The sequence below is a fragment of the Caproicibacterium sp. BJN0003 genome (assembly GCF_026314295.1).
In the GTDB taxonomy this organism is placed as follows: domain Bacteria; phylum Bacillota; class Clostridia; order Oscillospirales; family Acutalibacteraceae; genus Caproicibacterium.
Genome location: NZ_CP111108.1, coordinates 572,970 through 1,495,715 on the forward strand (window position 1 = coordinate 572,970; position 922,746 = coordinate 1,495,715).

At 42.5% G+C, this 922,746-nt stretch carries 882 protein-coding genes, 32 tRNA genes, 3 rRNA genes, 2 other RNA genes, 6 pseudogenes, 7 riboswitches and 3 other annotated features (2 of these 935 running past the window's edge); of the genes and pseudogenes, 469 read left to right on the plus strand and 456 right to left on the minus strand.

Features of this window, described 5'->3' with window-relative positions:
- The 7 genes from OP489_RS02805 to OP489_RS02835 form a co-directional block, all read right to left on the minus strand.
- Window positions 1-898, minus strand: partial view of a bifunctional chorismate mutase/prephenate dehydratase gene (locus tag OP489_RS02805; protein WP_266162855.1) — the 5' portion only. The gene continues 215 nt to the left of window position 1, outside the view; the window shows 898 of its 1,113 coding nt (coding positions 1-898); it begins with the start codon at window positions 896-898; its stop codon lies off the left edge, out of view.
- A gap of 3 nt (window positions 899-901) precedes the next feature.
- Complete coding sequence (aroC, locus tag OP489_RS02810; protein ID WP_266162856.1) at window positions 902-1,981, minus strand: chorismate synthase; 1,080 nt, start codon at window positions 1,979-1,981, stop codon at window positions 902-904.
- Window positions 1,965-3,242, minus strand: coding sequence for a 3-phosphoshikimate 1-carboxyvinyltransferase (gene aroA / locus OP489_RS02815; protein ID WP_266162857.1), 1,278 nt, complete (start codon window positions 3,240-3,242; stop codon window positions 1,965-1,967). Before aroA ends, aroC begins: the two co-directional genes overlap by 17 nt.
- Window positions 3,239-4,312 carry a 3-dehydroquinate synthase gene (gene aroB / locus OP489_RS02820; RefSeq protein ID WP_266162858.1) on the minus strand — a complete coding sequence of 358 codons (1,074 nt, stop codon included), beginning with the start codon at window positions 4,310-4,312 and terminating at the stop codon, window positions 3,239-3,241. The genes aroA and aroB overlap by 4 nt, the downstream gene beginning before the upstream one ends.
- Window positions 4,309-5,151 (minus strand): prephenate dehydrogenase, encoded by an 843-nt coding sequence (locus OP489_RS02825; protein ID WP_266162859.1) that lies wholly within the window; start codon window positions 5,149-5,151, stop codon window positions 4,309-4,311. The genes aroB and OP489_RS02825 overlap by 4 nt, the downstream gene beginning before the upstream one ends.
- A gap of 3 nt (window positions 5,152-5,154) precedes the next feature.
- The gene (gene aroF, locus OP489_RS02830; protein WP_266162860.1) at window positions 5,155-6,180 is read right to left on the minus strand and encodes a 3-deoxy-7-phosphoheptulonate synthase; all 1,026 of its coding nucleotides are present in this window, start codon (window positions 6,178-6,180) and stop codon (window positions 5,155-5,157) included.
- A 307-nt stretch (window positions 6,181-6,487) separates the two neighbouring features.
- Window positions 6,488-7,912 (minus strand): shikimate kinase, encoded by a 1,425-nt coding sequence (locus tag OP489_RS02835; protein WP_266162861.1) that lies wholly within the window; start codon window positions 7,910-7,912, stop codon window positions 6,488-6,490.
- Between the two features lie 212 nt (window positions 7,913-8,124).
- On the opposite strand from OP489_RS02835, the gene acpP reads away from it, so the two are divergent.
- The 24 genes from acpP to OP489_RS02955 all read left to right on the plus strand — a co-directional run bounded on the left by acpP (window position 8,125) and on the right by OP489_RS02955 (window position 28,609).
- A complete protein-coding gene (gene acpP / locus OP489_RS02840; RefSeq protein WP_180341230.1) occupies window positions 8,125-8,358 on the plus strand; it encodes an acyl carrier protein in 234 nt (77 codons plus the stop codon).
- A gap of 294 nt (window positions 8,359-8,652) precedes the next feature.
- Window positions 8,653-8,934 carry a sporulation protein YabP gene (yabP, locus tag OP489_RS02845; protein ID WP_180341229.1) on the plus strand — a complete coding sequence of 94 codons (282 nt, stop codon included), beginning with the start codon at window positions 8,653-8,655 and terminating at the stop codon, window positions 8,932-8,934.
- An 11-nt stretch (window positions 8,935-8,945) separates the two neighbouring features.
- Window positions 8,946-9,755 (plus strand): septum formation initiator family protein, encoded by an 810-nt coding sequence (locus OP489_RS02850; RefSeq protein ID WP_266162862.1) that lies wholly within the window; start codon window positions 8,946-8,948, stop codon window positions 9,753-9,755.
- A gap of 49 nt (window positions 9,756-9,804) precedes the next feature.
- Window positions 9,805-10,311 carry a S1 RNA-binding domain-containing protein gene (locus OP489_RS02855; RefSeq protein ID WP_266162863.1) on the plus strand — a complete coding sequence of 169 codons (507 nt, stop codon included), beginning with the start codon at window positions 9,805-9,807 and terminating at the stop codon, window positions 10,309-10,311.
- Window positions 10,312-10,414: 103 nt separating this feature from the next.
- Window positions 10,415-11,599 (plus strand): amidohydrolase, encoded by a 1,185-nt coding sequence (locus OP489_RS02860; protein WP_266162864.1) that lies wholly within the window; start codon window positions 10,415-10,417, stop codon window positions 11,597-11,599.
- A gap of 23 nt (window positions 11,600-11,622) precedes the next feature.
- Window positions 11,623-12,462, plus strand: coding sequence for a fumarate hydratase (locus OP489_RS02865; RefSeq protein WP_266162865.1), 840 nt, complete (start codon window positions 11,623-11,625; stop codon window positions 12,460-12,462).
- A gap of 126 nt (window positions 12,463-12,588) precedes the next feature.
- Window positions 12,589-13,128: a ribosome hibernation-promoting factor, HPF/YfiA family gene (hpf, locus tag OP489_RS02870; RefSeq protein ID WP_266162866.1), complete on the plus strand. Its 540-nt coding sequence runs from the start codon at window positions 12,589-12,591 to the stop codon at window positions 13,126-13,128.
- 79 nt (window positions 13,129-13,207) lie between these two features.
- Window positions 13,208-14,356, plus strand: coding sequence for a THUMP domain-containing class I SAM-dependent RNA methyltransferase (locus OP489_RS02875; RefSeq protein ID WP_266162867.1), 1,149 nt, complete (start codon window positions 13,208-13,210; stop codon window positions 14,354-14,356).
- 43 nt (window positions 14,357-14,399) lie between these two features.
- Window positions 14,400-14,894, plus strand: coding sequence for a GNAT family N-acetyltransferase (locus OP489_RS02880; RefSeq protein WP_266162868.1), 495 nt, complete (start codon window positions 14,400-14,402; stop codon window positions 14,892-14,894).
- A 204-nt stretch (window positions 14,895-15,098) separates the two neighbouring features.
- Complete coding sequence (locus OP489_RS02885; protein WP_180341222.1) at window positions 15,099-15,383, plus strand: co-chaperone GroES; 285 nt, start codon at window positions 15,099-15,101, stop codon at window positions 15,381-15,383.
- Between the two features lie 30 nt (window positions 15,384-15,413).
- Window positions 15,414-17,045, plus strand: coding sequence for a chaperonin GroEL (groL, locus tag OP489_RS02890; protein WP_266162869.1), 1,632 nt, complete (start codon window positions 15,414-15,416; stop codon window positions 17,043-17,045).
- Window positions 17,046-17,230: 185 nt separating this feature from the next.
- Complete coding sequence (locus OP489_RS02895) at window positions 17,231-18,172, plus strand: phosphate ABC transporter substrate-binding protein (protein WP_266162870.1); 942 nt, start codon at window positions 17,231-17,233, stop codon at window positions 18,170-18,172.
- A 104-nt stretch (window positions 18,173-18,276) separates the two neighbouring features.
- Entirely contained in the window at window positions 18,277-19,188 is a 912-nt protein-coding gene (pstC, locus tag OP489_RS02900; protein WP_266162871.1) for a phosphate ABC transporter permease subunit PstC, read from the plus strand.
- Window positions 19,178-20,086, plus strand: coding sequence for a phosphate ABC transporter permease PstA (gene pstA / locus OP489_RS02905; protein WP_266162872.1), 909 nt, complete (start codon window positions 19,178-19,180; stop codon window positions 20,084-20,086). The genes pstC and pstA overlap by 11 nt, the downstream gene beginning before the upstream one ends.
- 102 nt (window positions 20,087-20,188) lie before the next feature.
- A complete protein-coding gene (pstB, locus tag OP489_RS02910) occupies window positions 20,189-20,998 on the plus strand; it encodes a phosphate ABC transporter ATP-binding protein PstB (RefSeq protein WP_416232468.1) in 810 nt (269 codons plus the stop codon).
- Between the two features lie 54 nt (window positions 20,999-21,052).
- On the plus strand, window positions 21,053-21,733 hold the full coding sequence (gene phoU, locus OP489_RS02915; RefSeq protein WP_266162873.1) for a phosphate signaling complex protein PhoU: 681 nt from the start codon (window positions 21,053-21,055) through the stop codon (window positions 21,731-21,733).
- An 11-nt stretch (window positions 21,734-21,744) separates the two neighbouring features.
- The gene (locus tag OP489_RS02920; protein ID WP_266162874.1) at window positions 21,745-22,443 is read left to right on the plus strand and encodes a response regulator transcription factor; all 699 of its coding nucleotides are present in this window, start codon (window positions 21,745-21,747) and stop codon (window positions 22,441-22,443) included.
- Window positions 22,440-24,158, plus strand: a complete 1,719-nt coding sequence (locus OP489_RS02925; protein ID WP_266162875.1) for an ATP-binding protein — start codon at window positions 22,440-22,442, stop codon at window positions 24,156-24,158. The genes OP489_RS02920 and OP489_RS02925 overlap by 4 nt, the downstream gene beginning before the upstream one ends.
- 109 nt (window positions 24,159-24,267) lie before the next feature.
- Window positions 24,268-25,356 carry a DUF3048 domain-containing protein gene (locus OP489_RS02930; RefSeq protein WP_266162876.1) on the plus strand — a complete coding sequence of 363 codons (1,089 nt, stop codon included), beginning with the start codon at window positions 24,268-24,270 and terminating at the stop codon, window positions 25,354-25,356.
- Window positions 25,357-25,500: 144 nt separating this feature from the next.
- Window positions 25,501-26,784 (plus strand): hypothetical protein, encoded by a 1,284-nt coding sequence (locus OP489_RS02935; RefSeq protein ID WP_266162877.1) that lies wholly within the window; start codon window positions 25,501-25,503, stop codon window positions 26,782-26,784.
- Between the two features lie 9 nt (window positions 26,785-26,793).
- Entirely contained in the window at window positions 26,794-27,021 is a 228-nt protein-coding gene (locus OP489_RS02940; protein WP_266162878.1) for a hypothetical protein, read from the plus strand.
- Window positions 27,002-28,078: a glycoside hydrolase family 25 protein gene (locus tag OP489_RS02945; protein ID WP_266162879.1), complete on the plus strand. Its 1,077-nt coding sequence runs from the start codon at window positions 27,002-27,004 to the stop codon at window positions 28,076-28,078. The genes OP489_RS02940 and OP489_RS02945 overlap by 20 nt, the downstream gene beginning before the upstream one ends.
- Before the next feature lie 14 nt (window positions 28,079-28,092).
- Window positions 28,093-28,329, plus strand: a complete 237-nt coding sequence (locus OP489_RS02950) for a hypothetical protein (RefSeq protein ID WP_180341210.1) — start codon at window positions 28,093-28,095, stop codon at window positions 28,327-28,329.
- On the plus strand, window positions 28,322-28,609 hold the full coding sequence (locus OP489_RS02955; RefSeq protein ID WP_266162880.1) for a hypothetical protein: 288 nt from the start codon (window positions 28,322-28,324) through the stop codon (window positions 28,607-28,609). Before OP489_RS02950 ends, OP489_RS02955 begins: the two co-directional genes overlap by 8 nt.
- Before the next feature lie 109 nt (window positions 28,610-28,718).
- On the opposite strand, the gene OP489_RS02960 is transcribed toward OP489_RS02955, so the two are convergent.
- On the minus strand, window positions 28,719-30,122 hold the full coding sequence (locus OP489_RS02960; protein ID WP_266162881.1) for an alanine/glycine:cation symporter family protein: 1,404 nt from the start codon (window positions 30,120-30,122) through the stop codon (window positions 28,719-28,721).
- Window positions 30,123-30,370: 248 nt separating this feature from the next.
- Here OP489_RS02960 and OP489_RS02965 point away from each other — a divergent pair, with 248 nt between their 5' ends.
- Window positions 30,371-31,735, plus strand: coding sequence for a hypothetical protein (locus OP489_RS02965; RefSeq protein WP_266162882.1), 1,365 nt, complete (start codon window positions 30,371-30,373; stop codon window positions 31,733-31,735).
- A 478-nt stretch (window positions 31,736-32,213) separates the two neighbouring features.
- Here the strand turns inward: OP489_RS02965 and OP489_RS02970 are convergent, their stop codons facing one another.
- The 8 genes from OP489_RS02970 to OP489_RS03005 all read right to left on the minus strand — a co-directional run bounded on the left by OP489_RS02970 (window position 32,214) and on the right by OP489_RS03005 (window position 37,681).
- Window positions 32,214-33,101, minus strand: a complete 888-nt coding sequence (locus OP489_RS02970) for a helix-turn-helix transcriptional regulator (RefSeq protein ID WP_266162883.1) — start codon at window positions 33,099-33,101, stop codon at window positions 32,214-32,216.
- A gap of 399 nt (window positions 33,102-33,500) precedes the next feature.
- The gene (locus OP489_RS02975) at window positions 33,501-34,061 is read right to left on the minus strand and encodes a DUF5714 domain-containing protein (protein ID WP_266162884.1); all 561 of its coding nucleotides are present in this window, start codon (window positions 34,059-34,061) and stop codon (window positions 33,501-33,503) included.
- A gap of 182 nt (window positions 34,062-34,243) precedes the next feature.
- Window positions 34,244-35,425, minus strand: a complete 1,182-nt coding sequence (locus tag OP489_RS02980; RefSeq protein WP_266162885.1) for a hypothetical protein — start codon at window positions 35,423-35,425, stop codon at window positions 34,244-34,246.
- A 212-nt stretch (window positions 35,426-35,637) separates the two neighbouring features.
- On the minus strand, window positions 35,638-36,729 hold the full coding sequence (locus OP489_RS02985) for an SIR2 family NAD-dependent protein deacylase (protein ID WP_266162886.1): 1,092 nt from the start codon (window positions 36,727-36,729) through the stop codon (window positions 35,638-35,640).
- A 559-nt stretch (window positions 36,730-37,288) separates the two neighbouring features.
- Window positions 37,289-37,363, minus strand: a tRNA-Gln gene (locus OP489_RS02990).
- A gap of 41 nt (window positions 37,364-37,404) precedes the next feature.
- Window positions 37,405-37,481, minus strand: a tRNA-His gene (locus OP489_RS02995).
- A gap of 41 nt (window positions 37,482-37,522) precedes the next feature.
- Window positions 37,523-37,599, minus strand: a tRNA-Arg gene (locus OP489_RS03000).
- An 8-nt stretch (window positions 37,600-37,607) separates the two neighbouring features.
- A tRNA-Gly gene (locus OP489_RS03005) sits at window positions 37,608-37,681 on the minus strand.
- A 282-nt stretch (window positions 37,682-37,963) separates the two neighbouring features.
- Here OP489_RS03005 and OP489_RS03010 point away from each other — a divergent pair.
- The 4 genes from OP489_RS03010 (at window position 37,964) to OP489_RS03025 (ending at window position 42,026) form a co-directional block, all read left to right on the plus strand.
- Window positions 37,964-38,689, plus strand: coding sequence for an ABC transporter ATP-binding protein (locus OP489_RS03010; RefSeq protein ID WP_266162887.1), 726 nt, complete (start codon window positions 37,964-37,966; stop codon window positions 38,687-38,689).
- A 2-nt stretch (window positions 38,690-38,691) separates the two neighbouring features.
- Window positions 38,692-39,609: a SufB/SufD family protein gene (locus OP489_RS03015; protein ID WP_266162888.1), complete on the plus strand. Its 918-nt coding sequence runs from the start codon at window positions 38,692-38,694 to the stop codon at window positions 39,607-39,609.
- Between the two features lie 423 nt (window positions 39,610-40,032).
- The gene (locus OP489_RS03020; RefSeq protein WP_266162889.1) at window positions 40,033-41,061 is read left to right on the plus strand and encodes an ABC transporter substrate-binding protein; all 1,029 of its coding nucleotides are present in this window, start codon (window positions 40,033-40,035) and stop codon (window positions 41,059-41,061) included.
- 23 nt (window positions 41,062-41,084) lie between these two features.
- Window positions 41,085-42,026, plus strand: coding sequence for an L-lactate dehydrogenase (locus OP489_RS03025; RefSeq protein ID WP_266162890.1), 942 nt, complete (start codon window positions 41,085-41,087; stop codon window positions 42,024-42,026).
- Between the two features lie 78 nt (window positions 42,027-42,104).
- Here the strand turns inward: OP489_RS03025 and OP489_RS03030 are convergent, their stop codons facing one another.
- Entirely contained in the window at window positions 42,105-43,007 is a 903-nt protein-coding gene (locus OP489_RS03030; protein WP_266162891.1) for a C39 family peptidase, read from the minus strand.
- A 186-nt stretch (window positions 43,008-43,193) separates the two neighbouring features.
- Between OP489_RS03030 and OP489_RS03035 the strand changes: the two genes are divergently transcribed.
- Window positions 43,194-43,787, plus strand: coding sequence for an HD domain-containing protein (locus tag OP489_RS03035; RefSeq protein WP_180341196.1), 594 nt, complete (start codon window positions 43,194-43,196; stop codon window positions 43,785-43,787).
- Between the two features lie 20 nt (window positions 43,788-43,807).
- On the plus strand, window positions 43,808-44,704 hold the full coding sequence (locus tag OP489_RS03040) for a YitT family protein (RefSeq protein WP_266162892.1): 897 nt from the start codon (window positions 43,808-43,810) through the stop codon (window positions 44,702-44,704).
- Between the two features lie 66 nt (window positions 44,705-44,770).
- Here the strand turns inward: OP489_RS03040 and OP489_RS03045 are convergent, their stop codons facing one another.
- Window positions 44,771-45,706: a sugar phosphate nucleotidyltransferase gene (locus OP489_RS03045; protein WP_266162893.1), complete on the minus strand. Its 936-nt coding sequence runs from the start codon at window positions 45,704-45,706 to the stop codon at window positions 44,771-44,773.
- Between the two features lie 148 nt (window positions 45,707-45,854).
- On the opposite strand from OP489_RS03045, the gene OP489_RS03050 reads away from it, so the two are divergent.
- The 6 genes from OP489_RS03050 to OP489_RS03075 all read left to right on the plus strand — a co-directional run bounded on the left by OP489_RS03050 (window position 45,855) and on the right by OP489_RS03075 (window position 53,438).
- The gene (locus tag OP489_RS03050; protein WP_266162894.1) at window positions 45,855-46,214 is read left to right on the plus strand and encodes a DUF4186 domain-containing protein; all 360 of its coding nucleotides are present in this window, start codon (window positions 45,855-45,857) and stop codon (window positions 46,212-46,214) included.
- A gap of 163 nt (window positions 46,215-46,377) precedes the next feature.
- Window positions 46,378-47,730: a carbohydrate ABC transporter substrate-binding protein gene (locus tag OP489_RS03055; protein WP_266162895.1), complete on the plus strand. Its 1,353-nt coding sequence runs from the start codon at window positions 46,378-46,380 to the stop codon at window positions 47,728-47,730.
- 148 nt (window positions 47,731-47,878) lie between these two features.
- Complete coding sequence (locus OP489_RS03060; protein ID WP_266162896.1) at window positions 47,879-48,604, plus strand: ABC transporter ATP-binding protein; 726 nt, start codon at window positions 47,879-47,881, stop codon at window positions 48,602-48,604.
- Window positions 48,597-50,168 carry a hypothetical protein gene (locus tag OP489_RS03065; protein WP_266162897.1) on the plus strand — a complete coding sequence of 524 codons (1,572 nt, stop codon included), beginning with the start codon at window positions 48,597-48,599 and terminating at the stop codon, window positions 50,166-50,168. The genes OP489_RS03060 and OP489_RS03065 overlap by 8 nt, the downstream gene beginning before the upstream one ends.
- Before the next feature lie 239 nt (window positions 50,169-50,407).
- On the plus strand, window positions 50,408-53,011 hold the full coding sequence (gene clpB / locus OP489_RS03070; RefSeq protein ID WP_266162898.1) for an ATP-dependent chaperone ClpB: 2,604 nt from the start codon (window positions 50,408-50,410) through the stop codon (window positions 53,009-53,011).
- Between the two features lie 133 nt (window positions 53,012-53,144).
- Window positions 53,145-53,438, plus strand: coding sequence for a Dabb family protein (locus OP489_RS03075; protein WP_266162899.1), 294 nt, complete (start codon window positions 53,145-53,147; stop codon window positions 53,436-53,438).
- Between the two features lie 38 nt (window positions 53,439-53,476).
- Here the strand turns inward: OP489_RS03075 and OP489_RS03080 are convergent, their stop codons facing one another.
- From OP489_RS03080 to OP489_RS03115, 7 genes and pseudogenes are all read right to left on the minus strand, one after another.
- Window positions 53,477-54,028, minus strand: a complete 552-nt coding sequence (locus tag OP489_RS03080) for a 4'-phosphopantetheinyl transferase family protein (protein ID WP_266162900.1) — start codon at window positions 54,026-54,028, stop codon at window positions 53,477-53,479.
- A complete protein-coding gene (locus OP489_RS03085) occupies window positions 54,025-54,258 on the minus strand; it encodes an acyl carrier protein (protein WP_266162901.1) in 234 nt (77 codons plus the stop codon). The genes OP489_RS03080 and OP489_RS03085 overlap by 4 nt, the downstream gene beginning before the upstream one ends.
- 30 nt (window positions 54,259-54,288) lie before the next feature.
- On the minus strand, window positions 54,289-55,932 hold the full coding sequence (locus tag OP489_RS03090) for an AMP-binding protein (protein ID WP_266162902.1): 1,644 nt from the start codon (window positions 55,930-55,932) through the stop codon (window positions 54,289-54,291).
- A gap of 19 nt (window positions 55,933-55,951) precedes the next feature.
- Window positions 55,952-57,442, minus strand: coding sequence for an HD domain-containing response regulator (locus OP489_RS03095; RefSeq protein ID WP_266162903.1), 1,491 nt, complete (start codon window positions 57,440-57,442; stop codon window positions 55,952-55,954).
- Entirely contained in the window at window positions 57,439-59,304 is a 1,866-nt protein-coding gene (locus tag OP489_RS03100) for a histidine kinase N-terminal 7TM domain-containing protein (protein ID WP_266162904.1), read from the minus strand. Before OP489_RS03100 ends, OP489_RS03095 begins: the two co-directional genes overlap by 4 nt.
- A 14-nt stretch (window positions 59,305-59,318) precedes the next feature.
- Window positions 59,319-65,060, minus strand: coding sequence for an amino acid adenylation domain-containing protein (locus OP489_RS03105; protein WP_416232462.1), 5,742 nt, complete (start codon window positions 65,058-65,060; stop codon window positions 59,319-59,321).
- A gap of 29 nt (window positions 65,061-65,089) precedes the next feature.
- Window positions 65,090-66,763, minus strand: a pseudogene (locus OP489_RS03115) (condensation domain-containing protein); the annotation flags it as partial.
- A 438-nt stretch (window positions 66,764-67,201) separates the two neighbouring features.
- Between OP489_RS03115 and OP489_RS03120 the strand changes: the two are divergent.
- From OP489_RS03120 to OP489_RS03220, 21 genes are all read left to right on the plus strand, one after another.
- Complete coding sequence (locus tag OP489_RS03120; protein ID WP_266162906.1) at window positions 67,202-68,002, plus strand: glycosyltransferase family 2 protein; 801 nt, start codon at window positions 67,202-67,204, stop codon at window positions 68,000-68,002.
- Window positions 68,003-68,072: 70 nt separating this feature from the next.
- Entirely contained in the window at window positions 68,073-68,951 is an 879-nt protein-coding gene (rfbA, locus tag OP489_RS03125; RefSeq protein ID WP_266162907.1) for a glucose-1-phosphate thymidylyltransferase RfbA, read from the plus strand.
- Window positions 68,952-68,973: 22 nt separating this feature from the next.
- Entirely contained in the window at window positions 68,974-69,825 is an 852-nt protein-coding gene (gene rfbD / locus OP489_RS03130) for a dTDP-4-dehydrorhamnose reductase (protein WP_266162908.1), read from the plus strand.
- 20 nt (window positions 69,826-69,845) lie between these two features.
- On the plus strand, window positions 69,846-70,907 hold the full coding sequence (gene rfbB / locus OP489_RS03135) for a dTDP-glucose 4,6-dehydratase (RefSeq protein ID WP_266162909.1): 1,062 nt from the start codon (window positions 69,846-69,848) through the stop codon (window positions 70,905-70,907).
- Complete coding sequence (locus OP489_RS03140) at window positions 70,904-71,779, plus strand: glycosyltransferase family 2 protein (protein ID WP_266162910.1); 876 nt, start codon at window positions 70,904-70,906, stop codon at window positions 71,777-71,779. Before rfbB ends, OP489_RS03140 begins: the two co-directional genes overlap by 4 nt.
- 20 nt (window positions 71,780-71,799) lie before the next feature.
- Window positions 71,800-72,363, plus strand: coding sequence for a dTDP-4-dehydrorhamnose 3,5-epimerase (gene rfbC / locus OP489_RS03145; protein WP_266162911.1), 564 nt, complete (start codon window positions 71,800-71,802; stop codon window positions 72,361-72,363).
- The gene (locus OP489_RS03150; RefSeq protein ID WP_266162912.1) at window positions 72,356-73,786 is read left to right on the plus strand and encodes a hypothetical protein; all 1,431 of its coding nucleotides are present in this window, start codon (window positions 72,356-72,358) and stop codon (window positions 73,784-73,786) included. Before rfbC ends, OP489_RS03150 begins: the two co-directional genes overlap by 8 nt.
- Before the next feature lie 16 nt (window positions 73,787-73,802).
- Complete coding sequence (locus OP489_RS03155; protein ID WP_266162913.1) at window positions 73,803-74,867, plus strand: glycosyltransferase family 2 protein; 1,065 nt, start codon at window positions 73,803-73,805, stop codon at window positions 74,865-74,867.
- 13 nt (window positions 74,868-74,880) lie between these two features.
- On the plus strand, window positions 74,881-76,302 hold the full coding sequence (locus tag OP489_RS03160) for an O-antigen ligase family protein (RefSeq protein WP_266162914.1): 1,422 nt from the start codon (window positions 74,881-74,883) through the stop codon (window positions 76,300-76,302).
- Entirely contained in the window at window positions 76,299-77,288 is a 990-nt protein-coding gene (locus OP489_RS03165; protein ID WP_266162915.1) for a glycosyltransferase, read from the plus strand. The genes OP489_RS03160 and OP489_RS03165 overlap by 4 nt, the downstream gene beginning before the upstream one ends.
- Window positions 77,289-77,302: 14 nt before the next feature.
- Entirely contained in the window at window positions 77,303-79,999 is a 2,697-nt protein-coding gene (locus OP489_RS03170) for a C39 family peptidase (protein WP_266162916.1), read from the plus strand.
- 27 nt (window positions 80,000-80,026) lie between these two features.
- Window positions 80,027-82,885, plus strand: coding sequence for a GH25 family lysozyme (locus OP489_RS03175; RefSeq protein WP_266162917.1), 2,859 nt, complete (start codon window positions 80,027-80,029; stop codon window positions 82,883-82,885).
- Window positions 82,886-83,087: 202 nt separating this feature from the next.
- Window positions 83,088-85,763 (plus strand): L,D-transpeptidase family protein, encoded by a 2,676-nt coding sequence (locus OP489_RS03180; RefSeq protein ID WP_266162918.1) that lies wholly within the window; start codon window positions 83,088-83,090, stop codon window positions 85,761-85,763.
- 133 nt (window positions 85,764-85,896) lie between these two features.
- Window positions 85,897-86,901: a LacI family DNA-binding transcriptional regulator gene (locus OP489_RS03185; RefSeq protein ID WP_266162919.1), complete on the plus strand. Its 1,005-nt coding sequence runs from the start codon at window positions 85,897-85,899 to the stop codon at window positions 86,899-86,901.
- 281 nt (window positions 86,902-87,182) lie between these two features.
- Window positions 87,183-88,211, plus strand: a complete 1,029-nt coding sequence (gene alsB, locus OP489_RS03190) for a D-allose transporter substrate-binding protein (protein WP_266162920.1) — start codon at window positions 87,183-87,185, stop codon at window positions 88,209-88,211.
- A gap of 175 nt (window positions 88,212-88,386) precedes the next feature.
- Window positions 88,387-89,913 carry a sugar ABC transporter ATP-binding protein gene (locus OP489_RS03195; RefSeq protein WP_266162921.1) on the plus strand — a complete coding sequence of 509 codons (1,527 nt, stop codon included), beginning with the start codon at window positions 88,387-88,389 and terminating at the stop codon, window positions 89,911-89,913.
- An 18-nt stretch (window positions 89,914-89,931) separates the two neighbouring features.
- Window positions 89,932-90,912: a D-allose ABC transporter permease gene (gene alsC, locus OP489_RS03200; protein ID WP_266162922.1), complete on the plus strand. Its 981-nt coding sequence runs from the start codon at window positions 89,932-89,934 to the stop codon at window positions 90,910-90,912.
- A 40-nt stretch (window positions 90,913-90,952) separates the two neighbouring features.
- Window positions 90,953-91,639, plus strand: a complete 687-nt coding sequence (gene alsE / locus OP489_RS03205) for a D-allulose 6-phosphate 3-epimerase (protein WP_266162923.1) — start codon at window positions 90,953-90,955, stop codon at window positions 91,637-91,639.
- A gap of 14 nt (window positions 91,640-91,653) precedes the next feature.
- Window positions 91,654-92,586: an allose kinase gene (alsK, locus tag OP489_RS03210; RefSeq protein WP_266162924.1), complete on the plus strand. Its 933-nt coding sequence runs from the start codon at window positions 91,654-91,656 to the stop codon at window positions 92,584-92,586.
- Window positions 92,587-92,639: 53 nt separating this feature from the next.
- A complete protein-coding gene (rpiB, locus tag OP489_RS03215) occupies window positions 92,640-93,107 on the plus strand; it encodes a ribose 5-phosphate isomerase B (protein ID WP_323135414.1) in 468 nt (155 codons plus the stop codon).
- Between the two features lie 272 nt (window positions 93,108-93,379).
- Window positions 93,380-93,988: an HAD family hydrolase gene (locus OP489_RS03220; RefSeq protein WP_266162925.1), complete on the plus strand. Its 609-nt coding sequence runs from the start codon at window positions 93,380-93,382 to the stop codon at window positions 93,986-93,988.
- Between the two features lie 49 nt (window positions 93,989-94,037).
- Here OP489_RS03220 and OP489_RS03225 read toward each other — a convergent pair whose 3' ends face one another.
- Window positions 94,038-94,622, minus strand: a complete 585-nt coding sequence (locus OP489_RS03225; RefSeq protein ID WP_266162926.1) for a helix-turn-helix domain-containing protein — start codon at window positions 94,620-94,622, stop codon at window positions 94,038-94,040.
- Window positions 94,623-94,906: 284 nt separating this feature from the next.
- Between OP489_RS03225 and OP489_RS03230 the strand changes: the two genes are divergently transcribed.
- The 3 genes from OP489_RS03230 to OP489_RS03240 all read left to right on the plus strand — a co-directional run bounded on the left by OP489_RS03230 (window position 94,907) and on the right by OP489_RS03240 (window position 97,772).
- Window positions 94,907-95,326 carry a Fur family transcriptional regulator gene (locus tag OP489_RS03230; RefSeq protein WP_266162927.1) on the plus strand — a complete coding sequence of 140 codons (420 nt, stop codon included), beginning with the start codon at window positions 94,907-94,909 and terminating at the stop codon, window positions 95,324-95,326.
- 38 nt (window positions 95,327-95,364) lie between these two features.
- A complete protein-coding gene (locus tag OP489_RS03235; RefSeq protein WP_266162928.1) occupies window positions 95,365-95,910 on the plus strand; it encodes an NADH peroxidase in 546 nt (181 codons plus the stop codon).
- Window positions 95,911-96,368: 458 nt separating this feature from the next.
- The gene (locus tag OP489_RS03240) at window positions 96,369-97,772 is read left to right on the plus strand and encodes a radical SAM protein (protein ID WP_266162929.1); all 1,404 of its coding nucleotides are present in this window, start codon (window positions 96,369-96,371) and stop codon (window positions 97,770-97,772) included.
- 120 nt (window positions 97,773-97,892) lie between these two features.
- Here OP489_RS03240 and OP489_RS03245 read toward each other — a convergent pair whose 3' ends face one another.
- Window positions 97,893-98,552: a Crp/Fnr family transcriptional regulator gene (locus OP489_RS03245; RefSeq protein WP_266162930.1), complete on the minus strand. Its 660-nt coding sequence runs from the start codon at window positions 98,550-98,552 to the stop codon at window positions 97,893-97,895.
- 90 nt (window positions 98,553-98,642) lie between these two features.
- Here OP489_RS03245 and OP489_RS03250 point away from each other — a divergent pair, with 90 nt between their 5' ends.
- The 4 genes from OP489_RS03250 to OP489_RS03265 all read left to right on the plus strand — a co-directional run bounded on the left by OP489_RS03250 (window position 98,643) and on the right by OP489_RS03265 (window position 100,552).
- A complete protein-coding gene (locus tag OP489_RS03250) occupies window positions 98,643-99,347 on the plus strand; it encodes an ATP-binding protein (RefSeq protein WP_266162931.1) in 705 nt (234 codons plus the stop codon).
- Window positions 99,348-99,732: 385 nt separating this feature from the next.
- On the plus strand, window positions 99,733-99,852 hold the full coding sequence (locus OP489_RS03255; protein WP_266162932.1) for a hypothetical protein: 120 nt from the start codon (window positions 99,733-99,735) through the stop codon (window positions 99,850-99,852).
- 120 nt (window positions 99,853-99,972) lie between these two features.
- Window positions 99,973-100,317, plus strand: coding sequence for a cupin domain-containing protein (locus tag OP489_RS03260; RefSeq protein WP_266162933.1), 345 nt, complete (start codon window positions 99,973-99,975; stop codon window positions 100,315-100,317).
- Window positions 100,318-100,363: 46 nt separating this feature from the next.
- Window positions 100,364-100,552 carry a ferredoxin gene (locus OP489_RS03265; protein ID WP_266162934.1) on the plus strand — a complete coding sequence of 63 codons (189 nt, stop codon included), beginning with the start codon at window positions 100,364-100,366 and terminating at the stop codon, window positions 100,550-100,552.
- Between the two features lie 269 nt (window positions 100,553-100,821).
- Here OP489_RS03265 and OP489_RS03270 read toward each other — a convergent pair whose 3' ends face one another.
- Window positions 100,822-101,949 carry a tyrosine-type recombinase/integrase gene (locus OP489_RS03270; RefSeq protein WP_266162935.1) on the minus strand — a complete coding sequence of 376 codons (1,128 nt, stop codon included), beginning with the start codon at window positions 101,947-101,949 and terminating at the stop codon, window positions 100,822-100,824.
- A 31-nt stretch (window positions 101,950-101,980) separates the two neighbouring features.
- Between OP489_RS03270 and OP489_RS03275 the strand changes: the two genes are divergently transcribed.
- Window positions 101,981-103,036 (plus strand): IS30 family transposase, encoded by a 1,056-nt coding sequence (locus OP489_RS03275; protein ID WP_266161768.1) that lies wholly within the window; start codon window positions 101,981-101,983, stop codon window positions 103,034-103,036.
- 15 nt (window positions 103,037-103,051) lie between these two features.
- Here the strand turns inward: OP489_RS03275 and OP489_RS12330 are convergent, their stop codons facing one another.
- Entirely contained in the window at window positions 103,052-103,171 is a 120-nt protein-coding gene (locus OP489_RS12330) for a zinc-ribbon domain-containing protein (RefSeq protein ID WP_416232463.1), read from the minus strand.
- Window positions 103,172-103,474: 303 nt separating this feature from the next.
- Between OP489_RS12330 and OP489_RS03280 the strand changes: the two genes are divergently transcribed.
- On the plus strand, window positions 103,475-104,722 hold the full coding sequence (locus tag OP489_RS03280) for an ammonium transporter (RefSeq protein ID WP_266162936.1): 1,248 nt from the start codon (window positions 103,475-103,477) through the stop codon (window positions 104,720-104,722).
- Window positions 104,723-105,092: 370 nt separating this feature from the next.
- Here the strand turns inward: OP489_RS03280 and OP489_RS03285 are convergent, their stop codons facing one another.
- Together OP489_RS03285 and OP489_RS03290 are read right to left on the minus strand one after the other, a co-directional pair.
- The gene (locus OP489_RS03285) at window positions 105,093-105,560 is read right to left on the minus strand and encodes a hypothetical protein (protein ID WP_266162937.1); all 468 of its coding nucleotides are present in this window, start codon (window positions 105,558-105,560) and stop codon (window positions 105,093-105,095) included.
- Window positions 105,561-106,172: 612 nt separating this feature from the next.
- Complete coding sequence (locus OP489_RS03290; RefSeq protein WP_266162938.1) at window positions 106,173-106,556, minus strand: helix-turn-helix domain-containing protein; 384 nt, start codon at window positions 106,554-106,556, stop codon at window positions 106,173-106,175.
- A 118-nt stretch (window positions 106,557-106,674) separates the two neighbouring features.
- On the opposite strand from OP489_RS03290, the gene OP489_RS03295 reads away from it, so the two are divergent.
- Together OP489_RS03295 and OP489_RS03300 are read left to right on the plus strand one after the other, a co-directional pair.
- A complete protein-coding gene (locus tag OP489_RS03295; protein ID WP_266162939.1) occupies window positions 106,675-106,836 on the plus strand; it encodes a hypothetical protein in 162 nt (53 codons plus the stop codon).
- A gap of 32 nt (window positions 106,837-106,868) precedes the next feature.
- The gene (locus OP489_RS03300) at window positions 106,869-107,036 is read left to right on the plus strand and encodes a hypothetical protein (protein WP_266162940.1); all 168 of its coding nucleotides are present in this window, start codon (window positions 106,869-106,871) and stop codon (window positions 107,034-107,036) included.
- Window positions 107,037-107,049: 13 nt separating this feature from the next.
- Here the strand turns inward: OP489_RS03300 and OP489_RS03305 are convergent, their stop codons facing one another.
- Window positions 107,050-107,409, minus strand: a complete 360-nt coding sequence (locus tag OP489_RS03305; RefSeq protein WP_266162941.1) for a hypothetical protein — start codon at window positions 107,407-107,409, stop codon at window positions 107,050-107,052.
- A 245-nt stretch (window positions 107,410-107,654) separates the two neighbouring features.
- Between OP489_RS03305 and OP489_RS03310 the strand changes: the two genes are divergently transcribed.
- The 29 genes and pseudogenes from OP489_RS03310 to OP489_RS03450 all read left to right on the plus strand — a co-directional run bounded on the left by OP489_RS03310 (window position 107,655) and on the right by OP489_RS03450 (window position 129,785).
- Window positions 107,655-107,873: a hypothetical protein gene (locus OP489_RS03310; RefSeq protein WP_266162942.1), complete on the plus strand. Its 219-nt coding sequence runs from the start codon at window positions 107,655-107,657 to the stop codon at window positions 107,871-107,873.
- A 92-nt stretch (window positions 107,874-107,965) separates the two neighbouring features.
- Window positions 107,966-108,094 carry a hypothetical protein gene (locus OP489_RS03315; protein ID WP_266162943.1) on the plus strand — a complete coding sequence of 43 codons (129 nt, stop codon included), beginning with the start codon at window positions 107,966-107,968 and terminating at the stop codon, window positions 108,092-108,094.
- Window positions 108,095-108,193: 99 nt separating this feature from the next.
- On the plus strand, window positions 108,194-108,478 hold the full coding sequence (locus OP489_RS03320) for a hypothetical protein (protein WP_266162944.1): 285 nt from the start codon (window positions 108,194-108,196) through the stop codon (window positions 108,476-108,478).
- Window positions 108,469-109,203, plus strand: coding sequence for a virulence protein (locus OP489_RS03325; protein WP_266162945.1), 735 nt, complete (start codon window positions 108,469-108,471; stop codon window positions 109,201-109,203). Before OP489_RS03320 ends, OP489_RS03325 begins: the two co-directional genes overlap by 10 nt.
- Window positions 109,172-109,387 (plus strand): annotated as a pseudogene (locus OP489_RS03330) (DUF4314 domain-containing protein); the annotation flags it as partial. The gene OP489_RS03325 and the pseudogene OP489_RS03330, both read left to right, overlap by 32 nt.
- Window positions 109,388-109,399: 12 nt before the next feature.
- A complete protein-coding gene (locus OP489_RS03335; protein ID WP_266163463.1) occupies window positions 109,400-109,585 on the plus strand; it encodes a DUF5049 domain-containing protein in 186 nt (61 codons plus the stop codon).
- A 154-nt stretch (window positions 109,586-109,739) separates the two neighbouring features.
- Window positions 109,740-109,907 (plus strand): hypothetical protein, encoded by a 168-nt coding sequence (locus OP489_RS03340; protein WP_266162946.1) that lies wholly within the window; start codon window positions 109,740-109,742, stop codon window positions 109,905-109,907.
- A gap of 13 nt (window positions 109,908-109,920) precedes the next feature.
- Window positions 109,921-110,163 carry a hypothetical protein gene (locus tag OP489_RS03345; RefSeq protein WP_266162947.1) on the plus strand — a complete coding sequence of 81 codons (243 nt, stop codon included), beginning with the start codon at window positions 109,921-109,923 and terminating at the stop codon, window positions 110,161-110,163.
- A gap of 121 nt (window positions 110,164-110,284) precedes the next feature.
- Window positions 110,285-111,040, plus strand: a complete 756-nt coding sequence (locus OP489_RS03350) for a MerR family transcriptional regulator (protein WP_266162948.1) — start codon at window positions 110,285-110,287, stop codon at window positions 111,038-111,040.
- Window positions 111,041-111,130: 90 nt separating this feature from the next.
- Entirely contained in the window at window positions 111,131-112,732 is a 1,602-nt protein-coding gene (locus OP489_RS03355) for a terminase large subunit (RefSeq protein ID WP_266162949.1), read from the plus strand.
- Between the two features lie 19 nt (window positions 112,733-112,751).
- Window positions 112,752-114,074 (plus strand): phage portal protein, encoded by a 1,323-nt coding sequence (locus OP489_RS03360; RefSeq protein ID WP_266162950.1) that lies wholly within the window; start codon window positions 112,752-112,754, stop codon window positions 114,072-114,074.
- Window positions 114,010-114,753, plus strand: a complete 744-nt coding sequence (locus tag OP489_RS03365; protein WP_416232464.1) for a head maturation protease, ClpP-related — start codon at window positions 114,010-114,012, stop codon at window positions 114,751-114,753. The genes OP489_RS03360 and OP489_RS03365 overlap by 65 nt, the downstream gene beginning before the upstream one ends.
- A 19-nt stretch (window positions 114,754-114,772) precedes the next feature.
- Window positions 114,773-115,966, plus strand: a complete 1,194-nt coding sequence (locus OP489_RS03370) for a phage major capsid protein (protein WP_266162951.1) — start codon at window positions 114,773-114,775, stop codon at window positions 115,964-115,966.
- Between the two features lie 21 nt (window positions 115,967-115,987).
- Window positions 115,988-116,299, plus strand: coding sequence for a head-tail connector protein (locus tag OP489_RS03375; RefSeq protein WP_266162952.1), 312 nt, complete (start codon window positions 115,988-115,990; stop codon window positions 116,297-116,299).
- Window position 116,300: 1 nt separating this feature from the next.
- Window positions 116,301-116,636 (plus strand): head-tail adaptor protein, encoded by a 336-nt coding sequence (locus OP489_RS03380; RefSeq protein WP_266162953.1) that lies wholly within the window; start codon window positions 116,301-116,303, stop codon window positions 116,634-116,636.
- Between the two features lies 1 nt (window position 116,637).
- Complete coding sequence (locus OP489_RS03385; protein ID WP_266162954.1) at window positions 116,638-117,072, plus strand: HK97 gp10 family phage protein; 435 nt, start codon at window positions 116,638-116,640, stop codon at window positions 117,070-117,072.
- Complete coding sequence (locus OP489_RS03390; RefSeq protein ID WP_266162955.1) at window positions 117,069-117,407, plus strand: hypothetical protein; 339 nt, start codon at window positions 117,069-117,071, stop codon at window positions 117,405-117,407. The genes OP489_RS03385 and OP489_RS03390 overlap by 4 nt, the downstream gene beginning before the upstream one ends.
- Before the next feature lie 3 nt (window positions 117,408-117,410).
- Window positions 117,411-118,010 carry a major tail protein gene (locus OP489_RS03395; RefSeq protein ID WP_266162956.1) on the plus strand — a complete coding sequence of 200 codons (600 nt, stop codon included), beginning with the start codon at window positions 117,411-117,413 and terminating at the stop codon, window positions 118,008-118,010.
- A gap of 13 nt (window positions 118,011-118,023) precedes the next feature.
- Entirely contained in the window at window positions 118,024-118,413 is a 390-nt protein-coding gene (locus OP489_RS03400; protein WP_266162957.1) for a hypothetical protein, read from the plus strand.
- Window positions 118,410-118,601: a hypothetical protein gene (locus OP489_RS03405; RefSeq protein WP_266162958.1), complete on the plus strand. Its 192-nt coding sequence runs from the start codon at window positions 118,410-118,412 to the stop codon at window positions 118,599-118,601. The genes OP489_RS03400 and OP489_RS03405 overlap by 4 nt, the downstream gene beginning before the upstream one ends.
- Window positions 118,602-118,619: 18 nt before the next feature.
- A complete protein-coding gene (locus OP489_RS03410) occupies window positions 118,620-121,046 on the plus strand; it encodes a phage tail protein (protein WP_266162959.1) in 2,427 nt (808 codons plus the stop codon).
- 12 nt (window positions 121,047-121,058) lie between these two features.
- Window positions 121,059-121,910, plus strand: coding sequence for a phage tail family protein (locus OP489_RS03415; RefSeq protein ID WP_266162960.1), 852 nt, complete (start codon window positions 121,059-121,061; stop codon window positions 121,908-121,910).
- A gap of 117 nt (window positions 121,911-122,027) precedes the next feature.
- Window positions 122,028-123,068: a siphovirus ReqiPepy6 Gp37-like family protein gene (locus OP489_RS03420; RefSeq protein WP_266162961.1), complete on the plus strand. Its 1,041-nt coding sequence runs from the start codon at window positions 122,028-122,030 to the stop codon at window positions 123,066-123,068.
- A 4-nt stretch (window positions 123,069-123,072) separates the two neighbouring features.
- On the plus strand, window positions 123,073-123,576 hold the full coding sequence (locus tag OP489_RS03425) for a hypothetical protein (RefSeq protein ID WP_266162962.1): 504 nt from the start codon (window positions 123,073-123,075) through the stop codon (window positions 123,574-123,576).
- A 16-nt stretch (window positions 123,577-123,592) separates the two neighbouring features.
- Window positions 123,593-125,296, plus strand: coding sequence for a hypothetical protein (locus OP489_RS03430; protein WP_266162963.1), 1,704 nt, complete (start codon window positions 123,593-123,595; stop codon window positions 125,294-125,296).
- 80 nt (window positions 125,297-125,376) lie between these two features.
- On the plus strand, window positions 125,377-125,790 hold the full coding sequence (locus OP489_RS03435) for a phage holin family protein (RefSeq protein ID WP_266162964.1): 414 nt from the start codon (window positions 125,377-125,379) through the stop codon (window positions 125,788-125,790).
- Between the two features lies 1 nt (window position 125,791).
- Window positions 125,792-126,718, plus strand: a complete 927-nt coding sequence (locus OP489_RS03440; RefSeq protein ID WP_266162965.1) for an N-acetylmuramoyl-L-alanine amidase — start codon at window positions 125,792-125,794, stop codon at window positions 126,716-126,718.
- 383 nt (window positions 126,719-127,101) lie between these two features.
- Window positions 127,102-128,580, plus strand: a complete 1,479-nt coding sequence (locus OP489_RS03445; protein WP_266162966.1) for an Lsa family ABC-F type ribosomal protection protein — start codon at window positions 127,102-127,104, stop codon at window positions 128,578-128,580.
- 170 nt (window positions 128,581-128,750) lie between these two features.
- Window positions 128,751-129,785, plus strand: a complete 1,035-nt coding sequence (locus tag OP489_RS03450; protein WP_266162967.1) for a Cfr family 23S rRNA (adenine(2503)-C(8))-methyltransferase — start codon at window positions 128,751-128,753, stop codon at window positions 129,783-129,785.
- A 312-nt stretch (window positions 129,786-130,097) separates the two neighbouring features.
- Here OP489_RS03450 and OP489_RS03455 read toward each other — a convergent pair whose 3' ends face one another.
- The 5 genes from OP489_RS03455 to OP489_RS03475 are packed head-to-tail and all read right to left on the minus strand — an operon-like array spanning window position 130,098 to window position 132,661.
- Window positions 130,098-130,859, minus strand: a complete 762-nt coding sequence (locus OP489_RS03455; RefSeq protein WP_266162968.1) for an ABC transporter permease — start codon at window positions 130,857-130,859, stop codon at window positions 130,098-130,100.
- A 2-nt stretch (window positions 130,860-130,861) separates the two neighbouring features.
- Complete coding sequence (locus OP489_RS03460; protein WP_266162969.1) at window positions 130,862-131,620, minus strand: ABC transporter ATP-binding protein; 759 nt, start codon at window positions 131,618-131,620, stop codon at window positions 130,862-130,864.
- A complete protein-coding gene (locus OP489_RS03465; RefSeq protein WP_266162970.1) occupies window positions 131,604-131,978 on the minus strand; it encodes a DUF1048 domain-containing protein in 375 nt (124 codons plus the stop codon). The genes OP489_RS03460 and OP489_RS03465 overlap by 17 nt, the downstream gene beginning before the upstream one ends.
- A 9-nt stretch (window positions 131,979-131,987) precedes the next feature.
- Complete coding sequence (locus OP489_RS03470) at window positions 131,988-132,335, minus strand: DUF1048 domain-containing protein (RefSeq protein ID WP_266162971.1); 348 nt, start codon at window positions 132,333-132,335, stop codon at window positions 131,988-131,990.
- The gene (locus tag OP489_RS03475) at window positions 132,332-132,661 is read right to left on the minus strand and encodes a PadR family transcriptional regulator (protein WP_323135415.1); all 330 of its coding nucleotides are present in this window, start codon (window positions 132,659-132,661) and stop codon (window positions 132,332-132,334) included. Before OP489_RS03475 ends, OP489_RS03470 begins: the two co-directional genes overlap by 4 nt.
- Before the next feature lie 376 nt (window positions 132,662-133,037).
- On the opposite strand from OP489_RS03475, the gene OP489_RS03480 reads away from it, so the two are divergent.
- The 8 genes and pseudogenes from OP489_RS03480 (at window position 133,038) to OP489_RS03515 (ending at window position 148,038) form a co-directional block, all read left to right on the plus strand.
- Window positions 133,038-133,463 (plus strand): RNA polymerase subunit sigma-70, encoded by a 426-nt coding sequence (locus tag OP489_RS03480; RefSeq protein WP_266162972.1) that lies wholly within the window; start codon window positions 133,038-133,040, stop codon window positions 133,461-133,463.
- The gene (locus OP489_RS03485) at window positions 133,456-133,641 is read left to right on the plus strand and encodes an SHOCT domain-containing protein (protein WP_266162973.1); all 186 of its coding nucleotides are present in this window, start codon (window positions 133,456-133,458) and stop codon (window positions 133,639-133,641) included. The genes OP489_RS03480 and OP489_RS03485 overlap by 8 nt, the downstream gene beginning before the upstream one ends.
- A 34-nt stretch (window positions 133,642-133,675) precedes the next feature.
- Entirely contained in the window at window positions 133,676-135,454 is a 1,779-nt protein-coding gene (locus OP489_RS03490) for a recombinase family protein (RefSeq protein WP_266162974.1), read from the plus strand.
- Window positions 135,390-136,970 carry a recombinase family protein gene (locus tag OP489_RS03495; RefSeq protein ID WP_266162975.1) on the plus strand — a complete coding sequence of 527 codons (1,581 nt, stop codon included), beginning with the start codon at window positions 135,390-135,392 and terminating at the stop codon, window positions 136,968-136,970. The genes OP489_RS03490 and OP489_RS03495 overlap by 65 nt, the downstream gene beginning before the upstream one ends.
- A gap of 231 nt (window positions 136,971-137,201) precedes the next feature.
- Window positions 137,202-138,089, plus strand: a pseudogene (locus OP489_RS03500) (type I restriction-modification system subunit M); the annotation flags it as partial.
- Window positions 138,086-139,267 (plus strand): restriction endonuclease subunit S, encoded by a 1,182-nt coding sequence (locus OP489_RS03505; RefSeq protein WP_266162976.1) that lies wholly within the window; start codon window positions 138,086-138,088, stop codon window positions 139,265-139,267. The pseudogene OP489_RS03500 and the gene OP489_RS03505, both read left to right, overlap by 4 nt.
- Before the next feature lie 17 nt (window positions 139,268-139,284).
- Window positions 139,285-142,506, plus strand: a complete 3,222-nt coding sequence (locus OP489_RS03510) for a type I restriction endonuclease subunit R (RefSeq protein ID WP_266162977.1) — start codon at window positions 139,285-139,287, stop codon at window positions 142,504-142,506.
- Window positions 142,507-143,055: 549 nt separating this feature from the next.
- The gene (locus OP489_RS03515) at window positions 143,056-148,038 is read left to right on the plus strand and encodes a DUF4011 domain-containing protein (protein ID WP_266162978.1); all 4,983 of its coding nucleotides are present in this window, start codon (window positions 143,056-143,058) and stop codon (window positions 148,036-148,038) included.
- Between the two features lie 758 nt (window positions 148,039-148,796).
- Here the strand turns inward: OP489_RS03515 and OP489_RS03520 are convergent.
- Window positions 148,797-149,828, minus strand: coding sequence for a hypothetical protein (locus OP489_RS03520; protein ID WP_266162979.1), 1,032 nt, complete (start codon window positions 149,826-149,828; stop codon window positions 148,797-148,799).
- A gap of 521 nt (window positions 149,829-150,349) precedes the next feature.
- Between OP489_RS03520 and OP489_RS03525 the strand changes: the two genes are divergently transcribed.
- The gene (locus tag OP489_RS03525) at window positions 150,350-151,615 is read left to right on the plus strand and encodes a zinc-ribbon domain-containing protein (RefSeq protein WP_266162980.1); all 1,266 of its coding nucleotides are present in this window, start codon (window positions 150,350-150,352) and stop codon (window positions 151,613-151,615) included.
- A 564-nt stretch (window positions 151,616-152,179) separates the two neighbouring features.
- Entirely contained in the window at window positions 152,180-155,071 is a 2,892-nt protein-coding gene (locus OP489_RS03530) for a DNA methyltransferase (RefSeq protein WP_266162981.1), read from the plus strand.
- A gap of 28 nt (window positions 155,072-155,099) precedes the next feature.
- Here OP489_RS03530 and OP489_RS03535 read toward each other — a convergent pair whose 3' ends face one another.
- The 27 genes from OP489_RS03535 to OP489_RS03665 form a co-directional block, all read right to left on the minus strand.
- Complete coding sequence (locus tag OP489_RS03535; RefSeq protein WP_266162982.1) at window positions 155,100-157,493, minus strand: restriction endonuclease; 2,394 nt, start codon at window positions 157,491-157,493, stop codon at window positions 155,100-155,102.
- A 389-nt stretch (window positions 157,494-157,882) separates the two neighbouring features.
- Window positions 157,883-158,347, minus strand: coding sequence for a phage holin family protein (locus OP489_RS03540; protein ID WP_266162983.1), 465 nt, complete (start codon window positions 158,345-158,347; stop codon window positions 157,883-157,885).
- A 21-nt stretch (window positions 158,348-158,368) separates the two neighbouring features.
- The gene (locus OP489_RS12305) at window positions 158,369-159,325 is read right to left on the minus strand and encodes an N-acetylmuramoyl-L-alanine amidase family protein (protein ID WP_323135416.1); all 957 of its coding nucleotides are present in this window, start codon (window positions 159,323-159,325) and stop codon (window positions 158,369-158,371) included.
- 109 nt (window positions 159,326-159,434) lie between these two features.
- A complete protein-coding gene (locus tag OP489_RS03550) occupies window positions 159,435-160,316 on the minus strand; it encodes a hypothetical protein (protein ID WP_266162984.1) in 882 nt (293 codons plus the stop codon).
- Between the two features lie 15 nt (window positions 160,317-160,331).
- Window positions 160,332-161,309 carry a hypothetical protein gene (locus OP489_RS03555; protein ID WP_266162985.1) on the minus strand — a complete coding sequence of 326 codons (978 nt, stop codon included), beginning with the start codon at window positions 161,307-161,309 and terminating at the stop codon, window positions 160,332-160,334.
- Complete coding sequence (locus OP489_RS03560) at window positions 161,309-161,443, minus strand: hypothetical protein (RefSeq protein WP_266162731.1); 135 nt, start codon at window positions 161,441-161,443, stop codon at window positions 161,309-161,311. Before OP489_RS03560 ends, OP489_RS03555 begins: the two co-directional genes overlap by 1 nt.
- On the minus strand, window positions 161,443-161,802 hold the full coding sequence (locus OP489_RS03565) for a hypothetical protein (RefSeq protein WP_266162986.1): 360 nt from the start codon (window positions 161,800-161,802) through the stop codon (window positions 161,443-161,445). Before OP489_RS03565 ends, OP489_RS03560 begins: the two co-directional genes overlap by 1 nt.
- 16 nt (window positions 161,803-161,818) lie before the next feature.
- Complete coding sequence (locus OP489_RS03570) at window positions 161,819-163,375, minus strand: siphovirus ReqiPepy6 Gp37-like family protein (RefSeq protein ID WP_266162987.1); 1,557 nt, start codon at window positions 163,373-163,375, stop codon at window positions 161,819-161,821.
- Window positions 163,376-163,378: 3 nt separating this feature from the next.
- Complete coding sequence (locus OP489_RS03575; protein WP_323135417.1) at window positions 163,379-164,113, minus strand: phage distal tail protein; 735 nt, start codon at window positions 164,111-164,113, stop codon at window positions 163,379-163,381.
- Between the two features lie 112 nt (window positions 164,114-164,225).
- A complete protein-coding gene (locus OP489_RS03580) occupies window positions 164,226-167,090 on the minus strand; it encodes a tape measure protein (protein WP_266162989.1) in 2,865 nt (954 codons plus the stop codon).
- Window positions 167,080-167,709: a bacteriophage Gp15 family protein gene (locus OP489_RS03585; protein ID WP_266162990.1), complete on the minus strand. Its 630-nt coding sequence runs from the start codon at window positions 167,707-167,709 to the stop codon at window positions 167,080-167,082. Before OP489_RS03585 ends, OP489_RS03580 begins: the two co-directional genes overlap by 11 nt.
- Entirely contained in the window at window positions 167,706-168,068 is a 363-nt protein-coding gene (locus OP489_RS03590; protein WP_266162991.1) for a DUF6673 family protein, read from the minus strand. The genes OP489_RS03585 and OP489_RS03590 overlap by 4 nt, the downstream gene beginning before the upstream one ends.
- Window positions 168,069-168,095: 27 nt before the next feature.
- Window positions 168,096-168,608 carry a phage tail tube protein gene (locus OP489_RS03595; protein ID WP_266162992.1) on the minus strand — a complete coding sequence of 171 codons (513 nt, stop codon included), beginning with the start codon at window positions 168,606-168,608 and terminating at the stop codon, window positions 168,096-168,098.
- Between the two features lie 15 nt (window positions 168,609-168,623).
- On the minus strand, window positions 168,624-169,037 hold the full coding sequence (locus OP489_RS03600; protein ID WP_266162993.1) for a hypothetical protein: 414 nt from the start codon (window positions 169,035-169,037) through the stop codon (window positions 168,624-168,626).
- Window positions 169,037-169,444: a minor capsid protein gene (locus tag OP489_RS03605; RefSeq protein ID WP_266162994.1), complete on the minus strand. Its 408-nt coding sequence runs from the start codon at window positions 169,442-169,444 to the stop codon at window positions 169,037-169,039. Before OP489_RS03605 ends, OP489_RS03600 begins: the two co-directional genes overlap by 1 nt.
- Window positions 169,441-169,863: a DUF6751 family protein gene (locus tag OP489_RS03610; RefSeq protein WP_266162995.1), complete on the minus strand. Its 423-nt coding sequence runs from the start codon at window positions 169,861-169,863 to the stop codon at window positions 169,441-169,443. The genes OP489_RS03605 and OP489_RS03610 overlap by 4 nt, the downstream gene beginning before the upstream one ends.
- A gap of 1 nt (window position 169,864) precedes the next feature.
- Window positions 169,865-170,245, minus strand: coding sequence for a hypothetical protein (locus tag OP489_RS03615; protein WP_266162996.1), 381 nt, complete (start codon window positions 170,243-170,245; stop codon window positions 169,865-169,867).
- Between the two features lie 18 nt (window positions 170,246-170,263).
- Window positions 170,264-171,436: a phage major capsid protein gene (locus tag OP489_RS03620; RefSeq protein WP_266162997.1), complete on the minus strand. Its 1,173-nt coding sequence runs from the start codon at window positions 171,434-171,436 to the stop codon at window positions 170,264-170,266.
- A gap of 3 nt (window positions 171,437-171,439) precedes the next feature.
- Window positions 171,440-171,967: a phage scaffolding protein gene (locus tag OP489_RS03625; RefSeq protein WP_266162998.1), complete on the minus strand. Its 528-nt coding sequence runs from the start codon at window positions 171,965-171,967 to the stop codon at window positions 171,440-171,442.
- A 196-nt stretch (window positions 171,968-172,163) separates the two neighbouring features.
- Window positions 172,164-172,367, minus strand: a complete 204-nt coding sequence (locus OP489_RS03630; protein WP_266162999.1) for a hypothetical protein — start codon at window positions 172,365-172,367, stop codon at window positions 172,164-172,166.
- A complete protein-coding gene (locus OP489_RS03635) occupies window positions 172,357-173,913 on the minus strand; it encodes a phage minor capsid protein (RefSeq protein ID WP_266163000.1) in 1,557 nt (518 codons plus the stop codon). Before OP489_RS03635 ends, OP489_RS03630 begins: the two co-directional genes overlap by 11 nt.
- Window positions 173,900-175,285 carry a capsid protein gene (locus OP489_RS03640; RefSeq protein ID WP_266163001.1) on the minus strand — a complete coding sequence of 462 codons (1,386 nt, stop codon included), beginning with the start codon at window positions 175,283-175,285 and terminating at the stop codon, window positions 173,900-173,902. Before OP489_RS03640 ends, OP489_RS03635 begins: the two co-directional genes overlap by 14 nt.
- Before the next feature lie 39 nt (window positions 175,286-175,324).
- Window positions 175,325-176,548, minus strand: coding sequence for a PBSX family phage terminase large subunit (locus OP489_RS03645; protein WP_266163002.1), 1,224 nt, complete (start codon window positions 176,546-176,548; stop codon window positions 175,325-175,327).
- Window positions 176,545-176,997, minus strand: a complete 453-nt coding sequence (locus OP489_RS03650) for a terminase small subunit (protein ID WP_266163003.1) — start codon at window positions 176,995-176,997, stop codon at window positions 176,545-176,547. Before OP489_RS03650 ends, OP489_RS03645 begins: the two co-directional genes overlap by 4 nt.
- Before the next feature lie 319 nt (window positions 176,998-177,316).
- Entirely contained in the window at window positions 177,317-177,727 is a 411-nt protein-coding gene (locus tag OP489_RS03655; protein ID WP_266163004.1) for a hypothetical protein, read from the minus strand.
- A 157-nt stretch (window positions 177,728-177,884) separates the two neighbouring features.
- Entirely contained in the window at window positions 177,885-178,619 is a 735-nt protein-coding gene (locus OP489_RS03660; RefSeq protein WP_266163005.1) for a DNA-methyltransferase, read from the minus strand.
- A gap of 181 nt (window positions 178,620-178,800) precedes the next feature.
- Window positions 178,801-179,313 (minus strand): hypothetical protein, encoded by a 513-nt coding sequence (locus tag OP489_RS03665; RefSeq protein ID WP_266163006.1) that lies wholly within the window; start codon window positions 179,311-179,313, stop codon window positions 178,801-178,803.
- A 66-nt stretch (window positions 179,314-179,379) separates the two neighbouring features.
- Here OP489_RS03665 and OP489_RS03670 point away from each other — a divergent pair, with 66 nt between their 5' ends.
- Entirely contained in the window at window positions 179,380-180,123 is a 744-nt protein-coding gene (locus OP489_RS03670) for a hypothetical protein (protein WP_266163007.1), read from the plus strand.
- 115 nt (window positions 180,124-180,238) lie between these two features.
- Here OP489_RS03670 and OP489_RS03675 read toward each other — a convergent pair whose 3' ends face one another.
- The 12 genes and pseudogenes from OP489_RS03675 to OP489_RS03730 form a co-directional block, all read right to left on the minus strand.
- Complete coding sequence (locus OP489_RS03675) at window positions 180,239-180,679, minus strand: DUF1064 domain-containing protein (protein ID WP_180340468.1); 441 nt, start codon at window positions 180,677-180,679, stop codon at window positions 180,239-180,241.
- Window positions 180,676-180,873 (minus strand): hypothetical protein, encoded by a 198-nt coding sequence (locus OP489_RS03680; RefSeq protein WP_266162756.1) that lies wholly within the window; start codon window positions 180,871-180,873, stop codon window positions 180,676-180,678. Before OP489_RS03680 ends, OP489_RS03675 begins: the two co-directional genes overlap by 4 nt.
- Window positions 180,863-181,081, minus strand: a complete 219-nt coding sequence (locus OP489_RS03685; RefSeq protein WP_266163008.1) for a hypothetical protein — start codon at window positions 181,079-181,081, stop codon at window positions 180,863-180,865. Before OP489_RS03685 ends, OP489_RS03680 begins: the two co-directional genes overlap by 11 nt.
- A complete protein-coding gene (locus OP489_RS03690) occupies window positions 181,068-181,964 on the minus strand; it encodes a DUF4373 domain-containing protein (protein ID WP_266163009.1) in 897 nt (298 codons plus the stop codon). The genes OP489_RS03685 and OP489_RS03690 overlap by 14 nt, the downstream gene beginning before the upstream one ends.
- Window positions 181,965-182,039: 75 nt before the next feature.
- Window positions 182,040-182,846 carry a recombinase RecT gene (locus tag OP489_RS03695; RefSeq protein WP_266163010.1) on the minus strand — a complete coding sequence of 269 codons (807 nt, stop codon included), beginning with the start codon at window positions 182,844-182,846 and terminating at the stop codon, window positions 182,040-182,042.
- Window positions 182,843-183,763, minus strand: coding sequence for a YqaJ viral recombinase family protein (locus tag OP489_RS03700; protein ID WP_266163011.1), 921 nt, complete (start codon window positions 183,761-183,763; stop codon window positions 182,843-182,845). The genes OP489_RS03695 and OP489_RS03700 overlap by 4 nt, the downstream gene beginning before the upstream one ends.
- The gene (locus tag OP489_RS03705) at window positions 183,760-184,077 is read right to left on the minus strand and encodes a hypothetical protein (RefSeq protein ID WP_266163012.1); all 318 of its coding nucleotides are present in this window, start codon (window positions 184,075-184,077) and stop codon (window positions 183,760-183,762) included. Before OP489_RS03705 ends, OP489_RS03700 begins: the two co-directional genes overlap by 4 nt.
- A gap of 103 nt (window positions 184,078-184,180) precedes the next feature.
- Window positions 184,181-184,330 (minus strand): annotated as a pseudogene (locus OP489_RS03710) (AbrB/MazE/SpoVT family DNA-binding domain-containing protein); the annotation flags it as partial.
- Window positions 184,299-184,601 carry a Lar family restriction alleviation protein gene (locus OP489_RS03715; protein ID WP_266163013.1) on the minus strand — a complete coding sequence of 101 codons (303 nt, stop codon included), beginning with the start codon at window positions 184,599-184,601 and terminating at the stop codon, window positions 184,299-184,301. The gene OP489_RS03715 and the pseudogene OP489_RS03710, both read right to left, overlap by 32 nt.
- 15 nt (window positions 184,602-184,616) lie before the next feature.
- Window positions 184,617-184,781, minus strand: a complete 165-nt coding sequence (locus tag OP489_RS03720; RefSeq protein WP_266163014.1) for a hypothetical protein — start codon at window positions 184,779-184,781, stop codon at window positions 184,617-184,619.
- Window positions 184,778-185,026, minus strand: coding sequence for a hypothetical protein (locus OP489_RS03725; RefSeq protein ID WP_266163015.1), 249 nt, complete (start codon window positions 185,024-185,026; stop codon window positions 184,778-184,780). The genes OP489_RS03720 and OP489_RS03725 overlap by 4 nt, the downstream gene beginning before the upstream one ends.
- A gap of 41 nt (window positions 185,027-185,067) precedes the next feature.
- Window positions 185,068-185,277, minus strand: coding sequence for a helix-turn-helix domain-containing protein (locus OP489_RS03730; RefSeq protein ID WP_266163016.1), 210 nt, complete (start codon window positions 185,275-185,277; stop codon window positions 185,068-185,070).
- 233 nt (window positions 185,278-185,510) lie between these two features.
- Between OP489_RS03730 and OP489_RS03735 the strand changes: the two genes are divergently transcribed.
- The 4 genes from OP489_RS03735 (at window position 185,511) to OP489_RS03750 (ending at window position 188,202) form a co-directional block, all read left to right on the plus strand.
- Window positions 185,511-185,879, plus strand: coding sequence for a helix-turn-helix domain-containing protein (locus tag OP489_RS03735; protein WP_266163017.1), 369 nt, complete (start codon window positions 185,511-185,513; stop codon window positions 185,877-185,879).
- 4 nt (window positions 185,880-185,883) lie between these two features.
- Window positions 185,884-186,312, plus strand: coding sequence for an ImmA/IrrE family metallo-endopeptidase (locus OP489_RS03740; protein WP_266163018.1), 429 nt, complete (start codon window positions 185,884-185,886; stop codon window positions 186,310-186,312).
- A gap of 120 nt (window positions 186,313-186,432) precedes the next feature.
- On the plus strand, window positions 186,433-187,017 hold the full coding sequence (locus OP489_RS03745) for a zinc ribbon domain-containing protein (RefSeq protein WP_266163019.1): 585 nt from the start codon (window positions 186,433-186,435) through the stop codon (window positions 187,015-187,017).
- A gap of 150 nt (window positions 187,018-187,167) precedes the next feature.
- Window positions 187,168-188,202 (plus strand): site-specific integrase, encoded by a 1,035-nt coding sequence (locus OP489_RS03750; RefSeq protein WP_266163020.1) that lies wholly within the window; start codon window positions 187,168-187,170, stop codon window positions 188,200-188,202.
- A 158-nt stretch (window positions 188,203-188,360) separates the two neighbouring features.
- Here OP489_RS03750 and OP489_RS03755 read toward each other — a convergent pair.
- Window positions 188,361-188,450, minus strand: a tRNA-Ser gene (locus tag OP489_RS03755).
- 48 nt (window positions 188,451-188,498) lie between these two features.
- Window positions 188,499-188,587 (minus strand) — tRNA-Ser (locus tag OP489_RS03760).
- 253 nt (window positions 188,588-188,840) lie between these two features.
- On the opposite strand from OP489_RS03760, the gene pta reads away from it, so the two are divergent.
- The 10 genes from pta (at window position 188,841) to OP489_RS03810 (ending at window position 196,760) form a co-directional block, all read left to right on the plus strand.
- Complete coding sequence (gene pta, locus OP489_RS03765) at window positions 188,841-189,815, plus strand: phosphate acetyltransferase (protein ID WP_266163466.1); 975 nt, start codon at window positions 188,841-188,843, stop codon at window positions 189,813-189,815.
- A gap of 177 nt (window positions 189,816-189,992) precedes the next feature.
- Window positions 189,993-191,240: a phosphopyruvate hydratase gene (gene eno, locus OP489_RS03770; protein ID WP_266163021.1), complete on the plus strand. Its 1,248-nt coding sequence runs from the start codon at window positions 189,993-189,995 to the stop codon at window positions 191,238-191,240.
- Window positions 191,241-191,424: 184 nt separating this feature from the next.
- On the plus strand, window positions 191,425-191,793 hold the full coding sequence (locus tag OP489_RS03775; protein WP_266163022.1) for a GntR family transcriptional regulator: 369 nt from the start codon (window positions 191,425-191,427) through the stop codon (window positions 191,791-191,793).
- Window positions 191,790-192,539, plus strand: a complete 750-nt coding sequence (locus OP489_RS03780; RefSeq protein WP_266163023.1) for an ABC transporter ATP-binding protein — start codon at window positions 191,790-191,792, stop codon at window positions 192,537-192,539. The genes OP489_RS03775 and OP489_RS03780 overlap by 4 nt, the downstream gene beginning before the upstream one ends.
- Window positions 192,533-193,387, plus strand: coding sequence for a hypothetical protein (locus OP489_RS03785; RefSeq protein ID WP_266163024.1), 855 nt, complete (start codon window positions 192,533-192,535; stop codon window positions 193,385-193,387). Before OP489_RS03780 ends, OP489_RS03785 begins: the two co-directional genes overlap by 7 nt.
- Before the next feature lie 15 nt (window positions 193,388-193,402).
- Window positions 193,403-193,615 carry a zinc ribbon domain-containing protein gene (locus OP489_RS03790; RefSeq protein WP_180341138.1) on the plus strand — a complete coding sequence of 71 codons (213 nt, stop codon included), beginning with the start codon at window positions 193,403-193,405 and terminating at the stop codon, window positions 193,613-193,615.
- A 130-nt stretch (window positions 193,616-193,745) separates the two neighbouring features.
- The gene (locus tag OP489_RS03795) at window positions 193,746-194,669 is read left to right on the plus strand and encodes an ABC transporter ATP-binding protein (RefSeq protein ID WP_266163025.1); all 924 of its coding nucleotides are present in this window, start codon (window positions 193,746-193,748) and stop codon (window positions 194,667-194,669) included.
- A complete protein-coding gene (locus OP489_RS03800) occupies window positions 194,648-195,448 on the plus strand; it encodes an ABC transporter permease subunit (RefSeq protein ID WP_266163026.1) in 801 nt (266 codons plus the stop codon). The genes OP489_RS03795 and OP489_RS03800 overlap by 22 nt, the downstream gene beginning before the upstream one ends.
- Window positions 195,449-195,619: 171 nt before the next feature.
- The gene (locus OP489_RS03805) at window positions 195,620-196,459 is read left to right on the plus strand and encodes a PHP domain-containing protein (RefSeq protein WP_180341135.1); all 840 of its coding nucleotides are present in this window, start codon (window positions 195,620-195,622) and stop codon (window positions 196,457-196,459) included.
- Window positions 196,460-196,502: 43 nt separating this feature from the next.
- Entirely contained in the window at window positions 196,503-196,760 is a 258-nt protein-coding gene (locus OP489_RS03810; RefSeq protein ID WP_266163027.1) for a TIGR03905 family TSCPD domain-containing protein, read from the plus strand.
- A gap of 91 nt (window positions 196,761-196,851) precedes the next feature.
- Here OP489_RS03810 and OP489_RS03815 read toward each other — a convergent pair whose 3' ends face one another.
- Window positions 196,852-197,040 carry a hypothetical protein gene (locus OP489_RS03815; protein ID WP_266163028.1) on the minus strand — a complete coding sequence of 63 codons (189 nt, stop codon included), beginning with the start codon at window positions 197,038-197,040 and terminating at the stop codon, window positions 196,852-196,854.
- Window positions 197,041-197,196: 156 nt separating this feature from the next.
- On the opposite strand from OP489_RS03815, the gene OP489_RS03820 reads away from it, so the two are divergent.
- From OP489_RS03820 to OP489_RS03830, 3 genes are read left to right on the plus strand one after another with little or no spacing between them, the layout of a single operon-like run.
- Entirely contained in the window at window positions 197,197-197,661 is a 465-nt protein-coding gene (locus OP489_RS03820; RefSeq protein WP_180341132.1) for a hypothetical protein, read from the plus strand.
- Window positions 197,654-198,670 carry an ATP--guanido phosphotransferase gene (locus OP489_RS03825; protein WP_266163029.1) on the plus strand — a complete coding sequence of 339 codons (1,017 nt, stop codon included), beginning with the start codon at window positions 197,654-197,656 and terminating at the stop codon, window positions 198,668-198,670. Before OP489_RS03820 ends, OP489_RS03825 begins: the two co-directional genes overlap by 8 nt.
- Before the next feature lie 36 nt (window positions 198,671-198,706).
- Window positions 198,707-199,366, plus strand: coding sequence for a hypothetical protein (locus tag OP489_RS03830; RefSeq protein WP_266163030.1), 660 nt, complete (start codon window positions 198,707-198,709; stop codon window positions 199,364-199,366).
- A 45-nt stretch (window positions 199,367-199,411) separates the two neighbouring features.
- Here OP489_RS03830 and OP489_RS03835 read toward each other — a convergent pair whose 3' ends face one another.
- Window positions 199,412-200,386 carry a S1 RNA-binding domain-containing protein gene (locus tag OP489_RS03835; RefSeq protein ID WP_266163031.1) on the minus strand — a complete coding sequence of 325 codons (975 nt, stop codon included), beginning with the start codon at window positions 200,384-200,386 and terminating at the stop codon, window positions 199,412-199,414.
- 103 nt (window positions 200,387-200,489) lie between these two features.
- On the opposite strand from OP489_RS03835, the gene OP489_RS03840 reads away from it, so the two are divergent.
- Complete coding sequence (locus tag OP489_RS03840) at window positions 200,490-201,368, plus strand: peptidylprolyl isomerase (RefSeq protein WP_323135418.1); 879 nt, start codon at window positions 200,490-200,492, stop codon at window positions 201,366-201,368.
- A gap of 128 nt (window positions 201,369-201,496) precedes the next feature.
- Window positions 201,497-203,116 (plus strand): CTP synthase, encoded by a 1,620-nt coding sequence (locus tag OP489_RS03845; protein ID WP_266163032.1) that lies wholly within the window; start codon window positions 201,497-201,499, stop codon window positions 203,114-203,116.
- Between the two features lie 155 nt (window positions 203,117-203,271).
- On the opposite strand, the gene OP489_RS03850 is transcribed toward OP489_RS03845, so the two are convergent.
- From OP489_RS03850 to OP489_RS03860, 3 genes are read right to left on the minus strand one after another with little or no spacing between them, the layout of a single operon-like run.
- Window positions 203,272-205,239 (minus strand): DUF2207 domain-containing protein, encoded by a 1,968-nt coding sequence (locus tag OP489_RS03850; RefSeq protein WP_266163033.1) that lies wholly within the window; start codon window positions 205,237-205,239, stop codon window positions 203,272-203,274.
- Window position 205,240: 1 nt separating this feature from the next.
- On the minus strand, window positions 205,241-205,789 hold the full coding sequence (locus OP489_RS03855; protein WP_266163034.1) for a LemA family protein: 549 nt from the start codon (window positions 205,787-205,789) through the stop codon (window positions 205,241-205,243).
- A 36-nt stretch (window positions 205,790-205,825) separates the two neighbouring features.
- Complete coding sequence (locus OP489_RS03860) at window positions 205,826-206,455, minus strand: redox-sensing transcriptional repressor Rex (protein WP_266163035.1); 630 nt, start codon at window positions 206,453-206,455, stop codon at window positions 205,826-205,828.
- 932 nt (window positions 206,456-207,387) lie between these two features.
- On the opposite strand from OP489_RS03860, the gene OP489_RS03865 reads away from it, so the two are divergent.
- The 11 genes from OP489_RS03865 to OP489_RS03915 all read left to right on the plus strand — a co-directional run bounded on the left by OP489_RS03865 (window position 207,388) and on the right by OP489_RS03915 (window position 222,032).
- Window positions 207,388-208,107 (plus strand): ClpP family protease, encoded by a 720-nt coding sequence (locus OP489_RS03865; protein ID WP_266163468.1) that lies wholly within the window; start codon window positions 207,388-207,390, stop codon window positions 208,105-208,107.
- A gap of 35 nt (window positions 208,108-208,142) precedes the next feature.
- Window positions 208,143-209,075 (plus strand): undecaprenyl-diphosphate phosphatase, encoded by a 933-nt coding sequence (locus OP489_RS03870; protein WP_266163036.1) that lies wholly within the window; start codon window positions 208,143-208,145, stop codon window positions 209,073-209,075.
- 42 nt (window positions 209,076-209,117) lie between these two features.
- The gene (locus OP489_RS03875) at window positions 209,118-211,715 is read left to right on the plus strand and encodes an FtsK/SpoIIIE family DNA translocase (protein ID WP_266163037.1); all 2,598 of its coding nucleotides are present in this window, start codon (window positions 209,118-209,120) and stop codon (window positions 211,713-211,715) included.
- Window positions 211,716-211,766: 51 nt separating this feature from the next.
- On the plus strand, window positions 211,767-213,710 hold the full coding sequence (locus OP489_RS03880; RefSeq protein ID WP_266163038.1) for a YgiQ family radical SAM protein: 1,944 nt from the start codon (window positions 211,767-211,769) through the stop codon (window positions 213,708-213,710).
- Window positions 213,691-213,912 carry a DUF3006 domain-containing protein gene (locus OP489_RS03885; RefSeq protein ID WP_266163039.1) on the plus strand — a complete coding sequence of 74 codons (222 nt, stop codon included), beginning with the start codon at window positions 213,691-213,693 and terminating at the stop codon, window positions 213,910-213,912. Before OP489_RS03880 ends, OP489_RS03885 begins: the two co-directional genes overlap by 20 nt.
- 18 nt (window positions 213,913-213,930) lie before the next feature.
- Window positions 213,931-214,108, plus strand: a riboswitch (cobalamin riboswitch).
- Between the two features lie 150 nt (window positions 214,109-214,258).
- Window positions 214,259-217,330 (plus strand): PQQ-binding-like beta-propeller repeat protein, encoded by a 3,072-nt coding sequence (locus tag OP489_RS03890; protein WP_266163040.1) that lies wholly within the window; start codon window positions 214,259-214,261, stop codon window positions 217,328-217,330.
- Between the two features lie 4 nt (window positions 217,331-217,334).
- Window positions 217,335-218,033, plus strand: a complete 699-nt coding sequence (locus OP489_RS03895; RefSeq protein ID WP_266163041.1) for a DUF4430 domain-containing protein — start codon at window positions 217,335-217,337, stop codon at window positions 218,031-218,033.
- A 19-nt stretch (window positions 218,034-218,052) separates the two neighbouring features.
- On the plus strand, window positions 218,053-218,760 hold the full coding sequence (locus tag OP489_RS03900) for an ECF transporter S component (RefSeq protein WP_266163042.1): 708 nt from the start codon (window positions 218,053-218,055) through the stop codon (window positions 218,758-218,760).
- Window positions 218,757-219,668, plus strand: coding sequence for an energy-coupling factor transporter transmembrane component T (locus OP489_RS03905; RefSeq protein ID WP_266163043.1), 912 nt, complete (start codon window positions 218,757-218,759; stop codon window positions 219,666-219,668). Before OP489_RS03900 ends, OP489_RS03905 begins: the two co-directional genes overlap by 4 nt.
- Window positions 219,661-221,253: an ABC transporter ATP-binding protein gene (locus OP489_RS03910; protein ID WP_266163044.1), complete on the plus strand. Its 1,593-nt coding sequence runs from the start codon at window positions 219,661-219,663 to the stop codon at window positions 221,251-221,253. Before OP489_RS03905 ends, OP489_RS03910 begins: the two co-directional genes overlap by 8 nt.
- Before the next feature lie 71 nt (window positions 221,254-221,324).
- The gene (locus tag OP489_RS03915; protein WP_266163045.1) at window positions 221,325-222,032 is read left to right on the plus strand and encodes a 5'-methylthioadenosine/adenosylhomocysteine nucleosidase; all 708 of its coding nucleotides are present in this window, start codon (window positions 221,325-221,327) and stop codon (window positions 222,030-222,032) included.
- A gap of 61 nt (window positions 222,033-222,093) precedes the next feature.
- Here the strand turns inward: OP489_RS03915 and lexA are convergent, their stop codons facing one another.
- Window positions 222,094-222,678, minus strand: coding sequence for a transcriptional repressor LexA (gene lexA / locus OP489_RS03920; protein ID WP_266163046.1), 585 nt, complete (start codon window positions 222,676-222,678; stop codon window positions 222,094-222,096).
- Between the two features lie 303 nt (window positions 222,679-222,981).
- On the opposite strand from lexA, the gene OP489_RS03925 reads away from it, so the two are divergent.
- Both OP489_RS03925 and OP489_RS03930 read left to right on the plus strand, forming a co-directional pair.
- Window positions 222,982-223,674, plus strand: a complete 693-nt coding sequence (locus tag OP489_RS03925) for a M23 family metallopeptidase (protein WP_266163047.1) — start codon at window positions 222,982-222,984, stop codon at window positions 223,672-223,674.
- Window positions 223,675-223,981: 307 nt separating this feature from the next.
- A complete protein-coding gene (locus tag OP489_RS03930; protein ID WP_266163048.1) occupies window positions 223,982-224,413 on the plus strand; it encodes a hypothetical protein in 432 nt (143 codons plus the stop codon).
- A 61-nt stretch (window positions 224,414-224,474) separates the two neighbouring features.
- Here OP489_RS03930 and spoIIID read toward each other — a convergent pair whose 3' ends face one another.
- Together spoIIID and OP489_RS03940 are read right to left on the minus strand one after the other, a co-directional pair.
- Window positions 224,475-224,777 carry a sporulation transcriptional regulator SpoIIID gene (gene spoIIID, locus OP489_RS03935; RefSeq protein WP_266163049.1) on the minus strand — a complete coding sequence of 101 codons (303 nt, stop codon included), beginning with the start codon at window positions 224,775-224,777 and terminating at the stop codon, window positions 224,475-224,477.
- 87 nt (window positions 224,778-224,864) lie between these two features.
- Entirely contained in the window at window positions 224,865-225,674 is an 810-nt protein-coding gene (locus OP489_RS03940; RefSeq protein ID WP_266163050.1) for a YihY/virulence factor BrkB family protein, read from the minus strand.
- Window positions 225,675-225,809: 135 nt separating this feature from the next.
- Between OP489_RS03940 and OP489_RS03945 the strand changes: the two genes are divergently transcribed.
- The 22 genes from OP489_RS03945 to OP489_RS04050 all read left to right on the plus strand — a co-directional run bounded on the left by OP489_RS03945 (window position 225,810) and on the right by OP489_RS04050 (window position 249,103).
- Window positions 225,810-227,174, plus strand: a complete 1,365-nt coding sequence (locus tag OP489_RS03945) for an MATE family efflux transporter (RefSeq protein ID WP_323135419.1) — start codon at window positions 225,810-225,812, stop codon at window positions 227,172-227,174.
- 124 nt (window positions 227,175-227,298) lie between these two features.
- On the plus strand, window positions 227,299-228,615 hold the full coding sequence (locus OP489_RS03950; protein WP_266163051.1) for a galactokinase: 1,317 nt from the start codon (window positions 227,299-227,301) through the stop codon (window positions 228,613-228,615).
- On the plus strand, window positions 228,608-229,591 hold the full coding sequence (gene galT / locus OP489_RS03955) for a galactose-1-phosphate uridylyltransferase (protein ID WP_266163052.1): 984 nt from the start codon (window positions 228,608-228,610) through the stop codon (window positions 229,589-229,591). Before OP489_RS03950 ends, galT begins: the two co-directional genes overlap by 8 nt.
- Before the next feature lie 34 nt (window positions 229,592-229,625).
- Window positions 229,626-230,636 carry a UDP-glucose 4-epimerase GalE gene (galE, locus tag OP489_RS03960; protein WP_266163053.1) on the plus strand — a complete coding sequence of 337 codons (1,011 nt, stop codon included), beginning with the start codon at window positions 229,626-229,628 and terminating at the stop codon, window positions 230,634-230,636.
- 122 nt (window positions 230,637-230,758) lie between these two features.
- A complete protein-coding gene (locus OP489_RS03965) occupies window positions 230,759-231,913 on the plus strand; it encodes an iron-containing alcohol dehydrogenase (RefSeq protein WP_266163054.1) in 1,155 nt (384 codons plus the stop codon).
- Between the two features lie 16 nt (window positions 231,914-231,929).
- Window positions 231,930-232,625, plus strand: coding sequence for a 2-C-methyl-D-erythritol 4-phosphate cytidylyltransferase (gene ispD / locus OP489_RS03970; RefSeq protein ID WP_266163055.1), 696 nt, complete (start codon window positions 231,930-231,932; stop codon window positions 232,623-232,625).
- Window positions 232,622-233,101 (plus strand): 2-C-methyl-D-erythritol 2,4-cyclodiphosphate synthase, encoded by a 480-nt coding sequence (ispF, locus tag OP489_RS03975; RefSeq protein WP_266163056.1) that lies wholly within the window; start codon window positions 232,622-232,624, stop codon window positions 233,099-233,101. The genes ispD and ispF overlap by 4 nt, the downstream gene beginning before the upstream one ends.
- Before the next feature lie 81 nt (window positions 233,102-233,182).
- On the plus strand, window positions 233,183-233,413 hold the full coding sequence (locus OP489_RS03980; protein WP_266163057.1) for a putative Se/S carrier-like protein: 231 nt from the start codon (window positions 233,183-233,185) through the stop codon (window positions 233,411-233,413).
- Window positions 233,410-234,552 carry an aminotransferase class V-fold PLP-dependent enzyme gene (locus tag OP489_RS03985; protein ID WP_266163058.1) on the plus strand — a complete coding sequence of 381 codons (1,143 nt, stop codon included), beginning with the start codon at window positions 233,410-233,412 and terminating at the stop codon, window positions 234,550-234,552. The genes OP489_RS03980 and OP489_RS03985 overlap by 4 nt, the downstream gene beginning before the upstream one ends.
- Window positions 234,553-234,645: 93 nt before the next feature.
- Entirely contained in the window at window positions 234,646-235,533 is an 888-nt protein-coding gene (cdaA, locus tag OP489_RS03990; RefSeq protein ID WP_266163059.1) for a diadenylate cyclase CdaA, read from the plus strand.
- Complete coding sequence (locus OP489_RS03995; protein WP_266163060.1) at window positions 235,530-236,879, plus strand: YbbR-like domain-containing protein; 1,350 nt, start codon at window positions 235,530-235,532, stop codon at window positions 236,877-236,879. The genes cdaA and OP489_RS03995 overlap by 4 nt, the downstream gene beginning before the upstream one ends.
- Before the next feature lie 173 nt (window positions 236,880-237,052).
- The gene (recJ, locus tag OP489_RS04000; RefSeq protein ID WP_266163061.1) at window positions 237,053-239,134 is read left to right on the plus strand and encodes a single-stranded-DNA-specific exonuclease RecJ; all 2,082 of its coding nucleotides are present in this window, start codon (window positions 237,053-237,055) and stop codon (window positions 239,132-239,134) included.
- Window positions 239,109-241,295: a RelA/SpoT family protein gene (locus OP489_RS04005; RefSeq protein ID WP_266163062.1), complete on the plus strand. Its 2,187-nt coding sequence runs from the start codon at window positions 239,109-239,111 to the stop codon at window positions 241,293-241,295. Before recJ ends, OP489_RS04005 begins: the two co-directional genes overlap by 26 nt.
- Before the next feature lie 37 nt (window positions 241,296-241,332).
- Entirely contained in the window at window positions 241,333-241,965 is a 633-nt protein-coding gene (locus tag OP489_RS04010; RefSeq protein ID WP_266163063.1) for an MBL fold metallo-hydrolase, read from the plus strand.
- A complete protein-coding gene (gene hemZ / locus OP489_RS04015; RefSeq protein ID WP_266163064.1) occupies window positions 241,962-243,443 on the plus strand; it encodes a coproporphyrinogen dehydrogenase HemZ in 1,482 nt (493 codons plus the stop codon). The genes OP489_RS04010 and hemZ overlap by 4 nt, the downstream gene beginning before the upstream one ends.
- Window positions 243,440-244,393, plus strand: a complete 954-nt coding sequence (locus tag OP489_RS04020) for a uridine kinase family protein (RefSeq protein ID WP_266163065.1) — start codon at window positions 243,440-243,442, stop codon at window positions 244,391-244,393. Before hemZ ends, OP489_RS04020 begins: the two co-directional genes overlap by 4 nt.
- 116 nt (window positions 244,394-244,509) lie before the next feature.
- On the plus strand, window positions 244,510-244,905 hold the full coding sequence (locus OP489_RS04025) for a zinc-ribbon domain-containing protein (protein WP_266163066.1): 396 nt from the start codon (window positions 244,510-244,512) through the stop codon (window positions 244,903-244,905).
- 90 nt (window positions 244,906-244,995) lie between these two features.
- A complete protein-coding gene (locus OP489_RS04030) occupies window positions 244,996-245,829 on the plus strand; it encodes an EFR1 family ferrodoxin (protein ID WP_266163067.1) in 834 nt (277 codons plus the stop codon).
- Window positions 245,830-245,954: 125 nt separating this feature from the next.
- The gene (locus tag OP489_RS04035; protein ID WP_266163068.1) at window positions 245,955-247,679 is read left to right on the plus strand and encodes a putative polysaccharide biosynthesis protein; all 1,725 of its coding nucleotides are present in this window, start codon (window positions 245,955-245,957) and stop codon (window positions 247,677-247,679) included.
- A gap of 67 nt (window positions 247,680-247,746) precedes the next feature.
- Window positions 247,747-248,418 carry a nucleoside triphosphate pyrophosphohydrolase gene (gene mazG / locus OP489_RS04040; protein ID WP_266163069.1) on the plus strand — a complete coding sequence of 224 codons (672 nt, stop codon included), beginning with the start codon at window positions 247,747-247,749 and terminating at the stop codon, window positions 248,416-248,418.
- 73 nt (window positions 248,419-248,491) lie between these two features.
- Complete coding sequence (locus OP489_RS04045; RefSeq protein ID WP_180341093.1) at window positions 248,492-248,767, plus strand: HU family DNA-binding protein; 276 nt, start codon at window positions 248,492-248,494, stop codon at window positions 248,765-248,767.
- An 81-nt stretch (window positions 248,768-248,848) separates the two neighbouring features.
- A complete protein-coding gene (locus tag OP489_RS04050; RefSeq protein ID WP_266163070.1) occupies window positions 248,849-249,103 on the plus strand; it encodes an RNA-binding S4 domain-containing protein in 255 nt (84 codons plus the stop codon).
- A gap of 145 nt (window positions 249,104-249,248) precedes the next feature.
- Here OP489_RS04050 and OP489_RS04055 read toward each other — a convergent pair whose 3' ends face one another.
- Complete coding sequence (locus OP489_RS04055; RefSeq protein WP_266163071.1) at window positions 249,249-249,638, minus strand: hypothetical protein; 390 nt, start codon at window positions 249,636-249,638, stop codon at window positions 249,249-249,251.
- A gap of 205 nt (window positions 249,639-249,843) precedes the next feature.
- On the opposite strand from OP489_RS04055, the gene OP489_RS04060 reads away from it, so the two are divergent.
- Window positions 249,844-250,998, plus strand: a complete 1,155-nt coding sequence (locus OP489_RS04060; RefSeq protein WP_266163072.1) for an alanyl-tRNA editing protein — start codon at window positions 249,844-249,846, stop codon at window positions 250,996-250,998.
- A 46-nt stretch (window positions 250,999-251,044) separates the two neighbouring features.
- On the opposite strand, the gene OP489_RS04065 is transcribed toward OP489_RS04060, so the two are convergent.
- Genes OP489_RS04065 through metF form a run of 3 tightly spaced genes read right to left on the minus strand, consistent with a single transcriptional unit; the run spans window position 251,045 to window position 255,004 of the window.
- Entirely contained in the window at window positions 251,045-253,456 is a 2,412-nt protein-coding gene (locus tag OP489_RS04065) for a homocysteine S-methyltransferase family protein (RefSeq protein ID WP_266163073.1), read from the minus strand.
- A gap of 35 nt (window positions 253,457-253,491) precedes the next feature.
- On the minus strand, window positions 253,492-254,139 hold the full coding sequence (locus tag OP489_RS04070) for a Vitamin B12 dependent methionine synthase activation subunit (RefSeq protein ID WP_266163074.1): 648 nt from the start codon (window positions 254,137-254,139) through the stop codon (window positions 253,492-253,494).
- On the minus strand, window positions 254,129-255,004 hold the full coding sequence (metF, locus tag OP489_RS04075) for a methylenetetrahydrofolate reductase [NAD(P)H] (RefSeq protein WP_266163075.1): 876 nt from the start codon (window positions 255,002-255,004) through the stop codon (window positions 254,129-254,131). Before metF ends, OP489_RS04070 begins: the two co-directional genes overlap by 11 nt.
- Window positions 255,005-255,236: 232 nt before the next feature.
- Here metF and OP489_RS04080 point away from each other — a divergent pair, with 232 nt between their 5' ends.
- Both OP489_RS04080 and pglX read left to right on the plus strand, forming a co-directional pair.
- Window positions 255,237-256,625 (plus strand): sodium-dependent transporter, encoded by a 1,389-nt coding sequence (locus OP489_RS04080; protein ID WP_266163076.1) that lies wholly within the window; start codon window positions 255,237-255,239, stop codon window positions 256,623-256,625.
- A gap of 40 nt (window positions 256,626-256,665) precedes the next feature.
- Window positions 256,666-259,776 carry a BREX-1 system adenine-specific DNA-methyltransferase PglX gene (gene pglX / locus OP489_RS04085; protein ID WP_266163077.1) on the plus strand — a complete coding sequence of 1,037 codons (3,111 nt, stop codon included), beginning with the start codon at window positions 256,666-256,668 and terminating at the stop codon, window positions 259,774-259,776.
- A gap of 76 nt (window positions 259,777-259,852) precedes the next feature.
- On the opposite strand, the gene OP489_RS04090 is transcribed toward pglX, so the two are convergent.
- The gene (locus OP489_RS04090) at window positions 259,853-260,383 is read right to left on the minus strand and encodes a hypothetical protein (protein WP_266163078.1); all 531 of its coding nucleotides are present in this window, start codon (window positions 260,381-260,383) and stop codon (window positions 259,853-259,855) included.
- A gap of 168 nt (window positions 260,384-260,551) precedes the next feature.
- Here OP489_RS04090 and OP489_RS04095 point away from each other — a divergent pair, with 168 nt between their 5' ends.
- The 11 genes from OP489_RS04095 to OP489_RS04145 all read left to right on the plus strand — a co-directional run bounded on the left by OP489_RS04095 (window position 260,552) and on the right by OP489_RS04145 (window position 272,448).
- Window positions 260,552-261,985 carry an NAD(P)/FAD-dependent oxidoreductase gene (locus OP489_RS04095; protein WP_266163079.1) on the plus strand — a complete coding sequence of 478 codons (1,434 nt, stop codon included), beginning with the start codon at window positions 260,552-260,554 and terminating at the stop codon, window positions 261,983-261,985.
- Window positions 261,986-262,090: 105 nt separating this feature from the next.
- Window positions 262,091-263,098, plus strand: a complete 1,008-nt coding sequence (locus tag OP489_RS04100; protein WP_266163080.1) for a hypothetical protein — start codon at window positions 262,091-262,093, stop codon at window positions 263,096-263,098.
- A gap of 156 nt (window positions 263,099-263,254) precedes the next feature.
- Window positions 263,255-264,742: a phytoene desaturase family protein gene (locus OP489_RS04105; protein ID WP_266163081.1), complete on the plus strand. Its 1,488-nt coding sequence runs from the start codon at window positions 263,255-263,257 to the stop codon at window positions 264,740-264,742.
- Window positions 264,743-264,897: 155 nt separating this feature from the next.
- The gene (locus tag OP489_RS04110; RefSeq protein WP_180341080.1) at window positions 264,898-265,386 is read left to right on the plus strand and encodes an HD domain-containing protein; all 489 of its coding nucleotides are present in this window, start codon (window positions 264,898-264,900) and stop codon (window positions 265,384-265,386) included.
- Window positions 265,387-265,654: 268 nt separating this feature from the next.
- Complete coding sequence (locus tag OP489_RS04115) at window positions 265,655-267,259, plus strand: ABC transporter substrate-binding protein (protein WP_266163082.1); 1,605 nt, start codon at window positions 265,655-265,657, stop codon at window positions 267,257-267,259.
- A gap of 119 nt (window positions 267,260-267,378) precedes the next feature.
- Entirely contained in the window at window positions 267,379-268,395 is a 1,017-nt protein-coding gene (locus tag OP489_RS04120) for an ABC transporter permease (protein WP_266163083.1), read from the plus strand.
- Between the two features lie 5 nt (window positions 268,396-268,400).
- A complete protein-coding gene (locus OP489_RS04125) occupies window positions 268,401-269,309 on the plus strand; it encodes an ABC transporter permease (protein ID WP_266163084.1) in 909 nt (302 codons plus the stop codon).
- Window positions 269,310-269,318: 9 nt separating this feature from the next.
- Entirely contained in the window at window positions 269,319-270,296 is a 978-nt protein-coding gene (locus tag OP489_RS04130) for an ABC transporter ATP-binding protein (protein WP_266163085.1), read from the plus strand.
- Entirely contained in the window at window positions 270,293-271,276 is a 984-nt protein-coding gene (locus OP489_RS04135; RefSeq protein ID WP_266163086.1) for an ABC transporter ATP-binding protein, read from the plus strand. The genes OP489_RS04130 and OP489_RS04135 overlap by 4 nt, the downstream gene beginning before the upstream one ends.
- Before the next feature lie 249 nt (window positions 271,277-271,525).
- Complete coding sequence (locus tag OP489_RS04140) at window positions 271,526-271,813, plus strand: GIY-YIG nuclease family protein (RefSeq protein WP_266163087.1); 288 nt, start codon at window positions 271,526-271,528, stop codon at window positions 271,811-271,813.
- 173 nt (window positions 271,814-271,986) lie between these two features.
- Window positions 271,987-272,448 carry an Lrp/AsnC family transcriptional regulator gene (locus OP489_RS04145; protein WP_266163088.1) on the plus strand — a complete coding sequence of 154 codons (462 nt, stop codon included), beginning with the start codon at window positions 271,987-271,989 and terminating at the stop codon, window positions 272,446-272,448.
- A 187-nt stretch (window positions 272,449-272,635) separates the two neighbouring features.
- On the opposite strand, the gene OP489_RS04150 is transcribed toward OP489_RS04145, so the two are convergent.
- On the minus strand, window positions 272,636-272,812 hold the full coding sequence (locus OP489_RS04150) for a hypothetical protein (protein ID WP_266163089.1): 177 nt from the start codon (window positions 272,810-272,812) through the stop codon (window positions 272,636-272,638).
- A gap of 189 nt (window positions 272,813-273,001) precedes the next feature.
- Entirely contained in the window at window positions 273,002-274,597 is a 1,596-nt protein-coding gene (locus tag OP489_RS04155; RefSeq protein WP_266163090.1) for a peptide chain release factor 3, read from the minus strand.
- Window positions 274,598-274,861: 264 nt separating this feature from the next.
- Between OP489_RS04155 and OP489_RS04160 the strand changes: the two genes are divergently transcribed.
- Genes OP489_RS04160 through OP489_RS04170 form a run of 3 tightly spaced genes read left to right on the plus strand, consistent with a single transcriptional unit; the run spans window position 274,862 to window position 277,269 of the window.
- The gene (locus OP489_RS04160) at window positions 274,862-275,092 is read left to right on the plus strand and encodes a FeoA family protein (RefSeq protein ID WP_266163091.1); all 231 of its coding nucleotides are present in this window, start codon (window positions 274,862-274,864) and stop codon (window positions 275,090-275,092) included.
- Window positions 275,089-277,092: a ferrous iron transport protein B gene (gene feoB / locus OP489_RS04165; RefSeq protein WP_266163092.1), complete on the plus strand. Its 2,004-nt coding sequence runs from the start codon at window positions 275,089-275,091 to the stop codon at window positions 277,090-277,092. The genes OP489_RS04160 and feoB overlap by 4 nt, the downstream gene beginning before the upstream one ends.
- A 12-nt stretch (window positions 277,093-277,104) precedes the next feature.
- Complete coding sequence (locus tag OP489_RS04170; protein WP_180341068.1) at window positions 277,105-277,269, plus strand: hypothetical protein; 165 nt, start codon at window positions 277,105-277,107, stop codon at window positions 277,267-277,269.
- A 113-nt stretch (window positions 277,270-277,382) separates the two neighbouring features.
- Here OP489_RS04170 and pap read toward each other — a convergent pair whose 3' ends face one another.
- Window positions 277,383-278,882 (minus strand): polyphosphate:AMP phosphotransferase, encoded by a 1,500-nt coding sequence (gene pap / locus OP489_RS04175; protein WP_266163093.1) that lies wholly within the window; start codon window positions 278,880-278,882, stop codon window positions 277,383-277,385.
- A gap of 170 nt (window positions 278,883-279,052) precedes the next feature.
- Between pap and ruvC the strand changes: the two genes are divergently transcribed.
- The 16 genes from ruvC to OP489_RS04255 all read left to right on the plus strand — a co-directional run bounded on the left by ruvC (window position 279,053) and on the right by OP489_RS04255 (window position 294,877).
- On the plus strand, window positions 279,053-279,562 hold the full coding sequence (ruvC, locus tag OP489_RS04180) for a crossover junction endodeoxyribonuclease RuvC (RefSeq protein WP_180341066.1): 510 nt from the start codon (window positions 279,053-279,055) through the stop codon (window positions 279,560-279,562).
- A gap of 33 nt (window positions 279,563-279,595) precedes the next feature.
- Window positions 279,596-280,201, plus strand: coding sequence for a Holliday junction branch migration protein RuvA (gene ruvA, locus OP489_RS04185; protein WP_266163094.1), 606 nt, complete (start codon window positions 279,596-279,598; stop codon window positions 280,199-280,201).
- Between the two features lie 79 nt (window positions 280,202-280,280).
- Window positions 280,281-281,300 (plus strand): Holliday junction branch migration DNA helicase RuvB, encoded by a 1,020-nt coding sequence (gene ruvB, locus OP489_RS04190; protein ID WP_416232469.1) that lies wholly within the window; start codon window positions 280,281-280,283, stop codon window positions 281,298-281,300.
- Between the two features lie 55 nt (window positions 281,301-281,355).
- A complete protein-coding gene (gene glmM, locus OP489_RS04195; protein ID WP_266163096.1) occupies window positions 281,356-282,705 on the plus strand; it encodes a phosphoglucosamine mutase in 1,350 nt (449 codons plus the stop codon).
- On the plus strand, window positions 282,705-283,565 hold the full coding sequence (locus OP489_RS04200; protein WP_266163097.1) for a class I SAM-dependent methyltransferase: 861 nt from the start codon (window positions 282,705-282,707) through the stop codon (window positions 283,563-283,565). The genes glmM and OP489_RS04200 overlap by 1 nt, the downstream gene beginning before the upstream one ends.
- A gap of 59 nt (window positions 283,566-283,624) precedes the next feature.
- Window positions 283,625-284,479 (plus strand): energy-coupling factor transporter ATPase, encoded by an 855-nt coding sequence (locus OP489_RS04205; RefSeq protein ID WP_266163098.1) that lies wholly within the window; start codon window positions 283,625-283,627, stop codon window positions 284,477-284,479.
- Window positions 284,479-285,342, plus strand: a complete 864-nt coding sequence (locus OP489_RS04210) for an energy-coupling factor transporter ATPase (protein ID WP_266163099.1) — start codon at window positions 284,479-284,481, stop codon at window positions 285,340-285,342. Before OP489_RS04205 ends, OP489_RS04210 begins: the two co-directional genes overlap by 1 nt.
- Window positions 285,339-286,154: an energy-coupling factor transporter transmembrane component T family protein gene (locus OP489_RS04215; protein ID WP_266163100.1), complete on the plus strand. Its 816-nt coding sequence runs from the start codon at window positions 285,339-285,341 to the stop codon at window positions 286,152-286,154. The genes OP489_RS04210 and OP489_RS04215 overlap by 4 nt, the downstream gene beginning before the upstream one ends.
- A gap of 101 nt (window positions 286,155-286,255) precedes the next feature.
- The gene (gene truA, locus OP489_RS04220; RefSeq protein ID WP_266163101.1) at window positions 286,256-287,014 is read left to right on the plus strand and encodes a tRNA pseudouridine(38-40) synthase TruA; all 759 of its coding nucleotides are present in this window, start codon (window positions 286,256-286,258) and stop codon (window positions 287,012-287,014) included.
- Window positions 287,011-288,279 carry a DUF5711 family protein gene (locus OP489_RS04225; RefSeq protein WP_266163102.1) on the plus strand — a complete coding sequence of 423 codons (1,269 nt, stop codon included), beginning with the start codon at window positions 287,011-287,013 and terminating at the stop codon, window positions 288,277-288,279. Before truA ends, OP489_RS04225 begins: the two co-directional genes overlap by 4 nt.
- A gap of 30 nt (window positions 288,280-288,309) precedes the next feature.
- A complete protein-coding gene (locus tag OP489_RS04230; protein ID WP_266163103.1) occupies window positions 288,310-288,843 on the plus strand; it encodes a CvpA family protein in 534 nt (177 codons plus the stop codon).
- Complete coding sequence (locus OP489_RS04235) at window positions 288,840-289,457, plus strand: CDP-alcohol phosphatidyltransferase family protein (RefSeq protein WP_266163104.1); 618 nt, start codon at window positions 288,840-288,842, stop codon at window positions 289,455-289,457. Before OP489_RS04230 ends, OP489_RS04235 begins: the two co-directional genes overlap by 4 nt.
- Window positions 289,458-289,568: 111 nt before the next feature.
- Window positions 289,569-291,863, plus strand: coding sequence for an ATP-dependent Clp protease ATP-binding subunit (locus OP489_RS04240; protein WP_266163105.1), 2,295 nt, complete (start codon window positions 289,569-289,571; stop codon window positions 291,861-291,863).
- Window positions 291,864-292,002: 139 nt separating this feature from the next.
- Window positions 292,003-293,181: a MalY/PatB family protein gene (locus tag OP489_RS04245; RefSeq protein WP_266163106.1), complete on the plus strand. Its 1,179-nt coding sequence runs from the start codon at window positions 292,003-292,005 to the stop codon at window positions 293,179-293,181.
- An 11-nt stretch (window positions 293,182-293,192) separates the two neighbouring features.
- Window positions 293,193-293,762: a hydrolase gene (locus tag OP489_RS04250; protein WP_266163107.1), complete on the plus strand. Its 570-nt coding sequence runs from the start codon at window positions 293,193-293,195 to the stop codon at window positions 293,760-293,762.
- Window positions 293,763-293,764: 2 nt separating this feature from the next.
- Window positions 293,765-294,877 (plus strand): hypothetical protein, encoded by a 1,113-nt coding sequence (locus OP489_RS04255; protein WP_266163108.1) that lies wholly within the window; start codon window positions 293,765-293,767, stop codon window positions 294,875-294,877.
- 56 nt (window positions 294,878-294,933) lie between these two features.
- Here OP489_RS04255 and OP489_RS04260 read toward each other — a convergent pair whose 3' ends face one another.
- From OP489_RS04260 to OP489_RS04275, 4 genes are read right to left on the minus strand one after another with little or no spacing between them, the layout of a single operon-like run.
- The gene (locus OP489_RS04260; protein ID WP_266163109.1) at window positions 294,934-295,695 is read right to left on the minus strand and encodes an ABC transporter ATP-binding protein; all 762 of its coding nucleotides are present in this window, start codon (window positions 295,693-295,695) and stop codon (window positions 294,934-294,936) included.
- On the minus strand, window positions 295,692-296,744 hold the full coding sequence (locus OP489_RS04265) for an ABC transporter substrate-binding protein (RefSeq protein WP_266163110.1): 1,053 nt from the start codon (window positions 296,742-296,744) through the stop codon (window positions 295,692-295,694). The genes OP489_RS04260 and OP489_RS04265 overlap by 4 nt, the downstream gene beginning before the upstream one ends.
- 10 nt (window positions 296,745-296,754) lie before the next feature.
- Window positions 296,755-297,540: an ABC transporter permease gene (locus OP489_RS04270; protein ID WP_266163111.1), complete on the minus strand. Its 786-nt coding sequence runs from the start codon at window positions 297,538-297,540 to the stop codon at window positions 296,755-296,757.
- On the minus strand, window positions 297,509-297,811 hold the full coding sequence (locus OP489_RS04275; protein WP_266163112.1) for a thiamine-binding protein: 303 nt from the start codon (window positions 297,809-297,811) through the stop codon (window positions 297,509-297,511). Before OP489_RS04275 ends, OP489_RS04270 begins: the two co-directional genes overlap by 32 nt.
- Before the next feature lie 91 nt (window positions 297,812-297,902).
- Window positions 297,903-298,019: riboswitch (TPP riboswitch) on the minus strand.
- 114 nt (window positions 298,020-298,133) lie between these two features.
- Between OP489_RS04275 and OP489_RS04280 the strand changes: the two genes are divergently transcribed.
- Window positions 298,134-298,616, plus strand: coding sequence for a divergent PAP2 family protein (locus tag OP489_RS04280; RefSeq protein ID WP_266163113.1), 483 nt, complete (start codon window positions 298,134-298,136; stop codon window positions 298,614-298,616).
- A 58-nt stretch (window positions 298,617-298,674) separates the two neighbouring features.
- Here OP489_RS04280 and OP489_RS04285 read toward each other — a convergent pair whose 3' ends face one another.
- Entirely contained in the window at window positions 298,675-299,259 is a 585-nt protein-coding gene (locus OP489_RS04285) for a uracil-DNA glycosylase (RefSeq protein WP_266163470.1), read from the minus strand.
- A 162-nt stretch (window positions 299,260-299,421) separates the two neighbouring features.
- Between OP489_RS04285 and OP489_RS04290 the strand changes: the two genes are divergently transcribed.
- On the plus strand, window positions 299,422-300,687 hold the full coding sequence (locus OP489_RS04290; protein ID WP_266163114.1) for an FAD-dependent oxidoreductase: 1,266 nt from the start codon (window positions 299,422-299,424) through the stop codon (window positions 300,685-300,687).
- A gap of 51 nt (window positions 300,688-300,738) precedes the next feature.
- Here the strand turns inward: OP489_RS04290 and OP489_RS04295 are convergent, their stop codons facing one another.
- Both OP489_RS04295 and glsA read right to left on the minus strand, forming a co-directional pair.
- On the minus strand, window positions 300,739-302,178 hold the full coding sequence (locus tag OP489_RS04295; protein WP_323135420.1) for an alanine/glycine:cation symporter family protein: 1,440 nt from the start codon (window positions 302,176-302,178) through the stop codon (window positions 300,739-300,741).
- A gap of 33 nt (window positions 302,179-302,211) precedes the next feature.
- Window positions 302,212-303,153: a glutaminase A gene (gene glsA, locus OP489_RS04300; protein ID WP_266163115.1), complete on the minus strand. Its 942-nt coding sequence runs from the start codon at window positions 303,151-303,153 to the stop codon at window positions 302,212-302,214.
- 297 nt (window positions 303,154-303,450) lie between these two features.
- On the opposite strand from glsA, the gene OP489_RS04305 reads away from it, so the two are divergent.
- Complete coding sequence (locus OP489_RS04305) at window positions 303,451-304,443, plus strand: LysR family transcriptional regulator (protein ID WP_266163116.1); 993 nt, start codon at window positions 303,451-303,453, stop codon at window positions 304,441-304,443.
- Window positions 304,444-304,506: 63 nt separating this feature from the next.
- Here the strand turns inward: OP489_RS04305 and OP489_RS04310 are convergent, their stop codons facing one another.
- Window positions 304,507-305,442, minus strand: a complete 936-nt coding sequence (locus tag OP489_RS04310) for a hypothetical protein (protein ID WP_266163117.1) — start codon at window positions 305,440-305,442, stop codon at window positions 304,507-304,509.
- A 31-nt stretch (window positions 305,443-305,473) separates the two neighbouring features.
- Window positions 305,474-306,661 carry a nucleotidyltransferase family protein gene (locus OP489_RS04315; RefSeq protein ID WP_266163118.1) on the minus strand — a complete coding sequence of 396 codons (1,188 nt, stop codon included), beginning with the start codon at window positions 306,659-306,661 and terminating at the stop codon, window positions 305,474-305,476.
- A gap of 124 nt (window positions 306,662-306,785) precedes the next feature.
- Between OP489_RS04315 and OP489_RS04320 the strand changes: the two genes are divergently transcribed.
- Window positions 306,786-308,039: an acetate/propionate family kinase gene (locus tag OP489_RS04320; RefSeq protein WP_266163119.1), complete on the plus strand. Its 1,254-nt coding sequence runs from the start codon at window positions 306,786-306,788 to the stop codon at window positions 308,037-308,039.
- A 159-nt stretch (window positions 308,040-308,198) separates the two neighbouring features.
- On the opposite strand, the gene trxA is transcribed toward OP489_RS04320, so the two are convergent.
- The 3 genes from trxA to OP489_RS04335 form a co-directional block, all read right to left on the minus strand.
- Window positions 308,199-308,504, minus strand: a complete 306-nt coding sequence (trxA, locus tag OP489_RS04325) for a thioredoxin (RefSeq protein ID WP_266163120.1) — start codon at window positions 308,502-308,504, stop codon at window positions 308,199-308,201.
- Window positions 308,505-308,533: 29 nt separating this feature from the next.
- Window positions 308,534-308,953 (minus strand): RrF2 family transcriptional regulator, encoded by a 420-nt coding sequence (locus tag OP489_RS04330; protein WP_266163121.1) that lies wholly within the window; start codon window positions 308,951-308,953, stop codon window positions 308,534-308,536.
- Between the two features lie 491 nt (window positions 308,954-309,444).
- The gene (locus OP489_RS04335; RefSeq protein ID WP_266163122.1) at window positions 309,445-310,785 is read right to left on the minus strand and encodes a DUF6056 family protein; all 1,341 of its coding nucleotides are present in this window, start codon (window positions 310,783-310,785) and stop codon (window positions 309,445-309,447) included.
- A gap of 209 nt (window positions 310,786-310,994) precedes the next feature.
- On the opposite strand from OP489_RS04335, the gene OP489_RS04340 reads away from it, so the two are divergent.
- Window positions 310,995-311,070, plus strand: a tRNA-Lys gene (locus tag OP489_RS04340).
- A 127-nt stretch (window positions 311,071-311,197) separates the two neighbouring features.
- Here the strand turns inward: OP489_RS04340 and OP489_RS04345 are convergent.
- On the minus strand, window positions 311,198-312,460 hold the full coding sequence (locus tag OP489_RS04345) for a MerR family transcriptional regulator (protein WP_266163123.1): 1,263 nt from the start codon (window positions 312,458-312,460) through the stop codon (window positions 311,198-311,200).
- Between the two features lie 333 nt (window positions 312,461-312,793).
- On the opposite strand from OP489_RS04345, the gene OP489_RS04350 reads away from it, so the two are divergent.
- Both OP489_RS04350 and OP489_RS04355 read left to right on the plus strand, forming a co-directional pair.
- A complete protein-coding gene (locus OP489_RS04350) occupies window positions 312,794-314,227 on the plus strand; it encodes an alanine/glycine:cation symporter family protein (protein ID WP_266163124.1) in 1,434 nt (477 codons plus the stop codon).
- A gap of 102 nt (window positions 314,228-314,329) precedes the next feature.
- Window positions 314,330-315,067: a gamma-glutamyl-gamma-aminobutyrate hydrolase family protein gene (locus OP489_RS04355; protein ID WP_266163125.1), complete on the plus strand. Its 738-nt coding sequence runs from the start codon at window positions 314,330-314,332 to the stop codon at window positions 315,065-315,067.
- Window positions 315,068-315,229: 162 nt separating this feature from the next.
- On the opposite strand, the gene OP489_RS04360 is transcribed toward OP489_RS04355, so the two are convergent.
- From OP489_RS04360 to OP489_RS04395, 8 genes are all read right to left on the minus strand, one after another.
- The gene (locus tag OP489_RS04360) at window positions 315,230-315,799 is read right to left on the minus strand and encodes a hypothetical protein (protein ID WP_266163126.1); all 570 of its coding nucleotides are present in this window, start codon (window positions 315,797-315,799) and stop codon (window positions 315,230-315,232) included.
- Entirely contained in the window at window positions 315,783-316,466 is a 684-nt protein-coding gene (locus tag OP489_RS04365) for an ABC transporter ATP-binding protein (protein WP_266163127.1), read from the minus strand. The genes OP489_RS04360 and OP489_RS04365 overlap by 17 nt, the downstream gene beginning before the upstream one ends.
- Entirely contained in the window at window positions 316,456-317,328 is an 873-nt protein-coding gene (locus tag OP489_RS04370; RefSeq protein WP_266163128.1) for a hypothetical protein, read from the minus strand. The genes OP489_RS04365 and OP489_RS04370 overlap by 11 nt, the downstream gene beginning before the upstream one ends.
- Entirely contained in the window at window positions 317,321-317,869 is a 549-nt protein-coding gene (locus OP489_RS04375) for a hypothetical protein (RefSeq protein WP_266163129.1), read from the minus strand. Before OP489_RS04375 ends, OP489_RS04370 begins: the two co-directional genes overlap by 8 nt.
- A gap of 211 nt (window positions 317,870-318,080) precedes the next feature.
- Window positions 318,081-318,908 (minus strand): hypothetical protein, encoded by an 828-nt coding sequence (locus tag OP489_RS04380; RefSeq protein WP_266163130.1) that lies wholly within the window; start codon window positions 318,906-318,908, stop codon window positions 318,081-318,083.
- A gap of 16 nt (window positions 318,909-318,924) precedes the next feature.
- Window positions 318,925-319,626, minus strand: a complete 702-nt coding sequence (locus tag OP489_RS04385) for a hypothetical protein (RefSeq protein WP_266163131.1) — start codon at window positions 319,624-319,626, stop codon at window positions 318,925-318,927.
- A gap of 332 nt (window positions 319,627-319,958) precedes the next feature.
- Complete coding sequence (locus OP489_RS04390; protein WP_266163132.1) at window positions 319,959-321,338, minus strand: Sapep family Mn(2+)-dependent dipeptidase; 1,380 nt, start codon at window positions 321,336-321,338, stop codon at window positions 319,959-319,961.
- 112 nt (window positions 321,339-321,450) lie between these two features.
- Window positions 321,451-322,170 carry an SGNH/GDSL hydrolase family protein gene (locus OP489_RS04395; protein WP_266163133.1) on the minus strand — a complete coding sequence of 240 codons (720 nt, stop codon included), beginning with the start codon at window positions 322,168-322,170 and terminating at the stop codon, window positions 321,451-321,453.
- A gap of 238 nt (window positions 322,171-322,408) precedes the next feature.
- On the opposite strand from OP489_RS04395, the gene OP489_RS04400 reads away from it, so the two are divergent.
- Complete coding sequence (locus tag OP489_RS04400; RefSeq protein WP_266163134.1) at window positions 322,409-323,353, plus strand: L-lactate dehydrogenase; 945 nt, start codon at window positions 322,409-322,411, stop codon at window positions 323,351-323,353.
- Window positions 323,354-323,464: 111 nt separating this feature from the next.
- Here the strand turns inward: OP489_RS04400 and OP489_RS04405 are convergent, their stop codons facing one another.
- The 9 genes from OP489_RS04405 to OP489_RS04445 all read right to left on the minus strand — a co-directional run bounded on the left by OP489_RS04405 (window position 323,465) and on the right by OP489_RS04445 (window position 330,502).
- Window positions 323,465-324,259, minus strand: coding sequence for an RnfABCDGE type electron transport complex subunit B (locus OP489_RS04405; RefSeq protein ID WP_266163135.1), 795 nt, complete (start codon window positions 324,257-324,259; stop codon window positions 323,465-323,467).
- Window positions 324,260-324,274: 15 nt separating this feature from the next.
- Window positions 324,275-324,871, minus strand: coding sequence for an electron transport complex protein RnfA (locus OP489_RS04410; protein WP_180341027.1), 597 nt, complete (start codon window positions 324,869-324,871; stop codon window positions 324,275-324,277).
- A complete protein-coding gene (gene rsxE / locus OP489_RS04415) occupies window positions 324,871-325,563 on the minus strand; it encodes an electron transport complex subunit RsxE (protein ID WP_266163136.1) in 693 nt (230 codons plus the stop codon). Before rsxE ends, OP489_RS04410 begins: the two co-directional genes overlap by 1 nt.
- Before the next feature lies 1 nt (window position 325,564).
- Window positions 325,565-326,140 (minus strand): RnfABCDGE type electron transport complex subunit G, encoded by a 576-nt coding sequence (locus OP489_RS04420; protein WP_266163137.1) that lies wholly within the window; start codon window positions 326,138-326,140, stop codon window positions 325,565-325,567.
- Complete coding sequence (locus OP489_RS04425; protein WP_266163138.1) at window positions 326,137-327,075, minus strand: RnfABCDGE type electron transport complex subunit D; 939 nt, start codon at window positions 327,073-327,075, stop codon at window positions 326,137-326,139. The genes OP489_RS04420 and OP489_RS04425 overlap by 4 nt, the downstream gene beginning before the upstream one ends.
- Window positions 327,075-328,457 (minus strand): electron transport complex subunit RsxC, encoded by a 1,383-nt coding sequence (gene rsxC / locus OP489_RS04430; protein ID WP_266163139.1) that lies wholly within the window; start codon window positions 328,455-328,457, stop codon window positions 327,075-327,077. Before rsxC ends, OP489_RS04425 begins: the two co-directional genes overlap by 1 nt.
- A 68-nt stretch (window positions 328,458-328,525) precedes the next feature.
- Window positions 328,526-329,047, minus strand: a complete 522-nt coding sequence (locus tag OP489_RS04435; RefSeq protein WP_266163140.1) for a Gx transporter family protein — start codon at window positions 329,045-329,047, stop codon at window positions 328,526-328,528.
- Window positions 329,044-329,409, minus strand: coding sequence for a NusG domain II-containing protein (locus OP489_RS04440; RefSeq protein WP_266163141.1), 366 nt, complete (start codon window positions 329,407-329,409; stop codon window positions 329,044-329,046). Before OP489_RS04440 ends, OP489_RS04435 begins: the two co-directional genes overlap by 4 nt.
- Window positions 329,410-329,443: 34 nt before the next feature.
- Complete coding sequence (locus tag OP489_RS04445; protein ID WP_266163142.1) at window positions 329,444-330,502, minus strand: FAD:protein FMN transferase; 1,059 nt, start codon at window positions 330,500-330,502, stop codon at window positions 329,444-329,446.
- A gap of 255 nt (window positions 330,503-330,757) precedes the next feature.
- On the opposite strand from OP489_RS04445, the gene OP489_RS04450 reads away from it, so the two are divergent.
- The 5 genes from OP489_RS04450 to OP489_RS04470 all read left to right on the plus strand — a co-directional run bounded on the left by OP489_RS04450 (window position 330,758) and on the right by OP489_RS04470 (window position 334,572).
- The gene (locus OP489_RS04450) at window positions 330,758-331,252 is read left to right on the plus strand and encodes a YbaK/EbsC family protein (protein ID WP_266163143.1); all 495 of its coding nucleotides are present in this window, start codon (window positions 330,758-330,760) and stop codon (window positions 331,250-331,252) included.
- Complete coding sequence (gene trmB / locus OP489_RS04455) at window positions 331,249-331,902, plus strand: tRNA (guanosine(46)-N7)-methyltransferase TrmB (protein WP_266163144.1); 654 nt, start codon at window positions 331,249-331,251, stop codon at window positions 331,900-331,902. Before OP489_RS04450 ends, trmB begins: the two co-directional genes overlap by 4 nt.
- A gap of 95 nt (window positions 331,903-331,997) precedes the next feature.
- Window positions 331,998-333,008 (plus strand): methionine ABC transporter ATP-binding protein, encoded by a 1,011-nt coding sequence (locus tag OP489_RS04460; RefSeq protein WP_323135421.1) that lies wholly within the window; start codon window positions 331,998-332,000, stop codon window positions 333,006-333,008.
- A gap of 7 nt (window positions 333,009-333,015) precedes the next feature.
- Window positions 333,016-333,660 carry a methionine ABC transporter permease gene (locus OP489_RS04465; protein WP_416232470.1) on the plus strand — a complete coding sequence of 215 codons (645 nt, stop codon included), beginning with the start codon at window positions 333,016-333,018 and terminating at the stop codon, window positions 333,658-333,660.
- Window positions 333,661-333,717: 57 nt separating this feature from the next.
- Window positions 333,718-334,572: a MetQ/NlpA family ABC transporter substrate-binding protein gene (locus OP489_RS04470; RefSeq protein WP_266163145.1), complete on the plus strand. Its 855-nt coding sequence runs from the start codon at window positions 333,718-333,720 to the stop codon at window positions 334,570-334,572.
- Window positions 334,573-334,688: 116 nt separating this feature from the next.
- Here the strand turns inward: OP489_RS04470 and OP489_RS04475 are convergent, their stop codons facing one another.
- The 6 genes from OP489_RS04475 to OP489_RS04500 form a co-directional block, all read right to left on the minus strand.
- Window positions 334,689-335,108, minus strand: coding sequence for a hypothetical protein (locus OP489_RS04475; protein ID WP_266163146.1), 420 nt, complete (start codon window positions 335,106-335,108; stop codon window positions 334,689-334,691).
- Window positions 335,109-335,280: 172 nt separating this feature from the next.
- Complete coding sequence (locus tag OP489_RS04480; protein ID WP_266163147.1) at window positions 335,281-336,243, minus strand: hydroxyacid dehydrogenase; 963 nt, start codon at window positions 336,241-336,243, stop codon at window positions 335,281-335,283.
- Between the two features lie 273 nt (window positions 336,244-336,516).
- The gene (locus OP489_RS04485) at window positions 336,517-336,975 is read right to left on the minus strand and encodes a DUF6465 family protein (RefSeq protein WP_266163148.1); all 459 of its coding nucleotides are present in this window, start codon (window positions 336,973-336,975) and stop codon (window positions 336,517-336,519) included.
- A gap of 136 nt (window positions 336,976-337,111) precedes the next feature.
- Window positions 337,112-337,615 (minus strand): hypothetical protein, encoded by a 504-nt coding sequence (locus OP489_RS04490; RefSeq protein ID WP_266163149.1) that lies wholly within the window; start codon window positions 337,613-337,615, stop codon window positions 337,112-337,114.
- A 1-nt stretch (window position 337,616) separates the two neighbouring features.
- Window positions 337,617-338,333, minus strand: a complete 717-nt coding sequence (locus OP489_RS04495; RefSeq protein WP_266163150.1) for a DNA alkylation repair protein — start codon at window positions 338,331-338,333, stop codon at window positions 337,617-337,619.
- Window positions 338,302-338,718, minus strand: coding sequence for a (deoxy)nucleoside triphosphate pyrophosphohydrolase (locus OP489_RS04500; protein WP_266163151.1), 417 nt, complete (start codon window positions 338,716-338,718; stop codon window positions 338,302-338,304). Before OP489_RS04500 ends, OP489_RS04495 begins: the two co-directional genes overlap by 32 nt.
- A gap of 183 nt (window positions 338,719-338,901) precedes the next feature.
- Window positions 338,902-339,010, plus strand: a riboswitch (TPP riboswitch).
- Between the two features lie 80 nt (window positions 339,011-339,090).
- Between OP489_RS04500 and thiM the strand changes: the two genes are divergently transcribed.
- The 8 genes from thiM (at window position 339,091) to OP489_RS04540 (ending at window position 345,156) form a co-directional block, all read left to right on the plus strand.
- Window positions 339,091-339,921, plus strand: coding sequence for a hydroxyethylthiazole kinase (thiM, locus tag OP489_RS04505; RefSeq protein WP_266163152.1), 831 nt, complete (start codon window positions 339,091-339,093; stop codon window positions 339,919-339,921).
- Window positions 339,908-340,549 carry a thiamine phosphate synthase gene (gene thiE, locus OP489_RS04510; protein ID WP_266163153.1) on the plus strand — a complete coding sequence of 214 codons (642 nt, stop codon included), beginning with the start codon at window positions 339,908-339,910 and terminating at the stop codon, window positions 340,547-340,549. Before thiM ends, thiE begins: the two co-directional genes overlap by 14 nt.
- The gene (locus tag OP489_RS04515) at window positions 340,546-341,205 is read left to right on the plus strand and encodes an HAD family hydrolase (RefSeq protein WP_416232465.1); all 660 of its coding nucleotides are present in this window, start codon (window positions 340,546-340,548) and stop codon (window positions 341,203-341,205) included. The genes thiE and OP489_RS04515 overlap by 4 nt, the downstream gene beginning before the upstream one ends.
- Window positions 341,206-341,276: 71 nt before the next feature.
- Window positions 341,277-342,083, plus strand: coding sequence for a bifunctional hydroxymethylpyrimidine kinase/phosphomethylpyrimidine kinase (gene thiD, locus OP489_RS04520; RefSeq protein ID WP_266163155.1), 807 nt, complete (start codon window positions 341,277-341,279; stop codon window positions 342,081-342,083).
- A complete protein-coding gene (gene cytX, locus OP489_RS04525) occupies window positions 342,083-343,249 on the plus strand; it encodes a putative hydroxymethylpyrimidine transporter CytX (RefSeq protein WP_266163156.1) in 1,167 nt (388 codons plus the stop codon). The genes thiD and cytX overlap by 1 nt, the downstream gene beginning before the upstream one ends.
- Before the next feature lie 132 nt (window positions 343,250-343,381).
- The gene (locus OP489_RS04530) at window positions 343,382-343,522 is read left to right on the plus strand and encodes a hypothetical protein (protein ID WP_266163157.1); all 141 of its coding nucleotides are present in this window, start codon (window positions 343,382-343,384) and stop codon (window positions 343,520-343,522) included.
- 115 nt (window positions 343,523-343,637) lie between these two features.
- Window positions 343,638-344,120, plus strand: coding sequence for a TspO/MBR family protein (locus OP489_RS04535; RefSeq protein WP_266163158.1), 483 nt, complete (start codon window positions 343,638-343,640; stop codon window positions 344,118-344,120).
- A gap of 187 nt (window positions 344,121-344,307) precedes the next feature.
- Window positions 344,308-345,156, plus strand: a complete 849-nt coding sequence (locus OP489_RS04540) for an FMN-binding protein (RefSeq protein ID WP_266163159.1) — start codon at window positions 344,308-344,310, stop codon at window positions 345,154-345,156.
- Window positions 345,157-345,384: 228 nt separating this feature from the next.
- Here OP489_RS04540 and OP489_RS04545 read toward each other — a convergent pair whose 3' ends face one another.
- From OP489_RS04545 to OP489_RS04585, 9 genes are all read right to left on the minus strand, one after another.
- On the minus strand, window positions 345,385-346,008 hold the full coding sequence (locus tag OP489_RS04545; protein WP_266163160.1) for an L-2-amino-thiazoline-4-carboxylic acid hydrolase: 624 nt from the start codon (window positions 346,006-346,008) through the stop codon (window positions 345,385-345,387).
- Between the two features lie 317 nt (window positions 346,009-346,325).
- Window positions 346,326-346,702, minus strand: a transfer-messenger RNA (tmRNA) gene (gene ssrA / locus OP489_RS04550).
- Between the two features lie 71 nt (window positions 346,703-346,773).
- Window positions 346,774-347,244 (minus strand): SsrA-binding protein SmpB, encoded by a 471-nt coding sequence (smpB, locus tag OP489_RS04555; protein WP_266163161.1) that lies wholly within the window; start codon window positions 347,242-347,244, stop codon window positions 346,774-346,776.
- A gap of 23 nt (window positions 347,245-347,267) precedes the next feature.
- On the minus strand, window positions 347,268-347,870 hold the full coding sequence (recR, locus tag OP489_RS04560) for a recombination mediator RecR (protein ID WP_266163162.1): 603 nt from the start codon (window positions 347,868-347,870) through the stop codon (window positions 347,268-347,270).
- Entirely contained in the window at window positions 347,871-348,218 is a 348-nt protein-coding gene (locus OP489_RS04565; RefSeq protein ID WP_266163163.1) for a YbaB/EbfC family nucleoid-associated protein, read from the minus strand. It abuts the gene before it with no gap.
- 33 nt (window positions 348,219-348,251) lie between these two features.
- Window positions 348,252-349,943, minus strand: coding sequence for a DNA polymerase III subunit gamma/tau (gene dnaX / locus OP489_RS04570; protein WP_266163164.1), 1,692 nt, complete (start codon window positions 349,941-349,943; stop codon window positions 348,252-348,254).
- Between the two features lie 82 nt (window positions 349,944-350,025).
- An RNA gene (gene ffs / locus OP489_RS04575) (signal recognition particle sRNA small type) lies at window positions 350,026-350,126 on the minus strand.
- Between the two features lie 101 nt (window positions 350,127-350,227).
- Window positions 350,228-350,515 carry a putative ABC transporter permease gene (locus OP489_RS04580; RefSeq protein ID WP_266163165.1) on the minus strand — a complete coding sequence of 96 codons (288 nt, stop codon included), beginning with the start codon at window positions 350,513-350,515 and terminating at the stop codon, window positions 350,228-350,230.
- Between the two features lie 290 nt (window positions 350,516-350,805).
- The gene (locus OP489_RS04585; protein WP_266163166.1) at window positions 350,806-352,188 is read right to left on the minus strand and encodes an MATE family efflux transporter; all 1,383 of its coding nucleotides are present in this window, start codon (window positions 352,186-352,188) and stop codon (window positions 350,806-350,808) included.
- A 170-nt stretch (window positions 352,189-352,358) separates the two neighbouring features.
- Here OP489_RS04585 and OP489_RS04590 point away from each other — a divergent pair, with 170 nt between their 5' ends.
- Complete coding sequence (locus OP489_RS04590; RefSeq protein WP_266163167.1) at window positions 352,359-353,204, plus strand: MurR/RpiR family transcriptional regulator; 846 nt, start codon at window positions 352,359-352,361, stop codon at window positions 353,202-353,204.
- A gap of 52 nt (window positions 353,205-353,256) precedes the next feature.
- On the opposite strand, the gene sigK is transcribed toward OP489_RS04590, so the two are convergent.
- Entirely contained in the window at window positions 353,257-353,958 is a 702-nt protein-coding gene (gene sigK / locus OP489_RS04595) for an RNA polymerase sporulation sigma factor SigK (protein ID WP_266163168.1), read from the minus strand.
- A gap of 184 nt (window positions 353,959-354,142) precedes the next feature.
- Here sigK and pyrH point away from each other — a divergent pair, with 184 nt between their 5' ends.
- The 17 genes from pyrH to OP489_RS04680 all read left to right on the plus strand — a co-directional run bounded on the left by pyrH (window position 354,143) and on the right by OP489_RS04680 (window position 372,734).
- On the plus strand, window positions 354,143-354,862 hold the full coding sequence (pyrH, locus tag OP489_RS04600; protein WP_180340996.1) for a UMP kinase: 720 nt from the start codon (window positions 354,143-354,145) through the stop codon (window positions 354,860-354,862).
- The gene (gene frr / locus OP489_RS04605) at window positions 354,859-355,413 is read left to right on the plus strand and encodes a ribosome recycling factor (protein ID WP_266163169.1); all 555 of its coding nucleotides are present in this window, start codon (window positions 354,859-354,861) and stop codon (window positions 355,411-355,413) included. The genes pyrH and frr overlap by 4 nt, the downstream gene beginning before the upstream one ends.
- A gap of 26 nt (window positions 355,414-355,439) precedes the next feature.
- Complete coding sequence (locus OP489_RS04610; protein WP_266163170.1) at window positions 355,440-356,174, plus strand: isoprenyl transferase; 735 nt, start codon at window positions 355,440-355,442, stop codon at window positions 356,172-356,174.
- A 3-nt stretch (window positions 356,175-356,177) separates the two neighbouring features.
- On the plus strand, window positions 356,178-357,014 hold the full coding sequence (locus OP489_RS04615) for a phosphatidate cytidylyltransferase (RefSeq protein WP_266163171.1): 837 nt from the start codon (window positions 356,178-356,180) through the stop codon (window positions 357,012-357,014).
- Window positions 357,015-357,047: 33 nt separating this feature from the next.
- Window positions 357,048-358,199, plus strand: a complete 1,152-nt coding sequence (locus OP489_RS04620; protein WP_266163172.1) for a 1-deoxy-D-xylulose-5-phosphate reductoisomerase — start codon at window positions 357,048-357,050, stop codon at window positions 358,197-358,199.
- Window positions 358,200-358,220: 21 nt separating this feature from the next.
- Entirely contained in the window at window positions 358,221-359,294 is a 1,074-nt protein-coding gene (locus OP489_RS04625; protein WP_266163173.1) for a M50 family metallopeptidase, read from the plus strand.
- 41 nt (window positions 359,295-359,335) lie between these two features.
- The gene (ispG, locus tag OP489_RS04630) at window positions 359,336-360,379 is read left to right on the plus strand and encodes a flavodoxin-dependent (E)-4-hydroxy-3-methylbut-2-enyl-diphosphate synthase (RefSeq protein ID WP_266163174.1); all 1,044 of its coding nucleotides are present in this window, start codon (window positions 359,336-359,338) and stop codon (window positions 360,377-360,379) included.
- Between the two features lie 18 nt (window positions 360,380-360,397).
- Complete coding sequence (locus OP489_RS04635) at window positions 360,398-364,738, plus strand: PolC-type DNA polymerase III (protein ID WP_266163175.1); 4,341 nt, start codon at window positions 360,398-360,400, stop codon at window positions 364,736-364,738.
- A 93-nt stretch (window positions 364,739-364,831) separates the two neighbouring features.
- Complete coding sequence (gene hisZ / locus OP489_RS04640) at window positions 364,832-366,010, plus strand: ATP phosphoribosyltransferase regulatory subunit (protein ID WP_266163176.1); 1,179 nt, start codon at window positions 364,832-364,834, stop codon at window positions 366,008-366,010.
- Complete coding sequence (gene hisG, locus OP489_RS04645; RefSeq protein WP_266163177.1) at window positions 366,007-366,645, plus strand: ATP phosphoribosyltransferase; 639 nt, start codon at window positions 366,007-366,009, stop codon at window positions 366,643-366,645. Before hisZ ends, hisG begins: the two co-directional genes overlap by 4 nt.
- A complete protein-coding gene (gene hisD, locus OP489_RS04650) occupies window positions 366,642-367,931 on the plus strand; it encodes a histidinol dehydrogenase (RefSeq protein ID WP_266163178.1) in 1,290 nt (429 codons plus the stop codon). The genes hisG and hisD overlap by 4 nt, the downstream gene beginning before the upstream one ends.
- Window positions 367,928-368,989, plus strand: a complete 1,062-nt coding sequence (locus OP489_RS04655; protein WP_266163179.1) for a pyridoxal phosphate-dependent aminotransferase — start codon at window positions 367,928-367,930, stop codon at window positions 368,987-368,989. Before hisD ends, OP489_RS04655 begins: the two co-directional genes overlap by 4 nt.
- Window positions 368,990-369,002: 13 nt before the next feature.
- Window positions 369,003-369,581 carry an imidazoleglycerol-phosphate dehydratase HisB gene (gene hisB, locus OP489_RS04660; RefSeq protein WP_266163180.1) on the plus strand — a complete coding sequence of 193 codons (579 nt, stop codon included), beginning with the start codon at window positions 369,003-369,005 and terminating at the stop codon, window positions 369,579-369,581.
- 82 nt (window positions 369,582-369,663) lie between these two features.
- Window positions 369,664-370,383 carry a 1-(5-phosphoribosyl)-5-[(5-phosphoribosylamino)methylideneamino]imidazole-4-carboxamide isomerase gene (hisA, locus tag OP489_RS04665; RefSeq protein ID WP_266163181.1) on the plus strand — a complete coding sequence of 240 codons (720 nt, stop codon included), beginning with the start codon at window positions 369,664-369,666 and terminating at the stop codon, window positions 370,381-370,383.
- Window positions 370,384-370,719 (plus strand): phosphoribosyl-AMP cyclohydrolase, encoded by a 336-nt coding sequence (gene hisI / locus OP489_RS04670; protein WP_266163182.1) that lies wholly within the window; start codon window positions 370,384-370,386, stop codon window positions 370,717-370,719.
- The gene (hisE, locus tag OP489_RS04675) at window positions 370,716-371,051 is read left to right on the plus strand and encodes a phosphoribosyl-ATP diphosphatase (RefSeq protein WP_266163183.1); all 336 of its coding nucleotides are present in this window, start codon (window positions 370,716-370,718) and stop codon (window positions 371,049-371,051) included. Before hisI ends, hisE begins: the two co-directional genes overlap by 4 nt.
- A gap of 177 nt (window positions 371,052-371,228) precedes the next feature.
- Window positions 371,229-372,734, plus strand: coding sequence for a 4Fe-4S dicluster domain-containing protein (locus OP489_RS04680; protein ID WP_266163184.1), 1,506 nt, complete (start codon window positions 371,229-371,231; stop codon window positions 372,732-372,734).
- A 71-nt stretch (window positions 372,735-372,805) separates the two neighbouring features.
- On the opposite strand, the gene OP489_RS04690 is transcribed toward OP489_RS04680, so the two are convergent.
- Complete coding sequence (locus OP489_RS04690) at window positions 372,806-374,029, minus strand: Rid family detoxifying hydrolase (RefSeq protein ID WP_323135422.1); 1,224 nt, start codon at window positions 374,027-374,029, stop codon at window positions 372,806-372,808.
- An 80-nt stretch (window positions 374,030-374,109) separates the two neighbouring features.
- Here OP489_RS04690 and OP489_RS04695 point away from each other — a divergent pair, with 80 nt between their 5' ends.
- On the plus strand, window positions 374,110-374,946 hold the full coding sequence (locus tag OP489_RS04695; RefSeq protein ID WP_266163185.1) for a deoxyribonuclease IV: 837 nt from the start codon (window positions 374,110-374,112) through the stop codon (window positions 374,944-374,946).
- 182 nt (window positions 374,947-375,128) lie between these two features.
- Here OP489_RS04695 and OP489_RS04700 read toward each other — a convergent pair whose 3' ends face one another.
- Window positions 375,129-375,704: a GNAT family N-acetyltransferase gene (locus OP489_RS04700; RefSeq protein ID WP_266163186.1), complete on the minus strand. Its 576-nt coding sequence runs from the start codon at window positions 375,702-375,704 to the stop codon at window positions 375,129-375,131.
- Window positions 375,705-375,978: 274 nt separating this feature from the next.
- Here OP489_RS04700 and OP489_RS04705 point away from each other — a divergent pair, with 274 nt between their 5' ends.
- Window positions 375,979-377,055 carry a M24 family metallopeptidase gene (locus OP489_RS04705; RefSeq protein WP_266163475.1) on the plus strand — a complete coding sequence of 359 codons (1,077 nt, stop codon included), beginning with the start codon at window positions 375,979-375,981 and terminating at the stop codon, window positions 377,053-377,055.
- Here OP489_RS04705 and OP489_RS04710 read toward each other — a convergent pair.
- Window positions 377,048-377,578, minus strand: a complete 531-nt coding sequence (locus tag OP489_RS04710; protein WP_266163187.1) for a spore maturation protein — start codon at window positions 377,576-377,578, stop codon at window positions 377,048-377,050. The two genes, OP489_RS04705 and OP489_RS04710, sit on opposite strands and share 8 nt — an antisense overlap.
- Window positions 377,571-378,158 (minus strand): nucleoside recognition domain-containing protein, encoded by a 588-nt coding sequence (locus OP489_RS04715; RefSeq protein ID WP_180340978.1) that lies wholly within the window; start codon window positions 378,156-378,158, stop codon window positions 377,571-377,573. Before OP489_RS04715 ends, OP489_RS04710 begins: the two co-directional genes overlap by 8 nt.
- Before the next feature lie 155 nt (window positions 378,159-378,313).
- Between OP489_RS04715 and OP489_RS04720 the strand changes: the two genes are divergently transcribed.
- Entirely contained in the window at window positions 378,314-378,574 is a 261-nt protein-coding gene (locus tag OP489_RS04720; protein WP_180340977.1) for an AbrB/MazE/SpoVT family DNA-binding domain-containing protein, read from the plus strand.
- Between the two features lie 115 nt (window positions 378,575-378,689).
- Here the strand turns inward: OP489_RS04720 and OP489_RS04725 are convergent, their stop codons facing one another.
- The 3 genes from OP489_RS04725 to OP489_RS04735 form a co-directional block, all read right to left on the minus strand.
- On the minus strand, window positions 378,690-379,910 hold the full coding sequence (locus OP489_RS04725) for an FprA family A-type flavoprotein (protein ID WP_266163188.1): 1,221 nt from the start codon (window positions 379,908-379,910) through the stop codon (window positions 378,690-378,692).
- 20 nt (window positions 379,911-379,930) lie between these two features.
- Complete coding sequence (locus OP489_RS04730; RefSeq protein ID WP_266163189.1) at window positions 379,931-381,841, minus strand: acyl-CoA dehydrogenase family protein; 1,911 nt, start codon at window positions 381,839-381,841, stop codon at window positions 379,931-379,933.
- A 72-nt stretch (window positions 381,842-381,913) separates the two neighbouring features.
- A complete protein-coding gene (locus OP489_RS04735) occupies window positions 381,914-382,324 on the minus strand; it encodes an RrF2 family transcriptional regulator (RefSeq protein WP_180340974.1) in 411 nt (136 codons plus the stop codon).
- Window positions 382,325-382,602: 278 nt separating this feature from the next.
- Between OP489_RS04735 and uvrB the strand changes: the two genes are divergently transcribed.
- Window positions 382,603-384,564 (plus strand): excinuclease ABC subunit UvrB, encoded by a 1,962-nt coding sequence (uvrB, locus tag OP489_RS04740; RefSeq protein WP_266163190.1) that lies wholly within the window; start codon window positions 382,603-382,605, stop codon window positions 384,562-384,564.
- Window positions 384,565-384,593: 29 nt separating this feature from the next.
- Window positions 384,594-387,422, plus strand: a complete 2,829-nt coding sequence (uvrA, locus tag OP489_RS04745) for an excinuclease ABC subunit UvrA (protein ID WP_266163191.1) — start codon at window positions 384,594-384,596, stop codon at window positions 387,420-387,422.
- Window positions 387,423-387,489: 67 nt separating this feature from the next.
- Here the strand turns inward: uvrA and OP489_RS04750 are convergent, their stop codons facing one another.
- Entirely contained in the window at window positions 387,490-387,735 is a 246-nt protein-coding gene (locus OP489_RS04750) for a hypothetical protein (RefSeq protein ID WP_266163192.1), read from the minus strand.
- Window positions 387,736-387,993: 258 nt separating this feature from the next.
- Here OP489_RS04750 and OP489_RS04755 point away from each other — a divergent pair, with 258 nt between their 5' ends.
- From OP489_RS04755 to OP489_RS04895, 29 genes are all read left to right on the plus strand, one after another.
- Window positions 387,994-388,872 carry a DUF5685 family protein gene (locus tag OP489_RS04755; RefSeq protein ID WP_266163193.1) on the plus strand — a complete coding sequence of 293 codons (879 nt, stop codon included), beginning with the start codon at window positions 387,994-387,996 and terminating at the stop codon, window positions 388,870-388,872.
- The gene (locus tag OP489_RS04760) at window positions 388,869-389,534 is read left to right on the plus strand and encodes a J domain-containing protein (protein WP_266163194.1); all 666 of its coding nucleotides are present in this window, start codon (window positions 388,869-388,871) and stop codon (window positions 389,532-389,534) included. The genes OP489_RS04755 and OP489_RS04760 overlap by 4 nt, the downstream gene beginning before the upstream one ends.
- 21 nt (window positions 389,535-389,555) lie before the next feature.
- Window positions 389,556-390,092 (plus strand): hypothetical protein, encoded by a 537-nt coding sequence (locus OP489_RS04765; protein ID WP_266163196.1) that lies wholly within the window; start codon window positions 389,556-389,558, stop codon window positions 390,090-390,092.
- A 152-nt stretch (window positions 390,093-390,244) separates the two neighbouring features.
- A complete protein-coding gene (locus tag OP489_RS04770) occupies window positions 390,245-391,138 on the plus strand; it encodes a MurR/RpiR family transcriptional regulator (RefSeq protein WP_266163197.1) in 894 nt (297 codons plus the stop codon).
- Window positions 391,074-392,387, plus strand: coding sequence for an NAD(P)/FAD-dependent oxidoreductase (locus OP489_RS04775; protein WP_323135423.1), 1,314 nt, complete (start codon window positions 391,074-391,076; stop codon window positions 392,385-392,387). Before OP489_RS04770 ends, OP489_RS04775 begins: the two co-directional genes overlap by 65 nt.
- Before the next feature lie 96 nt (window positions 392,388-392,483).
- On the plus strand, window positions 392,484-393,155 hold the full coding sequence (gene cmk / locus OP489_RS04780) for a (d)CMP kinase (protein WP_266163198.1): 672 nt from the start codon (window positions 392,484-392,486) through the stop codon (window positions 393,153-393,155).
- 17 nt (window positions 393,156-393,172) lie between these two features.
- A complete protein-coding gene (locus OP489_RS04785; protein WP_266163199.1) occupies window positions 393,173-393,799 on the plus strand; it encodes a lysophospholipid acyltransferase family protein in 627 nt (208 codons plus the stop codon).
- Between the two features lie 46 nt (window positions 393,800-393,845).
- A complete protein-coding gene (locus tag OP489_RS04790; protein WP_266163200.1) occupies window positions 393,846-394,445 on the plus strand; it encodes a lysophospholipid acyltransferase family protein in 600 nt (199 codons plus the stop codon).
- Window positions 394,442-396,406 carry a bifunctional 4-hydroxy-3-methylbut-2-enyl diphosphate reductase/30S ribosomal protein S1 gene (locus OP489_RS04795; protein ID WP_266163201.1) on the plus strand — a complete coding sequence of 655 codons (1,965 nt, stop codon included), beginning with the start codon at window positions 394,442-394,444 and terminating at the stop codon, window positions 396,404-396,406. Before OP489_RS04790 ends, OP489_RS04795 begins: the two co-directional genes overlap by 4 nt.
- A gap of 145 nt (window positions 396,407-396,551) precedes the next feature.
- Window positions 396,552-397,181 (plus strand): sporulation protein YunB, encoded by a 630-nt coding sequence (yunB, locus tag OP489_RS04800; protein ID WP_266163202.1) that lies wholly within the window; start codon window positions 396,552-396,554, stop codon window positions 397,179-397,181.
- 19 nt (window positions 397,182-397,200) lie between these two features.
- Window positions 397,201-399,186 carry an NAD-dependent DNA ligase LigA gene (gene ligA, locus OP489_RS04805; RefSeq protein ID WP_266163203.1) on the plus strand — a complete coding sequence of 662 codons (1,986 nt, stop codon included), beginning with the start codon at window positions 397,201-397,203 and terminating at the stop codon, window positions 399,184-399,186.
- A gap of 109 nt (window positions 399,187-399,295) precedes the next feature.
- Window positions 399,296-400,306 carry an ATPase, T2SS/T4P/T4SS family gene (locus OP489_RS04810; RefSeq protein ID WP_266163204.1) on the plus strand — a complete coding sequence of 337 codons (1,011 nt, stop codon included), beginning with the start codon at window positions 399,296-399,298 and terminating at the stop codon, window positions 400,304-400,306.
- Window positions 400,227-400,712, plus strand: a complete 486-nt coding sequence (locus OP489_RS04815) for a stage III sporulation protein AB (RefSeq protein WP_266163205.1) — start codon at window positions 400,227-400,229, stop codon at window positions 400,710-400,712. Before OP489_RS04810 ends, OP489_RS04815 begins: the two co-directional genes overlap by 80 nt.
- 16 nt (window positions 400,713-400,728) lie before the next feature.
- The gene (gene spoIIIAC, locus OP489_RS04820) at window positions 400,729-400,923 is read left to right on the plus strand and encodes a stage III sporulation protein AC (RefSeq protein ID WP_266163206.1); all 195 of its coding nucleotides are present in this window, start codon (window positions 400,729-400,731) and stop codon (window positions 400,921-400,923) included.
- Between the two features lie 12 nt (window positions 400,924-400,935).
- On the plus strand, window positions 400,936-401,328 hold the full coding sequence (locus OP489_RS04825; protein ID WP_266163207.1) for a SpoIIIAC/SpoIIIAD family protein: 393 nt from the start codon (window positions 400,936-400,938) through the stop codon (window positions 401,326-401,328).
- A gap of 62 nt (window positions 401,329-401,390) precedes the next feature.
- The gene (locus tag OP489_RS04830; RefSeq protein WP_266163208.1) at window positions 401,391-402,539 is read left to right on the plus strand and encodes a stage III sporulation protein AE; all 1,149 of its coding nucleotides are present in this window, start codon (window positions 401,391-401,393) and stop codon (window positions 402,537-402,539) included.
- A complete protein-coding gene (locus tag OP489_RS04835) occupies window positions 402,536-403,009 on the plus strand; it encodes a stage III sporulation protein AF (RefSeq protein WP_266163209.1) in 474 nt (157 codons plus the stop codon). The genes OP489_RS04830 and OP489_RS04835 overlap by 4 nt, the downstream gene beginning before the upstream one ends.
- Window positions 402,999-403,580, plus strand: coding sequence for a stage III sporulation protein AG (locus OP489_RS04840; RefSeq protein ID WP_266163210.1), 582 nt, complete (start codon window positions 402,999-403,001; stop codon window positions 403,578-403,580). Before OP489_RS04835 ends, OP489_RS04840 begins: the two co-directional genes overlap by 11 nt.
- Before the next feature lie 36 nt (window positions 403,581-403,616).
- Entirely contained in the window at window positions 403,617-404,192 is a 576-nt protein-coding gene (locus OP489_RS04845; protein ID WP_180340953.1) for a SpoIIIAH-like family protein, read from the plus strand.
- 125 nt (window positions 404,193-404,317) lie between these two features.
- Window positions 404,318-404,722, plus strand: coding sequence for a transcription antitermination factor NusB (nusB, locus tag OP489_RS04850; protein ID WP_266163211.1), 405 nt, complete (start codon window positions 404,318-404,320; stop codon window positions 404,720-404,722).
- Complete coding sequence (locus tag OP489_RS04855) at window positions 404,715-405,644, plus strand: peptidase M22 (RefSeq protein ID WP_266163212.1); 930 nt, start codon at window positions 404,715-404,717, stop codon at window positions 405,642-405,644. Before nusB ends, OP489_RS04855 begins: the two co-directional genes overlap by 8 nt.
- The gene (gene xseA / locus OP489_RS04860) at window positions 405,641-406,786 is read left to right on the plus strand and encodes an exodeoxyribonuclease VII large subunit (protein ID WP_266163213.1); all 1,146 of its coding nucleotides are present in this window, start codon (window positions 405,641-405,643) and stop codon (window positions 406,784-406,786) included. The genes OP489_RS04855 and xseA overlap by 4 nt, the downstream gene beginning before the upstream one ends.
- Window positions 406,783-406,989: an exodeoxyribonuclease VII small subunit gene (gene xseB / locus OP489_RS04865; RefSeq protein WP_266163214.1), complete on the plus strand. Its 207-nt coding sequence runs from the start codon at window positions 406,783-406,785 to the stop codon at window positions 406,987-406,989. Before xseA ends, xseB begins: the two co-directional genes overlap by 4 nt.
- Window positions 406,979-407,875, plus strand: a complete 897-nt coding sequence (locus OP489_RS04870; protein ID WP_266163215.1) for a polyprenyl synthetase family protein — start codon at window positions 406,979-406,981, stop codon at window positions 407,873-407,875. Before xseB ends, OP489_RS04870 begins: the two co-directional genes overlap by 11 nt.
- 136 nt (window positions 407,876-408,011) lie before the next feature.
- Window positions 408,012-408,320, plus strand: coding sequence for a 50S ribosomal protein L21 (rplU, locus tag OP489_RS04875; protein ID WP_180340947.1), 309 nt, complete (start codon window positions 408,012-408,014; stop codon window positions 408,318-408,320).
- Window positions 408,320-408,646, plus strand: coding sequence for a ribosomal-processing cysteine protease Prp (locus tag OP489_RS04880; RefSeq protein WP_180340946.1), 327 nt, complete (start codon window positions 408,320-408,322; stop codon window positions 408,644-408,646). The genes rplU and OP489_RS04880 overlap by 1 nt, the downstream gene beginning before the upstream one ends.
- 6 nt (window positions 408,647-408,652) lie before the next feature.
- On the plus strand, window positions 408,653-408,937 hold the full coding sequence (rpmA, locus tag OP489_RS04885; protein WP_180340945.1) for a 50S ribosomal protein L27: 285 nt from the start codon (window positions 408,653-408,655) through the stop codon (window positions 408,935-408,937).
- A 105-nt stretch (window positions 408,938-409,042) separates the two neighbouring features.
- Window positions 409,043-410,314 carry a GTPase ObgE gene (obgE, locus tag OP489_RS04890; RefSeq protein ID WP_266163216.1) on the plus strand — a complete coding sequence of 424 codons (1,272 nt, stop codon included), beginning with the start codon at window positions 409,043-409,045 and terminating at the stop codon, window positions 410,312-410,314.
- Window positions 410,315-410,341: 27 nt separating this feature from the next.
- Window positions 410,342-410,767 (plus strand): Mini-ribonuclease 3, encoded by a 426-nt coding sequence (locus OP489_RS04895; protein WP_266163217.1) that lies wholly within the window; start codon window positions 410,342-410,344, stop codon window positions 410,765-410,767.
- 91 nt (window positions 410,768-410,858) lie between these two features.
- Here OP489_RS04895 and OP489_RS04900 read toward each other — a convergent pair whose 3' ends face one another.
- A complete protein-coding gene (locus OP489_RS04900; protein WP_266163218.1) occupies window positions 410,859-411,068 on the minus strand; it encodes a hypothetical protein in 210 nt (69 codons plus the stop codon).
- A gap of 80 nt (window positions 411,069-411,148) precedes the next feature.
- Between OP489_RS04900 and OP489_RS04905 the strand changes: the two genes are divergently transcribed.
- The 9 genes from OP489_RS04905 to OP489_RS04945 all read left to right on the plus strand — a co-directional run bounded on the left by OP489_RS04905 (window position 411,149) and on the right by OP489_RS04945 (window position 420,183).
- Entirely contained in the window at window positions 411,149-412,474 is a 1,326-nt protein-coding gene (locus OP489_RS04905) for an RsmB/NOP family class I SAM-dependent RNA methyltransferase (protein ID WP_266163219.1), read from the plus strand.
- Window positions 412,475-412,581: 107 nt separating this feature from the next.
- Complete coding sequence (locus tag OP489_RS04910) at window positions 412,582-413,652, plus strand: branched-chain amino acid aminotransferase (RefSeq protein ID WP_266163220.1); 1,071 nt, start codon at window positions 412,582-412,584, stop codon at window positions 413,650-413,652.
- Between the two features lie 77 nt (window positions 413,653-413,729).
- On the plus strand, window positions 413,730-414,656 hold the full coding sequence (locus OP489_RS04915) for an RluA family pseudouridine synthase (RefSeq protein WP_266163221.1): 927 nt from the start codon (window positions 413,730-413,732) through the stop codon (window positions 414,654-414,656).
- Between the two features lie 97 nt (window positions 414,657-414,753).
- On the plus strand, window positions 414,754-415,605 hold the full coding sequence (locus OP489_RS04920) for a transporter substrate-binding domain-containing protein (protein ID WP_266163222.1): 852 nt from the start codon (window positions 414,754-414,756) through the stop codon (window positions 415,603-415,605).
- A gap of 81 nt (window positions 415,606-415,686) precedes the next feature.
- On the plus strand, window positions 415,687-416,391 hold the full coding sequence (locus OP489_RS04925) for an amino acid ABC transporter permease (protein ID WP_266163223.1): 705 nt from the start codon (window positions 415,687-415,689) through the stop codon (window positions 416,389-416,391).
- The gene (locus tag OP489_RS04930; RefSeq protein WP_266163224.1) at window positions 416,378-417,112 is read left to right on the plus strand and encodes an amino acid ABC transporter ATP-binding protein; all 735 of its coding nucleotides are present in this window, start codon (window positions 416,378-416,380) and stop codon (window positions 417,110-417,112) included. The genes OP489_RS04925 and OP489_RS04930 overlap by 14 nt, the downstream gene beginning before the upstream one ends.
- A 160-nt stretch (window positions 417,113-417,272) precedes the next feature.
- Window positions 417,273-418,172, plus strand: coding sequence for a zinc dependent phospholipase C family protein (locus OP489_RS04935; RefSeq protein ID WP_266163225.1), 900 nt, complete (start codon window positions 417,273-417,275; stop codon window positions 418,170-418,172).
- Window positions 418,159-418,617, plus strand: coding sequence for an S-ribosylhomocysteine lyase (locus tag OP489_RS04940; protein ID WP_266163226.1), 459 nt, complete (start codon window positions 418,159-418,161; stop codon window positions 418,615-418,617). The genes OP489_RS04935 and OP489_RS04940 overlap by 14 nt, the downstream gene beginning before the upstream one ends.
- Before the next feature lie 138 nt (window positions 418,618-418,755).
- Complete coding sequence (locus OP489_RS04945) at window positions 418,756-420,183, plus strand: peptidoglycan DD-metalloendopeptidase family protein (protein ID WP_266163227.1); 1,428 nt, start codon at window positions 418,756-418,758, stop codon at window positions 420,181-420,183.
- Between the two features lie 90 nt (window positions 420,184-420,273).
- Here the strand turns inward: OP489_RS04945 and OP489_RS04950 are convergent, their stop codons facing one another.
- From OP489_RS04950 to OP489_RS04960, 3 genes are all read right to left on the minus strand, one after another.
- On the minus strand, window positions 420,274-421,026 hold the full coding sequence (locus tag OP489_RS04950) for an alpha/beta fold hydrolase (protein ID WP_266163228.1): 753 nt from the start codon (window positions 421,024-421,026) through the stop codon (window positions 420,274-420,276).
- 178 nt (window positions 421,027-421,204) lie between these two features.
- The gene (locus OP489_RS04955; protein WP_266163229.1) at window positions 421,205-421,585 is read right to left on the minus strand and encodes a DUF4363 family protein; all 381 of its coding nucleotides are present in this window, start codon (window positions 421,583-421,585) and stop codon (window positions 421,205-421,207) included.
- A complete protein-coding gene (locus OP489_RS04960) occupies window positions 421,582-422,259 on the minus strand; it encodes a DUF421 domain-containing protein (RefSeq protein WP_266163230.1) in 678 nt (225 codons plus the stop codon). The genes OP489_RS04955 and OP489_RS04960 overlap by 4 nt, the downstream gene beginning before the upstream one ends.
- A 145-nt stretch (window positions 422,260-422,404) precedes the next feature.
- Between OP489_RS04960 and OP489_RS04965 the strand changes: the two genes are divergently transcribed.
- From OP489_RS04965 to OP489_RS04990, 6 genes are all read left to right on the plus strand, one after another.
- Complete coding sequence (locus OP489_RS04965) at window positions 422,405-423,433, plus strand: glycosyltransferase family 2 protein (protein WP_266163231.1); 1,029 nt, start codon at window positions 422,405-422,407, stop codon at window positions 423,431-423,433.
- 26 nt (window positions 423,434-423,459) lie between these two features.
- Complete coding sequence (locus OP489_RS04970; RefSeq protein WP_266163232.1) at window positions 423,460-424,923, plus strand: UDP-N-acetylmuramoyl-L-alanyl-D-glutamate--2,6-diaminopimelate ligase; 1,464 nt, start codon at window positions 423,460-423,462, stop codon at window positions 424,921-424,923.
- An 8-nt stretch (window positions 424,924-424,931) separates the two neighbouring features.
- Window positions 424,932-426,290 (plus strand): UDP-N-acetylmuramoyl-tripeptide--D-alanyl-D-alanine ligase, encoded by a 1,359-nt coding sequence (locus OP489_RS04975; protein ID WP_266163233.1) that lies wholly within the window; start codon window positions 424,932-424,934, stop codon window positions 426,288-426,290.
- 151 nt (window positions 426,291-426,441) lie between these two features.
- Window positions 426,442-426,528: transfer RNA gene (locus OP489_RS04980), tRNA-Leu, on the plus strand.
- A gap of 79 nt (window positions 426,529-426,607) precedes the next feature.
- Window positions 426,608-427,144: a DUF1835 domain-containing protein gene (locus OP489_RS04985; RefSeq protein ID WP_266163234.1), complete on the plus strand. Its 537-nt coding sequence runs from the start codon at window positions 426,608-426,610 to the stop codon at window positions 427,142-427,144.
- 3 nt (window positions 427,145-427,147) lie between these two features.
- Window positions 427,148-427,567: a DUF3658 domain-containing protein gene (locus OP489_RS04990; RefSeq protein WP_266163235.1), complete on the plus strand. Its 420-nt coding sequence runs from the start codon at window positions 427,148-427,150 to the stop codon at window positions 427,565-427,567.
- A gap of 342 nt (window positions 427,568-427,909) precedes the next feature.
- Here OP489_RS04990 and OP489_RS04995 read toward each other — a convergent pair whose 3' ends face one another.
- From OP489_RS04995 to OP489_RS05005, 3 genes are all read right to left on the minus strand, one after another.
- Window positions 427,910-428,257, minus strand: coding sequence for a four-helix bundle copper-binding protein (locus OP489_RS04995; RefSeq protein WP_266163236.1), 348 nt, complete (start codon window positions 428,255-428,257; stop codon window positions 427,910-427,912).
- Window positions 428,258-428,481: 224 nt separating this feature from the next.
- Complete coding sequence (locus OP489_RS05000) at window positions 428,482-428,658, minus strand: YdeI/OmpD-associated family protein (RefSeq protein WP_266163237.1); 177 nt, start codon at window positions 428,656-428,658, stop codon at window positions 428,482-428,484.
- A 94-nt stretch (window positions 428,659-428,752) separates the two neighbouring features.
- On the minus strand, window positions 428,753-429,040 hold the full coding sequence (locus OP489_RS05005; RefSeq protein WP_266163238.1) for a DUF1294 domain-containing protein: 288 nt from the start codon (window positions 429,038-429,040) through the stop codon (window positions 428,753-428,755).
- A 94-nt stretch (window positions 429,041-429,134) separates the two neighbouring features.
- Between OP489_RS05005 and OP489_RS05010 the strand changes: the two genes are divergently transcribed.
- The gene (locus OP489_RS05010) at window positions 429,135-430,418 is read left to right on the plus strand and encodes a glycoside hydrolase family 10 protein (protein ID WP_266163239.1); all 1,284 of its coding nucleotides are present in this window, start codon (window positions 429,135-429,137) and stop codon (window positions 430,416-430,418) included.
- A 70-nt stretch (window positions 430,419-430,488) separates the two neighbouring features.
- Entirely contained in the window at window positions 430,489-430,965 is a 477-nt protein-coding gene (locus tag OP489_RS05015; protein WP_266163240.1) for a hypothetical protein, read from the plus strand.
- A gap of 111 nt (window positions 430,966-431,076) precedes the next feature.
- On the opposite strand, the gene OP489_RS05020 is transcribed toward OP489_RS05015, so the two are convergent.
- From OP489_RS05020 to OP489_RS05055, 8 genes are all read right to left on the minus strand, one after another.
- Window positions 431,077-432,324 (minus strand): NlpC/P60 family protein, encoded by a 1,248-nt coding sequence (locus OP489_RS05020; protein WP_266163241.1) that lies wholly within the window; start codon window positions 432,322-432,324, stop codon window positions 431,077-431,079.
- Between the two features lie 297 nt (window positions 432,325-432,621).
- Window positions 432,622-433,200, minus strand: a complete 579-nt coding sequence (locus tag OP489_RS05025; protein ID WP_266163242.1) for a manganese efflux pump MntP family protein — start codon at window positions 433,198-433,200, stop codon at window positions 432,622-432,624.
- A gap of 139 nt (window positions 433,201-433,339) precedes the next feature.
- Entirely contained in the window at window positions 433,340-434,758 is a 1,419-nt protein-coding gene (gene gatB / locus OP489_RS05030) for an Asp-tRNA(Asn)/Glu-tRNA(Gln) amidotransferase subunit GatB (RefSeq protein ID WP_266163243.1), read from the minus strand.
- Window positions 434,755-436,221, minus strand: coding sequence for an Asp-tRNA(Asn)/Glu-tRNA(Gln) amidotransferase subunit GatA (gene gatA, locus OP489_RS05035; protein WP_266163244.1), 1,467 nt, complete (start codon window positions 436,219-436,221; stop codon window positions 434,755-434,757). Before gatA ends, gatB begins: the two co-directional genes overlap by 4 nt.
- An 11-nt stretch (window positions 436,222-436,232) precedes the next feature.
- Window positions 436,233-436,511 (minus strand): Asp-tRNA(Asn)/Glu-tRNA(Gln) amidotransferase subunit GatC, encoded by a 279-nt coding sequence (gene gatC, locus OP489_RS05040; RefSeq protein ID WP_266163245.1) that lies wholly within the window; start codon window positions 436,509-436,511, stop codon window positions 436,233-436,235.
- A 126-nt stretch (window positions 436,512-436,637) separates the two neighbouring features.
- Complete coding sequence (locus tag OP489_RS05045; RefSeq protein ID WP_266163247.1) at window positions 436,638-436,832, minus strand: hypothetical protein; 195 nt, start codon at window positions 436,830-436,832, stop codon at window positions 436,638-436,640.
- Between the two features lie 21 nt (window positions 436,833-436,853).
- Window positions 436,854-438,605 (minus strand): aspartate--tRNA ligase, encoded by a 1,752-nt coding sequence (aspS, locus tag OP489_RS05050; RefSeq protein WP_266163248.1) that lies wholly within the window; start codon window positions 438,603-438,605, stop codon window positions 436,854-436,856.
- Window positions 438,606-438,786: 181 nt separating this feature from the next.
- Window positions 438,787-440,157 (minus strand): PLP-dependent aminotransferase family protein, encoded by a 1,371-nt coding sequence (locus OP489_RS05055; RefSeq protein WP_266163249.1) that lies wholly within the window; start codon window positions 440,155-440,157, stop codon window positions 438,787-438,789.
- Window positions 440,158-440,289: 132 nt separating this feature from the next.
- On the opposite strand from OP489_RS05055, the gene OP489_RS05060 reads away from it, so the two are divergent.
- Window positions 440,290-441,030, plus strand: coding sequence for an ECF transporter S component (locus tag OP489_RS05060; RefSeq protein ID WP_266163250.1), 741 nt, complete (start codon window positions 440,290-440,292; stop codon window positions 441,028-441,030).
- A gap of 56 nt (window positions 441,031-441,086) precedes the next feature.
- Here the strand turns inward: OP489_RS05060 and OP489_RS05065 are convergent, their stop codons facing one another.
- Window positions 441,087-442,061: an RluA family pseudouridine synthase gene (locus OP489_RS05065; protein ID WP_266163251.1), complete on the minus strand. Its 975-nt coding sequence runs from the start codon at window positions 442,059-442,061 to the stop codon at window positions 441,087-441,089.
- A 175-nt stretch (window positions 442,062-442,236) separates the two neighbouring features.
- On the opposite strand from OP489_RS05065, the gene pyrE reads away from it, so the two are divergent.
- From pyrE to OP489_RS05085, 4 genes are all read left to right on the plus strand, one after another.
- Entirely contained in the window at window positions 442,237-442,815 is a 579-nt protein-coding gene (pyrE, locus tag OP489_RS05070; protein ID WP_266163477.1) for an orotate phosphoribosyltransferase, read from the plus strand.
- Complete coding sequence (locus OP489_RS05075) at window positions 442,812-443,558, plus strand: JAB domain-containing protein (protein WP_266163252.1); 747 nt, start codon at window positions 442,812-442,814, stop codon at window positions 443,556-443,558. Before pyrE ends, OP489_RS05075 begins: the two co-directional genes overlap by 4 nt.
- Before the next feature lie 160 nt (window positions 443,559-443,718).
- Window positions 443,719-443,792, plus strand: a tRNA-Gln gene (locus tag OP489_RS05080).
- A 32-nt stretch (window positions 443,793-443,824) separates the two neighbouring features.
- Window positions 443,825-443,901 (plus strand) — tRNA-Pro (locus tag OP489_RS05085).
- 224 nt (window positions 443,902-444,125) lie between these two features.
- Here the strand turns inward: OP489_RS05085 and OP489_RS05090 are convergent.
- Entirely contained in the window at window positions 444,126-444,560 is a 435-nt protein-coding gene (locus OP489_RS05090) for a DUF2178 domain-containing protein (protein ID WP_266163254.1), read from the minus strand.
- A 418-nt stretch (window positions 444,561-444,978) separates the two neighbouring features.
- Window positions 444,979-445,209: a helix-turn-helix transcriptional regulator gene (locus OP489_RS05095; RefSeq protein ID WP_266163255.1), complete on the minus strand. Its 231-nt coding sequence runs from the start codon at window positions 445,207-445,209 to the stop codon at window positions 444,979-444,981.
- Window positions 445,210-445,713: 504 nt separating this feature from the next.
- Between OP489_RS05095 and OP489_RS05100 the strand changes: the two genes are divergently transcribed.
- Complete coding sequence (locus OP489_RS05100; protein WP_266163256.1) at window positions 445,714-447,348, plus strand: ABC transporter permease; 1,635 nt, start codon at window positions 445,714-445,716, stop codon at window positions 447,346-447,348.
- 14 nt (window positions 447,349-447,362) lie between these two features.
- Window positions 447,363-448,034 (plus strand): ABC transporter ATP-binding protein, encoded by a 672-nt coding sequence (locus OP489_RS05105; protein WP_266163257.1) that lies wholly within the window; start codon window positions 447,363-447,365, stop codon window positions 448,032-448,034.
- Between the two features lie 140 nt (window positions 448,035-448,174).
- On the opposite strand, the gene OP489_RS05110 is transcribed toward OP489_RS05105, so the two are convergent.
- The 3 genes from OP489_RS05110 to OP489_RS05115 all read right to left on the minus strand — a co-directional run bounded on the left by OP489_RS05110 (window position 448,175) and on the right by OP489_RS05115 (window position 449,335).
- The gene (locus OP489_RS05110; RefSeq protein ID WP_266163258.1) at window positions 448,175-448,354 is read right to left on the minus strand and encodes a hypothetical protein; all 180 of its coding nucleotides are present in this window, start codon (window positions 448,352-448,354) and stop codon (window positions 448,175-448,177) included.
- Between the two features lie 196 nt (window positions 448,355-448,550).
- Complete coding sequence (locus OP489_RS12335; RefSeq protein ID WP_416232471.1) at window positions 448,551-448,790, minus strand: DUF2892 domain-containing protein; 240 nt, start codon at window positions 448,788-448,790, stop codon at window positions 448,551-448,553.
- A 107-nt stretch (window positions 448,791-448,897) separates the two neighbouring features.
- Window positions 448,898-449,335, minus strand: a complete 438-nt coding sequence (locus OP489_RS05115) for a cupin domain-containing protein (protein WP_266163259.1) — start codon at window positions 449,333-449,335, stop codon at window positions 448,898-448,900.
- A gap of 286 nt (window positions 449,336-449,621) precedes the next feature.
- Between OP489_RS05115 and OP489_RS05120 the strand changes: the two genes are divergently transcribed.
- The 4 genes from OP489_RS05120 to OP489_RS05135 all read left to right on the plus strand — a co-directional run bounded on the left by OP489_RS05120 (window position 449,622) and on the right by OP489_RS05135 (window position 452,815).
- Window positions 449,622-449,900 (plus strand): zinc-ribbon domain containing protein, encoded by a 279-nt coding sequence (locus OP489_RS05120; protein ID WP_180340902.1) that lies wholly within the window; start codon window positions 449,622-449,624, stop codon window positions 449,898-449,900.
- Window positions 449,901-450,077: 177 nt separating this feature from the next.
- Window positions 450,078-450,278 carry a hypothetical protein gene (locus OP489_RS05125; protein ID WP_266163260.1) on the plus strand — a complete coding sequence of 67 codons (201 nt, stop codon included), beginning with the start codon at window positions 450,078-450,080 and terminating at the stop codon, window positions 450,276-450,278.
- A 158-nt stretch (window positions 450,279-450,436) separates the two neighbouring features.
- Complete coding sequence (locus OP489_RS05130; RefSeq protein WP_266163261.1) at window positions 450,437-451,189, plus strand: exodeoxyribonuclease III; 753 nt, start codon at window positions 450,437-450,439, stop codon at window positions 451,187-451,189.
- Between the two features lie 18 nt (window positions 451,190-451,207).
- Entirely contained in the window at window positions 451,208-452,815 is a 1,608-nt protein-coding gene (locus tag OP489_RS05135; RefSeq protein ID WP_266163262.1) for an MBL fold metallo-hydrolase RNA specificity domain-containing protein, read from the plus strand.
- A 56-nt stretch (window positions 452,816-452,871) separates the two neighbouring features.
- On the opposite strand, the gene mscL is transcribed toward OP489_RS05135, so the two are convergent.
- The 3 genes from mscL to OP489_RS05150 form a co-directional block, all read right to left on the minus strand.
- Window positions 452,872-453,276, minus strand: coding sequence for a large-conductance mechanosensitive channel protein MscL (gene mscL / locus OP489_RS05140; RefSeq protein WP_266163263.1), 405 nt, complete (start codon window positions 453,274-453,276; stop codon window positions 452,872-452,874).
- Between the two features lie 87 nt (window positions 453,277-453,363).
- A complete protein-coding gene (locus OP489_RS05145; protein ID WP_323135424.1) occupies window positions 453,364-454,659 on the minus strand; it encodes a 2-hydroxyglutaryl-CoA dehydratase in 1,296 nt (431 codons plus the stop codon).
- Window positions 454,660-454,668: 9 nt separating this feature from the next.
- A complete protein-coding gene (locus OP489_RS05150; RefSeq protein ID WP_323135425.1) occupies window positions 454,669-457,572 on the minus strand; it encodes an acyl-CoA dehydratase activase-related protein in 2,904 nt (967 codons plus the stop codon).
- A 340-nt stretch (window positions 457,573-457,912) separates the two neighbouring features.
- On the opposite strand from OP489_RS05150, the gene OP489_RS05155 reads away from it, so the two are divergent.
- Both OP489_RS05155 and OP489_RS05160 read left to right on the plus strand, forming a co-directional pair.
- On the plus strand, window positions 457,913-458,659 hold the full coding sequence (locus OP489_RS05155) for a YebC/PmpR family DNA-binding transcriptional regulator (RefSeq protein WP_266163264.1): 747 nt from the start codon (window positions 457,913-457,915) through the stop codon (window positions 458,657-458,659).
- Between the two features lie 171 nt (window positions 458,660-458,830).
- The gene (locus OP489_RS05160; protein ID WP_266163265.1) at window positions 458,831-459,394 is read left to right on the plus strand and encodes a tyrosine-type recombinase/integrase; all 564 of its coding nucleotides are present in this window, start codon (window positions 458,831-458,833) and stop codon (window positions 459,392-459,394) included.
- Here OP489_RS05160 and OP489_RS05165 read toward each other — a convergent pair.
- On the minus strand, window positions 459,382-460,437 hold the full coding sequence (locus OP489_RS05165; protein WP_266161768.1) for an IS30 family transposase: 1,056 nt from the start codon (window positions 460,435-460,437) through the stop codon (window positions 459,382-459,384). The two genes, OP489_RS05160 and OP489_RS05165, sit on opposite strands and share 13 nt — an antisense overlap.
- 116 nt (window positions 460,438-460,553) lie before the next feature.
- On the opposite strand from OP489_RS05165, the gene OP489_RS05170 reads away from it, so the two are divergent.
- From OP489_RS05170 to OP489_RS05200, 7 genes are all read left to right on the plus strand, one after another.
- Window positions 460,554-460,967: a tyrosine-type recombinase/integrase gene (locus OP489_RS05170; RefSeq protein WP_266163478.1), complete on the plus strand. Its 414-nt coding sequence runs from the start codon at window positions 460,554-460,556 to the stop codon at window positions 460,965-460,967.
- Between the two features lie 1,394 nt (window positions 460,968-462,361).
- Window positions 462,362-462,712, plus strand: a complete 351-nt coding sequence (locus OP489_RS05175) for a hypothetical protein (RefSeq protein WP_266163266.1) — start codon at window positions 462,362-462,364, stop codon at window positions 462,710-462,712.
- Window positions 462,713-462,726: 14 nt separating this feature from the next.
- On the plus strand, window positions 462,727-464,112 hold the full coding sequence (locus tag OP489_RS05180) for an Ig-like domain-containing protein (RefSeq protein ID WP_266163267.1): 1,386 nt from the start codon (window positions 462,727-462,729) through the stop codon (window positions 464,110-464,112).
- Window positions 464,113-464,473: 361 nt separating this feature from the next.
- Window positions 464,474-464,749: a hypothetical protein gene (locus tag OP489_RS05185; protein WP_266163268.1), complete on the plus strand. Its 276-nt coding sequence runs from the start codon at window positions 464,474-464,476 to the stop codon at window positions 464,747-464,749.
- Window positions 464,750-465,178: 429 nt separating this feature from the next.
- Window positions 465,179-466,315, plus strand: coding sequence for a hypothetical protein (locus OP489_RS05190; RefSeq protein WP_266163269.1), 1,137 nt, complete (start codon window positions 465,179-465,181; stop codon window positions 466,313-466,315).
- Between the two features lie 11 nt (window positions 466,316-466,326).
- Window positions 466,327-467,667, plus strand: coding sequence for a phage portal protein (locus OP489_RS05195; protein ID WP_266163270.1), 1,341 nt, complete (start codon window positions 466,327-466,329; stop codon window positions 467,665-467,667).
- 357 nt (window positions 467,668-468,024) lie between these two features.
- Window positions 468,025-469,809 carry a PASTA domain-containing protein gene (locus OP489_RS05200; protein WP_266163271.1) on the plus strand — a complete coding sequence of 595 codons (1,785 nt, stop codon included), beginning with the start codon at window positions 468,025-468,027 and terminating at the stop codon, window positions 469,807-469,809.
- A 149-nt stretch (window positions 469,810-469,958) separates the two neighbouring features.
- Here OP489_RS05200 and rpsR read toward each other — a convergent pair whose 3' ends face one another.
- The 5 genes from rpsR to OP489_RS05225 form a co-directional block, all read right to left on the minus strand.
- The gene (rpsR, locus tag OP489_RS05205) at window positions 469,959-470,216 is read right to left on the minus strand and encodes a 30S ribosomal protein S18 (protein ID WP_266163272.1); all 258 of its coding nucleotides are present in this window, start codon (window positions 470,214-470,216) and stop codon (window positions 469,959-469,961) included.
- 52 nt (window positions 470,217-470,268) lie between these two features.
- The gene (locus tag OP489_RS05210) at window positions 470,269-470,724 is read right to left on the minus strand and encodes a single-stranded DNA-binding protein (protein WP_266163273.1); all 456 of its coding nucleotides are present in this window, start codon (window positions 470,722-470,724) and stop codon (window positions 470,269-470,271) included.
- A gap of 25 nt (window positions 470,725-470,749) precedes the next feature.
- Window positions 470,750-471,046, minus strand: a complete 297-nt coding sequence (gene rpsF / locus OP489_RS05215; RefSeq protein ID WP_266163274.1) for a 30S ribosomal protein S6 — start codon at window positions 471,044-471,046, stop codon at window positions 470,750-470,752.
- A gap of 133 nt (window positions 471,047-471,179) precedes the next feature.
- Window positions 471,180-472,058: a UTP--glucose-1-phosphate uridylyltransferase GalU gene (gene galU / locus OP489_RS05220; RefSeq protein ID WP_266163275.1), complete on the minus strand. Its 879-nt coding sequence runs from the start codon at window positions 472,056-472,058 to the stop codon at window positions 471,180-471,182.
- Window positions 472,059-472,108: 50 nt separating this feature from the next.
- Window positions 472,109-473,110 (minus strand): RING finger protein, encoded by a 1,002-nt coding sequence (locus tag OP489_RS05225; protein WP_266163276.1) that lies wholly within the window; start codon window positions 473,108-473,110, stop codon window positions 472,109-472,111.
- A 238-nt stretch (window positions 473,111-473,348) separates the two neighbouring features.
- Here OP489_RS05225 and prfB point away from each other — a divergent pair, with 238 nt between their 5' ends.
- Together prfB and OP489_RS05235 are read left to right on the plus strand one after the other, a co-directional pair.
- Window positions 473,349-474,482 carry a peptide chain release factor 2 gene (gene prfB / locus OP489_RS05230; protein ID WP_266163277.1) on the plus strand — a complete coding sequence of 378 codons (1,134 nt, stop codon included), beginning with the start codon at window positions 473,349-473,351 and terminating at the stop codon, window positions 474,480-474,482.
- 71 nt (window positions 474,483-474,553) lie between these two features.
- The gene (locus OP489_RS05235) at window positions 474,554-475,192 is read left to right on the plus strand and encodes a pentapeptide repeat-containing protein (RefSeq protein ID WP_266163278.1); all 639 of its coding nucleotides are present in this window, start codon (window positions 474,554-474,556) and stop codon (window positions 475,190-475,192) included.
- 56 nt (window positions 475,193-475,248) lie between these two features.
- Here the strand turns inward: OP489_RS05235 and OP489_RS05240 are convergent, their stop codons facing one another.
- The gene (locus OP489_RS05240; RefSeq protein WP_266163279.1) at window positions 475,249-476,235 is read right to left on the minus strand and encodes an ATP-binding protein; all 987 of its coding nucleotides are present in this window, start codon (window positions 476,233-476,235) and stop codon (window positions 475,249-475,251) included.
- Complete coding sequence (locus OP489_RS05245) at window positions 476,236-477,234, minus strand: DnaD domain protein (protein WP_266163280.1); 999 nt, start codon at window positions 477,232-477,234, stop codon at window positions 476,236-476,238.
- A gap of 151 nt (window positions 477,235-477,385) precedes the next feature.
- On the opposite strand from OP489_RS05245, the gene OP489_RS05250 reads away from it, so the two are divergent.
- The 7 genes from OP489_RS05250 (at window position 477,386) to OP489_RS05280 (ending at window position 484,268) form a co-directional block, all read left to right on the plus strand.
- A tRNA-Gly gene (locus tag OP489_RS05250) sits at window positions 477,386-477,461 on the plus strand.
- A gap of 255 nt (window positions 477,462-477,716) precedes the next feature.
- Entirely contained in the window at window positions 477,717-479,540 is a 1,824-nt protein-coding gene (gene typA, locus OP489_RS05255; protein WP_266163281.1) for a translational GTPase TypA, read from the plus strand.
- 17 nt (window positions 479,541-479,557) lie between these two features.
- Window positions 479,558-480,451, plus strand: a complete 894-nt coding sequence (locus OP489_RS05260; RefSeq protein ID WP_266163282.1) for a 3'-5' exonuclease — start codon at window positions 479,558-479,560, stop codon at window positions 480,449-480,451.
- A 90-nt stretch (window positions 480,452-480,541) separates the two neighbouring features.
- The gene (gene pgeF, locus OP489_RS05265; RefSeq protein WP_266163283.1) at window positions 480,542-481,372 is read left to right on the plus strand and encodes a peptidoglycan editing factor PgeF; all 831 of its coding nucleotides are present in this window, start codon (window positions 480,542-480,544) and stop codon (window positions 481,370-481,372) included.
- Window positions 481,369-482,262 (plus strand): radical SAM protein, encoded by an 894-nt coding sequence (locus tag OP489_RS05270; protein WP_266163284.1) that lies wholly within the window; start codon window positions 481,369-481,371, stop codon window positions 482,260-482,262. Before pgeF ends, OP489_RS05270 begins: the two co-directional genes overlap by 4 nt.
- A 121-nt stretch (window positions 482,263-482,383) precedes the next feature.
- The gene (locus tag OP489_RS05275; protein ID WP_266163479.1) at window positions 482,384-483,328 is read left to right on the plus strand and encodes an alpha/beta fold hydrolase; all 945 of its coding nucleotides are present in this window, start codon (window positions 482,384-482,386) and stop codon (window positions 483,326-483,328) included.
- 73 nt (window positions 483,329-483,401) lie between these two features.
- Window positions 483,402-484,268 carry a polysaccharide deacetylase family protein gene (locus OP489_RS05280; protein ID WP_266163285.1) on the plus strand — a complete coding sequence of 289 codons (867 nt, stop codon included), beginning with the start codon at window positions 483,402-483,404 and terminating at the stop codon, window positions 484,266-484,268.
- A 61-nt stretch (window positions 484,269-484,329) separates the two neighbouring features.
- Here the strand turns inward: OP489_RS05280 and OP489_RS05285 are convergent, their stop codons facing one another.
- Window positions 484,330-486,699: a cation-translocating P-type ATPase gene (locus OP489_RS05285; RefSeq protein ID WP_266163286.1), complete on the minus strand. Its 2,370-nt coding sequence runs from the start codon at window positions 486,697-486,699 to the stop codon at window positions 484,330-484,332.
- A 253-nt stretch (window positions 486,700-486,952) separates the two neighbouring features.
- On the opposite strand from OP489_RS05285, the gene OP489_RS05290 reads away from it, so the two are divergent.
- Window positions 486,953-488,131 (plus strand): O-antigen ligase family protein, encoded by a 1,179-nt coding sequence (locus OP489_RS05290; protein WP_266163287.1) that lies wholly within the window; start codon window positions 486,953-486,955, stop codon window positions 488,129-488,131.
- Window positions 488,132-488,167: 36 nt separating this feature from the next.
- Here OP489_RS05290 and OP489_RS05295 read toward each other — a convergent pair whose 3' ends face one another.
- A complete protein-coding gene (locus OP489_RS05295; protein WP_266163288.1) occupies window positions 488,168-489,064 on the minus strand; it encodes a DMT family transporter in 897 nt (298 codons plus the stop codon).
- Between the two features lie 206 nt (window positions 489,065-489,270).
- Here OP489_RS05295 and yfmF point away from each other — a divergent pair, with 206 nt between their 5' ends.
- The 11 genes from yfmF (at window position 489,271) to OP489_RS05350 (ending at window position 503,767) form a co-directional block, all read left to right on the plus strand.
- The gene (gene yfmF / locus OP489_RS05300; protein WP_266163289.1) at window positions 489,271-490,551 is read left to right on the plus strand and encodes an EF-P 5-aminopentanol modification-associated protein YfmF; all 1,281 of its coding nucleotides are present in this window, start codon (window positions 489,271-489,273) and stop codon (window positions 490,549-490,551) included.
- Window positions 490,548-491,837: an EF-P 5-aminopentanol modification-associated protein YfmH gene (gene yfmH / locus OP489_RS05305; protein WP_266163291.1), complete on the plus strand. Its 1,290-nt coding sequence runs from the start codon at window positions 490,548-490,550 to the stop codon at window positions 491,835-491,837. The genes yfmF and yfmH overlap by 4 nt, the downstream gene beginning before the upstream one ends.
- 45 nt (window positions 491,838-491,882) lie before the next feature.
- Complete coding sequence (lgt, locus tag OP489_RS05310; protein WP_266163292.1) at window positions 491,883-492,941, plus strand: prolipoprotein diacylglyceryl transferase; 1,059 nt, start codon at window positions 491,883-491,885, stop codon at window positions 492,939-492,941.
- A gap of 10 nt (window positions 492,942-492,951) precedes the next feature.
- Window positions 492,952-493,803, plus strand: a complete 852-nt coding sequence (folD, locus tag OP489_RS05315; protein WP_266163480.1) for a bifunctional methylenetetrahydrofolate dehydrogenase/methenyltetrahydrofolate cyclohydrolase FolD — start codon at window positions 492,952-492,954, stop codon at window positions 493,801-493,803.
- A gap of 57 nt (window positions 493,804-493,860) precedes the next feature.
- Window positions 493,861-495,720, plus strand: a complete 1,860-nt coding sequence (dxs, locus tag OP489_RS05320) for a 1-deoxy-D-xylulose-5-phosphate synthase (protein ID WP_266163293.1) — start codon at window positions 493,861-493,863, stop codon at window positions 495,718-495,720.
- A complete protein-coding gene (locus OP489_RS05325; protein WP_266163294.1) occupies window positions 495,717-496,529 on the plus strand; it encodes a TlyA family RNA methyltransferase in 813 nt (270 codons plus the stop codon). The genes dxs and OP489_RS05325 overlap by 4 nt, the downstream gene beginning before the upstream one ends.
- Before the next feature lies 1 nt (window position 496,530).
- The gene (locus OP489_RS05330; protein WP_266163295.1) at window positions 496,531-497,379 is read left to right on the plus strand and encodes an NAD(+)/NADH kinase; all 849 of its coding nucleotides are present in this window, start codon (window positions 496,531-496,533) and stop codon (window positions 497,377-497,379) included.
- A 1-nt stretch (window position 497,380) separates the two neighbouring features.
- Window positions 497,381-497,830 (plus strand): arginine repressor, encoded by a 450-nt coding sequence (locus OP489_RS05335; protein ID WP_266163296.1) that lies wholly within the window; start codon window positions 497,381-497,383, stop codon window positions 497,828-497,830.
- Between the two features lie 4 nt (window positions 497,831-497,834).
- Entirely contained in the window at window positions 497,835-499,529 is a 1,695-nt protein-coding gene (gene recN / locus OP489_RS05340; RefSeq protein ID WP_266163297.1) for a DNA repair protein RecN, read from the plus strand.
- 16 nt (window positions 499,530-499,545) lie between these two features.
- Window positions 499,546-499,790 (plus strand) — a binding site (T-box leader).
- Window positions 499,791-499,856: 66 nt separating this feature from the next.
- On the plus strand, window positions 499,857-501,089 hold the full coding sequence (gene tyrS, locus OP489_RS05345; protein ID WP_266163481.1) for a tyrosine--tRNA ligase: 1,233 nt from the start codon (window positions 499,857-499,859) through the stop codon (window positions 501,087-501,089).
- A 23-nt stretch (window positions 501,090-501,112) separates the two neighbouring features.
- The gene (locus OP489_RS05350; protein WP_266163298.1) at window positions 501,113-503,767 is read left to right on the plus strand and encodes a YfhO family protein; all 2,655 of its coding nucleotides are present in this window, start codon (window positions 501,113-501,115) and stop codon (window positions 503,765-503,767) included.
- Window positions 503,768-503,817: 50 nt separating this feature from the next.
- On the opposite strand, the gene OP489_RS05355 is transcribed toward OP489_RS05350, so the two are convergent.
- Both OP489_RS05355 and OP489_RS05360 read right to left on the minus strand, forming a co-directional pair.
- Window positions 503,818-504,864, minus strand: coding sequence for an aldose epimerase family protein (locus OP489_RS05355; protein ID WP_266163299.1), 1,047 nt, complete (start codon window positions 504,862-504,864; stop codon window positions 503,818-503,820).
- Window positions 504,865-504,880: 16 nt separating this feature from the next.
- Window positions 504,881-505,834: an ROK family protein gene (locus tag OP489_RS05360; RefSeq protein WP_266163300.1), complete on the minus strand. Its 954-nt coding sequence runs from the start codon at window positions 505,832-505,834 to the stop codon at window positions 504,881-504,883.
- Window positions 505,835-505,980: 146 nt separating this feature from the next.
- Between OP489_RS05360 and sdaAB the strand changes: the two genes are divergently transcribed.
- The 7 genes from sdaAB to OP489_RS05395 all read left to right on the plus strand — a co-directional run bounded on the left by sdaAB (window position 505,981) and on the right by OP489_RS05395 (window position 511,390).
- A complete protein-coding gene (gene sdaAB / locus OP489_RS05365; RefSeq protein WP_266163301.1) occupies window positions 505,981-506,643 on the plus strand; it encodes an L-serine ammonia-lyase, iron-sulfur-dependent subunit beta in 663 nt (220 codons plus the stop codon).
- 12 nt (window positions 506,644-506,655) lie between these two features.
- Entirely contained in the window at window positions 506,656-507,540 is an 885-nt protein-coding gene (sdaAA, locus tag OP489_RS05370; RefSeq protein ID WP_266163302.1) for an L-serine ammonia-lyase, iron-sulfur-dependent, subunit alpha, read from the plus strand.
- A 19-nt stretch (window positions 507,541-507,559) separates the two neighbouring features.
- Window positions 507,560-508,099: a flavodoxin family protein gene (locus tag OP489_RS05375; RefSeq protein ID WP_266163303.1), complete on the plus strand. Its 540-nt coding sequence runs from the start codon at window positions 507,560-507,562 to the stop codon at window positions 508,097-508,099.
- Between the two features lie 287 nt (window positions 508,100-508,386).
- On the plus strand, window positions 508,387-509,148 hold the full coding sequence (locus OP489_RS05380) for a hypothetical protein (RefSeq protein ID WP_266163304.1): 762 nt from the start codon (window positions 508,387-508,389) through the stop codon (window positions 509,146-509,148).
- 320 nt (window positions 509,149-509,468) lie between these two features.
- Window positions 509,469-510,299 (plus strand): hypothetical protein, encoded by an 831-nt coding sequence (locus tag OP489_RS05385; protein ID WP_266163305.1) that lies wholly within the window; start codon window positions 509,469-509,471, stop codon window positions 510,297-510,299.
- Window positions 510,300-510,337: 38 nt separating this feature from the next.
- Window positions 510,338-510,760: a hypothetical protein gene (locus OP489_RS05390; protein ID WP_266163307.1), complete on the plus strand. Its 423-nt coding sequence runs from the start codon at window positions 510,338-510,340 to the stop codon at window positions 510,758-510,760.
- Between the two features lie 189 nt (window positions 510,761-510,949).
- Window positions 510,950-511,390 carry a Fur family transcriptional regulator gene (locus tag OP489_RS05395; RefSeq protein ID WP_266163308.1) on the plus strand — a complete coding sequence of 147 codons (441 nt, stop codon included), beginning with the start codon at window positions 510,950-510,952 and terminating at the stop codon, window positions 511,388-511,390.
- Window positions 511,391-511,435: 45 nt separating this feature from the next.
- Here the strand turns inward: OP489_RS05395 and OP489_RS05400 are convergent, their stop codons facing one another.
- A complete protein-coding gene (locus tag OP489_RS05400; protein WP_266163309.1) occupies window positions 511,436-512,248 on the minus strand; it encodes a metal ABC transporter permease in 813 nt (270 codons plus the stop codon).
- Between the two features lie 23 nt (window positions 512,249-512,271).
- Window positions 512,272-512,937, minus strand: coding sequence for a metal ABC transporter ATP-binding protein (locus tag OP489_RS05405; protein ID WP_266163310.1), 666 nt, complete (start codon window positions 512,935-512,937; stop codon window positions 512,272-512,274).
- A gap of 98 nt (window positions 512,938-513,035) precedes the next feature.
- On the opposite strand from OP489_RS05405, the gene OP489_RS05410 reads away from it, so the two are divergent.
- Window positions 513,036-513,986 (plus strand): metal ABC transporter substrate-binding protein, encoded by a 951-nt coding sequence (locus OP489_RS05410; protein WP_266163311.1) that lies wholly within the window; start codon window positions 513,036-513,038, stop codon window positions 513,984-513,986.
- A 120-nt stretch (window positions 513,987-514,106) separates the two neighbouring features.
- On the opposite strand, the gene OP489_RS05415 is transcribed toward OP489_RS05410, so the two are convergent.
- The 5 genes from OP489_RS05415 to OP489_RS05435 all read right to left on the minus strand — a co-directional run bounded on the left by OP489_RS05415 (window position 514,107) and on the right by OP489_RS05435 (window position 517,839).
- Window positions 514,107-515,201, minus strand: a complete 1,095-nt coding sequence (locus OP489_RS05415) for an Acg family FMN-binding oxidoreductase (RefSeq protein ID WP_266163312.1) — start codon at window positions 515,199-515,201, stop codon at window positions 514,107-514,109.
- 82 nt (window positions 515,202-515,283) lie between these two features.
- Window positions 515,284-515,961, minus strand: a complete 678-nt coding sequence (locus OP489_RS05420; protein ID WP_266163313.1) for a TetR/AcrR family transcriptional regulator — start codon at window positions 515,959-515,961, stop codon at window positions 515,284-515,286.
- Window positions 515,962-516,102: 141 nt separating this feature from the next.
- Window positions 516,103-516,189, minus strand: a tRNA-Leu gene (locus tag OP489_RS05425).
- A 252-nt stretch (window positions 516,190-516,441) separates the two neighbouring features.
- On the minus strand, window positions 516,442-516,993 hold the full coding sequence (locus OP489_RS05430; RefSeq protein ID WP_266163314.1) for a DUF1836 domain-containing protein: 552 nt from the start codon (window positions 516,991-516,993) through the stop codon (window positions 516,442-516,444).
- Window positions 516,994-517,839 carry an AraC family transcriptional regulator gene (locus tag OP489_RS05435; RefSeq protein ID WP_266163315.1) on the minus strand — a complete coding sequence of 282 codons (846 nt, stop codon included), beginning with the start codon at window positions 517,837-517,839 and terminating at the stop codon, window positions 516,994-516,996.
- 227 nt (window positions 517,840-518,066) lie between these two features.
- On the opposite strand from OP489_RS05435, the gene OP489_RS05440 reads away from it, so the two are divergent.
- The 3 genes from OP489_RS05440 (at window position 518,067) to OP489_RS05450 (ending at window position 522,358) form a co-directional block, all read left to right on the plus strand.
- Window positions 518,067-518,588 (plus strand): OadG family transporter subunit, encoded by a 522-nt coding sequence (locus OP489_RS05440; protein ID WP_266163316.1) that lies wholly within the window; start codon window positions 518,067-518,069, stop codon window positions 518,586-518,588.
- A 46-nt stretch (window positions 518,589-518,634) separates the two neighbouring features.
- On the plus strand, window positions 518,635-519,900 hold the full coding sequence (locus tag OP489_RS05445) for a sodium ion-translocating decarboxylase subunit beta (RefSeq protein WP_266163317.1): 1,266 nt from the start codon (window positions 518,635-518,637) through the stop codon (window positions 519,898-519,900).
- 76 nt (window positions 519,901-519,976) lie between these two features.
- On the plus strand, window positions 519,977-522,358 hold the full coding sequence (locus OP489_RS05450) for an ATP-dependent helicase (protein ID WP_266163319.1): 2,382 nt from the start codon (window positions 519,977-519,979) through the stop codon (window positions 522,356-522,358).
- A 42-nt stretch (window positions 522,359-522,400) separates the two neighbouring features.
- Here the strand turns inward: OP489_RS05450 and OP489_RS05455 are convergent, their stop codons facing one another.
- Window positions 522,401-523,192 (minus strand): hypothetical protein, encoded by a 792-nt coding sequence (locus OP489_RS05455; RefSeq protein WP_266163320.1) that lies wholly within the window; start codon window positions 523,190-523,192, stop codon window positions 522,401-522,403.
- A 167-nt stretch (window positions 523,193-523,359) separates the two neighbouring features.
- On the opposite strand from OP489_RS05455, the gene thyX reads away from it, so the two are divergent.
- From thyX to OP489_RS05545, 18 genes are all read left to right on the plus strand, one after another.
- Entirely contained in the window at window positions 523,360-524,130 is a 771-nt protein-coding gene (gene thyX / locus OP489_RS05460; protein ID WP_266163321.1) for an FAD-dependent thymidylate synthase, read from the plus strand.
- Entirely contained in the window at window positions 524,131-524,814 is a 684-nt protein-coding gene (locus OP489_RS05465) for a dTMP kinase (RefSeq protein ID WP_266163322.1), read from the plus strand.
- Window positions 524,801-525,676, plus strand: coding sequence for a DUF2156 domain-containing protein (locus OP489_RS05470; protein ID WP_266163323.1), 876 nt, complete (start codon window positions 524,801-524,803; stop codon window positions 525,674-525,676). Before OP489_RS05465 ends, OP489_RS05470 begins: the two co-directional genes overlap by 14 nt.
- Window positions 525,673-526,521, plus strand: a complete 849-nt coding sequence (locus OP489_RS05475; protein ID WP_266163324.1) for a GNAT family N-acetyltransferase — start codon at window positions 525,673-525,675, stop codon at window positions 526,519-526,521. The genes OP489_RS05470 and OP489_RS05475 overlap by 4 nt, the downstream gene beginning before the upstream one ends.
- Before the next feature lie 26 nt (window positions 526,522-526,547).
- Entirely contained in the window at window positions 526,548-527,090 is a 543-nt protein-coding gene (locus OP489_RS05480; RefSeq protein ID WP_266163325.1) for a DJ-1 family glyoxalase III, read from the plus strand.
- Entirely contained in the window at window positions 527,081-527,689 is a 609-nt protein-coding gene (locus OP489_RS05485) for a 5-formyltetrahydrofolate cyclo-ligase (RefSeq protein WP_266163326.1), read from the plus strand. Before OP489_RS05480 ends, OP489_RS05485 begins: the two co-directional genes overlap by 10 nt.
- Window positions 527,686-528,981, plus strand: coding sequence for an endolytic transglycosylase MltG (gene mltG, locus OP489_RS05490; protein WP_266163327.1), 1,296 nt, complete (start codon window positions 527,686-527,688; stop codon window positions 528,979-528,981). Before OP489_RS05485 ends, mltG begins: the two co-directional genes overlap by 4 nt.
- Window positions 528,981-530,189: a peptidase U32 family protein gene (locus tag OP489_RS05495; protein ID WP_266163328.1), complete on the plus strand. Its 1,209-nt coding sequence runs from the start codon at window positions 528,981-528,983 to the stop codon at window positions 530,187-530,189. The genes mltG and OP489_RS05495 overlap by 1 nt, the downstream gene beginning before the upstream one ends.
- 64 nt (window positions 530,190-530,253) lie before the next feature.
- A complete protein-coding gene (locus OP489_RS05500) occupies window positions 530,254-531,849 on the plus strand; it encodes a peptidoglycan D,D-transpeptidase FtsI family protein (protein ID WP_266163329.1) in 1,596 nt (531 codons plus the stop codon).
- A gap of 36 nt (window positions 531,850-531,885) precedes the next feature.
- Window positions 531,886-532,103, plus strand: a binding site (T-box leader).
- 55 nt (window positions 532,104-532,158) lie between these two features.
- A complete protein-coding gene (alaS, locus tag OP489_RS05505; RefSeq protein ID WP_266163482.1) occupies window positions 532,159-534,798 on the plus strand; it encodes an alanine--tRNA ligase in 2,640 nt (879 codons plus the stop codon).
- Window positions 534,799-534,856: 58 nt separating this feature from the next.
- Complete coding sequence (locus tag OP489_RS05510; RefSeq protein ID WP_266163330.1) at window positions 534,857-535,195, plus strand: histidine triad nucleotide-binding protein; 339 nt, start codon at window positions 534,857-534,859, stop codon at window positions 535,193-535,195.
- 85 nt (window positions 535,196-535,280) lie between these two features.
- Window positions 535,281-535,802 carry a phosphoribosyltransferase family protein gene (locus tag OP489_RS05515; RefSeq protein WP_266163483.1) on the plus strand — a complete coding sequence of 174 codons (522 nt, stop codon included), beginning with the start codon at window positions 535,281-535,283 and terminating at the stop codon, window positions 535,800-535,802.
- A 30-nt stretch (window positions 535,803-535,832) separates the two neighbouring features.
- Window positions 535,833-538,034, plus strand: coding sequence for a ComEC/Rec2 family competence protein (locus tag OP489_RS05520; RefSeq protein WP_266163331.1), 2,202 nt, complete (start codon window positions 535,833-535,835; stop codon window positions 538,032-538,034).
- Window positions 538,034-539,074: a DNA polymerase III subunit delta gene (gene holA, locus OP489_RS05525; RefSeq protein ID WP_266163332.1), complete on the plus strand. Its 1,041-nt coding sequence runs from the start codon at window positions 538,034-538,036 to the stop codon at window positions 539,072-539,074. Before OP489_RS05520 ends, holA begins: the two co-directional genes overlap by 1 nt.
- Before the next feature lie 3 nt (window positions 539,075-539,077).
- Entirely contained in the window at window positions 539,078-539,671 is a 594-nt protein-coding gene (locus OP489_RS05530) for a toprim domain-containing protein (RefSeq protein WP_266163333.1), read from the plus strand.
- Window positions 539,672-539,734: 63 nt separating this feature from the next.
- Window positions 539,735-539,819: transfer RNA gene (locus OP489_RS05535), tRNA-Leu, on the plus strand.
- 103 nt (window positions 539,820-539,922) lie between these two features.
- A complete protein-coding gene (locus tag OP489_RS05540; RefSeq protein ID WP_266163334.1) occupies window positions 539,923-540,603 on the plus strand; it encodes an epoxyqueuosine reductase in 681 nt (226 codons plus the stop codon).
- Between the two features lie 78 nt (window positions 540,604-540,681).
- Complete coding sequence (locus tag OP489_RS05545; protein WP_266163335.1) at window positions 540,682-541,437, plus strand: N-acetyltransferase; 756 nt, start codon at window positions 540,682-540,684, stop codon at window positions 541,435-541,437.
- A gap of 265 nt (window positions 541,438-541,702) precedes the next feature.
- Here the strand turns inward: OP489_RS05545 and OP489_RS05550 are convergent.
- Window positions 541,703-541,788: transfer RNA gene (locus OP489_RS05550), tRNA-Ser, on the minus strand.
- 160 nt (window positions 541,789-541,948) lie between these two features.
- Here OP489_RS05550 and asnS point away from each other — a divergent pair.
- From asnS to secF, 3 genes are all read left to right on the plus strand, one after another.
- Window positions 541,949-543,343: an asparagine--tRNA ligase gene (gene asnS, locus OP489_RS05555; protein WP_266163336.1), complete on the plus strand. Its 1,395-nt coding sequence runs from the start codon at window positions 541,949-541,951 to the stop codon at window positions 543,341-543,343.
- Between the two features lie 171 nt (window positions 543,344-543,514).
- Window positions 543,515-544,795 carry an aminotransferase class I/II-fold pyridoxal phosphate-dependent enzyme gene (locus OP489_RS05560; RefSeq protein ID WP_266163337.1) on the plus strand — a complete coding sequence of 427 codons (1,281 nt, stop codon included), beginning with the start codon at window positions 543,515-543,517 and terminating at the stop codon, window positions 544,793-544,795.
- Window positions 544,796-545,002: 207 nt separating this feature from the next.
- A complete protein-coding gene (gene secF, locus OP489_RS05565; protein ID WP_266163338.1) occupies window positions 545,003-547,444 on the plus strand; it encodes a protein translocase subunit SecF in 2,442 nt (813 codons plus the stop codon).
- Window positions 547,445-547,505: 61 nt separating this feature from the next.
- Here secF and OP489_RS05570 read toward each other — a convergent pair whose 3' ends face one another.
- Together OP489_RS05570 and OP489_RS05575 are read right to left on the minus strand one after the other, a co-directional pair.
- Window positions 547,506-548,060, minus strand: a complete 555-nt coding sequence (locus OP489_RS05570; protein WP_266163339.1) for a nitroreductase family protein — start codon at window positions 548,058-548,060, stop codon at window positions 547,506-547,508.
- 69 nt (window positions 548,061-548,129) lie between these two features.
- Window positions 548,130-549,356: a glycosyltransferase gene (locus OP489_RS05575; RefSeq protein ID WP_266163340.1), complete on the minus strand. Its 1,227-nt coding sequence runs from the start codon at window positions 549,354-549,356 to the stop codon at window positions 548,130-548,132.
- A 209-nt stretch (window positions 549,357-549,565) separates the two neighbouring features.
- Between OP489_RS05575 and hprK the strand changes: the two genes are divergently transcribed.
- The 7 genes from hprK (at window position 549,566) to pfkA (ending at window position 558,672) form a co-directional block, all read left to right on the plus strand.
- Entirely contained in the window at window positions 549,566-550,531 is a 966-nt protein-coding gene (hprK, locus tag OP489_RS05580; RefSeq protein ID WP_266163341.1) for an HPr(Ser) kinase/phosphatase, read from the plus strand.
- Window positions 550,532-550,551: 20 nt separating this feature from the next.
- Window positions 550,552-551,307: a phosphatase gene (locus OP489_RS05585; protein WP_266163342.1), complete on the plus strand. Its 756-nt coding sequence runs from the start codon at window positions 550,552-550,554 to the stop codon at window positions 551,305-551,307.
- Window positions 551,307-552,215 (plus strand): UDP-N-acetylmuramate dehydrogenase, encoded by a 909-nt coding sequence (gene murB / locus OP489_RS05590; RefSeq protein ID WP_266163343.1) that lies wholly within the window; start codon window positions 551,307-551,309, stop codon window positions 552,213-552,215. The genes OP489_RS05585 and murB overlap by 1 nt, the downstream gene beginning before the upstream one ends.
- 27 nt (window positions 552,216-552,242) lie before the next feature.
- Window positions 552,243-553,100, plus strand: coding sequence for an RNase adapter RapZ (rapZ, locus tag OP489_RS05595; RefSeq protein WP_266163344.1), 858 nt, complete (start codon window positions 552,243-552,245; stop codon window positions 553,098-553,100).
- 14 nt (window positions 553,101-553,114) lie between these two features.
- A complete protein-coding gene (whiA, locus tag OP489_RS05600) occupies window positions 553,115-554,035 on the plus strand; it encodes a DNA-binding protein WhiA (RefSeq protein ID WP_266163345.1) in 921 nt (306 codons plus the stop codon).
- A 26-nt stretch (window positions 554,036-554,061) separates the two neighbouring features.
- Window positions 554,062-557,580, plus strand: a complete 3,519-nt coding sequence (locus tag OP489_RS05605; protein WP_266163346.1) for a DNA polymerase III subunit alpha — start codon at window positions 554,062-554,064, stop codon at window positions 557,578-557,580.
- Window positions 557,581-557,703: 123 nt separating this feature from the next.
- The gene (pfkA, locus tag OP489_RS05610; protein ID WP_266163347.1) at window positions 557,704-558,672 is read left to right on the plus strand and encodes a 6-phosphofructokinase; all 969 of its coding nucleotides are present in this window, start codon (window positions 557,704-557,706) and stop codon (window positions 558,670-558,672) included.
- A gap of 166 nt (window positions 558,673-558,838) precedes the next feature.
- On the opposite strand, the gene OP489_RS05615 is transcribed toward pfkA, so the two are convergent.
- From OP489_RS05615 to OP489_RS05625, 3 genes are all read right to left on the minus strand, one after another.
- Window positions 558,839-558,914, minus strand: a tRNA-Thr gene (locus tag OP489_RS05615).
- Window positions 558,915-558,918: 4 nt separating this feature from the next.
- Window positions 558,919-558,995, minus strand: a tRNA-Asp gene (locus OP489_RS05620).
- A gap of 3 nt (window positions 558,996-558,998) precedes the next feature.
- Window positions 558,999-559,074: transfer RNA gene (locus OP489_RS05625), tRNA-Trp, on the minus strand.
- Between the two features lie 228 nt (window positions 559,075-559,302).
- Between OP489_RS05625 and rpsU the strand changes: the two genes are divergently transcribed.
- The 9 genes from rpsU (at window position 559,303) to OP489_RS05670 (ending at window position 564,909) form a co-directional block, all read left to right on the plus strand.
- Entirely contained in the window at window positions 559,303-559,479 is a 177-nt protein-coding gene (rpsU, locus tag OP489_RS05630) for a 30S ribosomal protein S21 (protein ID WP_180340819.1), read from the plus strand.
- Window positions 559,480-559,582: 103 nt separating this feature from the next.
- Window positions 559,583-560,107, plus strand: coding sequence for a YqeG family HAD IIIA-type phosphatase (locus OP489_RS05635; RefSeq protein WP_323135426.1), 525 nt, complete (start codon window positions 559,583-559,585; stop codon window positions 560,105-560,107).
- A 5-nt stretch (window positions 560,108-560,112) separates the two neighbouring features.
- Window positions 560,113-560,553 carry a type II 3-dehydroquinate dehydratase gene (gene aroQ / locus OP489_RS05640; RefSeq protein ID WP_266163348.1) on the plus strand — a complete coding sequence of 147 codons (441 nt, stop codon included), beginning with the start codon at window positions 560,113-560,115 and terminating at the stop codon, window positions 560,551-560,553.
- A gap of 84 nt (window positions 560,554-560,637) precedes the next feature.
- Window positions 560,638-561,195 (plus strand): elongation factor P, encoded by a 558-nt coding sequence (efp, locus tag OP489_RS05645; protein ID WP_180340816.1) that lies wholly within the window; start codon window positions 560,638-560,640, stop codon window positions 561,193-561,195.
- Between the two features lie 52 nt (window positions 561,196-561,247).
- Window positions 561,248-561,685: a CD1247 N-terminal domain-containing protein gene (locus tag OP489_RS05650; RefSeq protein ID WP_266163349.1), complete on the plus strand. Its 438-nt coding sequence runs from the start codon at window positions 561,248-561,250 to the stop codon at window positions 561,683-561,685.
- Window positions 561,686-561,812: 127 nt separating this feature from the next.
- A complete protein-coding gene (locus OP489_RS05655) occupies window positions 561,813-562,511 on the plus strand; it encodes a Crp/Fnr family transcriptional regulator (protein ID WP_266163350.1) in 699 nt (232 codons plus the stop codon).
- A 28-nt stretch (window positions 562,512-562,539) separates the two neighbouring features.
- Entirely contained in the window at window positions 562,540-563,553 is a 1,014-nt protein-coding gene (locus OP489_RS05660) for an ABC transporter substrate-binding protein (RefSeq protein ID WP_266163351.1), read from the plus strand.
- Entirely contained in the window at window positions 563,528-564,307 is a 780-nt protein-coding gene (locus tag OP489_RS05665) for an ABC transporter permease (RefSeq protein ID WP_266163352.1), read from the plus strand. Before OP489_RS05660 ends, OP489_RS05665 begins: the two co-directional genes overlap by 26 nt.
- Entirely contained in the window at window positions 564,304-564,909 is a 606-nt protein-coding gene (locus tag OP489_RS05670) for an ABC transporter ATP-binding protein (protein WP_266163353.1), read from the plus strand. The genes OP489_RS05665 and OP489_RS05670 overlap by 4 nt, the downstream gene beginning before the upstream one ends.
- 45 nt (window positions 564,910-564,954) lie before the next feature.
- Here OP489_RS05670 and OP489_RS05675 read toward each other — a convergent pair whose 3' ends face one another.
- Window positions 564,955-566,487: a YifB family Mg chelatase-like AAA ATPase gene (locus tag OP489_RS05675; RefSeq protein WP_266163354.1), complete on the minus strand. Its 1,533-nt coding sequence runs from the start codon at window positions 566,485-566,487 to the stop codon at window positions 564,955-564,957.
- A 207-nt stretch (window positions 566,488-566,694) separates the two neighbouring features.
- Between OP489_RS05675 and OP489_RS05680 the strand changes: the two genes are divergently transcribed.
- The 7 genes and pseudogenes from OP489_RS05680 to OP489_RS05710 all read left to right on the plus strand — a co-directional run bounded on the left by OP489_RS05680 (window position 566,695) and on the right by OP489_RS05710 (window position 571,764).
- Complete coding sequence (locus OP489_RS05680) at window positions 566,695-567,279, plus strand: sigma-70 family RNA polymerase sigma factor (protein ID WP_266163355.1); 585 nt, start codon at window positions 566,695-566,697, stop codon at window positions 567,277-567,279.
- A gap of 116 nt (window positions 567,280-567,395) precedes the next feature.
- The gene (locus OP489_RS05685; protein ID WP_180340808.1) at window positions 567,396-567,677 is read left to right on the plus strand and encodes a zinc-ribbon domain containing protein; all 282 of its coding nucleotides are present in this window, start codon (window positions 567,396-567,398) and stop codon (window positions 567,675-567,677) included.
- A gap of 134 nt (window positions 567,678-567,811) precedes the next feature.
- Window positions 567,812-568,011, plus strand: a pseudogene (locus tag OP489_RS05690) (DUF1858 domain-containing protein).
- An 80-nt stretch (window positions 568,012-568,091) separates the two neighbouring features.
- Window positions 568,092-568,781, plus strand: a complete 690-nt coding sequence (locus tag OP489_RS05695) for a class I SAM-dependent methyltransferase (protein ID WP_266163356.1) — start codon at window positions 568,092-568,094, stop codon at window positions 568,779-568,781.
- A 12-nt stretch (window positions 568,782-568,793) separates the two neighbouring features.
- Window positions 568,794-569,564, plus strand: a complete 771-nt coding sequence (locus OP489_RS05700) for a Nif3-like dinuclear metal center hexameric protein (RefSeq protein WP_266163357.1) — start codon at window positions 568,794-568,796, stop codon at window positions 569,562-569,564.
- Between the two features lie 16 nt (window positions 569,565-569,580).
- The gene (locus OP489_RS05705) at window positions 569,581-571,341 is read left to right on the plus strand and encodes an Rqc2 family fibronectin-binding protein (protein ID WP_266163358.1); all 1,761 of its coding nucleotides are present in this window, start codon (window positions 569,581-569,583) and stop codon (window positions 571,339-571,341) included.
- Window positions 571,342-571,362: 21 nt separating this feature from the next.
- Window positions 571,363-571,764, plus strand: coding sequence for a hypothetical protein (locus OP489_RS05710; protein WP_266163359.1), 402 nt, complete (start codon window positions 571,363-571,365; stop codon window positions 571,762-571,764).
- A gap of 61 nt (window positions 571,765-571,825) precedes the next feature.
- Here the strand turns inward: OP489_RS05710 and OP489_RS05715 are convergent, their stop codons facing one another.
- The 4 genes from OP489_RS05715 to asd are packed head-to-tail and all read right to left on the minus strand — an operon-like array spanning window position 571,826 to window position 575,105.
- Window positions 571,826-572,290, minus strand: coding sequence for an ACT domain-containing protein (locus OP489_RS05715; protein ID WP_266163360.1), 465 nt, complete (start codon window positions 572,288-572,290; stop codon window positions 571,826-571,828).
- A complete protein-coding gene (dapB, locus tag OP489_RS05720) occupies window positions 572,290-573,054 on the minus strand; it encodes a 4-hydroxy-tetrahydrodipicolinate reductase (protein ID WP_266163361.1) in 765 nt (254 codons plus the stop codon). The genes OP489_RS05715 and dapB overlap by 1 nt, the downstream gene beginning before the upstream one ends.
- A gap of 32 nt (window positions 573,055-573,086) precedes the next feature.
- Entirely contained in the window at window positions 573,087-573,974 is an 888-nt protein-coding gene (dapA, locus tag OP489_RS05725; protein WP_266163362.1) for a 4-hydroxy-tetrahydrodipicolinate synthase, read from the minus strand.
- Between the two features lie 51 nt (window positions 573,975-574,025).
- Window positions 574,026-575,105 (minus strand): aspartate-semialdehyde dehydrogenase, encoded by a 1,080-nt coding sequence (gene asd / locus OP489_RS05730; RefSeq protein WP_266163363.1) that lies wholly within the window; start codon window positions 575,103-575,105, stop codon window positions 574,026-574,028.
- A gap of 139 nt (window positions 575,106-575,244) precedes the next feature.
- Window positions 575,245-575,424, minus strand: a riboswitch (Lysine riboswitch).
- Between the two features lie 117 nt (window positions 575,425-575,541).
- Here asd and queA point away from each other — a divergent pair.
- The 8 genes from queA to OP489_RS05770 all read left to right on the plus strand — a co-directional run bounded on the left by queA (window position 575,542) and on the right by OP489_RS05770 (window position 582,239).
- Window positions 575,542-576,588, plus strand: a complete 1,047-nt coding sequence (gene queA / locus OP489_RS05735) for a tRNA preQ1(34) S-adenosylmethionine ribosyltransferase-isomerase QueA (protein WP_266163364.1) — start codon at window positions 575,542-575,544, stop codon at window positions 576,586-576,588.
- A gap of 20 nt (window positions 576,589-576,608) precedes the next feature.
- A complete protein-coding gene (gene tgt / locus OP489_RS05740) occupies window positions 576,609-577,739 on the plus strand; it encodes a tRNA guanosine(34) transglycosylase Tgt (protein WP_266163365.1) in 1,131 nt (376 codons plus the stop codon).
- A 77-nt stretch (window positions 577,740-577,816) separates the two neighbouring features.
- Window positions 577,817-578,152 carry a preprotein translocase subunit YajC gene (gene yajC / locus OP489_RS05745; protein ID WP_180340797.1) on the plus strand — a complete coding sequence of 112 codons (336 nt, stop codon included), beginning with the start codon at window positions 577,817-577,819 and terminating at the stop codon, window positions 578,150-578,152.
- A 63-nt stretch (window positions 578,153-578,215) separates the two neighbouring features.
- Complete coding sequence (locus OP489_RS05750) at window positions 578,216-578,638, plus strand: TIGR04086 family membrane protein (RefSeq protein WP_266163366.1); 423 nt, start codon at window positions 578,216-578,218, stop codon at window positions 578,636-578,638.
- 66 nt (window positions 578,639-578,704) lie between these two features.
- The gene (scfA, locus tag OP489_RS05755; RefSeq protein ID WP_180340795.1) at window positions 578,705-578,851 is read left to right on the plus strand and encodes a six-cysteine ranthipeptide SCIFF; all 147 of its coding nucleotides are present in this window, start codon (window positions 578,705-578,707) and stop codon (window positions 578,849-578,851) included.
- A gap of 79 nt (window positions 578,852-578,930) precedes the next feature.
- Window positions 578,931-580,307, plus strand: a complete 1,377-nt coding sequence (scfB, locus tag OP489_RS05760) for a thioether cross-link-forming SCIFF peptide maturase (protein ID WP_266163369.1) — start codon at window positions 578,931-578,933, stop codon at window positions 580,305-580,307.
- Window positions 580,308-580,668: 361 nt separating this feature from the next.
- Window positions 580,669-581,304 (plus strand): stage II sporulation protein M, encoded by a 636-nt coding sequence (locus OP489_RS05765; protein WP_266163370.1) that lies wholly within the window; start codon window positions 580,669-580,671, stop codon window positions 581,302-581,304.
- A 44-nt stretch (window positions 581,305-581,348) separates the two neighbouring features.
- The gene (locus OP489_RS05770; RefSeq protein ID WP_266163371.1) at window positions 581,349-582,239 is read left to right on the plus strand and encodes a tyrosine recombinase; all 891 of its coding nucleotides are present in this window, start codon (window positions 581,349-581,351) and stop codon (window positions 582,237-582,239) included.
- 81 nt (window positions 582,240-582,320) lie between these two features.
- Here the strand turns inward: OP489_RS05770 and OP489_RS05775 are convergent, their stop codons facing one another.
- The 58 genes from OP489_RS05775 to OP489_RS06060 all read right to left on the minus strand — a co-directional run bounded on the left by OP489_RS05775 (window position 582,321) and on the right by OP489_RS06060 (window position 633,925).
- Window positions 582,321-583,316, minus strand: a complete 996-nt coding sequence (locus tag OP489_RS05775) for a tyrosine recombinase XerC (protein ID WP_266163372.1) — start codon at window positions 583,314-583,316, stop codon at window positions 582,321-582,323.
- A gap of 317 nt (window positions 583,317-583,633) precedes the next feature.
- Window positions 583,634-585,010: a DNA repair protein RadA gene (radA, locus tag OP489_RS05780; protein ID WP_266163373.1), complete on the minus strand. Its 1,377-nt coding sequence runs from the start codon at window positions 585,008-585,010 to the stop codon at window positions 583,634-583,636.
- Window positions 585,011-585,079: 69 nt separating this feature from the next.
- On the minus strand, window positions 585,080-585,820 hold the full coding sequence (locus OP489_RS05785; protein ID WP_266163374.1) for an N-acetylmuramoyl-L-alanine amidase: 741 nt from the start codon (window positions 585,818-585,820) through the stop codon (window positions 585,080-585,082).
- Window positions 585,821-585,922: 102 nt separating this feature from the next.
- The gene (locus OP489_RS05790) at window positions 585,923-587,314 is read right to left on the minus strand and encodes an MATE family efflux transporter (protein ID WP_266163375.1); all 1,392 of its coding nucleotides are present in this window, start codon (window positions 587,312-587,314) and stop codon (window positions 585,923-585,925) included.
- A gap of 30 nt (window positions 587,315-587,344) precedes the next feature.
- Window positions 587,345-587,848, minus strand: coding sequence for a DNA-deoxyinosine glycosylase (locus tag OP489_RS05795; protein ID WP_266163376.1), 504 nt, complete (start codon window positions 587,846-587,848; stop codon window positions 587,345-587,347).
- Window positions 587,849-587,912: 64 nt separating this feature from the next.
- Window positions 587,913-587,986, minus strand: a tRNA-Cys gene (locus OP489_RS05800).
- A gap of 5 nt (window positions 587,987-587,991) precedes the next feature.
- Window positions 587,992-588,067: transfer RNA gene (locus OP489_RS05805), tRNA-Gly, on the minus strand.
- Window positions 588,068-588,069: 2 nt separating this feature from the next.
- Window positions 588,070-588,145, minus strand: a tRNA-Phe gene (locus OP489_RS05810).
- 3 nt (window positions 588,146-588,148) lie between these two features.
- Window positions 588,149-588,225 (minus strand) — tRNA-Asp (locus tag OP489_RS05815).
- 5 nt (window positions 588,226-588,230) lie between these two features.
- Window positions 588,231-588,307, minus strand: a tRNA-Val gene (locus tag OP489_RS05820).
- 53 nt (window positions 588,308-588,360) lie between these two features.
- The gene (locus tag OP489_RS05825) at window positions 588,361-589,134 is read right to left on the minus strand and encodes a class I SAM-dependent DNA methyltransferase (protein WP_266163377.1); all 774 of its coding nucleotides are present in this window, start codon (window positions 589,132-589,134) and stop codon (window positions 588,361-588,363) included.
- The gene (locus tag OP489_RS05830; RefSeq protein ID WP_180340785.1) at window positions 589,131-589,460 is read right to left on the minus strand and encodes a YerC/YecD family TrpR-related protein; all 330 of its coding nucleotides are present in this window, start codon (window positions 589,458-589,460) and stop codon (window positions 589,131-589,133) included. The genes OP489_RS05825 and OP489_RS05830 overlap by 4 nt, the downstream gene beginning before the upstream one ends.
- Window positions 589,461-589,532: 72 nt before the next feature.
- The gene (gene lysA, locus OP489_RS05835) at window positions 589,533-590,831 is read right to left on the minus strand and encodes a diaminopimelate decarboxylase (RefSeq protein ID WP_266163378.1); all 1,299 of its coding nucleotides are present in this window, start codon (window positions 590,829-590,831) and stop codon (window positions 589,533-589,535) included.
- A 6-nt stretch (window positions 590,832-590,837) separates the two neighbouring features.
- Window positions 590,838-591,452, minus strand: coding sequence for a ribosome biogenesis GTP-binding protein YihA/YsxC (yihA, locus tag OP489_RS05840; protein WP_266163379.1), 615 nt, complete (start codon window positions 591,450-591,452; stop codon window positions 590,838-590,840).
- Window positions 591,453-591,467: 15 nt separating this feature from the next.
- Window positions 591,468-593,840 (minus strand): endopeptidase La, encoded by a 2,373-nt coding sequence (lon, locus tag OP489_RS05845; protein WP_266163381.1) that lies wholly within the window; start codon window positions 593,838-593,840, stop codon window positions 591,468-591,470.
- Between the two features lie 85 nt (window positions 593,841-593,925).
- Window positions 593,926-595,251 (minus strand): ATP-dependent Clp protease ATP-binding subunit ClpX, encoded by a 1,326-nt coding sequence (gene clpX, locus OP489_RS05850; protein ID WP_266163382.1) that lies wholly within the window; start codon window positions 595,249-595,251, stop codon window positions 593,926-593,928.
- A gap of 4 nt (window positions 595,252-595,255) precedes the next feature.
- Window positions 595,256-595,858 carry an ATP-dependent Clp protease proteolytic subunit gene (locus tag OP489_RS05855; protein ID WP_266163383.1) on the minus strand — a complete coding sequence of 201 codons (603 nt, stop codon included), beginning with the start codon at window positions 595,856-595,858 and terminating at the stop codon, window positions 595,256-595,258.
- 50 nt (window positions 595,859-595,908) lie between these two features.
- Window positions 595,909-597,303 carry a trigger factor gene (tig, locus tag OP489_RS05860; RefSeq protein ID WP_266163385.1) on the minus strand — a complete coding sequence of 465 codons (1,395 nt, stop codon included), beginning with the start codon at window positions 597,301-597,303 and terminating at the stop codon, window positions 595,909-595,911.
- 101 nt (window positions 597,304-597,404) lie between these two features.
- Window positions 597,405-598,094: a metallophosphoesterase gene (locus OP489_RS05865; protein ID WP_266163386.1), complete on the minus strand. Its 690-nt coding sequence runs from the start codon at window positions 598,092-598,094 to the stop codon at window positions 597,405-597,407.
- 20 nt (window positions 598,095-598,114) lie between these two features.
- Window positions 598,115-599,620 carry a threonine synthase gene (thrC, locus tag OP489_RS05870; RefSeq protein ID WP_266163387.1) on the minus strand — a complete coding sequence of 502 codons (1,506 nt, stop codon included), beginning with the start codon at window positions 599,618-599,620 and terminating at the stop codon, window positions 598,115-598,117.
- A 39-nt stretch (window positions 599,621-599,659) separates the two neighbouring features.
- Window positions 599,660-600,019, minus strand: coding sequence for a YraN family protein (locus OP489_RS05875; protein WP_266163388.1), 360 nt, complete (start codon window positions 600,017-600,019; stop codon window positions 599,660-599,662).
- The gene (locus OP489_RS05880) at window positions 600,012-600,650 is read right to left on the minus strand and encodes a ribonuclease HII (RefSeq protein ID WP_266163389.1); all 639 of its coding nucleotides are present in this window, start codon (window positions 600,648-600,650) and stop codon (window positions 600,012-600,014) included. The genes OP489_RS05875 and OP489_RS05880 overlap by 8 nt, the downstream gene beginning before the upstream one ends.
- Entirely contained in the window at window positions 600,650-601,525 is an 876-nt protein-coding gene (gene ylqF, locus OP489_RS05885) for a ribosome biogenesis GTPase YlqF (RefSeq protein WP_266163390.1), read from the minus strand. Before ylqF ends, OP489_RS05880 begins: the two co-directional genes overlap by 1 nt.
- A complete protein-coding gene (lepB, locus tag OP489_RS05890) occupies window positions 601,522-602,085 on the minus strand; it encodes a signal peptidase I (protein ID WP_266163391.1) in 564 nt (187 codons plus the stop codon). Before lepB (OP489_RS05890) ends, ylqF begins: the two co-directional genes overlap by 4 nt.
- 89 nt (window positions 602,086-602,174) lie before the next feature.
- Window positions 602,175-602,519: a 50S ribosomal protein L19 gene (gene rplS / locus OP489_RS05895; protein ID WP_266163392.1), complete on the minus strand. Its 345-nt coding sequence runs from the start codon at window positions 602,517-602,519 to the stop codon at window positions 602,175-602,177.
- 165 nt (window positions 602,520-602,684) lie between these two features.
- On the minus strand, window positions 602,685-603,335 hold the full coding sequence (locus OP489_RS05900; protein ID WP_266163393.1) for a TIGR03936 family radical SAM-associated protein: 651 nt from the start codon (window positions 603,333-603,335) through the stop codon (window positions 602,685-602,687).
- Window positions 603,322-605,151, minus strand: a complete 1,830-nt coding sequence (locus tag OP489_RS05905) for a TIGR03960 family B12-binding radical SAM protein (protein WP_266163486.1) — start codon at window positions 605,149-605,151, stop codon at window positions 603,322-603,324. The genes OP489_RS05900 and OP489_RS05905 overlap by 14 nt, the downstream gene beginning before the upstream one ends.
- Before the next feature lie 84 nt (window positions 605,152-605,235).
- On the minus strand, window positions 605,236-605,811 hold the full coding sequence (locus OP489_RS05910; protein WP_266163394.1) for a site-2 protease family protein: 576 nt from the start codon (window positions 605,809-605,811) through the stop codon (window positions 605,236-605,238).
- The gene (locus OP489_RS05915; protein WP_266163396.1) at window positions 605,808-606,038 is read right to left on the minus strand and encodes a hypothetical protein; all 231 of its coding nucleotides are present in this window, start codon (window positions 606,036-606,038) and stop codon (window positions 605,808-605,810) included. The genes OP489_RS05910 and OP489_RS05915 overlap by 4 nt, the downstream gene beginning before the upstream one ends.
- A 100-nt stretch (window positions 606,039-606,138) precedes the next feature.
- Entirely contained in the window at window positions 606,139-607,527 is a 1,389-nt protein-coding gene (gene gltA / locus OP489_RS05920) for an NADPH-dependent glutamate synthase (protein WP_266163397.1), read from the minus strand.
- A gap of 1 nt (window position 607,528) precedes the next feature.
- Window positions 607,529-608,371, minus strand: coding sequence for a sulfide/dihydroorotate dehydrogenase-like FAD/NAD-binding protein (locus OP489_RS05925; RefSeq protein WP_266163398.1), 843 nt, complete (start codon window positions 608,369-608,371; stop codon window positions 607,529-607,531).
- Window positions 608,372-608,536: 165 nt separating this feature from the next.
- Window positions 608,537-610,015 (minus strand): stage IV sporulation protein A, encoded by a 1,479-nt coding sequence (spoIVA, locus tag OP489_RS05930; RefSeq protein WP_266163399.1) that lies wholly within the window; start codon window positions 610,013-610,015, stop codon window positions 608,537-608,539.
- Between the two features lie 19 nt (window positions 610,016-610,034).
- Complete coding sequence (locus tag OP489_RS05935; RefSeq protein ID WP_266163400.1) at window positions 610,035-611,555, minus strand: DUF3794 domain-containing protein; 1,521 nt, start codon at window positions 611,553-611,555, stop codon at window positions 610,035-610,037.
- Between the two features lie 262 nt (window positions 611,556-611,817).
- Window positions 611,818-611,976 carry a hypothetical protein gene (locus OP489_RS05940; RefSeq protein WP_180340764.1) on the minus strand — a complete coding sequence of 53 codons (159 nt, stop codon included), beginning with the start codon at window positions 611,974-611,976 and terminating at the stop codon, window positions 611,818-611,820.
- Between the two features lie 66 nt (window positions 611,977-612,042).
- The gene (locus tag OP489_RS05945; RefSeq protein ID WP_266163402.1) at window positions 612,043-612,672 is read right to left on the minus strand and encodes a thiamine diphosphokinase; all 630 of its coding nucleotides are present in this window, start codon (window positions 612,670-612,672) and stop codon (window positions 612,043-612,045) included.
- Window positions 612,669-613,562 carry a ribosome small subunit-dependent GTPase A gene (rsgA, locus tag OP489_RS05950; RefSeq protein ID WP_323135429.1) on the minus strand — a complete coding sequence of 298 codons (894 nt, stop codon included), beginning with the start codon at window positions 613,560-613,562 and terminating at the stop codon, window positions 612,669-612,671. Before rsgA ends, OP489_RS05945 begins: the two co-directional genes overlap by 4 nt.
- Before the next feature lie 9 nt (window positions 613,563-613,571).
- Window positions 613,572-615,428 (minus strand): Stk1 family PASTA domain-containing Ser/Thr kinase, encoded by a 1,857-nt coding sequence (pknB, locus tag OP489_RS05955; protein ID WP_266163403.1) that lies wholly within the window; start codon window positions 615,426-615,428, stop codon window positions 613,572-613,574.
- Window positions 615,429-615,454: 26 nt separating this feature from the next.
- Window positions 615,455-616,198, minus strand: coding sequence for a Stp1/IreP family PP2C-type Ser/Thr phosphatase (locus OP489_RS05960; RefSeq protein ID WP_266163404.1), 744 nt, complete (start codon window positions 616,196-616,198; stop codon window positions 615,455-615,457).
- Entirely contained in the window at window positions 616,195-617,229 is a 1,035-nt protein-coding gene (rlmN, locus tag OP489_RS05965; RefSeq protein ID WP_416232472.1) for a 23S rRNA (adenine(2503)-C(2))-methyltransferase RlmN, read from the minus strand. The genes OP489_RS05960 and rlmN overlap by 4 nt, the downstream gene beginning before the upstream one ends.
- An 11-nt stretch (window positions 617,230-617,240) precedes the next feature.
- Window positions 617,241-618,578 (minus strand): 16S rRNA (cytosine(967)-C(5))-methyltransferase RsmB, encoded by a 1,338-nt coding sequence (gene rsmB / locus OP489_RS05970; RefSeq protein ID WP_266163405.1) that lies wholly within the window; start codon window positions 618,576-618,578, stop codon window positions 617,241-617,243.
- Entirely contained in the window at window positions 618,575-619,279 is a 705-nt protein-coding gene (locus tag OP489_RS05975) for a zinc metallopeptidase (protein WP_266163406.1), read from the minus strand. Before OP489_RS05975 ends, rsmB begins: the two co-directional genes overlap by 4 nt.
- Window positions 619,280-619,288: 9 nt before the next feature.
- A complete protein-coding gene (fmt, locus tag OP489_RS05980) occupies window positions 619,289-620,203 on the minus strand; it encodes a methionyl-tRNA formyltransferase (RefSeq protein WP_266163407.1) in 915 nt (304 codons plus the stop codon).
- Window positions 620,204-620,247: 44 nt separating this feature from the next.
- On the minus strand, window positions 620,248-620,721 hold the full coding sequence (gene def, locus OP489_RS05985; RefSeq protein WP_266163408.1) for a peptide deformylase: 474 nt from the start codon (window positions 620,719-620,721) through the stop codon (window positions 620,248-620,250).
- Window positions 620,722-620,743: 22 nt separating this feature from the next.
- A complete protein-coding gene (priA, locus tag OP489_RS05990; protein ID WP_266163409.1) occupies window positions 620,744-623,260 on the minus strand; it encodes a replication restart helicase PriA in 2,517 nt (838 codons plus the stop codon).
- Complete coding sequence (gene rpoZ / locus OP489_RS05995; protein WP_266163410.1) at window positions 623,229-623,495, minus strand: DNA-directed RNA polymerase subunit omega; 267 nt, start codon at window positions 623,493-623,495, stop codon at window positions 623,229-623,231. Before rpoZ ends, priA begins: the two co-directional genes overlap by 32 nt.
- The gene (gene gmk / locus OP489_RS06000) at window positions 623,488-624,102 is read right to left on the minus strand and encodes a guanylate kinase (protein WP_266163411.1); all 615 of its coding nucleotides are present in this window, start codon (window positions 624,100-624,102) and stop codon (window positions 623,488-623,490) included. The genes rpoZ and gmk overlap by 8 nt, the downstream gene beginning before the upstream one ends.
- Window positions 624,092-624,373 carry a DUF370 domain-containing protein gene (locus tag OP489_RS06005; RefSeq protein WP_266163412.1) on the minus strand — a complete coding sequence of 94 codons (282 nt, stop codon included), beginning with the start codon at window positions 624,371-624,373 and terminating at the stop codon, window positions 624,092-624,094. The genes gmk and OP489_RS06005 overlap by 11 nt, the downstream gene beginning before the upstream one ends.
- A gap of 21 nt (window positions 624,374-624,394) precedes the next feature.
- Window positions 624,395-625,273 (minus strand): YicC/YloC family endoribonuclease, encoded by an 879-nt coding sequence (locus OP489_RS06010; protein ID WP_266163414.1) that lies wholly within the window; start codon window positions 625,271-625,273, stop codon window positions 624,395-624,397.
- 128 nt (window positions 625,274-625,401) lie between these two features.
- Window positions 625,402-626,802: an oxaloacetate decarboxylase subunit alpha gene (locus OP489_RS06015; protein WP_266163415.1), complete on the minus strand. Its 1,401-nt coding sequence runs from the start codon at window positions 626,800-626,802 to the stop codon at window positions 625,402-625,404.
- 13 nt (window positions 626,803-626,815) lie between these two features.
- Window positions 626,816-627,250, minus strand: a complete 435-nt coding sequence (locus OP489_RS06020; protein ID WP_266163416.1) for a biotin/lipoyl-containing protein — start codon at window positions 627,248-627,250, stop codon at window positions 626,816-626,818.
- A 73-nt stretch (window positions 627,251-627,323) separates the two neighbouring features.
- Window positions 627,324-628,676, minus strand: coding sequence for a carboxyl transferase domain-containing protein (locus OP489_RS06025; protein ID WP_266163417.1), 1,353 nt, complete (start codon window positions 628,674-628,676; stop codon window positions 627,324-627,326).
- A 130-nt stretch (window positions 628,677-628,806) separates the two neighbouring features.
- The gene (locus OP489_RS06030; protein WP_266163418.1) at window positions 628,807-629,604 is read right to left on the minus strand and encodes a pseudouridine synthase; all 798 of its coding nucleotides are present in this window, start codon (window positions 629,602-629,604) and stop codon (window positions 628,807-628,809) included.
- A gap of 34 nt (window positions 629,605-629,638) precedes the next feature.
- Window positions 629,639-630,790 carry a D-alanyl-D-alanine carboxypeptidase family protein gene (locus OP489_RS06035; RefSeq protein ID WP_266163419.1) on the minus strand — a complete coding sequence of 384 codons (1,152 nt, stop codon included), beginning with the start codon at window positions 630,788-630,790 and terminating at the stop codon, window positions 629,639-629,641.
- Between the two features lie 34 nt (window positions 630,791-630,824).
- Window positions 630,825-631,262, minus strand: a complete 438-nt coding sequence (gene ytfJ / locus OP489_RS06040) for a GerW family sporulation protein (protein ID WP_266163420.1) — start codon at window positions 631,260-631,262, stop codon at window positions 630,825-630,827.
- A 33-nt stretch (window positions 631,263-631,295) separates the two neighbouring features.
- Window positions 631,296-631,913, minus strand: a complete 618-nt coding sequence (locus OP489_RS06045; RefSeq protein ID WP_266163421.1) for a DUF2953 domain-containing protein — start codon at window positions 631,911-631,913, stop codon at window positions 631,296-631,298.
- Window positions 631,910-632,497 carry an SMC-Scp complex subunit ScpB gene (scpB, locus tag OP489_RS06050; RefSeq protein ID WP_266163422.1) on the minus strand — a complete coding sequence of 196 codons (588 nt, stop codon included), beginning with the start codon at window positions 632,495-632,497 and terminating at the stop codon, window positions 631,910-631,912. Before scpB ends, OP489_RS06045 begins: the two co-directional genes overlap by 4 nt.
- Window positions 632,479-633,210: a segregation and condensation protein A gene (locus OP489_RS06055; protein ID WP_266163423.1), complete on the minus strand. Its 732-nt coding sequence runs from the start codon at window positions 633,208-633,210 to the stop codon at window positions 632,479-632,481. Before OP489_RS06055 ends, scpB begins: the two co-directional genes overlap by 19 nt.
- A gap of 22 nt (window positions 633,211-633,232) precedes the next feature.
- Window positions 633,233-633,925: a site-2 protease family protein gene (locus OP489_RS06060; protein ID WP_266163425.1), complete on the minus strand. Its 693-nt coding sequence runs from the start codon at window positions 633,923-633,925 to the stop codon at window positions 633,233-633,235.
- 180 nt (window positions 633,926-634,105) lie between these two features.
- On the opposite strand from OP489_RS06060, the gene rpmB reads away from it, so the two are divergent.
- Window positions 634,106-634,294: a 50S ribosomal protein L28 gene (gene rpmB / locus OP489_RS06065; protein ID WP_180340742.1), complete on the plus strand. Its 189-nt coding sequence runs from the start codon at window positions 634,106-634,108 to the stop codon at window positions 634,292-634,294.
- A 71-nt stretch (window positions 634,295-634,365) separates the two neighbouring features.
- On the opposite strand, the gene plsY is transcribed toward rpmB, so the two are convergent.
- From plsY to hisH, 10 genes are all read right to left on the minus strand, one after another.
- Window positions 634,366-635,061 (minus strand): glycerol-3-phosphate 1-O-acyltransferase PlsY, encoded by a 696-nt coding sequence (gene plsY / locus OP489_RS06070; protein ID WP_266163426.1) that lies wholly within the window; start codon window positions 635,059-635,061, stop codon window positions 634,366-634,368.
- A gap of 16 nt (window positions 635,062-635,077) precedes the next feature.
- Window positions 635,078-636,400, minus strand: a complete 1,323-nt coding sequence (gene der / locus OP489_RS06075; RefSeq protein ID WP_266163427.1) for a ribosome biogenesis GTPase Der — start codon at window positions 636,398-636,400, stop codon at window positions 635,078-635,080.
- The gene (locus OP489_RS06080; RefSeq protein WP_266163428.1) at window positions 636,393-637,706 is read right to left on the minus strand and encodes a DUF512 domain-containing protein; all 1,314 of its coding nucleotides are present in this window, start codon (window positions 637,704-637,706) and stop codon (window positions 636,393-636,395) included. Before OP489_RS06080 ends, der begins: the two co-directional genes overlap by 8 nt.
- A gap of 91 nt (window positions 637,707-637,797) precedes the next feature.
- Window positions 637,798-637,980 carry a 50S ribosomal protein L32 gene (gene rpmF, locus OP489_RS06085; RefSeq protein ID WP_180340739.1) on the minus strand — a complete coding sequence of 61 codons (183 nt, stop codon included), beginning with the start codon at window positions 637,978-637,980 and terminating at the stop codon, window positions 637,798-637,800.
- Between the two features lie 26 nt (window positions 637,981-638,006).
- On the minus strand, window positions 638,007-638,504 hold the full coding sequence (locus OP489_RS06090; RefSeq protein ID WP_266163430.1) for a YceD family protein: 498 nt from the start codon (window positions 638,502-638,504) through the stop codon (window positions 638,007-638,009).
- A 121-nt stretch (window positions 638,505-638,625) separates the two neighbouring features.
- Entirely contained in the window at window positions 638,626-639,042 is a 417-nt protein-coding gene (locus OP489_RS06095; RefSeq protein ID WP_266163431.1) for a hypothetical protein, read from the minus strand.
- A 37-nt stretch (window positions 639,043-639,079) separates the two neighbouring features.
- Window positions 639,080-640,426, minus strand: a complete 1,347-nt coding sequence (locus tag OP489_RS06100; RefSeq protein ID WP_266163432.1) for a glucose-6-phosphate isomerase — start codon at window positions 640,424-640,426, stop codon at window positions 639,080-639,082.
- Between the two features lie 95 nt (window positions 640,427-640,521).
- On the minus strand, window positions 640,522-641,676 hold the full coding sequence (locus tag OP489_RS06105) for a D-alanyl-D-alanine carboxypeptidase family protein (RefSeq protein ID WP_266163433.1): 1,155 nt from the start codon (window positions 641,674-641,676) through the stop codon (window positions 640,522-640,524).
- A gap of 97 nt (window positions 641,677-641,773) precedes the next feature.
- Window positions 641,774-642,535 (minus strand): imidazole glycerol phosphate synthase subunit HisF, encoded by a 762-nt coding sequence (gene hisF / locus OP489_RS06110; protein ID WP_266163434.1) that lies wholly within the window; start codon window positions 642,533-642,535, stop codon window positions 641,774-641,776.
- A complete protein-coding gene (gene hisH, locus OP489_RS06115) occupies window positions 642,535-643,158 on the minus strand; it encodes an imidazole glycerol phosphate synthase subunit HisH (protein ID WP_266163435.1) in 624 nt (207 codons plus the stop codon). Before hisH ends, hisF begins: the two co-directional genes overlap by 1 nt.
- Before the next feature lie 144 nt (window positions 643,159-643,302).
- Here hisH and OP489_RS06120 point away from each other — a divergent pair, with 144 nt between their 5' ends.
- The gene (locus OP489_RS06120) at window positions 643,303-643,881 is read left to right on the plus strand and encodes a manganese efflux pump MntP family protein (RefSeq protein WP_266163436.1); all 579 of its coding nucleotides are present in this window, start codon (window positions 643,303-643,305) and stop codon (window positions 643,879-643,881) included.
- A gap of 68 nt (window positions 643,882-643,949) precedes the next feature.
- Here the strand turns inward: OP489_RS06120 and OP489_RS06125 are convergent, their stop codons facing one another.
- A complete protein-coding gene (locus tag OP489_RS06125) occupies window positions 643,950-644,993 on the minus strand; it encodes a helix-turn-helix transcriptional regulator (protein WP_266163438.1) in 1,044 nt (347 codons plus the stop codon).
- Between the two features lie 159 nt (window positions 644,994-645,152).
- Between OP489_RS06125 and OP489_RS06130 the strand changes: the two genes are divergently transcribed.
- Window positions 645,153-646,496, plus strand: a complete 1,344-nt coding sequence (locus tag OP489_RS06130; RefSeq protein ID WP_266163439.1) for a butyryl-CoA:acetate CoA-transferase — start codon at window positions 645,153-645,155, stop codon at window positions 646,494-646,496.
- Between the two features lie 215 nt (window positions 646,497-646,711).
- Here the strand turns inward: OP489_RS06130 and acrA are convergent, their stop codons facing one another.
- From acrA to OP489_RS06205, 15 genes are all read right to left on the minus strand, one after another.
- Window positions 646,712-647,818, minus strand: coding sequence for an acryloyl-CoA reductase electron transfer subunit beta (gene acrA, locus OP489_RS06135; RefSeq protein ID WP_266163440.1), 1,107 nt, complete (start codon window positions 647,816-647,818; stop codon window positions 646,712-646,714).
- 19 nt (window positions 647,819-647,837) lie between these two features.
- Complete coding sequence (acrB, locus tag OP489_RS06140; RefSeq protein WP_266163441.1) at window positions 647,838-648,638, minus strand: acryloyl-CoA reductase electron transfer subunit gamma; 801 nt, start codon at window positions 648,636-648,638, stop codon at window positions 647,838-647,840.
- 23 nt (window positions 648,639-648,661) lie between these two features.
- On the minus strand, window positions 648,662-649,819 hold the full coding sequence (locus OP489_RS06145; RefSeq protein ID WP_266163442.1) for an acyl-CoA dehydrogenase: 1,158 nt from the start codon (window positions 649,817-649,819) through the stop codon (window positions 648,662-648,664).
- Window positions 649,820-649,948: 129 nt separating this feature from the next.
- Window positions 649,949-650,788: a 3-hydroxyacyl-CoA dehydrogenase NAD-binding domain-containing protein gene (locus OP489_RS06150; protein WP_266163443.1), complete on the minus strand. Its 840-nt coding sequence runs from the start codon at window positions 650,786-650,788 to the stop codon at window positions 649,949-649,951.
- 106 nt (window positions 650,789-650,894) lie between these two features.
- Entirely contained in the window at window positions 650,895-651,671 is a 777-nt protein-coding gene (locus tag OP489_RS06155) for an enoyl-CoA hydratase-related protein (protein ID WP_266163444.1), read from the minus strand.
- A gap of 15 nt (window positions 651,672-651,686) precedes the next feature.
- The gene (locus OP489_RS06160) at window positions 651,687-652,877 is read right to left on the minus strand and encodes an acetyl-CoA C-acetyltransferase (RefSeq protein ID WP_266163445.1); all 1,191 of its coding nucleotides are present in this window, start codon (window positions 652,875-652,877) and stop codon (window positions 651,687-651,689) included.
- Between the two features lie 371 nt (window positions 652,878-653,248).
- Window positions 653,249-654,934, minus strand: a complete 1,686-nt coding sequence (locus OP489_RS06165; RefSeq protein WP_266163446.1) for a glutamine--tRNA ligase/YqeY domain fusion protein — start codon at window positions 654,932-654,934, stop codon at window positions 653,249-653,251.
- A gap of 14 nt (window positions 654,935-654,948) precedes the next feature.
- The gene (gltX, locus tag OP489_RS06170; RefSeq protein ID WP_266163447.1) at window positions 654,949-656,406 is read right to left on the minus strand and encodes a glutamate--tRNA ligase; all 1,458 of its coding nucleotides are present in this window, start codon (window positions 656,404-656,406) and stop codon (window positions 654,949-654,951) included.
- 260 nt (window positions 656,407-656,666) lie between these two features.
- Window positions 656,667-656,951 carry a hypothetical protein gene (locus OP489_RS06175; protein WP_266161039.1) on the minus strand — a complete coding sequence of 95 codons (285 nt, stop codon included), beginning with the start codon at window positions 656,949-656,951 and terminating at the stop codon, window positions 656,667-656,669.
- 209 nt (window positions 656,952-657,160) lie between these two features.
- Window positions 657,161-657,652: a GNAT family N-acetyltransferase gene (locus OP489_RS06180; RefSeq protein ID WP_266161040.1), complete on the minus strand. Its 492-nt coding sequence runs from the start codon at window positions 657,650-657,652 to the stop codon at window positions 657,161-657,163.
- A gap of 213 nt (window positions 657,653-657,865) precedes the next feature.
- A tRNA-Pro gene (locus OP489_RS06185) sits at window positions 657,866-657,941 on the minus strand.
- A 108-nt stretch (window positions 657,942-658,049) separates the two neighbouring features.
- A complete protein-coding gene (locus tag OP489_RS06190) occupies window positions 658,050-659,279 on the minus strand; it encodes an aspartate kinase (protein ID WP_266161041.1) in 1,230 nt (409 codons plus the stop codon).
- Between the two features lie 42 nt (window positions 659,280-659,321).
- Window positions 659,322-660,218 (minus strand): homoserine kinase, encoded by an 897-nt coding sequence (thrB, locus tag OP489_RS06195; RefSeq protein WP_266161042.1) that lies wholly within the window; start codon window positions 660,216-660,218, stop codon window positions 659,322-659,324.
- Window positions 660,219-660,254: 36 nt separating this feature from the next.
- On the minus strand, window positions 660,255-661,502 hold the full coding sequence (locus OP489_RS06200; RefSeq protein ID WP_266161043.1) for a homoserine dehydrogenase: 1,248 nt from the start codon (window positions 661,500-661,502) through the stop codon (window positions 660,255-660,257).
- A gap of 198 nt (window positions 661,503-661,700) precedes the next feature.
- Window positions 661,701-664,049 carry a transglycosylase domain-containing protein gene (locus OP489_RS06205; RefSeq protein WP_266161044.1) on the minus strand — a complete coding sequence of 783 codons (2,349 nt, stop codon included), beginning with the start codon at window positions 664,047-664,049 and terminating at the stop codon, window positions 661,701-661,703.
- A gap of 101 nt (window positions 664,050-664,150) precedes the next feature.
- Between OP489_RS06205 and OP489_RS06210 the strand changes: the two genes are divergently transcribed.
- On the plus strand, window positions 664,151-664,537 hold the full coding sequence (locus OP489_RS06210) for a BofC C-terminal domain-containing protein (RefSeq protein ID WP_266161045.1): 387 nt from the start codon (window positions 664,151-664,153) through the stop codon (window positions 664,535-664,537).
- A 56-nt stretch (window positions 664,538-664,593) separates the two neighbouring features.
- Here the strand turns inward: OP489_RS06210 and OP489_RS06215 are convergent, their stop codons facing one another.
- The 3 genes from OP489_RS06215 to OP489_RS06225 all read right to left on the minus strand — a co-directional run bounded on the left by OP489_RS06215 (window position 664,594) and on the right by OP489_RS06225 (window position 665,903).
- Window positions 664,594-664,785 carry an alpha/beta-type small acid-soluble spore protein gene (locus OP489_RS06215; protein ID WP_266161046.1) on the minus strand — a complete coding sequence of 64 codons (192 nt, stop codon included), beginning with the start codon at window positions 664,783-664,785 and terminating at the stop codon, window positions 664,594-664,596.
- A gap of 91 nt (window positions 664,786-664,876) precedes the next feature.
- The gene (locus tag OP489_RS06220; RefSeq protein WP_266161047.1) at window positions 664,877-665,095 is read right to left on the minus strand and encodes a hypothetical protein; all 219 of its coding nucleotides are present in this window, start codon (window positions 665,093-665,095) and stop codon (window positions 664,877-664,879) included.
- 22 nt (window positions 665,096-665,117) lie between these two features.
- A complete protein-coding gene (locus OP489_RS06225; RefSeq protein WP_266161048.1) occupies window positions 665,118-665,903 on the minus strand; it encodes a polysaccharide deacetylase family protein in 786 nt (261 codons plus the stop codon).
- Window positions 665,904-665,994: 91 nt separating this feature from the next.
- Here OP489_RS06225 and OP489_RS06230 point away from each other — a divergent pair, with 91 nt between their 5' ends.
- Window positions 665,995-666,747, plus strand: a complete 753-nt coding sequence (locus OP489_RS06230; protein WP_266161049.1) for an MBL fold metallo-hydrolase — start codon at window positions 665,995-665,997, stop codon at window positions 666,745-666,747.
- Here OP489_RS06230 and OP489_RS06235 read toward each other — a convergent pair.
- Together OP489_RS06235 and OP489_RS06240 are read right to left on the minus strand one after the other, a co-directional pair.
- A complete protein-coding gene (locus tag OP489_RS06235; protein ID WP_266161050.1) occupies window positions 666,707-667,069 on the minus strand; it encodes a VOC family protein in 363 nt (120 codons plus the stop codon). The two genes, OP489_RS06230 and OP489_RS06235, sit on opposite strands and share 41 nt — an antisense overlap.
- Before the next feature lie 189 nt (window positions 667,070-667,258).
- Window positions 667,259-670,366, minus strand: coding sequence for an SH3 domain-containing protein (locus OP489_RS06240; RefSeq protein WP_266161051.1), 3,108 nt, complete (start codon window positions 670,364-670,366; stop codon window positions 667,259-667,261).
- A 223-nt stretch (window positions 670,367-670,589) separates the two neighbouring features.
- On the opposite strand from OP489_RS06240, the gene OP489_RS06245 reads away from it, so the two are divergent.
- The 6 genes from OP489_RS06245 to OP489_RS06270 all read left to right on the plus strand — a co-directional run bounded on the left by OP489_RS06245 (window position 670,590) and on the right by OP489_RS06270 (window position 677,407).
- The gene (locus OP489_RS06245; protein WP_266161052.1) at window positions 670,590-670,964 is read left to right on the plus strand and encodes a GntR family transcriptional regulator; all 375 of its coding nucleotides are present in this window, start codon (window positions 670,590-670,592) and stop codon (window positions 670,962-670,964) included.
- Window positions 670,965-670,966: 2 nt separating this feature from the next.
- The gene (locus tag OP489_RS06250; protein WP_266161053.1) at window positions 670,967-671,827 is read left to right on the plus strand and encodes an ABC transporter ATP-binding protein; all 861 of its coding nucleotides are present in this window, start codon (window positions 670,967-670,969) and stop codon (window positions 671,825-671,827) included.
- Window positions 671,827-672,483 (plus strand): ABC-2 transporter permease, encoded by a 657-nt coding sequence (locus OP489_RS06255; protein WP_266161054.1) that lies wholly within the window; start codon window positions 671,827-671,829, stop codon window positions 672,481-672,483. The genes OP489_RS06250 and OP489_RS06255 overlap by 1 nt, the downstream gene beginning before the upstream one ends.
- 123 nt (window positions 672,484-672,606) lie before the next feature.
- Window positions 672,607-674,160 carry a phosphatase gene (locus tag OP489_RS06260; RefSeq protein WP_266161055.1) on the plus strand — a complete coding sequence of 518 codons (1,554 nt, stop codon included), beginning with the start codon at window positions 672,607-672,609 and terminating at the stop codon, window positions 674,158-674,160.
- A 20-nt stretch (window positions 674,161-674,180) separates the two neighbouring features.
- Window positions 674,181-676,283 (plus strand): RNA degradosome polyphosphate kinase, encoded by a 2,103-nt coding sequence (locus OP489_RS06265; RefSeq protein ID WP_266161056.1) that lies wholly within the window; start codon window positions 674,181-674,183, stop codon window positions 676,281-676,283.
- 38 nt (window positions 676,284-676,321) lie between these two features.
- The gene (locus OP489_RS06270; protein ID WP_266161057.1) at window positions 676,322-677,407 is read left to right on the plus strand and encodes a 6-phosphofructokinase; all 1,086 of its coding nucleotides are present in this window, start codon (window positions 676,322-676,324) and stop codon (window positions 677,405-677,407) included.
- Window positions 677,408-677,495: 88 nt separating this feature from the next.
- Here the strand turns inward: OP489_RS06270 and OP489_RS06275 are convergent, their stop codons facing one another.
- From OP489_RS06275 to OP489_RS06350, 16 genes are all read right to left on the minus strand, one after another.
- Window positions 677,496-677,843: a ComEA family DNA-binding protein gene (locus OP489_RS06275; RefSeq protein ID WP_266161058.1), complete on the minus strand. Its 348-nt coding sequence runs from the start codon at window positions 677,841-677,843 to the stop codon at window positions 677,496-677,498.
- Window positions 677,833-678,762: an RluA family pseudouridine synthase gene (locus tag OP489_RS06280; protein WP_266163489.1), complete on the minus strand. Its 930-nt coding sequence runs from the start codon at window positions 678,760-678,762 to the stop codon at window positions 677,833-677,835. Before OP489_RS06280 ends, OP489_RS06275 begins: the two co-directional genes overlap by 11 nt.
- A 20-nt stretch (window positions 678,763-678,782) precedes the next feature.
- Complete coding sequence (gene lspA / locus OP489_RS06285; protein WP_266161059.1) at window positions 678,783-679,274, minus strand: signal peptidase II; 492 nt, start codon at window positions 679,272-679,274, stop codon at window positions 678,783-678,785.
- Window positions 679,275-679,344: 70 nt separating this feature from the next.
- Window positions 679,345-682,134, minus strand: coding sequence for an isoleucine--tRNA ligase (ileS, locus tag OP489_RS06290; RefSeq protein ID WP_266161060.1), 2,790 nt, complete (start codon window positions 682,132-682,134; stop codon window positions 679,345-679,347).
- Between the two features lie 66 nt (window positions 682,135-682,200).
- A complete protein-coding gene (locus tag OP489_RS06295) occupies window positions 682,201-683,067 on the minus strand; it encodes a DivIVA domain-containing protein (RefSeq protein ID WP_266161061.1) in 867 nt (288 codons plus the stop codon).
- 188 nt (window positions 683,068-683,255) lie between these two features.
- Window positions 683,256-683,855 (minus strand): YlmH/Sll1252 family protein, encoded by a 600-nt coding sequence (locus OP489_RS06300; RefSeq protein ID WP_266161062.1) that lies wholly within the window; start codon window positions 683,853-683,855, stop codon window positions 683,256-683,258.
- A 1-nt stretch (window position 683,856) separates the two neighbouring features.
- Window positions 683,857-684,360 (minus strand): cell division protein SepF, encoded by a 504-nt coding sequence (locus tag OP489_RS06305; protein ID WP_266161063.1) that lies wholly within the window; start codon window positions 684,358-684,360, stop codon window positions 683,857-683,859.
- Window positions 684,361-684,374: 14 nt separating this feature from the next.
- On the minus strand, window positions 684,375-685,124 hold the full coding sequence (locus tag OP489_RS06310; RefSeq protein WP_266161064.1) for a YggS family pyridoxal phosphate-dependent enzyme: 750 nt from the start codon (window positions 685,122-685,124) through the stop codon (window positions 684,375-684,377).
- Complete coding sequence (locus tag OP489_RS06315; protein WP_266161065.1) at window positions 685,102-686,382, minus strand: HlyD family efflux transporter periplasmic adaptor subunit; 1,281 nt, start codon at window positions 686,380-686,382, stop codon at window positions 685,102-685,104. Before OP489_RS06315 ends, OP489_RS06310 begins: the two co-directional genes overlap by 23 nt.
- A complete protein-coding gene (gene miaA, locus OP489_RS06320; protein WP_266161066.1) occupies window positions 686,379-687,332 on the minus strand; it encodes a tRNA (adenosine(37)-N6)-dimethylallyltransferase MiaA in 954 nt (317 codons plus the stop codon). The genes OP489_RS06315 and miaA overlap by 4 nt, the downstream gene beginning before the upstream one ends.
- Window positions 687,333-687,416: 84 nt before the next feature.
- Window positions 687,417-689,336, minus strand: a complete 1,920-nt coding sequence (mutL, locus tag OP489_RS06325; RefSeq protein ID WP_266161067.1) for a DNA mismatch repair endonuclease MutL — start codon at window positions 689,334-689,336, stop codon at window positions 687,417-687,419.
- Between the two features lie 43 nt (window positions 689,337-689,379).
- A complete protein-coding gene (gene mutS, locus OP489_RS06330) occupies window positions 689,380-691,998 on the minus strand; it encodes a DNA mismatch repair protein MutS (RefSeq protein WP_266161068.1) in 2,619 nt (872 codons plus the stop codon).
- Between the two features lie 82 nt (window positions 691,999-692,080).
- Window positions 692,081-692,485, minus strand: a complete 405-nt coding sequence (locus OP489_RS06335; protein ID WP_266161069.1) for a YlbF family regulator — start codon at window positions 692,483-692,485, stop codon at window positions 692,081-692,083.
- 69 nt (window positions 692,486-692,554) lie between these two features.
- Entirely contained in the window at window positions 692,555-693,958 is a 1,404-nt protein-coding gene (miaB, locus tag OP489_RS06340; protein WP_266163490.1) for a tRNA (N6-isopentenyl adenosine(37)-C2)-methylthiotransferase MiaB, read from the minus strand.
- 99 nt (window positions 693,959-694,057) lie between these two features.
- Window positions 694,058-695,020: a glycosyltransferase family 2 protein gene (locus OP489_RS06345; protein ID WP_266161070.1), complete on the minus strand. Its 963-nt coding sequence runs from the start codon at window positions 695,018-695,020 to the stop codon at window positions 694,058-694,060.
- Window positions 695,013-696,284, minus strand: a complete 1,272-nt coding sequence (locus OP489_RS06350; RefSeq protein ID WP_266161071.1) for an HlyC/CorC family transporter — start codon at window positions 696,282-696,284, stop codon at window positions 695,013-695,015. Before OP489_RS06350 ends, OP489_RS06345 begins: the two co-directional genes overlap by 8 nt.
- A gap of 334 nt (window positions 696,285-696,618) precedes the next feature.
- On the opposite strand from OP489_RS06350, the gene OP489_RS06355 reads away from it, so the two are divergent.
- The 4 genes from OP489_RS06355 to OP489_RS06370 all read left to right on the plus strand — a co-directional run bounded on the left by OP489_RS06355 (window position 696,619) and on the right by OP489_RS06370 (window position 699,018).
- A complete protein-coding gene (locus OP489_RS06355) occupies window positions 696,619-696,993 on the plus strand; it encodes a GntR family transcriptional regulator (RefSeq protein WP_266161072.1) in 375 nt (124 codons plus the stop codon).
- A 1-nt stretch (window position 696,994) separates the two neighbouring features.
- Window positions 696,995-697,855 (plus strand): ABC transporter ATP-binding protein, encoded by an 861-nt coding sequence (locus OP489_RS06360; RefSeq protein ID WP_266161073.1) that lies wholly within the window; start codon window positions 696,995-696,997, stop codon window positions 697,853-697,855.
- Window positions 697,855-698,496, plus strand: coding sequence for an ABC-2 transporter permease (locus OP489_RS06365; protein ID WP_266161074.1), 642 nt, complete (start codon window positions 697,855-697,857; stop codon window positions 698,494-698,496). Before OP489_RS06360 ends, OP489_RS06365 begins: the two co-directional genes overlap by 1 nt.
- Window positions 698,497-698,634: 138 nt before the next feature.
- On the plus strand, window positions 698,635-699,018 hold the full coding sequence (locus OP489_RS06370; protein ID WP_266161075.1) for a hypothetical protein: 384 nt from the start codon (window positions 698,635-698,637) through the stop codon (window positions 699,016-699,018).
- 362 nt (window positions 699,019-699,380) lie between these two features.
- Here the strand turns inward: OP489_RS06370 and OP489_RS06375 are convergent.
- Window positions 699,381-699,456 (minus strand) — tRNA-Ala (locus OP489_RS06375).
- A 184-nt stretch (window positions 699,457-699,640) separates the two neighbouring features.
- Between OP489_RS06375 and OP489_RS06380 the strand changes: the two genes are divergently transcribed.
- The gene (locus OP489_RS06380; RefSeq protein ID WP_180340685.1) at window positions 699,641-699,880 is read left to right on the plus strand and encodes a hypothetical protein; all 240 of its coding nucleotides are present in this window, start codon (window positions 699,641-699,643) and stop codon (window positions 699,878-699,880) included.
- Between the two features lie 67 nt (window positions 699,881-699,947).
- Here OP489_RS06380 and OP489_RS06385 read toward each other — a convergent pair whose 3' ends face one another.
- From OP489_RS06385 to glyA, 6 genes are all read right to left on the minus strand, one after another.
- Window positions 699,948-700,892: a transketolase family protein gene (locus OP489_RS06385; protein ID WP_266161078.1), complete on the minus strand. Its 945-nt coding sequence runs from the start codon at window positions 700,890-700,892 to the stop codon at window positions 699,948-699,950.
- Window positions 700,892-701,737 (minus strand): transketolase, encoded by an 846-nt coding sequence (locus tag OP489_RS06390; protein ID WP_266161079.1) that lies wholly within the window; start codon window positions 701,735-701,737, stop codon window positions 700,892-700,894. Before OP489_RS06390 ends, OP489_RS06385 begins: the two co-directional genes overlap by 1 nt.
- A 135-nt stretch (window positions 701,738-701,872) precedes the next feature.
- Window positions 701,873-703,213, minus strand: coding sequence for a uracil permease (gene uraA, locus OP489_RS06395; protein ID WP_266161080.1), 1,341 nt, complete (start codon window positions 703,211-703,213; stop codon window positions 701,873-701,875).
- Between the two features lie 158 nt (window positions 703,214-703,371).
- Entirely contained in the window at window positions 703,372-704,031 is a 660-nt protein-coding gene (locus tag OP489_RS06400; RefSeq protein WP_266161081.1) for a flavin reductase, read from the minus strand.
- 86 nt (window positions 704,032-704,117) lie between these two features.
- The gene (locus OP489_RS06405) at window positions 704,118-705,383 is read right to left on the minus strand and encodes a replication-associated recombination protein A (RefSeq protein ID WP_266161082.1); all 1,266 of its coding nucleotides are present in this window, start codon (window positions 705,381-705,383) and stop codon (window positions 704,118-704,120) included.
- Between the two features lie 80 nt (window positions 705,384-705,463).
- Complete coding sequence (glyA, locus tag OP489_RS06410; protein ID WP_266161083.1) at window positions 705,464-706,720, minus strand: serine hydroxymethyltransferase; 1,257 nt, start codon at window positions 706,718-706,720, stop codon at window positions 705,464-705,466.
- 172 nt (window positions 706,721-706,892) lie between these two features.
- Between glyA and nth the strand changes: the two genes are divergently transcribed.
- The 3 genes from nth (at window position 706,893) to OP489_RS06425 (ending at window position 708,203) form a co-directional block, all read left to right on the plus strand.
- Window positions 706,893-707,546: an endonuclease III gene (nth, locus tag OP489_RS06415; protein WP_266161084.1), complete on the plus strand. Its 654-nt coding sequence runs from the start codon at window positions 706,893-706,895 to the stop codon at window positions 707,544-707,546.
- Window positions 707,543-708,070 (plus strand): cysteine hydrolase family protein, encoded by a 528-nt coding sequence (locus OP489_RS06420; protein ID WP_266161085.1) that lies wholly within the window; start codon window positions 707,543-707,545, stop codon window positions 708,068-708,070. The genes nth and OP489_RS06420 overlap by 4 nt, the downstream gene beginning before the upstream one ends.
- A gap of 58 nt (window positions 708,071-708,128) precedes the next feature.
- Window positions 708,129-708,203 (plus strand) — tRNA-Ala (locus OP489_RS06425).
- Between the two features lie 762 nt (window positions 708,204-708,965).
- On the opposite strand, the gene lepB (OP489_RS06430) is transcribed toward OP489_RS06425, so the two are convergent.
- The 10 genes from lepB (OP489_RS06430) to OP489_RS06475 form a co-directional block, all read right to left on the minus strand.
- Window positions 708,966-709,514 (minus strand): signal peptidase I, encoded by a 549-nt coding sequence (lepB, locus tag OP489_RS06430; RefSeq protein ID WP_323135397.1) that lies wholly within the window; start codon window positions 709,512-709,514, stop codon window positions 708,966-708,968.
- A 17-nt stretch (window positions 709,515-709,531) separates the two neighbouring features.
- The gene (locus OP489_RS06435; protein ID WP_266161088.1) at window positions 709,532-710,335 is read right to left on the minus strand and encodes a hypothetical protein; all 804 of its coding nucleotides are present in this window, start codon (window positions 710,333-710,335) and stop codon (window positions 709,532-709,534) included.
- 19 nt (window positions 710,336-710,354) lie between these two features.
- The gene (gene srtB / locus OP489_RS06440) at window positions 710,355-711,128 is read right to left on the minus strand and encodes a class B sortase (protein WP_266161089.1); all 774 of its coding nucleotides are present in this window, start codon (window positions 711,126-711,128) and stop codon (window positions 710,355-710,357) included.
- A gap of 171 nt (window positions 711,129-711,299) precedes the next feature.
- The gene (locus tag OP489_RS06445) at window positions 711,300-711,869 is read right to left on the minus strand and encodes a Spy0128 family protein (protein WP_266161090.1); all 570 of its coding nucleotides are present in this window, start codon (window positions 711,867-711,869) and stop codon (window positions 711,300-711,302) included.
- Window positions 711,870-711,991: 122 nt separating this feature from the next.
- Window positions 711,992-712,693 carry a class B sortase gene (gene srtB / locus OP489_RS06450; protein ID WP_266161091.1) on the minus strand — a complete coding sequence of 234 codons (702 nt, stop codon included), beginning with the start codon at window positions 712,691-712,693 and terminating at the stop codon, window positions 711,992-711,994.
- 65 nt (window positions 712,694-712,758) lie between these two features.
- Window positions 712,759-714,051 carry a Spy0128 family protein gene (locus OP489_RS06455; RefSeq protein ID WP_266161092.1) on the minus strand — a complete coding sequence of 431 codons (1,293 nt, stop codon included), beginning with the start codon at window positions 714,049-714,051 and terminating at the stop codon, window positions 712,759-712,761.
- Between the two features lie 62 nt (window positions 714,052-714,113).
- On the minus strand, window positions 714,114-714,698 hold the full coding sequence (gene lepB, locus OP489_RS06460) for a signal peptidase I (RefSeq protein WP_266163491.1): 585 nt from the start codon (window positions 714,696-714,698) through the stop codon (window positions 714,114-714,116).
- Window positions 714,685-714,978 carry a hypothetical protein gene (locus OP489_RS06465; RefSeq protein ID WP_266161093.1) on the minus strand — a complete coding sequence of 98 codons (294 nt, stop codon included), beginning with the start codon at window positions 714,976-714,978 and terminating at the stop codon, window positions 714,685-714,687. Before OP489_RS06465 ends, lepB (OP489_RS06460) begins: the two co-directional genes overlap by 14 nt.
- 32 nt (window positions 714,979-715,010) lie before the next feature.
- Complete coding sequence (locus OP489_RS06470) at window positions 715,011-717,554, minus strand: SdrD B-like domain-containing protein (protein WP_266161094.1); 2,544 nt, start codon at window positions 717,552-717,554, stop codon at window positions 715,011-715,013.
- A gap of 409 nt (window positions 717,555-717,963) precedes the next feature.
- The gene (locus OP489_RS06475) at window positions 717,964-719,067 is read right to left on the minus strand and encodes a tyrosine-type recombinase/integrase (RefSeq protein WP_266161095.1); all 1,104 of its coding nucleotides are present in this window, start codon (window positions 719,065-719,067) and stop codon (window positions 717,964-717,966) included.
- Between the two features lie 365 nt (window positions 719,068-719,432).
- A riboswitch (cyclic di-GMP riboswitch) is annotated at window positions 719,433-719,522 on the minus strand.
- A gap of 258 nt (window positions 719,523-719,780) precedes the next feature.
- On the opposite strand from OP489_RS06475, the gene OP489_RS06480 reads away from it, so the two are divergent.
- Window positions 719,781-720,512: a LytR/AlgR family response regulator transcription factor gene (locus OP489_RS06480; protein ID WP_266161096.1), complete on the plus strand. Its 732-nt coding sequence runs from the start codon at window positions 719,781-719,783 to the stop codon at window positions 720,510-720,512.
- Window positions 720,505-721,821 (plus strand): sensor histidine kinase, encoded by a 1,317-nt coding sequence (locus OP489_RS06485; RefSeq protein ID WP_266161097.1) that lies wholly within the window; start codon window positions 720,505-720,507, stop codon window positions 721,819-721,821. Before OP489_RS06480 ends, OP489_RS06485 begins: the two co-directional genes overlap by 8 nt.
- 438 nt (window positions 721,822-722,259) lie before the next feature.
- Here OP489_RS06485 and OP489_RS06490 read toward each other — a convergent pair whose 3' ends face one another.
- The 4 genes from OP489_RS06490 to OP489_RS06505 form a co-directional block, all read right to left on the minus strand.
- Complete coding sequence (locus OP489_RS06490; protein ID WP_266161098.1) at window positions 722,260-723,408, minus strand: 2-methylaconitate cis-trans isomerase PrpF family protein; 1,149 nt, start codon at window positions 723,406-723,408, stop codon at window positions 722,260-722,262.
- A gap of 34 nt (window positions 723,409-723,442) precedes the next feature.
- Complete coding sequence (locus OP489_RS06495; RefSeq protein WP_266161099.1) at window positions 723,443-724,705, minus strand: SLC13 family permease; 1,263 nt, start codon at window positions 724,703-724,705, stop codon at window positions 723,443-723,445.
- Window positions 724,706-724,801: 96 nt separating this feature from the next.
- Window positions 724,802-725,644 (minus strand): alpha/beta hydrolase, encoded by an 843-nt coding sequence (locus OP489_RS06500; RefSeq protein WP_266161100.1) that lies wholly within the window; start codon window positions 725,642-725,644, stop codon window positions 724,802-724,804.
- 337 nt (window positions 725,645-725,981) lie between these two features.
- On the minus strand, window positions 725,982-726,893 hold the full coding sequence (locus tag OP489_RS06505) for a LysR family transcriptional regulator (RefSeq protein ID WP_266161101.1): 912 nt from the start codon (window positions 726,891-726,893) through the stop codon (window positions 725,982-725,984).
- A gap of 715 nt (window positions 726,894-727,608) precedes the next feature.
- Between OP489_RS06505 and vanR the strand changes: the two genes are divergently transcribed.
- The 7 genes from vanR to vanT all read left to right on the plus strand — a co-directional run bounded on the left by vanR (window position 727,609) and on the right by vanT (window position 733,837).
- Window positions 727,609-728,310 carry a VanR-ABDEGLN family response regulator transcription factor gene (gene vanR / locus OP489_RS06510; RefSeq protein WP_266161102.1) on the plus strand — a complete coding sequence of 234 codons (702 nt, stop codon included), beginning with the start codon at window positions 727,609-727,611 and terminating at the stop codon, window positions 728,308-728,310.
- Window positions 728,303-729,430 (plus strand): vancomycin resistance histidine kinase VanS, encoded by a 1,128-nt coding sequence (vanS, locus tag OP489_RS06515; protein WP_416232440.1) that lies wholly within the window; start codon window positions 728,303-728,305, stop codon window positions 729,428-729,430. The genes vanR and vanS overlap by 8 nt, the downstream gene beginning before the upstream one ends.
- 125 nt (window positions 729,431-729,555) lie before the next feature.
- Window positions 729,556-730,380 (plus strand): glycopeptide resistance accessory protein VanW, encoded by an 825-nt coding sequence (vanW, locus tag OP489_RS06520; protein WP_266161104.1) that lies wholly within the window; start codon window positions 729,556-729,558, stop codon window positions 730,378-730,380.
- Between the two features lie 6 nt (window positions 730,381-730,386).
- On the plus strand, window positions 730,387-731,436 hold the full coding sequence (vanG, locus tag OP489_RS06525) for a D-alanine--D-serine ligase VanG (protein WP_266161106.1): 1,050 nt from the start codon (window positions 730,387-730,389) through the stop codon (window positions 731,434-731,436).
- Window positions 731,433-732,194, plus strand: coding sequence for a M15 family metallopeptidase (locus OP489_RS06530; RefSeq protein WP_266161107.1), 762 nt, complete (start codon window positions 731,433-731,435; stop codon window positions 732,192-732,194). Before vanG ends, OP489_RS06530 begins: the two co-directional genes overlap by 4 nt.
- 37 nt (window positions 732,195-732,231) lie before the next feature.
- Window positions 732,232-732,705: a serine acetyltransferase gene (locus OP489_RS06535; protein WP_266161108.1), complete on the plus strand. Its 474-nt coding sequence runs from the start codon at window positions 732,232-732,234 to the stop codon at window positions 732,703-732,705.
- Entirely contained in the window at window positions 732,695-733,837 is a 1,143-nt protein-coding gene (gene vanT / locus OP489_RS06540; protein WP_266161109.1) for a serine racemase VanT catalytic subunit, read from the plus strand. Before OP489_RS06535 ends, vanT begins: the two co-directional genes overlap by 11 nt.
- 653 nt (window positions 733,838-734,490) lie before the next feature.
- Here the strand turns inward: vanT and OP489_RS06545 are convergent.
- The 6 genes from OP489_RS06545 to OP489_RS06570 all read right to left on the minus strand — a co-directional run bounded on the left by OP489_RS06545 (window position 734,491) and on the right by OP489_RS06570 (window position 740,124).
- Window positions 734,491-735,336: a L,D-transpeptidase family protein gene (locus OP489_RS06545; protein ID WP_266161110.1), complete on the minus strand. Its 846-nt coding sequence runs from the start codon at window positions 735,334-735,336 to the stop codon at window positions 734,491-734,493.
- An 83-nt stretch (window positions 735,337-735,419) separates the two neighbouring features.
- The gene (locus tag OP489_RS06550; RefSeq protein WP_266161111.1) at window positions 735,420-736,178 is read right to left on the minus strand and encodes a hypothetical protein; all 759 of its coding nucleotides are present in this window, start codon (window positions 736,176-736,178) and stop codon (window positions 735,420-735,422) included.
- Window positions 736,175-737,572 (minus strand): sensor histidine kinase, encoded by a 1,398-nt coding sequence (locus tag OP489_RS06555; RefSeq protein WP_266161113.1) that lies wholly within the window; start codon window positions 737,570-737,572, stop codon window positions 736,175-736,177. Before OP489_RS06555 ends, OP489_RS06550 begins: the two co-directional genes overlap by 4 nt.
- The gene (locus tag OP489_RS06560) at window positions 737,573-738,229 is read right to left on the minus strand and encodes a response regulator transcription factor (RefSeq protein ID WP_266161114.1); all 657 of its coding nucleotides are present in this window, start codon (window positions 738,227-738,229) and stop codon (window positions 737,573-737,575) included.
- Window positions 738,230-738,568: 339 nt separating this feature from the next.
- Window positions 738,569-739,261, minus strand: coding sequence for a flavodoxin family protein (locus tag OP489_RS06565; protein ID WP_266161115.1), 693 nt, complete (start codon window positions 739,259-739,261; stop codon window positions 738,569-738,571).
- Window positions 739,258-740,124, minus strand: coding sequence for an AraC family transcriptional regulator (locus tag OP489_RS06570; RefSeq protein WP_266161116.1), 867 nt, complete (start codon window positions 740,122-740,124; stop codon window positions 739,258-739,260). The genes OP489_RS06565 and OP489_RS06570 overlap by 4 nt, the downstream gene beginning before the upstream one ends.
- Window positions 740,125-740,377: 253 nt before the next feature.
- Here OP489_RS06570 and OP489_RS06575 point away from each other — a divergent pair, with 253 nt between their 5' ends.
- The 5 genes from OP489_RS06575 to OP489_RS06595 all read left to right on the plus strand — a co-directional run bounded on the left by OP489_RS06575 (window position 740,378) and on the right by OP489_RS06595 (window position 745,491).
- Window positions 740,378-740,704 (plus strand): ArsR/SmtB family transcription factor, encoded by a 327-nt coding sequence (locus OP489_RS06575; RefSeq protein ID WP_266161117.1) that lies wholly within the window; start codon window positions 740,378-740,380, stop codon window positions 740,702-740,704.
- Between the two features lie 52 nt (window positions 740,705-740,756).
- On the plus strand, window positions 740,757-741,236 hold the full coding sequence (locus OP489_RS06580; protein ID WP_266161118.1) for a permease: 480 nt from the start codon (window positions 740,757-740,759) through the stop codon (window positions 741,234-741,236).
- 1 nt (window position 741,237) lies between these two features.
- Entirely contained in the window at window positions 741,238-741,783 is a 546-nt protein-coding gene (locus OP489_RS06585) for a permease (protein ID WP_266161119.1), read from the plus strand.
- 199 nt (window positions 741,784-741,982) lie between these two features.
- Entirely contained in the window at window positions 741,983-743,713 is a 1,731-nt protein-coding gene (locus tag OP489_RS06590; protein ID WP_323135398.1) for an ABC transporter ATP-binding protein, read from the plus strand.
- Window positions 743,710-745,491, plus strand: coding sequence for an ABC transporter ATP-binding protein (locus OP489_RS06595; protein WP_266161121.1), 1,782 nt, complete (start codon window positions 743,710-743,712; stop codon window positions 745,489-745,491). Before OP489_RS06590 ends, OP489_RS06595 begins: the two co-directional genes overlap by 4 nt.
- Window positions 745,492-745,956: 465 nt before the next feature.
- On the opposite strand, the gene OP489_RS06600 is transcribed toward OP489_RS06595, so the two are convergent.
- From OP489_RS06600 to OP489_RS06650, 11 genes are all read right to left on the minus strand, one after another.
- A tRNA-Lys gene (locus tag OP489_RS06600) sits at window positions 745,957-746,032 on the minus strand.
- A gap of 80 nt (window positions 746,033-746,112) precedes the next feature.
- A 23S ribosomal RNA gene (locus OP489_RS06605) occupies window positions 746,113-748,944 on the minus strand.
- Between the two features lie 163 nt (window positions 748,945-749,107).
- Window positions 749,108-749,184: transfer RNA gene (locus OP489_RS06610), tRNA-Ile, on the minus strand.
- Between the two features lie 62 nt (window positions 749,185-749,246).
- Window positions 749,247-749,322: transfer RNA gene (locus tag OP489_RS06615), tRNA-Ala, on the minus strand.
- A 133-nt stretch (window positions 749,323-749,455) separates the two neighbouring features.
- Window positions 749,456-750,983 (minus strand): 16S ribosomal RNA (locus OP489_RS06620).
- The 16S and 23S rRNA genes sit together here with 3 tRNA genes alongside, the layout of an rRNA operon.
- A gap of 279 nt (window positions 750,984-751,262) precedes the next feature.
- Entirely contained in the window at window positions 751,263-752,090 is an 828-nt protein-coding gene (gene nudC / locus OP489_RS06625) for an NAD(+) diphosphatase (RefSeq protein WP_266161122.1), read from the minus strand.
- 76 nt (window positions 752,091-752,166) lie between these two features.
- Complete coding sequence (locus tag OP489_RS06630) at window positions 752,167-753,411, minus strand: transglutaminase domain-containing protein (protein ID WP_266161123.1); 1,245 nt, start codon at window positions 753,409-753,411, stop codon at window positions 752,167-752,169.
- A gap of 20 nt (window positions 753,412-753,431) precedes the next feature.
- Window positions 753,432-754,079 (minus strand): hypothetical protein, encoded by a 648-nt coding sequence (locus OP489_RS06635; protein WP_266161125.1) that lies wholly within the window; start codon window positions 754,077-754,079, stop codon window positions 753,432-753,434.
- A gap of 126 nt (window positions 754,080-754,205) precedes the next feature.
- Window positions 754,206-754,634, minus strand: a complete 429-nt coding sequence (locus OP489_RS06640) for an aspartate carbamoyltransferase regulatory subunit (protein ID WP_266161126.1) — start codon at window positions 754,632-754,634, stop codon at window positions 754,206-754,208.
- Complete coding sequence (pyrB, locus tag OP489_RS06645; protein ID WP_180340606.1) at window positions 754,628-755,551, minus strand: aspartate carbamoyltransferase; 924 nt, start codon at window positions 755,549-755,551, stop codon at window positions 754,628-754,630. The genes OP489_RS06640 and pyrB overlap by 7 nt, the downstream gene beginning before the upstream one ends.
- Window positions 755,548-757,347 carry a M24 family metallopeptidase gene (locus OP489_RS06650; RefSeq protein WP_266161127.1) on the minus strand — a complete coding sequence of 600 codons (1,800 nt, stop codon included), beginning with the start codon at window positions 757,345-757,347 and terminating at the stop codon, window positions 755,548-755,550. Before OP489_RS06650 ends, pyrB begins: the two co-directional genes overlap by 4 nt.
- A gap of 186 nt (window positions 757,348-757,533) precedes the next feature.
- On the opposite strand from OP489_RS06650, the gene OP489_RS06655 reads away from it, so the two are divergent.
- Together OP489_RS06655 and OP489_RS06660 are read left to right on the plus strand one after the other, a co-directional pair.
- Entirely contained in the window at window positions 757,534-757,980 is a 447-nt protein-coding gene (locus OP489_RS06655) for a hypothetical protein (protein ID WP_266161129.1), read from the plus strand.
- A 12-nt stretch (window positions 757,981-757,992) separates the two neighbouring features.
- Entirely contained in the window at window positions 757,993-758,586 is a 594-nt protein-coding gene (locus OP489_RS06660; protein ID WP_266161130.1) for an HD domain-containing protein, read from the plus strand.
- A gap of 94 nt (window positions 758,587-758,680) precedes the next feature.
- Here OP489_RS06660 and tsf read toward each other — a convergent pair whose 3' ends face one another.
- The 6 genes from tsf to OP489_RS06690 form a co-directional block, all read right to left on the minus strand.
- Window positions 758,681-759,589 carry a translation elongation factor Ts gene (tsf, locus tag OP489_RS06665; RefSeq protein ID WP_266161131.1) on the minus strand — a complete coding sequence of 303 codons (909 nt, stop codon included), beginning with the start codon at window positions 759,587-759,589 and terminating at the stop codon, window positions 758,681-758,683.
- Between the two features lie 64 nt (window positions 759,590-759,653).
- The gene (gene rpsB / locus OP489_RS06670; RefSeq protein ID WP_180340601.1) at window positions 759,654-760,391 is read right to left on the minus strand and encodes a 30S ribosomal protein S2; all 738 of its coding nucleotides are present in this window, start codon (window positions 760,389-760,391) and stop codon (window positions 759,654-759,656) included.
- Window positions 760,392-760,535: 144 nt separating this feature from the next.
- On the minus strand, window positions 760,536-760,844 hold the full coding sequence (locus OP489_RS06675) for a YlmC/YmxH family sporulation protein (RefSeq protein WP_266161132.1): 309 nt from the start codon (window positions 760,842-760,844) through the stop codon (window positions 760,536-760,538).
- A gap of 45 nt (window positions 760,845-760,889) precedes the next feature.
- Window positions 760,890-761,798, minus strand: a complete 909-nt coding sequence (locus OP489_RS06680; RefSeq protein WP_266161133.1) for a C39 family peptidase — start codon at window positions 761,796-761,798, stop codon at window positions 760,890-760,892.
- An 86-nt stretch (window positions 761,799-761,884) separates the two neighbouring features.
- Window positions 761,885-762,655 carry an RNA polymerase sporulation sigma factor SigG gene (gene sigG, locus OP489_RS06685; protein WP_180340598.1) on the minus strand — a complete coding sequence of 257 codons (771 nt, stop codon included), beginning with the start codon at window positions 762,653-762,655 and terminating at the stop codon, window positions 761,885-761,887.
- 113 nt (window positions 762,656-762,768) lie between these two features.
- Window positions 762,769-764,151 carry an MATE family efflux transporter gene (locus OP489_RS06690; protein WP_266161134.1) on the minus strand — a complete coding sequence of 461 codons (1,383 nt, stop codon included), beginning with the start codon at window positions 764,149-764,151 and terminating at the stop codon, window positions 762,769-762,771.
- Between the two features lie 225 nt (window positions 764,152-764,376).
- Here OP489_RS06690 and OP489_RS06695 point away from each other — a divergent pair, with 225 nt between their 5' ends.
- Window positions 764,377-765,720: a CCA tRNA nucleotidyltransferase gene (locus OP489_RS06695; protein ID WP_266161135.1), complete on the plus strand. Its 1,344-nt coding sequence runs from the start codon at window positions 764,377-764,379 to the stop codon at window positions 765,718-765,720.
- A 91-nt stretch (window positions 765,721-765,811) separates the two neighbouring features.
- On the opposite strand, the gene sigE is transcribed toward OP489_RS06695, so the two are convergent.
- From sigE to OP489_RS06720, 5 genes are all read right to left on the minus strand, one after another.
- On the minus strand, window positions 765,812-766,510 hold the full coding sequence (gene sigE, locus OP489_RS06700) for an RNA polymerase sporulation sigma factor SigE (RefSeq protein ID WP_266161136.1): 699 nt from the start codon (window positions 766,508-766,510) through the stop codon (window positions 765,812-765,814).
- 16 nt (window positions 766,511-766,526) lie between these two features.
- Window positions 766,527-767,339 carry a sigma-E processing peptidase SpoIIGA gene (locus OP489_RS06705; RefSeq protein WP_266161137.1) on the minus strand — a complete coding sequence of 271 codons (813 nt, stop codon included), beginning with the start codon at window positions 767,337-767,339 and terminating at the stop codon, window positions 766,527-766,529.
- Window positions 767,340-767,522: 183 nt separating this feature from the next.
- A complete protein-coding gene (locus OP489_RS06710; RefSeq protein ID WP_180340593.1) occupies window positions 767,523-767,888 on the minus strand; it encodes a type II toxin-antitoxin system PemK/MazF family toxin in 366 nt (121 codons plus the stop codon).
- Window positions 767,889-768,054: 166 nt separating this feature from the next.
- Window positions 768,055-768,888 (minus strand): NAD(P)H-hydrate dehydratase, encoded by an 834-nt coding sequence (locus OP489_RS06715; protein WP_266161138.1) that lies wholly within the window; start codon window positions 768,886-768,888, stop codon window positions 768,055-768,057.
- Window positions 768,824-769,249, minus strand: a complete 426-nt coding sequence (locus OP489_RS06720; RefSeq protein WP_266161139.1) for a holo-ACP synthase — start codon at window positions 769,247-769,249, stop codon at window positions 768,824-768,826. Before OP489_RS06720 ends, OP489_RS06715 begins: the two co-directional genes overlap by 65 nt.
- A gap of 445 nt (window positions 769,250-769,694) precedes the next feature.
- Between OP489_RS06720 and pheS the strand changes: the two genes are divergently transcribed.
- The 4 genes from pheS (at window position 769,695) to OP489_RS06740 (ending at window position 773,807) form a co-directional block, all read left to right on the plus strand.
- Entirely contained in the window at window positions 769,695-770,717 is a 1,023-nt protein-coding gene (gene pheS / locus OP489_RS06725; protein WP_266163493.1) for a phenylalanine--tRNA ligase subunit alpha, read from the plus strand.
- A gap of 32 nt (window positions 770,718-770,749) precedes the next feature.
- Entirely contained in the window at window positions 770,750-773,140 is a 2,391-nt protein-coding gene (gene pheT / locus OP489_RS06730; protein WP_266161140.1) for a phenylalanine--tRNA ligase subunit beta, read from the plus strand.
- 107 nt (window positions 773,141-773,247) lie between these two features.
- A complete protein-coding gene (locus tag OP489_RS06735) occupies window positions 773,248-773,493 on the plus strand; it encodes an IreB family regulatory phosphoprotein (RefSeq protein WP_180340589.1) in 246 nt (81 codons plus the stop codon).
- A 14-nt stretch (window positions 773,494-773,507) separates the two neighbouring features.
- Entirely contained in the window at window positions 773,508-773,807 is a 300-nt protein-coding gene (locus tag OP489_RS06740; RefSeq protein ID WP_266161141.1) for a hypothetical protein, read from the plus strand.
- 144 nt (window positions 773,808-773,951) lie between these two features.
- On the opposite strand, the gene OP489_RS06745 is transcribed toward OP489_RS06740, so the two are convergent.
- From OP489_RS06745 to OP489_RS06810, 14 genes are all read right to left on the minus strand, one after another.
- Window positions 773,952-775,298, minus strand: coding sequence for a dicarboxylate/amino acid:cation symporter (locus OP489_RS06745; protein ID WP_266161142.1), 1,347 nt, complete (start codon window positions 775,296-775,298; stop codon window positions 773,952-773,954).
- A gap of 441 nt (window positions 775,299-775,739) precedes the next feature.
- Entirely contained in the window at window positions 775,740-777,008 is a 1,269-nt protein-coding gene (purD, locus tag OP489_RS06750; RefSeq protein WP_266161144.1) for a phosphoribosylamine--glycine ligase, read from the minus strand.
- A gap of 27 nt (window positions 777,009-777,035) precedes the next feature.
- Complete coding sequence (locus OP489_RS06755) at window positions 777,036-778,208, minus strand: phosphoribosylaminoimidazolecarboxamide formyltransferase (protein WP_266161145.1); 1,173 nt, start codon at window positions 778,206-778,208, stop codon at window positions 777,036-777,038.
- Complete coding sequence (locus tag OP489_RS06760; RefSeq protein WP_266161146.1) at window positions 778,201-778,965, minus strand: IMP cyclohydrolase; 765 nt, start codon at window positions 778,963-778,965, stop codon at window positions 778,201-778,203. The genes OP489_RS06755 and OP489_RS06760 overlap by 8 nt, the downstream gene beginning before the upstream one ends.
- A complete protein-coding gene (gene purN, locus OP489_RS06765) occupies window positions 778,962-779,597 on the minus strand; it encodes a phosphoribosylglycinamide formyltransferase (RefSeq protein WP_266161147.1) in 636 nt (211 codons plus the stop codon). The genes OP489_RS06760 and purN overlap by 4 nt, the downstream gene beginning before the upstream one ends.
- Window positions 779,591-780,631: a phosphoribosylformylglycinamidine cyclo-ligase gene (gene purM / locus OP489_RS06770; RefSeq protein WP_266161148.1), complete on the minus strand. Its 1,041-nt coding sequence runs from the start codon at window positions 780,629-780,631 to the stop codon at window positions 779,591-779,593. The genes purN and purM overlap by 7 nt, the downstream gene beginning before the upstream one ends.
- Before the next feature lie 20 nt (window positions 780,632-780,651).
- Entirely contained in the window at window positions 780,652-781,149 is a 498-nt protein-coding gene (purE, locus tag OP489_RS06775; RefSeq protein ID WP_266161149.1) for a 5-(carboxyamino)imidazole ribonucleotide mutase, read from the minus strand.
- Window positions 781,150-781,444: 295 nt separating this feature from the next.
- Window positions 781,445-782,383, minus strand: a complete 939-nt coding sequence (locus OP489_RS06780; protein ID WP_266161151.1) for an SPFH domain-containing protein — start codon at window positions 782,381-782,383, stop codon at window positions 781,445-781,447.
- Between the two features lie 24 nt (window positions 782,384-782,407).
- The gene (locus tag OP489_RS06785; RefSeq protein WP_266161152.1) at window positions 782,408-782,863 is read right to left on the minus strand and encodes an NfeD family protein; all 456 of its coding nucleotides are present in this window, start codon (window positions 782,861-782,863) and stop codon (window positions 782,408-782,410) included.
- Between the two features lie 97 nt (window positions 782,864-782,960).
- A complete protein-coding gene (locus tag OP489_RS06790; protein ID WP_266161153.1) occupies window positions 782,961-783,590 on the minus strand; it encodes an SGNH/GDSL hydrolase family protein in 630 nt (209 codons plus the stop codon).
- A 353-nt stretch (window positions 783,591-783,943) separates the two neighbouring features.
- Entirely contained in the window at window positions 783,944-784,660 is a 717-nt protein-coding gene (locus OP489_RS06795) for an amino acid ABC transporter permease (protein ID WP_266161154.1), read from the minus strand.
- Window positions 784,660-785,388 (minus strand): amino acid ABC transporter permease, encoded by a 729-nt coding sequence (locus tag OP489_RS06800; RefSeq protein ID WP_266161155.1) that lies wholly within the window; start codon window positions 785,386-785,388, stop codon window positions 784,660-784,662. The genes OP489_RS06795 and OP489_RS06800 overlap by 1 nt, the downstream gene beginning before the upstream one ends.
- 52 nt (window positions 785,389-785,440) lie before the next feature.
- The gene (locus OP489_RS06805; RefSeq protein WP_266163494.1) at window positions 785,441-786,286 is read right to left on the minus strand and encodes a transporter substrate-binding domain-containing protein; all 846 of its coding nucleotides are present in this window, start codon (window positions 786,284-786,286) and stop codon (window positions 785,441-785,443) included.
- 83 nt (window positions 786,287-786,369) lie between these two features.
- Window positions 786,370-787,092, minus strand: a complete 723-nt coding sequence (locus OP489_RS06810) for an amino acid ABC transporter ATP-binding protein (protein ID WP_180340576.1) — start codon at window positions 787,090-787,092, stop codon at window positions 786,370-786,372.
- Window positions 787,093-787,699: 607 nt separating this feature from the next.
- On the opposite strand from OP489_RS06810, the gene OP489_RS06815 reads away from it, so the two are divergent.
- The 3 genes from OP489_RS06815 to OP489_RS06825 all read left to right on the plus strand — a co-directional run bounded on the left by OP489_RS06815 (window position 787,700) and on the right by OP489_RS06825 (window position 789,384).
- Window positions 787,700-788,152, plus strand: a complete 453-nt coding sequence (locus OP489_RS06815; RefSeq protein ID WP_266161156.1) for a MarR family winged helix-turn-helix transcriptional regulator — start codon at window positions 787,700-787,702, stop codon at window positions 788,150-788,152.
- Between the two features lie 90 nt (window positions 788,153-788,242).
- Window positions 788,243-788,827, plus strand: coding sequence for a chromate transporter (locus OP489_RS06820; protein ID WP_266161157.1), 585 nt, complete (start codon window positions 788,243-788,245; stop codon window positions 788,825-788,827).
- Window positions 788,824-789,384, plus strand: coding sequence for a chromate transporter (locus OP489_RS06825; RefSeq protein ID WP_266161158.1), 561 nt, complete (start codon window positions 788,824-788,826; stop codon window positions 789,382-789,384). Before OP489_RS06820 ends, OP489_RS06825 begins: the two co-directional genes overlap by 4 nt.
- A gap of 339 nt (window positions 789,385-789,723) precedes the next feature.
- Here OP489_RS06825 and OP489_RS06830 read toward each other — a convergent pair whose 3' ends face one another.
- The 4 genes from OP489_RS06830 to citD all read right to left on the minus strand — a co-directional run bounded on the left by OP489_RS06830 (window position 789,724) and on the right by citD (window position 793,931).
- A complete protein-coding gene (locus tag OP489_RS06830) occupies window positions 789,724-791,046 on the minus strand; it encodes a 2-hydroxycarboxylate transporter family protein (RefSeq protein WP_266161159.1) in 1,323 nt (440 codons plus the stop codon).
- A 122-nt stretch (window positions 791,047-791,168) separates the two neighbouring features.
- The gene (gene citF / locus OP489_RS06835) at window positions 791,169-792,731 is read right to left on the minus strand and encodes a citrate lyase subunit alpha (RefSeq protein ID WP_266161160.1); all 1,563 of its coding nucleotides are present in this window, start codon (window positions 792,729-792,731) and stop codon (window positions 791,169-791,171) included.
- Window position 792,732: 1 nt separating this feature from the next.
- Window positions 792,733-793,635, minus strand: a complete 903-nt coding sequence (locus tag OP489_RS06840) for an aldolase/citrate lyase family protein (RefSeq protein WP_266161161.1) — start codon at window positions 793,633-793,635, stop codon at window positions 792,733-792,735.
- Window positions 793,632-793,931: a citrate lyase acyl carrier protein gene (gene citD, locus OP489_RS06845; RefSeq protein ID WP_180340569.1), complete on the minus strand. Its 300-nt coding sequence runs from the start codon at window positions 793,929-793,931 to the stop codon at window positions 793,632-793,634. Before citD ends, OP489_RS06840 begins: the two co-directional genes overlap by 4 nt.
- A gap of 177 nt (window positions 793,932-794,108) precedes the next feature.
- On the opposite strand from citD, the gene OP489_RS06850 reads away from it, so the two are divergent.
- The 3 genes from OP489_RS06850 to citG all read left to right on the plus strand — a co-directional run bounded on the left by OP489_RS06850 (window position 794,109) and on the right by citG (window position 797,644).
- Complete coding sequence (locus OP489_RS06850) at window positions 794,109-795,032, plus strand: LysR family transcriptional regulator (protein WP_266161164.1); 924 nt, start codon at window positions 794,109-794,111, stop codon at window positions 795,030-795,032.
- Window positions 795,033-795,170: 138 nt separating this feature from the next.
- Window positions 795,171-796,235, plus strand: coding sequence for a [citrate (pro-3S)-lyase] ligase (gene citC / locus OP489_RS06855; RefSeq protein ID WP_266161165.1), 1,065 nt, complete (start codon window positions 795,171-795,173; stop codon window positions 796,233-796,235).
- Window positions 796,236-796,252: 17 nt separating this feature from the next.
- A complete protein-coding gene (gene citG, locus OP489_RS06860) occupies window positions 796,253-797,644 on the plus strand; it encodes a triphosphoribosyl-dephospho-CoA synthase CitG (protein WP_266161166.1) in 1,392 nt (463 codons plus the stop codon).
- 121 nt (window positions 797,645-797,765) lie between these two features.
- Here the strand turns inward: citG and spo0A are convergent, their stop codons facing one another.
- The gene (gene spo0A, locus OP489_RS06865; protein ID WP_266161168.1) at window positions 797,766-798,518 is read right to left on the minus strand and encodes a sporulation transcription factor Spo0A; all 753 of its coding nucleotides are present in this window, start codon (window positions 798,516-798,518) and stop codon (window positions 797,766-797,768) included.
- Window positions 798,519-798,936: 418 nt separating this feature from the next.
- Here spo0A and nrdD point away from each other — a divergent pair, with 418 nt between their 5' ends.
- Window positions 798,937-801,096, plus strand: a complete 2,160-nt coding sequence (nrdD, locus tag OP489_RS06870; RefSeq protein ID WP_266161169.1) for an anaerobic ribonucleoside-triphosphate reductase — start codon at window positions 798,937-798,939, stop codon at window positions 801,094-801,096.
- A gap of 50 nt (window positions 801,097-801,146) precedes the next feature.
- Window positions 801,147-801,674, plus strand: a complete 528-nt coding sequence (nrdG, locus tag OP489_RS06875; protein WP_266161171.1) for an anaerobic ribonucleoside-triphosphate reductase activating protein — start codon at window positions 801,147-801,149, stop codon at window positions 801,672-801,674.
- A 174-nt stretch (window positions 801,675-801,848) separates the two neighbouring features.
- Here the strand turns inward: nrdG and spoIVB are convergent, their stop codons facing one another.
- From spoIVB to potA, 5 genes are all read right to left on the minus strand, one after another.
- A complete protein-coding gene (spoIVB, locus tag OP489_RS06880) occupies window positions 801,849-802,940 on the minus strand; it encodes a SpoIVB peptidase (RefSeq protein WP_266161172.1) in 1,092 nt (363 codons plus the stop codon).
- Window positions 802,941-803,096: 156 nt separating this feature from the next.
- Window positions 803,097-804,308 carry an ABC transporter substrate-binding protein gene (locus tag OP489_RS06885; protein WP_266161173.1) on the minus strand — a complete coding sequence of 404 codons (1,212 nt, stop codon included), beginning with the start codon at window positions 804,306-804,308 and terminating at the stop codon, window positions 803,097-803,099.
- Window positions 804,309-805,118 (minus strand): ABC transporter permease, encoded by an 810-nt coding sequence (locus OP489_RS06890; RefSeq protein WP_266161175.1) that lies wholly within the window; start codon window positions 805,116-805,118, stop codon window positions 804,309-804,311.
- Entirely contained in the window at window positions 805,115-805,933 is an 819-nt protein-coding gene (locus tag OP489_RS06895; RefSeq protein WP_266161177.1) for an ABC transporter permease, read from the minus strand. The genes OP489_RS06890 and OP489_RS06895 overlap by 4 nt, the downstream gene beginning before the upstream one ends.
- Window positions 805,930-807,066, minus strand: a complete 1,137-nt coding sequence (gene potA, locus OP489_RS06900; RefSeq protein ID WP_266161178.1) for a spermidine/putrescine ABC transporter ATP-binding protein — start codon at window positions 807,064-807,066, stop codon at window positions 805,930-805,932. The genes OP489_RS06895 and potA overlap by 4 nt, the downstream gene beginning before the upstream one ends.
- 326 nt (window positions 807,067-807,392) lie before the next feature.
- Between potA and OP489_RS06905 the strand changes: the two genes are divergently transcribed.
- Window positions 807,393-808,835: an alanine/glycine:cation symporter family protein gene (locus tag OP489_RS06905; protein ID WP_266161179.1), complete on the plus strand. Its 1,443-nt coding sequence runs from the start codon at window positions 807,393-807,395 to the stop codon at window positions 808,833-808,835.
- Window positions 808,836-808,939: 104 nt separating this feature from the next.
- On the opposite strand, the gene OP489_RS06910 is transcribed toward OP489_RS06905, so the two are convergent.
- The 11 genes from OP489_RS06910 to OP489_RS06960 form a co-directional block, all read right to left on the minus strand.
- Entirely contained in the window at window positions 808,940-809,950 is a 1,011-nt protein-coding gene (locus tag OP489_RS06910) for an acyltransferase family protein (protein WP_266161181.1), read from the minus strand.
- Between the two features lie 123 nt (window positions 809,951-810,073).
- Window positions 810,074-811,336: an oligosaccharide flippase family protein gene (locus OP489_RS06915; RefSeq protein ID WP_266161182.1), complete on the minus strand. Its 1,263-nt coding sequence runs from the start codon at window positions 811,334-811,336 to the stop codon at window positions 810,074-810,076.
- 106 nt (window positions 811,337-811,442) lie between these two features.
- A complete protein-coding gene (locus OP489_RS06920; RefSeq protein WP_266161183.1) occupies window positions 811,443-812,978 on the minus strand; it encodes an O-antigen ligase family protein in 1,536 nt (511 codons plus the stop codon).
- Window positions 812,979-812,992: 14 nt separating this feature from the next.
- Complete coding sequence (locus OP489_RS06925) at window positions 812,993-813,976, minus strand: Stealth CR1 domain-containing protein (RefSeq protein ID WP_266161184.1); 984 nt, start codon at window positions 813,974-813,976, stop codon at window positions 812,993-812,995.
- Window positions 813,977-813,980: 4 nt separating this feature from the next.
- Window positions 813,981-815,087: a glycosyltransferase family 1 protein gene (locus tag OP489_RS12310; protein WP_323135400.1), complete on the minus strand. Its 1,107-nt coding sequence runs from the start codon at window positions 815,085-815,087 to the stop codon at window positions 813,981-813,983.
- A 13-nt stretch (window positions 815,088-815,100) separates the two neighbouring features.
- On the minus strand, window positions 815,101-816,174 hold the full coding sequence (locus OP489_RS06935; protein WP_266161185.1) for a glycosyltransferase family 2 protein: 1,074 nt from the start codon (window positions 816,172-816,174) through the stop codon (window positions 815,101-815,103).
- 12 nt (window positions 816,175-816,186) lie between these two features.
- A complete protein-coding gene (locus OP489_RS06940; protein WP_266161186.1) occupies window positions 816,187-817,245 on the minus strand; it encodes a glycosyltransferase family 2 protein in 1,059 nt (352 codons plus the stop codon).
- A gap of 21 nt (window positions 817,246-817,266) precedes the next feature.
- Window positions 817,267-818,367 carry a UDP-galactopyranose mutase gene (gene glf / locus OP489_RS06945; protein WP_266161187.1) on the minus strand — a complete coding sequence of 367 codons (1,101 nt, stop codon included), beginning with the start codon at window positions 818,365-818,367 and terminating at the stop codon, window positions 817,267-817,269.
- A 342-nt stretch (window positions 818,368-818,709) separates the two neighbouring features.
- Window positions 818,710-818,994, minus strand: a complete 285-nt coding sequence (locus OP489_RS06950) for a phage integrase SAM-like domain-containing protein (protein WP_266161188.1) — start codon at window positions 818,992-818,994, stop codon at window positions 818,710-818,712.
- 219 nt (window positions 818,995-819,213) lie between these two features.
- Entirely contained in the window at window positions 819,214-820,377 is a 1,164-nt protein-coding gene (locus OP489_RS06955) for a site-specific integrase (protein WP_266161189.1), read from the minus strand.
- Window positions 820,364-820,774, minus strand: a complete 411-nt coding sequence (locus tag OP489_RS06960; protein ID WP_266161191.1) for a helix-turn-helix domain-containing protein — start codon at window positions 820,772-820,774, stop codon at window positions 820,364-820,366. The genes OP489_RS06955 and OP489_RS06960 overlap by 14 nt, the downstream gene beginning before the upstream one ends.
- A gap of 152 nt (window positions 820,775-820,926) precedes the next feature.
- Here OP489_RS06960 and OP489_RS06965 point away from each other — a divergent pair, with 152 nt between their 5' ends.
- The 12 genes from OP489_RS06965 (at window position 820,927) to OP489_RS07020 (ending at window position 827,179) form a co-directional block, all read left to right on the plus strand.
- The gene (locus tag OP489_RS06965) at window positions 820,927-821,127 is read left to right on the plus strand and encodes a helix-turn-helix transcriptional regulator (RefSeq protein ID WP_266161193.1); all 201 of its coding nucleotides are present in this window, start codon (window positions 820,927-820,929) and stop codon (window positions 821,125-821,127) included.
- A gap of 2 nt (window positions 821,128-821,129) precedes the next feature.
- Window positions 821,130-821,318: an ICEBs1 excisionase gene (locus tag OP489_RS06970; RefSeq protein WP_266161195.1), complete on the plus strand. Its 189-nt coding sequence runs from the start codon at window positions 821,130-821,132 to the stop codon at window positions 821,316-821,318.
- Window positions 821,315-823,309 (plus strand): AAA family ATPase, encoded by a 1,995-nt coding sequence (locus OP489_RS06975; protein WP_266161197.1) that lies wholly within the window; start codon window positions 821,315-821,317, stop codon window positions 823,307-823,309. The genes OP489_RS06970 and OP489_RS06975 overlap by 4 nt, the downstream gene beginning before the upstream one ends.
- 100 nt (window positions 823,310-823,409) lie before the next feature.
- Window positions 823,410-823,610: a hypothetical protein gene (locus OP489_RS06980; RefSeq protein ID WP_266161199.1), complete on the plus strand. Its 201-nt coding sequence runs from the start codon at window positions 823,410-823,412 to the stop codon at window positions 823,608-823,610.
- A 17-nt stretch (window positions 823,611-823,627) separates the two neighbouring features.
- Window positions 823,628-823,906 (plus strand): hypothetical protein, encoded by a 279-nt coding sequence (locus tag OP489_RS06985; protein WP_266161201.1) that lies wholly within the window; start codon window positions 823,628-823,630, stop codon window positions 823,904-823,906.
- Entirely contained in the window at window positions 823,893-824,243 is a 351-nt protein-coding gene (locus tag OP489_RS06990; RefSeq protein WP_266161203.1) for a hypothetical protein, read from the plus strand. The genes OP489_RS06985 and OP489_RS06990 overlap by 14 nt, the downstream gene beginning before the upstream one ends.
- Window positions 824,233-824,415 (plus strand): hypothetical protein, encoded by a 183-nt coding sequence (locus OP489_RS06995; RefSeq protein ID WP_266161204.1) that lies wholly within the window; start codon window positions 824,233-824,235, stop codon window positions 824,413-824,415. The genes OP489_RS06990 and OP489_RS06995 overlap by 11 nt, the downstream gene beginning before the upstream one ends.
- 159 nt (window positions 824,416-824,574) lie before the next feature.
- Complete coding sequence (locus OP489_RS07000; RefSeq protein WP_266161205.1) at window positions 824,575-825,048, plus strand: hypothetical protein; 474 nt, start codon at window positions 824,575-824,577, stop codon at window positions 825,046-825,048.
- Window positions 825,049-825,063: 15 nt separating this feature from the next.
- Window positions 825,064-825,909 carry a hypothetical protein gene (locus OP489_RS07005; RefSeq protein ID WP_266161206.1) on the plus strand — a complete coding sequence of 282 codons (846 nt, stop codon included), beginning with the start codon at window positions 825,064-825,066 and terminating at the stop codon, window positions 825,907-825,909.
- Between the two features lie 65 nt (window positions 825,910-825,974).
- Window positions 825,975-826,196, plus strand: coding sequence for a hypothetical protein (locus tag OP489_RS07010; RefSeq protein WP_266161207.1), 222 nt, complete (start codon window positions 825,975-825,977; stop codon window positions 826,194-826,196).
- The gene (locus OP489_RS07015) at window positions 826,193-826,420 is read left to right on the plus strand and encodes a hypothetical protein (RefSeq protein ID WP_266161208.1); all 228 of its coding nucleotides are present in this window, start codon (window positions 826,193-826,195) and stop codon (window positions 826,418-826,420) included. The genes OP489_RS07010 and OP489_RS07015 overlap by 4 nt, the downstream gene beginning before the upstream one ends.
- Window positions 826,421-826,432: 12 nt before the next feature.
- Window positions 826,433-827,179: a sigma-70 family RNA polymerase sigma factor gene (locus OP489_RS07020; protein ID WP_266161210.1), complete on the plus strand. Its 747-nt coding sequence runs from the start codon at window positions 826,433-826,435 to the stop codon at window positions 827,177-827,179.
- A 218-nt stretch (window positions 827,180-827,397) separates the two neighbouring features.
- On the opposite strand, the gene guaA is transcribed toward OP489_RS07020, so the two are convergent.
- The 16 genes from guaA to OP489_RS07100 all read right to left on the minus strand — a co-directional run bounded on the left by guaA (window position 827,398) and on the right by OP489_RS07100 (window position 848,240).
- Window positions 827,398-828,936, minus strand: coding sequence for a glutamine-hydrolyzing GMP synthase (gene guaA, locus OP489_RS07025; protein WP_266161213.1), 1,539 nt, complete (start codon window positions 828,934-828,936; stop codon window positions 827,398-827,400).
- A gap of 48 nt (window positions 828,937-828,984) precedes the next feature.
- Window positions 828,985-830,817, minus strand: coding sequence for a glutamine--fructose-6-phosphate transaminase (isomerizing) (gene glmS, locus OP489_RS07030; RefSeq protein WP_266161214.1), 1,833 nt, complete (start codon window positions 830,815-830,817; stop codon window positions 828,985-828,987).
- Between the two features lie 90 nt (window positions 830,818-830,907).
- Complete coding sequence (locus OP489_RS07035; protein WP_266161216.1) at window positions 830,908-832,185, minus strand: adenylosuccinate synthase; 1,278 nt, start codon at window positions 832,183-832,185, stop codon at window positions 830,908-830,910.
- Window positions 832,186-832,372: 187 nt separating this feature from the next.
- A complete protein-coding gene (gene purB, locus OP489_RS07040; protein WP_416232473.1) occupies window positions 832,373-833,752 on the minus strand; it encodes an adenylosuccinate lyase in 1,380 nt (459 codons plus the stop codon).
- A 66-nt stretch (window positions 833,753-833,818) separates the two neighbouring features.
- The gene (purF, locus tag OP489_RS07045) at window positions 833,819-835,273 is read right to left on the minus strand and encodes an amidophosphoribosyltransferase (RefSeq protein WP_266161219.1); all 1,455 of its coding nucleotides are present in this window, start codon (window positions 835,271-835,273) and stop codon (window positions 833,819-833,821) included.
- A gap of 147 nt (window positions 835,274-835,420) precedes the next feature.
- Entirely contained in the window at window positions 835,421-836,125 is a 705-nt protein-coding gene (gene purC, locus OP489_RS07050) for a phosphoribosylaminoimidazolesuccinocarboxamide synthase (RefSeq protein WP_266161220.1), read from the minus strand.
- Between the two features lie 58 nt (window positions 836,126-836,183).
- Window positions 836,184-839,402 (minus strand): carbamoyl-phosphate synthase large subunit, encoded by a 3,219-nt coding sequence (gene carB, locus OP489_RS07055; protein WP_266161221.1) that lies wholly within the window; start codon window positions 839,400-839,402, stop codon window positions 836,184-836,186.
- On the minus strand, window positions 839,399-840,475 hold the full coding sequence (locus OP489_RS07060) for a carbamoyl phosphate synthase small subunit (RefSeq protein ID WP_266161223.1): 1,077 nt from the start codon (window positions 840,473-840,475) through the stop codon (window positions 839,399-839,401). Before OP489_RS07060 ends, carB begins: the two co-directional genes overlap by 4 nt.
- A gap of 95 nt (window positions 840,476-840,570) precedes the next feature.
- Window positions 840,571-841,791, minus strand: coding sequence for an LL-diaminopimelate aminotransferase (locus OP489_RS07065; RefSeq protein WP_266161225.1), 1,221 nt, complete (start codon window positions 841,789-841,791; stop codon window positions 840,571-840,573).
- A 76-nt stretch (window positions 841,792-841,867) separates the two neighbouring features.
- Entirely contained in the window at window positions 841,868-842,701 is an 834-nt protein-coding gene (dapF, locus tag OP489_RS07070; RefSeq protein WP_266161227.1) for a diaminopimelate epimerase, read from the minus strand.
- Between the two features lie 327 nt (window positions 842,702-843,028).
- Window positions 843,029-843,874 carry a patatin family protein gene (locus tag OP489_RS07075; protein WP_323135401.1) on the minus strand — a complete coding sequence of 282 codons (846 nt, stop codon included), beginning with the start codon at window positions 843,872-843,874 and terminating at the stop codon, window positions 843,029-843,031.
- Between the two features lie 8 nt (window positions 843,875-843,882).
- Window positions 843,883-844,362, minus strand: a complete 480-nt coding sequence (rlmH, locus tag OP489_RS07080) for a 23S rRNA (pseudouridine(1915)-N(3))-methyltransferase RlmH (protein WP_266161228.1) — start codon at window positions 844,360-844,362, stop codon at window positions 843,883-843,885.
- Window positions 844,363-844,373: 11 nt separating this feature from the next.
- Window positions 844,374-845,165 (minus strand): MBL fold metallo-hydrolase, encoded by a 792-nt coding sequence (locus OP489_RS07085; RefSeq protein ID WP_266161229.1) that lies wholly within the window; start codon window positions 845,163-845,165, stop codon window positions 844,374-844,376.
- A 58-nt stretch (window positions 845,166-845,223) separates the two neighbouring features.
- Window positions 845,224-846,507 (minus strand): UDP-N-acetylglucosamine 1-carboxyvinyltransferase, encoded by a 1,284-nt coding sequence (locus tag OP489_RS07090; protein ID WP_266161231.1) that lies wholly within the window; start codon window positions 846,505-846,507, stop codon window positions 845,224-845,226.
- Between the two features lie 384 nt (window positions 846,508-846,891).
- A complete protein-coding gene (gene nrdR / locus OP489_RS07095) occupies window positions 846,892-847,350 on the minus strand; it encodes a transcriptional regulator NrdR (protein ID WP_180340536.1) in 459 nt (152 codons plus the stop codon).
- 83 nt (window positions 847,351-847,433) lie between these two features.
- Window positions 847,434-848,240 (minus strand): sugar phosphate isomerase/epimerase family protein, encoded by an 807-nt coding sequence (locus OP489_RS07100; RefSeq protein WP_266161233.1) that lies wholly within the window; start codon window positions 848,238-848,240, stop codon window positions 847,434-847,436.
- Window positions 848,241-848,365: 125 nt separating this feature from the next.
- On the opposite strand from OP489_RS07100, the gene OP489_RS07105 reads away from it, so the two are divergent.
- On the plus strand, window positions 848,366-850,291 hold the full coding sequence (locus OP489_RS07105; RefSeq protein ID WP_266161234.1) for an ABC-F family ATP-binding cassette domain-containing protein: 1,926 nt from the start codon (window positions 848,366-848,368) through the stop codon (window positions 850,289-850,291).
- A 50-nt stretch (window positions 850,292-850,341) separates the two neighbouring features.
- Here OP489_RS07105 and OP489_RS07110 read toward each other — a convergent pair whose 3' ends face one another.
- Window positions 850,342-850,593 carry an HPr family phosphocarrier protein gene (locus OP489_RS07110; RefSeq protein ID WP_266161235.1) on the minus strand — a complete coding sequence of 84 codons (252 nt, stop codon included), beginning with the start codon at window positions 850,591-850,593 and terminating at the stop codon, window positions 850,342-850,344.
- 137 nt (window positions 850,594-850,730) lie between these two features.
- Here OP489_RS07110 and mtaB point away from each other — a divergent pair, with 137 nt between their 5' ends.
- Window positions 850,731-852,014, plus strand: a complete 1,284-nt coding sequence (gene mtaB / locus OP489_RS07115; protein WP_266161236.1) for a tRNA (N(6)-L-threonylcarbamoyladenosine(37)-C(2))-methylthiotransferase MtaB — start codon at window positions 850,731-850,733, stop codon at window positions 852,012-852,014.
- A 56-nt stretch (window positions 852,015-852,070) separates the two neighbouring features.
- Here the strand turns inward: mtaB and OP489_RS07120 are convergent, their stop codons facing one another.
- From OP489_RS07120 to OP489_RS07130, 3 genes are all read right to left on the minus strand, one after another.
- Window positions 852,071-852,625, minus strand: a complete 555-nt coding sequence (locus OP489_RS07120) for a nitroreductase family protein (RefSeq protein WP_266161237.1) — start codon at window positions 852,623-852,625, stop codon at window positions 852,071-852,073.
- A 122-nt stretch (window positions 852,626-852,747) separates the two neighbouring features.
- Window positions 852,748-853,206, minus strand: coding sequence for a VOC family protein (locus OP489_RS07125; protein WP_266161239.1), 459 nt, complete (start codon window positions 853,204-853,206; stop codon window positions 852,748-852,750).
- Between the two features lie 327 nt (window positions 853,207-853,533).
- Window positions 853,534-854,076 (minus strand): DUF3862 domain-containing protein, encoded by a 543-nt coding sequence (locus tag OP489_RS07130; RefSeq protein ID WP_266161240.1) that lies wholly within the window; start codon window positions 854,074-854,076, stop codon window positions 853,534-853,536.
- A gap of 644 nt (window positions 854,077-854,720) precedes the next feature.
- On the opposite strand from OP489_RS07130, the gene OP489_RS07135 reads away from it, so the two are divergent.
- The 5 genes from OP489_RS07135 (at window position 854,721) to OP489_RS07155 (ending at window position 860,629) form a co-directional block, all read left to right on the plus strand.
- Entirely contained in the window at window positions 854,721-855,155 is a 435-nt protein-coding gene (locus OP489_RS07135) for a hypothetical protein (RefSeq protein WP_266161242.1), read from the plus strand.
- 422 nt (window positions 855,156-855,577) lie between these two features.
- Window positions 855,578-857,794, plus strand: a complete 2,217-nt coding sequence (locus tag OP489_RS07140) for a glycosyltransferase family 39 protein (RefSeq protein ID WP_266161243.1) — start codon at window positions 855,578-855,580, stop codon at window positions 857,792-857,794.
- A 391-nt stretch (window positions 857,795-858,185) separates the two neighbouring features.
- Complete coding sequence (locus OP489_RS07145; RefSeq protein WP_266161244.1) at window positions 858,186-858,533, plus strand: DsrE family protein; 348 nt, start codon at window positions 858,186-858,188, stop codon at window positions 858,531-858,533.
- A gap of 74 nt (window positions 858,534-858,607) precedes the next feature.
- Window positions 858,608-859,486, plus strand: a complete 879-nt coding sequence (locus OP489_RS07150; RefSeq protein ID WP_266161245.1) for an acyl-CoA thioester hydrolase/BAAT C-terminal domain-containing protein — start codon at window positions 858,608-858,610, stop codon at window positions 859,484-859,486.
- Between the two features lie 636 nt (window positions 859,487-860,122).
- Complete coding sequence (locus OP489_RS07155) at window positions 860,123-860,629, plus strand: GNAT family N-acetyltransferase (RefSeq protein ID WP_266163497.1); 507 nt, start codon at window positions 860,123-860,125, stop codon at window positions 860,627-860,629.
- Between the two features lie 297 nt (window positions 860,630-860,926).
- On the opposite strand, the gene OP489_RS07160 is transcribed toward OP489_RS07155, so the two are convergent.
- The 4 genes from OP489_RS07160 to OP489_RS07175 all read right to left on the minus strand — a co-directional run bounded on the left by OP489_RS07160 (window position 860,927) and on the right by OP489_RS07175 (window position 864,049).
- Window positions 860,927-861,013 (minus strand) — tRNA-Leu (locus OP489_RS07160).
- 67 nt (window positions 861,014-861,080) lie between these two features.
- Window positions 861,081-862,937, minus strand: a complete 1,857-nt coding sequence (locus OP489_RS07165; protein WP_266161246.1) for a heavy metal translocating P-type ATPase — start codon at window positions 862,935-862,937, stop codon at window positions 861,081-861,083.
- A 64-nt stretch (window positions 862,938-863,001) separates the two neighbouring features.
- Entirely contained in the window at window positions 863,002-863,364 is a 363-nt protein-coding gene (locus tag OP489_RS07170) for a metalloregulator ArsR/SmtB family transcription factor (RefSeq protein WP_180340521.1), read from the minus strand.
- 145 nt (window positions 863,365-863,509) lie between these two features.
- Window positions 863,510-864,049 carry a nitroreductase family protein gene (locus OP489_RS07175; protein ID WP_266161250.1) on the minus strand — a complete coding sequence of 180 codons (540 nt, stop codon included), beginning with the start codon at window positions 864,047-864,049 and terminating at the stop codon, window positions 863,510-863,512.
- 170 nt (window positions 864,050-864,219) lie between these two features.
- Between OP489_RS07175 and OP489_RS07180 the strand changes: the two genes are divergently transcribed.
- Together OP489_RS07180 and OP489_RS07185 are read left to right on the plus strand one after the other, a co-directional pair.
- Window positions 864,220-864,714 carry a gamma carbonic anhydrase family protein gene (locus OP489_RS07180; RefSeq protein ID WP_266161251.1) on the plus strand — a complete coding sequence of 165 codons (495 nt, stop codon included), beginning with the start codon at window positions 864,220-864,222 and terminating at the stop codon, window positions 864,712-864,714.
- Window positions 864,715-864,742: 28 nt separating this feature from the next.
- Complete coding sequence (locus tag OP489_RS07185) at window positions 864,743-865,528, plus strand: putative hydro-lyase (protein ID WP_180340518.1); 786 nt, start codon at window positions 864,743-864,745, stop codon at window positions 865,526-865,528.
- A 79-nt stretch (window positions 865,529-865,607) separates the two neighbouring features.
- Here the strand turns inward: OP489_RS07185 and OP489_RS07190 are convergent, their stop codons facing one another.
- From OP489_RS07190 to OP489_RS07245, 12 genes are all read right to left on the minus strand, one after another.
- On the minus strand, window positions 865,608-866,570 hold the full coding sequence (locus OP489_RS07190) for a biotin-dependent carboxyltransferase family protein (protein WP_266161253.1): 963 nt from the start codon (window positions 866,568-866,570) through the stop codon (window positions 865,608-865,610).
- Window positions 866,567-867,310 carry a 5-oxoprolinase subunit PxpB gene (gene pxpB, locus OP489_RS07195; protein ID WP_266161254.1) on the minus strand — a complete coding sequence of 248 codons (744 nt, stop codon included), beginning with the start codon at window positions 867,308-867,310 and terminating at the stop codon, window positions 866,567-866,569. The genes OP489_RS07190 and pxpB overlap by 4 nt, the downstream gene beginning before the upstream one ends.
- Before the next feature lie 21 nt (window positions 867,311-867,331).
- Window positions 867,332-868,525 (minus strand): NRAMP family divalent metal transporter, encoded by a 1,194-nt coding sequence (locus OP489_RS07200; protein WP_266161255.1) that lies wholly within the window; start codon window positions 868,523-868,525, stop codon window positions 867,332-867,334.
- 30 nt (window positions 868,526-868,555) lie between these two features.
- Window positions 868,556-869,326, minus strand: coding sequence for a LamB/YcsF family protein (locus OP489_RS07205; RefSeq protein WP_266161257.1), 771 nt, complete (start codon window positions 869,324-869,326; stop codon window positions 868,556-868,558).
- Between the two features lie 262 nt (window positions 869,327-869,588).
- Complete coding sequence (locus OP489_RS07210) at window positions 869,589-870,158, minus strand: ANTAR domain-containing response regulator (RefSeq protein ID WP_266161259.1); 570 nt, start codon at window positions 870,156-870,158, stop codon at window positions 869,589-869,591.
- Window positions 870,159-870,201: 43 nt separating this feature from the next.
- Window positions 870,202-871,524, minus strand: a complete 1,323-nt coding sequence (locus OP489_RS07215; RefSeq protein WP_266161261.1) for a glutamine synthetase family protein — start codon at window positions 871,522-871,524, stop codon at window positions 870,202-870,204.
- Between the two features lie 178 nt (window positions 871,525-871,702).
- The gene (locus OP489_RS07220; RefSeq protein ID WP_266161263.1) at window positions 871,703-872,617 is read right to left on the minus strand and encodes a bacterial transcriptional activator domain-containing protein; all 915 of its coding nucleotides are present in this window, start codon (window positions 872,615-872,617) and stop codon (window positions 871,703-871,705) included.
- A gap of 2 nt (window positions 872,618-872,619) precedes the next feature.
- A complete protein-coding gene (locus tag OP489_RS07225) occupies window positions 872,620-872,940 on the minus strand; it encodes a winged helix-turn-helix domain-containing protein (RefSeq protein WP_266161264.1) in 321 nt (106 codons plus the stop codon).
- Between the two features lie 210 nt (window positions 872,941-873,150).
- A complete protein-coding gene (locus tag OP489_RS07230) occupies window positions 873,151-881,130 on the minus strand; it encodes a YDG domain-containing protein (protein WP_266161265.1) in 7,980 nt (2,659 codons plus the stop codon).
- Between the two features lie 427 nt (window positions 881,131-881,557).
- Window positions 881,558-882,286 carry a glutamate synthase gene (locus tag OP489_RS07235; protein WP_266163498.1) on the minus strand — a complete coding sequence of 243 codons (729 nt, stop codon included), beginning with the start codon at window positions 882,284-882,286 and terminating at the stop codon, window positions 881,558-881,560.
- Between the two features lie 17 nt (window positions 882,287-882,303).
- Complete coding sequence (locus OP489_RS07240; protein WP_266161266.1) at window positions 882,304-883,809, minus strand: glutamate synthase-related protein; 1,506 nt, start codon at window positions 883,807-883,809, stop codon at window positions 882,304-882,306.
- Entirely contained in the window at window positions 883,809-884,903 is a 1,095-nt protein-coding gene (locus OP489_RS07245) for a class II glutamine amidotransferase (protein ID WP_266161267.1), read from the minus strand. The genes OP489_RS07240 and OP489_RS07245 overlap by 1 nt, the downstream gene beginning before the upstream one ends.
- 504 nt (window positions 884,904-885,407) lie before the next feature.
- On the opposite strand from OP489_RS07245, the gene OP489_RS07250 reads away from it, so the two are divergent.
- On the plus strand, window positions 885,408-887,507 hold the full coding sequence (locus OP489_RS07250; RefSeq protein WP_266161269.1) for a glutamine synthetase III: 2,100 nt from the start codon (window positions 885,408-885,410) through the stop codon (window positions 887,505-887,507).
- 120 nt (window positions 887,508-887,627) lie between these two features.
- Window positions 887,628-889,400, plus strand: coding sequence for an ammonium transporter (locus OP489_RS07255; RefSeq protein WP_266161271.1), 1,773 nt, complete (start codon window positions 887,628-887,630; stop codon window positions 889,398-889,400).
- 105 nt (window positions 889,401-889,505) lie between these two features.
- Here OP489_RS07255 and lepB (OP489_RS07260) read toward each other — a convergent pair whose 3' ends face one another.
- From lepB (OP489_RS07260) to OP489_RS07270, 3 genes are all read right to left on the minus strand, one after another.
- Window positions 889,506-890,033, minus strand: a complete 528-nt coding sequence (lepB, locus tag OP489_RS07260; RefSeq protein ID WP_180340495.1) for a signal peptidase I — start codon at window positions 890,031-890,033, stop codon at window positions 889,506-889,508.
- Between the two features lie 193 nt (window positions 890,034-890,226).
- Window positions 890,227-891,132, minus strand: coding sequence for a 2-oxo acid dehydrogenase subunit E2 (locus tag OP489_RS07265; RefSeq protein ID WP_266161272.1), 906 nt, complete (start codon window positions 891,130-891,132; stop codon window positions 890,227-890,229).
- Between the two features lie 58 nt (window positions 891,133-891,190).
- Window positions 891,191-892,447 carry a hypothetical protein gene (locus OP489_RS07270; protein ID WP_266161274.1) on the minus strand — a complete coding sequence of 419 codons (1,257 nt, stop codon included), beginning with the start codon at window positions 892,445-892,447 and terminating at the stop codon, window positions 891,191-891,193.
- Window positions 892,448-892,620: 173 nt separating this feature from the next.
- Here OP489_RS07270 and OP489_RS07275 point away from each other — a divergent pair, with 173 nt between their 5' ends.
- A complete protein-coding gene (locus OP489_RS07275) occupies window positions 892,621-893,247 on the plus strand; it encodes a TetR/AcrR family transcriptional regulator (protein WP_266161275.1) in 627 nt (208 codons plus the stop codon).
- A gap of 85 nt (window positions 893,248-893,332) precedes the next feature.
- Window positions 893,333-893,452 (plus strand): annotated as a pseudogene (locus OP489_RS12340) (holin); the annotation flags it as partial.
- A 503-nt stretch (window positions 893,453-893,955) separates the two neighbouring features.
- Here OP489_RS12340 and OP489_RS07280 read toward each other — a convergent pair.
- The 5 genes from OP489_RS07280 to OP489_RS07300 form a co-directional block, all read right to left on the minus strand.
- Complete coding sequence (locus OP489_RS07280; protein WP_266161277.1) at window positions 893,956-894,915, minus strand: bile acid:sodium symporter family protein; 960 nt, start codon at window positions 894,913-894,915, stop codon at window positions 893,956-893,958.
- Window positions 894,916-895,006: 91 nt separating this feature from the next.
- Window positions 895,007-895,261 (minus strand) — a binding site (T-box leader).
- A 370-nt stretch (window positions 895,262-895,631) separates the two neighbouring features.
- A tRNA-Ile gene (locus OP489_RS07285) sits at window positions 895,632-895,708 on the minus strand.
- A 78-nt stretch (window positions 895,709-895,786) separates the two neighbouring features.
- Window positions 895,787-895,862 (minus strand) — tRNA-Asn (locus OP489_RS07290).
- A 7-nt stretch (window positions 895,863-895,869) separates the two neighbouring features.
- A 5S ribosomal RNA gene (rrf, locus tag OP489_RS07295) occupies window positions 895,870-895,986 on the minus strand.
- A gap of 52 nt (window positions 895,987-896,038) precedes the next feature.
- Window positions 896,039-896,113, minus strand: a tRNA-Glu gene (locus OP489_RS07300).
- Window positions 896,114-896,439: 326 nt separating this feature from the next.
- On the opposite strand from OP489_RS07300, the gene OP489_RS07305 reads away from it, so the two are divergent.
- Window positions 896,440-898,101: a putative manganese-dependent inorganic diphosphatase gene (locus tag OP489_RS07305; protein WP_266161278.1), complete on the plus strand. Its 1,662-nt coding sequence runs from the start codon at window positions 896,440-896,442 to the stop codon at window positions 898,099-898,101.
- A 55-nt stretch (window positions 898,102-898,156) separates the two neighbouring features.
- On the opposite strand, the gene OP489_RS07310 is transcribed toward OP489_RS07305, so the two are convergent.
- The 4 genes from OP489_RS07310 to amrA form a co-directional block, all read right to left on the minus strand.
- On the minus strand, window positions 898,157-898,957 hold the full coding sequence (locus OP489_RS07310) for a TIGR03915 family putative DNA repair protein (RefSeq protein WP_266161279.1): 801 nt from the start codon (window positions 898,955-898,957) through the stop codon (window positions 898,157-898,159).
- A gap of 11 nt (window positions 898,958-898,968) precedes the next feature.
- On the minus strand, window positions 898,969-900,282 hold the full coding sequence (locus tag OP489_RS07315; RefSeq protein WP_266161280.1) for a putative DNA modification/repair radical SAM protein: 1,314 nt from the start codon (window positions 900,280-900,282) through the stop codon (window positions 898,969-898,971).
- Between the two features lie 148 nt (window positions 900,283-900,430).
- Window positions 900,431-901,258 carry an AmmeMemoRadiSam system radical SAM enzyme gene (gene amrS, locus OP489_RS07320; protein WP_266161281.1) on the minus strand — a complete coding sequence of 276 codons (828 nt, stop codon included), beginning with the start codon at window positions 901,256-901,258 and terminating at the stop codon, window positions 900,431-900,433.
- Window positions 901,255-902,649, minus strand: a complete 1,395-nt coding sequence (gene amrA, locus OP489_RS07325; RefSeq protein ID WP_266161282.1) for an AmmeMemoRadiSam system protein A — start codon at window positions 902,647-902,649, stop codon at window positions 901,255-901,257. The genes amrS and amrA overlap by 4 nt, the downstream gene beginning before the upstream one ends.
- Window positions 902,650-902,797: 148 nt before the next feature.
- Here amrA and OP489_RS07330 point away from each other — a divergent pair, with 148 nt between their 5' ends.
- Both OP489_RS07330 and OP489_RS07335 read left to right on the plus strand, forming a co-directional pair.
- On the plus strand, window positions 902,798-903,175 hold the full coding sequence (locus OP489_RS07330; RefSeq protein WP_266161283.1) for an MmcQ/YjbR family DNA-binding protein: 378 nt from the start codon (window positions 902,798-902,800) through the stop codon (window positions 903,173-903,175).
- Window positions 903,172-904,281, plus strand: a complete 1,110-nt coding sequence (locus OP489_RS07335) for a DUF362 domain-containing protein (protein WP_266161284.1) — start codon at window positions 903,172-903,174, stop codon at window positions 904,279-904,281. Before OP489_RS07330 ends, OP489_RS07335 begins: the two co-directional genes overlap by 4 nt.
- A gap of 63 nt (window positions 904,282-904,344) precedes the next feature.
- Here OP489_RS07335 and OP489_RS07340 read toward each other — a convergent pair whose 3' ends face one another.
- The 3 genes from OP489_RS07340 to OP489_RS07350 all read right to left on the minus strand — a co-directional run bounded on the left by OP489_RS07340 (window position 904,345) and on the right by OP489_RS07350 (window position 907,165).
- A complete protein-coding gene (locus OP489_RS07340; protein WP_266161285.1) occupies window positions 904,345-905,619 on the minus strand; it encodes an O-acetylhomoserine aminocarboxypropyltransferase/cysteine synthase family protein in 1,275 nt (424 codons plus the stop codon).
- Between the two features lie 87 nt (window positions 905,620-905,706).
- On the minus strand, window positions 905,707-906,297 hold the full coding sequence (locus tag OP489_RS07345; protein ID WP_266161286.1) for a dipicolinate synthase subunit B: 591 nt from the start codon (window positions 906,295-906,297) through the stop codon (window positions 905,707-905,709).
- A gap of 4 nt (window positions 906,298-906,301) precedes the next feature.
- Window positions 906,302-907,165: a dipicolinate synthase subunit DpsA gene (locus tag OP489_RS07350; RefSeq protein ID WP_266161288.1), complete on the minus strand. Its 864-nt coding sequence runs from the start codon at window positions 907,163-907,165 to the stop codon at window positions 906,302-906,304.
- 177 nt (window positions 907,166-907,342) lie between these two features.
- On the opposite strand from OP489_RS07350, the gene murC reads away from it, so the two are divergent.
- Together murC and OP489_RS07360 are read left to right on the plus strand one after the other, a co-directional pair.
- Entirely contained in the window at window positions 907,343-908,716 is a 1,374-nt protein-coding gene (murC, locus tag OP489_RS07355) for a UDP-N-acetylmuramate--L-alanine ligase (RefSeq protein WP_266161289.1), read from the plus strand.
- Window positions 908,717-908,800: 84 nt separating this feature from the next.
- Complete coding sequence (locus tag OP489_RS07360) at window positions 908,801-909,667, plus strand: radical SAM protein (RefSeq protein ID WP_266161290.1); 867 nt, start codon at window positions 908,801-908,803, stop codon at window positions 909,665-909,667.
- Window positions 909,668-909,739: 72 nt separating this feature from the next.
- Here OP489_RS07360 and OP489_RS07365 read toward each other — a convergent pair whose 3' ends face one another.
- The 12 genes from OP489_RS07365 to rpoC all read right to left on the minus strand — a co-directional run.
- Window positions 909,740-910,768, minus strand: coding sequence for a rod shape-determining protein (locus OP489_RS07365; protein WP_266161291.1), 1,029 nt, complete (start codon window positions 910,766-910,768; stop codon window positions 909,740-909,742).
- A 57-nt stretch (window positions 910,769-910,825) separates the two neighbouring features.
- Complete coding sequence (locus tag OP489_RS07370) at window positions 910,826-911,485, minus strand: ComF family protein (protein ID WP_266161293.1); 660 nt, start codon at window positions 911,483-911,485, stop codon at window positions 910,826-910,828.
- Window positions 911,466-913,694: an ATP-dependent RecD-like DNA helicase gene (locus OP489_RS07375; RefSeq protein ID WP_266161294.1), complete on the minus strand. Its 2,229-nt coding sequence runs from the start codon at window positions 913,692-913,694 to the stop codon at window positions 911,466-911,468. The genes OP489_RS07370 and OP489_RS07375 overlap by 20 nt, the downstream gene beginning before the upstream one ends.
- Before the next feature lie 44 nt (window positions 913,695-913,738).
- On the minus strand, window positions 913,739-913,966 hold the full coding sequence (locus tag OP489_RS07380; protein WP_266161296.1) for a hypothetical protein: 228 nt from the start codon (window positions 913,964-913,966) through the stop codon (window positions 913,739-913,741).
- Window positions 913,967-914,145: 179 nt separating this feature from the next.
- Window positions 914,146-915,321, minus strand: a complete 1,176-nt coding sequence (gene metK, locus OP489_RS07385; protein WP_266161297.1) for a methionine adenosyltransferase — start codon at window positions 915,319-915,321, stop codon at window positions 914,146-914,148.
- Between the two features lie 66 nt (window positions 915,322-915,387).
- Window positions 915,388-915,494, minus strand: a riboswitch (SAM riboswitch).
- Between the two features lie 113 nt (window positions 915,495-915,607).
- A complete protein-coding gene (locus tag OP489_RS07390) occupies window positions 915,608-916,240 on the minus strand; it encodes an ECF transporter S component (RefSeq protein WP_266161298.1) in 633 nt (210 codons plus the stop codon).
- Between the two features lie 87 nt (window positions 916,241-916,327).
- Window positions 916,328-916,468, minus strand: a riboswitch (FMN riboswitch).
- Window positions 916,469-916,561: 93 nt separating this feature from the next.
- On the minus strand, window positions 916,562-917,785 hold the full coding sequence (locus tag OP489_RS07395; protein WP_266161300.1) for a CapA family protein: 1,224 nt from the start codon (window positions 917,783-917,785) through the stop codon (window positions 916,562-916,564).
- 152 nt (window positions 917,786-917,937) lie between these two features.
- Window positions 917,938-919,140 (minus strand): elongation factor Tu, encoded by a 1,203-nt coding sequence (tuf, locus tag OP489_RS07400; protein WP_266161301.1) that lies wholly within the window; start codon window positions 919,138-919,140, stop codon window positions 917,938-917,940.
- A 125-nt stretch (window positions 919,141-919,265) separates the two neighbouring features.
- Complete coding sequence (gene fusA, locus OP489_RS07405) at window positions 919,266-921,380, minus strand: elongation factor G (RefSeq protein WP_266161302.1); 2,115 nt, start codon at window positions 921,378-921,380, stop codon at window positions 919,266-919,268.
- A gap of 48 nt (window positions 921,381-921,428) precedes the next feature.
- Complete coding sequence (gene rpsG, locus OP489_RS07410) at window positions 921,429-921,899, minus strand: 30S ribosomal protein S7 (RefSeq protein ID WP_180340414.1); 471 nt, start codon at window positions 921,897-921,899, stop codon at window positions 921,429-921,431.
- Between the two features lie 162 nt (window positions 921,900-922,061).
- Window positions 922,062-922,493 carry a 30S ribosomal protein S12 gene (gene rpsL / locus OP489_RS07415; RefSeq protein WP_266161304.1) on the minus strand — a complete coding sequence of 144 codons (432 nt, stop codon included), beginning with the start codon at window positions 922,491-922,493 and terminating at the stop codon, window positions 922,062-922,064.
- Between the two features lie 217 nt (window positions 922,494-922,710).
- Window positions 922,711-922,746 carry the 3' portion of a DNA-directed RNA polymerase subunit beta' gene (gene rpoC / locus OP489_RS07420; protein ID WP_266161305.1) on the minus strand. The gene runs 3,501 nt beyond the window's last position, so the window shows 36 of its 3,537 coding nt (coding positions 3,502-3,537); its start codon lies off the right edge, out of view — the gene reads right to left on this strand; the stop codon is at window positions 922,711-922,713.

Consider the following 922,746-nt stretch of genomic DNA (forward strand, 5'->3'; position numbering starts at 1 on the left):
TACGGTGGGGTAGATTAAAGCAGACACTGATCTTATCAGCTTTTTTAGAAAGACAAAGCTCACGGCTCAATACCAAAAATCGGGTATGGTTCGCACTGCAGTTCTGTACCTTCAGCGGAACAATTTTGAGCTGATTCTCTTCGGCAGCTTTTTTTCCGCAGAGCGCAGCCGAATTTGGATCTTTTGCAGCCATAGCGGCAGCTTCTGTTGTGCTTCTGCACTTTTTGACTGAAAGACCACAGGATTCTACAAAAGTGCTGCACTGCATCAAAGGTTGTGGGTGGCTGTAAAGTGACGTTACCCCGTCAAGTGATCCGGATTTACTTGCCAAAACATTATTGACGCATAATTTTCCGGCAGCAATGATATAGTATCGGTATTTTAAGAGTAGATCATATACTTCCAGAACACTTCCGGCAGAAGAATTTTCGATCGGGACCAGAGCGAGGTCCGCGTCTTCCTTTTCGAGCGTGGAAAAGATAGACGAAAAATTCGGACAGAAAACCGGCTGTGCTTTTGGATAAAGGGTTAATAGTTCCAAATGGCTATAACTTCCAGGGCTGCCGAGGCAGGCAATTCGATTACTTTTCTTAGGTGCTTCCCGGGCGTTTTGCAAGAGCTGCCGCAGTGGTTTTCCGGCACTTAGCATTTGGTGTTGCAGCGCGCGGCTTTGACTCATGATTGCTGAAAAGATCACACGGGCAGTACCGCCGTATTCTCCGGCTTCCTTTTCCACGCGGTCAAGAATTTCTTCTTCCCGCTTGCTATTGAGTACGGGAATTTGGTGCTCTTTTTTATAGACGGCAACTTTTTTTGCACATTCCATTCGTGCTGTTAAAAGTGGCAAAAGCTGTGCGTCGATTTGATCGATTTCTTTCCTGATATCAGATAGTTCCATCTTTTAGTCCCTCCAGAGATTCATGATTGCAAGAGCCGCAGCGGCTTCTACCACAGGGATCGCCCGCGGTACGATGCAGGGATCGTGACGCCCTTTGATTTGAAGCTTTACGTTGCGGTGTGTCGATAGATCAACGCTATTTTGCTCTTTTGCAATGGAGGGAGTCGGCTTAAAAGCACAGCGGAAAATCAATGGCATTCCGGTTGTAATTCCACCTAGAATTCCTCCGACGTGATTGGTATGCGTTTTGATGGAACCTGTTTCATCGTAAAAATACGAATCGTTATTTTCGCTGCCTAAAAGGGAAGAGACTTTGAATCCATCGCCAAATTCTACACCCTTGCAGGCGGGAATTCCAAATAAAATGGAAGAAAGAACACTCTCTACACCGCCAAACATGCCTTCCTCTGCATAGCCACCGGGAATTCCCACACAGGCGCATTCGACGATTCCACCGACGCTGTCCGCTTGCAGACGTGCAGCCTCAATTTTCTGCCGCATTTTTTCCTGTGCTTTTGAATCAATAACGGAAAAGAAAGCGGTATTCAGTGCGGAAAGTGTTTTGGCATCAATATTGACGCTGTCGAAAGGCGTGTCAAAAACATTATGAACTGCGTAGGCATGTGCACCGATTACAATGCCGCGTCGTTCTAAGATTTGACGGCAGATGGCGCCGGCAAGGACGAGAGGCGCAGTCAGTCTGCCGGAAAAGTGGCCGCCGCCTCTCAAATCGGAAAAGCCGTGATATCGGAGAAAAGCAGCATAATCGGCATGACCGGGGCGCGGAATATTTTTAAGAGATTCATAATCTCCAGAATGTTGATTGCTGTTTTCGATGACGGCACAGAGAGGTGCTCCGGTTGTGATTTGATTGCAAATGCCGGAAACGATGATCGGTGTATCGCTCTCTTTGCGGGCAGTAGCAGTTGGGTCATTCCCGGGAGCTCTGCGCGCCATCTGCTTTTTTACTGCCTCTAAATCAATCATTTCTCCCGCGGGAAGGCCCTCTAACACCATACCAATCATAGGACCATGACTTTCTCCAAAGATTGTTAGTTTTACACGTTCACCCCATGATGACATGGACGTTTCCCCCTAATCGTTTAAAATCTTCAAAAAAATTCGGATAGCTTTTTTGAATAGCTTCTGCACCGTGAATGGTTACCGGACTCTCGGCAGAGAGAGCAGCAATCGAAAGCGCCATCACGATTCGATGATCATGGAAGCCATCCACTTCTCCACCATGAAAAGCCGAGATTCCATTGATAATCAGCCCGTCCGGCTTTTCTATAATATGGGCACCTAAAGCACTAAGCCCGTCGTGAATTGCTTTTAGACGGTCGCTTTCCTTGATTCGTAGCCGTTGGGCATTCGATATTACTGTCCTTCCCGGACTGAGGGCGGCACACACGGCAAGCGCCGGAACAAGATCCGGAATTTCACCTGCGTCGATCTCAATACCAGAAAGCGTGCCGGCTTTTGCATGAAGAGATCCATCTTTTTGCCAGTTTATTTGTGCGCCAAATTTTCGAAATAATTCCAAGGCGGCGCGGTCTCCCTGAGCAGAGTCTTTTGAAAGACCTAAAAAAGAAAGATCGCTGCCGAGAGCTGATGCTGCGAGAAAAAATGCGGCTTGACTCCAGTCGCGTTCGACAGAGAACCGGCAGGCATGATAGGCTTGCCCTCCTGGAATCTGCCACCCGGTTTCGGTGGGAATGACCGTGACGCCAAAGGAAACCATGGTTTCGATCGTCATTTCCACATATGCGGTACTTTGCAGCGGCGTTGTCAAAACAATTTCACTGTTTCCTTTTAACAGCGGCAAAGCGAGCAGAAGGCCTGTTATAAACTGACTGCTGACGTTTCCGGGTAAAGAGAAAGTGCCGCAGGTAAGCTTTCCGGAGATTGCTAATGGAAGACCACCTTTTGTATCGCAGGTAAGGCTATGTGCAGGTAGGCAGTCAAGATAACAGCCAATCGGCCTTTGCGGAAGGCGCCCATGGCCTGTAAAAAGCGCCGGAATCCCCAGAACACCGAAAATCGGAATTAAAAACCGCAGGGTGGAGCCACTTTCTCCGCAGTCTACCGGTATGGGACCGAATGGAAGGGAATCTTTTTTTAGCCCGGAGACACGCAAAAGGTCTTCTTGCAGCGCAACATGCGCGCCCAATACCGAGATAGCACGGATTGTTGCTTCGATATCCTTGCTGTCTGCAACCGGAGAGAGAAAGCTTTCTCCTTGGGAAAGCGCTGCACAAATAATTGCACGGTGGGCAGCACTTTTGCTGGGTGGAACAGAAAGCTTTCCAGAGAGGCTCCCTGGAGAAATAACAGCAGAGCTCATCTTAACACCTCGCACAGCTTTGGCAATTCTGAGCGCGGAGTTTTGCGAAGAAAAGCATCGCCGATTTGATGCAGAAGAACGAGATTGATACTGTCTGCAGTACTTTTTTTATCGTTTCCGGTGGCAGCAATCAAGTCGTCAATGGATTCTGTAAAAGAAGTGGGAAGTGCGTACTTCTGCAGCAATTCTGCAATTTCAGTATGGGTTCCGGTAGGAGTAACGCCCAGTCCTTCTCCAATCTTAGCGGCGATCACACAGCCGATTCCAACAGCGGCACCATGAGTAAGACCACCGTAGCTTTGCAGCCGTTCCAGTGCGTGGCCAAAGGTATGTCCAAAGTTGAGCATCATTCGTTCACCGGTGTCGAACTCATCCCGTTCCACAACGGCACGTTTAATTTCGATGCACTGACGAATCAGATCGCAGAGCTTTTCGGAACTTTGCCGCAGAGAATCGATATGATTTTCTTTTAAAAAGTCAAACAAGACGCGGCTCTTGATACATCCATATTTAATAGCTTCTCCCATGCCATCCGAAAAAAATTGATCAGGAAGCGTTTTTAATGTATTAGGATCAATCAGAACAAAGGAGGGCTGATGAAATGCACCAACCATATTTTTGCCCTGCGGAAGATCAACGCCTGTCTTTCCACCGACAGAGGAATCAATCTGTGAAAGCAAACTGGTGGGAACCTGAATAAACGGGATTCCCCTTAAAAAGCTGGCAGCCGCAAATCCGGCCATATCTCCGGTGACTCCGCCTCCCAATGCGACGACAAAGTCGGTACGGGTCAAATGTGCTTCACAAAAAGCATCGTAAAAAGATGAAATTGTTGTGAGCGTTTTTCGTGCTTCTCCGGCTTCAAAAGAAACGGTAGAAACAGAAAACCCGGCTGTTTTTAAGCTTTCTTCTGCTGTTTTTCCATAGAGGGGCAATGTATGGCTGTCTCCGATAACACAGCAGCGAGCAGCTTTCGGGAAAAGTTGGGCAGCGCGTTTGCCAAGTCCCTTGATACACCCCGGCTCGATTTGAATTTCATAAGGATGTCCAACCTGTATCTGTAAAATCATTCTCCCAATTTCTCCTTTACTAAACGACCTTGCCGAAGAAGAGATTCCAGTTTTGGTTGATCTTTGGCGGCAATCGCATCCCGAATTGCACTGAGATTGCGGATCAGTGTATTGAGTTCGGTTTGAAGCGGTCCTGCATTATCCAAAAACAGTTCGGACCAGAGCACTTCGTTGATATTGGCGACTCTGGAAACGTCTCGGTAACTGCCGGCTGAAAAGCCTCGGTGCTGTGGGCAGTAAGGACTCATCACATAGGCGCAGGCCAAGGCATGCGGAATCTGACTCGTAAAAGCGATCATTGCGTCGTGGTGTTCCGGTGTTGTAATGATGGCGCGGCCAAAGCCAAGTTCATAAGCGGTTTCTTTTAAAATTTCAACAGCACTTTGGGGAGCACCGCAGGGAACGATCAGATAGCTTGCACCACGGAACAGATCAGCCTGCGAAGCCGAAAATCCATGTTTTTCTGTTCCAGCCATCGGATGGCTGCCACAGTAGGTGAATCCACCAAGTTGAGAAAGTTCTTTCAGTTTGGCACAGACCGCAGTTTTGATTCCGCAGACGTCTGTGACAATTCCATCCGGATTAAAGGCATGCAGATGGGATTTTACAAATTCAATATCAGAACCGGGATAAAGGCATAGATAGGTCAAATCTGCCGATTTTAAATCGGCTAAATCGGCTTCTTTTTGAATGGCCCCGATAGAGAGGGCTTCTTCCAGAACGGCAGGATCACTGTCAAATCCGGTAACGAGGCTGTCTGTATATTCGGAAAACGCACGAGCAAGGCTTCCGCCGATCAGCCCTAAACCTACAATTACAATTCGCTTTTTCTGCTTCAATGGTTATCGCACTTCCTTGCCGAAAAATTCTGCTGTCTTTTTAATTTTGTCGGAAATTTTGTCGAATTGATCTGGAGTCAGACTTTGAGCACCATCTGAAAGCGCTTTTGCAGGATTGTTGTGCACCTCGATAATCAATCCGTCTGCTCCGGCTGCAATCGCTGCCATAGAGAGCGGTTCTACCAGCCATGAGATTCCACTGGCATGACTGGGATCTACGATCACAGGCAGATGAGAGAGACGCTTTAAAATCGGGACGGCGGAAATATCTAATGTGTTGCGCGTATAGGTCTCATAGGTGCGAATCCCACGCTCACAGAGGATGACCTGATCGTTTCCGCCGGCCATAATGTATTCTGCGCTCATCAAAAGTTCTTCGATGGTGCTGGAAAGACCGCGCTTTAAAAGAATCGGTTTTTTAATATGACCGAGCTCTTTTAAAAGCTCGAAATTCTGCATATTTCGTGCGCCGACTTGAATGATATCAACGCCTTCGTTGAGAAACAATTCAATATGAGCCGGGCTCATAATTTCTGTTACGATCGGCATTCCGGTAACATTTTTTGCCTTTTTCAAAAGTTCCAGCCCCTCTGCTTTGAGCCCCTGAAAAGAATAGGGACTGGTGCGAGGCTTAAAGGCACCGCCGCGCAAAAATTGTGCTCCGGCTTTTTTAACGCGTTTAGAAACTTCGGTAATTTGTGATTCACTTTCTACGCTGCAGGGACCGGCGATCATCGAGAAAGTACCGCCGCCGATCTGTTGTCCTCCGGGAAGCCGAATTACGGTATCGTCCGGGTGAAATTTGCGATTTGCTTTTTTATAAGGCTCTTGAACTCGTTTGACATTTTCGACAAATTCCTGAGCCGCAATATAGTCAATATCGATTGCACTGGTATCTCCTAAGAGACCCAATACGGTGCTCTGTGTGCCGACCCATGTATTCACCTGAACATGATATTTCTGTACTAATTCCTTGGTGAATGCTTCGATTTGTTCCTTGGAACACTCCGACTTTAAAACGATAATCATATTCTGAACCCCTTTATCTCATTTAAAAAAATAAAAGGCAAAGCTGATCGTTTCAGCTCCGCCTTTTTCACCATTCCAATGTTCTGAATCAACAGAACTTTTATCTGCAGAGGAACTTACCACGAATTTTACAGTATAAGAAATCAGCCTGCGCCATAAAATAGCGAAGGAAATCAAAACCTGTAAATCGTGCGGAAAGTAGTTGAGCAGTCATGGAAAAGCTCCTTTTTGTTTGATTAAGCCTATCATACTTCACTTTGAAGGGATCTGTCAAGCACTTTATTGATTAAAAGTGAAAAAGCAAAACTTAGTCGGCATGAAGAAGTTCCATAATCAAACATGCAGCTTCTTCGCTGGTGTTTTTGACAGGAACCACATAATCGGCAGCTTCCTCATAAATCGGCTGGCGTTTTTCATAAAGAATGCGCATTGCTTCTTCTCGATTTTCACATTCCAAAAGCGGTCTGCTGTGATCATCTTTTAAGCGTTGTTCGATGAGTGCAAGCGGCGCATCCAGCAGAATTGTAATGCCGGTTTCTCTAAAAAGTTCTGTATTTTTGGGATTGAGTAGGCATCCTCCACCGGCAGCGATGACGAGGCCTTCTTTGCGGGAAAGAGTTTCAACGGCTTTGGTTTCCATTTCTCGAAATGCTTTTTCACCGTCCTGTGCGAAAATTTCTGAGATGGTTTTTCCGGATTGCTTTTGAATATAAGAATCTATATCGATAAATTCCCGATTTAATGCGTTAGAGACAATTGCACCTACCGTGGTTTTTCCGCAGCCCATAAAGCCGCAGAGAATAATATTCCCAAAACGGCGCTGCATAGCATTTTGAGCGTCTTCGATAATGGGGGTAACCTGTTCTGGCAAAAATGTTTTTCCGGTCCAAATCTTTTGTGCGGCAGCAGCTTGCCATACCAGCATGCCCATTCCGCCGATGGCAGGAATTCCATTCTTTTTGGCTAGATGCAGAAGTTGGGTGGTAAGCGGATTGTAGATTGCATCAAAGACAGTATTACAGGCACACACAACCAGTTCACTGACAGGACAGTCTGCAAGGTGAGGATACATTCCAACGCTGGTAGCATTAATCAGGAGGTCAAAATTTTGCCCTGATTTTACCATTCCCTCCAGCTCTTCAAATGAACAGAGATCGATTACGGCATTTTCTTTGCCAATTTTCCGGCAAGTTTCGCTTAAAGTTTCCGCAATCCGGTCGCAGCGTTGATGGAAAGAGAAAACAGCATTGCTGTCGTCGAGCGGCAGCTCATTCTGATGGCGATGTAAAGCAATCGTCATATGAGGGCTTTTACTTTTGCGCAGAATTTCGTTGATAAATACCTGCGCAACACCACCGTTTCCGAGGATCAGACAATGTCCCTGCAAAGAAAAGCCGGCGTCCTCAATTGTATGAAGAAAACCATCCCCATCAGTGGTATGACCGATCAATCGACCATTATGATTTTCAACCGTGTTGACGCTGCCGAAAGCTTTTGCTTTTTCATCGGCCTGATAGAGCAGCGGCAAAATCGATTGCTTATGGGGGATCGTCACATTGAATCCATCCAGGCTCCGCAGACGAGGCAGAGAATCCAACAGTTGTTCCGGTGGGATCTCCATTGTTGTGTATGTGCCTTCTATACCGCTTAATTTCATCAGACGGTTATGAAGAAACGGCGACATGGTATGGCCAATTGGATAGCCGATAACGGCAAAGCTTTTTTTGCCCATAAAGTTCCTCCAAAAAAATCCGGTTATTATTTTATGAAAAATCCAAAAAAAACATTGACAAAGACCGAATTCCCTAATAGTATTGTTGATAGATTATTTTTCATTACCGCTTTTTAACTAGCGGGTGTTGTGGATATTATACCGCATAGTGCAGTGTTTTGTCTACTTGAGAAAATACCTTTTGAAAATTCTGCAAAGGAGGGATAAATTTTATGGTATTGGAGAAAGTCAAAGCAATCCTCGCGGAGCAGTTCGATGTAGAAGACGAAAACAGCATTACCGCCGAGACAAACATTGCGGATGATTTAGGCGCGGATTCGTTGGACGTCGTTGATTTGCTGATGAGCATCGAGGATGAATTCGAACTGGAAATTCCGGATGAAGAAGTAGAAAATCTCAAAACTGTCGGTGATTTGGTCAAGTATATTGAAGACCATATCGGATGAAAATTGATTCTTCATTGCCTGCAGCATTTTGCTGCAGGCCTTTTTTATGTGTATTATTGGGGAAATTTCCGGCAAGATTTTTTAATGACGCACTAAAAATTCCATTTTGTATTTTTCTTCCAAAAATTACTAATTTGATAATATCATACTTCAAAATAAAATAGAATATTTAATTGAAATTTAACGAGAAACAGAATATTTTTAGAAATAATTAATGGCTTTTCATGAAAGAATAAAGGCAAATGGGATAATCGTTTTTTTCTGTGCATAGAATTGCACGAGGAGGGAAAAACGATGACTGAACCAGAAAAGAATGGAAAAACACCTCATAGCCTCACTCTGGAAAACCGACATATGATAAAAGCCACCGGCGTTGCACGGGTAGATAGTTTTGATGAAGAGACTGTGATTGCTTATACCGATTATGGGCAGCTGGTAATTAAAGGCCAAAAATTAAAAATCAGCGAGCTGAATATGGATACGGGAAAGCTTTCAGTTGAAGGCGAAGTTGTTTCGATGACCTATGTTGCCGGGCGGGAAGATCAGGGTGGATTCTTTGCCCGCCTGTTCCGCTGATGGATACGCCTTTGTCCCAGCTGATCTGGGGAGCCGGCGCTTTTTTCATTTTGGGGGCAATTGTGGTTCCTTTTTGGGAACTTTTACAGGCCGTTTTTATTTTTGTGCATGCAAAGCGACTTTTTAGGACCGTCTTAGAGTCTGCCTTTTTAGCTTTGCTGGCACCTTTGATGATGCTTTGGGAGTTGGCTGTCAATTATGGAGAACTGCGCTTTTTCCATTTGATCAGTGCTGCTATCTCCTTTTGGATCCTTCACCGAACAATTGGAAAATGGCTGCGCAAAATCTTTTTGGGGATTTTATCGATCCTTAAAAAACTGATTTTTGTTCCAATTAAAAAATTAATCGAATTTTTAGGGAGAAAAATTGAAATTGTTTCTTCCTTTTTCGGAAAGATTCGTGCGAAATTAGCGTTCTCCGTAAAAAACACCTTGAAACCAAAGCATAAAATAGTGTATAATAAAACTATCCATAATAAGGACTTAAAAAGAAAAGGAGGACAGGGCCATATGCAGGAAGTACCACCCAAAAAGAAAATTAAAAACCGAAAAAGTATCCTGCTCAGGCTTGCCCTCTTTGCTTTTGCGGTTTATGTGGTGGTGGCAGTTACGAATCAGCAGGTACAGATCAGAGAACGAAAACAGGAACTCGACCAACTGAATCATCAGGTGCAGGTGCAGGAGATTGTGAATGATGAAATTCGCCATGACCTCAGCACTTCCAGCCAGAGCGATGATTATGTAGAGCGAGTTGCCAGAGAAAGCCTAAGCCTTGCAAAACCCGGAGAACGGATTTTTGTGTGCATGGGCGGCGAACCATGATCATGTTATCAGATATCAGACAAATTTTTGAGGAGGAAACGGACAATTTATGCAGCTTGAGGTAGGAGCGGTCCTGGAAGGCAAAGTTACAGGGATCACGAAATTTGGTGCATTTGTAGAATTACCCGAAGGGCACACTGGAATGGTGCATATTTCTGAAATTGCACCGACTTTTGTACAGGATATCCACGAATTTGTTTCTGAAGGGCAGACCGTAAAGGTAAAAGTGCTCAATATCACAGAAGAGGGAAAGATCAGCCTTTCTATGAAGAGACTGATGGCTCCTCAGCAGGGACGCGAAGGTCAAGGCGCTGGGCGCCCGAGACAGTCACGTCCGCCTCGTCCGCAGCGCCCGCATATTTCTATGCAGAGCGCCGGCCGTCCCGGCAATTTTGAATGGCAGCCAAGGTCGGCTCCGGAGTCTGCTTCCTTTGAAGATATGATGTCTCATTTTAAACAGACGAGCGATGAGAAAATTTCAGATCTTAAACGGGTTACTGAAAACAAACGCGGAGGCGGAGGAGGATTCTCGCACCGCGGTGGCTCTAAATCATAATAAGAATAGGCGGAAAGCTTTGCAGAAAGTGGATTTTTGCTTTTCTTTCTGCCTTTCATCGGGATTGCCCGGAGGCAGTCCCGATTTTTTTGCAGGAGGAATTATGCTCTTTATTCATTGTGAACTTTATCCGATGGAGGGGCCGGTCATTTCGGATGGTTGGATCGAAACAAAAGGCCCTCGAATCGAAAAAATAGGGGAAATGCCGGCGCCTTCCGGATGCGGTCGAGTTGTAGACTGCAAAGGTGCAAAAGTTTATCCCGGATTTGTAGACGCTCATACCCATCTTGGAATGTGGGAAGATGCGCTCACTTTTGAAGGGGACGACGGCAACGAAGAGACCGATCCGGTTACGCCTCAGCTGCGTGCGATCGATGCCGTAAATCCGCGGGACCGCTGCTTTACGGATGCGTTGGAAGCCGGTATCACAACGGTGGTGACCGGCCCGGGCAGTGCAAATCCGATCGGCGGTCAGATGGCAGCTTTAAAAACATATGGAGACTGTATTGATGAGATGATCGTAAAGGCACCGTTGGCAATCAAAATGGCACTGGGAGAAAATCCGAAAACCGTTTATCATGGAAAAGATCGCACTCCTTCTACCCGTATGGCAACAGCGGCCTTAATACGGGAAGAACTTTTTAAGGCACAAAGATATTTGAGCGACCTTAAAAGAAGTGAAAAAGATGAAGATGTCGATCCACCGGAATTTGATATCAAATCGGAAGCGCTGATTCCAGCGCTGCAAAGGAAGATCCAAGTGCATTTTCATGCGCATCGCGCCGATGATATTTTTACCGCGATTCGGATTGCAGAGGAATTTCATCTGGATTATGTGATCATTCACGGAACGGAAGGCTATGAGATTGCAAAGGCGCTTCGGAAAAAGAAAGCCCGCATTCTTTCCGGACCATTTTTTACAGATCGCAGCAAACCGGAACTGCACGATCAAACGCCGGCAAATCCCGGAATTCTTGAAAAATTTGGGGTCCCGACGGCAATCGTAACAGATCACCCGGTGATTCCGTTACAGTATCTGACGATGTGTGCAGGCCTTGCGATGCGGGAGGGAATGAGTCGTGAAGGCGCATTGCGTGCTATTACGCTTACGCCTGCAGAAATCTGTGGAATTTCAGACCGTGTGGGAAGTCTTCTTCCCGGAAAAGATGCTGATCTTGTTTTCTTTTTTGGCGACCCGCTTTCCGGATATGAAAAACCAGCGGCGGTGGTTGCTGGAGGAAAAATTATTTTTGAACATTTTAATGAAAATTCGGATTCAGAACAATAAATTAAAAAAAGGAGACCGATAATATGAGAGAAGTTGATACAGCACAAATTACAGATACCGTGGCAAGACTTTGCATAGAAGCAAACCGGGAGCTTCCGAAAGATCTGGAAAAGCTGATTCGGACAAAATGTGGCGTGGAGACTTCTCCGATGGGAAAGAGCATTTTGTGCGATCTATGCAGTAATATGGATGCTGCAAGAGAATTCGGAGTTCCGGTGTGCCAGGATACCGGGATGGCGGTCATCTTTGCAGAGGTCGGGCAGGAAGTTCATTTAAATGGCGATTTTGAAGAAGCCATCAATGCCGGTGTGCGCAAAGGATATGTAGAGGGGCTTCTTCGCTGTTCCGTTGTGAAAGACCCGATTCGCAGAGGGAATACCAACGATAACACTCCTGCAATTCTGCATACTCGTTTGGTGCCGGGAGATAAAATCAAATTGACAGTGGCACCAAAGGGATTTGGAAGCGAAAACATGAGCCGGATCAAAATGTTTTTTCCGTCTGCAACAGAAGATGATTTGGTTCAGTTTGCAGTGGACAGCGTAAAAGCGGCAGGAAGCAATCCTTGCCCTCCGGTAGTGGTCGGCATCGGCATTGGAGGCGATTTCGAAAAGTGTGCACTTCTTGCAAAGCAGGCACTCTGTCGCCCGGTTTCCGAAAAGAACAAAGATCCATATTATGCTTCTCTGGAAGAAAAAATACTTGGAAAAATCAATGAACTCAATATTGGGCCGCAGGGTTTCGGTGGAAAAGTAACGGCGCTGGCGGTTGCGATTGAGCAGTTTCCAACTCACATTGCTGGTCTTCCGATGGCAGTCAATATGGGCTGCCATGTGACCCGCCATGCCAGCTGTACTTTGTAATTTTTAAAAAATTATTAATTTTTCACAAATACGAGAAAATCACTTTTATTATTTTGGCATATATGCTATATTATAACCAAGAAAACGCAAAGCGTTTTCGCTGAAAAGATAAAGGAGATGTTCTGAATGAAAGTCACCATTATTGGACGAAAGGTTAATCTTCGCGATAATTTTAAAGAGCTTGCGACTAAGAAACTAAGTCGATTTAACCGCATTTTTGATGAAGATGCGCAGGCAAAAGTAGTGGTCACTTTAGAGAAGAACCGTCAGACTGTGGAAATTACGATTCAAAACCGCGGAATCTTTTATCGTGCTGAAGATACAGAGCAGGAAATGAATGATGCTCTGGATCAGGTAATCAGCGCTTTGGGGCGTCAGATCCGCAAGAACAAATCGAAATTGGACAAAGCGGTTCATACGGCGGCTATTGATCAATATATTGCCGATTATGCACCACAAGAGAAAACTGATAAAGAAGAGGAATATAAAGTTGTGCGCAGTAAACACTTCTTTGTAAAGCCCCTTTCTGTAGAAGAAGCGATCCTCCAGATGAACATGTTGGGACATCAGTTCTTTATGTTCCGCAATGAACACACGGGAGAGGTCAATGTCGTTTATAAACGCCGCGACGGAAATTACGGCTTTTTGGAGCCGAACGGCGAATAAAAGCTGAGTTTATGTCCGGCAGGGGCGCTCTTTTGTCAGCGTCCCTGCCTTTTTCTGAATTTTTATCAATGGAGGTTTTATGGAACAATTTGAATTGTGCTGTCCCTGCATTTTAGGGGTAGAAGGGCTGGTGGCAAACGAGCTGCGCAGAATGGAAATGCAGAATGTTCGTCCCCAAAACGGAAAGGTGATTTTTTCAGGAGATGAAAGAAGCCTTGTTCGTGCAAACTTGAATTCCAGATATAGCGAGCGGGTACAGGTATTGATGGGAACATTTCCTTCAAAGACTTTCGATCAGCTTTTTGAAGGAGTGAAAGCTTTGCCGTGGGAACGGTGGATCGGAAAAGAGGATGCGTTTCCGGTAAAAGGGAGAATCCTTTCGAGCCAACTCAGTAGTTTGCCGAGCTGCCAGAAAATTATAAAAAAGGCGATCGTGGAACGGCTGAAATCAAAATATCGGGTGGATTGGTTCCACGAGACAGGAACTCTTTACCAGATCCAGTTTTTGCTGATGAAAGATCAGATCAGCTTGATGATTGATACCAGCGGAGCAGGACTTCATAAGCGCGGTTATCGTCAGAATGCGGCAGAAGCGCCCATTAAAGAGACTTTAGCTGCTGCAATGGTCGATTTGAGCCGAGTCCATTCGGATGCGAATTTTATTGATCCCTGCTGCGGCTCCGGTACGATTTTAATTGAGGCTGCTATGTATGCAATGAATATTGCTCCGGGGATGCAGCGGCGTTTTTCCGCTGAACATTGGAAAAATATAGATGGAAAACTTTGGCAGGAGGAACGCGATCGTGCCCGCTCGCTGGTATTGCGGGATGCAGCTTTTGAGGCACACGGCTTTGATATTGACAAAGCGGCGGTAGATCTTGCATTGGACAATGCAAAAAAAGCCGGCGTGATCGGTCATGTTCATGTGGAAAGTCGGGACTTGCATGATTTTCAGCCGCTGGGGGATTTTGGATGTGTCATTTGCAATCCGCCTTATGGAGAGCGTCTGCTCGATCTTGATCAGGCAGAAGAACTTTACCGCACGATGGGAAAGGCTTTTGTTCCAAAACATGGGTGGAGTTATGGAATCATTTCTCCTGATGAGACGTTTGAAGAATGCTTTGGACGTAAAGCGGACCGCCGCCGTAAACTTTATAATGGAATGATTAAGTGCCAATACTATCAGTATTTTCGGACACCAAAGGAAGAATCATTTTCAAATTTTTAAAAGAGGGTAGTAGGCTTTAAGATACGTGTTTTGGAGGGAGAAAATGATTCGTCCACTGCAAAGTAAGGATATGGATATTGTTTGCGATATCGTCAATGATAATTGGAAATCTGTTTATGCAGATTATATAAACAAAGAACTGCTTGGGGAAAAGGGATGCGCCGACAGAAAAGAAAGATTGAAGAAAGACTTTCTTTCCGGCAGGCTGGAAAATTATATCTATGAGCAAGATCACCAAGTGGTTGCTTTATTGTCCATTGGCCCATCGGAAGATCCTGATAAAAAAGGTTCTTTCGAAGTTTGGCGCATTTATTTGAAAAAAGCGTTTCAGCGGCAGAGAATTGGTTCGGATTTGATTCGCTTTGCAGAAGCACAGGCCCAAAAAGAAGGCTTTCGGGAGATCGTAATTTGGGCGTTTCAGAAAAATACGTCGGCCGTCGCTTTTTATCAAAAAAATGGATATCAAGTTGATCAGACAAAGTACTTGGACAAGCCTTTTTTCGCATACGGGGTACGGCTTCAGAAAACACTTTTATAATAAAAAGAGCAGCAGAAAATTTTCTGCTGCTCTTTTTTGCGGCTGGGAAAATTCGTTAATTGTAAATAATTTATGAAATCGAAAATTTCTGTGAAAAACCCCTTGATTTTTTCGACACAAGCCGTTACAATAAGTTTAGCACTCAAGGATAAAGAGTGCTAAAAACAGTAATCTATGCTTTATTTTTAAAGGAGGCTTTGTGTCATGACGATTCAACCTTTGTCTGACCGCGTGCTTATCAAAATGGAAGAAGCAGAGGAGACCACAAAGAGTGGAATTATTCTCTCTGGTTCCGCAAAAGAGAAACCCCAGATTGCCGATGTAATTTCAGTTGGTCCTGGTGGCGTTGTCGATGGAAAAGAAGTTAAAATGACAGTTAAGGTCGGTGACCGTGTGATCACCAGCAAATACTCCGGAACTGAGATCAAACTGGATGGACAGGAATATACCATTGTTCGTCAGTCTGATATTTTAGCTGTAGTAAAATAATTCATCTGATCATAATTGGAGGAATCAAGAATGGCAAAACAGATTATTTATGGAGAAGATGCCCGCAAAGCTTTAATGCGCGGCATTGATCAGTTGTCCGATACGGTAAAAATTACATTAGGCCCCAAGGGCCGCAACGTTGTGCTGGATAAAAAATTCGGCGCACCGCTTATCACCAATGATGGTGTAACAATTGCCAAGGAGATCGAGTTGGACGATCCTTATGAGAATATGGGTGCTCAGCTCGTTAAGGAAGTTGCTACAAAGACAAATGATGTTGCAGGCGATGGTACCACCACTGCAACGCTGCTTGCACAAGCGCTGATTCGTGAGGGCATGAAGAACGTAACCGCAGGAGCCAATCCAATGGTCATTCGTAAGGGAATGCAGACCGCAGTTGATACGGCAGTTGCCGCTGTTAAGAAAAACAGCAAAAAGGTTGACGGCAGCGCCGATATCGCCCGTGTTGCAACGGTTTCTTCCAGTAATGAGCAAGTTGGCAAACTGATTGCCGAAGCTATGGAAAAGGTTACAAATGATGGAGTCATCACAGTCGAAGAGAGCAAGACTGCCGAAACCTACAGCGAAGTTGTAGAAGGCATGATGTTTGACCGCGGCTATGTTTCTCCTTATCTTGTCACCGATACCGACAAGATGGTAGCTGATTTGGATGATCCTTATTTGATCATTACCGACAAGAAGGTTTCTTCTTTCCAGGAGATTCTGCCGTTGCTTGAGAAAGTCGTTAATACCGGCAAGAAATTCCTGATTATTGCGGATGATGTTGAGGGCGATGCTCTGACGAACCTGCTTCTTAATAAACTGCGCGGCACTTTAAACTGCTGTGCCGTTAAGGCCCCAGGCTTTGGCGATCGCCGCAAGGAAATGCTGCAGGATATTGCAACGTTGACCGGTGGCAAAGTGATCTCCAGTGATTTGGGCGTTGACTTTAAAGATGTTGATCTCTCTATGCTGGGTCGTGCCCGTCAGGTGAAAGTCGACAAAGAGAATACAATTATTGTTGGCGGCAACGGCGACAGTGCAGAGATTAAAGCTCGCGTTGATCAGATCCGTGCTCAGATTGAAAAGACAACTTCAGACTTCGACCGTGAGAAGCTGCAGGAGCGCCTCGCAAAATTAGCTGGCGGCGTTGCAGTAATCAAGGTTGGTGCTGCTACCGAAATTGAAATGAAGGAAAAGAAACTCCGCATTGAAGATGCTCTGGCCGCTACCAAAGCAGCTGTGGAAGAGGGCATCGTCGCAGGCGGCGGTGTTGCTCTGATCAATGCAATTCCGGAAGTCGAAAAACTGCTCAAGAAGACACAGGGAGACGAGAAGACCGGTGTTTCTATTGTCCTCAAAGCTTTGGAAGAGCCGATTCGTCAGATCGCAACGAATGCAGGAGTAGAAGGCTCCGTTATCGTTGAAAATATTCGCCGTGAGAATAAGACCGGTTATGGATATAATGCTTTGACCGGCGAATATGGCGATATGATTACTTTTGGTGTCGTTGACCCGACAAAGGTTACCCGTTCTGCTCTGCAGAATGCTGCTTCTGTTGCAATGACTGTTCTGACAACCGAGTCTTTGGTTGCTGATAAGAAAGAGCCTGCTCCGGCAGCTGCTCCGGCTGCACCTGAAATGGGCGGCGGAATGTACTAATTTTGAAACCATGAAATAAATTCTCATTGATTAAAAAACTCCGACAGCTTTTTATAGCTGCCGGAGTTTTTTTGCTTTTTAAAGAGTTCTAAATTACATTTAACTTCGTTTTAACATTGTATCGATAGAATAGCATCGTACAAAAGGAAAATAATAAAATAAAAAAACGAGGAGACAAAGCGATTATGAAAAAAATGGTTGGCTTTATATTATCGGTTTTACTGGTATCTTCTACTTTAGCTGGATGCGGTCAAAACACTGCATCGGGAAGCAGTACAGCTTCTGGAGCAGCAAGCACTACAGCGTCAAAATCAGGAGCGGCGGATATTAGCGGAACCATTACAGGATCTGGATCAAGCGCCCTTTTGCCGTTGGCACAGGATGCTGCAAAGGCATTCAAAGGGAAATATCCAAATGTTTCAATTACCCTGAATGCCGGAGGCTCCGGAGACGGATTAAAGCAGGTTTCTGATGGATCCGTCAACATCGGAAATTCCGATGTTGAAGCCGCGTCGAAATTAACGGCTGATCAGGCGAAAGAATTGGTGGATCATAAAGTCTGCGTTGTTACAATGGCGCCGATTGTTAACAAGGATGTCGGAATTACAAACTTGACAAAAGAACAGTTGATTTCTATTTTTACCGCTCAAATCACCAACTGGAAAGACGTTGGCGGCCCAGATGAAGCGATCGTGCTGGTGACCCGTCCGACTACCTCCGGAACGAGAGCTTTATTTACGCAATATGCACTAAATGGCAATCAGGAAGCCAGCAATGCTGCACTTGAAACCGATAATTCCGGTACTCTTATGAAATCGGTGGAAGAAAATAAAGGGGCCATCGGATATGTGGCACTGAGCTATTTAGTTGGAGACAATGCAAATCAGGTAACAGCGGTTGCAATCGACGGAGCTGCACCAACTTTGGAAAACACTTATAACGGAAAATATCCGGTTTGGGGATATGAGCACATGTATACCAAAGGGGAAGCTACCGGTGCAGTAAAAGAATATCTCGACTTTATTTGCTCGGATGAGTACGGCCAGAAGATGGAACAACTTGGTTATGGTATTACTGCTAAAATGGATTCATCGGTTACCTCCAGCCGTGATGCTGCAGCTAAATAAGGCTTTTCAAAATAAAAATTTGTGCTTTTAAACAAATTGGAATCGGAAAGTTCAGACGGAAAATTTGTTCGTCTGAACTTTTCACATATAAAATGGAGTGCTTTATGAATAAAAGAATTTCGGGGCATATCCGAAAGGAATATGCAGGGCGAACCGTTGTAACTATTTTCGGCGTTTTTATGATTGCAGTAACCTTTGCAATCGGAATTTTTCTTTCTGCAAAGGGAATAGGAACCTTTGTCCAATATCAACATTCGGTTAGTGAGTTTCTTTTTTCCTCAAACTGGAGTCCGATGGATGATTTTATAGGAGGCGGTCACGTCGGTGCTGCAATCTTTATTGTTGGTTCACTTGCTACCTGTGGACTGGCGCTGGTGATTGCGGTCCCCTTTAGCTTAGTCTCTGCAATTTTTATTACCGAAATTGCGCCGGATTTTGGGAAAAATTTTTTTCGACCGGCCATTGAAATCTTTGTCGGAATTCCATCTGTCGTTTATGGATGGGTCGGACTTTCCGTCTTAGTCCCAACAATTCGAACGGTTTTTCATCAGCCAATGGGATATGGCGTCCTTGCTTCTGCAATCGTTTTGGCAGTGATGATTTTTCCATCCATTACAACAGTGGCAGCCGATGCAATTCAAAGCGTCCCGGACAGTTATCGGGAAGCGGCCTATGGGATGGGTTCCACACGCTGGCAGACCATTTATCGAATTGTCGTCCCCAATGCACGGTCCGGAATCCTGACAGGAATTATTCTCGGCCTTGCACGCGCCTTTGGAGAAGCTCTTGCAGTTGCGATGGTGATCGGCCAAATGAAAGCTTTTCCAAAATCGATTTTTTCACCGACTTCAAACCTTACCGCGACAATCGCTTCTAATATGGGAGGTGCTGCTGAGGGCGGAGAATATAATACGGCACTTTGGACAATGGCGCTGCTGCTTTTCCTGATTTCTCTGCTCTTTATTTTTCTGATTCATTTGATTTCAAGCAGAAAGGAGAAAATCAATGCACAATAATTCAAAAAACGAATTGGATCGTTTTAGCCGAAAATGCCGCACAACAGATCGACTTATGACCGGACTGTTTTATGTGGTAGCGGGCTTCTTCCTGCTTTTGCTGGCCGCTTTTTTACTGGATGTGTTGATTTCGGGCTTTTCGAATTTTGACAGCAGTTTGCTTTCTTTTACGGCAGAGGGAATTGGAAATCAATTTTTTAATACAATCTATTTGGTGTTTTTGTCTCTTTTAATCAGTGTCCCTATCGGCATATTTGCGGGGATTTATCTTGCGGAATATGCAAAAGATGGGAAGCTGACTCGTTTTATCCGGATGTGCGTCGAGACGCTTTCTTCATTGCCTTCTATTGTCATTGGCCTTTTCGGATATCTCGTTTTTATTGTGATGACTCATCAGCACTGGAACCTTTTGGCAGGTGCTTTTTCTGTTTCTATTCTTTGCCTGCCTCTGATTACGTCGACCACGGTGGACGCATTTCAGGCACTGCCCGGAGAATATAAAAGCGGCTCTCTTGCGGTTGGTGCCACTCATTGGCAGTCGATCGTGCATATGCTTTTACCCGCCTGTGTTCCGCGCATTATGACCGGCATTATTTTAGCTGCCGGACGGGGATTCGGTGAGGCTGCCGCTTTGCTTTATACGGCAGGGATGAGCACGGATATCAACTGGAGCAACTGGGATCTGACTTCTCCGACCTGCCCGCTCAATCCCATGCGCCCTGGTGAAACGCTGGCTTTACAGATTTGGGCTTCCCGTACGGAATCCATTGCTGCAAATGCAACACAAATTGCAAATTTTTGTTCGGCTGTATTAATTTTGATGGTTCTTTTGTTTAGCCTGTTGGCACGGATCCTCAGCCGAAAAATTGATGAAAAAGCGACCGGCTCTTCCAAATAAAGGAGAAATAAAATGATGGAGAATATCGTAAATCAAACATCTGCTTTGGTCGATTTAGTAGACGAAAGACAGGAAACATGGCAGCTAAAAGAAACAGCCGACATGAACTCCCATGAGACAGTTTATGGGAATCTTTGCGGAATCGAAAATATTAAGGTGGGGATTCATGACCTGAATCTCTATTATGAAAGTGCAAAAGAGTCTTTTCAAGCGCTCAAAAATGTAAATATGGACATTGCAGCCAACAAAATAACGGCATTTATTGGGCCTTCCGGCTGCGGAAAATCAACTTGTTTAAAAACGCTCAATCGAATGAATGACCTGGTGCCCGGCTGCAGAATTACCGGGAAAGTCACGATCGACGGAGAAGATATTTACGATTCCCACACGGATGTCACTCTTTTAAGAAAACGTGCAGGAATGGTATTTCAAAAAGCAAATCCGTTTCCAATGTCTATTTATGATAATATTGCTTATGGGCCGCGGATTCATGGAATCAAGCAAAAGCAGAAACTGGATGAAATCGTAGAGACCAGTTTAAAACAGGCCGCTTTGTGGGACGAAGTAAAGGATCGCTTGAAAAAGAGTGCACTGGGAATGTCCGGCGGGCAGCAGCAGCGGCTCTGTATTGCTCGTGCACTTGCAGTGGAGCCGGATATCCTTTTGATGGATGAACCCACCAGTGCATTGGATCCGATTTCCACTTTGAAAATTGAAGATTTAATGGGCGATTTGCGCAAAAAATATACTGTGATTATCGTTACGCACAATATGCAGCAGGCAGGACGAATTGCCGATAATACAGCCTTCTTCCTGCTGGGAGAAATTGTGGAGTATTCCAATACAATGGATATGTTTAATAATCCTTTGGACGAACGCACAGAACGCTATATTACAGGAAGATTTGGCTGATTTTTTGCTCGCGTTTTTATAAAAATATGGTATGATACAAAAGGAGACCGAATTATGCCCAGAAAATATTTCGATCAGGAACTTAAAAAACTTAATGAACAAATGATACAAATGGCTCTTATGATCAGCGACCGAATCGAAAAGACGATCCGGGTGCTGAAAACAGATGATTCGGAGTTGGCCCAGCAGGTCGTTTTGGGAGATCGGGAAATTGATTCTTTGGAGCAGGAGAACGAAAAGTTTTGCATGAATCTGCTTGCAATGCAGCAGCCTTTAGCTCATGATCTGCGGGAGATTGCCGCCTGCCTCAAAATTTTGACCGATATGGAACGCGAGGCCGATCAGTGCGCCGATATCTGTGAAATTTTAGAGACAGGGACACTTGATCCCAACAGCTTGCTCATCAATAATGTGGTGCAGATGATGGGAATGGCACAGTCGATGTTCCAAAGAGCGATGAATGTCTTTTTAAGCGGCGATTTGGAAGAAGCAAAGGCGGTTTGCAAAGAAGATGATGCAGTCGACTCTGCATTTGGAAAACTGGTTCTGGAAATTTGCGCTTCTATCTCTAAAAATCCGGAACAAGTGATGAAAGAAGTTGATCTTCTTTTTATTATTAAGTATATTGAACGGATGGGAGACCACGCGACGAATATTGCAGAATGGGTGATCTATCGGGGAACAGGGGAGCATCCGGACCTCAATGGAGAAGAGGAGCTTCCTGACGGGAAATAACGGAGGAAGTTATGGCACTTATTTATGTTGTCGATGATGAGATGAATATTCGAAAATTAGTAGCCTTTGGCCTAAGAGACGCAGGATTTGAGACTGCGGAATTTTCGGATGGGGAAAGCCTTCTAAAAGGAATGAATCGGAGAAAACCGGATGCAATTATCCTTGATTGGATGATGCCGGGTATGGATGGCTTGGAAGTATGCCGGCGGCTGCGGGAAGAGAAATCATGGAGAAAAATCCCGATTTTAATGCTGACTGCTAAGGGAGAAGAAATCGACAAGGTAGTTGGACTCGAAATGGGTGCCGATGATTATGTGACAAAACCGTTTGGAATTAAAGAGCTCTGCGCAAGAGTGCGGGCAATTCTCAGAAGAGTGAATGATTCCAAAGAAAACGAGGAAGAGGTTTTGGAAGAAGGCGGTCTTTCCGTCGATATTTCACGTCATACAGTTAAAAAGAGTGGAACAGTGATTGAACTCACAGCAAAGGAATTTGACCTTCTTTGTATTTTAATGCAAAACACCGGAAAAGTGCTTACTAGAGACATGCTGCTTGATAAGGTCTGGGGTGTGGAATATTTCGGGGATACTCGCACGGTCGATGTTCATATGCGTTATTTGAGGCAGAAAATTGAAGAGAATCCGGACAGCCCTCAATACTTAATTACAGTACGCGGGGTCGGATATAAATTTGTCGGAGATCACTCATGAAGAAAAAACTGATTCTTTTAAATAGTATTGCAGTCGTTTTGGCATTTTCTGCGGCGTTTCTGTTTTCTGCTTTTCAAGTGCAGCAGCGTTATCACGAAATGTTTTCGCAGAGGGTCTCAACGGCGCTTTCTGTTTTGTCTGCCGAAGAGGATAAAATTTTGCAGGACCCACAGGAAATTGCACAGGAAGTCGGAAAACAGCTCAGCGAAAATGGAGATGAGATGCGCATCAGCATTATCTCTTCTGACGGACAAGTGCTGGGGGATAGTACCCAAAAAGAAATTTTAGAAAATCATGCGAATCGTCCGGAAGTAAAAGCTGCAAGAGAGTTTGGGCGCGGAACGGATACTCGCATGAGCGCGACAGTTCATCAAAGCTATTATTATGAAGCAATTTCTTTACAAAGCGGCGTTATTTTAAGAGCAGCTCTGCCCACCATTCAAATTGATCAGGAGATTTTGGGACTCTGGAAAACAGCGGCATTCAGTATTGCACTGGGGGTTCTGCTGGTCCTGTTTATTACTGGAGCAATGGTTTCCCATGCAACACGCCCCTTACAAGAACTGACAAAGGCTGCAGGAAAGATTGCTAAAGGGGAGTATTCGAGCCGCGTTAAAGTAACCGAAAAAGACGAAGTAGGGGATTTGGCAAGTTCTTTCAACAAGATGGCCGAAAGTACACAGCAGGCGATGGAGGCGCAGCGGCATAACCAAAATCAGCTGGAGGGCCTTTTGGATAGCATGGACAGCGGAGTTTTGGCGATTGATCGAGAAGATAAAGTACAGTTTTTAAATGAACGTGCCCGAGAGCTGGTTGGAATTCCACACCTTGCAGTTGGTGGTCAGATGGAAGGCAGTCTTCTCTTAGCTCATATTGGACATCTGATGCACCGTGCGATGGAAAGCGGAGAAGCAGTTCGTCAGGAACTGAGCGGGCAGAAAGAAGAGCAGAAGCTGACCGTTTATGCCGTTCGGGTTGATGATGGACATACCGCTTTAGCGGTCATTTCTGATGTTACCAGGATGAAACAATTGGAGCAGCTGCGCACGGAATTTGTTTCGAATGTTACCCATGAACTAAAAACGCCACTGACTGCAATCAGGGGGAGTATTGAGCTTTTAAAGAGCGCTGACCGGGATGAAAAAACCCGTGCCTACTTTTACGATGTGCTGGATATGGAGACACAGCGGCTGCAGCATTTGATTGACGATATGTTGGCACTTTCCCAAATTGAAAATGCAAAAGAAGATCCTTCTGCAAAAATGTGTTCTGTAGAACAAGCGGTAAAAGAAGTGGTGGAACGCCTTTCGGAGACGGCTAAGCAGAATGAGGTGCAGCTCAGCTATCATGTTGATCCCAAAGCGATTGTCCGCTTTTCTCCTACACGACTTCAACAGATGATTTCTAATCTGGTCGAGAATGCAATTAAATATAACCGCAAAGGCGGAACGGTCAGTGTCGATGGACTTTTGAGGCGAAACATGGTTGTGATCAATGTAAAGGATACTGGGATTGGAATTGCGCCGGAACATATTGGGCGCTTGTTTGAGCGGTTTTATAGGGTAGATGCTTCTCGTTCCAGAGAAATCGGTGGTACCGGATTGGGTCTCTCAATCGTCAAACACCTAGCGGTTTTATATGGCGGTACAGTTAGTGTAGAAAGTGTACCGGAAAAAGGCAGTACCTTTACGGTGACACTTCCCATTGCAAAGTAGCTTTCATTTCATTAAAAATACATTTGGAATATTTCCCCTTTTAATCCTTCCTTTTTTTAGAAAATATGATACAATACCTTTAATATGTTTTTTAGGGAAGGAGATTTTTATGAAAAATGCAAAAACTTTGGCCTTGGCACTGGCTGTAACTTTGCTGATGGCTGGTTGTGGACAGACAACTCCGGTCTCCTCTGCTCCGGAAGCGCCGGCTTCCTCTGCGTCTGTTTCTTCGCAATCTCAAAACGAAGAAAATCCCAAAAATATGGATCTTTTAACAGGGCTGGGTACTCTAACGGATGGAGCGGTCGGAAAACGCCCCGTGGCGGTGATGGTAAATAATCTGGTGGATTCTTTGCCGCAGTATGGAGTTTCTGATGCCGATGTGATTTTTGAGATTCCAGTGGAGGATAATATTACTCGTCTGATGGCAATGTATGGCGATTATACAAAGGTACCCAAAATTTGTTCTTTGCGTAGCTGCCGATACTATTATCCAATTCTTGCGGTCGGCTTTGATGCATTTTATGTGCATTGGGGGCAGGATCCTGGAATGGCACAGCAGGTATTGAATACATTGGATATTGACGATCTTAATGGCACAGAAAATACTTACGGGCTTTATGGACGAGATCAGGCTCGTTTAAATAGTGGGATGAGTTTGGAACATACAGGCTATTTTGATGGGACCGGACTTGCTGCCGCTTTAAAACAAAATGGTGTACGTACGGATTTGAAGTCGGAAAAAACTGGAGCGGCTTTTTCATTCCAGTCGGGGACGAATTTAATAAAGCCTGATGGCAATGCTTGTACAAAGATGAATGTGCAGTTTGGCCAGGGGGATTATTTTAGCACCTTTACCTATGATTCAAAGACTGGAACTTATCTAAAACAGCACAATGGAAAGCCACATGTCGATGGAGTTACCGGGGCACAGTTAAGCTTTACAAATGTGATCGTTTTGGAAACAGACATTTCACAGATGGACAATACCGGCCACAAAAGTGTAAACTGGAAGGGTGGCAAGGGAACCTATAAAGGTTATTATCTCTCTGACGGAATGGTACAGTCGATTACATGGGAGAAAACCGGAGAGTATGATTATCTTAAGTTTTATGACAACAGTGGAAAAGAACTGAAAATTAACCGCGGAAAAACCTATATTGCGCTCAATTATCCGGGCTATGTTACTTGTTCCTGAAAAATAAAAAATTAGTAAGACCCGCCGAGGGACAGAGAAATCTGTACTTCGACGGGCCTTTTTTATTATGTTTTTTCTTTTTTGCCCCAAAAGGCGAATTTAAAGCGCTTTTTTTCGGAGGAGTGAAAGGAGTGGTGCAGCCACATGAATGAAAAAATAAAAATTTCTGCGGACGGAGGAGGGACAGCAAAAATTCTCCGTGCGTTTCAGGGAGAACACAATGCAAGAACATATCAGATAGAAATTGATGCACCCGATGGTCAGCAAATTGATCTTTCTGGAACAACAGCAATGTTTTATATTTCCGAAAAAGATAAAGTCTTGCAGCTTCCGATGACAATCTCCGAAAATTTAGCATCTGTTACTTTGACGAATGAAGCATGCAGATATCCTGGAGATTTAAAATGTTGGATTCAGATTGTGAAACCCCAAGCTTATGATCTGCGGGTTGATAATTTGATTCTGCGGGTCTTTCCCTGCAAAATTGATGAAGCGATTCCTGACGATGGAGAAGTTCCGATTTTGTATCAACTGATTTCTGAGACTAAAAAAGCAACTCAGAGCGCAAATCAAGCTGCAGAAGGGGCTAATGCTGCGGCGAAAGATCTGCAGCTGGCTGTTACTTCAGCAACAGCGGCGGCACAGTCGGAACAAAATGCAAAATCCAGCGAAATAGTGGCAGAAGCCAGCGCAGATAAAGCAATGGAGTATACTGCAGTTTTCAAAAACTCCGGCTATCATAACAGCGTTTATCGAGGGAAAGACATTAGTCCGAACGAGGCTGACGGCTCCATGTATACCAATATTGCAAATGGAACTTTTGACGATATTTTTGTTGGGGATTATTTTACGAAAATGATCAACGGCACAAGTTATGTGCTGCGTGTTGCTGGGTGTGACTCTTATCTTAACCGAGGAAATATTGCACTGACTACGCATCATATCGTTGTAGTTCCAGATGCAGCTTGTGGCACTTATCCAATTAGTGACACTGGGACTATAGATGGCGGGTATGTAGGCAGCAAGATGTATACTGATACGTTACCGTTATGGGCTGGATATCTCAGCACTGCATTTGGAACGCATTTATTAACGCTTCGGGAACTGTTTGTAAATTCTATTTCTTCCAATATTCCTTCTGATTGGTCATGGTATGACAGCAAAGTCGGTCTTATGGCCTCTGAAGAGGTTGCAGGGTGTGGTGCATTTGGACTTAATACGTCTGGATATCCTTTTAATATCGGAATTGCTTACGGACAACTTCCATTATTCCGACTTTCCCCTGATAAAATTTGCATTAGACATATGTATTGGCTGAGAAATATCGTCAATATTGCCACTTTTGTGGTTGTCAATGACAGCGGAGAACTTGGTCGAAACAATGTTGCAAATTATCAATGGTTGCGCCCTAGATTTTTATTGGGATAAGGAGAAATCATGAGAATTTTAGATGAGAGTGGAAATCTGATTACTGGTATGCCTAATTTCAGCACAGGAAGATATTTGCAAAATTCCGATGGTGATTTGGTTTTTACAAAATATACGGATGCAGAATTGGCTGAAATAAAAGAACAGCAAGAATCGGACCCAATTATGCAATTGCAACTCGCAATGAAAAAAGTACAAAATGTTTTGGAGGTTCAAAATGAGTTTAAAAGGGATTGATGTCAGTGCTCATAATGGCTTTATTGATTGGAACGCTGTAAAAAATGATGAAATCGACTTTGCTATTATCCGTGCCGGTTATGGTAATGATATCAGTCAAAAAGATAAATCCTTTGATAGAAATATGCAGGGGGCAATCAATGCAGGGATTCCAGTCGGCGTGTATTGGTTCAGTTATGCAACTTCTGTTCAGGATGCGCAAAAAGAAGCGGAAACTTGTAAAACTGTTATCGCTCCGTATAAAGATAAAATTACATGGCCTGTCTTTTTTGATTACGAATATGATTCCGTTCGTTATTCCAGAGAACAGGGAGTTGAGCCGGATAAGATGCTTGTTACCAATATGGCGATTACATTTTTAGGTGCAATTTCTTCTGCTGGATATCAAGCAGGTAATTATTCAAATTTGGATTACTGCCGGAATTGGTTTGATATGAATAAATTAGCAAGTTATCCTTTATGGTTTGCACAGTATGATGTTAATTTGCCAAGTATTCCCTGTGCACTTTGGCAGTTTGGAGGAACTTCTGTCGCAGGCTGCAGCGGCAATATTGATACCAATATTGCTTATTCAAATTTCGAAAATAGCACAGCATCGGTCTCGACGCAGTCTCCCTCTTCTGAAATGAAAAAAATTAGAATAAAATATCGTGTAAGGACTCAAGAAAGCGGTTGGTTGCCGGAAGTAAATAATCTTTCGGATTTTGCCGGAATCGAGGGGCAGGCAATCACTGATCTTGCTGTTGGAGTGAACTGTGGGTCTGTTCGATATCGAGTCCATACAAAAGATGGAAACTGGCTGCCTGAAGTTAGTGGTTATGATACGGATGACTTTGAAAATGGATATGCAGGAAACGGCACACCGATTGATGCAGTGGCTGTTTATTATGAGACGCCTAATTTCATTCGGCCTTACAAAAAAGCTTGCTATCGGGTTTCTCCGCTCAACGGCGACTATTATGACTGGCAACAGGATGACGAAATAAAAAATGGTCAAGACGGTTATGCGGGCTGCTTTGGAGAAAAAATTGACCGATTCCAGATCACGGTCCGATAAAGGAGGTGATGGGAATGCCAACCGAAGTAGTAGTTGCGTTGATCGCTTTTTTGGGAACAGCGGTCGGTAGCTGGAGCGGAATTCGAGCCGCCAATAAATTGGTGGATTTTCGTTTGCAGAAATTGGAGGAGAAAGTCGCAAAACATAATCAGGTCGTTGAGCGTACTTATAGATTGGAAGAACAGATGAAAGCTGCAAATCACAGAATTAGTGATTTGGAGGATAAGGAGGATCATGATGAACATGACTGAATTTTTAAGCTGGGATTTTTTGGCAACGTTTGTGGGCGCGGCAGCTGTAACGAGTTTGCTGACGCAGTTTTTAAAAAACATTGGGGCACTGAGTAAAATGCCGACGCAGGGACTCAGCTATTTAATCGCGCTCTTTGTGCTGCTGATTTCTACGGCGGCCACCGGAGGATTTTTGCAGCCATGGACGGTTTGGGCTTTGATTCCGTTTAATGCGGTATTGGTCTCAACTTCCAGCAACGGAGCCTATCAGGCGATTGTTAGAACAAAAGGAAAATCATAAAATTGATTGTGAAATAGGAAAGACTTTATTAGTTAAATAAAAAGCGCAGGCTTTCTGTCTATAATGGCAAAAAGTCTGCACTTTTTTATTTTACATAAATGAGGAGGGATTATTTCCAATAATCCAAATCATCAGGATTTAGACCAACATCTGCAGCATGGAATACCGGATTTTTTCCGGCCTTTTTTTGCTTTTCATAGTCTTTACATGCTTTAACGGCGACGTTGCTCAGCGCCACACAGGCGGGGAGATTAATCATGCACATAATTGCCATCATAATGTCGGCAAGATCCCATGCAGCTGCCATTGGCAGAGTTGCACCGATCAAAACAATAAAAGAACAGAACAGACGGAATCCAACCATGAATTTTTTGCTGGGGATTTTGCGATGAATAAAGGTAAGGCAGTTGTCTACATAGAAAAGGTTTCCTAAAAGTGTTGTAAAGGCAAAAAGTACCATTGCAACTGTAACAAAAATGGGGCCAAATCCGCCGAGAACACTCGAAACAGCCTGTTGTACATAGGGGGCACCAGCAAGCTCTTTGGTTGGTGTAATGCCGGAACAGAGGCACATCAGAGCGGTTGCAGTGCAGAGTAAAAGTGTATCAATAAAGACGGAAAGGACCTGCACAAGTCCTTGCTTGACAGGATGAGAAACATCGGCAGCGGCTGCTGCATTTGGAGCAGAACCTACACCGGCTTCATTGGAATAAAGTCCACGTTTAATTCCGTACATCATGCAGGAACCTGCAATTCCGCCAAAGATCGATTTGAAATCAAAAGCATTTTCAAAAATCATGGCAAAAACATCAGGGATAATATTAAGATGCGCGAAGAAGACAATTAAAGAAACTGCTACATAGAGAAGGCCCATAATTGGTACAAGCAGGCTGGTCGCTTTTACAATTCGTTTTCCGCCGCCCAGCACACACCATGCAACAAGAGCGGCAAGTACAAAGCCAATAATCCATGGAGTAGAAGTGGGATCATAGAAGCTATAGATTGCAAAAGTGGATTGCAGGTTATAAGAAGCAAGCATGTTGAATCCACCAGCGTAAGTAAGGATTAAGCAAACAGCAAAAAGAAGTGCCAAACCACGATTGTGGAGTGCTGTTTCAATGTAATAAGCAGGGCCGCCGTAGCTGTCTCCATTTTCATCACGGCGTTTGAAAATCTGAGCGAGTGTGCTTTCAATAAAAGCAGAGGCTGCACCGATCAATGCAATTACCCACATCCAGAAGGCTGCACCGGGACCGCCAAGGCAAAGCGCTGTGGAAACACCAATAATATTACCAGTACCGACTCGGGAAGCGGTAGATACCATTAGAGCCTGAAAAGAAGAAACACTATTTTCTTTTGCAGGCTTTTCTGAGACGACCCGAATGGATTCCGCGAACATGCGAAGCTGAACAAAACGCGTTCGAAAGCTAAAAAAAAGACCTGCCGCGAGCAAGACAATAATCAATATTGGATAATAAAGAAAACTGTCCAACCCGTCCAAAATTTGCATCATAAATTTTCCTCCCTGTTTCATTATATTCATAGCTTTAAAGTGAATTTTACATTCAGCTCAAAGTTTTGAATTAATATTAGTTCTATTTTAGCAAATTTGAGAAATTCGTCAAGCTAATTTTCTTTTTAGAAAATATAGGTTCAAAATTTTGGCTGAGAAAATACAGTCCCCAAAAGAGAAAAAAATTTAAGAAAGAAAATCATCTAAGAGCATAAATCCATATAATGGCGTGATAGGGGGAATCTTAGATGGCTCAATTAGGAACACTGCACATTATTTATATTGCCGCAGTGCTTTTTATTATTGCCGCTCTGCTAAAGAAAAAGGAGATCGTCCTTCCCTGTATTATTGGGATTTTTGCGATCTGCTTCGCTTATAGTCATAATTTTATTCTGGCAGTTCAAATGCTTTATCGTGCCATTGTATCATCTGCCGGGGAATTTATCGGAATTATTATTGTAATTTCGCTAATTATGTCTATGTCAAAGTCTTTGGAAATGGTGGGCGCTGACAGAATTATGATCCGCCCGCTGCAGCATATGATTCATACTAGAAAGCCAGCATTTTTTTTGGTTGGCTGTGTAATGCTGATTTTTTCTTGGTTTATCTGGCCTTCACCAGCAGTTGCGCTCATTGGAGCTTTGTTGCTTCCGGTTGCGCTTGATGCGGGACTTCCGGCAATTTGGGCTGCCGTTGCCATGAATATTTTTGGCCATGGCATTGGACTTTCCAGTGACTTCTTTATTCAGGGAGCTCCATCAATTACGGCAAAAGCTGCCGGAATTTCGGTGACGCAAGTAATGACCGCTTCCATTCCAATTTGGGCGGCTGTCAGCATTGTAACGGTTATCGTCTCTTATGTTATGTTTTTACGAGACATGAAAAAGGAACCGCAGGTTTTATCAGAATCAAAAATAGACAATGAAAATCATCCGTCGAAATTTGCCTATGTGATTGCGGTCCTTACACCAGCTGCATTTTTATTTGATATTGTTGTAATGTTGAGATTTAAAATTGTTGGAGAAGATGCGACCGCTCTTGTTGGTGGGACGGCTCTCATTATTATGGTAATTATTATGCTCTTTAATGGAGACATTCTTTCTTCTCTGGAAAAAATCACGGATCATATCAAATATGGATTTAAATTTTCAATTTCTATTTTTGCACCGGTCATCGTGATCGCAGCACTCTTTTTTATGGGGAACGGAGAATTTGCTGCAAAGGTATTGGGAAAAGATGCACCTGGGATTTTGAGCGATATTGGAATTGCAATGACAAATGCGGTCCCAGTAGGGCGTGCACCAACAATTCTGATTGAATCTGCCGTTGCGGCAATTACAGGATTGGATGGTTCTGGCTTCTCTGGGTTGCCTATGGTAGGTTCAATTGCGCAGACGTTTTCTGTTGCAACGGGTGCTAATGTAGCTACATTGGCAGCTCTTGGGCAGGTTATTACCATTTGGATTGGCGGCGGAACTATCATTCCATGGGGCGTTATTCCAGTTGCGGCAATTTGCAATGTAAAACCAACAGAATTAGCACGAAAAAACCTGATCCCAGTTGTTTGCGGAATCAGCGCCGGAATTATTACTGCTTTTTGCTTGCTTTCATAATCGAATATACCACAAGTAAGTTCCCTGTGCAGCTTCTACCTACATCAGGGAACTTTCGGAACATACAAGACAAAGTAATCAGGCTTTGTCTAAAAGCTTTTTGTTGTCCGTATAATTCCCATCTCCTATCGATTTACAATGGAATTTAAACTGGGAAAAATTTCGTTTGCAAATTGGTTACAACGTTGTTACAATTATGTTGTTCTAGAGCAAATATATGAACAAAGGAGGCCATTATATGTGTTCTTTTTGGAGCTATGTCTGCCGTTGCTTTAATTGCTGCAGCTTTTGTAATTTTTGCTAAGTGAATTTATCCTTTACATTGCCACCCCAATTTTGGGGTGGTTTCTTTTGGTGTTTGTTCATTTTAAGACTTATCCTAAAAAGATGAACCCCGCACAAACATAGTTTTCATGCGGGGTTTAAAGGATATTTAGCTGTGCCGTTTGCTCAATTTAAATCCGATTTCTGATGATGCTCATTTTGTATTCACTTGAACCGCCTTTAGTTCAATATAGCCTCTTGTTCCAACAGGCTCCAATTGGATACGTGGATTTTTTTCATCCCACTTATATCCGATAACCGACGGGTCATATCTATCCATGGATTTCTGAACGGCCTCGATTGCTTCGCAATAATTCTCTTCAGCAAATGGTTCCCCCTGAAACATCAGATACTTTGCCGGAGGAAGCTCAACAATATCAAAGCCATCCGGAATCTGACCGTCAAAATCGAGCGCGGTTTCCACACCCTGAACGTATTTTGAAGTACCGGACTTACGGTACTTTTCTGGGAGCCATAAGCACACCGGTTCCCCACAAAGGGATTTCATGCTTGTGAGGATTCCCCACACATCGCATCCTACTTCCTTACAGTAGCTCCAGTATTCCTCTGCTTTTATCCCTCTTTTGATGATGACCTTTCTTGCTGGCTTTTCAATAACCTGTACAAATATATTTTGAATGTTTTCCATAGTCATTTTCTCCTTTTTCCATAGCATCCTGAATTTTACGCCATAGGGTGTGAACAGCGGCAGCGGAATAGGAGCTTTTGCATATTCTTTCGGATTACAGCCAAACTCCCTGAGGAAGGCTCTTTGATAGCCATCGATGCTGGCAAAACCCAGATCAAAAGCAATATCGATGATTTTTATGTTTTCATCCCTGAGCCGCAGTGCAGATTTTGAAAGCTTTAATCTTCTGATATAATCTGCAGGAGAAAAACGGACCAATTCTTTGAATATTCGCGCTGCATACCATGGCGAAAAGTGCGCTGCTTCTGCCAAGTCAGCCAGAGATATTTTTTCAAATAAGTGAGATGCGATATAGTCCTGCATTCGTTGAACCGCTTCTATCTTTTCCGTCACTGTTTTCACCTCCTGACATTGTTAGTATAATTCAAGTCGCCATAGAATTTCTCGACTATTCTTGCTTTATTAAGATGGATGATATAAATAATTCAAATTTTTATGACTGAGCTGAAGAAATTGGACCCCATTCCTGATAGAGTTAAAACCTAGAAATGTAAACTATTGAAAGGCTTGGCTTCTTTGAAAGACCCAATCATGATGCGACTGGTGGGCTTTTTGTGTTTTGTTGATTTCGTAAAATTCGGCACGATTTTGATGAAATAACAAAATTTTGAGGTGAATTAGATGTGAAAAAATTTCACATAAAGCCAAAAACACCATCGACTATTCCTTTGCTGGATAATCGGTGGTGTTTCTTAATTGTAAAAAATCGAAATCAGAAATGATAGCGAGCTTTTATTGATGAAATGGGCATCGTTTTCCGATACATTGCTCATTGTATGGACTAAATTCACATTTAATATTTGGCACTTCTAATGTTACATTATAATTTTCATTTATAAATTCAACGGCTGTTTTAAAACTTAAATATGCGTCTCTTTTGCAGCATCGGGGACCATTGATCTCTGCTAATTTTTCCAAAGCCTTGGAGGTGAACTTCATATGATTTCCCCATGAGCCGTCTGTTGATAGTGGGCCAGTACCGTCAATGATTGCTAAGCTGGCACCTACGGACATTACTGCACCGCATACACCCCATAGGCCACATACGGCTCCGGGCATCAGTAAACCTTGGTGCATAAGTTTTTGAAGACTTTCTTCCAAGTTTATCTTGCCGCCGGCATTATAATATGCTGTCAAAATGCATGCTCCATCCAGAACATGATGCTCCGGTCCATGGATGCGTACGAAGTCTTTTGATGCTACTTTTTTAAAAATTTCGTAGGGGTTTGTTGATTTTGAGTCTTTACATGCTTGTATAATAAGATTTGCTCGGTCTTCCATCGTAGAGTCCATTTTCTAATCATCTCCACATCATATTTAAGCATAGGGTACAAATTTTATCGAATTTCTGCATTGCATTCATTATACCCGTAAATCTTAGAAAATGAAACACTTGGTATGAAAAATTGTAGAAATTAAACGTGATTTTTTAGTTGAAAAATAGATTATAAATAATTTGTTTATTCATGCCATAATTACATGATGTCTTTGACTTTGTTATTCAAATCAGATATATTCTTAATATTTAAATTTTCACTTGCCAATGTTTCCAATACTTTTATATTTCTTTTATCCTCTTCACTAAGGCAATCGTTGTCTTTTAAATAGGTAAATACAGTTAATAACATAGAATAATAGTATTCATTTCTGGGAAATTTTTGAATACCGTCAAATAGCTTGTTTTTAGCGTGATTGATGTCACTTCTAAATTTACCGGAGGTTATATTTTCTGATTTAGCTAAGTAATAGTACGCTTTACCCATTGAATGAAGACTATACATTTTGTTTAAGTTATTTCGCACATTTGTATCGAAACAAGCAATTGCATCATTATATTTTCGCTGTGTCAGTAAAAATTCTCCTTTTAAGTGATTGATAAAAGCTTTATTATCATCTATAACAAATGTATCGATTGCAAAATTTAACAGCTCTTCAATCTGCTTAGTTGTGTAATTATTATCATTTTGCAAAATCGCATTGATAAGTGTCCCAACAAAATGCTCTTCAGAATCATTTCCGGAGGAAGCTTGTATGATACTTTTAATATCAGCGATTTCTTCACTATAATTTCCTTTATAGTGAATTTGCAAAATTAGCTCTGAAATATATCTATGTCTGCCGCTTATGAAATACTCGCCTTGGATTTCTTCTTGAAATAAATTGCCTTTTGCATCTCCATTTAAAATTTTATCAACAAAATCTTCCCAAGTAAAAGAATAATAGTGCTTTTCAATAGACCTCTTTAATAAGCCCCATTGTAATTTTAATCCATACTTGAAACTTAACGAAACAATTCCATCCGCCAATTTTGCTTCATTAGACAAATTGTCATATTCAAAGCAGATTGAATCAGTGACGCTTTCAGACCGATCAATAACCTCTAGTAATATATCAATGATATTCTGACTGTTAGATATTTTTCTAGTAACAGATTCTTCGTCAAATTTTGTAGAGACGTTTAATATGTTGCTTGCGATCATTTTTTTAACAAGTTTTTGTGCTTCAAGAATGTCAAGGGTATCTTTGACATCTATATAATAGTTGATGGGTTCTAACCTTGTTTTATTATAATTACTGAAAACATTATCCCAATCAGAATATCTTGATGTAGCAATGAATATTGCAGGAATTTGATTATTTTGAGTATCAGAAATCATTTTAAAAAATTGCTCATAATCAACGATTACATTATCAAAAATAATTACAATGGTAGATTTAACCTTTCCGTATATATCAAACAACAATCCACTTCGATATTGTGATTGAGTTTTAAACAGGAATGATAAGATACCGTTTTGCGTTAACTCATATGCTAACCTATAGATTAATGTAGATTTTCCAGATACTGCTGGTCCTCTTAATAATAATTTTATAATAATTTTTTCATCTGATGTTTGGCACTCAATTCGATTATAAAATCTACCAAGGATTCAGTATTCAGTTTTTTTACATCTTTACCACCAAGTTTTGTTACATCAAGCTCTCGACATACATCGAAATTGTTTTTGATGATGCCCCAATTAGGATTGCCTCCTCTATAAAATGAGCGCGGATCTACTGGGTAGTTTGTAGTAGGATTATAGAATTCAAAACATTCAGTTATATAATTCATTGTCCGTGGATCGAAAGTATATAACGGTGATTCCGGAGAAAAGAGAATTTTGAGCTGTTGAAGTTTAATCCTATAATTACTTTCTGCTATGGTATACATTTCTTCAAAAAAGTCATCTGCAGTCCCTTTAATATATTTTATTTTATAAATCTCTAAATCTGTTTTTAAATCTTCTGAAATTTCAGGAAGAATAATATATTTTTCCTTTATTGATTCCCAACGAGCATTATCAGAAAAAGTTTCAAGAATGTCTGTTATGATTTTATCTGAAAAGCTATAACCAATAAAAATAAATGTATCGTTAAAGTCTTCCATAAGTCTGTTTATATATTTTTTACTGCTTTTCTTGGAAAACTTTAAATCTTCTAGTGTGATTTTTAATGGATTATCTTCTGAATAGGGGGTATTAATATCTCCGTTTATTTTGTATAGTGGAATATTTGAATCATTAACAAATGCTTTAGGATGCAATGGGTCTTCCAAAGTATATTCGTAATATCTCTGGTTTTTATATGATTTTTCCACCAAATCATCATAATTAGTGGTATAGATAGCTTTCCAAGGAATTAGTGAAATTTTTTCGAACTTTTTGTTTGGAGTAAGGTCCTTTAATCTGTCCCGGATGGATTGTTCTATTTCTTTTCTGAATCCTTTCTTTACAAGATTGTAAGTGAAACGCGGCAAATCAGAATTAAATTTTACACCAGTATTGCCTAACTGATTATACAAATATTTTGCTAAATCTGCCCCTAATAATCCCCCGGATTCTAAGGTGGCACCGGCGCCAAGAAATAAAATACACTTTTTGTTAAATATTCTATGTAACAAAGCTTCCGGTATATCGATCATAGCAAACATCTCCATCTTTTCAATTTTACTATTTTACAATATCAAGCTTCTAATTTTAACCTACGGTTGACCGAACTTCTGATTATTACTATTTATAATTAAAAATTTTTTATCACATTAATCATAGTCTTAAATTCCATAAAATGAAATACTTTACATAAATATTTGTAAAAATTTAACATAAATGTAATACTATAATTATGTTTGCTAGCAACAAAAAATCCCTAAGCTGTCCTTGAAGGATAAGCTGGGGGATCAGTGAAATAAAAGTGATTGCTGATTACTTTAGAATGAAAATCCGGAAAGCTAAAATCGATTCAAAAAAATATATAACGATATATGGACAGTATGGGAAGGCTAGAGTATAGTCAAGCGAAGCCATGCCCTCTAATATTTTATGTGTATGTTTTACAGCTTGCTGATGCGGAAGCGAGATTAAGTAGGATTTTTTCATCATAAACGACAACGGGTGATTTAGTGGTTCTGCTTTGGGGTTGTTCAAGAAAAATGAAACCCCGCACAAACATAAAGTTCATGCGGGGTTCAAAAGGTATTCAATTGGCTGGGCTGGCGGGATTCGGACCCACGCGTGACGGAGTCAAAGTCCGTTGCCTTACCGCTTGGCTACAGCCCAATATGGAAATACGAGGCCAAAAAAGACCTCGTATCAATCAATGGGGTGGAAGATGGGACTCGAACCCACGATCTCCAGAGCCACAATCTGGCGCTTTAGCCAACTAAGCTACATCCACCATATAAATGCGCCAAAAGTAAAAAGGCTTTTGGCGCGTGCTGGCGCGCCAAAAGGGACTCGAACCCCTGGCCTACTGCTTAGAAGGCAGTTGCTCTATCCAGCTGAGCTATTGGCGCATGTCCTTTGGAGCGAGTGATGGGAATCGGACCCACACAACCAGCTTGGAAGGCTGGGGTTCTACCACTGAACTACACTCGCATATTGGCAACGGATATTAATATAGCATACAGAACGGGAATTTGTCAAGTGTTCCTAAAGTTTTTCCAAAAAAATTTTAGATAAGCGGCGAAAAAATTCTTTATTTAGAAAGAAAAATTATTTGTATTTTTCTTTTTGAATTTGGCAATTCTAAAAGTACACTAAAAAAGTATAATTTTTTCGAAACTGATCTTGACAGGAATTGTCAAATTTTTTACAATAGGAAAAGAAGAAACTTCATTTGTTTCTGATTGTTTGTTTAAAAAGAAAGAAGGAACTAATTTGCTGCAATTATCTGACCTTTGCTGGCATGCACCCGGCGGAGAATCTATTTTAAAAAATATAAATTTGACCATTCCGGATGGAAAACTTGTGGTTATTACCGGCCCAAATGGTGGGGGGAAAACGACCCTTGCCAAATTGATTTCCGGTCTGGAAACTCCGGATTCTGGGAAAATTGTCCTTGATGGAGAAGATATTACAGGACTCGATGTGACAGAGCGGGCTTTAAGAGGCATCAGCTATGCGTTTCAGCAGCCAGTGCGGTTTAAAGGCCTTACCGTGCGGGACCTCTTGGAACTGGCCTCTGGGGAAACACTCTCGGAGGAACGGCTTTGCACGCTTTTAAGCAAGGTCGGACTTTGTGCCAGAGAATATATAGATCGTGAAGTGGATGCCAGTCTTTCCGGCGGTGAAATTAAGCGAATTGAAATTGCAAGCGTTTTGGCGCGCCATACAAAGCTGACGATTTTCGATGAGCCGGAAGCTGGAATCGATTTGTGGAGCTTTGCAGCGCTGATTGATGTGTTCCAGGAGATGCGCGGAAAAATCAATGGTTCCATGGTGATTATTTCTCATCAGGAGCGTATTTTACAGATTGCAGATGAACTGATTGTAATTGCGGACGGGCAAATTAGATGTTCCGGCAAACCGGATCAGATTCTGCCGATGCTTCTAAAAGAGCCCCATTGTGAAAAATGTCCCAAAGAGGAAGGGGAGGCGTGCTAACGATGAATCGTATTTCAGAACAACTTTTAAAGATCGTTTCCGACTGGAAAGGAACGTTTCACGGAGCCTATAATATTCGGGAGGATGGACAATGCGCCGGCCGACAGTCTACGGAGCATATTCAGATCGATTCCAAAAAGGATCGTCCCGGTTTGGATATTCGGATTGCCCCCGGAACAAAAGGAGAGACAGTTTCCATTCCTGCCTGTGTAACGCATGGAGATGTGGATGACCTTGTTTATAATGATTTTTATGTTGGCGAGGGAGCAGATGTCGTGATCGTAGCCGGCTGCGGTGTTCATACGGAAAATGGAGAGCCTGCCCGGCACAATGGAATCCATCGTTTCTTTATGGGGAAAAATTCCCATGCGTTGTATCTCGAAAAGCATATCGGGACTGGAAAAGGCAACGGGCTTCGCACGATTGACCCTGTGACGGAAGCCTTTCTGGAAGAGGGCGCCGTTCTCGAAATGGATACCTCTCAAAACGGCGGGGTAGACCATACGCTGCGTACGACAAAAGGAACTTTGGGAAAAGACGCAAAGCTTGTAATTCATGAGCGGATCTTGACCGAAAAAGAGCAGACTGCAAAAACACAGTTTGAGGTCAACTTAAATGGCGAAAACTGTGGAGCGAACCTCATTTCCCGGTCAGTAGCAAAAGACCACTCTCACCAGGAATATCAGTCCCGCATCGTTGGAAATACTCGCTGTAATGGTCATTCTGAGTGTGATGCCATTTTGGTAGGAGAAGGCACCGTTAATGCTGCGCCGGAACTTTCTGCCAACAATCCGGATGCTGCTTTGATTCATGAGGCTGCGATCGGAAAAATTGCCGGAGAACAGATTCTAAAGCTTCGCACTCTGGGATTGACCGAAAAAGAAGCAGAAGAAAAAATTGTCGCCGGATTTATGAAATAAAAAATGGAATCTGACTTTTTCTTTTTAAGTAATTAAAAAAATCCTTGACAGTGGATTTTAAATGTGCATATAATAGAGCCAATCAAGAAGAAATCTTCGAGACGGAAGTGAATCTGTATACGCGCCTACAGAGAGCAGGAAATGCTGAGAACCTGCGGAAGAGCGGTATGGCATAATGGTCCGTTGAGAGCGAGGGGAAAGGCCTTTTTGGCTAAGTATCTGAGACGTATTATCGGCGTTAACGATAAGGAATGTGTTGGCATTCCGTTGAGAGGGTCGCTTTTGCGGCCAATAAAGGTGGTACCACAGATTTTTATAAGATCTGCCCTTTTTAAAAGAAGGGGCAGATCTTTTTTATTTGCGGAACAAAGCGGTGCGGTCCAACAGCTGTACCTTTCGAGAAAAAGAAAGGGGCAAAAAAGGATGAAAAAGAAATTGACAAGAGGAACGGCTGTTTTGATGGTGGGGGTGCTGATGGCATCAGTATTTGCGGGGTGCGGAACAAGTACCGCATCTTCAACGAGTCCTTCTCAAACAGGAGAAAAAAAGTATAAGATCGGGATTATTCAGCCGATGGATCATCCATCGCTGGATCAGATTCGGGAGACAATTGTCTCGGAACTTTCCGCTTTAGGCATGGACGATAAAATCGAGATCGATTATGAAAATGCACAGGGCGATACAGCAGCGGTCACGACAATCATCAATAATATGCTTTCGTCCAATGTGGATATGCTGGTGCCGATTGCTACCGGCCCGGCACAGGCTTGCGCCAAAGCTACAAAAGATGTGCCGATCATTTTTTCGGCGGTCAGCAATCCAATTGAAGCAAAACTGGTAGATTCTTTTGACAAGACGGATGGTAATATTACCGGAGTTTCAAATTCGATTGCGGTAGAAGATATTTTTAAACTGGCACAAGAGCTGACGCCTAACGTGAAAACTTATGGATTTGTTTATAACCCAGGCGAAGTTAATTCTGTGACGGGAATTAACCGTGCGAAAGCGTACTGCGATGCAAATGGAATCGCCTATAAAGAAGCCACGGTGACTAATTCCAATGATGTTCAGCAGGCAGTACAGTCTCTGGTTGGAAAAGTGGATGCGTTTTTTACACCGAATGATAATACCGTCGCTTCTGCGATGCCGCTTTATGAAAAAATTGCAGAGGGAGCAAAGATCCCTGTATATGTCGGTGCGGATTCCATGGTGAAGGACGGCGGACTTGCGACCGTTGGAATTGATTATACGGTCCTTGGGAAGCAGACCGCACAGATGATTAAACGCGTGATCGACGGTCAAACGATTGCACAGACGCCGGTAGAATCGATTCAGGAATATGCGAAAATGATTAATACCGATACGGCCAAAAAGTTGGGAATTACCATCCCGCAAAGTTTGCAGGGCGATTTTCAACAGATTACAACCACGACTGTCAGCAGCCAAGGCTGAAATTATTTTAGGAGGAACCATCAATGAAACAGGGAAAAATTGTGATCATCGGCGCCGGTCATGTAGGCAGCCATTGTGCCTCTGCGTTGATGCAGCAAGGTGTTTGTTCCAAAATTATTCTAATTGATAAAGATATGGAAAAAGCCAAAAGTCAGGCACTGGATCTGCAGGACGCAAATAGCTTTCAGCCGCGGCCGACGGAAGTCTCGGCTGGAGATTATGAGGACTGCAAAGACGCCGATCTGCTCGTCTTGGCGGCCGGGGTTCCAAGACTTTCGGGACAGACGAGAATGGACGTTTTAAAAGATACTGCGAAAGAGGTTTGTGAGATTGCACCGAGAGTAAAAAAATCCGGATTTTCTGGGATTACAATTACAATTTCCAACCCGGCAGACGTAATCGCATTTCATTTTCGCAGATTGACCGGATTCCCGGCAGAAAGGGTGTTCAGCACCGGAACCGGTTTGGATACGGCAAGACTGCGCCGTGCACTTGCGAAAGCATTAAAAGTAGATCCCCGCAGTATTTCCTGCTTTGCGATGGGGGAACATGGAGACAGTCAGTCGGCTCCGCTTTCTTTGGTACGGGTCGGGGGAGAATCCCTATCTGACTTTATCAAGAACTCTCCGGCGCTTTTGGGAGCGGCGGATTTAGAAGCGGCAGTGCATGACGCTGCATTTTCTGGCACAGACATCATTGAGGGAAAAGGTTCCACCGAATTTGGAATCGGTGCAGTTTTGGCCGATACTGCAAAAGCAGTGCTTTTTGATGAACATCGTATGCTTCCTGTTTCAGTGCTCCTAAGAGGACAGTATGGGCAATCTGATGTTTATGCGGGCGTTCCTGCAATGGTTGGAGCAAATGGAATTGAATATATTCCGGATCTTCCTCTTTTACCGGAGGAAGAAAAAGCGTTTGGAAAATCCTGCGACGCAATTCGTCGGGCGATAGGGACGCTTTCCTGATCTTTTATTTCTAGTTTAGGTAAAATGAAAAAGCTGCCATGACTTCAAAAAATCATGGCAGCTTTTTATATTTATGATTTATGCGCTGATTGCGTAAATGGTGATAACCTGAGGAAGCAATCGGTCAAATGACCAGGTGGTTTGGCTCCTTATTTTGCTGTTCGGGTCATTTACAATAAATTTTCCATTCTCATAGCCACGGATTACAATATAATGTCCGCGCTTTGTAAAATCGCCAGGTCCCAGATTGCAGACTAAAAGAGCGCCGCTTTGCAGTGCATCGGTGAGTTCTTTTTCAGAACTCATGGAAAGTGATTTCGAAGAGAGCCCCAAAAGTTGCGCTCCGCTTGTAAAAAGGCTGCTGTCGGTTCCATCGTCTTTCGATTTAAAGCCATTTTCGCTGCTGAATTGCGCCATTTTATCCGGTGTGTTGGAATCGTCTTTTGTCAAAGCGGTTACGACCATGGAAAAGCAAGTGGGTCCACAGCCGGAAAGGCCGATGATGCTGTTTCCATATGGCAGATAGCCCCATCTGGGGTCCCATTGAAGGTAAAGCGGTACTCCATTTTCTATTACATCAGAAGCGTCGCTGCCAGAAACAGAAGTCCCTTTGCACTCCGGATATCCCAATGTAAAGTTTAAAAGTTCATCATTTTGTGATAGAGAAGTCAGCAGCTCGTCCGGATATTGATTTGCATTCTCTAAAATTGTCAAGTAGCGGGGATTTGTCTGTGCAGTAAGCGCAATTTTAGAAAGCGCACTACCCTCTGGATAAGAGGAAAGAGAGAGAGAAGAATCTTCTTCCGCTTTTGAAGAATTGGTATTTGCAAAAGTCTCTTTTGTAGGAGCAGAATTCAAATCTTGATTCAAAAAAAGCAATAGACAAAGGATAACTGCTGTCATCATTAAGGTTGCCGGGATAATTTTTCGGCTCTTTTTTCGCTTTTTTAACATTCCTATTGATTTATTTTTGGGTGTCATTTAACTGATCCTTTTCATGATTTTTTATTTTTTAATTAGGATTCCATTATAAAAAAAAGGAAGGGAAAAACATAGCTCTTTTTGGCGATTTTAAAGAAAAGCTTTTAGAAAATAATGGAAGAAGATGCGAAACCCTATTTTCCGTGGTATAATAAAAAATATTTTTGAAATATTGGGAGGATTACCATGGGATATAAAGAAGAGTTTATTGAAATTTATCAACGGGAGATCAAACGTCAGGGCAGCGAGCCGCTTCTTAGCTGGCTGCAGCAGACAGACTTTTTTACAGCACCTGCTAGTACCCGTTATCATTGTGCCTGTCTCGGAGGATTGGTGCAGCACAGCGTCAGCGTCTATCAAACTATGCAGAAATATTATGAGGAAGGAATCGACAGCCGCGAAAGCTTTGCAATCTGCGGACTGCTTCACGATATCTGTAAGGCTCAGTTCTATAAAGTCAGCTCAAGAAATGTTAAGAATGAACAAACAGGACAGTGGGAAAAGAAACCCTATTATTCGATCGAGGATCAATTTCCATATGGTCACGGCGAAAAGTCGGTTTTCCTGATTGAACGTTTTCTGCGGCTGAAGACTAGCGAAGCAATGGCGATTCGGTGGCATATGGGTGGGTTTGATGATGCGGTGAAAGGAGGCTGCAACGCGATTTCTCAAGCATATGAACGGTATCCTCTGGCAGTAAAGTTACATCTTTCTGATCTTGAAAGTACCTATCTTCACGAAAACGGTACCTCTGCGGTACCAAATGGACATATTAAATGACCCATTAAAGAGGAATTAATATGAAAAAAGAATTTGGCGAAATTTTTCGGAGAAATGAAAAATTACGGGTGTTGGCTTCGATAATCGGAGCTGCGATTTATGCGCTTGGGCTAAATTGGTTTATTGTTCCGCTGAATCTTTACAGCGGTGGCATGATGGGAATTGCACAGCTGATTCGTACCTTTTTGTCCAACAGCTTTGGAATTCAGTCCGGACAGCTGGATTTAGCCGGTATCTTTTATTATATTCTCAATATCCCGATGGTGATTATGGCAGTTAAGAAAATGGATAAGCTTTTCGTTAAAAAACTGCTGATTACCTTAACTGCCTGCACGATTTTTCTTTCGGTGATTCCAATTCCAGAAAAGCCGATTTTGGGGGAAGAACTCACCAACTGCCTGATTGGCGGGATTATCTGCGGGTTTGGGATCGGAATGTATCTGCGGGCAGGCTGCTCCGGGGGAGGTTTTGAAGTTTTAGGAATCTATCTGGCAAGAACAAAACCGAATTTCAGCGTGGGCAAAATGAATATGATCGTCAATGGAGTAATCTATGCGGTTTGCCTCATCTTATTTGATCCTTCTGTTGCGGTCTATTCTGTGATTTATTCTGTGTTCATGTCAATTACGATGGATAAATTTCATGCACAGAATATTCGGGTGGAAGCAATTATTCTTTCGAAAACGAATAATGACCAGATAGAGGCACAGATTTTAAAACGTATGGGCAGGGGAATCACCTGCTGGAAGGCAAAAGGCGGTTTTACTGGAGAAAATATCGATGTGCTCTATACGGTGCTTTCCAAATATGAAATTGGGATACTGAAAGATATTGTCTATACTGCAAATCCACAGGCTTTTATGGTCGTAAAAGAAGGTCTTTCGGTGGATGGGAATTTTATTAAGCGGCTTTCATAACAAAAAGAGCCGAATAGTGCTTTTTAAGGCACTGTTCGGCTCTTTTTCATTTTTGAGATGTTTTTATCAGATGGAACTGTTCCAGAGATTTTCCGGATAAAGTCCTGATTGGGTCATTTGAGCAATCGCATTTACGACGGTTGGTTTATCCGCCTTGTAGGTGACGCCATACCATTTGTCCGGGCTGTGCAAAACTTTCACAACTGCTTTCTTTTCTTCGATCAGCTGACTGACGACGCTCGGCAGAAAATATTCGCATTTAAGCGGATCGAGGAGAAGATTGTTTTTTAAGAAAGTCGGAAAACGATTTTCTGCTTCTTCTAAGAAATGCCCGGAAAAGCCCCATAAATTCATAGAGACTGTTGTGTTTCCCGGGAAAGTTCCCCAGTTTTGTCCATTATCATCTGTATAGCGTATTTGATTGCCTTGCTTTTCAATATGAGTATGTTCGGTAACGCTTTTTAAGTTTCCCTGTGAATCAGAGACACAGACGCCCCTTGCTACATGACCGTTTTCGGTAACGGTGTTCTGCAGGTCATATCCGACCATACAATAGGAATCCACATTGTCTTTAGCAGAATGAGTATTAAGATAGTTATAAATGACGCTGAATGCGTGAGCGCCATAATAATCGTCGGAATTGATCACAGCAAACGGGCCGTTAAGAAACGGCTTGGCACTTAAAATTGCATGGCAGGTTCCCCATGGCTTTTCGCGGCCTTGAGGAACGGAAAAACCTTGAGGCAAATTAGAAAGTTCCTGATAAGCGTATTTTACGTTCATCACTTTTTCCAGGCGATTTCCGATTGCTTCTTTAAACGTTTTTTCAATCGCTCTTTTGATGACGAAAACAACGGTTTCAAATCCGGCACGCCGTGCATCATAAAGAGAATAGTCGATAATTAGTTGACCGTGTTTTCCAACAGGGTCTACTTGTTTTAAACCACCGTAGCGGCTCCCCATCCCGGCAGCCATCACGACAAGCACAGGTTTTTGATTCATATCAAATCCTCCCCAAATTCTATCAAATCTTTTCTATTATATTGCAAAGAAAGCTCGTCTGCAACTGCAAATTCACTCAATGCTTGACAATGGGACGTATGTTGCGCTATTGTTTCCTTGAAAATATATAAACGGAGATCGATCTTTTATGCAGACAATCGATGAAGCTTTGCAAAAATTACAGCGTTCTAAATTTCGCTCGCGTTTTCATTTAAAAGAAAAAGAGAAGCTTTATGTCAAACAAAAAGGAATAGAAACAATCAGGTGCCATGCGCAGGATTTTGTACGGGAACGGCTTGCTCCTGCACAAATTCCAAATGATGGTAAGCAGACTCCTATGCGGGGACATCCTGTTTTTATTGCACAGCATGCCTGTGCCTGCTGCTGCCGCGGGTGTCTTCATAAATGGTACCGAGTGCCGGAGCACACAGAACTTTCTTCCCGCCAACAAGAGCGGATCGTAAATCTTTTGATGGAGTGGATCAAAAGAGAGATGCTTTTTCCATAAAATATGGTTTTTACAGCCAATTTTGATAAAAAATGAGGACTATTTTGGGAATAGCGGCAAAAATCGGGGCTTTTTACTTGAATATAACGGGAAAATCCGTATAATACAAGAAGTGGCCGTAAAAAGGCCCTTTAATAGAAATCCTTTTAAAAGGAGGATAAAGATGAAAAAAGTAATCTGTATATTGGTGACGGCGGCACTTTGTTTTTCGATGTTTTTGAGCGGCTGCGGACAAGCTTCTCCATTTTCTGCAGAAAGTATGCAGGCTTCTTCGGAGAATAAATTAGAGGGAGAACTTAAAATTAATGTGGCCCAAGGAAGCTATGCCAAAAACATGTGGCAACAACTTGCTAACGCTTTTGTGAAAGAAAATCCCGGCGTAAAAGTCACGGTTACAGTAGATCCCGAAATCGAAACGCTTACGGATCAAATGAAACAGGCAGGAGATTGCCCGGATCTGATGTTTGTTCCACTTGGGCGCACGCAGGGGATGACGGAAACCGAACTAGAAAACAATGGAATGCTTGATCTTTCCGATGTTTTAGGAGAAGTAATCCCGGGCGAAGAGAAAACGGTGAAAGATAAAATGTTGCCGGGTGTTAATAATGGGGCATTTTCTAAAAATGGAAAGCAGCTATTACTGCCTGAGTTTTTTAGTCCTGCCGGCCTTGTTTATGATCAGCATCTGTTTCAAGAAAATGGGTGGCAGGTTCCGAAAACATGGGACGAGATGTGGACTCTTGCCGATCAAGCAAAAGCAAAGGGGATTTCACTTTTTGCTTATTCAAAACCGGAAGATCTGGAAACTTTCTTTTACGGAATGCTGGAAAATACCGATCCGACACTGCTGTCTAATGTGTGCAGCTATCAAGAGGGCGTCTGGAGTTCGGATCAAGGGAAAAAAGTGCTCGATACTTTTGCAAAATTAGCATCTTATACCGATGGGACTGTTCCTGCCAATGCAAATGATGAAAATTATCTTAAAAATGAACAGCTTTTGTTGGAAGATAAGGTCCTCTTTATGCCCGGTGAGAACGGAATCCTCGACCAGACTGCACAAGAGACAAAGGCGGAAGGTTTTGAATGGGGATTTGCTCCAGTGCCATCTTTTGAATCCGGGAAAAATCAGACTCTTTATACGATAACCAGTGAATGCTGGATTCCAACAGCTGCAGAGAATCAGGAGTTGGGGAAAAAGTTTTTGGTTTGGTCTTATAGCGATGAAGCAGCTGCGATTTGTGCCCAATTTGGAGAGACAACCGTCGTGCCGAAATCCGAAACGCAGCTTGATCAGGCACATCAAGCGTTTTATTCTCAGTATGGGGATCAGCTTACAAATAGGCTGATTACGGACGAATTTCTTCCAGTGGGTGCTTCTGATATGAAAGATTTTCGCAGCAGCCTTTTCGGCACTTTTGGAGCTCTTGTCAGCGGTGAGGTTACCCCGGAAAGTTGGAGCCAGGGGGTCATTACGGCAACGGATACCTTGCGGGCAAAACGAAACGCATCCACTTAAATAAACGGAAAAGGAAAGCCATAAGCTTTTCTTTTCCGTTTTCTTTTTTAAGATAATACTTGACATTATAAAAGCTTATGATATACTACGATTAGATGACCGTCTAATAGATGACCGTCTAAATAAAGAAAAATCCGGAGGGAAAATTATGCTGAAAATTTCTGAATTTTCAAAAACGTATGCAGGCGGCAAAAGAGCGGTGGATCACCTGAATTTGGAGGTTCATTCCGGCGAAATCCTTGGCTTTATCGGACATAATGGAGCGGGAAAGACGACGACGCTGCGCGCTGTTGCGGGAATTCTCGATTTTACCGAAGGAGAAATCACCATTGATGGGCATTCGATTCAAAAGGAGCCGGTAGAGGCCAAAAAAGTGATGGCTTTTTTGCCGGATAACCCTGATATTTATGAATTCCTTACCGGAATCAAATATCTAAATTTTCTTGGAGATCTGTATGAGATTCCTGCGAAAGTGCGGGAAGAGCGGATTAAAACTTATGCAGATGCGTTTGAAATTACAGGGGTTCTGGGCAGTGCGATTGGCGGATACAGTCATGGGATGAAACAGAAACTGTCTCTGGTTTCTGCCTTTATGCGCAAACCAAAGCTGCTGATTTTAGACGAACCTTTTGTGGGGCTTGACCCACAGGCTTCCTTTTTACTCAAAGGTTTTCTGCATGAATTATGCAAAACGGGAGGAGCGGTTTTCTTTTCCACGCACGTTTTGGAAGTAGCAGAAAAACTTTGTGACCGGATTGCGATTATTAAACAGGGAAAATTGATTAAGGTGGATACAACAGCTTCCATTGTTGGTGATGAGAGCTTGGAGCAGGTGTTTCTGGAACTTGAAAAGGAGGATGTGCCGCATGCGTAAGCTTGGGATTCTTTTAAAGATTAATTTTCAGGCGATGCTGCGCTCATTTTCTGTCGGAAAAAAGCGTTCGGCAGGCTGGATTGGTGCGCTTGCTTTGATGGTGTTTTTAGCGCTGTATCTTTCTGGAGTTTATAGCTTTATGCTGGCAGCTGCTTTATCATCAATAGGAAATTTGCAGCTTTTAATTCCGATGATGACAATTCTGGCAACCATTGTTTCTGTGATATTTACGATCTTTGCGGCTAGTGGTCTTGTCTTTGGCAGTAAAGACAGCAATTTATTGCTGCCTTTGCCGGTTTCGGCATTTACGGTGATGCTTAGTAAAGTGCTTGCACTTTATCTTGAAAATTTAGTGTTCTGCGGGCTCTGGATGATCCCTGCAACTGTTGCGTATCTTTTTTATGGCGGCGGCAGTGCTTTTTTGATTTTTCCGATTATTATCAGCATTATTTTTCTACCATTTTTGTCGTCTCTGCTTGCCCTTTTAGGTGGCTGGCTGATTGCATTTCTCTCTGCACACAGCCGTCATCGTGCTTTGATGGGAAATTTAATCAGCGGCATTTTGCTGGCAGTCGTTTTGATTGGTTCTATGCAGGTCAATCGTATTCTTCAAACGCTGCTTCTCAATGCAAATCAAGTTGAAAAGACATTGCATACCGGACTTTTCCTATTTGGATGGCTTATGGATGGTTTACAGGGAAATTTTCTTTCCCTCTTATGGCTGGTTTTATTCTGTTTCTTACCATTTTTGCTGATTTCGTGGGCACTCAGTTCACATTATCAGAAACTGCTTTCTAAAATGCAGAGTCACGTACTCCGCAATGATTATCATTTGCAAAAATTGGAAAGCAACAGTCAATTTGCTGCACTCTTTAAAAAAGAATGCGGCCGCTATTTTGGAACGACGATTTACTTGTTTAATACCGGAATCGGCGTATTAATGATGCTTGGATTTTCTGTTTATGCGCTTATTGCCAGGCAGAGTCTCCTTAATTTTGTCCAACAGTTCGGAGAAGAGATTCTTGTGCCGATCTTGGCGCTTGGAATTTGTATGATTCTTTCGATGACAAATACAACATGTGTATCAATTAGCCTGGAAGGCAATACTTTTTGGGTTTTAAAGGGATCCCCTGTACCAACAAGAGTGATTTTTCGCGCGAAGGCAGCGCTTAATTTGATCATTTGTTGGGTTAGCACAATTATCAGTGTTCCTCTTTTGGGCATTGCATTTTCTTTGCCGGTATTGAGCACAATCAGCCTTTTGCTGGTCGGCCTTGCAATGGGAGTATTTGTAGCACAGTTTGGATTGATGGTCAATCTTAAATTTCCGAAGATGAACGGGGAAAACGATACCATTATCGTAAAGCAATCTGCGGCGGCATTTTGTGGTATTTTTGGAGGAATGCTGCTGACGGCACTATTGGCAGGCGCATTTTATTTGCTTTCTTCTCATCTTGGAATTCAACAGTTTTTATTCCTTGCAAGTGCATTTTTACTTTTACTGGCGCTGATAATTCATCGATGGCTTTTAACGCGCGGAACCGAAATTTTTAAGACTTTATAAAAACAATCGGGGTGGAAAAATTTTCTGCCCCGATTGTTTTTTTGATTAATTTCGACTAAGATTGAACTGGAAGGATTTTCATAAAAGTAAATTAGCACTTAATTAAATAGAGTGCTAAAAATTAATTATTTGTTCACAATATATTCATGAATCCCAATTATACTAAATTCAGAACGATTGGGAAAGACTTAAAAGATGGTTTTTTAGACGTTCAGTTGAATTATGAGGAGTGAGATGCTATGAATGCACAGAATTTTACACAGAAATCCATTGACGCGGTTCAAGGCGCACAGAGCTTGGCAACAGCCAACGAAAATATGCAGATTGAACAGGTACATTTGCTGGCGGCATTGCTTCAGCAGGAAAATGGTCTGATTCCGCAGCTGATGAAAAAGATGAATGTGGATCCACAGGCATTTTTAAATGCGGTCAATCTAGAAATTAAAAAACTGCCGGGCGTTTCCGGACCAGGTAGAGAGGCGGGGAAAATTTATGTTTCTCAGGCAGTGGATTCTGCTCTGAATGAGGCAGAAAATGCTGCTTCTCACATGAAAGATGAATATGTCAGTGTTGAGCATTTACTTTTAGGATTGCTGCGCAAAGCAGACAAAACGTTAAAGGATCTGTTTCGTACCTTTGGAGTTACCGAAAGCGGATTTCTTGCGGCACTTTCCAGTGTGCGCGGAAATACAAGAGTGACCAGTGATAATCCGGAAGGAACCTATGATTCTCTTTCTAAATATGCGCAGGATTTGGTAGAGCTTGCGCGAAACCATAAATTGGATCCTGTGATTGGCCGTGATACAGAGATTCGGGACGTGGTTCGAATCCTTTCGCGTAAAACGAAAAACAATCCGGTTCTGATTGGTGAACCGGGTGTCGGCAAAACTGCGATTGCTGAGGGACTTGCCCTGCGAATTGTTCGTGGAGATGTTCCTGACAACCTAAAGGACCGCAAGCTTTATTCTCTGGATATGGGATCGCTCATTGCGGGGGCCAAATACCGCGGTGAATTTGAGGAACGTCTCAAGGCGGTTCTCAATGAAGTTAAAAAATCCGAAGGAAAAATCATTCTGTTTATCGATGAGCTGCATACCATTGTAGGCGCCGGAAAAACAGAAGGCAGTATGGATGCCGGAAACCTTTTAAAGCCGATGTTGGCCCGCGGCGAATTGCATTGTATTGGTGCAACGACCTTAAATGAATACCATAAATATATTGAAAAAGACGCTGCGCTGGAGCGTCGGTTCCAACCGGTCATGGTGGAAGAGCCAACCGTTGAGGATACGATTTCGATTCTGCGTGGATTAAAGGAACGCTATGAGGTGTTCCATGGCGTTAAAATTCAGGATCAGGCACTGATTGCAGCAGCAACCCTTTCTGACCGATATATTTCGGATCGTTTTCTGCCGGATAAGGCAATCGACCTTGTTGATGAAGCATGTGCAATGGTTCGCACCGAGATGGACTCTATGCCGACCGAGCTGGACGATGTTTCGCGTAAAATTATGCAGTTGGAGATTGAAGAAGCAGCGCTCAAAAAAGAGGATGACCGTTTGAGTCAGGCTCATCTTATCGATATTCAGAAAGAACTTGCGGAGCGTCGTGAGAAATTTAAAGAAATGAAGGCAAAATGGGATAACGAAAAGCAGTCTATTGAGAAGGTCCAAAAACTGCGCAGTGATCTGGAAGACTGCCATGCACAGATTGAGAAGGCAGAGCGGGAATATGATCTAAATAAAGCCGCCGAACTCAAATATGGCCGTTTGCCGCAGCTGCAAAAAGAGCTGGAAAAGCAGGAAGCAATCGCTGAAAAATCGCAGGAAGCCCAGCTTTTGCATGACCGCGTGACTGATGAGGAGATTGCAGAGATTGTGGGGCGTTGGACCGGAATCCCCGTAGCAAAATTGATGGAAGGCGAAAGAGAAAAGCTTTTACGTCTTGATGAACAGCTTCATCAGCGGGTGATTGGCCAGGACGAAGCAGTCCAAAAGGTGGCAGATGCAATTCTGCGTTCCCGTGCAGGCATTCAGGATCCAAATCGTCCGATCGGCTCATTCCTATTCCTTGGACCTACCGGTGTCGGCAAAACAGAGCTTGCAAAAGCATTGGCCGAGACGCTGTTCGATGATGAAAAAAATCTGATTCGGATTGATATGACGGAATATATGGAGAAATTTAGCGTATCCCGTTTAATCGGAGCGCCTCCGGGGTATGTTGGTTATGAAGAGGGCGGTCAGCTGACCGAAGCCGTTCGTCGTCATCCTTACAGTGTTGTACTGTTTGATGAGGTGGAGAAAGCCCATCCGGATGTTTTTAATGTGCTGCTCCAGGTTCTTGATGATGGAAGAATTACAGATAGTCAGGGCCGTACTGTTGATTTTAAGAATACCATCATTATTCTGACCTCTAATCTGGGTTCTCAGTATATTCTGGAAGGAATCGGAGCGGATGGTTCTATCAGCGAAGAAGCGAGAAATCAAGTTCATGCACTGCTCAGAAAGCAGTTCCGTCCAGAATTTTTAAACCGCTTGGACGAGATCGTCTTTTATAAACCTCTGCAGCGTTCTGAAATTGATCAGATTGTCAATCTGCAGATGGAAGATCTTCGTCGCCGTCTGGCAGATAAAGAACTGGATGTCACCCTTACTGACCGTGCCCGCGATTATGTGGTAGATCAGGCGTTTGATCCCGCTTATGGTGCGCGTCCACTTAAGAGATTTCTGCAGAGCAGGGTGGAGACGTTGATCGCGAGAAAGATGATTGCCGGCGAAATTGCACCGCGCAGCACGATTGTGGTGGATTATGACGGCAAGGAACTGACCGCTTCTTCTCAAAAATAAGGGAAACAAAAATCTAAAAAGTTCTTTAAAAAGCATAGAATTTTTTCATGAAATGTGATATAGTAAAAATCGGCTTTAGACGACAAAATAGTTCGTTTAGAGTCGATTTGTACTCAAAGGAGGTTCCCCACCCATGGTGAAACATCTTGTTCTTTGGAAGCTCAAAGATTCAGAACGAAAAAATGCAGTAGCAGATGCGGCACTGTTGCGCAGCCGCTTCAATTCACTGATTGGAATTGTTGATGGATTAAAATCCATACAAGTTGGGGCCAATTATAAACCCGGAAATTATGATTTATGTTTAGAGTGTGTATTTGATTCGAAAGAAGACGAAGAGCAGTATCAAGTTCACCCGGAACATTTAAAAATTAAGGCATTGGTTGCAAAGATGATTTGTGGGCGCACCGCGTTTGATTATGAAATCTAAATGACGAAAATAAAATAGGAAAGGGATGCTGAATGAATTCAGCATCCCTTTTTTTGAGCAAAATTATAAAAAAACGGAGTTGATTTTCCGCCGCAGCAAAAAATTCGGTAAGAGGAGTTCCACTTGATAGGATAAAGAGCAGTTCCGTTTATTGCAGGCAGAAATCCGTTTTGATTAACCGTAGAAAAGCGGCAAAAATTTTCGTCGATACCGCTGCCTAAATATTTAACATAACTTTCCTTTGCGGTCCATATGGAAAAGAAATCAGAAAACTGTGTTCGGCATAGATGAGAGTATTCTGCGGGATGAAAAAACCGCTTAGCGATGGAATTCATTTCACGATTTTGTTCAATAATTTGAATATCAAAGCCGATTTTATCACAGTCGCAGAGCGCACAACCCCAAAAAGTACCGCTGTGTGAGATGGAGATCGTGTAAGGAACTCCTTTTAGATAGGGTTGACCACTTTTCTGATGTTCTAATTTTACGGTATAAAAATTGAAATCCGGATTAAAAAGGTGCAGAGATTTTTGCAGTGCGTATTCGAGCGAAAAATCCGGATCTTTTTGAAAGAGAAAAATTTTTGTCATTGTACGCCCTTATCCTGTAGATAAGAAATGACATCTTTAATGCGGTGCAGCTTCCAAATTTCCCGTGTCTCAATTGTAATGTGAAACTTTTTTTCACAGGCACAGACAATGTTAATCAGGTCAAAAGAATTTAACTGTAAATCCTTTACGAGGTCGGTTTCATAGGTGATTCCCTGTTTCCCAGTGATTTCATAAATGATCGCTTGTAATGTATTTAATAAATTTTCCAAAATCCGATTTTCCCTCCTAACTTCCAATTTCTAAATTTGCCGTTTGATTTTTTGCGCGGAGGTTTTTTCAAAAGGTGTTTCGCGCAGGTTGACAAGCTGAATTTGTTTGTAAGATGGATATTCAACATTCAGCTCATCAATTTGTTTTTGCAAAAGGTTCAAGACCTCATAAGAATTCATTCCCTGTGTTTTGTCAGGGTCCGGATAGATCATAACGGCAAGTCTGGCATTGTCCTTTACTTCTCCGATGCTTGCTCCATATGCAATGACCTCTTTTACAAGTGGTAATTGAGATACACGGGTTTCTATTTCTTCCGGAGAGACCTTTTTTCCGTTTTTCAGAACGATCAAATTCTTTTTTCTGCCGGTAATATGTAGAAAACCGTTTTTATCCAGAACTCCAAGATCGCCGGTATGGAACCAGCCGTCAATTAAAACGGAATCCGTCAATTCCTTATCTTTGTAATATCCAATCATCACACTGTCTCCACGCACAAGGATTTCATCCTCTTGCAGCTTGAGTTGGAAGCAGGGAAGAACTTTTCCTACACTGCCAAAGCAATAATCCTTATTGCGGTTTACGCTGATCAGCGGGGAACATTCTGTAATTCCATATCCTTCTAGGCAAACAATGCCGAATTTATGCATCCTCTCAACTACATCCGGAGCAAGACAAGCGCCTCCACAGATCAAAAGAGAAAGATCTCCCAAACATTTCTGCTTAATTGCTTTCCATTCAGGTGGGACGGATTCTTCTTTTCGGTGGAACCAAAGAAGCTGTTTTTCGGGCGGATTTTCAGGCAAACCAGCTTCTGATAAAGCTTGTGACAGGTTTTTGTTTATAATCTCCATAACAAGGGGAACCGCCAGTAAGGTTCCAGGATCAAAAAGGGCAAGATCACGCTGGAACGTTTTGAGGTTTCCGTTAATACAGAGATGGCAGCCGGCAATCAGTGCATTCAAAACGCAGCAGGTGATTCCATAGGTATGGAAAAACGGAAGGAAGGTAAATACTTTTTCTGTGAATTTTACCATCGCCATAGATTGACCGGCATTAATTAAGATCCCTTTTTGAGAGAGCATAACTGCCTTGGAAGCATTGGTTGTTCCGGAGGTGAAGGCAATTACCGCCAGATCATTGCCATTTGTGTTAAGATTTAAAAATGCGTTTCCCTGCTGTGCAATTAATTGGGCACCCTGTGCACAAACACTCTGAAAACTGTTCGGTGCTTTTTTGTCGTCCGAACATATGCTGACGTTTGCCATTTGTGAAATAGGGCCATCTTTTGAGAAAAGCTTTTTTACAGAATCAGACATAATCAAAAAATCGCAGTCCGCAGAAGAAATCATTTTGCGAATCGTATCCGTATCTTGGTCAATGTCAATTAAAACCGCGACAGAACCGATAGCAGTTACTGTAAAAAAGGAAATCAACCATTCCAGACTGTTTTCTCCAGCGATAGCAATGTGTTTTCCCTGTAATCCTTTTTGAAGAAGCGCTTCTCCGAATTCATGAGCAGTTTGATAAATTTGCTGGTAAGTAACCGTATGAGGAACCCCGTCCTGATCATATTCCGTAATGGCCGGCTGATTTTTATACCGTGCCTGAATGCCAGAAAGGAATGATGAAAAAGTATCATAACAAGTGGTGGGGTAATATGGATAAGAATGCATGATTTTTGTCTCCTTTTCTTTAAAAGTTAGTGGGGTTGCTTGCGGAGTTGGAATCAGAAAGAATATTTGGATTTCGCTCCAGAATGGACAGAAATACATCGACAGGTTCCGGGGCAAATTGCGTTCCACGACCTTCAATTAATTGTTGCTTTGCTTGTTCCAGGGTCAAATTATTGCGGTAGCGGCGGTGAGAGGTCATCGCATCAAACGCATCTGCAACACTGATAATTCTCGATTCTTCGGGAATTTCGTAACCGGATATTCCATTTGGATATCCGGTTCCATCCCAATGTTCATGGTGACTTAAAACGATAGGTGCAATTGTTTGATAGGAACGAATGGAAGAAAGTAAGACGGCACCATCTTTTGAATGCCTTTTGATTACTTTAAATTCTTCATCAGTCAGAGGACCATTTTTTAATAAGATTTGGTCAGGGACTTTGATTTTCCCAATATCATGGAAAAGACCGGCGATACGAATTCTTTTGACAAATTCCTTACTTTTGCCCATCGATTTTGCAATTAATTCGGAATAATAAGAGACTCGATCAGAGTGGTTGGAGGTATAAATATCTTTTGCATCTACCATGGAGCGTACTGCATTTGTCATTTCTGCAAATTGCTGCTCCAATTGAGTGTAAGCTTTTTGCAAATGCGCATTTGTCAGATCAACCGTATTTTGAAGCATACGATTTTCCAGAGCGGCGGTTGCCTGACGGACATAAAGCTGTAAAAGCTGATGGTCTGGAAAATGGTGGGTGGAACTTGAAATTCCGATGATCCCGATTTGCTGATGATATTCATCAACTAATGGGATGATTAGAAGCGGATTTTCGGAATCAATTTGGTAATTGTCCTGTTTGTTGTGGGATTGTTCCCAAATTTTATCTGCTGATTTTTTCCCCTCTTTCAGATTCCCGATTCCGGAAAAAAGTGTTCCTATACTTTTTTCCGGAATATAAACAAATCCATCTTCGATCGAAAATAAACGTTTGAGTTGTTCCAAAATCAAATCCATTTGCTGCTGTAATGGTTGTCTTTGAAATAATTCGAGGCTTTTTTCTAAAATGTCTTGTAAACCATTTTGATAATGGCGGATCGTGCGCATTTGCCGGATCGATTTTACGCAGGATTCTACCAAAAGGCCAAGCTGATCAAAGCGGTCACTTTTTTCATAGTATCCCTGAATATCCAGTTCCCGAATTGTTTTGACCGGGGGAACTAGGTCCTTATGGCCTGTTAAAAGAATAATATAAAGATCCTGGTTAAAAGCGCGAATTTTCGTAACGACCTCGTCTCCACAAATTGGAGACATCAGATAATCCAGAAGCAAAATATCATAATTTCCAGTACGAATGCGTTCGATCGCACGTTCCGGATTGTTTTCGGTGTCTACATGATATCCGAATTCCTGCAGATAAGATTGTACTGTCAGTGTCATGATTTCATCATCGTCAAGTGTAAGAATTGAAATATCAGTTTGTTGTGCGGAGATGCGGTGTTTTCTCATTGTAAAGTACCCTCCTCGGAAAAAGTAACTGTTTCGGCAGGAATAGAGATACCGAAAACAGCACCTCCTTCAGGATGATTATCTGCCCACATAATTCCATTGAATTTTGCTTTTATAATGGAGTTTGAAATGTAAAGCCCCAGTCCGGTGCCTAAACTTCCTTTGCTGGTATACATTTGTTTAAACAGCTTTGTCATGATTTCCGGCGGAATACCTGTGCCATGATCACGGATAGAAAGAATTAAGGCATGGTTGTCTTTTTTAAGAGACAGTTCGATCAGTCCTCCGTCTGGCTTTTGGGCATCAATCGCATTGGAAATTAAGTTATTAAGGACTTGAACAAGACCGTTAATATCTCCTTGCAGTAAAGCTTCTCCGGAAAAATCCTGCTGAATTTTTAAAGTGCATTTTTTACTCTTTAATTCATGACGCATTAGAATTTCTACGCGCTTAATTGCGTCATTTAAAGCAAATGTTTGGTTTGGTATTTCCTGGCTCATGCTGATGGCTTGTCCTTTGACTGCCGAAATAATATCAGACATATAAGAACAGGATTCCCGAATTCTGTTCAACCATTCGGCCATCTCCTGATAGATTTGGCGGTAGTCTTCTTCGTTTACTTCTGGGTCGCCTAAACTTTTGCAGCATTCATCAACCAGATTGTTAATGGCAAGCGTTCCTCCCGAAATTGCCATAATTGGGGTCTTTAGATTATGTGCAATCCCGCCGATCATTTGTCCAAGGGAAGCCAGCCGTTCTTGCTCCACCATACGTTTTTGGCTTTCCTGTAAACGCTGAATGCTTTTTTTCATCATGGAGACGTCTTTAAAGCAGGCCAAAAATCCGCCTATTTTATCTTGAAGAATGAGGGGAGTGATTTCTACCATGTAGTATTTTTGATGGTAACCTTCTCCTTCGTTGGGGAGTGTAATGGGTTGTTCATAGGAGATATTGGAACCGGTTTGACGGCAAGTGCCCAAAGAGGTTAGTAAATTGACAAGACAGGAGCGGTCCAAAGAGTTTCCTTGAATACTGGGAAGATACTGATTTTCCTGAATCCCATTTGCTTTTCCGAAAACTTTTTCAAATGGTTTATTATAGTCCAACACCAGGTAATGATCACTTAAAACAAGATAACCGTCGGTAAAAGAATCCAGGATTTGCTGCGTTGCCAATGGCTTGATGTCAAGAATATGAAAATAAAAAATGGCGAATCCGTCGAGAAGAATCGTTACATTAAAGGCCAGCGGCGTTGCATAAATCTGAAAATCTACAATTCTGAAAGTTGCAAGGAAACTGACAATTAAAGGAACGGCGGCACCGACGGAAAAGCAGATAGTTTGTTTTATATATAAGCGGTTATGATTGTGAATTGCAAAGTTTGTCATAAGGGCAATCGAAGAGATCATGCAGATATAACAGTAAATTCCATTTACCATCATAAACGGGCCGAAAACAATTTGATCGGGGATTACGGAGAAATGTTCATACATCAAATGATGCAGTGGATTTGTCCATGCAAGAATTACGGTACAGACAGGAATGACCAAAAACCAATAATAGCGTTTTGGAAACTTTTCCAATCCTTTGATAAAGGTCAAAGCGATGAGCAGGCAATCAGTGGAGGCTAGTGGTCCTCCCAAATAAGTAGTAGAGTCGCAAAGCCAAAGTCCAAAAGTATCGTCGGGGTTCGTAAGGCGCATGACCAAAAGGGCGCCCATAAAGACGGCCATTGCAAGAGCCAGCGTAAAAAACAGCCGATGGATCAGACGAAGATTTCCTTTTTTGATACTATATGTTACGAAAAATAAAATTGCAAGAATTGAAAAGGAAAAGATGGTACAAACAACGTCTGGTATCAAAATTTTTGCCTCCTTTAAGAGTCAAATTGAAGAAATTGCTTTAATAAAATGGTCGGTTTCGGATTTTTCCATTCGAATCCTAGCTGTTGTAAACGCGTAACCGTTTGTTCGCAGGAGGGAATGATATGTACCGGTTTGCTGCAGGAACGGTTCCAGATTTCCATGAGAGGAGCCATTAAAAGATCAGGAAGCTGCTCCATTTTTTGCAGCATTCGTTTTTCAAATATGGAATCTTCCACGATTTGAGCGGATGGAGAAAGTGTATGGACTAGTTCCCATAACGGCCAAGTATGCGGATTCAGTAAATGATAGACCGCAGGAGATTTTGTGCTGGGATGAAGAGAGAGCAGTACAATTGCTTTTGCACATTCATCGACAGGGCAAAGCTCGATGGGAGTATTTTTAAGAGAATCCGGAACGCAGTTTAAAAGCAGCAGACCACGCAAAAACCCATAAAAAGCATTGCTCTTTGGATTGCGCTGGAATTTTCCGTCTTGGCTGCGTCCGACGAGCCTTCCAATCCGAAAAATCTGTGCATGAAGCCCATGAGAAGCGGCAAAGAATATTTTTTGTTCTGCTAGGAACTTTCCTTTTATATAGAGGTTTTCTTCCCAGTTTTGTCCAATGTCCAAATCGTTTTCTGTAAACCGAACTTCCTTTGAGGGATGATCCAGAAGATAATCACCGCAGACACTGGCAGTGGAAATATGAAGCAGTTTTGCACCGGTCCTTTGGGCGAGGCGGATTGCCTGTACCGTACCATCTACATTCGTGCGGAGAGAATGGTTCTCTTCTGCATAATGACGGACATCGGCCGCTGCGTGAAGAATGGTTCCGACAGAGTGGGTCAGTTCATTTAATGTGTTTTCCGAAAGCCCCATCAGTGGACGGCAAAGATTTCCGTCCAGAATGGTTAGTTTTTGTTTGTTTTTGGAGACCCATTGTTCTCCAAAATAATCGGAGAGAATTTGAAACAGACGCTCCGGTTCTCCGCCGCGCACAAGGCAATATAAATTTTGACACCCATTTTCTAGAAGCTCTTTTAGTAAATGAGAGCCTAAAAATCCGGTGCTGCCTGTTAAGAATACGGCACTTTTTTTGGTTGGAGAAGCTGAAAATTCTGAGTCGATTTGAGAAATTGTCGAAGAGGAGACTTTTAATCCTGTCGGCTTTTTGTGAATTTCTGTTTCTGAAGAATTGTCGGATTTTCTCGATAACAGCTTTAGCTGACCATTGAGAGTGGGCACCTCGTAAAATTGTGCCAGAGTCATCGTCCAACCTTTTCGAAAATAACGGCTGAGAATTGTTAGTGCGGTTAAAGAGGTTCCCCCCTGATCGAAGAAGGACTCATTCGGGTCCAACTTTTCACGGTTGAGAACAGAAGTCCAAATTTCCAAGAGAAATTCTTCTGTAGGAGAATCGTGCGATCCATCGGAAGAAGGCCTAATCTCCTTTTGAGGCAAAGCAGGAGGACAACTGTCCTTTTGAGGAGAAAGGGAGGCTGCAGAATCCACCCGGTAAGCTTTTAAAGCTTGTCGGTCTGTTTTTCCGCTTGCCGTTCTCGGCAGGGACTCCAAAACAATAAAAGTAGAGGGAATCATATATTTTGGAAGCTTTTCAGAAAGAAATGATTTTAGTGCGGAAAGATCGGGAGAAGACTGTCTTCCTTTTGGCACGACAAAAGCGCGAAGTTCCATAGCAATTTTACTGCGAACTGCGATAACAGCTGCCTCTGCGACCAATTTTGAAGCGAGAATTTGTCCTGCAATTTCGTCCAGTTCCACACGCTGACCATTTAATTTTACCTGTAAATCGCGGCGTTCTACAAAGTCAAAGGAGCGGTCGGGCAGCATCCGAATAATATCTCCGGATTTATACATTCGACTTCCTGGACAGAACGGGTCTGGAAGATAAGAGTTCTTTGTCAAATCCGGTCGGTTTACATAACCAATAGAAAGACAGTCTCCGCCGATATAAAGTTCACCGCGCGCAGTTGGCATAACTGGGCGCAAATTTTCGTCCAAAACATAGGTATGGCAATTTGGAATTGCTTTTCCGACGGAAATCTTTTTGCGGTGTGTCATGTCAATACAGGTCATATAAACGGTTACTTCTGTTGGCCCATAGAGATTATAAATTTGTTCGACACCGGTTTTTCGCAGGGACTCCAAAAGCTGAGGAGTCAGCAGCTCTCCGCAGGAAAATAATAGCTTGATTTGAGGCAGAACACTGAGAAATTCCTCATTATTTAAACACATCTGAAGTCTTGTAGGGGTAAACTGTAAAAATTCGACATGCTCTTCACGAACAAGACGGGCAATTTCCCAAGGCAAAAGCATTTCGTTTTCGTCTGCCATGACGCAGCATCTTCCCATTGCAAAGGTCAGAAGTGTTTCTGTAATAAACGTATCAAAAATCACACCGGCAATACAGAGACTTGCTCCACGAACGTTTTTAAAAACCTGCCGCATGGTGCCCAAAAGATTTGCTAGAGCGCGGTGGGGAAGAACCGCTCCCTTTGGTTTTCCGGTAGAACCTGATGTAAAGAGAATATGAATAGCATCTTCCGGGGAACGTCCCGAGATGGGCAGACGGGGGACAACCTCATCTGTCATCGTTAAAATTTCACAGGGAAGATCGTTTGGCAGTTCTTTTTGTGTATTCGGATCGCAAAAAAGCAGCTTTGCACCCGAAATATCCAGCATATAGCAGATGCGTTCTTTCGGGAAATTGGAAAGAATCGGCATATAGGCAGCGCCTGCTTTTAAAATGCCCAACATCCCTGCAACAAGGTCGGAGTCTCTGCGAGCTGCCAATGCGACATAATCGCCGTGCTTTACGCCTGCTTGCTGTAGCTGTCCGGCGAGAGAATCAGAGCGGGCTTTTAATTGCGCAAAGGTAGTGGTATGCCCATGACAGCGGATTGCAGGGGAATTTGGAATGATCGCCGCTGTTTCATCAAAGATCTGATCCATACATTCGTTTAGATAGGGCATACTCATACGGTTTGGGAGAACGAGAAGCTCCAAACGGTCTCTCTCTGAGGTTGGGTTCAAATCATAAAGCTCCTGTTGATCATCTTGCAGAATACGTTCTACCAGTGTGCAGTAGCTTCTGGAAAGAAGCTGAATTGTTTCCGGGAGGAATAAAGTTTTTGCATATTCCAAGTAAAAAATAAATTGGCCATTTTCATCGCGTGCTTCCATATTGAGATCAAGCTTTGCGGTTTTGGTAGGAATAGGCAGATACTTTAATGGCTTTCCGTGAAACTGAAATGCCTTTTCAGAAATTGGCCGATAAGAGAAGAGAATATTAAAAAGAGCGTTGCGGCTTAGATCACGCTGTGCGCCTGTAATGGAAATCAGTTCTTCCATGGAAATGTCGGGATGATCCAGAAGTCCAATTACGGATTCTTTTAAATCAGAAAAATATTGAGAACAGGTCTTTTTGCGCTGGGGGATGATCCTTAATGGCAGGGAATGAATAAAAACACCCAGAACATTTTGAAGTGCGGGATCAGGCCGGTTCGAGACCGGAGTACCAATTAGAAAATCTTCTGTTCCACTCCATTTTGAGAGCAAAATCCCATAAACTCCAATGAAAAAGGTGAAGAAAGAAAGATCGTTTTTCTGACAATATTTTTGACACTTTTCGCTGAGATCATGACTGAGCGAAAATTCAATGGAATCTCCACAGTAGTCAAACTGTTTTGGACGTGCAAAATCTAAAGGAATATCCAGAAAATCCGGCACGCCAGAGAGTGCCTTTTCCCAGTAGGAAAAGTGTGCGGAGCTGGATGATTTCCGATTTTCCAGGAGATAGGCATAGTCTTTATAGAAGATTTTTTGTTGCTCTTTTGGGCTTCCACAGTAGCGGGCGTTGAGACGCTGCAAAAGAAGCGGCGTGCTGAGGCCGTCCCCGATAATGTGATGCGAATCGACAAAGAGAATCCATTCGTCTTTTGGAGAATGCCAAAGTGCAGCGCGGAGAAGCGGCGGTTTATCAAGCTCGAACGGATGGACAAAATGGTCGGCTGCCTTTTGGAAGGTTTCGTCCTCTAAGTGTTGCAGATGGAAAGAAACATTTTCCAGAATTTTTTGACGTGGTTCTGACTCATTCATATAAAAAGCAGTCCGAAAGATCTCTTCATCGGAAATTAGCTCGCAAAAAGCGTTTTCGAGCAAGGATTCGTCCGGCTTTTCGGAAAAAAGAAAAGCGCCCGGCATATTGTAAGAAATCTTTTGGGGATCAAGCTGAGACTGAAAATAGAGACTTTTCTGTGCCGGAGAAAGCGGATAGCTCTCATAAAGCGGCGCGGGCTGAATCTTTTGAGAGACCGAAATCCCATATTGAGAGCGCTCTTCCTGTACTTTCTTTTCCAGACGGCGTACTGTGCGAAAAGCGTAAAGATCTGAAATTTTTAGAGAGACGCCCAACTGATCGTAAATTTGGCAAAGCGTTCCCATTGCGTTGAGAGAATCTCCACCTGAAAGAAAATAGTCGCTGTCAATGTTTAAAGATTCCTGCTTTAGCACATGGCAAAAAATTTGCAGCAGCGTTTTTTGCACGGTGGTTTCTGCCAAAGCATCTCCTACTTGTTCCTGCGGCTTTGGCAATTGCTTCTCGTCCACTTTTCCGTTTGCAGTGAGCGGGAGGACGGACATTTTTATAAATACTGCTGGAATCATTGGAGCGGGCAGATAGGAAGCCATATGGGTGATCAGCTGTGTTTCAGATAGATCGGAGTCCGAGGTGTAATAAGCTGCAAGATAAGAAGATTCTCCCTGATGGAAAAGGCGCAGGGCGGCCTCTTTTATTTTTGGGTGAGAAGTTAAGCAGGAAATAATTTCCTGTGGTTCCATCCGATAGCCGCGAAGTTTGATTTGCTGATCCTTCCGGCCGTCTAAGATGATTTTTCCGTCGGCAGTAAAGTGGGCAAGATCGCCGGTTTTATAAAGACGTTCTCCCGGCACGAATGGGTTTTTGCAGAAGGAGGACTCGGTCAGATCTTTTCTGCCGCGATAGCCCCTACTTAGGCATACTCCTCCAATAAAAAGTTCTCCGGAAATGCCGATCGGTAAAGGCTGCAGATGAGAATTCAGAATATAAAGCGAACAGTTCTGCATGGGGGTTCCCGCAGTGAGAATACTTTCTGAATTTAAGAGTTGCAGACTGACTCCGATAGTGGCTTCAGAGGGACCATATTGATTGTAAATTTTAGCATGGGTTTTAGACTTTAGTGTTTCGATCAGTTCCCATGGAATTGATTCTCCTCCGCAGAGAATTCCTTCCAATCCCGAAATAGAATCTGCAAATGTCTGATTTTGCAGATAGGCTGCTAGGCGGGATGGGGTCGTTGAAAGGAACGATACGTTTTGTGAGAGAATCAGCCGAGCAAGTTCATCCGGATTTTCCTGCTCTTTTTGTGTTGCCAGAACGACAGTACACCCATTTAAAAGGGCACAGATACTTTCCAGCAAAAAAGCGTCAAAACCGATATTGCAGATGGATAAAACGGTTTTGCCCTCATAAATAGCTGCCATTCCAGATGCAAAATTAAGGAGGCTCTTCTGCTCAATTTCTACTCCTTTAGGGGTACCGGTGCTGCCGGAGGTATAAACTACATAGGCAAGCGAATCCTGAGAAACCGGTAACGCTTTTGAGGAAGCTTTTTTGAAGAAACTGCTTCTGCGGACAGAAAAGGGATTTTTGTCAGCATAGGAGCTTTTTCCAGATTCGTTTCGTCGCAGATCCAAAGAGCAGCTCCGCTTTCCTTTAAAAGAACTTTCAGACGTTCCGATGGAAATTCCTGAGGGAGCAGGACCCATGCGTTTCCGGATTGAGCAATTCCAATCATGGCGGCAATTAAAAGAAATCCTTTTGGCAGGGTGACAGCGATCAGCTCATGACCGTTTGGACAAAGTGAATGAATTGCAGATGCAAAATTTTCCGCAATGGAAAATAGTTGATGAAAAGAAAGCTCAGTATCTTTACAGATCAGAGCAGCCTTTTGTGGAGCTTCTTTGGCTGCTTTCAAGAGATTTTCATAGAGACTGCCCGGCTTTATCGGTGCCTGATTTTTGTTAAATTGAAAAAGAATTTTTTCCTGCTCTGCTTTTGGAAGAATCGGAAGCTGAGAAAGCACTTCTTGCGGTGAGTCGATTGCTGCTTTTAAAATTTCTATTAAAGATTCATGAAGATTCGTGATTTCTTTTTGGGAAAAAAGCTGTACTCTGTAATCGTAGTCGATAGAGAGGGGGCTCCCTACCTCTAAATTGCCTAAATGAATGACCAGAGCTTCTGCCTGACAGCCGCTGTAAAACCAGTGCCCGGAAAAGTTTAGAGAAGAGGATTTAGAAGGAATAAGATGGGTATCCTGATAGGAGAGTGCCACCTGAAAAATTCGATCGGTTCCAGGAATCGATTTTCTGAATAGTTCTGTGATTTTTCCAAAAGGATACTGTTGGTGACGCAGTAAATCATACCAGGCTACGGCAAGACTTTGAATCAACTTTTCGAATGTTTGGGATTCATCTATTTCGAAAACAAATGGAAGGGTGCTGACAAACATACCGGTCATTTGTTTTTCTAGAAAAGTTGGGCGATTTAAAATCGGAACACCAATGCAGATATCTGGAGAGTTGGAAATCTTTTGCTGATAAATTGCAAGTGCCGCGTAAAAAAGCAGAAATGGGGCAATATGATTTTGCTGACAAAATACTTTTAATGTTTTGTCTAGCTTATCAGTAAGGACAAAAGATTTTCGATTACCCACAGTGCTGGCTGCAGAAAGAGTTTGTTTTTTTAGAAAGTTGTTTTCCTTAAAAAGAGAAGCTTGTTTTTTCCAAAAAATTTCATCAGATTTTTGTATTTCGGAATCCAAATACATTTGTTCCCGCTTTAAATGTTCCGAATAATCTGGAAAAGAGATTTTGGGAAGGACTTCTCCATTTAAAAGTGCTTGATAAATGGAAGCGATACGGTTAGCAATCAGCATTTGAGACCAACCGTCCGAAATCAGATGATGAATTTTAAAAAGTACGCCGCCGCTTGTTTCTCCGGCTTTAAAGACAGAAAAATAAAAAAGCGGGTGGTCATTGATTGGAAATGCTTCATGAGCCACTGCTTTTTCCCAGGATAAAAGTCCTTCTTTTCCAGTTTGAGAAAAATCGAATACTGGGATCGAAACTTTTTTGTACGGAGAAATCCATTGAACAGGAACCCCGCTTTTTTGCTGGATTTGAATGCGTAGAGCGGAATCGCTTTTTAAAACAAGTTGGATTGCTTCTATCAAAAAAGGAATTTTAAAAGTTCCATTGATTGAGAGAGAGGTCGTGATAATGTTCATTGGAGAGCCAGAATAGAGTTGCTCTAAGTTCCAGATGTTTTTCTGACTCGAGGAGAGAGCAGAGATAGGGTGTGATTGCCAAGTGGAAAATTCATTTTCGGGGGAATCCATTTAATTTCCGCCTTCCTTAAAAAAGAATTTTACAGAAAAAAGAAAAGGCATTTTTCTAGAGCAATTGAACAATTTAAAATGCAACTTTTCCTTTTATATATATATGTACTCATTATAAAAGTCATTTTTACAAAATTCAATGAAAAGATACATTTTTTTACACTTTAATTAGAAGCTTTTTACACATAAAAAGCACAATATTAAAATATGAAAATATAAAGTTAAGCATTTGTTCTCGACGAAATTAATAGAAAAAATGGAACATTTTGACGTTACAAAACGTTCATTTTATAAGTCTTGCAATTGAAATTCATTTTGTATATACTTAATAAGACTGTAAATATTGGTTGAACTATGTGAATTACGCATTTTAAGATAAAATTTTTACACGAAATTCAAAACCTGTTTTCGATAAGGAATCAGGGAAGGGGAGGTTTCATGTACCGATATTCCGTTGGAATTGTCACTTATAATAGTAAAAAGGAAATTGGACAACTGCTTTCTCAATTAACTTCTTTTTTTTCACCAGAAGAATGCCAAGTGATCATTTTAGACAACTGTTCTACAGATGGTACGGCAGAATGGGTTGAGCAGCATTATCCCACTGTAACGGTTTTGCGTTCCAAAGAAAATAAAGGCTTCGGCCACGGACATAATCAGATTATCAAAAAAATTGATTCTCAGTATCATGCAATTGTCAATCCCGATATCAACATTCAGGAAGATTCGATTCCAAAGCTTTGTGAATATCTGGATAACCATCCGGAGGCAGTTATGGTAACGCCGCGGATTTTAAATGAGGATGGGTCGGAGCAGTTTCTGCCCAAACGTCGCCCGAAAATTCGCTATTTACTGGGTGGCAGATTGGAAAAATTCGGTGCACCGTTTTCCAAATGGCGCGCAGAATACACCATGAAAAATGAAAAACTGACAAAGCCGACCCCCATTGATTTTTGTACAGGATGTTTTTCTGTTATCCGTACAGATATTCTAAAAAAACTGGGTGGATTTGACGACGATTTCTTTATGTATTTTGAAGATGCTGATCTTACTAGAAGAGCCCAAAAGTACGGAGAAGTTTTGTTTTGTCCGGTTACCAGTGTAACACATCTTTGGGAGCGTGCCAGTTCTAAAAGCGCTCATTTTTTGAAGATTCAGATTTCTTCGATGTTCTTGTACTTTAAAAAATGGAGAAATGATTCGCAAAGGGCATCGCTTCCATCAAATAAGGATTCATAAAATAAGCACTTTAAGCACTTTTATAAAATTCAAAGCTCAGAGAAAAAAATAAGAAAGGGGCTTTTTTCTGATGAAAGGAATTATTCTTGCAGGGGGGTCCGGTACGCGGCTTTATCCGCTTACCATGGTGACTTCCAAACAGCTTCTTCCAATCTATGATAAACCAATGATTTACTATCCGCTTTCCACCTTAATGTTAGCGGGAATTCGTGATATTCTCATTATTTCTACACCGCATGATCTGCCGAATTTTGAACGGCTTTTAGGGGACGGCTCAAAATATGGGGTGCATCTTTCTTATAAAGAACAGCCCTCTCCCGATGGACTTGCTCAGGCGTTCCTTTTGGGAGAAGAATTTATTAATGGGGATTCTTGTGCAATGGTGCTGGGAGATAATATCTTTTATGGAAGTGGACTGGGAAACCATCTGCGCAAAGCAGCTGCTCAGGAATCCGGCGCGACGGTTTTTGGTTATTATGTAGAGGATCCGGAGCGGTTTGGAATCGTTGAATTTGATAAAGAAGGACGGGCTGTCTCTTTGGAAGAAAAGCCCAGTCATCCAAAGTCAAATTATGCGGTAACAGGGCTCTATTTTTATGACAGCCATGTTTGTGAATACGCGCACCGCGTAAAGCCTTCCGCAAGGGGAGAACTGGAAATTACTGATTTAAATAAAATATATCTGGAAGAGGGAACTCTGAATGTGGTAACACTGGGGCGCGGTTATGCATGGCTTGATACCGGCACAATGGACGCACTCAATGAAGCTTCTGAGTTTGTCAAGGTAATTGAGACTCGTCAGGGCATTCAAATTTCCGCTCCGGAAGAAATTGCTTTCCGTAACGGCTGGATCAGTCCGAAAGAACTTTTGGACTCTGCCAATCTTTACGGAAAGTCTACATATGGGGTGCATTTAAAAAAAGTTCTAGAAGGAAAAATTCGGTATTGATTTTGTTGGAAAGGAACCGATTATGAAAGTATTGGTAACAGGCGTAAAAGGCCAACTTGGCTATGATGTGATGAAAGTGCTCAAGAGCAGGAAGATTGACTGCATCGGGGCTGATCTGGAGCAGTTTGATATTACAGACTTAGAGGCAACAGAAAAGTTTATCAAGGAATATCATCCGGATACAGTGATTCATTGTTCTGCGTTTACAGCGGTGGATCGTGCGGAAGAACAGCTTGATCTTTGTCGCAAAGTCAATGCAGAAGGACCTCGAAATATTGCAAAAGTCTGTAAAGAACTCAATGCAAAGATGATTTATATCAGCACGGATTATGTATTTCCGGGCGTGGGGGACCATGCCTATGAGCCCGACGATCCCACCGGCCCCCTGAGTGTTTACGGCCAAACAAAACTGGAAGGTGAAAAGGCGGTACAAGCGCTGCTTAACCGCTATTTTATTGTCCGGATCTCATGGGTGTTCGGCAAGAATGGGAACAACTTTATCAAGACGATGCTGCGCTTGTCCGAAACGCATGATGAAGTTTCGGTCGTTTGCGATCAGATCGGTTCTCCTACTTATACAGCGGACTTGGCACCGCTTCTTTGCGATATGGCCGAAACGGAAAAGTATGGCGTTTACCATGCAACCAATGAAGGCTATTGCAGCTGGGCTGATTTTGCTAAAGAGATTTTTCGTCAGTCAGGGCGTTCTACAAAGGTGAACGCAATTCCAAGCGATCAGTATCCCGCAAAAGCACATCGCCCGGAAAATTCCAGAATGTCCAAGGATAAACTGGTGGAAAATGGGTTTCATAGGCTGCCGACTTGGCAGGATGCTTTGAGCCGCTATTTGACTGAAATCAACGAAAAAGCTTAAAAGAAACGAGAGGGATACGAATGAAAAAAACCTATTTGGTAACCGGTGGTGCCGGATTTATCGGTTCAAACTTTATTCATTATATGCTGAAAAAATATGACGACATTTCGATCGTTAATCTGGATAAATTAACTTATGCAGGAAATCTGGAAAATCTCAAAGAGGTTGAAGATGATCCAAGATATTCTTTTGTACAAGCCGATATTCGTGATAAAGAGGCAGTGACAAAAGTTTTTAAAGAGAATCAGATCGATTATGTTGTCAACTTTGCAGCAGAAAGCCATGTGGACCGCAGCATTTCCAATCCGGAAATTTTTGTGGAGACCAATGTACTCGGTACGGTCAACCTTTTGAACTGCGCAAAAAATGCATGGCTGATCGGAGACGATCAATACCGCGAAGGGGTTAAATATCTGCAGGTTTCAACAGATGAGGTATATGGAGCTCTGGGCAAAGAAGGATTCTTTATGGAGACGACGCCGCTTTGCCCGCATAGCCCGTATTCTTCGAGCAAAGCTTCGGCAGACCTTTTTGTGAAGGCTTATTTTGATACTTACCATTTTCCGATGAATATTACCCGCTGTTCCAATAACTACGGGCCTTACCAGTTTCCGGAAAAATTGATTCCGTTAATTATGAATAATACCATGGGCCATAAAGAACTTCCGGTTTACGGAGATGGCATGCAGGTTCGCGACTGGCTTTATGTAGAAGATCACTGCAAGGCGATTGATATGGTCATTCGCGGCGGCGTTTTGGGTGAGGTTTATAATATTGGCGGTCATAATGAGCGGCCGAATATTTTTATTGTTAAGACAATTATTGGATATATTAAAGAGCATGTCGACGATACAGTAAGCGAAGATCTGATTCGCCATGTGACGGATCGTAAAGGACACGACCGCCGCTACGGAATTGATCCGACTAAGATTAAAAATGCGCTTGGCTGGTATCCAGAGACGACGTTTGAAGTCGGAATTAAAAAGACGCTTCAGTGGTATCTTGACCACGAAGACTGGATGAAGAATGTGACTTCCGGTGACTATCAGAATTATTATAAAAGGATGTACGCAAATCGATGAATTCCAAAATTGCTGCGGGAATCGTTCTCTATAATCCGGAACTTCCCCGTTTGGAACAGAATCTGAAGCATATTTCTCCACAGGTGGATCATTTATATCTTGCGGATAACGGTTCTGAAAATTTATCTGCGGTACAAAGCTTTTTATCTTCTTTTAAAAAAGTCTCGCTGATTCCATTGGGAGAAAATAAAGGGATCGCTGCAGCACTCAATGCTTGTATGGAGATGGCCGAAAAAGATGGTTTTGAGTGGGTCATAACTTTGGATCAGGATTCTGTCTGTGAGGAAAATCTGGTTAGTGCTTATCTTTCGCAGATCGAGCAGAAAAATGTCGGAATTTTTACGCCGGTGATTCTCTATGAAAAAAAAGGAGAATCCCTTTCTTTACCTGAATTTAAAGAACCTTTTACGGAAGTAGAACGCTGTATTACTTCTGCCGGGATGACTTCAGTAAAAGCATGGAAAGAAATCGGCGGATTTGATGAGCGGCTTTTTATCGATTATGTGGATTATGATTTTTGTATCCGCCTGAAAAAGCGCGGCTATCGGATTTTGCGTGTCAATTCTGTTTGCCTTCATCAACAGCTCGGTAGGGCGGATGAAGTCGATTTTTTAGAGAATCTTGGAAAGCTTCTGCGTATCAAAAGATTGCAGAAGAAAATTTATGTTTATAATCATTCTCCGATGCGAACCTATTACTATGCAAGAAATTCCGCTTATTATATTCGGAAGTATGCAGAGGATCTTTCCGATCTTTCGCAGGAAAAGCATGAGGTAAAGCATTGGCTGATGATGAAAGTCTTGTTTGAAAAGCAGAAATGCGCAAAGATTTGCGCGATTGTGCGCGGACGGCGGGACAGTAAAAAGCTTTAATTTTTGGAGGCAGAGTCAAAATGGGAAAATTTCGTTTTACAGAGACTGACATTTCAGGTGTTTATATCATTGAGCCAACTGTTTTTGGCGATTCACGCGGCTATTTTATGGAGACCTATGAATATGAAGAGTTTAAAGCGGCAGGTCTTGGTATGACTTTTGTGCAGGACAATCAGTCCAAATCCACCAAGGGAGTTTTACGCGGACTTCATTTTCAAAAGAATCATCCGCAGGGAAAGCTGGTCCGGGTCGTTTCCGGAGAAGTTTTTGACGTAGCGGTCGATCTTCGTGCAGGCAGTGCTACTTATGGAAAGTGGACCGGTGTGATCCTGTCGGCTGAAAATAAGCGTCAGTTTTATATTCCGCGTGGCTTTGCTCATGGATTTTTGGTGCTCTCTGATGAAGCGGAATTCACCTATAAATGTGATGAATATTATCACCCTGAAGATGAAGGCGGCCTTAAATGGGATGATCCAACAGTTGGAGTAAAATGGCCGATCTCTAAAGATATGAAGCTTCTTTTGAGCGATAAAGATCAAAAGCATCCTGATTTTAAACATTTAGGAGTTCAATTTCATGTCTGAAAAACGTTCCGGCATTAAGGCCGTGATGCACAATCTGATTTATGCGTTTGCGGTTCAAGGAATTTCTCTTTTGCTGAGCATGATGATGTCTCTGGTCGTTCCAAAGATTCTCGGGGAAGAACAGTTTAGCTATTGGCAGCTCTTTCTGTTTTATGTTTCCTATGTGGGGTTCTTTTCGTTCGGTTTTATCGATGGCATCTATCTGCGTTATGGCGGAAAACGCTATGAAGATCTAGATGATTCTTTGCTTTGCACAGAATTTTGGATTTCAGCAGCATTTCAGATCATTTTGACGATTTTTGGTGTTATCTATACGATGACGCAGGTTCCTGATCCGAATCGTCAGTTTGTCCTTTATATTACGTTTGCCTATATGGTGGTCGGCAATGTAGGCGGAATGCTTTGCTATGTCTTTCAGGCAACGAATCGGGTGAATGTTTATTCTACTTCCGTCCTGATCGATAAGATGTCCTTTATTGTTGCAGTCTTAGTGCTGCTCTTTTATAAAGAACGCAGCTTTGTTCCTTTTATTTTGCTGTATTTGACCGGTAAGACGATCAGTTTTATTTATACCGTGATCAAGGGCAGAGATATGGTTTTCCATAAAGGGGTTCCGATTGCTCTGGCAATGCCGGAAGTGAAGATCAATGTATTTACCGGCATTACGCTCATGCTTTCCAATATTGCAAGCATGCTGATTCTAGGCAGTGGGCGCTTTGTTGTTGATAATCTCTGGGGGATTAATGCCTTCGGAAAATTTTCTTTTTCAGTTTCTTTGGCAAACTTCTTTCTGCTCTTCATTTCACAGGCCAGTATGGTGCTGTTTCCGGTTTTGCGGCAGGCAAATGACAAGAATTTAAAAAAGTTTTATTCGTTGGTTCGGGACCTTCTGGATCTGGTTTTGCCGGGAGCATTCCTGTTCTACATTCCAGTGAAAGTGATTTTGAGCAGATGGCTACCGCAGTATACGGAGAGTCTTACCTATTTGGTTCTGCTTTTGCCGTTGTGTACTTTTGACAGCAAGATGAATCTGCTCTGTACCACTTATATGAAAGTGCTTCGCCTGGAGCGGACCCTTTTGTGGATCAATGGAATCAGCTTTGGGGTCAGCATTGGATTGAGTTTGTTGGGAGGATATGTTTTCCACAATATTTACATGATTATTGTATTTATGGTGGTTTCAGTGGCTTTTCGTGAGATCCTTTCCGAATGGGTTCTGTCCCGTTTCTTGGAGTTGCCGTTTTTGCGCAGTGTTCTCACCGAAAGTATTCTTTCGGTGGGATTTGTCTGTTTTACATGGCTTTTACCTTCGGCGGTTGGATTTGTTTGTTATGTAGCGCTTTATGGCGGCTATCTGCTTATCTTCCGTAAAAGTATCCGTTCTGTCCTGCATGAGAGCCGACGGGTATTTCGTGGCAAATAAATTTTAGGGGGATTTTATGGCTCAGGTAGATGTGGTCGTACCGGTTTATAATGTAGAAAAGTTTTTGCCGGCCTGTGTGGATTCTATTTTGCAGCAGACATTTTCTGATTTTTCTTTGTTGCTGGTAGATGATGGTTCCACCGACAAAAGCGGGAGTTTGTGCGACCAATATGCAAAAAAAGATTCTCGCATTTCGGTGATTCATAAAGAAAACAGAGGCCTTTCTCATACAAGAAATGTTGGGATCGATCATGCAGATGCGCAATATCTTTTGTTTGTGGATTCTGATGATTTTCTGGAGCCGGATACGCTGGAACAGACTGTTTCGGCAGCACAGGAAAGCGGAGCGGATCTAATTCTTTTTGGATATTATGTAGATGTGGTGAAGGATGGAAAACTGGAAGACCGTACCTGTAATCTTCCGGAAAAAGCGTTTTTGTCGGATCCGGTTGGGATTGCGGAGCGAATGGTTTCTCTCAAGCGGAATTTTTTGTTCGATCCAGCGTGGAATAAATTATATCGGACAGAGATTCTAAAAAACAGCCAAGTTAGAATGCCTGAGGGCGAAATATTTGAGGATACAGCGTTTAATCTGTCGTTGCTTCCTTTTTTGTCGTCAGTTGACTTTTTAAATAAATGCTTTTATCATTATATGCAGCGTGACGCAAAGCGAATTACGAATTCTTACCATCCGGAAAAACCGGTATTTCTGAAAAAAAGGCATTTAAGCCTGATAAAGTATCTGGAAAGATTCCCGCAGATTGGAAAAGAAACGATTGCAACGGCGAATTTCATTTACATTAAATATGTCTTTTCGGGATGGATCGATCTGTTTTTGCCGGAATGCCACCTGACAGCCGAAAAGCGGCTGCAGCTGATTCGAAAAGATTTGGAAGAACCGGTCTTTCAAAAAGCTTTGGCAGATGCAGGCGGTACTTCTAAGATGGAGAACTTAGTATTAAAGATTGCAAAATCCAAAAATCCGAAAAGAATTGCGTTGTTTGCAAAATTTTTGTATCGGATGAAATATCAAAATAAGAAATTATTTTTCTTTTTAAAGCGGAAAAATATGGAAGAATAAGAGGGGAATCTTTTTGACAGAAAAAACCGACCATTTACAGCACATATGGAATATCAGCCGAGCAGTTACAAATTTTATGCTGGTATTTTTTGTTATTTATTATGTTCTGCAGTGTACAGCAATCAGCTTTCGTTTGTCTAACCTGTTTATTATTGCGGCGTTTTTTGTAGTGCTGTGTATTCATATTTTTATTACATTGAAATATAAAAACATTCAATTTTCTTTGAGAAATCGTCATGATCCTAAAAGTCTGGGACATTATATCGGAAAATTGGACCTCGTTTTATTCGTTTTTTTGTTGATTAACAGTATTTGGCTGCTGATTATTCCTAAAATGAATGGAGGTTCTATTTCTCAGGCGGTTTCAGAAGCGGGGATGCTTTTAGTATTTGTTTTGTATTTTCCACTGGCAGTTTTGATTCGTATCAAAGAGATTCAATTTGAAACGATTTTAAAAATCTTTTTTCGAACCATTGTCGTTTTGGCTGTGATCCATATTGGCCTTTGGATTTATGAAACCGGCCATAAAAATGGTGTGCAGGGAATTCTGAATTACATAGGAGTTCATTTTGGCAAGATTTTTCGGACGGCGGATTTGATTTCCGGATGGGGAATCGTGCGGATTGTATTTTCCAATTCTTTGCTTTTAGGAATTGGACTTTTGCTGCTTTTCCTTAAAGCAGGCAGCTTTAAGCCTTTAGATTACGTTCTTGGAGCAGTTTTGACCTTTGGCGTTATTTGTCCGGGTCTTCGTTCCCTTTGGGGAGGAACTGCTGCAGGATTCGGGGTTATGGCAATCTATTTTGTTTTTGCTGTTTATAAAGGCCGCAAGAAAGTTTGGAGACAAATGCTCGCATTTGTTGTGGTAGTGGCGGCTACGGTTTTGCTGCTCAACGGTACCCTTTTTCATGGAACAATTTTAAATCGTCTCATGAATACGTTTAACGGAAATGCAGTGACTTCTTCGGACCTTTCTGCGTCGCCGAAGAGTGCTTTCGATGAAGATATTGATACGATCGGAACAGCAGTTTCCAACACCTATAAGAAGGAAGAATCTCAAAAACTGATTCATGCTTGGCTGCAAAAGCCGGTTTTAGGCAGCGGTTATGGCGGAAGCATTGAAGGATATCCGGGAAAATCTGCTCCTTATGCTTACGAGATGACCTCTCTTTCTCTGCTCTTTAAGATGGGAGTCGTAGGATTTGCCGCATGGGTGCTTTTAGTAGTCAGCATGATGATTCATGCAATTCGAAATTGGAAAAAGAAGCCGTGGAGACTGGCGGTTTGGTTCGCAACTTTTACATGCTTTTTCCTTACTATTCAGACCAATCCATTGCTCTTTACGGCGAATGCCCTGAGCTTTATTATGTATCTTGCTTTGGCAACGGTTGGCGCCGAGCAACCTGAACAAGAAAGGCTGGAAAGATCAAAATGATTTCTGTTGCGATGGCGACTTATTGCGGAGAGAAATATATCCTACAGCAGCTGAATTCTATTTTGCATCAGACGCGTCCTGTTGATGAAGTAGTCATCAGCGATGATGCTTCGAAAGATCAAACTGCACAAATCGTCGCGCGCTTTATTAAAGAAAATCATCTGGAAGAAACTTGGCATCTGATTGTGAATGAGCACAATCTAGGGTTTAACGGGAACTTTTTTTCTGCATTGGATCATACGCACGGAGAGATCGTGTTTCTAAGTGATCAAGATGACGTATGGCTTTCGAACAAAGTGAAAGTCATGACAGAATATATGGAGCTTCATCCGGAGTGTATGGCACTTTCTTCTGCATATACGCTGATTGACGGTAACGGAGATCCGTTTTCCGAAGAAAATAAAGTTTTAAATGCGATTACAGATCAGGGAGGCAACCTAGAGCCGGTTTCAGTTGACAGCCAGATTGTTTGCTCTCGTATTCGAGGCTGCGCGATGTGTTTGCGGCGTCCGGTGATCCAGAAAGCAGATCGTGAGCATTTAAGTCCCATTTTAGGACATGACTGGGCACTTAATATGATGGCTGCCCTTTTGGGAAAAAATCAAATCTTACATCAGCCACTTTTTCAGTATCGCTTTCACGGAGATAACAATTCTCTTTCTGCAGTTTCCCGTAAGACCCTAATTGATGATACGGAAAAAAGAAAAGCTGCTCTCCAAAAATCGATCGAAGCGCATGAATGGATTTTAAAAACAAAAGACCAATATCCGTGCCTTACCGACGGGGATGCTGAAGAAATTCAAAAGGCAGTTGTATTCGAAAAAAAGAGGTTGATTTTTCTTTCAAAAAAACATTTTTCTTCCTGGCTTTCTTTGATAGGAAGCTTAAAAGAATATGAGCGATATTACCATACCACAAAGGGAGCATGGAAAGTGTATTTTGGAGATCTATGCTATGCTTATCAAATTAATTTTAAGATTCGTTAAGGAGGCATTCTCCCTTGAAGCACAAACAATTTGGAATGATGTTGGTAACGGCGTTATTAGGCGTTGGGACTGCTTTGATTCCGGTATATGCTGCGGAACAGACCTCGTCATCTGAAAATGCACTTTCTTCTTTTTCACAGGAACAAGTAGAATCCCAATCTGTTTCGGAGAGTAATAGTCAAGTATCCTCAACACCTTCGACGTCATCGAAATCAGCAATAACATCTGATACCAGCGCTTCTGTTTCCTCGGCTTCTTCGAGCGTAAGTGGGAATCCATCTTCAGATGTAGAAGGGACTCCCTCATCAAAAGAATCGTTGCAGACAGTGACTCCGCCAGTTTCTGATGGCTGGAAAACAGAAAGTGGAGCTGTCTATTATTACAAGAATGGACAGAAGCAAAAAGGTTGGCTGCAGCTGGACGGAAAGAAGTATTACCTGGATGCCCAGACAGGAGTCAGAAAGACAAAAGAACTATTTCAGACAGAAAAAGGCTTCAGCTATGCGCAGGCAGATGGAACGATTCTGAGCGGCGGCAAGCAAAAGGGGGACGATGGGAATCTCTATTTAGTAAGCAGCGATGGGATTTTACGAGATCCTGGTTTGCTTGTAACTCCAGACTATGACGGTTACTGGGCACCTTACTATATCGACCCTAACACCCATGCAGTCAAGACCGGACTTTTCAGTGTGAATGGGACTTATTATTATGGTCGGGAAGACAAAGGGTATCTTGTCTGCGGAAAATACAAGGCACCGGACGGAAATACTTACTTAGCAAATAGTGATGGCACTTTGCGGAAATCCGGTTTGCTGATAACTCCGGACTATGATGGTTATTGGGCACCTTACTATATCGATCCTAACACCCATGCAATCAAAACCGGGCTTTTCAACATAAACGGGACTTATTATTACGGTCGGGAAGATAAAGGATATCTTGTCTGCGGAAAATACAAAGCTCCGGACGGAAATACCTACTTAGCCAACAGTAACGGTACTTTGCGAAATTCCGGTTTGCTTGTAACTCCGGACTATGACGGTTACTGGGCACCGTATTATATCGACCCTGCGACCCATGCAATTAAAACAGGGCTTTTCAACATAAACGGGACTTATTATTACGGTCGGGAAGATAAAGGATATCTTGCCTGCGGAAAATACAAGGCACCGGACGGAAAGACTTACTTAGCAAATAGTGACGGTACTTTGCGGAATTCTGGTTTGCTGATAACTCCGGACTATGATGGCTACTGGGCACCGTATTATATTGATCCTGCGACTCATGCAGTTAAAACAGGGCTTTTCAGCGTGAACGGGACTTATTATTACGGTCGGGAAGATAAAGGATATCTTGCCTGCGGAAAATATAAGGCACCAGACGGAAAGACTTACTTAGCAAACAGCAACGGTACTTTGCGGAATTCTGGTTTGGTTGTAACAAATCAGTATGACGGCTATTGGGCACCGTATTATATTGACCCTGAAACTCATGCAGTTAAAACTGGGCTTTTCAGTGTGAATGGGACTTATTATTATGGCCGGGAAGATAAAGGATATTTTGTCTGCGGAAAATACAAAGCACCGGACGGAAAGACCTACTTAGCAAATAGTGACGGCACTTTGCGGAATTCTGGTTTGGTTGTAACAAATCAGTATGATGGCTACTGGGCACCGTATTATATTGATCCTGAAACCCATGCAGTTAAGACAGGCCTTTTCAACATAAACGGGACTTATTATTACGGTCGGGAAGATAAAGGATATTTTGTCTGCGGAAAGTATAAAGCTCCGGATGGACATTTTTATCTTGCGAATAGTGACGGGAAACTGCTGACTCAAACTGGATGGCTTGAGACGAGTCAGTATGATGGGGTTACAGAACGCTATTATCTGGAAAATCCAACCGGAAATTATTCGACTGTTAAAACGGGAAAATTCAGTGTGGATGGCCATGATTATTACGGTCGGGAAGATAATGGATCTCTTGTGATTGGCCTCTATTATGCTCCGGATGGAACCTGTTATTACGGAGACCATAATGGAATTTTGGGAACAGTTCCCGATACAGCACAGATTAATGTTCCGTATTTTAGCCAAGAGGGAGACTTCCCAACTGGATGTGAATTAGTGAGCGCATATATGGTGCTGCAATATTATGGAGTTCCTATTTCTGAGGACGAATGGGTTTCTCGTATCCCATGTACGGATTTGAGTTCTATTGATTCGTGGCCTGAACTTGCTGGCCCTAGTCCAGATGAATGTTTTGTTGGAAATCCATATCTTTTAGATGGATTTGGGTGCTTTCCACCTGTCATTGTAGATGCAATGAATCAGGTTTTACCGGAAGGGCATAGAGCAATGGTCACAACTGGAACTCCTTTGCAGGAGTTGGCAGAATCGTATGTATCGGTTGGAAAACCCGTCCTTGTTTGGGCAACAATTAATATGATTCCTAGTTATCCTTCCCTGACATGGATGATTACAGATCCCGGAATTCAATCTGTAGATTATTATGATTATTGGGATTCTGTTACCGGCGAAACCTTTACATGGCCTGCTAATGAGCATTGTTTGGTTTTAGTCGGGTATGACTCAGACTATTATTATTTCAATGATCCCTATGATGGGAATGGAGTAAAAGCTTATGACCGTGCCCTTGTGGAAAGCCGTTTTCTGGGTCTTGGGTGTCGAAGCGCAGTCGTTTTATAAAAAATTTTAGAAAGGGGATCAATCACTTTGGTCGTACATAAAAGAAAACTTAGCTTTTTAGGAACAATTTTGTTTGGACTTGCTTTGTGTACATTCCCTGTTAATGCACAAGAAGTTAGTAGTTCGGAACAACCTTTTGAAAATCCAGTGTCAAGTGTCCAGTCGGCCTCTGTTCCTTCTGTATCTTCTGCATCAAGTGCAGTAGAAAGTTCAACGTCAAGCTTATCTTCATCTTCTGAGAGCACTAGTGAACAAAATACGGTTTCCTCGGCTCCTTCGAGCGTAAGTGGGAGTCCATCTTCAGATGTAGGAGGGACTCCCTCATCAAAAGAATCGTTGCAGACAGTGACTCCGCCAGTTTCTGATGGCTGGAAAACAGAAAGTGGAGCTGTCTATTATTACAAGAATGGACAGAAGCAAAAAGGTTGGCTGCAGCTGGACGGAAAGAAGTATTACCTGGATGCCCAGACAGGAGTCAGAAAGACAAAAGAACTGTTTCAGACAGAAAAAGGCTTCAGCTATGCGCAGGCAGATGGAACGATTCTGAGCGGCGGCAAGCAAAAGGGGGACGATGGGAATCTCTATTTAGTAAGCAGCGACGGAATTTTACGAGATCCTGGTTTGCTTGTAACCCCAGACTATGACGGTTACTGGGCACCTTACTATATCGACCCTAACACCCATGCAGTCAAGACCGGACTTTTCAACATAAATGGAACTTATTATTATGGTCGGGAAGATAAAGGGTATCTTGTCTGCGGAAAATACAAGGCACCGGACGGAAATACTTACTTAGCAAATAGTGACGGCACTTTGCGGAAATCCGGTTTGCTGATAACTCCGGACTATGATGGTTATTGGGCACCTTACTATATCGATCCTAACACCCATGCAATTAAAACCGGGCTTTTCAACATAAACGGGACTTATTATTATGGTCGGGAAGATAAAGGCTATCTTGTCTGCGGAAAATATAAGGCACCGGACGGAAATACCTACTTAGCCAACAGTAACGGTACTTTGCGAAATTCCGGTTTGCTTGTAACTCCAGACTATGATGGTTATTGGGCACCTTACTATATCGACCCTAACACCCATGCAATCAAAACAGGGCTTTTCAGCGTGAACGGGACTTATTATTACGGTCGGGAAGATAAAGGATATCTCGTTTGCGGAAAATACAAGGCACCGGACGGAAGTACCTACTTAGCCAACAGTAACGGTACTTTGCGAAATTCCGGTTTGCTTGTAACTCCAGACTATGACGGCTATTGGGCACCGTATTATATTGATGCGCAGACTCATGCAGTTAAAACCGGGCTTTTCAACATAAACGGGACTTATTATTATGGTCGGGAAGATAAAGGATATTTTGTCTGCGGAAAATATAAGGCTCCGGATGGAAAGACCTACTTAGCAAATAGTGACGGCACTTTGCGAAAATCCGGTTTGTTGATAACTCCGGACTATGACGGCTATTGGGCACCGTATTATATTGACCCTGAAACTCATGCAGTTAAAACTGGGCTTTTCAGTGTGAATGGGACTTATTATTATGGCCGGGAAGATAAAGGATATTTTGTCTGCGGAAAATACAAAGCACCGGACGGAAAGACTTATTTAGCAAATAGTGATGGTACTTTACGGAATTCTGGTTTGGTTGTAACAAATCAGTATGACGGCTATTGGGCACCGTATTATATTGATGCGCAAACCCATGCAGTCAAGATTGGGCTTTTCAACATAAACGGGACTTATTATTATGGCCGAGAAGATAAAGGCTACCTTGTCTGCGGAAAATATAAAGCACCAAACGGAAAAACCTACTTAGCAAATAGTGACGGCACGTTGAAAGTTTCTGGATGGGTTTCTACGTCTGACTATGATGGTAGTTTGCAGATATACTATATTGATGCAGATACTCATGCAGTTAAGATCGGACTTTTTATGGTTGATGAGAAAAACTACTATGGCCGAGAGGACTATGGCTATATTGTTCGAGGTACCTATACCAATCCGAACGGAGATGTTTATACTTCTAGCGATGATGGCGTTTTGAATGATAAAATGCTTGGAGTGGATGTTTCTAAATATCAAGGGGTTATCGATTGGAATAAGGTCAAAAATACTGGAATTTCCTTTGCAATTATACAAGCAGGTTATGGGGATAGCTCTACCCAAATTGATCCATATTTTATTAAAAATATCGAAGGGGCTCTTGCGGCGGGCATTAAGGTTGGTTCCTATTGGTTTAGTTATGCCACGAGTGTTGAGGATGCCAAACTGGAAGCTTCTGTTTTTGCAAACGCATTGACTCCTTATAAAGATCGTTTGACTTTCCCTGTATTTTACGATTTTGAATATGCTTCTTACAACTATTATCAAAAAATCAACAAAGTTGAACCGACCAAAGAAAATATTACCGATATGGCGGTTGCATTTATTGAAGCAATGAAATCCGCGGGATATATTGCTGGAAATTATACGAACTTGGATTATTATCGAAATTATTTTGATTATTCCAAATTGGAGCAGTATCCGATGTGGTATGCGCAATATGAAGTTGCTTCTCCAGATGTAAAGACTTCTCTTTGGCAGTACAGTTCTAAGGGAACAATAGACGGAATTAACGGAGATGCAGATTTGGATCGGTATAATATAGCCGGGCTTCCTGAATCGCCGAAGACAGGAATTTGTACGGCAACCGAGGGATCTGTAAATGTCAGACAGACGGCTCCGAATGGAGATCCAATTAGCCAAATTTCCCCTAATGAAGAGGTCGTTGTTTTGGATCAACAACTTGTAAATGGAGTTGTTTGGTATCAGATTCGGAAAACAGATGGAACAGTTGGCTGGGTCTGTGGAGAATACCTAAAGGTTCAATAAAATTCATAATGAAATAAAAAAGATTGCAAGCCTAGAATAGTAGGTTTGCAATCTTTTTTTATGTTGTCTAAAAATAAAAACGAAAGCATATAGATTTAATTGGATACATATACAAATTTTAGAAATTTTAATAAAATAATTTTGTAAATTTTTAAAATTTATGCTAAAATATTTATATTATAAAAAGAAGTAGGGAAAAGTGATGAAAGCATTTAAAAAAATGCTGTGCATAGTCAGCATAGCTACCTTTACCGCTGCGGCGGTGCTTCCTTTCGCTTATGCGCAGGAAGCAGAAAGCCCAAAAGTAGAAACTACAGTTGTACAATCTGTATCTTCTGCATCAAGTGCAGTAGAAAGTTCAACGTCAAGCTTATCTTCATCTTCTGAGAGCACAAGTGAACAAAATACGGTTTCCTCGGCTTCTTCGAGCGTAAGTGGGAATCCATCTTCAGATGTAGGAGGGACTCCCTCATCAAAAGAATCGTTGCAGACAGTGACTCCGCCAGTTTCTGATGGCTGGAAAACAGAAAGTGGAGCTGTCTATTATTACAAGAATGGACAGAAGCAAAAAGGTTGGCTACAGCTGGACGGAAAGAAGTATTATCTGGATTCCCAGACAGGAGTCAGAAAGACAAAAGAACTGTTTCAGACAGAAAAAGGCTTTAGCTATGCGCAGGCAGATGGAACGATTCTGAGCGGCGGCAAGCAAAAGGGGGACGATGGGAATCTCTATTTAGTAAGCAGCGATGGGATTTTACGAGATCCTGGTTTGCTTGTAACCCCAGACTATGACGGTTACTGGGCACCTTACTATATTGACCCTAACACCCATGCAGTCAAGACCGGACTTTTCAGTGTGAATGGGACTTATTATTACGGTCGAGAAGATAAAGGGTATCTTGTCTGCGGGAAATACAAGGCACCGGACGGAAATACTTACTTAGCAAATAGTGACGGCACTTTGCGGAAATCCGGTTTGCTGATAACTCCGGACTATGATGGTTATTGGGCACCTTACTATATCGATCCTAACACCCATGCAATCAAAACAGGGCTTTTCAACATAAACGGGACTTATTATTACGGTCGGGAAGATAAAGGATATCTTGCCTGCGGAAAATACAAAGCACCGGACGGAAAGACTTACTTAGCAAACAGCAATGGTACTTTAAGAAATCCTGGTTTGTTAATAACTCCGGACTATGACGGCTACTGGGCACCTTACTATATCGACCCTAACACCCATGCAATCAAAACAGGGCTTTTCAGCGTGAACGGGACTTATTATTACGGTCGGGAAGATAAAGGATATCTCGTTTGCGGAAAATACAAGGCACCGGACGGAAATACTTACTTAGCCAACAGCAACGGCACTTTGCGAAAATCCGGTTTGCTTGTAACTCCGGACTATGATGGTTACTGGGCACCTTACTATATCGACCCTAACACCCATGCAATTAAAACAGGGCTTTTCAGCGTGAACGGGACTTATTATTACGGTCGGGAAGATAAAGGATATCTCGTTTGCGGAAAATACAAAGCACCGGACGGAAAGACTTATTTAGCAAATAGTGATGGTACTTTACGGAATTCTGGTTTGCTGATAACTCCGGACTATGATGGCTATTGGGCACCGTATTATATTGATGCGCAAACCCATGCAGTCAAGATTGGGCTTTTCAACATAAACGGGACTTATTATTACGGTCGGGAAGATAAAGGATATCTTGCCTGCGGAAAATATAAGGCACCGGACGGAAAGACCTACTTAGCAAATAGTGACGGCACTTTGCGAAAATCCGGTTTGCTTGTAACTCCGGACTATGACGGCTATTGGGCACCGTATTATATTGATACGCAGACTCATGCAGTCAAGACTGGGCTTTTCAGCGTGAATGGGACTTATTATTACGGTCGGGAAGATAAAGGATATTTTGTCTGCGGAAAGTATAAAGCTCCGGATGGACATTTTTATCTTGCGAATAGTGACGGGAAACTGCTGACTCAAACTGGATGGCTTGAGACGAGTCAGTATGATGGGGTTACAGAACGCTATTATCTGGAAAATCCAACCGGAAATTATTCGACTGTTAAAACGGGGTTCTTTGATTTAAACGGATATTCCTATTATGGAATTCCGGATGAAGGCCATGTTTTAAGAGGAAAAAAGGTAATTAGCGGACAGATGTTTCTTGCAGATCAAGAAGGCCATTTGCAAGAGACGACCGGTTGGTTTATCACATCGGAATATGATAACGGAACTTTGCAACGCTATTATTTAAATGATTCTGCAGTCTCAGGACATCCTGGTGCCATAATTGGTGCGTTTACTGCAGATGGAAAAAAGTATTACGGCCGAGAAGATACAGGATATGAAGTACGCGGAACTTATCGCGCTCCCAACGGTACCATTTATTATGCGGATAATGATGGCGTTTTGATGGATGTACCGCCTGAAATTGCAGAGATGGAAGCGCGTGCACAAGGGTATAGCAGTGATACCAATTATTTAATCCTTGTCAATACGAGTGTGCATAAAGTTTCCGTGTTTTATGGATGGTCCGGAAACTGGAACCGCCTTTATACATGGGATTGCGCAAATGGAGCGCCGGGAACCCCTACAATTACTGGAGAATTTTCTACATCGTCTAAGGGATATTATTTTGATTCCGGTTCTGCAAGATGCTTTTACTATACACAGTTTTATGAAGACTTTCTGTTTCATTCCACTTTGTATTATCAGTATCCAACGCCTGATTACCCGATGGATGATCGGGTTGGAATGGCACTTTCACATGGATGTGTCCGTTTAAAATTGGAAAATGCAAAATGGATTTATGATAATATTCCATATGGAACTAAGGTCGTTTCTTATTGAAATATTGGTTTATATTGGCTTTTGTCGTCAGAAATTTAATTTCTGACGACAATTTTATCTTAAAAAGGATCTTGCAAAAATACGCGCGAATCAGTATGATATTTAGGTATGATAAAAGAAAGAGGAAGCCGTCATGGAAAAAGCGAAAAGTATTAAAGAAATTGCCAAATTGGCCGGCGTTTCTACGGCAACCGTTTCGCGTGTGATCAATCAGAATGGTCGCTTTTCAAGGGAAACGGAAGAACGTGTGCGCCGTGTGATCCGAGAAAACGATTATATCCCGAATATGAGTGCGAAGGGATTGCGAACCAGCCGTACCCGCGTAGTAGGAATCATTGTACCGGATATTACGAACCCGCATTTTGCAAATTTAGTCCTTCATTTGGAGATGGATTTATTTCGAAGAGGATATTCCTGCCTGATTTGCAATACAAATGAATCCGAAGAGCTGGAAAGTAAACACATCCAGTCTTTAACAGCACAGAATGTCAGCGGAATTGTGTTGATTTCCGGAATGAGAAATTATGAGGAACTTGGAGATTTGCCGGTTGTCTATGTGGATCGCCCTTCCAATAGTCAGGACAAAGAAGAAGTGATGATTGAATCTGATAATGAAGAGGGTGGATATCTCGCAACAAGAGAACTGATTCAATCCGGATGCCGCCATATTTTGATTTTAAAGAGTTTGGGAAACGATTCTAATCAGTTTGCCCGATATTGCGGATTTCGGCGTGCATTGGACGAATTCAAGATTAAAGAAGAGCGCTCTTTATGTATTAATCTGAAAGCTGTTTCGATGGAAGAAGCCAGAGAGTCCATTTTATTTATGTTGGATCGAGAAGCGAAATTTGATGGCATTATGTCAACTACAGATACGTTGGCCGCCGGTGCTGTGATTGCTTTGCGTGAGCGTGGATTAGAAGTTCCAAAAGATATTTTAGTGACCGGATTTGATGACTGTCAAATAGCGGCAGCATGTGGGCCGGGGATTACCAGTGTGCATCAGGATATTGACCAGATGTCTCGGATGGCTGCAAAGCTCCTTTTTGAAATGATGCATGATGGAAAGCAAATTCACAATCATTATCGTCTTCCTGTGAGTTTAACGGTGCGAAATTCGACTTGTCGTTCAAAGTGATTCCTTAATTAAATAAACAAACAAAATTCCCTGATTTTTTCCAAAATCAGGGAATTTTGTTCACTTTGTAGCTTGATTGTGATTGTTTTATCTTTCACAATGAGCAACTTGCACAAATTGCGCAAACGATTACTCAACATTCATCCGAAAAAAAATTCATGTATTGACTTATATTTGGCACAATAGTATATTGTAAATGAAAGTGGGAAATCGATTACATTTTATGATTTCCCGAAAATATCCGAGTTTGTATCGGAACAAAATTTAGGAGGAAGTTTAGTATGAAAAAAATGAAAGCTTTTATTGCAGCAGTTATGGCTGCCGCAATGAGCCTGAGCATGGCAGCCTGCGGGTCGTCCAGCTCATCATCCACAGCATCTACAGCAGCATCCGGTTCTGCTGCCAGCACTGCAGCAGCTTCAGGAGAAGCTCAGTATGCAGTTGTTCTGAAGGTTCTGTCCAGTCAGTTCTGGCAGAGCATGCGCGATGGAATTCAGGCAGAAGCTGATAAGCTCGGCGTCAAAGTTGACATTTATGCCGCAAATACAGAGGATGACGTTGAAGGTCAGGTTTCTTTACTTGAAAATGCAATTTCCAAGGGAACTTACAAAGCAATCGGCGTTGCTCCAATTTCCGATGTAAACCTGAACAATGCAATTGCAGATGCAACTTCCAAGGGAATCAAAATCGTTGATATTGATGAAAAAATCAACATGGATGCACTTTCTAAGTTGGGCGGTGCTTGCTATGCTTATGTTGCAACTGATAATAAAGCAGTTGGCAAGATGGGCGCAGAGAACTTGATTAAGCAAATCGGCGGTTCCGGCGAAGTTGCTATCGTTGAAGGCAAAGCCGGTGCTGTTTCCGGTGAAAATCGCCGCGACGGTGCAAAAGCTGCTTTTGAAGCAGCCGGCTTGAAAATTGTAGAGAGCCAGCCTGCTGATTGGGATCGTACCAAGGCATATGATGTTGCAACCAACTATATCACGGCTCATCCGGATCTGAAAGCAATTTATTGCTGCAATGATACGATGGCAATGGGCGTTCAGGAAGCTGTTGAGGCTTCCGGAAAAGACATCAAGGTTTGCGGAACCGATGGCAATGACGATGCAATTCAGTCTGTAGCTGATGGTAAACTCGCAGCTACAGTTGCACAGGATCCTGCTTCCGTTGGCGCAAAAGGACTTGATTTGTTGACTGAGGCTGTTCAGAAAGATGTAAAGCCTGAGGTCGGTGCAGACGTTCCGGTTTACAGCATTAATGCAATTCTGATTACCAAAGATAATGCTTCTCAATATATCAAAAAGTAAGATGATTTTTTAAGAAGTATTGCGAACGGCGCCTCTGCAAGAAATTGCAGCAGGCGCTGTGAGCGGTAGGCACTGCAGAAAATTTGAAGTGCCTACCTTGCTGACAGCGTCTGGCCGAACCGAATCTTTAGAATATCTTTAGAATCGGATTTTACTTTGAAAGGAGAGAATACGTTTGGAACCAATTGTTCAAATGAAGAATATTACCAAGCGTTTTCCAGGGGTTGTAGCACTTAACAAGATTAATTTTGATGTGTGCCCCGGTGAGGTGCATGTTTTACTTGGAGAAAATGGTGCAGGAAAATCGACTTTGATGAAGGTGCTTAGTGGCGCTTATAAGCCAGATGAAGGAAGCATTGTACTTAACGGAAAAGAGTATGACAGGTTGACTCCGCATTTGTCATCTGAAGGCGGAATTAGCATTATTTATCAGGAACTTAGTGTCGTTAACTGGCTTGATATTCGTGAAAATCTTTTTATGGGGCGGCTGCCTATGAAAAAGGTAGGCCCTGTCTCTGTTGTTGATTATGCAACAATGAATGCTAAAACAAAAGAGTTGCTCAAGAAAGTGAATCTTTCCCATTGTACACCGACCACCAATGTAGGGGATTTAAGCATCAGTGAAAAGCAGATGGTCGAAATTGCAAAGTCAATTGCGTTCAATGCAAAAGTGATCGTGATGGATGAACCGACCTCTTCTCTTACAGAAGACGAAGTGCAAAAGCTTTTTACGATTATTCGTCAGCTCAAGGCAGAGGGACGCGGGGTCGTTTTTATTTCCCATAAGCTCTCCGAAATTTCAGAAATTGGGGACCGAATCACCATCTTAAAAGATGGTGGATATGTAGGAACTTATAATGTTTCTGATCTGACAACCGATGATATGATCCGAAAGATGGTTGGCCGTGAGATTAAAGGAACCTACCAGCATTTGCCGGAAGAGCATTATCAGTTCGGTGATGTAATGTTTTCCTGCAAAAATCTTACCCGTAAAGATCATTTAGTCGAGAATATTTCTTTTGATCTTAGAAAAGGGGAAATTTTAGGTTTTTCGGGATTGGTCGGAGCAGGCCGCAGCGAGACAATGTGTGCGGTTTATGGAGCTGCACCAAAAATTTCCGGCGATATTTTTTTGAATGGTAAAAAGTTAAAAATTAGAAATCCTTATGACGCTTTGCGCAATGGAATCGGGATGGTAACAGAAAACCGGCGTGAAACCGGATTTTTCCAAAATTTCAGCAATCAGCGAAATATTGCGATTGCGAGGCAGCTAAAAGAATCTAAATTAGATGGATTAATCGGCCTTACCAATGAAGTAGAAGAAAGGAAAATGGCGGACGAAGAGCATGAATCCATTCAAATTAAGTGGACTTCGCGCGAGCAGCTGACATCACAGCTTTCAGGCGGAAATCAGCAAAAAGTGATTCTGGGCAAATGGATGGCTGCTAATGTAAAGGTTTTGATTTTTGATGAGCCGACAAAAGGAATTGATGTCGGAACCAAGAGTGAGATTTATAAATTAATGCGCAGACTCGCAGATAACGGGATCGGTGTAATCGTTGTTTCCAGTGAAATGCCGGAGCTGTTGGGACTGTGTGACCGGATCATCATTATGGCGAACGGTCGGATCACAGGCAGTTATGATATTGCAGAAGCGACGGAAGAAAAGCTGGCAAAGGCAGCCACCAGCGAGACGGCATAATAACGGGAGGAAAGTAAGTTGAAAACGAAGACGATTGAGAAAAAGAAATTCACTTTCAGCGATTACTGGGATCGCTACAGTACGATTACGATTCTTGCAATCATGATCGTTGTATTTGGAATACTGCGGCCTACCAGTTTTTTGACGACAGGAAATCTGGTTAAGATTATGGAGCAAAGTTCCATTACGATTCTTCTGGGGCTTGGAGAATTTTTTGCTATTTTGCTTGGCGGAATTGATTTGAGTGTCAGTTCGATTATGGCGCTTTCTGGTGCAGTGACCGCAAAACTGATGATTAATGCGGGATTTGATCCGTGGTTGGCCATTCTGGTCGGCGTTGTTTTCTTTGGCCTGTTTGTTGGATTGGTCAACGGCGTTTTGGTGACGGCAACGGGCCTTCCGCCTTTCATCATCACTTTGGGCACACAGGCAATCCTTCGCAGCCTTGTTTATATCGTTACAGATGCGCGTGCGGTATCCGGTTTACCAGCCTCATTCTCTACCAGTATCGGCGGAAAACTTTTCGGCGTAGTTCCAGTTCCGATCATTGTAGCACTGGTTGCAGCAGCTGTTTTAACTTTCTTTACAGTAAAATGTCAGTCCGGCCGTAACCTCTATGCACTAGGTGGAAATACACAGTCCGCATGGTATGCCGGCATTACAGTTAAAAAGCATACGATTATTGCTTTTGCGATTTCCGGACTTTGTGCAGCTTTAGCTGGAATGGTCAACATTGCAAGACTGGCAGCAGCAGAGCCGAACGCAGGTACTGGTTACGAAACGTATGCAATCGAAGCTGTCATCATCGGCGGTGCTTCTTTCTTCGGTGGAATCGGCAAAATCCCGAAGGTGATTATTGGTGGTTTAATTATCGGTGTTATCAATAACGGCCTCAACATGGTGGGCGTTTCCAGCTATTATCAGCAATTGGCGATGGGCTGCCTGCTGATCATTGCCGTAACGTTGGATCGTTTCTTCGGAGCAAGCCGCAAGAGCTGATTTTTAAGAATAAGTAAAAAACTCTGGAGGAAAAGAAAAAATGAGACCTAAATTTTCAGTTAGCTTAATGTGTATGGATTTTCTGGATATAAAAAACCAGATCAAAATTTTGGATTCCAATATGGATGGATATCATATCGATATTATGGATGGTCATTATTGTAAAAACATTACCCTGAGTCCGGACTTTATGCGTGCGTGTTCCCGCGTCGCGAAAAAGCCAATGGATGTGCATTTGATGACAACAAATCCTAATGATTGGATCGATGCCTGCGCAGAGGCTGGAGCCGCAATGATTAGTCCGCATGCAGAAACAATGAATACGGATTGCTTTCGGACCCTCAACCATATCGCACAGGTTGGCTGTAAGTTAGGTGTAACGCTGAATCCGGCAACTCCGCTCTCTTATTGCAAACACTATCTCAATCGCATTGATGTTCTGACTTTGATGACGGTAGATGTTGGATTTGCAGGTCAGCCGTTTATTGAGGAAATGCTTGATAAGATCAAAGAAGCAAAAGAGCTGCGTGAGAAAAACGGGTGGCACTATCAGATTATGATTGATGGTTCCTGCAACCAAAAGACTTTTGGACGCTTATATGAAGCGGGAGCAGATGTTTTTGTGCTTGGTTCTTCCGGACTTTTTAGCTTGGATTCCGATCTGGAGACAGCCTGTCAGAAAACGAAAGACAATTTCCAAAAGGAAACTGGAGTAAAATGCCTATGAACGGGGGAGGTACCATGGCAATTACAGAGCAGCTTGTGCTCGGAATTGATATCGGCGGTACCAATATGCGATTTGGTCTGGTGAATGATGCGTTGGAATTAACCGCTTTTGAGCGACTGAGTACAAGAGAAATATTTGGGGCCGAGTGTGACCCTGCTCAAAGATTGGCGGATTGTATCAAAACCTATTGTGATCGCCATATGGAAGGGAAAATGCCGAAAGCAGTTTCGATCGGTTTTCCTTCTACTATTAATAGAGAAAGAACCGTCGTTGTGCAAACCCCCAATATCAGCTGTATTTCAGATAATTTGGCAATTGTAGATGTACTGGAAAAGACTTTAAAGATACCGGCCTTTATCAATCGCGATGTCAATGACCTCTTGCTTTTTGATCTGGAAGATTTAGGGGTCGCTGATCAAGACTGTGTGGCTGGAATTTATTTCGGCACCGGAATTGGAAATTCAGTGATGGTGGATGGAAAAATCCTGTTGGGGCATAATGGAGTTGCCTCGGAGCTGGGACATTTGCCCGTCTATGGAAACCATCGGATTTGCATGTGCGGAAATGAAAGCTGTTTAGAGACGCTTGTTTCAGGAATTGCTCTTGAACGGATTCAGAGACAAGAGTTTCCGGATACACCAATTCAGGAATTGTTCGCAACGAAAATGGATACTTCTATTATGAGAGAGTTTTTAACAGGAATGGCTCAGACGGTAGCAGCAGAAGCAAATCTGTTTGATCCGGACTGCCTGATTATTGGCGGTGGGCTTTTGCAGATGAGAGGTTTTCCACGGGAACTCTTTGAAAAAGAAGTGCATCGTTTTGCTAGAAAACCTTATCCGGAAAAGACTTTGGATATTCGTTATTCGAGGCCAAATCAGGAAAATGGGGTAGTAGGTGCCGCTATTTATGCACAAAAGCGCATGCAGGATTTGAATTATTTATAAGTTGTAAAATGAAAGCTGTCGTTTTAGAAATTTAGTTGTAATCGGAGGCAATTATGAAATTAGCAATTGGAAATGATCATGTTGCAGTTGAGATGAAAAATCAAATAAAAGCTTATCTGGAAGAGAAGGGGATTGAAGTGATCGATGTTGGCACAAACAGCACCGAGCGCTTTAATTATCCGATCAGCGGATATAAAGTAGCGAAGCTGGTGGCATCTGGAAAGGTAGACGGCGGCGTACTGATATGTGGAACCGGAATTGGAATTTCTCTGGCAGCAAACAAAGTAAAAGGCATTCGTGCATGTGCTTGCAGTGAGCCTTATTCCGCAAAGCTTTCCAAGCAGCATAATAATTCCAATATTATTGCATTTGGAGCACGTGTTATTGGAATCGAAACAGCCAAAATGATTGTTGATGAATGGCTTGGAGCAAAGTATGAGGGTGGCCGCCACCAGGTACGAATTGATATGATTTCTGAAATCGAAAATACCGGCCATTTGAAAGCGGCCGATGAAGATTAATGGTTTAATTTTGCTTTTGTCTGATATTGGAAGCAGTTATCATAGGGAGCGTCATTGATTGGCAGAAAGAAAATAATTTGCAGCTTTTGTTGGGAAACTGTAAAGAGAATCTGTTTTCTTAATTGGTGCCTTTGCGATGATGAAAGATGCAAAAGACTAATCTCATTTTGGGGGATTAGTCTTTTGCGTTTTTTAGAAGAATATGGTATACTTTCCACACGCAGCTTTCGTAGAGGCTTTATAGGCTGAATCTGCAAATAGGAGGATTTCATATGATTAAAAATATGATTTTTGATATGGGAAATGTACTGTTGGACTATAATCCTCAGAACTATGTAAAAGCATTTTTGCACAGTGAAGAAGATCAGGACATGGTGTTGACGGCTCTATTTGGCGGGCAGGAATGGCTTGATCTGGATCATGGCCTTATCACAGAGCGGGAAGCTTTAAAAAAAATGCTTCAAAAGCTGCCTAAGAGTCTTCATCAGGAGGCCAGTGCACTTTTTTATGGGTGGCAGAATTATACACGCCCGATTGAGAGCGTTAATTTACTTGCGATCAAGCTTCATAGGGCAGGCTATCATCTCTATCTGCTTAGCAATACGGGAGTGCGGCTTCATGTTTATGCGCTTCGCCTTCCAGCGTTACAGTATTTTGATGGAGTGGTTATGTCTGCAGATGTTCAGCAGGTAAAGCCTGAACCGCAGATTTATCAGATCCTTTTTGATCGTTATCATCTGGATCCTAAAGAATGTTTTTTTATTGATGATTGTGAGCAAAACCTAAAAACCGGGGAACAATTTGGAATGCATGGCTATTTGTTTGACGGAGATGAGAAAAAATTAGAGTCCGCCTTGCGTAAGGAAAAAGTCAACTGGTAAAAAAAGCAGCCTGAAATCTTGCGAAAAGATTTCAGGCTGCTTTTTTATTTTAGACAGTGATAGAAAAAAGTCCGTGTCGGTTGCAGAAAGCATAGAAAGTTCCATGCCCACGGATTTTAAAGCGTGCTTCTGCATTTTGCTCTGGATAGAGTTTGATCATTTGAAGTTGCCCGGCGGAAAGATAAGCAAAAAAAGAAAGATAATGCTCCTTTTCCATGGGATGATGGCATGAGACTAAATATTCGTCCTCTATTCGTTCTGCTTTCAATGGATGCTCCGAATCAATTGCTTCGGCTTCTAAAGGAGGAAGCGCAATTCCACAGCAATGAAAAGAACCGTTTCCAACTGCATAAATAATATTTCCGCAGACCGGACAAACATAAAAGTTTCCCTTCCTTAAATTTGCAGAACGGTTTTCATTGGAAAATAATTGTCCTGATAAAAGCTCTCCAATCGAGACGCCAAGTGTTTCTGCCAGCGGTTTTATTAGTGTAATATCCGGGAGCCCTTTTTGTGTTTCCCATTTTGAGATTGTTTTATCGCTGACTGCTAAAAGTTCTGCCAACTGTTTCTGTGTTAATTTTTTCTTTTCACGTAATGCCTTGATGGTAGAACCCGTTACATATTGATCCAAATAAATCCCTCCCATATCTTTTCTGCTTTCAGCATAACGCAGATTAAAGTTTCATACAACCTACGTTTCGCAGAGTCCTTATAAAAGCATGGCTTTAAGGAAAATAAAAATATTTTTAAAATATTGAAAAAAAGTCTTTACATTTTCAAAACGAAGTAGTATTATAAAAACAAGAAAAGTAATCATTATTAAATTTGTTTTGCAGCCCTTGCCCTTTACAAATGCCAAAAGATTTAGTAAAGTAAATTAAGAACAAATATTATAAATTATTGGGGACATGGACTATGGAAAGAAAACAGAATTACAGCCGAAAACGAGAAGCGATTCTTACCGCTTTGCAGAAGACGAAAATCCATCCCACAGCGGAATGGGTTTATCAGGAACTGAAAAATGAATATCCTGATCTAAGTTTAGGAACCGTCTACCGCAATCTTCGCCTTTTTAAAGAAGAGGGCGTTATCGCTAGTGTAGGCGTCGTAGATGGGCAGGAACGTTATGACGGAGATATTACACCGCACTCTCATTTTGTATGCACAAATTGCGGAAAAGTAATCGATGTTAATGACGAATTTGTCGATCCGGAAGCAGATACAATGGTTGCACGAAAATGTAAAGTAAAAGTGTTAAGCCATTCTGTTTGTTTTAATGGAATTTGCATGGAATGCCTGGAGGCTTTGAAAAAAGCTGAAACAGGTTCCAAATAAATTATTTGCCATCAATTTTTTTCAAGGAGGAAGTAAAAATGAAAAAATGGGTTTGTTCTGTATGTGGTTATGTATATGAAGGCGAAGTTCCGCCGCTGTTCTGCCCCCAGTGTAAAGCACCTCGGGAGAAATTTGTAGAGCAGGTTGAAGAGAAGAGCCAGGGCTTTGCATGTGAGCATGAAATTGGCGTTGCACAGGGCTGCGACCCTGAAGTTTATCAGGGTCTTCAAGCAAACTTTAACGGAGAATGCAGCGAAGTTGGTATGTATCTTGCCATGAGCCGTCAGGCAGAGCGCGAAGGGTATCCCGAAATTGCAGAAGCTTTTAAGCGCTATGCGTTTGAAGAGGCTGAGCATGCTTCGAAGTTTGCAGAGCTTCTGGGCGAAGTCCTTACAAAGAGCACCAAGAAGAATCTTGAGATGCGTGTAGAGGCTGAAGCTGGTGCATGTAAGGGCAAGCTGGATCTTGCAACGAAAGCAAAAGCACTTAACTACGATGCTATTCATGATACTGTGCATGAAATGGCGAAAGATGAGGCACGGCATGGATGCGGATTCCAGGGCCTTTTAAAGCGTTATTTCTAATTGGTATAAAGAAGAAATGGAGACGACCATTTTTCCCTTTCCATTTATGTGAATTTCATTTCCATCATTACCGATGTCCTACTTTTTAGCAAGTGAAAAATTTGTATAGTTGTTGTGTAAATAAAAAAGAGGTGCAGCCGTTATGGCTGTGCCTTTTTTGTTTAATTGTTTTTAATGTACCACAAAAAGCCTGATTATAATTGCAAAAAATTGTTTTGTCCGGATTTGGTTCCTCAATTCTTCCAAAATTCTCTTAATTTATTTTGTATGATTGACTTTATAAAACAGCAAAAATACAACTTTCCCTTTTACGACACTTTGACGATTTTGGGTAGCTTCGTTTGGGCGTTTCGTATTGATTTATAAGAATCAAAGTGTTATACTCAACAACATAGAAAATCAGTATGATGAACAGTTAGAAATGTTCAAGTACAAGAAGTTTGAGGAGGCTTTTATTTATGGATAGCATTACACATGCAATGCAGCGAAAAGCGTTTGAAGTGGCAATCGATGCTGCAATCAAATATACCAATCATGATCGCTCCAAAGCTTTGCTGCAGCTGGTCGACTTGACGGAGAAAATACTTGGTGATGTGTGGAAACCAGAAGCTTACGCTCAACTGCGCAATATTTTTAGTAATCCAGACAGTAAATGGATGAAATTTGCGAATAACCTTTTGGATAATACAGACCCGAAACTGCTTAAAATGGCTATGCTCAATCTGGGCTATGAAGCAGGTTTTCGTGGATTCCATATTGCAGAAGAGAACTCTAAAAAATATGGCTGCGCAATCCCGTGGATTATCCTTTTTGATCCAACCAGTGCCTGCAACCTGCATTGCACCGGTTGTTGGGCTGCCGAATATGATCGTCAGCTGAACCTTTCCTTTGAAGATATGGACAGCATTGTCACACAGGCCAAAGAGCTTGGAATTCATGCATTCCTTTTGACCGGCGGCGAGCCGCTCGTCCGCAAAAAGGATGTCATTCGTCTGTGCGAAAAGCACAATGATTGCGCTTTCCATGCTTTTACAAATGGTACTTTGATCGATGACGATTTCTGCAAGGAAATGCTTCGCGTTGGTAACTTTGTTCCTTCTGTCAGCTTGGAAGGCTTTGAAGAAGAAAATGATGCAAGACGCGGCAAGGGCGACTTCCAGAAGGTCATGCATGCACTTGATCTGATGAAGAAATATAAGCTTTTGTATGGCACTTCTATCTGCTACACCAGTCAGAACTACAAGACGGTAACTTCTGATGAATTCTTGGATATGATTATTGCAAAAGGCGTTACTTATACCTGGTACTTCCATTACATGCCTGTTGGGAATGACGCTTCCACCGATCTGCTTCTGTCGCCGGAACAGCGGGAATATATGTATCACCGTGTGCGTGAGATTCGTGACTATGAAGGCGGAAAACCGATTTTCGCAATCGATTTCCAGAACGACGGCGAATTTGTCAATGGCTGTGTAGCTGGAGGAAAAGAGTATTGTCATATCAACCCGAACGGTGATGTGGAGCCTTGTGTCTTTATTCATTATTCCAGCGCAAATATCCATGACAAATCTTTGATCGAATGCCTACAGCAGCCGCTCTTTAAAGCTTATCAGGCAGCACAGCCGTTTAATGATAATATGCTGCGCCCTTGCCCGATGCTTGAAAATCCGGAAACACTCCAGCGCTTGGTAACGGCAACGGGTGCAAAATCTACTGATATGGAATCTCCGGAAAGCTGCCAGCATCTTTGTGGAAAATGTGTTCATTATGCTGAAGAATGGGAGCCTACTGCTGAGAAGCTTTGGCTCAAGGGACATCCGACAGGACAAAAAGATTCTCGTGTGGACGAACTAAATAAATAACTTTTTCTGATTATAAACATAAAATCCGGAATGCTATCACATTTTATGATAGCATTCCGGATTTTTCTATTTTTAAAAAGAATTTCAAAATGGAGACGCTGTTAACCTGCAAAAGTTCTTTTATAACAACGTAAAATGGTTTTTTTGAAAAGAAATTACGTTATCTTTCCTTAATTTAGACAATTCTGCAGACATTGCACTTCTTTCGACGGAAAGATAATCTGCAAGTTCCTGGCGGTTAAAAGGAATGTTAAAATGATTGCTTTTTGCCTTATTTGCTTCAGCGGAGAGATAAGCCAAAAGTTTTTCACGAGTGGTACGTTTTGATATAAATTCAATTTTCTGCGTAAGCGCGATGTTTTTTATAGAAACAATACGCAGCATATTCTGAATCAATTTGCTGTGAAAAGTACAAGCTTTCGCACATGGAGTCGCTAGCTTGCAGTAGTCGATCAATAGAAGTTCACTTTCAGTTGTCGTAATTACACTGACCGGCAGCGTTTTTACATTTGCGCAGGCAAAGGATTCTCCAAACAAATTTCCTGCGCCGATTTGTGAAAGAATACTTCTATTCCCGTAATAGTCGTCCTGAACGATTTGAATTTGGCCCGCTAAAACAATGCCAAACCGATCTGCACTTTGACCGCTAAAAAATACAGTTTCACCTTTTTTAAAATCAATTTTTTTCATACCTAAGCAGGACAAAAGTGATAACAAATCCGATTCTTCTATGTCTTTAAATAGTTCAGATGTTTTTAGTATCTCTAAATAATTTTTCATAAAGCCCTCTTATGTTGGAATTCCAACAGATTTATTAGATTGATTATAGTAAACTAAACTCGAAAAATCAAGATAATGGGAGTGAAAATAATGATTAGAAAAATAATTAGAATTGATGAAGAAAAATGTAATGGTTGCGGACTATGCGCAAAAGCTTGCCATGAAGGTGCAATTGGAATGATAAACGGCAAAGCAAAACTTCTGAGGGAGGATTATTGTGATGGCCTGGGAGATTGCTTGCCGGCATGCCCTGCGGGAGCAATCAGCTTTGAGGAACGCGAAGCGAAGAAGTATGATGAGATTTCTGCTGGAAAAAGTAAGTTGGAAAAACAAAAAGAGATACTAGCTTGCGGGTGCCCTGGGACACAATCCAAAGCAATTTGCCACGAAGCTGAGGGAAAGTTTGTTCCTTTGAATAGGAATGAAAATAAAAGTCAGCTTTCTCAGTGGCCTGTTCAGATCAAGCTTGCACCAGTAAATGCACCGTATTTTAATGATGCAAACCTACTGATTGCTGCCGATTGTACCGCTTATGCTTATGGGGATTTTCATAACCGGTTTATCAAAAATAAAATTACTTTAATAGGCTGCCCAAAATTGGATGAAGGGGATTACAGCGAGAAACTGACAGCAATTATTAAAAATAATCAAATTAAAAGTGTTACAGTTGTCAGAATGGAGGTCCCTTGCTGTGGTGGAATTGAAAATGCAGTAAAAAGAGCACTCCAAAACAGCGGAAAATTCATTCCATGGCAGATTGTTACGATTTCGACCGAAGGTAAAATTATGGATTAAGAGTTAAAATGCAGTCTTATATTTTGCTTTAATTTTTTAGGCAATATAAATTTTGGTTGTAATTATAAAAATATTTGTTACAATAATGGTGAAATCTGGAATAGTGTGCAAAATTTATTTCGATAAGGGCAAAAATCTTTGCTTAAATAAGCAGATATATGAATTGTAAAGTAGAGATCCGGGAATTACTAGACTGTTGGAAGTAAATGGACTTTTGAAAACTCTATATCTGGATATTCACAGCAGCGGATAAGTTATGTTGCAATCAATAAAATGAGCAAACATTTTATTTGAAATTATAAAGTTAAGGAGGAATTTACGTGAGTACAGCTGCACAACGGCAATTATTGGTCGAAAAGTTTCTAACTGTTATTCCCCGGCAAGTGTGCATATTGTCGAAAGACTTGTGGAGAATTTTAAAGTCGGCCCCAAAAGCAGTGAAGATTTTTGGATCAATATGGGCGAAAAATATATTCTCATCCGGGACTTTTGCCGTACGCAGTGAAAGAAGTGAATATCTTGGTGTGTTCGAAGTGACTCAGAATATCAGACATATTTAGGAGATCAAAGAAGAAAAGCGTCTGGTTTCAGAGTGACCGAAGAATTAAAAAAGGTGGTTCAGAGGATGGAAACACATTATTTAAAAAATATTGAATTTGAGAATGTACTGGAGTTGCCCTCGCTGGTGGAATACCAGCAGGGACAAGTTGTGAGCCGAACTTTTGTACAAAACAAAGTTGTGAGTATTACCCTGTTCGCATTTGATGAAGGGGAAGAAATAAGTTCCCATTCTTCAGACGGAGACGCAATGTTGATGATCCTTGAAGGTGCCGCACGTATTACAATTGGGAATCAGGAGTTTTCACTTAACAAAGGAAAGACGATTGTGATGCCCGCGGGAATCCCTCATGCTGTGGCGGCGGATGGAAAGTTCAAGATGCTGCTAACAGTTGTATTTCCTCAGCCGTAAACATTTTTATGTTGATTATATTATGCTCGGAAAGGAGGGGAATTTTATGAAAGCAAAACTGGACAGAAGTGGCTGTATTTCCTGTGGACTCTGCGCAGAAACATGTCCTGAAGTTTTTCGCATTGCCAATGATGGAGTAGCTGAAGTTTATCAGGAAGATGTCCCAGCAGGGATAGAAGACAAAGCAGTTGAAGCACAGGAAGGATGCCCTGTTTCGGTCATTACGGTCGAATAATCATTTTTCACTGAATAAAAAAGCAAGTGGTGGCCTCTAAAAAGAGAGTCATCGCTTGCTTTTTTAAGTTTCACTGTTCCTTAGGTAGATAACATTTTTTAATCGAACGCTTTTGTTGAAAAAGATAGACTGCCAGCTGTTTTTACAAAAAGTTTTAGTAACGGCTAGAGACCTATTTTCGATCATACTCCCTTAGCAGGGGAAACAAAAATCCAGGTACAAAGCCATTTGCTGCAATAATAGTGGGAATAGGGTGGGAATAGAATAAATTAAATCTGGTTTGCAGCTTCTATTTTGGACTGTAAAGATAGGCGATTATAGTTATCAATCGCTGTTTTATATTGTGCGTGACCGCCCATAGCAGCGATCAGTGCAGGGTGTACTTTGTGTTCTGCAAGCAGGGTAAAGTAGGTGTGCCTGCATGTTTGAGGCGGTAATTTGCGAATTTCGAGCCGGGAGATGGTGTCCCAATATTCAGAATAGAATGTGTCAAGATTTTTTTCAATGAGTCTTTCTTTTCCCATAAGGTAAAATTTTTGTACGATAGGAAATATAAAATCATTGATTGGAATTTCTCTGTCACGGCCGGCGGAAGTTTTCTCGCCGCCTACCATATAGCGTTTGTCTAAATAGACATGATCCTTTTTAATTCCAAATAGTTCGCCGACTCGCATTCCGGTATAGATCATAATTAAGATGTATCCGGAGAAGTCATGGGCAACGGCTTTTCCCTCCGGGCATTGACCATTATAATCGTCCCAGAATTTTGCAATATCCTTTTCGGAGAATGTTTGACGCTTTGCAGTAGGAGCGTCGGGCAATTCAATGTACTCGGATTTATTAGAAGATTCAATTTCGGATTTTATGGCAATCTCATACAGATGGGAAAATAAGACTTTGATATCTCGTGCCGGATAATAGGATTGAGTGGTAGCATCGATGATGTCCTGCATCGACTTTACAGTGAGATCCGATATCTTTGTGAGCTGCATTTGCTCGATCTTATTCCATGCAAATTTCATCTTGTCTTTTTGCGATTGGCTGAGCTTATCATATTTTTTAGTAGCTTGATATTCCTTGTACAGATCAAAGAGGGTCATCGATTTTTTATGATCGGTGGTATGCTTTAATTTTTGGATGGCGAGTATCGCATCTTTTTTCTTTTTGCAGGTAATGGTTTTCCTTTGCTTTTTCGAAATTCCATTTTCTTTGTAATAACCGATTACGACTTCCGCTTTATAGTTCCCATTAGGAAGCTTATAAACAGTTCCGGTGCCGTTTCCTCGTTTCTTTACATTGTGCTCAATATTTAGAATTGGTCGGTTGTAAAATGAAGTTGGACACTTGAACAGAAAAATCCACAGTGATTTTCCTACATGGTAGAATGGAGTTATCACACACTCAAACTGCCAGAGGAGGACAATCACTATGGACTGCCCAGATTATATCACAGTGGAGCCAGAACGCAAGCCGGGACAGCATTTACAGCGAGAAGATAGAGGCGCAATTGAGCGGCTGCGCCGCCTTGGCTACTCAAATCGTGCAATCGCCAGAGAGCTTAACTGCTCACCAAGCACTGTAGGAAACGAGCTGCGTCGGGGCACACCGCCCCGCAAGAGCAACAAAGGCCGAGTGCCGGGCTATTCCGCAAAGCGAGGACAGGCGGTGTACAGGTCAAACAGGAGCCGGTGCCATAAGCCCCATAAGGTGGATAGCTGCACTGCTTTCATCGACTGGGTCGTGCAGCGGGTCAGAGAGCATCGCTGGTCTTTGGATGCCTGCGTGGGTTATGCAAGGCTTCACATGTTATTCAAGGAAAATGAGATGATGAGCACTAAGACTCTCTACAACGAACTGTGGGCTGGAGGCTTGTCATTATCTCTGTTTGAGGTGCCGGATGCCCTGAAACGCCGTAACACCAGAGGAAAGAGCCGAATCAACAAGCGTCCCAAGGGTCGTAGTATTGAGGAACGTCCCGATGAGGTCACTGCCCGTACTGTGCCGGGTCACTGGGAAGCCGATACTGTCGTTGGCCTACGAAACGGCAAAGAAGCGGTTGTATTTACTCTCGTTGAAAGAGTGACTGACAACTACATTGCCATGCAGATTGCCGGAAAGACCAGCGAGGATGTACAAGCCGCTATGCAGGCGCTTCACGCCGAGTTTGGCGACCATTTCAGCAGTGTTTTCAAAACCATCACTGCCGATAACGGCTCAGAGTTTGAGAACTTCGCTCAGACTGAACAGTGGGGCACAATGGTTTACTTTACACATCCGTATTCGTCATGGGAGCGCCCTGTAAACGAGCGCCACAATGGCCTGCTGCGGGACTTCATTCCCAAGGGAACCTCCATTGAAAAGTTCTCCCCGGCGCAGGTCCTGACCTTTGCTGACGAGCTAAATGGGCGCCCACGCAGGCGGCTTGGATACCAGACACCGGAGGAGCTTTTTGATGCTTTCTTGGACGGCGTCTACGCTGCATGAACCCTCGCTACCATTCTACCGGGGGTGTCCAACTTGCACTTGCAATTTACGAATATTTAGAATTCGTTTTTTACCGCAAAAAGGGCAAAAGGTCCAGTCGTCGGATAGAATTTGATTGCAGTTGCTACAGCGCATAGTATCACCTTATGAAATAAAGATTGTTAATTAATAACAAGATATAATTTTGTTTAGTATAAACTCTTTTTAAAAAAATGAAAAGATGTGTTTGTAAAACCGCAGAAATCGGGACTTAATTATGTTTAAAATAAGTTATTTTTCTAAAAATGAACAGTCACGTTGCGAATTACAGAATATATGGTATAATTAAAGTACATTTAATCGAGATATAAATAATAATGGCAATGAAGCCATCCGCCGCAGAAATTTTTGTTTTTGCGGCGGATGGCTTTTTTTATTTTAAATATTGGAGGATTTTGGATGAATGGTATCAATTCGGGTGACATCGCGTGGATGCTGACTTCTTCAGCGTTGGTTTTAATTATGACCCCAGGGCTTGCTTTCTTTTACGGCGGCATGGTAAAAAAGAAAAACACCGTCAATACGATGATGTCTTCCGTATTTGTAATGGGACTGGCATCCCTTTTGTGGGTTCTGATCGGTTTTTCATTGGCTTTCAGCGGCGGAAAAGATGGTTTGATTGGAAACCTCAATTGGTTTTGCCTGAATCACACAGAAGAAACGGCGGATTCCGCTTATCCGCCAACCATATTATGCTTCGCAATTTTTCAAATGATGTTCGCCATCATTACACCAGCTCTAGTTACCGGTGCTATCGTGGAGCGGATGCGTTTTTCAGCGCTTTTTATCTTTATCGCTGTGTGGTCGATTATTGTATATTATCCGATGGCTCACATGGTGTGGGGAGGCGGTTTGCTTCAGCAGCTTGGGGCGATCGATTTTGCAGGCGGCGATGTTGTACATATCAGTTCCGGTGTCAGTGCGCTTGTGGCAGCTCTCGTCATTGGGAAAAGGAAAAGTTACGGGAAAGGTTCTTGTCAGCCGCATAATGTTCCCTTTGTGCTTCTTGGTGCGTCGCTGCTGTGGTTCGGTTGGTTCGGGTTTAACGCGGGCAGCGCGGGCGCGGCAAATGCGCTTGCAATTCACGCTTTCATGACTACAAATACGGCGGCCGCTGCGGCCATGCTTTCCTGGATGCTAATTGAAAAGATTCGGAGCGGAAAACCGACGCTCGTCGGTGCCAGCACGGGGCTTGTTCTCGGGCTTGTGTCCATCACGCCCGGTGCGGGATATGTTCCGATCTGGTCATCTATTATAATTGGTGCGCTGGTAAGTCCCATCTGCTATTTCTTCATCACGGTCGTGAAACCCAAATTTGGGTATGATGATTCACTAGATGCATTTGGCTGCCATGGGATAGGCGGAATCTGGGGAGGCATTGCCACCGGCATTTTTGCAACCAGGGGAGTCACTGATCTCGTCGGTAATTATGATGGCCTTATCTATGGACAATGGCAGCTGTTTGTTCGTCAGCTGATTGCAGTCGGAGTCACCGTTGCCGTCGCTGTCGTTGGAACTTTGATTGCATTGGGAGTAGCCAAACTCTGTGTACGGAATCTTCGAGTTTCCGACGAGGATGAAGCTATTGGTCTGGATATGTCGGAGCACGGGGAATCTGCTTATTCGTTACTCGATGACAAGGACTAAACTTTGTTTTTAGAGCTCATGTTTGATGGAATGATTGCAGTTACTACAACATAAAATGCCACCTTGCTCGGCTAAATTAAGAGTCGGGTAAGGTGGCATTATTTATATCTTAATCATTAAGATGCTGAATTATGTAACCTGCTTCTGCCTGGGTAAATTTTCTTCGATCAATTTTTATTATTCAAGCTTTCTAAAAGTTCCATTTCTTTTTGCTGATTTTTAAAATGTAGAAACCTTAGATATTGTGATCAGGTATTGGAAAGCAAAAAGCTGTGAGTACCAAAATGGTACTTGCGGTTCTATGCTCTCCATTAGTGGGGTAACTCTTTCGATTTGCTAATTAGGAAATCATCCATCACCCCTTTTGTCGTTATTTTTGCTTTTCGAGCTTAATCGTTGTAGTCGTTCCCATTGCGGAGGCTTCATAGCTTAACACGCCATTTTGGTATGTTATGGTTTTAGTATCATCACCCGACGCGAGTATGGCGCTTTTAGTTTTGCTATGGTCATTCTTTGAATCCCATTTATATGGTTCGTCAGCAACAGTCGGAGCAACAAAAGTTCCAGCCCAATAAAGTGATTTTGTGTCGCCGTTATCACTTACCCAATAAATTTCAATCGTATCGCCACTAATTGTCGCAGCTTGGTAGGAGCTATCCGATTTACTGTTTGTTTGTTTCCAATTGCCCGTCAGGTCAGGTGCTTGGATTTTTTTGCTTTCGACTGAGCTTACTTGTGTACTGTCGGTGTTATGTGAGTTTGTAGACGTGGAGCCACACCCAGGAAGCACAGTGATGAGCAGAGCCGCGCAAAGGGTAATGATTGCAAGTTTTTTCATTTTTGTTACACTCCTAAATAGTATTTTTGAGTTTAGCGTCTTTTTCTATACGCTTCATAATATGACATGTAATTTTCGCGAGGGCTTTTACTATGTTGTTCAATGATATAAATTTTTCAGAAACTATTTTTATGGGGATACCTTAGCTGCAGTGCTTGCAGTTTTTGAAGAATCGGACGAACTTCCACACCCGGAGCATATACATACATCCATTGTTGCGGCCATCAATATGGCCAAAATCTTTTTCATAAAATTTCCTCCTAAACTAATATAAAAGTACATGCCAAAAACTAATATATACCAATATATTCCAAAGTTCAATATATTAATCCTAATTATTATATTGCTATGCTAGTCATGTCCCATTTTTGGGACATGAGATTTAAAAAAGCATATTTATTATATTTTTATAGTTGATTTGCGCGAATGTATGTTCTATAATAAAAAAGCTACCGAAACAAATGTGCGGACTCTTGGAGATGGAAATACATGGAAGATCAAATTTATCAAAATGATATTATTCGAATGGTACAGAAAATTGATGATCCTATAAAGTTAAAGAGAATATTAGATCTAGTTTCCTATTTGTTTCACAAATAAAAAAGCGCCGACTTAATTGTCGGCGTTTTCTTTTTTATTAGGAAGATTCTTGCGTACTTCTTCAATTATTTTATATAATGTTTCCCATTGGGAATCATCCAACTTGGCGAAGGCTTTAAAAACGGCCTTCGCCGTTTCATTTTCTCCTGACATGATTCGGTCGAATACAGCAGTAGTTGCCATATCGTCATCAAGAAACATATCACCGACACCATCGACTAACCATGCGTGGGAGACGTTAAATTCCCGGCAAATAGATAAAGCCATCTGCTCAGTAATATTGCGAGTTCCCTTTTCTAATTTGGATACGCCACCTCCGGTAATTCCTAAACGTTTGGCAAATTCATCTTGTGTAAGGCACAGTGCCCTGCGCAATTCTTTTATACGTTCGTTCATGTTTTCACCTCCTGTACTTATAATAGCATAAAATTGTACTAAGTCAAGAAAAAAGTATTGACTTTTTGAACTAAGTACTGTATTATTTGTACAGAGGACAGAAAAGAGGTGACAAAGTATGACAAATCAATCAATTAAAGAACTTTCGGCAGAAGCGTTTACCAAACTTTCGGCGGCCGGTAAGAATTACATAGAGGGCTATATGCGTGGGTATCTTATGGCTCATCAGGCAGATACAAAGATTAATTGTAATCCGGAGCCGGAACGAAAGTCCGCATGACCGCGAACCATTAAAAAGAAAAGGAAGTGAAAATGATGGCAAAAAATGAAATCAAACTTGATCTTGTGATCACGAACACTGATGACATTCTTGCATATGCAAAACGTCTGGATGAAATTTCTAAGGAACTCACAGCGATTGCCTATAAGCTGCAGGCAAAGCTTGGAGCAAAAGAAGAGCAGCCAAAGGTGGGGGCCTAAGGCTGCTAGTCAATTAGGAATTTTGTAGTGCGAAAGCAGAATCATTTACTGCATCCATTAACTTGTTGAACTGAATATCTGTCCATTGTTGGGAATGATCGGTTGCATAATCGTGTACAAGCTCATCTGCAAATGCGTCAAACTGTTTGAATATGATTTCAGCTTCATTACGCATAAGTATTTCATGTTGAGCCCAGTAAAGAGCCTCTGCCGCTGACATTTTGCTTGATGCTCTTTGCAGGTAAGCAATCGCAGCAGGTAGGTTTGTATTATCAGGCATTGCATAATCATCAGCTTGTTTAGCGTATAAGACTGCCGATCGGACAAGTTGCTTAAATGATTCAATAATTTGAATTTCAATATCCTGATCCATTATATCTCATCTCCTTTCCACTTCTATTCTACAGCGGATGAAAATGGAAGACAAGCTGACATAATGGGTGAAAAGGAAAGAAAGTGAAATATGAAATCTTTTATGCACTTGCTAGGCTTTGTGCTTGGCGCTGTTATTACTTATTTTGTAATGATAAAAATGATGCTACCGTAACCAAATTAGTTAGAAAGCCAGATAATCCAATTCGGGTGACAGTGAACCATTAAAAGAAAGAGGTCAAAAAAATGACGTTATCAGAAATTGCAAAAATACCAAAACAGACCCTTACAATTGCGCAAGTCTCAGAGGTGCTTGATGCTGCTCCGCAGCTGCTAAGACTTCAAATCCGGGAAGACAAAGAAACCGGAATCAATAGTCTTGGATTTCCAACCATTGTGACCGGGACCAGAATTAAAATTCCAAAGATTCCGTTTCTGGAATTTATGGGTTGGAAAGATCCATAAAAAAGATATTGCTGTGACTAAATTAGTTGGAAAGCCGGACAATCCGGTCTGCATAAAAATGTAGAACGATCAAAAAGGGAGATTAGAAAAGAATGATTGAAATAGAAAGTGAAAATCAGATGAAAATGAGAAAAAATCTTGAAAAAATTGTAGAACTGCTTCCCAACGTGGTGTTTGTGCTTTCCGGCATTGTGTATTACACACAGCTTGAGGGCGGATAATCCGGCGGTTCTTTTACAGAGAAATGTGCGGGAACCGCTTGCTATTCCATGCTTTTAGAGTGATATATGTTACTACCAAATAGAAAGGTGGTAACGTTCATGCAAAACAAAAGCTTTGAAAAAGCAGTGGAAAGTTTCATGGAACAGCGGATTGCTGACTGCGGAATGCGCGGCAGTGACAGCCTGCAGGAAGCTTATCAGCAGTTTGAGCAGGCGGTGCGCGCATTAAAATCCATGCTCACGCCCGAACAAGCAAAAGCGCTTGCGAAATTGGAGGATGCGTATTCACTGGTTGACGGTGAAACGACAAACTGCTACTACCGTGCCGGGTTTTCCGATGCGGTGGAATTTTTACTTGGATGGAGGGATGGAAAATGGAAATAAGGTTTAATCGAACCGGCGCGGAGCGAAAAGCGCTGGTCACGGCAATCGGAGAAATTTTAGAAATGAAACCGAAATACTGCGGAATGCCGAGCGCGTCCTATCAAATCGGTGCTTTCAATGTTGACAGGAGCGGAACGGTTTCCTTTGATGAGCGGCAATGCGGTGCTGATGCTGAAAACCTCCTCCACACCCTTGCAGACAGGGGCTTCACCGCCAAAAGGATGCCTGACACTGCCGTGGAAGCGGAGGGCAGGAACATATTCGAAAGAGCGGACGAAGCCGCAGAAAATGCGCCGCAGGGCGAAACGTCGGGGCTTACAGTGACGATTCCGAGAGAGACCCTTTCGGATACGGCCATTGAGAACCTAAAAAGAATTGTGGCTTCCAAATCCGCTTTGCTGAAAAAGGCGCTCGGAACAGACAGCCTTCGGATTGAAGTGTCTGATGAGCAGGTGTCCTTCCCTTGGTTTGCACAGACGGATGGGGATTCTGTAAAGGCATACACCCACCTTGTTGCGGCTCTTTGCGAAATGGCAATGCACGCTAAGCGTGTGACTGCCACAGAAAAGGAAACCGAAAACGAGAAGTACGCATTCCGCTGTTTTCTCCTCCGGCTGGGATTTATCGGAGCGGAATACAAGGCAGAACGAAAAATCCTGCTGAAAAACCTCACGGGTTCCTCAGCGTTTAAGAATGGAGGTGCTGACCGTGCGCTTTCCGAGTAAAGAAATTGTCGAGCGGGTGCGCAGGGAATATCCCGCCGGCACCCGTGTGGAGCTTATTAAAATGGACGATGCGCAGGCCCCGCCCGTCGGCACAAAAGGCACGGTTATGGGCGTAGATGACACCGGCTCCCTTCTCATGCGATGGGACAATGGCAGTAGTCTGAATGTGGTTTACGGAGAGGACATTGTCCGCAGGCTGCCTGTTTTAAGCGATACGGTCAAAAAGCAGATTCTGGCCGTGCGTGACACCGGGCGGACGAATATGTTCGATGTCAACATGGTGCAGCGCATTGCGTATGACATGGAATTCTATGAACTGGTGACCTATCTTGAGGAACATCGCCGCGAATATGCGCACTTCATGCTCACCGGAGAGGGATAATGCTGTAACCTACACAATTTTAGTGGCGGCAAGGGGCTTCATATTCGTGTGGTTTACGGCAGAATATATCGCGTAATGGACTTGCTATTCCGGGCGTTCAGAGTGATATATGTACATGCCGAAAGGCACATAACACTTTTTCAGGGAGGAACCCATGATGGATTACAGGCAGATGATTCGAGAACAGCTTGGCGAAGGCTGGCGCTTTATCAAAGCATACAATGCTTTTGAAAACGGTGAGATGCGCATCATTGCGGCGGACGAAACCGGGCGGGAGCACCGCTACATTCTGGTCGACGGGAAGCTGACCGAAAAACCGTAAGGAGGACTCGACCATGTGGAGCGAAGGCATTATCACAGACCCGACGACGGGCAGCAAGTACAAATACTGGGTAAAACACTATGAGGAGCCGAGCGAGACGTTCGGCATCGACGGCGGCAAAATAAGCAAACTCACCATCCGCAAGTTGAACGACAGCCGCGATGTCGTGAACTACGACAGGGGCTGGGACGTGCATTGTCCCGACGAATACGAGATCAAGGCGGTATACGCCACCATACTCGAAAAGTACAACTAACCACAGAAACAACCGAGGACACCCCATATGGGGCTGTCTCTCGTTTCAAAATATTTTTCAAAAAGGTATTTACATTGACGTTACGTCATAGTTTACAATAAGATTCAAGGAGGAAACGTCAATGGAATACACCATCAACCAGCTTGCAAAACTGGCAGGCGTCAGTACCCGGACGCTTCGCTATTATGACCAGTGCGGCCTGCTTCCGCCGAAGGCCGTGCGCTCCAACGGGTACCGGATTTACGGAGAAACGGAAGTAAACCGGCTCCAGCAGATTTTATTCTACCGGGAACTGGGCGTGGAACTGTCGGAAATCGGGCGCATTTTGGCGGAGAAGGATTTTGACGGGCTGTCCGCCCTGCAGAATCATCTTTCCGCTCTGCGGGAGAAGCGTGTCCGGCTGGACTGCCTGATTGACAATGTTCAGAAAAGCATTTCGGCAATGAAAGGAGAAACGGAAATGACAGACGAGGAAAAATTCGAGGGCTTTAAGGAAAAGCTGATTTTGGACAACGAGCAAAAATACGGCGAGGAAATCCGCGAAAAATACGGGGATGAAACCGTCGATCGCTCGAACGCCAAGCTCAAGAACATGACCAAAGAGCAGTACGGCGAGCTGGAAGCCCTGACGCAGGAACTGAACCGTACCCTAAAGGCAGCCTTTGCGCAGGGCGACCCCGGAAGCGAGCTGGCGCAGAAAGCCTGCGCGCTCCACAAGAGGTGGCTTTGCTTTTACTGGGACCATTACAGCAAAGAAGCGCACATGGGCGTTGCACAGATGTATGTGGACGACCCGCGGTTCACCGCGTATTATGACGCCATCGCGCCCGGATGCGCCGTGTTCTTAAGGGACGCGGTTCGGATTTTCTGCGCGTAGCATCAACAAAATCATTCAGCCAAAAGGTGACGGGCAAAACAGTCCGCCGCCTTTTTTGTGTGCATTTTTACGGAAAGGAGGCAGTGCGCCATGCGAAAGCTGAAGAAATACAAGCCTACCAGATTCATGGCAAAAACCTCACGCTACGATGAAAAAGCCGCGGATTACGCCGTCATGTTCATTGAATCCCTCTGTCACACAAAAGGCACATGGGCGGGCAAGCCCTTTGAACTGATCGACTGGCAGGAGCAGATTGTAAGGGACATCTTCGGCATTTTGAAAAAGAACGGTTACCGGCAGTTTAACACGGCATATATCGAGATACCGAAGAAACAGGGAAAGTCGGAACTGGCGGCCGCGGTTGCACTGCTCCTCACCTGCGGCGACGGCGAGGAGCGCGCCGAGGTGTACGGCTGTGCCTCCGACCGGAACCAGGCAAAGATCGTATTTGATGTTGCCGTGGACATGGTGCGCTTTTGTCCTGCGCTTGCCAAGCGCGTGAAAATACTGGAATCGCAGAAGAAACTGGTGTATAAGCCGACCAACAGCTTCTACCAGGTGCTTTCGGCGGATGTGGCGAACAAGCACGGATTCAACACCCACGGCGTGATATTCGATGAACTGCACACCCAGCCCAACAGAAAGCTGTTTGACGTCATGCTGCAGGGCTCCGGAGACGCAAGGATGCAGCCGCTGTACTTTCTGATTACGACGGCGGGCAATGATACAAATTCTATCTGCTATGAGGTGCATCAGAAAGCCCTGGACATCCAGGCAGGACGCAAGGTCGACCCCACCTTCTATTCCGTGATTTACGGTGCGGCGGAAAATGAGGACTGGACGGATCCGGAGGTCTGGAAGAAAGCCAACCCTTCCCTGGGCATCACGGTCGGCATCGACAAGGTGAAAGCTGCCTGTGATTCCGCAAAGCAGAATCCCGGCGAGGAGAACGCGTTCCGTCAGCTGCGTCTCAATCAGTGGGTGAAACAGTCGGTGCGCTGGATGCCGATGGATAAGTGGGACGCCTGCGCATTCCCGGTCGATGAGGAAAGCCTTGAAGGCCGCGTCTGCTACGGCGGCCTTGATCTCTCCAGCACAACGGACATTACGGCTTTTGTTCTGGTGTTCCCGCCGCAGGATGAAGCGGACAAATACAGCGTCCTTCCGTACTTCTGGATTCCGGAGGAAACGGTCGCTCTGCGTGTCCGCCGTGACCATGTTCCCTATGACTTATGGGAGCGGCAGGGACTTATCATGACCACGGAAGGCAATGTCGTGCATTACGGCTACATCGAGAAATTTATTGAGCGGCTCGGAGAGCGTTTCAATATCCGGGAGATCGCTTTTGACCGATGGGGTGCTGTGCAGATGGTGCAGAACCTTGAGGGCATGGGCTTTACGGTCATTCCGTTCGGGCAGGGATTTAAGGATATGAGTCCGCCCACCAAGGAACTGATGAAGCTGGTGCTGGAAGAGAAAATCGCCCACGGCGGTCACCCAGTTCTCAGATGGAATATGGACAACATCTTCATCCGCACCGACCCCGCCGGCAACATCAAGGCGGACAAGGAGAAATCCACAGAGAAAATTGACGGCGCGATTGCCACGATTATGGGGCTTGACCGTGCCATTCGCTGCGGGAACGACACGGGTGAAAGCGTATACGACACCAGAGGGCTTCTGGTGTTTTGAGGAAGGAGCGTGATGAGAAATGAGTATATTTTCGGGACTGTTCAAATCAAGGGACAAACCTGAAAACAGGACTTCGGGCAGCAGCTATGCCTTTTATCTCGGCGGTTCTTCCTCCGGCAAGCTGGTGACCGAGCGCTCTGCGATGCAGATGACGGCGGTGTATGCCTGTGTGCGTATCCTGTCGGAGGCGATTGCGGAGCTGCCCCTCCACCTCTATCGCTACAAGGAAGGCGGCGGCAAGGAAAAAGCCATCGGCCATCCGTTATACCTTCTGCTCCATGACGAGCCGAATCCGGAGATGAGCTCATTCGTGTTTCGTGAAACGCTGATGACTCATCTTTTGTTATGGGGAAACGCCTACGCCCAGATCATCCGCAACGGCAAAGGCCAGGTCATTGCCCTGTATCCGCTGATGCCGAATAAAATGACGGTCAACCGGGACACGAACGGGCAGCTGTATTACCAGTACCAGCGGTCGTCCGATGAGGCGCACACCATGAAAGGCAGTATGGTGATTCTTCAGCCTTCCGATGTGCTGCACATTCCGGGGCTTGGCTTTGACGGGCTGGTGGGCTACTCGCCCATCGCGATGGCAAAAAACGCCATTGGGCTTGCAATTGCCACAGAGGAATACGGCAGCAAGTTCTTCGCCAACGGCGCGGCGCCGAGCGGTGTCCTGGAGCATCCCGGCACCATCAAGGACCCCAGCAAGGTGCGTGAGAGCTGGCAGCAGACCTTCGGCGGCTCGGCGAACAGCAATAAGATCGCCGTGCTGGAGGAAGGCATGAAATACACGCCGATCTCCATTTCACCGGAGCAGGCGCAGTTTTTGGAAACACGCAAGTTCCAGATCAACGAGATCGCGCGGATCTTCCGTGTGCCGCCGCACATGGTCGGAGATCTGGAAAAGTCCAGCTTCTCCAATATTGAACAGCAGAGCCTGGAGTTTGTGAAGTATACGCTGGACCCATGGGTGATCCGCTGGGAACAGTCCATTCAGCGGCGGCTCCTGACTCCCGACGAAAAAAAGTCCTATTTTGTGAAATTCAATGTGGAAGGCCTGCTCCGCGGGGATTACGCCAGCCGCATGAACGGCTACGCGACGGCAAGGCAGAATGGCTGGATGTCGGCAAACGATATCCGGGAACTGGAAAACCTCGACCGCATCCCCGCAGAACAAGGCGGCGACCTGTATCTCATTAACGGCGCAATGACCAAGCTTGCTGACGCCGGCGCTTTCGCGGGTACAGACAACAACAGAGAGGAGGAACAATCCGATGGAAGAAATGTTTTGCAAGCAAAACAGGAAGTTTTGGAAGTGGAAGAATCAGACGGGCGATGAGCCGTCCGCAGAGCGGGTCCTTGAACTGTACGGCACGATTGCCGAGGAAAGCTGGTTTGACGATGACATCACACCGGCTGCGTTCCGCGAGGAGCTTTTCGCGGGAAGCGGCCCCATCACCATCTGGATCAATTCGCCCGGCGGAGACTGCATCGCCGCCAGCCAGATTTATACCATGCTGATGGATTACAAGGACGATGTCACCGTAAAGGTGGACGGCATCGCGGCGTCCGCGGCATCGGTCGTGGCGATGGCGGGAACCAAAGTGCTGATGGCGCCCACGGCTCTCATGATGATCCACAACCCGGCGACGATAGCGTTCGGCGACCACGCCGACATGGCAAAGGCAATTAATATGCTCTCCGAAGTCAAGGAAAGCATCATCAACGCCTATGAAATCAAGACGGGGCTTTCCCACGCACAGCTATCGCACATGATGGACGACACCACATGGATGAACGCCAAAAAAGCCATCGAACTCGGATTTGCGGATGATATCCTGGCGGATGAAAAACGCGGGTCCGCAGCGGACACCGAGGGATATGCGTTCTCCGCCTCAGCGGTGGAACGCACCCTCATGAATAAGCTTTCCGGCAAAGCCTTCCGCAAGCCGGAAAAACAACCGAAAGGGCGCCCGGTCGATGAACTGAAAGCGTCCCTTTACAAAAAACTGCTGTAAAGCAAGGAGGATTTTTATCATGACGATTACCGAAATGAGAAACAAAAGAGCCAAGCTGTGGAATACGATGGAGGGCTTCCTCGATACCCACAGGAACGAAATGGGCGTACTTTCCGCGGAGGATGATGCCGCCTATGCCAAAATGGAGCATGACCTGGACAGCCTCACCAACGAGATCAAGCGCATGGAGCGCCGGGACGCCATCGAAGCGGAACTGAACAAGCCCGTGAACAGCCCTATTACCGAAGTACCTGAACGCACCGCGTCCCTTAAGCCGGAGAAGGCCGGCAGAGCTTCTGACGCCTACAAAGAGGACTTTGACCGCCACCTGCGCGGCAAGGTACCGCTGCACAACGTTTTGTCCGAGGGCGTGGACGCAGACGGCGGCTATCTGGTGCCGGAGGAATTTGAAACCCAGATTGTGACCGCCCTTGAAGCAGAGAATGTGATCCGCTCCCTCGCCAAGGTCATCACCACACAGCACGAACGCAAAATTCCCATTGCCACAGGCCACTCCACCGCGCAGTGGACGGCGGAGAACGCCGCATACACCGAGAGCAATCCGACCTTCGGGCAGAAGCAGATCGACGCCTTTAAGCTGACCGACCTCTGCCGTGTCAGCGTGGAGCTTCTGCAGGATTCCGCATTCGATATTGAAGATTACCTCATGAATGAATTTGCCAGAGCCTTCGGCATCGCCGAGGAGGAAGCATTCTGCGTGGGAACCGGAACGAACCAGCCTACGGGTATCTTCACCGCGAACGGCGGCACTGCCGGTGTGACCGCGGCGGCACAAAACGCCATCACGGCGGACGAGCTGATCAGCCTTGTGTATGCGCTGAAATCCCCGTACCGCAGGAACGCAAGGTTCCTCATGAACGACGCGACCATTTCCGCCATCCGCAAGCTGAAGGACTCCAACGGTGTATATCTGTGGCAGCCCTCCCTGCAGGCGGGTGAACCTGACAAGCTGCTCGGCTACGACCTGTACACTTCTCCTTATGTGCCGGCGATGGCAGCGGATGCCTATACCGTGGCGTTCGGCGATTTCAAAAATTACTGGATCGGCGACCGTGCGGGCAGAACCGTGCAGAGACTGAATGAGTTGTATGCCACCAACGGTCAGATCGGTTATGTGGCTACGGAACGCGTGGACGGCAAGGTCATCCTGACGGAAGGCATCCAGCTTCTGCAGATGAAGGCAGGCTCTTAATAAAGGAAGGAGGCGGCGGAGATGAAAACTCTGCTTGAAAAGGTCAAAGCCAATCTGATTCTTTCGCATACGGAAGACGACGAGCTTCTGCAGCTGTACATCACCGCCGCCGTCCGTTATGCCGAAAGCTATCAGCACATTTCGGCGGGCTATTACACAGAAAATACGATGCCGGCAACTACCGAGCAGGCGGTCATCATGCTGGCAAGCCATTTTTATGAATCAAGGGACGGTTCCACGGGCGGCTTTTTTGCCGATTCCGTGCAGGCGGGCCGGCAGGTGTGGGATACGGTCAATCTGCTTCTGCGGCTTGACCGGGATTGGAAGGTGTGACATGAGCTACGGCAAAATGAATACCTTCATCGACATTATCTCCATCGCCCCTTCAAAGGACGCGGACGGCTTTGTCACCACGGGCGACCACGTTGTTGCATCCGTGCGGGCGTACAAGGAAGACCGCCACGGCAACGAGCGATGGGCAAATATGGCGGCTTTCAGTGAAGCAACCGCCCTCTTCCGCTTTCGGAAAATTCCCAGCGTCGAAGTCAGTCCGTCTCTCTTCATCGTCTGTGAAGAGAAGCGCTATCGGATTACCAGCGCGGAGAACGTGCGCGGGCGCGGGATGTATGTGGAGTGCCTGTGCGAGCTGGTGGAAAGGAGCGTGAACTGATTTGGCTCGGGCTGAAATGAAAATGCCGGAGGACTTTCTCTTGAAGGTTTCCCGGCTGAATGAAAAAACAGACGAAATCCTGCCCCGTGTGCTGGAAGCCGGCGGGCAGGTCGTGCTGGAGCGGGTAAAATCCAATCTCTCCGCCGTTGTCGGGAAAGGCACGAAAATCCCGAGTCGCTCCACCGGCGAACTGGAAAGCGCGCTGGGGCTTTCGCCCGCCAAACCCAAGCGGAACGGCTCGGGCTGGGACATCAAGGTCGGCTTTGCCGAGCCGCGCTCCGATGGGGATTCCAATGCGAAAATCGCCAATATTCTCGAATACGGCAAACACGGACAGCCGCCCAAGCCCTTTCTCAAACTGGCGAAAACCCAGAGCCGCAAGGCCTGTATCGAAACGATGAAATCAAAGCTGGACGAGGAGGTGCGGAAAACATGAGCGTGCTTTCGGAACTCAATACGCTTCTCACGCCCATTCTCCCGGTGGAGACGGGCGTTTTTTCCGGCGTTCCGCCCGACGAATATCTGGTGCTGACGCCGCTGACGGACGATTTCGCCCTCTTTGGCGACAACGCACCGCTGATGGATGTGTCGGAGGTGCGGATTTCGCTCTTTTCCAAGGGCAACTATCTTCAGCGCAAACGGCAGATTACGCAGGCGCTTTTGAACGCCGGCTTCACCGTCACCGGACGCACCTATGTCGGGCATGAGGACGATACCGGCTATCACCACTGGGCGATTGACATCGCGCAGTCTTATGAAACGGAGGAATAAATTATGGCGACTATTGGGCTGGATAAGCTCTATTACGCAAAAATCGCCGAAGCCGAGGATGGAGAGGAAACCTATGACACGCCCGTCATCCTCGCGAAGGCCATCTCGGCGGAACTGTCCGTGGAGCTTGCCGAAGCGACCCTTTACGCGGACGACGGCGCGTCGGAGGTGGTCAAGGACTTCAAGTCCGGCAAGCTGACGCTGGGCGTGGACGATATCGGCATCACCGCCGCGCAGGATCTCACGGGTGCGGCGGCGGACGACAACGGGGTGCTCATTTCCGCCGGCGAGAACATCGCCCCGCCGGTGGCGATCGGCTTCCGCGCTCTGCGGGCAAACGGCAAGTACCGCTATTTCTGGCTGTACCGCGTCATTTTCGGCATCCCTGCGACTAACCTGCAGACAAAGGGCGACTCCATCACCTTTTCCACGCCGAGCATTGAGGGCACGGTCATGCGCCGCAACAAGCCGGACACCAAGGGAACGCATCCGTGGAAGGCGGAGGTTTCCGACGGTGCCACGGGCGTTACGTCCGAAACCATCACCGGCTGGTTCGGGCAGGTGTACGAGCCGACCTACACCGAAGCACCGGCCGGCGAATAAGGAGGGCTGACGCATGGAAAACGAACGAAGTGCCGTGATTACCATCGGCGGAAAAGACTATGAGTTGATTCTCACCACCCGCGCCACCAAGGAAATTGCCAGACGCTACGGCGGGCTGGAGAACCTCGGTGAAAAGCTGATGAAGTCCGAAAACTTTGAGATGGCACTGGATGAGATCGTCTGGCTGATTACCCTGCTGGCAAATCAGTCCATTTTGATTTACAACCTCAAAAACAAGGACGCACCGCAGGAACTGCTCACCGAAGAGGACGTGGAACTGCTGACCTCGCCGCTGGATCTGGCGGCGTACAAAAACGCCATCACCGAGGCGATGTTCAAGGGTACAGCGCGGAACGTGGAGAGTGAAAGCGACGGCGGCGCAAAAAACACACCGGGCGCGTGACCACTGAAGAAGTATTCACGCGCCTGCTCTATTACGGAACAGTGCAGATGGGCATGGGCGCGGAGGAATTCTGGCTGATGCCCATCGGCCTGTTTCTGGATTTATGGGCCTGTCACAAGCAGTTTCTCGGCATGGAAAAGCCGAAGCAAATCTTTTCGATTGACGATATCATCCCGCCGGGGATTTAACAGGGAGGTGAGCGGCGGATGGCGGATAATTTCGGCCTGAAAATCGGCGTGGAGGGCGAAAAGGAGTTCAAAAAGGCGCTCTCGGACATCAATCAGTCTTTCAAGGTGCTCGGCTCGGAAATGACGCTGGTCACCAGCCAGTTTGACAAACAGGACAAATCCGTGCAGGCGGCCGTCGCCCGGAATGAAGTCCTCAATAAGCAGATCGACGCCCAGAAGGCGAAAATCGAAACCCTGCGCGCCGCGCTGCAAAACGCCTCCGACTCCTTCGGCGAAAACGACCGCCGCACCCAGAACTGGCAGATTCAGCTGAACAAGGCGCAGGCGGAACTCAACGGGATGGAGCGCGAGCTTTCGCAGTCCACCGAGGGCGCGGACAATTTAGGGAACGAACTCAAGGAAAGCGGCGACGAGGCGGAAAAGTCTGGTTCCAAGTTTGAAAAGCTGGGCGGCGTTTTAAAGGGCGTCGGTGTGGCGATGGGCGCGGTCGTGGTCGCCGCCGGTGCCGCCGCCGTCAAGCTCGGCAAGGAAGTGGTCGCCGCTTATGCGGATTACGAACAGCTGGTGGGCGGCGTGGACACGCTGTTCAAGGATTCCAGCGCGGCCGTCCAGAGCTATGCCGCCAACGCCTTCCAAACCGCCGGCATGTCCGCCAACGAATACATGGAAACGGTCACGAGCTTTTCGGCCAGCCTCATCCAGTCTCTCGGCGGCGACACCGCCAAGGCGGCCAAGGCCGCGGACACGGCGATCACCGACATGGCGGACAACGCCAACAAAATGAGCACGGACATTTCCTCCATCCAGGATGCCTATCAGGGCTTTGCCAAGCAGAACTACACGATGCTCGACAATTTAAAACTCGGCTACGGCGGCACAAAAACCGAGATGGAGCGCCTGCTCGCCGACGCCGAGAAGCTGTCCGGTCAGAAATACGACATCAGCAATTTAAACGATGTGTACGCGGCCATCCATGTGGTCCAGACGGAAATGGGCATTACGGGGACGACGGCAAAGGAAGCAACCGAAACCATCAGCGGGTCAATCGCCGGGATGCAGTCCGCCATCGGCAACCTGACGGCAGGTCTGGGTGACGCGGACGCGGATATTCAGCTGCTGATCGGCAATGTGGTGGAAGCCTTTCAGAATGTAGTCAAGAACATTACGCCGGTGATTGAGAACATCGTCGCCGCCCTGCCGGCCGCTCTGGACGGGATTTTGCAGGCGGTGGGAGAACTGCTCCCCACGCTGCTGTCTACCGTGGTCAGCCTGTTCACGCAGGTGCTCGACACGCTTCTGACGCTTCTGCCCCAGCTGATTCCCGCGGCGGTGGACGCGGTCATGACCATCGTATCCGCTCTCATCGACAGCCTGCCGCTCCTCATCGACGCGGCGGTGCAGCTGGTGACGGCGCTGGTGGAGGGCATCGGCTCGGCCCTGCCGGAACTGATTCCCGCGGCGGTGAACGCCGTCACCACCATCGTGCAGGGACTGATTGACAATCTCCCGATGCTGATGGAAGCGGCGCTGCAGCTCATTCTCGGTCTGGCGCAGGGACTGCTCGACGCCATTCCGCAGCTGGTAGCGGCATTGCCCGCCATCATCACCGCGCTGGTGAATTTTCTGGTCGGCTCGATTCCGCAGATTGTCCAAGCAGGGATTCTGTTGCTGACCGCCCTTGTACAGGCTTTGCCGCAGATCATCGAAGCGGTGACGGCGGCGATTCCCCAGATTGTGGACGGCCTTGTAAACGCGCTGATCCTTTCCATCCCCCTCATTGTGGAAGCGGGCGTCAAGCTGCTCATCGCGCTGATTCAGAACCTGCCGCTCATCATCACGACGGTCGTTGCCGCCATTCCGCAGATTGTCGCCGCGCTGTCGAACGCCTTCGCCGGCAACACCGGGAAAATCATCACGGCGGGCGTCAGGCTGCTGGTTTCGCTGATTGCCAATCTTCCCTCCATCATTGTGGCAATCGTCAGGGCGGTGCCGCAGATCGTGGCGGGCCTCGTCCGGGCGTTCACCGGGTACATCGGGCAGATGGCGCAGGTGGGCGGCAACCTGATCAAGGGCCTGTGGCAGGGCATTTCGGACGCCAGCGCGTGGCTGTGGAACAAAATCAGCGGCTTTTTCGGCGGCATCGTGGACCGCATCAAGGACTTTTTCGGCATCCATTCGCCCTCGACGCTGTTCGCCGGTCTTGGCCGAAACATGGGCGAAGGCATCGGCGTGGGCTTCGAGGACGCGATGGCTTCCGTGTCGCGTGAGATGCAGAACGCGATTCCCAGCAGCTTTTCCGTAAATGCCGGCGCGTCCGGGCGGGCGGTTTCCGCGGGAACGAGCATCACGCAGAATATCTCGGTGGTTACTCCCAAGGCGCTGTCCGAAAAGGAGCTTGCCCGAGAGTTTAAGAACCTCTCGCGCAAGCTGGCGCTGGAGTACTAAAGGAGGGACGGCATGGAACTGACCTATACCAACGAATCGGGAGATAAACTGACGCTGCGGCGGGCAAAGCCGTTTTTCCTGACGAAGCTTGACGGCGCGGGAAGCGTCCGCCAGACCGTCAATACCTTTCAAGCGCCCCAGCAGGACGGCGCTTTTTTCATTTCCTCCGCGCTGGATATGCGCAACATCACGCTGGAAGGAACGATTGTGGCAGGAACACCGAACACAGCCTACGAGTACCGCAGGCAGTTTTTGAAGATATTCACGCCCAAACAGCAGGGCACGCTGACCTACCGGAACCGGCAGATCGCCTGCGTGGTGGAGGAAGCAGGGTTCACTGCCTCGGGCAGGGAGCGCGCGCCGGGCTTTTTTGTCAGCCTGCTGTGTCCATCGCCTTTCTTTGAGGCGCTCTCGGAAGTCCGTGCGGAGCTGGCGCGCTGGACGCCGCTGTTTCATTTTGTGCTGGAAATTCCCGACGGCGGCATCGAATTCGGCTCCCGCCAGCCCAGCCAGGTCATTACGGTGGAAAATCCCGGGGACGTGTCCTGCGGGTGCCGGATCGTGTTCCGCGCGCTGGGCGAAGTAACAAATCCGGAACTGATGGATGCCGCCACCGGCGAATATGTCCGCCTGAACACCGTCCTGACCGCCGGCGAGGAAATCCGCGCCTACACCCATTTTGCGGGCAAGCGCGTGGTGCGGGTGCAGAGCGGCGAAGAAGTCAGCGTGTTCAGTCTGCTGGACACCGGATCGACTTTTCTGCAGCTTTCGCCGGGCACGACCACTCTCCGCTACGACGCGGCGGCGGGCAAGGAACTGCTGGAGGTCAGCCTGTACTACCGCCCGCAGTATTTAGGGGTTTAGTGTGAAAATGCGCGCTGATGCGCCGCCTTTTCACACAGCAAAAAGGACTTGAAAGCCAAAAATCAGGGCTTTCCTGCGCTGGCGCGCACCGCCCTTTTTGAAAGGGGTAAATTTTCAATGGAACTGTATGTTTTTGACGCGAACCGCCGGCCCGCCGGCGTGGTGGAATCTTTTGAATATCTGCGCTGGACAAGGCGGTATGCCCAGTGCGGGAGCTTTGAACTCAAGGCCATTGCCACGGCGGAAAATCTTGCCCTGCTGACGCTGGGGAACATTCTATGGAAAAGCGGCGGCGAGGAAGCCGGCGTGATTGAATATGCGGAAATTTCGCAGGACGAAAAGGAGCTCATCACCGTCAGCGGGCGGTTCGCCGTTTCCTACCTCTCCCGGCGCATTGTGTGGGACACGGAAATTCTAAACGGTACGCTTGCCGACTGCACGGGGCAGTTAATCAACAACCACCTCATCAGCCCCGGAAACACCGACCGGCGGATGGACTTTATAGCCTATGACGGCGGCGGGCTGTCGGACCCGGTCAGCACGCAGATTTCCTACAAAAACCTTATGGACGCGGCGACGGGCCTGTGCGAAGCGGCGGATGCGGGCATTAAGGCGGTGTTCAGTCCAGAATCCCGCATGTTTACGATTCAGCTGTACAAGGGTGCAGCATCGCAGGCGGTATTCTCATGGGAATATGAGAACCTCACTTCCCAGACCTTCACGAAAAGCGCCTCGGACTATGCCAACGTGGCGCTGGTCGGCGGCGAGGGCGAAGGCGTGGAGCGCGTCTTTGCCGTGTGCGGAGAAAGTGAGGGTGCCGAGCGCCGGGAGGTATTTGTGGACGCCAAAGCTCTGCGCTCCGAGGATTTCGGGGACGAATACACCGCCGCCCTGCTCTTTCAGGGGCAGAGCAAGTTAAGCGAGCTTGCGATGGCGCAGTCCTTTGACGCATCCGTCAATCCCCACGGCAATCTGACCTACGGCACGGATTTTGACCTCGGGCAGACCGTGAAGGTGGTGTCAAAAAAATGGGGCGTGACGCTTACCACCCGCATTACGGAGATTGAGGAAAGCTATGACGCCGCCGGGCAGAGTCTGGACATCACCTTCGGCAGGGGCGTGCTCACGCTGGCTCAAAAATTAAAACAGGAAGGGTGATACGATGGAGAAAAGCGGATTTTTCAACAGCACCGGCGGCGATCGGATGTACGACGCCGCCGATTTCGCGGGGTATTTTGCAAAGCTGGTGTCAAACGGCATCTTCTACGTCAATGCCGACAATCTGCGCGTGACGCCGGGCGGCGGGCTGTCGGTGAACGTGCTTGCCGGGAGCGCATGGATCAACGGCTATGCTTATGAGAATACCGAAACACTGAACCTGACGCTTGCGGCGGCGGACGGCGTGAATCCCCGCGTCGACCGGGCGGTGATCCGCTGGGACGCGGTGGCGCGCCAAATTTCCACGGCGGTGCTGACGGGAACGGCGGCGGCTTCTCCCACAGCGCCCACGCTGACCCGGAGCGACAACATCTATGAGCTGGCGCTGGCGGATATTGCCGTCGCGGCGGGCGCGGTCAGCCTTGCCGCCGGGGAAATCATCGACTGGCGGCTGGATACCGCCCTTTGCGGCACGGTCAATTCGCTGATTACGGCGGTCTATGAATGAAGGCGGGTGATTTACAGTGGCGGATATCAACGGCGTAACCCTGAACGCAGGCAGCGGCCCCACGGTTCACTATACCATCACCTATACGAAAAGCCGGCCGAACAACAGCCAGATGACCTACCATTTTACGATTGCGGCGGCGCTGGCCTCCTCCGGTTCCTATATCCACAGCGGCTACGCCCTGCTCTGCACCATTACCGTCAACGGCTCGTCCGGGCAGGTGCGCATCAAGGCCCCTGACAACGACAACTGGGACGGCACCGCGCCCCGCTACCGTTCTGTGACGGTGACCTGCACCTCGACAAGCGGAAACGCGGCGCAGGGCGTGCGATTCCGGGTGGTGTCGGACGGACGGCTTACCTTGAATTCCGGCGTAATCGACAATTCCGGCTATACCGTAACCAGCTCGCCGCTTCTGACCACCGCCTGCGGCGCGCCGTCCGCCTGTTTCGTTTCCCCGACGGTGGCGGAGGGCAATGCGACGCTTTCGTGGAGCGGCGCCACCGGAGGTACGAACAACGCCGTCACCGGCTTTGAAATCCAGTACAGCGATTCTTCCAACAACACCGACTGGGGCAGCTGGACGGCGCTGAGCACCGTTTCTTCTTCCTCCGGGTCTGGAAGTTTATCCGTTGCGCCGCCCGCCGAGCGGGGGACTTACCGCCGGTTCCGGGTGCGAACGCAGGGCTCCGCCGGCTCCGGATACTATTCTGGCTGGAAGGTATCCTCGAATTCCGTAAGGAAGAATACCCCGCCGCAGCCCGCGGCGAGCGTGGCCGCTTCGCCTTCCGTTTACAGCACAGGTTCCGTGACCATTTCATGGAGCGGCGCGTCCGGCGGCACCAGCCCCATCAAGGGCTACATGCTGGCCAGCCGCACCTCGACGGACGGATCGGCGTGGACGGCGTGGAACGTGCTGGAGACCTTCGACCTGTCTGCCTCCGGCGGAAGCCGAACCGTCCCGGCTTCGGATGTTCCGGGCACCTACACAAAATACGGCCTGTGGACCATCGACACGCTGGACGTGTATTCCAGCGAGCAGGTGTCCAACGCCATCCTGTGTGTGGCGGCCGCCTGCGACGAGCCGACAATCGCGGCGCCGAAAAACGGTGCCTCCACCTACAACCCGAATCCCCGCGTGCTAATGACTGCCGGCGCACAGCCCTCCGCACAGGTGGCGCAGGTGAAAATCGGCACGGGAAATTGGCAGGACGGCGTGAACAACCCGTCCCTGTTTTCTCCCAGCGGTGCGGTCGGCGGCAGTGCGGCGGTGATGTTCAAGGCCGAAACGCAGTCGGCGGGAGCAAAAACGCTCACGGTACGGTGCGTCAATCCCGACTTTGAAGCGTCCAGCGCCGAGGCTGTGCGCTCTTTCACGGTACTGGAGTCCCCTTTTGAGGAGGTTGCGGCCAATGAAACCAAGGTGAAGGCAAGCCACATCACAGTGCTTCGCACCGCCGTCAACACCGTGCGAAACTACTATGGTCTCTCGTCAGTTTCATGGAGCGAGGAGATTACGGCGGGCAGAACGGAAGTGAAAAACTGGCCGCTTCACATTCTGGAAATCCGCGCCGCCGTGGAGCCGGTGATTACTCTCATCAATCAATACAGCACCGACTCGGGCTTTGCCGTTCCGGAACCGGACTGGGAGGAACTCGGCACGGGCAGACCGCGGGCGGCGGTGATGAATCAGCTTTCCGAACTGCTTCTGTCGCTGTAGCAGCCACAAATTCAAGCGTTTCCGCTTTGCGCGGGAGCGCTTTTTTCATACATACCAAGCAAAGAAACGGAGGTTTTACAATGAAGGAAATCTGGGTCTGGGTCCAGACCTCGCTGGCCGCAGTCGGCGGCGCACTCGGCTGGTTCCTCGGCGGGTGGGACGGCTTTCTCTATGCGCTTCTGGCGTTTGTCGTCCTCGACTATCTGACGGGCGTGCTGTGCGCGGTTGCCGACAAAAAGCTCTCCAGCGAAATCGGCTTCAAGGGCATATCCAAGAAAGTGCTCATTTTCGCGCTGGTGGGCGTTGGAAATATCATCGACAGCCAGGTGCTGGGCGACGGCGGCGCGGTGCGCACGGCGGTCATCTTTTTCTATCTGTCCAACGAGGGTGTGAGCATACTCGAAAACGCGGGGCATCTGGGACTTCCCATCCCCGAAAAGCTGAAGGCGGTTCTGGAACAGCTCCACGACCGCGGCAACGAGGAGGACAAATGACATGAACCTGCACAAACTGCTTCTGACCAACAACGCCTGCTATAAGGCGGGCAGAACCATCACGCCCCGTGGCATTATGGTGCATTCCACAGGGGCGAACAATCCCAATCTCAAGCGCTATGTGGGCCCGGACGACGGTCTGCTCGGCAAGAACCAATACAACAACCACTGGAACACCGACAAACCGGGCGGACGACAGGTCTGCGTCCACGCTTTCATCGGGAAACTGGCGGACGGCACGATCGCCGCTTACCAGACGCTGCCGTGGAACATGCGGGGCTGGCACTGCGGCAGCGGCTTCCAAGGCTCCGGCAATGACACGCACATCTCCTTTGAAATCTGCGAGGACAATCTGACCGACGCCGCGTATTTCAACGCGGTCTACAAGGAAGCCGTGGAGCTGTGCGTATATCTCTGCAGGCAGTACGGTATCCGCCCGGAGCGGCCGTATCTCATCTGCCACAGCGAGGGGCATGAGTTGGGCATCGCCAGCAACCATGGCGACGTGATGCACTGGTTTCCGAAGTTTGGCAAGTCCATGGACACCTTCCGTGCGGAGGTCAAGCGCCTGCTGGAAAACGGCGGCTCGGGAACATCTTCCTCGTCTGGAAGCAAATCGGTGGACGAGCTGGCGCGGGAAGTCATCCGCGGTGACTGGGGCAACGGCGCGGAGCGTAAAACCCGCCTGACCGCCGCCGGGCATGACTATGCCGCCGTGCAGGCAAAGGTCAACGAGATTCTTTCCGGGAAAAGCACTTCAACCACGGCAACCTATGAAACCTACACCGTGGTCAAGGGCGACACCCTCTGGGGCATCGCTTCCAAGAAGCTCGGCAGCGGCACGAGGTACAAGGAAATCAAGACGTTGAACGGGCTGAGCTTGGACACCATCTACGCCGGGCAGAAACTGAAAATGCCGAAAAAGTAAATATGACTGCCAAACAGCCCCTCGCTGTCCAATATGGATGGTGAGGGGCTGTTTTTTGTATTTGTTTTTAAACATTTTCTGAAATCCGGCGCAAACTATTGACTTTATCGCCATATTGGTGTATTATAAAATGTAAGATTATTTTAGATTTGAGGTGGAAAGGTGATTAAATTTTCTTGCTAACTATTTTTTGCATGGCATGAATCTTCGGGCATACACTCTATGCCGATGTTTTTGCTGTGCGTTTGCAAGAAAGTTTAATGCCGATTCACTCATATGAGCCTTGTTTTGCCGCCTTTATGCGGCTTCGACTTCGCAATCAATATGGGGTGCAGGAAGTAACTTTCTTGCATCCCATATTTTTATTGCGGAGGTTTTGACTGATGTCACTCATAAATATTTCAAATTTAACCTTTTCCTATGAAGGAAGCTTTCACAATATTTTTGAAAACGTAAGCTTTCAGATTGATACAGATTGGAAGCTTGGATTCACCGGGCGAAACGGCCGTGGCAAGACCACTTTTCTAAAGCTTCTTATGGGAAAATACGAATACAGCGGCACCATTTCCAGCAACGTTACGTTTGAGTATTTTCCCTATGCCGTGCCGGACGCTGACTCTTTTGTTATCGATGTCATTCATGAAATCAGCCCGAATGCGCAGGACTGGGAAATTGTGCGGGAACTGTCCCTACTGAAAGTGTCTGATGAACTTCTTTATCGCTCCTATTCCACCCTTTCAAAAGGGGAGCAGACAAAAGCCCTGCTTGCCGCTTTGTTTCTGAAAGAGAATAGTTTTTTGCTGATTGATGAGCCGACGAATCATCTTGACATTTTGGGCAGAAAAACCTTGAGCGATTATTTGAATAAGAAACATGGATTTATTCTGGTGTCCCATGACCGGGTATTCCTTGACAACTGCATCGACCATATTCTCGTGATCAATAAAACAAACATCGAGGTGCAGAGAGGGAACTTTTCCTCCTGGTGGAAAAACAAAGAGATGCAGGACAGCTTTGAACTGGCGGAAAATGAAAAACACAAAAAAGAAATCAGCCGTTTAACAGCCGCCGCACAAAAGACTTCCAGATGGTCTGACCGTGTGGAAAAAAGCAAAAACGGCTCGACCAATTCGGGAAGCAAACTTGATAAGGGCTATGTCGGCCATAAAGCAGCGAAAATGATGAAGCGTTCCAAAACCATTGAGAACCGTCAGCAGGATTTGATCCAAGAGAAATCCAAACTGCTCAAAAACCTGGAAACTGCCGAAAATCTGAAGATTTTTCCGCTTCCATACCACACCAGCCAACTGCTTGAACTTTCCGGCGTTTCCATTGTCTATGGCAGCCACCCCGTCTGCTCAAACATCAGCTTTACCATAGAGCAGGGAGACCGGGTTGCGCTGCAGGGAAAAAACGGGTCCGGGAAATCCAGCATTCTGAAGCTGATATGCGGTGAAAACATTCCCTATCACGGCACTTTAAGAAAAAGCGAACGGCTGAAAATTTCCTATGTTCCCCAAAGCACAGCAGGTCTGAATGGGCCGCTGAGCGAATATATCGAGCGTAATCTTCTCGATGAAAGTCTTTTCAAAGCCATCCTGCGAAAATTTGATTTTCCCCGGGAGCAGTTTGAAAAGCGCCTGGATGAATTCAGCGAGGGACAGAAAAAGAAGGTTCTGCTTGCCAGAAGCCTGTGTGAGCAGGCACATCTGTATATCTGGGATGAACCGCTCAACTACATTGATGTCCTTTCCCGAATGCAGATAGAAAACCTGCTGCTCGAATACAAGCCGACCATTCTGTTCGTGGAGCACGACAGCGCCTTCTGCGAAAATATTGCGACCAAAACCGTTGAGTTATAGAAAAAAAGGAGCGAAATAATGAATAACTGTAAAATAGCCGTCACCCATGACAAACTCCATGCAAAGCCAGATTGTGCTGGCGGCCTTTGTATGGAGTAGTATAAGCTGACCGCCGCTCATGCTGGCTTTGCTTCTTGATGAATTTATTATTCAAGAGGAGAAAAGCCTACATGATTCATTCAAAGTATGATGTTATGAAGCAATGTATATCGGAAATGAATTTTCCGGATTATCGCTATGAGCAATTGATAAACATGATTTTTACACAGCATATTTCTGATTTTCATGCCATGTATATGCTGCCGGAAAGACTAAGAGCAAATTTGGCAGAAGCGATTGGAGCGTCTGTCTGCAGACTTGTCCCAGTCGCACACCAGGCATCGAGCCAGGCGGACAAAGTGCTGTTTCAATTAAAGGATGGGAACTGCGTCGAAACAGTAGACTTGCATTATAAAAAAGGATGGGAATCTTTTTGCATCTCATCCCAATGCGGCTGTGGGTTTGGCTGCAAGTTTTGTGCAACCGGTGCTATCGGACGCAAACGTAATATGACCGCCGACGAAATAACAGATCAAATTTTGTATTTTTATCTCGCAGGGCATAAAATGAACAGTGTTTCTTTTATGGGAATGGGCGAGCCATTCGCCAATCCCAATTTATTTGTTGCATTAAAAATCCTAACAAACTTGTCTTTGTTCGGATTAAGCCAGCGACGCATTACCATATCGACGATTGGAATGATACCTGGGATCAAACGACTGACCCGCGATTTCCCTCAGGTGAATTTAGCCTTTTCGCTGCACTCGCCCTTTGAAAAACAACGTTCGGAACTGATGCCTATCAATCGATCTTACCCGCTCCATAAAGTAATGGATGTGTTGGATGCGCATGTCGCCAACACCAAAAGACGATTGTTTTTGGCTTATATTATGCTGAGCGGAGTAAATGATTCGGCAGAGCATGCGAAAGCGTTAGCGCATCTTATTTTAGGCCGGGGAGCGTTGTCCTATCTATATCATGTTGATCTTATCCCATATAACGCAACAGATAAGACGGCACGAAAGTTTATCGCTTCAAATAACGAAACCATTAAAAACTTCAGTGATATTCTGCATTCCAACCGTATCAGCGTGGCTACCAGAATGCAATTCGGTTCTGACATCGGTGCCGGGTGCGGACAGCTTTATGCTGACGAAAAGGATTGAGCGCTTCAAGGCGTTTTTATGACACAGAGATTCCCGAGCAAAATCGGCGTTTGAAAGGTAGGGCACCCGGCATCAATTTAAATGTTGGGTGCCTTATTGTTGCATCTAAGGGTTTAGGGACCCCCGCTTGAGTACGATGATTTCCTTATTTTTACGCACATGAGTCGAAACTGGGCTGGCTTTCCGGCGGATTGCTCTGACCATGGAAAGATGTAGATAGCTGAAAATAGGCTTCAATGGACTATCCGGCCAATAAAATATCGGGCCTTGGTCATCAAATCCTCCAATATACATTGCTTATCGATCCAATTGTTATGCTGCTTTTCGTTTATAAATCAGCATTGCGAAAACATACGCGACAATGAGAATACCCACGCACCACGCGAGCGCGACCCAAATGTCATTGCCGACAGGCTGATTAGACAATAACGCGCGGATGGCGTCCACGATCGAGGTCACCGGCTGGTTTTCGGCAAAGGCGCGGACGGGCCCCGGCATCGATTCGGTCGGCACAAACGCCGAGCTGATGAACGGCAGGAAGATCAGCGGATAGGAAAAAGCGCTCGCGCCGTCCACCGATTTTGCGGTCAGCCCGGGGATCACCGCGATCCAGGTCAGTGCCAGTATCACAAGCGCGAGGATCCCGGCTACGGCAAGCCATGACAATACTCCCGCCGGGGAGCGAAAGCCCATCACGAGCGCCACGAGAATGATGACGATGACCGAAATCGCGTTGGATATCAGGGATGTCAGCACATGCCCCCACAGAGCGGCGGAACGCGCGATCGGCATGGAGTGGAACCGCTCGAAGATGCCGCTCTGCATATCCGTAAACAGGCGAAAAGCCGTGTAGGAGATGCCGCTCGCGATGGCCATCAGCAGGATGCCGGGCAGCAGATAATTTACATAGTTGTCCGTGCCGGCCTGAATCGCGCCGCCGAGCACGTAGACGAACAGCAGCATCATTGCGATCGGCGTGAGGCAGACCGTGATGATGGTGTCCATGCTGCGGGTAATATGGCGCATGGAACGTCCGAGCATCACACCTAAGTCACTGAAAAAGTGTTTGCTCATTGTCAATTCCCCTCCTTCTTGCCGACGATTGCGAGGAAGATTTCCTCGAGCGTCGGTTGCTTTTCCACATACTCCACCTTCGCGGGCGGGAACCGCTTTTTCAGTTCTTCAAGCGTACCGCTCACGATAATCCTGCCCTCATGCAAAATAGCGATACGGTCGGCAAGCTGCTCGGCTTCCTCCAAATATTGCGTGGTCAAAAACACCGTCGTGCCGCCGTCAGCAAGCTCTTTAACCGTCTTCCAAACCTCGATACGCGCCTCCGGGTCAAGACCGGTAGTCGGCTCGTCGAGAAAAATAACCTGCGGTTTCCCAATCAGGCTCATGGCAATGTCGAGCCTGCGGCGCATACCGCCCGAATAAGTGGAAACCCTGCGGTCGGCGGCGTCGCTCAGGCCAAACCTACTCAGTAAATCGGCCGCAACCTGACGCGAATTGGCGAGGTGCCACAGTCTGGCAATCATAATCAGATTTTCCCGTCCGGTCAGGATTTCGTCCACGGCGGCAAACTGCCCGGTCAGACTGATCGACTGCCGCACACAGTCAGGCTTTGCCGTAACATCAAAGCCGTTGACGACGGCGGTTCCTCCGTCCGGTTTCAGCAGTGTGGTGAGAATTTTGACAATCGTCGTCTTGCCCGCGCCGTTAGAACCGAGCAGGGCGAATATTTCACCCTGATTCACTTCAAAATCGACACCTTTTAGGATTTCCGTGTCTTTGAAAGACTTTCGCAGACCTTTCGCTTCAATTGCTTTTTCCATCCCGATAGCCCTCTTTTCTATTTGTGACCTTTTTCATGGCCTTGCTCACTTCCCGGTCAACAGATTCCTGATAAATGTCGGCATAAGTTTTTGAATCCTTGATTAAATCATCGCAGAAAGCCGCTACGTCACTGCCCGTTACTTCAAGTACGTTTTTTCCCAACGCCGCGCCCTCTTCAAAAAGATCGACAATTCCTGAGAGGAGACCCGTACCTTCGGTCAGTTCAACAGGGCCGACTTTAAAGAGATATTTTTGAATTTCTTTATAAACAATCTGATAATCCTGCGGGAGCGCTTTGACACGCGCCATATGGGCCCGCCACTCTTTTTTGCCTTCGATAATATCCTGTATGCTCATGGTGTCCTCCTATTTCCCTAATTTCTTAGCAATATTATCGTTGAGCTGCTCGCGCCACTTGTCGCGAAAAGACCTTGCTCCTTCTTCACCGGCCAGAGCTGAACAGAAACCTTTGATATCGTCACCTAAAACCTCCCTGACACTCTGACCGTCCGCCGCTGCTTCTTCGAGCAGGCCGAGCACACCGTCAAGAATGGGCATAAGGTTGCGGCCGGTGAAATCCGAGTGCGGCCAAAGATTAGTCTTTATTTTTTCCCATGCCGCCTGATAATCTGGAGGCAGCTTTTTAGCCCGCAATTCAAAAGCTTTCAGTTCTTTCGTCATATCGCTGCCTGTGATCATTTCCCAAAAATTCATTGTTTCCTCTCCTCTAACTCGTTGATTTTCGACGCGATGAATTCCCATTTTTCCCAGAACTTTCGCAGCTCTTCATGCCCTGCGTCGTTGAGCGCAAAGAATTTTCGCGGCGGTCCCATGTCGGAGGGCTTTTTTTCGATGTCTACGAGTCCGTTCTTTTCAAGCCTCACCAGAATGGTGTACACCGTTCCTTCCACAACGTCCGTGAAACCGAGGTCGTTCAGCCGCCGCGTAATCTCGTAACCATAGGTTTCACCGCGGCTTATAATTTCAAGTACGCAGCCCTCAAGCACACCTTTGAGCATTTCCGTTAGGTTTTCCAGCATAATCACCCCTTGCTATTCTGTATAGCTGATATTCTGCATTACTTATTACTACTATATAGTAACACAGAATAGCCGACTTGTCAATAGAGTTTTGCCCTGAGACTGTAATCCATCTAAACGTAAAGGAGGTCTTTAATATGCCAAGTAATGTGCAGACATTGTTACAAATGGCTGCCAATCGGTGACACAAATCACACCAGTAATACAACACTTAGTGTCGTTTAAAACTGGTTTTTATTTGACAAAACGACCCACAGGCATCTCTTCGGAGAGCCTGCGGGCTGTTTTTTATGTGCCATAACGATGGGGTTGAATTTTTCGGTAGCCAGTGAGGGAGATACAACAAGACCGCTCCCTTGGAAGGAGCCGAAGGATGATGACCGATCATCAGAAAGCACAAATCATAAAACTCCGCGCGGCCGGAAACGGATACGGGAAAATTGCCAAGTCGCTTGGCATATCGCTGAATACTGTAAAATCCTTCTGCCGCAGGAACGATATCAGCAGCAATTCCTCTGTTGAACCTGCCCTGACATATACAGGCGAGACGACCTATTGTGAGAACTGCGGGCGGCCTATCCGGCAGATAGCAAAGCAGAAGAAAAAACGCTTTTGCTGTGACAAATGCCGCAACGCCTGGTGGAACAGCCATCTTGACCAGGTGAAGCGAAAAGCGGTCTATCATTTCAAATGCCTGTACTGTGGTAAGGAGTTCCACGTTTACGGGGATAAGCGAAGGAAATACTGCAGCCACGCCTGCTATATCGCCGACCGTTTCAAGGCTGGTGGCAATAATGCGTAAGGATGAATTCCGAAACGAAAAGCTGTACCAAACCACCATGAGCATTGCCCGAACAATGCTTAAAGAGGGCATCATTTCGGAGGAGGAGTATCGTCGGATTGATACAATTTTTTTTGAGAAATACCGCCCCGTTTTCGGCACATTATTCTCGGATATTTCGTTGACTTCTGAGCCGTAAAGAGTGATGTATAGTATCGGAAAGGAGTGCTTTCATGGCGAAAATCATAAAAATTGAACAGGCAGTGCCGATGATACAGACGAAAAAGAAAGTCGCCGCCTATGCCCGTATTTCAATGGAATCGGAACGCATGAACCATTCCCTCTCCGCGCAGATCAGCTACTACAGTTCCCTGATACAGAAAAATCCCGACTGGCAGTACGCAGGCGTGTTCGCGGATGACGGCGTTTCCGGCACAGGGATGGCCAAGAGGAGTGAATTCCGGAGGATGATTGAAACTGCGGAAAGCGGCGGAATCGACATCATACTCACCAAGTCGATACAGCGGTTCGCAAGGAACACGGTTGACCTTCTGGAAACCGTGCGGAACTTAAAGGACATCGGCGTGGAGGTGCGGTTCGAGAAGGAACACATTAATTCCATGAGCGGGGACGGCGAATTGATGATGACCATCCTCGCATCCTTTGCCCAGGAAGAGAGCCGCTCCATCAGCGACAACGTGAAGTGGGGTACGAGAAAGCGGTTTGAAAAAGGTATCCCGAACGGTCATTTCCAGATTTACGGATACCGATGGGAGGGTGACCGTCTCGTCATAGAGCCGGAGGAAGCGAAAATCGTCAGACTGATTTACGACAATTTCTTAAACGGTCTGTCGGCGGAAGCCACGGAAAAGCAGCTCGAAGAAATGGGCGTGAAATCCTATAAGGGGATGCATTTCAGCAATTCCTCCATCCGCCAGATTCTGAGCAACATCACCTACACGGGCAACCTGCTCTTCCAGAAGGAATATGTTTCCGATCCGATAACGGGAAAATCCAAAATCAACCGTGGGGAGCTTCCGCAGTATTTTGTGGAGGACACGCACGAAGCCATCATACCGATGGAAACCTACCAGGCGGTGCAGAGGGAGCGGGAACGGCGCAGGGAGTTTGGCGCATTGGCGAACTGGAGCATCAACACGTCCTGCTTCACAAGCAAAATCAAATGCGGCGTCTGCGGCAAAAGCTACCGCAGGAGCGGCAAGCGCCAGCGGAAAAATCCCGATGAGGTTTATTACATCTGGATTTGCCGGACGAAGAGCGACAAGGGCGCAAAATACTGCTCCGCCAAGTCCATTCCCGAAAAGACACTGAAAGCCTTATGTGCCGAGGTTCTTGGAATGGATGAATTTGACGGGGATGTTTTCTCCGAAAAGGTCGAGCAGATAACGGTAATCGGCGAGGATACCCTGGAATTTCATTTCTATGATGGCTCGGTTCTGGAAAAGAAGTGGCAGTCCACCGCCAAGACGGACTGGTGGACGCAGGAACGCAGAACCGCATGGGGCGAGCTTCATAAGCACAAAGCCACCAATCCAAACAGGCGCAGATTCTATGAATTTACTGGATTCATCAAATGCGGGCAGTGCGGCGAGAATTTCCGCTGCCAAGGCACAGCACGGAAAGATGGAACGCAGATAAGGACATGGCACTGCGGCAGGACTTGCGGGAACATTACCGTCCGGGATGAGATTCTGAAGGAAATGGTTTGTGATGTCCTGGGGCTGGACGAATTTTCCGAGGAGCGGATGGATTCCGAACTTGAGAAAATCACAGTGGACGGACAGATGGTTTCATTCCACTTCCCGGACGGGCATACCGAGAACCGGGAATATATCAAGCCGAAGAAAAAGGGTACAAAACACACCGAGGAATTCAAGGCGCATATGCGGGAGCTTATGAAGGCCAAGTGGAAGGAGGGAAAAATGCGTGGCGCAAAGGAAAGTAACAACCATTCCGGCGACAATCAGCCGGTACACGGCAACGCCAATTAACAGCACGAAGAAACGCCGCGTAGCTGGATACGCCCGCGTATCCACCGACCACGAGGATCAGGCTACAAGCTATGAAGCGCAGGTGGACTATTATACCAACTACATCAAGAGCCGTGAGGATTGGGAGTTTGTCGCTATATATACGGACGAAGGGATAAGTGCAACGAACACCAAAAAGCGAGAAGGCTTTAAGGCAATGGTAGCGGATGCCCTTGCCGGAAAAATCGATCTCATCGTCACCAAGAGCGTGAGCCGCTTCGCCAGGAATACCGTAGATAGCCTTACCACGGTGCGCCAGCTAAAGGATGCGGGGATTGAGATTTATTTTGAAAAAGAAAACATCTGGACGCTGGACAGCAAAGGTGAACTTCTCATCACCATCATGTCCTCGCTGGCACAGGAAGAGAGCCGCTCCATTTCGGAGAACGTCACATGGGGACAGCGCAAGCGGATGGCGGACGGCAAGGTCAGCTTCGCCTACAGCCGCTTCATGGGGCTGGACAAAGATAAGGAAACGGGAAAAATCGTGGTGAATCCCGAACAGGCGGAAGTCGTAAAGCTGATTTTCCGGCTGTTCCTGGAGGGGCTTACCCCTCATGCGATTGCCGTGGAACTGACGAACCGGGGCATTAAGACGCCGGGCGGCAAGGATGTCTGGAATCAGCAGACGGTGCGCCGGATGCTCTCAAACGAGAAATACAAGGGCGATGCCCTTTTGCAGAAGGAATTCACGGTTGATTTCCTGCAGAAAAAGCTGAAGAAGAACGAGGGCGAGGTGCCACAGTATTATGTGGAGGGCAACCATGAGGCAATTATCAGCCCGGCGGTATTCGACATGGTGCAGGCGGAACTTGCCAGACGCACGAAAGGCGGCTCACGGTACAGCGGCGTGAGCATTTTCTCCAACAAGATAAAATGTGGGGACTGCGGCGGCTGGTACGGCTCGAAGGTCTGGCATTCCACCGACCGGTACCGCAAAGTCATCTACCGCTGCAACCGCAAGTACAATGGAGAAAAATGCCAGACTCCCCATGTCACGGAGGATGAGGTCAAAGCGGCGTTCGTGTCGGCTTACAATCAACTGGTCACGGAGAAAAAGGAAATTATCGCAAATGCGGAAATCATCCGCAGGACGCTCTGCTCAACAGATACCCTGCAGGAAGAAAAACGCAAGCTGGAGGATGAGATGTCGGTGCTTGTGGAAATGACGCAGAACATCGTGGCGGAGAATGCCCGTGTGGCGCAGGACCAGGACGAGTACCAGAAACGTTACGACGGGCTGGTTCAGCGATACGAAGCGACAAAAGTACGACACGATGAGGTGGTGTCCGCCATCTCCGTAAAGCAGGCGCAGGATGAGCGGCTGTCGGACTTTATCAAAATGCTGAAATTACAGGATGGTGCCATCCGGGAATTCGACTGCGGGCTTTGGGGCTGCATGGTCGAGTACGTCACGATTGGCAGGGACAAAGAGATAACGGTCACCTTCAGGGACGGCACGGAGGTGCAGGCATAACGGAACACGGATCATTTATGGCACTCGGCTGCGGCCGGGTGTTTTTTGTTATGAGATCAAAATATCTACAACGCGAAATTGATTCACGCATGAACTGTGAACAATCCTCCTATCTTACCCCGTAACGGTGCATACGGCATCGTTATGAGGGGTGTGCATTTTTGCACATGTGCGGGTGCATCGTTAAGGGGTAGAAATGTCGCTCCGTTATGTTGTATCAATTATGATGCGATAACCGATCCCGCCTGCGGCTCCGGTTCGTTGCTGTTGAAGGCTGAAAAGGTTTTGGGTAAGAATGCAATCCGCAACGGATTTTATGGCCAGGAAATCAACATCACTACCTACAACCTTTGCCGCATCAATATGTTTCTGCACGATGTGGGTTTTGACAAGTTTAGCATTGCTTGTGAAGATACACTGATTGCTCCGCAGCACTGGGACGATGAGCCGTTTGAACTGATTGTATCCAATCCGCCGTATTCCATCAAGTGGGCAGGCGACGAGAATCCTCTGCTTATTAATGACCCGCGTTTTTCCCCTGCAGGAGTTTTGGCGCCGAAGAGCAAAGCGGACATGGCTTTTATCATGCACAGCCTTTCGTGGCTTGCGCCTAATGGCACGGCGGCCATCGTCTGCTTCCCCGGCATTATGTACCGCGGGGGAGCAGAGCAGAAAATCCGTAAATATCTGGTTGACAACAACTATGTTGATTGCATCATCCAGCTGCCGAGCAACCTCTTCTATGGCACTTCCATTGCCACCTGCGTTATGGTGATGAAGAAGAACAAAAACGATAATAAAACATTGTTTATAGATGCGTTCAATGAGTGCATCAAGGTCACAAACAACAATAAGCTGACCCCGAAGAATATCGAACGAATCGTTGACACTTTTGCAAAGCGTGAGGAAGTGGCACACTTCTCCCATTTGGCGACCTATGAGGAAATCACAGAGAATGATTATAACCTTTCTGTTTCTACCTATGTGGAGGCGGAGGACACCCGTGAAAAGATTGATATTGTGGAGCTGAATGCGGAGATTGAAGAAATTGTCCAGCGGGAGGATGAACTACGAGAGGCAATCCGCAACATCGTCGAAGAAATCGAGGCAGGCGTATGAGTAGATTAGAGGAACTGATTGCGGAATTATGCCCAGATGGGGTCAAGCATCAACCACTTGAACAATGCTGTAATATTCTGGACAGAAAAAGAAAACCAGTTACAAAGGCAGCGCGTGAGCAAGGCGAATATCCATACTATGGTGCGAACGGAATACAAGATTATGTTAAAGATTATATTTTTGATGGAACCTTTGTACTGGTTGGCGAAGATGGTAGTGTGATTACAAAAGCAGGAACGCCAGTTGTCACATGGGCAACCGGAAAAATATGGGTAAATAATCATGCCCACATTGTTGAAGAAGTTGATGGCGTTTTACTCCGTTACCTGTTCCATTTTATTCAAACAATAAATGTAACCCCTTTAATACATGGTAATATTCCGAAACTTACAGGTGGGGATTTTAAAGCTCTTTCCATCCCTGTCCCCCCTCTGCCGGTGCAGAATGAAATTGTCCGGATTCTGGACAATTTCACGGAGCTTACAACGGAGCTTACAACGGAGCTTACAGCGAGGAAGAAGCAGTATGAATATTACATGGAGCAGTTGTTAACGTTTGACGATAATACAAATTGGATACCTATAAGTAAAATTGCTACTGTATCTGACTATGTTGCAAATGGTAGTTTTGCTGCGTTGAAAGAAAATGTTCAGTATAAGCATAGCCCAGATTATGCTGTACTTATTCGAACTATAGATTATTCCAGTGGGTTTGATAGCAGTAAGTTTATATATATTGATGAACACGCTTATAATTTTTTGAGCAAATCAAAACTTATGGGTGGAGAGTTGATTATTAATAACATTGGTGCCGGAGTCGGAACCACTTTTAGATGCCCAAATCTTGGGATTCACATGAGTCTTGCACCTAATAGTATTATGGTATCCACGCCAAATGACGCTTTTTATTACTATTGGTTTACAAGCAAATATGGTCAAGAGGCTATGAGTAAAGTTACTTCGCAAAGCGCTTTACCTAAATTCAATAAAACTGGATTTAGAACAATAATGGTTCCTATTCCTGCAATGGAAGAGCAGAATCGTATTGTTGAAATACTCAACCGCTTTGACACTCTCTGCAACGACATCACCAAGGGCTTGCCTGCCGAAATTGATGCCCGCCAAAAGCAGTATGAATATTACCGTGATAAATTGCTGACCTTCAAAAAGCTTGCATAGAAAAGGAGGCAAACTGGATGCCTTATTTTAATATTGTTGCCGAAACATCGGAGAACACCGTAGTCACAGAATATGAGCCGATCAAAACACGGTCAGACAGTTACCAGAGCGAGGCAGCGCTGGAAAAAGAGTTCATCCGTCTGCTCTGTGAGCAAGGTTATGAATATCTGCATATTCACACGGAAAAGGACTTGATTTCCAATCTTCGCAGCAAACTGGAGGAACTAAACGATTATCGCTTTTCTGATACCGAATGGGAGCGATTCTTTTCGGATGCCATTGCAAACCCCAATGAACATATTGTGGAGAAGACCCGTAAGATACAGGAAGACTTTGTTCAGGTGCTGAAACGGGACGATGGCTCTTCCAAGAACATCACGTTGATTGACAAGAAGAATATCCACAATAATCGTTTGCAAGTTATCAATCAATATGTGGTCGCTACAGATAATGGTGCGAAATATGACAACCGCTATGATGTGACTATTCTCGTGAATGGTTTGCCATTGGTTCACGTGGAGCTAAAACGCAGAGGAGTCGCCATCCGGGAGGCATTTAATCAGATCAACCGCTACCAGAGGGATTCCTTCTGGGCTGGCTGTGGCCTGTTTGAGTATGTACAAATTTTTGTGATCTCCAACGGAATCAACACCAAGTATTATTCCAACAGCACCCGGTTCAACGCTATTAAGGACGCTGCTTCCGGCAAGGCGAAGAAAGAGAAAACGAGCAACAGCTTTGAGTTCACCTGTTTCTGGGCAGATGCCAATAACCGTGTGCTTCCGGACTTGATCGACTTCACCAAGACCTTTTTTGCGAAGCATACCATCTTGAATATTCTGACCAAGTACTGCATCTTTACTTCGGAGAATATGCTCATGGTCATGCGCCCGTATCAGATTACCGCCACAGAGCGGATTCTGAACCGTATTGAGATTGCAAATAATTATAAGAAGTATGGCAGCGTGGAGGGCGGCGGATACATCTGGCACACCACAGGCTCCGGAAAAACGCTGACTTCCTTTAAGACGGCAAGATTGGCTTCACAGTTGCCTTATATTGACAAGGTGCTGTTCGTGGTTGACCGTAAGGACCTGGATTACCAGACCATGAAGGAATATGACCGCTTTGAGAAAGGTGCCGCCAACAGCAATACCTCAACAGCAATTCTGAAAAAGCATATGGAAAACTCGAATGCACATATTATTATTACAACCATTCAGAAGCTGGCGACTTTCATTAAAAAGAACCCCGGACATGAGGTGTACAACAAGCACGTTGTCATTATCTTCGATGAATGTCACCGTAGCCAGTTCGGTGATATGCATGCCGCCATCGTGAAGAATTTCAAAAAGTATCATCTGTTTGGATTTACCGGAACACCGATTTTTGCAGCCAACACCGGTGCGGTAACGAATCCGCGGTTCTTTACCACCGCACAGACCTTCGGAGATCAGCTGCATGCCTATACGATTGTGGATGCAATCAATGATAAGAATGTTCTGCCGTTCCGCGTGGATTATATTAAGACGATGGATGTTGAGGAGAATATTGATGATGAGATGGTGTGGGACATCAACCGGGAAAAGGCAATGATGGCGCCACAACGGATTTCTTTGGTGACAAAGTATATTTTGGAGCATTTCGACCAGAAAACCTACCGTGGGGATAAGACCTACATTTTCAATTCACTGACCAATATTTCTAAGGTTGCATCTGCCGATCGAGGGGCTGTGGAAGAAATTAAACAGAAACAGCGCATCAGCGGTTTCAACTCCATTTTTGCTGTGGCATCTGTTTCGATGGCAAAGTTGTATTACCAAGAATTTCAGAAACAGATGGCTGCCGACCCAACAAAAAAACTTCGTGTAGCTACCATCTTCAGCTATGCAGCAAACGAAGAAGAAGCGGATGGTATTCTGGACGAAGAAAACTCCGAGGATACCAGCGCTCTGGATGAGAATTCCCGCGATTTTCTGGACATGGCAATTCGTGATTACAATGAAATGTTCCACACGAATTACGATACCTCGAACGATAAGTTCCAGAACTATTATAAAGATGTCTCCTTGCGCATGAAAAATAAGGAACTCGACCTGCTGATTGTGGTCAATATGTTCCTCACCGGTTTCGATGCCACAACGCTCAATACCTTGTGGGTGGACAAGAATCTGAAGATGCACGGATTGATTCAGGCGTTTTCCAGAACAAACCGAATCTTGAATTCCGTTAAAACCTTCGGAAATATCGTTTGTTTCCGCAATCTGCAAAAGCGTGTAGACAGTGCAATCTCGCTCTTTGGCGACAAAAACGCCGGCGGCATTGTTCTGCTGAAAAGTTTCAAAGATTACTACAATGGCTACACTTCAGAGGATGGAAAGCGGATTCCGGGGTATGTGAATATGATCAAGGAACTGAACGAGAAGTTCTCACTGACGGAACCACAGATTATTGGCGAGCAGAACCAGAAGAATTTTATTACACTATTTGGAGCTATTCTTCGTATGCGAAACATCCTTATGTCCTTTGACGATTTTAAAGGGAACGAGCTCATTACTGAGCGGAATTTTCAGGATTATCTCGGCAGGTATCAGGATTTGCGCGATGAATGGAAGCGCAGGCGTGAAGCGGGAGAAAGCGCGGACATCACGGATGATATCGTGTTTGAAGTGGAGTTGATCAAGCAGGTTGAAATCAATATTGATTATATTCTGATGCTTGTCAAGAAGTACCACGATGAACATTGTGGGGATAAGGAAGTTCTTATAACTATTAAGAAAGCCATTGATGCCAGCCCGGAATTGCGCAGCAAAAAGCAGCTGATTGAAAATTTTATCGCTGGAATCAATGATTCAATTGATGTTATGGCCGAATGGCAAAATTATGTGATGAAACAGCGGGAGCAGGAACTTGAAACAATTGTCACCGAGGAAAAGCTGAGGCCCGAGGAAACGCGTAAATTTCTTGAGAATGCATTCCGCGATGGAGAAATCAAAACTGCAGGAACAGACATTGACAAAATTTTGCCTCCTGTTTCCAGATTTGGAGGCAGCGGCAGGGACAAGAAGAAGCAAGATGTTATTGATAAACTGAAAGCTTTCTTTGAAAAGTATTTCGGCATTGGTGGTTCTGCATCCTTTACAGAGCCAGAGCACGATACTGAGGATCTACAAAGCACCCAGCCAAAGGTGACAGAAGTCGCTGCTTTGAACGGGAAAGAAACCACCTCAAAGGAGTGACTACCCTAATGAGACGTTTCTCCCCTATCTTGAACTTTGCATAATGTTTATAATAAGATCACCACCAACCATCCAATAAAAAGGACAGTTGGTGGTGATCTTTTATGTTAAATCATGACAAATTTCTGTACAAAGCGTTCCATTTTATGGGAATTAAGAGTATTATTAACGCAATAAGGGGATGTATATTATAACAAGGGTCATGTCTAAGCGTAATATATAAGCTTTGTATATACCATATTGTGAAATTGCTTTGTAATGAAATCATTCAAATATGATATCCGATTGTTGATAATAAAGCATCAATAATTTGTCAAAGCACATGGCGTGACATCGTAAAACGATCGTGCTATTATTATAATAATATAATAATAAATTGGAAAAACAAAGCGAATTTTGTTTAAATAAGTGGCTTCACCTTGTATGTGAGAATTGTCTATAGGCGTGGATGATTGTTAGTTTAATAAATGATGTGAAGTCTGTAAAATTGCGGAAATGTATGTGTCTTATTTTTCAAGGCATTCAAGAATCACCTTGGGGGAATACGAAATGGAAATGGATCAAAAACTGGAGTATTGGAAAAATCGGCTTCTTGATTTAGGTAAGCGTAATCGACTTATAAACTGCGCTTTGCCAAAGGATGGCAAGCATGTCTCTAGAGCCACTCTTTTAATTTGCAATCCGTCATACGGTGATTTATGGAAAATGTTCTCGAATGGAGAAACTTCACTTGAATTTCCTATTCCAGCCGATACTTTTGAAGATGATGAACAAGAATCCTTATTCAAATCCAATACATTTCAGAACGGCGTAAAAACAAATCAAAATCCTGCTGAGACCTATAAAACACTACGCAGTTTGATGAAAAAATCCAAAGAATTTTCCGATGAAAAAGGTCTCAACGCCCTGTATATTGCTTTTGGATTTTTAAATTGGAAAGAAAAAGGTGTAGAAGGGCAAGAAATGCGTTCACCACTTTTGCTTGTCCCCGTCGTACTAACACAGGAAAGCCTTAATGATCCAATAGTTCTTACACGTTCAGACGATGAAATAACAATCAATCATGCATTGGAACAAAAATTGTTAAACGACTTTGGAATAGAACTTCCGCAATTTGAAGAAGATGATGATTGGAGCGGGTATCTGAAACATGTGCAGGACATGTGCGCTTCACTAAACTGGAATGTCGATTCGGATTTTGCACAACTGTCACTATTCTCTTTTTTAAAAATAAACATGTACCGTGACTTGGAAAAAAACACAAATAAAATAGGAGAACATCATATAGTTCGAGCTTTGAATGGTGAGGCTTTTAAGGATGGTATCGATTGCTCAGATATAAAGTGCTTTAATCATGACGCCGTCGAACCTCAAAACGTATTTTCCGTTGTTGATGCGGATTCAAGCCAACAGGATGCTATTCTACTTGCAAAACGCGGTGTGAGTTTTGTCCTACAGGGTCCCCCAGGTACTGGAAAGAGCCAAACCATAACAAATATCATTGCCGAATTAATGGCAGAAGGCAAGAAAGTATTGTTTGTGTCCGAAAAAGTGGCTGCACTCCAAGTTGTTTACAAGCGTCTGAAGCAAACCGGACTTGGTGATTTTTGTCTTACTTTACATAATCATAACGCTAAACGTCGTGAGATACTCAATCAGTTGGAAGTTTCTTTTAAACTGTCTAGAAAAAAAGTTCAATTGCAACAGGATGCATTTAATAAGCTATATCAGTTGAAAGAAACACGAGCAGCTCTGAACCTTTATGCGCAAGAACTTCACACAATAATAGAACCACTTGGTCAAACTATTTACCAAGTCAATGGTTTTCTAGCGAAGTATAGCAATTACAAAAATATTGACTACACTCAAGTAGATATAGATAAATTCACTCCTGAACTTTTTTCGCAATGCGAATCTGCATTGGAAGAGCTTGTCCGTATTGTCGACAAAAGTGGTTATCAGCAAGGCAATCCGTGGAATGGTTGTGTGTTATCGAGTATTACTTATGAATTCCGTCAACAATTTTTGGTTGATGCTGAAAAGCTATTAACTCTTGTTTCAAACGGTATAGTTTTATACAATGAAATTACTTCATTATTGGGCTCAGCAAAATTGATACCTTCATATACAGCAACATCAGACATAATTGATTTGTTCAATCTAGCAAAAAAATCACCAAACATTTCAACTGAGTGGCTGAAGCTTAATCTTGCTGAACAAATAGTACAACTGGAAAATTGTGTGGAATTATTAAAAAAGCGCAATGATTTTGATGGACTTCACCGCAAAGCCGTTTATTACGGAGAAGCACTGCAAACATCCATTCAAGCAGTTGCTGATGCCACAGTTAATGCTGAAAAGGAAACATATAAGGCAACCAACGAGGCCTATAATATCGCATGTAGTGGTTTCATTTCGGCTTTTAATGGTGATGTAGCAAAAAGCATATCCAATAGAAGTGACGCCTTTCGCAAACAGTTCTTTTTTTGTCAAACCCTAAATGACAAATATAAATCTTTACAGAATGAGAACCGTACTTTAAAAGATGCATTGAGCGTTGCCACACAATCACTTGAATCTGAGCAGCAATCCCTTTCACAAAGGCAAAACGCATGGAACACTTCTCGCAGTCAAATTTCCGATGATTTAGATGTGAAGATTCTCTTAATTGACATTGAAGCTATACTTTCACGCTACAGAACAGTGTACCGTTCCGAATTGCGTCTTTTTAACTCGAAATATCGAAGTGACAGGAAAGCTCTACTCACTTATTGCAAAAGTACCACTAAAATGTCATATTCTGAAGCACTTTTATTGTTAGACAAAGTATATAATGCGCAGTGTACACAAAAGGATCTCGAAAAACAAGCAAAGGTAGTCAACAATGCACTTAACTTGAAAACCTGTAAAGAAACAGAATTTGCCAAAAACGTGGTAGCAATTAAAAATCTCAGCGATTCAATATCAATAAACAGTGATAAAGTTGAATCAATGAAACAATCGTTAATTTCAGAAGTTACAAATCATATTCAAAATCTCCAAGCTGAGCTCTCTGCTACGTGTCAATCGTTTGACACTGCATGTCAAGCCTTAAGTTTAGCACTTGGCATTGAAATTAACGATAGCTGTGACTTTGTTACTCTCAAAAAAGAACTCGACTGGGCATTGCATTTTCAAACAAAAATGAAAGAATACGCCTGCAGCTCTTCGTTTGCAGCGAAAATCTGTGAATGTGATGACGAAGTTTTCTGTGAAATCTCAAAATATACATTAGCGGTTAAGAGTTGGGCTGATCAATTTGAGCCATGGCTAAACAAATATACGAAACTTTTTGAAGAAGAATTGCAGCCTCAATTTGGTGTAATGCCACTTACTGAATTAAAGGAAACTGTACAGAAGTGTAAAAATAATTTTGCAAGCTTGGAATATCTAATAGACTATCATAACGCAGAGAAACGATTAAAAGATTTAGGAATTGATACTTTCCTTGAAAAAGCCAAAGCATTAAATTTAACGTCAAAAGAAATTATACCGATTTTTAAAAAATGTTTTTATCGTTCATGGCTTGACGCTGTTATCCCAGGATTTCCGTCAGTGAATTCTTTTCGTAGATTGCGGCAAGACGAGTATGTCAAGCAATTTAGGCAACTCGACAAACAGCATCTGGAAATATCAAAGGCAGCTTTGATTGCAAGGCTAATTTCCCGCTTGCCGGACTTTGATTCCTTTTCAGCTAATAGTGGAGAAGTTGCATTGTTACGCCGAGAGATGGCAAAACAACGCAAACTTATGCCAACAAGAAAACTAATAGCTGCAATTCCAAACTTGTTGCCAGCTTTAAAGCCCTGTATGATGATGTCACCTCTATCTGTTAGTACGTATCTCGGCAATAGCGGTTACGAATTTGACACAGTCATATTTGACGAAGCTTCACAGGTACCTACTGAAGATGCTATTTGTTCCATATTCAGAGCTAAGCAGGCAATTATCGCAGGCGACAGCAAACAATTACCGCCAACCGATTTTTTCAATTCTTCTATCTCGGATTCTGACGAATTTGAACAAAATGAAGACGGGGAAATTAATGACACAGGTGCGTATGAATCTCTGCTTGATGAAGCCTCTATGTTGCCAACTCAAACACTGCTATGGCATTATCGCAGCAAGCATGAAGATTTGATAGCTTTTTCGAATGCCAAAATATACCAAGGAAACTTAATAACTTTCCCGTCTCCTATTGAAAAAGCTGATGGGATGGGTGTTGAGTATACTTACGTCGCTGGTGGAATGTATGAACGCGGAGGTAAAGGGAACCAAAAAGAGGCCGAAAAAATTGCCGACCTTGTATTCGATCATTTCAGAAAGTATCCAAATCGCAGTCTTGGGATAATAGCATTTGGAGCAATCCAACAAACGGCGATTGAAGAAGCAATTATCAGAAAACGTCGAGAAAATCCGCAATATGAGACTTTTTTCAAAGAAGACAAAGAAGAAAATGTGTTTATTAAAAATCTTGAAACGGTTCAAGGCGATGAACGCGATACAATAATCTTTAGCATTGGTTATGCACCAGATGCTTCGGGAAAATTTATAATGAATTTTGGTCCACTAAGCCGCAATGGTGGAGAACGCCGATTGAATGTTGCTATCACTCGCGCCAGGTATAATTTGAAGCTTGTTGGCTCAATAATGCCTACGGATATTGATGTTGACCGTACGAGTGGGCAAGGCCCGAAACTTTTGCGTTTATATATAGATTTTGCCATAAACGGGGCAAAAGCTATACTTGGCGAAACCACAATAAATACTGGTGTATGGTTCGATTCCTCATTTGAAGAAGCTATTTATAATTTCATAACTGCTCAAGGCTATGATGTTGTAACGCAAGTGGGGTGTTCTGGATATCGTATTGACATGGCAGTCCGCCATCCAGAGTATAACAATCGTTTTGCAATCGGTATTGAATGCGATGGTGCTGCATACCATTCAGCTCGTACCGCCCGCGAACGTGATAGGCTGCGTCAAACCGTACTTGAAGATATGGGGTGGAATATTTATCGAGTGTGGTCAACTGATTGGATAAAAGATCAGCACACAGAGGGATTACACCTTCTTACAGCGATTAAGGAAGCGATACAAAATTATAGAGAACCGACTCCTAAAGCTCACACTGAATCATCGAAAGTTGCTGATTACTTAGACGTAAGTTCCAAATCTACACAGGAAAGTATTAAAGAAAAATATAAAACTATAGAGTCAAAGTATGCCGGATGTAATGCAAACGAAATCCCCATATCTGATTTTGAGCAGACAATGCTTCGAGTATTAGCAAATAACTATGGCTTGGATAAAGAAGCTCTATTCAAAGAAACCGCACTGTACGGGTATCTTTGGCTACGGCAGGGTAGTACGATAAAAAAGAATTTCGAATGTGCTTATCAGAGATTACTTGCACAGAATAAAATCACTGAGAAGGATAAAGGGATTAAATTACTAATGGATATTTCTAATTCCAATTGCGATTTGCAATAACAATTACTATGAAAAACACCTGATCTGAATTTTTATTAATCGATAAGTTTGGTTATGCCCGCAAAACGGAATATTAGGATTTGAAGTTTTAACGGAAATACTATAGTACAGAACATATATTTTTGATGAAAAAGTTTTTGACAATTTGTCTCCGGTATGTCATATTTTAATGCTTTTCTATTGTTGACGGGGCAATTTAGAGCGCTCTTGACTTTGTACTTAATATCTTCCAACTAAAAGGATCACCACTAACCGTCCAATAAAAAGAACAGTTGGTGGTGATTTTTGTATGTGAATATAATTCACAAAATGATAAACGAACATTATATTAATTCTTTTGGCTTATATTTATCTGCTTTTGCAATTTTTTAAAACAAAAAACAATTATAAAGAAAACCGAGTGGGAATAGGAGTGGGAATAGGAAGCGATTTTTATTAATTAGAGATGACAACAATCAACATTTATCAAAAAAGAAAAGCCGCACAAACTCAGCGTTTATGCGGCTTTGGCGGAGAAAGTGGGATTTGAACCCACTTAAAGTTAGGCATAATCCGCGATACATAGGGACTTTTTATCATTCGTGTTGCATTTCGTGTTGCATTATTCTTGCTTCAAAACGTGAATTATATTCACATAGAAAAATCACCATCAGCTACCCTGTATTGGACAGTTGATGGGGATTCTTTTGTTAGTTGAGAAATATTATTATAAATAATAAGTACTTGAATTTTTTTTTTTAAACATCTGCAAACTAATCTTAGCCCGTAAGATCAGCCGGGGGCTTTTCAAAAGCAACCACTCTCCATTCATCTAATCGGGAATCCTTAATTAGCGCAATACAATAAATACCTGAAATGATTTGTGGTTGTTCAATAAGAAACTTCTCTGGCGCCTTTGGCAAGACATAAATATACGCTGTGTCGTGTCGCTGATTATAACGGATTTTTGTTGTTATCGCCGGATCAGGAATTGATTGATAGAGCTTTCTGACTTCTGAAAAATCACCCCAAACAGAAAGACTCGGTTCATATACAACTTTTTTCATTTCATCATAAGAAAAATCATCTTTTTTTTCAAGTAAGTCTGTAAAATCCTTTGCAGTTTTCCATAGCTTTTGTTCTTCGGGTGTATATTCCTTACAAAACTCACGTACACTTTCTTTTAAATCTTCATCATTCATATCAGAGCCAATTATACCGCTCCAAAACGGTGATCCCGTTATATTGCGTCCCCCCTTCTGAGAGGTAAGAGAAATCACAGGCGCATGCTGATGCTCCGCTTTCTCGATACAAGTCACACCTTTTGATTTGAGAAAATTAGAAAATTCAATAATTAGAGGCTCAATTTTTCCCACAAATAATACTACACAATGTAATCTAAGTGCTTCATCATCTTGCAAAATACGACGAACCCTTTTTTTATCTGCATGTAAATAAAGCCCATACATTGTATCGTCTATAGATTGACCTAATGTTCGTTCTGTCCCATCTGCCAATATGTGATTGATTGATTGCTCACAGGAATCCTGAAACTTAGTTTTTAAATCAGATAAATACTCTGTATTCTCAGGAAATATTTTAATAGCATCAGTAATTATTTCGGGTAAATATAAACTTCCACTCTTACCATCCCGTGTATATTTTCTAAGTAGCATGAGTCTAGTTTGCACAGCAATGTACATGAATTCAGAGCAATTACCTTTACTTGCTTCTACATAATCTATTGGCAATTGGTTTGTAAATCGATTATATTCTTTCACTGTGGTTTGAAATAGTTCCAATTTTTCCATAGCTTTACCTCCAAAAGTAAAAATCCAATCGAATTATTTGCATTCTACTGTCAAAACATTTTTACCGCGTTAATAATACTCTTAAATACCATAAAATGGAACATCTTATAAGAAAATTTGTCAAGATTCAACATAATTAAAATGAAGTAATTAGATGAATTGATAGCAAAAGCGTGAATTAAATTCACATAAAAAGTCACCATCAACTATCCTAATATTGGGTGGTTGATGGTGTTCCTTTTTATTGTATATAAAATAAACTGCGAAGTTAATGCTTTTACTTAAAATGTTTTAGCCAAATCAAAGCCCAAAAGCACTTGGATGAGTGCGTAAGTATAGACCCGGCTGTAACTTTTTTGGGAATGTAATCCGTTAGGCAAGAGTGTTACACAAACTCACTATACCATTACAGCTAAATTTGATTTTTTACAATTGGGAATTACTATAGCAAAAATTGTTGAAATAATTCCATAAAAAGAATATCATGTAAATTATAGATAAATCTGAGGAGGATTGTGAATATGAAATGTCCTAAGTGTGGAGCGGAATTGCAAGAAGACGATCAATTCTGCAATAAATGTGGGACCAAGGTAGGTATAGAAAATAAAATATCTGAGTCCAATTGTGTACCTAAAGAAAGCAATATTGAAGAACAGGTTTCCTCAGGTCATGAAAAAAATATAGGCAATGTAAAGAAAACTTATAAAAATAATATCAGACGGATTTTGGTAATATCTTTGATTTTGGTTATCTCCATTACTAGCATATATTTTTTATACCCAATAATAAAATATAACAATGCTTTGTATTTATTAAATTCAAAGAACTATAATCAAGCAATATCAAGTCTTGAAGAACTTGGAGAATATAAAGATTCACCTGAGCAAATCAAAAAATGCAAATATCAGCAAGCAAAAGATTTGCTTGATAATAAAGAATATTCAGAGGCAATGCAAATTCTTTCTAAATTAGGTGATTATGTTGATAGTAAAAATATGCTTAAAGAATCAAAATATGAATTAGCAAAGGAAGAGATTAGTGCTACTAAATATGCAGATGTCATTAAATTATTAACTGAAATAAGCGATTACAAGGACAGTGCAGCAATTTTACAGGAAGCTCAATATAACTTAGCGTATGATTACTATAATAATGGAAAATATTTAGATGCAATTCAATTATATGAAAAATTGGATGACTATAAAGATTCAAAGGAAAAATTGACCCAAGCGTTATACAATGACGCGGTTGCAAGATATAAATCAGGAGATTTCTCTGATGCTGAAAAGGAATTTTCAAAAACGTCTGAAGTGTATGCTGATTCAAAAACTTATCTATCAAATCTTAATATATTATTGAAATTTCAGGGAACATGGGAGGAAAATGAAACAAAATTTCAAAAAATATTAAGTGGCTGGAAAGTTTATGAAGTATGTTATCCTAATTCAAATAAAACTCAAGTGTATGATTTCAATTATACCTTAGATGATAATAAATTGACTATATCATCCGATGATATTGTAATGCTAAATGGTGATCAACTTATTGAAAAAGATTACTTGCGTACGAAGACTTATACAAAGATCAGTTCTAATGAATATATACCAGAGAGTAGTCCTAAACCATCGATAGGGATGACGGCTGAAGAAGTTAGGAATTCTCAATGGGGAGAGCCAGAAAAAATAAATAAGACCACTACAGCAAGTACAATACATGAGCAATGGGTTTATTCTAATAATCGATATATTTATTTAGATAATGGAATTGTGACAGCTATACAAAATTAGTTACATTTTAATTCAAGAAGAGTCAAGGTATGAAAAAATTAGTTTTAAAAATATAAAAAAGTCCCAGAAAACATATTTTCATACATTTTCTATGCTTAACAATATTATAGAAATCGTCTTATTAAATGTATGTATAAGTAGTGCTATTAGCCGGTTAGTTGAAAAGGCATTAAACAAGGCCGACACTTCGATCCACAGTAAACTTAAAAAGTAATACGTTTCCTAACAACAAAAAATCCCCCAGCGGTCCTAAAAAATAAGGATAGCTGGGGGATCGCTTATGTAGATACTTACTTGTTTATTAATTGTGTTCGTTTTTTAATATAGATTTAAATAGCTCAATGAACAATCGCTAATGCTTAATGCCTATACATAGTAGTTATAATTAGTTAGTTTTTGAACGGTCACAATTCCCGATGCAAAAAAAACAGCTAGAAAAATCTATTTGTAATTGTATTTTCATAACCAAATGTGTATAATAAATATAGAATGATTTAGTGTTTCCTACAGCCTGTGCGACTTTAAATACATTAAAAGATATAGATTTACTGAAAGGATATGTTCATGGACAAGTTTTCTATTATTAATTATCAAGGTGGCAAAGGTAACCTCGATAATTTTATTTATCATAATATTGAACCTTATATCCCAAACGGTAAGGTATTTCTGGATATTTTTTGTGGAGCGGGAGCAGTAAGTAATACATTTAGAGGAACACATCAGGTATACGCAAATGATGTTGAGCAATATGCAAGCATAATTGCTGATTCAATATTGAACAAGCCGGATTTTTCGAAAGTAAGCAATTTTTCCTCCAAATTTACAAATCTTTTTGAAAAAAACTTAAAAGCTATTGCTTTACCACTCACTAGATATATTAGCTTAGAAGAAAAGTATTTAACGGAATGCAACCAAGAGAAACTACTGACTCTTTATAAAAAATATCCTACAGTTTGGAACAATGGATATTCAGATATAATTCACCATAAATTAACTGTTAAAGCAATAAGGGCGGAAGGAAATTATTATCTCTTTTCTACTTATTACGCAGGCAACTATTTCGGTATTAAACAAGCTGTTGAAATTGATGCATTAGTTAAGACAATTCATAAACAAAATAAGGAGTTTCAGAACCCTTTATTTTCTTGCTTATTTTATGCAATTAAAGAAACAGTGTTCTCAAAAGATGGTCATATGGCCCAGCCATTAAATCCAGAAAAGAATATTGATCGTTTATTTTCGCTAAGGGAGAAGAGTATTTATGATTTGTTTATACATAAATACAATGAATATATTATGCTTCCTTTATCAAAATTTAATGGGAAAAATATTGTAACCAATTATGATTTTGAAGATTTATTAAAGACTAAAGTTATTAATAACGTCGGCTTGATATATGCTGATCCACCATATACAGATATGCAATATTCACGATATTATCATTTACTAAATGTTGCCGCAAAGTATAATTATCCTGAATTGACAAAAAATGCATCTGGAAACTATACCAGAGGCTTATATACAGAAGGACGATTTCAATCTAAGCTTAGCCAACGTAGTGGTGCAAAAGCACAACTAGAAGATCTGATTTTATTTTGCAAGAAACAAAACATCAATTTAGCTTTAAGTTACGCATATCCACAAAACACAAAAACACAAGCAACAGACAGATATACTGTATCGATTGATGAATTAATTGATATGGCAAAGAACGCATATGGCGAAGAAAAAGTTCATGTAACAAATCAAACATATAATCATGCTAACAATCGAAACAGTTCGCCTAAAAAGGTTTTGGAATATTTGATTATTTGTGGTGATAAAAGGAATCAACAAATTGACATTGAAAAGCTGAAAACAGAATTAAGTAATATAATACCAAGCAAAAAAAATCCAATGTATGATTCTCATCTTTACTGGTCCCAAAAACCATATAATGTCTGTGACATACTAATAAAATCCATGACCCAAAAAGGGGATGTTGTTTTTGATCCGTTTTTAGGTTCAGGAGTAACTACCCTAGAAGCTATTAAAAATGGAAATGATAGAAAGGGAATTGGATGTGATATAAATGATATGCCAATTTTTATTTCGGATGTTCTTCTTTCGCTGAATAACACAAAGGGCGTTAAGGAAATATTGGATGGATTTATTAAACAGATTCAAAGCTTGAATAGATATTACTATACTAAATGTCCATTCTGTGGGAAAGACGCAATCATTTCTAAAACTGTATTTGATAAACCAGACAGGAAGGGAAACATATATAAAATAAAATCAATAAGTTATAAGTGTACATGTTCTTCGACAATAAAAACGGATATATCTGCTATAGATGTTCAAAAAATGACAAAAAAGTATAGTCTAAAAAATATAAAGAATATTGAGTTATTGCAAAATTCTAAAATAGCAGTTACTGATAAAGATAATTTATCGAATATTTTTACGGGAAGAAATATGCACGTTTTAGATAAAGTTCTTGATATTATTAACACTTATGATACATCATATCAAAACATTCTGAAGTACATTTTGATGTCAATACTTCATTTGTGCAAAATAACAGATAAACATTCTAATTCTCAATGGCCATTGTGGATACCAAAGGTGGATTGCGTTGAAAAAAATGTTATTGAATTACTTATAAAGAAAGTCAAGAAGTTTTCAGATGTAATTGAATATATGAAGGAAAACTATGATAAAGCTAAAATTGTAGAAAACTTCACAAAATTATCAAATGGTTCATGTTATTTGCTTGAGAAAGGATGTCAAAACATAACAAAAAATGATGTTCCTGATGACAGTGTGGATTTAATTATTACTGATCCCCCCTATTTGGAACAGGTCCTTTATTCAGAATATATGCAACTGTATAAGCCATTCCTGGGATTGAATTATAATCTGTCTGATGAAATTGTAGTATCTTCATCCCCTTCAAGGAAAAAATCCAAAGATGATTATTTTACTTTGCTTGATCAGGCTTTTCAAATGTGCTCTGACAAACTAAAGCTTAATCATTACATGTGCTTATATTTTCACGATAGTAATCTTGAAGTATGGAATAAATTAATTTATATTTTGGAAAAGAACCATTTTCGTTTCGTTTCACAGATTCACATCGATAAAACGAATACATTAAAAAACATTATTAGTCCAAAGAAATCACTAAATGGCGATTCGGTGTTGTTCTTTATTAAGGACAATGCAGTAATTTCACATAGAGCCAATGAAGGTATAGAAGAAATAGAACAAAATATTGTTAGACAAAGCAAATATATGGTCAAAACTAACACTGCACTATCTACACCTGAATTATATGATAATGGAATTATGGAAATTTTGATACAAAATGGCTGGCTAGAGAAACTGTCAGAGAAGTATAGTTCCTTGGTTGATATATTTGAAAAGCATTTACTTTGGAATTCAAACTTATCAAAGTGGGTAACACAAAAATGAGTGGCGTTTGCCACTCATTTTTGTGTTACTACAATTTGGACAATCCGTTGTAATACTCACCTGGGAAATATTGGTCAAGTTTTTTCATAAAAGCATTTCCATCAATTATATCAACTTCAAAATCACGTGCAGCATTTCGACCATCTTCAGTATATCCTGATGTAGTAATACAAATGGATTTATCATATTGTCTTCTACATCTTTCAGCATATAAACGTTGAATCGGTGTTGAACCAACATTGGAAGCCCATCTTTTACATTGGAAAATATAATGATGTTTTTTACCTGAGATCGATTTAGATGCGATAAGATCAACACCCAGGTCTCCAGCACCACCAATCACAATTACGTCATCATAACCATCTGCACGAAGTAAACGTTTAGTAAGTACTTCAAAATCAGATCCAGATAAAGTAGAGATATCAATAGCATTTTCGCTTGGCTTGGTAATATCTTTTTTTTCAATATAGTATTGGCCACTTCTCTTACAGTAATTTAAAATCAAGCGTTCTATTTCTTTTTGATGATTTTTATCATCAAGTAATTGAGTTATAGTCTTTGGATTACCATCACAAAGAGAATTGACTAATTCAAAATAAATATCTTCAAGTACAAATCTACCTTTATCTCGCAACAGACAATGAATATAGATTGGAATTAAGTCATAGAGCTTTGTAAAGAGATCTGTTTCATCTTCAATCTCTAAATATAACTGATTGTTATCTATTTGTACAAAGCCATTATCAACAACAAAGTTTTCTTTGATTATATCAACTATTCGGTCCTTATCTTTGTTACTGGCAATTATTCGATATTTTAACTTCATATCATTGCAGACTAATAAAACAGCATTTGATAGCGTAACCGAGTCTGTTGAATGTACAAGAGACGAATAAACTTTTTTAATTAGTTGAAATTCATAATTTTCTGAGTCTATATACCAATAACACTTTTCTTTCGGAAGTTTTACAAAAACAACGATCATTTCATTAATCAAAGTATTAAGAAACGCTGATTGTTTGCGTAATGTGGGATCACTTTTCTCTACACTAACTTGATATGCATATTCAAAACCATTCTTTCTTGCAAGATTAATGATTTCAATATAGGTTTTAAAATACTTTTCTTTGCCTAACTTTAGCGTTAGAAACACTAGTCCATTTGACTTCAATACGGTGTTAAAGTGAAAAAACATATTATCTATATCTGTATAATATGAGTCCAAAGTTCCTTTATTCTTACGTGAAGGTGCATTAGTCAAAACTATTTCTTTATCTAACATATCTTTTGTAAGTTGATACGATTGGCTATCATAAAATCTATATAACCAAATACGAAATAGTTGATTTCTCTCAAGATATGGAACTTGATCTGTATATGGGAAATCGGTATAAATAATGTCAACATTTAACGCTGGATGTGTTTCAATAAAAGTAGCATAATCTTGATTGTATAATTCATTTGTTGTTTTAATAGCACCTTTTTTATTACTGGCTTGATGTGTTTTAAAAGTGCAATAATTATTATATTTTTTTTCAAACAAGAGCCACACATTCATATCTTGTGCTTTATGACCAACAACATGATAAAGAATGTCAGTGCTCGAACCATACATAGCAATTCGGGAGAGTGCAATAGATGCAACAAATAGTTGTTCCAAAACATCTCGCTCTTTACAAGCCGGTTCCTTATTAATTGTCTCTTGAATCATAATCAAAGCCACTTTGTTTCTATGAGTAAAGATTCTGCCATATTTATCAGCACCCGTAGAACGAGTTATATTAATTCGGCTGTTTTCTATATAACAGTCATTAGGAAATTTTGATACGTCTATCTTTTCAACAGATTTGATTTTTTTAAGATCAAAGAGTTCAAATTTCTTTGCCTTTTTTTTGCAAACTGGACACTTTTTGATTAGTTTTACATTATTACCGTTTTCATTTTCTCGATTTTTTAAAGGGCTATATAGACCTTCCTCACCATCATCTGGATCAAATAGTAATTTTGATATATAATTTTTTACACCACAACACTCTGTTTCATATAAATCCATTACCTTTGCACGCACTTTATTTGAAACATCTTCAAAAAGAAGAGATAGTTTAGGCATATTAATATCTTCAATTAAAGTGTTTGTTGCATTAAATGTATAGTTATCTATTTCAGTACCAATAACTTTATCGGCTATGCCCTGTGCGGCTAGTACAAAAGAGCCAGATCCATAAAATGGATCGAATACAGTTATGCCTTTATTGTTATCAATAATCGCAGATAATATATTATGTGCTATATTTGGAGATTTACGACCTTTGAAATTATAAATTATTTTTAATTCATTAGGAATGGTATTGGGGGTATTCGATATAGACTCTTTAATTTTTAAGATTTTGTTCATTGTAATCTTATCAATTTTCTTTTTCACTATTTGTTCCTCCTAATTAATTTATATTGTCGTATATCTGCATTTGAAACCATATTATTTAAACATTTCAGTGCCAAAAATCGAGGGGTTGTATTCATAAAGTATAACTTCAGGGAATCAACACTTCCAGGACTAAAACAATAAAAGTTTTATCTGGTTAAGAATGTACCTTTATGTTTGAAATCATTTTTAAGCAACCCATAATTATTATAACGAAAATGCCTTTATTGCGTTAATAATACTCTTAAATACCATAAAATGGAACACTTTATACAAAAATTCGTCATGATTCAACATAATTGAAATGGAGCAATTAGACGTATTAACAAAAAAATCCCCCAGTCGTCCTAATGAAAAGGATAGCTGGGGGATCGCTTTACTTATCTATATTATTTTTGATTGCTGGCATCATCCGGCACCTGAGAATCGACCTTGCTTTTTAGCATGGACACCAGCCGCCCTAAAAATCCAGGGAGCGGTACTCCAATATCTCCAATGTTCTCTAGGATGCTAATTAACTCGTTGCAGATCAACCAAACAGCTACTAGGGATGCAATCAGCATCGGAAGATGAATGGTCATGCCTAGTTTGTCACCTGCATAAACAAGAAGCCAGTCAAGCACGGCACCGACCGCCACCAGCAGCCACATGCAAACTTTTTTTGAAATTCCTTGAATCCCTCGATAGCTGCTAATCTTTTGGCCGCGCCTTGAAGCTGCCGCTAATCCGGTGACATAATCAATCAAATTGCAAATGACCAGTACCAGCATCGGCACGGCAAGTTCTCCAAGCCAGGACGCCAACACTCCCACGACGGCAGTAAATACCGCCTTCGTTTTTGTTAATGTATCCATTTTATTTTTTCTCTCCTCTTTTTATGCGACCGTCATCTGGAAACGGTCGATTGTATTGCCGTACTTCCCGGAAAATCCGTCCATACCGTCTCCGGTATTGTCGTCGATTTGTTCTTCATACCAGGACTGCAAATTTGGACTGACCTTGTAATGGGCGCAGCGGAGCGGGCACATGCCGGCAGGGGAGTAATAATATACCTCGATAGCGTCGATCTCTTGGCCGTTGCCTGCATATCCGTTGTTGTCGTCATTGATGTCGTATCCAGTTACCCACGGCAGCCAGTCACTGCCGCATACATGGACACGGTACCGGATGGCTCCCTGGGTTACACCGATTGCAACGTCTGTAATCTTGTGCCCCCGCACACCGCCAAAGTCGTTGTCGTCCCAAATTTCACTGAGCCAGCCGTCCTCTTTAGTGCGCACACGATAGGCAGCACTGACTTTTCCCGTATTATCAATGGGGGAGCTGGCAGCACTGACAATATCAGACGGAGTATTTCCTGACATATAGGACTGCACCATTTCTACAAATCGTCCCCAGCCGCGGTCAAGTGTCCGATGGGGGCAATACTTGTCCATATAATCCTGGTGTTTTGTGAGCCGATCAATGCCCCAGCCATACTTATTGAGGAGCATAGCCGCCAGCTGCGCACCGCTGCGCTCTGCGACGTCAAAACGTTCTCCACCGGATAAACTGTAGCAAATTTCAATCGCGATTCCCTGACGGTTTCCGGGGCCGTTTCCGTCGCCTGCATGCCAGGCATTCCGGTTTTCAGGAATTCCCTGCACAACTTCCTGGTCGTCAACTGCATAGTGGAAAGAGCATTCGTTGTTGTTGCCAATCATGTAAGCGATCTCGTTGCGTGCGGATGCGTCGTTATATGTATTATGGATTACGATGCGGGTTGGAGCCATGGGGTAGGGGCATTTGATCCCATATTTTTCGGGCGGGCAAAGCATTTGTATGATATCCATTATTCTGCATCTCCTTTTTCAGCTTCCTGGTGATCAATTTCTTTTTCAGCCTCTTTATAGAGGTCGTCAGTATAAATAACGACTTTGGTATCCATGATTTTCATCCTCCTTATTGTGTATCGTGCCTTTTCCCGCTTGCATCGTAAGCTGAGATCAAGACAAAGTGGGGCTTTCCGCTGCCGTCATAGGCAGTTACGAGTCCAACGTGTTTTTTCCCGGCTGAGTCGTACACCGTGATCACGCCTGATTTAACCTCCACGCCAATCCAGCAAATGGGGGAGGATGGATAAGATCCGTACCACTCGTGAACTTCCCAGACAGCGTAATACACCCAGCCTTTTTTAAAATTCTTATTGGCTTCTAATATCCGCTTGTAGTAATTGTCTTTACCGTACTGGTCAAGTATTTTGCTTGGCACCGTCTGGATACTTGTTCCGGATCCAACATACAGCCGCGCGCCGAGTCCGTCAGTAACCTCAAAATGGTCAAAGTTTGCATTGCCCTGCGTGCTGGATTTTGTCCACGATAACGTGATCGCCATCCCAATCGGAACTTGTGTTTTAGATACTTTGGCGGACGGGACACCGGCAGGATAATAAGGTCGTGCGGGAATTGTAAGAGTTCCATAAACCTCGCCGTTGTTGCCGGCAGGGCCGTATCCGTTGACCGTATCGCCCCAGTATTTCCCGAATACGGTAACATCATAATCACTGTCATTTCGGCTAAAGTCCCAGGAGCCTTCCACTTGCCCAACCCAGTTTCCGTTTCCACTGTAAATCCCTTCTCCGTCTGCGCTGTAGCTCTCAACGCCGCACTGCGTATGGACACCATATTCACTCATCCCGCCATTGATACAGGCAGTGGATGCATGTACATGTACCCGGGCAACGGTTTCACTGATAATTTCGACGGATGCGGATAAGTATGCTTGGGTTGTGCTGCTGCCCCAGGAATAGCTGTAGTCACTATTGCCGCCATACCATTCAGCCACCTAAATCACTTCCAATCATAATAGTTGAATATAAAAGCTGTTGGCGGCTGCAGTAGCAGGTGCTGCCGAAGTTCCCCAGTTAATGCCCATCGCGTGCAGACCATCTACACGGTTATTGCATCCGTGACCGCCGTTTGCGATTGGCAGCGGACCGGTTGTATTTCCCAATCCGGCCGCAGTCCGAAAAGCGGAAAGTGATTTCTGCCCGGTGCCACCTTGCTCCGGAGGGACAACACCATCACTGTTAAGTCCGGCGATTCCGTTTGCATGGCCTTTGCTGTCTGATATGGCGTTGATCAAATTCAGTAAATGCCCTGCCGTATCGCTGCCAAGTGTGTTTTTAATCCCTGCAAACCAGGTGTTAAAATTACTTTCCGACTGTGCGGTAAATGTATCGTACCAGTGTTTGAAATCTGCTTCGTTTGCTGTCTTTTTGTCAGCAAACCATGATTCCATCTGAGAGAGTAAAGTGTCTGTTTTTACCTGATTGATGACCCCTGTTACAAGGCCGCAGAGATTTGTATCCAGCCTGGTGTCCCGAATATTGGACTGCGTGATATTTGTAACTCCTCTGGAAAGACTGATTTCAGCGAGGCAAAGTTCATATATGTCTGACGTTCGCTCTAAAGCGGGGGCAGCCCCGTTAGATCCGGCCTTCACTTCGAAATGAATATCCCGGTCTATTTGATCCAGCTGTGCTACAATGCGGTATATCGTCGTAGCATCGGGGGTTGGGACGGTTAAAGTGCTGCTTCCCAAATCATATGCATACCAGCCGTTGATAAAAATATCTCCCGGCTTTAATGTCACAACTAAGCCGTCCCCGGCGACTACCTGAAAATTATCAGATGTCTTTCCATAAACACCGTTCGAAAGGAACATGGAATGATACCGTGCGAAGTATTGATCGTCAACAGCACGGTCGGAGATTGGAAGTCCGTCTGTTGTTTGTCCTGTTTTAATACCGGGAAAGATTCCGTATTTTAGTGCCATTATTTTTCACCCCCTGTAATTTCATCGGCTTCCGCCTGTGTCAGATTTTTCCCAATAAGAGAGTGAATCTGATCGACGGTAACGCGCCCTAGTTTATACTGAAGCATTAAAAAATTGGCGCTCGCACTCATCATTACGCATTACCTCCAATCATCTGGGACAACAGTAATTCTTCTACCGCCGCCAGTCGATCAGGAATAGTCGGCGTGCTTTTTTGCTTTTCGATGGCGGAAAGCTCTGCAGCGGTATAGGGGATATAGCGCTCTATATCCTCGTACGTGTCATAAGCGTCGCAGCCCAATATTCCTGGTACGTCAACAACTTTTTCTACATCTTTGCCGCCGTTTTCATATTCTTTTATAACTTCAATATGCGACTGCTCTGCAACAGCCGTCACGGCGTCATGGTGGATTGTCAGCTTATCTAATTCCAGATGGCCTTTCGTAAGATCCGGATTTAGAATTTCATTGCCATGCTGATCTAAAATTTTCATAACTTTTATTCTCCTTTTAAGACAACCGTTTCCACATATGAACACCAACATATGGAGGCATAATATCCATTGCTTTTCCACCTCCGCCTAAAGCTCCAATCCAATCAGTTGGATCGTTTACAAGATAATCTCTGGCTCGTACTTGTACGGTGCTGCCATCGTGATTATTGTCGACTGTATAATATCCGTGCGTATAGAGTCCTACATTGGGTAGATTGTCTTGCAAGATGGTTTTTGTTTTGCTGCCGCCGTAATATGTTCCATTTTTCATTTCATCTTGAGTTGAACCGTAAAGAAAAACATCTTCTTGCCGCATCCATGTGCCCCCTAAAAAAGAGGCAGGACTCACATTTTTAAAGGAAATATAATAAGTACCGACTGGAAAAACATATGTTAATAAGTCTGCTTTCGTTAAATAGCCTGTGGGAATTCCTTTTAAGTCTGAATATTCTCCGGAACGCGCAACTGGTGAAAGTTGTGGCGTTTCAGCACTTTTGCCGACTTCGTTTACCTCGCGTTTGACTTTTCCCAGTATGGTGGACGGAGATTTTCCAAGTGTGGGGGTAACGGTATGAGAGCCGTTCTCCCAGACTTCTTCGATCTCTTCCACTCGGGCAGTATATTTAATCCCGGTTTCCTGATCAATCACTGTTCCGAGATCACCTAAGTCATAATCTTCACGGTAAATCAGAGTGTTGGAAGTCAGCACCGAGAAATCAGCAGATTCCGCAATCGGATATTGGGCGAGCTTTTCTTTTCCTCTCTGAATGAGTTTTGCTTGGTATGTGGTATCGGTATCATCTTTTTCCCGCTGTAAATCGCGCGCATCAACCCAGAGTTCTTTTCTCGGGTTCCCATTTGTCTGGTCAACAGTCACGATAATACGGTCAGCATCTTCACCTTCACCAGCGACATATGCAAAGTTACGGTAATCTCCGGCACTGCGGGTATAAGTGGATAGGGAAGATGTTTCCTCTTCGTCCGAGAACACTGCGAGCGAGTGAACGGTTTGATTTTCTGTGCGGTCAAGCCCCTGCCATATTTCGGCGTACATTTGGTCATGAGGATAATCATACAGAATCCGGAATCCGCATTCCTGCGGTGTTGCAATTTCCCTGATTTTTGAAGGCAGATCGTCCCCTCGTGTCTGTACCGGTACCGGTGTTCCGAGGCCGTGCATTGTCCCAAGAGACAGCTTGGCTATTTTTCGTTTGCTGTCAGCCGGGGTGATGCAGTAGTTTGTGATCCATTCCCGCGCCCAAACTTCCGGCGTCTTGGTACCTGTGACGATGTCGGTAATTAAACGGCCGCAAAGGATATCCTCTAAGAAATGACCTTTTACAATGGTGTCGTGTTTCTCTTTATCGTAGGACACGTCTTGAATGATCCCGGTTTCCACCAGTCCCTTAGACCAGATGTATTCAGCTCCCATAAATAGCGGAAAATATTTTGGAGAACAGTGAAGCTCAAAATTTCCCGTTTCATAATATTTGCGGTCCCAGATTAAAGAAGAGAAATCATCAAGGGCACCGAGCTCTGCAAAATCAGCATTTAAGATAATTAGATCAAGCAATCTTTACACCCCCAAGTATTTTGCAGACCAGCGGGGATATACCTCTAAATTGGTATACCCATCATCCGCAGTATAAGAAAGTGTATTTTCTCCTTCCAAAATCTGAAAGAAGGTACTGGTGCGGTCTTTTTTCTGACTGATGTTGACCCCGTTTAATTCAATGCGTTTATTTCCGTGTTCGGTCGTAACGATTAAATGATCTCCGGCTTTCATGTTTACAATTACCCGCAAAAATTCCCCAGTGGTCAGATTGTCTATTCGTGGGTTCTTTACGACGTTTGTTGCGATAAATTCTATTTCGAGTCCGGTTGATACAGCGCCGGGATTTATGACAGTTAGTTCATTGTTGTATTTGCGGTATGCCAAAGTAAGATTTGCTCCTTTGAAAATCGAAAACGGCGTCAAAAGCATCGGCACTTTCCCGGCGATATTGTCTGAAAACTCATCCCCGATAAAATAGGGGTTGGGGCAGGTAAGTTCTACCATAAATTTCAAAGACTCAAAAAGAGTTTGCCGTTTGTCCTTAAAAGAAGTTATGCGATAAGCAATGTGACGAATGGTTCCCATAAAATTTATAGTCAGATTTCCAGGATGCTGTACAACGAAAAAGTCTTCCAACATATGACGTACATCTTCGGTACTATCATCTGATGGATAATCTGCCTCAATCGTAATTACACGAGGTTCCACCCGATATCCAATCACCTGGCTTCCATCATACTGAGCGTTTGCTTTCATATTTAAGGTAATATCTCCTGCCTCAATACCTTCTATGGATATCACCCTGTACTTTGTGTCGTCCCCCAGTACGAGCGTTTTATTGTTTGATTTTAGAGTTAGCGTTAATATATCAGTCATATGCTAGTTCCCTCTTTGCGCGTTTTACGGCTCTGGCGTGAGCCTGCGGAGTTTCAACCGGTTCATAGAAATTAAAGGTGTCGCCTCCAACGTTGTAAGGTTCATGGCTTCTGCCTTCTATAACTTGATAAGGGGTTCCGGCATTTGAAGCAACTTGACTTCTCATAACATTGTGGGATATTGATACAGCCGCCTGCAACCGAGACGTCATCCCAGTTAACTGCTTTTGCATGGATTCTGCAGCTTTTGGCATAGCTTTTTGAAAGCCGTTTGCGATACCAGGCGGCAGCCATGCGCCGACTTCGTCCTGCATGACACGAGACGGGGATCCGATATGCAATACGGATTTAATTCCATCAACAATTCCGTTTCCAAACCCGGATATTTTATCTCCTAACCATCCAACAGCGCCCGAGATGCCATTCCAGATTCCATGCACAATATCTTCGCCAATAGAAAGCATTTTTCCCGGTATTTGCTGAACAGTGTTGACAACTGCATCAAACAAACCCTGAGCGGCGTCTGCGCCTTGGCTGATTAGTGAGGATCCCCAGCTTCCAATATCGGAAATCACTTGACATAACCAGTTCCAAATATTTCCCGGGAGCTGGGAGAACCAGTCTCCAATGCTGCTGATTGTTTGAGATGCCCAACTGGTTGCCTCCGATAGGGTTTGAGAACCCCATTCTCCAATACAAGAAATAGCGTTGCATAAGAAATTCCAGATGTTTCCCGGTAACTGACAGAACCAGTCAATCACTGCTGAAATAGCGGAAGACGCGGCATTCACAGCAGCGTTATAGGTATTTGATCCCCATTGCTGCACATAAGCAACTGCATTGCATAGCCATGTCCAGATTTGCCCTGGAAGCTGCGCGAACCATTGAACGATCCCCATAATAATCTGCGGGAGTGTTACGGTAATCCAGTTCCAAATGGAAACGCCCATATTAATGAAAAATCCGATAATTTGTCCGATAGCAAACCCTATATTATAAGGAAGCTGTGCGAACCATGCGCCGATGAAAGCAATCCACGCGGGAATTGTGGTAGTAAAAAATTGAATGATTCCATTCCAGCAATCGGAGAAGAATTGTCCAACCTGAGTCCATAGTCCATTCCACCAGGCAGGAATCCCACTGAAAAACGCTACAAGGGTATTCCATGCAGCGGGGATCGTGTTGGTGAAAAACCCGCAGATTGCATTCCAAACGTTGGTAACAGATTCTCGGAATCCTTCGTTGGTGTTCCAGAGATAAATAATTCCGGCTACAATTGCGATGATGATTGCAGGAATTGGGTTTTGTGCAATAGTAGTGAATACGTTTGAAATCCCGGATCCAATTCCACTAAAGACAGTAGAAATCTTTGGACCAAGAGACTTTAACTGATCTCCCATCAGCATCCCGGCTATTTGAACTGTTTCAAATTTGTCCTTGATTCCGGAGCCGAAGGTCTTTGCTACACCTCCTAAAGTTTTAAAATCTGTTCCTGCTGTTTTTAACGGAGCAGATAATTTATGCAGCAGTCCACCCGCATCTGAAAACTTTTTAATTGCCTTTGTTGCGGTGTCAAAATTATTTACGATTCCAGAAAAGCCTTTAAAAGCGCCGATAGCTGCGACAACAGCGCCGACGAGAGGAGTTCCTACAGGGTGCTGTTTATTTAGAGCATCAAAGAAAGAACTTGCCAGACTGGCAGCTGCCTTTGCTAGTTCAGGGGCAGCCTGTATCAAACCATTAACTAATGATGTAATGAGCTGTGTTGCTCCAGATACGACTTGATCAGCATGATCCGATAAAGACTGTGCAAGGGATAAAATCAACTTTAATGCTAAGTTTCCGATATCGGGGAGTAGGTTAAGAATCCCTGTTGCGAGAGCCGAAATAATGGCAAAAGCAGAATTAGCAATCTGCGGTGCGTTGTCTGAAAGTCCCTGAACCAGTGTCTGAATTAACGACACCGCTAAATCTATCATTTGTGGCGCTTGTGCTGCTATCGCTGTGACTGCCTGCGAAAGTACATTTCCGAATGCAGAAACAACACCCTGAACGCCTCCGGCAGAGAATGCTTTTTGAAGCTGTTCCATCCAACCGTTCACCATCGGGAGGGCGGTGTCTTTCAATGAGTCCTGAAGACCCTTTGTAAGTTCTCCAAGAAATGAATGGACACTATCTTTCAAGTTGGAGAGCTGACCGTTAAAGGTCTTGCTTTGCGCCTCCATCGCACCATAGAATTCTCCACCTTCACTGGTAGCTGACTGGAAAGCTTCTGCAACCTCCTGCGCAGAAATCTTTCCATCCTCCATACGCTTTTTAAGATCGGTCATGCTTTCGCCGGTCTTTTTGGAAATCTCACGCAATGGGTTAAATCCGACGTTAACGCACTGCAGCAGATCTTGACCGGAAAGTTTTCCGGCACTGGAAATTTGAGCGAAAGCCAAGGTTAGTCCGTCAAATTTTGTTTTATCACCCTGAGAAATATCACCCAGCATTTTTAAATTTGGCATTACATCATCTGCAGAAGTTCCAAATGCGAGTAACGTTTGCGCGCCTTTTGCGAGATCAGGAAATTCGAATGGCGTATCAGCCGCGAACTTTTTAAGGTCTGCAACCATAGCACTGGATTTTTCCGCACTGCCCAGCATCGTCGTAAAGCTGGTGTTATACTGTTCCATTTGGGCGTTGTACTTAACGCCGGCTATAGCAGCTCCGGTTAGCGCTGTGGCTGCACCGCCAAGAATTCCGGTAACAGCTCCTAAGGATGATTTTGCAATCCCCCCGAGTTTAGAGAGTCCTTTCGAAAATCCGGAACTGTCAATTTTTGAGTCAATATTTACTGAGCCATCATAGGCCATGATGTTTCACCTCCTCACGTTTGTTTTTCCATTTCTCAGCTTCTGCAAATCTTGCTTTTACACGATCCTTAGCCATTTTTTCAGCTGCTGTAAGGGATAATTTTTCGATGCCTAAAGGTGTTAATTGGTATTTGCTTTGCTGCTCTTCATAAAATTTCTTTTCTTCGCCTTTGAGCTTTGAGCAGTCCATTGTTCGATATCCCATGATCTTTGAAATCCTGCAGTCTTCCGGTAATGCCTGAAAGAGCGCACAGAATTTCCACCAATGTAGATTTGCACTGTTTAAATCAATCGCATAGACCTGCATAAATGCGGCGTAGATCATAGGGGCATCAACTTCAAAATCATATGCCCGCTTTAACGACGTTCCCCCGGAGAATTCGGAATTGCTTTCCTTTGGTGGATGACCGCAGGAGTAATACCAAAGAAGCCCGTCAACGGCCTTTTTGAGGTCAGAGACGGGCTTCTTGTATAGGTAATTTAACGCAAGTGCGATTTTATTTTCATTCGGGATACTAGAATCAGCAAGCATAAGTTCAAACAGCACCATGGCGGAGAAGTTTGTCCGAATTGGGACTCCATCGATTTCATTAGGCAATTCATCAATTAAGAGATTCATTTTTTAGACGGATGACGGCGTTCAAGCCGGTTCGGACTATATTTCTGATATTTAGACATCAATCCGGACTCTTGCTTCTGTTTTTCTTCAACAAGACCAACAATTGCGTCCATTGCAATTTTGAGGTTCTTTTTTCCGAGGAGCACTTGATCGCCTGTTCCAACTCCAAAAATATTATCAAAACAGATTGAGACAATCGAGCAGATTTTTCGAATTGCTTCTGAGTCTTTGATTCCTTCTCCGTTAACATTATCCATAATTGATTTTGCATTCAGAATCTCGGTTTCAGCTTTTTCAGCATCATCTGCATCCATAAAATCCAAATCCAGCTTTACTCCGTTAATTTCAAACTCTGCCATAGTTGATTCCTCCAAATAAAATTATTTTTAAGATCCTGTAGGGGCCGTGTAAGTGTATTCGACCGGGGCTTCTGTAGAAGTCATTTCCACCTTAAACGTTGCATTTTCTCCGGCATCTCCCGTCTGCGTATCGGATGGGATGATAGTTACTTTTCCTTTTTCACCTTTACCGGTTAACATGTTGAAATACACGTACGACCGTACGACTGCGGCGCCGCGTCCAAACTGGATTGCGTGAGACAGGCAAAAGTCCTGAAAAGCATCTCCTGAATAGCGTGCACCCTCAACAGAGAATTTGCGCTGCGCACCGGTTTTGGTTGTCATTTTGCCGGTTCTGATGTAGGTATTGTCCTTTGTTTCGGAATCTACAGATCCTTCTGCCTTGTTGACTCCGATCTGTACAACCGAAAAATCGCCCACTGCACTTTCTGTGGCACCGGATGCAGCAGTGTCGATTGCCAGTACAAAATCATCGTTTCCGACGAAACCTTCATAATCGGACTTTGGAGTAACGTCCTTCATTAATTCGGAAAGTTTCAAAATAATTCCTCCTTTTTAATTTTCGTAATAAATAAGCCGACACTGAATCTGGTAGCGTGCCATTTCGGCATCTGAATTAAACAGATAACCGCTTGACTGTGCTTCGATTCGTATCGGCTTTTGATTTTCCATGCTAGGAAAATTCTTTATTTTGGTCTGCGTGTCCAGCCATTTGGCAAATTGCTCGTAAAATCCGCTGTTGGAAAGATTCTGAAGGGCATCTGGTCCATACGCTTCCCGGCTGCCAAAGGCAAATAAATACTGTTTAAGTGCCGGACCTCTAATATACTTTCTGATTACTGGATCACCCGTGATGGTGTCAATTGTATATTCACGGTTTTTTTCCGGCAGGTAATCGATGTTGATTTTGTTGTCTCCGAGAAGAGGACACGCTTTAAAATATTGGTATAGGCTTTCGATAATTGTCATTATCCACCTCCTGCAATCTTTTTGACGCCTCTTATCCAAGCGGATTTGTTCTGTATCTTTGATCGTTCAAACCACTTTGCACCGCATTGCGCGTCATAAACGCGGGATGTGGCAGTGTTGTAATACTGCTTTCTTGCGTATGGTGCGTTCCAAATCACATCTCCGGACCCGATAACAGTTCCAAGTTGTCCGGATTTCCTTAAAGCGCCGGATCGTATAGGAACGAATGGGGTAGTGGTGCGTAAAATCTCGCTGTCGAGAAATTTCTGTGCACGGCTGAAATCATTCGTCTTTTTGGATCCAAAGTCAGCAGACCATGTCAGCTTTGCAGTAACTTTTCCCGACTTGGTGGTGACAGTAACAATCTCACCGCGTGGAGTTGATACGACCAGATTAGGATTGCTCATTTTCCGTCAATCCTCCAGTGCTGCGCAGAAAGGGGACCGCGACGATTATCCTTCCACCCTGTTACGACAAAAACATTGCTGTATTTTTGTGTGATGTCGGATGCCTTTTTGATTTCATCATCGACCAGCCCCTTCACAACGATGTCACCGTTTTGAATCGTCCAGAATCCCGGTAGGGAGGACTTTTGTTTTGCTGAGTAATTTTCCGGAAGAATGAATTCAGCGTCACAGGGACTGGAAGAGACCGGAATACGAACGGTATAAGTGTTTGCAGAAAACAATCCTTTGTCCCCAACGGTTACGGCCTGGCCAGAACGCCAAGAGACCCCGGAAATCTGTGTGCGAATCCATTCGTCGAGTCGGGTTTCACGATTATACCATTTGTTGTAGATCGTGATATCTTCATTTGCCATCTGCATATCAGTCCGCCCCCGCATAGCGCAGAGGGTGGGAAAGAGGAAGGTACAGATTTACTGCATCCTCTTTCTGCACTGCATACTGGCTTTTAACAACTTGCATGGATTCATAGGCTTCGCTGTAGCCGTCGTTGCTGTATGATTTGATATCCTCATGCGATGTGACCTTTTTAGCTGCTGCATGTTCATTCAGTACGACATCGGCGACAGCGCACACTGCCAGTTTCACTTCATCGGGAATATCTTCCGTATGGTTCCACTTTAACCGCCAGTAAGTTAGTAGGTTAACGTACCCTTCGGCCTCTCTCTCAATAACTGGCCAATCGGCTTCCGATACGAGGGAACCGTGGTAGGTCCCCTGATAGTAAGCAAAATCTGCATACATGTATTTTCCTCCTTAAAATTAGGCGTTTGCAGGCAGTGTAATATCTTTTGTAACAGCCATACCCGCGACTGTGATGGTATCACTTACAGTGCGGTATCCGGACTTCTTGACCGTTACAGGATAAGTGCCGGCGCGGAGATTGTAAATTGCTGTGCCGTTGCTATCTGTCTTTGCGCGCGCACCGTCTACATCCACAGTGGCACCGGAAACAGCGGCAGGCGTTCCTGCGTTGTCCTTAACCGTTAAAGTTACTTTTTGATCCGTAAAAGCAGTAGACGGCTCCATGTAAGCGAACGGTACGGCGAGACGATCGCTGTCCAAGCGGGTTGCATAATTTGGCAGAGCCCAGCCGAGACGCATCACCACACGCAGGGCGATCATGTCCTGCTGCGCAAGGTTATAGACAATTTCTTTTGTGACAGGATCCTGGATAACGCCCTGGTCAAGAATTTTAACAGTGATGTCCTGCCGCATTGCGTAAACGGCCTGAGACCAGTCGCCGGCGACCATGAGCGCAACGGAATTATCAAAACTCCCGTTTACAGGGAAAGAAATTGGTGTGCCGTCCAGCGTATAAGGAGTTGCCGCTTTCATGTCGCTCATAAACAGCGGATGTCCATTTGTGTCTTTGATTCCGCGCAGAGCAGAACGAGTCTTGACGGAAGCAATAATTCCATTGACCATATGTCCGGTATCTTCAACTTTGGAAATCAGACCGCCGGTTCCGAGTAGAGTGTCGTATGTAATACCACCGGAAACGTTATTCCCAGCATTGCGTGCGCGGGTGATAATATCGGTCTGCCATTCGTCCGGACGGTTAATGCCGAAAGCGATTGCCTGATCAATCCGCAGTCCCATAGCTTCATTGACACGTGGGGTGACTTCTCCCATGATGTCGTAACTGGAATCGTCGAGGACTGCCTCCGGGATAGGAACAATGACGGCCAGTTCTGCGGCAGTCATGTAAACATTGTCCCATGCCTGCATGCTCGTCTGTTTAAAACCGTTGTCTCCATTAACCCAATATGCCATAGGCAGCATATCGAGAACTGGAATTTTAGTCTGCTTGCTGGTCATGTTCGGCATTTTGCGCATAAGCGGTAGCACCGAGGACTGTTTTGGAACGTCCTGAAAAATAGTTTGTGTAAGCTGCTCCTGAATTAATGCAGAAGCCTGTTCTCTTGTAATCATATGTTATTCCTTTCCGCCGCCCAGAGCTTCTCGCAGGGCGGCATTTGCTTTTTCATGATCTGTGAGTGTCCCGGTATTGGGACCGGGAGTGCGTGCTGAAAATTGCGGTGGCTTTTCATCAGACTCAAAAAGAAAGCCATAATCATTTTTGACATTATCAAGTTGCTCTTTAAGTCCGAGAATCGTATCGCCGTCGAGTTTCAGCGCATCTGTTTTAAGGTGTGCTTTTACTCCGGTTACGTCCTTGGCTTTTGCCGATTTTAGCGCATCGTTCAAAGCATAGTCGAACTTTAGAGCATCAACCTGTTTTTGAGCGTTTTCTGCGGCCGTGTCGGACTTTGTTTTCCACTCCGGATCATAACCGGTCAATTTTCCGTTGGCAGTATCCAGCTGCGTTTTGTAGTTATCACGCTCAGTTGTGAGTGTGCCGACGGAATTCTGCAGTTTCGTGATATCTTTTCCATGCAGAACCATTACTTGAGAAGCCTGTTCATCAGTTAAACCAATAGACGTGAGTTCTTCTGTTTTCATAATTTGTCCTTTCCTCATAAAAGCAATAACTAGGCGTTTTAAGTGGTTGCTGGCACTCGATTATTGCTTTCATGCTCTGCTTTATTAGGGCTGCAGATTGTCCAAAGATTAAAGGTATGAAAAAAGCAGCCCTCAAAAAGGCTGCCTGTTTCTAAAATTAGGCATAAAAATACCGCCGAGCAATACGCCGGGCGGTTTAATAATCGCGGAACGGACACTTTTTGCAGATATCCTTCCAATTGGGCTTTCTCTTATACTTGGCGGGAATAGCTGATTCGATGACTTCCTGATTTTCCATGCAGTCAATATCCTCAATCCAATCATCGACGAGAGGGCATTTTACCTTTTCGGCTATCCCGTTTTCATCCGGTATATATTCCACATCACCGTTATAAGCCATTTTTCAAAATCACCTCCAAAATTGCTTTTGTATTATCATCATATTGTTTCGCAGAATACGCGGTACGAATTAGTGATTCGAGAGCGTTAACATAAGTGGTTCCATCAACGCCATAATAGCGTTCATATTTCCCACCCCACACCGTAACCGATATTTTAGCATCATGTACCCATTGGATAGCCTGTTCCCTTGTAACATCATGTTTACGTTGCAAATTAATATGCTTATCATCAAAGGAAAGAGAACCAGTATTAATCGGCTTCGGTATTAAATGGATTTTTGCGGTCTTGGGAAGGTTCCCAGCGGTACGAATCTCCTCTTTTATTATATCCTTTTGCCGCTGAATATCAACTTTTTTATTGACCCAAACGGCCTTACTGGATTGACTGTGACTAAATCCGAGAACCTGTTCCAGGTTTCGCTGGCGCTCAAGTCCCGTCTTCTGCGTAAAATCTTTCAGGATCGATTCCTGCTGTTTAAGCTTTATTGCTGCAGAGTTAAACTCCTGCTTCATGGCTTTTGCAGTGGCTTCGTCTTTTGCGGATTTTACCGCCTCATCATATCCGGCTGCCTGCCGCTTGCTGTCACGAACAGCGCGTTCCATTGCTCGCTGTCGTTGGGTAGCATCGTAATAGCTCATTTTAACGCCTTGATATTCGACGGTCTTGTTCTTGTATTCATCCAACTTTTGCTTTGGATAAGCGGATTCCGATATTCCTTCAAAATATGGGTAAAAGTTGTGCCGGCAGTTCCAACCGCAAAGGCCGTCCCCATATCCATACCGTGTGTTTTCCACAAAGTCAGGGTATTTCCGATTGTTTCCCGATCGGCTGAATACTTTGCCCTGCCAGACAGCATGTTCCGGGCGTGCGCCGATATGCGCTGTTGTTTCCACGAGATCACAGCCCATGTCATCGGCATAAGCAAGACTTATCTGTGCCGATGTTTGATTGACGCCGGTCATTACAGCGCGGCGGGTTGCAACATCCAAACGGTCATGATGGCCGGTAGGATACGTGATCCAGTTTCCGCCGTCAATAGCAGAACGTACTGCATTGCGAATCGCTGTCGTATAATCAAAAGCCCCGCTGTCAACCTGCATTTCTGCAATCGTTGCGGCATGGATATAAGCTTGCTGTGCGCCGCTGGCGGTCGTCTGAGTTAGGTTCTGCAAATATCCGCTTGTCTTTACCAGACCAGCATTCAAAACCTGTTGTGCTGCGGGTGACATGGCAAGCGGAGGAGGAGAAAGACCGGCTGCTGTGTAAATGGTACGATCATAGTTGACAGCCTCCACTCCGAAGTCCTGAAATAACGCGCGGACTTGTGATTCTGAAGCTCCGCTGAATTTTGAAACTTCGGCGATTACCTCATTGTAAAGAAGGCCGGAGTTCTGCACTCTATCAATCTGCCAGGCCGCTGTATCTGTAATGCGCCTGGTTTTCATGATGCGCCGTACAATATCGCGTATGATGAGCTGATCAAGCTGACTGTACAGATCAACAATATCATCTGCGGCGTGTTCAAGATACTCAGGTGGCAGCATTGTTATCACCAGACTGTTGTTTAAAATCAAACGGATTACTTAAATTGCTGGCAGCTTCATTTGCAATCTCTTTGGCATCCTTTTCGGTATAGTGCTCAAACTCAACCAAATAACGCCAGAACGGGAATTTCCCAGCGGTAACATACTGCCAGTACATTTGCTTTCGCTGCTGTGGATCGTTGACGATACTGTCATCCCAATCATAGGCAGTCTGGTAACTTCCCTGCGGCGCTAATTGATACAGCGTCGCAAGTTTATCCATGGAATAAATAAGATCGTCCAGAGCACTTTGCAGGGACTTCTGAATATCCCGCACGGTAGAGAAACTGCGCTGCTTTGATGCCTGAATTTCTGTTGCGGTTTTAGCAACATCCTGTGGATCAGATAGAGTTCCATAGGCAAGCCCACACTGCATTTCAATCTGCTTGAGCATGGTATTCATGCCGCGCGCAAGACTTTCGTCTCGCAGTTGAGGTGCAAAGATTTCATAGAATGACTGATCCTGTGCACGAACACTGTGTCCGCGATACAAGCGTTTATCGCGTTCCGGCATTTTAATGCTGCCGTCTGATTGGGTCTGCAGTAAATCATCTGCTACATCAATAGCCAGTTCGCCGCCTTTAAACTCCCAGAGATATCGGCCGTATTGCGCGTCAAAATCCCGTATTGTCTCCACTGCGTCTGCAAAGACCGAAGTTCCAAGCGGGGAATGCCTGTCCTGCCGGTTTGCCTGTGGTACTCGGAAATAGGCAAACAGAGGACGATCAATCTCTTTAATCTGCATATCCGGGGTAAGCTGCGCCCATTCCGGCACATCGGACAGGGCAATAGGTGTTCCGATGGATTCGGAAGAATGACTTTCGAATGCTCGGTTTTGAATTGTATAGGTTCCGTTTGAGTATTCATGATGCTCTGCACGAGTGAAAATATTGTTTTTACGCTTGATTTGCTCAACAAATACACAGCCGGTCATTTTCCCAGAAGTGTCAAATGAGGTAGGAAAGAAGTCGTCTCCCTGCACTGAATCAATCACAATCTGGTTATTACTCACATATGGTTTAAATACAATGCCACCCAGGGCGCATCCAAATTCTATATAAGTGCGGATATCAATTAGAAAGTTTTTGATCTGCTCTTGCAGAAAGTCTGCACGCGGGGATCCGGTTATATCAACTTCCATCTCCAACGTAACCAGCCTGGCAAATTCAGAAGAGATAATGACGGGCAATTTGCAGCTGTGCAGTCCTGTCTTTGCATTGCACCACGGACCACCATCTTCATACATTCGCGCCCAAAGATCAATGGCTGCACTCATCTTTTCAGACATCATCACGTCTTGCTCGGTATTTTGATCAAATATCTGATTGAGCATTGATCTAATCCATTTTAATAGCTTTTTGAACATTATAAATCACCTCGCTTTCCAGTCAGCCCAACGGAACTCACGTGCTAAAACGGTATAGCAGAAGTACCGCATATCATCCATGGCGTGATCGTTTTCTTTGATAACTGTATCAGAATTTTGCTTTTCATCCCATCGGTACAGTCCAAATTCCCGGATAATATCTTTGCAGGATTCGTGAAACTGCAGCATGCCTGCATGGAGCAGGGAAGAAGTAACTCTGATACCGTCAAGAACGTCGTTATCTGCAGCCCAAACGCTGAACTTTCGATGCCTCCGGATGCATTCAAGAAATGATGCAGCCGAAGGATCAACAATAACTTTTCGTATGTAATACCCAGCGGCCAGTTTTTCGAGAGCTTCGTAGTATTCCTCATCTGTCCACTGCCCTTCTTTGCGCCCGTCATGGTACCATTCTTTTACTCGGGTAGCTTTGTGATCCTGCACGCACCACAGTCCCATACTGCAGGGATTGAGAGTACCATAATCGATACTGACAAACCACTGTCCATCCATACCGGCGAGTGATCCGTGCCGAATAAAAGAGTCTGGACTATCAGTGAACATAGGATAAACTCTACCTTCGGCAACAACCCACAGGCCGAGAATATAACGGTCATAAAAGACGCCGGTATAATTGCCGTAGTATTCCTGCTTCTTTGCTTCACTTAGCGACGGATTATCGTCAAGCAGAAAATGCAGGTGCAGGGCGTTGTGCTTTTCCGGCTGACAGACCCATTCTTTATAAAACCAGTGCTGTGGCCCTTCCGGGTTACAGTTGAACCAGTATTTTGAACCGTCCACACTGCAGCGGGCAAGCGCCTGATTAACGAACGATTCCGGCATTAAGGCCACTTCATCCAGCAGCACTCCGGCTAAGGTAATGCCTTGAATCAGCTGATAGCTGGATTCGTCTTTTCCTCCGAAAATATAAAAGTGGTTGCTTTTATTTCCACGCGAAACAGTAAGCACATGATTCGCAAAGTGAATTTTGAATTGCTGCTGTAGATAGCGAATTCCCATTAGTGGGCGGATAATGTTGCGTTCTGCCGAAACGACGGTTTTGCCGCAGATTCCAAAATTTTGTCCGTTAAAGCTGCCCATTGCCCAAAGGACAAATGATAAAGACATTACGCAGGTCTTGCCGGCACGAACAGCGCCATCACAAATAAGCGCAGAATATTCAGAGTAAGGGAAAGTGAGAATTTGCTTTTGCTTTTCAGAAAAACTCATTTTTTCTCGAACTCCTCCTTCAGTGATTTTGTAATTGGATCATCTTCGACGACAACGGCAGACTGCTGTGCTTCAGGATGTTCAGACCAGCCCTTAAAATTGTTTGCAAGACTGAACTTTGCGCCATTGCTTCCATCTTTATCGTAGAGCCTTGCTTCCGCGTATTCTTCGCATCTGGACTTTGCGCGCGTAAGCGTGTCATTAAATGCTTTACTCCTTGCCTGGTAATTAAGAAGCGCCTGCCTGGAATTGAATCCTAAGGCAAGCGCTAAACCTGTTACAGTGGGGGGCCTTCTATCTAAAATGATAGGGTGTCCCCACTTATTCAGTACAGCTTTCCCATCATCATCCAACAATGGATTTCCTTCGCATTTATCGAAATACTGATCGATTGCTTCCTGCATTTCATCAGAATTTTTATACTTTCTAGGACGTCCAACAGATTTCATTCAGGACCACCACCCGGAGGACGCTGACCAATCAACATCAAGTCAGTAGCCCATTGTGCTCGTAGCCGGCGAAGATCAGCTTCCTGTTGAATGGAGCGATGGGGAAGGCATTCAAGATTACGTATTTGTTTATCTAGGTCGATCCGGTGATGCGGATCCAGCGGACAATAGGGGAGGGCACACGCTGGACACCCGGTCTTTATAGTGTTGTTCTGCGGACAATGATCACATGGCAGCATGGTGCCACCTCCTTAAAAATAGGTATAAAAAAGACGGCCCGAAGGTCGTCCTGAGCAGATATTTGAGATTGAATCTTTACTTAAATCTTTCCATCCTGTTTATTTAAATCAAGTTTAATGATTTTGGTAGCAGGATAAAGTTGAATTTCACCAGCATATTTTCCAGGGTTACCGGATTCGGGATCTAAAATTACTGTAATTTTTGCGTTTGTTATCAAAATCCTATATGATTCAGAGGCACTGTAAAAATAAATTTCTAACTGATATTTTGCTGGGTTATGTTCATCTTCTTCAAAGAAATCTCTTACGTAGAATTTATTATCAAATCGCCCGTCAAAATGAAAACTTTTCGTTTTCTCATTACTTTCAAGCTTGTCATGCAAAATAAGCCACTGTAAATTTCTGTGATCAATTTGAAATTCGTCAGTCACTATCTCATCCTGTGAGTTTTTGCTTCTTATTATTGCCTTCTGCACTTCCCAAGCGTACATTTTCATTTCTCCCTTTTTCTTTTCATAATATTTTCAATTATTCAAAAAGTAAAGAGAAGTCCTATATTTCTACATAATGCAACAAAATTGGTTGCAGAATTTGTAAAGTAAAAGCACCCAGCTTATTGACTAGGTGCTTTAGGGGGTAGGAAAAAGACTATTTGTCTTGTAATCGGTTTATAGCTGTTTGATAATACTGCCGGTCAAATTCCCAGCACACATAATTTCGCCCGGATTGTTTGCACGCGACCGCGGTGGTTCCGCTGCCGCAGCAGCTGTCCAGCACTAAATCTCCCGGGTTCGTGTAAGTCCTAATCAGGTAGTCAAATAGCGCTACCGGCTTTTGGGTTGGATGTAAACCGCGCTCACATTTGATTTCCAATAGCTGACGCGGATAATGTACGAAGCAGGTTTCTGTGTCATGGGATAGGCTGTTGTCCATACGATAAACAGAGTCCCCATGGGAAGGAACCTTTTTTCCATTTCTTTTGACTGGTTTGTCCAAAATGATTAGTCCCTGTGGATTGTAAGTGGGGAGGTGCTTGTAAAATACGCACACTTCTTCAATACACCGCAGGGGCATTCTTTTTGCGTTGGCGAATCCGGTCGGTTGATTTTTGTACCAGTACCAGCAATATCGGAAAAGTTTTGGTTGACTGCTGATAAGCTGCGTGGTGAAAGGCTGGCATCCGGTTAAACAAATTGCGCCGTGATCTTTGATGACTCTGAGATACTGTTCCCATAGCTGATCAAACGGTAAAAGGCTGTCCCAGCGACACCCCGTGATTCCATACGGGAGATCTGTGAGGACCATGTCTACACTGTGATCGGGCAGCCGGTGCATTCCGGCGATGCAGTCTTCGTTAAAAATATGATTGATATAGTTTTCCATGTGTAATCTCCTTTTTGTCAGAGACCCGCATGGCCTGCACTAAAAACGGTATAGAAAAAGGAGCTTCTTTTAAAAGCCCCTCTCTGCGAAATTCCGTAATTATATGTTAGCACACATTTTTCTCCGGTGCGCTCCGGAAAGCTCCGGTTTACTCCGATTTACTCCGGAAAACTCCGGCTTTTTAGCGACTGCTCCAGCTGAATACCTCTTGAGGAGATAGATCCGATAGTTCTTGAATGATTTTTCTAGTAATATCGTAAGTCTGACTTTCACTGTATCCGACTTTATCAGCAATTTCCTTCCACGGCGGCCGGCGTGTCCACATTTTTCGTGCATCTGGATCTTTAGGGCCTAAATAAGCCAGTCCTAAGATGCGTCTTTCTGTTAGTCCCAATGTCCCTAATGCCACTCGACACCAGTCCTGCTGCTCCTGCAGACGGGCAATGCGCTTTTGACACGATTCAATCTGCCGGTCAAAATAGACGGTGTTGTCCCGCGTGGCTGCGTTTGCAGTCTGGTCGCTGGTGCTGCCTTTTCCGGTCGGTAACCCAGAGAGGATAGGGGAGGAAAGAGAAAACTTTCCGCGCTCTTCCTGGCAGTGCCGGATCGTAGCCAATTCTTCATCAATCATTTGAGGAATGTCGTAATATTTCTGCAAAAGTTTCTTGATCTGATCTGGCGTCATTGGTTCCATTCAAAACATTCCTCCTAATTTTATATGGTATAATAAATAAAATACAACAGATTAAGGTGTGAAAACATGAACACAATCCAAAATAAGTTTTCAAATTTACAAATAGCAAAGAAAGAAGATATTGAGCATATCAAATACTTCGTTAAATTTTATGATAGCAAGCTATGGTGTGACCGTCTTATAGATGGGGAATTATTTATGCAAGCTGCAGAACATCACTGGCATACAGAGCAAACTTTGAAAAAAAAATATCAGACAGATGGAAACGATACTCGCGTCTTTAATTGCATGGGTGTAAATTCTAACCGTCCAATTTATTGTATGTACATTGTATATGACACAGATATAGTCAGAAATCATATAACATTCTCTGATCAGTTATTAATGGATTTCTGTGGGCAAGACAATGATATTACAAAAATCAGTGCTATTATAATTCAAGCACCACAATTTCTAGAAAAAATTAATGATGCGTTATTAAAACAAAATTTGTTTGCCTATTCTGGCGTTGTAAAATATGATAAGTGTAAAGCACGAGATGAATGGCTACTTGAACATAATTTATACAATGCTGTTTGCTTATTTAAATATCCAATATTTCAACATCAAAAGGAATTTCGTGTTCAAATGCGACTTAAATGTGATCTAGTAAATTGTGAAATTAAAGGAGAAAGTTTTGAAAACGATTCTGAAATTCCAAAGAAATATGCCCCATACAAGCTGCAAATTGGATCTATCGCAGGTATATCCAACCAATTTACATATAATGATTTAATTCGAAGTGGTCATAATTATATTCTTGCTTTGTAAATTGCAATTGTGGAAATATGTTTTATAAATTCGAAATCCAAACTTCTACAATTTCCGGGCCGTCTATGTACTGCCCATTTTTCATTGAAAGAATAATAGGCCCTTTGAAAATTTGTTAATCTACAATAATTTCTCGGAAAGCCCATCCATTTGGACGGCAGTATTTTTCGATGAATAACCTTCGGCGGTATATGTAATCTCTTTGGAGCTTTCGTATGGCCTTTGATTTCGTTTCTATGGCTTCTATGGTCCCGTTGCGGTAAGTTATGAGAAAGTCAGGAGTATAACGCGCTGAGGGCAATTTTAGACCGCAGTACTCGCTTTTCGGAAGCAACTCAAAACTTTTGTGTAACTCTATGTCGATGATCTGTCCACTTAGGATTTTCGGCAGAAGATCAGTTATGTAAAAGTTGCGTTCCAGCTGACTGTCAAATTCATCGGATCGTTTCGGTTTGCAGTGCTCTTTTTGCTGATTTTGCCTTTGTCGTTCTTTTATTTGACGTTCCAGTTCGGCACGGACAGCCGGGCCAAGTTGACTTAAGTCGTCAATTCTCATGGAAAAACATTTCTCCCGTTTTGCATTTCTTTTTTGCGCCGAAGGAGTTCGGCCTGAATGATTTCAATTTCTGAATTTGCAGCGGATACCGATTCCTTTTTCCCAAGTTGTCGATTAAAATTGAGCGCTTCTTTGAGACTATCAATGCGGTGCTGAAGTCTTTCAACGGGGAGTGTATGGTAATCAAGACTCATTTTTCATAACCTCCAATTTTGGCAGTATGTATTTTTCAAAATCCAGCCGTTCGCTGTCAGAGAGGGGACACCAGTCTGCAATCCCCTTCCAGCGTTTGTAACGCTTATATAGCGGCAGAACGGCCGGGTGGTTGATATTAACCCGAAACCCATATGGATTGTGTTCCAACAGCAGCCCAGTTTCTGCCGGATCGTTATGGTAAATCATGGGTCATTTCCTTCATACTGTTTTTAAAATATTCGTCCCAATCATTTTTTATTCTGTTTTGGGGCTGTGGGATTTCCTTCTGACCCTGTGATCTCGAAAGCCATGAATTAATAAACTTTTTGATCCCGCTTTTCGCTTTTCTGCGGCTTGGGTTGGTATCACACCAGCCTTTCATTTTCCGAAATTCCTGTTCGATATCGACTGCTGGATATAACGCTTTCCATTCCTCAATCTGACGTTCAGTAACCTGATATTCGGAATTATCACGAAGAATAAGAGAGATGAATGGAGGAGAGGCGGGTGAAACCGCTTTTGCGGTTGAACCTATCTGTTCTATACTCTTCTCTCCTTTACTCTCCTTTCCTTTACTTTGGGGATTAATTTGCAAATCAACTGCATTATTTTCTAAATTAACGGTGGTTTTCTCTGAATTTACAGTTTTAAAGGTAACCTTATTAAGAATGCTGGTTGGAACGTCTTTTTTATCAGATGAATCCAGTAACCAGTATTCTTTTATGATCTGTATTTCTTCACGGGTAGATACTGCACGTATGTACCTGCGCTGGATACCCGCCGATGTCAAAATGCCGAACATCTGAAAAACCCCATTATTGAAAATGGAACGTCGCAGACACCCTTGCACCACCTGCGTTATGTTCTCGGGGACGATCCCACAACCGACAGCGTCAGCCATGAGGAGGCAGGAATCTTTGTCCCACACTTTGTAATATCCAGTCGTGCGATAAATATCGCACAATAGAGAGATCACAATCAGGATCCCTTTTGATCCGAATTCGGCTTTGATCAGCCGGATTTTATCATCTTGGAGAAAATCAACATCAAGAGGAAAATAATCAATCCCGTCCTTAGCAGGACGAGCCATAAGATCACCTCCCGAATAAGAGCCTGTACCACAATCCACCCACCCGGCTCTGTGCCTTGCCTTCTGCGAAAATGGTTATGGTTCTTTGACCTCTCCGGTTTCTTCGTCGACTTCAACGCTTTCCGCTTCGATGTATTCAGTAGGAACGCTGAACATGTCATCCGAAATCTCAGTCTTGATAGTTTCATCTGCTGACATTCCACGGACAAATTCAGTTTTTAATGGAGCATATTTGAGGGCACGCTTCAAAACAGTTTTCTTTGCCATTTCTTCAAAGTTGGTTGACCAGGGGGAATAGCTGCTGCTGTATGCTTTGCTGTATCTCTTGGCAAAGGCGCGTACGTCATCGACGCTCATTACTTCAAATCCATATCCGCCGTCTTTTGTCTTAAACATGCCGTAGAAATAAACAGCGTTTCCTTTGTCGGCGTCTTTGCATGGTACATGGTGAAGCTTTGGTTCAAGCCCTAATTCATAGTCGAATTCATCATGTTCGTAAACGGTGTGCGCTTGGATAACGCTGATTTGGCCGGATCTGTAGGCAAGGTCAATTAACCCTTTATAGCCAAGTTGAAACTGGCATTCCAGAGTCCCATGATTTTTATATGGAATCAGATAGGCTTGCCCTAAGGGGGTATTCGGCTCGACACCAAGCTGTGCGGCAGTCATCATTGCGCCGAGGAAAGACTGCGGTGTTGTAGCTCCCAACTGCGGATTGGTAGAGAGAGCCGATAAAATAATCCTGGTAAAGCGTTCCGGCGTCAAAACGGAGGGCAGGGCTTTCTTGATTTCTCCCTGCATCTTTTGAATGTAGGCTTGAATGGTGTGCTTTTCGACTTTCGCGGTTGCTGTGCTTTCAGTAGCTTTTTGGATGGAGGTCATTTTGAATTCTCCTTTATATCAAATTTTCTGAATGTTGATTCTTTAAGATAAGAACGGAGGTCTATTTCCGGATGATCGGAAGCAAATTGTTTGAGATTAAAACTGCTCCTGGTTTGTTGCTTCCAGCTGACGGTATAATTGCTGCATATTCCTGACTCGCGCTCTCCAAGCTCACTCTGCAGTGCCTGTTTATATTGATTGAGTTCTTGCTGATAGGACTTAATAAGATCTTTGGTGCTGCAGTATTGCTGAATGAGGTCATGACAGGTCTGCAGATCTGCCGGCCCTTTTGCCGGATCACTGTTTTGAAAGATGGTTTCGAGTGTTTCACTGGTAGGGGGAAGGCCATCTACCGGAGGCGGTATATTTGGGACAACATATGTATTCCAGAAGTTGGATTCCGCTTTCATCAGCGCATCAATCTCGGCTTGATCACGTTCGATCGTAAACCACTTGAACCCCTGTCCCAAAATCACGCATGCTAAATACCAGCGGTCCCATCCGGTTACGGCCAGATAATGAACACACTGGACGTAATAGTTTTCCGGGAATTCTCCGCTTTTGAACTTTTTAAGGTTCATAACACTGGTGGTCTTGCATTCGAGTCCGGCACGTTCCCCGACGACTGCACGGTCAATGTTCGCATGAGCAAAAGGAAATGACTTGCTGCGGAAAAAATCAGTCCGGCGCCGTACTCTTTTTCCGGTTTCTCCCATGAAACGGCTTGCAACATACTGCTCCAAGTCGCGGCCTTGCCGCATGGCTTCGTTGTCCGGTTTGTCCGGAAGTTTACCGGTCTTATCCGCCCAAAGCATATATGGAGTCACATAATGGTTTAAACCAACAATGGCGGCGGCATCGGAACCACCGATTGATTTACGACGCTCAGACAACCATTGTTTATGTGTCAACTTCAAAGCAGATACTCCCTTTCTATTGTGATCGGCAGCCAATTCCCGGAATAAAACCAATCGACTAGCGTTTTCGTAAATTCCTGCCGGCAGTCGCCTGTGTTTTCAGAGCAGTCAAATGCTATTCCACAGCGAAGCATGGCATAGGGAAGGGCATCGTCTGCGGGCACAGTCTTTCCTCTCTCTGGACCGATCCCTTTATAAGCAACGATATTTCGCTTGACAAATCCTTCATTCTGCGGTACTTTTAAATTATTAGTGGTTTCCTTTCCGCCCTGAGTGTTGGTAGCGCTCTGGGCGGTATTTTTATGTTCATTCATTGGATTTCCTCCTTATCACGTTCAAAATGTCAGCCGGATCATTCCCAGATGATCGACAAGCACAGATCAGTGCTTCCTTGAGTTCTGTGGTTGTCCATGTTTCTGGCTCATATTTTCTCAGGACGATGCAATCACCATCCACAAAGATTTCCACCGGGTCACCATTTTTAATGCCGCGAGTTTTGCGGATTTCCTTCGGGATTACAATACGACCGAGATCGTCAATCCTGCGGACTATTCCTGTTGCTTTCATTAGTACCACCTCCATTTTTAGTTTTTAGCTTTTCTAGCAGCATTTGACTTAGTTCTTGTGATTTTTGCAACGCCTCTAAAACTTCTGTATTATCGTTTTCCGGGTCAACGCGGCGGTTCCATGCGGCGATGGCTTCGGGCTCTCCGTCGTTTACCCAGTTGATAAAGCAATGGCACTTTTGACATCCCACCCATCCATTCACACACGGTACGGTAAAATTGCGCCGTACCGCTTTTCTTCCGCAGAGAGGGCACGGCTTCAGTTCTCCCATCAACCTTCACTTCCTTTAATAATATTTTCCGGGGCGCATACTCTGCCGGTTACTCCGAACTCTTTCGCGGTTGCCGATTTCCTGCTTGTAATCGTTCCATGCTTTTTTAACTGCCCAGATAATCACATAAGCTACCAGCAGGGCGATTGTAAGCAAGCCGATGTTATAGATTGCTGTCATGCTGATTCCTCCTTTTCTAAAATTAATTTTTGCATAGGAATGTGTAATCGCTGACTAATGGCACGCAGTTCGCACAATCTAAATTGCGTCGGGTCCTTTAGCCTCCGATAGAGGGTGGACCGGTCAATATGTGCAACCACCGCTAAATCCATAGGATTTATTCCGGACATTTCGCAGCCATACTTGATCCCTGCAATTATTTTTCGATTTTCAAGTTCAGCTGCCGATACTCTTAATCTTGGCATTTTGAATCACCTACCTATAAACGACGTGATAGGACTGTTCATTATGTACCTCCATTTTCTTTCGATTTCTGTCTAATAAGTTCGTCCAGTGCCTTTGCAAACTCTGTTTCTGCACCATTCGGAGTTCGATGTCCGTTAAGCACCATGCTTACATATTCCGGCGTATATCCGAGTTGCGCGGCAAGCTGCTTCTTTGATACGCGGCAAACGTGCATTTTGCCGATGATTTTACCAGTCCAATTTTCAGGCATTAAAAGTTCACCTTCTTGTATCTTTATTGTTGCATTTCTTAAACTTATGTGCTATTATCTGTTTGTGACAACAAGAACATAAACTTTATCGATTGGTACTCGGTAAAGCGGGCACATTTAAGTTTATGTACTGCAACTTTGTGATTACAGTATAGTACATGAACATAAACTTGTCAACGCTTTTTTCTATGTTCTTAAACTTTTTTTGCAAGCAAGTTGAAGGGGACAGTTTTATGTTTTATGATGTATTTTCTTCGCTATGCGAAAAGCGGGGGGTCAAGCCAAGTAGGGCAGCAGAAGAGTGTGGTATAAATAAATCCAACGTAAGCAATTGGAAAAATAACGGTTATGTTCCGCGCGGAGACGCACTCAAAAAAATAGCTGATTATTTTAACGTTTCAATAGGGTATCTCCTCGGGAACGAGCAAAAAGAAAAGGCTTCCTCTCTGAATGAGAAGAAGCCTGAAGATATCACTTTTAGTGATTTTACTTATGCGCTCTTAGATGAATCTAAGGAATTAACAGAAGAGAATAAAGACAAGTTGTTGGAAATGGCAAAATTCTTTAAACAACAGCAGGATAAAAAAAAATCTAAGGATTGACATTATGGTTGAGTTTTCAGATTTATATAAAGAAATACAAGGACACGAAATTTCCCTATATCAATATGATGCTGGGGAAGTTAAGAGCGCTACGATTGAACTGAATAAGCAATATGGAATATTTATTGATATTACTCGGTTTTCATCATTGGCGGAGACAAAGAGAGCAATAGCACACGAAACAGGGCATTGTGTTACCGGGTGCACGCATAAAGTAAGCAGTTCGCTTGATTTGGTTCAAAAACATGAATATAAGGCCAATAGATGGGCAGTAAAGCGTTTTCTTCCGTTTGAACAAATACAAGCGGCGATTCAAGATGGATATACAAAACCATGGCAGCTTGCCGAGTATTTTGGATTGCCAGAGCCCGCAATTAAGTGGGCGATTCATTATTATATAGAAAATTGTGGGTTGTCATTTAGCGTGAAATAAAAAAGAGCAGAAGTATTCTATTAAATCAATTTATGAAATAGAAGCCTATAAAGACCAATTAATTAATTCTTTAAAAAGATATAATAAAATAGGAAATATTTTGATATGGGGGAGACATTTATGATTAAGTGTCCTAAGTGCCAGGCGCTAAATCCGGATGGGGCAAAGCAGTGTTATAAGTGTAAAACTTATTTAAGCGAAACTGCAACGGAACGAATATTTCACTCAAAATCCGATCATGTTCAGCAGGATAGTCCTAGTCCTGTTGAAAAAAATATTGAAAGTTCAGCCCGGAAAGATGCTGGAAGTCAGATTCCACCTAGTCCTAATGTTGAACCTACCAAGAAACCGATCAGTTCACTTTTTAGGAACCTGGCAATTGTTTCTCTGGTTGTCGGAATTTTGATGGGTTTATTGTTGGGAAGTATGTGCAAGACTGTCACAATGGGAGATCAGATTAATTATTTACTTGGAACTAGTTCCAGCAGTTCTAACAGTAAAAATTATAGCAACAGTAAAAGTCATAGTTCTGATAATAATAAACCCGTTGGTAGCTTTAATTACATAATGATGATTAGCGTATGGGGCGCTTTTGGAGCCCTTTCAGCAGGCCTTGCAACGGCTTCTTGCCATTTTAAAAACCAAGAGAAAGAAATTAACTTGTTGTATAGCATAGATGAAAAAATTCAAAGCAGTAAAAAATAAATAAAAAATCCGCCTACCGGTACTCGCAATACCAACAGACGGAATCATCGGCCGGAGCCGACAGGAACAAATGCAACCATATTGTACCAGTCGTCCGGCAAAAAATCAAGTAGCCGGGCATTTTTATGCCTATTTTTAGGGGGTATCAATATGGCAAGTGCAAAAAAACTTCCAAGTGGGGCTTGGAGAGTATTAATATATGCAGGAATGTCTCAAGGGAAAAGGCAGTATAAGTCTTTTACAGCAGATACTAAAAAAGAAGCGGAATATGTTGCTGCTGAATACAGTTATAAAAAGAAAAGGGGAAGGAAATCTGAGAATTTAACATTTGATGAAGCCGCAAATGATTATTTAGAAAGTAAATCAAATTTGCTTTCTCCTTCTACAATCAGAGGATATAGGATTATGCAGCGTACTGCGTATACATTAATTAAAGATGTGTGCCTCGGTAAATTAGAGGTCGGGGATTTTATACAAAAACAAATGAATCAAAACGCTTTAAAGTATTCTTCCAAGTCCTTAAAAAATCAATTTGGATTCATTTCTGCTGTTATGCGTTATCACAGAATGCAGGTACCGGATACAACACTTAAGCCGGATGAGCACAAATCAATTTTAGTCCCTACACAAGAAGATGCCCAGCGTATTATGAAAATAATAGAAGGGACCCCGATTGAGTGTCAAGTCTTGCTGGCATTAACCTGTAGTTTACGGCAAAGCGAAATTGCAGCGCTAACGGCCTTCGATATAAAAGGTGCAAAAGTTTATATTCACGGGGCTTTAATTTCAGATGAGCATGACCAACTTGTATATAAGCCCTTTGCAAAATCTGATGCAGGTACAAGAGTAGATTTAATGCCTCCATACCTGGCCCAAAAAATGAAGGCAGTGTGCAAGTTGCATCCGGATGGATGGCTTTTTCAGAGTCGATCCAGTCAAGTACTGAAACAGTTCAAGAATATTTTAAAAGAAAATGGCTTACCTCCTTATACAATGCACTCTTTACGTCATTGCTTCGCAGCAATTATGCATGCTCGCGGAGTTCCGGATAAATATGTTATGGATATGGGAGGATGGGCGAGTGATCATGTTTTAAAAAGTGTGTATCAATATACGTTTAAAGAAGAAACAGAAAAGATAAAAAAAGAGGCTAATCAATACTTCGAAAATGCTTTAAACAAATAAAAATACGGATTTCTGTGTTGCATTTCGTGTTGCATTTTTTAATTTTTGTTGCATTATTTCCTTTTTTCAGAAGAATTTAGTCTCAATAATAAGATATATAAACATAAAGAAAACCCGCATGAATACTGACTTTTCAGCAAACATGCGGGTTTTTGGATTGGCGGAGAAAGTGGGATTTGAACCCACGCGCCGGTTACCCGACCTACTCCCTTAGCAGGGGAGCCCCTTCACCACTTGGGTATTTCTCCAAGGTGAATTAAAATTATTTATATCAAATTTTTCAATCGAATTTGCAATGGCGGAGAGGAAGAGATTCGAACTCTTGGTCCCTCGCGGGATCACTGGTTTTCAAGACCAGCTCCATAAACCACTCGGACACCTCTCCTTACAAGACGAGATTTATTTTATCATAAAAGAGATTCGCTTGTCAAGAGATTGAAAAAAAATATTAAAAAATTGTGCAAAAACTCAAAAGAAAATAAAAACCAAAAGAGTAAATAAAATCGATTCTTTTCCGGACAGGCACTTTACTTTTATGGGAAAAAACGCTATAATCATCTTGCAAGAATTGTCCAAGTTGACGATAAATTCACAAACGGAGGAATCAAGTAATGATGACAGAGTCAAAGGGCAGCGGTATGCTGACTAAATTGATCAAAAACCTGAAAGAAAATCCTCGTCGGATTGTCTTTACTGAAGGGGAAGATCATCGTATTCAAGAAGCGGCATCCCGCCTGAAAAAAGAAGGATATTTAACGCCGATTATGATTGGTAATCCCGAAAAGGTACAGGCTGCAGCGAAGAAAAACGGAATTGACATTGATGGAATTGAGATTGTTGATATTAAAACATTCCCTAAATTTGATGAGTTCGTTGCAAAAATGGTCGAACTGCGTAAAGGAAAAATGGATGAGGCTGCATGCAGAGCAGCTCTTTCTAAATCCAACTATTTTGGCACCATGTATGTGAAAATGGGCTATGCCGATGCACTTTTGGGCGGTGCTACTTACTCTACCGCAGATACAGTTCGCCCGGCACTGCAGCTTATTAAAACAAAGCCCGGCAATAAGATCGTGAGCAGCTGCTTCGTTCTGAACCGTCCAAAGGCTGATGGAAGCGATGAAATGTATGTAATGGCAGACTGTGCTATTAATATTGATCCTTCTGATGATGATTTGGTTGAGATCGCTCTGGAATCTGCAAAGACCGCTCGTTTCTTTGATATGGATCCAAAGGTTGCAGTACTTTCTTACAGCACAAAGGGTTCCGGAAAGGGAGAAAGCGTTGATAAGATGCGTTCTGCTACCGAGAAGATTTTGGCTGCAAAACCAGACTTCGATGTAGATGGCGAATTCCAGTTTGATGCTGCATTCTCTAAAGAAGTCGGTTCTTTGAAGGCTCCAGGATCAAAGGTTGCTGGTCAGGCAAATACCTTTATTTTCCCGGATATCAACGCTGGTAACATCGGTTATAAAATTGCTCAGCGCCTTGGTGGTTTTGAGGCAATTGGGCCGATCCTGCAGGGATTGAATGCACCAATCAATGACTTGTCCCGTGGCTGCAATGCTGAAGAAGTATACAAAATGGCAATTGTAACAGCTGGTATGGCTTGATTCTGTAAAAAAATTTATTTATTCAGCGGTTTCCTTTTATTTAAAGCAAATCTGTTTTATCGGAGCGTTTTGAGTAGGGGAAGCCGCTTTTTTTATAAAAGCGATGGAAATTTGTATGATATGTAAATAATTGGGAATCTTTTAAATAAATCTTATCTCAATTAGGGAGGAATCTCGATGAAAAGCCGAATTACAAAAATTACGGCGCGCTGGATTTTAGATAGCAGAGGCAATCCAACCGTAGAAGCAACGGTGTTTTTAGCAGATGGAACTCACGCAAAAGCGGCAGTTCCAAGTGGGGCTTCTACCGGTCAGCATGAGGCACTGGAATTGCGGGATGGCGGTGCGTTTTTTAATGGGATGGGCGTCAAAAAAGCAGTCCAAAATATTGAGCAGGAATTAGCACCGGCTTTGCATGGAATGGATGCCTGCGATATTATGTCATTGGACGCTGCAATGTGTGCGTTAGACGGTACCCAAAACAAGGAACGTTTGGGAGCCAATGCAATTTTAGCAGTCAGCATGGCGGCAGCTAGAGCGGCCGCAGTGAGCAGCGGGCAAGCTTTGTGGGAATTCTTGCAGGAAGAAGAAAACTTCACGAGAACAAAGCCGCCGGTACCGTTTTTGAATGTCTTAAATGGTGGTGCTCATGCTGGAAATAAGCTTGATACACAGGAGTTCATGTTGGTGCCGCAGGGAAAAGATTTTGAGGAGAATCTGCGGCGTAGTGCGGAAGTTTATCATGCTTTAAAGGGAATTTTGAAAGATAGAAATCTTTCCACCGCGGTGGGAGATGAGGGCGGTTTTGCACCGGAACTTGAGAGTGATGAGGAAGCGCTTGACTGTCTGACAGAAGCGGTAAAAAAAGCAGGATATGAGCCTGACAAAGATTTTCAATTTGCATTGGATTTTGCAGCGAGCGAATGGGCCGATAAAGAGGGACATTATCTTCAGCCCAAGAGCGGCCATATTTTTACCACGCAGGAATTGGTGGAATATGAAAAGAAATTAATTCAAAAATATCCAATCTGTTCTCTGGAGGATCCTGTTGGAGAGGAAGATTGGGAAGGCTGGAGAATGATCACAAAGGAATGCGGAGATCTTGTATGGCTGGTCGGTGATGATTTCTTTGTGACGGATTCTAAGAGGCTGCAACGCGGCATTGACGAAAAGTGTGCAAATTCAATTTTAATTAAGCTTAATCAGATTGGAACGGTTACCGAAACGCTGAATGCTATCCGTACAGCCCAGTCAAATCAGTATCATGTAATTGTTTCTCATCGGTCGGGCGAAACAGCGGATACTTTTATTGCTGATTTAGCGGTTGCTGTCGGAGCGGATGCCTTAAAGTCGGGTGCACCGTGCCGCTCGGAGCGAACGGAAAAGTATAATCGTATGATGGAGATCCTTTCGCCGCAAAAGTGAAATTCATCCCCAAAAGGCGGCTGACAAGTTCGTCAGCCGCCTTTTTATGCCTTGTTGAGGCTGTTACAGCGGTTAAAAAAATTTTTAAAAAGTGCTTGACAATCGGAAAGTCCAAGTGTATTATTGTATTAAGTTGTTAATACAATTAAAAATAGAACTGGTGAAGACGAAAGGAGGAGAGACGATGGTATGGAAATTCACAGAAGATCGTCCAATTTATACGCAACTGGTCGAACAGCTTCAACTGCGGATTGCTATGGGGCAATATCCTCCGGGAGGAAAATTCCCCAGTGTTCGTGAGTTGGCGTCTGAGGCCGCTGTTAATCCCAATACGATGCAGCGAGCGTTAACACAGCTGGAAAGCAGTGGCTTGCTTTACAGCGAGCGTACCGCAGGAAGATTTGTAACAAAGGAGGCAGACCGAATTATGCAGATGAAAAAAGAAATGGCACAGCATTTGATGACAGAATTTTTGCGTGGAATGAAAGAACTTGGTTTTACAAAAGAGCAGACGATTCGGCTGCTTCAGCAGATGGAGGAGGAATCAATATGAATGAGCAACTAGAGCAGACTGCTCAGATTCCACAGGTGCAGGGAGAACATGCTCCTATATTGGTTTGTGAGCATCTGAGCAAATTTTATCCGCAGTGTCTGGCACTTAATGATCTAAGCCTTTCACTGCAGCCGGGCCGAATTGTTGGACTTCTTGGCCCGAATGGAAGCGGAAAAACGACCCTTATTAAATTGATCAATGGACTTTTAACCCCTTCTAGCGGACAAATCACAATCAATGGGATGCAGCCGGGTCCTCAGACAAAGGCGATCGTTTCTTATCTTCCGGATCGGAACAGTCTCCCGGAATGGATGACGACTGAAGAATTGCTCCATTTCTTCGCGGATTTTTATGCGGATTTTGATATTGGAAAAGCTCGTGAAATGCTTCAGCATTTGCACATCACAGAAAAAATGCGCTTAAAGACCATGAGTAAAGGAACCAAAGAAAAGGTGCAGCTAATTTTGACAATGAGCCGTGCTGCAAAGCTGTATTTGTTAGACGAACCGATTGGTGGGGTTGATCCGGCAGCCAGAGATTATATTCTGGAGACCATTATCAGCAATTACAGTAAAGATGCCTGTGTGATTATCAGTACTCATTTGATTGCGGATATTGAGAAAATTTTGGATGAAGTTTTGTTCTTAAATAGCGGAGTGCTTGTCATGCAGTCTAGCGTAGATGATATTCGGGAAAAAGAGGGCAAGAGCGTTGATGCGCTTTTCCGGGAGGTATTCAGATGCTAAGAAAATTATTGAAATATGAATTAAAAGCAACTTCACGGATCTTCCTGCCGATGTATGGATTACTTTTTCTGTTTTCGATTGCAATGCTGATTATGTTTAAGAATACATCCGGAACTTTTTCAACGACTCCCATGGCTATCATTGGATTTTTGATTGGCATTGGATACGCTGCTTTAGTGACGGCAATTTTTGTGATGACAGTCGTTATCAGCATTCAGCGCTTTAACCGCAATCTTTTGGGGCACGAGGGATATTTAAGTTTGACCTTGCCGACAACAATTGCGCAACATATCTGGGCAAAACTTTTGATTTCCTGCCTTTGGGTAATCCTAAGCTGTGTTGCTTTGGTGATTTCCGTTATGATCATGTCGGCGAATGACAATATGGTGCGAGTCCTTTCTTCCATATTCTCTTCTATCGGTAAGGCAACTCAAATGTACGGCGGATCAGTTTGGGCTATGGGATTTTCTGTACTCGCTTTCATAGTCACATGCCTGCTGCAGTGCATTCTTGGCGTTTATATGGCAATCGCGGTCGGTTCTCTCTTCCCGAAGCATCGGGTGCTTACAGGAATCGGAGCCTATACGGTCGGTGGAATTGTGCAGGGCACTGTCGGCTATTTCTTCTTCAGAGGATTTGATCGAGCAACGAGTGCCGATGGTATCTTGGCAAATTGGTTTCAAACGCTTTCTGTGAGTGACAATTTCAGCCAAGTTGAGATTGATATTCGAGAGATGCATATGTTTTCGATTGCTCTAGGCAGTATGACAATCTTTTTCCTGGTGTTCTGTGCGATCTTCTTTGTAATTACGCATCAAATTCTCAAGAATCATCTGAATCTGCAGTAAAAAGGAGGAAGCTTCGTGGAACAAAAACAATACATTTGTCCCAAATGTGGGAATCAATCTTTTGAATCAGATCAGTTTCAGGCAACCGGTGGAAATTTTGCGAAAATTTTTGATATTCAAAATAAGAAATTCTATACCATTACCTGTACGCAATGCGGTTATACAGAACTTTATAAGACAATGACTGACGATGCGTGGAATATTCTAGATTTTCTAATTGGTAAATAACAAGCAGCAGCACTTCGGTATTTTTGACCTCGAAGTGCTGCTTTTTTGGGAAAAAGTGTGCAATGCGTTGACATTTGAAAAGAGGAGTCGTATTCTGGAACTATTAAGAATTTGTTGAACGGGGGCTGTTATGGAAGCAATCCTTACAAAAAAACTTACAAAAATTTATTCGGAAAAAGTTGTTGCCTTAAATGATTTTTCTTTTGCCGTTTCCGAGGGGACTGTTTATGGTCTGCTGGGTGGAAAAGGTGCCGGAAAGACAACTTTGGTAAAGCTTTTAAGCAGCCTTGAAAAACCTACTTCTGGAGAGTGTACAGTCCTAAATTGGAACCCAATGAAAGCGCCCGAACAGATTCACCAGAGTTGTGGAGTGTTAACGCAGACGGCGGGATTGTATAAACAAATGACCGGATGGGAAAACCTGCTGTTCTTCGGAGGAGTCTCCGGACTGAAAAGAACAGAATGTGCGGAACGTGCAGCAGAATTGATGCGGGAATTAGATATTTTCCCGCTTCGAGACCAAAAAGTTTGGAGATATACAACAAGTGAAGCACAGCGCCTATCGCTTGCGCGTGCGCTGATGCATCGGCCGCGTGTGCTTTTATTGGATGAACCTGTCAGCGGACTTGATTCGGATACAGCATCTGCTGTGTTGAGCCTGATTTTTGGAATCGTGCAAAACGAGGGAATGACAGTTTTGCTGTGTACACGCTTTCCACAGGAAGCAGAAGTGCTCTGCGAAAAGTTTGGAGTACTGAGCCATGGATGCTTGATTGCGGATGGAGATTTAAATACGCTTTCAGAGAAAGCAGGCTGTTGGCCGAAAGCGGTACTGCGGATTCCTGAAGAGGATCATCTCCAAGATTGGACTTTACAGGAAGATGGTTTTTGGGGGAAAAAAATTCAAAATGAATCAGAAATGCCTGAAATTCTCCGTGAAATGGTAGCAAAAGGGCATGATATTTATGAGGCACGGGTTATAAAACCGACTTTGACTAATATTTATAAAGCCCTTTTAGGAGGAATGACAGAATGCACAAAAGGCGGGCAGTAAAAACAGATAGAATTCTTATTAGAAAAGAGCTTACTGAAATCTGGAATGATCGTGTAGCGCGCAGTTGTATGATTATCATTCCGATTTTTTTGGCCTTGCTGATTCCAGGCGGATATCTTGCGATGCTGATGATTTTCCATCAGCATTCTTCTCTGGGAGAGGGACTGATGGCCCTTTTAACAACAAAAAATGAATGGATGAATGAACGGCAGGCTCTATTTGCCATTTTTAGTCGGTATATCTGCCCGATGCTGTTTTTAATGATTCCACTTCTTTGTTCCTGCATTACGGCGGCCTGTAGCTTTGTGGGAGATCGAGATCGTCAGACGCTCGAGTCCCTGCTTTTAACACCAGTCCGGATATCGAGAGTCTTTCAGGTTAAGGCAATTTGCTGCATCATGATTTCTGCTGTTACTACAGTGATCTCTTTTGCTTTGATGGCTCTGGTTCTTTCAATTGGAGATATCCTTTTAAAGGTTCCATTTTTCTTTCGTCTGGAGTGGCTGATTGTGCTCGTTTTGCTTGCACCGTCGATCACGGTGTTGGGCACTTTTTTTACAGCTGCGGGGTTCTTTAAGAGCGGTTCTTATCTCGAAAGTATCCAGACCAGTGCATATCTGGCTTTTCCATTGACTTTGTGCTGTATTGTGCCGTTTACTGGCCTTTTAGTTTTTTCTGCACATGTTCTTTTGATTTTCTGGGGAATCATATTGCTGGCAGATGTGATCCTTTGGCGGATAAACCGTCACTCTTTTCGGATTCAGAAAATGGCGCTTTAAAGTAGAATTCGTTTTTTAAAGGGTCACCGTTTTAAAACGGTGACCCTTTATTCTGCCCAACTGGCAAAAACGTTTGTTGCAAAACTATAAAATTTGTATTATAATACGGATAGAGTAAAAAAACAACAGTTAAATGTAAACTTTTAGAAAATAAAAAGGTGGGGTGATTGGGTGCCAGCAGATCTGCATTGCCATACCAAGATTTCCGATGGTTCTGTCAGCATTGAAGAACTATTGCAGCTTGCAAAACGGAAAGGGCTTAAAACAGTGGCAGTAACTGACCATGATACCTTTGCAGGAGCAATCAGGGCAAAGGTTTATGGGAAGCGAAATGAAATTGAAGTGATTCCTGGAGCAGAATTCTCCACCGCCGATACCGAGACAGGAAAACGTGCTCATATTTTGTGCTATTTCTGTTCCAATACAGATCGTCTGGAGGGACTTTGTAAGCATACTAGTGATGCGCGTAGACGTGCATCTTTAGTAATGCTTCAAAAAGTGATCCATTTGTATCCGGTTACAGCAGAGATGATTATGCGGCGAGCACAAGGCAGCACTAATATTTATAAGCAGCATGTGATGCACGCATTGATCGATGCCGGGTGTACAGATGAATTTTATGGCCCCGTTTATCGAAAACTTTTTGATCATAAGGTGGGGCTTGCTTATAGCGCAGTTCATTATCCAGATACCCGCGATGTGATTAAGCGAATTCACGATGCAGGAGGAGTGACTGTTTTTGCCCATCCCTGCCTTTATGATGGATTTCCCCTTTTGGAAAAGCTTGCATCTGAAGGGCTATTGGACGGCGTAGAAGTCAACCATCCCTGCAATAAGGAAGATGATGAGGAAAAAGCTCGTGCGATTGCGCAGAAATATCATCTTGCCATGACCGGCGGCAGCGATTTTCACGGCATGTATACGAATCATCGGACAGAGGTTGGTGCCTGTTTGACGGAGGATGACCAAATTGAACTGCTGAAAAAGCGTGCCGCAGCGCTCCGAAAATAATTCTTGCCGAAATATTTTTGATACTTTAAGAGAGGGTTTTTCGATGAAATATAACTACAAGACAAAAGGAACCTGCTCTCGTGAAGTTCAGCTTGAACTTGACGGAGATCGGATACAGGATATGAAAGTTATTGGAGGATGCAATGGAAATCTAAAGGGCATTTGCGCTTTGGTAAAAGGGATGAAAGCGCAGGACGTGATCGACCGCTTTTCTGGAGTGCGCTGTGGATTCAAATCCACTTCCTGTCCGGATCAGATTGCCAAGGCACTTAGAGAAGCATTGAAAAAGAAGGATATCTAAAAAGATTCTCAAGATAAAGAATAAGGGCTGCAGGAATTATCTTCCGCAGCCCTTATTCATTCAAATGCTAGGAACTTGCAGATTAGTAGGATTAGCAGCCGCAATTGTTATTATTGCATCCGCAGCCATCGCCACAGCCACCGCAGCCACCGCCACAGCCGCCACAGCCATTGCCGCAGCCACCGCCGCAGCCACCGCCGCAGCATACAAGAATGATAATCAGAAGGATAATCCAACTGCATCCACCGAATCCACTGCATCCACCACAATTATTGCACATAAAGTATTGCCTCCTTCGTTGTTTTACATGCCAGTATACGAAGAAAGCATAAAATGTGTGCATTGCCTACAGAGAAAAGAGAATTTCATAATTTTTTCACATTCTGGCAGTATACTAATTCCAACTTTAAAGAGATTTTGATTTGGAGGAACGATTATGCTATGTCAATCCTGCGGGGAACAAACCGCTACAATGCGAGTCAAAGAGATTGTAAACGGTCGTTTGACAGAGTATGCAATTTGCGCTTCCTGTGCAAGAAGACTGGGATATAACACCTTGCTGTCCGGTTTGGGCAGAGGGTACGGCAGCATGCTGAGCGAATTCTTTGGGGACCAGCCGCCGGAACCGGAAAAGCGCTGTCCGCAGTGCGGGGCTTCTTTTGAAGAGATTGCAAGAACCGGCAGAGTCGGCTGTGCACTTTGTTATGAAGCCTTTGAGGAAGAACTGATGCCGCTGATTCAACGACTGCATGGAAATGAACTTCACTGCGGAAAATTCCCAGGCGAAAATTTGCCGCAGCCTCGTTTGCAGAGCCAGATGATTCCTATGCGTGAGATGTTGGAAAAGGCAATTCGAGAAGGGAATAAGAATCTTCTGAAGGGTGGAGAAAGCGATGCATAAGTGGTATGAAAAATCCGGACCCGATTCAGAAACAGTGCTTTCCTGCCGAGTACGTTTAGCGCGAAATTTTGCAGACCTTCCTTTTCCATCGAAGATGTCTCGTTCTGATTTGGAACGCAGCCGAGAGAGGGTAAAAAGAGCGCTTTCTCTTTGCAGTCGGGCACAGGATTACCGCTATATTCTGATGGAAGAAATGACGGAGAGCGAAGCGGTTTCTTTTGCAGAGCGGCAGCTTTGTACGCCCGAATTCATTGCAAAGACTTCCGGAAGAGCACTGTTCTTTACTTCGGATGAAGGGGACAGCATTACGGTAAATGGCGCCGACCATTTGCGGATTCAAATTTTGAGAACAGGAAACCAACTTTCGGAGGCATTAAAGACGGCTGATCAGTTGGATACTCAACTGGATCGCAGTCTGCGATTTGCGTTTCGCAGAGACCTTGGGTATCTTACGCAAAGCCCTATGGATTTGGGGACCGGCATGGTGGCAGGACTGCAACTGCATCTGCCGGCTTTGGAACAACTTGGTGAGATGGATCGAATCTGTACCGATCTGATTGGGCTTGGATTCGTAATGCGCAGCCTTTATGGAACAGATGCTGCCATTTATGAAATGCGTAATCGTATCACTCTTGGAATCAGCGAAACAGAGGCTGTCCAAAATCTTTCTGCTTTGGCAAAACAAGTCATTATGCGGGAAAAACAGGCCAGAGAAGAGATGCTTTCACAACCACAAACACAGGGGGAAATTCGGGGTAGTCTGAGCACTTTACAGACTGCAAGAATTTTGTCCCAGGAAGTTTTCTTTGATTGCTACTCAAAGATACGGGTGGGGATTTTTGCAGGTCTCATTCGAGGATTGACTGCAGAACAACTTGATACCTTAAAAATCGCGGTGCAGCCTGCAACTTTAACGGTGCAGGCAGGAAGAGAACTAGATGCTAAGCAATGCCAAATTCGCCGTGCACAGTTTGTCAGCACGGCCTTACAAGGCGTTCGCCTTTGCTAAAAAGTTATTTATTTGTCATGAAAAGGAGTGTTTTTCATGGAATTGCATCAAAAAATAACAGAGAACGAAAATTTTGCGGCAGCACTTTTAGCACGTGCGGGAGTTTATATTTCTCATGATCCATTAATGGATAGCAAGGCAGACCAGATGATTGCCGGGTTTCGAACACAGAAAGAGATTTATCAGAAGGTTATAGAGCTGTGTTCTTCCTCTCATTCTTCCCTTTCGGAATATCTTTCCGTAATGGCGTACAGTATGTTAGGGGAAGGGTATGAGGATGGCGTAATTCGTTGTGCAAAGGAATTTCTCAATACACCTTCTAATTGGGACATCGGAAATGAAGAAATTTTGATTCAGGACGGAATCCGGAAGAGAAGAGTAGATTTGCGCCGCGGAGAAGTTTTGATGGCAATGGCAACAGCAGAAGCTCAACGGTCCTTCTATGTTTCAGCTTTAATGCATCAAAAGCAAGCTTATGCACTGATGCCCTATAGCGGAGAGGCTGCTGTCCGTCTGTCTCAAATCCTTCATCACGAGGCTGGAATGGAAGCTGCTGTAAAGTTTTTACAGGATCAGCGGCAAAGTACTTTTTATCCGCCGTTTCTCTATGTGAATGAAGAAGGAAAGCAAAAACATAATGATGCTTTTTCAAGAGGCATTGAATCCGAATTGGAAAAGCTCAAAAAAGAATCATAAAAGAAGGGCGCCCCGCTGATGAAGACGGAGTGCCCGGCAATTATTTTAAGGTGGATTCGGTGTGTTTTCCGGTTTGGAAATAGAAAAATCATTTTGTTCAGGTGAAAAAATCGTTTCAATTCGTTTCGGACAGTCGGATGGAGAGTAGATAAATCGATCCATGTGACTGCCGCTGAAAAAGTATTCCGGTGGTTTCGGCGCCCATTCCTGATCAAAAGCGTCAATGATAACAAGCTTTACTTTCATGCGGGATGGAAGAATATTTTTGATGTAAACACTTGCTTGCTGTCCCGGCAGAATATTCGGACGGCTTTCGGCAAGTCCGGCTAAATTTGGGGTCAGTTCTACAAAAATCCCATAGGGCTCTACACTGCGGATCACACCTGCAACGGTCTGACCGGGTGAAAAACGAGCGGCATTTTCTTCCCATGTTCCGAGCAGTTCTTTTTCAGTCAGCGTGATGCGGCCGTTTTCAATGCTTTTGACCACGGCTTTTAGATCCATTCCAACGCTAAAACGTTCTCGAGGATGATTAATTCGGGAAATGCTGATACAATCAATCGGCATTAGGGCGGAAATTCCGCAGCCGACGTCTAAAAAAGCGCCGAAAGGTTCCAGATGGGTAACCCGTGTATCGATGATATCTCCAGGATTAAGCTTACTGAGATAGGATTCCATGCAAACGTTTTGTGCTTTTCTTCTGGAAAGAATTGCACGCTGTCCATTTTCGTTTTCTTCAATATCGGTTACAATGAAAGAGACAGGACGATTTACCCGGGATAAAATTGCAATATCACGGATTTTGCCCTCACGAATTCCTATGGCGCCCTCTTCCCGCGGAATAATGCCGCGCATACATCCGAGATCGACGATCAGATCGTGATCAGAGGTGCAGACTAATGCGCGTCCCTCCAGAATTTTTCCTTCCCTCATAGCTTCTTTAAGAGATGCCGGACTGTTGAGCGCTGCACGATTTTCGATGCAGTTGATCAACCGTCCTTCCGGCTCAAATCCAAGCATTCTTTGACTACCTCCTTTTTTACTGCCGTTTCATAAATATGCGGAGAAAGAAGGGGGTATTCACAATGATTTTTTAGAAAATGAATGATCAGGAGGTTCTTACATGCGACTTGCTAAATCCATTCCAATTCTTTTATCTTTAATGATCGGTTTTTCTATGACCAGCTGTGGTTCTTCATCTGGAAATTCTTCTGTGGTGTCTTCACAGCCTTCTTCAGAAGCAGCATCTGAAAAGACGCAGTCAATGGTAAGCCAAGATTCGTCAACTAGTAGTCTGCAGCTTGGAGATCAATTACAGCTTCCTCAAAAAGGGGAGCAGATCGCGGTCCTGCAAACAAATTATGGAACCATAAAAATCCGGCTGTTTCCCAAGGAAGCTCCGGAAACGGTTGAGAATTTTGTGGGATTGATTCAAAAAGGATATTATAATGGACTTACCTTTCACCGTGTCATGAAGGACTTTATGATTCAGGTAGGAGATCCAAAAGGGAACGGTACCGGAGGAGAAAGTCTCTGGGGCGGAACTTTTGAAGATGAGTTTAGTGCAAACCTTGTTAACTTGCGCGGCAGTCTTGCGATGGCCAACAGTGGGGCCAATACAAATGGAAGCCAATTTTTTATCAATCAGGCAGGTCCTGTAAACTCCAGTGCGTGGAGTCAATATGAAAGCCTTTACAGCCAATTAAAAACGTATGATCAATCCCAATGGCCACAGATTGCAGCAAATCAGTATACTATTTTAAATACGGATTCTTTAACAGATACCTATAAAAAGCTTTATGAAAAACAGGGTGGAAATCCTTTTTTGGACGGTGCTTATAATGCTTTTACTCCAAAACGCGGGCATACTGTTTTTGGACAGGTATTTGAGGGAATGGATGTCGTAGATGCGATTGCGCAAGTAGAAGTAGATAGTTCCTCCAAAAAGCCGAAGACAGATGTTGTGATTCAAAAAGCCACTGTAGAACAATATGAAGGATAAACTTTCGATTATTAGAAAATGATATTTTTGTCGAAAAGTCAGTCCTTTACATTGACAAGAGCATTGGTTGGGAGATATAATAACTTTAATTGTTTTAAAAAACCAATGGATTCAGATGGAGGGAAATCATGGCTGCAAAATTCATTTTTGTCACTGGCGGTGTGGTGTCCGGGTTGGGAAAAGGCATCACGGCGGCGTCTTTAGGGCGCCTGTTAAAGGCACGAGGTCTGCGGGTTACGATGCAGAAATTCGATCCTTATCTCAATGTCGATCCCGGGACGATGAATCCTTTTCAGCATGGAGAAGTCTTTGTAACGGATGACGGCGCTGAAACCGACCTGGATTTGGGACATTATGAACGTTTTATCGATGAAAATCTGAGCCAGAACAGCAATGTTACTTCCGGACGGGTTTATTGGAATGTAATCCAGAATGAACGAAATGGTGATTACGGCGGTGGTACGGTTCAGGTGATCCCACATATCACTAATGAAATTAAGGCGAGAATTTCGGCCGGCAAAGAAAATGTAGATGTTGCGATTATCGAAGTCGGCGGTACGGTCGGCGATATTGAAAGTCAGCCATTTTTGGAGGCAATTCGTCAGTTCGCAACGGAAGTAGGCCGTCAGAACTGCCTGTTTATCCATGTTACACTGGTGCCGTATCTTGCCTGTTCGGACGAGCATAAGTCCAAACCGACCCAGCACAGTGTAAAAGAGCTTCTGTCCATTGGAATTCAGCCGGATATTATTGTTTTGCGTTCTGACCGAAAAATTGAGCAGGAAGTCAAAGATAAGATCGCGCTGTTCTGCAATGTGCAGAAAGAATGTGTGATCGAGAATTTGGATCTTCCCAGCCTTTATCAGGTGCCGCTGGCACTCCATGAAGAAAAGCTGGACGATATTGTCTGCAAGCGCTTTAGTTTAGATACTCATGGACCGGAACTGGCCGATTGGATTTCCATGGTTGATACGGTAACATCTCTTAAAGAGAGCGTTAATATTGCACTGGTAGGCAAATATGTAGGACTGCATGATGCTTATTTGAGTGTGGCCGAATCGTTGGCACACGGTGGCTTCGGAAATAAAGTAAAGGTCAATATTAATTGGATCGATTCTGAGACCATTACAGAGGAGAACGTCGCACAGGTATTAAAGGGTATGGATGGACTCTTAATTCCCGGTGGCTTCGGACAGCGCGGAATTGAGGGCATGATCATTGCAATTCAATATGCGCGTGAGAATAAAGTGCCGTTCCTCGGAATCTGCCTTGGAATGCAGTTGGCAATTATCGAATACGCACGCCATGTCATGGGGCTTTCTGATGCCAATTCTGCCGAATTTGATCCGCAGAGCACCAATCATGTCATTGACCTGATGCCGGAACAGAAGGATGTTGTTCAGCTTGGCGGAACTATGCGCCTCGGAAAATATCCCTGTAAGCTTTTGCCTGGTACTATGGCGAGTGAGCTTTATGATGGACAGTCTTTAATTTCTGAGCGCCATCGTCATCGTTATGAGGTCAACAATGACTATCGTGAAGATATGGAGAAGCATGGTATGATCCTCTGTGGAAGAAGCCCTGACAATCATATCGTAGAAATGATGGAGTTGCCTAGAGATCAGCATCCTTATTATATTGGAGCGCAGTTCCACCCTGAGTTTAAATCTCGTCCAAATCGTCCGCATCCATTATTCCAAGGTTTGATTAAAGCAGCAAAAGAACATCATAGGGTTGCTAAAAAATAAAATAAAAAGGCCGCCTGAAAGACTGAAACCTTTCAGGCGGCTTTTTTTTAAAATCGACGAAGTCTTTTATTAGAAAGATATCAAATGGGCAGGAATTCTAATTTTTAAAAACAAGTTTAGAATTCCTGCCCATTATTGTTTTTACGAAAGAATGATTATCGGCAGCCGCCGCCACCGCCACCAAAGCCGCCGCCGCCAAAACCGCCAAAGGAACTTCCGCCGCCAAAACCAGAGCCGGTAGAAGAACTGATAGAGGGGTGTGCAAGACGGGTTGCAGCCTGTGTGATTTGATTCATCGAACTGGAGAACTGTTCTCCAAAATCGTAGTTGTAATGATAGAAATTTCCATACCAGAAATAGGTGTACATCCAATTTCCACTTTGATAATCAACCGTATTGAGCTGAGGATAAACCAATTTGAGCTGTTTTGCCACTCTTTTAGAAATCCCCATCATAGTGGCATAAACAAGATATTCTTCCCAAAGTGCCAACTGCGGAACTTCATATTCCTTGAGATTTGAAAAATCAAGCATATACTTTTTAAGTCCATGCCATTGATCCCATTCTGTTTGGCCTTTTTTGGTAAGCCTCGGCTTTTTAGAGGAGCAAGAGACAGCGAGAATGATTCCGCCAATCAGCATGCCCAGCGGGAGATAGATCATCGTTAGGTTGGCAATAGCTAAAAGGACTACAAAGAGAACAATGCCCAAAACAGCAGCCATAGAGGCGATCGCTATGAAAGCTTTGACCGCTTTTGGACGTTTCTCATACCAATCAGCTTCAGTGTGTTCGCGCTCTGCTGTTACCCAAAATCTGGAGATCAAAGAGTCAACAGAGACATACTGCTTTTTAGCATACTGTTTAAAGTCTTTCATGGAAAAAGAACCATTATAATGTTCTGCTACATTGCTAAATAATTGTTGGAAAATAGCTTCGCTTTGAGTCAGGTCTTCGCGAGCCTTATCGTCCGTAATTGAAATACGAAATTCCTTCTCGTTTTGATCCGGAATAAGGTTAACGTAACCTTTGCGTGCAAGACTTAAAAGGGTAGCACTGTAAACTCTGCCCTTTTGCTCCTGCGTCAGATCTACACCACCGTCATAATAGTAGAACAGCTTGGCAATTCCACCAGGAGAAGCTTCTTTTGGAATCTCTCGATAATATTCCGGAGAATTGAGTTGATAAGGCTTAAAGTATTTTTTACGAATATAAATCGTCAAAAAGATTGCCAGTACTAAAAACAAAATACCACCGATTACATCAATATATCCGAGCTGTTTTTGCGTCTCTTGGTGCGCAATTGCTTTGTCAACTAAAGCTTGTTCCTCTGCCGCAATTTCAGATCCTTTCGCCTCATTTATTTGTTTTGGCGATTCTGAAAACAGGGTTGCAGGCGCAAGCATTCGTACGGCGACCATCGTTTCTTTTGGAATGTTTTCCAGAGAGAATGTGATTCCGGTGCCGTCCGGAAGGACCTCCCAAGAACCGGAGGCAGTGCTGTGGAGCCATGCGCGGATCTGGGTATTCGGATCAGAAACTGCCTGAGGCAACCGAATGGTTCCGGTCAGTTTAGTGACTGAAAACGAAAACTTATCTGGTACAAATGTGTCAAAAATTTCTCCAACATCCTGATAAACGTTCATGACATTGTGAATCGTATAGGAAAATGTGAAAGTACGGTTACCAGAAGTGAATTTTGGAGCGAACCAACCGATTTCAATCTGATTTCCTGATTTGTGCAGATAGCAGGAGTTTTGCGGCCCTGTTACATTTTCAGGATTAATATCACCGATGTTCTGGTATTCAATCCCACTATCATTATCAAATACACTGTTTAGTGTGATCGAATCAGCAGAAATGCCATTGCTTCCGGCCATATCGAATGTCCGGTAAAAATTAGAGTACGCTTTGCTGCGCTCTGTTACATGGAGCGCCCACTTTTCGGTGACAAGAAGATCTCCGTTTGATTGTGCCTGTGCATCAATCGTCATCTGTGAAACGGTTTGGCTGCCGCTGCTGCTTGCAGAAGCAGAAATAGTGCTGCCCCAAAACAGAGAACAAATTAAACCAAAGAGTAAAAAACTGAGAAGAGAAATTTTTGAAAATTTTCTTTTCATTTTCATATTAAAATTTCACCTGCGGTGCTTCGCGCTCTTCGTCCGAAACTTCATAATATGGGCGTGCATGGAAATGGAAGATGGAAGCAATCAAATTGCTGGGGAATTGTACGGTGAATTCGTTATAGCGCATGACAGTATCATTATAAAATTGACGGGAAATAGCAATCTTGCTTTCAATATCTTCGAGTTGTTTTTGAAGAGAAAGAAAGTTTTGATTTGCTTTAAGATCCGGATATTGTTCTGCTGTAGCAAACAGATTCACAATTGCATGAGAAAGCTGATTGTTTGCATCCATCAATTCCTGCGGATTTTTGGCACTGCCAGCAGCGGCACGCCATTTTACAACTTCCTCCAAAGTTCCTTTTTCGTGAGTGGCATAGCCTTTTACGGTCTCTACCAAGTTTGGAATCAGGTCAAAGCGCTTTTTCAGCTGAACATCTACCTGACTCCAGCCATTGTCTACTCGGACGTTTAATTTTACGAGGCGGTTATATGTTCCTGCGAACCAAAAAATCAGGATCAGAATGATAACACCAATAATAATCCAATACATAGAGATTCCTCCTTTTTAATGAAAAATCAGATAGACTTAGTTGGACATTCGATAGCAAAGGGTCATAAGACTGTCGTTTAAATGGACATTTTCCACCACAACATCCGGATAGCGCATTGCAATATCGTAATGGCTGAAATTCCAGAAATTGCGGATTCCAACTTTGTAAAGATAGTCGACATTTTTCTGGGCGCAACCACGGGGGATACAGAGTACGGCTACATCAGGATGTTCTTCCTGATAAAAGCTTTCAAAAGTTTCCGTCATACGAATGGGGAGACCGTCGGCAATTTTTCCGGCTTTCAGAGGATCATTGTCAAAAATCCCAATCAGCTGAAAACCCATCGCTTCAAAAGACATATGGCTGGCGATGGCCCTGCCAAGATTCCCGGCGCCAAAGAGAACTGCTTTATAGCAGTGGTCAAGGCCTAAAATCTGACGAATTTCAGAGCAGAGCTGATCTACCATATATCCGTAACCCTGCTGGCCAAATCCACCGAAGCAGTTAAGATCCTGACGAATCTGACTGGCAGTAAGTCCCAGACGTTTTGATAATTCCGTCGAAGAAATCCGAGTAGCGCCCTCTTTCTGCAGTTGACGCAGAAAACGGTAATAGCGCGGTAGGCGCCGGATCACCGACATTGATACATTTTCACGTTTCGGCATGAGCTTTATTTCCTCCTTGCAACAATCGTTGCTGAACATTTTTGCATTTTTTCGGAGAATTCCCCTGCATGACTCTGCACTTTTTGGACAATGTTTCATGTAAAAGAAAATCTCCGGTCAATATTTTCTTCCAATTCTAGTAGAAACACCTTTTTTAGGTTTGACTCCAAAAGATGATAAGAGTGAAATTGGGATTATTTTATTCTCCTTTTTAATTTATGAAAAGAGCGCTGAATAGTATCATTCTTTGGAGTGATCTTCGACCCTGGGTTTCATGAATTTTTAAAAATTTATCTCCCTAATTTTTAACACCTTTTGCCGCAAAAAAGAAAACACAGAATGCTTTTTTGGAGGAACGCTATCTGTCATTTTGCCCACCTATGAGGATTTCTATTTTAATTTAAGGGATAATATTGTTTAAAAAAATCCAAATTACAAAGATGAGAAACTAAACGGCAAGATTTAAAAAAGTATCTAAAATGGTTTTCCCTTTGGGTAGGGACGAATATTCGCGCTGCAAAAATTTTTATTTTTTAGTAATCTTTTAGTGCTAGTGGGAAGATCGGAAAATCATGATTTGGCCTGGATCTTTCTGATTATCCGGTCATCAAGAACAAAATGATGAAAAATGATCCTTTCTGCAAAGAAGTTTCCTGCAATATTCACCTTTTGGTGTTTCGACAGAATAGATTCCTTTACTTTATTTATAATAACATATTATCTAATAAATTTATGCAGTTGTCAATCAATTAACACCGAGAAAACAAGGAAAAAAGGAAACTCTTTTCCTTCTCTTGCGCAGAGCGGAAGGGAATGTTATAATAAAGCGATTCCTATAAGATGATGTGTTTCTTGAATGGGTCGTTTTTTTTAGGGCAGACTACCAGCTGGGAGGCGAATCTGTCTTGAAAAATAAACGGCCTTATGCATTAATGGATACGGATTCTCCGGAAAAAGAAGATGATGAAGAACGTCGGGACGAAATCAGTGAAAGCGGAAGTGTTACGGCGGGAAAACCGGGGCATCGAATCCATTGCCTGACCATTATCGGCCAGATTGAAGGACATTTTATCTTAGGAAGTCAAAATAAAACCACAAAATACGAGCATGTGATTCCGCAGCTGGTCGCAATCGAGGAAGCATCGGATATAGATGGTCTGCTGATTATTCTCAATACGGTCGGCGGAGATGTGGAGGCCGGGCTTGCATTGGCTGAACTGGTTTCTGGAATGAAAAAGCCAACAGTCAGTTTGGTGCTTGGCGGGGGACATTCAATCGGGGTCCCTTTAGCAGTCGCTGCAAAGCATAGCTTTATTGCACCAAGTGCTACCATGACAATTCATCCGGTTCGCATGAACGGCACGTTGCTCGGAGTACCGCAGACGTTGGAATATTTTCAGCGTATGCAGGAGAGAATTACACATTTTGTGGTGGGAAACAGCAAAATTACTGAAAAGCGTTTTATGGAACTTTCAATGAACACAGAAGAACTGGTTATGGACGTAGGAACCGTTTTAGATGGGCCTGACGCAGTACGAGAGGGACTCATTGATTCTCTTGGAAGTTTATCAGATGCGTTGGACTGCCTTTATGGAATGATTGACAAGAGACGAAAGAAAACAGTTAGACCAAGAAATAAAGAAAAAAAATGAGGCGTTTTTACGCCTTACATAAGTGGAGGTAACTTATGAGTATTCTGCAGGCAATTATTTTAGGAATTGTTCAAGGTGCAACAGAGTTTTTGCCGGTTTCCAGCAGCGGGCATCTTTCTCTGGCACAACATATGATGGGCCTTTCAATGCCGGGTCTTTTCTTTGATGTTATGCTGCATTTAGGCACATTGATTGCAGTGATATTTGTTTATCGAAATTTGATTCTTCGACTTCTGCGGGAATTGGTCAGAGTGGTACAGGATCTGGTACATAGAGAGTTTCATTGGAAACAAATGAGTCCTGACCGTCGTTTGCTGATGATGTTGATCATTGGTCTTTTACCGTTATTCCTCTTGTTCCTGCCGGTTCCTGGAACGGGTCATTCTATTAAAGATTATGCGGATATATTATCCGGAGACAGCGATATTTTGGTTGAAGGTTTTTCCTTCCTTGGTACCAGCGTACTTCTGTACTTTGGAATTCAGATGAATCGAAAGGTTCGTCCGATGATGAGAGATGGAAGAACGCTCCCCGGAGGACGCAGACAGTATAATCCCATAGATGCGCTCTGTGTTGGCGTGGGGCAGGTATTTGCAGCAGTGTTTCCGGGCCTTTCCCGTTCTGGGACGACGCTGAGCGTTGGCCTCATGCGCGGTATTAATAAACAGTCTGCTTTGGATTACTCATTTGTTATGGGAATTCCTGCTATTTTAGCAGCGGTTGTTTTAGAGACAAAAGATGCAGTTGCTCAGGGAACCGGCGGCATTGGATTTGGTGTGGTAATTTGTGGATTACTTTCGGCAATGATCGTCGGATTCCTTGCAATCAAACTGCTCAAGTGGATTGTTTCTTCCAACAAGTTAGCCATCTTTGTCGTTTATACCGGAATCCTCGGCGTCTTAACTATTATTATTGGAATTATTGAGCATGTGACTGGATTCAATCTTTTCTCTCATATGCCGCTTTAAAATATTTTTCGTTATCCGTTACATAAAAAAGGAGCTTCAAAAGTGTCTCAGAAGAAAACAACAAAAAGGTCGGCAACTTCCGGCACTAAAAGATCCTCTGCACCGAGGAGCAGAAAACCTGCTTCTAAAGGGAGGACAAAACGGTCTGCACCGGCTTCAGAACCGGTACGGCGCCGCAATAAACAAGCGGCTGCAGTGGTCTTGTTTTCGATTGCAGTTTTGCTGGGCTGTATGATTATTTTGCCCGGTGCCTTTTTCTGGAACTGGATTCATAATGCTCTCGGCGGACTTTTTGGAAACTGTGCGATTCTTTGGCCGGCATTGTTTCTTTATATTGCAATCGTAACTTCCATGGATCGGGAAGATGTCCGTTTAAGCGGCAGAGTGTGGCTGATAGTCATTATTATCACTCTGTTCTGTTCGGCAGTCTACTCTTTTGGCAGTCACAGCGGTGCTGCTACTGTAAAAGAATTTGGCAGTCAGCTGACAGCGCTTTACCGCATGGGGGTTGATGGGCAGGGTGCAGGCTTATTCAGCGGCCTTCTCGGAATTCCTGTCTGTGCAGCACTTGATTATGCCGGTGCGCGTATTTTCTTTGTTCTGGCTATTTTTGTGGGATTGATGCTGCTTACCGGCACCACGTTGATTAAATTCATTCGAACTCTCACAAAGCCGGTGGAGAAGGCTGCAGAAGCGGTCAATACGGTTCGGGAAAATCGGCAGGGAGAGATTATCCGCAGCACTGATATTGATGTGCCGTTGGATGATGGAATGCCACAGCACCCAGTTCGCTCTAAGACAGTGAAGCCTTCTGAGGATGCTTTTGCAGAAGCTCCTAAGAATGATAAATTGGAGCGGCTCAGAGAAGCAGTCAATACTTCTGCTTTTGGGCAAGATAAGAAGCCTGAGATTCCGGATTCAAAAACGGTCTCTGAGGGCATTCCAGTACAAATGATGCTGGAAACGCCGGCTCATGCGGATGGCAGTGCAGAAGCAGCACAAAATTTTATAAAGCGTAAGCGAAAGCTCGATCAGGAGCAAAAGGCGTTGGAAACTGCAGTCAATGGGACCACTGCGCCGATGGATATTTCTGTTCATCAAACAGAAGATTCGGAAGGGTATCATGTTCCTCCAGTTTCTATGCTGAATGTAACAAAAGAGCCTGATCAGCAAAATGTGACAAATGAACTTCAACAGAATGGGCAGAAGCTGATTTCTGTTCTGAAAAGCTTCGGCGTTTCGGCAAAAATTGTGGATATCAGCAGAGGACCTTGTGTTACTCGATATGAGTTGCAGCCGGCAGCTGGAGTTAAGATCAGTAAAATTACAAATCTTTCCGATGATATTGCGATGAATTTGGCAGCTTCAGGCGTTCGTATCGAAGCACCGATTCCTGGGAAAGCTGCTGTTGGAATTGAGGTGCCAAATAAGCAAAAATCGATTGTGCGGATGCGCGATTTGGTGGAGTCAAATGCTTTTGTTTCAGCAAAGAGTTTTTTGACAGTCTGTTTGGGAAGAAATATTGCAGGTGAAGTTACGGTAACAGATCTTGCAAAGATGCCGCATCTTCTGATTGCCGGTACCACTGGCTCCGGTAAATCGGTTTGCCTTAATTCTTTTATTATTAGTCTGCTCTATAAATCCACGCCGGAAGAAGTTCGCTTTTTAATGATCGACCCAAAAGTTGTAGAACTTTCTATTTATAATGGAATTCCACAGCTGCTTGTCCCGGTCGTGACCGATCCCCGTAAAGCAGCAGGCGCTTTGGGTTGGGCGGTAACGGAAATGCTCAAGCGATATAAGATTTTTGCTGAATATAATGTGCGTGACTTAAAAGCCTATAATGCACTTGCAAAATCCTGTAATTATCAGACGGAAGATGGCCTTCCGATGGAACATATGCCTCAAATCGTCATCTTTATTGAGGAGCTGGCGGATTTAATGATGGCTGCTCCAAATGAAGTGGAAGACAGTATCTGCCGTTTGGCACAGATGGCGCGTGCCGCTGGAATGCATCTGGTGATTGCAACACAGCGTCCGAGCGTAGATGTGGTTACTGGTTTAATCAAAGCGAATATTCCGAGTAGAATTGCACTCTCCGTTTCCAGTCAGGTGGATTCCCGTACGATTATTGATATCGGCGGTGCTGAAAAGCTTTTAGGCAACGGCGATATGCTCTTTTCTCCCGTTGGCACGCAAAAGCCGATTCGAGTGCAGGGCGCATTTGTCAGTGACAGTGAAATCGAAAGTATTGTAGAATACATTAAAAAGAGCGGCGAAGGCGAATATGATCAGAAGATCGCCGATGAGATCGAAAAAAATGCTGTTGCCGAAAAGGGCAGCGATTCTACAACAGAATCGCATAGCGATCAGGATCCTATGATGGAAGACGCAATCAAATGTGTTGTAGAAGCAGGACAAGCCAGCACTAGCCTTTTGCAGCGACGTTTGCGGCTCGGCTATGCAAGAGCGGGACGCTTGATTGACAATATGGAGCAGATGGGAGTCGTTGGCCCGCATGAAGGCTCTAAACCGCGTAAGGTACTGATTACTTATCAGCAGTGGTTGGAACGCAGTATGCAGAAAGGGGATGCTCCGGAACAAAATCCGGAAGAAGCTTCCTCTAAAGAACAGTTATAAAAGGAACAGAGCTTATACTTTTTGCATTTTTAGTTTTTTTAGAGGTGTTTTATGCCGTTTTTACCCGTTACAAAGGAAGAGATGAAAGCGCTTTTGTGGGAAGCTCCGGACTTCGTTTTGGTGACCGGAGATGCCTATGTAGATCACCCGACTTTCGGAACAGCAATTATTTCCAGAGTGTTGGAAAGCTGCGGCTATCGGGTGGCAATTCTTGCGCAGCCGGATTGGCACAGCCTGCAGGATTTTCAGCGCTTTGGACGTCCAAAATTAGGATTTCTTGTGAACGCCGGAAATTTGGATAGTATGGTGGCACATTATACGGTGGCGAAACGTCCGCGGCGGATGGATGCTTATTCCCCGGGAAATAAAACCGGAAAAAGGCCCGACCGCGCGGTTACGGTTTATAGTCATTGTATCCGGAAAGCATATCCCGATGCGCCCATTATTTTAGGCGGGTTGGAAGCTTCTCTGAGAAGATTTGCCCATTATGATTATTGGGATGATTCGATTCATCCCAGTATTCTTGTGGAAAGCGGAGCGGACCTCCTGATCTTCGGGATGGGAGAACGCCCGGTGAAAGAAGTTGCCCAGAGACTTCAAAATGGACAGAAAGCTTCGGAGATTCGAGATGTTCGGGGGACCTGTTATTTGATTCCCACAAAGGAATATGAGCCCGGACCCGCAGTCGACTGCCCCAGCTTTGAACAGGTACAGAAATCGAAAAAGGAATATGCGGTTTCCTGCCGAAAACAGCAGGATGAGCAGGATGCTTTTCGTGGAAAAAGAGTCCTGCAAAAGCACGGCAGCCTGCTTTTGGTGCAGAATCCTCCTGCATTACCGCTTTCTCAAAAAGAACTGGATGCGGTCTATGAGCTGCCTTATATGCGCACTTATCACCCGATGTACGAAAAGGAAGGCGGAGTCCCGGCCATTCAGGAAGTGGAGTTTTCCATTACACAGAACCGCGGCTGTTTTGGCGCCTGCAATTTTTGCTCTCTTGCATTCCATCAGGGCAGATATGTGACCTCCCGCAGTGAAGAGAGCATTCTGAAAGAAGCAAAACTTCTGACGACTCTGCCAAATTTTAAAGGCTATATTCATGATGTCGGCGGGCCTACTGCAAATTTTCGTCATCCTTCGTGCCTCAAACAGGAGAAAAACGGTCTTTGTCCAGGCCCTAAAAAATGTCTGGCGCCAACCCCATGCCCGGCTTTGCAGGTCGATCATAGTGAATATTTGGACATCCTCCAAAAGATTCGGGCTTTGCCAAAAGTAAAAAAGGTGTTTATTCGTTCTGGAATCCGATTTGATTATTTGATGGCAGATCCGGATGATTCCTTCTTTCGGGAGCTTGTTAAATATCATGTCAGCGGACAGCTCAAGGTAGCGCCGGAACACTGTGTGCCCGAAGTGCTGGATGCCATGGGAAAGCCTCATATTGAGTCTTTTCTGCGCTTTCAAAAGAAATATTTTGCATTGTGCCGGGAATATGGAAAAGAGCAGTATCTGGTTCCATATATGATGAGTTCGCACCCTGGAAGCACTTTAAAAGACGCTGTAGAACTGGCATTGTTTCTTAAAAAACAACATTTGCGTCCGGAACAGGTGCAGGATTTTTATCCGACGCCGGGAACAATTGCAACTTGCATGTATTATACGGGCCTCAATCCATGGACAATGAAACCGGTCTATGTGACAAAAAATCCGAAGGAAAAAGCTATGCAGAGGGCGTTGCTTCAGTATTTTGAACCGCATTTGCAGCGAGAGGTAATTGCAGCGCTGAAAGCGGCGGGACGTCCGGATTTAATTGGAGACGGCTCACAGTTTCTTGTTCATCCAACGCCTGAAATGCGGCGTGAGCAAGCAATGAAAAAAACGGAAAATAATCGAAAAAACGACGAGAATGGGCCCCACAGTTTTTTTAAACACCAATCTCAGACCAAAAAAACAGATGGAAAGAGAGGACATCACCATTATGAGAATCGTAAGCATTGACCGCTTTGAGGGAACACTGGCAATTTGTGAAGATCAGGATGGACGCTTTTTTGCATTGGAATCAGCAGAACTGCCAAAAGGAGCAGCGGAGGGGAGCGTTTTGCGAATTGATGATCAAGAGGGAACGCTTTGTATCGATGAAGAAGAAACAGCTCGCCGCCGCTCAAAAAATCATAAAATGGAAGACAAGCTTTTTCGGTGAAAGATTGACAGAATCTAATTGATAAGATAAAATACAAAGAGACCAAAGAGGGAATGCGGTTAAAATCCGCAACAGCTCACTCTACTGTAAAAGGGCAACGAAAATCCAAAAACAGTCACTGTCAAAAGCGGGAAGACCGGATGAGTAGGTATTTGGCCCAAAAGTCAGGATATCTTTTTGGTTAAAAATAAAAAGCAAATTATTCGGTGAGGAAATTGGTTGCATAAAAGAAAAAGAAAAGATCCTTCCAGCTGAAATGATCGGAGGGCTTTGTATCCTTTTATTTGCGGCCGTAAAAGGCTGCTTTTTTATTTTTTAAGAACAACAAAAGGGGAAGAGAATCAATATGAAAAAACGGATTGCCAGCCTATTCTGTGCGATTGCCTTTATGTTTGTATTTGTCGTACAGCCTGCGGTAGCTCAGGAGCCGGTAAAAACAACAGGGATTACGGTAACTCTGAGAGTAGAAGGCTATGGAAACACAGAAGTGCAGCCGGTTAAGGTGACGTTGCCTGCAACTTATCAAACCTTTAGCGACTACGGCCTTAACATTAGTCAGGACCCCGGCTATGATACGCCGCTGCATGTGCTTGCGCAATACTGTAAAGACGAATATGGTGCGGATAAGGATGCAATGTCTGCTCTTATTGATGTAACAGCAGGCGGATTCCTGAATGATTTTTGTAATGATAAGGATAACTGGCCTACTGATGTTTATTGGATGTATGCAGTTAACCAGGATTCCTGCCCTTCCGACAGCAAAGGGACGGGCTATACGGCCGCGTCTTGTCCAATTAAAGATGGGGATACCGTTGTATTCTATGCCAGCTGGTATTCTTCTTTTGAACCGAGTAATTATGCTTATTTTGATCAGACGGAAGCTGCAGCGACGATTGATCAGCCACTGACTCTTACCTTACTTGGAAAAGGAAATATGTCGGCTCAAAGTACGGCAGCCGCTATTGATGGAGCAACTCTTCTCCTTTATGATCAGAATGGACAGGCGCTTTCCAGCAGTGATTATACCCTTTCTTCTGCTAACACAGGAGCAGACGGAAAAGATTCCATTACTTTTCATAAAGCTGGCACCTATTTTGTCAGCGCAGAGAGACAAAGTACTCTATGGTATGATAGTAAGGGAAACTATGCCTATAATATCAGCAATCCAAGCTGCAAAGTAACCGTTACTCAAAATCAACCAGAAAGTTCTTCTTTATCGTCTTCCTCTCAAAGCTCTTCTTCTGAGGAGTCTTCACAGGTTTCATCTTTACCGGTTTCTTCTAATAGTTCTAGTGGTTCTAGTTCGTCAGGGGAAACACCAGTAGCCCTTTCTTCCCAATGGCCGCAGCATCTTGGAAATGCACAGAATAATGCTACCACTTTAGCTTCCACTCCTGTTGATGGAAAGCTGCTTTGGGAAAGTCAATGCAAGAATCCAAATTCGTGGGGTGGTTATGCAGGTTCTCCGCTTTTAGTCAATGGTCAGATTTATGTAGCACGGGATAATGAAGTTCAAATTTTGAATGCTTCTACCGGAGCAATTGAGAAATCACAGAGTCTGGCTTCTTCTCTGGGGTATTATTCTTATCCTACTTACGGCAATGGAAAACTGTTTGTTCCTTTGGGGAATGGGCAGATTGAAGTGCTGAATGCTTCTACCTTGGAACCTCTTTTTATCACGGAACTGATGACGGATGGTTCCGGTAATCCAAAATATCAGGGGCTGTCTCCGGTTTACTATGATGAGGCAGACGATATGTTTTATGTGGGATTGACTGATGCTTCGAGCACTGGCACTTTTGCAGCATATTCGGCAGAAGATACGGACAGCACAAAGGGAACGGAAACGATTTCGCCCAAATGGACATACGGGACCGGCAGCTATTATGGAGCTGGTGCAGTAAAAATAGAGGATCGTATTTATTTTTGCGGGGATGATGGAGTCCTTGTTTCTGCTGATGCAAAAACGGGAAGCGATCAGTCTACCTGTCAACTTGGAAAAGTTCGTACTTCACTGGTTTCTGCGCAGGGATTTCTTTGGGCAGCTACAGATGACGGCGTGCTTTATAAAGTAACGCCAGGGGAAAACCCACAGATCGCAGGTTCCGTATCGCTGCCGGCCAGTGCAAAAACAAGCCCGATTGTGGTTGGCGGAAAAGTTTTTGTAGCGGGCGGTACATATGGACAAGCTGGTTACCTAAAAGCGTTTGATGTTAATGATTTATCAGAAATCGCTTCACAGACGCTGGAAGATGGTGCCTGCTACGGAATGCTGGTGGCGCCGGATGCTGTTTCCAATGAGATGTGTGTTTATTTGACACAGAATAATAATCCCGGTGCATTATATTTGGCACGGTTAAACGGAAATTCTTTTACATTTTCGACTTTATATCAACCGGCGGATTCTCAGCAAAATTATTGCATGAGCATCGTTGCGGCTGACAATAACGGGACTCTTTATTATGGAAATGATTCGGGGGTGCTGTTTGCAATTACGAAGAATGAAAATCCGCAGCCACCAGCTCCAGAATCATCTTCTTCCTCTGCTTCTCCCAATCCTACTTCCTCAGAACAAAATGGGGAAAGCTCTTCACAGGGTTCGGAGAATGGAAACCAGGATGTCAGCAGTGATCAGAATAGCTCTGAAACCGAAACCGCTTCTAGTGAGAAAACTACAGAACAAACGCCGCTTGGAGCGATTTGGCAAGCACTTAACGGTCAAAGTGGAGAGAATGATGATGAGAATAATCTAACGGATTCGATTGCACAAAAGGTTCGTGAAGCAGGACAAAATGGGCAGGTATTACTTTCTATTGCCAAAAAAGACGGAGAGCTTTCTTCTCAGACCTTTTCAGAACTGAAGAAGTATCCGAATCTGCGCCTTTCAGTAGATGCAGGCAATTATGCGGTCAGTTTTTTGGGGCAGGATGTGCTTGATCCCACAGAAGGACTGCGGCTTGGAATTACGGTCCTTTCGGATGGAGAAACAAAGGCAAAGCTTCCAGATAATATGGGCAACCATCTGATTATTCGTTTTGCGGATAGTGGAAAGCTTCCGGCTAAAACAACGGTGGTTTATCGTCTGCCGGAGTCCATGCAGAATGAGACCACCATTTATGTTTATCGTTTGACCGATGGTCAGGATCCACAGTTCTTACAGCAGGCAGTTGTTGATAATAAATGTGTGATGTTTACTACGGAATATGGTGGAGAATATCTTTTTACAACAGCAAAATTAGGGACTGCAGCCACCGATTTGAAAGCTGGGAACGGTTCCAATCAACTCTCTCAGGGAATGGACAATTCTACTGTTTTTCAGATCCCGGTGTGGGCTTATGTCACTTTTGCAGTTGGAATTCTTGCGATTGTTGGAGTCGTGATTTATTTAGTTCATTGGAAGAACCGAAAAGAGGAGTAAAAGTTTGAAAAGTCGTTTTGGTGTTTTTATTGTTTGTTTTTTAAGCATCCTTCTTTTTTCAGGCTGTTCTAAGGAAAAAATAGCGGCGCCTCAAGTCCCTTCCGACGTGGTATCTTCACAAGCTTCTTCGGAAGAACTGCAGCAGGGATCTATTCCATCGGAATTAATGCCTGGAGGTTTATTATCAGAAGAACCTTCTTCTGATAAGGTGGGGGCTTCTTCTCAAGAAACGCAAGATAATGAGAGTACTGTATCTGCACAAAAGGGGCAGGCAACTTCTCAAAACGAAGGAGCAGCAAAAGTCGGAAATAGTGAGTCTGGTGCTGGCGAGGCACAGACGCAAGAAAATCATGATGTTCCGGCGCAGCAGATTACAGTTTCTTTTACCATTGATTCTTCTGCCGCTGCAGCAAAGGGAAAAAGTGGACCTGCTTTTTCTTCCTCTGTGACATTAAGTCCCGGTGCTACCGCTTTGGATGCACTGATGGCTTCCGGTGTTTCCGCAGATGTTTCTGGTGGCTATGTTGCTGGAATTGGCAATCTATACGAGAAGGACTGCGGTTCTATGAGCGGCTGGCTTTATGCAGTTAACGGTCATGCTCCCAATGTGGGCTGTGGCAGTTACGCTCTCAATAACGGTGATTCTGTGCGCTTTATTTATACCTGTAACATGGGTAAAGATGTAGGATATGGAATTGGTTAAAAAGGATTGGATTTAAAACATGAAACGAGCTTCCCTTTTGCGTATTTTTGAGGCAGCGGCCGTTATTTTGCTGCCGATAGCGTTGGTGGGTTCGGCGTTTTTAGAGGCGGAAGCTGCTGCTGCGCTCAGTCTTTTGTGCGTAGGATTGGCGCTGACGCCTTTTCTTTTATCGTTTGAAAATAAAAAACCGCGTCCCAGAGATTTGGTTCCGATTGCAGTGATGAGTGTAATTGCGGCTTTAGGAAGGACCCTTTTTTCGGCGATTCCAAGTTTTCAGCCTGCGAGTGCGATTATTCTGATCACGGCGATTGCATTCGGCCAAGATGCCGGATTTTTAACGGGCGCTTTAACGGCACTTTCGAGTAATTTGCTTTTAGGACAGGGACCGTGGACTCCATGGCAAATGTATGCGTGGGGGATGATTGGCTTTTTTGGAGGTCTGCTTTACCGAGCAGGCTTTTTTCGAAAACGCTTTTTTTTGCTTCTTTTTGGATTTATCAGCGGAATCCTTTTTGGATGGTTTATGGATTTGTGGTATGTCCTTGGATTTATCCGCCCCGTAAAATTTGCCGCTTTTTTAGCAGCTTTTGCTTCCAGTGCGTGGATGGATGTAGTTCACGGGATTTCTACCGTACTATTTCTTTTGCTTTTGGAAAAACCATGGGGTAAAAAGCTGTATCGGATTCAGGAAAAATATGGGATTGGGCCGGAGGTAAAAGAAAAATGAAAGAAGAACCGATTTTTTCTACATTGCACCCCGGTTTACTTTTCTTTTATTCTTTTACAATTGCCATCTTTGCAATGTGCAGTCTAAATCCACTTTACCTTGGAACTAGCCTGGTGGCAGCAGTGCTGTCATATTCTTTTTATTTTTGTGTAAAAAGAGCTTTGCACATTTTTATAGAGGGTCTTCCAGTGGCTTTTGTTTTTGCTGCTTTTAATGTGTTTTTTAATCATCGTGGAAAAACAATTATGTGTCGTTTATTTGGTTCCGCAATCACGCTGGAATCGTTCCTTTATGGACTTTGCAGTGGAATTATGCTTTTAATGGTTTTAATGTGGTTTCGCTGCATGGATGTCCTTTTGACGACGCAGAAATTCTTGTATCTTTTTGGACGAAGATTTCCAAATCTTGCCCTCCTCTTATGTATGACGCTGAGGCTTTTTCCAAAAACAGAAGAACGAATTCGCTGTATTCGTCAGGCGCGGCATAGTTTGGAATCTACGTTCGACCACTTTGAGGATAAAATTAAAAATGGAATGCGCCATATTTCCTGTTTGCTCGAATGGTCTATGGAAGACGGTCTTGATACGGCCGATTCTATGAAAGCGCGGGGTTATGGAAGCATGGAGCGAACTTGCGGAGAAGAGTATCCGTTTACCGGGAAAGATTTTTTCTGGCTCATTGCTTTTTTGATTCTTACTTTTCTTTCTGCCTTTGCAATTTTTGGGAAGAATTCTGTGATGCAGTATTTTCCAGGACTCCATTTTTCTGCGGATATTTGGTCCATTATTTTAGCAGCTTTTTACTTCGTTTTTTTGATTCTTCCGGTTTTATGGGAGAAAATCTCAGAAGTTCGGCTCTTTTGGGCGCAGAAAAAAATCCAGGACAGAAGGAAAAAATCCTATGAATGAATTAGTCAAACTTTCTCATTTTTCATTTTATTATCCAAAGCAGTTGTCTCCAGCGGTCCGAGATGTGACACTGACAATTAAGAGTGGCGAATTCTTTTTGCTTTGCGGTGCTTCCGGCTGCGGAAAAAGTACGCTTCTGCGCAGCTTAAAGCCTCAAATTACGCCGCATGGAGTAATGGAGGGGGAACGGACTTTTAAGCTTTCCAAAAATTTTGATACCGATCAGACTGCTTCTGAGATAGGCTTTGTTTTTCAAGATCCGGAAAATCAAATCGTGACAGATACGGTTTCTCATGAATTGTCTTTCGGTTTGGAAAATTTAGGACTGCCTCCCGCTGAAATTCAGCAAAGGGTCGCAGAAACCTCTTTATTTTTGGGCATTGATCATTTGATTCAAAAACCGGTCAACGAGATTAGCGGCGGGGAAAAACAGCTTTTAAACTTGGCAGCGATCCTTGCGATGCGCCCAAAGCTGCTTTTGTTAGATGAACCGACAGCTCAGCTTGACCCGGTTGCAGCGAAACATTTTCTGGAGCTGCTTTTAAGGGTGAACCGCGAAATGGGAATTGCAGTGATGGTCAGCGAGCATCGTATGGAGGACTTACTGCCAATTTGTGATCAGGTCTGTTTGATGGAAGACGGGGCACTTCATATGCCGCTGCCGCCGAGAGAGTTTGTGTACAATATTATGGAAAATCCTTCTCATCCATTTTGGGAGGCAATGCCGGCGGCTTCCAGAATAGCTTCTCAAAACGGTGCTTTAGATGAGAAAATACCGCTGACTGTGCGGGAGGGCAGAGTGTTTTTGCAGAATTTTCCGGAAGGAGAAATGAAACTGCCGACTTGTTCAAAAACAGATTCGATATTTTTCTGTAAGGACATTTGGTTTCGTTATCGAAAGGAATTGCCTTTTGTGCTGCGCGGAGTTCATTTTTCGCTGCATAGTGGAACAATTCATGCTCTTCTCGGGGGAAACGGTGCAGGGAAAAGCACTTTGTTTCAGCTACTTTCCGGAGAACTTTTTCCGCAGAGGGGGAGTATCAAATGGAAGCATCCGAAGCCGCGCACTGCCTTTCTGTGGCAGGAACCGAAGGCAATGTTTAGTCGTGATACCGTAAAGGAAGAGCTCCTTTCACAAAACGGTGCATTAGAGCTGGGATTGAAGATGGGACTGAAGCCGCTTTTTGAGCGTCACCCATATGATTTGAGCGGGGGAGAACAGCAGCGGTTGGGCATTGCCCTAGTCCTTGGTATACAGCCGGATCTGTTGCTTTTAGATGAGCCGACCAAAGGGCTTGATCCATGGAATAAAAAACTTTTAGCAGAGCTGCTTGATCGTTATCGTCAGCAGGGCGGAACCGTTTTGTTAACCACTCATGATGTGGAATTTACCGCTCGTTTTTGTGATGAATGCAGTCTCCTTTTCGGAGGGCGGATTGTATCCAGTGCGCCGACGCGTACTTTCTTTTCTGCCAATGCACTTTATACGACAAATGCGGCACGGATCATGAATGGAAAAATCAAAAATGGACTTTTGTGTGAAGATGTCCGACAGGGGCTGAAAACGTACAAAAATCAGTTATAATAAAGCTTTTTGCGTTGATTTTTTAGAAGACGTCTATTATACTGATGGTATTTATTTTAGGAGGAAAATCTGTGATTGGAATTATTGGAGCGATGGAGCTGGAAGTTCAAGAAATTCGCTCGGAGATGAAAAATGTTCATACGACTACGATTTTGGGAATTCATTATGATCAGGGGACGATAGAAAACGTTCCATGTGTGCTGGCGCGCTGCGGAGTCGGAAAGGTTGCGGCGGCGGCCTGTGCACAGACAATGCTGCTAAAGTACCACCCGCAGCTGGTGATCAATATAGGGGTTGCCGGTGGCATTGGAGAAGGAATTCAGATCGGCGATTTAGTAATTGCTCAAAAGTTGGTGCAGCATGATATGGATACAACGGCTGCAGGAGACCCGCCTGGATTTTTAAGTGGCCCAAATTTGATCTATCTGGAAACGGCAGAAAAAGTTCTGAAAACAGCTGTGGACGTTTCTTCTAAATTTTATCCTTCTCCGGTTTATTGCGGAATTATTGCTACCGGAGACCAATTTGTGGCAGACGGAGAACTGCGCAAAAAAATCTGCGGACAGTTTGATGCGATTGCCTGTGAGATGGAAGGCGGCGCGGTCGCACAGATTTGCTGGAATGGAAAAACAGATTTTCTGGTTTTGCGGGCAATTTCAGACAGTGCAGATCAAAAGGCTGTTATGGCATTCCCAATGTTTGCACGTATGGCTGCAAATAGGATGTTTCAACTTTTGCCAAAGCTTTTGCCGGCTTTAGAAGCTCTTTATCATTCTTAAAATGAGGGTTTAATAAAAAAAGCCGGTATCATTTTTTATGATACCGGCTTTAAAAAAATTTTTATGGTTCATAATAACGGTAGACTGCAACTACGCGGCCCAGGATTCGGACTTCCTTTGAATAAATTGGAGAAAAATCAGGATTTTCAGGCTGCAGCCGCACACGATCCTTTTCTTTGAAAAAGCGTTTTACGGTCGCTTCGTCTTCAATCAGCGCAACGACAATTTCTCCATCAGAAGCTGTTGACGTCTGCACTGCAACGACGATATCCCCGTCTAAGATTCCTGCATTGATCATGCTTTCTCCGTGGACGTTCAGTGCAAAATATTCGCCGCTTTTGTTCTTGGGAGAGTAGGAGACATAGCCTTCGTTTTCCTGTACGGCAAGAATCGGTTGTCCTGCAGCGACACGGCCAATAATTGGAACCTGAATCGCAGGCGATTCTCCCGCCATGTGAATTGCGCGGTTAAGACCGGCATCTCGGGTGATAAGCCCCAATCTTTCCAATGTCTTTAAATGTGCATGAACGCTGGAAGTAGACTTAAGTCCTGTTGCAATGCAGATTTCACGTACCGTAGGCGGAAGTCCGCTTTGTGTCCGTTTCTTTAAATAATCATAAACCTTTTGTTGACTTTTAGTCAGCATGAGGGACCCCTCCTTTGTTTCTATTGCCATTATATCATGCTTTTCGACAGAACACAAACGTTCGTTTGATATATGTGCAGAATTAATATATTGTTCATAAATAATTAACAACATTTATTGATGATGTAGGTATACTATAAAAGAAATCAAGAGAACGGAGCCGCACCGTTCTTTTGATGCATGTTCTACCCTCCTCAATTTACCCCTCAAGCTTAAGAAAAGAGGTCAAGCTTTTTGCTTGGCCTCTTTTTCTTTGCATAAAATGCCAATTTTGGATCCATACTATGTTCGGAGGTGGCAGATTTGAGCAATTTGCATCTTGTGAACAAAGACAATGGTGGAAAACCGGGGCGCAGCTTTTATGTTGCTTTGGGACTCTGCCTGGCGGCGGTCGCGGTGGCGGGATGGACCACTTATGACAGCATGGTACATTATGCCGATAATACTGCCAGTGCAGCGCAGAATGCAGCAAATACAGTCAGCGGCGTCATGGTGTCGAGTACATCGGCACTTGTTCCAGAAGTTCCTTCAGAAGCCGAAACATCGTCTGTGGCATCTGAGGAAGAGACCGTTAGCATCGTTCCTGCTGAGGCGGCAGTTACGCAGCTAAATAAACCAATACAGGGCGATATCATTACGGCGTTTAGTGAATCTCCAGTTTATTATGAATCACTGGGAGACTGGCGGGCACATACCGGAATCGATATTGCGGCAGATGAAGGTGTTTCTGTTGGTGCAGCAGCTGACGGTTCAGTTTCTGCAGTTGAAGACGATCCGCTTTACGGAACAGTTGTTACTGTTTCGCATCAGGGTGGTATGACAACCATTTATGCGGGGTTGTCCGGTGCATCCGTTAAGCAGGGGAATCAGGTAAAGGCTGGGCAGGAATTGGGCCGGCTTGGAGCTGTTCCTGCAGAAGCGGAAGAAGAGACCCATCTGCATTTTGAAGTGCAGAAAGACGGCACTTTTGTAGACCCTCAAACTTTATTTTCCTGAAGCTCTCGTCCTCGTTGAGGAGCAGCCGTGAAGCGTTATTTTCGCTTCACGGTATTTTTTATTCTTAAATAGACTAAAATATATGACAAAAATATTAATTTTTTATGAAACTTGATTTACTGATGTTGAATTATGTAAACGATGATGATATAATAAAAATGCAAACAAGAAAGGGAGATGAAAAAATTTTTACAAAATGTTAATGAAAATTCAACGCTCTGTTTCCATACGGAGCGATCGAAAAGCATATACTTAAAACTGTCAGGAACAAAATGACTTAAAAGAGTCAATGAAAGGAGACCTGATTGTGAGAAAACATGCACCTGTTCTCGTTTGCGTAACAGGCCAGCACGATTGTGACCGGTTGATTCGTGTGGGTAAGACGATTGCAGAAGAGCGACATAGTCCTCTTCATGTTGTCAGTGTTGTACCGAGTGACACGAAAAATTGCTGTGCAGAACTAGAGTATCTGAGGCAGAACGCCCAGAATGCAGGAGCAGAGATGACCATATTTTTTCATGACGAACCGGCTTATGTGACGGCGGCTTTTTTAAAGCAGATCGGCGCACAGCAACTGGTAACCGGCATGGCAGAGGCACCAATCAATGGATTTATAGAAGTGATCCATCAGCTGATGCCGCGTGTGCCGATTGCGATGGTGGATAAGGACGAAACAGTTTATCATATTTGTCCTTCTGCGCAGACGGCAATTTCTCCACAGCCCATATGGTCGCGATAAAAAATACATAATTGTAAAAAAGAAAAAGCGCCTGATGACTTTTGTTCATCAGACGCTTTTATTACTTTCCGGCTTTTTTTATGTAAGAAAAATTTCGGTGCTGTGATTTTTCTTCAGAAATCCGGCGGTATTTTTCCCGGGTTGCCTGCCCGCCACGGATATGCCGCTGGGCCTTATTAAGCTCCAAAACCTCTTTGACCTTCTGGTAGAGTTGGCGATCGATCTGCTGGAGCCGCTGGGCGACATCTTTGTGGACGGTCGATTTAGAAACGCCGAATTTTTTGGCAGCAGCGCGTACAGTGGCACCGCTTTCGCAGATATATTGTCCGAGCTCAACCGCCCGCTCTTCTACATTGCCTTTCATAAGCTTGCCCTCCCATATCCAATTGTTCATTCTTATGCGAAGAACATTATTTTTATGAGATGACAAGCAATTTTATCGAAAGAAAGTTTATCGGGAATGAGAAAGAAGAATGCTATTGAGCTCTGCACCCATTAAAATGATCATTCCGCTTAGGTAAAACCAGAGGAGTAAAATGATAACGGCTCCGATGGCTCCGTAGACCAGCGTATATTTTCCAATATGCTCTACATAAAAGGCATATCCGCCGGAAACCAGAATCCAGAAAATCAGTGCGCAGATTGTTCCGGGGAGCGCTTCTTTTGTGGAAAGCCCGCCGGGAGCAAGACGATAGAGAGAAAGCAGAATCCAAAAAACTAAAGCGGCTAAGAGAAGCATTCGAATTAGAGACCAATAAGATTCCAAAAAATGTAGAGGAGGAATAAATTCTGCTAAAAATTGAATTGCACCAGGGCTTAAGCTCAAAGCGATGATGCTGATAAAAACAGTGCCGATTAATCCCAAGGCAGAGACGAAAATTAGAGCCTGCTTTTTAATGGGGGCGTTTTCGCGCAAAGGCAAACTATGTGCACGGCGTATTCCAAGAATTAGACAATTCATAGCACGCATCGAAAACCAGACGGTCAGAGAAAATCCCAGCATAAAGGAAGGTGCGCTGGGGGATTCTGTTAGGTAAATAAAATAATTTTCGATAATTTCGATGACTTCTGCAGGAAGAAGCCCCGCAAAAATTTTAACGGAGATCGGCTGCAGATGAAATACGCCCGGTAATGAGCTAATCATTAATAAAAATGGAAAGCAGGTAAAAATTAAGTAGTAAGAAAGTGCGGCCGCGCTGCGCCCAATTCCATCACGGAAATAACGGAGAATCAGTTTACGTATTATTTTTGGAAATGGCAATTCTGTCACCTCGATTTTTATATTCATCATGGATAAAAAATCAAATTGTTTGGATTTCTTTACTTTTTATAGTCTCCTCTGTACAATAAGAAAAGAGTTTTTGATTGAAACTCTGAAAAATGAGGAGGACTTTTTTTGGATCTGAGAGATGGAGTACAGCACGCACTTTTTACGAAAAGAGATATTTCACGGCTTTTATGGCCGCTTGTAGTAGAACAGGTACTGGAGGTCACTGTCGGAATGGCGGATGTTCTGATGGTTTCTTCTGTGGGAGAAGCAGCGGTCAGCGGTGTTTCTTTGGTCGATATGATCAATGTACTGATTTTAAATATTTTTGCGGCGATGGCGACCGGTGGAGCGGTTGTGGTCAGTCAATGGCTGGGAGCTCAGGAGCGGGAAAAGGCGTGTCACACAGCCGCCCAGCTTCTAATGGCTGCCCTTTTGTTGGCAGTTTGCATCATGATTTTGGTGCTTGTTTTTCGCAGTTCCCTTTTGCATCTCTTTTTTGGTCCGGTAGAACCGGACGTGATGGATGCCTGCCTTATTTATTTTTCCATTTCAGCGTGGAGTTATCCCTTTATTGCACTTTATAATGCGGGTGCTGCCCTTTATCGTTCAATGGGGAACAGCCGTATTTCTATGTATACTTCGATTTTTATGAATATAGTCAATGTTAGCGGGAACGCAATCTGTGTTTATGGATTGCATATGGGAGTTGCCGGGGTAGCAATGCCGTCGCTCGTTTCCCGCTTTTTAGCGGCAATTTTAATGCTGCTGCTTGTTCGTTCAAGAGAAAACAGCGTCTATGTGCGTTATTGTTGGAGTGAGCTTCGACCCAAAGTACCCTATATGAAACGAATTTTACATATTGCGCTTCCAAGTGCTATGGAAAACAGTATGTTTCAGTTGGGCAGAATCCTTGTTGTCAGTATTATCACGAATTTTGGTACAACTCAGATTGCTGCCAACGGTGTTGCCAACAACCTTGATAATTTTGGCTGTATTCCAGGAATGGCCATCAACCTTGGGATTATTACGGTAGTGGGAAGATGTGTAGGCGCAGGCGATTTAAAACAGACTCGTTATTATGCGAAAAAACTAATGCGGGTATGCCTCTTGTGCACAGCGGCTTTAAATGGAATTATGATGCTGACGCTTCCGCTGATTTTAGGACTCTACAGTTTATCTTCCGAAACGATGCAGCTGACTGCAACCTTAGTCTATATTCACAGCGGCTTTTTAATCCCGCTTTATGTGCCTGCATTTTCAATTCCTAATGTACTGCGGGCGGCAAATGATGTCAAATTTCCAATGTGTATCTCAATCTTTTCCATGTGGATCTTCCGTATTATATTTAGCTATATTTTGGGCATCTACTTTGGAATGGGTGCAATCGGCGTTTGGTGTGCAATGGTGGCCGATTGGGCTTTCCGTGCAATTTGTTTTTCGGTTCGTTATTTTCGTGGCCGATGGACAAAGTATGCGGAGTACCATACTTAATAGCATGACCAAAATGCACGATTTATCCATAAATAAGATCGATTTTATCCTTGCGGGAATTGTAGAGGGAGATTAAGATAAGAATAGTTTTATAAGGATTAATATGGAAAGGAAGCGTTAGAGAGTGAAATTGCAGGAGTTGAGTGCCGCTTTGCAGAACGGTGGATTTGACCGGATTTTTCGATATCTTTATGAAGAGAGTGGAGAAGAACTTATTAAAGAGAGGCTGCGCTATCTGCGTGCGGCAGAACGCTTTTCCGGATATTATGGGAAAAGACGCGAAGTGGAACTTTTCAGTGCTCCCGGACGCACGGAGATCGGCGGGAATCATACGGATCATCAGCATGGGTGTGTGTTGGCAGCGAGCGTTAACATGGATGCGATTGCAGTTGCTTCTAAAACTGAGAATGGAAAAATTCGAATTAAGTCGGAAGGATTTTCTGAAGATGTAATTGATCTTTCAGATTTATCGATTAAAGAAGATGAAAAAAATTGCAGTGCTTCCCTGATTCGCGGAATTGCTGCGTGGTTTCAGCATAAAGGCGGAAAAATCGGTGGATTTGATGCTTATACTACTTCGAATGTTTTATCAGGAAGCGGGCTTTCCAGCAGTGCTGCCTTTGAGGTGCTGGTAGGGACGATTCTCAATGGACTTTATAATGGGCAGAAATTTTCTCCGGTCGAGATTGCCCAGGCCGGCCAGTATGCGGAGAATACTTATTTTGGCAAGCCTTCCGGGTTGCTCGATCAAGCTTCCAGCAGTGTGGGAGGCTTTGTGGCATTCGATTTTGCAGACCCTCAAAAGCCTTTGGTCGAAAAAGTAACATTCGATTTTTCAAACAGCGGATATACGCTTTGTGTGGTGGATACGCATGCTTCTCATGCAAATCTGACCCCTGATTATGCAGCAATTCCAAAAGAGATGAAGGCGGCTGCGTCTTTCTTTGGAAAGGATTTTTTGCGCGATGTTCCAGAAGAAACTTTTTACCAAAATCTTCGTGAAGTGCGCAAATCTGCGGGAGATCGTGCTGTCTTGCGCGCAATGCACTTTTTTGCAGAAAATCGCCGTGCTCAGGAAGAGACAAAGTGTTTGAAAACAAAAGACATCGATCAATTTTTTCAGCTCCTGATCGATTCAGGCAGATCGTCTTTTATGTATCTGCAGAATGTATATTCTCCGGCTCATCCGGAGCAGCAGGCGGTTAGTCTGACTCTTGGTCTCTGTGAACGGCTTCTTTCGAAGACAGGCGGCTCGTGGCGGATTCAGGGCGGGGGGTTTGCCGGAACAGTGCAGGCATTTGTTCCGAACGAAAGTCTCGAGCTTTTCCGCAAAGAGATTGATGCCTTTTTAGGAGAGGGGTCCTGCCATGTACTCAAAATTCGTCCGGTGGGCGGTGTCTCCCTGACACAAGAAAATGGAAAGGAAATTTGCGATGGCTGAATTAAGATGGAATCCGCTTTTAAAGGATTGGCATATGATTGCGAGCAACCGGCAGAATCGGCCGCAGATGCCAAAAGATTATTGTCCGTTTTGTCCGAGCTTTGGAAATGTGCCGGATTATGAGGTAATGGAGTATGATAATGATTTTCCGGCGCTGACCCAGAATCCTTCGGAGCCCGACCCGGTGGGAAATGAATTTTTTAAGGTCGCGCCAAACTACGGAAAATGCGAAGTGATTCTTTATTCTCCCGGACATACGATAACCATGCCGCAGCTTTCGGACAGCCATATGAGAAAATTGGTGGATTTATGGTGTGAACGCTTTTCAAAAATGGCAGAGGACAAAAAAATCAAATATGTGTTTCCGTTTGAAAACCGCGGAGATGTTGTAGGCGTCACGATGCCGCATCCCCATGGACAAATGTATGGATATCCTTTTATTCCAAAGCGGATACAGGTTGAAGCTGAGAGTGCAAAGGAGTATTATAGTAAGAACGGGAAGTGCCTGTTCTGTGAAATGCTGAATCAGGAGAAAAAAGCAAAGTCACGAATTATTTTCGAAAATGAATTTTATACGGTTTATCAGCCGTTTTATACGGATTATCCCTATGGAGTTTATCTGATTCCCAATCGTCATGTGGCATATCTTACCGAGTTGACTGATGCGGAAAAAGATGCTTTGGGGATCACGGTCCGTGATACTGTTGGAATGCTGGACTCTCTTTTTGATGATCGGTTTCCTTATATGATGTGTATGTATAGTGCTCCGGTCAATGCCGGGGATTATGAAAAAGATTTTCACTATCATATTAAATTCTTCCCGCCGATGCGCAGCGCGGAAAAACAGAAGTTTAATGCTTCCAGCGAAACGGGAGCATGGGCCAACTGCAATCCGACCTGCCCGGAAGAAACCAGCAAAGAGCTGCGCGCGGCTTATCAGAGATATCTGCAGAACCGTCCCGCGCAGAATCAGTAACAGTGCCGTATCATACGGTGGAAAGGAACTTTTTATGAAGACAGTTTTGGTAACAGGAGGCGCTGGATTTATCGGCAGTCATACCTGTGTAGAACTTTTAGAGAACGGATATTCCATTGTTGTCATGGACAATTTCGTAAATTCTAATATGAGCGCCGTAGAGGCAATTGGCAAAATTACCGGAAAAGACTTTCCGTTTTACGAATGCGATATGTTGGATGAAGAGGCTTTCGAAAAAATCTTTGCAGAGAATCATATCGATGCAGTGATTCATTTTGCCGGACTTAAAGCGGTTGGAGAGAGTGTTTCCAAGCCGCTGGAATATTATCATAATAACTTGACGGGAACTTTGATCCTTTTAAAATTGATGCGTAAATATCATGTCAAACAGTTCGTATTCAGTTCTTCGGCAACTGTATACGGCAGCGAAAATCCGGTTCCGTTTAAGGAAGATATGAAGATCGGTGGGACAACCAATCCTTATGGAACGACAAAAGTGATGATCGAACAAATTCTGCAGGACGTCTGCGTGGCGGATAAAGAAATGCAGGTCGCACTTTTGCGGTACTTTAACCCGATCGGAGCGCATCAGTCCGGATTGATCGGAGAAAATCCAAATGGAATTCCCAATAATCTGATGCCTTATATTGCCCGGGTGGCAGCGGGAGATCTTCCCTGCCTTTCCGTCTATGGAGATGATTATGATACACCGGACGGGACTGGCGTGCGGGATTATATCCATGTTTGTGACCTTGCGACCGGCCACATTAAGGCCTTGGAAAAGCTGGATTCCATTAAGGGCGCAGAGATTTATAACCTCGGTACCGGATGCGGCAGCTCGGTGCTGGAAGTGGTCCATGCGTTTGAAAAAGCCAGCGGAAGAAAGGTTCCATATAAAATTACGCCGCGCCGTGCCGGAGATATTGCGACCTGTTATGCGGATGTTTCCAAAGCCAAAAAAGAATTACATTGGCAGGCAAAATATAATTTGGATGATATGTGCCGTGACAGTTGGAATTTTATTCAGCACACTAAGCAAAATTGAAAAAAGCTCCGCATTTTGCGGGGCTTTCTTTTTATAAAATTTATGAAACTTTTGCCGGAACCGAAAGTTTTTGTGATATGATAGAAAAAGAAGTTTTTAGGATTATGTAAGGAGGATCATTCATGGCTTTTTGTCATTTTATTCCAACAAAAGTTCTTTACGGGAAGGGAAGCTTAGAAACACTTCATGAGCAGAAAATGCCCGGAAGAAAAGCATTGATTGTGATTTCGGCGGGAATTTCAATGAAAAAATACGGTTATCTGAAACGGGTAGAAGAGCAGCTTGATAAAGCAGGCGTCATGCACGTCTTGTTTGACCGGATTCAGCCGAACCCAATTAAAGCACATGTCATGGAAGGGGCCAAGCTTGCAAATGCGGTCGGCTGTGATTTTGTCGTTGGTCTAGGCGGCGGCAGCAGTATCGATTCGGCAAAGGCAATCGCCGTGATGGCAACAAATCCGGGAGATTATTGGCAGTATGTAGAAGGAGAGCCATTAAAAAAATCTCCGCTGCCGATTGTAGCAATTCCGACGACCGCCGGGACTGGGACAGAAGCAGATCTCTGGACGGTGATTACAAACGAAAAGACGCAGGAAAAAAGAGGCTTCGGCTGCGATGAAACTTATCCGAAAATTGCGGTGGTGGATTCTGACCTGATGATGACAGTTCCTCCTCGTTATACAGCTTTTCAGGGATTTGATGCACTTTTTCACAGCACAGAAGGATACCTTTCCAATCAGGCAGATCTTTTCAGTGATTTGTATGCCCTTAAAGCGATCGAGCTGATTGGAAAAAATCTCAGAATGGCTGTTGAAAATGGAGAAAACGAGGAAGCTCGTGGGAATATGGCACTGGGAAGTATGATCTCTGGATTTGTGGAATCTACGGCCGGCTGCATCTCGGAACATTCGATTGAGCATGCACTCAGCGCGAAGCATCCGGATCTGCCGCATGGAGCAGGACTAATTATGATTAGCGAAGCGTATTACCGCCAGTTCTGCAATAAAGGCTGCTGTGATGAACGTCTGGTTCGGATGGCAAAAGCACTCGGAAACGAAAAGGCGGAGAAACCGGAAGATTTTGTAATTGCTCTGCATGAATTGATTGAAGCGTGCCATGTAGACGATTTAAAAATGTCGGGCTATGGAATTTTGAAAGAAGACCTTCATTCTCTGAGAGTGGATGCAATGGGTTCGATGGGCGGCAATTTCAAAAAGGATCCGGCGCCTCTTTCAGGGGACGAAGTGGAAGCAATTTTAGAGGTTTCTTACCGGTAAAAAGGAGCGGATATTTTTGCAGGAAAAGGAGCAAAACGCAGATTGCTGCGCAGTAGTCGTGGCGGCAGGGACTTCTAGCCGCATGGGGTTTTCCAAACAGGAAGTGCCTGTCTTAGGAATGCCTGCACTGGAATATTGTCTATCTGCATTCGAAAAAGTGCCGCGGGTCGGGGCAATTGTAGTCGTCTGTCCGATAGGAAAACAGGAATTTTATGAAAAATGGCTTTTGCCAAAATTTCATAAGCCGCTTTTCGTTATACAAGGCGGCGATACCCGACAGAAATCGGCGCAAAAAGGGGTTCAGGCGTCACCTGATTATCCACTGATTGCAGTACATGACGGAGCCAGAATTTTAATTACGCCGGAAGAAATCGAACGTGTCATTTCCGATGCCAAAAAATATGGTGCTTCTGCGTTGGCGATGCCGGTAAAGGATACCATTAAAATGGTCGATGAAAGTGGGTTCGTTTTAAAAACCCCACAGAGAGATACTCTTTGGGCGGTACAGACGCCCCAAGTGTTCGGGCGAAAGCAATATTTAGAGCTTTTAAAAAAAGCAGACGGCGATGATACGGATGACTGCCAGCTCTTCGAAAAGGCAGGGGAAAAGGTTCATCTCTGTAGGGGCAGCTATACGAATTTTAAACTGACCACACCGGAAGACTTGAAATTTGCGGAAGTAATCCTGAAAAAACGGGAGGAAAACAGATGAGAATTGGGCATGGATATGATGTTCACCGCTTAGTTGAGGGACGAAAGCTGATTTTAGGAGGAACAGAGATCCCATATAAAAAGGGACTTTTGGGGCATTCAGATGCAGATGTATTGCTGCATGCAGTTTCGGATTCTCTTTTGGGTGCTTTGGCGTTGGGAGATATTGGATGTTTGTTTCCTGATACCGATCCCGCTTATGAGGGGGCGGATAGCTTGCTCCTGCTTCAAAAAGTTGTGCAGAAAGTTCGTGAAAAAGGCTACTCTGTTGAAAATTTGGATGCGACAATTTTATGCCAAGAACCCAAGTTGCGCCCTTATATTGCAGAAATGCGCAAAAATATCGCGAAAGCTTGTCTGATAGAGCCCCAAAGAGTCAGCGTAAAAGCAACGACGGAAGAAGGTCTAGGTTTTACCGGCTCCGGAGAGGGAATCGCCGCTCACTGTGTTTGTCTTTTAACAGAAAAAAATAATTAAATACTTTCTTTTCTTGAATCGAAAATAGTCAGATTGGCGTCCTTCTGCATACTCTGGAGTAAAACAGAGGGGTGGTTAGCTATGGAAAGACCAATGATTCTGGTTAGCTCAATTACGTATGCATTAAAAGGGCGGGATCTCCTGCTTTCTTATAGAATTTCTTCTTTTGTAGAACGAATTCCTCATTTATCGAAACAAACAGGCTGTGGATATGCTTTGTATGTGCCAAAGAAAACGGATGAAGCAGAAACGATTCTCAAAGAAGCTGGTATCAGAGTTCTCGGGCGTGAGAAAAGGGCGAGTACAGTATGATTTATCTTGATAATGCGGCAACTACATTCCCAAAACCAACAGAAGTTTGGAAGGCAATGCAGCTTGCTTTAGTACGTTATGGGGCAAATCCGGGCAGATCCGGACACAGTATGAGTCTGCGTGCTGCAGAGGAGGTTTATCGCTGTAGGGAAGCGGCTGCAAAACTTTTTGATGCTGAAGGACCAGAAAATGTGGCCTTTACAATGAACTGCACGCAATCCCTGAATTTTGCAATTAAAGGACTGGTGAAAACTGGGGGGCATGTGGTTACTTCTAATTTGGAGCATAATGCCGTAATGCGTCCTCTCGAAGCGCTGCAGAAAGAGGGAATCATTACTTATACACAGGCAAAAGTTGTTCCTGAAGATCATGATGCCACACTGGAGAATTTTAGAGAGGCATTGAGGGAGAATACTTGTTTAGTCGTCTGCACACAGGCTTCCAATGTTTGGGGCATTCGGGTTCCGGTAGAACGAATCTGTGCAATGGTCAATCAGTATCAAATTCCGATGGTAGTAGACTGTGCTCAGACGGCAGGAGTGGTTCCGATTTCCATGAAAGACGGATACGCGTGCATTTGTATGGCAGGTCATAAGGGACTCTATGGCCCTATGGGAACCGGCATTATGATTATGCGCTCCGGACTTTCTATGAAAACGTTGATAGAAGGGGGAACTGGAACAGGTTCTATGAATCTTTCACAGCCAGAGACGATTCCAGACCGTTTTGAAAGTGGAACTGTTAATCTTCCTGGAATTGCCGGACTTCATCAAGGAATTTTATTTGTTCAAAAGAGAACGCCGCCTAAAATTGCAGATTACGAGATGAAGCTTTCGCAAATGTTTTATGCTGGCTTGAGTCACATGAAAAATGTGAAACTCTATACACCAATGCCATCATTGCCTGATTATGTTCCGGTTATTTCTTTTAATATTGAAGGAATGGAAAGTGAGGTAGCCGGGGAAAATTTAAACAAAGAGGGAATTGCAGTGCGTGCTGGTCTGCACTGCGCCCCCTGTGCACATCGGACATTTGGAACTTTAGAAAGCGGAGCTATCAGAGTTTGCCCTTCTGCTTTTACAACAGAAAAAGAAATCCAGATGGCTTTGAAAGCGGTGAAAAAAATTTCTGCTAGCTAAACAGAAAAGGTGTTTTCATCTTCCAACAGATATGTTAGAATAAAAAAGAAATATATGATTTTCAAATAAATGAAGTTAAAAGGGGGCATTTCTATGGGGCAGTTTGTAACATTTTGGACTGCTTTGGGAAGATTATTCCAAAGTTTCCAGCTCAAAGATTTACTGGATGTCGCCCTTGTCTCCTTTATTATTTATAATGCAATTAAATTAATTCGAGAAACCCGCGCTGCGCAGTTGGTCAAAGGAATTATTTTAGTAGCAGGGGTCTGGTTGATTGCGCTGGCGTTTAATCTTTATGTGATGACTTCGCTTTTGCAGTATCTGTTTCAGTTTGGACTTTTAGCGGTTGTCGTGCTGTTTCAGCCGGAACTGCGCCGTGCTTTGGAACAAATCGGTCGTAGTGGAAACTTGAACGATGCTGGAAAAAAGTTTTTTGGCACTCAGCGCAACTGGAAAAGTGAGGAACGTGAGACTCGTAAGCTGAGAGGGATCATTGCGATTGTAGATTCCTGTGAAGCAATGTCCAAGTCAAAAACCGGTGCTTTGATTGTCTTCGAACGTCACACTCGTTTGGGAGAAATTATTAATACAGGGACTGTTGTGAATGCGGTTCCTTCAGCGCCGATTATCTGTAATATCTTTTTTAACAAAGCGCCGCTTCATGACGGTGCAATGATTATTCGTGACGGAATGGTTTATGCTGCTGGATGCATTTTGCCTTTGACAAAAGATGAGACGGTGGATATCAATCTTGGAACCCGACATCGTGCCGCAATCGGCATGAGCGAAAATTCTGATGCCGTTGTTGTAGTCGTTTCAGAGGAGACCGGGCAGATCTCTATTGCGCTCAACAGTTCGATTACGCGGAATTATACAAGGGAGACACTGAAAGAAAAGTTGTGCTCTCTACTTCTGGAAGAACCTGTCCCAAAGAAAAAATGGAACGGCTTCTTTTCCAAAAGGGGGCGGAAAGAATCATGAACCAGGAACCAAAACAAGATGAGATACTCCGAATTTTAACAGAAGAGCCGGAGAAAAAGAAGAAACAAAGGATTCGTCCTGGGGATTGGTTTTATAACAACCGATTTGTTATGGTCTTTTCTATCGTGATTTCTTTAGCTTTATGGCTCTTGATGGCTTATAACGATACACAGAGAAATCCGGTGATTGTCAGTGATGTTCCAATCAGCGTGACACTTCCGGAAACATTGCAGCAAAAAGAGCTCAAGGTTTACGGGCTTGCTTCCGATGCGACTGCAAAAGTTGGTGTTACCGGAACTCCTACCATCGTTTATGCTTTAAATAGCACAAATATGGAAGTGGTGCCGGAAAGCCTTTCGGAAATTAGCGGTCCGGGCAATTATAATCTGAAGCTTAAAGTGAATAAAACGGGCGCTTACAGCAATTATGATGTCAAAAGTATTTCTCCTTCCAGTATTTCTGTAACGGTCGATTATGCGGCAGAAAAAACTTTTGAAATCAAGCTGCCCTCTGTGATGGATCAGATCAATAATGACAGCTATTTTAGTCCTGGGCCGACGCTTTCCATGGAGAATGTAACGGTTTCAGGTCCAAAGAGCGAAATCGATAAAATTGACCATGTTTCGTTTAACTATACGCCGAGCCCTAGTCCTTTGGAAGAGACAAAGAAGACCTCAGCAAGTTTGATCCTTTATGATTCGGATAATAAAGAGATTCATTCCAAACTTCTTTCAATGAGTCCTTCTGTTGTCGATATCAGTGTGCAGGTGATGCCAAAAAAGACAGTCACCTTGGTACCGACCTTTAAGAATAAGCCTGCTGGAATTACTCTTTCAAAAGATTCCTATACGGTAAGTCCTGCAACAATTGAAGTGGCAGCGCCCAAGAATGTGTTGTCTAAGCTTTCTGATACACTGGAATTGGCGCCAGTCGATTTCTCTCAGATTTCTACCACACAGTATGCATTTAATCAGGGGATTACGCTGCCGACAGATTGCCAAAATCTGAGTGCTTCTTCTACGGCAAAAGTTACCCTTAATAATCTTGCAAATTATACGACCAAGAACTTGGAAGTCACGAACTTTACGCTCACGAATATTCCTACAGGAACTTCGGCAAAGATTTTGACGGAGAAGCTGGAAGTGATGGCAGTTGGACCAGAGGCAGATCTGGAATCAATGACAGACTCCAATCTGATTGCAACGGTAGACCTTTCCGGAAGAGAGGGCAGTATCGGAACGATTCCAGTTCAGGTTTCCGTTGCAGTAAGCGGTTCGAACCGCAGTTGGATTTATGGGAATTATACGGTGAATGTTGTCTTTTCGGGAACGGCTAGTACGGGTTAGCGGCAGACCCAAAATGAGAGAATAAAAGGATACCTTTCAAATCCGGCTTTTTCGGAGGCGAGAGGTATCTTTTTTATTGCAGACTTTTGAATTGCAGGTTGAAACAAAGTGCTAAAAATGATAAAATATATTATTCCGTCATTATTTGAAAAATGAAGGGGAGGAGGATAGGAATGAAGCATTGGAAGGTTGCACCATGCGATCATGCTGCTGCTGTTAAGTGTGCGCGGCAGCTCGGAATTCCAGCGATGACTGCTGCTTTGCTGCAGAACCGTGGATTTGATGATTCCCAAAAAATGCATGAAATGCTGGAAGGTCAGTCAATTTCGGATCCGCTTTTGATGCTGGATATGGGAAAAGCAGTTTCTGCAATTCAGCAAGCAATCGATACGGAGGAACGGATCGCGGTTTATGGAGATTACGATGCGGATGGTGTAACTGCAACGGCAATGCTTGTTTCCTATCTTGCGAGCTGCGGGGCAGATGTGAATTACTATATTCCGGAGCGGGAAGGTGAAGGTTATGGGATGAATCTTCACGCCATTGAAAAGCTGAAAGAATTTGGAATTCAGTTGATCGTTACGGTCGACAATGGGATCGCGTCCATTGCAGAAGCAAAGAGAGCAGCAGAACTGGGAATGAAACTGGTCATTACGGATCACCATCAGCCGCAGGGAGAGATTCCACAGGCCGAAGCGGTGGTGGATCCTCATCGGAAAGAAGATCAAAGTCCCTGCAAGATGCTTTGTGGAGCTGGGATCGCTTTTAAACTGATTTTGGCAATGGAAGGCGAATATGCGGATACAGAGAGCCTTTTAGAAGAATATGCGGAACTCGCCATGCTTGGAACGATCGGGGATGTGGTTCCGCTGGTTGGAGAAAATCGTATTTTGGTAAAAGAGGGATTACGTCTTTTACCAAGAACCAATCGCCCGGGACTGCGTGCTTTAATGGAATACGCAGGAGTAAAAGAGCAGGCATTGAGCGCTACTACCGTTGCGTTTTCGCTGGTACCGCGTCTGAATGCCACCGGTAGAATGGGGTCTCCAAAGAGAGCGGTAGAACTTTTGATTGGGGAGAATCCTATGGAGACGGATTCGCTTGCTGCCCAAATCTGTGCAGATAATGACCGGCGTCGGGAAACAGAGGAACAGATTATGGAAGAGGTAATGGAGCTCTTGCATAGGGAACCTCAACGCCTTTTAGATCGTGTGATTGTGGTGGAAGGACAAAACTGGCATCATGGTGTGATTGGAATTGTTTCATCGCGCCTGACCGAACGGTTCGAAAAGCCCAGCATTGTAATTTCTGTTACCGGAGAGGAAGCAAGAGGCTCTGGGAGAAGTGTAGAGGGCTTTTCCCTTTTTGATGCGGTTTATAGCTGCCGGGATCTTTTGACCCGCTTTGGTGGACACCCTATGGCCGCAGGACTTTCACTCGCTCCACAAAATCTCGAATTGTTCCGAACCCGTATCAATCATTATGCTTATGCTTTAAACTGTCCGATGCCGGTTCCAGAACTCATGTTGGATGGTATTTTAAAGCCGTCAAAAATCAGTTTGGAGATTCCAAGAGCTGCTTCTCTTCTGGAACCATTTGGAACCGGGAATCCGGCACCGCTTTTTGGAATCTTTGGGGTCACTTTAACAAGCATTCATCCGGTCGGAAACGGAAAGCATTTGCGCCTGCAGGTGGAAAAGGACGGAACCTTTTTGCAGTGTATGAAGTTTGGTATGACCGAAGAACAGCTTCCCTATCAAATCGGGACGAAGCTCGATCTGGCAGTCACTTTGGAATGTCACCCATTTCGTGGGCAGGATACCCTGTCCATTTATATTAGAGAGATGAAGCTGAGTGCCTGTTCTCCAGAATTGATGATTGCAGGCAGGCAGAATTATGAAAAAATGCTTCGGAAGGAAGCACTTTCACCGAAGGAAGCCACTGCAGTTTTGCCAAGTCGCAGCGACGCAGCGCAGCTTTATCGGATTTTGCGGGCCCAAAATGGATATCAGGGCTCAGAAGAGGGAATTTCTCGTTTAATTGAACTTCCAATGGAGAAGATATTGACAATTCTGTATATTTTTTCTGAGAAAAATTTGATTCATATGGAAGACTTTGGTGGACAGTATCAAATTAAGATGATTCCAAATCCGCAGAAAGTTGATTTGATGGATTGTTCTGCAATTCATTATATCGAACAGTTTCTGCCAGAAAGAGAGGTGAGTGTGTATGGCGTATCCGCTGAAAACGTATGATGATCTGACCGCATTGATGTCAGGCAGTGAACATGATTATGATATGGATCTGATCCGGCGTGCTTATGATGTTGCGCTGGCGTCTCATGGAGATCAGAAACGGCTTTCCGGTGCGCCGTATATTTCGCATCCGGTGGCGGTTGCCTGTACTCTGGTAGAGCTGGGAATGGATTCTGAAAGTGTCGCAGCAGGCCTTTTGCATGATGTAGCGGAAGATACTGCTACCGACCTTACAAAACTTCGTAAATTGTTTGGACCGGAAATTGCAGGGCTGATTGACGGCGTGACAAAACTCGGAAAAATTCCGCATTCTTCGCGTGAAGTGCAGCAGGCGGAGAATATCCGCAAAATGCTGATTGCAATGAGTGAGGATATTCGGGTTATCATTATCAAATTGGCAGACCGGCTGCATAATATGCGTACACGGGAATTTTGGAGTCCGCAGAAGCAGCGCGATAAGGCTTTGGAAAACATGGAGGTTTATGCTCCTATTGCAGATCGCCTTGGTATCCGTACGATCAAAGAGGAACTAGAAGATATTTCTCTGCGATGCCTTGATCCGGTTGCATACGAAGAAATTGAAAACAGTTTAAAACAGCGCAGCAATCTGCACAACGAGTTTATTGAACGAACGAAAAGGGGAATTAAAGAACGCCTGCAGCAGATCATTCCGAATGTTTATATCGAAGGACGTGTTAAGAGCATCACCGGAATTTATCGAAAAATGTTTATTCAAGGCAGAAACTTTGATGAGATTTATGATGTGTATGCCGTGCGTGTCATTGTTGATACCGTAAATGACTGTTACAACGTGCTTGGAGTCATTCATGATATGTTTCGTCCGCTGCCAAACCGTTTTAAAGATTATATTTCAACGCCAAAGCCAAATATGTACCAGTCTCTGCATACGACGGTACTCTCAGAAGATGGCGTCCCGTTTGAAGTGCAGATCCGTACATGGGAAATGCACCATACAGCTGAATATGGTATTGCTGCACATTGGAAATATAAGTTGGGAGTCGGCAAAGATGGTCGTGGAGGAAAAGATTCCTTTGAGAAACGGCTGGCATGGATTCGTCAGCTTTTGGAAACGCAGCAGGATGATGCCGATGCGACCGATTTAATTCGAACGATCAAAAGTGACCTTGCGCCGGAAGAAGTTTTTGTCTTTACGCCGCAAAGCAAAGTGATTAATCTGCCGGTTGGCAGTACCGTGATTGATTTTGCCTATGCGATTCACAGTGAGGTCGGTAACCGAATGGTGGGGGCCAAAGTAGATAAGCGGATCGTCCCGATTGATACGAAGGTAAAAACGGGTCAAATTGTTGAGATCCTCACCAGTAAAGAGGCCAGAGGTCCCAGCCGTGACTGGCTAAAAATTGTAAAGACAAGTGAAGCGCGCAATAAGATTCGCACATGGTTCAAAAAAGAGAAGCGCGAAGAAAATATTATTGAAGGGCGAGAAGAACTCGAGCGCGAACTAAAGCGCGGTGGAATTAGTTATACAGAGGAAGAACGGAAAGCAGTTCTGATGAAATTGGGCGCAAAGCAGTCGTGCGATACAGAGGACGACGTTTATGCTGCCATTGGTTATGGTGGCATTCAGCTTTGGAAAATAATGCCGAGGCTCAAAGAAGAATATCAGAAGAACCATCATGCTCTGGAGAATGAAATAAAGCCGGCTGCTGCGAAACCATCTTCGGGAAAAGCAGTAGAAGGCGTCATCGTAGATGGAATGGATAATTGCCTGATTAAGTTTTCTCGCTGCTGCAATCCGCTTCCGGGAGATGAGATTATCGGTTTTGTCACCCGGGGATATGGTGTTTCCATTCATAAGCGTTCCTGCAGCAATGTACCGCGTCGGATTTCTGATGCACCGGAACCGGAACGCTGGATTAGCGTTCATTGGGCAGGAGAAGTTAAGGAGCAGTTTAAGACAACACTGGAGATTGTGGCGCAGGATCGTTCCGGACTTCTTGCGGATATTACGCAGCAATTTTTCAACATGCGCCTTTTTATTCATTCGTTAAATTCTCGCCAGACAAAAGATGGGAATGCAGTGATCTCAGCTTCTATTACGGTAAATGGAAGAGATCATCTGGAGAGCATTATCAGTCGTCTGGAAATGGTTAACGGGATCATTTCAATTCGGCGTTCCTGAGAAAACAAAATTTTCAAAAAGCATAGGAGGTTCTGATATGACCATAGAAGAAATTGCCGGGGGTCCGCTGCCGACGAACTGTTATTTGCTGACAGATGACGAAACAAAAAAAACGGCGGTGATTGATCCCGGCTTTTGGGATCAGAAACTTGCAGATGCAATTCGGGGAAAAAATGTGGAATTGATCTTATTGACCCATGCACATTTTGATCATATTATGGGAGTTGCTCAAGCAGTAAAAGAAACACAGGCAAAAGTTTATCTGCAAAAAGAAGATCAGCAGATGGCAACTGACAGCAGTCTCAATCTGACGAGCGAAGTAGGATTTCCGCCGATTGAAACGTTTCCAATTGAACGGCTTTTAGGAGAAGATGAAACATTTTCTCTTGGTAATTTGGATATTCGAGAGATTCATACACCTGGTCATACAAAGGGAAGCTGCTGCTTTTTAACCGGAAATGCTATTTTTTCCGGAGATACTTTGATGAAAGGAACAGTTGGCCGTACAGATTTTCCAAGCGGCAGTTATCAAGATATGATTCATTCCATTGGAAAATTAAAAGCGCTTTCCGGTGATTATAAAATTTATCCTGGACATGAAGAAAAGACAACTCTTTCGTGGGAGAGAAAGTATAATCCCTATATGGATACGGAAGCAGGTTCTCTATGAATCTGATTCTTGACGGACATGACTTTCATTATGAGATGGAAGCGCTTTGCCGACTGTTTTATCCCCTTCAGCCAATTTATGTAATCGAAAAGGGGAATGGCTTGGAAGAACAGTCAAAAGAGGACCCGATTACTGCTTATACCGGAATTCATGCTGAAAACGGAAAAATTAGATTAACGGCTAGTCTTCAGATTGGATCAAAAAAAGAAACAGCAGAAGATTTTTATCATGCGGAAGATCCGGTGCTTTTTGGAGATGAAAAGGAGCGGCAGTTGGCGGTCCTCCTTTTTGGACTTTTAAAGGAAGCCTGTGGATTTACGCCGCGTTGGGGGCTCTTAACGGGTGTTCGACCGGTCAAGTTATTTCGTCGCTTAACAGAAGCCTATGGAGAAAAGGAAGCTTCAAGATATTTTTGCGAGGCCTATTTGGTCAGTCCTGAAAAAATTTCGCTTGCGTCAAAGACGATGCATCGAGAAGAAAAAATTCTGGCTCAGAATTCACCGCAGGATTTTAGCTTGTATCTTTCGGTGCCGTTTTGTCCAACCCGGTGTGCCTATTGTTCGTTTGTTTCTTCCAGTGTAGAAAAAACAATGAAATTAATTCCGCAGTATGTAGAGTTGCTCTGCAAAGAAATAGAGGCTGCGGCGAAGCAGGCGAAAAAGTTAAATTTACATCTTGTTTCTGTTTATATGGGTGGTGGAACTCCGACTACTCTGACGGCACAGCAACTAGATCAGGTACTTAGTTGTGTAAAGCGTTTTTTTGATCTTTCGTTTTGTCGGGAATATACGGTGGAAGCAGGAAGACCAGATACGATTACATCAGAAAAACTTGCAGTGCTGAAAAAATGCGGTGCAGACCGAATCAGCATTAATCCACAGACGCTTAACGACCGGATTCTCGAGGTGATCGGAAGACGTCATACGGCAGAACAGACAAGGGAAGCCTTCCTGATGGCAAGAGAAGCGGGATTTGACAATATCAATATGGATTTGATTGTAGGGCTTCCGGGAGAACCTGTCGAAAGCTTTTATAATACGCTGAATACGCTTTTAGAATGGGCACCGGAGAGTATAACGGTGCACGATCTCGCACTAAAGCGTTCCTCTCGTCTTTATCAAGAAGGAAAAATTCAGGAAGACGCAGCAGCAGCATCCGTCATGTTGGATTATGCGGATCGGATTCTGCCGGAAAACGGATATACCCCATATTATCTTTATCGCCAAAGCAGGATGGTTGGCAATTTGGAAAATGTCGGCTTTGCAAAACCGGGATTTGAAAGTCCTTATAATGTGTTTATTATGGATGAAAGCCAGCATATTTTAGGTTGTGGAGCGGGGGCAGTCACAAAACTCTGTGTACCGCAGAAATCCGGTCAGCGTATCCGCAGAATTTTTAATTTTAAATATCCTTTTGAATATATTTCTCGTCATGAAGAAATTCTTGAGAGAAAAGAGCAGGTGAGCGAACTGTCATGAAAGAGCAGAAAAATTATGTAAAGCATCTAAACCAGGTAGAGGCAATCAATGACTGTGCAATTCGAAATCCCCAACACCTGATCGATTTAAGTGAAAAATCGTTTCATAAAGAACTTTCGAATATTGCCGCCGATCTTTTAAAAAGAAAGACAAAAATAGTGCTTTTGGCAGGTCCCAGCAGCAGTGGGAAGACGACAACAGCTCACATGCTCGGACAGTGTCTCATTGAATTAGGAAATGATGCTCAGGTTATTTCATTGGATGATTTTTATAAAATGCCACAGGAGGCACCGAAAAACGCAGATGGAACGCCGGATTTTGAATCGATTTATGCGTTGCGGATTGAAGATGTTCAGCGTTCATTAAAAGATCTGATGGAACATAGTGCATGTGATAAACCGCAGTTCGATTTTCATCATCACTGTCCTTTTAAAGAATTACAACATATTGCATTGAAACCGGGCGGCATCGCAATTGTAGAAGGCATTCATGCATTAAATCCAATTTTTTCGGGCGGTATTCCAAAAGAGGGACTTATTAAAATCTATATTAGTGTTAAGCAGGGCATTGAGTATAAAAATGAGCAGCTTTTAGGGCCAAATGAAGTACGGATGATTCGCAGAATCGTGCGTGATTATGCATTTCGCAGCACAAATCCAGCTCAAACGATTGCCATGTGGCCTTCTGTGATGAATGGAGAATATCGGTACATTAAGCCATTCCGTTCACAAGCGGATTATACGATTAATTCTCTTCATGCTTATGAGCCCTGTGTCTTTCGAACGCGTGCAATGGGACTTCTGAGAGATGTGGAAGAATCGGAAGGAAAAGAATATGAGATTGCACAGCAGCTGTTTTTTGTATTGAAACTGTTTCGAGCCATTTCACCGGAATTGGTTCCCAAAAATTCTCTTTTAAGAGAATTTCTTGGCGGTGGGTTTTATGATTAACGAATTGTTTACGATTAGGTCATTGCTTTTATCGATTTAATTTGTTATAATCAACCCATTATATGGGAAATATACAGAAAATTTTTATCAAAATAGAAACAAAGGAGCGTGTTTTTATGGGACTTTTTGAGGACGTTGTAATCAATGCAAAATCTGCCGCTGATGTCGTTGGGAAAAAAGCAGAAAAATTTATTGATGTATCAAAGCTTCGGATTAATGCAGCTGATGTGAATAATGAGATTAGTAAGCAGTTTGAAGCACTTGGACGCGTTGTATACGATGCAAAAAAGACAGATAATCTCTCGGATGAATTGTTGGACGAAAGTGTCAAAACAATCGATGAACTGTATGAGCAGCTCGATGCAATTAACAATCAGCTTTCTGCAAGCAGCAACAAAATCATCTGCAAGAAGTGTGGCGCTGAAAATGTTTCAGATGCCACTTACTGCAGCAAATGCGGGAATAAACTTCATGAAGACGAAGAGCAGCAGGAAGGCCCGAAAGAAGAGTAATTTTCAAAAGCAAAGCGCCCTCAGCAATGATTAGCTGGGGGTGTTTCTTTATGAGGATCATAGGCTAAAAAGGAAGGGGCTTTAATAAAAATGAGTTATAAAGTGTGGGCATCCTATTTTAGTGCGACCGGCACAACAGAGAGAGTTGTAGAACGGATCGCGCAGAGAACAGCAGAAGTTTTGAAGGCAGGAAAAGCGGAAACCTTTGATTTTACTTTGCCGGGAGCAAGAGAAAATGTCAAGGAATTTTCCAAAGGAGATCTAGTGATTTTTGGAGTTCCTGTTTATGCCGGAAGAGTGCCGAATGTTCTGGTCAAATATTTACATACGATTAAGGGAAACGGAGCATTAGCAGTTCCGGTTGTCTGTTATGGAAATCGAAATTTTGATGATGCTCTGATTGAACTGCGTGATATTTTGGAAGAAGACGGCTTTTTAACAATTGCAGGTGCTGCTTTTATTGGAGAACATTCTTTTTCGACGATTTTGGCAGCAGGACGTCCGGATGCGGATGACCTCCAGAAAGCGGATCGTTTTGCAGAAGAAGTTTGCGCGATACTTCCTCATTTGCCGCAGGAGCACCAGCCGGTCAAAGTAGAAGGCGAGGAGCCGTATCGCCCCTATTATGTGCCGCGGGACCGCAAGGGAGAAAAGGTTAATATCCTAAAAGTAAAGCCGAAGACGAACGATGATTGCATTAACTGCGGACTTTGTGCCAGAGTTTGTCCGATGGGTTCGATCAGCGCAGAGAATGTCCGAGAATTTATCGGGATCTGCATTAAATGCGGGGCCTGCGTGAAAAAATGTCCTCAGCACGCCAAATATTACGATGATCATAACTATCTCTATCATCAGCGTGAGTTGGAACTAGGATTTGAACGTCGGGCAGAGCCGGTTACTTTTTTGTCGGAATCGATGGGATAAAAGAAGGAAAAACGGATTGGAATGAAAAATTCTGATCCGTTTTTTTCATTTTGGGGAAATCATCATAATCTGTCCGTTTTTTCCGTATTTATCAAACAAGCAGATACGGGAAAAGAGGATGCATTATGAAAACACGTCGGCAGGGGTTTTTAAAAGGAGCAGCGATCCTGATGGGCGCTGTAGCAATTGTAAAACTTCTCGGGGCTTTTTTTAAGATTCCGCTGAGCTGGATCTTAACTCCGGTTGGAATGTCTTATTTTGGCAGCGCATATTCTTTGTATTTTCCAATTTACAGTTTATCGGCGGCCGGATTTCCAGTGGCTATTTCTCACCTTGTCAGTGAATGCTGTGCAAAAGGAAGATTTCGCGATGTTCGTATCATTCATCAGATTTCGGTCAAGCTATTCCTATGTGTTGGGCTCTTTGGTTTTACACTGATGCTCCTTTTGGCGCCGCCGTATGCGCAGCTGTCATCTGCCGGACAGGCGAGAAGTTTGCTGCCGGCAATTTGGGCATTGGCACCGAGCATCTTTTTTTGCAGTATGATCTCAGTTTACAGAGGATTTTATGAGGGACTAAGAGATATGGTCCCTACAGCAGTTTCTCAAATTTTAGAGGCACTTTGCCGATTGATTTTTGGGCTTGCTTTTTCGATTAAGACTGTGCAGATTGCTGCCGAGGAGTATGCAGCAAGCAAGACTGTTTGGGGCGTTTCACAACCTACAGAGGAATATGCACGTTTAGCGGCACTCCCAATGGCAGCTGCCGGAGCAATTTTCGGCGTCACGATCGGCAGCGTGGTCAGCTTCTTTTATCTCTGGTGCCATTATCGAAAGACTGGGGATGGAATCACACAGCAGCAGATCACAGCTTCTCCAAAGGCATCGGAACCAAAGCTGCTTCTCAAAAATTTATGGCATATGGCACTGCCTGTAGCGTTGGGATCACTGGCGGTCAATCTTTCTACTCTGGCAGATGCAGCGTGGCTCAATGCAGGGCTGCGGATTTTAATGGGGAAAAACGCCGCTTCTTTATTAACTCAGTATGCAGGAGAACTGCCTACGGAAGTAATTCGCTTGGGAGAGGTTCCCTCTTACCTTTATGGGTGTTTTACAAATGCGACCACTTTGTTTTTGCTGATTCCAACGCTTACTCAGGCTCTTGGAATCAGTGCACTTCCCAATGTTACTGCCGCATGGGCAGCAGGTTCTAAAAAACAAATTGCAGATTCTTTAAAAATGGTTTTTAGTGTCGCTGCACTTTTGGCAATTCCGGCGGGACTTGGAATCTCTTTTCTGGCAAAACCGATCTGTACTTTTCTTTATGGACCACAAAACGCTCCTGGAATCACAGGCAAAATTTTGTTTTATCTCGGCTTTGCTGCAATCTTTTCTGCCCTTGGCACCTCGGTTAACAGTTTGCTGCAGGCGGTAGGAAGAGCGGATATTCCTGTTAAAATTCTTGGAGTCGGATTACTTGTCAAGGTAATCATGAACTGGATCTTGGTGCCTATGCCGCAGTGGAATGTGCTGGGAGCAGCGTTCAGCACACTTTTGAGTTATTTTGTTATTTTGGTACTTGGGCTTCATTTCCTGCACAAAGTTACAGGGGTTCAGATGCGAATGTTTTCATTGCTTTGGAAACCAATATTAGGCGGAATATGCTGTGTAGCGGTTGCCCTAACGACTGAAAAGATACTCAGTGGATATTTTCACATAGCTGTTGCTGTTTTAGCCGCTATTTTGGCTGCAGTGGTTATATATTTGCTGATTTGTGCAATCCTACATGCGATTCCACGTGAGGTCGCAAAGAAACGCAGATTTCGGGAAAAAAAGAAGGATTGTACTTGAAAAAACTGTAAAGATACGGTAAAATAAAAATACCCAGTTTTTGAGTCAAAGGGGGAAGCATCTTCTGATGGCTTTTTCGATCAAAGAACATTATGATTTTCAGGATATGCTGGAGATCATGAAAATCCTGCGGGCACCGAATGGCTGCCCATGGGATCGGGAGCAGGATCATCATTCCATTCGCAATAATTTTATCGAAGAAACTTATGAGGCGGTTGAAGCCATTGATACAGATAATGTCGACCTTATGCGTGAGGAGCTAGGCGATGTTTTGCTGCAGGTGCTTTTTCACTGTCAGATTGAAAGTGAAAAAGGGAATTTTACTTTTGCTGACGTGGTAGATGAATTGGCACATAAGATGATCGAACGTCATCCGCATGTCTTTTCTACGGTAAAAGTGAATTCTTCTAAGGAAGTGCTCAAGAATTGGGATGTGATTAAGAATCACACCAAACATCGGGATTCTGGTTCTGAGGTATTAAAAGCAGTTTCACCGGCGTTGCCTGCACTGATGCGTGCGGCAAAAGTACAAAAGAAAGCTCAGAAACTTGGTTTTCCAGAAGAGATCAAAGCAGAAGAAAATGAGAAAACAATTTCGCCGGAAAAAGCGGGAGCGTATTTGTTTGAAGCCGTTCGGGCTGTCAAAAAGGCCGGTGTAGAGCCGGAAGAAATGCTCTCCAAAGAAACAGAAGCATATCTTTCGAGATATGAATCATGGGAAAAATCTTCCGGAAAATAAAAATGGTTTGTTCTCGGCATCTGCCGATGAATATGAAAGGAAATTGCTAGAAATTTTAGGAGGTAAAAAGATTATGAACAAAACGGAACTGATCGCTGCCGTAGCAGAAAAGGCTAATCTTTCTAAAAAGGACGCAGACAGTGCAATCGCTGCTGTCATTGATACTGTCGTAGAAACTGTTGCAAAAGAAGATAAGGTTCAGCTGGTAGGTTTTGGTACTTTTGAGTGCCGTCATCGCAGTGCCCGTAAAGGCCGCGATCCCCGTACCAATAAAGAGATCGAGATCCCCGCTTCCAAGATTCCGGCATTTAAGGCTGGCAAAGCGTTTAAGGACGCAGTTTCTAAGTAAGCGAAAGATGAATGCGGCAGTGATGTGATTTTTTAGATCATATTGCTGCCTTTTATTTTTTTGAAAGAAGGAGACGACAAAATGCGTCTTGACAAGTATTTGAAAGTTTCCAGACTGATTAAACGGCGTACCGTTGCAAACGAAGCTTGCGATGCCGGAAAAGTTTTGGTCAATCAAAAGCCTGCACGAGCCTCTTATGACGTCAAAGAGGGAGATCTTTTGGAGATTACGCTCGGCTCAAAAATGATTCGGGCAAAAGTGTTGTCGGTTCAGGAATATGCGACAAAAGATTATGCGGGGACCATGTACCAAATTTTGGAGGATTCTCAATCTTAATTCATTCGCAGTAATTACAGAAAAAATAAATTTGAGCATTTTGGGGTCCCATATTTATTTTTAAAATACTTCTTAAAATTTGAAATATAAAAATCGGCATGATAACGCATCATGCCGATTTTTTAAGATCAAATATTTTTGGTGATTAGGTTTTCTTTACAAACACAGTTTGGCATTTCGGACAGGTGATTTCAATTTTTCCCCGTCCTTTTGGAACACGAAGGGTGGCTTTGCATTTTGGACAATGAAAATACCGATGTGTTTTGTCCTTTTGATGTCTAAAAAGGCTTAAGATGCGGCTGGAGATAGGACTCCAGATTCCCAGGAAAGCCTGATTTTCCGCCCAGCGTTTTTCGTGATTGCGCGAAAACATTCGGAAAAAGGACCAAATGATAGCAGCAAACCCGAGGTAATAAAGGAACCATAAGCCGGTTAGTTGACCAATGAGAGCAAGGACCATGTAAAGAACCAGTAAAGCAATATTTAATTGGTCGGTACCGTGTCGCCCATACATAAATTTTTGAAGCCAATTCATCAGAAAGAACATTCCCTTCGTCACTATTGAAATGATTGTAACGCCAATGCTTATGAAAAACAATCCCTTTTTGAAAGGATTCATAAAAAGTTCAAGATGATGGAAAGCTTTTTCCAAATTTGATAATTCTAAAAGAGAATTTATTAAATCTTATTTTGCTTATAATGGAAAAAGAACTGTTCAAAAGAATGAAAGAGGAATTATCATGAAAACAGAGACAATTTATTATGAGAACCCGTATTGCAGGCGCTTTCGGGGAAAAGTTCTCTCCTGCGAACCAAAAGGGAAAACCTGGCAGGTAGAACTTGACCGTACTGCTTTTTATCCGGAAGGGGGAGGCCAGCCGGGGGATCAGGGAGTCCTTAATACGGTCAATGTGTTGGATACAAAGGAAAAAGACGGAATTATCTTTCATGAGACAGACTGCCCTTTAGAAGAGGGCTCTTATGTGACGGGTGGCATTAATTGGTCGCTTCGTCTTTCGAGAATGCAGGAGCATACAGGAGAACATATCGTATCAGGAATTATTCATCGGCTGTTTGGCTTTAATAATGTGGGATTTCATATGGGCAGCGAATGTGTTACGCTGGATTTGGACGGCGTTTTAACGCAAGATCAGCTGCATATTGTAGAGTTGATGGCAAACGATGCGGTCTACCAAAATGAAAAGGTAGAGATCACCTACCCGAGTGCAGAAGAATTGGAGAAGATTGATTATCGCAGCAAAAAGGAATTGACAGGCGCAGTGCGAATTGTAACGATTCCGGGGTATGATGTTTGTGCTTGTTGTGGGACACATGTTTCTCATACCGGAGAGATCGGAGCAATTAAACTGATTGGGTTCTTGCATTATAAAGGCGGAATTCGGATCAGTATGCTCTGCGGAATTCGGGCGGTACAGGATTACGAAGTGAGACAAAACAGTGTATCAGCTGTCAGTGCCCTCCTTTCTGCAAAGCCAGGAGAGATTGCGAAGGCCGTCGAACGCCTAAAAGAAAGTGAAACACAGCTTCGTCAGGAGAATGCTGAACTTCGGCATCAGCTCTTGGAGATGAAAGCAAAAACGCTGGTCCCAGAAAATGGAGTCTTTTGTATTTTTGAAAAGGGCTTAAAAGGGGACGACCTGCGTAGCTTTTGTCTGGAGCTAAAGAAAAAGAGCCGTTTGGCGGCTGTCTTTAGCGGGGAAGACGAAAGATATCAGTATGCGCTTTCTTCGGACAATGATTCCCGCGCGGTTGGAAAGGCGCTCAATGCAGCACTTCATGGCCGTGGGGGAGGAAAACCGGAATTAGTACAGGGAAGTGTACAAGCCCAAGAAGAAAAAATCAGAGATTATTTTAAAGCTCTCAACCAAAAATAGAACAAAAAAAGGGACGGAAAATTCCGTCCCTTTTTTGTTCTAAGCTTTATTTGTGAAAGATTTTTTCTGCATAGCGGACGCTGCCCATCGCATCTTTTCCATAGAAATCCGCATGAATTTTTTCTGCATATTGAGGATTTAAAACGGCACCACCGACCATCACTTTGCATTTTGGAGCCTTTTGGTGGAGCAACTTAATGGTTTCTTCCATATTGACGACCGTTGTAGTCATCAGTGCAGAGAGCCCACAGAGCTTCACCCCATTTTGCTGGACTGCTTCTAGGACCTTCTGTGGGTCAACATCTTTTCCTAAATCAATGACATCGTATCCGTAGTTTTCCAAAAGCACTTTAACAATGTTTTTTCCAATGTCATGGATATCTCCCTTGACGGTAGCAAGAACAATTTTCGCTTTTTTTTGAGTGGAACCTGATTTTCTCATTTCATTTTGCAGAACTTCAAAGGCGGATTTGGCAGCTTCTGCGCTCATCAAAAGCTGCGGCAGGAATAGGGTGCCTTCTTCGAAGTCTTTTCCGACTTTATCGAGTGCGGGCATCAGATGTTGATTGATGATCTGGAGCGGAGAAATCCCCTCATTTAAGAGTGCTGCGGCTGTGTCGTGCGCACTTTCTTTCAGTCCCTTTTCGATCGCTTTTCGAAAAGCATTTTGAGTGTCACCCGGAGCAATCTCTTTTTGGGGAGCAGAAGTTAAGATTTTTTGGGAGACTGTTTTTTGCGGTTTTACATCTTTATAGGCATTGATATATTCCATGCACTGTGTGTCAAACCCCATCAGTGCATTGTAGGAGCGAAAAGCATCCATCATAGCGCCGTTATTTGGATTCATGATGGCGGCGGAAAGACCTGATTGCATTGCCGTTATAAAGAAAGCAGCGTTAATTTTTTCCCGGCAGGGAAGGCCAAAGGAAATATTGGATACGCCAAGGGATGTTTTCATTCCCAGCTCTTCATGGACACGGCAAAGCGTTTCCAGCGTAACGGCCGCACTTTTTTGTCCCGCAGAAATTGTCATTGCAAGAGCGTCGATAATTAAATCCTTTTTTGGAATCCCATATTTTTGTGCTTCTTTTTGAATTTTTTCAGCAATTTTAATCCGACCGTCGGCAGTTTCCGGAATTCCGGATTCGTCCAGTGTTAAAGCGATGACAGCACCGCCGTATTTTTTGACTAAAGGAAAGATGGCATCCATTACTTCCTGCTTGCCGTTTACGCTGTTAATGAGAGGTTTTCCATTATAAATGCGAAGTGCGTTTTCCATTGCGGCAGGATCGCTGGTGTCGAGTTGCAAAGGAAGATCGGTGATCCCCTGCAAGGCTTTTGTAATCTCAGGAAGAAGCTTTTTTTCGTCAATATCGGGAAGACCGACGTTAACATCCAGCACATCGGCACCGTTTTCCTGTTGCGTGATTCCTTCCCGTAGAATATAATCGATATCGTTTTCACGCAGCGCCTGCTGAAAACGCTTTTTCCCGGTAGGGTTGATTCGTTCTCCAATAAGGATTGTGCGATCCTTTAGGAAAACAGCGTGACTATAGCTTGAAATGACAGTCTCATCGTGGACGGAAAGCCACTTCGGAACGATTTCTCTGCAGGCTTCGACCGTTTTGCGAAGATAGTCCGGCGTTGTGCCGCAACACCCGCCCAAAATCCATGCCCCGTCTTCCGCCATTTCCCGCATTGCTGCCGCAAATTGGTCGGGGGTAACATCATAAAGCGTTTCTCCATTTATCACTTTCGGAAGGCCTGCGTTCGGCTGAATCAAGATCGGAAGAGAAGTGCATTTTTGCAGACGCGGAAGGAATTGCTTCATTTGGTTAGGACCAAGCCCACAGTTAAAGCCGATCGCATCTGCATGTAGACTTTCCAGCAAAACGGCGGCCGCTTCAATATCACCGCCTGTTAAAAGTTTTCCTTTTTCGTCGAAAGTCATCGTGACGAGTACTGGAAGTGAAGTTGCTTCTTTGGCGGCAAGCAGTGCCGCTTTGCATTCGAAGGTATCGCTCATGGTTTCAATTAAAATCAGATCAGCACCGGCTTTTTCACCAACAGAAGCAGCTTCAAAATAGGCTTCATATGCTTTTTCAAAATCGAGGTCTCCCATAGGCTTTAGGAGATGTCCGGTTGGTCCCATATCGAGAGCAACGAGCTTTTCTCTGGGAGCGGCAACTTCTTTAGCCAATGTAACAGCTGCCGTGACAACGTCTTTTACAGAAGCTTTTCCTTGTAGTTTGATTTTGTTGGCGCCAAAGGTGTTGGTTGTAATAATATCAGAACCAGCTCGAAGATAGTCTTCATGAATCTTCTTCAGAATTTTCGGATGCGAAAGATTCCAGAGTTCTGGTGTTTCTCCGGCTTTCAGTCCGTATTTTTGCAGTTGTGTTCCCATTGCGCCATCAAAAAAGAGAATGCGTTTTCCTAAAGTCTCTAAAAAATTCATGGAGATCTCCCTTCTTTTTCTGTGAAAAATAATTTTTATGCGTCTGGATCTCGAAATTCGCAGTCTGTTTTTTTGCAGGAGCTACAATGCCCTTCGTGGCAGTCTTGTCCTTCTGTGGTGACGCCGATAACTGCTGTTACACTTTTGGAGGGGGCAAGAATATCGCTTTCGGTAGCAGTCAGGCCAATTCGTTTTTCGGCCTCTAAAATTCGAAGCAGAGAGCCTTGACCGGAGAGCGGAAAATCTCCATATCCCGGAGAAAAGCGCGGCTTGAGGAAGAGGCCGTCTGAATGAATAGACGACCGCAGAGAAGAGCAGATCTCATTGCAGTAGGATTCGATCAGCGCTGCGGAACTTGCCTGATAAATGAGGGCAAGACTCATATCTTGTGTGGTTGCGCGGCGAATCAGAAGATCAGGCACGGGACCAAGTGTCGCTGCAAAAAGATAGGCGCTTTTACAGAGATTAAGATGGTGAGCTAAATCATGGCTTTCTGTTTTAAAAGGGCCAATTTTGCAGAGAGAACCAGATAACGTTACTGGATAATTTGCATAAATGCTTCGCGGCCGAATTCTATCGAGAAGTTCTTTTAAGCAGGATTCGATCCGTTCTCTGGTTTGGGGATCGGCCGGATGTCCCCGAAACCCTAGATAACGTTCGATTTCCCGACGGTTAATTTCCATCGCAGGAGATGACGTCGGAGAGGTTGTGAAAAATTGCCGCAGCAATATCAGGCTTGTTCATCGTATAAATGTGGATGTGGGGAACCCCGTTGCTGATTAAGTTGATGATCTGTTCGGTGGCATAAGCAATTCCAGCTTGTTTCATCGCTTTCGGATCAGAACCAAAGCGGTCGGCGATCGCCTTGAATCTCTGGGGAAGAATTGTTCCGGAAAGTGAGCAGATGCGGGTAATCTGTTTTGCATTTGTCACCGGCATAATGCCTGCAATAATCGGCACATTGACGCCGCCTGCCAAAGCGCGAAACATAAAATTATAGAATAGATCATTATCAAAGAACATCTGGCTGGTCAGAAAATCACAGCCGGCTTCAACTTTTTCATGCAGATGACGAATATCCTCCGTCTTATGCGCACATTCCACATGACCTTCGGGATAACAGGCTCCGCCGATACAAAAGTCACCCTGTGTTTTAATTTCCCGAATCAGTTCGCTCGCATAGTGATATTGATTTGGTGTGGGGAAATCTTTGCCTTCCGGGATATCGCCTCTCAGTGCCAAAATATTTTCAATTCCAGCTTTTTTCAGTCCTGCGAGACGCTCAGAAATCTCATCCCGCGTAGAAGAGACACAGGTTAGGTGTGCAAGAGCCGGCACATGACTTTTTTGAATTTCCTGTGCAATTCGAACGGTTGTCGCACTTGTTCCGCCGCCTGCTCCGTAAGTAACACTCATAAAAGCGGGATGCAGAGCGGAAATTTGCTTTACAACTTCCTGCGCCTGGGGTAGATCTTCTCCCTTTTTGGGAGGAAACAGCTCACAGGAAATGGTAGTATGTCCGCTATTTAATAGGTCGATAATTTTCATAATGAAATCCCCTTTTGTAACTGCGCCAAATCTTTTGTTTCATATTATAACAAAAAAGGTGGGAAAAAGAAACTCCCTTTTAAAAAAAGGAAAAAGCAGAGCTTGATGGGGAAAAACAGGTGGTTTTTCTTGTCATTTTGTATAAAATGATTTATAATGCAATCTATGTGACACTTATTTGTTTTTGTTTTAAAGTAAGGAAAAAAAGAGAAAAGAGAAGGATTTTTAAAAGATGCAAGAGAGAGAAAAGTTTTCATCGCGCCTAGGATTTCTGCTGATTTCCGCAGGATGTGCAATCGGTCTTGGCAATGTTTGGAGATTCCCTTATATTACAGGGAAATATGGCGGCGGTGCATTTGTGCTGGTGTACCTATTTTTCCTTTTAATTCTGGGACTGCCAATTATGGTCATGGAATTTTCAGTGGGGCGTGCAAGTCAAAAGAGCGCAGCGCGTTCTTTTCATGTTTTGGAGCCTGCGGGCAGTAAATGGCATCTCTACAGTTATGGAGCAATCGCGGGAAACTTTTTGCTGATGATGTTCTATACGACGGTTGCCGGCTGGATGCTGGATTATTTTGTGAAATTTTTAAGAGGCGAATTTCAGGGGCGTTCTCCGGAAGAAGTGAAAACCGTTTTCGGAACGATGCTTACGAATTCCGGTGAAATGACCTTTTGGATGGTTGTTGTGGTTCTGCTGGGCTTTGGAATTTGTGCCATGGGGCTCAAAGACGGAGTAGAGCGGATTAATAAAGTTATGATGGTCAGCCTATTTGTGGTAATGATTATTTTGGCGGTTCGTTCGGTAACACTGCCGGGTGCCTCAGAAGGAATGAAATTTTATCTGCTGCCGGATTTTGGGCGTATGATGGAAGCAGGCTTCGGAGAAGCTGTTTTTGCAGCGATGGGACAGGCTTTCTTTACTCTCAGCCTTGGAATCGGTGCGCTTGCTATTTTCGGCAGCTATATTGGAAAGGACCGTTCTCTGACAGGCGAAAGCATCAGAATCGCCGGATTGGATACCTTTGTCGCTCTGGTTGCAGGCATGATTATTTTTCCGGCATGCTTTGCATTTAATATTCCGACAGACAGCGGCCCGGGACTTGTATTTATTACCTTGCCGAATGTTTTTGAACAAATGTCCGGGGGAAGAATCTGGGGTGCGCTTTTCTTCCTATTTATGAGCTTTGCAGCTTTGAGCACCGTAATTGCTGTCTTTGAAAACTTGTGCGCCTTTGGAATGGAGCTCAAACACTGGAGCCGGAAAAAAGCGGTCTTAATTAATTTAGTTCTCGTTTTGGTCCTCTCGCTTCCCTGTGTATTGGGCTTTAATCTGTGGAGCGGATTTACTCCTTTTGGTGCGGGTTCAACGGTACAGGATCTCGAGGACTTTTTGGTGAGTAACAATCTTCTTCCATTAGGCAGTCTTGTTTATTTACTATTTTGTGTTTCGAAAAAAGGCTGGGGTTGGGATCACTTTATCGAAGAAGCGAATAGTGGTGAAGGCCTTAAATTTCCAAAATCGATTCGCTTTTATGTGACTTGGGTGCTGCCCTTTATTGTGCTGTTGATTTTTGTACAGGGATATCTGGCAAAATTCTGGCCGGGAGTTTTTAATGTCTGAACATTGAGCGGAACAGAGTATCAAAAAAGAAGGTGAAAGCTTGGATAAGAGTGCTGTGCGTGAAGTAGCGCAGAAAGCTAGACAGCAGTTGGAAGAAATGGTTCAAAAAAATCTTTCTGCACTTCATGCCTGCCGCCTTTCGGGGGATGATGCTTTTCGGCGGGACATTCTCCTCAAAGAAGAAGAGCAGCAAGGAACTTTGGCACTTTGCAAAAAAGCTGCTTACCGATTTTTCCGGGAACTGATTGCTGTTCGGTATATGGAACTAAATGGCTATTTGCCATATCGGGTTCTGTCTTCTCAAAAGTCAAATACGGTTGAACCTGATTTTTTGGCGCATTGGCTTTTAACCCATCAAGATACCTTGGATCGGGATGCACTTTTTACCAAGCTGTTTCAAAGGACCTGTCTGTCCCTTGCTTCTCAGATGCCGGATTATTTTCCAGTGCCGGATGAGATGGACTTACTTCTCAGTTTAAGCTATCGAAAAGGCGTTGTCCGAACTTTGTGCGACGGCCTTTCCGAGGAAGAATGGCTGGGACAGGTAGAATTGATCGGTTGGCTTTATCAGTCTTATCACCTACAAGAAAAAAATGCGGCGATTGACCTTTATGCCGGTAAAGTTAAAATGAAAAATTTGACTGCGGCAACACAGTTCTTTACAACGGATTGGGTCGTTCGCTATATGGTCGAAAATTCTCTCGGCAGAGTCTGGCTGGAAGGACACCCGGAAAGCCGTCTGCGAAGGGAGATGCCCTATTATCTTGATCTTCCGGAAGAAACAAAGCGTGCTCCGATGGAACCGAGAGATTTAAAGATTCTGGATCCCTGTATGGGCGGTGGACATATTCTTGTCTATGCCTTTGAACTTTTGCTCAAAATTTATTCGGAATGTGGGGTTCCACCAAAGCGCGCCGCTTCTTTAATTTTGCAGGACAATCTTTATGGATTGGATATTGATGAACGCAGCCGGGAACTGACGGCATTTGCACTTTTAATGAAAGCTCGTTCCTGTGATCCGGATATTTTTGAGAAGGGGGTTACTTTGCATTTTGCGGCGATTCATCACAGTCGTAAAATTGACAAAGAGGCACTTCACTATGCGTCTGGTGGAAATGAAGCTTTATATGATGATTTACAGAAACTGACGGCTGCTTTTTATTATGGCGATCAGTTTGGTTCGATCCTGAATGCCCCAAAAGTGGATCTCAAAGCACTTAAATCCCGCTTTTCGGTGATTCGTGGGGAACAATATCCAGATAATTTGTTTCGTATGGAAGCACAGCGAAAAGCCCTGCAGGAATTGTGGCCGCTTGTTTGCCAAGCTGAGATTATGGGGCAAAAGTACATGTGCGTTGTCACGAATCCTCCTTACCTTAACCATATGGATAAGCCTCTTAGAAATTATGTAGATAAGAATTTCCCGGATTATAATAACGATCTTTTTGCAGTCTTTATGGTACATAATTTTGATTTTTGCAAGGAAGATGGCTATTGCGCATTCATGACGCCGTTTGTCTGGATGTTTATCAAATCTTATGAATCGCTGCGGCGCTTTCTAATTCAGGAAAAAAGTGTTTCCTCTTTGATACAAATGGAATATTCTGCTTTTGAAGAAGCAACCGTTCCACTTTGTTCTTTTGTTTTGCAGAACCAAAAGGAAAAATATCCGGGGATTTATCTGCGCTTGACGGATTATAAAGGTGGCATGGAGGAGCAGAAAAAGCGTGTTCTTTATGATTCTCTCCATCCGGACAGCAAAGATCGTTTCGAGGCGTCTTTAAAAGATTTTAGAGAGATCCCGGGAATGCCGTTTGCCTATTGGGCTGATAGAAATGTTGGCAGGGCCTTTCAGGAGGGTGCCCCTCTTGGAAAAGTTGCACAGATCAGCAACGGACTTTTTACCTGTAATAATCAGCGCTTTTTGAGATTCTGGTATGAGGTAGAGCCGGAAGAAATTGATTTCTGGTGTGAAGATGAGTCTGATTGCCGAATGAGCGGAAAACGCTGGTTTCCTTACAACAAAGGCGGTGCCTTCCGAAAATGGTATGGAAATCAGCTCTATGTAGTGGATTTTGCGGATTTCGGCAGGGATATTTGTGCTTATCGGATTAAAAGCGGGCAGTCTGCGGCCATGCCTGGTAGACAGAACTATTTTCAGCCCAGTCTTTCTTGGTCTTTTGTCAGTTCCAGTACGTTTGGAGTACGGTATTATCCGAAAGGATTTGTTTTTGATATTGCGGGCTCTTCGATTTTTCCGCCAAAAGAGGATCGATTGTATCGCTTAGGATTCCTTAATTCTTCCACAGCATTTCAGATTTTGGGGTTTTTGAATCCGACCCTCAATTATCAGGCTGGGAATCTTGCTCTTTTGCCGATTTTGGAAAGTTCAGAAAAAGAGCAGATTTGGCGACTGGTACAAAGGAATATTGATCTTTGCAAAGCAGACTGGGACGACCATGAAATCAGTTGGAACTTTAATGGAAATTCACTTCTGAAAACAGGCGCGTTGACTTTGCAGGAGGCTGTGAAAATTTGGAGCCGGCAGGTAGAAGACCGCAGAGAAGAACTGCGGCAGAATGAAGAAAAGATTAACCGTCATTTTGCTGATTTGTATCAAACCGGTGCACCGGTCGAGGTGGGAGATAAAGCGCTTTCGATTGCGCCGCCGGAACCGGAAAAGGCAATCAAAGAGCTTGCTTCTTATTTTGTTGGACTATTATTTGGACGTTATAGAGAAGATCATTTTCATGAGAAATCTGTCTCTTGGTGCAGCCCCTGCGAGATTGCATCTGCTTTTTCAGAGTTTCTCAAAAAACGTTTTGGAGAAGATGCGGTTTCTTTTGCCGCTTCATTTTTAGGAAAGGGAACAGCGGAGAAAGTTTTAGAAGCCTACTTCGAAAAAAAATTTTTTACAGAACATTGCAAACTTTATCACAAAAGGCCAATTTATTGGCAGATAAAAAGCGGAGAAAAAGAGTTTGTTTATTATCATGGGAATGTTTGGAAGGCCTTCTGCCAAATTGCAGAGAACGATCCCAAAAATGAGATACCAAAATCGATACTTTCTTCGGAAATCCCTTTTGATCGCAGCCTTGGAATTTCTCAGAATTATGAGTCATATCAAGAGATTTTGCGAAAGATTCCATAAACAAAATAAAGAGCAGACTCTTGTGAAAGTTTTTCTTCACAAAGCCTGCTCTTTTTATTGGCCGCCGAACTTTTATTTATGATCCTATTGAAAATCTGCGTTTTACATCGTTTTCAGAAAGTGCCATACTGTTATATAGGTCGGCTTCTTTTCCGATGGGAAGAGAACAACTTTCCGGCAGGACAGCGTAATAATATCCGCCGCTATTTTCTCCAAGAAAAAAAACGTTTTGATCTTTGCAGAGAGATGAAAATTGTACCGAAAATTCATCGCTGCTGTATTTCTGTGATTCCAAGAAAATCCGCAGAAGGGGAACAGAAGGATCATGGGCATAATAAAACGAGGTGTATCCATTTTTAGAAGATTCGTCGAAAATGGTTTCTTGTGTGTAAAGAGGGCTTTCGGAAATCCAGCAAGGTGGAATTCGAAAAGTAAAATGCAGTTGTTCATCTTGATAGAATTCTGCAGTTTCCGGCTCTGAAGCGATAGAAGAGAAAGAGGAAGGCTGCTTATAAGGAGCTTGTCCGGAGCAACCGGAGATTTCCAGCATAAAAAATAAAAAGCATTCGCAGCATAATAGAATTCGAAACCATTTTTTTCTGCCCATTTTGTCACCTCGCTTTTTAGGATTACTAAAATTCATCATAATAAAGTGGAAGTGAGAAAGTCAATAAATTCGTCGGAATTGTAATAGAAGGTTACAAAATTGTGATTGACTTTTTTAATGAAATACAATACAATAAATCGGTTTATGAGAAAAACAATGGAGGAAAACATGAGACAATTTGACTATGATTTATTAGTAATTGGAGCTGGCCCTGCGGGAATATTTACCGCTTTGGAAATGAATCGGCTGGCGCCTGAAAAGAAAGTTCTGGTGATAGATTCCGGCAGCGCAATTGCCAAAAGAACATGTCCGGCCAGAACCAGCGGTCAATGTGTACATTGTAAGACCTGCAATATTATGAACGGCTGGGCAGGAGCCGGAGCATTTTCAGACGGAAAACTTTCTCTTTCGGAGGAAGTTGGCGGGCATATTACGGATTTTATGAGCACACAGGAAGCGGAAAAGATGATTCATTACTGCGATGAAATCTATCTGAAATTTGGTGCGCCCAAAAAAGTGTTTGGAGAAGGCAACAAATTTGCCGATAAGATTGCCTATGAAGCCCGCAAGGAAAATATTCAGCTGATTCATTGCCCGGTACGTCATATGGGAACGGAATACAGCTTTCAAGTTCTCAGCGCTATGTATGATTATTTAGCTGCACAGCCGAATTTCGAGTTCCGTGCGCATACGACTGCCGATACTATTTTTGTAGAAGACGGCCGTGCCTGTGGAGCATATCTTTTAGGACCGGACGGAAAAAAAGAACTTGTGAGGGCTAAGCGTGTTGTGGCAGCCCCCGGCCGCGGCGGTGCAGACTGGTTGAATCGAATCAGCAAAGAAACCGGGCTGTCAGTTACCAATAATGAAGTGGATATTGGAGTGCGGGTAGAAGTACCGAATGCGGTGATGGATCACCTGACGAAAAATCTTTATGAAGCAAAATTGATTTATTATTCTGATACTTTTGAGAATAAAGTGCGTACTTTTTGCATGAATCCCGGAGGAATCGTCAGCGAAGAACATTATGATGGACCTAACGGAGGAATTGCAGTTGTAAATGGGCATTCCTATGCAGATGAAGATCGCCACAGCGATAATACAAACTTTGCACTGCTTGTTTCCACAAAATTTACGCAGCCGTTCCATCAGCCGATTGAATATGGGCGATATATCGCCCAGTTGGGGAATATGCTTACCGGCGGCGGAATTATGGTACAGCGGCTGGGAGATTTGCTTTTGGGGCGCCGTACCGATGAGACGCGGCTGCAGAAAAGCACTACGATCCCGACGCTGAAAAATGCGGTGCCGGGAGATCTTTCTTTCGTTCTGCCACATCGTCATTTGACTTCTATTGTAGAGACGCTGCGGGCGCTTGATAAGCTGGCGCCGGGTCTCTACAGCAGAAATACGCTGCTTTATGGAGTGGAAGTTAAGTTCTATTCCGCTAAAGTCGCGGTCAATCAAAACTTTGAAACGCAGCTTCCGGCACTTTATGCGATCGGTGACGGCGCCGGGATTACTCGTGGATTGATGCAGGCATCTGTTACCGGGGTCATGGCAGCTCGTCATATTATAGAAAGCCTGAAAGAAACAAATTAAAATAAAGTTTTTATGCGATCGCTTTTTGGAAAACAAAGGAATTTAATCATAATCGTTTTCTGTGCGCATACTTTTTGAAAGAGATTCTTTTATGGGGGTGCGCTCATGGAAAACAGGGTACGGAATTATTTCGTGGATGCTAACACGGCCAGAGGATGGATCGATTTTTATGATTCTAATTTTAGTCCTTTGGAAACGGCCGTCTGCCTTTATGGCTGGCCGTCTATGATGATTTCTGAATTGATTGCCGATATTTGTCATACGGCGAAAGAAGAAGAGACCTCAATCGAGCTGATTCATGACAGCTTGGATAATCATATGGCAGGAATTATTTTACCAAAGTTTTCAGCCGGCATTATTAATGAACCGATTTTTGCAGGGTATAGTGTTCAACGCCTGCTCGGTGGAAAAGAACTGGATTGTGCATTTGCAGCGCTGCAGCAGGCCAAAGAAGATTTTGCCTCTGCACTTAAAGTTCATGATGGATGGGAAAAAATTTATCTGGGGCGGATTGACTTTCAAAAGTTGGATCAAGTATTTACTTTTACATCAGATCGTTTGCTTCAGGATGCTCTGCCCAAAACCGGAAAGGCTGTTCATCGCTTTTTCGGTGCGGCAACTGCGGATGGTTCTCTCGATTACATTCCGAATTTGACAGAAGACCTCAGTCGCAGAATCTTTTTAAAGGGACGTCCGGGCACTGGAAAATCGACTTTGCTCAAGCGCTTTGCACATAAGGCAATGGAATCTGGATATGATTGTGAAATTTATCATTGCGGCTTTGACCCGGAGAGCTTGGATATGGTGATTGTACGAGAGCTTTCTCTCTGTATTTTTGACAGTACGGCTCCGCATGAATATCAGCCTTCTCGCCCGGGAGACGAAGTGCTGGACCTTTATAAAGCAGCGGTCGTTCCGCATACCGATGAAACCTGTGCCGCAGAAATAGCAGCCAGTGCAGCAGCGTACCATACACAGATCAATAAAGCGGTTTCTGCTCTTTCACAAGCAAAAGAATTTCTGAATGAACATTCCAAGAGAATTTTGGAAGATGTCCGAATGGAACATTTTTGTACAGTGCGGGATGAAATTACAGAAAAAATATTTTCATAACCTTTTTTACGAGATTAGAATACTTTGTTGTGAGCCGCGGCTTTTAGAAGCCACGGCTTATTTTTTGAGGAAAGCTTTTTAAAGAGAGCGGTTGACAAAAAGTATGGGACTCGATAAACTAAAAACGAATGTTTAGCAGAAAGTAGGGAAGATTTGTTGAAAAGAGTCAATAAAATTGCCATTATTGGTGGTGGTATTTCCGGACTTGCTGCCGGAATCTGGGGGCAGAAGCAAGGATTCCAAACGGTTATTTTTGATAAGAACAGTGCGCCCGGCGGCTTTTGTGCCGGATGGAAAGCAGGAGTGCAGCAGGTTGGATTTTGTTTTCGCGGGCTGATTGGAACAAAAGAAAATACGGTGTTAAACCATTTATGGAGAGAGACAAGGGCTCTTGGGAATACATTGATTATTCAGCCGGAAAGTTTTTTAAGTGTTTCGGAAAATGATAGGTCTATTACACTTTGGCAGGATTTGGAACGCTTTGAACGTGAGGCAAAGAAGCTTTCTCCCGAGGATGCTCCCACTATTTCCATGTTTTGCGATGCAATTCGTACGATTGCAGAGTATGAAATTCCGGCCCAAAAGCCGGATGAACTTTTAGGACCTTTAGAGCGCTTAAAAGCTGGGAATAAAGAAGCAGAAAAGCTTTTGCAGAAAGCCTCTGAAGTCAGTATGAAGCAGTTTGTTAATGAGTTCAGAAACCCGGTGCTGCGGCGCCTATTTTCTTCAGTTCAGCCCCAGAATGGAACATTGGCGTCATTTTTGTTTCAGTATGCGATGTTCGTCAGCGGAAACTATGGGCTTCCCGTTGGGGGCGCTGCTGCTATGGCAAGGAGAATGGCGGAGCAATATCAGCGTCTCGGCGGAGTTTTGCGGCTAAATGCCACGGTTGAGCAGATCTTGACGGCGAATGGAGCGGCAAGAGGAGTTGAATTGCACAGCGGTGAACGCTATTTTGCGCATTGGACGATTGCGGCATGTGATCCGGATATTACGACTCATCATCTGATTCCCCCTAATACAGAATTAGATAAAAATTTTCAACAGCGATATGAAGACCGACTTCACAATCCAATTTTCACCGGCTTTTACTGCGCTTTTCGTACGAACCAGGATCCCGGACTGATGCTGCATATGCAGGATTTTGAGGTGGAACCTTTTTCAATCGGAAAAACTTTGATTAACCGTCTCTGTCTGATACAGTCAAGCTATGATTCTCAACTGGGTCAAAATGCGAACGCTCAGTTTGTGTGTCTGATTCCACAGGCGGAAGAGAGTTACAATTATTGGGAGGAATTATCTCAAAACGAAGTTCTGTATGAGGCGGAGACCAATAAAATTATGAAAAAAGTGCTGGAACAGCTTCGAAAAAGATTTCCTGAATTGGATTTAAAACCTGTATGCTGTGCGGCACCGGATTTTTTCAGCCGACGTTTTGGCGCTTATCACGGAACTTGGAGCCCGTTTGTTACACTGCCGGGGATTAAATATCAGCCGATGCCGTTTACGGTGCCGGGAGTTCGTCGGCTGCTTCTTTCTGGTCAATGGATGCATGCAGAAGGCGGTCTTCATGCCGCACTGATCGAGGGCCGCTTTTCAATTCAGCGTATTTGTCATAAAGAACGACTGCCGTTTTCTGAATAAATAAAAGACAAATATCCAAAATAATGTTATTTGGGAAAAGTTTCTGCTTCTTTTTTTGCTTTGAGTGTGCTAGAATAAAGGCGTTTTAGAAAAAAACGAAGCAATTAGTCTAGATAATTTGTCTATTATATAATTTGAAAGAGGTTGAACTTTTTATGATGTGGGATTCTGTAGATTTAAAAGCATATCATGATTGTGTTGCTGATCTTTTGGGAACAAAAGAAGTCAATGAAATGCGCGATCTGGACCACCACGCACATATTAGCTGTTATGAACACTCTGTGTTTGTTTCCTATTTAAGTTTTCGAATCTGCCGTAGGCTGCATATTGATTATCGGGCGGCTGCCAGAGGAGGACTTTTACATGATTTGTTTCTTTATGATTGGCATACGGACCCACATGAGGGAATGCACGGATTTTCTCATCCGAAAGCAGCACTAAAAAATGCAAAGGAATTATGCCCGCTGACTCCTAAAGAGGAGGATATTATTTTAAAGCATATGTGGCCTCTTACTTTGCGTCAGGTTCCAAAATATCGTGAGTCTTTTGTCGTTTCGGGGGCTGATAAGCTCTGTGCATTGATGGAGATGTTTTCATTTTATAGAATTTTGAAAATCAAACGCCACCTCGCTCTAGCAGTTTAAAGCGTTTTCTACAAAAATGCAGGATTGGAAAGCTATAATTACAAAAATTCACTAAAAATATGGTGATAGCTTTAAAATGAAGAGCTTTTTGCATTTTTTTACTTGCCAACCGTAAATGTGCGCGCTATAATAATACAAAGCACGGGTGCTTGACCAGAAGAGGGAGAGCGCCTTTTTTTGTATATGGACTTTATTTTTTAAAGGGTATCACAAATGTGCTTTTGCAAATTGTGCAGAATACTGCAGAAGATTGAAAAGGGGTAGTTTTATGAAGAAGAGCAAAAAGCTGCTTGCACTGGCGCTGGCTACAGCAATGGTGGGTGCAAGCATGGTTGGCTGCGGCAGTAGCCGCGCGGGCAGCAGCGCCTCCGGGACTACATCCGGAAGCCAAATGGCAGATACCATTACGTATGCGCAGGGCGCAGATCCTCGTGGACTGGATCCGGCCTATGTTGATGACGGCGAATCTGCTAAGATTATGTGCAATATTTATGAGGGACTTTTAAAGTACAACAAGGACTCCACCGAAGTAGAGCCCTGCCTTGCAAAGAGTTGGGATATCAGTGATGACGGACTTACTTATACTTTCCACCTTCAGGAGGGTGTTAAGTTCCAGGATGGTACTGATTTTAATGCAGATGCTGTTAAAAAGAGTATCGACCGCCAGCTGGAGCCGAACCGTAGTTCCGATATGCCGTATGCTTCCTTTGTTTATGGATCTGAAGCAGACAATACCGGTGTAAAAGCAGTCAAGGTAGTAGATGCCAACACAGTCGAAATTGATCTGCGTTCTGCTAATACTGCATTCCTTAAAAATATGGCAATGTGTATGGCAGCTCCGATCGTCAGCCCCACTGCTCTCGACAAGAACAACGGGAATTTGAACGAAGCTCCCTGCGGCACCGGCCCTTATACCTTTGTTTCTTGGAACAAAGGCCAGAGTGTTGTTTTAAAGAAGAACGACAATTATTGGGATAAGGATAACGCGGCAAAGACCGAGAACGTTGTTTTCCGCTTTATTGCTGAAAATGCTGCTCGTGTAACGGCTCTCGATAATGGCGAAGTTGATGTAATCGATGGAATTGATGATACGGTAGTACCCACCATTGAGGACGCCGGCAACAAGATCTTTAATGAAGACGGCATGACTATTAACTACATGGCGTACAACACCAAGAGTGATATCTTCAAGAATGCAGCTGCTCGTAAAGCTGTCAGTGAAGCAATTAATGTTCCTGAGCTCGTAAAAGCACTTTATGGAGATTATGCCTCTGTTGCAAATTCCGTAATGCCTACTTTTATGGCACCGTATGATACCGATATTAAGCAGACTCAGTATGACCCGGATAAAGCAAAAGCAGATCTGGCTGCAGCCGGTGTTACTAAGATTAAGATGCTTACCTATACGAATCCTCGTCCGTATAACGCAAAAGGCGGTCAGCAGCTCGCAGAGACTATTAAGGGATATCTGGATAAAGTCGGCGTTGACTGTGAGATTGATGCTTATGACTGGACTACTTATAAGCAGAAAATCGAGACAGAATCCTACGATGTTGCGTTCTATGGCTGGACCGGTGATAATGGTGACCCGGATAACTTTATGAACCTGCTTGCCGATAAGACCGTTTCCATGAATCTTTCTCGTTACGATGATCCTACTTATAGAGCACTGATTCAAAAGGGCATTGCTACAAAAGACGGTGCTGATCGTGACGCAGTTTATAAACAGTGTGAACAAATGGTTGCCGATCAGAATGTCTGGCTTTTGATTTCACATTCCAAGAACCTGTGTGGCTACAATCCAAAGGTTCAGGGCTTCTACTATCATCAGACTGGTATTACTCCGTTTGCTGGAGTTACCAAAACGAAATAAGTAGAGTCGACTGCATTTTATAAACGCAGTGTTTGCCGGAAGCTGTCGGCAGTGATAGCTTCCGGCAATGCGTTTATATTGGTTACTATTTGGAAAAAGAAGGAAAGGACGTATACAGCTTGTTTAAATATACTATAAAACGCATTTTGCAGCTGATTCCGGTCCTTTTGGGTGTTTCCATTATCGTTTTTCTGATTATGCGTGTCTTTTCACCGGATCCGGCAGGTGTTGTGCTTGGACAGCATGCAACTCCGGCTGCCATGCAGGCATGGCGCCAGGAAAACGGCTTGAATGATCCCATTTGGCTTCAATACTGGAATTTTCTTATCGATGCGCTTCGTGGAGATCTAGGGACCTCCTATTACACACATTCTCCTGTAACGCAGGAAATTGCTTCTCGTTTTCCTGCAACTGTTGAGTTGGCAATTTGTGCGATTATTCTTGCTTCTGTTTTTGGAATCCTGCTTGGAGTCATTAGCAGTGTTAAGAAAAATTCGCTTGCAGATCATGCCAGTATGATTTTGGCACTGATTGGTGTCTCTATGCCGATCTTTTGGTCCGGCATGTTGATGATTATCCTTTTTTCCGGTACATGGCATCTTTTGCCGAGCAGCGGACGAATCGACCCAATGCTTCAGCCGGTTGGAGGAACAGGGCTCTATTTGATTGATACCTTGTTTTCCGGCGACTTTGAAGCTTTTGGCAATGCCCTGCAGCATTTGATTTTGCCGACAGTTGCGCTGAGCCTTTACTCGATGGCGATTATTACTCGTATGACTCGTTCCAGTATGTTGGAAACATTAGACCAAGATTACATACGTACTGCTGAAGCAAAAGGACTGACAAGAGGACGCGTGGTGCAGCACCATGCGCTGCGCAATGCGATGATTCCGGTTACGACAGTAATCGGATTGCAGTTTGGCAGTCTTCTTGGCGGCGCTGTTTTGACGGAGACGGTGTTTGCATGGCCTGGTATTGGAAAATATACGGTCGAATGTATTTTAAAATCCGACTTCCCGGTTGTTCAGGGAGTCGTTCTGCTGATAGCAGTGATCTTTGTTTTGCTGAATTTGGTGGTTGATATCATCTATGCATTCTTGGATCCGCGCATCAAGTACGCAAAGAAAGAAGGTTGATCGCGATGAAAAAACGACGAACTTCTGAAGCGGCCGCTTCTACGGAGATTCTTGAAAAGCCCGAATCCTTATGGCGTAGTATGTGGGACTCTCTGAAAGAGAACCGCGCAGCGATGATCAGCCTTTTTGTAATTGCTGCTTTAGTATTGATTGCGGTAACGACAGCAATTTTTCCTAAAATTTTGCCGTATGATCCTTATGATCAAGACCTTTCACAGGCGAAACTGTGGCCGAGTCCAGCACATATCTGTGGAACAGACCAGAATGGCCGTGATATTTTTGCACGTATCCTTGTAGGGACGCAGATTAGTCTTTCCGTTGGTTTGGCAGCTGTTACGATCAGCTTAGTGATTGGTGTTGTATTAGGTTCAATCGCTGGTTATCGCGGCGGAAAAATTGATGCGGTTATCATGCGTTTTATGGACATTATGCTGAGTATTCCTTCTATCCTGCTGGCAATCGCTTTTATGGCTGCTTTAGGAAAAGGAATTGACAAGGCTGTTATCGCGATCGGGCTGGTTTCTATTCCGGAGTATGCGCGAATTGTCCGCAGTCAGATCCTCTCCGTAAAAGAGAATGATTATGTGCAGGCGGCCCGTGTAATTGGTGATAAGGATGGACGAATTATTTTCCGTCATATTTTACCGAACGTAACTTCTTCCATTGTTGTTCGTGCAACTTTGGGTATTTCTTCCGCAGTGCTGGATACAGCCGCCTTGGGCTTTTTGGGCTTAGGCGTACAGCCGCCTTTGGCAGAATGGGGCGATATGCTGGGAAGAGCTCGCGGAATGATCTTGCAGTTCCCTTATATGCTGGTTTTTCCGGGCCTTGCGATCACGATTACCGTGCTTGCATTTAACTTGCTTGGAGATGGCCTTAGGGATGCGCTTGATCCGAAATCCAGAAAGAATTGAGGCGTGACAATGCTGCTAGAAGTAAAAAACTTAGTGACGGAATTTCATATGAAACGCGGCACGGTCAAAGCGGTCAATAACATAAGTTATCAGGTGGATCAGGGAGAAATTCTTGCCATCGTTGGAGAATCCGGCTCCGGAAAGAGCGTTTCCTCTTTGTCGATTATGGGATTGATTAGAAGCCCTGGCGAAATTGCTGCCGGTGAAATTATTTATAACGGACAGGATCTTTTGAAGCTTTCTCAAAAAGAGATGCAGAAAATCCGCGGCGACAAAATCAGCATGATTTTTCAGGAGCCGATGACGAGTTTGAATCCGGTGTACCGGGTAGGCGATCAGATTACAGAGAGCATTTTGACGCATATGAAAATCTCCAAAGAAGAGGCTAAAAAGCGTGCGATTAAGATGCTGGAAATTGTAGGAATCCCAAGTCCGGCAGAACGTTTTAACGATTATCCACATCAGATGAGCGGTGGCATGCGCCAGAGAGTGATGATTGCAATGGCACTTTCCTGCGATCCGGAGCTACTGATTGCTGATGAACCAACAACGGCTTTGGATGTAACCATTCAGGCACAGATTCTGGACCTGCTCAAACAGATGCGGGATAAATTTCATATGGCCGTACTCCTGATTACGCATGACCTTGGTGTGGTTGCTGAGACTGCTGATCGTGTGCTTGTCATGTACTGCGGCCAAGTTGTGGAAGAAGCCGATGTAAAAGAATTGTTTGAAAAACCGCTGCATCCATATACGCTTGGATTGCTCAAGTCGATTCCGAGATTGGAAGATGAGAGCAAAGAGCCGCTTTATATGATTAAAGGAATGGTCCCGAATCCGCTACATATGCCTTCCGGATGCCCGTTTAGTGACCGTTGTGAGCGCTGTATGGAGCGCTGCCGGAAAGAAATGCCGGAGCTTCAGGAAATAAATGGACGTAAGGTGCGCTGTTTCCTGTATGATCAGAAAGAGGAGGCGCAAGCATGACAGATGAAGTCTTGATTGATGTACAGCATCTTTCTAAGCGGTTTGTTGTCGATACCAACTTCTTTGGACGTCCTACTTCGGTGCTGAAAGCTGTTGATGATGTTTCTTTTCAGATCCATAAAGGGGAAGCTTTCGGTTTGGTAGGAGAGTCCGGTTGTGGAAAGACGACAATTGGAAAAATGTTAGTAAATCTTTATACGCCTTCCGAAGGAAAGATTTTCTTTGAGGGAAAAGAATTGACCGCAATGAAACCAAAGGAGCGCCGGGAATACTGCAAGGACATTCAGTTGATTTTTCAGGACCCATACGCTTCTCTGAATCCTCGTATGACGGTAGGGGATATTATTGCAGAGCCGATTCGAATCAATCATTTGCTTCCGGATAATGAAGTCGAAAACAGAGTCACCTATCTGCTTAACTGTGTCGGATTGGCAAATCATATGCGTAACCGTTATCCGCATGAATTTTCCGGCGGTCAGCGGCAGCGTGTCGGGATTGCCCGCGCTTTGGCAGTTCAGCCGAAGTTGATCGTTTGTGATGAACCGGTTTCTGCTTTGGATGTGTCGATTCAGGCACAGGTCTTAAATCTTTTGGATGATCTGAAAGATGAGTTTGGGCTGACCTATCTGTTTATAGCGCATGGACTAAATGTTGTGAAACATATCAGTGATCGGGTGGGCGTTATGTATCTTGGAAAACTGATGGAGATAGCGCCAAAGCATGAATTATATGCGAATCCGCTCAATCCTTATACGAAAGCGCTACTTTCTGCGATTCCTTCAGTGAATCCGGAAACACGCCGGAAGCGTATTATTTTACAAGGAGATGTTCCGAGTCCGATCGATCCGCCTGCAGGCTGCCGCTTTTGTAGCCGCTGCTTTGAAAAGGTAGATGGGTGTGATTCGGTTACGCCGGAACTTCGAATGGTACAACCGAATCATTGGGTTGCATGTCATCGCTTTGATGATCAGAATTTGTAAAGATTTTAAAAATCCCTTTCCTTCTTTTGCCTTTAAGCTGGTGTTTCTCATAAAGAGGACACCGGCTTTTTTTGACTTTGCATTGAAAATGTTTTATAATAAAACAAGAAAAAATAAAAACTGACGGATTTTAAAAATAAAATTCAAAACTGATGAAATGAGAAAATCATTTTTTCTATAAAATTGAATGAACGCGATTTTAGAAAGTCATTATAAAAATTCACGCGTCAAAAATAAAAGAGGAAATTCATGGAAGAAAAGAACTGGACTTATATCCTCCTTTGTGCAGATGGGACACTTTATACTGGATGGACAAATGATTTACCAGCTCGTATAAAAACGCATCAGGACGGAAAAGGAGCCAAATATACGCGGGCTCGGAGACCGGTAAAACTTGTCTATCAGGAATGCTTTCCGAGTCGCCGAGAAGCAATGCAGCGTGAGTGCGAGATTAAACAAATGCCACGAAAGAAAAAGTTGGAACTGGTGTGTAATGCACAAGAAAATGCAGAATTTTTAAAATATAAATTTTGCTGACTGATGAAAAATTTATTCTTTATGAAACAAAATAAAGAAAAATTTCAAAAAAGACTTGCTTTTTAAAGAAAGTTGTTACATAATATAAGTATCACGCAGGGACGCGTGCCACAAGGGGCACGTGTCCTTTTCTATTGCGGGAAATAAGTTTTCATGGAATTGAGATGATGAATTTGGATAAGATCGATGTTACTCTGTTGGAATCTTTGCAGGAGGATGCACGAATCCCGGTAAAGTCTCTGACAAAAAAAGTGTTTCTTTCTGCCCCTGCAATTTCTGCAAGAATTGAAAAATTGGAAAAGCAAGGGATCATAAAAGGATATCGAGCGGTTGTTGATCCCATTAAACTAGGCTATCATATCAAAGCCTATATTAATCTGGAAATGAGTCCTTCTCAGAAGCCGGAATTTTATCCTTTTATTAGTGCATGTCCAAATGTGCTGGAATGTGATTGTGTAACTGGGGATTACTCTATGCTGATTAAAGTAGCATATCCGAGCACCTCAGAGCTGGATACTTTTATTGGTCAGCTGCAAAAATTCGGTTCCACTTCTACACAGATCGTTTTTTCTACACCGGTGGAGTCTCGTGGCGTTCATCTCACATTAGAAAATGCTGATAAAAGTCATTCGTAAGTTTTTTCGGCGATAATCTGCATGTTAAGGCAGACAAAATCTTCGCCTTTACATACTGTCACATTCGTGTGACGGGAGCGGTTTATCTTATTTGGTTGGGGGAATAAGATAGGTGCGGGTGGCAGAAATGTCACAAAAAAGCGTCCATTCTGATTTAGAATGGACGCTTTTTTATATGCTTTTTATTTTAAGAAAATCGGGGAGAGCTTAATTCTGGGCAAATTCGGTCATATCGTTCAATGTCGCCAATGGAATGAGGATACTCTTTGGAGTGATCATAGGCGGGACCAATATTAGAGCCTTGCAGTAAATCTTTTTCTTCTGTTGCATAGCAGCCTGCATTGTCTGGTTTTAAAATAATCATTTTATTTTCCTCCTGCCGTTTGATCCATTTCATTTTAGAATGTCTTTATCTTATCAGATTCCAAATAAAAACGGAATAGCAGAGCGAAAATTCAAAAACTTTCAAATATTTTGTATCAGATGGCTTTTTAAATCAAAAAAGAGCAGCTCTTCTTTTTAAAAAAAGAAATAAACTGCTCTTTCAAAAAAATTAAGCTTTTCCAAATTCGCTGAGGGTAAGTCCTTTGTTGTGTTCATTTGCCCAGCGAATATTCCATTCACTGGAAAACAAAAGCAGATGATGTCCTTTTAGATCCTGAATCCTTCTGGTATCACTGGTGAGATCCAGCGTTTTAGGATCCAACTCATCATCGTCAATCCAACGAATATATTCATAGGGTAGATTTTCCATATAAATATCTACATTGTATTCGTTCTCCAGACGATATTCCAACACATCAAACTGCAAAACACCCACTACGCCGACGATGACTTCTTCCATGCTGCCGTTTAGTTCCTGGAAAACCTGAATAGCGCCTTCCTGCGCAATCTGAGAGATTCCTTTTACAAATTGTTTGCGCTTCATGGTGTCTTTAGGAGAAACTCTGGCAAAATGCTCCGGAGCAAAGGTTGGAATTCCACCGAAACGTAATTTTTTAGCGGATGTGCAGAGCGTGTCACCGATTGAAAAAACACCTGGGTCAAAAACACCAATAATATCGCCGGCATAGGCGTGATCGATCACTTCTCTTTGTTCTGCCATCAGCTGCTGGGGAGCCATCAGCTTCATCTTACGGTCTCCCTGTACATGATAAACTTCCATACCACGGTCAAATTCGCCGGAACAAATCCGCATAAACGCAATACGATCTCGGTGTGCCTTATTCATGTTTGCCTGAATTTTAAAGACAAAAGCGGAAAAATGGTCGTCCATGGGGTCTACAAGGCCAATATCGGCTTCTCGTGGAAGGGGCGGCGTCGTCATCTTTAAAAATTCCTGCAGAAAAGGTTCAACGCCGAAATTTGTCAGAGCGGAACCGAAGAACACAGGGGAAAGCTTTCCAGTCCGGACGTCATCCAGTGAAAATTCTTCGCCGGCACCATCCAGAAGTTCAACATCGTCCTGAAGTGTAGAAAGCAAACTTTCGCCTAAAAGATCTTTTAACCGGGAATCATTCAGGTCACTGGCTGATTCTGCTACCTGATGTGCGCCGTTTGCAGTTTCTTCTGCAGTAAAAGTTAAAATTTTTCGGCTTGCTCTGTCATAAACACCCTTAAACTCTTTTCCTGAGCCGATCGGCCAATTGACCGAATAAGTTTTAATCCCAAGCTCTTGTTCGATCTCGTCCATTAAATCATAAGGGCTGCGGGCATCTCGATCCATTTTATTGATAAAAGTAAAAATCGGAATATGACGTAGCGTACAGACCTTGAATAGCTTTCGGGTTTGCTTTTCAACGCCTTTGCCGGCGTCAATGACCATTACGGCGCTGTCGGCAGCCATCAGCGTACGGTAGGTATCCTCGGAAAAGTCCTGATGCCCCGGCGTATCCAAAATATTGATGCAGTAGTCGTGATATTCGAACTGCATTACAGAAGAGGTCACGGAAATTCCGCGCTGCTTTTCAATTTCCATCCAATCGGATACGGCGTGACGCATATGGCGTTTTCCTTTTACCATACCTGCCTGTTGAATCGCGCCTCCGTACAGAAGCAACTTTTCTGTCAGCGTTGTTTTACCTGCATCCGGATGCGAAATAATTGCAAAAGTACGTCTCTTTTTAATTTCTGCTTTATAATTGCTCACAGTGTGACCTCCGAAAAATCAAATACATTTTATTTTACCGCAAAAAAAGGAATTTAGCAAGAAAGTTGTTTAAGCACAAGCAGTATTTTTTATTGGGTATACTGAGAAAAAATTTTTTCGATAGGTTAGGCTCAAAATAAGTTTATAAAAGTTCTAAAGTGACAAAATGGAGAAAATTATAAAAGAAAAAGAAATTGACTTTTTGAGAGAGGCAGAGTACAATAAATTTAAAGAGATAGCATATGCTAACTTTGGAGGGATGATATGAAATTAAACGAATTACCAATTGGAAAAGAAGCGATTATTAAGGAAGTACAGGGGAAAGGAGCTTTACGGCGTCATATGCTGGATATGGGGTTGACCCCTCATACGCAAGTGAAAATTCAGAAGGTAGCCCCGATGGGAGATCCGATCGAATTGACCTTGCGTGGGTATGAGTTAACTCTTCGAGTGGACGATGCAAAAAATGTCATCGTACAGGAGGTGGGCAAATGATTTTTGCGTTGGCAGGAAATCAAAACTGTGGTAAAACAACTTTATTTAATCAGCTGACAGGCTCTAACCAGCATGTCGGAAATTTTCCCGGAGTTACAGTAGAAGGAAAAGACGGAATTGTTCGTGGGCACAAAGATACGATTGTAGTGGATTTGCCTGGAATTTATTCGCTTTCTCCGTATACCAGTGAAGAAATTGTAACCCGGGATTTTTTATTGAAACAGCATCCGGATGGAATCATTAATATTGTAGATGCAACCAATATTGAGAGAAATCTTTATTTGACTCTACAGCTTCTGGAATTGCAGATTCCCATGGTTGTATGTCTCAATATGATGGATGAGGTACGTGCAAACGGTGGGACCATTCATATTCAGACGCTGAGCAAAGAACTAGGAGTTCCGGTGATTCCGATTGTAGCGAGTAAGAATGAAGGAATTGAAGAAGTTGTCGATACGGCGCTGGAAGTTGCGCAGAAAAAGCAGCGCCCGACTCGGATTGATTTTTGTTCCGGAGCAGTTCACCGTGCAATTCATGCAGTTGCGCATTTGGTAGAAGATCATGCGCAGAGAATCCATGTGCCGCCTCGCTTTGCAGCTGTTAAGCTGATCGAGGGTGACGATCCGATGATGAACTCCTTGCAGCTTTCGGATAACGAAAAAGACATGGTCGGGCATTCTGTTACTGAGATGGAGCGCGAAGTTCATACGGACCGCGAAGCTGCGCTTGCCGATATGCGGTACACTTTTATCGAAAATCTTTGTAAAGATGCAGTGGTCAAACCTCATGAAAGCAAAGAACATAAGCGCAGCGTTAGAATTGATGCGGTATTAACGAATAAATATGGGGCGATTCCGATCTTTCTTGGAATCATGGCCTTGATTTTTTATCTGACTTTTGGCGTGATTGGGGCTTTTTTGAGCAATGCGCTTAGTAACGGAATTGATGCACTTTCCGGTGCGGTCGGGAATGCATTGACCGCTTATGGGCTGAATCCGGTGATTCGTTCCTTGGTTATCAACGGCGTTTTTGCCGGGGTTGGAAGCGTTTTAAGCTTTCTTCCGACGATTGTGGTACTGTTTTTCTTTCTCTCGATTCTGGAAGACAGCGGATATATGGCGCGGGTAGCGTTCGTTATGGATAAGCTTTTGAGAAAAATCGGACTTTCAGGCAGAAGCTTCGTACCGATGCTGATCGGCTTTGGATGTTCGGTTCCTGCCATCATGGCGACCAGAACCCTTTCGAGTGAACGCGACCGCAAGATGACCATTCTGCTGACCCCGTTTATGAGCTGCAGTGCAAAACTGCCGATCTATTCGATGTTTACAATGGCGTTTTTCCCGAAGAATGGGGCGCTTGTGATGATTTGTCTCTACATAGGCGGAATCATAATGGGCATTCTCAGCGCGCTTCTTTTTAAGGGGACACTGTTTCATGGAGAACCGGTGCCGTTTGTAATGGAATTGCCAAACTATCGGATGCCCAGTGCAAAGAGTGTCTGCCTTTTGATGTGGGATAAAGCGAAAGACTTTTTGCAGCGTGCATTCACTGTAATTTTTCTGGCAACCATTATTATCTGGTTCCTGCAAAACTTTGATACGCGCTTAAATGTCGTAGCAGATAGTACGCAGAGTCTTCTTGCCATGGTCGGAAGATTTATTTCGCCGATATTTGCACCAATGGGATTTGGAGATTGGCGCGCTGCGACGGCTTTGGTTGCCGGATTTACTGCAAAAGAAGCAGTGGTCAGTACTTTCGCAGTCCTTACCGGAGCCAGCAGTGCCATGCTTCCACAGGCTCTTGCTCAAATCTTTACACCACTTTCGGCTGCTGCATTTTTAGCTTTTACATTGCTTTATACGCCTTGTATTGCTGCAATCAATGCAGTTAAGCACGAGATGCATTCCACAACTTCTGCGGTTTCCGTGGTACTTTACCAGTGTGGTGTGGCATGGCTTGCTTCTTTTGTCATTTATCAAATCGGAAATCTGATTTTTTAAAGGAAGATTTTTATGAATCTAATTGATTATTTAGTACTTTTACTAATCTTAATTCTGATCGTTTTGGCGGTGCGCTATTGTCACCGTCACCCGGGATGCAATGGAGACTGTACGAATTGTCCTTATTGCACGAATGGTTCCTGTGAAGTAAAAAAAACAAAAAAGAAAAAGCCATAACCACAACAGCATATATAGAATATAGAAATATAGAAAAAGAACTCATTCAAAGCCGGAAAGCTAAGAATGAGTTCTTTTCAAATCGGGTGGGAAGAAGGATTTTCACCCGGTTCTTAATAGCTTTTTAGTGCCTTTTGGAGCGTGTCGTTGATAATTTTTAGGGTCTTGATTCGGGCGTAATATTTGTCGTTTGATTCGATAATATGCCAGGGCGCAAACTGAGTGTTGGTATATTTCAGCATATCATTGACAGCTTCTTCATATAGCGGCCATTTTTCCCGATTCCGCCAGTCTTCATCTGTAATTTTCCATTGCTTTGAGGGCGTGTTTTGCCGTTTTTCAAAGCGACGCAGTTGTTCATCTTGATCAATTTGCAGCCAAAATTTTAAAATGACGGCCCCCCAATTATGAAGTTGCTTTTCAAATTCATTGATCTCTCGATAGGCACGGTGCCAGTCTCCTTCGGAACAAAAGCCTTCAATGCGCTCCACCATAACTCTTCCATACCAGGTACGGTCAAAAATAGCGATGTGGCCTTCTTTGGGAATCTTTTTCCAGAACCTCCATAAATAATGGCGGGAGATTTCTTCGTGATTGGGTGCTGCGATTGGAACCACTTCATATCCACGGGGATCAAGTGCTGCAGAAACTCTGCGGATATTTCCGCCCTTTCCCGCGGCATCCCAACCTTCATAGGCAATTATGACAGGCATTTTTTTAAGGTAAAGAACATTATGAAGATGTGAAAGTCTTTTTTGCTCTGCTTTTAATTCTTCCTGATATTTTTGAGAAGACAGTGACTTATCCAGAGAAACGTCGCTTAGCTTTTGAATTTCTAGAATTGGAAAGTTTCCGGGATCGATAACAGCAGAAGGTGCTGCCGGATGTTTTTCCTGTTCTGCTTTTTTCTGTAGGGCTTTATGAATTTCATCATTTACAGTGCGCAAAACTTCCAGCGTACAGAGACGGTGATCCATCCCGGAAATTACATGCCACGGCGCATAGTCGGTATCAGTCGCTTCGAGCATCTCGTCGAAGATCTGATAGTATTTATCATATTGGCGGTTCCTGCGCCAATCTGTTGAAGTGACTCGCCATTCTGTATCTTTGTCGCTGTCCAGCTTTTGAAAGCGCTCTTTTTGTTCTTTTGCGCTAATGTGCAGGAAAAATTTTAAAATAAGATAACCATTATTGGTAAGATTTCGTTCGAAAGCATTAATTTCTTCGATTCGCTGCAAGTTGGTTCGGTCGTCGATTTCATCTTCCAAACGTCCTGTGGAAACTTCCATATACCAGCTGCGGTCGAAAATCATCATTTGCGAAGCTTCCGGAAGTTCCATAAAATGTCGCCGCAGAATCGGATACCGCTTTTCTTCTGCCGTGGCAGGTACGGTGGAAACTACTTGAAACCATCGCGGATCAAAATTCTTGATGAGTTCTCCGATAACACGTCCTTTTCCAGCGGCTCCCCAGCCCTCAAACAGGATAATTACCGGAAGTTTTTCTTTTTTTAAGGGCGATTCTAATGAAAAAAGAGCCTCTTTAATTGGTGCAATTTGTTTTTTATAAGCTTCTTTTTCAATTTGTTCCTTCAAATTTACATTTTCCAGCATTTTTATCTCACCTTCTGGGAATCATTTTGGCTTTAGTATACACGTTTTTTATAAAAACACAATAAAATATGAGAAAAGTTTACAAAGCTTTTCAGAAAAAGAATTCGTCTTTTCTTCGAAAAAGAACTGTGATATAATAAAACGGATATTATGGAATGGAGGCGGAACATGTGGTGATTCTGGGCATCGATCCCGGTTATGCAATTGTTGGCTACGGTGTTCTGCGGGCCGAAAGAGGACGCTATATCCCATTGGAACACGGAGCAATCACCACCAAAGCAGGAACTCCATTCGGACGCCGCCTACAGATTATCTACCATTCTTTGATGGTCATTCTGGAAAAATGGCATCCTGAGGCGGTCGCACTAGAGAAACTCTATTTTCAAAATAACAAGACAACCGCAATCGGAGTTGCGCAGGCGCGCGGTGTAATTTTACTTGCCTGCGAAGAAATGAAAGTGCCGGTTTACGAATATACACCTATGCAGATTAAAATGGCAGTCACCGGATTTGGGGGTGCAAAAAAGCCGCAGGTCATGGAGATGACAAGGCGTCTTTTGTGTCTAAAAGAGGTGCCGAAGCCCGATGATACGGCCGATGCACTTGCGATGGCGATTACCCACGGACAAGCGGCAGGCAGTGCGCTTAAGAGACAAATGCTCAAGCCATTTCGATCCTGAATAGAGTAAAATAAAATTGTGGAGGGAAGCCTCGTGTTTTATAGTTTAAACGGAACTTTAATTCATATAGAGCCGGGAATGGCCGTAATTGAATGCGGAGGAGTCGGCTTTGAATGTCGTACTACCCGGAACACAGAGTCTGTTTTACCTAAAATTGGGGAAAAAGCAACGCTCTATACTCATTTAAATGTTCGTGAAGATGCGCTGACCCTTTTTGGTTTTGCTACACAGGCAGAACTCAGCTGTTTCCGCATGCTTACAACGATCACCGGAGTAGGTCCAAAAGCGGGACTTGCAATTCTTTCGGTGCTGACACCGCAGCAGGTCGCAATGGCTGCTGCAACGGGAGATAGTAAAGCATTTACAAGAGCGAGCGGCGTTGGGCCAAAATTGGGACAGAGAATCGTTTTGGAATTAAAGGATAAAGTGAAAGACTTAGCGGCAAAAGATGAAAAATTTGTGCCGGATATGGGAATTCCAAGTGCTGCCGGAAACGCTGAAGCGGCGGTCAATGCGCTGACTGTCCTGGGGTATACACCCAGCGAAGCTGCTTCTGTAGTCGGAAAATTTGACAGTCAGCTTCCGGTAGAGGAACTGATCCGCCTTTCCCTCAAGTCGATGGGATCAAATCTAAAATAATTGAAAGATAAAGACTAAAAAAAGAAGGGAGGGCAGTTCTATGGAATATCAGGAAGATGATTTTGATCTGGAAAATCGTATGGTTGCTCCGGAATATAATCCGGAAGATGCAGAGGTGGAAAATCCGCTGCGCCCGAAATGTCTAAGTGATTATATTGGGCAGGAGAAGGTTAAGGAAAATTTATCAATTTTTATCGAGGCTGCAAAGCAGCGGAAAGAAAGTCTTGACCACGTCTTGCTTTATGGCCCGCCGGGACTCGGCAAAACAACACTTGCGGGGATTATTGCAAATGAATTGGGCGTCAATCTGCGCATTACGAGTGGCCCTGCTATCGAGAAACCCGGTGATTTAGCAGCTATTTTGACGAATCTCAATCCTGGAGATGTGCTGTTTATTGATGAGGTGCATCGCCTTCCGCGAACGGTGGAGGAAATCCTTTACCCTGCGATGGAGGATTATGCGATCGATATTATTACCGGTAAGGGACAGATGGCGGCAAGTTATCATCTGCCGCTGCCTAAGTTTACACTAGTTGGTGCAACGACCCGTGCGGGGCAATTAAGTGCGCCTTTACGAGACCGCTTTGGAGTCGTGCTGCGCCTGGAACTTTATTCTCCGCAGGAGCTTGCCAAAATTGTGGAGCGCAGCGCAGGAATCCTGGGGATTAAAATTGAGGCGGACGGCGCTTTGGAGATTGCCTCCCGCAGCCGTGGAACGCCGCGAATTGCTAATCGCATGCTTAAACGAGTGAGAGATTTTGCACAGATGATGACAAACGGCGTGATCACCTATGAATCCGCCAAGCTTGGACTGGATCGGATGGAAGTGGATGAAATTGGCCTGGATGCCAATGACCGCCGTATGCTTCGTACCATGATCGAGTATTATAATGGTGGGCCCGTTGGGTTGGATACGTTGGCGGCGGCCATCGGAGAAGAAGCGATTACATTGGAGGATGTTTATGAGCCTTATTTGATGCAGATCGGCTTTTTGGCAAGGACGCCTAGGGGAAGAGTGGCGACAAAAGCTGCTTATCTGCACCTTGGAATTACGCCGCCGGAATCAGATACCGACGATAACCAACAAAAATTATTTTGAATTTTCTGCTTTTCATGCTTAAAATATAGAATCAAGAACGGAGTGTAAAGAAACAATGGGAAGATTATTTGGAACAGATGGTGTGCGCGGGGTCGCGAATAGCGAATTGACTTGCGAAATGGCGCTTCAAATTGGGCGCGCTGCAGCAATGGTACTGACCGACAGCACACACCGCCATCCCAAAATTTTGATCGGCAAGGATACCCGCCGGTCTTCCGATATGCTGGAAGCGGCAATGACCGCAGGACTCTGCAGTGTGGGGGCCAACGTGGTTCAGCTTGGTGTTGTGCCGACTCCGGCGGTGGCATTTCTCGTTGGAAAATATAAGGCGGACGCTGGCGTGATGCTAACCGCCAGCCATAATCCCTGTGAGTTTAATGGCATTAAAATCTTTTCCGGTGACGGCTATAAACTGCCCGATGCGCTGGAAGAGCAGATCGAAGCGATTGTTCTCGACAAGGCTCAGACACCGCCTACGCCGATTCGTGGCAATGTTGGCTGTGTTTCAACTGCCCCAAATGTAGTCAGAGATTATGTGGATCATATTAAAAGTGCAGTCCCGTTTTCTCTTGATGGTATGAAAATTGCGATCGACTGCGCCAATGGGGCTGCTTCCCGTACAGCAGAGCTGCTCTTCACAGAGCTCGGTGCAGAATGCCATATGCTGTCTAATCATCCGGATGGGGTCAATGTAAACGACAACTGCGGCTCTACCCATATGGAAAATTTGATGCTGTATGTGAAAGAACACCAGCTGGATGCCGGGGTGGCCTTTGATGGAGATGCTGATCGGTGCTTGGCGGTCGATGATAAAGGACAGCTGGTGGACGGCGATTTTGTCATGGCTATTTGCGGCGCCGATATGAAATCCCGCGGCAAATTAAACCGTGATACGATTGTCGGTACCATTATGACGAATATGGGATTTAAGCGCTTTTGTGAGGAAAACGGGATGCACTTTTGTTCCACGAAGGTCGGAGATCGCTATGTACTGGAAGAAATGCAGCAGGAAGGCTATAATTTTGGCGGCGAGCAAAGCGGCCATGTGATCTTCCTTGATTTTGCTACTACCGGAGACGGTCAGCTGACCGCTACACAGCTTTTGTCGCTTGTTAGGCGCCGCGACGCAAAGCTTAGTTCCCTTGCAACTTTGATGACTCGTTATCCGCAGGTAATGGTCAACGTAGAGGTTGCAGCGGAAGGAAAACTGCGCTTTTATACCGACAATGAGGTCAAAGAAGCGATCGAAGCCGCAAAAAAGAAGCTGGGAAATGCCGGACGGGTCGTGGTTCGGCCTTCCGGGACAGAGCCGCTTCTGCGCGTGATGATTGAAGGAGAAGATCCTTCCTATATTGAAGCACTCGCCAATTCCGTCGCAGATGTGATTCGGGAGCGGTTGAGCTGATGCGCGCGTCACAGTGGCAGGATTATGAACTGCTGGATACTTCCGGCGGAGAACGACTGGAACGTTGGGGCGATGTGCTTTTGATTCGGCCGGATCCACAGATTATTTGGAATACGCCGAAAAAAGATCCTCGATGGAAACAAGCGGCGGCGCGATATGTGCGTTCTTCTTCCGGCGGTGGGCACTGGGAAACTTTTCATAAGGTTCCGGCTGTTTGGAGTATCCGTCGAAATGAGCTTACTTTCCGACTCAAAATGATGGGCTTTAAGCATACGGGAATTTTTCCGGAGCAGGCGGTCAACTGGGATTTTGCCGCGGAAAAGATCAAAAATGCGGGACGCCCGATTAAAGTGCTCAACTTGTTCGGCTATACCGGTGCCGCGACCCTCGCTTGTATGCAGGCGGGCGCTACGGTCACACATGTAGACGCAAGCCGCGGCATGGTTCAGTGGGCAAAGGAAAATGCAGCAGCAAGTGGGCTTGCAGATAAACCGGTTCGCTGGCTCGTTGATGATTGTACGAAGTTTGTGGAGCGGGAAGAAAGACGCGGACATCACTATGATGGAATCATTATGGACCCGCCTTCTTATGGCCGAGGACCGGGGGGAGAAGTTTGGAAATTGGAAGAACAGCTTTATCCTCTCGTTTTGCAGTGCTTACCGATTTTAAGCGAAAAGCCGCTGTTTTTCCTGCTGAATTCTTATACGTCAGGGCTTTCTCCGGCGGTGATGCAGTATCTGCTCGGTGTTCTGATGAAACCAAGATTCGGCGGACAAGTTTCTGCTGATGAGATTGGTCTTCGGGTCACATCGACCGGAATGGTTTTGCCCTGCGGCAGTACGGCGATTTGGGAATCTTAATAAAATAAATACAATACTGTAATGTAACCCTTTTGGGGTATGTATACAAGGAGAGTTTTATGAGCTTTATCACAGTAGACAATGTCCGCTTTTCCTATGGAGAAGAGGCAGGTGAGCCCGAGGTACTCAAAGGGATTTCCCTTTCTGTGGAACGTGGTGAGTTTTTAGCGCTTTTGGGGCATAACGGTTCCGGGAAAAGCACGATGGCAAAGCTTTTTAATGCAATGCTGCTGCCTCTTTCCGGTACTGTGACCGTAGATGGCATGGATACCAGAGAGGACGATAAAAAATTTGAGATTCGTCGCAAAGTAGGCCTTGTTCAGCAGAATCCGGACAACCAGTTGGTTGCATCGATTGTAGAAGAAGATGTAGCATTTGGACCGGAAAATTTAGGACTTCCTCCGAAAGTGATTCGTGAGCGCGTGGATCGTGCGCTCAAAGCGGTAGAAATGTACGATTATCGTACGCATGCGCCGTATAAGCTTTCCGGTGGACAGAAACAGCGAGTCGCGATTGCTGGAATCATTGCAATGGAGCCGGATTGTATTGTATTGGACGAGCCTACTGCTATGCTGGACCCCCGCGGTCGGCAGGAAGTCATGGATACCATTCATAAGCTGAATGAAGAAGATGGGATTACCATTATTCTCATTACGCATTATATGGATGAAGCGGTGCAGGCCGGTCGTGTGATCGTGATGGACAGCGGTGAGGTCTTGACGGAAGGTACGCCGGAACAGGTTTTTTCACAAGTAGAACTTTTAAAAAAACATCGGCTCGATGTACCGCAGGCTACCGAATTAAACTTTCGGCTGCGCGGAGCGGGCTGCCCGATGCCGAAGTGTGCTCTTTCGATTGAAGATTGTGTGGCGGCCATTGAACCGCTGCTCAAAAAGAAAAAGGAGGCTCTCTGATGGCATTACTGGAAGTGAAAAATCTTTCTGTGGTTTATGGCAAAGGAACTCCTTTTGAAAAAGCTGCTGTGCAGAATGTGAACTTTTCGATTGAGGCCGGCGAATTTATCGGAGTGATCGGACACACCGGCAGCGGAAAAAGTACGCTGATTCAGACTTTGAATGGGTTAATCAAGCCAACGGACGGACAGGTTTTGCTGGAAGACCGTGATATCTGGGCAGAACCCAAAAAGATTCGCGCTGTGCGGTTTAAAGTTGGGATGGTGTTTCAATATCCGGAAAATCAGCTGTTTGAAGAAACGGTACTCAAAGATATCAGCTTTGGTCCTGGAAATATGGGCTTGACAGCTGGAGAAATTGAAACGCGTGCACGCAATGCCGCAAAATTTGTCGGTCTTCCGGATGCACTTTTGGAGAAGAGCCCCTTTGAACTTTCCGGAGGTGAAAAACGTCGGGTTGCAATCGCTGGTGTGATTGCTATGGACCCCGATGTTTTGATTTTGGATGAACCAACGGCGGGATTGGATCCCGCTGGCAGAGATGTGCTTTTGAGTCAGCTTTTAAGCTATCATGCACAGCGCCATAATACAATTCTGCTTGTTTCTCATAGTATGGAAGATGTGGCACGGGTTGCCGACCGGGTTCTCGTCATGAACGATTCTCATTTGGAAATGTTGGATAAAACAGCTAATGTTTTTGCGCAGGATCAACGGTTGGAACAAATTGGACTAAAGGTGCCGCAGATTACGAAGATTATGTCGATTCTCAAATCCGACGGATATCCGGTAGAGACTGTTTTAACAATGGAGCAGGCAGTTACTCAGCTCCTTTCTTTGGTCAATAAAGGAGGTGCTGCCGTATGATGCGTGATATTACATTGGGACAGTATTTCCCGGGAAAATCACCAGTTCATAAACTGGATCCCCGCATTAAGATCGTTTTGACGATTGCTCTGATCGTTTATGTCTTTCTGGCACGCAATTTTGTGTCGCTTGGATTTTTGGTAGCAACGGTCTTTATTGTTCTTCTGATGTCCGGTGTGCCGCTGAAACTCTATTTTAAGAGCATCAAAGGCGTGATTTTTATTGTGATTTTTACTTCGATTCTGAATCTTTTCTATGGAACCGGAGAACCTTTGATTACGCTTTTTGGATTTATGACCATTACTTGGAACGGCATCTGCAATGCAATTTTTATCAGTGTTCGGATTATCAGTCTGATTCTTTTCAGCTCTGTTTTGACGTTCACAACTTCTCCTACAGAACTGACGGACGCTTTGGAACGCATTTTAAAGCCGCTTAAAGTGTTTCATGTAAAGGTACATGAAATTGCCATGATGATGACGATTGCGCTGCGCTTTGTTCCAACTTTGCTGGAAGAAACGGATAAAATTATGTCTGCACAGAAGGCACGCGGTGCCGATATGGAATCGGGGGGGCTTATGCAGCGGATTAAGGCGCTGATTCCGGTGTTGATTCCCCTTTTTGTCAGCTCGTTCCGTCGCGCCTATGACCTTGCCATGGCAATGGAGTGCCGCTGCTATCACGGCGGTGAAGGCCGCACCAAGATGAAGGTGCTGCATATGGGTGGCCGTGATGTCGTAGCTTGTATCTGCGCTGCATTTGTGCTTACGGCTATTTTGTTTCTGAATGGCATCATGCCGGTACAGCTGTAACCTTTTTGGGTTCGTTTATTTTTAATTCATATTTTAGGAATATAATATCTCTTTATGTTTATGAAAATAGATTGCTGATTTTTAGGGAAGGGAGCACTTTTATGCGGAATTTACTCCTGAGAATCTGCTTTGATGGAGCAAAATATCATGGCTGGCAGATTCAGGAGAATGCGATAACGGTACAGGAAGTGTTCCAAAAAGCTTTGGAAGATGTCCTTCATGAAACGCCGGAATTAAAAGGATGCTCCCGAACAGATTCCGGTGTGCATGCAAACGAGTTTTGCATTTCTCTCAAAACGGAGCGCAAAATTCCAGCACAGCGTTTGCCGTTTGCATTGAATCATTTTTTGCCGGAGGATGTGGCAGTACTTTCCTGCGAGGAAGTTCCGAAAAGTTTTCATGCAAGGTATTCCTGCAAAGGAAAAGAATATATTTATAGAATATGGACCTCTCCTGTTCGCAATCCGTTTCTTAGGGGACGGGCACTTCATTACTGGTACCCGCTCGACGAGCAGAAAATGCAGGAAGCCGCAGAATACTTTTTAGGGTCGCATGATTTTACTTCTTTTTGTACGCTGGATCAGCGAGAAATGGGAGATTTTGTCCGTACAGTGACGACTGCAAAAATTGAGCGAAAAGAGAATTTCTTAACTTTTACAGTAGCTGCTGATGGATTTTTGTATCATATGGTTCGAATTATGGTTGGAACGCTGCTCATGGTGGGAGAAGGGAAACTTTCGCCGGAGTCGGTGGAAAGAATTTTAAAAGCAAAGGATCGCTCAGCGGCAGGACCTACTGCGCCGTCGCAGGGGCTTTATTTGAATCGGGTATTTTATGATGAGAAGGAAGTGATGGGATGAAGCTGTTTTCGTCCAAGCAGACAAAGGATGATTCGGAATCGTCCTCTGTTGATGAACGTGCGCTAAATGCAAAAGATAAAGAATTAAAAGCAAAAGAACGGCTTCCCCATGTGCCAAAGTGGGCATATCGTGTGATTGTGATTTTGATGATTACGGTTGTGGGATTAGGAATTTGGATGAATCGTGATAATCTTTCTCCACAGAATATAGGAGACTGGGTACAGACACAGTTTTTAGGAATGGGAGTCGGAGAAGGATATCCGCTGAACCTCAATGGGGACGAAGTGGAAGCCCAAAATTTTTGTGTGTCAGATGGCCGCCTGCTTTTAACGGGGAATACGACGATTCTTTCCCTTAATAGCAGTGCAAAACAAATTTTCAGCCGAAAACATGGCTTTTCTAATCCAGTGATGCTTGCAAAGGGACAAAAGGTTTTAGTTTATAATCAGGGAGGAAAAGGATATCGGATAGAAAATCAGATTAAGACGCTGGTTTCTGACAACGCTTCTCAAAATATTGTAACAGCAGCCCTTGCTTCGAATGGAGCTTATGCGCTGATTTTGGAAGACTCCGGGTATTGCGGCAAATTAACCGCTTATACCAAAGATAATAAAGAAGCTTACAATTATTGGTTTTCCGATGCTTATCCTACAGCAATTGCACTTAATGAGGAGGGAAACCGTGCAGTGGTCACAGCGGTCACTGTAAATAATGGAGTTTTGCAGAGTAGCTTTTATTTGCTCGATTTTAATAGTACTGATCCTGTTACTCCTGTAGGGACTTATCCCAATACGGTGTTTACAAAAGTTTCCTATCAAAACGGCAGTATTACTGCAGTTGGAGATACTCGTACGGTTGTTATGTCTGAAAAAGGAAAAGAGATTGCTAACTATGATTACCAGGGCGCAAAATTGGTTTGCGCTGCACTTGATCAGAATCGGGCGGCACTTTGTCTTTCTTCTTTCGAAAATGCTTCAGCGGTCAAACTTGTAACGCTTTCAAACCAAGGAACCCAAGAGAGCAGCATTGATGTTGATTCTCGCGTGACGGCAGTTTCCCTTTATGGTGATACAATGGCCGCTCTTTTGGATGGACAGGTTTGTGCCTATTCTGTATCCAGAGGGACACAGACAGGCTCCTGTGATATAAAGAGCGATATGCGTACAATTGCGCTTAGTTCTGAAAAACAAGTCTATTTATTGGGCGTTTCCGAAGTGAGTTGTGCGACGTTTCAGGCTTCAACAGCTTCTTCCGGCGTTTCCTAAGGTTTCGAACCAAGAAAGGAGATCGATTTTTTGACGGTATTTGATGGAATTATGCTGATTCTTTTCCTTTTATTCGCAATAACAGGAATCCGGCAAGGCTTTTTGCATTCAGTTTCCGGTTTGGTCAGCATATTGTTGGCGTCACTTTTGGCTCCTTCCGTTGGTTCTATGGCAATGGTATGGATCGGAGACCAGCCGGCAGCTTCTCCAGAGGATATGATGATTCACCACATGGTGGTAATTGGAATCTCATTTTTGGTACTGCTGATTATTGGGAGTGCCGTGATGCGGATTTTAACAGCACTTGTTCATCTCCCGGGGCTGAAGCTTCTAAATCGGATTTTAGGCGGTGTTTTTGGTGCGCTGCAAGGCGGCGTGTTGATCCTTTTGATTTGCGCGTTGGCAAATTTTTGGATCCCAGAAGCAGAAAAACAAATTCCGCAATTTCGGTCTGAAATGGTTACCCAATCTTCTGTTTATCAGTTTGTAGAGGAGAAAAATCCATTTTTATTGATTTACCAAAATGCGATGGAATGGCAGAAAGAGATGAGAGAGAAAATATGACATACCATAATAAAAATCTGAATATTCCAAATGCTTTAACAGTCCTGCGAATGATTTTGATTATTCCGTTTGTTATTTTTTATGTGAACAAACAGTATATTCCAGCGGTCGTGGTTTTGATCATTTCCGGTATTACGGATGCATTAGATGGCTTTGTAGCGCGCCATTTTAACCAATTTACAGAGCTTGGGAAAATGCTGGATCCTCTTTCGGATAAACTGACGCAAGGTTCGGTTGCCCTTTGCCTTGCAATTCAGTATCCAATTTTGTTACCTTTCTTTCTGGTTTTTATTATCAAGGAAGTTGGTATGGTAATTGCGGCACTGGTTCTGATCAAAAAGAGAAAAAAACCCTGTGGTTCCAAATGGTACGGAAAAATTGCTACCATTCTGTTTTACATCTCTTTTGTCACCATTGTGGCTATGCGAATTTGGAATATTGATAATATGACGCTTACAGTCGTTTTGCTCAGCATTACGGCATTCTTTATGATTTATGCATTGATTCGCTATTTTGTTATTTTCCTTTCGATCCTTAGAAGCGATGATCCGGAAAACCATTTGGATATCAATGAGGTAATGGATAAACAGATCACATCAGACCGAAAAGATTAAAAAAGTTTACATTTGATTTGAAAAGAATACGAAATATTCAAAATTTATTGATATTTCGGCGTCCATGAGGGATTATAATAAATTAACTGCTGAGAGGAGTGGTGAATAAGTATGTTATGTTCTAGATGCCATAAGCGGCCGGCAGTGGTCTTTGTTTCACAGTCAGCGGATTCCAATGATACGCAGGGACTGTGCCTGGTTTGTGCGAAAGAACTTGGAATCAAACAGGTTGATGACCTGATGAATAAGATGGGAATTACCGAGGAACAGATGGAAGCAATGGAAAACGAATGGGGTGCACTCATGAATCCCGAAGATACCGATGGAGAAGACGGTGACGATTCGTTTACGCCGGGCGGTGCAGCAACCTTCCCGAATTTTCTGCAAAATGTTTTTCACGCGGGTTCATCCGGAAGTCAGGACGATTCATCTTCTAATGGGAACGGTGCCAGAACGGGACAAAAGGAGAAAAGGGAAAAGCCAAAGAGTAAGCGGAAGTACCTGAATGCCTATTGTACTGATTTGAACGCTAAAGCACGGGCAAACCAAATTGATGCAATTGTTGGCAGAGAAAAAGAGATTGCTCGTGTCATTCAGATTTTGTCTCGCCGGACAAAGAATAATCCATGCTTAATTGGGGAACCTGGTGTAGGCAAGACAGCCGTTGCAGAAGGGCTTGCTCTGAGAATTGCTTCTGGAGATGTACCTGCAAGACTGCGGAAAAAAGAAATTCATCTGTTGGATTTGACTGCGCTGGTAGCAGGCACACAGTTTAGAGGCCAGTTTGAGAGCCGAATTAAAGGATTGATCGATGAGGTCAAGGCAGAAGGCAATATTATTCTCTTTATTGATGAGGTGCATAATCTCGTTGGTACAGGAGATGCCGAGGGCAGTATGAATGCTGCCAATATTTTAAAGCCTGCACTTTCTCGTGGAGAGATTCAGGTGATCGGTGCGACTACTTTTACAGAGTACCGTAAGCATATCGAAAAAGATACGGCTTTAGAGCGCCGTTTTCAGCCGGTAACGATTGCAGAGCCTTCTACGAAGGAAGCAACCGAAGTGCTCAAAGGCATTAAATCCTATTATGAGAACTTTCATCGTGTAAGAGTCAGCGACGACTTGTGCCGCAGAGCGGTTGTACTTTCGGAACGCTATATTACAGATCGTTTTCTGCCGGACAAGGCGATCGACCTTCTGGATGAAAGCTGTGCCTGCGCAGCACTGCGGAATAAGCCGATGGAGGAATACGATCGAACTTCGGAACGGTTGGATGATCTGCGCAAAGAAGAAGAGACACTGACTGCCGAAGGAGCAGAGCCAGATTATAAAAAGCTAGCCGAAGTCCGTACTGAGATTTCTAAATTAGAGCAAAAAGAAGTACAGTTGGCGCCGCTTGCTTTGGGAGCACCGGTAGAGGAAGCAGATCTTGCAAAAGTAATTGAGCTTTGGACTGGAATTCCTGCCAGCCGTATTCGTGAAAATGAGCTGAAAAAACTCGCACATCTTGATGACACTCTGAATCAGAAGGTGATTGGTCAAGAAGAAGCTGTTAAGGCGCTTTCTGATGCAATCTGCCGGAGCAGAGTTCAGCTGAGCCCTCGCCGCCGTCCGGCAAGTTTTATCTTTGTTGGACCAACAGGCGTTGGAAAGACCGAATTGGTCAAGGTTTTGTCACAGGAACTGTTTGATACACCGGAGACGCTCATTCGTCTTGATATGAGCGAATTTATGGAGAAGCACAGTGTTTCCCGCATTATTGGTTCTCCTCCGGGATATGTAGGCTATGATGAGGCCGGACAGGTTACAGAAAAGGTTCGTCGTCGTCCTTATAGTGTGCTCCTTTTTGATGAAATTGAAAAAGCGCACCCAGATGTGATGAACATTCTGCTGCAAATTCTCGATGAAGGACGTATCACAGATGCACACGGTCGTACGGTCAATTTTGAGAATACTGTGATCGTGATGACTAGTAATGCCGGCAGCAATTTGAAAGAAGGCAGTCTTGGCTTTGCTAGAAGCGATCAGGAGATTACCCGCGAACGTGCAATGAAGGGACTTTCTGAGTTTTTGCGCCCGGAATTCCTGAGCCGTGTAGATGAGATTATTGTTTTCCGTCAGCTGAGTGTAGATGATTTCCAAAAAATTGCTGCCTTAATGCTGAATGAATATGTTGGAACACTCAAGGAACGTGGGACTATTTTCACTTATGATGAAAAAGCGACTCGCTGGCTTGCGGAGCATGCTCATGGGAAAAAGAGTGGTGCACGAGACCTGCGCAATCTGATTCGCAAAGAAGTGGAAGACCGTTTAGCAGCGGCGATCATTGATTCCGGCGATATGACATTGAGCGGAGTTGCTCTGACAACCGACGATAATGGAATTAAACTGAATATTTTAAAATAACGGAATTAAGAGCCGACAAGACCAATTAAAAATGGAATTGTCGGCTCTTTTCTTGACAATCGAAAACCAGGTGCTAATATAGAAAGACAGAAGAATTTGTTAAGGAATAATCCCAAAGATGAAAAGGGAGTAATCGTTTATGAATTATCATTTCGACCAGGTCGTTGATCGGAGAGGAAGCAATTCCATCAAATACGATTTCACCAGGGAATTGGGAAAGCCACAGGATATACTTCCGATGTGGGTGGCAGATATGGATTTTCCTTCACCGCCGGAAGTTCGGGAAGCACTGCATAAAGCTTGTGATTACGGCATTTTTGGTTATACACAGCCAAAAGAGCTTTATATAGAAGCAGTTTCCAACTGGTTTCTCAAGCATCATGGATTTTGTCCAAAAGCGGAGTGGCTGGTCTTTTCGCCGGGTGTTGTGTTTGGACTTTCTGCTTCGGTAAGAGCATTTACTGAACCGGGAGATTCTGTTTTGATTCAGCAGCCTGTTTACTATCCGTTTGGAAAAGTTGTTGTTAATAACGGCAGAAAACTTGTTATCAATGAATTGTGCCTTCATGACGGGCATTACGAGATCGATTTTAAAGATTTCGAAGAAAAAATTGTAAAAGAACATGTAAAGCTTTTTCTTCTCTGTAGTCCGCACAATCCGGTTGGACGTGTCTGGAAAAGGGAAGAATTAATGCGGATAGGGCAGATCTGCCTTGCCCATCAAGTATTAGTTGTATCAGATGAAATTCACTGCGATTTTACTTATCCAGGATTTTCTCATATGATGTTTCCGTCGTTGAGTGAAACTTTTGCACAGAATTGTATTCTCTGTACGGCGCCGAGTAAAACCTTTAATCTTGCAGGGCTGCAGGTGAGCAATCTGTTCGTTCCGAATGAGTCCTTGAGAAAAAAGCTCGACGAAGAAATCAAAAAGACAGGCTATGTGGGGCCAAATCAGTTGGGCACGATCGCCTGTGAGGCTGCTTATCGGTATGGTGATCTGTGGCTCAAAGAGTTATCTTCCTATCTTAAAGAAAACCTTGATTTTGTGCGGAAATATCTTGCCGAAAAGCTGCCGCAGATCCATCTCATTGAGCCGGAAGGAACCTATTTGCTTTGGCTTGATTTTCGTGCATTGAAGCTTTCTTCGTCTGAATTGGATGATTTTATCACAAAGAAAGCGCGGCTGTGGTTAGATGATGGTCCAATCTTCGGACAGGGCGGAGAGGGCTTTCAGAGAATGAACATTGCTTGTCCGCGTTCCGTTGTGGAAATAGCGATGGATCGTTTGAAATGGGCAATCGATGGATTAAATTAGGAGGGGTTTTTATGCCTTATGTACCAACGGTTGATGAGGCCAGAAAGATTTTGGAAAAGTACAATCAAGATGCGTTCCATTTGCGCCATGGAGAAATCGTTTCAGGAGTCATGGGATATTTTGCAAAGGAGTATGACCCTGAGCGGGTGGATTTTTGGCGTGCTGTGGGGATGCTCCATGATCTGGATTTTGAGCGCTGGCCGGAAGAACATTGCGTAAAAAGTCAGGAACTCATGAAAGAATTGGATTTAGATCCGGAATTGATTCGTGCAACGGCGAGTCATGGATGGGGAATCCGTGTTGATATTGAGCCTAAATTGATGATGGAAAAGGTACTTTATGCGGTCGATGAGCTGACAGGCTTAATCGGTGCGGTTGCTCTTGTAAGACCCAGCCGCAGCATTATGGATATGGAACCGAAATCCGTCAAGAAAAAGTTTAAAGATGTAAAGTTTGCAGCCGGCTGTTCTCGGGATGTCATTCGAAAAGGTGCCGAAATGCTAGGTTGGACAATGGATGAATTGATCTCAAAGACACTCCTCGCGATGAAGAGTCTAAAAGAGACCATTCCGGATCTGTAAAAATGAAGATCGTTATTATTGGGGCGGGATTTCTTGGTGGAGATTACCTGATCCCCGGGTATCAATTATTGACTTCTGACCTCTCGAAAGAGGTACGCGCAGTAAAAGGCAGCTTTGAAAATCTGGAACAGCGCGAACAGGAGCTTCCTTTTCCTTTAAGCGCAGGAAACGGCCGCGAGGTTTTGAAACAGTTTCAACCGCAGATGATTATTTTTTCTCCTCCACCGGATCAGGCAAAGGAAATTGCGGAAAATACCATTTTCCCGTATTGCAAAGAGCGGTCGAAACAGAATTTATCTTTACCGGAAATTGTTTCCGCGATTCCAGGGCTTTCTGCAGACTGGTTTTCTAAAAAATTAGAGCTTCCAATTTCTGCTGCAAAGATCATGCCCAGCATGGCGGAACCGATCGCCGGGGTGGAAGCAGGTGCTTTGGGCGCAAGTTTCGTTTCTCTTTCTCAGAATGCGGGGGAAGATTTTCGGCAGAGGGTGCAGACCTTGCTTTCCAAAACAGGAGAAGTCTTTTTCCTCAGTGACCATGATGTTATTTCACTTTTGGCAGTTAAGATCAGCAGCCATCTTTGGAGTAATGCGGCTATGGATATTTGTGATGCGGCACAGGCGTGTGGGCAGCAGATTTCCACCCAGGAAATTGGTTCTGCGGTGCGGTTTTATCATCGTAAAAGAGAAGCGAATGCACCAAAGTCTGTCTATCCGTGCGGAGAAGATGGCTTACCAAATTGGGCACGCTATTTTCTCGATTCGATGGAAAATGCATGGTTTTCCGGACTTAGCCAATATACAGCGAAACAGGAGCTTTCAATTTCATTGGAAGAAGCTGAACAAATCAATCACTTGTCTTATGAGATGAATTTATTGAATGTACAGCTGGAATCAAGAGAGAAACTGCTTTTAAATATCAAACATCATGCAACGTCGGGCGGCCTTCTGGAAAGAGGCTGCATGCTCTATGAACAAACTTTATCCGAACCGCTGAGAAGAGCAGTGGGGCAGGCAATCAGAAGTAGTTCTCCAAATGAAGCGTTTTTATTCTTGCAGGATGAGATTGACGGGATTACCAAAGCAGTGCGAAGGCATGGAATGAATCTGCAATAATAAATAATAGATAAAAAGGAAGCCAACAGAATTACCGTTTCTGTCGGCTTCCTTTTTTATGATGTTCCGTTGAGCTTTAATAATGATAAAATTTTCCTTTTGTAATTTAAAAAGGTAGAAGTCAGGGGAAAATCACTGGAACGTGGACGTGGCTCAGCAATTTTTATTTCGGCGGTAATGGTTGATGGGGTGCCGGAAAGAATATAAATACGGTCGGAAAGAAGGATGGCTTCATTAATATCATGAGTGATAAAGAGGGTGGAAAGTTTAATTTTTTCCATCACATTCAGATACCAGTGATGGATGGAACTTTTGGTGATCGTATCTAAAGCTGAAAATGGCTCATCTAAGAGGGCAGCGCCATCATTTGAAAGATAGGTCCTTAAGAGGGCAACCCGCTGCCGCATCCCGCCTGAAAGTTGAGAGGGCCATTTGTTTTCCGTGCCGGAAATTCCAAACTCCGGGAAAAATGCAGCTGCTTTTTCTCTGGCTTGTGCTTTTGTTTCGCCGCGGATTAAAAGGGGCAGTGCTGCATTATCAAGCACAGTGCGATAAGGAAGCAGCAGATCTTTTTGCAGCATATAAGCAAGATGCCCGGCTTCTCCTGTGATCTCTTTTTCGTGCAGAAAGACATGACCGCTTTTTGGCATTTGAAGGCCGGAGAGAACATTAAACAGAGTGGTCTTTCCAGCACCGGAAACGCCGAGCAGGCAGATAAGTTCACCTTCTGCGAGATAAAGATTTACCTCTTTAAAAATCGTTGTGCCGGAAAACTCCTGTGAGAGATTTTCCGCTTTTAAAAGAAATGATTCCCTCATTTTTCGTTTGGCAGATAGTCGTTGGAGAAGCCTTCTCCAGCAGGAATTTCTTTTTGGATCAGCTGATTATCATAGAGCCATTTATAAAAGCCATTCCAACGGGAAGCATCAATGATTCCCCATTGAGGGGCGTCATCTTGATATTTTGAAGCAAGCCATTCTTGGCTCTCTTTGACTAAAGCTTCATTGCTGCGAAGCTCCGGCGCTGCATCCATCAAAATTTCTGCAGCATCATCAGGATGATCGATTGCATATTGATACCCTTTTTGTACGGCAGAAAGAAATTTCTTTGCTGTTTCGGGCTCTTTTTTAAGGAAGTCATTGTTGGCAATTAAAACCGGGGTATAACAATCAAATACCGGGTCAATATCTTTAAATGCAAAATAGTTTGTTTCGACTCCTTGCACTTTAGCAGAAAGGCCATCCCAAGCATAATAAACCCATGCAGTATCAACATTGGACTGAATGGCAGCAACAGCGTCAAAACTGTTTCCACAAGGGACCATCTTGAGCTTTGTTGCATCGCCGCCGTCTTTTTGAATGATGTAATTGACCATGGCTTTTTCTACCGGGGTATCCCAAGTAGCATAAGTATGACCTTCCATCTCTTTTGGAGAAGTAATTCCCTTGCTTTTTAGAGAAATAATTCCACTGGTGTTGTGCTGAATCAGCGCGGCAACGGCTGTAATTGGGACGGGAGTATCGGCGGATAAAGCAGGAGCAATATCGGAATCCTGAAATCCTACACCGAACTGTGCTTTTCCGGAGCCGACTAAAGAAACAGCACCATCTTCCGGAGGCTGTTGGATCTCCACGTCCAACCCTTCGTCGGCAAAGTAGCCGAGCTTTTGTGCGGCATAGATTCCGGTATGATTGGTATTCGGAGTCCAATCAAGGACAAACGTGATTTTTTCCAGATTCTGCGTTTGCGAGGCAGCCTGAGAAGAAACTGCCGTGTTGGAAGAGGAAGCTTGTGTACTGCCGCAGCCGGCGATCCCGAAAGGAATGGATAGCGCTAAAAAACAGGCTGCAAATTTTTTTAATTTCATATTTAACTCCTTAATTGGTTTTTGAAGATTGCTTTTCAGATTTTTCCCAAGGCATGCAGAACTTTTGCAGAAGGTCCACGGCCTTCATTAAAAGCAGACTGATGATACTGGTGAGTAAAATAACAGCAAACATGTTGTTGTAAGCATAGGCTTTGCGAACGCGGGTCATATAGACGCCAAGACCGTTGGTGCCGCCTAACCATTCTGCAACGACAGCACTGACCATCGCATAAGTGGTACTGATTCTGAGTCCCGCAAAAAAGCGGCTCAGGCTTGCAGGAAATTTAACGTATCGAAAAATTTGTAAGCGAGAACTGCCCATTGTTTTCATTAAGCGAACCGTATCCGGATCGACAGAACGAAATCCGTCTAAAAGAGAGACAGAGATCGGAAAATAGCAGACGATCACGACTAAGACGACTTTTGGGGCAATTCCAAATCCCATCCAGATCAGTAGAAGCGGGGCAATCGCAATGGTTGGAATGGTTTGTGTAATGACTAGAATGGGATATAATGCGTGATAAAAGAATTCAAATCGATCCATTGCAACTGCAGTCAGAAATGCAAGACATACCCCAATCAGCATTCCTAAAAAAGTTTCCTGTAAAGTGAAACCAGCCTGTACCATCAAATTGGAAAAATCAGAAAAGAAAGCGGCGATTACGTCGGTAGGACTTGGCAAAAGATATCGTGGAATCCAACGAAGATCAACGGCCGCCTGCCAAAGAACAATCAGCAGAATAAGCAGCAGGGGAGACGCCAGCTTATTTGTGATATTTGTCCACTTTTTGTGCAATCGTCAGCACCCCGCCTTCCGGTTTGTAGGCAATTTTAACGTAGGAAGAGACTTGTGGGCAGCCTGCTTTGATGGCAATATACTGACAGTTTTTAACGATTTCCATGAGTTCCTCATAGTTACCCTCGATGGTGGTTTCAAATGGACCGACATAATAAGAGACCCCGGTACTTTTGATGTAGGCGATCACCTCATCAACAATACGAACTACCTCTTCATCGGAATCTACATTTGGAAGTACTTGAATAGCGACACTTGCGGGAAATTTCATACGTTTCACTCCTTTTTATTTTGTTCGGATATAAAACAGAAGCAGAATCAAAAAAACCGCCCGTGCAGAGAAAATTCCTGCGCGGACGGTGAAATCTTGATAAAATGCTACCTCCGCCGGTATTATCCGGATCAGGCAAAAGGGTTGTGAACTGTGTTCACTCTCAGCATCGTCCGATTTTTCGGGCGGAGCACCCCTGCTTTGATTCAGGCACATTATAACAATAGAATTTCATTTTGTCAAATTTCTTGACCGAAAAAGCATTCTGTAGTAAACTAAAAGATAATGAGAGTGTGAGATAGAAAGAGAAAGCGAGGGCGAAATGCTGAGAACAGTTGTGAGCAATCCGCTCATCAATATTGGCGTACTTTCTTGGTTGATAGCGCAGCTGATAAAAACGATTCGTTCTTATATACAGAACCGTTTTTATAATTGGCATCAAATGATTGCAGCAGGCGGAATGCCTAGCGCACATTCTGCTTTTGTTGGCAGTATTGTTTATACAGCGTGGAGGTTATTTGGATTTAGCTCGCCGATATTTGCGGTTTTAACCTGTTTTGGCTGTGTAGTCATTTATGATGCAATGGGTGTTCGCTGGGCGGCTGGCCGTCATGCAGAAGCAATTAACATTATGAAAGAGTGTCTTCTTGCGGATCCTGCATTGACCGAGGGGCGAAAAAAGAACTTGCTGCAGATTGAAGAAATGGATACTTCTTTGGGACACCGTCCCAGAGAAGTTCTAGCAGGGCTTGTATTAGGTGTTTTGATTGCATTTTTATGCTTTGATGTTTTTCATTTGGCATAAGAAAAAAGACTTCTGTGTATGTCTCAATGCGAGATGTACAGAGAAGTCTTTTTTAAAATCATGAATGATTCATTGGCTCAATCAGTTTAAGCTCTTCCATCTTTTTTCGAATTGCAAGGAAATCTTCAAAAGCGTCCGGCTTTTTTCTGGGATCACGCAGAAGTGCTGCCGGGTGCAACGTAGCAGTCATCCACATTTCGCCTTTCTGAGTCCATTGGCCATGCTCTTTTGTAATGCGAAGATTTGGATTGATGATTTTTTGTCCGGCGATTCTGCCAAGACATACAAGGATTTTCGGACGCATCAGAGCGGTTTGATTGCGCAGCCATGAAATACAAGCATCTTGTTCTTCCGGAAGAGGATCGCGGTTTTTGGGTGGGCGACATTTTACGATGTTTGCAATATAAATGTTTTTATGGCGGTCAAGTCCTACGGCGTCAAGATATTTATCTAGAAGTTGTCCGCTGCGGCCAACGAATGGTTCCCCTTTTAAATCTTCTTGTTCGCCGGGGCCTTCTCCGACAAACAAAATCTTCGATTGCGGATTTCCAACTCCGAAGACCAGATTGGTGCGCCCTTTACAGAGATCGCATTTTTGGCATTCGAGGCAGGCGGATTTTAACGTTTCCCAATTTTCATACATCATGATTGCCTCCGTCTGTTTATTGTATTTTTATTATAACATAAAGGGAAAGGAAGCGACACATAAAAGAATTTTTAGGACGTATTTTTAAATGAGAGTCGTCAAAAATAACAGGTAAAAACAAGCAAAAGCTAAAAAAGTAAGAAAGTGAGGAATGGAAAGATGAAAATCGTAATTGTCGGCGGCGGATGGGCAGGGTGTGCTGCCGCTGTACGCGCAGCTAAAATGGGAGCTGAAACAGTTTTATTGGAACGTACTGATATGCTTTTGGGAACCGGTTTAGTCGGCGGGATTATGCGAAATAATGGACGTTATACTGCAGAGGAAGAAATGATCGCCATGGGTGGCGGGGAACTGTTCTGCTTAATTGATCAGCACTGCAGGCACCGTAATGTTTCCTTTCCTGGTCATGAGCATGCAAGCATTTATGACGTTGGGGAAATGCCGGGGGCTGTAGAGCGGTATTTAAAAAGTTTAAATGTAGAAGTTCGATTTCAGGCACGTGTATCAAAAGTTGAGAAAAAAGAAAACTGTCTAATGGCAGTGGAACTTATGGATGGGACAAAAATTTTTGGAGATGCCTTCGTTGATGCGACTGGAACAGCAGGGCCAATGCAGAATTGTGGAAAATATGGGAACGGCTGTGCCATGTGTGTTTTACGCTGCCCTAGCTTTGGTGGTCGGGTTAGCTTGACCGGCCTCTGCGGAGTTAAGGAAACTTGTGGGCAAAAAGAAGACGGAACGGTTGGCGCTATGAGCGGTTCCTGTAAACTCATAAAAGATTCACTTTCTAAAGAATTGGTGGAGACACTGAATCGAGAAGGGGTCGCAATGACTCCAATTCCACCAGAACTGATCGAAAATCATCTTTCAATCAAAAGCTGTCAACAGTATGCGCGGCCAGAATTTGCAAAAAATTTAATTTTGCTTGATACAGGACACGTAAAATTGATGACACCCTATTTTAATTTACAGCGTCTTCACCAGATCCCTGGACTTTCGAATGCACGGTATGAGGACCCATACGCCGGAGGCCGCGGAAATTCGATGCGCTTTTTTGAAATGGCTCCACGGGATGATACGCTCAGAGTAGAAGGAATGGAAAATCTATTTTGTGCCGGAGAAAAATCCGGACTTTTGGTTGGGCATACGGAGGCGATCGTAACAGGAACATTGGCAGGATTTAATGCAGTACGACTTGTTAAAAAGCAGAAATTACTTATTTTGCCGGAATCAACTGCAGTTGGAGATGCAATTTCTTTCGTAAGGGAGCAGATGCAGACACCGGAAGGAATTCGAAAAAGGTATACTTTTTCAGGTTCGACTTTGTTTCAGCGTATGAAAGAAAAAGGAGTTTATACGACAAATATTGTCGCAATTAAAGAGCGCGTTGCTCAAGCGGGAATGAAAAATATTTTTGCAAAATAAAGAAATGGTGCCCGATAAAATATCGGACACCATTTCTTTGAATTAAGGAGCTCAGGATGTTTTTACAGCGGGAATTTCCGTTTCATCGGAGAGATCAGAATATTCCCAATAATCGGCATCATCAATTCCCGCATCTTTTGCATAGAAAACGGGATTTTTACCTTGTTTTCTCTGAATTTCATAATCAGAAAGAACGTGCAGATATTTTCGAGTCATGCAGAGCAACGCCGGAACATTTAAAATGGCCATTAGGCACATTGCAAAATCGGCGATATTCCATGCAAGACTGGTATCCATGATACAACCGATGAAAACGGCAACTACAATGCTGGTACGGAACAACTTAAAATTAGTTGGTCTTTGCAAAATATAAAGAACATTGGACTCTGTATAATAATAATTTCCGATAATGGTGCTGAATGCGAAGAAGAAAATGGAGACGGTAATAATTAAGATTCCGGGTTCTCCGAATTGAGAACCGACCGCCTTTTGTACTAAAGGAAGCGCCGATTCCCCTTGTGTAGAAACGCCGGTGCTTAGAACCATTAGAGCAGTTGCACTGCAAATCAGAATGGTGTCAATATAGACTGCCAGCATTTGTACAAAACCTTGTTTTGCAGGATGAGAGGTTGCAACAGTGGCGGCAGCGTTTGGTGCGGAACCCATGCCGGCTTCATTGGAATAAAGGCCTCTTTTTACGCCGTACATGATTGCGGAACCGGAGAATCCTGCAAAAATAGTTTTAAAGTCGAAAGCATTTGCAAAAATACTGGAAAAAACGCTAGGCAGATTTGAAGCGTTTGTAATGATAACCACGAGACAAAAAACAAGGTAAATAGCAGCCATAATAGGAACCATTACTTCGGTGATTTTAGCAATGGTTTTCTGGCCCCCAAAGACTGCATATGCTGTCAGTGCGGACATGATCAGGCCGATAATAATGATAGCTGTTGGGTCGGTTCCAACATAACGTTCCATAGAAGAAGTGATCAAATTTGCCTGTAAACATTCAAAGCCATAAGCGAATGTGACGATTAAACAGATGGAAAACAAAACGCTTAACCAGCGTTTATGAAAAACTTTTTGAATATAGTAAGCGGGGCCGCCGCTGAATGAGCCATCTTTATTTTTCTTTTTATAAACTTGTGCCATGGTATTTTCTATACAGGCTGTTGCGCCGCCGAGCAGTGCAGTTAGCCACATCCAAAATACAGCTCCGGAGCCGCCTAGTGCAATTGCTGTTGCAACACCGGCAATATTGCCTACCCCTACACGGGAAGCGGTCGAAACCATAAGTGCCTGAAAGCCGGAAACGGCTTGGGCATTGTTGCTTTTTTCAAATAATAATCGGTTGCCTTCTTTAAATTTTCGAAATTGTACAAATCGTGTGGCGACTGAAAAAAAGATGCCACTGAAAATTAAAAGTGCAATTAAAATATACCCGTAAAGAAAATCATTTATATTTCCGATTTGTTGACTGATAGCTTCCAATTTTTTTCCAACTCCTTTTAATCTTTTATCTTTTTATGCTGTGATGTCAGATTGGTTTGCAAAATAATGAAGATTAAGTTCCTTGGATAAATACTCAATCATATGTGTACCGCCGACACTGTTTCCCTTTTTATTGAGTGCCGGGCCAAAAGCAGCAATTCCAATTCCATTTGGGGCTACAGATACGATTCCACCTCCTACTCCGCTTTTTGAGGGAATCCCCGCTTTGACTGCAAATTCACCGGACTCGTCGTACATACCGCAGGTCATCATCAAGGTTTTTACGATTCGTACAATCCATCCTTCGATAAGGCGTTCTCCCGTGGTGGGATCAAGACCGTCATTTGCTAAAACCCAAGCATAATGAGCAAGATCTTTTGTGGTAACAGAAACCGAACACATCTTAAAATAATGATCCAAAATAATTTCGGGGTCTCCCTCGAGAATATGATCACTTTCCAAAAGATAGGCAATGGAGCGGTTGCGCATGCCGGCTTTTTTTTCTGACAAATAGGTAGCTTCATTTATTTTGATTTCATTGTTTGCGCATAGCTTATGTACCAAATCCAGAAATTCTTTGACGGGATCTTTGCTGTCAATACAGCTAACAGTGACGATTGCACCAGCATTGATCATAGGATTAAAGGGAATCAACTGCTTGGTTTCCAGTTGAACAATGCTGTCAAATCCATCACCAGTAGGTTCCATGCCTACTTTACTAAAAACTTTTTGGTATCCGGATGTTTGAAGTGCTGCAATTAAAGAAAAAGTTTTTGAAATACTTTGCATGGTAAAGGGCACTAACCAGTCGCCGGCGTGATAAATTTCTTTTTCTTTGGTAATGAGGCAAAGTCCTAGTTGATGTGGATCAGCTTTTGCTAATTCCGGAATGTAGGATGCTACTTTTCCGTTTGCAAGGTAGTGTTGACCATATAAAACAGCGCTTTTTAGCGAACTTTCTAATAATTGTTTCATTTTAATAAAAATCACCCCGAAATCATTTATTAATTAATGTATATTAATACTATAACATAATTTAATTAAGTCTAATTATTCGAATTACGGATAGAAATATCGGGGGATTATATAGAAAAAATCAACAGAAACCAAAAGGAAAATCCGTGTAATTATACAAAAAACAGTAATTTGCTTTACGAAAAAGTGGAAATATGATATAAATGATACAGAATTTAATAAACTAATAAAGATGATATTCTTAATTTTATAAATTAAAACTAAAAATAAATTTAAAAAATTAGGGGGCTTTGCACTTTGGAAATTAAGTACTTAGAGTATTTTGAAAAAGTCGCACAAAATGGTTCTATTAATCAGGCGGCTAAACTGCTCTATATTTCACAGCCTCATTTGAGCCACATTATTAAGGAAATTGAAGAAGAGGCTGGTGTGCAGCTCTTTTACAGAACTCGAAAAGGCTGTTCTTTAACACCGGATGGGGAACATTTTTTAGATCACTGTAAAATTATTTTAAAAGAGCTTGAGCGACTAAAAACGTTTTCAGAATCCTCTAAGCCGGAAAAGAGCACCCTTAATGTTTCTATGACTCGTTTTTCACATACGGCTGAATGCTTTAATCAAATTTGCAGAAAGCATCAGAATGAAAAAAGCTTTTCTTTTTGTTTAAAAGAAGATGCGGAAATGAATGTGATTGAAAATGTGATGGAAGGTAAATCAAATGTAGGGGTCATTCATTTTGCTTCTCGTGAATCTTCAGCAAAACAAAAACAGTTTTCTGAAGCGGGGCTTCATTTTGTTCCATTAGCACTTTTTCAGCCATCTATTTGTTTGTCACGCAGTCATGAGCTCCTTCAAAATCAGGATTTAATTGATCTTTCCGTATTAAAACAATATGGATTTGTTCGCTATATTGGCCAATTTGAAGACTTTATTTATCGAATTACAACACAGAATCTTCATTTGGACTTAAATGAGTCACCGAAGATTGTTTATGTAAATGATCGTGCAGAGCAGATGAGCCTAATTTCTGAGAGTAATTTTTTTACGATAGGCATTACAGAATTTGAACAACAGGATTCTCGCTATCAAGTGGTTTCCATTCCTCTTTTAGGGTGCAACGAATGCCTTCGCTTTGGGGTGATTTACAAGGAAAAATCCGAGTTAACGGCAGCGGAAAAAGAGTTTGTAGAGTTGTTGATCAAGCATTATCATGTGTTGCAGGCGAAAGAAGCTGAACAGATAAACAAAAGGCCGGCAGCTTTTGTTCGGCAGGTGGAAAAAACCATATAAAGGCATAAAAAAGACCCATGTCCCGTTTATTTACGGCACATGGGTACTTTTTTAATTCTTTTTTTAGGGCGCAAGCTGTTCACAAAAATTTTCAATGGCATCTTCGTCTTCGGCATTGGGAAGGGTGTCAACGTGGAAGAGTGAAAGATTTTCGACATGGCGAATTATTTTTCCGGGAGCAGCTGTATAGAGTGGAGAAAGCACCCGCATTTCGGTGTAGTCATTGCAGACGTAAGATTCGAAAGAAGCTCCGAAATCTGGATAGGCGCAAGCGGTGTTATGAATAAAACGTGCCATCAGAGCGGTGTGATTGCGAACATAAACCGCCCATCCCTGCACATCGTTGATCCCGAATTTTAAATACTGTTCTGCTGCTGCATGTTTAACCGTTAAATATCGATCCCCGACAAAAAGCCGTGGGTCGCGGAAGCTTGAAAAAGGCCACAAAGAAATATGACGGTTTGGATAGTGTTTTTCATCATGCCCTTGATTTTGGGGAACAATCAAGAGACCGTCTTTTTGAGTCATTGTAATTCCGGCAAGCGCAATATTCTTATCTGAAGAAGAACAATTTTTTAGCTTGTGAACGACCATAATATCGGAAGTTCCATCCGACATCATGATATCCATGGAAAACTGAAGCTCACTGTCCTGCTGGCGGGGAGAGGTAAAAGTGACTCCGCCGTTAATAGGACCATAGACGACCGGTTCGTTATCGGGATAATAACTTTGAGGCATTACATCCGGTGCAACTGAGAGCCGGTGTCCCCCGTAGCAGTGAAATTTCGCGTCTTTTCCAAAATATTCATGCAGAATTTCATTTTGATAAACATGTTGATCCTGCTTATCTTCATATAGTGTGTTTTCTTCATTCAGAAAATTAAATTTTAAGATGCGGGGACCAAAATCGATCGAGATAATTGCCTCCAAAACCCGGTTGGAAATTTTAATACATCGTCCAAACGGTTCATATTCAATTTCCTGCATTTCGATACTCATAAGAGTTTTTCCCCCTCTTGAATTCTGGACTCTATTCTGAAACGATTATACCATGAGTCAAGTCACTGCCGCAAGGGCGTGGAACAGGCATGCAAAGTGCATATAGATCAGATGCCAGATGCTCTAATTCAATCATATGAAAGGCCTTGCTGTCAAGAGCAAAATGGTCTGAGGAATGTGTAATAATCGGCAAATTTGTGTTGCTTTTGATAAAATGCAAGAGCTCTTGCCCCTTCTTTCCAATGGCAAGAATCCGAAGATAGGGAGGAAGCAGGGCAGTATCTGTTTTTTGAATTCCTAAAAATGCACTGAGAACGATTCTTCGGATCCGGGATAAAGGATAGCGCTTCGTTTTAATCTGTGCGTAAAGAGATTCCAAAGAAGAAGCATTTCGAACGGCAGCATAAATACGATTTTCCAGGCCTTCTGAAATATCCGGGAGACGCATAAGATCTTCCGGCTGCAATTTTCTCAGTGCATAGAGAACGGCGCGCTCAGCGTATTTAAAAGAAGCCGGTGCATAACCTTTTGCGATGGCTTTTTTGAGGATGACAGTTGATTTTTCCGGCATCATGGGAAACCAGTCTCCATCGGAGAAAATTTCCTGACGAATTCGGCTGCTGCTTTGAAAAGAAGAATCACAAAGACTGTCATGCATAGCGCCCAACCGCGGAATTGTCATGGAATCCATTGAAAGATGCAGTTCCTTTTTTGCTTTTTCGTATTCGACAGCAAGAATATTGTTTGGCATTTTTAAGAGTGCTGCCATTCCTTTTCCGCAGAGAGCCTCGATTGCTTTCTCACGTGCGGCGGCAAAAGAAATTCCTTCCCTTAAAAAATCATTTAAGCTTTCTGAGAACTTTTCAGAAAGCAATGTATTGGAGAGAATATTGAGGGCATTGAGATCAGCACACTCGCTGCCGTAAGCGAGAAAGTCTGCGCCGATGGCTCTGGCAAGGGAGACGCCGCCTTTCGCAAACGTTTCTGCACCGGCTGTTGCAAAGGGGACAGGGAGTTCAATCACTAAATCGGCGCCAATCGAAAGCGCTTGAGCAGCACGTTCCCATTTTGGGAGCAAAGCAGGTTCTCCGCGCTGCACAAAATCTCCGCTTAAAATAGCAGCAATGTGAGTGGCACCATTTTTCCGCGCAGCATCAAAAAGAGCCTGATGACCGAAGTGACAGGGGTTTAGCTCACATATGACTGCGCATATTTTCATCGTTTTCTTGCTCCTTTACCTTGAAATCCCGAAAAACATGTATTATCATATATATATTACTTTGTTCATCAAGAAGTTGCAAGTAATTCTGTTCATCTTTTAATTTAGGAGGAAGTTAACAAAAATGAAAATTCTGGTCATCAATGCCGGCAGTTCTTCGCTCAAGTATCAGCTGATTGATATGGACACGGAGAAAATGCTCTGCAAAGGAAATTGTGAACGAATCGGTCAGGAGAAGGGATCATTCAGCCATAAGACTGCGGACGGCCGCAAAACCAGCTCTGAGCCTGCTCTTCCGGATCACAAGGCAGCCTTTAAACTCGTGACCCAGATTCTAGTCGATAAAGAATTCGGCGTAATCAAGAACCTTTCTGAAATCGCTGCAATTGGTCATCGTGTTGCGCAGGGCGGTTCTATCTTCCATCACAGCGTATTAGTTGACGACGAGGTTATCAAGGGCGTAGAGAGCCTTGTTCCGCTGGCACCGCTTCATAACGGTCCGGAACTGCAGGGAATCCTTGCATGCCGCGAGGTGTTCGGTACAGAGATACCGGAATGTATCACTTTTGATACAAGCTTTCATGCTACCATGCCCGAAAAAGCCTATATGTACGCGATTCCTTATGAGTATTATGAGAAATATAAGATTCGCCGCTATGGCTTCCACGGAACCAGCCACCGTTATGTGAGCCAGCATTGTGCACACCTGATGCATCAGCCGCTGGAAGATATTAAGATGGTTACCTGCCATATTGGAAATGGTTCTTCTGTTACCGCAATTAAAGATGGTCATGTTGTGGATACCAGCATGGGCCTGACTCCGCTGGGCGGCTTTATGATGGGGACTCGTTGCGGCGATCTGGATCCCTCTATTGTAACTTTCCTGATGGAAAAAGAGGGCATAACTGCAAAAGAGATGGACGATCTTCTCAATAAAAAATCCGGTATGCTTGGTGTCTGTGGTTACAGCGATGACCGTGATGTAACCAGTGCAGAAATTCGTGGCAATCACAGAGCTGCTCTAACTCATGAAATGCTGATCTATCAGATCGCAAAATATATTGGTTCTTATGCTGCTGCGATGAATGGCCTTGATGCCATCGTCTTTACAGCAGGTCTTGGCGAAAATGTTCCGAAGATCCGTTATGGTGTATGCCGCTATCTGCGGTTCCTTGGCACCAAGGTCGATGGAGTCCTCAATGACCAGATGATTCTTGGAAAAGGCGGAAAGATTTCTTCCTTTGATTCTCAGGTGCAGGTATGGGTCATTCCGACTAACGAGGAATTGATGATTGCTCGTGATACCAAGGAAATTGTTGCTAATTTTTCCTATGCAACCGCAGAGGATAAGACGGTTGTTGATCCGGAAGATATCTAATCATTCGCGTTTTATTGTTAATATAGATTATTTGGTAGCTGCTTTGCTTTCTCTCAAAAAGGGAAAAAGAAAAGCAGCTGCTTTTTTTAAGAAATAAAAGGAAAGCCGTCTCCTTAATTATCGGAGGCGGCTTTTGTAAATCTTTTGAGTTGATCCAAGTTAAAGAATGTTTAAAATATCTTGTTTGGGGCGTACACCAACAGAAGAATTTACCTGTTTTCCATCGCGAAAAACGAGCAGTGTTGGAATACTCATAATGCCAAATTTTTGTGCTAATTCGGGCTGTTCATCAATGTTAACCTTGCAGACTTTTATGTCCTGGCGCTCTTCTGCAATTTGGTCAACAACGGGGGAAAGCATGCGGCAGGGGCCACACCAGCTTGCCCAAAAATCAACTAAGACCGTTTTTGATTCTTTTAAGACTTCAGCCTCAAAATTTTCGGATGTTAAAGCTTTGATTTCCATAAGTGTTCCTCCTTAAAAATAGATTCTGATTATTTGTTTTTGCGGAAAATTTTATCATCGATTGTTTGAATTGTTACGGCTTTCAAATGATCTTTACATAGTTTGTCCAGATCTTCGTAAATTCCATCCATGATTTTTGCAATTCCAGAAGCAATTAAACAATCCATATCACTGTCTCCGCTGCGCCATGAAGATTCTACAAAACGAACGTCAAGAGCTTTGCTGATTTCGTCAAGTGTAATTGATTCGGGATTCCCAACAAAACGATAACCGCCCTCGATCCCTTCTTTGGTTGCGACCAGACCGGCTCGTTTCAGTTTAGAGAGAACTTTGCGCACTCGGGCAGGATGAGTGCAAATATTTTTAGCAAGTTCTTCGCTGGAAACGACTTCTGCTCTACGATTTAAATAGACCAATGCATGAACGGCTACGCAGAAGTCACTGTTCATTTTCTCAAACCTCCTTTTAACTGTAATCGTTTTAGTATCAATTTGCTATACTGCTATTATATTAGTTGCAGTTTAAAAAGTCAACTTATTTTAAAAAAAAATTTAAATTAAAAAGCAGACAATATTCAATTAAAACGGAAGACATGGTTGGCTGTTTGCAGCACATAAAAAGATGGGGTAAAAAACATCATTATTTTTGGGACCAATCTCTGTAGTAAAACCATTTATAATAAATTCTTGAGCTGGTCCGTTTTGATAGTATTTCTAATAAACTTATATTTTAGTACCATTAATAAAGCCAGGTAGAGATAAAAATTGCAGTGAATTATTAGAAAGTAAAAGATTTTGGTAATTATCAGACTTTTTTCATCAAACCATCACATAAGGCGTGTATCTTAAAGTTATTCAAAGTGATTATAAGACATTTTCATAAATTTCTCCTCTCTCTGAAAAGGCCGCCTGTTTAAGGCGGCCTTTTTTCGATTAATTATTTATTGTTTTTTGAGACGGTAATGTTTCATTTTAAGTACAGAGGAATTTTCTTGTATGTCAATTAAAACCAAAGCAGCGTCTACAATAACTGCAATGTAGAAAAATAAATAAGTCCTAGTACTCGAGGCCCAGACCGTAGGCGAAAATCCCATTGCAAGACGCGTAATAAATCCTGCTGCCATGGTATAAAGAGCAAGCCAAAAGCGTTTTCTGCTTTGAAAAGCAAAGAACATGGAAAGAATGATTGCAAGACAAATTAGACTTAAAATAGCATCTGGCAAAATAGTTTCCGGCAAATGTGAAAATGGGCGAGTGCCGGTTGAAGTCATAGCAGTGTTAATGCGGTTAAAAAACCGATTCAAAATGGGAACTGAGTTTAAAACAGGTTGCAGGGAAAAAATTAGACAGATACCAAATGGCAAAAAGCAAATGATTTTTTTAAAAATGGAAGTTTTTACTTTTAGTGCAGCCAAAAACAATAGAAATGTAAATGTGAGAATAATATAATTAGGTCCGCACGGGCCCATCATAAATAGGAATGCATAGAGGGTAGAGGAAAAACCTAATTCGATTTTTCCTCCTAAATGTAGGTTGGCAAATTCCGGGAGCCAGTATGCTGTATTAGAGACAAGCCTTACTTTATTACCGGGGCATGTTATAATAAAAAGAAGCATTAAGGCACAGAAGAAAAGCATAACGGCGGGGTAGTGCCAATTCTTTTTGCAGATGATTTGTTTAATTAAAAAGAAGAAAAACATAGCTGCAAGGATTACACAGCATTGCTCCTGATTAGAAGCAATGAGTACAAGCGGAATATTGATTACATAATGGTACCAGCGAAGTGGCTTATTCTGTAGAAGCTTTTTAATGGGCAAAAAAGCAGCGATTCCTGCAGCCAGTGGCCAAAGATAATTGACTGTTGTTGTAATCCAACCGGCAGTTGCCATATCATGAAATGGATAGAGAACCATTAAAAAGACAAAAAGCCAGCGAATTCCCCAATTGTTTCCCTTATCAAAAAGAAGAGAAAGCAATGCCGGGATTGATACAAAAGTTGCAACATCAAGTATTTCCCAAAGTAAAGGAATCTGAATGACATAAATTAAAATAGTTTCTAAAAGCAATCGTGAAGTCCAAGTTGCATAACGGGTGGTATAATAGTGAAGAAGAGGACCTTCTTCCTGTAAAGCTTTTGCAAAAAGAACATCATCGTCTGTTCCAAGCTGCATCGTGCAGTGGACAAAGATCGCGTAAATTAGAAAAATAAGAAAGGGCGCATAACGCCATTTTAAGAATCGAAGCACCGGATTTTCTGTACGGCGATTTAGAATTTGTTCCATTGAATCGTAAGCTCCATTCATTTGTACTTCTGTAAAATTCATTCAGTATAAAATTTTTCTCGCTTCCATTATGAATAATAAAATTAAAAATGTCAAATTAAGAGAAAAAATATTTTCCTTTTTTGAAATCTATTAAAATAAAAAGTAAAAAAATGATTGACATATCCATCAAATCTTGGTATACTATATAAGCTGTTCAAAAAAGAAATGAATCATTAGCTCAGCTGGCAGAGCACCTGACTTTTAATCAGGGTGTCCGGGGTTCGAATCCCCGATGGTTCACCATAACTTAAATGACAATAGCCCAGATCGTTGATCTGGGCTATTGTCATTTAAAAATATTGAAGTTATATGGTCCTGAATTTCAAGATAAATGATTTTTTAAGGTCGCCTTTGGGCGATCTTTTTTTATTTACCGAGGTCGCTCTTTCTTTGGCAAGGCTATTGGTTCTGCTTTGAAGTGATAGAATTCGAGTGTTTCACCGTTTACATGACACTCGAAAGCATATTGTTTTAGCGGCAGTTCCTGGAGGCTTCCCACTTTTTGTGCAGTCAGTCTGTAGTTTTGTTTTCTATATTGTTCCTTTAAAGCAGTAAGATTATAGCCAACTTCACTGCCTTCCGGATATTTTTTCCTGAGCAGCTTGTGTGTCTCTGAATTAAGCGGATAACTGAGAAGACTCCCTAAAATGATTGCCTTGTCTGAAAAATAACGCTTTGCATCATACAAGAAGCAGTTTTTGTGATAAAACTGGTGCTCATTTTCACCAAAAAAACTCACATGAATATCTACACAACCGGGGGCTAGGGGGTAATCTGTGTCAGCATCGGCGATATAAAGAATTTTTTGGTTCAGGTTGAGCAGGTCTATCAGTGATTTATACATTTCAAGCATTTCCGGATATTTGTCTACAATGATGCAGAGGCAATCGGAACTGAGTTTTCTCATATAGTTATAGAGAAAAAAATACCCGTTAATATTAGCTTCCAGAATTACCTTTCCTTGCGTATCTATTTTCTGCAATTTTTCAGAGATATAACCATAACATTTTTCGAGATCCGTCATAAAAGTATTGCCCATATTGCGGTAAAGTCCGCGCCGTAGATCCGGTTGGTCGTGGGTCCCTGTATATAGTTTTCCTGTCTTAACAATTCCGTTTTCAATTTTTGCACAATACCCGCATTTGCAGGTGAGATCCCCAGAAAAAATGTTTTGGGTGTTCAAATCTGCATGGCTTACCTCCAGCTGCTGTCCGCAGCGGGGACAAACCAACAAAGGAAGAGCCGAAAGTGGAACCCCAGTTCTTTGAGGCTTTCCGTGAACATGACCAGTAAGCTCTAAAATTTCCTGGTCAATGCTGCTGATGGCTCCTTTTAAAAAAGTAATCTGCGACTGGAGTTCTTGCTTTTTGTTATTCATCATACGTAGACATTCATCAATCGTTTCAGGTTCAATCAAATTAGAAAGTCTGCATAACGAAATGTAATCTTGAATTTCTTTAAGATTGAATTGTTGTTGTTTCATTCGCAAAATTACCTGAAGATCATGCAATTCGCGCTCCGTAAAGTTATATTGGGCGCGGTTGGTTTCTGGCAGAAGAATACCACGGTTCACATAATATCGAATGGTGTCGCGGGAAACTCCAGTACGCTTTGAAAGCTCACCGATTTTCATTTTCAGACCTTCTTTATGACGATATATTTTAAATGATTGGTTTATCTGAGCAACCTATAATGGTAAAAAATAATTGCCAATGAGATTGAAAAAGCTGTCGCCTTTCTTACTTGCTTTGTTTAAAATATCATATTTTTGTGCAAAAGTATAGATTCAACAAGCCTACGTCTTTTATTAAAAAAATATATAATTCCCCCAAAAAGTGAAGTGCACTCTGCCTTTTTTAATAGAGTATTCAAAATTACCCCTTGACATGAATTCAACTGTACCGATTATGATAATTTTAAACGATCGTTAATCTATCGGTTCAATCACAAAAAGGAGGGTTATGTTATGCAATCCGTTTTGGACGCCATTCTAGCATTTACAAATTGGCTGTGGGGAATTCCCATGCTTTTGTGGATTGTTGGTGGAGGCCTATATTTGTCTTTCAGACTTGGATTTTTGCAGTTTACCAAGCTGGGTTTCATTTTGAAAAATACTATTTTTAAGGGCTTTGGCAAAAAAGCTGAAAATGGAAAATTTTCTAGCTGGCAGGCTGTTACCGGTGCTTTGGCGTCCACTTTAGGGGCCGGCAACATTATTGGTACCGCAATGGCAATTGCCTACGGCGGTCCCGGAGGCGTGTTTTGGTTATGGGTTTCCGGTTTAGTTTGCTGCTGTGTGAAGTATTCCGAAACTACCGTTGCTATGAAGTACCGCCGCCTAAATAAAGACGGTCAGTGGGAAGGCGGTCCTCAGATTTATTTGACCGCTGGTACTGGCTGGAAATGGATTAGCCCCCTTTATGCAGTGGTCTGCATCGTCTGCCTGTTTTTGGCGGCTTCTGCACAGATCGGCTCCAGTGTGGATAACATTGTCGGTATGGGAGCTCCACGTCTGCCTGTGACAATTATTATGACCCTTTTGGTAGCTGTCGTTGTTATTGGCGGCATGAAGAGCCTACTAAGCGTAACGGAACGTCTGGTTCCTGCAATGAGCGTTCTATACATTGTAGGTACCCTGATTGTAATTATTCTGAATATTCAGAATCTGCCTGCCGCATTTGCTTCCATCTTTCGTTATGCGTTTACCGGTCGTGCTGCAGTGGGTGGTTTTGCTGGTGCTGCTGTTACTCAAAGCATTCGCTGGGGTGTTGCTCGTGGCTGCTATTCCAACGATTCCGGTACTGGTGTTACAACAATCACCCATGCAGTTGCTGATGTCAACCATCCCATCCAACAGAGTATGTGGGCGGTCTTTGAGGTCTTTTTTGATACGATCATTGTTTGTTCTTTGACCTGCTTTGTTATTTTGACTACCGGTGTGTGGCAACAGGGCAATGTGGCGCCCGCCATCATGACAGCTACTGCATTTAACAATACGATCGGAAATGTCGGGACCTTTATTGTTACGATTTCCGTAGTACTATTTACTTTTACCACCGCCTGCGCACAGATTGAATTCACTGAAGCTCAGTTTCGCAAGCTGGTTGGAGACAAACTGAGCGTTGGCTGTCGCTGGGGGATGCTGGCTCTGATCTTGGTCGGCGGCATGGTTGGAATTGATGCTTTGATTAACTATGTTGACTTCTTTGCCGGCATTTACACGATCATCAATTTGTTGGGCGTATATTTCTGCGTAAATCAAATTGTTAAGCTGACCAAAGAGTATTTTGCAGATCCCCAAAAATGGGAAACCCAAAAATGGCCTAAATGGGTAGAAGAAGAGAAAGAATATGCCGATGCTCATGTCAAACAAATTGACGAAATCGCTTCAAAAGAGTAATTTATAAAGCAATCCATCATGGAGACGACAAAAAATTGTAAAAAATAAGATTCAAAAAAAACTTCCAAATTTGATTTAGGTAAGAAAAGGAGAACTCCATTTATGAAACCACTGATTGGTATTACATGCAATTATGACTATCATGACGATGTGGGCAGAGTATCCAAAATGGGAATTGATGGTCAGGACTGGAACTTTATTGCCGGAGATTATATTAATGCAATTGAAAAAGTCGGCGGGTGTCCTGTAGTAATTCCGCTTTGCTCAAATTTTGAGGACCTAAAGGACATATTGGACCGGATGGATGGCATCATGATTTCCGGTGGTCATGATGTAGGCCCTGAAAATTACGGTGAGCGTGCAAGAGGCTGTGGCGCTATCATGCCCATGCGAGATGCGCAGGATCTTGCTATAACACGATATATCGTGGAAAATACGGAGAAACCGCTTTTGGGAATCTGCCGCGGTATTCAGATCTTGAATGTTGCAATGGGAGGGACTCTCTATCAAGACTTAGAGAAAGATGGCAGCTTTGGACACCATTTTGGCGATATTTATCCCCGCAACTATGCTTGGCACTCGGTTACTCTGACGAAAGGCTCCATATTAGAAAGCATTTATGGGAAAAAAGTAATTGATGTGAATTCTTTTCACCATCAGGCGGTTTTTAAACCTGGGAAAAATATTTCCGTTACCGCTGTTTCTTCCGATGGCGTTTCCGAGGGAATCGAAATTGCCGAGAAAAAGTTTGTTGTTGCGGTACAATGGCATCCCGAAATGATGTACGATTCGGAAGAACAACTCAAAATTTTTCGCGCTTTTGTGGATAACTGTAAGTAGTTTTTAAATATTTTCTATTGACTAAGCAATAGAATTTAAAAATGTTGGTGGCTAGATAAAATGCCCCCAGATAGGATAGTGGAATAAAAACACACGATTCTGTCTGGGGGTAGGTTTATGTCTTAAATTTACAATGTGGATGCAGTCGATAGAAAGATAATTTTAGTATGTGATTTGCAGTGGAATTATTTTTTTCGTCGGATAAAGCCCTAGTACCAAATCATAAGAGCGACTTTCTGCATGGGCCCATGAAGTGTCGGTCATCTGTACATGGTTAATCGAAAATGGCAGAACGACAGTTTTGCTTTCTCCGGATTTCATTGGAGCGCTCAATGATATTCCAGGTTTATTGACGTTTGAAATCAACTGTGCTGCGACTCCGTTATTCCATGCGCCAGATTCTGCCTCCGTCAAATAGACTCGTCCCTGTGCTGTTTCTGTGCTGCTGTTTTTTAGCTCCATTGTGATTAATAACACCTTGGTTTCTCTTCCGGGAGCCGGCGCAGTCGTTATAATTTGGTTTTCCATCATGAAATCTTGATTTTTGATCTGTGCCTGTGTGACTTTTACCTCAATTCCATCATAATCAGCCCATTCGTTCATGGAAAATGTTTGTACCTGCGGCTGAGGGTATTTCTGATTCAGCGTAAAAACACGCATAACATATCCAATCAGCAACACGCCGCCGAGAACGATTCCCAGAATTTTTAAACCCTTATGTTTCTTCTTCATTTGTTTTAGACCTCTCTGATTCTTTAAGTGGAGAATAAGTCCGAATCTGTTTTCCATCCTGAATCACGAAAATTTCATCGCAGATCTGCTCTAAATCCTCGTGGTCATGGCAGGAAAGCAGAATTAAAGCCCCTTGCTTTTTCTTTTCGAGCAGAATGTCTTTTACGACTGCAATGCTTTTTTCGTCCAGCGCGTTAAATGGTTCGTCGAGAAGGATCAAGTCTGGATTTTCCATGAGAGCCGCTGCAATTCCGAGTTTTTGTTTCATTCCCAATGAATATTTTCGGTATTTTTTGCGGTCATCCGCCGCAAGCCCAAGACGCTCCATGCTTGATGCTATTTGGGCGTCATCAATGGTTGGATTAATGGAAGCCAGCAGCTTTAGATTTTGAAATCCGGAATAGCTGCCGATAAATCCGGGATTTTCAATCAATGCTCCAATGCTCTGCGGAAAAGAAATGTCTTGGTTGAGTTTCTTTTCATCAATCCAAATTTCCCCTTCTGTGGGGTAAACCAGTCCGCAGATGCAGCGCATCAGCATGGTCTTTCCAGAACCATTTCTGCCTTGCAGCCCATAAATCTTTCCGCTTTCCATTACAAGCGAGATCTGATCCAAAATTGTCGCTTTTCGAATTACCTTTGATAAATTATGTATTTCAATTTTCATAAATTTCACTCCTGGATAAAAAGTCCATCCTGCAAAAGCGGATTTTTCCACAGAAAAAACTGAGAAGTAAAAGTCCGATACTCACAAGATAGCCTGTCTGTAAAGAGACACCGTCTTCTAAAACCAGATCCGACCGCAGCAGCATAAAATAATTTCCGATCAGAAACGGATTGCAGAAATAAGCGGAGATAACCAGCAGACAGATAACGGCAAGCAGGCTGAAAACCGGAGAAATCCACAGCGACAGGCTCAACTGCAAAAAAGCCAGCGCGATCGATACCAATATCGGTAGAAAAAATGTTGCTTGCAGCAAGGTCCATTTTTCGAATATTTGGGTTGGAATTTGCGATAGAGTCTGATTCAGCTGTGGGGTAAACTCCATCGAACTGTTTCCATTCACAGCGGAAAAACAAAATGCAGTCAGAAATAGCAGAGCATATACGCAAAGAACATGGAAAACGCACCATAGGCATTTTCCACTCCACCAGGCACTGCGCTTTTTTGATTGCAGCAGTGTCAAAAGTCCGATTCCTTCTAAATCACAGCAGGCATATTTTCCGATTGTAAACGTCAAAAATAAATTGAACAGTAAAAACGGAATCGGAAGATCGAACCTCTCATGACGATCAGTAAAAGAGACTTTCTTAATTCCTTTGAAAAAATCCAGAATATAGTCCCAGCAGCTGGGACAAGCATTTACCACACCATGAGAGGATAAAGTCTGCCAATGCGTCAAAAAGAAGGAATGAATCAAAATAAAAAGAAGAATAAAGCCAACATATTGGAGCCAATTGTTGCGGGTGCCATGGTAAATATCATAACGCAGCTGATGAAGGACGGTCCCTTGATTTCCTTTATGCATTCCAAAAGTCCTTTCTTCTCGCTTGCTTTTTCCCGATCATCCACAGGACAAAAATTAAACCGATACAGCCGAAAATCCCCACTGCAAAAATGGAGGGCTCTAAAAAACTTCGGTACCAAAGATAAAGCCTTCCGCTTAAAAGTTTAAAAGGAGAGGCCATATTCCAGCCGGTTATCAAAATCAAATAAAGCCACCCTGCAATCTCTTTTCCGCTGATCCATTGAATGAATAGCGCACAAAGTGGAATGGCAGCGAACAGCAAAAAAGAGCACAGCCAAAATAACAGCACAATTTCCCAGATAGAATAGTTCCCCACCGTTGCTTGTGTAGTTAGGAAAAAGATACTTCTCTGCTTATTCCAATTTAAAATCTGATTGGAAAAGAAGGTCCCGAGAAATGCAGTCCAGGCGGTCAAATAAGTGGAACAGTAAAATGCTGTTTTTATGAGAATGATCACCTGTAGATTCCAAACAGTTTCCCGCTTTTTAAGCCGTAAGATCATCTGACTCGAAAAAATTCGTTCCGATAAAAAGCAGGTCATAAAAAACACAAATGGAATGAAAAAAAGTCCTAGAACAGATGCTATACAAACGCTGCAAAAGCAGTCCGCATAGCATAGAAAATAGCCTTCCTTTTGGTAGGAAGCATATTCTGAAGAGAGGAAAAGAAAGAGGAAAAAGGGGAGGGCGGCTGCATAAGTGAGATAAAAATATTTTTCTTTCAAGATCAGTTTTCGACTGTTATTTATATGTTTAATAGGTTTCCTGCCTCCCTCCAATCCAGAATCTCCCAAGGCCTAATCCTGCCAGAGCGGCGCCTTCTCCGAGAATAATCGAAAAAGAATTTCCACTACCAAATCCGGGATTTAAAAAGTCTACTGGTGCAAAAGCGTGTGCATGCAAAAGCTTTGCAGTAGAATAAATAAAAAGATAAAGAAACAGCGGGAAAAGAATCACGATAAAGCGATAATCAGCAGCCTGACTGATCCCCAGTGCGATCAGAGCGAAAATTCCCGCAAATATAAAATCAATGAGCAGATAAGCAAAGACATAAGCCCACGGACTGGAATAATATAATTCCGACCACATGCTTCTTGCCGCGATACTGCCATAAGGTGCGGTTGGTTCAGGTTTTAGCGCCGGTAGAAACAGCGCTGCAAGCGCGAGGTTTAAAAGAAGCGGAATTACAACGGCCGTGCCTCCCGAAAGAAAAGCTGCGGCTGCTTTGGCGGTTAAATAATTTTTCTTTTTTGTTCGAATATAGACGTTTTTTAGATATCCGCTTTTTCGGTCGGTAAAATAGCTGTCTCCAAATGGAAGAACCGCCAGAACCGGGAGCAAAAGATAGAAAAGAAGACTTTCGATATCAAATACATTTCCGCCCAGCCATGAGGAGAAAAGCCACCCCGGATATAAACGTGGAGAGTCCATCTTTGTCAAATACAAATCAATGTTCATTGAAGTCGGAATGACATGAAAGATAATCTGCAGCAAACTTAAAATACTTCCAATTAAAATGGAAATATAAAACATTCGGCCGTGAAACGCTCTGCCGATTTCTAATTTGATAAGTTGTTTCATATAAAATCCCCTTTGGTTACTTTAAGATAATCGCTCTGGCTGCTTCGTCAATTCCATGGGAAGTATATCCGCCCTGACTGACTATAAAATGAATATGAGCAATCTTTTTAAGACGTTCGTCGGTTATGAGACTGACCAGATGAAAAGTCTCTTCGCTGTGCGCAGAAAAAACATGTCGAAAATAATCTTTTTTGCCGGGAATAAACTCTTTTTTATTTTTATCATAACTGTAAACTTCGTCGATACTGGGAGAAACTTTTTTTCCATTTTGATCAAAACAATGAAATTCAAAGTCATTTAAATAATATTCGATATCCTGATCGGTTGGATTTTCGACCGTTAAATTCGTAATAAAATAATTATATTCATTGCTGAAACTGCCGTCTTCACTGCAATTGTAATTTTTAATCATGTCTGTAATTGAAAAACTGCCATCGTACTGTTTTGTCGTCATAAAATCATGAACGGTAAAAAGCAAGTCATATACGGTGACGGCTTCTCCCATCGGAACCGAAATCTTAGGTTCAAAGGCATCTACTGCTGCTTCCTCTTCACTTGCAGTTCCCGAAGTAACAGCCGACGAAGGAGCAGAAGACTTTGTCCATAGATTCGACGCCGGCAAAAGCAGCTTGTCCTTTAAAGCAACAAACAGGATCACGATTCCCATTAGAGCAAGCAGGACCGAGAAAAGTACTGTTCTGACAACTCTTTTTGGCATGAAATTCCTCCTTTTTAGTAAAAAATAAGAGTTGGAATTTAATTATGATGATTGTTCCAACTCTTATCAATGTAAAAAATGAAATGCTTGACTAGACAAAGAAATTCATTGCTAAAACAAAATGCTAATTTTTACCATTTCAATCATATCATTTCAAAAAAGGAAGTTCAACGCTCATATTAGACAAATAAATACTCTGAAATTTGTTGCATAGGTCATATGATGTTGAGGCATCTACATATTTTTTAAACGATCAAAATAAAAAAGGCACCGATTTTAGTCGATGTCTTTTCTTATGTTATGAATATTTGGATTTCTCAACAAAAGGTCTCTTATGGTTTTGTTGCCATCAAATACATTGTTTCCATACAGATTTGAGCGTGCTTCATAAAATAGGTGAGGTCAATATTTTCATTGGAATTATGTAGGCGACGATCTGGTTCTTCAGGGAAGAATGGACCAAAAGCAACACCGCGTCCCTGAAGCTCGCGGGCATAAGTGCCGCCTCCAGTTGCATATAGATCAGGATTTTCTCCCATTACATGAGAGTATCCTTCTTTAAGCAGTTCGATAAAAGGTGCATCTTCCGGAATGAAGAGCGGTTCAGAAATCCCATGAATTTTGCAGGCAATTCCATATCCGGCCGCTGTGGCGGTAATTGATTTTGCAATCGCTTTTCCATCAGAAGTTACCGGATAACGAATGTCAATGCCGGCAGAAGAAATATGATTATCCATGTGCAGAATTCCCAGGTTCAGCGTGAGAGGACCGCTTTGAACGTCACTCTGGCGGACCTTCAAAGAATTGCCGTTTGTTTCGAGCCCAATTGTATTTTTAACAAAGGTGAGCAGAGCACCTAATTCTTGATCCGAAAAAACCTTTCCTAAGAGCAAAGCGAGATGTGCAGCGGCATTTTTGCCATCCTGTGGCTGCATAGCATGGCAAGAGAGCCCCTTGGCAGAAATGTGAAGTCCATTTTCATTTTCTGAGTATGAAAAAATGCTGCTATCCTTTTCCACCAAAGCTTTCAGAGCTTCTTTTTGCTCGGTGGAACAGTTGATTGTTGCTTCTGCATGACAGGGAACAGCATTGACCACTGTTCCTGCATCAAAAGAGGTAACAACAGTACTGTCGTTTTCTACAATCAGATCCAGACGTAAAATCCCTTTTTCACGGTTGCAAATTCCATATTCGCTGTCGGGAGTAAAAGCAAATACCGGCATTTCCTGTTTCTTAAAATACATTTTAAGATCATTACTGGCAATTTCTTCTCCGGAGCCAAAAATGACCCGCAGACGACGCTGTGTTTGAATACCGGCGTCCTTTAGAGCCTTTAGACAATATAGAGCTACAATGGCAGCGCCTTTGTCATCAGCGACTCCTCTTCCATATAAGTGATTGCCTTGCAGAGTGGTAGTGAACGGGTCGGTATCCCAGCCTTCACCAGCAGGAACAACATCAATATGGACAAGAACTGCCGCAGAGTCTTTTCCTGTGCCATATTCTGCATGACCGGCATAGTTGTCAACGTTGGCAGTTTGCAGCCCCATTTCTTTTGCACGGGTCAGAATCTTTTGCAGGGCGGCAGCAGGCAGTTTTCCAAAAGGCATGTCAGGTTCTGGCTTACCGACAACCGAAGGAATTGCAACAAGTTCCTTCAGATCTTGAAGAATTTCTTCCTGATAGTTAAGAATTTGTTTGCCGAATTGCATTTTCTGTTCTCCCTTTCAAGAAAAGATTTTTATACTACTAATCTTTTTTATTATATCATATTTTCTAGGACATGTATAATATCGGGGAGAGATCAAAAATTATTTTTATTTTTTAAGCAAATGCGAGTTGTGAAGGATGAAATCTATGAGAGTTAAACATGTTTAATTGTTGATCAATTTCGTCTGCAATCAGTTGATGTCCCTTTTCATTTGGATGGATTCCATCCGCGCAGAGGAGATCTTGATAATTTCCCTTTTGTAAAAATGCGCTACTAATATCAATGAGAGAAAGATGTTGCTCCAAAGCAATACGGCATATGGCGAGGTTATACATTTCATGCCAGCGATAGATAAATTCTACATCCCCAAGATAATCGAGGATTGCTTGTGCGTCTAAATTACGAGAAATCCATGAAAAATACCGTGGAGCGTAAATCGGCGGCAGTGTCATTAAGACTGGAGTGCCCCCTGATTCTTTGATTTCACTGACTAGCTGGCGATAGGTTTCTGAAAATTCGGTAATTGGTGTTTTAGGCAGATGAGTGCCTTTTGGATCAGCGGCGACCTGCTCCCATGAAAGATCGCAGTCGTTTCCGCCATATTCTAAAATGACAGCATCATAATGAGAAAGCTCGGCCAGATGTTTTTCAATTGAAACTTTTCCCTGTTTAATAGTGCAGCCAAAATGAGAATAATTTTTAATTTGGATTCCATCTCTTGCTCCGATTAAATTGGAGAATCGATTTTTTAAAAGCAAATATTTTTCTTTTACAGCATCGAAAGCAATGCCTTTTGCAACAGAATCTCCAAAAATGCAAACACTGGGCGCCATAATAATTCCTCCTTTAAAAGAGAAGAAACAAGTCTTTAAAATAATGTAACATGGTTTTTAATACTATATATTATAATAATCACTACTTGATAGAATGTCAAGTGCGGCCCAAAATATTCATAAAAAGTTTTTACGGACTGATAAAGTCCTGTTATGATCATAAAAATAAAAAACGGTTTCATTTTTTCATAAATCAATCGAAAATTGCTATACTAGCTAAAAAAGGAGAGAATTTTGTATGGCGGATTTTCATAAATGTGCGATCGTTGGCTGTGGATTTGTGGGTTCGAGCATTGCTTTTTCTTTGCTTGAGAGTGGAATTTTTCGTGAAATGATTTTAATTGATATCAATCAGGAAAAGGCACAGGGAGAGGCAATGGATCTGGGCGATAGTATTCCGTTTACAAAACCGATGGAGATTGCAGCAGGAAGCTGGCAGGATTTAAAAGGAGCTGGAATTATTATAATTGCTGCAGGTGCTAACCAAAAACCCGGAGAGAGTCGAGTTGACCTTGTGCATAAAAATCTTCAAATTTTTCGGGAGATGATTCCAAAGATTACGAAGTATAATCAAGATGGAATTCTGTTGATTGTGAGTAATCCAGTGGATATTTTAACCTATGCAGCTCTGCGATATTCCGGCTTTTCTAAAGAACATGTTTTTGGAAGCGGGACGGTGCTCGATACGGCACGGTTAAAATATTTGCTTGGAAAGAAGCTGTCTTTAGACCCAAGGGTGGTGCATGCCTTTATTATCGGGGAGCATGGAGACAGTGAATTGCCTGTTTGGAGCAGCGCAAATATTTCGGGGATTGATTTAAAAGATTACTGTGCGGCGACAGGGGACGCCCTAAAGGATTCAGATCTCAAAGATTTATATCGAGAAGTGCGGGATAGTGCCTATCAAATTATTCAGAAAAAAGGTGCCACCTATTATGGAATTGCGAGCAGCTGTCGCAGAATTTGCGAAAGCGTTGTGCGTGATGAGCACAGTATTCTGCCGGTAAGCATTTTTATCGACGGACATTATGGATTATCCGATATTTGCATGGGAGTTCCGGCAATTCTGAGCAGTAAAGGGGTAGAGCGAGTACTTGATATTCCATTAAATAAGGAGGAACAAAAGCTCCTGCTTCAATCTGCATCGGCAGTGCAGAAAATTCTTCATGAAGATTGCTATTGATAAATGATGAGGGGTTAAATCATTTTATTGAAAGGCGCAAAAGTTACTTTTAAATAGCAAAAAGCCGTTTGGAATTTTTCCAAACGGCTTTTTTATAAAATTAAGAAAAGATCAAACGTCCATCATCTTTAAGCAATGTCGAGGACAAACTTCAATACAGGCACCACAGCCGATACATTTGGAAGGATCGACAATCGCATGGAATTTATCGACTTTAATTGCTCCCTGAGGGCATGTTTTGACGCATTTCATGCAGCCAATACAGCCAACTTTGCAGACTTTCATGACCATTGGACCTTTGTCACAGTTCTGGCAAAGGTTAACTGCCTGCTTCTTTTTAGGAACCATATCGATCAGGTGCTTGGGGCATGCTTTTACACACATCGTGCAGCCTTTGCAGCGGGTGGGATCAACACGGGCGACGCCATTACAAACCTCAATGGCATCGTATTGGCAGGCATTTACGCAGTCACCAATTCCCATACATCCATATTCGCAGTCAGCAACGCCTCCCGCGACAATATTAGCAGCTGCACAGGATTCAATTCCTTCATAAACAACTTTGTTCTGTGTGTTGTCGTTACTTCCGAGGCAATGCACGACAGCTACTTTTTCTTCTACAGCACCGGCACTGCCGCCAAGAATTTTAGCCGTAGCTGCTGCAACAGCAGCACCGCCAGGAGCACAAAGTCCAGGCTGTGCTTCTCCTTTTGCTAAAGCGGCAGCATAACCGTCGCAGCCGGAAAATCCGCAGGCACCGCAGTTTGCACCGGGCAGAACGTCGCGAAGTTCAATCTCTTTTTCGTCTTTGGGAACGGCCATAATGATAGAAGCGATTGCCAAAACGACACCGCACAAAATACCGATTCCGGCGACTAAAACAATTGGGAATGTAATATCATTCATCGTTTTTAGCCCTCCTTAACGCAGCATGCCATCAACTAAACCTTGGAATCCAAGGAAGGAGACAGCTGTTAAAGAAGCTGCGACCAAAGTGATCGGAAGCCCCTTGAGAAATTTTGGAATATCATTGTGCTCTAGGCGCTCGCGAATACCGGCAAAGATTACCATTGCAACAAGGAATCCGACACCAGAACCAAGTGCATTGACCAGCGCTTCAATATAATTTTCACCCTTATCAATTACCAGCATAGTGATGCCGAGTACTGCACAGTTAGTAGTGATCAAAGGCAAATAGATTCCTAAAGCTCGATAAAGAGTAGGAATGTACTTTTTCAGAACAGTTTCAATAAACTGAACCAATGCAGCGATAATCAAAATGAAAAGCACGGTCTGTAAGTAAGATAGACCATTCGGAACTAGCACATAAGTGTAAATCGGATAGGTAACTGCAGTAGAGATGACCATAACAAAGATAACGGCTACACTCATACCAGTAGCAGTATCCAACTTTTTGGAAACACCTAAGAACGGGCAGATACCAAGAAACTTATTCAGAATATAGTTTTCAGTAAGGATAGCTGCCAGAAAGATGGCGAGTAATGATTTAAAATCCATTATTTGTCAGCTCCCTTCTCTTTTTCAACTGAAATTGAGCAGCAGCCTGCCATTGGGCAATGAGCACAGCCAAGTTCAGAAACAGGTTCGCCTTTGCCCGCTGCAATTTTGTTGGTAATTGCCATCAAAATACCGAAGACGAAGAAGCCGCCGGGAGGCAGGAGGAACAAAATAATTCCAGGATAAGAAGCAGGCATAATCTGGAATCCGAGAATTGTGCCGGAACCAATCAGTTCACGGATGCAGCCCATAACGAACAGGGTCAGTGTAAAACCGAGTCCCATTCCAAGACCATCGAAGATGGAAGGCAATACTTTATGCTTATTTGCAAAGCCTTCTGCACGGCCAAGAATAATACAGTTTACAACGATAAGAGGCAGATAAATGCCCATCGCAGCTTTCAGAGCCGGAGAATAGGCTTCAATCAGCATTTGTACAAGAGAAACAAAACCTGCAATCAAAACAATGTAGCAGGGGATACGAACCGTATCCGGAATAATATTTCGAAGCAAAGAAATTACAAGGTTGGAACAAATAAGAACAAAGGTTGTGGCAAGTCCCATACCGATTGCATTGCTTGCGCTGGTCGAAAGAGCCAATGTTGCGCAGCACCCAAGGACAAGACGCAAAACTGGATTTTCACGAATGAGGCCCTTTGTAAATTCTTGCCAAAGACTTTTCTTTTCTTCCATCTCAAGCGCCCCCCTTCACAGTGTTAAATTCCTTAATTGCATCATTTACGGCGGAGGTGACTGCTTTACTGGTAATTGTAGCACCGGTTAAAGCATTGATTTTATCGTCGCCTGTTTCGCCGGATTTTGTTACCGTAAATTCACCAGATGAAGGAATTGCTTTTTTGTATTGGTCACGGAATTCTGATTTTTGAGCATTTAGGCCCAGACCGGGAGTATCATTGGTAGAAAGCAGTTCAACACCAGTAACTTTTCCAGTCTTATCGATTCCGGTCATTACCTTAATGGCACCGCCATAAGATTTGCTGGAAGTCGTGAAGACATAGCCAATGACTTCATTGCCTTGTTTTGCTACAACGTAGTTGTTTTCGCTTCCATCGCCAAAAGATTGTTTTTCACCAAATGAATCGGCTTCAGAAAGAACACGCTTTTGAGTGTCGGCTTCCGTTTGCTTGTTAATCAGTGCAACCTGATCTTTTGTTGCTTTATTCGTAAAGGCAAGTCCGCCGGTAACAACTAAACAAATTATGAAAAGAACCAGAGTCGGCTTTAAAATATCCTTTGGATTCAGTTTCATTTCTTTGCACGCTCCTTTCCAAATGTTCTCGGGCGTGTTCCGCGTTCAATCAGCGGGACGAGAAGATTCATGATAATAATGGAATAGGAGACACCTTCCGGCAAAGCACCAAATTTACGAATTAGGATCGTAAGAACACCGCAGCCAATGGCATAAATTACTTGGCCTTTTATGGTAATTGGGCTGGTGGTGTAGTCGGTTGCCATGAAGATAGCACCGAGCAGTAAGCCGCCTGCCAGAATATCGAACACAACATCTCTGCCAAGAAGTGCAGACATTAAAGCAGCAGTGCCGATATAGCAGAGCGGAATAACCGGAGAGATGACTTTGCGAATCAGCAGATAAGCAAAACCGATCAGAAGCGCGAGTCCACAGGTTTCACCGAGACAGCCTCCGCGGTTGCCAAGGAACATCTGCAAATAGTTCGGAAGTGGATCGGAAAGGCCCATCTTAACAACGCCCAGAGGAGTTGCAGTGGTAGCACCGTCGATCGCGTAGTTTGTCATCGTCCAGCTGCTCATGGGACCGGGGAAGGAGTTCATCAAAATGATACGTCCGATCAGGGCAGGGTTGACGAAGTTCTGACCAATGCCGCCAAACATTTGCTTAACGACAACAATTGCAGCGACATCGCCCAGCATCATCATAAAGGGATTTAAGCTGCTGGGAACATTCATTGCAACCAAAAGGCCGGTAACGACAGCTGAAAGATCACCGATCGTATTGTCGCGTTTCATAACCTTGCGGCATATGTATTCAGCAACCACACAGGTGATAACAGACACTACAAGGAGCATGGCTGCCTGCCATCCAAAATAAATGATGGAAGCAATACATGCAGGAATCAAAGCAATAATAACGTCCAGCATAATTTTGCGGGTAGTAATGCCGGCTTTAATATGCGGGGACGAAGATACAATTAGTTTTTCTGCCATTATTTGTTCCCCTCCGCTTCTTTTGCTTTTTGGGCCTTAGCTTTATCAGCAGCCTGTTTTGCACGAACAAGTCCTTTGCCAAGGCGGATTGCCTGAACAAGCGGACGATGAGCCGGACAATTAAAGGCACAGGTACCACATTCCATACAGTTCATTACATCGAATTCGATCAGCTGGTCAATATCTTTTGCTTTAGAAAAAGTCTCAAGACGAGCAGGCATCAAATTCATCGGACAACCCATAACACAGCGTCCGCAGCGAATGCAAGCGGTAGGTTCCAACATATGAGCGTCTTTTTCATTAAAGCACAGGAGACCATTGTTTTGTTTCAAAATGGGGACTTCCATACTTGGAACAGCCATACCCATCATAGGGCCGCCCATTAAGATTTTGCGGGGCTCTGCTTTTGTGCCGACAAAAGCGATCACATCAGAAATTCTTGTCCCGATCGGAACCACTACGTTCATTGGCTCTTTAATTGCGGAGCCGTCAACGGTCAGACGCTTTTTAATAAGCGGCATGCCGGTTCTCATATAATCGGCAACAAAAGCGCAGGAAGTAATATTCATAACGATACATCCGGCATCTGCAGGCAATTTACCCATACCGACTTCTCGGTCTGTGCAGGCCTTAATCAGAACTTTCTCAGCGCCCTGCGGATAAGTAGCACGCAGGGGGAGAACGCGAATCGTATCATTTTGGCTTTTCTCTTTGTCTTCCAGTTCTTTCTTAATTGCTGCAATCGCATCCGGCTTATTGTTTTCGATAGCGATGATGCAGCGCTGCAGTCCCAGCCATTTTTTGACGATACCGGCACCTTCTACAACAGAAGCTGTGTTTTCAACAGCCTCTCTGTTATCTGGGGTCAGGTAGGGTTCACATTCTGCGCAGTTGATAATCAGAGTGTCCACTTTTTTATCTTTGGGCACATTCAACTTAACATGCGCAGGGAAGCCTGCACCGCCTAAACCGACCAGACCACTCTCTTTTAAAGCAGAGAGAAAATCCTGCAAACTATTGACCACCGGAGGTTTTACATCCGGAGATACGGTCATTTCACCGTCCGAGTCAATAATGATGGCATCGGTATAATTGCCGCCTGGCAGCATTACCTTTTTGATACCACTTACTTTGCCTGACACGGTCGCGTGGATCGGTGCACTGACAAAAGCAGGACTTTCGGCGATCTTTTGTCCCACCGTGACGAGGTCACCCGTTTTCACCAGCGGAGCACAAGGCGCACCCACATGCATGGACATAGGGATTACGACTTGTGAAGGTGCCGGCATGGAAACGGATTGCTTTTGTGCTGTGTTCTTGCGATGAGGAACTGCAGCACCGCCATGTGTTTTAAATGGCGTCGAGGGAAAGTTCAATTCCATGTTTCTGCCTCCAATACTTTCCTTATTTATATAAAAAATAAGGTGACATAAATTGCATACCTACATAGTTAGGTATGGATCCGCCCAAGGATCGGAAGGATGATTCTAAGGACCAGACCGGTTATGATACCGGTTCCAATTCCAAATAGAATCAACCAGGGAATATAAAAAACCACAGCCGGAGTTGTCAAAAGTGCGGCAACGCAAAGTTGGGCACCGTTATGAGTAAGAGCACCGGCTACACCGAGACCGATATAGCCAAACGGCTGGGATTTTATACGAAGAAGAAGCCAGATAACAAAAGTACTGGCAAGACCGCCGGCGGTGCTCATCATGAGAGCAACCGATCCGCGGGTCATTCCGGCAAAGAGCCCTTTTAAAAGAGCAATACAGAGTGCCGGGATTAGGCCGACCGAGCCGGCCGCATACATTGTAACGATATTGGACAGCCCCAATTTTGCTCCTGGTGGAAGCATGGGGATAGGAGGAATCAAAGATTCCAAACCGGAAAGCACAAGTGCCAAGGCTCCCAATAGCCCAATAAAAGCAACGTCTTTCGTGTTTTTAGAGATATTATTTAAATCTTTCATCCGGTCGTACCATCCACTTGACTATTCTTTCCAATGATCCGAACAACGACTTTTGCCGGAAGACAGACAGCCACTTGACCTGGGCTGGAAATTTTTCCGGTTCGTACACAGATCTGATCAGGACAATCACTGCTTTGAAAAGAAATCTTTCCGGGTTCTAGAAGAAGTTTTACATGATAGTCGCCACCAATGTCAATTACTTCTGTCTGCGTTTGGGTTGCAAGGTTGTAGCGGGCAATTTCACTTCCATTTTCTTCTATCACTGCGATTCCTGCATCATGGCTTTTTTGAGTCCAAAAGAGTAAACAAACGCCAAGAATTAAGAAAGGAATAATCAACAATAAATCTTTTTTCTTAAACATGTGGAAACACCTAATCTGAAAAATGAGTTTGCGATCAACTTGCCATCGAATAGTCGGAAGTATTTGTCAGCTCAAATTTTCCTTTGAGATCACTGCTGACAGTTACTTTGCCGTTTTGATCCACAAAGACGATTCCAGCTTGATAGCTTTCGGCAAGCTTCATCCCATCGTCTAAACCGAGAACAAAACAGGCAGTGGAAAGCGCGTCACTTAAAGCACCATTGTCACAGACAACAGAAACAGAAACAAGTCCATTGTCTTCTGGCATTCCGTTTTTAGGATTCAGTAGGTGATGGTAGGTCTTACCGTCCTGCGTGAATTCTTTTTCGTAAGTGCCCGAGGTGGAGACAAACTGTCCACCTTCCATACCGATGATGCCGATGCTGCCTGCATTTCCGTCTTCGGTTTTCGGGTCACGAATTGCAACGCTCCAATTGGAACTTCCGGGCTTTTTTCCATAGAGCCCAATACTGCCGCCGACCGCAACAATGCCGGCATCGATTCCAGCATTTTGGTAGGCTTTGACAACTTCATCACAAGCGGCGCCTTTTCCGATCGATCCCAAATCAATGCCTTCATAGTGCTTTTTAAGGGAAGCAGTGTTGTCGGTTTCATTGATCCTGAGATCTTGGTAATTGACATAAGGCAGAAACTTTTGCAGCTCATCTTGAGAAGGGACCCGCTGATTGCTGCCGCCAAAATTCCAGAGAGAAGTGATCGGCAGAATGGTTGGATCGAAAAGCCCATCGCTTTTTTGCGCGACGTCCAAACTGGTCTTCAGAATAGAAAGAGTTGTGGGATCAACTTTTTCCCATGTAGAACCAGCAGCGGCATTTAAACGAGAAACGTCACTGTCATCCACTCGCCAGGAAATTTTGTCCTCTAAATCGGTGACTGCCTGAGAGCCGGTTGTTAAAGCGGCTTGCGCATTTTTGCCATAAACAACTTGCTGAACATAAGTACCCATTGCCCAGCTTGTGGATTCTTGACTTTGTGTCCGGTAACCGTAATTAACCCACAGATAAATAAGAACTGCGGCAATTACAGCGAGAACCGCACAGAGGGAAATTGTGATTTTTTTCTTCTTTGTCATTCTTACCTCCATACTTTTGCAGACGTTATCTATTATATCACGATTCGTCCAAATGTCTAGTTTTTTCATTCATAATTCATTCACGCAATCTTTAACAAATTGGGAAAAACATTGTATTATTAAACTAGACTACACAAAAGTTTTAATTATTTTTAGATGCTTTGCTGAAAACATTTAAAAATGAGAAGGCTTGTCTTCTAATCTTAATTCGGTATGTTATACTAATTAATAAAACAGTTGGAAAAGAGGAAGAATATGGAGGAAGCCGCCAAACAAGTAAAGGAATATCTTTCTTCTTATGGATTAGGAGAACGCGTGATGGAATTTGATACTTCCAGTGCGACAGTTGAGCTGGCAGCAAAAGCGGTTGGAGTAATTCCAGCACAGATCGCGAAAACCATCTCTTTTGTGGCACGAGATGGATATGGGTGTATTTTAATTGTAACTTCTGGTGACTGTAAGATAGAAAACCATAAATTCAAGGAAACATTCGGAATGAAAGCAAAGATGCTTTTAGCATCACAAGTAGAGCCGCTGACAGGCCATCCGATCGGGGGAGTTTGCCCTTTTTTGTATCCACCATGCGCAAAAGTTTATCTCGATCAGTCTCTTCGTCGCTTTGAAACAATTTATCCCGCAGCAGGAACCTCCAATTCTGCGGTCAAATTGACCTGTGAAGAACTGGAAACTGTTTCGAAATGTTGCGGCTGGGTAGATGTTTGTAAAAATGGGGAGGAACAAAGAACATGAGAATGCGTGCAAAGCCATGGGCAACTCCGGAACTAAATGCATGCCCATTCTTTTTGAGAGATCCGTTTCCCCTCAAAAATCATTGGCTTGAATGGTTTTCCGTGCGTCAACCGCTTCATTTGGAATTGGGCTGCGGCAAAGGCTGGTTTCTTGCGGGAATGGCCCCTTCTCATCCTGAGATCAATTTTTTGGGAATTGATATGAAAGATGCAGTACTGGCGCCCGGTAAGCGGAAAATTGAAGAAGCTTTTGGGGATCGCCCTATTTCAAATGTTGCGCTGACGGCGTATGATATCGAGCGGCTGCCTGATATTATGGGGCCTCAGGATCAAGTAGAGCGAATTTATATTAATTTTTGCAATCCGTGGCCGCGCCCTCGTCATCATAAACGGCGTCTGACACATCCTAGACAATTGGAACTTTATAAAACGATTCTTACCCCGAACGGAGAAATCTTTTTCAAAACGGACGACGATGCACTTTTTAGAGATTCTCTCGACTATTTTGAGGAGGCGGGATTCGAAATTTATGAGCATACGTATGATCTTCATGCAGAAAATTGTCCCGAAAATGTTTTAACAGAGCATGAAGAAATGTTTATGCAGAAGAAAATTCCGATTAAAGCATTAAAGGCACGAAGAAAAGCTTGACAGAATGAAAGAGCATGACTATAATAGCCATACAATACATATCTGTTTAGTAGTATATTAATGGGGATTAATCTCAAGAAGAGGAGAACACAGGAATGAGCGAAACAATGATTCAGATCGAGTCGCTTTCCAAAACATATGAGACCAAAGTGGGATCCGTACATGCGCTACAGAACATTGATCTTGAAATTCGAAAAGGCGAAATTTTTGGAATTATCGGGATGAGCGGTGCCGGAAAGAGCACACTCGTGCGATGTATTAATATGCTGGAGCGGCCAACTTCCGGCAAAGTGATTTTTGACGGCCAAGATATGGCGGCCATGAATGAGAATGAGCTGCGCAAAGCAAGGCAGTCTATGAGTATGATTTTTCAGCAGTTCAATTTGCTGATGCAGCGTACAGCAGAACAGAATATTTGTTTTCCGCTGGAGATTGCCGGCATTCCGAAAGAAAAAGCGAAAAAAAGGGCAGCGGAACTTTTGAATTTGGTGGGACTTTCCGATCGTGCTAAAAGTTATCCGAATCAGCTTTCCGGCGGACAAAAGCAGCGTATTGCAATCGCCAGAGCGCTTGCTTTGGAGCCAAAGGTTTTGCTGTGTGATGAGGCGACTTCTGCACTTGATCCTACAACAACAGTCAGCATTCTGAAGTTATTAAAAGAGATCAATACTCGTCTTGGAATTACAATTGTAATCATTACGCATCAGATGAGCGTGATTGAGGAAATTTGTAATCGTGTGGCGATTATTAGCGACAGTAAGATCGCTGAATGTGGAGAAGTACAGGAGATTTTCCGCAATCCAAAAACAGAAGCAGCACGCCGCTTAGTGCTTCCGGAAACAGTCAGCTCCGGAAAAGGGGTAGGAACCCGTAGAATTCGTATGGTATTTGATGGGGTCGCTTCTTCAGAACCGGTTGTTGCGGAGTTGGTCCTTCATTTTCGAATGCCGGTCAATATTATGCATGCGGATACAAAGGATGTCGGCGGAACGGCAATGGGGCAGATGCTGCTTCAGCTGCCGGATGACACGGAGACCGCAGATAAGATGATCGAATTTATTAAGGCGCGGGGGTTGACTGTAGAGGAGGTGAGTGACCGTGGATAATCAGATGATGTCAGTTCTGCTGCAAAGTGTGGGAGAATCTTTTCAGATGATGATTTTCGGTACCATCTTTGCTTATGTACTTGGCCTTCCAATGGGAATTTTGCTGGTAGTAACGGCGAAGGACGGCATTCGTCCGAATCTTGTGGTATATAAGATTTTAGATGTTGTTGTCAATATCACGAGAAGCGTGCCATTCTTGATCCTTTTGGTGACGATTATGCCGTTTACACGAATGGTCGTCGGAACAACGATTGGAACGAAAGCGACGATCGTATCGTTGGTAGTTTCGGCAGCCCCGTTTGTAGCCCGTTTGGTAGAAAGTTCCATTCAGGAAGTGGACCGCGGAATTATTGAAGCTGCTCAGTCCATGGGAGCGGGAACTTTTCAGATCATCTATAAGGTGATGCTTCCGGAAGCGCGTCCCAGTCTGATTGTCAATGCTGCAATTGCCGCAGCAACGATTTTGGGTTACTCTGCGATGGCTGGATTTGTCGGCGGCGGAGGATTAGGAACCGTTGCAATTAATTATGGATATCAGCGTGGTCAAACGGACATTATGATTATTACCGTGATTCTTTTGGTTGTGATTGTACAGGTGTTCCAGTCGATCGGAATGAAACTTGCACGTGTATTAGATAAACGAAAAGAATAATTTATTTTCCGGGTAACTGGATAAAATACTTTAAAGCTGAATTTTGGAGGGAAAAATATGAAAAAACTTTTATCTTTTGTTTTAGCGTCGGCTTTACTGCTGACATCTCTGACTGCATGCGGCAGCAGTACGGGAACCTCTTCAGCCGCCGGAAGTGGAACGACTTCCGCTGCTTCTAAAGGAACGATTAAGGTTGGCGCTTCACCGACTCCTCATGCGGATATTCTTCGCAAAGCAGTTGCTCCGCAGCTTGAAAAAGAAGGCTATACGCTGGAAGTTGTAGAGTTGACCGACTATATCCTTCCGAATACGTATCTGCAGGAAAAAGAACTGGATGCCAACTATTTTCAGCATATCACTTACCTTAAAAACTTTAATACAGAGCATGGAACAAATCTGGTTTCCATGGGAGCTGTGCATTATGAGCCGTTCGGAATTTATGCCGGAAAGACAAAATCTTTGAGTGATCTCAAAGATGGAGCGACGGTAGCGGTTCCGAATGATACAACGAACGAGGCACGCGCACTGCTCTTGCTGCAGGCAAACGGATTGCTGAAGCTGAAAGATGGGGCAGGAATTAATGCTACTAAAGTTGATATTGTAGAAAACCCGAAAAATTTGAATATTCAGGAAATTGAAGCAGCTCAGCTTCCAAAAACGCTCCCTGATGTCGATATTGCAGTAATCAACGGCAACTATGCGATTCAGAACGGTTTAAAGACTTCTGATGCACTTGCAATGGAAAGTGATAATTCTGTTGCAGTTACGGATTATGCGAATGTTTTGGCAGTGCGTGATGGAGACGAAAACCGTGAGGATTTAAAAGCACTGTACGCGGCACTCACCAGTGAAGAAACGCAGCAGTATATCAAAGATACGTTTGGCGGCGGCGTTGTCCCGGTAACAAAATAATTTTTACGAGCGGTCAATAGTGAGCCAAAAAGATTTATAAAATAAAAAACACTCTTTGTATGATTCGGCGATAAACCGTTTCATATAAAGAGTGTTTTTTAGCAATTCATGATTAATTAATGACTCGGTGTATAATTTTCATTGTTACCAAAGTCTTGTTTTGCAATAGAAACAGCACAGACTACAGCAAAAATGAGAGATAAAACTCCCCAGACGATTAAATCTTTATAAATTCCAGAAGCGCCGGCCAAAGCAACAATTCCTCCGATTGCGTATAGTATCGTTGAAGCAATCGCTCCGCCTTTAGAATTTCTTGCGGCAATGGTAACAATTCCGGCGATAATTAATAAAATACCAAGTATCATTCCGTTTCCTCCGCTTGTATCGGTTCCCCCCGTAGCAAGTGCAGATCCAACTCCTGCTGCACAGCTCTGAAAAAAGATGACCAAGGACAGGACAATAGAAATAATGCCAATTGTCAATTTAGCGGTTTTCATAAAATAACTCTTCTTTCCATTCATAAAGTCTAAAATCATTTTACCCCCTAATTAGGAAAAATTCAACATTATATTCCATATTTTTCATAAATAGAAATAATTATATTAAATGAGATAGATTAAAAAAGGATCTAAAACGATTTTTAATAACCGTTTTAGATCCTTTTTGTTATGTTTCTTTAAAAACAGTGCAATGTTCCAGATAAAAATCTTAGAATTTATTTGCCTGATAGCTTACCGGACTTTTGCCGTTCAAAGCATCAATAATGCACTGGCAGGCCATCGTAGTGCACTTGCGAACACTCTGAATGGTAGTAGCAGAAGTATGGGGGGTAAGGACGACGTTGTCGAGCGTTACCAGCGGATCATTAAGCGGCAGCGGTTCTTTTTCGAAAACATCAACGCCAGCTCCAGCAATCTTCTTCTCATTCAGAGCACGAACCAAATCATCTTCTACAATGACATCACCGCGTGCGCAGTTGATAAAGAAAGCGGAAGGCTTCATCATGCAGAATTTATCATAGTTGATGCTGTGAACAGTAGAAGGCATAGAAGGCATATGCAGACTGATAAAATCAGCTTGTTTCAATACTTCATCCTGGCTCATCATTTCAATTGGAACTAACGGAGCCTTCGGCGGGAACGGATCATATCCGATTACTTTCATGCCAAAGCCTTGGCTTGCAATCTTTGCAACGATCTGTCCAATACGACCGCAGCCGAGAAGGCCAAGTGTTTGACCAGTAAGCTCCCAAGTGCCCTTCAAAGTATAGCGAACGTTGAAATTGCCTTTACGCATCTCGGAGTCAACATAGCGATAACGAACAGCACACATCATCATCAATAGAATTGCGTGCTCTGCAACAGAAGTGGCATTTCCGCCAGGAGCCCAGCCGACCGGAATCTTTTTGCTGGAAGCGTATTCCATATCAATGTTGTCCAGACCAACGCCCTGCTTTGAAATGACCTTCAAATTTTTAGAAGCATCGATCATCTCTTTGGTCACTTTATCAACGCGGCAGTAAATTGCGTCTACCTGATTGTCCTTAATCAGTTTGATAAAGTCCTCTGTTTTAGAGCCGTCTGGAGCAGTGATGACTTCGCAGTCCGCATCCTCCATCATTTTGTGGCCGATGGGATCCATAGCCTTCAGAGAAAGAACCTTGTACTTCATAATACTACAATCCTCCTGAAAAATATTTTTATTCCTAATTAAAAAATTATAATCTATCTTAATCAGTAAAATACAGAAAAGTACACAAACTGACGGAATCTTATATAATTTTTTTAGAAATATTGAATTAATGCGAAGACCAAAACAAAATCTAATAAAACTCTAGATAATTCCAATAAATACAACTTTTCTGCATGAAAAATTATAGCTCACTTAAGAGTAAAAAGTCAAGTGGTTTCCAAATCTTAGGAAATGCTTCAAAATTGGTAAATGTTAGTAAATATCAATCTTATCTTCAATTTTATTAATCACATAATAAGCGGTTCTGTCTGCCGGTTTGATATAGATCTTACAAGAACGAATGGCTCCTTTATGCTTTGATTTAAAATCATTTTTACAGCGGGCAATTATATCAGTGCAGGTGTATTGCGTAGTGCCGAATTCCACATAGACTTCTGGAGCCAATGCAGCGGCAGCTTGTTTTTTTGCTTTGCTGATCGTTTCTTTAGCGACGTTAAGCGCAGGTTCTGTTTTTTCAATCGCTTTTTGTGCGGCTTCTTTTGCTTTTTGCGCAGTTGGCTGCATCTTATCCTGCATCTCAGAAATACTTTCCTTTACGGAGGTGACGGTTGGCTCAGCTGCTTTTGAAATACTCTTAGATACTTCATTGATTGCTTTTACGGTATCATCTTTTGCTGCTTTGACTGCTGATTTAATTTTACTATTGCTCATAAGAATCATTCCTTTCTGTATTTTCTAGAGCTTTTTGTGATTTGAGAGAGAATTTCAGTATCAGTTTGTTCTTTTTATTGAGATATTATTTTAAAAGTTTATAAAAATATAAAGAAATGAAGAAATTGGAAGGAATTTAGACGGATTGATACCAATTTAAAACCGGAGTCAGATTTTCCAAACTGACTCGGTCGCCGCCGTGCAGCATCAAATCAAGCATGTCTTCTTCATCAGGTGTTTTATCCTGTTTGGCAGAAAGCTTTTTCCCAACCGTTTTTGTCATGGTATTCATCATAAATTTATAAATACCGTGCAGGCGATTTAAATTAAATCCGCCTTGTAGAGTAAAGAGAGGCAGTCCTTCCGGAAGATGGTTATGCTTTTTAACATCCTCCATCTGCGAACCGCTTTTTCCCATTCCGACCACACACACAGCACGAACTTTATATTTTTGGCAGGCGTGTGAATAGCCTTTAACAGAACCTGCCATCAGCCAACCAAAATAAAGAATTTCAGCGCCGGATTTTAATGCGCTTTCTGCTTCTGTGAGTGAAAATACCGGAAGATCGATTTTTTGGCTCATCATTTCAGCATATTCTTTTGTAAATCCAGAGTTTGAGGTATACACAATTGCATCCATCTTAGATTCCTCCTGACTTTTTAGGTAGTTTTACTTTCAACGTTCGCAGATAAGCTTTCTGTTCATCTGTGATTCGGTAACTCTCAACTGCTTTTTGAATTGCCTTGTTATGTGTCCATGGTTCCAGCCTGTACTGCTCAAGATAGGGAAGAGTCGTTTTGTACTGTTTTGCAAGTGCCGTTGCAAAATACCATGCAATCATCATATTGACATAATATTCCTGCGACTTTATTTTAGCAGGCAATTCAAGATATTCCGGCTGAAATTTGTCATCCAGATAAAAGCACATCAGCATTTCAATCCCGAAACGAATCGTATAAGTTTGATCCGATTGAATCCATTTTTTGATCTGACAGAGCAATTCCGCTAAATGTTTTTGAAAAATTTTAGGAGTCATCAAGTCACAGGTTGCCCAGTTGTCTACATAGGGAAGAAAGGCATCTAATGCACGGATACAGGCTTCATAGTCTTTCATTCGTTCAATCAAAAATCCATGCAGATTGTTTTCTTCGTAATATTTGTGAGGAAGGGTTTTCAAAAACACTTCAGCCTCCGGTTGTTTGGAAAACGCTGCGGCAAATTTTCGAAGCTGAGGGGTGCGTACACCGATGATCGTTTCTTTTTTGATCGTTGGAGTCAGCTTTGCTTGAAAGTCTCTATATTTTAAATCCTGCATCTTAAAAAGCTCAGACTGTACTTCCGTTTTTGAATCCTTCATTTTTTGTTTCCTCCATGATCCTTTTCAGAATTGGCCGATCTGCCGGACAGAATGGAAAGCCGGTTATTTCCTCCGGAGCAATCCAGCAAAGGTCATTGTGCTCTAAAAGCTTCGGGGTACCCTCTTTTATGGTGCAGGAAAACAATGTCAAATGAATTGTCATATCCGGATAGGAGTGCGTGGTTTCCATAAACTGCTCGCCGACGGAAACCGTAATGGCAAGTTCTTCCTGACATTCGCGGATGAGTGCCTGCGGTTTGGTTTCTCCCGGCTCTACTTTTCCACCGACAAATTCCCAAAGTAATCCCCGTGCTTTATTTTTAGGCCGCTGGCAGATCATCAATCGGTTTTTGTCCCAAATCAGTGCGGCGACAACTTCGGTCATATTTCATCACCTGAAATCTTTTGAGAATTAAGCTCAATTTTGATTCTTCCTTTTTGATTATTATAACTGATTCCAATTGCTTTTGAAAGAAAAACCTCATGCTTTTTGGTAAATTTTGTATGATAAAAAAATGGCTGCATTTTGAGAAACTTGTATTTTGACAAAATATGTGTTATTATTCTAACGAAATAAAAGGGGAGCTCACTAAAGTGGGCTGAGAGTAAGCAGATTCGCTTTGACCCTAGAACCTGATTTGGGTAATGCCAACGTAGGGACATGTACAGAAATGTTTTATGTGGCAGTATCCTCTTTTGCAGGTACTGCTTTTCTTTTGTCCATTTTCCCCAAATCATAAAGAAAGAGGCAAATTATATGAACGGCACAATGAAAATGATGCTTGACAATGTCAGAAAAAACACTCCGCTTATTCATAATATTACAAATTATGTCACGGTAAATGATGTAGCAAATGTACTGCTTGCCTGCGGAGGTTCTCCAATTATGTCTGATGATGAAGGCGAAGTGGAAGAAATTACTTCGATCTGCGGAGGGCTGAATATCAACATCGGCACATTGAATCACAATACAATTTCTTCTATGTTTTTAGCGGGCAAAAAAGCCAATGAATTAAAACATATTGTCCTTTTGGACCCAGTTGGTGCCGGTGCCAGTTCTCTTAGAACAAATACTGCGTCGGCGCTATTAAAACAGATTCACTTTGATGCGGTGCGGGGCAATATTTCAGAAATCAAAGCACTTTATTTAGGAGACAGCACCACAAGAGGCGTGGATGCCAGTTCTGTGGATGCGGTAACGGAACAAAATCTTGATTCGGCCGTGGAGATGGTAAAATCTTTTGCCGTACAGTTTGGTTGTATTTCTGCTGTTACCGGAGCCATTGACCTAGTAAGTGATGGAAAACGCTGCTATGTGATTCGAAATGGCAGACCGGAAATGAGCCGTATCACGGGAACCGGATGTCAGCTTTCAGGGATAATGACCGCATTCCTTGTAGCAAATAAAGAGCAGAAATTAGATGCAGCGGCAGCGGCAGTATGCATGATGGGACTTGCCGGAGAAATAGGTTGGAAAAACATGTTGCCGAGCGATGGAAATTCCACTTACCGCAATCGGATTATTGATGCGGTCTGCCAAATGACAGGAGAAAAATTAGAAGAGGGAGCAAAATATGAAATTCGATAAAGCAAGTTTGCTTTTGTATGCCGTAACAGATCGCAGATGGCTAAATGGGGAGACGCTTTTAAGTCAGGCAGAAAAGGCCTTAAAAGGCGGAGCGACCTTTTTGCAGCTTCGGGAAAAGATACTTCGGGAAGACAACTTTCGTACAGAAGCATTAGAGATGAAAGAACTTTGCAAAAAATATAAAGTTCCTTTTGTGTTGGACGATAATGTAGATCTTGCCATTGAGGTTCATGCAGATGGAGTTCATGTTGGTCAAAGTGATATGAACGCGGGGATTGTACGAAAGAAATTAGGACCTGATAAGATTCTTGGAGTATCTGCAGAGACAGTTGAAGAAGCAATTATTGCCCAAAAGCAAGGCGCAGATTACTTAGGGGTAGGGGCAGTGTTTTCTACCGGTACAAAAAAGGATGCAGACAATGTGAGTTATGAAACACTCAAGGCGATCTGCAGTGCCGTATCAATCCCTGTGATTGCGATCGGTGGCATCACTGCACAGAATGTTTTAGAACTTAAAGGTAGTCGTATTGATGGGGTAGCTGTTGTCAGCGCGATTTTTGCGCAGCCGGATATTGAAGAAGCAACAAAAACGCTTAAAGATGCAGTTAGAAAGGCTCTGGAATTATGATACGCGGAGCGATTTTTGATATGGACGGAACGCTGCTCGATACGATGCCCTTCTGGGATGATGCCGGAGAAATTTATCTAAAAGGTCTTAATGTGCAGGCTGAGCCTTCTCTTGGAAAGAAATTATTTTGCATGACGATGGAGCAGGCAGCGGAATACTTAAAACATACTTATTCGTTACCGTTTACTCCTGAGAAAATTATAGAAGGAATCAATGGGACAGTAAGGGATTTTTATCAAAAGAGCGCAGCGCTAAAAGCAAATGTACCGGAATTTTTAAAACAGCTGACCAAAAGGAACATCAAACTCGTTTTGGCAACTGTAACCGAACGGGAACTTGCCGAGGCTGCGCTTTCACGCTGTGGAATTCTGAATGATTTTGACTTTGTGATGACCGATGCTGAGGCGGGAGCGGGGAAAGACAGACCTGATATTTATCTCAAAGCTGCCGAAAAGATCGGGACCGCTCCTATGGAGACACTGGTATTTGAAGATGCGCTGTATGCCGCTAAAACAGCAAAAGCGGCGGGGTTTTGTACCGTGGGCGTATACGACAAAGTAAGTCGTGATGACCAGCAGGAACTACAGAGCATTTGCGATTATTACATTAGAAATTTTAGAGATTTTGATTCATTTGAAACAAAACTTCTAAAATAATAAAATAGCGGCAAACCGGGGGCACCACCTTTTGTCGCTCAATAAAATTAACGCTGAAAAGGAGAATTATGATGAGAACAGCATTAACAATCGCCGGAAGCGATTCCAGCGGAGGCGCCGGTATTCAAGCGGATATCAAAACCATGACGCTAAATGGCGTATTTGCCATGAGCGCGATTACGGCTTTGACAGCCCAGAACACAACCGGCGTACAGGGAATTTTTGAAGTGAGTCCTGAGTTTTTGAAAGAGCAGATAGACAGTATCTTTACGGATATACGGCCTGATGCTGTAAAAATTGGTATGGTAGCTTCTTCTGCTCTGATTGAAGTGATTGCCGAGCGGCTGCAGTTTTATAAAGCTCAGAAAATTGTAGTTGATCCTGTTATGGTATCTACAAGCGGTTCAAAGCTGATTTCGGATGATGCAGTGGCCACTTTAAAAGCAAAGCTTCTGCCGCTTGCAACTGTATTAACTCCGAATATCCCAGAAGCAGAGACCCTGTCGGGACAAAAGATTTCGTCTCCTCAGGAGATGGTAACGGCTGCAAAAATGATCAGTGAAACTTATTCATGCGCTGTGTTGTGCAAAGGCGGACATCGATTAAATGATGCCAATGATCTTTTATATCGGAACGGTGAATATCAGTGGTTTAAAGGGAAACGGATCAACAATCCGAACACCCATGGAACAGGTTGTACACTCTCGAGTGCGATTGCAGCGAATCTCGCAAAAGGATACGATTTGAATCAATCAGTCAGCAAGGCGAAAGCTTATCTTTCCGGTGCACTTAGTGCAATGCTGAATCTTGGAAGGGGAAGCGGGCCAATGGATCACGCTTTCGACTTACAGTCTGCTTATCGGGAGGAGAAAGTCTGATGAAGAAAACTTCGACTTTTCAAAATAGTTTAATTTGGTTTGGTGCCGGAGTTTCCATCGCAGAAATTTTGACCGGTACCTATTTTGCACCGCTGGGATTTTTAAAAGGACTGCTCGCAATTATTATTGGTCATGTGATCGGCTGCAGCATGCTGTTTTTTGCAGGATTGATTGGCGGGCGCAGCAAACGAAGTGCCATGGGAACAGTTGGGCTTAGCTTTGGAAAAATCGGCGGATTGTTTTTTGCAGCTTTAAATATTCTGCAGTTGGTCGGCTGGACAGCGATTATGATCTATGATGGTGCTTTGGCGGCAAATGGAGTTGTCGGTTCCGGAGCATGGGTATGGTGTGTTGTCATCGGTGGGCTAATCCTTGTGTGGATTGCTGTTGGAATCGAAAATCTTGGCTGGATCAACAAAATTGCAATGACAGCACTCTTTATCTTAACGATCGTTTTGTGCTTTGTGATTTTTCAGAATCAGTTTCCGTCGGCGGAATCAACGGAAACGATTACATTTGGAGCAGCCGTTGAGCTTGCTGTAGCAATGCCTATTTCGTGGCTTCCATTGATTTCAGATTATACGCGCGAGGCCGAGAAGCCGTTTTCGGCAACTTTGGTGAGTACGCTTACTTATGCCTTTGTAAGTTTCTGGATGTATGTCATTGGAATGGGAGCAGCAATTTTCACCGGCAAATCAGATATTGCTTCTATCATGGTGAAAGCAGGGCTTGGGATAGCAGCACTGCTCATTTTAATTTTATCTACCGTGACGACTACTTTTCTGGATGCGTGGAGCGCAGGAATATCCGCGGAAACGTTGTCAAAAAAGATAAATGGAAAATATGCCGCTATGGTCGTTGCAGTGATTGGAACTGTTTGTGCAATTTTGTTCCCAATGGATAATATTACTGATTTTCTTTATCTGATTGGGTCCGTATTTGTTCCAATGATTGCCGTGCAGATTGCGGATTACTTCATACTGAAACGGGATTGTGGAGAAAGCAGACTGGATATGGTCAATGGGATCATATGGCTTGTTGGATTCATTTTTTATCGTTTCCTTATGATGGTTGATATTCCGGTTGGGTGTACTTTGCCGGATACAGTAGCTACGATGCTTCTTTGTATCATTGTGCGTAAAATTTTAGATAGAAAAGTTGATTAAAAATCAAATGCGATTTGTTTTGATCCGTGTTGCTGCTTTTTAGCGGTCGTTTTTTCAGAGGTTCCTATTTATTCTTTATCGTAAAAAATAGAGCTTTTGGTTATACTAATTACGATAAAGAGGTGAATCCTTATGGAGAAAGGAAAAAATAAAACAGATTTAAAGAGCAATGCGGAAAATACGGAAAACCCTAATCGGTCGACTCATGTTAAAAATCAAAATGAAGAACACAATACCAAAAAAGTGGCTCTTGGGCCTAATACAAAACGTTAGGTAAAAAGGAAGGCAGAGTAAATAAAACTCTGCCTTCCTTTAATAATATTTTAGTTATATTAATATTTTAGAAATAAATTGCATATATTCTTTATGATGTTGGGAGGGGACTTTTATGAAATCAAAAACGCTGTATATTCGTTGGAAGCCTTTAATCATTAGTTTGTTGATTAGTGTTGGAACAGGAGCTGTTTCAGGCTTTTTAACCCAGAGTAATACTTTTATTTTTCAAAATATAAAAAAACCTCCGCTAGCGCCGCCTGGCGCACTTTTTCCGATTGTATGGACGGTGCTATATATTTTGATGGGCATTTCCGCTTATATGATATATACTGCTGACTATGAAGAAAAGAGCCGGGCTCTCTGGATTTATGGAATACAGTTGGCAATCAACTTCTTTTGGACAATTATCTTTTTTAATCTGCGGAATTATCTGTTTGCGTTTATTTGGCTTCTTTTGCTTTGGGTATCGGTATTGTTTATGCTGACAGAATTTCGTAAAATCAATAAACTTGCGGCGCAGCTGCAAATTCCATATTTTATTTGGATTACTTTTGCAGCTTACTTAAGCGCTGGAATTTGGCTTTTGAATCGTTAAGCGTTTAAAATCTTGACTGGAGCATCGTTAAAAGACAATCATAAGGGATAGAAATCCGTGCTGGCTTTTTGTCGGCACGGATTTTATTTTTAGCAACAAATAAAAACCCAGTTGTTTTTTAGACAAAATTATGATATTATATACAAAATAAAAGAAAAAATTAAATATAAACTGGGAGAATATTACAATGCTTATTAGCTTAATTCTTGCATGGATTGCTGTAATACTCACGATTATGACTGTTTTAAGGTATATTGCACGCATTAGCGGAAATAAAAAATTGAATGTTTTTTTCCATAAAGTCCATATCCCATTTGGAACTTTGCTGATTATTGTAGGAGGGATCCATGGGATTCTCGCAGGGAATCCTGCCTCGGCTACTTTGGCAAATTTTGAGCCGGCTTCGGTTTTGTTTACCCTTAACTGGGGAACGGTATGCTATGTTCTTACCCTTATTTTAGCTTTGACCTATTTGCTGCGCAAAAAAATGAAACGCAAATGGATGATTGCTCATAGAATAGCCACAGTTGCCATGGTTGTACTTCTTGTATTACATATATACGATGTTGGGATTCGACTTCCAAAACGCTTGTTTGGGAATAGCCAACACACACCGGTAGTCACAGAGTCAAGCAGAGTGAGCGATAATAGTGAACAAACTAGCGGACAAGCTCAAATAACATCGAGCGATACGAGTGCCAATATCGTTACATTTTCAGGGGCGCAGTTAAAAGATGGCGTTTATCAAGGAACTGCCGACGGATATAAGGGGACAATCACTGTTTCTGTTACCGTGAAAAATGGTCAGGTCACAGCGATTGATGTAATGAGTAAAAGTGATACAGATCGATATTTTGACGAAGCCAAAAGCCTACTTGACAAAATCATAGGACAGCAATCATTGCAAGTGGATGCTGTTTCCGGTGCGACTTTTTCATCAGCTGGTCTGATCAATGCAGTATATAGTGCATTGCAGAACGCAGTGGTATCAGGGACATTGCAAGTAAATAATATCAAATTATCAGAAGTCCATTAACAAGTTAAAAGAAACTTAAAAATAGAGATAGACGTAAAAAATCTCCGAAGGCCACAAAAATGTGCGCTTCGGAGATTTTAATTGAAAAGTTAGGTGATAAAAGATGCAAGATAAAAACGCGAACGAAATAGTTTCAGTAAAAGAAAAAGCCCGGTGGAGGCGAATGCGCGAAAACCGAATACGTTTACTTTGTAAATGAAACATGGTCAAGCATAAATTGTTGCAGCATTATTGTTTTTTCCTGTAAAAAAAATCGCATAGCTGATCGCCACCTGCAATCGTTTTTGTTCGGGTTAATTCTGCACCCATTGCTTCTGCCATAACGTAGTCGAATTTACACATCTGGGAGGCAAGTTCAAAGCAATTTTCCTGCTTGCACAATTTACAGATACCGCATTCATAAAAATTGATGCCGTATTCATTAACATTTTTTCCCGGTCGGAATTCACTTACCCAATCGTTGGAGAATTCACGTTTCTGCGATTCAAGAGCGATTTCGTTGCGCTTTTTCTGCCAGTCAGCGTTAAAACAATCTTTTTTTGAGAACTTTTTTACAACTGGATTGCTTCCCATTGCTTTTATGTAAATCTGTCCCATCTGATCTGCCGTAATCTTTTCTTTAGAAGCTTTGTATACAGCGATCAGCATAGAGCCATTAATCAGGTTCATGGTCATCGGATTCCTTTTCATGCCACCGATGCCGTCTGTCCTTTCGATGATTTTGCGGTACTCCTGCTTACCTTTCACCATGATTGCTTTAGAATCCTCTTCGCTTAGGAAACAGGAAAGTTCCTTAGTAAAATTATTTTTGAGCAATGTCCACATAACTTTGGCATAAATATCATATTTCATTCCGTTGTTTCTCCTTACAAATTCCTTGTGCCTAGCCTTCAAATACTATCCCATCATAATTAGCAGGAGCCACATCTGACTTTTCCATTGATCTTCTGAATGGTTAGGTTAAGCTAACCACTTGCATTTCCAGTTTACCTCCGCTAACCGAATTTGTCAAGTTTTCTCACCTGCATCACGGTATTCGCACTTAGAGACTTTTCCAATGTGGTGATACCAAAGAAAAGGTTGTCGGAGCAAATTAGAAAAGTGTGAAAGGCATCTCATCTATAAAAATGGCATAGATTCCTTATTCGGGAATCTATGCCATTTTATCATGGTGGAGGCGAGGGGAGTCGGACCCCTGTCCGAAAATCGTTCCCCAAAGCTTTCTACGAGCGTATCCATTCTTTTAAAATTCCCTCAGTCTTGCGCCGAACGGCAGGCTCAAGACTTTGGTAGCCTTTACTTCATGACCGGATAAAAGGCATTACCCGATTCACGTTCACCGCTAAATGATGCCCAATTCTGAACCGCGGTATTTTCAGAGAGGACAGCAGCTTATATTAATTAAGCTGCAACAGCCATGGCATAGCCATAGTTGTTGTTATTAGAAGATTTCTCAACTAAATTTAAAGGTGCTGCTTTTAAAGCGGTCCCGCCTCGCTGCTCGCTTACTGTGGTTCACAATCCCCGTCGAAACCTTTACGCCCCCATGAGGAGTCTTGATTGATTATCAAGACTAAAAATATCATATCATAGATTTCTCATTTTTACATGAAAAATTCATGAACGAATATCAGTTTTTATTGCGCGTTCCATATCGCGCTTGGCTGCTTTTTTGGCAAGATCTTCCCGTTTATCATAAAGCTTTTTGCCGCGGCAGAGTCCAACCTGCACTTTGACACGGCTTCCTTTAAAATAAAGCGAAAGAGGGATTAAAGTGTATCCTTGCTGCTTCATCAGACCAAAAAGTCTTAAAATTTCTTTTTTGTGCATTAAAAGTCTGCGCACCCGCATAGGATCACGGTTGAAAATATTGCCGTGTTCATAAGGGCTGATGTGCATCCCGTTGAGAAGCAGTTCTCCATCCGAAATAGAACACCATGCGTCTTTTAAATTGCATTGCCCATTTCGTAAAGACTTTACTTCGGTACCAAGCAGCTCGATTCCAGTTTCCATGCTTTCTTCTACGAAATAATCATGATAGGCCTTTTTGTTTCGAGCAATCGTTTTAAAATTTTCTTCTTTTTTCAACGAAAAGACCTCCTTTTGATAGATTAAAGCTCACTTCGCCCTTCCAATGCACGGGAAAGCGTGACTTCATCTGCATACTCAAGATCTCCGCCTACCGGAATTCCATAGGCAAGTCTGGTCACCTTGATTCCCATGGGTTTTAAGAGCCGCGAAATATACATTGCGGTTGCTTCTCCTTCCACGGTTGGGTTGGTGGCCATGATCACTTCTTTTACTTTCGGATCTTTTACACGAGCCAAAAGCTCTTTAATACAGAGCTGCTCAGGCCCGACTCCGGAGAGAGGGGAGATTGCTCCATGCAGAACATGGTACATTGCCCGAAATTCATGGGTGCGTTCCAGTGCAATGACATCCCGCGGGTCCTCCACAACACAGATGATGGAGTGATCCCGCCCTTCTTCCCGACAAACAGGACAAAGTTCCTGATCGGTCAGATTGCAGCAGATTTTGCAGTAATGAATTTTTTCGTGGGCTTCTAAAATGGCGTTCGCAAAAGCTTTTGCTTCGTCCTCTTTCATGCCCAATACATGATATGCAAGCCGCTGGGCACTTTTGTGTCCAATTCCCGGCAGACGTTCAAATTGTTCAATTAGTCGGGAAAGCGGCGCAACATTATAGGAAGGCATTTAAAACATCCCCGGAACATTCAGTCCGCCCGAAAGTGCTTCCATGCGCTCGTTCTTATCCTTTATAGCAGCACGCAATGCTTCGTTTACAGCGGCAGTAACAAGGTCGGATAACATTTCGGCATCTTCCGGATCGATTACTTCAGGTTTAATTTCCAGACCGGTAATTTCTAATTTCCCAGTAGCGGTTGCTTTAACAGCATCCCCGCCGGAAGTAGCGGAATATTCTTTTGCTTCGAGCTCTGTAGTTAATTCGTCCATCTGTTCCTGCAGCTTTTGTGCCTGGCGTGCGATTTGCTGCAGATTGCCTGCACCTTTTCCATAACCTTCCGGTAATCTTGCTTTCATAGGTAAAAACCTCCGTTTATGTAATTCGATTTTTTACTTTTCGGTAACTTCAATCCCTGCGTTTTGTGCTTTTTGGGCTAGAGCAACCAAGGGGTCTTCAGATTTGGATTTTTCAGAATCTCCACTGGGCCGATAAGGACCCAAACGGTAAACTTTTCCGGTAATATTTTGAATGGCTTCTCTCATATGATCCCGCTGACTGGATTCCCGAAGCAGCTTAAAAGCCATCTCATTTTTGGCATCGATTAAAACGTAGCCCCCGCTTAAGTAAGCGGTAGAACCATTAAAAGCGGCAGCGATTGTGCGGGAATACGTTTTAAGAGCTTCCAGCACTTCCGGCCATTCTGAAAACGGTTCTATGTTTTTGAGAAGTTTTTCAGGATCTTTTGTCGGCGTGGTAACCGGCGTGGGATTTTTGTGCTTTTCGGTTTTTTCGGCGGCAGGGAAAGAAGCACCTGAAACCTCAGGAATAGGGGGAACAACAGGAGCAGAAATAGGTCTTTTTTCTGTTTCATTAGACGCTTCCTGTGCAATCGGCAGAGTAAAATCAGCCGCTGGCTGCGTATTTTCTGCCGATTTTCTGCGTGGGGTCCCTTTTTCCAGATGATCAAGCCGCCGTAAAATGGATGACTTGCTGTCATCTAGTTCTGGAGAAGTCAGGCGAACCATGGCCATTTCCATCTCAATGCGGCGATCTCCGCCGCGGTACATTTTATCAAGAGTTTCCTGAAGAACATCTAACCCGTGCAGCAGCGTGGGGAGAGGCATCTTTAACGCCTGTTCTTGCATCGCATTCCATTCTTCTTCTGTTACAGCTAGAATTGAGCGCGCATTTTTCATCGTTTTAATCAGCATCATGCCGCGCAGGTGAGAGGAAAATTCTTCACAGAGCCGTGCCATATCCTTGCCGCCGCGGTAAAGTTCGTCAATCGTCTGTAAAGCGCTGCTGCTGTCTCTATTTTGGACTGCATCTGCAAGCGCAAAGAGATGTTCTCTTCCGGCAAGCCCAGCTGTTTCATTGACAACTTGTACGGTAATTTCCCGACTTCTCCCAAGACACTGATCAAGAAGAGAGAGTGCATCGCGCAGTGCTCCATCTGCAAGCCTTGCTAAAAGCATACCGGCTTCCGGATCGAGCGAACCGCCTTCCTGCTCAGTTACATATTGAAGCCGTTTTGCGATATCTTCTGCCGGAATGCGGCGGAAATCAAACCGCTGACAGCGGGAAAGAATCGTTGCAGGAAGTTTGTGCACTTCTGTTGTTGCTAAAATAAAGATCACATGGGCAGGAGGCTCTTCCAGCGTCTTTAATAAAGCGTTAAAAGCACCTACAGAGAGCATGTGAACTTCGTCGATAATATAAACACGATATTTGGCGGCAGCCGGGGTGAAATTTGCTTCTTCTCGCAGAGCCCGGATATTGTCGACACCGTTATTGCTGGCGGCATCGATTTCCACAATATCCATCACAGTGCCGTCTGAGATTCCACGGCAGATTTCGCATTCGCCGCAGGGGTCTCCGTCTTTTAGGTGAAGGCAGTTGACCGCCTTTGCTAAAATCTTCGCACAGGTGGTTTTTCCGGTACCGCGGGAGCCGGTAAAAAGATAGGCATGGGAAATTCTGCCGGTTTTAAGCTCGTTTTTAAGCGTTTCTGTTACTTGGGGTTGGCCGACTACATCTGAAAAGACACGCGGCCTCCATTTACGGTATAGAACTTGATACACAGAATATCCCCCCTTTTAAAGCCCTAAAATCAAAAAGCAAGGCAGCCGCAGAATTTCTGCGGCCCATGAACTCGGATATACAGACGGACAGACTTTCCTGCATCGCACGCGGCAACTCCGCTTAATGCTGCTCGGTTCCCCGCCTGACATGGTTCGCGGCGCTGCGTCGTACAGGGCCCGCCCGTCTGCATATCCCAGCGCACGGTTTTCTGCCTTGCTGCCAGATTGATATGATATATGATTTGGAAATTTATTATACCTTATTTTTAAAAAAATTACAAGCCTTATTTAGAGGGAAGATGGATCTTGGAAAGGAAGCGGAAAATTCCGTCACAGATCCCCATGGCGGGCAAAGAAAGCAGAGCCCAAAGTCCGGAATAGAGAGGGCAGATTTGTCCAAGAAAATTGAGAGGAAGACTGGAATAATCCCAAACGGAGCGGCCCATGCCAATATTCACGATGAGTCCGGTGAAAAATTCTACCGTAGTAATAGTTGCACCGCCTGCACAGCAGCGAACCAGAAGCGGCTTTTTTCCAAGATCTTGATTACATACCCGATTGATGAGACACATACAGACTCCTCCGCAACTCCCATTGAAAAATCGCTGTGACCGCGATAAAGAACTTCTAGAGCGGGATAAAGTGTACTTCCCGTGCAGAAGAGCAAAATATTTTCCTTCATCATGAACCGCCTCCTTTTTTAGGGTGGCTCACGAATTTTAAAATATGTATTGCTCTCAATAGCTGGTATAAAGTAACAAAACAGCAGGAAAATTTGTATTTTACAAAAAGAAAAAGCAAAGCATATAAAAGAAGTTTTTAGCCTTCTTTATTATGCTTTGCTTTTTTAAATTTTATCTATTTATGCTTTGAATTTTTCTTCGGATTCTTCTTCGTTTTCTTCAGAATTTTCCTGGGGGAAAAGTTCATGGCGTTTATAGCGGACCCAGACAATTGTTTCATAAACGATCATGCAGAGCCAACCGATTCCGGTACCGATGGCAACTGCATTGATTCCGAGTGTGTAAATCATTAAATAAGTAATTAAAACACGGATTCCGATTTGGATTAACGAACCCAATAATGTTACATTGAGATGTCCTAATCCACGGAACAACCCCTGCATGGTCTGGGTAAAAGCAGTTGCAAGGTAAAAAACCGCCATTGACCGTAAATAACCAGAACCCATTTGAATAATATTAATATCTCCGCCGTTTAGGAAAAGTCCCATTAAAATTTCCGGAAAACAGTAGACAATAGCGGCGATAAACAATGTATAGAAAATACCAATTATTAATCCACTATGGAATCCTTTTGGGACTCGATCGTATTTTTTTGCCCCACGATTCTGTGCGACAATCGTTGTAACAGAAGCTGCCAATGCGTCACCGGGAGAAATTGCAAAACTATCCAAGTTGAAGGCGGCATTAAAAGCTGCCATGGAATCAACACCAAGAGAGTTGACAGCCGACTGCACTAAAACTCGGCCGAGATAAACGACGGTTTGCTGCACTGCAGAAGTGGTGCCGTAACTGGTAGTTGTCTTTAGCAAGGAAAAATCTATTTTGAGAGTTTCCTTTGAGAGTCGGAGCAGCGGGACTTTGATATGAACGTAGAGTGTCAGTACGATGGAAGAGATTGCCTGAGAGAAGATGGTGGCCCACGCAGCTCCTTCCAATCCAAGTCCAAGATAACCGACAAACCAGACATCTAAAGCAATATTTAAGAGAGAGGTTATAATCAGCACAATCAGTGGGGTGCGAGAGTCGCCTACGGAACGCAGCGCTGCAGCAAAAACGTTATAAATACAGGAAAACAGCATGCCTGCAGAGACAATTCGCAGATATCGGGTGCTTTCCTCTAAAATATCAGAAGGGGTATTGGTCCATATGAGAAAAAGCGGTGCTGCGAAAACAGAAATAATAGAAATTACTAAAGTAAAAGCAATTCCAGCAATCAGCGAAGTGGAAAGTTCCCGACGAAGCCGCGGATAATCTTTTGCACCGAATTGTTCCGCCATCAGAATAGAAGCACCCATCGAAAGACCAACAATAATAAATAGAAGAATATTCATGATAGGACCTGCTGCGCCGATCGCAGCCAATGATTCTTTTCCGTTGTATTTTCCAACCACAACAGAATCCACGGTATGGTAAAGCTGCTGAAAAATATTTCCGAACAGCAGCGGAACCGCATAGACAAGCATGTGTTTTGGGATACTTCCAGTGGTCATATCGCGTGTCATATTATTTCTTCTCTCCGAATTAATCTATGATAAAGTATATTATGACCGATCAATAGATTTTTGTCAATCAAAAATAATATAATTTGAATGAATATAATCAAATTTTTATTGACAGCGCTTGTAAAAAGGGGATAAAATAAAATTAAAAAGAGGAAGGATGTGCTTTCTGTATGCTGGATTTAATAGAAGAAAGAGCATTAAAAGCAAAGCTAACAGCAAAGGATAAAAAAGTTTTAGACTATCTGCTTCAAAATAAAGAAACTTATTGCTGCTTTGAAACTTCCGGAGAAATTGCGCAGAAGCTTAAAGTTAGCCCGAGCTGCGTGGTACGGCTTTCTGCAAAACTTGGATTTGAGAGCTTTTCTCAGCTAAAACGCGTAATGCAGGAGGAACTGTGTAAAAAGCGTGCAGGGGTGAAGATTCCCTATGAAAAAATTGGGCAGTATGAAAATTTGACGGATGAGCAGAGAATTGCTGCGATTCGTCAGAATATCACTGCAAATATACAAAGGGACCAGCAGATCGAAACCAGCCGATTGATCGAAGGAGCCAATCTTCTTTTAAATGCAAAACGGATTTTTGTAGTGGGACATCGTTGTGTCGCTGGATTTGCACAGTCATTTGGAGTGATGCTTTCCTGTATTCGCCCTCACGTTCAGGTCGTTAACGGAACTTTGCCGATGGTGGATACTCTGTCGGACTTAAATGAGAAGGATGTGCTTGTTGCAATCGCTTTTGAGAGATATTCCAGTTCTACTGTTTTTGCAGTGAAAATGGCGAAGGAAGCACATACAAAAGTGATCGCAATGACGGACAGCTATGTTTCTCCAATTGCACAGGGAGCGGCGGTTACATTGGTCAGCAGCGGCGAAAATTTTTCTTTTTATAATTCTTATGCCAGCCTTGAAATGAATCTTGAGATACTAGTAGGGCTTCTTAGTGCACACAATAAAAAGCAGAATGAAGAACGCCTCAAAAAAATGGAGCAGTATCTGGAAAAGAATGGGGAATATTAAAACGAGAAACGGTCTGTTGACCCACTTAAAATTGCCGGGTCAACAGACCGTTTTAACTTTTGATGCCAACTTCTTCAAATCGAGCTTTTAGTTTTTCGAGCGCTTTTTTCTCAATACGGCTGACATAGCTTCTTGAAATCCCAAGCTTTTTGGCAACTTCCCGCTGTGTCAGCGGCTTGTGGTTTTGGAGGCCGTACCGCAGACAGACGATCGTTTGCTCCCGCGGAGTCAAAGCTTTCTTTATGTAAGCGTGAAGCTGTTCTGATTGTATCTTTCCGTCTAGGTCTTCTGCAATGCTGCGGTCAGAAGCCATTACGTCGCACAAAGTCAGTTGACCGCCGTCTTTGTCACTGTCAATGGGCTCGTTCATGGAGATATCCTGCGCAGTTTTTCGAAGAGAACGAAAATACATTAAAATTTCATTTTCTACACATCTTGCGGCGTAACTTGAAAGCTTAATCCCTTTTTCCGGTTTAAAAGTATTGATCGCTTTAATGAGGCCGATTGTGCCAATGGAAATCAAATCATCTTGATCCGCAGAACTGCTGTAGTACTTTTTGATAATATGTGCGACCAAACGAAGATTGTGCTCGATTAGTTTTTGCCGGGCGCTGGGATCTCCCTGTGCCATCCTTTTGAGGCAGTCTTGCTCTTCTGCATAAGAGAGTGCTCTTGGAAATGTTCCGTTGCCTGTAACGTGAAGAACCAGAAAAAGGATTCCGGACAAGATACCGCCGAAGAGTGCAGTCAGCATAAAATGACCTCCTTGCTGTTTCGTTTATTCCCAGTCTATGCAATTAATCAAAAAAGTGTTCCGGCTTTTTAAAACAAACGTAATTTTGGGCCGGATGAGGTAAAAGTCTTTACAAGCCGGGACACATATTGTAAAATATAAAAAAGTATGACCTGCTGAAATACAAAAAATAGGAGTGTTAAAAATGCAGCCAAAATATAAACGCGTTCTTTTAAAGCTAAGCGGGGAATCCCTCGCTGGAGATGCGGGACACGGAATTGATTTTGATACGGTCCTTAAAATTTGCCGTCCGATAAAGACTTGTTCTTTGATGGGGGTGCAGATTGCCATTGTTGTAGGCGGCGGCAATTTCTGGCGCGGCCGCTCCAGTGGAAAGATGGACCGTACTAGAGCCGACCATATGGGAATGTTGGCGACTGCAATCAATGCATTGGGGGTTGCAGATGCTTTGGAGCAGTTGGGGGTAGCGGTGCGTGTACAGACAGCAATCGCTATGCAGGAGATTGCTGAGCCTTATATCCGTAACCGCGCAGTCCGCCATCTTGAGAAAAACCGTATTGTCGTTTTGGGCTGTGGTACCGGAAATCCGTTCTTCTCTACGGATACTGCTGCTGCTCTGCGTGCTGCCGAAATTGATGCGGATATTATTTTAAAGGCAACTATGGTGGATGGAATCTATGACAGTGATCCAAAAAAGAATCCGGATGCCAAAAAGTTTGAGACACTAACTTATATGGATGTGCTCAATAAAGATTTAAAAGTTATGGACAGCACAGCTGCTTCCCTTTGCAGGGATAATCATATTCCAATTTGCGTATTTGATATTGCAGACCCTAATAATATTGAAAAGGCAATTTGTGGCCAGCCAATCGGTACAATCGTAAAGGAGGATGAAGTCCTATGAAACAGGTATTGGATCAATCAGAATCTAAAATGCAGAAAACGCTGAGCGTACTTCGGGAAGAGTATGTAGAGATACGCGCAGGACGTGCAAATCCAAATGTGCTCAATAAAGTGATGGTCGATTATTATGGAACTCCTACTGCAATTAGCCAGCTTGCGGCTGTTTCAGTAACAGAAGCGCGTGTTTTAACGATTCAGCCGTGGGATCAGTCGGTCTGCCATGCGGTTGAAAAAGCAATCCTTTCTTCTGATATTGGGATCAATCCGCAGTCTGACGGCAAAGTAATTCGGTTGATTTTTCCGCAGATGACAGAGGATCGCCGCAAAGAGTTGGCAAAAGAAATTGCAAAGCAGGCAGAAGAATCTAAAATTGCTATTCGTTCAATTCGACGTGATGCGATGGAAAAATTAAAGAGCATGAAGAAGTCGACAGAGATTACAGAGGACGATTTAAAAGAAGCTGAGAAAAAAATGCAGGATCTTACGGATAAATACTGTAAAGAGATAGATACTCTTCTTGAGAAGAAGAAAAAGGAAATCATGGAGATTTAGATTTTAAAATCAAGTGAGGACTGCGCATGGAAAAACAGTATGTAAGCGCCGCGCCGGCACCGGAGTGCCTGCCGGCGCATCTTGGCATTATCATGGATGGAAATGGCCGATGGGCCGAAAAGAAAGGACTGCCGCGTTCTGCAGGGCATACCGCCGGAGCTGCTGTCTTTAAAAAGATTACTCGCTATGCAAGTTCCATTGGAATTCGCTATCTGACGGTGTATGCTTTTTCGACTGAAAATTGGTCTCGCCCGCAGGAAGAAGTGGGAGCCTTGATGATTTTGTTTAAAAAATATCTGCAGGATTCTCTGCGGGATTTTCGCAATGATGATATCAAGGTGCGCTTTATTGGAGATACCAGTAAATTTTCCCCGGATTTGAAAAAGCTGATTGAAGAGACCCGGGAAGTTTGTAAGGACCGTACCGGTATGGTGCTCAATATTGCTATGAATTACGGTGGGCGGGCAGAAATTGTCAATGCAGTTCATGAAATTGCAGAGAACGTGCAAAAAGGAATGCTGATTCCGGAAGAAATTGATGAAAAATTGATCTCTTCCTATATGGATACCGCAGGACAGCCGGATCCCGATTTGATTATTCGGCCAAGCGGAGAGCATCGAATTTCAAATTTTCTGTTGTGGCAGTCGGCCTATACCGAATATGTGACGATGGATATTCTCTGGCCGGATTTTGTACCGGGGAATTTAAACTGGGCTCTACAGGAGTATGTACACCGCAATCGGCGGTTTGGAGGAGTGTAAACCATGTTTTCTTCTTTAAAAGACCGTTCATTTTCCGCGGGAATCATTATCCTTTTTTTGGGTGCTGTTGTCATTTTTAATTCTATTTTTCCACTGGCACTCAATATTGCGATCGCTTTGATTTCAGCTGCATCAATGTACGAGATTGCTTTGGCATTAGGTGTTTCAAAAAAGCCGATGCTCCTTTGGCCTACTCTGATTTTTGCCTGTGTTTTGCCGTTCCTCTCTATGGGCCTTCAGGAGGCAACCGCTTATTTTCTTTACACGGTTGTCCTTTTTAGTACCATGATTTTTTATCATGATCTGATTTCATTCCGAGAAGTTGGTGTCCTCTATAGTGTAGCGCTTTTGATTCCGACTGCTTTGGAAACGCTGATTCAACTGCGGCATATTGGCGGAAAGCATGGAATGTTTTATGTGATTGTTGCAATTTTTGCTGCATGGCTTGCGGATGTGGGGGCCTATTTTGCAGGAAACTGGTTTGGAAAACGTAAGCTTTGTCCGAATATCAGCCCGAAAAAAACTGTCGAGGGTGTGATTGGCGGATTCGTTTTTGAAATTGGAATGTTGCTTTTGTCTGGGTGGTTTTTCCAGGATGTTTTCTGGGCTGGCCAGGTAAGAGTTTGTTATTTTACACTTTTTGTGATCGGAGTTGGCGGTTCAGCTCTTTCTGTAATCGGTGATTTGAGCTTTTCTCTTATTAAAAGAAGCTGCCATATTAAAGATTTCAGTGAGATCCTTCCCGGTCATGGCGGAATTCTCGATCGATTTGACAGCGTCATTTTTGTTGCACCATTTGTTTCGATTCTGCTCAGATTTATGCCGCTTGTCTATACCTAAAAGAAAATTAGAAAGAATAACCTGGTGAATAGAATGAAAAAAATTGCTGTTTTGGGTTCTACAGGATCGATTGGAACTCAGACTTTGGAGGTTGTCCGCAGTCTGGGAATGTCGGTCTGCGCCCTTGCTGCACATTCGAATATTGATCTGCTCGAAAAGCAGGCACGAGAATTCAAACCGCAACTTGTTGCGGCTTTTGATTTACATGCCGCAAAAGACCTTCGGATTCGGCTGAAAGATACTGGAATTAAAGTCGTTCAGGGAATGGAAGGCTTGTGTGAAGCGGCAACGATTCCGCAGGCAGATCTGATCCTCAACGCAGTTGTTGGAATGGTTGGGTTAAAACCGACGCTGCAGGCAATCGCTGCAAATAAAGACGTAGCGCTCGCCAATAAAGAAACTCTGGTAGCCGGCGGTCAGCTTGTGATGGATGCAGTACGCCAGCGCCGAATTCAGCTGATTCCAGTCGACAGTGAACACAGTGCGATTTTTCAATGCCTTCAGGCGGCGGATCCTAAAGAGCTCAATAAGATTCTTTTAACTGCTTCCGGTGGTCCGTTTTTTGGAAAGAAAGCGGAGGAGCTAAAAAATGTAACACCGCAGATGGCTTTAAAACACCCAAATTGGAAAATGGGTGCAAAAGTGACAATTGATTCTGCTACTATGATGAATAAGGGCTTAGAGATGATGGAAGCAGGCTGGCTTTTCCATGTTCCGGCGTCTATGATCGAAGTAGTGATTCACCGGGAGAGCATTGTGCATTCTATGGTCGAATTTCAGGATCATGCGATTTTGGCACAGATGGGCGTTACCGATATGCGGCTGCCAATTCAATATGCGCTTACATACCCCAAGCGAGTGGAAGGACCTGTAGAGGAGCTTTCCCTTACAGATGTAGGAAAACTGACTTTCTATCCGCCGGATGAGAAAACTTTTACTTGTCTGCATGCTTGTAAAGTTGCTATGGATCGCGGTGGATTGGCTCCGGCTGCAGCAAACGGTGCCAATGAGGCGGCAGTATCTCTTTTCCTGCAGGGGAAGATCGGATTTTTGCAGATTGGAGAATTGGTAACTGCTGCTTTGGAAGAGCAGAAAGATGTACCGTCCTCTACACTGGACGAAATTCTTGCAGCAGATCAGGCGGCAAGACAGTTTGTACTTGAAAAAGCCGGACAACATTTTTAATTTTTACAAGGGGGACATTCAATGACCGTACTCGTCATTATCATTGCAGTGCTGCTGTTTGGATTGGTAATCCTGATTCATGAAGGAGGCCATTTTGTAACGGCAAAGCTTTGTGGAATCCAAGTAAATGAATTTGCAATCGGTATGGGTCCGAAGCTTTTTCATTTCACAAAAGGAGAAACAGAGTATTCCCTGCGCCTATTCCCAATCGGGGGATTTTGCGCAATGGAGGGAGAGGACGAGGAAAGCAATAACGAGAACGCTTTTGAAAACAAGCCAATTTGGAAACGAGCTCTAGTAATTGCCATGGGGGCAATTATGAACATGGTTTTAGGATTTGTATTTGTCATGATTTTGCTGATTCCACAGCAGAAATTTGCTTCTACGACGATCAGTGTCTTCCAAGACAATTCTGCTACACAGGCGGCAGGACTCCAAGTTGGAGACCGGATTACAGGAATCGACGGGTATTGGGTAAATACAGATAAAGATTTGAATTTTGCTCTGGCTCTGGCAAATCCCAATGACGTTGATCTGACGGTCCAGAGAGACGGAAAGACGATAGAATTTTCAGACATTAAGTTCCATACAACGCAGACGCAGGACGGCTCACAGGTGCTAACGCTGGACTTTTATGTGATGCCTGTAGAGAAAAATTTTGGAACCGTTATGACGAAAACTTTTGATGATACGATTTCAACAGTCCGAATGGTTTGGGCGAGCCTTGCAGGAATTGCACAGGGCAGATTCGGCTTAAAAGATATTGCAGGGCCGGTAGGGACATTCAGCATGATCGGAAAAGTAGCAAGCCAAAGTGTAGAGAACGGTGGATTTCGGCTTGCGATGGAAAACATGCTATATATCATTATGGTGATTACAGTTAACCTCGCTGTCGTGAATCTACTGCCGATTCCGGCTTTGGATGGTGGAAAGCTTCTGCTTTTGCTGATTGAAAAAATTCGCAGAAAGCCCTTAAATAGAAAGATAGAAGAACGAATTAATATCGTTGGCTTTTCCCTTTTGATGGCACTTATGATGCTGATTACCGTCAATGATGTGGTAAGAATCTTTAATGGAACGGGAATCGGAGGTTAACCTTTTTCTGTTGCAGAATGACTCGGAAGGAAGAATAACAGATGAGGAAAACACGGAGAGTATTGGTCGGAACGGTGCCGGTAGGCGGCGGTACACCTGTTTCTGTACAGTCGATGCTAAATTGCCCTGCTCATGATGTGGAGGGCTCTGTTCGTCAGGCGAAGGAGCTTTCTGATGCCGGGTGTGAAATTATTCGTGCAGCAATTCCGGATGAAGAAGCAGTTCGGCTGATTCCTGCAATTAAAGAAGCAGTGTCGGTTCCGCTGGTTGCCGATATCCATTTTGATTATCGTCTGGCATTGCTTTCGGCAGAAGCCGGAGTAGACGCGATTCGAATTAATCCCGGAAATATCGGCGGGGATGAGAATGTCAAAGCGGTCGCTGACTGCTGCAAAAAGAGGCATATCCCTATTCGGATCGGTGTTAACGGCGGTTCTTTGGAACCTCATATTTTAGAAAAATATGGGAAGCCTTCTCCGGAAGCGCTGGTCGAAAGTGCACTTTATCATGCTTCTCTTTTGGAAAAATTTCAGTTTGAGGATATTGTTCTTTCGATGAAGTCTTCCGACGTGGACACGATGATCAGAGCATATGAGCTCTGTGCGCAGAAATGCGATTATCCGCTTCATTTGGGTGTAACGGAAGCCGGCAGCGAACGGATGGGGATTATTAAATCTGCGATTGGAATCGGTTCGCTCTTGCAGCGTGGAATTGGGGATACGATTCGAGTATCATTAACGGCAGATCCAGTGCGCGAAGTTTATGCGGGAAAAGATATTTTGAAAGCATTGGGCCTTGGAAAACCGGGTCCGCAGATCGTTTCGTGTCCTACTTGCGGAAGAACACAGATCAACCTGATTGCAATCGAAGAGCAAGTGGAAAAACGGCTGCAGAACTGTACAAAACCAATTACCGTTGCGGTGATGGGGTGTGTAGTAAACGGACCGGGAGAAGCAAGAGAAGCGGACGTTGGTATCGCCGGTGGGAATGGCGTAGGCCTTTTGTTTCGGCACGGCAAAATTTTGCGGCGTGTGCCGGAAGAAAAACTGGTGGATGCGTTGATGGAGGAAATTGAGGCACTTTAAGAGAAGGATGAGACCGATTTGAATACTTTTCAAGGCTTTTTTGAAAATTATATTGATTGTGAAGATCTTCCCCCTGCACTTTGCAAAGGGGAACTTCTTGGGTTGCAGATTGATACGAAAAACCGGATTATTTCTGCAGAATTGTCGATGAATGAAACGATTCCTCGAGAAGAATTTTATCATGCAGAAAAAAAGATTTCGGCATGCAAAGAGCTGAATCTTTCCGGCGCTAGATTGAAGCCGCATTATCAAAATGCGAGCTTTTCGGTGGAGTATTACCCGAATCTCGTGGTGGAACTGAAACGTCGGGAAGCAAGCATTAACGGGAGTCTAAGAGATTCAATACCAACACTTTCTGATGGCGTTTTGAAAATTGAATTAAAACACGGCGGTGCAAATTTGCTTAAAACCCGTCATGCGGATCGAATCCTGAGCGACCTAATTCGCGAGGAGTTTCATGAAAATATTCAGATCGAATTTTGCGGCACTCTGCATGTCGATGGGGAGAGTGCCGCCTATTTAGAGAAACAAAATAAGGTACAGGAAACTGCCCGCAGAGAAAATCTTGTGCGCCAGGCGCAAGATTATGAAATCTCGATGAATCATCAGGCGGTGGAACTTTCTACGCAGATTCGAGAAGGCGATACACTGATGCCGACGATCGTTTTGGAAACTGCCCGGGAGTTTTTCGGACGTATGCCAAAAGGAAAGCCGATTCCGATTTCAAAAGTATCACCGGATATTGGGTCCTGTGTCATTTGGGGTGAAGTATTTTCACTAGAAATACGTACGACCCGTGACAACAGCCGTAAAATTTATTCTATCAATGTAACAGACTATACTGGTTCCATTACCTTGAAAGTGATTGAGGCAGTGCAGAACTGCCGTACTTTGGATACGATTAAAAAAGGTATGACTTTTCTCATTAAAGGCGATGTGGAATACGACAAATATGATCATGAAATTGTAATGCGGCCAAGGGGCTTTGCAACAGTCAAACAGCTTAAAGTTGAAGATAAAGCGCCGGTCAAGCGTGTGGAACTGCATTTACATACTTGTATGTCCAGCATGGATGGCGTTAATTCGGCGGAAGATTTGGTGCGCAGAGCGGCTGAATGGGGACACCCAGCAATTGCTATTACGGATCACGGCGTTGTGCAGTCATTCCCGGATGCAATGAATGCTGCCGCCGATATGAAAAAAGCTGGACATCCCATTAAGGTGATTTATGGGATGGAGGCTTATTTTGTCAACGATTTGGTTCCGGCGGTAACCGGTCACAGCGATCGGCCTCTTTCCGGAGAATTTATCAGCTTTGATCTGGAAACGACCGGACTTTCTGCAAATGAAGAACGGATTACCGAAATTGGCGCTGTTCGGGTGAAAAACGGAGAGGTTCTCGAAAACTTTGATACCTTTGTTGACCCCGAACGCCCGATTCCAGGAAAGATTACAGAGCTTACCGGGATTACGGATGAAATGGTAAAAGGGGCACCAAAAGAGGCAGAAGCTCTTAAAATGTTCTATGAGTTCTGCGGAACAGATGCGGTGCTTGTTGCGCATAATGCGGATTTTGATACGTCTTTTTTGAGAAAAGCAGCGACGCGCAGTAAAATGACCTTTGATTATCCTTATATTGATACGGTCCCGATGTGCCGCAGTCTTTTAAAGGATATTAAAAATGTAAAACTGGATACGGTTGCAAAATATTTAAAATTAGATCCGTTTAATCATCACCGCGCCTGCGACGATGCGGCGGTACTTGGAGAGATCCTAATCCGCCTTTTTAGGAGACTAAAAGAGGATACTAAGTGCAGAACGGTAAACGAGATCAATATGGCGTTAGCCGGCGGCGATCCCAAAAAAATTCCTTCTTATCATCAGATTATTTTGGTCAAAAACCATGTCGGACTTAAAAACCTTTATAAATTGGTTTCTATGGGGCATTTGCAGTATTTTTACCGCAATCCGAGAGTCCCGAAAAGTGAACTGATGAAGCATCGGGAAGGCCTTTTGATTGGCAGCGCGTGTGAAGCGGGAGAGCTTTACCGTGCCATCGAAAATGGACAGCCATGGAGTAAACTTTTGGAGATTGCTTCTTTTTATGATTATCTGGAAGTTCAGCCGCTGGGGAATAACGCTTTTCTGGTACGGGAGGGCAGTGTCCCAAATATTGAAACGTTGCAGGATTACAATAAAACGATTATAAAGATCGGCAAAAAGCTTCATAAACCGGTCGTTGCTACCTGTGATGTCCACTTTATGGACCCGAAAGACGGTGCTTATCGAAAGATTTTGATGGCTGCAAAGGGCTTTGATGATACAGATAATCAGGCGCCGCTTTATTACCGTACCACAGCAGAGATGCTCAAAGAATTTGAATATCTTGGAAAAGAGACGGCTTACGAAATTGTTGTGACGAATCCTAATAAAATTGCTGATTTGTGTGAGCCGATTCGTGCAATTCCAGATGGTATTTTTCCTCCATTCATTGATGGTGCTGAGGAGCAGCTGAATTCAATTTGTTGGAAGCGCGCAAAACAGGTTTATGGTGATCCATTGCCGGAGATCGTTCGGGCGAGACTTGATCGAGAGCTTGGTTCCATTAATAAACATGGATTTTCGGTGCTGTATATGACCGCCCAGAAACTGGTTGCTGACAGCGAAGCCCATGGTTATCTGGTTGGTTCCCGTGGCAGTGTTGGCTCCTCCTTTGTTGCGAGTATGTCCGGAATTTCCGAAGTAAATCCGCTCGCGCCGCACTATATTTGCCCTGCCTGCAAATACAGCAAATTTATTACGGATGGCAGTGTCATTTCCGGTTTTGATCTTCCACCGATGGATTGTCCTGTCTGCGGAACACCATTAAATCGCGATGGGCATACGATTCCTTTTGAAACATTTCTGGGATTTGACGGCGATAAGACCCCTGATATTGACTTGAATTTTTCCGGAGAATATCAGTCAGGCGCTCACCGCTATACAGAAACTCTTTTCGGTAAAGATCATGTGTTTAAAGCTGGTACGATCGCAACTGTTGCAGATAAGACTGCAATCGGCTATGTGAAAAAATATGAAGAAGAAAAAAATCTGATTTTGAATCGCACAGAAGAACTGCGCCTTGCAAACGGCTGTACCGGCGTAAAAAGGACAACCGGTCAGCATCCAGGCGGTATGGTCGTTGTTCCCAAGGGATATGAAATCTATGATTTTTGTCCGATTCAACACCCAGCCAATGATCAGAAAAATGATAATATCACGACACACTTCGATTTCCATAAAATTCATGATACTATTTGTAAATTGGACGAGCTGGGGCATGATGTGCCGACAATTTATCGGTATTTGGAAGAATACACCGGAATCCCTGTGATGTCTGTCACCATGAGCGATCAGCAGGTGATGAGTCTGTTCCATTCCCCTGAAGCATTGGGGGTAACGGAAGAGGACATTGATTCTAAGACTGGAACTTTTTCGATGCCGGAACTTGGCACTCCATTTGTGCGTGGAATGCTGATGGATTCTCAGCCAAGAACTTTTTCTGACCTTTTGCAGGTTTCGGGCCTTTCCCATGGTACCGACGTTTGGTTGGGCAATGCACAGGATCTGATTAAAAACGGAACCTGCAATATCAGTGAGGTTATCGGAACGCGTGACAGTATTATGACCTATCTGTTACATAAAGGGTTAGAGCCGAAAATGGCTTTTAAGATCATGGAGATAACCAGAAAGGGCAAAGCAACAAAACTTTTGACAGAAGACCATATTAAGGCGATGAAGGAACATAATGTGCCGCAGTGGTATATTGATTCCTGCTTTAAGATTAAATATATGTTCCCGAAGGCGCATGCAGCTGCTTATATGATTGCGGCGCTGCGGCTCGGTTGGTATAAGGTCCATCGTCCAGTGGAATATTATGCGGCTTATTTTACTGTTCGCGGAGAAGACTTTGACGGTGCGACCGTCATGAAAGGAAAACACGCTGTAGAACAAAAAATGCAGGAAATCCGAATGAAGGGGAAAGAGGCCAGCGCAAAAGAAGAAGCACTTTTTGATACCTTCCAGATTGTGAATGAAATGCTTGCCCGCGGAATCGAAGTTTTGCCGGTGGACCTTTATCACTCCGATGCGCGTAAATATTTAGTCGAGAACGGAAAGATTCGCCTGCCGTTTGCTTCTATCGGAGGGGTAGGCGAAGCGGCTGCTGCTTCCCTTGCTCTTGCAAGAAGAGAGGGATCTTATATTTCGATGGATGATGTGCAGGCTCGCTCTAAGGTCAGCAAGACCGTGATCGAAAAACTGCAGGAAGCAGGCGCAATGGGGAATCTGCCTCAGAGCAGCCAAATGACCTTTTTCTGAGTGTAATGAGCCCTTACTTTACTGGAGAAAAAGATTGACACTATCGATTTCATGTGATATCATGGTAGCACACTAAAGTGACAGGAGAATTCTATGAAACAGAATCATAAAATTACACCGGAAGGAACTCATGATCTTTTGTTTGAAGAATGTCTTGCTCGGCGTGAAGCGGAGCGGAGACTGACTGAAGCTTTTCGGGTACGTGGTTATCATGAGGTGATGACGCCCGGATTTGAGTACTATGATGTCTTTACGCAGTCAGAGGCCGGAATTGGGCAGGAAGTCATGTATAAAATGACGGATCGTCATGGCAGATTGATTGTTATGCGCCCGGATTCTACCATGCCCATTGCGCGTCTTGCGGCAACACGGCTTTTAAATCAGCCGCGGCCGCTGCGCCTTTATTATGATCAGCCGGTTTACCGTAGCAATCCGGCTTTAATTGGCAGAGAAGACGAAAATGCGCAGGCGGGGGTGGAGCTTTTAGGAGCCGATGGACTTCGAGCCGATTTAGAAGTCTTGACAACGGCGGTAGAATCTCTCTTTTCTTGTGTGCCGGATTTTCGTCTGGAATTAGGGCATGCAGGCTTTTTCCATGCACTGGCAGAGCAGCTTTCTCTTTCGGAAGATCGCCTGGAAGATATCCGCAGTGCAATTGAGAGCAAAAATTATGCGGCACTCGATCAGATCTTGGATGCACTGCCTGCGTCTGCCGCGGTAGATGCAATGAGGCGGCTTCCACGTCTGTTTGGCGGAGAAGAAGTCTTTGAAGAAGCGGAAAAACTTTGTGAAACACCAAAGGCAAAAGAGACGCTTTCCTACCTAAAAAAGCTTTATCATGCAGTACAGGATCTGGGATTGGGAGATCGCCTGATGGTAGACCTTGGCTTAGTGCAGCGAAATAATTATTATACGGGTGTTGTTTTTACCGCATATACGGAAGAATACGGCGATGCAGTCCTTTTTGGCGGACGGTATGATCATTTACTCGAACATTATGGGTGTAAGATGCCGGCAGTCGGATTCGGAGTGAATGTCGATGCAGTAACGAAAATTCTGCTGCAAAATGATGAATATCCGGCAGTGCAGGAGCCGCAGGTTTTGGTTCATGGAGATCATGGGCAGGCAGTCGCGGCATTGCGCCGGGCAGCAAAATTGACCGCACAGGGAATCTGCTGCGAAACAAGTCTCTGCGAAACACGGGAAGAAGCGCTCAATTATGCAAAATCCCGTAACATTCCCAAAGTGGAGTTTGTGGAGGGAAAAGAATGAAACCATTGCGGATTGCGCTTACAAAAGGGCGTTTGGAAGAAAAAACCGTAGAGATGCTGGAAAAAATCGGTCTTGATTGTTCTGCGGTACATAATAAAGGGCGCAGATTGATTTTGCCGATAGGAAATGGCGAGATTGAAGTTGTTCTGGCAAAGGCAAATGATGTGATTACGTATGTGGAACATGGTGTCTGCGATCTTGGAGTCGTCGGAAAAGATACGATTCTGGAAAAAGGCGGAAGCTATTACGAGCTTTTAAATCTTGGCTTTGGAAAATGCCGGTTTGCTCTGGCAGGTCCAAAAGGGACAGACTTCTTTTCCGGATATAGAGCAAAGACGATTGCCTCAAAGTATCCAAATGTCGCACGTTCTTATTTTGAAAATAAGGCCATGGATGTGAGAATCATCAAGATTGAAGGCAGTGTGGAATTAGCACCTCTTTTGGGGCTTTCCGATGCGATTGTGGATATTGTGGAAACTGGTTCAACTCTAAAAGAAAATGGTCTTGAGGTGATCGATACCGTTTGCACGATTTCTGCAAGGCTGATTGCAAATACGGCCAGTTTAAAATTGCGCAAGTCTGAGATCGAGGCACTTGTGGAAAAAATGGAGCGGGTAAAGGAGGAACAGGCATGATAGAAGTCGTTAAAGAAGGCGGAAAAATTAGCCGCAGGTTTATTGAACAATTAAAAGCGCGGAATGCTTCTAACGGAAAAAAAGTAGATGCTGCTGTAGCAGAGATTCTGCAGGCAGTAAAGACACAGGGGGACAAAGCGGTTTTAGAGTATACCATGCGTTTTGACGGTGCTGTTCCGAATCCAATTGAAGTAACGCATGAGCAGATGGAAGAGCTCAAAAAGAGCTGTGATCCCGACTTCTTGAAGGCACTTCATGATGCGGCAGAAAATATCAAGGATTTTCATCAAAGACAGAAACAGCAAAGTTGGATAGAACCTAAAAAGAACGGCGTTTTAATGGGACAGCGGATTCGAGGATTAAAAAGAGTAGGAATCTATGTACCAGGCGGTACAGCAGCATATCCCAGCAGTGTCTTGATGAATGCGATTCCCGCTCATATCGCCGGTGTGGAAGAGATCATTATGATGACACCTCCCGGAAAAGGTGGAAAACCAAATCCGGCAATTATGGCGGCAGCCTTGGAAGCAGGTGTGAGCCGTGTATTCTTAGTGGGCGGAGCACAGGCGATTGCAGCGCTGGCTTACGGAACAGAAACAATTCCCAAAGTAGATAAGATCGTTGGTCCCGGCAATATTTACGTTGCAACTGCAAAGCGTCAGCTTTATGGGGTTGTCGATATTGATATGATTGCGGGTCCCAGTGAGATCCTGATTGTTGCGGATGAATCTGCAAATCCGCGTTTCTTGGCGGCCGATCTGATGAGTCAGGCGGAACACGACCCAATGGCTTCTGCAATTTTGCTGACGACCAGTGAAAAGATCGCAGACGAAACCGTTAAAGAACTGTATGAGCAGATCAACACTCTTTCTCGAAGAGAAATCATTGAACAGTCTTTGGATCATTTTGGTGCCGTGATCATCTGCAAGGATCTCGGAGAAGCAGTTGATTTTGCAAACGAGCTTGCACCGGAACATTTGGAACTTTGCGCAAAAGATCCGATGGAATATCTGGGGTCCCTCGACAATGTGGGAAGCGTATTTCTCGGAAATTATTCTCCAGAGCCGCTGGGTGATTATTTTGCCGGACCAAACCATGTCCTCCCGACCAGTGGAACTGCCCGCTTCTTTTCCCCTCTTTCTGTCGATAGTTTTATTAAAAAATCAAGCTTTATTTATTATACAAAAGATGCTTTAGAGCCTGTTTGTGATGAGATTATTACACTCGCTAAAACCGAGGGACTTACAGCACATGCAAACTCTATTGAAGTGAGGAAACCGCAATGAGCTATCAGTTGAACCAAAAATTGAGTGCACTTTCACCGTATATTCCGGTGGAAGAAAATCGGGAAATCATTCATCTGGATGCAAATGAATCCTTTTTGAATCTTCCGGAGACAGTTTTAGAAGAGACCAAAAAAGCATTGGGAGAAATCTCGTTTAACCGCTACCCGGATCCGTTTGCCTCAGAACTTTGTAAAGCATTCGGTGCATTTTATGGGGTCGATCCGAATCATGTAACGGCCGGGAATGGCTCTGATGAACTGATTTCCGTGTTGCTGTCAGCCTTTTTAATGAAAGGTGAGACAATGGTCACAACAGATCCGGATTTTTCAATGTATACTTTTTATCCACATTTGACGGAATCAAATTGTGTTCTCCTCGAGAAACCGGAAGAGGGGACGATGCGGGTAGAAAACTTAATTCGTACGATTAAGGAAAATAATGCTCGCTTGCTTCTTTTCAGTAATCCCTGCAATCCTACAGGACTGGGACTTAGTAAAGAAGACGTACACCGTCTGATTACATCAGTGGATGCCTTGATAGTTCTTGACGAAGCCTATATGGATTTTTGGGGTCGTGAGCAGTCATTTTTAGGAAAAGAAAATCAATATGATAATTTGATTATTTTGCGAACTTGTTCTAAAATGGGATTTGCAGCAGCGCGGCTGGGATTTGCTGTGGCAAATCAGAAAATAACGGGCTTGATTCGAGCGGTCAAGTCGCCGTATAATGTAAATGTGATGACGCAGCGAGCAGGAACTATCTTTTTGAATCACCCCGATCTGGTAAGGGAAAACATTCAGAAAGTGGTCGATTCTCGCAAATGCCTAGAAAAAGCACTGCAGGCGCTCAAAAAGAAATATCCGGAGAAGTTTTCGATGGAAGAGAGCGTAACAAACTTTTTGTATCTCCGCTTAGAAAATGCAAAGGAAATTTATGAAAGTCTATTGCAAAAAGGAATTTCTGTGCGGTATTTCCCGCAGGCACTGCGGGTTACAGCCGGAAGTCCTACTGAGAATGAAAAGTTTTTAGAAACTTTTGAAGCACTGCTCAAAGACTGATAGGAGGCTAACCATGCGTACAGCGATTCAGAATCGAAAGACGAAAGAGACAGATATTTCAGTTCGGCTCAATCTGGACGGCGGTCCTGTCGAAATTTCCACCGGAATTGGATTTTTTGACCATATGCTGGAGGCTTTTGCTGTTCACGGTGGCTTTGGACTTTCCGTTGGGGCAGAGGGCGATTTGTTTGTAGACTGCCATCATACGGTAGAGGATACCGGAATTGTCCTTGGTAAAGCATTTGCGCAGGCTTTGGGCGATAAGAGCGGAATCAAGCGGTATGGAAGCTTCTGGATCCCGATGGATGAATCGCTTTGCAGTGTTCATGTTGATGTGAGTGGACGCCCGTTTTTGGTGTTTCAAGGGACGCTTTCTCAGGAACGTGTCGGAGATTTTGACACTTGCATGACAAGCGAATTTCTGCGCGCATTTGCGACAAATGCTGGGATCACACTGCATGCGGAAATTCTCTATGGAGAAAATGCGCATCACGAAATTGAAGGGATCTTTAAAGCATTGGGACATGCTTTGCATGAAGCAGTTGCCCCTTATGATGGGACCTTATCAACAAAAGGAAAATTAGATCCTTGAAAAATAGATTTTATTTAGGGAAAGGTAAAATCTAATAAGGAACAGTTTTTTGGAACAGTAAGGAAAAGGAGTGCAAAACGAGATGGTCATTTTACCTGCAATCGATCTGAAGGACGGACAATGTGTACGGCTTTTTCGCGGCGATTATTCGACGGCGCATCGAGTAGCGGCGAGTGCTGTACAGACGGCAGAGCAATTTCAGAAATCTGGTGCGAAATGGTTGCACATGGTGGATTTAAATGGAGCGAAAGCTGCTGTGCCGGTTAATTCAAAGCTGATTTTTCAGGTGGTTCGTTCTACAGATTTAAAAGTGGAATTAGGTGGCGGAATTCGCACGATGCAGGCGGTGGAGCATTATCTGCAAAGTGGTATTTCCCGGGTAATTTTGGGATCAGCGGCATTGGCAGATCCGGATTTTACGGCCAAAGCGGTTCGAAAATATGGGGATCAAATTGCAATTGGAATTGATGCCAGAAACGGTATGGTTGCGGCAGAAGGATGGACACACACCTCTCATATGGATTATATCGAACTTGCAAAACGAGTCGAAGCGGTTGGAACACAGTATATCATTATGACGGATATTGATCGTGACGGCATGCTCACAGGACCAAATCTTGAAATGTTGGAAAAACTGCAAAAAGCAGTTTCCTGTAAAATTATTGCAAGCGGTGGGGTTAGCCGTGCAAAAGATATCGAGGATTTAAAAGCACTTCATCTTTATGGTGTTATTTGTGGAAAAGCGCTTTATAATGGGGATCTAAAGCTGGAAGAAGCCCTTGAAATCGCGGAGGAAAAGTAAATGGCACAGAATTTGGAACGCTTTTTTCAAAAAGGAATATTGGTCCCAGCGATTGTTCAAGAGGCGAAAACCGGAGAAGTTTTGATGCTGGCTTATATGAATCTGGAATCTCTGCAGAAGACTTTAGAGACCGGATATACATGGTTTTGGTCTCGCTCCAGACAGGAACTCTGGAATAAAGGTGCCACTTCCGGCCATTTGCAGAAGGTGGTTTCCATTACCGGAGACTGTGACAGTGATACACTTTTAGTGGTTGTGAATCAGACCGGTGCTGCTTGTCATACTGGACATCACAGTTGCTTTTTTGATGAGATTTGGAGGGATCAAACAATATGAGTGAGGAAAAAAATATTTTAGCGGAACTCTATGATACCGTATTGGAACGAAAAACAGAAAAAGAGGAAGGCTCTTATACCTGCTACCTTTTTGAGCAGGGACTTGATAAAATTCTGAAAAAGGTTGGAGAAGAGTGCAGCGAGACCATCATTGCTGCAAAAAATGGAGATAATCATGAGACCATTATGGAAATTTCCGATCTTTTATATCACTTGACCGTCATGATGGTGGAAGAAGGAATCCACATTTCGGATGTGGAAGCGGAACTTAAAAAGCGCAGTGAAAAAACAGGAAATCTTAAAAAGTTTCATCAGGTTGACCATAATACCTGATTTCGGCTTTTTTCTATAAATTTTGTGAAGAAAAACATCGGATATTTTTATCCGGTGCTTATTTTTTTATAAAAAAGAAAATAATAACAAAAAACAAGTTTTTAGAAGACAAATAGAGAAACGTTTGTTATAATAATAACAGATTTAAAGATAGCGTAATGAGAAAGGAGTCCGGTTATGAGAGGTATTTATTCTTCTGTGACGGATATCCGTCGAAAGGTTTTTACCGAAGTTGCACGTTTGGCATATGAAGGCGGAGATTATTCGAGAATTGACGATCTTCCTTATAAAATTGTTCCAGGAGAAGTCGCCAATTATCGTGAAAGTATTTTTTTGGAGAGAGCAATTGTAGGGGAGCGGTTAAGGCTTTCAATCGGTTTGCCTTTACGCCCGATTACTGAGCATACACGCCTTTCACAAGGGATCATTGAGAGCGCAATCGCGGAAAAATATTACGATCCGCCGCTTGTAAATGTGATTAAATTTGCCTGTAATAAATGTCCTGAAAAAACTGTTCAAGTGACAGAACTTTGTCAGGGGTGTCTTGCACATCCCTGTAAAGAAGTTTGTCCGAAACAGGCGATTCGAATCCGTAACGGAAGAGCGGTGATCGATCAGGACAAATGTATCAAGTGCGGGCGCTGTGTTGGTGTTTGTGCCTATCACGCAATCGTGCAGATGGAACGCCCCTGTGCAGCAGCTTGTGGAATGAATGCGATTCATTCTGATGCTTATGGACATGCGACCATCGATTATGATAAATGTGTTTCCTGTGGAATGTGCATTGTGAACTGTCCGTTTGGGGCTATTTCAGATAAAGGACAGATCTTTCAGCTGATTCATGCAATGAAAGAGGGATATGAAGTTTATGCGGCGATTGCTCCGGCTTTTGTGGGACAGTTTGGCCCCAAAATGACTCCGGAAAAGCTGCGTCCTGCCATGCAGGAGCTCGGGTTTAAAGATATTGCCGAAGTTGCGGTAGGAGCGGATCTTTGCACTATAGAAGAAGCAAAGGACTTTTTGGATAAAGTTCCGGAAAAGCAGCCATTCCTAGCAACTTCCTGCTGTCCGAGTTGGAGTGTCATGGCGAAAAAGAAATTTCCGGAGTTTGAATCTTATATTTCGATGGCTTTAACTCCTATGGTGTTGACAGCTCGGCTTTTAAAAAAGCAGCATCCTGGTTGTAAGGTAGTCTTTATCGGGCCATGTTCTGCGAAAAAACTGGAAGCGAGCCGCCGGACCATTCGCAGTGATGTGGATTTTGTTTTGACATTTGAAGAAACAATGGGAATGTTTGAAGCAAAGCAGGTCGATCTTACAAAAATTACGGGAGAGAGTTCCTTGGAAGAAGGCACTGCTGCCGGGCGTGGCTTTGCCGTTTCGGGGGGCGTTGCACAGGCGGTTGTAGACTGTATCCATAAAAAATATCCGGATCGAGAAGTTAAGGTTCAGTCAGCGCAGGGGTTAAGAGACTGCTATAAGATGCTGCTTCTTGCAAAAGCCGGAAAATATAACGGCTATCTTTTGGAGGGGATGGCGTGCCCTGGAGGCTGCGTGGCGGGCGCAGGAACGCTTCAGCCGCTCACAAAGGCAACTTCTATGGTCCTTGATTATAAAGCGAAGGCAGACAAAAAGACGGCCGAAGACAGCCCTTATCGTAAGCAGGCGGATCGTTTAGACTAATAAAAATTAAAAAGCTGATATGATCGGAAAAATCCGAATTCATATCAGCTTTTTTGATGAAAAAGAAAAATTTATTTTGCTGCAATTAGTTCGATTTCTACCAAAGCACCTTTTGGAAGTGCGGCGACTTCTACACAGGAGCGAGCAGGCTTTTTAGTAAAGACTGCACCATAGAGCTGGTTTACGGTTTCAAAGTTTTTGAGATCTGTCAAAAACACCGTCGTTTTTACAACATCGTCTGTTGTCATATCGGCAGCTTTTAAAACAGCTTGAAGGTTTTGAAGAACCTGCTTTGTTTGTGCAGTGATTCCTTCTGCCATAGCTCCGCTTTCCGGAATCAGACCGATCTGGCCGGAAGTATACAAAGTGTTTCCGGCGAGTACTGCATGAGAATAGGGGCCGACGGCACCGGGGGCGTGATCTGCTTTGATTGTTTTGATGGACATATGAGAACCTCCTTCATTGTTTTCCTTTCTGTTATAGTTGTCCAGAAAAGAATGTTGGTCGTCTCCGCACCGCCAGCCGATCAAGGTTTCTAGATTCACTTGGTGGACACTGCGGAAAATATTTTTGTCAATCTGTTGATTGTCTTTTTTTAGTTCCCGAATCAGGGCTTTTACTTTTGCACGTTTTCCGGCGCTGCCTGGATTCATGTGCTCACGTTCTGTCAGCCGACAGGCACACTGCAGAAATTCGAGACCATTATAATGCTTCCAACGAATAATATCTTCTTCATGGACAAGATACAGTGGCCGAATCAGTTCCATTCCGGGAAAATTCTGACTGTGCAGTTTTGGCATCATTGTTCGCATTTCCGCTCCATAAAGTAAGCTCATCAAAATGGTTTCAATTACATCGTCAAAATGGTGTCCCAAGGCAATTTTATTGCAATGAAGCGCCTGTGCGTTTTTATAGAGATAGCCGCGGCGCATTCTGGCACAAAGATAGCAGGGAGACTGCTTTTCATCTGCAACAATATTGAAAATATCAGTTTCAAAAATATGAACTGGAATTTGCAGCAGATCGCAATTCTTTTGCAGCAACGCACGGTTTTCAGGACGATATCCGGGGTCCATCGATAAAAACTCCACTGAAAACGGAAAATCACTGTATTTTTGTAGGTGCTGCATACATTTTGCGAGGAGAATGCTGTCCTTTCCACCGGAAATACAGACTGCAATTCGATCATTTGGCTCAATTAACTGATAATCTTTAATTCCACCGATAAAGCGGTTCCAGATCGGTTTTCGATAAGTTGTAATGAGGCTTCTTTCTGCCTTGGCGTTTAAATCCATATTGCCTTCCTTTGACTTTTTAATGTTCCAGGACTATACTAAAACGAAAATTATTCTTAAAATATAAGGGGAAATCAAACATGCTGCATATCGGATGCCATCTATCTTCTTCTAAGGGATTTTTGCATATGGGAGAAGAAGCACTTTCTATCAACGCGGATACATTTCAGTTTTTTAGCCGCAACCCTCGGGGTAGCAGTGCAAAAGCGATTGATTACGAAGATGTTTTGGCACTGAGAAACTTAATGGAGCAGTATCACTTTCCCATTATTCTGGCGCATGCGCCTTATACATTAAATCCTTGTTCCAAAGAGGAACGGATACGCAGGTTTGCACAGAAAATTATGAAAGATGATTTACAGCGAATGGAGTTTTTGCCTGGAAATCTTTATAATTTTCATCCCGGCAGCCATGTGGGGCAGGGGAGTGAGATCGGAATCCAACAGATTACAGAACTGCTCAACTGCCTGATTACGCCCCAACAAACGACCACGATCCTTTTGGAGACAATGGCCGGAAAAGGGAGTGAAGTTGGCTCTCATTTTGAGGAACTCCAAAAGATTATCGAAGGGGTAGAACACAAAGAAAAAATGGGCGTTTGTTTAGATACCTGTCATGTTTATGATGCGGGTTATGATATCGTAAATAATTTAGACGGTGTCCTAAAAGAATTTGATCAGACGATCGGTTTAAATCACCTTTGTGCGATTCATCTGAATGACAGCAAAAATCCTTTTGGGAGTCATAAAGACCGGCATGAAAAAATAGGAGAAGGCAGTATTGGGTTTGAAGCGATGGTGCGGATTATCAATCACCCGGCACTTCGCCATCTTCCGTTTTTCCTAGAAACGCCAAATGAACTTTCCGGTTATCAAAAAGAAATTGCGCGCTTGCGGGAGGCTTATATTGAAGACTGACTGCGTTTGATTCTAAAATCCCATCGACTTACTGGAATTTCATTTAGTATAGCACAATTATAAAATTTTGTCAGGAAGAATGGAATGCTTTATTATAAAAAAATTAGGTGATATTTTAATAAAATGTAAGATCAAAATCTAACTTAAATAAGAATGCTAGGCGAATAATTCGCCTAGCATTCTTATTTAAGGCCTTTTAATTTTGACATAAATTCATCTCTCAATATGGAGTAATATAATCGATCGATATATTTTCCATCTTGATAAAAGAAGTCACGCAATGTTCCTTCGTAAGTAAATCCGCATTTTTCAATCACTTTGCGGGATGGAAGATTGATGGATTTATGGCATATTTGGACTTTATGTAAATTTATTTTATCGAAGCCATATTGAATGACAGCCTTTGTTGCTTCTGTCGCAAATCCCTTTCTTTGAAAAAGGCTTCCGATGCAATATTCGATTTCTGCAAAATGGTTATTGTTGTCTACTAGAAAGTAAGCAATTTGGCCGATACATTCATCGGTCTTTTTTAAAGTAATTGCCCATCTGTAAAAATCGTTTTTTTCATAAGAATGGATGTATTTATCAAGGAGTTCTTTTACTTCTTGTTTTGTGCGGTAAACTGGTTCAGAATACAATGATTGAATTTTAGGGTCGCTGATCCAATATTTTAGCATGTCGTCGTCATCGGTATAGCGGAATCTTCTTAAAATCAATCTTTCTGTTTCGATTTCCATAGTACCAATATTTGTTAACATGATTTTTAACCCTTTCTGCTATCAAAAGCTGTTCAATTTCAACAAAGAACACTTCAATTCCTATTTTGTGATCTCTTGGTTTTTAACCAATATAACTTTTAATAGTGACTAAAAGAATAACCCAGAATTGAAACAAAAGTACTCTAATATATAAAGAATATAACGGATGTAAAAGGTTGTCAATTTCTGCAGAAAATATTATAGCTTTACAAATATTTCGTAAGCGTTTATACTAAATTGGAAAATCTATTTGGGAGAAGGGTTCAATGTGGTAATGATCAATGAGGGACGGCTCAAAAATGTTTTACATAATATGGAACAGGAAGGCTTGTCTCAGATTTTGGTGACTTCTACCTCTTCAGTTTATTATTTGACCGGTTTATGGGTAGAACCATTTGAACGGATGTTGGCGCTCTATATTGACAAAGATGGAAAATGTGTGCTGTTTGGGAATGACCTTTTTGGTTTTACACCAGGAGGAAATGCACAGCTTTTCACACATAATGATATTGATGATCCGGTGAGGGATGTTGTTAAGGTAGTTAAGGGCGGAACACTGGGGATTGATAAGGAATGGCCAAGCCGTTTTCTGATCAGTCTTTTAAAGCAGCGCCCTGATATCAAGCCGGTTGTAGGCAGTGCACCGGTAGATTTTGCGAGAATGCGCAAAGACCAGAAAGAGATCGATGCTCTGCGCAGATCCTCTCAAATTAATGATGCTGTGATGGAAGCTTCGCTTGCGGCAATTAAAGAGGGTGCTCGTGAGCAGGAACTTGAAAGTATTGTGGAAAAGAATTTTGCAGAGCGAGGAGCAGATCGTTCCCCGGAGGGACAGTTGGTCTGTTTTGGTGCAAATTGTGCGGATCCGCATCATGCTTCCAATGAGACCGTGATCAAGAGCGGAGATTCCGTTATTTTCGATATCTTTATTCCAATTAAGCGCTATTGGTGCGATATGACTCGTACTGTTTTCTTTAAAGAGGCAGATGAAGAGCATCGCAAGGTTTATGAGATCGTCCGGAAGGCAAACGAAAAGGCCGAATCAGTGATTCGACCTGGAGTGCCAATGTGCGAATTTGATTTAACGGCCCGAAAAGTAATTGAAGATGCTGGATACGGCCCGTATTTTAATCATCGTTTGGGTCATGGCTTGGGAATTGACTGCCATGAGCCGCCGGATAATTCCAGCGTCTGCAAAGTAATTGCAGAACCCGGTATGGTCTTTAGTGTAGAACCAGGGATCTATTTAAAAGATCGTCTTGGCGTACGGATTGAAGATTTAGTGTTGGTCACCAAAACCGGATGTGAAGTTTTGAATCATTATACAAAAGAGCTCCAGATTATTAAATAGAGCCATTAAAAATAAACCGGATTGCAAGTCCGGCGATTAAGCATGCGGTTAGGTCTCCCATTAGGGCGGCCGGAATGGTATGCTTTGTTTTTTTGATGCCTACTGCACCAAAATAGACAGATACGCAGTAAAAAGCAGTTTCGGTGCTGCAGGCTAATACGGAGGCAACTCTGCCGGAAAAAGAATCCGGTCCCTGTTGCTTTAGAATTTGTGTGAAGATTGCAGTGGAGCCGCTGCCGGAAATTGGCTTCATAAGAATCAGCGGCGTGACGGATTCAGGAATCCCTAAGAACTGTGTTACCGGCTTTAATGCCCCGGAGAGTAGATCAAGTGCCCCGGAGGCTTTGAACATTGTTACAGCTGCCATCAGGCCAACCAGAGTGGGCAGAATTGTAAAAGAAGTTTTCAGTCCTTCTTTAGCTCCTTCTGTAAAAGTATCGAAAATCGGGACTTTCCGAAAAATTCCAAAAAGCAGCAGCAGCAGGATGGTGATGGGGAGTGCCCATGAACCAAGTTTATCCACGGACTTTCCGCCTTTCAAAGAGCTTTGCAGATAAAACGGCGACCAACAAAGCGCAGATCGAGGTAATCCATACCGCAGGCAGCAAATCAAATGGATTTTGGGCACCGTATTTTGCGCGAATCGTTGCCATATAGGTTGGAATCAGCTGAAGGGAAGCGGTGTTTAACACCACGAAAAGAACCATCGAGCGGTTTGCTTCGTCTCCGCAATGTGGGTCACATTTTTTCAGTTCTTTCATTGCCGAAATTCCCAGAGGCGTTGCAGCGTTTCCGAGCCCCAGAAAATTTGCCGTTAAATTCATGCAAATTGCGCCAGCAGCACGGGAACCTGGTTTGAGATCGGGGAAGAGGTGCTTTAAAATTGGATGCAGAACTTTTGCGAGGAGCTGTGTTAAACCGCCTTTTTCGGCGATATGCATCATACCGGTCCAAAAGCACATCATCCCCATGGTAGCAAAACAAAGCTCTACAGCACTTTGTGCGCCGGAGAGAACAGCATTTGCCAGTTCTTCTGTTCTGCCGGTTAAACAGGCACATAAAATACTGACGAATAAAAGTCCGGTCCAGATCCAATTCAGCATCGTTTTCACCCCTTTAGATAAAAAATATGAATATAAATATGAATAAATTTTGAATTTTTAATTCCCAAAACGATTAAACATTGACTTATTATGGAAAATGTATTACAATGGTGACGAATTATGGGAGCATATTATTATCAGGAAGGATGAGCAAAATGAAATCTACCGGTATCATGCGCAAAGTGGATGAATTAGGCCGTATTGTGTTGCCGAAAGAACTGCGTAATGCATTGGATATCAAGGAAAAAGATCCATTGGAGATTTTTGTCGGAGACAGAGGCGAAATCATTCTCCGCAAATATCAGCCAGCATGCATTTTCTGCAACAGTATGGAAAACATTCGTACATTTAAGGGGCACAATGTATGTCGTGATTGCATGCAGAAAATGTCTAAGTATATGAATGAGGATGACTAATTCCAATTGCTTTTTAAAGAAATTTGATTGAAGCAAAATAAAGAGCAGCTTACAGGAAAAGCCTGTAAGCTGCTCTTTTTATCTCGAATAAAACTTTAAAATGCTTTTAGGGGAATTAATTTGTTTCTTTCATAGAATCAAGAATGGAATCCACGAGAGCATCAAGTTCAATTTCTTTATCCTCATGCAGAGAAGAAGCCATTGTGACACGTTCGTTGAGCACTGTCATATCTTTCATCTCTTCATTGAGAAATTTTTGCATCAAATCACCGGATTTACAAGCCCAAGAACCATTCTCAATAATGGCAACCGTGCGCTTTTGGACATTCAGCGCTTTCATATCCATCAGATAATTGTGCATGGCAGGATAAATCCCGAGATTGTAAGTAACAGAAGCTAAGACAATATGGCTGTATTTGAAGGATTCTGCAATCAGCTGAGAAACATTTGTGGAAGAGACATCATACATGGCGATGTTGGTCATGCCTTTTTCACATAGTTTTGCGGCTAGTGCTTCGGCAACGGATTCGGTGTTTCCATACATGGAAGCATAAACAATCAAAGCGCCCTTGACCTCTGGCTCATATCGACTCCAAGTATCATATTTTTTAATAAAATACATCAGATCTTTGCGCCAAACTGGACCATGCAGTGGGCAAATATACTTGATCTGATCGAGAATTCCGCCGGCCTTTTTTAAAAGCAGCTGAATATGTGGACCGTATTTTCCAACAATATTGGTTAAATAACGGCGGGCGTCATCCAACCAGTCGCGGTCAAAATCAACTTCATCTGCAAAAAGCTTTCCATCCAGTGCGCCGAAGGTGCCAAAAGCATCTGCGGAGAATAATGCACCATTTGTAGTATCAAATGTGACCATAACTTCCGGCCAGTGAACCATAGGGGCAAATACAAAGGTAACAGTATGCTTGCCGAAGCTAAAAGTATCTCCCTCTTTTACTTCTACGATTTGATGTGAATCAATTTGAAATCCAAACTGGCGCATAAGCATAAATGCTTTTTCATTGCTGATCAGTGTTACATTTGGCCAACGCAGCAGAATTTCATTAATGGAAGCGGCGTGATCCGGTTCCAGATGGTTGATCACAAGATAGTCGAGCGGCCGTCCGGCAAGTACATGCTGCGTGTTTTCCAATAATTGACGGCAGTAAGACCAGTCGACCGTATCGAACATCACGGTTTTTTCATCCAGCAAAAGATATGAATTATAAGTAACTCCTCTTGGAATTGGATATGCGTTTTCGAAAAGAGCAAGGCGGTGATCGTTTGCTCCTACCCAGTATAAATCTTCCGTTACATTTCTAACGCAATACATGAAATTTCCTCCCTTCGATTTTATGCTTCAATAAACTGATCTTTTGGCTCGGCGCACTCGGGGCAGACCCAATCCACAGGTAAATCCTTAAACTGGGTACCAACTGCGATTTCGCTGTCTGGATCGCCTAATTCCGGTACGTACTCATAGCCGCAGCCATTGCATATGTAACGGGGACCGATTGGTTCCGGCTTTGGCATTTGTGGGCGTTTCATTTTTACCATGGGCGGAGCTGGTTTCTTTTCCTCGGTACCGAGTGCTTCAGTAAGGAGGGGCAGAATTTCATTGACATCGCCGACAATTCCGTAATCACAATTCTTAAAGATCGGGGCGTTGCCGTTTTTATTGATTGCTACAATAATGGAAGCGTTTTTAATTCCTTTGAGGTGCTGAGTTGCACCAGAGATTCCACATGCGATATATAGATTTCCGGTAAATTTTTGGCCGGACATTCCAACGTAACGATTGATTGGAATGTACTTGAGCGTTTCAGCGACCGGACGGGAAGAGCCAACGGCTGCGCCTGCTGCTTTGGCCAGATTTTCGATCAGCTTCATGTTCTTTTTATCGCCGATGCCTTTTCCTGCAGAAACAACACGCTCGGCTTTCGCGATAGGAGTATCGATCGGGATGCCGACCGTAAAGTCGAACCCATCTTTTTTTAAGGCTTCCACTAGGGAATTCACTTGATCTTTTGCATTCCCGTCACGGAACATCATCTTTTTGCGGATTCCGGTGATAGGAGTGGGCTTTTTGGTACGGTGACCGGTTTCGCCGGACTGCTTCGGGGGCTTGCCTAGAATATGGGACGCGATAACGACGCGCTGAATTTCGTTGGTGCCCTCGTAAATGGTAGTGATCTTAGCATCCCGGTACATACGCTCAACTTCCATTCCTTTGAGGTATCCGGTACCGCCAAAGATTTGAAGTGCATCATTTGTAACTTCGAGCGCAATATCAGAAGCATATTGCTTTGCCATGGCGGATTCCATTCCATACGGTTCGTGATTCTCTTTCATTTCTGCTGCGGAGTAAACGAGAAAACGTGCACAACGCAGTTTCGTTGCCATATCGGCAATTTTAAAAGAAATTCCTTGCTGAAAAGCGATAGGCTTTCCAAACTGTACACGCTCTTTTGCGTAATCCACCGCTTGATCAAATGCTCCTTGTGCGATGCCAAGGGCCTGTGAAGCGATACCAATGCGGCCGCCGTCGAGTGTGGACATTGCGATTTTAAAGCCTTGACCTTCTTTTCCGAGCAGATTTTCTTTCGGCACTTTCACGTCGTTGAAAATCAGCTCAGCAGTAGAGGAAGAGCGAATGCCCATTTTGTCGTAATGGTCGCCGAATTCAAATCCTTTCCAACCTTTTTCTACAATGAAAGCAGAAATACCGTGAGTTCCGATATCGGGAGTAGTAATCGCGAACACAACATAGGTATCTGCTAGTGGAGCATTGGTGATGAAGATTTTGCCGCCGTTGAGTAAATAATAATCGCCTTTATCTACAGCAGTGGTTTCTGTTCCTCCGGCATCGGAACCTGCATTCGGTTCCGTTAAACCAAAAGCACCAAGCTTTTCACCTTTGCATAGCGGAATTAAGTACTTTTTCTTTTGTGCTTCATTTCCATAAGCGTAAATCGGCCATGTGCCAAGAGAAGTGTGAGCCGATAGGATAACGCCTGTGCCGCCGTCAACACGCGCAAGCTCTTCTACCGCAATGGCATAGCTGATAACATCGAGCCCCATGCCGCCCCATTCTTTTGGATAAGGAATTCCCATCAATCCCATTTTTCCAAGCTCGGTTACTGCTTCCGTTGGAAACTCATTTTCTTTGTCTAATAAAAAGGTTAAAGGCTTCACTTTTTCTTCTGCGAACGCCCGAACTTTTGCTCGGAGTTCCTCATGCTGCTGTGTGGTTTTGAATAACATACCGTTTCCTCCTTTTGCAAATTCCAAATTTTGTCCTTGGGATTCCGTGATCCGAAGTAAGGGAGAGGATGCTTAGTTACCGAATAAAACAGTCTGGAGTGTATGAGACTTTAGTTCTTGATCCAGCGTTTTCTGAATTTTTAAGAGCTGAATGTGTGCATGACATATCTGATCATCATGGGATTCCTGCCATGAGCAATGCTGGCCGGGCTTGGTACAGGCAGTTAAAAACGCAGATTGCTCCATGGCATTGATCAGCTGGTATAGAGTAATACTGTTGAGATCAGAAGTTAAAGCACATCCGCCTCCGGTTCCACGCGCAATTTCAACAAATCCCGCCTTTTGAAGTTTCTTCAGAATTTTATAGGCAAAATTCTGTGGGATCTGTTCATTTGTAGACAACTCCGTAGTGGTTAGTCGGTCACTTTTTGCTAATGCACGCAAAATTCGCAGAGCATAGTCTGTTTCTTTTGTAATCAGCAAACTTTCACACCTCCTCTTCATATTTGCATTTTATCAAACTGGACATTTTTTGTCAAGATTGAATTTTAGAAAAAATTCTATTTTTGCAGATAATTTTTAAAAAAAATTATCGATTAAAGACAAAGACTACAATAAAAATGAAATTGAAGTACTAAAAATTAACATGCCATATAAAGGAAAACAGCAGATCTGTTTTCATATTTACATATTGAGGTTTTGTGGTACAATAATAGCATCAATCAGGATTTTTATAAAAGAAAAAGGTGGAGGTTATCGGATTGGATTGCTTTAAATTACACAGTAAATATCGGCCCACCGGTGATCAGCCACAGGCAATTGAAAAACTAGTACAGGGGCTTAAAGAGGGAGACCATGAGCAGGTGCTGCTCGGCGTAACTGGTTCTGGAAAGACTTTTACGATGGCAAATGTGATTGAAAAGGTGAATCGTCCCACACTGGTTTTGGCACATAATAAAACGCTGGCGGCTCAGCTTTGTTCTGAATTTCGGGAGTTCTTTCCCGAAAACGCAGTGGAATATTTTGTCTCCTATTATGATTATTATCAGCCGGAAGCGTATATTGCGCAGACGGATACTTATATCGAAAAAGATTCGGCAATCAATGATGAGATCGATAAACTGCGCCATTCGGCGACCAGTGCGCTTTCAGAGCGCAGAGATGTCATTATTGTTGCGAGTGTCAGCTGTATTTATTCTCTTGGCGACCCAATTGATTACCGAACGATGGTGATTTCATTGCGTCCGGGGATGGAAAAAAGTCGGGACGAGCTTTTAAAGAAGTTAGTGGAGATCCAGTTTGAGCGGAACGACGTTGCCCTCTCCAGAAATAAGTTTCGGGTTCGAGGAGACGTTGTGGAAATTTGGCCTTCTTATTCGAATGATACGGTGATTCGAGTAGAATTTTTTGGCGATGAGATTGATAGGATCACAGAGATCAACCCAGTTACCGGAGAATTAAAAGCCGAAATAAAGCATGTTGCCATCTATCCGGCTTCTCATTATATTGTGCCGCAGGGAAAACTGAAAAACGCACTTTCTTCCATCTATGATGAGATGGAAGAGCGCGTTAAATTCTTTGAAGAACATGGGAAGCTTATTGAAGCACAGAGAATCAGAGAGCGTACGACCTATGACATGGAAATGCTTTCTGAAATTGGCTTCTGCAAGGGGATTGAGAACTATTCTCGGGTGATGGCCGGTCGTGCTCCGGGAAGCGCCCCGTGTACGCTGCTCGATTATTTTCCAGAGGACTTTCTGCTCTTTGTGGATGAGTCCCATGTGACGCTGCCGCAGGTACGCAGCATGTATGCGGGCGATCAGGCACGGAAAAAGTCTTTGGTGGATTTTGGATTTCGTTTGCCCAGCGCCTATGATAACCGTCCGCTGACTTTTGATGAATTTTATCATCATGTAGATCAGGCAGTCTTTGTCAGTGCAACGCCGGGAGACTGGGAGCTTTCGAAAGCGTCTCAGGTGGTGGAGCAGGTAATTCGTCCGACTGGGCTTCTTGATCCGGAAATCTTTGTAAAGCCGACCGACGGGCAGATTGACGATTTGATCAGTGAAATCAATCTGCGCGCTGAGAAAAAGGAAAGAGTTTTGGTTACGACTTTGACTAAAAAGATGGCAGAGGATCTGACCTCTTATCTGCAGGGGATGGGAATCCGGGTACGGTATATGCACCATGATATCGATACGGTGGAGCGGATGGAAATCATTCGCGATCTGCGTTTGGGAGAGTTTGATGTTTTGGTGGGAATCAACCTTCTGCGTGAGGGGTTGGATATTCCAGAAGTCAGTCTAGTGGCAATCTTAGATGCAGATAAAGAAGGGTTCCTGCGTTCCGAGCGAAGCCTAATTCAGACCATCGGCCGTGCAGCGCGTAATGCTTCCGGCAAGGTGATCATGTATGCGGATACAGTGACGCCCAGCATGGAGGCGGCAATCCGAGAGACAAATCGTCGCCGAAAGTTACAGGTTGCCTATAATCAGGAGCATGGAATCACCCCAAAAACCATCCAGAAAAAAGTTTCGGAGATTCTCGAAATTTCTACTCATAAAGAGGATAAAAAGAAGAAGAAAAAATATTTGTCTCCGATTGAGCGCCGTCAGATGATCGAGCAGCTTACTCGCGAGATGAAAGCAGCTGCAAAATTGTTGGAATTTGAACATGCTGCGTTTTTGAGAGATAAGATCAAAGAACTGCAAGAGGGAAAATGAATTTTCCAAAATAGAAAGGAAACGGATTCATGGAGCCGAAAAATATCATCATCAGGGGAGCAAGAGAACACAACCTTAAAAATATCAGTCTGGAAATTCCCAGAGATAAATTGATCGTTTTTACGGGACTTTCCGGCAGCGGCAAAAGCAGTTTGGCGTTTGATACCATTTATGCAGAAGGTCAGAGAAGATATGTAGAGTCGCTTTCTTCCTATGCAAGGCAGTTTTTGGGGCAGATGGATAAACCGGACGTGGATTCCATTGAAGGACTTTCACCGGCAATTTCGATCGATCAAAAGACGACTTCAAAGAATCCGCGGTCAACAGTTGGGACCGTGACGGAAATCTATGACTATCTGCGCCTTCTGTATGCGAGAGTCGGAGTTCCGCATTGCCCGATCTGTGGTAGGGAGATCCGCCAACAGACCATCGATCAGGTTGTAGATCGTGTGCTTGCAATGCCGGAGAAAACAAAAATTCAAATTTTGGCACCAATCGTAAAAGCGCGAAAGGGAGAGCATACTAAGGAATTAGAAGCCGCACGCCGCAGTGGATTTGTTCGGGCACGGATAGATGGGATTCTCTATGACCTTTCAGAAGAAATCAAACTGGAAAAGAATAAAAAGCATACGATCGAGATTGTAGTAGATCGGCTTGTCGTCACACCATCGATTCGCTCTCGCTTGGCGGATTCTTTAGAGACAGCCTCCAGTCTTTCTCAGGGCTTGATCGTCGTCAGTCCGGTCGATGGGGAAGACCATGCTTTTTCTCTAAATTATGCCTGCCCGGAGCATGGAGTGGGCGTCGATGAACTGACTCCTCGTATGTTTTCTTTTAATAATCCGTTCGGTGCCTGTCCAAAATGTACTGGGTTGGGCGTCTTTATGAAAATTGATCCCGAGAGAATTCTTCCTGATAAAAATCTTTCCATTGCGCAGGGAGGCTTAAAAGCCAGTGGTTGGGCGATGGAGGGCAGTACGATTGCTTCCATGTATATGGAAGCGCTTTCTAAGCACTATCATTTTTCGCTGAAAACGCCGATCAAAAACTTGCCAGAGGAGATCATTCAGATTCTGCTCTATGGCACAAATGGGGAAAAGATTCAGATCGTTCGGAAAAATGAATATGGTTCTGGAAAGTATTTAACGACGTTTGAGGGAATTATCAATAACCTGGAGCGCCGTTTTCGTGAGACCAGCAGCAACTGGGTAAAGGAAGAAATCGAGTCCTATATGAGCGCCATCCCGTGTGACGCCTGTCATGGACAGCGCTTGTCCCCAATGAGTCTGGCGGTTACAGTAGGTGGGCTGAATATTTCGCAGCTTTGCGATCTTTCCATTAACAAGGCGTTGGATTTCTTTCATGGGCTGCATTTAGAAGGCCGAGATGCCATGATTGCAAAACCGATTTTAAAAGAGATTTTTTCAAGACTTGGATTTTTAAAGAGTGTTGGCCTTGAATATCTGACACTTAGCCGCGGTTCCGGTACACTTTCCGGAGGAGAAAGCCAGCGAATTCGGCTTGCAACGCAGATTGGTTCCTCTTTAATGGGAGTCCTTTATATTTTGGACGAGCCCAGTATCGGGTTACATCAGCGTGATAATGATAAACTTCTTGCCACACTAAAGCATCTGCGGGATCAGGGAAATACCGTGATTGTTGTAGAACATGATGAAGATACCATGCGCGCCGCCGATCATCTGGTGGATATTGGTCCCGGTGCTGGAATTCATGGCGGAGAAGTGGTATTTAACGGCAAGCCGGAAGATATCCTAAATTGTGAAGCTTCCATTACCGGCCAGTATCTGAGTGGGAAGAAGAAAGTGGGGGTCCCGAAAGAACGCAGAAAAGGAAATGGGAATTTCTTAAAAATCGAGGGAGCTGAGCAGAATAATCTAAAGAATATTGATGTGAGCTTTCCGTTAGGCACGTTTATTTGTGTGACTGGTGTTTCTGGTTCGGGGAAATCCTCCCTTATAAACGAAATTCTGTATAAATATTTGGCACGGGAATTAAATGGGGCTAAATCAAGGCCGGGACAATTTAAAAAAATTACCGGGCTTTCCGCATTGGATAAAGTGATTGCGATCGACCAGTCACCTATTGGCAGAACTCCACGTTCCAATCCGGCTACCTATACAGGCGTCTTTACGGATATCCGCAATCTGTTCGCAAGCACACAAGAGGCAAAACTACGGGGATTTTCTTCCAGCCGCTTTTCTTTTAATGTGAAGGGCGGTCGGTGCGAAGCATGTGAAGGCGACGGCATTATTAAAATTGAAATGCATTTTTTGCCGGATATCTATGTTCCCTGTGATGCCTGTCACGGAAAGCGGTACAATCGCGAGACGCTGGAAATTCAGTATAAAGGAAAAAATATTTATGATGTACTGGAAATGACGGTCGAAGAGGGGGCACAATTTTTCGGGGCAATTCCGCGAATTGCCAGAAGACTGCAGACTTTGCAGGAGGTTGGACTCGGATATATCAAAATTGGACAGCCGGCAACAACGCTTTCAGGCGGTGAAGCACAGCGCGTTAAATTGGCAGCGGAGCTTTCTAAAAGAAGCACCGGCAGAACGATTTATATTTTGGACGAACCGACTACCGGTCTGCATATTGCTGATGTGCATCAGTTGATCGAAGTCCTTCAAAGACTGGTGGACGGAGGAAATACCGTAGTTGTGATTGAACATAATCTGGATTTGATCAAGACAGCAGATTATGTGATCGACCTTGGGCCGGAAGGCGGCGATGGCGGCGGAACGGTCATTGCAAAAGGAACGCCGGAGCAGATTGCAGCGGTGGAACAGTCTTATACAGGACAGTATCTTCGCAAACTTTTGGAGCACACCTGAATTTCGGCAAAAAATCCCCCGAAACCCAACAAAACAGGGCTTCGGGGAATTTATAAATTTTGAAAGCTCAAAGGGTTGTGGCATCCGTCAGATACTTTAAAAACAAAATCTGATCTTCCGGGTTCGTTAGTTTAATTTCTGCAGTAATGGTTGCATTTTTGGCACTCTCCAAAAGTTGTTTTACACCATACAGCTGACAGAGTTTACTTTTGAGGTTCAGCTTGTTTCCATCATCTGTTTCAAGAATTACGTCGCCTTTGGCACGATCCAGTAACTGCATAAAATCTCCGATGTCAATATCATAAAGTTTCATCGAAAATCCCTCCTATCATCAAGTGAATATCTACTATTGCTTTCTACAAAATTTATCATACCATAGGATTGTGAAACTATCAACAATAAATTTTATAAAAATTATCTAAAATTTTGCAGACGTGATTGTGAAACATTTCTGTAGATCCGCAAAAGATTACAAAAATCGGACAAAATTAACACATTGTTCAACAAATCATCGGGTGATTTATTGTACAATAAGTTAATCTTTATTAGTAAAGAGTAAGGATGGGTGCCGTTGTTTGGTTATATCAGACCGTTTAAGCCTGAACTTTTGGTTCGGGAATGGGAAAGTTATCGTGGAATATACTGCGGGCTATGTAAAAATCTTGGCCGTTATTATGGTCGGCTTTCCCGGTTAACGCTAAGTTATGACTGTACTTTTTATACCATGATTTTGATGTCTTTGAGAAAAGAAAAGCCTTGTTATGGTGCTGGGCATTGTGTGGTCAATCCGCTGAAAAAATGCAATTTTTGTCAAAATGCTGAAGAGTCATTTCATCAGGCTGCAGCTTTAAGCGTTTTGATGACTTGCTTTAAGCTGGAGGATGATCTGCGGGATCATGGAAAAGGAAAAATTCGTGCACGGCTGCTTTTGCCGCTGTCCCGCAGAGCGCAGAAACGCGCGAAAGCTGATTTTCCTTGGATGGACAAGATTGTTACAGAGACAATGACGGCACAGAATCAGGTGGAGACGGAAGGGCAAAAGATGGATGCCTGTGCGTCTCCAACAGCACAGATGCTTGGAAAAATCTTGCAGCATGAAGGGGGAGAAAGTTCTTCTCCGCTTTCAAGAACACTGTATGAATTTGGATATTTTCTGGGACGCTGGGTTTATATTATGGACGCGGCGGACGATTTGGAAAAAGATTTGGAATCAGGTAGCTTTAATTGTCTCATCAGAGAATCCGGGCTGACTCAAAAAGTCGAGAAAAAGGATTTTGATCCCATAAGGCAAAAAGCAAATGCATCATTAAATTTGACCCTTTCGCGTTTACTCGCTGCATTTTCGCTGATGGATTGGACTTCTTTTCAGTCAATTTTGCAGAATATTATAGAAAAAGGATTACCTGCAACGCAAAAAGAACTGTTATTTCGTAAGGAGGAAAAAGAATGACGGACCCCTATCAGGTGCTTGGCGTTTCTCCTTCGGCAACGGACGAAGAAATTAAGACCGCCTATCACAATCTGGCTAAAAAATATCATCCCGATAATTATGCCGGAAGCCCGATTGCAGACCTTGCCAGCGAAAAAATGAAAGAGATCAATGAAGCGTATGATGCAATTCAGGCGCAGCGTAAAAACCGTGGCTCTGGACAGCAGACAGGCGGTTATGGCAGTGCTTACGGTGGTACTTATGGCTATGGCGGCACTTATGGTTATGGTGGTGCGCAGAATTCCAGCTTTGGAGATGTGCGCAGCTATATTATGAGTGGACGAATTTCCGATGCAGAGCAAATTTTGGATGGTGTCCCTGGAGAGAATCGTAACGCAGAATGGTATTTCTTAAAGGGAACTGTTCTTTATAAACGAGGGTGGCTGGACGAAGCTACCAATCATTTTAATCGTGCTGTTCAGATGGATCCACAGAATATGGAATATCGTTCGGCGATGAATCAAATTATGAATCAGCGCAGCGGAATGTACGGCGGATATAATCCCAATATGACAACGGGCGGCGGATTTACCGGTTGCGGCGCATGCGGCGATTTGATGGCAGCGGATATGTGCTGTGAGTGTATGGGCGGAAATCTTTGCCCCTGCATTGGATTCCGATAATTTTGAAGGGGGGATCTTCCTTTGAATCGTTCGGTACAGATTGCGTTTTCCGGCATGCTGACCGCGTTGGGAGTCGCGTTTTTGTGTGCTGCCGGACTGATCCCAGTTGCCACCTATGCGTTACCTGCACTTTCCGGTGCGCTTTTAATGCCAATTGTTGTGGAACTGGGGGCCAAATGGGCGTGGCCGGTTTTTTTAGCAACGGGAATTCTTGGGTTCTTATTAGGACCGGATAAAGAAGCTGTTTTTCTTTACATTCTCTTTTTTGGGTACTATCCAATCATAAAGGCAATATTTGAACGCCGCGGGCCAAAATGGGAGCAATGGATTTTTAAATTTGGTGTTTTTAATGCTTCTATGATTGTTGCTTATTTTATCAGTATTTATTTTTGGGGAATTCCAGAGGAAAGTTTTGAGATTATTCCTGGCATGCCGCTTTGGCTGCTCCTTGCAGGGAATGTTGTTTTTGTTATTTATGACTATGCGCTTTCCGGGTTGGTTGGTGCGTATGTTGTGCGGTTCCATTCCATGATTTCTAAATGGTTTCGTGCAAAATAGACCGATACTTTATAGAAAAAAGTCCCATATGGGGCTTTTTTCTATGTACCGAAGAAAATTTTGCAATTTTTTAAGAGGGCCCTGCAAATTTTGAAAAAAACGATTGCTATTTTTTCGAAAAAAAAGTAAACTTGGAACAAGGAGTTGATTTGATGAACACACATCTTTCGATCCGAATTCAGGATCAGATGCCGCATTTTTCAAAAGGTCAAAGATTAATTGCTAAATATATTGAAGAACATTATGATAAAGTAGCATTTATGACTGCTTCCAAGCTTGGTTCGACAGTCGGAGTCAGTGAATCCACAGTGGTACGTTTTGCAACGGAATTGGGCTATGATGGATACCCTGAACTGCAGCGTGCAATGCAGGAAATGATTCGATCGAAGCTGACCAGCGTACAGCGAATTGAAGTCACAAAGGAAAGAATCGGGAAAAATGATATTCTTGATGTGATGCTGGCTCAGGATATGGATGTAATACGCCGTACGATGGAGGCAACTTCTCATAAAGACTTTTATGAAGCAGTTGATGCAATCATTGCGGCGAAAAAGATTTATATTTTAGGAGCGCGCAGCAGTGTGGCTTTGGCAACATTTCTTTCTTATTATTTGGGAATGCTATTTGATAATGTTCAGTGTATTCAGGCGACCAGCGAGGCGGAAATCTTTGAGCAGATGATCTATATGACGAAAGATGATGTGATGATTGGACTTTCGTTTCCGCGTTATAGTAAAAAAGCATCTAAGGCGATGCGTTTTGCACACGACCGTGGTGCAAAAGTAATTGCGATTACAGATTCTCTTTTGTCACCGATTGCGGAATTTGCAGATTATAGATTACTTGCCCGAAGTGATATTTCGGCAATCGTGGATTCTCTGGTTGCACCGCTGAGCCTGATTAATTCGTTGCTTGTTGCACTGGCTTTGAAAATGGAAAGCCGTGTGACAAAAGTTTTTCAGAATTTGGAAGATATTTGGGATGAATATGGAGTTTACGAAAAAGTTGACGAAACAGAAAATGATAAAGATAATAAAAAAGAGTGATTTGATAGTAGTGGGCGGGGGTGCTTCCGGTCTGATGGCTGCCGGCACCGCCGCCCATCTTGGGCTTAAAGTCTGTTTAATTGAAAAAACAAATCGGTTGGGGTGGAAGCTTTCCATTACAGGAAAGGGACGCTGTAATGTGACGAATGACTGCACTTCTCAGGAAGTCATTGCGAATGTCCCCACGAATGGACGGTTCCTTTTTGGAGCTCTGTCTCATTTTTCGCCTTCTGATGTGATGAAGTTTTTCGAATCATTGGGAGTGCCTCTGAAAACAGAGCGCGGAAACCGCGTGTTTCCACAGTCGGATCGAGCAAAGGACATTGTCGATGCATTGGTTCATTGGAACCGGGATGGTGGGGTCCAAGTAATACAGGGAGAAGTTAAAAAGCTCTTTCTGGAAGATGAATCCGTCAAGGGAGTTGTACTTTCGGACAGAGAAACGATTTTGGCTCCACAGGTTATCCTTTGCTGCGGTGGAAAAAGCTATCCCGTTACCGGTTCTACTGGAGATGGCTATCTTTTGGCGCAGCAGGCTGGCCATACCGTTATCCCGCCGCGTCCCTCTTTGGTGCCTCTTTGCTGTAAGGAGCAGGACTGCCGGGATATGATGGGGCTTTCTCTGCGTAATATCGGTTTTCAGCTTTATGATACGAAGAAAAAGAAAACAGTTTGTACGGATTTTGGAGAACTGTTATTTACCCATTTTGGGCTTTCTGGGCCGGTGGTGCTCAGCGGCAGTACACATCTAAAAGAGATGGAATCCGGCCGTTACCGAGCAGATATTGATTTGAAGCCGGCATTATCTTTTGAAAAACTCGATGCGCGTTTACAACGCGATTTTACAAAATATCATGCGCGTGATTTCGTAAATGGACTTTCGGACTTGCTGCCGCGGCTGATGATTCCTGTGGTCGTGCGCCGCTCCGGAATTTTGGAATCAACTAAGTGCGCAGACATCACAAGAGAGCAGCGATTGTCTCTTGTGAGGCTTTTGAAACAGCTTTCATTTACGGTTACCGGATTTCGGCCAATTGAAGAAGCCATCGTTACTTCCGGCGGCGTAAAGGTAAAGGAAGTTGACCCCAAAACAATGGAATCGAAGAAAATTCATGGGTTGTACTTTGCAGGAGAACTTTTGGACGTAGATGGCTATACAGGCGGTTTTAATTTGCAAATTGCTTTTTGTACCGGACGCCTTGCAGCACAGAGCGTTGCGCAGAAAGTGCAAAATGAGAAATCTTTTTGAAAAATTTGTTGGGTTGTAGTAAAATTTAAAAAGGCGGGAATTCTAATTGACAGATTGGAAAGAATTTCCGTAGATTTTAGGAAAGAGGATCGCTCTATGAAAATTAATATTGCCATTGACGGCCCTGCTGGTGCTGGGAAAAGTTCGATTGCAAAAGAAATTTCCAGACAGTTTGGATTTGTCTATGTGGATACCGGTGCTATGTACCGTGCAATCGGGCTTTATATGCTTAGAAAGGGAATCAATCCTAAGGAAGCAGAAAAAGTTTTGCCGCTGCTTTCGGAAATTAAGCTTTCCCTTCGCTTTTCAAAAGAGGGGCAAAGAGTGCTTTTGAACGGAGAAGATGTTTCAGAGGAGATCCGTGAGCCACAGGTTAGTATGGCGGCTTCCGATGTTTCGGCAATCCCGGGAGTACGCGATTTTTTGCTGAATTTACAGCAGGAGATGGCAAAACAAAATGATGTGATTATGGATGGACGCGATATCGGAACGGTGGTTCTCCCTAACGCACAGTTGAAAATTTACTTGACTGCTTCGGCAGAGGAACGAGCACAGCGACGCCGTGCGCAGCTTCAAGAAAAGGGAATCGAGGATTCTTTTGAAACGGTTCTCGAGGACATTAAGCGCCGAGATTATCAGGATTCTCATCGTAAAGTGGCACCTTTGAAGCCTGCTTCAGATGCACAGTACTTTGATACAACGGGAAATACGTTGGAGGAATCGGTACAGATGCTTTCTAACATTATTAAAAAACATTTTAACCTGTAAGAAAGGAGCATATGGGTTTGGAAAAGCGGACTCCGATCTACATTTTTGTACAAAAGATCGCACGGTGGTTTATTCGTCCCTTTTGCCCGTTTCATGCACAGGGAAGAGAGCAGGTCCCTAAAGAGGGAGCTGCCATTATTTGCTGTAATCATCTGGGACTTACGGATGTGTTTCGGCTGGGATTTTCTTTAAAACGGCAGATCTATTATATGGCCAAAGCGGAACTTTTTCGGTTTAAACCGTTTGCGATGATTCTGCAGGGACTTGGCGCTTATCCGGTTCAGCGCGGAAGAAGCGATAGAAAGGCAATCAATGAATCTGCAAGGCTGATTCGGGAAGGACATCTTCTTGGAATTTTTCCGGAAGGTCATCGCAGTAAAGATGGGTTACCCGGCCAGCCAAAAGCTGGAGCGGTAATGTTGGCTTATAAATATCAGATTCCGATTGTGCCTTGCTGCATTGTGATGCACGGGGGCGGTCCCGTTAAACTGTTCCACAGAGCAGAAGTCGTTTTTGGGGCTCCCATTAAACCGGAGGAGCTCCAAATTACAAAAGGAAAAGGCAGTGAATATCGAGCCGCTAATCATTTGGTATGGGAAAAAATTCTCAAAATGAGGGAAGAAACTTTAAAAAAATTCTCATAAAAGTTTACATAATTTTTTAGAATGCTTCGTTTTGGGAGGAACGTTTTTGCTGTATACGATTGCAAAAAAAATTTTAAAAGGAATTAGCCGCCTTTTTTACAGGATTTGCTGGAAAGGGGAAGAGCATATCCCAAAGAAGGGGGCTTTTATCGTTTGCTGCAATCATCGCAGTTTGATAGACCCCTTGTTGGTAGCGGCTCCTTTTCAGCGGCAAATTCGTTTTATGGCAAAAGAAGAACTTTTTACAAAGCATGGCAGATTGGCAGCATGGATTCTGCAAAGTCTTGGAGCTTTTCCGGTTCGCAGAGAAACGGCAGATCGTAAAAGCTTGCAAACAGCAGAACAGATTCTTTTAGACGGTGGAATTGTAGGGATTTTTCCGCAGGGATATGTCATCCGTGACAATCGTTCGTTCTCGCCTAAATCCGGCGCTGTCTTGCTGTCTTCGTGTACGAATGTGCCTATTCTTCCAATGAGTATTTTTTGCCGAGGGCCTCTCAAATTTTTTAGCCGAATTACAGTCAGAATTGGGAAACCGATTTCAGAAAAGTTTTTTCGGGGCGCCGAATACGATCATAAAAAATTAAAATCGGGCAGTGTTACTTTGGCGCAGGCAATTAATGGATTATTGGAGGAAGAAAATTGAAAGTAACGGTTGCAAAAACAGCAGGATTTTGTTTTGGGGTTAACCGTGCGGTCAACTTGGTAAAACAGCTTTTACGGGAAGAAAAACAGGTTTGCACGTTGGGCCCTATTATTCATAACCCTCAAACCCTTTCCCAGCTGCGAAAAATGGGCGTTATCGAGGTGGAAAAGCCGGAAGAAGCACCAGAAGGCAGCACATTGGTGATTCGGTCTCACGGTGTCTCCAAAGCAGTAAAAGAACAGATCATGCACTTGCCGGTTCATTGTGTAGATGCCACATGCCCTTTTGTTTCTAAAATTCAGGAAATTGCAGGGGAAGAAAGCCGAGAAGGACGCATCCTTTTTCTGTTCGGAGATGCCAGCCATCCGGAGGTGCAGGGGATTGTGGGACACTGCAGCGGGCAGTGTAATGTCTTTTTGAATGCGCAGGAGCTGACGGATTTTATTAATCGCCGAGAAATTTTGTGCGATTCTGCTATTTCTGTTGTAGCTCAGACTACCTTTCAGTTGTCAGAATGGGAAAAATGCTTAAAAATCCTGAAAAGGGTATATACAAATGCTCGAATTTTTGATACAATATGTAATGCAACTGCTGCCCGTCAAAAAGAGGCTGCTGAGCTGGCACAAAAGAGTGACGCTATGCTGGTTCTCGGAGGGAAGCAGAGTTCTAATACAGCGAAGCTTTTTGAAGTATGCAGGCAATTTGCGCCGACTTATTTTGCGCAGAGTACGGAGGAGCTTCCGCTTAGTGCCTTGAGAGGGGTACATGATTTAGGTATTACTGCTGGTGCTTCCACGCCGGCAAGTATCATAAAGGAGGTACTAGTTACCATGTCAGAAATCAATGAGGATGTGCAGAACCAGAACACCGATTCCGCCGAGGACAGCTTTGAGGAGATGCTTGAAGAGTCTCTGAAGAGTTTAAATACAGATGAGAAGGTACACGGAGTTGTTGTCGGAATTACCCCTACAGAAGTCTATGTAGATGTCGGTCGTAAGCAGGCTGGTTTTATCCCAGCTTCGGAATTGTCTGCTGACCCGAATGCAAAACCCGAAGATTTAGTCAAAATGGGCGATGAGATGGATCTTCTGATTATGCGCACAAATGATCAGGAAGGTACGATCATGCTTTCCAAAAAACGTCTCGATGCTGCAAAAGGCTGGGAGACAGTTGCTGCTGCTGAAGAGAGCGGAGAAATCCTTACCGGAACAGTTACAAACGTCATCAAGGGCGGCGTGATTGCTGTTACTAATGGCGTTCGGGTATTTATCCCGGCTTCTCAGGCGACTCCTTCCCGCAACGATCCTTTGGAGGATTTGCTCAAGAAGGAAGTTCATTTCCGCATTATCGAAGTAAACCGCGGCCGTCGCCGTGCAGTTGGTTCCATTCGTTCCGTTTGGAAAGATGAGCGCAAAGCACAGGCTGAGAAGTTCTGGGAGACTGCTGAAGAAGGCAAGGAATATACCGGTACCGTTAAGTCCCTGACAAGCTACGGCGCATTTGTGGATTTAGGTGGCGTTGATGGAATGATTCACATTTCTGAACTTTCTTGGACTCGCATTAAGCACCCGAGTGAGGTTGTAAATGTTGGCGATACCGTTAAAGTGTACATCAAGGGACTCGACCGTGAAAAGGGCAAGATTTCTCTTGGATACAAACGCCCTGAGGACAACCCGTGGGAGATCCTGAAGAAGGATTATCCGGTTGGCACTGTTGTAGAGGCTACGATTGTTGGCATGACCTCTTTTGGTGCTTTTGCGCGGATTATTCCTGGCATTGACGGTTTAATCCATATTTCTCAGATCGCTGATCATCGGATTGAAAAGCCGCAGGATGTTCTGCAGATGAACGAAAAGGTCAATGCAGAAATTACAGATATCGATTTCGATCGTCATCGTGTAAGTCTTTCCATGCGTAAGCTCTTGGAAGAGAACCAAGAGAAAGAACAAAGCGAAGAATAAGATTTTCTAAGAATTTTTAAAAGGGCGTGAAGAGGCCGAAAAGGGTCCTTTACGCCCTTTTTAAAAATTTATTTTTCCTTTTTTCTTTCACACAAATTTCTCTTTTTGCTAATATAGAAGATAGAAGCAAAAGGGGGAATCATCTGTGCGAAGGTGGAGATATAGGCGCAGCCGCATTCCATGGAAAGGATTGTTGGCTATATTGGCTGTTGTAGGAATCATCATTGCGTTGGAGTTTCAACTAAAGCCTTTGATGCGCGATTTGGCCGCCCTGGAAGCAAAACGCTATGCTGCTCAGATGGTTAGTGTCGCTGTTCAGAAAGAACTTGAGAGCAGCGGTGTTTCTTATAGTGATTTTGCGGTAATCCAGCGGGATACTAATGGAAAAGTACTTTCCATTAGCAGTAACGTCGTAAAGATGAATGAACTAAAATCCCATTTGGTCGAAACGGTCCAAGATACACTCAGTGATCAGGGCAACGAAGACCTAACGGTTCCTCTGGGAACGTTACTCGGTGGAGAATTATTCCACGGGCGTGGGCCGGGGATTCCTCTGCGGGTTACTTTGAGCGGCAACGTTACGGCGGAATTTCATAATATTTTTGAAGACGCCGGGGTAAACCAGACACGGCAGCAAATTGATCTGGAATTGAGCGCGCAGTTATATGCTTATCTGCCGGGAGTGGATTCTACCACTGACTTTTCTACAGATGTTCCTGTAGCGGAAACTGTCATTGTGGGCGAAGTGCCGGTGTTTATGGCAAGTGGAAAATAAAATAACGGAGGTGCTTTCTGTGCAACGGGAGGAAGCGGAAAAAAGAATTCAAGAACTGAGGGAACAGATCAATTATCATAGTCGCAAGTATTATGTAGAGGATGCACCGGAAATTGACGATTATGAATATGATATGCTCTACCGTGAACTCGAAAATTTAGAACGGGAATTTCCGGACCTGCGCACGTTGGATTCCCCAACTCGCAAAGTCGGTGGCCCGGCTTTGAATACGTTTCAGAAAGTAACACATGAAGTTGTGATGGAGAGCCTTCACGATTCTTTTTCTGAGGAAGAGATGCGTGATTTTGACCGCCGTGTAAGAGAAACCGTACCGGATGTGACCTATGTAGTAGAGCCAAAATTTGATGGCCTTTCGGTTTCTCTTGAATATCGAGATGGGAAATTTTTTCGCGGTTCTACCCGTGGGGATGGAACAGTTGGAGAAGATGTTACTGAAAACTTAAGAACGATTCGAACCATTCCGAAAACGCTCAAAGAGCCGGTCCCTTATTTGGAGGTTCGCGGAGAAGTTTATATGTCTCATCAGAGCTTCTGGCAGCTTTGCGCTCGCCAGGAATTGAATGGGGAAAAACCATTTAAAAATCCGCGCAATGCAGCAGCGGGTTCTCTGCGGCAAAAGGATCCAAAGATTACCGCTTCCCGTGTCCTCGATATTTTCGTTTTTAATATTCAACAGGTTTCGGGTGAAACGCTTTCTCGTCATGATGAATCGCTGGAATATTTAAGAAGACTTGGTTTTACCGTTTCACCGTTTTATCAGGTCTGTCAGAATATTGAAGAAGCGATCGCGCATATTCGGAAAATTGGTGAACGGCGCGGAGAATTTGATTATTCCATTGATGGTGCTGTTGTCAAAGTGAATGATTTTGCGCAGCGTGCATTATTAGGCAGTACCGCAAAGTTTCCAAAGTGGGCAGAGGCGTTTAAATATCCGCCGGAAGAAAAAGAAACAACTCTTCTTTCAATTGAAGTAAACGTCGGACGCACCGGCGTTTTGACACCTACCGGCGTCTTTGAACCGATTACCTTGGCGGGGACCACTGTCAGCCGTGCAACACTTCATAATCAGGATTTTATTTCTGAAAAAGATATTCGGGTGGGAGATAAAGTCTGTCTGCGAAAGGCCGGAGAAATTATTCCGGAAATTGTTAGAGTGATTTCTCATGCGGAAAATTCAGAACCATATTTTCTGCCGAAGATTTGTCCTTCCTGCGGGAGTCCGGTGGTGCGGGAAGAGGGAGAGGCTGCGTTACGCTGTACCAATGCGGATTGTCCTGCGCAGCTTACGAGACATCTGATCCATTTTACCAGCAGAGACGCAATGGATATTGATGGAATGGGGCCGGCTGTGATCGATCAGCTGATCGGAAAAGAACTGGTGCGTTCTCCAGCCGATCTTTATCATTTGACCGAGCCGCAGCTCTTGAGCTTAGAACGAATGGGGAAAAAATCCGCGCAAAATCTTCTTTCTGCTATCGAGCATTCCAAAGGAAACGACTTATCACGTCTTCTTTATGGATTGGGGATTCCACACGTCGGTCAGAAAGCTGCAAAACTTTTGGCAGGACGTTTTCTGGATATCAAAGAGATCTTTGAAGCATCCACAGAAACAATCGCTTCGATTGAAGGATTCGGAGAGATCATGGCGCAAAGTATTCGGGAGTTTTTTGACCTTCCTGCGACCGGAGAATTGATTGGACGCCTTTCTGATGCGAATGTGAATATGACTTCTCGTAGAGAGGTACAGGATACACGTTTTGCAGGAAAGACCTTTGTGTTGACCGGAACGCTTCCAACGATGACTCGTTCAGAAGCTTCTTCCATCATTGAGAAATTTGGCGGAAAGGTCAGCGGAAGTGTCTCGAAAAAAACAAGCTACGTCCTTGCCGGAGAGGAAGCCGGAAGTAAACTGGAAAAGGCGCAGAAACTTAATGTCCCGATTCTCTCAGAAGATGATTTCTTAAAATTGCTAAACGAAAATTAAATATAAAATTTTGCCGTCGGTTTTAAAAGCCGGCGGCTTTTTCTTTTGTCAGGTTCTATTTTTTTCGGCTCGTCCATATACCTGTGATAATGAAAGGTGGGACAAGAACATGGAAAATCCTGAAAAAAGCTTTCGGGAAGCAACAGCACCGATTGCTCCCAGAATCCGGGATTTGCTGCGCACATTACCGCCCCAAATACAGACTTCCATTTCAGAGATTCGGCTGCGTGCAGGCAGACCAATTTGCCTTTGGGGAAAGGGAGTCACATGGTTTCTGAATCATGCAGGCGTTACGCTGCAGCAGGAGCAGGGATTATGTGCATCGATGGAAGATTTGCAGGAAAGTTTTCGGGAGATGTGCAGCTATTCTATTTATAGTCATCAGGAACAGATTCGCACCGGCTTTTTGACTCTGCAGGGCGGTCATCGAGTTGGAGTCTGTGGAACAGCCGTTTATCGGGAAGAAAAGCAGACGGGGATTCGGGATGTGTCTTCTTTAAATATCAGAATTGCGAGGGCGGTTCCCGGGTGTGCAGGTGCATTGCTAAAAAGGCCAGAAATTCTGGAAGGAGGCTTGCTCCTTGCGGGGCCCCCTGCTTCCGGTAAGACAACGCTTTTGAGGGATATCGCCATGTATCTTTCCGGTGGGCAGAATTCAGCGATTCATAAGGTGACGGTTATTGATGAACGAGGAGAAATCTGTGGGGTCAATAACGGAATACCTGCTTGGAGTTCCCTTAACTGCGATGTCTTGGATGGATTTCAAAAGGTCGATGGAATTCTTCTTGCAGTGCGGTCTATGTCACCGGAATATCTGATTTGTGATGAACTGGGAGGATTGGGAGAAGCACAGGCACTGGTGCAGAGCGTAAATGCGGGTGCAGCGGTGATTGCAAGTATCCATGCGGGAAGCCTTTCGGAACTTTTACATCGTCCACAGACCAAAGCGCTGCTCCAAAGCGGTGCTTTTCAGAGAATAGCACTTTTGTCACGCGGAGTGCCGGGACATATTCAGCAATTATTGAGGGCAGGTGATCTTCTTGCTCAAGTGGATCGGGGCAGTTTTTCTTCTTTTAGCAGGAGCCACAGCGGGATATCTGGAGTCGAAGAAACTGCATGATCGGGTAACAAGACTTAAAAATTTTTGCATTTTTCTTGATAATGCAGCAACAGAAGTTTCCTATGAAGGAATGCCGGTAGAAGAAATTTGTATGCGCCATGGAAAAAGTCTTGACTTTATGCCGCCATTTTTTGCGGCACTAAAAAAAGGAGAGCCTTTTCCGCAGGCATGGAAAAAAGCAGAGGCGAGTCCCGTCCTTTGTGAGGAGGACCGAGAACTTCTCAGCCAGTTTGGAGAAGGGTTTGGAGCGAGTGATACGCAGGGACAGCTAAATCATTGCAGTTTATGTGGCAGCCTTACAAAAAAGACACTTTTAAAAGCAGAAGAAGACGAAAAGAAAAAGGGAAAGCTCTATCGAATGTTGGGACTTTTTGGTGGTGCTGCGGCAGCATTACTTCTCTGCTGAAAATGGAGGGAAATTCATGGATGTGGATTTTATTTTTAAAGTTGCCGCTATTGGGATTATTGTTGCGGTCTTGAATCAGCTTTTGGTGCGTTCCGGCAGGGAGGAACAGGCGATGATGACAACGCTTGCCGGATTAATTGTAGTGCTGATGATGATTGTTCAGCAGATCAGTACCCTTTTCGGGACAATCAAATCTATTTTTGGCCTTTAGCGGGGAATCAAAATGACACTGTTTGGGATTCTCGGAATCGCGCTCCTTTCTCTGGCAATCATTCTTCTGCTTCGCCGGCAGAATGGAGAGCAGGCTCTGGCATTGGGAATTGCTGCCGGGGTTTTAATTACTCTGCAGATTTTAAAGAGTGTGCTGCCTGCGATAAGTGAGTTGACGAGCTTATTTCAGAGTGCGGGGATTAAAGCGGAGTTTGGCGCGATTTTGATCAAAACATTGGGAGTTAGTTTTCTGACGCAGTTTGCAGCGGATGCGTGCAGGGATTCCGGAGAAAGCTCATTAGCTGCAAAAGTGGAACTTGCAGGTCGGGTGGAAATTCTGATTTTTGCACTTCCGCTTTTCCAGCAAATTGCAGCGATTGCAGCTTCTCTGATCACTTCCGGATAAAAGGAACCAGAAAAGGCGGTGTTCCAAAAGTGATAGGAATACAGAAAAAAAAGACAAAATTTTTGATCGCTTTTTTTCTGATGCTTCTGCTCCTTTTTTTGAATACTCCACAGGTTATGGCAGAAGAGACAGGAGAAAGTGTATCGGAAGACCTCTATCAGGAACAGGTGGAAAAAAGTGGAGCAAATAGCCTTTGGGGAGATCTTCCGGATTCCACAAAAGAGCTGATGAATCACTTGGGCGCAGTGAATGGGGATTTTCGGAATATCGGAAAGATTACGCCCCAAGAGTTTTTTTCGATGGTATTTGGGTTAACAGGCAAAGAGGGATCAACCCCCTTAAAAGCAGCAGCTTCTTCTATCGCAATTATGGTTCTGTGCGCAATGGTCAGCGCGCTGAAACTTTCGGTGGGAACAGAGGAAATTGGGAGTGCCGTTGGGGTAGTGGGGGCTCTTTGTGTTTGTGTTTGTGTGGTAGAACCGCTGATTTATTCGATCGTTGCTGCCTGTGCAGTAATTAAAACCGCGGCTGGATTTTCGCTAACAACGATTCCAATTATGGGAGGAATCCTTCTTGCAGGAGGACAACCGGTTTCTGCAGCGTCATGGCAGATTTTGACAGCAGCTGCCGGCAATGGAGTCGAATTGATTTCGGCACAAATCCTGGCGCCTGCTATGCGTATTTTTTTAGCAATCTCGATTGTTTCTTCCCTTTCACCAGACCTCAAACTTTCTGGAATCTGTCAGGCGTTTTCCAAAGGAGTCAAGTGGATTTTGGGGTTTCTGATGACGGTTTTTACGAGTCTTCTTACGATGCGCCAAATGATTTCTACTTCAGTAGATACCGGCGGAAACCGCGCCGCAAAATTTGTGGTCAGTAGCTTTGTACCGGTCGTGGGAAGCGCTTTGAGCGAAGCAATTCATACGGTCAGTGGGTGCGTTGGAATTTTAAAGTCCGGCGTAGGGGCTTTTGTATTGCTTGCAGAAGCAATCATTTTTTTGCCGTCGCTTCTCAGCTGCCTTGTTTGGATTATTCTGCTTAGCTTTTGTGCAGGGGTGGGTGACATTTTTGATTTGAAAGAACTTTCCGGTCTCTTAAGAGCTTGCGCTTCTGTGATGGAAACCCTTCTTGCAATCCTGATTTGTTCTTTGACCGTACTGACTGTTTCCAGTGTGCTTTTGGTAATCGTTGGAGGGGGAAATACTGCATGATTGAATCATGGGCAGTTGGTATCTGCCTGGTGGCGGTGGCTTCTGCGATGCTGCAGTTTTTGCTGCCGAGCGGCTCTACGGCAAAATTAGTGCGCCTTGTCATGGGAGCGCTGGTCCTGTGTGTTTTGATTGCTCCGTTAAAGGAGGTCGTTCCACAAGTTTCCGAAAAATTGGATCATGCTACTTCTCAGAAAACGCCGGATTCAACACTTTCTAAGGCAGTGGATGATCAATATGTAGAAGCGGCCAAAAGCAGCATTGTGGGGCTTGTCAAGTCGGAACTCAAAAAAAAATCACTTAGCTGCACAGACGTGTCCGTTTTGATGGATAATAGCGAGGATGGAAGCATACACATTACCAAAGTTATCGTGACACTGCCAATATCGGAGTCTGCTTCCAAAGAGGATATCCAAGATTTTTTAACCAAATCTCTGGGACTCGAGACGGAGGTGAAAACAGATGGAAGCTGAAAAGAAGGATTTTTTTAAAAGACTGATGGAGCACGATTTCAGCCGAAAAATGGTTTTGATTCTTGCGTTTGCGGGAATTGCACTGATTTTTCTTAGCTCTGTTTTCGGAAAAACCGGAAAAGAAACACAGCAGTCTGTACAGACCGCCGCCTCTGCGGTTTCTTCCCAGGAGAGCAATCAGGATTATACAGCGCAGATGGAGCAGCGCTTGAGTGAACTGATTTCTCAGATTTCGGGCGCCGGAACGCCGCATGTTTTGGTGACCCTGGAGCAGGGAACGGCGCAGGTCTATGCAACAGAAGAGAAAAAGACAACCCAGAAGGCTCAGGATTCTTCCGGAAGCAGAAATACTGATAATAGCAGCCTTGAAACGAAATATATTCTTGTAAAAGACGCAAATGGGAATGAGCATCCAGTGGAAATTACGCAGCAGCAGCCGAAAATTCAAGGCGTTGTTGTTACTTGCCCAGGCGCTGATAATCCTGCTGTACAGGAGAAAATCATTTCTGCAGTAACAACAGCGGTAGGAATTAGTTCTGCCAGAGTCTGTGTGGTGCGTTCTGATTCCTGAAATACTTATTTTATTCACGACAAGGAGGAGTTTCAGATGAAAATGGGAAAACGTCAGGTGATTCTGGCAGCTTTAGTCGTAGCGTTAGGCGCGGCGGTTTATCTTAACTGGCAGTTTGCAGGGGGCAATACGGTGCAGATGGCCGGAACAACGGCTTCAGAAAAAGAATTGGGTCAGGCACAGCTTGTCAATGCAGATCCGAGCACTTCTTCGGTGGCTGATTCCTCTGAAGAAATAACGACTTCTTCTGCAGCTTCCGGCAGCGACAGTTTTACGCAGGCACGGCTTACCCGTCAGAAGGCAAGAGATCAGGCGGTAGAGCTTTTGGAAAAAGTCACATCGGATGTTTCTTCCAGTGACGATGCCAAAAAAGAAGCCGTAACGCAGGCGGCACAAATTGCACAAAATATTCAGCAGGAAAATAATGCTGAAAATTTAATTAAAGCAAAAGGGTTTAATGATTGCGTCGTATATTTGCAAAATGGCACCTGCAATGTGGTTGTCAGCAAAGGCGATAAGGAAATGTCCGAAGCTGTTATGCTGATCAAAGATATTGTTGTTGGTCAGACCGGCGTTACTTACGATAAAATTAAAATTATCGAGAGCAAATAATAGTTGTTCTGGAGAATTTTCGTGGTATAATAAAGCCGTGGATGTTTGAAAATCGAATGTTATTTTGTCATCAAAACCCTCCACATATTGGAGGGTTTATTTTTTTAAAAAAATCAGGAGGCTTTATGAAACGACGCGAAGCGAGAGAACAGGCATTTATTCTGGTGTTTCAGCAAAATATCAATCATGACAGTATTGATGAGATTATCACAGATGCGGAAGAGTCAGAAGAATTTCGGGTGGATCCTTTTGCAGAGAGAGAATCAAAAGGGGTCGAATTACATCTTAATGAGATTGATGAGATCATTTCGCGCTATACGAAGAGCTGGAAGATGAATCGCCTTTCTAAAGTGTGCATTTCCCTTTTGCGGCTTTGTATTTATGAGATGAAATGGGAAGAAGAAATTCCGGTGAGCGTTTCGATCAACGAAGCGGTGGACCTTGCGAAAAAATATGGCGGTGCAGAAGATCCCAAATTTTTAAATGGGGTTTTGGGAAGCGCTGCAAAGGAATTGGAACAGCATGATTGAGTGTTTGGGAATTGATACCAGTAATTATACGACCTCTGCGGCGCTTTGGAATCCGGTAGATGGAGTAAGACAGCAGAAAAAGCTTCTCCCCGTAAAACCGGGAACACTTGGTTTGCGTCAAAGTGATGCGGTTTTCCATCATACGCAGCAGCTGCCGGAAATCTTGGAAAAGCTAATGTCTACTCCTCATGGAGAAATTGGTGCTGTTGGCGTTTCTTCCCGGCCGAGAGCGGTAGATGGCAGCTATATGCCTTGCTTTACCGTAGGGGAAGGAATTGGCAGAATGCTATCGGTGGTACTCAATGTTCCGCTTTTTAAATGGTCTCATCAGCAGGGGCATATTGCTGCGGCTCTCTATTCTTCCGGGCGTCTTGATCTGATCGGAAAAGAATTTTATGCCTTTCATGTATCGGGTGGAACAACAGAAGCACTCCATGTGCTTCCAGATCCGGAAATTCCCATGGAACTTGCGGCACATTCGTTGGATCTAAAAGCTGGACAAGCAATCGATCGCGTAGGCGGCCTTTTGGGACTTCCATTTCCGGCAGGACCGCAGCTCGAAAAGCTTGCGCAGCAGTCAAAAAAAGCCTTTAAAGTCCATGTGCCGATGAAAGGCTGCGACTGTTCGCTTTCCGGAGTCGAAAATCAGTATCAGAAAATGCTGCGGGAAGGCGTGGAAAAAGAAGATATCGCAAAATATTGCTTGTCCTTTATTTTGGAAGCACTGTGCAATATGACAGAAGCACTGCTCAAAGAGCGACCTGGGCTCCCTCTGGTATTTGCGGGAGGTGTGATGTCCAACGCTTTTCTAAAAGAGGGTATCTCTAAAAAGTATCAGGCTTTTTTTGCAGAACCGGTCTTTTCTGCGGATAATGCAGCGGGAATTGCAGTATTGACTGCCCTGCGGGAGGGAATGCTATGAGTGCACATACCAATGTTTTGACAGTTACTCAGCTCAACACTTATGTCAAATCCATTTTGGAAGGCGACCGCAATCTGCAGGTCGTTTACGTGCAGGGCGAAATCTCTAATTTTACCGATCATTATCGTTCCGGTCATCTTTACTTTTCTCTCAAAGATTCAGGTGGTGTAATTAAGGCGGTGATGTTTGCAGGGAATGCCCGCAGGCTTCGCTTTAAGCCGGAAGACGGAATGAAGGTACTGGCCTGCGGAAGAGTTTCTCTTTATGAAGTGACCGGTCAGTATCAATTTTATGTGAATGAATTGCAGCCCGTAGGAGCCGGTGCTTTGGCAATCGCTTTTGAACAGCTGAAAAGCCGATTGGAGAAAGAAGGGCTTTTTGCAGAAGAACGCAAAAAAGCACTTCCAAGATGTCCGGAAAGAATTGGTGTTGTTACTTCTCCCACCGGAGCGGCAGTCCGTGATATTTTAAATATTCTTTCCCGCAGATGGCCTTTAAGCGAAGTGGTTCTTTGCCCTGTATTGGTGCAGGGGGAAGAGGCGGCACCGCAGATTGCAGAGGCGATTGCGCGTTTTAACCGCGAAAAAGCCGCCGATGTTTTGATTGTCGGAAGAGGCGGCGGCAGTATCGAAGATCTCTGGGCTTTTAACGAAGAGTGCGTGGCGCGAGCGGTGGCAGAATCAAAAATTCCAGTTATTTCGGCGGTTGGCCATGAAACGGATTTTACGATTTGCGATTTTGTAGCGGATTTGCGTGCACCAACTCCCAGTGCCGCTGCGGAACTGGCGGTGCCGGATCGCGGAGAAGTGCTGAGAAATCTTTTGCATACAGATGAGATCCTCAGAAATTCTTTGCAGAATCGTATGAATCTTGAACGGCAGAAGTTAGACCGGGTAACAATGGCATTGGGAGAATCACTCAATCAGCCTTTGGAAAAAAATCGTCAAAAGCTTTCAAGGCTGATGGCACAGCTCGATGCACTAAGTCCTTTAAAGGTGCTTAGCCGCGGATATGCGGTCGTCAAGAAAGAAGATGGTGCCGTTTTGGAGAATGCTTCAGAGGCGGTACCGGACGAAATCCTTCATCTCAGACTGAAAAACGGGGCACTTAAGTGCCGCGTTTTGGAACAGGAGCAAGTATGAAATCAAAAATGACGTTTGAATTGGCAGTTTCCCGGTTGGAAGAAATCGTAACTTCTTTGCAGGATTCTACAGTTTCTCTGGAAGAATCATTGAAGCTTTACGAAGAAGGAGCTAAACTCAGCAAATATTGTTATGAAACGCTGGAAAAAGCAGAACAGAAGGTTCGTACTTTGACCGGGGAGGAAACAACTAATGAAGCTTGAGTTTGATTTAAAATTAAAGAAGCTCTGTAAATTAATCGATCAAGCGCTGGAGGTTTACGTTCCGGAAGAGACGGGATTGATTGCAAATTTGACGGAATCCATGCGGTATAGCCTTTTGGCAGGTGGAAAACGTCTTCGTCCGATTCTGGTGCTGGAGTTTTGCGGAATCTGCAAAGGGGAGCCTGAAAAGGCGCTGCCGTTTGCCTGTGCGCTGGAGATGGTGCATACCTATTCTTTGATTCATGATGATCTTCCCTGTATGGATGATGATGATTTACGCCGTGGCAGAGCCTCCAATCATAAAGTGTATGGGGAAGATATTGCGCTTCTTTCCGGAGATGCCCTGCTCACAAAGGCATTTGAAGTGATGCTGGCACCGGATTCTGTTGCTTTGGCGGGTGCGTCCCATGCAGCGGAGGCCGCAGGCATTTTAGCTAGGGCTGCAGGTGATCATGGAATGGTTGGCGGTCAGGTGATCGATCTTGAGAGCGAAGGGCATGAAATCGATCTTAAGACTCTTCAGATTATGGATGCCAATAAGACCGGTGCATTGATTCGTGCGGCGGCAGGGATGGGATGTGCACTTGCCGGAGCCTCAGAAGAAATGCGGAAAGCTGCCGATGATTATACGAAGGCGATCGGCCTTGCATTTCAGATCCAGGATGATATTCTGGATGTGGAAGGCGATACAAAATCCCTCGGAAAACCTGTGGGAAGCGATGCTGAGAATGAAAAAAGCACTTATGTTTCGATTCTGGGCATTTCGAAAGCACAGCAGATGGTAAAAGATCTTACAGAAAAAGCGGTTTCTGCATTGGAACCATTTGGAGAGCGTGCGGAGTTTTTGAAAGCACTTGCTGAGAATCTTTCAGAGAGAAAGCATTAAATTAAGCATTTTTAAGAAACCATTGACAAAAAAATGCTGTTATGATATTATTGTTAGGCCGCTTATTGCGGGCTATTGAAGAAGCAGAAATGCTCACCCGTCGTAGCGAGTCTATAAAAAGGCAGGATTTATCACTATGTTTGCAATCATCGAAACCGGCGGCAAGCAGTATAAAGTACAGAATGATGATGTCATTTTTGTCGAGAAGCTTGCAGCAGAGGATAACACCACGGTCGACTTTAAGGTTCTGGCAGTCGAAACAGACGACGGCTTGAAGGTCGGCACTCCTTATGTGGAGGGTTCTTCCGTTCAGGGCAAAGTCCTTAAGAGCGGAAAAGGCAAGAAAATCAATATCTGGACCTATAAGGCTAAGAAGCATGAATCCCGTAGAATGGGTCATCGTCAGCCTTATACAAAAGTGCAGATCGAAGCCATTAATGCGTAATGGTTGTCTGTGACTTCCTAAAAGATCCCAAGGGCGAATTGCTGGGATTCTTAATGGAAGGACATGCCGGTAGCGGCAGAGAAGATAAGGGCGAAGAAATTGTCTGTGCGGCAGTTTCCTCTGCAGCATATCTTGTTGTTAATACCATTACGGATGTTCTTCATGCAGAGGCAGTCGTCGATACGGCGGATGGCAGATGTTCCTTAAAGCTTCCGTCGGGGCGTGCTTATTCCAGTCAGCCAATTTTAGAGGGCTTTAAGCTCCATATGTTGGGGTTGGAGGAACAGTATCCGAAAAGAATTAAAGTCAGATATCAAGAGGTGTGATAAATTATGTTAAAGATTAACATTCAATTGTTTGCTCATAAAAAAGGTATGGGCTCCACAAAGAACGGCCGTGATTCCGAGTCTAAGCGCCTCGGTGTCAAGCGTGCGGATGGTCAGTATGTCCTGGCCGGAAACATTTTGGTAAAGCAGCGCGGCACTCATATTCATCCCGGTGAGAATGTGGGCATCGGTTCAGATGATACGCTTTATGCAAAGATCAGCGGCAACGTAAAGTTTGAGCATTATGGCGCAGACCGCAAAAAGGTCAGCGTATATGCTGCAGAGCAATAAGCTTTATTGAGTGAAATGATAAAAATCCCAGGCCGGAATTGCCTGGGATTTTTTCACTTTTTTGAGGAATTATCATTGTAAAAGGATTTTTCCAGGAGGATTCTTATGTTTATAGACAATGCCAAAATTCATTTAAAAGCGGGAGACGGCGGTAATGGAGCCGTAACTTTTCGTCGGGAAAAGTATGTGGCAGCGGGTGGCCCGGATGGAGGAGACGGCGGCAAGGGAGGAAATATTGCTTTCTTGGCAGACGACAATCTTTCCACACTGGCTGATTTTCGTTACAAACGCAAATATGTGGCCCAAAATGGAGAAAACGGGCGTGCAAAGCGTTGCTTTGGAAAAAGCGGTGAAGATCTGGTGATCCGAGTTCCCCGCGGAACCCTGATCAAAGATGTAGGAAGTGGACGTATTTTAGCGGATATTTCAGATGTAGAGGCCCAGGTCGTACTTCACGGCGGACGCGGAGGATGGGGAAATACCCATTTTGCAACACCGACAAGACAGGTCCCACGCTTTGCAAAACCGGGAACGCCCGGCGAAGAGATGGATGTTCAGCTGGAGCTTAAACTTCTTGCAGATGTGGGATTAGTCGGCTATCCAAATGTCGGAAAAAGTACACTTGTCAGTGTTGTCAGTGAGGCAAAGCCGAATATTGCAAACTATCACTTTACAACTCTTACTCCAGTCTTGGGGGTTGTCCGTATAGGAGAAGGACGTTCCTTTGTCATGGCGGATATTCCTGGCCTGATTGAAGGCGCTTGGAAGGGCGCCGGACTTGGACATCAGTTTTTGCGTCATGTAGAGCGTTGCCGTATGCTTGTTCATGTGGTGGACGTTTCCGGCAGTGAGGGAAGAGATCCAAAGCAGGATTTTGACACGATCAATCAGGAACTTGAAAAATTTGATCCAGAGCTTGCAAAACGGCCAATGATTGTGGCAGGCAATAAATGTGATATGGCGAGCGATGAACAAATCGCAGACTTTAAAGCTTTTGTAGAGCAAAAAGGATATTCATTTTTCCCGATCATGGCGGCAATTCGATATGGAGTAGATCCACTGCTCAATAAGATCAGCGAAATGCTGTCGAAACTTCCGCCCATTCGGCGATATGAGCCACAGCCGGCGCCGATTATCCCACCAGAAGAATTGGGACAGGGAGAAGTTCAGATTAAGAAAGAAGACAATATTTTCTTTGTAGAAGGAAAATGGCTGTTGCAGGTGATCCGTTCTGTCAATTTCGATGATTATGAATCTGTTCAGTATTTTCAGCGTGTGCTGATTGAAACTGGTGTGATCGATAAGCTGAGGGAAGCTGGAATCCAAGAAGGGGATACAGTCAGTATCTATGATATTCAATTTGACTTTATTGAATGATTGCGTAATCGGAAAGGAACAAAAGGAATGGATCGTTTTCTTGCGGAAACAGATTGTGACCCCAAAAGCTATAGTCCGTTGACACTAGCATTTATCGGAGACGGTGTTTTTGAACTTTTTGTTCGAGAGCGTTTGGTGCTTCAAGGGAATTGCCCTGTAAAAGAATTGCATAAACATGCAGTTAAACAGGTACAGGCGGCAGCACAGGCAATGGTGGTTCCAAAACTAGAACCAATTTTGTCGGAAGAAGAAATATCAGTGCTAAAACGTGGGCGCAATGCCCATGTAGGGCATGTACCTAAAAATGCGTCGGTAGCAGACTATCATGCAGCAACAGCATTGGAATCCCTTTTTGGATATTTATACTTAAAAGGTGATTTAAAACGTCTGCAGGAACTTTTTCGGGAAATCTGCGAAATTCAAATGCAGAACATTGAAAAAACAGATGTCTAAATAAAAATAAACAAAAATCAGGGGGTGCTGCAGAAATTCTGCAAACGTCCCCTGATTCTCTGGTTTTTAGGAATATTGGAAGAAGGGTGAATTAATTCTGATAATTGCGACCAGAGCAGTCCTGAGCATTACTGTCGGACTTTTTGTTCTGATAAGACTGGCTTTTCTTGTCCTGGTAAGACTGACTTTTCTTGTCCTGAGAAGACTGACTCTTCTTGTTCTGAACAGAGTTGTTGGTATAATTTTTGCTGTCAGTGCTGTCAGAGCAGTTCTGACTATTATTATTGCTGTAACGATCCAAATCACTCACCTCCTTCTTGGGTAGTATGTGAGGATTTAAAAAAAATATACAAATATACAGAGAAAGGGAGTTGATTCTATTTGGAATTGCCGCAGGAATTTGTGGAAAGAATGAAAGAGCAGCTACAAGAAGAGGCACCGGCTTTTTTTGATTCTTATCAGAAACCGCCTTTTCGTGGAATTCGAATCAATCCGCCCAAATGTACACTTGAAAATTTAAAAAAATCGCTTCCATTTTCACTTGTTCAAACACCATTTTCTCCTTTGAGTTATTATGTCCCGGATGATCAGAAAATTGGCAGTTTTCCAATGTATCATGCCGGTGCATTTTATTCACAGGAACCTTCTGCTTCGTCGGCTGTGACCGCTTTATCTCCTCAGCCTGGAGAACGAATTCTGGATTTATGTGCGGCACCGGGTGGAAAGAGTACACAAATCGGCGCGCTTTTAAATGGAAAGGGCCTTTTGTGGAGCAATGAGGTTGTATCCTCTCGCGTCTCAATTTTGCTTTCCAATATTGAGCGAATGGGAATTCGAAACGCAGTCATCAGTAACTGTGAGCCGGAACATCTTTGTACTTCTTTGCCGGGATTTTTTGATCGAGTGCTGGTAGATGCGCCTTGTTCCGGTGAAGGAATGTTTCGCAGAGATCCGCGTGCGATTGAGGAATGGAGTCCGGAACATGTAAAATCCTGTGCGGTCCGCCAACTTGCAATCCTTGAAAGTGCGCAGAAAGCTTTAACGCCCGGTGGGATTTTAGTTTATTCTACCTGTACTTTTTCAGAAGAGGAAAATGAGGGTGTCATTGAGGCATTTTTAAAAAATCATTCGGAATTTGAGCTGGTTGATTCTGGAATTTCCGGCGGACGTCCGGCACTTACAAAGGCTAGAAGAATTTATCCGATGGACGGAGGAGAAGGCCATTTTGCGGCGAAACTCAAAAAATCGGGAGAAAAAGCAGTAGAATCGCTTTTTTCAGAGCCAAAACCAATTAAAGTTCCGAATTTTGTCAAGAAATTTTGGGAGGATACTTTTACAATTCCGATGTTTGGAGTACCGGCTTCTGTTGGAGATCAGTTTTTATTATTACCCAAAGTGCCGCTGCCTATTTTAAAGGGATTAAATGTTAGAAGGGCCGGAATTCTGCTTGGTAAGGAACGAAAAGGCAGATTGGAACCCGAACATGCGCTTTTTATGACACTTACTCCGGAAAACTTGCAGCATTGTTTGGTGCTTTCTCATGATTCACCGGAGTTGAAGGCATTCTTGCGTGGGGAGCAGATTTTGGCTTCAGATCAGCTTTCCGGATATGCGGCAGTAGCAGTTGACGGCGTTATTACCGGCTTTGGAAAATGTTCCGGTGGGTTTCTAAAGAATCATTACCCTAAAGGACTGCGGGTTCATTAAAATAGAATTTTTCGCTTTAAAGAGTAAAAAAATGCAGTTTTTGACTTGAAAAGTTGCAGGAACAATGATAAAATAAGTCAATACTTAATTGAAAGAGGGCATTTTTTATGCAGGAAATCAGGGTAGAATTGACAAAAAATCCGAAGCAAAAGCCAGCGCCGGGAGCGCCGCTTCCCTTCGGGACGATTTTCTCTGATCATATGTTCCTGATGGACTATGATAAGGGGAAAGGATGGCATGACGCCAGAATCGTACCGTTTGGTAATCTTGACATGTCTCCCGCAGCAATGTGTCTGCATTACGGACAGTCTGTTTTTGAAGGAATGAAGGCTTATCGTGCGGTAGATGGCCGAATTCTTTTGTTCCGTCCGGATAGAAACATGGCGCGTATGAACAGTTCAAACGATCGTCTCTGCATTCCTCAGATCGATGAGAAATTTGCAGAAAAGGCGATTGAGAAACTGGTTTCGGTAGATAAAGATTGGATTCCTACAAGTGAGGGCGCTTCTCTTTATATTCGTCCTTTCATCATCGGTATGGATCCTCACATCGGTGTTCATCCTGCGAATCATCTGCTCTTTATTGTAATTACCTGCCCGGTTGGAAACTACTATCCGGAAGGTCTTAACCCGGTTAAGATCTATGTTGAGAAGAATTATGTTCGTGCAGTTCGCGGCGGTATGGGCTATACCAAAACTGCCGGTAACTATGCGGCTTCTTTGAAAGCACAGGACGAGGCAGAAAAGCAGGATTATACACAGGTCCTTTGGCTCGATGGCGTTGAGCGTAAATACATCGAAGAAGTCGGTACGATGAACGTCTTCTTTAAGATTAATGGAGAAGTGGTTACTCCGGAACTACAGGGCTCTATCCTGCCTGGAGTTACCCGTATGAGTGTCATTGAGATCCTCAAAAAATGGGGGGTACCGGTGGTTGAACGCCGCCTTTCCATTCAGGAATTGGCTGATGCTGCAAAAGACGGCAAGCTGGAAGAAGCTTTCGGCAGCGGCACTGCAGCAGTTATTTCTCCAATTGGCCATCTTAAATGGGGCGATGACATCATGGTTATCAACGATGGTAAAATTGGTGAACTGAGCCAGAAACTTTATGATACCCTGACCGGCATCCAGTGGGGCAAAATCCCGGATCCGTTCGGCTGGACAGTTGAAGTTAAATAAAATAGCTGAGTGAAACATAAATGAAAAACCATCTTCGGAAGGGTAATTCCGAAGATGGTTTTTTTGTGGAGGAAATCATGCGGAATTTGCAATTTTCTGTTCCGGAAAATTATAATGGAGTTACAGTAAAAGGTTTCTTAAGAGGCTATTGCCAAATATCGGCTCGTATGCTTGCAAAATTAAAGAGAGTTCCAAAAGGAATTACAGCCGATGGAAAATTGATGATTGCAACCGATCATTTAAAAGCAGGGCAAAAGGTGATCTTGCAGCTTCCTGAAGATGAACCATACTTGTTGCTTCCCAAAGATGTTCCTGCTCCCAAAGTCTTGTGGGAGGATCATGATTTCCTTGTTGTTGATAAACCGGCGGGGCAGATCCTTTATCGGCGTCCCGGTCATGAAGAACGCGATACGCTGATGGCTTCTGTCTGCACATATCTAGGAAAAAATGGAGAGCCTTCTGCTTTTCGGCCATTGTATCGATTGGATAAAGATACGACCGGAATTGTTCTTCTTGCAAAAAATGCATATGCGGCATCTGCTGCGATCGGCAAAATTCATAAGATTTATTATGCAGTTTGTGAAGGGATTTTATCCGGTTGTGGAACGGTGAATGCACCGATTGGACTGGCACCGGGACATTCTTTGCAGAGGATGGTTCGAGAAGACGGCGCTCCGGCGATTACGCATTGGAAAGTGATAGGATCGGGTAAAAATCAGACGCTGATTGCCTGTTCTATTGAGACCGGCAGAACGCATCAAATACGGGTGCATATGGCTTATTTGGGGCATCCGCTCTGTGGAGACGATTTTTATGGCGGCAGAAAAGACTGCATTTTTCGTCAGGCCCTTCATTGCGGATATTTAAAATTTATTCATCCGATTACCAAATCTGTTGTCAAAATTCCGGCACCATTTCCAAAAGACTTTTGCACACTTTTGAGTGTTTGCAATATAAATTGCACAAAAGCTGTCCATGAAATGGACCCGGAAACTCTTTTTTGACAAATATACAAAAAAAGCTTGAATTATGAATATTTATGCGATATAATCAAAATCGTTCAATTGATAATTCTTGAATGGTTTTATGGAGGAAAAGATTATGAAAAAAATGAAAATGTTTGCAGCTTTTGCTTTAGCGGCTGCTATGATCGCTGGCTGCACCGCTTGCGGCGGCAGCTCTTCCAGCAGCACTGCTTCTTCTACAGCAGCTTCTGGTACAACTACTTCTGCAGCTTCTGCGGCTTCGGACAGTGCTGTTGCTAAAATTAAGGCAGCGGGTAAAATCACGATGGTAACGAACGCAGAATTTGAGCCTTTTGAGTATAAAGATAACGACAAAATTGTTGGTATCGATGTAGATATCGCACAGAAGGTTGCAGATAAACTTGGAGTCAAACTTGAAATCACCGATATTGCATTTGATTCCTGCGTGCCGAGTGTCCAGACCGGAAAAGCTGATTTTAGTGCGGCAGGTTTGAGCGTAACGGAAGATCGGCTTAAGAATGTTGATTTTACGGATACTTATTATAATGCTTCTCAGGCAATCATTGTTAAGAAGGGCAGCGATATTAAGAGCCGTACCGATTTGAACGGAAAAACCGTTGGTGTTCAGCAGGGAACTACCGGTGATATTTATTGCACGAATGAAGATGGTTCCAGCGACATTAAAGTTGGCGAAGTAAAACGTTATCCTAAGGGCATGGATGCGATTTCCGATATGATTGCAGGACGGATTGATGCAGTTGTTATTGATAACTTCCCGGCTGAAAAATATGTGTCCAAGAATTCGGATAAGATTCAAAAGCTGGATGAGGCACTGACAGAAGAAACCTATGCGATTGCAGTACCGAAGAACAGCGATCTTAAAGAAACAATCAATGGAGTCATTAAAGAACTGAATGACAGCGGAGAGATGGATAAGATTGTCAGCCAATATATCAGTGCAGACTAAAAATTAACATCTAATTAAACCGCAGGACGTGCCAGAATCGCCGTCCTGCGGTTTGGTGTTCAAAAGGGGGAAGGAAACCCTATGGGTTTTTGGAATGATCTTAGCGCCAGATTATTTGATGATTTTATCCGTCAGAATCGGTATCTGTATCTGGTCAAAGGACTTGGAAATACGCTGTTGATCACAGCAGGAGCTTTGTTGATTGGTGTGATCTTGGGCGTTTTAATTGCTCTGGTGCGTGTAGCATATGGCAATGGACAGCGTAGCTGGTGGATTCGTATTTTGAATGCAGTTTGCGGTCTCTACCTGACAGTGATTCGTGGTACACCTATGGTAGTTCAGCTGATGATTATGTATTTTGCGATTCTGACTAGTGGCGCGCCTCTGGTGATTGCAGTTCTGTCATTCGGAATTAATTCCGGTGCTTATGTGGCTGAAGTAATCCGCAGTGGAATTCAGTCGGTGGATCGCGGTCAAACAGAAGCAGGACGTTCTCTGGGACTGAGTCAAAAGCAGACGCTGATTAAAATTATTTTGCCGCAGGCATTTAAAAATGTAGCTCCTGCGGTGTTTAATGAATTTATCGCGCTTTTAAAAGAGACTTCTGTTGCTGGATATGTTGGCATCCAAGATTTGACCAAGGGTGGCGATATTATTCGTTCCATTACCTATGATGCATTCCCACCACTTCTTGCAGTTGCTTTGGTCTATCTGCTGATTGTGATTGGGCTTACAGCAATCCTGCATCATATTGAAAGGAGGCTGGCAAGAAGTGATCTCCGTTAAAAATCTTCATAAATCGTTTCATACGATGAATGGCACAGTGGAAGTGCTCAAAGGAATCAATCAAGAAATTGTAGATGGAGAAAAAGTTGTTATCATTGGGCCTTCCGGTTCCGGTAAGAGTACGTTTTTACGCTGTATGAATCTGCTGGAAATGCCAACCAGCGGAGAAATCTGGTTTGATGGAAAGAGAATCAATGTGCCTGGAGTCGATGTCGATGCGGTTCGCCGTCAGATGGGCATGGTATTCCAGCATTTTAACCTTTTCCCACATTTAACAGTGCGGCAAAATATTACATTAGCTCCTGTGATGTTGAAGCTGAAAACACAGGAGGAAGCGGATGAAAGAGCAACGCAGCTTTTGAAACGGATTGGACTTCCGGATAAAGGAGATTCTTACCCTTCTCAGCTTTCCGGAGGACAAAAGCAGAGAATTGCAATTATCCGTGCTTTAGCGATGGACCCTAAGATGATGCTGTTTGATGAACCGACCAGTGCTCTGGATCCTGAAATGGTTGGTGAAGTGCTGCAGGTTATGAGAGAGCTTGCCCAAGAGGGCATGACGATGGCCGTTGTAACTCACGAAATGAATTTCGCCAAAGAAGTTGCAACGAGAGTATTGTTTGTCGATGACGGTCAGGTCTTAGAAGAAGCGGTGCCGGAAGAATTTTTTGAAAATCCAAAACATCCCCGTTTAAAGGATTTTCTTTCAAAAGTTCTTTGATGGACAAGATGGATTTTTCAAATTGGATCGTCTGAAACTCCTTTTCTTTTCATAAAAAATATGATACGATTTAGAGTACGGAGAAATCCGCACTCTTTTTTTATGGAATTAAAAAGGACAAGTCTTTTTATGAAAGAGATTTGGAAGGGAAGTATCAGCTATGCCTGCAGCAATTACACATTATCTGCAGTCCCAAAAAGTTTTGGAAGAAATGAAAAAGGAAAACATTCAGGTCCAAAATGGTGATGCGTTTCTTTGGGGCGCACAGGGACCGGATTTTCTTTTTACACATCGTTATTTGCCGTGGCAAAGGGGAAAAAGTCTTTGTTCATGGGGAGGAAAAATTCATCGGGAAGCTCCCGAACCTTTTTTTCGTGCGCTGCGTAATGTTTGCGGTCAGATGCCGGGTAGTTTGATGCGTTCCTATGCTTATGGATTTTTATGCCATTATTCTTTGGATCGGACTGCTCATCCATATGTGTATTATTGGTCTAATTTTTTGAAAGAAAAAGATCCTTCTCAGGATTTAAGTGTTTATCACAATGAGATTGAATCCGCTTTGGATACGATTGTCTTAAGGAGTGAATTAGGAGAACTTCCTGTTGATTTTCCGCTGATTCGTACAGTTCCGCAGGATGAGACCGTTCAACAAAAGATTGCAGAGCTTTATCAACAGGTTATTTTATCGGCTTATGGGAAAAAAGTATCTCAAGAGGCCCTTTATCAGGCAACAAAAGATTGCCGCACAGCTTTTCGATTTTTGACTGATAAAACCGGTTTTAAGCGTGCCTTTTTGAGAAAAATCGAACATTCAGGAAAAACGATTACCAGCCATATTCGTCCTATTATGGAAGATGAAAATTTTGATTATGCCAATATCTTACTGGCACCGTGGTCATGGGAGGGCGCAGAAGGAACTGGAAGCTTTTTCGATTTGATTGATCAGTCGGTAGAAGATAGTATGGAATTAATTCGTCATTTCTTTTCTACAGATGATTTTCATGAATTTACAGACGACAGGAATTTTGAAGGGAGAGTTATTTTAAGTGAATCTGATTAAAAGTTTTTGTGTGAACCACGATGTATTAACGCCTGGTATTTATACTTCTCGTATTGATGGGGATATTACGAACTATGATATTCGTATGCGCAGGCCAAATCATCCACCATTTTTAGAAAATGCCGCACTGCATACGATTGAGCATTTGTTTGCAACTTTTGCCCGCAACAGTCCCTATTGTGACCAAGTCATTTATTTTGGACCAATGGGTTGTCGAACAGGATTTTATTTTTTGGTGCGCGATCTTCCTCCCCAAACAGCAATTAACTTGATCATCGAGATCTTTCAAAAGATCGCTCTTTATCAGGGAGAGATCCCAGGAGCAAAAGCGAAGGAATGCGGAAACTATAAGGAACACGATTTAAATGGAGCAATTTGGGAGTCAAAGAAATTTTTACCTGTCATTGAGCATTGGACTGTTGAAAATTTACAATACAAGCAATAAAAGACAAATTCCGTTGTAGAAATTGACAATTGAAAATGGTTGCAAAATTGTAATCTTTGCGGTAGAATATAATTCATTACAAATATGTAACACAAATTACGAATGAGTAATATATTCTATATGCAAGGAGGAACAATCATGAGAAATCCAATCAGAGATCGTCGTTCTCATAGTGATCATTCTTTTTTTTCTCACGCAGACCGTGAGACAGAGACTTATTTTTCTGCGGAGAACGGCTGGCAGAAAGAAAGTTTTTCTGCTACGTTTCGGGATCGAAGGGTACGCTATGCAGCCAGTCTTTTAGTAGTGGCTTGTTTGATTGGCGGCATACATTTGATGACGCCTAGAATTACCGCTTATGCGTCGGTACAAAAAGCATCTCAAAATCAGGAAGTACAAACAACGACTTCTGATTTTAAAATCAATACAAATCAGAATTACGTGCCTGCCTTTCGCGCAACGCCATCTTCCGCATCGGATCATCTTTCTTCTTCGGCAGATAATTTGCTTTTACAGAAGGATCAGCAGATCGGAGTTGACAGCTGTGGGCTGTATATAGATGGGAACTTCGTAGGCGCAGTAAAAGAGGAAAGTGAATTGCAGAAACTTTTGCAGAATTTATTGGATTCGGCAAAAGGAGACGGAGAGGATGATACTGCAACATTCCTTTCTGATGTTAGATGTATTCCCGGCACTTATCCGGCTTCGTCTGTTTTAACCGATGAAACAATGAAAGCATTGCTTTTATCAAAACAAACGGTACAGACGGATTATCAAGTTCAGAATAATGAAAATGTCCAGGATATTGCAAATGAAAACGGGCTTACGGTTGAAACTCTTTCTCAAAAGAATCCGAATGTTGATCTCTCCTCTCTTAAGAGTGGAGATACCATCAAGCTTTCTCAGGAGAAGCCGCTGATTTCCATTCAGTCCGTTTCTACAAAGCAGGTAACGGAAGAAATTCCTTATGACACCGTACAAAAAGACAGTGATACGCTCTATAAAGGAAAAACTTCTGTAGAAACAGAAGGAGAAAATGGACAAAAGCAGGTTACCTATTGCATTACTAGTATCAATGGCAAGGAGGTAAATAAAGAGGCAACTCATACAGAGGTGCTTAAAGATGCGGTTTCTAAAGTCATATTGAACGGAACGAAAGACTGCCCTGCAGGAATGGCGACCGGTACTTTTGAGTGGCCGACACCGACCATGCATACGATTACGACAGGATTTGAATATCGTTGGGGAAAGTTTCATCCCGGCATTGATATTTCTGACGGAAACGCTTTTGGCTCTCAAATTGTTGCAGCAGATGGAGGAACCGTCACTAAGGCTTCCGATACCGGAGATGGATACGGAAACTGCGTGATGATTGATCACGGTAACGGCTATGTGACTTTGTATGGCCATGCTTCTCAGCTTCTTGTTTCTGTTGGTCAACAGGTACAAAAGGGACAGTTAATCGCGTTAGTGGGCAGTACCGGATATTCTACCGGCCCTCATTGCCACTTTGAAGTGATTCATAACGGCACGAAAGAAAATCCGTTTTCTTATGTTTCCCAATAATTATCTAATATAAAAAATAGGAGTGCTTGGCTGATTCAAAAGCAGCGAAGCACTCCTATTCTTTTTAGAAAAATTCAGCGCGGAAAATGTTCATCCTTTTATTTCGAAAAAACTTTTTAACAGCTTTATATATTGCTCCGTATGTACCAAACTGAGCTGACCATGTTTCATGTCTTTAGCAATATACAGTTGGCTTTTTGGAATCGTACGATGCAACAGTTCGGCGGATTCCTTCATCACTTTAATTTCGTCTGAGCCGACAATAATCAAGACTTTTGCATGAGTAGCCGCAATAGAAGGCTTTAAACGATAATTACCATTACTCAGCGTAAGGTTAATTAAAGACTGTTTGCTGATCTTTTGACTGTCCTGATAATAAGTTTCAAATAGTTCATCAGGAACACATAAGGATTTTGCCTGTAGTTTAGAGAACCAGCGCTTTTTAATCAGACCATAAAGGAATTGATAAGCTGGAACTGTTATGGCTGTTGTCCCTTTAATGGGAATTGTTAGAGCACTTTCAATGATAGCATATTGAGTAATATCAGGCTTTGTAGACAGTATTTCTACGGTAATCTGTGCACCGATAGAAAGTCCGCCAATCGCAAAGACTTTTCCATCGCAATTGTTTTCAATATAGCTGATTAATTTCTCTGCACATTTCTGAATGCTGATAAATGTTTCCGAGCCGTCTTCACCATGTCCGTCTAAAATAGGGGTTACTAGATGAAACTCAGATGACAAAAGCTGTACAGTATGATTCCATGACCAGTCAGATAATCCACCACCATGCAGTAGAATAATGGTTGGAAGTTTTTTCTCTCCTGCTTCTTTAAAAATCATAAATTCGTTTCCCTTTTGTAGATTTAGTCTGTTTATTAAGTGTAAGGTGTATTATAGACGAAGGTTTGTTAACTGTCAAGAAATTGAAAAAGTTTATCAGGATCAATAAAAACAGGCAGTACAATTTTTTTCGTTTAAAAATTGTACTGCCTGTTTGATTAGTTTGTGATTTAAACTTTTAAAAGAGGTTTTGCAAGGTTGGAACTTCGCTTTCTTTTAGATATTCCAATTGAACAGATCCACGATCGCATTCGGAGTAAAACTGTTCAATCGAATTCGTTTCACATAATTCCGGTAATGTGGAAAGTGTTTGATCAATCGCCTCTAGCCTAGCGTGAGGCATAAAAGTACAGAGAACCTCATGGCAGCCCTGCCAGTCCTTATTTATTTCCTCGCAAAGTTCCTGTGCATGGTTATAATCCCCAGAGGCAGAGACCGATTTTGCATTGGCAAGTTCCTGTATCATATTGTCTGTATACTGCAAAGTCGTGTGCATTCCCAGATTGCAGACTATGCCGAGCAGAACTGCAAGAACGCCGATGATGAAAAGCCGATTCATACTTTGCCTCCTTTCTGAATAATCTGATAATTACCACTGGTGTCGGCAGTCATGATAAAAATATCTTTTGACTGTAACTGTTTGCTTTTCAGAATATTCTGTAACCAAATACGATTCTTATTACAAAGATTGAGGGAAGAATCGTTGATTACACCATCACTGATCACAACGGTTTCGAATCCGGAGTCAGTTTGAGCAACTCCAAGAGCTCCTGCAGTTGGCATTTCCTGTTCAGGCTTTTTTAAGATGCTCATTTTTCCGTTTGTTTCAACGATTGCGTAGGAGACATCAGAAATATGAAAAACATTTTTTTGCCGAATTGCTTCAAATAAATCTTCTGTTGTCATTCGGAGACGGTGCATTTCCTGCGGCTGAATTTTGCCGTCTCGGATGACAATGATGGGTTTTCCACAGATCATTTCACGGAATCTTCCGCTTTTCATCATGATGAAGGATACGCCCACTTCGCAGATTGCCAAAACGGCGATTGGAATGAATCCGCTTGCGAGAGGCTGACCGGTATCCTGCATTGGAATGGCCGCGATATCAGAAATTAAAAGGGTTACAACCAATTCGCTTGTCTGCAGTTCACTGATCTGTCGTTTTCCCATGAGCCTAACCGCTGCTATAATCACTATGTATAGCAGTAGTGTACGGATTAAAGAAATCATCATAAATACATCACCAATTTTATTATGAACAAAAGGGGAAAAGCTATTCATGTTTGGCAAAAGATTGTAATCTGTTTTTGCAGATGATATAATATAAAAGTTCGTATAAACGTCTTTATGAGCAGAAATTTTGAATGGAGGGATTTATTTGCCTGCACTTTCAGTGATTGTACCGGTATATAACGGTGAAGAAAAACTGAATCCATGTGTAGAAAGTATCCTGAAGCAGAGTAATCCTGATTTGGAATTGCTGTTGATCAATGACGATTCAAATGATCGTTCACTAGAATTTTGCCATCAGTTTGAGCGTCAGGATTCTCGCGTTACAGTGTATGATAAGCCTCATGGAGGAAAATATGACTGCTTTAATTTTGGGGCAGTTCGCGCAAGAGGGGACTATCTTCTGTTTTTGCCGTCGGAAAGCCGCCTGATGGAGGGAGCCGTTAAAACACTGATTTTCTGTGCTCAAAAGGAAAAAGCAGATCTCCTACTCTTTGGAGAAGCGACGGTCGCTGGAGAGAAATTTTCTCTTCCGATCGGAAAAGATACTTCTGATCCTAAAATTTGCGAGTTGGTGCAGAATGCATTAGTGGGACCAGGAACAAGGGAGCAGGAGTGGAGAAAAGTAAAAGGATTGGATTCTCCATGGAGAAGACTTTATCGGCGAGAATGGTTTTTAGAAAACCACCTGCACTTTTTTAAAGAGACCGAGCTTTTTCCACCGGCGCGTCCGGCAGTGATTATGGCACATTATAGTGCGCATAAGACCGTCCTTTTGCCGGAATCATTTATTATTTTTCAAGAGGCTCCGATAGAAATTTCAGAACAGAAAAAGAGCCTGATCGAACGGTATCAAGCCTGCTTTGAGGTGGTAGCGGATTTTTTAAAGCAGCAGCATATTTATGAGCATTTGGAAAAACGTCATCTTGCATGGTTTTTGCTGGAGGCAGGAAAGTCTTGTTTGGAAGAAGCGGTTAAAAGTTCTTTGGAAAATCGGGAAAAACTATATGACCGCTTAAAAAAGATTCTTAGAACTCCGCTGATGATTCGAGCAATCCAGTCGGATTTTCAGGATGGATTTTCCCGAACGGAAAAAAGAATGCAGAGAATCTTAAGGATCAATCATTTCCATTTGATTGAATCATACTTTCGTTATCATATTCGGTCAATGACTTAAATTTTGACATCAACGGAGGAATATCCATGATTTTAAAAGAATTGATACAGAATCTGCCTTGCAGTTTAAAAGGAGACAATACCGCCGAAGTTACGGGTGTTGTTTATGATTCCAGAAAAGTTGTTAAGGGCAGCGTCTTTGTTTGTATGGTAGGCCCCAATTTTAATGGGCATCAGTTTGTGAAACAGGCTCAGGACGCTGGTGCAGCAGCAATTGTTGTGCAGGAAGAGGTTCAAACACTTTCCTGTGCTGTTGTACAGGTAGAAAATACAAAATATGCGCTTGCTGTATTGTCGGCAGCATGGTTTGGAAATCCAGCCGAGGAACTTACGGTAATTGGAATTACCGGAACAAAGGGGAAGACGACTGTCAGCTACATGGTACACTCTATTTTAGAGAGCGCTGGAATCCATACCGGAATTATCGGGACGATCGGTACGGTTATTGGAGACCAGATTACAAAGACAGAGAATACAACGCCTGCCTCTTATGAGATTCAGTCGGCTATGCGTCATATGGTGGAATCTGGTTGTAAAGCTTGTGTGATCGAGGCAAGTTCTATTGGCCTTCGGGAACATCGGGTCAGCGGATTTACATTTGACATTGGTTTATTTACGAATTTTTCTCCCGACCATATCGGCGGCGTAGAGCACAAAGATATGGAAGAATACCGTCGCTGTAAAGCAATGCTGTTTCAGCAGAGTAAGTTGGGGATTATTAATCTGGATGACCCCAATTGGAAGGGAATTGTTGAGGGGCATACTTGTCCGCTTGAATTCTATGGATTTTCAGATAAAGCCGAGCTGCGAGCTTCCAATGAAAAACTTGTTTCCCGCCCAGGCTATCTGGGAGTTCAGTTTGATTTGGAAGGAGCGGTTAACGCTAAAAATATTACGGTGGATATTCCGGGAAAATTCAGCGTTTATAATGCACTTTCTGCAGTGGCGGTTTGCCGCCATTTTAATGTTTCTGAAAAAGCGATCCGAGAGGGTCTCGATACGGTTAAAGTAAAGGGCAGAGTAGAGCCTGTCCCTGTACCCGGCAATTATACATTGCTCATTGACTACGCTCATAATGCGGTCAGCATGGAAAACATTCTGACTACGTTGCGGGAGTATCAGCCGCATCGTCTGATTTGCCTTTTTGGAGCGGGTGGAAACCGCCCGAAAATCCGCCGGTACGAAATGGGCGAAATGAGCGGAAAATTTGCGGATTTGTCTGTTGTGACAGCAGATAATTCCCGCTTTGAAAATGTGATGGATATTATCGCTGATATTGAAGTTGGTCTGCATAAAACCGATGGAAAGTATCTTGTAATTCCGGACAGAAAAGAAGCAATCCGCTATTGTATGGACCATGCGGAAGATGGGGATGTCGTTGTCCTCGCAGGAAAGGGTCATGAAGATTATCAGGAGATCAAGGGCGTAAAATATCATCTTGATGAACGCGAAGTTGTCCGTGATATTCTAAAGGCGGAAGGGAAGGCGTAAATAATTTTATGCAAATGACGGTAAAAGAAGCTGCGGAGGCTTGCGGCGGAAAGATTCTCTGCGGAGATCCGACAGCCTTGATTACATCGGTTTGTACGGATAGTCGGCAGGCGGGAGTGGGTTCACTTTTTGTCCCAATTCGCGGAGAACACACCGATGCACATATTTATATTCCGGCAGTTTTTAAAGCGGGCGCTGTTGCTACTTTCACACAGAACCATCAGTCGATGCATGACAGCCATGTGTGGATTGCAGTGCCGGATACTTTGAAAGCACTGCAGACACTTGCAGGTGCCTATCGCAAAAAGTTTTCCCTTCCGGTCATTGGGATTACAGGGAGCGTCGGAAAAACAACGACCAAGGAAATGGTGGCGTTGGCGCTTTCTTCGGAGCTCAAAGTGATGAAAACGCAGGGAAATCAGAACAGTCAGGTTGGCTTGCCGCTTACGATGTTTCAACTGGAAGAAAATCAGCAAGCAGCAGTGATCGAAATGGGAATGAGCCAATTTGGAGAAATGAGCCGCCTGGCGGAAATTGCAGCGCCAAAGTATGCGGTGATGACGAATATCGGAATTTCTCATATTGAAAATTTGCATACACAGGAAAATATTTTGAAGCAGAAGTTGCATATTACTGATCAGTTCCAAAAAGATTCCATTCTATTCTTAAATGGAGATGACCCGCTTTTAGCTTCTTTGCGAGGAAAGTTTCCGTTTGAAGAGGTTTATGTTGGGACTTCTGAAACATGTGATTATCGAGCTAAAAACATTCAAATGGAAAATGGACATACCTATTTCCTTGTAAGCCATGGAAAGTCGGAGTGGCCGGTTGATCTGCCTGTCCTTGGAACTCACCATGTGATCAATGCGATGTTGGGAATTGCAGTGGCAGAAAAGCTGGGAGTATCCGCCCAAAACGCGATTTGTGCTCTGAAAAATTATCGTCCGCTCGCCATGCGTCAGCAAATTCATGAGGCGAATCGTATTACAATTATTGATGATTCCTATAATGCCAGCCCAGATGCGGTCAAGAGTAGCTTGGAAGTGCTTTCTTCTTTTAAGAAGGGAAGACGTGTGGCCGCACTGGCTGATATGTTGGAGCTTGGAGAATGCTCCCAGAATGCACATTTTGATTGTGGAATCTGTGCGGCAAAATCCGGTATCGATTTTCTGGTTACAGTAGGGGAACGCTCAAAAGAGATTGTAAAAGGGGCACTCAGTGTAAACTCTAAACTTGAATATAAAGAATGCGAAACAAACGAGCAGGCAGTAGAGGCGTTGAAACAATATTTGACTGCCGGAGATACGGTTTTAGTGAAAGGTTCACGCAGCATGCATACAGATGAGATTGTGCGGGCTTTGCTATAAAATCAAAGCCTTTTTGTTAAAATAAAAGTAAAAGTAGCGGTCTTTGCAGATGATGCAGAGATCGCTTTTTCTTGTTGTGAATGCCGTAAAAACGGTTGACAACAAAGGCGAGATATGATATTATATTCAAGTCGGAAAATTGAAGATAAATGCGAGAGTGGCGGAATTGGCAGACGCGCATGGTTCAGGTCCATGTGAAAGCAATTTCATGGGGGTTCAAGTCCCCCCCCTCGCACCAGTTTATATAAAAGGATTTGAACCATTACGGTTTGAATCCTTTTATTATTTTGATTTTAACTATGAAAGGGGGGAACATTGTGATTGAAATTGTGTTTAATGACAGCGCAGGTGGCAGCTTGAAGTTGGCACAGCATTATGGTGAGGGAAAATACTGTAGTGGAGCAGTCGGAGTTATCATAAGTCATTCAGATGGCAGCAAACCCACAAAAGCTGAGATTAAGACCGCACAGCGTGAATATGAGGAAAAGGAACACCGTGCATGGGAAAAAGCTGTCCCTTTGGGCGGTGATTCTACGGATGTGTTCAGTTTCAATCTTGCATGGAGCGTTGGCAGCATCGCAGACAGCAGCGTGGGTCTAGAACGCCTTACTGTGCTGGAGCGACTTTTCAGCACCTATCCTGAGAATGTTGGAAAACCAGCTGCTGAAGAATTGTATCAATTGGCCATAAAAAATCTGGATGCTATCCGTAATCGGGCAGAGAATGGTGAGACTCTGCGTATGTGGTATAGTAATCAGCCAGACGAAATATGTGGGTTATATTGGCTTATGAACCTGTTGGAAAGTTGGAAAAACTCTTCTATCAAGGTTGTTCTTGTTAAACTCTCGGAATGAGAAGTGGAAGAAGCAACGATTATTCGGCATAGCGGCTGGGGTGAGGTTGAGCCGGGAAAGTGGCACAACTATCTTGATATGCAAAAGGCCGTACCGGAAGTCTTGCTCCATGCCCTCGCTTCAAACTGGGCGGAACTTCAAAAAGAAAATGCGCCATTGCGTGCCGTTATAAACGGGAGACTGCAAAGTGTTCCCGAAAACTTTTATGATGATTTTATCCTACGCGAGATTGCTTTAGAAAAAAATGAATTCCGTGAAGCCAATTTGATTGGCAGAATTCTTGGGAAATATCAGCTTGGCATTGGTGATGGCTGGCTGGCTCTGCGTATTGAAGAAATGATTCGTGCAGGAAAGTTGGGAATTGTTTCGTCTGCTCCGGAGGACAGGCCAAGTTATTACCGGATTCTCAAGAAAAAGAATTGAATATAATGAGCATAATCGGAACCTGCATCTAAATTGAGCAATAACACAATATCAGAGTCGTTGAATTTGGCGGCTCTGATTTCTTTTTTCTTCGATCCTTTGATTTGTTCGCTAAAGCGGCCTCATTTGACGAAAAATGCTATAAGAATACTCGCATTTAAGGTGAGGGTAATAGAACCTTTTTGGCTCGTCATGTATAGCAATCATACGCTGTTAATCACTTTAATTACCTAAATGAATTCACCAAGATTAGTAGCATTGTTTAATAATACAACGTAAAACAAAAACCGTGTGGTTTTAATTCCACACGGCTTTTTACTTTGCTGCTCTAGATTTTGGATTTTACATACTAGCCATCATTTTACATTCATTTGCGCAAGTCTGACACTCAGCAGCGCACTTTTTACAATGGTCGTCTTTAAACATTGCGCATTCCTGAGCACATTCATTGCAGATCGTTTCGCACAATTTACATAAATCTTTTGCATGCTTTGCTTCCATTGACATAAAGGAAGATGCTTCTTTGCAAATGCAAGCACACTCGTTAAGAGTCATGATACACATTTTTCTTGCGCTTACATCGGTTTCGCTAAGGCACAGATTCATGCATTCAATACATACTTGTGTGCATTTGTTGCAGGCGTCGATACATTTTTGATACTTGTCAGTTGCTTTATTTACGATTTCCATGTTTAACCTCCTAAATGTAATTTTTGAAATAACTATAACCTATTTTCCCTCAAATGACCGTCTTTATGCTATGCGTTTTTATCTTATTTTTTTTATTATTAAGCGTAAATACTGTTATGTAATTGTCCAAAATCATTAATTTTATTGGGCTTTTTTATTTAAAGTTTCTTAAAGAGATAAAAAAGAGACACTTTTAAAAAGTGTCTCTTTTTTACATTTAAAACTTAATAGTCTCCGCGTGTTAAATTATCTGCGTAATTTCGCAGACTTTCAAACGAATTGACGTTAAAAGATCTAGTGCTGATTTGCTGCCGAACAGTCGGCGGAAGATTATCAAAATAGGCTTTTGCTTCCGGGTTATCCTTGAGCATTTCAAACATGTTTCCATATTTTTTATCCATAAAAACACCTCCGAAAAGAGTATGGACAAATAAAAGCAAAAAATACCATTTTTAAAAGACAAAAAGCAATTATCAGCGAGGTTTTATTGTTATATCAAAAGGTAAAAGAGGGATTGATGTTTCTTTCAATCAAAAATCCTGTGATCAGTTGTAAAATTAAAATAAATGGAATTCCAATCATGAATTTTAATTTTCTGGTTTTGTGATGGAAAATCAACATAGAAAAAAAGATTCCCGGACTGCCGCCTAAAATTGCCAAAATAAAAAGGGTTCGTTCTCGAATTCTCTGTTTATTCAGTTTTGCAGCACGTTTGTCGTGAAATATGGAAACAGAGGAGAGTAGGTTGATAAAAAGCAGGTAGCTAATTAGAAATTTTTCCAAAAGGATAGTCCTCCGTTCTAAAAAATAAGATTGTCCCTATATATGATAGTACCGGATACTCTGATCGAAGTCAAATAACGAGGAGGATGTAAAAATGGTGTTTTCAATTCACAAGCATACAATTTTACTTGGAATTTTAGCATTAGTATTAGTTGTTATCATCTCAATGACTTTTGGAAGACGAAATGGTGAAGTGACTTCTAGTTCCTCACAGTCGGATTCTTCAAAAAGCGCATCTGAATCGTTGCCTTCGTCTGCTGTAACCACTGCCGGGACATCATCTGCAATCGGCAGCACAGACGAAATGCGGGCTGTTTGGGTCCCTTATATGACGCTGGATATGAGTCGTGAATCAGATAAAAGTGAACAGGCCTTCCAGCAGAAATTTGACAAAATTGTAGAAACGGCGAAACAGAATGGAATGAATACTCTGGTTGTTCATGTGCGACCGTTTGCGGACTCACTTTATCCCAGTGCATACTTTCCATGGTCACATTTAACCGGCAGCACACAGGGCGTAGATCCAGGTTATGACCCACTTGCCTATATGGTTCAGAAGACGCATGAGGAAGGACTAAAATTCCATGCATGGCTTAATCCACTGCGCATTCAGGTGAATCAGACGCCTTCTATTTTATCGGAACAGAATCCTTATAATCTTTACCGTTCCAAGGAGGATACCGCCGATTATGTGGTTGATTGGGAAAATGGAAAGTATTTTAATCCGGCATATCCGGCGGTGCGAAAGCTCATTGCAGACGGAGCTGCAGAAATTGCTCATAATTATCCGGTAGATGGGATTCAGTTTGACGATTATTTTTATCCGACCGACAAAGAAGAATTTGATCAAAAAGCTTATCAAAGTTATTGCAGTGGGCAATCCGACGGTAGCCGGCTGTCTCTCTTAGATTGGCGTGCAGCCAATATTAATGCGATGATGGCAGAAGTATATCAGGCGATTAAAAATGTTTCTGCACAGACTGTTTTTGGAGTGTCACCGCAGGTGAATTTAGAGAATGACCGGAAAATGGGAGCAGATGTTGCAGCGTGGGGGCAAACAAAGGGCTATGTGGATTATATTTGCCCTCAGGTTTATGTGAACTTCAATCATCCGGTTCTCCCCTATGAAAATGCGATTGAAACGTGGAGAAATTTAGTAACAGAACCGCAAGTAAAGCTTTATTTTGGTTTGGGGCTGTATAAAGCGGATTCCAATGCGGACAGTGGGGCATGGGAAAATAGTACAGACGTGATGGCGAGGCAGGTAGAGGCAGGCCGTGCGGCTAAATGCGATGGCTTTATGTTTTATGCTTATGATGACTTTCTGGCTCAGGAGAAGCAGCAGGAGGTTAAAAATGTAGTCAAATTATTTCAATGATTATCTTGTAAATGATAGGGAGCAGTGGTATACTAAGTCCCACGGAAAAATCAAATAAAGGATGGTTATTATGCAGCAAATTTTAGGAATAGTGCTTGTAGCAGCAATTTTATGCTTTTTTGCATTTTATGGATTGGGGAGAACAGGACATGCCAATCAAAAACTTAGAAAGATTCGTTTTTATCAATATGGAACTTCTGCATCGGCTGCGAAAGATAGTGATTTAGTCAAAAAATTTTATTCCGCATTTGAGGAATGCCTAGCGGAGCAAAAACCACTTACACATGAACAACGTGTAGATGATGATTTTATGGAAGCGATGCGCAAAGAAAAAACATGTGCGGAGATGGAATATGAAAAAGATGCGCCGGCACTTCACTTTTTAGGAGAGCTTGGTAATCCGGATTTTTTAAAAATGGGATATGACCGTTTGTTTCTCTGTAAAGAAGATGGATTGCTTTTTATTAGCTTTCATGGACAATATCAGAATGATCCTGTTTTTCTTAGAAATCTAGATCCTGTTTTTTCGTATCTTGAAGAAAAATAAAAATTTATAATGATAAAAGGGGTCGCTTTGAGTAGCAATCCCTTTTATCATTTTTTTGTAAAAAACACCCGGATGAAAAATCATCCGGGTGAAAAATTTTATGTAGTTTCTTTAGAGTCTACCATAGCAGTAGAAATGCTGCAGATTATAAGAAGATTCTGTTGAGCATTCGGAGACACCGCCATCTTCGGCATCGATCATCATATTGCTGCCAATGTAGATGCCAACGTGTGTAACAGTTTCTCCACAGTTATAAGTTCCTTGGAAGAAAATCAAATCGCCAGGCTGTCTTTCAGAAACAGAAATTCTAGAACATTCATTGCAAAGTCCTTGTGCAGTGGTCCTGGAGACTCCATAAGCCCAACAGATCAAACCGGAACAGTCAAAAGCATCTGGTCCAGCGGCACCCATTACATAAGGCTTTCCAAGAGCAGATTCCGCTTTGGCAATCACGCTGGAGAAAGAGGAAGAAGATCCTCCGGAAGAACCAGAAGAACTAGAAGAGCCATTATCGGAAGAACCACCACTATAGGAGCCGGAATTGTTGCTTCCACTGTTTCCAGAAGCGGCAGTTGTTGTTTGAGCTGCAGAAGTGTTTGTTGAAGTTTGTGCTTGCTGTCCTGACCAACTGTTGAGAGCGGCAGAAATTTTAGCAGCTTGTGCGTCCAAAGAAGAACTCTTGCTTTCCAGATCAGTTTCTTGCTGTCCAATGTTCTGTAGGAATTGTGTGGTTTCCTCCAGAGAAGAGGTTAACTGTTGCTGCTTCTGATCAACAGAGTCTTTCAGAGCTGCGACTTCCTGACGCTTTTGATCAATAACTTGTTTTTTGTCCTGAACTTCTTGCTTTTCTGATTTCAACCGATCAATCAAGTCGGTATCATGCTGTGTGACCATGGTGACTGCTTCTGTTTTGTCAGCCAAATCCAATAGGTCTTTAGAAGAGAGAAGAATTTGCAGGTTACAGGCATCTCCGCCCATGTAAAGTGCGCACAAACGCTCTTTTAATTGATTGGTGTCATCGTCAATTTGTGTTTGCATTTTGTCGATGTCATCCTGAACCTGTTGTGCCTGTAAATCTAAGTCTGTTATCTGATTGTTATAATTGTTGACTTCATCTTCGATTGTAGCGAGCTGTGACTGCAAGGCGGCGGCATAAGCTGTCTTGTCATCTTTGTTTTGCCGCAATGCAGAAAGTTGATCGTCATTTTCTTTTTGTTGATTGCTAAGCTCAGACTGTTGTGACTGCAGAGAAGCACTGTCTTCTGCATGAACAGCAGGAAGCGCCATGTTTGCAGTAACAACGGAGAAGGCCAAAACGACTGTTAAAATACGTAAGGCTGCAGATCTTTTTAATTTCAATCGTATCCTTCTTTCTGTTTTATTATCGTTGATTTTAAAATAAATGTAAGTTTTGTAATCATCAATTACATTTTTGTTACATTATATCACAATCTGATGATTTGTCAAATTTTTAATAAAAAAATCGTTTTTAGAGAAAGCAAATGGAAAAACAAAGAAAATATAAGAATAATAGGGAATAGGAGCTAAACGATAATTTTTTAAAATTTGGATCTCGGTGTTTTATAAATTATGGGAACTGTCTTTTTATCATCATTACGAGTGCTGCTTTTATTTGTCTTCTTTGGAAAAGAGGTGTTAAATACATTCACAAAGCCCCAAAATCAGCAGAATGCAGCCGGAAATTGCTTCTGCATAATGCCCTAAAATTTTAGCAAAATAGGTTTTTCCGAGGTATTGCCCAAGGCATAGCATGGCAATGCTCACGAAAAAAGTGCAGCAGGAGGTTAAAACGGAAGGAAGCCCTGCAATACTGGCACTGATTCCCATACCCAGATTATTAAGGGTTAGCGCGCAGGCGATCAGGAAAGTTTGAGAAAGTGAAAGGAGAGAGGGGGAAACAGCAGGAGATTGAGCATTTTTGTTTTTAGCCGATGTCTCTTTGGGAGAAATCGGTCTTATACCATCCCATAAGAAATAGAGGCCGAGAAAAATCAGCAAAAGATTGCCAATCGTTTGTGCATATTTTGGGGCGAGAGAATGAGCTGCAAAACTGCCAAGAGTCATTGCAAGAAAGGTTCCGATACAGGAAATAAGAGCAATAATTACATTATACAGAAAAGGAATCCGAATTTTTCGGATTCCATAAGTAATGCCAATTGTCATATTATCAAGATTTGCGGAGCAAGCGAATAAAAAAGCCTCAAAAAACTGCATATGATTGCCTCACCTTCAAATAATTTATACCCCAGTTTATACAAATTTTATTTGAATGGTGCTATTTTGAAAAAAAGGTTTCCGCCTTCCTAAGATAAGGAAGATGGAAACCTTTATAAAAATGATATCAGAAAATTATTTAATTTTTAAAAAGATTGACCAGAGTCGTTTCTGCTTTTTGAGCATCTGCACGGCCATGGGTTGATTTCATCACAAAGCCAACTAATGCTTTAATCGCTTTTTCTTTGCCACCGAGATAATCTTTTACAGCGTTTGGATTCTTTTCCATTGCCTCTTTGCAAAGCTTTTGTAGATCTTCATCACTGATACCGGCAAGATCTTTTTCTGACAAAAAGTCAGTAGCAGGTTTTCCGGTATCCAACATTTTTTCCAAAGTGGACTTTATAAGGTTCATTCGAATCTTTCCATCGTCCAACAATTTAATTAGTTCATGGAGATTTTTAGGAGTAACGTTGATTTCGAAAGATTCCTTGGCACTGTCGCTTTCCAGACGGCGAAAAATCTGTCCTAAAATACAGGAAGCGAGCGCTTTTTTATTTTGAATTCCCTCAGAAGCCTGATCAAAATATTGCCAGCAGCGACGGTAACGGAGAAGATTTTTGGCATCCGCTTCGCTGATTTGATATTCTTCGGTGTAGCGATGGAATTTATCTTCTTCCGGTTCGGGCAGAAGAGCTTTTAATTCGGCAATTTTTTCTTTTGAAACATGGATCGTAACGAGATCAGGGTCACGGAAATAGCGGTAATCCTGTGCATCTTCTTTTCCGCGCATTCCTTCGGTGCAGTCATTTGTTTCATCATAGCGGCGAGTTTCCTGTGTGACCTCTTTACCAGCTTCCAGAAGATCAATCTGCCGTGCAAATTCATATTCTACCGCTTTCGTGATAAAATTGATTGAGTTCATGTTTTTGATTTCGGTACGAGTCCCCAGATCTTTGGACCCTTTTTCTCTTGTGGAGATATTGACATCGCATCGTACGGAGCCTTCCTGCATTTTGCAGTCAGAGACGCCAATGTAGCGCATGATAGACTGGATCTTTTCTACATATTCGCGAACTTCATCAATTGTACGGAAATCCGGTTCCGTGACGATTTCAATCAAAGGGACACCGCCGCGGTTATAGTCTACATAGGTATTTCCGCGGGAATGAACGAGCTTTCCGGCATCTTCTTCGATATGGATACGCAGAATCCGAATCCTGCGTCCATCGGAGAGATCAAGATAGCCGTTTTTACAGAGCGGCTGATCGAACTGTGAAATCTGGTAAGCTTTTGGCAGATCAGGATAAACATAGTTTTTACGATCCATTTTGCTTTCTTCTGCAATTTCGCAATGGGTGGAAAGGCCTGCCATGATGGCATATTCCACAACCTTTTGATTTAGTTTTGGAAGGGTACCGGGCAGCCCAATGCAGATGGGACAGCAGTGAGTGTTTGGCTCTCCGCCGAACTCAGTGGTACAGCTGCAGAAGATTTTTGTTTTAGTGGCAAGCTCCACATGGGTTTCAAGACCCACAACCAGTTCGTACTGACTCATTTTTTCACCCCCATTTTTACCGGGCAAAATACGGTATCACGAACAGCTTTTTCATATTGGTGAGCGGCCCGCAAAATCGTTGCCTCCTCAAATTTTCTGCCGATCAGCTGCATTCCCACCGGCATATTGTCTTCATCTTTTCCGCAGGGAACGCTGATTCCCGGTAATCCGGCAATGTTAACCGGTACAGTGCAAATATCTGTACGATAGTTGTCGACCGCGTTTGAGCTGTAATGTTGGGGAAGCGCTGTTACTGGAACAGTGGGGGCAAGAATTATATCGCATTTTTGGAAGGCGGATCGAAATGCATCGACGATTTTTCCGCGCAGAATCTGTGCTTTCTTGTAATAGGCATCATAGTAGCCAGAAGACAGCACATAAGTGCCGAGTAAAATTCGGCGCTGAACTTCTGCACCGAATCCTTCACTGCGGGTCTTGCAGATCATTTCATTAAGATCATTGTAATGTTCCGTCTTGTAGCCGTAACGGATTCCATCATAGCGGCCGAGATTGGAAGAAGCCTCTGCACAAGCCAGAATATAATAGACAGGCAGTGCATATTGAAGCTCCGGTAAAGCGAGAGGAACCAGCTCACAGCCAAGTTCCTGATAGGTTTTCTGAGCATTTTCCAATGCTTTTTGAACACCGGGGCGCAGACCTTCGTAATATTCTTTCGGAATACCGATTTTCATGCCTTTAATGGATTGATTTAAACTTTCAGCACAGGGAGCTCCTTTTCGTCCGCTGCAGGTGCTGTCACGTTTGTCATAAGATGAAATCGCATCAAAGACTAGTGCGGCATCTTCGGCACAGCCGGCGATTGGCCCAATTTGGTCAAAGGAACTTGCAAATGCGATCAGACCATAACGAGAGACGGCACCATAGGTTGGTTTTAACCCGACAACACCGCAGAACGAAGCAGGCTGCCGAATAGAACCGCCGGTATCACTGCCCAATGCGTAAGCGGCGAGATTTGCGCAAACAGCGCTGGCACCTCCGCCGGAAGAACCACCAGGGACCCGATTTAGATCGTGCGGATTCTTGGCGCCGCCGTAGCAGCTTGTTTCACAGGTGGAACCCATTGCAAATTCATCCATATTGGTTTTGCCGAGGAGGATAGCATTCTGTGCTTTTAAAATTTCCCAGACAGCAGCATCATAGATTGGAGTGTAACCGCTCAAAATTTTAGAGCAGCAAGTTGTCGGAATCTTGTTGGTGCTGATATTGTCCTTTAAGGTCATCGGAACCCCTTCTAGGGGAGAAAGTGGGTTCCCAGCGGCAATTTTCTGGTCAACTCTTTTTGCAGCGAAAAATGCTTCTTCCGGAGTGACAGTCACATAGGAATTTAAAATCTGGTTATCGCGCTCGATTGCATCCAGATAACTTTTGGTCAGTTCTTCGCAGGAATAGTCCTTGTGGAGGAGTCCTTCCTGAATTTTTCGAATCGTACTGTAAGAATCCATTTGTTTCCTCCTTATGACCGCTTCTTTACAAGAAAACAGCCGTCGTCCTGATCCTGCGCATTTTTTAGGATTTCTTCTTGCGGCAGGCTTTCCTGTATGGTGTCTTCACGAAACACATTAGAAAGACCATTAATATTATCAAAATCGTTCTGATCTGCGGGAATGGAATTAATGGTATCCGCAAAATCAATGATGGAATTCATTTCTTCCGCAAGATTCTGAAGCTTTTCGGGTGGAATAGAAAGTTTTGCAAGCTTTGCAAGACTTAGCAGTTCTTCATGGCTGACCATAAGGTTCCTCCTTTTGCCGGGTTTAAAAATTGTGCAGTCAAGAGGGGAAAAGAAAATTCCCATGCTGGCTGCACAAGTGGTTCCGGCGGATTATTTAATATGCGGTTCATCCGCTGATAATGCTTCTTATTTAGAGGCGCGTTTTTCCTGGATATGCCGAATAAGCTGCATAACGAATGCGACTAAAGCACAGAGCAGAGCCAGTTTGACTAAAGTGATTGCAAGGTAGCCCAGCCCTTTGATCAGTGTTAAAATCAAAACGCAGGCAACAACGATTACGACTGCAAGAGAAAGAGTCTGTTTAAAGTTTAAATTTCGCATTTTAAATCTCCTTTCAGACAATTACCGCAATTTAATGTGGATCTCCCGCAGCTGTTGTTCGGTAACCGTGTTGGGAGAACCCATCATAACGTCCTGTGCATTGGAATTCATGGGGAATGCGATGACTTCACGAATATTATCTTCGCCGGTCAAGAGCATTACCATGCGGTCGATTCCAGGTGCCATTCCAGCATGCGGCGGAGCACCATACTGGAACGCATTATAGAGAGAAGAGAATTTGTTTTTGAGGTCATCCTCGGTATATCCTGCAATCTCGAAGGCTTTTTTCATAATTTCCAAATCATGATTGCGCACGGCACCGGAAGAAAGCTCTACGCCATTGCAGACAATATCGTACTGATAGGCGAGAATGTCTTCCGGGGCTTTATGAAGAAGGTCATCCATACCGCCTTGCGGCATCGAGAAGGGATTGTGCGTGAAGATATATTTTCCGGTTTCCTCGTCAATTTCGTACATTGGAAAATCAACGATATAGCAGAGTTCATAGCGACTTTCATCGATCAAATGCAGACGTTCGCCGAGCTCTGTGCGAATCTGGCCTGCCAGCTTTGGAGCGAAGTCTTTATCGTCCGCAATAAAGAAGATAACGTCTCCCTTTTTCAGACCGGAACGCTTGATCATTTCTGCACGCTGCTCTTCGGTTAAAAACTTATCGATTGGGCCTTTAAAGGAGCCATCCTCCATCGCTTCGATATAACCAAGGCCTTTCATGCCGATAGAAAGAGCAAATTTCAGCATCTGCTCAAAAAAGCTGCGGGACTGTTTGACGCAGTCAGGAACTGTGATGGAGCGTACACATTTGCCGCGAAATGGTTTAAAGGCAGTCTCTTTAAAGAGATCAGAGAGATCGACAATCAAAAGAGGATTGCGCAGGTCAGGCTTGTCTGTACCGTAGCGCAGCATGCTTTCTTCATAGGGAATCCGCTTAAAAGGAGCAGGGGAGACTGTTTTTCCATTGCCGAATTTGCAGAAAGTAGGATAGAGAACATCCTCAGCTACTTTAAAGACATCTTCCTGAGTGGCAAAAGCCATTTCAAAATCAAGCTGATAAAATTCTCCGGGGGAGCGGTCAGCTCTCGCATCTTCATCGCGGAAGCAGGGAGCAACTTGGAAGTACCGGTCAAATCCGGAAACCATCAAAAGCTGTTTAAAAATCTGCGGAGCCTGCGGCAGCGCATAAAATTTTCCTTGATGTTTACGGCTTGGAATTAAATAATCTCGGGCACCTTCCGGAGAAGAGGCGGAGAGAATCGGCGTCTGCAGTTCCAAAAATCCCAGTTCTGTCATTCGCTGACGAAGATAGGAAATGATTTTACTGCGCAGAATAATGTTGTCGTGCACTTTTGGATTGCGCAGATCCAGATAGCGATATTTTAAACGTACATCTTCTTTTGTGTCGCGACTCTGAGAGACTTCAAAAGGAAGATTCGGCAGGCATTTTCCGAGGACGGTAAGACTATCCACTTTGATCTCTACGGTACCGGTTGGGATCTTTGGATTAATGGTATCCTGATCTCGGAGAACTACGGTTCCGCCAGCAGTAAGACTGCATTCTTTATTGACTTCTTTGAGCATTGCTTCATCGTGGACAACAATCTGTACAACGCCGCTTTGGTCGCGCAGATCTAAAAATTGAACACCGCCGTGGTCACGAATGTTTTCCACCCATCCGGCAACACGAACCTGTTTTCCAATTTCGGATTCCAGAATTTCGCCGCAAGCGTGAGTGCGATATTTGTTTTGGCAGATCATCTATTCTTACTCCTCATGCTGATTTATTTGCCTACATATTGTAGCATTTTCTTTTACAAAATATTTCATAGATACTTATTATACTATGAAAAAAATCTTCAATCAAGGCTTTTTCGGGATAACAAGAGGAAAAGGAGCTTCTTTTTGGCTGTTTCTATCCATTAAAAAGAAAAACGTTTGATTATTTATACAAAATTTTGTTCCATGCGCGTCCTAATGCTTTTACGGCAGGAACAATTTCTTCTTGTGGAATTCCTGCAAAACTCAGAAGGATCGTTCCGCTTTGCCCGGGAAGAACCCGGACGCTTTCGGCTGCCGCAAGTTCTACAAGGCGCGGAACAGAAGGGGCGTTTTTAAGTCGGATCACTGCATAGAGTGGAATCTCCTGTAATGAAATGTCAGCAAAATCTCCAAACTGTGTTTTTAAAGATTGCTGTAAAAGTTCACTCTTTTGTGCATAAACTTTTCTTAGCCGCCGCAGATGACGCTGCATCTGGCCGCTTTTAATATAATCGGAAAGAGCAAGCTGCTCAATACGGGAAGCAGTTTGATTATAATGCCCAACTCGTTCCAGGTAGGTGGGCAGCAGCGCGGAAGGAAGTACCATGTAACTAATTCGGACACTTGGAAGCAGAAGCTTTGAAAAAGAACCGAGATAGATGACTTTGCCGCCGTTTCCCATTCCCTGCATTGCACTGATCGGGCGGGCACGGTAGCGAAGTTCTCCGTTATAGTCGTCTTCGATAATTAAGCCATCGGTCTCTTTTGCCCATTGAAGAAGTTCCTGCCGACGCAAAAGGGGAATTGGTTGCCCAGATTGCGGACGGCTGGAGGGGGTTACATATAATAGACGAACACTGCTCTCATAAAGGTCAGAAATTTTCGGGCCGTTTTTATCTGCAGAAAGTTTGATGACACCAATTCCACAATCTGAAAAGACTTGTTCAGCCTGTAAAAAGCCAGGAGACTCCATGGAGACGGCGCCAACTTTTCCCTGTAGAAGTCCGCAGAGCAGATATAAAAGCGGCTGTGTACCGGCACCAATCACGATTTGTTCGGTATTACAGATCACACCGCGCGCTTCATAGGTATAGTCTCGCAGAGCTTGCCGCAGCGGTAATTCTCCCTGATGCTCACCGTAACGGACCAAAACTTCATGGCGGTTCAGATAGTCCCGAATATGCTTGCGCCAAGCTTTAAGATCGGCACAGTCACTGTCCACTGATTCTGCACCAAAATTGTAACGATAGAAAGGGGCAGAGGAAGTATCAGAAAGGATAGGCGGTTTTACAGGTCTTTGCCCGCCTGCCGCCAATACATAATAGCCGCTTTGCGGTTTTGCTTTGAGATAACCTTCTACACAGAGCTGCTGATAAGCAGCTTCGACCGTAGTACGGCTCAGAGAGAGATCCTCACACAAAACGCGGATAGAGGGGAGCTTTTGTCCCGGACGAAGTGCTCCGTTAGCCGTTGCCTGCTTAATTTGATCATATAATTGCTGATATAGCGGAACTTTTCCGTTGCGCTTTAATTTCATATTGTCATAAAACATTTTTTCACCTACAAACTGTGCATATTAAATTTTTAATAATTGTAGCTTTCTAAAAGCACAGTCGCCGAATATAATAGTACCATTCTAGTAAGAAGAAGTAAAGGACCAAAACAGGAAATGAGGGAGAACAACATGGAACAACATGCACAAACACAAAAGAAGACTTTAATTGGTTATGTAATGGCAGCTCTATTTGCGATTGGAGCAGCTGTTGCGGGGAGTATGATGCAGCTTTGGCTGGCACTGCCGTTAGGGCTGATAGCAGTATTTTTGCTGATTGCTTCCATCTCCTTGAGAAATCTTCAGTATAATATTACAGGAAAAGACATGACCAGTAATCTTGCATTTACGGGATTGCTTGCGGCGGTTGTTTTGGCTGGGTTTTTCCTCAGCATTAAATTTCCTTTGATGGGTACGAAAGCACAGGTCGGTTTCGGAAATGTCTTTTGTGTTTTGGCAGGCCTTGTCCTTGGACCGGTTTATGGAGGATTTGCGGCAGGAATCGGTGGATTCTTTTATGATTTGCTCACCGGTTGGGCGGATTCCAGTTTGGTTACGTTTGCATTGAAATTTTTGATGGCGTTTATTACAGGACTAATTACCTGGGGGGTTCATGGAGATCAGAAGCCGACTTTAAAACGAATTATTCCGGCAGCGATCGTTGGATCTCTTGCGCAGTGCCTGTTGTATTTAGGGCATGGTTGGCTGGAAGCAATTCTGCTTGGAAATCCGGAAGATGCAATTAAGTATATTATGGGTGTAAAAGTAGCGGTAACACTTGTAAATGCAGCGATTGCCGATGTTGTAGCGATTCCGCTTTTTGAGGCGATTCGTTCGGCGCTAAAACGGAGCCATTTGGCTTTTAATCGTTAAAAACGTGAAAACAATAAAAAGGGCTGATTTTAAATCAGCCCTTTTTGATTGTTTTCTTAGAGTTTCTTTCCTTTTTTCCAGTGTTCAAAGTCTTGAAGAAACCAAATTTCCGAAGCTGTAAATTCTTGTCCATTTAGAGAATTCAGAATGCTGGCATCTGTTGAAAAATCGAATCGGAGTTTATAAGAATAAAGAGCCTGATAGGGAAGTCCAAACCGTTTGTTGATTGTGTTGGTGCCGTATTTTCCATCTCCAATCAATGGATGACCAATGCTTGCAAGGTGAGCACGAATTTGATGGGTACGGCCGGTTAGAAGTTCCACTTCCAAAAGTGAAACATCCGGGGCTTCGTCCAGCACTCGGTAGCGGGTACGAATCATTTTCCCTTCTGGGAGCGGCTTATTGCTGATGTAGACGCGATTCTGAGATTCGTTCTTTTGCAGATATCCTTCCAGGGTATCCTCTTTTTTCTTCATATGGCCATAAACAAGGCATAAATATAGTTTCGTCAATTCCCGATCTTTTACTTTTTGATTCATGATACGCAGTGATTCTGAATTTTTAGCAGCCATTACGATGCCGCCGGTATTTCGGTCGATTCGATTAATTAAAGCGGGCGCGAAGGAGTTTTCTCCTCTTGGGTCATATTCGCCGGTAGCATAGAGATGATGCTGTACGCGGGCGATCAGAGAATCAAAATGATAATGTTCGTCTGGGTGTACGATCAGACCTGGCTTTTTATCGAGCAGCATTAGATTTTGGTCTTCATAAAGAATCTTTAGTTTATCTGGAGCTTTCAAAAAATCAAAAGGCTGTTCTGATTGCTGGAAAAATTCATCTTTCAGATACATTTCCAGCACATCTCCTTCTTTTAGACGGGTGCTGATTTCACATCGCTTTCGATTGAGTTTGATATCCTTTTTTCGAATACTTTTATAAAGCATGGACTGCGGCAGATTTGGATAAGTTTTGGTCAAAAATTTGTCTAGCCGTTGTTCTGCATCGTTTTTCTGAATGGTGACGCTTTTCATGAATTTCCTCCTCGATATTGATCGACAGAAATATTTTTGTAAAAATACTCTTTTATCATACCACATGAGAAAAATAAGAAAAAGGATAAAATGAGGAAAAAACTTTTCAAAAGGGAGAAAGTAGGATATAATGAAAAATCAGAAACAGAAATCGAATAAAGGAGCGTATAAGCGTATGATTACAGAGGCACAGATCACAGAGATATTAAAAGAGACCGGCGCCTTTCTAGAGGGACATTTTCTCTTATCTTCCGGTAGACATTCGAATGCGTACTGCCAGATGGCAAAACTGCAGCAATATCCGGCAAAAGCAGCTGAAGTTTTGGCGCCCGTTGCAGAGAAGCTCAAAAAGATGAATGTGGATGTCGTAGTCGGACCTGCCATGGGTGGAATTGTCTATGCGTATGAAATTGGATGTCAAATCGGAAAATGTGCCATTTTTACCGAGCGTGTCGATAATATCATGACGCTGCGTCGCGGCTTTGAAATTCATGAAGGAGAACGCTGCCTCATCATGGAAGATGTTGTAACGACCGGAAAATCCAGTTTGGAGACGGCGAAAATTATTGAAGATCATGGTGGGATTGTTTTGGGAATTGCCTGTGTGGTGGATCGTAGTAAGGGTACTTCTCCATTGCCGGTTGTTGCCAGTGCTTTGCAGTTGGATTTGCCAAACTGGGCGCCGGAAGATTGTCCGCTTTGTAAGGAGGGAGCCGGTGAACCTGTTAAACCGGGCAGCCGGAAAATGAAATGACAGGGAAAACATCTCCTAAGAACCCTCATGCAGGCCATCGGGAACGAATGCGGGAGCGGTATCGTAAAGAAGGCATTGAAGGTTTCGCAGAGCATGAAGTATTGGAAATGATGCTCTTTTATTGTGAGCGCTGCAGCGATACCAATGCACTTTCTCATCGCCTTTTGGAACGTTTCGGTTCTCTTTCCGGCGTGTTAGATGCTCCGGAGCAGGAACTGCGTAAGGTAAAAGGAATCGGAGAAGTAGCGATTACTTTCTTTAAACAACTTCCCGATTTTTATCGTTGTTATCAGATTAGTGCTTCCAAGGCACCTAGAATTTATAATTATGCGGAAGCCGGGCGCCTTTTCTTAAATCGTTTTCAGGGCATGAAGGAAGAATGCGTGCAGATGATGCTGCTAGACAGTAATCAACGAATGCGCTGGTGTGGAATTTTGACAAAAGGCAGCGTAACTGCATCGGCAATTTATATGAAACCTCTTGTAAAAATGGCTGTGCAGTATGATGCGGTGTTTGCAATTCTTGCGCATAATCATCCCAGCGGAGCAATTTTGCCCTCAAAAGAGGATTTGCAGGTAACGGAGGCGGTGCGTGATGCGCTCCGTACAGTGGAAGTAACTTTGGCGGATCATATTATTGTCGCCGGAGATCAATTTTTATCTTTACATGATGGTGGTTATTTTGATCGTTTGTTTGAAGTTTGTCCTTTAGGAAAAGTAGCAGATTCAAAAGAATCCGATTGATCATAAAAAGGCTTGCTAAACATCGTTAGCAAGCCTTTTTTGTTTGTTGATTTTAAAATAGAATCAGTGTAATTGTAATAAAAACGCAAAAAATATCGAGAAACCTCTTGACATTCTTCTAGTATTTGGTATAATAAATATCGCTGTTTCCAGTAAATATTGCGGAATTGTGTAAAGGTAGCACGACAGACTCTGACTCTGTTTGTGAGGGTTCGAATCCTTCTTCCGCAGCCAAAGAGCCCCAGAGTTTTTGGGGCTATCTTTTTCGAGGTGTGGCTCAGCTTGGTAGAGCGCTACGTTCGGGACGTAGAGGCCGCTGGTTCGAATCCAGTCACCTCGACCAGATTTTAAGAGCCGAAAAACCGCATTGGAAAGCCAATATAAGGCTTTTTGATGCGGTTTTTCTTATATCATTCTTTCATGAAGAAACACGCACAATAATGATAAAAATTAAAAATACGTGAGTCTAAATATATTTTGCATTATGTTATAAATGAGAAATAAGTCCACCGGGAAAACTTTCTTTTTTGTTATGGATTCGATCTTTGATCTAATAACAATGATGTTTTAGCTATGTTTTTCGTAATGAATATTAACAAGCAGCGCAACAATAAATAATATACAAAGCACAACACATAAAGTTAGTGAAACGATAAGAAAAATCTGTGTTTTAAATACTCCATACAAAGCTAAGCAGATAAAACAACCTGCGCATAGAATGTAATTCAATAATTTTAGTGTCAATCGACTGCTTTTCATCGTTATGTAGATATCCCGTTCGTCAGTGCTGTCTGCAAGATGTTCCAAAGCTCCTTTTCGTGAAAAGGCAAGGGAATAGTTTATTGTGGTCACGACAATTAGAAAAACTCCAGCAATCAGAAAGCGCCACTCGAATTTTATGAACAATCCCACCAAACAAACAATGGCAAGAATGGTACTTATACAGCCATACACAAAGTTACTTTGACTTTTTATTTTCGGCAGATCTCTTTTTTCAGACATAAAATTTGTCCTCCTTTAAGTGTGCTTTTCATAATAAATACTAGAGATAATCTCAGTTATCATCGAAATGTTGAAACCAAAGTTCAGACCAACTCCAGCGTAAGTAAGAAATGGTTCTTTTGCGATAGTACCCAGAAACATAAAAGCAATCATCAAGATAAAACAGACTATCTGTGTAACATTAAATGCATTGCTTTTCGACTTCAATCGAATCAAATGATTCCTTTCATCCAGATCATCAACCTTATCTTGCTTTGACATTTGATACGATGTACTTCTCCGTATTTCATCCATTCCGAAGAGAAACAATGCGATCATTAATAAAATTGACTTAATATCAAATGTTTTAAAAATACAGCACAATAACAGTGCTAAGCTTAAAAGAAATGAAGTTATTCCTGAAATGAAAGATTTTTTGTTATAAATTTTCATATTGTTTATCTTCGAACTCCTTATTTTCTTTTAAACAGCATAAATCTTCTACGGTGACCCCAAAGATTTGCGCTATCCGATATGCCAACAGAAGGGAAGGACTATACTTTCCTGTTTCAATAGAAATAATGGTGCGTGAAGAAACATGGACCAAGCTAGCTAACTGCTGTTGGGTTAACTCGGCTGAAGTGCGAAGTTCTTTTACTCGTGTTTTCATGTGGAACTTCCTTTCACTTATATGAAGCATGCTTCATGTGAAGCTGACTTCATATTAGCATGCAACCAAAATTTTATCAAGAGAGTAGATTAGCCTGCAAGCAGTTTATGTGTATTATTTTATGCCTACTCTGAGACCTATATCTTTATTGAAATTGAAAAACAACACGGACTTTAAGAGCCAAAAACCGCATCAAAAAGCCAATACAGGATTTTTGATGCGGTTTTTCTGATACCATTTTATAGGGATTCAAACATTAAATTTTGAATATTTTAAAGCTATTCTATCAAAAATGCCAGTAAAAATTTTTAGATTACAATATTTATTGCGGCGTTTTGTTTTTTCTGTCCTTTTTAGATATCAAGAGCACAAATGTCGTTTGCTTAGGTTCACCTAAAGTTCATAACTTTCTCACGAGAGCACCACAAAGCAACCGTACACTATTTTCAAATAAAAAATGCGGATGAATGATATTTGTCCGCGCCTGAAAGGCGAGATGAAAATATGTATATTGTTCGCAATGCGCTGCGGAACATTGCACGCTCTAAAGGCCGCAATATTTTAGTTGGAATTATTGTGTTCGTGATTGCTATTTCCAGCTGTGTGGCTTTGTCGATTCGACAAGCAGCATCTAAAGTAGAATCCCAAAGTTTGGATAATTTAAAAATCACCGGGCAAATTTCTGTTAACCGTGAGTCCTTATTCCAGAATACCCAAAGCGCCACATCTTCTGGTAGCACTTCGAGTGAAGATATTCGCTCGAAGCTGTCATCACTTCAAGGACCGACGCTCGATGAGCTAAAGACTTATGCGTCCGCACCATCCGTCTCAAGTTTCTATTACACCATTTCCAGCACAGTCAACGCAAACAACAATTCTTTTGAACCCGTGGATACTTCATCTTCCAAAAATTCAAGTGATTCCTCCGCATCCGCCTCAACAGAAGATCGTCAGAGTATCCGCGAAGGAAAAGGAATGAGTGGGAATATCCCGGAGGGGATGGGTACACAGGGGAACTTTTCCCTTACCGCATACAGCAGCGAAAGCGCGATGACAAACTTTCAAGAGAATAATAGTTCTATTACGGATGGCTCCATGATTGATTTGACAGCTGCGGACAATACTTGTTTAATTTCAGATGAATTAGCATCCCTCAATAATTTATCTGTAGGGAATACCATCACGATTACCAATCCAAACAACGACGGGGAAACCTATACATTTACTATCATAGGTATCTATCACAACAGTAATACGGAATCTACCAACACTATGATGCAATTTTCTACTTCCAGCGATCCGGCGAATTTGATTATTATTAGCACCGGAACTATGAATAATATTGTTGCTCAATCAACATCAGCGGCGAAAACCTCTACAAACCAGGATACTGGAGTTACTTCTACCACTGCATTACGTACTAAAACCTCTGGCACCTATGTATTTAACGATGTGTCAGCCTATGAATCTTTTCAAAACGAAGTAAAAGATATGGGATTATCAGATGACTATTCGGTTTCCTCAACCGATCTAAACAATTATGAACAGAGTCTGGTACCGCTGAAAAACCTCAGCAAATTTGCTGGCATTTTTCTTTTGATCGTGCTACTGGTTGGCGGAGTTGTTCTGATTGTACTTAATATTTTTAATATCCATGAACGCAAGTACGAGGTTGGGGTGCTGACAGCCATTGGTATGAAGAAAGGCAAGGTAGCTCTACAATTTGTAACCGAGTTATTTACAGTGACTTTGGTTTCTATTATCATCGGAACCGCTGTAGGAGCAGCCATTTCGGTTCCCGTTACCAATTCACTGTTGGCATCACAGGTTGCTTCCCAACAGACTCAGTCAAGTCGTGTAGAGCAAAACTTTGGCCGCGGCAGACAAATGGAAAATGGGCAGGGAGGCACTTCTGCCAATACAGCCGGCGAAGGGACAATGGCTTCTCCTTCTGGTTTTTCCGGACAAACTGGAAAATCGGTTACTAATTATATCAGCAGTGTACAATCAGCTACTGATATGACCGTTGTTGTAGAGCTTTTGGGAATCGGCGTATTGCTCACTTTGATTTCCAGCCTTGTCGCCGTAATTTTCATATTGCGCTATGAGCCGTTGAAAATTCTTACCAACCGGACATAAAGGAGGAGATTATTATGAGCATATTGGAGCTGAAAAATCTCAGCTATTCCTACGACGGAATACATCCTATTCTTAAGGATATTACCTATACATTTGAACAAGGAAAAGTATACGCTATTATGGGAAAGTCTGGCGCTGGAAAAACTACTTTGCTGTCTCTGTTGTCTGGGTTGGCCAAGCCTACGAGCGGCACGATCCTTTTTCAGGACAAAGACATTACCACCATTGACCGTTATCATTATCGCAGCAAATATGTAGGCGTTGTGTTTCAGGGATTCAATCTTCTTCCGCAACTGACTGCTGTAGAAAATGTGGAATTGTCTATGGATATCTCGGGTATGAAGATCAAAGACCGATGTGAAGTAGCGATGAATTTATTAGATAAAGTGGAGTTAGACGAAGTAAAGGCCAATCGTCGAGTACTGAAGCTTTCCGGTGGCGAACAGCAGCGCGTTGCCATTGCACGAGCACTATCTTACAATCCAGATATTTTGTTAGCTGATGAGCCTACTGGAAATCTTGACGGAGAAACACAGGATGCAGTAATGAATATTTTTCTTCGCCTTGCTCGAGAAGAAAATAAATGCGTTATTATCGTTACCCATTCACCTGAGGTGGCCCATCAGGCTGATATTGTGTATGAACTAAAATCTGCAAAATGTACTGACCTTTCTCCCTTACAATAAAATCTTGTTTTGCTAAGAAATTCGTTCTAACGAGCACTCTTATATATCTGCAGCAAAAAAATTTACGCATTAAAAAGGTACCACCAACTATCATTTTTTCGGATGGCTGGTGGTATCTTTTTCATGTAACTGCCTATAAGTTATTTCTTTTCATTGTTTAATTCTTCTTTTAGCTGCTCTATTTTGGCGTAGATTAAATTTAAGTTATCAACAATATTATTGGTAGATATTATTAGTGATTTTAATCTTTTTTGTTCTTTCTTTTTATATTTTTTCTTATATTTCTTTTTGAACTTTATATATTTTTTATCTTTTCCCATATTTTCATCTCCAACACAATTATATGCACAGCTAAATTGTAATTAAATACATTTTTTTAACAAAATTATATGAATTTATTCTTAAAAGAAACAAATAAAATATTGAAAGTTGATATAAGGTAGATTAAAATAAAGAAATATAAAAAATGACGACTCAAGAGTCGTCAAAAGAATGAAACCAATTTATTGCTGTTTATTATTTTCTTGTGGAAATATGAAGGAAAGAATACAGGGGACATACCCCGGAAATAGCAGTGGCCAATGGTATAAATCCGAACAGACTAAACCATTTTTTATTTTTAGGAAGTGAAAAGAACAGACTAAACAGAGTTACAGCAAGGACTGCCCGTATCGCTCGGCCTACATTTCCTATATTTTTCACTTTTACGCCTTCTTTCGAAATTATGAAAGATAAAATAATCTTTGCTCTTATCATAACCAAAAAGGGTACATTTTTGCATGAAATATATTTTTAGAAATTCTTTCGTGATTTATTGGATATAAAAACAGCGTCGACCGCCAAAGCGGAGGACGCTGTAAATTTTATTTCTCTGTAGCAAGCGCATCTTTTTTTGTTTTGTGCACTGTTCCATGCGGATGATGTGGTGGCGCATAAATGGAATATAATTTTAATGGAACATTTCCGGTGTTAATTAAATTATGCCAGGTGCCTGCCGGAACAAATATTGCATATCCAGAAGAAACATTTTTCTGAAAATTTAAATCATTTTTATTGCGTCCCATTTTTGCGATTCCGCGGCCACACTCAATTCGCAGAAACTGGTCTGTATCAGGGTGCATTTCCAATCCGATGTCTCCATTGACTGGAATGCTCATTAAGGTCGTTTGTAGATAATTGCCCGTCCATAATGCAGTACGATAGTTATTATTTTGTTTAGTAGCTGCTTCGATATTGATCACATATGGATTAGGGCCATAATCTTTTAATGTTTCACTCGTCGGGTGAAAACATCTATTCATAATGTCGTCGACTCCTTTAAATAAATTTTACCCATTCAAATTATATGGAAATCTTCAGAAAATTGTGTGTTGCACACAAGAAAAGCAATCCTTTTTCACGAATGATATAAACTTAAATAATTCACTTTCACATAAAAAGTAAGTAAAAATCCACTTTTTCCAATTTTAAAAAAAATTCTCAAGGAATTCCATATAATTTATTTTATTTTAATTGACTTTTAGATAATTAGAGGATATACTAAATAAGTCACCAAACGGTGAACTATCATAATTTAAGAGGTATTATATGTATCAAGACAAAACCCTCGTCTGCAAGGATTGCGGTCAGAATTTCACCTTTACTGCTGGAGAGCAGGAGTTTTTTGCTGAGAAAGGCTTTACTAATGAGCCCCAGCGTTGCCCTGAATGCCGCAAAGCACGCAGACAAAATTCAAACGGTGGACGCGGAGAGCGCCAGATGTATGATGCTGTCTGTGCTTCCTGTGGAAGACCTTGCAAGGTTCCTTTCCAGCCGCGCGACGATCGCCCTGTTTACTGCAGTGAATGCTTTAGCAATAAAAGATAAATTTTAGTCTTTTGAAAGCCGTCCCTTAACGGGGGCGGTTTTTTTTGATTTAATGTTGTTTTTAACTTTGATTTTTCGGATTTTTCCAAGATAAATAAGAACTTTCCTATTTCTTCATTTTTACAAGTTAACGGATAAATTTTATCGGTTTGTACATTCTAGTTTTGAGGTGATTTTATGAGCAAATTTGATGGACAACCAGATCATACTTTTGGTGACCCTATTCCAGATAAAGAACCCCATGTGGTACGAAAGGAACACGAAATCCGAAAAACAGACCGTCCTATTCGTAAAGATATTTATCCGGTAATTGATACCGATCTCGGAAGGGATAATCTTGAAAATGATATGCCCGAAGCTGATCTTCAGGATCTATGATTCTAAGTGACCCTTGCTTTTACAGCAAGGGTCACTTTTATTTATGCTGACTTGCTTTAATTTTTCTGCTTAAAAACAAAAATAAAAAAATTATAGTAGATTCACACAAAATATGATATAATTAAAAACAAAAAGGAAGCAATTTGTGGAGGTGCTAAATGAAGTTTCTTTCCTGGAATGTAAATGGTTTGCGCGCTTGCCTGCAAAAAGGATTTCTGGAATTTTTGAAAGAATCGAATGCAGATACGATTTGTTTGCAGGAGACGAAGATGCAGCCGGAACAAGCAGATTTCGAATTACCTGGATATACACGTTATTGGAATTCCGCCTTCAGAAAAGGATATTCCGGTACCGCAATTTTTACGAAAAATTTGCCGATCAGCGTTCAGCAGGACATTGATGATCCTGACCATATAGGGGAGGGGCGTTCAATAACCCTGGAATATCCGGAATATTATTTGGTAACTGTTTATACGCCGAATTCTCAAGACGAATTAAAGCGCTTGTCCTATAGAATGGAATGGGAAGATGCGTTTCGTACTTATTTAATGAAGCTGGATCAAAAAAAGCCGGTAATTGTCTGCGGCGATATGAATGTAGCGCATGAGGAAATCGACCTAAAAAATCCAAAGACAAATCAAGGTCATGCGGGATTTTCAGATCAGGAGAGGGAAAAATTTACGCAGCTTCTTGAGAGTGGATTCGTGGATACATTTCGGCGAATTCATCCGGAAGAAACCGGTGCATATAGCTGGTGGAGCTATCGATTCCATGCACGAAACCATAATGCAGGATGGCGCATTGATTATTTCTTAGTGTCTGAGCGCTTTTTTTCACATGTTCAGAAGAGTGAAATTCTCAGTGAAGTCATGGGGAGCGATCACTGTCCGATAGAACTCGATTTTGAATGATAAGGAGTGATAAATAAGATGAAGTTGAATTTTTACGGTGCTGATAAAGAGGTAACAGGCAGCTGTCATTGCCTTACAGTGGGGGACAAGACCATTTTGATTGACTGCGGACTGCAGCAGGGAGCCGATGTAACAGATAATGCAAAATTGCCGTTTGCTGCAAATAAAGTAGATTATGTTCTTGTTACCCATGCCCATATTGATCATTCAGGCCGACTGCCGCTTTTGGTTAAGCAGGGCTTTCAAGGGAAAATTTGTGCAACGGGGAAAACGTGTGAGCTCCTTTCTATCATGCTGCGAGATAGTGCGCATATTCAGGAAATGGATGCGGAATATGAATCCCGTAAAGGAAAACGTGCAGGTAAAGCCCCTGTGGAGCCGCTTTATACCGTAAAGGATGCAGAAGATACCCTAAAGTATCTTACTCCGTATTCGTACGATGAGATGATTGATCTCTGTGAAGGAGTAAAAATTCGTTTTGTAGATGCAGGACATCTTTTAGGCAGTTCCAGCATTGAAGTTTGGGCTACGGAAAATAATATCACAAAAAAGATTGTATTTTCAGGTGATATTGGGAACATCAATATTCCAATTATTAAAAATCCAACCTACATTACCGAAGCAGATTATGTGATTATGGAATCCACTTATGGAGATCGGGAACATGAGCATATAGATGATTATACCAAGGCTTTTGCCGATATTATTGATAATACTCTGTCAAATCACGGGAATGTAGTGATTCCATCCTTTGCGGTAGGACGTACGCAGGAGCTGCTTTATGCGATACGGGAGATCAAAGAACGTCATCTGACGCCTAAAAATCCAAATTTTCCGGTTTATGTGGATTCTCCTCTTGCAACTGAAGCCACCAAAATATATAGCGGAGATCTCCACGGTTATGCAGATGAGGAGACTGCCAAATTAATTGATCAGGGCTTTGAACCGATTTCTTTTCCAAACCTGAATATGACAGAAAGTGTGGAGGAATCCAAAGCACTCAATACGGACGGCGTTCCAAAAGTAATTCTTTCTTCGAGCGGTATGTGTGAAGCAGGAAGAATTCGCCATCATTTAAAGCACAATCTCTGGCGGCCGGAGTGTTCCATTATCTTTGTTGGGTTTCAGGCGAACGGAACCCTTGGAAGAATCCTTTTGGACGGAATTGATTCTGTAAAACTATTTGGTGAACAGATTGCGGTGAAAGCGCATATCTTTAATTTTCGGATGCTGTCAGGACATGCAGATCATACTGGACTTTTACGTTGGATTAAAGCTTATCAACCGACGCCTAAAAAGGTCTTTGTTGTTCATGGAGAGCAGAAATGCTGTGAAGGATTTACGGAAGAACTGAAGCATTATGGATTCGATGCCTATGCGCCAAATTTTAATGCCTGCTATGATTTGCTTTCGGATCGTATATTGGATTACGGAATGGAAGCGCAAGTTCTGCATCCCAAAAAGGTGGCACTTTCCGGCAAACAACCTTCTCCTATTTATGCGCGGTTGGTGGCGGCTCAGCATCGCCTGGAAGACGTCATTCGGCATAATGAGGGAGGGGCCAATAAAGATTTGACTCGGTTTACAAATGAACTCATAAAACTTTGTGAAAAGTGGGATCGCTGAGTCAACTAACATGTAAATAAAAGATCCGGCCTTCTCAAAAGAGAAAGCCGGATCTTTTATTTTTCTGATTGGCTTTTTAATAGATCACGAATTTCGGTTAAAAGCAGTTCTTCTTTTGAAGGTTCTAAAACTTTTTCTTTTTGCTCATTTTGTTTCTGACGAAGACTGCTAACCTTGTTTGCGAATTTCACCATTAGGAAAATCGAAAGAGAAATCATCAAAAAGTTAAAGACACTCTGAATAAAAGAACCATAAGTCAGTACGGCTTTTCCAAGTAAGGTGACAGAAAGATTGGAAAAATCAAGGCCTCCGGTTAAAAGTCCAATGAGGGGCATAATGATGTCTTTTACAAGGGAAGTGACAATTGCACTGAAAGCAGTGCCCATTACAACGCCGACAGCCATATCCATGACGTTGCCGCGCATAGAGAATTCTTTAAACTCCTGAATGAATTTTTTCATAAAAAATCTCCTGCCTTTCTAGAAGTTACTTTTATTATCAACAAATTTAGCAAAAAAGCAACTATGGCAGGAGACTTTTGTTTAATTTTAATCTTTTTTGTCAGATTGCACTGCTTTTTTCTGCAGGTTTTCACGAGCGACCGCCAGCATTAACTTGATACGGTTTTCTTGATTGACCATGGTTGCACTAGGATCGTAATCGATCGGGACAATGTTGCTTTCTGGCCGCAGGGTTTTGATTCGGTGAATCATTCCTTTTCCGCAGATATGATTGGGAAGACAGCCGAAAGGCTGCGCGCAGACGATATTTTCATAGCCTGTTTCGCAGAGTTCCAGCATTTCGCCGGTCAAGAGCCACCCTTCGCCCATCTTATCCCCATAACCAATCACGCCGTTTGTTAATTCTTTTACTTTAGCATATGGGGTGGGCACTTCAAATTTTGGCTCGCTTTGAAAAGCCTCTGTCAAAATATTCTGCATTTTCGTGAGATAATCAAATAAAACGCTGACCGCGCCAAATTTAAATGGATTTCCTCCATAAAGTTTGATGTCTTCCAAACGGTTATCAACCTTAAAAATTGCAAAATTCAAAAGACCCGGAACATTTACTTCGCAGCCTTGATCAAAGAGAAAATCCTCGAGATGGTTATTTGCAAAGGCTGCATATTTTACGTAGATTTCTCCAACGATACCGACCCGAATTTTTTGGACCGCCTGGGTTGGAATTTTAGCAAAATCATGAACAATTTTCAGCAGATTTTCTTTTTCTGCTTTTAAGCCTAATCCTTTCCCACGTTTAAACTGGGAACAAAGTTCGTCGACCCAATCTTTTACGAGCGCCTCACTGTCACCAACATGTGTTTCGTAAGGCTTGATTTGGTTGCGTAGTGCCATCAGAGCATCTCCATAGGCGATGGCAGCGATTACTTTTCGCAGCATACTCAGAGTAATGGAAAAACCGGGATTGGATTCCAAACGGGAAAGGTTTAAGCTCACGACTGGGATCTGATCCATCCCAGCTTTATGAAGCGCTTTGCGCAGCAAGTGAATATAATTGCTTGCACGGCAGCCGCCGCCGGTCTGAGTAATGATCAGGGCGGTGTGATCGAGATCATATTTTCCAGAGTGAAGAGCGTCTATAAATTGTCCGATTACAAGAAGTGCCGGGTAACAGGTATCGTTGTGAACGTATTTGAGCCCTTCCTGGACAATCGCAGGCCCGTCATTTTGCAGCAATTCCACCTTATATCCACAGTTGCGGAAAACATCTATGAAAAGAGAAAAATGAATGGGAAGCATCATCGGACAAAGAAGGGTATAATCTTTTTTCATCTCTTTTGTAAAGAGCAAACGTCCGGTATCAGTATATTTCAGTTCTGCCATGATAAAGCCTCACTGGTCGAGGGCGGCAAAAAGGCTGCGAAGCCTAATTTTTACGGCGCCCAAATTTGTAATTTCGTCAATTTTGATCTGCGTATAAATCTTATCGTTTGCTTCCAGAATGCTGCGGACTTCATCCGTTGTGATGGCATCTACGCCGCAGCCAAAGGAGACCAACTGAACCAGATTCATATCTTTCTGTGAGCTAACGTATTTAGCGGCAGCATAAAGTCTGGCATGATAAGTCCACTGATTTAGAACGCCGGTATGAAAGCGCTTGACTAGGCAGCTAACGACGTCTTCGCTGATGACGGCAGCTCCAAGAGAAATAATTAATTTATCGATTCCGTGATTGATTTCGGGATCGAGGTGATAGGGGCGTCCACTTAATACAATGATCGGCTTTTTCTCTTTGCGCGCTTCTTTGATGATTTCGTTTCCTTTTTCGCGAATATCGGAAAGATAAGCATTATAAGCGTCGTAGGCGGCATCAGAAGCTTTTTTGACTTCCTGCAGAGTAATTCCAGAATAATATTTTTCAAGGATTTTATGCATCTTTTTGGGGAAATCATGTCTTCTATGAATTCCGACATAGTCATGGATAAAAGTTTTTCCCTGAAGCGCGACGGTGTTGGCATTAATGACTTCCGGATAATAGGCGACGACAGGACAATTATAATGGTTGTCGCCGAGTTTTTCATCAAAATTATAACTCATGCAGGGATAAAAGATATGATCAATTCCCTGATCAAGCAGACTCAGAACATGCCCGTGGGTCAGCTTTGCAGGGAAGCAGACGGTGTCACTGGGAATGGTGCTTTGGCCACGGATATATAGTTCTCTGCTTGAAAGGGGAGAGAGTACAACTTCGAATCCCAGCGTGGTAAAGAAAGCATGCCAGAAAGGCAGCAATTCGTAAAAGTTAAGTCCCATCGGAATCCCAATTTTTCCGCGTGGACCGGGAACTGGTGCATAGCTGCGAAGCTTTTTAAGCTTATAAGCATAAAGATCTAAATCGTCACTCCCGCTTTTCTTGGTTATCGGACGCTCACAGCGATTTCCGCCAATGAAGCGGCGGTTATTGCCAAAGATATTGATGGTCAAACGGCAGTGATTACTGCACATTCCACAGTTTGTCACTTTGACTTCGTGTTTGAAATCGTTTAGTTCTGCGAGAGAAATCAAAGAAGTTTGATGCGGTGATTTTTTTTGCTTCTTGATTGCATAGATTGCAGCGCCATAGGCTCCCATTAGTCCGGAAATATCAGGGCGGACGACTTCAACGCCCAATTCGTTTTCGAAGACTCTTAAAACGGCATCATTGAGGAAAGTACCTCCCTGAACGACGATTTTGCGGCCCAGCTCTTCAGCAGAGGCAGCACGAATTACTTTATAGATTGCATTTTTTACAACACTTACGGATAGTCCGGCAGAAATATCCGCTGTGGTTGCGCCATCTTTTTGAGCTTGTTTGACCTGACTGTTCATGAAAACCGTGCAGCGGCTTCCCAAATCAACAGGATGTTTTGCAAAAAGGCCCAATTTTGCGAAATCAGCGATTTTATAACCGAGAGTATTGGCAAAGGTTTGCAGGAAAGAACCGCAGCCAGAAGAGCAGGCTTCATTTAAGAAGATATTATCAATTGCCCCACGGCGAATTTTAAAGCATTTCATGTCCTGACCGCCGATATCAATGACAAAGTCAACATCGGGCATAAAGCATTTGGCGGCTGTAAAATGTGCAATGGTTTCTACAATGCCGTAGTCGAGTCCAAAAGCGTTTTTGAGCAGCTCCTCGCCGTAGCCGGTTACAGCGCTGGAGACAATCTTTAAATCCGGCTTCTTTTGATAAAGAGAGAGCAGATATTCCCGTACGACCGGAACCGGATTTCCACTATTACTTTGGTAGGTGCTGTCAAGAATTTCACCGTCTTTGCCGAGAAGCACCGCTTTAATGGTTGTAGAACCGGCATCAACCCCTAAAAATGCAGGGCCGTCATATGTGAGAAGATCTCCTCTGGGCGCTTTGCAGGAATTGTGACGTTCCAAAAACTCCTGATATTCTTCTTTGTCTTTAAAGAGAGGGGGAATACTGCGGAAATTTCCACTGGATCCGTATTGCTTGATATTTTTGAGTGCTGTATCTAAGTCTGTTTCGATTTCACTGCTGTAAGCAGCGCCAAGCGCAACAAAGTATAGACTGTTTTCCGGACAGGTTCCGGTTGTTCTCAGCGCGGTATCGAAAGCGCGCCGTAATCCGGATAGAAAAGTCAGCGGACCTCCAAGGTAAAGCACATTTCCGGCAATCGGGCGCCCTTGTGCAAGGCCGGCAATCGTCTGGTTGGCAACAGCCGCAAAAATGCTGGCACAAAGGTCACTTTTCCGCGCACCTTGATTGAGCAGCGGCTGAATGTCGCTTTTTGCGAAAACGCCGCAGCGGGATGCGATTGTATAAATTTTTTCATATTGAGCAGAGAGCTGATCCATCTCGTCCAAGGAAATGTTTAATAAGGTTGCCATCTGGTCAATAAACGCACCCGTACCTCCTGCACAGGAACCGTTCATCCGTATTTCCATGCCGCCGGTCAGAAACAGAATCTTTGCATCTTCTCCGCCGAGTTCAATAATACAGTCGGTCTTTGGAAGAAGCTTTCCAGTGGCAATACGGGTGGCATAGACCTCCTGTACGAAAGGAAGATTACAGGTTTGTGAGATTCCCATTCCAGCAGAGCCGGAGACGGTGAGTTGGGCTGGACTTCCTTTTAAGATGGTATCTCTTACTTTTGTAAGAAGCTCGGTCATCTTTTCTGTAATCTGGGAATAATGCCGTTCGTAGGATTGATAAATTATTTTATTTTGATCGTCTAAAACAACGCATTTTATTGTTGTAGAGCCGACATCGAGGCCAATTTTCATAAATACTACCTTTCTTTTTCTAAAATCGAAAAAGCGTTTTTTTCAGCATTTTTTCATGTATAATTTTTTATCTAATTAGAGTCGTTTGGAACAAATCAGAATCATTCTATGCCACTGTGAAATAACTGTCAAGTATCTAATAAAAAAAGGAACACCCCCTTGAGTGAAAAAGTCAAATATGCTAAAATATAAAATAAAATGAACAAAATCTTATCTAAAAGACAAATGTAAAAATAACAGAAATGAGTCAAGGAAGAGACAAAGTGTTGATATCACATTTTGATTATGTTATAATATAACGTAACTATTTCAAATTATTAGTCGGGAGGCTGCGAAGAACATGTCAGGCCATTCAAAATGGAATAATATTAAGCGCAAAAAAGAGAAAACCGATGGCGCAAAGGCAAAAGTCTTTACTAAAATCGGACGTGAATTATCAGTTGCAGTAAAAGAGGGCGGCGGACCAGACCCCAACAGCAATTCTAAGCTGAAAGATTGTATCGCAAAGGCAAAAGCAGCCAATGTCCCAAATGATAATATTGAGCGTATCATTAAAAAAGCTGCTGGCGAAGGAAACGAACATCAATTTGAAACCATTAATTATGAAGGATATGGACCAAATGGCGTTGCTGTCATTGTAGAAGCATTGACAGATAATAGAAATCGTACGGCGGCCGATGTCCGACACGCATTTGATAAATTTGGCGGAAATCTGGGAACAACCGGATGTGTTTCGTTCTTATTTGAGAAAAAGGGACTGCTCATTATTGAGCGTGAAGACCGCGATGAAGATCACGTTATGGAAGATGCACTTGAGGCGGGAGCTTCCGATTTTCAGGCGGATGAAGATGTCTTTGAAATTTATACTGAGCCAGAAGATTTTTCTGGAATTTTAGATGATCTTTCTGCAAAGGGATATGAATTTGAAACTGCGGAAATTGAAATGATTCCGAGTACTTATGTAAAGCTTCCAGATGAAGAAGCGGAGCAGAAGATGCAGAAGCTCTTAGATAGTCTGGAAGATAATGATGACGTTCAAAACGTATGGCACAACTGGGAAAGTTCCGATGTTAGTGATGAAGAATAAACTGCAAGCGACTTTCAAGAGTTATTAAGAATCATTATCAAGTTGAATGATGGAATCAAACAGCCGATAATGCCATATACAATAATGACTCTTTGAGTATCCTATATTCGGTTTGTATGGCGATATAAACCCTCTTAGTATGTGTATCAGCATATTAGGAGGGCTATTTTTATGCTCTTAGATGACAGCGTAAAGGAATTCCTATTCGAGTGCCAAATAAGGCAGTACACAAAGAAAACCGTAAAGGGCTACAGAAACGGTTTGGAATTCTTTGTAAATTATCTGAAACAGGTTCATCAATTGACAGACATTGAACAAGTCAAGGAATATCACTTGAAAGCGTTCTTTGCCTATCAGGTCAAGCGCAAGCGAAAAGAATCATATCTCAATGGACTCATAAAGGTATTTCGTGCTTTCTGGAAATATCTTATTGAGGAAAATTATGTGTTTGATAATCCAGTGCTAAAAGTGAGTTGGATGCGTGAACAAAAAACCATTATCAAGACATTTAGTGATACAGAAGTAAAGCATATGTTGAATGTATATCCTGAAACAGAGTATATGAATATGAGAAACAAAGCAATTATGGCTATGCTTTTTGATACTGGAATCAGATGCTTTGAATTATGTTGTTTGCCGACTGATGCTATAAAAGACAATTACATTACAATCGTAAATTGCAAGTGCAAGTTGGACACCCCCGGTAGAATGGTAGCGAGGGTTCATGCAGCGTAGACGCCGTCCAAGAAAGCATCAAAAAGCTCCTCCGGTGTCTGGTATCCAAGCCGCCTGCGTGGGCGCCCATTTAGCTCGTCAGCAAAGGTCAGGACCTGCGCCGGGGAGAACTTTTCAATGGAGGTTCCCTTGGGAATGAAGTCCCGCAGCAGGCCATTGTGGCGCTCGTTTACAGGGCGCTCCCATGACGAATACGGATGTGTAAAGTAAACCATTGTGCCCCACTGTTCAGTCTGAGCGAAGTTCTCAAACTCTGAGCCGTTATCGGCAGTGATGGTTTTGAAAACACTGCTGAAATGGTCGCCAAACTCGGCGTGAAGCGCCTGCATAGCGGCTTGTACATCCTCGCTGGTCTTTCCGGCAATCTGCATGGCAATGTAGTTGTCAGTCACTCTTTCAACGAGAGTAAATACAACCGCTTCTTTGCCGTTTCGTAGGCCAACGACAGTATCGGCTTCCCAGTGACCCGGCACAGTACGGGCAGTGACCTCATCGGGACGTTCCTCAATACTACGACCCTTGGGACGCTTGTTGATTCGGCTCTTTCCTCTGGTGTTACGGCGTTTCAGGGCATCCGGCACCTCAAACAGAGATAATGACAAGCCTCCAGCCCACAGTTCGTTGTAGAGAGTCTTAGTGCTCATCATCTCATTTTCCTTGAATAACATGTGAAGCCTTGCATAACCCACGCAGGCATCCAAAGACCAGCGATGCTCTCTGACCCGCTGCACGACCCAGTCGATGAAAGCAGTGCAGCTATCCACCTTATGGGGCTTATGGCACCGGCTCCTGTTTGACCTGTACACCGCCTGTCCTCGCTTTGCGGAATAGCCCGGCACTCGGCCTTTGTTGCTCTTGCGGGGCGGTGTGCCCCGACGCAGCTCGTTTCCTACAGTGCTTGGTGAGCAGTTAAGCTCTCTGGCGATTGCACGATTTGAGTAGCCAAGGCGGCGCAGCCGCTCAATTGCGCCTCTATCTTCTCGCTGTAAATGCTGTCCCGGCTTGCGTTCTGGCTCCACTGTGATATAATCTGGGCAGTCCATAGTGATTGTCCTCCTCTGGCAGTTTGAGTGTGTGATAACTCCATTCTACCATGTAGGAAAATCACTGTGGATTTTTCTGTTCAAGTGTCCAACTTCATTTTACAACCGACCATTACATTACAATTTATGGCAAAGGCAAAAAAGAAAGACAAGTCGGTAAATCACCTTATCTGTCTAAAATCCTTATGAAATATGAGCGTACTAAGAAATATTACTTTGAATTCAAAAATGTAAAATATAATAACTACTTTTTATCAAGGACAGGCAGACCATTGACAGTTGAAGCCGTTGAACGTATTGTAAAAATTGCAGGGAATAAAGCAAAGGTATCGGATACTATAAGATGCAGTCCACATACTTGCCGACATTGGTTTGCACAGGCACAATTGAGGAATGGCATAGATGTGTATTCCCTTAGTAGATTGATGGGGCATGAGAATATCAAAATAACTCAACGCTATCTTGAAGGATTAAGAGATAGTCAAATTGTAGGTGAATCTATTAAGACCAGTCCGTTAATGAATCTGTAATCGTTTGTGAGCTTGTTAGAGCGTGTTTTATTGTATGGTAGTGTAAGTTTAACTATTAAGAATGTATCGTTTTATGAGAACGTAAAGACAAGATAATGTAATCTTGTGAAACATTCTGTGAAACATTAATTAAAATACCTTGAATTAGAATACTATTTGTATTACTTGCAGTAAGAGAAGTGTACAGATAGTATTCTTTTTTTATTGCAATGTATACTAAATTAGTATAGTTTATATGATGTGGATATGAATAGTATATATAGGTGTCAAGACAGTGTAAACTAAAATGATAATAATTATTGATTTTGAGCAGCAAAATTTTCTATGTTCTTGATTTCAAAGTGAGAATGAATCAATCATATCTGTAATCAGACAAAACTATTCCAAGGCATAAAAAAATAGTTGCATCAACGAATCAATGCAACTATACATTTATACATATTAAATTCATTTATTATACATTGTCTATATAATGGTAGTATACTACCCGATAATCAATGGTTAGCAGTATTGAATTATACAAAACGATTCTTTTGTACTAGTTGAATTGTATATTACAAACAAATAAGAGTTAATAAAAACGAATTAGATTGTACAATATGATACATTCAATTTGACATATACAATATCTTGTAATGAATAGGTGATTTTACATTGAATCCGGTAAGATATTGTACATAATGACAAGATAAAATATTTGTTTTATCAGGTAATAGAAATTGTAATATACACTATTTATACATAATAATGTAGACGGTAATAAAGCAATAGTATTGTATCACATTATAGTTAGGGGAGGGTATTAGTAATATTGTACAGTATAATTGACATGTTATTGTACATATTAAACAAATATAACAGCCCCCTTTTCCAAAAACAGACCTATAGCTAATACACTTTTTTTCTACCAAAAAAATTTCACAAATATTATTATTAATGTTGTAAAAAGATTATTCTGCATTTGGTAAAACATATGCCCATTTGTGTTAGGTTGGTGCCATTGGAACTATACGGCTTATTACAGACACTTTTATTTTACCTATGAAATTTTTTATACTACTTAACTACAAACAACGCTCTATGACGTTTGTATAAAGCGATAACATCATGTCGCTATATAAACTCTGACAAGGTTTCAATTAAAACTGCGTTAAATATATCACACCTATGTTTTATATAGGGGGGGGACGAAATTTGATCCACCTTGAAATTTCAAGCAGGGTAGTTACAAAAATTTGCACCCAATAACTATATATCAATTTTATTATAAAATACAAATGATTCTCGCTCAAACTTCTTAGGGTATAATTACTCTACCTGCCTATAAAAACTGAAAATAGCATTAATTTATAAATAAATTACTTATAAAAACACCTATAGAAAGGACTGATAGAATGGCAAGCACAATAACAGTATTAGATCGTTTAAAAATAGAACTCAATAACAAGGATTATTATTCGGATGATACTTATTCTATGTATCTGGAAGAAAACGGACTTTATTCAAATGCGTTTTTTGATAAAGCAACAATGAAGAAACAACTATATCAGACCGTATACGATATATTGGATTCCCTTGCTAACAATATTGATTTATTCCGCTCTGTAGTCACTGAATTCAGTACCACAAGTGAAGCGTATAAATACCTTCAAGAGAGATTGAATGATATTCAAGCGAAAATACTTTCTATTCCGGATGATACAGCAGAAGAAGAATCCAATATTCATTTCTTGTTCCATGATTAAAAGAGGTGATATAAATGTATGATACACTTTTTACTGCTTTTATGGACACGCTTAATAGGGAAGGAAAATCTATAAACGACTATCAAAATAACACGCCATATAATGTAATATTTCGCAAGAATAAAGATACAAATTCTTTTCAAGACCGTGTTACAATTTTTTATCCGGTACTATCAGATATTCATGCAGGACAACTACTGTCTTATAGTAATAAAATTTATCTTGCAATTAATAAAGAAACAGCCGAAAACGGAATATATTACAAATCGGATTTACTAAAAACAAATGCAGTAATTCATACAATAATTAATTCAAAGGAAATTAATATGCCTGTCTATGCTTATGATATTGCAGATGGGCTGACACAAAAAAATAATGTAATGTCACTTATTAGCGGCAATATCCACATTATAGCAGAACCGAATTCAACTATAAAATCATTAAGTATTGATAATGAATTTGATGCAGTCGGCAGACACTGGAAGATAGACAATATCATTTCAAAGGATAATGTAATTCATTTGTATTGTGAAGTTTGGGCAACAACATCTCATACATATACGGTTACTATTACTGCAAATGATTCATATCACAGGGGAGAATCCGCACAATTAACGGCAGTTGCAAAACAGGATGATACCATAGTCAATAATATTTCCTTTATCTGGACTTCTTCTGATACATCTTTGGCAACAGTTGATAATACTGGACTTGTTAAATTCCTTGCTGATGGTAATGTGACTATAACAGCAACATGGACAAGTCAGAATGTAAGCGGAACAAAAGCGATTACAATTACTGAACCTGATTCTTATTCACTTTCTATTACTGCCAATGATTCCTACACAACAGCAGATACACCTACATTGACAGCGACAGCACAAAAGAATGGAACAACAGATTCTACAGCTACTATTACATGGATTTCCTCTGATACATCTATTGCAACGATTGACAGTACAGGCAAGGCCACATTCCTTAAAGCAGGAAATGTCACCTTTACTGCCACATGGATACAGCAGAATGTAACCGCTACAAAGTCAATTACTGTAACACAAGCAGTTAGTGGTTCTTGTGTTGTTAAAGCAAATAATGGTAATACAATAAGTACAGTTCAAACAATACACTATGGATATGGTTCAAAATATTATTATAATGCAGTATTTCAAGACGGTTCTGGTAATGAAGTTACAGGAGTAACTCCAGCATGGACATTAATTAATTTGAATAAAATAACAAGTTCTGATATTACTATGTCTACAGTTTCTGGTTATCCTTTAAGAATAGGAATATCATTAAAAAATAATAGCAGTATTGCAGGAGCAACATTTACATTACATCTTGCTTCAACAACTGGAACATATGGAAGTTATGATGTAAATTGTAAAGTGGCATTTTAGTTATTAATTGTGTTGATTGTCATAAACCTTTTACTGTGGGTTCTAAGGATAATCAAACAGTAAGATGTGATGAATGTCAACATGAACGAGATAAGGAACGTAAGAGGAAATGGTGGAATCAGAATCACTAGACGTAGCAAATTGAATAAAAAGTATTAAATAATGTACTATTCATGCGATAATTTAATACTATAAAAATATTATACTTAAAATTGTAATATGGTAAGGCAAGGATAATCAAACATTCAGACGTATCAAATTAAACACAATTTATTAAAAAATGTACTATTCATGCGATAAAATTAACCATTAGTTTTTTATATAACTAATGAGTAGAGTGTATAGAGGAGTGATTTATAAAATGGATACGCAAGCAGTAACCCAGCTAATAACAAATTTAGGATTTCCTATTGTTTGTTGTTTGGCTTTAGGATATTTCATTTGGAAATTTTCAAATAAACTCAATGATGATTCGATCAGTCGTGAAAATAGATTGATGGATTATTTCGATAAACAAAATGCAGTTTTAACCACAATGAGCAACAACATGGAAAAGATGAGTACAACTCTCGATGGTATGAACCAACGATTAACGATAGTGGAAAGCAAGGTGGAAGATAAGGTACAGGGAAAGTAAAACTTTAAGTAGGTATCAAATTGAATTGCCTTTTTATGCGGTGTTTCCTACACTTTATCAAGTGTTTATGCGGATTTTCAGCCGTGAAACAATATATTCCCAATATTTAACATAATGCTGGAAACCATTGATATACCTACACTTTATAGAAATTAATGTTTCACGAAATGTTTCAACTATAGGAGAGCATAAACATAAATTGGAATACGTAACAAATTAAAAGTTAAATATTAAATAATGTACTATTTATGCGGTATTTTAGACATATGCTATTTTACATATAAATGAATACAAATAATATGTGAAGTGCACAAATTAAATTACTAGACGTAGCAAACTCCCTTGAAACCTGCATGATTCGTGAGTTAGTCGATACTATACTTAAATTTGTAATATGGTATTATTTGTACTACTTGTGGTAATAAAGATGTGTGCCGTGGTGCAACGATTAACTTTGCGCATATATCAGAAGTTGCTTTCTGCAAAGATACAATTCAACAACAGCTAATTGCGATTGAACAGGCATTAACACCGCATGGCATTATTATCCTTGAATCTACTGCTAATGGTATGAATTACTTTCAAGAGATATGGGGTAAGGCAGAGCGCGGAGAAAGTATGTATAAACCTTTTTTCTTTTCATGGATTGACGATAAGATCATGTTTAAAGAAGAATATAAGGAATTCTGTGATAGATACATACAATTACATGGCTCTTTGCCAACGGATAAACAATTCACGTCTGAAGAAAAGATGCTTATGAGTAAAGGTGCTTCACTTAAACAAATTGTATGGCGCAGAATGAAAATAGCCAATACGTCTGAAAAAGCATTTAAACAGGAATTCCCTTCTGAACCTTTGGAAGCGTTTATTTCAACAGGCAATAATATATTTGATGCCGAAGAAATTCACACTAATTTGATAGGAATTAATAATTTTAAGGCAATCAATAAGAATTCACTTCCTAAGAATTTTCCTGTTTCTTTAAAATCATGGTTAAACAATGGATTGACTATTTGGAATTTACCCAAAATAGGGCAGAGATTTTATATTGGTGTAGATACGAGTGAGGGGATCGGAAAAGATTATAGTGCTTTTGAAATCCTTAATGCGAATTGTGAACAGTGTGCGGAATTTAAGAGCAATAACATTAAACCATATGCCTATGCTAAAATTTTGCGTGAAATAGGTGTCTTTTATAATAATGCCAATATGGTAATTGAGAAAATGAGCGCAGGACATACCGTTGTTGATAAACTTTACAATGAATATCATTACAGAAATATGTATTCCTATTTGGAATATGATGCAAGAAGTCAATGTATGTTGCCGAAAGTTGGGTGGGTAACGAATCCAAAAACAAAACCTATGCTTGTGAATGACTTTGTAGAAATGTTTGAAACAAAGCAGATGATTATAAAGAGCAAGGATTTATTACAGGAAATGAAAGTGTTTGAATTCACCAATGATGGCAAGATGGGAGCAATTATCGGTTCTCATGATGACCTTGTAATGAGTATGGGTATGGCTATTCAAGGGGTGAAGTGCGGAATTAATTATAAGTAAGGAGTGATAGCATGGTAGATATTACAAAACCATTTTGGTTTCAAGATGTTCCGCAGGAAATAGAACATCAAAAACGAATTGGTAACGTTTTAGATATAAAAGAATATTTTTTGAGATTACATAAGATTTTACAAAGACCCGATTTTAAATTCAAGGGAGAAACTTATACAACTGCTAAAATTGTGCTACAGACATTAAAGAGCATTATTAATTTTCATGCGAGTTATATATTGGGAAATCCCATCTCTATTACAGGAGAGCAAAACCTTGTCAAGGAATTCAATAGAATCTATAAAAAGGGAAAATACAATACAGCAGATTATCAGATCGGGCAGGATTTAGCGAAATATGGCAATGCTTTTGAATATGATTATCTTGACAGTGGTGTGGTAAAATGTCATATCATTTCAAATGAAAGCGCTTATCCTGTTTATGATGATTCAGAAAATTATATTGCTTTCGTTGAATATTGGAAAGATGCTGACGAAGGCACGGAACATTATTATGTGTATTATCCTGACAAAGTGCAGATTTGGAAGAATAATGTAATGGAATCTGAAAGACCAAACCTAACAGGACTTCCGATTCATTATGCTTCACTTGATAAAACGGAATACAATTTCTTTGGCGATTCTCCTATGAACGACTTAATTCCTATTATGGATAGAATTGAAAAATTGCTTTCTAAAATGGACGATAGCATTACTACATTATCTTTAAATCCTATCGGGGTGTGTGCAGGACGTACTACAGATGCAAGTGTAAGTAAAGATATGTGCGGAGAAATGCTTGTCTTTGAAGCAGGTGGAAACTTCCAGTATGCTACTGCTACATTGGATTACAACAGCATTAAATTGGAACTGGATAATCTGATTCAACAGCTTTATACAATCGCCTGTGTGCCAAGTGCAGTAATAGGACAAAGTAATATTGCTAATGTATCTGAAATCAGTTTGAAGTTGCTTTTTAGTCAGAGTGATAATAAGGCAAAGAAAATGACTAAGGTATTGAAGGATGGATTTTATCAGAGATTTATTTACTTTAGACAATTACTTGCTTTACAGAATAAAACATTCTCTGATGATGATTTTGATGAACTGGATATTACATTCAATTACAATCGTCCAGTCGATACACAGTCCATGATAAATGAATTAAAAACACAGTATGATATGGGCGCTATCAGTAAGCAAACAGTCATTGACCTTAGTCCTTATACCACTAATACGGCATTGGAATTACAGAGATTAAATGATGAGGATAACAGCGATGGGGATAAGCAGGATAGCACAGTGAACGATGTGCAATCTGCTATTCCCCCGAAATCGGGGGATATGAAAAATAGCAAGTAATTTTGTTGACTTGAGAACACATACATCATAATCTAATACAATAATTACTACAAAAAATTGTATATCATTGTTTAACACTTGATAATTTGCCTTTGATTATGTTATAATTATCGAGTTAATGGAAAAGTGCCTTAACAAATAATGATATATATACTAATATAGAGTTTGTACTTTTATAAAGGAATGTAGGGCTGATGCAGATTGTTATTCTTAACCCTCATGACGTTCAAAACGTATGGCACAACTGGGAAAGTTCCGATGTTAGTGATGAAGAATAAATAGTGGCAATCTTGGAGTTGTAGTATATGGGTTTAAATATCGACATGTTTTAGACATGCCTGAAGGAGGAACGCACGAATGGCGGATTATGACAGGCTGTGTATGGCCTGCATGGAAGAGACCGATGAAGCTGAAGAATGCCCGCATTGTGGATTTTCTTTAGCTGAGTTGCAGCTTCCTGATGCTCTTCCATATCGAACAATATTGAAAGATCAGTATTTGGTCGGCCGCGCAATGCGTAAAAATGGGGAAGGAATTCTATATATTGGTCTCGATTTAAAAACAAAAGAAAAAGTGGAGATTAGGGAGTTCTTTCCGCAGACTTTGGCGGTTCGCAATTCTGATGGATTAAAAATCAGTCCGCAGGAAGAGCTGAAAGAAGTTTTCCAAAAAGATCGAAATACCTTTTTGGAAAACCAACAGGCTTTGCTGCGTTTTCATACCCAGCCTGCAATGGCACATATTGAAGATGTGTTTGAGGAAAATGGAACTGTCTATGCAGTAGCTCCATGGATGAATGCAATTACATTGCGCTATTTTGTAAAGCGCAGCGGGGGTTCTTTAAGCTGGAATGAGGCAAGACAGCTTTTCATGCCGGTTTTAATGGGACTTTCTACCTTGCATGCAGTTGGAATTTCTCATTTGGGTATTTCCCCAGACACGCTGTTTATTCTGCCAAATGGAAGTATGATTTTGGGGGATTTCTGTATCGAGCAGGTGTGGCGTTTTGGAACAGAACTTCAGGATTCATTGGTATCAGGATGCGCTGCATTGGAACAATGTGAAGGAACAGCACCGCTCGGAGAATCAACAGATATCTATGGTTTTGCGTCGTCCCTTTTCTTTGCATTAACAGGTAGTTTTCCGAAAAATGCTTTGGCAAGAAAAGAGGATCCTAGACTTTTAATTCCATCTTCAATCCTTCAAAATATTCCTCCGCATGTTGTAACTTCATTGGCAAATGCACTGCAGGTTTCTGCGGAAAAAAGAACGCCTACATTTGAGCGTATGAGAGCAGAGCTGTCAGCTTCTCCTACCATTACGGCGACAATCGAAGAGACAGAAAGTTTGCGGCGGATTCCGAGTCCGATTCCTGCTCAAAAAGAGGAAAGAGTAGAAAAGAGTCCGGAAGAAGGGCATGATTTAAAAGAAGAAACTTCTCAGAAATCTCAGCCTGTTCAACCATCACGACCCTCTCGATCGCCGCAGATTCGTAAAAATACAGGGCACAAAAACAAAAAGAAAATTCCTATGTTTGTATGGGCTATTTTAGTATGTGCTGTTTTGCTGATTATTGTAACGGTGGTTGCTGTTGTCCGAATGTCTTTTGGCAATAATAAAGGTCAGCAGCAGACGATTGTTTCTCAGACGTCTGAAGCAGGAACTGCTGACTCAGAGACAACTTCTGCAGTGAGTTCTACAGTGGCGGAACAAATTACGGTTCCGAATCTTGTAAATAAAAAATATGAGGATAACCAGCAATCTTCCTCGAATGCTGATTATCAGGTAGCTGTTTCAAAACATGAATACAGTGATACGGTGGAGGCAGGATATATTATTTCGCAAACACCGACAGCTGGAGAGAAAATGGTAAAAGGGACGGCTATTTCGGTGATTGTAAGTGATGGGAATGCACTTATAACGTTGCCGGATCTTGCGGGACTAACCGCAGAAGAAGCAGTGAGCGCATTGAAGTCGCGAGGATTTACTTCTGTACAGCAGGAAAATGGGCATAGTGAATATGTTGGAATCGGACAGGCTTATGGTTATAAAAATCAGAATGCCGGAGACAAAATGGCAGCCAATTCAACAATCACAATTTTGATCAATACGAATTCTTCTTCAACTTCTTCAAATGGTTAATGAATAAATAATAAAAAGACCTTATTCAGGAGATTGAGTTTTTCCTGAATAAGGTCTTTTCTTAATTAAAGAAATCTAATAACAGAAAAGCACCAGCTCCTTAATTAAGAGCTGGTGCTTTTTAAAAGCTATAAAGCTATAAAACAAAATTAGTCGCTGCTGAACGGCAGAAGCGCAAGATGACGCGCACGCTTAATTGCGGTGGTCAATTCACGCTGATGACGTGCACAAGTTCCAGTCGCTCTGCGAGGCAGAATCTTTGCACGCTCAGAAATAAAGCGGCGAAGTTTTGCAACATCTTTGTAATCGATGGAGTCTACTTTATCGACACAAAAGCTGCAAACCTTTCTACGACCTTTACGACCACCATATCGGCGGCCGCCTTCACTTTTTTCTCTATCGGCCATGATTAGGAAAACCTCCTTTAAACTAAAAATCAGGGAATACCGTCCTTAGATTTTAAAACGGCAGATCATCGTCTCCGGGGATTTCTTCAAAATCTCCGGTGTCACCATTCGAATAGGCGGGGGCGGGGGACTGCTGCTGAGCAGAAGCAGTTTCGTGATGGTAATTTCCATTTGCAGAATTAAAATCTCGTTTGCTTTCTGCAAAATGAACATTATCCGCTACAATTTCGAATGCTTTGCGTTTATTTCCGTCACGATCTGTATAAGAACGTGTCTGAATAGCCCCTTGAACAGCTACTAACTGGCCTTTGCGGAAATATTTGCAGACAAAATCTGCAGTATTTCTCCACGCGACAATGTCAATAAAATCTGTTGCACGCTCAGCACCGGATTTTACATAAGAACGATCGACAGCCAAAGTAAAACTGGTAACGGCAATGTCATTAGAAGTATGACGCAATTCCGGATCAGCCGTTAGCCGACCCATTAAAACAGCAACGTTAAGCATTCGTAATCACCCTTTCGCCTAATTTTCAGGCTCCTTTTTTCACGATCAGGGAACGCAGCACACCGTCGGTGATTTTGTAGATACGATCGAGTTCAGCCGTAAAAGACGGAACACTCGTAAAGTTCACCAGAACATAGTAGCCTTCATTTTCTTTGTTGATCGGATAAGCTAATCTGCGCTTACCCCATTCATCAACACCATCGATAGTACCATTCGCCGCGATCAGATCCTTGAATTTCTGGATCATGGCATTCGTAGCATCCTCGTCTAATTTAGCAGAGAGGATAAATACGGTTTCATAAGCTCTTTTTACTTCTTCCATGATTTGCACCTCCTTATGGACATATGGCCCCAAATGAAGATCCGGGGCAAGGATCAAGCCACTGCAACACACAGGGCAACAGATTAATTATATCAATCTGAAAAAAGATTGTCAATAAAGAATTTTAGCTTTCTCAAAGCGTTTTAGAAAGTTCTTTTAAGTATTCGCGAAAATCCTTACCGACTTCCGGGTGGTTAAGAGCAACCTCTACTTGTGCTTGGAGGATCCCAAGCTTATTTCCCATGTCATAGCGCTTACCGGTGAATTCAACGGCCACCATACCTTGTGAACGTGCCAGTGTGCGCATGGCATCAGTCAGTTGGATTTCTCCGCCGACTCCAGGAGGTGTTTGGTCAAGAATGTCGAAAATTTCCGGCGGAAGGACACAGCGGCCAAGAATAGAAAAGAGGCTTAAAACTTTATCAGGTGTCGGTTTCTCAACCATGTCCGTGCAATTATAAAGATTATCGTGAAGAGGTTCCACTTTTAATGAAGAATATTTATGAATTGCTTCTGGAGAAACTTTTTTAACGCCAAGGACCCCTTTTCCGTATTCCTCATAAGCACGAATCAACTGACCGCAGGCGGGATCTTCTCCGATAATGACATCGTCTCCATAGAGGACGGCAAAAGGATCGTTTCCAACGAAGGAGCGAGCTCGGTTAACAGCATGACCAAGCCCACGGGTTTCCTTTTGACGCACAAAATAAAAATTTGCAAGATGTGAAATATCAACGACTTCTTTTAAAATCTTTTCTTTTGCAGCGCCGCCGCCTTGCAGCTTCGCTTCCAATTCGGGAACACGGTCGAAATGATCTTCAATCAGTCCTTTTCCACGGTTTGTAATAATTAAAATATCGGTGATTCCGGAGCGTACCGCTTCTTCAACGATATATTGAATGGCAGGCTTGTCCACGATGGGGAGCATCTCTTTCGGCATGCTTTTTGTGGCAGGCAGCACACGAGTGCCAAGGCCTGCTGCAGGAATCACAGCTTTGGTGATTTTTTTCATTTTTGAAAACACTTCTTTCAGATTGAATATTCGGATGAATGCGCAAAAAATCAGAAAAAGAAATAGGGAACATAAGTAATCAGTGTATAACAGAGAACGATGCCCAGCGCGAGAGCCATGTTAACTCCGCCTTTTTCCTGATAGAGGATTGTCTTTTCGGAGGAAGTACCGGTTTGCGGATGACTAGTTTCGATTTCTTTTACAACACTGACACAGTGTGCTTTATACATTTGATTTGCTTTAAAGCCAAAAACTAATTTGATCAGAAAAATCCCAATCATTAAAATCCCAGGAAGAGCCAGTGCAATCTGCTGGCTAGTTGAAAGAGCAGAAATCATTCCGCTCATTGCAATCATCTGATTCGTAGAAGGATAAGCATCTGATGCGACACCTGCACTGTTCATCAGGGACTGCATCACCGGATAGGAAACCACGTAAGTGACATATTGGTAAAGTGCATGAAGGATTAGAAGGACGCTTGCAATCGTCCAACCTTTTTTATATTGTTTTCGATAAAGAAACCAGCTTCCGGTAAATAAAAAAGCGGAAAAATTAAAACGCTTTTTATGATTGTTTACAAAGTTACGAAAAACCGGAATATAATAAGAGGTGTTAGACTGAACCACTTTTGCCAGATCAGAAGCAGAGATATCGTCTATTTTTTCAGTAGGGGCAACTCCGCCTAGGGGATCAAATGCAACATAGGGCATTTGACCATTGCCGGGATTTACAGCGGTTGGATTTTGATGGGGTTGTTGGTAGCTATTTTGCTCGTTTTTAGAGAGAGAAGTTCCGCAGAGTTCACAGAAAAGTGCATCTTTGCGGTTTGGATGACCGCAGCGCGGACAAATCTTTTCTTCTTTTTCCGCTGCTTTTTGAGGTGGCTTCCATGCATCTTTAGTGCCGTGCCGATCTTCATAGAGACAGTGTCCTACCTGCTGATAGCAGTTGCGGTGATAAGGCGCGCCGCACTGTGGGCATACGACAATATCATCCCCTTTTAGAAAGGGCTTTCCGCAGACCGGACATTTCATATCGGTAAAGTCAGTCATTTATTTGCCTCCAGACGAATGTAATCAATTAACTTAAATTATTGTATCGGTTTTTCCTAAAAACTGCAAGTTTTTTGCACAAGAGTTTTAAGACTATTTACAATCTGTGTAAAAATCGCAAGAAAATATTCGGAAAAAGCGGATTTGCTTTACAATTTTCTAAAAACAAGATATAATAAAAAACTATGTTAAGTTACTATTTAGGGGACTGCAATTTTAGAAAGTAGGATGGATAATAATGCTGCAATTTGAGGAATTAAAACTTGCTCTGCAAAATCTGCTGCCGGAAATTGAAGATCTGCAGGACGCATTGGGAATTAAAGCCATGCGCAATGAGATCGAAGAACTGGATATGAAAGCAGCGGAGCCGAAGTTTTGGGATGATATGGAGAAATCCCAGAAGATTCTGCAGCGTTCCGCCGAACTAAAAAACAAGCTGGAATCTTATGAAAAACTTCGTGCTTCATGGGATGATGCACAGGCTCTTTGTGAGTTGGGAGACGAAGAAGGCGACCTTTCTCTTTTGCCCGAAGCACAGACTGAAGTGGATAAAATTCAGAAGAATTTGGAAGACCAGCGTTTAAAGACGCTTTTAACCGGCGAATATGACAGTAAAAATGCAATTCTTACATTCCATGCCGGAGCCGGCGGAACAGAAGCACAGGATTGGGCGGAGATGCTTTATCGGATGTATAATCGCTGGGCAGAACGTCATGATTATAAAATAAAGCTGCTTGACTATCTGGATGGAGAAGAGGCAGGCCTCAAGAGTGCGAGCATCCTTTTAGAGGGTGAAAATGCTTATGGTTATTTAAAGGGCGAAAATGGAGTGCATCGTCTTGTGCGTGTTTCTCCGTTTGATGCTTCTGGGCGCCGCCATACATCGTTTGCTTCTCTGGAGGTAATGCCGGAAATCGACGATTCCGTAGAAGTGGAGATCGATCCGGCAGATATCAAAATGGATGTTTACCGTGCAAGCGGTGCAGGTGGCCAGAAGGTTAATAAGACCTCGTCAGCTGTCCGTCTGACTCATATTCCTACCGGAATTGTTGTTGCCTGCCAGGTGGAACGCAGTCAGTATCAGAACCGTGATGTAGCCATGCGAATGCTGAAAAGTAAGCTGGTTGAAATCAAAGAACGCCAAAATCTGGAGAAAATTTCAGATATCAAAGGTGTCCAAAAAGAAATCGCATGGGGAAGCCAAATTCGTTCCTATGTCTTTATGCCATATACGATGGTAAAAGATCATCGTACGGGGTTTGAGACCGGTAATATCGAAGCTGTGATGGACGGAGATCTGGATGGATTTATCAATGCTTATTTAAAAGCACTGAGTCTGGGAACGCTGGAAGATAACAGGGGAGAAGAATAACTCTGGAAAAGAAGCAGACACATTTTTTGTGCCTGCTTCTTTTCTGTTGATTTAAGAAGGGAGAGAGCTTTTTGTCGGCACCAATTTTAGAGCACTTTGAAGGAGAAAAAGCGGTAGAACTAATTCGTACATCAGGAAAAAAAGAAAGTGTAATTTCTGATTGTGTCTTAAAAAATGCAGCATTTTCAGGAATTACTCAAAGTTTAATTCTAAGAAATGTTGTGATGGAAAATTGTTGTCTTTCCGAAAATGTATTTTTGGAAACAGATATTCGAAATTCTCAGATTAAAAATTGTGACTTTTCAAATGTACAAATGGAAGATGCTTTTTTTGAAGCCAGTACTTTTGAAAACTGTAAGTTTGTTGGAAGTGTTTTATGGAATAGCTCCCTAAAAAATATTGCTTTTCAAAATGATAATTTTTGCCTGTCCAATTTTGACGGCACACGGTTTCACGAAGTGCATTTTGAAGATTGTGAAAATGAGGGAGCGTCGTTTTCCTCCTGCGAATGGAAAAAATTAATTTTTGAGAAGACAGGATTGCGAAAGGCCAATTTTTTTAAGACTCCTTTAAAAGGGATAGATCTTCGTTCCTGCCGGACAGATGGAATGATCGTATCGGCAAAAGAACTTTCCGGAGCGATTGTTACTCCAATCCAGGCAGTGGAATTTGCGCGGCTGCTGGGATTGATTATCCGAGAAGAAGAATAAGATTAAAATAATCAAGTACGCCCGATCCTGCTTTTGGATTCGGACGTACTTTTTTGTTAGTTCTCATTTTTTTCGAATCGCTTAATCTGGCGAATATCTTTTCCAAAGAACGGAAGTAAAATATAACTTCCGATGCGGGAAGAAAAGCGCTCTGTGTAATTGTTTGCCATTTCCTTTAAGGATAAATTGGTGCTGATAATCATAGGCTTTTTAGAAAGCTGACGAGAATTCACTAGATTATAAAGAGCCGCCACCGTAAAAGCGGTCCGGAATTCTGTCCCTAAGTCATCCAGAATCAGAAGGTCACAGTTTAAGAGACTTTGCAGGGTGACTTCTTCCTGATTACTAAAGTGCTCTTTTTCCATTCTGGAAAAAAGTGTAGAAGCAGAACCATAAACTACGCCAAAACCTCGGTTAATGACTGCTTTTGCAATGGCAAGAGAAAGGTGGGTCTTTCCTAATCCTGTGCCGCCAGTCATAAGAAGACTGGCGGAATCCGGAGAAAATGTTTCGGCGTATTGCTTACAGCGCTGATAATTTTTTTCCATCAATTTCTGCGGAGAGAAGGATTTTCCTGAAAAATTTTCAGAAGGATAATAATGAAGGCTGAATGTTTCAAAAGAAGATAGCTGAAGAGGTGATTCGTCATTGAGCTCCCGATATGCTTCTTCTTTCAGAAGCTGTTTCATGCAGGAGCACATTCGGCCATCTAGATATCCGGTATCACTGCATTTTTTGCAGGAATATTTCGGCTCAAGATCGGCGGCAGTGAGCCCCTCTTTGGCAAGTAGAAAATTTAATTCTTTTTGCAGACTTTGATTCGCATTTTTCAGCATTTCCAAATGTTTATGTACGTCGCCTCCTCTGAGAACGGCCTTTGCCGCAGTAATCGAAGTATCGGCTAGACTTCGCTCAATTTCTTCTGCTTTCGGCTGCTTTTTAAAAAAAGCAGCTTTGAGACGTTCACAGCTTTTTTCGGCTTGATCGCGCCGCAATTCCATCTTCTTCTCAGCGGTATCATAAATTGCTTTGCTGTATCCCACTTATTTCACCTCTTTCAGGATTTCGTTCATACTATTTTGAAAATACTCATCTAAATCGTGCGTTGTCTCGGACGCCTTGGAAGCGTATTTTTGAGAATCTTTCTGTTCCAACTGTTCCGGAGTTGAAATCCCCTTTTGATGCCATCCTTCGAGAATCTTATGCATATATCCGGCCGTATATTTTCCAGTGCGGTCTACATTGCGGTCGTAAGCCAGTTTCAGCATTTGGGGAGAGAATTTCCAGTCCATTACCCAGCAGGAGGCAAGATTGCTTTCACGGGCAGAAGGTGCGCGTTTCTGCAAACCGATTGCCTGTTCCACTATGCGCCATGCGCGATTCTCTTCACAAAGGCGATGAAGCTTTTCTTCCGCCTGCTCATGTGTGGTGATTCCTTCGTCAGACCAATTAATCGCAACTTTTTCTATGTAGCGGAAATTTCCCTTTCCAATGCTGACTGCATATTGAATCAACATGAGAAGAACATCGGTAGGAAGACCATAATCGTCATGCAGCATCAAAAGGACTGCCGAATCCCCATGCGAAATCAGGCGCCCCAGAATTTGCTGTGCTTCCTGCATCAGGCATGCGATCTCTTGGCTTTCCTCAATCCTTTTTGCCACAAATTCCGGATCTGGGCGTTGCGGACGAGAAAGCATGGGCGTCGGCTTTATTCTTTGAGCGGAAATTTCAGAAGGAGTCACTGGCGCTTTGATAGGAGCTGCAGATCTTTCTGTGCCCTTTTTCTCTTGATTATTTTGGGTGTTTTGGAGCAGTCCTACTTCTTGCCAGTAACGAAGTGCATCGTTGGCATCGGCAGAACTGATTCCGAGAAAATCGGCCAGTGCATGCTCATCCAAAGAGCCTTCCTGACAATGTCTGAGTACCCAAAGCAGTGCTTTTATTTGCACGCTGCCCGCCAATTTTAAATATCGGTCTACCACCGCGTTGGGGACAGCAAAAATGCCCCCCCAGGGGCCAAGATCAATTTTATATTCCATAAGCGGGAGCCTCCATATTTCGATCAATTTTTATTTATTATATCATTTGGATTGAAAGATTACAACGCAGAGTGCATGAATTTCGTGTAAAAACAGACTTGACAAATTTTTCAGAAAAGTGTATATTGATACCCGTAAGTTTTGGCCTTTTGCGAATGTAGCTCATCTGGTAGAGCGCCACCTTGCCAAGGTGGAGGTAGCGAGTTCGAGCCTCGTCGTTCGCTCCATGTTATTGGCGCACCTCATAAAGTTGGGGTGCGCTTCTTTTTGCCTGAAATTGCATAACCTAAAAAATTGAGTGAATTTTTTCAATTCCGACAGAGTTTTATGAAAATGTTTATAAATCTTTAGTCATGTCAACCTCGATTTTTTAGGCTCAGGTTATTACTATTTCTTGCAAAATATGATATAATAACTTAGTTTGCTTAATTTGCATTTATAAAAAGGCCCATTGAAGAAGAGTAAAAGAGGTACAAATTGTTATGGATCAAAGAACAGATTTAAGAAACGTCGCCATTATTGCCCACGTTGACCATGGTAAAACTACGCTGGTTGACCAGCTCCTTCGCCAAAGCGGTGTTTTCCGAAGCAACGAAAAAGTGGAAGAGCGAGTGATGGACAGTAACGATCTGGAACGCGAACGTGGAATAACGATCCTTTCCAAGAATACCGCTGTCAGATACAAAGATACGAAAATCAATATTGTTGACACGCCCGGCCATGCCGATTTTGGCGGAGAAGTGGAACGAATTCTGATGATGGTCGATGGAGTTCTGCTTTTGGTAGATGCTTTTGAAGGCTGTATGCCGCAGACGCGTTTTGTCCTAAAAAAGGCACTTGGACTTGGAAAAAAGCCGATTGTTGTTGTGAATAAGATTGATCGGCCTGGTGCTCGTCCGATGGAAGTCGTTGATGAAGTCCTCGACTTGTTTATCGAATTAGGGGCCAATGAGGATCAACTTGATTTCCCTGTAATCTATGCTTCCGGTCGTGACGGTTATGCAACAGACGATCTAAATGTTCCAGGGAAGGATATGCGTCCCCTTTTTGAGGCAATTCTCAAAAACATTCCTGCGCCCGCCGGAGACCTGCACGGCCCAACTCAGGTACTGTTCAGCAATATCGATTATGATGATTATGTTGGACGGATTGGAGTCGGCCGTGTGGAACGCGGTGAAGTTCATGATGGGGAGAGCGTCGTTCTCTGCCATCGTGATGGTACAACGCAGAATGTGCGCGTAACAAAGCTTTATCAGTTTGAGGGTTTAAAGCGTGTTGAGGTAGAAGAGGCACATCTGGGAGATTTGGTGGCTGTTTCCGGCATTACCGATCTTAATATCGGTGAAACGATTTGTTCACCAGATTGTATTGAACCGCTCCCATTTGTTAAAATTGACGAGCCGACTGTTTCCATGATGTTTATGGTAAATAACAGTCCCTTTGCCGGACGTGAGGGAAAATATGTGACTTCACGTAATCTGAGAGATCGTCTGATGAAAGAAATCGAGACAAATGTTGCGCTGCGTGTAGAGGAAACGGATTCTCCGGATACCTTTAAGGTTTCTGGTCGAGGAGAACTGCATCTTTCAATTCTGATTGAGGAAATGCGGCGTCAGGGATATGAATTCCAAGTTTCCAGCCCTACTGTTATCTATAAGACGATTGACGGCAAAAAATGTGAACCAATTGAATTGCTGATGATCGAAGTACCGGATAATTATGTTGGCGCAGTCATGGAAAAACTGGGCAGCCGTAAGGCCGAAATTGTCAACATGGGTACCCGTGACACAGGAATGAGTCATCTGGAATTTAAGATTCCGGCGCGTGGTCTTATGGGATACCGTCAGGAATTTTTGACCGATACAAACGGCAACGGAATTATGAATAATGTTTTTGATTCCTATGAGCCATATAAGGGTGAAATTCAGACACGTAATCAGGGCAGCTTAATTGCACATGAAGCCGGAACGACAACAGGTTATGGACTTTGGTATGCGCAGGACCGCGGCCGTTTGTTTATCGGGACAAGCGTAGAAGTCTATGAAGGAATGATTGTCGGAGTTAGCCCTAAGAGCGACGATATTGTTGTGAATGTCTGCAAGAAAAAACATGTCACCAATACCCGTGCATCAGGCTCTGATGAATCGTTAAAATTAACGCCTGCCAGCATTATGAGTTTGGAGCAGTGCTTGGAATTTATTAAAGATGATGAATTGGTGGAAGTGACACCAAAAAGTATCCGTATGCGTAAAATGATTCTAAGCAAAGAGCTTCGCATGAAAAAGGCAAGTCATATGAAATCCTGAAAGATAAGGATTGGTCTATGAAGCAGATTGTTATTCTGGATTTGGAGTGGAACGGAACTTACAGCCGGAGAACGAAGAGTTTTTTCAACGAAATTATTGAATTTGGAGCAGTTAAATTGGGTCCAGATCTGAACCCGATTGATACTTTTTCTGAATTTATCCATCCGCAGGTTGGAAAAAAGATCAGCGGAAAGATCAGTATGCTGACCAATCTAAAGGATGAGGATTTAGAAGAAGGCCTTCTGTTTACGCAGGTGATGAGCCGCTTTAAGAGATGGGCCGGAAAATGTATCCTGATGACGTGGGGGACTTCGGATGTTTTGGCATTGATCGAAAATTGCCGCTATTTTACCGGAAATCCTAAAATCCCTTTTTTGACAGAATATGTGGATCTGCAGGCTTTTTGTGAGGCTCAGATGCACGATAAGAGTGGTCGGCAAATGGGCCTTTCGTCTGCAGCAGAAGCTTTGGAAATTGAAGAAGATGACCTTGATCATCATCGGGCACTTGACGATAGCTTTTTGTCACTGCGCTGTTTTCAAAAATTATATCAGGAAGATGCCTTAAAAGAATTTATTAAGGATGCTTCCTGTAAAGAATTTTATGATCGAATGCTTTTTAAAACAGTGACGATTTGCAGCTTGGATAATCCGCTGATCAATTCTGCAGATATGCGGTTTTGCTGCGACATCTGTGGGCGTCGTGCTCGAAGAAAAAAAGATTGGGAGCTTAAAAGCAAAAGCTTTCGGGCACCTTTTTACTGCCGTCATTGTGATCATCAATTTATCGGCCGTGTGCAATTTAAATTAAAATACGAAGGATTGGTTGTCAAAAAGAAGATCCTTCCCTATGAGGAGCCAGAAGCGAAAGAAAACGAAGATGCTCCCCAAAGATCAGAGAGCCGTTCTTAAAGAGCGGCTTTTTTCTGTATGATCAGCTGATTTTAGCTTCTTTTTATGATACACTGAACTTATCTAACATAAAGGAGTATTTTTTTATCTATGCAGAATCATATGAAAGAATGCAGAAATGAGGGCGTTCCCTTTTTAACGTTTCCGGAACTTTCCGAGTTGCCGCAGTTTCATCATGCTTTTTCGACAAGGCTGGGTGGTATCAGCCAAGGATATCTTGCAAGCATGAATTTGGGGTTTGGTCGTGGTGATGATGAGAAAACAGTTCTCCGAAATTATAGAATCTTTTGTCATGCTACGGGATTTCCAATAGGATCCCTTGTGTTAACTGCACAGGATCACCATACAAATATTCGTCGAGTTGGAAGAGAAGACCGCGGCGCAGGAATTTTATTTCCAAAGCCATGGCAGAGCATAGATGGACTGATTACAAATGATAAAGGAGTAACACTTTGTGTTTTTGGTGCAGATTGTGTACCAATTTTGATAGTCGATCCGATTTCTCCTGCAATCGGAGTTTGTCACGCCGGCTGGCGCGGAACAGTCGGGAAGATTGCTGCTAAAACAGTTCTTTCCATGCAGCGGGAATTTGGTTCTTTGCCCCAGAATCTACAGGCTTTTATTGGACCGTCTATCGGACCATGCTGCTTTGAAGTAGACGAACCTGTCGAACGGGAATTTGTTGCTTTAAAGACACTTCAGCCGGAGACCTTAATTGAAGAGAAATCCAATGGAAAATACTATATCGATTTGTGGGAAACAAACGCACGCATTTTGAAAGAGGCTGGCGTCCTAAAAGTAACGATTGGCGGTTTGTGTACAAAATGTCATCCGGGACTTGTTTGGTCTCATCGTGCTTCCGGCGGAAAACGGGGCGGAATGTGCGGAATGTTGATGATTCGGGAGGAAGAAGAGAGATGAATGCTTGCAGACTTTGTCCGAGAGAATGCGGCGCACTTCGTTTAGAAAAATCCGGGAATGGGTATTGCAGAATGGGGACGATGCCAAGCGTTGCAAGGGCGGCACTCCATTATTGGGAAGAACCATGTATCAGCGGAACAAAAGGAAGTGGTACCGTCTTTTTTACCGGATGTTCGCTCCAATGCGTTTTTTGCCAAAATGAGCAGATCAGTCTTCGCAGGGAAGTGGGAAAATATCTGACGCCAAAACAGCTTTCAGAAGTTTTCTTTCACTTAGTCGATCAGGGTGCACATAATATCAATCTGGTGTCGGCCTGTCATTTTGCACCGGCCGTCGCAGAAGCTCTTTCTTATCGGAAACTTCCGGTTCCGGTTGTTTATAATTCCAGTGGATATGAATCGATCGAGACACTGCATATGCTGGAAGGATTGATTGATATTTATCTTCCAGATTACAAATACGATGATCCGGCACTTTCGAAAGAACTTTCCAATGCAGAAAATTATGTAACATCTGCCCGTCAGGCAATTTTGGAAATGGCTCGTCAAACGGGTCCGTGTGTGATCGACCATGAGGGGCTGATGCAGCGAGGAACGATTGTCCGACACCTGATTCTTCCCGGTCACACGAAAAATTCGATTGCAGCGCTTGATTGGATGAAAGAGAATTTGCCGAAAGGGGTTCTTGTTAGTTTAATGGCGCAGTATTTGCCATGCGGAAGGGCAAAAGAGATGCCTCCGATTGACCGCAGAATTACAGAGCGTGAATATCAGAAAGTACAGTCCCATTTATTCCAACTTGGATTAGAAGGATTTGTGCAGGATCGGGCTTCTGCACGGAAAAAATTTATTCCCTCTTTTTGCTTAGAAGGGCTGGAATCGTTCGAATGAATGAAAAAGACACATTCATTTCTTTGAAAATTTACAAATCCGCCAAAAATAGATTCCTAACTTTTTGTATAATAAAATAGAAGAAGATCTCATACAAAAGGAGGGATTTCTTTTGGAAATTGTGGAAAGAGAGCTGTCTTTTGATTCTTGTGTAGACAGCGAGCGAATTTTTGTCAGAATGTTTGAGCCAAAGGAACAAGAGAATATTCGTGCGGTGGTACAGATTGCCCACGGAATGGCAGAGCATAGCCTTGAATATGTTCCCTTTTGTAAATATTTAGCTTCAAATGGATTTGCAGTGGCGATAAATGATCACCTTGGACATGGAAAGTCAGTTTCTACAGGCAGTGCTTATGGATATTTTGGAACCGGTGGAACAGACAATCTGATCGGCGATATGCATAAGCTTGCTTGTATGGAGCAGGGAGCGCATCCTGGGAAGCCTTATTTTTTAATTGGCCATGATATGGGATCCCTTCTTGCAAGAGAGTATTCAGTGCGGTATGGTAGTGATCTATCAGGAGCAGTTTATATCGGGACCTGTGGCCCAGTACCGGATCCTATCTGTGGGGTGGAACTGCGCCTTGCAAGTCATATGATTCGAAAGAAGGGTGCTTTAGCACATGACCCTATTTTTAAGTGCCTGAGCACACAGCAGTATAATAAACATTTTGCACCTAATCGTACGGAAAACGATTGGATTTCGAGAGATGAAAAGGCAGTCGACCAGTATACGGGAGACCCTCTTTGTGGATTCGATTTGACAGTTTCCGGATATCGGGATATCTTAGAACTGCAGAGGAGAGTTTCTTCTGCTCAGTGGTTTCGCTTGGTGCCTGATATTCCAACGTTGCTTTGTTCCGGTGACCACGATCCAATAGGAGAGAACGGAAAAGGTCCTTTGCGTGTAGCGCAGCATTTGCATCGTGCAGGCAAAAAGAAGGTAGAGGTAAAATTGTATCCCGGTGCGCGTCATGCGGTTTTAGCAGAGACCAATTCACAGGAAGTATTTGAAGAAATCATTTCTTTTCTCCAAAAGATACTGATGGAATCGTTTTCAGAATAAAGCAGATAAATTAGGATTTAATTGCATAAATGGTACATCTGCCCCGTACGTTTTAGGAGGAGGCGGATGTGCCATGTTTTTTATTGGCAAAGTTCACCGCGGCATATTAGCTGCTTGTCTTGCAGTTGCCGCGGGGCTTTTAATTTGGGGAGCTTCACACACTGCGGCAGTGGCAGTTCAAGAACAGCCGGTAAAAGGTGTTAATCTTCCCGTTATCATGTATCACAGCATTCTTCCATATAATACGTCAAGGAGTAAATATATTGTTTCCCCAAAAACATTGGAGAACGATCTTGTTTATCTGCAGCAGCAGCACTTTACAACGGTTACAATGCAGGATGTGATTGCCTATGTCAAAGATGGCACAGAGCTTCCGGAAAAGCCAATTCTGATTACATTTGATGATGGATATTATAATAACTATGTGTACGCATATCCGCTTTTTAAAAAATACAATATGAAAATGATGCTTTCTCCGATTGTTCATTTTTCGGAGCTTTTCAGTGAGAAAGATGGTGGACATAAAACTTATTCTCATGCAACATGGGATCAGCTTTCGGAAATGCAGCAAAGCGGAGTTGTAGAGATCGAAAATCATACTTATAATCTGCACAGTCAAAAAGGACGTTTGGGAGCAAAAAAATTAAAAACTGAAAATACACAGGAATATCAAGTGATGCTGCGTAAAGATTTGCAGAAGGCGCAGAGCATGATAAAAGAACATGTTGGGGTTGACATGAATGTTTTTGTATATCCTTTTGGAGCTGTCAGTCCCGAAGCATTGCCAGTTATTCGTTCGTTGGGGTTTGAGGCAACTTTGACTTGTGAAGCAAAAATGAATGTTCTGACTCATTCGGAGAATTGCCTAATTGGTTTGGGTAGATTTCTTCGTCCACCAGGAGAAAGCAGTGCTGCATACTTTTCAAGAATTATGAAATAAAAAAGCACCGACAGATGGATTAGACTGTCGGTGCTTTTTTATTTAAGGTTTTATAAGATTTTTAATGAAGAGCTTTTTGTCTGTGCGCTTTTTTGTGTGGGCGCATAATGATTCGGTCGATCAAATGCGATAGGAAAACCATCATAGCTGTTGCACAGAACAGCAGCGGAATTAAAAGCAGCACCATTGGAATTGTAAGAGGAACCAGAGAGAAAAGAGGCTGAAAATAAATTTGTGCAATCAAGAAGCCTACGCACATCAAAGAAAACAGAATGGTATGAATCGCATTAAAGGGGAAACAAACTTTAAAGAGGTTCATTAATCCGGTATAGCAGGTTAGCATCACAGATAGAGTGGAAAGCTGACCCGCATTGAGTCCCAGGAAGGAAGCACACGGAACCAGAAGCAAAATATTTGCAGCCATTGTGATTGCACCTGGAATGGATTTTTTAATAATATTGAGAATGAATTTTCCGTGAATTCGTTCTTTATTGGGTTCCAATGCAAGGAAGAACGAAGGAATCCCGATTGTCAGTGCGTTAATCAGTGTAAACTGGATTGGCTCAAACGGATAAGTAGTTTGGAGAAAGATAAAGCAGATTGCAATAATGGTGCTAAAAAAAGATTTTACTAAAAACAGGGAGGAAGAGCGCTGAAGATTATTGATGGAGCGCCTGCCCTCTGCAACGATCGAAGGCATCGAAGCAAAATCAGAATCCATTAGAACGATCTGACTGACTGTTCTTGCAGCATCACTTCCAGAAGCCATTGCAATGCTGCAGTCGCTTTCTTTTAGTGCCAATACATCATTGACGCCGTCTCCTGTCATTGCAACAGTGTGACCATTTCTTTTTAGTGACTGAACAAGCTGAAGTTTTTGCTGAGGAGTCACCCTTCCAAAGACTGTGTATTTTGTTGCAGCTTCTCTAACATCGTTTTCACTTTTTAAAGTGGTGGCATCAACCCATTGATCGGCATTTTTAAGGCCGGCCTTCTGCGCAATTTTAGAAACAGTGATCGCATTGTCTCCGGAGATTACTTTTAAATCAACTCCCTGATCAGCAAAGTATTGTAAAGTATTATTAGCACTTTTTCGGATTCGGTCACTGATCATGAAAAGTGCTTTTGGTGCAATATCTTCCGGGAGAGTTTGGTTACAGATTGGCTTTTCACTATAAGCAAGAACCAACACCCGCTGACCTTTTTGGGAGGCCTTCTCAACCTGAGGACGGATTTCCGAAAAGCGACTTCCCAATACAAATTCGCCTGCACCCAATACATAAGTACCGTGCCCATCAAAAGAGACACCGCTCCATTTGCGTGCAGAGGAAAATGGAACACTTACGATGGAATTCCATGAGGGCGGCTGGGAACAAAATTCTGAAATTGCGGCAGATGTTGGGTTTGCATCATTCAGTGTATGAATAACGGCTGAAGCGGCATCTTTTAATAACGCTGTTTCCTCATCGTTAAAAGGTGCAAATTTATCCACCTGCATGGTGCCTTCCGTAATGGTACCGGTTTTATCAAGACAAAGCGTATCAACCCTTGCAAGAGTTTCAATTGAATAGAGTTCTTGCACGAGTGCGTGCTTGTGAGAGAGGCGGATAATTCCGACGGCGAGCACAACGCTGGTCAGAAGGACAAGTCCCTCTGGGATCATCCCAATCAAAGCAGCAACGGTACTGATCATACTTTCGCGAAAATCAATATTGGAGATAAAAACCTGTTTGTAAAAAAGGGCAAATCCCACTGGGAATAAAATAAATCCAATGATTTTAATCAGCAGATTGATTGACTGCATGATTTCGGAATTCGGCTTTTTGATGTATTTCGCGCTGCTTGTAATTTTTGCAGCATAATTATCTTTTCCAATATGTTCTACTTGTGCCTGGCAGGAACCTGATACTAAGAAGCTTCCAGAGAGCAGATGATCGCCCGGTCGTTTTATGATTGGGTCTGATTCGCCGGTGATCAGTGATTCGTTGACTTCGCATTCGCCGGAAATGACAACTGAATCGGAGCAAATTTGATTTCCTGAAGAAAGCACCATCAAATCGTCTAAGACAATTTTTGAGATCTCAATTTTTTGCTTTTTTCCGTCTCGAATTACCTGGGCTTTGGGAGAGGCAATCAGAGAAAGCTGATCAATCGTTTTCTTTGCACGAATTTCCTGAAAGCATCCGATAAATGTATTGCAGATCATGACGCCCAAAAAAAGCGCATTTTTAAAAGAACCTACAAAAAGAACAAGAGCACCTAAAATCAGGTTCAAAATATTAAATGGGTTGATTGTGTTTTCAAAAATAATCCGTTTTGTGCTTTTGGTCTGAATATCTTCTGTGCCATTTACGAGACCTTTTCGAATTCGTTCTTGAACTTCTGCTGAGGTAAGACCACCTGTATGCGACGTGTGATTTTCGTGCTCCATATGTTGCTCCTTGTCGTCTTTAAATTATTAGTTTTCATTATACTATTTTTGTGTGACTATCTCAACCGTAAGAAAACGTGTTTCACAAATTTCAAATATATTTTTTCAATTTGTTCATAATTTAAATGGTGTTTTAAGAATGAAAAGCTTTTAAATAGAAGAAGATTGCATTTTGGTGCATTCATGGTATAATAAAATTTCAGAATAATGGGAATGTTGCGGAAATACGTAGATGTTTCAAAGAAGAAGGAGGTTGGTCGATATTCAGGATCTGATTGCGAAAATACGTTATTCTGTTTCTGAACAGCCTAACGCAGTTTTCTATTTGGCATTGATCCTTACGGCTTCCATTTTTCTTCCGTATATCATAACGGCAGGCGTTTTGATTTTGTCTTGCATTTATATATTATTTCATAAAAAGCAGCGCCGGGCTGCTTTAAGAGTTCCTTATGGAAAGGTATTGATTGGATTCTTCGGAATCTCCGCTTTACTTTCCGCCTATTATGGGAATCGTTTAGGAATAGCCTGTTGCTTTGGAATTTTTACGATTTATGTATGTGCATTTTATTTGCGTTCCGTTATGACGTATGCGCTGTTTTATCTTATGATGGATACGGCTTGTGCTGGAAGTGTTTTAGCAGCTTTGTTCGCTATTTATCAAAAGTTATCCCAGTATAGCACAATGCCTACATATCGCCCGGAATCGTTTTTTTTGAATCCGAATTATTATGGAGCAATCATTGAATTTATTGTCATTATTGCGATTTATCGTGCGGATATTAATTCAAAGGGGAGACCCTTTTATGCGGGAGTCATTGGAATCAATTTAATTGGGCTCTATCTTTGTGCATCGATGTCTGCATGGACGGCTATGACTGCTGGAGTTTTGGTTTTCTTGCTTTTAAAGAAAAAGTATAAAATTGCAGCTATTTATCTTACAATTTTAATTTTGTTTATTTTGGCCTGTAATTTTATTCCCAGCCTTTTCCCACGTTTCAATAGTATCGATGATACAACCAGTAATCGAATGGATGTCTGGTGGGGAGCGTTTCATGGGTTCCTTGATACGCCCATGCTCGGACGTGGCCCGATGGCTTATACGATTGTTTCCAAAGAACTGGGAACTTACAGTACCTATCATTGTCATAATCTCTTTTTGGACATGATGTTAAACTATGGCATCATCGGCTGTGGTGTTTTCTTGACTTTTATGATTGCCCAGGTAAAACAGCTTTGGAAACGGCTGAGACGAAAAGCTTATAAGGGTATTGGATTATTGACTGTGAGCCTTACGATCGCTGTTCTGATTCATGGAATCACAGATGTGACAATTTTTTGGATTCAGACGGGGCTGCTTTTTATGTTGGCTTATGCTGGAACGGGAATTCGAAATTGGCCGGAAGATCCAACAATTTCAAAAAAAGATCAATAAAAAAGCGGCTGCTTTTAGGCAGCCGCTTTTTTATTTTTAAGGTTCGCTTTTTGAGGCTGGACCTGTTTTACTTAGAATAGTAGGCAATTCAGAAATGAGCATAGCTAGAAAGATCATTGCAAAACCTGCTACCAGTTTTATGGTGAGAGGTTCTCCGAGAAAAACAATGCCGCTGATGCAACCGATCAACGATTCCAGAGACATGATTAAAGAAGCTTTCGAAGGGTTTACATATTTTTCTCCGACGGCCTGTAGTCCAAGTGCGATCATCGTGCAGAAAACAGAGAGATATAAAATAGGCAAAAGGGAAGCTGGCGATAATGCGGGAACGGGTTCGGTAAAAACAGCAACCAAAAAGCTGAGAACGCCGACGACAAAAAATTGAAGGATGCTCATTAGAATCGGGTCATATTGTCTGGAAGCGATGCTTAGAAAAATGATATGAGACGCAAAGAAGAAACCACAGAGAATTGTCAAAAAATCTCCAAAATTCAGAGAAAAGGAATCTCCGGAAAGAGAGATCAGCGCGATTCCAATGATACAGAAAAAAGCGGAGATTAAATTGGCTGGCCGAGGACGGACTTTTCGAATGATCCAGTATAAAAATGGAACAATTATCACATAAATCGTTGTTAAAAATGCATTTTTCCCTGCAGTGGTGTATTTTATGGCAACGGTTTGAAGATAGTAAGATAAAAAGAGAAGCCCACCAAGAACAAAACTGAATTTTAGAGAGTCGAGTGTGAGAAGTTTTAGCTTTTTGTGAAAAATCAAGGCCATCATGACGGCCGCAAAAAGAAAACGAATTCCAAGTAAATATCCTGGTTCAACTAGAGTTGTTGCTTGTTTTATAATAACAAAGCTAGTCCCCCATAGGATGGTGACCAAAAACAAACCAGACTCAGCAAGATGGACCTTTTTTTGATTTTGCATAAATTTATAATTCCTCCAATGAAAATACAAATCAGTATAACATAATTTTTAAGTAAAAGCTATTTTAAGAAAAGGAAATTTAAATGTATAAATAGCGTTATTTTTGTGCAAGTTCATAGAATATTTAGAATATTCATTCTTTTCTATCGGGGGAGGATGTGTTATAATAAATAAATTAATGAGGCTTGAAATTGGAGATGAATAATATGCCCGAACTAGAACAGACGGCGCTTGGAAACGGGATTCGTTTTCTCGGCGTTCGGGATCCTAAATTTAAAACATTTCGTATTTCTGTGAACTTTTTTCTACCGATGAAGAAGAACCGCGCGGCTGCAACGGCAATGATTCCATTTTTGCTTAGCCGTGCCAGTCGTGAGTACCCGGATTTTTCTGCCATGAGTAAAAAAATGGCGGATCTTTACGGCTCGGTAGTGACCGCAGAAGCTTCTAAATTAGGAGATGCGCAGGTATTGACACTTTCTGCTGCCGGAATATCAGATCGCTATGCACTTTCGCAAGAGAAGATTTCTTATGAACTTGCGAATGTGCTTTGCGGGATGATCTTTGATCCGCTGATCGAAAATGGTCTGTTCCCAAAAGATGGATTTGAGCAGGAAAAACGGCAGTCATTGGAACGTATGGATGCAGAGTATAACGACAAACGCATGTATGCACTTTTGCAGTGCCAAAAGTTAATGTTTTCGGATGAGCCTGCTGGAATCGACCGCTTTGGAGGACGAAGTGCGGTAGAAGCACTTCGTCCGGAAGAACTTGTTCCAGCATGGAAAGAACTACTTCGCAACTCTAAAATTGAGCTGCTCTCTCTGGGAGATTGTGATTCACAGGCTGTTTGCAGCGGATTCCAAAAAGCATTTTCGGGGATTCATCGGGAACCGGAAACGTGTGATACGATTGTTAAGGCACCTTCCGAAAAAATTCTAGAAAAGACGGAAAAACAGAACGTTGCACAGGGAAAACTTGTCATGGGATTCCGCTCTGCAATCAATCTGCAGTCTCCCAAGTGGCCTGCAATGGCTCTGATGAATACGGTTTTCGGCGGTTCTCCCAGCAGTAAATTGTTTCTGAATGTACGTGAAAGATTGAGCCTATGCTATTACTGCAGTTCCCTTTTTGATAGTATGAAGGGGGCAATGTTTGTTCAAAGTGGTGTCGAGACCAAAAATTTTGAAGCGGCACAAGCGGAGATTCAGCATCAGATGGATGAAATGAAGAAAGGAAATATTACCGAAGAGGAAATTTCTTCTGCAAAGCTCACGATGGAAAATTCCTATCGTACGGTGATGGATTCTCTCTGGTCTTTGGAAAACTGGTATGTAGGTCAAACGTATGCGCCAAAAATTAAGACGCCGTTAGAATATGCGGATCAGATTTCAAAAGTCAAGTCGGAAGAGATTGTCGAAGCGGCACAGAAGATACAGCCTGCTGCTGTCTATCGTTTGACGTCATCTGAGGGGGCCAAGTCATGAATTTGAGTGAATTAAAAGAAGTCCGCAGCGAGCGATTAGGCGATTGCTATTATGAAGGAAAACATCCTTCCGGGCTGCAGATTTATTTATACCCGAAGAAGAAAAATGCTTCTACCTATGCGATTTTTGGGACACGGTATGGCTCAGTGGATACAAGATTCCGCCGTTCTGATGAGCAGGAAGAAAGTAAAGTCCCAGCAGGAATTGCACATTATCTGGAGCATAAGCTTTTTGAGAGCGAAGACGGGGACGCTTTTACTCGTTATGCAAAAACAGGCGCTTCGGCCAATGCATATACCTCTTTTGATGTGACCTGCTATCTGTTCTCCTGTACGGAGCATGTTTATGATTCGCTGGAGATTTTGCTGGATTTTGTCCAGTCTCCTTATTTTACGGAACAAACAGTCAAAAAAGAGCAGGGAATTATCGGGCAGGAAATCCGTATGTACGACGATGATCCGGATTGGCGTGTCCTCTTTAATATGTTGGAGGCTATGTATCAGAATCATCCGGTTAAGGTGGATATTGCAGGAACAGTAGAGAGTATTGCTAAAATCACGCCTGAATTGCTTTATCGGTGCTACCATACTTTTTATAATTTGAATAATATGGTGCTTTGCGTGGTTGGTAATATTGATCCGCAGAAAGTGCTTGATCTCTGTGATAAAATGCTGAAACCGAGCAAAGCGGTAACAGTAGACCGGATTTTTGAGCCGGAACCGGAAACAGTGCTGAAATCCCGTATAGAGCAAAGCCTTAGTGTGGCTTCTCCACTTTTCAGCCTCGGCTTTAAAGAAAAAGCGGAAAGACGCGCAACGACAAAAGAGATGGCAGAAACCAGTATTCTGCTGTCACTTTTAGCCGACGATTCCTCCCCACTTTTTAGAAGACTTTTGGATGCCTCCCTCATTAACGAGAGCAGCTTTGGATATGAGAATTTTGAAGGACCCGGTTATGCCTGCGTTATCTTTTCCGGAGAATCAAAAGATCCGGATGCTGTCCAAAAGGAAATCTTAAAAGAACTCGAAAGCTATCGTAAAAATGGTGTTTCTGATGAAGCATTTGAGCGTGCGAAGAAAACAGTATACGGAAAAAATGTGTCCTCGTTTAACAGTGTCGAAAGTATTGCGAATGCGATGGCTTCATTTTCATTTGCAGACCGTTCTTTGTTTGCGTATGTAGATGCAATTGCAAATGCGACAAAAGAAGAAGTATTGTCTCGTTTGAATACGCAGCTGCTGCCGGAAAATCGTGTCCTTTCGATCATCCATCCGGAGAAAGCTTAAAGCTTTTTTCGGGTTACATAGAACTGAAAAAGGTGGAACAATATCATGCAGATTATACACAATGTTACTTTTCCAAAGATGGGAATCACGTTGCAGGTCAATGAAATTGCTTTTACGATCGGTTCCAAGCCGATTTATTGGTATGGAATTATTATTGCGACTGGATTGATTCTGGCAATTTTATATACAATGAAAAGCTGCAAAAAATTTCATGTCAATTCTGATCATCTGATTGACTGTATTCTTGTCGGTGTGATCGGTGGTGTGATTGGAGCAAGGGCATATTATGTTATTTTTTATCCAGGGGATAAATACATAAAAGATCCCTCTCAGATTTTTCATATCTGGGAAGGCGGATTGGGCATTTATGGCGGTATCATCGTAGGACTTCTGTGCGGGGCTTTGATGGCAAAGCATCATAAGATGAGCGTCCCTGCCGTATTGGATCTTGCTTCTATGGGCTTTTTGATTGGACAATGTATTGGCCGTTGGGGCAATTTTATCAATCAGGAAGCTTTTGGCATCGAAACAAATCTGCCGTGGGGAATGCAGAGCGATATGACAAGAGCATTTGCTCCCAATCCGGTGCATCCGTGCTTCCTTTATGAATCATTGTGGTGCCTGATTGGATTTTTGCTGCTTCATTTCTTTAGCCGCAAATTGCGTCGTTATGATGGACAAGTATTTTTGTTGTATTCGTGCTGGTATGGACTAGGTAGATTCTTTATAGAGGGCCTGCGCACCGATAGCCTCCTTTTACCCATTGTTCCGTTGCGTGTTTCGCAAGTTGTAGCTGCTGCTGCAGTTCTGGTGTCTATTATTTTGCTGATCGTTTTTCGAAACAGAACAACCCTTTCCGGCTGTGGCGCTCCGGAAGTCGTTTCTTTAAATCATCTGGTCGACGAAATTCCGGAAGATATGATTGAGTCTGAAACAGAACAAAATGCGTCATCAGAAACTGTTAAGGATGAAAAATCGGAAACAGAAACAGTAGAAACGAAAGAATCAGTCCAAACAACGGATTCAGATAAGCAGGAAGATTCCGCTTCTGAAGTAACTAATCAACCTACACAGCAAACGGATGAACCGCAAAAGAAGGAATAAAGGAGAAGCCATTATGGGAAAACGAATTGATGGAAAAGCAATCGCTGCAGAACTGCGAGCGCAGGTAGCTCTTGAAACAGTTGCGATAAAAAAGCAGGGAATAGAACCATCTTTGGCGGTTGTAATTGTCGGGGATGACCCGGCTTCTCGCACTTATGTGAATAATAAGAAAAAAGCCTGTGCCGAAGTAGGAATCCGCAGCCTCGAATTTGCACTTCCAAAAGAAACTTCGCAGAAAGAATTGGAAGAATTGGTGCAGCGTTTAAATAAGGATCCGGATGTTGATGGAATTCTTGTGCAGTCCCCGCTGCCAAAAGGGTTGGATGAAAAAGCGATCGTTAACGAGATCAATCCACAGAAAGATGTAGATGCTTTTCATCCAGTCAATGTAGGACATATCATGATTGGTGATTACAAATTGCTTCCTTGTACGCCGGCGGGTATTATGGAGCTTTTGCGCCATGAAAATATTTCCGTAGAGGGAAAACAGTGTGTGGTGATCGGTCGAAGCAACATTGTTGGAAAACCGATGGCGATGCTTTTAATGCATGCAAACGGAACCGTAACCATTTGTCACAGTAAAACGAAAAATTTAAAAGAGATCTGTAAGCAGGCGGATATCTTGGTGGCGGCAGTTGGCAAAACAAAATTTGTTACAAAAGAAATGGTCAAGCCGGGCGCAGTTGTGATTGATGTCGGAATGGATCGTGACGAAAACGGAAAACTTTGCGGGGACGTTGATTATGAAGCAGTGGAGCCGATTGCGTCTGCAATTACACCGGTTCCCGGAGGGGTTGGTCCCATGACGATTGCGATGCTGCTTAAAAACACGCTGACAGCTTCTAAACAGCGCCGCGGTTGATAGCAATGAAATGCAAATTGGAAAAATGTTTTCGAAAAGGAATTGAGGTTTTAAAGAATGGCAAACCTGTTGGATAAGATTGATTCACCGGCAGATCTGCAGTCTCTTACAAATGAGGAACTGGAGCAGCTCTGCGCAGAGATTCGGCAAAAAATTATAAAAATAGTTTCTGCAAACGGCGGACATCTTGCCTCCAATCTTGGTACAGTGGAACTAACGGTAGCACTGGAGAAAGTTTTCGGTAAGCCGGAGGATCGAATTGTCTGGGATGTTGGACATCAGGCTTATACCCATAAAATTTTAACCGGACGGAGAGAAGCAATCTCTACGATTCGTACGAAAGGTGGAATTTCCGGATTTCCCAATCGACAAGAAAGCCCGTGGGATGCATTTACAGCAGGACATAGCAGTACTTCTATTTCTGCAGCCCTTGGAATTGCAGAAGCGAAGGCAATTCGCGGAGAAACTGGGCATGTAGTTGCCGTGATCGGCGATGGCGCATTGACCGGCGGCCTTGCCTATGAAGGGTTAAATAATGCGGGAAGGTTTCACAAGAATTTTATTGTGATTTTAAACGACAATAAAATGTCTATTTCGCATAATGTGGGTGGTATTGCGCGCTATCTTGCACATATGCGCACAAAACCGGCTTATCTAAAAGCAAAGAGCGATGTGGAATCAACGCTCCACCATATCCCGATGGTGGGAGATCCAATGAGCAATATTATAAAAAAGTCGAAAGCTGTTTTGAAGCAGCTTCTTTATAACAGCACTTTATTTGAGGACCTTGGCCTTTTCTATTATGGGCCGTATGATGGTCATGATCTGCCTCAGCTGATCGAAATTCTGCAGAATGCAAAACAGATTGACCACCCGATGCTGATTCATGTGCTTACGGAAAAAGGGCGCGGATATGCGTTTGCAGAAAAGAATCCGGGCGCTTTTCACGGCGTTTCAAAATTTGATGTCAAAACCGGAAAGTCTGTTCATCCGGGAGGAGAAAATTTCAGCTCTGTTTTTGGTATGCAGATCTGCAAATTGGCGCGTGAAGATCCAAAAATTTGTGCGGTAACAGCAGCAATGAGAAGCGGTACTTGTTTGGAAGCTTTTTCTCATGAATTTCCGGAGCGCTTTTTCGATGTCGGAATCGCTGAAGAACATGCAATTACTTTTTCAGGAGGACTTTCCAGTGCAGGAATGCTTCCTGTTTGTGCAATCTATTCCACGTTTTTGCAGAGAAGCTATGATCAGCTCATTCACGATGCAGCGCTTCAGCGCTTAAAATTGGTCATTGCAGTCGACCGTGCGGGCGTTGTGGGAGAAGATGGAGAAACACATCAGGGAATCATGGATGCAGCTTTTCTCAATACGATTCCAGAGATTACTGTTTATTCCCCCGCTTATTATGAAGAGCTTTGTATGGATCTTCAAAAGGCACTTTATGAAGATCAAAATGTTGTTGCCGTCCGTTATCCGCGCGGCTGCCAGCTTTTTAAGCCGTTTGATTTTATTCCCGATGGAATGCCATATCAGACTTATGGAGAAAAGAGTGCACCTTTGCTTTTGGTAACTTATGGCCGTTTATTTTCCTATGCTTGTAAAGCAAAGACTCTTTTAAAAGAAAAGAATATAAAAATTTCTATTTTAAAATTGAATCGGATCAAGCCGATTGACGAAAAGGCAATTTCTTTTGCATCTGCTTACGAAAAGATTTTCTTTTTTGAAGAGGGTATGGAAGAAGGCGGCATCGGAGAACATTTTTTGCGGATGTTGAAGCAGGAAAATTTTAAAGGCAACTATTATCTGCGCGGGATTCATGATTTTGTGCCGCATGCAACGGTTGATCAGGCACTGAAAGAATTACTTTTAGATGCAGACGGAATGTGTCAAATGATTTTAACGGAGACTTTAAATTGATAGAGAAAAAAAGACTAGATATTCTTCTGGTGGAACAGGGCTACTTTGAAAGTCGAGAAAAAGCGAAAGCCATTATTATGGCTGGAGATGTTTATATTGATCATCAAAAATTTGATAAGCCGGGGACGATGCTGCCGGTGGGCACAGAAATTGAAGTGCGCAGCACAGGCCCAAAATATGTCAGCCGTGGTGGATTGAAGCTTGAAAAGGCGATGCAGCTTTTTCCAATTTCTTTAAAAGCAAAAACGACCATGGATATTGGGGCAAGTACCGGCGGATTTACAGACTGCATGCTGCAAAACGGTGCAAAGAAGGTTTATTCTGTCGATGTGGGGTATGGCCAGCTGGCGTGGAAGCTCAGAAATGATGAGCGTGTCGTCAATCTGGAGCGGACAAACGTCCGTTATCTTACAAAAGAGCAGGTTTCAGAACCAATTGATTTTTTTAGCGTTGATGTTTCCTTTATTTCTTTGCGTTTGGTTTTGCCGGTGGCACGGGAGTTTTTGGCGCCCAGTGGTCAGGCGGTTTGTTTGATTAAGCCGCAGTTCGAAGCTGGAAGAGAAAAAGTCGGGAAAAAGGGAGTCGTCCGCGATCGAGCCGTGCATGAAGAAGTCATTCGAACAATTTCTGATTTTGTTTTGACCATTGGGTTCTCTATTTTGGGAATTACTTTTTCACCGGTAAAAGGGCCGGAAGGGAATATTGAATATTTAATTTATTTGCAAAAATCAGATACACCTACCAGCATTCAATTTGATCCGAAAGCTTTAGTAGAGGAATCTCATCTTTGCCTAAACGGAGGAAAGTAACATGAAGATTGCGGTTGTACCGAATTTAAATCGTTCTCTTGCAAGATCTGTTACTCATAGAATTCTTATGCAGCTGCATGCTCTTGGACAAGAAATCTTTATGGACGAGATTTACCGTAAAGAAGGATTTGAAGCCGATGCATTCTGGGAAAGCCATGCCGGATTAATGAATGCCTGTGACTTGATCCTCGCAGTTGGTGGGGATGGAACGATTATTCACCAGGCACGACACGCAGCAGAAGAGCGAAAACCGATTCTTGGAATCAATACGGGGCGTCTTGGATTTGTTGCCGGGTTAGAAGCGTCTGAGATTTCTTTTTTATCAAAGCTTGTAGAAGGGGATTATAAGCTTGAAAATCGCATGATGCTTCGTGCTTCCTATGAAAAAGAAGGAAAAAAGTATTATATGGATGCCTTAAATGACATTGTAATTTACCGGGGACCAAAAATCTTGGATTTTGAAGTCAGTCTTTCAGACCGAGAGATGAGCAGTTATCGGGCGGATGGGCTAATTTGTTCTACGCCGACCGGGAGTACCGCTTATTCGCTGGCTGCAGGGGGACCTGTGATTGATCCGGAAATGCGGTGTATTCTTCTGACGCCGGTATGCCCACATTCTTTATTAACGCGTCCTGTGCTCTTTTCGGAACATGCATGTTTGCAGGTGAAAGTTTCTTCTGCGGTAAATAGCAGTGCTCAACTGACAGCTGATGGTGATGATCCAATACAGTTGGAAGAAGGACAGAGCATTACCGTTACAAAGTCTCCATTATCAGTTCGTCTGATTAATTTAAAACGCAGTAATTTTTACGAAGTGGTCAATGCCAAATTAGGAGAGAGGAGAAATTAAAATGAAATCTCGGCGACACGCAAAAATATTGGAATTAATCACGCAGTATGATATTGATACACAGGAAGAATTGCTTCGACGATTGAGGGAAGATGGATTCGATGTGACACAAGCGACAGTTTCCCGCGATATCAAGGAATTGCGCCTTGTAAAAATTCTTTTGCACGATGGAAAATATAAATATTCAACCGGAAAAACCGGCGGTAAGGATATTTCTGCAAAATTTTATTCTTTGATGTCTGATGCCGTTATTTCGGTGCAGTCTGCAGGAAATGTGGTTGTCATAAAATCGCTTTCCGGGATGGCTCAAGCAATTTGCGCGGCGATGGATGCCATGCATTGGGATTCAGTTGTGGGTACGCTTGCAGGAGACGATACGATTTTTGTAATTGCAAGAGACGATCATAGTGCACAGCTTCTGATGAACGATCTGAAGAAGACAATGGGGTGAGGGTATGCTGGATCAGCTGTATATTGAGAATATAGCAGTGATAGAAAAAGCTTCCATTGATTTTTCAAAAGGGCTTAATGTGTTGACAGGAGAGACTGGTGCCGGAAAATCGATTGTGATCGATTCGATTCATGCTGTTTTGGGACACCGCACTTCCAAAGAATTGATTCGTTCCGGAGCAAAGAGTGCTTTTGTCAGCGCTGTATTTCGTAACCTTTCCGCTTCTGTTTTAAAAAGACTTTCGGAACTTTCCTATACGCCGGAGGAAGATGGAAGTCTGCTCTTGCAGCGGGAAATTCGGGAGGATGGGCGTACTGTTTGTCGGATTAATGAGCGTCCGGCCACGGTTTCTATTTTAAGAGATATCGGTTCTTTACTTGTCGACATTCATGGACAGAATGAAAATTATGGCTTGCTTTCTCAAAATCAGCATCTGCGGTATTTAGATCAGATGGCGCAGGACGAGGGTGCACTTTTAGAATATCAGAATGCTTATACCGCTATGCGCAGCACAGAAAAGCAACTGAAATCTCTGCAGATGGATGAGGCGGAAAAAGCCAGAAAAATCGATCTTTTAAGCTATCAAGTTGAAGAATTGGAAAATGCAGATTTAAAACTTGGAGAAGAGAAAGATCTCAAAGAAAAGCGCGCATTTTATAGAAACAGTGAAAAGCTTGCAAATGCAGTTGGAGAAGCTACGGATGCACTTTCCGGCGGAGAAGAAAGTATGGGCGCTTTATCAGAACTGGAAACAGCAGCAAAAGCACTTGAAGAGGTTCAAAACTTACCACAGGCACAGCAGCTTTCTTCCCGACTCAGTGACCTTTCTTACGAATTAGAGGACTGCCTTTCTGAATTGCAGAACCTTTCGGAACAGCTTTCTTATGAGCCGGAGGACGTTGAAAAGACTGAAGAACGCTTAGATCAGCTTTATCGTCTCGGTCAGAAATATGGGCCGGATGAAGAGACAATGCTTTCTTTTCTGGAAAAAGCGAAAAATGAACTCAATCAGATTCAGTCGGCGGATGAAGTAGTGGCTGAGTTAAACGAAAGGCTCGAAAAGCAGCGTGAAGAAGCTCAAAAGCTTGCGAAAGTCCTTTCAAATCTGCGCCGTGATACCGCTAAAACTTTTGTAAAGCGTGTGCGGAAAGAACTCAATTTTTTGGATATGCCGAATGTTGAGTTTGAAGTGGAACAGCTTTCTGCAGAAATGGAAATGCAGGGAATAGACCGTGTTCAATTTTTGATTTCTACTAATGCTGGAGAACCTTTAAAGCCAATTTCTAAAATTGCTTCCGGCGGAGAGTTGTCACGTATTATGCTTGCAATTAAATGTGTTTTGGCAGACAGAGATGAAATCGGGACTTTGATTTTTGATGAGGTGGATACCGGTGTTTCCGGCAGTGCCGCTCAAAAAGTTGGACTGAAATTATGGGAAACCTCCAGAGGACGTCAGGTGCTTTGTGTTACTCATTTGGCGCAGATCGCCGCTCTTGGAGATCAACAGTATTTTATCAGTAAACGTGTTGACTCCGGCAGAACTTTTACAAAAGTGGATCTGCTCGATCGTGAAGGAAGAGTAGAGGAGCTTGCGAGAATAACAGGAGGCGGGGAGCTAACTCCTCTGCTTTTGCAGAATGCTTCGGAAATGCTTTCCCGTGGGGAAAGAAAAAAATTAGCCTTGACAAAACAAGGGTGATTTCGTATACTGATTATTAATGGCAGAGAAGGGAATTATGTAAAGGGCGATAATCGGCGCAGAGAGTCGGCAGATGGTGTAAGCCGGCGGGAACCGTCTTCGAAGATACCTCCCGGAGCTGCAGGGCTGAACGATTTTTTTCAGTAAGTCCTGTCGTGAGCGCACGTTACAGCGCAGGGGTATTTTTTGTACCCGTAAGGCCATGCTTGTGAGAGTATGGTAAACTGAGGTGGTACCGCGAAAGAAGATTTCGCCCTCTGCAATTTTATTTTTGCAGGGGGCGTTTTTATTTTGCTTTCCTGCGACAAGATTTCACAGGAGGAATTTATAATGGGTGTGTTTGAAGAATTAAAAGCGCGCGGACTGATTGCGCAGATGACGGATGAAGAAAAAATTCGTGACCTTTTGGATCATCACAAGATTGCATTTTATATTGGATTTGATCCTACGGCCGATAGTTTGCATGTAGGACATTTTGTGCAAATCATGGTGATGGCGCATATGCAGCGTGCAGGTCATACGCCGATTGCGCTTTTTGGCGGCGGAACCGGTATGATTGGGGACCCTTCTGGAAAGACCGATATGAGGAAAATGCTGACTCGTGAAGAAATCGATCATAATATTGAATGCTTCCGTAACCAGATGGGTCGTTTAGTCGATTTTTCGGATGGAAAAGCTATCATGGCCAATAATGCCGATTGGTTGATGAATCTCAATTATATTCAGTTTATGCGGGATATCGGTGTCCATTTTTCGGTGAATCGCATGTTGGCAGCCGAATGTTATAAACAACGTTTGGAACGCGGACTGACCTTCTTCGAAATGAACTATATGATTATGCAGGGCTATGATTTTTATGAGCTTAATCGTCGTTATGACTGCATGATGGAACTTGGCGGAGATGATCAGTGGAGCAACATCATCGGCGGAGTAGAGCTGATCCGGAAAAAATCCGCAAAAGAAGTTTATGGGATGACCTTTGGACTTTTGACGACCAGCGAGGGTAAAAAGATGGGGAAGACCGAAAAAGGCGCTGTGTGGCTGGATCCTAATAAAACATCTCCCTTTGATTTCTATCAGTATTGGCGCAATATTGGAGATCAGGATGTGGAAAAGTGCCTCAAATTCCTGACATTTTTGCCTCTTGACGAAATCCATGAGCTGACAAATGTAGAAACCGGAGAGCAGATCAACCACGCAAAGGAAGTACTTGCTTACGAGGTAACGAAGCTGATTCACGGAGAAGAGGAAGCTAAAAAAGCGCAGGCAGGGGCTCAGGCACTCTTTGGAGCCGGTGCTGATACCGAGCATATGCCAAAAGCAGAAATCAAAGATTCTGATTTTGTGGATGGTTCTGCTTCTTTGCTTGATCTTTTGCTCAAAGTAAAATTCATTCCCAGCAAAAGTGAGGGACGCCGATTGATTCAGCAGGGCGGATTGACAGTAAATGATCAAAAAATTACGGATGTTGCCTATGAACTTTCTGTAAAGAATTTTGCAGGTGGATCTGTCATCGTGAAAAAAGGAAAGAAAAAATACCTAAAGCTGATTCTTGCATAATTTTTATGGAATGAGGTGAGTCCATGACCAAAAAGCGAACTCTATGGTGGCTGGCACCATTTACCGTGTTAGTTTTAATGAGTGTTGTTTATTTGGTTAATGGGCTCTTTCCTTTTGGGAAAAACACCATTTCATGGTGTGATATGAATCAACAGGTCGTTCCGCTTCTGATGGATTTTAAAGATATTTTGCTTGGAAAATCCAGCATGCTTTTTAATTTGCAGAACGCCGGAGGAATGAACTTTTGGGGAGTCTTTTTGTTCTTTCTCTCCAGTCCTTTTTCTTTTTTGGTGCTTTTGGTTCCAAAAGCAGATTTCTACTTATTGATGAATGTCATGGTGGCACTCAAAATGGCTTGTAGTGCATTGACAGCAGGCTTTTTGTTCCGCCGTTTTTTCCCGAAGATGGAAACATTTGCAGTTACGGCTTTTTCGGTCATGTATGCCTGCAGCGGCTTTACCATGATGTATTTTCAGAATTTGGTTTGGCTGGATACGGTATGCCTGTTCCCACTCTTTTTAATAGGATTGCGCAAGTTGTTTTTAGAGAAGAAACTTGTTCCTTATATTTTGAGCTTTTCCGCACTTTTAGTTGTCCACTTTTATCTTAGCTATATGATTGTGATGTGGCTGGTTTTAGCAAGTGGGATTATTTGCTTTTTTATGACGTCAAAGGAACAAAGAGGAGAGCGCATTTTCCTTTTAGGGGTAGCTACAGTAGCAGTCTTGCTTTTAACCGGTGTGATTTGGCTCCCTGCATTGATGCAGTTCTTGGAGTCGGGACGTGGGGAGAGCGTTGTAGAGAGCATTTCTTCTGGAAGCCTTTTGACAAGGTGGAATACAACTTTACCAGTGCTTACTTGTACCGGTATGGCGGTTGCTGCGATTCCGCTGACAATTTTAGAAAAGAAGCAGACAGATGTTCATAAAGTTAGTTTTATCCTTTTTGTTTTATTATTGATCCCGCTTTTTATAGACCCAATCAATAAGATGTGGCATACAGGCAGCTATCAGGCATTTCCGGTACGCTATGGATTTATTTTAGTATTAATGGGACTTTTAGCGGCTGCTTGTTCGATTGAGCAAACAGATCGTTCCAGACTGCCTTTTCATACAGATAAAGATATTTTGGGGGTCAGTATCGGAATTTTAATTTTGATAGGGACCGCTGTTTTGTGGCTATTGAGCCATCAGTACGAAAATCTGACCATTTATGTCAGAACTCTTTGGATGAGTCAGTCTGCGTTTTTATTGATGATGATTTTTGCGATCCTCGCGGCAGCTCTCTATTTTCTGCTGGGATATTTTTATCGTCATCACGCGATGAGCAAGCGCTTTTTTTGCGTTATTTTATGTTTGATTACTTTGACGGAAGCTTTTTTCTATGCAGAAGTTTTTATCGCTTCTGCTGAGCATGATGGGACAACAAAGCAAACGGTTACAGATCTGGAAGGAAAGATCGACGATAACAGTTTATATCGATTGAAGATGGATAAAAAATATTTTGATGTAAATCTGATCGGTGGGATAGGATATCCGTCGCTTTCCCATTATACTTCTCTTACGGATGGTACCTATTTGAAGGCAATTCGCGAGATGGGCTACAGTGGATATTGGATGGAAGTAAACTCTAATGGAGGAACAGCCCTTTCCGATGCGCTGTTTGGAAACCGTTACAGTGTATTATCTGCTTTTGCTTCTACTGATGGGAGAGAAAAAATTTATTCCAATGAAGACTATCAGATTGTAAAAGAAAATTTTACGATGCCGTTTGGAACAGTGATTTCAAATTTGGGAGAGCCCTTAACGGATCGAAATCGATTTGAGATCCAGAATGACCTATATCATACTGCTTTTGGAACAGAAGAAGATTTGTTTACTCAATATCAGCCGGACTTCACCGAGAATGTCGAGATGTCCCATTCAGATACAGGAGAAAAGATCACTTTAGACGACGGCGCAGCATACTTACAATACCAAATTCCGGTAAAGGGAACGCAGACTCTTTATTTTGACTGTTTTCAAGAAGCCACAAACGCCCTAACGGAACCGGTAAATGGAGGCTGTGCAATTGCGGTAAATGGAAAAATAATTCGTTCTCTTTATCCCACTTCCACAGAAAATGGGATTTTGAATCTTGGAACCTTTACAGACGAGACCGTTCAAGTAAAGATCAGTTTGTTTCATTCGCTGAATTGTACTTCATTTGGCATTTACGGGATGGATTGCAAAAAATTACAGAATTCGATACAAAGCTGTGAAAGTTGTCAAGACGTAAATCTTAAAGAGTCTAAAAATGGATTATCTGGAACTGTTTATACAGAACAAGATGGCTATTTGTTCCTTCCGATTCGAGGAGGAAATGGATTTACAGCGGAGGTGAATGGAAGTTCCGTCAATATTGATTCTGCTTTTGGAGCTTTTCTTGCGATTCCGGTTACCGCTGGAGAAAATCAGGTGACTGTTACTTATTGGCCGTCAGGTTTCCGCCAGGGAATTATTGTATCAATTTTGGGGCTTTTCTATTTAATACCTTTGCTGTATTTGCATAAGAAAAAGATGTTTTTACGTTTAAAATTCCTTTATCGGCCGGCTCAATGGATTTTTGCAGTACTTTGTATTGGTGTTGTATGTTTACTTTATATTGCCCCGGTTGTAGTTTGGATTGTTTATTCTTAGACTAAAAAAGCGCAGCCCTTTTAATAAAAAAGGGCTGCGCTTTTTTAACTTTAGAGTTCAAATTTATAAATGGTTGTTGTATGAAATTTTTCATTTGGTAGGAGAGGGGAACAACAAAATTCCGGATGATTCATTGCGTCTGGAAATTCCTGTGTTTCTAAACAGAAAGCGTGGTGAGGTTTTAAGGGAATTTGACCATGATCGGCCTCTTCCGTATCAAAACTGTTTGCAGTGTAGAGCTGCATGGATGGGCGGTCGGTAAAGACCCGCAGATGTCTTCCGCTTTTCTGGTCAAAGGCGTTGGCGACCCGTCTCATACCACTCCCTTTTAATTTGTAAGCATGGTCATAGCCGCCGGCTTGTCGGATTAAAGGTTCTCCGGAACGAATATCCTGACCGATCGTTTTTCCGCTTCGAAAATCACAGGCGCCTTCTACCGAGAGAAGTTTGCCGGTCGGAATTAAATCAGAAGTAACTTCGGCAACTTCATCGGCTTCTATCTGTAAAATGGTAGAGAGCACGTCACGCTGTGGTCCGCCGAGATGGAAATAGCAATGATTTGTTAAATTTAAGTAGGTAGGTGCGGTCGTTTTTGCATGATACTCTATGATCAGCGCATTGTCGGCTGAAAGCGTATAGCAGACAGAAACATCACATTTCCCGGGAAATCCTTCTTCTCCGTCGGGGCTGCAGTAACGGAAAGTGAGGGAGGGGGAATCGTCATGATAATCACTACACTTTAGTTTCCACACCCGATGACTGAATCCAATATTTCCGCCGTGCAGATGGTTTTTCCCTTCATTTTGTGTGACCTGATATTGCTTTTCGTTTATTACGAACTGACCGTCTTTAATCCGATTAGCCCACCTGCCGATCATTGCTCCTTGGTAGTTTCCGCGATGGGTATAAGGCATGAGCTCATTATGGCCCATAATCATTTCATCGAAATTTCCGTGTTTATCCGGCATCTGAATCGATTGTACCCGTGCGCCGAAGGAGAGCAGCGTAACAGAGGCACCATTCGTATTCTTGAGTGTATAGGAAGAAATAACAGTTCCATCTGAAAGTGTGCCGAATTTTTTTTCTGTAAGACTCATAATGGATTATCTCCTTTTATTTTCCTAATAAAGCAGCGCCAATAATTCCGGCGTCATTTCCAAGCTGTGCGACTTTTAGTTCCGTGGCCTTTCCATTTGGAACTGAAAAGACTTCTTTTTCAACATAAGCTCGAAGCGGTTTCAGCAGTGTTTCTCCCTCGTTGCAGATTCCTCCTCCGATACAAAGAATATCCGGTTGAAAGGTATTGATGCAGTTTACAATTCCACAGCCTAAATGGCCAATATAGGTATCAACAATTTCTTTGCCGAGAGGATCGCCTGCCCGCATAGCATCAAAGGCAGTTCGTCCATTGATTTTTTTGAGGTCCCTATTGATAAGATGCCAAATAGGAGATTCTTTATTTGCAGCTTTTTCCATAAAAAGGCGAGTCGTCGTAATTAGACCTGTAGCGGAGGCATAAGTTTCCCAACAGCCCCTTCTGCCGCAGGTGCAGAGTCGGCCGTTATATTCGATGACAATATGTCCCATTTCTCCGGCAGCAAAGTTGCAGCCGCCGTAAATTTTTCCATCTAAAATAATTCCGCTTCCAATTCCGGTCCCCAATGTAATGGCAAGTGCACTTTTTGCACCTTTCATTGCTCCGGCCATATATTCACCGTAAGCTGCAGCATTGGCATCGTTTTCTACGATTACCTTGCACTTCATCCGTTCTGACAGCCGTTTTGCAAGCTCGTAATTTTTCAGGTATAGATTTCCGGCAAATCCAACAATGCCGGTACTACGATTTACGCTTCCCGGGGTACCAACACCGATCCAGGGAAGATCGTTTACAGAGATTCCAGCATTTTTCAGAGCGTCGAGTGCTACTCGGCTAAGCTGTTCAGTCATTTCTTCATGGGAGCAGGGGACAATAGTGTCTTGCTTTGCCCGAGCGATGATCTCATAGGAATCATTGATGACCCCTGCAGCCATATGGGTGCCTCCGAGGTCAATGCCAAGATAATACAAAGAAATCCCTCCTAAAATGCAGAGTTCGTTTGACAACAGTATAACATTCTTTTATCTTGATGAAAATAGTTTTTCAAAATTTGCAGATCCTATATTTTGGGGTTATAATAACGAACAACAGAGGAATCAGTAAGGGGGAAAATTTTTTGAATATTTTCGATATTATTGGTCCGGTTATGATTGGTCCCTCCAGTTCTCATACAGCTGGAGCAGTGCGGATTGGACTCATTTCCAGAAAACTTTTGGGAGAAGCACCAAAAAATGCGCAGATCCTGCTCCATGGTTCCTTTGCGGATACCGGAAAGGGACATGGAACAGACCGCGCTTTGATTGCCGGACTTTTAGGGCTAAAACCGGATGATTCAAACATTCCGATGAGCTTTTCATTGGCAGAAAAAGAGGGACTCCACTTTTCATTTGGAACCGTTCATCTGAAAGGTGCACATCCAAATACGGCGGTCCTTCGTTTGGAAGGGGTTACAGGAAAGACTTTGGAGATTGAAGCGAGTTCTATAGGTGGAGGACAAATAAAGGTATGTAAACTTGATGGGATCGAAACAAACTTTTCCGGAGATTACCATACACTGATTGTCCATAACCTAGATCATCCTGGGCATGTGGCGCAAGTGACAACGGTGCTTTCACAGAGAAATGTTAATATTGCTCGTATGCAGCTATATCGGAATGTTTTAGGTGGATATGCGGTTATGGTGATTGAGTGTGATCAAAAGATTCCGGAAGATGTTGTCACGTGGCTGACAAAATTAGATGGAATCATTAAAGTGACCTATTTAAATATTGAGGAATAGGGGGATATCAAAATGTCTTTTTCTTCGATTGCACAAATGCTTTCCGAATCAGACAAGAATCAACTGCCTTTATGGAAAACAATTTTGCAGGATAATTTAGCGGAACAGGGCGGTACGGAAGAGAACTTTTTTGCCCGCATGCAGGTAATGTGGACAGCAATGCAGGAATCAAGCAAAAATTATAAAGCAGAGGATCATTCTAATAGCGGCCTTACAGGTGGAGATGGGGCAAAAGTCTTTTATGCAGCACAAAAAGGCCGGCTTTTTGGAGATTCATTTTTAAACGAGATCATTACAGAGGCACTTAAAGTTAGTGAGTGCAATGCCTGTATGAAACGGATTGTTGCAACACCGACGGCGGGTTCCTGTGGGGTTCTGCCGGCAATCCTGCTGCCGCTAAAGCGCAGAGACCTTTTTCCTGACGATTCTTTTGTAAAGGCACTTTTTGTAGCGGCAGGATTTGGACAAGTAATTGCTCAGCGTGCTTCAATCGCCGGAGCTTATGGGGGATGTCAAGCGGAAATCGGAACAGCTTCAGCAATGGGGGCGGCGGCTTTGGTGAGCCTAAAGGGAGGCAGCAATCAGATGTGTGCAAATGCTTGTGCAGTTGCACTTTCAAATTTGATGGGGCTTGTTTGTGATCCGGTGGCGGGCTTAGTTGAAGTCCCATGTGTAAACCGTAATGTGATCGGAGCCATGAATGCGTTGAGCTGTGCTAATTTGGCGCTTTCCAATATTCAGAGCAGAATACCGCCGGATGAAGTGATTGATGCAATGAATGAAGTCGGAGAAGAGATGAGCCCAGATTTGAAGGAAACCGGAAAAGGGGGGCTTGCTGGAACCCCCACCGGGTGTAAAATTGCGCAGAAACTTTCTGAGGAAAAAGATTATTTGTGATGGCGTTGGAGGGAATATTATGAAAAAGATAGCTGTACTGATAGGAAGTGCCCGAAAAGGCGGCAACACTGAACTTTTGACAAATGCTTTTGTAAAAGGTGCTCAGGAGCATCATGAGGTAACAATGATTTTTGCTGCAAAGGTAAAAGTGAATGGTTGTATAGGCTGTAATGCCTGTTATTCTGATGAAAAACACCGTTGCATCCAGAAAGATGATATGGAGCAAATTTATTCTCAGCTCAAAGATGCTGATGCGATTGTGATTGCCACTCCGGTTTATTTTTATAATGTAAGCTCTCAGCTAAAATGTATCATTGATCGGCTGCATAATCCAATTCGAGATGAGTTTAAAGTGAAACAGCTTTTTCTCCTTGCAGTCGCTGCGGATACGAATCCAACCGTTTTTGATTCCATTAAGGTTATGTACCAATCAGTACTGCATTATTTTCATCTAAAAGATGGTGGTATGATTACAGTGCCGGGAGTGAAAGACCGTGGGGATATTGTTGGGCATAAAGCTTTAGAAGATGCCTATCAACTTGGTAAAAATATTGAATAAGTATTAAGGGACTCAAAACGCTGATTGGCGATTGAGTCCCTTTTTATGTTATCTGATTATATCAGGAGAGCGTGGATAATCACAACGTTTGACCATAATTTAAAAAAAGATAATCTTTCTAATGGATTTTCATGCAGGCAACAAATATGCGGTATTAAAATTTAATTACGGAATTAAGAGGATATTTGTCATAGCGTGTAACAATCATGTAAAAAGCTTCATAAAATATCCTAAAGGATAGAGATTATCAATAGACTCTATCTAAATTTATTAAAAGGAGATTTGTTATGGACTGCGTGAAAATCGGTGACTCCAATTTAGATATAGATGCTAAAGACGGCACACAGAACCTAGATACTGCAGCGGATTGGTATACAAGTTTTAAAAACAGCGTTGAATTTGCAAAAGATGAGGCGGCAAAAATATCTTCGCAGCAGTTCCCTCAATTGGTGCATGACATCTGTACGAAAGATGTTCGAGATATCGGTGTGGCAAATAGAACTATTTACCAAACGGTTCCTTGCAACCCCGATGGGAGTGCAGGCTGTCGTGGGGGAATGCTCCCCGATGGAGTTCCTTCTATTTCCAGTATCCGCGTTTTGTGCGCTGATGAACGTTTGAGTCCATCCACCGGCTGCGACCGCATTACAAATACGGTTGAGTTTGAAGTGGTGTTGAAATACGGAGTGAATACCTTTGTAGTAATGACACCAAAAGAGTCGTTTGATATATTATGGAGCGATTTTAAACGTTTCCCAAGTTTCCAACCTTTCTCGAGCGTTCGTGAATTTAGGCAGGAACTGAAAAATATCGATGGGTCCTGCAAAGCAATTAAAATCGTTGGTACGAGTGTAGTACAGGATGGAAACAATTGCGTTTTGAGAATTGATTATCAGGTGTTTGATAAACTTTGGAAGTTTGAAGATCTTATCATTCTGGCAGTGAAGCCAATCTCCGACAATACCACCGTTTGCGACTTGTTCGATCAGGGACATCAAATTGGGCCTTGCTCAAATGGATCCGGTGGCAGTGCCTGCTGTGGCGGTTAGTTTTTCGACCAATTTGTTAGTTAATAAATATCCATTGGGGTTTTCTTCCGTTGTGAAATTACAAAGATTTCACCGGAAGAGCCCCTTTTTATTTCATTTTTCTAATGAACAACTAGTTTGTGATGAATCAAATCATAGAAACAGCTAGTATTGAGATTTGCCCTATAACTTTTTAAACAACAAAACATATATTATGAGAGAAGATTAATTAATTTTTTAATTGAATTTCATGAGATATTAATTGAGTTACGTATAAATCATGATATTCATGATGCGTGCCTTCAGTGATATTTTATTGAAATTTAAAAGGAGGTTTTTATATGTCAGAAAAGCAAACAGATTCAAATATGAGTTTTTCCCCATTTAAAGTTGGTGCAACGGCAACTGGATCGGTAAGTGTAAAAGAGGGGGAGAGTCCTCAATCGATTAGAGCCATTAGTAATGTTATTATTACTGATGTAGTGAAAGCTGTTGTAAAAGAATCCGCAGATAAGGAATTTGACAATGATGGAGAAAGAATAAAATATACCGTAACCTTGCAGAATGATTCTTCTGTTGATCTATATGACGTTAAAATTATAAGCGAATTGTGCTCAAAGACGACTTTGGTAAAAGATTCTATTATCCCCACACCTCAGCTTGATGAAACGCTGGAAACTGGAATTTCTATTACAAGTCCAAATGAAATGTCTGTTGGAAGTGTTCCTAAAGGAACATCAGCAGTATTGGAATATGAGGTAACAATCAATGAAGGAGAAACCGGCGATGTTGTGAACGACTCTATTGCTGAGATTAAGTTTAGGGACCAAATGGGCAGTGAATATACCGGAAGAACAGAACCAAGCATAGCTGTGACCAATATTGCAAAAGCAGATCTTCAGATCATTGAGACGGCAGATAAAACATTTGTAACAGAAGACGATGAAGAGATTGTATTTAGCTTGACTATTAAAAATACGGGAAATGTCAAAATCAATGATATTGTTGTTACAAGTCCATTCCCAGCTGGAATGAATTATAAATCAAACTCAACCTTAAAGAATGATACAGAAGCTTTGAGCGATGAAAACCCTGCGGACAGCATCAATATTGGTGATCTTGATCCTGCACAAATTTATAAAATACAATTCAGCGTAACAGTAAATTTATAATGGGCAAGTGATCTATCAATTGTGAGGTAGGTGTCAATATGCGAGAATTTATAAATGTGGCGCGTGTTAAGGGGATGTATCAAGGAAAGGTTATCAATTCGGTCAGTAACCCTTGCAAAATTACAGTACAGCGTAAATATCATTGTATCTGCGAACATGTCTATAAAACTTTTCAAATAACCGATGCACGCAGTGTTGAGTCACGCGTTTATTATAATGGTGTGCGGCAATTTGAATGGAATCATGTTGTAATGATTGCCGCCGGATATGAAATTCGCACCAAGTATATTGATAGCAAAAACCATAAAAAAATCATGACCGATTATGGAAATGTTTTATTTTATAGTCCGACGAATGCACGCAAATACTTGTTGAGGATTCCAAATTTACCTGCCTGCAGCATCTTGAAGGATAAAGTGACAGTTGAGTTTCCAATTATAGCAGCATTCAGTAACATTTAAATAAAATTTTCTTAAAACAATCAATTAAGGCTGCCTGTTATTCGGCAGCCTTTTTATAATACGATTAAAAATGATCAGATAAGAATGTATTGACGAAGAGTGATGAAAATGACATAATAAATAATGTCGTAAATATCAAAGGTGACGATATTGAATCCAATATTAGGGATTGTATAAGAGGTGAAAAATTTGCCAAATCAAAACGAATTTGAAAATTTATTGACAAATAGAAATTTAAAAAGGACGAAGACAAGAATTTTAGTTCTTGAAGTTCTGAAAGATTCATCACCCAAAACGGTCGACGAAATTTTTTCTGTTTTATATCAAAATAATAGGAAGCTAAGTTTATCTACTGTTTATCGGACTTGTGAAACATTGACGGAAAAAGGGATTCTGTCAAAAGTGAATTTAACAGATGATGGTGTTGCTAGATATGAATATATGAAGTCTGAGCATACGCATCATGCGATTTGCCTTGGCTGTAATAAAATCATTCCGATTGATGACTGTCCTTATGGTCAATTTGATCAGATCATGAAATCTAAATATGGATTCGATGTTAAAAGCCACCATATTGAGATTTATGGATACTGTCAGGATTGTATTAGAAAAAGAGAAAAAAAGGAATAGATTCGCTCTTTTGTGCCAAAGTGGGGGAAAAGAGAATAGTGACTTTTATACTGCCTTCATTTTTATTTGGAATGCGATTCTTCGGACTAGAATGACAATCACAAGGATGGAGACGGAGACTAGGGCGGTAAATCCTCCTGGTGCTACGTTTAAGTAGTATGAAATAAACAGTCCGGATAAAATATCTATCATGCTGAACACGATGGAAAAAATAAGCGTTAGTTTAAATCCTTTTCCAAGTTGCAGCGCAGTAGCGACCGGAAGAGCAATCATAGAACTTAATACCAGGACGCCGACAATGCGGATTGAAACTGAAATTGCCGATGCAACGAGGATTGAAAACACATAATTAATCAATTTTACTTTTACACCTGCTATTTTTGCGGCTTCCTCATCATAAGCAATATAGAGCATTTGGTTATATAGAAAAATGAGAGTGCAAACCGAAATGACGCTAAGGACGAATACGGTGATCATATCAAATTCTGTAACAGTCAAAACGCTTCCGAACAAAAAAGAGTCTGCATTAGCATGGAGCTTTCCGGAACTGATGATTGTAATGGCAATGCCAACACTGAGCGAAAGTACGATTGTTAAAATCAGGTCGGTATATTTTTTAAAATAGGTCCGCAGAAATTCGATTAAAGCTCCGCAGATTGAAGTGAAAACAAAAGCGCCAAGAATTGGGCTTTGATTACACAATAATCCAATTGTAATACCGGCAAGGGATGCATGTGACAAAGTATCTCCTATCATGGAATATCGTCGGAGTACTAAAAAAATTCCGATACATGGACAAAGTATGGAAATGAAAACAGATACAAACAGAGCGTTTTGCATGAAACTATAATTTAACATTCTAATGGATCCTTCCTAATGATTCATTCATTCTTTAAAAATTCAGCAGTATATTTTTCCGGAGTGCAGAGGTGACCTTTCCCGTTACTCAGATGATAAATTAGTGTAGAGTTTGAAATAGCAGCATCAAGATTGTGTTCTACAGAAACAATCGTGATGCCGTTTTTTTTATTGATGCTGGTAAGAAAATAATAGATTTCCTTCTGACTGCCGACATCTACGCCTGTAGATGGTTCATCTAAAATAAGTAAATCAGGATTTCCCATTAACGCTCGTGCGATCAATATTTTTTGACTTTGTCCTCCCGAAAGCGTTCCCATTAAAGAATTTGAAAAGGAATTCATACCGACTTTTTGTAAGATGTCAGAGATTACCTCTTTATTTTTGATTTTTAAAAGCTTTCGGTAAGCGTTTAGCGTTTCATAAACGGTGATAGGAAAACCGGAATTCGAGAAATCGTTTTTTTGAGGAACATATCCAATCCGTTTTGCGTGTATGACAATCATTCCTTTGGTTGGTTTTAAAAATCCTAAAATCAATTTCATAAGGGTACTTTTTCCGCAGCCGTTTTCGCCTAATATTGAGACGTAGTCACCATCTTTTATTTCCAGGTCAATTCCATTTAATAAGTACGGAGGTAAACCAGTATAGGAAAAATACAATTCGCTTGTTTCAATCGTAAAAAACACCCACCTTTAAATTTTCTCTTGACAAAGACATTGTGTTAAGACTATTATAAATGCAAATGACAGTCATTTGCAAGTAAAATTTTGGGGGTCAAAGCAAAATGTCTAAAAAAATAGTTGCCTTATTATTAAGTTTGCTTATTGTTCCGGCTCTTTCGGCCTGTGGCAGTACAAACAACAGTACCGCTGGGAGCAACATTAGCAGCAGTGTTGCCAATCAGGCAAGCACAACGAAAAGTGAAAAAGTTAAAGTATCTGTGACGTTTAATGCAATGAAGGAATTCACTGAGGCTGTCGGTAAAGACAGAGTGGATGTTTCAACGATTATTCCGGATGGCACGGAACCACACGATTTTGAGCCGAAAGCACAGGACCTTGCCGGATTAAGTTCTGCACAAGTCTTTGTTTATAATGGTTTTGGCATGGAATCCTGGGCGGACCAGGCAGTTAAAGCAGCCGACAATAAAAATTTGGTTGCAGTTGAAGCTTCCAAGGGCGCGACACCGATTCAAAATACAGATGCTGATGAGATAAAAGAGCATGGACAATATGATCCTCATATTTGGATCAGTTTAAAAGGTGCTGAAATAGAGGCCGCAAATATTCGAGATGGATTAATAAAGGCAGATCCCGCATCTGCTGATTATTTTAAACAGAACTGTGATGATTTTGTTTCGCAGTTGGAAAGTTTGTATTCAGAATACAATACGAAATTTCAAGCTGCCCAAAACAAGAGCTTTGTGACCGGACATGCCGCTTTTGCTTATTTGTGCAGAGATTTTGGATTAGAGCAAAACAGCGTGGAAGACGTATTTGCAGAAGGAGAGCCAAGTGCGCAGAAGTTAGCGGGACTTGTAGATGACTGCAAAAAGAATCATGTAAAAACAATTTTTGTTGAAGATATGGTTAGTCCTGCTGTTTCTCAGACACTTGCTGATCAAGTTGGTGCAAAGGTTGAACAAATCTACACAATTGAGAGCAACGAAGATGAAAAAACCTATCTGGACCGCATGAAATCAAATCTGAGTGAAATTTATGATAGTTTATCCTAATAAAAAAAATAAACCAATAAATCACTTAAAAAGCACCGTAAGCCATTGCTTTCGGTGCTTTACACACAAAAAATGCTCCCCACATTTGTGAGGAGCCATTTTTATACAAGTTAAGCTTGTTTAATTAGATTTTATAAGGCTTTGCACGTCACGTCGCATACTTAGTGGAACACTTTTGGTAGCAGCACCAACGCGAAAGAGCATTTGTACGGTACCGCCATCCGGTGCATAGGCCTCTTTAAATTCGGTATAAGGAGATTCCATTTCGGGATACTCTTCCAGCACTTGGCTGAGAGGCTGCATCGCTAAGTCTAGTGTGTGTCCAGTCAGTACCAGCTTGCTGTAAGTCATTCCGCTTTCAACTTGCTCGAGGCGAGTATTTCCAGTGGTTATGATCATAGCGTATGCGGGAGTGTGTTCGACGGATGTTTTGGTAGAGTTAATAAAATTCTGAGAGGCGGATTTTCCCGTGTTCATGGATGGAAAGAGCGTAACCAGTCCTTGTAAAATATTTTTCATAAAGCCGGAAGTGCCTTGTCCCTCCACTGAATAGCCGTAACGGTATTCATTTTTCTGATATTCGTTTGCCCGAAAAATGGCGTTTGATTCATCCATTACACGGGTGACGCCTGCCTCAATTGTTGCACTTTGCAAGGCAAAATTGCCGATATTGCTGAGATCTTTCTGATCTTGATACAGTTTGATGGAAACGTTGCTCATAGAGGAAAGCGATTCGATAGCCGAGACCTGTGAATCAGTTAGCTTTCCCGGCTGATAAGCTTCTCTGTTGGTATCCGGCAGAAAAAGGGTGTCATAAATCGCACTGCTTTGGGGCTGTGTCTTTGTAAGTGTAATCTTTGCAACCGGATTTGAATCCATGCTTTCTGCAAGATTGGATTCGTCGTATGTGCCGTCTGGGAAAAGGGCGATATCCGCGTGGTAACCTTCTTTTTCACCCGCCACAGCGACATATTCTAGAAATGTTCCCTGTGAAATCATCATCTGCCGAGCATATGGATCGACTTCTTTCGTTGTACGTGAGCTGTCGGCGTAAAGATAAAATACCATAGGATCAGATTCGTCGAGGCGGATTTTCCAGGGCTGCATATTATGATTGCTTGCTGCAAGCAAACCGGCGGCCGCAAGACGTACTCTTGGATCAGAATACTTTTCGGCATAATTTTTTGACCAAGGTTCCATATATGTTTGCTTCATAGATCCTCCACTAATACAGTAAAGTATGATTATTAAGATGAGACATAACACGGCAATGCCTGCTAAAATAAAACTTCCTATTTTAAACGCCCTTTTCATTTTTATTTTCTCCATTCCTGTCAATCAGTCGCATAATCAACTGAAAGGATTCCGAGATAAACTCATTGGGGTCAACACCGTGATAATTTTTTATATAATCGCCTTTTTTCTTTCCCGTGTTGTAAACTCCGATTGTACATGCCCATAAAATTAAGGCAGCTTGTTCGGTATCAAGCCCACTGCGGAGGGTGCCTTCTGCAACGCCCTTTTGCAGTGCACGAAAAAGATATCCGAAAATCATTTCGCCTAACCGATAGCATTCCGCTTTGGATTCGTCCTTCACGCTAAGCTGGTCATTCGAATCTTTTGTTTCATATTCCATGATTGCCTTAAAATATTCCGGGTAATCTCGGCTAAATTCAAAAAACGTGAAAAAGATGTTGCGCAATTCTTCCAAGGCGTTTCGTGGCGGTTTTGTTTGGAAACTGTTTTCGATCATTTGAATCATCAATCGGTACCCTCTGATCATGATTTCAAAATAGATTTGTTCCTTGCTGTTGAAATAGAGGTAGACAGTCCGTTTGCTAAACTCTGCTTCTTTGGCCACCTCATCCATCGATGCATTTTCAAACCCTCTGGAAAAAAAGACTCGTTCTGCAGCATTGATAATATCTTTTCGCTTGATTTCTTTCTCTTGTCGTTTCCTGTCGTTGTATCCCATTGATGCACCTCAAACTTCACATAGATGTAATTAAGTAAACTGATAGTTTACACGATTATATGGGAAATATCGATATTTGTCAATGCCTAATAAAAAAATCGTTTCGATAGGAGCGAAATGCTCATTCCTATCGAAACGATTTGGTGCCGCTGACCAGACTTGAACTGGTACGGTATTGCTACCGAGGGATTTTAAGTCCCTTGTGTCTGCCGATTCCACCACAGCGGCATATCTATTTTAAGCTTTTTATATCCATTAGCTTTACCATGGCGGCAAATATGAAAATATTATAGCATAGCTTTCATTTAAAATCAATTCATTCTTGCATTTTTTTGAATGTCTCTCTTATGAGACCCTCAAAACGATGAGCACAGGAATTTTTCAAATGGCCAAATTTAATTTTTGTTTCCTATATGTCTTGGTATTTTTTAATTCTAGATCATGAAAAGAATATTTTATTTTAGCCAATCGTTCCGAGGGCTATTTGTCAAGATCTTTTTCGATGGTTCCTTTTTGCTGTTCGCTCAGGATTCGTTCAGCTGCTACTCTGCGTGCGTCTGCTTCAATCGAGAGATCCATTGCAAGCTTTGTCAATGCCGAGTCTCCTTTTTGGGCAGCACTATCAACTCTTTCGCACACTTCTTCAATCGATGTTTTCTGTGCTTTACAAAAAGCATCATAAAGTTCACTTTCACTTTGGGTGTCAAGTGATGTTTTTAAAAGAGCGTGAATATCCTGAAGGGAAAGGACTTGCTTTAAAAGGCAGACAATTGTCAAAAGGGCAAGGTGAGAACGGCTGTATTTTTTGGATTTTGGGCGAGGCAGAACCCCTGCCTTTACATAGTTGTTAATCATACTGGAAGAAAGCAACCCCGTGTGTTCATCCCGTTCAAATAGAGAGAGTTGTTTTTCCATAAAAGTAAGGACTTGATCCATATAAAGATAAATTTCAGGAAGTCGGTCCCATGAGACTGCTTGATAATTTTCGATTTTTTGAGACCATTCAGAAATTCGCTCGGTTGGTTTGCTCATTTATGATTCCTCCTCTACTATGATTGGATTCTTAATATATTGACTGGGTGGGAATCCCATATGCTTTTTAAAAACCCGAGAAAAGTATAATGGGTCAGAAAATCCAGCGGAATATGCTGCTTCGCCTACACTTAACTTTTTCTCCTTTAAGAAAAAAAGTGCTTTTTGTAGGCGATAGTGCGTCAAATATTCATTGGGCGGCATTTTCAGATATTGGACAAAAAGCCGATAAAGATGACTGCGTGAAATTTCTGCGCTTGCTGCAATCTGGCCGATTCCGATTGGCATAGAATAGCTGCGGTCAATAAAGCGCATTGCTTTCTGAACGTAGTGAAATCCGGATTCACAAGTATCTGCTTTTTTTCCAAAGCGATCCATTAAATAGGACAAAAACCACAAGAGGCAACTTTCCATCTTGGCTTCATTACTATCTCCAGACCCCGAAACTGAAATGATTTTCATGATCAGATCTTTGCAGGAGTTTTCTTTTCCACAATCAAAAACAGGGCCACCGCTCAGAAGACCGGTCTGCTCCATCAGATGAGGAGCATCACTTCCATTAAAACCAACCCAGCAGTATTCCCATGGAAAATCCGAGTCTGCACGGTAAGAAGCAATTACGTTTGGTTTTACAAGAAAGACTTGTCCGGCAGAAAGGCGCCAACTCTTTCCTTCGGCAGAAAAAGTACCGTGTCCGCTGACAATATAATGGATTAAATAGTGGTCACGGATGGCAGGCCCCCAAGAATGATTGGGAGCACAGCGCTGAATCCCACAGCTGTAAACGGCAAGCCCAAGATTATATTTGCTGCCTTTAAATGAATGGCGAAATTCATCACTTGTCATTTTAAAAACTGCCTTTCATGGTTTTATAAATTTTATTATAGCATTTTTTTAGAAAGAATCAATGGAAAATAGACGATTTTACTTTGAAGGTTAACGAGCCCTTTCGGACTTTAAAATAGAATTTCATTGAAATCATTTCTGGAATCGGTTATAATAAACGCAGTTCTTTTTTAATCACAACACAAAAAATTAATTTACCTAACATCATTTTTGGGGGTAAAAAGTGTATGAGATTAGAATCATCAGTAAATGACAATCAGATTTCAGTTACTGTTTTGTTAACTGGTATTGTGGTCGTTTTTGCTGTCTTGGTTCTTTTACTCGTAGTGATGGAAGCGTATTCAAGTGTACAGAAGCTTAAACAAGGTTCTGAAGGATCTTGTAAGATTTGTGAAGAGCCAAAAAAGAATTCCATTCAGAAGGGAAAGGGGGAACCATCCGTGGCAGTTCAGACAATGAATCGGCCTTTTACTTCAAATCAGCAGATTTCCGGAGAAATTTTGGCGGTCCTTTCTGCAGCAGCGCAGACGGAATTAGCCAGCTCCCGAGAGGTACAGATTCCTGGAGAAGTTTTGGCAGCAATTTCGGGAGCAATTTATACAATATATGGAGCAGAAGTTGCAGTGCAGAACGTAAGTCGTTCAGTAGAACCGCAGAAATCCAGCAGACATCAGACAGAACATAAAAACCGTCGTTCACGTTCGGCATGGGCTCAGGCGGGTATTTTCCAAAATACGCGTCCATTTTAAATATAGTTAAGAGACCTTGTTTGTATCATAAAGAAAGGTCGTTTGTATGGGGATTTTACAGGGCCTGTGGAATTCGGTTCAAAATATGTTTAGTTCTTCCGGTTTTGCCTCTAATGATTGGAAAAATTACATAATGATTGGAATTGCCTGCATATTGCTTTATTTTGCAGCAGCAAAGCGATTTGAGCCTTTACTGCTTTTTCCGATTGCATTTGGGATGCTTTTAGTCAATGTGTTTCCTGGGATTATGGCAGCACCTTCATCCGAAATGCAGCCGTTAATGCAGTATATGGCAGCACATCCCGGAGTAAACGTTATGTATCCTATCGTCACAATGAATGGTGCAGAATATGTACAGGTATCTCAAGCAGGGGGCTTGTTTTACTATCTTTATCAAGGGGTAAAGTTAGGCATCTATCCGCCGCTGATCTTTTTCTGCATTGGTACTATGATGGATTTTGGACCTTTGATTGCGAGTCCAAAGAGTCTTATTCTGGGAGCTGCAGCACAGCTTGGTGTTTTTTTAGCCTTTATCGTAGCTGTATTAATTGGAAATCTCGGAATTCCGGGCCTTTCATTTACACTTCGTCAAGCTGGTTCCATTGGAATGATTGGGGCAGCAGACGGCTCAACCGTAGTTTTTGTGGCCAATCGATTGGCACCGGAGCTTTTGGGGCCGATTGCAGTTGTTACTTATTTTTATATAGCGTTCCTCCCAATGATTCAGCCACCGATTATGCGCCTACTGACAACAAAAGAAGAGCGCATGATTGTAATGACACCGTTAAGACCTGTTTCTAAATTGGAAAAAATGTTGTTTCCAATTATTATTACAATTTTAGTTGTGCTGCTTTTGCCGGATGCGGCTCCATTGGTCGGAATGCTGATGTTTGGAAATTTGGTGCGTGAATTCGGTGCAATCTTGAAACTGCCCGATACAATTCAGAATACATTGATGACGATTCTGGTTGTACTTTTAGGTGTTACAGTTGGCGCAACAGCTACTGGAAAAGCTTTTTTGAACGTACAGACACTAGGGGTTATTTTGCTGGGGTTGATAGCTATCAAAATTGGAACAGCGGGAGGAATCCTTTTTGGAAAAATTTTGTGCCGGGCAACGCATGGAAAAATCAATCCTTTAATTGGTTCGGCAGGGGTATCAGCAGTACCGATGGCAGCGCGCGTTTCGCAGAAAGTGGGGCAGGAGGAGAATCCTGAAAACTTCCTTTTGACGCATGCTATGGGGCCGAATGCGGCCGGAATCATTTATTCTGCAGTAGTGGCCGGAACCTTTTTAAGTATTCTTAAATAATTGATAATATGATTATATAGGAGAGAAAGGCTCGCACACGCAATGCGTGCGGGCCTTTCATTCACGGAGGGATTGTATGAGTAAAAGTAGGGAACAATTAAGAAAAGAATTTTTGGAAAAACAGTTTTCAAGGATGAATGATCGACAGAAAGAGGCGGTCTTTTGCGTAAAAGGACCACTCTTAATTCTAGCGGGAGCAGGCAGCGGAAAGACGACTGTTTTGGTCAACCGAATTGCTAATTTGATTCGGTTTGGAAACGCATATCACAGTGACTGGTTTCAGCGGTCTTTTACAGAAGAAGAGGAGAAAACGCTCGCTTCTGCGCTGGAAAATGGAGAAGAGGTTCCGCAGACAATTCAGTCTCATCTGGCAGCTGAATCATGCTATCCGTACCAGATCCTGGCGATTACGTTTACGAATAAAGCCGCAGGGGAACTGAAAAACAGGCTGATGTCTATGCTTGGAGAAGACGGAAATGAAATTTGGGCCAGCACGTTTCATTCAACCTGTGCGAGAATTTTGCGCCGTTATGGCGATAAAATCGGATATAGCAATCATTTTACGATTTATGATACCGACGATAGTAAACGTTTGATGAAAGAGTGCCTAAAAGAGCTTCATATTGATGAGAAGATTCTTCCGATTAAGACGGTCCTCAATCAGATTTCTCATGCAAAGGACAGTGTGATTCCTCCCCAAGATTACTTGAAGGCTGCCGGAAACGATAATCGTCTGCTTTCCATCGGAAAGGCGTATGAACTTTATCAGCGCCGTTTAAAGGAAGCAAATGCGATGGATTTTGATGATTTGATTTGTAATGCTGTCAAATTGTTTTCGGAACATTCAGATGTCTTGGAATATTATCAGAATAAATTTCGTTATATCATGGTGGATGAGTATCAAGATACCAACCATGCGCAGTACTTATTGATCAATTTGCTTGCACAAAAGAATCAAAATCTCTGTGTGGTCGGTGATGATGATCAGAGTATTTATAAATTTCGTGGGGCTACCATCGAAAATATTATGAGTTTTGAAAAGACTTTTCCAAATGCCAAGGTAATTCGTCTGGAACAGAATTATCGTTCTACACAAACTATTTTGAATGCAGCAAATGCGGTTATTTCCAATAATACCGAAAGAAAAGGAAAAACTCTTTGGACAAAAAATCCTGCCGGGAGTTTGGTCCATGTACATTCCGCTTTAAGTGAGCAGGATGAGGCGGATTACATTTCGAAAGAGATTCTGGACGGTGTTGCAAAAGAAAGAAAATTCAGCGATTATGCGATCCTTTATCGTATGAACTCGCAGTCCAGTACGCTGGAACGTCATTTCGTAAAATCGGGGATTCCTTACCGGATTATTGGAGGGCTTCGCTTCTATGAACGCAAGGAAATTCGCGATATGATTTCTTACCTAAGCGTAATCAATAATCCAAATGATGAAATTCGTTTGAGAAGAATTATCAATCAGCCAAAACGCAGTATCGGGGATAAAACAATTGCACAGGCAGCCGAGATTGCAGCTGCATTGGATCAGTCCCTATTTTCGGTAATTTCCAATGCAGACCAGTATCCTTCTTTAAGCAGATCGGCTCCGAAACTTCAGCAGTTTTCCGCCATGATGAATGAACTGATACCGGCAGCGAAAGATCCCCAGATTGGTCTTAAAGAACTTTATGAATTAATGTTAGACAAGACCGATTACATAGCAAGTCTGAAGGTCGGTGTAGAAGAAGGAGCACAGGAACGGCTGGAAAACATCAATGAATTAAGCTCCAATTTGCAGCAGTATGAAGAAGATAATGGAGAAGAAGCTTCTCTGGAAGGATTCCTTGAAGAAGTTTCTCTGATGACGGATATTGATAATTATGACGGAGAGGCCGATTCCGTTGTTATGATGACGATGCACTCGGCAAAAGGGCTGGAATTTCCAATCGTATTTCTGCCAGGATTTGAAGAGGGAATTTTTCCGGGCATGCAGGCAATTTATAATCCGCACGAGATCGAAGAAGAACGGCGCCTTGCTTATGTGGCGATTACCAGGGCAAAGGAAGAACTTTATATTCTGCATGCGAATAGCCGGATGATATTTGGTACCACTCAGCGGAATCGTCCCAGTCGCTTTTTGGAAGAGATCCCGGCAGAGTTGACCGAAAAGACAGAGTCAAGATCTTGGAAAAAGCCCGAAGAAGGGACATCTCTCCCGATTTCCAGAAAGGACAGTCAGAGAGCAGATACAGTAGCTTCACGAAAGTTTGGCCCTTCGCAGTCTTTGAAGAGCCATCCTACAGGTGTAACGTTTGCCCCCGGAGATTCCGTGCGCCATAAGACTTTTGGACATGGAATGGTATTGTCTGTTGCTCCAATGGGAAATGATATGCTTCTTGAAATTGCATTTGATTCCATTGGAACAAAAAAACTGATGGCGAATTTTGCTCGTTTGACAAAAGAATAAAAAAAGAAGCGGCAGATTTTAGAAGTCTGCCGCTTCTTTCTTTTAGTTAGAATCCTTATTGCATCCACACTCGCTGGCTTTGGGCGGGAAAAATTCGTCGGTAGGAAAGTCGATCTTCTTAAACATTTCGCAGGGGTCGTCACTATTGCTGTTGGCGCATTCTTTTGCCGGGAAGCAAAAATCATAAGCTGGGATCAGCATCTGAACGTTGCGCACAATTTGTACAATTGAGAACAATCCGATTGTAATATAAATGTTCCTTGCGCATTCCGCATCAAAGTCGCCGCCAAATTGTTTGCTGATTTCTTCTGGTACCTGGCAATTGCAGCCGCATCCAGGGCGAGCATCGCAGACCCGTGCAGAGAGGCCCACAGGATCTGCAACCTGTACAACAGCTTTCGGAAGAACTTTTCCATTTTCCGGTGGAACGCTATCATCACAAGGATGACCGGATGTAAAGAGTTTTACATTTCCATCACTGCCATAAAGGATTGCCTTTTTGGTGAACAGGGAAAGACCGTTTACCGAAACAGGGCAGGAAGCTGGTGCCGTATAGACATCAACGCAAACATCAAACACAAAGGTCATATCAACAGAATAAAAACCTTTGTTAAATGGGACTGGCTCCATATTGACATAAGTTGTGATCACATCCACATTGCGCAGACGGACACTTGCACAGTGCTCTATCGTAGGGCGCTTGCTGGTAGCAAAGAATACCTGTAGATCTTCCAGGCAGTCTTTAGAACTGCATGAGTCGTAGACGCGCTGAGCATCAACACAGACGGCTTCTTTAAAGCAGCCGTTTTGCTGTACTTCATTGTTTTGTTGCATATAAAATCCTCCTATCAAAGCATCATGGAGTTCGCTTATCCCATCTTATGAGATTTTCGAAAAATGGTGCGAAACTTTATAAAAAGAATTTTAGGTTGAATGAGTAGTCGGAATTTGATATAATAAAAATAAAAATGGGAAAATAGATATCAAAAGGAGGACTTTCGATGGCAATCGTTACATTGCTTTGCTATACGCCTATGCCTGAAAAGCTCGTCGCCAGTGCAGCGAAACTTTGCTATTCTCCGACGAACATCCAAAATATTCAGGAAGGGCTCGACGAAGAAAAAACTTCGCAGTTTGTGAAAATGCTGGCTGATTTAGGCCATGATAGCCCAATCGAACATGCTTCTTTTACTTTTGGCATTGAAGGCGTTTCTCGTTCTCTTATGGCTCAGATCACTCGGCACCGGATTGCAAGTTTTAGTGTTCAGAGTCAAAGATATGTTGCAGAATCTCATTTTGAATATGTGATTCCGCCGGAAATCGAATCCATCCCGGAAGCAAAACAAGAATTTTTGAAAGCCATGGAAGAAGACCAGGAACATTATGAGCATCTGACAGCTGTTTTAAAAGAAAAGCATGAAAAAGAGTGGCTCTCTAAAGGATTCTCTCCGAAGCAGGCGGCTTCTAAAGCTCAAAAACAATCGATTGAAGACGCACGTTTCGTTCTTCCAAATGCCTGCACGACAAAGATGATTTGTACCATGAATGCACGCAGTCTTCGCCACTTTTTCTCTTTGCGTTGTTGTAATCGAGCACAGTGGGAGATTCGTGATGTAGCAATTCAGATGTTGGCACTTGTTAAAAAAGTTGCCCCGGATCTTTTTGCTGTTTCAGGGCCTTCTTGCGTGCGTGGAGCTTGTTCCGAGGGGAAAATGTCCTGCGGAAAAGCAGAGGAAATGCGCTCGTATTTTAAAGGAATCGGGGAAGAATAATTGGCTGGAAAACTGATTGCAATAGAAGGCCTGGATGGAAGCGGAAAAGAAACACAGACAAAGCTTCTTTGCGAAGCCCTGTCTTCCCGGAAAATAGTATTTCAGAAGATTTCTTTTCCAGACTATGAGAGTCCTTCCTCGTCTCTTGTAAAGATGTATCTTAACGGTGATTTTGGAAATCAACCGGGAGATGTCAATGCTTATGCGGCTTCGTCTTTTTATGCGGTAGACCGGTTTGCTTCTTATAGGCGTTATTGGAAAAAAGCGTATGATCGGGGGGACCTGATCATTGCGGATCGGTATACAACCAGCAACCTGGTTTTTCAGCTTCCGAAAGTTGAAAAAGAAAAATGGGGCGAATTTCTTAAATGGCTGGAAGACTATGAATATGAAAAATTAGGACTGCCGAAGCCGAATCTGACTTTTTATTTGGAAATGCCCGAAGAAGTATCAGAGCAGCTTTTAAATGAGAGATATCATGGGGATGAAAGCCAAAAAGATATCCATGAGAAAGATTGTTCTTTTCAGCATGCCTGCCGTGAGTCAGCTGCGTTTGCGGCTCAGACTCTTCAGTGGCAGATTATACATTGTGTGGAAAACGGCCGCTTGCGTACTCCGGAAGAAATTCACCGCGAGATGACCCAAAAGATAGATAAGGAGTTTTCAGCATATGCTATCGTTTAATTATCCTACGTTGGAAGACCGAATATGGTTACAGCCCATTTTGTCTCAAAGCGGGTGGATGGGCAGTGAAGCAGCTTTTGGAACGCTGTTTTTGTGGAATCATACTTATCATTCGAAAATTTGTCGGCATGAAAATTTTGTTTTTCTTTGTTCTGGAAAGCATTGCTGTGCGTATAATTTTCCAATTGGGGAGAATCCCTATGAGGGAATGGAACTTTTAATTGAAGACGCAAAAGAAAAAAAGATTCCATTTAAAATGTGGGGAATTACGCAGCCAGGCATAGAAGAACTGCAGCGTGATTTTCCAGGAAGATTTGAATATGATTTTGATCGGAATGGCTCCGATTACATTTATTCTACGAAGGATTTGATCACATTATCAGGGAGAAAATATCACAGCAAGCGGAATCACATTGCTAAATTTGAGCGTTCTTACGCATGGCGTTATGAAGAGATTACTCAGGATAACATGAATGATTGCCGCGAAATTGCGATAAAATGGAAACAGGATAATGATGGACCTGAAGCAGAGATGGAAGCTTTGGAAAAAGCATTTCAAAATTTTGAGGCGCTTCATTTGCAAGGTGGATTGATTTATGTAAATGAAAAGCCAGCTGCTTTTACGATTGGAGAAGAGATCAACGCCAAAGTGTTTTTGCTGCATTTTGAAAAAGCACTTCCATACGATGGCCTTTATGCAGTGATTAATCATGAATTTGCCCAACGTCATTTGGAACAATACGATTATGTAAACCGTGAGGAAGATATGGGATTAGAAGGCTTGAGGAAAGCAAAGCTTTCTTATCAACCAGCCTTTTTACTGCAGAAATATGCAGTATCGTTAAAGGAGCCCGCAAAATGATTCGCTTTGCTGATTGGTCTATGCTAAAAGATTTGATTTTTCTTTGGCAGATTGCGTTTCAGGAAGAAAAAAGAGCGGCAAGATTTTATTTTACGAATTTTTTTCATCCTGAAGAATGCCTTGTAGTGGTAGAAGAGGGAAAACCGGTTTCGATGCTGCAAATGCTTCCGGGGAAAATTTCACTTCGAAATGATCAAAAGGTATCAGCTCAGTATGTCTTTGCCTGTGCGACCCTTCCGGAATATCGTGGGCGAGGGCTAATGAAGCAGCTGCTTAGTAGGGCAGAGCAGGTCGGATTTGAAAGAGGAAATTGGTACTCTGTTATTTTGCCTGCCAATGAGGGACTTTATCATTTTTATGAGCTTTCTGGTTACAGCACTTGTTTTAAAGTAGGAAAAGCGGACTTTTCATATGAAGAGTTGAAGAAAATTTCCGATGGCTTTTTGCCGCAAAATAATTTACCGGATATTCCAAAGCTCAATCAGGTTCGAAATCATATTTTGAGAGAAGTTCCGGGGTCTATACTTTGGAACAAACAGGGGTTTTGGAGAGCCGTGCGGTTCGGAGAGGTTTATGGGTCTCATTTGATTGCGCAGAAAAACGCTTATGCACTTGCTTATGCGGAAAACGATGATTGTCAGATTTCAGAGTTAATGTCCTCTCGATCGGATTTTCCGCAGCTTATGGCATCAGTGCTTGCTAAAATGCCTGCGAAGACTTATCATTTAAGAATGCCGATAGGTCCTTTTTCTCAGCTTGAAATTCCATTTGGAATGGGAAAGGCGCTGAAAGAAAAAACGCTTTCCGAAGTCGAGGGAGGATATCTTGGGTTGGCGATGGATTGAATTTTGTTTGGAAGGAGTTAACAGATATGATTCTTCTTTTTTTGGCGGATGGATTTGAAGAAACGGAAGCATTGGTACCGGTAGATTTGCTGCGTCGTACAAAAAGTGAAATTAAAATGGTTGGCGTTGGAAAAAAACAGGTTACAGGTTCCCATGGAATTTCTGTTATGACCGATATAACAACGGAAGAACTAGCTCCATATTCCGATTCGACAGAAATGGTCATTCTTCCCGGGGGAATGCCGGGGACACTCAATTTGGAAGCATCTAAAGAAGTTAAAAAAGCCGTGCTGAATGCTTTTCAGAAAGGGAGTTTTATTGCTGCAATTTGTGCCGCACCATCTATCTTAGGACATTGGGGCCTTTTGAAAAATCATACGGCGGTCTGTTATCCGGGCTACGAAAAAGATCTGGGTTGCAAAATTGGCAGTCAATCTGTGGTGTGCAGTGGGCAGTTCATCACGGCAAAAGGTGCTGGGGTTGCTCTTGATTTTTCGTTCCAGCTGATCGAAGCTCTTTGCGGGAGCAAAAAAGCTCTCGACATTAAAAAATCAATTCAATGCCGGTGAAGAATATTAAAGCGCTGAAAATTAGTCTGCGGCAGCATTACAGGGAATACCGGGAAAATCTGGATTCTTCTCAAAAGAAGGCTTTAGACTATGAAATGCATCAGCGCTTATGGAAATTGCCCGCATATCGTAAGAGTCAATTAATTTTTACTTATGTTAGTAAACCTATTGAAGTTGATACGCATATTTTAATTGCTACGGCGCTTAGCCAGCATAAATCGGTAGCAGTTCCTCGCTGCATTGAGAACAATGAAATGGAATTTTATGAAATTCATTCATTTGATGATCTTACGCCCGGGAATTTCGGGGTGTTGGAACCGCTCCCGGAAAAATGCCGTAAAGTTACAGATCTTTCGCAGGGACTTTGTATTGTCCCTGGATTCAGCTTTGATTCGAATGGATTTCGGCTTGGCTATGGAAAAGGCTATTATGACCGTTTTTTGATGAAATTTGCAGGGAATACGGTAGGACTGTGCTATAGTGCCTGTGTACAGTGGAATTTACCGCATGGCTATTATGATCGACCGGTCGATGTGTTGGTCACAGAAAAGTATATCAGGCGCATATCACATGAAAAGTTTGCTGGAGGTAAGGCATGAACGACGAGAAAGAGAAACAGCAGAAGGATGATGAATCTCTGAATAGTTTCAGTGGAGATGCAGCCGTCCGTGCAGAAGCGGCCAGAGAGGCCGGCGAAGAAAAGCGGTCTACACAAGCACATAAAAGACGAAATCATCAGAAACGGAAGGAAAATCGCCGCTTTTTCCGCTTGATCTGGTGGGCCATGATTATTATTGTCAGCGCAGTTGTTGCAAAATATATGCTGACCGGAATGAATGATCTTCTTGCAATCGGAAGAAGTTCAGCAACCGTGACGGTCGAAATTCCGGAATCTGTGACGGAAAAAGAAGTTTCCATGTCACAAGATAATATTCAGAATTTATCTTTTCAGCAAATTTCTGCTGCAAAACAGAGTAATCAAGAAGTAACCCGTCAAATTGCTCAAATCCTACAGAAAGCCGGTGTGATTAACGAACCGGATTTCTTCTGTTTATATTCGAAAATCAGAAAAGCTGACGGTAGTTACCGAAATGGTTCTTTTGAGGTAAAAACAGATTTGGATTATGAGGGAATCATTAATACAATTCAGTCCACGGTAAACCGGAAGGATATCGTAAAAGTGACGGTCCCAGAAGGGCTCAATGCAATGGAATTGGGGACTTTATTGGAACAAAACGGAATTTGTAAGCAGGAAGATTTTTTGAAAGAACTAAATACCGATGCTTTTGACTCCAGCTATACGATGATTAATGATTTAAACGGGATTTCTGGAAAATATTATAAATTGGAGGGCTATCTTTTCCCAGATACCTATCAATTTTATCAAAATGAAGATGTTCAGAACATTGTGCAAAAGATGCTGCAGAATGCAAACAGTCAATTTACGCAGCAGCTGCAGGATGAGGCAAAAAATCAGGGGTATACATGGGACCAGATTATTACATTGGCTTCGATTATCCAAGCGGAATCTGCAAATGAAGAGGACATGTATAATGTTTCCTCTGTCCTCCACAACCGTTTGAGCTCCGGTAAATCGCTGAATATCTATACACTGGACTGCGATTCGACGAAATACTATCCTTACCGGACAAAAGATGATGTTCCAGAAGATCAACGTAACACCTATCTAAGTAATTACAACACTTATCAGCTGCGGGGACTGCCTGCGGGCGCTGTGTGTAACCCGGGACTAAAAGCAATTCAAGCAGCTTTGCAGCCTAACAAGACCTCTTATTATTATTTCTGCCATAATCAGACAACAGGACAAGCCTATTATGCTTCCACTTATGCAGAGCATCAGGCAAATCTCCGGACCGCGGGGCTGCTCTAATGAAGAGAAAATCAGAACTCCTTTCTCCTGCAGGAGATTTTGAAAGTTTGCAGGAAGCAATTCGTTACGGGGCAAATGCTGTTTATCTTGCCGGAAAAGAATTTGGAATGCGTGCGGCGTCTAAAAATTTCGGCGACGAGGAACTAATAGAAGCGGTTCGATTTGCTCATGCACATGGGGTTAAAGTTTATCTTACCTGTAATACCATTCCAAGAAATGAGGAACTCAGACGGATTCCAAAATTTCTTGAGAAAGCACAGGATGCAGGCGTTGATGCATTTATTATGACGGATTTTGGTGTGATGGAGATGGCAAAGAAATATGCACCGAAAGTTGCACTGCATATTTCCACACAAGCCGGAGTCGCCAATTATGCAACTGCAAATGCATTTTATCATTTGGGGGCTTCGAGAGTGGTACTCGCTCGGGAACTTTCCATCCCAGAGATCAAGCAGATTCGAGCGCATGTTCCGGAAGATCTCGAAATTGAATGCTTCGTGCATGGCGCTATGTGTGTTTCTTTTTCAGGAAGATGCCTTCTTTCCAACTATTTGACCGGGAGAGATGCTAACCGTGGTGCTTGTGCACAGCCCTGCCGTTGGAAATATGCTTTATGTGAAGAAACACGTCCGGGAAAATATTTCCCGATCGAGGAAGATAAAGATGGTACGTATTTGTTGAATTCGAAGGATATGTGTATGATCGACTATCTTCCGCAACTCTTGGAAGCTGGTGTTACCAGCTTAAAAATAGAAGGGCGGGCAAAGTCTCCTTATTATGTGGCAGCTGTTACGAATGCATATCGGCGAGCTTTAGAGGATGCCGTGAATGGCGTTCCATTAACTGCATGGGCGGAAGAAGAACTTCATAAAATTAGTCACCGAGAGTATTCTCATGGCTTTTATTTGGGGCAGGAGCCCGGACAAAGTTTGGGAAGCAGTGGATATGTTCGGGAATATGAAGTAATTGCGGTCTGCGAGTCTTATGAAAATGGAACGGCGGTTTTAAAACAGAGAAACCGATTTTTTGCTGGTGAAACAGCAGATGTAATGGAACCCGGAAAAGCACCATACCTTCTTCCATTGACAGAACTTTATGACGAGAATGGAGAACCTCTCCAAAATGCAAATCATGCAGAAATGAAAGTCCTTTTAAAAACAACAACTCCAATTGCGCCCGGCGCTTTTTTACGTCATAAACTTTCATAAAATAGAATTATAGATTATAAAACACCTTCGAAGTGGAAAAACTATCCTTCGGAGGTGCTTTTTTATGGGAAAAAGGGTGGTTTCGTTATTTGCAATTTTGATGATCGGTCTGTCTATCTGTATTATTCGTCTCTATGGACTGACGATTCAGAACGGTACTTTGGCACAGGCAGCTTCAAACCAGCAAAAATACACCTTGCAGATTCGAAGAGAGAGGGGAATGATTTATGACCGAAAGATGAAGCCACTGACAGAAGGAAACACCGAATATCTTGCGGCGGTTGCCCCCAGTACGGAAACAGCGGCAGCGTTGAGTAAAATTTTGCCACAGTCTAAAATTAAAAGTGTCTACCAGCTTTTAACGGAACGAAATCCTTTTCTGCTGAAGCTCGATCAAAATATTTCAGCACCCGGAGTGACAGTCTTTCCCCTTAAAAGTCGCTATTCGAGCCCTGCGCTAGCAACGCATTTAATTGGATATGTAGATGAGGGCGGTATGGGTGCTGCGGGAGCAGAAAAGGCTTTTGATGATTCTTTGGCTCAAAATGAAGGAGAACTAAAAATCACCTATCGAGTAGATGCTCTTGGACACATTCTTCCAAGTGAAACGGCGGAAGTTACGGATACTTTGTCTCAGGATTCTTCCGGAGTTGCCCTTACACTGGATCGAGACATTCAGAAAATTACACAAAAAGCAATGGATAGAAAGATCAGTAAAGGCGCCGCAGTGGTTTTAGATGCAGAAAATGGACAACTGTTAGCCTCTGTCAGCCGCCCTGATTTTAATCCCGATGACGTATCATCCGTCATGAATGCTTCTAATAGTCCGTTGCTCGATCGCACGATTTCATCTTATAGCGTCGGTTCTGTGTTTAAATTAGTTTCGGCAGCGACTGCTTTAGAAAACGGTGCAGATCCGAATGAAGAATATAACTGTACCGGAAAAATTGAAGTCGACGGACAATCGTTTGCTTGCTATAATGGAGAAGCACATGGAAAAGTAAATCTTCAAAAAGCAATCTCAGAGTCTTGCAATGGATACTTTGTGCAGCTCATGCAGAAAGTTCCGCAGGAAAAATTCTTATCAATGGCACGTTCCCTGGGATTTGGAGATTCTTATGAATTATTGCCGGGCATTTATAGTTCTGCCGGGACTCTACCTTCGCTTGATACGTTAAAAATTCCTAGAGCGCTCGCAAATTTTTCTTTTGGACAAGGAGAACTGACCGCTTCTCCCATTCAGATTGCGGCGATGACGGAGGCAATTGCTTCCGGCGGACTTTATAGAAAGCCGGTGGCCTTTTTGGGAACAGTGGATCAGGCGGGAAATTTGACTGCAAATTCGGTGCAGCAGCCAAATAGAGTCATGTCTCAAGAAACATGCTTGATTCTTAAAGATGCGATGAAACTTTCCGCATCAGAGGGAACTAGTAAACTAGGAAAACCTGATTTTGTAGAGGTGGCGGCAAAGACGGCCACTGCTCAAACAGGGCAGTATGACGGAGATAAAGAAAAGGTTATTAGCTGGTATACCGGATTCTTTCCGGCAGAGTCCCCCAAATATGTGGTTACCATTATGGCCGAAGATGGCGATGGAGGCGGTGCAACCTGTGGCCCTGTTTTTAAAGAAATTGCAGACGAATTATATCCGAAGAATTGACTTTTATCGCGGGAATGCTTATAATTTAAAAAGATATGAAAAGCGATGAAGGGAAATAATTCTTTTTAAGACATTGCAGAGATTCTGCCGCATGGTGAGAGGCGGAAATGTTACAGAAAGAATGAGCCGTCCCAGAGCTCCTTGCGGAGAGCAAAGGCGTTTTATCTGCGTTAAAGGTAAAAAAGCGGTAACTGTCTGGATTCTAAAAAGGCAGTTGCAATTTGGGTGGTACCACGGACTCTTCCGTCCCATTGTGGGCGGAGGAGTCTATCTTTTTTTAAGATGATTAAAAGGATGGAGAAAAAGTATATGGAGTGGACTGGATTAAATGAAATCCGCGAAAAGTATCTGGAATTCTTTGAAAGTAAAGGGCATTTGCGGTTGCCTAGCTTTTCTTTGATTCCTAAAGATGATAATTCGCTTTTACTGATTAATTCCGGCATGGCACCGATGAAAAAATATTTTACAGGGGAGGTAACTCCACCGCGTAAGCGCGTTACAACCTGTCAGAAATGTATTCGCACCGGCGATATTGAAAATGTCGGGATCACCGATCGCCATGGTACTTTTTTTGAGATGCTGGGCAATTTTTCTTTTGGCGATTATTTTAAACACGAGGCGATTCCATGGGCATGGGAATTTTGCACGAAGGTCATGAAAATGCCGGTGGATAAGCTGTGGGTCACCATTTACCTGGATGACGACGAAGCTTTTGATATTTGGACAAAAGAAGTCGGCGTTAGCCCGGATCATATTGTTCGTCTCGGCAAAGAAGATAATTTTTGGGAACATGGTTCCGGCCCTTGTGGTCCCTGCAGCGAAATTTATTTTGACCGCGGAGAAGAACACGGCTGCGGAAAGCCTACTTGCGGCCCGGGTTGCGAGTGTGATCGCTATGTTGAATTTTGGAATGTCGTATTTTCGCAGTTCGATTCCGACGGAAAAGGAAACTATCCGCCGATGGAACACCCGAATATTGATACCGGCATGGGGCTGGAACGTCTCGCCTGCATTATGCAGGGAGTCGATAATCTGTTTTTGGTGGACACCATTCAGAGTATTTTGCAGCATGTATGCCGTATTGCTAAAGTTGAATATGGAAAAGACAAGAAAAAAGATGTTTCCATCCGCGTGATCACAGACCATATTCGTTCTACTGTTTTCATGATTGCAGATGGTGTGATGCCTAGTAATGAGGGACGCGGTTATGTTTTGCGTCGTTTGCTGCGTCGGGCAGCCCGTCACGGAAAGCTTTTGGGAATTAATCGTCCATTTCTCTCTGAAGTTGCGGAAACTGTAATTGAGCAAAGCAAAAAAGCTTATCCGGAACTTTCTGAAAAGCGTGCGATGATTCTGAAACTTGTTTCGGTGGAAGAGGACAGCTTTAGCAGGACGATTGATCAGGGGATGCAGCTTTTAAATCAGTTGATCGATGATAATTCGACAAAATTGATTTCCGGAACGGACGCGTTTAAATTAAATGATACCTATGGGTTCCCTCTGGATTTGACAAAGGAAATTGCTGCGGAGCGTGGAATTCAGGTTGATGAAAAAGCATTTTTTGAATTGATGAAGGAACAGAAAGAACGTTCCAGATCCGCCCGTAAAAACGCTGGAGCAGATGCATGGGCCGGAGAAAATAATCTTTTAGACGATTTGTCTGAAACAAAATTCTTAGGATATACAGAAGATTCTGTAAATGCAAAGATTCTTGGAATCGTAAAAGATGGCGAGAGAGTCAAAAATGCGACTGCCGGAGACGATGTAACGCTGATTCTTGACCGTACTACTTTTTATGCGGAAAGCGGCGGACAGGTAGGTGATACTGGGCTTATTACTTCTGCCGATGCGATTGTTAAGATTCAGGACACCACAAAAAATCACGCAAAAACTTTTCTCCATTTTGGCCACATCGACGCAGGAAGTCTTCAGGTAGGAGATACGGTTGTAACTGAGAGAGATCAGAAACGCCATCAAGCCATTATGCGAAATCATACGGCAGCTCACCTATTGCAGGCCGCTCTTCGCAAGGTACTGGGAGATCATGTGGAGCAGGCTGGACAGCTTGTGAATGAAGAACGGGTGCGTTTTGACTTTACACATTTTTCAGCTTTAACGGCAGAAGAACTCTCAAAAGTGGAATCGCTGGTCAATACCGTTATTTTGAATGCGGCTCCTGTTACTTGCAAGGAAATGCCGATTGAAGAAGCAAAAAAATTAGGAGCAATGGCGCTGTTCGGCGAGAAATATGGAAAAATTGTTCGTGTTGTTTCTGTTGAAGATTTCAGTAAGGAATTTTGCGGCGGAACACACGTTGATAATACTGCAAAGCTGGGGCTCTTTAAGATCGTTTCAGAAAGCAGTGCAGCTGCGGGAGTCCGTAGAATTGAAGCTGTTACAGGATTTGGAGTTTATGAGCTCTTAACAAATCTGCAAAAGGAAATCAGTGAAGCAGCTTCTGTTATGAAACTAAACAGTGCTGTCGATTTGCCTTCTCATGCAGAACAGATGATGCAGCAAATAAAAGAAAAAGAGAATACGATCAGCGAACTTTCCGAAAAGCTTGCTGGATTTCAAATTGACGGTTTGTTTGCAGGAGCGAAGATGATTAACGGCGTACGGGTATGTACTGCAATGTTTTCCGGTACCGATTCTGCTACCTTGAGGACCATGTGTGATAAAATTCGCGACAAGGCTCCTGATATGGTTGCCGCTTTGATTGGAATCAATGAAGGGAAAGCTTCTGTAGCGGTCACAGTAGGAAAAAATGCAATGCAGCGCGGTGCACATGCCGGGAAGATTGCCAAGGCGGTCGCAATGATTGCCGGAGGCAACGGCGGCGGACGGCCTAATTTTGCAATGGCTGGTGCGAAAGATCTGACAAAATTAGACGAGGCACTAAAAGCGACTGACGGAATCGTGCAGAAAATGCTGAAACCTGAGGAATAAAACTGATAAAATGATTTGATGATAAATAAAATCATCTGGTAGAAAGGAGGAAAATCTAATGGATTGTGTATTCTGTAAAATTGTATCGGGGGAAATTCCAAGCAAAAAAGTATATGAAGATGATCTCTGTGTTGCTTTTTGTGATTTGGATCCGCAGGCGCCGGTTCATATTTTAATTATTCCGAAAGAGCATATTGAATCTGCAGCTAAGATCAATTCTGAAAACAGTGGAATCGTAGCACATATTTTTGAGGTGGCGGCGAAACTAGCTGTAGAAAATCATTTGGATGCTGGTTGGAGAATTGTTTGCAATGTTGGAGCAGACGGCGGTCAAACAGTTCTGCATCTGCATTTTCATTTGCTCGGAGGACGTTCTATGAAATGGCCTCCCGGCTGAAAAATCAATCATTAAAGATTATTAGAGAAAGGTCTTGCTTTCATTGAACGAACAGATCGAAAAAAATGGGCTTGCTTATTATAGAATGACGATCGCCGGCTGCGTACGCGATCTTCCGATCTGCCCAATCGGAGAACATATGGATATTGCCGGATTTGTAATGCTCGGAGATGTTGAGATTACAGAACGTTCTGCAGAGGAGCTTTTAAAAAGGTGCCCTGAGCACGATGTCGTAGTGACTGCAGAAACGAAAGGAATTCCGCTTTGTTATGAAATGGCACGGCAGGGATGCGGCCGTTATATTGTAGCCAGAAAAAGTGTAAAAGCTTATATGCGCAACCCAATTCATGTAGAGGTGAAATCCATCACAACGGATCATCTGCAGAAGCTGTATTTGGCAGAAGATGATTATACCGGTCTTAAGGGGAAGCGTGTACTGATCGTAGATGACGTTATCAGTACAGGAGAGTCTCTTAAAGCGATGGAGGAGCTCGTAGAGAAATTTGGCGGAAATATTGTAGGGCGTGCTGCCGTATTGGCAGAAGGCGATGCGAAAGACCGCAAAGATATTATTTATCTGGAGCCTCTGCCATTGTTTGCAAAGTGATTTTTTGCTGGCAAACAAGGAGGAATTTTTATGAAGCGGCCGCTTGCGTTAGTAGGTTTTACATATCTGCTGGCACAGGTGGCTGCTGTTTTTTTAAAGAATTATTCGCTGACGGCCGGGCTTTCTATTGGATGTTTTCTATCTTTTTTTATTTTGGTGCGGATCCCGTCTTGCAGAAAAACTTATTGCTTTCCGGTAGCATTTTTGACCGCTGCGGTCGCTTTTACCATTTTTACAGTCAGCGATTGGAATATTTCATCTATTAAATCGTTCGATAATCGAGAAGTAACGGTAACCGGAACAGTTATGGAGACGCCGGAACTGTCCAACGAGAAATTTTATTATATAGTGAAGGTGGATTCCTGCGAAGGAACAGACACAAATGAATTGATTGGAAAAACGATTCGCCTTTCGTCAAAACAGGCACTTGGTGCAGAGAGTTTTGATACTCTAACTTGTAGGGCGCATTTTTATCCTACTTCTGATTCCTTTTCATCGTGGTCTAAAGGGATTTCTTTAGAAGGCTATATTTTTGAATATATGCCTTTTTCCTATGAGACACCGCAGAACTATCCTTTGACTGCATTTCCGATGAAGCTGCGGGAGCAACTGCTGAGCAATATATGGGATCATCTTTCAAAAAAGGCAGCTGGCCTTGGAGGAGCATTGCTTTTAGGAGATAAGGTTTCTCTTAGCCAGGAAATTGTGGATGATTTTCGATTGGCTGGAGTCATCCATCTGATGAGTGTTTCGGGATTTCATATGGGGATTATGACGCAGCTCTTTTTCTTGCTTTTGACATTTGTACCGATTTCGCGCCGCCGAAAAAATCTTTTTGCAGTATTTGGAATTTGGCTTTTTATGGCGGTTACAGCGTTTACTCCTTCCGTTCTCCGCAGTGGAATTATGTATTTGATCATGCTGATTGGAAGGTTCTTTTATCGGCGCGCGGACAGTTTGAATTCGTTGGGATTTGCCGTCTTCCTAATTTGCTTGATGGATCCTTTTTCGGCAGCCGATCCAGGATTTTTGCTTAGTGTCAGTGCAACGCTTGGAATTTTGCTTTTCGCTTCTCCACTCATAAAGTGTTTTCTGCATTATTTACCAGAAAAGATGCGAAGCAATAAATTTTTAAAAAAATTCAGTGAGATTCTTTCTATAACGATTTCTTCAATGCTTTTTACACTTCCTGTTATTCTGATTTATTTTCACACGTTTACTCCGGCATCCTTCCTTTCAAATTTCTGTCTGATTTGGCCGGTAGCACTTTTTCTTTATACAGTTGCCGGTACCGCAGTTTTAGGGGGAATTCCGGGTGTGAAAATTTTAGCAGTTCCGTTTTCATGGGCAGCAGAGCACCTTGCAGATGGAATTTTAAAAACAGTACATTGGATTGCATCTTTGCCGTATGCTTCTGTTTCAGTATCGGAGGAGTTTTCTCAATTTTTTCTGGTATGTGTCTTTTTGCTGTTTGGAATTACGTTCCTTTGCTTTTGTTCAAAGAAAAATCTACAGGCAGCGGGGATTTTATCTGTTTGTATTTTGTTTGCAGGAATTTTTGGGTGTCAACTGGAAAGTTATAATGCCACGTGGGTCACATTTGTAGGGGGAGGAAAAGGGACCAGCCTGATCTTCACCAAAAATGGGAAGAGTGCAGTAATCGGATGTAATACAAAAAGCAGACTGATTGATTATGCCCTTCGAGAGCAAAATACAAAAGAGGTTTGCTTCCTTACTTATTTGACGAAGAAACCCTCAGAAGAATGGGCAGCTTCTGATCTGATCTCAAAATGGGAGCCTGATCATGTATTGCTGCAGCCAGCCACATATTTGGAGGATTCTATTCGACTTGCCTTGCCAAACGCCGGAAGTACTCATACGTTTGGAACTGCTTCTCAGATTGAGCTATGGGATCAAATTCGAATTACAGTTGTTCCTGGTGCAGCTTTTGCAACCATAGACGGTACAAGATTTTTAATTTGTTCCAAAGGGACGTCACTTGATTCTTTGCCCGAATCGTTTCAAAATGCAGATTTTTATTTTGGAGTTGATCTCCCAAAATCTTCAAAACCATTTCAGCCAAATAACATCTTTTTAAATCATTATTTGTCTTCTTCTCTGCAAAAGAGCAGCGCTAAATTGAATGTCCCAGTTTATATTACAGATGGAAATGGGAATTTTGTTTTGGAGATGAAACCGGATAATACGATTAAAATCAGGAGGAGTGCATAATGCCGATTGTCTCAGAGCCAAATTTGCGAAAAATCACGGAACAGAATCAACTGTCAGGCCTTTATTTGCTTTATGGGGAAGAACCGTATTTGGTATCCCAATGGGCAAATCGGATCATCAAAAAAGCGGTGGGGAAGGATGCGTCAGACTTTAATTTTCAACGCTTTTCCGGAGATGTCTCTGCAGATGATCTTGGAGATGCTTCAGAGGCACTACCATTTATGGCAGATAAAAAGTGTGTGGCAGTTTCAGATTTGACTTTGGACGGGCGTACGCCAAATGAGATGAAGAAGCTGGAACAGTTGCTATCAGAAGTTCCTGAGACAACGGTTTTGTTAATTTATCAGCTTTCTCAAAATGTTTTGTCGGCAAAAGATAAAAAATGGAAGAAAATTTTAGACCTTTGCAAAAAGAATGGAACTGTTGTAACATTTCCGAGAAAAAGTCAACAGGAACTCTCAAAGATCCTTTGTACCGGGGCCTCTAAACGTAACTGTACGCTTTCTAAGTTTAATGCAGATAAAATTATTGCATCTGCGGGAACTGATCTGAGTACGCTCCTTCAGGAATTGGAAAAGCTCTGTGCTTATACAGGAGAAGGAGAGATCACGAAAGAGACAATCGATCAGCTGGTGACTAAAACGCTTGAAGTTCGTATCTATGATTTGAGTAAATGGATTCTTGCAGGAAATTATGATAAGGCTTATCTTTTGCTGGATCAATTATTTGCACAGAATGTAGAACCGATTTCTCTGCTGTCCGTGTTGTCCGGTACTTATATGGATTTGTATCGAGTGCGCTCAGCAATCGAAAGCGGAAATCGTGCTTTGGATGTGGGAAAATATTTTGACTATTCAAGACGGGAATTTGTACTGACTCGCGCAGAAAGAGAAGTGCGTGACCTTTCCATGTCGGTTTTGCGCAAAAGTTTAGATGTGCTGGAAAAAGCGGATTTAGCGCTGAAAAGTTCTCGAGGAAATCGCAGAATTATTTTAGAAAAAACGTTGGCGGAATTATTGCTGACTGCCAAAGGAGACTAAAAGATGATTCATATCAATGAAGCAGTTGTAGTGGAGGGTAAATATGACCAAATTAAACTATCTTCCATAATTGATGCATTGATTTTACAAACACATGGTTTTCGGATCTTTCAAGATCGAGAGCAGCTTGACCTTTTGCGTCATTTGGCAGAAACAAGGGGACTTTTGATCCTCACGGATAGTGATTCGGCTGGATTTCAGATCCGTAATTTTTTGGTGGGAGCAATCGGACCCAAATATATTAAGCATGCTTATATTCCCGATGTTTTCGGGAAAGAACGCCGAAAAGAAAAGCCGGGAAAAGAAGGAAAGCTTGGTGTAGAAGGAGTCCCAAAAGAAGTTATTTTGGAAGCGCTGCGCCGTTCTGGCGCAATTGATGAGCAGTCTAAAGCTTTAAAAACGCCGGAAGATCAAATTACAAAACAGGACTTGTTCTTTTTAGAATTATCCGGTTGTGACCAAAGTGTGGAGAAGCGTAGGCAGCTTTTAAACTATCTGCAATTACCAGAGCATCTTAGTACCAATGCGTTACCTAAAGTTTTAAATGCGTTTTTTACAAAATCTGAATTTGAACAGATATGCGCTCGGATTTTTTAAAAAAGTAAAAATCCGGTTGACAAGATATGATAGGAAGTGCTATACTATTTTAGTCGCTGAGATGCGCGAGTGCTGGAATTGGCAGACAGGCACGTTTGAGGGGCGTGTGTTGTATGACGTACGGGTTCAAGTCCCGTCTCGCGCACCAAAAAATCCACATACAGGTTTAAACCTGTATGTGGATTTTTTCATTTTTTTATGTTATATTTACTTTAAATGGTTATGTAACCGGCATGCAAGGGGGGTAAGGCATGAAGAAGCAAATCAAAGATTTTATTTTGAGCTTAGGCGCGGATGTGTGCGGTTTTGCGAATATCGACCGCTTTTTAGAAGCACCTGCAGGGTTCCACCCAAAAGATATTTTCCCGGATTGTCAATCGGTCATTGTATTTGGGATTGCTCTTCCAAAGGGGTTGACAAAGGTCGACCCGAGACTCATATATGGCTATTTTAATAACAGTACCTGTCCGAATGTTGACCGGGTAGCATTTAGAGCAGCAAAAGAAATTGAAAGGCTTTATGGTGGGTATGCTGTACCGCTTCCCTCAGACGATCCTTATGAATATTGGGATTCGGAAAAAATGGAGGGGCGTGGATTGATATCCATGAAACATGCCGCCGTGCTCGCCGGGCTTGGAACACTGGGCAAAAACACATTGCTTCTAAATGAGGAGTACGGTAATTTATTGACGCTGGGAGCAATCCTTACGGATCTCAACCTTGAATCCGATCCACTTGCCAAGAGTATCTGTATTGATGGTTGCAGTCTATGCATTCAAAGTTGCCCAACTCAAGCCTTGAATGGTCGCTGTACAAATCAGGCAAAATGCAGGCCAAATACATATGGAACCAATGCCAGAGGCTTTAGTGTTGTCAACTGTAATAAATGCAGAACAGTTTGCCCCATGCGATTTGGAAAGAGAAAGCAATAAAAGGATCTGAACTTATGAGCATGCTTTCCTTGTTGTCTAAGGGTAATTATAATTAATTTTCGAAGGCAAGGAGATCATATGGAAATCATTACTGTTACAAAAGATAATTTAGAGCAAGAGCATATTTGCTGTGCCATTTCAAATAACAATGATTGTCAGGTTTCCGCAAAAAAGTCTTGGCTTGCAGAGAGATTTTCTGATGGGCTTGTCTTTAAAAAAGGCAATGTACGAGGCAAATGCTTTATTGAGTATATTCCTGCTGAAAAAGCATGGTCACCCATTAAAGCAGATGGATATATGTACATAGATTGTCTTTGGGTATCGGGAAAATTTAAGGGGCAAGGCAATTCTAACCTTCTACTAGAAGAATGCATTAAGGACAGCAAAGAAAAAGGAAAACAGGGACTTGTAGTTTTATCTTCTAAAAAGAAAATGCCGTTTCTTTCAGATCCAAAGTATTTAAGACATAAAGGTTTTGAATTAGCTGATACGGCAGCGCCGTTTTACGAGTTATTGTATTTGCCTTTTGGAAAGGTATCTGACAAGCCTCGCTTTAAGGACAGCGTTAAATCGCCAAGAATTGAAGGACAGGGTTTTGTACTTTACTATACATATCAATGCCCATTTACAGCAAAATATGTGCCTTTGATTGAAACTGTTGCTAATGAGAAGAGCATTCCATTTAAGACCGTTCGCTTTGAAACTGCAGAACAGGCGCAGAATGCTCCTGCTCCCTTTACTTCTTATAGTTTGTTTTTTAATGGAGAATTTGTAACACATGAAATCCTTTCTGGTAAGAAATTTGAAAAAATCATTGCAGAAAAAGGATTGTAAGAAAATAGCTTAAAGTGTTTTGTGTAGTTAAAACTATGTGCCTAAATTGAGTAAATGACAAAGAAGATGGGGTACACCTTATTTTGTTCGGTATACTCCATCTTTTTAATGCTTTTTGTCTTTGATTTATTCTTGTAGGACGGCAGATAATTGTGGTCTAAGAGAAATATTTTAAAGGACAAAACTTTGTATTTATACATTGATAAATTATAAAAAACAATAAAAAAGAAAAGCAATTCGTTAAAAAACGAATTGCTTTTCTTTTTGGCGGAGAGGAAGCGACTCGAACGCTCAATGCCTTGCGGCACACCACATTTCCAATGTGGCTCCTTACCATTAGAATACCTCTCCAAATGGTAATTGCTTGTCTTTTTATTGGCGACTTTAATATTATATCGAATGTTTAAAGAAAAATCAAGTCTAATTTTTTGTTTTTTGAAGAATAATACTTGCAGAGCTGTTTTGGAAGGAATAAACTAAAAGAATCAACAATCAAAATGGAGGGCTTTCAATGGAACGCACAGAAATTAGATTTTTCTATCAGAAAGCGGAATCATATCAGGATGAATCGGTTACTGTTTGCGGATGGGTTCGCACGATTCGAAGCAATAAGCATTTAGGATTTATTGAATTAAACGATGGAAGCTGTTTTAAAGGAATTCAAATCGTTTTTGAGGAAGACAAGCTTTCGAATTTTGAAGAGATTGCTAAGACAAACGTAGGAGCAGCGCTTCGGGTAATTGGAAAATTTAAGCTGACTCCACAGGCAAAGCAGCCCTTTGAGATTCATGCGTCTCAAATCTTTGTTGAAGGAATTTCTACGCCCGATTATCCGTTACAGAAAAAGCGTCATAGTCTGGAATATCTGCGTACAATTGCACATTTGCGCCCGAGGACGAATACTTTTTCTGCAGCATTTCGGATACGTTCTGCAGCAGCTTATGGAATTCATAAATTCTTTCAGGAAAACGGTTTTGTCTATGTGCATACGCCTTTGATTACGGGCAGCGATTGTGAGGGAGCCGGCGAAATGTTTCATGTAACGGCTCTTGATCTTAACAATCTTCCTAAAACGCCGGAAGGGAATGTTGATTACCATCAGGACTTTTTTGGGAAGCACACTTCTTTGACTGTATCCGGCCAGTTGGAAGCGGAATGTATGGCATTGGCTTTTGGAAAGGTTTACACATTTGGTCCAACTTTTCGTGCTGAAAATTCTAATACAACGCGCCACGCGGCAGAGTTTTGGATGATTGAACCGGAAATTGCTTTTGCAGATTTAAAAGAGGATATGGATTTGGCAGAAGCAATGATGAAATCAGTTATTAAATATGTGATGGACACTTGCCCGCAAGATTTGGAATTCTTTAATCGGTTTGTGGACACACAGCTTTTAGATCGTCTAAAAAATGTAATTACGTCTGACTTTGTGAGAATTTCCTATAAAGACGCAGTTGATCTTCTGAAAAAGCAAAATGATCAGTTTGAATATGCGGTTTCTTGGGGAAGCGATCTGCAGACGGAACATGAGCGCTATCTGACAGAGCAAATTTTTAAAAAGCCGGTTTTTGTAACTGACTATCCAAAAGAAATCAAAGCTTTTTATATGCGACTCAATGAAGATGGAAAAACAGTTGCAGCTTCTGATTTGTTGGTGCCTGGAATTGGAGAAATTATAGGGGGAAGTCAGAGAGAAGAGCGTCTGGATCTTTTGTTGGCGCGGATGAAAGAGCTGCATATGCAGGAATCGGATTATGATTGGTATCTGGATTTAAGACGCTATGGCGGAGCAAAGCACGCCGGATTCGGGCTTGGATTTGAGCGGCTGATCATGTATCTTACAGGAATTCAGAATATTCGTGATGTACTTCCTTTTCCAAGAACGGCAGGATCTGCTGAATTTTAATCTGCATTTTTTAATAGCCTAATTGCCCATATTCTTTACATTTTTTTCTCAAACTATGGTTTAACTGCAGGATTTTAATTTTTTACTTGCATTTTCGAAAGAATTATTATACAATAATTTAGGTTTTCACAAAGTTACAATAGTTAAGGAAACGATGGGAGAGATGCTTTGATGGAATTTCAGTCAATGTCTAAGCAAGAGTTATCAGAGCTTTATAACAACCTGATGGCAAAATATCAGAATTATCAAGATCAGCATTTGAATTTAAATATGGCACGCGGAAAGCCCAGCACTGCGCAGCTGGATCTTTCTATGGAGATGCTGGATCTACTGAATTCCAAATCAAATATGAAAGCTTCCAGCGGAGAGGATTGCCGCAATTACGGCGTTGCAGACGGTTTGCCCGAAATGAGAAACCTCTTTGCCAATTTGCTTGGAATGGATGATCATAATATTATTGTCGGGGGAAACTCCAGCTTAAACATGATGTTTGATGCGATTTCCTGCTGTATGACACATGGATTTCAAGGCTGCAAGCCGTGGAGTCAACAGGGACATTTAAAGTTTTTGTGCCCGTCACCAGGATATGACCGTCATTTTGCAATTACAGAGTATTTTGGCTTTGAATTAATTTCAATTCCAATGCTTTCTACTGGTCCTGATATGGATGAAGTGGAAAAATGGGTATCGAATGATCCGACAGTCAAAGGAATTTGGTGCGTTCCGAAATATTCGAATCCAACCGGCATTACTTATAGTGATGAAACAGTGCGCCGCTTTGCTGCACTAAAACCTGCGGCTGATGATTTCCATATTTTCTGGGATAATGCTTATTGCGTACATGATCTTACGGATACGCCCGATCATTTGCTCAATCTTTGGCTTGAGTGCCGCAAATTGAATAGTGTTGATTTGCCTATCTTTTTTGCGTCTACGAGTAAGATTACTTTCCCGGGTGCAGGTGTAGCGGCAATCGCTGCCAGTGAAAAAAATCTGGAAGTCTTTAGAAAACATTTTTCTTATCAGACGATCGGTCCTGATAAGCTGAATCAACTGCGTCATATTGCTTTCTTAAAGGATATTGACCATGTAAAATTACATATGAAAAAGCATCGTGCGATTCTGCAGCCCAAATTTGAAGCAGTCGAGGCTGCTTTCGATAAAGAACTCACTGGAAAAGGAATTGCAGATTGGACTCATCCTAATGGAGGTTATTTTATCAGTCTTGATGTAATGGAAGGCTGTGCAAAAGAAGTTGTTTCTCTTTGCAAAAAAGCTGGAGTGATCTTGACAAATGCAGGAGCGACCTTCCCATATGGTAAAGATCCCAAGGATACCAATATTAGAGTGGCTCCATCATTCCCACCGATTGAGGAACTAAAGACCGCTGCAGATTTGTTGTGCCTCTGCGTACAAATTGCAGCTTGTAAAAAGCTATTAAAATCCAAATAAATATTTTTCTGTGAATTTTCAGTAAAACAGAAAAAGCCACAAAAAGTCGGGGACTCTAGAAGATGTCCCCGACTTTTTTAAGATGTATATTTGAAATTGAAAAATAGAAGAATTGACTTTTTGAGAGAATTCCTATACAATAAATAATTGCTTTGTAATTTATTTTAGTGAGTCATACAAATCAATGATGTAGGAGGATCAGGCGATATGAAACGAGTGAAAAAACCCATGTTTTTCATTGTCGCAATTCTCATCTTTCTCTTTACTTTTTCATCTGCTTTTGGCCTGTACAAATTAGATGGAGATACGTCAACAACGTACATAAAAGGTGTTGGAGATATCCGATGGGGAATTGATATTAACGGCGGTGTAGAAGCTACGTTCTCTCCGGATACGGAAGGAACAACAGCGACAAAAGAGCAGATGGACTCTGCAAAATCTGTTATTGAGACCCGTTTAATCAAAAACAATATTACAGATTATGAGCTGTATGCCGACTACAATCATGAACGGATTATTGTTCGTTTTCCATGGAAAAATGGAGAAGTGACATTTGATCCGGAAGAAGCAATCAATGAGCTTTCTGCAACAGCACAGCTGACTTTCCGAGAGGGAAATCAATATTCCAATCAGACTACGGATGACAACGGTAATATTGTTAAGACCGGTCCGACTGGCACAACGGCTTCCAGTATTCTGTTGGAAGGCAAAGACGTAAAATCTGCCAGTGCTGCAGTCCAGAATAATGAGTCTACCGGGAAACAGGAATATGTGGTTTCTCTGGAATTTACGGATGAAGGGGCTCAGAAATTTGCAGATGCAACGAAAAAAATTGCAAATGAAGGGTCTACACTTTCCATCTGGATGGACGATACCATGATTTCGTATGCGAGTGTAGATAAAACGAAGTATGGAGAAACTGGTATTACTGGTGGAAAAGCCGTTATTCAAGGTTCTTTTACAGCAAAAGAAGTTTCGACACTTGCAAATCAGATCAATTCCGGTGCTTTGCCGTTTAAGCTGAATACAACTAGCTTTAGTACTGTCAGTCCGGTTTTGGGGACAACTTCTCTGCAGGCAATGCTGATTGCAGGAATTATCGGGTTCGCCGGGATTTGCCTGTTTATGTTGTTTGTATTTCGCTTGCCCGGCGTTGTTGCCATTATTTCTCTATGCGGTCAGATCGCACTTTGCTTTGCGGCCGTATCGGGATACTTCCCATTTATTAACAGCTTTACTTTAACATTACCTGGCATTGCCGGCATTATTCTTTCCATCGGTATGGGCGTCGATGCTAATATTATTACAGCAACCCGTATTAAGGAAGAGATTTGCGCAGGGAAGAGCATAGACAATGCAATTCGTGCCGGTGATGAAAATAGTTTTTGGGCAATTTTTGATGGTAATATTACCACAATTATTGTATCTGTTATTTTGATGTTGGTCTTTGGCCCAACGAATATCCTTTCTTCTTTCTTTGGTCCAAGTACAACCGGATCGATTTATTCCTTTGGCTACACATTATTGATTGGCAACATCGGAAACTTTATCTTCGGCGTCTTTACCACCCGAACAATGACGAAGTCTTTGTCCTCCTTTAAATGTTTCCGTAAGCGCTGGCTTTTTGGCGGCGTTTCTGAGAAAAAACTGGCTGCTAATCCTGAGACTACTGGAATTTATAAATTCCATATTGGATTTAGTGAGAACAAAAAAATTTATATTGCCTTTTCACTTTCTTTGTTTGCAATTGGAATTATTTGTAACGTGATATTTGGCACACAACTGGATATTCAGTTTAAAGGTGGTTCCGTGATTAAGTATTCCTATCAGGGAGACCTTCAGTCCAATGACATGGAGCAAGTTGCAAAAGATATTACCGGAAAAGATGTGACGGTTCGGCTTTTAGGAGATATGGCTGGAGGATCGCAGCAGAAGAGTGTTTCAATTAGCTTTGCGGGGACCGATAATATTACAGTTGATCAACAGACGCAGATTGCACAGGCTTTGAGTGAAAAGTATCCTGACTCTCAATTTACAGTTGTTGAATCCAGTTCCATTAACCCAACGATGGGAAGCGATTTCTTTAAGAAGTGTATTGTTGCATGTATTATTACGGTAGTACTGCTTGTTTTGTATGTGTCTATGCGCTTTAAAAAGATTGGCGGATTTCCTGCCGGAACGATGGCAATTGTTGCTTTACTGCATGATGTCCTGATGATTTATTTCACATTTATTATTTTTAGGATTCCGATTAACGATAACTTTATTGCTGTTGCTTTGACAATCCTTGGTTACTCACTAAATGATACGATTATTATTTATGACCGTATTCGTGAGAATCGTCGACTTTTGGGAGGGCGTGCTTCCTATGCCGAGTTAGTGGATTTGAGTACGAATCAAACTTTGACTCGTTCAATTTATACCGCTTTGTGCACGTTCTTTGCAATCACTTGTGTGTTTGTGTTAGGGTCAATCTTCAATCTACCTAGTGTTACTACATTTGCGCTGCCTATGATGGTAGGGGTGCTTTCCGGCTGTTATTCTTCTGTTTGTATTGCTGGCCCACTTTATGTAGCTTGGGAAGAGCATAAGAAAAAGAAGAGAATTGCCGCAAAAGCTGCTAGTGCAAATTCACAGACCAAAAAATAAACTCTAAGATTAAGAAAAAGCAAGGTCCAACCGCTCCTTTGATCGGTTGGACCTTGCTTTTTTATTTTTTCGATTTTCCCCATGAGTCGTAGTAAACCATAGTATCCAAAGGCCTTCTAGGACGAGGTGCCGGGCGTGCTTCTGCAGAATATCCAATCGGAATAATTCCACATATATATTGATTTTCAGGAATTCCTAAAATTGGGTGGACGTCTTTTTGATCGAACCACCCGGTCCAGCAGGCCGCAAGGCCATCATGCTCCACTTCCAGTAAAAGATTTTCAATGGCAATGGCAGTGTCGCGAATAATTTGCTTTAGTTCCGGTTCTGGGCTGTTTTCATCGAGATGAAAGGGACCGTCTTTTTTTCTGCAGGTAATATCTGCAGTACAAACCAACAGAACAGGTGCTTCTTTCATCCATCTTTGATTATGATCTGCGGAAATTAAAGCATTTTTGATGGCTGCAGACCGGACAACAATAAAATTCCAGGGCTGTGTATTATCCCCGGAAGGAGCAAGCCTTGCACTTTCGATTAAATCAAGAATTTGTTTGTCTGTAACATCGCGGGTAGAATATTTTCGAATACTTCTTCTGGATTCAATTTCTTTTAGCATTTTGATTCCTCCTGTTACAAAAATAGAAAAGCCGCCGAAAAATCATTAGAAAATTCGGCGACTTTGAGTTTAATGATTATTTTGTGACTTGTTCGAAACATGATGAATATGCATGGAACCACTATTGGCTTTTTCGGCGCTGTGAGGGTGTTCCATTGCATTTCGATAATCCTGCACCATAATAGCGGCAAGCGCTTCACAGGTTAATCCTGCCGTGCTTCTTCTCACCAATTTTCGGAGAAGACCTTCGCCTTCTAAGTCAAGCTGGCTCAGCATACGCAGTTTGTCGCCCAGCTGAGAGGCGTGTTCAAACAAAAATCCGTTGACGCCTTCTCTTACTAGTTCAGCATTCGCACTGCTTTGTTCCAAAAGGACTGGAAGACCGGCCGCCATTGCCTCTAGAGGAGAAGCTTTGATCGCGGCAGACTTGCTGGCACTGACAAATGCTCTGCAGCATGAGAAACAGCGGTTCAAATCATCTTTTGAAAGGTCTCCTGCAAAAGTTACTTTTGAAGAGATTCCAAGCATTTTGGCACGCTCTGTCAGAATTGCAGAATCAGGTCCGCTTCCGGCAATGATCAGGCGAAGTCGATCCTGCACTGAAACACTGGAATTCCAATATTGAAGTAGTTCATTGACGCCGCAGTCTCCCATTAATCTGCCGGCAAAAACAAATGCAGTTTCGTCCGGCTGAATCTGCAACTGCTCACGCATTTCCAGATCGATTCCGTGGATTGGAGAAAAAGTCTCAAGATCAACGCAAAAAGGAGATCGATGCATTTTACAGTGAATATCAAGTTTGCGAAGAATCTCTTTTGTTTTTCCGGAAGGAACACAAATGGTATCGGCAGCAGTGCACAGCTTTCGTAAAGTGCTGCGAGCTTTCATTTTGAGAAGACTGTCATAAATGCGGTTGACACCAGCATCTTCGGTCGTATCATAAAGATTCAAAAGAGTCAGCACAAACGGAAGCTGGTTTGTTTCGGCTACATGAAGCGCAGAGAGTCCCATATCATCTGCTGTTACTGCGTGAATAATGTTGGGACGAAATGCTTCCATAATATCGTAAACCGGAGAAAGCATACTCGATTTTACAGAATACCCATAATAATTTGAAGACACCTTTGCGGGACAAAAAATAGTATCATCTTGAGTATAACAATCATCTGCTTCCGGATCGCAGGTAACCAATAAAACAGTGTGTCCTGCACGGGAAAGGCTTTTTTTCAGAATTGATACATATGCAGATGCATCACTGTGCGCATTACTTGCTCCGGAAAATAATGCAATTCTCATTGGGAGTCCTCCATTTATGCTAAATGTACAAAAAATTTTTCGAATTATTTTTAAGCGCTTCCATTATAACACGATTTCTGTTTTCTTAAAAGAAAATCTTTTGGTTTTGACTTTAAACTTATCCATCTATGCGATATAATGAATCTATTGTAAGTTTATTAGAAAATAATTTTTTTAGGACGTTACAATAGGAAAAGAGGGTGTTAAGATTGGCAGAAAATTTTACGGTTAGTCTTTCAAAAATCATTCAGGAAATTTCTTTGAATATTGTTAGTATGCCCTGTAATCCAGATGAAGTCTTGATTTCTTCAAAAGATGTGAATCGTCCAGGATTGGAACTCAATGGTTTTTATAAGTATTATGATACCACTCGCATCATTATTATTGGAAATGCCGAGACTGCTTTTTTAAATGATTGTACACCGGAGCGCCGAGCAGAAGTATTGGACAAAATTTTTTCAGCTAAGCCGCCGGCTGTTATTATTGCGAGAAATTTAACTCCGGCACCGGAACTTCTTGCTGCAACAAAGCACTATCAGATTCCTGTCTTAGAGACATCAGATACGACAAGCAGTCTTGTCGCAGCTTTAGTTACTTATTTAAACGAAGAGCTGGCACCTCGTGTTACGCGTCATGGAGTTTTGGTGGAAGTTTATGGAGAAGGAATCCTTTTGGTGGGAGACAGCGGCGTTGGAAAAAGTGAAACCGCAGTAGAACTCATCAAACGCGGTCATCGGCTGGTTGCAGATGATGCCGTAGAAATTCGTCGCGTTTCCGTAGAAACTTTAATTGGTCAGGCACCAGAAAATATTCGTCATTTTATCGAACTTCGGGGAATTGGAATCATCAATGCCCGCCGCATTTTTGGTATGGGTGCTGTTAAAATGAGCGAAAAATTGGATATGATTATTAATCTGGAACTTTGGAACAATGAAAAAATCTATGACAGAATGGGCCTTGATAATGAATATACAGAGCTTTTGGGAGTAAAAGTTCCTGTGTTGACAATCCCGGTAAAGCCGGGACGAAATCTTGCTGTTATTATTGAAGTTGCCGCAATGAATAATCGTCAGAAAAAGATGGGATATAATGGGGCACAGGAATTGTTAAAACATCTTGGAATGGACCCCGATATGATGAAACAAAAGGAAACAAAATTAGATTTGTCGTTTTAAATATTGGAAAGGACGAATGAATGAAGATTATCGCTGATTTGCATACACATACAGTTGCTTCTACGCACGCATATAGTACTTTGCAGGAAATGGTGACCGCAGCCTCTGAAATGGGGCTTTCTGCAATTGCTGTTACAGATCATGGAGTGGAGATGCCCGGCGCGCCTAAGGCTGGTACTTGGTATTTTTCCAATCTCCGATCAATTCCGCATCTTTACCATGGTATATTAGTCCTTCGCGGACAAGAAACCAATGTGCTCAATATGGAAGGGGAGATTGATCTCGAAAAGGAGGCGGAGCCATGGATGGATTGGGTTGTTGCCTCCATTCATCCGCCATGCTTTCGAAGTGGAGAAAAACAGAAGGATGTAACAAGCGCATGGCAGGGAATTGCAGAGAACCCTATCGTAAACGTAATTGGCCATTGCGGAGATCCCCGTTTTCCTTTTGACTACGAAAAGATGATTCCGATTTTTCGAGATGCAGGAAAATTAGTTGAACTAAATGAAGCTACTTTTTCTGTTCGGTCACAGTCAACTTCAAACTGTAAAAAGATTATGCAGTTATGTAAAAAATATTCAGCACCGATTGTTGTGAATAGCGATTCTCATTTTTCGGCGAATGTAGGAAAATTTCCGCAGGCTTTAGCACTACTGCAAGAACTGAATTTTCCGGAAGAGCTGATTATTAATTCAAATATAGAACGATTGAGAAAATATTTGCAGTGTTATACCCGTGTCTTTGAGGACCATGCCCTATCTGAAGGAGGATTTTGATGGAAAAGCTAGAAATATTAAAACGCACGGCCCAAAATGTGGGGTGTGAAGTAATAGAAAATGAACAGATGAGTCGCCATACTACTTTTCAAATTGGCGGTCCGGCGGATTTGTTTATTACGGTTTCCAATATTATTGCATTGAAAGACGTGATCAAGTCTGCAGGAGCATTGGGAATTCCGTTGCTGCCACTTGGAAACGGAAGCAATCTTTTGGTAAGTGATGATGGAATTCGCGGTGCAGTTTTAAATTTAAATGGAGATTTTCGAAAAATTTCTTTAGCAGATCCTGTTACCATTAATTGCGGAGCAGGAGCTACTTTGGCAAGTCTTTGCAATTTTGCGCGTAAAAATTCGCTGTCCGGACTTGAATTTGCATGGGGAATTCCAGGATCTGCCGGCGGTGCAGCCTTTATGGATGCGGGGGCTTATGATGGTCAGCTGAGCGATGTGCTTTTTTCAACTACGCATGTAACTCATTCAGGGAGAACAGGCTTCTTGATGGGAGAAGAAATGGAGCTTGGATATCGTTCCAGTGCCTATCAGACGAATGGATGTTTAATTACCTCTCTTGTTGTGCGCTTAAAGAAAGGAAATCAGGAGCAAATTTCCATGCAGATGGAAGAACTTTTGAAACGGAGAAAAGCAAAACAGCCTGTAGAATTACCAAGTGCTGGGAGTACGTTTAAGCGCCCTGAGGGGCATTTTGCAGGGACTTTGATTGAACAATGCGGATTAAAGGGTGCTAGAGTTGGAGGCGCTATGGTCAGTGAGAAGCATGCTGGCTTTATTGTCAACATGGGAGGGGCTACCTGTACAGATGTGCTGTCTTTAATTGAAGAAATTCAGAAAACGGTTTTGCAGCAGACTGGCATTTCTCTGGAATGTGAGGTCCGCTATCTCTCTTAGAAAAAGGAACACAAAGAGGAGGAAAAAATGAATTTTATTATTGTTACCGGTCTTTCAGGCGCTGGAAAATCGCGTGCGATGCATGCAATGGAAGATATCGGATTTTATTGTATTGATAATCTTCCGCCAAAATTAATTTCCCCTTTTTATGATCTGTGTATGCAGGCACAGCCTCAGATTTCACAAGTCGCAGTGGTAACGGATATCCGTGGCGGAGATATGTTTTCCAGCCTTTTTGAAGCCCTTGACAACTTAAAAGAAGAAAACAAACCATATAAAATTCTGTTTTTGGATGCGAACGATATTGTTCTTCAGAATCGTTTTAAAGAAACTCGCCGCAAGCATCCTCTGAGTGAAGATACCCACGGGATTGAGCAGGCGGTAAAATTGGAACGGGAAATTCTGCGTCCGGTGCGGGAACGTGCGGATTATTTGATCGATACTTCACTTTTATCTCCAGCACAACTCAAGCAGCGGATTGACAGCCTTTTTCTTGACAATGCTTCCAATGCATTGAGTATCCATTGCGTTTCTTTCGGGTTTAAATATGGAATGCCAACAGAAGCGGATCTGGTGTTTGATGTGCGGTGCTTGCCAAATCCTTATTATGTGGAAGAATTGCGTAACTTGAATGGACTCGATGAGCCTGTTCGCGCTTATGTGATGAAATGGGAACAAACGCAGGGATTTATTAAGCGTTTGCTCGATTTGATTGATTATATGATGCCGCTTTATTGCAGCGAGGGGAAGAGTCAACTGGTCATTGCAGTAGGCTGCACCGGTGGGCATCACCGCTCGGTAGCGATTGCACAGCTGCTTTATGATCATTTGATTGCACAGGGAATGCATGCTAGTGTGAATCATCGTGATATTCAAAAGAATTAGGAGGGAAGCAGGACGTGTCTTTTGCTTCTGCAATTAAATCAGAACTAAGCAAACAAAAAACTTCGCGTATCTGCTGTCGTACGGCAGAGTGCTATGGTATTTTGCTCTTTGGCCGTTCTTTTTCATTGAATGGAATTTCGTTTACAACAGAAAGTCCTGACGCTGCGCATTGTGCGTCACAAATGATCGCACAAGTATCCGGAGCTATCGTCGAGACGAAAAGAATTCTTCGCCGTGCTGAACACACGGCGTTCGTTGTATCAGTGGAAGATATTGAAGATCGCCGAAAGATCCTAAACATGTTCGGCCATGATGGAAACGAGATCCATTTACTTCTTAATCATGCGGTTTTGGAAAACGAATGCTGCCTGAGTGCTTTTCTGCGGGGGGCTTTCCTTTCCTGCGGAACCGGAGTCGACCCTCAGAAGGAATATCGTTTGGAGTTTGTAGTACCGCATTTTCACCTTGCAAAAAGCTTGAGCGCAATTTTGGCAGAAGTTCCTGAACTTGCTTTACAGCCGATCATTTCTAGGCGGCAGGGAGCTTATGTCGTTTATTTGACCGGCGGAGATCGGATTTCTGATTTTCTCACTTATCTTGGAGCTGTTCAATCCTCTATGGAAGTGATGCAGGCAAAAATGCTCAAAGAGGTCCGAAATAATGTCAATCGGAAAACAAATTTTGAGACGGCCAATATTGGGAAAACAGCATCTGCTGCGGCTTTGCAGATTGAAGCAATTGAACGCTTTTTGAATTTAGGCGGCTGGGCTGCTATTCCGGAAGAATTGCGGGAACTTGCGAAAAAGCGCTATGAAAATCCGGAGCTTTCTTTACGAGAGCTTGGGCAAAGTCTAGAAACACCACTTTCTCGTTCTGGCGTCAATCATCGTTTGCAAAAACTAATTGAGCTGTCGGAAAAATTACAAAAACATTGATCTTATAGAATCGGAGGTACCATTTTTTGTTTACTCATTTACATCTTCATACAGAATATAGTCTCTTGGATGGTGCCTGTCGGATTGAGCAACTGCTGGATCTTGCGGCCGAAAGAGGAGATAAAGCGGTTGCCATTACAGATCATGGGGTCATGTATGGGGCTGTTAATTTTTATAAAGCCGCAAAAAAGCGTGGAATTAAGCCAATTATTGGCTGTGAAGTGTATGTTGCACAGAGAACTCGTTTTGATAAAACGAATGAACTTGATGGTCAGAGCTATCATTTGGTACTGCTGTGTGAAAATAATACAGGCTATCAGAATCTGATTGCGCTTGTCAGCCACGCATGGATCGAGGGCTTTTACAATAAGCCGCGGGTGGATCTTGAGCTTTTAAAACAGCATCATGAGGGAATTATTGCGCTTTCTGCCTGTTTAGCTGGAGAAATTCCGCGTGCTTTATCGGCTGGAGATTATGGGGAAGCAAAAAAAGCAGCATTGCGGTATTCTGATATTTTCGGAGAAGATCATTTTTATTTAGAACTGCAGGACCATGGTTTGCCGGATCAGAAACGAATCAATCCGTTTTTGATTCGCCTTTCGAATGAAACAGGGATTCCGTTAGTGGTGACAAATGACTGTCATTATCTTACAAAAGAAGACAGCAAAATGCACCATGTCCTTCTCTGTATTCAAACGAACCATACGATTGATGATAAAAATGGGATGGAGTTTGGCAGCGAGGAATTTTATTATAAAACGGAAGAAGAAATGCGGTCGCTTTTTCCGGATCATCCTGAGGCGGCGGACAATACAAATAAAATTGCAGAGCGATGTAATGTGACCTTTGAATTCGGAAAGACAAAACTGCCTCATTTTGATACGCCGAATGGGCAAGAGAATTTTACGTATTTTCGGGAAAAATGTTATGCAGGACTTCATCTTCATTATGGAGAAAATCCGGCTCCTGAGATTGTACAGCGCCTCGAATATGAATTGGGCACGATACAGAAAATGGGCTATGTAAATTATTATTTGATTGTCCATGATTTTGTTCGTCATGCAAAAGAAGTCGGAATTCCGGTGGGCCCTGGGCGTGGGTCCGGTGCGGGAAGTTTAGCGGCATATTGTATTGGGATTACTGGGATCGATCCGCTGAAATACGATCTGCTGTTTGAACGCTTTTTAAATCCGGAGCGTGTCAGCATGCCGGATTTCGATATTGATTTTGCAGATGATCGTAGATCTGAGATGATCGACTATGTAGTTCAGAAATACGGTGCAGACCATGTGGCACAAATTGTTACTTTCGGCACTATGGCAGCCAGAGGCTCCATTCGTGATGTTGGAAGGGCAATGGGGATCCCCTATGCTACTGTAGACGAAGTGGCAAAGTTGGTGCCGAATGATCAGAAGATGAAAAATATCACTCTGCAGAAGGCACTGGAAAGTTCTCAGAAGCTGAGAGAACGATATGAAGCAGATGAGCAGATTCATGAGCTAATTGATATGGCTCGCAAAGTAGAAGGAATGCCAAGAAATGCTTCTACTCATGCGGCAGGCGTCGTGATTACGGATCAACCAATTGCAGAATATGTTCCGCTTGCGAAAAATGGGGATTCTGTTGTTTGTCAATATACGATGACAACACTAGAAGAACTGGGCCTTTTAAAAATGGATTTTCTGGGGCTGCGGAATCTTTCGGTTATTCATGATGCAGTCGAAATGATTCATGTTCATGATTCGGATTTTTTGATTGATAAAATCCAGACTGATGAGCAAAAAGTGTTTCAAATGATTAGCGCTGGTGCGACAGACGGTGTTTTTCAGTTCGAATCTTCCGGAATGCGCAGTATGATTATGCAGCTTCGACCGGATTCTCTGGAAGATTTGATTGCTGCGATTTCTCTTTATCGTCCCGGGCCTATGGAATCAATTCCACGCTATATTGAAAATCGACACCACCCGGAAAAGGTGACTTATCGCCATCCGCTTTTAAAACCGATTCTGCAGGTGACCTATGGTTGTATTGTTTATCAGGAACAGGTTATGCAGATTTTTCGTTCCCTTGCTGGATATAGTCTTGGACGAGCAGATATTGTGCGCCGTGCAATGAGCAAAAAAAAGCATGATGTCATGCAGAAAGAACGTGAGATTTTTATCCATGGACTTGTTTCGGAGGACGGTACAATAGAAGTTCCCGGATGCCTGCGCAATGGGGTCCCGGAAGAGACGGCTCAAGCAATTTACAGCGAAATGGAAAGCTTCGCTTCTTATGCGTTTAATAAATCTCACGCGGCAGCATATGCGTATCTTGCATATCAGACTGCCTATTTAAAATGCTTTTATCCAAAAGAGTATATGGCAGCACTGATGACCAGCGTTTTGGATAATACGAATAAGCTTTCCAAATATATTGCAGAGTGTGATCGGTTAAAAATTCGCGTTTTGCCGCCTAGAATTAATCAGAGCATGGTTGGATTTACTGTTTCGGGAAACGATATTCGTTTTGGTCTTCTTGCTGTTCGCAATCTTGGTCGCGGCTTAATAGAGACAATCATTAAAATGCGTCAAGAAAATGGGTCTTTTCTTTCTTTTTATGATTTTTGTAAAAGAACCTATGGACTCATAAATCGCCGTGCATTGGAAAGCCTGATAGAGTGTGGTGCGATGGATGATCTGGATGGAAATAGACATCAGATGGCATCGGCAGTAGAATCAGTTTTAGCTTATTTGGATTCGGATCACCGAAAAAATCTGGATGGACAGATCGGATTCTTTGATCTTGGAGAAGAAAAGAAGCAAGAAGAATTTCATTTGCCTAAAGTTTCTGATTATTCTGCTTCTGAAAAATTATCTCAGGAAAAAGAAGTGACTGGAATGTATCTTTCCGGACATCCAATGTCTCCGTTTTCGGATTGCTATCGTCAGCCTGGAATCACCAAAATAGGGGAGATCATAGATGATCTTCAGGAAGAAAGCGGTCAGTATCATGATGGAGACATGGTATGGCTCCTCGGAATTATTACCCGCAAAAAATTAAAGACGACAAAGAAAAATTCGACCATTGCTTTTCTAACGTTTGAAGATTTATATGGGTCGATTGAAGTTTTGGTGTTTTCAAAAATTTTGGAAGAGAATTTTTCCCTTCTGCAGGAAGGAATTATTTTGAAGATTTATGGAAAAATTAGTGCAAGAGAAGATGAAGCCCCAAAGTTGATCCTTGAGTCTTTGGAAAAAGTATCGGATCCAAGCCAAGTAGAAAAGTTAGCAGAATCGCCCAAAATTTCTACTGAGCCTTCTTCGAAACATCATCCCAAACCCGGGCTTTATCTTAAAGTAGTAGGGGAAGAAGATCCAAAATGGATTCAGGCAAAAAAAGATCTGGCAATTTTTAATGGCATTGTCCCTCTTTATGTAGTTTTTCAAAAAGAGAAGAAGTTTTTCCGAGCACCTCGATCTATGGCCGTTGACGTCAACGAACCTTTGCTTCGGGAATTGCGCAGACTTCTTGGAGAGGAAAATGTTGCCTTTGTGGAACAGTGATTCATTTTTCTATATAGAAGAGATAAAAATCCATATCTTAAGTCGTTGTATTTTTAACAACTTTATATTATAATAAATTAAAGTAAAGTAAAAACCGATTAAAGCAAATAGGAGGACTACCAAATGGGAGCGAAATCAATTGCAGTTTTAACAAGCGGCGGAGACGCCCCTGGAATGAATGCAGCTGTTCGTGCAGTCGTACGTACCGGACTTTATTTGGGGATGCGTGTAATCGGTATAAAACGGGGATATAATGGACTTTTATCCGGTGATACAGTGGAAATGAATCTGCGGAGTGTTTCGGATATTATCCACCGTGGTGGAACAGTGATTTATACAGCACGCAGTCCGGAATTTAATACGCCGGAAGGCGTAAAAAAAGCGGCTGATATGTGCCATAAACTCGACATTAGCGGTGTAGTCGTTATTGGCGGTGATGGTTCTTTTCGTGGTGCAAGAGATTTAACGGGAGCTGGAATTCCCTGCATTGGTATTCCAGGAACAATTGACAATGATATTGCGTCCAGTGAATATACCGTTGGTTTTGATACTGCAATGAATACAGTCGTTGAAATGGTTGATAGACTGCGTGATACAACAGAGTCTCATGACCGCTGCAGTGTTGTAGAGGTTATGGGGCGTCGCTGCGGAGAACTTGCATTGCAGTCCGGCATTGCAGTAGGTGCAACTTCTATCCTGGTCCCAGAAGTTCCTTTTGACTTTCAGCGAGACATTGTGGATCGCATGAAGTTTACACAGAAAGCTGGAAAGCGCCACTTTATTATTGTTGTTGCAGAAGGCGTTGGTGGGGTAGAAGAGCTAGGAAAACGAATTAAAAATGAAACAGGAATTGAAACGAGAGTAACGATTCTTGGGCATGTGCAGCGCGGTGGCTCTCCGACTCTGCGGGATCGTTTAGTAGCAAGCGAAATGGGATATCGTGCAGCAAAGCTACTGTATGAAGGTAACAGCAACCGTGTCGTTGTTATGCAAAATGGAAAAATTATTGATTTAGATATTACAGAAGCTTTGAATAAAAAGCGTGAGTTTAATATGGAACTCTATAAGATTGCTCATGTGATCTCAATTTAAATTGAGATCGTTATGAAATATTCCTTCTTTCAATTCTATTTTTTGCAAAAAGGCAAGAGTGGCTTATCAGATTTTGGTAAGCTGCTCTTGCCTTTTATAGCTCAGTATTTTAAATTAAAATAAACATCAAAAAGCCCCAAAATCCATATGGATTCTGGGGCTTTATTGGAGCTGCTAATGCGATTCGAACGCATGACCTCATCCTTACCAAGGATGTGCTCTGCCAACTGAGCCATAGCAGCAAAATGGCGACTCGGAACGGGATCGAACCGTCGACCTCTAGCGTGACAGGCTAGCGTTCTAACCAGCTGAACTACCGAGCCAAATGGCAGGGGCAGAAGGATTCGAACCCTCGGCACGTGGTTTTGGAGACCACTGCTCTACCAGCTGAGCTATGCCCCTATTTCTGCGAAGTGTCATCAAGTGAAGATTTTCCCCCGCGACGCGAGTTTTATAATAGCACTTAATGATAAGGTTGTCAAGCAGGTTTTTACAAAAAGCTCGCTTTTCGACAGAACAACAGAAACTTCTGATACAGGCTTGACATTTCCACTGAAAATCAGTATAATATTTTTCATGTAATATGATTACAAATACCCCTGCCTAGTCAGCGGATGGGAGGGAAAATAAATGGCTGAGATCCGAATTAAAGAAAATGAGTCTCTGGATAGTGCCCTCAGACGGTTCAAAAAGCAATGCGCAAGATCTGGCGTGATCGCAGAAGTCCGGAAACGTGAGGCTTATGAGAAGCCTTCTGTTCGGCGCAAGAAAAAGTCCGAAGCAGCCCGTAAACGCAAGTATCGGTAATTTTATTCCGAATGCGTTGTAGGTTTCAGAGGTATCCAATAGAAAGCGGGCCTAAAAGGCCCGCTTTTTTATCGAAAATTTACTGGACAGAAAGGAATCCACTTTGATAGATACGAGATATTCAATGCCTACTTTGGGAGCAGATAAAGTGACGGATATTACTCCGGAGGTCCTTCATAAAATGAAGGTCTCATCAATTATCCTGGATGTAGATAATACTTTATCAGCGCCCGGTAAGCAAACACCATACCCGGGAACAATTGAATGGGTTCAAAAGATGCTCAAAAATAATTTTCAAATTATCATTCTATCCAATAATTTTAAAAGACGAGTTTCCCCCTTTGCAGCTAAATATTATCTGGATTCTTTGTCATTAGGTTGTAAACCTCTTCCTTTCAGTTATTTTGCTGCTATGAGACGTTTGCACTCTTCCAGACATAATACCGTTGTAATCGGAGATCAGGTCTTCACCGATATCGTTGGTGCAAATCTTGCCGGCTTGCGGTCAATCCTTTTGACACCGCAGACTCTGGAAAGCAAACGCTCGTTTGTTTATCGGCGCAGCAAGGAAAATCGGATTCGAGAGTATCTTCGAAAAAATGGCTTGTATATTTCCAGTAAGGAGTGAGGAAAATGGCTAATAAAAAGAAAATTTTGTTTTTATTAGGGCCTAACTTAAATATGATCGGCATCCGCGAAAAAGGTGTTTATGGGGAAGAAACTGCTGAAAGTATTTATCAGCAGGTAAAAGATCTTGCGGGGCAGATGGGCTATGATTTGGATATCTATCAGTCAAACCATGAAGGAGATCTGATTGATCAGATCCATGCAGCACGCGGCGTTTATAATGGCGTAATTATCAACGCTGGAGCTCTGACTCATTATAGCTATGCTTTACGCGATGCGATCAGCAGCGTAAGAATTCCGTTTATTGAAACCCACATGAGCAACATCTACGCACGTGAAGAATTTCGCCATTTGAGTGTGATTGCACCAGTTTGTGCAGGACAAATCTCTGGCTTTGGAAAGACCAGCTATTTTTTGGCTCTGCAGGCTTTAAAAGATTTGATTTAACCTGCTTTTGAGGAAAAAGAGCTTGAATTTTTCACGGAAATAATATAAACTGATAAGAGTAAATAAAATAGTGGAGGAATATCTATGATTTCTGCAGGTGATTTTCGCAACGGCGTTACGTTCGAAATGGACGGCCAGGTCGTTTCGATTATTGAATTTCAGCATGTAAAGCCTGGAAAAGGCGCTGCTTTTGTCCGTACTAAAATCCGTAATGTGATTACCGGTGCTGTAACAGAGAGAACGTTTAACCCAAATGATAAGTATCCAACTGCTTACATTGAGCGTAAACCGATGCAGTATCTTTATAAAGATGGAAATCTTTATTATTTTATGGACACCGAAACTTATGAGCAGATCCCGATTAATGAGGATGTTCTTGGTGATGGATTTAAGTTCGTAAAAGAAAATATGGAATGCAAAGTGCTTTCTTATAAAGGAAATGTATTTGGCATTGAGCCGCCGAACTTTGTAGAACTTAAAATTACAAAGACAGATCCTGGCTTTAAGGGTGATACCGCCACCAATGCGACAAAACCAGCTACTTTGGAGACTGGTGCAGAAATCAAAGTTCCTTTGTTTATTAATGAAGGCGAAATGATTCGCATTGATACCCGTACGGGTGAATATATGGAGCGCGCGTAATCCAAACTATTTTTGGTAGAAAATAAATGATTTATTTAAAAGGAGGCACATCATGACAAATACGGAAAGAGTTGCTTATATTCGTGGCTTAACAGAAGGTTTGGAATTGGATGCCGATAAAAAAGAAGTCAAAGTGATTAATGCAATCATTGATTTATTGGATGATATGGCGTTGTCTATTACCGAAGCAGAAGATAACATGAATGATATGGCAGACCAACTCGATGCTGTCGATGAAGATCTTGGCTCTTTGGAAGAGGATTTCTACGAAGATGACGAAGATGATGACAGTGATGACGAGGACGATGACACCTATTATGAAGTCACTTGCCCTAATTGTAATGAAACGGTTTGTCTGACAGAGGACATCCTTTCAGACGGACATCTTGATTGCCCCAATTGTGGCACACCATTGGAATTTGAACTTGATGACAGCTGTGACTGCGGCTGCTGTGATACCGAAGATACAGACGATTCTGAAGATAAATAAGTAGGACTTTTTCTTCAAGGAGGCGTTGCTTTAGCAGCGTCTCTTTTTTTGATAGACTTGACTAAATAATGGAAATTAGATATACTTTAAGTGTAATTTGTATTATATGAGGCAAGTTGGAGGATTTATGGAACCGATTTCAAAAGAAGAAAAAGACTTATCACTTTTTTCGAAGGTGTTTCTTTTTGACCGTGTCGATGATAAAATTGTAAAAAATTGTTTTTACGATGATGCTTGCAGATGCTTCCACTATGGGTGTGGGGAATTGATTCATGACCCTAAGGGTGTTATTTTAGTGCTTTCAGGTGAATGGAAAGCTTTTCGCAGAATTGGAAGAGATACCAAATTATTTTTAAAAAGATTTCAAAGCGGCGACTTGTTCGGAGTCGGATCAGCTTTTCGAACAGAAGAAGCTCCTTCGGATTTATATGCCGATAAAGCTGGACATTTGTTGCAAATACGACGAGACTGTTTACAGCGCTTATTTTGTGCTGAGCCAAAATCAGCTGAAAATTATATCGTTTATTTATCTGACCGTGTTACCCATTTAACCGGACGCCTTGCGGATTGTTCCAGCCGTACGGGAGAGGGCAGATTAAGTGCATGGCTTTTATCTCTTTATATTCGCGCAGGTCGTACTTCCCCAGTTCAGCTACCATGCAGTCTGACAGAACTGTCGGAAATGCTAAACATCAGTCGTGCTACTCTTTATCGCTATCTTGATGTATTAGAAGAAAATAAAATTATTCATCGGATTGGAAGGACAATTTATTTTTTGGAAGCGGAAAAGTTATTGCAATTTTCACCAGCTTCGGAACTGAATTAATGTTGATATTTGCAAGGAGAATTTAATCATGACCTGTAAAAAAAGAATTTTGGCTTTGGCAAGTGCTTTTCTGATGTTGATTTCTACTGCTGGATGTGGTACTACTAAAGCGGACTCCCAAATGGCTTCTTCAGATTCTTCACAGATAAGTGGGACAAAGGTACACGTTGCAACATTAAAAGGGCCAACTGGATTTGGAATGCTTCAGATGATGGATCAGGCTGCCTCTGAAAATTCTTCTTACGAATTTTCTGTTGATACTGCTCCTGATGAAATTGTATCTGCATTGGCTTCAGGGAGTGCCGATATTGCCGCTATTCCAACAAACTTAGCCGCAACACTTTATCAAAAGACTTCTGGAAATATTCAGATGGCGGCAGTTAACACCTTGGGAGTACTTTGGCTTGTTACAAATGGAGAAACGATTTCTTCTATTCAGGATCTTAAAGGAAAGTCGATTGAGGCTTCTGGAGAAGGTGCGATTCCTGAATATGCATTAAATTACATTCTTCAAAAAAATGGATTAGAACCAGGGAAAGATGTTACAATTTCCTATTCTTCTGAACACAGTGAACTGGCAGCAAAAGTCATTGCTGGAAAAGTACCGATTGCAGTTTTGCCGGAGCCTTTCGTCACACAAGTGCTTGCCAAAAACAGCAGCGTAAAACGTTCATTGGATTTAACCTCAGAGTGGGGAAAAGCTACTTCGGATGGAAGCATTCTTTCTATGGGCTGCTTGGTTGTACGCAAAGAATTTGCAGAGAAAAACCCACAAGCAGTACACGATTTCTTAAAATCATATGAAGCGAGTACACAATTTACAAATTCTTCTCCAACCGAAGCTGCAAAATTGGCAGAAACTTATCTTGCAATTCCTGCACAAGTTGCAGAAAAAGCAATTCCAAACTGTAATATTGTTTATATTGACGGGCAGAAAATGAAAGACAGCATTCAGCCGTTTTTACAGGTTTTATATGATTTTAATCCGAAATCGGTAGGAGGAGCACTTCCGCAAGATGACTTCTATTACGTCGAAAACTGATTATCGCTTTTTAAAAAAAATTTTTGCAGTTTTATTTTGGATTTTACTGTGGCAGGTAGCAGCCCAACTGATTGGGCAAGAAATTCTTTTAGTATCGCCTATTTCGGTGGGAAGAAGAATTATCGAGCTGGTCGTTCAGCCAATATTTTGGCAGTCTATCACAGCTTCAATAGGATGTGTCTGCTTGGGATTTTTGTTAGGTGTTATCTTCGGTGCAGTTCTTGCATATCTAACGACACAATTTTCGGTGCTTGATTTTTTATTCTATCCACTTCTCAGCGTCATTAAGGCGACTCCGATTGCGTCTTTTATTATTCTAGCTTTGGTTTGGCTATCTGCAAATCAAGTCCCCATATTGGCGTCTTTTTTAATGGTGTTACCCATTATTTGGAGCAATCTTTCTGAAGGAATCCAGAAAATAGATAGCAATTTAGGTGAGGTAACAGAAGTCTTTTCTCTTTCTAAAAGCAGAAAGCTTTTGTTGTTTTATCTTCCCTCAGTACTTCCGTATTTTTCTGCGGCCTGTACAACTGCATTGGGACTTGCTTGGAAAGCAGGTGTTGCCGCGGAAGTTCTTGCAAATGCAAAAAGGTCGATTGGCGGAAATATTTATGCTTCGAAAATTTATCTTGAAACGACTGACTTATTTGCATGGACCGTTGTTGTTGTAATTTTAAGTGTAATATTTGAAAAACTGATTCTTTGGATCATGAAAAAGATGCTTCAAAGATTTAATTTGCAGGGAATTTTATGAAATTATCAGTTAGCCATTTAAATGTTTCTTTCGGAGAAAAAGTTGTAATTCGGGATTTTAGCATGAATTTTTCTTCAGGCAAAATTACCTGTTTGACGGGCCCTTCAGGCTGTGGAAAAACAACGTTGCTGCGTGTTTTATGTGGGCTGCAAGAAACTAAAACCGGTGTGGTTGACAATCCCTTTTCAGTAAGTTTCGCATTTCAAGAAGACCGACTTTTTCCATGGCTTTCGGCGCAAGATAATATTGCGGCTGTTTTGCCGGGAAAAAGGAAAGACACAAAGACAGAAGCGAAAAGTTGGCTAAAAAGAGTCGGCTTAGAAGGAGAAGAAGAAAAATTACCTGCTTCTCTTTCGGGTGGGATGTGTCAGCGTGTTTCACTGGCTCGTGCATTAGCAGCAGATCGAGAATTGCTGCTTTTAGATGAACCTTTTCATGCAATGGACGCAGCTATTAAAAAGCAGTGTATGGATCTGATTCGTTCCAGCTCAAAAGGAAAGACTATTATTTTTGTGACGCATGATTTGGAAGAAGCAGAACAATTTGCTGATGAAATCTGTTTTTTTTCCGGTATCCCATTAACATTGGAAAGAAGATCATAAAAAAGAGGACATATTCCTAAAAATAGGAGGATGTCCTCTTTTGACTTATATTTGTCTGTTCCAGTATTTGCGGTCCAATGATCGGTATTGTACTGCTTCTGCCACATGACGGGGTAAAATATCTTTCTGTCGGTCAAGATCCGCAATCGTTCTTGAGACTTTTAATACACGGTTATATGCTCTTGCAGAGAGCCCTAACTTTTGAAATGCTTTTTTTAAAAGTACTTCTGCCGGTGGGGTCAGTCTGCAGGCTTGCTGTAAAAATTCAGGCGTGATTTTTGCATTTGACCGGATATTAGTGCCGGAAAATCTTTGGTTCTGAATTTCTCTAGCTTCCTGCACCCTTTCCTTTATTGCACTGCTGGGTTCTGCCTTCTGCTTACTAGCTAAAGCTTCATAAGCAACAGGCGGAACCTCAATATGAAGATCAAGACGATCGAGTAGCGGCCCACTAACACGGTTTAAATAGCGGCTGACCGCTTGAGGAGTGCAGATGCATTCTCGGGTCGGATGGCCATAATATCCGCATGGACACGGATTCATCGCAGCAACCAGCATGACAGAACAGGGATAGCGAATACTACCGCTAACGCGGGAAATTGTAACCGTGCCATCTTCCAAAGGCTGACGAAGCGCTTCAATGGCAGTGTGATTAAATTGTGGGAGTTCATCTAAAAAAAGGACCCCGTTATGTGCAAGTGAAAGTTCTCCAGGATGAGGAACCTGTCCACCTCCCGATAATCCCGCAGCAGAGACGGTATGGTGAGGGGATCTAAAAGGCCTTCTTTGAATCAAGGAGGAACCTTCTGGCAGTTCGCCCGCAATTGAATAAAGTTTCGTCGTTTCAATTTGTTCTTCAAAGCTCAGATCGGGTAAAATAGAAGGCAGACATTTTGCCAGCATGCTTTTTCCGGAACCGGGAGGTCCAATCAAAAGAATATTGTGCCCACCGGCAGCGGCAATTTCCAAAGCACGTTTTGCCTGTTCCTGCCCACGAACATCCGCAAAATCGGGGAATCCCTGTTCCAATTTTAAAGTGGGAGTTTCCGGATCTTGTGGTGAAATTCTAATTTCTTTATGCAAAAATTTTAAAAGCTCTTTCACATCTTCAATGGGATAAACCTCCATGCCTTCCACAACAGCAGCCTCGGCTGCATTCGTTTTCGGCACAATGATTTTTTTAAATCCTGCCTCGAAAGCGGCAATTGCCATAGGAAGGACTCCTTTAATGGGACGAAGCTCTCCAGAAAGAGAAAGCTCTCCAAGGAATACAGTATCACGAAAATTTTCTTTTAATTGTCCGGAAGCGCAGAGAAGAGCTATAAAAATTGGCAAATCATAAATAGAGCCTTCCTTTTTTTGGTTTGCCGGAGCTAGATTTACAATGATTTTTCCGGTAGGGAAGGAGAGCCCGCAATTTTTAACTGCAGAACGGACGCGGTCTCTGGATTCCCGTACAGCAGCATCCGGAAGCCCAACAATTTCAAAGGATGGAAGTGCTCGGCTTACGTCTGCTTCTACATAAACAGGGAATGCAGTAAACCCGTAAATTCCCATACTACATATCTGAGTGACCATTTTTTACCTCCTCCGGATAAGCTGCCTTTATTATACAACTTTTCCTTTGGAAAAAGGTAAAAAAAGCTCATATTTTGTGAGATTTTATGAATCCTTTGCAATATCGAAAGAATTTTTGGACAACTAGAAAAATATTTGTTGACTTCACTTAAGAAATGCTGTATGATAATGACAGTTTTTCAATTGGATGTTCATGAGGTGTAAAGCGTGAAAACGAGTGTGAAAACGCCGGAAAAGGGGCTTTCTGATATTGAGTTGTCAGCTTTAATAAAAGCCGGGAATCCAGATGCGTTTTCAGAACTTGCAGAGCGCTATTTATCCTTGGTGAGGATCAAGGTCCTGCCTTATCGTTGTGCAATGTTAGATGGGGACGATCTTTGTCAGGAAGGTTTAATGGGACTTTATTCTGCCGCTTGTAGTTTTCAACCGGAAGGAACAGCCTCTTTTCGAACATATGCGGCGGTTTGTATCGAAAATCGTATTTTATCTGCTTATCGCAAAGCAACAAATGATAAAAATCGTTTATTGAATGTTTCGGTTCCGCTTTTTGAGAAAGAAGGGCTTTTTTCTCCTGAAGAAGAAAATCCGGAAGCACGAATTATGGCAATGGAAGGATTCGAACTTCTCAAGCATAAAATTGAAAAAAACTTATCTAAAATGGAACAAAAAGTGCTAAGGTCATATCTTAATGGGAACAGCTATTCTGAAATTGCAGTGCAGTTAAAGATTACTGCAAAAGCGGCTGATAATGCTCTGCAGCGTGCCCGCCTTAAGCTTAGACAAACATTTTAGTGATAGCTTTCTTTTTATATGCCCTAGTAGCTTAAGTTAGAGCGTTGTTAATCAAAGGCGACGGTGTGAACCCGTCTAGGGGCAAAATCTTATCATCCAAAGCGAGGTAAAATCAAATGTACGAAGACAAGACTCTCATCTGCAAGGAATGTGGCGCTGAATTCGTTTTCACCGCCGGTGAACAGGAGTTCTATGCTTCCAAGGGATTCGTAAATGAGCCCCAGCGTTGCAAGGCCTGCCGTGATGCCCGCAAGAATGCCGCTAGACCGGCACGTGAGATGTATACCGCAATTTGCGCAAACTGCGGTAAAGAAGCAAAAGTGCCCTTTAAACCGCGTGAAGACCGTCCTGTATATTGCAGTGAGTGCTTTGCAAAGATGAAGGAGCAGCAGGGTTAAGTTGATTCTTTAATCTAACCATCATCCAAATGGTGTCTCAGACAAAACCTGAGGCACCATTTTGTATTGCAAAAGAAATTTTGGAGTATTATAATAAAAGAAAAAGAAATCGAAAAAGTGTGGAGGAATCTCTTATGAAGATTACCAAAGATACCATTATTGGAGATATTATTGATATAGACCCATCAACGACTCCTTATTTTTTAGAAATGGGAATGCATTGTCTTGGATGCCCTGCTTCTAGAGGAGAAACTCTTGAAGAAGCGCCTGTATGGTACATGGCATCAATCCGGACGAACTGATTGAAAAATTGAACCAACATCTTTCTAAATGAAATCTTTCAGATAATTGCCTAACGCCGTCCGACAGATTGTTTTGCCGGACGGCATCTGATTATAAGGAGCGAAAATACAAATGGGATGTCCTTTTCCTAAGCTTGGAGAACGTTTGCAGCTTTGCGCCTCTTTTGTTCGTTCTGGGGTTAGACTATGTGATGTTGGAACAGATCATGGTTATCTGCCGATTTTTTTAGCAAAACAGGGAAAAATTCTTTATGCGGTTGCTTCAGATATTCGTTCAGGCCCCCTTCAAAATGCCCAAGAGAATCTTTCACGCTATCATGTTTCTGATCTTGTGGAGACTAGAATCTCTGACGGGATTTTGAAAATTGGAGAAGATGAGGCAGATGATTTTGTGATAGCCGGCATGGGCGGCGAACTGATCATGAAAATTCTATCACAGAAATCATGGGTTAAAAATCCTCAGAAGCATTGGATCTTACAGCCAATGTCAAAAGCTTTTGAACTGAGAGCGTTCTTATTTGAAAATGGATTTTTTACGCAGCAAGAAAAAGCTGTCATTGATGATAAAAAAGTCTATTCTGTTATGCTGGTTTCCTATGCACCGGAGAAAATCAGCCGTCATCCAGGAGATTTATATATTGGGCAAATTTGTGCGGATTCCGAAGCCGGAAAAGCTTACTATCAAAAGGAACTGGAAGATTTGGCGAAGCGCCGCAATGGAGCAATGATTTCTCATAAGAAAGCAGACGAAGAAAGATATGCTGCCGAAATTTTGGCGATTCAAAAGTTGGAAAATCTTTAAAAGGAGAGGATTATGATGACGAAAGCACTTGATGTTTATCAATATATTGACAGTTTTGCTCCCTTTAGTGGGGCAATGGATTTTGATAATCCGGGGCTTCTTGTCGGAGATGGTTCCGAAGAAGTCTCTACTGCAATTTTGGCTTTGGATATTACTCCGAGCGTAATAGAAGAAGCAAAGCAAAAAGGTGCCCAACTGATCATAAGTCATCATCCGGTTATTTTTACGCCCCTCAAAAAGCTAATTCCAGGGACAGCTCCTTATGAATTGGTTCGTAACGGAATTGCTGCTATTTGTGCGCATACCAATCTGGATATGGCGCATGGCGGAGTCAATGATTGTCTTGCCGATCGTCTCGAACTGACCAACATCAGAACATTAAAAGAATATGCACCGGGATTCCGAGAGGCATTGATGGGGGATTTAAAAACACCAATGGCTCCTTTTGAGTTTGCAAAATTTGTAAAAGAATCATTACATGCCGACGGTCTTCGCTATACAAAAGGAGATAAACCAGTTCATACAGTTGGCCTTTGCAGCGGCGGCGGAATCGACCTACTCGAAACTGCTATGCAAATGGGATGTGATGCTTTTGTAACGGGAGAAAGTAAGCACAATTTTCTGGTGGAAGCTGATTCTTATCATTATACGTTGGTCGATGCCGGGCATTTCTTTACAGAAGATGTTGTCATCGAACCTCTCCGTGAAAAACTAGAAACCCGTTTCCCAGAAGTCTGTTGGATAAAATCGGTCGTTATGAAAAGTCCGGCTTTTTATATTTAAGGGGGAAGTTTAACGCATGGCCTTAGATGGCGCATTTTTACATCATTTAAAACATGAAATTGAAGAAACGGCATTGGGAGCAAGAGTCGATAAACTTTATCAGCCCAATCGGAATGAAATCGTTTTGATCCTGCGCTCCAGAGAAGGAATCTGGAAATTGCTGCTTTCTACCAGAGCAAACAGTGCAAGAATTCATTTTATCTCTTCCATTCCAGAAAATCCAAAGGTTCCGCCGATGCTTTGTATGCTCCTGCGAAAGAGACTTGTTGGAGCAAAACTAGTTGGAATCCGTCAGCCGGGGCTAGAACGCGTTCTGCTGCTCGATTTTGATGCGATTGATGAATTAGGAGACCCTGTCTGTTTAACGCTTGCTGCGGAAATTATGGGCCGTTACAGCAACTTGATTTTAATTGATGAGAATGGAAAAGTAATCGATGCTTTAAAGCGGGTAAACGCAGAGATGAGTTCTGAACGTTTAATATTGCCGGGAATTACCTATCAGCTGCCGCCACCGCAGGCAAAGCTTTGTCTTTTGGATTTTTCGCCAGAAGAAATCATTCAAAAAATGGAATCCCTGCCCGCCGATATGGAACTTTCAAAAGCCCTTTTGAAAAGTATACAAGGGCTTTCTCCAATCGTATGCAGAGAACTGCAATTTCAAATCGGCAGGGGACAGGAGCTTTTTAATCACACCCTTTCTAGCGAGATGAAAGAACGTACAGCTTTCTTTTTGGGACAACTAAAAGAAACCGTACTCCATTGTTCTGGAATTCCATATATGATATCCAACAATGAAAAACCGTTCGATTTTTCCTTTTTGCCAATTCATCAATATGGAACACAAGCGGTACTCAATCAAAAAGAAAATTTTTCTGTATTGTTGGATGATTTTTATGGAGAAAGAGATCGCGTAGAGCGAATGCGGATAAAAAGTCGTGGTTTGCTCCATATTCTCTCCACTTCCTCAGATCGGTTAAGCAGAAAGATCAATACACAGCAGGGAGAACTGGAACAATGTGCAAAACGCGATGAGTTGAGACTTTGCGGAGATTTGTTGAGCGCAAATTTGTATCGGATTGAGAAGGGAGCTTCTTCCGTTGAGATTGAAAACTTTTATGAAGAAGCAATGCCAATTAAAACGATCTCTCTGGATCCAGCCTTAACGGCCAATCAAAATGTGCAGAAATATTATAAAGAATATCGAAAAGCACATACGGCAGAACAGATGTTAACTGTCCAGATTCATGAAGCAGAAAAAGAACTTCGTTATCTTGATACCGTTTTTGATGAGCTATCACGAGCAGAATTGGAACGGGATCTTAATGAAATTCGTGCAGAGTTGATGGAACAGGGATATATCAGAATTCCAAAAGGGACAAAACAAAAGCAACCGAAAGAATCGATTCCGTGGAAATTTATGACCAGCGACGGACATTCTGTTTTGGTGGGGCGAAATAACCATCAAAATGATTTGCTTACTTTAAAAAAAGCTCATAAAAATGATTTATGGTTTCATACACAGAAAGTTCCAGGCTCTCATGTGATTTTGGAGACTTCTGGGGAAGCCCCTTCCGAAACAGCCATTTTGGAATGTGCTTCTTTGGCAGCTTTTTACAGTCACGCGAAAGACTCTGCTCAAGTCCCTGTAGATTATACGCTGGTACGCTATGTCAGTAAACCGCAAGGAGCAAAGCCTGGTATGGTCATTTACAGAGAGCAGAAGACAATTTACTGTACTCCTGATCCAGAGATTGTAAAACGACTGAAGAAATCTTAAATTCTTTGAGAAAGGATTTTTATGATGGATGATAAACAAAGAGAAAGTGATTTGGCCAGAGCTCATCAGCTGCGTGATGAAGTGATGCAGGGCCTTCATGCAGGAGAACCCGCGGAACGCCTGCTTCTGAAAGCAATCGAGAGTATGGCACTGACTGAAAATGATACTGTTTCTTTTGCAGAAGCAAAACAAACTATGATCGCAGTTTATGGGGATGCTTTAGCGCAAAAAGTTCCCCTGGAGATTGAATTGGAAGAGTTCCAAAAGCGCAGAGAACGAATTAAAGAGTCATATGAGCGCTTTCAAAATACAGAGGAACCGGATACTCTTGAGCGAATGTTGAATGCAATTCGTACCCATGATCATCGAATTGAGTATTTAAAAGCACGTTTAGCAGACCATTCGCAGGAACAGGAAGAATAAGATAAAAAAACAGCTTTTCATTAAAAATGAAAAGCTGTTTTTGCTTATAGATTATAAAGATTTAATTCTTTTGAACAGCACTTTGAATTGCTTTCAGCGTATCATTATAATCTGCCTCTGTTACAAGAACCGAAATATCTACATCGGAAGTCGTAACGATTCGAAAATCGGTGTTAATAGAAGAAAACGCTGCAAAGATTTTTGCAGCCATGCCCGGAGTATTTACCATATTTTCGTCGTAAATATTAATCTTGCAGTTGTTGCTGCTGATAATAGGTTTAATTTGTGCTTTCTCTCGTAAAGCAGAAGTGAATTTTAAAATTTTTCCGAGATCTTCATCCATGATGGTAAAGGAAATTGCAGTAGATCCCCCTTGATTTGGCGAAAAAGAAATCATATCTACATTTACGCCTAAATCTGCGATCTTTTCAAAAACCTTTGCAATAAAATCAGGGTCAACTGGACAGTTAAGCAAAGTCACAAGAGTAATCTCACTAATAGTGGAGATTGATTCATTTTCACGCATTAAAATTGCCCCCCTTCTTTTAAAAGATCAGACATCTGATAAAATCCGGCTGGTTTTCCCGCAAGGAAGCAAGCAGCGTTAATTGCACCGATTGCAAAAATCTCTCTCGATTGAGCGGAGTGGGTCAATGTAATTACTTCGTGATGGCCGGCAAACATTACTTCATGTTCTCCAATAATGGTTCCACCTCGAATAGATGAAATGCCGATCTCACTTTTCTCACGTTTCTTTCTCTGAGAGTGGCGATCAAAAACATAATGAGTTTCATCCCGAACAGAAGAAATACCATCAGCAATCATTAATGCTGTTCCGCTAGGAGCATCTAATTTTTGGTTGTGATGTTTTTCGATGATTTCGACATCAAAATCAGTCCCGAGAATTTTTGCAGCTTTTTTTGCAAGCTCGATCAGCAGATTGATTCCAATCGACATGTTTCCAGACCGAAAAATAGGAATTTCCTCAGAAGCTTTTTTGATTTCTTTTTCCTGTTCCTCACTGTATCCGGTTGTGCAGAAAACGACCGGAATCTTTTGGGCTTTTGCATAGGTTAGTAGGGAAGAGAGTGCTGCAGGATTAGAAAAGTCAATGATAACATCCACTTTTTCCGCTACGTTAATTGGATTCGAATAAACTGGAAATTTGCAGGGGGCAGAAGTTAAATCAATCCCTGCGACTACTTGAGCATTTTTTCGATTTTCCAATTCCTGAGCAACTACTTTTCCCATGTGACCATTACATCCACTGATCAGAATTTTCGTTCCCATGATTTTTTTACACATCCTGTTTCATGAATTTTTCAGAGAAGAGAAAGACTTTTTAAAGCATTTTTTAAAAGTTCTTTTTTGGATTCATCCATTTCTGTCAGTGGTAGCCGACAAGGACCGCAATTCATACCCATCATTTTCAGAGCTTCTTTTACAGGAATTGGATTCACATCTGTAAAAAGTGCATTCATAAGTTCCAAATATTTTACTTGAAGTTCATTTGCCTTTTTTAGATCTCCCAACAACATTGCTGCACATAGATCGTGCATCTCTTGCGGCATGCAATTTGCAAAGACTGAAATAACACCTTTGGCGCCAAGAGCCATCATTGGCAGAGCTTGGTCATCGTTGCCGGAATACACATTTAATTCATCTTGACAGAGTGCAATGGTTTCAGAAACAGCAGAAATATTTCCGTTTGCTTCTTTTACACCATTGATCATTGGTAAATAGCTGAGCGCTTTATAGGTAGACGGTAAAACGTTTAACCCTGTACGTGACGGGACATTATAAATAATAATTGGAATTTGAACTCGTTGGGCCAAAAAAGTATAATGTGCAATTAGACCTTTTTGTGAAGTCTTGTTGTAAAACGGAGTGACTAGAAGAAGTCCATCTACGCCGAGAGCTTCCGCTGTTTTGCAAAGCTCCAACGTTTTTTCCGTAGAATTGCTGCCCGCTCCGGCAATTACAGGGATTTCCCCCCCAATTTTGTGAACGGTCAGATCAATGATCTTTGAATATTCTTCAGAAGTCAATGTTGGAGATTCACCGCTGGTGGCACAAGTAACAATTGCATCTGTGTGATTTCGCAGGTGAAAGTCCAGAAGCTGCTCGAGCTGCCCATAATTTACAGAACCATCTTCATGAAAAGGGGTAACAAGGGCGACAGCAGACCCGGTAAACAAAGGCTGCTTCATAATTCAATTAATTCCTCCAATAAAAGTGGCATTCGAAATTTCTTCGAACACTTAGTCGAGATAGCCTTTTGCGGCCAAAAGTTCTGCCATTAAAACTGCGCCTCCGGCTGCTCCGCGAAGCGTATTATGGCTGAAGCATACGAATTTAATGGTATATTGCGTATCCGGACGAAGACGTCCGATAGAAACAGCCATACCATTTTCCAGATTACGCTCCAGACGAGGCTGAGGACGATCTGGTTCACGGAAATAGTGAAGGAACTGCTTTGGAGCACTTGGCAGATTTAGCTCCTGCGGAGCTCCCTTATAGCTTTCCCAACGCTCAATGATTTCTTCTAGAGAAGCTTTTTTCTCAAAGCTGGCAAAAACAGCTGCCATATGACCATCCGATACCGGAACACGCAGACACTGACTGGTAACGCTGGGAGAAGTTGCTTCTACAATTTTTCCGTTCTCCACATGACCCCAGATCTTCATAGGCTCCTGTTCGCTCTTTTCTTCCTCACCACCAATGTATGGAATCACATTATCAATAATTTCCGGGAAAGTCTTAAATGTTTTTCCGGCGCCTGAAATTGCCTGATAAGTGCAGGCCAGGACCTTAGTAACATTTAAATCCATCAACGGATGAATTGCAGGAACATAGCTTTGCAGGGAACAATTTGACTTTACACTGATAAATCCACGCTTTGTTCCAAGGCGTTTGCGCTGTGCGTCAATTACCTGTGCGTGATCAGCATTGATTTCTGGAATGATCATCGGAACATCAGGAGTATGGCGATTCGCACTGTTGTTGCTCATAACAGGGCATTCGTGTTTGGCATAAAGCTCCTCGAGCACTTTTGTATCTTCTTTTTTCATATTTACAGCGCAGAAAACAAAATCCACAAGAGCCGTTACTTTATCAACATCTTTTTCTGCGTCAAACACAATCATTTTTTTCATGCTTTCCGGCATCGGGGAAGAGAGAAGCCAACGGCCTGCAACGGCTTCTTCGTAGGTCTTTCCTGCGGAGCGGGCACTTGCTGCAAGAGCAGTTACGTGAAACCATGGGTGGTTTTCCAAAAGCGTTGCAAAACGCTGCCCAACCATCCCGGTAGCGCCTATGATACCTACTTTGTACTGTTTCATAATGGACCGAAACCTCCTAAATTTTAATGATAGAGAATTCTTTTTTATTCTTTTTATTAGCAAAACAAAATAAAAAAAGCCGGACAAAGCCGGTCATCATTTTAGTCTCTGATACTGAACGAATTCGAGATATCTTCCCGAATCCGATAGCACTCCATCACAATGATGACAGTTGAGTTGCTTTCGCAAACGACACAACCAGAAAGCTTGTTTTGCCGCAAACAATTTTCTTCGGCAAACGACCCTTTTTGAAAGCCTCTTCGGAAATTCGGCAGTCCTACTCTTTCATACTCATGCAGTTTGCGCCTCTATCAAGTATTTATTTTACCATGGCTTGATATTGATTGTCAATTTATTTATAATGATAAAAGATTATGACATTTCACAAATTTTAAAAAGAAATTTTGGGAGTTGTCGGTAAGGAGATTAAATAAATATGCCACTTGATTTAAAAGACTTAAAAACAAAGGATTTTGCTTATGATCTGCCCAAGGAATTGATTGCACAAACGCCGATTGAACCTCGGGATGCGTCCAGATTAATGGTGCTTGATAAAGAGACGGGAAAGATCGAGCATGCACATTTTCATGATATTGTTAACTTCCTTCATCCCGGAGACTGTTTGGTCCTAAATGATTCTAGAGTTCTTCCAGCGAGAATCTATGGAATTAAGGAAGATACTGGTGCAAGGGTAGAGTTCCTTCTTCTGCGCAATCGTGGAAATGATATTTGGGAGGTCCTCTGCGGTCCCGGAAAACGAGCAAAGCCAGGCTCGAAGTTTACATTTGGGGACAACCTTTTAAAGGCGGAAGTCCTCGAAATTATCGAAGACGGTAATCGCCTCGTGAAATTTAGTTACGATGGAAGTTTCTTTAGCATTCTAGATCAGATTGGACAAATGCCTCTTCCGCCTTATATCAAAAAGAAATTGGAAAATAAGGAACGCTATCAGACTGTTTATTCCAGAGAAGTCGGTTCTGCAGCGGCGCCTACAGCCGGACTCCATTTTACAAAGGAACTTTTGCAGAAGGTTCGTGATATGGGAGTTAAGGTGGAATTTGTTACGCTGCATGTTGGATTAGGAACTTTTCGTCCGGTCACAGCAGAACATATCACAGACCATCAGATGCACTCTGAACATTATGAGCTTCCTAAAGAGACTGCTGATGCGATCAATGAGACAAAGAAAAATGGCGGACGTGTGATTGCAGTTGGGACTACCAGCTGCCGCACTTTGGAATCAGTTGCTACAAAAGAGGGATGTATTAAGGAAAGCGAAGGCTGGACTGATATTTTCATTTATCCAGGTTACCAATTTAAAGCTCTGGATGGATTGATTACCAATTTTCATCTGCCGGAAAGCACGTTGATTATGCTCGTTTCTGCTTTAGCCGGGTACGACCACATCATGAATGCATATAAAGTAGCGGTAGAGGAAAAATATCGTTTCTTCTCTTTTGGAGACGCGATGTTTATTCACTAAAAAATAAAAAGGAAAACGATATGTATCAGCTTTTAAAACAGGAGGGTGCCGCACGGCGTGGACAATTTACTACTGTGCATGGAACTGTACAGACACCTGCTTTTATGAATGTTGCGACAGACGGTGCGATCAAAGGAGCCGTTTCTGCGCTCGATTTAAAAGAACTTCATTGTCAAGTACAGCTTTGCAATACTTATCATCTGCATTTGCGCCCAGGAGATGATAAAGTTAAAAAACTCGGCGGACTTCATAAATTTACTCAGTGGGATGGTCCAATTTTAACAGACAGCGGTGGATTCCAGGTTTTTTCTTTAGCGAAGCTCCGCAATATTCAAGAGGAAGGCGTAACATTTGCGTCCCATATTGACGGACATAAAATTTTTATGGGACCCGAAGAAAGCATGCAGATTCAATCCCATCTCGGGAGTACAATTGCGATGGCATTTGATGAATGTATGAAAAATCCGGCAGAATATGATTATGCCAAAAGATCGACAGAGCGTACAACTCGCTGGTTGATTCGTTGCAAAGCGGAAATGGAACGGCTTAATTCTCTTCCAGATACGATCAATCCGCAGCAGATGCTCTGGGGAATCAATCAGGGAGCAACTTACAAAGATTTGAGAATTGAGCATATGAAGGCAATTCGGGAACTCGATCTGCCGGGGTATGCAATTGGTGGATTGGCTGTCGGAGAAAGTGCCGACGTTATGTATGATATTATTGAAACAGTAGAACCCTATATGCCGAAAGATCGTCCACGTTATCTAATGGGGGTGGGGACACCGGCTAATATCCTAGAATCTATTCGGCGCGGTGTTGATATTTTTGACTGCGTGATGCCTACCAGAAATGCACGGCATGGCCATGCATTTACAATGCAGGGAATTCGAAATCTGATGAATGCAAAGTATGAGCTGGACACACTGCCGATAGAAGAAGGCTGTGAGTGTCCTACCTGTCGTCACTTTACGAGAGCTTATGTGCACCATCTGATGAAGGCTGGAGAGATGTTGGGAATGCGTCTTATGGTTCTTCATAATCTCTATTTCTATAATACACTGATGGAAAAAATTCGTGATGCGTTGGATAAAAATGAATTTGAACAATTTTATTCAAAAGTTTTGCCTTCTATCAGCATTCGAATTTAAAAACATCTTGCAACAAGCAACAATCCTTGTTATAATAATTTCATTGTGTTCCTATATTTTTGGAGGTGTAAAACAGCATGGATAATACTTGGTGGATATGGGTATTTTATGGCCTAATTATTTTCGGTTTCTATTTCTTCCTGATCCGTCCACAAAACAAGAAGAAAAAGCAAGAAGATCAGATGCGCAAAAGTGCTGAGATCGGTGATGATGTTACAACAATCGGCGGCATTGTGGGCAGAGTAGTCGGAGTAAAAGATGATGACGATTCTCTGATCATTGAAACTGGCACAGACCGTGTAAAAATGCGTGTAAAGCGTTGGTCAATCGGCAGTGTGGATACAATTCGCAATGAGCCTGAAAAGAAAGACGATAAAGCAGATAAAAAAGCCAGTAAAAAATCTGATAAATAATTATGAATAGCCCGTACGCTTTCCGCATACGATTGTAACAGATCGAGCGGGAGGCGCTTTTTTATGTCACATAAAAAGAGAGTAGTAGCTTTTTCATCGACTTCACCGGCTTTGACCATTTTCCGTGCAGTTCTGTTTGGTACGATATTCGGAACAATTTTCTGTGCTGTGCTATTGCTGATTTGTGCATGGGCAATTACCAACATCGGACAGATTCCGCAAGACTATCTTCAAATGATCATCTTGGGGGTTTCCGGAGTCAGTGCCTTTTTAGCAGGGCTAGTTGCTGCGAAAGTTGGGAAAAAGCGCGGACTGATTTTAGGTGCTATCTGCGGAGTTGTGCTGTTTTTAATCTGTTTGTTAGCAGGAATGCTTCATAGCCAGGTTGAAAATGCGACAGCTGTTCTTATGCGCCTGATTATTATGAGCTTGGCGGGAGCTTTGGGTGGCTTTGTAATGGCTGGAAAACCTACAAAAATCAAATAGGGACTTTCTTTTAGCCTGAAATTATGGTACAATTAGAAAAAATAAGTCGAAAGGTTGGTATAACATATGAAACAGATTAAAACTTTAAATCAGGCTAATTTAAAAGAAAGTGCTGTTAAAGGCGGATGCGGCGAGTGCCAGGCTTCCTGCCAGTCTGCCTGCAAGGTTTCCTGCACGGTAGCAAACCAGAAATGTGAGAACAAAAACCGGTAATTAACCGCTATTTTAAACAAAGCATTTCAAAGGGACAGATTTCTGTCCCTTAATTTTTGTAATAATGGAGTATCGTTTTATGATCCATAAGTATGCTTTAAATGGCTATAGAATTGTTCTGGACACCAATTCTGGCGCAGTTCATCTTTTTGATGAAGCACCTTTTGCCTTGCTTGATTATTGTGATGATCAGGTACCGGACAAGCTTCCACAGGAAGCAATTGCTGTTTTGCAGCCAAAATTCGGGAAGAATGTTTTAGAGGAAGCCCATCAGGAACTTTTAGAACTGCAGAAAATGGGACAACTTTTTTCTTCCGACGATTATGCGCAGTTTGCAGGGATGATGCGTGGAGCACCAATTAAGTCAATGTGTCTAAATGTGGCGCATGACTGCAATTTGCGCTGTGAATACTGCTTTGCGGCAAAAGGTGATTTTGGTCGTGGGCGTATGTTAATGCCACTGAATGTTGCGAAAAAATCAATCGATTTTTTGATTGCAAATTCAGGAGATCGCTATAACCTCGAACTGGATTTCTTTGGCGGAGAGCCTCTTATGAACTTTGATGTTGTAAAAGAGACTGTTCGTTATGCTCGATCTTTAGAAAAAGAGCATCATAAGAATTTTCGTTTCACGATTACGACAAACGGGATTTTGCTTGATGATGATAAAATTGATTTTATTAATCGTGAAATGTCGAATTGTGTTCTTTCAATCGATGGACGAAAAGAAGTAAATGATCGTCTACGTGTTCGCGCTGATGGAAAAAGCGGATCGTATGATGCAATTGTGCCGAAATTTCAAAAACTGGTTGCCTCCCGTGGAGACAAGGATTATTATGCCCGCGGCACTTTTACAAAATATAATTTAGATTTCACAAAAGATATTTTACATTTAGTAGATCTAGGATTTGATCAGATTTCAGTAGAGCCTGTTGTATCAGATCCAAAACTCGATTATTCAATTAAAGAAGAAGATCTTCCCAGAGTGTTTGAAGAATATGATCGGTTGTCTCAGGAAATCATCAAACGCAGAAAAGAGGGAAGAGGGTTTAACTTCTTCCATTTTATGATTGATTTGAATCAGGGCCCCTGTGCAATCAAACGTCTGCGTGGATGCAGCTGCGGAAACGAATATGTAGCTGTTACACCAGAGGGCGATATTTTCCCTTGTCATCAATTTGTAGGAGACGACAAATGGAAAATGGGAAGTGTTTTGGATGGAACCTATGATCACGCAATGAAGGATCGATTCGCTGCAGCAAATGTATATGCAAAATCAGAATGCATGAAATGTTGGGCAAAATTTTATTGCAGCGGTGGATGCAACGCAAACAACAATCAATACGAGCATGATATTTTGAAAGCACATAAAATTTCTTGTGACCTTGAGCAAAAACGTTTGGAATGTGCAATCATGATTCAGGCAGCAATGGCGGATTTTCATTCAGAATCATAAAATCCATTTTTTAACAAGATATAGTACTAAAAATACACGTGCTGTGCCAGATACGCAGTACGTGTATTTTTATGCAATTTTATACATTTTTTGAATTTCATAATCAAGGTTACATAATTCTAAAATAGGTTACATAATTATTATTACATAAATTAATAGGAAATGCATAAAAATTAAGGAAATGTATGAAAAGGTGTTGAAAAACGCTTTAAAATGGTATATAGTAAGTAAATACAAGGGATTGGAGCTCTCATCAAGTGTTATTTTGGTAAAAAATCCCCACTAGTTTTTAGATAACATATTTCGGAACAATGATTCATATATCTTTTCTGGACAAACAAAGCAGAAAGGATGTATGTGCATGAAAGCCGTTATTTCTTATAATAAAAATCGGATTAATCTCAGCGTGATTTCAGAGGCACTTCATAAGTATCATCGTTTGGCTCTTTGGGCCGTTATCTTACTTGCAGGAGTCATCTGTGGAGCGTTGTTGTCAGTCAAATTAGATGTTTCTCATCTGCAAAAAGTGGAACAGCTTTTTGCTAGCAATTATTCTTCTTTGACAACAGAAACTGCTGGGCAAAAATTTGCGTCATCTATTTCTGCTTCATTCTTATTTGTATTTGCCTGTTTTTTATGCGGGCTTTCCGTTTGGGGAGCTTTTTTTATTCCGATGGTTCCATTTTTCAGAGGGATTGGAATTGGAATTACAGGTGGATATTTGTATTTGATGCGCGGAATGCAGGGCTTTTTATTTTATGGCTTTATTTTGTTGCCAGGTGCTTTTTTCAGTTGCTTGTCCGTCCTTTTTGCTTCTAATTTTTCTTGGAGCTTTTCTAAAAGGATTTCTTCTGCAGGACTATTTGGGAAAGAAGCACCACCGGAGCTTTTAACATACTTTCAGCAATTTGGAATTGTTTTGTTACTATCGATTATCGGCGCAGCACTTGATACAGTATTATCGGTTGGGTTTTCTGGAAAATTTATTTTTACATGAAAATTTGATTTTATGATTTTTAGAGAGAAAGGAGAGTGAAAAGGATGAAGGATTACTGTGCGGAATTTAAAAATTACTTGGTAAAGGTAAAAAAGGTCTCCAATAATACTTTGGATTCTTATCTACGAGATTTACAAAATTATTTGGAGTTTTTAAAAAAGCAGAAAACACTTCCTGCTGATGCTGATTCCGCTACAGTAGATAAGTATGTAAAATACTTAAAAGATTCCAAAAAATCGAATGCTACCATTACTCGTCATATTGCTTCTGCACGTTGCTTTTATCAATTTCTGATGATCAATGGAAGTGTGAGCGAAAATCCGGCGAAAGGGATTAAACTGGACAAACCGGAAAAAAAGCTTCCTCAGATTTTAAGCGGTGAGGAAATCGAATTGCTCTTGTCGCAGCCGAATGCAAAGGAACTAAAGGGCTGCCGCGATAAAGCAATGTTGGAACTGCTTTATGCCACGGGAATCCGTGCCTCAGAATTGGTAGACTTAAATGTGGAAGATATTAATTTGCATACAGGCGTTCTCTGTTGCCATAGCGGGAAAAGTGAGCGTGTCATTCCTGTTTATGCGCAAGCAGTGACAGCCATTTCGGATTATATTTTCCGTGTCCGTAGAATGATTATTTCTCCAGATGGCGGACAGGCACTTTTTACGAATCTAAATGGGCATCGTTTAACACGCCAGGGATTTTGGAAAATCGTAAAAGGGTATGCGGAAACTGCCGGAATTACAAAGGAGATTACGCCATATACGCTCCGTCATTCTTTTGCACTTCATCTACTCGAAAATGGTGCGGAATTGAAAGATATTCAGCAGATGCTTGGTCATGCTGATATTTCTTCCACACAGGTTTATGTTCGTCTTTTAAATGATCATTTTAAAGAAGTTTATAATCATTGTCATCCTCGTGCAAAGCTTGGATAAAGATCGCAGGAAAACGGGGAAGAGAGGCTAAAAAAATCAGAGACGGATTTTCCGTCTCTGATTTTTTTGTATTTTATTCTATTATTTATGATCTGATTTGGGTTTAATATGTGCCAAGGGATTTGACTCTGCAGCCTGTTCCATTTGTTGATCAGACAAATGCGTATAAATTTCTGTAGTTCCAAGATTTTCATGGCCTAAAATATCTTTTAAAACTCGAATATCCACATGACCTTTCTGATACATGAGGGTCGCTGCTGTATGACGAAGCTTATGTACACTATATCCAGGTCCACCTAGATCAATATCTGCCAAATATTTTTTGACTAATGCTTGTACTGTTTTAGGACTAATACGTTTATGCTGCCGGCTAATAAAAAGTGCCGTTCGATCAATCAGATGATCTTTTGGTCGAACCGCAATATAACGATTAATAGCATCCTGGCAGGCTTCATTTAAATAGACAATTCTCTCTTTATTACCTTTACCGATAATCCTTAAAGTTCCGCTGTTATGCCGGACATCCGTAAGATTTAGCCCAACTAGTTCAGAAAGCCGCATTCCACAGTTTAAAAATAGAGTTAAGATACAGTAATCACGTTCCTTATAAGGCCCTTTTACTGCTGACAGCAATTCGATGCTTTGTTCGAGAGACAAATATTTAGGAAGTCTTTTTGGTGTTTTGGGTGTTTCTAATTCTTGAACAGGATTGATTTTGAGCTGATTGGTTTTATTAGTCAGATATTCAAAAAAAGTGTGCAAACTACTAACTTTACGAGAACGTGCTGCAGCATGATTATGCCGCGTGGTTTGTAGATAATGAAAATACTCATAAATTTCTGTTAAATCAACCGTTTTTAGGAGTTCAAGATCAATATCAGAAATTGAAATTTTTTCAAATGAAGTTTCTGATGGAACCAGTCCGCGACTAGATTTTAAATATCTAAAAAAAGTACGAAGATCGAAATAATATTCCTGTACGGTTTTGGGCGACTTTCCTTTGATCGCTTCCAAATAAATTAGAAAGCGTTTTAAGATATCCGGCGCATCAGAATAATCAAAAGCCGTTTGATCCATTTTCCCCCTCCTTAATTATACAAAATATTCATTTTGTATAATTGGATTATAAATTATAAAAAGCAAATCTTAAACGCCGTCGAGCATAATTTTCATTTTTTCATCTTTCCTATGTATATCCTATCTCCAAAATCCTCATACTTTTATAAAATTCGAATATAAAAAATGAGGTGAATTTTATATGCTCGTTCATTGCGATGTAGACTGCACTTATCAAAAAGATGGATATTGTCAGATAGAATGTCCTTATCAGCCAAACGGCTGTGTTCACTGTGTTTATGTGATGAAACGCTCTGACTATGAAAACGGAGACTGTATTAACCACCCAGAGCCCCAATCGCCTGGCGAATATTTTTCACGCCAATAAGTTCAATTCCGCTGTAGCGCCCTTCTAGGTTCTTTAAACAGTTTGCCGGAAGGATACAACGTTTAAATCCCATTCTTGCACATTCGCTGACTCGCTGGTCGGCATGCAGGACCGATCGAATTTCTCCGGCAAGACCGATTTCTCCAAACACGACGGTATCTTCCGGAACCGGCAAATCTTTTAGACTGGAAATCAGAGCAATTGCAACCGCAAGATCACAGGCAGGTTCTTCTAACCGCAGACCACCAACCACATTTAAATAAGCATCCAAATTGGAAAAATAATATCCCCCGCGCTTTTCCAATACCGCTAAAAGTAAATTCATACGATTATAGTCAAACCCGGTAGACATTCGTCTTGGATTTCCAAATCCTGTTGTTGTAACAAGCCCTTGTATTTCTGCTAAAATAGATCTGCTTCCCTCTAAAACGCACGTTACGCAAGTTCCCGATACATGGGTTGGCCGACCGGAAAGCAGCGCCATAGAAGGATTGGAAACCTCTTGTAGTCCATGGTCTCCCATATCAAAAACGCCAATTTCATTAGTGGAACCATAACGATTTTTTACCGCCCGCAGAATCCGATAGCTCATTTGACGGTCGCCCTCAAAATATAATACCGCATCTACAATGTGTTCCAAAACCTTTGGTCCTGCAATTGCACCGTCTTTGTTAACATGCCCTACCAATATAGTGGGGATCTCCAGCTCTTTTGCTGTTCTCATATATAAGTTTGTGCATTCACGAACTTGCGTGATGCTACCTGGAGCAGAATTTAATTCGGAGAGATTCATCGTTTGAATGGAATCAATCATCACAAGGTCCGGTTTCGTTTCGCGAATCTGCTCTGTAATTAATTGAACGTCCGTTTCAGTCAAAATCAAAAGATTTTCCGAATGAACTTGGAGCCTGGAAGCCCGCAATTTAATTTGTCGGCTGGACTCTTCTCCGGATACATACAAAATTCGGAGTGCTTTCCCTAAATGCTCACAGATCTGGAGTAAAATCGTACTCTTACCGATTCCAGGTTCTCCGCTGATTAGGATTAAAGAACCTTTTACAATTCCTCCTCCTAATACACGGTCGAGCTCCCCTACCCCAGTTTGATATCGCGTTTCTATATCGGTGCTGATCTCAGAAAGAAGCTGTGGATGTTGACGGCCTTTCATCGAATATAGCGTAGATTTTGGGGACACATTTCGAACAGGTTCTCTAATTTCTTCGTTCATTGTATTCCACTCGCCGCAGCCGGGACATTTTCCATACCATTTTGCGGATTCATACCCGCATTGGCTGCAGACATAGATACTTTTGGATTTTCCAGACATAATATTCCTCACAAATCAAAATGCTCAAATTTTTAATTGCTTTTAGTTTACTACAAATGATTATTTTCTTCAATCCCCAGAAGAAGTCTGATCAGAAGGACTCGTTAAATAAGCGTTGATGCCCTCAAAAATTGCGCAGGCAATTTTTTCCTGATATTCCGAATCATTTAAAAGTTTTGCTTCTGAATCATTAGAAAGAAAGCCGCATTCTACTAAAACTGCCGGACTTTTCGCGTGCCAAAGAAGATAAATACTGCTGGTGGCCGGCTTTAATTGACGATCATTATCCGGTTGAACAGAATTTACAATGCTTGCCCGAATGGATTCTGCAAGAGTTTTACTTTGTGTATCATTTTTGGAATAAAAGACTTGTGCGCCACTGTATCTGCTTTCGCTAAAATAATTTTGATGAATACTGATAAAAATAGCGCCAGGAGTTCCTTGTAAAATAGCAAGTCGCTGATGGATATCAGAGGTTTTGCGTTCATGTATGGTAGACAACTTAGGATCGCCTAAAGAAACATCGCTGTCTCGAGTCATGATTACCTGATAACCAGAGTCGGATAGTTTTTTTTGCAGCATTTGAGTAATTGCCAGATTCAAATCTTTTTCAGGCAGCTGGGATTTTCCAGTAGCGCCTCCATCTTCCCCACCATGCCCTGCGTCAAGGATAATCGGTGGATTAGGGTCGACTTTTGCCGCTGCAAGTTTGGCTGCTTGATGATAGGAGCAAAAAGTCAACGTTAAAAGCCCTGTACAGCAGAGAGCCAAAGCCAAAATAGTCAATTTATTTTTCCGGGAATGCTTCATTTTTTTCACCGCCCGAAAAAATATATGCGTTAAAAATAGCAATCATACAAAAAGCAGCCTGTTCTTTTGCAAAACAGGCTGCTTAAAAAATATCCATTTAAGTTAAAATTTAGAGAGCATCTTTTTCTTAATTCGGCTATGCAACAGGATACTTGCAATACAAGAGAAAAACTCTGCAATTGGGAAAGCATACCAAATTGACGGCAAAGAATGTGTTAATACAGACAATAAATAGGCAGCCGGAAGTAAAATGCAAAGTTGTCTTAATAAAGAGACTAAAAGGCTGTAAGTTCCCTTCCCTACTGCCTGAAATTCGCCTGAGAACGTGATTCCAATAGCAGCCGGGATAAAGCAGAGGCTGATCGTTCTAAGCGCAGGAACGCCTATTGAAAGCATCACATCGGAAGCATTAAAAATTCCCAGCAACAAATTTGGAATTGTCCAAAACACGACGACGCCGATTATCATAATGACCACAGCAATCATGGTTCCATAGCGAAGGCAGTCTTTCATCCGTCTTTTATTTTGTGCACCAAAATTATATCCTATAATCGGCATGATCCCCTGATTCAATCCAAAAACAGGCATAAAAACAAAAGATTGCAGTTTAAAATAAACACCAAAGAAAGCAACTGCCGTTTCGGTATAGGACATCAGAATTGCATTGATTCCCATGACCATCACAGAACCAATAGACTGCATCACGATTGCAGGCAGTCCAACTTCATAGATGTTTTTAATGATTCTTTTATTTACATGAAAATGGTGAAAAGAAACAGTGATTTCGTGTTCTTTTTTTGTAAGAACGATAAGTGCTACGATCATTGAAAGAATTTGTCCTAAGACAGTAGCAATTGCTGCACCGGCTACACTCATTCTTGGGACTCCAAATAATCCAAAGATAAAAATAGGATCCAAGATAATATTGGTAACAGCGCCAATCAGCTGGAACGTCATTGGGTACAGCATATTTCCGGTTGCCTGTAGAGACTTTTCAATATTGACTTCCACAAAAACTCCAAAGGAAAAGAAGCATACAATTTGCATATACTGTGTGCCCATTTCAATCACTTCTGGTGTACTCGTAAACAATCCGATAAACGGACGTGAAAAAAAGCCAACAATAAAAAAGACAATATAATTTAAAAGGCCTAAAAGAATTCCGTGTGTAGCTGCAGAATTGGCTTCTGAAAAATTTTGTTCGCCGAGGCGCCTTGATACTAGAGAATTAATTCCGACCGCAGTACCAATTCCAAGAGCAATTAGCAGACTTTGAATTGGGAACACCAAAGAAACAGCAGTTAAAGCATCTTCACTGATTTGTGCAACAAAATAACTGTCTACTACGTTATAAAGGGCCTGAATCATCATAGAGAACATTGCTGGCAGTGCCATTGAAATAATCAATGGAAACATTAATTTCGTTCCCATTTTATTTGGTGTTAAGGGTTGTGTTTGTTCGTTTGTTTGATCAATTATTTCGTTTTTTTCCATATAGTTCCTCCCTAAAATATGTTACTTCATTCATTTTATGTTGACAGTATTCAACAAAACACGATAAGCATCTACCAAATCATGAAAGCTCATACGGCAATTAGCGGGACTTGTAGAAGGCAAAGCAATTGCATGAATTTTAGTCTTTGGATAAACGAGGCTTTCATATAACTGAAAAGCTTTTTGTCCTGTTGTATAAATCGACTGAATTTCTGTTTCTTTTAGTAAAACTGAAAAATCATTAGGAACAGGTTCCGTAATTGATTGATCAGAAGCACCGCAAATTCGACAAGATTTTAAAACATCCCATAAAGCAATTCGATGTTGCAAAAGAAAAGAAGTTTTTTCTGCATTAGAATTCGGAACAGTTTCGCCAAAAATTTCGGCTAAAACGCGCCAGAAACGATTCTGTGGATGCCCATAATAAAATCCTACCATACGGGATTTAGGGGAAGGCATTGTCCCCAAAACCAAAGCTCTACATTCTGGGCTCCAGACTGGCTCTAAAGGATGTATGATTTTTTTAGGAACCATGATCTAAAATCTCCTCAAATTATTAAAAAAAGACCAAATCTCGAAAGAGATTCGGTCTTTTCAGTGGAGGCGTCACCCAGATTTGAACTGGGGATCAGGGTTTTGCAGACCCATGCCTTACCGCTTGGCTATGACGCCAAAAATGGAGCGAACGACGAGGCTCGAACTCGCTACCTCCACCTTGGCAAGGTGGCGCTCTACCAGATGAGCTACATTCGCAATGGTGCCTCCGGGCGGAATCGAACCACCGACACGGGGATTTTCAGTCCCCTGCTCTACCGACTGAGCTACAGAGGCAAGTGGCGACTCGGAACGGGATCGAACCGTCGACCTCTAGCGTGACAGGCTAGCGTTCTAACCAGCTGAACTACCGAGCCACTGATGGTGGGAACAATAGGACTCGAACCTATGACCCCCTGCTTGTAAGGCAGGTGCTCTAACCAGCTGAGCTATGCTCCCAACAGAGCGAATACTTTCGTATCAGCGACTTATATATGATACTATATCTTGCTTTATTTGTCAATAACTTTTTCCATGTTTTTTACAGATGATTTTTCAGAAACCACCAAAATTCGTTCTGTGTGATTTGTCGGAGCGTTAAAAGTAAAATCTTCATAAACTGCGCGCATCTGCAAACCTGATAGTTCTAATAAAGAACGAATGTCATCGATAGAATAGGCATATTCGTAAAAATTTTCATGGCTTCGATGATAAATTTGCCCTTCCCTTTTAAAGAAATCCAGAGAAATAGAGACTCGATTTTCACGTTCTTCATAAAGATTCTGCCAGATACAATAAACAGGATCGAGATCATAAACAAAAGTATGATCCGCTAAAACATGCTGATGCTTGTATGGCGTATTCAAATCAAAAACAAAATATCCATTTGGCTCCAGAAACAGAGAAACTTTCTGAAAAGCTTTTAAAAGTTCTTTTTTTCCGGATAGATGATTTAAGCTATCCAAAGTACAAAAAACAGTATCGATCGTCCCATAAAGATCTAAATTCTGCATCTTTTGGCAAAGAAATAAAATTTTCTCTCCCGCTGCAGCCACTTTTTGTTGCGCAATCGAAAGCATATCAGGGCTGGCATCGATTCCATAGATGTCAATTCCCATTTGCTTGAGTTCCAAGGTTAAGCTGCCGGTACCACAAGCAAGGTCCAATGCAAGTTTAGGAGTATGCCCAAATTGTGCCAAAACCCGGCGCAGGTATTGTGCCAGCGCCGGGTAATTAACATCTTTCATTAAATAATCGTAATAATTTGCAAAAGCCGAATAACTCATTTTGATTTTATATCTCCGGTCTCTGATTCACTTTTGGGGACATCTTTTATTCGGCCAAAAACCAAACTATAACCGTCGCATCCATAATGCAAAGACCGATTGACACGACTGATCGTTGCAGTAGAAGCACCAGTTTTTTCTACAATATCACTATAAACACGTTTTGTGCTAAGCATATGAGCCACCACAATTCGCTGAGACATTGCTTTAATTTCTGGAACAGTACAAAGATCCTCAAAAAAATTATAACATTCTTCTGCGGACTTTAAAGATAAAATTGCTTCAAATAAAAAATCGACATTATCGTCTTTTAATTTCGAATTCATTTTTTACTCACTCCTCGTCTTCCTGAATTTATATTTTAGCACAGAAAAGGGAAAAAGTAAATCGTTCAGCCATTATAAATCATTGTGAATAAGATCCTCATAGGTTTCCCTCTTTACAGCAATACGGGTCTTTCCATCATGAACCATCACAACGGCAGGACGTGGAATTCGATTATAATTAGAAGCCATGGAATAATTATAAGCTCCAGTCGAAAGGACCGCCAATAAATCGCCCGCTTTACACATCTGCAGAGGAGCATCCTTCTGAATCAGATCCCCTGATTCACAGCATTTTCCGGCGACAGTGACAATTTGCTTTGCAGGCTGGTCTGCATGATTTGCTACAATGACAGTATAATCGCTCTGATAAAGCGCATAGCGCGGATTATCAGTCATACCGCCATCGATAGAAACATATGTACGAATATTAGGAATTTGCTTTACAGCTCCAATCGTGTAAAGTGTAATCCCAGCTTCTCCTACAATAGAACGACCTGGTTCGATATAAATTTTTGGCTCTGTAAAGTCGTATTCTTTACACTTTTGGCCGATCGCTTCTGAAACTTTCTCCATATAAGACTCATACGGGAGAGAATTGTCGGAGGCAATATATTGAATGCCAAAACCACCTCCCAAGTTTAGCTCCGGTAACATGACGCCGGTCTCTTTACGAATCTGCTGCATAAAATCCATCATAACCTGAGCTGCCAGTACGAAGGGCTGTAATTCAAAAATTTGAGAGCCAATATGGCAGTGCAGTTCCAAAAGCTTCAAATTTTTCGCATGAATTGCCATTTTTACGGCCTGCATGGCTTCGCCGGTCTCCAACGCAAATCCAAACTTGGAATCAATTTGTCCGGTCCGTATAAACTGATGAGTATGTGCATCAATGCCAGGCTTAATCCGTAAGGAAACTCCAACTGCCTGATGAAGTTTTCCTGCCATTTCGTCCAACATCTTGAGTTCATCCATATTATCAATAACAATGTGCCCTACACCCGAATTAATTGCGTAAGAAAGTTCATCAGGCGTTTTATTATTTCCGTGCATTTGAATTCGTTCTGCCGGAAATCCTGCTTGTAGAGCTGTGTACAATTCGCCTCCAGAGACAACATCCAGTCCCATTCCCTCTTCATTGACGATCCTGCACATTTCCTTGCAGCAAAAAGCTTTGCTGGCGTAAAGTGGCATTCCATTCCCATGATAGCATTTTTTAAAAGAATTCTGATACATTCGGCAGATACTGCGGATTTTATCTTCATCCATTACATAAAGAGGTGTTCCGTATTCCTGTGCTAATTTTGTAGTATCAATCCCACCAATTGTCAGATGTCCCTGCTGATTTACAGCTAAATGATCAAAATTCAGCATAAAATTTCATTGCTCCTTATTAATTTCCTGCAAAGATGGCATTAAGTTTATATTTTCATCAATGCATTTTCGCAAAACTTCCACACCTTCTCCAGTTTGAGAAGAAAAGGGAATCACTCCTATCTCACGTTTCCCAAATAATTCCTGAAACATTTTTAAATTGAGAGCTCTTTGCGTTTTATTCAGTTTATCACTTTTTGTTATAGCAATCAAGAACGGAAATCCAGTATTCTCAAGAAAAGACACCATATCCAAATCATCAGCCGATGGCTCGTGACGCATATCAATAATCTGGATAATCAGTCGGATATCGCGCTTCATTGAAAGATATCCTTCTACCAATTCAGCCCAACGCTTTTTTTCAGAAAGTGAAACTTTTGCATAACCGTATCCTGGAAGATCCACCAATCTACAGTTGTCAAGCCGATAAAAATTAATGGTTCCTGTTTTGCCTGGCTGTGAGCTTACTCTAGCCAGCGATTTTCGATTTAATAGCTTATTAATCAACGAAGATTTACCAACATTTGATTTTCCTGAGAATACAATTTCTGGCATCGTTGAAAATGGGAGCTGATTTGAGCGACCAAAAGAAGCTTCAAAATCAGCAGTTTCAATCTTCATTTGAGATATCCTTTCTTATTGTAAAGGGACAGGCTTTTTGGTTAGCGCAACATTTAAAACCTGATCGATTTCTTCGACAGGAAGGAATTGAACTGATTTTTTAACTTCCGTATCTACTTCTTCCAAGTCCGGAACATTTTCAGATGGGATCAAAACCGTTTTAATTCCTGCGCGGTAAGCTGCCATTGTTTTTTCTTTTAACCCACCAATTGGCAAAATCCTGCCAAGAAGAGTAATTTCACCGGTCATAGCAACATCGTGACGAATTGGAATACTGGTCAAAGCAGAAGTGATTGCAGTAGCCATCGCCGCACCGGCACTAGGACCGTCTTTCGGGATAGCTCCCTCTGGGGCATGGATATGGATATCATATTTACTATAAAAATCGGTTCGAATTCCAAGCGATTTGGCTCTTGTACGAATACAGCTGATGGCGGTTTTTGCCGATTCCTTCATAACATCGCCAAGGCTTCCGGTTAGTTCAATTTTTCCGCTGCCATCCATGACCGCAACTTCAATTGGCAGCATTTCTCCCCCAACTGTTGTCCAGGCCAATCCATTTACGAGTCCTACCTGATCTTTTTTATTCTGATTTTCTTCTCGAAATTTTTTAGGGCCTAAAAACTCTTCGAGATTTTTTGGGGTCACGTGAATGACTATTTTAGAATTTTTAACAATTTTTATTGCACTTTTTCTGCAGATTTCTGAGATCATACGTTCCAGTCCGCGGACTCCGGCTTCCCTTGTATAACCATCAATTATCGCATGAATAGCAGATGCAGAAATTTTTAGCTGATCAGAATTAATCCCGTTCTTTTTCAGCTGTTTGGGAATTAAATGTTTTCCTGCAATATGAAATTTTTCCTGATGGGTATAGCTGCCCAAGGTAATAACATCCATACGGTCGTAAAGCGGAGCAGGAATTGCAGAAGCGTCATTTGCAGTCGTTAAGAACAATACATGACTGAGGTCAAATGGTAAATCAATATAATGATCATAAAACGTTGAGTTTTGATCTGGATCCAATACCTCTAACAAAGCACTGGAAGGATCTCCTCGAAAATCATTTCCGAGCTTATCAATCTCATCCAAAAGAAGGAGCGGATTATTGACCCCGGCCTGTCTGATTGCATTAATGATTCGTCCCGGCATAGAACCAATATAGGTTTTGCGATGCCCCATAATATCGGATTCATCCCGAACACCACCTAGCGAGACTCTAATGTATTTTCGCCCAATCGCTTCCGCAATCGAGTGTGCAATACTAGTTTTGCCGACTCCCGGAGGTCCAACAAGGCAAATAATCTGCCCTTGCATTTTGGGGTTCAGCTTTTTAACCGCTAAGGATTCTAGAATTCGCTCTTTTACTTTCGTTAGTCCGTAATGATCACGATCCATAATCTTTTTCGCTTTTGAAAGATCAATATGTTCTTTAGAAGAACTATTCCATGGTAAAGAAAGACAAGTATCCAAATAGCTCAGAATAACGCTGGCCTCATGAGAACCTTCAGGCATTTTAGCCATTCGATCGCATTCTTTTAGTAATTTTTCCTGCTGTTCTTTCGGCATACCAGCCTCTTGAATGCGTTTGCGCATTTGGTCGGCTTCTTCTGCAGGGGTATCGTCCTCCCCCAGTTCGTCAGCGATTGCACGCATTTGTTCCCGAAGATAGTAATCTCTTTGATTCTCGTCAATTTGCTCTTTGGCCTTTTCCTGAATTTTATTTTCCAGGGTCAATACTCGAATTTCATCTTTCAATATGCGCGAAAGTTTTTGCAGTCTACTAAAAGGAGAAAGTTCTTCCAAAAGTTGCTGCTTTTGTTCATAATCAAAATTGATATTTGCGGCAATATAATCTGCAAGATCACCGCAATTCTTTTTTTCTAAAACACCGATCACAAGATCCGGAGAAATTTGCGTATAGTTTCGAATATACTCTTCAAACTGTGTACGAACATATCTCATCTGTGCTTCTTGCCGCGGAGTGACCTTTTTTGTCACCTTTGTGGGAAGGATTGCAACTTCAGCAGAAAGATATTCCGTATTGCCCTCTGGCATGGAAATGATTTTCCCACGAGAAATTCCTTCGACGATCACTCGAATTCCCTCATCAGAGCGCCGAATTACCTGTCTGACTTTAGCAATTACACCGATTGAATAAAGATCGTCTTTACCTGGATCATTAACAGTTAGGTCTTTTTGAGCGACCAAAAAGATCTTTTGCTCTTGATCCATAGAGTTCTTTAGCGCTAAGATGGATTTTGGGCGTGCTACGTCAAACTGCAGAGACATTCCAGGAAACACGACAAGCCCCCGTAATGCCAAAACAGGAATCAGAGGATGTTCAGCACTAACTAATTCGACTTCTTTTTGTGTTTCATTGCTCATTGTAAAACTCCTTATTGAAAAAAGCTGCCGCAGGGGAAAATCAGTTTATTCCCCACTTACAGCAGCCTTATATAAAACAAAATAATTAAGCCGTATCTCTGCGCCCACGTTTTTTGTTGGCGGAACGCGGAATTGAAATCTTAATTTTTACCGGTTTCCGGTCTGGGTTACGAACAATTTCAGGGTCTGCTCCATTCTCGACTGTATCTTTGTTAACAGTTATCTTCTCGATTGTATAGTCGGAAGGTACATTATACATCAATCTTGTCAGAATGTTTTCCATCGTAGAACGTAATCCACGCGCGCCAGTATGACGTTTAACGGTCATTTGTGCAATAGCAAGCAGGGCGTCTTCGGTAAACTCCAGATCTACTTGATCTAGCTGAAAAAGTTTTTGATACTGTTTGACAAGGCAGTTTTTCGGCTCTGTCAAGATACGAATCAACGCTTTTTCATCAAGGCCACTCAAAGCTGTAATAACCGGCAGTCGACCTACGAGTTCCGGAATGATTCCGAATCTCACGAGATCATGAGGAACGACTTCAGACATCCAATCATGTGCATCCAGTTCCGCCTTGCTGTGAACTTCTCCACCAAAGCCTAGCGAAGTTGAAGCACTTCGACGTTCAACAATTTTGTCAAGGCCATCAAACGCACCACCGCAAATAAACAAAATATTTGTTGTGTCAATTTGAAGAAATTCCTGCTGAGGATGTTTTCTTCCTCCCTGCGGAGGAACATTTGAGACAGTCCCTTCCAAAATTTTTAAAAGGGCTTGTTGAACTCCCTCGCCGCTAACATCACGCGTGATAGAAGGATTTTCTGATTTGCGAGCAATTTTATCAATTTCATCGATATAAATGATGCCATGCTCTGCTCTTTCAATATCGAAATCTGCTGCCTGAATCAAACGCAAAAGGATATTTTCAACATCTTCGCCCACATAACCGGCTTCTGTCAATGTAGTTGCATCTGCAATGGCAAAAGGGACATCCAAAATTTTGGCCAGCGTCTGTGCCAACAGTGTTTTTCCAACTCCGGTTGGTCCAAGCAGAAGGACGTTGCTCTTTGTCAGATCAACATCATCACTATGCCCATAGTAAATACGTTTATAGTGATTATACACGGCTACTGAAAGTGCCATTTTTGCACGATCCTGACCGATTACATATTCATCAAGACATTTTTTAATTTCCCGAGGTTTCAGCAACTCTTTTGTTGCACCGGATTCTAAGTCTGTATGGCGCGTTGAGAGATTCATCTCATCGTCAAGAATAGACTTACATAGTTCGATACAAGAGTCGCAAATATAAACTCCAGGACCTGCAATTAGGCGGCGAACTTCACTTTGTGGTTTCCCGCAAAAAGAACAGCAAAGTTCGCGATCTCCAAATTCTTCATTTGAGCCCAAACAATCACCTGCTTATCTCTGTTTTATGATCTTTGATAATTTTATCAATCAAACCATATTCCAAAGCTTCTTCCGGAGTCATAAAATGATCCCGATCGGTATCACGCATAATATTTTCGATCGGCTGACCAGTACGCTCTGCAAGGATTTGATTCAATAATTCCTTTTTCTTTGCCAAGTAACCAGCATGAATCATGATGTCAGATACTTGTGACTGAGGGACGCCTCCGCTTGGCTGATGAATCAAAATATCAGTGTGTGGCAGTGAAAAACGTTTTCCTTTTGCACCGGCTGCAAGAAGGAAAGCGCCCATACTGGCAGCTAATCCCATACAGATAGTAGATACATCACATTTAATGTACTGCATCGTATCATAAATTGCCATACCAGCTGTTACAGAACCGCCGGGGCTGTTGATATAAAGACTGATATCCTTTGTAGGGTCCTGTCCTTCCAAATATAACAGCTGTGCTACTACTAGATTGGCGGAAGTATCCGTAACTTCTTCTGTCAGCATAATGATGCGGTCATTTAATAAACGGGAAAAAATATCATAAGAACGCTCGCCATGGTTTGTTTGTTCAATTACATATGGAACTAAACTCATTTAAAATTGCCTCCAAACTTCATTAAAAGATTAGGCAAAAGAAAGGCAGCTTATTCAGCTGAAGCTTCTGATTCTTTCTTTTCACTTTTTTCTTTTGTTGCTTTCGTTTTTGAAGACTTGGCTGTTTTTTCTTTTGACTTTGCAGCAGATTTGCTGTCTTCGCCTTCTGTAACAATTGCATTATCCCGGACGAAATCCATTGCTTTTCCAGCTTTTAAGTCTTTGGAAAGATCTTCTGCAGGAATTGCTTTCTTCACTTTATCAACATCAAGATGATATCCTTCAGCCAGCTTCTGGTATTCTTTTTCAAGATCTTCTTCCGTAGGCTTTGCATTTTCGAGCTCGGCAATCTTTTCAAGTGCCAGACGCAGTTTTACCTGACGCTCAGCCTGCGGACGCATATTTTCGCGCATTGCTTTTTCATCCATACCGGTATATTTCATGTAGGATTCCAAATTGAGCCCCTGAGACTGCAACCGATAAGCAAATTCGTTGATATCCTCATTGATGCGGTTTTCAAACATTGCTGCAGGAATTTCTCCTTGAAGCAGTTCAACCATCTTATCAATCAGCTGATTGTCAACGTCATCTTTTGCAGCATTTTCGCGGCTCTCAGTCAGCTTCTTTTCAACATCTTTCTTATATTCATCCAGAGTATCAAAATCGCTGACGTCTTTTGCAAAGTCGTCATCTAATTCCGGAAGCTCTTCTTTCTTGACCTCGTGTACTTTGATCTTAAAGACAGCTTCTTTGCCCTTTAAGCTTTCTTCCTGATAATCTTCAGGGAAGGTTACGGTAATATCAAATTCATCGTTTGCTTTATGACCGACGATCTGATCTTCAAATCCGGGGATAAACTGTCCGGCTCCAAGATTCAAGCTGTAATTTTCAGCTTTGCCACCTTCAAAAGCTTTTCCATCGACAAAGCCCTCAAAATCGATCTCTGCAATATCGCCGTTCTGAGCAGCACGATCTTCTACAGTGACCATTCTGGCGTTCCGTTCCTGTATTTTCTTTAGTTCAGCAGCAATATCATCTTCAGTGATTTTTACAGGAGGCTTTTTTGCTTCAATACCCTTGTAATTTTCAATGGTAACTTCTGGTTTTGTAGTAATGGTTGCTTTAAAAACAAGGCCTTCTTTTTCAGCAGAGACTAAGTCAAAATCAATTTTGTCCTCAATCATTTCCAGATTAGCAGCTTTTACAGCTTCTTCCAGAGCGCTGGGATAAACCTCATTGATGGCATCCTCATAGAAAACATTTGCGCCATAATATTTTTCGATAAAAGAACGTGGAGCTTTTCCTTTACGGAATCCCGGAATATTAATACGATTTTTCTGCTTTTTATAGGCATGATCAACTGCCTTTTCAAAAGTATCTCCGTCAACTTCAATTTCTAACTGATAGCGGTTAGTTGCAACCTGGTTGGATGATTTCAAACTCATTTTAATTTCCTCCTGCGAAATAGCAAATTATCTTGATAATTATAACATAGTCGTTCTGTTTTTTCTATACAAATATGGAGAATTTATAATTTGTTTAACATTTACCGTACTAAAATCGGACAAAACTTCAAATAATCGCAAGAAATTAGATGCATTTGAATGCCTTTATAATTTCCTGTGATTGCACGCCGCATTGCCTGACTACCGTGAATATGTCCAAAATAGCATTCTTTGATATGGTTTTCCAAAAGGACGTCCAAAATTTCAGTACATTCATTTCCGTCATAAACCGGCGGATAATGAAGAAAAGCAATCGGAGTTCCTCCGAGCTTTTTAGCTTCATCAAGAGAAGTCTTTAGTCTGCCGACTTCTCTGTTAATCACTTTTTGATCTTCTGGTGTCTCTGCATTATAGAGCCATCCGCGCGAGCCAAAGACAGAGATGTCTCCTACTAATTCAGCGGAATTGTGAATGATTTTTAAAGTGGAAAACCCATTCTCAATTAAAAAGTTTTCCATCTTTCTGCGCGTAGACCACCAATAATCATGATTTCCCTTGAGAATCAGTTTGGTTCCCGGAAGCTGATTTAAATAAGTAAAATCCGCTTTCGTATCCTGCAAATTCATCGCCCAGCTAATGTCTCCGGCAATTACGACGGTATCTTCCGGTTTTATAAAAGAGACCCAGTTTTTTTGAAGACGTTCCGTATAATTTTCCCATCCGTGAAAAACATCCATAGGTTTGTCTGTTCCCAAAGAAAGGTGTAAATCAGCAATTGCAAACAGCGACATATCCGGGCTCCTGTCTTTTTTTATTCTGCATCTGAAAATTTCAAAACTTCCTGTTTCATTTCTTCCGGATGACAGCTTTCTGTAAAACGAACTTTTTTATCAGACAGTGCCTTGATTGGCTCTGGAATTTCAGTGTCGCTTAATTCCGAAAGTTTTACTGCCTTCTGAAAATCGTTCTCAGAATCATAAGGTTTTTCTAAAATAGCACTTAAAACGTTATCTGAAAATTTATAAGGACTAGCAGTTGAAGCGATAATTGCAGGAATCTTTTCATCCTTTGTCTCCGAAAGATATTGATGATAGACGTTTACCGCAACAGCAGTATGTGGGTCGCACAGATAATGTTCATCGCAAAACAGATTATGAATCGTTTGTTTTGTGTTTTGATCACTGCAGCAGCCTGCCCAAAAAAGATCTTTTAAAGAAACTTTTACAGAATCAGTTACTTCATACCGTCCTGTTTTTGAAAGAGAATCCATCCACTCGCGAACCTGACAATCTGATTTTGTCAAATGACTCAACAGACGTTCCAAATTGCTGGAGATCAAAATATCCATGGAAGGAGAAATTGTTGTATAGAACGTTCTATTTCGATCATAAATTCCAGTGCGAATGAAATCGGTAAGAACATTATTGGAATTGCTTGCACAGATCAGCTTATGGACTGGGAGTCCCATTTGCTTTGCATAAAAAGCCGCCAAAATATTCCCAAAATTTCCAGTGGGAACAACGACATTGACCTGTTCGCCCTCTTTAATCCTTGATTCTTTTACTAAATCACAATAAGCAGAAATATAATAAACGATCTGAGGAAGAAGACGTCCCAAATTAATAGAATTGGCGCTTGAGAACATTTCTCCGCATTCCGACAATTTTTGACGGATTTCTGAATCAGTAAAGAGTTTTTTTACTCCAGACTGCGCATCATCAAAGTTTCCGGCAATTGCACAGACAAAAACATTTTTTCCTTCTTGAGTAACCATCTGGCGTTTTTGCATGGGGCTGACCCCATCTTCCGGATAAAAAACAAGAATTTTTGTCCCCGGAACATCACGGAATCCTTCTAAAGCTGCTTTCCCAGTATCTCCGGAAGTAGCGACCAAAATAATTGCCGTTTTATTTGCTTGAATCTTTTGAAGGCTCTTTGTCAAAAGATGAGGCAAAAGCTGAAGTGCCATATCTTTAAAGGCACAAGTCGGTCCATGCCATAACTCCAAAAGATATAAATTAGCGCTATCAATATTTACAAGAGATAACGGCGCAGGGCCACCTGGAAATTTTTCTTCTGTATAAGCTCTTTTTACGCAATCTTCAATTTCGTCTGCGCTGAAATCCGTAAGATACATAGAGAGAATTTTCTGAGCACGTGTTTGGTAATCTGCATTTTGCAGAAAAATAAAATCCTGCTGTGTCAATTTTGGAAATGTTTCCGGAACAAAAAGTCCTCCATCTTCACAGATTCCTTGCGCAATTGCCTGTGCGGAAACTGCCTCTTGCGAAAAATCTCTTGTGGACCGATATTTCATATCAGATTGCCACTTCCTTTCCGTAATAATAAAATCATTTTATTCGCTTTGGAATGCGTTTTCAAGATACTGAATTTTCCCCACCGTATTATTCGGTCCAACTTCAATTCCAACAGCATCAAACCTTGGCTGAAGATCAGAAGGATATTGTAAAAGCCAAGTTTGAGCGGTCATAATCATTTTGTGCTGCTTTTGCGGAGTAATCGCTTCCATTGGGGATACCATTGCATGTTTTCGCCGCGTTTTTACTTCTACAAAACTGATGATTTCCTTATTGCAGGAAATAATATCAATTTCTCCATACCGGGAATGAAAATTTCTCGCTAAAATTTTCCAGCCGCGTTTTATTAAGTAATCTGCAGCTAGTTTCTCTCCCCAATCTCCAAGTAAATTAGCCATTTGATTCACCGAGAATCTTCTTTAAAAAGCTAGTGCGATGAATTGGGCAGGGACCATATTGAAGCAGTGCCTTAACATGCTCAGCGGTACCATATCCCTTATTTCTCGCGAAACCATATTCCGGATAAAGCTCATCTAATTTGATCATCAAACGGTCACGGCTCACTTTTGCCATAATAGACGCAGCGGCAATATTTTCACTGCTGCCGTCTCCCTTTATAATCGTGCGAACTTCTATCCCGTCACCAAGAAAAGGTGTACGATTTCCATCAACTAAAGCAAGATCTGGTTTTGTCGGCAATGCTTCCACCGCACGGCGCATCGCAAGAAAAGTCGCCTGCAAAATATTGATTTCATCAATTTCTTGTTCGGTTGCAAATCCGACCGCCCAGCCAACAGCTTTTGTTTTAATAACAGCGAATAACTCTTCTCGCTTTTTAGGCGACAATTTTTTGGAGTCGTTAACTCCCGGAATCACACAACCAACTGGCAAAATTACTGCGGAAGCAAAAACAGGTCCGGCTAAAGGGCCACGTCCGACTTCATCTATTCCGCAAATTTGTTGGAAACCTTCATTAGAAGCTTCTTTTTCATAAAAGAGCCAGTCTTTTGAATCTTTGCTTTCTCGCATTATTTGCTTTCCTCCGGAAGTTCCAAAGTAATTCGTCCGATTTTAGCACTTCTAAATTCGTCCAAAATCATAATAGAAGCTCGCTCTGTATCAATTTCCCCGCCGGAGATCAGCATCCCACGCTTTTTCCCAACTAGCTGTAAGATCTTCCATCCTTCTAACTTCTGTAAGTCTGTCTCATCCAGCTTATAGCGGGAGCAAAGTTCCTGCGGATAGATACGCACTAAAAGTTCCAGCAATCTCGAAGCAAGCTGTTCCGTATCCAGAACGTCGTCTTTAACGGCTCCTGTAAAAGCGAGATGTTCTCCAACAATCTTGTCTTCAAATTTCGGCCAGAGAACTCCCGGAGTATCCAGCAAATCAAATCCTTTGCCGATCGTAAACCATTGGTTAGAACGCGTAACACCAGGCCTGTCCTCCACGTTGGATTTGCTGGATTTAGAAAGGCGGTTAATCAAAGAAGATTTCCCGACATTTGGTACTCCGACTACCATGATTCGAATGGTTCTTCCAACCATGCCCTTTTTCTGCCATGCAGAAATTTGTGGCGCCAGAACTTTTTTTACTAAAGGAATAAATTCATTTAAGCTTTTTCCACTTTTGCAGTCCAGCGCAATGGCAGGAATGTTTTGTCCTTCAAAAAAGTGAATCCATTTCTTGGTGGCTGAAGGATCAGCCATATCACTTTTATTCATCAAAATAACACGTGGCTTTTTTTGAATCAGTTCTCCAAGAATGGGGTTTCTGCTGCTGATCGGAATGCGGGCATCAATTAATTCAGCCACTGCATCAACCATCTTCAAGCTTTTTTCAATTTGCCGCCGCGTTTTCGTCATATGTCCCGGAAACCATTGAATTGACTGTGCCTCACTCACGAAACAATTCCTCCCATCCGATCAAAAGGAAATATAATGAGCATAGCCTTGCCGATTATATTTTTCTGATCAATAAATCCAATATCAGCACTCCGACTGTCTTTCGATACGGAGCGGTTATCTCCCAAAACAAACACATGTCCTGAAGGGACGGTCAGCGGAAACTGCAGATCAGATTGCTGATCGGTGCGGTTGTTCCCTATATACCTAGTTTCATCCAGTTCGACTCCGTCAACAGACACTTTCCCCGAAGTACGATCAATATCCACGGTCTGATTTTCGGTTGCAATGACACGTTTAACCAGAGGAACTTCTTCAGAACCATTCGGCGCAATTACCACAACATCTCCGTTAGTGGGCTTTGTATAAATTCCGGTTAAAAGAATGCGATCCCCAGAATATAAATTTGGAATCATTGAAGTACCATACACTTCTGCCACACGGAAAAACGCAGAAAAAAGCAACGTCACTATGATCAGAGCTGCAATGACTGCTTCGACCCATTCATAAATACTAATTACTCTGTGATTTTTTGAAGTGTTTTCTATATTGCGCTTCACTTTCTTACTCCTTTACGGAACAAAACTTTTAAAAGTTTAAAGATACAAAAAAGGGACACTCTCATGTCCCTTCTCATCTTTTCGATTGTTTATTTTACGATTTCACGAAGTTTTGCAGCCTTGCCCACGCGATCACGTAAATAATAAAGCTTTGCTCTGCGGGTATGGCCCTTGCGAACCAGCTCTACAGATTTTACATTCGGGGAATGAACTGGGAATACACGCTCGACGCCAACCCCATAAGCGACGCGGCGAACGGTAAAGGTTTCGCTGATTCCGGAACCTTTACGTGCAATGACAGTTCCTTCAAACAACTGAATACGTTCACGATTTCCTTCGCGAATATTCACACTTACTTTTACAGTGTCGCCCACTTCGAATTTTGGGGGCTCTGCTTTAATGGAATCCTGAGAAATTAATTTTAATGCGTCCATGATTTTCCTCCTAAAGATTAGACATTCATGCAATTTTCTGCAGAGGACTGTCCGTTTTCAATGTCGTTTACGACGGGCATTGAACTCCTCCGGGGAGTCCGGAGATTTCCAAATGCTTTTATATTTTAGCACAAAGTGATTAAAAAGGCAAGAATTTTTTATAGTTCATACAAATCTTTTGAAGCTATTGTCATAAAGTTCAGTCCTTACAATTTCAGCCTGTTTCGAAAAAGAAAATTCTTTTTCGGCACAAGTTAAAATAAGCGAGGGATTCAGATTAAACTGATTTCCTGCCGGTAGTAAAACATTAATTAAAATTCCTGTTTCTGTTTTCTTAACCGAAAACTTTTGAATCTCCGGACGAATATCCAGATCAATCCAACCGCTTTTTGTGTGTTTTGGCGCAACCAGATGTTCTTTTTTCATCATGTCCTGAAATTGTTGAGAGAGTTCATCCGGATTATCACAATCAATTTTCATTTCATAAGAGGCAAAAGTAATTGCCGATGATTTCATAACAGGTTCTGTCACATCAAGGATCGGCAAATCTCGCGGTAATGCTTTCTTCAGTCGTTCTTTAATTTCCTCATTACTGATCTCGCCTTCTATTCGAAAATCAAAGCTCTCGCGAAGTCCATAAAATCCAAGGCTCAGCGGAAGTGCAAAGGTTAAATACGCATGAGTGTTAAAGCCTTTCGTATACCACAACGGTATTCTTGCGCGCTGTGCTGCCCGGGCAATACAGCGGCTTAAATCCAGATGAGAAATATACCTTGCCGCGCCTATTTTCTGGAACCAGACTCTAACGCTTCTCATAGCAGATTCCTCCTCCGAAGCGTGCTGCCCCGCATGCAGAACAGGATTCTCTGCAGTTTGGCGTTGTCGCTGCGCAATATGCTTTCTTGCATTCGTTGATTAAAAATTCTTTTTTAATTCCATAGTCAATGTGATCCCATGGAAGGATCTCATCAAAACTTCTTCTGCGATTCGCATAAAAAGCAGGATCAATCCCACAGTCTTTAAAAACAGACAGCCAGTTTTCCAGAGAAAAATAATGATCCCAGCCATCCATGCGCATATGGCGCTTATTTGCTTCTAAAAGTGCTTTTCCAAGCCGACGATCTCCCCGTGCAAAAACAGCTTCTATTAAGCTGGTAGACGCATCATGCCAATTTGGCGTGATTTTATGAGAATGAACGGACTGTACCAAAACATGCTGCTTTTCGAGCATCTGCTCCATGGTATCCTGCGGTTCCCATTGAAACGGTGTAAAAGGCTTTGGAATAAACGCAGAAGCACTAACCGTTACTTTAACGCCCTTCCCTTTTGGCTTATTAGAATTTTCGTAAAAAGTATCCACTACTTTTTGAGCAAGCTGTGCTATTCCTTCTACGTCTTCTAAAGTTTCGGTAGGAAGGCCCAGCATAAAATAAAGCTTAACGGTTGTCCAACCACCGGAAAATGCAGTGTTTACCGTTTTTAAAAGCTGCTCTTCTGTAATGTTTTTATTGATCACATTCCGCATACGCTGCGTTCCGGCTTCCGGTGCAAAGGTAAGTCCGCTTCGCCGCACGGATTTAATTTTATTCATCATCTCATTTTGAAATCCGTCGACTCGGAGGCTCGGCAGTGAAATGCCAATTTTCTCATCTTTCGTCCACTCAAGAAGCTTATCCAACAGCGGATTAATCTGAGAATAATCACTGGTACTCAGTGAAGACAAGGAAACTTCATCATATCCTGTGCTTTCACAAAGGTCCCTGCATTGACGGTTGACCGTATCCGGACTTTTTTCCCGAACCGGACGATATAGAAATCCGGCCTGACAGAACCGACAGCCCCGAATACATCCACGAAACACTTCCGAAACTGCACGGTCATGAATAATTTCGAGAAATGGAACCATGCATTTATCCGGAAAATAGCAATGGTCCATATCGAGCATCAATCGCTTTTCGACCGTTTTGGGTGCTCCGTGAGTTGGCGTGATCGCTTTTACAGTACCGTCCTCATGATACTGCACATCATAAAAGGAAGGAACATAAACGCCTTTAATCTTAGCGGCAGCTTCCAAAAATTCTTCTTTCCCGGCACCGCGCTTTTTATATTCCCGATAAAGGTCACAGACCTCTAAATCTACTTCTTCCCCTTCTCCAACAAAAGCAAGATCAATAAAATCCGCAATTGGCTCTAGATTGCAGACGCACGGTCCCCCTGCTACCACAAGATTCTTAAGCCCTTTTCTGTCTTTGGACAGCAGAGGAATCCCGCCGAGTTCCAGCATATTAAGAACATTGGTATAACAGAGCTCATACTGCAAAGTAAATCCAATAATATCAAATTCAGAGAGTGCGTCACCGCTTTCCAGAGCGCAAAGAGGTGTATGTGTCTCTCTCATGAGCTCTTCCATATCTGTCCAAGGTGCAAATGCACGTTCACACCATAGATAATCCGGAAGATTCAGTTCGCTATAAAGAATTCGCAGCCCTAAGTGAGACATTCCAACTTCATAAATATCCGGAAAGCAAAAGACAAATCGCAAATCGATATTTTTTAAATCCTTTTGAATACTGTTGAGCTCTCCGCCTACATAACGTCCCGGTTTTTGAACTTTCGGAAGCAAAGCTTCCATTTGTTTATTAATCACAGAAATCCTCCCAAAAAGAATTCTCTTTATTATATCCTGCTTTCCGAGAGTTTTCAAGCGGTTAGCGTTTTACTTCAACAGCAGAAATGCCATTAAGTAAACACTACAAAGCAATAAAGAAAAATTCCATTTAGATCGAAACAGAACAATAAAGCCGAGGATACCCAGCGGAACAAGGATGCAAAAGGAAATTATTTTTAAAATCTTCTCGACTGTATTTTCCGGGAAATAGAGACAAAGCAGAGAAAAAAGGGCCTGCCCCCCATCCAGAGGAATGATGGGAAGCAAATTAAATAATCCCAAAGCCAGATTCATCTGTGCAAAAAGGGTCTGGTTTCCCAGCAAAAAAAGAAGTCCTCCAAGAAGAAGATTCACTGCCGGACCAGAAAGGTTCACTAGACAATCTTTTTGATAAGAAGTTTTTTCCGATGATGCACTGATTTCTGCTCCAAATGCTGTCAGACAGATTTTTTTAGGAATTCTCCCACAGAGAATCATCATAAAGATGTGGGAAAGTTCATGAATTGCAGCTGCAAGCAGACCATAACTTAAAAATCCGGTAGTATCCAGCATCAGCAGAAAAGAAATCATCAGCAGAAAAGATATTCTGATCGTAAATTCACAATGACAAATGCGAAATCTCATATTTGACTGTTGCTGTTATCATAGGAAGGAAATACTGGAATCAGCTGGCGTTCCCAATCTTTTACCTGATCATTCGGTAAAACATTCTGTTCCGCCTGCAGCTGATACCAACTGCGTACCTGCCCATAAACGGGTTGATCTACAGTTTTTAAAATAATTGCCGCCAACAATGCACCAACACAAACGATTAGCTGAACGACCCGTAAAATCTTTTCTCCTTCTTTCATAAAAAGCACCTCCTCACTTTTATCTTATGAAAAAAAGAGGACGAACATGCAAAGAGCAGGAAAAGCATTTGGGCTTTTCCTGCTCTTTTAAAAAAGAAATTTATTTTTTTGACTGGATATACTTATCAATAGAAGCTGCAGCTGTTTTTCCGCCTCCCATTGCAAGAATAACCGTTGCTGCACCGGAAACTGCATCGCCTGCAGCATAGACTCCTTCACGGGTGGTCTTCATGGAGTCATCTACCACAATGCAGCCTTTCCGATTGGCTTCGAGCCCCTCGGTTGTAGAACGAACCAGCGGATTCGGACGATTTCCGATTGCCATGACTACACAATCTACTGGAATTTCATAATTGCTGCCCGGAATTTCAATCGGCCGGCGGCGGCCGGAAGCATCCGGCTCTCCGAGTTCCATCTTAATGCACTCAATTGCTTTTACGTGACCACTTTCGTCTCCAAGAATCTGAACCGGATTGCGCAGAAGATCAAATTTTACGCCTTCTTCTTTTGCATGGTGAATCTCTTCTTTTCTGGCCGGCATTTCCTCTTCGGAACGACGATAAACGATCGAAACTTCTTCGGCTCCTAACCGTAAAGCAGTTCTGGCAGCATCCATAGCAACATTTCCACCGCCTACAACAGCAACTCGTTTTGGTTTAATCATAGGAGTATCATAATCGGGATTATAAGCTTTCATCAGATTGACACGAGTTAAAAATTCATTTGCAGAATAAGTACCGACTAAATCTTCTCCGGGAATATTCATAAAGCTCGGTAATCCTGCTCCAGTCCCGATAAAAACTGCCTCATAACCCATAGAAAAGAGTTCATCTACATCCAATACTTTTCCCATAACCATATCGGTTTCGATGGAGACGCCAGCTTCACGCAAACTGTCAATTTCTTTCTGAACAGTTTCTTTCGGCAGACGGAACTGCGGAATTCCGTACATCAGTACGCCTCCAGCTGTATGAAGGGCTTCAAAAACAGTCACTTTGTATCCTTTTGCCGCGAGATCTCCTGCACAGGTAAGGCCAGCCGGGCCAGCACCGATTACAGCTACCTTGTGACTATTTTTAGAAACTGATTTCGCAACATCTTTTCCGTGCTTCATATGCCAATCCGATACAAAGCGCTCCAAACGGCCAATTCCAACCGGTTCTCCTTTGATTGCACGTACACATCTTTGTTCACACTGGGTCTCTTGAGGACATACACGGCCGCAAACTGCCGGAAGAGAATTTGTCAATTTAATTTCATTGTAGGCTTCTTCAAATTTTCCCTCTGCAGCATAAGAGAGAAAAGTAGGAATGTGCACCCCTACAGGGCATCCGCCGACACATGGACTGTTTTTGCAGTTGAGGCAGCGCTTTGCTTCTTCTTTTGCCATCTCTTCTGTGTATCCAAGACAGACCTCTTCAAAGTTATGCCGCCGTACTTTAGGATCTTGTTCTGGCATTGGAGTTTTTTCCATTTGCATGTTTGGCATTTTACTTTACACCTCTCATCAATCTGCAATTTTCTTCTCTTGCTGCAGCACGTTCCTGATCATAATAGGTTTTAGAACGCTTAATGGTTTCGTCAAAATCGACCTTAAAGCCATCAAAGTCAGGGCCATCTACACAAGCGAATTTTGTTTCTCCGTCTACCGTCAACCGACAGCACCCGCACATTCCAGTACCGTCAATCATAATTGGGTTCATGCTGACAATTGTCGGAATTTTATATGGTTTCGTAACGTTTACTACTGCGCGCATCATGACAAGAGGCCCTATCGCGACAACCAGGTCATAATCGGCACCATCTTCAATGTTTTTCTGGAGAGCATTTGTGACAAATCCTTTGTTTCCGTTACTGCCATCATCTGTCATTAAGAACAGGCGACTTGAAGCTTTTTCCATTTCATCTTCCAAGATAATTAAATCTTTATTCCGAAATCCTGCGATGACATCCACTTTTGTTCCCATTGCATGGAGTGCCTTTGCCTGCGGATAAGCAATTGCACATCCTGCTCCGCCGCCGATTACCGCAGCGCGCTTATGTCCACTCAATTCGCTGGCTTTTCCCAAAGGCCCTACAAAATCTAGGATCTGGTCTCCCACATTCAGCTGATCCAGCTTCATTGTCGTTTGTCCAACGATCTGATAAATAATCGTAATGGTTCCGTTTTCACGGTCATAATCCGCGATTGTTAAGGGAATTCGTTCGCCGTACTCATCTACTCTAAGAATAATAAACTGTCCGGCTTTGGCTTTCTTTGCAATGAATGGAGCCTTCACGACCATCAATGTCATGGAGTCATTGAGTTTCCGTTTTTCTATAATTGGAAACATATGCTTCACTCTCCTTTGTTTATTTTTAACTGCGCAAAAATAAGTTGTAAAATAATTAACATACTCTATTAGTATACCCTGATTTGCTTTTTTTTCAATAAAAAAAAGCGATTTAATACACAAAATGTATTAAATCGCTAAAATTTTAGTTTTGTATTGATTTTTTTATAAAATGATGCAAATTAAACCGTTGCAGCCATCATTGATGATTCGTTCAATGGTTTCACGCAGCTTATCACGTGCATCCTCTGGCATTCTGCTGAGCTTATTATGTAAACCTTCATTTACAACTTCATGCAGATTCTTTCCGAACAGATTTGATTCCCAGATCTTTCCGGGATTTTCTTCAAATTCTTTCAGCAGGTAAGTAACCATCTCTTGACTTTGTGCTTCGCTGCCGACGATTGGAGTAATCTCTGTTGTAATATTTGTTCTAATCATATGGATTGCCGGTGCGGAAGCCTTTAAACGGACTCCGTACTTTCCACCCTGGCGAATAATCTGAGGATCTTCCAATGACAATTCACTGATTTCAGGCATTACAATTCCATAGCCTCCGGCTTCTACATCATGGTAGGCATCTTTCAGCTTGTTATACTCTTTCTGCATATCTGCAAAACGAAGCATACAGGATAATAAATCTCCTTCATTTTCGATAGAGAGGCCAGTCTTTTCGCCCAATACCTGATAGAAAAGCTCTTTTTGGAGATGAATTTCAATACGGGCTTTTCCGGTTCCAAGATCAATTGATTCTGTCTTTGCACTCTCAACATACTCGCAACCACAGATTTGCTGTGTAAGCGGCGTAATGTCTCTGATCCGGCTAATTTTAACCGCATTTTGTTGAATGGAACCATAAACCGCACTGCGCAGCCAATGCTCTTTTTCCAAAGCAGAAAGCCATTTCGGCATATCCACTTTAATTTCTTTGACAGGAAATTCAAAAAGAACTTTAGAAAGGATTTCACGGATTTGTTTTTCGTCGAGTTCCAAACAGTTGACAGGTAAAACCGCGACTTTATATTTTTGCTCCAGTTGAGAAGCCATTGCTCTTGTTTCTTCTGAGCTTGGATCTACGGAATTCAGCAGAACAATAAACGGTTTTTTAATCTCTTTTAATTCTTTGATGACACGTTCTTCCGCTTCTTCATATTCTTCTCTCGGAAGATCGCTGATAGACCCATCTGTTGTGACAACCAATCCAATCGTAGAATGCTCCGTGATTACCTTTTTTGTACCGATTTCAGCTGCCATATTAAATGGAATCGGATCTTCATACCATGGTGTCATCACCATACGCGGCACGTCATTTTCGATATACCCCAAAGCACTCGGAACAATATACCCGACACAATCGATCATACGAACTGAAAAGGCAGCACTCTGATCAATTTGAATTCGGACAGCCTGCTCCGGAATGAATTTTGGCTCTGTGGTCATAATGGTTCTGCCGCCCGCAGACTGTGGAAGTTCATCGACAGCACGATCTTTTTTCGCTTTCTCCTGAATATTGGGGATCACGATTGTATCCATAAATTTTTTGATAAAGGTGGATTTTCCGGTACGCACCGGTCCAACCACGCCGATATAAATATCGCCATTTGTTCTCTGGGCAATATCATCGTAAAGATTACGCTCTTCCATTTGAATATTCCCTCCTCTCTCACATTGGAATTAATAGCATGCCGGACGCCGATGTAGCGTCCTCTGGCAAATCGTTTTCTTTTCTGATAGCAGAGAGGCTGCTACAATAGGCACGTGCAATAGACCAAAGGTTTTCTTCCTCCGACGCAAAATAGAGACTAAGTGCTGCGGTATGATCCAACACCTTTGGCTTACTTTCATCCAAGGCTGCATCCGTAATCAGATTAATCGTCTTTTGCTCATAAAGTTGGGCCGTGATTGCAAGTTCAGCTCGCAGGTCAATGCCAGCATCCGTCAAATGATAACTTAGGTCCGTCAGAAGCACTTGTGCAATGCACTGGATCGTCCCTGTTCCTTCAAATGATTTGCTGAGAGAAAATTCTGTTGTCCGTTCAAAGTAAAATGGAGTGTTTTCTGCGTTGACCGCCAGTACACAAATATTCATTTTGCCTGAGAATTTTAGCTCTCCATTTTCAACAGTGCCTGATACGGTACAGGCCTCGTTCCAAAGATCAAGGACTTTGGTGATAGGACTTTCTCCCTCTATCGAAAATTTATGGGTACAGGTATCTGAAAAAAGCTGTTTTAGACTCTCAATCTCCTGCTGCTTTTTTGTAAGCGTTAGTTCACAGGTACGGGAATAAGCATCCTGTAAAATGGATTTTTGTTGCTCTTCATAACAAGTAACAGATGCAGTTAAGCGAATATGCGTTTCAAAAGTAGTAAGTTCACCTGAATAATCCGTATGAATTTGAACGGTGACAGACGAAACCGAAACTTCCAAAGAATAGAGGCTATCTTCTGTCATGGAATCACAGGCGATCTCCTGGTCAAACGGCATCGTGTACTCCATTGTTTCCGGCGGCATACTCTCTTCTGCAGAAGCATAAAGAATTTTCAGGCGAACTTCTCCACTAATTTGCAGTCCATCTGCCATCGGTGTCTTTTCTTTGCAGAAGCACACCGCTTGAGTACGAAGAATCCGATCTGCGGGCAGTTTTCCCTGCGGCAGTTCCAGATTATCTTCCAAGGTGAATGGCTGCCTGAAGCAGCCGGAGCCAGTAGTATACTGCAGATTTTGGGGCAATTCCTCTACACTCTCTTCATTTACAGAGGAAACAGCTTCTACATTGCAAGCTCCATAAACACGAGCGCAGATAGAAAAAGCTCCATGGATGTCCAATCGACGTGGACTTGTAGCCCGACAGTTAACGTATTCCATCTTGAGATACGCATAAATTCTTGGATTTTCCACGGTACGTTTTAAAGAAATGGTTGATAAAAAAGAATCCTCCATCTCATAGCTGCGGACAACCATTCCACCCGAATCCAGATAAAAGACACGTACAGTGTAAGTTCCTTCCACTTCCAGATGATCCCCGGAGGCACTGCAGGATGAAATAGCCGGGCATACCTGACATTTCAAAATCTTCTGAATATCCGGACAATAATCGGGAAGGCTGACGTCTACATCCACTGGCTGTTCCTGACAGCCGTTATAAACCGCTTCACTTGCGGTGAGTACCTCACGGTTCAGCATGTTCGATCTCTCCTTTTTGTAATTCTGTGTCATTCATATTCAAATAACTTGTAAAATATGAATCCTCTGTCCACAAAATCTATTACCAAATAAAAAAAGACTCCTTTTTTAAGGAGTCTTTTTTGTTTGATACAACATTTTTTCTTTAAAATTCAGGAATGTACGGGCTCTTTGTCGATATGAAACAGATGCCTAAGGAGAAACGCCAAAAACTTTGAACTGTGGACAACAACAATTTTCAAGATAATCCCTCCCGTAATTTTCAGCGATGAATCAACGCAGCGCCGAGACAAACAATAATGATTGACATAACAAACAAGGTGAATCCAGACGGAAAACAGCAGGCAAGTGTCATACCTAATCCAAATGCGACTGCATAACAGGCACATTTCCCGTCTTGAAAACAGCGTGGTCTGCGCATTGTCTCACCGCCCTTACTGGTTTGTTACTCCAGTATATACGGCAAAGGAAAAAAAGGTGAATCTTTTTAAACGCGATCTAGAACAAATATAATCGCGTGGCCGCTGTGAAGAGTGATAGAAGCATCATCATTAATTAATACATTGCTAGTGCCTCGTGGATCGTTAGAAACCAGTACTCCCTCTTCCAACCGATATTTCATTCCTCGATAAGTGACAGAACACATTCCAGTCCCAAACGGAAAAACAGAAACAGTAGCACCTTTCATTTGACGAAGCAGCATACGTCCACGAGTCATGATAAAGATGTGCGTATGATCCATTACAATTTCGCCCTGACGTCCCTGAGAAGAAATATATTCCAGGGCGCAGTAATTTGCATAGGTATGATCTTCTCTGCCGCCAGCAGCCCCAAAAAGGACAAGTGACTGAAATCCTCTGCGGATTCCTTCTTTTACAGCACTCATCATATCGGTATCGTCTTTTTCTTTTTGCAGACGAATTACTTCTACATTTGCTGGAGGCTCACATTTTGCCGAATCAAAATCTCCAATGACAAGATTGGGTAAAAGTTTTGCTGCTTTAGCAGTATCCAATCCCCCATCTGCACAAATAATAAAGCTATTTTTAGGATCATACTTTGAAAAAACTGATAGGTCTTTCATCGGCGCAGAACCGATAATCAAACATTGTTTCATTTTCGTTTCCAGTCCTTTATTTCCTTAATCTGTTCATACATCTCACAATAACTCTGATGACGTGATTCTGAAATTTTCCCATCTTTTATTGCTTTTAAAATCGCACAACCTTTTTCACAAACATGCGAACATCCTTGAAATTGGCACTGATCGATATAGGGAATAAATTCTCTGAAGCAATATTGAAGCTCTTCTTTTTTTACCGGAACATACCGTTCCAATTGAATAGAAGAAAATCCAGGAGTGTCCGCAACATACCCGCCGCCCGGAACAGGGAGCAGCTCAACTTGTCTAGTTGTATGGCGGCCTCGTCCTAATTTTCGGCTAATTTCTCCTGTCTCTAAATTTTCTCCCGGCAGGAGTTGATTCAGCAACGAGCTTTTTCCAACTCCCGTATTTCCAGTCAATGCTGTCAATTTTCCTTTTAGGATAGACTTTATAGGCTCAATCCCAATTTTTTTAGAGGAAGAGACCTCAAAATAAGGGATTCCAACATTAGAATAAACATCAGTCAAATTTTTGGCACTTTGAAGGTCTGATTTCGTAAAAATTAAAATCGGCTGAATTTTTTGTGCCTCTGCCGCTGCAATTAATTTGTCAATTACCAACATATTAGGATTGGGATCACAAACAGAAATAACAATTATTAACTGATCCAAATTTGCAATTGGCGGACGAATCAATTTATTTTTGCGCGGCAAGATTTCATGGATCGTATAGCTCTGTTCTTCCCCTTCCAATAAAATCACGCTGTCCCCCGCGAGTGGACTGATTCCCTCTTTTCGAAAAAGGCCGCGTGCTTTACATTCGACGAGATCTTTGTTTTGTGTCCTCACATAATAAAATCCGCCGATTCCCTTTTCTATAATTCCTTTTATTTCTCTCATCATTTTTAAGCTTTAATGCGAAGAAGCAGAGGAATTACTGGAGGGATTATCAGAAGAGTGACTGGAGCTTGGGGAGGAATTGCCAGAAGAACTGCTGGACGGTGTTTTACTACTAGTTGGCTGTGAAGTTTGAGGTTCTGTATAGGGGTATTCCGCAAGCGTACTAAAGTTTCCGCTATCAAAGTCAAGACTGATCTTACGATAAATATTTCCACCTAAAGAAACCGTTAAAATTTTTGTTCCGGTTTCTCCTGAAAAAGACTGTGTCCAAGTCGAATTATATGCAGGATTAACGGTTACCTGTCCCTGCAAGACTCCATCCAAATAATAGGATAGATTAAGGTTGCTGCTAACGCTGGGCAAAGAGACTGTTACAGAAATCTTTGTTTCCTTTTTTCCAGTGCTATAGACCAGATTCACTTTACTGCCTTTATCTACAGAAGTTCCTGCTGCAGGACTTGTTTCCAAAATCGTATTGGCCGTTTCTTTTCCGTCTTTGGCAGTAACGGTACCAACCTGAAGTCCTGCCGAAATCAATGCCTGTTTTGCATCAGCTACTGTTTTCCCTGTTACGTCCGGAACTTGTACAGTATCTGCCGCTACAATTACAGTCAAATGCACATCTGAACCCTTTTTAACGGTCATATCGGCATTTGGGCTTTGGCTCACGATCGTACCTGTCTCTTTTGTGGAATCTGTTTTGGTCTCCTCCACAAAATTAAATTGTCCATTATATGCTTTGACTACATCGTCATATTTTTGGCCAACAAAGTTCGGAAGCTTTACTTCTGAAGGAGTTCCGCAGCTCTTAAAAACACCGGCGACCATCAGAATCACTGCAAGAATAACAACTCCCAAAGCAATCCCGCCAATAATAAACGGTGTTTTTTTCCGTTTCTTAGCTTTCGCATTATTTTGTTCCGGATGCTCTACATAATTATATCCATCATCATAAGAAGTAACAGAAGCAGTATCCTTCAAAGAATTAGGCGTTGCGTAATCATTATTTCTTTGAATATATTTATATTCAAAAACCGCATCCGGGTTTTGGCGCAGTTCTTTAAGGTCCAGCAGCATCTCTGTTGCAGTCTGATAACGCTGAGCAGGATCTTTCTGCATCGCATGCAAGGTGATCTGCTGCAATCCAAGAGGAATATCCGGATTAATCTCCATTGGGGGCTGTGGTTCTGCCTGAAGCTGCATAATCGCAACCGAAACTGCATTTTCTGCCTCAAAAGGCAACTGCCCGGTAATCATTTCATAGAGCATGACACCGACGGAATAGATATCTGCTTTTTCGTCGGTAAGATCTCCTCTTGCTTGTTCTGGTGCAATATAGTGAACAGAACCAATGGCCTTATCCGTCATTGTCCTTGTCTCACTGCGGGCAAAACGAGCAATGCCGAAATCAGTCACTTTAATCGTATCATCAGGCAAAACCATAATATTCTGCGGTTTAATGTCCCGGTGTACAATCCCCTTCTGGTGGGCATGCTGCAGCGCACGCAAAATCTGCGTGGTAAAATACAGCACTTTATTGAGATCTATAACAGTTTGACGGTCCAAATATTCCCGAAGGGTAATTCCATCAATATATTCTTCGACGATATACTGAATCTGATCTCCAAAGCTCACGTCATAGACTTTAATAATATTGGGATGAGAAAGCAGTGCAATTGCCTTACTTTCATTTTTAAAGCGGCGGATAAATTCCGCATTGTCCAAAAACTCATCTTTCAGTATTTTGATTGCAACTGTACGCTGATCCAAAGTATCATAAGCACGATACACAAGTGCCATTCCACCAGCGCCAACCAATTCCTGAATCTCATAGCGGCCGTCCAATCGTTTGCCGGCATATTTATCCATGCTAGAAAATCCTCCTTCCTTTGAACTTAGTTTTCGATAATAGAAACGGTAATATTATCCCCGCCGCCATTTTTGTTCGCTTCTTCAATTAATTGATCCGCTAAATCTTGCCCCTGAAACTTTTTGGCAAAATCCATAAGGACTTCTGGCTCCACACAATTTGAAAAGCCATCCGTACAGAGTATTAAAAGGTACCAATCCTGAGGCAGTGTTATTTCACAGTAATCCGTTTGTATCTGATCTTCAACCCCAAGTGCTCGTGTGATAATATTCTTCTGTGGATGGTTTTTAGCCTGCTGTAAAGTCAGATCTCCGCTATCTACCATTTCCTGAACCATCGAGTGATCTGTTGTGATCTGCTGAATTCCGTCTGAATCCAGCAGGTATGCACGGCTGTCCCCTGCATGAGCGACATGTGCTACCCCATCATAAACGATTGCAGTTACCAACGTTGTTCCCATTCCTGAAAGCTGCGTATCTTCTGCTGCACGTTCATAAATCGCTGTATTGGCATTATACGCTGCAGAAGTCATTAGATCTCGCAATCCGTTATCTGTAAACTTCTGAGTTTCTTCAAAATAGTGAAGATATTGCTCTGAAATAGACTCAACAGCCATACTGCTTGCAACATTTCCACCATTTGCGCCGCCCATGCCATCACAGACAACAGACCACGCCAGATTTCCGTCCGAAGTGAGTCCAAAGCGGCAATCATCCTGATTACTGCTCCTCACTTTTCCGATATCTGTTCTTCCGCACACTCTTATCATAATTCAACCTCACTTTGGTACCTGCGGCGTAACTGTCCACAGGAGGCATTGATATCAGCGCCCAAAGTCCGCCGGACTGTAGCTGTGATTCCCGCTTTGGCAAGAATCTTTATAAAAACCTGCTGCCTATCTATCATACTCTTTCGATAGCTTGTCCCGGAAACAGTATTGACCGGAATCAAATTGACATGACACAAAGTGCCCCGCAGCCGTTCTCCTAATTCTCGCGCACAATCATCACTGTCATTTAGGCCGCTGATCATTGCATATTCATAGGAAATTCTGCGTCCGGTTGTTTCACTGTAATAGCGACAGGCTTTGAGTAAATCTTCAATGTGCCAGCGCTGATTGATCGGCATTGTCTGAGAACGAATGGCATCATTTGGCGCATGAAGAGAAATAGAAAGTGTTAATTGATATTTCTTCTCTGCAAGATCATAAATCTTATCGACGATCCCACAAGTAGAAAGAGAAATATGCCTCATTCCAATATTAATCCCATCCGGGTTGGAAATCAACTCTAGAAAACGAAGAACATTTTCATAATTATCAAGAGGCTCCCCCATTCCCATCAAAACCACATTTGAAATGCGTTTTTGTCCATCTCGCTCTGCAGTTTGTATTTGTGAAAGCATTTCACTGGGGGTCAAATTTCTAGAAAAGCCGCTCTGACCGGTAGCACAGAATGTACATCCCATTCTGCAGCCGACCTGTGTTGAAATACAGATTGTTCTTCCATAATGATAATCCATCAATACGGATTCAATCAGTTCTCCGTCATGCAGGCGAAATAGGTATTTTTTTGTACTGTCAAGTTTGGAACAATAGCATTTCTGGATTACAGCATCTGCTATGTAGCACTTTTTCTGCAAAGTTTCTCTTAGGGATTTACTAAGATTCGTCATCTCTGAAAAAGAGGTAACTCCCTTTTGCAGCCATAAAAATATCTGTTTTGCACGAAATTTTGGCTCTTTAATTTCGGCCAAATACGTTTCAAGCTCTGGTATTGTCATGGATTTTATATCAATCAGTTCCAATTTTTTTACTCCCGCTGACGGATAAAGGCTGAAATAAAAAATCCGTCCGAATTATGCATTTGTGGGAAAATCGTCCATTCGTTTTCCGGCTCATTGATTAAATGGGAAAAGCCTTGCGGTAAATTAAGCGATACCGGAGAAAATTTCGGATGAGACTGTAAAAAGCGTTCAACTACCGCATGATTTTCTTTTGGATTTAAAGTACAGGTAGAATAAATCATTTTCCCTTTATACTGAACAAAACCTGCATTATTACATAATATACGGTACTGCAAGCTGGGTAAACTGTCAAGAGTTTTGGCGTTTTTATAGCGAATCTCAGGCTTTCTGCGCAAAATTCCGAGTCCAGAACAAGGGGCATCACATAATACACGATCTGCTAAAGGTAAAACACCTTCAGAATTTTCAGCATCTCTTACAGAGGCCGATATACAGGAAAGATGAAGCCGAGAGGCACCGGAAGCAATCAAACGGACTCTCCCTTTATATAAATCATAAGCTTCCAAAGTCCCTTGATTTTGCATCTTCTCTGCCATCGTAAAGCTCTTACCGCCTGGTGCCGCACAGACATCCAAAATTCGTTCTCCTGCTTTTGGGTCGACCATCTCACAACAAAGCTGACTAGAAAGATCTTGAATATGAAACAGCCCTTTTTGAAAAGATGGACTGGCTTCGAGGGAACCGGTATTTTTCAGCAAAATTGTTCCTTCCAAAAAAGGAAAGATTTCTGCTTCAATTCCTTCTTTTTCGAGGTTTTCACATAATTCTTCCCGGCTAATCAACGTTGTATTGACCCGGGCAAAAATAGGCGGTCTGTTTTCCAACGTCTTCAAAAGATCTTCCGTTGTTTTCTGACCATAAGATTTTTCCCACATACGAATCAGCCACTGCGGACAGGAATACCGAACACTGAACGAAAAAATGCGATCCCCTTTGGGCTGTGTATTGAGAATCGTTCCTTTTTTTCTCAAAAAATTCCGCAAAACACCATTAATAAAACCAGAAGCTCTTTCTTCCCCCGTCGTTTTTGCAAGAATGACTGCTTCATTCACTGCAGCGGATTCTGGAATTTTATCTAGAAATAAGATTTGATAAACTGCCATTTCCAAAATCAACAAAACCGGAATCTCCATTTTTGCAATTTCAATTTTAGAAATCTGCGAAATAATATAATCTAAAGTCAGCTTTCGTTCCAACACCCCATAAAAAAGTGCAGAAGCCAATGCGTTTTCACGCGGTTCCATTTTCGAATTTTTTAAGGCTTTATTCAATACGAGATTAGAGTATCCTTCATTCACTTCCACTTGTAAAAGCGCTTGAAGTGCTGTACTTCTTGCCGTCATCTGTCATTTCCCCGTCTGCTTCCTGAAATTGCCAAAAGGCGTAAAAGCTGCATCAATGCAGTAAAACTGGCTGCCAAATAAGTAAGCGCCGCAGCCCACAGTACTTTTTGCGCGCCGATCAGTTCAGGTCCATCTAAAATTCCGCCTTCATCCAATACTTTTAGTGCCCGACGGCTCGCATTTAATTCTACCGGCAACGTTACAAACTGAAATAGGACAACTAATCCAAAAAGTAAGATTCCAATATCAACGATAAAGCTATATTGAACCGGTAAAATCAATCCAATAATGATCATGGGAATTGACGCTCTGGAACCGACCTGGGTAACCGGAACAAGTGCTGACCTAATTTTATTGGGCAAATATCCCTGTGCGTTCTGAATACTATGTCCTGCTTCATGCGCTGCAACACCGACTGCCGCAATAGAAGTATTGCCATAAACGCTTTGCGATAAACTAATTGTGTTATTTCGCGGATCAAAATTATCCGTCAAATTTCCGCCAATCTGGCGAACCACAATATTGGCTCCTCCAAGCCGAGCTACTTCTTGTGCTGCTTGAGCTCCTGTTAGTCCTTTAGAAGTTGGAATCTGTGAGTATTTGCGAAAAGTGGAATTTAATTTGACCTGTGCATACAAAGTCAGCAAAATTGCTGGAAGAAGATAAAGCATGGTCTGATAATTATAATAATAAAATCCCATAAGCGCCTCCTAAAAAGGTAAAACAGTACCGGTAGAAATCAGGTGTCCCCGTAAAAAATCAGAAGCATTCATTCGCTTTTTTCCCGCAGCCTGTACTTCTAACAGCTGAATTGCAGTTCCGTTTCCGCAGCAGACTACAAAGTCTTTCAATATCTGACCTGGTTTCCCGTTTCGTTTTTCGATCACTTTGCTTTTCCAAATTTTCAAAGGAATCTCTTCGAAAACAGTAGAAGCTGTCGGCCATGGATTCAATCCGCATATTTGGTGATGGATCTCGAGTGCATCTTTATTCCAATCAATCGGGCTCATGGTCTTGTCCAGCATAGAAGCATAAGCAGTTGTCATCTCCCCCTGCGGCTGAGGAATAATATTAGGCAACTCTTCAATCGTTTGGAGCAAGAGGTCTGCTCCCAGTTCTGCCAATCGATTTCCCAATTCTCCAGAAGTTTCATTCTGACCAATGGATGTTTCTGCTTTGAGGAGCATGTCACCTGTATCAAGCCCCTCTGCCATAAACATTGTGGTAACACCGGTAATCTTATCTCCATTTAAAACAGACCATTGAATCGGTGCTGCCCCGCGATATTTCGGCAGCAAAGACGCATGAACATTGATACAGCCCTGCGGTGGAATCTCCAAGACCTTTTTCGGAAGAAGTTTTCCATAAGCCACCACAACTGCAATATCCGGATGAAAACTGCGAAACTGTTCGGCAGCTTCTTCTGTTTTCAAGGTCGTCGGCTGTAAGACCGGAATTCCTGCTTCCTGCGCTAAAGCTTTAACCGGAGACGGTGTTAATTTCTGTTTTCTTCCGACCGGCTTATCCGGCTGCGTATAAACAGCACAAATCTCATGCTTTGAATTTAGCAGCTTTTGCAGGCAAGTCTTTGCAAAATCAGGTGTTCCCATGAATAAAATCCGCATTGTACCACATCCATTATCCTTAGTTTATGTGTATCAGAACAAAATTATCTCATTTTTGCTAATTCTTCTGCAGTCAGCATGCGAATTGCGTGACTTTGAAAGAGAATTCCATCGAGATGATCAATCTCATGGCAGCAAGCAGTAGCCAAAAAATCCGATGCTTCCAAATCGAAAGGTTTTCCAGTACGATCCTGTGCATGCACTTTTACATGCTTTGGGCGTTTTGTCAGTGCATATTGTCCCGGAAAAGAAAGACAACCTTCTATTGTTTCCTGCTCCCCTTCCCGAAGCGTAAAAACCGGATTAATCATTTCAATTTTTCCGTCACCGACATCAATTACTACAATACGACGGCGTATCCCAACCTGAGGGGCTGCCAAACCGACACCATCTGCTTTGATCATCGTCTCATACATATCGTCTAATAAAATATGGAGACGTTCATTAAATTGCTCAACTGTACGACAATGTGCCGTTAACGTGGGTTCTCCCTCTTTTAAAATGTTTCTGATTGCCATGATAAAGACCTCCTAAAATCTATTATAACACATAACATGGATTGATCTGTGCAAAAACGGTGATTCCGCGAAACTCATGATTTTTTCCAAATAAGATTAAAAGCCTTGAAATCATTTCGCGAAAGCGTTTACTATTACGACATTTTATCATTAGTTTATCCCGGTATTTATCACTTACCCGTGGGATAGAAGCTGGTGAAGGGCTCAAGACGCGCAGGGGAAGTTCCGAATATTCATTCAAAGCGATTGCCTGTAATTTTTCTAAAAAAGAAGCACTGCATTTTTTGACTGCCTGCTCATTTTTTCCAATAAATCCAACCACACAAATATCCGCAAAAGGCGGATAAAGCATTGCCTTTCGAATTGCAATTTCGGATTGATAAAAAGCAGGATAATCTTGTCTTTTGGCAAGATCTAAAATGGGATTCTCTGGGGTATAAGTCTGTATAAAAGCTTTGCCGCGCAAATTTCCACGGCCTGCTCTTCCGACTACCTGCGTCAATAAATCAAAAGTATGTTCATAACTGCGAAAATCATCACAATAAAGCGCTTGATCGGCAGAAAGGACGCCCACAACAGTTACATTTTCAAAATCAAGTCCTTTTGCTACCATTTGGGTTCCTACAATCAAATCGTATTCATGCCTTCGAAACTGATTCAATTTTATTTCATAAGCGTTTTTACTCATCGTCGCATCGGTATCTAAGCGCAAAATTTTTGCCTCAGGCAATAGATTTCGCAGTTGCTCCTCTGCTTTTTGTGTCCCAGATCCTCCAAAATGAACCTTTTCCTCATGGCAAGATGGACACTCTTTTGTAAATGGAACGGAATATCCGCAATAGTGACACATTAAGCGACCGTTTGCACGATGATAGGTTAATGAAATGCTGCAGTGCGGACAAGTAATAACATGCCCACAAGCTCTACAAGAAGCGAATGTATTATATCCCCGGCGATTTAAAAGCAAAATTGCTTGCTCCCCTTTCAAAAAAGCTTGTTTTAATGCCTCTAAAAGGGGGCTGCTAAGAATCGTGGTATTTCCGGCTTCAAATTCCCGATTCATATCACAGATTTCTACCTGCGGAAGAATCGCAGTTCCAAAGCGCTTCGAAAGTACATCAAATCCAATTCGTTTCTTCTGCGCAGCATAATAGGTTTCGATTCTGGGGGTAGCAGAAGCAAGTAATAATAGCGCATGATGATAAGCACAGCGAAAATGGGCAATATCCCGCGCATGGTAGCGTGGAGACTGCTCTGACTGATAAGTATCTTCTTGCTCTTCATCTAAAATGATTAGCCCGATTTTTGAAAGTGGCGCAAATACCGCAGAACGAGTTCCAACCACGATAGAAGCTTTTCCGTCCCGTACTCTTTTCCATTCATCCATGCGTTCCCCCATCGAGAGTCCGCTGTGAAATACTGCAACCTGAGAACCATATCGGCGATGAAAAATTTCAATCATTTGTGAGGTTAAAGAAATTTCAGGGACCATCAAAATAACGCCTTTTCCATCCTGCTGTACACGGTCGATCAGCTTTAGAAAAATACTAGTCTTTCCGCTTCCTGTAATTCCATACAAAAGTGAACTTTGGGTCTTGGAAGAATCATACAAGGACTTTAAATGTTGGTATGCGGTCTCCTGCTCCGCTGATAAAATAAGCTCACGGTTTTCCATCTCTTGATCAGCAGATTCATAAGGGTTTCGATAAACAGGATTTTCAAAGAACTCACAAATTTCCTTTTTCACCAGATTGTCAGGAACTGCAGGTGTAACGCCGGTATAATAACAAATTTCTTTTACAGATGCTGCTCCTGCATCCCGTAATACTTGGACCACTTCTTTTTGACGAGCGGTCAAGCGAAAAGGAAATTCCTCATTTTCCGGATCTTTTAACCGAATCATTTTCTGCGTTGCATCGCTAATTTTTTGCACTGAATCCGTTTTATATTCTAAAACTCCTTTTAAAAAAAGCTCTTTCAAAACAGATTCTACATTCTTTGTTCCTTTTAGCACCGCAAAAAGCTCTTTTTCCTCAACCGGCTTTCCAATCTGTTGCAAAAGCCGAATGATCTCCTGCTCCTGCTGCGAATAGGAAGGAAGTGATTCTTCGGAAACCCTTTTGGTAAGAGAGAAAAAGCGTTTGATATGATATTGGAATCCAATTGGAAATAGAAGTCTTGCAGCTTCATATAACGTGCAAAAATATTGCTCTTTTATCCAAGAAACCAGGAGCAGCCCCTCATTTGAAAGAAGCGGTGCCGAATCCAGCACCGCTTCCAATGGTTTTATCTTTATGGAAGGTTTCTCTTTGCTTTCTTCAGTCGCAAGAATCATTCCCTGCCGCTTTGCACTGGCGGTTCCAAAAGGGACCAATACGCGGCATCCCGGTTTTGCTGTTGGCAAAAGAAAATCCGGAATCAAATAATCAAAAGGCTGATCAAAATGATAGACTGTTTTTTCAACAGCAACCTTTGCAAGATACATTTGTTGCTCCTGTTTCACAAAATCATTTTTGTTCTGAATCGTTTTCTGACTCAAATTTCGGCTCCGCTTCTTCTTTTGCGGAAGTATTGCCCTCTTTGCCTGGGACGATTTCATATTTATGTTCTTGTAATTCGCGCACAGCCACTTCTACCGGCTTTTCAACTAAAATTTCCTCTGGATTGTTTTCAGCTTCAGCAACGATCTCTCTGGCACGTTTTGCAACTCCTACGCAAAGAGAATAACGGCTTTGTCCTTTTTTTGTCAATTTATCAGCAATTGGTTTAATCATGGTTTTCCAGCATCCTTTCAATTAAATCCTGATTTCGGCTTGATCTCATTTTTTCAGCATGAATAATCTGGGCAAGCTCTTCTACAGCCTGTTCAATATCATCATTGATCAAGAGATAGTCATAATGAACAGCCTGCGAAATTTCTTGTTTTGCAGCTGCAAGACGTTTCTCTACAACTTCTTCTGTCTCTGTTCCGCGTCCGCGAAGCCTGGATTCCAGAACCTTTAAGGAAGGCGGCAGATTAAAGATTCCAACACTTTGGGGAACTTTTTTCTGAATCTGTGCTCCCCCCTGCACCTCAATTTCCAAGAATACGTCTTTGCCTTCATTGAGCCAATTTTCGATGGGCTTTTTAGGAGTTCCATAGCAATGATCACAATATTTTGCACTTTCCAAAAGCTCATCATTTTCCTGCATCGATTGAAATTTTTCCTGACTGACAAAATAATAGGAAACTCCATCTTTTTCTCCGGGGCGCGGATCTCTGGTCGTAGCAGAAATAGACAACTGAGCATTTTGATATTTTTCAAAATAACGTTTTAAGACTGTCCCCTTTCCGCTACCAGAAGGGCCAGAAAAAATAATCAGCAAACCTCTATGATTCACTATGACTCAACTCCTCTTCTTCAGCTGTTTCCTCTTGGCGGTCTTCCCCGCGCTTTGCAACTTTTTCAGGAACAAGTGCACAGAGAATCACATGCTCACTATCTGTGATAATAACCGCTTTTGTACGTCTGCCATACGTCGCATCAATTAAAGTGTGCCTCTCTTTGGCATCGGCAATAATTCGTTTGATCGGTGCAGATTCTGGGCTGACAACCGCTATAATGCGATCTTCCGCAACAAGATTTCCGTATCCAATATTAATTAATTTCATCTTGCTTCTTTTTCACCTTTTCTATTCGATGTTCTGAATCTGTTCCCGAATTTTTTCGATTTCTGCTTTAATATCTACTACAAGATAAGCAATTTGTGTATCGCATGCTTTGGAACCGATTGTATTTGCTTCTCGGTTCATTTCCTGCACCAAAAAATCCAGTTTTCGGCCAATCGGCCCTTCTGAATCTAAAAGCTTTTTAAACTGATCAAAATGGCTGCGCAGCCGGACTGTTTCTTCCGCCACGGCCACTTTATCTGCAAAAATAGCAGCTTCCGTCAAAAGGCGTTCCTCATCAACAGTTGTATCCCCCAATATTTCATGCAGTCTGGCAATCAACTTTTCATTGTATTCCGCCACTGTTTGAGGAGAACGTTCTTCGACTTTCTGAACCATCTGTAAAATACACTCTGCGCGGGAAAGAACATCTTTTTTAAGATTAACGCCTTCTGCTTCCCGCATAGCAAGCAAAGCACCAAGGGCACCTTCTGCAACTTCTTTAACATCATTCCAGAGCGCTTCTTCATCTTCCGGCTCATGCTCAACTGTTAGAATATCCGGATAACGCGAGACTGCCATCACAGAAATATCGTCCCGAAGATCATAGCGGTCACGCAGCTCTCTTAGAGACTTTAGATAGCTTTCCGCAAGCGGATAATTAACATGTACTTGCGCTGCGGTATCCTGCAGCGTTTCAATAGAAATAAAGGCCTCTACCTTTCCTCGAAAAAGTTTTTGCTGAAGATATGCTTTTAGTTTACTTTCCAAGAAATCATATCCACGGCTGATACGAGAGGAAAACTCAAAATAGCGGTGATTAACCGACTTGATCTCTACTGAAATTTCTCTTCCGTTTTTTACGGCTTCCATTCTCCCGAAGCCTGTCATACTTTTTAGCAAAATGACCATCCCTATGCTGTTTTTTAAGAGAAATGATTTTCATATTATTTTACCAGAAATCAGGCAGTATTGTCAACTAAATAAAAAATCCAGCTCCAATAGCTGGAACTGGATTTAAAAAGTTCGTCTTAGACCGGATGAATTTGCTGTGCAGTATTTGCATGTGCAGCATCAATCCCATATTTCTTTTCTGCACGTTTCTGGAAGAATTCTTTTGCAACCTGTGGGAACTGTGCATAGGAAAGAACATCTTCTTCCTGCTCCATCCACTGTGCGCACTCTTGTCTGAGGGTTTCGAGTTCCGGTTTCAAAAGATCTGCCGGGCGACAGGTAATTCTTTCGCGATCACCAATAATAGATTTTGCGAAAGCATCGTCAATCGGCACCGGTGTAGTACCATATTTTCCTGCAATCAAATCTTTAAATTCTCTTGTGCACATTCTATAACGCTGTCCGGTAATCACGTTAAAAACAGCTTGTGCTCCTACGATCTGAGAAGTCGGCGTAACGAGCGGCGGGTATCCGGCATCTTTTCTAACACGCGGAACTTCCTGCAGCACTTCATCCATGCGATCCGCTTTGCCTGCCTGCTTCAGCTGAGAGAGCAGATTTGAAAGCATACCGCCCGGTACCTGATAAACAAGCGCTTTGGTGTTCGTTGCAAGCATGGACTGATCAAGGAGGCCACTTTCAAAGTATTTCTTGCGCAAACCCATGAAGTACTCACGAATCTCATTGAGCAATTTTAAGTCAAGACCGGTATCATAAGGAGTCCCCTGCAAAGCTGCGACCATGGACTCTGTCGGTGCATGTGAAGTGCCCAGTGCCAACGGAGACATTGCAGTATCGATCAAGTCAGCTCCTGCTTCGATTCCTTTAAGTAAGCACATAGAAGCCAAGCCAGAAGTATAATGCGTATGAAGCTGAATCGGAAGATCGACCGCTTTCTTTAAAGCGGTCACTAGTTCTGAAGTTGCATAAGGAGTCAGCAAGGCTGCCATATCTTTAATACAGATAGAATCTGCACCGGCATCCGCAATTCTCTTTGCATATTCGACATAATAATCCGTTGTGAACACAGGGCCAGTGGTATAACAAATTGCTACCTGAGCATGTGCACCCTCTTTTTTTGCCGCCTTAATAGCAACTTTCAGGTTCTTAATATCATTGAGTGCATCAAAAATACGAATGATATCAATACCGTTTGCAACAGAACGCTGGACAAAATACTCCAAGACATCATCAGCGTAATGACGATAGCCCAGCATATTCTGGCCACGGAACAGCATCTGAAGCTTTGTATTCGGACACATCTTACGAATTGTGCGCAAACGATCCCATGGATCTTCATCCAAGAAGCGAAGGCAGGCATCAAACGTAGCGCCGCCCCAACACTCTAGGGAATGAAATCCGACCTGATCCAGTTTTCCAAGGATCGGCGTCATATCCCCGATAGGCATACGGGTTGCAATTAAAGACTGATGTGCATCGCGCAGGACCGTTTCTGTAATACCAATTTTTTTTGTCATTATGGTTACCCCCTCAGCAAATAATTACAAGGGGAGCACCTGCGTCAACAGTATCCCCTTTGTTTACACACACGTTCTTAATTGTTGCATCATGAGGTGCAACAATTTCGTTTTCCATCTTCATAGCTTCAAGCATTAAAAGGACCTGTCCTGCTTTGACAGAGTCCCCAGGTTTAACATTGATACTCATCACATTTCCCGGGAGCGGGCTTTCAACTGTTTCTGCATTCCCAGAAGGCTTGGCAGCGGATACTGACGAAGCTTTTACCGGAACTGGAGCAATAGGAGCAGCAGCCACGGGAACAGGAGCAGCTACCGGGCGAGGCATCGGCACGGGCTTATACTGAGGAGCCGGTGCAATGACTGGAGCTGCAGCAAACGTTCCATTAACCTCTTCCACCTGAACGTCATAAGCAATTCCATTTACCGTGATTTTCAGATTTTTCATGCAAATAAGTCCTCCTAAACTTTCAAAAGATTTCAATACAGTGCATATATCTTATGACTTGTTGCGATCTCATTTAAAGCTGAATATTATTGTGCTTTTTCGGAAATGTATGTACACGTTTTCCAGAAAGCATCGTCAAGTCCTTTTGAATTTGGCTGCGGGTCTCTTCCGGCTCAATCACATTTTCAATTAAGCCCTGCGCTGCTGCCTGCAATGGAGAAGCTTCTGTTGCTCGATATTCTTCAATCATTTTTTTGCGATCCGAAATAGAATTTTTCGAATCTTTCAGCTTATCATTCCAAAGAAAAACAGCGGCTGTCTCGGGAGCAAGTGCAGAAATAACAGCTTGCGGCCATGCAACGACACTGTCTGCATTTGCACCTTTTCCAGCAACTGCAATATACACAGGGCCATAAGCATCTCCAACCGCAATGGTTACTTTAGATACAGTCGCTTCCGCATAGGCACTGCTCAGCATAGAAGCTGCACGCAAAGATAAAAATCCTTTCGCATTTACAAAAGAAACAACTGGAATACTAAATGCATCACAAAAGCGAATAAACCGTGCGGCTTTTACACAATCATCTTCGGTTAGTTCTCCATCATAAGAAACCAATCCTACAGTTGTTCCAATTCCGACTCCAGAAAAAGCCGTAAAAACATCTTTCCCAAAATCCGGAGAAAGCTCCATAATGGAATCTTTACTGGCAACTGCTTTTGCAGCTTCTTTTGCCGTATTTTCTACAGACGGTACAGAAACTGCTTCAGATTCTTCCATAAAAGCAGCCGGTTCCAAATTATTGGACGGCAGTTTTATAATCAATTGACGAACAGCCTTTATAGCTTCCTCTTCGGAGTCTTTGACAAGCGCCACAATGCCATTTTCAGCAGCTTCCTGAGAAAACCCGCCCTCTCCGTTTGGTGCAATAGTAAGCTGTCCTTTTTTACTCATCACTATAAAGTCCGCACCTGCTGCAATCATTGCTGAAGTTCCAATGCAAGGGCCCAGGACCAGCGAAATCTGCGGAACAACACCGGAAAGATTATTTGCATCGCGCAAAATCTCCCCATAAGCGGAAAGCAAGTCCCCTTTTTCTACCAGCTTGCCTCCAATGGAATCAAAAATGCCTACAATCGGAGCTCCTGTTTTTACTGCCAGCGCATAAATTTTGCGAACTTTTTCTGCCTGTGCCTTACTCATAGCTCCACCATTTACATCGCTATCTTGGGCAAAAGCATAAAGAGGGCAACCCTCAACTGTTCCAAATCCGGCGCAAGCTTCCGTATAAGTTTCTCCTGACTTGGAAAAACGACCAATTTCATGAAAAGTACCTTTGTCAAACAGGGATTCCAGAAGTTGATGACCTCTGGTTTTACCTGCAGCATCACAGGCTTGCTTTAAATCAGCATTGCCGGCAATACTCATTCTGATTCCTCCCGTCATGTGCCTTCAAAATTGATCAGACACAATTTTGATTTCTAATCATCATTGCTATAACAAAATGATTATAGACGATTCTGTTTCGCTTGGCAAGTATTTCAAATAAAACAAATTTTTAACGATTTGGGTTGTGCTTAAAAGTTTTCTTATGAGAAGAGGGAGACTCCCTCTCGTTTTTTGAAGATGACCCATGCTTTGCTTCGTTTTGAAGACCGTTTAACTCTTCTGCAGTAAGATAACGCCATTCTCCGGGCTTTAACATTCCTAAACGAACAGGACCCATCGCAATTCTTTTTAAACGCGCTACTTCAAGGCCCATTGCTTCACACATCTTACGAATTTGGCGGTTCCTTCCTTCGTGCAGAACAATTTCCAAAACGACTCGTCCCGGTTCTGTTTTCAGCACCCGGACTTGAGCCGGAGCCGTTTTATACCCATCAATTTCCATTCCAAGCTCAAATTGAAGAAGCTGTTCTTCAGTAATGGTTGGGTGCACTGTTACTCGATAAACCTTAGGTACATGCTTAGAAGGATGTGTCATTGCATTTGCGAAATCGCCGTCATTCGTCATCAAAAGTAATCCTTCACTCTCTCGATCAAGGCGTCCTACAGGATAAACGCGTGTCGGTACATCCTGCACTAATTGCGCAACGCATTTTCTTCCCATTTCGTCCTGCATAGTAGTAATGAATCCTCTTGGTTTATGCAGCATCAAATAAACTTCATTCACACGAGTATTGAGGAGCCTTCCTTCTACAGAAATCTGGTCATGCTTTGGGTCCGCCTTATCCCCTATCACAGCAGTTTTTCCATTTACTTGAACTTTTCCTGCTTCTATCATAGATTCCGCTTTTCGGCGTGAAGCAACCCCGCTGTCTGCAAGGATTTTTTGTAATCTGATTTTTTCTGCCATTTTGATTTCTCCTCATTTTTCGTTCTTTCTGATTTTACGGAAAGCAAGACATCCAAAATTGTTTTATTCGGTCAAAGATTGATTGTTTGCTTCTTTCTTCAGGCACATCCGAATCTGCAAGAATCGGAGTCTGTGAAATAATCTGTCCATTTAACCGATAGACGACTCTCCCAACGCACTGCCCTTTTTCAATCGGAGCATACAAAAATTGCGGCAATTCAACTGTGCGTTCCGGGTAACTATCTTTTGGGAGAACAACTGTATCCCCTATTTGGCCCCGTACTCCTATCATTGTCCCACCAGTCGCAGAAGGGACCTCGGCCGTAAAAGACCGATCATCAAAAGTGATGGACTGAAGCTTCTGAAATCCTTCATCCAATAATTTCTGGTGATCATTCCAATCATCCGGCGCATTTAAAGTGACTGCTACTACACGTACCCCGTCACGTTCTGCCGCAGACACTAAACAGCGTCCTGCCTTTTTAGTGAACCCGGTTTTTACTCCAATACATCCCTGATAAAAACTTAAAAGCCGATTATGGTTTGCATACATCCGTTTGATTTGCGGATTTATAAACTCTACTTGAATTGATTTCTGTGAAACAATTTTCTGAAAAGCAGAATTTTTCATTGCTGCACAGGTAAGTTTTGCCATATCAGCCGCAGTCGAATAATGCGCATCATCATCCAGCCCGGAGGGCGTAACAAAATGCGTATGATCCATATCAAGTTCTCTGGCTCTTTGATTCATTCGTTCCGAAAATTTTTCTGCACTTCCGTCAATCGCAATCGCAGCTGAATTTGCAGCATCATTTCCGGAAACGCTGAGCATTCCTGCCGCAAGGCTGCTCAGACGCAGCTGCTCCCCCGGCTGAAGTCCCATGGAAGAGCCTTCCACTGCCGTCATTTGTTTTGTAATGGTTACCACTTTATCATCTTCGGCGGCCTGTTCCAAAGTGATCAAGGCTGTCATGATTTTTGTAGTGCTTGCCATTGCGCATTCCTGATTTTCATTCTTTGCCCATAAAACTTCTCCGCTATCTGCATTTACTAAAATCGCACTTTCTGCTGAAACAGAAAGTTCTTCTGCATTAGCGGGAATCAAAAAAGCAGCTAGAATAATCAGAACGATTCCAATTCTCAAAAATCCTTTTTGATACAAAACAACCACCTGCCACTGAATCATATGCAGGCGGCTGCTTAAAAATGTTGTTTAAAAATTAGACTTGAGGATCTTCAATTGGATTTTCTTCTGATGCTTTTTCTTTTTTAGCTTCCTTTTTTTCTTTGCTTTCTTTTACAAAACTGCTGATTTTGTCGACGACATCTGGTACCATTCCAACAATTCTGTCAGCGGAAGAATTATATGGATCGATCTGCAGCATTTTAACATTTCCATTGCTGATCGTAATAAAAGCAATAGGAGAAATTGTTACGCCTGCACCGGCACCGCCTCCAAAAAAGCTCTTATCCGTTTGCACTTTGGAAGCAAAGTCTGAGCCGCCCGAAGCAAATCCATAACTAATCTTTGAAACAGGAATGATAATAGTTCCGTCCGGAGAAGTAATGGGATCTCCAATGATGGTATTGATATCCACCATTTGTTTGATTTTCTCCAGCGTTGTCCCCATAAGTCCTTCAATTGGATGCTCGCTCATTTGATACACCGCTTTCTTCTAAAATAAATAATTTTATATTTTCTCCATTTTTCGAAATTTTATAAAATGAAACAGAGTTTGGACTGCTGCAATCAAAAGCCAAATCACTAATACATGAAATTTCAATTCGAAGTTAACAGAAGATTTTTTCTTGTCAAAATCAGGCGCTACCGACACTGTAAACTGATAAAACTTAGCAGCTTCTGTCAGCATTGCCACAGCAGGATAAATCACTGCGCAGGCTTGTCCATAAAGGATTGCGGTCTCTGCTGCATCCTCTGTTGAAACGCTCACTTCGCAGATTAATTTCTTAATATGAAAATGTGTAAGCAGTTTTTTAATCGGCGCTGTAACCTGTTCGATAAACTTCTTAATAAGATCAAGCATTCCGCCAAGTCCGCGTTCTTTAAAAAGATTCTTCCATTTGGATTGATCTTTTTGAGAATCTGTATCCTCTTTTTTCTTCTTTGGTTTTGCTGGCTCTTTTTCTTTCTGACCGGCCTTTTCTTTCGATTTTTCAGGTAGAAAAGTATAAGTCAAAAATAAAAATCTAATTTTTGCACAAAAACTTTCTTGATAAATCATCGTGACATAAAGAGGAGAGAAAAGCAAAATCAACAGAATCCCTAATATGATCCAAAGGACTATCATATCGTTTCTCCACTTTTCATTTCTAATTCATCTAGTTGAGATTTCTCCACCGGTTCTGTGGCATCATCTTTCGTTTCTTTCTGTACAGAAGGCAATTGTTCCAAAGAGGAAATTCCAAAGCAACGTAAAAAAGTAGAAGTCGTTCCATAAAGAAGAGGTCTTCCCGGAAGCTCCAGTCTTCCGCGTTCTTCGATTAATCCTTTCTGCATCAAACTTCCAAGGACTCCTGAACAATCCACTCCGCGGATCTGCTCTACAAAAGCCTTTGTTACCGGTTGATTATAGGAAATAATCGCAAGGACTTCCATTGCTGCCTGAGAAAGCGGTGTATTGCGCCGGATTTCCAAGAGAGACCGGATCTGAGAAGCAAACTCCGGTCTGCTGCACATCTGAAAAGAATCCTCTAATTGAATGATCTGGATTCCTCCCTGACGGGTATTAAAATCCGTCATTGTGTCTTCTGCAACTTTTTGAGCCTGCGTTTGTGTGAGATTTAAGACTTCAGCAATGCGGGAAACAGAAAGAGGATCGCCGCTTGCGAAAAGAAGTGCTTCTATTGCGGAAATCAGATCTTGTTTTTCCATGGCACTCTTTTTCTCTCCTTTACGATCGTTACTTTCGCAGAATTATGATCTCCATCCACCCGAATTCGTTTTCCCCGAACAAGTTCCAATACCGCCAAAAAAGTTGCAACCAATTCTGAACGATCATTTTTGTGAACGAAAAGTTCCCGATAAGACATTTGAGGCTTTTTCCAAAGACTGCGCAGGACAAAAACGATCTGTGAAGCGACAGAAACGATTCTATGAGAAACAATTCCAGAAAAGCTTTCTTGAGAAGGTTTCTGAGAAATTTGCTTTTTCCCGAGTGTATTTACATATGCATTGTAAAGTTCTTCTGGGAGATGATGTCGGCGATAGGTATAATCTGGCTCAATTTCTTCCGGTACCCGCACAAAGTAATCCATTTGAAACTTTTCTTTCAAAAGAGCGGCAACGCGCTTACATTCTTCATATTCTAACAGTTGCCCGCTTAATTCCGCTTTCATCTGGTCTGCTTCTTCGTGCTTTGGCAAGAGGTAAACGGTTTTAATATAGACAAGGCGTGTGGCCATCTCTAAGAATTCACTGGCCACATCCATATTTTCAGCTTTTGCTGCATTAATTTGAGCCATATACTGATCCAAAACTTCAGCAATTGGAATATCACAAATATTCAGTTTGTTCTTGCGAATCAGATAGAGTAATAAATCCAAAGGTCCTTCAAAAGCCTCTAGCTGATAGGTTAGCTTTTCCATCTTTCCCTCGTTTTATTAATCATTATACAAATCCAAACAGCCGAAATGGAAGATCTGCAACCGCATTGATTCCATTGTAAAACAAATTATTCAGAAAAGTGAGCGGAAGGTCCAAAAATCCCATAAAAAGGACCATAATCAGAATCAAAGAAATCACATTTTGATATTTGTAATAATTATACAAAGCCTGAGAAGAAAGAAATCCTCCAACAATTTTAGAACCATCCAGCGGTGGAATCGGGAGCAGATTAAAAACAGCCAAAGAAATATTAATTCCAATATAAAAGCTAAAAAACTGCCACACCGGCGTTGCCAAATTCATGTGAAAAGGCAGGACTAAAATCCGCAGCACCAAAGCACCAACAAGAGCCGCAATTAAATTAGAGAGAGGCCCCGCTAAAGCAGTCAGTGCCATATCACGTTTTGGATTTTTAAAATTCCGAGGATCTACCGGAACAGGTTTTGCCCACCCATATCCGAAAAGCAAAAGGCAAAGCGTCCCCATTGGGTCCATACTTGCAATTGGATCCAATGTTAGGCGTCCTTGATATTTTGCTGTGTTGTCACCCAGTTTCAAGGCGACCCATCCATGTGCACATTCATGTAGCGGAAGAATTAAAAAGATAATGAGCAACATGGCAAAAATGCCAGAAATCAGCGTGCTCATATTCACTCCGTTGCCGCTCATGATACTTTGAATCATGTTGAAAAGCATATTGGGCTACACTCCTTCATTATTTTGTTATTATAATACATCAGAAGCTAAAAAACAAGGACTTACAAAAGCGGTGCAAAAGGAATCGAAAAAAACACTTGCATTTTAAGTTGGGGTCTTGTATAATAACATTGTTGTGTAAAAATTCATTTATCCATATATAAAAGGAGGTGCAGACTCATGGCAAAGTGTGAAATCTGCGGCAAGGATTTAGTGTTTGGTATTAGGGTTTCCCATTCCCACAGACGTTCCAATCGGACTTGGAAACCAAACGTCAAACGTGTGAAAGCAGTGGTAAATGGTTCCCCTAAACGTATTTATGCCTGCACCCGTTGCCTGCGTTCCGGTAAGGTTACCCGCGCTGTTTGATGCATCATTTTTAAAATTGAATTTGTTAAAAAGGGGCTTCTTTTTAAGAAGCCCCTTTTTCTTTTATATTATTATGAATTATGCTTTTTTATAGACAACTTCTTCTCAGTGCCATTCAAAATTCTACTGATATTCCCGTGATGGCGAATAACAATCACTGCCGCCATACAGAGGGTTGCCACCGATGTAACAAGGACAAAGCGAAAAGGCATATTTCCTGTTTTATACTCAAAGAAATAATTAATCAAAAACGTCCCAACAGGATACATGATCGCTGCTAATATTGATGACAAAGAAACGATCTTAGAAATTACAAAGGTAGCTAAGAACACTACGATTACAACCAGAAATACGCGCCAGTCAATCAAGGCAATAATTGCTGCAGTTGTCAAAATACCTTTTCCCCCACGGAAACCAAAATAGATTGGAAACATATGCCCAAAAACGCAGGAAAAACCCGCGATATAGGTACCATACTGAACCATTTCGGGAAGTAACACACCGGACGGCAGCATCATGGAAAAAATCAGCTTTCCGATTAGGACCGAAGCTACCCCTTTTAAAAAGTCAAAAATAAACGTACAAATAGCTGCTTTAGGCCCCACGGAGCGCAACACATTTGTCGCTCCTGCATTTCCGCTGCCCATTGTTCGAATATCTTTTTTTTCAAAAAATTTTGTAAAAATAATTGAGAAGCTAAGACTTCCAAGCAAATAAGAAATAACTGCTACAATTAGACTTGGAGCAATCAAATCTGAACCATTCATTCTTTTTCTCTCCCCCTTAAGAATCTCCGCGTTCACGGATAATAAAGCGAATCGGAGTTCCTTCCAGTCCAAAAGTCTCTCGAATCCGATTCTCCAGATAACGCTGATAGGAAAAATGGAATAATTCAGCCGAATTGACAAAGCACACAAAGGTCGGCGGATTTGTACTTGCCTGTGTCATATAATAAATTTTCAAGCGCCGACCTTTATCGGTAGGCGGCTGTACACGTGCCGTTGCCTGAGCCAAAACATCATTGAGCATGCCGGTTGCAATCCGCATCGAATTTGATTTTGCAACTTGTTTAATCATACTAAAGAGCTGATCAATTCGCTGTCCGGTTTTTGCCGAAATAAAAATGATCGGCGCATAGTCCATAAAGGAAAAATCATTCTGCAGACTTTTGCGAAAGGACTCCATTGTCCGCCCATCTTTTTCAACGGCATCCCATTTATTAACTGCAATAATACATCCTTTTCCGCTTTCATGAGCAAGTCCAGCAACTTTACTGTCCTGTTCCGTAAATCCCTCGGTCGCATCAATCATAATAACGCACACATCAGACCTCTCGATTGCCATTTGTGCCCGCAGAACGCTATAGTGTTCGATCGTATCTGTAACCCTGCTCTTTCGACGCAAGCCCGCAGTATCAATCAAAACAAAATTGCCATAAGAATTCTCTACCTCTGTATCAATGGCATCTCTTGTTGTTCCGGCAACATCAGAAACGATACAGCGATTTTCTCCAACGATTTTGTTTATAAGGGAAGACTTTCCGGCATTTGGCTTTCCGATAACAGCTACATGAATCGTATCGACGGCGTCTTCTTCCTCTGTTTCCTCAGGGAGCAATTCTATGACCCGGTCGAGAAGGTCGCCAGTACCATGTCCGTGTACTGAAGAAACTGCAATCGGATCTCCTAATCCCAAGTTGTAGAACTCATAAAATTCCATCGGGGGCTCCCCAACAGAATCCACTTTATTAACGCACAAAATAATCGGGCGACCGCTTTTCATCAGCATTGCTGCAATATCTCGATCCGCTGCCAAAATGCCGCTATGGATGTCGGTTACAAAGACAATCACATTTGCCGTATCGATTGCCAGCTGTGCCTGTTCGCGCATTTGTGACAGTAAAAGATCACTTGTTTTGACTTCAATTCCACCTGTATCAATCAGGCAAATCTTTCGGCCATCCCATTCGCACTCTCCATAGATACGGTCTCTTGTTACACCCGGGGTATCTTCTACAATAGAGAGGCGAGCTCCGATCAATTTATTGAATAAAGTGGACTTGCCTACATTTGGCCGTCCTACGATCGCTACTACCGGTTTAGACATCATCTTTCCTCCCTAATACTGCATTCAAAAGTTCCCATCCATCATTTGGTACTAAACGAATCGGAACTTTTAATGTTTTTTCAACTTCGTCAACTGAAACATTGTCCAAAAATAAATCCTGCTCATGCCGAAGCATCACAGTTGGCAGCAAAAGTTCGTCTCCCAAATCTTTTCCCTGAAGCTGGGCAATCAAGTCCCGTCCTGTGATAAGCCCCGCCACGGTAATGGTAGTCCCAAAAAAGTCGTTGCGAATTGGGATTACCTGACAAATTAGATTATTACATTTTCTTTGAAATCCGTCAAGCAGTTCCTTCAAAAATGGAGCTGCTGCTATTCCGGTTGCAAGTGTTATTTTTCTCATTTGAGAGGGCTCTTTAAAATCTTCTGCTGCCATTTCAAATTCTTGTTTCTGAGAAGCTAAAAGGCCAACACCATTTTCCAGCTGATCAAAATCGCCGTAAAATTCGGCATTTGGGATTGGGAGATTCGCGTTTAAATAAAATTCATCTGCTGCATAACAAATACGATTCCCATATTTTTTGAAAAATCTCTCTCCCCATGCTTCTGCCTGCCCTATCACCTCTTTTGCCTGCTGCGGTGTATAAGGGACGAGTGGATAAAGCCCATCCCGATATTTCGTCACCCCAAGAGGGACTAATGCAATGCTTTGAACCGCGGGGACACAGGAAGAAAGATCTTTCAAAGTTCGTTCTAATTCTTTCCCATCATTAATGCCTGAACACAACACCAGCTGACAGTTAATCTTTGTATTGGCTTTTGCCAAACGATACAAATACTTTAAGGATTCCCCTGCAAGACGATTTCCCATCATTTTACAGCGCAATTCCGGATTTGTAGTATGGACAGAAATATTGATCGGACTGATATGCATTTGGATAATACGATCCACTTCGCGATCACTTAAATTTGTCATGGTAATATAATTGCCAAACAAAAAAGAAAGACGTGAATCATCATCTTTAAAATACAGTGTTTTCCGCATTCCTTTTGGAAGCTGATCAATAAAGCAAAAAATACAGCGATTGGCACAAGAATGTTGTTGATCCATTAAATAAGTTTCGAAATCGAGTCCGATTGGCTCATATTGCCCCTTATGGATTGAAACTGTGCGAACAGAATCTCCCCTCTTCAAAACCAACTCCAAATTCCGATTAGTCTCATAAAAGCGATAATCTAAAACATCAATGATAGGATGTCCATTAATAGAAATCAACTTATCCTGTCCTGTAATCCCTGCCAACGCTGCTGGAGTATCAGCCTGCACTTCTTTAATAAAAACTGCCACTTCTGTATTCACCCCCCTCATCAAAAATTGCTCGGCCAAAAAAATAGAGAAGGATTCCTCCTTCTCTATCATTTCCGGAAATCACAGAAGCTTAAGCCTCTTTTTTGATTACTTCTCTGCCATTGTAATAACCGCAGTTATTGCATACCCGATGAGCGAGCTTATATTCTCCACATTTTGGGCACTTCATCAGAGCCGGAGCGCTAATCTTCCAAACATTGGAACGCCGTTTATTTTGTCTTGCACTAGACAATTTCGCCTTTGGTACCGCCATCTCAGCACCTCCTTATTTTACTCTGGTCAATTTATCAATTTTTTTAGAACCTCAAGACGAGGGTCTATTTGATGAGATTTACAACCGCATGTCCCATGGTTCAAATTTTTCCCACAAATCTGACATAATCCGCGGCAATCTTCCTTACAGAGAAATTTAGTCGGCAAAGAAAGCAAAAGATCTTCCTCTGCAAGCGCTGCTAAATCCAAGGTATCATTCTCTGTAACAATGTACTCATCGCTGTCTTCTTCATTTGATACACTTCTCACGAGCACGTGAGAAAAAGGCATTTCCATGTCCTTTTCGATGGGTTCTTCGCAGCGGTCACACAAAACAGAAAGATGATAAAAAATCTTTCCGGTCAGTTGTAAATAACCGCTTTTTCCAACGACTGTACCCTTTACCGTAACTGGAGAGGAAAACGGATGACACTGATTGTACTCGACTTTTGATAAATCAATCATTTCTGAAAAAGGAAGGTTTCCTTTCTCTTCCGCAAACAATTTTTCTAAATTCAAAAGCATTTAAACACCTCAGCACATTGCGCTACATTTGTTTATTATATAAGTATTGATAGTGTTTGTCAAGACAAAATCCACAAGATTTGCGCGCTTTTGCAGAAGAAGCATCGCTTAAACGAGAAAATTAGACCTCTTGAATGAATTTCTGTGCAGCTTCTGGAATTTCGGAATGATCTGCAGAAATCAAAAATGTAAATTTCACATCTGCCAAAGAAGACAGAGCATTTACTTTTTCTGCAAAAGGAACCAAAGCTTCCAGATCGGGTCCCATGATTTTGAGAGTGGAATCAACAAACACATCTGTCACATCATAATTTCCAGCACAAATACCACTGATAAAGCCCAAAAGCGCATCTGCACCTTTAATCCCATATGCTTCGATATCAATCAAACGTGCAGCGTGATCGACATCATAGGTAAGCCTCAGCCCTTTTTCAATGACAATAACATTGCCTTTTGAATTTTTAACAGCCTCGTTTGCGCGATCGATCAGTTTTTTGGTTTTTCCGGAGCCTTTTTTGCCAGTAATAAATGTAATCATGGTAGAATCCTCCTACTTTTTCGTTCTATATTTTATCTTATTTATCGTGATGAAGCCTTACTTCCAGAGCTTCCTTTTGTGCCTCATAACCAGGCTTACCTAAAAGAGCAAACATGTTCTTCTTATAGCTTTCGACACCGGGCTGATTAAAAGGATTTACTCCCATCAGATAGCCGGAAATTGCACACGCTTTTTCAAAGAAATAAATCAGTTGTCCAAGAGAATCTTCGGAAAAATCCGGGACGTGAATGACTCCATTTGGAACCCCTCCATCTGTATGCGCAAGGACGGTTCCTTCAAAAGCTTTTTGATTGATATAAGACATGCTCTTGCCTGCAAGGAAATTAAGTCCATCTGTATCTTCGGGATCATTTCCGAGATAAATTTCCTTCTTAGCATGGTCAAACAGTACAACCGTTTCAAAAATAGAGCGGCGTCCCTGTTGGATATACTGTCCCATCGAATGCAGATCTGTTGAGAAAACAACAGAAGCTGGGAACAATCCTTTTTGGTCTTTTCCTTCACTCTCTCCGAACAGCTGCTTCCACCATTCGTTCATCATTGTAAAACATGGTTCATAGCTTACAAGGATCTCGATTTCTTTCCCCTTGCGATAAAGCAGATTCCTTGACGCTGCATACTGATAACATGGATTTTCTGAAAGCTCCGGATTATCATAAGCTTCCCGTGCTTTAGCAGCTCCGGTCATCAAAGCATCAATATTGCATCCTGCAACCGCAATCGGCAAAAGTCCTACTGCAGTCAAAACACTGTAGCGTCCGCCGACATCGTCCGGCACTACAAAAGTTTCATAACCTTCTTTTGTTGCCAGCTGCTTTAAAGTGCCGCGTGCCTTATCAGTCGTACAGAAGATGCGCTCTTTTGCGCCTTCTGCACCATATTTTTTCTCAAGAAGAGCACGCAAGACTCGAAAAGCAATTGCCGGTTCCGTTGTAGTTCCGGATTTAGAAATCATATTAATGGAAACATCTTTTCCTTCACAGATTTCCATGACTTCCGCAAGAGCAGTTGAGCTGATACTATTCCCAATAAAATAGATATCCGGTGAATTCTTTTTCAGTGCATTGTAATTGTTCGATTTTAAAAATTCGATTGCTGCACGAGCTCCCAGATAGGAACCCCCTATACCGATTACTAGGAAGACATCCGTATTCTTACGAATTCGTTCTGCCGCTGCCTTAATGCGGGAAAATTCTTCTTTGTCATAGTTTACAGGAAGATCCACCCAGCCGAGAAAATCATTGCCGAGACCTGTTCCGTTGTGCAGGATCTGATGTGCAAGCTTTACTTGAGGGGCAAGCGCTTCATATTCCTGCGAAGATAAAAAAGAATCAAAGTAACATGTGTCATAGCGAAGAGACAATTTTAATTCCTCCTTGCGCTTTTTGATTGTTTATATTTTACAATATCTTGATGAAATTTGCAAGGCACGATAGCATAATTCGTGTTTGTTTCCTGTTATTTATCAGAGAAAGAAAATAAATTTTGGAGAAGCAGGTGAAAAACAGGCATTAATTCTGCTTTTTCAATATCTTTTGCTGCTAAAATCGGTACTGATCCAACAGTTTCGTCCCCAATCGAATAAGTAATCTCCCCTACCTGCTGTCCCTTTTGAATAGGAACCTCTAAAAATTCGTCATAAGAGACTGTTGACTGTACCTCTTCCCCTTTTCCTTTCGAAACTAACGCACTTCCCGGATTTGCAATTGTAACAGGAACTTCATTCTCCATTCCATTCTGAATTTCTAAAGGCTGATAGGCTTCTTCCGGAACTTCTAATGCACTCAAAGACCAGTTTGCAAATCCATAGTTTAGCAAGGTTGCTGCACTATTAAAACGATCTTTCGTATTGGAAGCACCCAAAACGACTGCAATTAAGTGCATACCGTCACGCATTGCTGTTGCCGAAATACAGCTACCAGCTTTGCTGGTAGTTCCGGTTTTAAGTCCAGTGATTCCTTTATAGCTCTTCAAAAGCTTATTCGTATTAACGAGCTGCGTTTTTCCATCCCTTAATGAATCCATCCATGTACCGGTATAATCAAATATCTTCTGGTGCTTCATCAGTTCCCGCGACATCACTGCAACATCATAAGCACTGGTCACATGACCATCTTCATCAAGGCCATTACAGTTTTTAAAGGTCGTATCGTTCATACCGAGCGCCTTCGCTTTTTCATTCATCTGAGCAAGAAACGCGTCTTCGCTTCCGGCGACAAATTCTGCCAAAGCAACTGCTGCATCATTTGCACTTGCGATTACTGTCGCTTTGAGCATATCGTCAACGCTCATCGTTTCTCCCTCTTTTAGCCAGATATCTGACCCTCCCATAGAGGCAGCATGTTCACTGGCTGTGACCTGGTCGTCCAAATGGATCTTGCCGTCATCAAGAGCTTCCATCACCAAAAGGAGCGTCATCACTTTTGTAACAGATGCGCAAGGACGCTGATCATGTGAAGCTTTTTCATACAGCACCTTTCCGGTCTCAGCTTCCATTAGGCAGGCACTTGGGGCTGGCAGTTCTTCATCTGAAAGTGCATAGGCATGCAGCGAAAATGCCTGTAATACAAAAACGACTGAAAGAACAGCAGCTAAAATTCTTCTTTTCTTCATTTTTAGGACACCTCCTCGCTTTTATTTCTATGCAGGAGATTTCCATTTTAATATTAGAAAAAGCCAAGTTCTTAAACAGAACTTGACTTTTCTATTATTATACTTTCCGAACAGAGATTCCTCGTCCGGAAAGATATTCTTTTAACTGTGGAATACTGATTTCTCCAAAGTGGAATAAACTTGCAGCCAAAACAGCGTCCGCCTTTCCTTTTGTAAAAGCGTCATAAAAATGTTCTAATGCCCCGGCCCCACCGGAAGCGATTACAGGGACGGAGACAGATTCGGAAATTGCCGCTGTTAAAGCAAGATCATATCCCTTTTTCTGTCCATCTTCATCCATGCTGGTCACTAAAAGTTCTCCTGCTCCCAACTCGGCTGCCTTTTTTGCCCACTCCAACGCATCTATTCCTGTATCAATACGGCCGCCGTTGATATAAACAGTCCAGCCGCCTTCTGCTCTCCTTTTTGCGTCAATTGCACAAACAACACACTGACTTCCAAATTTTTTGGCAGCTTCCTCAATCAGTTTTGGGTTTCGAATTGCAGCAGAATTTACCGAAACTTTATCAGCGCCTGCTCTTAACAGAGCTGTAAAGTCTTCTACTGTGCGGATACCGCCACCAACCGTGAATGGAATAAAAATGTGATCTGCCACAGAGCTAACATACTGCAGCTGCGTTCCCCTTGATTGAGCAGAAGCCGTAATATCCAGCAAAACCAGCTCATCAGCTCCTTGATGATCATATTCAATTGCACATTCCACTGGGTCTCCAGCATCCCTCAGATGAATAAAAGAGGTTCCTTTGACCACTCGTCCATTTTTCACATCCAAACAAGGGATAATTCGTTTTGCATACATTAAGCATTGCCCTCCCCGATCATTGAAACAAAGTTTTCCAAAATTTTCAGGCCTACCTGTCCGCTTTTTTCAGGATGAAACTGAGTCGCAAATAAATTGCCGCGCTGAACAGCAGCATCAATCTCAACTCCGTAAGAGGTGGTCGCAATGACTTGGTGGCGTTTTTCCGCTTTTAAGTAATAAGAATGTACAAAATAAACATAAGAATTTTCTGGAAGATTTTCAAACAAGCCTGTATGGCACTTAAGATCCAAACTATTCCAACCAATGTGCGGGATCTTAAGACCTGGACCGTCTGGAATTCGAAGAATTTTTCCCGGAAGGATCCCAAGTCCTTTAACTCCATCACTTTCTTCGCTGCTTTCAAACAACATTTGAAGTCCCAAGCAAATTCCTAGAAAGGGTTTATTCTGTTCGATAAAGTGATAAATTTCAGGAACCATCCCTGACTTTTGAAGACTATTCATTGCATCTCCAAAAGCACCTACTCCGGGTAAAACCGCTGCATCTGCACGTTGTAGCTCCTTCGGATCAGCTGTTACCTTGACTTCACAGCCAATATAGTGAAAAGCTTTTATTACACTTTGCAGGTTTCCGGCTCCATAATCGATCAAAGCTATCATTTTCACGCCCCCCATATTGCGTTTATTTTAACATGATTTTTCAAAAATCGCAATTTCTTTTCTAATATTCTAAAATGATTGACAAACTATTTAAAAAGTTTTAATATAAAAAACATTGTTCTTGAATTGTCTGGAGGGAAAACTGTGGACTATTTTGCTCTGTTTGGAATTGCCGTTGGCCTTTCAATGGATGCTTTTGCAGTCAGCATCACAAACGGTGCCGTCACAAAAAAGCTGCGCTTTTCTTTTGCTCTGAAATTAGCCTGCAGTTTTGGATTATTTCAGGGGATCATGCCTATCATTGGATGGCTGGTCGGAATTACCGGCGCTTCTTTAATAGAAAGCGTTGATCATTGGATTGCCTTGATCCTTTTAAGTATTATTGGAATTCAAATGTTAAAAGAATCCCGCCATAAAGAAACAGCTGTTTGCTACCAAAATGATTTATCATGGAAACAAATTTTAGTACTTGCCGTTGCCACCAGCATTGATGCTCTTGCAACAGGCGTAATTCTTCCGAATGCAGTTGGTGCCTCAACACCTCTGTTAATGCTTTTAGCTGTCAGTATTATCGCAGTCGTAACATTCTTTTTTTGTCTCATTGGTGTTTATATTGGAAAAAAGTTTGGTCCTCTTTTGAGCAACCGTGCAGAACTTTTCGGCGGAATCGTTTTAATTGCAATTGGAATTGAAATTTTCGTTGAGCATATGTGGTTTTCCTAACATTATTTCCCGGAAAATAAGATGATCGGTTTTCAGTAAAAATCTTTTTGCTGAAAGCCGATCATTTTTTAAGTATTGTCATTTTGAAAATTTGGGGCACATTGATAGCGTTTATATACTTCACAAATTCTTTCTTGCATCTCATGACGCACGATTGTTGGGGACAAAACTGTCATTACCCCACTGTACTGTAAAAGCCATTCATAAAGTCCATCACTAATACTAACATCTGTACGGGCTGTAAATGCATCCCTACTGTGATCGCACTCCAAGAATTCCAAAGAGTCGCCAAAACGATCTAACATGATTTCTAATGCAGAATTTTTGCAGCGAATCAAAAGGGTCTGCCTTTCCCCGTTGTACATGTAAAAAGAATGCCGCAAATAATCATCTGCATCAAAAGTTCCACGATAAGAACAAACTTCTTCAAATGGACGCGCCGGCTCCTCCAGAATCTCCACCTTGTGCATGCGATCCAAGCGATAATTCGAAACAACATCATATTTTTTATAATTACAAGCTAAATAATATTTGTCATGACTCCATAATAAAGCATAGGGACTCAGAATAAATTCTCGTCCAAAGTCAAGCGTTACTCGGTTGTGCCAAAGGATCTGATGCTGATATACCATCCGAATTTTCTTTTTGGCACGGATTGCTTTTTCCAGCGTATCAATTGTATAAAAAATTTCTCCATTTTTACATTTATAAGTTCTGTCAAAACTGATTTGACGGCACATATCTTCCGCCTGATGTACACTCATCAAGCTTTTGAGGTGATCAATAAGCTGTTTCGTCCACTCTTCTGTTATAAATGGAGCGCTTAAAACAGCATCCATCAGCACACGTACCTCCGCGGTTTCGAATGAAGACGACTCTGCGAGGTAAAAACCTCTTTGGCTTGAGCCATTAGATTTTATAAAATCATACCCAGCATCTTTTAAAGCTTTTAAGTCTCTGCCGAGTGTCTTACGGCTACAGGAAAGACCTTCTTGTTCCAAAAGTTTGCCGACTTCTAAAAGGGTAATCGGATGATCCTGATCTGAATTCTTTCTGAAAATTTGAAGCATTTTTAATAAACACAATTTTTCTTTATTAACATTTGAATCCAATTTATTTCGCTCCTACTTTTATTTGCTTAATTTTACCATATTTTTAAAAATACAACAATGCCCGACAGGATAAGTGATTTCTTGTCTTTTAGCAGCAAACCTGATATAATATAAAACAAATAATTAAAGTAACCAAACGTGGTAGGAGGTTCTTTTGGAATGGATTTTTATGAGGAATATCAAAGCAAACTGACAACTGCTGAAAATGCAGTCAAGGTTGTCAAATCCGGTGACTGGGTGGATTATGGATGGTGTCTCGGGACTCCTGTTGTTCTCGATAAGGCTTTAGCTGCACGCTACAATGAACTGACGGATGTAAAACTTCGTGGCGGCGTTGTCATGCACCCCTTGGAGATTGCCAAAGTACCGGATGCGCCAACCCATTTTACGTGGAACAGCTGGCATATGAGTGGAATTGAACGTAAAATGATTTCTCTCGGAATGGCATATTACAGCCCTATGCGTTATTCAGAGCTGCCTCGCTTTTATCGCGAAAATCTGGATCCAGTTGACGTTGCCATGATTCAGGTTGCTCCTATGGATGAACATGGCTATTTTAACTTTGGTCCCAGTGCTTCACATATTACTGCAATGTGTGAAAAAGCAAAAACGATTATCGTTGAAGTCAATCAAAATATGCCTCGCTGCCTAGGCGGTTTTAACGAAGGAATTCATATCAACAAAGTAGATATGGTTGTAGAAGGTCCAAACGATCCGATCGACGCAACTGGTGCAGAAGCTCCTGCTACTGAAATTGACAAAGCTGTTGCAAAACTGATTGTAGAAGAAATTCCAAATGGAGCCTGCCTGCAGCTCGGAATTGGCGGCATGCCCAACGCCGTTGGCTCCATGATCGTTGATTCTGATCTGAAAGATCTTGGCGTTCATACAGAAATGTACGTTGATGCTTTTGTAAAAATTGCAAAAGCCGGAAAGATTAATGGGTCGAAGAAAAATATTGATTACGGGCGTCAAACTTATGCTTTTGGTTCTGGTTCCAAAGAAATGTATGAATACATGAATAACAACCCTGCACTGATGAGTGCACCTGTTGATTATACCAATGACGTTCGCACAGTTGCAGCTCTTGACAATTTTATTTCCATTAACAATGTAATTGATGTTGACCTTTATGGACAGGTGAATGCAGAATCTGCTGGGATTAAGCAAATCAGTGGTGCCGGCGGACAGCTTGATTTTGTTATGGGCGCCTATTTAAGTCATGGCGGAAAGAGCTTTATTTGTTGCTCTTCTACTTTTACCAACAAAAAAGGAGAAACTATTTCCCGTATTTTACCGACTTTGAAAAATGGCTCTATCGTAACAGATACCCGTTGTAATATTCAATGGCTTGTTACCGAATACGGAAAAGTAAACTTAAAGGGACTTTCCACTTGGCAGCGCGCTGAAGCAATTATTAGTGTTGCACATCCAAAATTCCGTGATCAATTAATTAAAGCTGCTGAATCACAGAATATTTGGCGCCAGTCTAACAAAATTTAAGCTCATTTTTCTATAAAAAAGGCCCTTGCTTTTCATCTTTTTCAAATGGCGATGAAAAACGAGGTCCTTTTTTAATCATTTTTTAATTTTACAGTAACTAACTTTTGTATATTTTCCGGTAAATTAAGAATACATTAATAAAAAGCCGCCCTTCTCCCAAATGGGAAAAAGGCGGCTTTTTATTCTCTTACTAAGAGAATTAGGAAGAAGGAGTCTTATTTGCTTGCTTCCAAAGCTTTAATTGATTCAGTCAGCATCGGAACGACTTTAAACAAATCGCCAACGATACCATAAGAAGAAATGTCAAAAATAGGAGCATCTGCATTCTTATTGATAGCAATAATGCATTCGGAATCCTGCATACCAGCCTGATGCTGAATTGCACCGGAAATACCAAGTGCAACATAAATACGAGGATGAACGGTCTTGCCTGTCTGTCCGACCTGATGATCGGAAGAAATCCAGCCAGCATCAACAACTGCACGAGAAGCGCCTACGACGCCGCCCAATACATCAGCCAGATCCTGCGCAATCTTAATGCCCTTTTCAACATCTTTGCTGATACCACGTCCAACGGAAACAACAATATCAGCGCCGATTAAATCGACCATCTTCTTGGCTGCTTTCTCAACATCAAGAACCTCTACATGGATATCGTCCTTTTTAAGGGCAACATTCAGATTCTCAACAACAACCTTCTGTGCACCAGCCTCATCATAAGGCTGAGTCTTCATAACGCCCGGACGAACAGTAGACATCTGCGGACGAAAACGCGGGCAAATAATGGTAGCCATCAAGTGGCCGCCAAATGCCGGACGAGTCATCTTCAAATTGGTATTGTTCTCAAAGGGAGTATGATCAACATCAATGGTAGAAGTCGTCTTTAAAAATGCCTTATATTTTTCGGTGTCTACATCCAGATGGGTGCAGTCAGCGGTCAAACCGGTATGCAGACGAGCTGCACAGCGAGGTCCAAGATCACGGCCAATGTTGGTAGCACCAATCAGGAGAACCTCAGGTTTCTTCTCTTTGACAGCATCACAGATTACTTTTGCATAACCGTCTGTTGTATAGGTCTCTAAGAGCTCACTATCACAAACATATACACGATCAGCGCCGTATCCGCCAAGACCCTTGACGTACTCTTCTTTAATATTATGACCAAGCAAAAGGCCGCAAAGCTCTACGCCTAGGTCATTGGCCAGTTTACGGCCTTCGCTGAGCAGCTGATAAGTGGTACTCATAATTACGCCTTCGCGCTGCTCACAAAATACCCACACGCCCTTAAAGGCGGCGGTGTCTTTACTATTAAATTCAGCCATTTATTACATCTCCTTTCAATTAGATAAGGTGTTTCCCGTCCAGAATACCAACGAGCTTGTCGCAAGTTGCTTTATCTGCGCCTTCCAGCATTACGCCGGCACCTTTAAGCGGAGGCGAGAAAGACTTATACACATTGGTCGGAGATCCTTTAAGGCCAATTGTATCCAAATCAACCAGCGGATCATCTTTCAATGCCTCATAGTTGAAAACATCCAAAGGCTTGGAATAGCATTCAAAAATGCCTCCAACACTCATATAACGGGGCTCATTCAGCTCTTTAATGCAGGTCAAGAGACACGGAGTCTGAACTTTCAGCATCATAAATCCGTCTTCCAGCATACGCTTTACGACAAGATCTTTGCCTTCAACTTTAATATCTGCTACATAGGTAACCTGAGGCATACCAAGCTTTTCAGCGATCTGCGGACCAACCTGTGCAGTATCGCCATCAATAGCCTGACGGCCACAAAATACGATATCATCAGGACCTACGCCGATCTTCTTAATCGCAGCAGCCAGAATCTGGCTGGTTGCATAGGTATCACTGCCGCCGAATTCACGTGCAGAAACCAAAACCGCACGATCTGCACCGCGGGCAAGGATTTCACGCAGCATTCCCTCTGCCGGAGGGGGTCCCATGGAAACAACAATTACTTCGCAACCTGTTTTTTCTTTCAGCTGAAGAGCAGCTTCAACTGCATTCATATCATCAGGATTGGTGATTGTTGCCATGGAAGAACGATCCATAGTGCCATCTGCTTTAACAGCAACGACACCAGAGGTATCCGGGACCTGTTTTACACAAACAATAACTTTCATGTCGAATATTTCCCTCCAGTTCCTTATTTCAAGCCGAGATAGCCAGAAATGACAATGCGCTGAACCTCGGAAGTACCCTCATAGATCTCAGTGATCTTTGCATCACGCATCATGCGTTCAACAGGATACTCACGGGTGTAGCCATATCCGCCGAACAGCTGTACGCAACGGCGGGTAACATCACTAGCAGTCTCAGCAGCTACCAATTTTGCCATAGCGGCGTCAACGATATAAGGCTCATGGTTCTGCTTCTTCATTGCGGCGGAATAAACCAGCCACTTTGCAGCTTCGGTCTTTGCATACATATCCGCCAGCTGGAACTGGGTGTTCTGAAACTGAGAAATACGTTTACCGAACTGAACACGCTCTTTGGTGTATTTAACGGTCTCTTCAATTGCGCCTTCTGCAAGGCCGAGAGCCTGAGAAGCGATGCCGATACGGCCGCCATCCAAAGTCTCCATAGCAATCTTAAAGCCCTGACCCTCTTTGCCCAGGAGATTCTCCTTAGGCACAATGCAGTCCTCCATAACGAGCTCTGCAGTAGAAGAACCACGAATGCCCATCTTCTTTTCAGGCTTGCTTACAGAGAAGCCCTTGAAATCACGCTCTACGATAAAGGCTGAAATATCTTTAATTTTGCGGCCTTTTGCATTGAGGTGATGACCGGTTACAGCAATAATAACAAATACGTTTGCTACACCAGCATTCGTGATGAAAATTTTGGAACCATTTAATACATAATGGTCTCCTTCGAGAACAGCAGTTGTCTGCTGACCCTGAGCATCAGTACCAGCGCCAGGTTCGGTTAAACCAAAGGCGCCAATCCATTCGCCAGAGCACAATTTTGGCAGATACTGTTTCTTCTGCTCCTCAGTGCCGTGCTCATAAATTGGAGCACAGCAAAGAGAAGTATGAGCAGAAACAATAACACCAGTAGTGCCGCAAACTTTGCTCAGTTCCTCAACGGCCATTGCATAGCTGAGAACATCTCCGCCAGCACCGCCGTATTCCTTTGGAAAATAAATGCCCATCATGCCCAGCTTGGCCATCTTTTCCTCGGTCTCCATAGGAAAGCGCTCGTCTTCGTCAACTTCCTGCGCCAGGGGTTTTACTTCGTTTTCCGCGAAGTCGTGATACATCTTACGAAGCATCTCTTGTTCTTTGGACAGGTGCAAATCCATGCATATACCTTCTTCCTACTATAGTTGTGTTACAAAACGGAATCATAAATATCAGAGACAGCACTGTCTGCTGGGATACTGACAGTAATATACTGATTATCGATTCCTAAATAAGCATCGGGATACGAATTATTTGTGATAATCGTAAAAACCGACACCGGTCTTGCGGCCGAGTTTTCCGGCGCGGACCATCTTTTTAAGCAGCGGATGAGGACGATATTTTGGATCGCCGGTCTCGCTCTGCAGGACCTCCATAATGGCAAGACAAATATCCAGGCCAATCAAATCGCCCAGAGCCAGAGGCCCCATCGGGTGATTTGCGCCCAGCTTCATTGCCGTATCAATTCCTTCAACGGAAGCTACGCCGTCTGCATAGATACCGATTGCCTCATTGATCATCGGAATTAAAATACGGTTTACAACAAATCCGGCAGCTTCTTTTACCTGTACCGGAGTTTTGCCGATCTTTTCGGCAATTTCAATAATCTTCTGAACCTGCTCATCAGTAGTCGTCTCTCCTGCAATTACCTCAACCAGCTTCATAACAGGAGCCGGGTTAAAGAAGTGCATTCCTACGACAGGACGGTCAAGCCCATTGGAAATTTCAGTAATCGAAAGAGAAGATGTGTTACTTGCAAAGATTGCATCTTTCCTGCAAATTGTCTGCAGCTGTTTGAAAATATTTTTCTTGATATCCATCTTTTCAAGAGCAACTTCAATCACTAAATCACAATCTGCAACAATCTCATTTGTGCCGGTGCTGATTTTCGCAAGGATTGCATCTGCAGCGGCCTGTTCCATTTTTCCCTTTGCAACACGGCTGGAAAGATTCTTCTGAATTTTTCCTTTACCGCCTTCTGCCCATTCTGCTTTGATATCACAAAGAGCAACTTCAAATCCTTCTGTCTGGGCAAAAGCCTGAGCAATACCGGAGCCCATAGTGCCGGCACCAATTACGCCAACTTTCATGATTGTCTTCTTACCTCCAAAAATTATTTATAAGAAATCAACCTATTTATGATGTAATAATCAAAAGAAAAACATTTAAAAAGCTTTCTGAAGATAACAGATAAAATTACTTATTCTCAAAAGGCTCATGCTTTCTCTTTTCAACGAAGGCTGTCATACCTTCTTTTTGATCGCAGCTCTCAAAGCAACTGCTAAAGAACTGCTCTTCCAGAACAACAGCTTCATCCATATTCATCTGAAGTCCCTTATTTAAAGCCTGCTTGCTTGCACGCACTGCAATTGGAGCATTTACCGCTATTTTATTTGCCAATTTCATAGCAGCAGGCATCAGTTCCTTCTGCGAATAAACTGCATTCACCAATCCCAGCTGATAAGCACGGTCCGCCTTAATCTTTGTTCCGGCATAAATCATTTCCTTTGCCATTCCCTTTGCGATTAAGCGAGCCAAACGCTGCGTACCGCCGAATCCGGGAGTAATCCCCAAACCGGTCTCAGGCTGGCCAAAAACAGCATTCTCTGAAGCAAGACGAATATCACAGGAGAGACTTAACTCACAGCCGCCGCCAAGAGCAAATCCATTAACTGCAGCAATAACAGGCAGCGGAAATTTAGCAATTTTCCGGAAAAGTTCATTTCCCTTTTGCCCGAATTTCACTGCCTCACAGCGTGTCATTTTGCTCATAGCCGCAATATCTGCTCCGGCAACAAAAGCCTTGGTGCCAGCTCCCGTAATTACTACACAACGAAAATAGTCCTGATCGATCTGATCAAAAGCAGCATTAAGGTCGTCCAAAACTTGATCATTCAAAGCGTTTAAAGCCTTTTCACGGTCAATTGTAAGGACTACAACCATTCCCTGCTGTTCGAACTTTACATAGCTCATTTTGTTTGTTCCTCTTTATTTATTGTAAGCCTTTACAATCGTTGCGCAACCCATGCCGCCGCCAATGCACAATGTGGCAAGACCATATTTAGAATTGCGTTTCTGCATTTCATGTAAGAGGGTAACAAAAATACGGCAACCGGAAGCTCCAACAGGATGTCCCAGTGCAATTGCACCGCCATTTACGTTTACCTTACTCATATCAAACTTCAACTCGCGAGCAACCGCAACAGACTGTGCTGCAAAAGCTTCGTTTGCTTCAATCAAATCCATATCGGAAACTTTCATGCCTGTTTTTGCCATTGCTTTCTTTGTAGCAGCAACTGGTCCAATACCCATAATAGCAGGATCAACACCAGCAAGTGCTCCGCCAACCCATTCGACCATTGGAACAACGCCGAGTTCTTTGGCTTTCTCTTCGCTCATAACGACAACTGCTGCTGCACCATCGTTAATTCCGGAAGAGTTTGCTGCAGTAACAACACCATCGGGCTTTTTAAAGGCCGGAGGCAGTTTGGAGATGCCGTCAGCAGTTACGCCTGCACGCGGACCTTCATCGGTATCAACAATAACAGTTTCCTTCTTCTTCTTTACTTCAACAGGAACAATTTCATTCTTGAACTTACCTTCTGCCTGAGCTTTTTCACATTTCTGCTGGCTCCATGCAGCGAACTCATCCAATTCGCGGCGGGTCAAGTGCCAACGCTCTGCAATATTCTCGGCAGTAATACCCATATGATAGTTATTAAAAGCATCCCACAGTCCATCATTGACCATGGTATCAATGATCGTCGCGTTGTTCATACGATAGCCATAACGAGCTTTGGTCATTGCATAAGGAGCCATAGACATGTTCTCCATGCCACCGGCGATTACAACATCTGCATCTCCTGCAAGGATCATATCAGCAGCCATATTGACGCTATTCAGACCAGACCCACAAACAACATTCAAAGTAACCGCAGGAGTCTCAATCGGCAGTCCTGCATTTAACGTTGCCTGACGAGCAACATTCTGGCCCTGAGCTGCCTGAATAACGCAGCCCATCAATACCTCATCAACATCTTTTGGCTGGATGCCGGCACGCTTAACTGCCTCACGAATTACGATCTCACCTAATTTCGCTGCAGGTACTGTAGAAAGGACGCCGCCCATTTTGCCCACAGCGGTACGGCAAGCACCTGCAATGACAATCTTCTTCGACATAGTTTTTTCCTCCATTTCAATTTTGCAAAGAATGGTTTTTCGGATATCGAAAACACGTCTATCATTTTTTGTAAACAAAAGTTGTATTTTCTCCATAAACACAGCTTGTCTGCACAAAAACATTTAAGACTTGCACGGCAGAAATAATTTCTTTGGGACTCATAAGAGTCCCAAAGAAAATTATTATTGTTCCCGATCTTCGAAAGCCCTCACCGAATTATTATACCATAAAACAAACAGGCTGGTAAAGTTTTTTGATAGAAAAGTTACATTTTCGGAATGGTTTTTCAAAAAATCGGGTAAAATAAATTCATTTTTTGCGAAAACTTTTTTAAAAAAAGAACAACAAACCTGTTTTTATCTAAATTTGTTCAATTCTTCTTTTTAAAGCTGTCCTTTAAAGACACTGAACGGTTAAAAATCAGATGATCTTGAGTAGAATCCTGATCTAAACAAAAGTATCCCTGCCTCATAAACTGAAAGAACGCCGGAGCTTTCGCTTGCATCATCGAAGGCTCTACCTTGCACTCTGTGAGAATCTCCAAAGAATTCGGATTGAGCAATTCCAGAAAATTTTCCTGCTCCGGTTCAGGTACCGTAAAAAGATTATCATAGAGACGTACTTCAGCGGGAATTGCCGTATCAGCGTCAAGCCAATGAATCGTCCCTTTTACTTTGCGCCCGTCGGGTGTATTTCCGCCACGGGTAGCAGGATCATACTGGGCCAGAACCTCTGTCACATTCCCATTAGAATCCGTCTTACAGCCTGTACAGCGCACCACATAGGCAGTCTTTAGACGCACTTCATTACCAGGGAACATTCGAAAATATTTCTTGATCGGCTCTTGCATGAAATCTTCCCGCTCGATCCAGAGATTTCTGGAAAAAGTCACAGTTCTGGTGCCATCTTCTGGACATTCCGGATTATTTTCGACTTCAAACGTTTCACTTTTTCCTTCTGGATAATTGGTAATCGTTAGTTTTATAGGATGAAGCACCGCCATTGTGCGGCGTGCATTTTGATTCAGATCTTCTCTAAGACAATGCTCCAAAAAGCTGAATTCCACTATAGAATTCACCTTAGCAACTCCGATTCGTTCACAAAAATTGCGAATAGAAGCCGGTGTAAAACCACGGCGACGCAGTCCGCAAAGCGTTGGCATTCTAGGATCGTCCCAGCCACTGACATAATGCTTTTCTACCAACTGACGCAATTTGCGCTTACTCATTACCGTGTTGTTGATTCCGAGACGTGCAAACTCAATCTGACGTGGCTTTGCAGGTAAATCTACATGCTCAATCACCCAGTCATAAAGCGGTCGATGATCCTCAAATTCCAAGCTACAAAGAGAATGCGTAATTCCTTCGATTGCATCTTCGATCGGATGTGCAAAATCGTACATCGGATAAATACACCAGTCATTTCCTGTACGATGATGCTTCATATGATTAATTCGATAAATAACCGGATCTCTCATATTAAAGTTACCGGAATTTAAATCAATCTTTGCACGCAGCGTCATTCTGCCATCTTCGAATTCTCCTGCTTTCATTCTCGCGAAAAGATCGAGACTCTCTTCCATCGGACGATCCCGATAGGGGCTTACTGCCGGGTGGCTCAAATCTCCACGATTATTGTGCATCTGCTCCGGAGTTAACTCGCAGACATAAGCAAGTCCCTCACGAATCAGTTTAACTGCCAATTCATACATCTTCGGAAAATAATCGGACGCATAGTAAAAGCGGTCGTCCCAGTCAAATCCTAACCATTTAATATCTCGTTTGATAGAATCGACATATTCTACATCCTCTTTGGTCGGATTGGTATCATCCATACGCAGATTACACATACCGCCGTATTTTTCCGCTGTACCAAAGTCAATGCAGATTGCCTTGGCGTGTCCGATATGAAGATAACCATTTGGCTCAGGAGGAAAACGTGTATGGACTTTTTTTCCATAATCGCGTCCACCTTCTGCCAAATCCTCCTCGATCAGGGTATGAATAAAGTTTCCGGAATTTTCTTCCGCTGGCTCCACTATTTTATTATCACTCATGTGATTAACGCTCCTTACGCTTTCAGTTTTTCAAGACCCAGTGTTAGCCTTCTCAGGGATTCCTTTTTGCCTAAAACAGATAAAATCTCCATTGCGCCTCCAGGAGTCACCGTTTGTCCTGCCGCGGCAATTCTTACCGGCCACAGTAAAGTTCCATTTTTCACTTCTAAATCTTTCGCAAGCTGGAGCAGCTTGTCATGCAGAGAAGGGACGCTCCAATCTTCCAGAGACGATAGTAAATCAATCGATTTCTGGAGCATCACTGGGGCATTCTCTAAAGTTGCCTTGCTTTTTTTATTGATAAAAAAGTCTGTCGGATAATCCGGCAGTTCTTTAAAGAACTGCAGCATTTGAGGAACTTCGATAAATTTCAGGACACGAGGCTGAAGAATATCTGCAAGAATTTCAGTGTCCGGCAGATTCTCCCCAAAGACTTCTTTAAAATAAGGAGCTGCCTCTCGAATAAATTCTTCTTTCGGCATCTTGTGAATATATTCCCCATTCATCCAAGTGAGTTTTTCATAATCAAACACTGCCGGACTTTTGCTGATTCCATCGAGTGAAAAAGCACTGCATAATTCCTGCAGGGAATAAATTTCACAATTATCTTTAGGAGCCCAACCCAAAAGTGCAATATAGTTGACAATGGTTTCGGGCAAATATCCTTCCTTGATCAGATCAGCAAATCCGGTAGAACCATGACGCTTTGAAAGCTTACTGGTTGTCCCATCAGCATTACGGCCCATGATCAGCGGCAAATGCACATAAACCGGAATTTCCCAGCCAAATGCCTCATATAGCAGATTATATTTTGGTGTACTGGTCAGATATTCGCATCCACGCACAACATGCGTAATGTGCATCAGGTGATCATCAATCACATTAGCAAAATTATAAGTTGGATATCCATCTGATTTAATTAAGACCTGATCTTCCAACATTTTATTCTCAATCGTGATCTCTCCAAATACGGAATCGACAAAGGTGGTGCTGCCTTCCAGCGGCATTTTCTGTCGAATAACCCGCGGTGTACCCATATCTAAAAGCCGCTGCACTTCTTCTTTAGGAAGATTGCGGCAATGACGATCATAGCCGCCGAACGTGTTCTCTTGATGCAGAGATTCCAAACGTTCCTTCGTGCAGAAGCAATAATAAGCTTTTCCTTCCTCTACCAGCTTCTCAGCATAAGGAAGATAAATATCTTTCCGTTCACTTTGAATATATGGGCCGTATTCTCCTCCGAGATCCGGACCTTCGTCGTGCTGCAAACCGACTTGTTGTAATGTATGATAAATGACATCTACAGCGCCCGGCACCAAACGTTCCTGATCAGTATCTTCAATTCTCAGGATGAATTTTCCCCCCTGGGATTTTGCTACTAAATAAGCATACAGTGCTGTGCGCAAATTTCCCACATGCATAAAGCCGGTAGGACTTGGCGCAAAACGGGTACGGACAATCGTTTTTTCCATCCAAAACGCCTCTTTCTTTGATACGGTCTGTTTATATTATAACGAAAGCTTCAATTTTTCGCAATAATTTTTATGATTTTCCTTTTATTGTTCCTCCTTTTAACAGACATTATCATGTAATACCATTTTTAATATCTCAATTATCCAAAAATAAATTTAAAAGCATTAAAAATTCCCGTTTCATTTTGAGGACAGATAGAAGAATACCGTGATAACCAAAGAAGACTGGTACGAAATACTTTATCGTACCAGTCCCCCATTTAATCTTTTTCTTTTTTTGACAAGTTATAGGAATCTGCAAGATACTGCGATGCTTTTTCAATTCCTTCTGCGGTCAATGAGAATTCTTTTTGAGTTTTATCTTCTGCTAATTCACAGCAAACAGGAGAACTCCAGATAGAAATATTAAGAATGCCGTCTCCCGGCTCTGCAGCATAATTAAATCCATTTTCAATTCCAGTTCCAACGCTTCCCGTATACCGATTTCCAGAAGCAAAATATAAAATACCGGGAAGATCAAACTGCTTTTTTTCATCAAAACTCATAAAGCCCCTCCTTTTCGTTTTTTATTATCACGACACCCTATAAAAGACAAAAACATATTGTTTTATTATAGATCAAAATTTTCTATGAAACAATGCAAAGAAACATAATTCTAATAATTAATTACTACGTCGTCACTACAGTAAAATAAAAAATAGCCACATCAAATAGTCAGCAAACAGCTATTCAATGTGACATTTTTATCATTTACTCAATGTAAATCCAGATTCTGATTATGCCTATCATATTGCATTAATAAAAACGCATCCGTACCAATAGGCGTTTTTTTAGTATATGTGTGTACCTTAAAAAACCCTGCTGACAGATAACATTGTATTGCTCTTTTATTAAAAGTTCTCACTTCTAATTCAAGAATCTTCTCCGTGAACCTCTTTTGAAATTCTTGAATAATTAGATCCATTAATTGTTTTCCATAGCCCATTCCACAAAGTTGAGGATTTAACCCCAATCCTACCATAACAATTCGATCATTAACTGAAAAACGAAAATAGCCGCACAACTGGATCTCATTATCAATTACCGCCATAAATTCATTTTTACGCTTTTCAGGAACAGTAATTGCCCATTTTTGTGCTGACATTATATCCCAAGCCGGATAATTATAGACGCTGTATTCATTATCATATTTCCAAGTACTTATCTCTTTCGCATATTTTTCAGTAAGTTCTGCTTGATAAAGCATTTTTATCCTTCCCCATAATAAAATCATCGGAACAGCTGTTTCACTTATAATAACTCTCCGACAACTTTAAAAATCGAAAATATTGTCTTCGGATTTTTGCACATAAATATTATTTCTATAAAGGATTTAAACTTAAGTATTACTATATTAAGATTAAGCAAATAAAAGGATTCGAACCACAATGGCTCGAATCCTTTTATTTGCTTTTATAACTGGTCCGAGTGGCGAGACTTGAACTCACGGCCTCTTGACCCCCAGTCAAGCGCGCTACCAACTGCGCCACACCCGGAAATTGACAACGTTGATTATTTTATCATAAGTGTTCTTAAAAAGCAAGCCATTTTCCAGAAAACTTATGCACTACAATGAAACGCTGCCCATTATCTTAATATATCAATCAGGTTAAATCATCCAGATTGTTTCCATTAAAAAACTTATCATGTACCGCAAGGACTGCACGATCTGCATCTTTGTCGGCCAGCAATACGGAAATTTTAATTTCACTTGTCGAGATCATTTGAATATTAATATTTGCTTCAAAAAGTGCTTCAAACATCTGTGCAGCAATTCCAGGATGAGATTCCATTCCGGCACCTACTACGCTCACTTTTGAAACATGATCATCATAAGTGAGGCTAGAAGCCCCAATCAAATCAAGATAAGGAGAAAGAATGTCTAAAGTCTCTTGTAGATTTCCTGCATTTACTGTAAAACTGATATCCTTCGTTCCGTTACGTCCTACAGACTGGAGGATAATATCCACATTGATTCCATTGGCAGAAAGCTTTGAAAAAATCTTAAAAGCAAGGCCGGGACGATCCGGCACCCCGATAATTGAAATTCGTGCAACATCTTCATCTTTTGCCACACCGCTAATCAGCATCTTCTCCATTTTGGTTGCCTCCTTGACGATTGTCCCTTTTTTCCGAGTTAAGCTGGAGAGAACCTCCAGTTCAATATTATACTTTTTCGCCATTTCTACAGAACGATTATTTAGAACCTGTGCACCCAACGATGCCAATTCCAACATCTCATCATAAGAAATACAATCTAATTTTTTAGCTCCAGGAACCTTGCGTGGATCTGCCGTAAAAACGCCTTCTACATCGGTAAAAATCTGACAAAGATCTGCATGCATTACCGCTGCAATTGCAACAGCGCTGGTATCACTGCCACCACGTCCCAGTGTTGTTACATCCCCATATTTATTAATTCCTTGAAACCCTGTCACTACCACAATATTTTTCTTGTCAAGCGCCTGACGAATCCTACTTGGGGCCACCCGCTTAATCCGGGCACTCCCATATGCGCTGCTGGTCTCAAATCCCGCTTGCCACCCCAAAAGTGAAACCACCGGGAACCCAAGCTTTTCAATCGCCATCGCCAGCAAAGACGCACTCATCTGCTCCCCTGCTGTCAAAAGCATATCCATTTCTCTTTTGCTTGGATTTGAATTAATTTCTGCAGCTTTTTTAATTAAATCATCTGTTGTATCTCCTTGGGCAGAGACAACAACGACCACGTCATTTCCCTTCTGATATGTTTTCGTTACAATATCAGCTACGTTAAATACACGTTCCGCGTTTGCAACGGAACTTCCGCCAAATTTCTGAACAATTAAGCTCATGGATGTTCTCTCCTCATAAAAAGTTTGTCTTAATTGTAAAACTCACTCAACAAAGATCTGTGCCCCATTCGGTTCTGCGTTCAGCAGTTTTACCTGCCAATCTCCAATTTGCTTTTCTTTCAAACGTTCTTTCGCAAGCTTTGTAAAATGATCTGCAACCGTACTTTCAACCATTGCCAGGATTGACGGGCCTGCGCCACTCACACAGGTTCCCAGACAGCCAAGCTCATAACTGAGACGAAAAACTTGATCATAGTTTGGAATTAAAGACGAACGGTACGGCTGATGAATTCTATCCTCAACCGCAACCCGGAGATTTTCAAGATTGCCTGAAAACAAAGACGCTGTCATTAACGCGGATCTTGACAAATTATAAATAGCATCCTGTCTGCTATAGGTATCCGGCAAAACAGATCGCGCTTTTTCAGTCTTCAACTCAAATGGAGGAATAAAAAGCACAAAGCGAATTTTATCACATACTGGAACACTGACGCTGTAGACTTTTCCGGCTTCAATCGCAGAAGCCACTAGGCCGCCTTCTATCGCCGGTGCAACATTATCTGGGTGTCCTTCAATTTTTGTTGCCAAACTAACAAGTTCCATTTGGTTCATTGGAGATCCCAAAAGTCTGTTTGCTCCTGCTAATCCAGCCACGATGCAGGCTGAACTGCTGCCAAGTCCGCGCGCCATTGGAATATTATTTAGTTGAACAATTTTTAAGCCCGGCAGTTTATGCCCACACTCTTCATAAAGCTGTTTTGCAGCCCAAAAAATCAGATTGGTTTCATCTTTCGGTACATCGACGTCGTCTTTACAGGAAATATCGACACAGTCCGATTCTTCCATCCATACCTGATTATATAAATTCAGAGCGATTCCCAAGGCATCAAACCCAGAGCCGAGATTGGCACTGGTCGCCGGTATCTGGATTCTGATCATTTTACCGCACATCCTATCTCTTATACTATGCATTCATCACATATCGCCCACTCGAATCGTATTTTGAATTTCTATTCCTGCTTTTTTAAGCACAATACATTTTTTGCGGAATTCACACTCCTGCATAGTATCCGTAACAAATGCAAATTCCCCTAGTGGTGCATTTTTTCTTTTTAAATGTTCCAATGTTGAAAATTCTTTTGTTGCAAGGGCAAGTCCCTTTTCCGCATCTTCCTTATATTTTGCACAAACATAAAATGCGCGGATATCCTTTGTATAATCATCGATATAATCTGGGGAACCAGCATCCCAGAATAAATATTTTCTGGCTTTCAGATGTTTTACACAATCAATGACATCTGCTACTACTGCACTTGCGGTCGGCAGCTTTCCGGCGCCTTTTCCGTAAAATAAAACATCTCCAGTTGCATCGCCGCGCACCATAATTGCATTAAAAACATTATCAACCGTAGCAATTTGGCTATCAGAAGGAATAAACATTGGACATACAATGATTTGCAGCCGTCCATTTTCTTCTTTTTTTACTTCGCCAATCAGCTTGATGACTCCATGCCAAGAATCTGCGTATTCCACGTCAGTTTTACGAATCTCAGTAATCCCTTCTGTGTGAACCTGTTCCGGATAAACATGATGTCCATAAGTTAAAGAAGCAAGAATGCAAATTTTACGGCAGGCATCCATGCCTTCGATATCCGCAGAAGGATCATGTTCTGCATAGCCGAGCTTTTGTGCCAGTTTCAGTGCATCTTCAAAAGACATATTATCGTGGAACATCTTCGTCAAAATAAAATTGGTTGTTCCATTTAAAATTCCGCAGATTCCAACCACATCATTTGCCGCTAAGCACTGACTGATAGGCCTTAAAATCGGAATTCCACCTCCGACACTTGCCTCAAAAAGGAAATTTAAATTTTTTTCTTGAGCAATCTTGAGCAGTTCAGCTCCTTTTGAAGCAACCAGCTCTTTATTGGAAGTAACAACGCTTTTCCCTGCTTCTAAAGAACGGCGCACATACTCATACGCCGGGTTTAACCCGCCGATCGCTTCTACAACAATTTTAATGTCCGGATCGTCAACTATTTCATCAAAAGATTTCGTAAATTCTCCCTGAAGAGAACTTTCCGCATGATCTCTTCTAACCAGGATGTATTTAACATTAATTTTTTCTTTTGCGCGATGAGCAATGCTATCAGCATGTGTTGTTAAAACTTCCACAACGCCGGAACCAACCACGCCATACCCAAGAACCGCTATTTCTATCATTTGCAAAGCCCCCTCAACATGCATGATCATTAAAGGCTAAAAATTAGACTTAACTTTTATAGTTTATCATGTTTTTCTACAACTTTCAACTAATTCACCTGATTTAAGACGAAGAAAAAGAACAGGCAGATACCATAAGAAGTACCTGCCTGTTCAATCATAAAAACATAAGTTTATTTTCGATTAAGCCCCTAAAAGTTAACCCGATAAAGAAGAAGTTGGGGTTTTCGATGAAGAGGGTACTTCCGAAGAACGAGATGGTGTAGACGAAGGAGGCTGCCCATGGCTACTTGATCCTGAATTTGGTGAAGTGGAACTTTGAGGGCTACTCGTTTGAGTCTTTGAAGACGATCCAGATGAGCTGGAAGAAGAAGAGGAAGAAGAACTTATCATAGAAGACGTCTCACTACTCCCCTTATGGTCACTCCCTCCGTTACAAACTGCCGGAAGATTATTTTTATCATAATAACCGACTGCAGTATCCGTACAGGAATCTCCTGCTAAAAGGCCGCTGCTCTTACAATACGTTCGTTCTACAATATTGGGATCTAAGTCAAATGGCACCGCCGTCTGACCGGAAAGATACTGTGAAATTAAAGCACGCCAAATCTGCTTGCAGTATTCAGTCTTCCAACTAATATCTTTCATCTGTTCATAGCCACTCCAGATACCTGCAACGACTTTTGGTGTTCCTCCAATAAACCAGCTATCCGGTGTTGCACTGCCCATGTTACTGGTACCAGTTTTACCAAAAACCTGCCAGCCGCTGATTGCAGCAGCTGTACCAGTACCGCCGCTTACAACAGACTGCAAAATATGATTCATGATTCCAGCCGTTGTTCCTTTGATTACTTGTTCACTGGACTCATTACGATTATCCTCGATAATATTTCCATCATGATCTTCCACATAATAAAAAGTATAAGGTTTAAAATATTTCCCGTTGTTTCCAAAGATTTGGAAACCAGCTGTCATTTCCTTAACTGTTACGCCGCGGGTTTGTCCACCAACTGCCATAGCAGCAATATTATTATCTGATTGCTCCAAGGTGGTAAAATGGAGCTGATTTACAAGGAAATTGTAGCTTGTAGTTGGTCCCATGGTATTGCACACCTGAGCAGAACTAGCATTATAGGACCATTGCAAAGCTTTCTGTACCGGTGTCCAGCTATGAAACGTATTATCCGCATTGTTTGGTCCAGATTGTCCTGGTCCAAAATAATTATCCAAAGGCTTATCATTAATTAAAGTAGAATAGGTAATTGGTACATTGTCATATTTTACGCCCTGATCCATTGCCGGTCCATAAACAGACAACGGCTTAATGGAAGAACCGGACTGCCTCTGTGTATCCGTTGCAAAGGACTGCACCATATTGCCTTCCTTTTTATTCCGGTTGCCCAAAGTTGCAAGGACACGGCCTTGATAATCCATCGCATAAAAGCCCAACTGCATCTGCTGATCGCCGCCGAAAAGGTCATCACGGAGGACATATTCTTCGGCTGATTTTTGGAAATCACAATTTTCGGCCGAATAAATTTTGTATCCACCATGATAAAGCTTGTCCACAGCCGTATCATAATTGATATTATACTTATCCATCAGCATATTGATCACATCACCGACCAAAGCTTCTGTATACCAATCCCAGGTCTGATTATTATTGCCCTCTGCTGAATAGCCAACAAAATGCATATTCTCAGATTCCTGCATTGCTTGTGTATATTCATCATCCGTGATCAATTTTTGGTCATGCATTGCTCCCAATACGGTCTGCTGACGTTCCTTATTGTTTTCGGGATTAATCAGTGGAGAATATTTGGAAGGGTTCTGCGTGATTCCTGCAATACTGGCGCATTCTGCAATATCACAGTCTTTAATGCTCTTGCCAAAATAAAGTTTTGCTGCCGCTTCTACGCCCTGTGTCCCTGAACCAAAGCTAACATAGTTAAGATAAGCTTCCAATATCTGTTCCTTGCTATACTGCTTTTCAAGATTCAGAGCACGAAAAATTTCTTTTACCTTTCGTGTCAGGCTGACTTCATCGTAATTTGTAATGTTTTTAACCAGCTGCTGCGTAATTGTAGAGCCGCCATAACTGTCATTTTGGAGCAGATGAACTGCTGCACCTGCTGTACGCACCCAGTCTACGCCACTATGTTCCCAAAAACGCTTGTCCTCAATTGCCACCATTGCATTTTTCATGTTGTCAGGGATATCACCATAATCAATCCAAACCCGGTTTTCATTTTTATAAAGAGTTGTTAACTCAACCGGATTGTTGGGATTATCCCCTTCTCCATTTACATAAATAAAACTGGTGTAATTCAATTTTAAATTTGTCAAATCAAAATCGACTTTTTCATTTCTCATGCTCATGATAAACGAAAAAAGGGCGATTCCTAAAATGACACCGGTAATCAAGCAAATTGTCAGAATCGTAAGCAACGCTTTTAAAACAATTCTTCCGAACGATTTCGCCGTCGCGGCTGGAGTATGATCCACGTTCCCCGCAGACACATACTGATCCGTATCCGGTCTCTTCATAGGGACACCTCCTGAAATTGCAAACAAAATCTAATCCATTCCATTAAATATAGAATAATTTTCCAAATCAGGTACAAACTACTCAGGAGGTGATTTCTATCATGAAGAAGCGGGATATTCTCCTGATCGTTTTTTGCTGTGTAACCGCCGTCTGCGGTGCCGCAATTATTTCGGTCTTCAAGCAGCCTGATTCTCAACCTTCTACCAACTTATTTGTATATTCTAGCGCAAATACATCGTCAAGTCAAGAAAGCCTCTCTTCAATTTATGAAAGCAGCAGCACCGAATCTGATTTGACGGTCATGTACAGGCTGCAGTCTTATCAAGGCCATATTGGTGTCTTTCGCGGAAAGGAAGAGCTTCCATTTTATGAAGTAAATGTTTCAATCACTTCTCTTCCACAATCCGATCAAAAATTATTGGAAAAAGGAATTACAGTAGACAGTGATGAAAAACTAAGATCTCTTTTAGAGGATTATGAAAGTTAAAATAATAAAAAAGGCACCATGCTTTTGCATGATGCCCCGATCAAAAAGGGAAACAATTATTTCATGCTTTCCTCATACTTTTTGATCATTTCTTTGACCATCTGGCCACCAATAGAGCCAGCTTCGCGGCTGGTAAGGTCTCCGTTATAACCATTCTTTAAGTTGACGCCAACCTCAGAAGCTGCTTCCATCTTGAACTTATCCAGTGCGGCACGAGCCTCAGGGACAACATTTTTACTAGATGTCATTTCAATACACTCCTTACAAAATAAATTTTATATCTCTTGCGTTTGCTTTCCTAGTTTGTGAGGAATGTACTGTTTTATGAGTAACAATTTTTTACTTTTTATTCAAAAATTTCCCTAATAAATTCATCAATTCTTCTGCTGTTTTTTGATTGATCTGTAAACTGATAGGGCACGGAGTCAGCCCTTTTTCCTGCCCTGCTTCATGAATCCAAATGGAAAACCAATTCTCATCCTGTGCTACATCAATTGTTGTTTTTTTTGTAATTCTTATCGGACGTTTTATTAATCGAATTTCTGTAACCTGTGCCATATTAACATCCTTTCAAAATGGGTCAGCCTCCTGATGAAGTTCCCTGATCCGTTGGAATCTGTGTTCCATTATTATCAATTTTATAACTACCGTTATAAATCAATTGGGAAATCGGAACAATCTCATAACCTTCTTTTTGCAAAGTTTCCAAAATGGAAGGCAATGCAGCAGGTGTATTTTTTGCCCCGTTATGTAACAAAACGATCGATCCCGGCTGAACTTTTCCAACCACACGCTCATAAATTTGCTGTGGTGTTGGGTCTTTCCAATCCAAACTGTCAACGTTCCATTGAATCTCGTGCATATTAAGGCCCTTGACAGTCTCAATTAAAGTATTATTATAATCTCCATAGGGCGCACGGAATAAAGTTGGCTCTTTTCCGGTGATCGCCTTGATTTTTTGGTTGCAATTTTGAATTTCCGATGCAATCTTTTCTCTCGAAAGCTGCGGCATATGTGGATGAGAATCCGAATGGTTGCACACCTCGTGTCCTGCATCTGCCAAAGCTTTTACGGATTCCGGATATTTTTCCACCCATGATCCCACAACAAAGAATGTGGTTTTAACAGAATACTTTCCTAAAATATCAATCAAATTCTGTGTCTGTTCATTTCCCCACGCTGCATCGAAGCTGATCGAAATCTTTTTTTGATCTGTTTTTACATTATAAATTGGGATAAGCCTTGTTTTTGTAGCCGCCGCATTCGCAGCGGCTCCGTGAATCCCGAATACAATTCCGGCGGCAACACATGCCACGACCGACAATGCTAAGATTGCCTTTCTCTTTGTTAAAACAAAACATTTCATAAAAAAGAACCTCCTTGGCAAAATATATGTCAAAGGAGTTTCTCAAATTCCGCTTTTGCAGATATGATACTTAAAATAAGGAGCTGATTCCATGAATACAAAGATCTGGTATCTTTATAACAGTGGATTTGTAGTAGAAACTGAAGACCATCTTTTAATTTTCGATGACTGCACTCATCCAACTGCCGGCGGCACCTTCGACCAAGGATTCGTGGATGAATCTGTCTTACCAAAAAAAGATACCATTGTATTTGTTTCTCACAGTCATCTTGACCATTTTGATCCTCATATTTTTAAATGGCGTGAATTTTGTCCAAGAATTCGCTATATTCTCTCCAACGATCTTCCCAAACTGCAAAAAGCACTTTATGTGGCGCCTGATACAGATTACGATATGGGAGATATTAAAATTCACACTTTGACCTCTACCGACCTAGGAGTTGCATTTTTAATTTGGATCGATAATCTCTGTATTTATCATGCAGGCGATTTAAACTGGTGGCACTGGGAAGGTGACACCCAGGAAAATAATGCTCATATGAAGGCAGCCTATCAGAAAGAAATTGATTCCATAAAAGGCAAAAAGATCGATATTGCTTTTGTTCCCATGGATCCGCGCCTGGAAAATCAATATCTCTGGGGGCTGGATTATTTTATGAGGACAGTTGGAGCAGATGTCTGTATTCCTATGCATTTTGGGGACAATTATTCCTGCTTCGAAAAAGTGAAAGAAGACCCGATGGCAGATCCTTATCGAAGTCATTTAGTGAATTTGACTCACTGCGGGCAAGAAATCGACTATATCAGTCCAGAATCTCCAGCCAATATCCATCCGGATCATTGATAAAATAGAGTCCCATTTCTTTGTTTTCGTAGCAGATACAGCCCATTTTTTGATGCAATTCATGCGCTTCCTTTTTATTTTCTACCCGAAATGCAATATGATGTTCGTTATCGCCTAGATCATAGGGCTTTTTGCGGTCGCGAAGCCATGTGAGTTCCAACTGAAAATCACTTTCTCCATCTTCCAGAAAAGCCAAAATAAACGATCCATCCTTTGCCTCTTTCCGGCGTACTTCGTGGAGCCCAAGTGCCTGATGATAGAAAGTAATGCTTTTTTCCAAATCAAGAACATTTAAATTAGCATGCAGAAAACGACTTTTCATTCTAAGTAATCTCCTTTTTGTAAAATTTAATTCAGCTTTAGTATACTATAAAATAACCTTCTTTAAAAGGAGGATTTTATGGAAACATTTTATTTTAATATCACGAAATTAAAGTAATCCGTACGGCTAACCGATCAATAAAACGACATAAAAAATCGCTTTCCGCAATGGAAAGCGATTTTTTATTATTTAAGGGATCTGACCTTGAAGGGCACTTGGATAAACATAGTCATGATTATTGTAGCGAACAAAATCATATTCGTTGTAATTATAAACATTGACTTCTCCAAGGCGACGATACATTAAGCCTTCATAAGCATTTCCTCCAGCTGTACACCAGAGCAAGAATTCATTGCCCATTGCCTTTGCATTTGTATAATTCAAATCTTTTTTAAGTCCGTAGCTATCATCAATATGAACATATCCTGCATTGACCCAGCCGCCTTCTCCATTAGAAGTCTGAACTTTATAATAAACACTCTTAGGATCATCCGCCTGAATGCCTGTTACCGTTAAGCTGGTTCCGTTGGAGAGTACTCCGCACTGGTTCCCCCCCACCGACGCATACATTTTGACGGTATCGGTCGCAGTCGCCGAATAATTTGCATCTCCGCTTTTCACGGCAACTGCATTCAGCATAATCGTACGAAAATCGCACTGCAGTCCCATATTGCTAAAGTAACCGGAGCCGCAATTATAAGAGAAACTAAGCAGCGCGTCTGCCTGGCTCTGAGAAATATAAAGATTATTTGCATGGACAAATTGATTAAGGACGGAAGTGTAACTTGCTTTATTGAGAGAGTTAACCATCTGGCTATGTGCTTCTTCCGCACTCAAATTATTATAAAAAGTATCCCCCGGATAAAGTACAATACCGTATCCAACCGTTGGGATCTTATCATAAGTCAACTGATCTGCATAAACCGCAGAAGCATAACCTTCCCACTTTTCCATCTGTTCCAGCATAGGTTCGCTCATGCGATGATCGTCCTGCGTTGTAACGGATGTATCAGATTGTGCCGAGACAAAAACATCTGATTGATAACCGTTCGTATATTCTCCGCCTGTTGTACTCGCCGCAGTAAATGGATGCGTTCCTGCAGAAAGCCCTTCGACTTGTGCTGTCCAAACTTTTGTGACAATGCCATTTGTCGTATCTGTCTGCTTTAAAGAAGCTGTATATGTTTTTCCATCCATTGTAAACTGTACGCCCGTTCTGGAGTTATCTGTAATTGCAACTAAAGTTGCTGGTTTCCCTGCCATCACTACATTGGGATTTGCATAAGCAGAGCGAACTGCATCTGCTTCTTTCACTGTCACATTACACGATACCGAATGGGTGCCAGATTTTGCAGTAATCGTAACATTTCCCGGTGCTTTCGCATAAATGTACCCATTTACAACAGATGCAATCTCTTCATTGCTGCTTGTCCAGAAAACGACACTGTCACTCGGTGTTACACTTGCTTTTATGTACAACGTCTTTCCTGCTTCCACTGAAGCTGAATTATTAGAAAGCGAAATATCAGAAGCTGCAGAATCCGAATCGGAAATTTCTCTCACATAATCAGAACACATATACCCGGTTTGATTATTGGAAGTCTGAACTTTTACCCAACCTTGCGTAGAAGTATCCAAAATAACGAGCTGTGTATTCAACCCTAAAGTTGTTAAAATATCATAATTTGTGCCGGGACCTTCTCTCAAACGAACATCGGAGCCGGTGACAATCCCAAGTTTTTGCGTTGTATTGGAACCACTATCCGGAGGGGTTGACTCTCCACCATTGATGAGTGTTAAAAATTCCATACTGCAATATCCGGTATCCCCCGAATTTGTCTGAATTTTTGCCCAACCGGAAGGAAGCTGCTCTAAAACAGTAACAACCATCCCGTCTGAAATTGTAAAGTTAACTGGATTATTCTTTCCATCTCCAGAACGGACATTTAAAACATCAGCAGTAACTTTTGCGGTAGTTGTTGTCGTCCCTCCGGAATTTTCATTATCAGAAGAACCGCTGTCTGAAGAAGAGCCTCCTGAAATCGTTAGATATTCTTTACTGCAATACCCAATTCTGCCGGCACTTGTTTTGATCTGCACCCAATCGCCGCTGTCATCAAGGACGGTTACTTGTGTTCCTTCTAAAATTGTAAAAAGGACATTCCCATCCCCACTGCCTTTCTCACGAACATTCAGTACATCTGCATTGACTGTTCCTGTCTTTTGAGAACCTCCCGAGTTAGAAGAAGAACCACTATCTGAAGAGGAACCACCAGAAATCGTTAGATATTCTTTGCTGCAATATCCGGTTTTTCCATCACTTGTCTGAATCTGTGCCCAATCACTACTATCGTCAAGGATAGTCACTTGTGTTCCATCTGAAATTTTAAAAAGAACCTCACTGCCACCGTTGCCTTCCTTACGAACATTCAGTACATCTGCATTAACTGTCCCAGTCTTATCGGAACCTGTATTGTTATTCTGAGGAGGTGTTTCTGACGGAGTCTGCGCTACTGTATCTTGAATATCCAAATACTCTTTGCTGCAATACCCTTTTTTCCCATCGCTTGTCTGAATCTGTGCCCAATCGCCGCTGTCGTCAAGGACGGTCACTTGTGTTCCATCTGAAATTTTAAAAAGAATATCACTGCCGCCGTTGCCTTCCTTACGAACATTCAGTACATCTGCATTGACGGTTCCGGTCTTTTGAGAACTTCCCGAGTTGGAGGAACCACTATCTGAAGAGGAGCCACCAGAAATCGTTAGATATTCTTTGCTGCAATATCCGGTTTTTCCATCACTTGTCTGAATCTGTGCCCAATCACTACTATCGTCAAGGATAGTCACTTGTGTTCCCTCTAAAATTGTAAAAAGGACCTCACTACCTCCATTACCTTCCTTACGAACATTCAGTACATCTGCATTGACAGTTCCAGTCTTTCCAGCCGAAACAGGCATGTTCGCAATCTCAAGAAATGTACAGCTGCAATATCCTTGAAGGCCGCTGCCGTTATCAATTTTTGCCCAACTTCCATCATTTTCAAGGACTTTTACCGATTCTCCCTGCGTTAGTTCACCAATCACATCATTATTTGTTCCCGGCCCTTCACGAACATACAGGCAATCTGCATTCACGGTCGCTGTACCAGAACCATCCGCTTTTGCAAGACCTACGCTGGCACGATAAATCTGTGTCGGCTCCGATTGCGCAAAAGCTCCCATCGGCATGGAGGCAATCATGCAAATTGCAATTAAAATCGCTGATGTACGCCGTAAAATCCCATCTCTCTTTTTCATTCAAAAGCCTCCTTTAGTCCAAAAAGCAAGCTCATTTTCTATAAAACGAGCTTACTTCACATAATTCGCCCTAATTATAACAGTATTGTTACCAAAATGCAACATTGCTTTCATCTTTTCAAAATAATTTTATTGATTTATTAATTTCTCTATTGACAAACACAAAGCTAATGAATATATTGTATATATAGTGTATATACAATATAATTAAAGAGGATTATCCATGGACATTATTATCAGTAACTCTAACAATCTGCCGATTTATGAGCAGATTACTTCTCAGATCAAAGAAAAAATTTTGACCGGTGAACTAAAAAACGGAGAAGCTCTGCCTTCTATGCGGCTACTAGCAAAAGAACTTCGAATCAGCGTAATCACAACAAAACGTGCTTATGAAGAACTGGAACGCGAAGGATTCCTTCATACCATTGTCGGAAAAGGAAGCTTTGTTGCTGGAAAAAGTCCAGAACTACTCCATGAAAATCAGCTGCGCATCACACAAGAGCAACTTGCTAAAGCGGTTGAAACTGCAAAAAGTTATGACATTTCCTATGAAGAGCTTTTGGAAATGCTTACGATTCTTTATAAAGGAGAATAATGATGGAAAATGATTTAGAAATCAGATCCCTAAATAAATCTTTTCAAAGCGGCTTTGCCTTAAAAGATATTAATCTTACTCTACCGCGTGGAAGCGTAATGGGATTTATCGGACAAAACGGAGCTGGAAAAACAACAACCATTAAATGTATTTTGAATCTGCTTCACCCGGACAGTGGAACGATTCGAATTTTTGGGAAAGAAATCGCACAAAATGAAATTGAAGTCAAAGAAAATATTGGCGTCGTATTTGATGAGTGTCCGCTGCACGAGACTCTTTCTGCCGAAAAAGCAGAAAAAATCCTCTCGAAAATTTATCAAAACTGGGATAGCTCTCTTTATCAGTCTTATTTAAAGGAATTTAAGCTTCCGCCTAAACGTCCTATTAAAGAATACTCGCGCGGAATGAAAATGAAGCTCTCTATTACCTGTGCACTCGCACATCATCCAAAGCTTCTGCTTTTAGATGAAGCTACCAGCGGATTGGATCCTGTTGTACGGGACGAAATTTTGGAGATTTTTTATAATTTCATTCAAGATGAATCTCACTCCATTTTGATGTCCTCCCATATCACCAGCGATCTCGAAAAGATTGCGGATTACATTACTTTTATTCATCATGGAAAAATTTTGTTTTCTTCTCCAAAAGATCAAATTCTAGATAGCTTTGGGATTTTAAAATGCGGGAAACAAAATTTTGAGATGCTTGATCCTTCTGAATATATTTCCTATCGCGAAAACAATTTCGGGTATGAAATTCTGGTAAAAGACCGTTATTTATCAAAGAAAAAGCATCCAGATATGGTTTTGGATCGAGTTAACCTAGACGAAATTATGGTCTTTTTTGTGAAAGGAGAAAAATAATGATTGGTCTTATCTCAAAAGATTTTCTGGTGCTGCAAAAACTGATGCGTTCACAAATCCCGATTTTGCTAATCATGACAATTCTATTCACATTTTCATTTGGAAACAGTACTTACGCTCTTTCCATGGTTTGCGTTTTTTTAATGGCTTCTTCCGTCAATATTTTTTATTATGATGATACCGCTAAATGGGATTCTTTCGCACAGACACTTCCAATTAAAAAGAAAACAATCGTAGAAGCTCGCTACTGCTCCTCCCTGCTCACGATTCTAGGCGGAATTCTTGTCGTTACAATATTAGAGTTCATCAGCAAAATTTTTGTCTCTCGTTCAGAAAGTGACGTTCCTTTCGTCCCCGTTCTCTGTATAACCGTTTTTCTGGTGTGCCTAATGTACTCTATTTTATTTCCCATTATTTATCGCTTTGGACCGGAACACTCCCGTGTGATTTCGATCGCAGTCATTATGATTCCAGTACTGATCTTTATTCTTCTTGGAAAAAGCGGCGCCCTTGACAATCTATTTACTTCTCTCGAATCCAGCGGAATGGAATCGATGATTCCAATTTATTGTTATCTTTCCGTTCCCGCCGGAATTGTGCTGCTGTTTTTATCTTGTCTGCTTTCTATTCATATCTATAATCAAAAAGAATTTTAAGAAAAGGTCTGCATTTCTGCAGACCTTTTTTAAATATAAAAGTACTTTCCTTGTAGGAAGGATAATTGTCTGATATAATTATAATATATTATTATCGTAAAATAGAAATCAGGTGTGAATCGAATGGATAAAAAAAGAGCCGGAAAATGTGCCGCTGTTATCGACATCGGCTCCAGCATGCTTAAAATGCGAATTGCACAGCTGCAAAAGGGAAAAATCGTAGATCTCGATCGTCTGGAATATCCGATTCACCTCGGACATGAAGTCTTTACCGAAGGAAAAATTTCTTATGAAAGCTTAAGGGAACTCTCTTCCGCTTTAAACGGGTTCTCTTCTCTTTTAAAAGAATACGGTATTACACAATGTACTACCGTCGCCACCTCTGCCCTACGGGATTCAGAAAACCGCGCATATATTCTAGATCAGCTGAAAATTCATAATAATCTCTCCGTAAAAGTGCTGGAAGGCGATCAGGAAAAAAGCCGTATTTATTTTGAAATTCTTACCGTATTAAAAGATTCCCCTGATCTTTTACCCGGCAAATCTCTGATCTCCTATATTGGTTCCGGAACAATTGGACTAGCTCTCTATGATGGAGAAATCATGATTTCTTCTGAAAGCATTCCCATCGGCGCTCTAAAGCTGCATGATATGCTTGGCAGCATTCAAAATCTTACTGAAGATTTTCATACCGTTTTGGAAGAATATTTAGACAGTACTCTCGATCATGCAATCCGCCCACTCAGCGGTGAGGAAATTACCAACCTGATTTTAACTGGAAATGAAATTGAACAGATCGCATCTCTTTGCAATGTTAAAGCCCATGACGGACGTTATCTGCTGCCGGTGAAAAGTTTTAAAAAGCTTTATAAATCCATTCGTTCTTTAACTTCAGATCAAATTTCAATGCAGTATCAGATTACCCAAGAAGAAGCCGAACCGCTCTATTCTGCCCTTGCAATTTATATGAAATTAATTCGTTCCACAAAAGCTTTAAATATTATCTGTCCAAAAGTAGAACTATGGGACTCACTTCTTCGTGATCAGCTTTATCCAAAAATGAAAAATCTTTATGCGCAGCACATTCGTCAAAATGCAATCTCATGTGCCGAACGATTAGCTGCAAATTTCGATTATAATCCTAAGCATACTCAAGCTGTACGCTTATGCTCAGAAAAGATTTTCGATAAAACCAAATCTTTTCATGGCTTAGATAACAATAAAAAGCTGCTTTTAGACCTCGCCGCTATCCTGCACGACTGCGGACATTATGTGACAGCGAAACACCCCTTACGGGCCACTTATCACCTTTTACAGGACCTGAGTATTTATGGAATTACCCGTCAGGATCGCTTGATTACCGCTTTTATTGCAGGCTTTAGCGAATTTGATACACCAGATTTTTCACAGCCTGAATTTTTGGGCCTTCCTGAAGAAACGAAACTTGTGATTTCCAAACTGACGGCTATTTTTCGTCTGGCGAATGCGCTGGATAAATCCCATATGCAAAAAGCAATGGATATCAAGGTAAAAACAAATGGTGAAAAGATGACCGTGACTGCTTTCTGTAATGACAACTTTTATCTCGAACGATGGGCATTCGAACAATGCGCACCATTTTTTCAGGATGTCTTTGGAATTGAACCGGTCCTTGTCGTAAAAGAAACGTTTATTTGAATGGAGGCTGCAGCTGTTTTATGGAAAAGATGCCTTATTATAATCGTGAACTAAGCTGGGTCGATTTTAACTATCGGGTTTTGGAAGAAGCTTTTAAAAAAGAAAATCCGATCATGGAACGTATTCGTTTTCTTTCGATCACAGCCAGTAACCTCGATGAATTTTTTATGGTTCGTGTAGCAGGAGTTGTGGAACAAGTCCGCAGCAAATATCATGCAGAGGATTTAAGCGGTTTAACCCCACAAAAGCTTTTGGAAAAGCTCAATATCAAAATCCACGAATTCATGGAAAAACAATATTCCTGTTTGCATCGTTCCATCATTCCGGCTCTTAAAAAACTAAATATTTCATTTCTTACACCGGATGAAATGAATGAAGAACAGCTTTCGTTTCTTTCTAACTATTTTGAAAAAGTCCTTTTTCCTGTATTAACCCCGCTTGCAGTTGACCCCAGCCGCCCATTTCCACTTCTAGCCAACAAAAGTCTCAATGTAGCAATTCGCCTTGAAGGAAATGGAAAGCCCTATTTTGCAGTTGTACAGGTTCCCTCTATTCTTTCTCGCTATTTGGAACTACCCTCCCGGAATGGAAGCCGAGAATTTATTCTTCTTGAAAATTTAATCATTTATAAATTGGAAGAATTATTTGAAGCAAGTGATATTCGTGCTGCCTGTCCTTTTCGCATGACCAGAAACAGTGATCTTGAGATCGATGAAGGCGCCGAAGATCTGTTGGCAGAAATTCAAAAATCTATTAAGAAACGAAAACGTGGAAATCCAGTTCGGCTGGAACTTTTGCAAAAATGCGACCCGGAAACAAAATCGTTCCTGCTCGAAATGATTCATATCCGAAAAGATAACATCTACGAACTTCAAGGCCCGTTGGATTTAACATTCCTCTCCAAATTTGCAGATCTGCCCGGATTTGAGAGATATTGCTTCAAGCCAATCATACCAGTTTATCCTCCTGCTGATTTTTGGAACTATAAAAGTATTTTTGATGCAATCAGAGAAAAAGATCGCATGGTTCACCACCCTTATGAGAGTTTTGAAACCGTTGTTGATTTTGTACGTCAAGCCGCAGAAGATGAAAATGTGCTTGCTATTAAACAAACCCTCTATCGAGTCAGCGGTCATTCTCCGATTATTGCAGCGTTGATTCGTGCCGCTGAAAACGGGAAACAAGTAACCGTTTTAGTGGAACTGAAAGCACGTTTTGATGAAGAAAATAATATTCTCTGGGCAAAGAAACTGGAAGAAGCCGGCTGTCATGTTATTTATGGACTGGCAGGCCTCAAAACACACTGTAAAATTTTACTGGTTGTCCGAAGAGATGAAGATTGCATCCGTCGCTATGTTCATATGGGAACTGGAAATTATAATGATTCCACTGCAAAAATTTATACCGATATTGGTGTCTTTACCTGCAAGGAACCATTTGGAACAGACGCCAGCAGTCTTTTTAATGTATTGACAGGTTATTCTCGCCCACCGGAATATAATAAAATGCTGGTAGCTCCAAACGAACTGCGCGGATTTTTTGAATCTATGATTGAGCGCGAAACTCAAAATGCCCAAAATGGGCTTCCTTGCGGTATCACTGCAAAGGTAAATTCTCTTGTTGATCCCGAAATCATTTCTCTCCTTTATAAAGCTTCGCAGGCAGGAGTTCCGATTCACCTCATCGTACGCGGAATTTGCTGCTTGATCCCCGGTCTGCCTGGAGTCAGCGAGCATATTGAAGTCATCAGCATTATCGGGCAGCTTCTCGAACACAGCCGGATCTTTCGTTTTGAAAACGGAGGGACTCCAAAAATTTATATGGGAAGCGCAGACTGGATGAGCAGAAATCTTGACCGCCGTATAGAATTAGTCTTCCCAATTGAAGATGAAGAGTTAAAACAACGTGCATTTGGAATTCTTGATCTAATGTTAAATGATAATATTAATGCCAGAATGATGACTAACACAACAGAATATCATCATATCGACCGGCGTGGGAAAGTCCCCTGCAATTGTCAACGTGAATTCAGTAGGCTGGCACAGGAAGCTGTTGCAAAGTTGGAGATTCCTGATCGAGATCAACCTTTGAAACCAATTTTAAGCCCTGATTTTGATCGTTGATATCGTTTAAGTTTTCAATGAAAAGGATGTGATTTATTTTGCTGCGTGTAGGTATTCTAACGAGTGGAGGCGACTGTCAAGGACTTAATTCTGCAATCCGCGGAGTTGCCAAAGCACTTTACGTTCGATTCGACAGCCATGTAGAAATTTATGGAATTGCAGACGGATATCGTGGTCTAATCGAAGGAAACGCTCGGTTAATGAATCCAGAGGATTTTTCCGGGATCCTAACCCTAGGCGGTACAATTCTTGGGACCAGCCGTCAGCCTTTTAAAATGATGCGAGTCGTAGAAGATGACAGCGTTGATAAAGTAAAAAACATGAAAGAAAATTACAAGAAGCTCAAACTGGACTGCCTTGTAATTTTAGGTGGAAACGGAACCCATAAAACTGCAAATCTCCTGAGTCAAGAAGGACTTAATATTGTAACCCTCCCCAAAACGATTGATAACGATATCTGGGGAACCGAAATGACTTTTGGCTTTTACAGTGCCATGAATATTGCTACTAATGTTGTAGACTGCATCCATACCACTGCGACCTCTCATGGACGCGTATTTATCGTGGAAATTATGGGTCATAAAGTCGGCTGGCTTACTCTTTATGCAGGAGTAGCCGGCGGTGCTGACGTAATTTTGATCCCGGAGATCCCCTATGATATCGACGAGATTGCAGACACAATCCAACGGCGTAATAAAAACGGCAAGCGTTTTTCTATCCTTGCAGTAGCAGAAGGTGCCATTTCTAAAGAGGAAGCAGCCTTAAGCAAAAAGCAGCTCAAAGCTGCAAGAACTCTTGAGACTCAATATCCCTCCATCAGCTATCGGATTGCCGAAAGGCTTGGCCAAAAAACCGGTCAAGAAATTCGAGTAACGGTACCAGGTCATTTTCAGCGCGGCGGCAGTCCATGTCCTTATGACCGCGTCCTTTCCACCCGCTTTGGTACTGCAGCTGCAAATTTGATTGCAGAAAAAAAGTTTGGAAATATGGTAGCCCTGCAAAATGGAGCAATTATTCCGGTCCCCTTATCAGAAGTAGCCGGAAAATTAAAGCGTGTTCCATTAGACAGCGAAGTGATTCGCACTGCACGAGAAATTGGAATCTCTTTTGGAGATCATCCCTGAAAAATAACCATTCAAATTTGAGTGATAAAATACAACTGCAAATAAAAAAGGAACCAGCGTAAAAAGCTTGGTTCCTTTTTTATAACGATCATAAATCGATTTGGTTACGAATCTGATCAAATAGCTGATCACCGATTCCCCTTACATTTTTCAAATCTTCTATCGAAGTGAATTTTCCATGTGTTTCCCGATATTCTACAATTCTCTTCGCTAAAGCAGGGCCTATCCCATCTAATTCCTGTAATGCAGATTCCGATGCTGTATTTACATGAATTTTTCCGTTATAAGCACTTGAAACGTCCTGTACATCTGTCGCAACCTCTACAACAGACGGGCTAACATCGGGGACAAAGAATAAATTAAATCCGATACAGACTGCTGCCAAAATTGCTGCCAATCCAACCAGCACTTCTATCTCCCAATTTTCACGCTCCATATAAATTCTCCAGCTTTTTTAAAAACTCTTTAAAATAGAGCGGTAATTCTGAAGTAAATTCCATATATTTTCCACTTCTTGGATGAATAAATCCAATTGTCCGCGCATGCAGACACTGCCCATTAAGCCCTGGGACTGGATGCTTTGGACCATAAAGTGGATCTCCCGCAACCGGATGCCCTAAATAAGCCATATGAACCCGAATCTGATGAGTTCTTCCTGTTTCCAACTTCAAACGAACATGCGTAAACTGTGAATATCGTTTTAAAACAGTATAATGCGTAATCGCCGGTCTCGAATTTTTTTCTGTAACTGCCATCTTTTTTCTCTCGATCGGATGACGTCCAATCGGTTTGTCAATCGTGCCGGAATCTTCTTTCAGATTCCCATGCACGACTGCCTCATATAAACGTGTAAAGCTATGGACTTTAATTTGCTCTGCCAATTTTCGATGAGAATAATCATTCTTTGCAACAATTAATAATCCACTGGTATCTTTATCAATACGATGAACAATTCCAGGACGAATCACTCCATTGATTCCGGAAAGGCTATCTCCACAATGCGCCAAAAGCGCATTCACTAAGGTTCCATCATGATTTCCAGGTGCCGGATGCACCACCATTCCCTTGGGCTTATTAACGACCAACAAATCATCATCTTCATAGATGATTTCCAAAGGAATGTTTTCGGCCTTTACATTGAGTTGCTCCGGGTCCGGAATGAAAAGGTTTAGAATTTGTCCTTCTTTGAGAAGCTCTTTTTTTGAAAGCGATTCTCCTTTACATGTCACATTTCCCGATAAAATCAGCTTTTCCGCAGCTGATCTTGTGAGTTCTTCAACAGCTTGGCCTAAATACTTATCAAGCCTCTGTCCCGTCCCGGAATGATCAACAACTAATTCAATTTTCTTTCCCATCATACTTCTGCCTTCTCAAATTATTTATGGGCATATTCCCCTAAGAGCACATGAATTATGAAAAGAATTACCCCAGTAACGACACAAATATCTGCAAAATTAAACACCGGAGGGAAAAAGCTGAATTTTAAATAATCCACCACATATCCTAATCGGATTCGATCAATTAGATTTCCGATTCCTCCTCCCAAAACAAGGACACAGGCGACCCATGACCAAGCGTTTTGGGACTTATAAAATAGGATCATTCCAATAATTACGACACAAAGCAGTGAAGTAAATAGAATCAGAAACAACTGCTTATTTTCAAAAATACTAAAAGCAGCACCTCGATTTTCAAGATAAAACAAGGAAAAAATGTGAGAAATCACATTGATGCTCTTAATCGGTTTTACATTCTCAACAATTATCCATTTAATCCACTGATCGATCCCTGCTGCTAATCCTGCAAACACAAAAGCAAATAAACAAAGCAACGGTCTTTTATTTTTTGTTTTTGAAACAGAACCCATATTGTCTCACCCGTCTCTCTATAATAAAAGCGGAGCAGCAATTATCTGCCCCGCTTTTTAATTACTCGTTTTATCCAATCACATGGGCACAGCGCTCACAAAGATCAGGATGATCTGCATTTTTGCCAACCTCATCACTATACACCCAGCAACGTGCACATTTTTGACCTTCGGCATGTTTGACCGTAATGCTCAATCCCTGAAGTGCCACTTCCGTAAACTCTCCGGAACCGCCTTTCACGGTTTCCAACTGAGAAACAATCAATGCTGTTAAAAGCTCTTTTTTCTGTTCATTTACGAAATCATATAAATCTCCGTCACAGAACAACTGAACTTTCGCGTCCAGAGAAGAACCAATCACTTTCTCTTTTCGAGCAAGCTCCAGAGCCTTTTTCACATCATCACGAATTTCATGAATTCGATCCCATTTTGCAAGGAATGTTTCATCGACCTTAATACCAGAAGGCTGCGGAAATTCATTGAGTACAACATTTTCGGCATCTTCGCTTGCAAGATGCGGCATACTATGCCAGATCTCATCAGAAGTAAATGCCAAAATAGGCGAGATCAAACGGGACATTCCGCTAAGAATCCGGAACATAACTGTCTGCGCCGCACGGCGTGTATGACTATCCGCTTTTTCTGTATAAAGACGATCCTTACATACGTCCAGATAGAAGTTACTCATATCTACGACACAAAAATTATGGATTGCATGGTAGGCATTATGGAACTCTAATGTTTCATAGCCTTCTACCGTCTTTTTAATCAGTTCGTCAAATTTAATTAGTGCCCAGCGATCAAGGTCTTCCAACTCATTCATCGGAACCATATCATGATCCGGGTCAAAATCGCTCAAATTACCAAGAATAAAACGCGCTGTGTTGCGAATTTTACGGTAAGCATCAGAAAGCTGTTTAAGAATTTCCTTTGAAATACGGATATCCGCATGATAATCAGAAGATGCAACCCATAGGCGAAGAATATCCGCACCATACTGATCGACAATTTCCTGTGGGTTGATGCCGTTTCCAAGAGATTTACTCATCTTACGGCCTTCACCATCTACCACCCAGCCATGTGTGCAAACAGCTTTATAGGGAGCTTTTCCTCTCCATGCAACACTGGTGAGAAGACTAGACTGGAACCAACCGCGATACTGGTCAGCGCCTTCCAGATAAAGGTCAGCAGGCCAATGAAGTTCCGGGCGCTGATCAGCTACTGCTGCATGCGTAACTCCGGAATCAAACCAGACATCCATGATGTCGCTTTCTTTTGTAAACTCTCCGCAGCCACATTTTGCGCACTTGGTACCTTGTGGTAAAATCTGCTCAGCAGAAAGTTCATACCACGCGTCACTGCCTTTTTCACGGAACAAATCAGACACACGCTTCATAGCTTCTGCACTGATCAGCGGCTCCCCGCAATCTTTGCAATAAAAGATCGGAATCGGAACGCCCCAGCGGCGCTGACGAGAAATACACCAGTCATTTCTCTCTCGAACCATAGAGGTGATACGATCGCGCCCCCATTCAGGGATCCACTTTACTTTATTAATTTCCTCGACAGCCTGATCTTTAATGGCATCGATAGAACAGAACCACTGTTCTGTTGCACGGAACAAAACCGGCTTCTTGCAGCGCCAGCAATGCGGATATTGATGGATAATCTTCTGTGTTGCAAACATTGCCCCAATTTCCACTAAATAATCAGCAATCGCTTTATTTGCTTCTTTTGTGGAAAGTCCGGCAAAGCGCTCGCCTGCTTCACTCGTCAAATATCCATTTGCATCTACTGGAACAATAATCGGCAGATCGGGATAATTCTGACAGACATTATAGTCATCAATACCATGGCCAGGAGCTGTATGAACACATCCGGTACCACTTTCGAGCGTTACATGATTGCCCAAGATAATCGGAGAGACCCGGTCGAGGAACGGATGTTGTGTCTTAATGAGTTCCAAATCACTGCCCTTAAAAGTAGCAACTACTTTATAATCTGTAAGTCCTGCCTGTGCCATCACATTTTCATACAAAGCAGAGGCCATTACATAATAGTCTTTTCCACACTGAATCAGAGAATATTCAAAATCCGGGCCAAGGCAGATTGCCTCATTTGCAGGAATAGTCCAAGTCGTCGTTGTCCAGATCACAAAATAAGTATGAGAAAGATCAGCACCTTTTGCTGTAAAAAGGCCCTTATCATCAATCACACGGAATTTGACGAAAATAGAATCGCAAGGATCTTCTGCATATTCAATCTCTGCTTCTGCCAAAGCAGTCTTGCATTCCGGGCACCAATAGACAGGCTTTAATCCACGGTAAATTAATCCCTTTGTTGCCATATTGGAAAAGATTTCAATCTGCTTTGCTTCAAAATCATGAGTAAGGGTCACATAGGGATGCTCCCAATCTCCGATTCCACCCAAACGACGAAACTCTTCTCTTTGGTCGTTTAGATACCCCAGAGCAAATTCTCTGCAAAGTTTGCGCAGTTCCAAATTTGAAATTGTTGTGGAATTTCCGACCCCAGCTTTTTTGCGTGCTTTTAACTCTGTCGGAAGGCCATGTGTATCCCAACCTGGAACATAAGGCGCCTGAAAGCCTGACATATTCTTATAACGCACAATAATGTCTTTCAAAACTTTATTGAGTGCCGTCCCCAAATGAATATCTCCATTTGCATACGGAGGACCGTCATGCAGAACAAAAACGGGTTTCCCCTCATTTTTCTTCATAACTTTCTCATAAATATGATCCTGATTCCATTCCTGCAGCATAGTAGGCTCTTTTTTGGGCAATCCAGCCTGCATAGGGAATTTGGTCTTAGGCAAATTCAAGGTACTCTTATAATCCATAGGTTTCTATCTCCTCAATTAAAATCTCGCCACTGCGTAGAAAAAGGTACCGCATGATTCGGAAAGTTAGTTCTTCTTTCCGAAAATATCTTCTTCTGCATCAGTATCTACATCATATCCATCCCCAAATTTAATTTCATGGTGACGGTCTTTTGCTCTCTGAACATCCGGAACACTACCATCAAAACGTGGCGCTTCATTTGGCTGCAAAATATATTCACTTGGGACCTGATTCATCGCATTTTTATTTTCATCAACGGGAGAAAAGCTCACCGGTTCCGGCTGGCTTGGCTCTTTCTCTTCCTTTGGTTCCGCTATTTCTTGTGCTGTCTGCTGAGCTTCAGAAGCATTTTCACTGACAGTTTCCTCTGGTTCTTTCTCTTCAGGCAGTACTGTCCCTTCCTCTTTTTTAGCAGCATTTTTTTCCATTTTAGAAGCTGGTTTTTCCGAATGCGGAAGGGAATTGATCAATGTTAAATGCTGTTTATACATATCCAAAAGTTTGGAGCGAAAATCACTAACCTGACGTTTCATTTCGTCCAGACCTTCCTGCTGATCTTTTACCTGATTTTCAGCATCAGCAATAATCTTCTCCGCCTTCATATTTGCATCATTTAAAATCACTTCGGATTTATGGCGTGCTTCCCGTAAAGAAGCGTCGCCCAACTTTTGGGCACTGAGGAGAGCTGACTTTATGCCATCCTCTTCCTGCCGATACTCTTGAATTTTATCCGCTAAAACCTGAAGTTTTTTATCAAACTGTGCTTTTTCTTTTTCGGAAGCTTCTAGCTGATCATGCTGTTCGATTGTCTTTTTCATCAGCGTATCATAAGATTCCCGAATTTGATCGATAAAATTATCGACATCTTCCGCATTGTAGCCGCGGCCGGCCTTGCGAAAACTTACATTCACAATATCATTTAAAGATAGCATGAGATCGTCCTCCATTATTTATACATACTTTTTCCCTACGAAACTTAATCGTCCTTTTTTTGTAACAGGCCCTAGCCGGGTAATTTGATAACGTCCTTTTCCACGAATGGAAAGCAAATCACCTTCTTGCAATTCCTTCGATGAAGAAACCTGCACAAAATGATTTACTTCTACCCCTCCCTCAGCAATCATAGTCGCTGCTTTTCACGACTCATTCCAACCATAGCAGCAGTCAAACAATCAAGACGTGCAGAAGCAACTACGCCGTTAAGTTCTTGATAAGTATGTGCATGCGGCAGCGGCTTCTTGGCTCCTTCTGAAAGTTTGACTCCTACTCTGCCGACTTTTACAATTTGAGAAAGCAAAAAAGGTTTCAATTCTTCTCGGCAGAAAACAATTGCTCTTCCCTGTTCTACCAAAATATCTCCAATTGATTCCCGCTTTAATCCTGTCCCTAAAAATGCTCCCAAAAAATCACGATGCGACAAAGGATCGCATTGACGAAAAGAAGCAGTGACGGCACTAATTGGAAAAGCTTCTGGAGATGGCTCTAGAAAATCTGGAAATGCACCAAAAACTACACGCTCTGCTTCGGCGAAGCCTCCCCACAGCATATAGTTTTTAAAATAAGTGGATTCCATATATTGTCTTGAAACTGCTGCTGCCCGTTCATCTAAAAAGCCAACAAAATGTGCATAGCCTCTTTGTTGAGAAAGAGCAACCGCATCTTTTATTTTTGCAAGCAAAACCGCATCACCGGGCATCTGCTGCTTTGGGGAAAATGACATTTTAGAAGTATAAGCCGGTATTTTCCAGCTCGTCCATTACGTCTTCTCCCATCAAATCCACATTGTACGGAGTGATGATAAAGGTATTCGTCGCAACGCGCTTAATTTTTCCGCCATTGGCATATGCAACGCCGCTCAGAAAATCAATAATTCTTCTGGAAACATCTTTTTGTGTGTTTTCCAGATTTAGAACAACAGTGTGCATTTTTAAGAGCTCATCTGCAACAGAACAAGTCTCTTCTCCAAAATGTTCCGGACGAAATACCACTACCTGCAGCTGCGCAGTTGCATGAATATTTACTACTTTGTTGCTATCATCCCGTTTTTCTATATTACGGGGCACCTTATCATATTCCGGTGTCTCTGAGCGATGCTCACGAGTACGGGGAGCTGCAGCTGCATTGTTGTCGTCTTGCTGTTCCTCCCGCTCGTCATAATCATCATAATCATACTCGTCATCCGGCGGATTCCACATTTCTTTAAACTTTTGGATAAAACCAGCCATTGTGTAAAAACCTCCTACACGTTTTTCTTACTGTAATCTCGTGCACCGTAAAGCGCCGAGCCAATTCGCACCATATTAGCACCACATTCAATGGCGTCTGCATAATCTGCAGACATTCCCATTGATAAATAGTCCATAGAGACATTATCTAATTTTTTTCTGCTCATGTCAACAAAATATTCGTACATTTGTGAAAAGTAGTGCAAAGTTTCTTCTTTTTTAACATTTGCGGGTGGAATTGCCATCAATCCGCAAATCGAAATATTTGGGAGTTCTGAAATCTCTTCCAGCAACGATTCCAAATTTTCCGGCAATATACCTGATTTATTCTCTTCACGGCCAATATTCACTTCAATCAAAATTTTCGTCTGTACTTCTCTCTTCTGAGAAAGGCGGGAAATTTCCTTTGCGAGTTTCATACTGTCGACGCTTTGAATCATTTGTACACGCCCAACAAGGTATTTAATCTTATTTACCTGCAAATGCCCGATAAAATGGACTTGAGCTTTGTCTTTTTCATAAGCATCGTATTTATCCATCAATTCCTGAACTTTGTTTTCGCCGATGTAAGCAATTCCCTTTTCGATACTGTGATTGATGACTTCGACCGAAACTGTTTTCGTTGCAGCAAGCACTGTGATATCTGCTCGTGTTTTTCCAGCTTTTTGTGCTGCTGCCGTCACATTACGTTCAATCTCTTCAAGATTTTCTTCTACTGCGCGAAACCGTTCCTGTAAATTTTCAGTCGATAACTTTTCCATCATACAAATCGGTCCCTTCAATAATTACTTGATCATATTGTTTTACGGTATCATCCGTCATCAGCGCATCCGCACTTGGAGAAGGATCACAGTAAACATATGTCCCATCACCATAAAGCTGAACGATTTGGCAGAAGCGCATTTCAGTTCCATACATTACATAAACGCCCGGAACTTTTTGCGTTTGTTTTGTAACAGTTCCATCTGCCTGCTTAACATCCTTTGTCAAAGTTTCAAAGTGAATTGCTTTTTGACTGACCTGAATGCCGCTATATTGATTCACAGTAACCTCTGCGGTTTCTTTTCTCAAATTTACAAGGTTCGCATTCATTCTGTCACATTTTAAAATGATCGCCGCATCTGAATTTTCATCTTGCTGATTGATTGCCACTATCGTTGCCGGAATCTCATCAGCAGACGCAAAAGGAAAAGAAAGTGTTACCGTATTTTCCAATTTAAAACGATTTGCATCTTTTGCCGGAACTGTACAGGCAAAATACCAAAAAAAGTCATTGACGACCTTCCCTACCGTATGATCCTGTACCGTTCCTTTTGGATACTCTTTTTCCAGATCATCAGCCGTCAATGTGGTAACAGAATTGATCGGAAATAAATTCTCATATCCATCAACATGGCTGGAAAAGAAGCCTGCTTTATCGGTTGTAACCGTTCCAAGAGCCTGTCCATTGCTTGTCCCGCTAAGCTGTGTAATCTTTGTTTCAATTTCAGAAAGTCGGCTGGAGAAGTCCGGAGATTTTCCTGCAATAATTTGGCGTTTATTTAGCAGATACTGAAGTTGCTGTTTATCTGCCGTAATGCTGGTTCCGGATTCGGAATTGTTTAAAAGAGAAATCATCTGCTTTGAAATCTGCTGGCCAACTGTCTCTAAGCTGTCCGCATAGGAATTACCGGGATTTTGCAGATCGGTCAAAAGTTGTTTCTCGTTTTTAAGAGAATCCAGCTGATCTTTCGTTCCAGCTGTTGCCACACTGCTGTACGCAGTTGCTACTGTACCATTGCTTGATACACGGCCACCGTCGGAAACCGCATACTGCAAAACGCCGCCATAAGGATTCGTAATCACGTTTTCACTGCGAATGGCATATCCGGTTGCCTGTATTTTTTCAGAAACAGTCTTATAGAGCGCCTCTTCGGTCACTTGTTTTGCAAAATTGACCCGGTAAATTTGATAACCCAAAAAAGTAAAAATCAACAATGCAGCAAATGTTGCTACAATTTTTTTGATTTTAGGATTTGTCATTCTTTGTTAGCCCTCCAATTTGTCTCGAAAATATGCAGCGCAGCTTGACAAAGCGCCGTAAAATCAGGATAGTCTTCAATAAAAAGCCAATGTATCTTTTCTTCGCGGCGAAACCATGTCAACTGCCGTTTCGCATAATTTCTGGTATGCTGCTTTAAACAATCCACAGCTTCGGGCAAAGAACAGGTCCCTTCAAAATAAGGCTTTAATTCTTTATAACCAATCGCCTGAATCGCAGTGGACCCCTTCGCCTCACGAAACACTTTTTCGGCTTCTTCCAAAAGCCCTTGCTTCATCATTTGATCTACTCGCTCATTAATCCTTTGATAAAGGATCTCGCGGCTGCGAAAATTAAGTCCTATCATGCAGCAATCATATGGGCTAGGAATCATTCGAGACTCTTTTTCTCGCTCCTTAGCAGTTTTTCCCGTAGACTTCAAAAGCTCTAGTGCACGAATCACTCGAATCTCGTTATTCGGATGAATCTTCTCTGCAGCCTTCGCATCCAGTGTCTGCAGTTCTCGATACAGAAGATCACCCTCTCCTTTTTCCCAGCGCTTTTCTAGCGCAGTACGAAAAACATGATCTCCTACAGCCTGATCAAAATCAATATGATGTAAAAAGCTGCGAATATAAAGGCCCGTCCCACCGCACAACATTGGAAATTTTCCTCTGCTTCGCACCTCATTTACTGTTTGTTCCGCCAGCTTTACATAATCTGCTACACTAAAAGGCTGATCGAGCGGCAAAAATCCAATCAAATGGTGCGAAATGTTTTTCATTTCTTTCTGAGAAGGTTGTGCCGTTCCGATCGGAATTCCGTGATAAATTTGCATAGAATCCGCTGAAATCACTTCTCCGGAAAGGCTTTTACAAAGCGCAACCGCCAGCCGACTCTTTCCGGAAGCAGTTGGGCCTACAACTGCTCCAACTGGAATTCGTTCTGACAATCCCCTTTCCTCCTCCATAAACCTAAAATTTATGTAAACTCATATTATTGTAAACGGAAATTTAATAAAATGCAATAAAAAATTTCACTGAATTCTGCCAAACTGACGTTCCAAATCTTTTCGTTTTAAAACAATAGAAATCGGACGTCCATGTGGGCAATAACGAATGTCTGGATTTCTTTCCAGCCGCAGGGCCAAATCAGCAAGTTCCATCGGAGAACTCTCATCTCCCGCCTTGACCGCCGCTCGACAGGCAACATTGTGATAAAGCCAATCCTGCTTTTCAGTTGAAATATCCGTTTTATTTTGCGCAAGATATCCCGCCATCTCCATAACCGCAGAAGCTGCATCTTCAATTAATAAAATTGGCGCGCTTCGAATTAGAATGGTCCCGGTACCAAAGTCCTCCAACCCAAATCCGGCTTTTTCAAACATATCCAGATGATCAAGGACCGCCGCATATTCGTTCTTTTCCAACACAACGGGAATTGGCTGCAAAAGCATCTGCTGTGGAATGTCTCCGGCCTCACGGCGAAGTTTTTCATAAATCATACGCTCATGAGCCGCGTGCTTATCAATTAGTAAAAGCTCGTCTCCCCCTCGTTCGAGAATAATATAAGTTCCGAACGCTTCTCCCACAAGTTTCAATGTTTGCTGAGGAGACTGCGGCTGCTCTTTTTCTTTTTGCACTAGTGGCGCAGGACTTTCTTCCACCAGATTTTGCGAATCCGTTTCCTTTATTTTCTCTTCCTGCGGATTTCCAAAAGATATGGGTTTAGGCTCGTTTTCGGGAAGAGAGGACTGCAAGGCAGACTCCTGTGCATCTTTTTGCAGTGGAGCTCGATTACCATCTAAAAAAGCTTGAGAATAGAAATTTTGCTTTGAGTCCTGCAGGATAGTCGGGGCTGCTTTTTGAGCAATCTGCAGCTGCTCAACAGTTCTGGTCTGTTGATAAGGCGGTATGATCTGACTCGCCGCAGATTGTACAGGAGAAAATTTTAATACATTTGGTTTATCGCCTACATTCAGAGCCGATTTCACCGCGTGATAAACCGCATCGAAAACCGGTTTCTCCTGATAAAAGCGAACCTCCATTTTAGAAGGATGCACATTGACATCAACAGCAGAACAATCCATTTCAATATGCAGCACACAAGTTGGAAACTTACCAACCATAATAGACCCTTTAAATGCCTGCTCCAAAGAAACCATGGCTGTTTTTGATCGTACATAGCGGCCATTTAAAAAGAAATTCTGCATACTGCGATTTGGTCTGGAAGCCGTCGGTTTCCCGATAAATCCCCAAACGCGGACCCTATCAAGCGTATATTCCACCGGAATCAATCCGGAAGTAAATTCTCTTCCGTAAACAGCATAAATGGAATTTTTAAGTTTTCCATCCCCCGGTGTCTGAAGCGTTTCCTTTCCATCGCGCAAAAAACGAAAGCTAATATCCGGACGCGATAAAGCTTCATGATCAATAATAGAAGCTACTGCGTTTCCTTCCGTCACATCTTTTTTTAAGAATTTCATTCGGGCCGGTGTATTATAAAAAAGATCCCGCACTAAAATCGTCGTTCCAGAAGCACATCCGGCATCTTCGCAGACTTCTTTTTCTCCGCCGGAAATTACATAGCGGGTTCCCGCCAATTCTTCTTTTGTTCTGGTCAGCAATTCCACATGGGAAACTGCACAAATAGAAGCAAGTGCTTCTCCTCGAAACCCTAATGTTCCGATATGTTCCAAATCATTTTGTGAAAACACCTTACTGGTAGCGTGACGCAAAAAAGCATTCGAAACATCTTCCCGTGCAATTCCACAACCATTATCCGTAACCCGCATAAAGGTGACTCCGCCGTTTTTAATTTCCACAGTAACTGCAGAAGCTCCTGCATCTACCGCATTCTCTACCAGCTCTTTAATGACGGAGCTGGGGCGTTCAACAACTTCTCCTGCAGCAATTAATTCTGCCACATGTTTATCCAAAACATTGATTTTTGCCAATCTTTTCACCGTCCCTTTTGGTTGGCCTCATAGCTTTCATCTTTTATGTATCTTTTGCAAGTCTTGAAAGCTCAAACAGTTCATTCATACACTCAATTGGTGTCAGCGTATTGACATCCAGCTGCTTGAGTTTCTCCATCACTTTTGATTCCTCTGAGGGCATCAGCGACAGCTGCATGGAATCGTCTGCTTTTGTCTGCACCTTTTTCTTTTCAGAAGCCGGCAATGAGATCATTTGACCATCATTGATCTGCTTCAGAATTTCTTTTGCTCTGCGGACAATCTTATTGGGTACCCCCGCTAATTTCGCAACTTCAATTCCATAACTGTCATCCGCACCGCCGCGGACAATTCTCCTCAAAAAAGTAATGTCGTCTCCATGCTTTTTGCAGGCAATATTATAATTTTTAACGCCCGGCAAAAGTTCTTCCAACTCCGTTAATTCATGATAATGTGTTGCAAATAAGGCCTTTGCACCAAGTGTTTTGGGATCTGCTACAAATTCCAGAACCGCCCTTGCAATGCTCATTCCATCAAATGTAGAAGTTCCTCTTCCGATTTCATCCAAAATCAAAAGGCTGTTGGAAGTTGCATGCTTTAGAATATCTGCAACTTCGGACATCTCTACCATAAATGTAGACTGCCCGGCAGCAAGGTCATCCGAAGCGCCGACTCTGGTATAAATTGCATCCGTAATGCCGATTTCCGCATAAGAAGCCGGCACAAAGCAGCCGATCTGTGCCATCAAAACGATCAGCGCCACCTGTCGCATATAAGTAGATTTTCCCGCCATATTGGGACCCGTTATAATGGCTACCCGATTCTCTTTTTTGTCAAAATTCGCATCATTGGGAACAAAAGGGACATCAGAAAGCTGCTCAACAACCGGATGACGACTTTCTTTCAGAATAATCTTTCCGTCAAGGTTTACGATCGGACGGACATAATGATGATCACAACTGACCTGTGCAAAGGAATTGAGCACATCCAATTTTGCGATTGCCTCCGCCGTTTTCTGAACCCGATCTATCTGCGCCGCGACCGTCGAACGGACTTCGTCAAACAGATGATACTCAAGCTGCACACTTTTATCATGAGCACCAAGAATTCTTCCCTCTAATTCTTTTAGCTCCGGCGTAATAAAACGCTCACAGTTTGTCAGTGTCTGTTTCCGAATATAGTGATCAGGTGCCATATCCTTATAGGCATTTGGGATCTCAATATAATAACCGAACACTCGATTATAGCCTACTTTTAATTTCGGAATCTTATTTTTCTCTTTCTCCTGTGCCTCAATCTGGGCCAAAACACCGTGCCCATTTGTCATATCATTCTTAAGGCTGTCCAGCTCTTCATTAAATCCAGGTTTGATCATTCCGCCTTCCCGGATAGAAAAAGGAGGTTCTTCCACAATTGCACGGTCGATCAACGCCTGAATATCATCAAGTGGATCAATTTCACGATAGATATCGCAGAGCATGTCCGAATGAACATCTGAAAGCATCTTTTTGATTCTAGGAAGCTTTTCCGCAGCAGACGCCAAAGAGCGCAGTTCTCGGCCATTTGCACTGCCGTAAACGATTCTGCTCATGAGCCGTTCCAAATCATGAATGCCTTCTAGCTCTTCAGAAAGGGTTCCCCTAAAAATAGCGTCTTTGCAGAGTTCCTCAACTGCATTTAGCCTGCGGCTGATTCTGGCAGGACTCAAAAGAGGCTGTTCGATCCAGCTGCGGATCAGACGTTTTCCCATTGCCGTCTTCGTCTTATCCAACACCCACAAAAGGGAACCGCGCTTTTCTTTATTCCGCATGGTCTCTAAAAGTTCCAGATTTCTTCTGGCATTGAGATCCAGCTTCATATATTGGCTGCCGCTGTAAATTTGCGGCTGCGAAATTCGCTCAATTCCTGTTCTTTGCGTCTCTTCCAGATAGGAAAGCAATGCGCCTATGGCTGCTGTAATCTCCGGCTGATCCTGAAGTTTTAATTCGTCAAGATTTTCTTTATGAAACTGATGAAGAACTTTGGAGGCCACAATATCCGGAAGATAGCGATCATCTTCCAGTACCTCGACACTGGCGGAAATTCTCTCTTTTAAAAAGGCAGATAATCCTTTCAATTTGGCCGCTTCGGAATTTAAAAGAACTTCTTTTGGACTATAGCGGGAAATTTCTTCTCGAATAGACTCCTCAAAAGACTTTTCAAGGCGGGTCGCATAAAGCTCACCGGTAGAAATATCCGAAAAACAGATTCCTGCTTGATCTTTCGCAAGAAATACAGAGGAAATAAAATTATTCTTTGTTTCGTCCAACATACTGCTCTCTAATACAGTACCAGGCGTTACGACACGAATAATGGAACGTTTAACCAATCCTTTCGCCAATGCCGGATCTTCCATCTGCTCACAGATTGCGACTTTATATCCTTTTGCCACCAATTTGGCAAGGTAGGGTTCATAGCTGTGAAAGGGAACTCCGCACATCGGAGCACGCTCTTCCTGTCCACAGTCCCGTCCGGTTAAAGTCAGGTCCAGTTCTTTCGATGCCAAAACGGCATCATCATAGAACATCTCATAAAAGTCTCCCAGACGAAAAAACAGGATCGCATCCGGATACTGTTCTTTAATTTGGTAATACTGCTGCATCATTGGCGACAAATCGGCCATTCCCTTAGTTCCTCCGTTTCTAATAATCAAACACAAAAAGCGGACACGTTTTTATCATGTGCCCGCTTTTTTAAAAATTCGATTAGTGACAACCACCGCAGGTGGAGCAGTTGTGAGTACAATTCTCTTCATAATCGGCAGTGTCCGGATTGGCACCAGCTGCACACTGATCCAGAATTGCTTTGATTCGTTTTAGAAGAAGATCGAGCTCTTGGTTCGCGTTATTGTACGCGGTCATATGCTCATTCTGCATCACTTTTTCATAAACAGAGGTGAGCTGCTCATTAAGTTCCTGCATCTTTTTCTGATCCTGATCCGGGTCATTCATCATATTGCTCAGGTTCATGCGCGTCAGATTGAAATCTCCGATCATCTTTTGAAGTTCCTCGTCTTTATCACAGGCTGCGCTTGTTTCACGCAAAGCCTTGTAACGCGGATCTTCCTGAATGGTACGGCCAAGTTGTCTTGTAAGTTCAATGATTTCCATGATGTTCTCCTTTTTAAAATGAATTTTAATTTTTTATGGGTATATGAAAAATAAACAAGAAACGATAAATTAAATAATTTTTCCTTCTAAAATCCAGTTGCGCGCCTTCGTTACACGCACATTCTGAAAAGTTCCGCAAAGTTCCCGGCTTCCCGGAAAATCGACAATGATATTTCCACCGGTTCTCCCCGAAAGCAAGAAAGGCTTTTTTTGCTCTTCTTCTACCAAAACGCGTTCCACAGAGCCAACTTTTTTCGCACTGTGTACCGCAGCAATTTCTTCCTGCTTTTTACAAAGTTCCTGAAACCACTTGCTTTTTTCTTCTGCAGAAATCGGATCTGGGAGGGAAGCCGCCCGTGTACCGACTCTCGGCGAATAAATAAACGTGAAAAGGCTGGTAAAACCGACTTCTTCAATTAAAGAAACCGTATCCAAAAATTCCGGATACGTCTCCCCCGGGAATCCGACAATCACATCACTAGTTAAGGAAAGATCCGGCATTACTTTTTTTGCGTAATGAATCAGTTCCAGATATTGTGTCCTATTATAATGACGATTCATTTCCTTTAAAACGCGATCATTTCCTGACTGAAACGGAAGATGCAGATGATGTGCAATGTGTGTTCCGTTCGCCATTACGTCCAAAAGTTCATGGGTACAATCCTTCGGATGACTCGTCATAAAGCGAATCCGGTAATCTCCCGGTATCTCGTCCAATTTTTTTAAAAGGCCTGCAAAATTCAATCCGCAGTCCGGATTTTTTCCATAGGAATTAACATTCTGACCCAAAAGCGTAATATCTTTATAGCCGCTTTGGACCAATTCCTGAAACTCTTTTATCACCGCTTCGGGAGTCCGGCTGCGTTCTCTTCCCCGAACATACGGGACTACACAATAGGAACAGAAATTATCACAGCCATACATAATTGTCAGCCATGCTTTTACTTTTCCATCCCGCCTGACGGGAAGACCTTCCATAATCTCTCGGTCTTCGCTATCATCTCCACGAGAAAAGACACGGTGATGATCAGTCAGACAATGAAACAATAACTCCGGAAAGCGATGGATCACATGCGTTCCAAACACAAGATCCACATAAGGAAAACTTTCCCGAATCCTTTTCGCAACATGCTCTTGTTCCATCATACAACCGCACAGTGCAATGATAAGCTGAGGGTTGCGGCGCTTAATATTCTTTAAAGCTCCGACATTCCCAAAGACACGATCTTCCGCGTGTTCTCTGACAGCACAAGTATTAAAAAGAATAAGGTCAGCTTCTTTAGGATCTTTTGTAAAGCCAAAACCCATCTCTTGCAGCATACCTTCTATTTTTTCGCTATCTGCAACATTCTGCTGACAGCCATAGGTATGCACCATGGCAAGCGGCATCTCTTTGCGAGTCCGCGCTCTCATGATTTCTTTTAGCTGTTGAATCCATAAATTCTGATACTGCAAAGAAAATTGCTGTGCCATCTCCGTCAAGTTTTAAGTCTCCCCCATATGGTATTCTCTTGTTTGTCGATTATACCATAATCGGCAAAATCCTGCAAGAAAAGAAACTGTAAACAATTTCTAATTCTGCTTTTGCGGACGATATAATTTTGGAAATCGTTTCCATAGAAAAATCTGCTTTTGAAGATTTTTGGGCGTATACTTTCCTGTCTTTAAATAGCGATAATATCCCCTTTTCTTCAAGAAGGTAAGAATCGCTCCATGACTAAGCTTCTCACGCAGCAATATATCCACACAATTAATGACAGTCTGCGGAAGCTTTCTCTGACGAAACAGCGCAATTAATTCTTTTTGATTGCTATGTTCCGTCTCCAAAATTTCTAAGATTCGTTCCATAGCAGAAATTCGCTGAAAAATCATTTCTCCAAAATTTTTCTGCTTTTCTCTGCGCAATTCACACTCACGGTCACGAGTTAAAAGCACCGGAGCTTCCCGAATCGTTCCAGCCGAAAGGAAACAACGTAATAAGAATTCTTCTGAATAACCAAAGCTGCACTCATCATTTAAATAAATCTGCTGTTCCAAAAGGAACGCTTTCCTTAGAAAGATCGCCGAAATATCTATTGGAAGTTCATCTTCCAAGATTTTTCTTACGCACTCTATTCCAGAAAGATTCTCCGGATGCTTTCTTTGATGGAGCCGATTCATTTCCACTTGTGACATCGTGCCAAAAACCAAGTCGACTGTTCCCTCTCCTGCAGCCTTAACATATGTGGGCAGATAGTTTTTATAAAGTCTGCGGGCAAATAAGAAAGTAATATAAGTTCCGCCGGCCCTCATAATTCCAGTATTCAGCGCAGAAGAAACCGTTGTCTTTCCATTTTGAACGACGCTGCCGCGAAGATGAAGTTCCGATAAAAGCTGCAGTGCTTTCAGAATCGTTCGGTCCGAAGATCCCATATCTACAATAATAAATTCTGTGTTCAGATTTTCTGTCTGCTCTTTTTCTCTGCACAGAATCCCTTCGATCTCCTTTTCCAGATTCAATACAGGAAAAACAATCGAAGTCATTGCATCAATCATTTTTCTTGCCTCCTTCTGCCTTTTCAGGCTGCTGCAAAATAACCTGTACTGCATGGCGTGAAGTTGTCTTTGTAACGGTAATGCGATTTTCCCGATAAGTGAAACTGTCCCCGATCGCCGGAACTTTTCCAAGATGCTCCATTACCCAGCCATTGACCGTTACATAATCGAAGTTTTCAGCGGAAAGTGGGAAATGGAAGAATTTAAAAAAGTCATCCAGATCGGCGCTGCAATCCACTGCATAACGCTTCTCCCCGATTTTTTTGAAATACTCGACGACAACATCATGTTCGTCCCAGATGTCTCCCACCAATTCCTCCAAAATATCTTCCATCGTAATGATCCCCTCTGTCCCACCAAATTCATCCACTACAACAGCCATATGAGTCTTTGACTGCTGCAGCTGACGCAAAAGATCACTGATATGGATTCCGGAACCAATATAAATAACGCTTTTAACGATGCCTTCAATCGAAGTCATTCCGGTATGAAGCCCCCTAAAATAATCCTTTTCGTGAATCATACCAATAATATTATCGATTGACTCCTCATAGACCGGAATTCTTGAAAAGCCGTGATTCATAAACAAATCGGTGATTTCATCCAGAGGAGTTTCCTTTTCTATCGCAACCACATCAACGCGCGGCGTCAAAATATCTCCTGCATCCAAATCGTTAAATTCAATCGCAGAACGAATTAATTCTCCATTATGTTCATCGATTCCACCATCATTCTGCGCTTCATCAACAATCGTCATCAATTCTTCCTGCGTCATCACATCGGACTCTTTATGCTTAAAAAGATGACTTAAAATACGCTTCCACTGCATAAACAGAAAGTTAAGCGGGGTAAACAAAACCATCAGAAACTTTAAAAAAGGCGCCGACTGCAAAACAATTTGCATAGAATTTTCTTTTGCAAGACTCTTTGGCGATATCTCACCAAAAACCAGCACCACAATCGTCATAACAACCGTTGAAATCGTTACTCCGTTATCTAAAAAAAAGCGAGTAAACAAAACTGCAGCAAGAGAAGCGGAAAGAATATTAACAATATTATTTCCGGCTAAAATAGTGGAAAGAAGCCGATCATAATCTTCTACAATCGAATAAGCCAACTTTGCTCTGCGATTGCCGTCTGCGGCTATTGTTTTTAACTTTGTACGGTTTACCATACTATAAGCCGTTTCGGTTCCGGAAAAAAACGCAGAAAATATAATACAAATAATAATTCCAACTAATTCTTCTATACTTGCGTTGTCCATGCTTTTACTCCTAATTGACAGACATTTGGATTTTATGAATAACCATCTACTTTTATACTCTATCAGAATCTTTTTTTAAATGCAACTGAGAAAGTATGAAAATCATCTTACAGATAAAAAAAGCGGAACAGGAGGCTTACGACGCAGGAAGAAAGAACGTTGAGACAGACTGCATCAAAAAGCCATCTACGCCGTAAGAAAATTATTCCCGCAACTTATTTTATCAACCACAGAATTGTGCTAAAGTCAGTATTCTAAAAATTTATTGACAATAATGCGATGTAAGTGTATAGTGTGCATGTAATAACATCACATTGCATAAGGAAGTGAGCTTGTGAAAATTATTATCTCAAACACTGCCGATAGTCCGCTCTATCAGCAAATTGAAGATCAGATAAAGGATGCCATTCTCAAGGGAGATTTGGTTGAAGGAGATCCGCTGCCTTCTATCAGAGGTTTTGCCAACGATTTAAAGGTCAGTGTTTTAACCATTAGGCGGGTCTACGAGGAATTGGAGCAGGAAGGTTTTGTCACAAGTCAGGTAGGCATCGGGACCTTCGTAACTGCAAGCAATATTGACTTGCTTCGTGATTCAAAACGTCGTATTGTCGAGCAAAAAATGCAAGATATGATACAGACTGCAAAGTCGCTGAATATCACGAAAGAAGAACTGAATGCTATGATGGACATTTTATACGAGGGTGACTGAAATGACTAATATATTAGAAGTAACGGGTTTAAACAAGTCTTACGGTGATTTTTCGCTATCGAATGTAACTTTTTCCTTACCGGAGGATTGCATTACCGGATTTATTGGTGTAAATGGGGCAGGAAAAACGACGACGCTTCGTTCCATTTTGAGACTGGCCACAAATGCGTCCGGCAGCATAAAGCTTTTTGGGCTAGATATGGAAAAGCATGAACACGAACTGAAAAATCGCATCGGTGTTGTAATGGACAACGGCGGTTTCTATGATGAACTCACCATGTCTGAAATGAAAAACATTATAGCCCCCGCCTACTCTTCGTGGAGTGAACAGGATTATAAAGGCTACATGGATCGTTTTTCTCTTAATCAGAAGCAAAAAATCAACACACTTTCAAAAGGCATGCGGATGAAATATGCTCTTGCGCTTGCCCTTTCCCATAAAGCGGAACTTCTGATCATGGATGAACCTACCAGCGGTCTCGACCCACTAATCCGGAGCCAACTGCTCACGATACTGGCAAACTATATGAAGGAAGGCGGCAAAGGCGTTTTCTTTTCGACACATATCACATCTGACCTTGAGAAGATCGCCGACATGCTTATTATGATCGACCACGGTAAGATTGTTTTTCAAGAAGAAAAGGATACTCTCTTAGAGAGCTATCGAGTGGTTAAAGGAGATACAAAAGAACTGGACCAAGAGAATCGGAAGCTTTTTCAAAGTATCAAAACGACGGATTTTGGCTTTACAGGAGTTACCAATCAAATTAAAAAAGTACAGGAATGTCTGCCGGAAATTGTCATTGAAAGACCTACAATCGAAGATATTATGCTCGGCAATATTGAGGGGGACAAGGAATAATGTTACTTCATCTGATAAAAAAGGATTTTGTAATCGCTAAAAAATATGTTTGGCTTATGTTCATAGTCGTTCTCTTGATCCCACCGTTTATTTTGTGGCGTATGCCGGAGCTGGCAGGCTCCATCAGTTTTGTGATCTCCGCTGTATTTGCCGTATTCATGCTTTTAATGTATGTTTCCATGAAGGAGTTCCAATACCCGAAAGCGTCGGTCATGTTATGTGCGACCCCTTATCCGCGCAGTTTGATTGTTATGTCAAAATACGGCTTCTGCGTGGTGATCTTTGCCGCCTGCTGCGTAATTTATTGGATTGAAACGCTGCTTCTTCCGGAACTTGAAAATTTTAATTTTGAAATGGTGATGGCCGCTTTTGTTGGCATATCTCTGCTCATCAGTATCTACCTTCCGATCCAATTTAAAGTTGGATATGAAAAAACAAAATTTTTCTTTATTGTTGTTTTTATGGCTTCTCCAATTCTGCTCCCACAGCTATTAAAGATAAATGGGAATCGCTACTTGGCTGTCATCCAATTAACTTCTGTTGCACTTTTTTGTGTGATAGCTGCATTGGTCAGTTTGGCTTTTCTTGCTGTATCCATATTAATCAGCATTAAGATATATAGTAAAAAAGATTTGATATAGTGTGATGCTTTAAAAGGAGAACCTGCTTTATGCCATATTTTCCAGACTGGATGGTAGCCATATTTGTAATCCTACCCATTATCAATCTTATTTAAAGCTGGAAAAAAGAAAAAATAATTAAAGGCAGCGATAAATCGTATGAAAAAAGATGTTATATTCTTATATATTATAGCTTTGGCGTGCATTGTTTTTGCTCTTGTTGAGGGCATAAGTCTAATTCTAATGAACGGGAAAACATCGACAGTGATTGGAACAATCGTCAATATTAAAACTGCCGTATCTGGAAGTAAAAATAATTCCAAATGGGCGATCATGAGATACAATGTTGACGAAAAAACATATACATCATGCAATAGAATACAAGTACCTATGTCATCTGTAGTCGGTAGCCAAATTCAAGTATGTTACTGCATAGATCAACCTACTAAACTGTATAGTGGTTCATTTACGAAATTAGTGATTGCATTTATTGTGGCAGTTATTTGCGTGGTAATCGGATATATTAAACAACGAGGAGCATAATGACATAACTCACTGTCTTACTTTGATTGTTCACCATACATAAATGATATTCCCCGGAAAAGTATTAGACATTTATGATAACAAGGGCATAAAACACTAATTCTTCTGTCCCACCAATTCGGAAAGGATGAAAGATCTTAGAGGTTCATAAAAAGCCCACGGGTAAACCATATCGGTAGAGGTATCCACCAAAATAGGTTATCTTCAAATGAACACAAAAAAAATGTTACACATAACAACAAAATCCTCTGCAAGCCTTATCACCTTGCAGAGGATTTTGTTGTTTATCGCTGTTGTTGCGATCTCTTTACGACTAATGCAAACCCGTTCACCGAAAAGATAAAGTTTGGATAATCGTGCTTTGGTGGAGCATAGCGGGCTCGAACCGCTGACCTCCACACTGCCAGTGTGGCGCTCTCCCAGCTGAGCTAATGCCCCGGATTTAAACTGACGCAAATTAAGACTAATTACCGCGACAGCTTTAAAATAATATCATATATTTTTTAAAATTGCAAGTCTGATTACAAAAAAATAGTTTAATAAAAGGAAAAAATGTCTCCAAATTTTCTCTTTCATATCTTTTTATTTTTTGTAAAAAATAGAAATGGAAAGGGATGATCTCATGAAAAGGGATTTCAAAGAAGAAGAAAAACAGAATCCAAAATTTCCGTCGGATACGTGGGATAATGCCGATGATATTGCTACCTCAACTGACGTCATTGCCTCCACTGAATGCACCGGATTAATCCCAACTCCTCCACAATTTGCTTCGGAAGCCGAATCCTATACGGATCTTTTCTCTATTCCAAAACCTCAAGGTGCAAGAGAGCGCCTTGCCAAATCCAATTCATCTAAAAGATAAAAAGCCAGGAGCACCGATTTTTTAACATCGGTGCTCCTGACGTTTTATTTTAAAATAACATTTTACTTTATTTCTTAAATGCTTCTTTTGTCACCTTCACAATGTTGGAAGCACACAAACCAAATTCCTCTAAAAGATCAAGCGCTGGGCCGGAATGTCCGAACGTATCCTGCACACCCATGCGAATGACCGGAACAGGACATTTTTCACAAACCGCCCCGCAGACTGCTTCGCCCAATCCACCAATCACATTATGCTCTTCTATGGTAATCAGCTTTCCGGTTTCTTTGGCAGCTTTCCAGATAAGTTCCTTATCCAGTGGTTTAATTGTATGGATATTCAGCACACGAGCACTGATTCCTTCTTTTTTCAACTGATCAGCTGCTTTGATTGCCTCCGAAACCATCAGTCCGGTTGCAATGATCGTAATATCGTTACCCTCTCGTTCTGTGATGCCCTTCCCAATTTCGAAATGGTAATCATCATTATTATGGAATGATTCCACTGCCAAACGTCCCAGACGAATATAGCAAGGACCTACATACTCGGCGGCTGCTTTGACTGCAGCCTTCATTTCATAATGATCAGAAGGATTTAAAACGACCATTCCCGGAATGGTACGCATTAAAGCAATATCCTCGCAGCACTGATGCGTTGCACCATCTTCACCGACTGAAATACCTGCATGAGAACCAACCACTTTTACATTCAAATGCGGATACCCAACAGAGTTGCGAACCTGCTCAAATGCACGTCCTGCGGAAAACATTGCAAAGCTTGCAGCAAATGGAATCTTTCCGGTCGTCGCAAGACCTGCAGCAATTCCAATCATATTGCATTCAGCAATTCCTACATCAACAAAACGATCAGCATAAGCCTTTTTGAAAATCTCAGTCTTTGTCGCGGCAGCAAGATCTGCATCTAATACGACAATATTCGGATTTTTGGCAGCTAATTCTGTGACTGCTAATCCAAAGCTTTCTCTCGTTGCTTTTTTTACCATCTCAGCCATTATTCTGCCTCCAATCCGGTTAGGACTTCTTTTAATTCCTTCATCGCCGTTTGATACTGCTCTTCATTCGGCGCTTTTCCGTGCCAGCCTACCTGATTCTCCATAAAGGAAACGCCCTTTCCTTTTACTGTCTTCAGGATTATGCAGGATGGCTTTCCTTTAACCTCTTTTGCATGATCAAAAGCGCACTCCAAGGCATCAAAATCATGACCATCTATCACCTGAACATCGAATCCGAATGCTTCAAATTTTTTATCGATAGGAGCTGGACCGCCTACTTCACTGATCGATCCGTCAATCTGAAGACCATTGTTATCGACAATCACACAGAGATTATCAAGTGCATGGTGACCGGCGAACATTGCAGCCTCCCAAACCTGACCCTCTTCAATTTCGCCGTCTCCTAAAAGCGTATAGACACGGTAGTCTTTTTTGTCCATTTTTCCTGCAAGTGCCATACCAACTGCAGCAGAAACACCTTGTCCTAAAGAACCGGAACTCATATCGATCCCGGGAGTATCCAGCATATTAGGATGTCCCTGTAACATAGCGCCAATATGACGCAGACTCTTGAGTTCTTCCCATGAGAAATATCCTTTCAGTGCCAGAGCTGCATAGAGTCCCGGGCAAGTATGTCCCTTGGAAAGCACGAACCGATCCCGATTGGGGTCTTTCTGATTTTTCGGGTCTACACGCATCTCTTTAAAATATAGGTAGGTAAATACATCGGCCGCCGAAAGCGATCCGCCCGGGTGACCGGACTTTGCATGAAAAGTCCCCTCAATTACACCCATCCGTACTTTGCACGCTGTAATCTGCAGTGCTTTTTTTTCCGACTGATTCATTCTGATCCTCCTGTTTGGTCTTTCAAAAATCAATGTTTGTTTATTATAACATGATTCGACTTTTTCTACAAGCAAAGACAACTTTTCCTTAGGCAGTTTTCCCTAAATAAAAGTTTTTAAAAGTTCCAAATATTTTTATTCACACTCTTCGTCCTGATCATTTGTCAAATGCAGACGATCAAAAATATAGAATAGAATTCCCATAGCCATTCCCACGATGCATGCAAGTACCATTCCTTTTAGCTGAACATCCCCGATATTCAGGGAAATTCCGGAAAGTCCGGTTACAAAGACGATTGCCGTCAATGCTTGATTTCTTGCTTTGCCAAAATCGACTTTTTTGTCAACCAAAATTCGCAATCCGGAAGCACCGATCATTCCATAAAGTAAAAACGAAATTCCACCAATAACAGGACCCGGGATTGTCGAAATCAAAGCAGAAAATTTACCGATAAATGAGCAAAGAATGGAAAGCGCAGCCGCACCGCCAATTACCCAAACACTGTATACCTTTGTAATCGCCATTACGCCAATATTTTCGCCATAAGTCGTGGTCGGAACAGAACCGATCAAGCCGGATACAGCCGTGGAAAAATTATCGCCGAGAAGAGAACGATGTAAACCAGGATCTTTTAAAAGATTCCTTCCAACAATCTCGCTGGTAACAATCTGATGTCCAATATGTTCGCTCGTAATCACAAGCAGTACTGGAATCATCGTAAGAATCGCATTGATATCAAACTTAGCAAGCTGAAAATGCGGCAGTGAAAATACGCTTGCTTCTTGCATTGCTGTAAAATCCACCAATCCAAAGCAGCAAGCTGCCACATATCCGCAGACAATTGCAATCAAAATAGGAATGACACTTAAAAACTTACGGAACAAAACAGAACCAAATACAGCGACACAAAGTGTAATTGCAAATACCGCAAAATTTTTCGGATCAACGGAAGCACCGTTTGCCGGTAACATTCCTCCGGTAGAAGCCGCGTTGCCTGCAAGTTCCAAACCAATCAGCGCAACGACTGGGCCCATTGCTGCAGGGGGTAAAATCACATCAATCCAATTTGTGCCGAACTTATAAACGATTGCTGCCAGCACACAGCCAAGAAGTCCGACTGCTACAAATCCGCCCTGTGCATAAGAAAAAGCGTCCATATGCTGCGCGACCTGCTCTGCTGTCGGGTTAGCAGGATAATTTGGGAAGAACGGATCCCCATGCTGTGTCATCACAATAATTGCCGGAGCAATAAATGCAAAACTGGAACCAAGATAAGCTGGGGATTCGGCCTTTGTCACGAAGATAAAGAACAAAGTTCCCAAACCATTCATTAAAAGCACAATTGCAGGGTTAATGTGAAATAAAGACGGGACCAGCACCGAAGCCCCAAACATCGCGAACATGTGCTGAATACTTAGTGGGATTGCCTGCCGAAGGGGTGGCTTCTCCCTCACTCCAATAATTTTCTTGCTCATTTTTCCACGCTCCTAAAAACTCAAGTATTTATTTCTACGGCCTGTCCCAAAAATACAAGTCGTTTGAAATCTTTTCCATAAAAGTCCAGTGTGACTGCAAAAAAAGAAGCCCGCCCCGGCACATTCTTTGTGCCGGGTGGCTTCTAATTCATTTAATTCTATAAGTTTCGCACAAATACGGATTTCGGAGAACCACAAATTGGGCACTCCCAATCATCTGGCAATTCTTCAAATGGAACAATCGGATCATCATAGACGAATTTACAAATTCGGCAAGTAAAGCTCTGATCATTTTCTTCCTTATCGTCCGGTCTTGCCGGAAAATAAACCGGTGAATTTTTTGGAACGGTTCCTTTAATCGCACGACGATAATAATCATAAGTCATTGGAACTCGCTCCGTCTTTTCGCTTCCTGCAAGGACTCTTGCAAAAAAGATGGTATGTGTATCAGTTTCCATCTGATTTTCTACCTGACAAAGAAACCAACAACAAATATTCTCTTTAATAACAGGAACGCCCTCTCGCAACATCTTATAACGAATGTTTGCAAGCTTATCTCCATTTTTTCCGGATGCAAAACCAAGAGCGCCAATTACCGCTCCAGAAGTATCTTCACTCAATACGCTGACTGTAAAAATACCTGTTTCTTTGATGCACTGACAACTGTAATTATCATGGCTGACACTTACAAGAATACGATCAGGCTGATTTGTAACCTGGGTGACGGTATTGACAATACAGGCCGATGCACATTTTCCATTGGTTACGCCAAGTGCATAAATCCCGTATGATAAGCTCGAAAGGATCTCTCTTTTCATCTTTTTACCGCCTCCATTTCACGAATTCTTAAAATGCCCTAAACATTTTAATAGTATCACTTTTTGAATATTATTTCAAGTGCCTTTTAAAAATTCTTAATTTGTTTCCAATATGCTGCAAAGGACTGTTCTATCTTATTCTCTCCTGGAAGATAATATTCCTTATTTTTCAAAATATCAGGCAAATACTGCTGTTTTACCCAATGATTTGTAAAATCATGAGGATATTGATAAAACTGGCCCTTTCGTTCTGCATCTTCTCCATCATAATGGCGATTTTGCAGCTGCCTCGGAATTGCCCCTATCTCTCCCTTTTCCACATCTTCCATTGCCTGATTAATTCCAAGATACACAGAATTGCTTTTTGGTGCCTGACAAACCAATACAACCGCATCTGCCAGCGGAATTCGTGCCTCTGGCAGTCCCACCTGCTGTGCAATGGAAACCGCCGCATTTACAATCGAAAGGATCTGAGGATAAGCTAACCCCACATCTTCTGCCGCACAAACCATTAATCGGCGGCAGGCACTCGGTAAATCTCCCGCCTCTAAAAGCCGTGCCAGATAATGCAATGCAGCATTTGGATCCGAACCGCGCATGGACTTTTGATAAGCCGATACAATATCATAGTGCTCGTCGCCTTCTCTGTCATAGCGAAGGGCACTGCGCTGCGTCAGTTCATCTGCAAGCTCTTCGGTCACAACGAATGCGCCGTCTTTTTCTTCTGCAGATAGAGCGCAAAGTTCCGCCGCATTCATCGCTTTTCGCACATCTCCACCGCAGGCAGTGGCAATTAGCTGAATCGCCTTTTCCGAAACAGAAATTTCTTCTCCTCTCTCTTCTGAAAGAAATCGAAATGCCCGTTCCACTGCAGGAATTACTTCTTCCGGCGTAACAATTTTAAACTCAAAAACCGTTGAACGGCTTAAAATTGCACTATATACATAAAAATAAGGATTTTCGGTTGTGGAAGCAATCAGTGTAATATCCCCGTTTTCAATAAATTCCAAAAGCGTCTGCTGCTGCTTCTTATTAAAATATTGAATCTCATCTAAATAGAGTAAAATTCCATTAACGGCATCTAGTGTCCCGATGGATTCTACAATCTTACGAATATCAGCAGTGCTGGCTGTCGTTCCATTCAGCTTGCATAATTTTTTATTGGTCTGGCGCGCAATATAACGCGCCAAAGTGGTTTTTCCTACCCCACTGGGCCCATAAAAAACCATATTGGGAATTTCTCCGCTTTCAATGATTTTCCGAAGCGGTCTGCCCGGTGCCAAAAGATGGCGCTGCCCAACGATTTCATCTAAAGTTTTAGGGCGAAGTCTATCTGCTAACGGAGAAGCCAATCACAATCACTCCTTTTTCGAAAAGAGAGCAGAAGGCTCCCCCTCTGCTCTCTAGAAACGTTCATTGCTTAAGATCCGATTCAGTTTTCATAAAGCGGATATTTCTCACAAATCGCGTTCACTTTGCCGAGAATTGTTTCCTTGCTGTTATCAAAATCATTAATTGCAAGTGCAATGCACTCAGCAACTACATCCATATCTTCCGGCTTCAATCCACGAGTTGTAACTGCCGGCGTCCCCAAACGCAAGCCACTCGTTACAAAAGGACTGCGCTGTTCATTTGGAACCGTATTCTTATTTGCTGTAATCCGAACCTCGTCAAGACGATGTTCCAGCTCTTTTCCGGTCAATTCCAATCCTGTCAGATCGACCATCATCAGATGGTTATCCGTACCGCCGGAAACCAGATGTACTCCACGGTTCAAAAGTCCTTGTGCCAAAGCCTGGGCATTTGCTACAATCCGCTTGCCATACTCTTTAAATTCAGGTTTTAGTGCTTCTCCGAGGCAAACAGCTTTTCCTGCGATTACGTGCATCAAAGGACCACCCTGTGTTCCTGGAAAAATCGCTTTATCAATTGCCTTTGCATACTTTTCTTTGCAAAGAATCATGCCGCCGCGCGGGCCACGAAGCGTCTTGTGCGTCGTAGTCGTAACGATATCCGCCCACTCAACCGGATTCGGATGAAGTCCGGCTGCAACTAAGCCGGCAATATGCGCCATATCCACCATCAGCATAGCACCACAGCTGTCGGCAATCTCACGAAACTTTTCAAAATCAATGATACGAGGATATGCACTGGCTCCCGCAACAATCATCTTCGGCTTGCACTCCATCGCCTGTTCTTTGACTTTATCATAATCAATTCGTCCGGTCTCGGGACTAACTCCATACGGGACAAAATGATAATAGCTGCCGGACATATTAACAGGAGAACCATGGGTCAGATGTCCACCTTCTGAAAGGCTCATCCCCATCACGGTATCTCCGGGCTTTAGAAATGCAAAATAAACCGCCAGGTTTGCCTGTGCGCCGGAATGTGGCTGCACATTTGCGTGCTCTGCGCCAAAAAGTTTGCAGGCACGGTCTCTTGCAATATTCTCCACGATATCTACATACTGACAGCCGCCGTAATACCGCTTGCCCGGATAGCCTTCTGCATACTTATTCGTTAATACGCTGCCCATCGCTGCCATAACAGCCGGTGAAACAATATTCTCCGATGCAATCAATTCCAAATTTCTGCGCTGACGAGAAAGCTCCTGCTGCATTGCATCGCTAACTTCCGGATCTGATTTTTTTACAAACCCAATGGTATCCATCATATCGTTATACATATCCGCTGCATCCCTTCTGATTCAAGTTATTTTGAATTATTATATCCCATCATCTTGCAAAAGACAAGTTTTCCCTTTCATCTTATCAAAACAATTTCTTTTACAAAATAGGAATTGTTCTTTTTCTGATTTTGAGATACAATATTTTCAGAACTTTGGGAGGAAATATATCATGACAAAAAAACAACGCGCACTCGCTGCCGTAGAAGCCCTAAAAAAAGAATATCCAGATGCTCAGTGTTCTTTAACTTATAAGGAACCGCTGCAGCTTTTAATTGCTACCCGCCTCTCCGCACAATGTACAGATGCGCGGGTTAATATGGTTACTCCTGCCCTTTTTAAACGATTCCCGACTCTTGATTCTTTTTGCGAAGGCTCCGAAGAAGAAATTGCAACCTATATTCACTCCTGCGGATTATATAAAACAAAAGCGCGAGATATCTTTGCAATGTGCCAAAAATTAAGATCCGATTTTAATGGAATCGTTCCCGATACAATCGAAGTTTTAACAACACTGCCTGGCGTAGGCAGAAAGACTGCCAATCTAGTCGTCGGAGACATTTACCATAAACCGGCCATTGTAGCAGATACGCATTGTATTCGAATCTGCGGTAGACTCGGACTTACAGACGGAACAAAAGATCCAAGGAAGGTTGAAAATCAACTTCGAGCAATTCTTCCTCCGGACGAAAGCAATTCTTTCTGTCATAGACTTGTTTTGCATGGACGAGCTGTCTGCAACGCACGGAAACCACTCTGTGAAAAATGCTGCATGAACGAATTCTGCAAAACAAATCTTCAGGACCCAAAAGGAGATAAAAAATGAAACGGCTTTTGATGGTAATCGACTACCAAGTAGACTTTGTTTCCGGAAGTCTCGGCTTTCCCAAAGCATCTCTTCTAGAAGGCCCCATCTGCCAAAAGATACAGGAGGCAAAAGCGCGTGGTGATACCATTGTCTATACAATGGACACACATGAAAATAATTACCTTTCTACTTTAGAAGGAAAAAATTTACCGATCCCACACTGTATCCGCGGCACTGCAGGATGGCATCTCTATGGTGAAGTAAACGATCTTTTAAAAGACGCACGCTGCTTCCAAAAAAGCAGTTTTGGCTGTGCGCAACTGATTCCATATCTTCAGAAAGAAGACTTTGAAGAAGTCGAACTTTGTGGACTTGTAAGCAACATTTGTGTTCTTTCAAATGCCGTTCTCGTGAAAGCTGCCCTTCCTCAGGCACAAGTTATCGTCGATGCCAAATGTACTGACTGCGCCGATACAGCAAAAAATCAGGAAGCGCTCAACGTTCTGGAAGGATTGCAGGTAAAGGTTCTAAATCGAAAATAATCATGGAAAAATCTTGACAAGGCACATGAATTATGGGATAATAATTCACGTTGCATTTGGGGATGTAGCTCAGTGGGAGAGCGTTCGGTTCGCATCCGAGAGGTCGTGGGTTCAACCCCCATCATCTCCACCAAGAAGTCAGAAGCCATATGGCTTTCTGGCTTTTCTTTTTGCTCTGAACTTGATTTCCTTTTGGAATAAATGGACCGTTCTATTTTTTAGTTTTTTCTAAAAGTGTCCGTGGTCCCGCAGAAACACCTTATGCACTGAATAGTGGTTACTGGTAGTTCAGAAGCTGCTCCATATTGACGTTGAAGTCGCTTTCGATCCGATAGTGTCTTTTCAGACTTGCGGCCTAATGAATTCACTAAAAAAGCAATCATTTTCTTCTCTGCCATATTGTAGATATCAAAAAGTTTAGATCATGAAAGCCCTTGCCTTACAGTTTGTGCATGGGCATCTTTCCACTTGAATGTTGCCCATTTTTTCTGAATTCTTTGATGATTTTTGATTTCTGACCGGCAGTAAAATTCCAGTAAGTATTCTTTCTATGTTGGGATTTCTTCATCTCGATCTTGATTTTTAAGATAAACGAAAAATCAAAACACCAAGTAGGTTTATCCGCGAAAAAACGTGGATTTTTAATTATTTAAAAACAATAAAGCCATCCAAATTCACAACTTGGATGGCTTTATTAAGTACGAACGAAATATACTATCCCACCAAACTCGAAAACTTCTAGAAGTTTAATGTGCTTTTGCAATTTCAGAAATTATATCATTTAAAATATAAACTATTCGCTTGGTATTATCCTAAAATTATTAAAATAACTCCGTTCTAAAAATGGCAAATTTTCTGTTTCTGGAAATATTTTGGATCTATATTTGATCAGCGGCTATCGAAATATATGAACGGAACGGGTAATAGTACCATAAACTGATTCTCTGGGGATTTGTCCGATTGTTGTGTCGCGGCTGTCAATAGAAACAGCACGGTTGTCACCAAGAACAAACAACTTGCCTTTTTCTACTGTAACCTCTGCCATAGTACTATTTCCTAGCTTGTCCACTTTAATATATGGTTCGATCAGCGGCTCTCCGTTGCGGATTACGCTGCCATCAGCGTTCACTGATATCCGGTCTCCTGCAAGTCCAATTACACGCTTAACCATGTAGCCATATTTGGGGTTCTGAGTCTGAAATATAATCAGATCGCCGTACGTCGGATTGTGAAACTTTGTATAATACAAATTGTCGCCCTCATTTAGAGTTGGTTCCATAGAGAGTCCTTGCACTACATGCTTCTGAGGAATCTGTAACATACCAATTGCCAATAGCAACACTAACATAGTAATACTTAAAATTTTCCATATGGGAGCCTTATGAAAATCATGACCGAAAGCTGCGCCTTTCAATATCCGCGCTTGCCTATGTCTAAGCCTCATTCTTCACCTTAGGACTGTTAAAAGAGCTCAAAAAAATTATCATTAAACCAGCTATAGCCCAAATCTGGGAAGCCATTGAAATTTCTTGCAAGCATACCAAATAAAATCCACAGCAAAATTAAACATAATAGGGATAGGATTATACTCAGAATGACAGTTTTGCGCCGCATCACCCGTTTTTTATACTTAAACCTTCGACCTACCATTTTATGTTTTTTATTATTGATCGGCGATACTGTGCTATCGTCTTGGTGTTCAGTATTGCTTTCAATAAACTCATCGCGCTCTTCCTGAAAAATGGAAGCATTTGGTGGACGTTTTAGAACGGGAGCGTTTTGAGACGCAGAAATTTCATTATGGATAATGTTAGGGGAATCAGGTGGTACTGCATTGTCTGGGTTTCTCTGGGAAAAATGAATATTTGCTGATACTTCGTCCCCTTCTTTTGCGGCCATTGATTGTAACACATCTTGCCGCTTTACCGCTGTATTACATAAACGCTCCACTTGCGTATATTGTAAGGCATCACTGCGAGCCAACCACATGAGCCAAGGTTCAAACGCACCTGTACGTATATTCTGCCGTAATTCTTCCACAGCACCTTCCAATGTTTTCTTGGCGGATTTTTTAGCAAGTGCTTCATCCTGCAGCACGTCAAACGCAATAGAAACAACTTTTTTATTATACCGCAGTATAAATTGCGCTGTGGCATCCATATCACCAGTCCGAACCTTTGCAATCAACTTCTCTAATTTATCTAAGTAATCTTTTTGCCGTTGGTTTACTCCGATATCGGGTTCCGAATGAATTTTTTTGCTCATGCAATGCTCCCCTTTTCAATTAATTAATTATTTTCTTTGCCACTACCACAAAGCGACCATCGTTAGTATGGTAACTGCATGTGGAAAGGGTCAGCAGTTCATCGGAATATTTCACGTCAATACCGGTATTATAGAGTGATGCCTGTTGAATGGCCGAAATATATTTTTTAAAATCTGTTTGGTCACTTTTATTAATATAACTGTAACAACGTAAATCCTGAGCAGCATAAATGTCTGTTTCAATGGCTGCAAAGACTTCATATTCCCCTTTTTCATAAAGCGTACTAAAGTAAATGGTCGGATGCTCGTGCCAGAATTCCTCATTCTTGTAACGTTCTAGCGTTGCGAACATAGAACCATCCTTCATATGATGCCCGTATATGATGATGTTTTGACTTCGGGGAGCGATGGAACATCCTGCTCCGATGAATGGGACCCCTTTGTAAGAATATTCGCCTAAAAAGGACCGATTTAGGTATTTTTCCGGTTCATCAGGAGTAAACATCACAGGATAATCGATCTTCGTGCCTGGGATTCTGATCCATCCTCCAAACTCAGAATTTTCTTTTAAAAGTTCAGTATATTGCTGCAAAATTGCTGAATTCTCACATGATGAAGACGTATCTTGCTGTGCAAGCCCAACATGCTGCGCCAACGTTTTAAACTCGCTTTCCTCCGCAGCAGAAATTGCATAACCGGATACTAACTTGGAAGCGGATAACAAAAACACTGCCGCACTGACTACTAGTAGAATCACCCATATATAATTTCTTTTTCTTTCCACGCGTTTCATTTTTGCACCCGCATATTCTGTAGTTCGTTTTGGAGAAGATCAGGGCAGGTATTTCCGCATTCCTGCGGTTTTAGTAGTTCTACTTTTTGTATAATTCCGGTTTCTTCACCAGATACAAACCCAACATATTAGGTGCATTCATAAAGCGGGGCGGTTCCACACCTTTTTATGCTAATCTTTCTGCTTTCGCATGGCAATCCAAAGCGCGATTTCGATTCCAATTGCGGCTACTCCAATCAGCAGCCACCAGATATCATCACGCGATGTGTCACCTGTTTTTGGGGTGTCTGTTGTGTATGACGGTGGTGTATCGTTGCCTATCACCTCAACCGATGAATTGGAACTCTCTGTGGCAGCAATATATTGGTTGGTAAAAACCGCTTCTGTCTGTTTGGCTGCATCACCCTGCTTAACAAGGTACATTACTGTCTGCAGTTCACCAGCCGGCTCTTTTTTCCATGTAACTTGGACTGTAAGGCGGTATACCGTTGCATCATACTCATACGCGGTACTATCTTTTTTGACTTCGCTGATGGTATAGTTATAATCCCCCGGTTCCGTATAAGTAATAGCGCCAAATGTTGTGCTTCCAGCTCCTGAGATGTCCGCGGTTTTAATACCATCCGCACTCTCTGAAGGCATCGGAGCATTATTCAAAGCCGTCAATATAAAAGTAAACGTTTCGGCCTTGTCCGGCGTACCCCCACTAATCACCTTATATACCGGGATTTCCGCTGTCACCAGGTTACCTGCAGCCAGTGCGGTTTGAAAACCCATCGGGCTTAACATCGTCACTAGAAGTATGGCCAGTATGCTCAATATTTTTAATCTCTTTTTCATTTTATTTTTCGCTCACTTCCAGCTCATGCATATTCCACCAGCTTTGCCACCACGATAGAGCGCCCATTAGTTGTTGCGGATGAGCAAGTCGATAGCGCCACAATCCGGTCACTCGATTTGACCCCCACGTCCTGATAATATACTGCCGATTTTCTAATATAGTCTAATCGCGCCGCATAATCTTTTTCACTCAGATCCACATCAAACATAGGAGATTCATAAGCGTCCACATGGAGATAAGCATAAATTTCCAGATTGTACGTCTTTCCAGGGACAAGAAGTTGTCCGGTCCGATGTGCATCAAAATATGTCTCGTCCCCGAATTTTGTGAGGTCGCCGAACATTACACCATCGTCCATATGATGGCCGTAGATCAGTGAGTACAAATCTGTAAAATTTCTGTTGTTGCGGTAGTCAAGAAATACACTCCCACTCAGGGAATAGTTTTTGTAAATATCGCAGTTGAGGTATTCCGTATTATTTTTACCCTGTAGCACCGGGTAATTGATTTTTGTACCGCCCACCGTGAGCCAAGCGCAAACATCCGGATTGATCTTTTGAAGCTCCGAGAGGGTAGGATTGGAGGGGGAAGGTTTGTATTTCATAATCTCGTCAGGGACACCCGCTCGACTATATACCATATATGCGTCCCACAATACATAACCACCATACAGAAGAATGAGTACAAGCGAGACACCTATCGCGATATTGAACAGTCTTTCCATCCCCCGAATCAACCGTTTTACCGCTTCCAATACCTTTCCCTCCCTGAGTCAGACACTATGATTTATTATTCGTTAACTCTGCGCTTCTTAAAGATTATTACTGCGCCAAAGCCTACAAGAGCCACTAACAATGCATAAGGGAGAATTGTCATCACCACACCAGTTGGCGGGATGGACTGTTTATCGTTCACAAAATTCTCCTGGTTGACCGCACCATCACCTGAGAAAATGGTCTGTTCTCCGGTTGTCTTATTTGCGGTTACTTTGGTAGCAACTGTGGTAAGCGTACCGGGGGTCACAGTATTGCCGTGATCGACGGAAATGGTCGTCTTATAATCAGCTGTTCCGGCTTCAGTGGTGGTAACTTTTTCACCAGTAGGAAGACCGATAACCTTGATATACTGATTATGCTTGATTTGAAAATTTCCGCTGTCTGTAATGCTGCCGTTGCTGGCCAAAGTATCGTCGCCGCCACCGACTGCCTGATCATTGCCCATATTGTAAACTTCATATGCATAGTTTGCACTGTCAGCTTTTCCTGCAGCCGAAGACAGACCTAACGTAAAGGAAAATTCCTGATTCGGGTCAGCCATATCGCCGGTTACAAGTTTTGTAACGTACAAACTCGCTGTGCTATAATTGTTTACAAAGGGATATGCAATGTTACGAACACCATCGTCAGTTCCAGTTGGGACCGTGATGCCGATCTTTCCGTCTGCAGCGTTAGGATCTGGAGCAACACCGCCGTTATCTGCCCCCATAGGATCAAGTTTGGATGTGTTGGTACCCTTCCATGCAGTAATCGCACTGACATTCACCACAGGTTTGCCGTCTTTATCCAACAAAGGCGTTCCATCGTCGTTCAGTACGTTGGTAACATAAACATTAACATAGTATACGGTGTTATCATATGTCACACCGGCGACTGGATTTTCTGGGATATTTTCTGTTAACTTATATGTATACACACCTGTTTGTGTATAGGTGATAGGGTCCGATGTGGCAGTCTTTTTTTGTGACGTGCCAGGGGCGTTGGTTAAAAAGCCGTCCACATTGATAGCCTGTTGACCGGTTTTACCGCCTGGCATCGGTAAGTTCGCAGAAGTATACTTGATCGAATCGGGATTCGTAGGACCAGGTGTATAGCTTACAGGGTCCAATAGAAATTGAAATTCGTTGATAGCTGGGAATACACCTGATTCAGTTGCCGTAATGGTCTTGCCAACGGTGATGCTTGCTTTGTTGTTGTAGATTTTCGGTGTAAGGGCAAAGGCAGCTGTCGTCGTAGGAAGTACCGTTAGAACAAATGCGAGAACCGCACCTATCACCTTACCGGTTTTGCTTTTTCGTACATTCATAATTAATCCTCCATTTCCTTTTTTGATGAATTTATAATTATCCGACTTACGTCGGTTGTTCATTACAACCCTCTATGCCGAAACAACGATATGACTTTTCCGTTTATGTCCTTTACCGAAATGGGGCCAAAATCCCGACTATCCGATGTACTTACACGATTATCCCCCAAAACAAACACTTCCCCACTTTTCAAGGTGGCAGGAAACGACGTTTTTCGGTCTTCCTTGCGGGTAGGAAAGAATACTTCCTCCTGCTGAACACTGCCGTTTACGACAAGCTGGCCATTCGCCGTCATATCCACCACATCCCCACTTGTGGCTACAATACGACCGTATTGCCGTTGCCCATCCGCCATATAAACAGCGATGTCCCCGATATTCCAACTGTCCACCAGCCGGTAGAAGATCACTAAATCACCGTCCCGCATACGCGGATACATTCCTTCGCCTCTCACTGCGCCTACCCCAAATACGAAATTGAGAAGAAGCCAACAGACAACGGCGACAGCGAGTATCTTTGCTAACAGTGCTCGTGCGCTGCGCATTACGGCGATTCGTTCCCTGCGACAAGCTATGACTTTTTCCACAGCCAATGGGGATGAGTTTTCGCCTTGCTTCGGCTTTGCAAGCCATTTATTCACTGTCATCACCTGGATTACTCTTATGCCCGTCATTTATGTCTGTGATTTTTGGAGATGACTTTGCTTCCAACTGACGGATTCGCTCTTCCAGGCTGTCCGCATATCGCTCCCATTGGGTGAGAATATCCTGTGCCCGCTGCCGCTCTATTCTTATCAGCTCCACATATTCATGGTGCAGATGTTCAAGCTTTAGCCACGCATCGTCCTCATCAACGCCGCCAAGAAAGCGGCGGCGAAAGTGAGTATTTTGCTCCAACTTTGCAATCTCCTCAATGCTTTTTGCCAAATTTTATCACCTCGCAATTTACGGTATTCACCTTACCTGAAAAAATGTCCACCTTTGGGGGGCTCTCCGCTTCGCCGGATGATTAGGAATATGATGAGAATGCAGCCTGCCAGTGCTACAAGAATACCGTAGGGCAAAATATTCATAAACACACCTGTAGGTACGGTACCCTTTTTTGTATTCACGAACTGCACAACCGTGTTGGCCTTAACAGTTCCTTTGGCGTTGCCGCCCGCAACGCCCTGAGTATATCCCAAAGCACGTGCTTCAGAGACGGAATAGTCCGCTCCCGACGGCACACCTTTGATTACGATACCTTGGCCATGTTTCAATGTGATAGTATCGCCGTTTTTAATGCTGCCGCCGCTCGGAGCACTCACTCCAGTAGCCTTAGACACACCCGTATACGGGAGGGATCCGGTCACTCCACTCAGATTGACCGTAAATTTGAAGTTCACGTTGGGATCGGAAAGCGTCCCTTTCACAAGCTTCGATAGTGTAACGGTATAAGTTTTCAACGCATGATAGGTAGAATTCGTCTCCATTTTAGTTGTGCCAAACGTCATGGTCGCCGAGTTGGTATATCTCGTGATGTTGACACCTGTTTTTGGCTTATCCACAGTGACTTTGAATTTGTATACATTCTGCCCTTTTACGAGGGTCCGATTGGTCCATTTCACCGTGGTACGTCCTGAGCCATCCGTGCTCCACGTCATACCGGCCGTGTAACTGCCATTTGTCTTATTCAATGTCAGACCCGCAGGAATTGTATCGGTTATGTTTACTCCGTTTAAATTTCCATAGGCTCCATTCCAGTTGACGTTAATTGCGTATTCAATCGTTTCATTGGCGTCCACCCCAACTGGAGATGCGTTTGTCCCATTATTAATACCTGCCGAACCGGCCTTTGCCGTTTTATTGACTGTCGGATTCGGAACAAAACCAAAGTCCATATTGATGACAGAATCTGATACTTTTGTTGCGGAAAGTGCACTGTTCAGACCAATACCACTGACAACTGCACGGTTTCCTGAAGCAACAGCATCATTGTCAGTCGATGCGGTTTTTACAGTTATCTTATAACCCGTGGGGGTAGTTATTACAGCCTTATATGTACCGGTAGGAACTTCGTCAAAATTATACACACCGTTCGCATCTGTTTTAGTCACCAGAGACTGTCCACTTTTATTCTTGACCGGCGTTTTATAAGTGGTATCACTGTTCAGATATAATCCCACTGTCAATCCAGATATCTTTGTTTCGCCTGCATTAATGATCCCGTTCCCGTTCATATCGACCCATACCCTGCCGCTTATAGAACGATTCACTATTTTAAACTGATTGACATAGGTGGTTTCATTTCCCTTTGTAGGCGTTTTGTCTTGAACACTGGAATAGCAGGTAAATCCCTTGGCGTTATATGTCTCGTAGTTTTTGTCATTATAGGAGATATTCGCCTGGTTTTTCACCAAATATCCAGCATTTCCCGTCACCTTAGCCTGAAAGCTGATCGTCATTGCTTGGCCCTGATGAGTGGTGGCGGACGTTCCCATACTGTCTGATCCTTTTAGTACCCCGCCGTTTGTAACAGCAGTTCCCGCCGTTGCGCCCGCACCGAAATTCACACGCAGCTCGTCCGTCTTATTATTAAACGTAGCCTTGTTACCTGCCGCTGCGCCGTTTATTTTGGCACTCCCGCTAACGTAATTAATTCCATCGCTCAATACATCCCGGAATACGCAGCGTGAAGCGTCTGTTTCGCCCCAGTTTGTCACAGTCACGGTAACGGTGACGATCTCTCCTTTATACGCAAAAGAGTTATCCTTTGCCGAGGTAGATATGCTCTTTTTGGCAATTAATGAAGAACCGGTTTGAAATTTGATGTCATCCAGGAAATTGCCTTCAGCAAGACTTCCCGTAGCGGAAGATACGGACTGAAAAGCAAATTCAGTATTTTTCTGACCTGCTGGTACGTTATATACCCCGCGGTAATAGTACCAATTCTTAGCATTGTCACTAGCAGTTTTCTGTAACTGGGCTTTGGTCGGCGCCGCTTTAGGCGTGCCCGCAGGCCGAAGATAAAAATTCATTACATCCTTACCAGTTCCAGACGAATTGTTCCCCGATGCTCTAGCGCGATGGGCAAACTGCCAATATAGTCTGGATCCCGGCACCGTCGCCGCGTTCTGGTACAACCTGCCGGGCAAAACAGCATTCAGTTCGGCGTACTGATCTCCGTTTGCCTGTGTTGTGGCAAAACCGGAAAATCCTTTCGGCACAACCCGAAGCAACTCAATCGTATGAGCATAGGGACTTGAATAATTTGCAGGATCTACGGGCACCGTATTCCAACCGGGTACAGAAGCCATGTTAAATCCGGTATAATACGGTTCTGTTGTTTTTGCCTTTGGCGTTTGAAAACTGCCATTTATAAAATTTACCGGAGTAGGCTTTAACTCAGTAGGCAGAGTAAATGCCTGTGTACCTGCGGAGACGATAACGGGTGAGAACAGTCTGAAGCAGGAAAAAATCAAAAACACAGCCCCTACAACTGACAGACATCGTTTGATTCTCATTTTTGCTTCCCCTCCTTTTTAATTTTTCCTTTTTTCGCCTAATCGTAACTCTTACCAACCACGATTTTCCCAGTTACCGTTCCACCGCCGGTATAGTTGCTTCCTACATTCATTACGACCGCTCTATCCTTGTGATAGCTGTTGCACAAACAGGTATATTTTTGTATCCGCTATCCACCACGAATGCACCGAAAGCAGATAATTATCTGTGTTTTAAATTTTTGTTAATTCCAATATTTACCATATTGGTTATATGATATAATGTGATACAATACATTAAATAGGAGAGTTTATAGTTATAATGAAATTCATAACAAAGTTCGTAAAATAACTAATTTTACGCTTAAAGCCCAGAAAATGGCATATATTCTAGTCTTTCTCCACATCGTGCTGACGGCTTTTTGACGGCCTAAAATTTTTCAACAAGCTGGTGGAGCTTGTTTACATAGCAATGCTTCTGCTCTCCAGTACAGTGCGCATAGCATTTGAGTGTAACAAGCGGCGAGGAATGTCCCAATAATTCAGCAAGCACATCATACGGAATGCCCGCTTCTAAACATCGCGTTGCATAAGTATGCCTAAGCGTGTGCATATGCGCACCTATGATACCAGCCTGTTTTGCAATCCCTGAAAATCTCTCCTGAACCGTGCGGGGATCTATATACCGGCCCCCAGTACTTTCAAACACAAACCCATTTTCTTTCCGGCATCGTTTCAGCTGCTGCATTAGAAATGGCGGAACCGGTATCGTTCGCTCGGAACTTGTGGATTTTGGCGTACTAACAATGACCGCTGTATGTTTTTGTCCGCTCTGCTTTACACGTTTGATAGTGTGGCGGATGTGTAGTTCGTTATTGAGGAAATCTACATCATCCCACCGTAATCCACACAGTTCACCGAGGCGCAAACCTGTGTATAGACAAAGAAGGTATTCAAGTTTTCCATCCTGCCTAATTGTCTTTTCCAATTGTTTTTGCTCTGCCCTTGAGAGATATCGTGCCTTTTTCACCTCGTATTTTGGCTTCCGGATGTCTTTTAGAGGATTCCTTTGAATTAGCCCCTGATCAACAGCTTTGGATAATATGCTGTTCAGTACCCGGAAAATGTTATGCACTGTGCTAGGTGCATAACGCACAGTCAGTTCATCCAACCAAATCTGCAATGTCTTTGTATTTAATTTTGTCAATCGTACAGAGCCGAACGTCGGTTCAATATGCGATTCGATGATTGTCCGGTAAGCATCGCTGGAGCTTCTCTTGACATACGGAGCATACAGTACATCCAGCCAATACGTCATCCAGGCAGACAGTGTACCGTCACTGTATATTGTCGTTTTATCTAATGTGTTTGTCTGCTTCAATTTTAAAAGCATCAGTTTTGTTTTGACTTCGCTGTACTTCTTTCCATAAACTGAAACAAAACGAGTGGTTCCGTTAGTTCTCTTGCCCACAGGGCATCGTCCCTCCCAACGTCCGTCTTTCCTAAAATAAATATTTTCTCCTCGCCGAGACATTGAATAAACCTCCTTTTTTATTGACGGCTTGCGAGACGGCTTAAAAATTTGTACTGCTATTCCTTTATTCACTAAAATTTGTGGAAAATAGCTGTTTCCCTCGTAAGCTGACTCTTTAGCCATGTAAAAATCAATAAAATTTCTATTGACAAATCTTTTTTTACATGGTATATTTTGTATGTTATAAGAGTAAATAGTCGATAGTTGCTATTTCTCCTCGTAAAATTAGTTATTTTGCGAATGGCTCATCCGAATTGATGAGCCATTTTTTGAACCTTAAAATAAATATTGCTTGTGTTATGCTATGCTTTATCATTGTGATTTTTCCACGATAAAAATTGCCAGTTGCCCTATGATCATTTTCATACGGCAACTGGCTGTCCTTTTGTTTCTCAATTATGCTGGACCCTATAGTTTTGCGGCCTCAGCTTTCACTGAGTGTGCTTTTTTATGTGCATTTCGAAATCTCAATACTCACTCAAGAGCAGACTGATATTAATCTGGCTTGATTTGGAATATTATACTTTTCCCTAATATTCAGTTTACTACTGCTTCGACAACACACAACAGAATACACCGTGAACGGTCGTGAACCAGTATAGACGTGGTTTGTAACCGGCAAGCTGCCTAAAATATTGGGGAATCGCCTTTATGAGTCTAAAGTCTTGATTGAGTTTTGTTGATTTATCAGAAAGGAGAATGGCCCCCAACATATGAGAATTGCAATTTGCGACGATGTAAAAGAAGATCTTAACTTACTAAAACAAAACATAATAAAATATGCCAAGATTAAGTTTATTAATTTTGAAATTGATGAATTTAGTAATGGGCGAGAACTACTCTCCGCTTATCAAAACAAAGCCTATCCGATCCTTTTTTTGGATATTTATTTAAATGATCTTTCAGGAATAGATATCGCATACAAAATCCGAAAAGCAGACCAAAACAGCAGAATCATCTTTACAACTACTAGTCAGGATTTCCGTGCAGAAGGATTTGACTTGAACGCAACTCATTATCTCGTGAAACCAATTACATTTAAGAAACTCGAAGATGCATTAAATCGCTGTGCGGTAACATTTTGCGGAAGTGAAAAATATTTACCTGTAGTAGTGAATCGAGAGAAAATCAATTTGCTCTTTCGGTACATTCTCTATATAGAGGTTTATGGTAAAACATGTTCTATTCACACACATAATAGAATTTATAATGTTTATACAACACTCTCTAAGATCGAAGAAAAGCTGATTCCCGGTCCATTTTTGCGGTGCCATCGCTGCTATATCGTAAATATGAATTTTATTGACAGAATCATAGATAAAAATTTTGAACTGACTAATGGAGAAATGGTTCCTATTCGAAAGAATGGCATACAGGATGTAAAAGATAAATATAGCAAATACCTTCTCAACTCATTAAGGGAGTCAGAAATAGTATATGTATGATCGACTGATCTTTTCTATTTTTGGATTGATTCAATTTGTCCCTTGTGCATTTCTTTGCTATAGACCATTTATAAAACGAATCAGAATACCCGCTAATAAACTTCGAATTTTTTTGGCTGTAATATTTAGCTTTCAATTCTTTTCCAGCTTATATGCTCCTTCAATTATTTCATTTGAAAAAATTTCAATTTACGTTTTTTTGCTGATTTATCTAATCTTTTATCTTATAACCATAGAAGTGCAATATTCAGCACTTCTATTTACCTTTTTTCTGGTTGCAAATTACGAGGGAGTTGTAATTGGAATTTCACATTCGCTTGACGTTTTTTTCTTTCCTTTTATGCGAAAAGCATTCACCCGCTATAGTCTTTCATTGATATGTATTTGCGGAACAATTATGGCTATAACCATCCCTTTATTTATGAACATCTATAAAAAGATGGAGTCGCTAATTAATCAAATAGATGAAAAAATTTGGGATATACTTTGGATTATTCCATTTTCATTTGATACGATTCTGATTGTATTCGAAACAGTCTATGAAGATAAATTCGCGTTGGCTTGTGAGGATGTAATCATTTTATTGGCCATGGGGCTATGTTCTACCATAGTTTATTACATAGTCATTCTGATGCTTTATAAAGCGGAGGAAATGAGAAACTTGAAGGAAAAAGTTAGAACAACTGACACCCAACTCATCCTTCAAAAAAAGGCTTATGAGAATTTGAGCAATCATATTGAAGAAATTAAAAGGCTTCGCCACGATTTGAAACATCATTTATCCGTGATCGAAGCATATGTGCAGGAGAACGACACAGAAGCTCTAAGGACCTATCTAAACCAATTCAAAAACTCCTGTCTTTTTGATGTTCCGCTGAATCTTTGTGAAAATCCCGCTGTAAATGCACTCTTACAGCACTATGTTTCTCTCGCTAAAGCTAAAGATATAATGGTTTCCGTCAATTTACAGGTACCGCAAAAAATATCCATATCGGATGTAGACTTATGTATTATTTTTGGCAACTGCTTAGAAAACGCTTTAGAGGCCTGCCAAATAATGACTGGCGGTGAAAAATATATTTGTATACGATCGAAAATGCAAGGACATGCATTTACCCTCATTATTGAAAACAGCTATAACGGCGTAGTAAAAAAGAGAAAAGATGTAATTCTATCGAGTAAGCGAGTCGATAAAGAAGGTATTGGATTTTCATCGATAAATGCCGTATGTGAAAAATACGGTGGATCTGTTTTTATTAATTATGACACCAAAAAATTCAGCACATCCATGGTCTTATATTCTTTATAGCATTAACCGGAAGATCTCCAATCGTAGTAATTAGGGACTTAATTATCTTTACGTTTAGAAGCTGCTTGTTGGGGCGGATACCCCCATCCCCTTTCGAAATGCATTTTGGGGTATCCGCTGTGTGTTCTATGGACATCTAAAAGGAGCGGGACAGTTTAGCTGCTGTCTCCGCCCCTTTTCTTTTTCTGGCGTGGTTGGAATATGGTTCAAAATGTGATTAACTCAACGTTTGTCTTCGTCATCAATAATTGTCTCAGTTTCTTTCGAGTCACAATATATTTAAAATGAATTTTTCGCTTAGTTAAATAATTTGATATCTGATTCATCTATTTTTGCCTGAATACCTATCAGCAACTTTAACCAGCCTATTCAAGGCATCAACTGTCTTGATTAAAACAGAAACGAAAAAATGAGGGCGACATTTCGCCGCCCCCATTTTTATGCTCTGGGATTACGTACTTCTCCATTCATTAAGAAATTTGCGGTTCTAAAACCAAAAGTAGCAATTATATCTGGTATCCCGCCGCAGTCTGTGGTAAAATCCACCCCTGCTTCCATAACGCCACTTGGGTTTCCAATGCGCATACGTCCAAGATCGGTTCCGGGGCGTAAAACTTCCTGTACGACACTGCCGGGCACAACCGCCGCTGCCGCCGTACACATAGCGCCTGTCATGGCATAGGTCGGATGTGCTTTTTGCATTGACATCATACGAGAAACCAAGTCCACCTGCTGTGCTGAAATTTTCTCTCCATTGATCGCCATATAATCATGAGACTTTGATACAATAGTCATTTTAGGAATGGTCGGTGTTTTCCACGCCGATTCCGTATAGTTTTCGATGAGACCCATTTTTACGGCTGCCAATCCACGAACCGTTTCCAACAGGCACAATAGTTTTGGATTGGAATCAATATCGAAAGGAAGTTCACCGCCATCCATATGCAGATCTTTCGCTTTGACAAACACCAATGGATTGGTTGCATCAACAATCGAAACGCATACGGTTCCAAAACCGGGAACCATTAGTGCATCTTTGACATTTCCGGTCGGAAGCAAGCTCGTAGAAACCGTTCCGGCGGGATGGCAGAATTTGAGCTTAACAGGCGCTGCCGTGCCAGGCACACCAGGGATGGTATAATTACCATCATATTTTACACGGCCGTTTTGGACCTCGATCTCCGCCACAATGACCTTTTGGGTATTGGTATTGTAAATTCTCACCGAAGTTATTGGCGACACTGCGGATACTAGTCCCTTTTCAATAGCGTAGGGTCCTACCGCTGAGGATATATTTCCACAATTTCCTTTATAGCTTACAATGGGTTTATCAACCGATACCTGTGCAAAGGTGTAGTCTATGTCGGCATCGTTACGTAAAGAAGGCGCAACAATCGCTATTTTGCTGGTCACGGATGTCGCACCGCCTAGGCCATCTATCTGCCTGGGATCGGGGCTGCCCATAACTGCGAGTAAAAACTGATCCCGCATCTCACCAGCAGGCGGGATATCCTTTTCAAGGAAAAAGACGCCTTTGCTGGTGCCTCCCCGCAAAATAGAACAAGGTGTATTCTTTATGTACTCCAAATTATTTCCTCTCTTTTCACAATGCAATTATTTATTAAAAGATATTATAGACTCCCACAAACGCTAATATCACACTGACAAAAACACATACAACGGATGTGAGAAACAATCTAATGAAAAGTTTATTCGTATCTTCTTCGCTGGCGTCCTGATTAAATACTGCATACTGTGCCATGATGCCTGCACCACCGGTAGACGCTGGGCTGAATGCAGCGATAAACGCTGTGATTGTGATACCGGAGGCCAATGCCGAAAAGCTGACGTTGGAAAATTTGTCGATAATGCCCGAAATAGACGGTATCAACGCTGGCATGACAACACCGGTGGTCGAACTAAACCATGACATCGCGCCAGCAGCCAGCGATATGATCGGCTTAACTGCAGCACCGCTCATCAGGGATGTTAAACCACCCACCATCAGATCGATACCGCCGAGCGCCCTGACGACCCCCATCAGCATATTGACGCCGCAAACCAAAATAAAGGTTCCCCAAGGCATAATCTTGATTGCAGCCTTTTGATCACCTACACGAATCATGATGAGAACAACTCCAGCAAGAGGCGCCACCAGGCCAATATTGATGCCAAAGACAAATACAACTAAAACCACAAGAGCAATGGCCAGAATGGTGATTTTCTGATTCCGATTAAATGCGGTAACATGATCCAGCATCTCCAAAGAATTGCTCTTGGGTTTATAAAGCTTGTATATAAAGTAAAATGCCACCGTAATCAAAACAAACGCAACACAGCTGTTGCCAAATACGCTCCAGGAAATCTGACCAGCATTTTGTGCTTCAGGTAATAAACCAATTAAAATCAGACCGCCGTTGGCAATTGGCGACATGCAGCCAAAATTGCAGGCTGCCGTTATGATAATGCCCATGGCGATGGCGTCAATGCCCAATTCCAGTGCCAGTGCAATGGACATAGGCAACATTATTGCAAAAGTAGGAATATTGCCGCAGCCCAAAGCAGACAAAACAAAAGTAACAATCGCTAAAATCAGTGGAATGCACCAGGTGTTATTCCCTGCAAGCTTCAAGATTTTTCGCGCTAATAGATCGATAGTCCCGTTCGCAACCGCAATTGAAAATAAAAACGCAGGACCGACCAAAGAAATAAACAAACTGGTACTAAAATTCGATATAACAGTTTTATCCGGTATACCGCCCAATCGAGCTATGATTAGGGCAGCACCCATTGCCAGAAAACCCATATTTACCTTTTTCCAAAATCCGAGCAACAAAACCGCGACAAGAAACACCAAAGAGATTGCGGCTAGATAGTTTTCCATATCAATTTCCTCTTTTTTAAGTGTGAAAAAGGCTGACGGATTGCTGAAAAGTCAAAAAATTAAAACTTCTCAGAATTCTCTCTGCTTCTCACAAAATTATTTTTGTAATTCAGTAATCTTTTTATCAAAATCCAAAACGCATTTATTGAATTTATCTGCCTCCAAAATAGGAAACAGATGGTTATTACAGGCTGTAAATTCATAGCAGAGCGCTAACGGTGATTTTTTGCAGCGCTTAATGGCTTCGTGGCCGGATTCCCATGCATCATGATAAGCCGAATGCGATACAAAAGTTGCAACGGGAATGGTGCGGTCGCTTAACGGTGTCATGTTATCAGTAAAATAGGTATCCAGATGGTACTCAATTCCAACCCATGGCGGAAGTTGAAGCATGCTCTGCTGAAACAAATCAGCATCCTCGGAACTAAGCGGAGAGTTCTTACGCTGCTTAGCCGCGTAAGAGACCGGATCGTTAATATAAGGCATCATACGGGTCATCCAACCATCAATGTTATAATGGTTGGATTTATGCTGATTCCATTCGGCATCAGTAAAAGCAAATAATGAGGCATCCACCATAATCATACCGCGCAGATGATATTCGGATTGGGTATTAGCGTATGTTGCGACAACCGCACCACCCAAAGAATGTCCAACAAGCAAAACATTCTGCAATCCAAGGTGGTCAATCAGTTCGCGCACATCCTGCGCCATGCGTGCTTGACGGTTATTGCCGCACACCTTCATCGAACGCCCATGGCCACGCAAATCAAGACAGATTACTTTGTTTGTCTTGGACAGCACGGGAACACTGTGTCGCCACATGGTTAGCGACTCGCCAAAACCGGGCAGCATTACGATAGGCGCGCCCTCACCCGCCGTCTCATAATAAAGCCAAAGCCCGTCTGACGTCTGAAAAAAGTTATCCTTTGTTGCCATATTGTTACCTCCATACTATGGTTCGGCTATTTGTGCACAATACCGAACTTTTTGACCGGTCATTTCTTTATTTGAGTATAATGGTCCTAATAAAAATTGTAAAATTCATAATATTCATATAAAGTATAGCTTTTAATGCATCTTAAAGGCAAAATTGTGACAATAGCTTTATATCATTACAAAAAGGCTGTATAATTTGTTGAATGATTAGTACAAATTATACAGCCTTTTTATTTAAACTTTGTGCAATAAAATTATGTAAATTATCCATTATTTGGGATGGTAGGATTGATACCTCCTGCTAAAAAGTCTCATACTAAATGATCACTTAATGTTCCTACATAATACGCTTGATTAAACCAATATAATATTTTGCATATTGCGGCAAATAGCTTCCTTTTCGATAAGCCGCCACAAATGAGCTCTCAGTTTTCCCTTCTTCACCAAAACTAAAACATTCGATCGGCTTTTCAAATTTCATGTGCTTTAGGTGCGTCTCGCAAACCAGTGCAGCGCCGTAACCTTCACTGGCCAACATAACTGCGGCCTGAATGTTGGACATAACGAGTTGTTTCGAAAAATGCAGCCCCATTTGTTCAAACACCTCATCCACAATTTGTCGTGAACGCTGCTGAGGAGTTTGTATAATCAATGTCTCATTTTTCAGCAGGTGAATATCTATTCTGGGATATCGATCGTTAAGCCCTTTAACAGCCGTTTTCCCAAGAGGGTGTCCTTTAGCAAGTACAAGCACGATTTCTTCTTTCGTAATTGGCACATATTCAATCAAAGGATTCACTGCAGACAAATTATAAAAAGCTAGATCAGTTTCACCGCTGAGCAACATGGCATCCAGCTTTGTGGAATGAGATTCTTGCAGTTCCACTTTGACGTTTGGATAGGCTAAGCGAAAAGCAGGAAGCGTATCCGGAATAATATAAGTGCCGCGAACAGTGGGAAAAGCAACCTTTAAAACCCCTTCATGTCGCTTTAAAATATCAGCCATCTCTTCATCCAAGTCTTTTTTCACACTCAGGATCTTTGTTCCGGCTTCTACATATCGCTCCCCAGCATAAGTGAGAACATATCGATTGCCGAGCTTTCGAAACAAAGGTTGCCCCATTGTCTTTTCCAGATTGTGAAGAAATTTGCTAAGTGTGGGCTGACTGATATAAAGCCTTTCAGCAGCTTTGCTAAGATTTTGATATTTGGCAATCGCCACTACATACGAAATTTCTCGAAAATCCATATCATACTCCTTATTGATTACAGGTCGGGCATTTATTGGATTATGAAACCATCCCCCATTTGATGGGAGGGACTAATACAAAACGAATGTACTCCAAAGAGGTATCCAACATGGAAAACAAATCATGTTCCCAACGTACGATCCATTTTTTATGGCAATGTTAGAGCACCACATTCCCACCGGAAGCCTGAATGCCCCCTGTCTGACACTCATGAAGAAAGCAACGGCCAAAAAGATAATACCTGTGGTCACCATCTCAGCGTAATCAGCACTCGCTTTTTGTCGTTTTCATGGATAAATTATAGCACAAAAGTCCCAAAAAGCCATTATTTTTACTCGCTTCAGATTATTGAATCATGCTTAGTACTCAGAAATAATGCAAGCGCATAGGAACATCAGTCTAGTCAGATACGACATTATCGGTTGAAGATAATCTTCGGCCGGTTTTCTTCCTCTTTTAAAAATTCTCTACAATACAGTTCGCTTCTCTCATCTTGATTAATTCGAGATGACGAAATATAATAATCAATATAAACTGTTCGAGAGGTACCTCTAATTATATAACTATATGACTTGAAGAGGAGTAAACGAATAATGGGCCATCAGTGCCGCATGATTAAGGATTACTACGCTAAAGGCCATTTCTCGGTGCAGTAAAAAGCCAACAGATAGGCTCCAAAGGGCTACCGGTTAGGTGAAGATGTTGGAGGAAATAATGATACAGAATGATAAAATATTGATTGTTGACGATGAACACGAAATTGCTGATCTTGTGGAAGTTTATTTAAAAAGTGAAGATTATTCGGTGTTTAAATTTTACAATGCCACAGACGCGCTTTCCTGCGTAGAACGTGAAGATTTGAGTCTTGCTATTTTAGATGTCATGCTGCCGGATATGAGTGGCTTTGCACTCTGCCAGAAGATCCGCGAAAAGCACCTATTCCCCATCATCATGCTGACCGCTAAGGTAGAAGATATGGACAAGATCACAGGATTGACCTTAGGGGCGGATGACTATATCACAAAGCCGTTCAATCCGCTGGAACTCATTGCACGTGTTAAAACGCAGCTCCGACGATATACACGATACAATACCGCAAATGCGATTCCACTAGAAAACCATGAATATGATTTTGCTGGTCTTTATGTTTGCCAAGACAGCCACAAATGTACGCTCTATGGAAAAGAACTTTCACTGACGCCGATCGAATTCGATATTCTTTGGTATCTCTGTGAGCGCCGTGGAAAAGTCGTCTCATCTGAGGAACTGTTCGAGGCTGTATGGGGTGAAAAATATCTCGACAATAACAACACGGTCATGGCGCATATTGCACGACTTCGAGAAAAAATGCACGAACCCAGCCGGAAACCAAAATTTGTAAAAACTGTGTGGGGGGTTGGATATACCATTGAATAGACAAAATGATCGAATTATAAAAGGCAGTATTCGTCGAAGCCACTTATCACAACAGATCATGCTGCAATATATTTTGGCGCTTGTTGGCTTTGTTGCGGGGCTGTTGCTTCTATATTTTCTTGTATGGCGAATTTGCTTAATCTTTACTTGGCAGCCGTATGATTTCCTGTATCAATTCTTGAAATTAATGCAGGAAACGTCCTTGTTTTGGGGTACAGGCGTCGTTATTATCGGTTGGACTATCATTACCTATCATTTTTTCCAAAAGCCCCTGCGTTACCTCGATGAAGTCGTTAAAGCATCTGAGCAGTTGGCGCAGCCTAACAATAAACCGATCGTTTTATCTGATGCCATTAAAAACGTACAGGATGAACTGAATCTGGTACGGGAACAGGCTCTGCGCAATGCTATGGCCGCAAAAGAGGCTGAACAGCGCAAAAACGACCTGGTTGTTTATTTGGCCCACGACCTGAAAACACCTCTTACCAGCGTGATCGGTTATCTTACTCTGCTTCGGGATGAGCCTCAGATTTCTCCGGAATTACGTGCCAAATACACTGGCATTGCCTTTGATAAAGCAGAACGTTTGGAAACACTTATTAACGAGTTTTTTGATATTACCCGCTTTAATCTAACTAAACTAACTTTGGAACCGGAGAGTATCAATCTGACCCGGATGCTGGAGCAGATTACTTTTGAATTTAATCCGGTTTTAGCAGAAAAGAACTTGTGCTGGAACCAACGCTTAGCGCCCAATATTCGGATCGTCTGTGATCCGGACAAGCTGGAGCGCGTATTTGATAACCTGATACGCAATGCCGTAAACTACAGCTACCCGGATACCCCCATTCTTATTACGATGGAACAATCCGGCAGCCATATAACGGTGCGTATAGAAAATCATGGAAAAACGATTCCTCCCGAAAAGCTGAGTCGAATTTTCGAACAGTTCTTTCGGCTTGACTCTTCACGCTCCAGTTCCACCGGCGGATCCGGACTTGGTCTTGCTATCGCAAAAGAAATCGTCGAGCTGCATAAAGGTACTATTAGTGCCCAAAGTGCCAATGAGCATATTATCTTTACCGTAACACTTCCCCTTGATTGTCAGAAAATCGTATGATTTTCACATTTCTTTTTTCAGTTTTTCCTCATTAAAATCAAAAACATACTTGTCCCCGTTTTGATACCATAAAAGTATCGAACGGGGATTTTATTTTGCTTAAATATTGCAGGAAGGATTGTATTATGCCGAGAAAACGAATTACACAGATTTTTCCATGGCTATTGCCGCTGAGAATTAAGCAGCGTCTATTTTGCTTTTACACGAAAATGTATTTAGACGGGAACCGATATTCTGAGACTAAGTTTGAAACCGCATTGCCATATCAGCTTTTTAAAACAAGCTGTCCTCTGTATAACCGGGAAACTGGTTTTGACATGGTATATCAGGAAAATAAAGTTTTTAACTTAAAACTAGCTGCAACCACTTTAGATCGGATCGTGATCGAACCAAACGAAACTTTTTCGTTCTGGAAATTGGTCCGATATGCAGATAAGGCGATTCCGTATAAAGACGGACTCACCGTGATCGATGGAAAACTTACGACGGCTCCCGGCGGGGGAATCTGCCAGATGAGCAACCTGCTTTTTTGGATGTTTCTTCATACCCCACTTACTATCGTGGAACGGCACGGGCATAACGTAAAAGACTTTCCGGAGCCTCCAAGCGACGCGCCTATGGGTGTGGATGCGACTGTATCGGAAGGCTGGCTTGATCTGAAGGTCAAAAACGAAACGGAAATGTCTTTTCAGATCCGCATCACCTTTGATAAAGATCATATTATTGGGCGCCTTCTAACGGATCAAAACAATGGGCAATTTTACGAAGTCATAAACGGCAAGCCATTATATTATCGCAAAAACGACAAGATCTATGAAGAAGTGGATGTGAAACAGAGAACTATTCTGACAACAACTGGAGACTGTATCTCCGAAAAGCTGCTTTACCGAAACAAATGTGAAATTGGCTATCCACTTCCCGAGGGGACAGCTATTGCCCAGAAAGGATAAAAGAAAATGAAAAAATTAAAGATTGCTATTTTATTTGGGGGCTGCTCTCCCGAATACAGTGTATCGCTTCAGTCAGCTTATTCTGTAATGAAACATATAGACACCGACAGATTTATGCCCATATTGATTGGAATTTCATCGAAGGGAAACTGGTATCAGTTTAATGGAAATATCGAAAAGATTGCATCAGACACTTGGTGCAATCCCTCGGACTGCCTACCAGCAGCAATTTCACCGGACCGTAAAATGCATACCATACTGATATTTTACCCTAATAAAGTTGTAAAACTTCCGATTGATGCTGCGTTCCCTGTTCTCCATGGAAAAAACGGAGAAGACGGAACCGTTCAGGGCATATTTGAGCTGGCTGGAATTCCACTTGTCGGCTGCGGAATCATGACTTCAGCACTTTGTATGGACAAAGATCGTGCCCACAAGCTTGTACATGCGGCTGGTGTGCAAGTTCCCACTTCCTTTCTTCTAAAAAAGGGCATGGATCCCAAAATTGCTTTGGCACAAGCTGAAAGCCTCGGATACCCTCTGTTCGTAAAACCAGTCAGGGCGGGTTCCTCCTATGGCATTACGAAAGTTACTGACCAGTGCCGTCTTCCTGATGCTATCAAACTAGCTTTCGAATACGACGATGAAGTCATCATTGAAGAAAGCATAACGGGATTCGAAGTTGGCTGCGCCGTGATGGGAAATGACACTCTCACGGTGGGAGAGGTCGATGAAATCGAACTATCCGATGGATTCTTCGATTTTACGGAAAAATATACTCTGAAAACGTCGGCTATTCATGTTCCGGCACGAATCTCCGAAGAAAAAGCAAAGGAAATCAAAGAGACTGCAGAGACGATTTATCAGGCACTGGGATGCCGCGGCTTTGCACGGGTGGATATGTTTCTAAGCTCTGATGGGAAGGTTATTTTCAATGAAGTCAATACAATTCCGGGCTTCACCTCACACAGCCGATATCCTAATATGATGAAAGCCGCCGGAATTTCTTTTGGGCAGGTCATATCCCGCGTAATTGAATTGGCGGTGAGTATATGAAAAAGCTTGTAATTCCAGAAAAATCCGTACATGTAGGCAGCCTGATTTTGGTCAACCAACAGCATCCCTACTGCTCAGAAAACTCAAAAAGTTATCTTGTCCCAGCCTGTACAGACAGCAAAGTCCTCCTGGAACGAAAAGCTGCCGCTTTGCTTTCTAAACTTATGAGCAGTATCGAGGGCTGGGATCATATCAGTGCGGTGAGCGGTTGGCGTTCCAGACAAGAACAGCAGGAAATTTACGATCAATCTCTGAAAGACAGTGGGACCGCCTTCACGGAGCAGTTTGTAGCAATGCCGGATCATAGCGAACATCAGACCGGACTTGCCATTGATTTAGGACTTCGTAATCCGGAAATTGACTTTATTCGTCCAGACTTTCCCTATTCCGGCATTTGTCAGATGTTTCGGGAAAAAGCCGTGACTTACGGTTTCATTGAACGCTATCCAAAAGGAAAAGAGGCTATTACAGGAATTGCACACGAACCATGGCATTTTCGTTACGTCGGAGCACCTCACGCCGCAATTATGACGAAGTTTGGACTAACATTGGAAGAATATCATGATTTTATAAAGCAGTATCCTCTTGAAAAGAAACACTTTTTATATCGGACAAGAAATCAGAATATTGAGGTTTCCTATATAAGGACCGCAGATGGAGTAGACACTGAATTTGAAATTGAAGATCACATTCTATACTCGGTGTCCGGTAATAATGCAGACGGGTTTGTTCTGACCGAATGGACAAGCACGCAATAATAGGCAACAGTTCCAGAGTAAAGAAAGAAGTTTTGTAATGCTGAGAGATAAAATCATTGATTATTCCAAAGGAGATAATCTAAACAGATATTGGTCACTCTTCAGGCGGCGGGAACGAACCAAAAATAAGCTCTTAAAAGGGTTGCTCACATTCCTTTGCAATCGGTCGGCACACAGGCACAGCGGCTACATTGGAAACGGCGCAAAAATTGCCGGACTCCCTTCCCTGCCACACGGACTGCATGGCATTTATATTTCCCGCTACGCGAGCATCGGCTTAAATTGCTGGATCTATCAAAATGTCACGATCGGAGAAGTGAATCATAAGGCGCCGCACATCGGTAACGACTGCCTAATTGGGGCAGGTGCCACCGTTGTCGGAAATATTCAAATTGGGGACAATGTAAGAATCGGTGCGGGAGCGGTCGTTAGTTTTGATATTCCGGATAACTGCACTGTGGTTTCGCAGCCACCCCGTGTGATTGAAAGGGAGAAAGAAAATGCCAAATAAACCAGCACCCATATTTTGCCGAAGCAGGGCATGGATCGAACTTGATCGAGATGCACTGCGCCATAACGTCCAAGTACTCCAAAAGCTGCTCCCTAATGATTGTGAACTGATGCCCGCTGTCAAAGCCAATGCCTATGGGCATGGCGCAGTTTTGATCTCGCGGGAACTAAACCGGTTAGGGATAAAAGCTTTTTGCGTTGCAACAGTTTCAGAAGGAATCGAACTTCGAGAAAACGGCATTGTCGGAGAAATTCTGATTCTCGGTTACACGTATCCAATGCAGTTCCCACTTTTGAAACAGTACGACCTGACACAAACAGTAATTGATCTTCCCTATGCAGAAATCCTAAACAAATACGGTCAAAAAGTAAAAGTACATATCGCAATCGACACAGGGATGCATCGACTAGGAGAACCTTGTAGAAATATCGAAAACATCTGTAAAATGTTTAACCTTCACAACTTGGAAATTGAGGGAATCTACACCCATCTGTGCGCAGATGATACAAATTTGCCGCAGGACAGAGCTTTTACTATGGAGCAGAGCCGAGCTTTTTACAGCACGATCTCGCAACTTAGGGAACGCGGCTTTGAATGTCCTAAAGAACACCTACTCGCAAGCTATGGGCTCATCAATTATTCGGAACTCGGTGGCAATTATGCACGAATCGGAATTGCCCTCTACGGCGTACTCAGTACTCGGGCTGATAGGGAACGCTGTTCAATTTCGCTGAGACCGGTACTATCCGTCAAAACCAGAATAACCACATTGAACACTTTACAAAAAGGGGAATCAGCCGGATATGGTTTACAGTTTGTTGCCGATCGTGATACCAAAATTGCCGTACTTGCAATCGGTTATGCAGACGGTATTCCGCGTTCTTTGTCATGCAGCGTTGGAAATGTTCTGATTAAAGGCATCAAAGTCCCTATTATTGGTCGAATCTGTATGGATCAAATGCTGATTGACGTTTCCAATATTCCGAACATCAAAGCAGGAGACGTTGCAGTAATTATTGGGCAGTCTGGAGATCAAAAAATTACCGCTTGCGACCTTGCAGAACAGACAGGGACAATTTCCAACGAAATACTGAGTCGTTTAGGGGAACGGCTGGAAAGACAAATGATTTAGCACTAAAATTAATCATAACAATGATTAAATGTGATAAAAGGAAATTTATGTGTATCTCATCATAACTATTAGGCGATTTTTAATCAAATTCTCAATATGTCAAGGTAGGACAAAACAGCACTTTTTTATTAATCAGGCTCTGAAAACACGCTAGGCGCCACACACTCTCTCCCCTATTTTTTATCTTTTCTCTAAAGATCCTAAAATAGAGAACAGTTTTATGGCTTATAAAAAGTTGTCAAGGATGCAAAATAAAACGAAACAACGAGGTTTTTGTTGCGCGTTTTCTTCTTTTCACGAGTGCTGAGGACATTGCCAGTGTAAGAGCCCCCTTACCGATTCTTTTAAAGTTTACATCGAACAATTTTTGGGGAAACATTTTGACTTTTGGCATGGACTTTTTGTTAGAAAGATCGATTAACACCATCAATTTAAAAAGCTAAAAAATTGTCCACAGGAATGGCTGCAATAAACCAACCCTGTGGACATTAATTTTATTAACTTCTGGATTGCCTTTATTGCATAAAAGCTCCGTTAATATCAGAATCAACGGTTGATTGAAATTCGGATTCATATTTAATGCGACGCTGCAGCGATGGTCAGATTGACCTTTTGTAAAACATTTTTAAAAGTCACCAAAAAGATAACAGGTATTATTGTACCGTTACTTTTGTACCATCCTGAATATGGTCATAGATCCATTTAGCATCGTCCATAGAAAGCCGGATACAGCCATGTGACGCAGGAGTTCCAAGCTTTTCTGCTTCATTTTGTTTTATTTCATAATCCTGATTAAATGGAATACTGTGAAACAAATAGTCACCATAAAAGCTTGTCCAATAGTAGGCTCCTTCTCCCAAATTGGAATTATAGAAGGAAATCCCCCGATTCGAAACAGAAAAGGTTCCAGTCGGTGTTTCACTGCCAGATTCTCCCGAAGAACAAGTAAAAGTCTTTATTGCCAAACCTTTCGCATCAAATACCATGACCTTCTGGTCATCAAGTGATACCTTTATAGAAAGCGGATAGGCCACTTGAACAAGTGCGTGATTGGCCGCGGTATCCACCACATCGCTTTGCAGGTAAGGCCGACAACACCATCCGGATTTTCCGCCCGGAACTTGTACCTTAATCCAGGTACCATCCGTGTTTAATTCTCCTGTTAATGTTATCTTCGTACCGCTTGGGACAAAACAGACAATGCCATACTTTGCACTAGGGCCGGAGCGGAGATTCAATTCATTTGCTGTAACCACGTCACCTTTAGAAACTGCCGTGTTATCGTTCCAAAAATATCTATTTTGCGAAGTCAAATGGGTATCTTGTGATGATGTCTCTTTATCTAAATCTTGGTTGCCATTTTTATTAGTAAATTGAACTAACGCGCGAATTCCAAAAAACAATATCAGTAACAGTAAGCACGCCGAAGCACGATGCATTCTGCGAGCCCTGCGTCTCTTTACCCATCGTTCATGCCTCGCGTAATCTGTATTTTTCATAAAAAAGCACTCCTTATCAAATCCGGTAGAAATGATAGCAAAGTGCTTCCTATATTCAGCATCAATACAGCATCAAAATGGCATCAACTGATGATTCCCCTAAATCTGAGTAATGTATTAAATGTATATTGGTCTCCAGAAATCGTTAATGGAAATACCACCAAATCACCCCCATCATCACGCATTTTGATGGAACCCTTGATAGAATAGTCGGATAGATTATCCTTTGTTAAAACACCATTTATCTGAACATTTTCAGTTTTCCATCCGTAATAATTGGAACAGATATCTGCCAGCTTACTAGAAAATTTATTGGCCTGTTCTTTTGCATCTTTTGTCGATTGTGCATCAATAACATCTTGATCAGATATCATATTGAACGCCAGCATCTTTCCGCTGCTGTCATCAATTAGAATATCAATCCACTTATTGAAGCTCTTACTGTAAAGTGCACAACGCCACATAATCGCACTCATGGTTTTGTCAGCCGACACCACAAGGAATGGCGTTTCTGTATGATCTGGGCATTCTTCTGGTAAAATCCCGGCTGCACCCTGCGCTGCCATGAACTGCATCGTATCCAATGCTGCCTGATAAGCACCATCGGCATCTAAGTTGCTTCCGTTCTCCAGAAATTCTGTCGTGTATTCGCCAGTTAATAACCGAAGACTGTCTTTTAACTGCGTAACAGGATGAAATTGAAGGCTAGAAGTCTCATAGGTGTTGACCTTTGTCTTAAGCTTCTGGTCCTGCATAGCAGAAACAAAACTAGGCAGAAAAAAGCCAGACACGATTGCAAGAAGGGCGCAAAAGGCAAGCAGAATTGGAATAGCCTTTTTCATGTTCTGCCTCCTTTCAAGTCTACGGTAATTGTTGTCCCAGCACCCAGCTTACTGTCAAAGTGAATCGTCCCATGATGCCGCTCCACAATTTTGGCACAAAGTGACAAACCAAGACCGACACTGCCCTGAACACGGGATCTAGACTTATCAACGCGGTAAAACACTTCGGTCAGGTGCTGCAAAGCCTCCGGCGGGATTCCCTTTCCATTATCCACAACGATTAACCGACACCCGTCCGAAAGCATGGAACTAGTAATCCCAATATGACCACCGTGGTCCAATGCTTTACGGGCATTATCCAGCAGGTTCAAAAGCAGCATGCGGGTAAGATCCGGGTCCAGCATGCATGTCCCCTCTTCACATTCACAGGAAAGTTCAATGCTGCTTTTTTCATAGATAGGGTGCAAATGCTCCGTAAGATTCTTAACAATTCCGGCCGGGGATACTGGTTTTAAGACAAGCTCGCGGTGGTCTGCAACAAAGATATCCAGCAATTTAAAGGACAAGTTTTCCAACCGTTTTCCCTCGGAAAAGATATAATTAGCTGCATCAATTTGTTCCTCTGTAGTCAGGGACTGTCCCCGCAGTAAATCAGCATAACCAATAATAGAAGTCATCGGCGTCTTCATTTCGTGGGCAAAGCTGCCCATAAACTGCTCCTGGCGTCTAGCGGCATCCTCAAGATTTTGGGCACTGTCTTCTACCTTTTGCGCCATGGCGTCAAAATCTTTGGACAGCACGCCGATTTCATCCCCTGAACGAATGTTAGAGCGGTAAGCAAGATTGCCGGATGCAATCTCACGGGATGCTTTCGATAGGCTCGACATTGGTCGTGTGAGCAACCATGAGATACCGCATGCCATTATCGCGCATAACAGCAGCATTAAAGCAAAAATTTCGTAGTATACCCGTTGCTGTAAAGCACGAGTCGCATAGAGTTCAGACAAGTCATATCCCAAATTTAGGCATAATATTTTTCTGCCAATCTGAAAACTGCTGGATACCTGCAAAAAAGGCGTGCCTTCTGTATTCTTCAGATAAGCGACCGCCAAATGTCCGTCATCCGTTTTGTCAGATAGATCCATGAAATCTGCCGTGAAATCGCCCTTTGTATAAAGAGTTCCATCGTTCGAAGATAGTTCGATTGCTGAATACGTTTCTTGAGGCGTCAGTTGACTAATGGTATCGGCGGCACTTTTTTCATCTATCCATGAATTTAGTTTATCCGCCATTTGAAGAGCTCCAAGCACTTGCTGATAAGACTCTCTTGCGGACTGTTCCTCCCGATTCAGCGATGACTGAAAAGAGTTAGAAATCAGAGCGCTGCCGCCTATACCAAACAGCAATGATAGAAGGCAGATCATACAAAATGTGATCTTCCAGCGAAACTTCAATTAGTTCACCTCCAGCCGATAGCCCACCTTATTCACCACTTGTAATTCCTTTTCCCATCCGACCTTTTTCCGGAGCCGCTGTACATGGAGACTAACCGTCTTGCTTCCATACTCCATTTCACCGCCCCATACTCGTTCATAAATAGTATCTCGATACAATGCTGTGTCTGGGTTGCGGACAAACAGCAACAAAATTTGATATTCTTTGGGCGTCAGCGAAATCTCTTTTCCATCCCGCTTGACCTGCATAGACTGCATGTCCACTGTCAGACCGTCGATTTCTATAATATTAGCCGTTTTGTGGTAGCGCCGCAGAACAACATCAACCCGCGCCAATAGTTCTACGATTTCAAATGGCTTAACAATATAATCTTCCGCTCCAATTCTCAGCCCATGGACACGATCCTCCAGCGTGCTTTTTGCTGTTAAAAAGATCACCGGAATCCCCATGGGACGGATATAGTCCATTAATTCAAAGCCGTCAATTTTCGGCAACATCACATCCAGAAGGATCAAATCATATGTATTCTCTTCGAGCTTATCTGCGGCCTCTCCCCCATCAAAAACGCACTCGCATACATGACCTGCTTTTTTCAGGCTGAGCCGAATCAGATTGGAGATGGGTTCTTCATCTTCCACAATCAAGATTTTTGCCATGCTTTTCACCTCAATTTTATGGTACATCCAAACAGCATCTAAACGGCAAATATTTAACCCAATCGGTTAAATTACAATTTATATTTTTATTGTATCACATTCTTTTCTATAGCAATACATCATAAAATGACATTATATTGCAACTGATTTGCTGTAACGCCTCGTTAATTCAGCTATTTCTGTCTAACGCAAAAAATTTTATCATTTTATTAAAACAATAAAAAGCTCCACAGCGGTAAATTTTTCCGTTGCGGAGCTTTTTTCTCTGAATATTTTATTTCGTTTAAATAAAGGGAAAAATAAAATTCATTCTTTACGAATGCTTAGATAAAAAACACCTTAGCATCTTTTCATTTTTTCAAACAGACTGTTGACATTCCGGATATAATCCTCCCGTGGAATAAACGGGGTGTCGAGAATCGCCTGCGTTTTAGGCAAAATATGCCCACCTGCTTTATACTCTGTGCCAGCACATTCCACCGCATCCAGATATGGTTTGACGATCTCGGCTGTATCTTCCTGCATCAAAAGCGCACCCTCGGCACAACAAATTGTCGCTGTATCCGATCCAAACATGTGCTTGAGTTGAAAAACCAGTCCATCAAAGTTTCCGGTAATGTCCGGCAGGCCACCACTTGTTATAAGCACAGTTTTCTTTGTACCGTCTTCATAGCCATAATGATGTGCACGTCCATCTTTTCCAATATACATTTGAGGCTTATTAAAGCAAAGTGTCCGATCCATTAACGCTTTACACTGTGCCGGGGCTGAATAGCAGTAAACCGGCATCGACCAGATCACAAGATCCGCTGCGCGAATCATTTCCAACACTGAGATAGCATCATCTTCTTGCACACAGTGTCCGCCCGTTGCCATCCAACATGCATAGCAGGCACGGCAGGGATTTATCTGCAAATCGGCTGTATGAATAAATTTCGCTGTTTCGTTCATACCACGAAGAAACGCTTTCGTTAAAGCCAGCGTAGCACTTCTTTCTTTATTCGGTGACCCGTTAATGACTACTATATTCATTTACGTTCCTTTCCTTTTACAGGAATCCAGATCTCACTGTAATAATTTTCATCCTGAATTCCCTTTGGATACCTAGCAGGATCACTATACATCTCAATGTTGTAGCCAGCTGCAATCTCATAGTCTTTACTGTTCGGCAGCCACTCCGAAAAAATTCTTTTGTTCACGTCATGTAAGGACTGCGGCATTCCGCCTTTGCAGGCAAAAACAGCCCAGGTGTATGCGGGAATGACCTTTGTAATAAAGCCTTTCGGTACCTCTGCGGTAGGATCGTAATTATCCGCAACCAGATACTCGAATTCATCCGACCCCATACTTTCGTCAATACAAATTCCATACATTCCACATACGATCCGCTCTTTTCCTGGTTGATGAAGTCCGAGCCAAAACTTAGGAATTTCTGTCATCGCGCTATCATACTTAAATATTTTGGATGCTCCCATCACTGTAAATGAATCTTTTTCAACAATTTTGTAATCCATAACATAACCACCTTCTAAAGTGAATTTGATTTTAAGAGGAGCAAAAGACTTTATCATTGCTCCATCTTTTCGAACAGCAGTCGGTGTGACTCCATGAAAGCGGGTAAATGCTTTGGTAAAGCTGTCCGGCGAGTCATAACCATATTTTAGAGCAATATCAATGATCTTTTTGTCGGTAGACACAAGCTCACTACCGGCGAGGGTAAGCCTGCGTTCCCTGATATACTCTCCAACCGTAAAGCCACAAAGCATAGTAAATCCTTTTTGAAAATAAAAAGGAGATAGCAACACCTGTTTTGCAATCTTTTCGACTGTCAGTTCGTTTGCGATATTGTCCTCAATGTAGTTGATTGCTTCACCGATACATTCAACCCAGCCCATGGATACATCTCCTTACCTGTGTTCTCATCTTATTCCTTTGAAAGCATCTGCTCCCGACTTTTTGTGTTATCTTTTGTCCGAAGCGTAAATCAGACGGTTTATCAATATCTTACCATTCAATCTAAAACAACACAAGCTGCATTATTTTATGGTCAAATTTTCCTTATAAACAGTTAAATAAATTTTGTTGACAAATTAACTTTTTGTTTATATACTAATCTCATATCAAATATTTTTGATATGAGGTGATCATTTGGCAAATATTTATGAAGAGCAAACAAAAATATTTAAAGCTTTTTGCGATGAAAATCGTCTAAAAATACTCGAGCTTTTGCGCGGCGGAGAAAAATGTGCCTGCATTTTACAGGAACAATTGGACTTAGGACAATCAGGTCTTTCTTATCACATGAAGATTCTTGTTGAATCCGGTATCGTAGAAAGTCAGCAAAAAGGGAAATGGACTCATTATAAAATCAGCGAAAAAGGCAGCGCTTATGCCGGTATTTTACTGAAAGAACTGACAACGCCGAACGCAATTGCAGAAAAACATACCTGCTGCAAACATAAAAATTTATTTTAAAGCCATCCTAAACGGTAGCTTTTTAAAACAAATAGTAAAAAGGAGTTTTAATGTGGACACGCCTATATTGTATGGAACAGCTCTCCTTCTTTTAGCAGTTTCTTTTTTTAAAGACAAAAAGAAAACCAAACAATCTCTTAAAAAAGCATGGAAATCTTTTGAAAACATTATGCCTCAGTTTCTGGTCGTCATTTTGCTTGTGGGAATATTGCTTGCCGTGCTAAATACCGAAGTTATTTCTAAACTGATTGGGTCAAACTCAGGGTGGTTTGGTGTCGTAGTTTCCGCTTTAATTGGTGCTGTTACCCTAATTCCTGGTTTTGTCGCATTTCCAACGGCGGCGATGCTTCTGCAGAGCGGCGCCGGATATATGCAGATTGGCGCATTTGTTTCCACATTAATGATGGTCGGCATTGTCACTATGCCAGTTGAAATAAAATATTTTGGTAAACGACTAACAATTTTAAGAAATGTGATTGCATTTTTCTTCTCTTTTATTGTCGCTTATATAATAGGAACGGTGGTGGGCTAATATGAAAGTAAAAGCAATCTTAAAAAGATATCGCGCATTTTTAATAGCCGTAGTTGCAATAGGAATTCTAACACTGATTAACCGCCCGCTCGGCCTTAAGGCCATGAGTAATTCAGCCTATCAGATCGAACAAATGCTGTTTGTCATTCCTCCAGTATTTATTCTGCTTGGATTACTTGACGTGTGGGTTCCAAAAGAAACAATGATTAAATATATGGGAGAAGGCTCTGGTCTAAAAGGAATTTTGCTTTCTATGTTTATCGGCTCAGCGGCAGCAGGTCCGCTTTATGGGGCTTTTCCGGTTGCCGCGGTATTTATGAAAAAGGGTGTTAAATTTAGCAATATTCTCATTTTTATCGGCGCATGGTCAACAACAAAAATACCGATGTTTTTATTTGAAATGGCAGCATTAGGCGCAAAATTTGCAGTTACGAGACTATTGGTGGATATTCCAGGAATCATTATAATCGCCTATATTCTTTCTAAACTGATATCAAAAGAAGAAATAAAAACAATTTATAAAAATGCGGAAGACATCAGCAAATAGGATCCAAATAAAACAGAAGGCTGACAGTTAAATGAAGGACTGTCAGCCCTTTTATTTTATACTGTAATACTCTGCCAAAACATGGTAAATTGACTATGCCTTTTTGGGGGTGTAAAATAGGAAAAAGTATTGGCCATTTTTGGAATGATTTATCGTATATGAATTTCTCCCATGGACATGCAGAAACGAGATGAGAAGCTTGAGGCAAATGTTAAAATTTTTGGAGCATCATAAGAAAGAAAGCATTTTAGCACCATTATTTAAAATGCTTGAGGCAATGTTTGATTTACTGATTCCTATTATTACAGCAGATATTATCAACAATGGAATCGCAAATCAAGATTCCAAATATGTTTTTACTCACTGTGGTCTGATCATACTTCTTGGTGTTATTGGACTCGTTTGCAGCATTACTGCGCAATATTTTGCGGCAAAAGCGGCCGTAGAGGCTTGTACCGGGGTTAGGCATAAACTATTTGACAAAATTCAGTCACTAGGGTTTTCCGAAGCGGATTCAATGGGAACCGAAACCCTGATTACTCGAATGACAAGCGACGTCAACCAACTTCAAAATGGAATCAATCTGTTCTTGCGGCTGCTCCTACGCGCCCCGTTTATTGTTGTCGGTGCAACAGTGATGGCATTTGCAATTAATGAAAAAATTGCTCTAATCTTTGTCGGAGCTATTCCCATTCTTTTTTTTGTGATTTTCGGAATTATGCTTAAAACAATTCCCCTTTATAAAAATGTTCAAAGCCGCCTTGACAAGATCACTGGTATCACCCGTGAAAATTTAACCGGAGTCCGTGTCGTACGAGCATTTGGGCGCGAAGCAGATGAAACTACACGCTTTGAAAAAGCAGATGCTTCTCTTGCAAATAGTCAACTTCGTGTCGGTAAAATTTCGGCACTGATGAATCCACTTACATACGTGATCATCAACCTAGCAATCATCGCAATTCTGCAAGTTGGTTCCTTCCAGATCAATGCCGGAACTCTTGCGATGGGTGACATTGTTGCTCTTGTGAACTACATGAATCAGATTCTTCTGGAACTTGTAAAATTCGCAAATTTGATTATTCAGATAACGAAAGCGATCGCCTGTTCCGAACGAATTAATGCCGTCCTCGCGATGCAGCCCCAGATGAAATTCGGAAACAAAAAAGTAGACTCTTCTTCGTCTGAAAACGCTGTCGAATTTAGTCATGTCTCTTTGACCTACGCCGGTGCCGGAGAAGAAAGCCTTTTAGATTTCTCCTTTACCGCAAAAAAGGGGCAAACAATTGGCATTATTGGTGGCACTGGCAGCGGAAAAACAAGTCTTGTCAGTCTTCTTCCCCGCTATTATGACTCGACAACGGGATCAGTAAAAATTTTTGGGCATGACATTCGCGAATACGATAAAGACAGCCTTAGAAGCAATGTCAGTACTGTCATGCAGAAAGCGCAGCTGTTTTCTGGCACAATCCGCAGTAATCTTAAATGGGGTAATGAGGATGCCGATGATGCAACACTCTGGAAAGCGCTCGATGCCGCACAGGCATCCGAAATTGTTCGAGGAAAGCCCAAGGGTCTTGATGAACCTGTCGAACAGGGAGGACGAAACTTTTCCGGCGGTCAAAAGCAGCGGCTCTCTATTGCCCGATCATTAGTCGCCGACCCAAAGATTCTGATTTTGGATGATTCTGCGAGTGCTCTGGACTATGCAACAGACGCCGCACTTCGAAAAGCACTGGCTAAGCTCCCCGGGGATATGACAACCTTTATCGTCAGCCAACGTGCAAACAGCATTTGCCATGCTGATCAGATTTTGGTACTCGATGAAGGAAAGCTTGTCGGAATTGGCAAACATGAAGATCTGCTGAAAACTTGTCCGATCTATCTGGACATCTACAACAGCCAATTTCAAAAGAAGGAGGAAATGGCATGAAACAGGTGGTTCAGAAAAAGGATCTAAAACATCAGCATGCCACTTTCTCTCGTGTGCTAAAATTAATTACTCCATACCATCTTTTCGTCGTTCTAAGCATTGTCTCTGCGGCAGTTTCCGTTTTTGGTCAGCTTTATATTCCTATCCTCGCCGGACGTGCGATTGATTTCATGATTAGCGAAGGTAAAGTGGATTTTTTGGGCGTAAAAAATATACTTCTTGAAATTTTGATCGTTGCAGGAGTCGCTGGACTCGGTCAGTGGATTTCCGGTGTCAGCAACAACCACATCACATATTGCATCAGTCGTAATTTACGAGACTCATCCATTCACAAGATCCAGACACTTCCACTTTCCTATCTTGATTCCCATCCAACTGGTGATCTTCTAAGTCGTGTAGTAGCCGATATTGACCTCTTTTCCGATGGCTTACTGATGGGATTTACTCAGTTTTTCTCCGGAGTTTTGACAATTTTGGGGACTCTGATATTTATGCTCACAGTCAACTTGCCAATTGCACTTGTTGTAATTGGTGTCACCCCCCTAAGCCTCGTAGTTGCGGCGTTTATTGCAAAAAAGAGTTACCATTACTTTAGCAAACAAACCGCCGTCCGCGGTGAACAAACAGCTCTTATCAATGAACGAATTGAAGGAGTCAAAGTAGTGCAGGACTTCGGGTACGAACAGGAAAATCTAAAAGATTTCGACGAAGTTAACGATCGGCTAAGTACTGTTAGCCTGAAAGCAATTTTTTACTCTAGCATTACAAATCCATCAACTCGTTTTGTAAATAACCTTGTCTATGCAGGTGTTGCTCTTGTAGGTTCCCTAATAGCGATCAGCGGTGGGATTACAATCGGTGAGCTGAGCTGCTTCTTGACTTACGCAAATCAGTATACAAAACCATTCAATGAAATTTCCGGCGTCATTACCGAAATGCAAAATGCTCTATCTTGCGCCGCACGTGTATTTGAATTTCTGGATGCAAAAGATCAAATTCCAGATGAAGAAGATGCACAGATTCTCTCTCCGGAAAACGTGGATGGTAGCGTCACTATCAAAGATGTCGCTTTCCAATATGTACCGGATCGAGAATTGATCCGTGACTTCAATCTTTCTGTTTATCCTGGCGAACGTGTTGCAATAGTTGGCCCAACTGGCTGTGGAAAAACGACTTTGATTAACCTTTTGATGCGCTTTTATGACGTGAACTCTGGCAGCATATCTGTATCGGGTACCGACATTCGGAGTGTTACAAGAAAAAGTTTACGAAAAAGTTATGGTATGGTACTCCAGGATACCTGGTTAAAAGAAGGAACCATCCTTGAAAACATTGCCTATGGAAAACCAGATGCTACTCGCGAAGAAGTTATCGAAGCTGCAAAAGCCGCACATGCACATGGTTTCATTTCTCGGCTTTCTCATGGATATGATACAGTTATTGAAGAAAACGGCGACAGTATCAGCCAAGGACAAAAGCAGCTTTTGTGCATTGCTCGTGTTATGCTCTGCTTACCTCCCATGTTGATTTTGGATGAAGCAACCTCCAGCATTGATACCCGGACAGAAATTCAGATTCAAAAAGCATTCTCAGAAATGATGAAAGGCAGGACCAGTTTTATTGTTGCCCATCGACTTTCTACCATTCGGGAAGCAGACATCATTCTCGTTATGAAGGATGGACAAATTATCGAAAAAGGTACACACGATTCTCTGCTGGCCGCCAACGGATTTTATGCAAAACTCTATAATAGTCAATTTGAAGGAATGGCAATCTAATGGTTTTTTGTGTTTAGCTGTTCGGAATAGATGGTTGAATTTCAAAAGCATTACCGCTATTTTACGGGGATAAAACGCATTTCTGCTGCATATGCCTGTGCTTCAACGCACAGTGATGAGTGAGTTACTAACCAAAAGATACCAATCAAATTCTTATGCAAAACTTATTCAATTTCAAAAAGCTGAAAACCGGATACCAGAATTGATTTCATTCCCATTCAAAAAAACACCCACAGGAATTTTAAAATTCCTGTGGGTGTTTTTTTGATAAGAAATCGGCCAAAATTTAATCTTTACTGCAGTCATAACATAATTATCAGGTCAAGCACTTCAGAGATAATCAAACGGTCTGCTTTTACAGATAGGCTAAAAAAAGTCCCCGCTGATTTAAAAGTCAGCGGAGAAATAAAATATCAACTTAAAAAAGAAAAACCGGGCAGCCAAGCTGGCAGCCCGGAAGTAGTTTGGTGCACCATCAGGGACTCGAACCCGGGACACCCTGATTAAGAGTCAGGTGCTCTACCAACTGAGCTAATGGTGCATAAAACATGCACATTTTGTACACTGAAAACTGAATAAAGGTAAGTAGAAGAGAGAAAGAGCGCGGACCAAAGAAGGTTAATGGTCAAGCCCTCGACCTATTAGTACTGCCAAGCTACATACGTTACCGTACTTACACACGCAGCCTATCAACCTTGTAGTCTACAAGGGGTCTTACTGACTTACGCCATGGGATATCTAATCTTGGAGTCGGCTTCACGCTTAGATGCTTTCAGCGTTTATCCGATCCGCACATAGTTGCCCAGCTGTGCCATTGGCATGACAACTGGTGCGCCAGCGGTGCGTCCATCCCGGTCCTCTCGTACTAAGGACAGCTCTCCGCAAATATCCTGCGCCCACGACAGATAGGGACCGAACTGTCTCACGACGTTCTGAACCCAGCTCGCGTACCACTTTAATCGGCGAACAGCCGAACCCTTGGGACCGAATACAGCCCCAGGATGTGATGAGCCGACATCGAGGTGCCAAACCTCCCCGTCGATGTGGACTCTTGGGGGAGATCAGCCTGTTATCCCCAGGGTAGCTTTTATCCGTTGAGCGACGGCAATTCCACTCTCATACCGCCGGATCACTAACTCCAACTTTCGTTACTGCTCGGACCGTCATCCTCGCAGTTAGGCTCGCTTTTGCGTTTACACTCGAGAGCACGGTTTCCGTCCGTGCTGAGCGAACCTTTGAGCGCCTCCGTTACTCTTTTGGAGGCGACCGCCCCAGTCAAACTGCCCGTCTAACAATGTCCCCCGGCCGGATTCACGGCCGCAGGTTAGAATTTCAGCAACTTAAGGGTGGTATCCCAAGGGTGACTCCACTCCGGCTAGCGCCGGGGTTTCCAAGTCTCCCACCTATCCTGTACATAAATTACCGAAACCCAATATTAAACTACAGTAAAGCTCCATGGGGTCTTTCCGTCTTGTCGCGGGTAACCGGCATCTTCACCGGTACTACAATTTCGCCGGGCGGGTAATTGAGACAGTGCCCAGATCGTTACACCTTTCGTGCGGGTCGGAACTTACCCGACAAGGAATTTCGCTACCTTAGGACCGTTATAGTTACGGCCGCCGTTTACTGGGGCTTCAATTCAATGCTTGCACATCTCCTCTTAACCTTCCAGCACCGGGCAGGTGTCAGCTCCTATACGTCATCTTACGATTTGGCAGAAACCTGTGTTTTTGCTAAACAGTCGCCTGGGCCTATTCACTGTGGCCACATCTCTGTGGCGTCCCTTATTCCGAAGTTACGGGACCAATTTGCCGAGTTCCTTAACTACCCTTCTCCCGTTGGCCTTAGAATTCTCTTCCTGTCTACCTGTGTCGGTTTGCGGTACGGGCGCCTAAGATATACAATAAGCTTTTCTCGCCCTCGTCTAAGCATGCTTCCCTACTCTAATTTCGGTCCCTTACGCCCGGGTCAACCAACGCCCGGGTCATGCCCTTTCAAGGTGTCACTTATCTTAAATCTTTTGGCGGCTACGGAATATCCACCGTATGTGCATCGGCTACGCCTTTCGGCCTCACCTTAGCTCCCGGCTTACTTGGAGCGGACGAACCTTCCTCCAAAAACCTTAGACTTTCGGCCAATATGATTCTCACACATTTCGCGCTACTCATTCCGGCATTCTCACTTCTATACAGTCCACCATCGCTTCCGCTATGATTTCACCCCGTATAGAACGCTCTCCTACCATGCATTTCTGCATCCCAAGCTTCGGTACACGATTTAGCCCCGTTAAATTTTCGGCGCAGGGTCACTCGACCAGTGAGCTATTACGCACTCTTTTAATGTATGGCTGCTTCTGAGCCAACATCCTGGTTGTCTGTGCAACCCCACATCCTTTTCCACTTAACCGTGTTTTGGGACCTTAGCTGTGGGTCTGGGCTGTTTCCCTTTTGACAATGAAACTTATCTCACACTGTCTGACTCCCGTACATCAATTATCCGGCATTCTGAGTTTGATAGGTTTTGGTAACCTTTCGGTCCCTAGACCATTCAGTGCTTTACCTCCGGTAATCTAATACAAGGCTAGCCCTAAAGCTATTTCGGAGAGAACCAGCTATCTCCGAGTTCGATTGGAATTTCTCCGCTACCCACACCTCATCCGCTACCATTTCAACGGGAGTCGGTTCGGTCCTCCATGGAGTTTTACCTCCACTTCAACCTGGACATGGGTAGGTCACCCGGTTTCGGGTCGAATATAACTGACTTCTTACGCCCTATTCAGACTTGCTCTCGCTGCGGCTCCAGACCTGAAGTCCTTAACCTTGCCAGTCACATTCACTCGCCGGACCATTCTACAAAAGGTACCCGATCACCCTTTGACGGGCTTTCGGTGCTTGTAAGCACAAGGTTTCAGGTTCTTTTTCACTCCCCTTCCGGGGTCCTTTTCACCTTTCCTTCACAGTACTCTTCACTATCGGTCACTGGGTAGTATTTAGGCTTGGAGGGTGGTCCCCCCGTATTCCCACCGGGTTTCTCGTGTCCGGCGGTACTCTGGATACAGCTTGGTGTTTCACCTTTTCACTTACGCGGCTCTCACGCTCTCTGGCCAGCCTTCCCAGGCTGTTCTGTTAAAGTTCCACATCCATTATGCTGTCCGAACCCCAAAGGGATTACTCCCTTCGGTTTGGCCTCTTCCGCGTTCGCTCGCCACTACTTGCGGAATCTCATTTGATGTCTCTTCCTCGCCCTACTTAGATGTTTCAGTTCAGGCGGTTCCCCTCCCGACGCTATGAATTTACGTCGGGATGACTGGACATGTCTCCAGCCGGATTGCTCCATTCGGATATTTCCGGATCAATGCCTACTTACGGCTCCCCGAAACTTTTCGCAGTTTGTTACGTCCTTCATCGGCTCCCAGTGCCAAGGCATTCCCCTTGCGCTCTTTGTAGCTTGACCATGTGTTCTTCTTTGGTTCTCAGCTGACGATGATCTCTCATCGTTGCTTAATGAAATTGTAGATTTGATAATAATTTCTAACAATGATTTCTCATTGTTGCGTTCAATATCTGCTTCTACTTCTTTATTCAGTTTTCAATGTACAACTTGCACCTTTCGGTGCTGGTGGGCTTAAGTGGACTCGAACCACCGACCTCACGCTTATCAGGCGTGCGCTCTAACCGGCTGAGCTATAAGCCCATGTTTCCGGCTTCCGGTTCTCACCGTCTGCCCATCTTTTCTTTTGGCCCCTTTCGGAGCCTTGGTGGAGATAAACGGGATCGAACCGTTGACCTCCTGCTTGCAAAGCAGGCGCTCTCCCAGCTGAGCTATACCCCCATAACTGGTGGCTGTTACCCTTCCACCTTCTGAAGTCCTTTTGCAAGGCCTTCAAAATTAAACAACGATTAGAGACTCAGGAAACCTGACCTTGGAATGTCGTCGAATGCTTCCATCCGACTGTTCTCCATAGAAAGGAGGTGATCCAGCCGCACCTTCCGATACGGCTACCTTGTTACGACTTCACCCCAGTCGCCAATCCTACCTTCGGCAGCGTCCTCATTGCTGTTAGACTACTGACTTCGGGTATTACCGGCTCCCATGGTGTGACGGGCGGTGTGTACAAGGCCCGGGAACGTATTCACCGCGGCATGCTGATCCGCGATTACTAGCAATTCCATCTTCATGTAGGCGAGTTGCAGCCTACAATCCGAACTGAGACCGTTTTTAGAGTTTTGCTCCACCTCGCGGGCTTGCTTCTCTCTGTTAACGACCATTGTAGTACGTGTGTAGCCCAGGTCATAAGGGGCATGATGATTTGACGTCGTCCCCACCTTCCTCCGTTTTGTCAACGGCAGTCCTGCTAGAGTGCTCTTGCGTAGCAACTAACAGTAAGGGTTGCGCTCGTTGCGGGACTTAACCCAACATCTCACGACACGAGCTGACGACAACCATGCACCACCTGTCTTACCGTTCCCCGAAGGGCACGCCCTAATCTCTTAGGGTTTCGATAGATGTCAAGACCTGGTAAGGTTCTTCGCGTTGCTTCGAATTAAACCACATACTCCACTGCTTGTGCGGGCCCCCGTCAATTCCTTTGAGTTTCAACCTTGCGGTCGTACTCCCCAGGTGGATTACTTATTGTGTTAACTCCGGCACGGAAGGGGTCAGACCCCCCACACCTAGTAATCATCGTTTACGGCATGGACTACCAGGGTATCTAATCCTGTTTGCTACCCATGCTTTCGTGCTTCAGCGTCAGTTAAAGCCCAGTAGGCCGCCTTCGCCACTGGTGTTCCTCCCGATCTCTACGCATTTCACCGCTACACCGGGAATTCCACCTACCTCTACTTCACTCAAGTCCCACAGTTTCAATTGCAGGCTATGGGTTAAGCCCATAGTTTTCACAACTGACTTGCAGAACCGCCTACGCACCCTTTACACCCAGTAAATCCGGACAACGCTTGCTCCCTACGTATTACCGCGGCTGCTGGCACGTAGTTAGCCGGAGCTTCCTCTTTAGCTACCGTCATTATCGTCACTAAAGACAGAAGTTTACAATCCGAAGACCTTCTTCCTTCACGCGGCGTTGCTGCATCAGGGTTTCCCCCATTGTGCAATATCCCCCACTGCTGCCTCCCGTAGGAGTCTGGGCCGTGTCTCAGTCCCAATGTGGCCGTTCAACCTCTCAGTCCGGCTACCGATCGTCGCCATGGTGGGCTGTTATCTCACCATCTAGCTAATCGGACGCGAGTCCATCTTTCAGCGGATTGCTCCTTTGATTCCCTCTCCATGCGAAGAGAAAATGTTATGCGGTATTAGCGTCCGTTTCCAGACGTTATCCCCCTCTGAAAGGCAGGTTCCTCACGCGTTACTCACCCGTCCGCCACTAAACTTATCGGATTCCATCCGAAAACTTCATCCTTTAAGTTTCGTTCGACTTGCATGTGTTAGGCACGCCGCCAGCGTTCGTCCTGAGCCAGGATCAAACTCTCTAAAATATTTTATCAAAACGCTTCCGCGCTCTAATCGTATTTCAGAGCTTTCTTATAGCTCATTTCAAAACACTTGCGTGTTTCTTTCTTTGTCCGTTTTTTACGAGTTTTTCTTCTCGTTCCGTTCCAATCCCTCTCGGAATCTTTCCGGGTCCCTTTGTCTCTTTTCGTTGTTTAATTTTCAAGGTCCTGCGCCGCTCGTTCTCGCGAGTCAGCTTTACTATAATACCAAACCTACTTCCTTTTGTCAACCCCTTTTTTCTCCTTTTTTCACGTTTTTTTGATTTATCTAAAATCTTTGCGAAAACGCTCAATCATTTCTCCGGTCAAACTGAGCTTTGCCATGTCTTCCGGCAATTCACTCCGTTTTACCCATGTGCCTACCGACAGCTCACTTTCCTGCAGTGTAATCTGGTCTTTTCCATCAAGGTCGCAAAAAAATCCCATTAATAAAGTATCGGTGAATACCCATGGCTGTGATTTATAAAATCTTAAATTTTTGACTTTTAATCCTACTTCTTCAAAGACCTCTCGATGAACTGTCTCTTCAATGGATTCTCCAATCTCATTAAAACCTGCAATTAGTGCATACCTTTTAAATGACCGCCCTGCATACTTTGTCAGGAGAAGACGATCTCCATCACAAACGGCAACTATAACTGCCGGACAAATCTTTGGGTATAGGATCTTCCCACATGAAGGGCAGACCAAAGCTCTTTCTTCTTCGCTGTCCTGCAGCTTTTCCCCGCAAGCCCCGCAATATTGATTATCTAGATACCATCTATTTAGGCTCCCAGCAACAGCACAGGGGAATAAAGCTTCCATGGGACGAAATTCTCGGTACTGCGCAGTAGAATAATAGTCATACCCCTCGGGTGGAGCAATTTCGCCTTCTTTTAGCATGGAATACCATATATTATCAATCGAAAACAGAGAGCGACAATGCTCCGGAGCAATCTGTGAAAAATCTTTAATATGCGGTAAGATCAGCTGACAATCAGAGACCTTTAAAAGGACTTGATTTCTCCGAAAAATAAAGACAACATCGTCCTCTTCTGCAGAACGCAGCTCAAATGAATTATGATAAATATGTGGTAAAATATCCTGTAACATTAAAAATCCTCCTCATTTTCCCTAATAACCATTTGTATGTCATGCAAATCATTTTTTATAGAAATGATCTGCTTTTTTAAGATTCCTGATAATCAAGCTGCAAGCTGATCCCATGCATTGCCTCAAAAGGAATATAACGAACATTATTATAATGGATCTGTTTTTCCGAAGGCAACAAAAAATTCGCTGCCTCTACCCATTTCTCAAATTGGTAAGGGGGGCCCGAAAAAAGTGCTTTTAATTCTGTTTGAAAATCAATGGAAGGATCGATATAAAAGGCTAAATTTGTATCTCCCGAAAGCATCGCTTCCTTTAAAGCTTTTATAATTCCTTCCGAATCCAAATCGTCATTCCTATTAATATGGATCCCCCTCGCAACAAAATAATTATCTTCTGTTGCCGTGCAGATTGGCATCTCAAAATTCCCGTCTTCTTCTCCATTGATAGGACTGATTGTATGATTCATCTCAATTACTTTGTCTGTTACATTAAAAGCATCATAGACACGAATACTTTTTCCGTCTATCCAAGTAGGATCAAAATGATACCAATTCCCATCAAGTTTAACCAAGTTCCAAGCATGGGAGCTACCCTTAGAGGTACCATAAATAATTCTACAAGGGATTTTTACATAAGCACATAGCAACTCCATGGCCCGCGCATACCCATCGCAGACCGCTTTCCCGTCGAGAAGTGCTCCAACGGCCGTATAAGCCCGCCATTTACTCTCGTCCTTTTCGGCATCAAAATCATATTCGCATCGATTAGAAAGTGCATGAAAGACTGCGATCTCTCGGTCAAGGTCACTACTGTTCTCAGATACATCGGCAAGAACTCCATCAACAACTTGTTTTAACTGCTGTGAATTTTCAGTGCTTTCTTCCGGAGAAAGATATGAAAACAACTGTACAGAAGTATTGCCTCCGAAATACCGATACTGATAAACGGTACTTATCCAAAAGTATTCCGGATGATCGTTCCGTATAGCCCTTACACTTTCCCGAATTTGTGCAGCAGAAAGGGATTGTGAAACAGTAACTTCCTGAATTGGATAGCTTTCGTCAGACTGCTGCTGGGTAGAAATTTGTGACACTGCCGGCAAAAGCTGATCATAAAGGGCTCGGCAGTCATCATCAGGCAAATTTTCATAATCGCTTTTCTGCTCAATTTTTGAATTTTTCTGTGTCTGTGAATCGCTTTCCGATGTCGTCTGGGTCTGCTGATACTGACTCTGAGAATCCCACGGAAAATCATGGAAGCTGCAGCCGGAAAATATCACGCAAAGACAAAGTAATCCCGCTAAGGCTCGAATTCTTTTCATGGATGTTCCCTTTCTATCAGTTATTGTCGATAAAAATTTCTCCAGTTATTGCGTGTCTGCCGATAACCGGATTCCCCTTTTAAATGATGATAAAAATCACTGCCAAAGAAAAGAATTACATTTAAAAGTGCCATCAAAATTGCTATCCGAGTTGAAAAAGTTCCGCTTATAAAAGAAAACGCATAAAAAACGACATCGAGAATGGCAAGATATTTTACTTGAATCGGCAGGACGAAAAAGACAAGAATCTGAAAATCCGGATAGATCGCGGCAAACGCCAAGAACATGGAAAAATTCAGATAATCATTGACTGCATATCCTGTCAAAAATCCAGAAATAATTGCTCCCAAAGCACCAATCAGATAAAACAAATTAAAACGGAAGCTGCCCCATTCCTGTTCCAATCCATTGCCGATCAGACAATAAAAATACAGGCTGAATAAAATCCAGATAGGAGAGTTGTTCGGCGGAAGAATCAGGAAAGTAATTGCCCTCCAGATCTGTCCCGAAAAAATCAAAGAACGGTTAAAAGCAAGCAGATGATAAACTGTCCCTCTCGTCAGCAAATTTGCGAAGTAGACAATCAGCATCACAGCAGAAATCCCGTACATCAAGTGTGAAATCGAATGTCTCCCAAATTTTCGATCCAATTTATCAATCCAGTTCATTTCGTCACGCTCCTAAAAATGAGATCATGTTTTTTATTATAATTGATTTTGGGCTCAAATTTATGGATTTTTCTTTAATTTTAACAATTAAAAAAGCCGACGCCAAAACGTCGGCCTAAAATGATTTTATGATCTCGGAGAATATTCTTGTTCACAATAAATACAGCGATACCGTCTCGTTTTAGGATCACAAAGCTGAAATACCTGATCGATTTCTTCTTCAATCGTTGTAATACAGCGAGGATTTTTGCACTTAATTACATTTTTCAGATACTGAGGAAGTTTCATCGTCTTTTTCTCAATGATTTTTCCATTCTCAATAAAATCGACTGTGATATTCGGATCAACAAACCCCAAAACATCAAGATTAATCTTAACGTTGCCCTCAATTTTAATGATATCTTTCCGCCCATATTTCGTACTGCGTGCATTTTTAATCACCGCAACACAGCAATCCATTTGTTCCAGATGAAGAAGCTCATAAATACGCATACTTTCTCCGGCAGGAATATGATCAATGACAATTCCAGTCTGCAAAGAATCAATATTCAACATGGCTTTTCCACCCCCAAAAGTTTCATCATCAGAGCCATTCGTACATAAACACCGTTTTGTACCTGATCAAAATAAGCGGCACGCGGATCATCGTCTACTTCCAAAGAAATCTCATTCACACGCGGCAATGGATGTAGGATATACATATCCGGCTTTGCATTGCGAAGCTTGTCCTCAGTCAGGATATAAGTATCTTTCAAACGAACATAATCCGCTTCATTGAAAAAGCGTTCCTTCTGTACACGGGTCATATAAAGTAAATCAAGTTCCCCCATGGCAAGCTCCAAATTGCTGACTTCTTTATAGGAAATTCTTTTTGGCTTTAAAACTTCCTCGAGAATGTAACTTGGTACTCGCAGCTCCTCCGGCGAAATCAGCACGAAACTGATTCCTTCATATCGGGAAAGCGATTTAATCAAGGAGTGAACCGTTCTGCCAAACTTTAGGTCCCCGCAAAGTCCAATTGTCAAATGAGAAAGACGCCCTTTTTTCTGCCGAATGGTCATCAGATCCGCCAAAGTCTGAGTCGGATGCTGGTGTCCTCCGTCTCCGGCATTGATCACCGGTATTTTGGAATAGAGCGACGCCCTTAACGGGGCACCCTCTTTTGGGTGCCTCATTGCACAGATATCCGCATAACAGGAAACGACACGAATGGTATCTGCCACACTTTCTCCCTTTGTAGCAGAGGAAGAATCAGCGGTAGCAAATCCCATCACGCTGCCGCCCATATTGAGCATAGCGGCTTCAAAGCTCAGGCGTGTGCGTGTGCTTGGTTCATAAAAAAGCGTCGCAAGTTTTTTACCGTCACAGACATGGCGATAGCGTTTCGGGTCCTTTGCAATATCATCTGCCAAATCCAAAATAGAATCGATTTCTTTGATAGACAAATCGAGCGGATCAATTAGGCTTCTCATAAATTTCCTCCTTCAGAAACTGGGCGACATGCCCTTTGCAGCCATTCACGTTCTTCTTTTTCAAGAAGGGGAGACAACTTTTCATAGACTGTTTTATGATATTGATTCAAATATTCCTTTTCTTCCCGCGTCATCACCTCCAAACAGAGCGGAGTTGTATCAATTGGAAACAATGTAAGCGGACGGAACCCATAAAAGTCACCATACTCTGTATTTTTCCAAAAAACGACTTCCAACATATTCTCAATCCGAATTCCAAATTTTTCATCCTTATAAATACCGGGTTCATCTGTAATTGTCATTCCAACTTTAAGCGGGATCGGGCTGCCCGGACAAAAATTCTGCGGTCCCTCATGAACTCCGCCATAATATCCAACTCCATGTCCTGTTCCGCAGCGATAATCCTGCCCGACTTTCCAGACTTGTTCTCTCGAAAGCGCATCCAATGCTCCTCCGGTCGTTCCTTCCGGAAAATGCGCCATAGCAAGACTAATATGGGCTTTCAATACAAATGTATAGCTCTCGCGTTCCTCTTCAGTAAGCGGCCCCATTGAAAATGTTCTGGTCACATCGGTCGTGCCGGTCAGAAACTGCCCGCCGGAATCAATTAGCAAAAATCCATGCGGCTCTATCATAGAATATTTTTCTTTTGTAGGCTCATAATGCATCATTGCCGCATTTTTCCCGAAAGCTGCAATCGTTGCAAAGCTCTCTCCGCGATTTTCCGGCAATGCAGCACGAAGTGCTTTCAATTTTTCGCAGACATCGTATTCCCCCGTAGGAATTCCGCTTTTCATTCGATTGGATAACCACACCGCAAATTTGGTTAGAGCAACGCCGTCCCATAAATGCGCAGTTCGTAAATTAGAAAGCTCCGTTTCATTCTTAACGCCTTTTAGATTCATAATCACATCAGACCCATAAACAACAGTGACCGTTGGATTTTGAATCAACAGGCGCACACAAGTCCAACAGATATTCGGAAGACTCACAAGAAACTTGCAGCCGCCAAAATCCTGCTGCAAGTTTTTCTGCAAAGCGCCATACGGGCGAACTTCGATGTTATTCTCCTCAAGGGAATCCCGCGCTTCTTTAGACAGCCTGTCCTTTTCTACGTAAAGGATCACATCCTCTTCCGTAACCAAAAAGTAAGATAGGAAGAAGGGATTGTAGTCAATATCGCTGCCGCGCAAATTTGTTCCCCATGCGGTATCCTCCAACAAACTATAAAGCTGTGCCTGCGTTCCCAATTCTTTGAGATGTTTCCGAATTAATTTTATTTTATCTTTCGCAGACTGTCCTGAAAAGGAATCCGCCAAAGTCACAATCGTCGAATTGGGCAGAGCTGGGCGTCCTTCTTTCCAGATCCGTAATATCAAATCAAGATCGACCAGTTCCGCATCCACTTTTTTCAGCGCATTTTCAATCACAAATGCTGTTCTGGCCGGACAAACCATTCCATCTACAGCTGCTCTGCCTGCCGGAATTTTAGCGGCGAGAAAAACCGAAATCGTAGGAACTCCTTTGACACCCATTCGATAAAGTTTAATATGGCTGCCGGAAAGTTCGGACTCGGCCTGCAGGAAGTACCGCCCATCCGTCCATAATCCGGCCTCTTCTTTCGTTACAACTAAAGTTCCCGCGCTCCCAGTAAAACCGGTAAGCCAGTTTCTCGCTTGCCAGCACATTGGTGGATACTCACTCAAATGAGGATCACTGGTGGGAACGATCACCGCATCCACTTTGTACCGGTCCATCTCCCGACGCAAAGCCTGAATTTTTTCCCGAACTGTCAATCTAACGCGCCGCCTTTCTGCTGTAGGCCCATTTTTTAGTAGAGATCTACAGCTATTTCTAATTATTTTATCGAATCCATATGGGAAAGTCAATCAAACAAAGTCATATTTGACAATGCAATCTTGTCGAAATCCCAAAATCATGATACAATTTTCTTTATAAAAACAAGGAGAGGTGATTCTCTTTTGGAAAAATCCATTCTTTCTAAAATTGATGAAAATATTTTTTCTTTTCTTCCGCAGCAAAAGCGCTACAATTCCAGAGACTATCCTGAAGACTTTGAGCAATGCAAAGGATGGCTTACGCCAGCTGCACAGCAACTTTCCGGCAGTGACAATGCTTTTCAGGAGGCTTTTGCCAAAGAACTGCTTAACTGCTATTTTTCCTATTTTCAGGGAATCGGTCTCAAGCTGAAGGGGATTTCGTTCTATGACCGCCGCTTTTGGATTGGGATGTATGTTCTGCCCGCTTTGCAAAGCTTTGGGCTGGAAGGCACCTCTGCCGCCAATCATTTTATCCGGCTTTGGAATGAGGCTCAGCCCAAAAACAAAATGGGACTAGTCACTTATGAAGCCATCATAGGCGGATTTGATCGCGGCTTATACTCTATTTTCTTCCGCAAGAAAAAATAAGGAGGCATCTTTTTGGAACAGGAACGAATCAAACAGCAGCTCTATTTTCTGCTGGAAACCGACAAGATGAAAAACATTCTTCGTAGAACTGTTTTAACAGATCAAAGCCGCCGTGAGACGGATGCAGAACACAGTTGGCACCTTGCACTGATGGCTATGGTTCTTTATGAATACGCATGTCCACACGTTGATCTTGACCGTGCAATCAAAATGTGCCTCATCCACGATTTAATCGAAATCTACGCTGGCGATACTTTTGCTTATGATGTTGCCGGAAACCAAACAAAAGCAGTACGAGAATCCGAAGCCGCAGACAAATTATACATTCAGCTTCCATCCGATCAGGGTCCTCAGATGCGGGCTCTTTGGGAAGAATTTGATGCAATGGAAACGCCGGATGCACAATACGCCGCTGCCTGTGACCGTCTGCAGCCATTTTTGAACAACGTCGCTACTGACGGATACACTTGGAAGCTCGGGCGTGTTACACGTTCTCAGGTGTATCAGCGAATGGATATGGTACGCATTGGTATGCCTCCCTTATGGCCATTTGTTGTTGAAAAAATAGAAAATGCCGTTAAAAATCATGAACTGCTCCCGGAATAAAAATATTCTCTATGAAACACGGATTCCCACGATCAAAAATTTCTCAAAAAAGCACCGAAGCTTTTAAAACGCTTCGGTGCTTTTTGATGATCCTTTATTTAACGAGGTTCTTGATCTCTTCTGCAAAATTCTCATTGCGCTTCTCGAGGCCCTCGCCTTTTTCATAACGGACAAATTCTTTAATTGTAATCTTTCCGCCAAGCTCTTTTGCTACCTGCTCAGTGTATTTCTGAACAGAAAGGCTGCTGTCTTTGACATAAGCCTGATCTACAAGGCAAATTTCCTTGAGAGTCTTGTTGACCTTACCGACCACCATTTTCTCAATGACATTTGCGGGCTTTCCAGAAGCTGCTGCCTGCTCACTTGCAATTTTCTTTTCGTGCTCAACAACATCTTCAGGAACAGAATTACGATCTAAGAACTGCGGATTCATTGCCGCAATCTGCATGCCCACATTATGTGCATACTCCTTAAATTCATCCTTTGCTGCAATCGCCGGATCGACATCGAAGCCAACCAGAACTGCAATCTTTCCACCTGCATGAATATAATCAGCCGTTACGCCTTCCATGCGCTGAAAACGGCGAATCTTAATATTCTCACCGATCTTGTAAATCTTTTCTTTGAGCTCTTCATCCACTGTGATCTCTTTGCCAAAAGCCTTACATTTAAGCAAAGCATCCAAATCCGCCGGATTCTCTTTGAGGATTGTCTTAGCACAGATCTCAACGAACTCTTGGAAAGAAGCATTCTTTGCAACAAAATCCGTCTCTGCATTTACTTCGAGAATCACGCCGGCCTTGTCATCAGAAACAGCGTATGCAACACCTTCTGCGGCAATTCTTCCAGCCTTTTTTGTAGCGGCAGCCAGTCCCTTTTCACGCAGAAAATCCAGCGCCTTGTCCATATCTCCATCGGATGCGGTAAGTGCTTTTTTACAATCCATCATTCCGCAGCCGGTCTTCTCACGGAGCTCTTTTACGTCCTTTGCGGTAAAAGCCATTGATGATACCTCCGAATCTTTATTATATTTGTTTATATTATAGTAATTAGCAGTTAATCTTCAATTACTCTGCGTCTTTGCCTTCTTCAACTTTTTCCTGCTCTTCTGCAGCGCCCTGCTGGCCTTCATGGCCTTCAATTACAGCGTTTGCCATTGTTGCAGAAATCAACTTAACAGCACGAATTGCATCATCGTTGCCCGGAATCACATAGTCGATTTCATCAGGGTCGCAGTTGGTATCAACGATTGCAACGATCGGAATATGGAGCTTGCGTGCTTCAGAAACAGCAATGCGCTCCTTGCGGGGATCGACAATAAAGAGTGCACCCGGCAGAGCTTTCATGTCTTTAATGCCGCCAAGGAATTTCTCCAATTTTTCGATTTCGAGCTTCAGTTTAACAACTTCCTTCTTGGGAAGCAGATCGAAAGTACCGTCCTCTTCCATTGCTTGGAGCTGACGGAGACGATCGATACGACGACGAATGGTACGGAAGTTTGTGAGCATACCGCCAAGCCACCGAGCATTTACATAGTAAGCACCAGCGCGTTCAGCTTCTTCTTTTACAGACTCCTGAGCCTGTTTCTTTGTGCCGACAAACAGAACGCTCTTTCCATCCGCAGAAATATCACGAATAAAGTTATAGGCCTCTTCCAACTTTTTAACGGTCTTCTGGAGATCAATAATGTAGATTCCATTACGCTCCGTAAAAATATAAGGAGCCATCTTCGGGTTCCAGCGACGGGTCTGATGTCCAAAATGGACGCCTGCTTCAAGCAGTTGTTTCATAGATACGACTGACATTCTTTTTTCCTCCTTGGTTTTTCCACCGCCGGCCCTTTTGCGTGACGCAGAACCCAAAATTGGGCACCAGTTCGTCACAGGCACGGCGTGCGTTTTTTATAACTGCGCAGATTCGCGCTAAAGTATTATAGCACAGCAAAGTCTTTAGTACAAGCTTTTTTTCCCTGTTTCTTTTCTTTTATGTGAAAACAAAGACCGATGTTCCGGCAGAACCGGCAAATCACAATCCACTAAAATAGTATCGCTGCCGATCACTGTGATTCTATTCCATGGAATGATCTGATCTTCTTCTCTTCCGAAAAGGCCGAAAAAGCGCAAACGCCCATATACCACCAATGAAAGGATATTTGCTGTCTCTGTATCAATTTCCACATCATTCACACATCCAAGTCTCATCCCATTGCGAATATTAATTACTTCTTTTCTCCGCATATCGAAAACACGGCAGGTCATAAAAACACCCCCTGTACACCAAATCTATGTTCAGAGGGTATGTCTTTATTCCACAGCAAGACTACGATGTCCCATTGTTTCGTAGCACTGATTCGCCTGTTCTTTAGAGTAGGAAACCATTCCACTGTCTGCATATGGATCATTAAAATAAAAATTGTCTTCATCATAGCCAACAAAGACTACGCAGTGCTCATTGGCCGGCCATGTATAAGTCTGATCCGTGATCAAACTGGAAGAAACATCTTCTTCCGGAATCGAATAGACACCGGGCTTCGTCAAAAGCCAAGTATCAGATGGATATGCAGCGCCCCATGATATAGTTGTCCAAATCAGAACCGGTTTTCCTTGATCAAGATATTGTTTTGCGAGGTCATCAAGGCTCTCTCCGCTGGTATCAACCGCTTGCTGCCCACCCTTTAAAAGCCGATTCATCATTTTTTGGATCACCGGTGGAAAGCACCCAAATCCATCTCCATTTAAAGGATTTCCCACAAAACATTCTTCTGGGCTGGGTCCGGCATAATCATAATTAGGATCATCAATTTCCGAGAGATTTCCCATATCAAGATTATCAATAATATCATCTACTGTATAAGTATAATGATAATACTCCAACAGCATCAAAGAGCTAACTAATTCACAACCGGAAGGCAGCAAATCGTCTTGATTCAAATACGGAACATCCAGATGCACTCCATTTTCATCTTTTTCCCAGGAAATATTTCCCGGGGAAAAGTCGTCTGTTTCTGCTTCTTCCGAAGATTTCTGTGAGGATTCTTCTGAAAGGGTGTCCCCTTTCGATGCTGAATCTTCTACTGATTTTTCCAGATTAAAAACTCCAAATTTCAAGCATGCAACAAGAATTCCAACGCAACAGCAAATAACAACAAGAAGCCCCGAAATTTGCTTTCGGTGCTTCTTGCGATCGTGTCTGCTGTGGTAATTATTTTCCATAAATGGGATTCATCCCTTTTCCTGTTAAAGTAATATGGAAAGATCATACCAGTAAAATGTGAGCATTTTTTGAAGTTTTCTAAATTTCATAAATTCCTTTTGATTTTTCCAAGAGCCGCTTTTTCCAAACGTGATACTTGTGCCTGAGAAATTCCAATTTCCTGTGCGACCTCCATCTGCGTCTTTCCTTTAAAGAAGCGCAAAGCAAGAATTTTCTTTTCCCGATTATTTAAATCGAGAAGAGCCTGTTTTAGCGCAATTTCGTCCAACCAATTGTTATCATCATTATGATCTCCCACCTGATCCATCACATAAATGGTATCGCCGCCGTCAGAAAATACCGGCTCATAAAGAGAAACCGGCTCCACAACAGAACCAAGTGCCAAAACGACTTCTTCCCGAGGGCGGCCCAGTTCTTTGCTCAATTCGTCTATTGTTGGTTCTCTAGAAAGAGAAGCGGTCATGCGTTCTTTTGCCTGCATTGCTTTATAGGCGGTATCACGCAGAGAGCGGGATACCCGAATCGCATTATTATCCCGCAGATAACGGCGAATCTCTCCCACGATCATTGGTACTCCATAAGTGGAAAAACGAACCCCTTGGTTAATATCAAAATGGTCGATTGCCTTCATTAGTCCAATACATCCAACCTGAAACAAATCATCCGGATTTTCTCCACGGTTCGTAAATCTCTGAATCACACTGAGAACAAGCCGCAGATTTCCCTTGATCAATTCTTCACGGGCATTCGGGTCGCCCGCTTTCATCTTTTTTAAAAGCTCTATCTTTTGCTTTTCGGTAAGGACCTGTAATTTTGCTGTATTGACCCCACAGATTTCAACTTTTGCTGAAGCCATGATGGGCATCCTCCTAAACATTTGTTTAAAAAAAGGATGCTCATTTCTGATCCCGAATATTCAGTTAAGCGGTTAATCTCAATTTTTCATAACTAATGAAAGAACAGAAATACTTAAACTGCTTTATAAGAAGTCCATTTCCCACGAAAATAGTGAGGAACAAAAAAGCTAATGCGGCAGATCCAGTCCACAATCATCGCTGCCCACACACCGACTACGCCAAATCCAAGATACTGCCCAAATACATAACTGAAAATGATTCGAAAGATCCACATAGAAGCTGTGGAAACGATCATACTGAATTTTACATCTCCCGCAGCACGAAAAACATTGGGAAGTGTAAATGACAAAGGCCAGATCAACATTGCAGAAACGCCGTGAATCGTTAAAAGAAGCGTTGCTGCATTTGTAGCTTCTTGAGAAAGTCCATAAACTTTCATAACAAAAGGCAGCCCCAATAAGATCAAGATTCCAAAAACGTCCATGAAAAGGTAGGTGATTTTCATTAATTTTTTCACATAATAACGCGCTTGTTTTACGTCGCCTGCTCCCATACACTGTGAAATCACGGTAACAACTGCAAGAGACATGGCCATCCCGGACATTGTCTGAAAGTTTCCAATGGTATTGCCCACTGCATTCGCTGCGATAGAATAAGTTCCAAAAGTGGAAACCAAACTTAAAATAATGATTTTTCCAAGCTGAAACATTCCGTTTTCAAGTCCATTCGGAATCCCAATCCGAAGAATATTTTTAATAATTTTCCAATCCGGACGATAAGGAGTATCAGTAGGGATTGAAATGGTTCTACCGGATTTTTTCAGTAAAAACAGCATTAAAAATGCCGCAACCATACGTGAAACCAAAGTCGGAATTGCAACACCCTCAGTTCCGCGATGAAATTCAAAAATCAAAAGCCCATTTCCAATCACGTTGATGATATTCATGAGAAGTGAAACACGCATAGAAGTTTTTGAATCGCCCATCGCGCGAAAAATTGCCGCACCACCGTTATAAAGAGCAATAAATGGCACAGAAGCTGCTACAATTAATAAATAGACATCCGCATTATACATGACATTCTCATCAATTTGACCAAACACCACATGAAGAATAAACCACCTGCACAAATACAGAAGTGCTGTTACGATGATCGATAAGGCCAGCATAACCCACATCAGCTGCCGAGCGGATTCATCTGCTCTTTCTGCGTTTTTCTGACCGAGATATTGTCCCGCAACAACGGCACCTCCGGCCGCCATCGCAGAAAAGATCAAGTTTACAAGGACCATAATACTATCTACCAGCGAGACCCCTGAAACAGCTGCCTCCCCTACACTTGCAATCATAATTGAATCTGCAAGTCCTTCCAAAATTGACAGGAGTTGTTCCGCCACTAAAGGCAAAATCAATGCAATCAGAGTACGACGATTAAATAAATATTGATTAAAATCAGCCGCCGAAGAATTTTTTTCTATAGATTTATCTTTTCCCAAAATTTCCCTACTCACTTTTTATATACTTTTTATCTTTTTATATTTATTATACCATGTATCTTCAAAAATCCCAGACCGATTTATAATAAATCTAAAAAGCGGATTTCCCCTTATTTTATGGAAAAAGTCAAATTCATCATAAAAACTAACGGAGGCCAAGAATTCTTGCTTCCCTAAAATGAACCTGCTATACTGAATTTATTCCTTTAAAAGGAGTGAACATCAATGGATTTTTTGATTCCGGAAGAAATCAAAAAGATTTGTACTTCTTTACAAAGCGCTGGCTTTGAAGCTTGTTTGGTCGGAGGCTGTCTGAGGGATCTTTTACTCCAAAAAGAACCCCACGACTGGGATATCACCACCTCTGCTCTTCCAAAGCAAACGGAAGAGGTCCTTTCAAAAGAGTTTTATTGCCGGGAAACCGGAATTCAGCACGGAACCATTACCGTATTTGCAGATAACATCTCTGCAGAAGTTACCACCTATCGTATTGATGGAAATTATTCCGATCATCGAAGGCCTGATACTGTCCTTTTTACCAGAAACCTAACTGAAGATTTAAAGCGGCGGGATTTCACCATTAATGCGATGGCATGGGATGGAACTCTCACAGATCCTTTTGGTGGGCAAAAAGATTTATCTTCTAAAATCATTCGCTGTGTCGGAAATCCTAATGACCGATTTCAAGAAGATGGTCTTCGAATTTTAAGAGCACTGCGCTTTGCTTCAACTCTTGACTTTTTTATTGAGCCGAAAACTGCACAAAGTATTCATCAAAACCGGTGGCTTTTAAAATCAATCGCAATGGAACGAATTTGCTCTGAACTTCTTCGCCTTATTTGCGGAGAGGGCGCCGCACGAATTTTGGATGAATACCAAGATGTATTTTTTGTCTTCCTTCCGGAGCTTTTGCCGGAAACGAAATGCCCGCAAAATAATCCTTATCATATTTATGATGTTTGGCATCATACCCTTAAAGCTCTTGAAAACGTTCCCCCTACCCCAGATCGACGTTTAGCCACCTTACTCCACGATATTGGAAAGCCTTCCTGTCATACAACTGATAAAAATGGAATTGATCACTTTCATGGTCACGGAAAAGCCGGCGTCAGTTTATCCCAAGCGATTCTACATCGGTTGCGCTGCCCGAAAAAATTTTCCGATCTGATCGTTTCCGCCGTACATTACCATGACATTCTTTATACCGATGACGAACACCTGATTCGTCGCCGTCTGCAAAAGCTGGGGGAACCACTTTTCTTTTTGATCCTAGATTTAAAGCGTGGGGATACTGCTGGGCAAAATCCTCTTTATTTTAGCCGCTTGGAAGAATTAAATCGCATTGAAACACACGCTCAAAAAATCATTGCGGAAGGAAATTGTTTTTCTTTAAAACAATTAGCAGTAAATGGGAATGATCTTTTAAACGCTGGAGTTTCTCCTGGTCCGCAGATGGGAAAGATTCTTCGTTTTTTATTGGAAGCCGTCATTAGCGGCCAATGTGCCAATACAAAATCCGAATTGATTCAGTATTATCAAACCAATTTTTCTGAAGATGACCTTCTCTAAAGCTTTTCTGCAATTAAAAAGTAACGCTCTTTTCTGTAAAAACCACAAGCGGCTGTTTTCGATGTACTTTTCGAAAACAGCCGCTTCTATTTTATCCAACTTTTTCTAAATTTTTTCTCAGCCGTTGAATGATCTTTTTTTCTAATCTAGAAATATACGACTGTGAAATTCCCAGTGCATCGGCCACTTGTTTTTGCGTATGTTCTTTATGATGATTGAGCCCAAAACGCAGTTCCATAATTTCGCGCTCTCGCGGAACCAACCCCTGTACCGCCGAAAGAAGCATCCTTTTTTCCGCCTCTTGCTCCACTCCACCGGAAACCAAATCACTTTCGCTTCCCAAAATATCAGAAAGCAAAAGTTCATTGCCATCCCAATCAACATTGAGCGGATCATCAATAGAGACTTCACATCTTAACTGACTGGATTTTCGCAGATACATTAAAATTTCGTTTTCGATACATCGAGATGCATAAGTGGCAAGTTTAATTTTTCTCTCTGGACAAAATGTATTAACTGCTTTGATCAATCCGATTGTCCCAATTGAGATCAAGTCCTCTACATTCGCGTTGGGCGATTCAAACTTTTTTGCAATATAAACAACAAGCCGAAGATTATGCGTAATAAGCGGTTCCCTCGCATTTGGTTTTTCATCCATAATGTCCTGCATTACTTTTGCTTCTTCCGTTTTTGAAAGCGGCGGAGGCAGTGTTTCTGGTCCATTGATATAATGTACATGCCCTTTTAATAAACTAAAAATGATTTTTCGGATTTCTGCCAAAATTTCCATCTTGTTCTCCTCTTTCTTACATAAAATCATCTAATAATTCCGGCGGTATCAACGCTTCGTAATCTCCACCGGAAAGTTTGCTGTCTGATACGGCCACATAGCAGGGACCTAATTTTTTTTCTTTTTCTCCAATTAGGACCTGCGCATTGCTGGGTTTCCACGCCCGCATAAGACCATCTCCTCCAACGCTGGAAAAAGGGATCGGACGCGGCGGCGTTTTCGGAAGCTGTGGCAAAGCTTTTCGTTCGGCAACAATTACCGGCAATCCTGAAAATGGTTCTTTTAAGGCGCATCCAGTATCCACTTTGCACCGCAGTTTCCTTTTTTCTCCGTCAAAGGAAAGCTCTAAAGTCCCATCTATATTGGCTACAGCTCCTCTGCCGGTAATTCTGTGAAAAATCCGCATGATAAAATAACAAACACCGACTAATACAATAAACAAAACCGGAGGCACATCAAAATACACAACATTGTTTTTAATAAAAAGACCTTTTGGCGCCAAAAAATACCAAAGGACTAGCATAATCCCTGCAAAAGCAAAACTCATTACATAAAAAGAAAGCAGCTGCCTTAAAAATAAAGCTCTCCCACAAAATCCAAACGCACAATATGTAATGATTGCCGCCAAAAGCAGCTGATAAATAAAACTAACCCACGTCTCCATCGTGGGAACAAGTACAATCAAAGATCCTATCGCTCCCACCGATGCTCCCAAAATCAGTCTCCCTTTTTTCGGCTCCAAATGCAGAAATTTTGCATTTAAAAGCAGGAGGCAAAAATCCACAAAGAGATTTGTTCCCAGAAGGACATCCACATAGATTACCTGCACGAAGTTCTCACCTCTTATTTGGAGTATGACACAAGTTCTTAGGAAAAAACTGTCAAAAAGAGAAGGGATTCGAAACGGATTTTAATCCGCTTCGAATCCCTTCCTTTAAGGCTATTTGATTCTTTTTTTGCAACACGAAAAGATGAGAAATAACATGTAATTTTTCTTATTTTGCAGGGCTATTTATGTAGTTGCCCTGCTGCGTCCTCCGATTCCAAGACTAACGGAAATCGCCTGATCCACCTGATTCATACTCTGTTGATCAAGGCGCCCCATTTTTTCTTTTAATCGGTGTTTATCAAGAGTCCGGACTTGCTCCAGAAGAACCACGCTGTCCTTTGATAAGCCGGTATCTCCGGCATCCAGATAAATATGCGTCGGAAGATTCGCCTTCCCTTTTTGACTTGTAATCGCTGCTGCAATTACGGTTGGGCTAAAACGGTTTCCGACATCGTTTTGAACAATCAATACAGGCCTGACTCCGCCCTGCTCTGATCCGACGACAGGACTGAGATCTGCGTAAAAAATATCTCCCCGCTTGACATTCATAAATCTATTCACACTCCGCATAAAGGATTTTCCTTTGATAGCATTGGCAAACTAATTCGGATTTATTCACCGAATTTTGCTGCTCTATCCTATGCATAATTAGAAAGATCCGTGTAGAATGAGAAAGATTGAAACAAAAAGATAAAATTTGTCCAAATAATAATCTTTAAAGAAAAATCCCCGGCAATTCTTTTAAAAGATCATGCGGAAGCACCGCGGTCTGAGAAAACTTTTTTGCAGCAAAGTCTCCTGCAAGTCCATGAAAATAAACGCCTGCCGAAGCCGCCATAAAAGGATCCGCTCCCTGTGCAAGAAACGCTCCAATCATACCGGAAAGAAGATCTCCACTCCCGCCTTTGGCCATGCCAGGATTTCCAGTTGGATTCTGAAGGACTTGTCCTCTGGGAGAAGCAACAATCGTCCCAGCCCCTTTTAAGACGACCACTGCATGCCATTTTTCGGCACAGCAGGATGCAAGTTCTGCTCGATTTTTCTGCACTTCTAAAACAGTTTCCCCGGTAAGTCTTGCCATTTCTCCCGGATGAGGCGTTAAAACAAGCGGCATCTCAAGAGACGGCAAAATCGTATCCGCTTCTTCTGCAATGCAGTTTAATCCATCAGCATCCAAAACAAGCGGTACTTGACAATGCTTTAAAATATTCCGAACCCGATCAGGATATGCGGTTGAAAATCCACACCCCATCACACAAGCAGTCGCCCTTTTTAAAGTAGATTCAACCGGAGAAAAATCATTTTTTTGATAAACCGTATAAATTGGTTCCAAAAGTCTGGAAGCAACGATTGGATAAATAGATTCCGGTACCGCCATATCCACTAAACCGGTCCCACATCTCAGTGCTCCGCCTCCGCAAAGGACAGCGGCTCCTGCCATCCCATAGCTGCCGCAAATACAAAGGAGCCTTCCAAAATTCCCTTTATTGGCATTCTGTGCCCTGGGCTTTAAAATCGAACGGGCGAATTTTTCCGAGATCAGTTCCATTTGAAATCTCCTTTCCGATGACGATCACTGTTACCAAAGTATCGGTATGGCTAACGCTGACCATAAATTCTTTTCCAAATGCCAAACGGGCCGCTTTTCCCGAAAAGTGCAGATATGGAGCCCCATTTCCCCGATGCAGCAATTCTACTTCGCAAAGAGAAAATCCGTGAAGTCCGGTGCCAACCGCTTTAGAAAAAGCTTCTTTGGCACTAAAAGAAGCCGCAACGCTCTGGGGTGGAAACCCGCGCTTTTGAAGTTCCAAAAATTCTCTTTGCCCAAGAATTCTACGACAAAAGCTTTCCCGCTTCATCGATTCTTTAATCCGTGAAATCTCGCAGAGATCAATTCCAACCGCGTCCATAAAGCAATCCTCCCAAAACACTTTTTTCTATTTTATCACACCTCAATTTTGTTTACAAATAAAGGAATTTACAAAAAAGTTTATTCCAAAATGCTTTTAAGTGCTTGCAAATAAAAAAAGCGCGTGATATAGTTAAATAGTTCATAAATTGAATAAAAACAAACACAATGAAAAAGTAAAGTAGCGACCTTAAAATACCCGTAAAGAGAGAATGCGTCACCCGGCTGAGAACGCATTTACCGGTAAAGTTCGCAAAGTTTCCCTTTGGAGTGGCTGTGCAGAACCATTTATAAAATGAAGTAGGCACAGAACGGCAGACCCCGTTATCGGTCGTCAGAGTACAGAATCAGGGTGGTACCACGAAAGTTTTGCCTTCGTCCCTCTATTGGGGGATGAAGGCTTTTTATTTTTCCGGTTCCAGCCTCAAGAAAGGATGTTATAGATGATCAAAGAGGATTTAGAGGCAATCCGCCAAAAGGTATCGGATGACCTCAAAGGAGTCAATGAGCAAAAGCCATTAGATGATCTGCGCGTAAAATACCTTGGCAAAAAAGGAGAACTCACCGCAATTCTGAAACAGATGGGAAAGCTTTCTGCCGAAGAACGTCCTGCAGTTGGACAGAAAGCAAACGAGATTCGCTCTTTTATCGAATCAGAATTACAACAACGTTCTGCAGAATTAAAAAAACAAGAGCTTGCGCACCGTCTGGAGCATGAAGCAATCGATGTGACAATGCCTGGAAAACGTCAGGTACTTGGTGCCAAACACCCGCTCTCCATTGGCCTTGATGAAATTAAAGAAATTTTTGTCGGCATGGGGTTCGATATCGTAGATGGTCCCGAAGTGGAAACTGACTACTATAACTTTGAAGCACTCAATATTCCTAAAAACCACCCAGCACGTGATACACAGGATACTTTTTACATCAACGAAAATATTCTGCTGCGTACCCAGACAAGCCCGGTACAGGTACGTGTGATGGAAAAACAAAAGCCCCCTATCCGCATTATCAGCCCCGGTCGCGTCTACCGCAGTGATGCAGTAGATGCCACTCATTCCCCTATCTTTCATCAGATTGAAGGATTGGTCGTCGATAAAGGCATCACTTTCGCCCACCTAAAGGGAACCCTTGAGACCTTCGTAAAACGTCTCTATGGAGAAGACAGCGTTGTGCGTTTTCGTCCCCACCACTTCCCCTTCACGGAGCCTTCCGCTGAAGTGGATGTCCAATGTTTTCACTGCCATGGTGAAGGCTGCCGTCTCTGTAAAGGAGAAGGCTGGATTGAAATTCTGGGCTGTGGCATGGTCCATCCGAAAGTTTTGGCAAACTGCGGAATCGATCCGGAAGTTTATACCGGATTTGCTCTCGGGATGGGACTGGAGCGTGTTGTTATGCGTCGCTACCAAATCGACGATATGCGCCTGTTCTATGAAAACGACGTACGATTCTTAAAACAATTCGGTTGATCAACTTAGGATAGAAAGCGTGGTTAAAGCATATGAATTTATCAATGAGATGGCTTCAGGAGTTCGTAGATCTGCCAAAAATGAAATTACGAGACTTCACTGAGGCAATGACGCTCAGCGGAAGTAAAGTAGAAAGCTGGGAAACAGAAGGCGAAGATATCCAAAATGTTGTCGTGGGAAAGGTACTCTCTTTGGAGCGTCACCCAGACAGTGATCACCTTTGGATTACGCAGGTCGATGTCGGTTCCGATGCACCAATTCAAATTGTAACCGGCGCACAGAATCTGAAAAAGGGAGATTTTGTTCCGGCAGCACTCCACAATAGTCTTCTCCCCGGCGGAAAGAAAATTAAAAAAGGCAAACTGCGCGGTGCAGAATCAAACGGAATGCTTTGCTCTGTCGGCGAATTAGGACTCACTGTTCATGATTTCCCGCACGCTATCGAAGACGGAATCATGGTTCTTACAGAAGAAGATGGCTGCAAGCTGGAACTTGGCATGCCGATTCAGAAAGCACTCAATTTTAATGATACCATTGTCGAATTTGAAATTACCAACAATCGTCCGGACTGTTTTTCGATGATTGGACTTGCACGAGAAGCTGCCGCTACTTTCAATCTGCCGCTTAAAAAGCATAAGCCAATTGTAAAAGCAGGTGCTGGAGATTGCAGAAAACTTTTAGATGCAAAAATTGAAGCACCGGACCTTTGCTCCCTCTACTCCAACCGAATTGTCAAAAATGTTCGCGTGGCGCCCAGTCCTCTCTGGATGAGGGAACGTCTGCGTGCAATGGGGATCCGTCCAATCAATAACATTGTGGATATTACAAACTATGTCATGATGGAATACGGCCAACCGATGCATGCCTTTGATCTGCGTTTTGTAAAAGACGGAAAGATTCATATCCGCCGTGCAAAAGCTGGAGAAAAGATTACAACGCTGGATGATGTAGAACACACACTGACCGAAAACCAGCTGATTATTGCCGACAGTGAAAAACCGATTGCAATTGCTGGTGTGATGGGCGGCGAATACAGCGGTATTATGGAAGACACCAATACAGTTGTTTTTGAATCCGCCTGTTTTAACGGTGCTTCCGTTCGTACCACTGCACGCGATCAAGGAATGCGCACAGATGCTTCTGCCCGCTATGAAAAGGGTCTTGATCCGCAAAACTGCCTGCCGGCTCTACAACGTGCCTGCGAATTGGTGGAACTTTTAGATGCCGGAGATATCATGGATGGAATGATTGTGGACGACTGTTCCGATCATGAACCGCGCCGTATTCTTTTGGAAGTCGATTGGATCAATCGTTTTCTTGACACTGATATTTCAAAAGAAATGATGAAGAACATTCTGAAAAAGCTGGAATGCAAATTTGACGACGATACAATCATTGTTCCGTCCTTCCGCCCGGATTTACAGCACAAAGCAGATATTGCCGAAGAAATTGCAAGATTTTACGGATATAACAAAATTCCAGGAGCAGCTCTTCCCGGTGGAGCACAGGGAAAATATACACCGGAACAGAAATTCCAGCAGAAGATTTCTAATACAATGCTTGCACTCGGTGCCAGCGAAATTATGACCTATTCTTTTATTTCACCTAAATATTACGATAAAATTTTGATGCCTAAAGATGATTCTCTCCGCAAATCCATTACGATTTCCAATCCGCTGGGAGAAGACACCAGCATTATGCGTACCGTAGCACTTCCCAGTATGATGGAAACTTTGGCGCGCAATTACAACAACCGCAATGACAGTGCCTGCCTCTTCGAAATGGCCAGCGAATATATTCCTACAACAGAAAATGAACTGCCTATCGAAAAAGCGACCTTGATTTGTGGCATGTACGGAGAAGATTATGATTTCTTTTCCTGCAAAGGGATTCTGGAAAGTCTGCTCTCCAGACTCGGTATATATGACTGGGACATCAAAGCTTCCAAAGAAGAATACAGCTATCATCCTGGGCGCTGTGCTGTCTTAAGTATCGATGACAAACGCCTTGGCGTGATTGGCGAGCTTCACCCGAATGTAATGGAAAATTACGGAATCGGCGGGCGTGCATACAGCTTCAGTCTGGATGTTAAAATGCTCTATGAGGCCAGCCAAAAATCCATCACTTACCAGCCGCTGCCAAAGTTCCCTGCTGTCTCTCGAGATCTTGCACTTATCTGCAACGCTGATATTCCTGTTCTTGTTCTTGAAAAAGCAATTAAGAAAGGCTCCGGCAATCTGCTGGAACATATCGAACTATTTGATGTTTACCGCGGTGAACAAATTGCTTTTGGTAAAAAGAGTGTTGCTTTCAGAATCATTTTGCGCTCTGCAGATGAGACTTTGACAGAAGAGCGCGTAAATTCCGCCATCAAGAAGGTAATTGCCGAACTTGAGAAATTTGGTGCCACTTTGCGTGCTTAATCCTGCTGTTTTTAGGTAATAATTCTCCACATATCCAATTTTTCGGATTTTATCCTTGCAAAAAAGGATGGCTTGTTGTATCATTTAATTCATTGGAGGTGTTTTCCATGTTGGATAAGACGATGACCTTTTCTATTGGGTCTGATCGCGAACAGGATATCCGTCAGGTCCTTACTGCTGTTTACTCAGCAATGAAGGAAAAAGGATACAATCCCATCAACCAGCTAGTGGGTTACATTCTTTCGGAAGATCCTACCTATATCACTACCCATAATAACGCACGGAGTCTTATACGCAGAATTGACCGAGATGAATTATTACAGGTATTGCTTAAATCATACCTTAATGTATAAAAGGAGGGACGCGAATGAGCGAACCAAAAGAAATGAATTTTCCAACCTATAAAGGAAAGCCACTTGTCCGCAGCGGCGACGTCCTTTATTATGGTGATATGAAGGATCCCTATGTCTGCCGTTTAGAAATCAAGAGCAAAAGGAAAGTTCAGGACATGGAAATTGCAGACAAGGTCTTTATTCAGTTAATGTCTACCGATCCGACGGTTCATACACGCAAGCAAATTATAAAAAGCAGTGAGAAAAACGGTTTATATCTTGCTTTGGACATTGCTGATGCATGGCTGTCCCGTGCCTTAACTGAAGGCGTTTGATTTTTACTGACAATGAAAAGAATGACCTCAATGGTTTTTTAAACGCATTGAGGTCATTCTTTTTTATATTATCTTACTCTTTTTTTGATGATTTTTAGCACCAAGATGTTCCATATCTACCTTACTGACTTCTCATCATTGTTTTTATATTTTCTGGGAAGCAGCGATCGAACGCTGTTCCTCTTTTTCCTTTGTCCCATTATAAACATCTTCCTGTAGCAGCCCTTCTGTCTTTGCCACCAATACCGCAGATTCCGCAGCTCCAACTACGTTTGTCGCAGTCCTCGCCATATCTACAATCATAGAGATCGGTGAAAGCAGTACAATCATCTCTATCGGAAGTCCAGCTGCCGCAAATAAAGCAGTCGCAGTAATCGTCGCTGTACCAGGTACCCCGACCGTTCCAATAGATACAACCAATGCAAGAACAATCAAAAAAGCATATTGTACCGGTGTATAAGAAATTCCCAGAACATTGATGCTAAAGACAGCGAGTAATACCGGCCAAATTCCTGCGCAACCGGGCATACCGAGATTGGCCCCAAGTCCCGCTGTAAAAGACGCCACATCTTCATTGACACCCAATTTTTTCGTTAACTGACGAACAGTAACTGGGATTGTTCCAATACTGCTCTCAGAAGTAAAAGCTACCACAGCAGCCGGAGCAATTCCTTTTAAGAAAAAAATTGGGTTTAATTTTGCAACAAAGCGAATGAAAAAGCTCTCCACTCCAAAGAGCTGCACTGCGCACAAAGCATAGGCAAGTACCAAAATCCCCAGAAGCGGCAATAAATCCGCAACGCTGCTCTTTCCAACTGCCCGTGCGATTAATGCAAGCACTGCATACGGTGTAAACTCCATGATCCAAGAAACTGCCTGCCCCATCACTTTATTTCCTGCATCTATGAATGTTTTAAATGGTTTAATATTTTCCTGCGTTTTCACTGCATGATTATACGCCACCGCAACGATAATTGCAAAAACCACAATCGGCACCACTGCGCCGCTGCTCCACTGCGAAGCAAGGTTCTGTGGGAAAAGAGAAACCAGTGTATCAAGAAAATTTGGTACCTCCTTTGCTTTATAATCCGTAACAGTTTCATAGGTAAAACCCGTGCCGATTTTCAAAGACACCGCAGCAATCAATGTAATCACACTAGCTGTTAATGTATTCAACAGCAAAAACAAAACAGATTTTAACCCAATCTTTTTTAGATGAATTGAATCTCCAAGATTTGTAATACTTGAAATAATACTAAAAAGAAGCAGCGGAACCACCATTGCTGAAATTACATGTGTATAAATCGTACCGAATACCGCGACATAGGTATAGTTCTCTTTAAATAGAATCCCGACAACAATTCCAAATCCAGTTCCTAACAAAGTGAGAATTCCAAAATCAAGATGTTTCTTTTTATCCAAAAAATATAAAACTCCAAAAAAGACAAGTGTCAGCGCTAAAGCACCCAGCGCCAAATAATTAATTTGCATATTTCTTTTCTCCTTCTAAATATAAAATATCATAAAAAATCCGGGTAATTGTCTTTCACAATTCCCGGGAATCCAATCATTATGGTCAAAAGCCTGTAAGTATCAAAGGATTTAGTCTTCTATCAACACGCAGTCGTTTGTTCCATAAAATTCCCGTAAACACAGCATTCGACAACATTGGTTTTTACACATTAATTTAAAGGCCTTCATTAGGGGTCCCTCCTTTTATTTTCATATTAATTCTATATGTTTAATATGATTATAACACACAATAAATGCCTGTCAACCTCTTCTAAAAAATTTCAGCAAAAAATAAAAGCTGGCATCGCTTTTTAAGCAATGTCAGCTTTTCTAAATGAATAATATTTTATGACAAAATTATTCTTTATCATCCAATTAAAAGGTAATCGGCAAAATCTGCTAAGATTGATGGAAAATTACTCAGTTACGCAATTTACCAATATCATGGCGAAACTGAACACCTTTCCAAGAAATTTTATCTACTGCCGCATAGGCCTTTTTCAAAGCTTCTTCCAATGTACTGCCGGTACAGGTAATCCCCAGCACACGGCCACCATTGGTATAAAACTTTCCGCCCTGATATTTGGTTCCGGCATGATAAACCGTTGCGCCTTCGACTTGTCCCTTACTGTCCAGTCCATGAATTTCGAGCCCTTTTTCATAGCTGCCCGGATATCCGCCGCTTGCCATCACAACACAAGCTGCAGCACCATCTTTCCACTCGATTTCCATCTGATCCAGTGTTCCGTTAATAGTTGCCTCAAAAATATCTACCAAATCTGTTTTTAGACGTGGCAGCACAACCTGCGTTTCCGGATCACCAAAGCGAGAATTATACTCAATTACTTTTGGTCCGTCCGGTGTCAGCATCAAACCAAAATAGAGGCATCCTTTAAATGGTCTGCCCTCTTCATTCATTGCTTCCAGTGTAGGCAGAAAAATTGTTTTCATACACACATCTGCAATTTCATCCGTATAATAAGGATTCGGGCTGATTGTCCCCATTCCGCCGGTATTCTTGCCCTGATCATTATCCAAAGCGCGCTTATGATCTTTGCTGCTGACCATCGGCTTTAACGTTTTTCCATCCGTAAAAGCCAAAACGCTGACTTCTGGTCCTGTTAGAAATTCTTCTACAACGACTCGATTCCCGGAAGCGCCGAAAATTTTATCTTCCATAATGGACTTAATTCCGTCTCTCGCTTCCTCAAGATTCTGACAGATCAAAACACCTTTTCCGAGTGCAAGGCCGTCTGCTTTAATGACAACAGGAAAACGATTTTGCTCTTTGATAAAGCCAAAAACTTTCTGCGGATCATCAAACACCCGATAATCCGCTGTCGGAATATGATATTTTTTCATCAGCCCTTTACTGAATACTTTGCTTGCCTCAATCTGTGCAGCTTTCCCGCTGGGGCCAAAAGCCGGAATTCCTGCTTTTTCCAAAACATCGACCATACCGGCCGCAAGCGGATCGTCTGGAGTCACGCAAACAAGGTCGATCTGATGATCTTTTGCCCATTTAGACACCCCTGCTAAATCCGCAGGAGACAAATCTACATTTTCAGCATCACAGCCGATTCCACCATTTCCCGGAGCACAGTAAACCTTTTCTGCCTTCGGGCTTTCCAACAGTTTCCGTACAACGGCATGTTCCCGGCCGCCGCCGCCGATTACTAAAATTTTCATCAGAAAATTATCCTCCATAAAAGCCAATCAATGATGGAATAAACGCATTCCGGTAAAGGCCATCACCATTCCATACTTATCACAGGTACTGATAACATGATCATCACGGATAGATCCGCCAGGCTGTGCCACATACTGAACACCGGATTTATGAGCGCGTTCAATATTATCGCCAAATGGGAAAAATGCATCACTGCCCAAAGTAACCCCATTGAGCTTTTTCAGCCATTCTTTCTTTTCTTCTGCAGTAAAAGGCTCCGGACGAGTCTTAAAGCGCTGCTGCCATTCGCCGTCGCGCAGAACATCATCATACTCATCACTGATATAAACATCGATCGTATTATCGCGATCCGGACGACGAATTCCATCCACAAAGGGAAGCGCCAGCACCTTCGGATGCTGACGAAGCCACCAAACATCCGCTTTATTTCCCGCGAGACGTGTGCAGTGAATTCGGCTCTGCTGTCCAGCCCCTACTCCAATCGTTTTACCATTTTTTACATAGCAGACTGAATTACTCTGTGTATATTTAAGAGCAATCAGAGCAACCATCATATCTCGCTTTGCTGCATCAGGCAACTCTTTGTTTTTGGTTACGATATTCTGAAGAAGATCTTCGTCAATCTTAAAGTTATTTCTTCCCTGCTCAAAAGTAACACCAAAAACATCCTTACGCTCAATTGGAGCAGGCTGATAAGCTGGATCAATTTCTACGACATTATAGCTTCCCTTGCGCTTGGTTTTTAAAATTTCAAGCGCTTCTTTTGTATAACCTGGTGCAATGATTCCATCGGAAACTTCCCGTTTGAGAAGTGTTGCCGTCTGTGCATCACAGACATCCGAGAGCGCCGCCCAATCGCCATAAGAAGACATCCGGTCTGCTCCACGCGCCATTGCATAAGCACTGGCAATCGGAGAAAGCTCCAGATCATCTACAAAATAAATTTTCTTCAACGTCTCACTCATCGGGACAGCGACTGCCGCACCGGCAGGACTGACATGCTTAAAAGACGCAGCTGCCGGAAGCCCTGTTGCCCCTTTTAGCTCTTTAACAAGCTGCCATGAGTTCAGTGCATCCAGAAAATTAATATATCCGGGGCGTCCGTTCAACACCTTAACAGGCAGTTCTCCTTCCTTCATAAAAATTTTGGAAGGTTTCTGATTCGGATTACAGCCATATTTTAGTTCCAGTTCACGCATGGCAAGATTCCTCCGTTTCTAAATTTGTCATACTTTCTTTTGAAAGTTTTGTGTTTCCGTTTTTATTATAGATACAGCTTTTGGTCTTTCCCGTTTTTAAATCAATAAAGCGAGTAAAAAGAGAAACTTTATTATCGGAATTCAAATGGTTCCAAACTGTTTCGGTAAACGTATCCAGACCGCCTGGCAGCGTCACCAGAGTCGGCTCTCCCTCAAAGCTTGGAAGCGGATTTCCATTTCCGACATAGGTATGAATATACCGTCCCTCTCCCGCTTTTGGGTTTTCATAATCGTAAAAATAGCGCAGCGTTGTGCTTTCGTCATTGCGGTCACTCTTTAAAATAGACAGACAAAAATCCCCGTTCGGCAGCACAATACCACTGACACGCGGGGTAAAATTCGGACCATCCGGTTCAAAAGTACGGGTACGCAATGCATCGACAAATCCTTTTCCGTCTTTCAAAAAATCATAAACTGTATCCGTCTGATCGCCGTTTGTAACGATCGTTTTTCCTTTTAATACGCGAACCGGCGAATAAATAATCAATGACGGATCCACTAATTTTGCAGGATCAAATGCCTTTGTACGAATTCCGTCTCCCTTCCATTCAAAGACACGGTTCCGGCTGTTTTCACTGCGGCCCATAATAAAATAAGCAATCACCGCATAACGATTATTTTCGCTGCGGCCCAAAATAATCCCTCGGCCGGGATAAGAGGAAGAACTCAATTCTTCTGATAAATCACAAAGCTTCATTTGTTATCCTCCCTGATAATGGCTTTCCCGTCAATTACCTGAATCTTTCCGGCACAAAAAAGTGCCACTGCTTCCGGTAAAAGTTTCCATTCCGCCTGCTCCATCACTCGCCGCTGAAGCGTCTCGGGAGTGTCGTTTGGTTCGACCTCTACCGCTTTTTGCAAAAGAATCGGGCCACCATCACAAATTTCATTGACTAAATGGACAGTTGCCCCTGTTACCTTGACACCACGCTTTAATGCTGCTTCGTGTACATGAAGCCCAAAATACCCTTCTCCGCAAAAAGAAGGAATCAAAGACGGATGAATGTTCATAATCCGATTTTTATATTCTTTGATTACCCGTTCACTGATAATCGTCATAAATCCTGCCAAAACAATCAGATCAATTTTATTTTCTTTTAAAAGAGAAATCAGTGCACAATCATACTCTTCCTGTTCAGAAAAAGTCTTTCTAATCAAAACTTTTGTAAGAATTCCTGCTTTTTCTGCACGGGACAATGCGTATGCATCCGGACGGCTCGCAATCACCAGTGCGATTTTACCGTTCGGGATTTCTCCGCGGCGTTCCGCATCAATCAGAGCCTGTAGATTTGTTCCGCCACGCGAGACAAGGACCGCTATTTTCAGCATAAGATTACGCCTTCCTCACCCTGCGTAACTTCTCCGATTGCTACAGCGTTCTGACCGGCTTCTTTTAAGGTTTCCAATGCTTTTGCAGCATCTTTCTCCGCTACCGCACAGACCATTCCGACGCCCATATTAAATGTATTATACATATCATGTTCCGGAATTTTCCCGGTCTTTTGAATCAGATCAAAAATTGGGAGTCTCGGTACTGCCTTCAAATTAATTTTTGCAGTCATGCCCGAGTTCATCATGCGCGGAATATTTTCGTAAAATCCGCCGCCGGTCACATGAGAAACCGCTTTTACTTCGACTGCCTGCATCAACTGACGCATCGGCTTTACATAGATTTTCGTCGGCGTCAAAAGTGCTTCTCCCAAAGTCATACCCAATTCTTCTACATACTTTCCGACATTTTCCTGATTCAGATCAAATACTTTGCGCACTAAAGAAAAACCATTGGAGTGAACTCCCGAGGAAGGAAGACCAATCAGCACATCTCCCGCCTGTAATTTACTGCCATCAATCATCTTTGTACGGTCTACAATTCCTACAGAGAAGCCTGCCAAATCATATTCATCTTCCGGATAAAAGCCTGGCATTTCTGCAGTTTCCCCACCGACAATCGCACTTTCGCCCTGTACACAGCCTTCGGCAACCCCTTTTACAATCTGTGCAATCTTTTCCGGAACATTTTTCCCAGTAGCAATATAGTCGAGAAAGAACATCGGCTGAGCACCACAGCAGATCACGTCATTAACACACATGGCAACACAGTCAATTCCAATGGTGTCGTGCTTGTCCATCAAAAAGGCAATTTTCAGCTTTGTGCCCACTCCATCAGTCCCACTGACTAAGATTGGATCCTGCATCCCAGCAAAATTCGGGCGAAAAAGTCCGCCGAAGCCGCCGATTCCGGAAACGACGCCCGAAGTCTGTGTTCTTGCCACATGCTGTTTCATCAGATCAACTGCACGATAACCCGCGGTCACATCGACACCGGCTGCTTTATAGCTGTCACTGTAACTGTTTTTATTCATTTTCTGCTCCTAATCTGCCATCAAAGGGTGGCTGCTTTTTCCTGTATTGCTGCATCTTTCACGGAAACTTCTTGTGCCATTGTTTCCTTCATCTTTTCCAATTTCTTAGAAAGTGATTCGTCTGACAAGGCCAACATCTCCGCTGCCAAAATAGCAGCATTCTTTGCCCCATCGATCGCGACGGTCGCAACCGGAATTCCGCTTGGCATCTGTACCGTTGCAAGCAACGCTTCCATCCCGCCAAGATTTGCGGATTTGATTGGAATTCCAATCACCGGAATGGTTGTATTTGCTGCAAGGACGCCTGCAAGATGTGCTGCCATCCCGGCAGCGGCAATAATCACACCAAATCCGTTTTCTTTCGCATTAGAAGCAAAAGAAAATGCTTTCTGCGGTGTGCGATGTGCACTCATCACATGCACTTCGTATGGAATTTCCAGCTTTTTAAGCTCTACAATGGCTTTTGATACTGTTGGAAAATCACTGTCGCTTCCCATAATAACCGCTACTTTTTTCATTTGTCTACCACTCCTTATGATTAACTGAATCAAATGAATGAAACTGTCTTACCTTTTTTCGAAAGACATAAGCAAAAACGATAAAAGCGGGGAAAGAAAGCCGCAAAATATAACGTCTTTCCTCCTCCGCTTTTTTATCAGATAGTATTATTTTAGAGGATATCCTGTCTAATTGCAAGGTATTGCGACACAATTTTTGCGATTCCGAAAGAACTCCTAAAAAATTGTTCTTTCCTTTTCTTTTTTTCAAAAATTCCACCAAAAAACGGGCACGAAAAATCGCACCCGCCCATTTTTATTTCTCTGTTTTTGACCTTTGAGGCTTCTCTTCCGGAGAATCCGTAACCAATTCTTTAAAAGAAGCAGCTAAACCCGCCAGGGACTGTATCTCGCTTGGAATAATAATTTTGGTTGCTTTTCCATCAGCTGCCTTCTGAAATGCTTCTAAGCTCTTAACTGCAATCACAGATTTACTCGGATTCGCTTCGTTTAAGCGTTTAATACTCTCCGCTAGTGCAGTCTGCACAAGTGTAATTGCTTCCGCTTCGCCCTGCGCTTCACGAATCTTGGTTTCCTTTTGTGCATCTGCCTGAAGAATTGCGCTTTCCTTTTCGCCTTCGGCAATTAAAATTTTACTGGTCTTCTGCCCCTCTGCCTCCAAAATCCGTGCACGGCGTTCACGTTCCGCCTTCATCTGTTTCTCCATGCTGTCCTGAATTTCTTTCGGCGGAAGAATGTTTTTCAGTTCTACGCGGTTCACCTTAATTCCCCACGCATCTGTTGCCTCATCCAAGATCGTACGAATCTTTGTATTGATCACATCGCGGCTGGTGAGAGTATGATCCAATTCCAAATCTCCAATAATATTTCGAAGGGTCGTTGCCGAAAGATTTTCAATTGCAGAAATCGGGTTTTCTACCCCATAACAATAAAGCTTTGGGTCAGTAATCTGAAAATAGATGACCGTATCAATCTGCATTGTCACATTATCTTTTGTAATAACCGGCTGCGGTGGAAAATCTACAACTTGTTCCTTTAAGGAGATTCTTTTCCGCACCTTATCCACAAACGGAATCTTAAAATGAAGTCCCTTTTCCCAAGTGTTATGATAAGCACCTAGGCGCTCCAACACATAAGCATATCCCTGCGAAACGACCTTGATATTCGAGATCACAATTGCAATTAAAAAGATCAGCAATAAAACCAAAAATATTTCCAAAACCGGGATTCTCATAAAACAGACACTTCCTTTCCCTCTTTACTCAGGTTTTGTTATTTCTTTTACCAACAGTTTAACTCCTTCAATCGTTTTCACCAAAACATCCGCACCCTCCGGAATAACTTCTCCATCATAAGACCGGGCGGTCCAAACGCTTCCCTGCACCTTCACAAGACCAGTTCCTGCAGTATTGTCTATCTGCTGCGTCACAATCCCTTTCATCCCAATATACCGATCCGCATTGGTATCCGTCTTTTTAAAATTCATGGCTTTATGGACAAAAGGTCTCGTTAAAAGCAGAGTCAGCACAGTTACGCCGATAAAAATGAGAATCTGCAGCCATGAAGGGACTCCACAAAAAGCGGATATAGCTGCCGCAACTCCTCCAATGGCAAACCAAATACTGACAAGCTGTGTCGTGCACCCCTCAATGATTGCCGCTACTACTGCAATCGCCAGCCATAAATATGGCAAATAGTAAGATAAAATCAGCACTGCTGAGCCCCCTTTTTGAATTGGAAAAGTTCTTCCAATTGTTAGATGCATTGTATCATAGAAACTTTTCTTAAACAAGGATTTTCCTCAAATAAAATCAGAGCAGTTCCAATAATTTTTTTTCGATTGCCTCTGCCGCTTTTGCATGACCTTCCGCATCCAAATGAATACCATCTACCGCCCCGGGCTGTACAAACAAATTCAAATCAAGAAATTCGCATTTTAACTGAACAGCAACTTTCTCTAACTCTGGTTCCAATTCTCGGGAAACTTCATTTGTATGCTCGTTAAAGTCCCAAGGAATTCCGGAGTCTTCCCGATACTGCATAGCAGGCGGACAGAGGATCAAAACTTTAGGAGCGTTTTCGTTTGGCCCACATTCAGAATGTTCAACGATTTCTGCAAGCACTTTAACCCCCTCTGCAATTTCTTTTGCAGAAAGACCTAATCTTGTTTTACAGTCATTGATTCCCAACATTAGTAAAACCCAATCGATCGGACAATGTTTTTGCAGACAAGGAAGCAACGCTTCTTTTCCGTTTCTGCAGCCACCCATCAAATCGTCCCATAAAGTTGTTCGTCCGTTTTCGCCTTCAGGAATCACCTGAACCTGCGGCATGGCATGCTGCAAACGGCCGGTCCATCGCACAGATTCCGGCTGACGAGTGCCAAAACGCGGATCAAATCCCCAAGTGTTGGAATCCCCAAAGCATAAAATTCGTTTCATTTTATTTCCTTTCCCAAATCCATAAAAATATACCGATCATGTTAGCATTAGTATACCATCAACTAGTTTACTTCGTCTAGAAAAAACAAAAAGGCTGACAGCAAAATTACTGTCAGCCTTTTTGTTTTGGGATTAAAGAGAGAGGAGAAATATGAAAGCAAAATTGGATCTCTTTTGAGATCGTCCAACTCGGATGTGCTGTTTCCGATTTGGATTGTCTATAGTATAGAGAAAGGTTGTGTACGATATTTAAAAGGACTATGAAGAAAAGATGAATCTTCCGTAAAGAAATTATAAAGTCCCTTTAATTTTGACCATTTTATTTGCTTTCATAATAAAATAACGAATTCTTTTTACTGGGCAGAAGGGAGCATTTTCCCTGAATTTTTTGACTCAGAAACAACCTTGGGGTGCTGCAAACGGCGTACACAGATCGATAAGGTGAAACAAATCGCAAAATAAATGAGCGCCATAAACCCGTATACCAAAAACATAGCTGCAGCATTGCCTGAGAATTGCGCAATGACAATTCTTCCATTTACAGTGAATTCAGCGATATTGACAGCCGCCAGCAGAGAAGTATCTTTTACGACCGTAATCACTTGGCTGAGAAGCGCCGGAATACTGACACGCAAAGCCTGTGGAAGGACAATCATCTTTAAGGTCTGGAAAAGGGAAAAGCCCTGAGAAGCTGCCGCTTCAAATTGGCCTTTCGGAATGCTGTTCAATCCGCCGCGAACAATTTCTGCAACCACTGCGGAGGTAAAAAGAGTAAATGCCAGAGAGCCCGACATAAAGTCCTTAACCATCGATGGAATTCCTTTCCCAAACGGCACCAGAAAATAGATAATCAAAATCCAGAGCAAATTCGGCGTTGTCCTGAAAATCTCAATATAAACGGATACGATAACACGCAAAGGTTTTGGTCCATACGATTTAACAGCACCCAGAATGGTTCCAAACAGAAGGCTGAGCAAAATTGCAACGACTGCCACCGAAAGCATCATTCCGATCCCTTGAAACATAAAGATCATATTATTTTTGCTGAATACCTGAGATAAGATTTCCATTATGACACCTCCACGACTGCTGCTTCCGGCATCTCTTTTGGTGCTTTTTTATGCGAAACAGCCGGGCCGAGTTTTGCTCGTTTTTCCAAATGCTTTGCCAGAGTGACCAGCGGAAAATTAATAACGAAGTACAAAGCACCGGCCATAAGATACCCAGGCCCGTAGCAAAGATAAAGTCCGACCCATGAATCCGTCAGATACATAAGCTCTCCGCCTGCGATCATTGCTGTAACAGAGGTGTTCTTTACCAAATTCACAGCCTGGTTTGCAAGCATTGGCATCATTACCCGAAACGCCTGCGGCAAAACAATAATACGCATTGCTTTGCCAAAACTGAATCCCTGGGAATACGCAGCCTCGATCTGTCCTTTGGGAACAGACTCAATTCCCGTGCGGACTACCTCACTGATATAAGCACCGTGATACATTCCAACACCTAAGACACAGATTGGAAAAACGTCCAGTACAATTCCAACACTCGGCAGTACGTTATACATAAAAATCAACTGTAAAAACAGCGGTGTATTCTGGAAAAATTCCACATAGACTCGGGCAATTATTCTCAATATTTTTAACTGAGATACGGAAAAAACTCCTAATATAATGCCAATACAAAGCGCAAGGACAAGTCCCAGCAAAGAAAATTCCAGCGTATGCAGAAAACCGGTTCCGAAAACTTCTCCGAAGTCTTCAAATACCCGCCGCCATTGCTCTGCTCCAAATGGCATGCGATCAACTCCTTCTGCTTAGATCAATTTCGAAAACTAAGAATTAACCAATTTATTTAATCTCCCATTTATCCAGCATTTTCTGCAATTCTCCACTGGATTTCAGGTCGGTAATGGTATCATTTACGAGCTTTGCAAGATCGTCGTTTCCTTTTTTGGTTGCAACGCCGTAATCCTGCGGTGCATAGGTATCGTCAAGGATTTCCGTCTTATCATCTACATAACCATTGAGGATCGATTTATCAACCGAGAAGACATCAATTCTGCCGGAATCCAATGCAGCCTTAATTTCAGGATAAGTTGCAAACTCTGAGAATTTCAGTGTGATTCCCTCTTGCTTTGCCTGATCTTCCAAAGCACTGCGGCTGGTTGCAGACTGTGCAACGCCGATTGTCTTTCCATTCATATCTTTAAGGCTCTTGATCCCGCTGTCTTTTTTCACCAAAAATCCAACAGCATCTGTCATATAAGGATCCGAAAAATCGTACTGCTGTTTACGGTCATCCGTAATGGTAAAAGTTGCAATTACCATATCGATATCACCTTTATCCAAAAGCGGACCACGGGTTTTTGCATTGACGGTTGTAAACTCAACCTTTGAGGTATCTCCGTCAAAGATTTTACCGGCAATCACTTTTGCCAGGTCATCTTCAAAGCCTTCATATTCATTTGTTGTTGTATTTAAAAGACTGTATTTCGGAATATCTGCTTTTACACCGACCTTCAACGTACCAGATGCTTTGATTTTTTCAACAGCAGCACCTGCCGCACTTGTAGAAGAATCCGCTGCCTTAGAAGATGCTGTTGTAGAAGAAGCACTTGTACCTCCGCACCCTGCTAAAGCTGCCATCATTGCTGCCGCCATTACCGCTGCTGCAGCCTTTTTCATAAATTTCATCATGTTTTTCCTCCTTACAAAAATTGTGTTCTTTGGCACAAAGCAAATTAATATCTGAAAATTGATCCGAAATCGAATCAATCTCAGTGCAAAATTTTACTCAGGAACGCCTGTGCTCTCGGATTTTTCGGATGATCAAAAAATTCATCCGGATTACCTTCTTCAAGGATCGTTCCATCCGCTACAAACATTACCCGGTCTGCCACCTGACGGGCAAATCCCATTTCATGCGTAACACAGACCATTGTAATATTTTCTTTAGAAAGGCTAACCATAACATCCAGCACTTCCTGCACCATTTCAGGATCCAGTGCACTGGTGGGTTCATCAAATAAAATCATCGGTTTATTCATAGCCAACGCCCGCGCAATCGCAACACGCTGTTGCTGCCCGCCGGAAAGGTTCTGTGGATATTCATTTGCCTTGGATTCCATCCCGACACGTTTCAGGTACCGCATACCTTCTTTTTCCGCAGCATCTTTTGGAATCATCTGTAATTTAATTGGTGCCAATGTTACATTCTGCAAAACTGTCATATGCGGATACAAATTGAACTGCTGAAATACCATAGCAGAAGTATCCCGAACCATCTGCAAATGATTCTTTTTTGTTAAAGGAACTTCATTGATCAGAACTTCTCCGGAAGAAGGTTCTTCCAAATAATTCATCATGCGAATCAATGTGCTTTTGCCAGCTCCGGAAGGACCAAGAATTACCACTTTCTCTCCTTCCTGAATTGTCAGATTGATATCATGCAGCACTTCGTTTTTGCCATAACTTTTGCTGATATGCTTCATCTCAATCATTCTTTTCTACCCCTTTTCCGAGATCTTAATCTAAATAAAAGACGCCGCACTCCCTTTCTAACAAAAGAAGTGCGGCGTCTTTGCCACAAAACTGAGTTATCAAAAATTCAATAAATAATTAAAGAGGAATTTTTGAGTTCTGCTATAGTATATCAGTTTTCGATAAATTCGTCAACCTGTCAAAATGCAATTTTTAAAACAATTTTCTCCAAATATTAAATATTTTTGCCCTAATTTTTTATGAATAATAAAGAATTTGAATTTGATTGCATTAATATATTCATTTTTAAGTTTAAATCAGAAAGTGATTTTCTTGTTGTGAATAAAATTGCAAATAAAAAAAGACGTGCAAAAGCGCGTCTTTCAAAAAGGGAGGAGAAATGATTTGGAATAAAATGTTACTGCAATCTCAAAGCGGGTGTGCGGGCCGCTTTGAATATTTTTAGTATACAAAGAGAATATGGATAACTTTTAAAAGGTTTATGAAAGAATCGTGAAGTTTTCACTATTTTTCCATGAACAAATGATTCTTGACTTTTCGCGGATTCTCAGCTATTCTAAAAACGAAAATTTTTTTGGATTTTTTGTTTTGGAGGCTCTTTTAATTATGCTGGATCAGGAATTTGAACGGCTTTATCTGCGGTTGCGCGCTACTTATTATCGGAGAATGGTCAGCCGTATTGGCACCAGAGAAGGAAGCCTCAGTGCAACAGAATCTTTTTGTGTCGAGATCATTTATCTGCTTGGCACACCTACGGTTAGTAAATTCGCACAATTTTTAAATATTTCCCTGCCGAACGCAACCTACAAAATCAATCGTCTGATTGATAAGGGTTATGTTGAAAAAGAAATATCTTCTGAAGACCATAGGGAAATCTATTTAACGGTAACGCCAAAATTTTCAAACTACTATGGTTTAAAAAATATAGACATTGCAAAGATGATGAAAAACATTCATGAAAAGTTTTCCAAACAGGAAATTGAACAATTAGAATCCATGGTTAAAAAAATTTGCAAAGAATGTTTTCCGGATTTTGAGCTTTCTTCCTCTAGAAACTGATTTTAAAAGTCGAAACAACATTTTTGGTTGTTCCGGCTTTTCTCTATTTTGATGGAAATTTTAATGAATCTAATTCAAGGAGGCAATTAAATGAAAGATTATTTCGAACTTTTGGCAGCCTTTTTTCGCATTGGTGCATTTACATTTGGTGGAGGTTATGCAATGCTCCCCATGTTGGAACGAGAACTGATCATAAATCATAAGTGGAGTACTATGGAAGAACTGATGGACTATTTTGCCGTTGGTCAATGTACTCCCGGCACAATTGCTGTTAATACCGCCTCCTTTATCGGATATAAACGTAAAAAAATTCCTGGTGCAATCGTCGCTACGCTTGGAGTGATTCTTCCCAGTCTGATCATCATAATCATATTAGCAGCAATTCTACAGCAAGTCAGTGATTATCCGACCGTTCAGAGTGCTTTTCGCGGAATCAGCGCCGCAGTTGCCGCCTTAATTGTTCAGTCCGTTTGGGGAATGGGAAAAAGCGGCGTTAAAAATTTGCTCGGTATTATCTTGATGATTCTTTCCTTTTATTTTATCTTTTTCTTAAAAGTCAACCCTGTATGGATTGTTCTAGGAGCTGGGGGAATTGGAGCATTTGCTTATTCTGAAATTGGGAAAAAGGTCTTTAAAAAGCTTTTGACTCCTTTTGATAAGGAGGAATCCAAATGATTTATCTTCAGCTCTGTATCGAATTTTTTAAAACAGGCCTTTTTTCGGTTGGAGGAGGACTTGCCACTCTCCCCTTCCTTTATGCCATGGCTGAGCGTTATCCATGGTTTACAAAAGCAGAATTAACTCAAATGATTGCGGTCTCCGAATCTACGCCTGGTCCACTAGGTGTAAACATGGCAACTTATGTAGGAATGAAAACTGCTGGACCTTTGGGTGGAATTCTCGCTACCCTTTCTTTGGTACTTCCTGGACTGATTATTATTATTTTAATTGCACGCACACTAGAAAAATTTCAAAAAAACCAATTGATACAAAACGTTTTTAGTGGGCTGCGTCCTGCAGTAGTCGGAATGATTGCATTCTCTGCAACATCCGTCCTCGAAAACGCATTTTTTCTCGCTGGTACAGATTTTTCATCATTTTCTTTAGGAACGCTCGACTGGCGAAATATTATTTTGTTTTTTGTTTTGCTTTTTGCTGTATTTAAATGGAAAAAGCATCCGATCCTATATATCGCTGTTGGTGCTGTCGTTGGGATTGTATTTCAATTTTAAAAATCAAAGAATTGCGTTTTAGGGCTTCTTCTTTACTCACTTTTCTAATCAGCTGTTTTCGTACAAAGGCAGTATCATCTATCCAAAATCGTCTCAATAAAGACATTATCTGTGTAATACAGGAATCAAAATAAATCCTTGAATACCTTTATATTGCTATCTTGATTTTACTTCATTTCCTAATCGAATCTAATTTATTATTACTTTAAATAAAAAAGCAGCCTAACAGAGAAGGATGAAAATCATCTGTTAGGCCACTTTTTTGGCGCAATACCAAGCGCCAAAACTATTTATAGAGGAGCGAAAACTATATTGAGTTGTTGTCTATTGAAAATATGTTTATTTAAGGAATGCACCAAACATTACACTACCAATAATCAGCACAATACCGCCGCCGAGACGAGAGGACAACTGCGCATATGCAATCAATCCCATACGATCTGCAGCACCCAAAACTGCTAAGTCGCCACTGCCACCACGGTTCGCCATGCAAAGTCCAGCCGTAATTGCAGAATCGATCGGATAGAATCCTACCCAATAGCCGACTAGTGCAGAACCAACAATTGCACCGATGACAATCAGCAATGCAATCACCATATTGGCTGGAGTAATTGCTGCAATCAACTCATTGATATTGGTATCAACTGCAACACCGACCATAATAATTAAAATCAAATTCTTTACAAAGAAGTTCTGCAGAGTCTTGCAGGCAGCACGGATATTATCCGGGACAATTCCGGTTGCTGCAACAATTGCTACAAAGATAATCATGTAAGCAAATTGATGAATCGGAGCACCGCCAATAGTAGGCAAAATCACCTTTGCAAACAAACGACCAAGTGCATAAAACGCGAGTCCCAAAAGGAATGCGCCGCCAAGGTCTTTCATAGAAGGCTTAACATCCTTATCTTCTGTTACAATGACTCCACCGTCACGCATCAACTCAGCTTTATCCCCTGATCCCCCGGTCCAAGTCGTTTTTTTCGTACCGAGTTTTTTAAGAAGAGCACCGGAAATAATGGCAAAAACATTTGCAATTGTTAGAATGGTAATCGCAAATGTATAATAATTTGCCGCGGGATCTCCAGTAACCGTTTGATAAATTTGGCTTAGCGGAACCGCACCTGCTCCGTTACCGCCGCCCATAATTGGGAGCATATACTTAATTAGTACATTAATCGGGTTTACTCCGAAAATCAAGCCTCCGAGAACACCCAGTAAACTTGCACCAATTAAGCCTCCAAAAATGGCAGGCAAATAGCCGGCAAAAGAGCGGATCAGCATTTTACGATCCAAAGCAAGAACAGAACCGACAATCAAGAAAATAATGAAGAACGAAAGAAAATCGGAATCATCCATTAAAGTGTTAATTCCTTTTGCATATTTATCCGGAATCACTTTATAAGTAAACAAAAATGCGGATACGATGTAAGTCATGACAATTCCGCCGCCAATATAAGTATTCCAGAACGGAATTCTTTCACCAATTTCATCGCAAACAATCCCAATGCTCAACATCAGGACGAAACAACCGGAAAGGTCTGCAGAAAGAGCACCGGTATATTCCGCTACAAATACAACACCAACAATCATTAAAGCCAACCACCATGGCAATCCCATTGGCTTTACAGGTGCTAAAAACCTTTTTTTGTACTCTGACATAATTTTTCCTCCATATTTCTTTCCCGTGGAAGTCTAAAATTTTGCTCTATTTTACACAACCACCGAATTTAGCCTTTTCAATCCTCTTACTCAAAATGAATTTTGCTCCTCTAAAAATGCCTTTAATCCTCAAATTCAAAGGGTTTTACTTCTCGAACAACATCCAAAATGGAACCATCGCGGGCTTCCAAAATTCCAACCACCTTATCTTTAAACTGCACTTGTTCAGGAGTTCCGACGATTGAATAAGCCTTATCCCTTAACTCCTCAATCGTGCAGAATGGCAGATGAGAATCTTTATAAGCCGCAATTAAATCTTGTCGTTTTGGATTGATCGCAATGCCATAATCTGTTACCACAATATCTACATCTTCGCCTGGAGTCACGACTGTAACCACCTGATCACAAACAGTCGGAATTCTACCGCGAATCAGCGGTGCAACGATAATAGAACATTTAGAACCAGCAGCAGTATCCGGATGACCGCCGGGCGCTCCACGCAATATTCCATTAGAACCTGTAACCACATTTACATTAAAGTTTACGTCAACTTCCAATGCACCCAAGATTACAAAATCCAACCGATTGACAAAAGCACCTTTATTCATAGGATCCGCGTAAGCAGAAGTAGAAATCTCGTAGTGATTTGCATCATTTTTAAACGATTCAATCGAACCTAAATCAAAATCCTGCGCATCTACAATGTTTCGTACTAAACCAGCTTCCAGTAAATCACAGATCGGTTTCGTAATACCACCGATTGCAAAACTCATATGGATATCTTTCTCTTCCATAATCGGACGAAGCATTGTATTGACTGCCAAAGAAGCACCACCGGCACCTGTCTGAAAAGAAAATCCATCTTTAAAATAGGGAGATTCTGCAATTAACTGTGTGCAATAATGAGCCATATTTAACTCTCGCACATCTTTTGTCATACGCACTGCATTGCTAACAATCTTATTCGGGTCACCAATACAATCCACTTTGCAAACATAATCTACATCTGTCATAGAAATGCTAGCCGGATAATTTGGGAACGGCACCATACAATCCGTAATGACCACAACACGGTCTGCATATTTTGCATCTACCATCGCATAAGACAAAACGCCGCAATCGCTTTTTCCTCCAACGCCGCGTGCATTGCCATATTCATCCGAAGTAGGAGCACCAATAAAGGCAATATCGATATGGACGTCGCCCTCTTCGATCGCTCTCACACGGCCTCCATGAGACCGGATGATGGCCGGATTTTTGAGCTTTCCGTGAGAAATTGCTTCACCGATTTTACCGCGGACACCAGAAGTCTGGATTCCAGTGACAACGCCCTTTTCAATCAGATCTGCGACCGGATCATGAGCAGCCCCGAGAGAACTTGCACAGATGGTAATATCTTTTACTCCCATCTTTGCAACTTCTTCCATTACCATGTTGACAATTTTGTCTCCATCGCGAAAATGATGGTGAAAGGAAAGTACCATTCCATCATGAATCTTACACTTTACAAGTGCTTCATGAATGCTGGAAACCATCTTGGAGCGAGTCGGGTCAATATAATTATGTACACAGGGGCCAGCTTTTTGATAGGTATCTTCGCTGCGGGCAAAGGAGCCGGAAAATACTTTCTTTCCATATTGTTTCAAAAGCTCGTCAGGAATTTCTCTGCCAACTTGATTCTTCATTTTACAGTTCCCCCTCATACACACCTGCGGCCTTTGCCAAAGACAGGGTCCGCTTTGAGCCATCGTAGAATGCGATATCGATCATCTTTCCATCGACTGTAAAAACGCCAATTCCTTTTGCACGTTTTTCTTCGATCTCACGTACGACTTTTTCTGCAAAGATAATTTCTTTTTCGGACGGTGTGAAAATCCGATGCACAGTTTCTATCTGACGCGGATTAATAATGGACTTTCCGTCAAATCCCATCTGCTTAATCATGAGGACTTCTTTTTCAAATCCTTCCATATCGTCAAGATTTGTAAAGACAGTATCAAAGCACTGCTTACCAGCTGCACGTGCTGCAATAATCATGTTTTGACGTGCACCGGCAAATTCTACTCCGGTTCCAGTAATAACCGTCTGCAGATCCTTGCTGTAATCTCCTCCGGAAAGGGCAATGCCAAACAAACGCTCACTGGATGTACAAATTTCATAGGCATTTCTGACACCCTTTGCGGATTCCAGTGCAGCCATCAACAAAGTGTGCCCTACCGGAACTTCAAATTCCTTTTCCGCAGCTTCTACAGCCGCTTCAACACGATGGACATCCTCTGCTGTCTCTGTTTTGGAAATACGAATGACATCCGCTCCGCCTGCAACACAAACGCGAACATCTTCCTGCCAATGTGGGGTCTCCAATCCATTAATCCGGACAACTCTTTCTACTCCACGGTAATCAATTTCTTGTAGCGCATGATAAAGAGAATACCGAGCAGCGTCTTTCTGATTTTCAGCTACTGCATCTTCGAGATCCAACATAATCGAATCCGGTTTATAAATGTAAGGGTCTTTAATCAAACCGGGTTTCTGACAATTTAAAAACATCATGGTTCTTCTTAACCGTTTTAGATTTGGATTTCTCATTTGATTGCCCCTCCCCATGGAAGATTATCGGTCTGGTCATTCGCGCGAAAAACAGCACACTCTACGCGTGCCTTTAACGTACAATCCAATGCACCACGATCTACTACGGTAATTTTTACGTTGTTGACACCCAGTCGTTTTAAAGTTTCCAATACAGTTGCACGAATTTGATTTCCGAACTGATGGATGACTGTGCTGTCAAGGGAAAAATCAACTTTTCCGTTTCCAGGTTCCACGGTTACCTGCGCATCACTCGATTCCAATGTTCCAGCGATGGCTGACTTTTTAATGTCCATAGGTACCTCCTCATTCTGTCAATAGTCCTAATTGTTTTTTTGAGTTAAAAAACAATTTGTTTATTTTTACGTATTTAGAATAGCACGCAGAAAATATATTTACAATTACGAATTATTCTATACAAATTATAAGATTTATGTTATAGTTGAATTAGCTTAAAAAGGAGGAAAATTGATATGAATGATCGGCAATTAGAATACATGCTGGCGATTGTAAAAGAGGGCAATATCAGCCATGCAGCAGATAAGCTGCGGGTTTCACAACCCTCCCTCAGCCAAATGATTAAACAGATTGAAAACAATCTTGGTACACAGATTTTTAAGCGCTATTCCAATCCCATAGAAATGACTTACGCCGGACAACAATACATTTCTGCTGCGAAAAAGATTTTAATGATCCAAAAAAATCTGCACAATGAAATTCATGATATTAATAATGAAGTCTGCGGGGTTGTCCGCCTTGGAATGCCCATTCAACGAGGACTTGAGTTAATCTCCTATCTTTTGCCGAAATTTTATAAGAAATATCCTCATGTAACCCTTAAGTTAGAAGAAAATGGTTCTGCCGCCATTGAAGAAATGGTGCTCAATGGAGAGATTGATATTGGCTGTGTAACTACCTACCCCCATTATGAAGAATTAGACTATCGCTTAGTAGAAAACGAAGAGATGATCCTTTTCGCGGATAAAGACACCGATTTCGCAAAAAGCATTCCTGCTGAAACTCCAATCACGCTTGCTCAAGCCCAATATGAATCTTTTATTGCTTTAAAGAAGGGACACAGCAGCCGGACCATCCAAGATCAGCTCATAATGAACTATAATATTCATCCGCGCATTCTGATTGAGACCAGCAGTATTGAAATTGCAAAGCGCGCCGCTATTGCCTGCCACGCCGTTATGCTCTGTCCGCGCAATTACCTGAATACAACCCCGGATTTACTAAATCAAGCTCGTATCTATCCCATCCTCGACATTCAAACAAAGCGAGAATTCTTTATTTGTCACCGCAAAGATCTATATCTGCCAAAATACATGCGCGATCTAATTGAGATTTTGCTACAAGCAAAACGAGTTGAAAAAGGTGCAGACGATAAGTAAACTCTTTATAAAACTGCATTTTACAAATTGCTCTCTGCAAAATGTAAAAAGCTTAAAATTTTGATTCCTTTACAAGAAAATTTTTGAATGCTATAATGAACCAAAAACTCCGAAAAAAAGTGAAAGGGGAAAAATTTTATGGCAGAATATTCAGCAAGCACTATTTATCCCTATGACAAACGAGCGATTAAAAAGCTTGATACTCTTCTCAATCAAGAAGGAATTCAGCACGACAAAAATTTAGATTACACCATGGGACTTTTTGATGAAGAACAAAACTTGGTTGCCACAGGCTCTTGTTTTGGGAATACACTGCGCTGTCTTGCAGTGGATAGTTCCCATCAAGGAGAAGGCCTTATGAATATTGTTGTCAGCAATTTAATAGAGCATGAATACGAGATGGGTAGAATAGATCTTTTTCTCTATACCAAGTGCGAGATGGCACATAGATTTTCCTCTATGGGATTTTATGAGATTGCACGAGTAGATAACAAGGTCGTTTTTATGGAAAATCGAAAGACCGGTTTTGAATCTTATCTGCAGCAATTAAAAGAAGAAACAGCAAAAAATTCGCTCTCTGCTTCTGCAAAATTGCAAGGTGCAGTCATCATGAATGCAAATCCTTTTACACTTGGACATCAGTATCTATTAAAAACCGCAGCAAAACAATGCGAATTATTACATGTATTTATCGTGTCGGAAGATATTTCACTCGTTCCATTTTCGGTTCGTGAAAAATTGATTCGAGAAGGTTCTGCACAAATTCAAAATCTTGTTTATCACACAACTGGGAATTATCTAATTTCAAATGCTACCTTTCCATCTTATTTTTTAAAAGATTCTGACACCGTGATTTTAGCGCATGCAAAACTGGACGTAACCATATTTATTCGTATTGCACAAGCATTAAATATTTCGGTTCGTTTTGTAGGAGAGGAGCCTTTTAGTCACGTAACAAATCTCTACAATCAAATTATGAATGAACAGCTAGAAGAGCACGGTCTTCATTGTACTATCATCCCACGCTTGGAATCTGCCGGAACTCCGGTGAGCGCTTCGTCCGCCAGAAGTGCCTTGCAAAACGGAAATATGGAACTTTTTAAATCTCTCGTACCGGAGTCGACTTGGCACTATTTTACTTCAGCTGAAGCGGAACCGGTTCTCGAAAAAATCCGCGCCTCTAAAAACGTTATTCATTACTAAAGTAGTCAGGTGAAAACATGGATGTTCAAAAAATTTTAATTGGTGAGCACATAGAATTGCCGCAAATGCTTTCTGCGCGTGAAAATCGCGTTCAAAAGCAAAATCAGCTGCTGCAGCAATATCAGATGACACTGATTTCCTTTACGCTTAATATTGCCGGCCCCATAAAAGTCTTTCCGCTTGCTGTAAAAACTTACGAAGAGGGTCTTGAGCTAATTAAGTACCAATGCAAAGCGATGGGAATCCCTATCTGTCACTTGGAAGAAAGCCGCTTTGCGACGGGTTATGAAGGTTATTTTTGTGTTCAATCGGACGCATTTAAAGTAAAAAAGGCGTTGACCGAACTGGAGGAAAATTCTTCTTTGGGGCGGCTGTTTGATATTGATGTATTGGATAAAAACGGTCAAAAAATTTCTCGTACTGCTCTTTCTCTTCCCCAGCGCCGCTGTCTCGTCTGTGGAGGTCCCACTTTCATTTGCAGCCGTTCCCGCACTCATTCTTTAAATGAAATTTTGCAACATACCATTTCAATTATGCAAGATTACTTTTCGGAAAAATACGCTTCGCATATTGCTTCTACAGCAGCACGTGCCCTTCTCTATGAAGTTCTGGCTACTCCAAAGCCAGGATTAGTGGACAAAAACAACACCGGTGCTCATAAAGATATGGACATCGTCACTTTTGAAACGAGTTCGCTTGCCCTACTGCCCTATTTTAAAGCATTCGTAAATTTTGGAATCAGTCATTGCAAATGCGACCCTGGAACACTTTTACCCGAACTTCGTTCCATAGGGATTCAAGCGGAAATCGCCATGCTGCGTGCTACAAAAGGCATTAATACTCACAAAGGAATCATTTTTTCTCTTGGTATTTTAGAAACAGCATTCGGAATTTGTTATGGAAATTCAATCTCGATAAATCGTAGTGTCCTACAAGATCTATGTAAAAAAATTGCATCCCCCATGGCCGATGATTTTTTGAATTTGACCGAAAAAAGTGCAATGACAAACGGAGAAAAACTATTTGTGCATTATGGAATTCATGGAGTTCGTGGAGAAGCAATCAGTGGTTTTCCCGTCCTTTTTGATGTGGCATTTCCAAAAATGGAACAACTTCTACAGAAAAATTATAATTTGAACGATACTGGTGTTCTTACGCTTTTTACGATTCTTGCCAATTCAGAAGATACAAATGTAATCAGTCGCTCCTCTTATAAAAGGATGACAGAAATTCAGCACACCCTCAAAGAAGAACTGGCAAATGACTTAGAGCACCGAGATTATCTTCACTTTGCACAAAAACTGGATCAAGAATTTATTGCCGAAAATATTAGTCCCGGTGGCAGCGCTGATATTTTAGCATTGTCTTATTTTCTTCATTTTCTAAAACAGGATTCTAATTTATACTGATAAAACCATAAAAAACTCCTTTTCCTTATTAAGGACTAAAATCTATCCTCAATAAAGAAAAGGAGTTTCATTTATAGGCTGTACACTAAAAATGTCTAAGTTTGAAAACTGCTTACTTTCTTTAGCCAGCCGTTTTCATATGAAGACGAAGCCGGTCCGAGATCATTGCAATAAACTCACTGTTTGTTGGTTTGCCGCGTGTATTATGAATGGTATATCCAAAATACGAATTCAAAATATCAACATCTCCACGATCCCATGCAACCTCAATCGCATGACGAATTGCACGTTCTACACGGGAAGGTGTCGTATTATATCTACGGGCAACTCCAGGATAAAGCTGTTTCGTCACAGCGTTGATAATATCCGGATCTTCAATCGCCATTAAAATAGAATCACGGAGATAATGATATCCTTTAATATGCGCAGGGACTCCGATTTGATGAAGAATTTCGGTAACTTGAATCTCAAGACTTTCATTGATTGGCGCAGGCTCTTCCAATTTTAAAAGCTGATGAATTCGAAATGCCAATTCTTCAGGATTAAACGGCTGTACCGCAAGATAAGCGGCACCCGACGACAAGACTTCTCGCTCCAAAGTGGGACTGGTAAAATTACTCAAAATAATGAAAAGCGGCATGTGATCCAGATTTTTCTCTTTTAGAGCATGCATAACCCCTACAGCATCCAGACCCGGCATAAAGAGCCAGCTTAAAACTGCCTGCGGCTTTTGCGCTTCGATGCTCTCTAAAAGTTTCGTTCCGTCCTTCGGCACATATGTAACCTGCAGCCCCGCTTGCGAAAGGCCTTCTGCATATTCTTCCTGAAAATCCGCCGTATCGTCCGAAACAATGAGTTTGATATAGTTTTCCATATTTGGTCCCCCTAATTGATATTTTATGTGCTTATATTACCATATATTGGAAATAATGGCAATAGTTTATTGCAAAAAATTTTGATTTTGGGGAAAATAAAAGAGAAAAAATCAATTTGCCAACCAAAAAAATTCATTTTTCTTTAAAGAAAAACAAGTTTCAACAAAATCACATTAAAAACCACATTCTAATATTAGAAAGAGTTAACGCTACAATTCGGGAAAACAAACAAATTATAAAAACTTTTTTGTAGAAAAAGCCACTTGACTTTTTTCGTGCTTTTATTTAAAGAATTAATTTGAAAAATCTTCTTGAAATTCTATATGTATGTGTTATACTATTTAAACACACAACATATATGACATATTGTTTTTTAAGAAAAGATAATCGCAAGAAAAACGAAGGAGAGAATTTATTATGAAGGTCATCAAGCGAAATGGCGCCGAAGTAGAATTTGATATTACAAAGATCATTACGGCTGTCACCAAAGCGAACGCAGTGGTCGAAGAAGCTGAGCGCATGACACCCACCCAAATACAGAGGATTGCAGAATCGGTGGATTTCTCCTGCCAAAAAATGAATCACGCTCCTTCTGTAGAAGAAATACAAGATCTTGTGGAAGATCAGATTATGGCACATGGCGCTTTTGAAGTTGCCAAACGCTATATTACCTATCGCTATACACAATCTTTAGTCCGTCAAAGCAATACGACCGATGAAAAGATTTTAACTTTGATTGAATGCTGCAATGAAGAAGCAAAGCAGGAAAATTCCAATAAAAATCCTGTTGTAAACTCTACGCAGCGCGACTATATGGCCGGTGAAGTTTCCAGAGACCTTACGGAACGCATTCTGCTTCCGAAAGATATTGTAGAAGCTCATCGTGAAGGAATTATCCATTTTCACGATACTGATTACTATGCACAGCATATGCACAACTGCGATCTTGTCAATTTGGAAGACATGCTTCAAAACGGCACTGTCATTACAGGCACTTTAATTGAACGTCCCCACAGCTTCTCAACAGCCTGCAATATCGCAACACAGATCATTGCGCAGGTCGCTTCCAATCAATACGGCGGACAGTCCATTTCTCTTGCACATCTGGCTCCATTTGTAGATGTAAGCCGCCAGAAGATCAGAAAAATCGTTCAGCATGAAATGGACGAAATTCACGCGCATCCTTCTGAGGAAGAATTCCATAAGCTGGTAGAAGATCGCCTTCATGACGAAGTCTGCCGTGGAGTTCAAACAATTCAATATCAGGTAACAACTTTGCTCACAACAAACGGCCAGGCTCCTTTTGTGACTGTCTTTATGTATTTGAATGAAGCAAAAAACGATCAGGAAAAGAAAGATCTGGCTCTGATCATTGAAGAAACTTTAAAGCAGCGTTATCAGGGCGTAAAAAACGAAAAAGGTGTCTGGGTTACTCCAGCTTTCCCAAAACTGATTTATGTGCTTGAAGAAGATAATATTAAAGAAGACGCTCCCTATTATTATTTAACAAAACTGGCTGCAAAATGCACTGCTAAGCGTATGGTGCCGGACTACATTTCTGAAAAGAAAATGAAAGAATATAAAGAGGGCAACTGCTTCCCTGTGATGGGCTGCCGTTCCTGCCTCTCTCCTTGGAAAGATGAAAACGGAAATTATCAGTTCTATGGACGCTTTAACCAAGGCGTTGTCACATTGAATCTGCCTGATATTGCACTTTCTTCGGGCGGCGATATTAAAAAATTCTGGAAGATTTTTGACGAGCGCCTTGATTTGTGCTACCGTGCACTGATGTGTCGTCATAATCGTTTAATGGGGACTCTCTCTGACGTTGCTCCGATCCTCTGGCAGTATGGTGCTTGTGCGCGGCTGAAAAAAGGCGAACCAATCGACAAACTTTTAGTCGGCGGCTATTCCACCATCTCTTTGGGATATGCTGGTCTCTACGAATGCGTCAAATATATGACTGGAAAGAGCCATACAGATTCTTCTGTTACGCCATTTGCATTACAGGTAATGGAGTATATGAATGCAGCTTGTGAGCGCTGGAAGAAAGAAACCAATATCGGATTCGGAATTTATGGAACACCGTTGGAATCCACCACTTATAAATTTGCAAAATGTTTACAGAAACGTTTTGGAATTATTCCGGGAGTTACAGACAAGGGATATATTACGAACAGCTATCATGTAAATGTTACCGAAGAGATTAACGCATTCGATAAGCTAAAATTTGAAGCGCAGTTCCAGCATCTTTCTACCGGCGGAGCAATCAGCTATGTAGAAGTGCCTAACATGCAGGACAATCTTGAAGCTGTTCTTCAGGTCATGAAATTTATTTATGACAACATTATGTACGCTGAACTTAATACGAAATCGGATTATTGCCAAGTATGCGGTTGGGATGGCGAAATTAAGATTGTCGAAGAAGATGGAAAGCTTGTCTGGAGATGCCCAAAATGCGGCAATGAGGATCAGGACAAAATGAATGTTGCGCGTCGTACCTGCGGATATATTGGCACACAGTTCTGGAATCAGGGCCGTACGGAAGAAATTCGCGATCGCGTCATGCACCTATAAGATTCTGCCGACTTTCGCACTGTATTTTTGATAAAAACGGAGGAAACATTTTGTATTACGGAGAAATCAAAGACTGCGATATCGCAAATGGTGAAGGCGTTCGAATTAGCCTATTCGTTTCCGGCTGTACCAATCACTGTGAAAATTGCTTTCAGCCGCAAACTTGGGATTTTCATTACGGAAAACCTTTTACAGAAGAAACAGAAGAAAAAATTCTTCACATGCTGGAACCTCCTTTCATTAATGGTTTAACCGTTTTGGGCGGAGAACCTTTCGAACCAAAAAATCAAAAAATTCTTCTTCCTTTTTTAAAAAAAGTGCGGAAAACATTGCCGCAGAAAACCATTTGGTGCTTTTCTGGATTTACCTTGGAAGAACTAAAAAAAGAAGATTCCTATCCGCGATGTGAATCAACAGATGAAATGCTTTCTCTGTTGGATATCTTAGTGGACGGCAGATATGTCGAAAAGCTGCATGACATTTCTCTTCGTTTTCGAGGCAGTTCCAATCAACGTTTAATTGATCTAAATGCAACTCGCAAAAATGGTTCTATCACTCTTTGGAATGGATGGAAATAAAATAGTTTAAAAAGACATTGCAGCTTTTTTCTACTGCATTTTCATTCTAAATTTTCCAAAAAATTAGCATATTATATTTTTAATAAATCAGAATAAATCAATAAAAACGGCACAGCTTATAAAAGAATTTTGATTTCAAATCAAAATCTTTTTAGTTGTACCGTTTTTATTTTTTTATAAAATTCTAACTGCGGGAAGCAGGGATCCGGCAAAAGTTTCCTGATTCTGAGAATCGGCAGAAATCATATTGACTGCTAAAATCCCATATCCCCTGGTAGGATCATTAACAAAAACATGAGTAACTGCTCCCGCAAGCTTTCCATCCTGTAAAATTGGACTGCCACTCATTCCCTGTACAATTCCGCCTGTTTTTTCGAGAAGTTCTGAATCCGTTATTTTTAGCACCATATTCTTTGAATCTCCGCCATGACCGTTCACAAATTCAATACATGCATCATAGGCTTTGGGTCCATTTTGATCAATTGTACTAAGAATTTTGACTGGCCCTGCATGTACCTCATCGGCAGACATCACTGAAATTGTTTCTCCCTGCGGATTTTCTCGAAGCGAACCAAAGACCCCACAGGTTCCATTTTGGCAGAGTGTTCCTATCGCAGTATCTGAAGCAAAATATCCCTGCAATTCTCCTGCAGTGCCCTGCACTCCTTTTCGAATTCCACTGATTGTAACAGGGACAACATCACCAGAAAGAAGCGGCATCAATTCATTCGTGTCTGGGTCGCAAATTCCATGACCTAATCCCGCAAAAATTTTGGTATCAGGATCATAAAAAGTTAGCGTCCCGATCCCGGCAGTACTATCTCGCACCCAAAGTCCTGCCCGATATCCTGCTGGAGAAGCTACTGGTTGCAAAGCTGCTGTAAATGCTTTTCCTTCTCGCAAAAGACTAAGCTGTATAACTTGTCCCCCACTTTTTCGAATTGCTTCTGAAACTTCTTCATTAGAATTGACTTCTTTTCCATTTACACCTGTGACAATATCTCCTACCTGTATTCCCGATTTTGCCGGTGGATTAACAGTCCCTTCATTCGTTTGAATATCCGCAGTTCCGACCACTACTACACCACTTGTAAACAAGCGGATACCAAACGGAGTTCCACAAAGAATCACCTGCTTTTCTGACAAAGAAGATGCAGCGATAACATTTTTTGATTCAGCCGGAACAATATTAACCAGTCCGGATAATATTGCTGCAATTAAAAGAAAAGCAGAAATTAATTTTGAATTTTTTCTGACCGAATACAATTTCTTCACCTCCTTCCTTGTGAAAATACTCTTCCACAAAGAGAGATGTTTATTTTGTCAATCCTGTTCTCTTACGGCATATCCTCCCTTCCAAAAAAAGAAAGACCTCGCAAGAATGCGGGTCTCCCAAAAATTTTCCCAAAAATTAAAATTTAATTATTGCAATTCGCGCTTTCGTTTTCGCTTTTTATGAATCACAATCCCAATATAAAGCAGTAAAAATGCTGCCAAAACCGCCATTAAAGTCGCTGACTCTCCAGAACCTCCCATTTTAACTTCTGCCCAAAGCGTATCCAAAAGCATGTTGGTATCTTCCGGCAAGTTTACATAAACTTCTGCCTTATCCATAATTTCCTTAGGAGGATAATAGATTGGATTTTCTACTGTTTCTTCCGGCAAAAGTTTCTTTGCGGCGCTCTCTGGAGTGGAATATCCAATATAGCTGACATTTGCGGCCGCAATTTCCGGATCACAAAGGAAATTGATATAAGCCTCGGCTTCTTCCTTATGAGAACTTCCCTTCGGAATACAAGCAGCATCCACAAAAGAATTCGTTGGCTCATCTGTAGGAATTGTAAACCCGATATTGGGGTTGTTTTCAACCAGCGTTGCCGCATCTCCGGCATAATAAGGAGCAAGCCATGCTTCTCCTCCATCCATTTTATCGAAGATCTGATCCATCACATAGGCTTGTACCAAAGGTTTCTGCTGCTTTAAAAGATTGGCAGCTGCCTCCCAATCACTTGCGTTTGTCGTATTATAGGATTGCCCCAGAATCTTTTGTGCAATTCCAAAAGAATCCCGCGGGTTATCAAACATCAAGATTTTTCCTTTATATTTTGGATCCCAGAGGACTTTCCAACTTGTCGTCTCACTCGCATTTACGTAATTTTTATTGTAAAAAATGCCAATGACGCCCCAAGTATAAGGAACTGAATATGCATTCTCGGGATCATATGCAGGATTGCGAAACTGATCATCGATATATTTAAAATTGGGAATTTTATCAAAATCCAATTTTTCGAGCATACCTTCATCAATGAGTTTGGAAATCATGTAATCTGACGGAATAATGACATCATATTCCGCTCCGCCGCCGGAAAGCTTTGAATATAACGACTCATTTGTATCAAAAGTCGTATAGTTTACATGAATCCCTGTCCGTTTTGTAAATTCGGCATTTACATCCAGCGTTCCATCAACTCCGTTGCTGATATATTCTCCCCAATTATAAACATTAATCGTAACACCTGTATCAGGTGCTGCTTCTGTATCCTCCTCTGCCGAAGCCGGAACAATACAAAGAGAAGCAATCATCAACGCGGAAAACAAAAACGCTATGCTTTTTTGAGCCCAGTTTTTCCTCATTTATGGCTCCTCCTCTTCTTGCAGAATTTCTTTATTTTCTTTTTCTTTCCGCAAATTCACAATCAAAAGAAGAACCAAAACAATAGCAAATAACAAGGTCGACAGCGCATTAATTTCCGGGCTGATCCGCTTACGAGTCATCGAATAAATGTAAATCGGCAGCGTCTGTGTAGTGCCGCTTGTAAAGTAACTGATAATGAAATCATCAATTGAAAGCGTAAAAGCCATAATCATTCCGGTAACAATCCCCGGAAGGATTTCCGGAAGGACCACTTTGAAAAATGCCTGTGAAGGATGATATCCTAAATCGAGCGCCGCCTCATACAAATTCGGATCCATCTGGCTAAGCTTCGGCCTGACAGAAAGGATTACATAAGGTAAACAAAACGTGATATGTGCAATCATAATGCTGCCGATCCCCAGACTAGTATTCATCGCCCGAACGGCAATCACAAACAAAAGCATCATCGAAACGCCTGTTACAATTTCGGGATTCACCATCGGAAGATTTGTTATGTTCATCACCAACCGGCGTGGCCAACGTTTCAGCGAATTAATTCCAATTGCTGCAGCTGTGCCCAAAATCGTGCTGACAACTGCTGCAACAACAGCAATCAAAATCGTATTTCCCAATGCCTGCATAATCAAGCGGTCACTGAAAAGTTGCCCATACCATTTAAATGAAAACCCAGACCATACAGAACGACTCATTGTCGTGCTGTCATTAAAACTAAAAACAATCAGCACAACAATCGGTGCATATAGAAAGAGATAAATAAAAAAGCAATATACTTTTGAGAGCGCTTTCATATCATCAGCCCTCCATTGCTTTCTTCCCCATCATCAAACTGATTCATAATTCCCATACAAATTAAAATTAAAACCATCAGGACCAGGCTAATGGCAGATCCGAGATTGGGATTATAAGCGGAACCTAAGAACTGCATATCGATCAAGTCTCCGATCAGCAGATTGGCACCTCCACCCAGCATCTTTGAAATAATAAAAGTGCTCACAGCCGGAACAAATACCATCGTTACTCCGGAAATAATTCCGGGGGTACTCATCGGCAAAGTCACTTTGAGAAAGACCTGCCGTCTATCTGCGCCCAAATCTTGAGCAGCCTCAATCACAGAAGAATCCATCTTTGTCAGAATTGAATAGATCGGTAAAATCATAAATGGCAGATAATTATAGACCATCCCCAAAACAACCGCTCCGGCAGTATTGATCATCTGCAATTTTGGAAGACCAACTGCCTCAAACAGCTGATTTAAAATTCCGTTGTCTTCAAGGAGTGTCATCCAAGCATAGGTGCGCAGCAAAAAGTTCATCCACATTGGCAACATAATCAGCATCACCATGACGTTCTGTGATTTTCTGCCGGTGCGAGCAATCAAATATGCAAGCGGAAATCCCAAGACTAAACAAATTACGGTTGCAATCGCTCCCAACCAAATAGAACGCAAAAATACATTACTGTACTGGCCAACGCCCAAAAGGTTTTGAATCGTAAAATTGCCTGATTTATCGGTAAACGCAAAAAATACGACCATAATCATCGGGACAACTACAAAAAGCACCATCCACACTACATAGGGATAACAGGCTTTTTTGGATTTCATTTCTCTCCCTCCTCAAGCGAAGATAAAGGAGTTTGCAAATCTTCCTCCATTTCATCACTGAAGGTGCTGTAATCTCCAAAGGTGCCTGAATATTCCGACTTGTGCATAATATGAATATCGTCCGGCCCGATTTTTAATCCGATATATTCTCCTTCCGCTGTAAAATCAGTGGACTGAATCATCCATTTAAACCCTTTAACATCTACAATGATCTCATAGTGGACCCCTTTAAAAGTAACGCTGGTAACAACACCTGACAAGGCTGCCTCTTCCGGCTTTACCACGTCAATATCCTCTGGACGAATTACAACATCCACAGGCTCATTTGTTTTAAATCCTTTATCTACACAGCGAAATTTATGCCCAAAAAATTCAATCAAATAATCTTCGCGCATAATTCCATCAAGTATATTGGATTCTCCAATAAAGTCGGCAACGAACGCATTTTTTGGTTCATTATAAATATCCTGGGGCGTCCCAATCTGTTGGATTTCGCCTTTATCCATTACAACAACCACATCACTCATAGAAAGTGCCTCTTCCTGGTCATGTGTAACAAAGAGAAAAGTGATTCCAGTCTGCTGCTGAATCTTTTTTAATTCGTTCTGCATATCTTTGCGCAATTTCATATCCAAAGCGCTAAGGGGCTCATCAAGGAGCAGCACTTTCGGCGAATTTGCCAGTGCCCGTGCAATCGCCACTCTCTGCTGCTGACCACCTGAAAGTTGATTCACATTTCTATGAGAAAACCCATGAAGATTTACAAGATCGAGCATCTCGTGAACTGTTTTTTTGATCTCTTTCTCGGACTTTTTATGAGCGCGCATTCCAAATGCCACATTCTCATAAACATTTAGATGGGGAAAAAGCGCATACTTTTGAAAAATCGTATTGACTTCTCTCTTATAAGGCGGCAGGTCGTTGATTCGCTTTCCGTCAAAATAAATATTCCCACTATCCGGATTTGTAAATCCGCCAATAATTCTAAGCGTTGTTGTTTTTCCACAGCCTGATGGCCCTAAAAGTGTGACAAACTCTCCATCTAAAATTCGCAAATTAAAATTCTTTAAAATCTGCTCTCCATCAAAAGAAACCTCAATATTCTGTAATTCTATCATGGTTTTCTTTCCCAATTTATGCGCCCCCTTTTTCTCTACAATAAAACATTCTTTTACATCATAAGAGTAAATTTGTACTTTGTCAATTTTTTTTCAAATGCTCATAAAAAAGAAAATTTAGCCTGTTTTTTGACAGTCTCATTTATTAAAAAACAATCAAGTTAATCATTCCATCTTCTTTTTATTCTCTCCCCCTTTCGAAATAATTTTTCCATTTAACTAAAGCATGCAGCGAATAACAAATGTAGAATTTTATCGAATTTCATGATATAATAAAATGTATTGCTGAAAATAATTCAAAAGAAAAGGAGAACCTAAAAAAGTTTGAGGGAGTAAAAAACATGTGGGAAACGGTAAACAGTATTTTAAAAAGTGTAGACAATTTTGTATGGGGAATCCCCCTGATGGTTCTGATTCTGTTGGGTGGAATCTATCTGACCTGCCGGCTGGGACTTTTGCAAATACGCAGACTTCCACTGGCTCTTCGCTGGATGGTAAAAAATGAGGAAGATGGAGACGGCGAAGTAACCTCTTTTGGCGCGTTATGCACAGCGCTTTCTGCTACCATCGGCACCGGTAACATCGTTGGTGTTGCAACTGCGATTTCTGCAGGTGGCCCTGGTGCGTTATTCTGGATGGAAATTGCCGCATTTTTTGGAATGACAACCAAATATGCAGAGGGCCTTTTGGCAATTAAGTATCGTACAATTGACAAAAATCATCACGCACTAGGCGGCCCTTTCTATTATATTGAACATGGCATGGGCAAAAAATGGAAGTGGCTTGCTAAATTCTTCGCATTTTTTGGAGTATGTGTTGGTCTTTTTGGAATCGGTACCTTTTCACAGGTAAACGGAATTTCATCTGCTGTAAATAACTTTTTCGATCCAGATAAACAGTGGGCTGTAACGATTCCAGGAATCGGAACTTATTCTTGGACAGTTGTGATCGCCTCTTTTATTCTGAGCATTTGTGTGGCATTAGTTCTCATTGGCGGCATTAAACGAATCGCTCAGGTTTCGGAAATCATTGTTCCTTTTATGGCAGTCACTTATATAATTTTAAGTCTTGTTCTGTTGATTTGCAATGTTCAAAAAATTCCGCAGGCATTTGCGATCATTGTAAAGGGGGCATTTAACCCTTCTGCAGTCACCGGTGGTATTGTGGGGACTATGATTATTACCGTGCAAAACGGTATTGCACGCGGTATTTTTTCCAATGAAGCAGGACTTGGCTCCGCTCCAATCGCAGCAGCTGCCGCTCAGACCAAAGAGCCTGTCCGTCAGGGTCTTGTCTCCATGACCGGCACTTTTATTGATACCATCATCATCTGTACTATGACTGGACTTTCCATCGTCCTCACGGGTGCATGGCAAGTAAACGGACTGGAAGGCGTACAAATCACAACCTATGCCTTTAATCAGGGACTTCCGTTCCCGACTATTGTCTCTTCTTTCCTTTTGATGCTGTGTCTTATTTTCTTTGCATTTACCACAATCCTTGGATGGGATTATTATTCCGAACGCTGCCTTGAATATTTGACTGGTGGAAAAATGAAAACAATCCTTGTCTATCGCTGGCTTTATATTTTAGCGGTCTTCATTGGGCCTTATATGACCGTTCAGGCAGTATGGACCATTGCAGATATCTTTAACGGTCTAATGGCAATTCCAAATATGATCGCCATCTTTGCTTTAAGCGGAGTTGTTGTAAAAGAAACCAAACAATTTTTTGATAAAAGAAAATACATAAAAACTTCTTATAAAGAAAAATTGGAAGACTAAAAATTATATATCATAAAAAGCAGCGGCATTCTCAATTAGAGAAATGCCGCTGTTCTTTATATAAATTAATATTTACTCGTTTATTCAAAATGGCTATAAAAATATCATTTTAATTTTAGAAGTTCAAAAAAGCGAACAAACATTTTGTGTAAAATAAATGCACAAATAAAAGTTAATATAAACAATGAGCACGCAAATGTAAAACCATTTGAAATATTCACATAGTTATTTCGCAATAGTGTAAAAAACAAGCCATGAACTAAATATACTTCATATGAAACAGAACCTAACCATTCCATAATTTTACTATTCAAAACTACTCTCATTCCTAAAATAACGATCAACGTAATATACATGAGGCATTTAAATTCAGCCCATCCATATTCAATATGTAGGGACGGAACAAGTAAATAATATATAGCAAATAGGCAAAGTATAATAGTAATAACACCCTTCAATTTTTTAGCTTCTATTTTTTGCTTAAAACAAGCCCAAAATGTGCCATAGGCAAAACATAATGAAGGACTATACCAATGTCCTTCATAGTGAAGAGTATTACACAAAACAAGATAAAGACCCGTTGCAAGAATAATACCTATAAGCGCAATTTTTCTTTTATGAACTATTTCTGCTATTAATGCTGAAACAAAGAACATTATATAAAAATATATTATTGCAGTAACATACCATCCGTTTGATATTACAGACGACCCTCTCAAAAAATCCATTTTTAAGTTGTGAAGAGAATAACCATATATACGGTTTTTCACCACAAAATAGATAAGGCCCATTATAATAGCTGGAAATAATATAGTCAATAACCTTTTCTTTGGAAAAGTTTTTATATAATTGCTTCCTCTACACAAATATTGAACCATAAGACCAAATCCCGAGATAAATAAAAAAACTCCAACTGCTAAATATCCTGCATTTGAAAATTGCTCAAAGACATCACCTAAACCTCCGAAAATTCTTAGATGATGAAATATTACTAATATAAGAAATATTCCTTTTAAATTATCTGTCTGTTTTTTCGAAAGATAGTTTTTATTGTATGGTACAAACTTTATATTATAAAACGCCGCAAAGATTGCTACCAAAAGAATAATATTCATAAGTTTCCCTCTTAAAACATGATATTATTCCACTTCTAGCGAAATGATGTCATGGATTGTATTGTGGTATAGTGAACTTATAATGCTCCTACCTGTGTGGATTGAATCAATTTAGATGTTGTATTATAAAAACATTTGACCATTATAATCAGCATTTTTAAACTGTTTTTTGAATTTTCTGTAAAACAAATATCTTGAAAAAAACAAAATAGATTCAGTAATTCCTCTCAAAATAGCGATTGTAATTAAATTGAATTTTCCTACTGCAATTAATAAAAATAATCCCAGCACTTGAATACATGCTGTTACAACAGTTGTCATTGTTGTTTCTTTTTCTTTTCCGATCGCTCCAAGAGTAGGCCACCCATAAAGTATGGAAAAGAAGCTAAAGAAAAGCACCGGAATTAAAAGTTTTAGAATTGGAGCTGCATCAACGTACTGGCTTCCCCCAATAATAAATAGGGCATATTTTGCTACAAAAAATGTAAAGATACAGCCTGCAGCAATTAAAGGGAGAAATATTTTTATAATTCGCTTGATAATCCCAATATCTTTATTTCTTACCATCTGAGGATAAATTCCATCTGCAATGGGGCTATACAAAGACTGTATCGCTCCGATAATTTGCATACAAACTCCCCAATACGCAACCTCAACTGTATTAAAATAAATTCCTACCAAAACAGTATTAAATGCATTAAAAGCTGTTGTTGCCATATCTGAAAAGAAATAAACAGCTGATTCTTTAATTTTTGCAAATGCAATTGAAATGCCTTGAGGTCTAATTCTAACATTATTTTTCCATAACTCAATCCATACTAGAACGACAGCAGCAATAGATCCTATAATATCCAGAATCGGAATCCAGAAAATATCTTTATCGCTTTTAACAAAGAAAAAGGTTAATATGGTGGAGATTCCTCGCATAACAACAAACCTAATGGTTATAATTTCCATCTTTTCGATTCCGCGAAAATAGAAATCCATTAAAAAGCACGTCAAAAAGACAACCACAAAGGAAAGAATTGTAAATAATGCATTTTCATTTAAAATTTTAATAAAATGAATCAGAATACATAAACATCCAAAAGCAAAACTCCCTAATAATATTCTTGCCATAAATACGTTTCCAACTTCATGATTCAGCTTATCTTGATCTTGTCCTGCCATTACAATATCTTTAGTCCCTGAAAGAATAAATCCAAAATCCACAATTAGTTGCATATATTGCATGATGGCCTTTACATAGGTCACTACACCATAGCACGGAACCGTCAGTACTCTTGTCAGATAAGGCAGTGTAATTAAAGGAAAAATCATCTTTGCAATACTCATAATATAGAGCATTGATGTATTCTTGACGATAGCATGTTTACTATTTTTCATTCTTTATCCATCCTACAACAAAATATGCAATACAAATAACTTTAAACTGTTACTTTAAAACACGGCTTACAAAGCTAGCCGATAAAATTATAAATTCTTTAATACATCATTGTGACAGTTTACTTTTCGAAGAATCCGAAATTTCTCTTTCTTTAACACGACTTGCAATCGTCAACGCATATCCTACCATAGACCAGAAAAAGACGACAAAATATGTTACACGATACATAATATGAGATTCTACCATTTCATGAACTAAAATGGCAATCATAAGGATCAAGAAAAAAGACAACAAAAGCTTTATGAATCCATCACTTCTCCTGATTTTTTTAAATAAAGTCCCCAATACAGAAATAATGTAAATTCCCAATATGACAAATCCAAAAATGCCTGAACTAACTAAAACCATCAAATAGCCATTATGGAGGCCCGCACCATGTAAACTGGATTCTAACCAATTTAAAGTAATATAGGGCATCGAATATTGATAAATTCCTTCACGTGTTACGCCAAAGAAAGGATGCTGGGAAAAAACTTTCAGCCCGGCCTGCCATAAATCTAATCGACCATTTAAAATGCCGCCTCTGCTCTCCAAAGTAGTATCGTTTCGTTCTGCTTGAAAATTCCCATTTGCTCCTGTATTACTTGACTGGCCAGAAGTAGATGATTCCGTTGTTTGACTGCTAACCTCAACGGATTCTGTCTTTTTTTCTGCTTCTTGAGAAGCAATGCGCACGGAACTCACTGTTTTTGGAATAAGAGAAAGAGTGTTTCGAACCGGTTTCTCAAGGACAACCGGCAATAGCAAAAATACAACACATACAACTGCTGCTTTGAACTTTAACGAACGATATTTATGGGCTTTGTTACTTTTCGTAAAGTACCAGAATCCCACAAAAGGCCCTACAAAAATCGAAAAAGTTATCAGAGAAGCACGGCTTTGCATTAATGTTAAACATGCATACTGAAGTATTATATTGATTATAAAAAAAGCAGCCCATCCTTTGGGATGTTTTCTGCTTTGATTGCTCTTTGTTAATAGTATCCATAATGAAGCAGCAATCGAAAAACACGCCAACATTCCTCCAACATTGGGATTTGAAAGTCCCCATAAGCGATCTTTTGCCATTCCAAAGTAAATAATATCGCTTTTAAGCTCTGGATTTTGAAAAGCATATGAAATTTGGTTAGCAAAAGTATAAAAAGAAATAACAGCAAATAGGAACGAAACCCCTATTAATAAATACAAAAGGAGCTGTATTTCATGAATAATTGTGCGCTCACCTTTTCGAGGATCACACTGTGTAAACAAAAGAAAAAACAATGCCATATAGCACCATTCGGAAAAATTCTTAGAAAACATAACTGAGTGATTTATAAGGATTGACACTCCATACAGTACCAAATAGGCAATTAAAAGAAAAATTCTTTTATTCAAAAATAAATTTTTCCAATTAATTTTCGCCTGATAAAGCAAAACAATTGTTCCCCATGCTAAGCAAACTTTCATAAGAGGACCAATATAATTTCCAGCAAAAGGAATCAAATTAATTAATGCCAAAAATGAAAAAATAAACTTTACAGAAAACTCATCCAGAAAAATATTCTTAAATGAAATGGTCTTATCGTTTCTTATTATCATGCTATCATTCTCCTTTACCGTTCAAATGAAGATTTATTAGGAAAAATTCGATCAAAATATTTACAAATCTGTGACGACTCTTCTGCAAAATTAAGATTCGGATCATCATCACTTAAACAAATCATCTGATAATTTTGACTTTGAAGTGCCTCTTTAATTGCGGTATCTTCTTTTCCAATTGAAAAGAACTTGCCATTTTGCAATTTTGGAGTAAAATTCCCGATTGCAAACTGCCAATAACGCATGAGCCATTGATTAACATCCAACGCTTCGCGAAATTTATGTAAACAAGTATTATTCAAAGTCTCCGGCTCAGCTTTCCACACATCCCGAAATGTTGATTTTAAATATGGAATTGGTAAATGCGGATTCTCAAATCCAACAAATTGAGAAAACGGCTGCAGATAAAGATTATGTAATAATTTTTTTCCATACTTAGGGGAAAACCATTTTTTGAAATTAGCCTTTACCGTCTGGCGCTTTTTAAAATCAGAATTAATGAACTCCAAATCCCGCGCAATAATATGATCTATTCCACCATCTTTAAACTGTAAAACAGATTCAATGGCCGCATCGCATGGAAGATCATTTTTAAAAAAATCTTCTTCATCCATCGGGGAAATGACAAACGTGTCATCATTAAAATAAACAAATTGTTCCGAAAGTTCGGGAATCCTATGAAGATTCAATTCAATTGTATGAGAACTAAATGTTGGAAGATATTGCTGAGGAATAAAATCAGAATGCTTTACAATATTCAATTTGGGATGATTGGTGTTTAGCCATGAGGGTAAGTGCCCCCATGTAACAAAATGGATTTTGTTTACCCAAGGAGTAAATTTTTCAACCCCCCGAAACCAATACTGAAGATTATTCCAATCTCTGTAACGGATGATCCGCGAATCCTCATTCGTATTGGGCATATACCGGGCTTTTTCCTTTTGCCACTCTGGGTCAGCCCCATCTACCCAGATCATAACAAAATCAACTTTTTCCATTCTTTCAGTCTCCATTTATAAAAAAGGCTTCTAAATTTTTCGCGTTTTTTTGAATATCATAGTTAGAATTTTGAATTTCTTTTACAGCATCTGGATTTCGGTTGTTTTCATGACTCATAATCTTATCCGCCCATTTTTCTGCTGGAAGATCCAAAGATAAATACTGACAAGAAGATGTTACTTGCGCTTCTTTGGAAATACAATCAGAAACATAACAGGGAAGTCCATTTGCCTGTGCCTCAAGTAAAACCAACGGCAGTCCTTCAAAATGGGAAGGTAAAACAAAAATATCCATAGCTTGATAAAGCCTTTCCATATTGGTACATACACCTAAAAATTTCACTGCGCCTTTTAGTCCAAGCTTTTCCACCTGTTCATGTATTTTTTCCTCATCTTCGCCCTGACCAACCAAAATCAGAACGGATTTTGGGACTCTTTTATGAATTTCCTGAAAAATCCGAACAAGAAATTCTTGATTTTTTTGAAAATAGAACCGTCCAACATGGCCAACAACAAAGTAATCAGATATTCCCAGATTAGTACGTTCTTCGTCTCTGATTGTTTGATTAAAAGCAAATTTTTCAGATTCGATCGCATTGGTAATAATATGGAAGTGTTTGGATTTTATAATTTCTTCACAAAACATCCATTTTGCCGCTACCAAAGAGCAAGCCCAAAAATCCGTTGCCAAATTTAGAATTTGTTTCTTATGATGTTTATGAAGAAATGCTGTAAGTGGTTCATTCATGCTATTAGAATTATGTGAATGCATAATTCTTTTAGGAATTCCATATTTTTTTGCAAAGATTAAGGGCTGAATATCTGTAAGAGAATTAGCATTTTCCCACAAGGCAGCATAACAATGGGCATTCTCACGAAACCATTTTTTCATAGTAAAATAGTTTTGGATCACACCTGATTTTCTGCCCGGAATTACTTTTATTTTACCGCCCAATCTACGAATTTCTTCTGCATATGCAGGTTCTTTATTATAACATAAAAAATCGAACTGCACTTTTTGACGATCAATATGGCAATAATAATTCATCACAACACTTTCGAGTCCACCTGGGTTATAAGTCATCCCAAAGACAAGTACGCGAATTTTCATCTTTAAACTTCCTCTACCGCTTCTGTTTTACTTTTGCAAATAAAGTAGGGTGCTTTTTCTTTATAAAATAAATAACATTCCCTGTTAATAAGCACGCATGAGTTCGTTTTCGTTTCAAAAAGTAAGACATGATCCCCAGAGCATCGTAACTAGTTTGAAAATGAGGAGAAAGTCTGTGATACAACTCCGACTCAAATAAATGATTCATCCAGAGGACTTTATCATAATATGACATGTGAGATTTTAGTTCATTATTCCGCTCAATGGCAGAAAAGGAATAACGAACATAGATTCTAGAGAGTTCTCCCAAAATGGAAGCTGTAATCATATCCCATTGTTCAAATTGTTTTATAAGCATCATAACTCTTTTTTCATGAATCGGGAAATAATCAGGAATAAATTGTCCTGTAGCACTTTTATTCCCACGTTTAAGATAATGATATCCACAGTCTTCTATCACTGCTAAAGTTTTTAGGTTACGGAAAACCCCCATGTTAAATAGAAAGTCTTCATTAATTTTTGTTTTTGGGTCAAATAAAATGTGATTTTCACGTACGTAATCTAAAAAATAAAATTTATTATACACATACCCTAAAAGGGTCTTTCTTTCTAAATTAATTATAACATCTCGAATCTTTACAGGAGAATCCAAAAAGCAAGAATTTGTCGTTACTTTCTTAGTATAAACGACTTTGCCTTGATTGCAATATTCCTCTATAATTCCACAAAGGAGGACCTCGGGAAAGTGAAATTTTTCGATTGTTTTAAAAAAAGAAGAATAAAGAGAACTGTCAATATAATCATCGGAATCAATAAAAGTTACATATTTTCCGGTAGCATACCTTAATCCACAATTTCTAGCGTTACTAACTCCTCCATTTTTTTCGAGATGAATTGTTAAAACTCTCTTATCTTTTTGCGCATAATCATCACAAATTGCACCACTGCCATCCGTTGAATGATCATCCAACAAAATTAGCTGTAAATCAGAAAATGTTTGAGTCAAAACGCTTTCAATGGCCTGCTTAACATATTCTTTTGTATTATAAATAGGCATAATAACACTTAAGAAAGGGCTTTTTTCCATGAATCCCTCTCCTTATCTATTTGCTTTTAGTTTTGCAAATAATTTAATATTTTTTGACTTTACCTTTGAAATTGTACAACCTTCCAAATAAGTTAGCTGTATGTTTTTCCATTTAATTGGAAGAACCATCAATTGCATATATCTGGATTTTGGTTTTGCAATTCGTGCCGCTAAAGCTGCACGAGGATTTTTAATCATTTCACGGATAGAGGCTTTTTTCTCTGCCACGGATAAATTGCAGCTAGAATTTGTTACATTTTCTACGCATCCAACAATTCGCTCCACATAACGCCGTGCAAGGAACTCCTTGCTTGCTTCATTATGGACATCCCAATAATTATATAGATCTAACATCCATTTATGTTCCTCTTCACGCTTTTCATACATATTTTGACGATACTTAGCAGTTTCAGATTCAGAACGCTGGCGAATAAAATGATAATAACATTTTGAAGTCATACAAACCCTTTCCACATCCCGAATAACACTAAGATTAAATGGAAAATCGTCCCAAAAAGTCTGTGGAAAATAAAATTTATTTATTTGAATATAACTTGCAAGATACAACTTATTCCATGGAGTATACAATAAATTTTTGTCAAAAAAGCGATATGCTTCTTTACGAAAATCTCTTTTAGAATAAAAGGCTGCATTTTCTGAACATTGCTGCTGCGTATATTTTTCAGTATCATTGTAATAAGTATCTATGTAAAAGCCAGCCACCACAAGCTGAGAGCAATTCTTTTCAGCAAGACAATACATATCTTCTAACATGGTCGGTTCTGCCCAGTCATCCGAATCCATAAAGTACAAGTATTTTCCTTTAGCAATATCAATCGCTACATTTCTGGCACTGGGAGCGCCACCATTTTTCTTATGAGTAACATGAATCCTAGAATCATATTTTGCATACTCATCACAAATTTTTCCGCTTTTATCTAAAGATCCGTCATCTACAATTAAAAATTCCCAATCTGAAAGCGTCTGTTTTTGAATGCTTTCTATCGCTTTTGCTACATACTTTTCCACTTGATAAACAGGCATAATAATACTAATTTTGGGTTTTGACATTTTTCTCTCTCCTTAAAAATATCAATTAAGCTCTCTCTTGGCTATTTCCAAGGCGGAAGCTATCACTTGATCCATATTATAATATTGATACTCAGCTAACCTTCCACCAAACAAGACATTTTTTTCATTTTTCGCAAGATGTGCATACATCTGATATAACTTTTGATTTTTTATATCATTAATTGGATAATATGGCTCCATTTTATCATTCCACTCTACTGGGTATTCACGCGTAATGACTGTTTTGGGCTGTGTCCCAAATTCAAAATGTTTATGTTCAATAATTCTCGTAAATGGTGTGTCACGATCTGTATAGTTACAAGCTGCGACTCCTTGAAAATTCGGCTCATTTAGAATCTCATTTTCAAATTTCAAACTACGATATTCCAGTTTACCAAACTGATTATCAAAATAAGCATCTATCATTCCTGTATAAATGGCTTTTTTAGCTAATGGAAGCAATTCTTTTCGGCATTCATTAAAATCAGTTTCCAATTGAACTTCAGTTCCTTGAAGCAATTGATCAATAAGTTTATTATAGCCACCGATCGGAATTCCTTGATACAAATCATTAAAATAATTGTTATCATAAGTAAAGCGCACCGGAAGACGTTTAATAATAAAAGCTGGAAGATCTTTACAACTACGTCCCCATTGCTTTTCTGTATACCCTTTTATTAACTTCTCATAAACATCTTGTCCAACTAAGCTGATTGCTTGCTGTTCTAAATTTCTTGGAACTCCTTTGATCTGTGCACACTGTTCTTTAATTTTCCTCTCCGCTTCTTTTGGAGTGCGAACTCCCCACATTTTAGAAAAAGTGTTCATATTAAAGGGAAGATTATAAATTTCTCCTTTATAATTCGCAATTGGCGAATTTGTAAATCGATTAAAGCACACAAATTGATTAACATAATTCCATACTTTTTCATTATTGGTGTGAAAGATATGGGCTCCGTATTGATGAACTGTAATCCCTTCCACTTGAGTACAATGAACATTTCCTCCAGTATGGTTTCGCTTTTCAATAACTAAACATTTTTTTCCATGGCAAAGTGCCTCATGTGCAAATACACTTCCAAATAGCCCACTTCCAACAATCAAATAGTCGTACTGTAACACGACATCGATCTCCTCTTCTTTATCAATAAATTTGATAACCAAAATTTACAATTTGTCTGTAGATTGGTATAATCATCCTATTTGTTTTTTATTATAACAAATTATTCTATAAACCGCAAGGAAACAATAATTTTATGCTTAACATTTCTGCCATTCAATAGCATTCCAAGCAGTAATCTTTTTACTAGGCATTGTTTACAGATGTAAATTAGAAGAATTTTTCGATTTTATGTACTGAATATATATTATAAACCATAAACAATCTCCTTTTCAATAAACACTTGTATAGGTAACAATATTCCCTCTATAAAATCTTTTAATAGATCCAACATATAAACACAATCAATGAACACCATTTGTTTGTGACTTCAACTTATCTTTTAGATACAGAGTATACTCATTAATTAAGTCCTGTGTCACTTCACTACATTTCAAATCATTACCTGCAAATTGCATGAAATACTTATCTGCAAAAAAATATCCTCGGATTGTTGTTTCCGATAAATTCTTCAGCCTACATTCATTTTCATAAAGCAAATAAAGATCATAATAAGAAATGTCTAAAACCTTACTGGTTAGTAGATTTTTACGGTGTTTTACAGTAGGCTCTTTTATACCGTTTTTCATGGGGCAGACCGTTCAAAATAAAAAAATAAATGGCTATGATGTCACCTAAACAGGTAAAACATAGTCATCTATTCCTATTTCTACTAACCTTTTTCGTTCTAAAATTAGTACGCTATATACCGGATGTAGACGTGCCAATTGTAAATCGTTTAAGCGTATTGCATAAAAATTATTCCCACTCTATCCCCGGGGCTTTTATCCCCTATTTTCCCTATGAATTTAGCCGTTTTTTGCGGGTTCTATGCCCGCATTAAGCGGCTTATTTTCTTTTTCCGGATTTTTTAGAACCGTTCTAGAACCACAGGGCAATTTTTCAAGAGACTGCAAACGTGAAACAACTTCTTCCTGCTTATGCGGCCATAGGTGGCTATAAGTGTTTAGAGTTGTTTCAACTTTTTCATGCCCGAGCCTGTCCGCTATCAGCAGCGGAGAAAAGCCCATTTCAATTAAAAGTGAAGCATGGCTGTGTCGCAGATCATGCAGTCGAATTTTTTTCACACCAGATATTTTGCACCCGCGCTGCATTTCATGCTCAAGAAAATATTTCGTAAATGGGAAAATACGACCATCTTCTTGAAGTCCGTATATCGTGGCCATATAGTCCCGCAGTTCATCACAGAGAAATGAAGGGATAGCAATAATCCGATTACTTTTTGGCGTCTTTGGTGGTGTTATAACGTCTTCCCCATTCCGACGCGAATAGGTTTTGCTTATTGAGATTGTACCGGCAGAAAGATCAACGTCCGCTTTCGTTAAGGCCATAAGCTCCCCTATCCGGCAGCCGGTATAATAAAGCACTTGAAAAGCCATAAAGGAACGAGACTTATCCTTAACCGCTTCCCGGAATTTCTTATATTCGTCCAACGTCCAGAACTGCATTTCGTCAGCGTTTTTCTTCCCCATACTACCAGCCTTATGGCACGGATTTTCCCGCAAGTTGTAATACCTGCAGGCATAATTAAAAAGCGCCGTGATCTGATTATTTACCGTCTTTAGATAGGTCGCAGAATACTTCTTTCCGGGTTTAAATTCAGTCTCAAGAAGCGTCGCTTGCCATTGCCTTATATTAGCAGCGGTAATGGAACACAGCGGTTTTTCTCCAAAGTATGGAATAATTAACTTATCAAAAAGGAAACGCTTTCCGTCCATTGTAGAACCGCGCAGTCGGGGATCCATATCGTTCAGATAAATATCCACAAAAGAAGAAAGTTTCATACTAACGTCTGCCTTTGTGGATTTTAAAAAGTTGCGCTCCCATTCAAGAGCTTCTTTTCTTTTATTGAACCCGCGCTTGTGCTTCTTTTTTCGTTTGCCTGTCCAGTCGGTATAGTAAAACTGGCTTTCCCATTTAGCAGGACTTTCTGAATATTTATTTGCCGGCATTGTCTTTTTCCTTTTTTTGCTTTTCTTCAATATATTCTGAAAAATCAACGATTTCTTTCACTCCCAAGTCGTCTAAACGTGAAACGGCGAGAGAAACTCTATTTATTGCATGTTGCCGGAATTCATCACATGGAAAACCTAGGGGGGCTAGGTTCTTATTACTGTAATTTTCAATATCACTTTCATACATTTTTACTGGATCAGTTGGTTCTATTAACTCCCATACAGGCACATTAAGGGCCCAGGCTATCTTTTTAAGCTGTTCAATTCGGGGTTCACTATGTCCATTTATCCAATTACTGATAGTACTTTGATGAACTCCCGTTTCCTTTGATAAACGATACATAGTCATTGATTCTTTTTCCATAACATTTTTAAGTTTTTGTGCAAATTCCACAATAAGCGCCTCCAAAATACTCTAAATAATTAGACTGTTTAGGCTTGACTACTCTAAAAATATAGACTAATATATAAGCATAAGGCGAATCAATAGTCTATGCAATTAGATTAACACAAAATACGCCTATTATCAAGAAAAGAGGTGAAATAATGAGAATAAATCGTGTGAAGTTAGTTTCAGAAATGACCCGTAAAGATATGACCGTAAAACGGCTTGCAGAATTAGCAAGAGTTTCAAGGTCAACTGTGACAGGTGTAAAAACCGGAAAGACCTGTTCTCAAACTACAGGAGATCGTATTGCATCTGCTTTAGGGGTACCTGTAGAAAAACTTATTCAAAAGGAGGAATAACAATGCAGGACTATTACATAAAAGCGCCCGAAGCAGCAGCGATTTTAAGATTGAGTGAAGGTAAGACCTATGAAATATTCCGGGACTTAAATAAGGAACTGAAATCGCAGGGCTTTGTTACCGTTGCCGGGCGGGTTCCGAGAGCATACTTCAACAAAAAATTCTTCGGCGGGCTGGAGGAAGTTTCTTGAACCGAGATTACAGCAGGATTCCACTTGAATTAGCGAACCTAGATCAATGGGTATGCTGGGATTGGAAGGACAAGCCCTTAAAAATGCCGGTCAATCCTCAAACAGGTGAACCTGCAAAAGCGGGAATTCCCCAAAGTTGGGGGCTTTTCAGTGAAGCGATCGCTTGCATGGACGAAGGAAAATGCAGCGGAATAGGGTTTGAATTTGCTCAGAATGGAGGCCTTGTGGGAATTGATTTAGATGATTGCTTTGAAAACAACAGCATTTTCCCAGAAGCGACCGAATTAGTAAAACAGTTCGGCAGTTATACTGAGGTTTCTCAAAGCGGAACCGGTCTTCATATCATCTGCAAAGGGAAACTTCCCGGGAAAGCAATTAAAAGCAAGACCGTTGAAATGTACGATTCCGGGCGTTATTTTGCACTGACCGGGAATGTATACGACAATAAAGAATCGCTCTGTGACGCGCAGGAAGCAATCAATTCACTATATGGAGAATTAGCCGCCGCCCGTGCAGAAGCGCAGAGAAAGCCCACAGAACCGCAAAGCAGCGGTCTTTCTCTGGACGATACCAAATTAATTGAAGTCGCCGCAAATGCCCGGAACGGTTCTCTATTCTGTAACTTGTTCCTAGGCAAGTATGAGGGAAAATATGGCAGCCAAAGCGAAGCAGATTTAGCCTTGTGCAATATGCTTGCCTTCTACACCGGCAAGGACGCGACTCAAATGGACAGGCTTTTCCGTCAATCGGCACTTATGAGAGAAAAATGGGACAGGCTGCAATCCGGCAGTACATACGGAGCGATCACCATTCAGAATGCAATCGACCATTGCTTTCAAGTATTCGACCCAAGGACGACCGCAGAGCAGGACTTCGGGAAACCAGAGCCAAAGAAGCATACTCTTCCAACCATATCAGCGGCAGAACTTCAAAATAAAGATTTGCCCCCGATTCGTTATGTTGTTGTGGATATGTTTCCTCAGGGGCTTTCCCTATTAGCCTCCCCACCAAAGTATGGAAAAAGCTGGTTCGTGCTGGATTTGTGTCTTTCAGTGGCGGCCGGAAATGATTTTCTAAATCATAAGACAGTAAAAAGCGGGTGCCTTTATATGGCACTGGAAGACAGCGAGCGCCGATTACAAGACCGCATGAACAAAATTCTTTCCGGAGCGGCTGCACCGGATCATTTCGACTATGCGACTTCTGCTCTTGACATTGGGCAGGGGCTTATAGAACAGCTAGAAGGCTACATAAAGCAAAGACCGGAAACGGGGCTGATTGTAATTGATACCCTTCAAAAAGTCAGAGCGCCGCAAAAAGCGGGGAACAATGCTTACGGTGAGGACTATAGAGAGGTGGGAATTCTGAAATCATTTGCAGATCAACACGGAATTTGCCTTCTTTTGGTTCACCATTTGCGAAAAATGGCAGACGATACCGACGCTTTTAACCGCATTTCCGGAACTAATGGAATTATGGGTGCAGTCGATACAGCACTGGTGATGACCCGAGCAAAACGAACAGACACGCAAACGACACTTTCAATCACCGGCCGAGATATAGACAGCAGCGAAACTGTTATCGAATTTCACAAAGATGATTGCAAGTGGCACGTTTTAGGTGACGCTAGTTGGCTACAGGAACAGCAAGCAAAGCTTGAATACAACAGCAGTCCCATAGTTAAAACAATCAAAGAACTTCTTGAGCAAAGCCCCGGAGGGTGGAATGGCAGTATGCAGGAACTTCTTGACGCTGGAAAGCATTTTGCCGGAACCTATTTAGCGGATTCCACCCGTGCATTAACTTCCAAAGTGAAAGCACTTGAAAAACCACTTTTTGATTATGATGGGATTATTCACGAGAGAGCCAAACACGGAAATGCAGGAGGAAAGCATCATTTCTATTTTGCAACCGTTCATCAAATATCTGATACCGTTGATAATGAAACCACATATGAAGAAGCACTTTCAGCATTCCCTAGTATAAATTAACCGTTCATACCATTCGTGACCATTCATCATGCAACGGTATGAACGATATGAACGGTCGATACATATACCCCCTTGTGGGCTTAAAAAGAGGTGAAACAGAATGACAAATAACAGGCATTGTCCTTTTGCAGAGATGGATTGTTCCTCACTTTGCGGCCTTTATTATCGTGATCGGGAATTATGCAGTCTTGAAGCTATTGCACTAAACCTTGATAATGCGGAAATAGATGCTAATAACGTTAAGGACTCGATCGAAAATTTCAATAATGACATTTGTCGCGCAATTTACGAAACACATTAAAAAGGAGATTATTAAAAATGAAAAATGCTGATTTACTCGCTATCGGATTGACAAAGGAGCAGTGCAAAGCTGTCCAGAATCTGCACCATGAATTAATGGGTGACGCCATGAAAGCCGGAAAGGAAAAAGAGCGTATTGCAGAAAGAAGTTCCTCTTTACGCACGGCCATTGTCAAAATATCCTATCTTCTTGATGCCGAAAATCTTCGGAAAGTTCTATTGACCGCTTCTAATTTGTACGCTCAGCAGTCAGAACCAGAAGCCAAAGAGAAGGAGAAAAGCCATGACGAACAATAAAAAAAGTGCCTCTGCAGCGGCAACTGCACAAGGCACAAAACAAAAAGTTTTCCGGAATGAGAATACCACAATTCCAGAGGAAACGCAAGACCTGTACCGTATCATAAGTGACTTAGATGATTGCGGAATCAAATTTGAGCAGGAAAAAGATACTTTTTCTCTTATCCTTGAAGATTTAGAAGATAGTGTGAACGGTTCAAATTTAGGACGGGCTTTAATGGACGTTTCCTCCTTGACTTTAATATATGACTCGTTCTATGACAGTTTGAAGACTTACCAAGAATTAATCAGTGCTGCATATGACCGCTATCATTTGGAGGTTCCCCGTGAAGATTAAAATCACATATCAAATGAACGAATTGACCGAAGCAGCGGAAATCTATCATGCAGTCAAAGAGATTCTTCCCCACGCAAGATTACATATAAACGAGGCCAAGCCCCCCTATTGTATCGTATATCTGACCTCTAAAAATCCGCCAAACTCGCAAAATGACGGGAAAACCGCTTGACTACCTCCCCTATTTGATATATACTTTATGTATAAGTTAAGGCATAGAGTACCGCTTGTAAAGTTAGCCAAAAGGCATGGGAAACAGCTTAAAAGCTGGTATCCTATGCCTTTTCTTTATATTTAGCCTACTCAAGGCGTAAAACGGAGGTATTTAATTATGGACAACAACGATAACAAAGCCCAGAACGCAGCACAGCAGAGCCAGCAGCCGTCAGGAAACGCGACACCGGCGGGAACAGGTGAACCGGCGGCAACTGAAAAGACTTTTACTCAGGACGAAGTGAATCAGATCATTTCCGAGCGATTGAAACGTGAGAGAGCCAAGACCGAACCACCGGATGATTCCAAAGAGAAGGAACTTTCCGAGCGAGAATCCAGACTCGATTGCAGAGAATATATTGCAGGCAAGGGATACCCGAAAAAATTACTGAATTTATTCGATACTTCAAATACAGAAGCCTTCAAAGGTTCCGTTGAGAATCTTATCAAGGCTTTCCCCTCTATTGTGGACACAAAAACCACGGGAGGTACGGGAAGTCCTTGCCCGCCCGGGGGATTCCACTTTTCACAGCAGAGAAGCTTTGCACAAAGTAAAGACCCTACTGCTGCAGCGTTCGGGTTGAACAAATGAAAGGACGCTTAATTTATGGCTATTGATTTGACAACAAAATTTGCCCCTTATACTGATGAGGTATTCAAGGCAGAAAGCAAAAGAAGTATTCTCACAAATAGTGACTTTGACTGGACAGGCGCACACACTGTCAAGATTTACAAAGTAACCACAACGGGCATGAATGACTATGACCGTGAGGGTGCAAATGCAGCCACCCAGCCGAGCCGCTTCGGGACAGTTGCCGGATTGGACGCGACGACCGAGGAAATGACGTTGAAAAAGGATCGTTCCTTTACCTTCGCCATTGATAAGCTGGACACTGACGAAACCCAGCAGCAGCTACAGGCCGCTTCTGCATTGGCAAGGCAGGAACGCGAGGTTATTATCCCCGAGGTTGATTCTTATGTTTATAGCATTATGTGTACCAATGCAGGGACAGCCCCGGCCGCTATTGCCTTAACTTCTGAAAACATTTATTCCGAGATTTTAAAAGCCTCTCAGGTAATGGATGATGCAGAAGTAACAGACACAGGACGTTTCATTGTGGTTACCCCTGCCATTTATGCGATTATGAAGCAAAGCAAAGAAATTGTAATGAATACCGATATCGGCGAGGATATGCGCGCAAAAGGCGTTGTCAGTAACCTTGACGGCTGTAATGTTATCAAGGTTCCCTCTGTCCGTTTGCCGAAGAATTTCGGATTCTTGATGGTTCACCCTTCCGCTACCGTCGCGCCGGTAAAGCTGGAAGATTACAGAATCCACCAAGACCCGCCGGGAATCTCGGGTGCTTTGGTAGAGGGGCGTATTGTGTATGATGCTTTCGTCATGGACAATAAAAAGAAAGCCTTGTACTATCAGGCAGTAACAACCGCTTAAAGCAACTTAGGGGCGTGTGGGCTTTTATCCCATACACCCCTTTTCTTTTAATTGGAGGTGAAAACATGGCAGAAAGGAAGCGGTTCAAAATGGGAACGCCTAGAGATATTAAGCGAACTCTGAACCGTGTTTCAAACATGGTTCTGAACGGACAGATAGATTCAAAAGATGCAAACGCGATTATTTATGCTTGTAATACAACGCTTTCTACAATCCGCATAGATGAGCAGGAAAAGCGGCTAGACGAATTGGAGAAGGTTATTAAAAATATGGAGGAGTCAAAATGAACGCCTTTATGAAAAGACTTGAATATTTAAATCAGATAGCACAGAGTCAGGGAGGATCGTGGAAACTGGAGTTCCCGGACGGTTCTATCAAGATATATGGTTCCGTTGAGACATACATTGAGCTGCTTCAATGTTCCGTGACTGGTTCTGCCCTTCCAAATGTTGAGAATATCGGCAGGACTAAAAATCAAACAGATGAATTAATTGAAAAGCTATTGATGTAGGAGGTTGCCGCCGTGACTGAATCCACAAATGAAAGCCTGGCCTTGCGTGTGCAATCGGGCGATACAGACGCCATAGCGCCATTATGGGAAGGCGTGAAAAGGTTTGCTTATCAATTAACTTTCCGGTTCTTTGACCGGAGCCGAAAAGCTTGTGCTTCTTCCGGCGTGACATTAGAGGATTTGCAGCAGGAAGCCTTTCTGGCCGTACTGGACGCCGCAGGAGACTACAAAGAGGACAAAGAATATAAATTTACGTCTTATTTGTACTACCACCTAAAGAACCATTTCATGACGGCAATCGGAATGCGTACCAATGCAAAGAAACCGTTAAATTGTTCGGATAGTCTTGACAAGCCTTTGCCCGGTGTTGAGGACTTAACTTTAAGTGATTCTATACAAGACCCTGCAGCTGATCAGAGCTTTGAGATTGTGGAAAATGCCGAATACATAAAGGAACTTCACGGCGCCCTACAGAAATCTCTCGATGTTCTGGAACAGCGGGAACGGGAAGTTATCACAGAAAAGTATTATGATGGCCTAACCCTGGCACAGATCGGCGAGATGCACGGGATCGTCGGCAGCCGGGCAAGGCAGATTCAAGGCCGAGCGCTTTCCCATATGAGAACGAAAGGGCGAAAGTACCTTCTATCTTTTATTCCAGACTATAGCAGAGCATACGCCGGGACGGGCTTTTCGGCGTGGGAATGGAGAGGCAGCATTGAAGAAAGACTCATGGAGCGGGCAAAAATCAGATTATAAAAGGGGAGTCAAATTTCGTCCCCCTTTGCTATCCTTTTGGATTGGCTATGGGCGAGAGCCATAGCGGAATCCGATTTTGGATTTACCCTGCCTCAAATTTGAGGCGCCCTGCCCCTTGAATTTGAGAATCAGCCATATAATAGAACCATTATAGAACCATTAGGCAAAATAAAAAGCCAGCAACCCGCATTATAAGCGGATTGTTGGCTTTTTCTATATCATTCCCACTCGATTGTGGCGGGTGGCTTTGAAGTAATATCGTAAACGACACGGTTCACATTTGGCACTTCATTAATAATTCTACTGGAAACCTTTTCTAGAAGATCATACGGCACCCGCGCCCACTCTGCGGTCATGAAGTCAGAAGTCGTTACCCCGCGCAGCGCAATCGTATTGGAATAAGTTCTGCCATCTCCCATAACACCTACACTACGGATACCGGTAAGAACCGCAAAATACTGATTAATCGACCGGTCAAGCCCCGCATTTGCGATTTCCTCCCTAAAAATTGCGTCTGCTTCCTGCAAAAGTGCTACCTTTTCTTCTGTAACTTCTCCGAGAATTCGAATTCCAAGCCCCGGTCCTGGGAATGGCTGCCGCCAAACGAGAAAATCCGGAATTCCAAGTTCTGTACCAACTTTGCGTACTTCGTCTTTAAACAGATCACGCAGAGGTTCAACAAGTCCTTCGAACCCGATATCTTTTGGAAGGCCACCTACATTATGATGGCTCTTAATGACTGCTGCATTTCCGGTTCCACTTTCTACTACATCGGGATAAATTGTTCCCTGACAGAGGAATTCTACTTTCCCAAGTTTTTTAGCTTCCTCTTCGAAGACACGAATAAAACCTTCTCCGATAATCTTTCGTTTCTTCTCTGGTTCTGTGACCCCTTTAAGACGACTTAAAAACTTTTCTCCAGCATTTACACGAATTAAATTGATGTCAAATTGCTTGCGAAAAACCTGTTCAACCTCATCGCCTTCATTTTTCCGCATCATTCCATGATCCACAAAAATACAGGTCAAATTCTTTCCGATCGCTTTGTGTACCAAAACTGCAGCAACACTGCTATCTACTCCGCCGGAAAGTCCGCAGACAACTTTTTTATCCCCTACTTGCGCGCGAATGGAAGCAACTGCTTCCTCAACAAAAGAACTCATCACCCAATCGCCATTGCACTTACACGCTCCATAAAGGAAATTTTTCAAAATCTGCTGTCCATATTCGGTGTGCTGCACTTCCGGATGCATCTGAACCGCATAAAGATTCTTTTCCAGCTGTTCCATCGCCGCTACCGGGCAATGTACACTTTTGGCTGTAACGGAAAATCCTTTTGGCACCGCAGCAATATAATCAGTATGACTCATCCAGCAAACCGATTTTTCAGGAACATCACGGAAAAGGACAGTATCTTTTTCATGTGCAAATTCGGTATGACCATATTCACGCACTTCACTCTTGCAAACTTTTCCACCAAGCAAATAGGCCATTAACTGAGCTCCGTAGCAGATTCCTAAAATTGGTATTCCCAGTTCAAAAATCTGAGGATCACAAGAGGGCGAATCTTCGCCATAAACACTGTTGGCCCCTCCAGTAAAAATGATTCCACAGTATCCTGCTTCTTGAATCGCTTTAAGTGAGGTCTTATAAGATTTTATCTCACAATACACATTACATTCACGAACACGTCGGGCAATCAGTTGACAATACTGACCGCCAAAATCCAAAACCAGAATTTTTTCTTTTCTTAACATCTATTTTTCCCCCATCGGAAATCCGACGAACTTTCAAGCGGTCGGAATTTATTCAACCGTTACAGATTTTGCAAGATTCCTTGGTTTATCAATGTCACAGCCTTTTAAAGATGCTACATAATAAGCGAACAGCTGCAGAGGAATCACCGCCAACGACGGCAGCATCATATCACAGGCCTGTGGAACACAAAATTCATAATCTACCTGTTCCTTCTTAATCCGCTCTTTATTTGCTTCTATAGTCAGCCCCCATACAACAGCTCCGCGGGCTTTTACCTCTTTTACATTGCTCATCAATTTGTCAAAAAGAATATTCTGTGTTGCCAATGCAATAACAAGTGTCCCATCTTCAATCAGGCTGATTGGACCATGTTTTAGTTCGCCGGCTGCATATGCTTCAGAATGGATATAAGAAATTTCCTTCAGTTTTAAGCTGCCTTCCAGACTCATTGCATAATCAAGATTTCTGCCAATAAAGAAGACATTCTTGGAATTGAATTCACGGCTTGCAAGATACTGTATTTTGCTCTTTTGCTCCAAAATTTGCTGAACTTTTTCAGGGAGCGCCTTGAGCTCGTTGATATAATATTGATAATGGACAGCGTCAATCGTTCCTAAAAGATCGCCCATATAAATGGTCAACATATAAATCATGGCAAGCTGCGTACTATATGCCTTAGTGGAAGCAACTGCAATTTCCGGACCTGCCCAAGTATAAAGTACATCATCCGACTCGTTTGCAATGGAGGAGCCAACTACATTGACAATGGAAATTGTGCGGGCGCCTAACTTTTTAGACTCTCTCAAAGCAGCCAACGTATCTGCCGTCTCGCCGGACTGACTGATCACCAAAACTAAAGTCTTATCATCAATCAGCGGCGTACGATAACGAAATTCGGAAGCAACATCCACCTCTACCGGCTTACGCAAATGTTTTTCCATGATATACTTTGCGACGACGCCAACATGATATGCAGTTCCACACGCAACGATAAAAATTCGATCAAACTCTTCCAGCTGCTTTTTGGTAAGCTTTACATCGTCCAAAACGATTTTCCCCTCTTTAATGCGGGGCTTAACGGTATCACGAATCGCTTTTGGCTGTTCCATAATCTCTTTTGCCATAAAGTGTTCATATCCACCTTTTTCCGCAGCAGAAATATCCCAGTCAATATGTTCTGCTTTTTTGGGGATCCGCTCTTTATTGGTATTATAAACTTCTACGCCCTGACGAGACAAAACCGCAATTTCATTTTCCTCTAAGCGATTAATTTCTCTGGTACGGTTGAGAATTGCCGGTACATCAGATGCGATATAATTCTCTCCATTTCCGAGGCCAATAATCAAAGGACTATCTTTTCTCACCGCATAAAGGTGCTCCGGATCATCTTCGCAAATAATCCCCAGCGCATATGCTCCTTCTATCCGATTCAGCACTTTGATCAGAGCATCAATCACACTACCCTCGTAATAATATTCTAAGAGCTGTGCAACCACTTCTGTATCAGTCTCAGAAACAAACTTAGCGCCTTTTTCAATCAAAAATTCTTTTAAAGAAATGTAATTTTCAATAATTCCATTATGGACGACCGCAAATTTTCCAGAGCCGCTAACCTGTGGATGTGCATTCACATTACTAGGGGCTCCGTGAGTTGCCCAACGAGTATGGCCAATTCCAACCGTTCCTGGGACATCCACCCCATTATGAATCAGTTCCTCTAATACTTTTAAACGCCCCTTGGTTTTCGCAACTTGAAGGTGCGTTCCATTATAAACTGCAACACCGGCTGAATCATATCCGCGATATTCCAGTTTTTCAAGACCGGTCAACAAAATCGGTGTCGCCTGATCATCTCCAATATATCCGACGATCCCACACATAAGGGTCACTCCTTTCAAAACACTTCTAAGAACCAAAGCAGCGCCAGCACCTTTTAAACATCCGATGCTGACGCCTAGCTTTTGGTCACATTAACGATAGATAATATCGCTGCGCGAAGGTCCGTTGGAAATCATCTTAAATGGCACCCCAACAGCCTTTTCCGCAAATTCAATATAGCGGCGGCAATTCTCCGGCAAATCTTCATACTTCTTAATTCCCCGGATATCACACTTCCAACCCGGCAGCTTTTTAATCACCGGCTTGCAGCGTTTTAGTTGTGCAGTCGGCGGGAAATAATCGATCTGTTTTCCATCCAACTCATAAGCAACACAAACCGGGATTTCATCCAAATACCCCAAGACATCCAGAACAGTAAACGCAACTTCTGTAGCATACTGAGCACGAACGCCATAACGCGTTGCGACTAAATCCAGCCAGCCAACACGACGAGGTCTGCCAGTAGTGGCACCAAACTCTCCGCCATCGCCGCCTCTACGGCGCAATTCATCTGCTTCGTCTCCAAAAATTTCACTGACAAATTCTCCTGCACCTACTGCGCTGGAATAAGCCTTGACAACCGTAATGATGTCTTTGATCTCATAAGGCGGAAGTCCCGCACCAATCGCTCCATAGCCTGCCAGCGTATTAGAAGAGGTCACCATTGGATAGATACCGAAATCCGGATCTTTCAAAGAACCAAGTTGGCCTTCCAGAAGGATCGTTTTATCTTCTTCCACTGCTTTATGCAGCAATTCGAAAGTATCTCCAACATAAGGATCCAACATTTCTTTATATTTCATCAGCTGACTATAAACTTCTTCTACTGTCAGTTCCGGTTTATGATATAAATTCTTAAAAAGTGCATTTTTGATTGCAACGATCCGTTCAATGCGATCTTTTAAAGATGCTTCATCTCCATAAAGTTCTGCAATCTGGAATCCAATTTTTGCAAATTTATCCGAATAGAACGGAGCAATTCCGGACTTTGTAGAACCATAGGATTTTCCGGCAAGACGTGCTTCCTCATAAGTATCCTGCAAAATATGATACGGCATTACAACCTGTGCCCGGTTGGAAACTACAATGTGTGGCTTTGGCACTCCGCGAGATTCCAGATCGGCAATTTCTTTTACAAACCGTTCCGGACTTAAAGCGACTCCGTTACCTATTACATTTGTAATATGATCGTAGAACACACCGGAAGGAAGCTGATGCAGGGCAAATTTTCCATAATCATTGATAATGGTATGACCTGCATTTGCGCCTCCCTGAAAGCGAATGACAATATCGGAATTGGCAGCTTCCACATCCGTAATTTTACCTTTTCCTTCGTCGCCCCAGTTAGCTCCTACAATTGCTTTAATCATAAATAAACATCTACTCCGCCGCGCCGCTACGGGAACTCTTTGGGCTGCCCTACGGCTGGATTTAGACAGCCTTATTGTTTAATTTAACTGTATCAACCCATACAGTTTAGCATAAAATGACCTAAAAGAAAAGCTTATAACCGAAAATTCATAAAATGGTCACGCTTTTCCCAAATAACTTTTCTTTTTAAACCGTAATCTCTTCCGCCTGATCTTTAAGCGTTTGATACCGCTGCAAAACAGGTGCAACCGTTTCGTTTAAAAATTCAGTTGTTTGTTCCGGCGCACGGCCTACATATTTCTCAGGCTTTACAATTTTCTTTAATTCTTCCATTGTAACCCCAAAGGCCGGGTCCGCAGCAATTCTTGAGAGCAGGTCATTTTCTCCGCCCTCTTCTTTGACAACACGGCTCGCTGCCATGGAATGGACCCGAATCTTTTCATGCAGTTCCTGACGATCCGCTCCGCGCTTCACGGCATCCATCATGATATTTTCGGTCGCCATAAAGGGCAGTTCCCTCTCTAGATGTTGGCGGATCACCTTCGGATAAACCACCAAGCCATCTGCAACATTGCGGTAAAGATTCAAAATTCCATCCACAGCGAGGAACGCTTCCGGAACTGAAATCCTCTTATTAGCAGAATCGTCCAACGTACGCTCAAACCATTGGGTTGCTGCCGTAATACAGGGATTGAGGCTATCCACCATCACATAACGGGATAAAGAAGCAATCCGCTCACTGCGCATCGGATTGCGCTTATAAGCCATCGCAGAAGATCCAATTTGATTCTTTTCAAACGGCTCTTCTACTTCTTTGAGATGCTGCAGCAAACGAATATCATTGGAAAATTTTGAAGCAGACTGCGCAACTCCGCAGAGAACTCCCAGGACCTGACTATCCACTTTTCTAGAATAAGTCTGTCCGGAAACCGGATAAACATCGGAAAAGCCCATTTTTTCAGCGATTTTGCGATCCAGCGCCTTTACTTTTTCATGATCACCGTCGAAAAGTTCCAAAAAGCTTGCCTGTGTCCCGGTCGTTCCCTTGCTGCCAAGGAGCTTCATTTTACTGATGCGGTACTCGATTTCATCTAAATCCAGCAGCAAATCCTGCATCCAGAGTGTTGCGCGTTTTCCGACCGTTGTCGGTTGTGCCGGCTGAAAATGCGTAAATGCCAATGTCGGAAGATCCTTATAACGGTCGGCAAAATTTCGCAGAACACGCAGAACTTCCACAACTTTATTCCGGACAATTTTCAGTGCTTCCGTCATTAGGATCAAATCCGTGTTATCTCCTACATAGCAAGAAGTAGCACCCAGATGGATAATCGGCTCTGCCTTCGGACACTGCTGTCCATATGCATAAACATGGCTCATCACATCATGACGCACCAGTTTTTCACGAGCTTCGGCAACCTCATAATTAATATCGTCCTGATGGGCTTTGAGCTCATCAACCTGCTCCTGTGTCACCGGAAGTCCCAGTTCCATCTCAGACTCTGCGAGTACAACCCACAAACGACGCCAGGTACGAAATTTTTTATCAGGAGAAAACAAATATTTCATTTCCTTATCTGCATAACGGGCGGATAAAGGAGACTCATAGGTATCTTTCAAAAGAAGTCCTCCAAATCACTTAATTTTCTGAATTGGCCTGCAATAATCATTCATTTTATCTGCTATATTAAAGTCAGGCGTCGGCGCGGGATAATGGCCTGAGAAGCAAGCATCGCAGAACCCATCTTTAATTCCGAGCATCGCCGGCAAATTTTCAACATGCAGATAATCGATAGAATCCGCAAAGCTCATCTTGCCGATCTCTTCCACCGTATGATGGCACGCAATCAGATTGGATTTATCCGGAATATCTGTTCCGTAATAGCACGGCCATAAAAACGGCGGTGAGCTGATTCGCAGATGCACTTCTTTTGCACCGGCCTTTTTCAGCATAGTGACAATATGAGCACAGGTGGTTCCACGCACAATGGAATCATCCAGCATCACAACTCTTTTTCCGCGGAAAGCATCCGGAATCAAATTCAGTTTTAACCGTACACTGCGTTCCCGTTCCAACTGAGTCGGTTTAATAAAAGTACGACCGATATAGTTATTCTTAACAATTCCCTTTTGATAAGGAATCCCTGAAGCTTCTGAATAACCGATTGCTGCATCAATACCCGATTCCGGAACACCGATTACGATATCGGCATCCACTGGGCTCTGCTGATAGAGTAAATGTCCTGCACGTTTTCTCGCTTCATAAACATTGATTCCATCAATTACGCTATCCGGACGCGCAAAATAAATATATTCGAATACGCAAAGTGATTTTTTCACATTGACCGGATCATGAATTGTCTTAAGACCGCTTGCGTCCGCCATGACAATCTCACCGGGTTCTACATCACGGACGAATTCCGCTCCAACTGCATCCAGGGCACAAGTTTCTGATGCAAAAACATACGTTTTATGTCCGATTCTCCCGATAACAAGCGGGCGGAACCCATGAGGATCACGAGCCGCAATCAGCTTTTGCGGGCTCATAACGATCAATGAATAAGACCCTTGAATCTTTGGTAATGCACGATGGACTGCCTCTTCAATAGAACCGCAGTTTACACGTTCCTGCGCAATCAGGTATGCAATCACTTCGCTGTCGATCGTTGTCTGAAAAATGCAACCCTTTTGCACCAAATCCTGCTGAAGCTCATATGCGTTTGTCAGCGTCCCGTTGTGTGCAATTGCCAAAGTTCCCTTTACATACCGCATTACCAAAGGCTGTGCATTCTCTCGAATACTGGCACCGGCCGTCGAATAACGCACATGTGCACAAGCCATCTGGCCAGAGAAGCTGTCCAAGGTCTGTGTATTAAAAGCTTCTGAGACTAATCCCATATCTTTTGAATACGAGAATACCCCGCGATCATTGACTACAATTCCGCAGCTTTCCTGTCCGCGATGCTGCTGCGCCAAAAGTGCATTGTACGCTGCATAGGCTACATTGACGTCACCATCTGGACAACTAATGCCGAAAACGCCGCATTCCTCATGTGGCTTATCGTCATAAAGAAACTGTGTCGTGTTCAAAAACTCACCATCCTAATCAATCACGAAATCCCCTAAAAATTCATTTACAGAATTTTTGGGGGCTTTCTTTTTGTTTCTTATTGGGAAATCGGGAAATCCCCCACTGGAAAAATATCCGGTGCGGGATTTCTGATTTTTCATAAAATCTTACAGACCGATCCGCTTCATAACTTCTGCATAAGCTTCTTCCACACCACCTAAGTCGCGGCGGAAACGGTCCTTATCCAGTTTTTCGTGAGTCTTAACGTCCCAGAAGCGGCAGGTATCCGGGCTGATTTCGTCAGCCAAAAGGATCTTGCCCTCAAAACGGCCAAACTCCAATTTAAAATCGATCAGATCAATTCCAACAGACAGGAAAAATTCTTTCATCAGCTCATTGATACGCAGCGTCATCTTACGGATGGTAGAAATTTCTTCTTGAGTAGCCCAGCCCATTGCAAGGACATGAGAATCATTTACCATCGGATCATCGAGCGGATCGGATTTATAACAAAACTCTAAAACCGGGCAAAGCAATTTTTTGCCTTCTTCAACGCCGAGGCGCTTGGAGAAAGAACCCGCAGCAACGTTGCGGACGACCACTTCCAGCGGAACAATCTGTACTTTTTTCACCAGAGTATCGCGGTCAGAAAGTTCTTTAACGTAGTGAGTTGGGATACCGTCTTTTTCAAGCATTTTAAACATAAAATTGCTCATCTTATTATTGACAACGCCTTTGCCAACAATGGTACCATGCTTTTTGCCGTTAAATGCAGTTGCATCATCCTTATAGGATACAATGCAGTATCTCGGGTCATCGGTTGCAAATACCTTTTTGGCTTTTCCTTCGTACAGTTGTTCTTTCTTTTCCATTTTCATTTACCTCCGTTAAAGTAAAATATCGTTTGACTGATCCTATGATTGATCCTATTTAAACTAAATTTAAAAATGTGCTTACATGCGTAATGTCCACAACGGAAAGTTCCGTCGTTTCAACATGGCGTGCACATGTTAAAAACGCATTTGCGGTATCAAGTGATGTCAGACATGGAATTCCGGCTTCTACCGCATTACGGCGAATCAGGAAGCCATCCCGATCGTGCTGCATACCCTTACTCGGTGTATTGATTACTAAATCAATCTTTCCAGACATGATCAGATTAATAATATCATGCTGATTCATTCCCACTTTATGAGTCCGAATCGTCGGAATCTCATGATCATTAAGATAATCAGCCGTACCCTGTGTTGCATAAATCGTCCAACCTAGATCATAAAGTCCCTTGGCAATCGGGAGGACTTCTGCCTTATCACTGTTCTTCACTGTAATAATAACACGGCCATTCTTGATCATATGTGTTCCGGCGCCATAAAACGCTTTGATCAGCGCTTCATCATAGGTGCGGGCAATTCCAAGAACTTCACCGGTGGATTTCATTTCAGGTCCCAGATTGACATCAGCGCCATGAATTTTCTCAAATGAGAAAACCGGCATCTTAATGGCAATGTAATCATGCGGTTTCTGAAGGCCATACTGATAACCCATCTGTGGCAATGTCTCTCCGAAGAAAGTGCGCACTGCCAGCGGCACAATCGGAATTCCGGTCACTTTGCTGATATAAGGAACCGTTCTAGATGATCTCGGGTTCGCCTCAATGATATAGACAACTTCATCTTTCACAATAAACTGAACATTAAGAAGCCCTTTAACCTTTAAAGCTTTTGCAAGTTTACGAGTATCTTCAACAATGGTCTCCTGTGCTTCTTCACTGATTCCAATGGCAGGATAAACGGAAATGCTGTCACCGGAATGAATCCCAGCACGCTCAACATGCTGCATAATTCCGGGGATCACCGAATCGGTTCCGTCACAGACAGCATCAACTTCCACTTCGGTTCCCATGATATACTTATCAACCAGGATCGGATGTTCCTGTGCAATCTGATTGATAATTCCAATCTGATTGACAATATCGGAATCTTCATAGGCAATCTGCATGCCCTGACCGCCAAGGACATAACTCGGACGAACCAAAACAGGATAACCAAGTTGATGCGCCGCGTTTAATGCCTCATCGCAGGTAAAAACTGTATGCCCTGCCGCACGGGGGATCTTACAGTCATTGAGGATTTCATCAAACCGTTCCCGATCTTCTGCAAGGTCAATACTGTCGCTGCTGGTTCCGAGAACTGGAACGCCCATCTTTTCGATAGAAGCTGCCAGACGAATGGCTGTTTGGCCACCAAACTGACAGACAGCACCATCCGGCTTTTCCAGTTTTACGATATGGAGGATATCTTCTTCCGTCAGTGGTTCAAAGTACAGTTTATCGGCAATATCAAAATCGGTAGAAACCGTTTCGGGATTATTGTTCACGATAATCGTCTCATAACCAAGATCTTTTAATGCCCACACACTGTGCACGGAACAAAAATCGAATTCAATTCCCTGCCCGATACGAATTGGGCCGGAACCGATAACCACGATCTTTTTGCGGCGGCTTTCAGGCTTAGATTCGTTCTCAATCCCATAAGTGGAATAATAGTACGGAGTCTCTGCTTCAAACTCGGCAGCACAAGTATCGACCATTTTGTAAACCGGAGCAATTTCCCACTCGTCCTGCATTTTTCGAAGCTCGTCCACAGATTCACCGGAAAACTCAGAAATTGTACGATCCAAGGACCCCATGCTTTTTGCTTTCAGAAGAAGCTTTTTTGTCATCTTCTGCTCAGAAAGTGCTTTTTCCATCTCGATAATTGCAGTTAACTTTCCGATAAACCAGAGATCAATCTTGGTGATCTCGTGAATCTTTTCCGGAGAATATCCACGGCGTAATGCTTCCGCTACCGTCCACAGACGACGATCATCCACATTGTGTACCCGCTCCAAGATTTCTTCATCCGAGAAGGAATCCAAACGATGATCTTTTAAGCTGAAGAGGTTTTGCTCCAAACAGCGAATCGCCTTCATCAAAGCTGCTTCAAATGTTGGGGCAATTCCCATCACTTCGCCGGTTGCTTTCATCTGCGTCCCCAGCACACGCTTTGCATTTACAAATTTATCAAACGGCCATTTAGGGATCTTTACAACACAATAGTCCAAAGTCGGCTCAAAGCAAGCATACGTCTTTTTCGTGATTGCATTTTTAATTTCATCCAAAGTGTAGCCCAAAGCAATTTTACTCGCTACTTTTGCAATCGGGTACCCGGTTGCCTTACTTGCAAGTGCAGAAGAGCGGCTTACACGGGGATTCACTTCAATTACACAATACTCGAAGCTGTCCGGATTGAGCGCAAACTGCACATTACAGCCGCCCTCGACCCCCAGCTCCTGAATAATATTCAAAGAAGCAGTACGCAGCATTTGTGTCTCTTTATCGGCAAGCGTCTGACATGGTGCTACCACGATGGAATCACCGGTATGAACGCCAACCGGATCAAAGTTTTCCATATTGCAAACGGTAATGCAGTTTCCATTATGGTCGCGTATTACTTCATACTCAATTTCTTTCCAGCCTTCAATAGAACGCTCGATCAGTACCTGATGTACACGGCTACGGTGCAGACCAAGTGTCCCGATCTCTTCAAGTTCCTCTTTTGTATGAGCAATTCCGCCGCCGCTGCCGCCCAATGTATAAGCTGGACGCACAACAACCGGATACCCAATTTTATCAGCTGCAGCAAAACATTCGTCAAGACTCTCTGCAATCACAGATTTCGCGCACGGCTGGTCAATTCGCTCCATTGCTTCTTTGAAAAGTTCGCGGTCTTCCGCCATACGAATCGTATCGGCACTCGTACCAATCATTTCTACATGATGCTCTTTTAAGAAGCCGCTTTCCTCCAGCTCAACTGCAAGGTTCAATGCATTCTGTCCACCCAGTGTCGGTAAAATGCTGTCGGGCTTTTCTTTAATGATTACTTTCTTAACGGTTTCGATGGTCAAAGGCTCGATATATACCTTATCAGCGATTTGCTTATCGGTCATGATCGTCGCTGGGTTGGAGTTGATCAGAATGACCTCTATTCCTTCTTCTCGAATCGCACGGCACGCCTGCGTTCCTGCATAGTCAAATTCCGCCGCCTGTCCGATAATAATAGGGCCGGACCCTATGATAATTACTTTTTTAATTTCCGCACGTTTACTCACAGGGCAGCACCTCCAATCAGATTCATAAAGCGATCAAAAAGGAATCGCGTATCATGTGGACCACCTGCTGCCTCCGGGTGAAATTGTACGGTGAAGACTCGACCATTCTTATAATCAAATCCCTCAATACTGCCATCGTTCATGCTAATAAAGCTTGGCTCAGCGATCTTCGGGTCCATTGTCTTAGCATCTACGACAAAGCCGTGATTCTGTGAAGAAATATAAACTCTGTTGGCTTTTAGGTCCTTGACTGGATGATTGATTCCGCGGTGACCATATTTCAATTTATAGGTATCTCCGCCATTGGCAAGTGCCATCAGCTGATGTCCCAGGCAAATTGCAAAGGTCGGTGTTCCGGAAGCATAGATCCGCTTGATTTCTTCAATCGGCTTTTTGCAGTCCTGCGGGTCTCCAGGCCCATTGGTTAACATAATTCCATCCGGCTTCCACTCTTTGACTTCATCATAAGAAGCGTCCCAAGGAAAACATTTTACTGTCGCGCCGCGCTCTGTTAAACAGCGAATAATATTCCCTTTAACGCCATAATCCATCAGCGCAATTTTCACGCCGCCATCGCCGTATATTTTGCCGCCGCGGATACTGACTTTCGGCACATAGCTTTCCATTTTAAAATTCTCGATCTGCTTTTTCATCGCTTCGAGGTCGATCGAATCGCCATACGCGATCATGCCGCGCATTGTGCCGCTCTCCCGCAAAATTCTGGTAAGTGCACGGGTGTCGATTCCCTGTAAACCGGGAATCTGATAGCGCTTTAAATAATGATCTAAGTCAATATCGCAACGGAAATTACTTGCTACATTCGAAACTGAATGAACAATATATGCACTCAGCCACGGACGTGTAGACTCAGCATCCTGATAACAGATTCCATAATTTCCGATCATGGGGTAAGTCATCACAACACTCTGCCCGGCATAAGAGGGATCTGTAAGAAGTTCCGGATATCCGCACATCGCACTGTTAAAAACAATTTCGCTTACAACATTGTGCTCATCGCCAAATCCGGTTCCTTCAAAGGTCATCCCGTTTTCCAACATTAGTAATGCCTTCATTCAATCACCAACCATTCTTTTAAACTCATCTTCTAAATTTCCCAGTTCCGCACAAAGAGAGCCCTTGAATCAGGGGCCCTCTTTACAGATAAACTCTATTTTTCTTTTGAAAAAGCATCTACAATTAGTTTAACTGCTTTCTCCGTATTTTCCTTGGTATTAAATGCGGTCAGGCGGAAAAATCCTTCTCCTGCCATTCCAAATCCGCTTCCGGGAGTACCAACAACACCGCATTTTTCTAAAAGCTGATCAAAGAATTCCCAGCTGGTCATTCCTTCAGGAACTTTCAGCCATGCATAAGGGCTATCCTGACCACCATAAACAGTGAATCCAGCTTTTCTGAATCCGTCTACAATAATGTGGGCATTTTGTTTATAATAGGCAATGTTTTCACGGACCAATTTCTGTCCTTCTTCAGAATAAACAGCCTCTGCCCCACGCTGTATTGGATAAGAAACACCATTCATCTTTGTGGACTGGCGGCGACTCCAGAGACGATTCATGGAAACACCATCAATCACAAGCTCTTTTGGAATCACTGTAAACGCACAGCGGGTACCGGTAAACCCAGCCGTTTTACTGAAACTACGGAACTCAATCGCACACTTCTTTGCACCCTCGATCTCATAGATGCTGTGCGGCACATTAGGGGTAGAGATAAACGCTTCATATGCTGCGTCATACAGGATAACCGCCTGATGATCCAGTGCATACTGAACCCATTTTTCGAGCTCCGTTTTTGAAATGCTAACGCCAGCCGGATTATTAGGGAAACAAAGATAAATCATATCCACATTCTGCTTTGGAAGCTGAGGCAAAAAGTCATTTTCCTCTTTGCAGGGCAAATAAACAATCTTGCTCCAACCTTTTCCTTCTGTATAAGTTCCTGCTCTGCCGGCCATCACGTTGGTATCTACATAAACAGGGTAAACCGGATCACAAACTGCAACGACATTATCAACGCTGAAAATATCCCCGATAGAGCCGGTATCGCTTTTAGCTCCATCACTAACAAAGACTTCATCTTCTGAAATGTCTAGTCCTTTGTAATCATGAGTAACAATTGCTTTTCGAAGAAACTCATATCCGGATTCCGGTCCATACCCGTGAAAAGTCTCCGGGTGCCCCATTTCCTCTGCCGCTTTTTTGATTGCGTCTACAACCGGGCGTACCAAGGGACGAGTTACATCACCGATTCCAAGCCGAATAATCTCTTTTTCCGGGTGAGTTTTCTGAAAAGCTTCTACTTTTTTTGCAATGTCTACAAACAAATAACTTGCAGGAAGTTTTGCCAGATTTTCATTTGCTTTTACCAACGCTAAAACACTCCTTTTGTCTGCTACTATAGAATAAAAATCATCTATTTTTTTCTATGTTAATATTAAATCATTATCAAATTTCAATTTCTCCGTCAAAAACAGTCACTGCCGGGCCTTCCATCCAAACGGTATTTTCTTTTTCGTCCCAGCTTACCTGTAAATCTCCGCCGCGCAGATGCAGCAGCACACTGTGACAGGTAATCCCGTTTAAGATACAAGCAACTGCCGAAGCGCACGCTCCGGTTCCGCAAGCCCAAGTTTCTCCGCTGCCACGCTCCCAAACGCGCATATTTACCTCGTGATCAGAAAGCACTTCAACGAACTCCGTATTGACTCTCTGCGGAAACACTGGATGGCGCTCAAAGGAAGGCCCAATCGCTGCTAAATCAAGAGCAGCAACGTCTTTTACAAAAGTCACACAATGAGGATTTCCCATAGATACGCAGGTGACGTGATATTCTTTTCCATTCACCAAAAGCGGCACATTGACCGCCCGGTCTCCTGGAAAATCCGCTGGAATCTGAGCAGGGTTCAAAATCGGGGCTCCCATATTGACACGTACCGATTGAACAGTGCCATTCTGAACATTCAGATAAAGCGTTTTCACTCCGCTTTGGGTATCGACCCGCAGCACATCTTTTTTGCAGATTCCATGATCATACACATATTTTCCAACACATCGAATTCCATTGCCACACATCATGGCACGAGAACCATCCGCATTATAAATATCCATTTCACAGTCTGCCTGTCTGCTCGGTTTAATCAGAATGATTCCATCTGAACCAATTCCGAAATGCCGGTCTGACAAACGAATGCTCAAGGCTGCCGGATCCGGGACCTTTTCTTCAAAGCAATTAATATAGATATAATCATTCCCGATCCCCTGCATTTTTGTGAATCTCAAGAAATCACCCCTTCTTGTTTTCAAAAATAGAAAATGGCAAAGCCGCCCTGTTTTCAGAACCTCCTTGCCATTTAAACTGTATTCGTTTTGACTCTCATATTTTATTATATTTTACAGGTTGTGTCAATGTTTTTTGCCTTCTAAAAGAGGCATTTCCTTTTCTGCACAAGTTTTGCGGATTTTTTGCTGAATTTTCGAGAATTTGCATAACACTTTTTAAAAAATTTCATTGTAATTTTAAAAATCTCTTAAAATGTAATTTTATTTTTTGGAATTTTGAAGACTATTTTTTCTATTTATGCAGAATCTTTTAGACCATCGACTGTCTTACTGCTCTAAAAAAGCTTCGATTGCTTCTGCATCTTTGAACCCTTTCTGATAAAGATGCTCCAGCATATTTTTATTTTTAGTAAGCGTATTAATTCCGGCAATCTGGTCCGGCGCTATAATCACAGCCTTCCCTTTTTCCTCCAATTCTTTGGCAAAAGCAACGCCCTCGTTGTACCTTTTGGCCCGAAGATGAAGGTTTCGTGCTGCTTTCGGATATCTACGACGCAGAATACGTGCAAAATGATCATCTCCACCGGAAGTACGAATTAAATTCCGCGGTTTTGTCAAAATTACAACGACGCGCTCACAGCCATCCTGCAATGCCTTTTGCACCGGAACCGGATCACTGAGCGCCCCATCAAAATAAAGAGTTCCATGGAAAGGATAAGGACGGCAGACAACCGGAATCGCAGAAGAAGCGCCCAGAATTCCGTAATCATCCTTTAAAAAGTCATTTTTATCAAAATATTTTACTTTTCCGCTCACTGCTTCAGAAGCAACTACTTTCATTTCTGCTGGGTTTTCTACAATTTTTGGATAATCCAAAGGATATTCTCCATCCGAATTGCTGAGGACCCCATAGACATAATTAAGGTCCAGATAAGATCCCCCATGAACCAGATTATGTAAGCTCATGTAATTTGGTCGAAAGGCATAATCGCGGTAATACCGTAGATTTCTTCCGCGCTGACCTGCGAGATAGGCCACAATATTTGCGCTGCCTGCAGACACCCCGATACATTCGTCAAACTTGATCTCTTTCAACAAACAATAATCAAACACACCGGCTCCATAGATTCCTCGCAGTCCGCCGCCAACATCAACTACTCCTGTTTTCATCATGATTCGCCTCATTTATGATATTTTCCATGATTCAAAATTTGAAAAGAACGATAAATTTGTTCACAGAGCATCACCCTTGCCAACTGATGCGGAAACGTCATCGGTGACATCGAAAGACGCAGATTTCCTGATTCTTTTACGGAATCATCAAGCCCAAAGCTGCTTCCGATTACAAAAGAAATGGAACTGACTCCAGAAACTGCTTTATTTTCAATCCATTTTGCAAGATCCGGAGAGGAAATCTCTTTTCCCTCAATACAGAGTGGAACTATTTGTGTATTTTTGCACTCAGAAAGAATATGCTCCCCTTCTTCCCGTAATGCCGCCTTAATTTGAGCTGCGTTTGGATTTTCCGGTAAACGACACTCCGGCAATTCCCGAATGGAAAATTTTGCAAAGCTCTGCATACGTTTTTCATACTCATTGCAGGCCAAACGCCAATACGATTCTTTTAGTTTTCCGATACAAACAATTTGTACATTCAGCATTTTTCCTCTCCTTAAAACACCGTAAAGTTTCCGGGGTTTTCCCGAGGTGCTACTGAAAGATCAAAATCCGTTCCCTGATTCATCCCTTCCATCGTGAGCGCACAAAGCGTTGTCTGCAGTGCAATCTCCGGCGTATTATTTTCACGGCTCAAATGTGCAAGAAAGAATCTGGCTGCCCCCATACGAACAAGCTCCGAAACAGCATCTGCACAGGCAATATTGGAGAGATGTCCAGTATCTGAAAGAATCCGCTTTTTAAGTGAGTATGGATATGGTCCATTTTGAAGCATTCCCACATCGTGATTGGATTCAAGGACTACCAAATCGGCTCCCATAATATGGCACCGTACTTCTTCTGTAAAATGGCCGAGATCGGTTGCAAAAGCAGCGGTTCGTCCATCTGACGTTTCGACTCGGTAGCCAACTCCTTCAACACAGTCATGCGGAACATGAAATGGCGTAACGCGCATTCCTGCACAATTAGTCCCATCCCAGTCAAGCGGCAAAGCACGAAAACTTCCATTGGCAATTTTTAAGTTTTCCAATGCTCCAAGCGTTCCATTCGATGCATAGACCGGAACTTTTAAGCGGGAAGCCAAAACTCGCAGTCCCGAAACATGGTCCGAATGTTCATGTGTTACAAAAATTGCCTGGATCGTTTTAGGATCAATTTCGCACAATTCCATGCGCTGAATCAGCTGTTTGGCGCTTCGACCGGCATCTATTAAAATTCCTGCTCCTGCAGAGCCTATGTAATAACTGTTTCCGCTGCTTCCACTAAACAGTGGGCAAAATCTCGCCAAATTGCATTTCCCCCTAATAAAGAAAAAGGGATGACCAATTGTCATCCCTTAAGGATTTTTATACCACCTGTGCTCCTATGGGATTTTCTTCCGTAACCCGTTCAATCTGACCCCCCAGAGCCTGAATCTTCTCAACGATGTGCTCATAACCGCGTTCGATATAATGAATCCCTTCGATCGTGCTGGTACCATTTGCAGCCAAAGCCGCAATCACCATTGCTGCACCAGCGCGAAGATCACATGCGTGTACGGGAGCCGCATTGAGATGATCAACTCCCTCAATCACTGCAAGTTTTCCATCAACCGAAATCTGAGCGCCCATTTTGCGCAGTTCTTCCACATAGCGAAAACGATTGTCCCAAACGCTTTCATTTACCATGCTGGTTCCATTCGCCAGAGAAAGCAAAACCGAAAACTGCGGCTGCATATCTGTTGGAAATCCCGGATGTGGCATTGTTTTAATATTACATTTGTTGAGAACTCCCGTGCTACGTACACGGACAGCCTCATCAAACTCTGTCACTTCGACTCCCATCTCTTCCAGCTTCGCCGTAATGGATTCCAAATGTTTCGGAATTACATTTTTCACCAGTACGTCTCCACCAGTCGCAGCGGCAGCGACCATATAAGTCCCAGCCTCAATTTGATCCGGAATAATAGAATAGGTTGTCCCACAGAGATGATCCACTCCATGAATTTTAATCACATCGGTACCGGCCCCACGAACATCTGCGCCCATTGTCGTCAAAAAGTTTGCCAAATCAACGATATGCGGCTCTTTGGCTGCATTCTCAATCACCGTCATGCCCGGAACTTTTGCTGCTGCCAGCATAATGTTCATCGTCGCGCCTACTGAAACGACATCCAGATAAACATTTCCACCGTGCAGATGGTCACTCTGTACATCTACCATGCCGCCGGAAAGCGTATAAGAAGCCCCCAATGCGGCAAATCCTTTTAAATGTTGATCAATCGGCCGCACTCCAAGATAGCAGCCACCTGGCAATGGAACCACCGAATGATGAAATCTGCCCAAAAGTGCTCCCAAAAGATAATAAGAACCACGAATTTTATGCGACAATTCATAAGAAGCCACATAACTATTCATAGGGCGGGGATCAATTTCCACAGTAGTATGGTTAACCCAACGAACCTTTGCCCCCAAGTCACGCAAAATATGCAGCATAGAAGCAACGTCTGTAATCTCCGGTATATTTTCCAAGCGGCACACATCATCAGATAATGCCACCGCAGGTATAATAGCAACCGCTGCATTTTTAGCTCCGCTAATATTAACTTCGCCTTCCAAGCGGCGGCCGCCTGTAATTATAAATTTATCCAAACTCAGCACTCTCCCATTTTTAAAGAGAAATCTTTCAGCTCTAACTCTAGTATACTCTGTTTTTATCATTCAAACAGACTCAATTATCAAAATACAATATTTTACAATTTTTCATCTCAAAAATTGCAATTATGTAAAGTTATCTATAAACACTTTTTTATATTAATACAAAAATAAAAAAATGTCAATCCTGTTATTTTTTCTATTATTTTTGTTTTCTTTCATAAAGCGGGAGAATATTCGAACTGCAATTTTTCCCATGTCTTGAGAATCAATAACAAGTAAAAATGGTTACCTGCCATCTAACCTCACCATAAAAAATGATGTGTACTGCAAAATAGACAATACACATCATTTTAAAAGATCAAAAGTCTTTCCATGTTTTTATTTTTTATTTTTCATGATACGACTGAGTTCTTCCATAAAAGTATCGATATCCTGAAACTGACGATAAACCGACGCAAACCGAACATAAGCGACTTCGTCGATTTTCTGCAGTTGTTTCATGGCATATTCGCCAATTAAAGAAGACGGAACTTCTCTATCCAAAGAATTTTGAAGCATGTTTTCGATTTCATCCACAACACGCTCCAGTTGATCTACCGAAATGGGCCGCTTTTCACAAGCACGCAGGAGACCATTCAGCAATTTATTTCGGTCAAATGTTTCGCGAGATTTGTCCCGCTTAATAACGATAATTGGAACCGTTTCAATGATTTCATAAGTCGTAAATCTTTTTGCGCATTTAAGGCATTCCCGGCGGCGGCGAATTCGCTCTCCTTCATCTGTCGGCCGAGAGTCAATCACTTTGCTTTCTTCATTTCCACAATATGGACATTTCATCAGCCTACCTCCTTATTATAATCCAACATATTCCAACACATAATCCCAATATTATTTATTATAACACGAATTTTTTCTGAAATTCAAGATGATATTGTGTAAAAATATTTTTGAATTGATTCTGCCTTTTGCTTCGCCTCAATCAGATCCTGACGACCACCAAAATTCTTCCGATAAACTTCAATAATTAAGTTTCCTTTATAGTTCTGCCGTTTGAGCTGTCTCATCAGCCGACCATAATCCATAATTCCCCGGCCTGGCAGCAAACAATCTTTTCCGGGCTTATGATCATTCAGGTGGATATGTACTAATTGTTCTCCCATCTGTGCACAAGTCTCAAACGGATCATGACCAGACCGCACTGCTTGTTTCAGATCAAGAACAAATGCGCAGTCCCCGTGCAGATAAGACCGCATACGGTGCAAAAATTCTGGATTTTCGCTGCAAAATGCATTTACATTTTCCTGCGCAAATGTGACTCCATAAGTTTTTCCAAGTTCAAAAAGGCGATGATATCGTTCAAAATAGATCTCTTCCGGAATATCCCCTGCGCGCTCTTTTCTCTGTCCGTGCAACACTAAAATTTCTGCGCCCAAAAATGCCGCTGCCTCAAAATACTGGCGATAAAATTCCATACCGTCTTCAAACCGACGCTCATAGGCCGAAAAAAGCAGGAAGCTCTCAAAACCTGATGTAAACGGATGCAGACTTAAAATCTTCGCGCCATGGCTTTCCGCCTGAATTTTAAGCTGGTCAAGATATGGATGGTGTAACTCGGAAAACGTATTAACGAACACTTCAAAAAAGCGAAAGCCACAATTCAGCAGCTTTTCAAATCCGTTTTCCAATGCTTCCGGATAAAAGCAAGCGGTCGAAATCCCGATTTGCACGCAATCATCTCCTACCGAATTATTATATCATTGCTCCATGCCCCCGTAAAGCGATTATCTTGATTTTAGAAAATTGTTTCTGTATAATAAGACGGTGTATGATTTTTTGAAGGGGGGATTTTTGAATGGGGTTGATGAGCGTAAGCGGACTGTCAAAATCATTTGGAGTTGAAACAGTTTTTCAAAATGTCTCCTTCGAAATTCAGCAAAATGACCGGATCGGTCTCGTGGGGGCAAATGGCAGCGGCAAAACAACACTTTTAAAAGCGCTGACTTTAGAGCAGCCTGCCGATGAAGGAACTGTTTCAAAAGCCAACCGTACACAAATTGGATACATGGAGCAACATGTTTGCCGTGATTTAGAAAGAAGTGCCTATGCAGAAGTTCTGACCGTCTTTTCCGATCTTCTCAAAATGGAACGGAATCTGGAAGAAATCGGACATGCTATTGGCGCAGGCAGCCCGGATATGGATCATCTCATTGAACGTCAAAGTCTGCTCAATGATACATTCCTTCGTCGAGGAGGATTAACCTGCCGCGCAAGAGCGCGCAGCACTCTTCTCGGACTTGGTTTTACCGACGAACAAATGGGGCAGCCGATCGGCGTTTTAAGCGGCGGCCAGCGTGCAAAACTTCAGCTTGCCAAGCTTCTGCTAAGTTCTTCCAATTTGCTTCTTTTGGACGAGCCCACCAACCATCTTGATATTTCCAGTGTTGAATGGCTGGAAGACTTTCTCCGAAATTTTAACGGTGCTTTTTTAGTAATTTCCCACGACCGATATTTTCTTGATAAGCTCTGCAACCGTACTTTTGAACTTTCCAACGGACATCTAACCTGTTACAAAGGCGGATATTCCTCTTATCTTTCACAAAAAGGGGAAAACGATCTGACGGTAACCAGACGCTACGAAAATACCCAGCGGGAAATTCATCGTCTGGAAGGCGTTGTAAAACAGCAGCGTCAATGGAATCGAGAAAAGAATATTCGTACGGCTGAAAGTAAGTTAAAAGTAATCGACCGTCTGCAAGATTCCCTGGAAATCCCTGAAAGTGCTGCACAATCCTTGCATTTTCATTTTTCGATCAAACAGCGCAGCGGTGATGAAGTTTTAAAGGCAAAAAGCCTCTCCCTCACTTTCGGTAAAAAACCGCTTTTCGAAAACATTGACCTTGATATTCGCCGTGGAGAACGCGTCTTTTTACTCGGTCCTAACGGCTGCGGAAAAACTTCTCTACTGAAAACGCTGTTGGGTCAGAACAAGCCGGACTGCGGGACAATCATTTTTGGAAGTGGTGTCTCAGTCGGATATTACGATCAATTACAGACTGGACTTCATCCAGAAAAAAATGTTTTGGATGAAGTTTGGGATTCTTACCCCAACCTTACACAGACACAAGTTCGCAGCGCATTGGCTGTTTTCCTGTTTCAGGGAGATGATGTCTTTAAATCCGTTGCAACTCTTTCCGGCGGTGAACGCGCCCGGGTATTGCTTTTGAAGCTGATTCTTTCCCGTTCTAATTTTCTTCTTTTAGATGAGCCCACTAACCATCTCGATATTCCTTCCAGTGAAGCGCTGGAAAATGCGCTGCTGGATTATGAGGGTACTCTCTTAATTGTTTCGCATGACCGTTATTTAATCAATAAACTTGCCGACCGCATTTATGATTTAAGACCGGATCGTGCTGTCCCTTACAAAGGAAACTATGAAGACTTTCTGGCAGAACAGAAAAAGGAACAGACAGCCTCGGAAGAATCCGATCTGTCTGCCCCTAAAAAAGAAAACTCCTATCAGCTCCGCAAAGAACAGCAAGCTCATTTGCGAAAAATGAAAGCAGATTTAGGTAGAACAGAAAATCGGATTGAGGAAATTGAAAACAAACTTCAAGCGCTTAATGAGCAACTGCAATTACCAGAAGTAGTCAGCGACTATCAAGCGACATTGGAACTGACGAAAAAAATCAATGCACTGCAAACAGAAAACGAGAATTTAATGTCTTTATGGGAAACACTTTCTAAAGAAGTCGATACTGCAGAAAATGATGTAAAATAAAAGATAAAAAAAACTGTCGCTTAAAAGCGGCAGCCATGTTTGTCACGTTCTCACGATTCTACTTCAGTTTGCTGGAACTCTTTGATCTTTTGTGCAAAAAGTTCTTTTTGCTGTTCATTACACTCGTCAACTTCCACTGTAATCGGTTCACTGAGATTCAAGCTGAATACACCCATAACGGATTTTGCATTCATTTTATACTTATCTGTACAGAGATTGACCTCAAATGGAAAACTGGACACAAGCGAAACAAATTTTTTAACATCATCAATGTTTGACAGATGAATTTTAGCTGTATACATGTTCACCAAACTCCTTTCTTCATCTGAGCCTTTTTGAAATCTTTCCAATTTTAGCGCATCATTTTAAAAAATTCAAGAGAATTCTTTATAATCTCTTAATATTTTTGTAATTGCTTTTTAGAAAGTTGGACTATCTTATGAACATTACCGCAATCACACTCGGCTGTAAAGTAAATCAATATGAGACCGAAGCTATGCTTTCTATGGCAGAAAATTCCGGATTTACTGTCTGCGAAGGAGACTGTGCCGATATTGTTTTAATTAACTCCTGTACCGTCACAGCCACCAGTGACCACAAAGTTCGTCAAACGCTTCATCGCGTGAGAAGGAAGAATCCCACTTCCATCATTATTTTGACTGGCTGCATGCCACAGGCCTTCCCTGAAAAGGCGGCCGCACTCGATGATGCCGATATTATCCTTGGAAATTCAAACCGCAGCTCATTAATTCCCCATATCCATGATTTCCTGACACATCGTGAGCGAATCATCGATATTGAACCCCACGGAGAATCCTTCGAGTCTATGCAGGTAACAGAATTTCATGAGCATACACGCGCTTTTGTCAAAATAGAAGACGGCTGCAATCGTTTCTGTTCCTATTGCATTATTCCCTATGCACGCGGACGAGTTCGATCCAAGCCGTTATCAGAATTAAAAGCAGAACTTTCCGAGCTTGCAGAAAACGGGTATCGCGAAATTGTGCTCACAGGAATCAATCTCCCCGCTTATGGGCAGGACATCGGGGCAACTTTATGTGATGCCATTGACACAGCCTGCGAAATCAGCAAAATCCACCGAGTTCGTTTGGGCTCTCTGGAACCGGAACAGTTAACTCCTCCGGTAATCGCACGGATGGCTGCGCAAAAGAAGCTCTGCCCTCAGTTCCATCTTTCTCTGCAAAGCGGTTGTGATAAAACTCTGCGTCGAATGAATCGTCATTACACAACAGAGGAATACCGGGAAATCGTTCAGAACCTTCGTGCGGCATTTCCAAATGCTGCGATCACTACTGATATCATGGTCGGTTTTTCAGGAGAAACGGAAGAAGAGTTTCAGCAAAATCTCGCTTTTGAACAGGAAATTGCTTTTTCAAAAGTTCATGTATTTCCTTATTCCAGACGTCCAGGCACTAGAGCATATGAAATGCCGGAACAGGTAAGCAATGCCGAAAAAGAGCGCCGTTCTGCTGCCATGATTGCGGCAGCACACAAAACACAGCAGGCTTTTCTAAAAGCGCAGGTAGGGCTTTGTGAAGAGGTGCTGTTTGAGCGTTCTTGCGCAAAAAATGTCTATGAAGGATACACTCCAAACTATACTTTGGTAAGAGCGGTAAGCAGCGATGATCTTTCCGGAAAGCTCTTGATGACAGAAATTTTAACTGCAGAATCCGGCTTTTGCACCGGAAAAATTCGGATATGATTTCATAACGCATGCAAAAAGGGTGATAGGCACTAAAGTTTACCTATCACCCTTTTTTATTTTGCTTTTAAAAGGATCTCGTTCATGGGTTTACGTGGACGCGGATTTGGTGACTCTGCCGGATAACCAATTGCAATGGAACAAACTAGCTGCATGGATTCACAGCCAACCGACTGACAGATTTCTTTTTGTGTATAAACAGTATCCCTAATCCAGAGAGCTCCAAGTCCCAAATTTACAGCCTCCAAACAGATATGCTCTACCGCAGCCCCAATTGAAAGTAAATCTCCCGTCATCCAATGATCATCATCATCTTGCCGAAAAACTAAAATAAGCACAGGTGCTTCTTTGATCACACGAGCTGAATTTTTAGAACTGTTCGCATAATTTGGAATCTCAATATCATTTTGCTCGAAAAGGTTCAGCATGATTTGGACCACATGGTCTTTTTGTTCCCCTTTGAGCACCATAAACCTCCATGGCTGTCGATTCTTAGCAGACTGGCACAAACGGGCACACTCTAAAATCTTTTCCATTTTTTCGTTCTCTACATCGCGTGCTAAAAATTTTCGGATGCTTCTTCTTCTTTCAACCACCGACTCCAATTCCATCAATCACACTCCCTTTTTAAGCTTTTTCTCATTATATAAATGATAATCAAGAATTTGTCAAGAGTTTTCTCTTGCTCTTTTATTCAATATCCTGCAAAGCAAAAACTTTAATGGCTCTATAATCAATCTTTTGTTTTTCTCCAGCTTTGCAATTCAATAATATTTCCCTCCGGGTCTTTGGCATATACAAAAACAGCTTCTATACTATTAGGATAAGCCGCAGTAACAACCTGCCCCATAGCACCTCCACCAGCGTTTATCACTTCTTTTAAGGTGGCTTCTACGTCATCCACTTCAAAGGCTATATGTGCTATTCCCGGACGGTTAATCTCTGCCGGTATTGCTCCTTTCAACGTATCATAAGAGAATATTTCCAAGGTTGGATGATCTTTATTATAACCTGGCAAAAGAAGATGCTCACCTGTAATATGTGCTTCTTTTAAACCGTTAAGCTTGTCCAACCACGCTCCTCGAAGATCACGCGTCTCGTTGATGCTTTGACAATGAAATACCGTCTTATAGAAATCTACCAGCTTGCTTGCATTCTTTGCAATAATATTGGTATGAACGTATCTAAACATTTTTAATAGCTCCTTTCCTCTCTGCCAATTAAGTTAATTTCAATTCAAGTATAACATAAAAGACATAAAAATAAAGCAAAGACTCCATATGCAGCTTTAAGCCTTAACTTATGAAATCCTTGCCGATATGAATGTTCTTGCGGCATTTATTTGATAAAATTAGTAATATCAAAATTTATAGGAAACTAAGAAAAGCAGTATTTATATCGGTTCTCCTAAAAATGGGCATAAAAACACCCGGCACTTAATTTTCGGCCGGGCGTTTGTATTGTTTCGTTTATGTCTAGTATCTCCGTCTGTTAGTACTACAGTACCGACAGGTGAATATTATTTCAGGCTAATTTGGGTTTTAGAAACGAGTTTATCGTCGCTAAACGTTAACGTTGCATTGCTGACTCCATCAGCTCCACGCCAAATATATCCGTATGATGTATTGCCAAGAAGTTGGGCTTCGGTATCCTTTTCTCCGTCTCCACCAAAAATTTGTTTAACCTGATCATATGACATCCCAGTATCGACCTGATCATATTTTGCAAGATCAATTGTTGGGTATTTGCTTTTATCATAAAGTCCAACTTCTGTCTTATCCGTAACTTTCCCGGATTGATATGTAATAACTGCAGATGACATCACGCCTGATCCAGTATAATTTACAGCTTCTGTTTTTACTCCGTTTATCTCATTACTTGCACCTTCTGTGCCTTTTCCTAAGATTGCTTCTACCTCATCTTTGCTAGCACCAAGTGCTACTTTTTCATAAAGCTCCGAAGTTATTTTCCCTTCAGTTTTCGAACTACTCGCCGCAGATGAAGTGGCTGAGGAAACAGATGCTTGTGTTTGAGTTGCCCCGTCTTTATTTTTTCCAGCCATATTAGTAGCTACTCCAATCACTACAAAGACAGCAATTACGATCAGAACCCATTTTCCAACTTTAGATTTCTTTTTCGGAGGCTTCTGAGAAGGCTCCGAAAACTAATTTGAATCATTACTCTCTTGTGTTACTGCTTCCTTTGTGTGTTTCATAAGAATCTCTCCTTTTAAATTATATGTTTACAATATATGGTGGAATTCAATACATTAATTATAATTATTGGATTGATTTGTTATTAATCTTATATTTTTGAAGTATAAAGTTTAAAAAACATTTTATGAAATTTTTCTGTTAATTCGTTCAAAATGCAAGAATCTTGATTACTACCAAATCTTACTTTGACAAATAAGATTTGGTATGGTATAATAATTTAGTTGGAAATATTCAACAAGCCTATCTTTTCATGCCAAACCGAAGGCTTTAATTTCGGCGTTGAAGGTCATTTATGAACTGTTCGAAATATCAATCAACAAAAGCAGGTATAGCAGTCGATAACCCGGGCGTAACACGGGACCAAATACTATTGGGCATTCACTTCGGTGGATGCCTTTTTTATACTCAAAACTCAATTCTTATTTTTAAATGACCATCCTTGAATTTTATCTATATAATGGTTATCATGTAGAAAAGGGTGAGGCTAAAAATGTCAGATTACTTTTCTTATTTTAATTTCATAATGAGTATTATTACTGGAGTAATTTCAGGACTTATTGCTACCGAAATCTATTATTTATTGGGTAGAAAAAATAGATTTATTGATGACAAGCAAACTTATGTACATTATGTTTTATTGGTAAAAGAAGCCCTTACAGAAGCTTATTTAGAAAAAAATATATCTGTACTCCAAATAATTCTTGAGGACCAACCAATACTTAAAAATATTTATAAAAGGAGTCTGAAAAGAAAGTTTGGTAAGCATGAAAATAATGACGCCAAAAGCATTCTATCAGATATAGAAGATTGCTTAAGCGAACTCCGCAACGATGTACTGGAAAATACTTTATTTAAGAAAAATGAAATTCAGTATCAAAGGGAATTAAGTGTACCTATGAAAAAATTATTAAGTTTAAAATATTGATTTTTTAGTTTTGAACGACTCTTTGGTCACCCTTTTTATACTTTAAAAGTGACAATCGCACTTTAGCGTACAGAGCACCCTGGTTGTTCATATCTCTATCCCAATATAATAAATCAATGCTTAAAACGATCCCCCAGCTATCTTTTTTAAGATAACTGAGGGACTTTTATTGTCAATGCACCTATTCATTGGGATTAATATAAGAGTACTCTCCAAAAACCAGAAATTTGGCTATTCTATCGCCTAATGTTCACCAAATCTCTATTTGAATTTCACTCAGTTCTCACATGAATTAGGTAACCTATTTTTATAAAAAGCAAAACCTTTTAACCACAAAACTCAGGATATACTCAGGCAATGATAAAACGACGGATCCGCCTTTTCAAAAAAAGTCCCTATATTAAACTTAGGAGTAAGGATAAATGATGACAAATAAAAAGTGCGATGTTCTATCCAAAGTTGCTCTTGCGTCGATCCTGCTGTTGGCTGGATTCCTATCGATATTCAACATCTGGAACGAAGGCTACAGCAATGAATTTTACGCAGCCAGCGTAAAAAGCATGCTGACAAGCTGGAAAAACTTCTTTTTTGTCTCGCTCGACCCAGGCGGATGGGTAACAGTAGATAAACCACCGGTCTCGTTGTGGGTGCAAGCGGCATTCGCAAAAGTATTCGGATTTTACGGTTGGAGCATTCTGCTGCCGGAATGTCTTGCCGCGGTGGCAACAGTTGCCATTATCTATCATATTGTCAAGCGGCATTTCGGCAACCTGACAGGACTCGTCTCTGCACTAGTTCTGGCTCTTTCGCCGATCTTTATTGTGGTCAGCAAAACGAACAATACAGATTCCGTCCTAATTTTCTTCATGACACTCGCAGCGTGGGCCATGATGGTTGCTGCCGATAAAGGGCAATTACGCTGGCTGCTTTTATCCGCAGTGTTTCTGGGGATTGCCTACAACGCTAAAACGCTGGAGGCGTTCCTGATTCTCCCTGCTCTCTATGCCGTCTATTTCTTTGCCTCAACTCGGAAATGGAAGACCCGTATTTGGCATCTTGCGGTGGCGACTCTCGTTCTCGTGGTGGTATCCCTTTCATGGTCGGTCATTGTGGATCTCACTCCAGCCAGTGAGCGGCCATATGTCGACAACAGCACCACAAATTCAGAGCTGGAACTAGCTTTAGGCTATAACGGGATTCAGCGCATCATTGGTCAATCCATGAACGGCGGACCACAAGAGAGCAGGTCGGACTTTACCGCCCAGTCTGGAAACACGGCAGATTTCGAAGCACCAAACCCTGATTCAGCCGATGTACCTAGTGCGGATGGTTCCAATCCTCCGCAGATGCCGGGGGATGATCAGACGGTCGGTAACTCGGGCGACACTACCACCAGTACCACTCAACAACCCACATCCGATGAAGGAGACGGAAGCTTCCGTGACGGCAGAGACGGCAGCAATATAGATGACGGTGACACCAAAGACAACATGTTAGACCACAGAGCCGACGGTAATATGGGTGGCAACACCGGAAACAACATGTTTAACGGTGGAGGCAGCGCAAGTGTCCTACGCATGTTCAACACTACCCTTGGTGGGCAAGACAGCTGGCTTCTCCCATTCGGTCTTTTCTCTGTTTTCGCACTTCTTTTAGGAATGCGAAAATCAACGGAAATAGATTCTGAAATACGAAGGAAACGGCGCGCCAATGTTTTGCTCTGGGGCGGCTCAGTAATCACAATGTTTACGTACTTCAGTATTGCGCAGTTTTTCCATCCATATTATATTTCCGTGATGGCACCGTTCTTGGCGGCTCTTGTAGGAATCGGGCTGACAGAGATGTGGAAGCTGTACAAAACGAAGGGCTTTGTTGGCTTTCTTCTTCCCCTGGCGTTGGCTGCCACGGGGGCTGTGCAAATTCTCATGCTCCAATCCTATCCATCCTATTCCGGAGTTTTAATCCCGATCGTTGCCATTGTTACGGGTATTCCAGCCTTACTTCTGCTTGTTTGGAAACTCCTGCACAGAAATACGACTGGGAAGCTGGCAACAGCCTGCGTCGTCCTCGGCATTACGGGACTACTGATTGCCCCCACTGTGTGGACAGGATACTCGGTCTTTTCTGGCAACATCAACTCTTCTATTCCCACCGCAGGTCCTTCAGTAGAGAAAAGCGGATCGTTCAGTCAGGCTGGCGGACAGCAATTTGGAGGGGGAAAATCCTGGGTTGATGGTTCTTCTAGTTCTGAAACAGCACTCATTGATTTCCTTGAAAAGAACAACACGGGTGAGAAATTTCTGGTTGCCGTGCCAAGTGCCTCCGAGGCGGAACCAATCATTCTTGCCACTGGAAAACCCGTTATGGCAATCGGCGGCTTCAGTGGGAACGACAACACTCTGACCGTAGCAAAGTTGCAGCAGATGGTGGAACAAGGAGAATTGAAATACTTCCTGGTTGGCGGAAAAGGCGGCATGGGCAATTCTTCCAATGAGGTAACCAAATGGGTGGAAGAAAACGGCACGGCAGTGGATTCAAGTGAATGGAGTGATTCTTCCAGTTCCAGTGCAGACAAAATAATGGGAAGATCCGATACATCTGGAACTCTTTATGATCTTTCTGCCTATAAGGATCAATGATCTCTGTTTGATGCTGATCACATCCTTGTGGCTATCTGACTGATTTATATTTTAGTCTCAATTTTAAAGGGCAAAGCTGACGATCAGACCCCGAATAACATCAGCGATTAAAAGCAATATATAAAACAATTCCCCAGTTGTCCTTATTAAGGAAAGCTGGGGAATTGTTGTTGTTAACACGTCTAATGATACATTACTATTATATTGAATATTTACAAACTTCAGCTCAAATCATTTCATTTTATAGAATTTGGGGGTATTATTAACGTAATAACGAAAGGAAACCAAACTATTTACATTAAAATCAGTCCAACATTCATGAATTTTCCAACTCCACTCGTCAAACGCTCGGAAACTTAGAATCTGAATTTCAGAAAGGATTTTATATAAGATGGACCATGTAATTTTTCATATTGATGAATTTCAAAAGTGGAAACTGCTTTTAAACAATGTTAAAAATCTACTGCTTTCATATGACAATGAATCTTCAAACATATCTGTGGAAGTGTTGGCTAATTCAGAGGCCGTCAAAGGATATATAGACATCAGCGACTCGGTCGATAAAAACTCGCTGGAAGTTTTATCTCAAAAAGGGGTTACATTTGCGGCATGCAACAACGCATTGCTCGCGATGGATCTTTCTAAAGAAGAGATTTTCTCTTTCGTAAAAATCGTTCCAGTCGGAGTTAGGGAACTCATTAACAAACAACAAGAAGGGTATGCATATATAAAGCCTTGAGGAAATCATTACAAGGCCAAATTGTTTATATAATTAAAAGGATGAATCTGTGAGAATCTAGAAAGAGTGGTCGTATGAAAGAATACGAAGTGCATGAGAAAATCTGGGATGGAGTCATGTATCCAGTTTCCAAAGAAAAAAATAAAGTTGTAATCGTCATGTCTGGCAGCGAAGGCGGACTGAATCATACAGAAAAGCTCGCACATTTTCTGCAAGATCACAATATTCCGGCGCTAGCACTTGGCTTATTCAAAACGAAGAACTCCCAACGGAATCTTGACAGAATTCCGCTTGAAAGAATTTATGACGCTATCATTTGGCTTCAGAGAAACAACTATAAAAACATTGCAGTTGAGGGGGTCTCAAAAGGTGCGGAATATGCACTGGCAGCTGCTATTGCATATCCGGAACTGTCTTGCGTGATCGTTAAAACGCCGTCTTGGTTTTACAGTGAAGGAATCATTTCGAATAGACCTTCCGGCACATCCTGTTGGAGTTATCTAGGAAAAGAACTCCCATTTACTCCATATAAAAAGAGAAAGTTCGGCATGGGAAAAACACTGTGGAAAACCAAAGAGTTTAATCTTCTCGAAGTGAATACCGGCAAAGCTGTTGTTCCGGAATCAATCATTCCGGTTGAGAAAATCAAAGCACCGATTTTGATGTTTTCGACTTCTGTTGATACGATCTGGCCATCTAAAGAAAGCTGCGAAAAGTTGGAAGACAGATTGAATAAAAAGAACTTTTCATATCCACACCGGCACGTTTGTTTTGATCACATGAGCCACATGATGATGGAATATTGTGATCCTCAAATAAGATGGTTTATGAAGTCCGAAAGACAATTTCCTGAGGAATGTGCGAAGGAACGAAAAAAAATGGGAAATATCTGCGTGGATTGGATCAAAAACATTTGGAACCCGGCAGATAAAAAAAGAACAGCCAATCAATAAATTCGAGAGCAGTTTTGCTTAATGACTGCACAAGAAACACAATGTGCCGTCTTCCCTTTCCATTTGCACTGTACATTATGTTTTCTAAATTTAGTATGGAGATAGATATTATGGATATAAAAATGAGCAAAAAAAGGCCATGGCATTTTTGGCTGACTGCATTGTTTCTTCTGTTTATGTATTCGATGGGGATATACGATCTATTTATGATGCTAAGCCATAATGAGGGCTATTACATATCTCATGGATATGGGGATCAAGTGATCAAATATTTTACAAATTACCCTATCCACTTTTTGGCCTTATGGATAACGAATTTAATATGTGGGTTCCTAGCACCCATATTGCTGATCTTTAGAAATAAGGCCGCAAAATCTTTTGCATTGGTCTCAGCTGTCGCTGACTTGTTGCTGATAACCTTTACTTCTATATTTAGAAACAGATTTTATGTATTGGGCAAAGGGGTGGCATCCTTTGATATCTTTATATTACTGATTACCTTTGGTCTGTATTTTTACTGCAAATACACCGACCATCATTATCGAATGGAGAAATAATATTACGAACTTCGCATGATATATTCTCCACATTAAAAGTTAAGTGAAATAATTTATGTTATTGAAAGAAGAAGCAGATATGGAATGCAAAATAAGGCATTGGAAAGCGGGAGATGCCCCCCAACTAGCAAAAGCACTAAATAATAGGAACATACAAAATAATCTTCGAGACGGATTGCCCTACCCTTATACTGAAAACGATGCGAAAGATTTTATAAAAGCAATGTTAGATGCCGACAAAGACAAAACTTTTGCATTTGCTATTACTCTCAATGATACAGTTGTTGGGAGTATTGGTGTATTCCGCAAAGATAACATTCATTTTCGCACGGCTGAAATGGGATATTACATAGCCGAACCTCTTTGGGGCAAAGGCTTAGGTACCAGTGCAATCACGCAAATATGCCACTATATCTTTGACCACACGAATATTATTCGCATTTTTGCTGAACCATTTGCCTATAATACCGCATCATGCCGAATCTTAGAAAAAAACGGATTCAAATATGAGGGAACACTTAGAAGTAACGCGGAGAAAAGCGGAAATATTTTAGATATGAAAATGTATTCCCTTATTAAGGAATAATAAAGCCTATAAGCAAATGAAGTCACTCAGAATCTTCCTAGTCTTCGCATTGTGCTTAATACTTATCTTCAACTAAAAAGAAGCATCACCTACCGTCCGGCAAAAGGATAGTGGATGATGCTTTTTGATGTGTGAAATTCTTTCACATTTGTTATTCAAAATAATGTTCATCGACTAAAAATCCGTGTTGCATTTTTGCCCTTTTTCGGAAGAATTTAGTCTCAATAATAAGATATATAAACATAAAGAAAACCCGCATGAATACTGACTTTTCAGCAAACATACGGGTTTTCGGCTTGGTGCCGGTGGTGGGAGTCGAACCCACACGGTATCGCTACCACGGGATTTTGAGTCCCGCACGTCTGCCAATTCCATCACACCGGCACAAAAGGCACTTTGATATTATATCGTGAATGCCTTTAAATTTCAAGCCCTATTCGTAATATTTTTACTATTTTTCTCTTTTTCCTGCAGAAAGCGCTCTTGAAGCATTCAAAATAGCCAAAATTGAAACTCCAACATCCGCAAAAACCGCAGCCTGCATATTTGCAAGCCCCAAAGCACTCAAAATCAATACTGCTATTTTTACGCCAATCGCAAAAATAATATTCTGCCGAACAATCTGCAGCGTTTTTCTTGAAATTGAAATTGCTGTTGCAATCTTAGAGGGCTGATCATCCATTAAAACAATATCTGCTGCCTCAATCGCAGCATCACTGCCCAAAGCTCCCATCGCAATTCCAATATCCGCTCTCGCAAGCACCGGCGCGTCATTCATTCCATCCCCAACAAATACTAATTGGCCCTTTGGAGATTTCTCTTTTAAAAGTCTCTCGACCTGCTCTACTTTATCTGCCGGCAGCAACTCGGTATGATATTCGTCGAGCCCTAACTCTTTTGCAACAGCTGCCCCGACCGCTTCGGAATCTCCAGTCAGCATGACCGTTCTGCGAATGCCACTTTTTTTCAACTCCGAAATTGCCTTGGCAGAATCCGGCTTAATTTGATCTGAAATAATAATATGCCCTGCATAAATACCATCTACTGCTACATGCACAACGGTTCCTGTCAAATGACAGGCATGCCATGGAATGTTCTCTTTTTCCATCAACTTGCTGTTTCCAGCATAAACAGTCCTGCCATCTACTTTTGCACAGACGCCATGCCCAGGGATTTCTTCTACATCCGTTACCCGACTGCTGTCCAAAGTATTGGTATATGCATTTTTTAAAGACAGAGAAATCGGATGATCTGAATAGCTCTCTGCTAAAGCAGCTATTTCCAAAAGCTGCTTTTCACTGATTTTATCTGGATGAACAGCCGTTACCTGAAAGGTCCCTTCGGTCAAAGTCCCGGTCTTATCAAAAACAACTGTTTCTGCTTTAGAAAGAGCCTCCAGATAATTTCCGCCTTTAACCAAAATTCCACATTTGGAAGCTCCTCCAATCCCTCCAAAAAAGCTCAAGGGAATCGAAATCACCAACGCACAAGGACAAGAAACCACCAAAAAAGTTAATGCACGTTCCAGCCAGACAAGCCACTGCCCACCCGTAATTAGCGGAGGCAAAAGGAAAAGTGCCAATGCCGAAAAGACGACTGCCGGTGTATAGTAATGAGAAAATTTCGTAATAAAATTCTCGGCAGGGGCTTTTTTACTGCTAGAATTTTCGACAAGATCGAGGATCTTTGTCACGGTAGATTCCGAAAACACTTTTGTAACCTGCACCCGCAGAAGGCCACTCTGATTAATGCACCCACTAATAATCGCATCCCCGACTTTAACAGTTCTTGGAACTGATTCTCCGGTAAGCGCCTTCGTATCAAGCGATGAATCTCCTTCTAAAACAATCCCATCCAGAGGAACCCTCTCACCAGCTTTAATTAAAATCACATCACCGACGGCCACTTCTTCCGGACTAACAGAAGTAACGGCTCCGTCCTTTTCCAGATTTGCCGAATCAGGTCGGATATCCATAAGAGATGAAATCGAACGACGGGATCGATCCACTGCAAAATCTTCAAAAAATTCGCCGACCTGAAAGAAAAGCATAACCTCTACGGCTTCATCATATTTTCCGATTCCTAATGCACCAATGGTCGCAAGTGCCATTAAGAAATTTTCATCAAACACTTTTCCGTGAATTAAATTTTTGATTGCTTCCCATAAAATATCCCACCCAATGACAACATAAGAAATCAAACAAAAAATAAATTTTCCACCTTCATCTAATGGCAGAAAAAAAGAGGCTGCAAATAAAATACCGCTAACGATAATTCTGACTAATTGTTTCTTTTGTTCTCTCTCCATAAAATCATCCGCTTTCGTTAGATTTTGAATTTGGATTTTTAAGTATTAATCGCTTAGAAACTTTTTATTCGGATACATGTTCCATGCCCTGATCAAGGATCGTGCGGACATGTGAATCTGCCAGAGCATAAAATACAGTTTTCCCCTCTCTGCGGGAAGAAACCAACTTACTTTGCTTCAATGCACGAAGCTGATGAGAAATCGCAGACTGAGTCATCTGGAGAAGTTGTGCAATATCACAAACACACATCTCCGACTCAAACAGCACATACAAGATTTTGATACGCGTGGAATCCCCAAATATTTTAAATAATTCCGAAAGATCATAAAGGGTATCCTCATCCGGCATTACCCGATTCACTCTGTCAACAATATCCTGATGTACATGAATAAATTCGCAGCATTCTGCTTCTTGATTCTTCTTCAAGCTTTCACATTCTTTCATATGAGATAATGTTCATATATTCATTATATGCAGACTTTTTAAAAAGTCAACAAAAACGAGAAAAAAATCCCATGCTAAAATCAGCATGGGATTTTCTAAAAAGGATAACAACCTCAACCTATTCTTATCATTCAACAAACCGGGCGATTTCTTCCATTGGTTTTCGAATTTTGCGCGGCATTTTTTGTTCATTGGGATAACCAAGTGCTACCATCATACGCAGCTTCTGCCCTTTTGGAATATCGAGCAGCTCTTTTACCTTATCTTCATCAAAGACACCGATAATGCAGCTGCCCAATCCCTGACTAGCAGCCTCCAGCGTTAAATATGCGGTAGAGAGCCCCAAATCTCCGTGCGCATAAACATGGTTTCCAAACATCTCTTGAATCTTGGGGAGCAGGCGCGGCTCCTCCTCTTCACACACGGTAATCAATACCGGAGCATGTTCTGTAAAGTGATTGACTCCGCAAAGTTGGGTCAACTTTGAAAGTTTCTGCAGCATTTCAGGATTCGTAACAACCACAAATCTCCATGGCTGACTATTGCAGCCCGAAGGTGCCATTCTGGCAGCTTCCAGGCATTTTAAGATTTTCTCTTTTTCTACCGTCTTTTCTTCATAGGTCCTGCAGCTATGACGCTCAGAAGCCAACTGATAAAAATCCGTCATATTTACCTCCTAAATAATATTTGAGTTTATTATAGCATAAGAGAATTTATCTGTGCTACCATTTTGAGAATTAATATTTCGTCCCTCAAATGTTTTCGCGTTTTGGATTGTTTCTTATTCTCGAGCATGATAAAATAGATCTGAAAAATAGAAAAGAGGATAAAAATAAAATGTCCGAGTTTTTTTATATTGCACCCGGCGCACATATAATCGGAGACGTTACGCTTGGTAAAAACACCTCCGTTTGGTATAGTTCTGTTTTACGCGGAGATAAATCCTACATTCGAATCGGTGAAAATGTGAATATTCAGGATGCAAGTGTTCTTCATGTTGATGCAGATTACCCCATTCATCTTGCCAACGGCGTCAGCATTGGTCACGGTGCTATGCTGCACGGGTGTTCGGTCGGAGAGAATAGTCTTATTGGGATCGGTGCCATCCTCCTCAACGGCGCCAAAATTGGGCGTGATTCGATCGTCGCCGCCGGAGCGCTTGTTACGATGCATAAGACTTTTCCGGACGGCATGCTGATTTTAGGGTCTCCTGCCCGTGCTGTCCGTCCATTGACTCCGGAAGAAATCGAATCCAACCGCAAAAATGCCAAAGTCTATCTGGAGCTTTCTAAAAAAGAGCTTTCTCCTGTTGCATGCTCGCCGTCAAAGTAAGATGGCTGATTATAAAGGAGGATTTTTCATGGACTTTTATCATCAGGATCCAAAAACGGTTCGCCAAATGATTCGCGAAGGAAAGATTACTTCTCCCACTTCCGGCATGTGTGCCGGGTATGCTCAAGGGAATCTTGTTGTTCTCCCCAAAGAATATGCTTACGATTTTTTGCTTTTTACACAGCGAAATCCAAAGCCTTGCCCTGTGCTGGAAGTCAGTGACGTCGGTTCCAGAGAGTTTCCGCTGACTGCAAAAGGCAGCGATATCGCTCGGGATATTCCCCGCTACCGCATTTATGAACATGGAGAACTAAAAGGCGAATATACTGATGTCTCTAAGTTTTGGCGAGAGGATCTTGTAAGCTTTCTTCTGGGCTGCAGCTTCAGTTTTGAAGCGCCAATGATCGAAGAAGGGATTGAAGTCCGCCATATCACACTTGGCTGCAATGTACCCATGTTCATTACGAACATTCAATGCAAACCAGCCGGTATTTTCCACGGCCCGATGGTTGTCAGCATGCGGCCGATTCCATACGAAAAAGTAGTTAAAGCTGTTACGGTAACAGAGCGCTTGCCACAGGTACATGGAACCCCAATCCATATTGGCGATCCTGCTCATATCGGAATCAAAGATCTGCAAAAGCCGGATTTTGGAGACCCTGTCCCGATTCATGAGGGAGAAGTTCCTGTTTTCTGGGCCTGCGGCGTTACTCCACAGGCAGTTGCTATGCAGGTAAAGCCCAGTTTTCTAATTACGCACTCCCCTGGCCATATGTTTATTACCGATGTGAAAAACTCTCAGCTGGGCGGCTAATCAGCTTTTTTGAAATAAAACAAATCCCTGTGCAGTTCATTTTAAAACTACACAGGGATATTTTTATACGTTAAAAAAATTAACCTGGAAGATTCAGCATACAGATTTTAAAAATTTTGATCTTATCCGCATATTCTTTAAGCACCTGCTGTGCTTCTTCAACCGTTACTTTTTGGAACCGAATAAAACTTCCCGGCCGCATCTGTCCAACCAAAGGAAGATCTGCCGTAATCACCGTAGCAATTTTAGTATAGCCGCCGGTAGTCTGACGGTCTGCCATTAAAATAATCGGCTTGCCGTTTCCGGGAACCTGAACTGCACCGATCACAATTCCATCGGAAATGATATCTCCGCCTTTTTTGTGCTCAATTACAGCGCCCTCCAATCGATAACCCATCCGATCAGAGTCACTGGTAACCTGATAAGGCGTTCCAAAGAAAGTATTAATCCCCGCTTTTGTAAAGCAGTCGTCCTGCGGTCCAAGAACCGCACGCAACGTTACTTCAGGATAGTAGGAAGGAATCATGCGCGGAGAAGCCTCTTTCAAAACTATTTTTGAAAGGGCTTCCTCTGACGCGCTAAGCTGCAGTTCATCCCCGGTTTTAAGATTGCGCCCTTCAAAGCCGCCGACTTTTGCCTTCATGTAAGTCGACTTGCTTCCCATAACCTCCGGAACATCAATCCCGCCTGCAAATGCAATATAAAGTCTCGTGCCGGAAGTCGTCATGCCAAACGAAACCGTATCGCCAGCCTTTATGCGAATCGCTCTCCACATAAAAGAGGGCTGTCCGTTCACTTTAACTTGTGCAGTTCCTCCGGTTACCGCAAAAACTGCATCTCCGGTAAACTCCATTGTCGGCCCCAAAAGGGTGCATTCTAAAACCCCTTCGGTCTCCGAATTTCCTACTAAAAGATTCGCCGCACGAAACGAATAATCATCCATCACGCCGGAAACAGACATTCCCGACTGCTGATATTCAATTCGGCCCTCATCCTGAATCGTTGTTAAAGGCCCCGCCATTTTAATTTTCACACTGCTCATTTTACGGTGCCTCCTTCCTTCGGAAAATAGCGATACTCATAGGTGCCGTTCTTCACAGCTTCTTCAATCGACTGATATTCTTTTTGATCAATTGGGACAAACCGAATATAATCACCCGCATGATGCAAAATTGGTGGTTGGCGTTGTGGGTCATAGAGCAAAATCGGCGTCTTTCCGATCAGCTGCCAGCCCCCAGGACTATCGATCGAATAAATTCCGGTCTGAGAACCCGCAATGCCAACGGAGCCCCCTGGAATCTTTGTCCGCGGCGTTTTAAGACGAGGAGTCGCGATTTTTTGGTCCATCCCTCCAAGATAAGAAAATCCGGGAGTAAAACCTAACATATAGACCAGATAATCTCTTCCGGAATGAATTTTTATGACCTCTTCTTCTGTAAGACCGCTATGTTCACATACAAATCCAAGATCCGGTCCAAGTTCTCCGCCATAAAGCGTTGGTATTTCCAAAATATTCGGACTTGGAAGATCCATATTCTGAAGATTTTCTTCCAATCCTTGTAAGGTTCCTAAGATCTCCTCATAAGAGCACTGCAGCGGATCATACTGCACCAACAGAGACCGATAAGTCGGATTCATTGCCTTAATAAACGGGAACTTCTTTTGCTCGATTGCCAAATACATTCCGCGTACTTTCGCACTGATTTCTTCAGAAATTTCATTTCCGAATTCGACGACAATACTGGAATCCCCTGCAATCAAATAACGCGCTTTTTCATTCATGATTTTTTATTTTCTCCTCTCCTATGCAAAGAGCTTACCCAGAGAAGTTATTCCCAGATAAGCGGAAAGAATCACAACAACAATACCAAGAACCAAAAGGACTTTCGGATGATGATAGCTTTCTCCCATAATTTCCGGTTTCTGCGAAGCGACCAGACAAATTCCCAAAGTCAACGGAAGGATCAATCCATTGAGTGCACCTGCCAAAACCAGAAGTTGTGCTGGCTGGCCAATCACCTCCATTACAAGAGTGGAGAGTACAATAAATCCGACTATAAACCATTTCTCGTGTTTTGCAACTGTTTTGCTCAGTGTTTTCAGAAAAGAAACGGAAGTATAGGCTGCACCCACAACAGCAGTAATTGACGCAGAAATCAGAACCAGTCCAAAGAAGCGATAACCAAGTTCCCCGGCGCCCTGCTTAAATGCATCTGCAGCAGGATTAGAAGGATCCAATGAAACCCCTTTTACTACTACGCCAAAAATTGCTAGGAACAGAAGAATACGAACAAGCGTTGCAACGCAGATTCCCATAACGGAACTCTGTTTTATCTGCCCAAGATGTTCTTGTTTGGTGATTCCGGCATCAATCAAACGATGCGCGCCGGAAAACGTAATATATCCGCCGACGGTGCCGCCCAGAAGGGTCAGAATCGCAGGGAATAATGTAGTATAACCAACAGAAGGAACAAAGGTTTCTTTTACGGCCGTTCCCACCGGAGGCTGGACAATAAAGATAACGATCAGGATAATAGCAATCATTATGCCGCCCAGGACTTTGGTAAGCATATCCATGGCTTTTCCAGCATTTTTAAACAGAAAAATTAGAACGCCGAGAGCACAGGTAATGATATAGCCCCATTTTAAATCAACACCCAAAAGGGCATTAAAGCCCAGTGCACCGCCCCCGACATTTCCAATATTAAAGACCAGCCCACCAAGAACAATTAGTGCGGCAATGACATAGCCCATGCCTGGCAGCACTTTATTGGCAACATCCTGTCCACGCAAACCGGAAACACACAAAACTCTCCAGACATTAAGTTGTACAATAACTGCAAGAATCATCGAAATCAAAATGACAAAGCCAAATCCACCATGATAATCATTGACAAATTTTGCTGTCTGCGTTAAAAATCCAGGTCCGCTTGAAGAAATTGCCATAATAAAAGCTGCACCTAAAAGCACTCCCAAATTTGATTTCTTTTTCTCCATCTGGGTCCCCCCTTTCTTATTCCTGAAAATTCAGCGAAGACCTTCGGCTAAATTACAGAGTTTGATTCCCTCTTTTTGCAGGCTTTTACGAATATTTTTCACGAATTCCACCGCTTCCGGTGTATCTCCATGAACACAAATCGACTGTGGACAAAGCTGCACAGTTTCCCCTGTAATCGCGATCACCTGATGCTCCTTGACCATTCCAATAATTCTCTTGATACACTCGTCTACATCATGAATCACTGCTCCCGGAGTTCCGCGTGGAACAAGGCTGCCATCCGCCTGATAAGCACGGTCTGCAAAGACTTCACTTGCTGCACGCAACCCAATATCAGAAGCTGCACGAATCATCTGACTGCCGGAAAGAGCCATCAGAATCAATTTAGGATCAACTTCATAAATTCCCTCGGCAATTCCACGCGCAAGGTTATAATCTTTTCCTGCCATATTATAAAGAGCGCCGTGTGGCTTTACATGCTGCAAATTGACTCCGCTTGCATCACAAAATGCGCGCAGTGCACCAAGTTGATATTTCACATAAGCTTTTGCCTCAGCAGGAGTAACTGTCATTTTGCGGCGTCCAAATCCCATTAAATCCGGAAAACCTGGATGTGCGCCTACCGCTACCTGATTTTTTTTGCACAATTTTACTGTTTCGTCCATTACGCAGGGGTCTCCCGCATGAAAACCACAACCAACGTTTGCGGAAGTAATAAATGGAATGATCTCTTGATCTCTCCCGATTTTGTAAGCGCCAAAGCTTTCCCCTAAATCACAATTCAAATCGATCCAACTCATATACAACACTCCTTTAAAAAATAAAGTATAATAGGGCCCAACACTTTTTATATTACCATAACAACTTATAAAAAATCAAATAATAACTGTCGATTCTTATGTAGAACTTACAATCTGTTTTTTAGCTAAAATTGATATTTCCTTGTCATTTACTTCTGATTTAGCAATTTGGTGCTTTCCTCAAGTATAAACAAGACAAAATTTATACCGAACAAAAAGGCTCTGGAATATTACTTTTCCAGAGCCTTTTTATAAAAATATTTCATCCTTCGTAAGTTCTCAGGATATCTTCTGCAATGTCTAAGACAGAAAGCCGCTGATCCATCGCCTGTTTTTCAATAAAGTGATGGGCCTCCTGTTCCGTCAAATGACGATACTGTACCAAAGCACATTTTGCTCTGCCAACTTCTCTCAGCTCACTGACTTTTTTCTGCAGACGACTGTTCTCTTTTTGCAAAATTGCAAGGCGCTTATTGGCAATCAAAGACAGACGCAAAGACTGATAAAAGATTGTTCTGTTAATTGGCTTCGAAACAACGATAACGCCTTCATCTTCCACACGAAGCGATACAGAATCTGCCAGCTCACTTTTAACGACCATCAAAACACCAGCAGAAGTCGTGTTACTCAAATCGATCGCCAATTCGTGCCCGAATTCATCTCTTAAAGGGGCATTGATTACAACTAAATCATATGGCATTTCCAAGAGGATTCTACGGGCTTCTCCGCCGGAAGCTGCAATTCCAATACGGTTAAATTCATGTGCATTCAAAAAATCCGAGAAATATTTTTGTCCTTTACTCGTACTGGACACAATCAATACGCTATCCACCCTTCATCCCCTTTTCCTTTGATTTTTTATTAAAAAATCTTTTTTACATGCGCAAAAAATAAGTTTCCATCTCGTATTTTCTAGTATCACCACAGGTTAGATATTTTTCCCATTCCTTACGTTTTTCTGTAAGATAACAGTTCAAAAGGGGACTCGGAACATAGCGATGAACAAATTCGCTCTTTTCTGCAAGATCCAATGCTTCTTCCAGACTTTCCGGAAGCATCTCTAAATGCTGCAATTCTTTCTGAGAGGCGGTAAAGAGGTTTCGATTCTCCGGCTCACAGAGAGGCAGCTTCTCTCGAATTCCTTCCATGCCGGCATAAAGGAGCAGCGCAAAGCTTAGATAAGGGCTGCAGCCCGGATCTGGACTTCTCAGTTCCATACGAGCATAAGAGCCCCAAGAAGCTGGAATTCGTACCAGCTGCGAACGATTCTGATGAGACCAGCTCACATATTTTGGCGCTTCAAAATTTCCAAACCTTGCATAAGAATTTGGAACCGGATTCAAAAAGCAGGTAATCTCGCGAATTCGGCGCAGAATGCCCGCCAAAAAGCTCTCTGCAATGGGGTTATGCTCACCAGGGTCGAGTTTAAAAAGGTTTTCTCCATCGCAGTAAAGAGAAAGATTGATATGAAGCCCACTCCCGCTTTCATTCTCCAGCGGTTTTGGCATAAAGGTTGCATAGAGCCCTCCTGCAGCAGCAATCGATTTAACAGCCGCTTTAAAAGCAACCAAGCGGTCGGCAGCTGTTAAAATATCACTATATTTAAAATCAATCTCATTTTGCCCTGGTCCAAGCTCATGGCGGCTGCTTTCGGGGCGCATTCCCATCTCTTCAAGACTGAGACAAATTTGCCGTCTGACATTCTCCCCTTTATCATTTGGTGCTACATCACAATAGGTTCCATGATCCTGAGGAATCAAAGTCGGATTTCCATCTTCATTTGTCTGAAAAAGATAAAATTCGCATTCAGTTCCCGCTTTGCAGACCAATCCAAATTCATCGAGGATCTGGGCACGGGCGCTCCGCAGTAAGGTTCTGCAGTCTCCTACAAAAGGAGAACCATCTGGCGTACGAATATCACAGAAAAGGCGCACGACCTGCCCCTCAGAGGGGCGCCATGGCATAGGGGTCAACGTATTGGCATCCGGAACCAAAAACAGATCGGATTCGTTGGCATTCAGAAATCCACGAACCATACTGGCATCAAATGAAATTCCTAAATCAAACGCGCGAATCAATTCCGAAGGCATTACAGAAACATTTCTTTGGTTGCCAAAAATATCACAGAACGAAATCCGAATAAATTTCACGTCATTCTCTTCTACATATTGCAACACTTCATCACGGGTATAGTTCATAAGAGCTTCCTCCTAAACCATTTTGATACTTCTCTGCAACAGAATATTTTTATTATACGGGAAAACAAACGAAATTTGAATGCAAATAAAGAAAAAAGATTCGTTTTAAAATGATTTTTTGCAGAGTTTTTATAATTTTTGCTTTATTTAAATCAATAATCAATCCCTAATGGTTACTCTATATTCTATTAATTTCACTTTGATTCATAACAACAGAAGACGGAAGTCCTGTAATAACCTCCAAATAAACCGGCAGTGGCGGATGATGTTTTAAGAATGCCTGCCGAAGACGTTTTTCAACTTGCTTACTGTCTTTTGACTTTTTTACCGGCAACATCAATACAAACTGATTCCGACTATAGCGACTGAACACATCTCCTTTTCGCATAGTTGTCTCAATGACTTTCTTTAGCATCGCCATCGTTTTATTGAATTGATCTTTAGAAAAATCCGTACCATTTTCCAATGACAAAGTAAGCAGCATTAAAATAACACAGTTATTTTCCCGATCAGCGCTTCTCACAATCATATGAAAAATATGTTTAAAGACTTCATAGGAACAAAAATAAGCGCCATTAATTGGCCGTTCATTGCGAATTGTTTCTTCCAAATCCTGTTCAATCTGATAGATATCCTTAATCGTATGATAAGTGCTGTTGGAAGCCCATTGATAAATATTTCGCACAATCTGAGGCATCTGTTCTCCCATCTCATCAAAATAGGTCTGAGAAACAACTGGATAATAATTTAAAATTTCCTGTTTCATATCTAACTGCTGCATGGTTCTAAATAAAAGAATATACAGCTTTTCATTAAAAGGGTCTGTTAAAAGTGCCCGATTACAAATAGAAAGCAATTCATTCCAATAGTCCCGACTTCCTTTTGAAAAAAGCAAATCACTAATTATTTCAATGGCATCCATATATAAACGGCGGTAATAAATCGACTGCTGAATTACCCACTGATGTTCAGATAATCCCGGCAAAAAGTCGCCGGTATATAACTGAATTGCTCTACGGCAAAGCTGCAATTTTTCCTCTTCAAAAAGATCGTTATACTTTACTTTTAATACAATATCTTCAAAATCCCACAAATCTACTTGAACCGGAATTTCCGGATTCCAAACATACTGTTTCCCCTCTGTAAAAATAAAATTCGTCTCAGGGTCTGCTTTTTTAATAGTTTGCGCAACAAATAAACAGCCGATTTTAATGCTCCGGCAGGATTATCCGCTTTACTGTCTTCATTCCATAGGCGGTTCATTAATTCTTCATTAGAAATTCTCAGATCGCGCTTTTGAAAAAGCAAAATCAACACCTCAAAAGGTTTATTAAGGCGCGTACCTGCTTCTACAATCCAATGGTTTTTCCAGCAAACGCTAAATTCACCAAACATCGTAACCTTAAATGGTTCCACTCTGCTCCCACCTTTCCATCCTGAAAATAGATTTGGTTACTTTTGGAATATTTTGTAAATTATTTTCTTTTTTCATTATATAAAATTTATTTTAAATATGCAAGAAGACAAGTTTATTTTAAAATATATAAAAAAAGAAAGCAGCCGCTTCAGGATTCAAAGCGGCTGCTCTTCATTTTTACAAAGAATGATTTTTTGTTTTAATTGGAATTACGCATTCGCATTTCTTTTTTGGTCGTTGTCATGATCTTCTTTGTCGTATCTTTTCTTAGAAAGGATCATAATTGCGACTTGAATCACAGCAATAACTGCCATCATTACTGTCCACTGATCAAAAATAGCCATTGGATTGCTCATATTTTCTGTAAGAACAAATGCAATGATAGAACCAACTGACGGAATCAAGCTGATAAAGCGCCATACTCCATGACGTTTCACTTGGTCTTTGTTTTCCTGATCATTCTGTGTGCTTGAGGCGATATATTGGTTTTGTTCTTTCTTTCTGCTTTCTTCCTCTTTTTTCTTACGGAAGAAGAAAGTAAGCAGAAGTGCTACACTGCCAAGTACTGTCAGAATACAAAAAATCAAATTCAGAAGTGCCCAATTCTCTGTTGGTGCTGCCTTTGGAGCAGGAGAATCCTGAAGTTGTACTTTCTCCGCTTTTTGGGCAGCGGGAGGATTCTGATCAGGCACTGTTGTCGTTCCCTCTGTTACAATTTCTGGAGCCGGGGCAGGAGCTGGAGCTACCGGAGTCGCACCATTCGGCGTCGTTCCTGTCGGTATATGGTTATTGATCGTAGGTGTTGTTGGAGGAACCGTTGGTGGGGTTACGGGCGGGACTACCGGCGGAATTACCGGAGCCGCAGTAATAGTAATTGCTCCATCCGTTACTGAAAGCCGATAGTTATTGCGATAATAACTGGTCATTACCGCCCCTGTGATTGGGTCATTTTCTTTTTCATTGGTGCTGTTAGAAGCAACATTGTAGATATCATATGTCATACTGTCTGTGAGCCCCATCTGGGTTGTTCCCACATCTGTGCGTTTCACAGAAAGTGTATCCGGATTAACGGTGAATCTGTATCCTTCCAAAATTCCTGTAACATCTGCACCACTGACTGTTTGCTCTGTTCCATTATAAACGAAGCTATTCGAATGGCCAATGATTGTAATTTTTGTAGGAGTGATCTTTGCAGGTGCCTTCAAGGTAAGCGTTTCCGGCAACTGATAATTTTTCGCTGCAGCTCCACTGAGGTTAAGGTGAGTCGCTTCTACCTCTTTCGCAGCATCAACATTTGCACTGTTAAACAAAACATCTCCAGCAGCCGCAGTCAGCTGATCCTGATTTGGCAGGTCTTTTACCGTAATTGTATATTGGGGAGCTGTTCTGTTTCCATCATAAACTTTATCCGAAGCTTTGAACTTAAAATTTTCTTCAGTGATCTGATAAGGATAAATTGTTAAAGTGCTGTCCTGTGTACTGATTTGATAGTTTCCGGGGACTGCAGAACTGCCGGTAAGGGCTACATGAATTCCATAAGTCTGCGCGTCTTCTCCCGGATCACGGCTGAGAGAATATTCCAGTGTCTCACCAGGAATCGTTCCGGTGACAGTCGCTGTTAATTCCGGATCGGAATCTCCGTAAGTCTTTGTTTTGGAATCTGCACTTACTGCAGCCTTAGCTGGAGTGATCTTTGCTTTTGCTGTAATGTTATCAATTGACAGCTGATAATTAGAAGAAGCATCCCCTATCAATTTTAGCCCTGCTGCTGTTACATCTTTATCTACAACATTACCGCCATCATAAGAAACGTCTTTGTCAGAAAACTTCACACTTTGGGCTTCGACCTGAACTTTTTCCCCATCAACCGTCTTAACGGTTAATGTATACTTCGGTTCCTCATCACTGCCATCATAAATCTTATTTTCTGCCTGCAAACTGATATCTGCAGCAGTAAGCAATTTTGCTTCGATTGAAAGGGTTCCAGGAACATATTCGATCGAATAATTTTCGGTTACATCTGTCCCGTTTTCTGTAATTTTGGTGTTTTCATTCTGGAATGTTCCCTTATAAACACCCTTATCTGTTCCCTTTGCAGAATAGGAATACCCGCTCAGGGTCTGACCGGAAACAAGCGGTGTTTCATCAGAAATTTTTGCAGTCGTAATGGACTGTTCACTTCCAGAATAAACTTTGCTCTCCGTCTCTCCAACAATCGTAGCCGAACGTTTGCTGATTACAACGGGATTTTTTATCACCGTCAGCGTATAGTTTTCGCTTTGCGCTCCCGTCAAAGTCGGATTGGATGCAAACGAAACTTCTTTTGCAGTTTCAGACGCATCTGCTGCAACGTTCCCTGTAATCGGTACATTGCTTAACGCTACATCATCATTTCCGATTTTAACCTCATCCAGATTATGAGAGGCAGTGACTTCCACTACATTAGTACCATCATAGGGACGATCAATTGGAGTCAACGTCAATGTGACTTCCAGTTTTGTAATGATTCCTTTTGCAGCAACTGGATTTAAAATATAATTTCCAAGCTCATTCTTTTTAAGGGTAATCACTGCATTTGCATCTTTATCGGTGCCGGCATTCGGATCCACAAAAGTAAGAGAATCAAGTGACGCTGTTACTTCATTATCAAGGATTCCGTCGACGCTTACGATTTTGCCATCTGCATCAGTGGTGCCATCATATGGTTTTGAATCCACATTCACCGTTATGGTGACCGGACGCGGATTAATTGTCGCTGTAATCGATGCTTTATTCAGTGGATTTCCATTTTCGTCCAGAAGTTCATAATTGCCTGCCGAAGAACCACCCAGCTTGATATTGGTAACATTGACTGTTTTATCTGTGCCCTGGTTTTTATCCGCAAAAGCGAAATCTGCTGTCACCGAAATTTTTGAGATGTCAGCCATTCCACCGGCCTTATCGGAATCAAGAAGGTTCATTGTATTAAAAGCTATGACTCCGTCAGCATTTACCGTGCTGTCATAAATCTTATCTTTCGCGGACAAAACGACATCCGTTCCAAGTTTTAAAGCACGTTTTGTAATGCTGGCTTCTGTTGTTTCAACAGTTGGCTGATAATTTTTAGCATCACTGCCTATTAATCCAACTCCATGGGCGGTCACCGTTTTGTTTGTTCCCACCTGCTCATCGTCAAAAGTGGCCGTTGCTTTCTCCCAGCTGACTTCTACCTGATCATTTTGGATCAAACCATCGCACGAAGCTCCGGTAAGAGTCGCCGTTTGATTTCCATCGTATGGTTTATCAGCAGCTGTAATTGCAATAGTTACCGGTTTCGCAGTGATATTTGCGGTTGTGGTATCCTCTGCAGAAATCAGTGCAAAATCCCCTTTTGCATTATTGGCAAGAGCAATTCCTGTTACCGCAACCATCTTTCCTTCTCCGACATTTTTATCAGAGAAATTCGCTTCTGCATTCTCTGTATTAATGGTAACTCCCGCTTCATTAAGTAGCTGCTTTACTCGATCAGAAGCACTAAATTCACTGGACTCAATCGCTGCATTCGTATTTCCGTCATATTCCTTATCACTTACTTTGATATTGGCCGTTACCAAGAGAGGAGTAATATTTGCTTTTGTTGAAAGCACTTCAGGCATTACATAATTTCCAGCATCTTTTCCATCAAGAGTAATTCCTGAAATTGTAACTTCTTTATCGGTTCCAACATCAGCCGTATCAAATTGGAAACTGAGTTTTGAAAAATTAAATGCAGCATCGTCTTCTCCTATAATTCTATCCAAAACTGTGACAGCCCCAGTTGCATGCGTTGTACCATCATAAGATTTATTGTCGGCAGAAACTATTAAAGCCAGTTCTTTTGCAGTAATATTTGCCGTAGCAGACGCTGTGCCTTTAATAAAATAATTGCCGCAATCGTTTCCGGAAAGTGTAATCCCGTTCACGGCAACAGTTTTATCTGTTCCAACATTCTTATCCTCAAATTGGAAATTCCCACCGCTTACCGTAACCTGATCATTTCCGATGATCCCTTGAAGACTTCCAAAAGTCCCTTTGGCATTGGTACTTCCGTCATAAACTTTATCTTCTGCGTAGGCGCTGACCGAAAGCTCCTTTGGATCAATCACACCAGTTCCACTTACAGAAAGTGTATAATTTTTGGCGCTATCTCCGCTCAGCTCCACTCCTTCGATGGTCAAAGCTTTATTGGAACCAGCATTCTGATTATCGAATACTGCTGTAACATGGTCGGTGTTATACTGAATCTCATCTCCACTAACCGCTCCGGTCACGATCATCTTGCTCAAAAAGTCTTTTGCTTCTGCGGTTCCGTCATAAGTCTTTCTTGCCGTAAAGGTTCCTGTCAAAGGCTTTGGATTAATCGTCACAGCCGCACTGCCAATCACAGGTGCGTAATTTGGATCACTGCTCTTAGCTTCCACATAAACGGTTACAGAACCAACGTCTTTCTGCACAATTGGATCAGACTGCCATGTTGTTCCGTCCGTACTATAGAAAATCTCATCAGTAGCTCCGGAAACAGGTGTGATTTCATAAGTGACACCATGCTCATTTCCGTCATACGTGAAGGTTCCTCCGGTAACTGTTAGGTTGCGCTGTGCCTGATCGACCGTAAGGGTTCCGCTTTCATACTGGAAATTATAATCATTTGCTTTTCCACCAGAAGGCATCAATGTATGTGATCCAGACACTGTTGGTTTTATAACGGTCGGTGCAGTGTATTCCAATGCTGTAGAAGCCGTTTCATGATTAACGAATCCAGAAACCACAACATCCGTCTGCGGATCATAACTTTCGAGATCAGCATAGTTGATCGTTTTTCCATGGTAAGCTGCAGTCAAAACAGCCGGATTGATGGTTACAGTTGCAGAGCCATAATAAGCTGTGTAATGGTCTTTAGTCACCTGATAACTGACCGCATAAGATTCCACACCCTCTGCGGAATTTCTTTTTACGTGAGTAAAAGAGGGGCTCTGCGTGAGTGTGTAGTTCCCGTTTTCGTCCATATACCGAACATCGGCGCCCTCAGCATCTCCGGAAAGCGCCACTGCGATTCCATAAGCGTGACCATCATAAGTTTTTACTACATTAGGAGCACTTACTCCGGCATTCATATTTCCATTATGGGAAAACACTGCATAATAAGTAGTATTGCCGGTTACTTTTGCGCTCGTCATTTCATCGACGGTCACCTTTTGACCGTTCTGATTCTGCCATTCTACAAAATAACATTCATTGTTGGGCAGCGTAGTCGGAATATCATCAGATTTAAGTGAATTCTGATAATCAACGGTTGCACTTGACTTATCAAGGCTTCCATAAGTTTCGCTTCCCGATTTTACTGCAAAATTCACGGTATACTGGTCAATTGCTCTACTGCAGTAGACATCGACATTATTAGAGGGCATCGTAACAACCATTCCAAACCAACCGCTGAAATGATATCCTTCTTCTGCCGGCATCGGCTCCGCTGTAACAGACTGCCCGACCTTATAACTGTCGGTCTTATAAATTTCACCGTCAACGCTATTATAGTGATAAGTAATGGTATAGCTTCTAAGATCGAATTTTACGTACTGTACTCCTCCTGAAATAGTCTGCGGATTGTTGGCATTTGGAGTATACTCTTTTTCGTCATATGCAACTGTTGGAATCTTTTCTGGGGCAGATTGAAGCTGGTTTCCAATCAGCGTTTTAAACGTTGTATAGCTGCCGTCCAGATTTTCCATCTGATAGTAAACGGAATAGAGTTCCATTTTGTCATAGACAAACGTATATTCATGATTTTCTTTTGTAAGGACTGCAGAAGTATCCTGAACCTGATACCCCCCAATTGCCTGATAAAAAACGACCATAGAAGCAGCACTAGAAGTACCGGTGGTATCTGCTGCGATCTGAGTCCCCGAAGTATCCTTATAATGAATCGTATAGCTCCAGTTATCCAGCTTTTTATAGGCTAGTTTAATTTCAATCTGATCACGATTCAAAACCACGCTGGTACTCGTAACGACAGGCTGATATCCATCAATTGCTTTTGCAGAAACCGTAACCGTGCTGTTCGGCTGACCGCTGCCGGTATCGGAAGGAGCGATCTCTTTTGTAGGGTCGTCTGCATCTACATATTTAATAGTATAGGTATCAGTCGTATTGGTGCTGTAATTTGCCCGAAGCGTTGTATCTTCTATAATCTGAGTTGAAAAGCTAAAAGGTACTCCATTTCTGGTCCAGCCTTTAAACGTATCCGTTCCGCGAATTGGATCTTCCGGTTTTTGGGCTGTTCCGCCGGCTGTAAAAGTTTGAGAATCAATTTGGGTTCCGCCCAGGGTGTCAAAAGTAACCGTTACTTGTTTAGGCACCCATTTTGCATATAAAAGCAAATCTTTTGCCGGCATGGTTTTTCCTTCAAATGTATAAGCATCTCCGGCTAAGGCTTCATTGTCATACCAGCCTGCAAAGTACAGAGTCCTCCCATTTTCTGTTTTCGTGGTTATTCCAACCTGGTAATTTTGAGGTGCCTGATTGGAGATATCCTGCTCATATGGGATACTGGTTACATCACCGACCGCTGGCCCTCCATTGGTAATAAACTCAAGGTCATAAGAATTGCGCGTGTAGTAAATATAGTAGTCATCCGAATCCCCATAACGATTAGAGTTATAAGTAAAGCCCGGAAGATCAATAAAGTCTTCATTTGTAAAATTCCAATCGCTATCTCTTTTCACTTCAAAAGGATCATGAATTTGATGATCCGTTCCATACTCATAATAATAAATAGTGCTCGAGCCATCCGATTTTTGCCCATATACCGTCAAACCGCCTTCCGGCATTGTGGGGGCTGCTGTATAAAAAGTATCTCCATGTTTGGAAGTATACCAAAGATAATCACTATTTTGGGCACTCGCTTCATCCCACCATTTTTGAAGGGACTGCTGATATTTGATATCGGTATGGGTATAAACAGCCTGCCAGCTACCACTCCACCAACTGTTCTTATAAATTTCAAAAGTGAGTGTATAGGTCTTGCGCTGATAATAAACATTCCGGATCGTCGTTCCTTCGCCTGAAACAGTCACTGCGCTCTCATCTGTTTTTTCCTGATTTAATTCGAACCCAGGTTCATTAAGAGCATCATAATCCGCATCCGTTCCTGTTAAGCCGCTGCGTTCTACCTTACTGTCATAAGAATATCCGTCGTCATCGGCATTTTCTTTCCAATAAACTACCGTATACTTAACTTCGGTAGCTTTCCATTTACTGGTCAAGGTAATATCCTGCGCCGGCATCGTCGAATAGGATTCATTCCATCCATCGAACTCATAACCGGTCTTTGTAGGATTTTGAGGTTGAGCAATCGCCTGTCCGTAACGGTAAATAACCGGATCAATATAACTGCCGCCATCCGTATCATAGCTTAAAGTATATTGATTACGATCATAGAAAATTTCAACAATTGTACTTCCGTCCGGAGCAATCGAAGTCTGCGTTACAGACTGAGGGGTAAATCCTTCGACTGTTTTCGCTTTCGCATCAGTCTGATTGCCAGCCTCTCCCGAAAGCGTTTGCGTCAAGCTGTCATTCACAATATAATCTGTTCCTTCTTCATTCTGAAACAGATGCTTTACAGTATAAGTCTGCATCCCTGACGTATAGGTGACTTTTTCTGTTACATTTGCTGCAATGCTGCTCACATTCAAACTAACAGCAGCTCTGTCCGGCGTAAATCCGGTAATAGCAGGAGATTTTACATTTGCAGTAAAATCCTTTCCCTGTTCAACTTCCGCCACATAAGAGGGAGAGGCCATTGTACCATCGCCAAAAACATAATTAATGGTAACTTTATATTTAGCGAGTACACGATATTGTGCATGAATTTTCAAATTTTCAGTGATATTGGAAAAAGATTGATCCCAACCGGTAAAGCAATAGCCATCTTTTCCAGATACCCGCGGCTCTAGTGCAGTTCCTCCTTTTTCAATCTGCTGAGAGGAAATCAACTGACTCTCAGCTTCATCTGCATAAAACTCCACCGTATAATATGTTGGGTCTTTTGCTTTTCTGAAGAAGTTGCAGACGAGGATGCCGATTGTGCAGTATCCTGTGCAAAAGCGGTCATCGGTGCCATCGTAGCGATCATGCCCACCGTCAGCGCAAGACTTACGATACGGTTCCATAAATTTCTGCCTTTTTTCATTGAATATGTACCTCCTACTCCCATCTTTGTCAGAATATGAAAGATATTTAAAAAGGATTCTACAAATTTAATTTTTTGTAATATTGTTTGTACAATCTCCCAAATTATAGCAAAACTTGTTTTAATTCTCCAAATATTTAAAATACAGTATTTTACTACTAATTTTGAGATTTAGTATAATTCTGTTTGGTCACAAAACGGTCACAAAATAAAGATTTAAATAGTTTAGATATCAAGAAAAATACAATTGAAGATTACTTTTACAGAGACTGTAAATTACGTTCTTAAAATTTCTCTCTAAAAAGCAAAAGCCCCTTTAGAGCTGCTGTTTAGTTAACGAAACTGCTAACTTAACATCAACCACTAAAGGGGTTTTATGATTTATCTATTGATTGAACCCGTTGTAATTAATTATTTTGTGTATAAAGCGCTTTATAAGGGTTTGCGGTATTTGGCGTCAAAACATAGAAATTGGCATCCAAAATTCCTTTGAGATCCGCCTTAAATAAGTTACAATACTCCTCCAAAAGGGGTTTTACTTCTTTTAGATCCTGCTCATTAGCCTTTTTGCTGCACACCTGCGGGGGCAGGTCAAAGGGAAGTTCATCCATACGGAGAAACATTTTTCCTCCATGCATGCCGGTCCCGCAAAACCTGCCAACTAATGGATAATGGTACGGATTATGGATTCCAAGGACCACAATCACACCGCCGGCCTGATATTCTCCAAGAAAGCTCCCTGCACAGCCACCGACCACCAGCTTTGGAATTTTATCCTGATATGCTTTCATATGAATGCCGGCACGGTAACCGATACTGCTTTCCACAAAAATCTTTCCGCCGCGCATAGCATAACCGGTAGCATCTCCGGCGCTGCCATGAATCACAACTTCGCCATCATTCATCGTATCTCCGGTAGCATCCTGCGCATTGCCGTCTACCACGATCGTCGCACCATTTAAATAAGCGGCCAGTGCATTTCCGGGAGTTCCATGGAGCACCACATGCTTTGCAGAAAGCCCCGCTCCAACATAACGCTGCCCCAAACAATGATTAACCTCTACATCGGGATCCGCCGCAGAACGAATCAATTCATTCAGTGTCCGAAAATGCATTTGTTTTGCTTCTAACTTCATCAATGCTTTTCTCCTCCTTATTCACCGGCATGCTTAACGCCTAAGATTTCCAGTTCCTTTTCATTAAGACCGATTCCTCGAAGCATCAATCGATTGCCGCGAAGCGCTTCTACAGAATTAATGCCCATGCCGCCCATCATTTCCATCAGCTCATGATTCCAACCGTTTACAAGATTTACAAGCCGTCTGCTGGCTTCATCCGGGTCCAGACGCTTTACCAAATCCGGCCGCTGGGTCGCAATCCCCCAATTACATTTGCCGATCTGGCAAGTACGGCAGAGGTGGCAGCCCATCGCCAAAAGTGCCGCTGTTGCAATATAAACAGCATCCGCTCCAAGAGCAATGGCTTTCACAACATCTGCAGAGCTGTGAATAGACCCGGAAACGATTAGAGAAATGTTGCCGCGGATTCCTTCCTCCCTTAGGCGACGATCGACCGCCGCAAGCGCAAGTTCAATTGGAATCCCCACGTTATCACGAATTCTGGTAGGCGCCGCACCGGTCCCGGCACGAAAACCATCGATTGCAATAATATCCGCTCCACTTCTTGCAATTCCGCTGGCGATTGCCGCAACATTATGTACTGCCGCAATCTTTACAATGATCGGCTTTTTATATTCGGTCGCTTCTTTTAAAGAGTAAACTAGCTGCCGCAAATCCTCAATCGAATAAATATCGTGATGCGGAGCGGGAGAAATCGCATCGGTCCCCATTGGAATCATCCTAGTACGGGAGACATCTTCTACAATTTTACTGCCGGTCAAATGTCCGCCGATTCCAGGTTTTGCGCCCTGCCCCATCTTAATTTCAATTGCTGCGCCGGCTTTCAAATAATCCGGGTGAACTCCAAACCGTGCAGATGCCACCTGAACAATTGTATTGGCACCATACTGATAAAGATCCTCATGAAGTCCTCCTTCTCCTGTATTATAGAAGGTTCCGAGCTCCTGCGCAGCCTTCGCCAGCGCCTCATGTGCATTGTAACTGATCGCACCATAACTCATGGCACCAAAAAGAATCGGCATATTTAATTTTAGCTGCGGGGTGGTCTCCGTGCAGATAGAGCCATTTTTATTGCGAACAATTTTCGATGCTTTTTTACCCAAATAGGTCCGCGTTTCCATCGGCTCTCTGAGCGGATCAATCGAAGGATTCGTTACCTGAGAAGCATTGATAAGCAGCTTATCCCAATAATTCGGATAATCATTTGGAGTCCCCATTCCGGAAAGCAACATACCGCCACTTTCGGCCTGACGATAGATTTCTGTCATCGCTCTCTGAGACCAGTTATGATTCTCTTTAAATGCCGCATCGTTTTTAATAATTTTTAGGGCTCTGGTCGGACAAACTGCCACACATCTCTGGCAGTTAACACATTTCATTTCATCACTCATCATCAAATGATGCTCTTGATCAAAAGAATGCACTTCATTCGCACACTGCTCCTCGCAAAGACGACATCCAATACAGCGCGCTTCATTTCGCACAATTTCATAAGCTGGAAGCTCATAATTGATATTCATCAGCACTCTACCCCCTCATTCAAATGGAAAATCAGTGGTTCACCACCGCGGGGTGCCCAAATCCGATCAAGGTTCGGTTGAATCTTGCGGATTGCACTTTCCTCGCTGGCAATATAGACGGTCTCATCTTTTTCTGCTGCTACAAGCGACCGCAGCTTTAACCGATCATTGAGCGCCATCAATCCGCCGGAAAAGCCTACAAGAATTGAAAAGGGTCCTGTAATCAAAAGGCTTGCAAAGGTATTTCGCAAATAAGCGAGCTGACTTCTCTCAGGCTCCGGCCGATGTTCGATTGTTCCCCAAAACGGTGCTGCAATCACACTGGCAACTTCCTGCATTGTAAGTCCCTGTCTGCGGTTAAGGTAATCAATGATATAGGTGATGACCTCCGTATCAGTGAGAAGATTACATTTATAGCCATACATTTCAATATAGCGTCGATTCGCATCGTAGGAAGAAATTTCCCCATTATGAACAATACTGTAGTCGAGCAGTGCAAACGGATGCGCTCCTCCCCACCAGCCAGGCGTATTGGTCGGATAACGTCCGTGTGCCGTCCAGCAATATCCGGAATATTCATCCAAGCGATAAAACTCGCCTACGTCTTCCGGATATCCAACCGCTTTGAAAACGCCCATATTTTTTCCGGAAGAAAAAACATATTCTCCGGGGATCTGGGTATTAATCCTCATGACACAACGCATTACATATTCGCGTTCATCCAACTGGCTTTCCCTTAAACGAGTTGGCAGAGGATTTACAAAATATCGCCAGATCAGCGGCTCATTCGTAATTCTTGGATGACGTCGAATCGGAATCTTTGACAAATTCACCAAATCAAAGTGATGGTCTAAAAAGTGCTCACATTCTTCTTTGGCCTTTTGGCTGTCGTAAAACACGTGGAATGCGTAACTATCCTTATTTTCCGGATAAATTCCATATCCTGCAAATCCACCGCCTAATCCATTGCTCCGGTCATGCATTAAAGCAATCGAATCAATCATCTTTCCTCCGCTGATTCTACGCCCATCTTTACAAAAGATTCCAGAAATCGCACAACCGGCCGGGATCCGCACCTGACCTTCTTTTTCCATGTTGTTTCCTCCTCGACCGTTACAATTTTAAGTTTTCAAAAGCAAACGGTCTTTATTTTTTCTCTTGAATAAGAAAATTTTGAAATGACGTTCTAAAATAAAGTTTTTATGCAAAACGCCTTGTTTGTTGTAGTTGCTATTATAGAGCGCTTCGTTTTAAAAGGTCAAGGCCTTTTTTAGAAAATTTGAATTTTTATATTTTAAACTTGCATTAAAAAGTTAAAATGTTTATATTTGATGTGTCAAAGCACACAAACTTGAATTTATTAAGCAAATATATTTCATTGATTTCACTTATTTTTAGATTTTCGCAAAAAAGCATTGACATCTGAGCCCCCCTGGTTTATAATTCAAAGCATAACAGCAAAGGCGCTGCGGGTTTTTCCCGCAGCGCCTTTTTTTATGTTTATCTCCGCTGTTTAAGTGCAAGATCATAAGTTTTATCTTGCTATCCTTTTAATTTGTCAAACCGTTTCTTATGATTAAAATCAGGAGGTAAGAACGATGTCAACAAAATGTATTCCCGAATTATTTGGAAAATTGGTGTTCAACGATACCATTATGAAAGCACGTTTGCCCCATACCACTTATAAGGCACTGCGGAAAACGATTGAAGACGGCAAGCCATTGGATATCTCCATTGCTGACCCGGTTGCCAATGCAATGAAAGACTGGGCGGTAGAAAACGGTTGTACCCATTTTACCCATTGGTTCCAGCCGATGACCGGCATCACTGCCGAAAAGCACGATAGCTTTATCAGCCCAGAGGCAAACGGAAAAGTCGTCATGGAATTCTCCGGAAAAGAGTTGGTCCGTGGCGAGCCGGATGCAAGTTCCTTCCCTTCCGGCGGTCTGCGCGCAACTTTTGAAGCTCGCGGCTACACTGCATGGGATCCTACCAGCTGTGCCTTTATCAAAGGCAATACCCTCTGCATTCCTACCATTTTCTGCAGCTATACAGGAGAAGCACTGGATAAGAAAACCCCTCTGCTGCGTTCCACCGAAGCTCTCAACAAACAAGCAATGCGTATTTTGAAGCTCTTTGGAAACGAAGATGTCACAAGCACTAAAACGACTGTCGGCCCCGAGCAGGAGTATTTTCTGGTCGATCGTGACATGTATAACCAGCGGGAAGATATGGTCTTAACCGGACGTACCCTTTTTGGTGCAATGCCTCCCCGTGGCCAGGAGATGGAAGATCACTATTTCGGCGCAATCAAACCTCGAGTCGCTGATTTTATGAACGATTTAAACGAAGAGCTGTGGAAACTCGGCATTCTCGCGAAAACGGAACATAATGAAGTAGCCCCTTCACAGCACGAGATGGCTCCTATTTTCACAGATACCAATACAGCAACGGATCACAATCAGCTGACAATGGAAATCATGAAAAAAGTTGCAGAAAAGCATAATCTTTATTGCCTGCTTCATGAAAAGCCATTCGATGGCGTGAACGGTTCCGGTAAACACAATAACTGGTCTATGTCCACCAATACCGGTGTCAACCTTTTGGAGCCCGGCGACTCTCCTATGGAAAATGCACAGTTTTTGCTCTTCCTTGCCGCAGTCATCAAAGCGGTAGACGAATATCAGGATCTTCTGAGAATCTCCGTTGCAACTCCTGGGAATGATCACCGTTTAGGAGCAAACGAAGCACCACCGGCTGTTGTGTCCATGTTCCTGGGCGATGAACTGACAGAAATTCTGGAAAGTATTGAATCCGGCAAACCGTACAATCCTAAAAATAAAGAAAGCATGGAAGTCGGCGTTACCGTTCTTCCGCATTTCCCCAAAGACTCTACCGACCGGAACCGTACTTCTCCCTTTGCTTTCACCGGCAATAAATTTGAATTCCGTATGCTTGGTTCTTCCCTATCTGTCTCTGGTCCAAACGTTGTTCTGAACACCGCAGTTGCTGAAGAGCTGGAAGAATTTGCAGATGTTTTGGAAAAAGCCTCTGACTTCAAAAAATCCTTGCACAAACTGATTAAAACCGTCATTAAAGAGCATAAACGCATTATCTTTAACGGAGACGGTTATAACGATGCTTGGCTGGAAGAAGCCAAAAAACGTGGCCTGCTGAATCTGCCTACAACAATGGATGCGCTTCCGTATTTTGTTGCCGATAAAAACATCAAGCTCTTTACAAAACATAAAGTCTTAACTGAAACAGAAATTCATTCTCGTTATGAAATTCTGGTCGAAAACTATAGCAAAACGCTCAATATTGAAGCTCTAACAATGATGGATATGACTTCTAAACAGATCCTTCCTGCTGTTTCCGCCTATGCAGACAGCATCAGCCTTTCCGCTATGCACAAAAAAGCGGTTAACAGCGCGCTTAAATGCACCATGGAAAGCTCTCTGTTGGAAAAGTTGTCCGATTTGACTGACAAAACTTATGAAGAATTGTCCGCTTTGGGCAACGCCGTTGAAAAGGCAAGCTCTAAAAAAACAAATAAAGCAACTTCTGACGCTTACTGCAAAGAGGTTCTGCCTGCTATGACATCTTTACGTGAGAGTGTTGACAAATTAGAAACCCTCACTTCGAAAAAATACTGGCCGTTCCCGACTTACAGCGATCTGCTGTTCTACCCGGACTAATAATCCATTAAAACTTAATGCGCACAAAGGGGTGTGTCTGATCGAAATTGCGGATTCGGTCAGGCGCACCTCCTTTTTATATTCCCCTTTCGCACACTTAAATAGAGGAGGTAAAATTTTATGGATGGTAATACAACTGCAATTTTTTCTGCTGTAAACACCACCTGGGTACTTGTCGGAGCAGCACTGGTCTTCTTTATGCAGGCTGGGTTTGCAATGGTTGAAACCGGCTTTACCCGCGCAAAAAACGCCGGCAACATCATTATGAAAAACATGATGGATTTTTGTATCGGCACCCCCATTTATTGGCTCTTAGGTTTTGGCGTTATGTTTGGCGGAATTGCCGCCAGCGGAGATGTCAATCCAATTCTGGGATGGTTTGATCCCATGATCGCATCAAATTCCTATTCTCTACCCGCTGGAGTGGACAAATGGTCTTATGTAATCTTTCAGACCGTATTTTGTGCTACTTCTGCAACAATCGTTTCCGGTGCTATGGCAGAACGAACAAAATTTATTTCGTACTGCATTTACTCTGCCTGTATCAGTGCTTTCATCTATCCCATTTCAGGGCACTGGATTTGGGGCGGCGGCTGGCTGGCCCAGCTCGGATTTCATGATTTTGCCGGTTCCACTGCTGTTCACATGGTCGGTGGCATCTGTGCTCTGATCGGCGCAAAAATTCTCGGACCCCGTATCGGCAAATACGACAAAGATGGAAAACCAAAAGCAATTCTTGGTCACAGTCTGACCCTTGGCGCTCTTGGCTGCTTTATTCTTTGGTTCTGCTGGTTCGGATTTAACGGTGCTTCCACAGTAGGAATGCTCAGTGCTGACGGCAATATACTTTCTGCTGACCCGGCAGTTTCTGCTGGTCATATCTTCATGACAACAAATTTGGCTGCCGCTGTGGCTACCTGCACTGTCATGATCATTACCTGGGTTCGTTATAAAAAACCTGATATTTCGATGACACTGAACGGCTGCCTAGCCGGTTTAGTTGCAATCACCGCAGGCTGTGATTTAGTCGATCCTTTTGGCGCTGCTATGATCGGTCTGATTGCCGGATTTGTCGTGGTTTTTGGCATTGAATTTATTGACAAAAATCTAAAGATTGATGATCCGGTCGGCGCAGTTGGCGTCCATTGTCTGTGCGGTGCAAGCGGTACTATCCTCACTGGCCTTTTCGCAACGAAAAAAGGACTGCTCTATGGCGGCGGCGCAGAATTTCTTGGCATCCAGCTCCTCGGCGTAATTTCTGTAGCAATTTTTGTTTCTATCATGATTACCATTGTGTTCCAAATTCTCAACCATACCATTGGACTGCGCTGCAGTAAAGAAGAAGAGCTCCGTGGTCTCGATATCACCGAGCACGGCATTGCTTCTTCCTATGCAGACTTTATGCCGATTGCTCCAACCGTTCTGGATGGAATCAGCAATGGTGACTTTTCTGTTGATACCGCGTTTAACTCTTCTGTCGAACATGCCTTCTCTGTAGTGCACATGCCTGCTCCCAAAATTTCCAGCAGACCGGGAGCTAAAATGACAAAAGTCACAATCATTTTTAATGAAGAAAAAGTAGAAGACATGAAAAATGCCATGAACTGTCTTGGCGTGATGGGCATGACCTTCACAAAAGTTATGGGATGCGGTACACAAAAAGGCCATGCAGAATTTTACCGCGGTGTAAGAATTGAGGATGTCGCTCTCCATCCAAAGGTACAGCTTGATATCATCGTCTCCGCCGTTCCGGTAGACACGGTGATCGAAACTGCCAAAAAGACACTCTATACAGGCCACATCGGTGACGGCAAGATCTTCGTTTACAACGTTGAAAATGTCGTAAAGGTTCGTACCGGCGAAACCGGATATGACGCTCTGCAGGGCGACTAAACATAATTATAAGAGAAAATCTTTTGAATCAATCTCCTCCTGATAAAGGAAAGGCCCAGGTGAATTCCACCTGGGCCTTTCCCTATCTTTACAGATACTATTTAATTATGAAACTGAGCCAAATCGATCAAACGGGAAAAACCGAAATACAGCTTTTCCAATAATTGCTGAAGTGTCTAAAGGTCCGATCATGCGGCTGTCAGCTGAATTATTTCGATTATCGCCCATCAAAAAGATCTTACCTTCAGGAACGGTCATTTGGACATTATATCCGCTCCATACCGCTTCTTTGACATAGGGTTCATTAAGCTGTTCCCCGTTGACCGTAACTGTACCGTTTCGAACGGTAATCTGATCCCCCGGAAGTGCAATCACTCTCTTAATGAGGTTCTCATTGAGCGGGTTTTTGTTGTTGCACACGATAACATCTCCACGCTGTGGTTTATAATTGAGCTCCCAAAGAATGACCATATCATTATTATAAAAAGTATTTTCCATACTTCTTCCATCTACTCTGCTTGGTCTTGCTATAAATTGGCAAAATAATAATGTAATAACAACCGTCAGCACAATCGTGCGCAACCAGCTGAAAAATTCCTTTTTAAGCCCATCATTTTTTTCTTGTTGTTCCATCTAATTCCCCCTTCTTCATTTAGGGATAAGAATTATTATACCATGATTTAAAAGCTTCTTCAAGAAGTGCATCATTTTAATTCTGGTGGTTTATAACTGAATTTTTTTGAAATAAAGCGGTAACATCGCCTATCGTGCTTTAAGGGAAAAAACGAATTACCATAACATTTATAAAATAAAAGCAGCTATTTTTTTACCACTGACAAATCACACTTGGTTTTGCAAAAATTTCGTCAAGTCTTTTTAGAAATGGAATAATAGAATTAAAATCAACTGCTCTATGGTCAAATACTAAACACATCGGAAGTATCTTTCTGATGCCAATTCCTTTGTTTCCATCTTTTTGTATATACACGCCCGGCCGTTCCTGAATCGATCCAATTTCAACCGCAAAAACCTGTGGGGGTACAATTTCCAACAGTGCAAAAGCACCTTTTTGCTCTTTATATAGCGGTCCTATATTCGACACCGTTACGGTACCGGACATGATATCTTTTTCTGTTAAACGTTCCTTTTCCGGTATCTTATAATAATCTTCTTTTTCCTTACCCTTCAGTCCTTTTACCCTATGTCTGGTAATTTGAGTCGCAATGATTCTTCTTATGATCGTCAAATGAAATTTCTTTAATTCATTCACTGTATCAGCAAATGCAGCTCTATACAGCATCTCATCCATATTGGTTTTTTCTACTCTTTTTGATAGATTTAACATATACTCAGCAATTTCATTGAGTGACAGCTTGCCAACATTAGGGATCGCTGGGGGAATCATTTTACCGTCAGATAAAAGCCATGGTATTGAAATATTGATTTCATCAAGAATATGTGTTGAGCCTTCGGTTTTCTTGTAATGATATTCTATATAGGAATTTAATTCTGGTGATGCCAATAACCCCTCGGCAACCACTTTCAGCATCATTGTATTAAACGTAATTTTATATCCAAGCCCTTTTCGTTCCTCGGCAAGTTTTAAAAAGTCATTATAAAAGTCAGTGATATCAGGCTCATATACATACGACACATGCGGTACGTTCTTCCATGAAAGTGAAGTCATGTGTGCAACTGTTCTTCTTTGCAGGTTAAATATCTCAGAATCCATGAAAATCCCCCCCTTAGATAAACCAAATTTGAGCTGCAATCTTTCTTGGCGGTTTCCCTCAATTTATGCTTTGTAATTCTCGCATGAAATCGTCCAGGAAGTCAATGATTATTTTTTGATCGTCCTGTGTTCCATATAGATTCACGCATAATGTTGCTTGATCATCAAATGTGGTAAGTGAAACTTGAAAGTTTGGAATGTATTTGATAGAACCCGTCATATAAGCATCCATCATTTTAGAACTGCCGAAAACAAGGCGATCTTTATTTAGAATTCCAATATTCGTAAAAGCAATTGGAGGATTCGAAAAATATTTTTTTAAAAGATCATAAGCCATTTTATAAGGAAGCACCGTAAAAAGTTTTTCTAAGAGGGCAATATTTTTGATACATCCCAGATTGTTTTTTTGTGCATCCATTTCTTTTTTAACTTTGAAAAGCGTACTTTCAAAGCTGTCTCCCAAATCCGGACCAACATAGCAACTGAGGTTTGACATTAAATTGCAAACCCCTCCCGCTTTATGCTCTGGAAGAAATCTTCTTAAATCAATGGCACAGGGCAATGGGGCGATATCCCCGAAGAAGCGGAAAAGCACCCGCAAAAGAGCTGTCATCATGATGTCATTGATGCTGGCGTGATGGTTTTTGGCATAGCTTTTCAAAAGCAAAAACTGTTGGCGCGGAATTTTTCTGATTTCAATAAAAGGATTGGAAAGGTCCCCTTCAAAATGAAATTCTTGATCTCCATGAGGGTTTAACTGAGCTTTGGAACAATAGATTTTCATTCGGTCTCTCAGGGAATGCGCCTTCAGAATTTGTCGAACGCTTCGATCCTCAATCATAGACCTAATACGAACTTGTTTTTGATCTTTCAAACAGGTATAAGTTGCCGCAAGCTTATAAAGAATCTCTTTAAAACCGGCAGCATCGCACAGCATATGGTTCATTAAAACGCAAATAGTATCCGTCTTTCCTTTTCTTATCACGCCGATTTTCATCTGGGGGCCTTTTTCCAAATCAAGCTCTTGACAAAGGAATTTTTGAGCCGTAAAACTAGAGTCTTTTGTCTCAATAAGAGATACCATCTGATCCGACGTATAGCCATAATCCACCCACACAGGACGATGTGGATAGGTATCTTTAAAACCACAGCGAATAAAAGGAAAAGCATCTGCCAAAAGATTAACGGCCTGCTTTACCCATGTACAATTGAGTTCATCTGAAAACTCTGCGGTAAAATGAAGAACATGATTGTTGATCTGTTTTACTTCAAACAAATTTTGGAGAATATCCCACGCTTCCACATGATATTCCATTCTGGTTTTTCCCCCTCTGTAAAATGACCAGTTAATATAAATTCGAATTACTATTCGAATTTATATTATAGCTCATCTACATAAAGTGTCAATGTTTTTCGAATAATCATTCGAAATAATTGACAGGCATACTGCTGCATTGTAAAATGAGCTTAGATAGGAGAAATCGTACGATGGACAAAAAAAGAATTACCAGTAAATTTAAGCAGACCCGCAGCGCCAACACCAGGCAAGCCATAGTGGAAGCGGCTGAATCATGCTTTTGTCAAAAAGGATATTTTGAAACATCTATGAAAGAGCTGGCAGCTGCTGCAAAGGTATCGGTTGGAAGTTTTTATTTTTATTTTAAAGACAAAGATGAACTTTTAATGGAAGTTTATCGAAATCAGAATGAGCGGTTCATTCAAACAATCAGCAATTCGCTCCATAAAACCGCACAATATAAAGCAGATAGAAAAGCTTGGCTTCATGAGTTTATTTTGGACTTGCTCCAAACTTATGGAAAATCGGCAAAAATGAGATCTGAGCTGAGGGTCCTCAATTATGAGAATTCTAAAATTTCCCGGCAAAAAGGATTAATTTCTGAGCAAGCATTAAGCCATATTATGAAGTCTATTGAAAATTCGCCTATGATTAACGACTTAAAAGTGAAAAATTCACGGATTGCGATTTTGATGGTTACCGATATCGTAAATTTCACCTATGATCGTATTGCCGACGAAAACGAATACCAAGAAGACAATAAAAATGATATTATCGAAGAATGCTTTGACATCGTTTATAAGTATCTATTTTTATAATGTGAACATTTTTCACATGAAGCTTTATCATTAGAGCTGCTTTTTAGCTGTATTTTTTGTATTTTAATATTATTTTGCATCTTGGTTCTGCGAACTTGCCGTACCAATATTGGTATTGGTCATTTGTAACCTGATCGACTATGTTACCGGCTTAGATGCAGCATCAAAGCACGGTCAAAAAATCAGTAGCTGCCAAAGTATTTAGGGCATTGCAAAAAAGGTTTGCATGTAGCTTTTAGCAGCAGTCGGCGCTGTTATTCGATTAGCCGCTTTGCTATGCAGGTGACAATTTCGGAATAACAATGCTAATCACGTCACACATAGCCGTTTGGCTTATTTAATGGATTAATCAGTATTCTCGGAAACTTAGAGTACCTCCCCCGATTCCTTAGGGTGTCTAGTTTCGATGCTTGAAAACAAGGTCAATTCTCAGGTACCAGACAATTCCAACAATCAAAAGTATTTATGGATATATAAAACCATCCCCCAGTTATCCTTTCAAGGACGGCTGGGGGACTTTTTGTTGTCAATGGCCTAAATTTCATATCTACAGAATGCAAATAACTAGAATTTTCTTTGTCTTTAGACAGTATTGGAAGCTTTGTATAATAAACAATATTTTTTCTTTTCATGCTTCATGCCATAAATGCACAAAAAAATCACCCCGCAAGGGGGTGATAAAAGCAGTGTGTTTTTAAAAAAAGCGATTCATTTTTCCTGCGTATTAGCAGAATCGGAAATCTTCCTCATATGATTTGCCATCAAATTTGCGACGATCGAACCGGAAAAATTGTGCCAAACACTAAAGATTGCGCCCGGAATTGCGGCGGCCGGTGAAAAGTGCGCAGTGGCAAGGGTAACAGCCAGACCGGAATTCTGCATGCCAACTTCAATCGCAACGGCGTTGCGCTTTGCTTCATCCATCCCAAGCAGTTTTGCACCGAGAAAGCCAAGACCGTAACCGCACATATTATGAAGAACAACCACTACACAGATCAAAAGGCCGCTTGTCATGATCTTTGCTGCATTCCCACCGACAACGGCACCGATAATCAGCACAATAGCGGTTACAGAAATCAACGGCAGCACATCGCTGAATGCCGTAACTTTATCCCCAAACAGCTTGTGAACAATTAGTCCAAGCGCAATTGGAAGCAAAACGACCTGACAGATGGAAAGAAACATTCCCCAGAAAGATACCGACACCCATGTCCCGGCAAGCCACCAAGTCAGCAACGGCGTCATTAACGGCGCTGCGAGAGTGGAAACCATCGTCATGCTAACAGAAAGAGCCACGTCACCCTTTGCCAGATAAGTCATAACGTTGGAAGACGTTCCGCCCGGGCAAGTGCCAACCAGGATTACACCTACCGCCAATTCCGCCGGCAACTGGAAAATTTTTGCCAATGCGAATGCGAGGAGCGGCATAACTGTAAACTGAAACAGGAAACCCGCAAAAACATCCTTCGGTCTGCGAAAGACCTCTCTAAAGTCAGAAAGTTTCAACGTCAGGCCCATGCCAAACATCACGATTCCCAACAGGAGCGTAACATGGGGAGCAGCCCAGGTAAAGGCATGTGGAGAAATCAGTGCAACAACAGCGACGGCCAGCGAGAGAACTGCCATATATTTTCCGGCAAGATCACTCAGTTTTTTTAAAGCATTCATAATTTTCCCCTCCAAAACATTTGAACACATCGAGACAACCACGCATGATCTGCAGAATTTTCCATACAGACGCCAAAAGGGCTTTTGCCTCCAAAGAGGCAAAAGCCCTGAAAAGCTTCTGCGGTACCACTCTTTTTGCCATCCTTTAGGACAGCCGCTCGTAGGCATCATCTTTGAATGCCCGGCAATATAACGGTTGCCAGCCGTTCGCTCCTACGCAGACCAAAAGGCCCTTCAGATGAATGCTTATGGGTGATATTTTACGTGAACCCCACCATGCCTCGCACCAACCGGCAATTCTCTTTCGCGGGGAAAGCACGCTACTTTTCCCAATCATCGCATTTGTCTATTTGTGTTTTCCTTACTATAACCGACCACTTCAGATTTGTCAAGATGTTTTTAGAAAAAATCGATAAAAACTCCCGTATGTCACACTTTAATATTTTCATATTGCGAATAAAACAATTTAGCGAACTTTTTGACTTTGTACTGAGTATCTTCCAATTAAAAAGAATCTCTATCGACTGCCTCCTTCTAGATGGTTAGTGGTACTTTTTATATGTGAATATATTTCACGTTCCTATTCAAAAATTTAGCTGTATAATACAGCTACTAATCTAATATTTCGATGCTCTTCGATATCAAAACGATTTCAAAAATCAAAAATAAAATCCCCGGGAAGCCGCATAAATACTGGCTTTCCGAGGATTTTTGTTTGGTGGGCCATCTAGGACTCGAACCCAGCACCAACCGGTTATGAGCCGGTAGCTCTAACCAACTGAGCTAATGGCCCGTGTTTTGCAGAAAACATGTAGTTTCTGCAAAGAAATAAAAAGAATCCGGACGTAAAAGCAACGTCCGGATTCAGCCTTGGCTCCCCAAGTTGGACTCGAACCAACGACCCTGCGATTAACAGTCGCATGCTCTACCGGCTGAGCTATTGAGGAATATCTATGTTGGCACTTACCTATTTTCCCGGGCCGTTACCAGCCAAGTATCTTCGGCGCAAGCGAGCTTAACTTCTGTGTTCGGAATGGGAACAGGTGGACCCTCGCCGCTATCTGCACCAACTGATCGAATGTCTTTCGGCAATGATCGTGCTTCTCTATGGGATTTATTCATTTGGTGACCCGTGCGGGATTCGAACCCACGTTAACGGCGTGAGAGGCCGCTGTCTTAGCCACTTGACCAACGGGCCGAATTCAGCGCTGCTTCATAGGAAGCTTTTTAATTATACAAAAACACATTGCTTCTGTCAAGGCCTTTTTTTCATTAATTCTTTATTTTCCGTTATTTTATAAAAATATCATCAGAATTATGGCTTTTATTTTCTTTTTTACACTTAAAAAATAAAACCATCCTTTTCATTTTATCTCTTTTTTTAACATTTAAAACGAAATCCTTTTAGAGAAGCAATTGCACCACTAAAGAATTGTGTTATAATAAAAGTGATATTTGTGGCAAGTCTGCTCGGTAAATAGATTTGCTCAAACCCACAATTTAAGATAAAAGGAGGGGCTTTTCATGCCCAATACCGATGTCCGCCGTAAGGTGAATGTGATCGGTCACCAACATCCTGATACAGATTCCATCTGTTCTGCGATTGCATATGCTTATTTAAAGAAAAAACTTGGGATCAACGCTGAAGCACGCCGCGCTGGTCTTTTAAATCGAGAAACTGAATTTGTTTTGAAATATTTTGGTGTCAAATCCCCTAGGCTTTGCACTGATGTCAGCCCTCAGGTAAAAGATATTGACATTCGCTGTCAGCCCGGAGTAGATGGAAACATGTCGCTAAAGTCTGCATGGATGCTGATGCGCAGTGTAGAGATTGATACACTCTGCATTACAAATTCCCAAAAAGAACTTCTTGGTATTATTACCATTCGGGATATTGCAACTGCCAATATGGATTTATTAGATACTGCCGTCCTTTCCAAAGCGCATACCCCCTATAGAAATGTTGTACAAACCCTGGAAGGTAAAATGATTCTCGGTGATGAAGATGCCGTGATCGACAAGGGCAACATCTTTATTGGAGCCGCTACACCAGACGCCATGGAAGAATATGTTGAAGAAGGCGATATGGTCATCCTTTCCAACCGTTACGAAAGTCAACTTTGCGCCATTGAATGCGGTGCTGGATGTATTATCATCTGTGGTGGTCTCGCCGCTCCAAAAACCATTATTGCACGCGCAACAGAAAAAGGATGCAGAATTATTACGACTCCTCATCCTATTTACGACGTTGCAAAACTAATCAGTCAGGCTGCTCCCATCAGTCATTATATGACAAAAGATAATATCAGTAAATTCAATTTGAACACACCAGTTGAAGATGCTCACAAAGTAATGGCCAGTGTTCGGTTCCGCTATTTCCCCGTTTTAAATGATAATGGCCTTTATTGTGGTGTTATCAGCAGACGAAACTTACTGAATGTTCACCGCAAACAGATTATTTTGGTTGACCACAATGAAAAGACGCAAGCTGTAGATGGCCTTGACCAAGCAGAGATTCTTGAAATCATCGACCATCATCGTCTGAAGGCTGTAGAAACCATGAATCCCGTTTATTTCCGCAATGTCCCAATGGGATGCACTTGTACGATTGTCTATCAAATGTTTCATGAAAACAATGTGGAAATTCCAAAAGAGATTGCCGGTCTGCTGCTCTCCGCAATCCTTTCGGATACTCTGATGTTCCGCAGCCCAACCTGCACCCCTGTTGACAAAGCAGTAGCCGAAGAACTCGCTAAAACTGCCAACATCAACATTCCTCAATATGCCGAGCAAATGTTTGAAGCTGGTGCAGATCTAACCGGAAAAAATGCAGAAGAAGTTTTTCTATCAGACTTCAAGATTTTCAGTCGTGGAGATGTCCGTTTCGGTGTCGGTCAAGGAACCTATATGACTAAAAAGTCAAAAATTGCCGCTAAAAAGCTAGTTGGTCCTTATTTATCAGAAGCGGCTGCATATCAGGGAATTCCGATGATTTTTTACATGTTTACCGACGTGCCCGGAGAATCAACCGATTTGATGTTCACCGGACCTCACGCTGCTGCGATTATCGAAAAAGCATTTCACGTAAAGACTCAAGGAGACTGTGCTGTTTTGCCGGGCTTAATGAGCCGCAAAAAGCAATTGATTCCACCTTTAATGGCAGCAATTCAAGAAGAAATGCAATAAAAGCATTTAAAATAAGCGCTTCGGAATTTTCCGGAGCGCTTTTTATATGATCTTTCTAATTTTTGAGCGAAAGTGTTTTTTCAGAATGCTCTTCGTTAAAATTCTCTCCCTGTTCCTGTAATTCTGTCAAGTGGCTCCAATATCTCTTAGGCATATGATTCATTCGGCACTTTGGATTTAACCGCCCTTCAATTGCAATGGTATCATAAAAGCACTTCCAAAGTGCTCTGAAATTTTTTTCTTCCTCATCAGCCGGAAAAGCCTGAAAATTCTCCAATGGAATCAGAATTGATTCATAAGGCTGATAAACGACTGCCTCTCGATGTGTTTCATCATAAATCAGGAAATGTTCTTCGGGATAGCGCCTGCAAAAATGTGGTGCTAAAAGCGGCAATACTCGATTTTTAGGAGAAATTACAGCACAAAGTGTATGATTCTGTTCTGAGAAGCGCACAAATCCACATAAAAGGTGAGTTTCATTTTTTAAAAATTTAACAGCGCGGTAAAGCTTTCCGACTGAATCATCTGTAAGATTATTTAAAACATTCGCGCCATCCCGAAAAGCTCTGCGGATCGTTTCTAAAATCAATTTTTCTTTTTCCGGTTCACAGGACAAAAATCCTTCTTCTATAAACCGAACTACCTTGGGAGATACCTTTTCATAAAGTGCATTTAAAACACGTTTCGCATGAGAAAAGTCCGTTTGCACTTCGTGCGTTGGAAATAAAGTAACCTGTCTTTCCTCTTTAGAAAGGATTTTTATTGGATTTTCTCTGCGGTAAAACGCATCAAATACACAGCAAATGCAACCGTCAAAGCTTCCATCATAGTGATAAATAATGTTCGTTTCCTGCATGATTGTCCTCTCTACCCTCTGATTCTAATCGGCATTAACTGCCTAATTTGCTCAAAGGATTCTGTGGGCGAAAAAAAGCTTAACTGCTCAGGTGGTTCTTCTGTCTTCAACAATTCGATCCCCTGCTGACTAATCAGATTTCGCAGAACAATATCGGGAGTAACCCGCAGTCCATCGATCATACGCCCTCCACAGGTTAAAAAATACTGTGCCCTCTTTAATACCACTCCCAACTTTTTTAGGCCGGTAAAGTCCAGCGTAGCAGCACGGCGCGCCTGCAAAATTGCCTTAGCTGATTTTGGTCCAATTCCAGGCACACGCAGCAAGGTATGATAATCCGCACAATTCACCTCTACAGGGAAAAAGTCCATATGCTGCAAAGCCCAATTGCATTTGGGATCAATCACCGCATTAAACTGCGGATGCTCTTGATCCAAAAGTTCACGCGCTTCAAATCCATAATAGCGCAAAAGCCAATCCGCCTGATAAAGCCGATGTTCTCTTAAAAGAGGCGGTTTCGTCTGTAAAGGCGGCAAAAGTGCATTTTCTGCTACCGGTACATAAGCCGAAAAGAAAACCCGTTTTAGCTGATATTTGTGATATAGACTCTCTGCGAGATTTAAAATTTGATAATCGGTATCTTTGGTCGCACCGATAATCATCTGGGTGCTCTGCCCTGCCGGTACAAACTTTGGTGCATAGCGATACTGTGCCAACTCTTTCGTATGAACCTGAATCCCACTCGAAATCAATCCCATCGGATGAAAAATTGCCTTTCGGTTTTTATCGGGACAAAGCTTGTTCAAGCTCTCTTCTGAAGGCAGTTCGATATTAACACTCATTCTATCCGCAAGCATCCCGAGTCTTTTTAAAAGTTGGTCATCTGCCCCGGGAATCGCTTTTACATGAATATATCCCCTAAAATGATATTCCTCCCGCAATAATTCCAGCACTTTCAGCATTTGCTCGCAGGTGTAATCTGGATTTTTAATAATTCCACTGCTTAAAAATAATCCCTCAATATAATTTCTTTTATAAAAGCCAATCGTAAGTTCCGCCAACTCCCGCGGTGTAAAAGAAGCCCTTTTCACATCATTGGAACGGCGATTGACGCAATATTTACAATCACAAATACAAGAATTGGTATAGAGAACTTTCAACAGAGAAATACATCTGCCATCTGCTGCAAAGCTGTGGCAGATTCCGCTGAACTGTGTCGAACCAAGGCCGCCTTTTTTTCCGGAACGATCAACCCCACTCGAAGTACAGGCAACATCATACTTTGCCGCATCCGTCAGAATTTTCAGTTTTTCCATTGTCGTCATTGCTCTATCCTTCTTAATATCCTCAATTTGAACATATGTTCTATTAGTATCATAACAGCATTTGCGAAAAAAGTCAATGAAAAAAATAAAATCCTTTGCATTTTAAAAAAAGAACAGCATCGCCTTTTATCACGATGCTGCTCCCTTTTTAGCAATTGCCGGGATAAACATACTCTAAAAACTCTCGTGCTGTTTCACAAAGCCGATGAATCGTTTCGACCGGCGTCGGCGGATAATTTTTAAACTGATAACGTGGGAAAAAACGCGTGATATGCAGCGGGATATCACGCCGCACAGACGAAAGCCAAGAAGACAACTCTTTCATTTCTTCTATACTGTCGTTTTCTCCTGGAATCACCAGGGTTGTCACCTCCAGATGACAATGATCCGCCATTATTCGGATCGTCTCTTTTACCACTTCCAAATTTCCGGCGATCTTCTGATAAAACTGCGGTGTAAACGCTTTTAAATCCACATTGGCGGCATCAATCAGCGGCAAAAGTTCCTGCAGCGGTTCTTTACAAATCGTTCCGTTTGTCACCAGCACATTTTTGAGATTTCCCTCATGAATCTTTTTAGCGCAGTTTCGAACAAATTCATAGCCGACTAAAGGCTCATTATAGGTATAGGCAAGTCCAATATTTCCTTTTGGAACCAACTCCTGCGCTTTTTTGAAAAGCTGTGTCGGCGTACAGAAAATCTGTCCGCACTGTGTCTCTTGTGCCATGGAAATCTCATAATTCTGGCAGAAAGGACACCGAAGATTACAGCCGAAACTGCCGATCGAAAGGATTTTCTTTCCCGGATAGAATTGTCTCAGCGGTTTCTTCTCGATTGGGTCGAGAGAAATAGAGGTGATTTTTCCATAATTAATTGGAATTATCTTCCCATTCTGATTTTTTCGTGCCCGACAAAATCCAATTTCTTCATTCTCTAAGGCACAATGATGAAAACAGATTTCACAAATTTCTTTCAAAAATGTCTCACCACCTCAAACCGCTCCAACGAATAGGTCTGGTTTTTTCCGATGCCTGCTTTTTCCCGCGCAATCTTTATCTGCTGTTTGACGGAAGTCACTCCCTCTAGGTTCGGAAGCAGAAGTCCTCTCCTTTCTCCATCAGAAACAATGACCCCATATTTTTTCACATCCAACTCTTCGGGCGACAAAATCTTTTCCGGCTTTTCCAGCACATCCACACTGTACTCCAAGCTTGGCAGTTCTTCTTTTCTGACCGGCGAAAATCTTGGATCAGCAGTTCCTGCCGAAACAGCATTGTGGATAATTTCCTCTGCCAGACAAGGAAAAATCGGTTCAATGGTCCCGATGCAGCCGCGCAGTCTTCCTTCCTGATGAATCGAGACAAATGCACCGGCTTTCTTTTTCCGCAGTCCTTCCGGCAGCTGCGTTAAAAGATTCTGCAAAGACAAACTTTTTCCTGTCTCGACAAAAGTCTCCAAACTTTTTCTTGCCAAACGCACATAAGAATCTTCCTTCTGCCTTTTCTGCATAATCCTTTTGGTTTCCTGCTCATCATAAAAGCAATCAAAATGACGGGAATCATCTTTCCCTGTTACTGCAAAACTCGCTACAGCATAACCTACTCCAAAAGTTCCTTCATAAGAAAGCAACTCTGGAGAAACCGACAATCCATCCAATCCTCCCGCCATAATCTGAAAAGAACGCAGTCCGCATTCTGCCGCCGATTCGCAAAAAGGTTCTGAAAACTCCAGGAATTTTAAAAAGTCTCCCGTCCTCATTGCCTCTGTCACCTGCTGATCAAAACGTGGGCCATCTTCAGAGAATCCGTAAGGACCGCTCTCCAAAAGCTTATGAGAGAGATCACCACTTGCGACAAATACAATTTTACGCTGCAACACTTCCGCTGTCTCAGAAATACATTTTCCGAGGCGATAATGAGTCAGCGCCGATAATCCAGAAAGGCCAACTCGAATCACTTTACAAGAGACTCCCGCTTCCTGCAAAAAGCGCAGCGGAATCATTGTTGCGTGGTCAAGTTCCGGCTCTTGCTCTCCGAAAGTTCCAGCCGGCAGATGTGCCTTTCTAGCCCTTTTCATTAGTTCTTCTACAAACAGCTGATCATAATCCGCTGTGATCCTTACATTCGGTGCTCCAAATGAAAGAAAATCCCCCTCTGCTTTTTTTCCGGGAGAAATATGAAAGTAATCCGCATACAACACCGTATGCGGTGAAGTAATCACCACAGTATCCGGATTCCAACCTGCCACCATTCGGGCAACTTTTCGATATGCTTCGATTGTTTTACCGATTTTCTTTTCTTCACCTTTGCCGATCTCCGGCAGAATAATCGGTGGATGCGGAACGATCACTGCCCCTAATACTGACATCTGCAAACGACTTCCTTTCCTCTTTAACTGCTTCCATTATAGGACGGTTTTCTAAGAAAACAAGAAAATTCTTGATCAAGAATCGCTGCTGGTATTTTGCCATACTTTATGTTAAAATAACCACAGATATTGACGGGAGATTTTCTTTATGACGAGTAATGAGTTATGTAAACTATGCCTTGGATTTTCCGGTGCTGTAGCCGACTGTCCTTTTGAAAACGGGGATGCTATCGCTCTGCGCCATAAAGAGAATAAAAAGTGGTTTGGGCTGATTACCCAGCAGAAAAAGGGGCTTTGTATTAATTTAAAATGCGAACCGTCAAAAGCAGATTTTTGGCGCAGTGTTTATCCAGACTCCGTTACCGCTGGATGGCACATGAATAAACGTCACTGGATCTCCGCATATCCAAATCTTGCGCTTCCACTATGTGATCTGCAGGAAATGATCTGTGACAGTTTTCATTTAACTTCTACCATTTCCCCCCACAAAAAATCGAAGACGAAAGGCAGGAAGAATTCACCATGAACTCATCTAATGTTTATTTTACAAATATGCGCGTAAAGCCAGGTGACAGCCTACAAAAGAAGCTTACTCGGCTGATCACAGCTGCCGGCATGGGAAAAATTCATTTTGAGGATCAATTTGCCGCAATCAAGATGCATTTTGGAGAGCTTGGGAATCTTGCTTTTCTGCGCCATCAATACGCAAAAACGATTGCCGACTTTGTAAAAAGTCAAGGTGGAAAACCATTTTTAACAGACGCCAATACGCTTTATGTAGGCGGCAGAAAGAATGCATTGGAGCACCTTGATACCGCTTATCTCAACGGGTTTTCTCCGCTTCAAACCGGCTGTCAGATTTTGATCGCCGACGGTCTCAAAGGAACAGATGAAGTGCTGGTTCCGGTAAAAGGCGGCGAATATGTAAAAGAAGCAAAAGTTGCTCGTGCGCTGATGGATGCAGACATCATCATTTCTCTGACCCATTTTAAAGTTCACGAGGCAACTGGAATTGGCGGCACACTGAAAAATATTGGTATGGGAGGCGGTTCCCGTGCTGGCAAAATGGAAATGCACAGTGCCGGAAAGCCTCTGACCGATTCGGAAAAATGTATCGGCTGCGGACGGTGTACCAAAGTTTGTGCGCATCATGCCATCACGGTTACCAACAAAAAAGCTGCAATCGATCATGAAAAATGTGTAGGCTGCGGCAGATGTATCGGGGTTTGCCCCAAAGACGCAATCTGCGCTGCTAATGACGAAGTAGAAGAAATTCTCAATAAAAAGATCGTCGAATACAGTTGGGCTATTCTGCATAATCGTCCACAGTTTCATATCAGTCTAGTTGTGAGCGTTTCTCCCTATTGTGACTGTCATGAGGAAAATGATACGCCGGTCGTACCGGATGTAGGCATGTTTGCTTCTTTCGATCCGATTGCATTGGATCAGGCTTGTGCCGATGCGGTAAATCAGCAAATTATTTTACCCGGTTCCGAATTGGACGGAAAAGCAAAGCAAGGCGACGACTATTTTACAGCGCTTTTCCCCAACTGTTCCTGGAGAACACAGATCGCTCATGGAGAAGAAATGGGGCTTGGCACAAAAGAGTATCAGCTAATTACCGTAAAATAAAAAACAGCTGTCCGGCAGTAAACGCTTTACCGGGCAGCTGTTTTTTATTCTATCAAATCAAACTCAGACCTGTTTCAAAGCCTGTTCCAAATCTTCCAAAATATCATTCGGATTTTCGATTCCGACGGAAAAGCGGATCAGATCCGGTTTTACACCGGCTTCTAAAAGCTCCTGATCACTCATCTGACGATGCGTTGTGCTTGCAGGATGCAATACACAAGTACGCAGATCCGCTACATGAGTTACGATGGAAGCGAGCTTTAAGCCAGACATAAATTTACTGGCAGCCTCTCTTCCTCCCTTCACGCCAAATGACACCACACCGCTGCTTCCATTTGGCAGGTACTTTTGTGCAAGCTGATAATATGGGCTGCTTGCAAGTCCTGGATAGTTAATCCAGGACACTTTCGGGTGCTTCTCCAAAAATTCTGCGACCTTCTGTGCATTGGAGCAGTGGCGTTCCATCCGCAGAGCCAGCGTCTCTAGACCAAGGTTTAGAAGAAATGCATTCATCGGAGCTGCCTGCGCACCCAGATCGCGCATCATATGCACTCTGGCTTTTGTAATATAAGCTGCCTTTCCAAACTGCTTTGTATAGGTGATTCCATGATAGGATTCATCCGGCTCTGTTAACGCCGGATATTTCCCGTTTGTCCAGTCAAAATTTCCGCTGTCTACAATAACGCCACCCAACTGTACTGCATGACCATCCATGTATTTCGTGGTAGAATGAACAACAATATCCGCCCCAAATTCAAATGGGCGGCAGTTAATTGGAGTTGGGAATGTGTTATCGACAATTAGAGGAACCCCATGCTCATGAGCAACCTGTGCAAAGAGTTCCAGATCTGTTACGACCAAAGACGGGTTGGAAAGAGTCTCGCAGAAAACCGCACGGGTATTTTCCTGAAAAGCCGCTTCCAATTCTTCTTTTGTCGCCGACGGATGCACAAAAGTAGTCTCTATCCCCATCTCGCGCATTGTTTTATTAAATAAATTAAAAGTACCGCCATAAACCGCATTACTCGAAACGATATGGCTCCCCGTTGGGCAAATATTAAAGGTTGCCATAAAAGATGCTGCCATTCCGGAAGAAGTCAGCATTGCGCCTACGCCGCCTTCTAATGCAGCAATCTTCTTTTCCACTGCATCCAAAGTGGGGTTTGCAATCCGTGTGTAGAAAAATCCATCTTCCTCCAGGTCAAACAGCTTTCCCATCTGTTCTCCTGTCTCATACCGATAAGTAGTACTTTGAACAATCGGAAGTACACGCGGTTCTCCATTTTTCGGCGTATAGCCTGCGTGGATACATACGGTATCCGGACGATACTGCTGCATAGCAAACACTCCTTTGTCTTTTGCATAATCCATTATTTTTCTTTCTTTTGCTTTTTATAATAGCATGAATTTGCCTTTGATACAATCTCAAAATGAATCATTACTGCCTAAAAGAAGCGGCTGCAGTTGTTTGCCTTCTAAAGCTTTTAATGCTGCCGGCAAAATCATAGAAAAATCTGCTACCACAGAGGTCGCTTTTGTTTCCGGTGCATCTTGCCGGAATGGAGTAAAGAAAATATGCTTGGTATTGAGCAAGCGTCCAATATTTTGGGCAGAAGCTGCCAAAGCATCGTTTGTTGCTAACGTAATCAGCACCGGTAATCCAATACGCAAACAGGACTTTACCGCCATTGTAACTGCTGTATCCGTAATTCCATGCGCAAGCTTCGCCAGCGTATTTCCAGTACAGGGCGCAACGATCATCAGATCCACCAAATGCCGCGGACCGATTGGTTCCGCTTTTACAATGCTGTCAATAACCGGGTGACCGCAAAGCATCTCCGCCCGAACTTTAAAATCTTCTGCATTTCCGAATCTGGTATTGGTGCTGCTCGCTGTTTCGCTCATAATCGGAATAATTTGATATTTGTCCTGCACCAAAGATTCCATTTGCTCAAAGGCTTTTGAAAACGTGCAGAATGATCCACACATAGCAAATCCAAAGGTAAGCTGTTTCATCCTTTCACTCCCTCATCATCATATAAATCGTTTGCTGAATCACTTTTCCTGCTGCTTTTGGAGCTATCTTTGCCGGCAGCGAAAGTGCCTGCACAACATTGATTTCCAGCTCCTTTGCCGCTTCCAAATCGACCCCACCAGGGGAAGATGATAAATCAATTAAAATAATTGTATTTGGAAATTGCTGCAGAACCATACGGTTAAATAAAACTACCGGCACTGTATTAAAAATCAAATCAAAAGAAACTTTTTCCCCGATTTTTGCTGTTAGAATCGGCTCCATCCCAAGTGATTCAATCATCGCATAATCTTTTTCTTTTCTTGCGCAAACAGAAACATTTGCCCCCATCGCTTTTAGCCTTAAAGAAAGCTGTTTCCCGATTCTTCCAAAGCCAACGACTAGGCATCTGCTGTGATAAAGAACATCTGGATATTCTCCTATTGCAATTCCAATCGCTCCCTCTGCAGTAATGGCCGCGTTGCGAACCGCAAATTCCTCCTGCGCATTATAATCCCGCACATCTACGTTTTCCCAAAGCGGACTGCTCCTTAGCAATCGCTCTTTCATCCCCACATATACTCGATGTCCTCCGCATTCCTTTGCAAAATGATCGTCTAAAGGAATCGGCTCATCTGCATAAATTGCCTTCAAATTCTTTCCGTCAGTACTTACTGGAAGCGGCAGAATTAGATCCCGGCAATCATCCATTGTGGTTTTTAAATCCACTTTTTGAATGGATGAATGAACAAAATTAATATGGGGAAATCCATAAACGAAAACCTCATAGCCATCTGACGCCAGCAGTTCTGCCAAAAACAATTGACGTTTGTCTCCCCCTAAAATTCCAAATGAATGACGAAAAGGCACAGCAATCCCTCCTTAGCCTCTTTAAGCCATATTATGGAGTATTTTTCTTTCCTGTGCGCATACCGAAAAAGATTTTGTTTTTCGGTCCTTTCCAAAGAAAACTATTTATTTTATCCTGAAAAAGTATTATAATATAAAAACGTATCTTGTTATGATTGGAAGAGGTGTCTTGCCTTTATGGATGATATTTTATCACGTGTTAAAAAAATCCACTTTATCGGAATCGGCGGTTCCGGCATGTGCCCTATCGCTGAAATTCTAATTCATCGTGGATATCAAATTTCCGGTTCCGACAACAGTGAATCCGATACACTCGCCAGAGTGCGCACTTATGGAATTCCGGTTTATATGGGACAAAAAGCCGAAAATCTGCATGATGCAGAGCTAGTCGTCTATTCGGCCGCTATTAAAGAAGATAATCCGGAACGCGTTGCCGCAAGGGAACGTAAAATTCCAGAAATTGAACGCAGCGTCATGCTGGGAATGGTGGTTCGCCGGTATCCGGACAGTATCTGTGTTTCCGGGACCCATGGAAAGACGACAACGACCGGATTGATCACCACAATCTTAATGGACGCTGGGCGTGATCCCTCTGCTGTAATCGGTGGGAAGCTGCCCTCTATCGGCACAAACGGACGTGCCGGACATTCCGGCACTATTGTCTGTGAAGCTTGCGAGTATGTTGATACTTTCTTGCAGTTGTATCCTGCAGTTTCTGTGATTCTGAATGTAGATGCAGACCACCTCGACTATTTTAAAAATCTATCCAACATTATTAAGTCTTTTCATCAGTTTGCAACACAGACTTCTCGTGCAGTCGTTGTAAACGGAGATGATTTAAACTCTCAAAAAGCACTTGAGGGCATTGATAATCTGGAAATTATTACGTTTGGACTTGATCCTAAAAATCGCTATTATGCGACAAATATTGCCCCGACCAAAGGTGCAAAAGAAAATTTTGATATCGTAAAAGATGGAACTCCTCTTTGCAACGTAACGTTGGGAATTCCGGGCAAACACAACATTTACAATGCGCTTGCAGCATTTGCAGTAGCAGACTACTTTGGTGTTCCAGTAGAATCCATCAAAAAGAGTCTCCATACTTTTACCGGCGTTCACCGCCGTTTCGAAATTCTGGGGCACTTCGACGGCATCACAGTTGCCGATGATTTTGCACATCATCCTACCGAGCTTACTGCAACTCTAAGCGCTGCCATGCATATGGGATTCCATGAGGTCTGGGCAATCTTTCAGCCCCATACCTTCAGTCGTACAGCTATGCTGCTTGATGATTTTGCAAAAGCGCTAACGATTCCTGACCATGTGATTGTCTCCGAAATTCTGCCGGTACGTGAAACGAACACGTATCACATCTACGCCGAAGATTTGGTCAAAAAAGTCCCCAGTGCTGTTTATCGAAAAACATTCCCTGAAATCACCGACTATGTTATAGAAAAGGCAAAGCCCGGAGATTTGATTCTCACCCTTGGCGGTGGAGATGTCTATAAATGTGCGAACCAAATCGTCAAACGATACCAGGAAAAAGCATAGTCACGAAAAAACGCCGCCTCATGATAAATGAGCGACGTTTTTTAAGATTTCTCTATTTACTTCAAAGAAAGGCTGTGAAATGATATGCGATATGAAGGCATTGTTTATCGTCCGCCGAGTGAAGCCAGAAGCTTGATTATTCAGCTTACCATTGGATGTGCCAGAAACACCTGTACCTTCTGTACAATGTATAAAGAAAAGAACTTTCGAATTCGTAAGCTGGAAGATGTTGTCCGGGATTTAAAAGAATCACGGAATACTTATTCGTATGTACGCCGAATTTTTTTGGCAGATGGAGATGCTTTAATTGTAAAGACTCCCGATTTGCTTTACATTCTCAGCGAAATTCGCCGTCTTTTCCCAGAATGTGAACGAGTGACTTCTTATGGTGCTCCAGCAGATGTTCTTCTGAAAACGCCGGAGGAATTGCTGCAGCTGCGCAAAGCTGGCCTCGAAATGGTTTATATTGGTGCTGAAAGCGGCGACAATGAAGTCCTGAAAAACATTCGAAAAGGCGTTACGGCAGAGGAAACAGTTGAAGCCTGTCTAAAACTCAAAAAAGCAGGAATTAAAGTCTCTATGATGCTGATTTCCGGCATGGGCAGCCGCGTCCGCTCCAAAGAACACGCACTTGCAAGTGCCAAGATCACCTCTTTAATTAAGCCCGAATATGTCAGCTTTTTGACTTTGCGAGTTTATCCTGGAACCCCTCTTTACGATCAAGTAAAGAATGGTGAATTTCAGCGAATGTCCCCTATGGAACTGCTCGATGAGCTTAAACTCTTTCTCAAAAATGTAGACAGCGAAGGTTCCGTTTTCCGTTCTAATCACGCTTCCAACTATGTGGATTTAGGAGGAGACCTAAATCGAGATATTCCAAGAATGCTTGCACAAATTGAAGAAGCACAATCTGATCACGATTTTAAGCCGGACTTTATGCGTGGTTTATAAATTTTAATAAGAGCTTACAAAAAGGATCCGCAGACGGAAAGTTCTTCCATCTGCGGATCCTTTTACTTAATTTTAATAAGCAGCACTCAAAGGGTTGATAATTCCCTCGCGCTTCTTTTCCAAATCTTCAATAAATGGAATTGCTTGACCCGCACCTAATGCGACACACAGTTCCGGATTCTCTGCGACTCTCACAGGCATCCCAACGTGCTTAGAAAGGAGATCTGCAAACCCATAAATTTTTGCAGAACCACCAGTCAAAATAATGCCATCTGAAAAAACATCCCCTAAAAGTTCGGGGTCCGTTTCTTCCATCAATTTCTGAACCGCATGAACAATATCCATCGCCGGTTCCGTCATTGCTTCCAAAACTTCTTCGCTGGTAACCTCTGCCCACGCCGGAAGTCCATTCTCTGTATCTTTTCCTTTGGCCGTGAACGTCGTTACAAAATCTGTTCTGGGCAAAACCCCGCCGATCGCAATTTTGCAGGCTTCAGCCATTCGCTCTCCAATCTGCAAATGATATTTATTACGAATGAAACGGGCAATGGCTTCATCAAACTTTTGCCCCGCAATTTTAACAATTTTGGAATTGGAAACCCCGCGCAAAGACAAAACTGCCATATCCGTCGTTCCACAGCCAATATCGACTACTAAAACACCATGTGGAGAACTAATATCGACTCCAGCCCCCATCGCCGCTGCGATTGGTTCCTGAATCAAACAAATCTTTCGTACTCCCGCTGCGCTGATCGAATCCACAACTGCACGTTTTTCCACTTCGGTAATATTGCATGGAACACTCACGACCACCCGCGGCATCACCATCTTTTTTGCGCCCAGTTCATGAATATAGTGGCTGACAAGATACTGCGCCAAATCGAAATTGGAAATTACTCCATTTTGCAGCGGACGCTCCACACGAAGTCTATTTCCGGTACGCCCAAGCATTTCATAAGCTTTTTTTCCGACCGCCGTTACCTGATTCTTTTCCGTATCGATCGTAACAACCGACGGCTCATGAACGGTAACGCCCTGTCCATTTACAAAAAGTTTGATCGCATAAGTGCCTAGATCAATGGCAATATCGGTACCGAGCAAATCAAATCACATCCATTCTTTATAGTTCTTTTATTATAATACAGATAAAAGTGCTTTTCAACGGGAAACAGGAGTTGTTGCTACTGCAATTCCAAAAACATCTTTCGCTCCTGCACAAAATAAAGTCTGCCCAGCAGAACACATTGTCGCTCCCGTTGTCAAAATATCGTCTACTAAAAGGATCTTTTTCCCAAGAATCTCTTCGTCATTTTTGGTGCAGTAAACATCTTTCACATTTTCTAGACGATCCTGTTCTGATAATTCATGCTGCGGAACATTATCCCGCACTTTAGAAAGCAGTTCTTGATAGGGAACTTTTATATCTTTAGAAATTTCCCTTGCGAGAAGCTCACTTTGATTATAGCCGCGCTGTCTTTTTCTCTTTTTGGAAATCGGAACCGACGTAACCATGTCCGGCCGAAAAGGAATTTCCTTCATCCGCTCCGAAAGCTTTTCTCCAAAATATTCTTTTAAAATCGTTTCATCCTGAAATTTAAACCGAATCAAGGCACTTCGTACTTCGCTTGTATAATCATAAAGTGCTGTACAAGAAAAAGGATACTTTGACAAGAGCAAAAAATCCCTCTGCCAAAAAGTTTCCGAAACCGTCTCGGAACAATGCTTACAGATGATCTGACCACTCGACAAAACACAATCACAAAAGACACAGTGCGGCGGAAAAAAGCATTCAAGCATCTTAGTCAGAATCTGGTTCATGATTTTCTTCTCCTGTTAAAAAGGCACAAAGTCCTGAAAAGCGCTTCATTTTCTTATCGTTTTCTACCATAGTACGAATCGTTTGCTGTGTTCCAACCAAAATCAGTAAATTTTTCGCTCTTGTAATCGCCGTATAAAGTAAATTCCGATATAAGAGCTGCGGAGGACCCGGATAAACAGGCATTACAACCGCATCGAATTCACTGCCTTGACTTTTATGAATGGTCATCGCATAGGCAAGCTCCAACTCTTTTGCCATGCCCAATTCATAGGTAATCAAACGACCATCCATTTCGACTTGTAGTATGGAAGCTCGACGGTCAATTTTTTGCAGAATTCCCATATCCCCGTTAAAAACGCCTTCCCCCTGAGATCCGTCTTGCTCTTCCCATGCAATATGATAATTATTTTTAATCTGCATCACTTTATCGCCTTCGCGAAACAAAAATGGACCCACCCGAATCTCGGCTTTTGTGCGGTCAGCTGGGTTTAAAACCGCCTGAAGCCGACGATTCAGCTCAATCGTTCCCAAATCGCCTTTTCGTGCCATTGACAAAACCTGAAGATCTGTCATCCCCGAATAGCCGTAGGATTCCGGTAAACGACGCTTCACCAGATCAATAACTGTCTTCGAAATCTTCTCGGGCTCACTGCACGGCAAAAAGAAGAAATCCCGGCTGTGGTCATTGAGGATTGGCATTTTCCCTTCTAAAATTGCATGTGCGTTGGTGATAATCAGGCTTTCCATCGCCTGCCTGAAAATATGTTTCAATGCAACAACAGGAAGCTTTCCCGAATCAATCAAGTCCCCCAATACGTTGCCTGCCCCGACAGACGGAAGCTGATTTCGATCCCCTACAAGAATCAGCCGACATCCCATCGGCAAAGCTTTTAAAAGAGACTCAAAAAGTTTTGCATCCATCATTGACAGCTCGTCCACAATCAGTGCATCACATTCCAAACGATTTTTTTCATTACAGGAAAAAACCGGCTGATCATTTTCTCCCCATTCCACCTGTAAAAGGCGGTGGATTGTTTTCGCTTCTTCCCCTGTCATCTGGCTCATTCGTTTTGCCGCTCGCCCAGTTGGAGCCGCTAGAAAAACTTTTTCTCCATTTTGTTTTAACAAGTGAATGATAGCATGCAACGTCGTAGTTTTTCCAGTACCCGGACCTCCTGTGAGTACCAGAATCCCACCGGTAACGGCTGCACGAATTGCTTCTCTCTGCTCCGGCGCATAATTTAATCCCGTGGAACTTTGGAAGTAATCGATTTTTTCCTCTACATTCTGAATTGGCTGAGAGGGAAATTCCAACATCATTTTGAGACGATCTGCAGCATAATTTTCCGCCTCATAATAATCCGGCAAGAAGCAGCAAACTCTTGAATGAATCTCACATGAATCAAGCGTTCCGTCCGAAAGCAGTTCCTCCATTACAGAATCCGTCTGCTCTACTGAAACCCCCAGCATTCCCGCCGCCGCAGGAACTAATTTATCTTTTGGAAGATAAGTATGCCCATTTTGCAGATTATGGCGTAAAACAAAAATAAGTCCCGCACGAATACGGCAGTCATCATCCGCCGGACGTTCCATCGATGCAGCAATTTCATCTACGCGGTGAAACCCAATCGAAATTCCCTCTTGGCACAAGCGATATGGATTTTCCCGTACAATATCCGGCGTCTCTGAACCAAAAGTCTGATATGCGCGCACCGACTCCTGCGGGGTGATTCCATACTGAGAAAGATAAAGAATCACTTCACGGATCGAGGTCACTTGACAAAAATATTCGTTAATCTTTTTTGCTTTATTCAGCGTAATTCCCTGAATAGAAGTCAATCGGTCCGGCTCTTTTTCGATAACCTCCAAAGTGTTCTCTCCGAATGCTTCCACCAATCTCTGAGCAGTCCGAGGACCAATCCCCTTGACCGCCCCCGAAGAAAGATACTGTAAAATTGCTTCGCTGGAATGCGGTCGAAGCCGCTCAAAAGCCTGCACCTGAAACTGTCTTCCAAAAGTTGGATGCTCTCCCCAAATACCAACAAGGTGCAGTTCTTCTCCTGGGGCAGCACCAGGAATCGTCCCTACCGCGGTCACTAATTCTTCCCCATTATTAATCTCCAAAATTGCATATCCATTTTTATCATTTTGAAAAACGACCCGTTCGATGGAACCGGTCATCTCTAAAAGCTTCTCTTCCTCTGCCATACTGCACCTTCTGTCTTTCCAATCAATTTAAGTATAGCACGGATCTACCGCATTTTGCAAACCTCTGCAGGAGCATCTTTTTCGCTGCAAATTATTGCCTGCGGCTGTCCCTGCAGCAGAATTTCACAAACATTTCTGGTCTCTTGGTCCATCCCATCATCAATTACTAAAAGACGTTTTTGAGAAACGCCTTTCGCTGCCTTTAGTTTCTGTAAAGCACCGCGCATCAAATACTCAGCGTCTTCCCTGTGACCAGAAAGATGCAATGTCAATATGATTTCTCCTTCTTTTCGATCATTATAAATCCAAAAAACCACTGACCGAAAAAGGTCGCATAAGCCGACAATCGCTAACAGTCCAAAAAGTACCTCCCCCACAGACATAAAAAATCACCTCATTGCAGCGTATGCAAAAAGGTGATTTTTGGTTCTTCTAAAGATTATTAACGAACTTACTGCAAAGCAGCTTTCAGTTCATTTACGCGGTTTTCTTCTTCCCAAGGCATTCCATTGCGACCCATCTGGCCATAATTGGAAATTGCGCGATAAATCGGGCGACGCAGATCCAATGTCTTAATAATAGACGCTGGACGCAGGTCAAATACTTTCTTGACTGCATTAGCAAGCTTTTCATCATCATATGCAGAAGTTCCAAAAGAATCCACACGAATGGAAACCGGGTTCGCAACGCCGATTGCATAGGCAAGCTGGACTTCGCACTTCTTGGCAAGTCCGGCCGCAACCAGATTGCGTGCTACCCAACGTGCAGCATATGCCGCGGAACGATCTACCTTTGTTGGATCTTTTCCGGAGAATGCGCCGCCGCCATGACGGCCATATCCACCGTATGTATCCACAATAATCTTCCGTCCGGTAAGTCCGCTATCACCTACTGGACCGCCAATTACAAAACGTCCAGTTGGATTTACATAATACTTTGTATTTTCATCGAGCCACTTTTCCGGAATCACATTCTGAATCACTTCTTTTAAAAGGTCACACCGAATCTGACTGAGCGGAATCTCCGGATCATGCTGTGCCGAAACAACAACCGCCTCTACACGAATAGGGGTATCATCGTCATATTCTACTGTTACCTGAGTTTTTCCATCGGGCCGCAGATAAGGCAAAGTTCCATCCTTACGCACCTGTGCAAGGCGATAACTCAGCTTATGTGCCAAAGAAATCGCCAACGGCATTTTTTCGGAAGTTTCATCACAGGCATAGCCAAACATCATGCCCTGATCTCCGGCGCCTATGGTATCCGCTTCGTCTGTTGCGCCATTTTTCTTTTCATAGGATTCATTAACGCCCATTGCAATATCCGGAGACTGCATATCAATGGAAGTCAGAACGCCGCAAGTATTCCCGTCAAACCCGCAAGCAGGATTATCATATCCAACGGAATTAACGACCTCACGCACAACTGCCGGGATATCGACATAGCACTCAGTAGAAATTTCTCCCATCACATGGATCACACCGGTACATGCCGTTACCTCACAGGCAACATGTGCCTGCGGGTCTTTTTCGATGATTTTATCCAGAATTGCATCCGCAATTTGATCGCACAATTTATCGGGATGCCCCTCTGTTACTGATTCTGATGTAAAAAAGTGTTTTGCCATAAAAATCGTCCTCCTGTAATTAAAAGCGCTGTCCGGTGAAAAACCGAACAGCGCTTATTAAAAGCAGCCTCATCTTTCGGTCTCACCGCAGGAATTAGCACCTTACCGGATTTTTTCACCGGTAGGTTGTCGGGCATCATAGGGCCTGGTCCCTCCGCCACTCTTGATAAGGGGAAAATATTAAATTCTTGAATTGTGTACAGTATAGCATAGAGCTTATAGGCTGTAAAGGGACAAATATCATTGTCTGTCCAATTATCGGGGATTTCAGACAGAAACTGATTTTTTAGACTCTTCCATGAATCAAAGGACTAACCCGTTTATAAAGTAAAAGCGTCAAAATTGATGCCAAAACACCTTTGATCAGATTCAGCGGAGTCGTTGCAAAGAGCACCAAAGTCGGAACATCAATGATTGCATGGTTTACACTGGTACCCATTCCAACAATCGCTTCCATCGGCATATGGAATGCTGCAGCATAAGCCGGAAGTAAAAGAAAAGCATTTAAAAGTCCACCGACAACGGCCATCACTAAAATGCCAACTGTCATACCAACGACTGCATTTTTGCGGCTCTTATGGCATTTATAAATCATTGAAGCGGGGACGACAAGCCCGCATCCAATGATAAAATTCGCAAAATCACCAATTCCTGCGGTAGGAGTTCCCTTAATAACCAAATGCAAAATGACCTTTACTGCTTCAATAATTGCTGCAGCAACCGGCCCCATTGCAAATCCGCCAATCAGCACTGGAACTTCACTAAAGTCAATTTTATAAAAGGACGGCAAAAACGGAAGCGGCACTTCAAAATACATGATAATAAAGGCTAATGCAGAAAGCATTCCGATCATCGCAATTCTGCGAATATCCGTACTCTTACTCTTGTTGATCGTCGTTTCATTTGTAAAATTTGGCATAATTCTTTCTCTCCTCTGGAGATATGGAGGTTTTAAATTAAAAGAAGCCCACGAATACACAAAGGTACTCGGGGCTTAGCTTTCTTTCCATATCTTCTTCCATCCGGACTATACCGTCGGCTCTGGGCTCTCACCAGAATCCTGCGACTGACAAATCGCTCGCGGGCTTATCGGCACAAAGGCCGCATAACCGCCGGTGGGGAATCACACCCCGCCCCGAAGAATTCACGTGATTATTTTAACATACTATTCTATTGCTGTCAAGTCTGATTTTGACACTCTTTGGGAATACAGTAATCAACCTGTCATTTTGCGTATGAATCAGGTATTATCTTGATATTCCTTTGGAATAGACTGGTTGACAATTTTTTTAATAAAGTCCAATGAGAATCCTGACATAAACTGATTCACTCCATGCTTCTCTGCTAACTGCTCTGTATATTCACTCAGCGGATAGATACAAAGATTTTCTCGATCTCCCTCGTAATGTGTAACAATTGGTTTAAACTTCAGATCTGTCACGGTCGTTTTTGCTGTTGACAAATCTTTCGTGACAGTCACCGTTAAAAGACCACTGATTAATTCATTGATGTCTTCCTGTCCGGAAAGGAAATTACCGAACGCATACATGACCGGACATTGTGCTCCATCACTCTTTCTAGTCAGCACTTTAAGTTCCTGCAAGACATGCACATGGTTTCCAAAGATGATATCGGCACCCCAATCAACCATCTCCTGAGAAAGTGTTTTTTCATTATCGGAAAGCTTATAATCGTCTTCATTTCCCCAATGTGCATGCACTACAACTACATCTGCCATGGATTTTGCTTTCTGAATCAGCTGTTTTACCACATCGGTATCACTGGTATAAACGATCCTTAAAGGAGAATCAGAGGGAAGCTCATTGCCGTTTGTCATTTCGACAAATCCTAAAAAAGCAACCTTAATCCCATTTTTTTCGATTATCCGAATGTTTTGCAGATCATCCTCATTTCGATAGGCACCAGTTACCGGAATGTTTTTTGCCTGCCAATAATTAAGCGTTGCTTCAATTCCTTCTGGACCCATATCCAACATATGATTATTTCCTTGATTAATCAAATCAAAACCAGTATCAACCAAAGCATCGCCATCCTGGGTCGGCGTATTAAAGCACGGATACCCGCTCGGTTCATAAATAGATGTTGCAAGCGGCGTTTCTTGATTCAAAGTTGCAATATCTGCTGCACTGATATAAGGTTTCACTTTTTTATAATAGGGCCTAAAATCATAACCACCATCAGCTGTTTTTACATGCTCGTAAAGCGCCTCATGAATTAAATTATCACCCGCTCCTAAAATTGTCACAGATGTTGTCTTTGGAGCTTGTCCTTCCTGCGACGATACTACAGCATTTGTTTGAACTTCCGTCTGTACTGATTTCCCGTATCTATCAAAAGTAAAAAATAAAATTAACCCCAAACCCACTGCGGCTAAAATAACACTTGTCCGGAATAAAAGTGTCCGGCGCGGTAACCTACGCTTCTCTTTTCTCTGAACTTTCATGATATCCTGCTTTCTAAAAGTTTTTAAGATAATCTTTTATATTCTGCTCTTATTATACCATATTAAAGGGAAAATTATAGAAAAATCAAGGAATTACAAAAAAAGCCACAGCCAAAATGGCTGCGGCTTTTTCTCTTTAAACAAGCAAATAATTACTCGTTGATCTTAATAACAACACCGGAACCGACAGTATGGCCGCCTTCACGGATAGCGAAGCGGAGGCCTTCCTCGATTGCGATAGGAGTGATCAGTTCAACATCCATCTCGATGTGATCGCCAGGCATGCACATCTCAGTGCCTTCCGGCAGAGTGATAACACCGGTAACATCGGTGGTACGGAAATAGAACTGCGGACGATAGTTGTTGAAGAACGGAGTATGACGACCGCCTTCATCCTTGGTCAGGACGTAAACCTGAGCATGGAATTTGGTATGCGGATGAACGGTACCGGGCTTTGCCAGAACCTGGCCACGCTCGATCTCTTCACGCTGAATACCACGGAGCAGAACACCGATATTATCGCCGGCCTCTGCATAATCCAAAGTCTTACGGAACATTTCAAGGCCTGTAACAACAGACTTCTTGCGCTCAGTAGTAAGACCAATGATTTCAACTTCCTCGCCAATCTTAACACGACCACGCTCTACACGACCAGTTGCAACAGTGCCACGGCCGGTAATTGTGAAGACGTCTTCAACAGGCATCAAGAAAGGCATATCGGATTTACGGTCAGGAGTCGGGATATATTCATCGACTGCATCCATCAACTCATGAATGCACTTGTACTCAGGTGCATTTGTATCAGTAGAAGTAGACTCCAGAGCCTTCAGAGCGGAACCACGAATAATCGGGGTATCATCGCCCGGGAATTCATACTCGTTCAGCAGATCACGGATTTCCATCTCTACCAGATCGAGCAGCTCAGGATCATCAACCTGATCGCATTTATTCATGAAGACAACGATATAAGGCACACCAACCTGACGAGCGAGCAGAATATGCTCACGAGTCTGAGGCATCGGGCCATCAGCTGCAGAAACGACGAGGATTGCGCCATCCATCTGAGCAGCACCGGTGATCATGTTCTTAACGTAGTCAGCATGGCCCGGGCAGTCAACATGGGCGTAGTGACGCTTTGCAGTATGATACTCAACATGAGCAGTATTGATTGTAATACCACGCTCACGCTCTTCAGGAGCACTGTCGATGTTGGCATAATCCTTAAACTCAGCATCGCCTTCAAAGCTTAGTACCTTGGTAATTGCAGCTGTTAAAGTGGTCTTGCCGTGGTCAACATGGCCAATAGTACCAATGTTTACATGGGGCAGAGATCTGTCAAACTTTTCCTTTGCCATTGGAATTTTCCTCCTTTTGTATTAAACAAATTAATATCAAATTATAATGAACCTGTTGGTTCATATTTTAGCAAGAGTTCCGGAAAAAATCAAGTGTTTTCCGTACTTCTGTGCATGAAAGAAAATCAGTTGCTCTTTGTACGCTCGCTGATAATCTTTTCAGAAATATTCTTCGGAACTTCTGCATAATGATCCGGCTCCATAACGAACTGGCCACGGCCTTGTGTCTTGGAACGCATATCTGTTGCATATCCGAACATTTCAGACAATGGAACCATCGAATGAATCTGCTCAGCGCCGCCCATAGCATCCATACCGCCAATCATACCGCGGCGAGAGTTCAGGTCGCCGATCACGTCGCCCATATACTCTTCCGGAACAGTAACGGTTACTTTCATAATCGGTTCCAGGATGACCGGATCAGCCTTCTTCATTGCATCCTTAAACGCCATAGAACCGGCGATCTTAAATGCCATTTCAGAGGAGTCGACCTCATGATAAGAACCATCATACAGCTCAACCTTGACATCCACTACAGTATAGCCGGCAAGAACACCTGCCTGCATAGCGCCTTGGATACCTTGGTCAACAGCCGGAATATATTCCTTGGGGATAGAACCGCCAACAGTTGCATTGACAAATTCATAACCCTTTTCCGGGTTCGGATCGACTCTGATCTTAACATGACCATACTGGCCTTTACCACCGGACTGACGGACGTATTTGCATTCTACATCTGCATGCTTACGGATTGTTTCCTTATAAGCAACCTGCGGTTTGCCGATATTTGCTTCCACGTGAAATTCACGCAGCAAACGGTCAACAATAATCTCCAAATGAAGTTCGCCCATTCCTGCAATAATGGTCTGGCCGGTTTCTTCATCGGTATAAGCCTTAAAAGTAGGATCTTCTTCTGCCAGTTTGGCAAGAGCAATTCCCATCTTTTCCTGACCAGCTTTGGTCTTCGGCTCAATTGCGACACGGATAACAGGCTCCGGGAATTCCATGGATTCCAGAACGACCGGATGCTTCTCATCGCAGAGTGTATCACCGGTAGTCGTATTCTTTACGCCGATTGCCGCCGCAATATCACCAGCATAAACCTCATCGAGGTCCTGACGATGATTTGCATGCATCTGCAAAATACGGCCGATTCTCTCATCACAATCCTTTGTGGAATTATAAACGGTAGAACCAGTTGTCAACACACCGGAATAAACACGGATAAAGCAAAGCTTTCCGACGAAAGGATCCGTTGCAATCTTAAATGCCAGTGCGGAGAACGGCTCATCATCAGAAGAATGACGATCCTCTTCCTCACCAGTTTCAGGGTTTGTACCGCGGATAGCCGGAATATCGGTCGGAGCAGGCATAAACGCAACGATTGCATCCAGCAGCTTCTGCACGCCCTTATTCCGATAAGAAGTACCACAGGTAACCGGAACAAACTTATTTGCAATGGTTGCTTTACGAATGGTTGCCATGATTTCATCACGGGTAAGCTCTTCGCCATCCAGATATTTTTCCATCAGTGCATCATCTTGTTCAGCAACATGCTCGATCAGTGCTGTATGGTATTCCTGTGCTTTTTCCTTCATGTCGTCCGGAATTTCTTCCACACGCATATCCTTGCCCATATCATCATAATAGACATCGGCAGTCATATCGATCAGATCGATAATTCCGCGGAAGCTGTCCTCACTGCCAATCGGCAGCTGGATCGGCACAGCATTGCACTTTAAACGGCTCTTCATCATGTCAATTACATTGTAGAAATTGGCACCCATGATGTCCATTTTATTGACATATGCCATGCGGGGAACATGATACTCTTCAGCCTGACGCCAAACTGTTTCAGACTGAGGCTCAACGCCGCCCTTTGCGCAGAAAACGGTTACAGAACCGTCCAATACACGCAGGGAACGTTCAACTTCAACTGTAAAGTCAACGTGGCCGGGAGTATCAATAATATTGATTCGGTAATCACGGTTCTTATCCGGATCACCAAAATACTTGCTGTTCGTCCAGAAACAAGTTGTTGCGGCAGAAGTGATAGTAATGCCTCTCTCCTGCTCCTGAACCATCCAGTCCATGGTGGCTGCACCATCGTGCACCTCACCAATCTTATGATTCACGCCCGTGTAATACAGGATACGTTCGGTCGTGGTTGTTTTACCAGCATCAATATGAGCCATGATGCCGATATTACGAGTTTTTTCAAGTGATACCTGCCTGGGCATAGTTTCCTCCTTACTTCTACGATCAACAGAAACAGAGTGCTTCTACCATTACCATCTGTAATGTGCGAATGCTCTGTTTGCTTCGGCCATCTTGTGCGTATCATCGCGCTTCTTAGCCGCGCCGCCTGCACCGTTTACAGCATCGAGGATTTCTCCGGCAAGCCGTTCTCTCATCGTCCGCTCAGAACGCTGACGGGAATACGTTGTAATCCAGCGCAGACCCAAAGTCTGACGACGCTCGGGGCGAACCTCCATTGGGACCTGATAGGTAGCGCCGCCTACACGACGGGCCTTAACCTCTAACGAAGGCATTACATTCTCCATAGCCGCCTCAAAAACTTCGAGGGGCTCTTTACCCGTTTTGTCTTGAATAATCTCAAACGCACCATAAACGATCTTCTGGGCTACGCCCTTCTTACCGTCGATCATGATGTTGTTAACAAGGCGGGTGACTAACTTGGAATTATAAAGCGGATCGGGCAAAACATCACGTTTTGCGATATTACCTCTTCTTGGCACTTTACTTCCCTCCTTCACAAAAATGATATCATAGGTACTCGAAAAACAATTTCCGTTCGGCCAGCAAGAGACGTCTATAAAAACGCCGTAGTAGCAACCTTAAAAAGGATACTTTGCAGCCTAAGGTTCTTGTTATTTTGAAAGCACAGACTTCTGCAAGAATTATTTCTTCTTAGCAGCTCCGGCCTTCGGGCGTTTTGCACCGTATTTAGAACGGGCCTGCATACGCTTTTCCACACCCTGAGCATCCAAAGTACCGCGGATGATATGATAACGTACACCAGGCAGATCCTTAACACGACCGCCACGGATCATGACAACACTGTGCTCCTGCAGGTTATGACCAACACCAGGAATATAAGAGGTCACTTCCAAGCCGTTAGAAAGACGAACACGAGCAATTTTACGAAGTGCAGAGTTCGGCTTTTTCGGGGTAGAGGTCTTCACAGCGGTGCAGACACCACGTTTTTGGGGAGAATTCTGATCGATCGCAACGCGCTTCTTAGAGTTCCATCCCTTGAGCAGAGCCGGCGCTTTGGCCTTTTTTTCAACGACCGCACGTCCGGTATGAACCAGTTGGTTAAAAGTAGGCATTAATACACCTCCTCTCAAAAAAATAATTATATGCTAACCGGCAAAAGCCGGATAACAGCATCTAAACACACTGAAACCCACCCGGAAAATTTTCCTGAGGTGGGATAAAAATCAGTGTCGGTGATAAAAAAAGCATTCTCTTTTGCTAATTATTTGTAAAATCATCCAATTCTATTCTAAAAAATGCTAAAAATCACCACGAGTAAATATTATACAGCTAAATTGCATGGCTTGTCAAGCTCTGATCTTCATG

What these genes read in the sequence shown, in the direction of transcription:
- aroC (WP_266162856.1), bottom strand. Translation starts at nt 1,981, where the DNA reads ATGTCATCATGGGGTGAACGTGTAAAACTAACAATCTTTGGAGAAAGT.
- aroA (WP_266162857.1), bottom strand. Translation starts at nt 3,242, where the DNA reads ATGAGCTCTGCTGTTATTTCTCCAGGGAGCCTCTCTGGAAAGCTTTCT.
- aroB (WP_266162858.1), bottom strand. Translation starts at nt 4,312, where the DNA reads ATGATTTTACAGATACAGGTTGGACATCCTTATGAAATTCAAATCGAG.
- aroF (WP_266162860.1), bottom strand. Translation starts at nt 6,180, where the DNA reads ATGATTATCGTTTTAAAGTCGGAGTGTTCCAAGGAACAAATCGAAGCA.
- OP489_RS02835 (WP_266162861.1), bottom strand. Translation starts at nt 7,912, where the DNA reads ATGGGCAAAAAAAGCTTTGCCGTTATCGGCTATCCAATTGGCCATACC.
- acpP (WP_180341230.1), top strand. Translation starts at nt 8,125, where the DNA reads ATGGTATTGGAGAAAGTCAAAGCAATCCTCGCGGAGCAGTTCGATGTA.
- yabP (WP_180341229.1), top strand. Translation starts at nt 8,653, where the DNA reads ATGACTGAACCAGAAAAGAATGGAAAAACACCTCATAGCCTCACTCTG.
- OP489_RS02855 (WP_266162863.1), top strand. Translation starts at nt 9,805, where the DNA reads ATGCAGCTTGAGGTAGGAGCGGTCCTGGAAGGCAAAGTTACAGGGATC.
- OP489_RS02860 (WP_266162864.1), top strand. Translation starts at nt 10,415, where the DNA reads ATGCTCTTTATTCATTGTGAACTTTATCCGATGGAGGGGCCGGTCATT.
- OP489_RS02865 (WP_266162865.1), top strand. Translation starts at nt 11,623, where the DNA reads ATGAGAGAAGTTGATACAGCACAAATTACAGATACCGTGGCAAGACTT.
- hpf (WP_266162866.1), top strand. Translation starts at nt 12,589, where the DNA reads ATGAAAGTCACCATTATTGGACGAAAGGTTAATCTTCGCGATAATTTT.
- OP489_RS02875 (WP_266162867.1), top strand. Translation starts at nt 13,208, where the DNA reads ATGGAACAATTTGAATTGTGCTGTCCCTGCATTTTAGGGGTAGAAGGG.
- OP489_RS02880 (WP_266162868.1), top strand. Translation starts at nt 14,400, where the DNA reads ATGATTCGTCCACTGCAAAGTAAGGATATGGATATTGTTTGCGATATC.
- OP489_RS02885 (WP_180341222.1), top strand. Translation starts at nt 15,099, where the DNA reads ATGACGATTCAACCTTTGTCTGACCGCGTGCTTATCAAAATGGAAGAA.
- groL (WP_266162869.1), top strand. Translation starts at nt 15,414, where the DNA reads ATGGCAAAACAGATTATTTATGGAGAAGATGCCCGCAAAGCTTTAATG.
- OP489_RS02895 (WP_266162870.1), top strand. Translation starts at nt 17,231, where the DNA reads ATGAAAAAAATGGTTGGCTTTATATTATCGGTTTTACTGGTATCTTCT.
- pstC (WP_266162871.1), top strand. Translation starts at nt 18,277, where the DNA reads ATGAATAAAAGAATTTCGGGGCATATCCGAAAGGAATATGCAGGGCGA.
- pstA (WP_266162872.1), top strand. Translation starts at nt 19,178, where the DNA reads ATGCACAATAATTCAAAAAACGAATTGGATCGTTTTAGCCGAAAATGC.
- pstB (WP_416232468.1), top strand. Translation starts at nt 20,189, where the DNA reads ATGAACTCCCATGAGACAGTTTATGGGAATCTTTGCGGAATCGAAAAT.
- phoU (WP_266162873.1), top strand. Translation starts at nt 21,053, where the DNA reads ATGCCCAGAAAATATTTCGATCAGGAACTTAAAAAACTTAATGAACAA.
- OP489_RS02920 (WP_266162874.1), top strand. Translation starts at nt 21,745, where the DNA reads ATGGCACTTATTTATGTTGTCGATGATGAGATGAATATTCGAAAATTA.
- OP489_RS02925 (WP_266162875.1), top strand. Translation starts at nt 22,440, where the DNA reads ATGAAGAAAAAACTGATTCTTTTAAATAGTATTGCAGTCGTTTTGGCA.
- OP489_RS02930 (WP_266162876.1), top strand. Translation starts at nt 24,268, where the DNA reads ATGAAAAATGCAAAAACTTTGGCCTTGGCACTGGCTGTAACTTTGCTG.
- OP489_RS02935 (WP_266162877.1), top strand. Translation starts at nt 25,501, where the DNA reads ATGAATGAAAAAATAAAAATTTCTGCGGACGGAGGAGGGACAGCAAAA.
- OP489_RS02940 (WP_266162878.1), top strand. Translation starts at nt 26,794, where the DNA reads ATGAGAATTTTAGATGAGAGTGGAAATCTGATTACTGGTATGCCTAAT.
- OP489_RS02945 (WP_266162879.1), top strand. Translation starts at nt 27,002, where the DNA reads ATGAGTTTAAAAGGGATTGATGTCAGTGCTCATAATGGCTTTATTGAT.
- OP489_RS02950 (WP_180341210.1), top strand. Translation starts at nt 28,093, where the DNA reads ATGCCAACCGAAGTAGTAGTTGCGTTGATCGCTTTTTTGGGAACAGCG.
- OP489_RS02955 (WP_266162880.1), top strand. Translation starts at nt 28,322, where the DNA reads ATGACTGAATTTTTAAGCTGGGATTTTTTGGCAACGTTTGTGGGCGCG.
- OP489_RS02960 (WP_266162881.1), bottom strand. Translation starts at nt 30,122, where the DNA reads ATGATGCAAATTTTGGACGGGTTGGACAGTTTTCTTTATTATCCAATA.
- OP489_RS02965 (WP_266162882.1), top strand. Translation starts at nt 30,371, where the DNA reads ATGGCTCAATTAGGAACACTGCACATTATTTATATTGCCGCAGTGCTT.
- OP489_RS02975 (WP_266162884.1), bottom strand. Translation starts at nt 34,061, where the DNA reads ATGGACTCTACGATGGAAGACCGAGCAAATCTTATTATACAAGCATGT.
- OP489_RS02980 (WP_266162885.1), bottom strand. Translation starts at nt 35,425, where the DNA reads ATGATTTCTGATACTCAAAATAATCAAATTCCTGCAATATTCATTGCT.
- OP489_RS02985 (WP_266162886.1), bottom strand. Translation starts at nt 36,729, where the DNA reads ATGATCGATATACCGGAAGCTTTGTTACATAGAATATTTAACAAAAAG.
- OP489_RS03015 (WP_266162888.1), top strand. Translation starts at nt 38,692, where the DNA reads ATGAATCGTATTTCAGAACAACTTTTAAAGATCGTTTCCGACTGGAAA.
- OP489_RS03020 (WP_266162889.1), top strand. Translation starts at nt 40,033, where the DNA reads ATGAAAAAGAAATTGACAAGAGGAACGGCTGTTTTGATGGTGGGGGTG.
- OP489_RS03025 (WP_266162890.1), top strand. Translation starts at nt 41,085, where the DNA reads ATGAAACAGGGAAAAATTGTGATCATCGGCGCCGGTCATGTAGGCAGC.
- OP489_RS03030 (WP_266162891.1), bottom strand. Translation starts at nt 43,007, where the DNA reads ATGACACCCAAAAATAAATCAATAGGAATGTTAAAAAAGCGAAAAAAG.
- OP489_RS03035 (WP_180341196.1), top strand. Translation starts at nt 43,194, where the DNA reads ATGGGATATAAAGAAGAGTTTATTGAAATTTATCAACGGGAGATCAAA.
- OP489_RS03040 (WP_266162892.1), top strand. Translation starts at nt 43,808, where the DNA reads ATGAAAAAAGAATTTGGCGAAATTTTTCGGAGAAATGAAAAATTACGG.
- OP489_RS03045 (WP_266162893.1), bottom strand. Translation starts at nt 45,706, where the DNA reads ATGAATCAAAAACCTGTGCTTGTCGTGATGGCTGCCGGGATGGGGAGC.
- OP489_RS03050 (WP_266162894.1), top strand. Translation starts at nt 45,855, where the DNA reads ATGCAGACAATCGATGAAGCTTTGCAAAAATTACAGCGTTCTAAATTT.
- OP489_RS03055 (WP_266162895.1), top strand. Translation starts at nt 46,378, where the DNA reads ATGAAAAAAGTAATCTGTATATTGGTGACGGCGGCACTTTGTTTTTCG.
- OP489_RS03060 (WP_266162896.1), top strand. Translation starts at nt 47,879, where the DNA reads ATGCTGAAAATTTCTGAATTTTCAAAAACGTATGCAGGCGGCAAAAGA.
- OP489_RS03065 (WP_266162897.1), top strand. Translation starts at nt 48,597, where the DNA reads ATGCGTAAGCTTGGGATTCTTTTAAAGATTAATTTTCAGGCGATGCTG.
- clpB (WP_266162898.1), top strand. Translation starts at nt 50,408, where the DNA reads ATGAATGCACAGAATTTTACACAGAAATCCATTGACGCGGTTCAAGGC.
- OP489_RS03075 (WP_266162899.1), top strand. Translation starts at nt 53,145, where the DNA reads ATGGTGAAACATCTTGTTCTTTGGAAGCTCAAAGATTCAGAACGAAAA.
- OP489_RS03080 (WP_266162900.1), bottom strand. Translation starts at nt 54,028, where the DNA reads ATGACAAAAATTTTTCTCTTTCAAAAAGATCCGGATTTTTCGCTCGAA.
- OP489_RS03090 (WP_266162902.1), bottom strand. Translation starts at nt 55,932, where the DNA reads ATGCATTCTTATCCATATTACCCCACCACTTGTTATGATACTTTTTCA.
- OP489_RS03095 (WP_266162903.1), bottom strand. Translation starts at nt 57,442, where the DNA reads ATGAGAAAACACCGCATCTCCGCACAACAAACTGATATTTCAATTCTT.
- OP489_RS03120 (WP_266162906.1), top strand. Translation starts at nt 67,202, where the DNA reads ATGTACCGATATTCCGTTGGAATTGTCACTTATAATAGTAAAAAGGAA.
- rfbA (WP_266162907.1), top strand. Translation starts at nt 68,073, where the DNA reads ATGAAAGGAATTATTCTTGCAGGGGGGTCCGGTACGCGGCTTTATCCG.
- rfbD (WP_266162908.1), top strand. Translation starts at nt 68,974, where the DNA reads ATGAAAGTATTGGTAACAGGCGTAAAAGGCCAACTTGGCTATGATGTG.
- rfbB (WP_266162909.1), top strand. Translation starts at nt 69,846, where the DNA reads ATGAAAAAAACCTATTTGGTAACCGGTGGTGCCGGATTTATCGGTTCA.
- OP489_RS03140 (WP_266162910.1), top strand. Translation starts at nt 70,904, where the DNA reads ATGAATTCCAAAATTGCTGCGGGAATCGTTCTCTATAATCCGGAACTT.
- rfbC (WP_266162911.1), top strand. Translation starts at nt 71,800, where the DNA reads ATGGGAAAATTTCGTTTTACAGAGACTGACATTTCAGGTGTTTATATC.
- OP489_RS03150 (WP_266162912.1), top strand. Translation starts at nt 72,356, where the DNA reads ATGTCTGAAAAACGTTCCGGCATTAAGGCCGTGATGCACAATCTGATT.
- OP489_RS03155 (WP_266162913.1), top strand. Translation starts at nt 73,803, where the DNA reads ATGGCTCAGGTAGATGTGGTCGTACCGGTTTATAATGTAGAAAAGTTT.
- OP489_RS03165 (WP_266162915.1), top strand. Translation starts at nt 76,299, where the DNA reads ATGATTTCTGTTGCGATGGCGACTTATTGCGGAGAGAAATATATCCTA.
- OP489_RS03180 (WP_266162918.1), top strand. Translation starts at nt 83,088, where the DNA reads ATGAAAGCATTTAAAAAAATGCTGTGCATAGTCAGCATAGCTACCTTT.
- OP489_RS03185 (WP_266162919.1), top strand. Translation starts at nt 85,897, where the DNA reads ATGGAAAAAGCGAAAAGTATTAAAGAAATTGCCAAATTGGCCGGCGTT.
- alsB (WP_266162920.1), top strand. Translation starts at nt 87,183, where the DNA reads ATGAAAAAAATGAAAGCTTTTATTGCAGCAGTTATGGCTGCCGCAATG.
- alsE (WP_266162923.1), top strand. Translation starts at nt 90,953, where the DNA reads ATGAGACCTAAATTTTCAGTTAGCTTAATGTGTATGGATTTTCTGGAT.
- alsK (WP_266162924.1), top strand. Translation starts at nt 91,654, where the DNA reads ATGGCAATTACAGAGCAGCTTGTGCTCGGAATTGATATCGGCGGTACC.
- rpiB (WP_323135414.1), top strand. Translation starts at nt 92,640, where the DNA reads ATGAAATTAGCAATTGGAAATGATCATGTTGCAGTTGAGATGAAAAAT.
- OP489_RS03220 (WP_266162925.1), top strand. Translation starts at nt 93,380, where the DNA reads ATGATTAAAAATATGATTTTTGATATGGGAAATGTACTGTTGGACTAT.
- OP489_RS03230 (WP_266162927.1), top strand. Translation starts at nt 94,907, where the DNA reads ATGGAAAGAAAACAGAATTACAGCCGAAAACGAGAAGCGATTCTTACC.
- OP489_RS03235 (WP_266162928.1), top strand. Translation starts at nt 95,365, where the DNA reads ATGAAAAAATGGGTTTGTTCTGTATGTGGTTATGTATATGAAGGCGAA.
- OP489_RS03240 (WP_266162929.1), top strand. Translation starts at nt 96,369, where the DNA reads ATGGATAGCATTACACATGCAATGCAGCGAAAAGCGTTTGAAGTGGCA.
- OP489_RS03245 (WP_266162930.1), bottom strand. Translation starts at nt 98,552, where the DNA reads ATGAAAAATTATTTAGAGATACTAAAAACATCTGAACTATTTAAAGAC.
- OP489_RS03250 (WP_266162931.1), top strand. Translation starts at nt 98,643, where the DNA reads ATGATTAGAAAAATAATTAGAATTGATGAAGAAAAATGTAATGGTTGC.
- OP489_RS03260 (WP_266162933.1), top strand. Translation starts at nt 99,973, where the DNA reads ATGGAAACACATTATTTAAAAAATATTGAATTTGAGAATGTACTGGAG.
- OP489_RS03265 (WP_266162934.1), top strand. Translation starts at nt 100,364, where the DNA reads ATGAAAGCAAAACTGGACAGAAGTGGCTGTATTTCCTGTGGACTCTGC.
- OP489_RS03275 (WP_266161768.1), top strand. Translation starts at nt 101,981, where the DNA reads ATGGACTGCCCAGATTATATCACAGTGGAGCCAGAACGCAAGCCGGGA.
- OP489_RS12330 (WP_416232463.1), bottom strand. Translation starts at nt 103,171, where the DNA reads ATGCGCTGTAGCAACTGCAATCAAATTCTATCCGACGACTGGACCTTT.
- OP489_RS03280 (WP_266162936.1), top strand. Translation starts at nt 103,475, where the DNA reads ATGAATGGTATCAATTCGGGTGACATCGCGTGGATGCTGACTTCTTCA.
- OP489_RS03285 (WP_266162937.1), bottom strand. Translation starts at nt 105,560, where the DNA reads ATGAAAAAACTTGCAATCATTACCCTTTGCGCGGCTCTGCTCATCACT.
- OP489_RS03290 (WP_266162938.1), bottom strand. Translation starts at nt 106,556, where the DNA reads ATGAACGAACGTATAAAAGAATTGCGCAGGGCACTGTGCCTTACACAA.
- OP489_RS03295 (WP_266162939.1), top strand. Translation starts at nt 106,675, where the DNA reads ATGACAAATCAATCAATTAAAGAACTTTCGGCAGAAGCGTTTACCAAA.
- OP489_RS03300 (WP_266162940.1), top strand. Translation starts at nt 106,869, where the DNA reads ATGATGGCAAAAAATGAAATCAAACTTGATCTTGTGATCACGAACACT.
- OP489_RS03305 (WP_266162941.1), bottom strand. Translation starts at nt 107,409, where the DNA reads ATGGATCAGGATATTGAAATTCAAATTATTGAATCATTTAAGCAACTT.
- OP489_RS03310 (WP_266162942.1), top strand. Translation starts at nt 107,655, where the DNA reads ATGACGTTATCAGAAATTGCAAAAATACCAAAACAGACCCTTACAATT.
- OP489_RS03315 (WP_266162943.1), top strand. Translation starts at nt 107,966, where the DNA reads ATGATTGAAATAGAAAGTGAAAATCAGATGAAAATGAGAAAAAATCTT.
- OP489_RS03320 (WP_266162944.1), top strand. Translation starts at nt 108,194, where the DNA reads ATGCAAAACAAAAGCTTTGAAAAAGCAGTGGAAAGTTTCATGGAACAG.
- OP489_RS03325 (WP_266162945.1), top strand. Translation starts at nt 108,469, where the DNA reads ATGGAAATAAGGTTTAATCGAACCGGCGCGGAGCGAAAAGCGCTGGTC.
- OP489_RS03340 (WP_266162946.1), top strand. Translation starts at nt 109,740, where the DNA reads ATGATGGATTACAGGCAGATGATTCGAGAACAGCTTGGCGAAGGCTGG.
- OP489_RS03345 (WP_266162947.1), top strand. Translation starts at nt 109,921, where the DNA reads ATGTGGAGCGAAGGCATTATCACAGACCCGACGACGGGCAGCAAGTAC.
- OP489_RS03350 (WP_266162948.1), top strand. Translation starts at nt 110,285, where the DNA reads ATGGAATACACCATCAACCAGCTTGCAAAACTGGCAGGCGTCAGTACC.
- OP489_RS03355 (WP_266162949.1), top strand. Translation starts at nt 111,131, where the DNA reads ATGCGAAAGCTGAAGAAATACAAGCCTACCAGATTCATGGCAAAAACC.
- OP489_RS03360 (WP_266162950.1), top strand. Translation starts at nt 112,752, where the DNA reads ATGAGTATATTTTCGGGACTGTTCAAATCAAGGGACAAACCTGAAAAC.
- OP489_RS03365 (WP_416232464.1), top strand. Translation starts at nt 114,010, where the DNA reads ATGGAAGAAATGTTTTGCAAGCAAAACAGGAAGTTTTGGAAGTGGAAG.
- OP489_RS03370 (WP_266162951.1), top strand. Translation starts at nt 114,773, where the DNA reads ATGACGATTACCGAAATGAGAAACAAAAGAGCCAAGCTGTGGAATACG.
- OP489_RS03375 (WP_266162952.1), top strand. Translation starts at nt 115,988, where the DNA reads ATGAAAACTCTGCTTGAAAAGGTCAAAGCCAATCTGATTCTTTCGCAT.
- OP489_RS03380 (WP_266162953.1), top strand. Translation starts at nt 116,301, where the DNA reads ATGAGCTACGGCAAAATGAATACCTTCATCGACATTATCTCCATCGCC.
- OP489_RS03390 (WP_266162955.1), top strand. Translation starts at nt 117,069, where the DNA reads ATGAGCGTGCTTTCGGAACTCAATACGCTTCTCACGCCCATTCTCCCG.
- OP489_RS03395 (WP_266162956.1), top strand. Translation starts at nt 117,411, where the DNA reads ATGGCGACTATTGGGCTGGATAAGCTCTATTACGCAAAAATCGCCGAA.
- OP489_RS03400 (WP_266162957.1), top strand. Translation starts at nt 118,024, where the DNA reads ATGGAAAACGAACGAAGTGCCGTGATTACCATCGGCGGAAAAGACTAT.
- OP489_RS03410 (WP_266162959.1), top strand. Translation starts at nt 118,620, where the DNA reads ATGGCGGATAATTTCGGCCTGAAAATCGGCGTGGAGGGCGAAAAGGAG.
- OP489_RS03415 (WP_266162960.1), top strand. Translation starts at nt 121,059, where the DNA reads ATGGAACTGACCTATACCAACGAATCGGGAGATAAACTGACGCTGCGG.
- OP489_RS03420 (WP_266162961.1), top strand. Translation starts at nt 122,028, where the DNA reads ATGGAACTGTATGTTTTTGACGCGAACCGCCGGCCCGCCGGCGTGGTG.
- OP489_RS03425 (WP_266162962.1), top strand. Translation starts at nt 123,073, where the DNA reads ATGGAGAAAAGCGGATTTTTCAACAGCACCGGCGGCGATCGGATGTAC.
- OP489_RS03435 (WP_266162964.1), top strand. Translation starts at nt 125,377, where the DNA reads ATGAAGGAAATCTGGGTCTGGGTCCAGACCTCGCTGGCCGCAGTCGGC.
- OP489_RS03440 (WP_266162965.1), top strand. Translation starts at nt 125,792, where the DNA reads ATGAACCTGCACAAACTGCTTCTGACCAACAACGCCTGCTATAAGGCG.
- OP489_RS03445 (WP_266162966.1), top strand. Translation starts at nt 127,102, where the DNA reads ATGTCACTCATAAATATTTCAAATTTAACCTTTTCCTATGAAGGAAGC.
- OP489_RS03450 (WP_266162967.1), top strand. Translation starts at nt 128,751, where the DNA reads ATGATTCATTCAAAGTATGATGTTATGAAGCAATGTATATCGGAAATG.
- OP489_RS03455 (WP_266162968.1), bottom strand. Translation starts at nt 130,859, where the DNA reads ATGAGCAAACACTTTTTCAGTGACTTAGGTGTGATGCTCGGACGTTCC.
- OP489_RS03460 (WP_266162969.1), bottom strand. Translation starts at nt 131,620, where the DNA reads ATGGAAAAAGCAATTGAAGCGAAAGGTCTGCGAAAGTCTTTCAAAGAC.
- OP489_RS03465 (WP_266162970.1), bottom strand. Translation starts at nt 131,978, where the DNA reads ATGAGCATACAGGATATTATCGAAGGCAAAAAAGAGTGGCGGGCCCAT.
- OP489_RS03470 (WP_266162971.1), bottom strand. Translation starts at nt 132,335, where the DNA reads ATGAATTTTTGGGAAATGATCACAGGCAGCGATATGACGAAAGAACTG.
- OP489_RS03475 (WP_323135415.1), bottom strand. Translation starts at nt 132,661, where the DNA reads ATGCTGGAAAACCTAACGGAAATGCTCAAAGGTGTGCTTGAGGGCTGC.
- OP489_RS03480 (WP_266162972.1), top strand. Translation starts at nt 133,038, where the DNA reads ATGACCGATCATCAGAAAGCACAAATCATAAAACTCCGCGCGGCCGGA.
- OP489_RS03485 (WP_266162973.1), top strand. Translation starts at nt 133,456, where the DNA reads ATGCGTAAGGATGAATTCCGAAACGAAAAGCTGTACCAAACCACCATG.
- OP489_RS03490 (WP_266162974.1), top strand. Translation starts at nt 133,676, where the DNA reads ATGGCGAAAATCATAAAAATTGAACAGGCAGTGCCGATGATACAGACG.
- OP489_RS03505 (WP_266162976.1), top strand. Translation starts at nt 138,086, where the DNA reads ATGAGTAGATTAGAGGAACTGATTGCGGAATTATGCCCAGATGGGGTC.
- OP489_RS03510 (WP_266162977.1), top strand. Translation starts at nt 139,285, where the DNA reads ATGCCTTATTTTAATATTGTTGCCGAAACATCGGAGAACACCGTAGTC.
- OP489_RS03515 (WP_266162978.1), top strand. Translation starts at nt 143,056, where the DNA reads ATGGAAATGGATCAAAAACTGGAGTATTGGAAAAATCGGCTTCTTGAT.
- OP489_RS03520 (WP_266162979.1), bottom strand. Translation starts at nt 149,828, where the DNA reads ATGGAAAAATTGGAACTATTTCAAACCACAGTGAAAGAATATAATCGA.
- OP489_RS03525 (WP_266162980.1), top strand. Translation starts at nt 150,350, where the DNA reads ATGAAATGTCCTAAGTGTGGAGCGGAATTGCAAGAAGACGATCAATTC.
- OP489_RS03530 (WP_266162981.1), top strand. Translation starts at nt 152,180, where the DNA reads ATGGACAAGTTTTCTATTATTAATTATCAAGGTGGCAAAGGTAACCTC.
- OP489_RS03540 (WP_266162983.1), bottom strand. Translation starts at nt 158,347, where the DNA reads ATGGATACATTAACAAAAACGAAGGCGGTATTTACTGCCGTCGTGGGA.
- OP489_RS12305 (WP_323135416.1), bottom strand. Translation starts at nt 159,325, where the DNA reads ATGGATATCATACAAATGCTTTGCCCGCCCGAAAAATATGGGATCAAA.
- OP489_RS03555 (WP_266162985.1), bottom strand. Translation starts at nt 161,309, where the DNA reads ATGGCACTAAAATACGGAATCTTTCCCGGTATTAAAACAGGACAAACA.
- OP489_RS03560 (WP_266162731.1), bottom strand. Translation starts at nt 161,443, where the DNA reads ATGATGAGTGCGAGCGCCAATTTTTTAATGCTTCAGTATAAACTAGGG.
- OP489_RS03565 (WP_266162986.1), bottom strand. Translation starts at nt 161,802, where the DNA reads ATGAAAATTTTAGATCAGCATGGCAATGAAATTCTAAATCCGGATCTT.
- OP489_RS03575 (WP_323135417.1), bottom strand. Translation starts at nt 164,113, where the DNA reads ATGAAAGCAAACGCTCAGTATGATGGAAGCCAGGTGATTGGATATCGG.
- OP489_RS03580 (WP_266162989.1), bottom strand. Translation starts at nt 167,090, where the DNA reads ATGGCCTATGATGGCTCAGTAAATATTGACTCAAAAATTGACAGTTCC.
- OP489_RS03585 (WP_266162990.1), bottom strand. Translation starts at nt 167,709, where the DNA reads ATGAATCTCTTAATTGATGAATTGCCTAATGAAATCGATGGAGTCCCA.
- OP489_RS03590 (WP_266162991.1), bottom strand. Translation starts at nt 168,068, where the DNA reads ATGGCAGAGTTTGAAATTAACGGAGTAAAGCTGGATTTGGATTTTATG.
- OP489_RS03600 (WP_266162993.1), bottom strand. Translation starts at nt 169,037, where the DNA reads ATGACAATTATCGAAAGCCTATACCAATATTTTAAAGCGTGTCCTCTT.
- OP489_RS03605 (WP_266162994.1), bottom strand. Translation starts at nt 169,444, where the DNA reads ATGAGCAATCCTAATCTGGTCGTATCAACTCCACGCGGTGAGATTGTT.
- OP489_RS03610 (WP_266162995.1), bottom strand. Translation starts at nt 169,863, where the DNA reads ATGCAGATGGCAAATGAAGATATCACGATCTACAACAAATGGTATAAT.
- OP489_RS03615 (WP_266162996.1), bottom strand. Translation starts at nt 170,245, where the DNA reads ATGTATGCAGATTTTGCTTACTATCAGGGGACCTACCACGGTTCCCTC.
- OP489_RS03620 (WP_266162997.1), bottom strand. Translation starts at nt 171,436, where the DNA reads ATGATTACAAGAGAACAGGCTTCTGCATTAATTCAGGAGCAGCTTACA.
- OP489_RS03625 (WP_266162998.1), bottom strand. Translation starts at nt 171,967, where the DNA reads ATGAAAACAGAAGAACTCACGTCTATTGGTTTAACTGATGAACAGGCT.
- OP489_RS03630 (WP_266162999.1), bottom strand. Translation starts at nt 172,367, where the DNA reads ATGGCTTATAACGGTGATGTGGAATATATACCGGATGAAAACGGGATA.
- OP489_RS03635 (WP_266163000.1), bottom strand. Translation starts at nt 173,913, where the DNA reads ATGCTGCCACCTGAGTATCTTGAACACGCCGCAGATGATATTGTTGAT.
- OP489_RS03640 (WP_266163001.1), bottom strand. Translation starts at nt 175,285, where the DNA reads ATGCTCAATCAGATATTTGATCAAAATACCGAGCAAGACGTGATGATG.
- OP489_RS03645 (WP_266163002.1), bottom strand. Translation starts at nt 176,548, where the DNA reads ATGAGTTTTTCTGAAAAGCAAAAGCAAATTCTCACTTTCCCTTACTCT.
- OP489_RS03650 (WP_266163003.1), bottom strand. Translation starts at nt 176,997, where the DNA reads ATGAAATCTGTTGGACGTCCTAGAAAGTATAAAAATTCTGATGAAATG.
- OP489_RS03655 (WP_266163004.1), bottom strand. Translation starts at nt 177,727, where the DNA reads ATGTACGCTTGGGAAGTGCAGAAGGCAATAATAAGAAGCAAAAACTCA.
- OP489_RS03660 (WP_266163005.1), bottom strand. Translation starts at nt 178,619, where the DNA reads ATGGAAAACTATATCAATCATATTTTTAACGAAGACTGCATCGCCGGA.
- OP489_RS03665 (WP_266163006.1), bottom strand. Translation starts at nt 179,313, where the DNA reads ATGGAACCAATGACGCCAGATCAGATCAAGAAACTTTTGCAGAAATAT.
- OP489_RS03670 (WP_266163007.1), top strand. Translation starts at nt 179,380, where the DNA reads ATGAACACAATCCAAAATAAGTTTTCAAATTTACAAATAGCAAAGAAA.
- OP489_RS03675 (WP_180340468.1), bottom strand. Translation starts at nt 180,679, where the DNA reads ATGAGAATTGACGACTTAAGTCAACTTGGCCCGGCTGTCCGTGCCGAA.
- OP489_RS03680 (WP_266162756.1), bottom strand. Translation starts at nt 180,873, where the DNA reads ATGAGTCTTGATTACCATACACTCCCCGTTGAAAGACTTCAGCACCGC.
- OP489_RS03685 (WP_266163008.1), bottom strand. Translation starts at nt 181,081, where the DNA reads ATGATTTACCATAACGATCCGGCAGAAACTGGGCTGCTGTTGGAACAC.
- OP489_RS03690 (WP_266163009.1), bottom strand. Translation starts at nt 181,964, where the DNA reads ATGGCTCGTCCTGCTAAGGACGGGATTGATTATTTTCCTCTTGATGTT.
- OP489_RS03695 (WP_266163010.1), bottom strand. Translation starts at nt 182,846, where the DNA reads ATGACCTCCATCCAAAAAGCTACTGAAAGCACAGCAACCGCGAAAGTC.
- OP489_RS03705 (WP_266163012.1), bottom strand. Translation starts at nt 184,077, where the DNA reads ATGAATGAACATAAAAATACCGCCCAGAGCGCTACCAACACTCAGGGC.
- OP489_RS03715 (WP_266163013.1), bottom strand. Translation starts at nt 184,601, where the DNA reads ATGGGAGAACTGAAGCCGTGCCCTCTCTGCGGAAGAAAAGCGGTACGG.
- OP489_RS03720 (WP_266163014.1), bottom strand. Translation starts at nt 184,781, where the DNA reads ATGACAGCAATCTATAACATCGGCTTGCTTACAATCGCCCTGCTGGTA.
- OP489_RS03725 (WP_266163015.1), bottom strand. Translation starts at nt 185,026, where the DNA reads ATGCCAAGATTAAGAGTATCGGCAGCTGAACTTGAAAATCGAAAAATA.
- OP489_RS03730 (WP_266163016.1), bottom strand. Translation starts at nt 185,277, where the DNA reads ATGCCTGAAAATTGGACTGGTAAAATCATCGGCAAAATGCACGTTTGC.
- OP489_RS03735 (WP_266163017.1), top strand. Translation starts at nt 185,511, where the DNA reads ATGTTTTATGATGTATTTTCTTCGCTATGCGAAAAGCGGGGGGTCAAG.
- OP489_RS03740 (WP_266163018.1), top strand. Translation starts at nt 185,884, where the DNA reads ATGGTTGAGTTTTCAGATTTATATAAAGAAATACAAGGACACGAAATT.
- OP489_RS03745 (WP_266163019.1), top strand. Translation starts at nt 186,433, where the DNA reads ATGATTAAGTGTCCTAAGTGCCAGGCGCTAAATCCGGATGGGGCAAAG.
- OP489_RS03750 (WP_266163020.1), top strand. Translation starts at nt 187,168, where the DNA reads ATGGCAAGTGCAAAAAAACTTCCAAGTGGGGCTTGGAGAGTATTAATA.
- pta (WP_266163466.1), top strand. Translation starts at nt 188,841, where the DNA reads ATGCTGACTAAATTGATCAAAAACCTGAAAGAAAATCCTCGTCGGATT.
- eno (WP_266163021.1), top strand. Translation starts at nt 189,993, where the DNA reads ATGAAAAGCCGAATTACAAAAATTACGGCGCGCTGGATTTTAGATAGC.
- OP489_RS03775 (WP_266163022.1), top strand. Translation starts at nt 191,425, where the DNA reads ATGGTATGGAAATTCACAGAAGATCGTCCAATTTATACGCAACTGGTC.
- OP489_RS03780 (WP_266163023.1), top strand. Translation starts at nt 191,790, where the DNA reads ATGAATGAGCAACTAGAGCAGACTGCTCAGATTCCACAGGTGCAGGGA.
- OP489_RS03785 (WP_266163024.1), top strand. Translation starts at nt 192,533, where the DNA reads ATGCTAAGAAAATTATTGAAATATGAATTAAAAGCAACTTCACGGATC.
- OP489_RS03795 (WP_266163025.1), top strand. Translation starts at nt 193,746, where the DNA reads ATGGAAGCAATCCTTACAAAAAAACTTACAAAAATTTATTCGGAAAAA.
- OP489_RS03800 (WP_266163026.1), top strand. Translation starts at nt 194,648, where the DNA reads ATGCACAAAAGGCGGGCAGTAAAAACAGATAGAATTCTTATTAGAAAA.
- OP489_RS03810 (WP_266163027.1), top strand. Translation starts at nt 196,503, where the DNA reads ATGAAATATAACTACAAGACAAAAGGAACCTGCTCTCGTGAAGTTCAG.
- OP489_RS03815 (WP_266163028.1), bottom strand. Translation starts at nt 197,040, where the DNA reads ATGTGCAATAATTGTGGTGGATGCAGTGGATTCGGTGGATGCAGTTGG.
- OP489_RS03820 (WP_180341132.1), top strand. Translation starts at nt 197,197, where the DNA reads ATGCTATGTCAATCCTGCGGGGAACAAACCGCTACAATGCGAGTCAAA.
- OP489_RS03825 (WP_266163029.1), top strand. Translation starts at nt 197,654, where the DNA reads ATGCATAAGTGGTATGAAAAATCCGGACCCGATTCAGAAACAGTGCTT.
- OP489_RS03830 (WP_266163030.1), top strand. Translation starts at nt 198,707, where the DNA reads ATGGAATTGCATCAAAAAATAACAGAGAACGAAAATTTTGCGGCAGCA.
- OP489_RS03835 (WP_266163031.1), bottom strand. Translation starts at nt 200,386, where the DNA reads ATGCTTGGATTTGAGCCGGAAGGACGGTTGATCAACTGCATCGAAAAT.
- OP489_RS03840 (WP_323135418.1), top strand. Translation starts at nt 200,490, where the DNA reads ATGCGACTTGCTAAATCCATTCCAATTCTTTTATCTTTAATGATCGGT.
- OP489_RS03845 (WP_266163032.1), top strand. Translation starts at nt 201,497, where the DNA reads ATGGCTGCAAAATTCATTTTTGTCACTGGCGGTGTGGTGTCCGGGTTG.
- OP489_RS03850 (WP_266163033.1), bottom strand. Translation starts at nt 205,239, where the DNA reads ATGAAAATGAAAAGAAAATTTTCAAAAATTTCTCTTCTCAGTTTTTTA.
- OP489_RS03855 (WP_266163034.1), bottom strand. Translation starts at nt 205,789, where the DNA reads ATGTATTGGATTATTATTGGTGTTATCATTCTGATCCTGATTTTTTGG.
- OP489_RS03860 (WP_266163035.1), bottom strand. Translation starts at nt 206,455, where the DNA reads ATGCCGAAACGTGAAAATGTATCAATGTCGGTGATCCGGCGCCTACCG.
- OP489_RS03865 (WP_266163468.1), top strand. Translation starts at nt 207,388, where the DNA reads ATGGATACGGATTCTCCGGAAAAAGAAGATGATGAAGAACGTCGGGAC.
- OP489_RS03870 (WP_266163036.1), top strand. Translation starts at nt 208,143, where the DNA reads ATGAGTATTCTGCAGGCAATTATTTTAGGAATTGTTCAAGGTGCAACA.
- OP489_RS03880 (WP_266163038.1), top strand. Translation starts at nt 211,767, where the DNA reads ATGCCGTTTTTACCCGTTACAAAGGAAGAGATGAAAGCGCTTTTGTGG.
- OP489_RS03885 (WP_266163039.1), top strand. Translation starts at nt 213,691, where the DNA reads ATGAGAATCGTAAGCATTGACCGCTTTGAGGGAACACTGGCAATTTGT.
- OP489_RS03890 (WP_266163040.1), top strand. Translation starts at nt 214,259, where the DNA reads ATGAAAAAACGGATTGCCAGCCTATTCTGTGCGATTGCCTTTATGTTT.
- OP489_RS03900 (WP_266163042.1), top strand. Translation starts at nt 218,053, where the DNA reads ATGAAACGAGCTTCCCTTTTGCGTATTTTTGAGGCAGCGGCCGTTATT.
- OP489_RS03905 (WP_266163043.1), top strand. Translation starts at nt 218,757, where the DNA reads ATGAAAGAAGAACCGATTTTTTCTACATTGCACCCCGGTTTACTTTTC.
- OP489_RS03910 (WP_266163044.1), top strand. Translation starts at nt 219,661, where the DNA reads ATGAATGAATTAGTCAAACTTTCTCATTTTTCATTTTATTATCCAAAG.
- lexA (WP_266163046.1), bottom strand. Translation starts at nt 222,678, where the DNA reads ATGCTGACTAAAAGTCAACAAAAGGTTTATGATTATTTAAAGAAACGG.
- spoIIID (WP_266163049.1), bottom strand. Translation starts at nt 224,777, where the DNA reads ATGAAAGGCAATGTAGAAGAGCGGGCGGTTGAGCTCGGACAATATATC.
- galT (WP_266163052.1), top strand. Translation starts at nt 228,608, where the DNA reads ATGGCTGAATTAAGATGGAATCCGCTTTTAAAGGATTGGCATATGATT.
- galE (WP_266163053.1), top strand. Translation starts at nt 229,626, where the DNA reads ATGAAGACAGTTTTGGTAACAGGAGGCGCTGGATTTATCGGCAGTCAT.
- OP489_RS03965 (WP_266163054.1), top strand. Translation starts at nt 230,759, where the DNA reads ATGGCTTTTTGTCATTTTATTCCAACAAAAGTTCTTTACGGGAAGGGA.
- ispF (WP_266163056.1), top strand. Translation starts at nt 232,622, where the DNA reads ATGAGAATTGGGCATGGATATGATGTTCACCGCTTAGTTGAGGGACGA.
- OP489_RS03980 (WP_266163057.1), top strand. Translation starts at nt 233,183, where the DNA reads ATGGAAAGACCAATGATTCTGGTTAGCTCAATTACGTATGCATTAAAA.
- OP489_RS03985 (WP_266163058.1), top strand. Translation starts at nt 233,410, where the DNA reads ATGATTTATCTTGATAATGCGGCAACTACATTCCCAAAACCAACAGAA.
- cdaA (WP_266163059.1), top strand. Translation starts at nt 234,646, where the DNA reads ATGGGGCAGTTTGTAACATTTTGGACTGCTTTGGGAAGATTATTCCAA.
- OP489_RS03995 (WP_266163060.1), top strand. Translation starts at nt 235,530, where the DNA reads ATGAACCAGGAACCAAAACAAGATGAGATACTCCGAATTTTAACAGAA.
- recJ (WP_266163061.1), top strand. Translation starts at nt 237,053, where the DNA reads ATGAAGCATTGGAAGGTTGCACCATGCGATCATGCTGCTGCTGTTAAG.
- OP489_RS04005 (WP_266163062.1), top strand. Translation starts at nt 239,109, where the DNA reads ATGGCGTATCCGCTGAAAACGTATGATGATCTGACCGCATTGATGTCA.
- OP489_RS04010 (WP_266163063.1), top strand. Translation starts at nt 241,333, where the DNA reads ATGACCATAGAAGAAATTGCCGGGGGTCCGCTGCCGACGAACTGTTAT.
- hemZ (WP_266163064.1), top strand. Translation starts at nt 241,962, where the DNA reads ATGAATCTGATTCTTGACGGACATGACTTTCATTATGAGATGGAAGCG.
- OP489_RS04020 (WP_266163065.1), top strand. Translation starts at nt 243,440, where the DNA reads ATGAAAGAGCAGAAAAATTATGTAAAGCATCTAAACCAGGTAGAGGCA.
- OP489_RS04025 (WP_266163066.1), top strand. Translation starts at nt 244,510, where the DNA reads ATGGGACTTTTTGAGGACGTTGTAATCAATGCAAAATCTGCCGCTGAT.
- OP489_RS04030 (WP_266163067.1), top strand. Translation starts at nt 244,996, where the DNA reads ATGAGTTATAAAGTGTGGGCATCCTATTTTAGTGCGACCGGCACAACA.
- OP489_RS04035 (WP_266163068.1), top strand. Translation starts at nt 245,955, where the DNA reads ATGAAAACACGTCGGCAGGGGTTTTTAAAAGGAGCAGCGATCCTGATG.
- mazG (WP_266163069.1), top strand. Translation starts at nt 247,747, where the DNA reads ATGGCTTTTTCGATCAAAGAACATTATGATTTTCAGGATATGCTGGAG.
- OP489_RS04045 (WP_180341093.1), top strand. Translation starts at nt 248,492, where the DNA reads ATGAACAAAACGGAACTGATCGCTGCCGTAGCAGAAAAGGCTAATCTT.
- OP489_RS04050 (WP_266163070.1), top strand. Translation starts at nt 248,849, where the DNA reads ATGCGTCTTGACAAGTATTTGAAAGTTTCCAGACTGATTAAACGGCGT.
- OP489_RS04055 (WP_266163071.1), bottom strand. Translation starts at nt 249,638, where the DNA reads ATGAATTGGCTTCAAAAATTTATGTATGGGCGACACGGTACCGACCAA.
- OP489_RS04060 (WP_266163072.1), top strand. Translation starts at nt 249,844, where the DNA reads ATGAAAACAGAGACAATTTATTATGAGAACCCGTATTGCAGGCGCTTT.
- OP489_RS04065 (WP_266163073.1), bottom strand. Translation starts at nt 253,456, where the DNA reads ATGAATTTTTTAGAGACTTTAGGAAAACGCATTCTCTTTTTTGATGGC.
- OP489_RS04070 (WP_266163074.1), bottom strand. Translation starts at nt 254,139, where the DNA reads ATGGAAATTAACCGTCGGGAAATCGAACGTTATCTAGGGTTTCGGGGA.
- metF (WP_266163075.1), bottom strand. Translation starts at nt 255,004, where the DNA reads ATGAAAATTATCGACCTATTAAATAGCGGACATACTACCATTTCCTGT.
- OP489_RS04080 (WP_266163076.1), top strand. Translation starts at nt 255,237, where the DNA reads ATGCAAGAGAGAGAAAAGTTTTCATCGCGCCTAGGATTTCTGCTGATT.
- OP489_RS04090 (WP_266163078.1), bottom strand. Translation starts at nt 260,383, where the DNA reads ATGGGCAGAAAAAAATGGTTTCGAATTCTATTATGCTGCGAATGCTTT.
- OP489_RS04095 (WP_266163079.1), top strand. Translation starts at nt 260,552, where the DNA reads ATGAGACAATTTGACTATGATTTATTAGTAATTGGAGCTGGCCCTGCG.
- OP489_RS04100 (WP_266163080.1), top strand. Translation starts at nt 262,091, where the DNA reads ATGGAAAACAGGGTACGGAATTATTTCGTGGATGCTAACACGGCCAGA.
- OP489_RS04110 (WP_180341080.1), top strand. Translation starts at nt 264,898, where the DNA reads ATGATGTGGGATTCTGTAGATTTAAAAGCATATCATGATTGTGTTGCT.
- OP489_RS04115 (WP_266163082.1), top strand. Translation starts at nt 265,655, where the DNA reads ATGAAGAAGAGCAAAAAGCTGCTTGCACTGGCGCTGGCTACAGCAATG.
- OP489_RS04125 (WP_266163084.1), top strand. Translation starts at nt 268,401, where the DNA reads ATGAAAAAACGACGAACTTCTGAAGCGGCCGCTTCTACGGAGATTCTT.
- OP489_RS04130 (WP_266163085.1), top strand. Translation starts at nt 269,319, where the DNA reads ATGCTGCTAGAAGTAAAAAACTTAGTGACGGAATTTCATATGAAACGC.
- OP489_RS04135 (WP_266163086.1), top strand. Translation starts at nt 270,293, where the DNA reads ATGACAGATGAAGTCTTGATTGATGTACAGCATCTTTCTAAGCGGTTT.
- OP489_RS04140 (WP_266163087.1), top strand. Translation starts at nt 271,526, where the DNA reads ATGGAAGAAAAGAACTGGACTTATATCCTCCTTTGTGCAGATGGGACA.
- OP489_RS04150 (WP_266163089.1), bottom strand. Translation starts at nt 272,812, where the DNA reads ATGATTATTTTAAAACCAGACAATGCAGGCTGCTATGCAACAGAAGAA.
- OP489_RS04160 (WP_266163091.1), top strand. Translation starts at nt 274,862, where the DNA reads ATGAAATTAAACGAATTACCAATTGGAAAAGAAGCGATTATTAAGGAA.
- feoB (WP_266163092.1), top strand. Translation starts at nt 275,089, where the DNA reads ATGATTTTTGCGTTGGCAGGAAATCAAAACTGTGGTAAAACAACTTTA.
- OP489_RS04170 (WP_180341068.1), top strand. Translation starts at nt 277,105, where the DNA reads ATGAATCTAATTGATTATTTAGTACTTTTACTAATCTTAATTCTGATC.
- pap (WP_266163093.1), bottom strand. Translation starts at nt 278,882, where the DNA reads ATGCTGGAAAATGTAAATTTGAAGGAACAAATTGAAAAAGAAGCTTAT.
- ruvB (WP_416232469.1), top strand. Translation starts at nt 280,281, where the DNA reads ATGGTTGCTCCGGAATATAATCCGGAAGATGCAGAGGTGGAAAATCCG.
- glmM (WP_266163096.1), top strand. Translation starts at nt 281,356, where the DNA reads ATGGGAAGATTATTTGGAACAGATGGTGTGCGCGGGGTCGCGAATAGC.
- OP489_RS04200 (WP_266163097.1), top strand. Translation starts at nt 282,705, where the DNA reads ATGCGCGCGTCACAGTGGCAGGATTATGAACTGCTGGATACTTCCGGC.
- OP489_RS04205 (WP_266163098.1), top strand. Translation starts at nt 283,625, where the DNA reads ATGAGCTTTATCACAGTAGACAATGTCCGCTTTTCCTATGGAGAAGAG.
- OP489_RS04210 (WP_266163099.1), top strand. Translation starts at nt 284,479, where the DNA reads ATGGCATTACTGGAAGTGAAAAATCTTTCTGTGGTTTATGGCAAAGGA.
- OP489_RS04215 (WP_266163100.1), top strand. Translation starts at nt 285,339, where the DNA reads ATGATGCGTGATATTACATTGGGACAGTATTTCCCGGGAAAATCACCA.
- truA (WP_266163101.1), top strand. Translation starts at nt 286,256, where the DNA reads ATGCGGAATTTACTCCTGAGAATCTGCTTTGATGGAGCAAAATATCAT.
- OP489_RS04225 (WP_266163102.1), top strand. Translation starts at nt 287,011, where the DNA reads ATGAAGCTGTTTTCGTCCAAGCAGACAAAGGATGATTCGGAATCGTCC.
- OP489_RS04235 (WP_266163104.1), top strand. Translation starts at nt 288,840, where the DNA reads ATGACATACCATAATAAAAATCTGAATATTCCAAATGCTTTAACAGTC.
- OP489_RS04240 (WP_266163105.1), top strand. Translation starts at nt 289,569, where the DNA reads ATGTTATGTTCTAGATGCCATAAGCGGCCGGCAGTGGTCTTTGTTTCA.
- OP489_RS04245 (WP_266163106.1), top strand. Translation starts at nt 292,003, where the DNA reads ATGAATTATCATTTCGACCAGGTCGTTGATCGGAGAGGAAGCAATTCC.
- OP489_RS04250 (WP_266163107.1), top strand. Translation starts at nt 293,193, where the DNA reads ATGCCTTATGTACCAACGGTTGATGAGGCCAGAAAGATTTTGGAAAAG.
- OP489_RS04255 (WP_266163108.1), top strand. Translation starts at nt 293,765, where the DNA reads ATGAAGATCGTTATTATTGGGGCGGGATTTCTTGGTGGAGATTACCTG.
- OP489_RS04260 (WP_266163109.1), bottom strand. Translation starts at nt 295,695, where the DNA reads ATGAGGGAATCATTTCTTTTAAAAGCGGAAAATCTCTCACAGGAGTTT.
- OP489_RS04265 (WP_266163110.1), bottom strand. Translation starts at nt 296,744, where the DNA reads ATGAAATTAAAAAAATTTGCAGCCTGTTTTTTAGCGCTATCCATTCCT.
- OP489_RS04275 (WP_266163112.1), bottom strand. Translation starts at nt 297,811, where the DNA reads ATGAAATTTCCCGCAAGTGTCGCTATTCAAGTACTTCCAAATGTAGAT.
- OP489_RS04280 (WP_266163113.1), top strand. Translation starts at nt 298,134, where the DNA reads ATGCTGAGAACAGTTGTGAGCAATCCGCTCATCAATATTGGCGTACTT.
- OP489_RS04285 (WP_266163470.1), bottom strand. Translation starts at nt 299,259, where the DNA reads ATGTATGAAAATTGGGAAACGTTAAAATCCGCCTGCCTCGAATGCCAA.
- OP489_RS04290 (WP_266163114.1), top strand. Translation starts at nt 299,422, where the DNA reads ATGAAAATCGTAATTGTCGGCGGCGGATGGGCAGGGTGTGCTGCCGCT.
- glsA (WP_266163115.1), bottom strand. Translation starts at nt 303,153, where the DNA reads ATGAAACAATTATTAGAAAGTTCGCTAAAAAGCGCTGTTTTATATGGT.
- OP489_RS04310 (WP_266163117.1), bottom strand. Translation starts at nt 305,442, where the DNA reads ATGAGTATCGAAATGCAGGAAATTGAATATGAACCGTTTGGACGATGT.
- OP489_RS04315 (WP_266163118.1), bottom strand. Translation starts at nt 306,661, where the DNA reads ATGAAAATATGCGCAGTCATATGTGAGCTAAACCCCTGTCACTTCGGT.
- OP489_RS04320 (WP_266163119.1), top strand. Translation starts at nt 306,786, where the DNA reads ATGAAAATTCTGGTCATCAATGCCGGCAGTTCTTCGCTCAAGTATCAG.
- trxA (WP_266163120.1), bottom strand. Translation starts at nt 308,504, where the DNA reads ATGGAAATCAAAGCTTTAACATCCGAAAATTTTGAGGCTGAAGTCTTA.
- OP489_RS04330 (WP_266163121.1), bottom strand. Translation starts at nt 308,953, where the DNA reads ATGAACAGTGACTTCTGCGTAGCCGTTCATGCATTGGTCTATTTAAAT.
- OP489_RS04335 (WP_266163122.1), bottom strand. Translation starts at nt 310,785, where the DNA reads ATGGAACAAATTCTAAATCGCCGTACAGAAAATCCGGTGCTTCGATTC.
- OP489_RS04345 (WP_266163123.1), bottom strand. Translation starts at nt 312,460, where the DNA reads ATGAAAATCGGTGAGCTTTCAAAGCGTACTGGAGTTTCCCGCGACACC.
- OP489_RS04350 (WP_266163124.1), top strand. Translation starts at nt 312,794, where the DNA reads ATGCAATCCGTTTTGGACGCCATTCTAGCATTTACAAATTGGCTGTGG.
- OP489_RS04355 (WP_266163125.1), top strand. Translation starts at nt 314,330, where the DNA reads ATGAAACCACTGATTGGTATTACATGCAATTATGACTATCATGACGAT.
- OP489_RS04360 (WP_266163126.1), bottom strand. Translation starts at nt 315,799, where the DNA reads ATGAAGAAGAAACATAAGGGTTTAAAAATTCTGGGAATCGTTCTCGGC.
- OP489_RS04365 (WP_266163127.1), bottom strand. Translation starts at nt 316,466, where the DNA reads ATGAAAATTGAAATACATAATTTATCAAAGGTAATTCGAAAAGCGACA.
- OP489_RS04370 (WP_266163128.1), bottom strand. Translation starts at nt 317,328, where the DNA reads ATGCATAAAGGAAATCAAGGGACCGTCCTTCATCAGCTGCGTTATGAT.
- OP489_RS04375 (WP_266163129.1), bottom strand. Translation starts at nt 317,869, where the DNA reads ATGACCTGCTTTTTATCGGAACGAATTTTTTCGAGTCAGATGATCTTA.
- OP489_RS04380 (WP_266163130.1), bottom strand. Translation starts at nt 318,908, where the DNA reads ATGAAACAACTTATCAAATTAGAAATCGGCAGAGCGTTTCACGGCCGA.
- OP489_RS04385 (WP_266163131.1), bottom strand. Translation starts at nt 319,626, where the DNA reads ATGCCAAAAAGAGTTGTCAGAACAGTACTTTTCTCGGTCCTGCTTGCT.
- OP489_RS04390 (WP_266163132.1), bottom strand. Translation starts at nt 321,338, where the DNA reads ATGCAATTCGGCAAACAAATTCTTAACTATCAGGAAGAAATTCTTCAA.
- OP489_RS04395 (WP_266163133.1), bottom strand. Translation starts at nt 322,170, where the DNA reads ATGGCGCCCAGTGTTTGCATTTTTGGAGATTCTGTTGCAAAAGGCATT.
- OP489_RS04400 (WP_266163134.1), top strand. Translation starts at nt 322,409, where the DNA reads ATGGCGGATTTTCATAAATGTGCGATCGTTGGCTGTGGATTTGTGGGT.
- OP489_RS04405 (WP_266163135.1), bottom strand. Translation starts at nt 324,259, where the DNA reads ATGAATGATATTACATTCCCAATTGTTTTAGTCGCCGGAATCGGTATT.
- OP489_RS04410 (WP_180341027.1), bottom strand. Translation starts at nt 324,871, where the DNA reads ATGGATTTTAAATCATTACTCGCCATCTTTCTGGCAGCTATCCTTACT.
- rsxE (WP_266163136.1), bottom strand. Translation starts at nt 325,563, where the DNA reads ATGGAAGAAAAGAAAAGTCTTTGGCAAGAATTTACAAAGGGCCTCATT.
- OP489_RS04420 (WP_266163137.1), bottom strand. Translation starts at nt 326,140, where the DNA reads ATGAAACTGAATCCAAAGGATATTTTAAAGCCGACTCTGGTTCTTTTC.
- OP489_RS04425 (WP_266163138.1), bottom strand. Translation starts at nt 327,075, where the DNA reads ATGGCAGAAAAACTAATTGTATCTTCGTCCCCGCATATTAAAGCCGGC.
- rsxC (WP_266163139.1), bottom strand. Translation starts at nt 328,457, where the DNA reads ATGGAATTGAACTTTCCCTCGACGCCATTTAAAACACATGGCGGTGCT.
- OP489_RS04435 (WP_266163140.1), bottom strand. Translation starts at nt 329,047, where the DNA reads ATGAAAGATTTAAATAATATCTCTAAAAACACGAAAGACGTTGCTTTT.
- OP489_RS04440 (WP_266163141.1), bottom strand. Translation starts at nt 329,409, where the DNA reads ATGTTTAAGAAAAAAGATTTATTGTTGATTATTCCTTTCTTAATTCTT.
- OP489_RS04445 (WP_266163142.1), bottom strand. Translation starts at nt 330,502, where the DNA reads ATGACAAAGAAGAAAAAAATCACAATTTCCCTCTGTGCGGTTCTCGCT.
- OP489_RS04450 (WP_266163143.1), top strand. Translation starts at nt 330,758, where the DNA reads ATGGAGGAAGCCGCCAAACAAGTAAAGGAATATCTTTCTTCTTATGGA.
- trmB (WP_266163144.1), top strand. Translation starts at nt 331,249, where the DNA reads ATGAGAATGCGTGCAAAGCCATGGGCAACTCCGGAACTAAATGCATGC.
- OP489_RS04460 (WP_323135421.1), top strand. Translation starts at nt 331,998, where the DNA reads ATGAGCGAAACAATGATTCAGATCGAGTCGCTTTCCAAAACATATGAG.
- OP489_RS04465 (WP_416232470.1), top strand. Translation starts at nt 333,016, where the DNA reads ATGTCAGTTCTGCTGCAAAGTGTGGGAGAATCTTTTCAGATGATGATT.
- OP489_RS04470 (WP_266163145.1), top strand. Translation starts at nt 333,718, where the DNA reads ATGAAAAAACTTTTATCTTTTGTTTTAGCGTCGGCTTTACTGCTGACA.
- OP489_RS04475 (WP_266163146.1), bottom strand. Translation starts at nt 335,108, where the DNA reads ATGATTTTAGACTTTATGAATGGAAAGAAGAGTTATTTTATGAAAACC.
- OP489_RS04480 (WP_266163147.1), bottom strand. Translation starts at nt 336,243, where the DNA reads ATGAAGTACAAGGTTCTTTCTCTGAAGGCTATGGATCCCATCGGCCAC.
- OP489_RS04485 (WP_266163148.1), bottom strand. Translation starts at nt 336,975, where the DNA reads ATGAGCAATAGTAAAATTAAATCAGCAGTCAAAGCAGCAAAAGATGAT.
- OP489_RS04490 (WP_266163149.1), bottom strand. Translation starts at nt 337,615, where the DNA reads ATGGATGCAATTGTGTATACCTCAAACTCTGGATTTACAAAAGAATAT.
- OP489_RS04495 (WP_266163150.1), bottom strand. Translation starts at nt 338,333, where the DNA reads ATGAAGGATTCAAAAACGGAAGTACAGTCTGAGCTTTTTAAGATGCAG.
- OP489_RS04500 (WP_266163151.1), bottom strand. Translation starts at nt 338,718, where the DNA reads ATGACCGAAGTTGTCGCCGCACTGATTTGGGACAAAAACCGATTGATG.
- thiM (WP_266163152.1), top strand. Translation starts at nt 339,091, where the DNA reads ATGAACGGCACAATGAAAATGATGCTTGACAATGTCAGAAAAAACACT.
- thiE (WP_266163153.1), top strand. Translation starts at nt 339,908, where the DNA reads ATGAAATTCGATAAAGCAAGTTTGCTTTTGTATGCCGTAACAGATCGC.
- OP489_RS04515 (WP_416232465.1), top strand. Translation starts at nt 340,546, where the DNA reads ATGATACGCGGAGCGATTTTTGATATGGACGGAACGCTGCTCGATACG.
- thiD (WP_266163155.1), top strand. Translation starts at nt 341,277, where the DNA reads ATGAGAACAGCATTAACAATCGCCGGAAGCGATTCCAGCGGAGGCGCC.
- cytX (WP_266163156.1), top strand. Translation starts at nt 342,083, where the DNA reads ATGAAGAAAACTTCGACTTTTCAAAATAGTTTAATTTGGTTTGGTGCC.
- OP489_RS04530 (WP_266163157.1), top strand. Translation starts at nt 343,382, where the DNA reads ATGGAGAAAGGAAAAAATAAAACAGATTTAAAGAGCAATGCGGAAAAT.
- OP489_RS04535 (WP_266163158.1), top strand. Translation starts at nt 343,638, where the DNA reads ATGAAATCAAAAACGCTGTATATTCGTTGGAAGCCTTTAATCATTAGT.
- OP489_RS04540 (WP_266163159.1), top strand. Translation starts at nt 344,308, where the DNA reads ATGCTTATTAGCTTAATTCTTGCATGGATTGCTGTAATACTCACGATT.
- OP489_RS04545 (WP_266163160.1), bottom strand. Translation starts at nt 346,008, where the DNA reads ATGAAATATGATATTTATGCCAAAGTTATGTGGACATTGCTCAAAAAT.
- recR (WP_266163162.1), bottom strand. Translation starts at nt 347,870, where the DNA reads ATGCCTTCCTATAATGTTGCGCCGCTTTCCCGACTAATTGAACAATTT.
- OP489_RS04565 (WP_266163163.1), bottom strand. Translation starts at nt 348,218, where the DNA reads ATGAAAGCAAGATTACCGGAAGGTTATGGAAAAGGTGCAGGCAATCTG.
- OP489_RS04580 (WP_266163165.1), bottom strand. Translation starts at nt 350,515, where the DNA reads ATGTGTCTCATCAATCGGGTATGTAATCAAGATCTTGGAAAAAAGCCG.
- OP489_RS04585 (WP_266163166.1), bottom strand. Translation starts at nt 352,188, where the DNA reads ATGACACGCGATATGACCACTGGAAGTATCCCAAAACACATGCTTGTC.
- OP489_RS04590 (WP_266163167.1), top strand. Translation starts at nt 352,359, where the DNA reads ATGCTGGATTTAATAGAAGAAAGAGCATTAAAAGCAAAGCTAACAGCA.
- sigK (WP_266163168.1), bottom strand. Translation starts at nt 353,958, where the DNA reads ATGCTGACTGCACTCTTCGGCGGTATCTTGTCCGGAATCCTTTTTCTG.
- pyrH (WP_180340996.1), top strand. Translation starts at nt 354,143, where the DNA reads ATGCAGCCAAAATATAAACGCGTTCTTTTAAAGCTAAGCGGGGAATCC.
- frr (WP_266163169.1), top strand. Translation starts at nt 354,859, where the DNA reads ATGAAACAGGTATTGGATCAATCAGAATCTAAAATGCAGAAAACGCTG.
- OP489_RS04610 (WP_266163170.1), top strand. Translation starts at nt 355,440, where the DNA reads ATGGAAAAACAGTATGTAAGCGCCGCGCCGGCACCGGAGTGCCTGCCG.
- OP489_RS04615 (WP_266163171.1), top strand. Translation starts at nt 356,178, where the DNA reads ATGTTTTCTTCTTTAAAAGACCGTTCATTTTCCGCGGGAATCATTATC.
- OP489_RS04620 (WP_266163172.1), top strand. Translation starts at nt 357,048, where the DNA reads ATGAAAAAAATTGCTGTTTTGGGTTCTACAGGATCGATTGGAACTCAG.
- OP489_RS04625 (WP_266163173.1), top strand. Translation starts at nt 358,221, where the DNA reads ATGACCGTACTCGTCATTATCATTGCAGTGCTGCTGTTTGGATTGGTA.
- ispG (WP_266163174.1), top strand. Translation starts at nt 359,336, where the DNA reads ATGAGGAAAACACGGAGAGTATTGGTCGGAACGGTGCCGGTAGGCGGC.
- hisZ (WP_266163176.1), top strand. Translation starts at nt 364,832, where the DNA reads ATGAAACAGAATCATAAAATTACACCGGAAGGAACTCATGATCTTTTG.
- hisG (WP_266163177.1), top strand. Translation starts at nt 366,007, where the DNA reads ATGAAACCATTGCGGATTGCGCTTACAAAAGGGCGTTTGGAAGAAAAA.
- hisD (WP_266163178.1), top strand. Translation starts at nt 366,642, where the DNA reads ATGATAGAAGTCGTTAAAGAAGGCGGAAAAATTAGCCGCAGGTTTATT.
- OP489_RS04655 (WP_266163179.1), top strand. Translation starts at nt 367,928, where the DNA reads ATGAGCTATCAGTTGAACCAAAAATTGAGTGCACTTTCACCGTATATT.
- hisB (WP_266163180.1), top strand. Translation starts at nt 369,003, where the DNA reads ATGCGTACAGCGATTCAGAATCGAAAGACGAAAGAGACAGATATTTCA.
- hisA (WP_266163181.1), top strand. Translation starts at nt 369,664, where the DNA reads ATGGTCATTTTACCTGCAATCGATCTGAAGGACGGACAATGTGTACGG.
- hisI (WP_266163182.1), top strand. Translation starts at nt 370,384, where the DNA reads ATGGCACAGAATTTGGAACGCTTTTTTCAAAAAGGAATATTGGTCCCA.
- hisE (WP_266163183.1), top strand. Translation starts at nt 370,716, where the DNA reads ATGAGTGAGGAAAAAAATATTTTAGCGGAACTCTATGATACCGTATTG.
- OP489_RS04680 (WP_266163184.1), top strand. Translation starts at nt 371,229, where the DNA reads ATGAGAGGTATTTATTCTTCTGTGACGGATATCCGTCGAAAGGTTTTT.
- OP489_RS04690 (WP_323135422.1), bottom strand. Translation starts at nt 374,029, where the DNA reads ATGGATTTAAACGCCAAGGCAGAAAGAAGCCTCATTACAACTTATCGA.
- OP489_RS04695 (WP_266163185.1), top strand. Translation starts at nt 374,110, where the DNA reads ATGCTGCATATCGGATGCCATCTATCTTCTTCTAAGGGATTTTTGCAT.
- OP489_RS04700 (WP_266163186.1), bottom strand. Translation starts at nt 375,704, where the DNA reads ATGTTAACAAATATTGGTACTATGGAAATCGAAACAGAAAGATTGATT.
- OP489_RS04705 (WP_266163475.1), top strand. Translation starts at nt 375,979, where the DNA reads ATGATCAATGAGGGACGGCTCAAAAATGTTTTACATAATATGGAACAG.
- OP489_RS04715 (WP_180340978.1), bottom strand. Translation starts at nt 378,158, where the DNA reads ATGCTGAATTGGATCTGGACCGGACTTTTATTCGTCAGTATTTTATGT.
- OP489_RS04720 (WP_180340977.1), top strand. Translation starts at nt 378,314, where the DNA reads ATGAAATCTACCGGTATCATGCGCAAAGTGGATGAATTAGGCCGTATT.
- OP489_RS04725 (WP_266163188.1), bottom strand. Translation starts at nt 379,910, where the DNA reads ATGTATTGCGTTAGAAATGTAACGGAAGATTTATACTGGGTAGGAGCA.
- OP489_RS04730 (WP_266163189.1), bottom strand. Translation starts at nt 381,841, where the DNA reads ATGTTATTCAAAACCACACAGCAGCATGAGGAACTCCGAGCAAAAGTT.
- uvrA (WP_266163191.1), top strand. Translation starts at nt 384,594, where the DNA reads ATGGAGCCGAAAAATATCATCATCAGGGGAGCAAGAGAACACAACCTT.
- OP489_RS04750 (WP_266163192.1), bottom strand. Translation starts at nt 387,735, where the DNA reads ATGAAACTTTATGATATTGACATCGGAGATTTTATGCAGTTACTGGAT.
- OP489_RS04760 (WP_266163194.1), top strand. Translation starts at nt 388,869, where the DNA reads ATGACGGACCCCTATCAGGTGCTTGGCGTTTCTCCTTCGGCAACGGAC.
- OP489_RS04770 (WP_266163197.1), top strand. Translation starts at nt 390,245, where the DNA reads ATGAACACACATCTTTCGATCCGAATTCAGGATCAGATGCCGCATTTT.
- OP489_RS04775 (WP_323135423.1), top strand. Translation starts at nt 391,074, where the DNA reads ATGAATATGGAGTTTACGAAAAAGTTGACGAAACAGAAAATGATAAAG.
- cmk (WP_266163198.1), top strand. Translation starts at nt 392,484, where the DNA reads ATGAAAATTAATATTGCCATTGACGGCCCTGCTGGTGCTGGGAAAAGT.
- OP489_RS04810 (WP_266163204.1), top strand. Translation starts at nt 399,296, where the DNA reads ATGGAAAATCCTGAAAAAAGCTTTCGGGAAGCAACAGCACCGATTGCT.
- spoIIIAC (WP_266163206.1), top strand. Translation starts at nt 400,729, where the DNA reads ATGGATGTGGATTTTATTTTTAAAGTTGCCGCTATTGGGATTATTGTT.
- OP489_RS04825 (WP_266163207.1), top strand. Translation starts at nt 400,936, where the DNA reads ATGACACTGTTTGGGATTCTCGGAATCGCGCTCCTTTCTCTGGCAATC.
- OP489_RS04835 (WP_266163209.1), top strand. Translation starts at nt 402,536, where the DNA reads ATGATTGAATCATGGGCAGTTGGTATCTGCCTGGTGGCGGTGGCTTCT.
- OP489_RS04840 (WP_266163210.1), top strand. Translation starts at nt 402,999, where the DNA reads ATGGAAGCTGAAAAGAAGGATTTTTTTAAAAGACTGATGGAGCACGAT.
- OP489_RS04845 (WP_180340953.1), top strand. Translation starts at nt 403,617, where the DNA reads ATGAAAATGGGAAAACGTCAGGTGATTCTGGCAGCTTTAGTCGTAGCG.
- nusB (WP_266163211.1), top strand. Translation starts at nt 404,318, where the DNA reads ATGAAACGACGCGAAGCGAGAGAACAGGCATTTATTCTGGTGTTTCAG.
- OP489_RS04855 (WP_266163212.1), top strand. Translation starts at nt 404,715, where the DNA reads ATGATTGAGTGTTTGGGAATTGATACCAGTAATTATACGACCTCTGCG.
- xseA (WP_266163213.1), top strand. Translation starts at nt 405,641, where the DNA reads ATGAGTGCACATACCAATGTTTTGACAGTTACTCAGCTCAACACTTAT.
- xseB (WP_266163214.1), top strand. Translation starts at nt 406,783, where the DNA reads ATGAAATCAAAAATGACGTTTGAATTGGCAGTTTCCCGGTTGGAAGAA.
- OP489_RS04870 (WP_266163215.1), top strand. Translation starts at nt 406,979, where the DNA reads ATGAAGCTTGAGTTTGATTTAAAATTAAAGAAGCTCTGTAAATTAATC.
- rplU (WP_180340947.1), top strand. Translation starts at nt 408,012, where the DNA reads ATGTTTGCAATCATCGAAACCGGCGGCAAGCAGTATAAAGTACAGAAT.
- OP489_RS04880 (WP_180340946.1), top strand. Translation starts at nt 408,320, where the DNA reads ATGGTTGTCTGTGACTTCCTAAAAGATCCCAAGGGCGAATTGCTGGGA.
- rpmA (WP_180340945.1), top strand. Translation starts at nt 408,653, where the DNA reads ATGTTAAAGATTAACATTCAATTGTTTGCTCATAAAAAAGGTATGGGC.
- obgE (WP_266163216.1), top strand. Translation starts at nt 409,043, where the DNA reads ATGTTTATAGACAATGCCAAAATTCATTTAAAAGCGGGAGACGGCGGT.
- OP489_RS04895 (WP_266163217.1), top strand. Translation starts at nt 410,342, where the DNA reads ATGGATCGTTTTCTTGCGGAAACAGATTGTGACCCCAAAAGCTATAGT.
- OP489_RS04910 (WP_266163220.1), top strand. Translation starts at nt 412,582, where the DNA reads ATGCAGGAAATCAGGGTAGAATTGACAAAAAATCCGAAGCAAAAGCCA.
- OP489_RS04915 (WP_266163221.1), top strand. Translation starts at nt 413,730, where the DNA reads ATGCGGAATTTGCAATTTTCTGTTCCGGAAAATTATAATGGAGTTACA.
- OP489_RS04920 (WP_266163222.1), top strand. Translation starts at nt 414,754, where the DNA reads ATGAAAAAAATGAAAATGTTTGCAGCTTTTGCTTTAGCGGCTGCTATG.
- OP489_RS04925 (WP_266163223.1), top strand. Translation starts at nt 415,687, where the DNA reads ATGGGTTTTTGGAATGATCTTAGCGCCAGATTATTTGATGATTTTATC.
- OP489_RS04935 (WP_266163225.1), top strand. Translation starts at nt 417,273, where the DNA reads ATGCCTGCAGCAATTACACATTATCTGCAGTCCCAAAAAGTTTTGGAA.
- OP489_RS04945 (WP_266163227.1), top strand. Translation starts at nt 418,756, where the DNA reads ATGAGAAATCCAATCAGAGATCGTCGTTCTCATAGTGATCATTCTTTT.
- OP489_RS04950 (WP_266163228.1), bottom strand. Translation starts at nt 421,026, where the DNA reads ATGATTTTTAAAGAAGCAGGAGAGAAAAAACTTCCAACCATTATTCTA.
- OP489_RS04955 (WP_266163229.1), bottom strand. Translation starts at nt 421,585, where the DNA reads ATGAATCGGCTTTTCATCATCGGCGTTCTTGCAGTTCTGCTCGGCATA.
- OP489_RS04960 (WP_266163230.1), bottom strand. Translation starts at nt 422,259, where the DNA reads ATGATGATTTCTTTAATCCGTACACTACTGCTATACATAGTGATTATA.
- OP489_RS04970 (WP_266163232.1), top strand. Translation starts at nt 423,460, where the DNA reads ATGATTTTAAAAGAATTGATACAGAATCTGCCTTGCAGTTTAAAAGGA.
- OP489_RS04975 (WP_266163233.1), top strand. Translation starts at nt 424,932, where the DNA reads ATGCAAATGACGGTAAAAGAAGCTGCGGAGGCTTGCGGCGGAAAGATT.
- OP489_RS04995 (WP_266163236.1), bottom strand. Translation starts at nt 428,257, where the DNA reads ATGGAAATCGTAAATAAAGCAACTGACAAGTATCAAAAATGTATCGAC.
- OP489_RS05000 (WP_266163237.1), bottom strand. Translation starts at nt 428,658, where the DNA reads ATGGATAAAAAATATGGAAACATGTTTGAAATGCTCAAGGATAACCCG.
- OP489_RS05010 (WP_266163239.1), top strand. Translation starts at nt 429,135, where the DNA reads ATGGTGTTTTCAATTCACAAGCATACAATTTTACTTGGAATTTTAGCA.
- OP489_RS05015 (WP_266163240.1), top strand. Translation starts at nt 430,489, where the DNA reads ATGCAGCAAATTTTAGGAATAGTGCTTGTAGCAGCAATTTTATGCTTT.
- OP489_RS05025 (WP_266163242.1), bottom strand. Translation starts at nt 433,200, where the DNA reads ATGCAGTTTTTTGAGGCTTTTTTATTCGCTTGCTCCGCAAATCTTGAT.
- gatB (WP_266163243.1), bottom strand. Translation starts at nt 434,758, where the DNA reads ATGAGTCAGTACGAACTGGTTGTGGGTCTTGAAACCCATGTGGAGCTT.
- gatA (WP_266163244.1), bottom strand. Translation starts at nt 436,221, where the DNA reads ATGGATTCTTACAGTACGATTCGAAAAATTCAGGAAGGACTCCTCCAC.
- gatC (WP_266163245.1), bottom strand. Translation starts at nt 436,511, where the DNA reads ATGGTCAGCCATGAAGAACTGCTAAGTCTTGCAAAGCTTGCAAAACTT.
- OP489_RS05045 (WP_266163247.1), bottom strand. Translation starts at nt 436,832, where the DNA reads ATGCGAAATTTAAACTTTAAACAGACTCTTTCTCTTGCAGTCGTAATC.
- aspS (WP_266163248.1), bottom strand. Translation starts at nt 438,605, where the DNA reads ATGATCTGCCAAAACAAATATCGCACTCACGCTTGCGGCGAAATTCTG.
- OP489_RS05055 (WP_266163249.1), bottom strand. Translation starts at nt 440,157, where the DNA reads ATGTTTTATGACAATATGAAATTAAAGCGCAACGGAAAAGTTCCGCTA.
- OP489_RS05060 (WP_266163250.1), top strand. Translation starts at nt 440,290, where the DNA reads ATGGAACAACATGCACAAACACAAAAGAAGACTTTAATTGGTTATGTA.
- OP489_RS05065 (WP_266163251.1), bottom strand. Translation starts at nt 442,061, where the DNA reads ATGAAAAGCGTCACCATTCAGAAAAACGATGCAGAACAACGGCTAGAC.
- pyrE (WP_266163477.1), top strand. Translation starts at nt 442,237, where the DNA reads ATGATTACAGAGGCACAGATCACAGAGATATTAAAAGAGACCGGCGCC.
- OP489_RS05075 (WP_266163252.1), top strand. Translation starts at nt 442,812, where the DNA reads ATGACAGGGAAAACATCTCCTAAGAACCCTCATGCAGGCCATCGGGAA.
- OP489_RS05090 (WP_266163254.1), bottom strand. Translation starts at nt 444,560, where the DNA reads ATGTCTGAAAAAAGAGATCTGCCGAAAATAAAAAGTCAAAGTAACTTT.
- OP489_RS05095 (WP_266163255.1), bottom strand. Translation starts at nt 445,209, where the DNA reads ATGAAAACACGAGTAAAAGAACTTCGCACTTCAGCCGAGTTAACCCAA.
- OP489_RS05100 (WP_266163256.1), top strand. Translation starts at nt 445,714, where the DNA reads ATGTATATTGTTCGCAATGCGCTGCGGAACATTGCACGCTCTAAAGGC.
- OP489_RS05105 (WP_266163257.1), top strand. Translation starts at nt 447,363, where the DNA reads ATGAGCATATTGGAGCTGAAAAATCTCAGCTATTCCTACGACGGAATA.
- OP489_RS05110 (WP_266163258.1), bottom strand. Translation starts at nt 448,354, where the DNA reads ATGGGAAAAGATAAAAAATATATAAAGTTCAAAAAGAAATATAAGAAA.
- OP489_RS12335 (WP_416232471.1), bottom strand. Translation starts at nt 448,790, where the DNA reads ATGATAAGAGCAAAGATTATTTTATCTTTCATAATTTCGAAAGAAGGC.
- OP489_RS05115 (WP_266163259.1), bottom strand. Translation starts at nt 449,335, where the DNA reads ATGAATAGATGTTTTCACCCGACGAGTGAAACATTAAAAGATTATGGC.
- OP489_RS05120 (WP_180340902.1), top strand. Translation starts at nt 449,622, where the DNA reads ATGTATCAAGACAAAACCCTCGTCTGCAAGGATTGCGGTCAGAATTTC.
- OP489_RS05125 (WP_266163260.1), top strand. Translation starts at nt 450,078, where the DNA reads ATGAGCAAATTTGATGGACAACCAGATCATACTTTTGGTGACCCTATT.
- OP489_RS05130 (WP_266163261.1), top strand. Translation starts at nt 450,437, where the DNA reads ATGAAGTTTCTTTCCTGGAATGTAAATGGTTTGCGCGCTTGCCTGCAA.
- OP489_RS05135 (WP_266163262.1), top strand. Translation starts at nt 451,208, where the DNA reads ATGAAGTTGAATTTTTACGGTGCTGATAAAGAGGTAACAGGCAGCTGT.
- mscL (WP_266163263.1), bottom strand. Translation starts at nt 453,276, where the DNA reads ATGAAAAAATTCATTCAGGAGTTTAAAGAATTCTCTATGCGCGGCAAC.
- OP489_RS05145 (WP_323135424.1), bottom strand. Translation starts at nt 454,659, where the DNA reads ATGGCAGAACTGAAATATACTGATACCGGACGTTTGCTCTTTACAAAA.
- OP489_RS05150 (WP_323135425.1), bottom strand. Translation starts at nt 457,572, where the DNA reads ATGAAAATTGGCCTCGATGTCGGCTCTACAACAATAAAATGCGTTGTT.
- OP489_RS05155 (WP_266163264.1), top strand. Translation starts at nt 457,913, where the DNA reads ATGTCAGGCCATTCAAAATGGAATAATATTAAGCGCAAAAAAGAGAAA.
- OP489_RS05160 (WP_266163265.1), top strand. Translation starts at nt 458,831, where the DNA reads ATGCTCTTAGATGACAGCGTAAAGGAATTCCTATTCGAGTGCCAAATA.
- OP489_RS05165 (WP_266161768.1), bottom strand. Translation starts at nt 460,437, where the DNA reads ATGGACTGCCCAGATTATATCACAGTGGAGCCAGAACGCAAGCCGGGA.
- OP489_RS05175 (WP_266163266.1), top strand. Translation starts at nt 462,362, where the DNA reads ATGGCAAGCACAATAACAGTATTAGATCGTTTAAAAATAGAACTCAAT.
- OP489_RS05180 (WP_266163267.1), top strand. Translation starts at nt 462,727, where the DNA reads ATGTATGATACACTTTTTACTGCTTTTATGGACACGCTTAATAGGGAA.
- OP489_RS05185 (WP_266163268.1), top strand. Translation starts at nt 464,474, where the DNA reads ATGGATACGCAAGCAGTAACCCAGCTAATAACAAATTTAGGATTTCCT.
- OP489_RS05195 (WP_266163270.1), top strand. Translation starts at nt 466,327, where the DNA reads ATGGTAGATATTACAAAACCATTTTGGTTTCAAGATGTTCCGCAGGAA.
- OP489_RS05200 (WP_266163271.1), top strand. Translation starts at nt 468,025, where the DNA reads ATGGCGGATTATGACAGGCTGTGTATGGCCTGCATGGAAGAGACCGAT.
- rpsR (WP_266163272.1), bottom strand. Translation starts at nt 470,216, where the DNA reads ATGGCCGATAGAGAAAAAAGTGAAGGCGGCCGCCGATATGGTGGTCGT.
- OP489_RS05210 (WP_266163273.1), bottom strand. Translation starts at nt 470,724, where the DNA reads ATGCTTAACGTTGCTGTTTTAATGGGTCGGCTAACGGCTGATCCGGAA.
- rpsF (WP_266163274.1), bottom strand. Translation starts at nt 471,046, where the DNA reads ATGGAAGAAGTAAAAAGAGCTTATGAAACCGTATTTATCCTCTCTGCT.
- galU (WP_266163275.1), bottom strand. Translation starts at nt 472,058, where the DNA reads ATGAAAAAAATCACCAAAGCTGTGATTCCTGCAGCAGGCCTTGGCACT.
- OP489_RS05225 (WP_266163276.1), bottom strand. Translation starts at nt 473,110, where the DNA reads ATGACTGACTTTACCGATATGAAATGTCCGGTCTGCGGAAAGCCCTTT.
- prfB (WP_266163277.1), top strand. Translation starts at nt 473,349, where the DNA reads ATGCTGCAATTTGAGGAATTAAAACTTGCTCTGCAAAATCTGCTGCCG.
- OP489_RS05245 (WP_266163280.1), bottom strand. Translation starts at nt 477,234, where the DNA reads ATGGAATATAAAATTGATCTTGGCCCCTGGGGGGGCATTTTTGCTGTC.
- typA (WP_266163281.1), top strand. Translation starts at nt 477,717, where the DNA reads ATGGATCAAAGAACAGATTTAAGAAACGTCGCCATTATTGCCCACGTT.
- OP489_RS05260 (WP_266163282.1), top strand. Translation starts at nt 479,558, where the DNA reads ATGAAGCAGATTGTTATTCTGGATTTGGAGTGGAACGGAACTTACAGC.
- pgeF (WP_266163283.1), top strand. Translation starts at nt 480,542, where the DNA reads ATGCAGAATCATATGAAAGAATGCAGAAATGAGGGCGTTCCCTTTTTA.
- OP489_RS05270 (WP_266163284.1), top strand. Translation starts at nt 481,369, where the DNA reads ATGAATGCTTGCAGACTTTGTCCGAGAGAATGCGGCGCACTTCGTTTA.
- OP489_RS05280 (WP_266163285.1), top strand. Translation starts at nt 483,402, where the DNA reads ATGTTTTTTATTGGCAAAGTTCACCGCGGCATATTAGCTGCTTGTCTT.
- OP489_RS05285 (WP_266163286.1), bottom strand. Translation starts at nt 486,699, where the DNA reads ATGGAGCACGAAAATCACACGTCGCATACAGGTGGTCTTACCTCAGCA.
- OP489_RS05295 (WP_266163288.1), bottom strand. Translation starts at nt 489,064, where the DNA reads ATGCAAAATCAAAAAAAGGTCCATCTTGCTGAGTCTGGTTTGTTTTTG.
- yfmF (WP_266163289.1), top strand. Translation starts at nt 489,271, where the DNA reads ATGCCCGAACTAGAACAGACGGCGCTTGGAAACGGGATTCGTTTTCTC.
- yfmH (WP_266163291.1), top strand. Translation starts at nt 490,548, where the DNA reads ATGAATTTGAGTGAATTAAAAGAAGTCCGCAGCGAGCGATTAGGCGAT.
- lgt (WP_266163292.1), top strand. Translation starts at nt 491,883, where the DNA reads ATGCAGATTATACACAATGTTACTTTTCCAAAGATGGGAATCACGTTG.
- dxs (WP_266163293.1), top strand. Translation starts at nt 493,861, where the DNA reads ATGGCAAACCTGTTGGATAAGATTGATTCACCGGCAGATCTGCAGTCT.
- OP489_RS05330 (WP_266163295.1), top strand. Translation starts at nt 496,531, where the DNA reads ATGAAGATTGCGGTTGTACCGAATTTAAATCGTTCTCTTGCAAGATCT.
- OP489_RS05335 (WP_266163296.1), top strand. Translation starts at nt 497,381, where the DNA reads ATGAAATCTCGGCGACACGCAAAAATATTGGAATTAATCACGCAGTAT.
- recN (WP_266163297.1), top strand. Translation starts at nt 497,835, where the DNA reads ATGCTGGATCAGCTGTATATTGAGAATATAGCAGTGATAGAAAAAGCT.
- OP489_RS05350 (WP_266163298.1), top strand. Translation starts at nt 501,113, where the DNA reads ATGACCAAAAAGCGAACTCTATGGTGGCTGGCACCATTTACCGTGTTA.
- OP489_RS05355 (WP_266163299.1), bottom strand. Translation starts at nt 504,864, where the DNA reads ATGAGTCTTACAGAAAAAAAATTCGGCACACTTTCAGATGGAACTGTT.
- sdaAA (WP_266163302.1), top strand. Translation starts at nt 506,656, where the DNA reads ATGTCTTTTTCTTCGATTGCACAAATGCTTTCCGAATCAGACAAGAAT.
- OP489_RS05375 (WP_266163303.1), top strand. Translation starts at nt 507,560, where the DNA reads ATGAAAAAGATAGCTGTACTGATAGGAAGTGCCCGAAAAGGCGGCAAC.
- OP489_RS05380 (WP_266163304.1), top strand. Translation starts at nt 508,387, where the DNA reads ATGGACTGCGTGAAAATCGGTGACTCCAATTTAGATATAGATGCTAAA.
- OP489_RS05385 (WP_266163305.1), top strand. Translation starts at nt 509,469, where the DNA reads ATGTCAGAAAAGCAAACAGATTCAAATATGAGTTTTTCCCCATTTAAA.
- OP489_RS05390 (WP_266163307.1), top strand. Translation starts at nt 510,338, where the DNA reads ATGCGAGAATTTATAAATGTGGCGCGTGTTAAGGGGATGTATCAAGGA.
- OP489_RS05400 (WP_266163309.1), bottom strand. Translation starts at nt 512,248, where the DNA reads ATGTTAAATTATAGTTTCATGCAAAACGCTCTGTTTGTATCTGTTTTC.
- OP489_RS05410 (WP_266163311.1), top strand. Translation starts at nt 513,036, where the DNA reads ATGTCTAAAAAAATAGTTGCCTTATTATTAAGTTTGCTTATTGTTCCG.
- OP489_RS05415 (WP_266163312.1), bottom strand. Translation starts at nt 515,201, where the DNA reads ATGAAGCAAACATATATGGAACCTTGGTCAAAAAATTATGCCGAAAAG.
- OP489_RS05420 (WP_266163313.1), bottom strand. Translation starts at nt 515,961, where the DNA reads ATGGGATACAACGACAGGAAACGACAAGAGAAAGAAATCAAGCGAAAA.
- OP489_RS05430 (WP_266163314.1), bottom strand. Translation starts at nt 516,993, where the DNA reads ATGAGCAAACCAACCGAGCGAATTTCTGAATGGTCTCAAAAAATCGAA.
- OP489_RS05435 (WP_266163315.1), bottom strand. Translation starts at nt 517,839, where the DNA reads ATGACAAGTGATGAATTTCGCCATTCATTTAAAGGCAGCAAATATAAT.
- OP489_RS05440 (WP_266163316.1), top strand. Translation starts at nt 518,067, where the DNA reads ATGAGATTAGAATCATCAGTAAATGACAATCAGATTTCAGTTACTGTT.
- OP489_RS05445 (WP_266163317.1), top strand. Translation starts at nt 518,635, where the DNA reads ATGGGGATTTTACAGGGCCTGTGGAATTCGGTTCAAAATATGTTTAGT.
- OP489_RS05450 (WP_266163319.1), top strand. Translation starts at nt 519,977, where the DNA reads ATGAGTAAAAGTAGGGAACAATTAAGAAAAGAATTTTTGGAAAAACAG.
- OP489_RS05455 (WP_266163320.1), bottom strand. Translation starts at nt 523,192, where the DNA reads ATGCAACAAAACAATGAAGTACAGCAAAACGGCTGCTTTAAAGAAGCC.
- thyX (WP_266163321.1), top strand. Translation starts at nt 523,360, where the DNA reads ATGGCAATCGTTACATTGCTTTGCTATACGCCTATGCCTGAAAAGCTC.
- OP489_RS05470 (WP_266163323.1), top strand. Translation starts at nt 524,801, where the DNA reads ATGCTATCGTTTAATTATCCTACGTTGGAAGACCGAATATGGTTACAG.
- OP489_RS05475 (WP_266163324.1), top strand. Translation starts at nt 525,673, where the DNA reads ATGATTCGCTTTGCTGATTGGTCTATGCTAAAAGATTTGATTTTTCTT.
- OP489_RS05480 (WP_266163325.1), top strand. Translation starts at nt 526,548, where the DNA reads ATGATTCTTCTTTTTTTGGCGGATGGATTTGAAGAAACGGAAGCATTG.
- OP489_RS05485 (WP_266163326.1), top strand. Translation starts at nt 527,081, where the DNA reads ATGCCGGTGAAGAATATTAAAGCGCTGAAAATTAGTCTGCGGCAGCAT.
- mltG (WP_266163327.1), top strand. Translation starts at nt 527,686, where the DNA reads ATGAACGACGAGAAAGAGAAACAGCAGAAGGATGATGAATCTCTGAAT.
- OP489_RS05495 (WP_266163328.1), top strand. Translation starts at nt 528,981, where the DNA reads ATGAAGAGAAAATCAGAACTCCTTTCTCCTGCAGGAGATTTTGAAAGT.
- OP489_RS05500 (WP_266163329.1), top strand. Translation starts at nt 530,254, where the DNA reads ATGGGAAAAAGGGTGGTTTCGTTATTTGCAATTTTGATGATCGGTCTG.
- alaS (WP_266163482.1), top strand. Translation starts at nt 532,159, where the DNA reads ATGGAGTGGACTGGATTAAATGAAATCCGCGAAAAGTATCTGGAATTC.
- OP489_RS05510 (WP_266163330.1), top strand. Translation starts at nt 534,857, where the DNA reads ATGGATTGTGTATTCTGTAAAATTGTATCGGGGGAAATTCCAAGCAAA.
- OP489_RS05515 (WP_266163483.1), top strand. Translation starts at nt 535,281, where the DNA reads ATGACGATCGCCGGCTGCGTACGCGATCTTCCGATCTGCCCAATCGGA.
- OP489_RS05520 (WP_266163331.1), top strand. Translation starts at nt 535,833, where the DNA reads ATGAAGCGGCCGCTTGCGTTAGTAGGTTTTACATATCTGCTGGCACAG.
- holA (WP_266163332.1), top strand. Translation starts at nt 538,034, where the DNA reads ATGCCGATTGTCTCAGAGCCAAATTTGCGAAAAATCACGGAACAGAAT.
- OP489_RS05530 (WP_266163333.1), top strand. Translation starts at nt 539,078, where the DNA reads ATGATTCATATCAATGAAGCAGTTGTAGTGGAGGGTAAATATGACCAA.
- OP489_RS05540 (WP_266163334.1), top strand. Translation starts at nt 539,923, where the DNA reads ATGAAGAAGCAAATCAAAGATTTTATTTTGAGCTTAGGCGCGGATGTG.
- OP489_RS05545 (WP_266163335.1), top strand. Translation starts at nt 540,682, where the DNA reads ATGGAAATCATTACTGTTACAAAAGATAATTTAGAGCAAGAGCATATT.
- asnS (WP_266163336.1), top strand. Translation starts at nt 541,949, where the DNA reads ATGGAACGCACAGAAATTAGATTTTTCTATCAGAAAGCGGAATCATAT.
- OP489_RS05560 (WP_266163337.1), top strand. Translation starts at nt 543,515, where the DNA reads ATGGAATTTCAGTCAATGTCTAAGCAAGAGTTATCAGAGCTTTATAAC.
- secF (WP_266163338.1), top strand. Translation starts at nt 545,003, where the DNA reads ATGAAACGAGTGAAAAAACCCATGTTTTTCATTGTCGCAATTCTCATC.
- OP489_RS05570 (WP_266163339.1), bottom strand. Translation starts at nt 548,060, where the DNA reads ATGCTAAAAGAAATTGAATCCAGAAGAAGTATTCGAAAATATTCTACC.
- OP489_RS05575 (WP_266163340.1), bottom strand. Translation starts at nt 549,356, where the DNA reads ATGAGAATTGCATTATTTTCCGGAGCAAGTAATGCGCACAGTGATGCA.
- OP489_RS05585 (WP_266163342.1), top strand. Translation starts at nt 550,552, where the DNA reads ATGAAGATTATCGCTGATTTGCATACACATACAGTTGCTTCTACGCAC.
- murB (WP_266163343.1), top strand. Translation starts at nt 551,307, where the DNA reads ATGGAAAAGCTAGAAATATTAAAACGCACGGCCCAAAATGTGGGGTGT.
- rapZ (WP_266163344.1), top strand. Translation starts at nt 552,243, where the DNA reads ATGAATTTTATTATTGTTACCGGTCTTTCAGGCGCTGGAAAATCGCGT.
- pfkA (WP_266163347.1), top strand. Translation starts at nt 557,704, where the DNA reads ATGGGAGCGAAATCAATTGCAGTTTTAACAAGCGGCGGAGACGCCCCT.
- rpsU (WP_180340819.1), top strand. Translation starts at nt 559,303, where the DNA reads ATGGCTGAGATCCGAATTAAAGAAAATGAGTCTCTGGATAGTGCCCTC.
- aroQ (WP_266163348.1), top strand. Translation starts at nt 560,113, where the DNA reads ATGGCTAATAAAAAGAAAATTTTGTTTTTATTAGGGCCTAACTTAAAT.
- efp (WP_180340816.1), top strand. Translation starts at nt 560,638, where the DNA reads ATGATTTCTGCAGGTGATTTTCGCAACGGCGTTACGTTCGAAATGGAC.
- OP489_RS05650 (WP_266163349.1), top strand. Translation starts at nt 561,248, where the DNA reads ATGACAAATACGGAAAGAGTTGCTTATATTCGTGGCTTAACAGAAGGT.
- OP489_RS05655 (WP_266163350.1), top strand. Translation starts at nt 561,813, where the DNA reads ATGGAACCGATTTCAAAAGAAGAAAAAGACTTATCACTTTTTTCGAAG.
- OP489_RS05660 (WP_266163351.1), top strand. Translation starts at nt 562,540, where the DNA reads ATGACCTGTAAAAAAAGAATTTTGGCTTTGGCAAGTGCTTTTCTGATG.
- OP489_RS05665 (WP_266163352.1), top strand. Translation starts at nt 563,528, where the DNA reads ATGACTTCTATTACGTCGAAAACTGATTATCGCTTTTTAAAAAAAATT.
- OP489_RS05670 (WP_266163353.1), top strand. Translation starts at nt 564,304, where the DNA reads ATGAAATTATCAGTTAGCCATTTAAATGTTTCTTTCGGAGAAAAAGTT.
- OP489_RS05675 (WP_266163354.1), bottom strand. Translation starts at nt 566,487, where the DNA reads ATGGTCACTCAGATATGTAGTATGGGAATTTACGGGTTTACTGCATTC.
- OP489_RS05685 (WP_180340808.1), top strand. Translation starts at nt 567,396, where the DNA reads ATGTACGAAGACAAGACTCTCATCTGCAAGGAATGTGGCGCTGAATTC.
- OP489_RS05695 (WP_266163356.1), top strand. Translation starts at nt 568,092, where the DNA reads ATGGGATGTCCTTTTCCTAAGCTTGGAGAACGTTTGCAGCTTTGCGCC.
- OP489_RS05700 (WP_266163357.1), top strand. Translation starts at nt 568,794, where the DNA reads ATGATGACGAAAGCACTTGATGTTTATCAATATATTGACAGTTTTGCT.
- OP489_RS05705 (WP_266163358.1), top strand. Translation starts at nt 569,581, where the DNA reads ATGGCCTTAGATGGCGCATTTTTACATCATTTAAAACATGAAATTGAA.
- OP489_RS05710 (WP_266163359.1), top strand. Translation starts at nt 571,363, where the DNA reads ATGATGGATGATAAACAAAGAGAAAGTGATTTGGCCAGAGCTCATCAG.
- OP489_RS05715 (WP_266163360.1), bottom strand. Translation starts at nt 572,290, where the DNA reads ATGCGTGAAAATGAATCAATCTCCACTATTAGTGAGATTACTCTTGTG.
- dapB (WP_266163361.1), bottom strand. Translation starts at nt 573,054, where the DNA reads ATGGGAACGAAAATTCTGATCAGTGGATGTAATGGTCACATGGGAAAA.
- dapA (WP_266163362.1), bottom strand. Translation starts at nt 573,974, where the DNA reads ATGAAGCAGCCTTTGTTTACCGGGTCTGCTGTCGCCCTTGTTACCCCT.
- asd (WP_266163363.1), bottom strand. Translation starts at nt 575,105, where the DNA reads ATGAAACAGTACAAAGTAGGTATCATAGGCGCTACCGGGATGGTTGGG.
- queA (WP_266163364.1), top strand. Translation starts at nt 575,542, where the DNA reads ATGCCACTTGATTTAAAAGACTTAAAAACAAAGGATTTTGCTTATGAT.
- tgt (WP_266163365.1), top strand. Translation starts at nt 576,609, where the DNA reads ATGTATCAGCTTTTAAAACAGGAGGGTGCCGCACGGCGTGGACAATTT.
- yajC (WP_180340797.1), top strand. Translation starts at nt 577,817, where the DNA reads ATGGATAATACTTGGTGGATATGGGTATTTTATGGCCTAATTATTTTC.
- OP489_RS05750 (WP_266163366.1), top strand. Translation starts at nt 578,216, where the DNA reads ATGTCACATAAAAAGAGAGTAGTAGCTTTTTCATCGACTTCACCGGCT.
- scfA (WP_180340795.1), top strand. Translation starts at nt 578,705, where the DNA reads ATGAAACAGATTAAAACTTTAAATCAGGCTAATTTAAAAGAAAGTGCT.
- scfB (WP_266163369.1), top strand. Translation starts at nt 578,931, where the DNA reads ATGATCCATAAGTATGCTTTAAATGGCTATAGAATTGTTCTGGACACC.
- OP489_RS05765 (WP_266163370.1), top strand. Translation starts at nt 580,669, where the DNA reads ATGAAAGCCGTTATTTCTTATAATAAAAATCGGATTAATCTCAGCGTG.
- OP489_RS05770 (WP_266163371.1), top strand. Translation starts at nt 581,349, where the DNA reads ATGAAGGATTACTGTGCGGAATTTAAAAATTACTTGGTAAAGGTAAAA.
- OP489_RS05775 (WP_266163372.1), bottom strand. Translation starts at nt 583,316, where the DNA reads ATGGATCAAACGGCTTTTGATTATTCTGATGCGCCGGATATCTTAAAA.
- radA (WP_266163373.1), bottom strand. Translation starts at nt 585,010, where the DNA reads ATGTCTGGAAAATCCAAAAGTATCTATGTCTGCAGCCAATGCGGGTAT.
- OP489_RS05785 (WP_266163374.1), bottom strand. Translation starts at nt 585,820, where the DNA reads ATGAAGCATTCCCGGAAAAATAAATTGACTATTTTGGCTTTGGCTCTC.
- OP489_RS05790 (WP_266163375.1), bottom strand. Translation starts at nt 587,314, where the DNA reads ATGGAAAAAAACGAAATAATTGATCAAACAAACGAACAAACACAACCC.
- OP489_RS05795 (WP_266163376.1), bottom strand. Translation starts at nt 587,848, where the DNA reads ATGGTTCCTAAAAAAATCATACATCCTTTAGAGCCAGTCTGGAGCCCA.
- OP489_RS05825 (WP_266163377.1), bottom strand. Translation starts at nt 589,134, where the DNA reads ATGAGTTATTCGGCTTTTGCAAATTATTACGATTATTTAATGAAAGAT.
- OP489_RS05830 (WP_180340785.1), bottom strand. Translation starts at nt 589,460, where the DNA reads ATGAATTCGAAATTAAAAGACGATAATGTCGATTTTTTATTTGAAGCA.
- lysA (WP_266163378.1), bottom strand. Translation starts at nt 590,831, where the DNA reads ATGCTGAATTTTGATCATTTAGCTGTAAATCAGCAGGGACATCTGACA.
- yihA (WP_266163379.1), bottom strand. Translation starts at nt 591,452, where the DNA reads ATGAAGATTGAAACTGCTGATTTTGAAGCTTCTTTTGGTCGCTCAAAT.
- lon (WP_266163381.1), bottom strand. Translation starts at nt 593,840, where the DNA reads ATGAGCAATGAAACACAAAAAGAAGTCGAATTAGTTAGTGCTGAACAT.
- OP489_RS05855 (WP_266163383.1), bottom strand. Translation starts at nt 595,858, where the DNA reads ATGAGTTTAGTTCCATATGTAATTGAACAAACAAACCATGGCGAGCGT.
- tig (WP_266163385.1), bottom strand. Translation starts at nt 597,303, where the DNA reads ATGAGTTTGAAATCATCCAACCAGGTTGCAACTAACCGCTATCAGTTA.
- OP489_RS05865 (WP_266163386.1), bottom strand. Translation starts at nt 598,094, where the DNA reads ATGTCGCTGTTTGCAATTGCTGATTTACACCTTTCTTTGGGAACAGAC.
- thrC (WP_266163387.1), bottom strand. Translation starts at nt 599,620, where the DNA reads ATGAAATATCGGTCCACAAGAGATTTTTCGCAAGAGGCAGTTTCCGCA.
- OP489_RS05875 (WP_266163388.1), bottom strand. Translation starts at nt 600,019, where the DNA reads ATGGCTAATTTACTTGGAGATTGGGGAGAGAAACTAGCTGCAGATTAC.
- OP489_RS05880 (WP_266163389.1), bottom strand. Translation starts at nt 600,650, where the DNA reads ATGCGAGAAAGCAAAGATTCAAAAGACTGGCTCTTTTATGAAAAAGAA.
- rplS (WP_266163392.1), bottom strand. Translation starts at nt 602,519, where the DNA reads ATGGACGCATTAAAATTAATTTCTCAGGATTCCATTAAAGCAGAGCCC.
- OP489_RS05900 (WP_266163393.1), bottom strand. Translation starts at nt 603,335, where the DNA reads ATGAGAAGCGTTAGAGTCTGGTTCCAGAAAATAGGCGCGGCAAGGTAT.
- OP489_RS05905 (WP_266163486.1), bottom strand. Translation starts at nt 605,151, where the DNA reads ATGGAAGCTTTGCTTCCGAAAGTTCAAAAACCGGGACGTTATGTAGGC.
- OP489_RS05910 (WP_266163394.1), bottom strand. Translation starts at nt 605,811, where the DNA reads ATGAGATTTCGCATTTGTCATTGTGAATTTACGATCAGAATATCTTTT.
- OP489_RS05915 (WP_266163396.1), bottom strand. Translation starts at nt 606,038, where the DNA reads ATGAAAGAAGGAGAAAAGATTTTACGGGTCGTTCAGCTAATCGTTTGT.
- gltA (WP_266163397.1), bottom strand. Translation starts at nt 607,527, where the DNA reads ATGCCAAACATGCAAATGGAAAAAACTCCAATGCCAGAACAAGATCCT.
- OP489_RS05925 (WP_266163398.1), bottom strand. Translation starts at nt 608,371, where the DNA reads ATGTTTCCAATTATAGAAAAACGGAAACTCAATGACTCCATGACATTG.
- spoIVA (WP_266163399.1), bottom strand. Translation starts at nt 610,015, where the DNA reads ATGGAAGAGCGTAATCTTTACGATGATATTGCCCAGAGAACAAATGGC.
- OP489_RS05935 (WP_266163400.1), bottom strand. Translation starts at nt 611,555, where the DNA reads ATGCTGAACCGTGAGGTACTCACCGCAAGTGAAGCGGTTTATAACGGC.
- OP489_RS05940 (WP_180340764.1), bottom strand. Translation starts at nt 611,976, where the DNA reads ATGCGCAGACCACGCTGTTTTCAAGACGGGAAATGTGCCTGTTATGCA.
- OP489_RS05945 (WP_266163402.1), bottom strand. Translation starts at nt 612,672, where the DNA reads ATGAAACAATGTTTGATTATCGGTTCTGCGCCGATGAAAGACCTATCA.
- rsgA (WP_323135429.1), bottom strand. Translation starts at nt 613,562, where the DNA reads ATGATGAGAGAAATAAAAGGAATTATAGAAAAGGGAATCGGCGGATTT.
- pknB (WP_266163403.1), bottom strand. Translation starts at nt 615,428, where the DNA reads ATGGATAAATATGCCGGCAAACGATTGGACGGCCGCTATGAGATTCAG.
- OP489_RS05960 (WP_266163404.1), bottom strand. Translation starts at nt 616,198, where the DNA reads ATGATAAGAGTGTGCGGAAGAACAGATATCGGAAAAGTGAGGAGCAGT.
- rsmB (WP_266163405.1), bottom strand. Translation starts at nt 618,578, where the DNA reads ATGACGGCAAGAAGTACAGCACTTCAAGCGCTTTTACAAGTGGAAGTG.
- OP489_RS05975 (WP_266163406.1), bottom strand. Translation starts at nt 619,279, where the DNA reads ATGGGATTTTATTATTATAATTATCAGACCATGCTTTATCTTCTTCCA.
- fmt (WP_266163407.1), bottom strand. Translation starts at nt 620,203, where the DNA reads ATGCGGATTTTATTCATGGGAACACCTGATTTTGCAAAGACTTGCCTG.
- def (WP_266163408.1), bottom strand. Translation starts at nt 620,721, where the DNA reads ATGGCAATCAGAAACATTTTAAAAGAGGGAGAACCCACGTTAACGGCA.
- rpoZ (WP_266163410.1), bottom strand. Translation starts at nt 623,495, where the DNA reads ATGATTAAACCAATTGCTGATAAATTGACAAAAAAAGGACAAAGCCGT.
- OP489_RS06005 (WP_266163412.1), bottom strand. Translation starts at nt 624,373, where the DNA reads ATGAAATTAATTAATATTGGATACGGAAATCTTGTTGCGGAAGATCGC.
- OP489_RS06015 (WP_266163415.1), bottom strand. Translation starts at nt 626,802, where the DNA reads ATGACAAAAAAAATTGGTATTACAGAAACGGTCCTGCGCGATGCACAT.
- OP489_RS06020 (WP_266163416.1), bottom strand. Translation starts at nt 627,250, where the DNA reads ATGAAAAATCTGAAAATCACGGTAAATGGAATTGCTTATGACGTTCAG.
- OP489_RS06025 (WP_266163417.1), bottom strand. Translation starts at nt 628,676, where the DNA reads ATGAGTATTGCCGGCAATGCTGATTTAAAGCAAGCCTGTGATGCTGCA.
- OP489_RS06030 (WP_266163418.1), bottom strand. Translation starts at nt 629,604, where the DNA reads ATGGCAGAAAAAATCAGATTACAAAAAATCCTTGCAGACAGCGGGGTT.
- OP489_RS06035 (WP_266163419.1), bottom strand. Translation starts at nt 630,790, where the DNA reads ATGATTCAGTGGCAGGTGGTTGTTTTGTATCAAAAAGGATTTTTGAGA.
- ytfJ (WP_266163420.1), bottom strand. Translation starts at nt 631,262, where the DNA reads ATGAGCGAGCATCCAATTGAAGGACTTATGGGGACAACGCTGGAGAAA.
- OP489_RS06045 (WP_266163421.1), bottom strand. Translation starts at nt 631,913, where the DNA reads ATGATAGTCCTTTGGATCATATTAGGGATTCTGTTGATTTTGCTTTTC.
- scpB (WP_266163422.1), bottom strand. Translation starts at nt 632,497, where the DNA reads ATGGAAAAACAAGATCTGATTTCCGCAATAGAAGCACTTCTTTTCGCA.
- OP489_RS06055 (WP_266163423.1), bottom strand. Translation starts at nt 633,210, where the DNA reads ATGGAAAAGCTAACCTATCAGCTAGAGGCTTTTGAAGGACCTTTGGAT.
- OP489_RS06060 (WP_266163425.1), bottom strand. Translation starts at nt 633,925, where the DNA reads ATGCTTTTCAACATGATTCAAAGTATCATGAGCGGCAACGGAGTGAAT.
- rpmB (WP_180340742.1), top strand. Translation starts at nt 634,106, where the DNA reads ATGGCAAAGTGTGAAATCTGCGGCAAGGATTTAGTGTTTGGTATTAGG.
- plsY (WP_266163426.1), bottom strand. Translation starts at nt 635,061, where the DNA reads ATGAATGGTTCAGATTTGATTGCTCCAAGTCTAATTGTAGCAGTTATT.
- der (WP_266163427.1), bottom strand. Translation starts at nt 636,400, where the DNA reads ATGTCTAAACCGGTAGTAGCGATCGTAGGACGGCCAAATGTAGGCAAG.
- rpmF (WP_180340739.1), bottom strand. Translation starts at nt 637,980, where the DNA reads ATGGCGGTACCAAAGGCGAAATTGTCTAGTGCAAGACAAAATAAACGG.
- OP489_RS06090 (WP_266163430.1), bottom strand. Translation starts at nt 638,504, where the DNA reads ATGCTTTTGAATTTAGAAAAATTGTTTGCGGAAGAGAAAGGAAACCTT.
- OP489_RS06095 (WP_266163431.1), bottom strand. Translation starts at nt 639,042, where the DNA reads ATGATTACATTTATTACTGGCAAAAAAGGCTCCGGAAAAACCAAAAAA.
- OP489_RS06105 (WP_266163433.1), bottom strand. Translation starts at nt 641,676, where the DNA reads ATGAAGAAAAGAAGAATTTTAGCTGCTGTTCTTTCAGTCGTTTTTGTA.
- hisF (WP_266163434.1), bottom strand. Translation starts at nt 642,535, where the DNA reads ATGTATGCAAAACGAATTATCCCTTGTTTGGATGTGAAAAATGGACGA.
- hisH (WP_266163435.1), bottom strand. Translation starts at nt 643,158, where the DNA reads ATGATAGCTTTGATCGATTATGGAGCCGGAAACCTGCAAAGTGTAATA.
- OP489_RS06130 (WP_266163439.1), top strand. Translation starts at nt 645,153, where the DNA reads ATGGATTTTTATGAGGAATATCAAAGCAAACTGACAACTGCTGAAAAT.
- acrA (WP_266163440.1), bottom strand. Translation starts at nt 647,818, where the DNA reads ATGGCTGAATTTAATAGTAAAGACACCGCCGCCTTTAAGGGCGTGTGG.
- acrB (WP_266163441.1), bottom strand. Translation starts at nt 648,638, where the DNA reads ATGAAAGTTATTGTTTGTGTAAAACAGGTCCCGGATACCTCTGGTGTC.
- OP489_RS06145 (WP_266163442.1), bottom strand. Translation starts at nt 649,819, where the DNA reads ATGGATTTGCACCTGTCCAAAGAACAAGAGATGCTTCGTAAGATGTAT.
- OP489_RS06150 (WP_266163443.1), bottom strand. Translation starts at nt 650,788, where the DNA reads ATGAAAGTTGGCGTAATTGGTGCCGGCACTATGGGCTCCGGTATTGCT.
- OP489_RS06155 (WP_266163444.1), bottom strand. Translation starts at nt 651,671, where the DNA reads ATGAGCTATGTAAAGTTCGAACAGCAGGGAATGGTTGTAGTCCTTACA.
- OP489_RS06160 (WP_266163445.1), bottom strand. Translation starts at nt 652,877, where the DNA reads ATGTCGAAGAAGATTGTCATTGCAGGTGCTTGCCGTACCGCTGTGGGC.
- OP489_RS06165 (WP_266163446.1), bottom strand. Translation starts at nt 654,934, where the DNA reads ATGAGTGATAATAAAATAGTGGAGCCAGCGGAAGAAAATTCCGGAAAC.
- gltX (WP_266163447.1), bottom strand. Translation starts at nt 656,406, where the DNA reads ATGGAAAAAACGATTGTCCGTACCCGTTTTGCGCCAAGTCCTACCGGC.
- OP489_RS06175 (WP_266161039.1), bottom strand. Translation starts at nt 656,951, where the DNA reads ATGAGTTTTGATGAAAAAAAGCAGTTTGATCTTCCCGGTATTTTATAT.
- OP489_RS06180 (WP_266161040.1), bottom strand. Translation starts at nt 657,652, where the DNA reads ATGCTTTATCAAGCAGAACTTACTGAAAAATATGCGAAAGAGATAAGT.
- OP489_RS06190 (WP_266161041.1), bottom strand. Translation starts at nt 659,279, where the DNA reads ATGAGCTTAATTGTTCAGAAATTTGGCGGAAGTTCCGTTGCAAACGCG.
- thrB (WP_266161042.1), bottom strand. Translation starts at nt 660,218, where the DNA reads ATGATCAGAATCCAGATACCGGCGACCAGTGCCAATCTCGGCTCTGGG.
- OP489_RS06200 (WP_266161043.1), bottom strand. Translation starts at nt 661,502, where the DNA reads ATGATAGAAATAGCGGTTCTTGGGTATGGCGTGGTTGGTTCCGGCGTT.
- OP489_RS06205 (WP_266161044.1), bottom strand. Translation starts at nt 664,049, where the DNA reads ATGAAGAGACCGGATACGGATCAGTATGTGTCTGCGGGGAACGTGGAT.
- OP489_RS06210 (WP_266161045.1), top strand. Translation starts at nt 664,151, where the DNA reads ATGAAGAAGCGGGATATTCTCCTGATCGTTTTTTGCTGTGTAACCGCC.
- OP489_RS06215 (WP_266161046.1), bottom strand. Translation starts at nt 664,785, where the DNA reads ATGACATCTAGTAAAAATGTTGTCCCTGAGGCTCGTGCCGCACTGGAT.
- OP489_RS06220 (WP_266161047.1), bottom strand. Translation starts at nt 665,095, where the DNA reads ATGGCACAGGTTACAGAAATTCGATTAATAAAACGTCCGATAAGAATT.
- OP489_RS06225 (WP_266161048.1), bottom strand. Translation starts at nt 665,903, where the DNA reads ATGAAATGTTTTGTTTTAACAAAGAGAAAGGCAATCTTAGCATTGTCG.
- OP489_RS06230 (WP_266161049.1), top strand. Translation starts at nt 665,995, where the DNA reads ATGAATACAAAGATCTGGTATCTTTATAACAGTGGATTTGTAGTAGAA.
- OP489_RS06235 (WP_266161050.1), bottom strand. Translation starts at nt 667,069, where the DNA reads ATGAAAAGTCGTTTTCTGCATGCTAATTTAAATGTTCTTGATTTGGAA.
- OP489_RS06240 (WP_266161051.1), bottom strand. Translation starts at nt 670,366, where the DNA reads ATGAAAAAGAGAGATGGGATTTTACGGCGTACATCAGCGATTTTAATT.
- OP489_RS06245 (WP_266161052.1), top strand. Translation starts at nt 670,590, where the DNA reads ATGGACATTATTATCAGTAACTCTAACAATCTGCCGATTTATGAGCAG.
- OP489_RS06250 (WP_266161053.1), top strand. Translation starts at nt 670,967, where the DNA reads ATGGAAAATGATTTAGAAATCAGATCCCTAAATAAATCTTTTCAAAGC.
- OP489_RS06255 (WP_266161054.1), top strand. Translation starts at nt 671,827, where the DNA reads ATGATTGGTCTTATCTCAAAAGATTTTCTGGTGCTGCAAAAACTGATG.
- OP489_RS06260 (WP_266161055.1), top strand. Translation starts at nt 672,607, where the DNA reads ATGGATAAAAAAAGAGCCGGAAAATGTGCCGCTGTTATCGACATCGGC.
- OP489_RS06265 (WP_266161056.1), top strand. Translation starts at nt 674,181, where the DNA reads ATGGAAAAGATGCCTTATTATAATCGTGAACTAAGCTGGGTCGATTTT.
- OP489_RS06275 (WP_266161058.1), bottom strand. Translation starts at nt 677,843, where the DNA reads ATGGAGCGTGAAAATTGGGAGATAGAAGTGCTGGTTGGATTGGCAGCA.
- OP489_RS06280 (WP_266163489.1), bottom strand. Translation starts at nt 678,762, where the DNA reads ATGGGAAAGAAAATTGAATTAGTTGTTGATCATTCCGGGACGGGACAG.
- lspA (WP_266161059.1), bottom strand. Translation starts at nt 679,274, where the DNA reads ATGGGTTCTGTTTCAAAAACAAAAAATAAAAGACCGTTGCTTTGTTTA.
- ileS (WP_266161060.1), bottom strand. Translation starts at nt 682,134, where the DNA reads ATGGATTATAAGAGTACCTTGAATTTGCCTAAGACCAAATTCCCTATG.
- OP489_RS06295 (WP_266161061.1), bottom strand. Translation starts at nt 683,067, where the DNA reads ATGCTATCTTTAAATGATATTGTGAATGTAAGTTTTCGCAAGGCCGGC.
- OP489_RS06300 (WP_266161062.1), bottom strand. Translation starts at nt 683,855, where the DNA reads ATGTCATTTTCCCCAAAGCAGCAGATGCCCGGTGATGCGGTTTTGCTT.
- OP489_RS06305 (WP_266161063.1), bottom strand. Translation starts at nt 684,360, where the DNA reads ATGGCTGGTTTTATCCAAAAGTTTAAAGAAATGTGGAATCCGCCGGAT.
- OP489_RS06310 (WP_266161064.1), bottom strand. Translation starts at nt 685,124, where the DNA reads ATGATGGAAAAGTTATCGACTGAAAATTTACAGGAACGGTTTCGCGCA.
- OP489_RS06315 (WP_266161065.1), bottom strand. Translation starts at nt 686,382, where the DNA reads ATGACAAATCCTAAAATCAAAAAAATTGTAGCAACATTTGCTGCATTG.
- mutS (WP_266161068.1), bottom strand. Translation starts at nt 691,998, where the DNA reads ATGGCCGATTTGTCGCCAATGATGCAGCAGTATTACCAAATTAAAGAA.
- OP489_RS06335 (WP_266161069.1), bottom strand. Translation starts at nt 692,485, where the DNA reads ATGGAAATCATTGAACTTACAAGACAACTTGGCCGTACCATTCAGGAA.
- miaB (WP_266163490.1), bottom strand. Translation starts at nt 693,958, where the DNA reads ATGGCACAGCAATTTTCTTTGCAGTATCAGAATTTATGGATTCAACAG.
- OP489_RS06345 (WP_266161070.1), bottom strand. Translation starts at nt 695,020, where the DNA reads ATGATTGATGCAATGACTTCGATTGTTTTTCCTGTATTGAATCTGGAA.
- OP489_RS06350 (WP_266161071.1), bottom strand. Translation starts at nt 696,284, where the DNA reads ATGGACAACGCAAGTATAGAAGAATTAGTTGGAATTATTATTTGTATT.
- OP489_RS06360 (WP_266161073.1), top strand. Translation starts at nt 696,995, where the DNA reads ATGACTAATATATTAGAAGTAACGGGTTTAAACAAGTCTTACGGTGAT.
- OP489_RS06365 (WP_266161074.1), top strand. Translation starts at nt 697,855, where the DNA reads ATGTTACTTCATCTGATAAAAAAGGATTTTGTAATCGCTAAAAAATAT.
- OP489_RS06370 (WP_266161075.1), top strand. Translation starts at nt 698,635, where the DNA reads ATGAAAAAAGATGTTATATTCTTATATATTATAGCTTTGGCGTGCATT.
- OP489_RS06380 (WP_180340685.1), top strand. Translation starts at nt 699,641, where the DNA reads ATGAAAAGGGATTTCAAAGAAGAAGAAAAACAGAATCCAAAATTTCCG.
- OP489_RS06385 (WP_266161078.1), bottom strand. Translation starts at nt 700,892, where the DNA reads ATGGCTGAGATGGTAAAAAAAGCAACGAGAGAAAGCTTTGGATTAGCA.
- OP489_RS06390 (WP_266161079.1), bottom strand. Translation starts at nt 701,737, where the DNA reads ATGAATCAGTCGGAAAAAAAAGCACTGCAGATTACAGCGTGCAAAGTA.
- uraA (WP_266161080.1), bottom strand. Translation starts at nt 703,213, where the DNA reads ATGAGCAAGAAAATTATTGGAGTGAGGGAGAAGCCACCCCTTCGGCAG.
- OP489_RS06400 (WP_266161081.1), bottom strand. Translation starts at nt 704,031, where the DNA reads ATGAAAAGAGAGATCCTTTCGAGCTTATCATACGGGATTTATGCACTT.
- glyA (WP_266161083.1), bottom strand. Translation starts at nt 706,720, where the DNA reads ATGTATAACGATATGATGGATACCATTGGGTTTGTAAAAAAATCAGAT.
- nth (WP_266161084.1), top strand. Translation starts at nt 706,893, where the DNA reads ATGACAAAAAAACAACGCGCACTCGCTGCCGTAGAAGCCCTAAAAAAA.
- OP489_RS06420 (WP_266161085.1), top strand. Translation starts at nt 707,543, where the DNA reads ATGAAACGGCTTTTGATGGTAATCGACTACCAAGTAGACTTTGTTTCC.
- lepB (WP_323135397.1), bottom strand. Translation starts at nt 709,514, where the DNA reads ATGAGGCTTAGACATAGGCAAGCGCGGATATTGAAAGGCGCAGCTTTC.
- OP489_RS06435 (WP_266161088.1), bottom strand. Translation starts at nt 710,335, where the DNA reads ATGAGCAAAAAAATTCATTCGGAACCCGATATCGGAGTAAACCAACGG.
- srtB (WP_266161089.1), bottom strand. Translation starts at nt 711,128, where the DNA reads ATGAAACGCGTGGAAAGAAAAAGAAATTATATATGGGTGATTCTACTA.
- srtB (WP_266161091.1), bottom strand. Translation starts at nt 712,693, where the DNA reads ATGGAAAGACTGTTCAATATCGCGATAGGTGTCTCGCTTGTACTCATT.
- OP489_RS06455 (WP_266161092.1), bottom strand. Translation starts at nt 714,051, where the DNA reads ATGAATGTACGAAAAAGCAAAACCGGTAAGGTGATAGGTGCGGTTCTC.
- lepB (WP_266163491.1), bottom strand. Translation starts at nt 714,698, where the DNA reads ATGACAGTGAATAAATGGCTTGCAAAGCCGAAGCAAGGCGAAAACTCA.
- OP489_RS06470 (WP_266161094.1), bottom strand. Translation starts at nt 717,554, where the DNA reads ATGAGAATCAAACGATGTCTGTCAGTTGTAGGGGCTGTGTTTTTGATT.
- OP489_RS06475 (WP_266161095.1), bottom strand. Translation starts at nt 719,067, where the DNA reads ATGTCTCGGCGAGGAGAAAATATTTATTTTAGGAAAGACGGACGTTGG.
- OP489_RS06480 (WP_266161096.1), top strand. Translation starts at nt 719,781, where the DNA reads ATGAGAATTGCAATTTGCGACGATGTAAAAGAAGATCTTAACTTACTA.
- OP489_RS06485 (WP_266161097.1), top strand. Translation starts at nt 720,505, where the DNA reads ATGTATGATCGACTGATCTTTTCTATTTTTGGATTGATTCAATTTGTC.
- OP489_RS06495 (WP_266161099.1), bottom strand. Translation starts at nt 724,705, where the DNA reads ATGGAAAACTATCTAGCCGCAATCTCTTTGGTGTTTCTTGTCGCGGTT.
- OP489_RS06500 (WP_266161100.1), bottom strand. Translation starts at nt 725,644, where the DNA reads ATGGCAACAAAGGATAACTTTTTTCAGACGTCAGACGGGCTTTGGCTT.
- OP489_RS06505 (WP_266161101.1), bottom strand. Translation starts at nt 726,893, where the DNA reads ATGGATTTTCGAGAAATTTCGTATGTAGTGGCGATTGCCAAATATCAA.
- vanR (WP_266161102.1), top strand. Translation starts at nt 727,609, where the DNA reads ATGATACAGAATGATAAAATATTGATTGTTGACGATGAACACGAAATT.
- vanW (WP_266161104.1), top strand. Translation starts at nt 729,556, where the DNA reads ATGCCGAGAAAACGAATTACACAGATTTTTCCATGGCTATTGCCGCTG.
- vanG (WP_266161106.1), top strand. Translation starts at nt 730,387, where the DNA reads ATGAAAAAATTAAAGATTGCTATTTTATTTGGGGGCTGCTCTCCCGAA.
- OP489_RS06530 (WP_266161107.1), top strand. Translation starts at nt 731,433, where the DNA reads ATGAAAAAGCTTGTAATTCCAGAAAAATCCGTACATGTAGGCAGCCTG.
- OP489_RS06535 (WP_266161108.1), top strand. Translation starts at nt 732,232, where the DNA reads ATGCTGAGAGATAAAATCATTGATTATTCCAAAGGAGATAATCTAAAC.
- vanT (WP_266161109.1), top strand. Translation starts at nt 732,695, where the DNA reads ATGCCAAATAAACCAGCACCCATATTTTGCCGAAGCAGGGCATGGATC.
- OP489_RS06545 (WP_266161110.1), bottom strand. Translation starts at nt 735,336, where the DNA reads ATGAAAAATACAGATTACGCGAGGCATGAACGATGGGTAAAGAGACGC.
- OP489_RS06550 (WP_266161111.1), bottom strand. Translation starts at nt 736,178, where the DNA reads ATGAAAAAGGCTATTCCAATTCTGCTTGCCTTTTGCGCCCTTCTTGCA.
- OP489_RS06560 (WP_266161114.1), bottom strand. Translation starts at nt 738,229, where the DNA reads ATGGCAAAAATCTTGATTGTGGAAGATGAAGAACCCATCTCCAATCTG.
- OP489_RS06565 (WP_266161115.1), bottom strand. Translation starts at nt 739,261, where the DNA reads ATGAATATAGTAGTCATTAACGGGTCACCGAATAAAGAAAGAAGTGCT.
- OP489_RS06570 (WP_266161116.1), bottom strand. Translation starts at nt 740,124, where the DNA reads ATGGGCTGGGTTGAATGTATCGGTGAAGCAATCAACTACATTGAGGAC.
- OP489_RS06585 (WP_266161119.1), top strand. Translation starts at nt 741,238, where the DNA reads ATGAAAGTAAAAGCAATCTTAAAAAGATATCGCGCATTTTTAATAGCC.
- OP489_RS06595 (WP_266161121.1), top strand. Translation starts at nt 743,710, where the DNA reads ATGAAACAGGTGGTTCAGAAAAAGGATCTAAAACATCAGCATGCCACT.
- nudC (WP_266161122.1), bottom strand. Translation starts at nt 752,090, where the DNA reads ATGTTACAGGATATTTTACCACATATTTATCATAATTCATTTGAGCTG.
- OP489_RS06630 (WP_266161123.1), bottom strand. Translation starts at nt 753,411, where the DNA reads ATGAAAAGAATTCGAGCCTTAGCGGGATTACTTTGTCTTTGCGTGATA.
- OP489_RS06635 (WP_266161125.1), bottom strand. Translation starts at nt 754,079, where the DNA reads ATGAACTGGATTGATAAATTGGATCGAAAATTTGGGAGACATTCGATT.
- OP489_RS06640 (WP_266161126.1), bottom strand. Translation starts at nt 754,634, where the DNA reads ATGTTGAATATTGATTCTTTGCAGACTGGAATTGTCATTGATCATATT.
- pyrB (WP_180340606.1), bottom strand. Translation starts at nt 755,551, where the DNA reads ATGAGAAGCCTAATTGATCCGCTCGATTTGTCTATCAAAGAAATCGAT.
- tsf (WP_266161131.1), bottom strand. Translation starts at nt 759,589, where the DNA reads ATGGCTTTTACCGCAAAGGACGTAAAAGAGCTCCGTGAGAAGACCGGC.
- rpsB (WP_180340601.1), bottom strand. Translation starts at nt 760,391, where the DNA reads ATGTCAGTCGTATCTATGAAACAACTGCTTGAAGCAGGCGTCCATTTT.
- OP489_RS06675 (WP_266161132.1), bottom strand. Translation starts at nt 760,844, where the DNA reads ATGACCTGCCGTGTTTTCGATATGCGGAGAAAAGAAGTAATTAATATT.
- OP489_RS06680 (WP_266161133.1), bottom strand. Translation starts at nt 761,798, where the DNA reads ATGGAAAATAATTACCACAGCAGACACGATCGCAAGAAGCACCGAAAG.
- sigG (WP_180340598.1), bottom strand. Translation starts at nt 762,655, where the DNA reads ATGGCTTCAGCAAAAGTTGAAATCTGTGGGGTCAATACAGCAAAATTA.
- OP489_RS06695 (WP_266161135.1), top strand. Translation starts at nt 764,377, where the DNA reads ATGGATTTTTTGATTCCGGAAGAAATCAAAAAGATTTGTACTTCTTTA.
- sigE (WP_266161136.1), bottom strand. Translation starts at nt 766,510, where the DNA reads ATGGAAATTTTGGCAGAAATCCGAAAAATCATTTTTAGTTTATTAAAA.
- OP489_RS06710 (WP_180340593.1), bottom strand. Translation starts at nt 767,888, where the DNA reads ATGAATGTCAAGCGGGGAGATATTTTTTACGCAGATCTCAGTCCTGTC.
- OP489_RS06715 (WP_266161138.1), bottom strand. Translation starts at nt 768,888, where the DNA reads ATGGAACTGATCTCGGAAAAATTCGCCCGTTCGATTTTAAAGCCCAGG.
- OP489_RS06720 (WP_266161139.1), bottom strand. Translation starts at nt 769,249, where the DNA reads ATGGACGCGGTTGGAATTGATCTCTGCGAGATTTCACGGATTAAAGAA.
- pheT (WP_266161140.1), top strand. Translation starts at nt 770,750, where the DNA reads ATGAATTTATCAATGAGATGGCTTCAGGAGTTCGTAGATCTGCCAAAA.
- OP489_RS06735 (WP_180340589.1), top strand. Translation starts at nt 773,248, where the DNA reads ATGTTGGATAAGACGATGACCTTTTCTATTGGGTCTGATCGCGAACAG.
- OP489_RS06740 (WP_266161141.1), top strand. Translation starts at nt 773,508, where the DNA reads ATGAGCGAACCAAAAGAAATGAATTTTCCAACCTATAAAGGAAAGCCA.
- OP489_RS06745 (WP_266161142.1), bottom strand. Translation starts at nt 775,298, where the DNA reads ATGCAAATTAATTATTTGGCGCTGGGTGCTTTAGCGCTGACACTTGTC.
- purD (WP_266161144.1), bottom strand. Translation starts at nt 777,008, where the DNA reads ATGAAAATTTTAGTAATCGGCGGCGGCGGCCGGGAACATGCCGTTGTA.
- OP489_RS06755 (WP_266161145.1), bottom strand. Translation starts at nt 778,208, where the DNA reads ATGCGTGAACTGGAACTAAAATATGGCTGTAATCCGAATCAGAAACCT.
- OP489_RS06760 (WP_266161146.1), bottom strand. Translation starts at nt 778,965, where the DNA reads ATGAAGCTTTGTGATTTATCAGAAGAATTGAGTTCTTCCTCTTATCCC.
- purN (WP_266161147.1), bottom strand. Translation starts at nt 779,597, where the DNA reads ATGCTGAAAATAGCGGTCCTTGTCTCGCGTGGCGGAACAAATCTACAG.
- purM (WP_266161148.1), bottom strand. Translation starts at nt 780,631, where the DNA reads ATGAATAAAAACAGTTACAGTGACAGCTATAAAGCAGCCGGTGTCGAT.
- purE (WP_266161149.1), bottom strand. Translation starts at nt 781,149, where the DNA reads ATGAAAAAAGTAGCGGTTATTATGGGAAGCGACAGTGATTTTCCAACA.
- OP489_RS06780 (WP_266161151.1), bottom strand. Translation starts at nt 782,383, where the DNA reads ATGAGAATCCCGGTTTTGGAAATATTTTTGGTTTTATTGCTGATCTTT.
- OP489_RS06790 (WP_266161153.1), bottom strand. Translation starts at nt 783,590, where the DNA reads ATGAAACGAATTTTATGCTTTGGGGATTCCAACACTTGGGGATTTGAT.
- OP489_RS06795 (WP_266161154.1), bottom strand. Translation starts at nt 784,660, where the DNA reads ATGGAAATCTTATCTCAGGTATTCAGCAAAAATAATATGATCTTTATG.
- OP489_RS06800 (WP_266161155.1), bottom strand. Translation starts at nt 785,388, where the DNA reads ATGCCATTTGGAGCAGAGCAATGGCGGCGGGTATTTGAAGACTTCGGA.
- OP489_RS06805 (WP_266163494.1), bottom strand. Translation starts at nt 786,286, where the DNA reads ATGAAATTTATGAAAAAGGCTGCAGCAGCGGTAATGGCGGCAGCAATG.
- OP489_RS06810 (WP_180340576.1), bottom strand. Translation starts at nt 787,092, where the DNA reads ATGATTGAGATGAAGCATATCAGCAAAAGTTATGGCAAAAACGAAGTG.
- OP489_RS06815 (WP_266161156.1), top strand. Translation starts at nt 787,700, where the DNA reads ATGCTGGATCAGGAATTTGAACGGCTTTATCTGCGGTTGCGCGCTACT.
- OP489_RS06820 (WP_266161157.1), top strand. Translation starts at nt 788,243, where the DNA reads ATGAAAGATTATTTCGAACTTTTGGCAGCCTTTTTTCGCATTGGTGCA.
- OP489_RS06825 (WP_266161158.1), top strand. Translation starts at nt 788,824, where the DNA reads ATGATTTATCTTCAGCTCTGTATCGAATTTTTTAAAACAGGCCTTTTT.
- OP489_RS06830 (WP_266161159.1), bottom strand. Translation starts at nt 791,046, where the DNA reads ATGTCAGAGTACAAAAAAAGGTTTTTAGCACCTGTAAAGCCAATGGGA.
- citF (WP_266161160.1), bottom strand. Translation starts at nt 792,731, where the DNA reads ATGAAGAATCAAGTTGGCAGAGAAATTCCTGACGAGCTTTTGAAACAA.
- OP489_RS06840 (WP_266161161.1), bottom strand. Translation starts at nt 793,635, where the DNA reads ATGAGAAATCCAAATCTAAAACGGTTAAGAAGAACCATGATGTTTTTA.
- citD (WP_180340569.1), bottom strand. Translation starts at nt 793,931, where the DNA reads ATGGACATTAAAAAGTCAGCCATCGCTGGAACATTGGAATCGAGTGAT.
- OP489_RS06850 (WP_266161164.1), top strand. Translation starts at nt 794,109, where the DNA reads ATGAATGATCGGCAATTAGAATACATGCTGGCGATTGTAAAAGAGGGC.
- citC (WP_266161165.1), top strand. Translation starts at nt 795,171, where the DNA reads ATGGCAGAATATTCAGCAAGCACTATTTATCCCTATGACAAACGAGCG.
- citG (WP_266161166.1), top strand. Translation starts at nt 796,253, where the DNA reads ATGGATGTTCAAAAAATTTTAATTGGTGAGCACATAGAATTGCCGCAA.
- spo0A (WP_266161168.1), bottom strand. Translation starts at nt 798,518, where the DNA reads ATGGAAAACTATATCAAACTCATTGTTTCGGACGATACGGCGGATTTT.
- nrdD (WP_266161169.1), top strand. Translation starts at nt 798,937, where the DNA reads ATGAAGGTCATCAAGCGAAATGGCGCCGAAGTAGAATTTGATATTACA.
- OP489_RS06885 (WP_266161173.1), bottom strand. Translation starts at nt 804,308, where the DNA reads ATGAGGAAAAACTGGGCTCAAAAAAGCATAGCGTTTTTGTTTTCCGCG.
- OP489_RS06890 (WP_266161175.1), bottom strand. Translation starts at nt 805,118, where the DNA reads ATGAAAGCGCTCTCAAAAGTATATTGCTTTTTTATTTATCTCTTTCTA.
- OP489_RS06895 (WP_266161177.1), bottom strand. Translation starts at nt 805,933, where the DNA reads ATGAAATCCAAAAAAGCCTGTTATCCCTATGTAGTGTGGATGGTGCTT.
- OP489_RS06905 (WP_266161179.1), top strand. Translation starts at nt 807,393, where the DNA reads ATGTGGGAAACGGTAAACAGTATTTTAAAAAGTGTAGACAATTTTGTA.
- OP489_RS06910 (WP_266161181.1), bottom strand. Translation starts at nt 809,950, where the DNA reads ATGAATATTATTCTTTTGGTAGCAATCTTTGCGGCGTTTTATAATATA.
- OP489_RS06915 (WP_266161182.1), bottom strand. Translation starts at nt 811,336, where the DNA reads ATGAAAAATAGTAAACATGCTATCGTCAAGAATACATCAATGCTCTAT.
- OP489_RS06920 (WP_266161183.1), bottom strand. Translation starts at nt 812,978, where the DNA reads ATGATAATAAGAAACGATAAGACCATTTCATTTAAGAATATTTTTCTG.
- OP489_RS06925 (WP_266161184.1), bottom strand. Translation starts at nt 813,976, where the DNA reads ATGGAAAAAGTTGATTTTGTTATGATCTGGGTAGATGGGGCTGACCCA.
- OP489_RS12310 (WP_323135400.1), bottom strand. Translation starts at nt 815,087, where the DNA reads ATGAAAATTCGCGTACTTGTCTTTGGGATGACTTATAACCCAGGTGGA.
- OP489_RS06935 (WP_266161185.1), bottom strand. Translation starts at nt 816,174, where the DNA reads ATGGAAAAAAGCCCTTTCTTAAGTGTTATTATGCCTATTTATAATACA.
- OP489_RS06940 (WP_266161186.1), bottom strand. Translation starts at nt 817,245, where the DNA reads ATGTCAAAACCCAAAATTAGTATTATTATGCCTGTTTATCAAGTGGAA.
- OP489_RS06950 (WP_266161188.1), bottom strand. Translation starts at nt 818,994, where the DNA reads ATGAAAAACGGTATAAAAGAGCCTACTGTAAAACACCGTAAAAATCTA.
- OP489_RS06955 (WP_266161189.1), bottom strand. Translation starts at nt 820,377, where the DNA reads ATGCCGGCAAATAAATATTCAGAAAGTCCTGCTAAATGGGAAAGCCAG.
- OP489_RS06965 (WP_266161193.1), top strand. Translation starts at nt 820,927, where the DNA reads ATGAGAATAAATCGTGTGAAGTTAGTTTCAGAAATGACCCGTAAAGAT.
- OP489_RS06970 (WP_266161195.1), top strand. Translation starts at nt 821,130, where the DNA reads ATGCAGGACTATTACATAAAAGCGCCCGAAGCAGCAGCGATTTTAAGA.
- OP489_RS06980 (WP_266161199.1), top strand. Translation starts at nt 823,410, where the DNA reads ATGACAAATAACAGGCATTGTCCTTTTGCAGAGATGGATTGTTCCTCA.
- OP489_RS06985 (WP_266161201.1), top strand. Translation starts at nt 823,628, where the DNA reads ATGAAAAATGCTGATTTACTCGCTATCGGATTGACAAAGGAGCAGTGC.
- OP489_RS06990 (WP_266161203.1), top strand. Translation starts at nt 823,893, where the DNA reads ATGACGAACAATAAAAAAAGTGCCTCTGCAGCGGCAACTGCACAAGGC.
- OP489_RS07000 (WP_266161205.1), top strand. Translation starts at nt 824,575, where the DNA reads ATGGACAACAACGATAACAAAGCCCAGAACGCAGCACAGCAGAGCCAG.
- OP489_RS07005 (WP_266161206.1), top strand. Translation starts at nt 825,064, where the DNA reads ATGGCTATTGATTTGACAACAAAATTTGCCCCTTATACTGATGAGGTA.
- OP489_RS07010 (WP_266161207.1), top strand. Translation starts at nt 825,975, where the DNA reads ATGGCAGAAAGGAAGCGGTTCAAAATGGGAACGCCTAGAGATATTAAG.
- OP489_RS07015 (WP_266161208.1), top strand. Translation starts at nt 826,193, where the DNA reads ATGAACGCCTTTATGAAAAGACTTGAATATTTAAATCAGATAGCACAG.
- guaA (WP_266161213.1), bottom strand. Translation starts at nt 828,936, where the DNA reads ATGTTAAGAAAAGAAAAAATTCTGGTTTTGGATTTTGGCGGTCAGTAT.
- glmS (WP_266161214.1), bottom strand. Translation starts at nt 830,817, where the DNA reads ATGTGTGGGATCGTCGGATATATTGGAGATGATCAGGCGACACCGATT.
- OP489_RS07035 (WP_266161216.1), bottom strand. Translation starts at nt 832,185, where the DNA reads ATGATTAAAGCAATTGTAGGAGCTAACTGGGGCGACGAAGGAAAAGGT.
- purB (WP_416232473.1), bottom strand. Translation starts at nt 833,752, where the DNA reads ATGAAATATTTGTTTTCTCCTGATAAAAAATTTCGTACCTGGCGTCGT.
- purC (WP_266161220.1), bottom strand. Translation starts at nt 836,125, where the DNA reads ATGGAAAAGAAAGAACAACTGTACGAAGGAAAAGCCAAAAAGGTATTT.
- OP489_RS07060 (WP_266161223.1), bottom strand. Translation starts at nt 840,475, where the DNA reads ATGAAGGCATTACTAATGTTGGAAAACGGGATGACCTTTGAAGGAACC.
- OP489_RS07075 (WP_323135401.1), bottom strand. Translation starts at nt 843,874, where the DNA reads ATGATGAAAACAGGAGTAGTTGATGTTGGCGGCGGACTGCGAGGAATC.
- rlmH (WP_266161228.1), bottom strand. Translation starts at nt 844,362, where the DNA reads ATGCTGAATGTACAAATTGTTTGTATCGGAAAACTAAAAGAATCGTAT.
- nrdR (WP_180340536.1), bottom strand. Translation starts at nt 847,350, where the DNA reads ATGAAATGTCCATATTGTGGAAATGAAGAAAGCAAAGTGATTGACTCT.
- OP489_RS07105 (WP_266161234.1), top strand. Translation starts at nt 848,366, where the DNA reads ATGGGGTTGATGAGCGTAAGCGGACTGTCAAAATCATTTGGAGTTGAA.
- OP489_RS07110 (WP_266161235.1), bottom strand. Translation starts at nt 850,593, where the DNA reads ATGTATACAGCTAAAATTCATCTGTCAAACATTGATGATGTTAAAAAA.
- mtaB (WP_266161236.1), top strand. Translation starts at nt 850,731, where the DNA reads ATGAACATTACCGCAATCACACTCGGCTGTAAAGTAAATCAATATGAG.
- OP489_RS07120 (WP_266161237.1), bottom strand. Translation starts at nt 852,625, where the DNA reads ATGGAATTGGAGTCGGTGGTTGAAAGAAGAAGAAGCATCCGAAAATTT.
- OP489_RS07125 (WP_266161239.1), bottom strand. Translation starts at nt 853,206, where the DNA reads ATGTTTAGATACGTTCATACCAATATTATTGCAAAGAATGCAAGCAAG.
- OP489_RS07130 (WP_266161240.1), bottom strand. Translation starts at nt 854,076, where the DNA reads ATGGCTGGAAAAAATAAAGACGGGGCAACTCAAACACAAGCATCTGTT.
- OP489_RS07135 (WP_266161242.1), top strand. Translation starts at nt 854,721, where the DNA reads ATGTCAGATTACTTTTCTTATTTTAATTTCATAATGAGTATTATTACT.
- OP489_RS07140 (WP_266161243.1), top strand. Translation starts at nt 855,578, where the DNA reads ATGATGACAAATAAAAAGTGCGATGTTCTATCCAAAGTTGCTCTTGCG.
- OP489_RS07145 (WP_266161244.1), top strand. Translation starts at nt 858,186, where the DNA reads ATGGACCATGTAATTTTTCATATTGATGAATTTCAAAAGTGGAAACTG.
- OP489_RS07150 (WP_266161245.1), top strand. Translation starts at nt 858,608, where the DNA reads ATGAAAGAATACGAAGTGCATGAGAAAATCTGGGATGGAGTCATGTAT.
- OP489_RS07155 (WP_266163497.1), top strand. Translation starts at nt 860,123, where the DNA reads ATGGAATGCAAAATAAGGCATTGGAAAGCGGGAGATGCCCCCCAACTA.
- OP489_RS07165 (WP_266161246.1), bottom strand. Translation starts at nt 862,937, where the DNA reads ATGGAGAGAGAACAAAAGAAACAATTAGTCAGAATTATCGTTAGCGGT.
- OP489_RS07175 (WP_266161250.1), bottom strand. Translation starts at nt 864,049, where the DNA reads ATGACGGATTTTTATCAGTTGGCTTCTGAGCGTCATAGCTGCAGGACC.
- OP489_RS07180 (WP_266161251.1), top strand. Translation starts at nt 864,220, where the DNA reads ATGTCCGAGTTTTTTTATATTGCACCCGGCGCACATATAATCGGAGAC.
- OP489_RS07185 (WP_180340518.1), top strand. Translation starts at nt 864,743, where the DNA reads ATGGACTTTTATCATCAGGATCCAAAAACGGTTCGCCAAATGATTCGC.
- OP489_RS07190 (WP_266161253.1), bottom strand. Translation starts at nt 866,570, where the DNA reads ATGAGCAGTGTGAAAATTAAAATGGCGGGGCCTTTAACAACGATTCAG.
- pxpB (WP_266161254.1), bottom strand. Translation starts at nt 867,310, where the DNA reads ATGAATGAAAAAGCGCGTTATTTGATTGCAGGGGATTCCAGTATTGTC.
- OP489_RS07200 (WP_266161255.1), bottom strand. Translation starts at nt 868,525, where the DNA reads ATGGAGAAAAAGAAATCAAATTTGGGAGTGCTTTTAGGTGCAGCTTTT.
- OP489_RS07205 (WP_266161257.1), bottom strand. Translation starts at nt 869,326, where the DNA reads ATGAGTTGGATCGATTTGAATTGTGATTTAGGGGAAAGCTTTGGCGCT.
- OP489_RS07215 (WP_266161261.1), bottom strand. Translation starts at nt 871,524, where the DNA reads ATGAACTATACCCGTGATGAAGTGTTGCAATATGTAGAAGAGAATGAC.
- OP489_RS07230 (WP_266161265.1), bottom strand. Translation starts at nt 881,130, where the DNA reads ATGGAACCGTATCGTAAGTCTTGCGCTGACGGTGGGCATGATCGCTAC.
- OP489_RS07235 (WP_266163498.1), bottom strand. Translation starts at nt 882,286, where the DNA reads ATGAAGTTAGAAGCAAAACAAATGCATTTTCGGACACTGAATGAATTG.
- OP489_RS07240 (WP_266161266.1), bottom strand. Translation starts at nt 883,809, where the DNA reads ATGAATATCAATTATGAGCTTCCAGCTTATGAAATTGTGCGAAATGAA.
- OP489_RS07245 (WP_266161267.1), bottom strand. Translation starts at nt 884,903, where the DNA reads ATGGAAAAAGAAGGTCAGGTGCGGATCCCGGCCGGTTGTGCGATTTCT.
- OP489_RS07250 (WP_266161269.1), top strand. Translation starts at nt 885,408, where the DNA reads ATGTCAACAAAATGTATTCCCGAATTATTTGGAAAATTGGTGTTCAAC.
- OP489_RS07255 (WP_266161271.1), top strand. Translation starts at nt 887,628, where the DNA reads ATGGATGGTAATACAACTGCAATTTTTTCTGCTGTAAACACCACCTGG.
- lepB (WP_180340495.1), bottom strand. Translation starts at nt 890,033, where the DNA reads ATGGAACAACAAGAAAAAAATGATGGGCTTAAAAAGGAATTTTTCAGC.
- OP489_RS07265 (WP_266161272.1), bottom strand. Translation starts at nt 891,132, where the DNA reads ATGGATTCTGAGATATTTAACCTGCAAAGAAGAACAGTTGCACACATG.
- OP489_RS07270 (WP_266161274.1), bottom strand. Translation starts at nt 892,447, where the DNA reads ATGGAATATCATGTGGAAGCGTGGGATATTCTCCAAAATTTGTTTGAA.
- OP489_RS07275 (WP_266161275.1), top strand. Translation starts at nt 892,621, where the DNA reads ATGGACAAAAAAAGAATTACCAGTAAATTTAAGCAGACCCGCAGCGCC.
- OP489_RS07280 (WP_266161277.1), bottom strand. Translation starts at nt 894,915, where the DNA reads ATGAATGCTTTAAAAAAACTGAGTGATCTTGCCGGAAAATATATGGCA.
- OP489_RS07305 (WP_266161278.1), top strand. Translation starts at nt 896,440, where the DNA reads ATGCCCAATACCGATGTCCGCCGTAAGGTGAATGTGATCGGTCACCAA.
- OP489_RS07310 (WP_266161279.1), bottom strand. Translation starts at nt 898,957, where the DNA reads ATGCAGGAAACGAACATTATTTATCACTATGATGGAAGCTTTGACGGT.
- OP489_RS07315 (WP_266161280.1), bottom strand. Translation starts at nt 900,282, where the DNA reads ATGACGACAATGGAAAAACTGAAAATTCTGACGGATGCGGCAAAGTAT.
- amrA (WP_266161282.1), bottom strand. Translation starts at nt 902,649, where the DNA reads ATGTCAGTATTAGGGGCAGTGATCGTTCCGCATCCACCGATTATTCTG.
- OP489_RS07330 (WP_266161283.1), top strand. Translation starts at nt 902,798, where the DNA reads ATGACGAGTAATGAGTTATGTAAACTATGCCTTGGATTTTCCGGTGCT.
- OP489_RS07335 (WP_266161284.1), top strand. Translation starts at nt 903,172, where the DNA reads ATGAACTCATCTAATGTTTATTTTACAAATATGCGCGTAAAGCCAGGT.
- OP489_RS07340 (WP_266161285.1), bottom strand. Translation starts at nt 905,619, where the DNA reads ATGCAGCAGTATCGTCCGGATACCGTATGTATCCACGCAGGCTATACG.
- OP489_RS07345 (WP_266161286.1), bottom strand. Translation starts at nt 906,297, where the DNA reads ATGAAACAGCTTACCTTTGGATTTGCTATGTGTGGATCATTCTGCACG.
- murC (WP_266161289.1), top strand. Translation starts at nt 907,343, where the DNA reads ATGGATGATATTTTATCACGTGTTAAAAAAATCCACTTTATCGGAATC.
- OP489_RS07360 (WP_266161290.1), top strand. Translation starts at nt 908,801, where the DNA reads ATGCGATATGAAGGCATTGTTTATCGTCCGCCGAGTGAAGCCAGAAGC.
- OP489_RS07370 (WP_266161293.1), bottom strand. Translation starts at nt 911,485, where the DNA reads ATGAACCAGATTCTGACTAAGATGCTTGAATGCTTTTTTCCGCCGCAC.
- OP489_RS07375 (WP_266161294.1), bottom strand. Translation starts at nt 913,694, where the DNA reads ATGGCAGAGGAAGAGAAGCTTTTAGAGATGACCGGTTCCATCGAACGG.
- metK (WP_266161297.1), bottom strand. Translation starts at nt 915,321, where the DNA reads ATGGCAAAACACTTTTTTACATCAGAATCAGTAACAGAGGGGCATCCC.
- OP489_RS07390 (WP_266161298.1), bottom strand. Translation starts at nt 916,240, where the DNA reads ATGCCAAATTTTACAAATGAAACGACGATCAACAAGAGTAAGAGTACG.
- OP489_RS07395 (WP_266161300.1), bottom strand. Translation starts at nt 917,785, where the DNA reads ATGAAAGTTCAGAGAAAAGAGAAGCGTAGGTTACCGCGCCGGACACTT.
- tuf (WP_266161301.1), bottom strand. Translation starts at nt 919,140, where the DNA reads ATGGCAAAGGAAAAGTTTGACAGATCTCTGCCCCATGTAAACATTGGT.
- fusA (WP_266161302.1), bottom strand. Translation starts at nt 921,380, where the DNA reads ATGCCCAGGCAGGTATCACTTGAAAAAACTCGTAATATCGGCATCATG.
- rpsL (WP_266161304.1), bottom strand. Translation starts at nt 922,493, where the DNA reads ATGCCTACTTTTAACCAACTGGTTCATACCGGACGTGCGGTCGTTGAA.